805 protein-coding genes, 18 tRNA genes, 1 other RNA gene, 2 pseudogenes and 1 riboswitch (2 of these 827 running past the window's edge) are annotated in these 922,746 nt (G+C 57.0%); of the genes and pseudogenes, 376 read left to right on the forward strand and 450 right to left on the reverse strand.

Annotation, left to right across the window (positions count from 1 at the left end; all coding sequences use genetic code 11):
* Positions 1–1,566, forward strand: the 3' portion of a protein-coding gene (locus IE089_RS03995) for an FAD-dependent oxidoreductase (RefSeq protein WP_189475357.1). Its footprint begins 150 nt before the window's first position; the window shows 1,566 of its 1,716 coding nt (coding positions 151–1,716); its start codon lies beyond the left edge, outside the window; it ends in the stop codon at positions 1,564–1,566.
* A gap of 9 nt (positions 1,567–1,575) precedes the next feature.
* Here the strand turns inward: IE089_RS03995 and IE089_RS04000 are convergent, their stop codons facing one another.
* Positions 1,576–2,508 carry a LysR family transcriptional regulator gene (locus IE089_RS04000; RefSeq protein WP_229802573.1) on the reverse strand — a complete coding sequence of 311 codons (933 nt, stop codon included), beginning with the start codon at positions 2,506–2,508 and terminating at the stop codon, positions 1,576–1,578.
* A gap of 100 nt (positions 2,509–2,608) precedes the next feature.
* Between IE089_RS04000 and aptA (IE089_RS04005) the strand changes: the two genes are divergently transcribed.
* The 6 genes from aptA (IE089_RS04005) (at position 2,609) to IE089_RS04030 (ending at position 9,454) form a co-directional block, all read left to right on the forward strand.
* A complete protein-coding gene (gene aptA / locus IE089_RS04005) occupies positions 2,609–3,946 on the forward strand; it encodes an omega-aminotransferase AptA (protein ID WP_189475358.1) in 1,338 nt (445 codons plus the stop codon).
* Positions 3,947–4,004: 58 nt separating this feature from the next.
* Positions 4,005–5,201 (forward strand): CaiB/BaiF CoA transferase family protein, encoded by a 1,197-nt coding sequence (locus IE089_RS04010; RefSeq protein ID WP_189475359.1) that lies wholly within the window; start codon positions 4,005–4,007, stop codon positions 5,199–5,201.
* A 636-nt stretch (positions 5,202–5,837) separates the two neighbouring features.
* Positions 5,838–6,158, forward strand: coding sequence for a VOC family protein (locus IE089_RS04015; RefSeq protein WP_189475362.1), 321 nt, complete (start codon positions 5,838–5,840; stop codon positions 6,156–6,158).
* Between the two features lie 175 nt (positions 6,159–6,333).
* Entirely contained in the window at positions 6,334–6,813 is a 480-nt protein-coding gene (locus IE089_RS04020; protein ID WP_189475365.1) for a GFA family protein, read from the forward strand.
* 636 nt (positions 6,814–7,449) lie between these two features.
* Positions 7,450–7,734: a hypothetical protein gene (locus tag IE089_RS04025; RefSeq protein WP_189475367.1), complete on the forward strand. Its 285-nt coding sequence runs from the start codon at positions 7,450–7,452 to the stop codon at positions 7,732–7,734.
* A gap of 298 nt (positions 7,735–8,032) precedes the next feature.
* Positions 8,033–9,454, forward strand: a complete 1,422-nt coding sequence (locus tag IE089_RS04030; protein ID WP_189475369.1) for a MutS-related protein — start codon at positions 8,033–8,035, stop codon at positions 9,452–9,454.
* A 181-nt stretch (positions 9,455–9,635) separates the two neighbouring features.
* On the opposite strand, the gene IE089_RS04035 is transcribed toward IE089_RS04030, so the two are convergent.
* Positions 9,636–10,784, reverse strand: a complete 1,149-nt coding sequence (locus IE089_RS04035; protein ID WP_189475371.1) for an acyl-CoA dehydrogenase family protein — start codon at positions 10,782–10,784, stop codon at positions 9,636–9,638.
* 190 nt (positions 10,785–10,974) lie between these two features.
* On the opposite strand from IE089_RS04035, the gene IE089_RS04040 reads away from it, so the two are divergent.
* From IE089_RS04040 to IE089_RS04050, 3 genes are all read left to right on the forward strand, one after another.
* Positions 10,975–12,402, forward strand: a complete 1,428-nt coding sequence (locus IE089_RS04040) for an aldehyde dehydrogenase family protein (RefSeq protein ID WP_189475373.1) — start codon at positions 10,975–10,977, stop codon at positions 12,400–12,402.
* A complete protein-coding gene (glpK, locus tag IE089_RS04045; RefSeq protein ID WP_189475375.1) occupies positions 12,402–13,892 on the forward strand; it encodes a glycerol kinase GlpK in 1,491 nt (496 codons plus the stop codon). The genes IE089_RS04040 and glpK overlap by 1 nt, the downstream gene beginning before the upstream one ends.
* 278 nt (positions 13,893–14,170) lie before the next feature.
* Positions 14,171–16,069: a redoxin domain-containing protein gene (locus IE089_RS04050; protein WP_189475377.1), complete on the forward strand. Its 1,899-nt coding sequence runs from the start codon at positions 14,171–14,173 to the stop codon at positions 16,067–16,069.
* Positions 16,070–16,144: 75 nt separating this feature from the next.
* On the opposite strand, the gene aptA (IE089_RS04055) is transcribed toward IE089_RS04050, so the two are convergent.
* The 3 genes from aptA (IE089_RS04055) to pspF form a co-directional block, all read right to left on the reverse strand.
* Entirely contained in the window at positions 16,145–17,494 is a 1,350-nt protein-coding gene (aptA, locus tag IE089_RS04055) for an omega-aminotransferase AptA (RefSeq protein ID WP_189475378.1), read from the reverse strand.
* A gap of 10 nt (positions 17,495–17,504) precedes the next feature.
* On the reverse strand, positions 17,505–18,968 hold the full coding sequence (locus tag IE089_RS04060) for a succinate-semialdehyde dehydrogenase (protein WP_189475380.1): 1,464 nt from the start codon (positions 18,966–18,968) through the stop codon (positions 17,505–17,507).
* A gap of 134 nt (positions 18,969–19,102) precedes the next feature.
* Positions 19,103–20,137 (reverse strand): phage shock protein operon transcriptional activator, encoded by a 1,035-nt coding sequence (gene pspF, locus IE089_RS04065; protein ID WP_189475382.1) that lies wholly within the window; start codon positions 20,135–20,137, stop codon positions 19,103–19,105.
* 223 nt (positions 20,138–20,360) lie between these two features.
* Between pspF and IE089_RS04070 the strand changes: the two genes are divergently transcribed.
* From IE089_RS04070 to IE089_RS04090, 6 genes are all read left to right on the forward strand, one after another.
* Positions 20,361–20,540 carry a hypothetical protein gene (locus IE089_RS04070; RefSeq protein WP_189475385.1) on the forward strand — a complete coding sequence of 60 codons (180 nt, stop codon included), beginning with the start codon at positions 20,361–20,363 and terminating at the stop codon, positions 20,538–20,540.
* A 20-nt stretch (positions 20,541–20,560) separates the two neighbouring features.
* Entirely contained in the window at positions 20,561–21,247 is a 687-nt protein-coding gene (gene pspA, locus IE089_RS04075; RefSeq protein ID WP_189475386.1) for a phage shock protein PspA, read from the forward strand.
* Between the two features lie 64 nt (positions 21,248–21,311).
* The gene (pspB, locus tag IE089_RS04080) at positions 21,312–21,569 is read left to right on the forward strand and encodes an envelope stress response membrane protein PspB (protein WP_189475388.1); all 258 of its coding nucleotides are present in this window, start codon (positions 21,312–21,314) and stop codon (positions 21,567–21,569) included.
* Positions 21,570–21,572: 3 nt separating this feature from the next.
* Positions 21,573–22,097 carry a PspC domain-containing protein gene (locus IE089_RS04085; protein ID WP_189475391.1) on the forward strand — a complete coding sequence of 175 codons (525 nt, stop codon included), beginning with the start codon at positions 21,573–21,575 and terminating at the stop codon, positions 22,095–22,097.
* Positions 22,098–22,214: 117 nt separating this feature from the next.
* Positions 22,215–22,337, forward strand: a complete 123-nt coding sequence (locus IE089_RS15765) for a hypothetical protein (RefSeq protein WP_268247978.1) — start codon at positions 22,215–22,217, stop codon at positions 22,335–22,337.
* Between the two features lie 133 nt (positions 22,338–22,470).
* The gene (locus IE089_RS04090; protein WP_189475393.1) at positions 22,471–23,274 is read left to right on the forward strand and encodes an esterase/lipase family protein; all 804 of its coding nucleotides are present in this window, start codon (positions 22,471–22,473) and stop codon (positions 23,272–23,274) included.
* A gap of 9 nt (positions 23,275–23,283) precedes the next feature.
* Here IE089_RS04090 and IE089_RS04095 read toward each other — a convergent pair whose 3' ends face one another.
* The 3 genes from IE089_RS04095 to IE089_RS04105 form a co-directional block, all read right to left on the reverse strand.
* A complete protein-coding gene (locus IE089_RS04095; RefSeq protein WP_189475394.1) occupies positions 23,284–24,171 on the reverse strand; it encodes a DMT family transporter in 888 nt (295 codons plus the stop codon).
* Positions 24,172–24,193: 22 nt separating this feature from the next.
* Positions 24,194–25,036 (reverse strand): S-formylglutathione hydrolase, encoded by an 843-nt coding sequence (gene fghA, locus IE089_RS04100; RefSeq protein WP_308428833.1) that lies wholly within the window; start codon positions 25,034–25,036, stop codon positions 24,194–24,196.
* Positions 25,037–25,188: 152 nt separating this feature from the next.
* Positions 25,189–25,596 (reverse strand): MAPEG family protein, encoded by a 408-nt coding sequence (locus IE089_RS04105; protein WP_189475398.1) that lies wholly within the window; start codon positions 25,594–25,596, stop codon positions 25,189–25,191.
* Positions 25,597–25,755: 159 nt separating this feature from the next.
* Here IE089_RS04105 and IE089_RS04110 point away from each other — a divergent pair, with 159 nt between their 5' ends.
* From IE089_RS04110 to ppk1, 7 genes are all read left to right on the forward strand, one after another.
* Positions 25,756–26,580, forward strand: a complete 825-nt coding sequence (locus tag IE089_RS04110; RefSeq protein WP_189475399.1) for an alpha/beta fold hydrolase — start codon at positions 25,756–25,758, stop codon at positions 26,578–26,580.
* Positions 26,580–27,809 (forward strand): nucleoside recognition domain-containing protein, encoded by a 1,230-nt coding sequence (locus IE089_RS04115; protein WP_189475401.1) that lies wholly within the window; start codon positions 26,580–26,582, stop codon positions 27,807–27,809. The genes IE089_RS04110 and IE089_RS04115 overlap by 1 nt, the downstream gene beginning before the upstream one ends.
* Before the next feature lie 46 nt (positions 27,810–27,855).
* On the forward strand, positions 27,856–28,881 hold the full coding sequence (locus tag IE089_RS04120) for an AraC family transcriptional regulator (RefSeq protein WP_189475403.1): 1,026 nt from the start codon (positions 27,856–27,858) through the stop codon (positions 28,879–28,881).
* 107 nt (positions 28,882–28,988) lie between these two features.
* Complete coding sequence (locus tag IE089_RS04125) at positions 28,989–29,243, forward strand: hypothetical protein (RefSeq protein ID WP_189475405.1); 255 nt, start codon at positions 28,989–28,991, stop codon at positions 29,241–29,243.
* Positions 29,244–29,962: 719 nt separating this feature from the next.
* Positions 29,963–30,370 carry a hypothetical protein gene (locus tag IE089_RS04130; RefSeq protein WP_189475407.1) on the forward strand — a complete coding sequence of 136 codons (408 nt, stop codon included), beginning with the start codon at positions 29,963–29,965 and terminating at the stop codon, positions 30,368–30,370.
* 119 nt (positions 30,371–30,489) lie between these two features.
* Positions 30,490–30,729, forward strand: a complete 240-nt coding sequence (locus IE089_RS04135; protein ID WP_189475410.1) for a hypothetical protein — start codon at positions 30,490–30,492, stop codon at positions 30,727–30,729.
* Positions 30,730–30,892: 163 nt separating this feature from the next.
* Positions 30,893–33,034 (forward strand): polyphosphate kinase 1, encoded by a 2,142-nt coding sequence (ppk1, locus tag IE089_RS04140; RefSeq protein ID WP_189475413.1) that lies wholly within the window; start codon positions 30,893–30,895, stop codon positions 33,032–33,034.
* A 240-nt stretch (positions 33,035–33,274) separates the two neighbouring features.
* Here ppk1 and IE089_RS04145 read toward each other — a convergent pair whose 3' ends face one another.
* Positions 33,275–34,426, reverse strand: coding sequence for an AraC family transcriptional regulator (locus IE089_RS04145; RefSeq protein ID WP_189475415.1), 1,152 nt, complete (start codon positions 34,424–34,426; stop codon positions 33,275–33,277).
* 65 nt (positions 34,427–34,491) lie between these two features.
* On the opposite strand from IE089_RS04145, the gene IE089_RS04150 reads away from it, so the two are divergent.
* From IE089_RS04150 to IE089_RS04160, 3 genes are read left to right on the forward strand one after another with little or no spacing between them, the layout of a single operon-like run.
* Entirely contained in the window at positions 34,492–35,064 is a 573-nt protein-coding gene (locus tag IE089_RS04150) for a DUF1214 domain-containing protein (RefSeq protein WP_189475417.1), read from the forward strand.
* The gene (locus tag IE089_RS04155) at positions 35,061–35,582 is read left to right on the forward strand and encodes a DUF1254 domain-containing protein (protein ID WP_189475419.1); all 522 of its coding nucleotides are present in this window, start codon (positions 35,061–35,063) and stop codon (positions 35,580–35,582) included. The genes IE089_RS04150 and IE089_RS04155 overlap by 4 nt, the downstream gene beginning before the upstream one ends.
* A 43-nt stretch (positions 35,583–35,625) precedes the next feature.
* Positions 35,626–38,058, forward strand: coding sequence for a TonB-dependent receptor (locus tag IE089_RS04160; protein ID WP_189475421.1), 2,433 nt, complete (start codon positions 35,626–35,628; stop codon positions 38,056–38,058).
* A 119-nt stretch (positions 38,059–38,177) separates the two neighbouring features.
* Here the strand turns inward: IE089_RS04160 and IE089_RS04165 are convergent, their stop codons facing one another.
* A complete protein-coding gene (locus IE089_RS04165; RefSeq protein WP_189475423.1) occupies positions 38,178–38,591 on the reverse strand; it encodes a GFA family protein in 414 nt (137 codons plus the stop codon).
* 128 nt (positions 38,592–38,719) lie between these two features.
* On the opposite strand from IE089_RS04165, the gene ypfJ reads away from it, so the two are divergent.
* Together ypfJ and IE089_RS04175 are read left to right on the forward strand one after the other, a co-directional pair.
* On the forward strand, positions 38,720–39,637 hold the full coding sequence (gene ypfJ / locus IE089_RS04170) for a KPN_02809 family neutral zinc metallopeptidase (RefSeq protein ID WP_189475425.1): 918 nt from the start codon (positions 38,720–38,722) through the stop codon (positions 39,635–39,637).
* A 31-nt stretch (positions 39,638–39,668) separates the two neighbouring features.
* The gene (locus tag IE089_RS04175) at positions 39,669–40,385 is read left to right on the forward strand and encodes an ABC transporter permease (RefSeq protein ID WP_189475427.1); all 717 of its coding nucleotides are present in this window, start codon (positions 39,669–39,671) and stop codon (positions 40,383–40,385) included.
* On the opposite strand, the gene IE089_RS04180 is transcribed toward IE089_RS04175, so the two are convergent.
* From IE089_RS04180 to IE089_RS04190, 3 genes are all read right to left on the reverse strand, one after another.
* The gene (locus tag IE089_RS04180; RefSeq protein ID WP_189475429.1) at positions 40,364–40,774 is read right to left on the reverse strand and encodes a YkvA family protein; all 411 of its coding nucleotides are present in this window, start codon (positions 40,772–40,774) and stop codon (positions 40,364–40,366) included. The genes IE089_RS04175 and IE089_RS04180 overlap by 22 nt on opposite strands.
* Before the next feature lie 15 nt (positions 40,775–40,789).
* Positions 40,790–41,665 (reverse strand): helix-turn-helix transcriptional regulator, encoded by an 876-nt coding sequence (locus IE089_RS04185; protein ID WP_189475431.1) that lies wholly within the window; start codon positions 41,663–41,665, stop codon positions 40,790–40,792.
* Positions 41,666–41,849: 184 nt separating this feature from the next.
* Positions 41,850–42,308 (reverse strand): hypothetical protein, encoded by a 459-nt coding sequence (locus tag IE089_RS04190; RefSeq protein ID WP_189475433.1) that lies wholly within the window; start codon positions 42,306–42,308, stop codon positions 41,850–41,852.
* A gap of 147 nt (positions 42,309–42,455) precedes the next feature.
* On the opposite strand from IE089_RS04190, the gene IE089_RS04195 reads away from it, so the two are divergent.
* Positions 42,456–42,971, forward strand: coding sequence for a peroxiredoxin (locus tag IE089_RS04195; RefSeq protein WP_189475435.1), 516 nt, complete (start codon positions 42,456–42,458; stop codon positions 42,969–42,971).
* Here the strand turns inward: IE089_RS04195 and IE089_RS04200 are convergent.
* A complete protein-coding gene (locus IE089_RS04200; protein ID WP_189475437.1) occupies positions 42,968–43,837 on the reverse strand; it encodes an alpha/beta hydrolase in 870 nt (289 codons plus the stop codon). The genes IE089_RS04195 and IE089_RS04200 overlap by 4 nt on opposite strands.
* Positions 43,838–44,011: 174 nt before the next feature.
* Here IE089_RS04200 and IE089_RS04205 point away from each other — a divergent pair, with 174 nt between their 5' ends.
* Positions 44,012–45,376: an MATE family efflux transporter gene (locus IE089_RS04205; RefSeq protein ID WP_229802575.1), complete on the forward strand. Its 1,365-nt coding sequence runs from the start codon at positions 44,012–44,014 to the stop codon at positions 45,374–45,376.
* A gap of 34 nt (positions 45,377–45,410) precedes the next feature.
* On the opposite strand, the gene IE089_RS04210 is transcribed toward IE089_RS04205, so the two are convergent.
* Positions 45,411–46,295 carry a lysophospholipid acyltransferase family protein gene (locus IE089_RS04210; protein ID WP_189475439.1) on the reverse strand — a complete coding sequence of 295 codons (885 nt, stop codon included), beginning with the start codon at positions 46,293–46,295 and terminating at the stop codon, positions 45,411–45,413.
* 112 nt (positions 46,296–46,407) lie between these two features.
* On the opposite strand from IE089_RS04210, the gene IE089_RS04215 reads away from it, so the two are divergent.
* The 4 genes from IE089_RS04215 (at position 46,408) to IE089_RS04230 (ending at position 51,135) form a co-directional block, all read left to right on the forward strand.
* Complete coding sequence (locus tag IE089_RS04215) at positions 46,408–47,277, forward strand: SDR family oxidoreductase (protein WP_189475441.1); 870 nt, start codon at positions 46,408–46,410, stop codon at positions 47,275–47,277.
* Positions 47,278–47,308: 31 nt separating this feature from the next.
* Positions 47,309–48,430 (forward strand): zinc-binding dehydrogenase, encoded by a 1,122-nt coding sequence (locus tag IE089_RS04220; RefSeq protein WP_189475443.1) that lies wholly within the window; start codon positions 47,309–47,311, stop codon positions 48,428–48,430.
* Positions 48,431–48,515: 85 nt separating this feature from the next.
* On the forward strand, positions 48,516–49,367 hold the full coding sequence (locus IE089_RS04225) for a DUF1295 domain-containing protein (RefSeq protein WP_189475445.1): 852 nt from the start codon (positions 48,516–48,518) through the stop codon (positions 49,365–49,367).
* Between the two features lie 34 nt (positions 49,368–49,401).
* A complete protein-coding gene (locus IE089_RS04230; protein ID WP_189475447.1) occupies positions 49,402–51,135 on the forward strand; it encodes a DUF885 domain-containing protein in 1,734 nt (577 codons plus the stop codon).
* 219 nt (positions 51,136–51,354) lie between these two features.
* Here the strand turns inward: IE089_RS04230 and IE089_RS04235 are convergent, their stop codons facing one another.
* Positions 51,355–51,693, reverse strand: coding sequence for a hypothetical protein (locus tag IE089_RS04235; RefSeq protein ID WP_189475448.1), 339 nt, complete (start codon positions 51,691–51,693; stop codon positions 51,355–51,357).
* A 167-nt stretch (positions 51,694–51,860) separates the two neighbouring features.
* On the opposite strand from IE089_RS04235, the gene IE089_RS04240 reads away from it, so the two are divergent.
* The gene (locus IE089_RS04240) at positions 51,861–52,235 is read left to right on the forward strand and encodes a VOC family protein (protein WP_189475450.1); all 375 of its coding nucleotides are present in this window, start codon (positions 51,861–51,863) and stop codon (positions 52,233–52,235) included.
* Between the two features lie 39 nt (positions 52,236–52,274).
* Here the strand turns inward: IE089_RS04240 and IE089_RS04245 are convergent, their stop codons facing one another.
* Positions 52,275–53,477 (reverse strand): acyl-CoA dehydrogenase family protein, encoded by a 1,203-nt coding sequence (locus tag IE089_RS04245; protein WP_189475452.1) that lies wholly within the window; start codon positions 53,475–53,477, stop codon positions 52,275–52,277.
* A 45-nt stretch (positions 53,478–53,522) separates the two neighbouring features.
* Positions 53,523–54,635 (reverse strand): acyl-CoA dehydrogenase family protein, encoded by a 1,113-nt coding sequence (locus IE089_RS04250; protein ID WP_189475454.1) that lies wholly within the window; start codon positions 54,633–54,635, stop codon positions 53,523–53,525.
* Positions 54,636–54,786: 151 nt separating this feature from the next.
* On the opposite strand from IE089_RS04250, the gene hrpB reads away from it, so the two are divergent.
* Positions 54,787–57,357, forward strand: a complete 2,571-nt coding sequence (gene hrpB / locus IE089_RS04255) for an ATP-dependent helicase HrpB (protein ID WP_189475457.1) — start codon at positions 54,787–54,789, stop codon at positions 57,355–57,357.
* A gap of 24 nt (positions 57,358–57,381) precedes the next feature.
* On the opposite strand, the gene IE089_RS04260 is transcribed toward hrpB, so the two are convergent.
* The 6 genes from IE089_RS04260 to IE089_RS04285 form a co-directional block, all read right to left on the reverse strand.
* Positions 57,382–58,896 (reverse strand): S41 family peptidase, encoded by a 1,515-nt coding sequence (locus IE089_RS04260; RefSeq protein ID WP_189475459.1) that lies wholly within the window; start codon positions 58,894–58,896, stop codon positions 57,382–57,384.
* 20 nt (positions 58,897–58,916) lie between these two features.
* A complete protein-coding gene (locus IE089_RS04265; protein ID WP_189475461.1) occupies positions 58,917–59,747 on the reverse strand; it encodes an HAD-IIB family hydrolase in 831 nt (276 codons plus the stop codon).
* A 117-nt stretch (positions 59,748–59,864) separates the two neighbouring features.
* Complete coding sequence (locus IE089_RS04270; protein WP_189475463.1) at positions 59,865–62,354, reverse strand: TonB-dependent receptor; 2,490 nt, start codon at positions 62,352–62,354, stop codon at positions 59,865–59,867.
* 135 nt (positions 62,355–62,489) lie between these two features.
* Positions 62,490–63,095: a YtfJ family protein gene (locus tag IE089_RS04275; protein ID WP_189475465.1), complete on the reverse strand. Its 606-nt coding sequence runs from the start codon at positions 63,093–63,095 to the stop codon at positions 62,490–62,492.
* 28 nt (positions 63,096–63,123) lie between these two features.
* Positions 63,124–65,277, reverse strand: a complete 2,154-nt coding sequence (locus tag IE089_RS04280) for a YgiQ family radical SAM protein (RefSeq protein ID WP_189475466.1) — start codon at positions 65,275–65,277, stop codon at positions 63,124–63,126.
* A gap of 54 nt (positions 65,278–65,331) precedes the next feature.
* Positions 65,332–66,246 (reverse strand): ion transporter, encoded by a 915-nt coding sequence (locus IE089_RS04285; RefSeq protein ID WP_189475468.1) that lies wholly within the window; start codon positions 66,244–66,246, stop codon positions 65,332–65,334.
* Positions 66,247–66,397: 151 nt separating this feature from the next.
* Between IE089_RS04285 and IE089_RS04290 the strand changes: the two genes are divergently transcribed.
* On the forward strand, positions 66,398–67,234 hold the full coding sequence (locus IE089_RS04290) for a PhzF family phenazine biosynthesis protein (protein WP_189475470.1): 837 nt from the start codon (positions 66,398–66,400) through the stop codon (positions 67,232–67,234).
* On the opposite strand, the gene IE089_RS04295 is transcribed toward IE089_RS04290, so the two are convergent.
* Positions 67,229–67,879 carry an arylesterase gene (locus IE089_RS04295; RefSeq protein ID WP_189475472.1) on the reverse strand — a complete coding sequence of 217 codons (651 nt, stop codon included), beginning with the start codon at positions 67,877–67,879 and terminating at the stop codon, positions 67,229–67,231. The genes IE089_RS04290 and IE089_RS04295 overlap by 6 nt on opposite strands.
* Here IE089_RS04295 and IE089_RS04300 point away from each other — a divergent pair.
* The 3 genes from IE089_RS04300 (at position 67,878) to IE089_RS04310 (ending at position 73,071) form a co-directional block, all read left to right on the forward strand.
* Positions 67,878–68,540 carry an ABC transporter ATP-binding protein gene (locus tag IE089_RS04300; protein WP_189475474.1) on the forward strand — a complete coding sequence of 221 codons (663 nt, stop codon included), beginning with the start codon at positions 67,878–67,880 and terminating at the stop codon, positions 68,538–68,540. The genes IE089_RS04295 and IE089_RS04300 overlap by 2 nt on opposite strands.
* A 10-nt stretch (positions 68,541–68,550) precedes the next feature.
* Entirely contained in the window at positions 68,551–71,019 is a 2,469-nt protein-coding gene (locus tag IE089_RS04305; protein ID WP_229802576.1) for an ABC transporter permease, read from the forward strand.
* Between the two features lie 78 nt (positions 71,020–71,097).
* Positions 71,098–73,071 (forward strand): alkyl/aryl-sulfatase, encoded by a 1,974-nt coding sequence (locus tag IE089_RS04310; RefSeq protein ID WP_189475476.1) that lies wholly within the window; start codon positions 71,098–71,100, stop codon positions 73,069–73,071.
* A gap of 19 nt (positions 73,072–73,090) precedes the next feature.
* Here the strand turns inward: IE089_RS04310 and IE089_RS04315 are convergent, their stop codons facing one another.
* Positions 73,091–73,720, reverse strand: a complete 630-nt coding sequence (locus IE089_RS04315; RefSeq protein WP_189475478.1) for a TetR/AcrR family transcriptional regulator — start codon at positions 73,718–73,720, stop codon at positions 73,091–73,093.
* A 3-nt stretch (positions 73,721–73,723) separates the two neighbouring features.
* Positions 73,724–74,704, reverse strand: a complete 981-nt coding sequence (locus IE089_RS04320) for a malate dehydrogenase (protein WP_189475480.1) — start codon at positions 74,702–74,704, stop codon at positions 73,724–73,726.
* Between the two features lie 159 nt (positions 74,705–74,863).
* On the opposite strand from IE089_RS04320, the gene ttcA reads away from it, so the two are divergent.
* The 26 genes from ttcA (at position 74,864) to hisC (ending at position 104,682) form a co-directional block, all read left to right on the forward strand.
* Positions 74,864–75,706 carry a tRNA 2-thiocytidine(32) synthetase TtcA gene (gene ttcA / locus IE089_RS04325; RefSeq protein ID WP_189475482.1) on the forward strand — a complete coding sequence of 281 codons (843 nt, stop codon included), beginning with the start codon at positions 74,864–74,866 and terminating at the stop codon, positions 75,704–75,706.
* A gap of 3 nt (positions 75,707–75,709) precedes the next feature.
* Positions 75,710–76,336, forward strand: a complete 627-nt coding sequence (gene ccmA, locus IE089_RS04330) for a cytochrome c biogenesis heme-transporting ATPase CcmA (RefSeq protein WP_189475484.1) — start codon at positions 75,710–75,712, stop codon at positions 76,334–76,336.
* Positions 76,333–77,010 (forward strand): heme exporter protein CcmB, encoded by a 678-nt coding sequence (gene ccmB, locus IE089_RS04335; protein WP_189475486.1) that lies wholly within the window; start codon positions 76,333–76,335, stop codon positions 77,008–77,010. The genes ccmA and ccmB overlap by 4 nt, the downstream gene beginning before the upstream one ends.
* Positions 77,011–77,063: 53 nt before the next feature.
* The gene (locus tag IE089_RS04340) at positions 77,064–77,804 is read left to right on the forward strand and encodes a heme ABC transporter permease (RefSeq protein WP_189475488.1); all 741 of its coding nucleotides are present in this window, start codon (positions 77,064–77,066) and stop codon (positions 77,802–77,804) included.
* Positions 77,804–78,013 (forward strand): heme exporter protein CcmD, encoded by a 210-nt coding sequence (gene ccmD / locus IE089_RS04345; protein WP_189475490.1) that lies wholly within the window; start codon positions 77,804–77,806, stop codon positions 78,011–78,013. Before IE089_RS04340 ends, ccmD begins: the two co-directional genes overlap by 1 nt.
* Positions 78,013–78,462, forward strand: coding sequence for a cytochrome c maturation protein CcmE (gene ccmE, locus IE089_RS04350; protein ID WP_189475492.1), 450 nt, complete (start codon positions 78,013–78,015; stop codon positions 78,460–78,462). Before ccmD ends, ccmE begins: the two co-directional genes overlap by 1 nt.
* The gene (locus IE089_RS04355; RefSeq protein ID WP_189475494.1) at positions 78,459–80,438 is read left to right on the forward strand and encodes a heme lyase CcmF/NrfE family subunit; all 1,980 of its coding nucleotides are present in this window, start codon (positions 78,459–78,461) and stop codon (positions 80,436–80,438) included. Before ccmE ends, IE089_RS04355 begins: the two co-directional genes overlap by 4 nt.
* On the forward strand, positions 80,422–80,976 hold the full coding sequence (locus tag IE089_RS04360; RefSeq protein WP_189475496.1) for a DsbE family thiol:disulfide interchange protein: 555 nt from the start codon (positions 80,422–80,424) through the stop codon (positions 80,974–80,976). Before IE089_RS04355 ends, IE089_RS04360 begins: the two co-directional genes overlap by 17 nt.
* Positions 80,976–81,449, forward strand: coding sequence for a cytochrome c-type biogenesis protein (locus IE089_RS04365; protein ID WP_189475498.1), 474 nt, complete (start codon positions 80,976–80,978; stop codon positions 81,447–81,449). Before IE089_RS04360 ends, IE089_RS04365 begins: the two co-directional genes overlap by 1 nt.
* The gene (ccmI, locus tag IE089_RS04370; RefSeq protein ID WP_189475500.1) at positions 81,446–82,654 is read left to right on the forward strand and encodes a c-type cytochrome biogenesis protein CcmI; all 1,209 of its coding nucleotides are present in this window, start codon (positions 81,446–81,448) and stop codon (positions 82,652–82,654) included. Before IE089_RS04365 ends, ccmI begins: the two co-directional genes overlap by 4 nt.
* A gap of 164 nt (positions 82,655–82,818) precedes the next feature.
* A complete protein-coding gene (smc, locus tag IE089_RS04375) occupies positions 82,819–86,316 on the forward strand; it encodes a chromosome segregation protein SMC (protein WP_189475502.1) in 3,498 nt (1,165 codons plus the stop codon).
* 35 nt (positions 86,317–86,351) lie between these two features.
* A complete protein-coding gene (gene zipA / locus IE089_RS04380) occupies positions 86,352–87,284 on the forward strand; it encodes a cell division protein ZipA (RefSeq protein WP_189475504.1) in 933 nt (310 codons plus the stop codon).
* A gap of 14 nt (positions 87,285–87,298) precedes the next feature.
* On the forward strand, positions 87,299–89,317 hold the full coding sequence (ligA, locus tag IE089_RS04385) for an NAD-dependent DNA ligase LigA (RefSeq protein ID WP_189475506.1): 2,019 nt from the start codon (positions 87,299–87,301) through the stop codon (positions 89,315–89,317).
* Positions 89,317–89,919: a transglycosylase SLT domain-containing protein gene (locus tag IE089_RS04390; protein WP_189475507.1), complete on the forward strand. Its 603-nt coding sequence runs from the start codon at positions 89,317–89,319 to the stop codon at positions 89,917–89,919. The genes ligA and IE089_RS04390 overlap by 1 nt, the downstream gene beginning before the upstream one ends.
* A 183-nt stretch (positions 89,920–90,102) precedes the next feature.
* Positions 90,103–91,884 carry an FAD-dependent oxidoreductase gene (locus IE089_RS04395; RefSeq protein ID WP_189475509.1) on the forward strand — a complete coding sequence of 594 codons (1,782 nt, stop codon included), beginning with the start codon at positions 90,103–90,105 and terminating at the stop codon, positions 91,882–91,884.
* Complete coding sequence (locus tag IE089_RS04400; RefSeq protein WP_229802577.1) at positions 91,881–93,758, forward strand: 2-oxoacid:acceptor oxidoreductase subunit alpha; 1,878 nt, start codon at positions 91,881–91,883, stop codon at positions 93,756–93,758. Before IE089_RS04395 ends, IE089_RS04400 begins: the two co-directional genes overlap by 4 nt.
* The gene (locus IE089_RS04405) at positions 93,755–94,807 is read left to right on the forward strand and encodes a 2-oxoacid:ferredoxin oxidoreductase subunit beta (RefSeq protein WP_189475511.1); all 1,053 of its coding nucleotides are present in this window, start codon (positions 93,755–93,757) and stop codon (positions 94,805–94,807) included. The genes IE089_RS04400 and IE089_RS04405 overlap by 4 nt, the downstream gene beginning before the upstream one ends.
* Positions 94,808–94,926: 119 nt before the next feature.
* Positions 94,927–95,637: a phosphate regulon transcriptional regulator PhoB gene (gene phoB / locus IE089_RS04410; RefSeq protein ID WP_189475513.1), complete on the forward strand. Its 711-nt coding sequence runs from the start codon at positions 94,927–94,929 to the stop codon at positions 95,635–95,637.
* A complete protein-coding gene (gene phoR, locus IE089_RS04415) occupies positions 95,634–96,914 on the forward strand; it encodes a phosphate regulon sensor histidine kinase PhoR (protein WP_189475515.1) in 1,281 nt (426 codons plus the stop codon). The genes phoB and phoR overlap by 4 nt, the downstream gene beginning before the upstream one ends.
* Positions 96,915–97,014: 100 nt before the next feature.
* Positions 97,015–97,947: a phosphate ABC transporter substrate-binding protein PstS family protein gene (locus tag IE089_RS04420; RefSeq protein ID WP_189475518.1), complete on the forward strand. Its 933-nt coding sequence runs from the start codon at positions 97,015–97,017 to the stop codon at positions 97,945–97,947.
* Positions 97,940–100,171: an ABC transporter permease subunit gene (locus IE089_RS04425; protein ID WP_189475520.1), complete on the forward strand. Its 2,232-nt coding sequence runs from the start codon at positions 97,940–97,942 to the stop codon at positions 100,169–100,171. Before IE089_RS04420 ends, IE089_RS04425 begins: the two co-directional genes overlap by 8 nt.
* The gene (gene pstA, locus IE089_RS04430) at positions 100,171–101,838 is read left to right on the forward strand and encodes a phosphate ABC transporter permease PstA (RefSeq protein WP_229802579.1); all 1,668 of its coding nucleotides are present in this window, start codon (positions 100,171–100,173) and stop codon (positions 101,836–101,838) included. Before IE089_RS04425 ends, pstA begins: the two co-directional genes overlap by 1 nt.
* Before the next feature lie 112 nt (positions 101,839–101,950).
* Positions 101,951–102,703: a phosphate ABC transporter ATP-binding protein PstB gene (pstB, locus tag IE089_RS04435; RefSeq protein WP_229802680.1), complete on the forward strand. Its 753-nt coding sequence runs from the start codon at positions 101,951–101,953 to the stop codon at positions 102,701–102,703.
* A gap of 6 nt (positions 102,704–102,709) precedes the next feature.
* A complete protein-coding gene (phoU, locus tag IE089_RS04440; RefSeq protein ID WP_189475524.1) occupies positions 102,710–103,435 on the forward strand; it encodes a phosphate signaling complex protein PhoU in 726 nt (241 codons plus the stop codon).
* A 57-nt stretch (positions 103,436–103,492) separates the two neighbouring features.
* Positions 103,493–103,568, forward strand: a tRNA-Glu gene (locus IE089_RS04445).
* A gap of 58 nt (positions 103,569–103,626) precedes the next feature.
* Positions 103,627–104,682, forward strand: coding sequence for a histidinol-phosphate transaminase (gene hisC, locus IE089_RS04450; protein ID WP_189475526.1), 1,056 nt, complete (start codon positions 103,627–103,629; stop codon positions 104,680–104,682).
* 77 nt (positions 104,683–104,759) lie between these two features.
* On the opposite strand, the gene IE089_RS04455 is transcribed toward hisC, so the two are convergent.
* Positions 104,760–105,881 (reverse strand): beta-ketoacyl-ACP synthase III, encoded by a 1,122-nt coding sequence (locus IE089_RS04455; RefSeq protein ID WP_189475528.1) that lies wholly within the window; start codon positions 105,879–105,881, stop codon positions 104,760–104,762.
* A 95-nt stretch (positions 105,882–105,976) separates the two neighbouring features.
* Complete coding sequence (gene gltA / locus IE089_RS04460) at positions 105,977–107,266, reverse strand: citrate synthase (protein ID WP_189475530.1); 1,290 nt, start codon at positions 107,264–107,266, stop codon at positions 105,977–105,979.
* A gap of 315 nt (positions 107,267–107,581) precedes the next feature.
* Here gltA and sdhC point away from each other — a divergent pair, with 315 nt between their 5' ends.
* From sdhC to sucD, 9 genes are all read left to right on the forward strand, one after another.
* Entirely contained in the window at positions 107,582–107,956 is a 375-nt protein-coding gene (sdhC, locus tag IE089_RS04465; protein ID WP_189475532.1) for a succinate dehydrogenase, cytochrome b556 subunit, read from the forward strand.
* Positions 107,950–108,309, forward strand: a complete 360-nt coding sequence (sdhD, locus tag IE089_RS04470; RefSeq protein ID WP_189475534.1) for a succinate dehydrogenase, hydrophobic membrane anchor protein — start codon at positions 107,950–107,952, stop codon at positions 108,307–108,309. Before sdhC ends, sdhD begins: the two co-directional genes overlap by 7 nt.
* A 6-nt stretch (positions 108,310–108,315) precedes the next feature.
* Positions 108,316–110,088 carry a succinate dehydrogenase flavoprotein subunit gene (gene sdhA / locus IE089_RS04475; RefSeq protein WP_189475535.1) on the forward strand — a complete coding sequence of 591 codons (1,773 nt, stop codon included), beginning with the start codon at positions 108,316–108,318 and terminating at the stop codon, positions 110,086–110,088.
* A gap of 13 nt (positions 110,089–110,101) precedes the next feature.
* The gene (locus IE089_RS04480) at positions 110,102–110,809 is read left to right on the forward strand and encodes a succinate dehydrogenase iron-sulfur subunit (RefSeq protein WP_308428821.1); all 708 of its coding nucleotides are present in this window, start codon (positions 110,102–110,104) and stop codon (positions 110,807–110,809) included.
* Between the two features lie 204 nt (positions 110,810–111,013).
* The gene (locus IE089_RS04485) at positions 111,014–113,854 is read left to right on the forward strand and encodes a 2-oxoglutarate dehydrogenase E1 component (RefSeq protein ID WP_373294697.1); all 2,841 of its coding nucleotides are present in this window, start codon (positions 111,014–111,016) and stop codon (positions 113,852–113,854) included.
* Positions 113,855–113,883: 29 nt separating this feature from the next.
* Entirely contained in the window at positions 113,884–115,095 is a 1,212-nt protein-coding gene (gene odhB, locus IE089_RS04490; protein WP_189475541.1) for a 2-oxoglutarate dehydrogenase complex dihydrolipoyllysine-residue succinyltransferase, read from the forward strand.
* A gap of 150 nt (positions 115,096–115,245) precedes the next feature.
* Entirely contained in the window at positions 115,246–116,685 is a 1,440-nt protein-coding gene (lpdA, locus tag IE089_RS04495) for a dihydrolipoyl dehydrogenase (RefSeq protein ID WP_189475543.1), read from the forward strand.
* Positions 116,686–116,810: 125 nt separating this feature from the next.
* Positions 116,811–117,980 (forward strand): ADP-forming succinate--CoA ligase subunit beta, encoded by a 1,170-nt coding sequence (gene sucC, locus IE089_RS04500; RefSeq protein ID WP_189475545.1) that lies wholly within the window; start codon positions 116,811–116,813, stop codon positions 117,978–117,980.
* Position 117,981: 1 nt separating this feature from the next.
* Positions 117,982–118,854 carry a succinate--CoA ligase subunit alpha gene (sucD, locus tag IE089_RS04505; protein WP_189475547.1) on the forward strand — a complete coding sequence of 291 codons (873 nt, stop codon included), beginning with the start codon at positions 117,982–117,984 and terminating at the stop codon, positions 118,852–118,854.
* Positions 118,855–118,944: 90 nt separating this feature from the next.
* Here the strand turns inward: sucD and IE089_RS04510 are convergent, their stop codons facing one another.
* Positions 118,945–120,450 carry an alpha/beta hydrolase domain-containing protein gene (locus tag IE089_RS04510; RefSeq protein WP_189475549.1) on the reverse strand — a complete coding sequence of 502 codons (1,506 nt, stop codon included), beginning with the start codon at positions 120,448–120,450 and terminating at the stop codon, positions 118,945–118,947.
* 122 nt (positions 120,451–120,572) lie between these two features.
* Between IE089_RS04510 and htpG the strand changes: the two genes are divergently transcribed.
* The 5 genes from htpG (at position 120,573) to IE089_RS04535 (ending at position 125,525) form a co-directional block, all read left to right on the forward strand.
* Positions 120,573–122,489: a molecular chaperone HtpG gene (gene htpG / locus IE089_RS04515; protein WP_189475551.1), complete on the forward strand. Its 1,917-nt coding sequence runs from the start codon at positions 120,573–120,575 to the stop codon at positions 122,487–122,489.
* A 91-nt stretch (positions 122,490–122,580) separates the two neighbouring features.
* A complete protein-coding gene (locus tag IE089_RS04520) occupies positions 122,581–123,597 on the forward strand; it encodes an NAD(P)H-dependent glycerol-3-phosphate dehydrogenase (protein ID WP_189475553.1) in 1,017 nt (338 codons plus the stop codon).
* A gap of 2 nt (positions 123,598–123,599) precedes the next feature.
* Positions 123,600–124,094 (forward strand): SixA phosphatase family protein, encoded by a 495-nt coding sequence (locus tag IE089_RS04525; protein ID WP_189475555.1) that lies wholly within the window; start codon positions 123,600–123,602, stop codon positions 124,092–124,094.
* Entirely contained in the window at positions 124,091–124,945 is an 855-nt protein-coding gene (locus IE089_RS04530) for an alpha/beta fold hydrolase (protein ID WP_189475556.1), read from the forward strand. Before IE089_RS04525 ends, IE089_RS04530 begins: the two co-directional genes overlap by 4 nt.
* An 88-nt stretch (positions 124,946–125,033) precedes the next feature.
* Positions 125,034–125,525, forward strand: a complete 492-nt coding sequence (locus IE089_RS04535) for a DUF4892 domain-containing protein (protein ID WP_189475557.1) — start codon at positions 125,034–125,036, stop codon at positions 125,523–125,525.
* Here the strand turns inward: IE089_RS04535 and folE (IE089_RS04540) are convergent.
* A complete protein-coding gene (gene folE, locus IE089_RS04540) occupies positions 125,514–126,062 on the reverse strand; it encodes a GTP cyclohydrolase I FolE (protein WP_189475558.1) in 549 nt (182 codons plus the stop codon). The two genes, IE089_RS04535 and folE (IE089_RS04540), sit on opposite strands and share 12 nt — an antisense overlap.
* 88 nt (positions 126,063–126,150) lie before the next feature.
* Here folE (IE089_RS04540) and prmB point away from each other — a divergent pair, with 88 nt between their 5' ends.
* From prmB to IE089_RS04555, 3 genes are read left to right on the forward strand one after another with little or no spacing between them, the layout of a single operon-like run.
* Positions 126,151–127,056 carry a 50S ribosomal protein L3 N(5)-glutamine methyltransferase gene (gene prmB, locus IE089_RS04545; protein ID WP_189475559.1) on the forward strand — a complete coding sequence of 302 codons (906 nt, stop codon included), beginning with the start codon at positions 126,151–126,153 and terminating at the stop codon, positions 127,054–127,056.
* 37 nt (positions 127,057–127,093) lie between these two features.
* On the forward strand, positions 127,094–128,200 hold the full coding sequence (gene aroC / locus IE089_RS04550; protein WP_189475560.1) for a chorismate synthase: 1,107 nt from the start codon (positions 127,094–127,096) through the stop codon (positions 128,198–128,200).
* Positions 128,201–128,213: 13 nt separating this feature from the next.
* Complete coding sequence (locus IE089_RS04555) at positions 128,214–128,435, forward strand: hypothetical protein (RefSeq protein ID WP_189475562.1); 222 nt, start codon at positions 128,214–128,216, stop codon at positions 128,433–128,435.
* A gap of 4 nt (positions 128,436–128,439) precedes the next feature.
* Here IE089_RS04555 and IE089_RS04560 read toward each other — a convergent pair whose 3' ends face one another.
* The gene (locus IE089_RS04560; protein WP_189475563.1) at positions 128,440–128,961 is read right to left on the reverse strand and encodes a glycine cleavage system transcriptional repressor; all 522 of its coding nucleotides are present in this window, start codon (positions 128,959–128,961) and stop codon (positions 128,440–128,442) included.
* 67 nt (positions 128,962–129,028) lie between these two features.
* Between IE089_RS04560 and IE089_RS04565 the strand changes: the two genes are divergently transcribed.
* From IE089_RS04565 to msrB, 8 genes are read left to right on the forward strand one after another with little or no spacing between them, the layout of a single operon-like run.
* A complete protein-coding gene (locus tag IE089_RS04565; RefSeq protein ID WP_229802580.1) occupies positions 129,029–129,832 on the forward strand; it encodes a class I SAM-dependent methyltransferase in 804 nt (267 codons plus the stop codon).
* Between the two features lie 3 nt (positions 129,833–129,835).
* On the forward strand, positions 129,836–130,093 hold the full coding sequence (locus IE089_RS04570; RefSeq protein ID WP_189475565.1) for a YheU family protein: 258 nt from the start codon (positions 129,836–129,838) through the stop codon (positions 130,091–130,093).
* Positions 130,086–130,334, forward strand: coding sequence for a sulfurtransferase TusA (gene tusA / locus IE089_RS04575; protein ID WP_189475568.1), 249 nt, complete (start codon positions 130,086–130,088; stop codon positions 130,332–130,334). The genes IE089_RS04570 and tusA overlap by 8 nt, the downstream gene beginning before the upstream one ends.
* A complete protein-coding gene (locus IE089_RS04580) occupies positions 130,327–130,935 on the forward strand; it encodes an elongation factor P hydroxylase (protein ID WP_189475570.1) in 609 nt (202 codons plus the stop codon). Before tusA ends, IE089_RS04580 begins: the two co-directional genes overlap by 8 nt.
* A gap of 11 nt (positions 130,936–130,946) precedes the next feature.
* A complete protein-coding gene (locus tag IE089_RS04585) occupies positions 130,947–131,837 on the forward strand; it encodes a 5'-3' exonuclease (protein ID WP_268247992.1) in 891 nt (296 codons plus the stop codon).
* 2 nt (positions 131,838–131,839) lie between these two features.
* On the forward strand, positions 131,840–132,976 hold the full coding sequence (locus tag IE089_RS04590) for a 4-phosphoerythronate dehydrogenase (RefSeq protein WP_189475574.1): 1,137 nt from the start codon (positions 131,840–131,842) through the stop codon (positions 132,974–132,976).
* Positions 132,973–134,169, forward strand: coding sequence for an ATP-NAD kinase family protein (locus IE089_RS04595; RefSeq protein ID WP_189475576.1), 1,197 nt, complete (start codon positions 132,973–132,975; stop codon positions 134,167–134,169). Before IE089_RS04590 ends, IE089_RS04595 begins: the two co-directional genes overlap by 4 nt.
* Positions 134,156–134,548, forward strand: a complete 393-nt coding sequence (gene msrB / locus IE089_RS04600; protein WP_189475578.1) for a peptide-methionine (R)-S-oxide reductase MsrB — start codon at positions 134,156–134,158, stop codon at positions 134,546–134,548. Before IE089_RS04595 ends, msrB begins: the two co-directional genes overlap by 14 nt.
* A gap of 107 nt (positions 134,549–134,655) precedes the next feature.
* On the opposite strand, the gene IE089_RS04605 is transcribed toward msrB, so the two are convergent.
* The 3 genes from IE089_RS04605 to IE089_RS04615 form a co-directional block, all read right to left on the reverse strand.
* A tRNA-Gly gene (locus tag IE089_RS04605) sits at positions 134,656–134,731 on the reverse strand.
* 34 nt (positions 134,732–134,765) lie between these two features.
* Positions 134,766–134,841: transfer RNA gene (locus IE089_RS04610), tRNA-Glu, on the reverse strand.
* A gap of 86 nt (positions 134,842–134,927) precedes the next feature.
* Entirely contained in the window at positions 134,928–135,392 is a 465-nt protein-coding gene (locus tag IE089_RS04615) for a PA2817 family protein (RefSeq protein ID WP_189475580.1), read from the reverse strand.
* Between IE089_RS04615 and IE089_RS04620 the strand changes: the two genes are divergently transcribed.
* Genes IE089_RS04620 through queF form a run of 3 tightly spaced genes read left to right on the forward strand, consistent with a single transcriptional unit; the run spans position 135,380 to position 137,903 of the window.
* Positions 135,380–136,297, forward strand: a complete 918-nt coding sequence (locus IE089_RS04620; RefSeq protein ID WP_189475582.1) for an ABC transporter ATP-binding protein — start codon at positions 135,380–135,382, stop codon at positions 136,295–136,297. The genes IE089_RS04615 and IE089_RS04620 overlap by 13 nt on opposite strands.
* A complete protein-coding gene (locus tag IE089_RS04625; RefSeq protein WP_189475584.1) occupies positions 136,294–137,067 on the forward strand; it encodes an ABC transporter permease in 774 nt (257 codons plus the stop codon). The genes IE089_RS04620 and IE089_RS04625 overlap by 4 nt, the downstream gene beginning before the upstream one ends.
* Before the next feature lie 5 nt (positions 137,068–137,072).
* Entirely contained in the window at positions 137,073–137,903 is an 831-nt protein-coding gene (gene queF, locus IE089_RS04630; protein WP_189475585.1) for an NADPH-dependent 7-cyano-7-deazaguanine reductase QueF, read from the forward strand.
* Between the two features lie 10 nt (positions 137,904–137,913).
* Here queF and IE089_RS04635 read toward each other — a convergent pair whose 3' ends face one another.
* Positions 137,914–138,087 (reverse strand): hypothetical protein, encoded by a 174-nt coding sequence (locus tag IE089_RS04635; protein ID WP_189475587.1) that lies wholly within the window; start codon positions 138,085–138,087, stop codon positions 137,914–137,916.
* A 153-nt stretch (positions 138,088–138,240) separates the two neighbouring features.
* Here IE089_RS04635 and IE089_RS04640 point away from each other — a divergent pair.
* A tRNA-Ser gene (locus IE089_RS04640) sits at positions 138,241–138,328 on the forward strand.
* A 177-nt stretch (positions 138,329–138,505) separates the two neighbouring features.
* Here the strand turns inward: IE089_RS04640 and IE089_RS04645 are convergent.
* Positions 138,506–138,691 (reverse strand): hypothetical protein, encoded by a 186-nt coding sequence (locus IE089_RS04645; protein ID WP_189475589.1) that lies wholly within the window; start codon positions 138,689–138,691, stop codon positions 138,506–138,508.
* A 14-nt stretch (positions 138,692–138,705) separates the two neighbouring features.
* On the opposite strand from IE089_RS04645, the gene IE089_RS04650 reads away from it, so the two are divergent.
* The 5 genes from IE089_RS04650 (at position 138,706) to IE089_RS04670 (ending at position 143,025) form a co-directional block, all read left to right on the forward strand.
* The gene (locus IE089_RS04650) at positions 138,706–139,092 is read left to right on the forward strand and encodes a DUF805 domain-containing protein (protein ID WP_189475591.1); all 387 of its coding nucleotides are present in this window, start codon (positions 138,706–138,708) and stop codon (positions 139,090–139,092) included.
* A 14-nt stretch (positions 139,093–139,106) separates the two neighbouring features.
* Positions 139,107–139,733, forward strand: coding sequence for a GDSL-type esterase/lipase family protein (locus tag IE089_RS04655; RefSeq protein ID WP_189475593.1), 627 nt, complete (start codon positions 139,107–139,109; stop codon positions 139,731–139,733).
* Positions 139,734–139,990: 257 nt separating this feature from the next.
* On the forward strand, positions 139,991–140,338 hold the full coding sequence (locus IE089_RS04660; protein WP_229802681.1) for a c-type cytochrome: 348 nt from the start codon (positions 139,991–139,993) through the stop codon (positions 140,336–140,338).
* Entirely contained in the window at positions 140,338–141,750 is a 1,413-nt protein-coding gene (locus IE089_RS04665; protein ID WP_189475597.1) for a D-arabinono-1,4-lactone oxidase, read from the forward strand. Before IE089_RS04660 ends, IE089_RS04665 begins: the two co-directional genes overlap by 1 nt.
* On the forward strand, positions 141,751–143,025 hold the full coding sequence (locus IE089_RS04670; protein ID WP_229802582.1) for an alanine racemase: 1,275 nt from the start codon (positions 141,751–141,753) through the stop codon (positions 143,023–143,025).
* On the opposite strand, the gene IE089_RS04675 is transcribed toward IE089_RS04670, so the two are convergent.
* Entirely contained in the window at positions 143,022–144,302 is a 1,281-nt protein-coding gene (locus tag IE089_RS04675) for a spinster family MFS transporter (protein WP_229802583.1), read from the reverse strand. The two genes, IE089_RS04670 and IE089_RS04675, sit on opposite strands and share 4 nt — an antisense overlap.
* 39 nt (positions 144,303–144,341) lie before the next feature.
* Positions 144,342–145,355, reverse strand: coding sequence for an LLM class F420-dependent oxidoreductase (locus IE089_RS04680; RefSeq protein WP_189475599.1), 1,014 nt, complete (start codon positions 145,353–145,355; stop codon positions 144,342–144,344).
* Between the two features lie 155 nt (positions 145,356–145,510).
* Here IE089_RS04680 and moaC point away from each other — a divergent pair, with 155 nt between their 5' ends.
* From moaC to IE089_RS04740, 12 genes are all read left to right on the forward strand, one after another.
* The gene (moaC, locus tag IE089_RS04685) at positions 145,511–146,002 is read left to right on the forward strand and encodes a cyclic pyranopterin monophosphate synthase MoaC (protein ID WP_189475600.1); all 492 of its coding nucleotides are present in this window, start codon (positions 145,511–145,513) and stop codon (positions 146,000–146,002) included.
* A complete protein-coding gene (moaD, locus tag IE089_RS04690; protein ID WP_189475602.1) occupies positions 145,995–146,261 on the forward strand; it encodes a molybdopterin converting factor subunit 1 in 267 nt (88 codons plus the stop codon). The genes moaC and moaD overlap by 8 nt, the downstream gene beginning before the upstream one ends.
* A gap of 2 nt (positions 146,262–146,263) precedes the next feature.
* A complete protein-coding gene (moaE, locus tag IE089_RS04695; protein WP_229802584.1) occupies positions 146,264–146,719 on the forward strand; it encodes a molybdopterin synthase catalytic subunit MoaE in 456 nt (151 codons plus the stop codon).
* 129 nt (positions 146,720–146,848) lie between these two features.
* Complete coding sequence (locus IE089_RS04700) at positions 146,849–147,328, forward strand: flavin reductase family protein (RefSeq protein WP_189475604.1); 480 nt, start codon at positions 146,849–146,851, stop codon at positions 147,326–147,328.
* A 60-nt stretch (positions 147,329–147,388) separates the two neighbouring features.
* Complete coding sequence (locus IE089_RS04705) at positions 147,389–147,934, forward strand: NUDIX hydrolase (RefSeq protein ID WP_189475606.1); 546 nt, start codon at positions 147,389–147,391, stop codon at positions 147,932–147,934.
* A gap of 59 nt (positions 147,935–147,993) precedes the next feature.
* Entirely contained in the window at positions 147,994–148,476 is a 483-nt protein-coding gene (gene bcp / locus IE089_RS04710) for a thioredoxin-dependent thiol peroxidase (RefSeq protein WP_189475609.1), read from the forward strand.
* 196 nt (positions 148,477–148,672) lie between these two features.
* Positions 148,673–149,908, forward strand: a complete 1,236-nt coding sequence (locus tag IE089_RS04715; protein ID WP_189475611.1) for a cytochrome P450 — start codon at positions 148,673–148,675, stop codon at positions 149,906–149,908.
* Between the two features lie 106 nt (positions 149,909–150,014).
* Positions 150,015–150,923 (forward strand): amidohydrolase family protein, encoded by a 909-nt coding sequence (locus IE089_RS04720; protein WP_229802585.1) that lies wholly within the window; start codon positions 150,015–150,017, stop codon positions 150,921–150,923.
* A gap of 2 nt (positions 150,924–150,925) precedes the next feature.
* Positions 150,926–151,690, forward strand: coding sequence for a glutathione S-transferase C-terminal domain-containing protein (locus IE089_RS04725; protein ID WP_189475613.1), 765 nt, complete (start codon positions 150,926–150,928; stop codon positions 151,688–151,690).
* 11 nt (positions 151,691–151,701) lie between these two features.
* A complete protein-coding gene (locus tag IE089_RS04730) occupies positions 151,702–152,163 on the forward strand; it encodes a nuclear transport factor 2 family protein (RefSeq protein ID WP_189475615.1) in 462 nt (153 codons plus the stop codon).
* Between the two features lie 4 nt (positions 152,164–152,167).
* On the forward strand, positions 152,168–152,875 hold the full coding sequence (locus IE089_RS04735; protein WP_189475617.1) for a glutathione S-transferase family protein: 708 nt from the start codon (positions 152,168–152,170) through the stop codon (positions 152,873–152,875).
* Positions 152,876–153,769 carry a transporter gene (locus IE089_RS04740; RefSeq protein WP_229802586.1) on the forward strand — a complete coding sequence of 298 codons (894 nt, stop codon included), beginning with the start codon at positions 152,876–152,878 and terminating at the stop codon, positions 153,767–153,769.
* Between the two features lie 4 nt (positions 153,770–153,773).
* Here IE089_RS04740 and IE089_RS04745 read toward each other — a convergent pair whose 3' ends face one another.
* Together IE089_RS04745 and IE089_RS04750 are read right to left on the reverse strand one after the other, a co-directional pair.
* Positions 153,774–155,474, reverse strand: a complete 1,701-nt coding sequence (locus IE089_RS04745; RefSeq protein ID WP_189475619.1) for a class I adenylate-forming enzyme family protein — start codon at positions 155,472–155,474, stop codon at positions 153,774–153,776.
* A gap of 11 nt (positions 155,475–155,485) precedes the next feature.
* Complete coding sequence (locus IE089_RS04750; RefSeq protein ID WP_189475621.1) at positions 155,486–155,989, reverse strand: MarR family winged helix-turn-helix transcriptional regulator; 504 nt, start codon at positions 155,987–155,989, stop codon at positions 155,486–155,488.
* Positions 155,990–156,168: 179 nt separating this feature from the next.
* Here IE089_RS04750 and IE089_RS04755 point away from each other — a divergent pair, with 179 nt between their 5' ends.
* From IE089_RS04755 to thrH, 8 genes are all read left to right on the forward strand, one after another.
* A complete protein-coding gene (locus IE089_RS04755; RefSeq protein WP_189475623.1) occupies positions 156,169–156,951 on the forward strand; it encodes an exodeoxyribonuclease III in 783 nt (260 codons plus the stop codon).
* A 78-nt stretch (positions 156,952–157,029) separates the two neighbouring features.
* A complete protein-coding gene (gene yajC, locus IE089_RS04760) occupies positions 157,030–157,374 on the forward strand; it encodes a preprotein translocase subunit YajC (protein WP_189475625.1) in 345 nt (114 codons plus the stop codon).
* A 22-nt stretch (positions 157,375–157,396) separates the two neighbouring features.
* Positions 157,397–158,404 carry a 1-aminocyclopropane-1-carboxylate deaminase/D-cysteine desulfhydrase gene (locus IE089_RS04765; protein WP_189475627.1) on the forward strand — a complete coding sequence of 336 codons (1,008 nt, stop codon included), beginning with the start codon at positions 157,397–157,399 and terminating at the stop codon, positions 158,402–158,404.
* 11 nt (positions 158,405–158,415) lie between these two features.
* Positions 158,416–159,741 carry an alanine/glycine:cation symporter family protein gene (locus IE089_RS04770; protein WP_189475629.1) on the forward strand — a complete coding sequence of 442 codons (1,326 nt, stop codon included), beginning with the start codon at positions 158,416–158,418 and terminating at the stop codon, positions 159,739–159,741.
* 50 nt (positions 159,742–159,791) lie between these two features.
* Complete coding sequence (locus tag IE089_RS04775; RefSeq protein ID WP_189475630.1) at positions 159,792–161,942, forward strand: acetyl-CoA hydrolase/transferase C-terminal domain-containing protein; 2,151 nt, start codon at positions 159,792–159,794, stop codon at positions 161,940–161,942.
* A 38-nt stretch (positions 161,943–161,980) separates the two neighbouring features.
* Positions 161,981–162,880 carry a 5'-nucleotidase gene (locus IE089_RS04780; RefSeq protein WP_189475632.1) on the forward strand — a complete coding sequence of 300 codons (900 nt, stop codon included), beginning with the start codon at positions 161,981–161,983 and terminating at the stop codon, positions 162,878–162,880.
* A gap of 127 nt (positions 162,881–163,007) precedes the next feature.
* Positions 163,008–163,982 (forward strand): HTH-type transcriptional regulator CysB, encoded by a 975-nt coding sequence (gene cysB / locus IE089_RS04785; RefSeq protein ID WP_189475633.1) that lies wholly within the window; start codon positions 163,008–163,010, stop codon positions 163,980–163,982.
* A 68-nt stretch (positions 163,983–164,050) separates the two neighbouring features.
* Positions 164,051–164,668, forward strand: coding sequence for a bifunctional phosphoserine phosphatase/homoserine phosphotransferase ThrH (gene thrH / locus IE089_RS04790; RefSeq protein WP_189475634.1), 618 nt, complete (start codon positions 164,051–164,053; stop codon positions 164,666–164,668).
* Here thrH and pabB read toward each other — a convergent pair.
* The gene (gene pabB, locus IE089_RS04795; RefSeq protein WP_229802587.1) at positions 164,665–166,038 is read right to left on the reverse strand and encodes an aminodeoxychorismate synthase component I; all 1,374 of its coding nucleotides are present in this window, start codon (positions 166,036–166,038) and stop codon (positions 164,665–164,667) included. The genes thrH and pabB overlap by 4 nt on opposite strands.
* A 338-nt stretch (positions 166,039–166,376) precedes the next feature.
* Between pabB and IE089_RS04800 the strand changes: the two genes are divergently transcribed.
* The 6 genes from IE089_RS04800 to IE089_RS04825 all read left to right on the forward strand — a co-directional run bounded on the left by IE089_RS04800 (position 166,377) and on the right by IE089_RS04825 (position 174,947).
* Positions 166,377–168,107, forward strand: a complete 1,731-nt coding sequence (locus IE089_RS04800) for an acyl-CoA carboxylase subunit beta (protein ID WP_189475635.1) — start codon at positions 166,377–166,379, stop codon at positions 168,105–168,107.
* Between the two features lie 34 nt (positions 168,108–168,141).
* Positions 168,142–170,961, forward strand: a complete 2,820-nt coding sequence (locus tag IE089_RS04805) for an ATP-binding protein (RefSeq protein ID WP_189475636.1) — start codon at positions 168,142–168,144, stop codon at positions 170,959–170,961.
* A gap of 3 nt (positions 170,962–170,964) precedes the next feature.
* Positions 170,965–171,375 (forward strand): methylmalonyl-CoA epimerase, encoded by a 411-nt coding sequence (mce, locus tag IE089_RS04810; protein WP_189475637.1) that lies wholly within the window; start codon positions 170,965–170,967, stop codon positions 171,373–171,375.
* 67 nt (positions 171,376–171,442) lie between these two features.
* Positions 171,443–173,599, forward strand: a complete 2,157-nt coding sequence (gene scpA / locus IE089_RS04815) for a methylmalonyl-CoA mutase (RefSeq protein ID WP_189475639.1) — start codon at positions 171,443–171,445, stop codon at positions 173,597–173,599.
* Between the two features lie 66 nt (positions 173,600–173,665).
* A complete protein-coding gene (gene meaB / locus IE089_RS04820) occupies positions 173,666–174,625 on the forward strand; it encodes a methylmalonyl Co-A mutase-associated GTPase MeaB (protein WP_189475641.1) in 960 nt (319 codons plus the stop codon).
* Between the two features lie 4 nt (positions 174,626–174,629).
* On the forward strand, positions 174,630–174,947 hold the full coding sequence (locus tag IE089_RS04825) for a Rieske (2Fe-2S) protein (protein WP_189475643.1): 318 nt from the start codon (positions 174,630–174,632) through the stop codon (positions 174,945–174,947).
* Positions 174,948–174,965: 18 nt separating this feature from the next.
* Here the strand turns inward: IE089_RS04825 and IE089_RS04830 are convergent, their stop codons facing one another.
* From IE089_RS04830 to IE089_RS04865, 8 genes are read right to left on the reverse strand one after another with little or no spacing between them, the layout of a single operon-like run.
* Complete coding sequence (locus tag IE089_RS04830; RefSeq protein ID WP_189475645.1) at positions 174,966–176,606, reverse strand: S1C family serine protease; 1,641 nt, start codon at positions 176,604–176,606, stop codon at positions 174,966–174,968.
* A complete protein-coding gene (locus tag IE089_RS04835; protein ID WP_189475646.1) occupies positions 176,551–177,459 on the reverse strand; it encodes a GNAT family N-acetyltransferase in 909 nt (302 codons plus the stop codon). Before IE089_RS04835 ends, IE089_RS04830 begins: the two co-directional genes overlap by 56 nt.
* The gene (locus tag IE089_RS04840; RefSeq protein WP_189475648.1) at positions 177,446–178,579 is read right to left on the reverse strand and encodes a cupin domain-containing protein; all 1,134 of its coding nucleotides are present in this window, start codon (positions 178,577–178,579) and stop codon (positions 177,446–177,448) included. Before IE089_RS04840 ends, IE089_RS04835 begins: the two co-directional genes overlap by 14 nt.
* 4 nt (positions 178,580–178,583) lie before the next feature.
* Positions 178,584–179,960 (reverse strand): adenylosuccinate lyase, encoded by a 1,377-nt coding sequence (purB, locus tag IE089_RS04845; protein ID WP_189475651.1) that lies wholly within the window; start codon positions 179,958–179,960, stop codon positions 178,584–178,586.
* A gap of 25 nt (positions 179,961–179,985) precedes the next feature.
* Complete coding sequence (gene hflD / locus IE089_RS04850) at positions 179,986–180,633, reverse strand: high frequency lysogenization protein HflD (protein ID WP_189475653.1); 648 nt, start codon at positions 180,631–180,633, stop codon at positions 179,986–179,988.
* The gene (gene mnmA / locus IE089_RS04855; protein WP_229802588.1) at positions 180,630–181,727 is read right to left on the reverse strand and encodes a tRNA 2-thiouridine(34) synthase MnmA; all 1,098 of its coding nucleotides are present in this window, start codon (positions 181,725–181,727) and stop codon (positions 180,630–180,632) included. Before mnmA ends, hflD begins: the two co-directional genes overlap by 4 nt.
* Positions 181,717–182,172, reverse strand: coding sequence for an NUDIX domain-containing protein (locus IE089_RS04860; protein WP_189475657.1), 456 nt, complete (start codon positions 182,170–182,172; stop codon positions 181,717–181,719). The genes mnmA and IE089_RS04860 overlap by 11 nt, the downstream gene beginning before the upstream one ends.
* Positions 182,173–182,176: 4 nt before the next feature.
* Complete coding sequence (locus tag IE089_RS04865; RefSeq protein ID WP_189475660.1) at positions 182,177–182,881, reverse strand: pseudouridine synthase; 705 nt, start codon at positions 182,879–182,881, stop codon at positions 182,177–182,179.
* Between the two features lie 173 nt (positions 182,882–183,054).
* Between IE089_RS04865 and icd the strand changes: the two genes are divergently transcribed.
* From icd to clpA, 3 genes are all read left to right on the forward strand, one after another.
* A complete protein-coding gene (gene icd / locus IE089_RS04870; protein ID WP_189475661.1) occupies positions 183,055–184,308 on the forward strand; it encodes an NADP-dependent isocitrate dehydrogenase in 1,254 nt (417 codons plus the stop codon).
* A 217-nt stretch (positions 184,309–184,525) separates the two neighbouring features.
* On the forward strand, positions 184,526–184,906 hold the full coding sequence (clpS, locus tag IE089_RS04875) for an ATP-dependent Clp protease adapter ClpS (protein ID WP_189475663.1): 381 nt from the start codon (positions 184,526–184,528) through the stop codon (positions 184,904–184,906).
* A gap of 19 nt (positions 184,907–184,925) precedes the next feature.
* Positions 184,926–187,211 carry an ATP-dependent Clp protease ATP-binding subunit ClpA gene (clpA, locus tag IE089_RS04880; RefSeq protein ID WP_189475665.1) on the forward strand — a complete coding sequence of 762 codons (2,286 nt, stop codon included), beginning with the start codon at positions 184,926–184,928 and terminating at the stop codon, positions 187,209–187,211.
* A gap of 32 nt (positions 187,212–187,243) precedes the next feature.
* On the opposite strand, the gene infA is transcribed toward clpA, so the two are convergent.
* The 4 genes from infA to trxB form a co-directional block, all read right to left on the reverse strand.
* Positions 187,244–187,462, reverse strand: coding sequence for a translation initiation factor IF-1 (infA, locus tag IE089_RS04885; protein ID WP_189475667.1), 219 nt, complete (start codon positions 187,460–187,462; stop codon positions 187,244–187,246).
* A gap of 68 nt (positions 187,463–187,530) precedes the next feature.
* Positions 187,531–188,250 carry an arginyltransferase gene (locus IE089_RS04890; RefSeq protein WP_189475669.1) on the reverse strand — a complete coding sequence of 240 codons (720 nt, stop codon included), beginning with the start codon at positions 188,248–188,250 and terminating at the stop codon, positions 187,531–187,533.
* On the reverse strand, positions 188,247–188,957 hold the full coding sequence (aat, locus tag IE089_RS04895; protein WP_189475671.1) for a leucyl/phenylalanyl-tRNA--protein transferase: 711 nt from the start codon (positions 188,955–188,957) through the stop codon (positions 188,247–188,249). The genes IE089_RS04890 and aat overlap by 4 nt, the downstream gene beginning before the upstream one ends.
* 54 nt (positions 188,958–189,011) lie before the next feature.
* A complete protein-coding gene (gene trxB, locus IE089_RS04900; protein ID WP_189475673.1) occupies positions 189,012–189,968 on the reverse strand; it encodes a thioredoxin-disulfide reductase in 957 nt (318 codons plus the stop codon).
* Positions 189,969–190,219: 251 nt separating this feature from the next.
* Here trxB and IE089_RS04905 point away from each other — a divergent pair, with 251 nt between their 5' ends.
* The 6 genes from IE089_RS04905 to cysG all read left to right on the forward strand — a co-directional run bounded on the left by IE089_RS04905 (position 190,220) and on the right by cysG (position 197,768).
* Entirely contained in the window at positions 190,220–192,535 is a 2,316-nt protein-coding gene (locus IE089_RS04905) for a DNA translocase FtsK (protein WP_229802589.1), read from the forward strand.
* A gap of 7 nt (positions 192,536–192,542) precedes the next feature.
* Positions 192,543–193,172, forward strand: a complete 630-nt coding sequence (gene lolA / locus IE089_RS04910; RefSeq protein ID WP_189475675.1) for an outer membrane lipoprotein periplasmic chaperone LolA — start codon at positions 192,543–192,545, stop codon at positions 193,170–193,172.
* A complete protein-coding gene (locus IE089_RS04915) occupies positions 193,162–194,526 on the forward strand; it encodes a replication-associated recombination protein A (RefSeq protein WP_189475677.1) in 1,365 nt (454 codons plus the stop codon). Before lolA ends, IE089_RS04915 begins: the two co-directional genes overlap by 11 nt.
* 43 nt (positions 194,527–194,569) lie before the next feature.
* Entirely contained in the window at positions 194,570–194,947 is a 378-nt protein-coding gene (crcB, locus tag IE089_RS04920) for a fluoride efflux transporter CrcB (protein WP_189475678.1), read from the forward strand.
* Between the two features lie 107 nt (positions 194,948–195,054).
* Positions 195,055–196,359, forward strand: a complete 1,305-nt coding sequence (serS, locus tag IE089_RS04925; protein WP_189475680.1) for a serine--tRNA ligase — start codon at positions 195,055–195,057, stop codon at positions 196,357–196,359.
* Between the two features lie 26 nt (positions 196,360–196,385).
* Entirely contained in the window at positions 196,386–197,768 is a 1,383-nt protein-coding gene (gene cysG, locus IE089_RS04930) for a siroheme synthase CysG (protein WP_189475682.1), read from the forward strand.
* A gap of 13 nt (positions 197,769–197,781) precedes the next feature.
* Here cysG and IE089_RS04935 read toward each other — a convergent pair whose 3' ends face one another.
* The 4 genes from IE089_RS04935 to IE089_RS04950 form a co-directional block, all read right to left on the reverse strand.
* Positions 197,782–199,962: a carboxy terminal-processing peptidase gene (locus IE089_RS04935; RefSeq protein WP_189475684.1), complete on the reverse strand. Its 2,181-nt coding sequence runs from the start codon at positions 199,960–199,962 to the stop codon at positions 197,782–197,784.
* A gap of 128 nt (positions 199,963–200,090) precedes the next feature.
* Positions 200,091–200,576: a DUF6702 family protein gene (locus tag IE089_RS04940; RefSeq protein WP_189475686.1), complete on the reverse strand. Its 486-nt coding sequence runs from the start codon at positions 200,574–200,576 to the stop codon at positions 200,091–200,093.
* Complete coding sequence (locus IE089_RS04945) at positions 200,555–202,897, reverse strand: M1 family metallopeptidase (RefSeq protein ID WP_189475688.1); 2,343 nt, start codon at positions 202,895–202,897, stop codon at positions 200,555–200,557. The genes IE089_RS04940 and IE089_RS04945 overlap by 22 nt, the downstream gene beginning before the upstream one ends.
* A 78-nt stretch (positions 202,898–202,975) precedes the next feature.
* Positions 202,976–204,085, reverse strand: coding sequence for a BamA/TamA family outer membrane protein (locus IE089_RS04950; RefSeq protein WP_189475690.1), 1,110 nt, complete (start codon positions 204,083–204,085; stop codon positions 202,976–202,978).
* A gap of 146 nt (positions 204,086–204,231) precedes the next feature.
* On the opposite strand from IE089_RS04950, the gene IE089_RS04955 reads away from it, so the two are divergent.
* Genes IE089_RS04955 through IE089_RS04970 form a run of 4 tightly spaced genes read left to right on the forward strand, consistent with a single transcriptional unit; the run spans position 204,232 to position 208,382 of the window.
* Positions 204,232–205,401, forward strand: coding sequence for a Gfo/Idh/MocA family protein (locus IE089_RS04955; protein WP_229802590.1), 1,170 nt, complete (start codon positions 204,232–204,234; stop codon positions 205,399–205,401).
* A complete protein-coding gene (locus tag IE089_RS04960; protein ID WP_189475692.1) occupies positions 205,401–206,450 on the forward strand; it encodes a sugar phosphate isomerase/epimerase family protein in 1,050 nt (349 codons plus the stop codon). Before IE089_RS04955 ends, IE089_RS04960 begins: the two co-directional genes overlap by 1 nt.
* Before the next feature lie 48 nt (positions 206,451–206,498).
* Complete coding sequence (locus tag IE089_RS04965; protein ID WP_189475694.1) at positions 206,499–207,782, forward strand: MFS transporter; 1,284 nt, start codon at positions 206,499–206,501, stop codon at positions 207,780–207,782.
* 30 nt (positions 207,783–207,812) lie between these two features.
* Positions 207,813–208,382: a heme-binding beta-barrel domain-containing protein gene (locus IE089_RS04970; protein WP_189475697.1), complete on the forward strand. Its 570-nt coding sequence runs from the start codon at positions 207,813–207,815 to the stop codon at positions 208,380–208,382.
* 72 nt (positions 208,383–208,454) lie between these two features.
* On the opposite strand, the gene IE089_RS04975 is transcribed toward IE089_RS04970, so the two are convergent.
* Entirely contained in the window at positions 208,455–209,264 is an 810-nt protein-coding gene (locus IE089_RS04975) for a CmcJ/NvfI family oxidoreductase (protein WP_189475699.1), read from the reverse strand.
* A gap of 130 nt (positions 209,265–209,394) precedes the next feature.
* Between IE089_RS04975 and IE089_RS04980 the strand changes: the two genes are divergently transcribed.
* Positions 209,395–209,697 (forward strand): 4a-hydroxytetrahydrobiopterin dehydratase, encoded by a 303-nt coding sequence (locus tag IE089_RS04980; protein ID WP_229802591.1) that lies wholly within the window; start codon positions 209,395–209,397, stop codon positions 209,695–209,697.
* Positions 209,698–210,011: 314 nt separating this feature from the next.
* Here IE089_RS04980 and IE089_RS04985 read toward each other — a convergent pair whose 3' ends face one another.
* From IE089_RS04985 to IE089_RS15825, 6 genes are all read right to left on the reverse strand, one after another.
* Positions 210,012–210,743: a hypothetical protein gene (locus IE089_RS04985; protein WP_189475701.1), complete on the reverse strand. Its 732-nt coding sequence runs from the start codon at positions 210,741–210,743 to the stop codon at positions 210,012–210,014.
* Positions 210,744–210,832: 89 nt separating this feature from the next.
* Positions 210,833–211,315 carry an ABA4-like family protein gene (locus tag IE089_RS04990; protein ID WP_189475703.1) on the reverse strand — a complete coding sequence of 161 codons (483 nt, stop codon included), beginning with the start codon at positions 211,313–211,315 and terminating at the stop codon, positions 210,833–210,835.
* A gap of 261 nt (positions 211,316–211,576) precedes the next feature.
* Positions 211,577–212,620 carry a linear amide C-N hydrolase gene (locus tag IE089_RS04995; RefSeq protein WP_189475705.1) on the reverse strand — a complete coding sequence of 348 codons (1,044 nt, stop codon included), beginning with the start codon at positions 212,618–212,620 and terminating at the stop codon, positions 211,577–211,579.
* 76 nt (positions 212,621–212,696) lie between these two features.
* Positions 212,697–214,328 (reverse strand): amidohydrolase, encoded by a 1,632-nt coding sequence (locus IE089_RS05000; RefSeq protein ID WP_189475707.1) that lies wholly within the window; start codon positions 214,326–214,328, stop codon positions 212,697–212,699.
* A gap of 287 nt (positions 214,329–214,615) precedes the next feature.
* Complete coding sequence (locus IE089_RS05005) at positions 214,616–215,176, reverse strand: disulfide bond formation protein B (RefSeq protein ID WP_189475709.1); 561 nt, start codon at positions 215,174–215,176, stop codon at positions 214,616–214,618.
* A complete protein-coding gene (locus IE089_RS15825) occupies positions 215,173–215,331 on the reverse strand; it encodes a DUF5993 family protein (RefSeq protein ID WP_373294700.1) in 159 nt (52 codons plus the stop codon). Before IE089_RS15825 ends, IE089_RS05005 begins: the two co-directional genes overlap by 4 nt.
* Before the next feature lie 387 nt (positions 215,332–215,718).
* Here IE089_RS15825 and IE089_RS05010 point away from each other — a divergent pair, with 387 nt between their 5' ends.
* Complete coding sequence (locus tag IE089_RS05010; protein WP_189475711.1) at positions 215,719–216,354, forward strand: NAD(P)-dependent oxidoreductase; 636 nt, start codon at positions 215,719–215,721, stop codon at positions 216,352–216,354.
* A gap of 100 nt (positions 216,355–216,454) precedes the next feature.
* Here IE089_RS05010 and IE089_RS05015 read toward each other — a convergent pair whose 3' ends face one another.
* The 7 genes from IE089_RS05015 to IE089_RS05045 form a co-directional block, all read right to left on the reverse strand.
* A complete protein-coding gene (locus IE089_RS05015) occupies positions 216,455–217,690 on the reverse strand; it encodes a cytochrome P450 (RefSeq protein ID WP_189475713.1) in 1,236 nt (411 codons plus the stop codon).
* Between the two features lie 1,097 nt (positions 217,691–218,787).
* On the reverse strand, positions 218,788–219,792 hold the full coding sequence (locus IE089_RS05020; RefSeq protein WP_189475714.1) for an SDR family oxidoreductase: 1,005 nt from the start codon (positions 219,790–219,792) through the stop codon (positions 218,788–218,790).
* Positions 219,793–220,739: 947 nt separating this feature from the next.
* On the reverse strand, positions 220,740–221,210 hold the full coding sequence (locus IE089_RS05025; protein WP_189475716.1) for a Mov34/MPN/PAD-1 family protein: 471 nt from the start codon (positions 221,208–221,210) through the stop codon (positions 220,740–220,742).
* Positions 221,211–221,213: 3 nt separating this feature from the next.
* The gene (locus IE089_RS05030) at positions 221,214–222,977 is read right to left on the reverse strand and encodes a ThiF family adenylyltransferase (protein WP_189475718.1); all 1,764 of its coding nucleotides are present in this window, start codon (positions 222,975–222,977) and stop codon (positions 221,214–221,216) included.
* On the reverse strand, positions 222,974–224,020 hold the full coding sequence (locus IE089_RS05035) for a cyclic GMP-AMP synthase DncV-like nucleotidyltransferase (RefSeq protein WP_189475721.1): 1,047 nt from the start codon (positions 224,018–224,020) through the stop codon (positions 222,974–222,976). The genes IE089_RS05030 and IE089_RS05035 overlap by 4 nt, the downstream gene beginning before the upstream one ends.
* A 13-nt stretch (positions 224,021–224,033) precedes the next feature.
* Positions 224,034–225,137: a CBASS cGAMP-activated phospholipase gene (locus IE089_RS05040; protein ID WP_189475723.1), complete on the reverse strand. Its 1,104-nt coding sequence runs from the start codon at positions 225,135–225,137 to the stop codon at positions 224,034–224,036.
* 219 nt (positions 225,138–225,356) lie between these two features.
* Complete coding sequence (locus tag IE089_RS05045; protein ID WP_189475725.1) at positions 225,357–226,091, reverse strand: tyrosine-type recombinase/integrase; 735 nt, start codon at positions 226,089–226,091, stop codon at positions 225,357–225,359.
* A gap of 579 nt (positions 226,092–226,670) precedes the next feature.
* On the opposite strand from IE089_RS05045, the gene IE089_RS05050 reads away from it, so the two are divergent.
* From IE089_RS05050 to IE089_RS05065, 4 genes are all read left to right on the forward strand, one after another.
* On the forward strand, positions 226,671–227,258 hold the full coding sequence (locus tag IE089_RS05050; protein ID WP_189475727.1) for a TnsA endonuclease N-terminal domain-containing protein: 588 nt from the start codon (positions 226,671–226,673) through the stop codon (positions 227,256–227,258).
* Complete coding sequence (locus tag IE089_RS05055) at positions 227,236–229,104, forward strand: hypothetical protein (RefSeq protein ID WP_189475729.1); 1,869 nt, start codon at positions 227,236–227,238, stop codon at positions 229,102–229,104. Before IE089_RS05050 ends, IE089_RS05055 begins: the two co-directional genes overlap by 23 nt.
* A 41-nt stretch (positions 229,105–229,145) precedes the next feature.
* Positions 229,146–230,039 (forward strand): ATP-binding protein, encoded by an 894-nt coding sequence (locus IE089_RS05060; protein ID WP_229802682.1) that lies wholly within the window; start codon positions 229,146–229,148, stop codon positions 230,037–230,039.
* 352 nt (positions 230,040–230,391) lie between these two features.
* Complete coding sequence (locus IE089_RS05065) at positions 230,392–231,441, forward strand: hypothetical protein (protein WP_189475733.1); 1,050 nt, start codon at positions 230,392–230,394, stop codon at positions 231,439–231,441.
* Between the two features lie 1,277 nt (positions 231,442–232,718).
* On the opposite strand, the gene IE089_RS05070 is transcribed toward IE089_RS05065, so the two are convergent.
* The 3 genes from IE089_RS05070 to IE089_RS05080 all read right to left on the reverse strand — a co-directional run bounded on the left by IE089_RS05070 (position 232,719) and on the right by IE089_RS05080 (position 239,927).
* A complete protein-coding gene (locus tag IE089_RS05070) occupies positions 232,719–233,147 on the reverse strand; it encodes a hypothetical protein (RefSeq protein WP_189475735.1) in 429 nt (142 codons plus the stop codon).
* Positions 233,144–239,320: an RHS repeat-associated core domain-containing protein gene (locus tag IE089_RS05075; protein ID WP_189475737.1), complete on the reverse strand. Its 6,177-nt coding sequence runs from the start codon at positions 239,318–239,320 to the stop codon at positions 233,144–233,146. The genes IE089_RS05070 and IE089_RS05075 overlap by 4 nt, the downstream gene beginning before the upstream one ends.
* A 64-nt stretch (positions 239,321–239,384) precedes the next feature.
* Positions 239,385–239,927: a hypothetical protein gene (locus IE089_RS05080; protein WP_189475739.1), complete on the reverse strand. Its 543-nt coding sequence runs from the start codon at positions 239,925–239,927 to the stop codon at positions 239,385–239,387.
* 566 nt (positions 239,928–240,493) lie between these two features.
* On the opposite strand from IE089_RS05080, the gene IE089_RS05085 reads away from it, so the two are divergent.
* Positions 240,494–241,027 carry a hypothetical protein gene (locus IE089_RS05085; protein WP_189475741.1) on the forward strand — a complete coding sequence of 178 codons (534 nt, stop codon included), beginning with the start codon at positions 240,494–240,496 and terminating at the stop codon, positions 241,025–241,027.
* Between the two features lie 312 nt (positions 241,028–241,339).
* On the opposite strand, the gene IE089_RS05090 is transcribed toward IE089_RS05085, so the two are convergent.
* A complete protein-coding gene (locus IE089_RS05090) occupies positions 241,340–241,576 on the reverse strand; it encodes an MbcA/ParS/Xre antitoxin family protein (protein ID WP_189475743.1) in 237 nt (78 codons plus the stop codon).
* A 390-nt stretch (positions 241,577–241,966) separates the two neighbouring features.
* Positions 241,967–242,461: a hypothetical protein gene (locus IE089_RS05095; RefSeq protein WP_189475745.1), complete on the reverse strand. Its 495-nt coding sequence runs from the start codon at positions 242,459–242,461 to the stop codon at positions 241,967–241,969.
* Here IE089_RS05095 and IE089_RS05100 point away from each other — a divergent pair.
* Positions 242,460–242,699, forward strand: a complete 240-nt coding sequence (locus tag IE089_RS05100) for a hypothetical protein (RefSeq protein ID WP_189475747.1) — start codon at positions 242,460–242,462, stop codon at positions 242,697–242,699. The two genes, IE089_RS05095 and IE089_RS05100, sit on opposite strands and share 2 nt — an antisense overlap.
* Before the next feature lie 423 nt (positions 242,700–243,122).
* Here IE089_RS05100 and IE089_RS15770 read toward each other — a convergent pair whose 3' ends face one another.
* On the reverse strand, positions 243,123–243,245 hold the full coding sequence (locus IE089_RS15770; protein ID WP_268247979.1) for a hypothetical protein: 123 nt from the start codon (positions 243,243–243,245) through the stop codon (positions 243,123–243,125).
* 550 nt (positions 243,246–243,795) lie between these two features.
* Here IE089_RS15770 and IE089_RS05105 point away from each other — a divergent pair.
* Positions 243,796–245,052, forward strand: coding sequence for a cation:proton antiporter (locus IE089_RS05105; protein WP_189475749.1), 1,257 nt, complete (start codon positions 243,796–243,798; stop codon positions 245,050–245,052).
* Positions 245,053–245,085: 33 nt separating this feature from the next.
* Positions 245,086–246,177 carry a PLP-dependent cysteine synthase family protein gene (locus IE089_RS05110; RefSeq protein ID WP_308428823.1) on the forward strand — a complete coding sequence of 364 codons (1,092 nt, stop codon included), beginning with the start codon at positions 245,086–245,088 and terminating at the stop codon, positions 246,175–246,177.
* Between the two features lie 244 nt (positions 246,178–246,421).
* Here the strand turns inward: IE089_RS05110 and IE089_RS05115 are convergent, their stop codons facing one another.
* Entirely contained in the window at positions 246,422–247,036 is a 615-nt protein-coding gene (locus IE089_RS05115; protein ID WP_189475753.1) for a trimeric intracellular cation channel family protein, read from the reverse strand.
* On the opposite strand from IE089_RS05115, the gene IE089_RS05120 reads away from it, so the two are divergent.
* Entirely contained in the window at positions 247,026–247,379 is a 354-nt protein-coding gene (locus IE089_RS05120; RefSeq protein ID WP_189475755.1) for a hypothetical protein, read from the forward strand. The two genes, IE089_RS05115 and IE089_RS05120, sit on opposite strands and share 11 nt — an antisense overlap.
* 295 nt (positions 247,380–247,674) lie before the next feature.
* Here IE089_RS05120 and IE089_RS15830 read toward each other — a convergent pair whose 3' ends face one another.
* The 16 genes from IE089_RS15830 to IE089_RS05195 all read right to left on the reverse strand — a co-directional run bounded on the left by IE089_RS15830 (position 247,675) and on the right by IE089_RS05195 (position 262,423).
* Entirely contained in the window at positions 247,675–247,911 is a 237-nt protein-coding gene (locus IE089_RS15830) for an anthrone oxygenase family protein (protein WP_373294715.1), read from the reverse strand.
* A gap of 18 nt (positions 247,912–247,929) precedes the next feature.
* Entirely contained in the window at positions 247,930–248,169 is a 240-nt protein-coding gene (locus IE089_RS15655) for an anthrone oxygenase family protein (protein ID WP_229802593.1), read from the reverse strand.
* 257 nt (positions 248,170–248,426) lie between these two features.
* Positions 248,427–248,939, reverse strand: a complete 513-nt coding sequence (locus tag IE089_RS05130) for a hypothetical protein (protein WP_189475757.1) — start codon at positions 248,937–248,939, stop codon at positions 248,427–248,429.
* A 1,389-nt stretch (positions 248,940–250,328) separates the two neighbouring features.
* Positions 250,329–251,258: a tetratricopeptide repeat protein gene (locus IE089_RS05135; protein ID WP_189475759.1), complete on the reverse strand. Its 930-nt coding sequence runs from the start codon at positions 251,256–251,258 to the stop codon at positions 250,329–250,331.
* A 115-nt stretch (positions 251,259–251,373) separates the two neighbouring features.
* The gene (locus IE089_RS05140; RefSeq protein ID WP_189475362.1) at positions 251,374–251,694 is read right to left on the reverse strand and encodes a VOC family protein; all 321 of its coding nucleotides are present in this window, start codon (positions 251,692–251,694) and stop codon (positions 251,374–251,376) included.
* A 214-nt stretch (positions 251,695–251,908) separates the two neighbouring features.
* Entirely contained in the window at positions 251,909–252,892 is a 984-nt protein-coding gene (locus IE089_RS05145; RefSeq protein ID WP_189475761.1) for a hypothetical protein, read from the reverse strand.
* Between the two features lie 486 nt (positions 252,893–253,378).
* Positions 253,379–253,846, reverse strand: coding sequence for a GNAT family N-acetyltransferase (locus IE089_RS05150; RefSeq protein ID WP_189475763.1), 468 nt, complete (start codon positions 253,844–253,846; stop codon positions 253,379–253,381).
* Positions 253,847–254,341, reverse strand: coding sequence for a DinB family protein (locus IE089_RS05155; protein WP_189475765.1), 495 nt, complete (start codon positions 254,339–254,341; stop codon positions 253,847–253,849).
* 865 nt (positions 254,342–255,206) lie between these two features.
* Entirely contained in the window at positions 255,207–255,686 is a 480-nt protein-coding gene (locus tag IE089_RS05160; protein WP_189475767.1) for a hypothetical protein, read from the reverse strand.
* Between the two features lie 58 nt (positions 255,687–255,744).
* A complete protein-coding gene (locus IE089_RS05165; protein WP_189475769.1) occupies positions 255,745–256,170 on the reverse strand; it encodes a hypothetical protein in 426 nt (141 codons plus the stop codon).
* Between the two features lie 439 nt (positions 256,171–256,609).
* Positions 256,610–257,737 carry a midcut-by-XrtH protein gene (locus IE089_RS05170; protein ID WP_189475771.1) on the reverse strand — a complete coding sequence of 376 codons (1,128 nt, stop codon included), beginning with the start codon at positions 257,735–257,737 and terminating at the stop codon, positions 256,610–256,612.
* 672 nt (positions 257,738–258,409) lie between these two features.
* Positions 258,410–259,465 carry a protease SohB gene (sohB, locus tag IE089_RS05175; protein WP_189475773.1) on the reverse strand — a complete coding sequence of 352 codons (1,056 nt, stop codon included), beginning with the start codon at positions 259,463–259,465 and terminating at the stop codon, positions 258,410–258,412.
* 16 nt (positions 259,466–259,481) lie between these two features.
* Entirely contained in the window at positions 259,482–260,297 is an 816-nt protein-coding gene (gene nudC / locus IE089_RS05180; RefSeq protein ID WP_189475775.1) for an NAD(+) diphosphatase, read from the reverse strand.
* Positions 260,298–260,430: 133 nt separating this feature from the next.
* The gene (gene dnaQ, locus IE089_RS05185; RefSeq protein ID WP_189475777.1) at positions 260,431–261,156 is read right to left on the reverse strand and encodes a DNA polymerase III subunit epsilon; all 726 of its coding nucleotides are present in this window, start codon (positions 261,154–261,156) and stop codon (positions 260,431–260,433) included.
* A gap of 36 nt (positions 261,157–261,192) precedes the next feature.
* Entirely contained in the window at positions 261,193–261,636 is a 444-nt protein-coding gene (rnhA, locus tag IE089_RS05190) for a ribonuclease HI (protein ID WP_189475779.1), read from the reverse strand.
* A complete protein-coding gene (locus IE089_RS05195; protein ID WP_189475781.1) occupies positions 261,623–262,423 on the reverse strand; it encodes a class I SAM-dependent methyltransferase in 801 nt (266 codons plus the stop codon). The genes rnhA and IE089_RS05195 overlap by 14 nt, the downstream gene beginning before the upstream one ends.
* A gap of 76 nt (positions 262,424–262,499) precedes the next feature.
* Between IE089_RS05195 and gloB the strand changes: the two genes are divergently transcribed.
* The 4 genes from gloB to IE089_RS05215 all read left to right on the forward strand — a co-directional run bounded on the left by gloB (position 262,500) and on the right by IE089_RS05215 (position 266,432).
* Positions 262,500–263,267: a hydroxyacylglutathione hydrolase gene (gene gloB / locus IE089_RS05200; protein WP_189475783.1), complete on the forward strand. Its 768-nt coding sequence runs from the start codon at positions 262,500–262,502 to the stop codon at positions 263,265–263,267.
* A 187-nt stretch (positions 263,268–263,454) separates the two neighbouring features.
* Positions 263,455–264,636 (forward strand): LysM peptidoglycan-binding domain-containing protein, encoded by a 1,182-nt coding sequence (locus tag IE089_RS05205; protein WP_229802594.1) that lies wholly within the window; start codon positions 263,455–263,457, stop codon positions 264,634–264,636.
* Positions 264,636–265,808, forward strand: coding sequence for a class I SAM-dependent methyltransferase (locus tag IE089_RS05210; protein ID WP_189475787.1), 1,173 nt, complete (start codon positions 264,636–264,638; stop codon positions 265,806–265,808). Before IE089_RS05205 ends, IE089_RS05210 begins: the two co-directional genes overlap by 1 nt.
* 30 nt (positions 265,809–265,838) lie before the next feature.
* A complete protein-coding gene (locus IE089_RS05215; protein WP_189475789.1) occupies positions 265,839–266,432 on the forward strand; it encodes a hypothetical protein in 594 nt (197 codons plus the stop codon).
* A gap of 28 nt (positions 266,433–266,460) precedes the next feature.
* On the opposite strand, the gene IE089_RS05220 is transcribed toward IE089_RS05215, so the two are convergent.
* Positions 266,461–267,177: an NAD-dependent deacylase gene (locus IE089_RS05220; protein ID WP_189475791.1), complete on the reverse strand. Its 717-nt coding sequence runs from the start codon at positions 267,175–267,177 to the stop codon at positions 266,461–266,463.
* An 83-nt stretch (positions 267,178–267,260) separates the two neighbouring features.
* Between IE089_RS05220 and IE089_RS05225 the strand changes: the two genes are divergently transcribed.
* A complete protein-coding gene (locus IE089_RS05225) occupies positions 267,261–268,130 on the forward strand; it encodes an LLM class F420-dependent oxidoreductase (protein ID WP_189475793.1) in 870 nt (289 codons plus the stop codon).
* A gap of 3 nt (positions 268,131–268,133) precedes the next feature.
* On the opposite strand, the gene IE089_RS05230 is transcribed toward IE089_RS05225, so the two are convergent.
* A complete protein-coding gene (locus IE089_RS05230; RefSeq protein ID WP_189475795.1) occupies positions 268,134–271,454 on the reverse strand; it encodes a UvrD-helicase domain-containing protein in 3,321 nt (1,106 codons plus the stop codon).
* Between the two features lie 2 nt (positions 271,455–271,456).
* Positions 271,457–274,153, reverse strand: coding sequence for a PD-(D/E)XK nuclease family protein (locus tag IE089_RS05235; RefSeq protein ID WP_189475798.1), 2,697 nt, complete (start codon positions 274,151–274,153; stop codon positions 271,457–271,459).
* Between the two features lie 145 nt (positions 274,154–274,298).
* Here IE089_RS05235 and IE089_RS05240 point away from each other — a divergent pair, with 145 nt between their 5' ends.
* On the forward strand, positions 274,299–275,375 hold the full coding sequence (locus tag IE089_RS05240) for a 3-deoxy-7-phosphoheptulonate synthase (protein WP_189475800.1): 1,077 nt from the start codon (positions 274,299–274,301) through the stop codon (positions 275,373–275,375).
* Positions 275,376–275,430: 55 nt separating this feature from the next.
* Here IE089_RS05240 and nfuA read toward each other — a convergent pair whose 3' ends face one another.
* A complete protein-coding gene (nfuA, locus tag IE089_RS05245) occupies positions 275,431–276,009 on the reverse strand; it encodes a Fe-S biogenesis protein NfuA (protein WP_189475802.1) in 579 nt (192 codons plus the stop codon).
* Between the two features lie 152 nt (positions 276,010–276,161).
* On the opposite strand from nfuA, the gene metH reads away from it, so the two are divergent.
* Together metH and IE089_RS05255 are read left to right on the forward strand one after the other, a co-directional pair.
* Positions 276,162–279,851 carry a methionine synthase gene (gene metH, locus IE089_RS05250; protein WP_189475805.1) on the forward strand — a complete coding sequence of 1,230 codons (3,690 nt, stop codon included), beginning with the start codon at positions 276,162–276,164 and terminating at the stop codon, positions 279,849–279,851.
* A 9-nt stretch (positions 279,852–279,860) separates the two neighbouring features.
* A complete protein-coding gene (locus tag IE089_RS05255) occupies positions 279,861–280,109 on the forward strand; it encodes a DUF2970 domain-containing protein (RefSeq protein WP_308428824.1) in 249 nt (82 codons plus the stop codon).
* A gap of 22 nt (positions 280,110–280,131) precedes the next feature.
* On the opposite strand, the gene IE089_RS05260 is transcribed toward IE089_RS05255, so the two are convergent.
* Positions 280,132–280,242: a methionine synthase gene (locus IE089_RS05260; RefSeq protein ID WP_189475807.1), complete on the reverse strand. Its 111-nt coding sequence runs from the start codon at positions 280,240–280,242 to the stop codon at positions 280,132–280,134.
* A 216-nt stretch (positions 280,243–280,458) separates the two neighbouring features.
* Here IE089_RS05260 and IE089_RS05265 point away from each other — a divergent pair, with 216 nt between their 5' ends.
* The 3 genes from IE089_RS05265 (at position 280,459) to IE089_RS05275 (ending at position 283,806) form a co-directional block, all read left to right on the forward strand.
* Positions 280,459–282,120 (forward strand): nitrite/sulfite reductase, encoded by a 1,662-nt coding sequence (locus tag IE089_RS05265; protein ID WP_189475809.1) that lies wholly within the window; start codon positions 280,459–280,461, stop codon positions 282,118–282,120.
* A complete protein-coding gene (locus IE089_RS05270; RefSeq protein ID WP_189475811.1) occupies positions 282,101–282,559 on the forward strand; it encodes a DUF934 domain-containing protein in 459 nt (152 codons plus the stop codon). Before IE089_RS05265 ends, IE089_RS05270 begins: the two co-directional genes overlap by 20 nt.
* A 71-nt stretch (positions 282,560–282,630) precedes the next feature.
* Positions 282,631–283,806 carry a cation:proton antiporter domain-containing protein gene (locus tag IE089_RS05275; RefSeq protein WP_189475813.1) on the forward strand — a complete coding sequence of 392 codons (1,176 nt, stop codon included), beginning with the start codon at positions 282,631–282,633 and terminating at the stop codon, positions 283,804–283,806.
* Positions 283,807–284,132: 326 nt separating this feature from the next.
* Here the strand turns inward: IE089_RS05275 and IE089_RS05280 are convergent, their stop codons facing one another.
* On the reverse strand, positions 284,133–285,062 hold the full coding sequence (locus IE089_RS05280) for an electron transfer flavoprotein subunit alpha/FixB family protein (protein ID WP_189475821.1): 930 nt from the start codon (positions 285,060–285,062) through the stop codon (positions 284,133–284,135).
* Positions 285,062–285,811, reverse strand: coding sequence for an electron transfer flavoprotein subunit beta/FixA family protein (locus tag IE089_RS05285; RefSeq protein WP_189475823.1), 750 nt, complete (start codon positions 285,809–285,811; stop codon positions 285,062–285,064). The genes IE089_RS05280 and IE089_RS05285 overlap by 1 nt, the downstream gene beginning before the upstream one ends.
* A 275-nt stretch (positions 285,812–286,086) precedes the next feature.
* Here IE089_RS05285 and IE089_RS05290 point away from each other — a divergent pair, with 275 nt between their 5' ends.
* Positions 286,087–287,736, forward strand: a complete 1,650-nt coding sequence (locus IE089_RS05290) for an electron transfer flavoprotein-ubiquinone oxidoreductase (RefSeq protein WP_189475825.1) — start codon at positions 286,087–286,089, stop codon at positions 287,734–287,736.
* 89 nt (positions 287,737–287,825) lie between these two features.
* On the opposite strand, the gene IE089_RS05295 is transcribed toward IE089_RS05290, so the two are convergent.
* On the reverse strand, positions 287,826–288,341 hold the full coding sequence (locus IE089_RS05295; RefSeq protein ID WP_189475827.1) for a DUF1285 domain-containing protein: 516 nt from the start codon (positions 288,339–288,341) through the stop codon (positions 287,826–287,828).
* 67 nt (positions 288,342–288,408) lie between these two features.
* Here IE089_RS05295 and IE089_RS05300 point away from each other — a divergent pair, with 67 nt between their 5' ends.
* Positions 288,409–289,320 (forward strand): YiiX/YebB-like N1pC/P60 family cysteine hydrolase, encoded by a 912-nt coding sequence (locus IE089_RS05300; RefSeq protein ID WP_189475829.1) that lies wholly within the window; start codon positions 288,409–288,411, stop codon positions 289,318–289,320.
* On the opposite strand, the gene IE089_RS05305 is transcribed toward IE089_RS05300, so the two are convergent.
* The 21 genes from IE089_RS05305 to IE089_RS05405 all read right to left on the reverse strand — a co-directional run bounded on the left by IE089_RS05305 (position 289,317) and on the right by IE089_RS05405 (position 310,282).
* Complete coding sequence (locus IE089_RS05305; RefSeq protein ID WP_189475831.1) at positions 289,317–290,516, reverse strand: phosphoglycerate dehydrogenase; 1,200 nt, start codon at positions 290,514–290,516, stop codon at positions 289,317–289,319. The two genes, IE089_RS05300 and IE089_RS05305, sit on opposite strands and share 4 nt — an antisense overlap.
* Positions 290,517–290,533: 17 nt before the next feature.
* Entirely contained in the window at positions 290,534–292,414 is a 1,881-nt protein-coding gene (locus tag IE089_RS05310) for a SurA N-terminal domain-containing protein (protein WP_189475833.1), read from the reverse strand.
* 175 nt (positions 292,415–292,589) lie between these two features.
* Positions 292,590–292,865, reverse strand: coding sequence for an HU family DNA-binding protein (locus tag IE089_RS05315; RefSeq protein WP_189475835.1), 276 nt, complete (start codon positions 292,863–292,865; stop codon positions 292,590–292,592).
* 120 nt (positions 292,866–292,985) lie between these two features.
* Positions 292,986–295,394: an endopeptidase La gene (lon, locus tag IE089_RS05320; RefSeq protein WP_189475837.1), complete on the reverse strand. Its 2,409-nt coding sequence runs from the start codon at positions 295,392–295,394 to the stop codon at positions 292,986–292,988.
* Positions 295,395–295,535: 141 nt separating this feature from the next.
* The gene (gene clpX / locus IE089_RS05325) at positions 295,536–296,822 is read right to left on the reverse strand and encodes an ATP-dependent Clp protease ATP-binding subunit ClpX (RefSeq protein WP_189475840.1); all 1,287 of its coding nucleotides are present in this window, start codon (positions 296,820–296,822) and stop codon (positions 295,536–295,538) included.
* Between the two features lie 126 nt (positions 296,823–296,948).
* Complete coding sequence (gene clpP / locus IE089_RS05330) at positions 296,949–297,599, reverse strand: ATP-dependent Clp endopeptidase proteolytic subunit ClpP (protein ID WP_189475843.1); 651 nt, start codon at positions 297,597–297,599, stop codon at positions 296,949–296,951.
* A 77-nt stretch (positions 297,600–297,676) separates the two neighbouring features.
* Positions 297,677–299,005, reverse strand: coding sequence for a trigger factor (gene tig / locus IE089_RS05335; RefSeq protein WP_189475846.1), 1,329 nt, complete (start codon positions 299,003–299,005; stop codon positions 297,677–297,679).
* Between the two features lie 88 nt (positions 299,006–299,093).
* Positions 299,094–299,178: transfer RNA gene (locus tag IE089_RS05340), tRNA-Leu, on the reverse strand.
* Positions 299,179–299,350: 172 nt separating this feature from the next.
* Positions 299,351–300,658: a hypothetical protein gene (locus tag IE089_RS15885; protein WP_189475849.1), complete on the reverse strand. Its 1,308-nt coding sequence runs from the start codon at positions 300,656–300,658 to the stop codon at positions 299,351–299,353.
* 3 nt (positions 300,659–300,661) lie between these two features.
* Positions 300,662–301,717 (reverse strand): beta-N-acetylglucosaminidase domain-containing protein, encoded by a 1,056-nt coding sequence (locus tag IE089_RS05350; protein ID WP_189475852.1) that lies wholly within the window; start codon positions 301,715–301,717, stop codon positions 300,662–300,664.
* Positions 301,718–302,069: 352 nt separating this feature from the next.
* Positions 302,070–302,423: a PilZ domain-containing protein gene (locus IE089_RS05355; protein WP_189475855.1), complete on the reverse strand. Its 354-nt coding sequence runs from the start codon at positions 302,421–302,423 to the stop codon at positions 302,070–302,072.
* The gene (gene holB / locus IE089_RS05360) at positions 302,420–303,433 is read right to left on the reverse strand and encodes a DNA polymerase III subunit delta' (protein ID WP_189475858.1); all 1,014 of its coding nucleotides are present in this window, start codon (positions 303,431–303,433) and stop codon (positions 302,420–302,422) included. The genes IE089_RS05355 and holB overlap by 4 nt, the downstream gene beginning before the upstream one ends.
* Positions 303,430–304,074 carry a dTMP kinase gene (gene tmk / locus IE089_RS05365; protein WP_189475860.1) on the reverse strand — a complete coding sequence of 215 codons (645 nt, stop codon included), beginning with the start codon at positions 304,072–304,074 and terminating at the stop codon, positions 303,430–303,432. The genes holB and tmk overlap by 4 nt, the downstream gene beginning before the upstream one ends.
* A 9-nt stretch (positions 304,075–304,083) precedes the next feature.
* Positions 304,084–305,142: an endolytic transglycosylase MltG gene (gene mltG / locus IE089_RS05370; protein WP_189475862.1), complete on the reverse strand. Its 1,059-nt coding sequence runs from the start codon at positions 305,140–305,142 to the stop codon at positions 304,084–304,086.
* The gene (pabC, locus tag IE089_RS05375) at positions 305,139–305,975 is read right to left on the reverse strand and encodes an aminodeoxychorismate lyase (protein WP_189475864.1); all 837 of its coding nucleotides are present in this window, start codon (positions 305,973–305,975) and stop codon (positions 305,139–305,141) included. The genes mltG and pabC overlap by 4 nt, the downstream gene beginning before the upstream one ends.
* Before the next feature lie 7 nt (positions 305,976–305,982).
* Positions 305,983–307,224 (reverse strand): beta-ketoacyl-ACP synthase II, encoded by a 1,242-nt coding sequence (gene fabF / locus IE089_RS05380; protein ID WP_189475866.1) that lies wholly within the window; start codon positions 307,222–307,224, stop codon positions 305,983–305,985.
* Positions 307,225–307,326: 102 nt separating this feature from the next.
* Positions 307,327–307,563, reverse strand: a complete 237-nt coding sequence (gene acpP / locus IE089_RS05385) for an acyl carrier protein (RefSeq protein ID WP_189475868.1) — start codon at positions 307,561–307,563, stop codon at positions 307,327–307,329.
* A 139-nt stretch (positions 307,564–307,702) separates the two neighbouring features.
* Positions 307,703–308,443 carry a 3-oxoacyl-ACP reductase FabG gene (gene fabG, locus IE089_RS05390; protein WP_189475871.1) on the reverse strand — a complete coding sequence of 247 codons (741 nt, stop codon included), beginning with the start codon at positions 308,441–308,443 and terminating at the stop codon, positions 307,703–307,705.
* Positions 308,444–308,488: 45 nt separating this feature from the next.
* Positions 308,489–309,436 carry an ACP S-malonyltransferase gene (gene fabD / locus IE089_RS05395; RefSeq protein ID WP_189475874.1) on the reverse strand — a complete coding sequence of 316 codons (948 nt, stop codon included), beginning with the start codon at positions 309,434–309,436 and terminating at the stop codon, positions 308,489–308,491.
* A 180-nt stretch (positions 309,437–309,616) separates the two neighbouring features.
* Positions 309,617–309,799, reverse strand: coding sequence for a 50S ribosomal protein L32 (gene rpmF, locus IE089_RS05400; protein WP_189475878.1), 183 nt, complete (start codon positions 309,797–309,799; stop codon positions 309,617–309,619).
* Between the two features lie 12 nt (positions 309,800–309,811).
* On the reverse strand, positions 309,812–310,282 hold the full coding sequence (locus IE089_RS05405; RefSeq protein ID WP_189475881.1) for a YceD family protein: 471 nt from the start codon (positions 310,280–310,282) through the stop codon (positions 309,812–309,814).
* Positions 310,283–310,454: 172 nt separating this feature from the next.
* Between IE089_RS05405 and IE089_RS05410 the strand changes: the two genes are divergently transcribed.
* Positions 310,455–311,036, forward strand: coding sequence for a Maf family protein (locus IE089_RS05410; protein ID WP_189475884.1), 582 nt, complete (start codon positions 310,455–310,457; stop codon positions 311,034–311,036).
* Here the strand turns inward: IE089_RS05410 and IE089_RS05415 are convergent.
* Both IE089_RS05415 and rluC read right to left on the reverse strand, forming a co-directional pair.
* A complete protein-coding gene (locus IE089_RS05415; protein WP_189475886.1) occupies positions 311,033–311,677 on the reverse strand; it encodes an HAD family hydrolase in 645 nt (214 codons plus the stop codon). The two genes, IE089_RS05410 and IE089_RS05415, sit on opposite strands and share 4 nt — an antisense overlap.
* Positions 311,678–312,637: a 23S rRNA pseudouridine(955/2504/2580) synthase RluC gene (rluC, locus tag IE089_RS05420; protein ID WP_189475888.1), complete on the reverse strand. Its 960-nt coding sequence runs from the start codon at positions 312,635–312,637 to the stop codon at positions 311,678–311,680. It lies immediately after the preceding gene.
* 555 nt (positions 312,638–313,192) lie between these two features.
* Between rluC and rne the strand changes: the two genes are divergently transcribed.
* Together rne and IE089_RS05430 are read left to right on the forward strand one after the other, a co-directional pair.
* On the forward strand, positions 313,193–316,102 hold the full coding sequence (rne, locus tag IE089_RS05425) for a ribonuclease E (RefSeq protein ID WP_189475891.1): 2,910 nt from the start codon (positions 313,193–313,195) through the stop codon (positions 316,100–316,102).
* A gap of 103 nt (positions 316,103–316,205) precedes the next feature.
* Positions 316,206–316,293: transfer RNA gene (locus IE089_RS05430), tRNA-Ser, on the forward strand.
* 476 nt (positions 316,294–316,769) lie between these two features.
* Here IE089_RS05430 and IE089_RS05435 read toward each other — a convergent pair.
* Positions 316,770–318,611, reverse strand: coding sequence for an amidohydrolase (locus IE089_RS05435; RefSeq protein WP_189475894.1), 1,842 nt, complete (start codon positions 318,609–318,611; stop codon positions 316,770–316,772).
* 256 nt (positions 318,612–318,867) lie between these two features.
* On the opposite strand from IE089_RS05435, the gene IE089_RS05440 reads away from it, so the two are divergent.
* Genes IE089_RS05440 through trmA form a run of 6 tightly spaced genes read left to right on the forward strand, consistent with a single transcriptional unit; the run spans position 318,868 to position 322,083 of the window.
* Positions 318,868–319,542 carry a Bax inhibitor-1/YccA family protein gene (locus IE089_RS05440; RefSeq protein ID WP_189475898.1) on the forward strand — a complete coding sequence of 225 codons (675 nt, stop codon included), beginning with the start codon at positions 318,868–318,870 and terminating at the stop codon, positions 319,540–319,542.
* Between the two features lie 56 nt (positions 319,543–319,598).
* The gene (tusD, locus tag IE089_RS05445; protein WP_189475901.1) at positions 319,599–319,994 is read left to right on the forward strand and encodes a sulfurtransferase complex subunit TusD; all 396 of its coding nucleotides are present in this window, start codon (positions 319,599–319,601) and stop codon (positions 319,992–319,994) included.
* A complete protein-coding gene (tusC, locus tag IE089_RS05450; RefSeq protein WP_189475904.1) occupies positions 319,991–320,350 on the forward strand; it encodes a sulfurtransferase complex subunit TusC in 360 nt (119 codons plus the stop codon). The genes tusD and tusC overlap by 4 nt, the downstream gene beginning before the upstream one ends.
* Entirely contained in the window at positions 320,350–320,643 is a 294-nt protein-coding gene (tusB, locus tag IE089_RS05455; protein WP_189475906.1) for a sulfurtransferase complex subunit TusB, read from the forward strand. The genes tusC and tusB overlap by 1 nt, the downstream gene beginning before the upstream one ends.
* A gap of 1 nt (position 320,644) precedes the next feature.
* Complete coding sequence (locus IE089_RS05460) at positions 320,645–320,971, forward strand: TusE/DsrC/DsvC family sulfur relay protein (protein WP_229802595.1); 327 nt, start codon at positions 320,645–320,647, stop codon at positions 320,969–320,971.
* Positions 320,968–322,083 (forward strand): tRNA (uridine(54)-C5)-methyltransferase TrmA, encoded by a 1,116-nt coding sequence (trmA, locus tag IE089_RS05465; RefSeq protein ID WP_189475910.1) that lies wholly within the window; start codon positions 320,968–320,970, stop codon positions 322,081–322,083. Before IE089_RS05460 ends, trmA begins: the two co-directional genes overlap by 4 nt.
* Here trmA and IE089_RS05470 read toward each other — a convergent pair.
* From IE089_RS05470 to IE089_RS05485, 4 genes are all read right to left on the reverse strand, one after another.
* Positions 322,077–322,961: a hypothetical protein gene (locus IE089_RS05470; protein WP_189475913.1), complete on the reverse strand. Its 885-nt coding sequence runs from the start codon at positions 322,959–322,961 to the stop codon at positions 322,077–322,079. The genes trmA and IE089_RS05470 overlap by 7 nt on opposite strands.
* Positions 322,962–322,964: 3 nt before the next feature.
* Complete coding sequence (locus IE089_RS05475; protein ID WP_229802596.1) at positions 322,965–323,594, reverse strand: dUTP diphosphatase; 630 nt, start codon at positions 323,592–323,594, stop codon at positions 322,965–322,967.
* A gap of 71 nt (positions 323,595–323,665) precedes the next feature.
* On the reverse strand, positions 323,666–324,916 hold the full coding sequence (locus IE089_RS05480) for an NAD-binding protein (RefSeq protein ID WP_189475915.1): 1,251 nt from the start codon (positions 324,914–324,916) through the stop codon (positions 323,666–323,668).
* 119 nt (positions 324,917–325,035) lie between these two features.
* Positions 325,036–325,122: transfer RNA gene (locus tag IE089_RS05485), tRNA-Leu, on the reverse strand.
* 111 nt (positions 325,123–325,233) lie between these two features.
* On the opposite strand from IE089_RS05485, the gene IE089_RS05490 reads away from it, so the two are divergent.
* Together IE089_RS05490 and IE089_RS05495 are read left to right on the forward strand one after the other, a co-directional pair.
* Complete coding sequence (locus IE089_RS05490) at positions 325,234–328,431, forward strand: AsmA family protein (protein ID WP_189475918.1); 3,198 nt, start codon at positions 325,234–325,236, stop codon at positions 328,429–328,431.
* An 89-nt stretch (positions 328,432–328,520) separates the two neighbouring features.
* Positions 328,521–329,873, forward strand: coding sequence for a sodium-dependent transporter (locus IE089_RS05495; RefSeq protein WP_189475920.1), 1,353 nt, complete (start codon positions 328,521–328,523; stop codon positions 329,871–329,873).
* Between the two features lie 10 nt (positions 329,874–329,883).
* Here the strand turns inward: IE089_RS05495 and deoC are convergent, their stop codons facing one another.
* Positions 329,884–330,558 (reverse strand): deoxyribose-phosphate aldolase, encoded by a 675-nt coding sequence (gene deoC, locus IE089_RS05500; RefSeq protein ID WP_189475923.1) that lies wholly within the window; start codon positions 330,556–330,558, stop codon positions 329,884–329,886.
* A gap of 70 nt (positions 330,559–330,628) precedes the next feature.
* Between deoC and rbsK the strand changes: the two genes are divergently transcribed.
* Positions 330,629–331,546: a ribokinase gene (rbsK, locus tag IE089_RS05505; protein ID WP_189475926.1), complete on the forward strand. Its 918-nt coding sequence runs from the start codon at positions 330,629–330,631 to the stop codon at positions 331,544–331,546.
* Here rbsK and IE089_RS05510 read toward each other — a convergent pair.
* Complete coding sequence (locus IE089_RS05510) at positions 331,543–331,986, reverse strand: LEA/WHy family protein (RefSeq protein ID WP_189475930.1); 444 nt, start codon at positions 331,984–331,986, stop codon at positions 331,543–331,545. The two genes, rbsK and IE089_RS05510, sit on opposite strands and share 4 nt — an antisense overlap.
* Positions 331,986–332,156 (reverse strand): hypothetical protein, encoded by a 171-nt coding sequence (locus IE089_RS05515; RefSeq protein ID WP_189475934.1) that lies wholly within the window; start codon positions 332,154–332,156, stop codon positions 331,986–331,988. The genes IE089_RS05510 and IE089_RS05515 overlap by 1 nt, the downstream gene beginning before the upstream one ends.
* 79 nt (positions 332,157–332,235) lie before the next feature.
* Here IE089_RS05515 and xrtH point away from each other — a divergent pair, with 79 nt between their 5' ends.
* Positions 332,236–332,730 carry an exosortase H gene (gene xrtH, locus IE089_RS05520; RefSeq protein ID WP_373294704.1) on the forward strand — a complete coding sequence of 165 codons (495 nt, stop codon included), beginning with the start codon at positions 332,236–332,238 and terminating at the stop codon, positions 332,728–332,730.
* Positions 332,730–333,341 (forward strand): exosortase H-associated membrane protein, encoded by a 612-nt coding sequence (locus IE089_RS05525; protein WP_189475937.1) that lies wholly within the window; start codon positions 332,730–332,732, stop codon positions 333,339–333,341. The genes xrtH and IE089_RS05525 overlap by 1 nt, the downstream gene beginning before the upstream one ends.
* Before the next feature lie 167 nt (positions 333,342–333,508).
* On the opposite strand, the gene IE089_RS05530 is transcribed toward IE089_RS05525, so the two are convergent.
* Positions 333,509–334,528 carry a MerR family transcriptional regulator gene (locus IE089_RS05530; protein WP_189475940.1) on the reverse strand — a complete coding sequence of 340 codons (1,020 nt, stop codon included), beginning with the start codon at positions 334,526–334,528 and terminating at the stop codon, positions 333,509–333,511.
* Between the two features lie 173 nt (positions 334,529–334,701).
* Here IE089_RS05530 and IE089_RS05535 point away from each other — a divergent pair, with 173 nt between their 5' ends.
* A complete protein-coding gene (locus IE089_RS05535; RefSeq protein WP_189475943.1) occupies positions 334,702–335,994 on the forward strand; it encodes a sigma-70 family RNA polymerase sigma factor in 1,293 nt (430 codons plus the stop codon).
* A 34-nt stretch (positions 335,995–336,028) separates the two neighbouring features.
* Here the strand turns inward: IE089_RS05535 and IE089_RS05540 are convergent, their stop codons facing one another.
* Positions 336,029–336,910, reverse strand: coding sequence for a TIGR01777 family oxidoreductase (locus IE089_RS05540; protein WP_189475947.1), 882 nt, complete (start codon positions 336,908–336,910; stop codon positions 336,029–336,031).
* 95 nt (positions 336,911–337,005) lie between these two features.
* On the opposite strand from IE089_RS05540, the gene IE089_RS05545 reads away from it, so the two are divergent.
* Entirely contained in the window at positions 337,006–337,890 is an 885-nt protein-coding gene (locus tag IE089_RS05545; protein WP_189475950.1) for an NAD-dependent protein deacetylase, read from the forward strand.
* Positions 337,891–337,914: 24 nt separating this feature from the next.
* On the opposite strand, the gene IE089_RS05550 is transcribed toward IE089_RS05545, so the two are convergent.
* Complete coding sequence (locus IE089_RS05550) at positions 337,915–338,370, reverse strand: pyridoxamine 5'-phosphate oxidase family protein (RefSeq protein WP_189475953.1); 456 nt, start codon at positions 338,368–338,370, stop codon at positions 337,915–337,917.
* An 85-nt stretch (positions 338,371–338,455) separates the two neighbouring features.
* On the opposite strand from IE089_RS05550, the gene IE089_RS05555 reads away from it, so the two are divergent.
* Positions 338,456–339,907 carry a cryptochrome/photolyase family protein gene (locus IE089_RS05555; RefSeq protein WP_189475956.1) on the forward strand — a complete coding sequence of 484 codons (1,452 nt, stop codon included), beginning with the start codon at positions 338,456–338,458 and terminating at the stop codon, positions 339,905–339,907.
* Here IE089_RS05555 and IE089_RS05560 read toward each other — a convergent pair.
* Positions 339,904–340,524, reverse strand: coding sequence for a thermonuclease family protein (locus tag IE089_RS05560; protein WP_189475959.1), 621 nt, complete (start codon positions 340,522–340,524; stop codon positions 339,904–339,906). The two genes, IE089_RS05555 and IE089_RS05560, sit on opposite strands and share 4 nt — an antisense overlap.
* A gap of 104 nt (positions 340,525–340,628) precedes the next feature.
* A riboswitch (cobalamin riboswitch) is annotated at positions 340,629–340,773 on the forward strand.
* A 101-nt stretch (positions 340,774–340,874) separates the two neighbouring features.
* On the opposite strand from IE089_RS05560, the gene IE089_RS05565 reads away from it, so the two are divergent.
* The 6 genes from IE089_RS05565 to IE089_RS05590 are packed head-to-tail and all read left to right on the forward strand — an operon-like array spanning position 340,875 to position 347,510.
* Positions 340,875–342,728 carry a TonB-dependent receptor plug domain-containing protein gene (locus tag IE089_RS05565; RefSeq protein ID WP_189475962.1) on the forward strand — a complete coding sequence of 618 codons (1,854 nt, stop codon included), beginning with the start codon at positions 340,875–340,877 and terminating at the stop codon, positions 342,726–342,728.
* Between the two features lie 9 nt (positions 342,729–342,737).
* A complete protein-coding gene (gene cobO, locus IE089_RS05570) occupies positions 342,738–343,352 on the forward strand; it encodes a cob(I)yrinic acid a,c-diamide adenosyltransferase (RefSeq protein WP_189475965.1) in 615 nt (204 codons plus the stop codon).
* A 2-nt stretch (positions 343,353–343,354) separates the two neighbouring features.
* A complete protein-coding gene (locus IE089_RS05575) occupies positions 343,355–344,806 on the forward strand; it encodes a cobyric acid synthase (protein WP_229802597.1) in 1,452 nt (483 codons plus the stop codon).
* Positions 344,807–345,835: a FecCD family ABC transporter permease gene (locus tag IE089_RS05580; RefSeq protein ID WP_189475968.1), complete on the forward strand. Its 1,029-nt coding sequence runs from the start codon at positions 344,807–344,809 to the stop codon at positions 345,833–345,835.
* Positions 345,835–346,611, forward strand: coding sequence for an ATP-binding cassette domain-containing protein (locus IE089_RS05585; protein WP_189475971.1), 777 nt, complete (start codon positions 345,835–345,837; stop codon positions 346,609–346,611). The genes IE089_RS05580 and IE089_RS05585 overlap by 1 nt, the downstream gene beginning before the upstream one ends.
* Entirely contained in the window at positions 346,608–347,510 is a 903-nt protein-coding gene (locus IE089_RS05590; protein ID WP_229802598.1) for a cobalamin-binding protein, read from the forward strand. The genes IE089_RS05585 and IE089_RS05590 overlap by 4 nt, the downstream gene beginning before the upstream one ends.
* 542 nt (positions 347,511–348,052) lie before the next feature.
* Here IE089_RS05590 and IE089_RS05595 read toward each other — a convergent pair.
* A complete protein-coding gene (locus IE089_RS05595) occupies positions 348,053–348,859 on the reverse strand; it encodes a transporter (protein ID WP_229802599.1) in 807 nt (268 codons plus the stop codon).
* Positions 348,860–350,221: 1,362 nt separating this feature from the next.
* Between IE089_RS05595 and IE089_RS05600 the strand changes: the two genes are divergently transcribed.
* Genes IE089_RS05600 through IE089_RS05615 form a run of 4 tightly spaced genes read left to right on the forward strand, consistent with a single transcriptional unit; the run spans position 350,222 to position 353,039 of the window.
* A complete protein-coding gene (locus IE089_RS05600; protein WP_189475977.1) occupies positions 350,222–350,581 on the forward strand; it encodes a nucleotide pyrophosphohydrolase in 360 nt (119 codons plus the stop codon).
* The gene (locus IE089_RS05605) at positions 350,578–351,819 is read left to right on the forward strand and encodes an HNH endonuclease (RefSeq protein WP_229802600.1); all 1,242 of its coding nucleotides are present in this window, start codon (positions 350,578–350,580) and stop codon (positions 351,817–351,819) included. The genes IE089_RS05600 and IE089_RS05605 overlap by 4 nt, the downstream gene beginning before the upstream one ends.
* Before the next feature lie 3 nt (positions 351,820–351,822).
* Positions 351,823–352,263, forward strand: coding sequence for a hypothetical protein (locus tag IE089_RS05610; RefSeq protein WP_189475980.1), 441 nt, complete (start codon positions 351,823–351,825; stop codon positions 352,261–352,263).
* An 8-nt stretch (positions 352,264–352,271) separates the two neighbouring features.
* On the forward strand, positions 352,272–353,039 hold the full coding sequence (locus tag IE089_RS05615; protein WP_189475983.1) for a nuclease-related domain-containing protein: 768 nt from the start codon (positions 352,272–352,274) through the stop codon (positions 353,037–353,039).
* On the opposite strand, the gene IE089_RS05620 is transcribed toward IE089_RS05615, so the two are convergent.
* From IE089_RS05620 to IE089_RS05680, 13 genes are all read right to left on the reverse strand, one after another.
* Complete coding sequence (locus IE089_RS05620; protein WP_189475986.1) at positions 353,040–354,176, reverse strand: tyrosine-type recombinase/integrase; 1,137 nt, start codon at positions 354,174–354,176, stop codon at positions 353,040–353,042. It lies immediately after the preceding gene.
* Between the two features lie 137 nt (positions 354,177–354,313).
* Positions 354,314–354,387: transfer RNA gene (locus tag IE089_RS05625), tRNA-Cys, on the reverse strand.
* Positions 354,388–354,490: 103 nt separating this feature from the next.
* Positions 354,491–354,566 (reverse strand) — tRNA-Gly (locus IE089_RS05630).
* Positions 354,567–354,805: 239 nt separating this feature from the next.
* Positions 354,806–355,372 (reverse strand): CDP-diacylglycerol--glycerol-3-phosphate 3-phosphatidyltransferase, encoded by a 567-nt coding sequence (pgsA, locus tag IE089_RS05635; RefSeq protein ID WP_189477395.1) that lies wholly within the window; start codon positions 355,370–355,372, stop codon positions 354,806–354,808.
* 23 nt (positions 355,373–355,395) lie between these two features.
* Entirely contained in the window at positions 355,396–357,222 is a 1,827-nt protein-coding gene (gene uvrC, locus IE089_RS05640) for an excinuclease ABC subunit UvrC (RefSeq protein ID WP_189475989.1), read from the reverse strand.
* Entirely contained in the window at positions 357,215–358,243 is a 1,029-nt protein-coding gene (murB, locus tag IE089_RS05645) for a UDP-N-acetylmuramate dehydrogenase (protein ID WP_189475991.1), read from the reverse strand. The genes uvrC and murB overlap by 8 nt, the downstream gene beginning before the upstream one ends.
* Positions 358,233–358,703 (reverse strand): low molecular weight protein-tyrosine-phosphatase, encoded by a 471-nt coding sequence (locus IE089_RS05650; RefSeq protein WP_189475993.1) that lies wholly within the window; start codon positions 358,701–358,703, stop codon positions 358,233–358,235. The genes murB and IE089_RS05650 overlap by 11 nt, the downstream gene beginning before the upstream one ends.
* A complete protein-coding gene (kdsB, locus tag IE089_RS05655) occupies positions 358,703–359,482 on the reverse strand; it encodes a 3-deoxy-manno-octulosonate cytidylyltransferase (protein WP_189475996.1) in 780 nt (259 codons plus the stop codon). Before kdsB ends, IE089_RS05650 begins: the two co-directional genes overlap by 1 nt.
* A 96-nt stretch (positions 359,483–359,578) precedes the next feature.
* Positions 359,579–360,568 (reverse strand): tetraacyldisaccharide 4'-kinase, encoded by a 990-nt coding sequence (gene lpxK / locus IE089_RS05660; protein WP_189475999.1) that lies wholly within the window; start codon positions 360,566–360,568, stop codon positions 359,579–359,581.
* 4 nt (positions 360,569–360,572) lie between these two features.
* Positions 360,573–362,414, reverse strand: coding sequence for a lipid A export permease/ATP-binding protein MsbA (msbA, locus tag IE089_RS05665; RefSeq protein WP_189476002.1), 1,842 nt, complete (start codon positions 362,412–362,414; stop codon positions 360,573–360,575).
* The gene (locus IE089_RS05670) at positions 362,407–362,838 is read right to left on the reverse strand and encodes an ExbD/TolR family protein (RefSeq protein WP_189476005.1); all 432 of its coding nucleotides are present in this window, start codon (positions 362,836–362,838) and stop codon (positions 362,407–362,409) included. The genes msbA and IE089_RS05670 overlap by 8 nt, the downstream gene beginning before the upstream one ends.
* Positions 362,835–363,458, reverse strand: coding sequence for a MotA/TolQ/ExbB proton channel family protein (locus IE089_RS05675; RefSeq protein ID WP_189476008.1), 624 nt, complete (start codon positions 363,456–363,458; stop codon positions 362,835–362,837). Before IE089_RS05675 ends, IE089_RS05670 begins: the two co-directional genes overlap by 4 nt.
* Positions 363,459–363,530: 72 nt before the next feature.
* On the reverse strand, positions 363,531–365,858 hold the full coding sequence (locus IE089_RS05680; protein ID WP_189476011.1) for a DNA internalization-related competence protein ComEC/Rec2: 2,328 nt from the start codon (positions 365,856–365,858) through the stop codon (positions 363,531–363,533).
* 108 nt (positions 365,859–365,966) lie between these two features.
* Here IE089_RS05680 and IE089_RS05685 point away from each other — a divergent pair, with 108 nt between their 5' ends.
* Positions 365,967–366,518: a DUF2062 domain-containing protein gene (locus IE089_RS05685; RefSeq protein WP_189476014.1), complete on the forward strand. Its 552-nt coding sequence runs from the start codon at positions 365,967–365,969 to the stop codon at positions 366,516–366,518.
* On the opposite strand, the gene IE089_RS05690 is transcribed toward IE089_RS05685, so the two are convergent.
* From IE089_RS05690 to IE089_RS05745, 12 genes are all read right to left on the reverse strand, one after another.
* Complete coding sequence (locus IE089_RS05690) at positions 366,515–367,774, reverse strand: FtsX-like permease family protein (RefSeq protein ID WP_189476017.1); 1,260 nt, start codon at positions 367,772–367,774, stop codon at positions 366,515–366,517. The genes IE089_RS05685 and IE089_RS05690 overlap by 4 nt on opposite strands.
* Complete coding sequence (locus IE089_RS05695) at positions 367,771–368,454, reverse strand: ABC transporter ATP-binding protein (protein WP_189476020.1); 684 nt, start codon at positions 368,452–368,454, stop codon at positions 367,771–367,773. The genes IE089_RS05690 and IE089_RS05695 overlap by 4 nt, the downstream gene beginning before the upstream one ends.
* Positions 368,447–369,697: a lipoprotein-releasing ABC transporter permease subunit gene (locus IE089_RS05700; protein ID WP_229802684.1), complete on the reverse strand. Its 1,251-nt coding sequence runs from the start codon at positions 369,695–369,697 to the stop codon at positions 368,447–368,449. The genes IE089_RS05695 and IE089_RS05700 overlap by 8 nt, the downstream gene beginning before the upstream one ends.
* Positions 369,698–369,706: 9 nt before the next feature.
* The gene (gene nqrM / locus IE089_RS05705) at positions 369,707–369,943 is read right to left on the reverse strand and encodes a (Na+)-NQR maturation NqrM (protein WP_189476023.1); all 237 of its coding nucleotides are present in this window, start codon (positions 369,941–369,943) and stop codon (positions 369,707–369,709) included.
* Positions 369,944–369,954: 11 nt separating this feature from the next.
* Entirely contained in the window at positions 369,955–371,007 is a 1,053-nt protein-coding gene (locus IE089_RS05710) for an FAD:protein FMN transferase (protein ID WP_189476027.1), read from the reverse strand.
* Entirely contained in the window at positions 370,991–372,214 is a 1,224-nt protein-coding gene (nqrF, locus tag IE089_RS05715) for an NADH:ubiquinone reductase (Na(+)-transporting) subunit F (RefSeq protein ID WP_189476030.1), read from the reverse strand. The genes IE089_RS05710 and nqrF overlap by 17 nt, the downstream gene beginning before the upstream one ends.
* Positions 372,215–372,229: 15 nt before the next feature.
* Positions 372,230–372,838: an NADH:ubiquinone reductase (Na(+)-transporting) subunit E gene (gene nqrE / locus IE089_RS05720; RefSeq protein ID WP_189476033.1), complete on the reverse strand. Its 609-nt coding sequence runs from the start codon at positions 372,836–372,838 to the stop codon at positions 372,230–372,232.
* Positions 372,838–373,500, reverse strand: coding sequence for an NADH:ubiquinone reductase (Na(+)-transporting) subunit D (locus tag IE089_RS05725; RefSeq protein ID WP_189476036.1), 663 nt, complete (start codon positions 373,498–373,500; stop codon positions 372,838–372,840). The genes nqrE and IE089_RS05725 overlap by 1 nt, the downstream gene beginning before the upstream one ends.
* Positions 373,501–373,502: 2 nt before the next feature.
* A complete protein-coding gene (locus IE089_RS05730) occupies positions 373,503–374,276 on the reverse strand; it encodes a Na(+)-translocating NADH-quinone reductase subunit C (protein ID WP_189476040.1) in 774 nt (257 codons plus the stop codon).
* On the reverse strand, positions 374,269–375,465 hold the full coding sequence (locus tag IE089_RS05735; protein ID WP_189476044.1) for an NADH:ubiquinone reductase (Na(+)-transporting) subunit B: 1,197 nt from the start codon (positions 375,463–375,465) through the stop codon (positions 374,269–374,271). Before IE089_RS05735 ends, IE089_RS05730 begins: the two co-directional genes overlap by 8 nt.
* A 3-nt stretch (positions 375,466–375,468) precedes the next feature.
* Complete coding sequence (locus IE089_RS05740) at positions 375,469–376,812, reverse strand: Na(+)-translocating NADH-quinone reductase subunit A (protein WP_189476048.1); 1,344 nt, start codon at positions 376,810–376,812, stop codon at positions 375,469–375,471.
* A 328-nt stretch (positions 376,813–377,140) separates the two neighbouring features.
* On the reverse strand, positions 377,141–378,610 hold the full coding sequence (locus IE089_RS05745) for a glyceraldehyde-3-phosphate dehydrogenase (RefSeq protein WP_189476051.1): 1,470 nt from the start codon (positions 378,608–378,610) through the stop codon (positions 377,141–377,143).
* Positions 378,611–378,765: 155 nt separating this feature from the next.
* Between IE089_RS05745 and mfd the strand changes: the two genes are divergently transcribed.
* Entirely contained in the window at positions 378,766–382,230 is a 3,465-nt protein-coding gene (gene mfd, locus IE089_RS05750) for a transcription-repair coupling factor (protein ID WP_189476054.1), read from the forward strand.
* Positions 382,231–382,265: 35 nt separating this feature from the next.
* On the forward strand, positions 382,266–383,417 hold the full coding sequence (locus IE089_RS05755; RefSeq protein ID WP_189476057.1) for a CsiV family protein: 1,152 nt from the start codon (positions 382,266–382,268) through the stop codon (positions 383,415–383,417).
* On the opposite strand, the gene IE089_RS05760 is transcribed toward IE089_RS05755, so the two are convergent.
* Together IE089_RS05760 and IE089_RS05765 are read right to left on the reverse strand one after the other, a co-directional pair.
* Positions 383,414–384,163 (reverse strand): S-methyl-5'-thioinosine phosphorylase, encoded by a 750-nt coding sequence (locus IE089_RS05760; protein ID WP_189476060.1) that lies wholly within the window; start codon positions 384,161–384,163, stop codon positions 383,414–383,416. The genes IE089_RS05755 and IE089_RS05760 overlap by 4 nt on opposite strands.
* Entirely contained in the window at positions 384,160–385,263 is a 1,104-nt protein-coding gene (locus tag IE089_RS05765; RefSeq protein WP_189476062.1) for a mechanosensitive ion channel family protein, read from the reverse strand. Before IE089_RS05765 ends, IE089_RS05760 begins: the two co-directional genes overlap by 4 nt.
* 306 nt (positions 385,264–385,569) lie before the next feature.
* On the opposite strand from IE089_RS05765, the gene IE089_RS05770 reads away from it, so the two are divergent.
* Together IE089_RS05770 and lexA are read left to right on the forward strand one after the other, a co-directional pair.
* A complete protein-coding gene (locus tag IE089_RS05770) occupies positions 385,570–385,887 on the forward strand; it encodes a DUF6763 family protein (RefSeq protein ID WP_189476065.1) in 318 nt (105 codons plus the stop codon).
* Positions 385,888–385,996: 109 nt separating this feature from the next.
* A complete protein-coding gene (gene lexA / locus IE089_RS05775) occupies positions 385,997–386,599 on the forward strand; it encodes a transcriptional repressor LexA (RefSeq protein ID WP_189476069.1) in 603 nt (200 codons plus the stop codon).
* A 166-nt stretch (positions 386,600–386,765) separates the two neighbouring features.
* On the opposite strand, the gene IE089_RS05780 is transcribed toward lexA, so the two are convergent.
* The 4 genes from IE089_RS05780 to IE089_RS05795 form a co-directional block, all read right to left on the reverse strand.
* On the reverse strand, positions 386,766–387,017 hold the full coding sequence (locus tag IE089_RS05780; protein WP_189476071.1) for a hypothetical protein: 252 nt from the start codon (positions 387,015–387,017) through the stop codon (positions 386,766–386,768).
* Positions 387,018–387,089: 72 nt separating this feature from the next.
* Positions 387,090–387,557 carry a DUF6586 family protein gene (locus IE089_RS05785; protein WP_189476074.1) on the reverse strand — a complete coding sequence of 156 codons (468 nt, stop codon included), beginning with the start codon at positions 387,555–387,557 and terminating at the stop codon, positions 387,090–387,092.
* Positions 387,554–390,211, reverse strand: a complete 2,658-nt coding sequence (topA, locus tag IE089_RS05790) for a type I DNA topoisomerase (protein ID WP_189476077.1) — start codon at positions 390,209–390,211, stop codon at positions 387,554–387,556. Before topA ends, IE089_RS05785 begins: the two co-directional genes overlap by 4 nt.
* 106 nt (positions 390,212–390,317) lie before the next feature.
* Entirely contained in the window at positions 390,318–390,767 is a 450-nt protein-coding gene (locus IE089_RS05795) for a hypothetical protein (protein ID WP_189476079.1), read from the reverse strand.
* A gap of 111 nt (positions 390,768–390,878) precedes the next feature.
* On the opposite strand from IE089_RS05795, the gene IE089_RS05800 reads away from it, so the two are divergent.
* Positions 390,879–391,313, forward strand: coding sequence for a universal stress protein (locus IE089_RS05800; RefSeq protein ID WP_189476082.1), 435 nt, complete (start codon positions 390,879–390,881; stop codon positions 391,311–391,313).
* Here the strand turns inward: IE089_RS05800 and IE089_RS05805 are convergent.
* Positions 391,297–391,557, reverse strand: a complete 261-nt coding sequence (locus tag IE089_RS05805; RefSeq protein ID WP_189476085.1) for a glutaredoxin family protein — start codon at positions 391,555–391,557, stop codon at positions 391,297–391,299. The genes IE089_RS05800 and IE089_RS05805 overlap by 17 nt on opposite strands.
* A gap of 125 nt (positions 391,558–391,682) precedes the next feature.
* Here IE089_RS05805 and IE089_RS05810 point away from each other — a divergent pair, with 125 nt between their 5' ends.
* Genes IE089_RS05810 through IE089_RS05820 form a run of 3 tightly spaced genes read left to right on the forward strand, consistent with a single transcriptional unit; the run spans position 391,683 to position 394,450 of the window.
* Positions 391,683–392,588 (forward strand): IclR family transcriptional regulator, encoded by a 906-nt coding sequence (locus IE089_RS05810; protein WP_189476088.1) that lies wholly within the window; start codon positions 391,683–391,685, stop codon positions 392,586–392,588.
* Positions 392,589–392,615: 27 nt separating this feature from the next.
* Positions 392,616–393,674, forward strand: a complete 1,059-nt coding sequence (locus tag IE089_RS05815) for an AraC family transcriptional regulator (protein WP_189476091.1) — start codon at positions 392,616–392,618, stop codon at positions 393,672–393,674.
* Complete coding sequence (locus tag IE089_RS05820; protein ID WP_189476094.1) at positions 393,671–394,450, forward strand: TrmH family RNA methyltransferase; 780 nt, start codon at positions 393,671–393,673, stop codon at positions 394,448–394,450. Before IE089_RS05815 ends, IE089_RS05820 begins: the two co-directional genes overlap by 4 nt.
* A gap of 4 nt (positions 394,451–394,454) precedes the next feature.
* Here the strand turns inward: IE089_RS05820 and IE089_RS05825 are convergent, their stop codons facing one another.
* From IE089_RS05825 to ffs, 11 genes are all read right to left on the reverse strand, one after another.
* Complete coding sequence (locus IE089_RS05825; RefSeq protein WP_189476098.1) at positions 394,455–395,630, reverse strand: vWA domain-containing protein; 1,176 nt, start codon at positions 395,628–395,630, stop codon at positions 394,455–394,457.
* Between the two features lie 4 nt (positions 395,631–395,634).
* Positions 395,635–396,480 (reverse strand): AAA family ATPase, encoded by an 846-nt coding sequence (locus IE089_RS05830; protein WP_189476100.1) that lies wholly within the window; start codon positions 396,478–396,480, stop codon positions 395,635–395,637.
* Between the two features lie 71 nt (positions 396,481–396,551).
* Positions 396,552–398,057 (reverse strand): vWA domain-containing protein, encoded by a 1,506-nt coding sequence (locus tag IE089_RS05835; RefSeq protein WP_189476103.1) that lies wholly within the window; start codon positions 398,055–398,057, stop codon positions 396,552–396,554.
* Positions 398,054–398,422, reverse strand: a complete 369-nt coding sequence (locus IE089_RS05840; protein ID WP_189476105.1) for a hypothetical protein — start codon at positions 398,420–398,422, stop codon at positions 398,054–398,056. Before IE089_RS05840 ends, IE089_RS05835 begins: the two co-directional genes overlap by 4 nt.
* Positions 398,412–398,882, reverse strand: coding sequence for a YcgN family cysteine cluster protein (locus IE089_RS05845; RefSeq protein WP_189476107.1), 471 nt, complete (start codon positions 398,880–398,882; stop codon positions 398,412–398,414). The genes IE089_RS05840 and IE089_RS05845 overlap by 11 nt, the downstream gene beginning before the upstream one ends.
* The gene (locus IE089_RS05850; RefSeq protein ID WP_189476110.1) at positions 398,869–399,132 is read right to left on the reverse strand and encodes a YcgL domain-containing protein; all 264 of its coding nucleotides are present in this window, start codon (positions 399,130–399,132) and stop codon (positions 398,869–398,871) included. Before IE089_RS05850 ends, IE089_RS05845 begins: the two co-directional genes overlap by 14 nt.
* Positions 399,129–400,247, reverse strand: coding sequence for a ribonuclease D (gene rnd / locus IE089_RS05855; protein ID WP_189476113.1), 1,119 nt, complete (start codon positions 400,245–400,247; stop codon positions 399,129–399,131). Before rnd ends, IE089_RS05850 begins: the two co-directional genes overlap by 4 nt.
* Positions 400,244–400,852, reverse strand: a complete 609-nt coding sequence (recR, locus tag IE089_RS05860) for a recombination mediator RecR (protein WP_189476116.1) — start codon at positions 400,850–400,852, stop codon at positions 400,244–400,246. The genes rnd and recR overlap by 4 nt, the downstream gene beginning before the upstream one ends.
* 9 nt (positions 400,853–400,861) lie before the next feature.
* Entirely contained in the window at positions 400,862–401,185 is a 324-nt protein-coding gene (locus tag IE089_RS05865; RefSeq protein ID WP_189476119.1) for a YbaB/EbfC family nucleoid-associated protein, read from the reverse strand.
* An 8-nt stretch (positions 401,186–401,193) separates the two neighbouring features.
* Positions 401,194–403,014, reverse strand: a complete 1,821-nt coding sequence (dnaX, locus tag IE089_RS05870; protein WP_189476121.1) for a DNA polymerase III subunit gamma/tau — start codon at positions 403,012–403,014, stop codon at positions 401,194–401,196.
* 103 nt (positions 403,015–403,117) lie between these two features.
* An RNA gene (gene ffs, locus IE089_RS05875) (signal recognition particle sRNA small type) lies at positions 403,118–403,214 on the reverse strand.
* A 151-nt stretch (positions 403,215–403,365) separates the two neighbouring features.
* Here ffs and IE089_RS05880 point away from each other — a divergent pair.
* The 3 genes from IE089_RS05880 to IE089_RS05890 are packed head-to-tail and all read left to right on the forward strand — an operon-like array spanning position 403,366 to position 408,290.
* The gene (locus IE089_RS05880) at positions 403,366–404,490 is read left to right on the forward strand and encodes an efflux RND transporter periplasmic adaptor subunit (RefSeq protein WP_189476124.1); all 1,125 of its coding nucleotides are present in this window, start codon (positions 403,366–403,368) and stop codon (positions 404,488–404,490) included.
* A gap of 1 nt (position 404,491) precedes the next feature.
* On the forward strand, positions 404,492–407,644 hold the full coding sequence (locus IE089_RS05885) for an efflux RND transporter permease subunit (RefSeq protein WP_189476127.1): 3,153 nt from the start codon (positions 404,492–404,494) through the stop codon (positions 407,642–407,644).
* The gene (locus tag IE089_RS05890; RefSeq protein ID WP_189476130.1) at positions 407,637–408,290 is read left to right on the forward strand and encodes a TetR/AcrR family transcriptional regulator; all 654 of its coding nucleotides are present in this window, start codon (positions 407,637–407,639) and stop codon (positions 408,288–408,290) included. Before IE089_RS05885 ends, IE089_RS05890 begins: the two co-directional genes overlap by 8 nt.
* On the opposite strand, the gene IE089_RS05895 is transcribed toward IE089_RS05890, so the two are convergent.
* From IE089_RS05895 to IE089_RS05925, 7 genes are all read right to left on the reverse strand, one after another.
* Positions 408,287–408,619, reverse strand: coding sequence for a hypothetical protein (locus IE089_RS05895; protein ID WP_189476133.1), 333 nt, complete (start codon positions 408,617–408,619; stop codon positions 408,287–408,289). The genes IE089_RS05890 and IE089_RS05895 overlap by 4 nt on opposite strands.
* Before the next feature lie 479 nt (positions 408,620–409,098).
* Complete coding sequence (locus tag IE089_RS05900) at positions 409,099–411,720, reverse strand: hypothetical protein (RefSeq protein WP_189476136.1); 2,622 nt, start codon at positions 411,718–411,720, stop codon at positions 409,099–409,101.
* A gap of 282 nt (positions 411,721–412,002) precedes the next feature.
* The gene (locus IE089_RS05905) at positions 412,003–412,728 is read right to left on the reverse strand and encodes a helix-turn-helix transcriptional regulator (RefSeq protein WP_189476139.1); all 726 of its coding nucleotides are present in this window, start codon (positions 412,726–412,728) and stop codon (positions 412,003–412,005) included.
* A gap of 556 nt (positions 412,729–413,284) precedes the next feature.
* Positions 413,285–413,758, reverse strand: a complete 474-nt coding sequence (locus tag IE089_RS05910; protein ID WP_189476143.1) for a TAXI family TRAP transporter solute-binding subunit — start codon at positions 413,756–413,758, stop codon at positions 413,285–413,287.
* Positions 413,759–413,770: 12 nt separating this feature from the next.
* Positions 413,771–413,847: transfer RNA gene (locus IE089_RS05915), tRNA-Arg, on the reverse strand.
* A 49-nt stretch (positions 413,848–413,896) separates the two neighbouring features.
* Positions 413,897–413,972 (reverse strand) — tRNA-His (locus tag IE089_RS05920).
* A 60-nt stretch (positions 413,973–414,032) separates the two neighbouring features.
* Positions 414,033–414,109 (reverse strand) — tRNA-Pro (locus IE089_RS05925).
* A 210-nt stretch (positions 414,110–414,319) separates the two neighbouring features.
* Between IE089_RS05925 and folD the strand changes: the two genes are divergently transcribed.
* Complete coding sequence (folD, locus tag IE089_RS05930; protein ID WP_189476147.1) at positions 414,320–415,165, forward strand: bifunctional methylenetetrahydrofolate dehydrogenase/methenyltetrahydrofolate cyclohydrolase FolD; 846 nt, start codon at positions 414,320–414,322, stop codon at positions 415,163–415,165.
* Between the two features lie 21 nt (positions 415,166–415,186).
* On the opposite strand, the gene cysS is transcribed toward folD, so the two are convergent.
* Both cysS and IE089_RS05940 read right to left on the reverse strand, forming a co-directional pair.
* A complete protein-coding gene (cysS, locus tag IE089_RS05935; RefSeq protein ID WP_189476149.1) occupies positions 415,187–416,563 on the reverse strand; it encodes a cysteine--tRNA ligase in 1,377 nt (458 codons plus the stop codon).
* On the reverse strand, positions 416,560–418,236 hold the full coding sequence (locus tag IE089_RS05940) for a glutamine--tRNA ligase/YqeY domain fusion protein (RefSeq protein WP_189476152.1): 1,677 nt from the start codon (positions 418,234–418,236) through the stop codon (positions 416,560–416,562). The genes cysS and IE089_RS05940 overlap by 4 nt, the downstream gene beginning before the upstream one ends.
* Positions 418,237–418,420: 184 nt before the next feature.
* Here IE089_RS05940 and IE089_RS05945 point away from each other — a divergent pair, with 184 nt between their 5' ends.
* On the forward strand, positions 418,421–418,918 hold the full coding sequence (locus tag IE089_RS05945; protein ID WP_189476154.1) for a peptidylprolyl isomerase: 498 nt from the start codon (positions 418,421–418,423) through the stop codon (positions 418,916–418,918).
* Positions 418,919–418,930: 12 nt separating this feature from the next.
* Positions 418,931–419,641 (forward strand): UDP-2,3-diacylglucosamine diphosphatase, encoded by a 711-nt coding sequence (locus IE089_RS05950; RefSeq protein WP_189476156.1) that lies wholly within the window; start codon positions 418,931–418,933, stop codon positions 419,639–419,641.
* A 30-nt stretch (positions 419,642–419,671) separates the two neighbouring features.
* On the opposite strand, the gene IE089_RS05955 is transcribed toward IE089_RS05950, so the two are convergent.
* The 20 genes from IE089_RS05955 to leuC all read right to left on the reverse strand — a co-directional run bounded on the left by IE089_RS05955 (position 419,672) and on the right by leuC (position 441,684).
* A complete protein-coding gene (locus IE089_RS05955) occupies positions 419,672–420,382 on the reverse strand; it encodes a MiaE family protein (protein WP_189476160.1) in 711 nt (236 codons plus the stop codon).
* On the reverse strand, positions 420,379–420,864 hold the full coding sequence (locus IE089_RS05960; protein ID WP_189476163.1) for a DUF1289 domain-containing protein: 486 nt from the start codon (positions 420,862–420,864) through the stop codon (positions 420,379–420,381). The genes IE089_RS05955 and IE089_RS05960 overlap by 4 nt, the downstream gene beginning before the upstream one ends.
* A gap of 131 nt (positions 420,865–420,995) precedes the next feature.
* Positions 420,996–422,999: a transglutaminase TgpA family protein gene (locus IE089_RS05965; RefSeq protein ID WP_189476167.1), complete on the reverse strand. Its 2,004-nt coding sequence runs from the start codon at positions 422,997–422,999 to the stop codon at positions 420,996–420,998.
* Entirely contained in the window at positions 422,996–423,976 is a 981-nt protein-coding gene (locus IE089_RS05970; RefSeq protein ID WP_189477397.1) for a DUF58 domain-containing protein, read from the reverse strand. The genes IE089_RS05965 and IE089_RS05970 overlap by 4 nt, the downstream gene beginning before the upstream one ends.
* Before the next feature lie 15 nt (positions 423,977–423,991).
* A complete protein-coding gene (locus IE089_RS05975) occupies positions 423,992–424,966 on the reverse strand; it encodes an AAA family ATPase (protein ID WP_189476170.1) in 975 nt (324 codons plus the stop codon).
* Positions 424,967–424,976: 10 nt separating this feature from the next.
* The gene (locus IE089_RS05980) at positions 424,977–426,176 is read right to left on the reverse strand and encodes an O-succinylhomoserine sulfhydrylase (protein ID WP_189476173.1); all 1,200 of its coding nucleotides are present in this window, start codon (positions 426,174–426,176) and stop codon (positions 424,977–424,979) included.
* Between the two features lie 14 nt (positions 426,177–426,190).
* On the reverse strand, positions 426,191–427,711 hold the full coding sequence (gene purF / locus IE089_RS05985; protein ID WP_189476176.1) for an amidophosphoribosyltransferase: 1,521 nt from the start codon (positions 427,709–427,711) through the stop codon (positions 426,191–426,193).
* Between the two features lie 29 nt (positions 427,712–427,740).
* A complete protein-coding gene (locus IE089_RS05990; protein ID WP_189476179.1) occupies positions 427,741–428,268 on the reverse strand; it encodes a CvpA family protein in 528 nt (175 codons plus the stop codon).
* 27 nt (positions 428,269–428,295) lie between these two features.
* Positions 428,296–429,003, reverse strand: a complete 708-nt coding sequence (locus tag IE089_RS05995; RefSeq protein WP_189476182.1) for an SPOR domain-containing protein — start codon at positions 429,001–429,003, stop codon at positions 428,296–428,298.
* On the reverse strand, positions 429,000–430,289 hold the full coding sequence (locus IE089_RS06000; protein WP_189476184.1) for a bifunctional folylpolyglutamate synthase/dihydrofolate synthase: 1,290 nt from the start codon (positions 430,287–430,289) through the stop codon (positions 429,000–429,002). The genes IE089_RS05995 and IE089_RS06000 overlap by 4 nt, the downstream gene beginning before the upstream one ends.
* Positions 430,282–431,229, reverse strand: a complete 948-nt coding sequence (gene accD, locus IE089_RS06005; RefSeq protein ID WP_189476187.1) for an acetyl-CoA carboxylase, carboxyltransferase subunit beta — start codon at positions 431,227–431,229, stop codon at positions 430,282–430,284. Before accD ends, IE089_RS06000 begins: the two co-directional genes overlap by 8 nt.
* A 45-nt stretch (positions 431,230–431,274) precedes the next feature.
* A complete protein-coding gene (gene trpA / locus IE089_RS06010; RefSeq protein ID WP_189476190.1) occupies positions 431,275–432,096 on the reverse strand; it encodes a tryptophan synthase subunit alpha in 822 nt (273 codons plus the stop codon).
* 13 nt (positions 432,097–432,109) lie between these two features.
* Positions 432,110–433,330: a tryptophan synthase subunit beta gene (gene trpB / locus IE089_RS06015; RefSeq protein WP_189476193.1), complete on the reverse strand. Its 1,221-nt coding sequence runs from the start codon at positions 433,328–433,330 to the stop codon at positions 432,110–432,112.
* A gap of 19 nt (positions 433,331–433,349) precedes the next feature.
* On the reverse strand, positions 433,350–433,973 hold the full coding sequence (locus IE089_RS06020) for a phosphoribosylanthranilate isomerase (protein ID WP_189476196.1): 624 nt from the start codon (positions 433,971–433,973) through the stop codon (positions 433,350–433,352).
* Between the two features lie 58 nt (positions 433,974–434,031).
* Complete coding sequence (truA, locus tag IE089_RS06025) at positions 434,032–434,871, reverse strand: tRNA pseudouridine(38-40) synthase TruA (RefSeq protein ID WP_229802601.1); 840 nt, start codon at positions 434,869–434,871, stop codon at positions 434,032–434,034.
* Entirely contained in the window at positions 434,864–437,245 is a 2,382-nt protein-coding gene (locus IE089_RS06030) for a motility hub landmark protein FimV (protein ID WP_189476202.1), read from the reverse strand. The genes truA and IE089_RS06030 overlap by 8 nt, the downstream gene beginning before the upstream one ends.
* 227 nt (positions 437,246–437,472) lie before the next feature.
* Positions 437,473–438,498, reverse strand: coding sequence for an aspartate-semialdehyde dehydrogenase (locus IE089_RS06035; RefSeq protein ID WP_189476205.1), 1,026 nt, complete (start codon positions 438,496–438,498; stop codon positions 437,473–437,475).
* 11 nt (positions 438,499–438,509) lie between these two features.
* A complete protein-coding gene (leuB, locus tag IE089_RS06040) occupies positions 438,510–439,589 on the reverse strand; it encodes a 3-isopropylmalate dehydrogenase (protein WP_189476207.1) in 1,080 nt (359 codons plus the stop codon).
* An 11-nt stretch (positions 439,590–439,600) separates the two neighbouring features.
* Complete coding sequence (gene leuD / locus IE089_RS06045) at positions 439,601–440,254, reverse strand: 3-isopropylmalate dehydratase small subunit (RefSeq protein ID WP_189476208.1); 654 nt, start codon at positions 440,252–440,254, stop codon at positions 439,601–439,603.
* Positions 440,251–441,684, reverse strand: a complete 1,434-nt coding sequence (leuC, locus tag IE089_RS06050; RefSeq protein ID WP_189476210.1) for a 3-isopropylmalate dehydratase large subunit — start codon at positions 441,682–441,684, stop codon at positions 440,251–440,253. The genes leuD and leuC overlap by 4 nt, the downstream gene beginning before the upstream one ends.
* 128 nt (positions 441,685–441,812) lie before the next feature.
* Between leuC and IE089_RS06055 the strand changes: the two genes are divergently transcribed.
* Positions 441,813–442,691: a LysR family transcriptional regulator gene (locus tag IE089_RS06055; protein ID WP_189476212.1), complete on the forward strand. Its 879-nt coding sequence runs from the start codon at positions 441,813–441,815 to the stop codon at positions 442,689–442,691.
* On the opposite strand, the gene IE089_RS06060 is transcribed toward IE089_RS06055, so the two are convergent.
* Both IE089_RS06060 and IE089_RS06065 read right to left on the reverse strand, forming a co-directional pair.
* Complete coding sequence (locus IE089_RS06060; RefSeq protein ID WP_189476213.1) at positions 442,688–443,173, reverse strand: PaaI family thioesterase; 486 nt, start codon at positions 443,171–443,173, stop codon at positions 442,688–442,690. The genes IE089_RS06055 and IE089_RS06060 overlap by 4 nt on opposite strands.
* A gap of 3 nt (positions 443,174–443,176) precedes the next feature.
* Positions 443,177–443,635: a flavodoxin family protein gene (locus tag IE089_RS06065; RefSeq protein WP_189476216.1), complete on the reverse strand. Its 459-nt coding sequence runs from the start codon at positions 443,633–443,635 to the stop codon at positions 443,177–443,179.
* Positions 443,636–443,750: 115 nt separating this feature from the next.
* Between IE089_RS06065 and IE089_RS06070 the strand changes: the two genes are divergently transcribed.
* The gene (locus tag IE089_RS06070) at positions 443,751–444,779 is read left to right on the forward strand and encodes an NADP-dependent oxidoreductase (RefSeq protein WP_189476219.1); all 1,029 of its coding nucleotides are present in this window, start codon (positions 443,751–443,753) and stop codon (positions 444,777–444,779) included.
* Positions 444,780–445,098: 319 nt separating this feature from the next.
* Here IE089_RS06070 and rlmKL read toward each other — a convergent pair whose 3' ends face one another.
* Together rlmKL and IE089_RS06080 are read right to left on the reverse strand one after the other, a co-directional pair.
* Positions 445,099–447,345 (reverse strand): bifunctional 23S rRNA (guanine(2069)-N(7))-methyltransferase RlmK/23S rRNA (guanine(2445)-N(2))-methyltransferase RlmL, encoded by a 2,247-nt coding sequence (gene rlmKL, locus IE089_RS06075; protein WP_189476222.1) that lies wholly within the window; start codon positions 447,343–447,345, stop codon positions 445,099–445,101.
* 129 nt (positions 447,346–447,474) lie between these two features.
* Complete coding sequence (locus IE089_RS06080; protein ID WP_229802602.1) at positions 447,475–448,185, reverse strand: helix-turn-helix domain-containing protein; 711 nt, start codon at positions 448,183–448,185, stop codon at positions 447,475–447,477.
* A gap of 91 nt (positions 448,186–448,276) precedes the next feature.
* Between IE089_RS06080 and IE089_RS06085 the strand changes: the two genes are divergently transcribed.
* Complete coding sequence (locus IE089_RS06085; protein ID WP_189476228.1) at positions 448,277–450,826, forward strand: MMPL family transporter; 2,550 nt, start codon at positions 448,277–448,279, stop codon at positions 450,824–450,826.
* Here the strand turns inward: IE089_RS06085 and IE089_RS06090 are convergent.
* From IE089_RS06090 to IE089_RS06105, 4 genes are all read right to left on the reverse strand, one after another.
* The gene (locus IE089_RS06090; protein WP_189476231.1) at positions 450,823–451,959 is read right to left on the reverse strand and encodes a hypothetical protein; all 1,137 of its coding nucleotides are present in this window, start codon (positions 451,957–451,959) and stop codon (positions 450,823–450,825) included. The two genes, IE089_RS06085 and IE089_RS06090, sit on opposite strands and share 4 nt — an antisense overlap.
* A gap of 2 nt (positions 451,960–451,961) precedes the next feature.
* Positions 451,962–452,675 (reverse strand): hypothetical protein, encoded by a 714-nt coding sequence (locus tag IE089_RS06095; protein ID WP_189476234.1) that lies wholly within the window; start codon positions 452,673–452,675, stop codon positions 451,962–451,964.
* Positions 452,676–452,695: 20 nt separating this feature from the next.
* Positions 452,696–453,637, reverse strand: coding sequence for an MBL fold metallo-hydrolase (locus tag IE089_RS06100; protein WP_189476235.1), 942 nt, complete (start codon positions 453,635–453,637; stop codon positions 452,696–452,698).
* Positions 453,638–453,706: 69 nt separating this feature from the next.
* Positions 453,707–454,465 carry a DUF2884 family protein gene (locus IE089_RS06105; RefSeq protein ID WP_189476238.1) on the reverse strand — a complete coding sequence of 253 codons (759 nt, stop codon included), beginning with the start codon at positions 454,463–454,465 and terminating at the stop codon, positions 453,707–453,709.
* 115 nt (positions 454,466–454,580) lie between these two features.
* Here IE089_RS06105 and IE089_RS06110 point away from each other — a divergent pair, with 115 nt between their 5' ends.
* Positions 454,581–455,492, forward strand: a complete 912-nt coding sequence (locus IE089_RS06110; RefSeq protein ID WP_189476241.1) for a glutathione S-transferase family protein — start codon at positions 454,581–454,583, stop codon at positions 455,490–455,492.
* Here IE089_RS06110 and IE089_RS06115 read toward each other — a convergent pair.
* The 4 genes from IE089_RS06115 to IE089_RS06130 all read right to left on the reverse strand — a co-directional run bounded on the left by IE089_RS06115 (position 455,489) and on the right by IE089_RS06130 (position 459,590).
* On the reverse strand, positions 455,489–456,112 hold the full coding sequence (locus tag IE089_RS06115; RefSeq protein WP_189476244.1) for a hypothetical protein: 624 nt from the start codon (positions 456,110–456,112) through the stop codon (positions 455,489–455,491). The genes IE089_RS06110 and IE089_RS06115 overlap by 4 nt on opposite strands.
* Before the next feature lie 46 nt (positions 456,113–456,158).
* Complete coding sequence (locus IE089_RS06120; protein ID WP_189476247.1) at positions 456,159–457,292, reverse strand: acyl-CoA dehydrogenase family protein; 1,134 nt, start codon at positions 457,290–457,292, stop codon at positions 456,159–456,161.
* An 11-nt stretch (positions 457,293–457,303) separates the two neighbouring features.
* A complete protein-coding gene (locus IE089_RS06125) occupies positions 457,304–458,488 on the reverse strand; it encodes an acyl-CoA dehydrogenase family protein (RefSeq protein WP_189476249.1) in 1,185 nt (394 codons plus the stop codon).
* A gap of 91 nt (positions 458,489–458,579) precedes the next feature.
* Complete coding sequence (locus tag IE089_RS06130) at positions 458,580–459,590, reverse strand: TIGR03617 family F420-dependent LLM class oxidoreductase (protein WP_189476251.1); 1,011 nt, start codon at positions 459,588–459,590, stop codon at positions 458,580–458,582.
* Positions 459,591–459,762: 172 nt separating this feature from the next.
* Between IE089_RS06130 and IE089_RS06135 the strand changes: the two genes are divergently transcribed.
* The 3 genes from IE089_RS06135 (at position 459,763) to IE089_RS06145 (ending at position 463,939) form a co-directional block, all read left to right on the forward strand.
* Complete coding sequence (locus IE089_RS06135) at positions 459,763–460,647, forward strand: LLM class flavin-dependent oxidoreductase (RefSeq protein WP_229802603.1); 885 nt, start codon at positions 459,763–459,765, stop codon at positions 460,645–460,647.
* Positions 460,648–460,877: 230 nt separating this feature from the next.
* Positions 460,878–463,484: a pyruvate, phosphate dikinase gene (gene ppdK / locus IE089_RS06140; protein ID WP_189476253.1), complete on the forward strand. Its 2,607-nt coding sequence runs from the start codon at positions 460,878–460,880 to the stop codon at positions 463,482–463,484.
* Positions 463,485–463,606: 122 nt separating this feature from the next.
* On the forward strand, positions 463,607–463,939 hold the full coding sequence (locus IE089_RS06145; protein WP_189476256.1) for a cupin domain-containing protein: 333 nt from the start codon (positions 463,607–463,609) through the stop codon (positions 463,937–463,939).
* A gap of 18 nt (positions 463,940–463,957) precedes the next feature.
* Here the strand turns inward: IE089_RS06145 and IE089_RS06150 are convergent, their stop codons facing one another.
* A complete protein-coding gene (locus tag IE089_RS06150; RefSeq protein WP_189476258.1) occupies positions 463,958–465,118 on the reverse strand; it encodes a DUF819 family protein in 1,161 nt (386 codons plus the stop codon).
* Positions 465,119–465,241: 123 nt separating this feature from the next.
* Between IE089_RS06150 and IE089_RS06155 the strand changes: the two genes are divergently transcribed.
* The gene (locus IE089_RS06155; RefSeq protein WP_189477399.1) at positions 465,242–466,420 is read left to right on the forward strand and encodes a pyridoxal-phosphate-dependent aminotransferase family protein; all 1,179 of its coding nucleotides are present in this window, start codon (positions 465,242–465,244) and stop codon (positions 466,418–466,420) included.
* Here the strand turns inward: IE089_RS06155 and IE089_RS06160 are convergent.
* On the reverse strand, positions 466,367–467,425 hold the full coding sequence (locus tag IE089_RS06160; RefSeq protein WP_189476261.1) for a metal-dependent hydrolase: 1,059 nt from the start codon (positions 467,423–467,425) through the stop codon (positions 466,367–466,369). The genes IE089_RS06155 and IE089_RS06160 overlap by 54 nt on opposite strands.
* Before the next feature lie 209 nt (positions 467,426–467,634).
* On the opposite strand from IE089_RS06160, the gene IE089_RS06165 reads away from it, so the two are divergent.
* Complete coding sequence (locus IE089_RS06165; RefSeq protein WP_189476264.1) at positions 467,635–468,276, forward strand: YiaD family glycine zipper/OmpA-like lipoprotein; 642 nt, start codon at positions 467,635–467,637, stop codon at positions 468,274–468,276.
* Here the strand turns inward: IE089_RS06165 and IE089_RS06170 are convergent.
* Positions 468,273–468,893 (reverse strand): class I SAM-dependent methyltransferase, encoded by a 621-nt coding sequence (locus tag IE089_RS06170; RefSeq protein ID WP_189476267.1) that lies wholly within the window; start codon positions 468,891–468,893, stop codon positions 468,273–468,275. The two genes, IE089_RS06165 and IE089_RS06170, sit on opposite strands and share 4 nt — an antisense overlap.
* 79 nt (positions 468,894–468,972) lie before the next feature.
* Here IE089_RS06170 and pap point away from each other — a divergent pair, with 79 nt between their 5' ends.
* The 5 genes from pap to IE089_RS06195 all read left to right on the forward strand — a co-directional run bounded on the left by pap (position 468,973) and on the right by IE089_RS06195 (position 477,025).
* Positions 468,973–470,445 (forward strand): polyphosphate:AMP phosphotransferase, encoded by a 1,473-nt coding sequence (gene pap / locus IE089_RS06175; RefSeq protein ID WP_189476270.1) that lies wholly within the window; start codon positions 468,973–468,975, stop codon positions 470,443–470,445.
* Between the two features lie 58 nt (positions 470,446–470,503).
* Entirely contained in the window at positions 470,504–470,992 is a 489-nt protein-coding gene (locus IE089_RS06180; protein WP_189476273.1) for an asparaginase domain-containing protein, read from the forward strand.
* Positions 470,993–471,123: 131 nt separating this feature from the next.
* Entirely contained in the window at positions 471,124–474,894 is a 3,771-nt protein-coding gene (gene putA / locus IE089_RS06185) for a bifunctional proline dehydrogenase/L-glutamate gamma-semialdehyde dehydrogenase PutA (protein ID WP_189476275.1), read from the forward strand.
* Positions 474,895–474,903: 9 nt separating this feature from the next.
* On the forward strand, positions 474,904–476,127 hold the full coding sequence (locus tag IE089_RS06190) for an acyl-CoA dehydrogenase family protein (protein ID WP_189476278.1): 1,224 nt from the start codon (positions 474,904–474,906) through the stop codon (positions 476,125–476,127).
* Between the two features lie 31 nt (positions 476,128–476,158).
* Positions 476,159–477,025: a crotonase/enoyl-CoA hydratase family protein gene (locus tag IE089_RS06195; protein ID WP_189476281.1), complete on the forward strand. Its 867-nt coding sequence runs from the start codon at positions 476,159–476,161 to the stop codon at positions 477,023–477,025.
* A gap of 17 nt (positions 477,026–477,042) precedes the next feature.
* Here IE089_RS06195 and IE089_RS06200 read toward each other — a convergent pair whose 3' ends face one another.
* Positions 477,043–478,203 carry an acyl-CoA dehydrogenase family protein gene (locus IE089_RS06200; RefSeq protein ID WP_268247980.1) on the reverse strand — a complete coding sequence of 387 codons (1,161 nt, stop codon included), beginning with the start codon at positions 478,201–478,203 and terminating at the stop codon, positions 477,043–477,045.
* Positions 478,204–478,638: 435 nt separating this feature from the next.
* Here IE089_RS06200 and IE089_RS06205 point away from each other — a divergent pair, with 435 nt between their 5' ends.
* Positions 478,639–479,370, forward strand: a complete 732-nt coding sequence (locus tag IE089_RS06205) for an FkbM family methyltransferase (protein WP_189476284.1) — start codon at positions 478,639–478,641, stop codon at positions 479,368–479,370.
* Between the two features lie 100 nt (positions 479,371–479,470).
* Here IE089_RS06205 and IE089_RS06210 read toward each other — a convergent pair whose 3' ends face one another.
* The 4 genes from IE089_RS06210 to IE089_RS06225 form a co-directional block, all read right to left on the reverse strand.
* Positions 479,471–480,976, reverse strand: coding sequence for an acetyl-CoA acetyltransferase (locus IE089_RS06210; RefSeq protein WP_189476287.1), 1,506 nt, complete (start codon positions 480,974–480,976; stop codon positions 479,471–479,473).
* Between the two features lie 46 nt (positions 480,977–481,022).
* Positions 481,023–481,736, reverse strand: a complete 714-nt coding sequence (locus IE089_RS06215) for a dienelactone hydrolase family protein (protein WP_189476290.1) — start codon at positions 481,734–481,736, stop codon at positions 481,023–481,025.
* A gap of 1 nt (position 481,737) precedes the next feature.
* Positions 481,738–482,922 carry an acetyl-CoA C-acetyltransferase gene (locus IE089_RS06220; RefSeq protein ID WP_189476292.1) on the reverse strand — a complete coding sequence of 395 codons (1,185 nt, stop codon included), beginning with the start codon at positions 482,920–482,922 and terminating at the stop codon, positions 481,738–481,740.
* A 99-nt stretch (positions 482,923–483,021) separates the two neighbouring features.
* The gene (locus IE089_RS06225; RefSeq protein WP_189476295.1) at positions 483,022–484,950 is read right to left on the reverse strand and encodes an aminotransferase class I/II-fold pyridoxal phosphate-dependent enzyme; all 1,929 of its coding nucleotides are present in this window, start codon (positions 484,948–484,950) and stop codon (positions 483,022–483,024) included.
* Between the two features lie 124 nt (positions 484,951–485,074).
* On the opposite strand from IE089_RS06225, the gene IE089_RS06230 reads away from it, so the two are divergent.
* Complete coding sequence (locus tag IE089_RS06230) at positions 485,075–485,509, forward strand: Lrp/AsnC family transcriptional regulator (RefSeq protein WP_189476298.1); 435 nt, start codon at positions 485,075–485,077, stop codon at positions 485,507–485,509.
* A 21-nt stretch (positions 485,510–485,530) separates the two neighbouring features.
* Here IE089_RS06230 and IE089_RS06235 read toward each other — a convergent pair whose 3' ends face one another.
* Positions 485,531–486,271, reverse strand: a complete 741-nt coding sequence (locus tag IE089_RS06235) for a lysophospholipid acyltransferase family protein (protein ID WP_189476300.1) — start codon at positions 486,269–486,271, stop codon at positions 485,531–485,533.
* Complete coding sequence (locus IE089_RS06240; protein ID WP_189476303.1) at positions 486,268–487,335, reverse strand: alpha/beta hydrolase; 1,068 nt, start codon at positions 487,333–487,335, stop codon at positions 486,268–486,270. Before IE089_RS06240 ends, IE089_RS06235 begins: the two co-directional genes overlap by 4 nt.
* 148 nt (positions 487,336–487,483) lie before the next feature.
* Between IE089_RS06240 and IE089_RS06245 the strand changes: the two genes are divergently transcribed.
* Together IE089_RS06245 and IE089_RS06250 are read left to right on the forward strand one after the other, a co-directional pair.
* Complete coding sequence (locus tag IE089_RS06245; protein WP_189476306.1) at positions 487,484–488,437, forward strand: M61 family metallopeptidase; 954 nt, start codon at positions 487,484–487,486, stop codon at positions 488,435–488,437.
* 80 nt (positions 488,438–488,517) lie between these two features.
* Complete coding sequence (locus tag IE089_RS06250) at positions 488,518–488,853, forward strand: hypothetical protein (RefSeq protein WP_189476308.1); 336 nt, start codon at positions 488,518–488,520, stop codon at positions 488,851–488,853.
* Positions 488,854–488,902: 49 nt separating this feature from the next.
* Here IE089_RS06250 and IE089_RS06255 read toward each other — a convergent pair whose 3' ends face one another.
* Both IE089_RS06255 and IE089_RS06260 read right to left on the reverse strand, forming a co-directional pair.
* A complete protein-coding gene (locus tag IE089_RS06255; protein ID WP_189476311.1) occupies positions 488,903–489,484 on the reverse strand; it encodes a hypothetical protein in 582 nt (193 codons plus the stop codon).
* A gap of 13 nt (positions 489,485–489,497) precedes the next feature.
* On the reverse strand, positions 489,498–490,202 hold the full coding sequence (locus tag IE089_RS06260) for a class D sortase (RefSeq protein WP_189476314.1): 705 nt from the start codon (positions 490,200–490,202) through the stop codon (positions 489,498–489,500).
* Positions 490,203–490,449: 247 nt separating this feature from the next.
* On the opposite strand from IE089_RS06260, the gene IE089_RS06265 reads away from it, so the two are divergent.
* The 3 genes from IE089_RS06265 to IE089_RS06275 all read left to right on the forward strand — a co-directional run bounded on the left by IE089_RS06265 (position 490,450) and on the right by IE089_RS06275 (position 493,865).
* A complete protein-coding gene (locus IE089_RS06265) occupies positions 490,450–491,868 on the forward strand; it encodes an SDR family NAD(P)-dependent oxidoreductase (RefSeq protein WP_189476317.1) in 1,419 nt (472 codons plus the stop codon).
* A 121-nt stretch (positions 491,869–491,989) separates the two neighbouring features.
* Complete coding sequence (locus tag IE089_RS06270) at positions 491,990–493,141, forward strand: epoxide hydrolase family protein (protein ID WP_189476320.1); 1,152 nt, start codon at positions 491,990–491,992, stop codon at positions 493,139–493,141.
* A gap of 7 nt (positions 493,142–493,148) precedes the next feature.
* The gene (locus IE089_RS06275) at positions 493,149–493,865 is read left to right on the forward strand and encodes a PaaI family thioesterase (RefSeq protein WP_229802604.1); all 717 of its coding nucleotides are present in this window, start codon (positions 493,149–493,151) and stop codon (positions 493,863–493,865) included.
* An 8-nt stretch (positions 493,866–493,873) separates the two neighbouring features.
* Here IE089_RS06275 and IE089_RS06280 read toward each other — a convergent pair whose 3' ends face one another.
* The 5 genes from IE089_RS06280 to IE089_RS06300 form a co-directional block, all read right to left on the reverse strand.
* Positions 493,874–495,988, reverse strand: a complete 2,115-nt coding sequence (locus IE089_RS06280; RefSeq protein ID WP_189476322.1) for a hypothetical protein — start codon at positions 495,986–495,988, stop codon at positions 493,874–493,876.
* A 176-nt stretch (positions 495,989–496,164) separates the two neighbouring features.
* Positions 496,165–497,874: an amidohydrolase gene (locus IE089_RS06285; protein ID WP_189476325.1), complete on the reverse strand. Its 1,710-nt coding sequence runs from the start codon at positions 497,872–497,874 to the stop codon at positions 496,165–496,167.
* A 1-nt stretch (position 497,875) separates the two neighbouring features.
* Positions 497,876–498,997, reverse strand: a complete 1,122-nt coding sequence (locus IE089_RS06290; protein WP_189476328.1) for an acyl-CoA dehydrogenase family protein — start codon at positions 498,995–498,997, stop codon at positions 497,876–497,878.
* Between the two features lie 10 nt (positions 498,998–499,007).
* A complete protein-coding gene (locus tag IE089_RS06295) occupies positions 499,008–500,243 on the reverse strand; it encodes an acyl-CoA dehydrogenase family protein (RefSeq protein WP_189476331.1) in 1,236 nt (411 codons plus the stop codon).
* 94 nt (positions 500,244–500,337) lie between these two features.
* The gene (locus IE089_RS06300; protein WP_189476334.1) at positions 500,338–500,559 is read right to left on the reverse strand and encodes a SlyX family protein; all 222 of its coding nucleotides are present in this window, start codon (positions 500,557–500,559) and stop codon (positions 500,338–500,340) included.
* A 72-nt stretch (positions 500,560–500,631) separates the two neighbouring features.
* Here IE089_RS06300 and IE089_RS06305 point away from each other — a divergent pair, with 72 nt between their 5' ends.
* Together IE089_RS06305 and IE089_RS06310 are read left to right on the forward strand one after the other, a co-directional pair.
* Positions 500,632–500,997: a translation initiation factor Sui1 gene (locus IE089_RS06305; RefSeq protein WP_189476337.1), complete on the forward strand. Its 366-nt coding sequence runs from the start codon at positions 500,632–500,634 to the stop codon at positions 500,995–500,997.
* 341 nt (positions 500,998–501,338) lie between these two features.
* Positions 501,339–501,731: a hypothetical protein gene (locus tag IE089_RS06310; RefSeq protein WP_189476341.1), complete on the forward strand. Its 393-nt coding sequence runs from the start codon at positions 501,339–501,341 to the stop codon at positions 501,729–501,731.
* A 45-nt stretch (positions 501,732–501,776) separates the two neighbouring features.
* On the opposite strand, the gene IE089_RS06315 is transcribed toward IE089_RS06310, so the two are convergent.
* The 6 genes from IE089_RS06315 to IE089_RS06340 all read right to left on the reverse strand — a co-directional run bounded on the left by IE089_RS06315 (position 501,777) and on the right by IE089_RS06340 (position 507,964).
* Complete coding sequence (locus IE089_RS06315) at positions 501,777–502,385, reverse strand: TIGR04282 family arsenosugar biosynthesis glycosyltransferase (protein ID WP_189476344.1); 609 nt, start codon at positions 502,383–502,385, stop codon at positions 501,777–501,779.
* A gap of 19 nt (positions 502,386–502,404) precedes the next feature.
* Positions 502,405–503,088: a TIGR04283 family arsenosugar biosynthesis glycosyltransferase gene (locus tag IE089_RS06320; protein ID WP_189476347.1), complete on the reverse strand. Its 684-nt coding sequence runs from the start codon at positions 503,086–503,088 to the stop codon at positions 502,405–502,407.
* A complete protein-coding gene (arsS, locus tag IE089_RS06325; protein WP_189476350.1) occupies positions 503,088–504,047 on the reverse strand; it encodes an arsenosugar biosynthesis radical SAM (seleno)protein ArsS in 960 nt (319 codons plus the stop codon). The genes IE089_RS06320 and arsS overlap by 1 nt, the downstream gene beginning before the upstream one ends.
* Positions 504,048–504,091: 44 nt before the next feature.
* Positions 504,092–505,903, reverse strand: a complete 1,812-nt coding sequence (locus IE089_RS06330) for a transglycosylase SLT domain-containing protein (protein WP_189476352.1) — start codon at positions 505,901–505,903, stop codon at positions 504,092–504,094.
* 214 nt (positions 505,904–506,117) lie between these two features.
* Positions 506,118–506,684: an aromatic-ring-hydroxylating dioxygenase subunit beta gene (locus tag IE089_RS06335; protein ID WP_189476355.1), complete on the reverse strand. Its 567-nt coding sequence runs from the start codon at positions 506,682–506,684 to the stop codon at positions 506,118–506,120.
* The gene (locus IE089_RS06340; protein ID WP_189476358.1) at positions 506,681–507,964 is read right to left on the reverse strand and encodes an aromatic ring-hydroxylating oxygenase subunit alpha; all 1,284 of its coding nucleotides are present in this window, start codon (positions 507,962–507,964) and stop codon (positions 506,681–506,683) included. The genes IE089_RS06335 and IE089_RS06340 overlap by 4 nt, the downstream gene beginning before the upstream one ends.
* Before the next feature lie 126 nt (positions 507,965–508,090).
* On the opposite strand from IE089_RS06340, the gene IE089_RS06345 reads away from it, so the two are divergent.
* The 3 genes from IE089_RS06345 (at position 508,091) to IE089_RS06355 (ending at position 510,509) form a co-directional block, all read left to right on the forward strand.
* A complete protein-coding gene (locus IE089_RS06345; protein ID WP_189476363.1) occupies positions 508,091–508,711 on the forward strand; it encodes a TetR/AcrR family transcriptional regulator in 621 nt (206 codons plus the stop codon).
* Between the two features lie 182 nt (positions 508,712–508,893).
* Entirely contained in the window at positions 508,894–510,243 is a 1,350-nt protein-coding gene (locus tag IE089_RS06350) for an MFS transporter (protein ID WP_189476366.1), read from the forward strand.
* A gap of 116 nt (positions 510,244–510,359) precedes the next feature.
* Positions 510,360–510,509 (forward strand): hypothetical protein, encoded by a 150-nt coding sequence (locus tag IE089_RS06355; RefSeq protein ID WP_189476369.1) that lies wholly within the window; start codon positions 510,360–510,362, stop codon positions 510,507–510,509.
* A 70-nt stretch (positions 510,510–510,579) separates the two neighbouring features.
* Here IE089_RS06355 and IE089_RS06360 read toward each other — a convergent pair whose 3' ends face one another.
* Positions 510,580–510,930 carry an HPF/RaiA family ribosome-associated protein gene (locus IE089_RS06360; RefSeq protein WP_189476372.1) on the reverse strand — a complete coding sequence of 117 codons (351 nt, stop codon included), beginning with the start codon at positions 510,928–510,930 and terminating at the stop codon, positions 510,580–510,582.
* A gap of 198 nt (positions 510,931–511,128) precedes the next feature.
* Here IE089_RS06360 and IE089_RS06365 point away from each other — a divergent pair, with 198 nt between their 5' ends.
* From IE089_RS06365 to IE089_RS06400, 7 genes are all read left to right on the forward strand, one after another.
* Positions 511,129–512,364: a Na/Pi symporter gene (locus tag IE089_RS06365; RefSeq protein ID WP_189476376.1), complete on the forward strand. Its 1,236-nt coding sequence runs from the start codon at positions 511,129–511,131 to the stop codon at positions 512,362–512,364.
* 239 nt (positions 512,365–512,603) lie between these two features.
* Positions 512,604–512,813, forward strand: a complete 210-nt coding sequence (locus IE089_RS06370) for a cold-shock protein (protein ID WP_189476379.1) — start codon at positions 512,604–512,606, stop codon at positions 512,811–512,813.
* Between the two features lie 471 nt (positions 512,814–513,284).
* Positions 513,285–513,361: transfer RNA gene (locus tag IE089_RS06375), tRNA-Arg, on the forward strand.
* A gap of 86 nt (positions 513,362–513,447) precedes the next feature.
* The gene (locus tag IE089_RS06380) at positions 513,448–513,609 is read left to right on the forward strand and encodes a hypothetical protein (RefSeq protein WP_189476383.1); all 162 of its coding nucleotides are present in this window, start codon (positions 513,448–513,450) and stop codon (positions 513,607–513,609) included.
* A 163-nt stretch (positions 513,610–513,772) separates the two neighbouring features.
* A complete protein-coding gene (locus tag IE089_RS06385) occupies positions 513,773–514,189 on the forward strand; it encodes a YidB family protein (protein ID WP_189476385.1) in 417 nt (138 codons plus the stop codon).
* Positions 514,190–515,173: 984 nt separating this feature from the next.
* A complete protein-coding gene (locus IE089_RS06390; RefSeq protein ID WP_189476389.1) occupies positions 515,174–515,557 on the forward strand; it encodes a DM13 domain-containing protein in 384 nt (127 codons plus the stop codon).
* Between the two features lie 905 nt (positions 515,558–516,462).
* Positions 516,463–517,371: a sulfotransferase domain-containing protein gene (locus IE089_RS06400; protein ID WP_189476395.1), complete on the forward strand. Its 909-nt coding sequence runs from the start codon at positions 516,463–516,465 to the stop codon at positions 517,369–517,371.
* 47 nt (positions 517,372–517,418) lie between these two features.
* Here IE089_RS06400 and IE089_RS06405 read toward each other — a convergent pair whose 3' ends face one another.
* The 7 genes from IE089_RS06405 to IE089_RS06435 all read right to left on the reverse strand — a co-directional run bounded on the left by IE089_RS06405 (position 517,419) and on the right by IE089_RS06435 (position 524,282).
* Positions 517,419–518,216, reverse strand: coding sequence for a prolyl hydroxylase family protein (locus IE089_RS06405; RefSeq protein ID WP_189476398.1), 798 nt, complete (start codon positions 518,214–518,216; stop codon positions 517,419–517,421).
* 112 nt (positions 518,217–518,328) lie between these two features.
* The gene (locus IE089_RS06410; protein ID WP_189476400.1) at positions 518,329–519,081 is read right to left on the reverse strand and encodes a class I SAM-dependent methyltransferase; all 753 of its coding nucleotides are present in this window, start codon (positions 519,079–519,081) and stop codon (positions 518,329–518,331) included.
* 88 nt (positions 519,082–519,169) lie between these two features.
* A complete protein-coding gene (locus tag IE089_RS06415) occupies positions 519,170–520,150 on the reverse strand; it encodes a patatin-like phospholipase family protein (protein WP_189476402.1) in 981 nt (326 codons plus the stop codon).
* Between the two features lie 182 nt (positions 520,151–520,332).
* The gene (locus tag IE089_RS06420) at positions 520,333–522,156 is read right to left on the reverse strand and encodes a DEAD/DEAH box helicase (protein ID WP_189476404.1); all 1,824 of its coding nucleotides are present in this window, start codon (positions 522,154–522,156) and stop codon (positions 520,333–520,335) included.
* Positions 522,157–522,293: 137 nt separating this feature from the next.
* A complete protein-coding gene (locus IE089_RS06425) occupies positions 522,294–523,565 on the reverse strand; it encodes an O-acetylhomoserine aminocarboxypropyltransferase/cysteine synthase family protein (RefSeq protein ID WP_189476406.1) in 1,272 nt (423 codons plus the stop codon).
* Position 523,566: 1 nt separating this feature from the next.
* Entirely contained in the window at positions 523,567–524,022 is a 456-nt protein-coding gene (locus IE089_RS06430) for a VOC family protein (RefSeq protein ID WP_189476408.1), read from the reverse strand.
* Positions 524,023–524,093: 71 nt separating this feature from the next.
* Positions 524,094–524,282, reverse strand: a complete 189-nt coding sequence (locus tag IE089_RS06435) for a hypothetical protein (RefSeq protein WP_189476410.1) — start codon at positions 524,280–524,282, stop codon at positions 524,094–524,096.
* 148 nt (positions 524,283–524,430) lie between these two features.
* Between IE089_RS06435 and IE089_RS06440 the strand changes: the two genes are divergently transcribed.
* On the forward strand, positions 524,431–525,333 hold the full coding sequence (locus tag IE089_RS06440; protein ID WP_189476412.1) for a hypothetical protein: 903 nt from the start codon (positions 524,431–524,433) through the stop codon (positions 525,331–525,333).
* Between the two features lie 12 nt (positions 525,334–525,345).
* On the opposite strand, the gene IE089_RS06445 is transcribed toward IE089_RS06440, so the two are convergent.
* The 3 genes from IE089_RS06445 to IE089_RS06455 all read right to left on the reverse strand — a co-directional run bounded on the left by IE089_RS06445 (position 525,346) and on the right by IE089_RS06455 (position 527,921).
* Entirely contained in the window at positions 525,346–527,205 is a 1,860-nt protein-coding gene (locus IE089_RS06445) for a flavin-containing monooxygenase (protein ID WP_189476414.1), read from the reverse strand.
* Positions 527,206–527,325: 120 nt separating this feature from the next.
* Entirely contained in the window at positions 527,326–527,739 is a 414-nt protein-coding gene (locus IE089_RS06450; RefSeq protein ID WP_189476416.1) for a RidA family protein, read from the reverse strand.
* A complete protein-coding gene (locus IE089_RS06455) occupies positions 527,736–527,921 on the reverse strand; it encodes a DUF6435 family protein (RefSeq protein WP_189476418.1) in 186 nt (61 codons plus the stop codon). The genes IE089_RS06450 and IE089_RS06455 overlap by 4 nt, the downstream gene beginning before the upstream one ends.
* A gap of 129 nt (positions 527,922–528,050) precedes the next feature.
* Here IE089_RS06455 and IE089_RS06460 point away from each other — a divergent pair, with 129 nt between their 5' ends.
* On the forward strand, positions 528,051–528,494 hold the full coding sequence (locus IE089_RS06460; protein WP_189476420.1) for a DUF7282 domain-containing protein: 444 nt from the start codon (positions 528,051–528,053) through the stop codon (positions 528,492–528,494).
* Positions 528,495–528,579: 85 nt separating this feature from the next.
* Here the strand turns inward: IE089_RS06460 and IE089_RS06465 are convergent, their stop codons facing one another.
* Positions 528,580–530,640, reverse strand: coding sequence for a DUF3604 domain-containing protein (locus IE089_RS06465; RefSeq protein ID WP_229802605.1), 2,061 nt, complete (start codon positions 530,638–530,640; stop codon positions 528,580–528,582).
* 271 nt (positions 530,641–530,911) lie between these two features.
* On the opposite strand from IE089_RS06465, the gene IE089_RS06470 reads away from it, so the two are divergent.
* Entirely contained in the window at positions 530,912–531,715 is an 804-nt protein-coding gene (locus tag IE089_RS06470; RefSeq protein ID WP_189476422.1) for a hypothetical protein, read from the forward strand.
* 264 nt (positions 531,716–531,979) lie between these two features.
* Here the strand turns inward: IE089_RS06470 and IE089_RS06475 are convergent, their stop codons facing one another.
* The 5 genes from IE089_RS06475 to IE089_RS06495 all read right to left on the reverse strand — a co-directional run bounded on the left by IE089_RS06475 (position 531,980) and on the right by IE089_RS06495 (position 537,483).
* Positions 531,980–533,395, reverse strand: a complete 1,416-nt coding sequence (locus IE089_RS06475; protein ID WP_189476424.1) for a phosphotransferase — start codon at positions 533,393–533,395, stop codon at positions 531,980–531,982.
* Between the two features lie 210 nt (positions 533,396–533,605).
* Positions 533,606–535,831, reverse strand: a complete 2,226-nt coding sequence (locus IE089_RS06480) for a S9 family peptidase (RefSeq protein WP_189476426.1) — start codon at positions 535,829–535,831, stop codon at positions 533,606–533,608.
* Between the two features lie 58 nt (positions 535,832–535,889).
* Positions 535,890–536,255: a DUF2147 domain-containing protein gene (locus IE089_RS06485; RefSeq protein ID WP_189476428.1), complete on the reverse strand. Its 366-nt coding sequence runs from the start codon at positions 536,253–536,255 to the stop codon at positions 535,890–535,892.
* A 25-nt stretch (positions 536,256–536,280) separates the two neighbouring features.
* Complete coding sequence (locus IE089_RS06490; RefSeq protein WP_189476430.1) at positions 536,281–536,736, reverse strand: SGNH/GDSL hydrolase family protein; 456 nt, start codon at positions 536,734–536,736, stop codon at positions 536,281–536,283.
* A 315-nt stretch (positions 536,737–537,051) separates the two neighbouring features.
* Positions 537,052–537,483 (reverse strand): hypothetical protein, encoded by a 432-nt coding sequence (locus IE089_RS06495; RefSeq protein ID WP_189476431.1) that lies wholly within the window; start codon positions 537,481–537,483, stop codon positions 537,052–537,054.
* Between the two features lie 297 nt (positions 537,484–537,780).
* Here IE089_RS06495 and IE089_RS06500 point away from each other — a divergent pair, with 297 nt between their 5' ends.
* Together IE089_RS06500 and IE089_RS06505 are read left to right on the forward strand one after the other, a co-directional pair.
* Complete coding sequence (locus IE089_RS06500; RefSeq protein ID WP_189476434.1) at positions 537,781–538,416, forward strand: glutathione S-transferase family protein; 636 nt, start codon at positions 537,781–537,783, stop codon at positions 538,414–538,416.
* A 109-nt stretch (positions 538,417–538,525) separates the two neighbouring features.
* Positions 538,526–538,891 carry a cupin domain-containing protein gene (locus IE089_RS06505; RefSeq protein ID WP_189476436.1) on the forward strand — a complete coding sequence of 122 codons (366 nt, stop codon included), beginning with the start codon at positions 538,526–538,528 and terminating at the stop codon, positions 538,889–538,891.
* Between the two features lie 250 nt (positions 538,892–539,141).
* On the opposite strand, the gene IE089_RS06510 is transcribed toward IE089_RS06505, so the two are convergent.
* From IE089_RS06510 to IE089_RS06525, 4 genes are all read right to left on the reverse strand, one after another.
* On the reverse strand, positions 539,142–539,465 hold the full coding sequence (locus IE089_RS06510; RefSeq protein ID WP_189476439.1) for a DUF4870 domain-containing protein: 324 nt from the start codon (positions 539,463–539,465) through the stop codon (positions 539,142–539,144).
* A 68-nt stretch (positions 539,466–539,533) separates the two neighbouring features.
* A complete protein-coding gene (locus IE089_RS06515; protein WP_189476442.1) occupies positions 539,534–541,060 on the reverse strand; it encodes a leucyl aminopeptidase in 1,527 nt (508 codons plus the stop codon).
* Between the two features lie 42 nt (positions 541,061–541,102).
* A complete protein-coding gene (locus IE089_RS06520; RefSeq protein ID WP_189476445.1) occupies positions 541,103–542,953 on the reverse strand; it encodes an autotransporter assembly complex protein TamA in 1,851 nt (616 codons plus the stop codon).
* Positions 542,954–542,963: 10 nt separating this feature from the next.
* Positions 542,964–546,851 (reverse strand): translocation/assembly module TamB domain-containing protein, encoded by a 3,888-nt coding sequence (locus IE089_RS06525; protein WP_189476447.1) that lies wholly within the window; start codon positions 546,849–546,851, stop codon positions 542,964–542,966.
* A 106-nt stretch (positions 546,852–546,957) separates the two neighbouring features.
* Here IE089_RS06525 and IE089_RS06530 point away from each other — a divergent pair, with 106 nt between their 5' ends.
* Positions 546,958–547,440 (forward strand): RICIN domain-containing protein, encoded by a 483-nt coding sequence (locus tag IE089_RS06530; protein WP_189476450.1) that lies wholly within the window; start codon positions 546,958–546,960, stop codon positions 547,438–547,440.
* Between the two features lie 158 nt (positions 547,441–547,598).
* On the opposite strand, the gene IE089_RS06535 is transcribed toward IE089_RS06530, so the two are convergent.
* The 3 genes from IE089_RS06535 to IE089_RS06545 all read right to left on the reverse strand — a co-directional run bounded on the left by IE089_RS06535 (position 547,599) and on the right by IE089_RS06545 (position 550,006).
* Positions 547,599–548,219 carry a hypothetical protein gene (locus tag IE089_RS06535; protein WP_189476454.1) on the reverse strand — a complete coding sequence of 207 codons (621 nt, stop codon included), beginning with the start codon at positions 548,217–548,219 and terminating at the stop codon, positions 547,599–547,601.
* Positions 548,220–548,365: 146 nt separating this feature from the next.
* Positions 548,366–549,136 carry an SDR family NAD(P)-dependent oxidoreductase gene (locus tag IE089_RS06540; RefSeq protein WP_189476457.1) on the reverse strand — a complete coding sequence of 257 codons (771 nt, stop codon included), beginning with the start codon at positions 549,134–549,136 and terminating at the stop codon, positions 548,366–548,368.
* Between the two features lie 54 nt (positions 549,137–549,190).
* Positions 549,191–550,006 (reverse strand): SDR family oxidoreductase, encoded by an 816-nt coding sequence (locus IE089_RS06545; RefSeq protein WP_189476459.1) that lies wholly within the window; start codon positions 550,004–550,006, stop codon positions 549,191–549,193.
* Between the two features lie 184 nt (positions 550,007–550,190).
* On the opposite strand from IE089_RS06545, the gene IE089_RS06550 reads away from it, so the two are divergent.
* Positions 550,191–550,799, forward strand: coding sequence for an alpha-ketoglutarate-dependent dioxygenase AlkB family protein (locus IE089_RS06550; RefSeq protein WP_189476461.1), 609 nt, complete (start codon positions 550,191–550,193; stop codon positions 550,797–550,799).
* A gap of 19 nt (positions 550,800–550,818) precedes the next feature.
* Here the strand turns inward: IE089_RS06550 and IE089_RS06555 are convergent, their stop codons facing one another.
* Together IE089_RS06555 and IE089_RS06560 are read right to left on the reverse strand one after the other, a co-directional pair.
* Entirely contained in the window at positions 550,819–552,651 is a 1,833-nt protein-coding gene (locus tag IE089_RS06555) for an ABC transporter ATP-binding protein (RefSeq protein WP_189476463.1), read from the reverse strand.
* Between the two features lie 64 nt (positions 552,652–552,715).
* Positions 552,716–553,147 carry an SRPBCC family protein gene (locus IE089_RS06560; protein WP_189476465.1) on the reverse strand — a complete coding sequence of 144 codons (432 nt, stop codon included), beginning with the start codon at positions 553,145–553,147 and terminating at the stop codon, positions 552,716–552,718.
* 77 nt (positions 553,148–553,224) lie between these two features.
* Between IE089_RS06560 and IE089_RS06565 the strand changes: the two genes are divergently transcribed.
* A complete protein-coding gene (locus IE089_RS06565; RefSeq protein ID WP_189476467.1) occupies positions 553,225–554,295 on the forward strand; it encodes an NAD(P)H-dependent amine dehydrogenase family protein in 1,071 nt (356 codons plus the stop codon).
* 43 nt (positions 554,296–554,338) lie between these two features.
* Here IE089_RS06565 and IE089_RS06570 read toward each other — a convergent pair whose 3' ends face one another.
* Positions 554,339–555,049: a nitroreductase family protein gene (locus IE089_RS06570; protein WP_229802606.1), complete on the reverse strand. Its 711-nt coding sequence runs from the start codon at positions 555,047–555,049 to the stop codon at positions 554,339–554,341.
* A gap of 23 nt (positions 555,050–555,072) precedes the next feature.
* On the reverse strand, positions 555,073–555,915 hold the full coding sequence (gene yghU, locus IE089_RS06575; protein ID WP_189476469.1) for a glutathione-dependent disulfide-bond oxidoreductase: 843 nt from the start codon (positions 555,913–555,915) through the stop codon (positions 555,073–555,075).
* A gap of 154 nt (positions 555,916–556,069) precedes the next feature.
* On the opposite strand from yghU, the gene IE089_RS06580 reads away from it, so the two are divergent.
* From IE089_RS06580 to IE089_RS06600, 6 genes and pseudogenes are all read left to right on the forward strand, one after another.
* Positions 556,070–557,818 carry an N-acyl-D-amino-acid deacylase family protein gene (locus IE089_RS06580; protein WP_189476471.1) on the forward strand — a complete coding sequence of 583 codons (1,749 nt, stop codon included), beginning with the start codon at positions 556,070–556,072 and terminating at the stop codon, positions 557,816–557,818.
* Between the two features lie 104 nt (positions 557,819–557,922).
* Positions 557,923–558,027: pseudogene (locus IE089_RS15660) on the forward strand (MOSC domain-containing protein); the annotation flags it as partial.
* Positions 558,028–558,415: 388 nt separating this feature from the next.
* Positions 558,416–558,736: an MOSC domain-containing protein gene (locus IE089_RS15665; RefSeq protein WP_229802607.1), complete on the forward strand. Its 321-nt coding sequence runs from the start codon at positions 558,416–558,418 to the stop codon at positions 558,734–558,736.
* Positions 558,737–558,892: 156 nt separating this feature from the next.
* The gene (locus IE089_RS06590; protein ID WP_229802608.1) at positions 558,893–559,669 is read left to right on the forward strand and encodes an efflux RND transporter periplasmic adaptor subunit; all 777 of its coding nucleotides are present in this window, start codon (positions 558,893–558,895) and stop codon (positions 559,667–559,669) included.
* Complete coding sequence (devC, locus tag IE089_RS06595; protein ID WP_189476474.1) at positions 559,669–560,829, forward strand: ABC transporter permease DevC; 1,161 nt, start codon at positions 559,669–559,671, stop codon at positions 560,827–560,829. The genes IE089_RS06590 and devC overlap by 1 nt, the downstream gene beginning before the upstream one ends.
* Complete coding sequence (locus IE089_RS06600) at positions 560,829–561,920, forward strand: ATP-binding cassette domain-containing protein (protein WP_189476479.1); 1,092 nt, start codon at positions 560,829–560,831, stop codon at positions 561,918–561,920. Before devC ends, IE089_RS06600 begins: the two co-directional genes overlap by 1 nt.
* On the opposite strand, the gene IE089_RS06605 is transcribed toward IE089_RS06600, so the two are convergent.
* The 3 genes from IE089_RS06605 to IE089_RS06615 all read right to left on the reverse strand — a co-directional run bounded on the left by IE089_RS06605 (position 561,917) and on the right by IE089_RS06615 (position 565,389).
* Positions 561,917–564,004 (reverse strand): penicillin acylase family protein, encoded by a 2,088-nt coding sequence (locus IE089_RS06605; RefSeq protein ID WP_229802610.1) that lies wholly within the window; start codon positions 564,002–564,004, stop codon positions 561,917–561,919. The genes IE089_RS06600 and IE089_RS06605 overlap by 4 nt on opposite strands.
* 61 nt (positions 564,005–564,065) lie before the next feature.
* Positions 564,066–564,947 (reverse strand): phytanoyl-CoA dioxygenase family protein, encoded by an 882-nt coding sequence (locus IE089_RS06610; RefSeq protein WP_189476484.1) that lies wholly within the window; start codon positions 564,945–564,947, stop codon positions 564,066–564,068.
* A gap of 7 nt (positions 564,948–564,954) precedes the next feature.
* Positions 564,955–565,389 (reverse strand): hypothetical protein, encoded by a 435-nt coding sequence (locus IE089_RS06615; protein ID WP_229802611.1) that lies wholly within the window; start codon positions 565,387–565,389, stop codon positions 564,955–564,957.
* A 134-nt stretch (positions 565,390–565,523) separates the two neighbouring features.
* On the opposite strand from IE089_RS06615, the gene IE089_RS06620 reads away from it, so the two are divergent.
* The 4 genes from IE089_RS06620 to IE089_RS06635 all read left to right on the forward strand — a co-directional run bounded on the left by IE089_RS06620 (position 565,524) and on the right by IE089_RS06635 (position 570,392).
* On the forward strand, positions 565,524–566,348 hold the full coding sequence (locus IE089_RS06620; protein WP_189476486.1) for a Rossmann-fold NAD(P)-binding domain-containing protein: 825 nt from the start codon (positions 565,524–565,526) through the stop codon (positions 566,346–566,348).
* Positions 566,349–566,661: 313 nt separating this feature from the next.
* Positions 566,662–568,494 (forward strand): signal peptide peptidase SppA, encoded by a 1,833-nt coding sequence (gene sppA / locus IE089_RS06625; protein ID WP_229802612.1) that lies wholly within the window; start codon positions 566,662–566,664, stop codon positions 568,492–568,494.
* 304 nt (positions 568,495–568,798) lie between these two features.
* Positions 568,799–569,233 (forward strand): c-type cytochrome, encoded by a 435-nt coding sequence (locus tag IE089_RS06630; protein WP_229802613.1) that lies wholly within the window; start codon positions 568,799–568,801, stop codon positions 569,231–569,233.
* Between the two features lie 388 nt (positions 569,234–569,621).
* Complete coding sequence (locus IE089_RS06635) at positions 569,622–570,392, forward strand: class I SAM-dependent methyltransferase (RefSeq protein ID WP_229802614.1); 771 nt, start codon at positions 569,622–569,624, stop codon at positions 570,390–570,392.
* Here IE089_RS06635 and IE089_RS06640 read toward each other — a convergent pair.
* The 5 genes from IE089_RS06640 to IE089_RS06660 all read right to left on the reverse strand — a co-directional run bounded on the left by IE089_RS06640 (position 570,389) and on the right by IE089_RS06660 (position 574,697).
* Entirely contained in the window at positions 570,389–571,393 is a 1,005-nt protein-coding gene (locus IE089_RS06640) for a zinc-dependent alcohol dehydrogenase family protein (RefSeq protein WP_189476492.1), read from the reverse strand. The genes IE089_RS06635 and IE089_RS06640 overlap by 4 nt on opposite strands.
* A 368-nt stretch (positions 571,394–571,761) precedes the next feature.
* Positions 571,762–572,202 carry a DUF3429 domain-containing protein gene (locus IE089_RS06645; protein WP_229802615.1) on the reverse strand — a complete coding sequence of 147 codons (441 nt, stop codon included), beginning with the start codon at positions 572,200–572,202 and terminating at the stop codon, positions 571,762–571,764.
* Positions 572,203–572,245: 43 nt separating this feature from the next.
* Entirely contained in the window at positions 572,246–572,794 is a 549-nt protein-coding gene (locus IE089_RS06650; protein ID WP_189476495.1) for a DUF3833 domain-containing protein, read from the reverse strand.
* A gap of 160 nt (positions 572,795–572,954) precedes the next feature.
* The gene (locus IE089_RS06655) at positions 572,955–574,133 is read right to left on the reverse strand and encodes an acyl-CoA dehydrogenase family protein (protein WP_189476498.1); all 1,179 of its coding nucleotides are present in this window, start codon (positions 574,131–574,133) and stop codon (positions 572,955–572,957) included.
* Positions 574,134–574,340: 207 nt separating this feature from the next.
* Positions 574,341–574,697 (reverse strand): hypothetical protein, encoded by a 357-nt coding sequence (locus IE089_RS06660; RefSeq protein WP_189476500.1) that lies wholly within the window; start codon positions 574,695–574,697, stop codon positions 574,341–574,343.
* Positions 574,698–574,916: 219 nt separating this feature from the next.
* Here IE089_RS06660 and IE089_RS06665 point away from each other — a divergent pair, with 219 nt between their 5' ends.
* Positions 574,917–576,206, forward strand: coding sequence for a cytochrome P450 (locus IE089_RS06665; protein ID WP_189476503.1), 1,290 nt, complete (start codon positions 574,917–574,919; stop codon positions 576,204–576,206).
* 648 nt (positions 576,207–576,854) lie between these two features.
* On the forward strand, positions 576,855–579,191 hold the full coding sequence (locus IE089_RS06670) for a TonB-dependent receptor (RefSeq protein WP_229802616.1): 2,337 nt from the start codon (positions 576,855–576,857) through the stop codon (positions 579,189–579,191).
* Between the two features lie 144 nt (positions 579,192–579,335).
* Here the strand turns inward: IE089_RS06670 and IE089_RS06675 are convergent, their stop codons facing one another.
* Positions 579,336–580,934: a tetratricopeptide repeat-containing sulfotransferase family protein gene (locus IE089_RS06675; RefSeq protein ID WP_189476509.1), complete on the reverse strand. Its 1,599-nt coding sequence runs from the start codon at positions 580,932–580,934 to the stop codon at positions 579,336–579,338.
* A 419-nt stretch (positions 580,935–581,353) separates the two neighbouring features.
* On the opposite strand from IE089_RS06675, the gene IE089_RS06680 reads away from it, so the two are divergent.
* Positions 581,354–582,391, forward strand: coding sequence for a haloalkane dehalogenase (locus IE089_RS06680; protein WP_229802617.1), 1,038 nt, complete (start codon positions 581,354–581,356; stop codon positions 582,389–582,391).
* Positions 582,392–582,770: 379 nt separating this feature from the next.
* On the opposite strand, the gene IE089_RS06685 is transcribed toward IE089_RS06680, so the two are convergent.
* The 4 genes from IE089_RS06685 to IE089_RS06700 all read right to left on the reverse strand — a co-directional run bounded on the left by IE089_RS06685 (position 582,771) and on the right by IE089_RS06700 (position 590,917).
* Positions 582,771–583,430 (reverse strand): glutathione S-transferase family protein, encoded by a 660-nt coding sequence (locus IE089_RS06685; protein ID WP_189476512.1) that lies wholly within the window; start codon positions 583,428–583,430, stop codon positions 582,771–582,773.
* Positions 583,431–583,637: 207 nt separating this feature from the next.
* Entirely contained in the window at positions 583,638–586,484 is a 2,847-nt protein-coding gene (locus IE089_RS06690; protein ID WP_189476515.1) for a beta-helix domain-containing protein, read from the reverse strand.
* An 83-nt stretch (positions 586,485–586,567) separates the two neighbouring features.
* A complete protein-coding gene (locus tag IE089_RS06695; RefSeq protein ID WP_189476519.1) occupies positions 586,568–589,618 on the reverse strand; it encodes a TonB-dependent receptor in 3,051 nt (1,016 codons plus the stop codon).
* Between the two features lie 270 nt (positions 589,619–589,888).
* The gene (locus IE089_RS06700; protein ID WP_189476522.1) at positions 589,889–590,917 is read right to left on the reverse strand and encodes a helix-turn-helix domain-containing protein; all 1,029 of its coding nucleotides are present in this window, start codon (positions 590,915–590,917) and stop codon (positions 589,889–589,891) included.
* Between the two features lie 236 nt (positions 590,918–591,153).
* Here IE089_RS06700 and IE089_RS06705 point away from each other — a divergent pair, with 236 nt between their 5' ends.
* Complete coding sequence (locus IE089_RS06705) at positions 591,154–592,449, forward strand: amidohydrolase family protein (protein WP_229802618.1); 1,296 nt, start codon at positions 591,154–591,156, stop codon at positions 592,447–592,449.
* Complete coding sequence (locus IE089_RS06710) at positions 592,446–593,705, forward strand: carbohydrate porin (protein WP_189476525.1); 1,260 nt, start codon at positions 592,446–592,448, stop codon at positions 593,703–593,705. The genes IE089_RS06705 and IE089_RS06710 overlap by 4 nt, the downstream gene beginning before the upstream one ends.
* Positions 593,706–593,710: 5 nt before the next feature.
* On the opposite strand, the gene IE089_RS06715 is transcribed toward IE089_RS06710, so the two are convergent.
* The gene (locus tag IE089_RS06715) at positions 593,711–595,537 is read right to left on the reverse strand and encodes a hypothetical protein (protein WP_189476528.1); all 1,827 of its coding nucleotides are present in this window, start codon (positions 595,535–595,537) and stop codon (positions 593,711–593,713) included.
* Between the two features lie 81 nt (positions 595,538–595,618).
* Here IE089_RS06715 and IE089_RS06720 point away from each other — a divergent pair, with 81 nt between their 5' ends.
* The 3 genes from IE089_RS06720 to IE089_RS06730 are packed head-to-tail and all read left to right on the forward strand — an operon-like array spanning position 595,619 to position 598,343.
* Complete coding sequence (locus IE089_RS06720) at positions 595,619–595,813, forward strand: hypothetical protein (protein ID WP_189476531.1); 195 nt, start codon at positions 595,619–595,621, stop codon at positions 595,811–595,813.
* Between the two features lie 9 nt (positions 595,814–595,822).
* Positions 595,823–597,565 carry a bifunctional ornithine lipid synthase OlsF gene (gene olsF, locus IE089_RS06725; protein WP_189476534.1) on the forward strand — a complete coding sequence of 581 codons (1,743 nt, stop codon included), beginning with the start codon at positions 595,823–595,825 and terminating at the stop codon, positions 597,563–597,565.
* Complete coding sequence (locus IE089_RS06730) at positions 597,546–598,343, forward strand: UDP-2,3-diacylglucosamine diphosphatase (RefSeq protein WP_189476536.1); 798 nt, start codon at positions 597,546–597,548, stop codon at positions 598,341–598,343. The genes olsF and IE089_RS06730 overlap by 20 nt, the downstream gene beginning before the upstream one ends.
* A 39-nt stretch (positions 598,344–598,382) precedes the next feature.
* Here the strand turns inward: IE089_RS06730 and IE089_RS06735 are convergent, their stop codons facing one another.
* From IE089_RS06735 to IE089_RS06765, 7 genes are all read right to left on the reverse strand, one after another.
* Positions 598,383–599,258, reverse strand: coding sequence for an SDR family NAD(P)-dependent oxidoreductase (locus IE089_RS06735; RefSeq protein WP_189476539.1), 876 nt, complete (start codon positions 599,256–599,258; stop codon positions 598,383–598,385).
* Positions 599,259–599,383: 125 nt separating this feature from the next.
* A complete protein-coding gene (locus IE089_RS06740) occupies positions 599,384–600,748 on the reverse strand; it encodes a DsbA family protein (protein WP_189476543.1) in 1,365 nt (454 codons plus the stop codon).
* Positions 600,749–600,799: 51 nt separating this feature from the next.
* Complete coding sequence (locus IE089_RS06745; RefSeq protein ID WP_189476545.1) at positions 600,800–602,122, reverse strand: M20/M25/M40 family metallo-hydrolase; 1,323 nt, start codon at positions 602,120–602,122, stop codon at positions 600,800–600,802.
* A 73-nt stretch (positions 602,123–602,195) separates the two neighbouring features.
* The gene (locus tag IE089_RS06750) at positions 602,196–603,449 is read right to left on the reverse strand and encodes an aromatic ring-hydroxylating oxygenase subunit alpha (protein ID WP_189476548.1); all 1,254 of its coding nucleotides are present in this window, start codon (positions 603,447–603,449) and stop codon (positions 602,196–602,198) included.
* Between the two features lie 5 nt (positions 603,450–603,454).
* Positions 603,455–604,639 (reverse strand): aminomethyl transferase family protein, encoded by a 1,185-nt coding sequence (locus tag IE089_RS06755; RefSeq protein WP_189476550.1) that lies wholly within the window; start codon positions 604,637–604,639, stop codon positions 603,455–603,457.
* On the reverse strand, positions 604,636–606,192 hold the full coding sequence (locus IE089_RS06760) for a phytoene desaturase family protein (protein WP_189476553.1): 1,557 nt from the start codon (positions 606,190–606,192) through the stop codon (positions 604,636–604,638). Before IE089_RS06760 ends, IE089_RS06755 begins: the two co-directional genes overlap by 4 nt.
* Positions 606,185–607,801 (reverse strand): phytoene desaturase family protein, encoded by a 1,617-nt coding sequence (locus IE089_RS06765; RefSeq protein WP_189476556.1) that lies wholly within the window; start codon positions 607,799–607,801, stop codon positions 606,185–606,187. The genes IE089_RS06760 and IE089_RS06765 overlap by 8 nt, the downstream gene beginning before the upstream one ends.
* A gap of 135 nt (positions 607,802–607,936) precedes the next feature.
* Between IE089_RS06765 and IE089_RS06770 the strand changes: the two genes are divergently transcribed.
* The 4 genes from IE089_RS06770 (at position 607,937) to rmf (ending at position 612,155) form a co-directional block, all read left to right on the forward strand.
* Positions 607,937–609,403 carry an FAD-linked oxidase C-terminal domain-containing protein gene (locus tag IE089_RS06770; RefSeq protein ID WP_189476559.1) on the forward strand — a complete coding sequence of 489 codons (1,467 nt, stop codon included), beginning with the start codon at positions 607,937–607,939 and terminating at the stop codon, positions 609,401–609,403.
* Positions 609,396–610,439, forward strand: coding sequence for a glycolate oxidase subunit GlcE (gene glcE, locus IE089_RS06775; RefSeq protein WP_189476562.1), 1,044 nt, complete (start codon positions 609,396–609,398; stop codon positions 610,437–610,439). The genes IE089_RS06770 and glcE overlap by 8 nt, the downstream gene beginning before the upstream one ends.
* 9 nt (positions 610,440–610,448) lie before the next feature.
* A complete protein-coding gene (gene glcF / locus IE089_RS06780) occupies positions 610,449–611,672 on the forward strand; it encodes a glycolate oxidase subunit GlcF (RefSeq protein WP_189476564.1) in 1,224 nt (407 codons plus the stop codon).
* 279 nt (positions 611,673–611,951) lie between these two features.
* The gene (rmf, locus tag IE089_RS06785; protein WP_189476566.1) at positions 611,952–612,155 is read left to right on the forward strand and encodes a ribosome modulation factor; all 204 of its coding nucleotides are present in this window, start codon (positions 611,952–611,954) and stop codon (positions 612,153–612,155) included.
* 215 nt (positions 612,156–612,370) lie between these two features.
* Here rmf and IE089_RS06790 read toward each other — a convergent pair whose 3' ends face one another.
* Positions 612,371–617,248, reverse strand: a complete 4,878-nt coding sequence (locus IE089_RS06790; RefSeq protein WP_189476568.1) for an NAD-glutamate dehydrogenase — start codon at positions 617,246–617,248, stop codon at positions 612,371–612,373.
* A gap of 262 nt (positions 617,249–617,510) precedes the next feature.
* Between IE089_RS06790 and IE089_RS06795 the strand changes: the two genes are divergently transcribed.
* From IE089_RS06795 to IE089_RS06825, 7 genes are all read left to right on the forward strand, one after another.
* On the forward strand, positions 617,511–618,467 hold the full coding sequence (locus IE089_RS06795; RefSeq protein WP_189476570.1) for an AAA family ATPase: 957 nt from the start codon (positions 617,511–617,513) through the stop codon (positions 618,465–618,467).
* 8 nt (positions 618,468–618,475) lie between these two features.
* Positions 618,476–619,417, forward strand: a complete 942-nt coding sequence (locus IE089_RS06800; protein WP_189476572.1) for a DUF58 domain-containing protein — start codon at positions 618,476–618,478, stop codon at positions 619,415–619,417.
* Entirely contained in the window at positions 619,414–619,890 is a 477-nt protein-coding gene (locus IE089_RS06805; protein WP_189476575.1) for a DUF4381 domain-containing protein, read from the forward strand. The genes IE089_RS06800 and IE089_RS06805 overlap by 4 nt, the downstream gene beginning before the upstream one ends.
* Positions 619,887–620,927: a vWA domain-containing protein gene (locus IE089_RS06810; protein ID WP_189476578.1), complete on the forward strand. Its 1,041-nt coding sequence runs from the start codon at positions 619,887–619,889 to the stop codon at positions 620,925–620,927. Before IE089_RS06805 ends, IE089_RS06810 begins: the two co-directional genes overlap by 4 nt.
* A complete protein-coding gene (locus IE089_RS06815) occupies positions 620,924–622,744 on the forward strand; it encodes a VWA domain-containing protein (protein WP_229802619.1) in 1,821 nt (606 codons plus the stop codon). The genes IE089_RS06810 and IE089_RS06815 overlap by 4 nt, the downstream gene beginning before the upstream one ends.
* A complete protein-coding gene (locus tag IE089_RS06820) occupies positions 622,725–624,404 on the forward strand; it encodes a BatD family protein (protein WP_189476581.1) in 1,680 nt (559 codons plus the stop codon). The genes IE089_RS06815 and IE089_RS06820 overlap by 20 nt, the downstream gene beginning before the upstream one ends.
* 270 nt (positions 624,405–624,674) lie before the next feature.
* A complete protein-coding gene (locus IE089_RS06825; RefSeq protein ID WP_189476583.1) occupies positions 624,675–625,865 on the forward strand; it encodes a glycosyltransferase in 1,191 nt (396 codons plus the stop codon).
* Between the two features lie 23 nt (positions 625,866–625,888).
* Here IE089_RS06825 and pepN read toward each other — a convergent pair whose 3' ends face one another.
* From pepN to IE089_RS06850, 5 genes are read right to left on the reverse strand one after another with little or no spacing between them, the layout of a single operon-like run.
* Complete coding sequence (gene pepN, locus IE089_RS06830; protein WP_189476586.1) at positions 625,889–628,546, reverse strand: aminopeptidase N; 2,658 nt, start codon at positions 628,544–628,546, stop codon at positions 625,889–625,891.
* A gap of 5 nt (positions 628,547–628,551) precedes the next feature.
* Complete coding sequence (locus IE089_RS06835) at positions 628,552–629,382, reverse strand: DUF2797 domain-containing protein (RefSeq protein WP_189476588.1); 831 nt, start codon at positions 629,380–629,382, stop codon at positions 628,552–628,554.
* A gap of 16 nt (positions 629,383–629,398) precedes the next feature.
* The gene (locus IE089_RS06840; RefSeq protein ID WP_189476590.1) at positions 629,399–629,659 is read right to left on the reverse strand and encodes a YeaC family protein; all 261 of its coding nucleotides are present in this window, start codon (positions 629,657–629,659) and stop codon (positions 629,399–629,401) included.
* 46 nt (positions 629,660–629,705) lie between these two features.
* Positions 629,706–630,548 (reverse strand): rhomboid family intramembrane serine protease, encoded by an 843-nt coding sequence (locus tag IE089_RS06845; RefSeq protein ID WP_229802620.1) that lies wholly within the window; start codon positions 630,546–630,548, stop codon positions 629,706–629,708.
* Entirely contained in the window at positions 630,548–631,432 is an 885-nt protein-coding gene (locus IE089_RS06850; RefSeq protein ID WP_189476593.1) for an NAD(+) kinase, read from the reverse strand. Before IE089_RS06850 ends, IE089_RS06845 begins: the two co-directional genes overlap by 1 nt.
* A 74-nt stretch (positions 631,433–631,506) precedes the next feature.
* Between IE089_RS06850 and IE089_RS06855 the strand changes: the two genes are divergently transcribed.
* Together IE089_RS06855 and IE089_RS06860 are read left to right on the forward strand one after the other, a co-directional pair.
* Positions 631,507–632,424, forward strand: coding sequence for a DUF1853 family protein (locus IE089_RS06855; protein WP_189476594.1), 918 nt, complete (start codon positions 631,507–631,509; stop codon positions 632,422–632,424).
* Positions 632,425–632,525: 101 nt separating this feature from the next.
* Positions 632,526–633,209 (forward strand): DUF3313 family protein, encoded by a 684-nt coding sequence (locus IE089_RS06860; protein ID WP_189476595.1) that lies wholly within the window; start codon positions 632,526–632,528, stop codon positions 633,207–633,209.
* A 70-nt stretch (positions 633,210–633,279) separates the two neighbouring features.
* On the opposite strand, the gene lipA is transcribed toward IE089_RS06860, so the two are convergent.
* Positions 633,280–634,278: a lipoyl synthase gene (lipA, locus tag IE089_RS06865; RefSeq protein WP_189476596.1), complete on the reverse strand. Its 999-nt coding sequence runs from the start codon at positions 634,276–634,278 to the stop codon at positions 633,280–633,282.
* A 519-nt stretch (positions 634,279–634,797) separates the two neighbouring features.
* Between lipA and IE089_RS06870 the strand changes: the two genes are divergently transcribed.
* A complete protein-coding gene (locus IE089_RS06870; protein ID WP_189476599.1) occupies positions 634,798–635,430 on the forward strand; it encodes a hypothetical protein in 633 nt (210 codons plus the stop codon).
* A gap of 16 nt (positions 635,431–635,446) precedes the next feature.
* Positions 635,447–636,175: a hypothetical protein gene (locus IE089_RS06875; RefSeq protein WP_189476601.1), complete on the forward strand. Its 729-nt coding sequence runs from the start codon at positions 635,447–635,449 to the stop codon at positions 636,173–636,175.
* A gap of 173 nt (positions 636,176–636,348) precedes the next feature.
* On the opposite strand, the gene IE089_RS06880 is transcribed toward IE089_RS06875, so the two are convergent.
* Positions 636,349–636,425 (reverse strand) — tRNA-Asp (locus tag IE089_RS06880).
* 17 nt (positions 636,426–636,442) lie between these two features.
* Positions 636,443–636,518 (reverse strand) — tRNA-Val (locus IE089_RS06885).
* A gap of 935 nt (positions 636,519–637,453) precedes the next feature.
* Between IE089_RS06885 and IE089_RS06890 the strand changes: the two genes are divergently transcribed.
* On the forward strand, positions 637,454–638,077 hold the full coding sequence (locus IE089_RS06890) for a LysE family translocator (protein ID WP_189476603.1): 624 nt from the start codon (positions 637,454–637,456) through the stop codon (positions 638,075–638,077).
* A gap of 11 nt (positions 638,078–638,088) precedes the next feature.
* Here IE089_RS06890 and IE089_RS06895 read toward each other — a convergent pair whose 3' ends face one another.
* Together IE089_RS06895 and IE089_RS06900 are read right to left on the reverse strand one after the other, a co-directional pair.
* Complete coding sequence (locus IE089_RS06895; RefSeq protein ID WP_189476605.1) at positions 638,089–638,415, reverse strand: DUF3301 domain-containing protein; 327 nt, start codon at positions 638,413–638,415, stop codon at positions 638,089–638,091.
* A 100-nt stretch (positions 638,416–638,515) separates the two neighbouring features.
* A complete protein-coding gene (locus tag IE089_RS06900) occupies positions 638,516–639,286 on the reverse strand; it encodes an alpha/beta fold hydrolase (protein WP_189476607.1) in 771 nt (256 codons plus the stop codon).
* Between the two features lie 78 nt (positions 639,287–639,364).
* Between IE089_RS06900 and IE089_RS06905 the strand changes: the two genes are divergently transcribed.
* The gene (locus IE089_RS06905) at positions 639,365–640,153 is read left to right on the forward strand and encodes a hypothetical protein (RefSeq protein ID WP_189476609.1); all 789 of its coding nucleotides are present in this window, start codon (positions 639,365–639,367) and stop codon (positions 640,151–640,153) included.
* Here IE089_RS06905 and IE089_RS06910 read toward each other — a convergent pair whose 3' ends face one another.
* The 6 genes from IE089_RS06910 to IE089_RS06935 form a co-directional block, all read right to left on the reverse strand.
* On the reverse strand, positions 640,154–641,149 hold the full coding sequence (locus tag IE089_RS06910; RefSeq protein ID WP_229802621.1) for a HupE/UreJ family protein: 996 nt from the start codon (positions 641,147–641,149) through the stop codon (positions 640,154–640,156).
* Entirely contained in the window at positions 641,146–642,075 is a 930-nt protein-coding gene (locus tag IE089_RS06915) for a peptidyl-prolyl cis-trans isomerase (RefSeq protein WP_189476611.1), read from the reverse strand. The genes IE089_RS06910 and IE089_RS06915 overlap by 4 nt, the downstream gene beginning before the upstream one ends.
* A 60-nt stretch (positions 642,076–642,135) precedes the next feature.
* Positions 642,136–642,996: a crotonase/enoyl-CoA hydratase family protein gene (locus tag IE089_RS06920; RefSeq protein ID WP_229802622.1), complete on the reverse strand. Its 861-nt coding sequence runs from the start codon at positions 642,994–642,996 to the stop codon at positions 642,136–642,138.
* Positions 642,980–643,537, reverse strand: a complete 558-nt coding sequence (locus IE089_RS06925; protein WP_189476613.1) for an NAD(P)H nitroreductase — start codon at positions 643,535–643,537, stop codon at positions 642,980–642,982. The genes IE089_RS06920 and IE089_RS06925 overlap by 17 nt, the downstream gene beginning before the upstream one ends.
* A 41-nt stretch (positions 643,538–643,578) precedes the next feature.
* On the reverse strand, positions 643,579–644,424 hold the full coding sequence (locus IE089_RS06930) for an FkbM family methyltransferase (protein WP_189476615.1): 846 nt from the start codon (positions 644,422–644,424) through the stop codon (positions 643,579–643,581).
* A 66-nt stretch (positions 644,425–644,490) separates the two neighbouring features.
* The gene (locus IE089_RS06935) at positions 644,491–646,353 is read right to left on the reverse strand and encodes a beta-ketoacyl synthase (RefSeq protein ID WP_189476616.1); all 1,863 of its coding nucleotides are present in this window, start codon (positions 646,351–646,353) and stop codon (positions 644,491–644,493) included.
* A 117-nt stretch (positions 646,354–646,470) separates the two neighbouring features.
* On the opposite strand from IE089_RS06935, the gene IE089_RS06940 reads away from it, so the two are divergent.
* The 3 genes from IE089_RS06940 to ribB all read left to right on the forward strand — a co-directional run bounded on the left by IE089_RS06940 (position 646,471) and on the right by ribB (position 649,912).
* Entirely contained in the window at positions 646,471–647,466 is a 996-nt protein-coding gene (locus IE089_RS06940) for a GlxA family transcriptional regulator (protein WP_189476618.1), read from the forward strand.
* A gap of 123 nt (positions 647,467–647,589) precedes the next feature.
* Positions 647,590–648,771, forward strand: a complete 1,182-nt coding sequence (locus IE089_RS06945; RefSeq protein WP_189476620.1) for a thiolase family protein — start codon at positions 647,590–647,592, stop codon at positions 648,769–648,771.
* A 28-nt stretch (positions 648,772–648,799) separates the two neighbouring features.
* Positions 648,800–649,912 (forward strand): 3,4-dihydroxy-2-butanone-4-phosphate synthase, encoded by a 1,113-nt coding sequence (gene ribB / locus IE089_RS06950; protein ID WP_189476622.1) that lies wholly within the window; start codon positions 648,800–648,802, stop codon positions 649,910–649,912.
* A gap of 30 nt (positions 649,913–649,942) precedes the next feature.
* Here ribB and IE089_RS06955 read toward each other — a convergent pair whose 3' ends face one another.
* The 8 genes from IE089_RS06955 to IE089_RS15675 form a co-directional block, all read right to left on the reverse strand.
* The gene (locus IE089_RS06955) at positions 649,943–650,701 is read right to left on the reverse strand and encodes an enoyl-CoA hydratase-related protein (RefSeq protein WP_189476624.1); all 759 of its coding nucleotides are present in this window, start codon (positions 650,699–650,701) and stop codon (positions 649,943–649,945) included.
* Between the two features lie 2 nt (positions 650,702–650,703).
* Positions 650,704–651,384 (reverse strand): nitroreductase, encoded by a 681-nt coding sequence (locus IE089_RS06960; RefSeq protein ID WP_189476626.1) that lies wholly within the window; start codon positions 651,382–651,384, stop codon positions 650,704–650,706.
* Between the two features lie 74 nt (positions 651,385–651,458).
* A complete protein-coding gene (locus tag IE089_RS06965) occupies positions 651,459–652,277 on the reverse strand; it encodes a crotonase/enoyl-CoA hydratase family protein (protein WP_189476628.1) in 819 nt (272 codons plus the stop codon).
* A 61-nt stretch (positions 652,278–652,338) separates the two neighbouring features.
* Positions 652,339–653,967, reverse strand: coding sequence for an acyl-CoA synthetase (locus tag IE089_RS06970; protein WP_189476630.1), 1,629 nt, complete (start codon positions 653,965–653,967; stop codon positions 652,339–652,341).
* Positions 653,968–653,993: 26 nt separating this feature from the next.
* Positions 653,994–655,157: a thiolase family protein gene (locus tag IE089_RS06975; RefSeq protein ID WP_189476633.1), complete on the reverse strand. Its 1,164-nt coding sequence runs from the start codon at positions 655,155–655,157 to the stop codon at positions 653,994–653,996.
* Positions 655,157–656,215 carry a thiolase family protein gene (locus IE089_RS06980; protein ID WP_189476635.1) on the reverse strand — a complete coding sequence of 353 codons (1,059 nt, stop codon included), beginning with the start codon at positions 656,213–656,215 and terminating at the stop codon, positions 655,157–655,159. The genes IE089_RS06975 and IE089_RS06980 overlap by 1 nt, the downstream gene beginning before the upstream one ends.
* Before the next feature lie 3 nt (positions 656,216–656,218).
* Positions 656,219–656,737 (reverse strand): Zn-ribbon domain-containing OB-fold protein, encoded by a 519-nt coding sequence (locus IE089_RS15670; protein WP_229802623.1) that lies wholly within the window; start codon positions 656,735–656,737, stop codon positions 656,219–656,221.
* Positions 656,734–657,186 (reverse strand): Zn-ribbon domain-containing OB-fold protein, encoded by a 453-nt coding sequence (locus IE089_RS15675; RefSeq protein WP_229802624.1) that lies wholly within the window; start codon positions 657,184–657,186, stop codon positions 656,734–656,736. Before IE089_RS15675 ends, IE089_RS15670 begins: the two co-directional genes overlap by 4 nt.
* Positions 657,187–657,394: 208 nt before the next feature.
* On the opposite strand from IE089_RS15675, the gene ggt reads away from it, so the two are divergent.
* The 4 genes from ggt (at position 657,395) to IE089_RS07005 (ending at position 663,524) form a co-directional block, all read left to right on the forward strand.
* Entirely contained in the window at positions 657,395–659,041 is a 1,647-nt protein-coding gene (gene ggt / locus IE089_RS06990) for a gamma-glutamyltransferase (RefSeq protein WP_189476637.1), read from the forward strand.
* Positions 659,042–659,180: 139 nt separating this feature from the next.
* A complete protein-coding gene (locus IE089_RS06995; RefSeq protein ID WP_189476639.1) occupies positions 659,181–660,212 on the forward strand; it encodes an alpha/beta hydrolase fold domain-containing protein in 1,032 nt (343 codons plus the stop codon).
* A 29-nt stretch (positions 660,213–660,241) separates the two neighbouring features.
* A complete protein-coding gene (locus tag IE089_RS07000) occupies positions 660,242–662,047 on the forward strand; it encodes a flavin-containing monooxygenase (protein WP_189476640.1) in 1,806 nt (601 codons plus the stop codon).
* 70 nt (positions 662,048–662,117) lie between these two features.
* Positions 662,118–663,524 carry a M20/M25/M40 family metallo-hydrolase gene (locus IE089_RS07005; RefSeq protein ID WP_229802625.1) on the forward strand — a complete coding sequence of 469 codons (1,407 nt, stop codon included), beginning with the start codon at positions 662,118–662,120 and terminating at the stop codon, positions 663,522–663,524.
* A gap of 33 nt (positions 663,525–663,557) precedes the next feature.
* Here IE089_RS07005 and IE089_RS07010 read toward each other — a convergent pair whose 3' ends face one another.
* The 8 genes from IE089_RS07010 to iscR form a co-directional block, all read right to left on the reverse strand.
* Complete coding sequence (locus IE089_RS07010; protein WP_189476641.1) at positions 663,558–663,986, reverse strand: SufE family protein; 429 nt, start codon at positions 663,984–663,986, stop codon at positions 663,558–663,560.
* Positions 663,987–664,050: 64 nt separating this feature from the next.
* A complete protein-coding gene (sufT, locus tag IE089_RS07015) occupies positions 664,051–664,593 on the reverse strand; it encodes a putative Fe-S cluster assembly protein SufT (protein WP_189476642.1) in 543 nt (180 codons plus the stop codon).
* Complete coding sequence (locus IE089_RS07020) at positions 664,590–664,946, reverse strand: HesB/IscA family protein (RefSeq protein WP_189476643.1); 357 nt, start codon at positions 664,944–664,946, stop codon at positions 664,590–664,592. The genes sufT and IE089_RS07020 overlap by 4 nt, the downstream gene beginning before the upstream one ends.
* A 19-nt stretch (positions 664,947–664,965) precedes the next feature.
* Positions 664,966–666,210: a cysteine desulfurase gene (locus IE089_RS07025; protein WP_189476644.1), complete on the reverse strand. Its 1,245-nt coding sequence runs from the start codon at positions 666,208–666,210 to the stop codon at positions 664,966–664,968.
* Positions 666,207–667,487, reverse strand: a complete 1,281-nt coding sequence (gene sufD / locus IE089_RS07030) for a Fe-S cluster assembly protein SufD (protein WP_189476645.1) — start codon at positions 667,485–667,487, stop codon at positions 666,207–666,209. Before sufD ends, IE089_RS07025 begins: the two co-directional genes overlap by 4 nt.
* Positions 667,487–668,236, reverse strand: coding sequence for a Fe-S cluster assembly ATPase SufC (sufC, locus tag IE089_RS07035; RefSeq protein WP_189476647.1), 750 nt, complete (start codon positions 668,234–668,236; stop codon positions 667,487–667,489). The genes sufD and sufC overlap by 1 nt, the downstream gene beginning before the upstream one ends.
* A gap of 12 nt (positions 668,237–668,248) precedes the next feature.
* Positions 668,249–669,691 carry a Fe-S cluster assembly protein SufB gene (sufB, locus tag IE089_RS07040; protein WP_189476649.1) on the reverse strand — a complete coding sequence of 481 codons (1,443 nt, stop codon included), beginning with the start codon at positions 669,689–669,691 and terminating at the stop codon, positions 668,249–668,251.
* Between the two features lie 7 nt (positions 669,692–669,698).
* The gene (gene iscR / locus IE089_RS07045) at positions 669,699–670,220 is read right to left on the reverse strand and encodes a Fe-S cluster assembly transcriptional regulator IscR (RefSeq protein ID WP_189476651.1); all 522 of its coding nucleotides are present in this window, start codon (positions 670,218–670,220) and stop codon (positions 669,699–669,701) included.
* Positions 670,221–670,447: 227 nt separating this feature from the next.
* Between iscR and IE089_RS07050 the strand changes: the two genes are divergently transcribed.
* On the forward strand, positions 670,448–671,368 hold the full coding sequence (locus IE089_RS07050; RefSeq protein WP_189476653.1) for a VOC family protein: 921 nt from the start codon (positions 670,448–670,450) through the stop codon (positions 671,366–671,368).
* A gap of 12 nt (positions 671,369–671,380) precedes the next feature.
* Here IE089_RS07050 and IE089_RS07055 read toward each other — a convergent pair whose 3' ends face one another.
* The gene (locus tag IE089_RS07055) at positions 671,381–672,409 is read right to left on the reverse strand and encodes a phosphotransferase family protein (RefSeq protein WP_189476655.1); all 1,029 of its coding nucleotides are present in this window, start codon (positions 672,407–672,409) and stop codon (positions 671,381–671,383) included.
* Entirely contained in the window at positions 672,409–672,834 is a 426-nt protein-coding gene (locus IE089_RS07060; RefSeq protein ID WP_189476657.1) for a DUF1330 domain-containing protein, read from the reverse strand. The genes IE089_RS07055 and IE089_RS07060 overlap by 1 nt, the downstream gene beginning before the upstream one ends.
* A gap of 138 nt (positions 672,835–672,972) precedes the next feature.
* On the opposite strand from IE089_RS07060, the gene IE089_RS07065 reads away from it, so the two are divergent.
* Positions 672,973–674,589 carry an acyl-CoA synthetase gene (locus tag IE089_RS07065; protein WP_189476659.1) on the forward strand — a complete coding sequence of 539 codons (1,617 nt, stop codon included), beginning with the start codon at positions 672,973–672,975 and terminating at the stop codon, positions 674,587–674,589.
* A gap of 53 nt (positions 674,590–674,642) precedes the next feature.
* Here the strand turns inward: IE089_RS07065 and IE089_RS07070 are convergent, their stop codons facing one another.
* Complete coding sequence (locus IE089_RS07070) at positions 674,643–675,659, reverse strand: 1-aminocyclopropane-1-carboxylate deaminase (protein WP_189476661.1); 1,017 nt, start codon at positions 675,657–675,659, stop codon at positions 674,643–674,645.
* A 183-nt stretch (positions 675,660–675,842) separates the two neighbouring features.
* Here IE089_RS07070 and IE089_RS07075 point away from each other — a divergent pair, with 183 nt between their 5' ends.
* Positions 675,843–678,062, forward strand: a complete 2,220-nt coding sequence (locus tag IE089_RS07075) for a molybdopterin-containing oxidoreductase family protein (protein WP_189476663.1) — start codon at positions 675,843–675,845, stop codon at positions 678,060–678,062.
* A 2-nt stretch (positions 678,063–678,064) separates the two neighbouring features.
* The gene (locus IE089_RS07080; protein WP_189476665.1) at positions 678,065–678,919 is read left to right on the forward strand and encodes an SDR family NAD(P)-dependent oxidoreductase; all 855 of its coding nucleotides are present in this window, start codon (positions 678,065–678,067) and stop codon (positions 678,917–678,919) included.
* A gap of 64 nt (positions 678,920–678,983) precedes the next feature.
* On the opposite strand, the gene IE089_RS07085 is transcribed toward IE089_RS07080, so the two are convergent.
* From IE089_RS07085 to IE089_RS07095, 3 genes are all read right to left on the reverse strand, one after another.
* A complete protein-coding gene (locus tag IE089_RS07085; RefSeq protein ID WP_189476667.1) occupies positions 678,984–698,027 on the reverse strand; it encodes an autotransporter outer membrane beta-barrel domain-containing protein in 19,044 nt (6,347 codons plus the stop codon).
* 297 nt (positions 698,028–698,324) lie between these two features.
* Positions 698,325–698,717 carry a hypothetical protein gene (locus tag IE089_RS07090; RefSeq protein ID WP_189476669.1) on the reverse strand — a complete coding sequence of 131 codons (393 nt, stop codon included), beginning with the start codon at positions 698,715–698,717 and terminating at the stop codon, positions 698,325–698,327.
* Positions 698,718–699,109: 392 nt separating this feature from the next.
* Positions 699,110–699,185, reverse strand: a tRNA-Ala gene (locus IE089_RS07095).
* A 180-nt stretch (positions 699,186–699,365) separates the two neighbouring features.
* On the opposite strand from IE089_RS07095, the gene IE089_RS07100 reads away from it, so the two are divergent.
* A complete protein-coding gene (locus IE089_RS07100) occupies positions 699,366–699,758 on the forward strand; it encodes a DUF4345 family protein (protein WP_229802626.1) in 393 nt (130 codons plus the stop codon).
* On the opposite strand, the gene IE089_RS07105 is transcribed toward IE089_RS07100, so the two are convergent.
* Complete coding sequence (locus IE089_RS07105; protein ID WP_189476671.1) at positions 699,755–701,155, reverse strand: L-serine ammonia-lyase; 1,401 nt, start codon at positions 701,153–701,155, stop codon at positions 699,755–699,757. The two genes, IE089_RS07100 and IE089_RS07105, sit on opposite strands and share 4 nt — an antisense overlap.
* A 158-nt stretch (positions 701,156–701,313) precedes the next feature.
* On the reverse strand, positions 701,314–702,795 hold the full coding sequence (gltX, locus tag IE089_RS07110) for a glutamate--tRNA ligase (RefSeq protein WP_189476673.1): 1,482 nt from the start codon (positions 702,793–702,795) through the stop codon (positions 701,314–701,316).
* 420 nt (positions 702,796–703,215) lie between these two features.
* Between gltX and IE089_RS07115 the strand changes: the two genes are divergently transcribed.
* On the forward strand, positions 703,216–705,171 hold the full coding sequence (locus IE089_RS07115) for a GGDEF domain-containing protein (protein WP_189476674.1): 1,956 nt from the start codon (positions 703,216–703,218) through the stop codon (positions 705,169–705,171).
* Positions 705,172–705,173: 2 nt separating this feature from the next.
* Here IE089_RS07115 and IE089_RS07120 read toward each other — a convergent pair whose 3' ends face one another.
* From IE089_RS07120 to IE089_RS07130, 3 genes are read right to left on the reverse strand one after another with little or no spacing between them, the layout of a single operon-like run.
* Entirely contained in the window at positions 705,174–705,944 is a 771-nt protein-coding gene (locus IE089_RS07120) for an SDR family oxidoreductase (RefSeq protein WP_189476676.1), read from the reverse strand.
* Positions 705,941–707,407 carry an aldehyde dehydrogenase family protein gene (locus IE089_RS07125; RefSeq protein WP_229802627.1) on the reverse strand — a complete coding sequence of 489 codons (1,467 nt, stop codon included), beginning with the start codon at positions 707,405–707,407 and terminating at the stop codon, positions 705,941–705,943. The genes IE089_RS07120 and IE089_RS07125 overlap by 4 nt, the downstream gene beginning before the upstream one ends.
* Before the next feature lie 6 nt (positions 707,408–707,413).
* Positions 707,414–708,268, reverse strand: a complete 855-nt coding sequence (locus tag IE089_RS07130) for an NAD(P)-dependent oxidoreductase (RefSeq protein WP_189476678.1) — start codon at positions 708,266–708,268, stop codon at positions 707,414–707,416.
* Positions 708,269–708,370: 102 nt separating this feature from the next.
* Between IE089_RS07130 and IE089_RS07135 the strand changes: the two genes are divergently transcribed.
* From IE089_RS07135 to IE089_RS07145, 3 genes are read left to right on the forward strand one after another with little or no spacing between them, the layout of a single operon-like run.
* Positions 708,371–709,393, forward strand: a complete 1,023-nt coding sequence (locus IE089_RS07135; RefSeq protein ID WP_189476680.1) for a MarR family winged helix-turn-helix transcriptional regulator — start codon at positions 708,371–708,373, stop codon at positions 709,391–709,393.
* Between the two features lie 20 nt (positions 709,394–709,413).
* Positions 709,414–710,157 (forward strand): sterol desaturase family protein, encoded by a 744-nt coding sequence (locus tag IE089_RS07140; RefSeq protein ID WP_189476682.1) that lies wholly within the window; start codon positions 709,414–709,416, stop codon positions 710,155–710,157.
* Positions 710,154–710,522, forward strand: a complete 369-nt coding sequence (locus tag IE089_RS07145) for a carboxymuconolactone decarboxylase family protein (RefSeq protein ID WP_189476684.1) — start codon at positions 710,154–710,156, stop codon at positions 710,520–710,522. Before IE089_RS07140 ends, IE089_RS07145 begins: the two co-directional genes overlap by 4 nt.
* 19 nt (positions 710,523–710,541) lie before the next feature.
* Here IE089_RS07145 and IE089_RS07150 read toward each other — a convergent pair whose 3' ends face one another.
* Positions 710,542–711,855 (reverse strand): energy transducer TonB, encoded by a 1,314-nt coding sequence (locus IE089_RS07150; protein WP_189476686.1) that lies wholly within the window; start codon positions 711,853–711,855, stop codon positions 710,542–710,544.
* 59 nt (positions 711,856–711,914) lie between these two features.
* Positions 711,915–712,817, reverse strand: a complete 903-nt coding sequence (locus IE089_RS07155; protein ID WP_189476688.1) for a fatty acid desaturase family protein — start codon at positions 712,815–712,817, stop codon at positions 711,915–711,917.
* A 115-nt stretch (positions 712,818–712,932) separates the two neighbouring features.
* Between IE089_RS07155 and IE089_RS07160 the strand changes: the two genes are divergently transcribed.
* Positions 712,933–713,946: an AraC family transcriptional regulator gene (locus IE089_RS07160; RefSeq protein WP_189476690.1), complete on the forward strand. Its 1,014-nt coding sequence runs from the start codon at positions 712,933–712,935 to the stop codon at positions 713,944–713,946.
* On the opposite strand, the gene IE089_RS07165 is transcribed toward IE089_RS07160, so the two are convergent.
* Positions 713,943–714,485 (reverse strand): lipid-binding SYLF domain-containing protein, encoded by a 543-nt coding sequence (locus IE089_RS07165; protein ID WP_189476692.1) that lies wholly within the window; start codon positions 714,483–714,485, stop codon positions 713,943–713,945. The two genes, IE089_RS07160 and IE089_RS07165, sit on opposite strands and share 4 nt — an antisense overlap.
* A 132-nt stretch (positions 714,486–714,617) precedes the next feature.
* On the opposite strand from IE089_RS07165, the gene IE089_RS07170 reads away from it, so the two are divergent.
* Entirely contained in the window at positions 714,618–715,028 is a 411-nt protein-coding gene (locus IE089_RS07170; RefSeq protein WP_189476694.1) for a secondary thiamine-phosphate synthase enzyme YjbQ, read from the forward strand.
* A gap of 16 nt (positions 715,029–715,044) precedes the next feature.
* Here the strand turns inward: IE089_RS07170 and IE089_RS07175 are convergent, their stop codons facing one another.
* From IE089_RS07175 to IE089_RS07185, 3 genes are all read right to left on the reverse strand, one after another.
* Positions 715,045–715,491 (reverse strand): NfeD family protein, encoded by a 447-nt coding sequence (locus IE089_RS07175; protein ID WP_189476695.1) that lies wholly within the window; start codon positions 715,489–715,491, stop codon positions 715,045–715,047.
* Positions 715,491–716,435, reverse strand: a complete 945-nt coding sequence (locus IE089_RS07180; RefSeq protein ID WP_189476697.1) for an SPFH domain-containing protein — start codon at positions 716,433–716,435, stop codon at positions 715,491–715,493. Before IE089_RS07180 ends, IE089_RS07175 begins: the two co-directional genes overlap by 1 nt.
* A gap of 97 nt (positions 716,436–716,532) precedes the next feature.
* The gene (locus tag IE089_RS07185; RefSeq protein WP_189476699.1) at positions 716,533–717,243 is read right to left on the reverse strand and encodes an SIMPL domain-containing protein; all 711 of its coding nucleotides are present in this window, start codon (positions 717,241–717,243) and stop codon (positions 716,533–716,535) included.
* Between the two features lie 150 nt (positions 717,244–717,393).
* Between IE089_RS07185 and IE089_RS07190 the strand changes: the two genes are divergently transcribed.
* The gene (locus IE089_RS07190) at positions 717,394–718,599 is read left to right on the forward strand and encodes an iron-containing alcohol dehydrogenase (RefSeq protein ID WP_189476700.1); all 1,206 of its coding nucleotides are present in this window, start codon (positions 717,394–717,396) and stop codon (positions 718,597–718,599) included.
* Here IE089_RS07190 and IE089_RS07195 read toward each other — a convergent pair.
* Complete coding sequence (locus tag IE089_RS07195) at positions 718,596–719,504, reverse strand: DUF1295 domain-containing protein (protein WP_229802628.1); 909 nt, start codon at positions 719,502–719,504, stop codon at positions 718,596–718,598. The genes IE089_RS07190 and IE089_RS07195 overlap by 4 nt on opposite strands.
* A gap of 105 nt (positions 719,505–719,609) precedes the next feature.
* Between IE089_RS07195 and IE089_RS07200 the strand changes: the two genes are divergently transcribed.
* A complete protein-coding gene (locus IE089_RS07200; protein WP_189476702.1) occupies positions 719,610–720,800 on the forward strand; it encodes a phytanoyl-CoA dioxygenase family protein in 1,191 nt (396 codons plus the stop codon).
* Positions 720,801–720,813: 13 nt separating this feature from the next.
* Here the strand turns inward: IE089_RS07200 and IE089_RS07205 are convergent, their stop codons facing one another.
* From IE089_RS07205 to IE089_RS07215, 3 genes are all read right to left on the reverse strand, one after another.
* The gene (locus IE089_RS07205) at positions 720,814–722,001 is read right to left on the reverse strand and encodes a glycosyltransferase (RefSeq protein WP_189476704.1); all 1,188 of its coding nucleotides are present in this window, start codon (positions 721,999–722,001) and stop codon (positions 720,814–720,816) included.
* A gap of 91 nt (positions 722,002–722,092) precedes the next feature.
* On the reverse strand, positions 722,093–723,052 hold the full coding sequence (locus IE089_RS07210) for a cyclase family protein (protein WP_189476706.1): 960 nt from the start codon (positions 723,050–723,052) through the stop codon (positions 722,093–722,095).
* A gap of 42 nt (positions 723,053–723,094) precedes the next feature.
* Positions 723,095–724,021, reverse strand: coding sequence for a D-2-hydroxyacid dehydrogenase (locus IE089_RS07215; RefSeq protein WP_189476708.1), 927 nt, complete (start codon positions 724,019–724,021; stop codon positions 723,095–723,097).
* 247 nt (positions 724,022–724,268) lie between these two features.
* On the opposite strand from IE089_RS07215, the gene IE089_RS07220 reads away from it, so the two are divergent.
* Positions 724,269–724,691 (forward strand): nuclear transport factor 2 family protein, encoded by a 423-nt coding sequence (locus IE089_RS07220; RefSeq protein WP_189476710.1) that lies wholly within the window; start codon positions 724,269–724,271, stop codon positions 724,689–724,691.
* Between the two features lie 34 nt (positions 724,692–724,725).
* Here the strand turns inward: IE089_RS07220 and IE089_RS07225 are convergent, their stop codons facing one another.
* The 4 genes from IE089_RS07225 to IE089_RS07240 form a co-directional block, all read right to left on the reverse strand.
* Positions 724,726–725,616: a ThuA domain-containing protein gene (locus IE089_RS07225; RefSeq protein ID WP_229802629.1), complete on the reverse strand. Its 891-nt coding sequence runs from the start codon at positions 725,614–725,616 to the stop codon at positions 724,726–724,728.
* A 138-nt stretch (positions 725,617–725,754) separates the two neighbouring features.
* On the reverse strand, positions 725,755–726,882 hold the full coding sequence (locus tag IE089_RS07230) for an Rv3169 family protein (protein WP_189476711.1): 1,128 nt from the start codon (positions 726,880–726,882) through the stop codon (positions 725,755–725,757).
* A gap of 182 nt (positions 726,883–727,064) precedes the next feature.
* Positions 727,065–727,988 carry an LLM class flavin-dependent oxidoreductase gene (locus IE089_RS07235; RefSeq protein ID WP_189476712.1) on the reverse strand — a complete coding sequence of 308 codons (924 nt, stop codon included), beginning with the start codon at positions 727,986–727,988 and terminating at the stop codon, positions 727,065–727,067.
* 115 nt (positions 727,989–728,103) lie between these two features.
* On the reverse strand, positions 728,104–728,367 hold the full coding sequence (locus IE089_RS07240) for a putative hemolysin (RefSeq protein ID WP_189476714.1): 264 nt from the start codon (positions 728,365–728,367) through the stop codon (positions 728,104–728,106).
* 228 nt (positions 728,368–728,595) lie between these two features.
* Here IE089_RS07240 and IE089_RS07245 point away from each other — a divergent pair, with 228 nt between their 5' ends.
* From IE089_RS07245 to IE089_RS07290, 10 genes are all read left to right on the forward strand, one after another.
* On the forward strand, positions 728,596–729,837 hold the full coding sequence (locus IE089_RS07245) for a cytochrome P450 (protein WP_189476716.1): 1,242 nt from the start codon (positions 728,596–728,598) through the stop codon (positions 729,835–729,837).
* A gap of 14 nt (positions 729,838–729,851) precedes the next feature.
* On the forward strand, positions 729,852–730,787 hold the full coding sequence (locus tag IE089_RS07250) for a zinc-dependent alcohol dehydrogenase (RefSeq protein WP_189476718.1): 936 nt from the start codon (positions 729,852–729,854) through the stop codon (positions 730,785–730,787).
* A gap of 146 nt (positions 730,788–730,933) precedes the next feature.
* Positions 730,934–734,029 (forward strand): protein kinase domain-containing protein, encoded by a 3,096-nt coding sequence (locus tag IE089_RS07255; RefSeq protein ID WP_189476720.1) that lies wholly within the window; start codon positions 730,934–730,936, stop codon positions 734,027–734,029.
* Between the two features lie 101 nt (positions 734,030–734,130).
* Entirely contained in the window at positions 734,131–734,373 is a 243-nt protein-coding gene (locus IE089_RS07260) for a YgaP family membrane protein (protein ID WP_189476722.1), read from the forward strand.
* Entirely contained in the window at positions 734,370–734,783 is a 414-nt protein-coding gene (locus tag IE089_RS07265) for a thiol-disulfide oxidoreductase DCC family protein (RefSeq protein WP_189476724.1), read from the forward strand. The genes IE089_RS07260 and IE089_RS07265 overlap by 4 nt, the downstream gene beginning before the upstream one ends.
* Positions 734,770–735,405: a flavin reductase family protein gene (locus tag IE089_RS07270; RefSeq protein WP_189476726.1), complete on the forward strand. Its 636-nt coding sequence runs from the start codon at positions 734,770–734,772 to the stop codon at positions 735,403–735,405. Before IE089_RS07265 ends, IE089_RS07270 begins: the two co-directional genes overlap by 14 nt.
* A gap of 68 nt (positions 735,406–735,473) precedes the next feature.
* The gene (locus tag IE089_RS07275; RefSeq protein ID WP_189476728.1) at positions 735,474–737,030 is read left to right on the forward strand and encodes an AbgT family transporter; all 1,557 of its coding nucleotides are present in this window, start codon (positions 735,474–735,476) and stop codon (positions 737,028–737,030) included.
* A 79-nt stretch (positions 737,031–737,109) separates the two neighbouring features.
* A complete protein-coding gene (locus IE089_RS07280) occupies positions 737,110–738,318 on the forward strand; it encodes a tetratricopeptide repeat protein (RefSeq protein WP_189476729.1) in 1,209 nt (402 codons plus the stop codon).
* A 255-nt stretch (positions 738,319–738,573) separates the two neighbouring features.
* Entirely contained in the window at positions 738,574–739,164 is a 591-nt protein-coding gene (locus IE089_RS07285) for a 2-hydroxychromene-2-carboxylate isomerase (protein WP_189476731.1), read from the forward strand.
* Positions 739,165–739,267: 103 nt separating this feature from the next.
* Entirely contained in the window at positions 739,268–740,155 is an 888-nt protein-coding gene (locus IE089_RS07290; RefSeq protein WP_189476734.1) for a DUF3014 domain-containing protein, read from the forward strand.
* A gap of 65 nt (positions 740,156–740,220) precedes the next feature.
* Here IE089_RS07290 and IE089_RS07295 read toward each other — a convergent pair whose 3' ends face one another.
* Complete coding sequence (locus tag IE089_RS07295) at positions 740,221–741,513, reverse strand: amino acid permease (protein WP_189476736.1); 1,293 nt, start codon at positions 741,511–741,513, stop codon at positions 740,221–740,223.
* Between the two features lie 166 nt (positions 741,514–741,679).
* Between IE089_RS07295 and IE089_RS07300 the strand changes: the two genes are divergently transcribed.
* The 8 genes from IE089_RS07300 to IE089_RS07335 all read left to right on the forward strand — a co-directional run bounded on the left by IE089_RS07300 (position 741,680) and on the right by IE089_RS07335 (position 751,411).
* On the forward strand, positions 741,680–742,693 hold the full coding sequence (locus IE089_RS07300) for an AraC family transcriptional regulator (RefSeq protein ID WP_189476738.1): 1,014 nt from the start codon (positions 741,680–741,682) through the stop codon (positions 742,691–742,693).
* A 114-nt stretch (positions 742,694–742,807) separates the two neighbouring features.
* Positions 742,808–744,430: an acyl-CoA carboxylase subunit beta gene (locus IE089_RS07305; protein WP_189476740.1), complete on the forward strand. Its 1,623-nt coding sequence runs from the start codon at positions 742,808–742,810 to the stop codon at positions 744,428–744,430.
* Between the two features lie 29 nt (positions 744,431–744,459).
* Entirely contained in the window at positions 744,460–746,442 is a 1,983-nt protein-coding gene (locus tag IE089_RS07310) for an acetyl/propionyl/methylcrotonyl-CoA carboxylase subunit alpha (RefSeq protein WP_189476741.1), read from the forward strand.
* Positions 746,439–748,229, forward strand: a complete 1,791-nt coding sequence (locus IE089_RS07315) for an acyclic terpene utilization AtuA family protein (protein WP_189476744.1) — start codon at positions 746,439–746,441, stop codon at positions 748,227–748,229. The genes IE089_RS07310 and IE089_RS07315 overlap by 4 nt, the downstream gene beginning before the upstream one ends.
* Positions 748,222–749,028, forward strand: a complete 807-nt coding sequence (locus tag IE089_RS07320) for an enoyl-CoA hydratase/isomerase family protein (protein WP_189476746.1) — start codon at positions 748,222–748,224, stop codon at positions 749,026–749,028. The genes IE089_RS07315 and IE089_RS07320 overlap by 8 nt, the downstream gene beginning before the upstream one ends.
* 280 nt (positions 749,029–749,308) lie before the next feature.
* Positions 749,309–749,554 carry a hypothetical protein gene (locus IE089_RS07325; protein ID WP_189476748.1) on the forward strand — a complete coding sequence of 82 codons (246 nt, stop codon included), beginning with the start codon at positions 749,309–749,311 and terminating at the stop codon, positions 749,552–749,554.
* A gap of 19 nt (positions 749,555–749,573) precedes the next feature.
* Positions 749,574–749,807 (forward strand): hypothetical protein, encoded by a 234-nt coding sequence (locus IE089_RS07330; RefSeq protein WP_189476750.1) that lies wholly within the window; start codon positions 749,574–749,576, stop codon positions 749,805–749,807.
* Positions 749,804–751,411 carry a PepSY-associated TM helix domain-containing protein gene (locus tag IE089_RS07335; protein ID WP_189476752.1) on the forward strand — a complete coding sequence of 536 codons (1,608 nt, stop codon included), beginning with the start codon at positions 749,804–749,806 and terminating at the stop codon, positions 751,409–751,411. The genes IE089_RS07330 and IE089_RS07335 overlap by 4 nt, the downstream gene beginning before the upstream one ends.
* Positions 751,412–751,457: 46 nt before the next feature.
* Here the strand turns inward: IE089_RS07335 and IE089_RS07340 are convergent, their stop codons facing one another.
* The 5 genes and pseudogenes from IE089_RS07340 to IE089_RS07360 form a co-directional block, all read right to left on the reverse strand.
* Entirely contained in the window at positions 751,458–752,240 is a 783-nt protein-coding gene (locus IE089_RS07340; RefSeq protein ID WP_189476754.1) for an enoyl-CoA hydratase/isomerase family protein, read from the reverse strand.
* Between the two features lie 100 nt (positions 752,241–752,340).
* On the reverse strand, positions 752,341–752,817 hold the full coding sequence (locus IE089_RS07345; protein WP_189476756.1) for a regulatory protein RecX: 477 nt from the start codon (positions 752,815–752,817) through the stop codon (positions 752,341–752,343).
* Positions 752,818–753,023: 206 nt separating this feature from the next.
* Positions 753,024–753,999 (reverse strand): annotated as a pseudogene (gene recA, locus IE089_RS07350) (recombinase RecA).
* Positions 754,000–754,248: 249 nt separating this feature from the next.
* Positions 754,249–755,271 (reverse strand): M14 family metallopeptidase, encoded by a 1,023-nt coding sequence (locus tag IE089_RS07355; RefSeq protein ID WP_189476758.1) that lies wholly within the window; start codon positions 755,269–755,271, stop codon positions 754,249–754,251.
* The gene (locus IE089_RS07360) at positions 755,271–756,428 is read right to left on the reverse strand and encodes a glutamate-cysteine ligase family protein (protein ID WP_229802630.1); all 1,158 of its coding nucleotides are present in this window, start codon (positions 756,426–756,428) and stop codon (positions 755,271–755,273) included. Before IE089_RS07360 ends, IE089_RS07355 begins: the two co-directional genes overlap by 1 nt.
* A 52-nt stretch (positions 756,429–756,480) precedes the next feature.
* Between IE089_RS07360 and IE089_RS15685 the strand changes: the two genes are divergently transcribed.
* On the forward strand, positions 756,481–756,735 hold the full coding sequence (locus IE089_RS15685; RefSeq protein ID WP_229802631.1) for a hypothetical protein: 255 nt from the start codon (positions 756,481–756,483) through the stop codon (positions 756,733–756,735).
* 23 nt (positions 756,736–756,758) lie between these two features.
* Here IE089_RS15685 and IE089_RS07365 read toward each other — a convergent pair whose 3' ends face one another.
* The 10 genes from IE089_RS07365 to IE089_RS07410 form a co-directional block, all read right to left on the reverse strand.
* A complete protein-coding gene (locus tag IE089_RS07365) occupies positions 756,759–757,775 on the reverse strand; it encodes an aldo/keto reductase (protein ID WP_189476760.1) in 1,017 nt (338 codons plus the stop codon).
* 47 nt (positions 757,776–757,822) lie between these two features.
* Positions 757,823–758,053 (reverse strand): formate dehydrogenase subunit delta, encoded by a 231-nt coding sequence (locus IE089_RS07370; protein ID WP_189476762.1) that lies wholly within the window; start codon positions 758,051–758,053, stop codon positions 757,823–757,825.
* Positions 758,037–758,864 carry a formate dehydrogenase accessory sulfurtransferase FdhD gene (fdhD, locus tag IE089_RS07375; protein ID WP_189476764.1) on the reverse strand — a complete coding sequence of 276 codons (828 nt, stop codon included), beginning with the start codon at positions 758,862–758,864 and terminating at the stop codon, positions 758,037–758,039. The genes IE089_RS07370 and fdhD overlap by 17 nt, the downstream gene beginning before the upstream one ends.
* The gene (fdhF, locus tag IE089_RS07380) at positions 758,864–761,713 is read right to left on the reverse strand and encodes a formate dehydrogenase subunit alpha (protein ID WP_189476766.1); all 2,850 of its coding nucleotides are present in this window, start codon (positions 761,711–761,713) and stop codon (positions 758,864–758,866) included. The genes fdhD and fdhF overlap by 1 nt, the downstream gene beginning before the upstream one ends.
* 15 nt (positions 761,714–761,728) lie before the next feature.
* The gene (locus IE089_RS07385; RefSeq protein WP_189476768.1) at positions 761,729–763,276 is read right to left on the reverse strand and encodes an NADH-ubiquinone oxidoreductase-F iron-sulfur binding region domain-containing protein; all 1,548 of its coding nucleotides are present in this window, start codon (positions 763,274–763,276) and stop codon (positions 761,729–761,731) included.
* A complete protein-coding gene (locus tag IE089_RS07390; RefSeq protein ID WP_189476770.1) occupies positions 763,273–763,731 on the reverse strand; it encodes a formate dehydrogenase subunit gamma in 459 nt (152 codons plus the stop codon). The genes IE089_RS07385 and IE089_RS07390 overlap by 4 nt, the downstream gene beginning before the upstream one ends.
* A gap of 30 nt (positions 763,732–763,761) precedes the next feature.
* Positions 763,762–764,178 carry an SRPBCC family protein gene (locus tag IE089_RS07395; protein ID WP_189476772.1) on the reverse strand — a complete coding sequence of 139 codons (417 nt, stop codon included), beginning with the start codon at positions 764,176–764,178 and terminating at the stop codon, positions 763,762–763,764.
* A gap of 184 nt (positions 764,179–764,362) precedes the next feature.
* Positions 764,363–765,469 (reverse strand): S-(hydroxymethyl)glutathione dehydrogenase/class III alcohol dehydrogenase, encoded by a 1,107-nt coding sequence (locus IE089_RS07400; RefSeq protein WP_189476774.1) that lies wholly within the window; start codon positions 765,467–765,469, stop codon positions 764,363–764,365.
* Between the two features lie 109 nt (positions 765,470–765,578).
* Entirely contained in the window at positions 765,579–766,439 is an 861-nt protein-coding gene (purU, locus tag IE089_RS07405) for a formyltetrahydrofolate deformylase (protein WP_189476776.1), read from the reverse strand.
* Positions 766,440–766,538: 99 nt separating this feature from the next.
* On the reverse strand, positions 766,539–767,936 hold the full coding sequence (locus IE089_RS07410; RefSeq protein ID WP_189476778.1) for a hypothetical protein: 1,398 nt from the start codon (positions 767,934–767,936) through the stop codon (positions 766,539–766,541).
* Between the two features lie 226 nt (positions 767,937–768,162).
* On the opposite strand from IE089_RS07410, the gene mutS reads away from it, so the two are divergent.
* Both mutS and fdxA read left to right on the forward strand, forming a co-directional pair.
* The gene (gene mutS / locus IE089_RS07415; RefSeq protein WP_189476780.1) at positions 768,163–770,697 is read left to right on the forward strand and encodes a DNA mismatch repair protein MutS; all 2,535 of its coding nucleotides are present in this window, start codon (positions 768,163–768,165) and stop codon (positions 770,695–770,697) included.
* Positions 770,698–770,772: 75 nt separating this feature from the next.
* Entirely contained in the window at positions 770,773–771,096 is a 324-nt protein-coding gene (gene fdxA / locus IE089_RS07420; protein WP_189476782.1) for a ferredoxin FdxA, read from the forward strand.
* A 65-nt stretch (positions 771,097–771,161) separates the two neighbouring features.
* Here the strand turns inward: fdxA and IE089_RS15890 are convergent, their stop codons facing one another.
* Positions 771,162–772,253, reverse strand: a complete 1,092-nt coding sequence (locus IE089_RS15890) for an energy transducer TonB (protein ID WP_229802632.1) — start codon at positions 772,251–772,253, stop codon at positions 771,162–771,164.
* A 120-nt stretch (positions 772,254–772,373) separates the two neighbouring features.
* Here IE089_RS15890 and IE089_RS07430 point away from each other — a divergent pair, with 120 nt between their 5' ends.
* Positions 772,374–773,120, forward strand: a complete 747-nt coding sequence (locus tag IE089_RS07430; protein WP_189476784.1) for a hypothetical protein — start codon at positions 772,374–772,376, stop codon at positions 773,118–773,120.
* On the opposite strand, the gene IE089_RS07435 is transcribed toward IE089_RS07430, so the two are convergent.
* From IE089_RS07435 to IE089_RS07515, 17 genes are all read right to left on the reverse strand, one after another.
* Entirely contained in the window at positions 773,110–773,661 is a 552-nt protein-coding gene (locus IE089_RS07435) for a 3-keto-disaccharide hydrolase (protein ID WP_189476786.1), read from the reverse strand. The two genes, IE089_RS07430 and IE089_RS07435, sit on opposite strands and share 11 nt — an antisense overlap.
* A gap of 65 nt (positions 773,662–773,726) precedes the next feature.
* Positions 773,727–774,773, reverse strand: coding sequence for an RNA polymerase sigma factor RpoS (gene rpoS, locus IE089_RS07440; RefSeq protein WP_189476788.1), 1,047 nt, complete (start codon positions 774,771–774,773; stop codon positions 773,727–773,729).
* A gap of 119 nt (positions 774,774–774,892) precedes the next feature.
* The gene (locus tag IE089_RS07445; RefSeq protein ID WP_189476790.1) at positions 774,893–775,714 is read right to left on the reverse strand and encodes a peptidoglycan DD-metalloendopeptidase family protein; all 822 of its coding nucleotides are present in this window, start codon (positions 775,712–775,714) and stop codon (positions 774,893–774,895) included.
* Positions 775,715–775,740: 26 nt separating this feature from the next.
* Complete coding sequence (locus tag IE089_RS07450; RefSeq protein ID WP_229802633.1) at positions 775,741–776,667, reverse strand: DUF368 domain-containing protein; 927 nt, start codon at positions 776,665–776,667, stop codon at positions 775,741–775,743.
* A gap of 3 nt (positions 776,668–776,670) precedes the next feature.
* Positions 776,671–777,303, reverse strand: a complete 633-nt coding sequence (locus tag IE089_RS07455; protein ID WP_229802686.1) for a protein-L-isoaspartate(D-aspartate) O-methyltransferase — start codon at positions 777,301–777,303, stop codon at positions 776,671–776,673.
* Between the two features lie 22 nt (positions 777,304–777,325).
* Entirely contained in the window at positions 777,326–778,390 is a 1,065-nt protein-coding gene (truD, locus tag IE089_RS07460; protein WP_189476792.1) for a tRNA pseudouridine(13) synthase TruD, read from the reverse strand.
* Positions 778,381–778,857: a 2-C-methyl-D-erythritol 2,4-cyclodiphosphate synthase gene (gene ispF / locus IE089_RS07465; protein WP_189476794.1), complete on the reverse strand. Its 477-nt coding sequence runs from the start codon at positions 778,855–778,857 to the stop codon at positions 778,381–778,383. The genes truD and ispF overlap by 10 nt, the downstream gene beginning before the upstream one ends.
* 9 nt (positions 778,858–778,866) lie before the next feature.
* Positions 778,867–779,577, reverse strand: coding sequence for a 2-C-methyl-D-erythritol 4-phosphate cytidylyltransferase (gene ispD / locus IE089_RS07470; protein WP_189476796.1), 711 nt, complete (start codon positions 779,575–779,577; stop codon positions 778,867–778,869).
* On the reverse strand, positions 779,574–779,879 hold the full coding sequence (ftsB, locus tag IE089_RS07475; RefSeq protein ID WP_229802634.1) for a cell division protein FtsB: 306 nt from the start codon (positions 779,877–779,879) through the stop codon (positions 779,574–779,576). The genes ispD and ftsB overlap by 4 nt, the downstream gene beginning before the upstream one ends.
* On the reverse strand, positions 779,879–781,168 hold the full coding sequence (gene eno / locus IE089_RS07480) for a phosphopyruvate hydratase (RefSeq protein WP_189476798.1): 1,290 nt from the start codon (positions 781,166–781,168) through the stop codon (positions 779,879–779,881). Before eno ends, ftsB begins: the two co-directional genes overlap by 1 nt.
* Before the next feature lie 20 nt (positions 781,169–781,188).
* On the reverse strand, positions 781,189–782,040 hold the full coding sequence (kdsA, locus tag IE089_RS07485) for a 3-deoxy-8-phosphooctulonate synthase (protein ID WP_189476799.1): 852 nt from the start codon (positions 782,038–782,040) through the stop codon (positions 781,189–781,191).
* Positions 782,041–782,059: 19 nt separating this feature from the next.
* Positions 782,060–783,688, reverse strand: coding sequence for a CTP synthase (pyrG, locus tag IE089_RS07490; protein WP_189476801.1), 1,629 nt, complete (start codon positions 783,686–783,688; stop codon positions 782,060–782,062).
* A 123-nt stretch (positions 783,689–783,811) separates the two neighbouring features.
* Entirely contained in the window at positions 783,812–785,140 is a 1,329-nt protein-coding gene (gene tilS, locus IE089_RS07495; protein ID WP_189476802.1) for a tRNA lysidine(34) synthetase TilS, read from the reverse strand.
* Between the two features lie 38 nt (positions 785,141–785,178).
* Entirely contained in the window at positions 785,179–786,126 is a 948-nt protein-coding gene (gene accA, locus IE089_RS07500; protein ID WP_189476804.1) for an acetyl-CoA carboxylase carboxyl transferase subunit alpha, read from the reverse strand.
* A gap of 69 nt (positions 786,127–786,195) precedes the next feature.
* A complete protein-coding gene (locus tag IE089_RS07505) occupies positions 786,196–787,500 on the reverse strand; it encodes a sodium ion-translocating decarboxylase subunit beta (RefSeq protein WP_189476806.1) in 1,305 nt (434 codons plus the stop codon).
* Positions 787,501–787,503: 3 nt separating this feature from the next.
* A complete protein-coding gene (gene oadA / locus IE089_RS07510; protein ID WP_189476808.1) occupies positions 787,504–789,312 on the reverse strand; it encodes a sodium-extruding oxaloacetate decarboxylase subunit alpha in 1,809 nt (602 codons plus the stop codon).
* Between the two features lie 11 nt (positions 789,313–789,323).
* Entirely contained in the window at positions 789,324–789,560 is a 237-nt protein-coding gene (locus tag IE089_RS07515) for an OadG family protein (RefSeq protein WP_189476811.1), read from the reverse strand.
* Positions 789,561–789,732: 172 nt separating this feature from the next.
* Here IE089_RS07515 and IE089_RS07520 point away from each other — a divergent pair, with 172 nt between their 5' ends.
* Positions 789,733–790,686: a tRNA dihydrouridine synthase gene (locus IE089_RS07520; RefSeq protein WP_229802635.1), complete on the forward strand. Its 954-nt coding sequence runs from the start codon at positions 789,733–789,735 to the stop codon at positions 790,684–790,686.
* A gap of 4 nt (positions 790,687–790,690) precedes the next feature.
* Here IE089_RS07520 and IE089_RS07525 read toward each other — a convergent pair whose 3' ends face one another.
* Complete coding sequence (locus tag IE089_RS07525) at positions 790,691–792,253, reverse strand: acetolactate synthase large subunit (protein WP_189476815.1); 1,563 nt, start codon at positions 792,251–792,253, stop codon at positions 790,691–790,693.
* A gap of 229 nt (positions 792,254–792,482) precedes the next feature.
* Between IE089_RS07525 and IE089_RS07530 the strand changes: the two genes are divergently transcribed.
* The 6 genes from IE089_RS07530 to IE089_RS07555 all read left to right on the forward strand — a co-directional run bounded on the left by IE089_RS07530 (position 792,483) and on the right by IE089_RS07555 (position 801,816).
* Positions 792,483–794,039, forward strand: a complete 1,557-nt coding sequence (locus IE089_RS07530) for a peptide MFS transporter (RefSeq protein ID WP_189476817.1) — start codon at positions 792,483–792,485, stop codon at positions 794,037–794,039.
* A gap of 19 nt (positions 794,040–794,058) precedes the next feature.
* Positions 794,059–795,276 carry a saccharopine dehydrogenase family protein gene (locus IE089_RS07535; protein WP_189476819.1) on the forward strand — a complete coding sequence of 406 codons (1,218 nt, stop codon included), beginning with the start codon at positions 794,059–794,061 and terminating at the stop codon, positions 795,274–795,276.
* A gap of 93 nt (positions 795,277–795,369) precedes the next feature.
* Complete coding sequence (locus IE089_RS07540; protein WP_189476821.1) at positions 795,370–798,870, forward strand: hypothetical protein; 3,501 nt, start codon at positions 795,370–795,372, stop codon at positions 798,868–798,870.
* 57 nt (positions 798,871–798,927) lie between these two features.
* Positions 798,928–799,719 carry a (Fe-S)-binding protein gene (locus IE089_RS07545; RefSeq protein ID WP_189476823.1) on the forward strand — a complete coding sequence of 264 codons (792 nt, stop codon included), beginning with the start codon at positions 798,928–798,930 and terminating at the stop codon, positions 799,717–799,719.
* Positions 799,719–801,134, forward strand: a complete 1,416-nt coding sequence (locus IE089_RS07550) for a LutB/LldF family L-lactate oxidation iron-sulfur protein (RefSeq protein WP_189476826.1) — start codon at positions 799,719–799,721, stop codon at positions 801,132–801,134. Before IE089_RS07545 ends, IE089_RS07550 begins: the two co-directional genes overlap by 1 nt.
* Complete coding sequence (locus IE089_RS07555; RefSeq protein WP_189476828.1) at positions 801,127–801,816, forward strand: LUD domain-containing protein; 690 nt, start codon at positions 801,127–801,129, stop codon at positions 801,814–801,816. Before IE089_RS07550 ends, IE089_RS07555 begins: the two co-directional genes overlap by 8 nt.
* 27 nt (positions 801,817–801,843) lie before the next feature.
* Here the strand turns inward: IE089_RS07555 and IE089_RS07560 are convergent, their stop codons facing one another.
* From IE089_RS07560 to IE089_RS07575, 4 genes are all read right to left on the reverse strand, one after another.
* Positions 801,844–802,416: a lipid-binding SYLF domain-containing protein gene (locus IE089_RS07560; RefSeq protein ID WP_189476830.1), complete on the reverse strand. Its 573-nt coding sequence runs from the start codon at positions 802,414–802,416 to the stop codon at positions 801,844–801,846.
* Between the two features lie 150 nt (positions 802,417–802,566).
* Positions 802,567–805,206 (reverse strand): phosphoenolpyruvate carboxylase, encoded by a 2,640-nt coding sequence (gene ppc, locus IE089_RS07565; RefSeq protein WP_189476832.1) that lies wholly within the window; start codon positions 805,204–805,206, stop codon positions 802,567–802,569.
* 3 nt (positions 805,207–805,209) lie between these two features.
* On the reverse strand, positions 805,210–806,214 hold the full coding sequence (gene gap / locus IE089_RS07570; RefSeq protein ID WP_189476834.1) for a type I glyceraldehyde-3-phosphate dehydrogenase: 1,005 nt from the start codon (positions 806,212–806,214) through the stop codon (positions 805,210–805,212).
* Positions 806,214–807,242 carry a glyceraldehyde 3-phosphate dehydrogenase NAD-binding domain-containing protein gene (locus tag IE089_RS07575; RefSeq protein WP_229802636.1) on the reverse strand — a complete coding sequence of 343 codons (1,029 nt, stop codon included), beginning with the start codon at positions 807,240–807,242 and terminating at the stop codon, positions 806,214–806,216. Before IE089_RS07575 ends, gap begins: the two co-directional genes overlap by 1 nt.
* A gap of 213 nt (positions 807,243–807,455) precedes the next feature.
* On the opposite strand from IE089_RS07575, the gene IE089_RS07580 reads away from it, so the two are divergent.
* From IE089_RS07580 to IE089_RS07595, 4 genes are all read left to right on the forward strand, one after another.
* Complete coding sequence (locus tag IE089_RS07580; protein WP_189476836.1) at positions 807,456–808,250, forward strand: thioesterase family protein; 795 nt, start codon at positions 807,456–807,458, stop codon at positions 808,248–808,250.
* 81 nt (positions 808,251–808,331) lie between these two features.
* Positions 808,332–809,012, forward strand: a complete 681-nt coding sequence (gene folE / locus IE089_RS07585; protein WP_189476838.1) for a GTP cyclohydrolase I FolE — start codon at positions 808,332–808,334, stop codon at positions 809,010–809,012.
* 134 nt (positions 809,013–809,146) lie between these two features.
* Entirely contained in the window at positions 809,147–810,508 is a 1,362-nt protein-coding gene (locus IE089_RS07590; RefSeq protein ID WP_189476839.1) for an amidohydrolase, read from the forward strand.
* On the forward strand, positions 810,508–811,755 hold the full coding sequence (locus IE089_RS07595) for an amidohydrolase family protein (protein ID WP_189476841.1): 1,248 nt from the start codon (positions 810,508–810,510) through the stop codon (positions 811,753–811,755). Before IE089_RS07590 ends, IE089_RS07595 begins: the two co-directional genes overlap by 1 nt.
* Positions 811,756–811,819: 64 nt before the next feature.
* On the opposite strand, the gene IE089_RS07600 is transcribed toward IE089_RS07595, so the two are convergent.
* From IE089_RS07600 to IE089_RS07615, 4 genes are all read right to left on the reverse strand, one after another.
* The gene (locus IE089_RS07600; RefSeq protein ID WP_189476844.1) at positions 811,820–812,278 is read right to left on the reverse strand and encodes a YaiI/YqxD family protein; all 459 of its coding nucleotides are present in this window, start codon (positions 812,276–812,278) and stop codon (positions 811,820–811,822) included.
* A 24-nt stretch (positions 812,279–812,302) separates the two neighbouring features.
* Positions 812,303–813,958 carry an AMP-binding protein gene (locus IE089_RS07605; protein WP_189476846.1) on the reverse strand — a complete coding sequence of 552 codons (1,656 nt, stop codon included), beginning with the start codon at positions 813,956–813,958 and terminating at the stop codon, positions 812,303–812,305.
* Between the two features lie 68 nt (positions 813,959–814,026).
* A complete protein-coding gene (locus IE089_RS07610) occupies positions 814,027–814,605 on the reverse strand; it encodes a hypothetical protein (protein ID WP_189476847.1) in 579 nt (192 codons plus the stop codon).
* Positions 814,598–814,954 (reverse strand): hypothetical protein, encoded by a 357-nt coding sequence (locus IE089_RS07615; protein WP_189476849.1) that lies wholly within the window; start codon positions 814,952–814,954, stop codon positions 814,598–814,600. Before IE089_RS07615 ends, IE089_RS07610 begins: the two co-directional genes overlap by 8 nt.
* 135 nt (positions 814,955–815,089) lie before the next feature.
* Here IE089_RS07615 and IE089_RS07620 point away from each other — a divergent pair, with 135 nt between their 5' ends.
* The gene (locus IE089_RS07620; protein WP_229802637.1) at positions 815,090–816,352 is read left to right on the forward strand and encodes a cytochrome P450; all 1,263 of its coding nucleotides are present in this window, start codon (positions 815,090–815,092) and stop codon (positions 816,350–816,352) included.
* A 44-nt stretch (positions 816,353–816,396) separates the two neighbouring features.
* Here IE089_RS07620 and IE089_RS07625 read toward each other — a convergent pair whose 3' ends face one another.
* Positions 816,397–816,714, reverse strand: a complete 318-nt coding sequence (locus IE089_RS07625; RefSeq protein WP_189476851.1) for a DUF4124 domain-containing protein — start codon at positions 816,712–816,714, stop codon at positions 816,397–816,399.
* A gap of 237 nt (positions 816,715–816,951) precedes the next feature.
* On the opposite strand from IE089_RS07625, the gene IE089_RS07630 reads away from it, so the two are divergent.
* Together IE089_RS07630 and IE089_RS07635 are read left to right on the forward strand one after the other, a co-directional pair.
* A complete protein-coding gene (locus tag IE089_RS07630) occupies positions 816,952–818,418 on the forward strand; it encodes a flavin-containing monooxygenase (protein WP_189476853.1) in 1,467 nt (488 codons plus the stop codon).
* Positions 818,419–818,420: 2 nt separating this feature from the next.
* The gene (locus IE089_RS07635; RefSeq protein WP_229802638.1) at positions 818,421–818,951 is read left to right on the forward strand and encodes a gamma-glutamylcyclotransferase; all 531 of its coding nucleotides are present in this window, start codon (positions 818,421–818,423) and stop codon (positions 818,949–818,951) included.
* Here IE089_RS07635 and IE089_RS07640 read toward each other — a convergent pair.
* Entirely contained in the window at positions 818,948–819,421 is a 474-nt protein-coding gene (locus tag IE089_RS07640) for a YbjN domain-containing protein (protein WP_189476855.1), read from the reverse strand. The two genes, IE089_RS07635 and IE089_RS07640, sit on opposite strands and share 4 nt — an antisense overlap.
* Before the next feature lie 398 nt (positions 819,422–819,819).
* Positions 819,820–820,701 (reverse strand): dienelactone hydrolase family protein, encoded by an 882-nt coding sequence (locus tag IE089_RS07645; protein WP_189476857.1) that lies wholly within the window; start codon positions 820,699–820,701, stop codon positions 819,820–819,822.
* A gap of 86 nt (positions 820,702–820,787) precedes the next feature.
* Here IE089_RS07645 and IE089_RS07650 point away from each other — a divergent pair, with 86 nt between their 5' ends.
* A complete protein-coding gene (locus IE089_RS07650; RefSeq protein WP_189476858.1) occupies positions 820,788–822,785 on the forward strand; it encodes an acyltransferase family protein in 1,998 nt (665 codons plus the stop codon).
* Positions 822,782–823,567, forward strand: a complete 786-nt coding sequence (locus tag IE089_RS07655) for a hypothetical protein (RefSeq protein WP_189476859.1) — start codon at positions 822,782–822,784, stop codon at positions 823,565–823,567. Before IE089_RS07650 ends, IE089_RS07655 begins: the two co-directional genes overlap by 4 nt.
* Here the strand turns inward: IE089_RS07655 and IE089_RS07660 are convergent.
* A complete protein-coding gene (locus tag IE089_RS07660) occupies positions 823,545–825,188 on the reverse strand; it encodes a hypothetical protein (RefSeq protein WP_189476860.1) in 1,644 nt (547 codons plus the stop codon). The genes IE089_RS07655 and IE089_RS07660 overlap by 23 nt on opposite strands.
* Positions 825,185–826,006: a sulfotransferase family 2 domain-containing protein gene (locus IE089_RS07665; RefSeq protein WP_189476861.1), complete on the reverse strand. Its 822-nt coding sequence runs from the start codon at positions 826,004–826,006 to the stop codon at positions 825,185–825,187. The genes IE089_RS07660 and IE089_RS07665 overlap by 4 nt, the downstream gene beginning before the upstream one ends.
* A 210-nt stretch (positions 826,007–826,216) precedes the next feature.
* On the opposite strand from IE089_RS07665, the gene IE089_RS07670 reads away from it, so the two are divergent.
* The 5 genes from IE089_RS07670 to IE089_RS07690 are packed head-to-tail and all read left to right on the forward strand — an operon-like array spanning position 826,217 to position 831,547.
* Positions 826,217–827,173, forward strand: a complete 957-nt coding sequence (locus tag IE089_RS07670) for a glycosyltransferase family 2 protein (protein WP_189476862.1) — start codon at positions 826,217–826,219, stop codon at positions 827,171–827,173.
* A gap of 55 nt (positions 827,174–827,228) precedes the next feature.
* Positions 827,229–828,074, forward strand: coding sequence for a class I SAM-dependent methyltransferase (locus tag IE089_RS07675; RefSeq protein ID WP_189476863.1), 846 nt, complete (start codon positions 827,229–827,231; stop codon positions 828,072–828,074).
* Positions 828,071–828,976, forward strand: coding sequence for a glycosyltransferase family 2 protein (locus IE089_RS07680; protein ID WP_189476864.1), 906 nt, complete (start codon positions 828,071–828,073; stop codon positions 828,974–828,976). Before IE089_RS07675 ends, IE089_RS07680 begins: the two co-directional genes overlap by 4 nt.
* 1 nt (position 828,977) lies before the next feature.
* Positions 828,978–829,910 (forward strand): glycosyltransferase family 2 protein, encoded by a 933-nt coding sequence (locus tag IE089_RS07685; RefSeq protein ID WP_268247983.1) that lies wholly within the window; start codon positions 828,978–828,980, stop codon positions 829,908–829,910.
* Positions 829,907–831,547 carry a glycosyltransferase family 2 protein gene (locus IE089_RS07690; RefSeq protein ID WP_189476866.1) on the forward strand — a complete coding sequence of 547 codons (1,641 nt, stop codon included), beginning with the start codon at positions 829,907–829,909 and terminating at the stop codon, positions 831,545–831,547. Before IE089_RS07685 ends, IE089_RS07690 begins: the two co-directional genes overlap by 4 nt.
* Here IE089_RS07690 and IE089_RS07695 read toward each other — a convergent pair.
* The 3 genes from IE089_RS07695 to IE089_RS07705 all read right to left on the reverse strand — a co-directional run bounded on the left by IE089_RS07695 (position 831,544) and on the right by IE089_RS07705 (position 834,627).
* Complete coding sequence (locus IE089_RS07695; protein ID WP_189476867.1) at positions 831,544–832,317, reverse strand: sulfotransferase family protein; 774 nt, start codon at positions 832,315–832,317, stop codon at positions 831,544–831,546. The two genes, IE089_RS07690 and IE089_RS07695, sit on opposite strands and share 4 nt — an antisense overlap.
* An 89-nt stretch (positions 832,318–832,406) precedes the next feature.
* On the reverse strand, positions 832,407–833,795 hold the full coding sequence (locus tag IE089_RS07700) for a class I SAM-dependent methyltransferase (RefSeq protein WP_189476868.1): 1,389 nt from the start codon (positions 833,793–833,795) through the stop codon (positions 832,407–832,409).
* A 40-nt stretch (positions 833,796–833,835) separates the two neighbouring features.
* The gene (locus IE089_RS07705) at positions 833,836–834,627 is read right to left on the reverse strand and encodes a sulfotransferase (RefSeq protein ID WP_373294711.1); all 792 of its coding nucleotides are present in this window, start codon (positions 834,625–834,627) and stop codon (positions 833,836–833,838) included.
* 134 nt (positions 834,628–834,761) lie between these two features.
* Between IE089_RS07705 and IE089_RS07710 the strand changes: the two genes are divergently transcribed.
* Positions 834,762–835,985 carry a TAXI family TRAP transporter solute-binding subunit gene (locus IE089_RS07710; RefSeq protein ID WP_189476870.1) on the forward strand — a complete coding sequence of 408 codons (1,224 nt, stop codon included), beginning with the start codon at positions 834,762–834,764 and terminating at the stop codon, positions 835,983–835,985.
* 54 nt (positions 835,986–836,039) lie between these two features.
* Here the strand turns inward: IE089_RS07710 and IE089_RS07715 are convergent, their stop codons facing one another.
* From IE089_RS07715 to IE089_RS07735, 5 genes are all read right to left on the reverse strand, one after another.
* Positions 836,040–839,174, reverse strand: coding sequence for an efflux RND transporter permease subunit (locus IE089_RS07715; protein WP_189476872.1), 3,135 nt, complete (start codon positions 839,172–839,174; stop codon positions 836,040–836,042).
* Positions 839,171–840,394: an efflux RND transporter periplasmic adaptor subunit gene (locus IE089_RS07720; RefSeq protein ID WP_189476874.1), complete on the reverse strand. Its 1,224-nt coding sequence runs from the start codon at positions 840,392–840,394 to the stop codon at positions 839,171–839,173. Before IE089_RS07720 ends, IE089_RS07715 begins: the two co-directional genes overlap by 4 nt.
* Positions 840,395–840,402: 8 nt before the next feature.
* A complete protein-coding gene (locus tag IE089_RS07725; RefSeq protein ID WP_189476876.1) occupies positions 840,403–841,728 on the reverse strand; it encodes a TolC family protein in 1,326 nt (441 codons plus the stop codon).
* A gap of 94 nt (positions 841,729–841,822) precedes the next feature.
* The gene (locus IE089_RS07730) at positions 841,823–842,194 is read right to left on the reverse strand and encodes a hypothetical protein (RefSeq protein ID WP_189476877.1); all 372 of its coding nucleotides are present in this window, start codon (positions 842,192–842,194) and stop codon (positions 841,823–841,825) included.
* Positions 842,195–842,230: 36 nt separating this feature from the next.
* The gene (locus tag IE089_RS07735) at positions 842,231–842,740 is read right to left on the reverse strand and encodes a DUF4124 domain-containing protein (protein WP_189476879.1); all 510 of its coding nucleotides are present in this window, start codon (positions 842,738–842,740) and stop codon (positions 842,231–842,233) included.
* A gap of 152 nt (positions 842,741–842,892) precedes the next feature.
* On the opposite strand from IE089_RS07735, the gene IE089_RS07740 reads away from it, so the two are divergent.
* From IE089_RS07740 to IE089_RS07750, 3 genes are all read left to right on the forward strand, one after another.
* Positions 842,893–843,804 carry a bile acid:sodium symporter family protein gene (locus IE089_RS07740; RefSeq protein ID WP_189476881.1) on the forward strand — a complete coding sequence of 304 codons (912 nt, stop codon included), beginning with the start codon at positions 842,893–842,895 and terminating at the stop codon, positions 843,802–843,804.
* A 113-nt stretch (positions 843,805–843,917) separates the two neighbouring features.
* Positions 843,918–845,093 (forward strand): saccharopine dehydrogenase family protein, encoded by a 1,176-nt coding sequence (locus tag IE089_RS07745; protein WP_189476883.1) that lies wholly within the window; start codon positions 843,918–843,920, stop codon positions 845,091–845,093.
* Positions 845,094–845,146: 53 nt separating this feature from the next.
* On the forward strand, positions 845,147–845,899 hold the full coding sequence (locus IE089_RS07750; protein ID WP_189476885.1) for a TonB-dependent receptor: 753 nt from the start codon (positions 845,147–845,149) through the stop codon (positions 845,897–845,899).
* A gap of 18 nt (positions 845,900–845,917) precedes the next feature.
* On the opposite strand, the gene IE089_RS07755 is transcribed toward IE089_RS07750, so the two are convergent.
* From IE089_RS07755 to IE089_RS07785, 7 genes are all read right to left on the reverse strand, one after another.
* Positions 845,918–846,814, reverse strand: a complete 897-nt coding sequence (locus IE089_RS07755) for a M48 family metallopeptidase (RefSeq protein ID WP_189476887.1) — start codon at positions 846,812–846,814, stop codon at positions 845,918–845,920.
* A complete protein-coding gene (locus tag IE089_RS07760; RefSeq protein ID WP_189476889.1) occupies positions 846,811–847,266 on the reverse strand; it encodes a YbjQ family protein in 456 nt (151 codons plus the stop codon). The genes IE089_RS07755 and IE089_RS07760 overlap by 4 nt, the downstream gene beginning before the upstream one ends.
* Positions 847,267–847,277: 11 nt before the next feature.
* Positions 847,278–847,592 carry a YbjQ family protein gene (locus IE089_RS07765; RefSeq protein WP_189476891.1) on the reverse strand — a complete coding sequence of 105 codons (315 nt, stop codon included), beginning with the start codon at positions 847,590–847,592 and terminating at the stop codon, positions 847,278–847,280.
* Positions 847,593–847,962: 370 nt separating this feature from the next.
* On the reverse strand, positions 847,963–849,006 hold the full coding sequence (locus tag IE089_RS07770) for a CobW family GTP-binding protein (protein WP_189476893.1): 1,044 nt from the start codon (positions 849,004–849,006) through the stop codon (positions 847,963–847,965).
* A 26-nt stretch (positions 849,007–849,032) separates the two neighbouring features.
* Entirely contained in the window at positions 849,033–849,476 is a 444-nt protein-coding gene (hisI, locus tag IE089_RS07775) for a phosphoribosyl-AMP cyclohydrolase (RefSeq protein ID WP_189476895.1), read from the reverse strand.
* Positions 849,473–849,886, reverse strand: coding sequence for a MerC domain-containing protein (locus IE089_RS07780; protein ID WP_229802640.1), 414 nt, complete (start codon positions 849,884–849,886; stop codon positions 849,473–849,475). Before IE089_RS07780 ends, hisI begins: the two co-directional genes overlap by 4 nt.
* Positions 849,887–849,889: 3 nt before the next feature.
* Complete coding sequence (locus IE089_RS07785; protein ID WP_189476897.1) at positions 849,890–850,360, reverse strand: Fur family transcriptional regulator; 471 nt, start codon at positions 850,358–850,360, stop codon at positions 849,890–849,892.
* Positions 850,361–850,622: 262 nt separating this feature from the next.
* On the opposite strand from IE089_RS07785, the gene IE089_RS07790 reads away from it, so the two are divergent.
* Entirely contained in the window at positions 850,623–851,600 is a 978-nt protein-coding gene (locus tag IE089_RS07790) for a Kelch repeat-containing protein (protein ID WP_189476899.1), read from the forward strand.
* 130 nt (positions 851,601–851,730) lie between these two features.
* Here the strand turns inward: IE089_RS07790 and IE089_RS07795 are convergent, their stop codons facing one another.
* The 3 genes from IE089_RS07795 to IE089_RS07805 all read right to left on the reverse strand — a co-directional run bounded on the left by IE089_RS07795 (position 851,731) and on the right by IE089_RS07805 (position 855,691).
* Complete coding sequence (locus IE089_RS07795) at positions 851,731–852,384, reverse strand: response regulator transcription factor (RefSeq protein ID WP_189476902.1); 654 nt, start codon at positions 852,382–852,384, stop codon at positions 851,731–851,733.
* Between the two features lie 172 nt (positions 852,385–852,556).
* Complete coding sequence (locus IE089_RS07800; RefSeq protein WP_189476904.1) at positions 852,557–854,362, reverse strand: hybrid sensor histidine kinase/response regulator; 1,806 nt, start codon at positions 854,360–854,362, stop codon at positions 852,557–852,559.
* 366 nt (positions 854,363–854,728) lie between these two features.
* Complete coding sequence (locus IE089_RS07805; RefSeq protein WP_189476906.1) at positions 854,729–855,691, reverse strand: hypothetical protein; 963 nt, start codon at positions 855,689–855,691, stop codon at positions 854,729–854,731.
* 774 nt (positions 855,692–856,465) lie between these two features.
* Here IE089_RS07805 and IE089_RS07810 point away from each other — a divergent pair.
* The 5 genes from IE089_RS07810 (at position 856,466) to IE089_RS07830 (ending at position 860,075) form a co-directional block, all read left to right on the forward strand.
* Positions 856,466–857,086, forward strand: a complete 621-nt coding sequence (locus tag IE089_RS07810) for a hypothetical protein (protein ID WP_189476909.1) — start codon at positions 856,466–856,468, stop codon at positions 857,084–857,086.
* 120 nt (positions 857,087–857,206) lie between these two features.
* On the forward strand, positions 857,207–857,560 hold the full coding sequence (locus IE089_RS07815) for a Fis family transcriptional regulator (RefSeq protein WP_189476911.1): 354 nt from the start codon (positions 857,207–857,209) through the stop codon (positions 857,558–857,560).
* Positions 857,561–857,764: 204 nt separating this feature from the next.
* Entirely contained in the window at positions 857,765–858,142 is a 378-nt protein-coding gene (locus tag IE089_RS15895; protein WP_490388052.1) for a DoxX family protein, read from the forward strand.
* A 341-nt stretch (positions 858,143–858,483) separates the two neighbouring features.
* A complete protein-coding gene (gene puuE, locus IE089_RS07825; RefSeq protein WP_189476915.1) occupies positions 858,484–859,389 on the forward strand; it encodes an allantoinase PuuE in 906 nt (301 codons plus the stop codon).
* A 176-nt stretch (positions 859,390–859,565) separates the two neighbouring features.
* On the forward strand, positions 859,566–860,075 hold the full coding sequence (locus IE089_RS07830) for an HD domain-containing protein (protein ID WP_229802641.1): 510 nt from the start codon (positions 859,566–859,568) through the stop codon (positions 860,073–860,075).
* A 1,070-nt stretch (positions 860,076–861,145) separates the two neighbouring features.
* On the opposite strand, the gene IE089_RS07835 is transcribed toward IE089_RS07830, so the two are convergent.
* The 6 genes from IE089_RS07835 to IE089_RS07860 form a co-directional block, all read right to left on the reverse strand.
* Positions 861,146–861,222: transfer RNA gene (locus tag IE089_RS07835), tRNA-Arg, on the reverse strand.
* Between the two features lie 159 nt (positions 861,223–861,381).
* Positions 861,382–861,699 carry a hypothetical protein gene (locus tag IE089_RS07840; RefSeq protein WP_189476917.1) on the reverse strand — a complete coding sequence of 106 codons (318 nt, stop codon included), beginning with the start codon at positions 861,697–861,699 and terminating at the stop codon, positions 861,382–861,384.
* Positions 861,699–862,154 (reverse strand): hypothetical protein, encoded by a 456-nt coding sequence (locus tag IE089_RS07845; RefSeq protein ID WP_189476919.1) that lies wholly within the window; start codon positions 862,152–862,154, stop codon positions 861,699–861,701. The genes IE089_RS07840 and IE089_RS07845 overlap by 1 nt, the downstream gene beginning before the upstream one ends.
* 16 nt (positions 862,155–862,170) lie before the next feature.
* Positions 862,171–862,944, reverse strand: a complete 774-nt coding sequence (locus IE089_RS07850) for a TSUP family transporter (protein WP_189476922.1) — start codon at positions 862,942–862,944, stop codon at positions 862,171–862,173.
* Positions 862,945–863,304: 360 nt separating this feature from the next.
* Entirely contained in the window at positions 863,305–863,889 is a 585-nt protein-coding gene (locus IE089_RS07855; RefSeq protein ID WP_189476924.1) for a DUF2452 domain-containing protein, read from the reverse strand.
* A 63-nt stretch (positions 863,890–863,952) separates the two neighbouring features.
* A complete protein-coding gene (locus IE089_RS07860) occupies positions 863,953–864,378 on the reverse strand; it encodes an acyl-CoA thioesterase (protein WP_189476926.1) in 426 nt (141 codons plus the stop codon).
* Positions 864,379–864,492: 114 nt separating this feature from the next.
* Between IE089_RS07860 and IE089_RS07865 the strand changes: the two genes are divergently transcribed.
* From IE089_RS07865 to IE089_RS15845, 3 genes are all read left to right on the forward strand, one after another.
* A complete protein-coding gene (locus IE089_RS07865) occupies positions 864,493–865,392 on the forward strand; it encodes a phytanoyl-CoA dioxygenase family protein (RefSeq protein WP_189476928.1) in 900 nt (299 codons plus the stop codon).
* A 32-nt stretch (positions 865,393–865,424) separates the two neighbouring features.
* Positions 865,425–866,189: an enoyl-CoA hydratase/isomerase family protein gene (locus IE089_RS07870; RefSeq protein WP_189476930.1), complete on the forward strand. Its 765-nt coding sequence runs from the start codon at positions 865,425–865,427 to the stop codon at positions 866,187–866,189.
* Positions 866,190–866,289: 100 nt separating this feature from the next.
* Positions 866,290–866,493 carry an SDR family NAD(P)-dependent oxidoreductase gene (locus IE089_RS15845; RefSeq protein WP_373294717.1) on the forward strand — a complete coding sequence of 68 codons (204 nt, stop codon included), beginning with the start codon at positions 866,290–866,292 and terminating at the stop codon, positions 866,491–866,493.
* On the opposite strand, the gene IE089_RS07880 is transcribed toward IE089_RS15845, so the two are convergent.
* A complete protein-coding gene (locus IE089_RS07880) occupies positions 866,420–866,674 on the reverse strand; it encodes an SDR family NAD(P)-dependent oxidoreductase (protein ID WP_189476932.1) in 255 nt (84 codons plus the stop codon). The genes IE089_RS15845 and IE089_RS07880 overlap by 74 nt on opposite strands.
* 342 nt (positions 866,675–867,016) lie before the next feature.
* Between IE089_RS07880 and IE089_RS07885 the strand changes: the two genes are divergently transcribed.
* Positions 867,017–868,630 carry a sulfatase-like hydrolase/transferase gene (locus tag IE089_RS07885; protein ID WP_189476934.1) on the forward strand — a complete coding sequence of 538 codons (1,614 nt, stop codon included), beginning with the start codon at positions 867,017–867,019 and terminating at the stop codon, positions 868,628–868,630.
* Here IE089_RS07885 and IE089_RS07890 read toward each other — a convergent pair.
* Positions 868,624–871,092 (reverse strand): sulfatase-like hydrolase/transferase, encoded by a 2,469-nt coding sequence (locus IE089_RS07890; protein ID WP_490388053.1) that lies wholly within the window; start codon positions 871,090–871,092, stop codon positions 868,624–868,626. The genes IE089_RS07885 and IE089_RS07890 overlap by 7 nt on opposite strands.
* A gap of 214 nt (positions 871,093–871,306) precedes the next feature.
* Between IE089_RS07890 and IE089_RS07895 the strand changes: the two genes are divergently transcribed.
* Positions 871,307–873,079 (forward strand): amidohydrolase, encoded by a 1,773-nt coding sequence (locus IE089_RS07895; protein ID WP_189476937.1) that lies wholly within the window; start codon positions 871,307–871,309, stop codon positions 873,077–873,079.
* Positions 873,080–873,170: 91 nt separating this feature from the next.
* On the opposite strand, the gene IE089_RS07900 is transcribed toward IE089_RS07895, so the two are convergent.
* The 4 genes from IE089_RS07900 to IE089_RS07915 form a co-directional block, all read right to left on the reverse strand.
* Positions 873,171–874,271 carry a glutathione S-transferase family protein gene (locus IE089_RS07900; RefSeq protein ID WP_268247984.1) on the reverse strand — a complete coding sequence of 367 codons (1,101 nt, stop codon included), beginning with the start codon at positions 874,269–874,271 and terminating at the stop codon, positions 873,171–873,173.
* Between the two features lie 12 nt (positions 874,272–874,283).
* Positions 874,284–875,090 (reverse strand): crotonase/enoyl-CoA hydratase family protein, encoded by an 807-nt coding sequence (locus tag IE089_RS07905; protein ID WP_189476941.1) that lies wholly within the window; start codon positions 875,088–875,090, stop codon positions 874,284–874,286.
* Between the two features lie 78 nt (positions 875,091–875,168).
* Positions 875,169–876,626, reverse strand: a complete 1,458-nt coding sequence (locus IE089_RS07910; protein WP_189476943.1) for a flavin-containing monooxygenase — start codon at positions 876,624–876,626, stop codon at positions 875,169–875,171.
* Between the two features lie 19 nt (positions 876,627–876,645).
* The gene (locus tag IE089_RS07915; RefSeq protein ID WP_189476945.1) at positions 876,646–877,776 is read right to left on the reverse strand and encodes a PQQ-dependent sugar dehydrogenase; all 1,131 of its coding nucleotides are present in this window, start codon (positions 877,774–877,776) and stop codon (positions 876,646–876,648) included.
* A gap of 173 nt (positions 877,777–877,949) precedes the next feature.
* Between IE089_RS07915 and IE089_RS07920 the strand changes: the two genes are divergently transcribed.
* The 4 genes from IE089_RS07920 (at position 877,950) to IE089_RS07935 (ending at position 884,045) form a co-directional block, all read left to right on the forward strand.
* Positions 877,950–879,722, forward strand: coding sequence for a DUF885 domain-containing protein (locus IE089_RS07920; RefSeq protein WP_189476948.1), 1,773 nt, complete (start codon positions 877,950–877,952; stop codon positions 879,720–879,722).
* A 125-nt stretch (positions 879,723–879,847) separates the two neighbouring features.
* Positions 879,848–880,309 (forward strand): hypothetical protein, encoded by a 462-nt coding sequence (locus tag IE089_RS07925; RefSeq protein ID WP_189476950.1) that lies wholly within the window; start codon positions 879,848–879,850, stop codon positions 880,307–880,309.
* Between the two features lie 192 nt (positions 880,310–880,501).
* On the forward strand, positions 880,502–881,641 hold the full coding sequence (locus IE089_RS07930; protein WP_189476952.1) for a DUF6607 family protein: 1,140 nt from the start codon (positions 880,502–880,504) through the stop codon (positions 881,639–881,641).
* A gap of 295 nt (positions 881,642–881,936) precedes the next feature.
* Positions 881,937–884,045, forward strand: coding sequence for a M20/M25/M40 family metallo-hydrolase (locus IE089_RS07935; protein WP_189476954.1), 2,109 nt, complete (start codon positions 881,937–881,939; stop codon positions 884,043–884,045).
* Between the two features lie 58 nt (positions 884,046–884,103).
* On the opposite strand, the gene IE089_RS07940 is transcribed toward IE089_RS07935, so the two are convergent.
* The gene (locus IE089_RS07940; protein WP_189476956.1) at positions 884,104–884,646 is read right to left on the reverse strand and encodes an HD domain-containing protein; all 543 of its coding nucleotides are present in this window, start codon (positions 884,644–884,646) and stop codon (positions 884,104–884,106) included.
* Positions 884,647–884,913: 267 nt separating this feature from the next.
* On the opposite strand from IE089_RS07940, the gene IE089_RS07945 reads away from it, so the two are divergent.
* Together IE089_RS07945 and IE089_RS07950 are read left to right on the forward strand one after the other, a co-directional pair.
* Positions 884,914–886,899 carry a PhoX family protein gene (locus tag IE089_RS07945; RefSeq protein ID WP_189476958.1) on the forward strand — a complete coding sequence of 662 codons (1,986 nt, stop codon included), beginning with the start codon at positions 884,914–884,916 and terminating at the stop codon, positions 886,897–886,899.
* Between the two features lie 116 nt (positions 886,900–887,015).
* Entirely contained in the window at positions 887,016–887,408 is a 393-nt protein-coding gene (locus tag IE089_RS07950; RefSeq protein ID WP_189476960.1) for a VOC family protein, read from the forward strand.
* 145 nt (positions 887,409–887,553) lie between these two features.
* Here the strand turns inward: IE089_RS07950 and IE089_RS07955 are convergent, their stop codons facing one another.
* The 3 genes from IE089_RS07955 to IE089_RS07965 form a co-directional block, all read right to left on the reverse strand.
* Positions 887,554–888,225: a DsbA family oxidoreductase gene (locus IE089_RS07955; protein WP_189476962.1), complete on the reverse strand. Its 672-nt coding sequence runs from the start codon at positions 888,223–888,225 to the stop codon at positions 887,554–887,556.
* A 119-nt stretch (positions 888,226–888,344) separates the two neighbouring features.
* On the reverse strand, positions 888,345–889,022 hold the full coding sequence (locus IE089_RS07960; protein WP_189476964.1) for a type 1 glutamine amidotransferase domain-containing protein: 678 nt from the start codon (positions 889,020–889,022) through the stop codon (positions 888,345–888,347).
* Positions 889,023–889,124: 102 nt separating this feature from the next.
* On the reverse strand, positions 889,125–889,691 hold the full coding sequence (locus IE089_RS07965) for a DUF1415 domain-containing protein (protein WP_229802642.1): 567 nt from the start codon (positions 889,689–889,691) through the stop codon (positions 889,125–889,127).
* A gap of 104 nt (positions 889,692–889,795) precedes the next feature.
* Here IE089_RS07965 and IE089_RS07970 point away from each other — a divergent pair, with 104 nt between their 5' ends.
* Positions 889,796–890,605 carry a HupE/UreJ family protein gene (locus IE089_RS07970; protein WP_189476966.1) on the forward strand — a complete coding sequence of 270 codons (810 nt, stop codon included), beginning with the start codon at positions 889,796–889,798 and terminating at the stop codon, positions 890,603–890,605.
* Positions 890,606–890,714: 109 nt separating this feature from the next.
* On the opposite strand, the gene IE089_RS07975 is transcribed toward IE089_RS07970, so the two are convergent.
* Positions 890,715–892,928 carry a M3 family metallopeptidase gene (locus IE089_RS07975; protein WP_189476968.1) on the reverse strand — a complete coding sequence of 738 codons (2,214 nt, stop codon included), beginning with the start codon at positions 892,926–892,928 and terminating at the stop codon, positions 890,715–890,717.
* A gap of 248 nt (positions 892,929–893,176) precedes the next feature.
* Between IE089_RS07975 and IE089_RS07980 the strand changes: the two genes are divergently transcribed.
* The 5 genes from IE089_RS07980 (at position 893,177) to IE089_RS08000 (ending at position 902,194) form a co-directional block, all read left to right on the forward strand.
* On the forward strand, positions 893,177–894,748 hold the full coding sequence (locus IE089_RS07980) for an AbgT family transporter (protein WP_189476969.1): 1,572 nt from the start codon (positions 893,177–893,179) through the stop codon (positions 894,746–894,748).
* Positions 894,749–894,857: 109 nt separating this feature from the next.
* Entirely contained in the window at positions 894,858–895,685 is an 828-nt protein-coding gene (gene nei / locus IE089_RS07985; protein ID WP_189476971.1) for an endonuclease VIII, read from the forward strand.
* A gap of 243 nt (positions 895,686–895,928) precedes the next feature.
* On the forward strand, positions 895,929–899,186 hold the full coding sequence (locus tag IE089_RS07990) for a VPS10 domain-containing protein (protein ID WP_229802643.1): 3,258 nt from the start codon (positions 895,929–895,931) through the stop codon (positions 899,184–899,186).
* A gap of 196 nt (positions 899,187–899,382) precedes the next feature.
* On the forward strand, positions 899,383–901,263 hold the full coding sequence (locus tag IE089_RS07995; RefSeq protein ID WP_189476973.1) for a TonB-dependent receptor: 1,881 nt from the start codon (positions 899,383–899,385) through the stop codon (positions 901,261–901,263).
* Between the two features lie 64 nt (positions 901,264–901,327).
* Positions 901,328–902,194 (forward strand): sterol desaturase family protein, encoded by an 867-nt coding sequence (locus IE089_RS08000; RefSeq protein ID WP_189476974.1) that lies wholly within the window; start codon positions 901,328–901,330, stop codon positions 902,192–902,194.
* Between the two features lie 251 nt (positions 902,195–902,445).
* Here IE089_RS08000 and IE089_RS08005 read toward each other — a convergent pair whose 3' ends face one another.
* From IE089_RS08005 to arfB, 3 genes are all read right to left on the reverse strand, one after another.
* Positions 902,446–903,444 carry a DUF481 domain-containing protein gene (locus IE089_RS08005; RefSeq protein ID WP_189476976.1) on the reverse strand — a complete coding sequence of 333 codons (999 nt, stop codon included), beginning with the start codon at positions 903,442–903,444 and terminating at the stop codon, positions 902,446–902,448.
* A 320-nt stretch (positions 903,445–903,764) separates the two neighbouring features.
* Positions 903,765–906,572, reverse strand: coding sequence for a bifunctional aconitate hydratase 2/2-methylisocitrate dehydratase (locus tag IE089_RS08010; protein WP_189476978.1), 2,808 nt, complete (start codon positions 906,570–906,572; stop codon positions 903,765–903,767).
* A 159-nt stretch (positions 906,573–906,731) separates the two neighbouring features.
* Entirely contained in the window at positions 906,732–907,145 is a 414-nt protein-coding gene (gene arfB, locus IE089_RS08015) for an alternative ribosome rescue aminoacyl-tRNA hydrolase ArfB (protein ID WP_189476980.1), read from the reverse strand.
* 145 nt (positions 907,146–907,290) lie between these two features.
* Between arfB and IE089_RS08020 the strand changes: the two genes are divergently transcribed.
* Positions 907,291–908,724 (forward strand): pyridoxal phosphate-dependent decarboxylase family protein, encoded by a 1,434-nt coding sequence (locus tag IE089_RS08020; protein ID WP_189476982.1) that lies wholly within the window; start codon positions 907,291–907,293, stop codon positions 908,722–908,724.
* A 56-nt stretch (positions 908,725–908,780) separates the two neighbouring features.
* On the opposite strand, the gene IE089_RS08025 is transcribed toward IE089_RS08020, so the two are convergent.
* Together IE089_RS08025 and IE089_RS08030 are read right to left on the reverse strand one after the other, a co-directional pair.
* The gene (locus IE089_RS08025; protein WP_189476984.1) at positions 908,781–910,808 is read right to left on the reverse strand and encodes a S9 family peptidase; all 2,028 of its coding nucleotides are present in this window, start codon (positions 910,806–910,808) and stop codon (positions 908,781–908,783) included.
* A gap of 121 nt (positions 910,809–910,929) precedes the next feature.
* Positions 910,930–912,360: a M20/M25/M40 family metallo-hydrolase gene (locus IE089_RS08030; protein WP_189476986.1), complete on the reverse strand. Its 1,431-nt coding sequence runs from the start codon at positions 912,358–912,360 to the stop codon at positions 910,930–910,932.
* Positions 912,361–912,548: 188 nt separating this feature from the next.
* On the opposite strand from IE089_RS08030, the gene glpT reads away from it, so the two are divergent.
* On the forward strand, positions 912,549–913,895 hold the full coding sequence (gene glpT / locus IE089_RS08035; protein WP_189476988.1) for a glycerol-3-phosphate transporter: 1,347 nt from the start codon (positions 912,549–912,551) through the stop codon (positions 913,893–913,895).
* A gap of 222 nt (positions 913,896–914,117) precedes the next feature.
* Positions 914,118–914,480 (forward strand): DUF3192 domain-containing protein, encoded by a 363-nt coding sequence (locus tag IE089_RS08040; RefSeq protein WP_189476989.1) that lies wholly within the window; start codon positions 914,118–914,120, stop codon positions 914,478–914,480.
* A gap of 249 nt (positions 914,481–914,729) precedes the next feature.
* Here IE089_RS08040 and IE089_RS08045 read toward each other — a convergent pair.
* The 7 genes from IE089_RS08045 to IE089_RS08075 form a co-directional block, all read right to left on the reverse strand.
* Positions 914,730–914,819: transfer RNA gene (locus IE089_RS08045), tRNA-Ser, on the reverse strand.
* Between the two features lie 101 nt (positions 914,820–914,920).
* Positions 914,921–915,121, reverse strand: coding sequence for a carbon storage regulator CsrA (gene csrA, locus IE089_RS08050; RefSeq protein WP_189476991.1), 201 nt, complete (start codon positions 915,119–915,121; stop codon positions 914,921–914,923).
* A 150-nt stretch (positions 915,122–915,271) separates the two neighbouring features.
* Entirely contained in the window at positions 915,272–916,513 is a 1,242-nt protein-coding gene (locus IE089_RS08055) for an aspartate kinase (protein WP_189476993.1), read from the reverse strand.
* A 125-nt stretch (positions 916,514–916,638) separates the two neighbouring features.
* Positions 916,639–919,236 carry an alanine--tRNA ligase gene (gene alaS, locus IE089_RS08060; RefSeq protein WP_189476995.1) on the reverse strand — a complete coding sequence of 866 codons (2,598 nt, stop codon included), beginning with the start codon at positions 919,234–919,236 and terminating at the stop codon, positions 916,639–916,641.
* 29 nt (positions 919,237–919,265) lie between these two features.
* Positions 919,266–919,613, reverse strand: a complete 348-nt coding sequence (locus IE089_RS08065; RefSeq protein ID WP_189476997.1) for a histidine triad nucleotide-binding protein — start codon at positions 919,611–919,613, stop codon at positions 919,266–919,268.
* Positions 919,614–919,622: 9 nt separating this feature from the next.
* Positions 919,623–919,808 (reverse strand): Trm112 family protein, encoded by a 186-nt coding sequence (locus tag IE089_RS08070; RefSeq protein WP_189476999.1) that lies wholly within the window; start codon positions 919,806–919,808, stop codon positions 919,623–919,625.
* Positions 919,809–919,848: 40 nt separating this feature from the next.
* Complete coding sequence (locus IE089_RS08075) at positions 919,849–920,736, reverse strand: M23 family metallopeptidase (protein WP_189477001.1); 888 nt, start codon at positions 920,734–920,736, stop codon at positions 919,849–919,851.
* A 178-nt stretch (positions 920,737–920,914) separates the two neighbouring features.
* Between IE089_RS08075 and greB the strand changes: the two genes are divergently transcribed.
* Positions 920,915–921,418, forward strand: coding sequence for a transcription elongation factor GreB (greB, locus tag IE089_RS08080; protein WP_189477003.1), 504 nt, complete (start codon positions 920,915–920,917; stop codon positions 921,416–921,418).
* Between the two features lie 3 nt (positions 921,419–921,421).
* Here greB and IE089_RS08085 read toward each other — a convergent pair whose 3' ends face one another.
* Entirely contained in the window at positions 921,422–922,636 is a 1,215-nt protein-coding gene (locus IE089_RS08085; RefSeq protein ID WP_189477005.1) for a serine hydrolase domain-containing protein, read from the reverse strand.
* 56 nt (positions 922,637–922,692) lie between these two features.
* Positions 922,693–922,746, reverse strand: the final stretch of a protein-coding gene (locus tag IE089_RS08090; RefSeq protein ID WP_189477008.1) for a uracil-DNA glycosylase family protein. It continues 543 nt past the right edge of the window; only the last 54 of its 597 coding nucleotides appear in the window; the start codon falls outside the window, past its right edge; its stop codon occupies positions 922,693–922,695.

The raw sequence follows: 922,746 nt of genomic DNA on the forward strand, positions 1-922,746 counted from the left end.
TCAATCTCGGGTGGAGGTGTATGGATACCCTGTAATCGTTACGCCAAGGCGGCGGGTGCAGAGGATTCCGTCGACAAAGCGCGCACCTACCTGAAGCAACTGATCACTCCGGAAGAGGTTCCGGATGAGCAGTTGGAAGCTTATTTGGAGAACGGCCCCAAGATGGTCGACTTCCTGCATGAGCGAACCCGCGTGCGGTATGTAACGCTGCAGCACTATCCCGACTATTACACCAACCTTGATGGCTCGATGGAGGGACATCGCTCAATGGAGCCGGAGACGTTTAACGCCAGCGAGTTAGGTGAGGAGTGGCGCTACCTGCGTCGCACGCATCCAATGATGCACCTCGGCGGCGTGATCGGTATTACACAGGTAGAAGCGGCCGTTATGGTCGGGCAGCAAGCCGGCTGGTGGAAGTTTGCGGCCAAGCTAGTGCTGGATTACATCACTGACATCCCTTGGCGATTGAAAGACAAGTTTCATCGCCGCTTGGCCACCGGTTGTGCGGGCGTTGCAAGATTACGCGCCTCGATGCTGGACCGGGATATTCCCCTTTGGCGCAACACGGCGATGACGCGTGTGATCGACGAGGAAGGTAAGGTTGTCGGTATCGAGGTTCAGCGCGATGGCAAGACCCTGCGCATTCAGGCGCGCAAGGGTGTGGTACTTGCTGCTGGCGGGTTCGAGCACAATCAGGAGATGCGCGAGCAATACCTGCCCAAACCCACTGATCACCGCTGGAGTGCCGGTACTCTGGACAACACCGGTGATGCGATTCGTGAAGGTCTGCGACTAGGCGCCAAAATGCACCGATTGGACGAAGCCTGGTGGTGCAACACATTGTCTGTGCCTGGAGAAGACCAACCCCGTTTGAGCGTGATGGAGCGCTCTTATCCCGGATCCATTATTGTTAACCCGGCTGGCCAGCGATTCAGTAACGAGTCGCAGAATTACATGGCCTTCCAGCAAGAGACCTTCCGTCTGCACAGCGAAGAGAATCCGCTGCACCCCACCTGGCAAATATTCGATGCGAATTTCCGTGCGAATTATTTTGTGGGGCCGCTGTACAACAGCAAGTTCCGACCCGATTGGGCAGTGCCCAAGCAGTACGAAGAGGAGGGCTTTTTTGCCAAGGCCGACACTGTTCGCGAGCTGGCCCTGAAAATCAACGTTGACCCGGATGGCCTGGAAGACACTGTCCGTAAAATGAACGAGTACGCCAGAACAGGCGAGGATCTGGACTGCCATCGCGGGGAGTCCGCTTACGACCGCTACTACGGTGACGCCCGGGTAGAGCCGAACCCGTGTCTGGGGCCCGTCGACAAACCGCCGTACTACGCGGTGAAGATCGATCCGGGCGATTTCGGCACCCAGGGTGGCATGGTGATCAATGCCAATGCGCAGGTGCTGCACGAAGAAGGCCACGTTATTGAAGGCCTGTACGCCACGGGTAACTGCAGTGCGCCGACATTGCCCTGTTACCCCGGTCCTGGTGCGACGCTGGGCCCAAGCATGACCTTTGCCTACCAGGCGGCCAAAGCGATTACTGGCTACAGCGACAGCTAACCGGTTGCTCTATTGCGGATGCGTCCCTAGCAGTGCCGCAAGCATCGCTGCCACTATTCGATTTGGTGGCGGTGTCTGCCGCAATATGGCACTGAACTGGCACTGATAATGAAACTGGTCAGGGCGAATCCTGGCCATTAACCCGTCGCGCTCAAAACCGTGTGCGTAATGGTCTGGTAGGTAACCCAGATACTTTCCTGAAAGAATCAAATGCGCCACTGCTTCCTGGTCGAAGGCGGTGGCGTCACGCCGCTGCTCAGCCCGCCGCGTTACTTCCATGTTGGGGGAGTGATAGCCGATACCCACGTAGGGAGAGGCGCGCACCGAAGCCGTGCTTGCGCTGTCTCGCTTACCGAACAGCGGATGATGGCTACCGCAATACAGGTACATCTGTTCCGTGAACAATGGGTGATAGCTCAGTGCCGCCGAGGGTCGATGGTCGGGGATAATGCCGATATGGTAGCGGCCATCGAGCACGCCACTTTCAATGTCATTGATCGTCGCCACGTGCAACTGAGGGTGAACGGCAGCGGCTTCGTCGCTAAAGGCAGCCAGAGCCTCGGCGATATGGCACGCGGGGTTGGTGGCCGTCTTGTCGAACAGCGCCAGGGCAATAGTGCCCGTTAGGCGCAGTTGTAGGTCATCAACCTCGTGTCGAAAGCCTTCGATAGCGCCCAATAATTTCAGGCCGGCCTCGTGCACTCGTTCACCCTCGTTGGTGAGCGCAAAACCTCCGCGCCCACGCCGGCACAGAGTCATGCCCAGGCGCTGCTCCAGGTCTTTGATGTGGCGCGAGATGGTGGATCGACTGATATTGAGTTCCAGCTCTGCCGCAGCGAATCCGCCGCAGGCCACAACGGCGTTGAAGACGCGCAGCAGGCGCAACTCGCTGTCACCCACATTTCCCAGCAGGGCTTTCCCGGCCATAATGCTATCCGCCATTAAGTGTCATATATTGCAACTTTATATTCGTAAGTTGTTATTTATGCAACACAGATAAGGGCGTAAACTTTCGCTTTTATTGAATGCCCCGGAGACAGCGATGACTCAGATGCCCCACACGCAAAACCTGACACGTCAGGAATTAGAAGCCCACTGGATGGCTTATACCGGCAACCGTCAGTTCAAGGACGATCCGCGCATGATCGTGGCGGCCGAAGGCGCCTATTTCATCGACGATAAGGGCCGACGCATTCTTGATGGTCTGTCGGGCCTGTGGTGCACAGGAGCCGGGCATAACCGTCCCGAGATTGCCGAGGCTGTGAAACAGCAGCTGGAGACTCTGGACTACTCGCCCGCATTTCAGTTCGGTCAGCCCAAATCCTTCCAGCTCGCCAACAAACTCAAGGCAATGACGCCGGAAGGTCTGGACTACGTGTTCTTTACTAACTCTGGCTCAGAATCCGCGGATACATCGCTGAAGATGGCGCGGGCGTACTGGCGCCTCAAGGGCCAACCCACCAAGACAAAACTGATCGGTCGTGTAAAGGGTTACCACGGCGTGAACTTCGGCGGTATCTCGGTAGGCGGCATCGGCCCGAACCGTAAGATGTTTGGACAGGCGGTTGATGCCGATCACCTCGCGCACACCATCTTGCCGGAAAATGCGTTTACACGCGGCATGCCCGAACACGGTGCGCACCTTGCGAATGAGTTGAAGGAGCTTATTGGACTGCACGATGCTTCCAACATCGCGGCAGTGATTGTTGAGCCCATGGCGGGCTCTGCAGGCGTGATTCCGCCTCCCGTGGGTTACCTGCAGGCACTGCGCGAGATCTGCGATGCTAACGACATACTGCTGATCTTTGATGAGGTGATCACAGGCTTTGGCCGCTGCGGCGCCATGACCGGCGCTGATGCCTTTGGCGTGGTTCCTGATATCATGAACATCGCCAAGCAGATGACCAATGGCGCTATTCCGATGGGGGCGGTGATCGCCAAATCGGAGATTTACGACACCTTTATGGCGCAGGGTGGTCCGGAATACATGCTGGAATTCCCCCACGGCTATACCTACTCTGCCCACCCCGTGGCCTGTGCTGCGAGCCTGGCTGCTTTGGATATTCTCGAGCGGGAACAGCTGCCGGAGCGAGTGGCGCAAATGGCGCCGTACTTTGAAGACGCCCTGCACACGCTGAAGGGTTCTCCCTACGTCAGTGATATCCGCAACTATGGGTTTGCCGGCGCAATGACCCTGGAAGCTTACCCCGGTGAGCCCGCGCGCCGTCCCTATGAAGTGGCAATGCGACTTTGGGAGAAGGGCTTCTATGTGCGCTACGGCGGCGACACTTTGCAGTTGGGTCTGCCCTTCATTATCGAGAAGGAAGAAATCGACAGCCTGGTATCTGCCATCGGTGACGCGCTGAAGGAAAACGCCTGATCGCATCCGCCACTAGGGCGTGCTTAAATCAGGGCCTTTTTTACGCTAAGGGCGTCACATGAGCAATACAGCTAGGCCACTGGATGGCCTGCGCGTTATCGAGCTGGGACAACTTCTGGCGGGTCCTTTCACCGGCACTATCCTAGGCTACTTCGGCGCCGAGGTGATCAAGGTGGAGCCGCCCGGTGGCGATCCTATTCGTGGCTGGCGTGAGGTGAAGGGCGGAACCTCACTTTGGTACCGCAGCCTAGGCCGTAATAAGAAGAGCGTAACCCTGGATCTGAAGTCCGAACGCGGGCGCGAGTTGGTCATGCAGTTGATCGACAGCGCGGATGTATTGGTAGAGAACTTTCGCCCGGGTGCGCTGGAGTCATGGGGTCTGGCCCCTGACCAGTTACGCGAGCGCAATCCGAAACTGATTGTCGCGCGCATATCGGGCTATGGCCAAACCGGTCCCTATGCCAACAAACCCGGCTACGCCTCAGTCACCGAAGGCTTTGGCGGCTTCCGCTACATCAATGGAGAGCCGGGAAAACCGCCTGTGCGGCCAAATATCTCTATGGGCGACACGCTCTCTGCTATACACGCCGCGCTTGGCATTGCGCTCGCCGTGATTCAGCGATCACAGTCTGGCAGTGGCCAGGTTATCGACGTTGCCTTGTATGAATCCGTCTTCAACTTAATGGAAGCCATCGTTCCCGAATTCGATGGGGCAGGTGTGGAGCGTCAGCCCTCCGGCACCACGGTGACAGGGATCGTGCCAACCAATACCTACGCATGCGCAGATGGGCGTTACGTGGTGATAGGGGGCAATGGCGACTCGATTTTCAAGCGCCTGATGACGGTCGCTGGCAGAGCCGATATGGCGGAAAACCCTGCCATGGCGAGCAACGCGGGACGGGTGCAGCACGAGGCTGACATCGATGCCGCGTTGGCTGCCTGGTGTGAAACTTTGCCTGCCGCCGAAGTCATAGCATTGCTGGAAGAGGCTCTCGTACCTGTGGGCCCTATCTACTCAGTGGCCGATATGATGTCGGATCCTCACTATCAATCCCGCGGTCTGTTTGAACAGGTCGAGATCAACGGCGAGCCGTTGAAGATTCCAGCGATCATGCCCAAGCTCTCCGCTACACCTGGCCGCACGGACTGGCCGGGCGGGCCAGTAGCCAGTCACGCTGACTATGTGTTGGGTGAAGTGCTTGGGCTGGATGAGGCAGCCATCGCCGAACTGCGGGAGCAGGGCGTTACGGCGTAGGTCGTCGTTTTACTCGCTGAATCTTTACCGCTAAGCGCGGTTGCAACAGGCAACTCGCGACGTCCGCTTTCGCCTAATTGCGGACCTTTTGCTATGGTTTGTCGAACGTCCGCTTTCGTCCACAGAGCTGCCGCTCACGAGAGCGAGTTTTCTATGCACAATTACTGAGCCCAAATAGTGGGCTTTCATGAGCCTCTACACTTATAGGATGAGCAAGAAGCAAAGTTTCAAGTCGACTCCAGAGTCGTGGAAAAGGGATGTCCAAGCACTTTGGTTGCCTCTGCTCCTGGCTATTTCTGGTTGGTCCCTTTACACATTTAATAAGAGCGAGTTTGTATTTAACGCTGCCCTTTACGCTACTATTCTGTCTGTCTTTGCTTTGGTTAGGGTGCTGTTTGTTCACTTATTCCATTGGGGTGAGTCACAGCCGTTACCTTGGTATTCGTCCCCTTTTATTTTCATTGTTCCGGCGCTACTCACATGCTTCTACTTCATGTTTTGGTAGCTCATAAAAAGCACAGGCTGTTTGTGACGCCAAACTGCTGAGCGCCAAGGCATACTGGCGAGCGCCCAGCTTGAAGCGTGTATGTCTGCTTCTGGCCCCTAAGCTATCACTCAGATTTAAAAAGAATTCCAATGAAATTTAATCATGTAGGCATACCAACACTAGAAAAATTTGAGGGTGAAATTGATTTGCCTCATTTAAAAATGACGGTTTCTGATCATGAAAACAATCCCTTTGGTATTCAGTGGCAAAGGTACTGGAAAGATGCACCTTATCCAGAGCTTGTTAAATCTGTGCCTCATGTCGCTTTTGAAGTAAGTGATTTAGACGATGCATTGAAAGGGCAAAAGATAATCATTCAACCCAATTCACCCAGTGACGGTTTAACAGTTGCGTTCATAGAAGTTAATGGAGTCCCAGTAGAATTAATGCAGTATGACAAAAACACATGACAAGCAAAGGCAGCATCGCCGTCGGGCTGGACGCTCTAACGCGCGCTCGTTGCTTCGAGCATTAACAAGTGTCCGCTATTGGCCCCTTAGCTGCCGCTCAGATTAAAAAAGGCATTCGATGTACACTGACTATTTCGACATATCTAGCCGTTATGCGTTTGAGCATGGGTGATTCATGATTAGAGGAAGCTGTTTGTGCGGGGCCGTAAAGTTTCAATTGCTTAAGGCAGTTGGCCCGTTTGAGATGTGCCACTGTAATAGATGCCGAAAGAAGAGCGGCAGCAGCAACTTAAGCATGGTAGGTGTGGTAGCCGAAGACTATCAACTTTTATGCGGAAAAGAACAGATCTGCGCCTACTCAGCCCCCATTCTCTATGCTGCGCCAGCATATACTTCCTACTTCTGCAAAACTTGTGGGAGTCCCACACCACCAGATGTGGTTTCCGATTTCTTTGAAATACCGGCCGGTTTGCTTGACGATTCTCCCGGTATCAAACCGGACAGACATATTTTTACCGAGTTCACGCCCGAATGGGACGAGATCTCAGATGAACTACCACAATACACGCTCAAACAGTTATACAGGCTGCGGCATGGAAAGGATCTTCCTCCAGAAACAAAGATAAAATCGCACTATGATGTGGACAACGCATAACAAGTCAAGGCACTCGGACGTCAAAATCGCTGCGCGTTTTTGCCGCCCGTGCTTGAAGCGTTAAGTGTCCGGAGAGTAAGTGCTACTATTTTTCGTCGGTGCAGTAGTTGTCCTGCTTTTTATTGCTTTCGTGGCAACGCTACTGACAATGCAACTCAACGGAGGCCGAAAAGTTGCGATATGTGCGGCCGTTTATACCGTGCTTTTCACACCTTCGTGGGCCCCAGCAACAATAGTGGCTGTGCCAATGCCTTTTGGTGTCATGTTAGGAGTCGGCGCTCTCACCGGCGCGCCTAACGAAATAGTCGATTTACTGCTGATGTTTTGGTGGTGGCACTTACCAGCGTTCATTATTACAGGGCTTATCTCTTACAAGGTGGCAACTAGAATAGTTGGAGTATCAAATGTGCATCCGAGCAACACATAACAAGGCGGTGTTGTCGCCTTACGGTGGTACAGCCCACTGCGCGGACTGCCCCAAACCACGGTGTTAGCGAGTGTCCGCTCCTGGCCCCAGAGCTGCCGTTCAAGATTTGAGCTAATTCCTGAGGAAACAGACTCAGCCCATACACCTTTGCTCTCGAAGTTACTGTGCACTCCTTATCCATCAAAAATCCGAAGATATTCATTTTCCTAGTGCCATTTGTGGCAATTGTCGCCTTTTTGGCTAACGCAGATCGTGCGTCACCGCTCGACTTTCAAGCTGAAGGTAAAGTGTGGATTATGAGTTGGGAGGGCAAAAATCATGGGATGCCGCTGCTAGTAATCAAAGAGTATGGCGAATCTGGCACTACCAAAAAATTAGAAAGCCATGACTTGCTCCTGAAGCCCGACCAAATTAGCGAGGGCGATGATTTTTACAAAGAGAAGGGCTCCAAAAACTATATTATCAACAAAGTTGAAGTCCAATGTATCAAATAGTGCCCCTTAGATTAGGGTCAGCTATTGGCCCCCTAGCTGCCCTCGGGGACGTGCATCTGTCGTGTAGGAGAGACTGATTCGTGAGCATTTTTGTGGGAACTTATATTTGCTTATGAAGCGTATATTCGCGCGCTTTGTCGACTTTTTGCGTCTGGATAGTCTTTTCCCGTGGCAGGAACATTGGGCCACCAAGAATCGCAGGCATTATGACTTTCGAGTGATATCGAGATTGAGTCGTATTGCACCGCAGGTATTCCCAGGTAAGAGAATCGATGACGTGACCTGGAGTGATCTGTGTATGGATGACGTTTTTCGTAAGCTCGATCGCACCACTAGCCTCATAGGGAGCCAGTATCTCTATGGATTGATGAGATTTAGCGTTGCCGAGACAGGCACACTAGAAAACAGACTGGCTGCCATAAAGAGCCTCGGTGATTCAGCAGAGGGCGATGAGAGATACCATGCGGCTCTAATATCGCTAAAAAATGTACCGGTATCTCCTCTCACCCGCTTGCTGCTAGAGAGGAGAGCTCTTGTCGAGATCAATAAACGTTACGTGTATGGCTGGTCACTTCTCCCAATCATTGGGCTCTCTATTGGTTTGGCTTTTGGCGGAAAGGCGCTGTTTGGCATTACTCTGATATTGATCCTAATTAACTTCATTGCGTCCCGGCTATTCGAGCAACTGGTAGAGAGTGATAACAGCGATCTTTATCATGTCTTGCAACTCGTATCGGGAGCGAAGATTCTTCGTGAAGCGCTGGGCAATAAGGAATACCTTGATAGCGAGACCGCGCTCCCTGAGTTGTCCGATATTACGGCGATGAGGAGGAAACTGTTTGCCCTCTCGTTGAATCAAGGTCACCCTAATCTAATGGTGAGCAACGCAGCTTATCTGTTGAATCTGCTTTTCAATTATGACGCCTTGCTATATTGCATATTTAGGGGATACATCCAGAAACGCATTCCGCTACTTGCATCCTGCCTGCATATGGTCGGTAAATCGGATGCTTATATTAGTGTCGCTAGATACCTAAAAAACACCAGCTACTGCAGGCCATCGATCACTACCAGGCCGACCTTGGAGTTCGAAGCTTGTGTGCACCCGCTGATCGAGAAGTGTGTGCCGAATAGCCTGTCATTATCGTCCAAGTCGGCACTCCTCACGGGTTCAAATATGTCTGGTAAGAGCACGCTTCTCCGGACCATAGGTGTGAACTTTGTTCTTGGTAGATCTCTGTTCTTCTGCCATGCAAAATCAGCTGTCTTACCCGCGGGCGAGGTAATGACATCAATAAACAGAACAGATGTAATGTCGGAAAGCACTAGTTTGTATATGGCCGAGCTTTTGCGTCTCAAGGAAATTCTAGAGGCCTCATTCAAGTCTGATTCGGCCTCAATTTTTCTAATCGATGAAATTTACAGGGGAACGAACACCGTGGAGCGAATTGCATCCTCCTCTGCAGTACTCCGTCAGCTTTCTAGCCAAAGCGTCTGCCTGGTGACAACACATGATGTCGAGCTTTCCGAATTACTAAACGACTCGTACCAGCTTTGGCACTTTGCGGAAACCGGCGACGTAGAGCGACCATTCGACTTCAAACTGAAAGCCGGACTAAATTCCGAACGTAACGCCATTAAGCTCATGGAGCGAGTCGGTTACCCTGCGATAATCGTGGATGAAGCCAGAGCCTTGGCTAACGTGAGTGGTAAGGCGTAGTGGGCATTGATCTCCGGTGGAAACGTCCGCATATGGCCCCAAAGCGGACATTCGACTACCAGCAATAAATGTCCTCTTTGAGGGGAAAGCGGACACCGTCAGTCGCGGCCTGAAAAATTCGCAGCGCCATAAAAAAGCCCGGCAGTGCCGGACTTTTCTGCTTTTGAGAGTCGCCTGAGAATTAGCGACCCAGCATAGTGCGAGCTACCAGCTCGCGCATGATCTCGGATGAACCGCCGTAGATGCGCTGGATGCGGGCATCGGTGTAAAAGCGCGAAATCGGGTACTCCACCGTGTAACCATAGCCACCGAAAAGCTGCAGGCAATCATCAATAGTGCTGCACTGCATTTCACAGGAGGCAAGCTTAAGCATGGCCGCCTTGTCTGCGGTGAGTTCGTCGCGGGCGTATTCGTCAGCACAGGCTTCGTACAAGGCGCGGTTCAAGGCGATTTCCGTTCTCACGTCCGCCAGCTTGAAGCGGGTGTTCTGGAATTCACCAATCGTTTGCCCGAATGCCTTGCGCTCTTTCACATACTCAACGGTGATGTCCAGCGCGCCCTCTGCAGCGGCAACGGCCTGAGCGGCGATGCCGAGACGTTCTCTGGGTAACTCCTCCATCATGATGATGAAGCCTTTGTTGACCTCGCCGAGCAGTGCATTGGCCGGCAGGCGTACGTCCTGGAAAAACAGCTGTGCAGTGTCCGACGTGTGTTGGCCAATCTTCTCGATCTTCTTGCTTTTCTCAAAGCCGGGCAGGGTGACATCCACCAGGAAAAGGGAAGTGCCCTTGGCGCCTTTGCCGGGATCAGTGATCGCAGCCACGATAACCAGGTCGGCGTGGATACCGTTGGTGATAAAGATCTTCGAGCCATTGAGTACCCATTCGTCACCGTCACGAACGGCGTTGGTGCGAATACCCTGCACGTCAGAGCCTGCACCGGGTTCGGTCATCGCCAGAGCGCCGAACACATCGCCGCTAACCATGCCGGGCAGCCATTGCTGCTTCTGTTCTTCAGTGCCGTGGCGGCTGAGGTAGGGCGCTACGATGTTGGAGTGGATGCCGTAGCCGGTGGCGACACCACCGAAGCCCATGCGCGACAGTTCTTCGATCATTGCCAGTGTGACGTGCGGTGTCGTGCCAGCGCCACCGAAGGCTTCATCCACGTCCGGGCACAATAACCCGGCGGCACCCAATGTGCGCCACAGGTCGCGGGGCACAATGTGGTCGTCTTCCCACTGCTCGAAGTGAGGCGCCACTTCCTGCTCGAAGGCGCGGCGTGCCATGTCTCGAAACAGTGTCATTTCGTCGTGGTCGATTGCCTGGTTCATAAGCGAATACCCGTGTGATCTGTAAGTGGGGCGGTCGATGCCCGAGCGGCGGATTATGACAGAATCCGCCCGTCTCGCCCATGCCAGATGAGCCCGTACTAACCCCCTCAGGGAAGGTAGCCATGGCGGCGCGCGGTGCTACACTTAGCGGCTTCGCAAACAGTCGTCTAAAAACAACAGGAGTACCGCAATGCGCGAATACAAGCAGTTTTATATCAATGGCGAATGGGTCGATCCGGTAACCCCTAACGAACTGGACGTTATCAATCCCGCCACAGAGGCCGTCTGTGCCCACATCTCACTGGGTTCGGAAGAAGACATCAATCGTGCCGTAGCAGCCGCCAAGAGTGCTTTCCAAACCTTTGGGTTCACCTCGCGGGAAGAGCGCCTCGAACTGCTGGAGAGCTGCATTGCGGTGTACCAGAAGCGTTACAACGACGTGGCTGACGCCATTCGCGAGGAAATGGGTGCTCCGGTGGGCCTGGCAACTACTGCACAGGCGCACACCGGCCTGGGCCACCTGGAGCAGGCCGCCAAAGTCCTGAAAGACTTTCAGTTTGAGGAAGACCTAGGTCCACACCGGGTGTTCAAGGAGCCCATCGGCGTCTGCGGTTTGATCACACCCTGGAACTGGCCAGTGAACCAGATTGCCTGCAAGGTAGCCCCTGCGCTGGCAGTAGGTTGCACGATGGTATTGAAGCCCAGTGAAGTTGCTCCCTTGTCCGCCTACATCTGGACTGAGATTCTGGACGAGGCCGGCGTCCCCGCCGGTGTCTTTAACATGGTGAATGGCGATGGTGCCGTTGTGGGCACTGCGCTGTCACGCCACCCGGATGTGGACATGATGTCCTTCACCGGTTCCACGCGGGCCGGCACCCTGGTGGCGCAGAACGCAGCGCCTACCGTGAAGCGTGTCACCCAGGAGTTGGGCGGCAAGTCGCCTAACATCATCCTGGATGATGCCGACCTTGAAACCGCTGTGACCGGTGGCCTGTTGCACATGTACAACAACACCGGACAATCCTGTAATGCACCTTCACGCATGCTGGTACCGGCTGCCAAGCTGGCTGAGGCAGAGGAAATCGCCAAGCGAGTGACCGAGAGTGTGGTTGTGGGAGATCCCACTCAGGAAGCAACCACCATGGGCCCGGTAGTGTCCGAGCTGCAGTACAACAAGATTCAGGGCCTGATACAGGCGGGAATTGATGAGGGCGCGAAGTTGGTTTGCGGCGGCACGGGTCGTCCCGATGGCATCGACAGCGGCTACTTCATTCGTCCAACGGTCTTTTCGGGCGTCAATAACGAGATGACCATTGCGCGGGAAGAAATCTTCGGCCCTGTGCTGGTGATGATTCCTTATGAAACGGAAGAAGAAGCCATTGCCATCGCCAATGACACACCCTACGGCCTGGCTGGTTATGTGCAGTCCGGCGACATTGACCACGCGCGCAAGGTTGCCACCCGCATCCGCGCCGGCAATGTCCACTTGAACGGCGCCTCTGGCGGCTACGATGTGCCCTTCGGTGGCTACAAGCAGTCTGGTAATGGTCGCGAGTGGGGGCACCACGGCTTCACTGACTTCCTTGAGATCAAGGCGGTTGAGGGCTACGCCGCCTGATGGCCAGCTTCATCCTGGCGATTGACCAGGGCACGACTGGCAGCACCGTTGCGCTGATGAATCAGCGCGGCGATGTTGTCGCAGCGGTGAACCACGAGTTCCCGCAGATATACCCGCAGCCGGGCTGGGTCGAACACGACGCTGGCGATATCTGGCGCTCGGTGGAGAAGGGTATTGCCTCGGTGATGCGCAAGAAATTGTGCAAGCCCGGTGACATCGCTGCCATCGGTATTACCAACCAGCGCGAGACCTCACTGCTGTGGGATCGTATAAGCGGTGAGCCGCTCAATAACGCGATTGTTTGGCAATGTCGGCGCACCACCGACTTTTGCGAGTCGCTCAAAGCCGCCGGCCATGAGAAGCGCGTCAAGCGAAAGAGTGGGTTGGTGCTGGACCCGTATTTTTCAGCGAGCAAGTTCCGCTGGCTGCTCAAGAACACCGCCGGCGCTCGTGCCAAAGTCAAAGCGGGCAAGGTCGCCGGTGGCACGATCGACAGCTACCTGATCTGGCAACTCAGTGGCGGTGACACTCACGTCACAGATGTCTCTAACGCGTCTCGAACGTCCTTGATGAACCTGAAAACCCTGGACTGGGACAGCGAGCTGCTGGACCTGTTCGAGGTGCCGCGATCCATCCTGCCAACCATCACACCCAGCAGCGCTGTCCTTGGCCACACGCGAGGCGTGCGAGGCTTACCGGATGGCATACCTATTGCCGGAGTTGCGGGTGATCAGCAAGCGGCCCTGTTTGGTCAGGCCTGTTTTGCCAGCGGCGATGCCAAGTGCACCTTCGGCACTGGTTCGTTCATCCTAATGAACACCGGCGATGCGATTCTCCAATCCCGCGCGGGGCTCCTTACTACCGTGGGCTGGCAGCTGGGTGAAGGGCGCAAGCCCGTGTATGCGCTGGAAGGTGGTGCCTTTGTTTGTGGCGCTGCCGTGCAATGGCTGCGCGATGGTCTCAAGATCATCAAGCGTGCGCCGGACGTCGAGACCCTGGCGAAAACCGTTGCTGATCATGGCGGGGTCGAGTTCGTCCCGGCGCTCACCGGGCTGGGGGCGCCGCATTGGGCACCCGATGCCAGGGGTACTATCAGCGGCCTCACGCGGGGCTCTGAGCAGGGGCATGTTGCCCGGGCAACATTGGACGCCATGGCGCTGCAGAATGCAGACATTCTCGTGGCCATGGAGCGAGATCTGGGCAAACGCATGAAACCGCTGCGAGTGGATGGCGGCGCCGCTGCCAATGACCTGCTCATGCAGATTCAGGCAGATGTGCTGGGCCGACGCCTGATTCGTCCGCGTGTGATTGAAACGACTGTAGCCGGCGCCTGCTACTTGGCAGGCTTGGGCGTGGGCCTATGGTCGGGCACGGGAGAGTTGCGCAAGGTATGGCAGGCGGAGAAAGAGTTCAAAGTGCAAATGTCGGCCACTGCCAGGCGCCAACGTGTCGATAAATGGCGCCAGGCCCTTGAGCGGACCCTGCTATAGCAGCCTCGCTGCGTGCTGCTATGGCCGATGTACTGCCTTTCAAACGCCCCGCGCCCAAATCAAAGACCCTTTGTCGTCACGGGCACCATAAATGGCGCGCAGATAAGTCGCGTCGCTTTGATGTGAAACAGGGCAAATTGGTGACGCTTTATCGCTGCGAGCGCTGCGGTAAGGAGCGTGTGAGCACCGATTAATGGCCAAAATTAACCACATTTAAGTCGTCAGGCCCGATTTTGCGCGGTTACAATTCGAACACAACTCAAAACAGAGTCGGTCCTATGCGTGTTTTTGCAAACCTGACGGCAGCGGTAGCCGCCGCCTTCTCACTGTCAGCTGTCGCCACGGTTGATAACTTCGTATTGCTGGATCAACACGGCAAGGCGCAGGAACTGTTCTATCACAAGGAAGCCCCGGCGATTGTGCTGATGGGCTACGACGCGCAATGTGCCGCCCTCGCCAGTTCAGCCACCGAGCTCGCCGCTTTGCAGCAGGAATATGCCGAAGATGGTGTGCAGGTCATGCTGGTTGATGTCGCCGGTGCCGACAGGGCAACCCTGGCCGGTAGTGCGAAGGCACAGGGTATAGACCTGCCGGTGTTGCAGGATTCAGCCGGTGTCATTGCGCCGTCACTGGGTCTGGAAGCCGGCGGTGAGGTCATGGTGATAGACGCGAGGGCGCGAGAAGTGGTTTTCCGCGGTGGTATCAGCGCCGCCTCATCGGCGTCTATCGATGCGGGTGACGCGGTGGCAGCGCTGCTGTCAGGTGTCGATGTCACGGGCGACATCACGGCGCCGGTAGACTGCCCCACGGTGGCTCAGGCACCGGTAGATGTGCCCGACTACACCGACACCATCGCGCCGATGTTGGTCGACAATTGCGTTGCCTGTCACCGTGAGGGGGGCATCGGTCCCTGGGCGATGTCTGAGTACCGAATGATTCAGGGTTTTGCGCCCATGATCCGCGAGGTGGTGCGCACCAAACGCATGCCTCCGTGGCATGCAGATCCCGAAATTGGTCACTGGCAGGGCGATGCCGGTTTGGGTGATGAGGAAACCGCGCAGTTGCTGGCCTGGATTGAAGCAGGTGCGCCGAGAGGCGAGGGCGCTGATCCATTGAAAGCCGTGGAACCGCTCTCAGCCGAGTGGCCCTTAGGGGAGCCCGACCTGGTTCTTGAAGTGCAGCCTTACGACATTCCCGCCACCGGCATCGTGGACTATCAGTTCCCGGTTGTCCAAAACCCGTTGGACCGTGATGCCTGGGTGCGTGCGGCAACCATTATCCCGGGTGACAGCAAGGTGGTTCATCACGTGTTGATGGGCTCCGCAGACGAGCCGCCCGCTGATAGCGATCGCGAGAGCGTCTTCCAAAACTACATCATGGGTTATGCCCCGGGTAATGAGTCAGCCTTCATGCCTGAAGGCACGGGTGTGTTTGTGCCCGAGGGTGGTGTCTACCTGTTCCAGATGCATTACACTCCCTACGGCAAGGCCACAACCGATGTGACAAAGGTGGGCTTGTACTTTGCCGATGAGCCGCCAGCCAATTACCTGCGTCAGCAGGTGGTGCTGAACCCGCGAATCAACATTCCCGCGGGTGCGCCAGCGCACGAGGAATCGGCGTACTTTACCTTCTGGGAGGATGCCACGGTGTATTCCCTGGTGCCTCACTCACACTACCGTGGCCGCAGCAGCACCTTTGAAATGGTGTACCCAGACGGTCGCACCGAAGTGGTGTTGTCAGTGCCCAACTATGACTTTAACTGGCAGCGCACCTACGAGTTTGAGCAACCTATCGATGTGCCCGCAGGGACTCAGATTATTCACCGCACCGTGTACGACAACTCTGCCAACAACCCGGCCAACCCTGCGCCGGAGGAAGCCGTTCGCTGGGGCCTCCAGTCTGCCGAGGAGATGCTGTACGGCTCCGTCAGTTACAGCTGGAAGCGCGAGAGCAGCGATGCGCCTATCCACAGCAACCTCACCGCCGATACCGCTCAATGGATGGGCTTTATGGACAGCAACATGGACGGGGAGGTCGCAAAGGCAGAGATGCCATCGCGCCTGCGCGACTCCATCGGCTGGCGTTGGTGGTTCCTCGATGCGGATAAGAACGGCACCCTTAACTTGCCGGAGATGGAAGCGTTGGTGAAACGCCTGTCAGAGCAAACAGGTCCCTAGCCGATTCTTCATTCACAAAAAAAAGCGCGCCAGTGGCGCGCTTTTTTTTGGAGCAGACAAAGTGCCCTAAAAGCCTTAGCCCGTCGCGACGGCAGGTGAGGAGGGTTGGCCCAGTACCTCGGTCACGCTCTGACGGAAACGGCTGATGAACAGGTCGATTTCCTGGTGGCTGATGGACAGGGGCGGCGACATCACCATGTTGTCGCCAACAGCGCGGCACAGGAGGCCGTTGTCGAAGCAACGCTGGTGGATCTTTGGCCCCAATGATTTCGCGGGTAGTTCCATGGGATCAAAGCTCACTGCGCCCAGCAGGCCGTAGTTACGTATGTCGATCACCTGCGGCAGGTCTGCGAGGCTGTGCAGGGCATCTTCCCAGTACTTGCCTTTTTCGCCACTACCACAGGTCAGCAGGCCTTCCTGCTCGTAGATATCCATGGCGGCAAGACCGGCTGCAGCTGCCACAGGGGCGCCGGCATAGGTATTGCCGTGAAAAAACTCTGGCAGCGTGTTGGGTGCTGCATCGAAAATGGCTTGCTGAATCTCGTCTTTGATCAGCACGGCGCCCATGGGCACGGTCCCGCCATTGATGCCCTTGGCCGTGGTCATGATGTCGGGCACGACGTCAAACTCGGTGGCGGCAAACGCTGAGCCTGTGCGACCGAAGCCGGTGATTACCTCATCGAAGATCAGCAGGATGTCGTGCTTATCGCAGAGCTCGCGAACTTTCTTCAGGTAACCCTGAGGCGGCGGTACCATGCCGCCGGCACCGGAGACCGGCTCAATGATCACCGCGCAGATGCTATCGGCGCCGCGCATGGCCACGATGTTTTCGAAAGCCGCTGCCATTTCTTCCGTGCCGTGCGCTGGGCTGCCACGACTGAACGCGTTGCGTGATATATCCAACATGCCGGGAAGGAAGTCCACGCGGTCCAGTACCGGGAAGCCGTGACGGTTGGTGGGCAGGCCCTGCATGGAGGTGCCACCGACATTCACACCGTGGTAGCCCTGTTCACGGGATATGAAGCGCTGCTTGCCGCCCTTGTCGCGCGCATGCTGGTACAGGTGTGCGATTTTAAGCGCGGTATCTACTGCCTCAGACCCGGAGTTGGTAAAAAACACGCGATTGATGTCTGCGGGCGTGTGTTGGGTGATGCGCTGCGCAAATTCAAAGCCGGGCGGTGTGCCAAACTGGAAGGGAGGCGCGTAGTCCAGCGTCATCAGCTGCTTGTGAACCGCGTCGGCAATTTCACGGCGCCCGTGGCCAACGTTGCAGCACCAGAGACCCGCCGTAATATCCAGAACCTCAGAGCCGTCCTGCTTGTACAGGAAGCAGCCCTCGGCACGGCTGAAGATACGCGGGTTGTCCTGAAAGGCGCGTACGTTCGTGAAAGGCAGCCACCAGTTGTCGATGTTGATGTCGCTCATGTTTATCCCCCTAGCGGTCCAGGCCGCCCATCAGCATGTATTTGATCTCAACGTAGTCGTCGATACCGTACTTGGATCCTTCGCGTCCCGAACCGGATTCTTTAACACCACCAAACGGGGCCATCTCATTGGAGATGATGCCTTCGTTGATGCCGACGATGCCGTATTCCAGTGCTTCGGCCACGCGCCAGACGCGGCCGATGTCGCGGGTGTAAAAGTAAGAGGCAAGGCCAAACTCTGTATCGTTGGCCATGGAGATGACTTCGTCTTCATCGTTGAAGCGCACAACGGGCGCAACCGGGCCGAAAATTTCATTACGAAAGACGGCCATCTGATCCGTCACTTCGGTGAGGATTGTCGGTTCGAAGAAACAGCCGCCCAGGCTGTGACTGCCGCCGCCTAACGCCACCTGCGCTCCCGCATCCACAGAGGCATCGACCAGCGCCTGAACGTCATCAACGGCTTTACGATTGACCAGTGGTCCAACCGTGATGCCATCCTCGAGGCCGTTGCCAACCGTGAGCGCGGAGGTAGCAGCGACAAGCTTCTGCACAAATTCGTCGTAAATGGCGTCTTGCACAAACAGGCGATTTGAACAGACGCAGGTTTGGCCCGCGTTGCGGTACTTGGAGATCAGCGCGCCCTGAACCGCCGCATCAATGTCGGCATCGTCGAACACGATAAAGGGTGCATTGCCCCCTAGCTCCATGGAGGTTTTCTTCATGGTCTGCGCACACTGGGCCTCCAGCATTTTCCCCACCGGGGTGCTGCCGGTGAACGTGAGCTTGCGCACTATGGGATTACCGGTGAGCTCGCCGCCGATATCGCTGGATCCGCCCGCAACAATGTTGATAACGCCGGCCGGCACACCGGCGCGCTCTGCGAGCTCTGCCATGGCAAAGGCAGATAGCGGAGTCTCTGTGGCAGGCTTGATTACAATCGTGCAGCCGGCTGCCAGGGCCGGGGCAGCCTTACGAGCAATCATGGCGTTGGGGAAGTTCCAGGGGGTAATGGCAGCAACCACACCTACCGGCTGCTTGATACACACAATACGCTTGTCGGCGCTGGGGCCTGGAATAACATCGCCGTCGATACGTTTGGCTTCCTCGCCGAACCACTCCATGAAGGCGGCGCCATAAGCGACTTCACCCCGTGACTCGGCCAGTACCTTACCTTGCTCCGCGGTCATGATAATCGCCAGGTCTTCCTGGTTTTCCATAATGAGGTCGAACCAACTTCGCAAGATCTGGGCCCGCTGCTTCGCGGGTACCGCTTTCCAACTGACCATGGCGGCTTCCGCCGCTTCGATCGCCCGGGCGGTTTCGGCCGCGCCCACTTTGGCCACGTCCACGATGGTCTCTCCCGTTGCAGGATTGCTGACAGCAAAGGTCGCGCCATTATCGGCGTCAACCCACTGGCCGTTAATGTAGGCCTGGGTGCGCAGTAATCCGGTATCCGACAAAGACAGCGTCATCGTAGAGCTCCTTCTGGTTGTATAGGCTCGAATAATAGTAGTGCGACAGGGTGTCGGCCATACCTATTCAGGGGGACCCGGCAGCCCGGATTTTTACGTTGTGACGGTGAGTTGCACGAGGCGGGCGAGACTGGTTAGTTGCTGCGGCGCCTGCCTCCCAGGTCATGCTTGCGCACGAGGCCGCGTATCTGGTTGTAGCTGAGTTGGGTTTGTTGGGCGGCTAGTCGCTGGTTGCCGCCAGCACGCACGAGTGCCCGCTCCACCAGCTCGCGCTCAAACTGCGTCACACGTTCCTGCAGTGGCACGGTGTCAGGCCCTCGTATTGTGTCTGGTGAGGGGGCGAGTGGTTGTGCAACATCGTCGGGTTCCGTCTGGATCTCGGGTGCATCAACGTACGGTGATTGAAAGGGATCGGTAACGATATCGTCTACCGGGGAATGGGCGTCGCCCCAGCGATAGAGCGAGCGCTCCACCACATTCTTCAGCTCTCGTACGTTACCGGGCCACTGATGATCCGTGAGCTGGGTGACGGCCCGATCGCTGAAACCGGGAAAGTAATCCCAGCCCAGTTCCGCGCTCATCTGAATGGCGAAGTGTTCTGCCAGTGTCAATGTGTCGCCATGGCGCACCCGCAGTGGCGGTAAGTGCACGATGTCAAAGCTCAGCCGGTCTAGCAGGTCATGCCTGAACTCGCCGGCTTCTGCCATGGCGGGTAGATCGGCATTGGTAGCCGCCACCACTCGCACGTCCACCTGGTGGGTTTTCTGACCGCCGACTCTCTCGAACTCGCCGTACTCAACGAGGCGCAGCAGTTTTTCCTGCAGCCTCGGCGACATGGTGGCCAGTTCATCAAGGAAGAGGGTGCCGCCATCGGCGCGTTCGAAGCGACCCTGGTGACTTCGCGTAGCTCCGGTAAATGCGCCCGCTTCGTGACCGAATAGCTCGGACTCCAACAGTGTTTCAGCCATGGCGGCACAGTTTACCTTGAGCAAGGGCGCGTCCCATCGCGATGACAGAAAGTGAAGTCGCTGAGCGGCAAGCTCTTTACCCGTACCCCGTTCACCCAAGACCAGCACCGGGCGATTAATCGGGGCCAACCGTGAGAGATGGTCTAACGCGGCAGCCAGGGCTGACGAGTCGCCAATCATGCTTTCAGGTGCTCTGCTCATAGGTTAAAAATACCACTAAAGGTAAAAAACACCTAATAAGTAGGAATGGAATAACATTCTGGATGGTAAGGATAGGGCGTTTATGTGGCTTGAAGTCGAATAAAGTCAATAAAAACAACGAGATGCGATTTCTGGCACGAAAGCTGATAAGTACACAGTAAGCGTCAAGGAATGGCGCAATGGAATACACAGTGTCGGCACGGCCGACTGAACGAGGAAAACAATGACGAAAATGGGCAACAAGCGCTACTTGGCATACCTGGCACTGCTCCCACTGGGTTTGGTGATCGCGGTGCTGCTGGATTTGATGATTGCCGTTTGTATGTTGTTGCCCGTCATTGTGATTGTTGAAGCGATTTATCGACTCGGTGACTGGGGGCGCGCTCGCGCCGCCAGCCACTGATTTACTGAGGAGAGGTAACCATGGGTATTTTTTCCCGCATGACCGACATCATTAACTCCAACATCAATTCTCTGCTGGACCAGGCAGAGGATCCGGAGAAGATGATTCGCCTGATTATTCAGGAAATGGAAGACACGTTGGTAGAAGTGCGCAGCTCGTCTGCCCGGGTGATTGCCGACAGGAAGGCCGCCAATCGGCGCCTGACCCAGGTGCAGGCGGAAGCCGACAGCTGGGAAGAGAAGGCCAAGCTGGCTATCAGCAAGGGCCGGGAAGACTTAGCCAGGGCCGCCTTGCAGGAAAAGCAGGCCATCGCTGAGGAGGTCACAGTCGTTGAGGCAGAGCTGAAGGCGACCGATGAGCATATCGGCCAGCTCAACGACGAAGTGGCCCAACTGCAGCAGAAGCTGTCGGATGCCAAGGCCAAGCAGAAGGCCATGATGATGCGCACCAAAACCGTGGAGTCGCGCATCAAAGTCAAGCGCCAGATGCACCGTGAGGCTCTGGACAGCGCTTTCCAGCGCTTCGAGCACTTCGAGCGTCGCATGGATACCCTGGAGAGCCAGCTGGAGTCTATGGACGTGGGCCGCGATGTTCCGCCCGATCTGGCTGCGGAGATCAATGCGCTGGAGGACGATGAGCGCATTACGGATGAGCTGGAGCGTCTCAAGAGCGAGATGAAAGGCGAGGGCGCCAAAGACTCGCAGTGATGCATTGGCGAAACCCACTAATAATGGCAGCATGGTCTGAGCCTGTTGCCTAAGGAAAGAGTGAATGGACCCCTGGGAAGTACTATTTGTCCCCACCATATTGTTCATGGTGATCGTGGCACCGATCTGGATTGTGATGCACTACCGCAGCCTGAATCGGTCTAGCCGCAGCCTCAAAGAGGAAGATCGCGAATCTATCGAACACATGCTGGAGACTGTCGACAAACTGACCGACCGGATTGGCACCCTGGAATCCATCCTTGACGCTGATCATCCGGATTGGCGCAAGTCAAAGACCCGCCCCGGGCGGGACGAGGAGTGATGTATGGGCAATAGAGGCCGCAGACACCGAAACCATTACCAGAACTACCGTCGTAACCAGCGCCGGTTCCAGGCCCGCAAAGGCGGCGGCTGGGGTATGAACCTCTACCGCAACACGCGCGAGGGCAAGATCGCGGGTGTGTGTGCTGGGCTTGCTGACCACTGGGACATTGCGCACTGGGTCGTGCGCCTGCTCTGGGTGGGTGCTTTTATCTTTACGGGTACGCTGGCTCTTTGGGCTTACATTGGCGCCTGGATTCTGTTGGCGCCTCGCCCCATCCGTCGAGACGAGGACAGCTTCAGTGCTGCAGACGTCGAAGACTACGAGGAGGCGGAGATCGAAATGGAATACGACGAGCGGTACCACGATTATCGACCGCGCAAAGTATTTCGCTACAGCGAGGCCTCCAGCATACGCCTGAAGAGGGCCCGTGACCGCCTGGATGCTGCCCTGCGACGAGTGGAAGACATGGAAACCTATGTCACCTCCCGTCAGTACAACCTGAACAAAGAGTTCTCGAAGCTCTAATACCCAACCCCTCACCCCTTTTATCAACTGTGCCCGTAACTCGGGTAGGGGAGAGGTCTGTCTGAAATACGGCGCTTAAACAGTATTCGTCGGGGGTCGAATGGTGTGGAGGTAGAAATGGATGTTGCCATCTGGCTGGATATGCCAGACGTTTTACTCGCAGGTAATTGTGTCTACCGTGAGTTTGTCGTGACCCTGGGTCATGACCTGTTGTTTACCCTGCAGTTTGTTGGCTATTGATTGGCAACAGGGTGGGGTATCAGGGTCTTGGCGCCCGGCCAGTGCGGTTTCGCTGGAAGGGGCTTTGCGGTACTCTGCGGCTACTATAACGATAGCCACCGGGCACCGACTGGTGGGCGCAAGGAAAGACACTATGCACAAAGGCGATAGCGCGGTGTACGAGGAGATGCTGCAGGCAGAACCCGATGTACCGCCACCCTCCGCCTTACTGGCACTCACAGAAGCACACCGCGCAGCCGCAGAGGCCATTACCCTGGTTCTCTCACGCAAAATTGTCGATAAAGCACCGCGAGGAGACGGTCACCCGGTCATGGTGCTGCCCGGTTTCCTGGGCGCTGATGGCTACAACGCCGCTTTTCGGCGCTACCTCACCCGCCTCGGGTACGCGGTGCATGGTTGGGGGCAGGGCAGGAACCTGGGGCCTCAGGAAGGCATTCTTGAGGCATTGCAGGCCCGTATTGATAAGCTGCATGAACGCTATCAGGGCCCCGTGTCACTGGTAGGACACAGCTTGGGCGGTATCTTCGCCAGAGAGCTGGCGCGTGAGATGCCGCAAAAAGTACGGCAGGTGATTTCATTGGGCAGCCCCTTCGGCGAAGGGCGCCTGACGGGGTCCTATCCCTCAAAACTATTTATGGCACTGAACCCGCCAGATGATTTACCCATCGAGCAGGATGAACTGCACCTGGCGCCGCCGGTACCGACCACTGCCATATTTTCCCGTGGCGACGGCGTGGTGAACTGGGTAACTACCCGTCATGGTCAGGGCAGCGGCCACGCGCAGTCGCAGAACATCCGTGTGCGAGGAAGTCACTGCGGCATGACGCTCAATCCCGCCATCTGGTTTTTGGTGGCTGAGCGCCTGGCGGTGCCCAATGGTGAATGGCGCCCGTTCGAGCGCAGCAGTTGGAAAACCCTGCTCTATCCTGAAGCGTGAGCGCAGCGGCTAGCTGCCGCGCTTTAAACGTCTGAGCTGGCCGGGTAAAAACCCCGTCACCAGCGCGGTACCCCCAAGAATCAATAGGCCGCCTCCGAAGGTGTGCCAGCCTATCGCCTCGTCCAGGAACAGGTGGCCAAACAACACGCCAAACAGTGGAATCACGAAGGTCACAGACAGGGCTGAGGTGGGGCCATCGTCCGCAAGAATCTTGAAGAATAAGAGATAGGCCACTCCTGTGCACAATACGCCCAGTGCAATGAGTGCTATTGCGGCATCAGTGGATGCGACCGTGGGACCACCGACCCAGAAACTGGCCGGTAGCAGAATCATGGCTGAGCCCCACAGGCTGCCATGGGCATTCGCGAAAGGGCCGATGCCCTGCGAGGTACTGGCGTAGTACGAGGCAATACCGTAGCAGAAGGTTGCCACCAGTGCGGCTATCACAGGGAGCATGGACGCGCTCGCTTGCACTGAGGCGTCCATCCCGATCAATACACTGACGCCAGAGATTCCGACCACCATGCCCAGCGCCTGGCGCGGAAGGGGCAGTTGCCGGCTGGCAATAGCAGTGATCAAGGCTCCCCATACCGGTGCGGTTGCGTTGATGATGGACAGTAACGAGGCGGAGACTTCTGCGGCCGCATACGCAAACAGCAAAAAGGGCGCCGCCGAGTTGAACAACCCGAGTATCAGGTAGTGACGCCACTGCTGACCTAGCGACAACGCCTTGCGGCCCGCAATGGCCACCACCGACAGGAATACAGATGCCAGTAACAGCCGGCTCTCGGCGATCCAGTAGGCGTTAACCTCGTCACTGGCAATCCGCATGAACAGGAACGAGCCGCCCCAAATGGCGGCCAGGCTGAGTAGTCTAGCTGCGCTGGCGATGTTCATGCGGGTTCTCTAGCCTGACAGCTTATTCCGCGGCCAGTGTCTGGGCATGAAAGGCGATATGGCTACCGATGAAGCTGGCCACAAAGTAGTAGCTATGGTCGTAGCCTGCCTGTCGGCGAATAGTGGCAGCGTAACCCTGTTCGCTACAGGTTTGCTCCAACAACTCTGTGCGCAACTGCTCTTCCAGGAAGTCATCGGCTTCCCCCTGGTCCACCAGCAGTGGCAGCTGCGATGCACCTGCTGCGATCAGGGCGCAGGCATCGTAGTTGGCCCATTCGCTGTGGTCTTCGCCGAGATAATTGCCCAGCGCTTTCTCACCCCAGGGGCACTGGGTAGGCGCGACAATGGGTGAGAAGGCAGACACTGAGGTGTAAGTGCCGGGGTTGCGCAGGGCAATCACCATTGCACCGTGTCCACCCATGCTGTGGCCGGAAATACTGCAGCGCGCGCTGTCCAGACTGTCAAATCCGGCTGCGATTTCAGGCAGCTCCTGGGTGACATAGTCATACATGCGGTAGTGCGAACTCCACGGCGCCTGCGTGGCATTCACATAAAAGCCTGCGCCTTTACCGAAGTCCCAGGCGCCCTCGGCGTCATCCGGCACATCATCGCCACGCGGGCTGGTGTCGGGGCAGAGGATGGCGATGCCGTGTTCCGCTGCGTAGCGCTGGGCGCCAGCCTTGTGCACAAAATTCTCGTCGGTACAGGTAAGCCCGGATAGCCAGTACAGCAATGGCACTTTCTGCGTTTTGGCTTGGGGCGGCAGGTACAGTGAGAAAACCATCTCACAGCCCAGGGTCTGTGACTGGTGCTTGAAGCGAAGCTGCTCCCCTTCGAAGCAGCGGTTGGAGGCCGTTTGTTCCAGTGTCATTGCGTAAGTCTCGTGCGCTAGGGAGGCGCCAATTTACTGTAAGGCGGACCACCTTGCATCCCTGCGTACAGGGGCGGGCAATGATGTGCCTTTTAACGCGGCCCGCGCGAGGCGCAGCACGGAACCTGTTGTGGCCGCTTGTGAATCTAGGCAATGGCCATAAAGCCCGTAATGAGCAAGGCCGCCGTCCCCAGCAGAGACAGGCCAAACATAATCGATCTCAGCGTCTGGATGTTCAGGTAATAACACAGAGCGTACAGTGCTCTGGCCACAACAAAGGTCCATGCTGCGTAGGCAGTAGTTTGAGCAGATGCGCCGGACAATACACAGAATGCCAGGGCCACCAAAAAAATTGCGATACTCTCATTGGTATTGGCGACCGTTCTGACCGCCCTGAACAGCAGCAGTTCGTGATCGGTGGTAACCGTGTCTCCCGGCGTGTGTTTGGCGCGTAAACCCACCACGTCAGCGACCAGTAGTTGGCAGAACATCAGCGCACCCAGTGCGCCCAGTGCCATGATGGTGTCGGAGTGGCTCTGGATAAGCGCCATCATAGTGTCTTTCCCTTGTTCGAATGTTGTTGTTACGGGCGGCCAGCAAACAGGTGTTCAAGCTTACATGCTAAGCCCGGTCGCGGCAGAGTGTTCGGTAGCTTACTACCGGTGTTCTGTTACGGTAACCTGCCATCAACATCGATTGGGCAAAAAGCAGTAATGACAAATCGGATTGAGGTGTTTGGCGAGGGTTTAGAGCCCGTGCTCTTTGCTCATGCGAATGGTTACCCACCGGGTAGCTACCTTCAGCTGTTTGCTGCACTTACTGACCGTTGCCGTATAACAGCGGTGAAGCACCGGCCTCTATGGTCGGAACAGGGGCCACCGACGCGACTGAATTGGTCGGTGTTCACCGATGACATGATGCGATACATGCCTACGCCCGGTGAAGAGCCGGTCTGGCTGATGGGGCACTCGATGGGCGGTATTGTCGCCATTCATGCCGCGCTCAGGCGGCCGACGGCCGTGCGCGGCCTGATTCTGATTGATCCCGTGCTGCTGCCAACGCGAGATGTCCTGGCGATGCGCCTGACACCCGCCAGTCAGCGGGGCAAGATTCCCATCATTCGAGGTGCGCTGGGGCGCCCTCACTACTTTGAAAGCTATCAGGCTGCATTTGACTTTTATCGTCGCAAGGGCGCCTTTCGACGTTTTTCGGACCAGGCACTGTGGGATTACGTGCACGCAGCCAAGCACCCGACGTCTTCGGGCGGGGTGCAGTTGTCTTACAGCGGTGAGTGGGAGGCGAAGGTGTATACCTCCGGTCCCTGGATCTGGCCTCAATTGCCGCGTCTGGGGACACCCACACTGGGATTGGTGGGTAAAGATTCCGACCTAATTTCAGAGGCAACCATCAAACGTTGGGAGTGGTTGCAGCCATCGGCGAGCCTGCAAGTTTGCCCGGGCGGGCACTTATTGCCGATGGAGTACCCGGAAGACGTGGCCACGCGAGTGCTGCGCTTTATGGATACGCTGGATAGCTGATGCTGCACCGTATCTGGTTAGGGTTTTTTGTTATCGCCTTCGCCAGCGGTGTCTACCAGTGGTTATGGTTGTCTGACAGCGATGTGTTTGCCCGCATGGTGGCGGCTTTGTTTGATATGGCTACCTTATCCGTTGAACTGGCAATCGGGCTGATTGGCCTGATGGCGCTCTGGCTGGGGGTGGTCGCCATTGGAGAAGCCAGTGGTCTGATCGAAAAACTGGCCCGTGGCTTATCCCCACTGTTCACTCGCCTGATGCCTGAAGTGCCTGCGGGTCACCCGGCAATATCTTCAATGACGCTCAACCTCTCGGCCAATGTGCTGGGCCTGGATAACGCGGCGACCCCGCTGGGCATAAAGGCCATGCGCGACCTGCAAACGCTGAATCCGACGCCGCAGATCGCCACCAATGCCCAGATACTCTTCCTGGTGCTTAATACTTCCTCTGTCACCCTGTTTCCCGTGACGGTGTTGCTGTACCGGGCGCAGATGGGGGCGAGTGATTCCGCGGCTGTTTTCATTCCCATTCTTCTGGCAACCAGTTGCTCGACGCTCGCCGGTCTACTGGTGACCGCCTCGGTGCAACGGATACCGCTGCGCGATACGGTGGTCCTGGCCTACCTGGGTGCCGCCTTTGCGGTTTTGCTGGCTCTGGTGGGCTGGTTTATGACGCTGACAGCCCAGGAGTTACAGCGCCAATCCAGCCTGGTGAGTAACCTGCTGATCCTGTCTCTGGTGCTGACTTTTTTGTTGGTTGCGCACCGGCGTACAGTCAATGTTTACGACACCTTTATCGAGGGCGCCAAGCAGGGCTTTGAGACAGCAATATCAATAGTGCCTTATCTGGTGGCAATGCTGGTGGCTATCGGTGTTTTTCGTGCGAGCGGCGCGCTGGATCTTTTGCTTGACGCCGCACGATCTGTTGTTGCACTCGCCGGAGCAGACAGTCGCTGGGTCGATGCCATGCCCACAGCGGTGATGAAGCCGCTGTCGGGCTCGGGTGCGAGGGCGATGATGATCGACACCATGAACACCTATGGCGTGGACTCATTTCAGGGGCGCTTGGCTGCCACTTTTCAGGGCTCTACGGAGACAACCTTTTACGTACTGGCCGTTTACTTCGGCTCCGTCGGTATACGCCATGCCCGTCATGCATTGGCCTGCGGGCTGACAGCGGATGTCGCAGGCATAGTCGCGGCAATTGGGGCGGCCTACTGGTTCTATGGTTAGCAGTCCGGCTAAGATTGAGCAGACTATGCATGGATGAATCCCGCCTATGAGTGATAGCACCGTTCCTCAGCATTCAATGCTCGCCACCTTTGTGCTGCCTATCGCCCGCGCGCTGCGCTTGCGCGGTGTGGACCCAATACCTTTGTTTGAAGAGTGCGGTATCGACCCCGCTGGGTTGGCGCGGCCTGACTGGCGGATTCCCAACGTCCAGGGTGATGCCCTAATGCATTTGGCCATTCAGGAAACTGACGATGAGGCCTTTGGCCTGTTGGCGGCTCAGCAGCTGCAACCGCAAGTGTTACATGGTCTGGGGCTGGCATGGCTTGCCAGCGATACGGTGCTGGACGGACTGAGACGGCTGACTCGCTTTGGGCAGGTGATCAGCACCGGCGCTAACCCCGCGCTGGTTGAAGAGGGCGATCGCGTCCACGTTGTGCTCGCTGATGCGCCGGGCGCCGATGAGGTAGTGCCGGCGGCCATCGATTACTCAGTCGGCATGATATCGCGCATGTGCAACCTGACCCTGGGTGAGTTTATTGCACCACTGAGCATCGATATGCGCAGACCGGCGCCTGGCGAGCCGCAGCGATGGGAATACGAATTGTCCTGCCGCGTTAACTTCGAGGCCGAGGTAACGCGTATCACCTGGGCGAGTGCCGATATTCAGGACCCACTGGTTACCGGTGATTCTGAACTCGCGCGAGTGAACGATGAACAAAGCCAGGCGTATCTCGATAGCTTCCTGACCCATAGTACTACCCGGAAAGTGGTAAACGAGATCGTCAATCGACTGCCTGATGGCCCGCCCAGTCAGGAGCAGATAGCCAGTGACCTGAGCCTGAGCAATCGCACCTTGCAGCGAAAGCTGAAGGAGGAGGGCACCAGTTTCATGGACCTGCTTCAGGATACGCGCCTGCAATTGGCTCAAAAGTACCTCAAGCAACCCACGCGATCTGTTCTGGAAGTGGCCTATATGCTGGGCTTTTCCGAGCCCAGTACCTTCTCGCGTGCCTTCAAGCGATGGACTGGAAAGGCGCCGGTAGAGTACCGCGAGGAACAGCAGTCCGATTGATCTGACTGACGCGTTGGCGCCGCCGGCCATCAGGTTGGCGTAGGGGGTCATCACAAAACACCGCCAGCGCAATTACAGTGCCCACGTCCACAACTGGAGGCATTGTGATGAACCATCCGCTACTGACCGTTACCGACAAAGTAATGAACATGATCCGCTCTATGGTGTGCTTGGCTATGCGAGTGGCCCATAGGCGGGGCGCAACCAGCGATGAGATCGCTGACTTTCTCAGTGATTGGGCGCCAGATAGCCCCGGTGTGTACCACACCGGCCTGATTGAGCGGGCCCTCGAAGATTTAATGTCTGAAGGTAAAGTGTTTCAGGCAGGTGCTCGATGGTACCTCGCAGGTGCCGTGCGATGAGTCATTGCCCAGCTTGCGGGTCGGAGCGCATTGCGCGGCGCGGGGCTTTGTTCCGCTCTGTGATGCGAAACGAACTGCCAGCTGCCACTTTTGACTGGTACAGCCTTGAACACGATGGGGCGAGGCCGCCTAAATCCCTGTTCCTGCTTGGGATAGTGCTGTTCTTGGTGGTGAGCCTGCCCGCCGTCGTACTCTGGTCGCTGGGGTGGTACCAATTGATCCTCTGGCTTGTGGCAGCAGGCACTGTACTTGTTTGTGCACTCGTATTAGACATTCTCATCACCCACAAGCGCTATCGTCGATGGGCCAGTGGGTGGGTCTGCGACGAGTGTCGTCACACCTTTTAGTGGCTCATTGCTGGTCATTTTTCGTGCAAAATTTGCACTTTCCCTAGAGTCGACTATGTTGAATGTGGCACGCGCGCCCGCGCGTGCCACACGTCCCCTGGCCGATGTTTCTGCCCCGAAACATACGGCTAACTTGGCCCGCTGCCATTTCATGGTCGCGGGCTTTTTTTTGATTTAAAACATATAGATAGAGCATATATATAAAGCGCGTCTAGGTTGTGTTGGTGTGTTTTGTCGCCAGCGGCCATGCACTTGTCGCGCACTGCCATGTGGCGAATCAGACAATGTCCGTAATCTTTCACCTGACAGCGAGGAGAGCAGACAACTGCTCCGAGAAACGCGCGAGGCGCGATTAACAGGTAGGAGATAGTCATGCACGAACTGGTACTGAGAATTAACGAGCCCGAAAAGTGTTACGTGTTTGCGCGCAATGCCGTGCGCAAAGGGCATCCTGAGCTGGCGACCCAGGCGTATCGCAGAGCTGTGGATCTGCGCGCTGAACAGCATGACACAGGCAGTGAGGCCGAGTTTGCCGCAGTGCGAGCAATTTATGCCTACGAAGAGGCATTGAGCCACCTGAGAGGCAAGCGCACTCGCGCCACTGGCACCTGGCAAATGGTCAATCGTCTGGGCGTGTTGGTGGCCCTGGCCAAGCGACTTGAGTCGCGCAACGGTGAGGACGTATCGCCTGCGCTCAAAGAGCTGGCAATGGAGGACTACAGTTTTGAAGCGGTGCGCAACGCGTACCCGGACGCATTCGAGCATCAGCAAGCAGCTTGATGCCGATACAGGCTCCATGCGGAGAAGTTCCCTACCTTGGCCCTGCCCGCACAGTTCGGGAGTGACAGGGCCTTTTTTAGGGGAGCTCAGCAACCGTTCGGCTAAAGGAGATCTAAGTGATGAAAACACTGGCATTAACTTCAGATACCGGCAGCCATTGTGTTGCCCTGGAGTTCACGGAATTTGAATTGACCACACTGGTGGCACTGGTTGAGCAAGGCGTTACCGCCTTGGGGGTGCAGACAGAGGAATCGGGCGAAACCGATTTGGTCAAACAACGTATGAAAGCGGTAGCTGTTGAGTTCGGCAAGGTACTTGCCCACTTTGAACTCCTGGCTTCCAACGACGAACCCCTGTAGGAAACATCCCTACCTTTACCCGGCCAATGGCCGGGTTTTTTTTGCCCGCGAAAAGGCGCTCTGTTCCAATACCGTAGTGCGCGAACTGTCTTATTCTGTTCATCAATGTGTAATATCGTTAGCGGTTGTTACCTGATCGATCAGTGATCCGCGCGGAGCGTCCATGTCAAACCCCTTAAAGAAACGGCTCGCCGATCTGGATGACAGCCTGTTCATCCCTCGTGAGCTCAGCTGGCTGTCGTTTAATTCCAGAGTGCTTCAGGAGGCGGCAGACCCCCGGACGCCCGTGATACAGCGACTGCGCTATCTCGGCATTTTCTCCAACAACATGGATGAGTTCTTTCGAGTGCGGGTAGCGGAGGTGAGAAGGCTGATCTCCGTTAGCAGCGGTGCCCAGCGCCAGCGCGCCAAAGACCTCCTGGTGGATATTCAAAGCGAAGTTGTTGCGCTTCAGCGGGATTTCGAGCGCATCTATGACGATGTACTGCGGGCACTTCGTCAGCGAAAGATCTACATGGTGAACGAGCGTCAGCTGGATGAGGGCCAGGCGGCGTTTGTGCAGAGCTATTTTACCAACAAAGTATTGCCGGAGTTGGAGCCAATCCTCCTGCGGGACGGGCAGGCCATTCCGGTACTCACTGACGAGTCGCTTTATCTGGCAGTGGATATTCTCTCGGGTGACGATTATTTCTACGCGCTGGTGGAACTGCCCACCGATCACCTGGATCGATTTGTAGAGATTCCAAAGCGTAAGGGGAAGGGTGGACGCGTATTCATGGCGTTGGACAACGTGATTCGCGCCTGTCTGCCCCAGGTTTTCCGGGGTGTTGTGCCTATCGACGAGGCGTCTGCTTACTGCTTCAAGTTCTCCCGAGACGCAGAATTGGAATTGGACGCCAGTATTACTGAGAGCCTGATTGAGAAGATGGCTACCAGTTTGAAGCAGCGTCGCAAAGCCGATGCTGTCAGGTTTGTCTACGACGAAAAAATGCCGGAGCGTTTGCTGAGCTACTTGCGAACGCGTTTTGGCTTTGGCAAGTACGATAGCCTGATTCCGGGCGGGCGCTATCACAACTCTAAGGATTTCATCGGATTCCCCAATGTGGGGCCCAAGTACCTCGAGTTTAAACCTCTGCCGCCCATCAGGATTGAGCGCCTTGAGCAGGGGCGCAGTCTTTTCGATACGATTCGCGAACGCGATGTCTTTTTGTATTACCCCTATCACCCCTTCGACTACATCGTCGATTTACTGAAAACGGCGGCGCTGGATCCCCAGGTGTTAACCATTCGTATCTGCCTTTACCGGGTCGCCTCGGACTCGCGCATTGTGGATGCCCTGTTGAATGCGACAGCCAATGGCAAGCGCGTGATGGCCGTGGTTGAGCTGGCGGCGCGTTTTGACGAAGCCGCCAACATTAGTTGGGCTCAGCGACTGACCGAAGCGGGCATCGAGGTAATCTTCGGCATACCGGGACTCAAGGTACACAGCAAGCTGCTCTTGATAGAGCGGCGTGAAGAGAAAGGCATTCGCTATTACAGCCATGTGGGCACGGGCAACTTCAACGAAAAAACAGCGCGACTCTACACGGACTTTACTCTGCTGACCCGTGACCAGAATATTGGAAAAGATGTAGCCAGCATCTTTGAGTTCCTGAAGTACCCCTACCGTCGGCCCAATTACAAGCTGCTGCTGGTTTCACCACACAGCTCCCGCAGCGGTCTGATGGAGTTGATTGACCAGGAAATCGCCAACGCCCGCGATGGCTATCACGCCGAGATGGTGCTCAAGTGCAATAACCTGGTTGATCGGCAGCTGACCATGAAGTTGTATGAGGCCAGTGATGCCGGCGTTGACGTGAAGCTCATTGTTCGCGGTATGTGCTCCCTGAAACCAGGCGTCAAAGGTATCTCAGACAATATTCGCGCGGTCAGTATTGTGGATCGTTATCTGGAACACCCGCGGGCCTATGTTTTCCACAATAAAGGTAACCCTCGCTATTTCATTGGGTCGGCGGATCTTATGACGCGCAATCTGGATTATCGGGTGGAAGCGCTGTGTCCCATATTCGATGAGGATGCGCAGGATGTGATGCAGGCGATCCTGGATCAGCAATGGCATGACAATGTGAAGGCCCGAGTGCTGAATGCAGAGCAGGATAATGTGCGTGTTTCAGTACGCAAGAAGGTTGCGCGCATCCGCTCCCAGGAGACCATCCATCGTTACCTGAAAACCGGGAAACTGCCGCGCTACCCTAAAACCACTATGCGTGATGGGCCCAAGCGACGTCGTAAGAAGAATCTCTGAATGTGATAACGAGCATAGGAGATGTTGGTTTTCGTACTGATAAAAACGTGCCGATGGGCAAGCATGACTGAGGCTATAGGTTAATGGGAAGAGTAGCCAGAAACCGTTCCGATCTAGGTTGTTCTTAGTGCGTTGAAATATGGAGCCCGGGTACGGCTTGGGTGTTGGCGTTCATCAGTGCATCTACACCTCAAACTCTCCCCACCTTACCGGGCGGATCGGGCTCCATCCAACGCCGCCTTACTGGGATCTAGACGATGGTGTCGATCCCTGATGGAGGCGTTTGGAGTATTGCCGCGGCGACATCTTCAAGTGTTTTTTAAAGAATCTCGAAAACGCCGCCGCATCGGTAAAGCCCAGGCGCTCACTAATGGCCAACATATTGAGATCGGAGTCATTTAGGTACTCCAGGGCGAGGTCAATACGCGCGATATCGAATAGGCTCTGATAGGTGGTGCCGCCCTGTTTTAACTTGTGTTGCAGCGTGCGCGGACTGAGACCTAGTGAGTCCGCCACGCGATCTACTGACGCTTCCTCCCTGTTCAGCGACAGACGAATAGCACGATCGACTTCCAATACGAACGGTATATTCCACTCTACATCGTCAGATGTCGCATAGGGTTGTGCAAATGTTGGTCTATCAGCCACAACCGTAATGGTGCGCTCAGAATCTGCCTTGCTGATGCGGATTGCGTTGGCGTCCTGATTGAAACTGAGTTTGTCCCCAAAGACCTTGTACAGAGGTCTTGGATTTTCGGGAGCAGAGTGGCGGAACTGTACCTGCTCTGCACGCCAGTTGTTGCCCAGCAAGCGCCGCATCTCATGCATGAAGATCGCACACGCCAGTTCCACGACCTGAACTCGGCTGGTATTCAGGCCTCGCCCCCATTTCGGGTCCCATCTCGCTTCGAGGGATATGGACATTCCCCGCTCATCCTCGATCAATGGGGAAGATATAGTGCTTGCGTGGGACTCCAGGTGCGCGGCAATGGTGCGCAACACCTCGCCAACCGTTTTCGCCCGGCGAATCAACTGCCACACCGGACCCAATAAATGCCAACCCTGTATTGGCGCCAGCTTCAGGGAAAAGAATCGATCACCGCAGACAGACGCCGCTTCCTCGAGGTAATCATTGAATACGCCTCCCTCGATAAAAAGATCCGGCCTGTACAGTGCGGACGGCGTTAGGCCCACACGACGGGCTATGCATTCCGGGTCATGCCCATAGCTCTCAACCAGGTTCGCCACTCCCGCGAACGCTCGACTCGGCGTGTTTTTGATCATGGGAAAGTTACTTTCGAGGCACCAATCATTGCGCGATATATCAAGTTTGACCCGCAACGGAACAATACCATGGTCGAGGAAATTGCGCTGAATCAGCACCAGTTCCATTAGTAAAAAACAATACGGGGGTCATCACAATCATCACTCTACGCACCCTACGCTGGCCATTGGCAGTGCTGCTGAGCCTGGCCTTTTCCGCTCTTCTCCTGCTGGTGACCATTAAAGCTGGGCTGGGGAACTCCTTCCTGAAAAATGGCGACTGGCGCACCAGCGAGAGCATTGGTGCCGCAGATGCTGACGTCATTGTCAGGGCGGTGGTTGCCATTGGTGGCTTGTTGGCTTCTACCCGCGAAGACTCCATGTATTACACCATTAGTTCAGTGGCCGGGGAGCCTCTGAACCTGGACTGCCGCTACCGCATTGAAGGCGGCGACTACGACGCCAACTGGTGGAGTATCACGGCCTACGGGTGGGACTACTTCCTGATCCCCAATGAGCAGAAGCGCTATTCCTTCAACAACGACAACATCAACCGCGGCGAGGATGGCCGCTGGGTTATTCACGTTAGCGCCACGGAGGAGAATGGCAACTGGCTACCGGTGGGACCGTCCGGTGCGCCTGCATCTGAAAAGTCTACCCATCACGACTTCGACTTATTGCTGCGGCTGTACACGCCCGGCGAGGCCTACTTGCAGAACCCTGGGTCGGCACCACTGCCTGTGGTTACGCAGGAGGGCTGCTCATGAGCTGGTTGCGCTGGATAGCAGCAATTTTAGTGTGCGGCTGGCTGGGGCAGTACGCGCTGGCCATGCTGGTACCGCACCTGGTGATGGAGCGCCTTTACCAAAAATTCGCAGAAGCACGAGCGCCTAATCAGATGAACCTGACTCCGCGGCCTGATGAAAACTCTCGCTGGGTGGTACGCCCAAGCCCGGACCTTCTCTATGCCAGTTGCCTGTACAACCTCGAGCAGGGACCGGTAGTGATTAGCGCCCCCGTGCCCGAGCGCTACTGGTCCATGCAGTTCTATCAGATGAACACCGATAACTTCGCCGGGATTAGCAACCAGCGTGAGCAGCGCTTTCGGGTTGGGACACGCGTTGAGGTAACCCTGATCGGCCCCGACGCTGACCCCGCCGAATATTCCGGTGAAGTCATTCAATCGCCCACTACCCGCGGCGTTATGTTATTGCGCGCGTCGGGCATCGGTGATGCATCACAGTCGCAGGCCGCCATCGCAGGGAGCCGTTGCGCGCCTCTATAGCTCTTACAAATTTAAACAATAAACACAAAAAGGAAACTGGATTATGCACGCTACATACGAACGACTCCGACGCAATGCTCCTGGTAAGACTGTGCTGGCTGCCGCGGTTGCCAGCCTCAGCGTAGCCGGCGCCACCGAGGTAAATGCTCAGGCTCTGGTGCTGGAAGAAGTTATTGTGACTGCACAGATGCGGACTGAGAGCCTGCAAGACGTACCCATCTCCGTTGCCACCATGAGCGGCGACAGAATTGATGATCTCGGTTTCGTTTCGCTCCAGGAGATCACTCAATACATGCCGAACGTGACAGTCAACGCCGGCTCAGGTACGCCTAACCTGTTCATTCGCGGCATTGGCTCCGGCACCAATCAGGGCTTCGAGCAGTCTGTGGGGATGTATATCGATGGCGTCTATGCAGGTCGCGGACCACTGGCGGCGGTGCCAACCACCATGGATCTGGCGCGCGTTGAAGTTCTTAAGGGCCCTCAGGGGATTCTATTTGGCAAAAATACGATTGCTGGTGCAATCAATATCACCAGCAACAAGCCCAGCGACGAGTTCGAGAGCATGGTCGAGGCGATGTACGAGTTCGAATACGGTGGGCAACAATACAACATGGTTCTGAACGGTCCGTTGACAGACGGATTGTCTGGACGTCTCGCTGTACGACACGATGCGCCCGGCGATGGCTGGTGGGAAAACGTTGCCACCGGGGATGACGGCCCTGAGTTTGACAACTGGTATGCCCGCGGCAGCCTGCGCTGGGAAGCCACGGACAACTTGGAAATCAATGCCAAGTACGAGTACGGCGATTTCGAGAGTGATAATACGCAGACGGTTGTTTATCAGTCGGATTTCGTCGGACAGGAAAACTTTGCTGGCGTAGTGCCGATTCCCGTGGTCTCGGACTTCGATAAGGGTGCAGGGGATGCTGGGACCCGCAAAACGACCGACACGGAAGTCCTAGCCCTAACTATCGATTGGCATATGGATTTTGCTACGTTGACTTCGATCACGTCCTACTCGGCCTATGACTTGCTATCGACTGGCGATACCGATGTCGCCGCCGCACCCTCTCTCCATCGTACACGCTGGGAAGACTTCGAACAGTACAGCCAGGAACTGCGTCTTGTATCACCAGGCGGCGAGACTTTCGACTGGATTGCGGGCGCTTATTTCCAGCGCAATGAGCTGGATATCAGCCGGCGCTTGGAAACCGTGGATTTTCTGCAGTCGGGCCCTTTAAGCACCTCCGCCTTGTATGCACCGGACCCCGGCGTTCCCAGTGTTTTCGATCAGGAAGCCGAGAGCTGGGCAGTCTTTGGCCAGGGGACCTGGAATGTTACTGACGCCCTGCGCCTGACGCTGGGATTACGCTACAACGAAGAGACAAAAGATCTCGACAAAACCACTAACTCTGAGGGTTTACAGGTCAGGGCAGGATTTAATCCTAATCTTCTCGTATATTCCGATCCCGCCAATTTCTACTCGATTGCAGACCTGCGCCAGCACAGCTTTACCGACCTGAGTCGCGATGAAGACAAAGTGACTTACTCCACCAATGTTCAGTGGGACGTTACCGACGACACGATGCTTTACGCCAGTGTCAGCACCGGTTTCAAGGGCGGCGGTTTCGATGAGTCCTATAGCGGTGCTGGCTATGAGATTCGCCTCGTGAACCCAATTACCAACGAGCCCCTCGGAGGATCTGTTCCCGGAAACGACCCATCGATACTCGAGGTCGAAGACGAGGAGGTTCTAGCCTATGAACTGGGTGCCAAGATGAGCTTGCTGGAGGGCGCAGCGGAATTGAATTTTGCTGCTTTTCGGATGGAGTACGACAACTTACAGGTCAGTTCGTTGGTCGGTGATGTTTTCCGTGTAGGTAATGCGGCCGAGGCGATTAGTCAGGGTTTGGAACTGGATGGCCGCATAGTGTTGGCCGAGGGACTGACTCTTGGTGGCGCAATCGGCTACCTGGACGCCTCCTATGAAGACTTCACCGGTGCCACCTGTACCACCCCCCAATCCATGGACCCGGCGAACAATCCCGGTTGCCTGACTGAAGACGGCAGTAATATCACTGCACCACGGCAGCCCGGCGGACAGGATCTCAGCGGAGAGACACTGGTATTCGCGCCGGAGTGGAGTGCCAGCCTGTTCGCCCAGTATGTGGTTCCTCTGGGGAGCAGTATGGAGCTGATCAATAGCTTGGATATCAACTACAGCGATGAGTTTTTCACGGCGCTCGATCTTGATTCGAATACCCCTCACGACGCGACGACTATCGTTAACGTCCGTATTGCCCTAGCCAGTATCGATGACACGTGGTCATTGGCCCTGATAGGCAAGAACCTGACTGATGAAGAGACATATCTCTGGAGAGACGACTTGCCGGTTACAAACTCCAACAGCTACTACGCCGTGCCGGAGCGGCCGCGCACGATAGCTTTGCAAGCCAGGTACCGGTTTCGTTGATCCCCGCGGCGGCTGACCAGCGGCATGTTGGCGCAGCCGTCATTTCAATCGCACAGGCAGGATGTTTGTGCGGAAAGAGAGGTACCAAGTTAACCCGACGCAGGTTGGCTTATGCGCGGCTAGCTAAAATCCTGACCCTGAACCTCGCGGCAGCTCTCTGGAAATGCTATCCAGTTGTGGCGATGCTCGCCCCAGGCAGCGAACTGGGGTTGCGGGAAATCAGGGTCAGTAAAGCAGCCGACTGCGATGGCCAGTATGCCGGGCGTTGCCTCAGACTCCACATATACGGTTGAACCACAGTTCGCGCAAAAGTGGTGAACTGCTTCGTTGGTTGAATCGCAGGGTCTTTTCCAGCGCTTGGCGTCTCCGGCGATGGAGAGTTGCTCCATCGGGAAAAAGGCCATCACCCCAAAAGGGGCGCCGGTGCGGCGTTGGCATGCCTGGCAGCTACAGGCTGATACCCAGGCTGGCTCCCCTTGTGCTTCAACACTAAGCTTGCCGCAATTGCACCTGGCTTCTCGCTGTTTGCTCATACACCTACCTTTTACTGATAACGCTGCGCGCCCGACTATTGTCGACAGGCAGAGGCCGACGGTTTATCCCGGTCGCCCGCATCGACTAAGCTGTTACTGTAAGTGACCGAGACCGTGAGGGGAACATCATGCGCTGGAAAGGACGTCGACGCAGTGACTATGTGCAGGACAGGCGATCGCAGCAGCCTGCGATGGGCAGTGTCGGTGGCAGCTCCGGGCTGCTTCGACTGATTCCAGCCCTGCTAGGAACGAAATCCGGTCGCACCATACTCACTGTAGGCGTATTGGTCATAGTGGGTAGCCGCATGATGGGTATCGACTTGCTACCGCTGCTGCTAGGCGGCGGTGGCACCAGTGCAGTTCAATCATCAGGTGCCGGTAGCAGCGCCACCACAACCGAGGCTGAGGATGAATTGGCAGAGTTTGCTGCGGTTATCCTGGCGGACACCGAAGACACCTGGGGACAAATTTTTGCTGCCGAGGGGCGCCAGTATCCACCGCCGACGCTGGTGCTATTCCGCGGGCAGGTGCATTCCGCCTGTGGGACGGCATCTTCAGCCGTAGGTCCGTTCTACTGCCCTGCAGATCAACAGCTTTATCTGGATCTCGACTTCTTCGATGAACTCTCCCGCCGTTTTGGCGCGCCTGGTGATTTCGCTCAAGCCTACGTTATCGCGCATGAGGTCGGCCATCACATTCAAACTGTCCTGGGTATCAGCCAGCGCGTTCGCGATCAGAGCAGGGGACTTGCTCAAGCGCAGGTTAATGCCTTGTCAGTCAGGCAGGAGCTGCAGGCAGATTGTTTTGCTGGAATCTGGGGTCATTATGCGAGTGCGCAAGGCGACTTTCTTGAGTCCGGCGATTTTGAGGAAGCTATTACCGCGGCGTCGGCGATAGGTGATGACACGCTGCAACGCAATGCGGGCGGTCGGGTTGTGCCAGACAGCTTCACCCATGGCACATCCGAGCAACGCATGCGGTGGTTCCGAACAGGTTTCGAGCAAGGTAGCCTGAACGCCTGTGACACCTTCGCCAGCCGCGGATAACGGCGCGCACTGCGCTGGCAATCGCTTGGTAATGATTACTCTTGATCTCTCTCAGCTGGCTTTGTCGCTAGTGCCGGCGATACTCACGTTGTTCCTCTTGTTGCGCTGGTCTATGTCTGTGCGCGAGGCGATCTATGCGCTGTTGCGAATGCTGCTGCAACTGCTGGTGGCGGGGTATGCACTGGCGTGGATATTTGGCGCCGGCAGCGGCGCTTTGATTCTGCTGGTGCTCGCTGCCATGGTGACAGCATCGGCCTGGATCTCCTTGCGAACTGTTCCGGAGCACCGTCGACGGTTGCTGCTGTGCGCCTTTGGGGGAGTGTTGGTAGGCGGCGGACTGACTCTTCTGTTTGTGACGCAGGTGGTGTTGCGCTTAGAGCCATGGTATCTGCCCAACTACATGATCCCACTCGCGGGCATGGCACTGGCTAACGCTATGACCTCCATCAGCCTGGCGGCAGAACGTTTTTTCTCAGAGCTCAGCCACGGCGTGTCATGGGAGGCAGCCCGGATCAAAGCTTTTGAGACCGCAATGATACCGGTGATTAATTCACTGTTTGCGGTAGGGCTGGTGTCGCTGCCGGGAATGATGACGGGCCAAATATTGTCCGGCATATCACCGCTGATTGCAGCGCGCTATCAAATCATGGTGATGTGTATGTTGTTTGCCAGTTCCGGATTGGCCACGGCTGTTTTTCTCAGTTTGAGTAAGCGCGCTTTAGCGGATCATTCGCGTCCTGGCTCCTGATCTTCCTGCGCAGAACTGTCTGCTTCACCCTCGCCAAACCAGGTGGCCATGCGGTCGCGGGCTTTTTCCTTAACATCATCATTGATGTAGGCAGCCACCGCCGCAACGGCCAGCGCCAGCACGCCCAGGTCGTCTGCGTAACCCACGCCGGGTGTGAGATCGACAATTGCATCCAGCGGCGTGATGAAATACCCCAAAGCACCAACGATAGTGGCCTTGGCCCATGCGGGTGCCTTCTCCTCCTGAAGTGCGTAATAAAGCCACAGTGCCTTCTCGACCAGTTCGCGGCCCGCAGTGAGGGCATAGTGTTTTAGCTTGTCGTTGAAGCTTTGCTCTGAGTAAGCCTCTTCGTAGCGGTTGGGGTCGGGATTGTCGGGTGACTGTGACATGTTTGCTCCGGGCGCTCAGCTGAACAGCCAGGGTTCTATAGCGTCGCGGTTGTTAACAACAATTTGTTGGGCGATGGGGTCGTTTAACAGTTCGGCAGGATCAAGGTGCAGCAGTTTAAGCGCATAGGGTACTAACTTGGCCCGGGTGGTGATTAGCAGGGACCCTTCTTGCATGCCGTAGTCAGCAGCAACGACCGCCTGCTGCTGTTCGGTCAGTTTAGGATGGGGTCGTACATCAATGGTGACTTTGGTGTTCCAGTCCGTGTCTTGGTCAACACCGTGAGGAGAGTCGTCCATGATGTCGGGTTCACCACGAAAACGGCTGAGTACGAAATCCCGGTAATCCTGGTTTTTCTCGCACCAGGCGCGCACGTGCCACCGCAGTCCGGTAAACACCAGCGTGTGGGGCACAATGATGCGCCCCTCCCGGTCAGGGTTCTTGATTGAAACGTAATCCACTTCGAGGCGGCGCTGTTGCCGTGCGGCCTGCATGATGGGACGCAGCGTCTCTGGACTCACATCGCGAACCGGCACGCGTAGCACGTCGATATTTGCGACGTTGAGCGACAGGGACTCGAATACGTTCATCAGCTCGTTGTTTCTTGCCATCAGGTGCAGGTATTCGTCAGCCAGACCCTGTGTCACTTTGGGCGAGAATGCCGGTGTGGGCTTGTAGCCTTTGAGGTATTTGTCGTAGACCAGGTTTCCGGGTCCAACCTCACGAGCGTAGGTGTTGATGTCTTTGCTGGCTTGCTGGCGACCGATGCCAAAGGTTTCGCACAGATGCCGCGTGGTCAGGCGTCCCTCCCAGAGAGCAAGGGTCTCGATGTAGCGGTAGCGCAGCAGCAGGTCCCAGCGGAAGGGCCATTGCCCACGATCAGGAGATTTCATAGAACAATCGCTTCCAGACGATACTGATAAGAGTAACGGAGTCTGGACGAGGGGTATACGGCGACCGAGGTACGTGCTTGTCGGTTGGCGGCCAGGGTGGTTCGGGGTTGTGCTGGGCGCGCACCAGTGGGTGGGTTGGGAATGGGGCGCACGAGCGTGCACCCCACGGTGTTGCAGTGTGGACTTAGCCAGTGGCATCGTCCATGGCTTTCTTGGCGTCGTCAGCAGCATCGGAGGCCGCATCTTCAGCGTCGTCCATGGCGTCAGACGCAGCGTCCATCGCATCGTCAGCAGCATCAGATACGGAATCCATCGCATCGTCAGCAGCATCAGATACGGAATCCATCGCATCGTCAGCGGCTTCGCCTACGGCGTCTGCCGCGTCAGACGCGGCGACCATGGCGTCGTCGGCTGCATCGCTGACGGCATCTGCGGCATCGTCCACAGCGTCTGCAGTGGCGTCGGCGGCATTACTGGCCATGGATTTTGCGTCATCGGCCATATCCTGAGCGGCGTCAGAAACACTGCTTGCTGCCTCTTGAGCACTGCTCTTGGCTTTTTCGACATCTTGTTCGCTGCAGGCTGCCAGTGCGAAGGCCATAAGACTGACGAGTCCCAGGCGTGTGAGTGTGGTTAATGTCATAGCTTTCCCCAATGTGTTTAAAGTTGTTATGTCCAACGGGACAGCACTGAGAATACGGGGAATTCGGGCCAGGCTCAAATCCCCGGTGATCCGAGCGGAGTCCGGCACGTACACTGATACATCATCAAGAATATCGAGGCCACTGTTATGCGTAAACTCTTCGTGTTGGTCACCGCAGTCTGTTCCCTGTGGTCATTCTCTGCTCATGCGTTGGAAGTCGGTGATATGGCACCAGACTTCGAGTTGCAAGCTTCTGATGGCAGCACGTATACGCTGTCGGACTTTCGCGGCAAAGAGGCTGTTGTGGTGGCGTGGTTCCCCCGAGCGTTTACTTCGGGCTGCACGGTTGAATGCAAATCGCTGGCTGAAAATGGGGACAAGATTCGTGAGTACGCGGTGAGCTACTTCATGGCGAGCACCGATCCCGTCGAGAAGAATACAGAGTTTGCGCAATCGACTGACGCAGACTTTCCTCTACTTAGCGACCCATCTGGCGACACGGCGAAGGCCTACGGCGTGTACACCAACGGCTTTGCGCGTCGGCACACGTTCTACATCGATGTTGAGGGCCGAATTACCCGTATCGACACTGCCGTTCGTCCGGCATCTTCCGCTGAGGACATGATCGCCAACTTGGCGGATCTGGGCGTGGCCAAGCGCTAGCGTTTCGGCGCGGGCAGTACCCCGGTGGCGAAGTCGTCTATCACCGACAGCACCTGCTCTGGAAAGAGGGTATAGGCGGCCACGTGGCTACCCCAGCGCCCGCGCCAAACGAGTAGGGGATGATCGCCCTCTGCCGGTGGTGCCTCCCACAGCGTGATGTGGTCATTTCCCGCAGCCAGCGCACGGGCGTGCTCTGCCAAGGTGACGGGGTCCTGAGGATCCTGAATCAGCAGTGTGGGGAGTGTCAGTTGCTCGGCCTTTCCTGAGGACTGCTTTTTACCTGAGGGAAGACCAAACAGGTGGCGTGCCGAAACTGCGCTGATAGCAAACAGGCCCGGCGGTAAACCCGTTGCCGTCCATACGCCCCGTACAAAGGCGGAGTCTGTGTCCAGGAGCGGGTCTAGCAGCACTAAGGCATCCGCTTTGGCACCACCGGCCAGTGCATGTATGGCCGTGGCTCCGCCCATGGAAATGCCCATAACAATCACCGGTGTCTCCTGGGTGTTGTGGTGCACCCAGGCGAGCGCCGCCGCGGCATCGGCAGACTCGTGGAGGCCGAAGCCTATCCCGTTGCCATCCCGATCAGAATCCCCGTGGTTGCGTAGGTCGGGGGCAAACACGGAATAGCCCAACGCCACCATGTCTTTATAGAAAGACAGGGAGTCAAAGAACGTGCTGTGTCGGTGGGAGCCGGCACCGTGCAGGAACACTAATACCGCCTTGGGCGTGGTAGCAGGGATGTACCAGGCCTGCAGCGCCAGATTCTCCTCCGGGATAGTCAGTGTGATGTCCCGGTAGGCCAGACCCTCGTCGGCGGGGGTTGTGGTTAGGGGGTTCTCCGCCGGCTGCGTCGCAACCCAAGGCACGTAAATGACCAGAAATGTGAGAAGTGCGAGCCCGACAGCCGCGGTACCGATTGCGAGGCGAGGAAGAAGTCGGGAACCTGTTGTCGAGCGCGACATAGCCAAAAACTACCGGTGAAGAGTGCTTGGAGCAGTATATCCGAGCGTGCAGAATAGCGCCCCCGCAAAGGAGCTGATGTGTTTTCCAAAGCAACCCTGAAAGAGCTGTTCGTGCTGGCGCTACCCATGGTTGTGTCACAGGGAGCCTTTGCCCTGATGGTGTTCACTGATCGGTTCTTTATGTCGCGACTGGATGCCACTCACATTGCTGCTGCACTTGGCGGTGGCGTCACCTTTTTCGTGACTATTGCGTTGTTTAACGGAATCATGGCTTACGCCAACGCCTTGGTGGCTCAATACTATGGTGCGGGGCAATTTTCCAAGTGTCCCCGGGTGCTCACGCAGGGCGTGATTCTGGCCTTCCTCTGTCTGCCACTGCTGTTGCCATTGACCTGGTGGATCAGCGATGTGTTTGCCTGGATGGGACACGAGGCCGAGCAGGTGGAATTGGAGACCCAGTACTACTTTGCCCTGATGGCCGGCGCGATTCTCACCCTGGTTAAAACCTGCTTCGCCTCTTACTTCTCGGGTATTGGGCGCACTCGTGTGGTAATGATCAGCGACGTTATCGGCGTGGCTTGCAACATCCCCTTGAGCTGGATGCTGATCTTCGGCCATTTTGGCTTGCCGGCTCTGGGCATCGTCGGCGCGGGCATCGGTACAGTGCTGGCGACCGGCGTCACGCTGTCAGTGTATTTGCTGTTCTATCTTAATCGAACTCACCGCCAGCAGTTTTCTGTGGCGCAGTCGTTTGCCTTCAACGCGGGCATCATGCGTCGCTATGTGCGGCTCGGCTTTCCCTCGGGCTTCGAAATGTTTATCGGCGCTGCCACGTTTAACCTGTTCCTGCTGTTGTTCCAGTCTTACGGGGTAGACGAGGGCGCCGCCATGGCCATCGTCTTTAACTGGGACATGCTGTCCTACGTGCCTCTTATCGGACTCAACATTGCCGTGATGAGCCTTATCGGTCGGTATGTGGGGGCAGGGGACCTATCCCGAGCCAATCAGGTGATCAGCTCCGGGTTCATTATCGCGCTTGGCTACTCGGCGGTGCTTGGGTTGTGCTTCATTATCTTCCGCATTGAGCTCATGGATGTCTTCCAGACGCCGGAGGATGATTTCGCGTCTATTCGTGAACTGGGCGCGAAGATGATGATAGGCATGGCCACCTACGTCATGGCCGACGCCGTCATCCTGGTGTGCAGCGGCACGTTGCGCGGGGCTGGAGACACGCGCTGGTTGATGACCGCGTCAATCCTGATCCATCTGGCGATGCTTGCTGTGCAGGTTCTGGTCATTAAGGGTATGACCCTGCCCCCGCTGGTGAGCTGGTGGGTGTTCGTTGGCACACTGATCTGGTTGGCGGTCACCTATTTGCTTCGGGTGCTGCGCGGTCGCTGGCGCCGACCTCAGCGTCTGGCACGGGTTATGTTGGAGACCTAGCGGGCGCCTGAAAGTGCCGGCGCTAAAGGTTCCCTTACACGGTCAGTAAGCGTCGGAGTAAGCCGTCTTTCTGGCGCGACTGCTCGCGAATCAGCAGCAGTTCCGCCAGTTCATCTTCAATGCGCAATGCGACTTCATCCCGTATCTGTTTGAGCTGGGCTTTTCCCGGTTTGCGACGCTTATAGCTGGCCAGTGAAACAGGCTCGGCGAAGCTGAGATAACAGGGCTGTGGTTTGGGTAGCAGAGTACCCATTACACCAAGGGGCAGCGGTGGAATCATGTCGGGTCGCGTGTCGTCGCCTAGCAATCCCGCCTTGCGTAACAGAGGCGCTATCGCAGAGTTGGGCACATCGCTGCCTTCAATCAAGTGCGTATAGAACTCGTCTGGCCCCACCATGCCGAAGGGGACGATGGTGTAACCGTGACTGGCCGCGAGTTTGATAAAGCCAAAGCGCTCTTGCCACTGCAGTTCATAGCGCTTGCTGGCGGGTTTGACTGCCTCATGGGCGCCGCCCGGAAACACCAGCACGTCCTCGCCGGCAGCCATGAGTGCAGAACACACTTCGGGATGCCCCATGGTGCCGCCTCGCGACAGCAATAGCTTCGCCAGGCCCGGTTGCGTGAATAAAAACTTGTCGCCCATGGGCCTGAGAAATCGGCCGTACTCCTTGAGCATCAACGGGCCCATGACAAAGGCATCCAGGGCGAACAGCGAATGGTTGCCCACAAACAGGCAGGGCCGGTCCGGAATCTTCTCTACCCCGAATACCTGCGGTTTGAACGCCCGTTTTATCACCGCATACAACACATCCAACTCTCGCCCCACCATAGGGCTGGCCGCCAGGGCTTGCTCGATATGTGCCTGAAGCGCTTCATCGCTGGCGAGAGGCTGGTTATGTTGATCAGAGAAATTAGCCATTGTCTGGTTCCGGTGAGATGTCGCCAATTATAGCCTCAAGACCATTGCCGCGCTGCCTTTGTGCTGCACTTTGAGCTACAGTGCTGCTCTCGAAACGCGATGGGATCTATCTGTGCAGGGGAAGCATGTAGTCATAACGGGACCTACCTCCGGCATTGGTGAGGTGTGTGCACTGCAACTTGCGAAGCAGGGCGCGCAATTGTCATTGCTGTGTCGGAGTGTGGATAAAGGACAAGCACTTGCGCAGCGCATCACTGACGCGGGCGGCGCTGCAACAACGGTTGTTGAGTTACAGATGGCCAGCCTGGACAGCGTTCGGGCCGCGGCTACGCGATTGCTGGAGTTGGGCAATCCCATTGATATTTTGCTGAACAACGCGGGCGTCGTTAATACGCAGCGACAGGAAACCGTTGATGGCTATGAGGAGACCTTCGCGGTCAATCACCTGGCGCCATTCCTGCTGACTGGTATGCTGCTGCCACTTTTGGAAGCCGCCGCACCCGCGCGCATTGTCAACGTTGCCTCCGACGCCCATCACTTTGTTCGCGGCATGGACTTTGACGACCTGCAGTCAGAGCACGGCTACAAAACGTTCACCGTTTACGGACGATCCAAGCTCGCCAATATTCTGTTCAATCGGCGTCTGGCTCAGTTACTGGACCCCAATGTCATTACTGTGAATGCCTTGCATCCGGGGGCGGTTGCCACGGGGATCGGCAAACAGAATGGTGGTTGGATGGCGTCAGTTATCCCTGCGTTGCTGCGTCCCTTTTTCCGTTCGCCGGAGCGCGGTGCCAGCACGTCGCTGTACCTCTGCGAGAGCGAGGGCCTAAACGGATTGACTGGCGGCTATTACGTCAAGAGTAAACTCACCGACCCCAAACCCTGGGCCTGCGATGACGAAGCTGCATCCCGACTGTGGACCTGCAGTGAAGCGCTGGTAGATTTTGTGTACCCGCAGTCTGCGCACCCAACCCCTTAATTATTACAGGCCAAAGGCCACGGAGTAACCCATGCCCGTTAGCAGTTTACAAATGCGAACCCTCGTGAAAGAGGACTACAGCCTCGAAATCTCCCTGACTGAAATCGAAGTGCCGGATCCCGGCCCTGATCAGGTGCTGGTTAAAGTTGAGGCAGCGCCCATTAATCCCTCGGATCTTGGTCTGCTGTTCGGGCCGGCTGATCGTAATTCGGTGCAGTTTTCTGGTAGCGCCGACCGGCCGGTGGTCACAGCGTCGATACCCGAGGCCGCCCGTCGGCTGGTCGAGGGACGTATCGGTGACTCTATGGCCATTGGTAACGAGGGTGCAGGCACCGTCGTGGCAGCAGGCGACTCGCCTGCCGCGCAGGCGCTGATGGGCAAAACGGTCGGCATGGTGGGCGGCGAGATGTACAGCGAATACCGCTGTGTTCACGTTGGCCAATGCTTGCCGCTGAATGAAGGAACCACCGCGGTAGAGGGCGCGTCTTGTTTTGTTAACCCTATGACAGCCCTTGGCATGGTTGAGACCATGCGCATGGAAGGCCACAAGGCGCTGGTGCATACCGCCGCCGCCTCCAATCTCGGGCAGATGCTGAACCGTATTTGCCAGCAGGATGACGTGCCACTGGTGAATATCGTGCGCCGGCATGAGCAAGAGAGTCTGTTGAAGGACCTCGGTGCCAGTTACGTAGTGAATTCCTCCTCAGACACTTATATCCCTGATCTAACGCGCGCACTGGAGGAAACCGGTGCGACGCTGGCCTTTGATGCAACCGGTGGGGGAAAACTGGCCTCACAGATTCTGGCTTGTATGGAGAGCGCTGCCGTTAAACAGATGCCCGAGTACAGCCGCTACGGTTCAGATGTTTACAAACAGGTGTATATCTACGGTGGGCTGGATGTCTCACCCACTGTACTTAACCGCACCTTTGGGTTCAGCTGGGGTCTGGGCGGTTGGTTGCTTACACCGTTCCTGCAGCGCGCAGGGGGAGAGCGGGTAATGGCAATGCGCGAACGCGTTGCGGCAGAGATCAAAACGACCTTTGCCAGCCGCTACACCGGGGAAGTTGATTTGGCGGGTGCTCTCAAGCCCGAGGCAGTCTCCGTTTACGCCAAGCAGGCTACCGGTGAGAAGATCCTGATCACGCCCTGATAGGCCGTGGATGGCGCAGGTCGTGCGTGCAGTTTGAGTGCGCGTGACCTGTTGCTAGCTAGCGGCTCGCGCTACACTGCGCGCCATGCTGAATATCCTCACAGTTGTTGTTCTGGGTGCTGCCGTCAGTGTTGCCGGTGGCCTAACGGGTGCCTACGTTGCGGGCGTGCCGGTGATGGTGATCTGTGCCGCTCTGGCGTTCGCCATTCAATGGGTTGCATTCGTACCGGCGTTTCTCAAACAAACCGAGCGCTTTTACGATCTCGTAGGCAGCCTGACCTACCTCTCCGTCACTGGGCTGGCCGTCTATCTCACTCCGGAGCAGTCCATCAGGTCAGTGTTGATCGCCGTGTGCATCGGCGTCTGGGCAATACGCCTTGGAAGTTTCCTGGTGAGGCGCATCTCGCAGGATGGCTCTGACTCGCGCTTCGATAAAATCAAGCCTAATCCCCTACGTTTCCTGTTTACGTGGAGCCTGCAAGGACTCTGGGTAGTGATGACTGCGGCCTGTGGCTGGGCCGCAATTACGTCAGGGTCTACGGCGCCCTTCGGCGTTGCAGGTGTGGTGGGCATTGTCATATGGATTTGCGGTTTTGCGATTGAAGTAATGGCAGACCGCCAGAAGCGGGTACACCGTGCCCAATATGGCAGCGGCACGTTCATAACGACCGGGTTGTGGCGCTACTCCCGCCATCCCAACTACTTTGGCGAGATTGTGCTCTGGAGCGGCATTGCTGTAATGGCTCTGCCTGCGTTGCAGGGGTGGGCATGGGCCACACTGATCTCACCGCTCTTCGTGTTTGTGCTGCTGACACGTATTAGCGGTATTCCCATGCTACAGGCCAAAGGTAAGAAGCGTTGGGGTGAAAACCCCGAGTATCAGGCGTATCTGAACGCAACCCCGGTGCTGGTGCCCTTTCTGGGCCGCAAGGGCTAGTTTCGCGATCCGCGACCCTCTTTTGGAGAGACTCATGAGGTATGTTTTCGCTGTGCTGCTGCTCGGTCTGTCCTTGGTTGCGCAGGCCTCGCCCGATCAGCGCTTTACCGAACTGCTGGACGAACACTGGGCCTGGTTCATGTCACAGCATCCTGAATATCTCACTTATCGCGGCGATCGCTCTGGCAATGACCGCTGGACAGATATGAGCCTCGCTGCGCATATCGAGCGCGATAACCAGCGTGGGGAGTTCCAGCGCCGTCTGCAGGTTATAGAGATAACCGCCCTGAGTGAGGATAACCAGCTCAACTACCGGATGTTTCAGCGGCGACTAGAAGGCGCCCGCAAAGAGCAGGCGCTGGGTCTGAATCTCATGAGCCTCAACATGCGCGATGGCCCGCAACACCAGTACACCGTTCTTGAATACACGCCGATGCAGGATGAGGTGGACTACCGCAATTGGTTGGCCCGCATGCAGGCCCTGCCCACATTGCTGGCGCAGTACCGCGAGTTGTTAGAGGAGGGCGTGTCTATCGAGCGCGTGCAGCCGCGCGCCGTCATGGAGCGCGTACCGGCTCAGTTGGATAACTCCATCGCTGACAGTCCTGAATACAGCCCTTTCTACCGTCCGTTTAAGCGGATGCCAGCTACCATGGATGCACAGTTGGCGGAGGAACTGCAGGCCCAGGCTCGCAGCGTGATCGCCAATCAGGTGACCCCGGCTTATCGCGATTTCAAAGACTTTTTCGTGAACACCTATTTGCCCGCCAGTCGGCCTGAGCCAGGTGTTGCCAGCCTGCCGGGCGGTGATGAAATCTATCGCTACCTGGCCATGCGATTCACCACTACGGATATGACGCCGGAAGAGATTCACGAAACCGGTAAGGGCGAGGTGGCAAGGATCCTCGCGGAAATGGAGGACGTGAAAAGCGAAGTCGGTTTTGACGGTGATCTTCAGGCCTTCAATGAATTCCTGCGTACCGATCCCCAGTTTTATTACGAAACACCCGAGGCACTGCTGGAGGCCTACCAGGCTGTGAGCAAACGCCTGGACCCTGAACTGGTGAGTCTTTTCGGCAAGTTGCCCCGCATGCCCTATGGCGTTAAGCCTATCCCGGCAGAGACTGCACCGGATACGACAACCGCGTATTACATGCCGCCGGCTATCAATGGATCACGCGCAGGTTACTACTACGTCAATCTGTACCGTCCAGAAGTGCGCCCTAAGTATGAAATTGAGGTTCTGAGTGTGCACGAGGCAGTACCCGGGCATCACCTGCAAATTGCTTTGGCGCAGGAGCTTACCGGGCTGCCCGAGTTCCGTCGCGCCAGCGGCGTGACTGCGTTTGTCGAGGGCTGGGGCTTGTATTCAGAGCGTCTGGGATACCAGATGGGGCTGTATACCGACCCCTATTCCCGCTACGGTCAGCTGACTTATGACATGTGGCGGGCCGTGCGTCTTGTCGTTGATACCGGCATTCACTATTTCGGTTGGTCCCGGCAGGAGGCTATCGATTACTTTAAAGCCAACGCCGGCAAGAGTGAGGCCGATATTGTCAATGAAATCGATCGCTACATTGGATGGCCAGGTCAAGCGCTGGCCTACAAGATCGGGCAGCTGAAGATTTTGGAACTGCGTGCGACCGCTGAGGCGAGACTGGGTGAGCGCTTTGATATCCGCAGCTTCCACGACGAGCTGTTGGGTGCAGGCGCTATTCCACTGGATGCGCTGCAGGCCCGTATGGACGCCTGGATGGCCAGGCAGTAATAGCCGGGGCAGGGCGGGCTGCTTTTGCGCTGCGCCAGCGATCTCCAGGTGGGTTATTCAGTGCCCCGAACTGGATGCCGTTAAACGCTGCTCGAAGTAAGCCTCAAGGTCGGGTGCAAATACCCGGCCTTTATGGATTTGCCACCACTGCTGCACACCCGGCATTGAGAAGAGCCTAAAGCCCTCGTCCAGGACGCGCTGATAGGTCGCGTCGTTGTTCTATACCCCCATCTGCTGCTGCACCATAACGGTATCCTGAATGCCGAAGTACATTCCCAGATAGAAATTGAAGCGCGACCTGTCCGAGTCATTCAGGGCGTCGTAATAGCGAACGCCCTGATAGAAAATCGACCAGTTTTCGGTGTTCGCTGGCACTGCATTTGTGAACTCCACCCATAAGCTGGTGATGGTGGCGTAACTCTCGGCATTGGCTTGTCGCACGGAGGCCCTCAGCTGAACGCCCACAAAAACCAGTGATGCAATTACGCCAAGTGCCGCGACAAGGCCGCCCACACCGCCAATGAATTCGCCGATGGCTGACAGTTCATCCAGGCTCATAGTTCATTCCTTTTGCAATGCCTGACTAACAGCGTGGACCATGATGTGGTCGCGATACGTGGGCATCGTCTTCTTCTATCTCTCGGCGTCAGGTGGTGATTAGGCGTCGCAACTGGCTGCGCTGAAGCGCGACACTATAAACTGGCGTAGGTAACGCGGAGTCAACAATGACAAAGCAGACTATAGGCGGTATCGGCTGGCGCGACCTAACTTGTGAGAACGCAGGGGGGCTGCGCGATTCTTACGAAGACGTGGTGGGGTGGCAGTCCAGTCCGGTCAGCATGGGTGATTACAACGATTTCAATATGATGGATGGTGAAGGCAATGTTGTGGCCGGAGTTTGTCACGGACGCGGCAGTAACGAGGGAGTGCCCGCCCAATGGATGATGTATGTCATTGTTGCCGATCTTGAGGCGAGTCTACGAGCCTGTGAGTCGCGAGGCGGAGCGTGCATCGGTGAAATTCGAAGCATGGGTGCGGACCGGTTTGCAGTGATCAGGGATCCCGCTGGTGCCTGCATGGCGCTGTATGAAGAGGGCTGAGTCACAGCGGTGACGTCAACCCCCTTGAGCGCTCCGGAGTTACTTCAGCTCGGAAGAGGACTTACCCAGCACCTGGCGCGCCACGATCAGTTGCTGAATCTGCTGGGTGCCCTCGAAAATATCCAGAATCTTTGAATCCCTGGCGAACTTCTCAAGCAGTTCGTTTTCGCTATAACCCAATGACTGACACAGCTCGACACAGCGCAGGGTAACGGCATTCCCCATGCGACCCGCCTTGGCTTTGCACATGGACGCCTCTTTCGAATTTGGCTGCTTGTTATCGGCCATCCAGGCGGCCTTATGGACTAGCAGTCTGGCCGCGCTCCATTCCGCTTCCATGGTGTAGAGTTCTGCCTCTATCGCGCTGAGATTGCGCGGTGTCTTGTCGTAGTCAAGGCTGACGTCTTCTTTGGCCAGTAACTCTTGCGCCAGATCCAGTGCGGCCCGTGCAACACCAATTGCCATCGAGGCCACTGGCGGGCGGGTGTTGTCGAATGTTTGCATAACGCCGCCAAAGGCTTTCTTGCGCGCTTCGGCAGTGGTGGCCACTTCCGGTGTGCCCAGAATGTTCTCCCGAGGAATGCGGCAGTCAGAGAAAGTGATCGCCGCCGTATCAGACGCACGGATACCCATTTTGTGTTCCAGTCGAGTGACCTCGCAGCCGGGCGTGCCTTTTTCGACGATGAACGACTTAATGGCAGCCTTACCCAGTGACTTGTCCAGCGTGGCCCACACAACCAGGGTGTCGGAGCGTTCCCCATCGGTCACATAAATTTTCTCACCGTTGAGGATCCACTCGTCGCCGTCGGCGACCGCCGTGGTGCTGATATTAGCCGAATCTGATCCGGTACCCGGTTCGGTGATGCACATGGCCGCATAGGACTTGGCGTACTTCTCGCGCTGCTCAGGTGTGCCAACGGCATTGATAGCCGCATTGCCCAGCCCGCTACCGGGCATGCCCAGGAACAGGCCCACATCACCCCAGCAGAGCCCCTCAAGGCCGATAACCGCGCCCATATTGGCGCCGTTGACTACTGCGCCTTCGGGCTGCTCATTCTTATCCTGCTTGCCGACACCTTCGCGTCCGCCGCGAATAAGTTTGGCAACCTCTTCCATTTCTGTGGGGTAGGCATGCTCCTCGCGATCATATTTGCGGGAGTAGGGCCTCATCATGTGTTCAGCCAGCATGCGTGTGTTGTTGAGCAATTCCTGGTGCTTCTCTGACAGTTCTAAATTAATCATCTCTCAAAATTCCTGTATCGGTGGGCTTCGGTGGGTGATAGCGGCTTAAACAGAAGCCAGACCTTCCAGCAAACTGATGGCGCGCAGGTTGCGATACCACATCTCCATCGGGTGTTCCCGACAGAACCCGTGACCTCCCAGCAGTTGCACGCCGTCGGTGCCGATCTTCATCGCGTGTTCACCGCAGAACACCTTTGCCAGATACGCTTCTTTGTGAAACGGCAAGCCTTGCTCGGCGCGAGATGCGGCGCGCCATGTCATCAGGCGCATCGCCTCGAGCTCGATCGCGATGTCGGCGATCATAAAGGCGACTGATTGACGGTTAGTGATAGGCTCACCGAAGGCTACGCGCTCGTTGCAGTACTCTGTCACGTAATCCAGTACGGCTTGGCAGGTGCCGACAGCCAGCGCGCAGATGCCCAGGCGTGACAGATCGATAAAGCGCTCTAGATCGAACGGCCGCTCGCCCAGCATGTTCGATGCGGGCACCCGCACTGCATCAAATGACAGCGTTGCGGTTTGCAGCGTGCGAAGCCCCATGTTCAGCTCCTGTGTGCGGGTAAGGCCCGCGGGCTCGCCTTCAACGATGAAGGCGGCGGGCTCGTCAGTCTCCAGCTTCGCGATAACCAGAAGCAACTGCGCATCAATACCCAGAGGCACCAGGCTCTTGGTGCCATCAATGACGTATTCATCGCCGTCCCGCACGGCCGAGCACTTGGGCTCAGTGGGCTCGAAGGTGGCGGCAGGTTCCAGTAGCGCGGTTGAGGCGGCGACGAAGTTCTCACCACAGAACTGTGGCAGCAGTCGCTCTCGCTGTGCTTCCGTTCCCTGATCCAGCAGGGTGTTTACGAAAGCCAGCGGGCTAATACTGCCTAAGGCGAGTGACAAATCGCCGTGGGCAAGGTCTTCCGCATTGAGCACATTTGAAACTGGCGCCCGCGCTACTCCTGCACCACCTAGTGCCTCGGGAATAGGCATCAGGGTAAGACCCAACTCCATGCTGCGCTGGTAGAAGCCCTCCGGCGTCTGTGAGGCAACGTCGGCTGGCATGGCCAGTGGCCGGATGTCTTGCTCGGTAAAGCGTCTTACCGTGTCGCGATTCATTCGCTGGTCGTCGGTAAGCGTGAGGTCGAATACGTCGTGTGCGGTGTTTGTCATTCCGAAAGCTCGTTGTCGGTGAGCAGGTATAATAACGGCAAGGCGCGGCCATGCCCAACAAGACCGGCCATGACTGCGCAGTGCGCCCCGTTCGGGTTATGATGCCGCCCTCAGGATGGTTACTCACAACGCCCTCGGCTAAGATGCAAGGATGCTCCCAAAGGAACTTCAATCCCTCCCGATTGTTGAGGTCTTCGATGATCTGCGCGATGCGCTGTCACGCAGCGACAACGTCGTATTAGAAGCGCCACCCGGCGCTGGTAAAACCACCGCGGTTCCACTGGCGCTACTGAACGAACCCTGGCTGGCTGGCCGAAAAATTCTCATGCTGGAGCCACGGCGCATGGCGGCCCGTGCCGCGGCCAGTCGTATGGCTGGGCTACTGTACGAGGAGCCAGGCGATACGGTGGGCTACCGCATCCGCCTCGACAGCTGTGTTGGTGAGCTTACGCGTGTAGAGGTCGTCACCGAGGGAGTGTTGGCCAGACGTCTGCAAATGGATCCCGCCTTGTCGGATGTGGGTCTGGTGATTTTTGATGAATTTCATGAGCGCAATCTGGACTCGGATCTAGGCCTTGCCTTGACCTTGCAGGGACGCGAAATGTTTCGCGAGGCCAGAGCGCTCAAGGTGCTGGTTATGTCTGGCACGTTGGATGGTGGCGCAATCTCCGGCTTGTTGGGCGGTGCGCCTCTGATCCGATCTGACGGGCGCCAGTACCCGGTTGATGTGCACTTCAGCCAGCCCTTGGATCCCAGAGATCCGCTTATGCCGCCACTGATGGCTGCCGTTAAGCGAGCTTTGACTGAGACAGCCGGCAGTGTGTTGGTCTTCTTGCCGGGGCAGCGCGAAATCAACAGTGCTGCCCGGGAATTGGGCGATATCGTTGCCGGTGGTGGCTACGGCAAGGTGGTTCTTTCCCCGCTCTATGGCGGCCTTTCACTGGAGCAGCAGCAGCGGGCGATCCGTCCCGCGCCCGAAGGTAGTCGCAAAATCGTTCTGGCGACCAATATCGCCGAAACCAGTTTAACGATTGATGGCATCTCTGCCGTCGTCGATAGCGGTCTGGCACGCGAGGCAGTCTACGACGCCAATACAGGCATGACTCGCCTGTCCACCCGGCGTATTTCCAGGGCCTCGGCGAGGCAGCGCAAGGGCAGGGCGGGCCGATTGGGTCGCGGTGACTGCTACCGCCTCTGGAGCGAAGAACAGCATCAGCAGTTGGTGGCTCATGGCACGCCTGAAATCCTTCAGGCCGATCTGACGCCGCTGGCGATGCAGCTGTTGGCCTGGGGCATCGAAGATCCGAGCGAATTGCACTGGTTGAACCCGCCACCGGTCGCGCCCTATCAAAAGGCGCTGGATACATTGGCCATGTGCGATGCCGCGTTTAAGGGCGGCAGTGATCGCTGGCAGCTCAGTCCTCATGGCGTTCGTTTAACGCAACTGCCGTTGCACCCTCGGCTCGCGCACATGTTAATGAAAGGCTGTGACATTGGTGCAGCGGAAACCGCCTGTCTCTTGGCTGCAGTGCTCGCTGAACGCAACCCTGTGTCTGGTCGGGGAACCGATATTGGCATTGCATTGTCATTGCTGATGGGCGAAACAAGCTGCCCGGAGCCGCTGAAGGGCTGGTACAAACGCTGTTGGCAGCAGGCCAGAAAGTACAGTCAGGTGGCGTCGGCCGTGCACATGTCCGGCGGTGCCAGTGTGGGTGTGCCTCAGCGGGAAGTTCCTGGCGTGCTGCTTGCCAGCGCTTATCCCGATCGCCTGGCCAGACTTCGCCCCGGTGGCGACGGCAGGCAGTACATACTGAGCAGTGGCCGCGCTGCGGAACTGCCGCCAGACGATGCCCTCACGGGTACACCCTGGCTGGCAGTGGCCGAGAGTGGTGGTGAAAAGGGCAGGCCGGTCGACAGGATCTACAGCGCGGCACCCTTGGCGGCTCAGCGCTTTAGCGATGTCCTTGCATCGCTGGTACAGAATGAAGAGAGGGCGGCCTGGGATGATCAGGCCGGTCAGTTTGTGTGTGAGCAGCGAAGTGTCATCGGTCAGATACAGCTTTCAGTGAAGCCGCTGGAGAATATACCCGATAGCGTGCGTAACGACGCCTTAGTGAGCGTTGTCCGAGCGCGAGGACTGGACATCTTGCCGTGGACTGACGCCTTGGTGCAGTGGCGACGTCGCGTGATGTTGATGCACGATTTGCGGTGGGGCGACGGTGAAAACCCCTGGCCCGACCTGTCTGATGCAAACCTGTTGGCATCACTCGAGGAGTGGCTGGCGCCATACCTGCAGGGCGTGACGCGATTGGAAGACTTCAAACGGCTGGATCTGCGCGGCATAATGCATGCCCAGTTGCCATGGCCTCTGCCGCTGGAGCTTGAACGTCTGGCGCCCGAGCGTATAGCAGTCCCCTCAGGGTCCAACCCGGCCATTGATTATGCGCAGGAGCCGCCAGTGCTTGCGATCAAGTTGCAGGAGATGTTCGGTTGCGACGAGACGCCGAGAATCGCCGACGGCGCTCTAACGTTGCAGGTTCACCTGCTATCACCCGCCGGGCGGCCTCTGCAGGTCACGCAGGATCTCGCGACGTTCTGGCGCGATGGCTATCAGTCTGTGCGCAAGGAAATGCGTGGCCGCTACCCTAAACACCCCTGGCCCGAGGACCCGACCATCGCAACGCCGACCGCGAAAACGAATCGCGCATTACGCAATAGCTAGACCACTGCGGCCTCTGTTGGAGGCTCAGAGGTTTCTTTCGATGATTGACAGAGCGGATGCCAACACATCCTCCGCATCCTTTCCTGAGCTGTCGATAAGGATATCCGGTGTCACACCGTCCGGTGTTCGATCCCCGTTGGGTCGAATGATCAGCGCCTTGGGAAAGCCGACTTCGATCCCTGTGTTGTCCAGCTGGAACCGCTCCATCGCACCAAATGTGGTGGCAAGGTCCGCTGTTTTCTCCCCCAAAACGGTGCCAAAGCCATAGTCCTGCACGATGGCCGCGACGGACACGGCATTGGAGTAGCTGGTGCGGTCAACCAGTACATACACCTGCCCTTTAAACTGTTCCCCGTCTTTTGGCTGTGCATAGGGTAAATCGAAGTCCACGACCTCACCTTCACGGTGCTCGCGGTAGAGTCGCGCGTAGCGTTTTGATACGTCATCGTCACCCGCTTGTTCATCCAGTCGCGCCAGATTCGCCGCTTCGGCTTGAGGACTTACTTTCACCTCAAACCGTGATGCGAATCGGAACGGGCGATCGGCAATCCAGGCCAGCATGGGATCACTGAAGGAGCTGTTGCCGCCCGGGTTCAGACGAAGATCAATCAGAAGCGCCTCCGCGCCGGTGGCAAGGAACTCGCTAAAGGCGTCATCCACAAATCGTTTAAACGGCGCTTCGTCCCAGACGTTGCCGCTGTCATCGTCCACGTTATAGAACGGGCCTGGCCTCAGATAGGCGACGCGCTCCGAAAGCATCCGCTTGGCGCGCGGCGCTGTATCGTCACCGTCGTTGTCATCGGACGCGTCAGATTTTCGGGCGTCGACGACAGGTGCGTATAGGGTCGCTTCAATGGCGTCCTGCTCAGGTCGTGACAGTGTGTCGACGGTGACTGTGACCGGTGTTCCATCGGCAATCGCGGTGACGGTGTATTGCGCTCGCTCGCCATCCAGCATCCACAGCAGAAAGGGCAGCTGCTGTTCGATCAGGCTGTTGGATAGCGTGTCGTTATCTGCCGACACAATGGTGCGAACACGGTCCAACCACGCACTGATGGGTGCGTCATCAATAGCCGTGACAACCATCCCGCGACCCAAGGCACCTTCCTTGCTGGTGACAGTGTCGATAGTCACCTGCTCCTCGCCGATCAACAGGAACAGCGGCAGCATGGCCCCATCGGCTTCTCGAAACGCCATGAAGTCATCGAAGGGCAGGGTGGTGGTGGCATGGGCGATGCCGCCCAGTGCAACGAATCGCTGAAAGAGGACCTGGGCTTCGAGGCGGCTCATCCCGTCCTCTATCTGCGCACGATACGTTTCATAGTCGCTGTCATAGCGAGTTTTTGGGTAGTGCGCATAAAGGTCGTAATGCGCCTGTTGCAGGCCGCTGTAGAGTTGATCGAAGTCCTGCTGTAGCGCTGCTTTGTTGAATACGGTCTGTGGTACTGCGGGCTGCGCTGCGGCCATCCCACCCAACCAAAGGGCGCCCAGCAGTGCGGTGAACACAGCGCTTTTTCGCGCTAATCGGAGTCTCGGCATCTCATCAGTTCCCGATATCATCAGTTATTGGGTAGGTCGAAGCGTTCACGTAAGAATTTTGCGATGCCGTCCTCATCGTGATGGCCTATGACCGCAGTGGCTGCGGCCTTGAGCGGTGCCTTGGCGTTTTCCGGGGCGTAGCATTCATCGGCGCAGGCAAACATGCTCAGGTCGTTGTCGCTGTCGCCGAAACATACGATGCGTTCCAGCCCCAGATCTGTCTTCAGGCGGCTGGCTGCGTCGCCTTTACTGCCGGCACTGTGATGAATATCCATCCAGCACAGGTTGGCGTCCTCGATGGCAACGCCCATGTAGGCTACCAGGCCCGCCTCGTGCTCCACCATGGCGGCGACCTGCTCTATGGGTTCGCGCTGTCCCAGCGCGCTGATATTTGTCAAGTCAGCGGTGGCAGGAATTTCAGAGATGGGCAGCACAGGGAGTCCGCGATCTTTGCGGAACATCTCGACCAACCTTTTCTCAGCCTCATTGAGCAGAGGCGAGTGGTAGATCGCATGGTGATTGCCGGGTTCCAGCGTAAACAGAAACGGTGTGATTTCGGCGCTAATGAACGTCTCAAGAATATGGCGAATCTCGTTCTGAGTCAGCAGGTGCTGGTCGCAATAGGACTGGGACTGTGGACTCCAGGTGATCACACCATTCTTATAGATCTGTGGCAAATCGAAGCCGTGGTCCGTAATCAGATCACGGGTCGCATGCAGTGTGCGTCCCGTCGCCACGGTGTAGGCGATATTGCGTTCGCGCAGCAGCTTTAGGGTCTCCCGCGTGTAAGGGGAGATTTCGGATTGCTTGTTCAGTAGTGTGCCGTCGAGATCAAAAACGACAAGGTCCATAGCGCCTGTGCCCGGTAAAATGACGAGGCAGGTTACCAGTGAATGTGAAGAGCGGCCAGCGAAGCGACCGCGGGAGAGCTGGCGCCACTGGCAATTAGCCAGTGGCGCCCCGGATGCTTAGAAACTGTAGTTGAGCGTGAGACCGTACATGCGCGGCTCAAGCAGGAACTGGTTGGTGGCCAGCCCAACATTCTGGTCGCCCAGGTATTGTCCAGTAATGTGATCTTCGTCCTGTAGGTTGCGTCCCCAGGCCTCCACAAACCAGCTACCGTCAGCGCTGAACAAAGTGAGCGTGGCGTTCCAAACGTCCCACTCATCCACCTGGTCATTCACGGTATTGAATACACGTGTGTAGAACTCATCCTGCCAGTAGTAGTTAGTGGCGGCAGTGAGCTCCATGCCGTTCGACAGATACCAGGTATAACCGGCGCCCAGGTTCACAGAGAACTCAGGCGCATTGGGTAGCTGATTGCCATCAAGATTTGCCTCAAGTCCCGCGCAGGGAATGACGCCTCCGGGGCAATCTGCGCCAACATAAACGTTTGAGTTGGGCGTTGTGATGATGTTTTCGGTGGTGCCCCGCTGGTTGATATCCGCCGGGTCGAGGCTGCTGCCGCCATCGAGTTCCGCATCCAGCCACGCCAGGTTGGCGGAGAAGCGCCAGTTCTCGGTCGGCACCCAGATGAATTCGCCTTCGAAGCCCTGGTTGGTAGCATCAAAGTTCTCATTCAGCGCCGTCTGCTGGGTAATTTTCGAGACCTGCAAGTCCTCATAATCGTAGTAGAAATAGGTCAGGTTTGCCTGCAGAGTGTTATCCAGCAGTCGCATCTTGGCGCCAATCTCCAGAGCATCAATGAATTCTGGCTGGAACTCGGCCAGGCTCGGATCGCCGCCAAATGCTGGGTCCAGGATCACTGAGTCTGAGGAGATCGGATTAAAGCCGCCACTCTTAAAGCTGGTCGATAGGGTGGCATAGGTCATGATGTCGTCGGTGACATCCCAGGTGACATTAAACTTACCCGTGGGCTCAGAGTCGCTGAACTCGAAGTCAGTGTAGCCACCGTCAGGAGTGGTGGGGTCATCCAGAAAGGCGAGATAGATGGAGCGCTGACTTGAGGACTTTTCTTCCTCGGTGTAGCGCAGGCCCAAAGTCATAGACACCGTATCGGTGGTCTGCCAGTAGAGTTCACCAAATACTGCCCAGGTTTCCAATTCATACGGGTTAGTGTCGTTGTCGAAAAGCCGCTGTGATGGATCGATGCCGAAAGTCGCGCCAAAAACTTCCAATGCTGCCGAGTACACGTAGTAATGGGTTTCTGACTCGTAATCCAGCCAGAAGCCACCGACCATGAAGTTCCAGTCACCGTCGTAGTCCGATGCCAGGCGAAGCTCCTGGCTCCACTGTTCAGGCTCCGTGGTGGAACGGTCGCTGGAAAAAGCGCGATCTGTAGTGATAGGACCATCCGGGCCGCGCTGAACGGTGACCGGGAACGGCCACGGCTCTGAAGCGACTGTGAAGTCGTAGTCGTTGCGCGCGTCAAGGTCAGAGCTGTGATAGCCAGTCAGGGACGTGATGGTGTAGTCGCCCATGCTGTGGTTGATTTCAAGAGACGCCATCAGGTCTTCTACCTCGTATTGAGGTGTGAAGTCCAGGAACTGCTTGCGCGGGTCGCTAAACCCCGTGGAGTTGATGAAGTCATCCGCCGGGAAGGGCTGTCCTGTTACTGTACCAACGAGGTTGGTTAGGAACCCGGTTACCGTCGCTGCACTGTTGGTATTCTGGTCAGCGAGACCAGTGGGCAAGCAGCCGATGATGCCTTCAGGGTCGCGCAGACACTGCTGATTGCTCCCGCGCATGCGCGTGGAGTCTTCCTCGAAGTAATTCACCACCAACGTGGCATCGGTGTTATCGCCTGCCCAGCGCGTGGATGAACGGATGGAGTACATATCGCGATCGTCAACATCGCGACCATTGAATTCGTTATCGACAAAGCCGTCGCGCTTGTTATAGAAACCTGCGAAACGCTGGGAGAGACCATCGGTAATGGGAAAGTTAATAGCGCCACGCACGCGAACGTGATCGTACTCTCCAACCTCCATATTAAGGTCGCCACCGAACTCATCCTCCGGTGCGCGGGTGATCAGATTCACCACGCCCGCAGTGGTGTTTCGACCGTACAGTGTGCCTTGGGGGCCACGCAGCACCTCCACCCGCTCGGCGTCGTAGAATTCAGTTTCAAAAATTCGGCCATTGTTCAGGTAGACGCCATTGAAGTGTACGCCAGTGCCGGCATCCGTTGATGATCCCACAGCCAGGTTGCCAATGCCGCGGATAGAGATGCTTGCCGTCGTGAAGTTGCCCTTACTCATTAACATGTTGGGCACGCTGAATTGCATATCCAACGGTTTATTGATCAAGGACCTGTCCAATTCGTCGCCGGTGAAGGCCGAAACAGCGATCGGTGTATCCTGAATGGTGGTCGCGCGCTTCTCAGCGGTGACAATGATCTCTTCTAGCATGCCTTGCTGAGCTAGAGCGGTCTGACTGGCCATGCCTGTGGCGAGAAGGGTAAAGGCTAGAGACAGTTTATTACGCGTAAACAACATCGCATTGGCTCCCAGTTATTTTATGGTTATGTGCATCTGGTGTAGCTAACACTTACGACGCTAACAAAAGCTGGGGAGGGCGTCTAGCACTGTGACGCACGATAGGCGCACCATTGCGGTGCGCCGGATAGGGGGTCAACGACTAAGCTGTGCTACGCCGGCAGCGCGGTCAATCTCGCTGCGGATCAGTTCCAGTGCGTTCTCTGTCTGGGCTTCATCGAGCGTGGTGTTGGTCACGAAGCGAATGACGCCGTCGTTATCTACGATTGCGAGCACCGCGCCGGTGTCCTCCAGGCCCCACTCAGTCTCGCCGGTTCCGTCTTTGTCTACTACCATGGTGGCCAGTGGGAACTGCTTTTTACTGGCCTCCATCTCCGACATCACAAAGCCCTTCGTGCCCCAAAGCGCCGCATCAAGATTGATAATGGTTGTGACATGGTAAAGACGGAAATCGATGTCCTGCTGCAACTGGTCCGTGAACGGTGAGAACAGCTTGCGGTGTGCCAGGGTGCCACTGAAGTACTGCACAATGTGAACCTTGCCTGGATCTGCAGATATATCCCAGGGCCTCCAGCTGTATTCGCCGTCTGCCAATAGCAGCTCGCCGTGTTCGGCAATCGCCAGTGGCGGCAGGGGTTGATCAAGCTGCGGGCCGCTAGCCTCTGCCAGCGCCACGGGGCTAAGCACTGTCAGTAGAACGCTCAGCCATGCGGCCAAGCCTGTGCGCAGGGTGTTTGTCATTATTGTGCTCCTCTTGCCTGTTAGGTGTTTACGAGCGAGACCCGCGTCCGGGTTTCCCTGTAGATGAACGCCGCCGACGTTTCGGTGCCTGCGGTGTTCTTGGCAGGCCGTTGTGCTGGGTCGCAAATGGCTGTGTGCCATCCACACGCTGATGGCGCTTTGGGGGTTGGCGCGGCGGAATAAGGTGCATTTTGCCATTGCCAATCAGGTCAGCGCGCCCCATCTTTTTTAGTGTCTTGCGCAGCAGTGGCCAGTTGTCCGGATCGTGATAACGCAGGAAGGCCTTGTGAAGTTTACGTTGATTCATGCCGCGCACAGTGGTCATGGTGTCACTGGTGCGTGTCACGCGCTTCAGCGGGTTCTTGCCGCTGTGATACATGGCGGTGGCCGTAGCCATGGGTGAGGGGTAGAAGGTTTGCACCTGGTCGGCGCGAAACTTGTTGCGCTTCAACCACAGCGCAAGATTCATCATGTCCTCATCGCGGGTGCCGGGGTGAGCGGCGATGAAGTAAGGAATCAGGTATTGCTCCTTGCTCGCTTCTTTGGAGTATTTGTCGAACATTGCTTTGAAGCGGTCATAAGTGCCCATACCCGGCTTCATCATTTTGGACAGCGGGGCGTCTTCCGTGTGCTCGGGTGCGATCTTGAGGTAACCGCCCACGTGATGGGTGACCAGCTCGCGCACGTACTCGGGCGTCTCCACCGCGAGGTCGTAGCGCAGGCCGGATGCGATCAACACCTTCTTAATGCCGGGCAACTCGCGCGCACGGCGATACAGGTTAACCAGCGGCGTCTGGTCCGTATCCAGGTTTTTGCAGATGCCGGGATAGACGCAGCTCAGCTTGCGGCATTTCGCCTCAATCTCTTTGCTCTTGCAGGCCACGCGCCACATGTTGGCGGTGGGCCCGCCCAAATCGGAGATGACGCCGGTAAATGCCGGTGATGTGTCGCGAATGGCTTCGACTTCGCGCACGATGGAGTCCTCGGAACGATTCTGGATGATACGTCCCTCGTGCTCCGTGATCGAGCAGAACGTACAGCCTCCGAAGCATCCACGCATGATGTTCACCGAGTGGCGAATCATCTCGTAGGCCGGGATTCGGGCATCACCATACTGGCTGTGTGGCAGTCGGGTGTAGGGGAGCTCGAAAACCCAGTCCAACTCCGGCGTTTCCAACGGAATGGGTGGGGCGTTCAGCCAGACTTCCCTGTCACCATGGCGCTGTACCAGCGGGCGAGCATTGTGCGGGTTTGTCTCTTTGTGAAGTACACGAGAGGCGTGTGCATAGAGTGCGCCGTCTTCGCGCACAGCCTCGTAGTCGGGTATGCGAATGACCGCAGGGCCCCTATCGCTGCTGTCCAACAGCGTAACCGGCTCGATTTGAACGGGTTCTGGTGCCGCCTGTTTGTCAGCACAGCTGTTATCCATGGGGATTTCTTCGTAGGGATTCAGTGGCGGCGCGGTCGCCCCCACCAGGTCAATGCTCGATGAATCGATGACCCGCCAGCCGTCGGGAATCCGCTTGCGCACAAATGCAGTGCCGCGTAGGTCTCGTATATCACTGATGCGCTCACCGGCCGCGAGTCGGTGGGCGACATCGACGATAGCGCGCTCGGCATTGCCGTAGAGCAGGAGATCGGCGCGGCTGTCCAGCAAAATAGAGCGCCTGACTTTGTCGCTCCAATAGTCATAGTGGGCAATGCGTCGCAAGCTGGCCTCGATGCTGCCGACGATCAGAGGCACATCACGATAAGCTTCTCGAACGCGCTGGCTGTAAACAATTACGGCCCTGTCCGGTCGTTTGTCCCCGACGTTGCCCGGCGTGTAGGCATCGTCATTTCGACGCTTACGATCGGCGGTGTAGCGATTGATCATGGAATCCATGTTGCCCGCAGCCACACCGAAGAAGAGGTTGGGCTTACCCAAGGCCTTGAAGGGCTCGGAACTGGTCCAGTCTGGTTGCGACAGAATACCTACGCGAAAGCCCTGTGCCTCCAGTACACGGCCTATCACCGCCATGCCGAAGCTGGGGTGGTCCACATAGGCGTCGCCAGTCACGATGATGATGTCGCAACTGTCCCAGCCCAGCGCATCCATTTCCGCGCGAGACATGGGCAATTCGGGGGCAGGGCCGAAGCATTCTGCCCAGTATTTGCGATAGTCGTATAAGGGTGTTGGCATGGGGCTCTCCAGGGCGGCCAATTATAGCCTGAATTACCCGCTGTGTAGGCGGTACTACTGCCGTGAATTCTGTGCCCGCAGCTCCTCGGGTACTTCGAGGTCGGAGCCACAATACTTGCAGTACACCGCGTCAAGTGCGTGTCCGCTGCGCACACAGTTGGGGCAGTTCCAGTTCAGTACACGGTTGTCATCGCCCTGCATTTTTTCGTAGAGCTTGGTGGTCACGATCGCCGTTGGCACAGCAATGATGGAATAACCCAGCAGCATGCCCAGGGAAGACACCACGCGTCCCGCGGCCGTGACCGGCACGACATCGCCGTAGCCCACAGTGGTAATCGTGACAATCGCCCAATAGATGCTGATGGGAATGCTGGTAAAACCGCTGGACGGACCTTCGATGACGTAGATCAGACAGCCAAAGATAATGGTGAGGATGATTACCATCGAAAAGAAGACGAAGATCGCGCGTGAGGACTTGCGCAGCACGTCGAGAATTTCGGCGTACTCTTTCACCAGGCTGAAAAGCCGCAGAACCCGGAAAATGCGCAATATACGCAGTAGACGCACGATGGTGAGCGAGGCGGCGCCGGGAATCAGGAATGCCATGTAGGTCGGCAGGATGGAGAGTAGGTCTACGACGCCGTAGAGGCTGGTGACGTACTCCCTGCGATTTTCTGAACACCAGATGCGAATGGCGTATTCCACGGTGAACAGCAGCGTGAACATCACTTCGATGCGCCAGAAGAGTGCGCCATAACTGGCGTGAAGCTCAGGGATGGAGTCCAGCATGATGACCGTAACAGACGCGAGTATGGCGACGATCAGTAGCAGGTCAAAGGCCTTGCCGGCTCCACTTTCGGTGCCAAAAATGACTCGGAAAAAACGGCGCTGCAGCGGGGTGAGTGCGCGCTTGCCGTGGGTAGATACACCTGTGTCCGAAGGTGTGCTCGTGTCGTTTGAGTGATTCAATGGCTGTCCAGGATGCGTGCTAAGCTTTCCCGCTATTTCGGGTTGATAGGAGCACAATCACCTTCACCCGGTCAACAGGCGACGTGCAACAGGCGACGTGCAACAGGCGACGTGCAACAGGCGACGTGCAACAGGCGACGTGGAGGACATAATGACGGGTGATAATGCTTTTCCGCTATATCAGGTTGATGCATTCACCGACAAGGTGCTGGGGGGTAACCCGGCTGCTGTGATGCCGCTGCAGCAGTGGCCGTCGGATACGGTGCTGCAGGCAATCGCCGCGGAGAATAACTTATCCGAAACGGCGTACTTTGCCCCCGAAGGCAAAGGGTTTCGGCTGCGCTGGTTTACCCCTGCAGTTGAGGTCGAGCTTTGCGGACACGCCACACTTGCCACTGCGCATGTGTTGTACCGCCATCTGAATTACACCGGAGATGCCGTAAGCTTCTTCACGCGCAGTGGCGAACTCATGGTTGCGCCAGCGCAACAGCCTGGCCAAAACGGCCCCGCGCGTTACAGCATGGACTTCCCGCTGCCAGCCCTGGGTGAACTGACGGTGCCCGATGGCCTGGAAACTGCTTTGGGCGTAGCGATCAGCGACATGCAGGCCCCGGTGGGTAACCCCAGTATGGCGGTTTGTGTTGTGGAGGATGAGGCCGCAGTCCGTGCACTGTCACCAGATTTCGCCGGGATTGCCGCGGCCACACCGCTGAACATTATCGCCACTGCGCAGGGAGACAGTTGCGATATCGTTTCGAGGTTTTTCGGCCCACAGGTGGGCATCGATGAGGATCCCGTCACAGGGTCAGCGCATTGCTGTCTTGCAGCCTATTGGGGCAAACGATTGGGGGCCACAAGCCTGTCAGCCCGGCAGCTCTCTGCGCGAGGGGGCGGGATGGACATCACTATTGATGGCGATCGGGTAAAACTGGGTGGTGCCGCTGTGACTTATCTTGTCGGTGAGGTGGTTGCCCACGCGCTCTTATAGCGCAGGCTCATCCAGCAACGACTGCAGCGTGGGCCAGACATTGTTCAGCAGCGCGGGCTGTGCCTCTACCGTTGGGTGTATGCCGTCTGCCTGCATCAACGAAGGTTCGGTCGCTACACCCTCCAGCATAAAGGGGCCCAACACGCTGCCGGTCTCCTCAGCCACGACACCAAAGGATTCCCGGAATAGGCGGGTATAGCGTGATCCGTAATTGGGCGGAATCTCCATGCTCAAAAAGATGACGCGCGCACCGGCCTGCTGTGACAGCTGCGCCATCTCGCGCAGGTTGTCGCGAAACCGATTCACCGGATAGCCTCTGAGTCCGTCATTGCCGCCAAGTTCGATGATCACGATTCGCGGTTGGTGCTGTTCCAGTAGCTGGGGTAAGCGTCGCAATCCGCCGCCGGATGTTTCGCCACTGATGCTCGCGTTGACTACAACGGTGTCAGGGTGTGACGCCTCCAGTTGGTCCGCAAGCAGTGCAACCCAGCCCTCTTCCAGCGACATGCCGTAGGCAGCGCTGATACTATCGCCCAGCACCAATACCGATTGCCCGGTTGCCGCTGATGTTTGCGCGAACCCCAGCAGTAACAATCCGAGCGCAAGCCGCTGACGTAAAACGCGAAAAAGGAATCGTCGAAGCATGATTACAGTCGAAAATCTCCAGAAACGAGTGCCTATGGCGGGCGGCGAGCTGGAGATACTGAAAGGGATTAACCTCGAAATCAAGTCGGGCGAGGCCGTTGCTATCATCGGCGCATCGGGCTCGGGCAAGTCCACCTTGTTGGGGTTGCTGGCCGGCCTCGATGAGGCCAGCGAGGGCAGGGTAGTCATCGGCGATACCGATCTTGCAGAACTCGACGAGGACGGCCGGGCCGTGTTCAGGGCGCGGGAGGTCGGGTTCGTGTTTCAGTCCTTCCAATTATTGCCCGCGCTGACCGCGCTTGAGAATGTGATGTTGCCCCTGGAAATGCAGGGCAACAAGGATGCGCGGCAACAGGCGGAGCATTTTCTGGACCGTGTTGGCCTCGGTGAGCGTGTGGATCACTACCCGCGCCAGATGTCGGGCGGGGAACAGCAGCGTGTCGCAATCGCACGTGCGTTCGCTGCCAAACCGCGCATTCTGTTTGCCGACGAGCCCACGGGCAATCTCGATACTGCCACAGGCGATCGCATTGAGGAGCTGCTGTTCGAGCTCAACAGGGAAGAGGGTACAACGCTGGTATTGGTGACCCATGACCTGCAACTGGCCAGTCGCTGTGAGCGACAGCTGACCCTGGAAGCCGGTGAGATGGTAGCGAGCTGATCCGATGTCGATGACAGCTTCACGCATGCTGGTGCGCGATTGGCGCGGCGGCGAATTAGGTATCCTGGTGGCAGCGTTGGTGTTGGCCGTTGCAATGGTCTCGGGTATTTCTGCCTTTACCACGCGCCTGCAAAACGCGCTGGAACAGGAGAGCCATCGTTTTCTGGCGGCCGACCGCGTGGTTCGTGCCAGCACTGTTATGCCAGAGCAGTGGTTGGCCGAGGCACGTACTCAGGGACTACAAACTGCCCAAACCCTGACATTCCCCTCCATGGTATTTGCCGGTGATGAGGCCATGTACCTGGCCTCCATCAAGGCAGTGACCGATGACTACCCGCTGCGCGGCGATCTCACCAGTTCGCGCGAGCCCTTCGGTGCTGCCGAGCTTGCTGCCCAGGGGCCGGCGCCAGGCACTGTCTGGCTGGATTCCCGCCTGTTCCCATTGTTGGACGTTTCCATGGGCGATTCAGTGGGTATCGGCGATGCCGAATTCACGGTCGTGGCGGCGGCACGGACCGAGCCAGATCAAGGGACATCGTTCCTGGGCTATGGCCCCCGTGTGCTGATGCATTTCAGCGACATTCCGAAAACCAACGTGGTACAGCCGGGCAGTCGGGTGCAGTACCGGCAGCTGTATGCGGGCGATGAGCCCTCGGTGGCGCGCTTTGTAACCTGGTTAGAGCCCCAGTTGGAAGACCGTCACCGTCTGCTGGACGTTAACCAGGGTCAGCCCGGCCTGGGTAATGCGCTGAATCGTGCCGAGTCTTTTTTACTGTTGGCCGGTAGCTTGGGCGTTGTGCTCGCTGGTGTCGCGATAGCACTGGCCGCGCGGCGATTCTCTGAACGCCACACTGACTACGTCGCGATTATGAAAAGTCTGGGTGCAACCTCCGGGTCGATCAACTGGTTGTACGGGCGCAGCCTGTTGCTGTTGGGTGCAACCGCCACCGCGCTGGGGTGCCTGGCCGGTTGGGGTATGCAGTCTGTATTTTTTGTGATGTTTGCCGATCAAATGCCGGTTCAGCCTGCGCCGTCGGGGATGCGTCCGTACCTGATCGGTGCTGCAACCTCAATGACGTGTCTACTCTGTTTCGCATGGCCCCCCATCCGACGCCTCAGTCTGGCAAGTCCTTTGAGGGTACTGCGCCGGGATATGCCCGATGAGAATCGACGCACACTGACCGACTACGGCGTAGGCCTGGTCGCAGTCAGCCTGCTGATGTGGTGGTACAGCGGTGACTGGCAGCTCACGGCCGCCGTATTGGCGGGCCTTGCGGCCACCGTGACACTGGGTCTGGTACTGGCGCTTACGCTGTTGCGCGGTGGCCGGCTGGTTGGCATGAGTGCCGGCAGCATCTGGCGACTGGCGCTGGCGGGTTTGCAGCGTCGCGGCACAGCCAATGCCCTGCAGGTGGTGATCTTCGCCATGGCCATCATGCTTTTGCTGGTGTTGGTGCTGGTGCGCACATCCCTGATTGATGAGTGGCAAACACAGCTACCGCCGGATACGCCTAATCATTTCATGCTGAATATTGCACCTGAAGAGGTGCAGGCGGTGGACCAGGTATTGCGCACAGAGAACATCAACAGTGAAGCGCTGTATCCAATGATTCGCGGCCGCATTATGTCGGTCAACGCCGATGAATTACCCAAGACCTCAGACCAGGAGGAGGGGAGACGGCAGCGCGAGGTGAATTTCACCTGGTCGGACACGCTGCCCAGCGGCAATGAGTTGCTGGACGGCCAGTGGTGGGCACCCGAATCAACCGAGGCACTGGTATCCCTTGAGCGCGAGTTTGCTGAGCGTTTACAGGTCGGCGTTGGCGATGAGATTGGACTCATGATTGGGTCCGCACCGTTGAGTGTACGCGTTGCCAGCATACGTGAACTGGATTGGCAGTCGTTCCAGCCCAACTTCTTTATGGTCTTCCCGCCACAGTTTCTGTCTGCCTACCCCGCCACCTTTATGACGAGTTTCCATCTGGATGCGTCGCAAAAAGTCTTTCTCAATAGCTTCATACGCGATTTCCCCACGGTGACGGTGATTGAGATGGACGTAGTGGTGGAGCAGGTTCGGTCGATTGTCGAACAGGTCTCTGGTGCCATTGAGTTGGTGCTCGCTGTGATTATTGCGGCGGGTTCGTTGGTGCTGGTGTCCGGGGTGCAGGCGTCGGTGGATGCACGCATGCATGAGAGCGCCATACTGCGGGCGCTGGGTGCGCGCAGGGGCTTGATCCTGGGCGGCTTGTTCATCGAATTCGCGGCGCTGGGGCTGTTCGCGGGATTCCTGGCTACGGTAGCCGCAGAGCTGTCGGTCTATATCCTGCAAGTTTGGGTGATGGAATTTAACTACAGCCCGAGTCCTGCTGTTTGGCCACTGGGCATTGGCGCTGGCGTGGTCTTGATTTCTGCTTTAGGCGTTTACAGCTGCCGCAAAGTGGTTTCAAGCCCACCCCTGAGCGTTTTGCGAGAGCTTTAACAAAGCCCGCCCAAAAATTGGCCCTCAGGTAGGCGGTGGCATACACTGCCGTTCGAATTTCGAGCGGAGCCTGCCTGGATGAGATCATTTATTTCCCTGTTTATCGCACTCGCGCTGGTGGCTTGTAGCGAAGCACCCGTGCCCATGGAAGGTGCCGATGAAAACGGCTTCACGGCGCCCACTGCGGCAACGCTGGCAGCTAACAAGGCGGTTGCAGAACGGATCGCAGCCTACCCTTCAGAAGACTTTGAGCAAGCTCGCCGAGGTCTTATTGCATCCGCCGACAGCCTCGTCATTCGAGATCCCGATGGAAAAGAGGTCTGGAACCAGGATGCCTACCGTTTTATTGAAGGCGATGCGCCGGGAACGGTAAATCCCAGCCTGTGGCGGCAAGAACAGCTCAACAATATTCACGGGCTGTTCGAAGTTGTGCCGGGTATTTACCAACTGCGCGGCTATGACCTTGCCAACATGACCCTCATTGAGGGGGAGTCGGGTTGGATCGTTGTTGATCCACTGACCACCGAACCCACCGCCCGAGCGGGTATGGCCTTTGTTCGCGAGCATTTGGATGACAGGCCGGTGCGCGCGATTATCTTTACCCACAGCCATATCGATCACTTTGGCGGTGTCGCGGGTGCATTGCGCGAGAGTGATTACGAAGGCCTTCGCGTGATCGCGCCGGTGGGCTTTCTGGAGGAGGCCGTCAGCGAAAACTTGTTGGCGGGCCCCGCGATGCAACGGCGTGCGACCTTTATGTACGGCAGAAACCTACCGGTCACGCCGCGCGGACATGTGGGTACCGGTTTAGGTAAAGAGCCGGCAAAGGGCGGGTTGATCGATATCCTCGAGCCCACGGACATCATCGAGGCGACGGGGCAGCGACTGACCATCGACGGCGTGGAAATGGTGTTCCAAAATGTCGGCGGTTCCGAGGCCCCCGCGGAACTGACCTTTTACATGCCGCAGCACAAGGCCTTCTGTGGTGCCGAGATGGTCTCGCGTAACATGCATAACCTGTACACGTTGCGCGGTGCGAAGGTGCGCGACGCCTTACTGTGGAGTGGCTTCATCGACGAAGCGCTCACCCTGTTCGGCAGCGATGCAGAGGTGTACTTTGGCAGCCACCACTGGCCCATCTGGGGTCAGTCGGCGATCCAGAATTTTCTCGCGGGTCAGCGCGATACCTATAAATACCTTCACGACCAGACCCTTCGCATGGCCAACAATGGCGCCACGCCGCGTGAGATTTCCGAGGCGATGACGTTGCCTGAGGGCCTTGCCAGCAACTTCGCCAATCGAGGCTATTACGGCACGCCAAAGCACAACAGCAAGGCGGTGTACCAGTTCTACTTCGGCTGGTATGACGGCAATCCTGCCAACCTTGACCCACACCCGCCTGAGGCCGCCGCCACTCGCTACGTTGACTACATGGGTGGTGCCGAGTCCGTGCTCGAAAAAGCGCAGGCCTCGTTTGATGAGGGTGACTATCGCTGGGTGGCGGAGGTGCTGAATCATCTTGTGTTTGCCGAGCCTGGCAATCAGCGAGCTATTGCACTGTTAGCCGCGGCCTACGATCAGTTGGCTTATCAGGCTGAATCGGGTCCCTGGCGAGACGTTTATCTCACCGCTTCCTGGGAGCTACGCCGTGGCAAGCCGGACACCGGGACCAGTCTCAGTGATGCTGCCGGCCTGATAAAGCGGGTGCCCACGCCATTGTTTTTCCAGACTATGGCGGCCAGTATTGACGGCGAGCGGGCGGCGGATGCCAGTTACGTGATTAACATGACTTTCACGGATACGGGCGAAGTGATTGTGCTCACCCTCAGTAACGGGGTTCTCAGATACCGCGAGGGCGAAAAGGCACTTGATGCCAACGCCGGTATCACCCTCACTCGGGAGCTGTTTCTGAGCATTCTTCTCGGCAACGCGGGTCTCCGTGACACTCTGCTGGGTGATGACTTGAGTGTGGAGGGGAGTCGACTGGATTTGCTCGGCTTCTTCCGGCTGTTCCAGCCACTGGAGCCTGTGTTTGAAGTGGTTAGGCCCTGATTCAACAGGGCCCGGTGAATCAATCCTGAATGGCCGGTGCCGCGATCCCGATGAGAAAGGTCTCAATACCCGTGTCGATCTGGCGTGCCAGGTCGATGTGCCGTTGAAATAATTCCGGGGCATCGACGCGGAGTGTGGCTAGCCCGTGGATGCCGGCCCAGCCGGCGTTGGCGAGGTAGGTGCCATCCTGCTGGCGGAAGAAGCCTTGATCCATGCCGTCTTCGAGAATGCGCTGCACCAGGAGGAATGTCTCCCGACTGGCCTGACGTAACTCGGGGTAGTTTTCCGCCGGTTGCACGGACGGGCCGAACATCAGCTTGAACAGGGCAGGGTTGTCTGCCGCATAGGCCACATAGGCGCGAGCGAAGGCGCGCAGTTGATCCGGTGGTGAATGGTCGCTGTGTGCGCCGGCTTCCTGCAGGCTCCACAACAGGTTTTCGTAGCCGCGTGTGGCCATGGCTGCGAGCAGCTCGCCCTTGTCAGAAAAGTGCCGGTAGGGTGCGGTTTGTGACACGCCTATGGCGCGCGCCAAGGCCCGGAGGCTGAGTGCCTCCGTACCCTCGCTGCCTAACTGCGCAATGGCGGTGTCGAGCAGTTCTGCGCGCAGGTTACCGTGGTGGTAACCGCGCGTACTTTCGGCGTCGCTCAAGGCTTACGGCAGCAGGTGCTGAACAGCGTCGCGCTCTTCGGCAAGTTCCTGCTCTGTCGCTGACATACGGGTCTGGCTGAACTCGCCGACTTCAACACCCTGAACAATGCTCCAGTCACCGTCTTTACAGCGGCAAGGGAAGGAGTAGATCAGGCCTTCGGCGATGCCGTAGGAACCGTCCGAGTACACGCCCATGGATACCCAGTCATCGCTCTCTGTGCCCAGCGCCCAGCTGTGCATGTGGTCGATGGCGGCATTGGCCGCAGAAGCTGCGGAGGAAGCGCCGCGTGCCTTGATGATGGCGGCGCCGCGCTGCTGTACGGTGGGGATGAAATCGTTCTCATACCAGTCGAGGTCAACCAGATCGGTGGCTGTGGTGCCGTCGACCTTGGTGTTGAACAAATCAGGGTATTGGGTGGCCGAGTGGTTGCCCCAGATTGTCATGTGAGTGACGTCATTGACTGTCTTGCCGGTTTTCTGGGCAATCTGCGTCATGGCGCGGTTGTGGTCCAGGCGAGTCATTGCCGTGAAATTGCGTGGATCAATGTCAGGCGCGTTGCGCTGGGTGATCAGCGCGTTAGTGTTCGCCGGGTTGCCCACGACCAGCACCTTGATGTTCTTGCTGGCGTTATCGTTGATGGCCTTGCCCTGTACAGAGAAGATGGCCGCATTGGCTTCAAGAAGATCTTTGCGCTCCATGCCGGGGCCGCGGGGACGTGCGCCGACCAGCAAAGCGTAGTCGCTGTCCTTGAAGGCCACATTCGGATCGTCGGTGCAAACAATGCCGGCCAGCAGCGGGAATGCGCAGTCGTCCAGCTCCATACGAACGCCTTCCAGCGCCTCCATTGCCGGTGTGATGTCCAGCAGCTGCAGGATGACTGGCTGGTCGTCGCCCAGCATGGCGCCTGAGGCGATACGGAACAGCAGTGCGTAGCCGATTTGACCGGCTGCACCGGTGACTGTCACTCGAACGGGTTGCTTCATGGGATTCCTTCCTGAATTAAAACACTAAAAGCGGGGATTTTCGGGGCGCACATTGTCGTGCGAACGCCGCGAAAACACAAGGCTTGCGGCGCTTTCACGCTGGACGCTGGATGTGCCCAACCGTAAAATACGCGCCTGTTACCCAACTGGTCTGGCGTCGTGCGCGAACTGTCCCGCAAGGAAAAAACTGAATTCAACAAGTTGCAGAAGCGACTGCGACGCAATGCCGGTAATGCCATCGTCGATTACAACATGATCGAGGAGGGCGACCGGGTGATGGTGTGCCTATCCGGCGGCAAGGATTCCTACGCGATGCTGGACATCCTCATGAATCTCCAGAAGAGCGCCCCAGTCAATTTCGAGCTGGTTGCCGTCAATCTCGACCAGAAGCAACCGGGATTTCCGGAGCACGTGCTGCCGGAGTATCTTGAAGCACTCAACATCCCGTTCTACATCCTCGAGAAAGATACCTACAGTATCGTCAAAGAGGTCATCCCCGAGGGCAAGACGACCTGCGGCCTGTGCTCGCGTTTGCGGCGTGGCAGTCTGTACGGCTTCGCGCAGGAGATCGGTGCCAATCGGATTGCCCTGGGCCATCACCGAGACGATATTGTAGAGACGTTGTTTCTGAATATGTTCTTTGGCGGCTCCTTGAAGGCTATGCCTCCCAAGCTGCTGAGCGACGACGGGCGCAATGTAGTGATACGGCCGCTGGCGTACTGTAAGGAATCTGACCTTATGAACTACGCAGATTACAAAGCCTTTCCCATTATTCCGTGCAACCTCTGCGGCTCTCAGGAAAACCTGCAGCGCGTGCAGATGAAGAAGATGCTCGCCCAGTGGGAGCGTGAGTATCCCGGGCGCACCGAAACCATCTTCCGCAGCATCAAGAGCGTCGCGCCTTCCCAGTTGGCCGACACGGACCTGTTCGATTTCGCCGGCCTCAGTGCAGAGGTCGACACCGACCTGCACCTGCCCGGCATTCGCGTCGTTAATCTTTAGCGCATGACTGCGGCCACTCGTCCGGTGCTACTGGAGGCCCGCGATCTTGGCTTGGCCCGGGGTGGCAGGCAGCTCTTCGAATCGCTCACACTGACCTGCAATTCTGGCGACTGGATTCACCTGCAAGGCGCGAACGGCACAGGTAAGACCAGCCTGCTGCGCATTCTTGCAGGGCTATCGCGCCTTGGCTTCGAAGGTGAGGTCAGCTGTATGGCCGAACTCTTGTATCTCGGCCATCACAGCGCGGTTAAGCCGCTGCTGACGCCGAGAGAAAACCTGGCTATGCATTTGTCCGGTGCGATTCAGCGTGATGCGGCCGCGATTGATCATGCGTTGGCGGCGGTTGATCTCTACGGTTACGAAAACCGACCTTGCAACTCGCTATCAGCCGGGCAGCAGCGCCGAGTAAATCTGGCCAGACTCTACCTCAGCGAGGCACCCCTGTGGTTGCTGGATGAGCCCTACACGGCAATCGATGTTGGTGGTGTGCAGCGACTGGAAGCTCGCATGGCTGAACATATTGCCGATGGCGGGGGTATCATCATGACTTCCCATCAGCGCGTGTCCCAGCCGGGAGTGTCGACGGTCTCCCTGGATGAGGCTGCTTCGCAGCATGGCGCTGAGTCATGAACGCTACGACTTTTTTCATGTTGATCGTGCGACGCCAGTTGCTATTGGCCGTGCGCCGGCCAATCGAGATAGCCAACCCCTTGTTGTTCTTCCTGATGGTGATCGTGCTGTTCCCGCTTGGGCTCGGTCCCGCGCCAGCGCAGTTAGCGACGTTTGCGCCCGGCATTTTTTGGATTGTGGTGCTGCTGGCCAACCTGCTCACTGCCGACACGCTGTTCCGCAGTGATTTTGATGATGGCAGCCTGGAACAACTGCTGTTGTCTCGCCAGCCGTTGTATCTAAGCGCATTGGCCGCTATCACTGCGCATTGGCTGTTGACCGGTGTGTTACTAGCATTAGTGAGTCCGGTGTTCGCACTGATGCTGAACCTTGCGCCCTCAGCAATACCCACGTTGATGGGGGCGTTGTTACTGGGCTCTGCTGTGCTGAGCTTGTTGGGCGGTGTGGGTGCAGCGCTGACCGTCGGTCTCAAGCGCGGAGGTATGCTGATATCGCTGCTCATCCTGCCGTTATACCTGCCAGTGCTCATCTTTGGTCACGGCGCGGTTGTGGCATCGGTTGGCGGGCTGCCGGTTGCACCCTACCTTGCCATTCTGGGTGCGATGCTGTGCCTTGCCATTGCCCTGGCACCCTTGGCGATGGCGCTTGGTCTGCGCATCAGTGTCGATGCCTGAGGTGCGCATGATCGTTTTGTCCGCCACCGGCTCCCTGTATAATTAGCAGCGTTATGTGGTCCTTCTTCCATAAACTCGGTTCTCCACCCTGGCTGTACCGTATCTCTGGCTCGATTCTTCGTTGGTTGCTACCGCTGACCATCGTGGCGTTATTCGCCGGTGCGGTGTGGGGGCTGTTATTCACGCCCCCTGATTTTCGTCAGGGCAACAGCTACCGCATCATCTATATCCATGTGCCTGCTGCCGTAGTGGCGCTGGCGGGGTACTACGTGATGGCGATCGCAGGTGCGATCAGTCTCATTTGGAAGATGAAGATGGCCGATGTGGCATTAAGGGCATCGGCGCCGATAGGCGCAGCGTTGACATTCATCGCACTGGTCACGGGAGCCATTTGGGGCAAGCCTACCTGGGGCACCTGGTGGGTATGGGATGCGCGCATCACATCCATGTTGATTCTGCTGTTTCTCTACCTCGGGATCATTGCCCTTTATGAGGCCTACGACAACAAGGAGGCCGCGGGTAAGGCCTGTGCGGTACTTGCCCTCGTGGGCACCGTCAATATCCCCATCATCTACAAGTCTGTGGACTGGTGGTACAGCTTGCATCAACCCGCATCGATTAAATTCACCGGGGAGAGCACCATTGACCCCAGCATGCTGTATCCCCTGTTATTCATGATCACGGCCTTTTATGCGCTGTTTACATGCTGCCTCTTGCTTAACATGCGGGCTGAATTGCTCAGTCGTGAGCGACGCACGGGCTGGATTGCTCGTCTGGTGGCGGAGTCGCGCTGATGTACTTTGACAGTTTTCAGGCAGCACTTTCGATGGACGGCCATGGCACCTATGTTTGGGTGGCGTATGCAATCACGCTGGCTGTGCTGGCGTGGATAGTGATCGCGCCGCGGCGACGCGCGCGCAACACGCTGACGCAGTTGGCAGACGAGGCCAGGCGTCAGGAAGGTGCGGCTGCCAAGGCGAAGGGAGAGGAGGTAAACACCTGATGCACCCGGTACGCCGACAGCGTTTATTGCTAGTGCTCTTTGTAGTGCTGTTTTCTAGCGCCGCCATCGGCCTGATGGTGTACGCACTCAGCGGCAACATAAATTTGTTCTATCCGCCCGCGGAGGTTGCCGCCGGTAAGGCACCTGTAGGGCAGCAGATCCGGGTTGGCGGCATGGTGGTCGAGGGCAGTGTGCAGCGCAGCGATAACTCGTTGGAAGTGCGCTTTGAAGTGACCGACTACCAAGCCTCGGTGCCCATCGTGTACACCGGAATCCTGCCTGACCTGTTTGACGAGGGGCAGGGTGCAGTGGCTGCAGGCGTACTCAACGATTCCGGCGTGTTGCAGGCCAGCGAAGTACTGGCCAAGCACGACGAAAACTATATGCCACCCGAGGTGGCAGAAGCGCTGGAAGCATCCCAGCGATTGCAGGAGCAACAGGACGGATGATCCCTGAGTTTGGTCACTTCGCACTGATTATCGCGCTCTGCCTGGGTGTTTTGCTGAGTGTGATTCCCATGTGGGGTGCATGGCGCAACAACGAAAAAGCGATGGCACTGGCCCCCGGTCTGGCAATGGGCGTGCTGGTGTTTGTGGCCATTAGCTTCGCCGTATTGACGGTTGCGTTCCTGCAGGACGATTTTTCTGTGAAGGTTGTTGCCTCAAACAGCAATAGTTTGCTGCCATCCATGTACAAGTTCTCGGCGGTCTGGGGAAATCATGAAGGCTCGCTATTGCTGTGGGTGCTGATTTTGGCAGGCTGGACCGCTGCCGTTGCCCTTTTCAGCAGCCAATTGCCGCTCACCATGCTGGCTCGGGTGCTCTCGGTGATGGGTTTTATTGGCGTGGGCTTTATGTCGTTCTCGCTGTTTACATCCAACCCTTTTGAGCGGCTTCTGCCAGGCACGCCTGCAGACGGCAATGACCTGAATCCACTGCTGCAGGATCCCGGGCTGATCATTCATCCGCCGTTGCTGTACATGGGATATGTGGGGTTCTCCGTGGCCTTTGCGTTCGCAATTGCGGCCCTGTTGGGTGGCAGGCTGGACGCAGGTTGGGCTCGCTGGTCACGCCCCTGGACGAATGTGGCCTGGGCATTTCTGACCTTCGGCATTATGTTGGGCAGCTGGTGGGCTTACTACGAGCTAGGTTGGGGCGGCTGGTGGTTTTGGGATCCGGTTGAGAATGCATCCTTTATGCCATGGCTGGCCGGCGTGGCCCTGCTGCACAGCCTGGCAGTCACGGAAAAGCGGGGCTTGTTCAAGTCCTGGACGGTGTTGCTGGCGATTTTCACGTTCTCACTGAGCTTGCTGGGCACCTTCCTGGTGCGCTCTGGTGTGCTTACCTCGGTGCATGCGTTTGCGGCCGACCCGGAGCGTGGCCTCTACATACTCGTATTTCTGGCAATTGTCGTCGGTGGGTCCCTGACGCTCTATGCGCTACGAGCACCCACCGTGAGCAGCCGCGTCACCTTCGGCTGGGTATCGCGTGAGTCCCTGTTGCTGGTCAACAACGTCGTGTTCAGTGTGGCGACGCTCACGGTACTGTTTGGCACATTGTTCCCGCTGTTTATGGATGCCCTCGGGCAGGGCAAATACTCCGTGGGGCCGCCATATTTCAATGCGGTATTCCTGCCCCTGATGGCTTTGCTGGTGCCCTTTATGGGCGTAGGGCCCTTGTCGCGCTGGAAATCCGACACGGGTTCCCGGTGGCTGAGGGATCTGGCGTTGCCCGCCGTGGCCGTGGTCGTGTGCAGCCTGACGCTGCCTCTGCTGGGCGCCGATGGCTTCAACCTGTGGGTGGCCCTGGCGTTGCTGCTGGCCGGGTGGCTGGCTGTCGGTTTGCTCAGGGACTTGCGCGATAAAACCCGCAATGCGCCCAGTCTGGCACGCGGGTTAGCCCGACTGGCGCCGAGCTACTGGGGAATGGTGATGGCACACCTGGGGTTTGCCATGACCATTATCGGCGTGGTTGCTACCAGCCAGTACAGCGTCGAGCGCGATCTTAAAATGGTGCCCGGGCAGGTAGAGACGGTCGCTGGGTATACCTTCCGTTTTGATGACCTTGCCGCGGTGCGTGGACCGAACTACGTGGCCGACGAGGCCCGCTTGTCAGTGACGCAAGACGGGGAGCATGTGGTTAACCTTGCCCCCCAGAAACGACGCTACCTGGCTAGCGGCTCTATTATGACCGAGGCGGCCATCGATCCGGGTCTGTGGCGTGACCTGTACGTTGCAATGGGTGAGCCCGTAGGCGAGCAGGGCGCCTGGGCCATTCGCCTTCATTACAAGCCCATGGTGCGCTGGATGTGGCTCGGTGCGATTTTCATGGGGCTGGGCGGTTTAGTGACGGTGGCAGATAAACGCTACCGACGCAGGCGCGCGGCAGTGGCTGCGCCGGGAGGCATCGATGGGTCCCCGGCTTAAGCTGTTTGCGCCACTGCTGATATTCATTGCCCTCGCTGTGTTTTTGGCCAGGGGCCTGCAGCTGGATCCCCAGGAGTTGCCTTCGGCGCTGATCGATCAGCCGCTTCCTGCATTTACCTTGCCCGACTTGCACAGCGGTGAAATGCTGACGCGCGAGAGTGTACTGGGTCAGCCCGCGCTGTTTAATGTGTGGGCAACCTGGTGTATCTCCTGTCGCGTGGAGCATCCCTACCTGCAGACGCTGGCAGAACAGGGTGTTGCGATCTACGGCATCAATTATAAGGATGACGATGATGCAGCCATTGAGTGGCTGGACACACTGGGCGACCCTTACATCGCCAACATCGTTGATGGGCAGGGTAGACTGGGCGTTGATCTTGGCGTCTATGGCGCACCCGAGACGTACTTTGTCGATGCGCAGGGTGTGGTTCGCTACCGCCACGTGGGTGTGATTGATGAGCGGCTTTGGCGCACGCGTCTGGCGGCTATTTATGCTGAGTTGGGCGGCACTGTTGCTCCCGCTGGAGACACTCCCTGATGCCTTTTGTCGTGAGACTTTCCGGTTTGGTGATTGCAACGCTGTTGCTTGCCGGCCCGTTGCAGGCGGTTATTGAGACCTATGCCTTCAGCAGTCCTGATTTGGAGCGGCGGTACCACGCCCTCAGCCAGGAACTGCGTTGCCCGAAGTGCCAGAACCAGAACATTGCAGACTCCAATGCACCCATAGCGCAAGACCTCAGGAGACTGCTCTACCAGCAGCTGGAAGCCGGGGCGACTGACGCAGAGATTCTTGATTACATGGTAGCCCGATACGGCGAGTTTGTTCGCTACAGGCCGGGGTTTGACAGGGCGACCGCGATTCTCTGGTTGGCGCCTGCAATACTGCTACTGCTGGCTGCCGCGATAGCAGTGGCAGTACTTCGGCGCAGTCAGTCAAGTGAGCAATCAGCGCCCGGTGTAGATGACACCAAACTCCAAGCGCTGCTGGAAGGGCGGGACAAAACACCGTGATACTACTTTCCGCTTGTCTGGGCCTGTTGCTGCTCAGCGCCGTATTCTATGTTGTTCCCTTCACCAGGAGCGTAGATCGTCCGGCTGACTCAACTGAAGCCAACGTCGACTGGTACCGCCAGCGAGAGCAAGAGTTGGCCAGCGAGAGTCAGGCATTGTCCGAAGACGCCAAGCTAAGACTGCTAGAGGACACAGAGGCAGTTGAGCCCGCGATCGCCGGCGCGAGTGGTCGTTTTCACAGCTGGCTGTTACTCCCTGTTGTGATTGCGATGTCGGGTTTCCTCTACCAGCAACTGGGCGCGGCGCCGGATGTTGCAATCACCCGCGATTTACAGGGTCTCAACGAGGATAGCTCGCCGCAAAAAATGTCGGCGCTGATTGCAGCAATGGAGTCGCGCCTTGCTCAGCGCCCCGACAATCTGCGCTACAGTGCGCTGCTTGGGCGTTACTACATGACGCAGCAGGATTATGCGAAGGCCAGCACGGTCTATCGGGACTTGGCAACCGCCGCGCCCGAAGATGCGCAGGCGCTGGCCTTTGCCGCCCAAGCTGACTTTATGGCGAAGGGGCGGGTACTCAGCGACGATAGTCGCTTATTGGCGGAGCAGTCATTGGCCATCGATCCCGGGCAGCGTTCGGCGCTGGGCCTGTTAGGTATGGCCTCCTTTGAGCAAGAACAGTATCGCGCAGCCATTGCATACTGGGAGCGTCTGATGGCCGCTGAGCCCGCCGGCAGTGAGGGCGCCCAGATGATCGCCTCGGTGATCGAACAGGCGCGCATGCGCTTATCTGGCGACCCTGGGCAGATCAACGACGACCCGGTGGCACCAGGGGCTGCCTCCAATGCACCGCCGGCCGTGTCCAGTGCTGGTGTAACGGTGCGTGTGAGTCTGCCCGAGTCAGCCGACGTTAACCCGAGCGATACCGTCTTCGTGCTGGCACGCGCTGCCGGCAGTGACAGCCGGATGCCAATCGCTGTACAGCGCATTACGGTTGCTCAATTGCCAGCGGTCCTGCGGCTTGAGGACGGTAATTCCATGGCCGGGCAGCTTCTCTCAGAGGCGGGTGACGTTATGGTATTCGTGCAGCTGTCACCGAGCGGCCAGCCAGGAGAGGCTAATGCCACGTGGCTAGGGCAGGCCGGGCCGATAACGCCGGACATGGGTAACGAGGTTATTGCGCTAGACCTGGCACCGCGCTCCTGACAGCGACCCCGTCGGCACATTTTTACGATTTATCCCTGCCAACCATAGTGTTATTAAAACAAAGTCGATACACTACATATTGTGTTGTGGCGATCTGTGCTCACACCTAAAAAACAGAATAAAAGCATACAAAACAATCACATAAAGCCGGTATTTAAGGTGATATGAGACTAAAGTCGATCAAGCTGGCCGGGTTCAAGTCATTCGTTGACCCCACGACGGTCAATTTTCCAAGCAATATGGCTGCGGTTGTCGGACCGAACGGCTGTGGCAAATCCAATATTATTGACGCCGTTCGCTGGGTGATGGGCGAGAGCTCCGCCAAGAATCTGCGCGGCGAGTCTATGACGGACGTGATCTTTAACGGGTCAGTCAATCGCCAACCCGTCGGACAGGCCTCCATTGAGTTGGTGTTCGACAACTCCGACGGCGGTGTCGGCGGCGAGTACGCGGCGTACTCCGAAATCTCGGTAAAACGCCTGGTAACGCGCGAGGGGCAGTCTGAGTACTACCTCAATGGCACGCGATGCCGCCGCCGGGATATTACGGACATCTTCCTGGGCACGGGCCTGGGGCCACGCAGCTATGCGATTATCGAGCAGGGCATGATTTCTCGCCTGATCGAGTCAAAGCCCGAAGACCTGCGCGTGTTCATTGAGGAAGCTGCGGGCATTTCCAAATACAAGGAGCGGCGAAAGGAAACAGAAAGCCGCATGCGCCGCACCCTGGAAAACCTTGAGCGCCTCACTGACCTTCGCGACGAACTGGAGCGTCAGTTGCAGCACTTGCAGCGTCAGGCAACAGCGGCTGAGAAGTACAGCGAGCTCAAAGCGGAAGAGCGTGAGCAAAAGGCCCAGTTATTGGCGCTGCAGTGGCGCGACCTGGATGCCAGCATCTGTCAGTGTAGCCATGAAGTGGGTGAACTCGAGGTTAAGCTGGAGGCGGTTCACGCCGAGCACCAGCAAGTCGATACCGCTATTGAGCAGCACCGTGTAGACCACAGCGAACGTAGTGATGAGCTGAACAAGGTTCAGGGACACTACTACGCGCTGGGTTCTGAGGTGGCCCGCATAGAACAAACCATCAAGCACCAACAGGAGCGAGCAAGACAGCTGGCGGAAGATCTGGCCTCCACCAGCGCAAACCTCACCGAGTCACAAAGCCATCTAAAAGGTGATAGAGACCGCTTGGGTAATTGGGAGCAGGAGCTGGGCGAGCTGGAACCCGAGCTGCAGACCCTGCAGCAAGCGGAGACCGGTTCCACCGAGGCGTTGCAGGGTGCAGAGCAGGCCATGAACCAGTGGCAACAGCGTTGGGATGACTTCAATAGTCACGCTGCAGAGCCTCGACAGCAGGCGGAAGTGCAGCAATCACGCATTCAGCATCTCGAGCAGGTATTGCGCCGCTTGCAGGAGCGGCAGGCAAAACTGGAGCAGGAACAGGGTGGTCTGACAGCCGGCCCGGCTGACGATGATATTCGCCAGTTACAGCAGGCGCAGGAAACCGCTGCCGAACAGATGCAGACGCTTGAGAACACCCGCGGCGGATTGGTAGACGAGATTGCCCGGGCGCGGGATGCCTCGGCCTCTGCAGCCAAAGACCTGGATCAGCACCGTTCCCAGCTGCAGCAACTGCGCGGGCGCCAGGCTTCGCTGGAGGCGTTGCAGCAGGCGGCGCTTAGTGGCGGTGAACAGGTGTCGGAGTGGCTGCAACGCAGCGATCTGTCGAGTAGGCCGCGTCTTCTTGAATCGCTACAGGTGGCGGATCAATGGCAATTGGCCGTTGAAACCGTGCTCGGCGACGATCTGCAGGCCGTCTGCGTCGATGATATCTCTGCGCTCAGTGGCCTGTTAGGCGAACTTGAGCAAGGCGCGCTGACGCTGGTGGCCGGCGGTGATGGTGCCTCGGCGAGCGGCGCCGGCTATCTGGCCGCGCACGTGAGTGGCTCTGGCGCGGCGGCACAGTTATTGGCCGGCGTTCGCACGGCAGAGGACTTGCCCTCAGCGATGGGAATGCGTCCGTCCCTTCAGCCCGGTGAGTCGGTGATAACCCCCGACGGGCTTTGGCTGGGCCCCGATTGGCTGAGGGTTTCGCGCAGCTCCAGTGACGAGACAGGCATGATTGCGCGGCAGGCGGATCTTGAAAAGTTGCTGGCGGAAGTGGCGGCGGCTGAGCAGAAAACCGCACTGCTGGAGCAGGGCCAGCAAACATCTCGCGAAACCCTAACCGAATTGGAGGCACGACGCGAGCAGCTGCAACGTGATCTGCAGGGCGCAACTCGTGAACATGCCGACATTAGTGCGCAGCTGTCAGCAGAGCGCGCAAAAGTCGAGCAGATACTGGAACGCCGTGAGCGGTTGGCGCGGGAGCTACAGGAAGCGAGGGATCAGTTCGCCAGCGAGCAGGGTGCTATTGGCGAGGCGCGAACCACGCTGGCTGCCGCTATTGAACGTATGGAATCCGATTCGCAGCAACGCGAGACACTGCTGTCCGAGCGCGACGGCATCCGTACCGACCTGGACTCTGTGCGTCAGAAGGCTCGCCACGATAAAGATGCCGCGCATCAAGCCGCAATGCGCGCACAATCGCTGCGAACCCAGGTCCAGGCAATGCGCGACTCTATTGCCCGAACCGAGAGCCAGGTCGCACAGTTGCGAGAACGTCGCGAGGGTCTGGAGTCCACGCTGTCAGAGAACGATCAGCCGGCAGAGCAGCTGCAGGCAGATTTGGAGCAGCAGCTGGCACTGCGGTTGAAGGCAGAAGGCGAGCTGGGTGAGGCGCGCACACAGCTGGCCGAGGTGGAGAATAAGTTGCGCGAGGCCGAGCAGGCGCGCGCAGCCATTGAGCAGCGGGCTAACGGCGTGCGCAGTGAGTTAGAGCAGAAGCGTCTCAGCAATCAAGGCCAGCAGGTCCAACGCGACACCATTGAACAGCAGATGAAGGAGGCCGAGCACGATCTTGAGCAGGTGCTCGAAACCATGCCCGAGACGGCCAATGAAGCCGAGTGGCGAAATAACCTTGAACGTCTCGCTAATCGTATCGCCCGTCTTGGCCCGATTAACCTGGCAGCGATCGATGAGTTTACGCAGCAGTCCGAGCGCAAAACGTATCTGGACGAGCAGAACGAAGATCTGGAAACGGCGTTAGCGACGCTGGAATCGGCAATTCGCAAGATCGACAAAGAAACGCGAAACCGTTTCCGTGAAACATTTGACCAGGTAAACAATGGCCTGCAGGAACTGTTCCCGCGCGTGTTTGGTGGTGGCAGCGCCTATCTGGAGTTGACCGGTGAGGATCTGTTAGACACCGGTATCTCTATCATGGCAAGGCCCCCGGGCAAGAAGAACAGCACCATTCATCTGCTGTCGGGCGGTGAGAAGGCGCTTACCGCGATTGCGCTGGTGTTCTCGATCTTCCAGCTGAACCCAGCGCCGTTCTGTATGCTCGACGAGGTTGATGCACCGTTGGATGACGCCAACGTAGGCCGTTACGCAAGGATGGTGAAGGAAATGTCAGACAAGGTGCAGTTCATCTTTATCACCCACAATAAGATCACCATGGAAATGGCAGATCAGTTGCTGGGTGTCACCATGCATGAGCCAGGCTGTTCACGACTGGTGAGTGTGGATGTGGACGAGGCAGCGGAATTGGCTGCCAGCTAACACGGCGGCGCGAAAGGAGTGTAGGCACGGCGACAATGGATTTGACGATTCGCGACTGGATGGTAATAGCCGGGGTACTGCTGATCTTTGCAGTACTTATTGATGCGTGGCGAAGGGTGCGCTCAGAGCGCTATTCACGCGTGAAAATGAAGCTGTCGGATCCCGCTCCGGACGATGCCGCTGCGGCCGATGAGGACATTAGCTGGCTTAAAGAGCTGCCCAATGGCGGCGCGCGAGTTGTCGACCGTAGTGACCTGCTCGATGCAGCAGCAGGCTTTACATCAGGCGCAGAAGCGCCGGCAGCACAGCAGGCGTCTACTGACGAAGCGGCAGTGGATGAGCCAGAGTCAGTTGACGCGCCTGAGCCGGACATCCCTGAGATGGCCGATGAACCTGACGACGAAGTTGCACTGGTCACCGGTCTTAGCAGCGATGAGCCAGAGCCGGAAAATATTGACTGGCTGGACGACATGCCGGCATCCGGGCCTGCCAAGCAAAGTGAGAAACCCGAAGCAGGTACCTTGCCTCGCAACATTGATCCTGAGGTCTTCATGATCAATGTTGTTACCCGTGATCCAACAGGATTCAGGGGCGAAGACATCATGCACATTCTGTTGGCCTGTGATTTACGCTTCGGCGATATGGATTTTTTCCATCGGCACGAGTTTGAGGCCGGGCGTGGGGCGATACAGTTCAGTGTGGCTAACATGATGCAGCCGGGTGTCTTTGATTTGGACAATATGGCCGAGTTCAAAACGCCAGGGCTGGTATTTTTCGTCACCCTCCCGGGCCCGCAGGACATGATGCAGGCGTTTGATTACATGGTTGAGACTGCACAGACCGTTGCGCGCAATCTTGGGGGCGATGTGCTCGACGAAACCCGTAGTGTTATGACTCGTCAAACTCTTGAGCACTGTCGCCAGCAGATTCGCGATCTCGAACGGCGCATGCTCGCCAAAGCTACCTGACGCTCCACGACGCCGTGGTCGATACGACTTCCTCACAGGTTGCCCGGTTGCGGCAGCAGTTGGATGACTGGGGATACCAGTATTATGTGCTCGATGACCCCCAGGTACCGGACATCGAGTACGACCGTGCACTGCGCGCGCTTCAGGCGCTTGAGACCGAGTACCCCGAGTTACTGACAGCAGACTCACCCACCCAGAGAGTGGGTGGCGCGCCGATCAAAGGTTTTAGCCAGGTCGCCCACGAGATGCCCATGCTCTCACTGGATAATGCTTTCGACGAGGCCGAGTTGCGTGACTTTGACCGCCGTGTGGTTGAACGCCTTGGCGTGCCCGGGCCCATCGAGTATGCCTGTGAACCCAAGCTTGACGGTATTGCCGTCAGTCTTCTCTACCGCGACGGATTGTTAGAGCGTGGCGCCACGCGCGGTGATGGGCGTACCGGTGAAGACATTACGCACAATGTGCGCACCATTCGCTCCATCCCGCTCAAGCTAAGAGGTGAGAGGTATCCCGGCCTGCTCGAGGTGCGCGGGGAAATCTACATGCCCAAAGCCGGCTTCGAAGCGCTCAATGCGCGGGCCAGGGAGCAGGGTGAAAAGCCCTTCGTCAATCCCAGGAATGCCGCCGCCGGCAGTTTGCGGCAACTCGATGCCAGCATTACCGCGCAACGCTCTCTTGAGATGTGCGCATACAGCGTGGGTCTTGTGGATCAGGGGGAGCTGCCGGCGCTGCATGATCAGTGTCTGGCGCGGCTGCATAGCTGGGGCTTTCGTATCAATGCCGAATCCCGCGTTGTGAACGGTGTAGACGCGGCGGAGCGTTATTACGAGCAGCTCGCTGATAAGCGTGACGGGCTGTCTTACGACATCGACGGCATTGTGTACAAAGTCAATGACATCGCACAACAACAGCTACTGGGTTTTGTGGCACGCGCCCCACGCTGGGCGATAGCCAGAAAGTTTCCTGCTCAGGAAGAACTCACTCAGCTGGTTGACGTTGAGTTTCAAGTGGGACGCACGGGTGCAATCACGCCTGTCGCCCGGCTGGCGCCGGTGTTTGTTGGCGGCGTTACGGTGAGTAATGCCACGCTGCACAACGCTGACGAAGTTCAGCGTCTTGGTGTTCGTATCGGCGACACGGTGGTGATTCGTCGAGCCGGCGATGTGATTCCCCAGGTCGTCTCGGTGTTGCCAGAACGCCGCCCTGATGACGCAGCTGAAATAGTGTTCCCATCACAGTGTCCGGTTTGCGGCTCACCGGTGGAGCGTGAGGAGGGCGAGGCCGTCCAGCGGTGTACCGGTGGCCTGGTGTGTGCAGCACAACAGAAAGCGGCGCTGCGACATTTTTCGTCGCGTCGCGCAATGGATATTGATGGCCTGGGGGACAAGCTGGTAGAGCAGCTCGTTGACGAGGGTCTGGTGAAGTCCGTGGCAGATCTCTATCAGTTGCAGCACGACACGTTGCTATCGCTGGATCGCATGGGTGCCAAGTCAGCCGATAACCTTTGCGAATCGCTGGATCGTAGTAAACAGACCACGCTGCCGCGCTTCTTGTTTGCACTTGGCATTCGCGAGGTGGGTGAGGCGACTGCGGCCGGGCTGGCACAACATTTCCAAACCTTCGACGCCATAGCCACTGCCAGCGAGGCGGCGCTATTGGCGGTTGATGACGTGGGGCCGGTGGTGGCTGATCACCTGAGGCAGTTCTTCGACAACCCTGCCAACTTGAGTGTCGTGCAATCACTGCTGGACAGTGGTGTACAGTGGCCGGTGATGGACACGCCTGCCGTTGAAAGACAGCCCCTGGTAGGCCAGACCTGGGTGGTTACCGGCAAACTTGAATCCCTGACTCGCGATGAAGCCAAGTCGGCTTTGCAGGCGCTGGGTGCCAAGGTAGCGGGTAGCGTGTCTGCGAAGACCAGCTGTCTGGTAGCGGGCCCCGGTGCAGGCAGCAAGCTAACCAAGGCCAATGAACTGGGTATTGATGTTATTGATGAGGCGGCCTTACTTGAGCTGCTGGAGGAGCACCATTGATGCGCGGAGTCATCCTGTTACTGCTTGTTATTACCACCGGTTGTACAACAGCGCCGCCCAGTAAGCCGGGTGACATCTGTCATATGTTTCGCGAAAAGAAAGGCTGGTACGACGACGCGTCCGATTCAAAGGAAGAGTGGGGCAGCCCCATTCCGGTGATGATGGCGATCATGCATCAGGAATCCCGTTTCCACGCCAAGGCCAAGCCGCCCAGGAAGAAGATTTTCGGTTTCATCCCTGGCCCCAGGCCCTCTGATGCTTACGGTTACAGCCAGGCCTTGGAATCCACCTGGCGTGATTACAAACGCAGTGCAGGACGCTACGGTGCGGACCGAGACGACTTTGGCGATGCCATCGATTTCATTGGCTGGTACAACCACCAATCGTTCCGCCGCAGCGGCATTGCCAAGAACGATACTTACAATCTCTACCTGGCCTACCATGAAGGGCAGGGCGGGTTTAATCGCGGTAGCTACAAGTCTAAACAATGGCTGATAGACGTTGCGCGCAAGGTGCAGCGGCGATCAGTGACCTACACGCACCAGCTCGCCGCTTGCGAGGAATCCCTCCAGGATGACGGCTGGCTCTTCGGTTGGTTTTGATCCGTATTCCGGTGGGCTGAAATATTGACCTGAAGCCCTCGAAATCACCGCCAAGTGTCGGAATAGTAACGGGAAACCCATCTCCCGACGGGTGAAAACCGTACCCACCTGTGACACACTCCTAGCGGTCCCGCACTGTAATAGCGGGTACGGCCGAATAAGCGATAACGATAGGGTCATATCATGCTCAAGCCTACCGACACGGCAAATCCAGAGTACTTCCATAAGGTCGTGGATTGTCAGTACGCCTGTCCTGCTCATACGCCAGTGCCGGAATACATCCGGCTGATCGCGGCAGAGCGCTACACCGATGCCTACATGGTGAATTGGGAGTCCAATGTGTTCCCGGGCGTGCTGGGCAGAACCTGTGACCGACCCTGCGAGCCTGCCTGCCGCCGGGGCAGGATTGATGAGGAGCCCGTGGCGATTTGTCGCCTGAAGCGGGTTGCTGCCGACAATAAGTCTTCCATCGCCGATCGACTGCCACCCATCCCCGAGAAAAAGAACGGTAAGCGTATTGCCTGCATCGGTGCCGGCCCTGCGTCCCTGACTGTTGCCCGGGACTTGATGCCGCTGGGCTATGACATCGACATTTACGACAACCAGATCGCAGGCGGCGGAATGATGCGCTCGCAGATCCCCTCGTTCCGACTTCCCCTCGAAGTGCTGGATGAAGAGGTGAACTACATTCTCGATATGGGTGTCACGACCTTTTTCGATGTGGAGGTCGAGAGTCTTAAGGCGATGCTGGAAAAGGACTACGACGCAATCTTCGTCGGTACCGGCGCTCCGCGCGGAAAGCTGTTGAAACTGCCGGGCCTCGACGAGGCTGGTGATGCTGTTCATATCGGTATCGATTGGCTATCCAACGTGGCGTTTGATCACACAGACAAAATCGGAAAGCGCGTGCTGGTGTTGGGCGGCGGAAATACAGCGATGGACTGCTGCCGGACGTCTAAACGGCTTGGCGGTGAGGATGTGCGTGTCGTTGTACGCAGCCCCTTCGCCGATATGAAGGCATCGCCCTGGGAAAAAGAAGATGCCATGCATGAGGGCATCCCTATCTACGACAACCATGTCCCCAAAGAGTTTGTCATCGAAGACGGCAAGATGACTGGCATGCTGTTCGAGAAGGTTGAGGCGCAGTATGACGACAACGGTAAGCGCAGCCTTGTGCCTACTGGTGAAGATCCGGTGTTTATGGAAGCTGACGATGTACTGATGGCCATTGGTCAGGAAAACGCCTTCCCATGGATTGAGCGCGACGTCGGCGTCGAGTTTGGTGAGTGGGATATGCCGGTAGTGGACCGCGTGACTTTCCAGTCAACCAACGAGAAAGTGTTTTTCGGGGGCGATGCTGCCTTCGGACCAGAGAATGTCATTACCGCCGTTGCCCAGGGGCATCAGGCAGCGGTATCAATCGATTTGCTCCTGCGTGGCGAGTCAGTGACCGACAGGCCGTCGCCGTTGACCAACCTGCTCAGCCAAAAGATGGGCGTGCACGAGTGGAGCTACGATAACGCCGTCGAGTCAGACGAGCGCTATGTTGTGCCGCTGGCGCCGCTGGACAAGGCCTTGAGTGATCGCAAGCTGGAAGTCGAGCTGGGCTTCGACCAGAGCACGGGCTACAAAGAAGCCGAGCGCTGCCTCAACTGTGACGTACAGACAGTTTTCGAGGAAACACGCTGTATAGAATGTGACGCCTGTGTCGATATTTGCCCTACCGACTGCATTACCTTTACTGCGAACGGTGAAGAGGCAGGCCTGCGCAGCCGATTAACCGGTCCCGCCAATAATCTTGCGCAGGACCTCTACGTGTCAGAAGACTTGCCTACCGGACGGGTGATGGTGAAGGACGAGGATGTGTGTCTCCACTGCGGACTGTGCGCAGAGCGATGCCCCACCACAGCTTGGGATATGCAGAAGTTTCTCTACAACGTGAGCAAAGCGGGGCACGCGGCATGAGCAGTATGAAGAGCAGCGTCACGCCGCTGGAGTCAGTTAACGAGTTTGTCATCAAGTTCGCGAACGTGAACGGCACCGGCTCGGCCAGTGCCAACAACCTGTTTGCGAAAGCCCTGTTTCGTATGGGCCTGCCTGTCAGTCCCAAAAATATCTTCCCGTCCAACATTCAGGGCCTTCCCACCTGGTATGAAGTTAGAGTGAGCGAAAAGGGATATCTGGGGCGACGCGGTGGCGTCGATATCATGCTCTCGGTTAATCCCCAGAGCATGCCGCAGGATATTCAGGAAGTAGAGGCGGGGGGGTATTTCATCTATGACAACACCAAACCGCTTGATCTGCGCCTGATTCGCAACGATGTCAATATTATTGGCATTCCGCTGACACGTATTTGCAACGAGCAGTATCAGGACCCTCGGCAGCGTCAGCTGTTCAAAAACGTTATTTATGTCGGCGCACTTGCAGCGCTGCTGGATATGGACTTCAAGGCCCTGACGGAGCTGGTCGCTGACCAGTTCAAGGGCAAAGAAAAGCTGATCACACCAAACATCCATGCGTTGGAGCTCGGGCACCAGTACGCCAGTGAAAACTTGAAGTGTCCCCTGGGTATCCGTGTTCGCTCTGCGGATGAGGTGGGCGACAAGGTCCTACTGGACGGTAATACAGCATTGGGACTGGGCGCCATTTATGGCGGGGCATCGGTCGCAGCCTGGTATCCCATCACGCCGTCAACCTCGGTGGTCGACGCTTTTGAAAAGTATGCCAAGCGCCTGCGTATCGACGCCGGTACAGGGCGCACCAACTTCGCCATTGTTCAGGCCGAGGATGAACTTGCCGCTATTGGGATGGTAATAGGTGCAAGCTGGAATGGCGCCCGAGCCTTTACAGCGACCAGTGGGCCCGGTGTGTCACTCATGGCAGAGTTTCTCGGTCTGGCTTACTTTGCCGAAATTCCCACGGTGCTGTTCGATGTGCAGCGGGCTGGTCCGTCAACGGGAATGCCGACGCGAACGCAGCAGTCGGATATTTTGGCCGCAGCCTACGCATCACACGGCGACACCAAGCAGGTGCTCCTGTTCCCATCAACACCCCGAGAGTGCTTCGACTTTGGGGCGCTATCGTTTGACCTGGCCGAACGTTTGCAGACCCCCATCATCCTGATGACCGACCTCGACCTGGGCATGAATGACAATATGTCCGAACCACTGGAGTGGGATGATTCGCGCCGCTACGACCGCGGGAAGGTGCTCTCTGCAGAGCAATTAGACGCGCTGGATGACTTCGGTCGTTATCTGGATGTGGACGGTGATGCGATCTGCTACCGAACGATCCCCGGTACGCACCCGGACAAGGGTGTGTTCTTCACCCGGGGTACATCGCGCGATGAGTACGCCGTTTACACTGAGAAGGGTGAAGAGTACGAGAAAAATATGCTGAGGCTGCTTCGTAAGTGGGACACCATCAAGGAGCATGTGCCCAAGCCGGAGGTTACCGAAAGTGCGCAGGAGACGGACAGCGCCGTCATCTACTTTGGCACCAGCGAGGAGTCGTCCCGCGAAGCACTGGACTACCTTGCCCAGGACGGGGTGCACCTCAACGCCATGCGTGTCCGGGCTTTCCCCTTCAATGATGAAGTGAAAGCGTTCATCGAGAAACATCGCGAGGTATTCGTCATCGAGCAGAATCGCGACGCACAATTGCGCACATTGCTGATGGCGGAGTTCGAGTTTGGCCCGGACAAGCTCAAGTCGGTGCTGTGCTTTGATGGCAACCCCATCAGTGCCCGAAACATTCGCAAGCAGATAAAGAAACACCTGGGCGGCAATGTGCTACCACTGCATAAAACTGTTGCCGCCAGCGCAGGAGAATCCGCATGAGCTACCAGATACCGTCATTCCGCCACCCCGATCTGCCTGTCAATGACCTTGGCTATACGCGCGCGGACTACGAGGGGTCGATTTCCACCTTGTGCGCTGGATGCGGTCACGACTCTATCAGTGGCTCCATCGTCAAGGCGGTGCACGAGCTGTCTATCGCGCCACACCACATTGCCAAGTTGTCCGGTATTGGCTGCTCATCGAAGGCACCCACGTATTTTTTGGGCAAGTCACACGGCTTTAACTCGGTGCACGGGCGCATGCCCTCGGTGGTCACCGGTGCCGCCATGGCCAACCGCGACTTACTGTACCTGGGCGTATCCGGTGATGGTGATACCGCCTCGATCGGGATGGGGCAGTTTGCGCATGCCGTGCGAAGAAACCTGAATATGGTCTATATCGTGATGAATAACGGTTGCTACGGCCTCACGAAGGGACAGGATTCCGCGACCGCCGATGAAGGCTCGGCCAGTAAAAAAGGCGATCCAAACCCATTCAGCGCGATCGACCTGCCGGGTATGGCATTGCAATTAGGTGCCACCTTCGTGGCTCGCAGTTTCTCCGGTGACAAGGAGCAGCTGGTACCCCTGATTAAGGCAGCCATCAGTCACCACGGATTTGCCCTGATCGACGTGATCTCACCCTGTGTCACCTTCAACAACAACCCGGCCTCGACCAAGAGCTACGAGTTTGTGCGCGAGCATTCAGAGGCTACTGGCACGGTCGATTTCGTGCCCATGAAAGAAGAGATTACTACCCGATATCATGCGGGGAGTCCGCACGAGGTCACCATGCACGACGGTTCTGTAATTCACCTGAACAAGGTTGATGAGAATCTGGATCCTTTTGATCGTGGATCGGCCATGATGACACTGCAGCGGCACCGTGATGCTGGCCAGATTCTGACAGGCCTGATTTACATGGACCGTGATTCCCGAGATCTTCACGATGTGCTCGAGACCTCACAGCGACCGCTGAATACACTGGGTGAATCGGATTTGTGTCCGGGCAATAAGGTGCTGCAAACCATCAACGCGAGTCTTCGCTGAGGCGGATACCTCGAGCCCATCTGCTGCATGCAGCAACGTGATACAGTAGGTGTCATGTTGCTGTCACAATTTCATCATCTAATACGCATCGACCGCGTTTAGCTGAGGGAAAAGCTGCAATGCCAGACCAAACAGTCCTGATTGTTGATGACGAGTACGCGATTCGCGACATGCTGCGCATGGCGCTGGAGATCGCTGAATTTCGGTGTATTGAAGCGGAAAATATCCAGCAGGCGCATACCCTCGTCGTCGATGAGAGACCCGACATTGTGTTGTTGGACTGGATGCTGCCAGGCGGAAGCGGGCTGGAGCTTCTTCGCCGCCTGAAACGCAATGACACAACGGCTGATCTGCCCGTCATCATGCTCACTGCCAAGACGGCTGAAGACAATGTCATTCAGGGTCTGGATGTGGGCGCAGACGACTACATCACCAAACCGTTTGCGCCCAGGGAATTGATTGCCCGTATTAAAGCTTTGCTGCGCCGTGCCGGTGGTGGTGAAAAGAATGAACGGATACAGGTGGCGGACCTGGTGCTTGACGGTGAAAGCCGACGCATTTTTATGGCCGACGAGCCTGTGGATATGGGCCCCACCGAGTTCAATCTTCTACAGTTCTTTATGTCGCACCCGGAGCGTGCATATACTCGCGGACAACTGCTCGATCATGTTTGGGGTGCCAACGTCTACGTCGAGGAGCGCACGGTAGACGTACATATCCGCCGATTGCGTAAAGCTCTGCAAACGCCCGAGCACGATTACAGCGACCTCATTCAGACTGTGCGCGGTACCGGCTATCGTTTCTCCGCCCGCGGTATTGGTGTTCGGTGATCGGATCCAGTAGCTGGAGCGCAGAGCTTCGACGTCTACTTGTTTTTGTTGCGTTATTGACGCTGGCGGCATGGGCCGCGGGGTACCCTTTGCTGGGTTTCTCGGTAGCCACCGCTCTGGCGCTGGCTTATTGGGCCTTTCAACTTTGGCGAGTTCAGCACTGGATGGCGAATCCGGAAGCCGACCCCCCGGAAACCTATGGCATCTGGGGCGCAATCTTTGACAACATTTACTTGCTGCAGCGGCGTAACAGGGAAGCTCGGACTCGCCTGCAAAGTTCGCTGGATTACCTGCAAGACTCTCTCAGCTCCATGCGGGACGCTGCGGTCATTGTCGACGAACGCGGAGCAATTGAATGGAGTAACGCCGCAGCGCTCCAGATGCTCGAGCTGCGATATCCCGAGGACAGGGGCCAACCTGTTGCGAATCTGATCCGCATACCCAGCTTCCAGCAGTACTTGCAGGGAGAGGATTTCTATGCGCCTCTGCGTACTGCCGGTGGCAGTGCTGATCAACGTTTTTTTGAGTTCGAAGTAAGCTCTTTCGGGGCGGGAGACCGATTGATCTTTATTCGAGATGTAACTGATCGAGTTCGCTTAGAGCAGATGCGTCAGGATTTTGTGGGTAATGTGTCACATGAGCTGCGCACGCCGCTGACGGTGATTAAAGGCTATATCGACACGTTTCTCGGCATGGGTGACGCGCTTGAGCCCCAGTACGTACGTCCATTGCAGCAGATTGACCAGCAGGCTAATCGGATGGAAAACCTGCTGAAAGACCTGCTTTGGCTATCGAGGATCGAAAGTGTCAGTGACGATAAGACACTCGAGCCGGTCGATATCGCTGCCATGATCACTGAAATGCAGGATGAGATCAGCAAGGGTTTCCCCGGGAGGGAGCTGCTGGTTAACGCTGAAACCTCGGATACCGTACTCGGCGATTTCCGTGAGCTGCACAGTGCCATCTCAAATCTTGTGATCAATGCACTGAAGTACAGCGGGCAGCAGGATCAGGTCACCGTGCGTTGGTATCGCGAGGGCGAGAAACTCTGCCTGGCTGTTGCCGATCAGGGTTTGGGTATCGATGCCAGTCATATACCGAGGTTGACCGAGCGCTTCTACCGCGTGGATGACAGTCGCAGTTCCCGAACAGGCGGCACGGGTTTGGGTCTGGCCATCGTCAAGCACGTCGCCGCCGCGCATGAGGCAGAACTCCAGATCGAGAGTGAGTTGGGTAAAGGCAGTGTGTTCAAGCTGGTCTTTCATGCACCCGGCTAGGCATTGCTTACGAGGATTTTCGGCGCGGCCAGCGGCAGGCCAGGCGCCGTCTGTACACGGCTGGGCACGCTCCGTATCCATCCCACTGATCGCACTACTGATGTGCTGCCTGCTCAGCATGAAGGGGAGGGCGGAAGCGCCGGCACAGACACTGGATTACCAGCCCGTTGTCGCCGTATCGGGTACCTTATCCAGCGTTGGCTCAGACACCATGGCCAATCTGATGACGCTATGGACGGAGAATTTCAAGCAGTTGCACCCTGGCACCACTATCCAAGTGCAAACGGCGGGCTCCGGTACTGCCGCGCCTGCATTGACTGAGGGCACCGCCACCCTGGGCCCCATGAGTCGCCGGATGACCCGTGGTGAAATCCTGGCCTTCGAACGAAGCTATGGTTACGCGCCGACTGCTGTTCCGGTTGCCGTCGATGCGCTTGCGATTTTCGTACACCGGGATAACCCTCTGTCAGTCATCGATATTCAGATGGTTGATGCAATCTTTTCCAGCACGCGCGCCTGTGGCGCTAACCAGACTGCTCGCGTGTGGGGAGATGTCGGGCTTACCGGTGATTGGGCGACACGCCCCATCGACCTGTTCGGAAGAACATCAGCTTCCGGGACCTATGGCTTTTTCAAACGCATCGCATTGTGCGGCGGCGACTTCAGTGACAGGGTAAATCAGCAGCCTGGCGCCTCTTCGGTAGTACAGGCACTGGCCGTGTCTCCTTATGGAGTTGGGTACTCCGGTGCGGGTTTTGGTACAGCCAGTGTAAAAACAGTACCGCTAGTGGATAGGCTGGCGATGACATCTCCTGAGCCGGAAAATGCGCTAAGTAATGATCAGGCACAGCTGTCGCGCCAGCTGTATATTTACACGAATCGCGAACCTGGCGAGCCTCTGCCGCCACTTGAGAGAGAGTTCTTTCGTTTTGTTCTTTCTGATGAGGGCCAGCAGGTCGTTGCCCGCGCAGGTTATGTGCCAGTGAGCGTCAGCCATCGACGGGTGCTCATGGAGCAGCTGGATCTTGAATAATTCACTGCATCGCGGCAGATTCGCAGCGCGGCAGGTGTTGGATCGCTGCGCCAATGCTCTGATCAGCGCAGGCGGCGTCGGTGTAATTCTGTCTGTCGTCATGATACTCGTCTTCCTGCTGCATGAAGTGGCCCCTCTGCTATCGGCGCCATCACTGACCGAGCAAGGCACATCTGCAGTCCCCGCCAGCGACAGCACATTACTTGTCGCCGAAGATATTGGCAGTGTGGGGCTGGCTTTTTCAGAGTCCGGAGAGGCCCGGTTTTTCGACCTGTCCCGTGACCGGGCGTTGCTTACGCGCTCTTTGCTGTATGCGGACGCAAGCGTTACGGCAGCAACTCGCGCCGCGCTGCCTTGGGGCGCTGCAGCACTGGGCACAGAGGCTGGTGAGTTGCTGCTAGTCAGGCCTGAGTTTGAGACGACGGTGACACAGGGACGCAGAGAGTTGCGTCCGTCTGTCCGTCCGATTGTGCCGCTACTCCAGCTGGCGCCAGCCGGTGATGCTCTGTTGCGTGTCGCGCTGACTGAGACTGATAGTGAGCTGGCTGTGGCGGCGGAGAGCGCGTCTGGCCGGTTGTACTTCGCTAGCTGGCAGCTGGATGAGAACGGTCTTGCGGGCTCAGCAAACCGTGTTCTGTCACTGCCGCCCGGCGAGGATCCGGGAAGCAGTGGGTTGTTGTTTGTCGATGCACGACATCGGTTTCTGGTCAGGGTGACTTTCCAGGGTAACTATACGGTGCATGACCTGGCGCCCGTCAATAACGCCATGCCCGTACCAAGGCTGACCAGCGGCAGCCTTTTCGAAGCTGGCGAACAACTCACTGCTGCTGCAGTACTTTTCGGCAGTGCGAGTTTTGTCGTGGCCTCGGATCGTGGCGCCTTGCTGCAATTGTCGCCCACCCTGCAGGACAGTGGTGAGCTATCTTTGCAAACCCTCCGTCGATTCTCGGTACCCGGCAAGGCCGTTCATCATCTAGCTGCCGATCCAGGAAGTCGGCTATTCGCTGCGGTGTTCGACGATGGTGCTATTGGCTTATTCCACAGCACCTCGCAGCGGCAGGGGTGGGCAACGACAGGGCTGGCGACTGACGAGATCACTGCATCATCAATTTCTAATGGTGGTGGGCAGCTATTGCTGCAAGATGCCCAGGGTGGTGTTACGAGATTCAGCATCCAAGCTCCCCATGCAGATGTGTCAGCGCGATCGCTGTTTGCAGCCGTACAGTATGAGGGTTATCGCGCCCCCATTTTCAAATGGCAACCCGCAACGGCGGGTGCAACCTATGAGGCCAAGCTCAGTCTCTCGCCGCTACTTTGGGGCACACTGAAGGCTGCGTTTTTTACAATGCTGTTTGCCATTCCGCTGGCGCTGTCAGCAGCAATTTTCACTGGTTATTTCATGGCTTCGTCCATGCGTAGAAAGGTGAAGCCCGGCATCGAGCTTATGGAAGCTATGCCAACGGTGGTACTTGGCTTTCTGGCGGCGCTCTGGTTTGCTCCGTGGCTGGATGAGCACCTGGCAGAGGCACTGCTTGCCTGCTTACTGTTGCCGGTCGCTGTTGCAGTGAGCGGTGTGTTGTGGGGTCTGCTGGGCAATGTTCTGCGCCCCTATGTGGTATCAGGCTGGGAGCCCCTGTTGTTACTGCCCGTGTTTGCAGGAACCGCTGCGCTTGCAGTATTTGCCGCAGATCTGTTGGAGCAGTGGTACCTGGGTATGAGTCTCAAGGACTATATCTATCAGCGGTGGGGTTTGGACTATGCTCAACGAAATGCCCTGGTTGTCGGTGTGGCTATGGGTCTTGCCGTTGTCCCTACTGTTTTCTCTATTGCAGAGGACGCGCTGTATTCAGTACCGAAACAGTTGAGCGATGGCTCCCTGGCCCTGGGAGCGAGTCGCTGGCAGACGCTGCGTAATGTTGTACTTCCAACGGCCAGTCCCGGCATATTCTCGGCCCTGATGATCGGGCTGGGGCGCGCGGTAGGGGAGACCATGATCGTCGTGATGGCTGCGGGTAACACGCCACTCATGGATAGCAATTTGTTTTCCGGGATGCGGACACTGTCTGCAACTATCGCGTTGGAGGCCCCCGAGGTCGCGTTGGGTAGTAGTCACTACCGAGTGCTGATTGTGGCTGCGCTGCTGTTGTTCCTGCTCACTTTCATTTTGAATTCCGCCGCTGAGCTCTTGCGTCAGCGATTGCGCAGACGATACCGGGCGCTGTAGTGGCCAAAAAGAAGCGCAGAAACCCGTTCATACCCAAGGGGGATCCGCAAAGCTGGTTTGCCCGTGGCGAACCTTTGCTGTGGTTCAACGCCAGTGGCGTGACACTTTCGTTGTTGCTGGTTGGCGCATTGCTGTACCTACTCACTGCCAACGGTCTGGCGCATTTCTGGCCCAAACCTTTGTATTCACTGTCAGTCGCGGCAACGGGGACAGACGGCAGTGAGAATGAGAGTGAACCTACAAAGCGTCTCTACGTAGAGCGGGTGCGGACTGAAGTTTCTACCCATGCGACGGGTGAACAGCGCAGCACGCTCTTTCGGCGCGGGAATCGCGATCGCGGCGATGGCGAGTTCGTATGGGTCAATGATGAGAACGTGGTCAGCCTCTCTCGCCCGGCTGAACTGGTGAGAGTATTACGTGAGGCCTGGGGACCTGCCTACGGTGAACTGCAGTCATTGGAAACGCCCAGGGGAACAGTAGCGCTTTCGCCAGATGCGGACCAAGCCCTATACGAGGCTCTGGATAGGATCGACGCCGTGAGATCCAAAATGGCAGCGCTCGAAAACGGCACAATCCGTAAGCTCAACCGTGAGGCACAGCGGCTTTACCAGAGAGAGCGAGCCATTGGCGGTGATGCGCCGTTGGCTGAAGAGCTTGGCAAGGAGCAGGCGCGTTTGTCGGCGGCTTTCACCGGCGCGCAACGCGACATGCTTGAGATGGCCCAGAGCATCGAGCCATATTGGCTGACCCTGCGGGTAGACTCCGGCGAGTTGTGGCGACTGCCACTGGCATCAGTTCTGGCTGTGCAACACCCTAACAGCATGAGCTACGTCGAAAAGCTCGAAAGCTGGGCCCTGCAACTATGGGCGTTTCTCTCGACGGCCCCCAGGGAGTCCAACACCGAGGGTGGGGTGTTTCCGGCCATTGTCGGCACGGTTGTTATGGTGTTGTTGATGTCGGTTATTGTCGCTCCCTTTGGCGTGCTGGCGGCTATTTACCTTCATGAGTACGCCAAACAGGATTGGAAAACACGGCTGATACGCATCGGAGTAAACAACCTCGCGGGCGTGCCCTCAATTGTTTATGGGGTCTTTGGGCTGGGTTTTCTCGTTTATGTCGTCGGCGGTGAACTGGACAAGCTGTTCTACAGCGACGCGCTGCCATCGCCCACCTTCGGAGCCCCCGGGCTGTTGTGGGCATCCATCACGCTGGCTTTGCTGACGCTGCCTGTAGTCATCGTGGCCACTGAAGAGGGGCTGGCACGCATACCGCAATCGCTGCGCGACGGCAGCCTGGCATTGGGTGCGACACGGTTTGAAACCTTGTGGCGCATCATTGTGCCCATCGCCACGCCCGCAATGATGACGGGCGTAATCCTGGCGATTGCACGTGCAGCCGGCGAAGTTGCTCCCTTGATGCTTGTCGGCGTCGTGAAACTGGCACCTGCGCTGCCTATCGACAGTCACTACCCGTATCTTCATCTTGACCAGAAATTTATGCACCTCGGCTATCATGTGTTTGACGTGGGCTTCCAGAGCGCCAACATTGAGGCCGCCAGACCCCTTGTTTATGCGACTGCACTTTTGCTTGTCGTACTGACAATCGGGCTAAACCTATTCGCCGTACTACTGCGCAACCATCTGCGGGAAAAATACAAGGCACTATGAACATGCATAGCGATTCGGTAATCAAATGCGAGTGGGGTAGTGATCCATGAGCGCTGAACTGAGCCTCAAGCCCAGGCATCTCTTGCCGGCAAAAGCCAACAAGCGCACGGGCATGAACGTGTCGGTAGACGGATTGTCGCTCTACTACGACCGGCATACCAAGGCCCTGGACGACGTGTCGCTGAGGATCAAACGACAGCAGGTGACTGCGTTTATTGGCCCCAGCGGCTGCGGCAAATCAACGCTATTGCGGTGCTTTAATCGAATGAATGACCAGATTGAAGGATGCCGCATTGAGGGACGCATCCGGATGGACAAGATGGATATTTATCATCCGAGGGTTGATGTGTCCTTGTTGCGTCGTCGCGTTGGTATGGTTTTCCAGAAGCCCAACCCGTTCCCCATGTCGGTGTATGAGAACGTCGCTTACGGCTTGCGCATCGGCGGCCTACGACGTCGGCGCGAATTGGATGAGGTCGTAGAGCGCTCCCTGCGCGCGGCAGCATTGTGGGATGAGGTTAAAGACAGGCTAAACGAAAACGCTCTCGCGTTATCGGGAGGTCAGCAGCAACGATTGGTGATCGCGCGCACAATTGCGGTTGAACCCGACGTGCTTCTATTGGATGAGCCGGCTTCATCGTTGGATCCTATCTCCACACTAAAGATTGAGGAGCTGATCTACGAACTGAAATCTCGCTACACCATTATTATTGTCACGCATAATATGCAGCAGGCAGCGCGTGTGTCAGACATGACGGCATTTATGTATCAGGGCAGGGTGATTGAATTTGATACGGCGGACCGCCTATTCACTAACCCAAAAGAGAAGCAAACAGAAGATTACATTACCGGGCGGTACGGGTAAGGCTTGATGGAATCACGTCACGATAGCTATAATCAGCATATCTCTGCACAGTACAACGCTGAGCTTGAGGCGCTGAAAAACCACCTTCTCGAGATGGGAGGGTTGGTCGAGCAGCAGTTGGGTGACGCGATAGATGCTTTGCTGAGGCGTGACAGCGGCAGCGCAGCGCCCATCATCGATAAAGACGCGGTGATCAACCAGATGCAGGTTGATATCGACGAGGAGTGCTCGCGGATACTTGCGCGCCGGCAACCGGCAGCCAGTGATCTGCGATTAGTGCTGACTATTGGAAAACTGACCAACGACCTGGAGCGCGTTGGCGACGAGGCCTCAAAGCTTGCCCGCTTGGCGATAGACCTATCAGAAGATGCAGCATCTCCCAGCAACCTGCTTGAAGTGCGACAACTGTCCACCGACGTTGTGGATATGCTGCATGCTTCACTGAACGCCTTTGCAAGGCTTGAGGTTCACCAGGCAGTCGGGGTCGTTATCGCCGACCGAGAAACCGATCGCGACTATGGGAGTGGTCTGCGCAGCCTGACAGCGCTGCTCATGGAGCACCGTGACAGCATACCCACACTGTTGAACGAGATCTGGGCGCTACGCTCGCTGGAGCGCGTTGGCGATCACGCTGCTAATATCGCTGAGCAGGTCATTTATCTGGTCCGTGGCGTTGACGTGCGGCACCTGTCCCGCAAAGAGTTGAAACAACAGCATCTGGACCAGCCTTAGTTTTGCATTGGCAAAGTCACGCCGTTACAATGCGCACACCTCGACTGAGGGATCTGCGTCCCCTTCGTCTAGTGGCCTAGGACACCGCCCTTTCACGGCGGGAACAGGGGTTCGAACCCCCTAGGGGACGCCATATTTTGACAGACAGACCCGGCCATGCGCCGGGTTTGTTGGTTTAGGGAGCCATGGCTATGAGCCGCTTCTGGAGCAAGATTACCCACGCATTGACACCCTATGTGCCCGGGGAGCAACCGCAGCACGCGCAGTTAGTCAAACTGAACACTAACGAGTGCCCGTACCCGCCTTCGCCCCGTGTGATGGATACTATACAGGCGATATCGGATGACTCGCTCAGGAGATATCCCGATCCGTCCTCTGTGGCCTTGCGTGAGGCAATCGCTGCTACCCGAGGTCTAGGTATCGAGAACGTGTTTGTGGGTAACGGATCAGATGAGGTGTTGGCCCATGCCTTTCAGGGCTTGCTGGCGCACGAAGAGCCGTTGCTGTTCCCCGATATCACCTACAGCTTTTACCCAGTCTGGTGCCAGCTATATGGCCTGACATCGCGAACCATTCCCCTGGCGGAAGATTTTAGTCTGGCCTTAGACGAGTATCGGGCGGGTCGGGGCGCCGTGATCATCCCAAACCCAAACGCGCCCACAGGAATGGCATTGCCGTTGACCTCTATTCGCCAGTTGCTTGATCAAAATCCTGACGCAGTGGTGGTAATTGATGAAGCCTATGTGGATTACGGCGCGGAGTCTGCAGCGGCACTGGTGCCTGAGTATGAAAATTTGCTGGTCGTGCAGACCTTGTCTAAGTCTCGCGCCCTGGCGGGTCTGCGTGTGGGTTTTGCACTGGGCAACCCGGCGCTGATACAAGGCCTCACGCGGGTAAAGGATTCGTTTAACTCCTACCCTCTCGACGCCGTGGCCCAAGCTGCCGCTCGCGCAGCGGTAGAGGACGTTGATTACTTCGACGAATGCCGTCAGCAAGTGATGGCAACAAGAACGTCATTAAGCGAGGTGTTGCTGGAATTGGGCTTTGATGTGCTGCCCTCACAGGCGAACTTTGTCTTTGCCCGGCACCCGGAGCACGATGCTGCGAAACTGTTTGCAGGTCTGCGGCAGCAGGGTGTTATCGTGCGTCACTGGAATAAGCCACGCATAGATCAGTATTTGCGAATCAGCATTGGCACCGAGGCACAGACGCAGCGATTGTTAGAAGTGCTGACGCAGCTACTCTGAGATCCTGTCGCCGCGCTCGACTCAGCTAGCTGCGGCGAGTAGGGCGGCCACGCTTATCATCGCGCGGCCTCTTCTTATTAACGCTTGCGCAATATCACGCTGCCAATGCTGTAACCGGCTCCGAAGGAGCACAGAACGCCGATGTCGCCGCTGGCAAAGTCTTCGCGGTGTTTGTGGAACGCGATAACCGAACCTGCTGAACTTGTGTTGGCGTATTTATCGAGAATGGTGGGTGCTTCTTCCGCCGTGGCATCCCTGCCCAGCACCCGTCGTGAAATCAGCTGGTTCATGTTCAGGTTGGCCTGATGTAGCCACAGCCGTTTAAGTGACTGAGCATCGATCCCGGTCGCGTCCAGGCGTTCGCTGATCTGGGTGGCCACTGCCGGGCAGACTTCTTTAAAGACCTTGCGACCTTCCTGCACGAACAGCTTGTCGGCCTTACCGATGCCGGATTCATCACCGCGGTTAAGGAAGCCAAAGTTATTGCGAATATTGTTGGAGAAGATGGTCTGGAGGCGACTGTCCAGAATCTCGTATTGATCGTTGGAGGTGGCAGATGCGGCTTTCTCCAAAACGACAGCAGTGCATACATCACCGAAGATAAAGTGCGAATCGCGGTCGCGGAAGTTCAGGTGTCCACTGCAAATCTCAGGGTTCAGCATCAGTACGCAGTCAGCGCTGCCATTGGCGATGGCGTCACGGGCCTGCTGTATGCCGAACGTTGCTGAGGAGCAAGCGACATTCATGTCAAAGGCAAAACCCTTGATACCCAGTGCATCCTGGATTTCCACAGCCATGGCCGGGTAGGCGCGCTGCATATTGGAAGCAGCGACAATAACGGCATCAATATCATCGGCCGTCTTGTTCGCCTGAGCCAGCGCTTCCCGCGCGGCGGTGATGGCCATTTCGCACATCACCGACGGCTCGTCGTTGGTGCGCTCTGGGATGTTCGGCGTCATGCGAGTGGGGTCCAGAATGCCGGACTTGTCGACAACAAACCGAGACTTGATGCCTGAAGCCTTCTCGATGAATTCCACAGAAGAATGCTGCAGGGCTGGCATGTCACCGGCGGCAATTTCATCTGCATGCTCGACGTTATGCAGGTCGACATAGGCGTTGAAAGCCTCAACCAGTTCGGCGTTGGAAATGGCGTTTGGCGGCGTGTAGAGTCCGGTGCCACTGATGACGATGTCGGTCATTGCGGGTTGTTTCCTGTTCTCGTTATAGCTCGGCGTATTCTACCTACAAAAAAGGCCGCTAGGCGGCCTTTTCAGAGGGTTTGGCACTAGTGCCGTTAGCGATCGTCCAGAGCGACGAAGTCGCGCTGTGTGTGACCGGTGTAGAGCTGGCGTGGGCGGCCGATGCGGTAGCTGCCAGAAATCATTTCGTTCCAGTGGGCAATCCATCCAACGGTGCGGCCCACAGCGAAGATCACGGTGAACATGCTGGTTGGGATGCCGATGGCCTTGAGGATAATGCCAGAGTAGAAGTCCACGTTGGGGTAGAGCTTCTTCTGGATGAAGTACTCGTCTTCCAGCGCGATCTCTTCCAGGCGCTTGGCGATCTTAAGCAGCGGATCGTCTTCGAGGCCTAGCTCTGCGAGTACTTCGTCGGCCGCTTCTTTCATCACCTTCGCACGCGGGTCGAAGTTTTTATAAACGCGGTGCCCGAAGCCCATCAGTCGGAAGGGGTCTTCCTTATCTTTCGCGCGGGCTACGAACTCGTCGATACGAGAGACGTCACCGATCTCTTCCAGCATCTCCAATACGGCTTCGTTGGCGCCGCCATGGGAGGGGCCCCACAGTGCGGCGATGCCGGCAGCGATACAGGCGAAGGGGTTGGCGCCAGATGAACCGGCCAGGCGGACGGTTGAGGTGGATGCGTTCTGCTCATGATCGGCATGCAGCAGGAAGATGCGATCCATGGCTTTGGCGAGCACGGGGCTTACATTGCTGGGCTCGCAGGGGTTGCCAAACATCATGTGCAGGAAGTTTTCTGCGTAGCCCATATTGTTGTCCGGGTACATGAATGGCTGGCCGATAGAGAACTTGTAGCTCATGGCAGCCAGCGTTGGCATTTTCGCGATGAGTCGGAACGCGGCTACCTGGCGGTGGTGCTCATCAGAGATGTCCAGCGAGTCGTGGTAAAAGGCCGACAGCGCACCAACGACGCCACACATAATGGCCATGGGATGGGCATCACGGCGGAACCCGTTGAAGAAGGTGCGGATCTGCTCGTGCACCATCGTGTGATTATGGACCGTTTCTACAAAGGTTTTCTTTTGCTCTGCGCTTGGCAACTCTCCGTAAAGGAGCAGATAGCAGGTTTCCAGGTAGTCCGATTTTTCAGCCAGCTGTTCAATCGGGTAACCGCGGTGTAACAGAACGCCTTTGCCACCATCGATGTAGGTGATTTGGGATTCGCAGGAAGCGGTGGAAACGAAGCCCGGGTCGTAGGTGAACATGCCTTTGGCAGTGAGTCCGCCTACATCGACCACGTCGGGTCCAAGATTGCCGGAGTAGATCGGCAGCTCAATAGCCTCATCCAGGCCATCGACGTGAAGGGTCGCTTTTTTGTCGCTCATTACGTGTTCCTGAGTCGTACTTCGGAGGGGACGACAACTATAAGGTCTACGTCGGTGTTGTCAATTGATCTGGCTCTAAACAGCGCTATTTGTAAGTGTATTGTTGCGATTGGCGCCGATCACGTTTGGCGAAAATCGAAGACGATCGAGGCAATTGGGTTGGGGCGGCCAAACCTCACCTGACGTTTGTAATTGTGCGCGCAAGTGCCTATAATTTCGCGCGTTTCAGAGCCTGTAGGCACCGAAAATTGGCCTGAAGCCGGCATAGCCGACCTTATTATCCGCCCTCGGGCGTCAAACCATGGTATCTGCATCGTGAAAGACAATCGTCCTGTCAATCTGGACATCGGCAGCATGAAACTGCCGATAACCGCATACGCATCGATCACGCACCGAGTCTCTGGTGTATTCCTTTTTGTCGGCGTCGGGCTTCTCATCTGGATGCTTGATGCCAGCCTCAGCAGTCCCGAAAGCTTCGCGTCGCTAACAAACACCTTAACCTCTGTGCCCGTAAAGTTGCTGCTGTGGGCAGTGCTGGCAGGGGCTGCTTATCACTCGGTGGCGGGCATCAAGCACCTGATTATGGACTTTGGTATCGGCGAGAGCCTTGAAGGCGGCGTCATGGGTGCACGCATCGTGATTGCGAGCGCGGTTGTACTCACTCTTCTTGCGGGGGCATGGATATGGTAACGGCAGTCACTAGTTTTGGTCGCTCAGGTCTGTCTGATTGGTTGGTGCAGCGTGTCAGCGCCGTTATCCTTCTGGCGTATTTCATTACTTTGGGTGTCAGCATCGGCGACGGCGTGACTTACGCCGAGTGGAAGGCCCTGTTTGAGCAGACCTGGATGCGCGTATTCAGCGTCATGGCGGTCTTATCGCTGGCGGCTCACGCGTGGATCGGTATCTGGGCTGTGCTCACCGACTACCTCACAGAGCGCATGATGGGCGCCAAGGGCAATGTCTTACGATTTGTTTGCCAGATTCTCAGTAGCCTGGCGATCTTTGTTTATGTGATCTGGACTATCCAGATCCTCTGGAGTTAATGAGGCATGACAGCAATGCGAACCATCTCCTTTGACGGTGTAATTGTTGGCGGCGGCGGTGCAGGTATGCGCGCTGCGTTGCAGCTGGCGCAGTCCGGCTACAAGACTGCGGTGATCACCAAGGTCTTCCCGACACGCTCTCACACCGTGTCCGCTCAGGGCGGTATCACCTGCGCTATCGCAAGCGCAGATCCCAACGACGATTGGCGGTGGCATATGTATGACACCGTCAAGGGTTCCGATTACATCGGTGACCAGGACGCCATTGAATATATGTGTAGCGTGGGCCCCGAAGCGATCTTCGAGCTTGAGCACATGGGATTACCGTTCTCGCGTACCGAAGAAGGCCGCATTTACCAGCGTCCCTTTGGCGGGCAGTCCAAGAATTTCGGGGAGGGCGGTCAGGCTGCCCGTACCTGCGCAGCCGCGGACCGAACCGGTCACGCCCTGCTGCATACGCTTTACCAGAACAACATGAAGAACAACACAGTGTTCTTCAATGAGTGGTTTGCAACTGACCTGGTGAAAAACCAGGATGGTGCGGTTGTCGGCGTAATCGCGATCTGCATCGAGACGGGCGAAACGGTCTTCGTGAAGTCCAAAGCAACCGTATTTGCCACCGGTGGTGCGGGCCGTATCTATGCATCAACCACCAACGCGCACATCAATACCGGTGACGGTATTGGCATGGCGCTGCGCGCGGGCTTCCCCGTGCAGGATATTGAGATGTGGCAGTTCCACCCCACGGGCATCCACGGTGCCGGCACGCTGGTGACCGAGGGTTGCCGGGGCGAGGGTGGATACCTCATTAATAAGGACGGTGAGCGTTTCATGGAGCGTTATGCGCCCAACGCAAAAGATCTAGCAGGCCGTGATGTCGTTGCCCGCTCGATGGTGCTGGAGATCTTAGAAGGCCGCGGCTGTGGCCCCGAGGGTGACCACGTATTCCTGAAGTTGGATCATCTTGGCGAGGAAGTGCTGGAGAGCCGCTTGCCAGGTATCTGTGAGCTGTCACGCACCTTCGCGCACGCCGATCCCGTGAAGGAGCCCATTCCAGTGGTGCCAACCTGTCACTATATGATGGGTGGTATCCCCACTAACGTGCACGGGCAGGCTCTCACCGTTGATGCGCAGGGTAATGACCACATCATCCCCGGTCTGTATGCCTGCGGTGAGGCGGCTTGTGTGTCCGTTCATGGCGCCAACCGGCTTGGCGGTAACTCCTTGCTGGACCTGGTGGTCTTCGGGCGGGCCTCTGGCCTGTTCATCGAAGAGGCACTGCGTGAAGGTATTGAAATGCGTGACGCGTCAAACACTGATCTCGAAGAGGCCAACCAGCGTTTGCAGTCACTTAACGCAAGCGAAGGTGGTGAGAAAGTCGCTGACCTGCGTAAAGAACTGCAAAACACCATGCAGAACCACTTTGGCGTATTCCGCAACGGTGAGTTTATGCAGGAAGGCATCAAGAAGCTGGCAGACCTGCGCGGGCGGGTAGAGAACTGCCGACTGGATGACAAGAGCGGCGCGTTCAATACGGCGCGTATCGAAGCTCTGGAACTGCAGAACCTGTTCGAGGTGGCGGAAGCTACGGCGATCACTGCAGAGGGTCGCAAGGAAAGTCGTGGTGCCCATGCGCGCGAAGACTTCCAGGAGCGCGACGACGAAAACTGGCTGTGTCACTCCATGTACTACCCCGCGGACAAGCGCGTGGGCAAGCGCGATGTGAACTTCACGCCGCGCACCGTCGATACCTTTGAACCGAAAATTCGGACTTACTAAGAGGCACTCATTGATGTTGCAAGTCAGTATCTATCGCTATAACCCGGAGACTGATGCCGAACCCCGTATGGAAGACTTCCAGGTCGACACCGGCGGTAAGGACGTAATGGTTCTCGATGTGCTGGAGATGGTTAAGGCACAACAGGACAGCAGTGTTACCTATCGTCGTTCCTGCCGCGAAGGCGTCTGTGGCTCTGACGGCTTGAACATGAACGGTAAGAACGGACTGGCCTGCATCACGCCGTTGTCCGATGCTGTGAAGAACAACAAGCTGGTTATCCGCCCGCTACCGGGCCTTCCGGTGATCCGTGACCTGGTCGTGGATATGAGCCTCTTCTACGCCCAGTATGAGAAAGTTCAGCCGTACCTGCAGAACAACACTCCCGCACCGGCGATCGAGCGTTTGCAGACGCCGGAGGATCGCGCCAAGTTAGATGGACTTTATGAGTGCATCCTGTGCGCGTGTTGCTCAACCAGCTGTCCGTCTTTCTGGTGGAACCCCGATCGCTTTATTGGCCCCGCTGGCCTGTTGCAATCTTACAGATTCCTGGCAGACAGCCGCGACCAGGCCACTGATGAGCGCCTGGCCAAGCTGGATGACCCGTTCAGCGTATTCCGCTGTCACGGCATCCAAAACTGTGTGAACGTCTGCCCCAAGGGCTTGAATCCCACACGGGCGATCGGCCATATCAGGAATATGCTGCTTTCACGCGCGACCTGACCTTAAGTTAGGTCTGCAAACTACTGAAATGTAAGTAGCTTTGTGGGTTTCGCCTTACCCGGGTGACACTCACACAAAAAAGGTAATTATTAGCGCCCCGGTCGGCTTAGCCCCGCACCGGGGCGCTGCTACACTGTAGTGAGTCCGGCCAAAAGCCGGTGGCCGTTACCCAACCCGGAATAGGGCACAATGCAAGAGAGCGCCATGGAACTCCTTCGTAAGAGTTCCCATATTGCTGGTGGCAATGCCACCTACGTTGAAGATCTTTACGAACAGTATTTAGTCGACCCCAATGCCGTTCCAGAGCAATGGCGCGATTATTTTGACAAACTGCCTCTGGTCGAAACCGAAATTACCCAGATTCAGGATGTCCCGCACTCCACCATCCGTGAGCGTTTCGCCCAGATCAGCAAACTGCGCGTCCGCACAGACGCGACGGTTGCACATGACTCGCAGGCGACCGAGTACGAGCGTAAGCAGGTCAGGGTTGTTCAGCTGATTTCTGCCTATCGTCAGCGTGGACACCAGAAAGCCAAGTTGGACCCTTTAAACCTCGCGGTTCGTGAACATGTGCCGGATCTTGAGCTGGGTTTCCACGAGCTCTCTGGCGCAGACATGGACACCGTGTTCCAGGTGGGCAGCCTGCACATCGGCAAAGCGGACGCCTCACTGGGTGAAATCGTTGAGGCCCTTGAGCGCACCTATTGCCATACAGTAGGTGCAGAGTTTATGCACATCACCGATACCTCCCAGCGCCATTGGGTGATGTCTCGCATGGAGTCGGTGCGCAGTGCCCCTGATTACAGCAACGATGTGCGCACGCAGCTACTGCGGCGCCTCATCAAGGCGGAAGGGCTGGAGAAGTCACTGGGTTCCAAGTACCCGGGCACCAAGCGATTCGGGCTGGAAGGCGGCGAGAGCCTGATCCCCATGCTCGCCGAGATGGTGCAGCGCTGTGGCTCTTACGGAGCCAAGGAAATGGTTATCGGCATGGCTCACCGCGGGCGCCTCAACGTGCTGGTGAACATTTTCGGCAAGAATCCGGGTGATCTGTTTGCCGAGTTTGAGGGCAGGGCGCAGTACGACAGCTCTGGCGACGTGAAGTATCACCAGGGCTTTTCGTCCAATATCATGACGCCGGGCGGCGAACTGCACCTGGCCCTGGCGTTTAATCCCTCGCACCTTGAAATTGTATCTCCGGTAGTAGAAGGCTCCGTGCGCGCACGTCAGGATCGGCGCAAGGACATCCTGGGGTCGGCGGTAGTGCCCATCGTGATTCACGGTGATGCGGCATTTGCCGGCCAGGGCGTGGTCATGGAGACATTCCAGATGTCACAGACCCGCGCCTACGGCACTGGCGGCACTGTGCATATCGTGATCAATAATCAGGTGGGTTTCACCACCAGCAAGCGTGAGGATGCGCGCTCAACGGAATATTGCACCGACGTCGCGAAAATGGTGCAGGCGCCGATTTTCCATGTGAACGCGGATGATCCGGAAGCGGTGTTGTTCGTCACTCAGATGGCGGTCGATTTCCGCAATGAGTTCAAGAAAGACGTTGTTATCGACCTGATTTGTTACCGCCGCCGGGGCCACAACGAGGCTGACGAACCGTCAACGACGCAGCCGGCCATGTACCAGGCGATCCGCAAGCACAAGACAACCCGCGATCTGTACGCAGAGCACCTGACCAACCTTGGCGTTATCACCGCTGAGGCAGATCAGTTGTTGGTTGATGGCTATCGGGATTCTCTGGATCGCGACGAACCGCTGGTCAGTAGCCTTGTATCGGAACCGGATCCCTCGAGTTTTGTCGATTGGTCGCCGTACCTCAACCACGCATGGGACATGGATTGCGACACGCGCATGGACTTGCCAGCCTTGCAGACGTTGGCTCGCGACACCAATACGCCACCGGAAGGCTTCCCCATTCACCGACAGGTTGCAAAGATTCTTGAGGATCGCCGCAAAATGGCCGCTGGTGCCCAGCCCGTCAACTGGGGTATGGCGGAAACGCTGGCCTATGCGACTCTGCTGGAAGATGGCCACCCTGTGCGAATCACCGGTCAGGACGTCGGTCGCGGCACGTTCTCTCATCGCCACGCAGTGCTCCATAACCAAAGCGAAGAGAGCAGCTACATTCCTCTGCAGCATGTGAGCGAAGACCAGGCGCCCTTCGTGATTCTCGATTCACTGCTGTCGGAAGAGGCAGTGCTGGCCTTCGAGTACGGCTACGCGACAACCTCACCCAAAGGGCTGGTTATCTGGGAGGCTCAGTTCGGTGATTTCTGTAATGGCGCCCAGGTGGTCATCGACCAGTTCATTACCTCGGGCGAGCACAAGTGGGGGCGCCTGTGCGGCCTGACGATGTTGCTGCCACACGGCTATGAAGGGCAGGGCCCGGAACATTCATCGGCCCGACTTGAACGCTTTATGCAGCTTTGCGCCGAACATAATATCCAGGTCTGTGTGCCGAGCACGCCAGCGCAGGTGTATCACATGCTCAGGCGTCAGGCCTTGCGCCCCTTGCGCAAGCCGCTGGTCGTCATGTCACCCAAGAGCTTACTGCGCCACAAAGAAGCTGTATCGACGCTTGAGGAATTGGCCGAAGGCAGATTCCACAACGTGCTCGATGAAGCAGAGCCACTGGATAAGTCCAAGGTGAAGCGCGTCGTTCTCTGTGCGGGCAAGGTTTATTACGACCTGCTGGCAGCGCGCCGGGAGCGCGAGATAGACGACATCGCGTTGCTGCGTCTGGAACAGCTGTATCCCTTCCCGGAGCACGAGTTGCAGGCGGTGCTGGCGGAGTACCCCAATCTTGAGGATGCGGTTTGGTGTCAGGAGGAGCCCATGAATCAGGGCGCCTGGTACGCCAGTCAGCACCATATGCGTCGCGTTATTCACCGCCATAAGGTGGATGTCTATCTGCGTTATGTAGGCCGTGAAGCGTCAGCCGCCCCCGCAGCAGGCTACATGGCCTTGCACCTGGAACAACAACAAGCATTTATCGATGAAGCCCTGGGCGATATGCCCTGGGGAAATTGATTGAACCGGCATTTCACTAAGGAATAGAAATGGCTATTGATATCAAAGCGCCCACCTTCCCAGAGTCAGTTGCAGACGGCGAAGTGGCCGTTTGGCACAAGAAAGAGGGCGATTCGGTCACCCGCGACGAGCTGCTGGTAGAGATCGAAACTGACAAGGTTGTGATGGAAGTGGTTGCGCCTGAAAGCGGCGTTATCACCAAGATCACCGCACAGGAAGGCGAGACAGTTGCTAGCGAGGCCCCTCTGGCGGTGCTGGAACCGGGCGCCGTGGCAGAAACGGCTCCCGCTGCCGATGCTGCAGAGGCAGCAGCCCCCGCAGCTGAAGAAACTGCCGGCGGTGATGCCGCTGGCATCGCCGGCCCCGCTGCGCGCCAGATGATCGAGGAAAACAAGCTCGACCCTTCCGCCATCACCGGTACCGGCAAGGGCGGACGTATTACCAAAGAAGACGTCGTCAAGCACATGAAGTCTGGCGCAGCAGCGGCCCCGGCAACTACGCCTGCCGCTGCTACGCCGCCTGCGCAGCCTACCGGAGAGCGTATCGAGAAACGTGTGCCCATGACGCGCATGCGCGCACGGATCGCTGAGCGACTGCTGGACGCTTCTCAGGAAACTGCCATGCTGACCACCTTCAACGAGGTGAACATGGCGCCGGTGATGGAGCTTCGTCGCAAGTACAAGGATCAGTTTGAGAAAACCCACAACGGCACTCGCCTGGGTTTCATGGGCTTTTTCGTGAAGGCGGCTTGTGAGGCCCTGAAGCGCTTCCCCGAGGTGAACGCGTCCATCGACGAGAATGACATTGTTTACCACGGTTATCAGGATATCGGCGTGGCGGTGTCCACTAACGACGGTCTGGTAGTGCCGGTTCTTCGTGATGCGGACTTCATGAGCGTTGCCGATGTGGAAGCGGCGATTGCTGACTTTGGCGCGCGCGCCAAAGAAAAGAAACTCACCATCGATGACATGACCGGGGGAACCTTTACCGTGTCAAACGGTGGTGTGTTTGGCTCGTTGATGTCGACCCCCATCCTGAACCCGCCCCAGACGGGTATTCTGGGCATGCACAAAATCCAGGAGCGCCCGATGGCGGTGAATGGTGAGGTGGTGATCCTCCCGATGATGTATCTGGCGCTGTCTTACGATCATCGCCTGATCGACGGTAAAACGGCGGTGCAGTTCCTGGTTGCCATTAAGGACCTGATTGAGGATCCGGCGCGAATCTTGTTGCAACTGTAATCCGCGTTGACAGTTGCCGGCGGTTCTCATTGGGCGGCCGGCAAGACCAGAGACTAGAGAGGCGGGTCAGCGACTCCAGCTGGTCATCCTGAACGTGGCGGTTGGCAATGAAGAAATGACCATCCGCCCAATGAACATGTGAGTAGAACGATGTCAGAACAGTCTTATGATGTAGTGGTGATAGGCAGTGGCCCCGCAGGTTACGTGGCGGCTATTAAGGCTGCGCAGCTAGGGCTCTCGGTCGCCTGCGTTGAGCAGTGGCAGGATGAGAAAGGCAAGGCCGTTGTTGGTGGCACCTGCCTCAATGTGGGGTGTATTCCCTCAAAGGCGCTGCTGGACAGCAGTCATAAATTTGCGGAGGCACGCGATGACTTTGCCGTGCACGGTATCGGTGTAGATAAGCCCAGCATGGATGTGCCCGCGATGCTTGCCCGCAAGGACAAAATCGTCAAGCAGCTCACTGGTGGCGTCAGCAGTCTGTTTAAGCACAACGGAGTGACGACCATCGTCGGCCGCGGCAAGGTACTGGCTGGCGCCAAGGTCGAGGTGACAGACGCAGACGGTAATGTGAGTGTTGTCGATGCTGGCAACGTGATCATTGCCGCCGGCTCATTACCGATAGAAATTCCGCCGGCGCCCGTTGATAACGAGTACATCGTGGATTCTACGGGTGCGTTGGAGTTCAGCGAGATTCCCGAAAAGCTGGGTGTGATCGGCGCAGGTGTCATTGGCTTGGAACTCGGTAGCGTGTGGTCCCGTCTGGGTTCAGAGGTGGTATTGCTGGAGGCGCTCGATAGCTTCCTGCCCATGATGGATCACCAGATCGCCAAGGAAACTGGCAAGATCTTTAAGAAGCAGGGGCTGGATATTCGCCTCGGCGCCCGCGTGACGGCTGCAGAGGTGAAAGATAAGCAGGTCCACGTGACATACTCCACCAGTGACGGCGAGCAACACCTTACCTTTGATCGCCTCATCGTCTGCGTCGGGCGCCGTCCGCGCAGCGAAGAACTGTTGGCATCTGACTCAGGCGTGACGCTGGATGAGCGCGGCTTCATTTATGTGAACGATTTTTGCGCGACTGAAGCACCTCACGTTTACGCGGTGGGTGATGTGGTTCGCGGCCCAATGCTGGCGCACAAGGGGTCAGAGGAGGGCGTTATGGTCGCTGAGCGCATCGCGGGTAAGCCCGCACAGCTGAACTACGACTGTATTCCATCCGTGGTGTATACCCACCCTGAAGTTGCGGCTGTGGGTAAGACCGAGCAAGAGCTCAAGGCAGACGGCGTTCCCTATAAGGCGGGTGTATTCCCGTTTGCAGCCAGCGGCCGTGCCCTGGCGGCCAATGATTCCGACGGTATGGTCAAGATACTCGCCCACGAAGAAACTGACAGGATTCTGGGCTGCCACATTGTGGGCCCCTCTGCGGCGGATCTGGTGCAGCAGGTCGTGATTGCTATGGAGTTCGGCTCCAGTGCCGAGGATCTGGCTCTGATGGTCTTCGGGCATCCGACCTTATCAGAGGCCGTCCACGAGGCCGCATTAGCGGTCGATGGTCATGCTATTCATATTGCCAACCGGAAGCGTCGCTAGAAGGTTGGTAATACACCCGTGGTTTACCCTACAATCCACCGCCAGACACTGACTCTCACCCCGGTTTCGGGCGGCAACGCCCGGCAACCGATTTTATTCCAAGCAGCAAAGCAACAGGACAGAAAATGAACCTTCATGAGTATCAGGGCAAACAGCTGTTTGCCGAATACGGTCTGCCCGTTTCCCAGGGGTACGCAGTCGATACCCCGGAAGAAGCGGTTGAAGCAGCCGACAAAATCGGCGGCGATATGTGGGTAGTTAAGGCACAGGTACACGCCGGTGGCCGAGGTAAGGCCGGCGGTGTGAAGCTGGTTAAGACCAAAGAAGAAATTCGGGATTTCGCCGCCAACTGGCTGGGCAAAAACCTGGTGACCTACCAGACCGATGAAAATGGCCAGCCCGTGGCCAAAATTCTGGTGGAATCCTGCACTGATATCGCAGAAGAGCTGTATCTGGGCGCAGTGGTTGATCGCGCCACGCGGCGCATCGTTTTCATGGCGTCTACCGAAGGTGGTGTGGAGATTGAAAAGGTTGCCGAGGAGACGCCTGAGAAGATCCTGCGTGCAACCATTGACCCTCTGGTCGGCGCTCAGCCTTACCAGGGGCGTGAGTTGGCCTTCAAACTGGGCCTGCAGGGCGATCAGATCAAGCAGTTCGTGAAAATCTTCCTCGGCCTGGCGCAGTTGTTCCAGGAGAAGGATTTGGCGTTGATTGAAATCAACCCGCTGGTGATTACGGATCAGGGCAATCTGCACTGTCTGGATGCCAAGCTCGGTGTTGATGGCAATGCGCTTTACCGCCAGAAGGGCTTGCAGGCGATGCATGACCCCTCACAGGAAGACGAGCGCGAGGCGCACGCCGCACAGTGGGAACTGAATTACGTGGCATTGGACGGCAATATTGGCTGCATGGTCAACGGTGCTGGCCTGGCCATGGGTACCATGGACATTGTAGCCCTGCACGGCGGCTTTCCTGCCAACTTCCTCGACGTGGGTGGCGGCGCCACCAAAGAGCGTGTCTCGGAGGCCTTCAAGATCATTCTGTCTGACGACAACGTGAAGGCGGTACTGATCAACATCTTCGGCGGCATCGTCCGCTGCGACCTGATCGCAGAGGGTGTGATTGGCGCGGTTGAAGAAATCGGTGTGAAAGTGCCGGTGGTTGTTCGCCTCGAAGGAAATAATGCTGAGCTGGGCCAGAAAGTCCTGGCCGACAGTGGACTGAATATTATTGCTGCTACCAGCCTCACCGATGCTGCTGAGCAGGCAGTGAAAGCCGCGGGAGGAGCCGCCTGAAATGAGTATCCTGATTGACAAAAACACCAAGGTAATCTGCCAGGGCTTTACCGGTTCCCAGGGTACTTTCCACTCGGAGCAGGCCATTCAGTACGGCACGCAGATGGTCGGCGGTGTCACCCCCGGCAAAGGCGGACAGGAGCATCTGGGTCTTCCCGTGTTCAACACGGTTGCCGAAGCGGTAGAAACCACAGGTGCCGAGGCATCCGTGATCTACGTGCCTGCGCCGTTCTGTAAGGATTCGATCCTTGAAGCGGCCAATGGCGGTATCAAGCTTATCGTCTGCATTACCGAAGGCATTCCCACGCTGGATATGCTGGACGCCAAGGTCAAGTGCGACGAGCTGGGCGTTCGTCTGATTGGCCCCAACTGCCCGGGTGTAATCACCCCGGGCGAGTGCAAGATCGGCATCATGCCCGGCCATATTCACCTGCCGGGCAAAGTAGGCATCGTATCCCGGTCGGGTACGCTCACCTATGAGGCGGTGAAGCAGACGACGGATGCAGGCTACGGCCAGTCCACGTGCGTGGGCATCGGCGGTGACCCGATTCCCGGATCAAACTTCATCGATATTCTGGAGATGTTCCAGAACGACCCGGCCACTGAGGCCATTGTCATGATCGGTGAGATTGGCGGTACTGCCGAAGAAGAAGCAGCGGCCTACATCAAGTCGAACGTGACTAAGCCGGTTGTGTCCTACATTGCCGGCGTCACGGCACCCAAGGGCAAGCGCATGGGTCATGCTGGTGCCATCATCTCTGGTGGTAAAGGGACTGCCGATGAGAAATTTGCTGCACTGGAAGATGCGGGTGTGAAAACCGTTCGCAGCTTGGCGGACATCGGCGCAGGTCTTGCGGAGATAACTGGCTGGTAACCACTGCCAATCGCGTTGACTTGCGCCGACTAAAAAGCCCGTCATTGATGCTGCCGGGCTTTTTTTATGATCGGGATATGTGCGGGTGTCTCAGATACCCAGCGCGTCCCATTGCAACGCTGCTGCGGCACGGATGCGCACCGCATCCTCGTCAAGAATATACCCCGCAGCAACGGCAACTTCGGTGGCCTCGTCGACCGCATCGATATAGCCCTGCCTATCAACATATAGGCTGGCCATGGTAGCGGCATCAAACAGGGTTGTGGTGCCAGAAAGCCTACATCCATTCCCCTCTGAAACAATTTCGCCTGAAATTCGGGCGGCGGGGGCATCTACGTAGGGGGTGCGCACGCCGCCGAGTACGTTACCCACATCGTCGTAAACGTAATCGGAATCATCATCGAGCGTGGCCAGTCGCTCGGCTTCCGGCGCCGGTGTGCCTTCGCGAACCCAGGTCTCAAGGTTTCGCAGGGCGGCCATATAGACCCAGGCGTAAGGCCCTGAGTTGATGGGCACGTCACACTGGATGGCGCCCAGGATACTGGTGTTCTCTACCACCAGTGCAAACTCGGCACCCTCACCAATATCTGAGCGGCCGGTTACGAGCTGGTAGTTGTCGTTATGGGCCGCGCCAGCGACCTCCCAGAGCCTGAAGTTTTCGCTGTCAGGCTGCCGCTCGTCCACGGCGCTCAGGGGAATAACATCGGTCTCGCCCTGGAAATTGATGACCGGTGCAGCGATATCGTCACGGAAACGCACGATCTCCGGGGGCAGGATCTCTGCCTGTGGGGGTTGTGACAGACGCTGGCTGCTGTTGTAACGGCTGTCCACCAGAAAGCCGTCATAGGCGCCATACAGCGGTTGTACCGCGTTGATATAGGTAAGCAGTCGCGAGGCGGACTGAGACTCACCGGCTGCAATCAGCACATTGGTGTCCAGTCCGCCCATAATGCCTTCTGGCGATGTGTCACGCACAGCCGCAGTCACCTGGGTGAATATATCGTAGGAGAAAGAGTCACCGGGGTGGTTAAGCTCGCCGTAACGCTCAGGGTTGGCAACCTTCAATGCGAGAGGCAGGGTGGCATTCTCCACACCCTCGATGCCAACAATCTGAGCGGACACGTTGACCCAGGCATGGCCGCGTCTTAGCGCCTCAACATGCCCAGAGCCCCAGCCAACGGGCGTATCAAAGCCGGAGGTCACGTTCAGCCACTCAATGACTGCCGTGCCGCTGTAATCGGCTGGCTCAATGGGCCGGTAAACGACGACGCGAGTCATGTATTCCGCTTCTTCGGCTGGCTCCGCTTCCCAGCGGCCATCCTCGCCCAGTTCACCCACATTTGTGAATGACGTGGCAGTGCCAGAGAGGAAAAACTCGGTTTGCTGAAATCCAACGTCTTCAAAGCTGAAAAACGTACTGATCAGCGTGATCGCGCCCTCGTCGGGCGGTGCCGAAACGGTGGGTGACGGAACTTCTAAGAACTCGGGTTCTGGCGGCAGTGGGGGCTCCACCGGTGTGTCGCGGCGATCGCTGCTGTCGCTGCAGCCAATAATTGCCAAAGCTGACAAGAAGAGAATAAAAGAGAACTTTCGCATCGTATCTTATCCTTATAATTGCGCTCCACGCTACTTTCGACGTCAGGGGCTTGAAATTCAAGTACAACGCCCCATAAAAGGTGAAAACCCCTCCTTGGACTTCAAATTTAAACGAGGCCATCATGACCGCCGACGCGAAGAGCGAAACTCTCGGTTTTCAAACCGAAGCCAAACAGCTGTTACAGCTGATGATCCACTCCCTGTACAGCAATCAGGAAATCTTCCTGCGTGAGCTGATCTCAAATGCCTCCGACGCCATCGACAAGCTGCGTTTTGCCGCGCTGGCGGATGACAGCGTGCTCGAGGGGCAGGGCGAGTTCACCATTCAGGTGGACGTCGATAAGGATGCCGGGACGCTCACCATTACTGATAACGGTATTGGTATGACCCGCGATGAGGTCATCGAGAACCTCGGCACGATTGCGAAGTCCGGTACCGCAGCGTTTCTCGAGAACTTGACCGGTGACCAGCAAAAAGACTCGCAATTGATCGGACAATTCGGCGTGGGCTTCTATTCGGCCTTTATCGTTGCCGATAAGGTGCGTGTTCATACGCGCAAGTCCGGTGAAGGCGCAGATGGCGGCGTGGTCTGGGAATCCAGCGGTGAGGCCGATTTCACTATCAGTGAGCAGCCGCGCGAGCAGCGCGGTACGGCTATTACGCTTTATCTAAAAGACGATTGTTCTGATTTTGCGGACGAATGGCGCGTACGCAGTGTGATCAAGAAGTACTCCGACCACATCTCGGTGCCGGTGATGATGTTGGAGCCTGAGAAGCCGGTTCCCGAGGGCGAAGAGGACGCTGAGACTGCCCCCAGGGAGTACGAAGCGGTTAACGAAGCAACGGCTTTGTGGACACGCAGCCGTAGTGAAGTGTCCGATGAGGAGTACAAGGCCTTCTATCAGCACATTTCCCACGACTTCCAGGACCCACTGTCGTGGAGTCACAACCGGGTTGAGGGCAAGCTGGAATACACCAGTCTGCTTTACCTGCCCGCGAAAGCGCCCTTTGATATGTGGCAGCGGGATACGGCACGAGGCCTGAAGTTGTACGTGCAGCGCACCTTCATCATGGATGACGCTGAGCAGTTTCTGCCTCTTTACTTGCGATTTGTAAAAGGTGTTATCGACTCGAATGATCTGCCGCTGAACGTCTCTCGGGAAATTCTGCAGCAGGATGGCGCCGTAGACTCTATGCGCTCGGCCATTACCAAGCGCGTCCTCGATATGCTGGCCAAGATGGCCAAGTCCTCTGCAGACGACTATGCAGCGTTCTGGTCCGAGTTTGGGCAAGTGCTTAAGGAAGGTCCCGCTGAGGACTTTGCCAACAAAGAGAAGGTGGCAGGTTTGCTGCGCTTTGCCACCACACACACGGATACTGAAGCGCAGGATCAGTCGCTGGCAGACTATGTCGAGCGCATGCAGGAAGGTCAGGACGCCATCTACTATGTCGTAGCTGAGAACTTCAATACGGCCAAGCATTCACCGCACCTTGAGGTGTTCCGTAAGAAAGGCATTGAAGTGCTGCTGTTGTCAGACCGCGTTGATGACTGGCTGATGAATCATTTGCAGAGCTTCGATGACAAGCCGCTGAAAGATGTGGCTCGCGGCGCGCTGGAGCTTGCCTCCGATTCGGAGGAGGAAAAGGCCGAGCAGGAGAAGCTAGAGAAGGACAGCGAAGACCTGGTGGCCCGCATTCAGACGGTGTTGGAAGCAAAGGTTCAGGAAGTGCGCGCAACAGCCAGATTGACGGAATCCCCAGCTTGTCTTGTAGTGGGTGACTACGACATGGGCGCGCAGATGAAGCGCATCATGGAGGCCGCCGGGCAGGCGGTTCCCGAGTCGAAGCCTATTCTCGAGATTAACCCCTCGCATCCGTTAATTCAGATGCTCGATGGCGAGTCCGATGAAGATCGCTTTGCCGATCTGGCTACCGTGGTCTTTGACCAGGCCAGTTTGGCGGAAGGTGGAACGCTCAGCGACCCCGCAGCCTATGTGTCAAAGCTTAACAAGCTATTGCTGCAGTTGGCCGGTTCCTGAGACCACTGAGACAAAATAAAAGCGGGCCTTGTGCCCGCTTTTTTTGTGTCTGTTAGACTGCGCCACCACATAACCATAACAAGGATAGGGCATGCCCGAACGGCACAGGGTCGCCGTACTCGGCGGCGGTAGTTTCGGCACCGTGATCGCTAACACCATGGCCTGCAATGGCAATCAGGTCGCCCTCTGGCTACGCAATCCTGCACTGGCAGCATCGATTAATGAGCGGCGAGAGAACGACGAGTATCTCCCGGGTTACACCATCGATGAACGCGTGACCGCGACGCTGGATCTCAGTGATGCGCTCAATGGCATCGATACGGTTTTCGTCGCCGTTCCCAGCGCATCGTTCCGCACTGTTGTTAAAGATGTCGCCGTGCAAATTGGCCCAAGTGTGGTCGTTGTGAGCCTGACAAAGGGTATCGAGCCCGGTGGTTTTCATCTGATGAGCGAAGTGCTTGCACAGGAATTGCCGCACAACCCGCGGGCTGTTGTCAGCGGTCCTAATCTGGCGCGTGAGATTGCTGCCGGGCAGTTATCTGCCTGCGTCTCAGCCAGTCCTGATTCAGCGGTTAACGCCAGCATTCATGACCTCCTGCACAGTGACAGTTTTCTCGTTTACAGCTCTAGCGATGTCTATGGTGTCGAGCTCGGCGGCGCACTGAAGAACATCTACGCCATACTCTCTGGCCTGTGCCATGCGCGTGATTTTGGCGAAAACACCATTGGCATGGTGTTAACCCGGGCATTGGCTGAGATGTCACGGTTTGCTGTGGAGTTGGGTGCGAATCCATTAACCTTCCTCGGCTTGTCGGGTGTAGGCGACCTTATCGTGACCTGCAGTACACCCTTGTCGCGGAACTACCGTGTGGGCTACGGGCTGGGCAAAGGGCAGCCGCTGGCGGAGGTTCTTGCTGGTATGGATCAGGTGGCTGAGGGCATCAATACCCTGGGTCTGGTGAAGGCAGAGGCTGACCGGCGGGGTGTTCCCATGCCCCTGGTTAACGGCCTATACGGTATTTTGTACGAACATCGACCGGTGTCGGAAGTCTTCAGTGACATCATGTTTACGGAAGTGGCCCGTGACGTTGAGTTTGTAGCGAGCTAGGCATGTTGATCACGATTTGGCGGCATGGAGAGGCTGGCAGCGCCCGCAGCGACCGTCAGCGCGAGCTGACGTCATCCGGGGCCAGTGCGCTTATTACCGGCGTGGGCCAGTTCGTACGCGCGCTTGAGGCGCGGGCACTGCCACAGCCCTCGGAGGTCTGGTGCAGCCCCTGGTGCCGCACACGGCAAACGGCGAGTATATTACAGCAGCAGGGCTTGTTGCCCGCGATGGATGAGTCACGTCTGCAGCCTGGCGCGTCTATCAGTGCCGTGGCGGACTGGCTGAACGCATCGGTGGACTACAGTGATGAGCGCCACATCTTGCTGGTGAGCCACCAGCCGTTTGTCTCCCAGTTGATTGACTATTTGCTGGGCGATACCCGGGTGGCGCCGTTGTCGCCGGGTGGTTTCGCTTGCCTTCGCGCCCCAGTGGTCGCTCCAGCAATGGCGGACTGTTTATTCTGGGCTCTGCCCCCTTACTACGGAGCGATGCAGTGACAGTGGCCCGAGAAATGGCCTGGGAGGTCGACGGGCTTCGAATAGCCGGGCTTGCGTGGGGTAATGAGAAAAAGCGTCCGTTACTAGCATTGCATGGCTGGCTGGATAATGCCAACAGTTTTGCCCGGCTAGCTCCGTTGCTGCCTGATCACTGGGTGGTGGCCATAGACCTCACAGGTCACGGCAGAAGCGCTTGGCGATCACCCGATGCCACCTACAACATCTGGGACGACCTGCCGCAGATTCTCGGGGTCGTCGATGCCCTTGGTTGGGAGCAGTTTGACCTTATGGGTCACTCCCGCGGCGCCATTATTGCTATGGTATTCGCCGCTGCCTGCTCGCAGCGTGTGCGCCGGCTTGTGTTGCTGGATGCTGTGATACCGGAGCCACTGGGCGATGATGAAGCTGCCCAGCAGTTAACGCGTTTCCTTGAACAGCGGTCGCCGTTAATGGCGCGCACACCGCGGGAATTGCCGGATCTGGAAAGCGCTACAATGGCAAGGGTGCGTAAGGGCTTGAGTGAGGCCTCGGCGGCCTTGCTGGTAGAGAGAGCAACTCGGGAAAGTGAGGCGGGGCTGGCCTGGAGTGCCGACCCGCGGCTGTACGGTGCCTCCGCGAGCAAATTTACCCGTCAGCAAGTTGATACTTTGCTAGGCACCATAAACGCACACACGCTTCTGCTTTTGGCTCGTGAGGGGCTTGCACAGCATCCGCAGATTGCCGCAGCTGCAAGTGCCGGGATTAGTCACTTGCAGTTGGAGACTTTGCCGGGCTGCCACCATTTTCACATGGAGGAAAGTGTAGGCGCCGTGGCTGACAGGGTAAGGAGGTTTCTGTCCAGTGAGCTGTAATTCGATAAGTTGTACTTTTTTTCGGCTGCTGATCTGCACACCATTACTACTCGGCACTATTGCCCGTGCAGATACGGCTGATGAGTTTATGGCCCAGCTTGCGGTGGGGGATTTTCTGGAGCCGGTCAAAGATGCGTCGATGGCAGTTCGCAATCATGAGGTGGGTCTGGGTGCTCTGCAAAAGAGTGATGGCCGCTGGCGTTTCAAGCACAGTGAGCGCATCACGGGTCAGCTATCACGGGCAACCTGGCAGGTGCTAGATGGATACACATCAGCTGAGCTGGTTGAGGATCTGGATAACCAGTTGAAGGATGCCAGCGACGTGCGCTTGCTGTTCGAGTGCGATGGCAGGGCCTGTGGCAGTGGATCGCAGTGGGCGAGCCGGGTGTTCGGCGAGCGCATCCTGTACGGTCGCGCGGAGGCGCAGCGCTACCGTGTGTACGCCCTCAACGAGAGCTCATCGACCGACGAGGGTGTGCAGGGCCCGCGTACCCGTCTATTGGTGTATGCGGCGATGCGCACGGCGGATCGACAGTATGTTCACATTGAGCTTCTGGGAGAGGAATCGCTAACGCCTTAACTGCAACAGCGATAGAAACTCTTCCCGGGTTGGTTGTTCACTGCGGAAGGTGCCAAGCATTGCAGAGGTCTTCATAGCCGAGTTCTGTTTTTCAACGCCTCGCATCATCATGCACATGTGCTGGGCCTCAATGATCACACCTACACCTTCTGCCTGAGTGACGGCCATGATGGTTTCAGCAATCTGTGTTGTGAGAGCTTCCTGGATCTGCAGCCGCCGCGCAAATACATCCACGATGCGAGCAACTTTGGATAGGCCCAGGACTTTGCCGGTAGGAATGTAGGCGACATGGCATTTGCCGATGAACGGCAGCAGGTGATGCTCGCACAGGGAGTACAATTCGATGTCCTGCACCAGCACCATTTCACTGGAGTCAGATGGGAAGAGGGCGCCATTCACTACCTCCTCAACGGATTGGTGATAGCCGCGGGTCAGGAATTCGAAGGCTTTTGCCGCACGTTTGGGTGTGTCAACCAGCCCGGGGCGGTCCAGGTCTTCGCCGATGCTGGCAATAATGCTGGCCCAATGATTTTCCATGCAGATATTCACTCATTATCGTTGTTGAGGAGGGTAGCAACCCCCAGGTCGCTAGGCAACGCGACCCGCCGGCCCGTAGAATGCGCCCATGCAGGACGACCAATCCATGATCACCATCGGCGATGCCATTGAAGATACCTGTCGGCAGCTAGAGGCCAGCGATGTGTTTTACGGTCACGGCACTGATAATCCCTGGGATGAAGCAGTGCAGCTGGTACTCGCCGCCTGCTCGCTGCCGGCTGACAGCGACCGCTCGGTGATTGAGCAGCCTGTAGGCGAGGCTGAGAGTGGACAAATAGAACGGTGGTTGAGAGAGCGGATTTCAAAGCACGTGCCGCTGCCGTATCTCACCGGCAAAGCCTGGTTTGCCGGTATCGAATTCCTCAGCGATGCGCGTGCGCTGGTGCCCAGGTCGCCTTTGGCTGCAGTGATTCAATCAGCTTATGCCCCGTGGTATGCAGGGCCTGAGCCGAGGCGGCTGTTGGATTTGTGCGCGGGCGGCGGCAGCATTGGTATCGCGGCCGCCTTGCACGACCCACAGCTCGAGGTAGTGTTGACGGATTTGGACAGCGCTGCCCTGACCCTCGCCCGGGAGAACATTGATAAACACCACCTGGGCGGGCGAGTGATCACGGTAGAGTCGGATCTTTTCGCAGCGCTGGAGGGTCAGCGTTTCGATATCATTCTGAGTAATCCCCCTTACGTTGATGCACAGGATCTTGCGGATATGCCGATGGAATACCATCACGAACCGCCACAGGGCTTGGGGTCCGGTGCAGATGGCCTAGATATCACGCGAAAAATCCTGGCCAGTGCGAGCGAGTACTTGCAGCCCTGGGGGCTATTGGTGGTCGAGGTGGGTAACAGCTGGGAAGCTTTGGAGGCGGCTTATCCATCGGTACCCTTTACATGGCTTGAGTTTTCCGAGGGCGGGCACGGTGTGTTCGCGTTGGATGCACAAACCCTGCAAGATTCCACAGCAAGTCTTAGCTGATCGCCGTATACTATGCGCCGCTTGAAGCGGGGTTGCTATGTCAGGAAATACCTTCGGAAAACTGTTTACCGTCACTACCTTTGGTGAAAGCCATGGGCCTGCACTCGGTTGCGTGGTCGATGGATGCCCGCCGGGGTTGGAGCTGTCCAGTGCCGATATGCAGATAGACCTGGATCGCCGAAAGCCGGGCAAGAATCGCTATACAACACAGCGCCGTGAAGACGATGAGGTGCGCATTCTCTCTGGCGTTTTTGAGGGTCGTACAACGGGTACCGCTATCGGTCTTTTGATAGAAAACACCGATCAACGCTCCAAGGATTACTCCAATATCAAGGACACCTTTCGTCCAGCCCACGCCGATTACACCTACGATCAAAAGTACGGCTTCAGAGATTATCGTGGCGGTGGCCGGTCGTCCGCACGCGAAACAGCAATGCGGGTTGCCGCAGGTGCTATCGCCAAGAAATACCTGCGAGAGCGCTACGGCATTTTAGTGCGCGGCTACCTTGCCCAACTGGGTCCGGTCAGTGCTGAGGCGCTGGACTGGGATACGGTTGAAGCCAATCCGTTCTTCTGCCCCGACCCTAACAAAGTGGAGGAAATGGCGGACTACATGGCTGCGCTCAACAAGCGCGGTGATTCTGTCGGTGCTCGTATCAACGTGGTCGCCACCGGTGTGCCGCCAGGTCTGGGCGAGCCGGTATTCGACCGACTAGACGCCGACATTGCACACGCCATGATGGGCATCAATGCGGTTAAGGGCGTGGAACTGGGTGCTGGATTTGCGAGCATTGAACAGCAGGGTAGTGAGCATCGAGACCTACTCACGCCGCAAGGTTTTGTCGGCAACAACGCGGGTGGTGTGCTGGGTGGTATCAGCAGCGGCCAGGATATTACTGTCAGCCTGGCGCTTAAGCCCACCTCCAGTATTCGGCAGCCCGGTGCCACCATCGATAGAGACGGCAATGCAATGGAGATGGTGACCCATGGTCGGCATGACCCCTGTGTGGGGATCCGCGCAACGCCTATTGCCGAGGCGATGTTAGCTCTGGTGTTGATGGATCATGTATTACGACACCGCGGCCAAAATGCCGACGTGGCCTTGCGCACGCCAGTCATTGCCGCGCAAGCCCCAACCCCCTGAGTCCACAAGGTCAGTGAGCAAATCAGCCAGGCGTTTTACCCTGCGCATCGCCTTAGGTGTATGTGCATTGGCGCTTCTGGTCTACACAGCGGCGGATCAGTTCAGTATCAGCCGCGACGAGATACTGTCACTGTTTGGCGCAGCCGTGCTGATGTTGCTCGCCATTATGCTCTCAGCGGCCACGGTTGCGGCCCTCTGGGTGGGCTTACGCCGTCTACTTAAGCGGGGCGACTAGCGTTTCAGACCTCTTCAAGGTCGATGTCCAGGGTCAACTCGTTGGCGATGGCGTCCAACTCGTCGCTCAGGCTCTCCCAGGACAGTGCTTCGGGAACCTGTGCATGGATGCGGGTATGGAACAGTAGTTCACCACTCATGGGCGCGCTGCTTATCTGGCTGTCCATGTCGATCACGTTCACTGAATGCTCGGCCAGCTTTCGAGTGACCTCTTTGACGATACCGGGCCGGTCCGGGCCGATGACATCCAGGGTAACGGGTTTTCCTGATGCCGGAGCCTGCAGTGACGCCGTTGGCGTTACCCTGACGCTAATGCCGCTGTCTGCGAGATTGCGCAGCGCCTCTTCCAGTGCGGGCCCATTGTCCTTGGGTAGAGACACCGACACGAGTCCTGCAAACTTGCCACCTAGCTGCGAAAGGCGACTTTCATGCCAATTGCCGCCGTTGCTATCTATTACGCTGGACAATTCCTCGACGAGCCCGGGGCGGTCGTCGCCAATGAAGGTTACGATATAAGCTGTTGTCACCGATCAGGCTCCACTTTCTCAGTTTCAGCCCGTATATTAACGCGCTACTCAAACACGCAGAAGGACTATGACCATGAAAAGGTATGCCTTGTTACTTGCCGCTGCATTGGCGATGCCCGCAGCCGCAGATCTGGATTGGGATGCCGCGCTTAACGGTGAGCAGCGCGACCCAAAGAACAGCGCCCGTGACGAATCCCGCAATCCGCGCGCCACACTGGAGTTTTTCGGTATCGAAAGCGGTATGAGCGTTGTAGAACTGTCCCCGGGTGGTGGCTGGTACTCCGAAGTGATTGTGCCGCTCATGAAAGACAATGGTACCTACTACGCCGCTCATCACGGTCTGAACGGCCCCAGTGCTTACTACCGGCGCTCACTCGGCGCGTATCTGCAGAAACTGGGTAACGACGCGGATCTCTATGGCGATGTTGTGGTTACGCAATTGCAGCCACCGGCTGAAACCACCGTGGCGCCGGCTGGCAGCGCAGACCTTATTGTGGGCTTTCGTAATGTCCATAGCTGGATGAGGGGAGATATCCTGGATCAGGTTCTCGCTGCGGCGTTCACCGCTCTTAAGCCTGGCGGCAAGTTGGGTTTGGTCCAGCATCGCGCCAAGCCCGGCACTGATGTAGAGACCATGAAAAAAACAGGCTACGTGACTGAGGCCTTCGTTAAGGCAGCGGCAGCAAAAGCAGGCTTTAGTTTCGAGGCGGCATCCGACGTTAACGCAAACCCTAAAGATACGGCGGACCACCCCAACGGCGTGTGGAATCTGCCACCGGCCTTGCGCGGTGACGAGGCCAATCGAGCAAAGTACGAAGCGATTGGTGAGAGTGATCGCATGACGCTGCTGTTCGTTAAGCTTGAAGCCTGAGAATTGTCTCAGCGCGTTGCAGTGCCTGCGAGTGATCTGTCACCGCAGGCATTGACAGGTTTGCTGGACGAGTTCGCGTCTCGTGATGGTACGGATTACGGATTGCGGGAAATGACCTTGGCCGAAAAGCGCGATTCACTGCAAAAACAACTCGACAACGGCGAACTCGTATTAATCGTGGATGTGGATCTTGAGCAGTGGGATCTGGTGCCCGCTGAACATGCGCCGCAGTGGCTGAAGGCAGACAATAGCCATGGCTAAGTTACAGTCGCGCACCTTGGACACTACCGGTCTCTACTGCCCGGAGCCTGTCATGCTACTGCATAACGCGATCCGCGATATGGCTGTCGGTGAGTGCGTCGAGGTGATTGCGACCGACCCGGCAACCGAGCGCGACATTCCAAAATTCTGTCATTTCCTCGGCCATACCTTAATCAGCGCTGAACAGATCGGAAGCGAGTTTCGCTACCTTGTCGAGAAGTGTGACGATGAAGATGCCTGATCATAAAACGCCATTCGCCAGCCGGCGTTTGGAGGCGGTGTTTTCGAGCTGTTTTCGAATATGTGAGAACACGGTGCTCATGGGCGGTGCCGATGAACCCTTCTATGCGCCGGCGGAGCGCCAGGATGAACTGCACCGGCTGTACTACCGGGAAGACTACTTTGCCAGCGCACTGCATGAAATTGCCCATTGGTGTATAGCCGGGCCCGAGCGCAGAAAGCTACCCGATTTCGGCTACTGGTATGCGCCAGAGGGACGCAGCGAGCAACAGCAGCAGGCCTTTCTTGCGGTCGAGGCCAAGCCGCAAGCACTCGAGTGGTATCTCAGTCATGCCTGCGGTTTTGCGTTTCAACCCAGCTTGGATGACTTCTCAAGTCGTGATGCTGCTCAGCAGCGCAATGCATTCATGGACAAGGTCTATGAGGAGAGCAGGGCATTGCATGCGAGAGGTCTGCCGTCTCGAGCGGCCACCTTTGCCGATGCGCTGGCAGTGGAGTTCAGTACGGACTTCTGTAGTACGTGTTTGCCCATGCTGTGGCAGCCCGAGCCCGAGCCCGTCTCGTTGTCGATGGCGAAGACTGCGCGAGTGTCCGTTCGGTGAGCGAAGGGCGGGTGTATCTGCTCGATGCATCGATTTATATTTTTCGGGCGTATTTTTCGATGCCGGATAGGTGGTTCACGCCCCAGGGTATGCCGCTGAATGCGGTGTACGGCTATGTCGCGACGCTGTTGGATCTCATCGCCCAAATAGGTCCACAACCGCTACTTGCCGCCGCCTTTGACGAGAGCCTTGGCACCAACTTTCGCAACGAGATCTACCCGGGTTATAAGGCCAGCAGGGAGTTGCCCGACGAGGCACTCGCCTTTCAGTTGAAGGCCTGTAGGCAGGTTAGCGAGGATTTAGGCATTTCCTGTTACGCAGGTCCGCGCTATGAAGCAGATGACTATATCGCAACACTCGCGACCATTGGTCGCGAGCAGGGTTACGCGGTGACCGTTGTTACGCGGGACAAAGACCTGGGCCAGCTTTTGCGTAAACCCCAGGATCGCTGGTGGGATTTGTCGGCGTCCAGCGAGATCGACCGGCACGCTTTTTATGAGCGGTTTGGCGTTTGGCCGGAGCAGTTTGCCGACTACCTGACACTGGTGGGCGATAACGTTGACGATATACCCGGTGTGCAGGGTATCGGCCCCAAATCCGCGGCAACGCTGTTACAACACTTTGAAAGTTTGGATGCCTTGGCCGGCGCCATTGACGGCGTTGCAGACCTTCCGATGCGAGGGGCCGCCGGCGCAGCGACGCGGCTGCAGGAGGGTTGGGAGCAGGTTTTGGTGTCGCGGCAGCTGGCAACGTTGCACTCTGAGGTGGAGGGCGTCTGTATGCCTGACAGGCTGAGTATCTCAGAGGCGCAGCGCGATTCGCTCACCTCGCGGCTGGCAGCCTGGGGCCTCCCGTCCGCGCTGATAAGACGCGTTCATGCCGCAACTAGGGCGGGGGAATGAGTGTGCTGCGTATTGTTTTTGACGAGAACCTGGTGGGCGTACAGGAGACGCTAGAGGGGATAGCCGAGTGCCATGCCATGCCGGGCAGGGATATTCATCAAGCAAACCTTATTGATGCTGATGCGCTGCTTGTTCGGTCAGTCACGCGTGTGGGTGCTGAGATGGTTGCGGGAACCGCGCTACGATTCGTAGGCACCGCGACGGCAGGGTACGAGCACATCGACCAGCAGGCCCTTGCCGCGAACGCGATTGCCTTCAGTGCCGCCCCCGGTTGCAATGCTGTAGCGGTGGCAGATTACGTGCTTGCGGCGGTAGTGGCTGTCGCTGATTTTTGGGAGCGGTTAGCCGCTGGGGGCTCGTTGGGTATTGTGGGCTATGGGCACGTGGGCCGCCGGGTGCAAGGCATGTTTGCTGCGTTGGGTGTCCGTGTGTTGGTTCACGACCCCTGGCTGCCAGAGGGTGAAGTGCCTGCGAGTGCGTCCTTGGATGAGGTTTTGAGCGCCGATGTCATCACATTGCATACATCGTTGCATGACAGGTCACCCTGGCCGAGCTGCGGCCTGCTGAGCCAAGAATGCTTATCCCGAATTTCCGCTGACAGTCTGTTGATCAATGCCAGCCGTGGCGAAGTGATTGATCAGAATGCTTTGCTAGCGGCGTGCGAAAATGGCACCGCACCGACACTGGTACTCGATGTGTGGTATGGCGAGCCATCTGTCAGCGCTCAATTGCTCAATCACTGTGCTCTGGGAAGTGCCCACATCGCAGGCTACAGTCAGGATGCGAAATGGCGCGGTACGCAACACATTCTTGGCGCGATGGCGCGCAGTTGTGACTTGAATCTGTCCGGCAGGCTTCAGCATTTACCGACACTGCCGGTGTCCCTTGGGTCTGGTGCGTCACTGGCCGACGCATTGAGAACGCTGGTGTCGCAGGTCTATGATATTCGCGAGGACGATCGCCTGTTGCGCGAGGTCGTGGCTCAGCCAGACGCTGCAAAAGGCTTTGATGCACTGCGCAAGCAATACCGCGTCAGGCGAGAGTTGGGCGCAGTTTTACTGCAGGATGATGCCGGTAATGCTGCTGTTACAGCGCTTGGAGGAATGTTGACGCAACTGCAATACGGCGACGGTCCATGAGCGCTGAAACTACCAATAGGTTGATATTGGGCCTTCTGGTGAATCCCTTCGCGGGTTTGGGCGGTGCCCTGGCGATGAAGGGCAGTGATGGCGATGCGCTGCGTGAACGGGCATTAACACTCTCGAAGGAAGACCGGGCTCGCTCACAAGGACGAGCGCAACGCGCTTTGTCAGCGCTAAAACCCTATGCAGATCTAATACACATTGTCACCTGTAGCGGAGCCATGGGTGCGCAGGTGGCGGCTGGGATGGGGTTTAGTGTTGAGACCGTGTTCAGCCCTGACGATGTGGACCACACGAGCTCTGACGATACCCGTGCTGCGGTGGTGGCCTTTCGCGATTACGGCGTGGACATGTTGTTGTTTGCCGGTGGCGATGGCACTGCCAGGGATGTTTACGACGTGCTGGGACAGACCTTACCAGTGCTGGGAATACCGGCAGGGGTAAAGATGCACTCAGGCGTCTTCGCCGTGTCTCCTGAGGCCGTCGGTGAACTCCTGGTCGGGCTCGTGACGGGTGGCCTGGTCAGCGGCAATTTACGTGAAGTCCGTGATATCGATGAGGAGGCTTTCCGCGCTGATCGTGTGAAGACGCGGTATTACGGTGACATGTGGGTGCCTGGAGAGGGGCTCTATTTGCAGCAGACCAAGGTGGCCGGCCGCGAAAGCCAGGCGTTGGTGGCGGCTGATATTGCTGCCTGGATGGCAGATTCCCTGTCGCCCGAGGTGAGTTACCTGATGGGGCCTGGATCGACGGTGGCCGCGATCATGGAGGCTCTGGGCCTGGAAAATACACTGCTTGGCGTCGATATCGTCAAGGCGGGAGAGCTTGTAGCCGCCGACGTAGATGCACAGTCATTACTGGATTATGCCAACAGCCATGACCATTGCCGCATTGTCGTCACGGCGATTGGTGGGCAGGGGCATATCTTTGGGCGAGGTAATCAACAGTTCTCGCCGGCCGTGATTCGGGCGGTTGGCGTTGAAAACATTAGTATTGTGGCAACCCGTACCAAGCTGGCCGCATTGGAGGGTAGGCCGCTGTTGGTCGATACCAATGACCCGGATCTGGATCGGTCACTCTATAGTGTTCACACCATTCTAACGGGCTACGATGATTACCTGCTGTATCGCGTAGGGCCGGTGGGTGTACTAAAAGATGTCAACGAGGCAGAACTGCATGAAAGACAATGAATACTGGCGCGACAAACTCACGCCGGACGAGTACTACGTATGCCGGGAGAAGGGCACAGAGCGGGCCTTTACGGGCGAGTATTGGGACTGCGAAAAGGACGGTGTGTATCACTGCCGGTGTTGCGGTGAGCCCCTGTTTCTCTCTGACACCAAGTTTGATGCCGGCTGCGGCTGGCCCAGCTTCTTTCAGCCCACCCAGGACGGTGCGATTCAGGAAGAGCGCGATACCAGTCACGGCATGATCCGCACCGAAGTAATGTGCAAAAAGTGTGGCGCGCATCTCGGGCATGTATTCCCTGACGGACCTGCACCCACTGGGCTTAGGTACTGCATTAACAGCCTTTCGATCAAATTGGACGAGAGCGAAGGGACTGAGTGAGATACAGCTGGGGTAGAGAGGTTGGAGCGGGAAACGGCCGGGGTGGCGGTCCACTTCGAACCGGCTTTCGCTACCGATGATGATGCGTCAATGGGTGCTTAAAAGATTGGAGCGGGAAACCGGGTTCGAACCGGCGACCTCAACCTTGGCAAGGTTGCGCTCTACCAACTGAGCTATTCCCGCAATTGCGCTTTTTAACCGCCGCCGCGGAAGAAAGTGGCGTCCCCTAGGGGGTTCGAACCCCTGTTCCCGCCGTGAAAGGGCGGTGTCCTAGGCCACTAGACGAAGGGGACGCATAGGTCTCTTTCGAGAGGCGCGCATTGTAGGTAGCCCCCTGATGTACGTCAAGCCTTTTTGGGTGTGGCTGCTGGGGTTTTTTCTACTGCAACTTCAAAAGCTTAGCGCGGGCTTCGATGAGGTCCAGCGTCTCTCCCTGCTGCGCTGCGTCCGATCGCATTGTGTCCAGTTCCTGATAGATGCGAATCTCATCATCCGTCAGGAAATGCAGGCAACTTCCGCCCAGAAACCACAGCAAATCGCGAGGGAACAGGGGTGCAAAATCGGGGTAGGTGACAAACAGTCGCTCCACCAGGGCCGGTGCCTCTTCATAGAGGGCATCGTGGTGTCCGGATAGCGTCTTCAAGCGCTCAGCCAACAATCTAAGGCTGTCCTCTTGCCCGAGGGATTGGGTCCTCTGGCTGAGATCCGCGGAGAAGTTTTCCAGTAAGGCCGTGCAGTGTTGCAGGTAGCGCGTGTCGTCCATGGCTTGGTCGTTTGCCTCGCTAATTACAGGTACAATGGCGCGCTTCACGCGAACACCGTTAACCGCAAATGATACCAGCACTAAAAATCGAAAACCTGAGCAAGGTTTACGGCAATGACTTTGAAGCTCTCAAGGGCATTAGCCTGGAAGTAGAGCAGGGCGACTTCTTTGCCTTGCTGGGTCCGAATGGCGCGGGTAAATCCACCACTATTGGTATCGTGTGCTCATTGGTGAGCAAGAGTGGCGGCAGTGTGCATGTTCATGGGGTCGACATCGACGAAGATTTTCCGGCGGCTAAAAAATTCATTGGCATCGTGCCACAAGAGTTTAATTTCAATCAGTTCGAAAAGACCTTCGACATACTGGTGAATCAGGGCGGCTATTACGGATTGCCCAATGCCCTGGCACGCGAGCGTGCGGAGAAATACCTGAAAGCCTTGGGTCTTTGGGACAAGCGCGATACGCAGTCGCGGATGCTGTCCGGCGGCATGAAGCGTCGCCTGATGATTGCCCGGGCGCTGGTGCATGAACCCAAACTCTTGATTCTCGATGAGCCCACGGCCGGCGTTGACATCGAGATGCGTCGCTCAATGTGGGATTTCCTGCAAACCATCAACGCGCAGGGCACCACAATTATTTTGACGACACATTATCTCGAAGAGGCGGAAGCGCTGTGCCGCAACATTGCCATCATTAATCACGGCAACATTGTGGAAAATACCTCCATACGCGACTTGCTCAAGCAGTTGCACAAAGAGGTGTTCATACTTGATACCGTCGAAGTCTTGCCAGAGACGATCGACATAGCCGGCTTCAAGTCGCAGCGCACGGATGACCACTCCCTCGAGGTCGAGGTTGAGAAGGGACAACATATAAACGATGTGTTTACTGCGCTGGATAGTCAGGGGATACACATATCGAGTATGCGTAATCGCACCAATCGCCTGGAGGAAATGTTTGTGAATCTGGTGGAAAGCGCCGCATGAGCTTGAGAGAACAGTACATCGCGCTAATGACCATATTGCGCAAGGAAGTCCGTCGCTATCTGCGAATATGGACGCAGACCCTGCTGCCGTCGGCGATAACCATGTCGCTGTATTTCGTGATTTTCGGCACCCTGATCGGCTCGCGCATTGGCGATATGGGCGGATTCACCTATATGCAGTTCGTGGTGCCTGGCCTCATCATGATGGCCATTGTCACCAATTCCTACTCCAACGTCGTGTCGTCCTTCTTCGGCTCCAAATTCAATAACAGTATCGAAGAACTGCTGGTGTCGCCGACACCGAATTACATCATCCTGATGGGGCATGTGCTAGGTGGCGTCAGTCGCGGTTTGTTGGTGGCAGTCATTGTTACTGGCGTATCGCTGTTCTTCACTGATCTGACCATCCACAACCTGTCCTTGGTTGTTCTGGTCGTATTGATGACATCCGTATTGTTCGCACTCGCAGGCTTTATTAATGCGGTGTTTGCCAACAGCTTTGACGATATCTCTATCGTTCCAACCTTCGTGTTGACGCCGCTGATCTACCTGGGCGGTGTGTTCTACTCGATGGATTTGCTCCCTGAGTTTTGGGCGAATGTATCCAAGCTCAATCCGCTGGTGTATGTAGTGAATGCATTCCGCTATGGCGTGCTGGGTGTCAGCGATGTCAGCCTGCCATTCGCATTGGGAATGATCGGGTTCTTTACAGTGTTGGCCTATGGCTACAGCATGTACTTGCTCAACACCGGCACCCGCTTACGTCAGTAGCTAGCATGGCTGACGAGAATGACAAGGGCCTTTTACTCGGCAAAAACGTTGCCGCTGTAGAGCACTATTCGCCGGAGATTCTTTACCCGATTCCACGCAGCAGTGCGCGGGAGTCTTTGGGAGTGGCTGATAGTCTGCCATTCTTTGGCGAGGATGTGTGGCATGCCTACGAAGTGTCATGGCTGGATGAGACGGGTAAACCCCAGGTCAGGGTAGGGCGCATCACCATTCCCGCGGACTCCCCAAACCTTGTGGAATCAAAATCTATCAAGCTGTACTTGAATTCGTTCAACGGCGAATACATCGCCGACGAAAGCAGTGTCGTGCATTCCCTTGAGAAGGATCTGTCGGCAGCGGCGGGGGCTCCGGTGAATGTCGCCCTGTGGACGGTGGACGACGCGGTATTCGCTGGACAGTCTGCGGCGGGGACAAACATCGACGGCCTCCAGCCCACGCAGCAGTGGTCGCAGCCGGGGAGGGATATCCTTCGTCCGTCTGATTCTGCAGCTGAACCAGGCGCTGTCGCATTGAATAGCCACCTGCTGCGTTCCTTGTGCCCGGTGACGGGTCAGCCAGATTGGGCCACCGTTTGTATTACCTATGAAAGCGCTGCCATCGACCCGGTCTCTCTGCTGGAGTACATCATCAGCTTTCGTACGCACCAGGAGTTTCACGAGCAATGCGTGGAGAGAATCTTCATTGACTTGATGTCGGTCTACGCGCCGACACAGTTATCAGTGCAGGCCTTGTATACCCGTAGGGGCGGATTGGATATTTGCCCCTGGCGCTCAACGTTGCCAGGGGCTGCGTACGCCGGTCGCATGAACCGGCAGTAGCACTGGATGATCAGGCCGCGTAACGCGGGAACAAAGCCGGTACGCGCAATAACAACCTGAGCTCTTCTGCCGCCAGAGCATTGCCTTTCGACAGTTCGCGCACCAGTTTTTCACGCCGATCGGCTGAATGGATACTGCGTCCCTTTACCGCGCATACGCTGCGCTGTTTGCTAGGTGATTTCATGACAATTCTCCCTCTATCAGGCCTGTACTGATTGTCATAGTTCCCGTTGCCTGAGCGCATGACTGGGGGCGCCAATAGCGTGGCGCCAGCCGCCATTTTTTAACGGTTTCAGGCTGGCCAATAGGGTGGGTTGTGGTATGATTCGCGCCCTTCGGAGAGGTGGCCGAGTGGTCGAAGGCGCACGCCTGGAAAGTGTGTATACGGAAACGTATCGAGGGTTCGAATCCCTCCCCCTCCGCCAAAAACAAAAGGGTCCCGCAGGGGCCCTTTTTTGTTTTTGCACTTATCTGCCGCAGTCTCTGTGATTGGACAGAGCTCCCCATCAGGTCTAGCCTGAGATAAGTGCCTCAAAGGGGGAGAGCATGAAATGAGCATCACGCCTAAATCAGCAACCGTCGCGGCAGTGTTTGCTACGGCATTAGCTGTCGCGCCAGTCACAACACTGGCTGCCGATACTCATAAAAACGAACACGAGCATCACCACGGCGACGATGGCCACGCCAACGAGCATGAACACCATCACGGCGACGACGGCCACGCCAGTGAGCATGAACATCATCATGTTGCTATGGCCGACGATCACGACCACCATCATCACGAGCATGACGATTGACGCTTATGGGATTCGCAGAAGCCGTTAAATCAGTCTTGAGCCAGTACGTCAATTTTGGTGGCAGGGCAGTGCGCTCAGAGTATTGGTACTGGGTATTGGCGCTGGTGCTTATCGGTGTAGTGCTTGCCATAATCGATGGTGCGATTGTCGCTCCCGCCCTTGGTTTTGAAGCCTTTGCACCTGATGCCGGCCAGCCGCTGAGCTCGCTATTTTCATTGGCCATATTTTTGCCAACCCTGGCGGTGGCTGTGCGCCGACTGCATGACATTGGCAAGCGTGGTTGGTGGGTGCTGATTGGTTTAATTCCGCTGTTGGGCGGTCTTGTCCTGATCTGGTTTTATGTGCAGCCCAGCGAAACCGAAGCCAACGCCTGGGGCGAGCCGCGCAGTTGATTTCACGATATAGCGTGTTGTTATTCAGGCCGACGTTCGTCGGCCTTTTTGCATGGGTCTTGCTCGGCTGCGATCCCGAGCCCAGCTACGCGCCCCTGCTGACTGATAGTCAGGTGCTGGCATTTGGCGACAGCATTACCTATGGCACAGGTGCCCAGCCTTCTCAGGCATACACCGAGCATCTTTCGGGAAAAACTGGTTGGCAGATTGTTAATGCGGGTTTGCCCGGCGAGCTTGCCCGTGATGCAAAACCGCGTCTGCTGTCGACCCTGGAGCAACATCGCCCCGATGCAGTGATACTCGAGCTTGGGGGTAATGACTTTCTGCGTCAGCGCAGCGAATCACTGGTGAAGGCAGACCTACAAGCTCTTATTGATGTCATAGAGGCAAGCGGGGCCAGAACCATCCTCATGGCCGTGCCGAGGTTTTCCCTGATTCGAGCCAGGGCTGGCGCTCTCAAGGACAGCGAGATATACGCCGAGCTTGCTGAGGAGAATGGTATACCCCTGATCGAAGAAGCGCTGTCGAAGGTCCTGTCGCAGGAAGAAATGCGAGCAGATCCTATTCACCCGAATGCCGAGGGTTATGAAGCCCTTGCCGAGTCTGTGTATCAAGGCCTGCTCGATCTGCGGCTATTGTAGGGTCAATTATTTGCTCGTTGCCAAAGTCAGATGGGTCGCGAGCTACCACTTAACTCAAGTGACAGAGCTGCAGAGAGACAGCGCGTGGGCGACCTCAGCGAGTGCCAGGCCACACTAGGGCGCTAGCCGAGGGTGTGAAACTTCCAGTGGCTCGATCTGTGTTATCGTTTTGAAAAAATAATGCGGACGCAGGGCTGTCCGATACACAGTCCTGGGAAGTATGTGAACGATGACCCGTGCGGAAAAAAGGGGTGGTGATGGTCAGTGTGTCCAAGTGGAATTTGATCCAGTCTCTGTGCTCGGTTCTGGCGGTAGTTGCCGTGCCTACGGTATTCGCTTCCCCAGATGAACGTCAGATCAGTTTGTTTATCTCAAAGTGTGTGCAGTGCCACGCCCAGCCTCACACGGGAGCGCCTCAAGTGGGAGTGCCGGAAGACTGGGAGAGCGTGATTGATCAGGGCGAGGACGCAACTCTCGTTAACGTTGTGCACGGTATTCGCGGTATGCCGCCACTGGGTTACTGCAGCGCATGCGATGAGAAGGATTTACGCGTACTGACGCGTTTTGCCGCAGGTTTCCCCGATCCAGAGGAGGGTAAGAATTAATGCAGCGTAGGCAGTTTTTACGGCAATCAGCACTATTGGGCGCCGGTGCTGTCGTGGGTACGACAACCGGCTGTGATCAGGTAGATACGGAGCCACAGTCGCCCATCTCGTTCACCCCTGGCGAACCCGTGCCTTGGATAAACTGGGCGGGAAACGAACACTGCTACCCGCAGTGGCGCGAGGCGCCGGCAACCACGGAACAGCTGGTCGATGTGATGAAGTCAGCCAGGGGCGTCATCCGGGCTGTAGGTTCGGGTCACTCCTTCAGTGCCGTGGTGCCCACTGATGACACCTTGGTATCCACGGACCTACTCTCCGGACTGGTTGCACATGACCCGGCAACGATGCAGGCGACGCTGTTAGGGGGCACCACGCTGCACGATTCTGGGCCGTTGTTGGATGCCGTTGGCCAGGCCATGCCGAATTTGCCGGACATGGATTACCCGACCATCGCAGGTTCTATTGCAAGTTCCGTTCACGCCACCGGCGCCGAGTTTGGCTCCACCTCATCGTACGTGGTGGCCATGAAGTTGGTGACCCCCGGCGGTGACGTCATTGAGTGTAGCGCCGATAAAAACCCGGAGATTTTTCAGGCGGCCCGTACCTCTCTGGGTGCCCTGGGTATCGTCAGCGAAGTGACTCTGCAGAACCAGGCGCCGTTTAACCTGACAGAGGTCAATGGCGTAGCGCCTGCACAGGAGGTCTGGTCTACGCTGGAGGATCGCGTTAAGGACAATCGGCATTTCGAACTTTTTACTATCCCTTACTCTGACCTCATTCTTACTGTTACCACCAATGAAGCCAAGCCCGGGGACAAAAATGTCGGGGAAGAAGATCCCCAGGCGGTTAACTCCCTGCGTGCTGCATTTGATGCGACGGCATGGGTGCCGTTGGTTGGTTCGGCCCTGTATGACAAGCTGCTTCAAATAGCGATGGGCGAGGCGGGCGAGACTGTCAGAACCGGAAAGAGTTTTCAGGTGTTCTCGCATGTTCGCATCGTTCGCTTTCGCGAAATGGAGTACACGGTGCCGGCGGAGGCAGGCCCTGCCTGCATGCAGGAAATCATGGCCAAGATTCGTAAAGAGCGGATCCCGTTGTCATTCCCGTTCGAGTATCGCTATGTGAAGGGCGACGACATTTGGCTCTCCATGTTTGAGGGGCGTGACGGGTGTTCCATCTCGATTCATCAGTACGGTGATCTCGACTATAAGAAGGCCTTTGCAGAAATAGAGCCCATATTCTGGAAGTACGATGGGCGCCCCCATTGGGGGAAGATTCATACCCTGGATGCTGAACGCCTTTCCCAGCTATACCCGCGCCACTGGCAGGACTTTCAAGAGGTGCGCAAATCTCTGGACCCGGAGGGCCGAATGATGAACGCGCACCTCAAGCATGTGTTCGGTGAGGTTTAGGTGTCCCTGTCGCGAAGAGCATTATTGGCAGGCTCGGCGGCGATGGTCGCAGGCCTCGCAGCATTACGCCCCTCAGACAAAGGCGGACATTACTCGGACTATTTCCGTTCTCTCAACAGCACATTGCAGAAGGCAGGCATCGATAAGCCGTCGCTGATCATCGATCTGGATCGGCTGGATAGAAATATTGACAGGCTTGTCGCCTCGATTTCCGAGGGCTCTCACAAGGATTATCGCGTGGTTACCAAGTCGATCCCCAGCGCACCGCTGGTCGACTATGTCTCCAAGCGCGCAGGCACCCAGAGCCAGATGGTGTTTCATCGCCCGTTCTTGCAGGCCATGGCAACGCAACAGCCCCAGAGCAACCTGCTGCTCGGAAAACCCATGCCCATTGCGGCAGCACATAAGTTTTACCAAGAGCATCGGGGCCCCTTTGATCCGGAGCGTCAATTACAGTGGCTGGTTGATACGCCAGAGCGCATGGCGCAATACCTGCAACTGGCGCAGGACCGGGGCGAGCGGCTGGGCATCAATCTTGAATTGGACGTAGGCCTGCATCGCGGAGGGTTTGAACCAGATTCAGGGCTGTACTCTGCACTAAGGCTCATTGCGGATAATTCGGATCATCTCGCGTTGACGGGTTTCATGGGCTACGACGCTCACGTGTCGGCCATTCCGACAGTGCTGGCGGAACGGGAAATGGCGAAAGTAAAACAGCGTTACGCGGCGGCAGTGCACTTGCTTCAGGCCGATTTCCCGCAGCTGTACCGCCCTGACCTTTGTTTCAACGGAGCGGGCAGTCCCACCTTTCGCCTTTACGACGGGCAGGAACAGATTAACGAAGTAGCGGCAGGCTCCTGCCTGGTCAAGCCGACAGATTTCGACCTGCCGATTCTCGGAGACTTCGAGGCCGCGAGCTACATCGCAACGCCGGTGTTGAAACGCTTGATCGGGTCAAAGTTGCCAGCATTAGAATCGGCGGGATCGTTGATTCGCGCATGGGATGTCAACAAGCGCCAGACCTACTTTGCTTACGGTGGTAAGTGGATGGCCAAGGTCGAGTCACCCCCGGGCATCACACCGCACTTTGCGTACGTCAGCTCAAACCAGCAGGGATACAACGCCTCGGAGAAGGTAGATATCGGCGTTGATGATTATCTTTTCCTGAGGCCCACTCAGTCCGAGGCTGTTTTGCTCCAATTCAGTGATTTGCTCGCGGTGCGTAACGGCAGTATTGTCGACCGCTGGCCGGTGCTTTCCGAGTTGTCGGCTTAGTCGGCCGGCTTCTGGCTGGCTGCTCTGGCCAGGTCCCGAGGCAGTTGCTTTGCTCCGAGGTAAAACATTACCAGGCCCAGCCCGCCGATTGCGGCAGTAATCGCCATGGCATAACGCAAACTGTCTGCCCCATAAGTCGCCGCCAGCGAATCGCTAAGGATGCCCGTTAATAGAGGGCCGAGGCCAAGGCCGATCATATTCAGTACGAAAAACAGTATGGCAGAGGTCATCGCACGCATGGCCGGCGGTACCAGCGTATGCGACACAGCTATGGACGGGCCGAGATATACAGTGGTCACGATATTCACAAAGGCCAGTGTGGCCAGGATGCCCGCGGTATTGTCACCGAGTAGCACATAGAAGTAGGGCAAAAAGCCGATAAGGCCGCCCCACATTGGCACCCACAGATACCAGCGTTTTTCATGCTCGCCTAAGCGGTCGGCAATGTAGCCACCCAGGAAGGTGCCAATTGCTCCGGTGATGCCCGATAGCAGCGCCAGCACAAGCCCCACCTGAGACAGTGACATGCCATGGCTTCGAATCAGATAGGAGGGAAAGAAGTTACCATTTCCGTAGGTGACATAGGCCGATAGTGCACAGCCCAGGGACAGGTACCAGAACGAGGGCCGCATGCGCAGTATGTGAAGGGTCTCTTTGAGCCCAGGCTTGTGGCTGATCGCATTGCCGTCATAGCGACCGCGTTGCGGCTCTTTCACCGTTAATCGTAGGACGACGGCCAACAAAACGCCGGGCAAGCCAACCACCAGGAATGCCATTCGCCAGCCGAAGCTGTCGGCGATAATGCCGCCAAAGGCAAAGCCCAGCAGTATTCCGGCATAAATACCGGTCGAGTAAAAGGAGAGGGCAGTGGCGCGTTGCTCAGGCGGGTAATAGTCGCTGATGATGGAGTGGGACGGCGGGCTGCCGCCGGCTTCACCAAGTCCAACCCCCAGTCGCGCCAACAGCAGCTGCGCATAGTTCTGCACAAAGCTTGAGATGGCCGTCATGCTGCTCCATACGGTCAGGGACAGAGCCACGATATTCCGGCGATTGCCACGGTCAGCCCAGTAGGCAATTGGAATTCCCGCAGTGACGTAAATCACTGCGAAAGTGAATCCACTGAGCAATCCGAGTTGGGCATCGCTGAGGCCCATATCGGCTTTTATCGGTTCCTGCAGAATCACCAGAATCTGCCGGTCGATAAAGTTGAAGGCGTAGACCAGCGTCAGCATCAATAGCACATAGCGCTTGTACGCTGGCGGATAGGTCGAATCCATGACGGCCCCCAGTGGCTGTGGCGAGTTACTGGTTCTGCTTTAGAGTGTGAGCTCTGCCATGGTTTGCATCAATGTTTCGTCACCACTGATCAACAGCGACGTCACCGGGGAGTTTTCCCAGTCCTTGAGCTTTTCGGCGATACGCTCCTTCGGTCCGCACAGCGAAATCTCATCGGCAAACTGCGAGGGCACCGCGGCAATCGCTTCGTCGCGTTTTCCCTCAAAGAACAGCTGCTGTATCTGCTCCGCTTCGTCGGTGAAGCCCATGCGCGACATCAGTTCTTTGTGGAAATTGCGTGCCTTGGAGCCCATGCCACCGATGTAGAATCCCAGCATGGCCTTCACCGGATAGAGCGCCTCTTCAACGTTGTCATGGACGTTCACCAAGACAATCGGCGATACCTCGAAACCGGGCTTCGCGCCACTGATCTGGTCGGCGTATACCTCTTGGCGATAGGGTGAGTAATACAGCGGTAGCCAGCCATCGGCGATTTCGGCGGTCTGGGTGACATTTCTCGGACCTTCCGCGCCAATGAAAATTGGCAAATCTTCCCTCAGAGGGTGCACGATAGGCTTCAACGGTTTGCCCATGCCCCAGCTGTTCGGACCGTGGTAGGGCAGCGGGTAAAACTCACCGTCGTTGGTGACGGGCGCCTCTCGCGCCAGTACTTGGCGAATGATATGCACATACTCGCGGGTACGGGTTACCGGTTTGGCGTAGGGCTGTCCGTACCAGCCTTCGACAACCTGTGGCCCGGAGGCGCCCAGCCCGAGGATCATTCTTCCGCCAGACATATGATCCAAAGCCAGCGAGGCCATAGCGCACGCAGTGGGTGTACGAGCAGACAACTGCGCGACCGCAGTGCCGAGCCGTATAGAGGAAGTCTGCGCGCCTATCCAGGCCAGGGGTGTAAAGCAGTCGTTGCCCCAGGATTCCGCTACCCACACCGAGTCAAAGCCGAGTTTTTCTGCGCACTGCGCCTGTGCCACAAAGTTTGGGTTGGGCTGCGCTCCCCAGTATCCCAATTGTAGACCTAAAGATAGCTTCGCCATGGTGATGTCCTATGATTATGGTGATTGTGACTGTAAGTGAATACGGCGATAAAGCGTAAGTGGTCTGCGGCCATATTCATTGACCGCAGCGATCGTGCTGGCGGCACCCTCGGCCATTGGATAGACTGCGGGGCTTTACGGTTTGGGCAATCCCTATGTCACAGTTCAGCCACCTTGATGAGCAAGGGAAAGCCCACATGGTCGACGTGGGTGAGAAGCCGGTCACTCGGCGCGAGGCCATTGCAAAAGCTTCGGTCTCTATGCAGCCGGAAACACTGGACCTGCTCGTTAACGGCAAACACAAAAAAGGTGATGTTTTAGCTGTGGCGCGTATCGCCGGCATCCAGGCGGCGAAGAAGACCTCGGATCTGATTCCTTTGTGTCATCCATTGATGTTGGAATCCGTCTCGGTAGAGCTGCGGCCCGATGCTGCATTGCCCGGCGTTCGGATTAATGCCAGTTGTCGCCTCAGCGGCCAAACGGGCGTGGAAATGGAGGCATTGACGGCAGTCAGTGTGGCTGCGCTCACGCTGTATGACATGTGTAAGTCGGTAGACCGTGGCATGATTATTGAATCGGTTTCCCTGCTCGAGAAACGCGGCGGCAAAAGTGGAGAGTGGTTGCGCGAGGGCGAAGGCAGTGAGTGAGCGTGGGCACGTTCAAGTCAGATTTTTCGCCCGATTCAGGGAGCTGCTTGACTGTGACGCTGTGTCAGTTGCGCTGCCCGAGGAGGGTTTCCATCTGTCCCAGCTAATGACAGCGCTAGCCGAAAAGGGAGAGCTCTGGGCGCAGGTCATGTCTGAAGAAAATCTGATTCGTGCCGTCAATCAGACGGTCGTCAACGACGACCCCCCGCTCACGCCGGGTGATGAGGTCGCATTCTTTCCACCGGTCACCGGGGGCTGATCGTGGCAGATCTCGATGTAGTCATTCAGACGGCGGCCTTTGACCCCGGGGAGCTGCAGCAGCAGTTGATAGGGCAATCCACGGATATAGGTGGAGTGGTGACATTCACCGGCTATGTGCGAAACGCCAACGAAGGCGATGAAGTTTCAGTCCTCCAGTTAGAGCATTACCCGGGTATGACCGAACGGGTCATTCAGGAAACCCTCGAGAACGCTGCGCAGCGCTGGCCATTACTGGCGGCGCAGGTTGTGCATCGAGTGGGTGAACTTGTGCCGGGTGATCCCATCGTATGGGTTGGAATCAGCGCCAAGCATCGCGCTGCCGCTTATGCCGCGTGTGAGTTTGCTATGGACTTCCTGAAAACCGAGGCGCCTTTTTGGAAGAAAGAACGCACCGCTGACGGTGAGCGTTGGTTGGACCAGCGTAGTGTCGACACAGAACGGACCGCGCGTTGGTAAGACGGAGGAATGCGCTGGCCGCATAGCCTGAACAGGTGATGTTGAGAGCAGGGCAATCGGTTTCAATCACGCACTCGGCGCAGTAACCGTGCCGCTAACTACAAGAAAGCAGTCATAAGGAAGTACTCAATGAGCATTGAGGGACGTGAATTTCGGGACGCATTGGGGCGATTTGCCACGGGTGTGTGTCTGATAACGACCACCACCGCTGACGGGCGTCATCTTGCCCTTACAGCGAACTCGTTCTCTTCAGTTTCGCTAGACCCGCCCCTGGTGCTGTGGAATCTACAAAACAACTCAGACGTGTTTGATGAGTACGCCTCGCCCGAGCGCTACGCCATCAACATCCTCTCCCAAGAGCAGATGGACCTGTCAAATACTTACGCCAAAAAAGGCGGGCATGAGCTTGCCCCTGCCCACTTCACCATTGGGGAGCACGGGGCACCCGTCATTTCGGGCGCACTCGCCAGCTTTGAGTGTGAGCCCTATGCAACGCATGAGGGCGGTGACCATGTGATCATTTTGGGGCGCGTCATGGGTATGTCCAGTAGCGGAGAAGGGCGTCCATTACTGTTCTTCGGTGGCAGCTACGGTGAGTTGGCTACCTAGTCTCGGACTGGGGCGGCACACACGCTATACTTTGCGCCTTCACCAGACAGCGGTTCTCTCATGAATTTTTGCACCAGCTGCGGCAATCCTGTCGCCCTCAAAATCCCGGAGGGTGATGACAGGGAGCGCTACGTTTGTACACATTGCGGCATGATCCATTACACAAACCCCAGAGTGATCGTGGGCTGTGTGCCGGAATACGAAGGCAAGGTGTTGTTGTGCAAGCGGGCAATCGAGCCGCGCAAGAACTTTTGGACATTGCCCGCGGGTTTTATGGAAAACGGGGAAACGACGCCTGAGGGCGCAGCCAGGGAAACCTGGGAAGAGGCCAAGGCGCGGGTGAGCAACCTGCAGTTGTACCGCTTATTCGATGTGCCTTACATCAGTCAGGTCTACATGTTTTACCGTTGCAGCGTTGATAATGGCGAGTTTGGTGTGGGCCCCGAAAGCCTTGAAACTGATCTTTACGCAGAAGACCAGATCCCGTGGGGCGAGATCGCATTCCCCGTGGTGAAGGAAACCTTGCGGGAATACTTCCGCGACGTCGAAGCAGGGCATTTCCCGGTTCGTGTGTCCAGTGTTCAGAGAGACTCTTGGCGCAAGTAATCCAATAGCGCCTCAAAAACCTATAAATTGCAGACACCCTCTACCTAGGACTCATTGCTATGGCATTCCCAAAAGTGGGCAATATGGCCCCCGCGTTCACCCTACGTGATCAATACGACAATAAAGTGAGTCTCAAGGACTTTCGCGGTGAGAAAAACGTCGTGCTGTATTTCTATCCGAAAGCGATGACGCCTGGATGCACCGTGCAAGCCTGTGGAATCCGGGACAGCAAAAAAGCCCTCGCAGAGCTGGAAACAGTCGTGCTGGGCGTCAGCCCTGACCCTGTCGCCAGGCTGGGAAAGTTCATCGACAAACAGGACCTCAATTTCACTTTGCTGTCCGATGAAGACCACAGCATCACGGAAAAGTACGGTGCCTGGGGCCTCAAGAAGTTCATGGGCAAAGAGTTTATGGGCGTTCTCCGAAGCACTTTCATTATCGGTAAGGATGGCCGGCTCAAGCACGTCATGGATAAGGTCAAGACGAAATCACATCACGACGATGTCATGACCTTAATCAAGGAACTGGGGCTGAACGGCTAAGCAGTCCCCGGCACGGGTAGGCTCGCGGGCCTTCCCGGTGCCTATGCAAATATTTGCACCCCACGCTTTCGCTTGCCGCGGGTTTAACAGGCAGCACCTCACGCATGTAAAAATTAGGCTTCTGGCTTTTCAGTGTTCGTCCGCTTATCGTAAACTAATGCCTATTAGTTGATAGTTTTAGCAGGAGTCCACCACCATGAGTCAGTGTCCTCATATCGACCTCACCAGCCCGGAAAGCTTTGCCGGCGGGCACCCACGGGAAGCCTACACGTATCTGAGGCAGGAGGCCCCCGTCTACTGGCACGAAGACCCTGAGCAGGGTGTTGGCTTCTGGGCGGTGACCCGGCGTGAAGATCTGGATTACATCTCCAAGAACCCGGCGCTGTTTTCATCGGAAGCGCGCACCTGCATGCTGCATGAGCCTGAGAGTGACGAGATGCTTGAGCTGATGCGTACCCAGATGATCAATATGGACCCGCCTCGGCACCTGAAGTATCGGCGCCTGATTCGCTCAGCCTTTACCCCGAAGAAAGTCGATTCCTACGAGCCCCGCTTTCGTGCCATTGCCAAAGACATCGTAGACCGCGCTATCGTCGGCGGGCAGTGCGAATTTGTCGAGGACATTGCCGCTGAACTCCCGTTGATAGCGATCTGTGAACTGATGGGCGTGCCACTGGAGAAGCGCCAGCGCCTTTTCGAGCTCACAAACATTATGTTGGGTATGGATGACCCCGAGCTGAGTACCTCACAGGAGGACGGGACCAACGCAATGGCTGAAATGTTCATGATGGGCATGGAAATAGCCGCGCATCACAAAGAAAACCCTCAGGACGATATCGTGAGTACGCTACTCAGCGGCACAGTCGAAGATGAGCCCTTGTCCGAGGAAGACTTTTGCAACTTCTTCCTCTTGCTGATTGTTGCCGGCAATGAAACCACCCGCACCGTCACCAGTCAGGGCATGCGGCTGTTGATGGAACACCCGGAGCAGTACCAGGCCCTTGTTGAAGACCACTCACTGATTCCGGATGCGGTTGAGGAATTTCTGCGCTACAACCCTGCGGTTATCGCTTTCAGGCGTACTGCTATGGAGGATATGGAACTCAACGGTCAAGCGATTCGCAAAGGCGACAAGATACAAATGTACTATGCCGCAGCCAGTGCAGACGAAGCCGTGTTTACCGACGGCGATGCCTTTGATGTCTTGCGCGCACAGCGTGAAGACGTGCGCAATGAGCACAGGGCGTTCGGTGTGGGCCAGCATTTCTGCCTGGGGTCTCACCTTGCGCGGCTGGAACTAAAAGTTATTTTTGAAGAGATTGTGAAGCGCATCAGCAACCCCACCTTCGATGGGGATGTTAGCTGGCTGCGCTCAAACTTCATCAACGGCATCAAGCACATGCCCATTCGGTTTGACGTCATCGACGTCTGAATCCGATACCTGAGCAGCCCGCACCGGTTCACGCTGTTAGGCTCGCTTCGCCTGCCTTTGCTTTTGCTACGCGTCGGGCTTTGCTCCGGCATGCGCAGGACACACAATGCTCAACAACAATAATGAATGCGAGGAGATCGCCATGCCAATGCCCACTGATATCGGGGTAATTGATTTGATGCTGGCTGTGCCGGGTGACGACACCAGCCACTTCTATGAGTGGATAAAGCCCATGCTAATGGACAAGCAGAGCCACGACATGTTCAAGATGCCTGCTCAGTACATGTTCAAAGACATCCCGGATACGCCCAAACAGGATGACTACATTGCATACACGCTGGCGCAGATGGACAAGCACGGCATCGAGCGCGCCATGATCGGCGTGGGCGAGATCAATACGATCCAGATTGAGGCATTGAAGAAACACCCCGACCGATTCTTCGGCTGTTACGAGGCCAACGCCAATAACGGCATGGAAGAAGTGCGGACAATCGTGCGTATGAAGGAAGAGTTTGATATCAAGGCGGTGACCGCATCACCGGCGATGATCTGTCCGCCTGTGCCGGTGAATGATAAGAAGTGGTACCCGATTTACGCAAAGCTCGTTGAGCTTGATATTCCGTTCTGCCCTTGCATGGGCATTCCGGGCCCGCGGCTCCCGTTTGCTCCGCAAAAGGTCGAACTGCTTGATGAAGTGCTGTGGTTCTTCCCGGAACTCGACATTGTGACTCGTCACGGTTGCGAACCCTGGACTGATGTCGCGTGGAAATTAATGCTGAAGTATCCAAACCTTCACTACATGACCAGCGCTTTTGCACCTAAGCACTACCCCAAGGACATCGTACACTTCGCCAATACCCGCGGTAGTGATCAGGTAATGTACGCGGGCTACTTCCCCATGGGACTTTCCCTGGACCGCATTTTCTCCGAAATGCCCGACGTGCCGTTCCGCGATGAGGTATGGCCGAAGTTTCTTCGCGAAAACGCGATTCGCGTATTCAAGCTGGACCAGTAGCCATGCAATACCTGTCAGTCGGTGAAGCAAAGGACAAAGCGGGTCTAAAGTTAGTGCTCAGCGCCGGTGTGCCCGGCCCATGGGGCGAATCGCTGAAAGCCATACTTGCCTACAAGGGAATCGAGTACTTACCTGTGCGGCAGGAGGGAGGCGGTGAGAACGCAGATGTGCAGGCTTGGACCGGCCAAAGCAGTGCGCCTGTACTGGTGGGCGAGGGCTTTCCACCAGTTAGCCATTGGCTGGATCAGTTGCATCTTGCTGAACGCCTCCATCCAGCACCGGCTTTGCTGCCTGAGGACATGTCCCAGCGCGAACAGGTGCTGGGTATGTCAGCCCTGGTGGTCGGGGTGGACGGTATCGGTTGGAATCGTCGCGTGCAGATGATTGCCCCAGCGATGGCACTGGACGAACCACCGGAGATGCTCAGTCGCCTCGCCCACAAATACGGCTGCACACCGGAGGCGATTCCCGTTGCTGCCAGGCGCCTCGTAAATATCTTGAAGCGCCTGGACACCGTGTTAGAGCAACAGCAGGCCAGGGGCAGCGACTATTTTGTCGGCGATTCGGTGACGGCGGTAGACTTTTACTGGGCCAATTTCGCCGCCATGTTCAAGCCACTGCCTCACGACGTTAATCCCATGCCTGACTATTTGCGCACCAGCTATGAGCGCATCGATGAAGCGTGCACAGCAGCATTCACGCCGCGCCTCGAGCGGCACCGGGATGCGATGTATGAACGCCACATTACACTGCCACTGGACTTTTAGGAGCGAACACCATGTTGTCACTGCAGCAGTTGTCGGACCGGTTGGAGATTCAGGACCTCGTTTACTACTATGCGCACCTGATCGATACCAAGAACTTTGACGCGCTACGTGAGACAGTCTTCACCGAAGACGCCCATATCGACTACAGCGTCTTTGGCGGCAGCGTAGGGGACTTGGAGTCCACCATCGCCTACCTCAAGCAGGCGGTGACCAACGAGCTTTTCCCCGATACGCAGCACCTGAATGCGAATGTTCAGGTGCAATTAGATGGTGATACTGCCTCCGGGCGGGTCATGTGCTTTAATCCCATGGACATGGCATTACCGGACGGCAAACGCCATACGTTTTTCCTCGGCCTCTGGTATGTTGATGACTATCGCAGGACCGAGCAGGGGTGGCGCATCTCGCGACGTGTCGAGGAAAAAAGCTGGGTGTTTAATACACCCGAATTCATGAGTTTTGAGGACGGCTAACGCCATGATCGATCTGTACACATCGCCCACGCCTAACGGTTACAAGGCGTCCATCGCGCTGGAGGAAATGGGCATTGAGTACACCACCCATGCCATCGACCTGATGGCCGGCGAACAGAAAACGCCCGAGTTTCTGGCGATCTGCCCCAATGGACGTATCCCGGCGATTGTCGATCGTGACGCCGGCGATTTTCCGGTGTTTGAAAGCGGCGCAATCATGATTTACCTCGCCGAGCTTTGCGGGCAGTACCTGCCTACGGAATCCCGTGCACGCTCTCGAGTGATTCAGTGGTTGATGTTCCAAATGGGCGGTATTGGCCCAATGATGGGGCAAGCTAACGTTTTCTACCGTTACTTTCCCGAAAAAATCCAACCTGCTATAGACCGCTACCAGAACGAGGGCCGTCGCTTGTTTGGGGTGTTGGATGGTCATCTCGCGAAGCAGCAGTACCTGGCGGATGACTACAGCATTGCAGACATGGCCAACTGGGCCTGGGTAAGAACCCACCGTTGGTCCGGTGTATCCATAGAAGGGCTAGAGCATCTCTCGCGTTGGTTGGGCGATGTTGGTAGCCGCCCGGGCGTCCAGCGCGGCGTGAAAGTGCCGGTTGATATCGCGGAGCTGATGGACGCAAAGAAGAAAGAAGATGCCGATGCCTTTTCCAACCGAGCACGCTCCGTTGTCACGGGAGCTGATACCGGGAACGCCTGAGTGAAATGGCTCACCGTAGTTGCGTTAGCGAGCCTGCTGTTTGCGCAGCGCGGTATGGCGCAGGAGCTTGAGCCACGCAGCTATACCAATCTGCCGATAGGAGAGACCTTTGTGCTTGTGGGCGCGGTGCGCTCTGAGGGCGGCTTGGCCCCGGTTGCATCCTCGCCACTGCAAGATGCCGAACTCACTATCGATACCGGCGTCCTAGGATTGGCTCACACTTTCGCTCTGGCGGGCAGTTCTGCAAAGGCCGACGTTGCCGTGGGAAGAACCTGCTACGAGGGCTCAGCCATTTTTCAGGGTGAGTTTACCGAGGGTCGGCGTTGCGAATACATCGACCCTCGGGTGCGCATTGGCTGGAACTTCCTCGGTGCACCAGCCATGCCACTGGCGGACTTTATGCAGTGGGAACCCGGGTTCGTGATGGGCGCCAGCTTGCAAGCCGCAATTCCGCTAGGTACGTACAACAAGGAAAACCTGATCAACGCAGGGGCTAACCGCTGGATGGTGCGGCCTGGGCTTGGATTCTCATTCCGCACGGGCCGCTGGCATTACGACGTCAGCGCCAGCGTCAAGTTCTTTGAAACGAACTCGGATTTTTTCAATGACAGCTCGCTGGCACAGGACCCGTTGTACTCGCTGCAGGTGCACCTGGTGCGATATTTCAATCGTGGAATGTGGCTGTCATTGAACGGTAATCTCTTTGCAGGCGGAGAGACCAGCCGTGATGGAGTTGACCTCGATGACCGGCAGGAGAATTCCCGATGGGGGGCAACCTTTTCCATGCCACTCAACCCCCATCACAGCATCAAGGTGTATGCCTCCACGGGTGTTGTGACCCGCACTGGGTCGGACTTTGATACCTTTGGTGCGGCCTGGCAATACCGGTTCTAGAGTCTCAGCCCTCTGCCAGCCACTGGCCTCGAAGCTGTGCCTTGAGAACCTTGCCGGTGGCGTTTTTGGGTAATGGCTCTCGGCTTAGGCGCCACTGGCTAGGCACTTTGAAAGCGGCCAGGTGTTCTTTGGTCCAGCTCGCCAAATTGTCACCGCTGAGAGTTGGGTCTGTGCTGTGAATCACAGCGACGAGCTCTTCACCCCAGCTGTCATGAGGGATGCCGAACACGGCAGCTTCCGCGACTGCGGCGTGGCCCAGCAGGATGCCTTCAACTTCGATGGGGTAAATATTCTCGCCACCGCGAATCACCATATCCTTGATGCGATCGACAATGAACAGGAAGCCGTGTTCGTCGATGTAACCCACATCACCCGTTGCCACCCAGCCCTCGATGAAGGTTGATGCGCTGGCCTCCGCATTGTTCCAATACTGCTGGGCATTCGTCGGGCTGCGCACGTAAATCTCGCCGGTTGCCCCCTCAGCAAGGTCACGACCATCGGTGTCAACGGTTTTCACTTCAACAATCGGGGAGAGATTGCCCGAGGAAGTCGGGCAGAGCTTATAGGCCTCGCCGGTAAAGCTGCAGCAGGTGGCATTGGTCTCGGTCATACCGTAGCCGGTGCCGGGGTAGGCGTGTGGCAGCTTGCCGTAGATCATGTCTTTTAGGTGGGGCGGCGATGCGGTGCCGCCGGCGCCTATCGCAAACAGGCTCTGGTGGTCGTATTGATCCCACTCGGGTGAGCTCATCATGGCCATGGTCATGGTGGGTACGCCGGTAAAGGTAGTTATTCGCTCTCGCTCAATGATTCGCAGTGCGTCGCTCACATCCCACTTATACATGATGCTGGTTTTACGGCCGCCGCGAAGGTTCAGCAAAAAGACGGAGTAGCAACCTGAGACGTGGAACAGGGGTACAGCCAGCAGCGTGGAAGGATCAAAGCCGGCGTTCAGCATGTGGCCGATGGCCTCAGGATTGAGCATTGCTGAGACGGTGGCCATGAACTCGAAGTTATACAGGGCCTGGCAAATCGCAAAATGAGTGGATGCCGCCCCCTTGGGCCTTCCCGTGGTGCCCGAGGTATACATAATCATCGCCAGGTCGCCCGGCGACAGTGATACATCAGGCAATTCCCGGCCACCTTCGATAGCCTGCGCCCAATGGGTGCAGTTGTCAGCGGGCAGTGAGGTCGCCCGGGCTACGACGGCATGTATTGTGCCAGCCGCCAAGCGCGGCTGTAAAAGTCCGGCGCGGACTTCATCGCAGCAGACAATTTTGGCTCCCGCATCATCGAGTGCGTACTCGAGTTCTTCTGCGCTGCCCCAACTGTTCAGCGGCACGGCGACTGCGCCTATCGAGACAATGGCGGCAAATGCTGCCATCCACTCGGGGTAGTTGCGCATAGCGATGGCCACGCGGTGACCACGCTCCACAGCAAGATCCTGATGCAGAAAATGCGCGAACGCATCCACCTGGGCAAAGAACTGGTCGAAGCTCCAGCGATCATCTTCGTAGGTGACGAATGTCTTCTCGCCATATTGGCGGCCCTGGGAAATGGCCTCCCGCAGGGTCGGCGGGGCATTGCGATAGCAGCGTATGGGCACGCCACTGCTCAGGTGTTCGGTGAGTTCGAAAGGTGCGCCCGGTGCGGTAAGTTGTTGCGTGTATTCCTGAAGTTGTTCTGTGTAGCGTGTGATGTCTGTCATAAGGCAGCGAATTATTGTCCGTCCGTCCAGGATTCAGGCAGGTATTCCAGGTCAAGCCGGCGCACCACATCGCGTAGTCCGTCTTCCAGTCGGTTCAAGTCATCGATGCCGACCTTCTTTGCATAGAGCTCTTTGACTTCCTGAATGGCGACCATGCTGTCCGCCACCAGCTGAACCCCTTTTTCTGTCAGGCGTATCTCTTTTGCCCGCTTGTCGGCGTCGTCCACGCCGCGCTGGATATACCCCATCCGCTCCAGCTCCTTGAGCATTTTTCCCATAGCCTGCTGGGTCACCCTTGCTCTCTCTGCCAGCTCGGTGACCCGCACGGCACCCATGCCAAGATTGGAGAATACGGCGGAGTGCGAAGGGCGAATGTCGGGGTGGCCACGTTCATTGATAATGGCGTGGACGCGGGCTTCAAAATCGCGGGCAAACTCCTTCAGGAGGCGGGCGAGGTTGTTAGAAAGGCGGTAGGCCAGTTCGCGGTTTTCTTTAGCGGTATCTTTGCTGCTCACCTGGGTTCTCCGGTTAGGCACTTTCTTATTATGGACCGGCTCTTACCGGCGAATGAACAACTATAGCAAAGGCATGAACGTCCTCTAGGATGAGCACGCAATTTTCCGGAACCACGTCGCAGATTTGAACCCCTTTACGGCATTTCGCTACACTGCGACGCTGTTTCACCGGAGGCATCATGGCAAAAATAATCACCTGCAATACCAACGGCATTCGCGCCGCAGCGCGCAAGGGCTTTTTCGATTGGCTGGAGGACGAACGGGCGGATGTGGTTTGCATTCAGGAAACGAAGGCCCAGGTTGACCAGCTCTCGGACCCCGTTTTCAGTCCCGAGGGATACCATTGTTTTTATAACGATGCCCTAAAAAAAGGCTACAGCGGCACTGCGCTTTATAGCCGTGTGAAGCCCAGAGCCGTGCACACCCGTTTGGGCTGGGATCCGGTCGATAGTGAGGGGCGCTATCTGCAGGCGGATTTTGACAAAGTGTCGGTGATTTCACTCTATGTGCCCTCCGGCTCTAGCAGCGAGGAGGCTCAAGCCAGAAAGTACACATTTATGGACCATTTCATGGACCATCTTCGAGCCCTAAGGCGAAAGCGCCGTGAATTTATTATCTGCGCCGACTGGAATATCTGCCATAAAGAGATTGATCTGAAGAATTGGCGTGGCAATCGTAAGAACTCGGGCTTTTTGCCCGAAGAGAGGGCCTGGCTTGATACCGTGTATGACGATGTGGGTTTTGTTGACTCCTTCCGACTGATCAATCCAGAGCCAGAGCAGTATACCTGGTGGAGTAACAGAGGGCAGGCATGGGCAAATAACACGGGGTGGCGCCTGGATTACCAGATGATCACGCCAGGTCTGGCCGATAAGGTCACCGGGGCAGACATCTACAAGGCACAGCGTTTTTCAGACCATGCACCGCAGATCATGGAGTATGATTTGTCCATCAAGGCCTGAGCACCGGGGTTTGCACCGTCGCGGTCAAATCGTTAGATTGGCGCCCGTTTTGACACTACTACCAAAGAGAGCGTGTTTATGAGCTTTTTCATTCCCAGTGCCCAGGCGCAGGCCGCGGGCCAGGCAGCTGGCCCCGCCGGTGGCGAGCTGTTCCAGATCCTGTTTCTGGTTGGCCTGTTCGTCCTGTTTTACTTCATCGCCATTCGCCCGCAGCGCAAGCGGCAGAAAGAGCATGCAGAGATGGTCTCCGCCCTTAATAAAGGCGACGAGGTTGTCACCAGCTCGGGTATTCTGGGCAAAGTAACCGCACTGGACGACAACTACATGGTGCTGTCAGTTGCAGATAAGGTGGAAATGAAGTTTCAACGTGTTCACCTGCATGCGGTGCTGCCCAAGGGCACCCTGAAGCAGATTGGCGCCTAAAACCCTCAAGTATCCACCACGGGTGAACCTCGCGGTTCGCCCAACTCCCTTGCAGTACCTGCCCCGGGCCTCAGAGCGATGGGGGCGTGGCAAGCGACTCTGGATAAAGCGCGATGACCTGACCGGCAGCACACTGTCGGGAAACAAGGTGCGCAAGCTGGAGTTTATTGCCGCACACGCCCAGTCCGGCGGTTATGACACCCTGATCACCTGCGGCGGTATCCAGAGTAATCATTGCCGTGCGACCGCCCTTGTGGCGGCACAGCTCGGCCTACAGTGCCATTTGCTGCTGCGCGGTGATCAGCCTGAAGAGCTGGAGGGCAACTACCTGCTCGATCAGCTCGCTGGAGCTCGCATCAGCTGCTACCCCGCCAAGCGCTATTTCCGTGAGCTGGACGCGCTGTTCGAAGAATGGGAGGCGTATTACGCGCAGCGAGGTCAGCGGGCCTTGGCTATACCCACCGGCGGCAGCGACGGCGTGGGTATCTGGGGCTACATCGCAGCTTGCGAAGAGTTGAGCGCTGACTTCACCGAGCACGGCATACCGAGCGCTAATGTGGTCTGTGCCAGCGGTTCGGGCGGTACTCAGGCCGGGCTTACGCTTGGGGTGGAACTGCACGGCCTGCCGGCAACCATCTGGGCAGTGAATGTCTGCGATGACGAAGCGTACTTTATCGACAAAGTGAACGAGGACATGGCCGACGTTTATGCGCGCTACCCGGATTTGCCTAGGGTCAGCGCGCAGCCACGGGTGCTGGATGGTTACGTGGGGCAGGGGTACGCAAAGGCGAGCGAGGCCGTATTCGACTTGATCGCGGAGCTCACCCGCCTCGAGGGCGTTGTTCTTGATCCGGTATATACCGGGAAGGCATTTCAAGGGATGATTACAGAACTTGACGCCGGTCGATTCGACGACTGCGAAGACCTGGTTTTCGTTCACACTGGCGGCGTGTTTGGCCTGTTTCCGCAGGCCGGGGGATTTGTCGGCACTGAGACCGACGCTGCGGTCAACGATATCGCAACAGAATAAGGAAAACCGAAATGGCCGATGTGATTTCCACAATTAATGGCTGGGCCTGGGGCCCTGTCATGCTGGTGCTCCTGCTGGGTACCGGACTGTATTTGAGCCTGGGTCTGAGGTTCATGACCGTGCGGCGCATACCGGGGGCGCTGGGGCTGCTGCTGGGTGGACGCAAAGGCGACGGCAAGGGTGATATTTCGCCGTTTAGCGCGTTGATGACGTCCCTCTCGGCCACTATTGGAACAGGCAATATCGCTGGCGTTGCAACCGCCCTGGCGTTAGGTGGGCCTGGTGCCTTGTTCTGGATGTGGATAACGGCACTGGTCGGCATGGCCACCAAATACGCCGAGGCCGTGTGTGCCGTGCGCTTTCGCGAGAAGGACAGCGAGGGCAATTTCAGTGGTGGCCCCATGTACTACATCCGCAATGGCTTGCATAAGCGTTGGCATTGGCTGGGCTATGCCTTCGCGATATTTGGCAGTCTCGCGGGTTTCGGCATTGCGAATACCGTGCAGTCGAACTCCGTCTCCCAGGTCATGCAGGATTCCTTCTCAATACCACCCCTGGCAACCGGCTTGGTGTTGATGGTGTTGGTGGGTGCAGTGGTGCTGGGTGGAATTCGCCGCATCGCCTCCGTGGCCAGTTACCTGGTGCCAATGATGGCGCTGGCCTACATTTTGATGAGCCTGGTCGTCATCATCGTCCACGCCAGTGAGTTACCCGGGGCTGTTGCCACGATCGTCGAGGCCGCATTCAGTGGCTCGGCCGCAGCAGGCGGTTTCGCAGGCGCTACCGTTTGGGCTGCACTCAGGTTTGGTGTTGCCCGAGGGATCTTTTCCAACGAGGCGGGGCTTGGCAGTGCGCCTATCGCCCATGCGGCCGCCAAAACCAACGAGCCGGTAGAGCAGGGCATGATTGCAATGCTGGGTACTTTTATCGACACCCTGGTTGTTTGCACCATGACTGGCCTGGTGATTGTTATCATGGACGTACTACCCACTGGGATCAGTGGTGCCAGCCTTACATCCACGGCTTTCGCGGGGGCGTTTCCCGGGGGCGAATACATTGTGACCATCGGGCTGTGTCTGTTTGCCTTCACTACCATGATCGGTTGGTCATTCTACGGGGAGCGCTGTGTCGTGTTTCTGATGGGCACCGGCGGGATACTGCCGTTTCGCTTGTTGTGGGTGGTCGCCATCCCTGTGGGAACGGTGGTTGAGTTGGATATGGTCTGGCTGATAGCGGATACGCTGAACGCCTTCATGGCCATTCCCAACCTGATCGCTCTCTTGCTATTAGGCCCCTTGGTTTTCCGTCTGACGCGCGAGTATTTCGAGCGCAGTTGATGAGTGACTGGGTGTGGTTCAGTGCCGCACCCACTGATTTGTAAGGCGCTATGGCTGTTTTTCTTGATTCAGTAGAGCAGTGTGTAGACCAGATCCTGGCACAGGTGGGCAAGGATTTGGTGGTTGGTGCTCCACTGGGACTGGGCAAGCCGGTGCAGCTGCTCAATGCCCTGTATCATCGCGCCTGCAACGACCCTTCGATTTCCCTGCGTATTCTCACGGCCCTGTCTCTGGAGCGACCGGAAGAGGGGCATGATATCGAGGCGCGCCTGGCCGGACCCATCATTGAGCGGTTGTTCGGCGACTACGAGTCACTCGCCTATATGGCAGACCTTCGAGCAAACACTCTGCCACCCAATATCACCGTCAGCGAATTGTATTTTAAGGCCGGCGCAATGAAGGGTATCGCCAGCGCCCAGCAGAACTATATTTCCAGCAATTACACGCATATTGCCCGGGATATGGTGGCGGCGGGTATGAACGTTGTTCTGCAATTGGTCGCACAGGACGAGCATCAGCGCGACAAGCTCAGCTTATCGTGTAACCCCGACACTGCCATCGATGTGCTGGATCAGCTTCAGCGCGAGCGCCGCGGTACCTTTGTAGCCGCTGCCCAGGTGCATCCTGATCTGCCATTTATGGGTAATGATGCACTGGTCAGCGCGGATCGATTCGACGTAGTGGTGCGAAACCCGGACTACGACAAAGCTCTGTTTGCGGTGCCGAATGCGGCGGTGCCTGAGCGCGATTATGCCGCAGCGCTGCACGCCAGCAGTTTGATTGTGGATGGCGGTACACTCCAAATTGGCATTGGCTCATTGGGTGATGCGGTGGCTCAGGCCTGTGTGTTGCGCCATAACGACAATGATCGGTATCGCGACCTGTTAAAGGCTCTGGGCAACGAGGCAGCATCCTCAGAGAATGGAGTTTCACCCTTTCAAAAAGGGCTGTACGCATCAACCGAGATGTTCGTTTACGGCATGTTGGTGATGATGGAAAGAGGCATCATCAAACGACAGGTGTTCGATAGCCTGCCTTTGCAGCAGGCCTTGAATCAGGGCGACATTAGCCCGCGTGTTGATAGCCGGTTTTACGAATGGGGGTTGGCCTCGGGTTTCATTCCGCCCGCGCTGGACTCTGCATCGCTGACTGAGCTCAAACGCTGGGGTGTAGTGCCTGAAGGGCTCTCACTTTTCCCCACAGGAAAGCTTGGCCTTGGCGAACAGCAGCTTGAGAACCGTTTGGATAAACCGGCGGTGAGGGATGCATTGTTGAGTGCCGTTGACTGTGCGGAGCTGTGTGGAGGGGCGGTGCTGCACGGCGGCTTTTTCCTTGGTCCACGTGTCTTTTACAAACGCCTCAGGGAAATGCCTGACGATCAGCGCGCCTTGATCAACATGACCAGCGTACTGCGCACTAACCAGTTATTACAGGATGCGCCCCTGTACACCGCACAGCGCCAGCAAGCCCGTTTCATCAATACGGGCATGATGGTCACGCTGAGTGGCGCGGTGACCTCAGATGCTCTTGAGGATGGCACGGTGATTAGCGGTGTTGGCGGGCAGTACAACTTTGTGGCGATGGCTCACGATCTCCCCGGCGCGAAATCCATTCTCTGTATCAGGGCAACGCGCGGCGAGGGCGATGAACTGCGCTCCAATATCATTCCCAGCTATGGCCACACCACGATCCCCCGACACCTCAGGGACATCGTGGTGACGGAGTATGGGGTCGCTGATCTTCGTGGTCAGACTGATGCCGAGGTCATTAAGCGATTGTTGGCGGTAGCGGATGCGCGCTTCCAGTCAGAGTTGATGGAGCACGCGAAATCGACGGGCAAGCTTGAGCGGGATTACACACTGCCAACGCGGTGCGCTAACAATACGCCAGCCGCACTGGCAGCGGCGCTGGATGACGCCAGGTCCGAAGGCTACCTGCCGGACTATCCCTTCGGCACAGAGCTCACTGAGCGCGAGCAGACATTAGCGGCAAGCCTCAGGCGGATAAAGGCGCTGAGTGATGAGCCAACGAAATTTGTCGGCTCTATTTTTCGTGCCTTATTGCATCAGGCTGATGCAGGCGAGGCTGAGCCATTTCTGCAACGGATACAGCTGGAACACCCCGAGACAACCCGGGAGTTTCTTATCCAGCAGCTATTGCTCCTCGACCTTGAAGAGCGTGGTGTATTGCAGGCCGTGTGAGCTGGCCCAAGAGCACGTGAACAGGCTATCCTAGCTGCATGGCTGTTTCTCTTGCTGACAAGCTGGTCATTGCGATCTCGTCGCGCGCGCTTTTCGACCTGAATGATTCTCATCAGGTGTACATGAGCGACGGGCTGCAGGCGTATTCGGATTATCAGATTGCTCGCGAGGATGAGCCTCTACCGCCGGGTGAGGCATTCCCTCTGGTGCATAAACTGCTGCGACTCAATGAGCGACTGGAAGAGGCCTCGCAGGTGGAAGTGGTGCTGCTGTCACGCAACAGCGCCGACACAGGCTTGAGGGTGTTCAACTCCATCCAGCACTATGACCTGAATATCAGCCGGGCGGCTTTCTGCGGCGGAGAAAGCCCTTGGCGCTACATCAATGCCTTCGGTTGCCAGCTGTTTCTGTCGAATGAAGCCGACGACGTTCGCTACGCCCTGGACTGTGGAGTAGCGGCAGCGACCCTGGTCTCAAACAAGGGCGGCAGCTCCAGTAACAACCAGTTACGGTTCGCCTTTGACGGGGATGCGGTGGTGTTTTCCGACGAGGCGGAGCAGGTCTACAAGGCGCAGGGCCTGGAGGCCTTTACGGCCAGTGAGCAGGCCTCGGCGCATCAACCGCTCAGTGGTGGCCCGTTTAAGTCTTTCCTGTCTGCGCTTTACCAACTGCAGCAGGCCTTTCCAGCCTCTGAGGCGCCGATTCGAACCGCACTGGTCACCGCCCGTTCTGCGCCGGCGCATGAGCGTGTAATACGTACACTGCGCGCATGGAATATTCGTATTGATGAATCGATATTCCTCGGTGGATTGGATAAAACCGAGTTTCTTCGCGCTTACGATGCCGATGTGTTCTTCGACGATCAGGCTTCTCACTGCGCTTCTGCCAGCCCCCATATAGCCACCGGCCATGTGCCGCATGGCGTGGCTAATCGATAGCTGTACCGAATTTCTGCATATTCCATTACCGGTTGGCAATTACGCTAACCTATGGCTATTCTTCATAAGCAATGTGAGCCTTTAGCAGGGTGGGTTGCCCGGACGTCAGACCAACGCGGAGAAAGGGATGAAATTGCAGCAGCTACGCTACATCTGGGAAGTCGCGCATCACGATTTAAACGTCTCGGCAACGGCACAAAGCCTCTATACCTCCCAGCCTGGCATCAGCAAGCAGATCCGCTTACTTGAAGATGAACTCGGCGTAGAGGTGTTTGCCCGCAGCGGCAAGCACCTGACCCATGTCACACCAGCAGGCGAAGCCATACTTGAAGCGGCGGGTGAGGTGCTGCGCAAGGTAGAAAGCATCAAGCAAGTGGCGCAGGAGTACTCCAACGAGAAGAAGGGGGCGCTGTCTATCGCCACCACGCACACCCAGGCGCGCTATGCCTTGCCTCAGGTGATCAGCTCTTTTATTGATCGCTACCCTGAAGTGTCTTTGCATATGCACCAGGGAACACCCATGCAAATCTCCGAAATGGCGGCCGATGGCACAGTCGATTTTGCCATTGCCACGGAGGCGCTTGAGCTGTTTTCAGATTTGATCATGCTGCCTTGTTATCGCTGGAATCGATGCATTCTGGTGCCCCGTGACCATCCGCTGACGCAGGTGTCCAAGCTGTCGCTGGAGGACGTTGCAGCATATCCCATAGTGACCTACGTGTTTGGGTTCACGGGCCGCTCAAAGCTGGATGAAGCCTTCGTTGAGAAGGGGCTGGTCCCGCGCGTGGTATTCACAGCTGCCGATGCCGACGTTATCAAGACTTATGTACGGCTGGGTCTCGGGATTGGCATTGTTGCGGCGATGGCTTACGACGAAGGCGTTGACGACGATCTGGTGCGCCTCGATGCTACCCATCTCTTCGGCAGTAGCGTGACACGTATCGGTTGCCGTAAAGGCACTTTCCTTCGCGGCTATATGTACGATTTCATCGAAGATTTTGCGCCGCACCTGACGCGCGAAATTGTTCAGGAGGCCTTTGCCAGCCGCAGCAAGGCCGAGTTGGAAGAGCTCTTCTCTCATCTGGATCTACCCGTTTACTGAAACACTTGAGCGCGAACGGCCGTACCTGCATTATGGCGTCCCCTTACTCGTATACCCCGGAGTGTGTTGTGGAATTAGCTTGCCTTGATCTTGAAGGCGTACTCGTGCCTGAAATTTGGATCGCATTTGCCGAGAAAACCGGGATTGATGAGCTCAGGGCCACAACGCGCGACATCCCGGATTACAACGTCCTTATGCGTCAGCGACTCGGAATTCTGGATCAGCACAACCTCAAGATTCAGGATATACAGGAGGTGATTGCCACGCTGTCCCCGCTGCCAGGCGCTCGCGAGTTCCTCGACTGGCTTCGAGAGCGCTTTCAGGTGATTATCCTTTCAGATACGTTCTACGAGTTCTCACAACCGCTGATGCGGCAGCTGGGTTGGCCCACGCTTTTCTGCCACCGACTGATCGTCGATGAGCAGGGCAGGGTTGTTGACTACAAGCTGCGCCAGGAAGACCCCAAGCGGATGTCAGTGAAAGCGTTGCACAGCCTCACGTACCGGGTTATCGCGGCCGGCGATTCCTACAACGACACAACTATGCTGGGCGAGGCAGATGCGGGCATACTGATTCACGCGCCCCAGAATGTGATCGATGAATTCCCCCAGTTTCGCTCGGTGCCTGATCTGGAGGCACTGAAGAGCGCATTCATTGAGGCCAGCGACCGGGATTTAACGCTCTAGTCCTTTTGCAGGCCGGAACTTTTCTCCAGTTCGCTAAGGAAACTCCCAACCTTATCCAGGGTTTCCTGATACTCCTGTTCGCAGTCAGAGTCGGCGACGATGCCGCCGCCGCCCCAGCAGTGGATCTCCTTTTGGTCGCACACCAGAGAGCGAATGGCGATGTTGCTGTCCATGCGCCCGTGTGCGCTGACATAGAACACACTGCCGCAGTAGGCCTGACGTGCAGCGGGCTCTAGCTCGGCAATGATTTCCATAGCACGCCGTTTAGGCGCTCCGGTAATCGATCCGCCCGGGAAACTGCGCTGCAACAGGTCCGTCGGTCCGAGTCCGTCAGCTAACTCGCCAGAAATTGTGCTCACTAGATGATGCACGGTGGGGTAGCTGATCACTTCGAATAAACGGTCGACGTGAATACTGCCCGGCGCACAGGCGCGCCCGAGATCATTGCGCAGTAGATCAACGATCATCAGATTTTCGGCCCTGTCCTTTGGCGAGGCCAACAAAGCCTGGGCCGCGGCCGCGTCTTCCGTTGCATCGTCACTGCGCGGGCGTGTGCCTTTGATCGGCGCTGTTTCCACGTGACAGCCCTGCACGGAGAGAAAACGTTCCGGCGACAGGCACAGCAAGGCGCCGGCAGTGTCGCCCTCAAAATAGGCAGCAAAGGGAGCGCCGGCGATCCTGCGCAACGCAGTGTATGCCTCCCAGGGATCACCTTTGTATCTGGCGGTAAAACGTTGGGCCAGGTTCACCTGATAACAGTCACCCGATTGAATGTACGTTTGAATTTGCTCGAATGCCTCGCGATAACCGCTGGGCCCCAGATTGGAGGAGAATGCCTCTTGCAGCCGAAAGGGCTCGCCGGCAACTGTGGCGGGACTGTTGAGTTGCGCAATCAATGCGCGGCGCTCAGCCTGCGAGACTCCAGGCAGAGAAACAAGCACAGCCTTTTTGCGCAGGTGGTCCTGGATGACCGCCCATCGATACAGACCGACTCTGACGCGCGGAGATTGGGCGTCAGGGTGCGCAGACAAGTGATTCAAAGCAGCCCCAGCATCGTAGTCCAGCGCGCCTAACAGGCCGCCGCAGAAAGGCAGCTCTTCTGCCACGGGTGTGACTTTGCCGAAAGTGTCCGCAAGAGAGCAGGTCAAGCTCTCAAACCACTCTGCCGTGGCCTGCGATGAGGCCGCTCTCGGCAACGGTGGCAGTGCATTCGGGATTGGATCTGCGACGAGGATGTCGAAACGTCCGCGATTACTGAAAGGATGGCTGCTGTCTAGCATCGCGGCACCAGGCATATCGCGCAGGCATTGGAACAGCCCGCAGCTATCTGCGCGGTAGGTCAGTTCATCCAGGTGTGGGGTGCTCGACACAGATCAGCCTGAGGCAGGGTTCAGGGGCGCTATTGTAGCGCTCTCACGGCCAATATGCCCCCGATACTCAAGTATCGTGCGGTGCGTAGTCGCCGGCGTGGATTAGTACGCATTTCGATAATGTCCTGCGGTTTGAATACCTGATTCCTACCTTGAGTAATGGCTGTAAGCCCCTGTTTAAATTGACTTTCATGGGGTCGGCAAGTAGTGTTCAGGGTCGTTTTGGGTGTCAGCTCAATCGCCTGTTTTTGTACCGCACAGCGCGTGCCGTACGGGGCGCTTCCGCTGTTGATGAATCCGCAGCGGGTGCCCATTCCCAGTGATCGATGGAATCGAGTATGTCCGACAATAACACTGAGGTTCTCGCCAGCCTCATAAACCCCTTCGATGAAACCGCCGAGCAGTCTTTTTCGGTGCCGGGCCAAGTTGCCAGCGAACCCGGTCTGTATGAACAGGCCCTGAAAGCCGGGTACGAGTTGCAGCAACGGCCGTTCAACGCGGCCGGCGTCAAGAATATTCAGCGGCAGCATTTGAAGCAGCGAATGACCATCTGGGAGCGCATTGAGTGCCTGGCCGATGACACGCCCACGGTGCTCTTTCAAAACTGGGGACCCAATCTGGACGGAGCCTCACTGGTCACAGCGCTGATCACGGTGAATGGGCGCGATGTTGCCATCTACGGTCATGACTTCACGGTGCGCGCCGGGTCAATGGACGCGACCAACGGCAAAAAGCTTGCACGGCTGTTTGAGCTGGCTGCTAAGCGCAAGATACCACTGGTGGGGCTGAATGATTCTGCAGGCGCCTACATTCCTGCGGGTGTTGGTGGGCTGGACGGCTACGCCGATGCGTTTACTGCACTGCGTAAGGTCAGTGGCGTGGTGCCCAGCATTATGTGCATGTTCGGCTTTAATGCCGGTGGCGGCTCCTACCTGCCGCGCCAGGGCAGCTTCCTGATTCAACCCAATGAAACCTTTTTCGGTCTGACCGGCCCCGGCGTCGTGAAGAGCGTGTTGGGCGAAGACGTCACCCCCGACGAACTGGGCGGCCCCGGCGTTCATAGTCAAAGCGGGGTCACAGACTTTGTTGTGCCCGATGAAGTGGCCGCTCTGCGTAAAGTGCGCGAGCTGTTGGCGTACCTGCCCAGCAACAACGCTGAATTGGCTCCTCACCAGGTTTCTTCTGATCCTATGGACCGTAAGACCTGGGATATCGACATCCTGTTGAAGAAAGCCTTTAACTCGCCGACGGGATTCAACACGCCTATCGACATCAGCATATTGATCCAGCAGTTATGTGATCACGGTGACTTTCTGGAGATTCAGTCCGAGCGTGCCAGAAATACGATTACCGCCCTGGGTCGCATGGGCGGCAACGTCGTGGGTTTTGTGGCAAATAATTCGGCCGTGGCCTCAGGTCAGATCGACATCGATGCGGCTTACAAAAATGCGCGATTCATTCGTTTCTGCAATCTCTACAACATTCCCATCATCTTCCTGGAAGACACTACCGGCTTCCTGCCAGGCCGCGAGCAGGAGAGTCGCGGCATTGTTCAGGCGGGCCGAGCCATGTTGGACGCCATTGTTGATCTGCGCACGCCGCGTTTCCTGGTGCTGGTACGCAACGCCTTCGGTGGCGCTTATGCCTCCTACAACAACTATCCCACGGGTGCCGACTTCGTGGTGGCGCTGCCAACGACACGCGTGGCCGTAATGGGCCCAGCGGGCGTGGAGTATGTCTATAAAGATGAGCTGCGTAAGATTCGAGGCTCGGTCGAGGCGCGTATTGCGAAGGAAACAGAGGCGCAGCTTGCCGCTGGTCTGTCTGCCGAGGACGCTGCCAGCGCCGCCCTTGCACTGGTTGATGATTGGGTGAAGGCGGAAGAGCAAGCGCTGGCCCAGCGTTACGAGCAGGAACTTATGAACCCCAATGAGGCACTTAGCCTGGGGTCGATCTCGCAGATCGTAATGCCTTCCGACCTGCGTCAGGTGCTCGCGGAGCACATGGACTTTTGTTTGCGACACTACGAGCCGCAGCCGTTGCAGTCAGTGCAACGCGAGTTCCACTAGTCCGCCAGCCCTTTTTTGATCGAGGATTTATCCCGTGTCTAACGAACACTACCTGCGCAACCCACTGATTCACCGCGATCGTCGCCTTGGGCGCCGACATACGCCCTGGGTGAACCAGTTTGACTGCACGCACATCCGCCCTCTGATTATCTGCCGCGGGCCTATCCGCAAAGAGGCCATGGATGTCTTTGGCGAAATGGGCATCACAGATTTTGGCATCTTGCTGTCTGAGAAAGACTCCATTGTTTATCAGGACGCCCTGGCGCCCGAATTGCGCTCGCTGACAGCCCCCGAGCGTATTCATCGGGTGCCTGATTACACCGGTATGAACAAGGAGGAGCGCGACGAGCGCATCCGTCAGATTATCGGCATTGCAAAAGACAACGGTTACAACGCAATTTTTGCCGGCTATGGCTTCATGGCTGAGGACGAAACCATGGTGGCGGCCATGGAAGGGGCGGGTCTCAACTTTATTGGCCCCTGTTCCCGTACGGTTCATGATGCGGGCCTTAAAGATGAGGCCAAGCGAACTGCGCTGAAAACCGGCGTATCGGTAACACCCGGGATCGACAACGGTACGGCGCTCACGCTGCTCAAAAAGCACCCGGACGTGAACAGCCTGAAAGCACTGGTCGCCGAACAGGCGTTGCCGCTGGATGCAGCAGAGCTGGACGACGGTGATGTGTCCCTCGCTGACAAAGCCGATCGCGTGCTGGCCGCATCCTATGCCAAGGGCGTTGATCTCTACACCGTGGAAGAGCTCTGTGAAACGCTGCAGGAAGCCGTAGAGACTATGGCGCGGGATTATCCCCAGAACCGGGTGCGCCTGAAGGCGATTAGCGGCGGCGGCGGTAAGGGCCAGCGCATCCTGGGTATTGGAGAGGCGAGCCGAACACCCGAGCTGGTACGCGAGATTCTCAACGAGGTGAAGACCACCGGCGTTGGCGATAACAAGAACGTACTGGTCGAGTTAAATATCGAGACCACACGGCATCAGGAAATTCAGGTCATCGGCAATGGCCAGTGGTGCATCACCATGGGCGGGCGTGACTGTTCCCTACAGATGCACGAGCAGAAGCTGCTTGAGGTTTCAGTCACCGTGGAGTCCCTGCAAGCGGCCATCGAACAGGCTGAAGCGGCCGGGCAGACTACAGAGGCTCAGATCTTGAAACAGGATCTGGTCACACTCCAGGCGATGGAAGATGAAGCCGCGCGCTTTGGTGAAGCTGTTGGCCTGGATAGCGTGTCCACCTTTGAATGTATTGTTGATCGCGACAAACATTTCTTCATGGAAATGAACACGCGTATTCAGGTTGAGCATCGGGTGACTGAGCTGTGCTACGCCCTGAAGTTCACCAACCCCGACAGTCCCGACGACTACTTCGTGGTGGAGTCACTGGTCGAGGCAATGGTCTTGCTGGCTGCACACGGGGAAAACCTGCCAAAGCCGGATCGCGTTCTGCGATTCAACGACAGCGTTGAGGCACGGTTGAATGCGACCAACCAGGCCCTGCAGCCCAGTGCCGGCGGTGTCATCGAGTATTGGTCAGATGCGCTGGAAGGGGAAATACGCGACGATCAGGGCATCAGTCTTCACAATCCCGACACTGACATGTTCATGAAGTACACCCTGGCCGGGGCGTACGATTCAAACATCGCGCTACTTCTGACCGTGGGCGATACCCGCCTTGCAACCTATGAGGCGATGGCTGAAACCATTCGTCGCACCGTCATGCGCGGTAAGGACTTGGCTACAAACCTTGAGTTTCACTACGGCCTAGTGAACTGGTTTCTGGGTCAGAACATCAATGCCAGACCAACCACCCGCTTTATCGTGCCGTACTTGACCGCCGTTGGTGAGTTGAAGCAACGGGCAAACAATATAGACCTGTCCTACGCCTGGAAGTGTCTGTGTCAGCAGAGCCTGGGCGAGTATACCGGTGACGCCCAGCGTGCCCTGCAGGAATCGCTGGTATTGAAGCAGTCGTTGTTGCTGCGACCCATCGAAGCGTTGTTGGCGCAACCGCACATTCTTAGTGGCTGGCTCAGCGTGAACCGCGATGCCTATACCATGATCGACGGTGCGGTGAGCTGGAACGAGAACCCCATTGAGTTGCTAGGTGATCTTTACCACTTCCTGAACATGGATCACTGCCCCGGGCAGCCAGCTGCCAGCATGATCTGGGACCATGACGATGCGGTATTGCAGCAGGCGCTCGCTTTCTACGACACCCTCAACAGCCGCCTGTCTGCTGAAGACTGGGAGGAGCTGCAGAGTGTATTGGCTGCAAATGATGCGCCAGATGGTGTAGACGGCGATCAATGGTCTGCGATTCGTTCAGCCCACAAAGGCTATCAGTCAGGTGCCAGTATTCTGGCCGTTTTGCCCAGCATTGCTGAGGCCACGGGCTTCTATACTCTAACGGTCAATGACAATCTGACCATTGATATTCCAGAGCGTCTGGAAGAGACAGAGTTGCAGGAAGCGATGGCCAAAGTGCTGGTGCCGCCGCCGGCCGCCAAATCCGATGAAATTCTCGCCGCCAGTGGCGGTATGTTCTACGGGCGAGAAACACCTGAACATGACCTGTACGTGCAGGCCGGTGATCACTTCAATGCCGGTGACCCGCTGTACATTGTTGAAGTGATGAAAATGTTTAATAAGGTGTATGCGCCATTTGCCGGAACAGTAGATGAGGTGCTTGTCGAAGGTGACGGGGTGATCATTAAGAAGGGACAGCCCGTATTTAAGATCACACCTGATGAAAAGATTGTGGTGGAGTCGCCCGAGGAAATCGCCGCGCGCCGCAAACAACACACTGATGCGTTTTTGGAACAACTCGTTCGGGAGTGAGACATGATTACCGCCCTTGACCACATCGCGGTCGCCGTACCGGATTTTGAGAAAGCGATAAAGCGATTCATGGAGGACTTCGGCCTGCCTTTTGAGGGCACGGAGGACGTGGCAGAGGCCAAAACCTCTACCGCTTTTTTTCCGCTGCCGCCGACCAGCATTGAGTTGATTCACCCGCTGAATGGGGAAGGGCCTGTGGCGGGTTATCTGGAAAAGAAAGGCGGCGGGCTGCATCACTTGTGCTTCCGCTCGGATAACATCCATGAGGACATTGCCCGGCTCAAGGAAAAGGGCTATCAGTTTCTAGCGGATGAACCCAGCCCTGGCGCCCATGGTTCGCAGGTTATTTTCATTCATCCCAAGAGCTGCGACGGTGTGTTGATTGAGATCAACCAGCCGGCAGCCGATCACTGATTTCTTCCGTGCCGGCATAGCCGGCATTTCAGGTAAGACCCCGAACGGGGACAGCAGGATATTCCCAATGACTGACGGTATTTACGACAAAGACGCCACGACACCAGAGGCCTGGACTGCCCTGGCGACCAAGCAGATGAAGGGTAAGTCACCCGAGGATCTAACCTGGCAAACCGCTGAGGGAATCCCCGTTAAGGCGCTGTATACCGCATCGGATCTCGATGAGTTGGCCTACACCGATACCATGCCCGGAATGTCGCCCTATATTCGTGGGCCACAGGCCACCATGTATGCCGGCAGGCCATGGACGATACGTCAGTACGCTGGGTTCTCTACTGCAGAAGAGTCGAATGCGTTCTATCGCAAAGCGCTGGCCGCGGGCGGTCAGGGCGTTTCTGTCGCCTTCGATTTGGCAACCCACAGGGGTTACGACTCAGATCATCCGCGAGTCACCGGCGACGTGGGCAAGGCGGGTGTGGCCATCGATTCCGTTGAAGACATGAAGATCTTGTTTGACGGAATACCCTTAGACAAGGTGTCCGTCTCCATGACCATGAACGGTGCAGTATTGCCCGTATTGGCTGGCTACATAGTCGCGGCCGAAGAGCAGGGCGTTAGCCAGGACCAGCTGGCCGGCACCATCCAGAATGACATCTTGAAAGAGTTCATGGTGCGCAACACCTACATCTACCCGCCCGCACCCAGCATGCGCATCATCGGCGACATCATTGCCTTCTGCTCCGCCAATATGCCGCGTTTTAACACGATCTCGATCTCCGGATACCACATACAAGAAGCGGGAGCGAACGCGGCGCTGGAGCTTGCTTACACGCTGGCTGATGGCAAGGAGTACATTCGAACTGCGATCGCGGCAGGTTTGAACATCGACGACTTCGCCCCCAGGCTCTCCTTCTTCTGGGGTATCGGCATGAACTTCTACATGGAGATTGCCAAAATGCGTGCGGCGCGCCTGCTCTGGGCGCGCATCGTCGCCGAGTTTGGACCGGAAAATCCCAAGAGCTCCATGCTGCGCACGCACAGCCAAACCTCGGGTTGGTCGCTGACCGAGCAGGACCCCTACAACAACGTAGTACGCACCACCATTGAAGCCATGGCCGCCGTGTTCGGTGGTACCCAGTCGCTGCACACCAACGCGCTGGACGAGGCCATTGCATTACCATCGGAGTTTGCGGCTCGAATTGCCCGCAATACCCAGCTGATCCTTCAGGAAGAAACTGGCATCACCAAGGTCGTCGACCCCTGGGGTGGTTCTTACATGATGGAAAGCCTCACGCAGTCGATTGCCGACGAGGCCTGGCGCCTCATCGAGGAGATTGAGGAGGCGGGCGGCATGGCCAAGGCCATCGAAACCGGCATGCCCAAGCTGCGCATCGAAGAGGCTGCTGCCAAGAAACAGGCGCGAATTGATCGTGGTGAAGACGTCATTGTGGGCGTGAACAAATACACCATCGATGAGCAGGACGAGGTTGACGTCCTTGAAATTGACAACCAGGCGGTCCGCGAATCACAACTGGAGCGCCTTGCGAGCTTGCGTGACCAGCGTGATGGAGCGGCCGTGGAAGCTATACTGGAAGACATCTATCAGTGCGCCGTATCAGGCGAGGGTAATTTGCTCGCGCTAGCGGTCGAAGCGACCCGGCGTCGCGCCACCGTAGGGGAGATCTCATTTGCCATGGAGAGGGAGTTTGGACGCTTTAATGCGCAGGCCCAGACCGTGTCCGGTGTCTATGGGTCTGCTTTCCAGGAAGATGAAAACTGGCAGTCTATCAGTAGCGATATTGATGCCTTTGTGGAGCGTCATGGGCGCCGTCCGCGTATGCTGGTGTGCAAGATGGGGCAGGATGGTCATGACCGCGGCGCTAAGGTTGTAGCCACAGCGTTTGCCGATGTGGGTTTTGATATTGACCTGTCACCCATGTTCTCGACGCCGGAAGAGGTTGCCCGGCAGGCCATTGAAAACGACGTACACGTTGTCGGCGCTTCCTCGCTCGCTGCCGGGCATAAGTCGCTGATACCCGAGCTCATCGAAGAGCTCAAGAAGCAGGGCGCCAACGAGATTATTGTCATCGCCGGTGGGGTCATTCCGAAGCAGGATTATCCGTTCCTGTTTGAGGCCGGAGTCAAGTGTGTATTCGGTCCCGGCACGCCCATCCCGCAGTGCGCGCGTGAAGTACTCAGTGCGGTGAACGCGCAGAGCGACTAGGGCGTATGTATCAGTCGTGCAGTGCGCAACTGCGCAAACGATTGCTCCCAGCCACGGAACTGCAAGATGTCTTCTGTTGATTTAGCTGCGCTGCTGACGGGTAATCGACGCGCACTGGCGAAGGCGATCACGCTGGTTGAGAGCAAGCTGGACCGGCACCGCGTGGAAGCGCAGTCGATCCTGGAGCAGGCACTACCTCATGCAGGCCGCAGCGTACGCATAGGTATCACTGGTGTGCCCGGTGTCGGTAAATCGACGTTTATTGAAACCTTCGGTCTGCATCTGATACGTCAGGGAAAGCGCGTGGCCGTGCTGGCCGTAGACCCCAGTTCGCCGATCGCAGGCGGCTCTATCCTCGGTGATAAGACCCGGATGGAGGAGTTGTCTAGAGACCCCAACGCCTACATCAGGCCCTCGCCAGCAGAAGGCGCCTTGGGCGGCGTCGCCCAGAAAACACGGGAAAGCATGCTGCTGTGTGAGGCCGCTGGCTACGACGTGATCCTTGTGGAGACGGTGGGTGTGGGTCAATCCGAGTACCTGGTCGCTGGCATGGTGGACTTTTTCATGGTGCTTATGCTTCCGGGCGGTGGGGATGAACTGCAGGGCATCAAGAAAGGGATTCTGGAACTGGCCGAAGCGCTGGTCATCAACAAAGCAGACGGCGACAGCCAGCACCTGGCGAACGTGACCCGCCAACATTACACCAGTGCGATGAACCTGTTGCGTCACACCACGTTCTGGACGCCTAGAGTGATGACCTGTTCCGCACTGAAAAATATCAACATTGATGCCATCTGGGGCATGATTCAGGAGCACTCGCTGGAGGCGGAGAAAACCGGTGCGAGGAACGACCGGCGTGCGCAGCAGAATCTGGATTGGATGCGTTCTCTTGTTAACGAGATGTTGCTGTTACGACTCACCCAGAACGAGTCAGTGAGGGCGCGCCTGCCGGCATTGGAAGCTGACGTTCAGGCAGGCCGAACCACACCCTACATGGCCGCCACGCGCATCCTGGAGCTGATCTAGACCCGTGCGTTTCCACCCGCTGGACAAGCTCATCAATCTCCACGACGGCTATCGTCGCCGTTTCAAAATCGACGCGCTGGATATACTGCTGGTGCAGCAGGGAGAGCAGCGCTACCTGCTGGAAGCACAGTGCCCACATAAGTCACACAGCCTCGAGTCGGCGCATGTTGATGAACGCAGTATTGAATGCCCCTTGCACCACTACCGATTCAGCCTGGCCGATGGGCATGTGATTGCCAGCGGCGAGCAACCCTGCCGCGCATTGCGCGCCTACGAATTGGTTTACGAGGGTAACGAAGTCGGCCTAATGCTAGGCGACTAGTCCCCCGTTAACGCGCCCCTACTCGCAGAACTCGTCAATAGCGATGGCAAAGTTGAGGCTGTTGGCATCGGGAATTCTAAAGGTCGTGATGCCGATCAAGTTGGCGCGGTTATCAAACAGTCCACCACCCGACGAACCGTTGGATAGCGCCGCATCGGTTTGCAGCAATGAGAGTCCGCTGCGCTCCCGCTTGCCTGCAACAATACCCACCGACAGGGTGTTACTCATGCCCTTGGGGCTACCCACCGCAGAGACGTCTTCGCCGATTTGAACACGCGAGATGGAGCGGCCCCGCTGCAAATACGCTGTGCTTGGCTGCTCACTCATGAGGATGCATCGATCGCCATCGAGATCTGCGGCGATGACGCGGGCGCTGCGTCTCCCAGTGCTGTTTTGCAGACTGATGCCCGTCGGTTCAGACAGTACGTGGCAATTACTTAGCAGCAGCGAAGGCGTTACTGCCACGGCCGAACCGATGACCGTCGCCTTTGCATCACCGGATAGCAGTGTCCAAAGTGCCGGTGCCGCCGTGGAATACAGGCTGGCGCGAGAGACGGCGGTGTTGCTGTGAGCCATGGCGCAAATGCCGCCTCGTAGCGGAGACCAGGCGGGCCAGCCGTTTGTATAAGTGTTCGAAGCCGGGCGAGAAGCGGGCGCTGCGGCTGCGATATTCGCAGTGCTCGTCACAGAGGCAGTGGGCTGGCTTGGGCGCGGTAGCGGCAGTGCCGCGACTCGGGCGGCGCCGGTCTCAGGTGACATACGTGCAGCTTCCCTGATGGTCGACTGGGTAGCGATAGATACCTGCTTCAGTTGCGCATCGACAAACTGCTTGCGATCGGTTTCATAGCGATAGCGTTTCTGGTCGCCGAAGTTGTCACTGATACAGGAACCCCAGCGAGCACCGGCAGCTTGCTCCAGGCCCCGCTGCCAGTAGAAGTATCCGAGATTTGCGTTCTGTGTCGCTCCCTGACCGAGAAAGTAGAGATAGCCCAGCTGTAGCTGGTTTTCACAGCGCGCTTCGCGCGTGCCTGCTCCCTGGTCGACCAGAGTCTTGTACTGACGCTGCGCCTCTGCATTTTGCCCCTGCAAAGCCAGCAGGCGCGCATAATCCGGCCGTAACCCCGTTGCACCATAGTTAACGGCCAAGCCCAAGTAGCGTTGGGCTTCGTTTGCGTTGGGGCGAAAACCCGGCTCGCCGTCCTTGTACAGTGCATACATGTCGAGCGCCAGCTGGCGCTTCACCCGGCTGTCGCCGGTGCTATCCAGATAGCTCTGGTAAGTCGACACCAGTTGCGGCAGGTTTTGCTCCCGCCGCCAGTGCCCCTCCAGGCTACGCAGGGCGGGTAAGCTGCCAGCGGCAACCTCGCTGCGGCAGGCGGCAATTTCCCGATCGCGCAGTTGCAGCATAGTGTCGTAGTTGGCACTGCCACCGTAGCGGCTTGTGTCCCATTGCGTAGGGCCGGCAATAGCAACAATGCTGGGCGGACAGGCGCTGTTGGTGCCGGCCCGACTAACGCTGTTACCCGCAGGGGAAGACGCGCAGGCAGCCAGAGCAAGTGATGCAAGTAGAGCCAGCCAGCGCAGTATCAAAGCGTTCACCAAGCTACAGGCTGAAGCTGCGAAATTCAGGGTCGGGTGCGCTTTTGCGCCACAGCTCATCAAAGAGCTCCGCGTGACCCTGCGCATAGGCGCGGGATTGAGAATTAACAAAAGCATCATGGTCGCTGTCGCCCGGCTTAAAGGCTGTGCCGTTGTTATCCCGTACGACCAGTGTTTGCCCGCGCCACTCTGGATGTCGCGCCAGGCAATGCAGTTTGACGCGTGACGGCAGGCGTCGCGACAGTTGAAGCAGCCGATGACTGCGCTGAACAATGGGCCGCGGGTCTGACACCAATATCCTAATCATCGATTCACGAGAGCGCCTGGCAAGCCCCGCCAGCGCATCACTCACGTTGCGCTGGTCAAAAACGGCAGCATCAAGCGCGGGACTGAGAATCGCCAGGTGTCGCGAGGCCGAGCTCGCAAGCTCGATCAGGTGGCGGCTGAAATCCGTGGGGTAGGCGATGCGGCGAGTGTCTGCAGCGTCTAGTGCGCGACTCATCCTCAGGTGTTCAATGCCGGCCTCTTCGAAGGGTGCTCCGCTGGGTGAGAAGCCAGCGCGCTCGTAGAAGCGCAGCGCACGTGCCTGTGCGTGCAGGTAGACCCTCGGCAGTTCGTTCTGCCTGGCAAGCTCAAGGAGCGCATTGAGAACTCTCAGGCCCAAACCCTGACCCCGGAGCTCTGACCGCACTGCGAGCCGGCCAATCTTGCCCTCGTTGGACAGCCGGCCATAGGCGACCACGCGGCCGTCATGCGCCTCGATAACAATATGGCGGCAATGAGGATCGTTGCCGTCCCACTGTAGAGCCGGGTCTACGCGCTGTTCCTGGGTAAACACCTGTTCCCGTATGTCCTGCACCCGCGCATGCTCGCGCGGCCAGTCCAGCTCGCGTGCGCTGCTAAGCCTCGACATCCAGGGCGCCTCGCGTCAGCAGGAACGCCAACAGGTTTGGGCCAGCTTCAAGCGATTGCATTTCCTCTACCTGTGGTGACGACAGAGTCCATGTATCGCACAACTCCATGAGTAGCGGCAAGTGTGTTTTAGACACCGACAGGCTGTCTCCGCCCGCGAACACCCAAAGACTGCCTTCGTGCTCTGTCCAGCAAACACGCGCCTCAGGCTGTAAGGTGAGCGAAGTAATGCCATTACCGAGCAATGACGCTGCCTCTTCGTCTGACATCGCACCGTCTGGGCCATGCTCCGTGTCGATACCCTCGGTGATGAGCTCGCCCATCCATTGTGGAGATTGTTGCTGGGCAAGGGCGTTGATCAACTGCGTAGTCGCGGCCTCTATATCGGATCGCGAAAGTTCGCCGGGCCTGGCGCTAGGGCGAGGCACAGGGTCTTTGAATAGCGTAGCGTTGCCGAGCGATTCCAGTGCTGCATCAGTTCGACGAGACAGCAGGTCGGCAAGACGCGGTGCTCTGAAACCGATGGAGTAGGTGGTGCAATCGCCTTCTGCAATGCCCCAATGTGCGACCCGGGGAGGCACATACAGGATGTCGCCGCAGTTCAGTACGAACTCATCTTCCTGTCGGAATTCTGCCAGCAGCAGTAAGTCGGGATGATCGAGCAGTGGCTCCGCCTCATCGCAATACTGGCCAATCTTCCATCGACGTACTCCGTCACCCTGCAGCAGGAAGACATCGTAGTTATCGAAATGTGGCCCTACGCTGCCACCGTCGTTGGCATAGCTAACCATCACATCGTCTATGCGCCAGCCAGGAATAAACGGCACTTCGCGACGAATATCGGCAACCTCAGGGACCCAGTGATCCACCCGCTGCACCAGTAAGGTCCAGGGTGAGTCACGGTTGAAATCACGGGCCGAGAACGGACCGTGGTGCAGTTGCCATTGGCTGTTGCGGTTTACAACGATGCGTGACTCGGCCTCGGGCTCCATTGCGATGCCTGCCAGTTCTTCGGCACTGACAGGCGGCGAGAAGGCAGTTAGCCCGCCCGGAATCAGCAATGGTTTGCGCTGCCAGTACTCGGCCAGAAAAACCTCAGTACTGACAGGCAGCGACAGCATGCTGTTAGGCGTCCTTGATCGCCGATGCCTGTTCGGCGGCGTTGCCGATGTAGCTACCCGGGGTCATCCCCAGCAGCTCTTCTTTGGCGCCGTCCGGCAGCTCCAGCGCTTCTACGAACGCCTTGATTGTGGTCGCATCCATAGCTTGACCGCGAGTCAGTGCTTTCAGCTTTTCGTAGGGCTGCTCAATGCCATAGCGGCGCATCACGGTCTGAATCGGTTCTGCCAGCACTTCCCAGCTGTTGTCCAGGTCCTGCGCCAAGCGCGCCTGATCGAGCTCTAACTTGCCGCAGCCTTTCAGTGTTGCCTGATAGGCAATCAAGCTGTAGCCAAAGCCAACGCCCATATTGCGCAACACAGTGCTGTCGGTGAGGTCGCGTTGCCAGCGACTCACGGGCAGCTTGCTGCTCAGGTGTGACAGCACGGCATTCGCCAGACCGAGGTTGCCCTCCGAATTTTCAAAGTCGATAGGGTTGACCTTGTGAGGCATGGTGGAGGAACCCACCTCGCCGGCAACCGTACGTTGTTTGAAATAGCCTATGGAGATATAACTCCAGATGTCGCGGTCGAAATCGATCAGGATGGTGTTGAATCTGGCGAAGGCGTCGAATAGTTCCGCCATGTAGTCGTGGGGTTCTATCTGTGTGGTATAGGGGTTGAATGATAGCCCCAGGCTGGAAACGAAGGCCTCAGCATTGGACTGCCAGTCCACTTCCGGATAGGCCGACAGGTGTGCGTTGTAGTTACCCACCGCGCCATTGATTTTGCCAAGGTACTCAATGCTTTCTGCAGCGCGGATCTGGCGAGCCAGTCGCTCGGCGACGTTGGCCAACTCTTTTCCCATGGTTGTCGGGCTAGCCGTTTGTCCATGCGTGCGAGACAGCATGGGTACGCCGCTGTTGGCGCGCCCTTGTTCTGCCAGGAAATGCTGGATCTCTCGCATTGCGGGCAGTAACACCCCGTGTACGCCGTCGCGCAGCATCAGTGCATGGGACAGGTTATTGATGTCCTCAGACGTACAGGCAAAATGAACAAATTCACTGATAGCCAGCAGCTCGTCATTGTCTGCAAACTGTTCCTTGATGAAGTATTCAACCGCCTTTACATCGTGATTGGTGGTTGCTTCGATCGTTTTGATGCGCTGTGCGTTTGCTTCGCTGAAGTTCTCAATAATGCTTTCGAGCAGGGCGGTGGCTTCGCTGCTCAGCGGGCTGACTTCGGTGACGCCCGGATGCGCCGCCAGGCACTGCAGCCAACGAACTTCCACCAGAACGCGACGCTTTATCAGGCCGAATTCACTGAAGACATCGCGCAGGTCGCGGGTTTTGCTGCCGTAGCGGCCATCGATAGGTGAAACAGCAGTGAGTGCCGAGAGATCCATACTTTCTCCGAAAAAACAGGAAGGGTTAAACAACCGTGAGTTGGCGCGATAGTTCCTGCGCGCGCTGCAGGATTTTGCGTCGCTGGAAGGCGAGCTTCCAGCGTACGCCGCCCAACTGTCGCCAGGCAAAGGCCGCACGTATGCCGGCAAGCAACAGTGCGCGAATCAGATCAGCGTTTTTCGCGTCATTCAGATGCTGGGCACTGCCAGTCACCTTGATGCGAAATTTCAGGTGGCTGAGTGTATCCTGATAAATGCCGGCGATACTCTGGCAGGTCTCGCCCACATGCCCGGCAAAGTGATCCGCCTTGAAACTGGCATGTTCAAGTCGGGAGCGAACAACAGACATCATCTCCGGATTCGCCGAGAACTTGCGTTCCAAGTGCAAGATCGCAAAGACGTAGCGCACCATATCGCGCTGATCGTTGTCCTGCTGGTTGGCAAGCATGGCAGCAAGGTTCTGCAAGCCCAGCTTAACTCCGCCAACGCCGCTGTACATATCTGCCACGTTGTCGGCCTCGAAGGCGAACAGACTGTGAATGGACGGCTCAAGGAATTCCAGTGGGTAGCTGCCCGTTCTGGATATCTGGTCTACCAGTCGTGCAACCTGTACCACACCGGCCAAAGCCAGTACTTGCTCGTCTAACCTGGATAGACTGACCTGTGCAGTCATGACTTTATCGCCTGCTCAATCACGCCGCCACCGAGACAGGTGTCACCCTCATAGAACACCACGGACTGTCCCGGTGTGATCGCACGCTGAGGCTCATCGAATCGCACGCGGTAGGCGTCACCGTGACGTTCCAGCGTGCAAGCCTGATCCGCCTGGCGGTAGCGCACTTTTGCGCACAGGTTTGCCGGTAGCGTTGGCTCGTTACCCGCGACCCAGTAAATGTCACTGGTGCGTAACTCATTGCTGAACAGGGCTGAGTGGTTATTGCCCTGGCAGACCAACAAGACATTATTCTCGAGGTCTTTGCCCACCACGTACCAGGGTGCGTCGTCATGGTTGGCCAGGCCGCCGATGCCAAGGCCCTGACGCTGGCCTATGGTGTGGTACATCAATCCTTGATGCCTGCCCAGGTGTTCGCCGTCAAGGCTGATAATCTCTCCGGGTTGCGCCGGCAGGTATTGAGCCAGAAAGTCTTTGAATCGGCGCTCACCGATAAAGCAAATCCCAGTGCTGTCTTTTTTCTTGGCAGTGGCAAGCCCGGCTGTCTCTGCCAGTTGACGAACATCACCCTTATCGATGTCGCCCACGGGGAACAGTGTCTTCTCCAGCTCGGCGTGACCCACCGCGTGCAGGAAGTAGCTTTGGTCTTTATTCCCGTCCAGACCCTTAAGCAGGGTGCCCTTGCCGTCACTGTTACCGCGACGCGTGTAGTGCCCGGTGGCAATCATGTCTGCGCCCAGGTGCATGGCGTAGTCCAGGAATGCCTTGAACTTGATCTCGCGGTTGCAGAGGATATCCGGGTTCGGCGTGCGTCCGGCTTTGTACTCCTCCAGGAAATGCTCGAAAACGTTGTCCCAGTATTCTGCGGCGAAGTTAGCGCCGTGCAGTGGGATGTCGAGTTTGTCCGCAACCGCCTGGGCATCTGCAAGGTCTTCTTTTGCCGTGCAATACTCGGTACCGTCGTCTTCGTCCCAGTTCTTCATGAACAGGCCTTCCACACGGTAACCCTGCTCTTTGAGAAGCAGAGCAGATACGGAAGAGTCGACACCGCCGGACATGCCGACGATGACTTTGGTCGCAGCGTTATGACTCATAAGCAGAGACGAGATCCAAGGGGTACACTGTGCCATTGCGGTGCTGTTCGATAGCCGCCAGCACCAGTGGGCTGCGCATTTTATCAGATCGGGCGCAGATTTCCTCGTACGTCCACCAGTGGACTTGGTGAATGTCGGGGTCCAGCGATCGGGCGGCATGGTGCTGGCTAGCTGCGCCCACAAAGGTTGAGCGAATGTAGGTGAGTCCGTTCGGCGCTTTGAACTGTGCCACGCCCAAAAAACCCTCAATGGACACCTGCCAGCGAGTCTCCTCCAGGCATTCCCGCGCGGCCGCGGCCGTCAGGGTTTCTGCTTCTTCCAGGTGGCCAGCGGGCTGATTGATCACCATGACGCCGGTGGACTTATCACGCTCCTCAACCATGAGGTAGCGACCATCAAGACAAACCACAGTAGCGACGGTAACTCGGGGCAGAAAGGTGCGCATGTCTTCAGGTGTCCTTTGATCGTTGTCCTGCGGTGTGAGGGGAGCCTCGGCCAGCGTTACGCCGGCGGCGAGCTTGGGTCGCGCCTGAATCGTTACGGGCGTTGTATTGGCCGCTAGCGCGTCGATTACGGCGCGCGCCATTTTGCGTGGGTGTGTTGATAGTGATCTGCTGGCAATCACCGGGGCACAAGTCGGCCAACTGCCACTCCCCGATGGCCATGCGCACCAGACGCAGGGTGGGGTGTCCTATCGCAGCAGTCATCCGCCTGACCTGCCGATTACGACCTTCGCGAATACAGATTTCCAGCCAGGAATCAGGTATGTGCTTGCGAAAACGCACCGGTGGCTCGCGTTGCCATAATGCGGGCGCCGGGATGGGCTTTACCCTGGCGGGCAGCGTCATCCCATCCTTAAGCTCCAGACCGGATTGCAACAGAGCAAGCGCCTCAGGACCGGGAACACCCTCCACCTGAACCCAGTAGACTTTCCACTGTTTGTGACGGGGGTTGGCTATGCGCTGCTGCAAGTGGCCATCATCAGTCAGCAGCAACAGCCCCTCAGAATCGAAGTCCAGGCGCCCGGCTGCCCGGAACCCGGGTAGGCTCAGGAAATCAGACAGGGTCGATCTCGGCTGATCGCCCGGCGGGGTCTTATCGGTGAACTGGCTAAGTACACCGTAGGGTTTATTAAACAGTACCAACTGCGCCAAGCGTGGACTCCTTTCGCCCAAAAACGACAACTTTGAACCCGCTCAGCCGCTTTAAGTGCCTATACGCGGAGTCTTTGCAGCGTAAATCTGCTACACTACGCGCCGCTTTAGATGGGGCGTCCCACAAGGATAACAACTCCCCAATCCATTGAACCCAAACGACGGAGCATATTATGGGCTACAAGCATATTCAGGTGCCTGGCGAAGGCGAAAAAATCATCGTTAATGATGACAACAGCCTGAACGTCCCCAACAACCCTATCATTCCCTACATCGAAGGTGATGGCATCGGGGTTGATATCAGCCCGGTGATGATCGACGTGGTCAACGCCGCTGTTGAGAAAGCCTATGGTGGCGACAAGAAAATCTCCTGGATGGAAATCTACACCGGCGAGAAGGCGGCTGAACTCTACGATGGCGACTGGTTCCCTGAAGAGACGCTTGAAGCGATCAAAGAATACTCCGTGGCCATCAAGGGCCCACTGACCACACCCGTTGGCGGCGGCTTCCGCTCCCTGAATGTGGCTCTGCGTCAGGAACTGGATCTATACACATGTCTGCGCCCAGTACGCTGGTTTGAGGGCGTGCCTTCGCCGGTGAAAAAGCCAGGCGACTGCAACATGGTGATCTTCCGCGAAAACTCCGAAGACATTTATGCTGGCATCGAATACCAGGCAGGCACTGACGAAGCCCAGAAGGTCGTTGACTTCATCATCAATGAAATGGGGGCAACCAAGATTCGCTTCCCGAACAACGTCGGTATCGGCATCAAGCCCGTATCAGAGGAAGGCACCAAGCGACTGGTGCGTAAGGCGATCCAGTACGCCATCGATCAAGACCTGCCCTCCGTGACTCTGGTCCACAAAGGCAACATCATGAAGTTCACCGAAGGTGCCTTCCGTGATTGGGGCTACGAGCTCGCACAGGAAGAGTTTGGCGGTGAACTGCTCGACGGCGGCCCCTGGGTCAGCCTGAAGAACCCCAAAACCGGTAACGAAATCGTTGTTAAAGACGTGATTGCTGACGCGATGCTGCAGCAGGTTCTGACGCGCCCGCGTGAGTACAGCGTGGTAGCGACCCTCAACCTGAATGGCGACTATTTGTCGGATGCACTGGCTGCGCAGGTTGGCGGTATAGGTATCGCGCCGGGCGCGAACCTGTCAGACACCATCGCGCTGTTTGAGGCCACCCACGGTACTGCACCGAAGTACGCGGGTCAGGACAAAGTGAACCCGGGTTCACTGATCCTTTCTGCGGAAATGATGCTGCGTCATATGGGTTGGAACGAAGCTGCTGACCTGATCATCGATGGCATGAACGGCGCCATTCAGCAGGGCACTGTGACCTACGACTTCGAGCGACTGATGGACGGCGCTACGTTGGTCAGCTGTTCCGAATTCGGCCAGAAAATGATCGAAAAGATGTAATACGGCGCCGGGCTGATTTGCTCGGCTGCGAGAATTAAAGGCCCGCTTGCGGGCCTTTTTTTTGCCTTGAGTTTGGTGCTGTAGCAGCCGGCGAGCTCCGCTTATCGGCGCAAACGAAGCGCAGCGCGAAGCGGGGTGGGGCCTCGATCATTGCCGCACACTGGCCGCGTGTTTTGTTGCCATTGAAATACCCTATAATGGCCCCATGAAAGGGACTATGAACCCAGAATCACACACACAGCGTCTTTCCGGTACCTTGCCGGATTGGCGGCTGTCGACCTCAGAAGAGGGCGATGACGACGTCGGCCTCGCCGTTCAGGACAGCAAGCCTGAACTCAAACAGCCCCCACTGTTCAAGGTGGTCTTACTCAACGACGACTACACGCCAATGGAGTTTGTGGTGGAGGTGCTGGAAACGTATTTTCGGATGAATCGGGAGCAGGCGACACATGTCATGCTAACGATTCACACCCAGGGTAAAGGTGTTTGTGGCATCTTCACCCGGGACATCGCCGAGACCAAGGCCGCACAGGTTAATCAATATGCGCGGGAAAACCAGCACCCGCTGCTGTGCGAGGTTGAAGCATCGGAGGGATAAGACCCGAGGAGCGGTACCCATGCTAAGTAAAGACTTGGAGCAAACCCTGAATGACGCCTTTCGCGCTGCCAGGGCCAAGCGACACGAGTTTATGACGGTCGAGCATCTCCTGCTCGCACTGCTGGATAACAACGACGCCATCCGCGTACTCAAGGCCTGTGCGGCAGACATCGGAGCACTGCGCGGCGATCTGGTCGAGTTTGTCGACGCCACCACACCCCTGATCCCCGAAGATGAAGACGACCGGGATACGCAGCCAACCCTGGGTTTCCAGCGCGTGTTGCAGCGGGCGGTGTTCCATGTCCAGTCCTCCGGCAAGAGCGAAGTCACCGGTGCTAATGTGCTGGTGGCGATTTTCTCTGAACAGGAAAGCCAGGCGGTGTATTTCCTCAAGACCCAGAGCGTAGCCAGGCTGGATGTCGTCAACTACATCACCCATGGCATCTCCAAAGTGGGCGACGAAGGCGATACCTCAGAACCTGCGCCTACCAGCAGCGAAGAGGGCGGCGGGGAAGAAGGCGAATCAAACCCCCTGGACACCTACACAACCAACCTGAATGAAGAAGCCGAGGCGGGCCGAATCGATCCGTTGATCGGGCGCATCCCCGAAGTGGAGCGAGTTGCCCAAATCCTGGCGCGCCGCCGCAAGAACAACCCCTTGCTCGTCGGTGAATCCGGTGTCGGTAAAACCGCCATCGCCGAGGGCTTGGCCAAGATGATCGTTGATGGGGATGTGCCCGAGTTACTGCAGAATGCGGTGGTGTACTCCCTGGATCTGGGCGCGCTGCTTGCGGGCACCAAGTATCGCGGCGATTTCGAAAAGCGGCTGAAGGGGCTGTTGGCTGAGCTCAAGCAGCGTGAAGGTGCCATTCTGTTCATCGATGAAATTCACACGATCATCGGTGCAGGCGCTGCATCGGGTGGCGTTATGGACGCCAGCAATCTGCTCAAGCCGTTACTCAGTTCCGGGCGTATGCGCTGTATTGGCTCCACCACCTTCCAGGAATACCGCGGCATCTTTGACAAAGACAAGGCATTGAGCCGTCGCTTCCAAAAAATTGATGTACTGGAGCCCAGCGTTGAAGACGCCTACAAGATTCTTAAAGGTCTGAAGTCGCGCTTTGAGGAACACCATGGGCTTCGCTACACCGACAAGGCCCTTAAAACCGCCACAGAGCTATCGGCACGCTACATCACAGACCGTTTCCTGCCCGACAAGGCCATCGATGTGATCGATGAAGCCGGCGCCTACCAGCAGTTGCAGCCGGTGAGTAAGCGCAAGAAGGTCGTGGGTGTGGGAGACATTGAGGCGGTGATTGCCAAGATCGCCCGCATTCCACCGAAGACGGTGAGCAGCGACGATAAGGAAGTGCTCAAGAAGCTCGAAAGTAATTTACAGATGGTGGTCTTTGGACAGGACAATGCCATCTCATCGCTGTCTACGGCGATTAAGATGGCCAGAGCCGGATTACGAGACGGCGACAAGCCCATCGGTTCGTTCCTGCTGGCTGGCCCCACGGGCGTCGGCAAAACCGAAGTCACGCGGCAGCTTGCATTGCAGCTGGGCCTGGAGCTGATTCGCTTCGATATGTCGGAATACATGGAGCGCCACACCGTATCGCGCCTGATCGGTGCACCGCCCGGGTACGTGGGTTTCGATCAAGGGGGACTGCTCACTGATGCAGTGACCAAGCATCCCCACGCCGTCGTGTTGCTGGATGAGATCGAGAAAGCCCACCCGGAGGTCTTCAATCTGCTGCTGCAGGTGATGGATCACGGAACCCTAACGGACAATAACGGGCGCAAGGCGGATTTCCGTAACGTCGTTCTCGTCATGACCACCAATGCCGGAGCAGAGAGCATCAGCCGACGGACCATTGGTTTTACGACCCAGGATCACAGCACTGACGGGATGGAAGCCATTAACCGGATGTTTACGCCCGAGTTCCGCAACCGCCTCGATACCATTGTGCAGTTCGAGCCATTGGGCGAGGACGTTATCCTTACTGTCGTGGATAAGTTCCTAACCGAGCTTCAGGGGCAGCTGGATGAGAAGCGCGTCATGCTGGATGTGGATGAAGACGCGCGCCTATGGTTAGTCGAGAAGGGCTATGACAGGAACATGGGTGCACGCCCCATGGCCCGCATCATTCAGGAACACATCAAGAAACCCCTGGCAGAGTTAGTGCTGTTTGGTGAACTCGCCAAATCTGGCGGCACAGCGAAGGTCACCCTGGACAAAGCCCGGGATGTGCTGGAAGTCTGTGTGGAAGAGGAGGCCGAGGAGGCCTTGGTCGAAACCTGAACTTGCCCCGGTATGGCACCGGGGCAATGTGCTTAACGCTCGCGGTAAGTGATGCGGCCTTTGGTCAGGTCGTAGGGCGTGAGTTCAACGCGTACCTTGTCACCGGTCAGAATGCGGATGTAGTTCTTACGCATTTTGCCGGAGATGTGCGCGGTCACCACATGGCCATTCTCAAGCTCTACGCGGAACGTTGTGTTAGGCAGGGTATCAACTACCTCGCCTTCCATTTCAATCTGGTCTTCCTTTGCCATACGGCGGCAGGTCCTCGGGGTTTTACGAAGGTGCGCATTTTGCCCGAATTGGGGCTTGGGTGCCAGCGCTATTCTTGGGAATCAGCCCGCGCCCAGCGCCCGCCGCGATAGAGCTCCAAAGGCTTATAGCCCGACTTGTAGGCCATTTTCTGGCAGTCCTTTATCCAGTAACCCAGGTAGAGGTGGTCAAGTCCCATTTGCCGGGCTTGCTCGATCTGCCAGAGGATGGCGTAGGCACCGAGGCTGCGCTTGTCCAGGTCGGGGTCAAAAAACGTATAGATTGCCGACAACCCGTCTAGCATCACATCGACGACGGCAACCGCAACCAATGACTGGTGGTCGTAGAATCGGTAGTAGTGTGTACAGTCCCAGGCATCGTTCAGGAACGATTCATACTGGTCCCGATCGGGCGGATACATGTCGCCATCAGCGTGGCGCAGGTTGATGTAGCGCTGATACAGACCATAGGCCGTGTCGTCGCGAATGTCGCCGGTGCGCTCTACCGCGAGATCGCGATTGCGCTTCATAATACGACGCTGTGCCCGATTGGGCTGGAAGTCCTTTACCGGGATGCGCGCCGGAATGCAGGCGTTACAGGCGGTGCAATGTGGGCGATAAATATGGCTGCCGCTGCGCCTGAAGCCCAATACCGAAAGATTGCTGTAAAGGGTTTGATCAACTTCCTGGCGCGGGTCCACAAACAGCGTCGTCGCTTCCTGATCTTGCAGGTAGCTGCAGCTGTGCGGGTAGGTGGTATACACCTTGAGGTCGCGTAATGATGAGGTCAAATCAGGGCTCCACAGCGTGCCGGTAACTGCCAGCGCAAATCCGCCAATGTCTCATTGACAGTTTGGGCAAGCAGGGACTCGAAGTCCAGCCGCGACAGGTTGCTTGCCCCAAGACTGTTCAGGTGTTCACTTTCAACCTGGCAATCGATCAATTTGAATCCCGCCCCACTCAGCAGTTTTACCAGCGCGACCAAGGCAACCTTGGAGGCATCGGCTGTGCGACTGAACATGGACTCGCCAAAGAATGCACCGCCGAGTGCCACGCCGTACAAGCCGCCGACCAGTGTGCCGTCTCGGTGCACTTCGATAGAGTGTGCGTAGCCCATGGTATGAAGCTGGGTGTAGGCATCAATCATACTCTGGTCAATCCAGGTGCCGTCCTGGCCTTCCCGGCTTGCAGCACACTGACGCATGACCTCGGCGAAGTGGGAATCCACGCTGAGATCAAACTCATCTCGCCTGAGCGTTTTTCGCAAGCTGCGCGACACATGCAGGTTAGCTGGCAGCAGCACTGAGCGCGGGTCGGGCGACCACCAAAGTACCGGCTGGGGCGCTTCAAACCAGGGGAAGATACCGCGCCTGTAGGCGGCTAGCAGGCGTTCCGGTGACAGGTCACCGCCGGCGGCCAGTAAACCGTTCGGATATTCGAGCGCCTCACTCGTGGGTGGGAAGCCATAGGCGTCAGAGACGTGCTGGATCAGTGCCATCGACTTATTATGCGGTGAAGCCGGGGCGCCGGCGAGTGCAGATGCCCCGAGAGCTCAGGCGGCGGACATTTCGTCCAGGTATTTCTCCGCATCCAGTGCGGCCATGCAGCCAAAGCCTGCAGAAGTCACTGCCTGGCGGTAGATATGATCGCCCACATCACCGGCCGCAAAGACACCCGCCTTGCTGGTGGCTGTGGCATTACCTTCCAGGCCAGAATTGATGACGATATAGCCATCTTTCATGTCCAACTGGTCGGCAAAGATGTCCGTGTTGGGCTTGTGCCCAATCGCGATGAACACGCCGGCTAGTGCCAGGTCCTGCGTGGCGTCGTCCTTCACGCTCTTGATGCGCATGCCATTGACGCCGGCATCATCGCCTAACACCTCATCCAGGGTGTGGTCCCAGAAGATACGTACTTTCCCTTCCTTCTCGCGGGCGAACAGCCGATCCTGCAGCACCTTCTCGGCACGCAGGCTATCGCGCCTGTGCACCAGAATGACTTCCTCAGCGATGTTCGCCAGGTACAGCGCTTCCTCCACAGCTGTGTTGCCTCCGCCAATCACGGCGACTTTCTGGTTGCGGTAAAAAAAGCCATCGCAGGTCGCGCAGGCGCTGACGCCTTTGCCCATAAACGCTTCTTCGCTGGCCAGTCCCAGGTACTGTGCAGAGGCGCCGGTGGCAATAATCAGGGCGTCACAGCTATAACTGTTGCTGCCTTTGAGCACCATGGGCCGCGCGTCCAAATCAACCGACTCGATGTGATCAAAGACCACCTGGGTTTCGAAACGCTCGGCATGCTCCTGCATTTGCTGCATAAGGGCGGGGCCCTGCAAATCTGCGGGGCCGCCCGGCCAGTTTTCAACCTCTGTCGTCGTGGTGAGCTGGCCGCCTTGTTGCATACCAGTAATCACTACCGGCTTGAGGTTAGCGCGCGCTGCATACACGGCTGCCGTATAGCCTGCGGGGCCAGAGCCCAGGATGATCAGAGGGTGGTGCTGAAGCTCGCTCATGTGGTTATTTCCCAGTGTCTGGTGTTAAATAAACGGCCGTTGCTGCCTGAAAAAAACGGCCTGCAGTGCCTGTAATGGGGGCTGTCATGGTAATTTAAAGGGGGGCAGACAGCAAAAGCGAGGCCAATTCTAAGAACCGGATATAAGCCTTTGAATACATAGGCAAAATCGGTCACAATTCCCACATCACAAGAAGCGGGCAGGAGCGTGTATGGAATGCGCTCCCAGCAGCGACACAGAGGCGGGTACGGGTGTCTGAGACAACCAAACACGAAAACTTCCTGGGGCCACGGTTACGCGAGGGCGCGTTCATCGGGATCAGCGCCGCCTGTGGCTATCTGCTGCTGGCACTCATTACGTACAGCACACGCGATCCCGGCTGGTCAGCAACTGGCGCGGGCGAGGGCATCGCCAACCTCGGCGGTATCACAGGCGCCTGGATGGCGGACGTGTTCTTCTCGCTGGTGGGGTTTGCCGCCTACCTGTTCCCAGTCATGCTGGCCTACCGGGCCGTGATTATTCTCCTGGACCGTAACGAGCCGGGCGGCTTTGACTGGATGACGTTCAGCATCCGCACCCTGGGGCTGGTGCTGGTGATGATCGCCGGCACCGCGCTGGCCGCAATGAACGACCTGGGTAACAGCGGATTACCCCAGGGCGCCGGAGGTATTCTGGGGCAATCCATCGGTGACGCATTCACACGTGCGTTTAGCCCTGTGGGCAGTCGCCTCATTTTGCTCGCCGTGTTCCTGTTTGGTATGACCATCTTCACCGACCTGAGCTGGCTGCGTCTGATGGAGCAAACGGGCGCGGCAGCGATAGCTGGCTACCGCCGCTCCCAGGCCTTGGTGTTATCGTTGGTCGATGGGATTCGAGACCGGCGTGAGCGCGACAAGCAGCTCGAAGCGCGCAAGGTGGTTATTGAGGAACATGTCAAGAAGACCAAGAAACGCAAACCGCCCAAAATCAAACCCCTGAAGCCCAAGGCCGAGGCCAGCGAGCGGGCTGAGAAGGAAAAGCAGCAGCCGCTGTTTGATGCTCCGGTTACCGGTGAGTTGCCGCCGCTGGAGCTGCTGGATGAGGAAGTGAAAGACCCTAACACCGGTTACTCCAAAGAGGCGCTTGAGGGGCTCTCCAAGCTGCTGGAGTTAAAACTGGCGGATTTCGGGGTTACCGCAGAAGTCACCGCCGTATATCCGGGCCCGGTTATTACCCGGTTTGAGATCCAGCCGGCCGCCGGGGTGAAGGTGTCTCGCATCTCAAACCTGGCAAAGGACCTCGCGCGTTCCCTGGCGGTGATCTCGGTTCGCGTTGTTGAGGTGATTCCCGGCAAGAGTGTTGTGGGTATTGAGATTCCCAACGAAGACCGGGAGGTAGTTAACTTCCGTGAGGTCTTGGCCTCAAAGGCCTTTGACCAGTCTCGCTCACCACTGACTCTGGCACTGGGTCACGATATTTCAGGGCAGCCCGTGGTGGCAGATCTGGCCAAGATGCCTCACCTGCTGGTCGCAGGTACCACCGGTTCAGGTAAGTCGGTGGGCGTGAACTGCATGCTGATCAGCTTGCTCTACAAGTCCAGCCCGGAGGACGTTCGGCTCATCCTCGTAGACCCGAAGATGCTGGAATTGTCGGTGTACGACGGTATCCCTCACCTGTTGACGCCTGTGATCACCGATATGAAGGACGCCGCCAACGGCTTGCGCTGGTGCGTGGCGGAAATGGAGCGGCGCTACAAACTGATGGCCGCATTGGGCGTGCGGAATTTGTCTGGCTATAACCGCAAGGTCCTGGACGCTAAGAAAGCTGGGACTCCCATCGCTGATCCGCTGTGGACCCCCGATCCGATATTCGCCGAAACCGACGAAGAACAAACACCGCCCGACCTCGATAAGCTGCCGGCGATTATTGTGGTGATCGACGAGTTCGCCGACATGATGATGATTGTGGGCAAGAAAGTGGAAGAATTGATTGCCCGTATTGCCCAGAAAGCGCGTGCGGCGGGTATTCACCTGATCCTGGCGACACAGCGCCCCTCTGTGGATGTCATCACAGGCCTGATCAAGGCGAACGTACCCACCCGGATCGCCTTCCAGGTCAGCTCCAAAGTGGACTCCCGAACCATTCTGGACCAAGGCGGTGCTGAGCAGCTCCTGGGGCACGGCGACATGCTGTACATGCCGCCCGGCTCCGGTATTCCCAACCGTGTGCATGGGGCATTTTGTTCCGATGAAGAAGTGCACCGCGTGGTCGCCGACTGGAAGCGCCGCGGTGAACCCTCATACATCGATGGCTTACTGGATGAGGGCAGTTCCACGCCGGTGACCGCCGGGGAACTTCAGGCTGGCTCGGCAGACGAAGATAATGAGGGCGATGCCCTCTACGACGAAGCGGTGCACTATGTCACTCAGTCTCGACGTGCATCCATTTCCAGTGTGCAGCGTAAATTGCGTATTGGTTACAACCGCGCTGCGCGGTTGATCGAGTCCATGGAGACGGCAGGGGTCGTGTCCGAGATGGGCACTAATGGTCAACGCGAAGTGCTGGCACCGCCGCCACCAGAGGAATAGGGCCGCCATGGAAACCTCACCGTTGCGATTGTTGTTAGTCGCTGCGTTATCTGCCTGTCTCATTATCGGTATTGCCCGGGACGCTCAGGCCAGCGCCACCGCATCGCTCACCGAGCGATTGTCTGAAGTGGTGCACATGCGCGGCGATTTCATGCAGACGCAATACGGGCCCAACGGTGAAGTCCTCGGGGAGTCAGCAGGGCGCTTTCAACTGCTGCGCCCGGCTTTTTTTTCTTGGGAAATCACGTCACCTGACAGTCAGTTGATCGTCGCTGATGACATCTATCTGTGGCACTACGACAAGGACCTTGAGACGCTGACCCGGCGTCCGGTCACCGCCGTTGCAGTGAGTCCTTTGCAGGTACTGGGCGGCGACCTTGCAGCATTGAGTGATCGCTTTGATATCGAGGGGGAGGGCGATAGTTATACGCTGCGTGCCCTTGATGCAGATGCCGGCTTTGAGTCACTGTCACTGCGGTTCGAGGGTAATTCCCTGGTGGCTATGGAGGTTCTGGATCGACTGCAGCAACGTATTGTTGTCATGTTCAGTGCGGTAGACCTTCAGACGTTACTATCAGCCGATGACTTTGCGATCAATGCGCCGGAAAACGTAGACACTTTCTACTATGAGGAGTGAAGGGCAGGGCGGACTCTTCGATTCTTCGCCGTCAGCGTCTGCCGAGGCGCCGGGTAACGGCTATCAACCCCTGGCATCGCGACAGCGTCCAACAGCGCTGAGTGGCTATGTCGGTCAGCCTCACATACTTGCCGAGGGTAAACCTCTGCGGGTTGCCATCGACACGGGGCAGCTGCACTCTATGTTGCTCTGGGGGCCTCCCGGGGTCGGCAAAACCACATTGGCTCGCATTGCCGCGCACGCCGCGCAGGCGGATTTCGTTCAATTGTCTGCGGTCCTCGCCGGGGTTAAGGACATTCGTGCCGCGGTGGATAAAGCCCAGGCCAACAAGACCATGGGCAGGGATACAGTGCTGTTTGTGGATGAGGTACATCGCTTTAACAAGGCGCAGCAGGATGCCTTTCTCCCCTACGTCGAAGATGGCACGGTGATATTTATCGGTGCCACCACCGAAAACCCTTCTTTTGAGCTCAATAACGCCTTACTGTCCCGCTCCCGCGTGTACAAGTTGCGCAACCTCGACCCGGCGGAGCTGGCAGAGGTGCTGCAACGTGCCTGCGCCATGACCGATGACGCAGTCTCAGTGGGGCAGGCGCAGCTCAAGGCTATTGCGCAGCAGGCCGACGGTGACGCGCGTCGAGCGCTGAACCTGCTTGAGCTGGCTACCGATCTGGCCGAGGAGGGCGAGGGCGGCGTTCGCACCGTCACCGATGCGACTCTGGAGGAAGTGTTGCAGGCCAGCTTGCGGCGCTTCGATAAGGGCGGTGATCTGTTCTATGACCAGATCAGTGCCCTGCACAAGGCCGTGCGTGGCAGTTCGCCGGATGCAGCCTTGTATTGGCTGTGTCGCATGTTGGATGGCGGCTGTGACGGACTGTACCTGGCGCGTCGGATCGTGCGCATGGCCAGCGAAGATATCGGCAACGCAGATCCACGCGCACTATCGCTGTGTCTGGATGCCTGGCAGGTGCAGGAGCGATTAGGTAGCCCGGAGGGCGAGCTCGCACTGGCGCAAGCCGTTGTATACCTGTCCTGCGCGCCGAAAAGCAATGCGGTTTACAACGCGTATAAAGCGGCCTCCGGCGCCGTGGCAGCCGGCGATAGCCATGAAGTCCCCATGCACCTGCGCAATGCTCCCACACAGCTGATGAAAAACATGGGTCATGGCGACGAATACCGCTACGCCCACGACGAAGCAGATGCGTTTGCGGCCGGAGAAAACTACTTTCCTGAAGCTATGAAGGATGAGCGTTTTTATCACCCGACACCTCGCGGTCTGGAGAAGCAAATCGGTCAGAAACTGGCGTACCTGCGCAGTCTGGACCAGCAGAGTGCAGACAAGCGGTATGGCTAATGCAGATGCCTGACGTACTCACCATGCAACGAGGGCGCGGGTCATGAAGTACCTGCTGTTCATTGCTCTGGGGGGCGCGGGCGGTGCCGTGGGCCGCTACCTTTTGTCTGAGTGGGTTCATAGCCTGTGGAAGGGGCACCTCCCGCTGGGCACGCTGATGGTTAATGTTATCGGCAGTTTCGCGATTGGCGTTGCGTATGTGCTTCTGGTTGAAAAAGACATTTTGCACCCCGGTTGGCGCAGCGTGCTGATGATTGGCTTCCTCGGCGCTTTCACGACCTTCTCAACGTTTTCGCTGGAAACCATCACGCTGATTGAGCAAGGGCAGTTGTGGCATGCACTGGCTTATATCATCTTCAGCGCCCTAGCCTGTGTGCTGGCCGCCGGATGTGCCATACAGCTGACACGCTTCCTCAGCTGAATCCCCGCGCCGCGGGCGGCTATAACCAGCCTCGCTAGCCCTGTAACAAGCCCCCTGAAATCCAGTACACTAGCGCCCCTTTTTTTTATCGTAACGTTGGGAATCCCATGCTGGATATCAAGGCCGTTCGGAAAGATCCCGTCGCTGTCGCCGATAACCTGGCGCGACGAGGCTTCAGCTTCGACGCCACCGAATTTGAGGCACTCGATGCGCGGCGTAAGCAAGCAGACGTGGCAGCCCAAACGCTGCAGGCAGAGCGTAAGAGTGCCTCCAAAAAAATCGGCGAGTTGATCGCCGGTGGCATGACCGTAGACGACGCCAAGGCGCAGGTGAACGAAACGCTGGAAAAGATCGCGTCGGAAATTGACGCGGCCACAGCGGAAGCGCAAGCGGTGCAGGTCGCACTTGAGGCTTTGCTGCTGGGGACCCCAAATCTGCTGGCGGATGACGTACCGGCGGGCGATTCTGAAGAAGACAACATTGAGGTGGCCCGTTGGGGTGAACCTACGAAACTCGGCTTTGATGCGCTAGACCACGTGGATCTGGGCGAGGGGCTGGGTCAACTGGATGCCGCGACTGCTGGCAAGATTACCGGCGCGCGTTTTACCGTTATGTACGGTGAGCTTGCCCGTCTGCATCGCGCGCTCACGCAGTTCATGTTAAACACTCACACCAGCGAGTATGGCTACAGCGAAATCTATGTGCCGTACATGGTCAACCGCGACTCATTGCGTGGCACAGGCCAGTTGCCCAAGTTTGAAGAAGATCTGTTTAAGCTGGTGGGTGATCAGGAGTACTACCTGATTCCGACGGCTGAGGTGCCTGTCACCAACGTGGGTCGCGATCGAATTTTTGACGATAAGGAACTTGGCGAGCAAGGACTGCGTTATGCCTGCCATACCCCGTGCTTCCGATCTGAAGCCGGCAGCTACGGCCGCGATACGCGGGGCATGATTCGCCAGCATCAATTCGAGAAGGTCGAATTGGTGCACTTTGTTCGACCTGAAGCATCGGATGCCGCGCTGGAGACACTAACTGGCCACGCAGAAGCCATTTTGCAGGCGCTAGAGCTTCCGTACCGCAAGGTGATTCTTTGTGGTGGCGATATCGGTTTTTCTGCCCGCAAAACCTACGACCTCGAAGTTTGGCTACCCGGGCAGGCCGCTTACCGCGAGATTTCCAGCTGTTCGAACTTCGGCGACTACCAGGCCCGGCGTATGCAGGCTCGGTGGCGTAACCCTGAAACGGGCAAGCCGGAATTGCTGCATACCCTGAACGGCTCTGGCCTCGCGGTCGGCCGTACACTGGTTGCCGTGTTGGAGAACTACCAGCAGGCGGACGGCTCTGTTCGAGTACCGGATGTTCTCAAACCCTACATGGGCGGAGCTGACGTACTCGGTAAGCCCGCGTAAACCATCGGCGTAGGCTGGGACCTCACGTGGACTATTTTCCAGTCAGTTTACGACTCCGGGGTCGGCATGTATTGCTGGTCGGTGGCGGATCAGTCGGGGTGCGCAAAGCCAGACTGATGGCCCGGGCTGGAGCGCAGTTGACCGTTGTCGCTCCGGATATTGTTTCAGAACTGGAATTGGCCCTGGAGGAGTGGGGCGGGACCTGGCGCCGTAAGCGCTATGAAACCGCCGATCTTGAAGGCCAGAAGCTGGTGATCGCCGCGACGCCGGATCGAGAGCTCAATCAATCGATCTTTGAAGAAGCCGACGCGCGGAATATCCCTGTGAACGTGGTGGACGATCCAGCCCTGTGCACCTTCATTGTTCCGTCAATCGTGGACCGAAACCCGATAACTATCGCCATCAACAGCGGCGGTAGCAGCCCTGTCCTCGCCCGTAACGTGCGTACTCAGATTGAAACTCTGGTGCCCCAGGGCTATGGGCGGCTCGCGCGCTGGGCCGGGCAGATGCGCGAACGGGTTAAGGCGGCCATTGGCGATGAGTCGGGCCGTCGGCACTTTTGGGAGGCTCTGTTAGGTGGTGCCATTGCAGAACAAGTGATGGCGGGGGACGAGGCCGGTGCTACACAAACGCTGGAGACAGCCCTGGCATCAGGCAGGCCAGCCACCGGCGAAGTATTCCTGATCGGCGCGGGCCCCGGTGATCCCGACCTCATGACGTTCAAAGCCTTGCGGCTACTGCAACGTGCTGATGTCATCCTGTACGACCGACTCGTGAACCCTGCCATCGTTGATATGGCCCGCAAGGATGCTGAACGCTTTTATGTGGGTAAGCAGCGGGACGAGCACGCTGTTCCTCAGGATCGTATTAATCAATGGCTGCTGGAGTTGGCACAGCAGGGGCAGTGTGTTGCCCGTCTAAAGGGCGGAGACCCGTTCATCTTCGGTCGCGGTGGAGAAGAGATTGCGCTACTGGCAGAGCACCAGGTTCCCTTTCAGGTTGTCCCGGCCGTCACAGCGGCCAGTGCCGCCGCAGCCTATGGTGGTATTCCACTGACACACAGGGACCACGCGCAGTCTGTCAGGTTTATCACCGGGCACACCAAAAACGGGGAGCTATCGCTGGACTGGCAGTCCATGCAGTCCCCGGCCGAAACACTGGTGTTTTACATGGGGCTGGTGGGCTTACCCATTATTTGTCGTGAGTTACAGGCACACGGGCGCGACGCAGACACCCCTTGCGCACTGGTAGAGAAGGCCAGCACCCCAGAGCAGCGTGTGCTTACGGGCACATTGGCTACGATGGCGAGTGTTGTAGAGCGTGAGCAACCCAAGGCCCCCACACTCATTATCGTTGGCAGCGTTGCAGGCTTGCATCAATCGCTGGGGTGGTTCCGGCCCCGGGGATAGGTCCGGAGCTGAGCTAGTTTTGCTGTTTTTCCGACTCTGCGGGACTGTTGAGAGCGAACGCTCGCTGCTTCAGAACCAGGGTGTCCACCAGAATGTTACCGGCCTCTGAGAGCAGGACGTCGGTGTTTTCTTCCTCTTCTTCAGTCTCTTCGGCGCTGTAGTCCGTTACACCCAGGCTATCCTGCGCCCGCTCACCATCGGCAAGCTCCACATCACCGGTAGTGTCTTCGCTTTCCTCGGACGTTTCTTCTTCATCCAGTGACGCCAGCGGTTCTTCGCCACGCGATGCACGCCGACGATTTTCTATCGCCAGAGCCTTGGCCTCCTGCTCTTCGCGCATGGCGATACGAGCAGCCTCATTCAGTGGCAGGGCGCGAATATCGCGAGTTTCGTCTGCCAGGTTGACTTGTTCTTCGAGGTACACAAAGTCCGGGTTGGTCTGGGCACGTTCCTGGAACAACTCTCCAACGCGTGGCAACAGCGACGACAAATCGTCGTAACGGCGGTGACGCACGGGGTTGATCTGGTCCCAGTTCAGCGCATGATTCAGCGAGCTTTCGCCGATTTGCTCGGGGTCGTAAATGGAGGGAAACTCAATGTCGGGTACAACACCGCGGTGCTGGGTGCTGTCGCCGGAGATGCGGTAGAACTTGCTCTCCGTGAGCTTGAGTTGCCCTTCAGTGAGTGGCACCAGAGTTTGTACTGTGCCTTTACCGAAGGAGCGGTCACCTACGATCAGGCCGCGCTGATAATCCTGGATGGCACCGGCAAAGATTTCGGACGCCGAGGCGCTCAAGCGGTTGATCAATACCACCAAGGGGCCGTCGTAGTAAGGGCCACGCAGGCGCTTGCCGTCGCGCCAGACACGTCGGGACGAGTGACGGATTTGTACGGTGGGCCCGTATTCGATAAACAAGCCAGTCAGCTCATTGGCCTCCTGCAGTGATCCACCGCCGTTGTTGCGCAGATCAACCACAATGCCGTCTACGCCCTCATCTTGCAGGCCATCAAGCAACGCCTTCACGTCACGTGTTGTGCTCTTATAGTCCTTGTCGCCCCGACGCATCGCATCGAAGTCGATATAGAAGGCCGGGATGTCGATGACACCCACGCGCATGGTCTGGTCGCCGTTGGGAATCTCCAGGATTTTGCTCTGGGCTGACTGCTCTTCCAGCTTCACCTTGTTGCGCACGATAGTGATCTGTTTGCGAGAATCCGACTTGCCCTTGGCCGGGATGACCTCGAGCTTTACGGTGGTGCCCTTGGGGCCGCGGATCAGTTCAACAACCTCATCAAGGCGCCAGCCGATGACATCCTGCATGTCGCCATCGGTACCCTGGCCGACGGCCACAATGCGATCCGCGGCTTTGAGCTCACCCTGTTTGTCAGCAGGGCCCGCGGCGACAATGCGCGCCACTTTGGTGTACTCATCCTCGATCTGCAGGACAGCGCCAATACCTTCCAGTGAAAGGCTCATATTGATATTGAAGTTCTCTGAGCGTCTCGGCGACAGGTAATTTGTGTGGGGGTCATATAACTCAGTCAGCGCGTTGGCATAAATCTGGAAGACATCCTGATTGTTGTACTGCTTTACGCGGTTCAGCTGGTTGGTATAGCGTTTGCCTAGTGTCTCGGCAATTTCCTCGGGGTCTTTCTCAGCAACCCGAAGGCTCAAGACCTGGTTTTTCAGATGTTTGCGCCAGCGCTCATCCAATTCTTCCTGCGTATTGGCCCATTCCCGGTCATCACCGTTGAGCCGGTATTGCTCGTCGACGGTGAAATCCATCGCGGCGATGGACGTGTCCAGGCTGTCAATCACCTGTCCGAGTCGGGCTTCCAGGCGAGCCTGATAACGGTTAAAGATGGCAAACCCCGCATCCAGGCTGCCCTTGTGTAGGTCCTCGTCCATGCGGGTGCGGTATTGCTCGAACTCGGCCAGGTCCGCGGTGGTAAAGAACATCTTGCCGCCATCGAGGCTATCGATGTAGTTGTCAAGGTGCTCCGAAGACAAGTCATCGTTGTAGCGCAGCTTTGCGTAGTGCCGCTCTTCTAGCTGGTCCACCAGTTCGACGATGGTGTCCTGCTGCGTTTCGGTGTACTCGATAACCGCGGCGGCAGGCAGGGCCAGCGTTGATGCCAGCAGGCCGGTAAGCAGTGTATTGGCGGACTTCGCCAGACGGGATCTTATTATCAAGGGAACTACCTTTTTCGTACCGCGAGTGATCAAGTGTAACTGCCTCCGAGCATTGGTCAAACCGTGTATCAGGCTAGGACTACGCTGCACGAGGAAAGTTCGAGGGCTTCCCAACGGCGTGCCAGCCGTCAGGGTCGCCAGAGCGGCTGTGTGGACGTTTCGGCATTGAATATCAAGGATTCGGCCTGCCACAGGGGTCGAACCTGGTTGACCTGTCCCTCCACGGTGTCCAGGAGGAGGGTGTTGGTCAGTGAGAGCGGCTGCTCGGCGGGGGCCGCCAGTGTGAAATACAGCCAGGTTTGTCGGTACTGCACGGAGGTGCCCACCAGGGTGACCGGCGCCACAGAACCCTGCGGATCGGCAACCTGGAAATGCCGCTGGAGATAGGCGGCAAGCAGGGTGTCGATATCGGGTTGCTGCAGGTTGACGGGGGCGCCACTGATGAATGCCAAAGCCTGCTCAAGATCCTCTGGAATCACACGCAACGAGACCTCCAGCGAGCTGCGGTCCTCGCTCCAGTCGACCTCGGCAAAACTGGTGTGGTTGGGATGGGCCTGGGCCAGTGCAACGCACAGGCCCAGCACAAGGGCGATTAACGGATGGGCTGTTCCCACTGCTCTTTATCCTGATGACGCATTGGATTGGGCTTCTCGCTCTCTTTGAACAGCTTGAAGCGGCTGGCTTTGGGTTGGCGCGGCCAAGCGTTATCCGCGGTGTTAGCATCCGCTGTGCTGCGATACGGGTCAAACTCGATGCTGGTGATCTCTCTGTCCGCAATAAAGAGCTTGGTCACGCTCTGGGCATTGCGACGCCAGATCTCAGCCGGAATCACCATCTCCTCGGTTTTGCCACCCGCGTAAGTGATACGCAGGGGCAGCGGCGTCACCAGTCCACCCACATTGTCAAAGCGCACGGTGTAGAAGTTCTTGTCAGCGGCCAGAAGGGCGCGTTCCTTATCGGTCAATGACTGCTGCAGTTTCTCGAACTGCGCGTAGTCGTAAGGTGTCACGTCAAACTCGTCATAGTCGGTGTAGAAGTCGCGCAGGTCGCGGTTACGATCCACCAGGGTCTCTACGTCGGCATTGCGCTGCTGCGACAAGGTAGGCTCCTTGCGCTCTTCTTCCTCGCGCTGCCAGGCCTTTTCCACATCGGGATTGCCCGTATCAACCTGATAGAGCGAGACATCGGCGATGCTGATATCGACATGCTCAGTACCGTAGAACCAGCCGCGCCAGAACCAGTCCAGGTCTACCGCAGAGGCATCTTCCATCGTGCGGAAGAAGTCCGCGGGCGTAGGACGCTTGAACATCCAACGCTGTGCAAACTCGCGGAAGGCATAATCGAACAGTTCACGCCCCATGATGCTTTCGCGCAGTATGTTCAGCGCAGTAGCCGGTTTGCCGTAGGCGTTATTGCCGAACTGATGGATCGTTTCCGAGTTGGTCATTATCGGAACCTGCGGGCTGCTGGTCATGTACTCGATAATGTTCTCAGGTTCGCCGCGGCGTGAGGGGTAGCCATCCTCCCACTCCTGCTCGGTGACGAATTGAAGGAAGGTGTTCATACCCTCATCCATCCAGGTCCACTGACGCTCATCGGAGTTCACAATCATGGGGAAGTAGTTATGACCCACCTCGTGAATGATGACAGAAATGAGGCCGTATTTACTGCGCTCCCAGGTTTTGTCACCGGCAACCTGGCGCACGTCCCAGTAGGTTTGGTCAGGGTAGGGGCGTGGTTTGTTGAACGTGATCATGGGGTATTCCATGCCGCCCACGGGGCCGTTCACCGAAATAGACACCGGGTAGGGATACTCAAAGGTGTAACGTGAGTAAACCTCGATGGTGTGTGCAATGGCAGGCGTTGAGTACTGGCTCCAAAGGGGTTCCGCCTCGTTGGGGTACAAAGACATCGCCAACACGGTGCCACTGCCACCATTGGGAACGGCTTGGGCGTCCCAAATGAACTTGCGCGAAGACGCAAAGGCGAAGTCGCGTACGTTTTCAGCAAAGAATCGCCAGGTCTTTTGGTCGCGACTGCGGCTCTTCTCGTTCTGTTTGGCTTCCGCCGGCGTCACAATGAACAATTGCTCAGACGATGTCTGTGCGCGCTGGTAGCGTTCGAGCTGTGCGGCTGTCAGTACTTCATCGGCGTTTTGAAGCACACCGGTTGCCGTCACGATGTGATCTGCTGGCGCGGTGATTAAGACCTCAAAATCGCCCAGTTCCAGGGTGAACTCGCCGTTGCCGAGAAATTGCTTGTTCTGCCACCCCTGATAGTCGGTGTAGGCGGCAATGCGGGGATACCACTGGGCAATTTCATACAGGTAGTTGTCGTCCGCTTCGAAGTATTCATACCCGCCTCGGGCGCTCACTGTAGTGGCATCGATAATGTTGTGGTCCCAATCGATACTGAAGGTGAACTGCGCAGCGGGTGCCAGAGGCTCAGGAAGTTCGATACGCATCATGGTCTTGTTGATGGTGTGCGCCAGGGGCTGACCATTCGCGTCTGTTACGGCGTCGATTTTGAAGCCGCCATCAAAATCCTGGCGCTCCAGCAAGTGCGCCATGGTGCCGTAGGGAAACTTGTCGAAGTTGGGCGCGGTGCGCGTGAGCATATCGTCCGAGTCGGGCTGGAAGCGATTCTGATCCAGTTGCACCCATAGGTATGTCAGCGTGTGGGGGCTGTTGTTGGTGTAGTCGATGGTGACCAGGCCATCGAGGCGCTGGCGTTTGTCGTCCAATGTGACTTCGATGCGGTAATCGGCCCGTTGCTGCCAGTAGTCAGGCCCGGGAGCGCCGCTGGCAAGGCGCGTCTCGGTGGGTGTGTTTAGCAAGTGCCCCAACTGGGCGAACTTCTCGGGGCCGGTGGTCGCTGCCAGAGCGGCACTTGAGAAAACCGAAGCAGCTATAATAATGTTTTTTAACAGAGACATAGAGGCTTTACTTAAAGTAAATATGAATTAGGCGAAGATCGCAGTATATCGGCTTTGATCCCGTGGGTCTCTCTGTTGTCAGAACGGATGGCCCAGGGTGAGATAAAAGGCAGAGTTGTCACTTTTACCCACCGCGTAGTCGGCTCTAAGCTCGAAGCCGGCCTCGGGCTTCAGCAGGTAGCTGATACCCACGCCGCCCGAGGGGTAGAGGTCGTCACCGCTGCCGCAATCCGAGACCGATTCGAACAGGCAGCCGACTCCCGCGAAAACATTGGCACCCCAACGCCCGGTGAGGCTGAAGCGCGCGTCAACATCCAGGTGTGTGTAGTTCTCAGCAAGGTAATTGCCACGTGTGTACCCACGAAGTCTCACCGACGAAAAACCGCCCAGCGGCGCATCATGGGTGAATCGGCTATAGGACTGAAGCGCAATGACGTGGCTTCCAACGGGCTGGTAGTGACTGAAATCCACGTTATAGGCGTCGAATGACTCATCACCGCCCAGGCTCTCCCTGTAGGCTGTGTTATGCAGGCTCAAGCGCTGTCCGCGGTGGGGGTTTCGAATGTTGTCGCGGGAGTCATACTCAACCGCCAGGCCAATGCCGTTAGAATCGAAACCGACCAGGCCAATCTGCTCCAGGATGCCACCCAGCAAGCCATCTGCGCCGATCGCATAATTGCTGGATAAGGCCTGAACACCGAGATACCAGTGCTCAGACAGGCCATAAAAGTAGCGCGCGGCAAACGCGGTCAGGTCATCCTCGGTTCGCGCGGGCAGCCCGGTTCCGAGGAAGTCATCGTAGTCATTGCGAATCACGCCGTTGATGCCGCCCAACTGAACCCTGTGACGGTTGCTGTCCCAGTACAGGTCCGAGAACCCTCCGAGCATCCAAGAGTCGGTATCGCTGTAGTTCCCGAAGGCTACGACCAGTGAATCTTTGGACAGCTCATCGATTTTGAAGATATAGCCTGCAACGGCACCGGCGGTAGTGCCAAGTTTGGGATCGCTACTCAGAGTTGGCGTCAGTAGCCAGGGGCTGTCCGGGTCGAGGAAGGTCCCACCGGCTTCCTCATCAGCGGCGGTTGCCACGCCCAATGGGCCCAGGAGAAAAATAGCGGCCAATGCGATAACGGCCCAGATGCCCGGCGCTGGCAAGGTGTTCCGAAATAAAAGTGGCTGGGCGCGCATTCGTTTGGTCCCGGAAAAAGTCGGCATGGTAGCCGGATAACATCGTCACGTGAATCGGCGAGCCTAACTCACTGCACACGCCGTGATTCGATGTTCTGCGCTAACCCCTGGTAAGTGTTAGGCTTTCGGGCTTCGGGGAGGAGCACATGCAACGCATAAGAATGGGCATGGTCGGTGGCGGTGAAGGTGCCTTTATAGGTGCCATTCATCGCATGGCGGCAGCACTGGACGGGGAAGTGGAACTGGTGTGCGGTGCATTCAGCCAATCGCCAGACAAGGCTCAGCGTTCCGCCACCACATTAGGGATTCCGACTGATCGGGGCTACCCGGACTACATCACTATGCTGGATGCGGAAGCGGCGCGACCGGATGATCAGCGCATGCAGTTTGTGGCCATTGTGACCCCCAATGACACGCATTTCCCCATTGCCTCTGCGGCACTGGCGCGTGGGTTTCACGTGCTGTCCGACAAGCCCGCAACCCTGGATTTTCAGCAGGCGAGGGCGCTGGCGCAGGCGGTGCGAGAAAGCGGTCTGTGCTACGGCATTACCCATACCTATACCGGCTACCCGATGGTTCGAGAGGCAAGGGCGCGCATAAAGGCCGGGGAGTTGGGGGGCATACGCAAGGTGCTGGTGGATTACTCCCAGGGCTGGTTGGCGAATCACGGAGAAGAAATTACCAACAAGCAGGCGCAGTGGCGGCTTGATCCCGAACGAGCCGGGGCCAGCTGCTGCATGGGCGACATTGGTGTACACGCGGCGAATCTGGCGGAGTACGTCAGCGGGCAGCAAATCACTGCGCTGTGCTCTGATCTCAGGGCCACCGTGAGCGGTCGCGCTCTGGATGATGACGGTGCAGCACTGCTTAAGTTTGACGGGGGCGCACGCGGCGTTCTTAACGCGAGCCAGATTGCGACGGGGGAGGAGAACAATCTCGTTATTCGCGTCTATGGAGAGCGCGGTGGACTCGAGTGGCGGCAGCAGGAGCCCAACACGCTGTGGCTGCGCTGGCCAGACCAACCGCATCAGCAGCTGCGTGCAGGCGCTGAATACCTGAGTGCCGGGGCACAAACCGCAACGCGCACGCCTATGGGCCACCCGGAGGGCTACATTGAAGCCTTCGCCAACATTTATCGCGAGTTCGCCGCGTGCGTGCGCTCTCACAACAATCAAAGAATCCCGCCAGAGGAAGCCAGCGATCTGCCTGGCATAGCCATGGCGCTGCGCGGTATGGCGTTTATAGAAACGGCCGTTAACGCCAGTCTTAGCGAGCAGAAATGGCATGACATACCTACCTTGGAGGACAGCCACTGATGAAAGGGCCCGCTATTTTTTTAGCGCAGTTTGCAGACGACGCGCCTCCGTTTAATGACCTTGCAAGCATCGCCAGTTGGGCGGCGGGTATGGGCTATCGCGGCATTCAAGTCCCCACCTGGGAAAGCAACCTGTTTGATCTGAAGCAGGCGGCCGAGAGCCGTGATTATTGCGACGAGGTCAAAGGCGTTTGCAGTGCGGCGGGGGTCGAGATCAGTGAATTGTCCACGCACCTGCAGGGGCAGCTGGTTGCGGTGCATCCCGCCTTCGACGAGCAGTTTGATAACTTCGCACCCGCCGAGGTGCGCGGTAATCCCGAAGCCCGCCAGGCATGGGCTGTGGAGCAGCTGATGCTAGCGACGAAAGCCAGTGCCAATCTTGGTCTGAATGCACACGCCACGTTTTCGGGGGCGCTACTTTGGCATACCTTTTATCCGTGGCCGCAACGACCACCCGGACTGGTTGAGGCAGGCTTTGAAGAGCTCGCGACGCGATGGCGCCCTATATTAGACGCCTTTGATGATGTGGGTGTGGATGTGTGTTACGAAATCCATCCCGGGGAAGACTTGCACGATGGCGTCACCTTTGAGCGGTTTCTTGCTGCGACTGGCAATCATCCGCGCTGCAATATTTTGTATGACCCCAGCCATTTCCTGCTGCAACAGCTCGACTACGCGCAGTTCATCGACATCTATCACGAGCGCATCAAGATGTTTCATGTGAAGGATGCAGAGTTCAACCCCAATGGCCGCAGCGGCATCTATGGTGGTTATCAGGACTGGGTGGATCGCCCCAGTCGTTTCCGCTCGCTGGGCGATGGGCAGATCGATTTCCGGCGAATCTTCAGTTTGCTGACGCAGCACGGCTATGAAGGCTGGGCAGTGCTGGAATGGGAGTGTTGTCTGAAGCATCCAGAGGACGGAGCCCGGGAGGGTGCTGCGTTTATTGCGGATCATATGATTCGCACCACCGAAAAAGCCTTCGACGATTTCGCCGGCGGCGATCAAGACCCTGAAAGTCTGAGGCGCATGCTGGGACTCGCACGCTAGAACGCAACGACCGCGATAAAAACAATAACGACAACAAATGGGCTTGGTATGACCGACACGGGAATCGATCGCAAACGGCTTTACTTCATCGGCAACCTTTCGATTTTCATGATCGGGCTGGGTTTTGCCGTTCGCGCCACCATCGCGCCAGACCTGCAAGCCGATATCTACATACCTATCGATGCAGCGACGTCAGCTACGCGTCTTGGCGAGGCACTCGGCGTTACATTCACGGGCTTTGCATTGACCCTGTTGTTCGGCAGCGCGCTGGTGGACCGCATGGGCATGAAAGCGATGTTGTTGCTGTCAGCCCTTGGGTATCTGGCAGGTTCCCTGGGACTGTTCGTCGCAACGCTGATGCCACCTTCTGGCACCGTGGAGACCATCGTCATGATCAGCCTGCTGCTGACTGGCCTGGGTTGGGGTGCGGTAGAGGCGGCCTCCAACCCGATGATCGCGGCGCTCTATCCCGATGAGAAAACGCACAGGCTGAACATACTGCACGCCTGGTGGCCGGCGGGTATCGTTGTGGGTGGACTTGCGGGCGTGGGGCTGACACAGGCAGAACTGGCCTGGGAGCTGAATCTACTATTGCTGGTATTGCCGTCTCTGTTGATGGCCGTGCTTGTGGCTACTTCGGCATTCCCTGTTACCGAGCGCGTGGCCAGCGGTGCCAGCTATGCCGATATGCTGCGCGAACTGATTCGCCGGCCGCTGTTCTGGGTGTTTTGGGCCTGCATGTTCCTCACGGCTGCAGCAGAACTGGCACCCGGGCAATGGGTGAATATAGCGCTATCTAACATCGTGGGCATGCAAGGCATTCTTTTGTTGGTGTATGTAAGTGCCTTGATGTTTGTCATGCGCCATTTCGCCGGGCCCATCGTCAGTCGCATTTCATCGGTAGGGCTGATGTTTGTGAGTTGCCTGGCGGCCGCTGCCGGGCTTTACCTGCTGAGCCTTGCCAACACACCGGCATTGGCATTTGCCGCTGCCACGGTATGGGGCATTGGCGTTTGCTACCTGTGGCCGACCATGTTGGGTATTGTCGCAGAGCGCTTCCCCACAGGCGGCGCACTGGCCATGGGCTTAATGGGCTTTGCAGGCGGCATGTCGATTCAGTTCGTGCTGCCTAGAATGGGCGCGATCTTCGATGCGGCAAAACTGGAAGCCGCAGGTGGTGCCGAGCAGCTCGCTGGGCTGTCACCTGATGCGATGGCAGAGGTAGTTCGTTACGCGTCCGTAGAATCTTTTCAGTCAGTAGCAGTGGTGCCGCTGGTGCTCTTGCCGGTTTTTGCCATTATCGCGATAGTCGATAAGCGAAAGTCGGCTTAAACTATTTCTAAAAAATCATCGGGGGATGACATGAGCACATCAATCAACGGCGTAGATTATGGCCCGCTATTTCAGCTATTAGGTAAGTGGTGGGGTGACAGAGGTTTGGATCTGTCGCCAGAGCCCGATGGCGAAGACAAGAATGCCTACTACGATGAAATCGAGTTCACGCCTGCCGGCGCGGCTGAAAACGCCGAGGAGCAGAACCTTGTCTGTGTTCAATACCGTCAGGTAGTGCGCAAGCGCAAGAACGGCAAAATCTTTCATGACCAGATTGGCCACTGGATGTTCGAGCCGTCTACCGGCCTTTTGATGCACTCCCTGAGCATCCCTCGGGGCGTTTGCGTGCTCGCCGGTGGCGCCATTAGCGACGAAGGGGCGGGGCAACGATTTAAGGTACAGGCAACCGCCGGGGATGAAACCTTTGGTGTTGTGCAGTCGCCGTTTATGGTGGAGAAAGCCAAGACCACCGCGTTCTCTATGAGCCTGCTGGTCGACGGGGATGAGCTGTCGTACCGCGAAGTGACCTCCCTCGACATATACGGGCGCGCCTTCGAACATGTCGACGAGGCAACACTGCAACGTATTGTCTACGACTAAGGTGGGCAGTGAATCCCCACAATACGAGGACAAAGACGCTGGCATCAACGGTGATGCACTATTTGGCACGTGTTAGAAAAGAACGAGCATCCTGGATTCCATGCTTTCACGGGGCGGCGCATTGAGCGGCGCAGTAGCGTCTTCAAACGCCGTGTGAATGGCGCGTTTGGCCGCACCACCTGGCTGACTATCGTAGGTCTTGATGAGTAGCGCCTCGTCGAATCTCAACTGCGGATAAAAGTACCACCGCTGATCCGCTCGATATGTGACCAGTTCCAGCTCACCAATCCGATCTGCAGTACGACGCTCCGCCGCTATCACGTTGTCTTCGACGACCGTTTGCGCATCGCAGCAGGCGAGGGGAGAGCGCATGACCGTCCCGTTAATGGATCGCCAGAGGTTTACAATCATAAAGCGCTTGTCTTTGTACTCGTCCAAAACTTCAGCGCCCAGAATCTCACCCAAGCGCTTGTGCGCTGAGCTTTCCGTGTAATCATTGTGAATTAACGCCGTGGCCTCACGCGTTTGCTGCTGCCCACGTATCTGCGCGGAGTCAGAGCGGTGAGTATGATCGAACACCATGAGCTGCTTGCCACCGGTAGCTGCCAAAACCAATTGCCGCAGCTCTTCTTCATAGTCTGCCAGCTGATCTGCCAGTGCGTAAAAATCATCGACTGCCGTATTGTGGTTTACTAGGCTAAAACCTTCGCGTTCCAGTGATGGGGTAGGGGCGAGTTCTCTGGCGTTGAAGACATCCACCCTTCTGTCATCGAAGGGCACATTGATATCCAGCTGTGCATTTGCGCCTGCAGTTGACGCGTTGTAGACCACGGGCTGATCAGGTGGCGCGATATAGCGTAATGACGCGGTGACTGACTGCATGCTTGTCTGACCTCAACCTGAATAAAAGCTAAAACTTAACCTGTTACGTGCCATTTCGCACTATTGCGCACCTCATCTGTACCATGGCGCGCCGCGTAACATACGAACAGTGACTGGGGAAATGATGCCGATGATGTACGAACCCGTATCGCAATCTGATCTCGTCAACCTAGAATCGCGTGGGTGGCGGGTGGTGGATGACAAGCTCAGGAAAAAGTTCGTATTTGCCGACTTCGTCGAAGCGTTCGGATTCATGGCCAGCGCCGCATTGGTAGCAGAGCGCCTGAATCATCACCCGGAGTGGTCAAATATTTACAACAAGCTAGACGTTGTTCTGACTACCCACGACGCTGGCGGATTAACCAGTTCCGATGTGCTACTCGCTGAAGCCATGGAAGACCTGGTTAGAGCTGGCGGAAAAGTGCCGCAGTAGTCCCGAAACATCCCGCGACCGCGCCCCCAAGGGAAAAGTGTGGATTGGCAGTGCATACGATTACTGTGGCGACAGACATATACCCCGTATCGGAGACGTGCGAGTTTTAGGCTGAACTGATGTTGCGCCTAGTATCAGCGCGCACACTTACCTATAGCGACACAATGGGCACACAGCTGGAGTGGAAAACTCTTGGTGGGAGCGGCCCCTGCGTCAAAGGGCCAAAGCAACGTTTTTCGTGCCGTTTAGGTGCGCGTCTATCGTGGAGTAGCTGCCTGCTGTATGCCGATATCGAAACAATCGCTTACGCTGTCTCAAATAGGCCAGATGGGCAGGCCCGCTTTTGCCTGCTGAAACAGGAAAATTGCCAGGCCCAGCTGCGCCACAGCTGCGGTACCCACGACTTGCTTTGCACGCCAACCCCGCTTATCCGACAGCCACCCGAGGAAAGGCAGCGTCTGCATGAGGTGAAGGCTAACGAAATGTGAAGGTCGAAGGTCTCCATATTCTCTCGACCAACCAAAAAAGGGTACGGTCGCGCCACCACCCTCCAGAGAAGCACCGACATAGCGGCTGGTGCTTGACATCTCAAAGCCGATAAAAAGTGTTGAAATGAAGGCGAGTCCAAGACCCACAACAGCCCCCAACCAAAGACCAAAACGAGAGCGATCGCCGCGTCGCAGTATCTGGATGCAAAGGACTAACGCAATCACCATTAAAAGTAGTGCACCCACGCCCATAAGGGCGTACATAATCGATTCGAAAGTGGTATCGAAATTAAAGTGAGATCGCTTGCCATGAGCCGCTTGGAAACCGACCCAAAGAAATTCAAATATCAAGGCGACAGCAGCGAAGTATGTGGCTACCCGTAGAGCTCGACCGTTCCTTACTTCAAAGGGAAGTAACTGCGCTAACGTTGCTATCGTAAGAAAGTGTAACGCCAACGACAGATTAAACTTTTGGGGTTTTACCCACACTCCCGCGCCATCAAGGGATCTTGGATCAATGACCATCGCCGGAAGGAACACCACAAAACTAGCCAGCATTAACACTGCGAGTGAGATGTTAAGCCTGGTTACGTGGTCGTGAGACAGACCACGCGAGCAAAGATGTTGCGTTGAGCTAGCTCGGGTAATCATCTATTACTCACGCCTTCGCCAAAACCTGCGCCTAGCATTTCTTTGTTGAGTAATTTGGCGATGACGTTAACTGTCAGAAATAGCGCCAAACCCAGAGGTCCTAGCATAAAGGTTGCCAGCAGAATAGGCACCTGCGCCAGCCGGCTCACTCCAATTTGATCCGCTTGCACCGCAATCCAGCCACCCACAAAGAGATCGAAGGCAAGGTAGTGAACCCATCCCGCAAACAGTAGCTGCTTATTTTGAAACAACGCTGCCACCTGAGCGAGCGAAGCAAACCCGCCACCTTCTACGGTAAACATGTATGCCATCGCGAACCCGGCATAGAGCAGCGACATACCAAATGGGATAAAAAATCTTGGAATCGCCATAATCCATCTTGTACGCCGAGGTGCAAGTATGAGTATTAACCAGCCGACGCTTGCGGTCGTTGTCGCCAAACTGAACCACTGGTCAAGGCTGAAAAATATCGCGTCCATGAATGCCACCTATTAGCGTCAACGCAGTGTCTAGCTTTACATGAAGTGTGTCCAGAAACTTTGCGGCAGGCGTGTGAGAATGCTACGGGAGATGTCACCAAACAACCCTGCAAGACTAGTTTCGCAGATCCGCTCTGGCGGCGTTCCATTGGACGACAACATGCGGTCTTGACGTCTGCTGTAGCCCAATGGTTACCACATTGTGAAAAAGCTTTTATGACGTCTTGCGTATGGTTGACGCCCAAGGCGCTACCTAAATCCTCAATGGGCAAGGAACTGGAATGGCTCAGCGGGTTGGAAATACGTTGAGACCTCGCCCGACAGCATTGGGTTTTCGGTAAGGCTCAGCTTCGATGGCTCAGAGCTCTCGGATAGATCTAGCTTGTCTAAATCCACCCAGAAAATTGCGGGTTTATACGCAGATTCGAAGTAGTAGCGCTTATTGGTGGTATCTGATGCAGTTCTCCATAAGGTTGATGCAATGTTAGGCTTTTCTGGATCTGAAATGCCCAAGGGTACAGATATATTGCGGATCAAAGAAAAGACTGTTGCCACCGCAAGTTGGTTCTCTTCTACTTTTGGCGCTGATTTGAGGTTCCAACTTACTCGAGCGAACCTATCTGAGGCGCGATGTGTACCCGGTAGCATCTTCAGCCCACCGACAGTGTCCCAGTAGCTATTTATTGCAAGTTGCTGATCGAATGTCGGAGAGTTAGTCATGACCGTATAAGTACGATCGTGATGTATGACCAACGCTCCGTCCACATACTCCAGTATTGCGCTATCGCCCGAAGAGTCAGCCAAAGATAGGTGCGCACTGGCGGCTTTACCGCCTGGCAACTCTGGTGCAACTATGACAAACGGCTCCTTGGCCAACGCAGTCACCGCATCGTTGACCGAACCGAAGTTGTCCAAAACATACTGAAGCCAAGCGCCGACTGAAAGCTGAGGCTTTGTAGACGAGTCAATATCACCGTAATCAGCTTCAGCCAAATAGAGGATATTGCCGACAAGTCCCGCATTGTTCATGCCGTCTGTAGAGGCTGCGTCATAAGCATCAACAATCACGGATCCGAACTTTGAAGTCCATTTAATAGCATCAGGCCCAGTGCCGCCGTCGCGTTCCATGCCCACGGGGAACGCCCATAAATCTGAACCCAAATCGTCGTACCAATCCATGGTTCTACCGATAATGTAATTTCCGAGACCGGACTCGTACAAAATACGCGTACAGGCTTCAGATTGCCACGAGGCGAATACAGTGAATGAACACACCAAAAATGAAAAGAGCGATTTTCTGTACATAGGAGACTGCCTTTCTTGGTAAGAGTTTTGACGTTAAGTTACCGACCCATTTAAACCGCGTCACTTCGCAGGCTGATCAGTTTGGATCTAGTGGATATAGCTCCCCCTCAAAAATGGTTCCCCATATTGGGATATCCTTAAGGCGTTGTATCGGCACCTCTAAGGGGTTTTCACCGAGAACTGTAAAGTCGGCGAGTTTTCCGGTAGAAATCGAACCGATAGACGCTTCCATTCCTAAGCTACGTGCAGCTTCGATAGTCACTGCTGTCAAAGCCTGCATAGCGGACACGCGTTGTTCGCGTCCCCACACGTTGCCGTCACTGGCTTCGCGATTTGTTGCCACCCAAGCCAGCTTCAGTGGCTGCAGTGGCGCCATACTGAAGTCGGAGTGAAAAGAGAAGCGCACCCCAGCACGACTGAGTCCGCCCAATGGCGATAGGTTTTTCGCGCGTTCGGGACCCAAACCGTGTTCCGAATAAATCGGCGCCAGTTCGTAGAGATAATAAGGATTATTGGACACTTCAATACCAAGCTGAGCGACCTGGGCATGCTGATCCTCGCGAGCGTAACCATAATGTTCAAGTACGATGCGAGGCTGCTTATCTGGAAACGCCTCTTTCATTCGAGCAATGTCCATTAATACTCGATCTAGGCCGGCGTCCCCATTCACATGGATGTGAATGTCCCAATCGGCACGCCAAAATGCCTCCAGTAAAAGTGATTGAGACTCGGGCGGCATCATCCATTCGCCCTGGTGGCCATCAATATAGGGTTCAGTCATCTGCATCATCTGGCTGAACATTGCGCCATCAGAATAGTACTTGATATGGCGTGAAAATCTGACTTTCTCGGTTGACTGGGTCAGCAGATGTTCGGCTGCTTCAACAACACTGTGGAGCGATGAGTATTCGTTGCTCAGATACATGGCATTAGGGATTAGGACAAATCTGTATGGACGCTTCCGCAACTCCCAGCGGAGAGCCCAGAGCTCTGCTAGTGAGTTGACTTGCGGAAAGCCTTGCTCGCCAACCGTTGTGATGCCCCCTCGGTGAATGAGCTCGCTCATTCTAGAAAGCCCTTTTAGATACTTTAGCGGTGATGCAATTTTCGCCATCATTGGCCCGCCTAACGAGAACAGACCTGCCTCCCAGATGTGTCCGTTTTCCCAGCTAGCGTGCGGCTCAGCAGCGAAGTCTTCCTCAGTAAGGCCAAGCTCATTCAATGCAGCCGAATTGAAATACATTTCGTGTATTGAGCGCTGCCAGATCATAATTGCTCTAGCATCGGAGATCGCGTCTAAACGTCGTTTATCAAGGCGACCGTGGTAGGGTGCATGGTAGCCCCAAGCCATTAACCAATCGGTCTCCGGTAATGCCGCGTCTAGCTCAAGCAGACGGGCGTCAAAATCTGCCTCGCTTCTGACAGGTTTAGAACTACCGTCAATTGTCGGCCATTCCATTGCAGCAACGATTTCCATCGGCAGAATGCTAGCTGCGATAGTCGGGTGGATGTGAGGGTCGATAAAGCCTGGCAATAAAATGTGGGCATTGAATCGACGGTCAACGCGAGCCAACGCCGCTGCGTGTTCTTCTTGTAAATCGGATAAGGCGCCAACCCCAACGATTCTCGCGCCTTGAACGGCAACGGCCTCAGCGCGTGGTTGCTCGGGATCCATGGTGATGATCTGTCGGGCGGTGTAGATGATCACTTCGCTGGATTCTCGATCACCGCTACATGCCACTATCGTTAGAAGCACGATAACCAGAAAACCAGCCGTTAATGGCTCGAGCGATAGTCTCATTTTCTCAAGGAGCCAACGAACCATAAATAATTGTTTCCGAATTGCGCCTTGATGCGTAGTCAATACTTATTGGGATAATGCAGTTTGGTAAAGCCATGCTGTCGCTAGCAGACACCAAAGGCCATTTCTTAGCTACTCACCCAATGGCGTTCTTTCCCAAAAAACACTTTCGCACCGTTGGCGCGTCACTGAAACTAGGACATCAGCCAATATCCCACGGGGTCATCCGGACAGACGCCCGGTCCACACAATGCAAACGTCGATAGGAAATTCAATGCCACTATCATAATGGCCGACGCGATACTCAACTTGCAGAGCCAGGTTTGTTCGCTCCAGGCTAAGCGTTTCACTGAGCTTCCGTACTGCGCCTGAAAGCTTGCGAGTACAGCGATCCCGAAAATGATTGTGCCGAAGAGAATAAAAGCCCACGTGTAGAAATGTAACCCCAAAAATGGCTCTCCATAGGCTGGAGTACCAGGGATAACGTGCAAACTCACTTGTCGCAATGCAGCCGCGCCTCCGCAGAGACCAGCCACGACGGAAAAACCATAGTGGGCCATATGGCTGCCCAACACTACGTTCATCAACAACCCGATGGCCACCGCAACGAAGCCGACACGCTGCAACAAACAAAGAGGGCAGGGGAGCTCACGCATATAAAACTGATCAGCGAGGGCAAAGGCGAGAACGAGGCATATCGCTATGATCCCCAGTGCATTAAGAGCACGGAAAACTGCGTCTGGTGAGGTTTTCATAGAAGAATACTCAACGTGTCACTTGCGTGGTATCGCAGCCACAACAACATGATCATTAGAGAGAGATAGCCCATGACGAGCCCTAAACTCGGTCGAGGGGAAAATATCACGAGCAAGCCGGCCAGCAAGAATAGTAAAAACAAGAGCGACATCATAACGGTTACACTTAAAAGCGATCTTTATTGAAGTGTAGCCTATGATTTCCACTATGATTACCACCTTAGCAACAGCGTTGCCAGACTGCTCTATAGCAAGCGCGTCGCGAGGCGAATGATAAGGCTTAACCTCTCGGAGTCATGACAAAGAGCCAATCAGTGGTCAGTGAAAGGTAAATATAAACGGTTAATGTGCTGGTGCGTTTTGACATGCTGAACTAAGGAGAGCCCATGACAGTTGAGCATCAGGGTGATCTCGCTGTGCGACATTGCGCTCGCCCCGTGATACTAATATTGGCACTATCGGTCTTGGTAGCCTGCTCAGCGGTTGATACACAGCCCAAACCCTATCGGTCCCATCATGGGGCAGGCGGAAATCAGCCCACCGTGGCCATTCTAGGCGCAACCGGGCTCACTGGTGGTTACTTGGTCCGCGAAGCCTTGGAGCGCGGATATAAAGTGAGGGCATTGGTGCGTAATCCAGACAGGCTAGGCTGGCAAACGAACGACGTCTCAATCATCGTTGGCGATGCGCTTGATCCTGCAGCGTTAAGAAAGCTGCTTGAGGGCAGTGATGTCGTGGCAAGCGCGATAGGACCGGTTAGGTCAGACGGTGACGCAGCCAAAATGATAAGCACGAATGTCTCGCGGCTTCTCATAGACATCATGCCGGAATATGCCGTGAGTCGATACATTGTTGTCTCGGGAGCGGGGGTAGAGGTTTCTGGTGATGAACTTAGTGTGACTGGCTGGATGGTGCGTACGCTTGCTGCGCTGAGGTTTCCTTCTACTTTGCGAGACAAACAAGCGGAGTATGAGATGTTAGCGCGAAGTAACGTGCATTGGACGCTCGTTCGGTGTCCGCTTATTCAGGACGAGAAGTACCAACGGCCACCGAATGTATCACTGACGACAGTATCTTCTTTTCATGTTCGTGCCGGAGAGCTGGCGAGTTTCGTTATAGACCAGCTGCAGTCCACAGAATTCATTGGTCAGAGTCCATTTATAGCAAGCTTTCATTGAGAGAATACGAACCGAAGGGGGCAGAGGGGGCAACTACCCTCCGGCTTAGCTGCGCTCAAGAATCAATCGAGACCGCAACCTAGCGCACCGATGAAAGAAGCTATGAGGCTCGCAACACCAAACTTTCAAATCTACGGACGAAAATGCTACGAGCATAAACGGGCGGCTTCTCTGATACGCACTCAAATCGTCTGATATGCTGCAGAATGGTCTCCAAGACTAATTTTGCTTCCATACGAGCCAGACCGGCTCCGATACAGAAATGAGCCCCACGGCCGAACCCAAGGTGTTGGCGAATGTGGCGCCGGTCTAGGCGCAGAGAGTCAGGATCTTCAAAACGGCTGGAGTCGCGATTAGCGGAGGCCCAAAGCAACATCAATCGATCATCAGTCGCCAAGTCATAGCCACCCAACTTGCACGGCCGACGCACAACCCGATAATGAAATTTGAAGGGAGGTTCTAATCGAATAATTTCCTCGATGAACCTTGCAGAAAGTTCAGGCTTTTCCCGCAACACCGTCATTATATTTGAATCTGTCGCCAGGAAATGCAGCATTGAGCCGATGAGTGCTGCCGTAGACTCACCACCTGCACCGAAGAGGACAATAGCCATACCCAGAGCTTGATCTCGGTCAATTTCGCCAGTCGCGATCGCTTGAGCAAGGATATGTACTATGGGCGCTGTCGCTGAGTGATCTGTATCCGCAAGAGCTCGGTCAATGTGCGAGCCCAGGTACTCAGCCATGTCGGATGTCTGTCGTGCTAAAAACTCTAAACGCGTATCGGAAACTTCTCCTGCGAGGATGTCGCCGCCCATCATTGCCCACACGCGATGCCGACATAAATCCTCTTGCGGAAGGCCCAAAAGGTGCGCCACAGTCATTGCCGGTATTTGCTCAATGGCAGGAACGTAGTCCGAGTCTCCTGCCTCGAAAAGTGGCAGAAGTGTAGCAACGATCCAGCGTCGCAATAGTGGCTCTAGAGCAGCGACCTTTCCCGCAAGAAATTGAGGCTGAAGGATGGAGCGGTGTACCGCATGAACGGGATCGTCGGCGGTGGCGATGACCGCGGTTGCACTGCTATTGGGCAGCTCAAAGCACTGCGGCAAATCGTTTGATCCACGGCATAAAACCCCGGTTAGGTTCGCTGAGAAGTCTCGTTCTCGCCCCAAAACCTCTTCAATAAGAGACCAGTTCGAGACAGTATGGACACCAGTATTACAGATCTTGGCCACAGGCAACTGCTCACGCAACCGCTTGTAGAGCTTATGTGGGCGTTCAATTGCCTCGATGGACAGAATCTCATCCGGTACTGAAGAATAATTTGGGGCTCGCACGAAACGTTGCTCGACTATTCATTTATCCATTAGATGGCGATAGCGTAATCCTTCAACGACAGAATTACACCATGGAGGTAAACCTGTCTAAAGCGCAAGACTTGACGGCTGTCTTGTCAGTGGGCTGCTAGCCTGGCGGGTTGCTTAGGCCAACCAGCAATAAGAGACTTAGCGACCTAAAGCGATATGCCCCCGTCATTGACCGAGATTCGGTGTGATTCTAGTTCACCCTTCAAAGCAGTACGGAGTGCCTGGTTTTAATAACCCGTAAAGTTTAACCTTGGACAGAATAGCCGTTGGCACTAGAGTCCTTTGCCGCTGAACTTGGCGAATCAGCGGGCGAAATCTTTATTTAGCGCAACGCTGTGAGTTGATTGAAACGATAAGAATTTGTCAATGGTCGCGCGACTCGAAAAGATTTTGGCTCATCTCCCGAACGACCCAAACGCCTCGTTTTATGAGCTATTCGTGAATCAAAAGCCTCTGCAACATCTGCTTAGAGAGGAGTATCGAGACTCATTTTCAGAGGGGAGATTCAAAGAAACATTTGTCCCGATATTCTCCTCAGAGTGCAGAGATCGATCGGTTACAAAGATTGTCACTATCACTGCAAGCAAAGAATCGAGTGTTAGCCTGGTGCCAATTTACGGCTGTTTGGACGGCTGTTGTGCCTATGTTTATGCAAGGGCTGAGCGCACGAACAGCTGCGTTACATGGACCGGCGTAGGCCGGAATAGCGCGTTTCTGCCCAGTTCGACTACCACTAAACATGAAATCATGTGGTTAGCTAATTTCAGACCCTTGGAATTTAAGGAATCCGTTTATCGCGGCATTTTTGGAGACTTCCATTTCCCGGCGAACTAGCTGCGACTACTGCCTTTTATCGAGATATCCCGAGCAAGTCGGCAAGCGGAGCAGGGCATCTGGATGACAGTTATGATGAATGCGCACCCATAACCCATTGCTGGCCGTGTGGTCTAACATGCATCAACAATCAATCGTTGTGAAACATGCGCAGACCAAAAAGCCAACTTGGCGAATGATACGTTTCGCACTGCATTGTACCTCCAGCCCCCCACGAGCGATGAACCTGCAATCTAAAAGGGCAGGTCGCTCTCCATCTTCCCGTCCAGTATCAATAACCGCTCATCGAGAATTTCCACCAGCTCATCCCGTGTGTATTTGTGTACGGCACCAGCGTTATATTGCAGCAAATCGTTCATAATCTTGTGATTGAACAGCTGCGCCTCAAAAGGGTCCGAAGTGACCAAGTAACGCGCATGGGGTGCCTCATCGAACAATGCGCTCTCGACGGCGGCGGCAACAGGTTCAGGTGTGCTCCATTCGCTACGGTCGATGTCCCCAGCGATCAGGTCTCGACAATATTCAAGATGCTCTCGCATCTGGTCAACCAAGTAGCGGTACTCACGCCCCTCAGCTAACATGCGCCGGCACCGACTTTCGCCGATCTTGGACGAGAAGCCGCCCGGCTCGATACCGATCGAATTTACACCCTCCATGCCAAGTTCTACCGCAAGCGTATCGATCAGGGCCTCTACGGCGTGCTTACTCATCGCATAGTTTCCGTAGCCGGGTAAACCGGCCAGCTCACCCGAGATAGAGCTTATAGTGACAACGCGGCCGCCTGATTCGATAAGAAGTGGGGCAAATGCCTGAGTCACTCGAATCACACCAAAAACGTTTACTTCAAACAGCCACCGGGTGGTGTCTAGGTTGGCTTCCAACATCGGATCGAGATGGTTAACACCGGCATTATTTACCAACCCCCAGAGGCCGTACCCAGCAGCTTCAATCTGTGAAAGCGCCTGGGTCACGTCATCGTCGCTGGTGACATCCAAACGAACGGCTTGAACGTTTTCGATTGCATTGAGCGCGTCGATATCGACTTTTTTTCGTGCGCCGGCGAAGACGAGATATCCCTGGCGCGCTAGGCGCTCTGCAGTCACGCGACCGATACCGCTACTAGCGCCCGTAATCAACACGGGACGGGCGTCGGTGACTTCTTCAGGAAATTCCGCGTTGGCGGTATACGGGAGCGACGCGGTGAGTAACACGCCGATCATGAATCTTACGCAAAGCATCTCATTAGTCCTCGAACCGTGAAATCCAAACGCATTCAGTGTAGCAGCTGAGGTCGGGGATGCAGGCTTGCTCAAACAGCCTGTGGATATGTCTGTGCCCACCTCTTCAATTTAACATAATATATATTATGCGCAGTTGTGGATAATGCGGCGTGGGTCGGCATAGGTGACAAATGGACGAACAAGCAAAGTTCTAAAAATCTCGGCACGAAAGTGTGAAATTACAAAGAAAGTTGTGAAACAAACGTACAGGTCAAAGGCGCCTGCCAGATGCAATTGAGGTCACAAAAGAGTTGAACCGGCACTGTTGCTGAGCTTTCAGATGGGAGCGGATCAAACGAAGTTTCGGTTGTTGCGTTTTCCTAACCGAGAGCACTAGCCAATCTAGTTGGGTTGATTGAGTATCGTTCTTCACCTCGAGCGAGATTGGACTCAGGCCGGCTGCAGTGACGCGCTTTATGAGCCCGATATAGATGAAGCTGTCCCTTCTGGGCAAAGGGTCGGCGGCGAGACGGTTTAGGAGCTATGTAGTCGAATGTAGATAACGAAATATGCCCGATATCGGTGACCGCGAAATTTCGTAAACATGCAACTGTGGAATGGGTTGATTTCTTACTGTCGAGGCCGCGGTCAATGCAAGTTTGACAAGGCACGGGCGTATTTCAATATCGCGGGGAGACATGCAGGCTTGCGTAACAAAGTTGAGGCATTGAATCGTGGCTCCTCTATCCAGTGATGGAGTTGCCGCGGACTCGCTGAACGAATACGCGACGGTTAGCTACACCTACAAACCAACTTTGCGCAGGGGAGTTGGTTTGGGGCGCACCCTGGCTGGGATTGAGGGTCTTGGGGGTGGTCCATTTCAGTGGTGTCCTAGGGCTCCGTCGGGCGGCGCCCTACTCTCTTCCTGAGCGCAAGTTGGTCTACTTCTCATACTTTCATTGTTGCTATTGCAGTAACAGTGGCTCACAGTTCCCAGATTGGCCATGAATGGATATCCAAAGATCCTCCAAATCCCCATTCCCCAAAATGATCATGAGAAAACCCCTTAACTGGTGATCAGATTTATCAAAGATATCTGACATCGTGTGCTTGTCTTGGTTAGAAGGTCTTGGAAAAGGCTCCGGATGCGTATGCCAGTCTCCGACAAAGTGGAGTCCATCATTAAATGCGGCGTCGATATCTTGTTGCTCCTTTTTCCGGTTAGGTCTAAATCCGAAACGGGTTCTCAAGTCACGACGATGCGGCCCTGTTGCCATTTCGACGAGCCAGTGCTTATTGCTTCGAAACAACCTCGCGAACAACTGCCCTCCAGCTTCCTTATCTTTGACTCTGAGCTGGCGATTCTTGGCGAGGTGATCTAGAACTCCTTTTGAAAGCTCTACGGTGAGGTCTTCATTTTCGGTTTTAAAAATCACGCGCTAATCCGCACTACACGTGCATCCGGTTTTCCTGGGTAAGAAATTTGCTGTCAAATAGGCACCGCTTTCGGGATGACCGAACCGCTTAGTCCATTCAGGGTTCCATAACCCCCCGTTTGAATAGACCTGTTGCTTGGGTGCTAGCCAAGTGCGCCACACCGGCGGACAAGATTCGGCGACCAGAACTTCAATAGCAAGCTGGGCAACCATCGCGGCGGCCTGTGATAACTCGATGGCGCCATAGACGCTGGTACCCCCGCCACATCCGTCCGGAGTTGGATCGGATGACCATAGAGTTGCCGGTATAACCTGCTTACCGACGTCATCAAAGCCGCACCTGAAACAGCCCCTATGTTCATGGACCGCCATGGCATGGGAGGCACACGCGTAAGCCTCCATCCACCCAAATAGTACCGGGCAGGCGACTTTCCCTGCTTGACAGAGATCACTGAGTGCGGAGTCGCTGTTCCAATCACCGGTGGTCGAAATCACAAGATCAGAATCTGAGAATAGATCGTTGTCCAACGTATAGTCTTCTAACCAGCGACGCCCAGCTTGACTGCATTCCCGGATTTGAGGCATGTGAGCCTTGATCTGCTGCGCCAGGCTGAAGGCTTTATTTCGATTCACGGAACCGGCGCCCAGTTCATGGCGTGCAATGTTCTCCCAGCCAAGATTCTCCGAGTCGATCAAATGTAACCTGCCAAGTCCCGACTTGGCCAAGAGTTGAGCAACAGATGAACCCAGCGAACCGCAACCGATGATCGTTACTTTCTTGTGCTCTAGCGACGTGGACGTTGAGGTTCCTATCCTTGATTTCCATGCATCCACATTGACTGTTGAGGAGCGTTCGAGCTTGTAGTGTTGGGCAAGGACTGTCGCCGGTACCTTTCCTGAACGAAACCCTTTTGCGTAAGGAAAGGCGCCCTGTCTGTGTCCGTGTTGTTCTCTAGCAGGCTTTCTGATGATTGCCCCAAAATGAACATCCGCTCCGATCGACGCTTTCCCCAACAGTAACACCGCGGCGACTGAAGGCTCATCAGACAATAGTTGATCCAATACATTGAGGCCGTCTCTGGAGTGATCTCTCACTAGGTTTCTAAGATCGCGACAAGAGCACGGGTAGTGACTAGGCAGTGGAAGGCTATCCAGAGATATTACTGCAGCCTTGTACGTTGTTCGGGTATCGGTCTTGCTAGTAAGATTTTCCATCCAACTATGCACAGCATGCGAATTTTCCGCGACTAGACAGTAGGCTTTACCATGCCAGGCAGACACTAGCCTACTATCCTTGTGCGTCAGGTGAAAACGCAGCTGAGGGGCGTTTGGTTCGAGAGATCTGCGCCAATACGCCTTAAAATCGTCGAGGTAGTCTTCTGTGTTCAGCCCAGCAGCGTTGTCTTCAATAAGAGAGTGAGCTTCGTTTAAGACATGCCGTATGACAGCGACCGGGTTATCTGTCGCGATCGCAGCACCGTCACCGGCTAGGCATAGTCGACCACCGCTTTCTACATGTGGCCATGAGAGTGCCTCGTCAGTACCGCCAATAAATACTCTCGGCATCGAGTAGGGAAATTCACGATCAACTAACAATTGCAGGTGAGAGGTATGTTCCGTCGTGAATGGGAACATCCAACCAGCGGCATACCCTTCAAAAACGCTGAGTTCATGTTCTGACAATTCTCGCGCGCCGGTATTCTCATCCGCCAGCCATGTCGCAACTGAGGCGATGGCGTGATGGTATTGGTCATCCAGAAACGTCAAGGCCTATCAGGCCCTGCGTAGCGCCCTCCCCCTGTCTTTCTTACGGCTTTATTGGGAGGCTGAGACGTTTGCCCATTACCCGAGCCGTCATCCGGCTGATTTAAGAACCATGTAGTGTTAAAAAACTTGTTCCACGCGTTCATGGCCTGTTCAAAACTGCAGTCGGAATCATCAAAAATGTCAAGATGTTTCAGATTTTCTGCGAGCTTGCCCCTGAAAAAACCTGGTCTGCCGTCGGTATCGTTGGTAAGCGTCTCGCCCAGCAATACCGGATGCTCTACCACCTCATTAAAGAGCAGTCTTCGGTGTATGTTTTTCATTGTTTGACGTAAAGCGATGTCATCCCGATTAAGGCACGCGTAAAAACTTTCGTGCGCCAATTTCGTCAACATAAACCCCGAGGCAGTGCTCGCTCTCCACGAGTCTCGGCTCTTGGCGAACTTTTTCAGTAAGCGGACTATTCGACGAAATTGCCCTCCGTTGTTCTTGGGAGAATCCGGGCTGAGGTCTTGATTAATAGCCGCAAACCAATGTGTGACCTCGCGAGGGTCTGAGCGTTTCCACGATGAGCTGGCTAGCTCATAGTGCGTCGTCGGTTGTCCTGTCCAGGCATCTTCCACTGTGACCACCCTGTAAGCCGGTACATCAATGTGGTGGCCTTCGCTGTAGTAGACCCGCACGCAATTTTTTAGCACGGCCGGCGGCGTTTTAAACTGAGGTGACGTCTGCAAAGCGTCGCAAACCATTTGCCTTACTTGCAGCGGACTTAGTTCACCACCCTTAGGTCCGTATAGCTTATTGGCATCAAAGTAGACGCCATCATCAATATCGTAATCGTTGTTAGTATCCTGGACCATGGTTTTCATAGCGTAGGACCCCTGAGTTTGGCAACCCAGTGGCTGAGGGGCTTTGTTCTGTGCTAACCCCTCTTTCAGTCGTTTTCTATTGGCGTCCCGCCGTACCTTCATCGCATCGCGGTTGTCAGTACTCAATGTAACCTCGGCGTTGTGGAATCTGGTCATTTGTATAGAACTATCGAACATAATATTGGGTCATCTAAATGATTGAATTCTCTACTGCAGCGATATCAGAAAACACCTGCAAGATAAGGCGTTTAGTCTGATCACCAGTAGTTGCTTCACTGATGTTTTGATCCACTGCTCTCGAGGCGAGGCTTACGAGGGCGCTTATTGCCCGCTCAGAGGGGTTATCAAGCGTAAGATCGCGGGCTATGTTTTCATCCACAAGCGGATCTGAGAGGCGGATATAGCTCACCCCTCCACCAATGTGGTCCGTCAACGCTTTAGCCATGTAGTCATAAGCCTGTGATTGAGCATCCAGCCCCATTTCGAGCATTCCTATTCCAGCCTTCCAGGCTAGTATGCCGCGATCGGACTCTTCCTCTCTAACTGGAGGAGCCTTAAAGGGTGGACATGTGCTTACAGAAACAAGCTCAATTGGCGAACCCTCGGGCGCAAAACTCAGAGCTTCTACTAACGCCACCATTACTGGGTTGTTTGCCCAGAGGCCACCGTCAACAAACCAGTTATGGTTTTCAGTAGGGCTGTTTGGGTCCTTGACTTTATGCAGGGGAAACATAACTGGTGCGGAAGCCGAGGACATACATACGTCAACAAGCCTATAGTCGTTGTCTCGTTGAAGCCGATTATTTGTATTGTCGTGGGGTGTCTTATACACCCGGGCCTTTCGCGTCTCTGCATCAATGGTGGGTACGCATAATGCAATACCCCTTCGCTCGTACATCTCTCCTATAGTTTCTTCTCTGAGCACTTTATATAGTGCGCTGTTGAGGGCATCCTCGGAACCTGAGGACTTAGACCTGTGCGCCCACAACCACCTATAGAATTTCACTCCAGAGGGAGGTGTGGGTGTCGGGGCGGGAAATATTTCTTTAGCTCGTGCTTGATAGAGCTGAATGACTTCTTCAAGGGGTCTTCCTGCTGCAAGTGCGACCGCCAATATTGCCCCGGTGCTCGTCCCGACGATCATATTGAAAGCGCTTCCGATATCTAAATTTTCTTCAACGTCGCTCCCATTTGATCGGGCAACTCTTTGGGCTAAGCCATGCAATAGACAAGCAGAATAGAGTCCCCTTACGCCTCCGCCGTCAATTGACAGAACCCTATACGGCTTTGTCATGTAGCCACCCTCCACTGTGTCAAGATTAACTTCGCTTACTATCCTCAACTATGTAATCGCGAGTCGAGTCATTATCCTAAACCTGAAGCACCGCTTGTGTTACCGAGACAGCTAGGTGGCAAGGCTTGCTAGTAGGTTCGGGTCACACATTGCAATCACTCAAGTTAGTGAGAGACGTTGCAGCATTGACCCAAAGCAGCAATTTTTGACCCACCCGACTCAGTGAAAATCTACCCCTTCCAAGAAGTGGCTAGCGTCTGAGATCAGCACATTGGTATAGATCTCCGTGCACTGAACACTGGAGTGCCCTAGCAACTGGCTAATGTACTTTAAGGGCCGGCCATGCAGAAGCAGATGAATCGCAAAGGAATGCCGGAAGGTGTGCGAGTGAACGCTGAAAGGCGCACCGCCCAAAGACTCCACGAGTCGATTGATCCGGTTGTTCACGGTCTGCCGGGTAATCGGGAAGATGCGCTCTGTGCTGCGGAAGCGCCCTGCCCGGATATGCGTCTGAATGCGATCCAGCAGTATGGGGTCTTTGAGTGGGATATGCCTCACCTTGGACCGCGCTTGCGCCCGCTTGGACGGCCGCCCAGCCCCTTGTTTGAGCGTTTTCAACCGGACTAAGACATCGTAGCCATCGTTACTAAAGCTAGCGGGTGTTAGTGAGAGAACTTCAGACACCCTCCCCCCGACCGTCCACATCAAATCCAGAATCAATCGTTGCTGCGGGTTGTGCTCATTATTGAGCAATTTCACCACTTCGGGCTTTAAAAGGTACGCCGGCATCTCATCGACGGTCTCTAAGACGTAGGGGCGCTTTGCGATTAATCGATCCCAATCAATATGAACCGAGTTAATTGGAAACGCATTTGCGACCACGGGCCGTTCTTGGAACAGCTTTTCACGGGCCTGCGGTGAAAATACATTACGAGTCGGGTAAAAATTGTCCATTTAACATGAAGTTTTGGAAATGCAGTGATTAGAAAATAGTTGATGTATGGGATCTGTCAATCTCAGATACACGCAAAAGCAAGCCTAAAGCGCCGATTCGTGCTTCTTACCAAAATATAGAAAAATGGAAAGATTCGCGCACAATTAGGAAGTCATGAACTTCCTCCCCGAAAAACGAACTGCGATAAAAAGCCACCCGCTCATTCCAAAATAGTCTTAAAAACTCGGGCAGCTTTGGTCACGTATTGCCCTCTGAAACCATCACCTCATGCCCGCTGTTAGATTCTATTGGCTTTTCGGGGGTTGCCGCTGGTATCAAATAAAATCCATTAACACTTTCCTCAAGTGCCGACTGTAGGCTGACGATATAGACACCCGTTTGAGTTGAAATGTGCCTAAGTCCGACTGGAAAAGGGCCGATCCGTTGTCTATCTGATGAGGTCTATCGAATCACGCGGGGGGCCAAAGGTGTCTCAAAGAAAGCGAACGCCATTGGTGCGCTGGGAAGGTTCTGAGGCTAAGCACCCCATACAACACACCGCGACTGCCGGATTTAGGAAGGCCTGTGATCTGCGAATCATGCGCACGATCAAACATGCCGCCTTGTCCGAATTTCATTCCGCCGCTGAATACCTGCAAGCTGGCTTGTCTGAGGGTGATCTCAACATTACGGCTTACGTCCCTCAGCCGTATCGGCTAAGAGTGGGTAATCGTCTCTATACCCCCGACCTCTATGTGTTGTACCGCGATCACCGGAGCGCGGTGATAGAGATCAAGCCTGAGGCGCACCGTGAGGCGGTGCCGATCGAAGCACTGCAGCAATTTTTCCGTCAGTACGGTATGGCCTTTGAAGTTTGGACTAACGAGGCGATCTTCTCACGCGCCGCTGAGGCCAGAAATTGGCTGCATATCGTTGGGCTATTGAACGCCGCTAGGTGGCTGGATGTCGATGCAGAGCGAAGACAATTGGCTGAAAGCACACAATGCATGGATGAGTCGGGCATTCCACTGCACGCGCTGGTCGAGGTATCGCGGGATGAAAAGCAATGGCGAATGCTAATTGCCCTCCTGAGAGCGTTGCATGACGGCCACCTCTGCGCTGACCTTAAAGTGCAGCCGATGGACTGGAATACGAGGATTTTTCATGGCCCCTATCACGTGGCGTGAGCGCTTGAATCGCGAGCCTCGGTGGCAGTCCATGGCCAACTGGCCTTGGATTGATCCTAAAACCCTGGAAAAGGCAAAACGTAAGACGTATCACAAGCGGCGCGAGATGATCGCGCGTGTCCTTGAAGGCGAGCCAATAGGACAGGTTGCTCAAATGCATGACATGAGTATCAGCACATTGACCCGCTTGCTGTCTCGGGCACTCGGCGGTCAGCCAGATGAGCGCCCCCTGCTCACTGCGGCTTGTATTCCCTACATCCACGCTGGCGCGTATCAGCGAACGAAGTCGCTACCGACACTAACAGCGCAGGCCGGCGGGGCCGGCGCGTTCGATCGGCTACTTCGCACGGCTACTGGTCTGAAGGCAACGTTGGATGACGCCATTGAAGACGATCTCAAGCAAACCCAACACGCACAGCGGCTATCACCACAAAACTTGCACAAACTGTTCATTCATACGCTGCGAAAACAGCAGTGGCCTGAGGATGCCTATCCTTTCTGCCATGAATCGCTGGCACGTGAATCCTGCCGCCAATACCTGCATAAGAAGCGTGCGGAGCTGCGTGAGCTAAAAATGGTGTCAGGTATCAAACAGCGTTCATCTGAGACACGGGAGCCCGAGCGAGTACTGGGAGAGATTCAAATCGATGAGCAGCTCCTGGATGTCCGTCTTTCTTTAGAACTGTTGGTTGAAGGTCAACAACAGCGTGCAGCATTGACGCGGGTATCACTGATACTGGCCGTCGATAGAGCCACGCGCTGTGTGCTCGGGTTCAAGGTTGTATATACGAAAAGTGTCAGCGCACACGAATTCCTCGGCTTACTTGATACAGTGTTCGCTCCTCTAAGAGCGCCTGAAGCGCTGTCGGACGGTCTGACGTTGCCTCCCGAGCCTTGGTTTCCGAATCAGCTTGGCTTGGAATGGATGCCGCCCATAGGCGCATTCAGCCTTGATAACGCGATGGCGCACCACGCAGGCGTGGTACAAGACGCAATATGTGATGAGCTATCGGCAACATTGCACCTAGGGAGGCCTGCGTCACCGCTAAGGCGTCATCTGGTCGAACGGCTGTTTCATGTCATCAATGGCCAAGCAACGCACCGATTCCCATCGACCACTGGGTCTCACAGTCGCGACCCCAAACGAGAGCCTGACCGCCACAAGAAGAAATTACCGGTGCTGACGCTTGAACAGCTGGAGCATACATTGCTCGTCGTCCTGGCAGAGTACAACACGCAGCCTAAACAAGAGCTCGATCTGCGCACACCCATCGACTACTACGCGGAGCTCGCAGCACAGCAATCCGTCTTTCAGATGCCAGCGAGCGTTATTGATACCGAGCAATTCTTCCGCGCGCAAGAAACTTGCCGCGTACACCGGTCCAGAACGGAAACGCGACCGCCGTGGGTCAATGTTCTCGGTATGAGATACACCTTGTGCTCTGTTGAGCCGGATGTGGAGCTGCCAAAGCAGGTTACGATTCGGTATGACTCAAGGGACGTTCGTTATGTTCAGGCCGAGAACCATCGTGGTGTGTTGTGCGGTCAGTTCTGCCTACCAAAAAGCTACCGGCGCAGGCCCCTGAGCCTGACCTCGCTGAGGTGGCTAACTAAGGGTGGCAGAGATGCGAGGAAGAACAAAAGAGACGGAGTGACGGCCCTGCTAGAAAACATTGAACGTGGTAAAGCAACACCCCGCGATACTACGCAGCTACTTCGTCTACTTTCCGATGTGTCAAACCCTGGTGAAGGGAACGTCGACAACGTAAGCCAGCCAGATTCTGGGGCGACACGTCCTTGGACGCGCACTAATGCCTTCAGGTTGCAGGGGAGAAAGCCGGGTTGAGTCACTCAATCGATCATCCAATATTCAATCCGCGAACGCTGATGTTCCATACACCACCTTTAAAACGTTTGGAGCAACGTCTGTATCAGCGTCTTTGGAATGGGTCCACAGGCATATTTGTGGTCGGCAATGCTCGCAGCGGTAAAACTACAGCATTAAAGAAAATACTGCGTGACCTGGTTGATCGTAGCGAGAGGCCTATTCCTAGCCTGCACTTCACCACGGCTAGACGCGACACTCCGACGGTCCGGTCACTTCAAACAGCCTTATGCGAACAGTTTGATGTCCAAATTCGAGCGCGTGATACCCCTGCACAGATGGCCAAGCGCATGGCTAGCCACCTACGCGAGTACGCGTTCAAAGCTGGTACGCAGCGTGTTGTGCTCTGCATCGACGATGCGCACAAGCTTCGTATCGAGCAGTGGGATGTTTTCTCAGAAATAGCCACGTATCTGGAGTACCGGCCTTCTATTCAACTATCCGTCATCAGTGTGCTAGATGCGCACTACGCACAGCCGCTGCTGAACGCATTTAGGAGTCCCAAGTACAGCTATCTCAGAGGGCGTTACATGAATCAAACGATCGACTTTTACGGTATTCAGTCGCAGAGAGAGCTCCGTAGCGTCTTGAGTGCCTACGATACATTGCAATACCCAGCTGACAGCGGAATCAGCTACACCCAAATGATACTGCCTGAAGATTTCACCGCCGGTTGGCGGCTTGCCGATCAGTCAGATCTCCTCTGGAGCGTCTTCAGGTGTCGACGGCTTGAGGGTGAGCCCCTAGCCTGGGGCATGCAATCCGTCATCGATACCGTGCAGTTCCTTCTGCTCGACTATTTGGCCATTGATGGCTTGAAAACACTTAACGAGAGTTTAGTCGCGCATTGCTTGGCAGAGGCCAGTCCCGAATACGGCGGCACTCGGCGTCGTTAAGATGGCTAAGCTTGTTACAGGCCTTGCGTATGGCAGTCGCTATGAGAGTGAGTATTCATGTGTGCGACGCTTTTACTCAGCAAATGCTGGCATAGCCGCTCAGGCGCTCAATGGCGAGCTGCGCAAGCTCACACCAAAGTTACCTCCCGGTTCGCGGATCTCGGCCCGCATACGCCTTTTGGAGGGAAAAGAGAACTTATCGATGGTCTCTGCATGGCCCTCCCCCGTAAGTATGTGCACTGAGTGTCAAGCGTCGGGCTTCCATTCTGCTTTGTTCGACTTGCCTTGGGTAACACGTTGTCCAATCCACGGGCTTCGGTTGCGCGATGTGTGCCCGAGCTGCGGCGAACACATGCCGTCACTATCGGAACTTGCAACGCGTCGGTGTTTTACTTGCGGCTGGGGCGCGTATTACTCGCCCTCGAATGACAATAGCTGGGGCGACGGCTTCGACCTCTTGCACCGCTTTGTTAGCGAGCTCAGCAACGATTGGCAGTTTCTGTCAGCCGCTTCTCAGGACACACAATGGCAGCCTTGTTCAATCATTGATCCGCGCTATCCCACGTTCAAAGCTGTGGAACTCTCATTCAACGACCCGAACTTCTTCCAACGGTGGGGCATTCAAAAGCAACCCACCAAGCGCCAAACTTGGCCATTGATTAAGCTCGAAAACGGCAGACCTAGATTGCCGCTAAAGCGACTACCGAGCTGGAGAACACACACGCGGCATAAAGTTCTCAATCAGTTTTTGGCGGTGGCGAGACGGTTCTGCGCAAAAAACTATGCACTGCACCGAGAGCATTTCCGAAGAATCAACGTTATGGGCGCGTGTGCCCCCCCAACATGCTTTCTCAGTCTTGCTGTTTTCTTATGGCTCGATCTGGCACTTTCGGCAGAGAGAGACTACTTCGATCAGGCAGACTTGCGTAGCTATCACCTTTTCAACTGGTTGAGATTGTCTGTACCGATAGACACAAGCATCAAAACCTACTTTATACAAAATGAGTCATGTTGGCTGGTATCAGAGGAGTTTCAGCAGTGGGCCTTTCACAGAGACTTGATAGCCGCGTTTAACGTGGCCATGGGAGCAGCAATCGCGCTCAGCAAGTATTTTCATCAATCCTGCCCAAATACAGTCAGAGCGACCGACGATCTGAGGGCCGACATCTTGTCATTGCGCCCGCCGTACGATGCAGCGCATGTATTCAGGAAACAGGATGTGTTACGTACGGTCGTCACTGGAGACACTGAACTAGACGAGTCTCTCGTCAATCATCTTGCTAGAGTGAGCGAGCCCTGTAGCAGCACGGACCAGTTTTTCGAAGAGTTTTTCTTGCCGCTGACTGACATGGACTACACATCATACGAGTTTACTGAGCAGGAACTGCTTCGCCAAAGATAGCGTTTCACGGTGCCAGCGGAAGCAAAACTATTAGGCTTACTCCGCCGCTCAAGCAACTTCATTCAGCTCATGCGGGCTCTAGATCGCGCTAGCACGAGCACCCTCGCCGCCCGGGCTCAATTCTTCATGGCAGCTAAGACTTATGTTCGAATTCGATTCTGACCGGTAGATCAGTAATTGCGGGGTGCACATTCTGCTGCTCCAGTTCCGTGGGTTCATATAGTTCTTCTTCGGCGGATGCTGAGGCAACCGGTTACGGTCGACTTCCTTTTGGTCGAAGCACACTCTTTGTCAGCATTCAGGGGGACGTAACAGTTAGTAGATTTGATGTGCAGTTTTAGTTAGATCGTATACGCTGTAATGACCCAGCTAAAACTGCACACTCACGCCGCTAATTTGTACGTCTCCCGAGGTGTTTTCATACCCAGGACCTGGTGGGTATTGGCGCTGCGACTGATTGACCGGGATGTAGAATTGCCCTGACCACCTCTACCGAATAGCGTTGACCATCGGAGCGCTGGAACTCACACTCTTCTCCAAAAGGCCAGTCGGTGCGAGTCTAGAGGGAATGTTGGCTGCTCAAATACTATACACTTAGCGAACGTCGAACCAGGTCGATCGACTGCGCGTGCGCTTGAGTCGATTATGTTGGACGTGAACACTATTGTCGTTTTCTGCATAAGTGGCCATCGCAAGGCCGCAAGTATGTCCTAAGACGAAGGTGAGGCTAAGACGTGAGACAAGACCAGCAGCACCATCAAGAGAAATACACCTGCTGTTTACCAGAGCAGCGGGACAGTTAGTAGCTCCAACAAATGCTCAGGCCGTAATCGCGTCAAAACTAGTATAGATATTGTCCAGCACATCGACGAGCATTTGAGCCAACATAGACTGTAACTGTGATGCTGCTTCAGCCATGTATCACTTGCTTTCGAATACTTGCTTTTGCAGTTCTATGCACCCAATTGGTGTAGTCGTAATTCGCTTTGACAGACCATGACGCTGGTGTCAGTGCCTACAGAACCAGATCCAATATCTACCTGTATACCTTTTGTAACAACTACCTCAGCCATCAGCACGCACGCTAATGAACGCTCTGCCGAAACTACCTAAAAACTGACAACAAACTTACACAGTTCCAAGGTTCCCACTTCTATGCAAAAACTCGATGTGAATATTTATGGCCAGAACGATCGGTTGTTTTGTTCATACCGGGCGCCCTGAAGGGTTGGACCTAACTGCGTTCCCGTCCTTCCAATTCTCTCCAAATGGCTAGGCTAGAAGTAACCCTTTACAGAATCAATCGAGTAAACAACCGCTCTCGTAGATCCGGCTTCCCCGGAGCGGGAGCAGGATACCCTTACGCTAGCATCGTTCGATTTTGGTTGGAAATAGAACATCAACTCAGATCGTTCATTAGTTTCGACATAGTCGAACGAAATCCCCGCCACCTCCTCGCCATTTGTACCAATAATGAACACTTGTGCTCGAGCGGGAACACAATCCGCATCAATTATCTTTGGCCATCTAAAATGAACAAGCCATGTCGTTGGCGATTCACCTGCTATTTCCTGGCTGACATCAAATCCGAACTCTTTCACCTGCTCATGTGACATAGATACCTTTTTGGGTAGTGCATCTCCATAAGCGTGCTCAACTGTAATAAGCGAGGCGATAAAGCAAAGAACTAGACTGAGTGATTTCACCTGAGAATCCTGCTTGGTTTGGTTCCGTTCATACCCACATCCCTGCAATTTTTAGGCTCGCACACCCCAATTCTTACTCCTTGTGTTTTGCTGAAAACACCAAGGTAAAGCGAAACGTCATGCGCATTGACGAAGGCAGAGTCACCCCCCCTGGGATCATTTCCATAATTATATATCTTATTGGAGAACACTAGCGCTCCATCAATATGGGTATGATATCCAGCATGGTGCGGGTTTAGCTTTGCGGTTCCTGCCGTCCCAACCTTCGGCTTCGTGTACACCCAGCGATCTCGCCCATGTTGTTTGATACTTCCGGCAACCTCAAAGCCATAGTCCACCGACAACGGGGCCATTACAGTCAGAATCGCAATAGCTGCTTCGTCAGGCGATCCGTATGTACGACGTCCGCTTAGCTCTCCAGTGGCAAAAAGTTCGTTGACTCGCTTAACAAACAGGTTGTACGCCTCTTCCGAGCCGGGCACCACTGTCTCCTTGACGACCCCACTTCCATCCACACTGTCTCCTGACTCAGCGCTGGCCGCTGCCAAAAAATTCCCAAACTCTGCTTTGGCAAAGTTCCACTGCTGTGTGCGGCCTTTGATTCCGAGCCTCTCCCGTTTGCACTCAGCGTTGCTTCCACACCAACTCAACGCAGCATCTCGAAACAAACGATCTGGGCTTTTTTTCTTACTCCCAAACAGCACATCAGATATCCCCTGAATAAGGTAGCTGGCAGCCATACTGCAGACATATAAACAAGGCTCATATCCACTTGGGTCTGTGTACTTGAGCGGATTGTTATATACGTAAGTGTACCGGTTGTAATTCTGCCCATTCTCCAGCGCCTGCGTTACGGGGTCTGGGGATAGCATCCTTGCCAGGGTTGGGCTGTATACCCGCCCATTCATGTGGATGATGCCCACGTCATCCAGGTGCTCGTGGCCGGTGTAGCCGCGGATTTCATCTGTTGCGGGAGCCGCCGATGTCCAGTCAACGGCGCTGCGCCGTGCGCCCCAGGCATTGAAGCTGAACCGCTCAGTCACACCCGCCAGCTGGTCCGTGAGCGCCGTCACACTCCCCAGATGGTCGCGGTGGACGAAGTGGTTTGAGACGGTACCATTATCATCCTCTCGGATGGCCACAACCTTGCCGTTCGCTCGGATGTAGTGCCTAAAGTGATCCACACCCTGGCCAGCACTGTCAGTCGCTTCGAAGTTACTTCCCACATAGTGCGTTTCCACAGCGTTGCGGATTTTCTTGAAGCGCTTACGATCTGTGCCGTATGCGAACTGATAAGTCACGCCGCCTGAACTGATCTGGGTCGGCTTGTTGTAGCTCGACCACGTGATCATGGGAGACCCGTCCACCACATCCATGTTGCCATTGGCGTCATAACCAAAGGTGTGGATAGACGATCCCCCAGACAAGATCTGATTCACCGCATGTTTGGGATTCGCGGTATAGAGGTATGGGCTACCCACATCGCTGTTGGCGGTAATACTACCCATGGCGTCGAATCCGTAGGTCACTGCCGGATTTGCACCTACCTGCGCACTGGTCATGCGATCCAGGTTATCGAAGGTGAAGCTTTCGGTAATGCTCTGACGTACATCGCTGCGGCTGAGCATATTGCCCGCCCCGTCATAGGTGTACGTAAATTCCTGAACGCTGGTCGGTCCGATAAGACTGCTCTGAGATGCGATGCGGGAAGATTGCCCTGCGTAAGACTGGCTGACAGTGGAGCCATCACCCAACCATTCCGAGGTGACTCTACCGGCGGCATCGGTATCGAGAAGCTGATAGAAGACCGTGCCTCCACCCAGGGATTGCACCGCCTCAAGATGCCCAACAGGACTGTACTCGTACTCGACCACAAAACCACCGGGGTCAGCAACACTGGACGGGTAGAACTCCATCGCCACCCGGCCGAGGCTGTCGTAGGTGTACGCCGTTGCATAGGTGCTCGTGCCTATAGTGGTGTCAGTACCCGTGAGTCGCCCGTAGTTACCTGGCCCGTAATTGTAAGAGCGGCTAAACCCTGTCATGGACTCACTGGCGACCTTACCTAAGCCGAGATTGCCCCCGGTGGTGTCGTCATAGCTCCATACCGTTGTGCCCTCGGGCTCGGTCCGGCTTGTCATCCGGTTGAGCTGGTCATACTGATAGGTGATGCTCTGGGAGTTTGCGCTTAGCTTAGGCGACACCTCCGACAGCTTGTTGCCCAGTGCATCGTAGGTGTAAGTGTACAGGCCGTGGTCTGGGTCAGACTGGCTCAGAAGTCGGCCTAGCCGGTCATACACATACTGCACGCTGCTCGCTTGCGCCGTACCAACGGCGTTGTTCACCGTCACTCGATTGCCCACCGCGTCGTACGCGAAGGTCATGAGCGTGCCTGCCTTATCGGTGACTTGAATGATCTGTCCCAGGGCATTCACGGCGCGTACCTCTGAGCGGCTCACCGCATCAGTAGTTGTCACGGTAAATCCGTCGTAGCTGGTCGATACGGAGTTCACGGAGTCGGCTGCCGTGATTGCCGTTACGCGATTGAGTAGATCGAAGGTTTGCGTATTCCAGTGCACGGCACCACCGGCAAAGTACGGCTCTGAGGTGCGGTATGCCCGCCCTTTTGTATCGTACTCGGTGTCCGTATTGACGTAGTTGCCGTTGAAGGCTTGAGTTCGCTGACGCACTGTGCGGCCTAGCTGGTCAAAATACGTTCTCGTAGGTGCTTGGCCGGATGACAAACTTTCCACATAGGACGTGGCGTCGATGGGTCCACAGGTCGCCGCTGTGCAGGTGAACAAGACCGTCTGCGTGGTGGTGCCGTCTGGCCGGGTCTCCAGAATCTGCATGCCAAAGGAGTTGTAGCTCCAGGTGGTGGTTTGGCCGTTAACATCGGTCTCTGAGAGCTTGTTGCCAAATCGATCATCCCAGGTTTGGCTGGCCACGTGCCCCAGGGCATTCGTCACGGAAATCGGGAAGTGGTAATCGCTGTCGTAGGTTGTCGTCGTTGTTCGGCTCGCGATGCCGGGTCCGGAAACGGTTTCAGCGATGACGTTGCCCACCGCGTCGTAAGTCAACGTTCGCGTAGACTCGATGCCCACACCCGCCCCAGGTTCAATGGTTTCCGTGAGCAGGAATCCGGTGGCAGGGGCATACGTGTACGTCGTGAAGCGATCCTCACTCGGGTCGTTAATGCCATTGAGCCACGTTTTATTGCTTACGGAAGCCACTTCCCCCACGCGCCAATATGTCCAACTGGCGTCGATATTGAAGGTCGTCGTGCGCTCGGTTTCAACGTTGGTCCCGGTTTCGTGATCCTCCAGCAGCACGTTGGTCACACCGATATTGCCGTAGACATCCACCTGACTGTTGGTAGTCGTCTTGGTGCTCAACAAGCGGCCGTCGGAGAGTGCGTAGCCCTTTTCAACCCGGGTGTTGACGTACGGCAACTTGGTGTACGAATTCACCGTGTTCATCATTGAGTACGTGATGTCGGAGCTGCTCAGCAGTTGGTTGTCGCTCGCGCGTCGGGTCTCGATGCGTGTGGGTTGGCTTGTGTAGGGGAACGCCTGCGCGTATTCGGTGACGGTGTTGATACCAGTGGTTACATTCTTCGCGGTGATTTTGGCGAAGCCTTTGTCACCGCGGCCCTGCACGTTTCTAACCAGCCCTTCGTATTGGTAGTCAACTCTTGCCAGGCCACCAATGCCATTGGACTGGGTCATGCGAGAGACCACATAGGTGGTGTCTTGTATGTCGTAGTCCGGGAACGTCGCTGAGCTGCCTTTGGTGTAGACATTACTATCGGTCAGTGGCTTGTAGGTGAAAATCGTCCTTACCCCCCTGCCTTGGGTGATCTTCTTCAGCAGGCTGTAGGGATGGCCGTTCTGGATCAGCGTCTTTAGCGTGCCTGTTTCGCAGTAATGGTAGGTATCTGTCCTGAAATATATTGTAAACCACGGCTCCAGAGTAGGGACTAACTTGCATGCTGTATTAACAGCCAGCGTCAAATCCATGAGCCCATCGCCGTTGATATCCGCCCACTGATGGAAGCCACCCAGGTGCGTGCCTGAGTAGGAAAGATTGAGCGGGGAATACCCGTTACCCCACTCGTTCGCTGCAAAATTGAGTGCAAGCGAGGTTGTCAGGTTTGGCGTTATCGGGGGGTTAGGCACATACGTAGATTCAGTGGCATAAGAGACCTGCGCAATGCGGCCGGGCCCAGTCCGTTGATAGCCATCCGTGTAGGGATTGTCGTCAATATAGCTATTGGCAACGACACCGTTCGCGGCAACGTACCCGAATCGGTTGCCTCGGTTCAGTTCAACTCGGCAACACGTACCGTCTGAATGCGGAGCCTTCCGATCGATCAAGCCATCGGCGTTGTAGTCTTGCATTGATGCCACGCCGTAGATACCCGGCGGCTTGGTGTAGTCAACGGCTGTGCCGCTAAATGACGAACCCGTGTTCCTATACATGTATCGGTTATCAGTATGCAGGTCTACCAACCCGTCACCATTGAGATCGACGAGCTGGTAGTAGGTAGCCGGCGTATCGCCAATCCACTGACCCTGCCAGTAGAAACCTGCGCCATTTCCTTTATTCTTGTGAACGGTGACCTTGATTTGCTTTGGTCCTGGGGGGCACAAGCTAGACCAAGGACACGTGGGATTGGTGGCGTTGCTGTGGAAGAACTTCACAATATCGATGAGGCCATCCCCATTCATGTCTGCCAGTCGATACGCATCTGCTACGGCAAAGCTAAACGTGTCGTAGGGGGAGCCGCTGGTGAATCCGGAGCCCGTTGAGAGCGCAGCGTCAACGACGCCTGTGGTGGCTACAACTTTGACGATATCCGTTGTGCCATTGCCGTCGATATCCACCCAGTGGAAGTCTTTGGGGTGACCTCCGATGTGGGATGGCCAATCCTGTGTCGTGTAGCCTGTTGGCGTGCTCAACATGATCCGAAACGTCATGTTGGACGACGGGTAGTGTCCATGCGCATTGGGCATGGGGTGCACATAATCCGGCTTGCCGTCCCCGTTCATATCGTGCCAGCGGGGTACGTTGTAATCGAAGGGCGCTGTCGCCGCTGCTGAGGCGTACGTTGATGAGTTACCCACAAACGTAGGCACAGTCATCGAACCGGCCGTGAATGATGGCGTCCCGGTATGCTGCCACTCCATAGTGATAGGGTCTTGGCAGGAGCCGGTACCATCGCACCGCCGGACCCGGGTGATACGAGAGCGCTTAGCGACGCCCACCTCCTCATAGTCTAGGCGATACTTGCTGACAATCTGTCCATCCACCGATGACTCAATACGCGCCAATCTAAAAGTGTGCCGTTCGAGATACGTTCCACCCTCATACTGGGTGATGTTGTCAGCGCGGCTCTCGTAGACGAACTTGATTTCGGTATCGGTTGCGCCCCAACTAACACCGCCACTGACGCTAACCGCGGCATTGTAGGTAATGCGATCAATGTAATGTCGCCCGTGTGAGTTGACCTCAACATAATGTAGGTGATAGGCATTACCCGCGGCATCAGACACTTTGTTCAATGCCCATGTGCGCACATTCGAGGTGGTGCTGGCCTCCGCACGGGAATCCGCGGTGGCACCATATTCCATCACCAGGCCGTCTTTGGTCTTGACGGTAAAACTGAGCGGGCCATTAGCGAACCCATGCGACTGAACCGTTGATATCCCGTCGATCTCGGTGCGATAGTAAGAACCGTCTGCGCCGTTGTACCCTGAAACTGCAAACAGTCGGTGGCCATCCAGGCAGTAGCGATCCCACTGATCATATTTAATCGGTCTACTCAGGCCCTCATGAGCCAGCGTGCGGGGGCAGCGTGTGATCTTGGACAGACCGCTGATGAACCAACCGGCGCCGAGGAGACCGTTCTGCACATTGCTGTTGTATTTAATTGCCAGGTTCGGCGCGAGGCCTCGTCTGCCCGGTGGCGCCTCAATGGGGATACTGTACGCCGCGTTACCGGCCGCACTGACGACCGCCGCTCCATCCAGTGCGCCGAAGTATGCGGCGCCCTCGGCGGGCTCAGGGTTCACATTGGGGCTACTCAACGGAAGCGGTGTGGCCGCCGCCGCGTGACCGATTAGCCCCAGGAGAATGACTAAAAAAGGTACGGCTATGGACAAACGGCGCATGCGATAACTCCCTGTCGTGGCATGAATCTCAATCCCTAGAGTGTCTGTGGTCAGTGTTTGATGCTTAGTCGGTGTCAGTGCCTGTCGTATTGGGGTGCTTCACCGCAATCTCGTTGGCTTTGTGGAACACCAACCGTCGGTTGCTCTTCGTTAGCACCAGTTCATCGACGAGAAAGGCGCTATCAGTGGTATTCCATTCGGTGGCGGGCCAACCGTAAAGAACGGCGGGCACCCCCTTAGAAAAACGCTTTTTGTCCAGCCCTCGCTCTTCAAGCTTGGCTTTGAACTTTTTGCTCAACTGCAATGTCGCGATGAATTTGCGCTGCTTGTTGAGCTCAATGCCCTCAAAGCCCTCACCCACATCCGTAATGGAAAACGCCATCAGCGCATAGCCGTCATCAGGCGTGATGACCCGGTGAATCTTCACATAGAGCTCCAGCGGTGACTCCAGGTCATAGGCGGGGCCGTAGGTAAAGTTCTCAGTGATTGACGTGCTTTGGTGAAACTCCGCCACGTCGCGTGGGCTGATGACGGTAGGCTGGGCCAGCGCAGACAATGAACCCGTGACTATGGCTAGCAGAGAGAGAAAGTGTTTTAAATCAGGCATACCGGCGCTTCCTTGCAGTTGGCTGATTACCCGTGTCCTGCTGGGCAATGTCCTTTTGAGTTAAGCCCAGGTGTCTAGATTTCGTCAAGGTTTGCCTGAGAAAAAACTTGAGTTCATCGAAGAAGGGTCCCGACCTAGCCCGACCAAACGTGGAAGCAAAGCGATCCGGAGGGCTGATTATGTCTGATTGGTTTTAGATCAGCTCACGAGCGCCGCAACTGAATGTTTGTAACGAGAAGATAAATCGCAGCAATTATCAAAAGAGAATCAACGCCTTGTAAAGTCGCTTCGCAACACAACACCTACAGCCAGCCCTGGACAAATGCCATTTCAAATACATCACTCATTCTTCGCATGATTGTGAGCGTAGTGGACAGGCTTCAGCAGCGTTCTAGCCTTAAATCACTAGCCGCTGTTAGGCAGTCAACGTGAGAAGTACCGATGACAAAAGACGATCTACTCAAACCCAGACCTCAACTAACAAGAAAAGCCAGGCGATGGACGTAAGACCCTACGCTTAGCAAGCATCCGCATGGCACCGCCATCCGTGAAATTGGAGACGGGAAGTGATTACCCTCCAAAAAATCGCGTTGCTCCTCGAACTGTTAGGCTTGAGCCTGGCGCTACTTGAGACCCAGCGACCCCGGTTGGCCGAAAGGCTGGAGCATTACATCCACGACACCGATCGTTGGCTGTGGGCCGTGACATCACTCATCGCCCTCGCCTTCCTGGCGTTTTTCGTACATCTTGTTACGCAAATTGCCCCGTATGCTACACCTGCGGAATCAGTTTCACGTTTTCCGCTTGCGCGATATCGATTCGATAGCATGCCAAACGCTTTAGATCATTTGGTGGCTACATTCGTTGCATTGGAGGTCATTATCTACGTGCTGGCCGCCCTTTCATGCCCTATCATCGATGGACTCAACCACATCTCCGGTGGACATGCGATCACCGCTTTGGGCTTTCTGATCGTCACATTCGGTCTGTCGGTGAATTTCTATCAGCTCTTGTCTGCTAACGAGTTCATCTTTTGCACTGTATTCGCGCTTCTGTTCGTCCTGATAGTGGCGTGGATTTGGCGTTGTAGCCATGACTGATAGTTCAGTGACAGCTTCATAGCTGCGACTGTCTGAGAGTTAGGTGTTAACCAGGCATCGTGGTTCCAATCTATCCTTGATAGCCCAAATGGCGTCGAGTGAATAAATGGGGAGCACCTAGTCTCCATAAGCTTCTATCTGAATGCTCAACACCTAGAGACGGTCACCTTGAGGTGTACCGGCTTTTGGGGTCCATAGGCTAAACAATGCTTACGGGGGCCGATTCATAATCAGCTTTCGTCGTTATCACCCGAATATCCAGGTGTTTTACCTTTGTCGTACCTCGGTACGTGTGTTGCACTGGTGCAACTATCAAAAGACCCCGTGCGCGGTGCGCCCCAGAACGGTAACAACGTCCTCCATGCCTTGCTCTGTCTGAATGAGGTCGATAGGCGTACCGCGGAGAATCGCAATCTCTGAGAGCATCCATTGCTTAATTTGGTCTGAATTGCTATCGAACACAATGTCCAGCAAGGATACAAGTTCGCTGGAGGTGTCGGCCGTCAGAAGTCGCTCCAACAGCTCGTTTTCATCTGAAACGTCGCTCATTTTTTTCCTGTGAGATATCCATGTACAAAGTGCTTGCAAATTTACCATGCCCGGCCACTAGCGCAGAAGCTGGCACGAATATGCATGCCAGTTATCAGGCGGGCGCTGAGGCTTCTAATGTTCCGCTCGACCGATGGCTCATCGGCCTATTGAGCAGGTGTCTGCGGTTCCTTGTTCCCGTTGCCCTGCCGCCTGGCCCCAGCGGGACGCAAGTGGGGCTAGCTAAAGCCACCTGCCTTCACCTGCGAGAATGGCGACTCTCGGGACGCGCCGTTCATCTGAACAGTTCAGTTCGCACTGTAAGCGCATACGGATAGTTATACTCAAACTACGGCTACTTTGCGTAAACCTCCGGTTTAATCTGGCCAATCGCGAGACAGACGCCCTCTGTTAGCCGCCCAACTCAGCCTCGTATTCCCATAGCTCCAAGAGCCGTTCATTCCTTCCCTCGCGCATCATATCGAGCGGGCATTGTCCCGGCACTGATAGAGCCGGATGATCACCTAGGAAGAACGTCAGGTAGCGATAGGGATTCTCCGGCCGCCACATCTCCAGAAGGGTTTTCAAGACCGGGTATGGCTTACCGTCAGTGAAGAGAGGATGCCGTGGGCGGATATCCTCTGGGAGGTCATCCCACTCGGCCAGCTTTCGGAACAGTACCCAACATGGGTATAGCCTTTGGTCTCCATCCATCACGCTGAAAATCTCACCCGAGGCCTCATAGGCGGTCACAGAGCCCGATTCCAGGCTAAACATGGCTTCGAGTGTTGGCGCGGTGACACAGCCGCCCTCGTCGCTAAGCAGCCTCTGCTTGAGCTCTGCGGTCGCTCTGGTTCGTCTATTATTACGCTCCGACATAACCACCTCGCGTAGTGGCATCAGCATGGACGTACTGCCTTCTCACATCAAGCCCGAATGCAAACAGGGGTTTATCGACACCTGGTGCCAGAATGGACGGATCGCCGTACCGCCACGGAGCGGCGGCTTCATTGATCTGGAGATCCTGACCTTCGCGGAAACGGCACTCATTAATGGTAAGGAAGCTCACTTAATCATCGAGGGCCGCACGACCAGAGATGTGCATGTGAAACACTTGGCCGTCGCATTCAAGTGTCACGGTTAACATGGCTCACGCCATTGCTTCCCTCTCTTGGCGAAAAAAGCATTCGAGTCTACTAGGGGCGAAATAAGAGATCGGGGCATACCTGCGCTTCTTACACCTCGAGTACGCTGTGCGGACAGCTATTCGTGGATTTTCTGGGCATCTTTTATCGGAATCGACAGTTCTTACAACGCAGCATCTGAACGCGCTTATCCGGAACCTGAGTGAAAAGACGTGAAACATAGGATGTGGCCAAAGGCGGCCACATCCTGCTCACATTTGCTTGGAAACGGGCAATTGACCTGATTCGCGATTATCAAGCTTGATTTTGCAGGAGTTACTTGGAAGCTTAGACACTTAGCCGTCTGATAAATATGAAGTTTCTGTCCTCGGTGTTTCTGAGAATTGCTTGTTCGTTCAACAAATACCCTGTAGTTGCAGCGTTTAGTGAGGTTCTACGTGGTCCTGGTAATGGCGACGCATAATGTTGGCCTCCAGGAACGCGACCATGGCTTCGCAATGGAATAACGCATAAGGACGCTTGGGCTTCTTTGTTTCAAACGTCACAAGATGATGCTATCCACCGTTATATACTGTGCTAACCGACTTAAACGCCGTGACCTGGGTGTTGTTCGCGCACTTGTGAACCTTAGTTGTTAGGCTTCTTAACTTTGACCGTCAGAGCTGAACACTCCAGACGCTAAAGTTGGCACTCGAAGCGATGCGCTTTTTGAGCCAGTGCCCATCCGGTTTTCTGCAGCCTTGCCAGCGATTGGCTGACCACACGTTTTTGTGAGCCGACACAGTTCTAGATGCAGACCAGAGATGTGTTAGCTTCCCGTCAGGGTTTCGATTACGGTCATGGCTACGGCCTTGGATGTTAATCAACTGGTCATTAATAGATGGCGCTCACATGAGGCCTTGACGTTCCTTATAGACGCTGAGATCCAGGGACGGCATGTTGATGACAACTACCGATTGCCATATGTGTGCAACACATGTGACCAGTAAATCCGAGTGTGAATAGTGTCTCAACTCACTCGGTTTGGCGGCGCATTCGAGGCAAAGCGCGGTGTTTTGAGCGGTTTAGAACAATGCACAATAACGAGAGTTCCTAGTGTATTACTATGAGATTGCCACCTATCTAGTTGTTTTATCAGCGTTATTTGGCTTCGTAAACGCCCGCTGGTTACGATTGCCGAACACTATTGGTCTCATGGCCATCGCGTTGATTTTCACCCTTCTTTTACAGGTCGTCGGCTTTTATGACGATACCTTAGTCAGCAAAGAATTGGACTTGTTGCGTGGCATAAACTTCGAGACCTTGCTCTTGGATATCATGCTCAGCTTTTTGCTTTTCGCAGGGGCAATGCACACAGACCTAACCCAACTCAAGAGCCTGAGAAAGCCCATCCTTGCGTTCGCTTCAGTGGGTGTATTGATTTCTACAGTGTTAATTGGAATCTGCACATACTTCGTCTTGGGCGCACTCGAAATAGCCACCCCCCTCCTCCACTGCCTCCTGTTTGGCGCATTGATATCACCAACAGATCCCATAGCGGTTCTAGGGTTAATGCGAAGCGCAAAGGCTCCTCAAAAGTTGGAAATCAAAATCGTCGGGGAGTCACTATTTAACGATGGCGTGGGCGTCGTAGTGTTCGTCACACTTCTGGCGATCATCACTGGTGATACTAGCGACACCTCTTTACTCACCGTTGGTCAATTCTTTATCAGAGAGGTTGTCGGCGGCATTTGTCTCGGCGTTGCAGCAGGCTGGATATGCGCCAAGGCCATGCAGCAAATCGATAGCCTTGAAACCGAAGTGATGCTCACAATTGCCCTCGTGATGGGAGGTACCGGGTTAGCTGCAATGATGGAAGTTTCGGCACCGCTCGCAATGGTTATGGCCGGTCTCGTTTTCGGAGATGCGCATTTCAAGAGACAACCATTGTCAGGTGACTCTGAGCATTATCTGGAAGTTTTCTGGAGATTGATCGATGAAATCCTGAATACACTTTTATTTGTTCTCATCGGCTTGGAAGTATTGTTATTAACATTTGAAAGTCGCTTCATTTACGCAGGACTAATAATGATTCCCCTACTGTGGCTCTGTCGATACCTCTCGCTAGCTCTGCCTATTGCGCTGTATTCGCGGCAGCATAACTTTGTCCCAAAAACAAACCTTATTATGACCTGGGCTGGGTTGCGAGGCGGCATATCGATAGCTCTCGTTTTAAGTCTTCCCGAGTCGGCAACTCGTGAGTTGTTCCTGATCGTTACGTACATAGTTGTTGTGGCATCTATACTTTTCCAGGGCTTGACGCTTGCGCCGCTCATCCGTCATCTCATACCAGAAGACATCAATCACGACTGAAATCAATGGGGGCATCTTTTTTTGGATACGCAGTTGGATAATCGAGAATGGGTTAGACAGGCAATCTGCGAGATCGAAGCAGACTATAAACGATCCTCAGACACCCACCTGCTCAAAGTTGCGGTACCGGGGTTTCAATACGTTGACTTATATTTCAAGGACGAGTCGACTCATCCAACCGGGAGTTTGAAGCATAGACTGGCGCGCTCCCTATTCCTCTATGGCTTGTGCAACGGCAGCATTAACGAAGGGACGACAATCATAGAGGCTTCGTCAGGAAGCACGGCGATCTCAGAAGCGTATTTTGCCAAGCTCATCGGGTTAGACTTTGTGGCGGTGGTTCCAGAGAACACCGCCGAGGAAAAGCTTGAGAAAATTGCGTTCTATGGCGGTACCTTTCACAAGGTGCCGCCTAGCGATCTTTACCGCGCTGCAGAAGATTTGGCCATGAAATTGGGCGGCGTTTACATGGATCAGTTTACCTTTGCTGAACGCGCCACTGATTGGCGTGGAAACAATAATATCGCTCAATCGATATTTGATCAGATGCGTTACGAAAAAAATTCTGAGCCGGCATGGGTGGTCGTCAGCGCTGGAACAGGCGGCACCTCTGCGACGATAGGGCGATACATACGCTATCGTGGGTTAAGCACACGGTTGTGCGTTGCCGATCCAGAGGGATCGGTTTTTTATGAAGCATTCATGCATCGAGATTACAGTGTTACGTCGACAAAACCTTCAATCATCGAGGGCATAGGCCGGCCTCGAGTAGAGCCCTCCTTCGTGCCTGCGGTGATTGATCGAATGATCAAAGTGCCGGATGCGGCCAGTTTGGCCTGCATACACTGGCTACAATCCCTTCTAGATCGGCGCTGCGGTGGTTCTACCGGTTGCAACATGTACGCTGCTCTAGAAATTATGTGCGAACTAGAGGCACGCAAAGCGCCGGCAAGCGTTGTTTCTGTATTGTGCGACGGCGGCGAACGCTACGCCAATAGTTACTATAGCCAGCGCTGGTTGCGCGAAAAGGGTCTTCACCTCGAGCCATATACTGAGCAACTGAATACCCTGATGGAGAAGCCTGTTTGGTCTCGGCCTGAAACTGATGAGGCATCAACAAACTGATACGAAAAGGCATTTCGTGGCCTCAAATCACCCAGAATTTGCAGCTAGTGAGAGTGATACGTGAGCCACAGTCAGTAATGCGCTCGTTACCACTACGGGCTAGATATCGGGGAATCGTATAGACCGGCCGTGTCTAAGCCGGTAGATATGCGCACGCCTGCGAGGAAAATGCATACATCCTATGGAAGTACAGGCGGATTGTGTGCCACACCGCTCGAGTGCTCGGAGACGCTGACACAAGTGCTCAGCGGCCATATTTCGGCAGCCTCAAATCCTTGATGATGGCGATCGCTCGCAGAGAGAAGGCCAGCATTGTCGCGGTCGGTAGCGCAATCAGCGTATCTAATCCGAACAGAGGGCTGATCATCAGGCAGTAGCTCATAGCACCGAGCAATGCCGCCGTCACGTAGATGGACGGTTCGAGTAGCACTGGCGGCACCCCAAGCAAGCCATCACGGATCAGGCCGCCGAAACTAGCGGTCATCATCCCCATGCCGACCGCGACTATATAAGGGGCATCCCATGCCAGGGCCTTGGCGGTGCCCAATACGGAGAATAGCGCCAATCCCAACGCATCTGCCCATAGGAGGACCGTCCTCAGACTTTGGAAGAAAGGTGCGAAAAACCAAGTGGCGATGGAAGCAGCCAAGCACACCCACAAATAGCGCGTATCAACCACCCAAAAGACCTGGTCTGTGTTGAGGATCAGGTCGCGGACGGTACCACCGCCGATGCCCGTAATCGTGCCAAATAACACAAATGCCAGTATATCCAAGCGCCTTTGGGCCGCGGCGAGCGCTCCGCTGATCACAAAAACGGCGACGCCGATCAGGTCCAGATAAAGAATTGTGTCAGACATTTACGTCGATCTGCCTCAAGAAACGTTTACTATAAACGCAAATACGTATGACACTGTACCGGTAGGCGCTTCAAGATTGATGCGCGAGTGGCCTAGCAATAATGAAAAAGAGAGGCGGACTATGGCGGCAAGACCTGCCGGGTTTAAGGCAGTTACATTCGTTTTCGTAATCAGCATGATTGCCGTGCTCTACTGGTTAACGTTTGGACAACAGGCAGATCCCTGCGCTGCTCCTCAGTCGGATATCAGTGGCGCTGTGCTCGCCGACGATGAAGACGCCCAAGATGCTCTTGTAAACCGAGCAATTGTTGTTCGCGCGAATTGCGCCAATAGAAAAGATTAGCTGATCCGCCATACTCCTAATGATCGTTTTCCTTTATCTTTCTGCCTTTACCAACAGCCATCTCAAACCGCAAACAGCTCAAGCGCCATATGAGGGCTCGCCCCTGAGACAATAGCCGCTTACTGATTTCTTCCAGACTTTTTTGCCCGCTAACTTATGCAACTTTCGCGCGCAGCGTGAACGGTTTTGGGGCAAAGTCGGTATTCGATGCCTAAATCAGTTCGGGCGTTTTGAAAAGTCCACTATCACCCCATAGCTAGCGTCAATAAGCTCCATTTCATAAGATAATAATTGCTCATAATCGTGTCAGCAGTATGAGTAATAGAGTCGTAGTCAGCGCTGCTAGTACCGTTCGTATTGCGTTCCATTTCAGCCATCGAGAATCAAACATGGCGGTCATTTCCATCAACTCAGCATCGCTCATTGCATCAAGATCACAGGATTGAAGGTGATTATTCAATGGGATGTTAATTATAAAAGTTGGAAGCTGGACGCCAAAAAGATAGACAAGGCAGGAGGCAGCCAGAAGCATTTGATCAACACCCTCCAATTACCAGATTCCGAGCACCGTAGAGGCGATTAACGCCACCACAGAGCCGAGCCAGACAAGCATGAATATAGGATGATTGTTTTGAATCACCCGATCCATCGCCTTAAATGACTTGAGAAATTCAAGATAACCCATAGTCCTAATGCCCGTCATCACAACAACCGCAAAGGTGAAAACCAGCCCAGCGACCAGAGAACAAAGTAACGTACAGAGTAGAATGGCAAATTGCATGAGATTCATGATTAGCGATGCCTTTGGATTAGTCTTTCACTTAGGTATAGACCACATCAGCACACCTCACAGAGCGCAGAATATTGTAGAGCCTGACACGGTTCAATCATTAAGATAGGTCCGCTAGCACCTCAAAGGGGACATTGATCGCTGATGGTTGAATGTCCGCTTTGGGGCCAGAAGCGGACGCTCATAAGTCGGTTGCTCAAAGCGTAGTCGCTGCGCATGGATACATGCGCATGTTGAGGAATCGCTGTGAACAACACTCAATCTATCCTTCTATCCCGTAGTGATTCACAAATCTCGAAAACAAAAGAGATCTCAACGTCTGTAAAATCATAAAATACGACAGCAGCGGATTCATCCATGGTCAAAACGTAACTTACGTTTTCGTCACTAACGAGAAATGAGTATAACTTTACGCCCTCTAGCTCCCACTCAATGCGAGGCTCGATTACTCTGCCATCGCCCCAGGATATACTTTTCGGTAAAGCAAACTCCTCGTGAACGGATATCCTCTTCGTTACTCTAAAAATGTTCTTTTCGTCAGCGCTGCTAAACGAGGCTCGAGGGAAGTAGAACTCTCCTCTCTCGACTTCGAATGACATTTGCAATGGAACCGGGATGTGGCAAAAGCCATTGTAGATCGTATAAAAGCCATCATCGTAGATATTTTCAGAAGCAGCGAATGCTTCTGTGATCTGTAGGACTGCAAGGGCCAGGACAATGATTCTCGTGGGCTCCCAGTTCAGGATCGATTGGTCAAATATTTGCTTCAAAGGCACGACTTTTTTGTGAATGTTGCATCAGCATTCTTAGCCGGAAGCTACCAACTTTCTTGAATTGAGATTCTGGGCCAAAAGCTGTCATCTGTTTTCCATCTCCTCTAGCTGTCCTTTGTGTGCCTCGTAAGCGCACCAAGAGCCAAATGCAAGTATCACAGCAAATCCGGCAAGTGTAAGGTGCGTAATGTTCACACCTTCGAGCGATCGAGAGGTTGAGAGTGTTACAAAAATCAAGAGAAAGAGAATATAGGCAAAGCTATAGGCCACTCCATATATGAAAGATCGCCTGATGCTATACCTCTTACTCCTGCAGTACCGTGCTAGTAAAGCGATGCCTGCTAAAGCTATAACAAAAATCAGTGATTCAATTGGGTCGCGGTGCACTCGGGTTCGCTCGATAATCTAGCTAGACACAGGCAGGGTTGGGGCCAATAGCTGACGCTCATGTACTGCCCGAACTAGGCCACGCTGCATAGGCACCCGAGACAAAAATATAGGCAGAGAGACCAAGAATCGGCCCGATCTTCGTCATACGATCAGTGGTAGCTTCAACTCCGGTTGCTACTATCCCTACCAACAGGAAGAGAAACACGCAGGAAACCGCATAACATGAGCCAATGATAAACCCCTTGCTGACGGGATATTCGCGCCGATGGCAGTACCCAGCGACGAAATGCAAACCTAGTATCGCTGCAATAACTAATCCATACTCAAGAACCATAGAGCTGTTGTACTCCTAATCGAAGGCAGTAACGGGGCCAATAGCTGCCGCCGGGTACAGACCAAAGCATGGGTGAACAAGAGTGGCCGAGCGATCGAAACCAAGCATATTGCTGATTCAGCGTTCGCTCTCAAGTTTCCTCTCAAGCATTGCTTTTTTAAAGTTTGATCGACTACTGAAGAATGCTGCCCAGATACAAAAGAAGCACAGTACGGCAGGTATCAGAAAGTCCATTGTGGAACCGTTCGATAACAATCGATTTACTAGGAAACCAAGCATTGAGGTTGCTACGAGGGGATAGGTAACCTCGGCTGCTGGCATCAAACGCTGATCTGAATCGAAAGCCTCGGGGTGCTCTCGAAAGTATCGGTAAAGGAGAACTCCGCAGATGGCGTAAGCAGTTCCGAGAACCACAACCGACTGCGGCCCAAAGTCGAATGCGCCCATGGGATATATGATGAGTGAGGCGACAACGCAGAACACCAAAAAACTAAGGGAAAAGCCCAGGTACTGTTTCCTTGTCATTGTTGATATCTCCGCAATCAGACAGATATTTTCTAGTTAATGAACTATAGCAAAGGAACTGTCGCCTGCGACGTGAGAGTCGTAGAGTCACGCGCAATCTGCCAGTCAGCTAAGGGGCCAAGAGCTGCCGCTCAGAACTAGGCTGATTCTTCGAGCTTAAGTTTCATGGCCTGAAGCTCTCCATGCTCCAAAATCATATCAAGCCAATTTTGAGGGTATTCAGGATCAAATATCTCATCTTCTATCTGCTCCATATACTCCTGTTGCACTTTGCGAAATTGATCTCCCCTGCCCTCTGCGCTTTGAGCGTTCTGGGTGTCTCCAGAGGCCTCGTACATTACTTTTTGTAACGACGCACCAAAGCTATTTGTAATCAATTCGCGGCCTCTAGTTTCAAGCGCAAATCCTGCATTGATGCATGCCTGCCGCCACTCGTCGCCCTCATTAGATTGATCCTTGCACATCTGCATAATCGGACCGTATCTCGGAAGGTTCATTGCAGCTATGTTAACTGCTAGATAGATGGCACAGCTCTCTCCATCGTCAGTGTAAGTGGAGAGGACGGCCGAAAACTCGTTTGCTTGCTCAGCCCATCGCGTGCTTACCGTCTCGAGCGCAGCAGCTCTCTGGAGATGCGTAAGGGCGTCCGAGAGTTCGCCTCTCTTAAACGCCATGACGCTCAGATGAAAATAAAAGAAGCCGTTCTCAGGCTCAAGCCTCATCAGTTCTTCGGTCGATCCTGCGATGCAGTGCTCTTCTCGTTCGCTATCGTTAGAGAAGTCGTAACAGTGATTGAGGAGAGTTTGGCGAGCCGTCACGTTACCTGGATCTATATTCAGAGCGCGAAGCAGCTGGGGCCGCTGGTCGCCCTTATAATCACCCGTCAGCGCGTATGAGTCTTCTAGAACCGCACCGAGTGAAATCGCTGAAGGATCGTCCGTAGAGTAGAAATCTCGAACATCCTCTACAGTTGGGATTCCAGATTGACACCAGTCTACACCGCCGCTGGGGGAACACGCGCACAGCGTCAGGAGGACGACGCTGAGCACCGGAACTCTAAGAATCATTTATCGTCTTTTCCTATAGTGGCCGCTAAGGGGCCAATAGCGGACACTTGTTAACGCTCGAAGCAACGAGCGCGCGTTGTAGCGTCCAGCCCGACGGCGATGCTGCCTTTGCTTGTCATGTGTTTTTGTCATACTGCATTAATTCTACTGGGACTCCATTAACTTCTATGAACGCAACTGTTAAACCGTCACTGGGTGAATTGGGTTGAATGATTATCTTTTGCCCTTTTAATGCATCGTCTAAATCACTTACTTCAAAAGCGACATGAGGCACAGATTTAACAAGCTCTGGATAAGGTGCATCTTTCCAATACCTTTGCCACTGAATACCAAAGGGATTGTTTTCATGATCAGATACCGTCATTTTTAAATGAGGCAAATCAATTTCACCCTCAAATTTTTCTAGTGTTGGTATGCCTACATGATTAAATTTCATTGGAATTCTTTTTAAATCTGAGTGACAGCTAAGGGGCCAGGAGCGGACATTGCTGCAGCGGATTCAAGAAACGCATTCGAACTGAGTGACGCAAAAAAACGTTAATGCGAATACCAGCGAGTCGCGCCAGAACTCCTTTCAATATTCACTTGTTAAGAGTCGCCGTGTGCAATCTGCAATCCCAAATCAAAGCGATCGCATTCCCAGAAATAACTTAATCACACATTAGGTTTACGCCAAAAATCTTATAACCACTCCGGAAGTAAACCAGCCCTTCACTACCGAGCACTTTCTCCTTTTTTCGAAAGTTTGCATACACATAAAGTTGGTTTTCACTTGCTTGGGCTATCCAGTGTTCTGTCGCAAACCCCTGATCTATAACTTGTATCGTTAATGAATCATCGATTCTGCCATCCTTATTCAGCAAGTTGAGAACAAGCTTCCCTGTGCTTCTATCTTTTTCATATTGATTTACTAGTACTGCATAGCTTTCGCTGCACGCGGCACTGATTGAGGGAGGATTGGATTCAACAGACCTGCCCGTCTCAGTCCAAAGGAGATCGAGGTTCTGATTCACGATTTCAGTAGTCATGCGTGCAAACGGGCGTTTGCGTGAGAAGATTGCAGCAGACCCCTTCGCGTCCAAGAACTTGGCTGTTACAGTGGTTTTCTCAGCGTACTCTCTTAACTCAGCGACTGCTGTTATCTGAGTATTGTTTTCCTTTCGCCATAGAACAGAGGCAACCACCTTTTTCCCGTCGACCACACCGGCTACCAGCACGCCTGCAAGCATATCCGAATAGAATCTAGTCAAGACTTTTGCCCTGTCGAGCCTCACTCCAAGCAATTCTTGCAGAGACACTTCGTAATCGGTGCCCGCAGCTAGTGTGTCTTGATTGTCACGAATATCAGCCAACTGCTCAGCATCACCGCCTGCGCGGGAAAACTCTGGGTGATCTTCGTGAAGTAGCTGTCCATTGATCAATCGAAACATCGAAGAATCGAAGTCATCACGACCCCTACGTTCAATAATGATGAGGTCTTTGTCGACCGTGCGCATCTCGACCCCAATGCGACCACCGGACTTCATTGCCGAAAGAGGTGCTTTTTGATCACCGAAATGAACCTGAAACTTTGAGTACGGAGAAGCGCTCTCGCTTACAGCCACACTCCGCGCATCTACGAATTCCTGGCTCACAAATACAGGCCCGCTTAAGTCCCCAACCCTCTGTATTACAGCCTCAATTTCATGGTCTGCCCCGGTTAGATATACCTCGTTTACCAAAAAATGGCTCCCAAGAGTCTGAGAGACACTCGCACCGGAGCTAAGCGTGAGCAACAATGCGCAGAGACCTATATATAGATGACTAGAGCAATACACTTTTTACTCCCTAATACAGTTGCCCAATGCTCTACCAGGTGACCTACGGGCCACAGCATATGCAGTACTCAAGTTGTCGGCTCTCATAGGCCGCCCCGACCCGGGAAAGGGGCAGTCGCAAACTCCGACATTGCTACCTACGGTGGCAATTGGGAAAAGCGCAGCGTGAATCGGAAAGGAGTATCTAGCCAAGCAAATTGCGCTCATAGACATTCAACACTGGTAGGTATTGACGAGGTAATTATGCATAGGCAAGTCTCGTGATTTAGGTACGGCTAATGGGCCAGAAGCGGACGACCAAGCCTAACGCCTCTCATAGAGCAGAGATGAGACCTCCGAACCGCGACACTGGATGTTCTTCTCTCCAATACATACAAAGTCGTTCTTGGTTAGTACACGCTGAGACCCAACGTTTTCAGTCATAACTTTCGCTATCACAATATCGCCCTTGGGAAACGCGTCGTGAGCCAGCATCATCTTGAGTGCTTGCGTGCAGATGCCCTTTCCCCAATATTTCCTACCAACCCAATATCCTATCTCTGTCTGGCCGGCACCGATTGACCAGTAAGAGACACAAGCTACAACCTTTCCATCCAACTCTACTGCCCAAGGTGTTCGATCAAGTGCTGAATCTTCCATAGCTATCCACTGAATAGCATCTTGAACGGTGTAAGGATATGGGATGTTGGATGTCCACCGCGAGACCTCGTAGTCTCCAACAAGATCCGCAACTCTTTCCGCGTCTGATAAGTTGAATTTCCGGAGCTTCATCTAACTTCCACGCGAATCTCGTCGATGTGGCTCTGTTTCATGGATAAAAATACCGTATCCGTCAATCGGGTGCGGTACGTGCGCCAGGTCGAGTGCACGCGCGATGCTCCCACGGTGATAAGAACTATGGTTCACAATATGGAAAAGTATCTCCTCCACTCTCAACATGCCGCGCTTGCCGTCAGCGAATACGAATGGAATCTCTTCTTCTAGGCTTCCAAGGTGTGAAACGTAGTGCTTATACCATTTGGCTGACAGCTTCAGTCTCAAGTTTAGTTCTCTGAAGACCGGAACAACATCTGTATTGGTACTTGGATGAGGAGGAGCATCACTGGTCAATCTACTTTTGAACAGCTCTTCAACAATTACGATGTGATTTATCTGTTGAAGGGCGAAGGCATAAGCTTCAGGGTGCTTTTTCTGGTCGATGGACTCGACAGCGTCTAGCGTTCGCTGATCTGCCCATCTCTTATAGTTGAACATTTGACGCAGCATGCAGCACTCCTAGTGCTTATCTAGCAACAGCATTCTTCGACCAGTTTACCTTTAATCTTGATTTGCGGTGGATATATGGGCGGAGTTGGCTTCAAATCTATCACCCACGCTGGAGACAGCTTTGGGGCCAAAAGCGGACACTCAGCATCTCAACCATCAGTGGTCACCCAGAAGTATATCGAGAAGACTAGAATAGCTGGAATCCACATTAGGGCTATTCGCCAACCCTTTTTTCTATATGCCTTTACATAGCTCTTGAGCTCTTGGACTTCCGATTTCGATAACGCATGACCACAGTGTGGGCACACCGAATCATAATCAAACATCTGTCGATTACAGTGAGGGCACGGCCCTAACGGGGCATTCCACGTACCAGCCTTTGTCAGAATGTTTGGTTCAGTCGGCATAAGCGAAAACGATTAGAAGAGGATTTCCCAAGTCAGAATTGGGGCCAAGAGCAGACATCTAAAAAGATTCACCATGACGCCACAATTGAATTTTCGCCACAAGTGCGAGGCCAACTAAATACCCGGCACTTCCGAGCAGCGTGAAGAATGATGCTGGCTCTATGTTCTGTAGATATAGTGATTTGAGTACCTGTCCCACACCTATGCTTAGCCCAAATACCATTGAAAGGTAACACCACCAGAAAAAATACTTGAGTGGTTCCGCGTTGGACACAAGTACAAAGAAACCCATCCCCACGACGCAAACCAGCATGGATATGAAAAACACAAACGGCAGTACCTTCCATGACATACTCGGAGAGGGACCATCTAAGTCCGCTGCTACACCAAAAACTAGGCCAATTAGGGCTAGAGCAGCATGTACTACGGCAACCTGCTTCATGTCAGCTTAGGGGCCATTAGCTGCCCTTAGTCAACTCGCCAATACCTTTCAGTATGCGTCGAGACCTTATCCTAGATAGGGGCCACGGAAGTTCTATCCTTAGTCGAACTACAACTCGGTCACCTTGGTAGCTCGCCTGGAAGTCATCGGAGACTATTATTCTTGTTCCCCGGAAGCTCATGTGAGTGTACTTTGCATTGTCTTTGACCTTTATCCATCCGCGTTCAGCGAGATACGCATTGATTCTTTTCCTATAAGCCATCGTGTCGTCTACCAAGAACCGATGGCCTTTCAGGTCGCAGAAAACTTCGATAACGCCAATCAGTGCGCAAGCTGTGTACAGGCTTATGATATAAAGCGGCGCTTCGCTGGGCTTTACACCAAAAATTTCAAAGGTGATGAGCCCAACACACAATAAACCAATCCCCCTATAGATGAGGCTGAACATCACATAAGCAGCAAAACCGAATACTGTCTTTTCAGGATAGAGTTTCACTTGAGTTCATCGTCGTGATTTAGCTTTTTTAAGCAGATTTGGGGCAAGGCACCGCCCCTCAGAACAGTGCTTGCACATTGTCATTGAAGCCCCAGTGCACAAGAAGCCAACCTTCATCTGATTTGTAGTAGACGAATCGCCATACAGTCACAAAGCGCTCAAATTTCAGTATGTACTCGTGTCTTATCAGCGAATCACCAACGGCATCTTCGGCAATGAACTCGTAACCTTTAGCCTTACCAAAACGCTGTCCCATTGCCGGGGCTTGCAGCTCTAGAGAATTCAGTTGCACATCAAATTCAGCAGTCGGAGCCTGATTGAACGGCTTAAGCTTCAATACACCTTCTCTCAGCTTGTTGTCTGCTAATGATTGCATAACAGAGTCCGAGAGAGCTCTCGTGTCTTCAAGAGATCCTGCCGCTTCGAAGGCCTGGGCGGAACAAATGAAACTGGAAAGAAAAAGGAACAGGCTGACAGCCTTCATCTGAATTCCCTATTTTTTGGGGTGGTGAATGTCCGCTTTGCGGACGTTGACTGCCTGCAAGTTACCACAGCTGTTAGCGGCAGCTAGGGGGCCAAAACCGGACGTTGACCAAATTGTTTTCTCGACGGCTTTATAGTCTCATAGATCATATCGCTCCGGCTCAGCGTTATAAAACCGGGGGTTCGCGTTTTTGAGCCACCACCACACCCGTGCTGGCGTGACGCCAGCCAAAGACACCATCGCGCGTTTTCGTGAGCGAATCACCCAGCTTTATGAGCAAGATGCGGGCCCAAGCCCGCATTGGGGCCTACGCAACACGCTGGTGGCATTGGGTGTGCGTAGGTTTACCCGGGACGCAGGTGCTGGTCGAACAGAAAGCCCTCACCGGGGCTACGGACAGACTATCACCCGCACTATGACGATCGGGTTTGGGACAGCATTATTGTTCGAAACACAAAAGTGGGGCTTCAGCGCTACAAGACGCCCTGATCACAGACAAAGCGCGGGCTCTGCCGAAATCACCGATGGATCCATCTTGGGCATCCCACTGTGCGTCGGTGAGATCTTGTGGGCGTGTCCAGTCGTTGCAATTTAGTGTATTGAACTCGCTCTCACCGTTAGGCGCTGTATAGTCCCAGTAGCCAACCTTCACAGTGAAGATGTTGCCCGCTGAATCTTGATTAAGGAAAGTGTCAAGAGCGGGCACGAATTCTCCATATTCATCATACTCGATCTCAGGACAATTAGGGGCGAGGACAATTTGGGATAGATCAACCTCGCAATTGAAGAGGTCGTCCCAGTCGTTGGCATGGACCGTTCCGTCTGTGCGGACGTACGGGTACTCACTCTGAGCGAATCGATCCGCAACGGAAACGGCGCTATCAGACAACCATGCTTTGTAATTGTCGGGGTTTTGTAAACCGGCGTCTGCCGCACGATTTTGGCAAATCGCGTCTGCACCGGCTAAGCCTCCCAAACTACCGTCTTGAAGGGTGCTCGTAAGGAAAACAACCTTCTTACAGTCGTAATCGACGGCGCAACTCTCACCCGATTCAAGAATGAGGTTACTCTCGCATTGTGTGGTGGATGGGGCCTTAGAAGTACAGCTGCGATCAATGCTCAAAGTACCCAGCTTCAGCGCTACACCTGAGGTATTACTGATTTCCGCCGGGACGATAGGTAGATTAATGACTCCGCCTTCAGGGTTGTCCAGCTCAAGCATACTCGCCAATGCCTGGGGAATGTTCAGGCTGCCCAGTGCGCTCAGGGTTAGACCCGCCCCCAATAACATCACACTCAATAATTTACGCCCCTGCGGGCCGCGCAATGTGCGATAACCTATCACCGCCATCAAGACGCCAAGCGGTATCAACAGCAACGATGGAATCGGCACGGGCACTGCCGGTGCAGAGCTCACTGGCGCAGGTCCATATGTCAGGGTACCGCTTGTTTGCGCGAATGCGACTGAAGAAAGTGTCAGCGATGAAATCGCCGCCCATGCATGTTTGATGCTCATGCTATTGCCCCTGTTTACAGTCTTTTTCTTTGGAGAAAGCTCTGCCTTCAATGCGCCTAATGTTGTAGTGCTTCTATATCTGTTTGAACCCTGAGTTTAACTGACAACGCATTAATACTGAGCCGCGATTCTGCCCAATAATATTAACCAACCAAAGCTTTCTTTAAAATTATGGCCGTTACGCACGGATTTTAGAAGCACGGGGCGCTCATTTTTGAGCGGAGAGGATGTTTGTCTGATACACACTTCACGTCCGCTTTGTGGACGAAAGCGGACGTTCGCGAAACTATATCAAGAGACCGCAATTAGGCGAAAGCGGTCATGTCTCCTTACATTTCAGAGCAGACAAATTAACGCAGCCCTATTCGTCGCCTTCGCTTATTTTGGAAGAGGCAACAGCGACAAGGATAACGATGATTATCACAACTACGCCGCCAGCTATTGAGTAGTCCATTTGCTAATTATCCGCCGTGTAAAATAACAGAAGCGAGCGTTATTTTTCCCTCTGCTCGAGGATAAGAAGCTGCGAAGCACATCAAAAATAACGCGCGAGCCTGTGCAGGTGCACAACTAGGGCATCGGATGCAGCTTCCTGCCTTTCACCGAATTCTGCCGGAGAAGTACTTAATTCTCTGAATCCGCTTACTGGGGTGGAGCGATATAAGCGGCTTTCGATCCGGTGGATTCCACTGCACGGCGCCAAGGCTTCCTCGCGCACTGCCCCTAAATATGATCGGGGCGATTGGCGCGCTGCAGCAGTTTCAATGCGGCGCGCTCTATAGCGCCCTCTGCAGCCATGCCCAGCTTCTCCTGCCAGTTTTTACGTTGCACAAAACGAATTTCGTACACATCCCAATCTTTAATTCGCGCTTGTATAAGACCGTCTGATGTCTGGATGGCATCCACGAGCCCCTCATCCAGCGCCTTCTGCCCGTACCACACTTCGCCGGTCGCCACTGCATCGATATTCAACGCGGGCCGATTGCCTTTTACGAACTGCTTGAAAAGGTCGTGTGTGTGCTCGAGCTCTTCAACAAATTTCTCTCGGCCGTTCTCGGTATTTTCGCCAAACATGGTCAGTGTGCGCTTGTACTCGCCGGCCGTGTAAAGCTCAAAATCGATGTCGTTCTTCTTCAGTAACTTGTGGAAGTTGGGCAACTGCGCCAGGACGCCAATAGAGCCGATAACGGCAAAAGGCGCGGCTACGATGGTGTCAGCAACGCAAGCCATCATATAGCCACCGCTCGCAGCAACCTTGTCCACCGCAACCGTCAGCGGAACTTTGGCTTCCTTGATGCGAGAGAGTTGGCTTGCCGCGAGTCCATAGCTATGAACCAGCCCGCCAGGGCTTTCCAAATTCAATAGTATTTCATCGCCTTCCTTTGCCTGGGATAGCACTGCAGAAATTTCCTCGCGCAGGTTATCCGTGGCACTGGCCTGGAGGTCGCCATCAAACTGCAATACAAACAGCCGAGCCTTATTCTCTATTTGGTCGCCCGTTTTAGCTTGCTTCTTCTTACTTTTGGCCTCGGCCTTGTCTGATTTCTTCTTGTCCTTTTGCTCCTGCTTGTGCTGGGCAGGATCAGTGACAACCGCATGGATCGTGTCCGAGACTGCCTGATACTTTTCGTTGACGTTGCGGATTTCTATATGGCCCTCGCGCAGGTCACTGCGCTGGCGTTGGCCCAGCGCCATGGCGCCGGCTAGCAATATCAAAACCGCAGCAACCAGTGTTACCGCCTGTGCGAGGAACAGGCCAAAGTCGTACAGAAACTCCAAGTTAAACTCCTAGAACTCAGTGTTGTTGAGAGGCCACAAAGGCGCGTATTAACTGCCCGCTGATGGAACTTGCGGGCGGGACCGGTGGCAGATCGCTGTAATGGAACCAGTCGGCCTCGGCGATTTCAGTGGGATCACAGACAATGTCTCCACCGGTATAGCGGGCAAAGTATCCCAGCATCAGTTGGTTCGGGAATGGCCAGGATTGGGAGCCGAAATACTCGATGCCATCTACCTCAACGCCGACCTCCTCCTTGACCTCTCGCACCAGCGTTTCTTCCGCCGATTCACCAGCCTCTATGAAGCCGGCCAGCGTGCTGAACATGGGCCGGGGGAAATTGGCGTTGCGCGCCAATAACATGTGTTCTCCCCGTGTGACCAGCGTGATGATACAGGGTGCGATGCGCGGGTAGTTGGTGATGCCGCATGGGCTGCAGCGCATGGCACGCTCACCCTGATCCAGCGTCATTTCGCTACCGCAGCGACCACAGAATCGATGATCTCGCTCCCAGGCCAATACCTGTTGAGCCCGGCCAGCAAGCGAAAACAGAGGCACATCGATTCGCCCCAGAACCTGATAAAGATTGCCCCGCTGAAACCGCATGGGGTCCAGGCTGCTGGATTCATCGATCTCCAGTGCGTAGAGCGGCTTGCCGTGCCATAGCCCAAGAAATTGCTGCTGCCTCACCTGCCAGCCACCATGCCCAACGTCGTGCTCCGGTAACAGCACGGGCTCTGGCGAGCGCATATCGCTCACCAGCTGACCTGACTGAAAAACGATAACAAGACCGGGGCTTGCCGCCTCGGGCGGTGTGTTTCCGGGTTCAAACATCTTCAGGTCTCATCGGGCAAAGGGCGTATGGTATGCGCGCCCCCAGATGCGGGCAAGCGCACCCGCTCGCACATCGATATAAGGCCTGGCACACGAGAATCTATGCCAACCTGGCATTCAGCGGCGGAAGCTATCAGTTGTAGAGCTCGCGCCAAAGGGCGGTTTTCCCTGCAGATTTCTCAATAGCGTCGAGCTTGGATTCATGAGCGGCAAGTTCATCGTCGTTCGCCAGAACCACCGGCAGCCTGGGGCGCCCGGCGTCCAATCGGCGAATAGCGGAACCCGTGCCATTTGCCCCGGCAGACGCATCCTCTCCGTTGTCAGCCAGCGCGAAGGTGGTCTGCCCGCCGGTCATCAGCAGGTAGACGTCGGCAAGTATCTCGGCATCCAGCAGTGCACCATGCAGGTCGCGCTGTGAATTGTCCACGCCATAACGCGTGCACAAGGCATCCAGATTATTACGCTGCCCCGGGTGTTTGCCCCTGGCCATCACCAGGGTGTCCACCACACGGCAATGGCTGGACAGCGGCGGGTAATCCGCGTTCAGGCGCTGTAACTCAGCGTCGAGAAATCCAACGTCAAAGGGCGCGTTGTGAATCACCAGTTCAGCCCCTGCCACATAATCAAAGAAATCCCTGGCGATGCTATCGAACCGGGGCTTGTCCTGCAGAAACTCATTGGTGATGCCATGCACTTCAATGGCGCCCTGATCCACCTCTCGATCGGGGTTTATGTACTGGTGGTAGTGATTGCCGGTCAGGCGACGATTTACCAGTTCGACACAGCCGATTTCGATAATACGGTGGCCCTGGCTGACTTCCAGGCCGGTGGTCTCGGTATCCAGAACAATCTGGCGCACGTAATGCCTCTCTTTCCTTCTCGGAGCAGGCGCGGATTATGCGCGCTGCTGCATTTCTTCAATCCCGCGATTAGCCAGCTGATCCGCAATTTCATTTTCACGGTGGCCGCTATGCCCCTTAACCCAATGCCAATCCACCTCATGGCGCTGGTTTTGTTCGTCCAGCGCTCGCCACAGATCGGCATTCTTCACGGGTTGCTTACTGGCGGTTTTCCAACCGCGCTTCTTCCAGTTCGGCAGCCACTGGGTAATCCCGTTTTTCACGTAGACAGAGTCAGTGGTTAGGGCGACCTTGCATGGTTCACGCAGGGCTCTCAAGCCCTCTATTGCTGCCAACAATTCCATCCGATTATTGGTGGTCTCGGGCTCTGCGCCATAGATCTCGCGCTCTTTACCCTGAAAGCGCAGTAACGCACCCCACCCTCCCGGTCCGGGATTGCCCTTACAAGCGCCGTCGGTGAATACTTCAACGGATTTCATAGGCTGTCTTTTTACTCTTGGTCTGAACGCCGCTGCTCGGCACCGGGCTGGGTGCCACACCCGATTTGGGAACTGCCAGCTCGATTAACCGCTCTCGCTTGCGCCGGCGCTGGACTTTACGCCCGCCGGCCACCTGCTTGATCGCGTGGATCATGTAAATGCCCCCGGCAGAGACGTTATGCCGCAGGCAGAAAGCATCTGCTCGCACCATCGCACTGCGCAGCCGCCCGGAGCCCAGTGGGGGCACAGTGTACAGGTGCGTGAGCTTCTCGGTAGGGCATTGCAACAATCTCATCCAGTCTTTGAGGCGATGCGCCGATAGCGCCGTGTGGCGCTGCCAGGGCGCCCTGCCGGCGATACGTTTCAGCCGCTGCAACACACCCGAAAAACTCAGCGGGTTGAATCCGATAATGATCAAGTGTCCGCTGGGTGTCAGCACGCGTTGCATCTCCCGCAAAGCCTGATGCGGGTCTTCACTGAACTCCAGGCAATGAAAGGCAACCAGCGCATCGACACTGTCGCTCTCCAGGGGGAGCTCCTCGAAGCTGGTAATCAAGCCCGCTTCCGCGCCGCCAAAGCTGGTTACTTGTATTCGGTGATTAATTGGGCTGTCGGCCAACAGGTCGATTCCGGCCAGCGGGGCCAGTTGGGCAATGTGGTAGCCGAAGGTAAGGTCCAGAACCGGTTGTAAGGCCTGACTGAGCTGATTTAGCGCGTACTGTCCGTTTTCCCGTTGGTACCAGGATTCAAGTGCTGAGGAAATCTCGTTAGACTCTCGCCCTACCACTGTGCCGCACCGCAAAGGCTGAATTCACGTCGAGGTTAGCGGTGTTGGCGTCGCCTTTGCAATACCGGAAAGAATCATGACCAACATAGAACCCATACAGGCCTTCACCGACAATTACATCTGGCTACTGACAAATGGCAGTAGCGCGGTTGTCGTTGATCCGGGCGACCCTGCGCCGGTGGCGGCGACCCTCGCAGACAGGGGCCTGACCCTGTCGGGCATAATCATCACGCACCATCATTTTGATCACGTGGGAGGGCTAGAGACGCTTGCCAGTCAGTGGGAATGCCCGGTTTGGGGGCCCGATAATCCGGCTATCAACGGAATAACCCACGCCCTGAGCGATGGAGACTCGGTCACTCTTTTAGGGCTTGAGTTGCAAGTCATGGGTGTGCCCGGGCACACGCTGGATCACATCGCGTTTTATGCCGCTTCGCCGGAGCCTGTGCTGTTCTGCGGGGACACCTTATTTGCGGGCGGTTGCGGGCGAGTTTTCGAGGGCACTTTTCCCATGATGCGGCAATCCTTGAACAAGCTGGCTGCCCTGCCCTCCGAAACACGGGTGTATTGCGCCCATGAGTACACCATGGCTAATCTGGCATTTGCGCGCGCGGTGGAGCCCGCCAATAAGGCGCTGGCACAACGGGAGCTGGACGACGCAGCGCGGCGCGAGCGGGGCCTGCCCACCGTGCCTTCAACGCTGGCCATGGAGCGTGCCACTAACCCGTTCCTGCGTGCCGGGACTCAAGAGCTCCGGGACGCCCTCGCCGCCAGCGACAGGCTTAGCGACCAAAGCGATGATGGCGTTTTTGCCACCGTACGCAGCTGGAAAGACAATTTTTAAATTTTCTAAGACGAAAAAATACAATATGTTACGGGGCAAATTTCTAGCGTTTTCTACGCTTATTTTCCTGGTGGGCTGCCAAACTATAGCCCCCGATCAGGCGCCATCAGAGTCAACAGACCCGGCGCCTGCTGAACCAACAGCCAGTATTCTCGAGCCCAGCTCTGCGTCTGCACCGGCGACACCATTGCCGCCACCCAAAGACCTCTGGGAACGCATCCGGCGCGGTCTGACGTGGCAATCCACACACAATGCGGAAGTCGGTAAGCAACGCGATGCGTACTTGCGCCAGCCCAATTACTTGTCCGTTGTTACCGGCAGAGCCAATCTCTACCTGTATTACATCGTAGAGGAAGTCGAGCGCCGCGGTATGCCCATGGAAATGGCGCTATTGCCCCTGGTTGAGAGCGCAATGAACCCCTTCGCCGTGTCGTCACAGAGGGCTGCCGGGCTATGGCAGATCATGCCCGCCACCGCCAAACACTATGGTGTAGACAGAAACTGGTGGTATGACGGGCGTCTGGATCTGAGGGAGTCAACGCACTTCGCGCTGGATTACCTTGAGGCACTTCACGCTGAATTTGATGGCGACTGGCTGTTGGCGTTGGCGGCCTATAACGCCGGCAAGGGCCGCGTCGGCAGAGCGATTGCTGCGAACGAACGGGCGGGCAAACCGACGGACTACTGGTCGCTCACGCTCCCACGGGAGACGCGCAAATACATCCCTCGCCTAATCGCGCTCAGCGCCATTATTCGCTACCCGGACACATTCTCAGTCACGCTGCCAGATCTCCCCAACCGCCCTGCTTTCGAAATTGCTGAGACGGGTGGCCAGATAGAAATGCTGCGGGCAGCCAGTCTCGCCGGCGTAGAGCTGGACGATTTAAGAGCCTTGAATCCCGGGCAACTGCGCTGGGCGACGGCGCCGCGGCAGGCACAAGAGCTACTGGTCCCCGTCGGTAGCCGCGCGACCTTCGAGCAAGGCGTAGCGACCCTGGGCCCTGATGACAGGGTCACCTGGGAGCATTATCGCATTCGTCGCGGAGATAGCCTGATCAGCATTGCCAAGCGCTTCAACACGGAGGTGGGCCTGCTACGCGACGTTAACAACATCCGAGGCAACCTGATCCGCGCGGGCGATACCATGATGATCCCGGAAGGCAGCGCCTGGGCGGACTCCCTGGCGCTGGTGAGCGACACCTCGTCGCTGAACAAACGTGGCTACCGTGTGCGTAGAGGTGACTCCCTGTATGGCATTGCCAACCGGTTTGACGTCACCATCGACGATATCATCACGTGGAATTCCCTGAACCCCGGAGACTACCTCCAGCCGGGTCAACGCCTGACGCTGTATGTGCGAGGCGGCTAATGGGAGCACCGCTGCTGCACTGTGCAACTGGCACTTTCAGCCTGCGGCGCTACCCCGAACGGCCCAGGGAGACCCTTCAAGCCTGGAACGCGGCCGACGAATTACTGGTCGCAGCCGTCCATGAGGCAACAGCCGCAGACAATTCCAGCAGCCACACCCCTGCCCTTCTCACCGTCAATGACGAGCACGGTGCACTCAGTGTTGCACTGCAGCCGAAGGCATTGTGGACCGATTCGTTTCTGGCCAAACAGGCGCTTGAAGGAAATCTAACGCGCAATCAGAAACCGTTCATCGACGTGGTGCCAAGCACCGATGCGCCCCCGTCCGCAGATATTGTTGCGATGCGCATTCCCAAGTCGCTGGGTTATTTCCGCGCGCAGCTATCCGCCCTTGCAAACAGCCTTCCGCCGGGTGGGCGTTTGTTCGCCGCAGGCATGGACAAGCACCTGTCACCCAACACCGCCCAATTGCTTGAAGACTACATAGGCCCCACACAGAGGCAGCCGGGCAAGCGCAAAGCCCGTGTTTTTGTTGCCACACGGGATCAACGGGTCGGCCGGGCTCTGCCGACGAGAGCCACCTACCGTGTACCGGGCTTGCCGGTTCCGCTTTCTGCCGACACCAACGTATTTAGCCCGGACATGCTCGACGGTGGCACGCGACTGCTACTGCCGCACCTGGCGGATATAGCCGCTTGCGAGCACGCTGTGGATTTGGCCTGCGGTAATGGCGTTATCGGGCATCAGATGCTGCATCAAAAGCTGGCACGACGGGTCACATTCATTGACGAGTCAGCCATGGCGGTCGCCTCGGCGAGGCACAATGCCAACGTTCTGCTAAGTGCTATCCACGAAACGCACTCCGGTGACAGCATTGATGGCTCGGCACTAAGGTTTGTTTGGGGCGATGGGGCCACCACCAGGGAAGCTGCAAACCTGGTAACACTGAATCCACCCTTCCACATGGGCCACGCGGTCGACCAGTTTGCGGGGAGACGACTGATTCTGCAGGCATCGAAAATGCTTGAGAAGGACGGTCAGCTGCTGCTGGTGTACAACAATCACCTGAAATATAAACCGCTGCTGCGTCGACGATTTGAAACCCTCAGCACACTCAGCCGGGACCGTCGATTTTCTGTTATCGTTGCAGGCCGTCCGGTCGCACCAGACTGAATAAGAACCACAAACTTAATGAGAAATTTTATGAAAGCACTGACCTCTATGGCTGCGCTCGCGGCTCTCACTCTCTCACTCAATGCTCCGCTGAGCTGGGCACAGGAAGCCGCGGCAGACGAAACACCAGTTGGCGGCGCCCGCGCTATGGTGCTGTCGGTCGAGGCCGTCGTCACCAAAGTCGACCCAGAAACCAAGCAGGTTAGCCTCGAGGGGCCCATGGGTAACCCGATTACCCTGACCGCCAGAGAGGAAGTTGTCAGCATTGACGACATCAAAGTGGGCGACGTACTTGCCGCCACTTACATGGCAGCGCTGGAGGGTGAGCTTCGCGAACCCACCGAGGAAGAGCTGGCTGAGCCCTGGGTGGTACTGGAGGATGCCGCCGTTTCCGAAAGCGCAGAACAACCCGGTATCGGTGGCGCGCGTTTAATCCGCGCTGTTTGCACCATCGAAGGTATGAACCGTTTGCTGGGCACGGTCACGGTTTTGGATTCACGCGGCGCTGCTCACGTCATCACCGACGTCGAGCCGGAAAAGATGAGCAATGTCACTCTGGGCCAGAGTATCGTACTGGTCTACACCGAAGCCTTGGCGATCAGCCTGGAGCACGTACAGCAGTAAGGGCATTCGAGGGGCCTGCCCCTCGGATTCATTGCAATAATTGTTCAACCAATTCCACCACCGTCTCAGTGGCCGGTCCGGTTAAGTGGTGGTGGAACTGCCCCGCCACATCACTGGGCTCTTTGTTGAGCTCAACGCAGGTCGCCCCTGCCATTGCAGCGTGGCGAACGAAACCCGCCGCAGGGTAAACCGCCCCCGACGTACCTATCGCTAGAAACAGCGAACAACTTGAGAGCCGGGTCTCTATCCTATCCATGTGGTACGGCATCTCACCGAAAAACACGATATCGGGGCGCAGACTGCCGACGGTGCCGCAGGCGGTGCAGGCTGTCTCCACATCAAAATGTATTTTCGCAACAGACTGCCGGCCACAATGCGAACACAGCATGCCCAGCAACTCACCGTGCATATGGCAAACCTGCGCTGATCCGCCGCGCTCGTGCAGGTCATCCACGTTCTGCGTGACCAGGAACACCTCGCCGGGGAAGTGCGCTTGCAGGCGAGCAATGGCCTGATGAGCGGCGTTAGGAGCGACCTCGGAAAGCTGGGCGCGCCGTGCATTGTAAAAGCCCAACACCAGTTCGGGGTCACGAGCGAGCGCCTCGGGCGTGGCAATCGCCATTGGGTCATGATTTTCCCAGAGCCCGTCACTGTCACGAAACGTCGCCAGCCCTGATTCTGCAGAGATGCCAGCGCCGGTCAGTATGACAATTTGATCGACAAAGCGATCGCGAAAATAAGGCATAGCAGCCGCCCCTTCCTGTGATTAAAAATGCCAGTCAAAACACGAGTAAGCAGCATCCCACAGGGGTAACGCAAGGGCGCATTATGAAGTTCGTACTATCCACATCATTCAGCTCAGTGGCAGATCTCACAGCTCTGGCTCCGGTTGCCGATGAGACCGGCTGGGACGCCATGTCGTTTTCGGACCATGTGGTGAACCCCGAAACCCTTTCAACCCCCTACCCATATACCGATGATGGCAGTCGGCGCTGGGAGCCCTTTACTGACTGGCCAGACCCCTGGGTTACGATAGGTGCACTGTCCACCATCACCACGCGGCTACGCTTCACTAACAACATTTTCGTGCTACCCATGCGAAACCCCTACCTGGTGGCAAAGGCGATCAGCACGGCAGCCGTTATCTCTAACAACCGCGTCACACCCGCCTTCGGCGTGGGCTGGTCCAAGGATGAATTTGAGTTAATGCAGCAGGACTTCCATACCCGCGGCAAGCGAACGGACGAAATGTTGGAGATCATGCGCTTGCTTTGGACCGGCGAGATGGTTGAGTACCAGGGCAAGCATTACCAATTCGCGCCGATGGAAATGAACCCCGCGCCTACAGCTCCCATTCCGCTGTGGGTAGGCGGCATCTCAGATCCCGCCATGAAGCGAGCCGCACGTTTAGCCGACGGCTGGGTGACGGACTTACAACCCAGTAGTGAGATTATTGAAAGCATCAAGAGGATAAAGGGCTGGCGCGCTGACTATGGCCGCGCCGATATGCCTTTTGAGATTATGGCAACGCCTTCGGATGCCTGGGACCCTGATGGTTACAAGCGCTTGGAAGACGAAGGTGTCACGCACATCCTGACCATGCCCTGGCCGTTTTATCACGGTGAATCACAGGAACTGGCGCACAAGATCGACGGTATTCGTCGCTTTGCTGACGACGTTATTGCACGCTGTCAATAAACGCTACAGTGTTACGAGCTCTCCCAGGGCGGTGAAATAGAGTGCGCAGCGCACGGGCAGCGCGCTTTGCTCCAGCTGCAGTAGTTCACGGTAAGCCGATAGCTGGGGGCGGTAATGTTCAAGCTCCCGGTCTAAAAACTGCGCAAGGCACTCGTCGGGCAGCGGCGCACTGGTTTTGTAATCGATAATCCATTGCTGGCCGTCACACACGAAGCTGCGATCAATGACGTTTCTTACCGTTTCACCCCGCTCATCGATCCAGGTGTAGGCCTGCTCCGAGAGCGCCTGTTCGTGTGCGCTGTCCAATATCCATCGACCGCTCTCGTCTTTCAACGTCTTGTTGATGTTGTCCACTACTCGCTCCAGCGCAGGCTTTAAAACGTCGCCTGCTACGCCCAGATTACGAAGCGCATACTCTGCAATCTGTTTCTGCGGCGCCGACATTGATTGCGGCAACGAGGTTAACTGCGAAAGATCCTCCAGCATCTCATGCGCCACCGTACCCACTGCCCGGTCGACCCGGTTATTAATATGCTCGGGAATGTTTGCGCCCTGCGATTCCGGCGGGGTGATAACTGTAGCTGCAGGCAAATCCTGTACCCGTATCAAGGGTACGTTTGTCTGTGCCTGCGCGCTCGCACAACCTGCCGCGGATTCATGCTGCTGTACATTGGGTTCAAGCACTGGCCATACATGTGCCAGTAGGGATTCACTGGCTGGTTTGATGTCACCCTTCTTTCCGCGGGATACAGACGCGCTGAGAGTGAGTGAACGAATGGCCCGCGTACAGCCCACGTAAAGCAAGCGAAGTGTTTCGTGCCGTACCTGCTGCTTTTCTTGATACCGCAGGTAGTTAAACAGGGTGGGATCCCCAGGCTCTTCATGGCTGTTTGCCGCCAGCAGAAAGCCAGTGCGCCCGCTGGCTGAAATGGTGTCGGACCAGATAAGCAGTGGTTTCTCATCAGAGCGCGAGCCTGCGGCCAGCCCCGGCATAAACACGTGATCAAACTCAAGCCCTTTGGACTTGTGCAAGGTCATCACTTGTACCACTGCGTCAGGCTCCGGGTTGTTGGCATAGAGTCTCTGCAAACGATCATCCAGCCACTGTATATCGAGCCCTACGCCTTCTTTTTCCGCGCGGTGGAGCAGCCCCAGAAACGTATTTGCGTCCTCCAAATCAACGCTGCCCGCCAAGCCCTCAGGACCGCCCAGTTGCAGCCAGCTTGTCTCTATCCAGGCGCGCAGCCCCAAGCGCTCGCGCTTGGCCCAGGCCCAGTCCATTACTTGTATCAGGCGACTCAGGCGGGCCGCGCCCGCTGTGCTCAATACCTGCTTTTCCAGCGCGACTGAGCACCTGTCACGGGCACTCAGGTCGCGCTCACCGGCGCTAGCATTTGTCAGCGCGTGCAAATCCGCGAGACCCAGACCGCACCATGGCGATCGCAGCAAGGAGTACCAGGCAACATCGTCCGCGGGATTCGCGAGCGAGCGGCACAGCGACATAAGATCTATGACAGCAGGTGCGCTGATGAGTGTGTCGATATCCTGCGCTGAATAGCCGACACCATGGCTGCGCAACGCATGCACCACTGGCTGCAGCTGACGTCGACCGCGCCCCAGCACGGCGATAGACTGTTCGGGGTTCGACCGCAGCAGGGACGCTACTGCCAGCGCGATGTATTCGGCTTCCTCGCTTTCAGCCGACATATCCTCCCCGTCGCTGACAAAAGCATGGCTTTGCACCGCCGGGCTGAGGCCCATTGGGCGGACGGCGTCCGCCGCATGGAAGGCCACCTGCCCGTTGGCTAGATCATCAGTCTGCGGAAAGGCCTGGGCAAAGCTGGCATTGACCCAGTCGATGATGCCGGCGTCTGATCGAAAGTTACTCCGCAAATACAGTGGTTCCAGTAAAACCCCATTAAAGCCCTGCTCCCTCGCCTTGATAAACAACTCCACGCGAGCGTTACGGAATCGGTAAATGGATTGCATGCCATCGCCTACGATAAACAGCGTACGGGGCCGTTGCGGGTTGTTGGCGTTGTGCTCGCCCCATCCCCTGGAGAGGCGCTGCAAGAGATTGTATTGATCAATGGCCGTATCCTGGAATTCGTCGACCAGGATGTGCTCGATGCTGTAATCCAGGCGCAAGGCCAGATCAGTCGGCGCATCTTCTTCGCCAAGCGCGTCCAGCGCACCTATTGCGATCTCGGTGTAATCCACCAGTGAGCGCCGCTGAAACACCACCAGCAGGCACGCCGCCAGCAGCGGTAACACCCTGGCGAGGTGTTTGACCAACACCCATGATTCCTGGTGACCTGTAGTGTCCGGCAGGTGCCGTAATAGCTGAAGCTGCTCCAGCAAACCGGCCTGGTGCTGCAGGTCGGTCAGCAAAGCCATAAACGATTTCTTTGTCGCCTTTTGCGTATCGTCATCCACCGGGAAGCCGACGGTCTTGGTCACGCTTTTGCGCCAGTTGCCCTCCTTGGTGAGCAGTAAGTCAGCTAAGGCACGCCAATCCCCCAGTTGCGCGGGCTGAGGCGCAGGGAAATGAGCGAGTATCGGTTGATCAAGGTTGTTCTGGGCGTACTGAAGTGCTTTTAGCAATGAGTGACGCTGGGCTGTGATCGCCGAGTCCAGCGCTGCCAGGGCGTCAGTAACCAGCGTATCCACCAGCCCCTGCAGCCGCTGATCCGCCTTCCCGGCCGTGAGATCGCGATTGGCAAAATCCAGCCACTGTGATCGTCGCCGCAACATGCTGGCGAACAAGGTCTCCAGGCGCCTCCAGTTATTGTCAAAGTGAAGCAACAGTGCGCTGATGTCTGTGGCGGCATCCTGATTGCTGTCCACCAGATCAAGCAGCTCTCTAGCAGCCTCCCGATACAGTTGCTCGGGTTCCTCCGTCGGGCTGGCCTGCCCCCCAAATCGACTGAGTATCGGCATTTGGCGAGTGAGACTCATGCACAGGCTATCGATGGTTTTGATATTCAGTGAGGCGAGATTGTCCTCTAGCCGCCAGCCCTGTTGCTGCGACGTCGCCAGCGCTTGTATCGCCAAATCGCGTGTCACCTGTTCGTGCGCACTGTTTACAGGCGCACCTGCTGCGGCACCTGCCAACGCCTTCGCCACACGCTCCAGCATCTCGGCGGCAGCCTTGCGCGTGAAGGTGATCGCCAGCACCTGATCAGGTCGTTGAACGGTCACCAGCAGTGCCAGCAGCCGTTGCGTCAGCAGCTCGGTCTTACCCGACCCTGCAGGCGCTGTGACGCAGAAGCTCTTATCAACATTGAGCGCAGCAGCTCTTTCACGGGCATCAGTGATAGCCATTACTAACCGTCCCCGGTATCAATGCGACACAGGGGCCGCAGTTGGCAGTAGTCGCAGGCACCTTTCAAAGGCGCAACACTCGCCTCGCCCGCCAGAAAATCCTCGACCAGCGCGGTGTTAGTGTCGGCCCAGGCAGCGATAAGGCCGGGCCAGTCCTCAGCCCCGGATTCGATGGACTGGCGTGTGGTTAGCTCGGTGCTTACGCCTGGGACGCCCTCACACTCACCCAGGCCGCGGTATTCGCTGGAGCGGCGACGCACCTTGGCGTACGCGATACCCTGCACAGCTTGAGTCTGTGTATACAAGGGCAGCTGAGGTGCCCTGGGCCTACCTCCCAGCCAGCCCATTACCGATAGGGTGCTGCCGGTTTTGTAGTCAATCAGCAGGGTCTCGCCACCACTGAGCTCGTCAATGCGGTCCATGCGCAGGTTAAGCGTTAAGCCGCCGATGGTGAGCTGTCGGTCTTCTTCCGTGGCGAGCACGGTGAAATCGTCGCGCTGAAGTTCTACATCAAACCATTCCAGAAGTAGCGCAGCCAGATGCTTTTCCTCCAGCGCCAGGCACGCAGAACCCGCAATTTCACGCCGATCACTTCGCAAGGCGGCAATAGCCTGAACCGCACACTTCTCGGCCAGCGCCCGGCGTTCAGCGTCGCTGAGCGCAGCAAGCTGTGACCGGGATCCGAGTGTCTGCCACACGATCTGAAGTGCGGCGTGCACCAGATTTCCGCGGTCAGAAGCCGAGAGCCCTGTGTCCGCATCGTCCAACCCGCGAATATTGAGTCGTCTGAGCGCAAACGCGCGAAAGGCGCAAGCCGACTGATCCTCGACCAGACCGCTGCCACCACGAATGTCCTGAAGCTCACGGGAATCCACTGCAGGTGCCTGAGGCTCGAGCAGGCTCTCTTTCACCGCGGACTGCTGCCGTTTGGCCCAGTCTATCGGTACAACGCTGGCAACCTGTAACTGGGCATCTGCGGTGTCCAGCAGCGGACTGGGCAAGCTGGGAATACCATCAGAGAACTGCGCATAACTGGTGATAACGCTGCGGTTATCCGACAGCAGTTGCTCCAGGAGTCGAGAGGCGAAAGACCACTCCCGATCGACACTCGAACGCGGCATATCGCGTTCTCGCTGGAGTGAAGATGGAATAAAGGGGTTGGGTCTCGGTGACTGTGGGAAGCGATCCGCCTGCATACCGCACAGCCACAGCTCGTCAAATTGCAATCCTGCAGATTCCAATAACCCCAACACTTGTATGCGGCTATCGGCAGTCTTCGGCTGTGAGACCCGCTGCTGACAACAGCGGCGCAATGCCGCTGCGGCAGTCGCATAGTCCATGGCGCTTAAGGCTGGCGCTATAACGTCGTAAGCAGCAAAGGCATCCAATGCCTCCTGCCACTGTTGAACTTGCTGATACTCCAATGAGTCCAGTGGCCCGGGGCCCGGCCAGCCCCAGTCTTCGGCCAGTATCGCGCCAAAGTGCTCTGCCCATTGCGACGGACTCAGCCGTTGTTTATCGAGTCGCCGCGCGCGCATCGCATCCAGTGCCTCAGCCAAAAGCAAGGGCTTTGCAGCGCCGTCGCTCCCAAGCGCGCGCCGGCAGCGACTTCGCAATCGGGCCGTCGGAATATCCAGATCACCATCTTCAAACAATTGTTTGGTGAGTCGAACTGCTGGCTCGCCAAAGGCGTCTGTACGCCGAAGAAACCGGCTATTGAGCAGCTTGATGACATCGGCGCGGGTATTGCGGTGCTGCTGCATGTCTAAGGCGGTGAGCGCTGTCGAGACAATAGGCGCCCTATCGAGCGTAATACCCGTTGAGAAGTTAACCGGCAGATCTGCGTACTTGTCTCCCAGGCACTCGAAAGCTGTTCGCAGAGCGTGCTCCAGCGGCAGTCGATCCTGGTCTGCATCAGCCAGCACGATGCCGACAGTGGTATTGTCTGCGCCGCGATACTTATCCACGGCCCAACTGGCAATAGCCGTCAGCTCAGAAGCACGCTCGGGGAATACCTTCACCGTCGGCTGGTTTTTTTCGCCTGCCGTCGAGAGATCCTGCACAACCTCTACCGCCTGCGACAAATGCGTAAGGCAGGCCTGATAGAGGGGCGGGATATCGTCGAAGGCCAGCAGCGCCACCTTCTCAGAAGACGCCACATTCGGCGCGGCTAACAACCGCGTGAGGCAGCCACTCGCGGTATCACAGTCGATTGCCGCGAGCGCATCGCGCATGGCGTCCCACCAGTTGAGAAAAGTCCGACAGTCGGTGTCCAGAGAGAACAGTCCACGAATACCCTTGTCGCTAAGATCTACCTGCCAGCGGAGCAGATCCTCTCGGGTTCGAGCTGCTACCTGTGCCGCAGCGTCAGGTTTAAGTAGGCTGAGACCGGCGTCTGCACCACTACTTTTGGCAATGACTGCCAGCCAGAGCTCGCGCTCTCTTGTGGCATCAATCAGCGTGCAGGGCTCGATTGCCTGCTGCCGCACAGCTGTCTGCCAGCGCTCCATTAACCAACTCTCAAGGCTGTTGACTGGCGCGGGCGCCCAGCGCCGCATTCCCTGCCCTGCTTGATGCGTGTTCCATTGCGCGCTGATTCTCCGCGCCAAACGCGCAGTCGGTGTTACGACAGTCCAACCGCTCTCGAACAGTGGTATTAATGGCTTGATGTCATACAGTGCCGGCGAATTTGATGGCAAAGCTGCCTCCCTGGCGATATCAATTCCATGGGTTCGGGTGGGTTTCGTTATGAAGGTGCTCGCCTGTCAAATGCGGTAGCGCTGCTATAGAATGCAGCGCCCCTAATCCACCGGAATGCCAACACACTGTATCAGGAACCGGCACATGAGCTCTAACGAAGTCCACAATATCAACGTCGATGCACAGGATGTGCTGATTACGCCCGAGGCCCTGAAACAGGCCCTCCCCCTCAGCGACGCCGCAAGGGAGCAGCTGACTGAAAGTCGCCAGGTGATCTGGGACATTCTGGACCGTAAAGACCCGCGACTCTTCGTAGTGGTGGGGCCCTGCTCGATTCACGACACTGACGCAGCCATAGACTACGCCAAACGCCTGAAGGCGCTGTCGGAGGAACTCTCTGACACACTGTATATCGTGATGCGCGTCTACTTCGAAAAGCCCCGCACTACCGTTGGGTGGAAAGGCCTGATAAATGACCCTCATCTGAACGATTCCTTCTGCATCGAGGAGGGCTTACACATCGGGCGCAAGCTGCTGCTGGATATTCTTGAGCTGGGCCTGCCCACCTCGACCGAGGCACTAGACCCCATCTCGCCCCAGTACCTGCAGGACCTGATCAGCTGGTCAGCGATTGGCGCACGCACCACCGAGTCACAAACTCACCGGGAAATGGCTTCAGGGCTGTCTTCGGCGGTAGGTTTCAAGAACGGCACTGACGGTGGGCTCACGGTTGCCACGAATGCACTGAACTCGGTTGCCAAGCCCCACCGCTTCCTGGGCATCAATCGCCAGGGTCAGGTTTCTGTGTTTACCACCAAGGGGAATCGCTACGGACACATTGTCCTTCGTGGCGGCAGCGCCGGGCCAAACTACGACTCTGTGCATATCAGACTGTGTGAGGAGGCCCTGGAGAAAGCCGGTATTGCGAGCAACATCATGGTTGATTGCAGCCACGCCAATTCCAACAAGCAGCCTGAATTGCAACCGTTGGTCGTGGAAAACGTGGCGAACCAGATCCTCGAGGGTAATCAATCGATCGTTGGACTGATGATCGAGAGTCACCTGAATGCCGGCAATCAGTCTATTCCTGAGGACCTGTCGGAACTGGCCTACGGCGTATCGGTGACCGACGGATGCATCGACTGGGCGACAACAGAGCGCACTCTCAGGGAAACTGCTGACAAGCTGCGTGAGGTACTACCCGCTCGCCAGCAGGGCTAAACGACTTCGAACTGCATGCCGGGCACACTGCTCCGGCATGCGTCTAGCGCCACGCTTATGAGTAGTAGGCGTTGCTGCGATCGCTGTGATCTGTCATGTCGCGCACACCCTGCAGCTGGGGCAACTGCTCTAGCAGGGTCTTTTCAACGCCATCTTTCAAGGTGAGGTCCACGGCGCTACAACCCTGACAGCCTCCGCCAAACTGCAATACGGCATATTGATCGTCGGTCACTTCAACCAGACTGACCTCTCCACCGTGCGCTGCCAGCGCCGGGTTAACCTCGTTGTACAGCACGTAGTTGATGCGATCTTCCAGAGGGCTGTTCTCATCGACGCGGGGCATCTTGGCGTTCGGCGCCTTGATGGTGAGCTGACCGCCCATTCGGTCCTTGGCATAGTCGACCAGGGCGTCCTCCAGAAACGGCAGGCTGCGCTCATCAAACCAGGCCGTAAACTTTTCGAACTTGTGCTCTTCGTCTTCACTTTTCACATCGCCCTCTCGGCAGTAGGCAATGCAGGTCTCTGCACGAGGCGTGCCGGGCTGGTTGATGAACACCCGCACACCCAGAGCATCTTCCTGCTTGGTCAGCAGTTCTGCAAGATATTCCTGGGCTGATTCGGTGATGGTGATCATGCGCGCTCCGTTTCCGAGTAAATCACTCGGGTATTCTACCAATTCTGTCGAGGCGGCGGTACCCATGCCCCACTATTTACGCCCTCACGAGCGGGCATTCTGTTAAAATACGCGGCCCATCGACCCACAGTCTACTCGCTACAGGACCCATCATGCTGGACCGCACTTCCGTCACTACGCTACTCAGATCGCTGCTCGATGAGCGGATACTTGTGATCGATGGCGCGATGGGCACCATGATCCAGGCCGAGGGACTCACAGAAGAGGATTATCGGGGCACACGGCTGTCGGACCACCCGGGCGACCTCAAGGGCAACAACGACCTGCTCTCTCTGACTCGGCCCGATGTTATCGCCGCCATCCACCGGCGGTACCTTGAAGCCGGCGCGGACATCATTGAGACCAACACCTTTAATGCCACCGCAGTAGCCCAGGATGATTATCAACTGGGTCATTTGGTCAAAGAGATCAACCTGGCCGGCGCGAAAATCGCCCGCCGCGTCGCCGATGAAGTCACTCATGAGACGCCCGACCGTCCCCGCTTCGTCGCGGGTGTATTGGGCCCGACACCGCGCACCGCCTCAATTTCGCCGGACGTGAACGACCCCGGTGCCCGCAATATCACCTTCGATAAGCTGGTCACCGACTACAGCGAAGCGCTGACTGCCTTGATTGAGGGTGGCATCGACATTGTCCTGATAGAGACCATTTTCGACACACTCAATGCGAAGGCTGCGATCTTTGCCACGCAGAGTGTGTTCCGGCAGTTGGGCTATGAACTGCCCATCATGATTTCCGTCACCTTCCCAGACGCCTCGGGCCGGGTGCTGTCAGGACAAAATGCAGAGGCCTTCTGGAACTCCGTAGCCCATGCCAGCCCCTTAATTGTTGGCAGTAACTGCGGCAGGCCGTTCCGTGAGATCGAGCCGTTTATGGAGGAACTGTCTAATGCCGCCGACTGTTACTTCAGCGCCCACCTGAATGCCGGCCTGCCCAATGCCTTCGGCGAGTACGACGAAGCACCCGAAGACATGAAAACCGAGTTTGGGGAGTTCGCCAGCCGCGGGTTCCTCAACATCGCCGGTGGTTGCTGTGGCACAACGCCTGATCATATCTCTGCGATCGGCGGCGCCGTGCACGAGTTCGCACCGCGCACCCTGCCGCGCCCTGCCCCCGCCTGCCGTCTAAGCGGCCTGGAAGCCTTCAATATCACCGCCGATAGCTTGTTTGTAAACGTCGGTGAGCGCTGCAACGTAACCGGCTCAGCCAAGTTCAAACGCCTTATTCTCGAGGGGGAATACGAAGCTGCGCTGGATGTAGCGCGCACTCAGGTTGAAGACGGCGCACAAATTATCGATATCAACATGGACGAAGGCATGCTTGATGCCGAAAACGCCATGGTGACCTTCCTGAACCTGATTGCTTCAGAGCCTGATATTTCCCGAGTCCCCATCATGGTGGACTCTTCCAAATGGGACGTTATCGAAGCTGGTCTGAAATGCATTCAGGGCAAGGCCGTCGTCAACTCCATCAGTCTGAAAGCCGGGGAAGAGGAATTTCTTGAACAGGCCAGCCTCTGCCAGCGCTACGGCGCTGCCGTTGTAGTTATGGCCTTCGATGAAGACGGTCAAGCTGACAACCTGCAACGCCGAAAGGAGATCTGTAAGCGCTCTTATGATCTGCTGCGTGAACGGTTGGACTTCAACCCGAACGACATCATTTTCGATCCCAACATTTTTGCGGTAGCCACGGGCATCGAGGAACACAATAACTACGCCGTGGATTTCATCGAGGCGACCCGCTACATCAAAGAAGAGCTGCCCGGCGCACTGGTCTCGGGCGGCGTCTCCAATGTCTCATTCTCCTTCAGGGGGAATAACCCGGTTCGCGAAGCCATCCACTCAGTATTCCTCTATCACGCCATCAAGGCAGGCATGGACATGGGTATCGTGAATGCCGGCCAATTGGCTGTCTACGACGACCTCCCGGAAGATCTGAAAGAGGCAGTTGAAGATGTGATCCTCAATCGTCGGGATGATGGCACCGAACGCTTACTGGAGCTTGCCGACAAGTTCCGTGACAGCGGAGGCAGCAGTGGGCGCAGCGAAGACCTGAGTTGGCGAGAGAAGCCTGTTGCCCAGCGCATGGAGTATGCGTTGGTGAAAGGCATCAATACCTATATCGAAGATGATGCCGAAGAGGCACGCCAACATTTCGATCGCCCGATCCAGGTCATTGAAGGCCCTTTGATGGATGGGATGAATGTGGTCGGCGATTTGTTTGGCGAAGGGAAAATGTTCCTGCCCCAGGTGGTCAAGAGTGCCCGGGTTATGAAGCAAGCCGTCGCCTATCTGCAGCCGTTTATCGAGGACGAGAAGACGGAAGGCTCCAGCAGCAACGGCAAGATATTGATGGCGACCGTGAAGGGCGATGTGCACGATATCGGTAAGAACATCGTCGGTGTCGTGCTGCAGTGCAACAACTTCGAGGTGATCGACCTCGGCGTGATGGTGCATTGCGAAGAAATTCTGCGGGTCGCTCGCGAGGAAAATGTCGACATCATTGGCCTCAGCGGGCTAATCACGCCCTCACTGGATGAGATGGTGCACGTGGCCAGTGAAATGCAGCGGTTGGACTTCCAAGTGCCACTTATGATTGGCGGCGCCACTACCTCCAAGGCGCACACAGCGGTAAAGATTGACCCCAATTACAACAACGATCAGGTGATCTACGTGCCTGACGCATCGCGCTCGGTAGCTGTGGCTACGCACCTGATGGGCGAAGGCAAGGCGGGCTTCTGTGACGAACGTGCCCAGGAATACGCCGTGGTGCGTGAGCGTATCGCCAATCGCGAACCACGCAGTAAACGGCTGCCCTATGCTGATGCATCTGCCAATGGAGCAGCGCTTGACTGGTCTTCCTACACCCCACCTGTGCCCAGCTTTATCGGCACCCGGGTGCTGGAGGATTACCCGCTACAGGATTTGATCGACACGATCGACTGGACCCCCTTCTTCATCACCTGGGAATTGGCAGGGAAGTTCCCGGCCATTCTTGAAGACAACAAGATTGGGCAGCAAGCACGGGATCTCTACGCGGATGCTCAGGCCATGCTCAAGCGCATCGTCGATGAGAAATGGATAAGCCCACGCGCTGTGTTTGGCTTCTGGCCCGCCGCGCGTACGGGCAGCGATACCGTAACGGTTTATTCCGATGCTGCGCGCACAGATGTGCTGGCAGAGTTTCAGCACATGCGTCAGCAAATGGAAAAGCCGTCAGGAGAGCCCAACTTTTCTCTCGCGGATTTCATTGCCCCTCAAGATGCTGACGTGTCGGACTATATCGGCGGTTTCTGCGTCACTGCGGGTCATGGCGTTGAAGAACGAGCCAAGGCTTATGAGGCAGCGCACGACGACTACAACAGCATTATGCTCAAGGCGTTGGCGGATCGACTGGCAGAGTCTTTTGCCGAACACCTCCACCAGCGCGTGCGGCGAGAATTCTGGGGCTATGCGCCGGAAGAAGACCTGGATAACTCGGAACTGATTCGGGAGCGTTACCGCGGAATACGCCCAGCACCGGGCTACCCGGCATGCCCGGATCACACCGAAAAAGCCGCATTGTTTGAGTTGCTGCAGGCTCCGCAGACCGTCGATGTAACACTCTCAGAGAGCTACGCGATGTCACCCGCCGCTGCCGTGAGTGGTTTCTACTATTCGCACCCTGACGCGAAATACTTCGCGGTGGGTAAAATTGGCGACGACCAGTTAATTGATCTTGCAGATCGCAAGGCGATGCCTGAAGCCGAACTACGTCGCTGGCTTGCACCTAATCTGGATTGAGGAGTTGTTGTGGCAGAGAAGCGTTCGGACAGTGCTGACCAGACATCGGCAGAGCGTAAGAAAACGGCGCTAAACCCCATACAGGTTGTAGGCAGCGTTCTGATGGCTGGCTTGGGAGTTCAAAGCAGCAAGAACCGTGAGCGGGATTTCGAGCAAGGACGTGCAGGTGCGTTTATAGCAGCGGGACTGGTGTTCACCCTACTGTTTATGGGCACCGTGTACACCATCGTGCAGGTGGTGCTCAGCGGGCGCGGCTGATTTCGCCGCGCCAGTTTCGGTATCAGGAAGGCATTCCAGACAGCCAGAGATACAGGGTAAATACCACGATGGTGATAACTGCGGTGGCTGCGATGGCGTCGGCACTGCCGTCGGTGAGATTGCTCTTGGACATGCGAGTCTCCTGAGTAATGTGGGTTATCGGAATGGCGCGCATTATACCAACAAGAACTGCCGGCAAAAGAGGCAATCTTATCCCTAGGACTGCGCGTAAAAGTCGTATTAAAACGCCGTTCTAACCTTATGAATAATCAACATATTTAACTCTGGCGCGATTCTGCTACTGTAGCGCCCCTAGCTAACCCCTGCCTTTCCAGGATTTTGACGAGCAATGTACGTTTACGACCAATACGATCAGGCCATTGTCGACCAGCGTGTCGAGCAGTTTCGGGATCAAACCCGGCGCTACCTGGCCGGCGAGTTAACCGAAGAACAGTTTTTGCCTCTGCGCTTGCAGAATGGCCTGTATGTACAGCGGCTGGCACCCATGCTTCGGATTGCGGTGCCTTACGGGCTGCTGAACACGCGTCAGGCACGGATGCTGGCAAAGGTCTCGCGGGACTATGACAAGGGATACCTGCACGTCAGCACCCGGCAGAACTTTCAGCTGAACTGGCCTGAGTTGGCCGATGTGCCCGATATTCTCGCGGATCTGGCCAGCGTTGAAATGCATGCAATCCAGACCAGCGGTAACTGCATTCGCAACACCACCACAGACCAGTTTGCCGGCGTGGCCGCAGATGAACTTGAAGATCCTCGCCCCTATTGTGAACTGATTCGACAGTGGTCTACGCTGCACCCGGAATTTGCCTTCCTGCCCCGTAAGTTCAAAATTGCGGTCTGCGCCACGGCAGAAGACAGAGCGGCGATACATGCTCACGACATCGGCCTTGAACTGGTCCGCAATGACGCGGGCGAGGTCGGATTTAAGGTACTGGCCGGTGGCGGTTTGGGCAGAACCCCGGTGATTGGCTCCGTCGTGTGCGAGTGGCTCGAGAAAAAGCACCTTCTTACCTATCTTGAGGCTATTCTGCGGGTTTACAACCAGCACGGACGCCGTGACAACAAGTACAAGGCGCGCATCAAAATCCTGGTGAAGGCCATGGGCGTTGATGCTTTCCGAGAGGCCGTAGAGGCCGAATGGGCGCCCATCAAGGATGGCGCGAATACCCTGACGGGAGAAGCCATTGCACACGCGCAATCATTTTTCACGACCCCCGAATACACCAGCTACACGGATAGCGTAGAAACGCTGACAAACCAGTCGGCTAACGACCCTATCTTCGCAAATTGGGTCAAGCGCAACACCTGCGAACACAGAGTGCCGGGCTATCGAGCTGTGACGATCTCACTGAAACCGACAGGCATTGCACCCGGCGATATTACGGCTGAGCAGCTGGAAGCCATTGCCGATCTCGCTGACCGGTTCAGCTTTGGCGAATTGCGCACCACACATCAGCAGAACATTGTGCTGGCAGATGTGCCCTCCTCCGAGCTCTACACCCTCTGGCAGGCTCTACAGAAGCAGGGTTTAGCAACGGCCAACATCGGCTATCTGACGGACATGATTTGTTGCCCGGGCGGCGATTTCTGCTCCCTGGCTAATGCGAAGTCTATCCCCGTTGCCGAGGCCATTCAGGCCAGGTTTGACGATCTCGACTACCTCTATGACCTGGGTCCTATCGAGCTGAACATCAGTGGCTGCATGAATGCCTGTGGGCACCATCATATTGGCCACATCGGTATTCTCGGCGTCGACAAGAAGGGGCAGGAGTTCTATCAAGTGTGCCTTGGCGGCTCGCAGTCCAAAGATGCCAGCATCGGCAAGATACTTGGCCCCTCCTTCGGTCGGGAAGACATGCCCGATGTTGTCGGCAAGGTCCTGGACACCTATGTAGAGCTTCGAACCGAAGAAGAGACCTTCCTCGATACCTATCAGCGCGTGGGCATAGACCCCTTTAAGGAGCGTGTATATGCCAAGCCTGCTGCGTAACGGACAGATCGAACAAGACAGCTGGCTGCCGCCCACAGAGGCACTGGCACCTGGCCATCTCGCAACGGTGTCGCAGTACGTCGAAGCCAGCGAAAAGCCAACAGCTGTGCAAATCGAGCCCGGCGAGGGTATCGCCGATGTGCTGGAGAATTTGGACAGCCTTGAACTGGTCGCCGTCAATTTTCCGGCGTTCATGGACGGGCGCGGCTTTTCATACGCCCGCGAGCTGCGTGAGCGAGGCTATACAGGCGAACTGCGCGCCGTTGGTGCCTTTATACGTGACCAGCTGCATTACCTGAGTCGCTGTGGGTTCAATGCCTTCCAGATGGATGGCGAATCTGCACTGGAAGCCGCAAAGGCCAGCCTCAACGACTTCAGCGAACACTATCAAGCTGCCATTGATAAGCCTCAGCCGCTGTTCAAACGCCGCGCCGGATAACTCGCCGCTCCAGACTTTCCGTTAACCCCCGAGCTTGATTACACTGGGCTTCCCAGGGGGTAGCGGAAGCTATGGACGCCAGTTCGGTCACTTTCTCTTTTTTTCTCATTTTTACCGGGGCAGCCCTGTTTGCTTCGGTGGCTCTGTACACCCGCCAACCCCTGATCATTGCCTACATTGCACTCGGTGCCTGTATCGGTCCCTACGGGCTATCGCTGGTGAAAGACCTCAAACTGCTGTCAGACATTGGGCACATCGGCATTATCTTCCTGCTCTTCCTGCTGGGCCTGGATATGCAGCCCAAGGCGCTCTGGGCGACACTGCGAAAGTCCACCGTTGTTGCTGTCTTCAGCTCAACCATCTTTATGGCGATGGGCTACGGCGTAGCGATACTCTTCGGTTTCGGCAATCTCGATGCGCTGATCGTGGGCGCCGCGATGATGTTCTCCTCAACCATCATTGGCATCAAGCTGCTGCCAACAACGGTACTGCATCACCGGCATATCGGGGAGCTGATGATCGGCCTGTTGCTGCTACAGGACCTGTTGGCCATCGTCGTTCTTATGTTGCTTCTGGGCGCAGCCAACGGCGATGGGGAAACTATGGGCGTCGAAGTAGGCCTCAGCCTCGCCAGCCTACCTCTACTGGGGCTGGGCGCATGGCTGGCCGTGAAGTACGTTCTTCTGCCACTCATAGCGCGCTTTGATCGCTTCCATGAATACATATTCCTGCTTGCGATTGGCTGGTGCCTTGGTGTTGCCGAAGTGGCAGTGATGTTGGGCCTTTCGGCCGAAATCGGCGCCTTTATTGCCGGTATCAGCATCGCAACCAGCCCTATCTCACAGTACATTGCCGTTAATTTGAAGCCCCTGCGTGACTTCTTCCTGATTCTTTTCTTTTTCTCTGTCGGCGCGCGCTTTGACCTAGGCTTGCTGCAACAGGTGCTCGTACCCGCCCTGCTTCTGTCGGCGCTGGTGCTCACATTAAAACCCGTGGTGTACAGATTCCTGTTGAAGGGCGTCAGCGAAAAGCGCGTGCTCGCCTGGGACCTGGGGTTCAGGCTAGGGCAGGCGTCGGAGTTCTCTCTTTTGATTGCCTACGTAGCAACCAGCGCTGCCCTGATCTCCGAGCAGGCATCACTACTGATTCAAGCGACAACCATTGTCACCCTGCTGGTCTCCTCCTACATCGTGGTGCTCAACTACCCTACTCCGATAGCTATCTCGGATCGATTACGGCGCGATTGAGACACGAAAGGTGCCAGTCACTGCATGGGATTCTTTCAAGGCCGGCTAGCCTGGCTGCATGATGGGCATGAAGGCGCAGCCATGGTTGAAGCTTGTGAATGGCGCCAAAGCGAGCACTGTTCGAGTCCCAAAAATTGCGCAGCAATTTTGGTCGAGTCGCGCAGCTGCCATTCACAGGGTGAGACCAGCGACAGCGCTGAATGCATTCAGGCTAACAGGACGGCTCACTCCAGGGTAAAAGCCTTACTCGAAGAACTGAATACTTTCAGGCGAGCACAAAAAAGCCGGCGCTAGGCCGGCTTCCGTGTGCGTTTACACGCGCAAGATCAGATCTTGGCTTCCAGCTCAGGCAATGCCTCGAACAGGTCGGCTACCAGGCCGTAATCCGCAACCTGGAAGATAGGCGCATCCTCGTCCTTGTTGATCGCAACAATGACTTTAGAGTCCTTCATGCCTGCCAGGTGCTGAATGGCACCGGAGATACCGACAGCAATGTACAGGTCAGGTGCAACGATCTTACCGGTCTGGCCGACCTGCATATCGTTGGGCACAAAGCCAGCATCTACCGCCGCGCGCGAAGCACCGATAGCGGCGCCCAGCTTATCGGCGATGCCGTCCAGCAGTTTGAAGTTCTCGCCGTTCTGCATACCGCGACCACCGGAGACAACCACTGGAGCAGCAGTGAGTTCAGGGCGATCAGACTCAGCGACTTCTTCACTCACAAACGCTGAAATGCCCGCATCGTGAACGGCATCGACGGCTTCGACGGTTGCGGAGCCACCTTCGGCAGCCGCAGCGTCAAAGGCAGTGGTCCGCACAGTGACCACTTTTTTGGAATCACTGCTTTTGACCGTAGCAATAACGTTGCCGGCATACACGGGACGCTTGAAGGTGTCAGCAGCCTCGACAGAAATGATGTCGGAAATCTGGGCCACGTCCAAAAGCGCTGCAACGCGAGGCATGGTGTTCTTGCCGTTAGATGTAGCCGGCGCAACGATGTTGTCGTAAGCCGCACCTACATCGGCAATCAGCAGGCTGACATTTTCTGCCAGCTGGTGGCCATAGGCTGCGTTGTCAGCAACGAGAACCCTGCTAACACCGGCAACCTTGGCAGCGGCTTCAGCAGCAGCGCCACAGTCAGCACCGGCTACCAATACGTCAACGTCTGCGCCCAGAGCCTGGGCGGCAGTGACGGCGTTAAGGGTGGCACCCTTCAGGGAGCCGTTGTCGTGTTCTGCAATAACCAGGGTACTCATCAGATTACCTTCGCTTCGTTTTTCAGTTTATCGACCAACTCATCTACAGACTCAACCTTGATACCCGCCTGGCGCTCGGCCGGGGGCTCAACGCTCACCTGTGTCAGGTGTGTGGTTACCTCAACACCCAGATCGGCAGGCGAGTACACATCCAGTGGCTTCTTCTTGGCCTTCATGATGTTCGGCAACGACGCGTAGCGTGGCTCGTTAAGACGCAGGTCGGAAGTTACGATCGCTGGCATGTTCAGGCTCAGTGTCTGCAGGCCGCCGTCAACTTCACGCGTTACGCTGAGTTTGTCACCGTCAACAGCGATTTCTGAGGCAAATGTGCCCTGGGGCATGTTCGTCAACGCACCCAGCATCTGGCCAGTCTGGTTGTTGTCGCCGTCGATAGACTGCTTGCCCAGTATAACCAGTTGGGGTTGTTCTTTCTCGACCACACCCTTCAGCAGTTTGGCAACGACCAGAGGCTCTACAGAGCCCTCTGTCTCTACCTGGATACCACGGTCGGCACCCAGCGCCAGAGCGGTTCGAATCTGCTCCTGGCAGGCCTTGTCGCCGATCGATACGGCAATCACTTCGGTGGCAGTGCCGGCTTCTTTGAGGCGCACAGCCTCTTCTACAGCAATTTCACAGAACGGGTTGATCGACATCTTGACGTTGTTGAGGTCAACGTCGGAGCCATCAGCTTTGGCGCGAACCTTGACGTTGTAGTCAACCACGCGCTTTACGGCAACGAGTACCTTCATGGAGTCTCCACAGGCTTGTTTAATAATGGTCTTGGATGGGCGGCGGTCAAAAAATAGCCGACCCTGCCTTCATCGGCGGGGTATCTTGCCGCCATTCCATTATCAGGTCAATAGCGTTTGAAGCCGCCCGGGCAAACGAACATCGACAGTTTCGGGATAACTGCTATTTCCTGCAGTGATAGTGTTTTATCGTTATAATTTATATACTTACGCACCCTCGTTTACGTGGCGCGTTCGCTACGAAAATCCACTGTCCCGAAACACAGGAGTCTAACGTGGAACGTGAATCAATGGAGTTCGATGTCGTCATCGTAGGTGCAGGCCCCGCCGGACTGTCCGCGGCCTGCCGTATCATGCAGTTGGCTCAGGAGAATGAGCGTGAAACCACCGTGTGTGTGGTGGAAAAAGGCTCCGAGGTCGGCGCGCATACGCTATCAGGTGCGGTGTTGGAGCCCCGCGCCATGAATGAGCTCTTCCCCAACTGGAAAGAGATGGGTGCACCGCTCAAAACAGAAGTCACCGGGGACACGTTCTTCTTTTATACGTCGGAGAGCAGCGCTATCAAGCTCCCGAATTTCATGATCCCCAAGCCTACGCACAATGACGGTAACTACATTGTCTCCATGGGCAATGTCTGCCGCTGGCTTGCAGAGCAAGCGGAGAGCCTGGGCGTAGAGGTTTACCCCGGTTTCGCGGCGTCAGAAGTACTCTACAACGACGACGGCAGTGTCAAAGGCATTGCCACGGGCGATATGGGTATCAGCGCCGAGGGCGAGCAGAAGGACAGCTACATGCCCGGCATGGAGCTGCACGCCAAGTACACCCTCTTCGCCGAGGGCTGCCGCGGACATTTGGGCAAGCAGCTGATTCGCCAGTTTGGCCTCGACGAGGGTAAAGACCCGCAGCACTACGGGATTGGCATAAAGGAAATCTGGGAGATCCCGGCCGAAAAGCACCAGGAAGGACTGGTCGTCCACGGCCTGGGCTGGCCATTGAAGGAAAGCGGCTCCAGTGGTGGCGCATTCCTGTACCACGCAGAGAACAACCAGGTGTATCTCGGTCTGATCACTGACCTGAACTACAGCAACCCGCACGTGAGCCCCTTCGAGGAGTTCAACCGCTGGAAACACCACCCCGAGACGCTTAAGTACCTCGAGGGTGGCTCACGATTGACCTACGGCGCTCGCGCCATCGCCAAAGGCGGACTCAACTCACTGCCCAAGATGCATTTCCCCGGCGGACTGCTTATCGGTTGTGATGCCGGCACATTGAACAGTGTGAAAATCAAAGGCAACCACACTGCCATGAAAAGCGGCTTAATCGCTGCCGAAGCGGTGGTTGAGGCCTTAATGCAGGAAACCGCACCGGCCGACCTGGCAAGTTTTGCCGACAAGCTCGAGAACTCCTGGTTGCACGAAGAGCTTTACACCACGCGCAACTTCTCCGGCTTTATGCACAAGTTCGGGTTTATGCTGGGTTCAGCCATGGTGTGGATCGACCAAAACATCTTTGGCGGTAAGTTGCCGTTCACACTGAACGATGCACAGCCTGACTACGCTGCACTCAAGCCAGCTGCCGACTGTAAGAAGATTGACTACCCCAAGCCCGATAACGTCATCAGCTTCGACCGCCTCTCGTCAGTGTTTCTGTCCAACACCAACCATGAAGAGGATCAGCCCTGCCACCTGACATTGGCGGATGCCTCTATCCCACTGGACAAGAACCTTCCCATGTACGACGAACCCGCGCAGCGCTACTGCCCTGCGGGCGTATACGAAATTGTGGAAGACGATAACGGTAAGCGATTCCAGATTAATGCCCAGAACTGCGTGCACTGTAAGACCTGCGATATCAAAGATCCGGCGCAGAACATCAATTGGGTGACACCTGAAGGCTTTGGTGGACCAAACTACCCCAATATGTAGCGGCCGTTGCCATCACACAGAAAACGGGGCCGAGGGCCCCGTTTTTTATGGTCTATTGCCGAAGAATATCTGTTCTCGCAAAGCGGCAATCACACCAGCGTCAGCATGCCATGGGCCAGGGGCAGCTTCCCATCGTCATCCACCAATGCCGCAACCTGATACCAGGCACTGCGCCCGAACAGTGCGGAGAGGCTGTGGGGCAGCGATACAATCGGCACGCCGACATGGGCCGAGTCCAGGGTCAACCTTGAAGGATCAGAAACAAGCACCTGCTTACCGGTATTTAAGGTCAGCTTCAGAATCTGCTCAGGCGTAAGGTAATCCACAGCAATCACCAACAATGGATACTGTTCTACCCGGATGCGCCACTTCTCTGCTGGCGTTACAAGATAGTACTCACCGTCCTCTTCCCGACGCAGCAAACTCGCGAATAACCGGACCAGCGGCTCTCGCTTAATCTCACCCCCCTCGTGAAACCAGCGCCCATCGGCTTTTATCTCGATATCGATAGCCCCGGACAAGGGCGGGTGCCAATTCTCCAACGGAGGATTGTCGTAGTTTCGTCGCCGCACCTGCGACTCGATGCTCGAGAGCGTGTTATTCAAGGTGACACCTCTGGTACCCGTAGCTGGCGTGGGTTATAACGGAGTTTCACTTTGCGAACCAGCCCGAATGATTACCTGGATTCAAAACGCCGTTATTAAGTGGCTGCAGCACAAGAAGCCACTGCCCTCTACCCCACTCAGCGATTTTCAGCGCATACGCCACGAGGTGCGCCCCTGTGACGTCATTCTCGTGGAAGGCCGCTCCCGTGTGAGTGATGTGATTAAGATGGTCACACAGAGTAGCTGGTCGCATGCTGCGTTGTATATCGGTCGAATACACGATATCGAAGACCCTTTGTTAAAGGATTCTCTGCGACAACACTACATTGGGCCTCCCGAAACCCAATTGATTATCGAGAGTGAACTGGGGATGGGTACCGTTGTTCGCCCTCTCAAAGTGTATGAACTGGAGCACCTGCGGGTCTGTCGACCAAGGGATTTGGGGTACCGCGACAGCCAGGATATTCTGCGATACGCCATTGGTCGCCTGGGAACGGGCTACGATGTGCGCCAGATTTTTGACCTGCTGCGGTTCTTCTTCCCCTGGTTCATCATGCCCCGGCGGTGGCGCTCCACTTTGTTCAGTCGCAACCCAGGGACCAGCACGCACACGGTGTGCTCGACAATGGTCGCTGAGGCGTTCGGCAATGCCGGATTTCCCATACTGCCGCTGGTGAAACGTGTAGAGCACGACCAGATAAAGCTCTACATGCGTAACCCAAAGCTCTGTGTGCCCAGCGATTTCGACTACTCGCCCTACTTCAACATTATCAAATACCCGTTCCTGGACTTGCAGGATTACGCCATGCAACGGCTATCCCCCTGGGATGGCAGCGCTGGCCTTTCCGACGAGGAGCGGGACTTGTATGTGGACACCGACCCGGTGACGCGCGGGGCGTCCGGCGGCGTTGAGACTATTACAGATGAGGATGATGAAGTGGCGACCCGAGAGGCCGCCACAGAGCGTGCCGAGCCCTAGCTCGGCAAATCGCAGGCGCAGTCGCCAATCAGGCGTACGTTAATCACACCTTCAAGCGCACGCATTTCCTGCAGTACTTCGTCGCTGAGCGTGCCTTCGATATCGATCAGGTTGTACGCGATCTCATCACGGCTCTTGTTCAGCATATCGATCACATTGATATCACGATCCGCCAGTATAGCCAGTACGCTGCCCAGAATTTTGGGCACATTTTCGTTCGCGATAGCCAGGCGACATCCGGTGACATGCTCCAACTGTAACGTCGGGAAATTCACTGAATTCTTGATGTTGCCGTTCTCAATGAAGTCGCGCAGCTGATCGGCTGCCATCACTGCACAGTTTTCCTCGGCCTCGTCGGTACTGGCGCCAATATGCGGCATCAGGATGACATCCTTACGACCGATCAATGCAGGAGCCGGGAAATCCGTGATGTACTTACGCAATTGTCCTGCATCCAGTGCCGCAATCATCGCCTCATCATCGACGATTTGTTGGCGGGCAAAGTTGAGTACACAGGCATCGGGCTTCATGGCCGCCAACAGCTCGGCATTCACCAGGCCACGAGTAGATTCCAGTACCGGCAGATGCAGCGTGATGTAATCACTACGGGCAAACAGTGACGCCAAGGCATCGGCTTTGCGCACACGGCTGGACAGGCGCCAGGCGGCCTCTACAGACAGCGCGGGGTCGTAACCAATAACTTCCATTCCCAACGTCAATGCCATTTCGGCAACCATCGAGCCGATAGCCCCAAGGCCAACAACACCCAGTGTCTTACCTACCAGTTCGCTACCCTTGAACTGCTTCTTTTGGGCTTCCAGGGTTTTATTGAGCTCGGCTTCGTCGGTGACATCACCCAGTGTGTGGACGTAATCGATACCTTCGATCACACCGCGTGAACCCAGCAGCATGCCAACCGCAACCAGTTCCTTCACCGCGTTGGCATTTGCACCGGGCGTGTTGAAAACGGGGATACCGCGAGCCGTACAGTCGGCTACGGGAATGTTGTTCGTACCGGCACCTGCCCGGGCAATAGCAATGACGGAGTCCGCAATCTCTTCATTCTTGAGCTTATGACTGCGCAGCATGATGGCATCGGGCGTGCCAAACTCGCTGGCGATCTCATAAGTCTCGCGAGGAAGTCGATCCAGCCCCTTCACGGAAATCTGGTTGAGGGTGAGAATTTTGCTAGCCATTTTAGCTACCTACCTAATTAGAAAACGGTGATTTCAGCGCGCTGACGAAGTCCGCTCTGGTACTCCTGCTGGATAAGCGTGCCAAACTCAGCACCCACCTGGCGGTCTATCAGGTCGCGCTCGGTCGGCGCCAGGGCATCAAGTTCCCCTTCGGTAACCCGCACCAGGGCCAATACCAGTCGGTCACCATTGATGTCGCTCACGGCGTCAACCACCGGCGTGTCAGCAGTCGGCGCCTGCAGTTCAAAAGCCCGTTCAAGCACAGCCTGCGGCAGGTTTACGTTGCGACGTTTTGCGCCAATCTCGACCTGCCACTCGTAACCATTCTCAACCGCAAAGCTCTCGACACCCTCTCCGGCGTTGATTGCGACAACGGCGCGCAGAGCCTCCACATCGATTGCTTCCTGGGACGCCTTTTCTGCGATCGCGCTAACGATTTGCTCGCGCACCGTGTCCAGGGGCATTAATTCCGGCTTGTTGTGGGTTGCCACACGCAGGGCCACAAAGTGCTCAGGAGAGAGTTCGATAACTTCGCTGTTGTGCCCGAGCTCGAGGACATCTTCCGAGAAGGCGGCTGCAATCAGGCTGGGGCGTGAGAACAAGCCCTCTAACTGATCACGGGTCACGCCGCTGGCAGTTTCCACCTCCAGCTCCAGATCTTGTGCCGGGCCGTTGAGGTTCTCGGCATTGAAGGCCAGGTCTCGCAGGTCTTCGACCTTACGCAGCAAGGCATTTCGAGCTTCCGTGAGCTGCAGCGTTTCTTCCAGCTGTGGACGCATCTCTTCAAAGCTGGCCGTTTCACCGGCGCGGCGCTCAGTGAGTAAAATCAGGTGCACGCCAGCATCCGTGGTCACAGGCTCTGACACTTGACCCACTTCCAGCGCCGCTATGGCCTCTTCCATCTCTTCGGGGAATGCATCGCCGCTGGAAAAGCCCAGATCGCCACCTGCGGCAGCCGAGCCAATATCTGCAGACAACTCACCCGCCAGCTGCGCGAAATCAGCGCCATCACTCAATGATTGGCTGGCTTCGGCAACTCTCGCAGCAAATGCGTCATCGCTCTCGCCGTCGCCTTGCTCGAACAAGATATGTGAAACGCGATTTTCGGGCTGATACTGGTAGCTGTCCTTGGCCAGCTCGAATTCCTGTCGCAAGACGTCCTCAGCGATAGGCTCTCGATAATCATCAACCAACAGCTCGATGTACTCTAATTCCACCGACTCTTCGGTCATGTAGTTCGCTTCGTTGTCTGCGTACCAGGCAGCCACCTGCTCGTCGGTGACATCCACGTCCTGACGAAAGCGCTCCAGCGGGATCGTGAGGTAACGCACGTCGCGCTGTTCACTGGCAATACGGGCATTCAGGGCAAGCTCTGCGGGCGTTGCAAAATCACTACCCGCGACAGCACTGCGCACCTGATTGAGCACCAGATCCTGGGCAAGACTCTGCTTGAAGAATGCCGGTGTGAATCCGGCGCTGGCGAGCACGCTGGTGTATACCTCAGGAGAGAATTGGCCATCCAGCCAGAATTGCTCCATACCCGCAATTACCCTACCGATCTCAGCTTCAGAAGCGACAAGGTCAAGGTCGGCCGCAGACTGCATCTGTAGGCGTCTGTCGATCAATCCGTCCAGTGCCTGCGCGCCTAGCACATTATCGTCGAGCATCGCCGGGTCAACAGCGTCACCCATCATGGCGATTAGCTGACGCTTTTGAGTATTGACGGCCTGCTGGACTTCAATTGGGGAGATGGGCTCACCGTTCACCTCGGCAACACCTGAACTGCCACCGCCGAAGAGAATCGATTCAATACCGAAAATGGAAAACGACACAATGATGAGGCCAATAATGATCTTGGCCATGGTGCCCTGAATGTTAGAGCGGATATCCTGGAGCATGAGTAAAACTCGTTATATCAACGCAAAGAGCGCACCGTAGTGCGCCCTTAATGCCTGTGAAGGTTGCCAAACAGCGGCAGATTGTAGGCGTCGTAAGTCCCCGTGTCACCTACTCTTTCGGCGCAGTTACGGGGATCACGGGCGCGCTGGGAGGCGCACCCGGTAGGACTCCGTATTAGGAGTTTACAGCGTCCTTCAGAGCCTTGCCGGCTTTGAAGCTGGGCTGGTTAGACGCAGCGATCTGGATGGTCGCACCTGTCTGGGGGTTACGGCCTTCGCGGGCAGCACGCGGCTTAACCTGGAAAGTACCGAAGCCAACCAGCGACACGGGATCGCCTTTCTTCAGTGAGTCGGTAATGCTGTCTACAACAGCGTCGAGAGCGCGGCCGGCGTCTGCTTTGGAAAGGTCGGCTGCTGACGCGATAGCGTCGATGAGGTCGGTCTTGTTCACACTTATCCCCTTAGATGGTAAACGTTTTAAATCAGGGCCCCGCCGGGTCCAGGAAAGTACTCGCGTTTTGCGGCGACTGTATACCAGTCCCGCTTTGAGGGTCAACAAAAACCCCTTATTTTAATGGGTGTTGACGCGATTCTCGTCAACATCACTGCCCTCACCCGCCGCATTGACGGCCTCGGCCAGATACTCTTCGTCCGAAAGTGGCTCCGGCAGAGATTCCAACGCCAACGCAAGGACCTCGTCAATCCACTTCACCGCACGAATATCCAGGTGCTCCTTGATGTTGTCCGGTACCTCTTTCAGGTCCCGTTCGTTCTCTTTAGGAATGATCACCGTTTTGATACCACCGCGGCGTGCCGCCAGTAATTTCTCTTTAAGGCCGCCAATGGGCAGCACCTCACCGCGCAGCGTGATTTCGCCGGTCATGGCCACGTCTGCTCGCACAGGGATGCCGGTGGCAACCGAGACCAGGGCCGTGCACATCGCAATACCTGCGCTGGGGCCGTCTTTGGGCGTAGCGCCCTCGGGTACGTGGATATGCACATCATTCTTGTCGTGGTATTGGGCAGGAATGCCAAGGCCCTGAGAGCGACTGCGCACAACGGTAGTGGCGGCCTGAATCGACTCTTGCATCACATCACCCAGTGAGCCCGTTCGCACGTAGCGCCCCTTACCGGCAACCGCAACTGACTCGATGGTCAGCAATTCGCCGCCAACGGATGTCCAGGCAAGCCCGGTCACCTGCCCGATCTTGTTCTCTTCCTCAGCAATGCCATAGTTGTACTTACGCACACCCAGCAGGTCGGCCAGCATATCGGGCAACACCTCGCTGTGTTCACCGGCATCACCCAGGGCAATCGATTTCACCACCTTGCGACAAATCTTGGCGATTTCGCGTTCCAGGGCGCGAACCCCGGCCTCGCGCGTGTAATAGCGAATCACGTCAATCAAGGCGTCTTCCGTGATCGTGATTTCCTTGGGCTTCAACCCATTCTGCTTCACCTGCTTGGGAATGAGGTAGCGCTGGGCGATGTTGAGCTTCTCATCCTCCGTGTAACCGGGGATACGAATGACCTCCATCCGATCCAGCAGCGGGCCCGGTATGTTCATAGTGTTAGAGGTACACACAAACATCACGTCTGATAAGTCGTAATCGACCTCCAGATAGTGGTCGTTGAAGGCATGATTCTGCTCGGGATCCAGCACCTCCAGCATCGCTGAGGCGGGGTCGCCACGATGATCCATGCCCATCTTGTCGATTTCATCCAGCAGGAACAGCGGGTTCTTCACGCCGGACTTGGCCATTTTCTGCAACAACTTTCCGGGCATCGAACCGATATAAGTGCGGCGGTGACCGCGAATCTCGGCTTCATCGCGCACACCGCCCAATGCCATACGCACAAACTTGCGGTTGGTGGCCCGAGCCAGCGACTCGCCCAGGGAGGTTTTACCCACGCCCGGAGGGCCAACCAGACACAACACGGGACCCTTCACCTTGCGCACACGCTTCTGCACGGCCAGGTATTCCAGGATGCGTTCTTTGACCTCTTCGAGTCCGTAATGGTCTTCGTCGAGAATGCCCGTGGCGCGCTTGAGGTCATGTTTCACCTTACTGCGCTTGGACCAGGGCACCGACACCATCCAGTCGATGTAGCTACGAACCACCGAAGCTTCGGCGGACATCGGCGACATCATCTTGAGTTTATTCAGCTCACCCAGGGCCTTCTCTTTGGCCTCCTCGGGCATTTTCGCTTCATCGATTTTGGCCTGCAGTTCTTCCAGCTCACTGGGCGCCTCGTCCATCTCGCCCAACTCTTTCTGAATGGCCTTCATCTGCTCATTCAGGTAATACTCGCGCTGGCTCTTCTCCATTTGCTTCTTGACCCGGCCGCGAATGCGCTTCTCAACCTGGAACAGGTCGATCTCCGCCTCCATCAGGCCCATCAAGTGCTCCAGGCGCCCACGAATACCGCTGATTTCGAGAATTTTTTGCTTCTCTTCCAAGTCAACGCTCATGTGCGCTGCGATGGTATCGGCAAGACGACCCGGCTCGTCGATGCCGGTGAGCGAGGTCAATACCTCCGCCGGCACCTTCTTGCTCAGGTTTACGTACTTTTCAAACTGCCCCACCGTAGAGCGCAGAATGCCCTCTACCTCGTCCTCGGGGATCTCGTCGCTCTCGATTTCCCGCACGCCAGCGACAGCAAAGGGCCCATCGTCATTGACGTGGGCAACCATGGCCCGGTAGACACCCTCCACCAACACCTTGATGGTGCCATCCGGTAATTTGAGTAGCTGCAGAATATTGGAGACCGTACCCACCTGGTACATATCGTCGGCGCTGGGGCTGTCCTCAGCGGCATTGCGCTGGGCCACCAACAACACCTGCTTGTCGCTGGCCATGGCGTCTTCGAGGGCTTCTATGGACTTCTCACGGCCCACAAACAATGGCAGCACCATGTGGGGGTACACGACCACATCGCGCAGTGGCAGCAGGGGAAGTTCGATAACAGAAGGACCCATAAACACCTCTCCGGGCAAAATTAGAATGACTCCCCAGTGATATGGGGGCAATGCAGGTGCATCACAAGTGGGCCCGAAGTTCCGGGCCTGCGCTGATGCCAGGAGCGCCCCCGCGGCTGTGCGCGGGGGATTCGGTAGAGACTAATCCTCGGTAGAGGCTGCGCGAGCAGGCTCGCTGTTCTGATAAACCAGCAGAGGTTCCGAGTCGCCGCGAATGACAGATTCGTCAATGACCACCTTGGCCACGTCGTCGCGTGACGGGATGTTGTACATGGAATCAAGCAGAACGCCCTCGAGGATTGAGCGCAATCCCCGCGCTCCCGTTTTGCGCTCCATGGCCTTCTCAGCCACCGCACGCAAGCCGTCTTCCCGGAAATCAACTTCCACATCTTCCATCTCAAAGAGCTTACTGTACTGACGCGTCAGAGAGTTCTTGGGCTCCGTGAGGATCTGCACCAGCGCGTCGATATCCAGCTCTTCCAGCGTTGCAATAACCGGCAAACGACCGACAAACTCAGGAATCAAGCCGTACTGCACCAGATCTTCCGGCTCCAGGTCGCTCAAGAGTTCGCCCACATTACGACTTTCATCCTTGCTCTTCACTTCGGCGTTGAAGCCGATGCCGCCTTTTTCGGAACGGTTGCGAATCACCTTGTCCAGGCCGGCGAATGCGCCGCCACAGATAAACAGGATGTTGGAAGTATCAACCTGCAGGAATTCTTGTTGCGGGTGCTTACGCCCACCCTGCGGTGGTACTGAGGCTACGGTACCCTCAATCAGCTTTAGGAGGGCCTGCTGCACGCCCTCACCCGACACATCGCGGGTAATCGAGGGGTTGTCTGACTTGCGGGAAATCTTGTCGATCTCATCAATGTAGACAATGCCCACCTGCGCCTTATCGACGTCGTAGTCGCATTTTTGCAACAGCTTCTGGATGATGTTCTCCACGTCTTCACCCACGTAACCCGCCTCAGTCAGCGTGGTTGCATCGGCAATAGTGAAAGGCACATCCAGCAATCTCGCTAGCGTTTCAGCCAGCAGGGTTTTACCGGAGCCGGTGGGGCCAACCAGCAAGATATTACTCTTGCCAAGCTCCACTTCGTCGCCACGGCCTTTGTCATGACGCAGGCGCTTGTAGTGGTTATATACCGCCACAGATAGCACTTTTTTCGCGCGTTGCTGGCCAATGACGTACTCGTCGAGTATCGCCTTTATTTCCTGGGGAACCGGCAGCTGCTCCTGCTTGGATTCGCTGCTGCTCTCCTGGACTTCCTCGCGGATTATGTCGTTACACAGATCTACGCATTCATCACAGATGAATACTGAGGGCCCCGCAATCAGCTTGCGGACTTCGTGCTGGCTCTTTCCGCAGAAGGAGCAGTACAGAAGCTTGCCGTCGTCACCTGAAGATGTTGAATCGTTGCTCATTAAATCAGCCTTGAGCTATATGGAATTTGGTCATCACCTGACACCTAAGATGATGTTTTTTACCCCGCATTGCAAGTCCCTGCAATACGGGGTGAGACGGGGGTCTCAGACCCCACCGGGAAGCGGCTAGCCGGCGTCTGTAGGCGCCATGGAGCGGGTTTCCACCACCTGATCCACAAGGCCGTACTCGCAGCTATCCTTGGCGTTCATAAAGAAATCGCGCTCGGTATCACGCTCTATAGTCTCCAGTGACTGACCGGTGTGTTCAGCCATCAGTTCATTCAAGCGCTTGCGAATAATCAAGATTTCCTTGGCCTGGATGTCGATATCCGTCGCCTGACCCTGTGCGCCACCGCTGGGCTGGTGGATCATGGTACGCGCGTTCGGCAGCGCATAACGCTTGCCCTTGGCGCCGCCAGACAGCAGAAACGCGCCCATGGAGGCCGCCTGGCCAATGCACATGGTGCTCACATCAGGTTTGACGAACTGCATAGTGTCGTAAATAGACAATCCAGCAGTGACCGAGCCACCCGGTGAATTGATGTAAAGATGAATGTCTTTGTCCGGGTTCTCAGACTCGAGGAACAGGAGCTGGGCGACAATGAGGTTCGCCATCTGATCCTCTACGGGACCCACCGCGAAAACCACCCGTTCTTTGAGCAGGCGAGAATAAATATCAAAGGAACGTTCGCCTCTGGACGTCTGCTCGACGACCATGGGGACCAGCCCGAGGTTGTTAATAGTGTTGGCGTTATAACCGTCGAACCGATCTGGCATCTGTAGTGTCCCTTGACTAAAAAATTATTCAATGCGCAGGCGCCGCAGACCTGCAGCGCCCGTAGGGAGTACTATTGTCAGTTCTGCGCCCCGGCCTGAGCTTGGGCGAGCGCATCCTGATAGCTGCACTCCTTATCAGTTATGTTGGCACCCTCAAGCAGTTTTTCAACCACTGAATCTTCCAAAACCTTGGATTCTACGGAAGACAGTTGCTCCTGGTTTGAGTAATACCAGTTCACAACCTCTTCAGGCTGCTCGTAGGTAGACGCCAACTCTTCAATGGTCTCACGCACTTTATCGGCATCTGCCTTCAGATCAAACTTGCCGATCATTTCTGACAGTACCAGGCCCAGTTTCACCCGACGCTCTGCGTTCTCTGCGAACATCTCATCAGGCAGCAGTGACTTCAGATCCATGTCCTGTGCGCCGGCGCCGCCAAACTGCTGGAACATCTGGCTGCGCATGGCATCTACTTCCTGGGCGATCAAGGCCTGGGGAATATCAACGCCTTCGTGAGCATCAACAACCGCATCCATGACCTGCTGCTTCACGCGAGATTCAACGGCATTGCGCAGCTCACGACCCATGTTTTCAGAGACTTCTTTTCGGAATTGCTCTTCACCACCCTCGGTAACGCCATAGCTCTCAAACAGCGCCTCGTCCAGTTCGGCAAGCTTCATCTCTTCGACACTGTTCAGGGTGACCTTGAATTCAACCGCTGCGCCTTTGAGCTCTTCAGCGTGATAGTCCTCAGGGAAGCTCAGTGACAGGGTTTTCTCTTCGCCAGCGCTCATGCCAACGATGCCATCCTCAAAGCCGGGGATCATGCGACCGGAACCCAGCTCCAGGTCGGAGCCCTCGGCAGTGCCGCCATCAAAGGCTTCACCGTCACGGGTACCGGCGTAGTCGATATTGACCTTATCGCCATCCTGCGCAGCGCGCTCAACGGTGCCCCAGTTGCCCTGCTGCTTGCGGAATACTTCGATAATGTTGTCGACGTCGGCTTCGGTCACTTCTGCCTTGGGGCGCTCTACGTCGAAACCTGCCATGTCCTGCACATCGACATCAGGGAAGACTTCGAAGGTGGCGACGTACTCAAGGTCCTTACCGGCTTCAAGATTGCGCGGCTCAATGCTGGGCTGACCGGCCGGGCGCAGATTTTCCTGCACCACAGCTTCCTGGAACGACTGGCTCATCACCTCGCCAAGCACCTCCTGACGCACACCGGCACCGAAGCGCTGCTGCATTACTTTCATAGGAACCTTGCCCGGGCGGAAACCGGGTAGACGAACGTCCTTCGCCGCTTTTTGCAGGCGGTTGTTGACTTCGCTGTCTACGCGATCAGCAGGCACGCCAACAGTCAGGCGGCGCTCAAGCCCGGAAGTCGTTTCGATCGAAACTTGCATGGTCTTTCCTCACAAAGATGTAAAGCAGAGACCGGGGCAAGGAGCCCCGGTCTGCGCATCAAAACCAGTGGTTGATGCCTTGGGTATATGGTGCGGAAGGAGAGACTCGAACTCTCACGCCTTGCGGCACTGGAACCTAAATCCAGCGCGTATACCAATTTCGCCACTTCCGCGTGTAATCAGCGCCCTTCGAAGGGTTCGAAAAACACTCACGTAGAACCTCTAATTGCTTGATTGGAAACAACAAAATGCTGATTCAAGAAAGCGGTCAGGGTTCTTCAAGGGCGCAGAGTTTGCCATAAAGCAGTAAGCGGTTCAACGCCTGCGTTAGCGGCTGCCCCCGCCCTACCCCGTTGGCGTTGCCAGCAGCATGACCGCCGACTGATCCCCGGCCACAACGCACTCATGGCAAGCAGCTGCTGGGATGAAAACCGCCTGTTCTGGAGCAATCGACAGCTCACCGAATCTCACGTCGCCCGCCACCGACATGAGAAGCCCGTAACTGCTCTCAAAACCGGGTTGCCAGCGCGCACCCGATGCCAACGACACCCGATAAGCTTTGAAGTCCTCAAAGCTGACAATGCGCTCAATCGTTACGCCCTCCCCGGACTGCACCACATCCAATGCTTCCTCGGCAGGCGCAATGAGGCTCATCTGCTCAACCGCTTCCTCAGTATCCCAGTGGGATTGGGTGAGTACTTCCTGGGCGAAGGAAATAATCTGGCGCTCATAGACGGGCGTCTGGAATTCTACGGTTCGCACGCCGTGTTGCAGTGAGTGCGGCAGTAACAGTGGCACTTTGACTACGTCGCCGGTGCGTAACGGCCGCAGACGGGTAAAGGCGTTCATTTGCTCCCGCAGATCGTGCTCCTGATCCAGCAGCTCCGCCCCCACAGACTGATCAGCGGGCAGCGCATCAATCGAACGGCGCACCACCTCATAGGCTTTGACCGCCGCGAGGTACTGCTGGCGGAACTCACGCTCACCGCCCGCCGCCTCGATACGCTTCGGTGAGAAGCCATAGCGGATGGCGCCCACACCGTCGGGCCACGCTCCAGAATCTACGTGGGTCACCACGTACACTTCGCGCTTTTCGTGATGTAATTCGAAGTAGAGATCGCCGCGCACCGGCTCTGGCAGCGGATCGAGAATCTTGAGCAGAACCGGGGGTGTATCCGCCGGGCCCAACATGCCGGCTGTGGCCAGCTGAAGCCATGGGATAGGCGTTTCACCGCCGAACTCATCAACAAAACAGCAGACGCCCCGCTCCTCGATTCCTGTGTACCAGATCTCCCGACCCCAGGGCTTGGGGATCGACAGTGGTGCCAGGCCTATAGGTGCGCCTGACCGATACACCGCGGCGCCAGTAGCGACAGCGGCCGCAAATACGGCGGTGCCATCATCATCGGGACTCACGGCCAGCCCGGTGTCGACGACACAAACTCTATAGCCACGTTCGCCACCTTGGAGGTCACGCTGATAAACAGCGGTCAGGGGCAAGTCTGCGCCTTTGTCTAGCCACTCTGCCCGCAGCATCAGATCGAGCAACAGCACGGCGCTTGTTTGCTGATCTAACCAGCTCGCCAGAACCTCGGACACGTCATACCCGCGGTGGTAGTCCAGGTCGCGGCAGTCAGCGAGATGGGCATTCATGGATTAGTCGGTCAGACAGGCAGGATCAAAGGTGTATTCGCCGCGCAACCAGCCGGCAATTTCCTGCGCGGCCGCTGTGGCTAGCCGCTGGTACTCACGTGCGAGCGCCTCAGTCTCGTCAGACGCAATAGCATCCAGGCCCTGCCCCTCGAAGCGCCCGGCATCGCGCTCAATCAAGTCCAGAAGTCGGTCGCCCAGTGCTTGCTCCAGCTGAGCTTGCACTGATTCGCGCCGGTGTAAGGCAGCCAATCCCGACAGTGCCGGCAAACTGGCGTAGGCCTGATTCATCGGGTTGCAGTAGTGCCCACGTATGGACCCACTAAGATTGGGATCGCGGTCTGGCAAGGGTTTGAAATACATGTGTCTGGAACGCACTGCACCATCATTCACCGGGTAGTTATCCCACAGGGTGACAGGCCGCTTCAACTGCTGGTTTATCTGCCCGAGGTCGGATAGCGCGATATGTTCTGAACAGACCTTGCGCCCGGTCCAGAATATGTCGACTTCCGGGGCAATACACTCCCCCAGCGCCTCAAGGTAGCCTACAGGCATAGTGCCAAAGTGTGTCTCCAACACCGGGTCGTCGGAATAGTAGGTGGGACACATCAATACTGTTTGCGCGGTGGTCCACAGACTTATATCAGCAATGATCTCCGCCTGCCGCTGGGCAAGATCGGGCACATCGCCCGGCATATCGTCGAACAACACCGCCAATAGGGGCGCTTCCAGCGCATTGAGTCGTTCAATCTTACGCTTCAGCGCCTGCCTCTGGGCCTGCCCATAGGCTGTGTAGAGTGCATAAGGAGAAAGGCCAACACCGAACTGCACCTGCAACGTGGCGCAATGGTCTGCGGTGCGCTGCAGTTCCTGCCACTGCTCTGCCGGCCAATCGTCTTGCCATTGACGTCTGAGATATTCGTCAGACTTCGGGCAATAGAGGAAGGCGTTGAGCCCCATAGTCGAGGCAGCCGCAATCGCCCCCCGACGATCATCGTGCGCCCAGGTCCGGCCGTAGTAGCCCTCGACGATACCCAGTGGCATGATCGATGTGTCAGTCACTGCTGGCCTCTTCAATGCGGTTTATTACAGTTTTTTTATGTTTGGCGATTTCGATATTCCAAATTAGGCTAAAAACCGAGCAAAACCGCTCTGGAAAACGCCACGAAATAGGCGATACTTAGACCGTGGCTACCTATCCCCTATTGTAACTGGGTGGTCGCGGGAGCATACCCAATGCTCTGTCAGGGAAGCAATTCCTTTATGTTTCACTCCTAATGGTCTTATTGGGCTCCTTTTGGAGCCCATTTTTTTGCGTGCGAATTGAAATAAAAACAAGCACTTACAAGGACTTTCTGAGCACGGAATGAGAGCGAACCCCTGTAGCTAACAAACTACTTTAAGTTTACTGCGGCTATAGCGTGTGGGTGGGCCTATCCGATCCAAGGCTTCCTGCGAGGTGGTTTTCGATCTTCGCATTGGCAGCTGCGTCCTGTTCGCTGAACTGCACGCCGATACCCGCAGTGCGGTTGCCTTGGGCGCCACGCGGCGTGACCCACACCACCTTCCCTGCGATGGGAATCTTCTCGGGTTCGTCCATCAGTGTGAGCAGCATGAAAACCTCATCACCGATGCGATAGCTTTTATTGGTAGGTACGAACAAGCCGCCATTGGTGAGGAACGGCATGTAGGCTGAATAGAGGACAGCCTTATCCTTGATCGTCAGTGACAGAATGCCCTGTCGGTTCGCAAAGTTCTCCTGACTCATAGCCCAACATCCCCTGTTGTCTGCGCCATAGTATCACCCGGCCTCAAGGCCCCCAATACCCTTGCATACTGCTGTAAGGAGGCATCGCCAAAAATATCCCGATTAGGTGTAGCCCCGCGCTGCATGGACTGACGGGAACGCTGCAGCTCATCCAGCAGCACAAAGGCCTGCTGGCCCGCATGGGACTTCAGGGTCTGTACAGACTGGCAGCGCAACAGATCCTGTACCGTGTCCGTAAGCAGGTTCACCAACGCCAATGCATCCAAATCTGCCAGAGCGCCTCGCAATTGCTCGACATTGGCCTGGCCACGAATCAAAGCGCCCAGTGCTGCACGTCGAGCCAAAACATCTGACGCCGTACCCTCCCGCAACAACCCATCAGCCGTCAGTGGCCGCATCTGGGCGAGTCCCAGGAGATCATCGCTGACACTGCCCGGGCCGTGCCTGGATTCGAGCCATCGTCGGCTGCTGCTTTCGTCCGGCACAGGAAACCACAGTTGCTGGCAGCGAGACCTGACCGTAGCAGGCAGGCCTTGCGGCCTGTTCGAAACCAGCAATAGGTGCGTGCCAGGCGCGGGTTCCTCCAAGCACTTCAGCAAGGCATTGGCCGCATTGACGTTCATGGCTTCTGCTGGCGCCAGCACCAGGACCTTGCGTTGACCGAACATGGCCGTTTTGGTCGTAAACTCGATGGCTGCGCGTACCTGATCAATTTTGATCTGCAGGCTATCGTCTTCGGGAGTTACCCAGCGAAAGTCACCGTGCGCTCCGGTCCGGCTCAGCTCGCAGGCCTTGCACTGGCCACAGGCCAAACCGTCAACGGGAGATTGGCACAGAATCAGACGCGCAAGTGCCAGAGCGAAAACGGACTTCCCGGTGCCTTCCGGTCCGCAAAGCAACAGGGCATGAGGTAGCTTATCGGCCACAAAGGTGTCGTATAAGGTCGTCCATGCGGCTCCCTGCCAGGGCAGGAAGTGGCTAACGGCGGGAGCATCTTCAAATGGGTTCACTGGCGCACCGGATAACACGCGACAAGGTCGTCGCACACCTGTGCCAGGGCGATCTGCACTTGCTCCAACGATGCGGACGCATCAATCACGCGATATCGACCGCTGCTTTCGCGGGCCATAGTGAGATAAGCCGACCGAACCCGTTCAAAGAACTCAAGATCCTCCTGCTCAAAGCGGTCGAGGTCTCCTCTGGCCTGTGCTCTTGCCATACCGGTGCTGACCGGCGCATCCAGCAAGACGGTGCAATCGGGTCGCAGTGCGCCCTGCACCAAATCCTCCAGCTGCCGTACCAAAGACGTACTGACTCCACGCCCTCCACACTGATAGGCATAGGTAGCATCGGTGAATCGATCGCATAACACCCATTGACCGCGGGAAAGCGCCGGAAGAATGACGGTATTCAGGTGCTGGGATCTGGCTGCGAACATCAAAAGGAGCTCGGCGGTAACATCCACCAACTCTTCACGCGGCGCCAGCAAAAGCTCGCGTATTGACTCTGCTAACGGCGTACCGCCAGGTTCACGGCTGACCAGCAGGTCGATGCCACGGGCCCGTAAGGTATCTTCGATGAAGGCGAGATTGGTGGATTTTCCCACACCCTCCCCACCTTCAACGGTAATGAATAGTCCCCTGCCCTTCATGTACTCGGCTTATCGGTTGGTATTCGGATCACTCGAGGGTGGCGGACTGGATCGATAGTCTGACCGTCTCGAGAGCTGGTATTTACGCACGGCTTCTTCATGCGCTTCAAGCGTAATACTGAACTGGTGACTGCCGTCCCCTCGGGCGACGAAGAATAGCGTTTCGCCGGGCAGCGGATGCATCGCCGCCTCGATGGCCGCGCGCCCGGGCAACGCGATGGGTGTTGGCGGCAGCCCTTTGTGGCGATAGGTATTGTAGGGGTTGCTGTCATCGCGAAGATGGGTGCGACGCAGGTTGCCATCAAAGCCCTCGCCCAAACCATAGATGACCGTGGGATCAGTTTGCAGGCGCATGTTTTTCATGATACGCCGAACGAAGACACCGGCAATTTCCCGCCGCTCTCCAGGCACGCCGGTCTCTCGCTCGACAATGGAGGCCATCACCAGCGCCTCATAGGGGCTCTCATACGGTAAACCGGCATCCCTGTCGGCCCAAGCAGCGTCTAGCGTCTGCTTTAGCGCGACATGAGCTCGCTGCATGATTTGCCAATCACTATCACCACGTTCAAAGCGATAGGTTTCCGGCAGGAACAAGCCCTCCGCCGTTGCAGCGCCCTGTGCCAGCTCCAGCAGTCGCTGATCCCGGGCCCCGGTGAGCTCCGGAACCAGTACGGGGTCACGCGCCAGAACGGTCAGCGCCTGCGCAAGTGTTAGCCCCTCAGGAATCGTGACCTGGTAGGTCACAATATCGCCATCGACTAGCTGCCTCAAAAGGGAAGACTGGGTCAGCGGCGGATGCAGCAGGTATTCACCGCGCTTTATCTGATCGTCGAGTGCCTTCAGACGCGCATAGAACCGGAGCATCCAGGGGTCCTCAAGCACACCGGCTTCGGTCAGCTCTTCTGCAACGCCGCGCAGCGTATCCCCCGATTCCACTATGAGCGGATAGCCCTCAACAGGCAGCCCGATGGGTTGCTGCCAACGCTGCCACAGCCAGTTGCCGGCAACCAGCACTGTCACCGACAACAGCAGTAAACACGCTGTTATTGCCAAGACGACGCGCTTCATGAGGCTACCGCTGCCAGGTAACACTGCCGGATAGCGGCAGCTGCACTGTGGTCATTCAGTACACGGTCGAGAAACTGCGTAACTGACCGCACACCGATGACGCTATTACAGACGAATACCTCATCTGCCTCTCTTATGCTGTCGAGAGATAGCGGGCAGGATTGTACCCGGAAGCCGGCAGTGTCCGCCCATTCCTCCAGAATCAGTGCGCGACGCGTACCAGCGATCCCACACATAGCGAGTTCGGGAGTAGACAGCGTTTTACCCTCGCGGATGAAAATATTTGCCGCGGTCGTGGCGATGGGCACTCCCTGCATATCGAGCATCAATAGCTCATCGAAGCCGGAATCTTCGCGCTCGCCTGCCGCCAACACCTGCTCGAGACGATTCAGGTGCTTAATACCCGCCAGTGCAGGCTGATGGGCAAGGCGGATGCCAGCCACACCCAAACTAAGAGGCACCGGTTCCGACAAGGGGTCATGATTCAACGGTGTGAGTCGCAGTACGCAGCGGTGTGCAGTCCCGTCGCCGGGTGCATAGCCTCGTAGGCCAGCTGAGCGGGTCAAGGTAAGCCTCAGCACTGCAGCCGTGGATTGCGCTATCGCCTCTGTTGCGGGCGATACTAACGCTTCAAGGTCGGGCGCTGGGCCATTGAACCCCAGCTGATGGAAACCTTGTTCAAGCCTTACCTGATGACGCTCGGGAAAGAGTAGCTTTCCGTCAACACAGAGCAGGGTTTCAAATAGGCCGTCGCCAAACTCCATACCACGATCGGGCAGAGGTAGCTCGCCTGTAGAAGCGGCGTCGCACCAATACTGGGTGCCCTCGGGCACGGATGCGCTAGCCGAGCTGGCTAAAGATCAGCGACCCATTGGTGCCGCCGAAGCCGAAGGAGTTGGACAACGCACTGTGGATTCGGCGCTCCTGTGCCGTGTGCGGCACGTAATTCAGGTCGCAGCCCTCATCCGGGTTGTCGAGGTTAATCGTCGGCGGCGCCACTTGATCACGCAATGCGAGCACGGAGAAGATCGCCTCTACAGCGCCCGCAGCACCCAACAGGTGGCCGATCATCGACTTTGTCGAGCTCACAGCCACATCACTGGCAGCGGCGCCCAGCACAGAGGCAACAGCCTTACTTTCCGCCACATCACCGGCAGGCGTGGAAGTGCCGTGCGCGTTGACGTAGTTAATCTGGTCAGCAGCAAGCCCGGAGTCACGCAGGGCATTGGCCATGGCCGCTGCCGCGCCGCGACCATCCTCAGGCGGCAAGGTCATGTGGTAGGCGTCGCCGCTCATACCAAAACCCGTCAGCTCAGCGTAGATCTCGGCACCGCGTGTCTTCGCGGCCTCATACTCTTCCAGCAGCATGACGCCGGCGCCATCACCCAGCACGAACCCGTCCCTGTCTTTATCCCAGGGGCGCGAAGCCGCCTCAGGGTCGTCGTTGCGCGTTGAGAGCGCGCGAGCCGCTGCAAATCCACCCACACCCACCGGCGTAGTTGCCATTTCTGCCCCACCAGCCAGCATCGCATCGGCGTCACCCTGGGCGATCAGCCTGGCCGCCAAACCAATGTTATGCGTGCCCGATGTACAGGCAGTGACGATAGCCAGGTTGGGGCCTTGCATGTTGTATTTCACAGAGAGGTTGCCGGCGATCATATTGATGATGGAGCCCGGCACAAAGAATGGAGAAATCCGGCGCGGGCCCGAATCCTCGACGATTTTTGTGTTCTTCTCGATCTGGCCGATGCCGCCAATGCCGGAGCCGATGGCACAGCCCACCCGGGGCGCCATCTCATCGCTAATCTCAAAGCCAGCATCTTCCATGGCCTGGATTCCGGCCGCCATGCCAAACTGTACGAAGACGTCCATCTTACGGGCGTCCTTCGCTGCCATATAGGGCGTGGGGTCAAAGTCTTTAACGCTGGCGCTGAATCGCGTGGAATACGCGGAGGCGTCGAACTTATCGATCGGTGCGACACCACTTTTCCCGGCCAGGATGTTGCCCCAGCTGTCTTCAACATTCAGGCCCAGAGGGCTGACCATTCCCAGCCCTGTGACTACGACACGTCTGCCATTCACAGCCGTTTCTCCATGATTCTTCTAATTAATGGTGCAGCATAAATAAGAAAAGCCGCCCCTACAAAATGTCGGAAGCGGCTTTTCTGGGATGTGGAGACAGGATTAGGCGAGATTTTCGTTGATGTAATCAATCGCCAGCTTGACGGTCGTGATCTTCTCGGCTTCCTCGTCGGGAATCTCTGTCTCGAATTCTTCTTCAAGGGCCATTACCAATTCAACGGTGTCCAGAGAGTCTGCGCCCAGATCTTCGACGAATGACGCCTCGGTCTGCACTTCGTCTTCTTTCACGCCGAGTTGCTCCGCAACGATCTTTTTAACGCGTTCTTCTATGTTGCTCATGGTTATTGCATTCTCCAAGTTGCTTTAAAGAGCCAAGCTGGCCTTTGGCCGTGGGCGCATTTTACTCCGAAACTTCCGGGTAGTAACAATCTTTTTTTTGTGCGCTCGCCTGACGGGTTTCGATTAGTGTTGCTGGCCCTTAGGCCATATACATGCCGCCGTTGACGTGAATGGTTTCACCGGTGACATACCCGGCAGCATTACTGCACAGGAAACTCACCACAGCGGCGATCTCAGCCGGATCTCCAAGGCGCCCCAGCGGGATTTGACCCTGCAGGGCGTCGCGTTGGGCGTCGGGTAGCTCACGGGTCATGTCAGTATCAATAAAGCCCGGGGCCACACTGTTAACCGTGACCGCTCGAGAGCCCAGTTCGCGCGCCAGCGCACGCGCAAAGCCCTGAGCACCCGCCTTGGTCGCTGCATAGTTGCTCTGACCCATGTTACCCATCGCGCCCACTACGGAGGTGATGTTTACAATCCGACCCCATCGGGCTTTGGTCATGCCGCGCAGGCAAGCCTTACTGACACGGTAAAGGGCATTGAGGTTGGTATTGATGACGCTGTCCCACTCGTCGTCCTTCATGCGCATCAGAATGTTGTCGCGGGTGATCCCCGCATTGTTCACCAACACAGTAGGAGCGCCGAAGCGTTCAGTGATCGCTTTAATGACCTCAGTCACGCTGTCGGAGTCAGCGACGTCAAGCCGCATGCCACAACCCTCATTGCCTAGGGCCGAGAGGTAAGCGGTAATCGCCTCGGCACCACCGTTGCTGGTTGCTGTGCCTATGACCGTCATACCGTCATTGGCCAAGTGTTCGGCAATGGCCTTACCAATTCCGCGGCTGGCGCCGGTGACTAGTGCAATCTTGTTATCACTCATGGTCTTCCCCCTAAAAAAACGTTGCGCTGCAGGCTTCTGCTCCGGTCAAGCGGACAATGAGGCCAGTGCCTCGGCAAGCGCACTGGGCTCTTCGATGTTGTAGCTGGTTAAGGATTTGTCGATACGACGATTCAGACCGCTGAGCACCTTGCCCGGACCGCACTCAACAACGTGACTCACACCCTTGCTAACCATCGTCTCTACACAGCGCGTCCACTGCACCGGCGAGTAGATCTGCTCGACAAGCAAGCTGCGAATGGTCTCAACATCTGACTCGAGGCCAGCATGAACGTTGTGAACCACCGGTATCATTGGCGTGGACAGGGAAATCCCGGACAACACTTCTGCCAGCTTCTCTCCCGCAGGTTTCATCATCGACGTGTGGAAAGGCGCGCTCACTGGCAGTGGCATCGCGCGTTTGGCACCGGCTACTTTTAACGCGGCAATCGCTTGCTCGACCGCACCTGCCTCACCGGCAATCACTACCTGGCCGGGTGAATTAAAGTTGACTGCGGCAACCACACCGGCCTGGCGGGCTACTTCCTCACAGGTTTCATTGATCGTCGCATCATCGAGACCGATGATTGCAGCCATGGCGCCTTCGCCCACTGGCACCGCCGTTTGCATGAATGCACCACGTTGACGCACCAGAGACACGGCATCTGCAAATCCAAGGGCGCCCGCACAAACAAGGGCAGTAAACTCGCCCAAGCTGTGACCGGCCATCAGTGCTGGCATCGCCCCACCCTGCTCGACCCAGGCACGCCATAGCGCGACACTGCTAGCGAGCAGCACCGGCTGCGTGGTTTCGGTCATGTTCAGCGCCGACTGCTCGCCAGTCTGGATCAGCGACCACATGTCATAACCGACCGCTTCGGAGGCCTCTGCGAAGGTCTCCCGAACTGCGCCGGAGGCATCGTAGGCGTCTTTCAGCATGCCAACTTTCTGAGATCCCTGACCAGGGAATACAAAAGCAAATGTAGATAGAGTCATAACAGAAAACCTGCAGCGTTTGTAATGTCAGCATAGGGACAGGGAGCATTGTTGCCGCATGCCCTGCCCCAATGTTGACGGTGAATCGTAAAAATGGCGCAACGAAAAGCGGAGGCCAAGGCCTCCGCTAAATTCGCTTGAAATCGCGCCGCCGTATCCGGCGCGAACAGGCCCGAAGCCTTAGTCGTCGTTGCCAGTCTCTACGACCTTGTTACCACGGTAGAAGCCATCGGCTGTGACGTGGTGACGGCGATGCTTTTCACCGGTGGTCTGATCTACCGACAGGGTGGAACCACCCAGACCGTCGTGTGAGCGACGCATTCCGCGACGCGAACGGGTTTTCTTGTTCTGCTGAACAGCCATGTCTGACTCCTGTTAGTCCTTGCCGGGCTTCAATTGCGCCAGCACCTCAAAAGGGTTGGGCTTGCTGTCTGGCTCCGCTTCATCCGCGGGCGCCTCATCAAGCGCATTCAATATCTCATTACAGTTGGGATCCTCGTGGTAGTTGAACGCCGGCAATGCCAGTATGAGTTCATCTTCCACCATCTCCCACAGCCTGCAGTCATCCTCACTGATGAGTGGGTCGAGCTCGCGGGGCAAGTGTTTTGCCTGCTCGTCCGTCCATACAACAGCGAGTCGGTTACTGCACGCCATTGGTAAGGTCATGGGTTCCAGGCAGCGCTGGCAAACAACACTGACCTCAGCCTCAACCGTTACCGCAATAACACTGTGGTTCTCTTCGTCTCGGCCACACTCTACATTAGCCTGCACACGTCCTGAATCGCTCGCTAAAAGCGCCAGAAAACGCGGCATTTCCGCCAGTGAAAGCGAGCCCGAAACAGTCACTCCACGCGCTGCTGCCTTACGTACATCCAAGCTCCGCGGGAGGGGGTCCTTCAACATGGGCGCGAATTCTAGGGATGGTTTTACCTAATGTCAAAAAAATCTTTAAAATACAAACAGTTCGTGAAGTTATTCACAAGCACCCCACCCTGCTCAAGAACAGGCACCCTGCACAATGGCATTGATACTCGCCTCCAGCTCCAAATACCGTCAGTCTTTGCTACATCGGCTAGGGCTTCCCTTCGACGCAATCGCCCCGGATATTGACGAATCCGCCCAGCCCGGAGAGTCGCCTGAGGCGCTCGCCACTCGGCTTGCCCATATTAAGGCATATGAGATTGCCGCCAACAGAGCCGATGACTGGGTCATAGGTAGCGACCAGGTGGCCAGCCTCAACGGCAACATACTGGGAAAACCGGGTACGGAAGATGTGGCGATTGCACAATTGCAGGCATCGTCGGGCAACGTTGTGCACTTCTATACCGCTGTGACATTAACGAACCACAGGAAGGACGTGCATTTTCACCACCTTGAACCTACTGCGGTGCACTTCAGGGAGCTGAGCAAGGCTGAGATCTGTGATTATGTGCGCCGCGACCAGCCCTTGGACTGCGCGGGTAGCTTTAAGTGGGAGTCCCTCGGCATCGCCTTATTTGAACGGCTTGAAGGGCGGGACCCCACAGCCCTGGAGGGGCTGCCGCTCATCGCCCTGTCATCGATGTTGCAAGCCGCAGGGCTGTCCGTTCTCCGGGCCTAGGCTGATAATCGGGGTAGCTCCAAGAGCGCTGGCAAGGCATCGATGACGGCCACCGGAGCGTGGCGACGTAAGCGCGCGACACTGTGTACGCCATAACTGACACCCACGCTGGCCACCTCGGCATTACTGGCCATTTCAAGGTCATATTCGCTGTCGCCAACAACAATCGCCTCTTCAGGGCGCCATCCGCGCTGCTCAAGTATCTGATGAATCATCAGCGGGTCGGGTTTCGAGTGCGTTTCGTCAGCACAGCGGGTGATGTGAAAACTGCCCTGCATGCCCAGTGCTGATAAGACCCGATCCAGCCCGCGCCGGCTCTTGCCGGTAGCTACAGCCAACTCAAACCCTCGGTGGGCCAGACTGTCCAGCACCTCCATCGCCCCGGCGTAGAGTCGGGGGCCAGCCTCGGTTTGAGCCAGGAAGTGCCGGGCATAGGCGTCACTCATTGCCTGCTGCTGCATCTCACTATGCCCAGGGAACAGTCGTTCGAGTGCCTGCGGCAGGCCCAGGCCGATAATTTCGCGCACCGCCATTGCCGGTGGAGCCTCCAGCCCCACCTCGCCGGCTGCTGCCAGCATGGCATCAACGATGTCATCCAGAGAGTCGCAGAGCGTGCCATCCCAATCAAATATAACGATCAATTACATAGCCTTACGAATATTTTCTAATGTTATCTCTAACTCACTATCCAGTGTGGCTTCCAGGCTGACCTTACTGCCGCCTGGCAAGGTGAACCGCAGAGCGCGGGCATGCAGAAATAGGCGCTTCAGGCCAAGCTCACGGGCCAGGTGCTCACAAGCATCATCTTGATATTTCGCATCCCCTAGCAGCGGATGACCGGCAAACTGGCCGTGCACGCGAATCTGGTGAGTACGCCCGGTGATTGGCTTGGCCTCTACAAGGGTCGCGCGACCGCCAAAGCGCTCGATCACCGCAAACTCGGTCTGGGAAGGCTTACCCTCTTTGGACACGCGCACCATACGCTCGCCAGATTGCAGGGTATTCTTAGCGAGAGGCGCTTCAATCAACCGACGACTACGCGGCCAGTCGCCACCCACCAGCGCCAGATAGCGCTTATCGACACGATCTTCTCTCAGCTGCCGGTGCAAATCCCGCAATGCTGCTGGTTTGCGAGAGACCAGAATCAGCCCCGAGGTATCCCTATCGAGTCGGTGCACCAGCTCCAAGTGTCTGTCTTTGGGGCGGGCCTGGCGCAGACACTCGATCAAGCCATAGTTGAGACCGCTGCCGCCGTGAACAGCAAGGCCTGACGGCTTGTTGATGACAAGCAGAGACTCGTCCTCATACACTACCCTCTGCGCGATCTGCTCCAGCCAGTAACCAGGTACGCGGGCGGGCTCCGATGCGGCGGGCACCTGCACCGGCGGAATTCGGACCACATCGCCCAAGGCCAATCGGTAATCTGCCTTCACCCGACCTTTATTGACGCGAATCTCTCCCTTGCGCAGACCGCGATAGATGCGTGTTTTAGGCACGCCCTTCAAGAGACGTAACAGGTAGTTGTCCAGGCGTTGACCGTGCCCACGTTCATCGACTGTTTCAAACCGCACGCCGCCAGCGGGCTTATCGGGATTGCTCAAAGAAATTTCCGTAACTATTTGAAGTCATTAGCGTTTGCTGCTATGTTCCGCACGTCGTGGCGCCAGCCTGGCCGATTGTAAAAGAAAACCATCGCGTCAGTGCCTTTTTCCTGCTACTGATTGGAGCAACCTTTATCCTGTTGCTCGGCAGCCTGGCCACGACACCGAACGACGCACGACGTAAGTGCCACTTAACAATGAGGCACCTACCCCACCCGATTGGTGAGAGACACGTACTGCGTCTTACGAAGAACCGAACAGTGAACCTGTCGGGATAGATCAAGAGCCAGATTTTTAGCGCTGTCGCTCGCCTCGAGTGGGGCGACACTAGCAAAAAGGCTACACCGGTACCAGCAGCGTAACGGTCTAGCGCGCATTCAGCCCGGCAGCCTATGCTGGGTTGTGAGTACAGCACTCGAGCAGCGTAACACCCAGGGACGGTGGCGCGGCGCAGTTAAGCTAGCGCCATTTAACCTTCCCCATGTGTTTGCCGGAATCACCGGCCCAGTCTAACTATTCCCCGCCAGGCCTGTTCCAGCGAAGGCTAATGGCACAATGAAGAAAATGCTTATTAACGCTACGCAGCCAGAAGAACTGCGCGTAGCTCTCGTCGATGGACAACGTCTTTATGATCTGGACATCGAAAACCGTACCCGACTGCAAAAGAAATCCAATGTCTACAAAGGCAAGATTACCCGCGTAGAACCATCCTTAGAGGCCGCTTTCGTCGACTTTGGCGCAGAGCGTCATGGCTTCTTGCCACTTAAAGAAATCTCGCGACAGTACTTCACCGGCAACGGCGGTGACGGCGAAGGCCGCGTCCGCATTAAGGAAGTGGTGAAAGAAGGCACCGAGGTTGTGGTGCAGGTAGATAAGGAAGAGCGCGGCAACAAGGGCGCAGCACTGACTACCTTTATCAGTCTCGCCGGGCGCTACATGGTACTGATGCCCAACAATCCCCGCGCTGGTGGAATCTCTCGGCGCATTGAAGGTGATGATCGCACAGAGCTGCGTGAAGCCCTGAGCGCGCTCGAGATCCCCAACGGCATGGGCGTCATTATCCGCACCGCGGGTGTGGGCCGCTCATCCGAAGAGCTGCAGTGGGACCTCAACTACCTGCTTCAACTGTGGGATGCCATCAGTAAAGCAACGGATGAAGCCAAAGCGCCGGTGCTGCTGTACCAGGAGAGCAACGTCATCATCCGCGCTATCCGCGACTATTTGCGCGATGACATCGATCAGGTGCTGATTGATTCCCCAGAAGCCTACAAGCAGGCGTCTGATTTCGTCAGCATGGTGATGCCACATCACCAGCACCGGATTAGGCAGTACGATGACAGTATCCCCCTGTTTAACCGCTTCCAGATAGAAAGCCAGATCGAAACTGCGTTCCAGCGTGAGGTACGTCTACCCTCCGGCGGATCAATCGTGATTGACCCCACCGAGGCGCTGGTTTCCATCGACATCAACTCCGCCCGCGCTACCAAGGGCTCGGATATCGAACAGACAGCCACCCAAACCAACCTCGAAGCCGCGGACGAAATTGCGCGTCAGTTACGTCTGCGCGACATGGGTGGCCTGGTTGTGATCGACTTCATCGACATGCTGGCGAACAAGAACCAGCGTGCCGTCGAAAACCGCATGCGCGACGCTCTCTCCATCGACCGTGCCCGGGTACAGATCGGTCGCATCTCGCGCTTCGGCCTGTTAGAGATGTCCCGCCAGCGTTTGCGCCCCTCTTTGGGCGAGACTAGCGCCATCGTCTGCCCACGCTGTAACGGCCAGGGTACGATCCGCGACACCAAGTCTCTGGCACTGTCGATCCTGCGACTGCTGGAAGAAGAAGCTATCAAAGACCGCACGGCGGAAGTCAGGGCTGTTGTTCCTGTTGACGTGGCAGCCTACCTGCTCAACGAGAAGCGCACCGGCCTGGGCGAGATCGAGCAGACTTCAAAGACAAGAGTACTGGTTGTTCCCAACCCCAACCTCGAGACACCGCATTTTGAAGTTAAGCGTCTGCGTGATGACGAGGTCGAAGGCGACCATGTCACCAGTTACAAGATCGACCTGACGGTACCCGATGCCGAAGAGATCAGTGACAGCCATGCGACTGCTGACATTCCTCAGCAACAGGCCCTGGTTCAGGGCGTAACGCCGCAGGCACCTGCGCCCGAACGTGAGGAAGCGCCCAAAAAAGCACCGTCGAGCAGCGGCGCCCCAGACGGCGATAAAGCTTCGCGCAAACCGCGACAGCAAAACCGTCGCAAGAAGACGCCACCACCCAAGAAAGGCCTGTTTGCCAGAATCTGGGCTGCGATTGTTGGCGAGCCTGAAGACAGCAAGCCCAAGAAGTCAGCCAAGGGTAAAGGCGGCGACGGCCAGAAAGCCAAGCAAGGTGGTCAGGGCCGCAAGAGTCAAGGTCAGGGCAAAGGTCAGGGCGAGCGTGGCGAAGGCAATAACCGCAACCGCAATCGCAACCGGAACAGAAACCGTAACAGGAACCGCAGACCTGAGGGTGAGACCCAGCAGGAGAACGGTAACAGCACAGCACGTCGGTCCGACGACAACGAGCGTCAGGAACAAGGTCAGCGCAAGGACAATCGTCGCCGCAACGATCGTCGCCGTCGCGATGAGGGATCTGCTGAACGCCAGAGCGGATCAACCCATGTTGAGGCTCAAGGCGCGCAAAACGAAGACCAGCAGCGCAACGACAAGCCCCGCAAGCGTCCTAACGACATGCGCCGTAGCGAGCCTCGCAAGCGCCGCCGCGGTCAGACAGCGGGCAATGGTGAGGAACAAAACAGTGCTGTGACTAATTCAGCTGCGCCTGCCGTCGCTAGCGCACCTGAAGCCGCCGAGGAGCCTTCAGCGGTTAAAGAGCCCTCAGCTGTAAAAGCTAAAGAGCCTTCGGCGGTTAAGGAGTCTTCGGCTGCCAAGGAACCGGTAGCCTCGCAGCAGGCCCCAGCAGCACAAGAGCCAGCAGCGGATAACGCGCCCGTGGGTGAAACCAAGGCACCGGTTCAAGCGCCTGTATCCGCTCCTGCCGAAGCACCAGCGGCCCAGACGGCCGAGCCTTCTGATGTCGAAGTTTCTGATGCACCGGTAGAGAGCCAAGTAGCCGAAGCAAAAGAAGCACCGCGTAGTGAAACACTTGCGGAAGCGGACGTTGCGCCAAAGCAGGCATATCTAGCTCTGGGCGATACAGAAACACCAGAGCCGGCGCCCGCTATTGAAGTAACTGCTGAAGTGGATCGTTCAGGCATGGCTGCATCAGGCCGAGCGAGTAACGACCCACGCGAGACTCCGGCACCTGTCGGCGACATTGTGATTGAAACCGCGCACCCTGCACTCTTCTCGGACGTTGTAGCACCCGATGTGCCGCGCAGTGACAAGGTGACAGCACGTGCCGCTAATGATCCCCGCGGCCCTCTGACGGCACAGGAAGATCAAGCAGCAGAGGCTTAATTTCTAGCAAATAGCGGCACAAGCATTATGTACCCTTGTGCCGCTAATCAGGCTATGTATAATCCACGCCTGCCCTCATAGGGGCATGCATAGAACGTTTTCTGGTGGGCTGGCTGAGTGGTCGAAAGCGGCGGTCTTGAAAACCGTTGAACCGAGAGGTTCCCGGGGTTCGAATCCCTGGCCCACCGCCATACATAATGAAGCCGCCCTTGTGGCGGTTTTTTTATGTATCCAGTTTGAGCCGTGGACGAGAACCCCGGCGGGTTCGACAAGCTGCATCCAAGATGTAGCTTGGACGCCGCAGCGAAGCGGAGGCGCCCCACAGGGGGCATAACGCGAGAGGCAATCGCGTCGTGATCTATCCCTGGCCCACAGCCATAGATAACGAACCGCCCTTGTGGCGGTTTTTTATGTCTCCAGGTTGACTCGGTAGGCGCCCCACAGCGACGCGACGTCGCCACCAGGCGGCACAACGCCAGACAAATACTTGAAGCCACGCGTGAGTCTACGCCCTCTAATGCTGCCCCGAGCGCCAAAGGGAATGCATGCACTACGACGATAACTCGCGCAGCCCTACTCCCGCTGCGGCTAACAGGCCTGCTAGTAATGCCCATTACGGGGTGTGGGAACAGACACAGGTGGCACCGAATCAATCAGTTCAGGGCGGTCATCGGGGCAGTCTGACAGACGCTTGTACACCGCTCGCCTGGTACATCACATGCAGGAAACGATGAGCCGTTACTGGGTCGTTCATAAAAGGCGAGGACTCGAGACCACTCACCGTATTTAGTCGGTCACGCTCGTAGATGAGCACATCGTCTTTGATGGTGGCCATTACTCGGAGCTCATCCAACGTTTCCGGGTCAACCGCGGTAGGGTCTTCCGAGAGCATCACAAAATCAGCACGCTTCCCGATCTCTATAGAGCCTTTGCTTTCTTCCTCGAAGTGCTGCCAAGCTGGCCAGATCGTCAGCGCCTTGAGCGCGGTGAGCACATCGACACGATGATGCGGCCCCAGTATGTCGCCAGACCTCGTTCTCCGAGTCACTGTGGCATCGAGGATGCGCATGCTGTTGGGAAAAGCGACGGGGGCATCATGATGTGAGCCAAACATCATACCGCGATCCATAAGCCATCCCGTGGGCGATATATTTTCACCGTCGATAGGCCCGACGGTATGTTCTCGGTGCCAGTCGCCCCAATAAAACGTATGCATCGGAAAGAGTGACATAAAAACGCCCAAACGCTTGTAGGCATCGACTTGCTCCTCGCGAAGAAACTGGCCATGGATGAGTGCTGGACGATTACCCGGGTCGCCGTAGCGGGATTGGGCCGCCTCGAGAGCTGCGACCAGCATGTCAGATGCGCCTTCGCCGTTGGCATGCGTGATGATTTGGACGCCATTTTCATAGCACCAGTCCACCGCCTCACTCACCTGCTCCTCTGTAACAGCGGCGTAACCCTTGTAGCCCTGTGGATAGTTGCCTACTGGGCGGTAATACGGGCGGTCTCTCAACGCAGTGAAGCCCTGTGGAGAGCCATCAATCGTCAATTTGCAGCCCCCCACGCGGATACCGTTCACGTAATCTCTGGAGACCCGCTCACCTATGAAGTCGCGCGCTATCAGTACGTCGGGATAAGCAACAACATCGATGGGGATTTTTCCGTCGGCAGCCATAGCGTCAAGCGTTTTTACACTCGCCTCCGATGAGCGACCGTCCTGACCGGTTGTATAGCCGTAGCTCGCCCACAGCTTGGCGCCTGCGACTGCGAAAGCATCGAACGCCTCTGGGCCTAACTGCTGCAATACCGGCAGTAGCGTCCCAAAGAACGCGTACTCCTCAAGAACCCCGTTTGGCCTCCCATCGGCATCGCGCTGGATCACGCCGCCGGCCGGGTTTTTGGTGTTGACGTCATAACCAACAATGTCCAGCGTCTTTGAGTTCGCCACTCCGAGGTGACCCGACTGGTGCACGATCATAATGGGAAGTTCAGCAGACACAGCATCCAGTTCGTCACGCTTGGGATGGCGCTGTTCGGCCAACTGTGCGTTGTCGTAACCAAAGCCGATGACAACGCCTGCGCTCTCTACGGCGTCACGATTCGTTTCTATCCAGTTCCGAAGCACACGTTGCAAACTCGCGATATCCGTCACATCACCGTCTGGTGGCGCGAGCAGATTCGCGGACATCGCCTGGAGGCCTCCAAACACAACGTGACCATGGCTATCGACAAAGCCGGGTAACATCGCTCGGCCAGCCAGGTCAAACCGTTGAGTCGACTCTCCCTTGTGCGGCATCACATCTTCCACTGAGCCCACCGCAATAATTCGGCCGTCACGGACTGCTACAGCCTCGGCCCTGGGTTGATCGTCATCGATAGTGAGAATGGGGCCGCCCGAGTAAATCGTATCCGCAGGCTCTCGTGCAGACAGCGCTAACGGCGCCACCGTAAGACTGACTATTACGGCAAATAGCGAATGACAAATTGAATGCTGTCTAATTGGCATTAGGTCTAACCTGCGGCTGTTTGACGATGTAAGTATAGCCATCATCGCATGAGGTGCTGGAGATGGCAGTGTCTCGGTTCAAATAGAGGCCTCACTTGCGAGGGGCATGTTGCCAGGCTCGGCTCAAGGCCCACAAATTTCGTATTTGGGTAGCAATAAAACCCGATCTTTCAATGGGTTGGAATTTGCACTTTTCGGCCCTATTATTGTCCTAGTTATAGCCCATAAGGGCCTCAGCAACGTCACGGAGTATCCGATGCAAGACAAAGGTTTGTACGACATCAACACGGCCGGCATGGAGTCGATTGTCAGCACCAATAAAGTGCTGAGAAACACCTACATGCTATTGGGCATGACCCTGCTGTTCAGCGCCGTGACAGCGGGCATTTCTATGGCTATCGGCCTACCACAGGGCGCGGCTCTGATTTTGACACTGGTCGGTTTCGGCCTGCTGTTTGTAGTGAATCGTATGGCTGATTCCAGCAAGGGCATCATCGCCATCTTTGCGTTTACCGGCGTTATGGGTGCTTCACTGGGCCCCATGCTGAATTACTACCTCGCCATGCCCGGCGGCCCCGCGCTGGTTATGCAGGCACTGGGCGGTACAGCTCTGGTGTTCTTCGGTCTCTCCGCCTATGCACTGACTACCCGCAAGGACTTCTCCTTTATGGGCGGATTCTTGATGGTTGGTTTGCTGCTGGCGGTTGTCGCTATGATCGCCAACATCTTCATGGGCATTCCCGCGCTGTCGCTGACCATTTCAGCCGTCGTGGTGATGATCATGTCCGGACTGATACTGTTTGATACAAGCCGCATCATTCACGGTGGTGAGACCAACTACATCCGCGCAACCGTGAGCCTGTACCTGAACATCTACAACCTGTTCATTCATCTTCTCAGCCTGCTCACTGCGCTGGGTGGTGATGACTAAGGCTTGACGGTCACCCAAAAACCCCGGCTCAGTCCGGGGTTTTTTGTTTAGACGCCATGAATTACGCCCTACTCGTTCTCGCCTCCCCCGCATCCGGCACCAGCAACCTTACCGCTGCCCGCTTCGCCCGTGAACTCGTGAAGCAAGGCCATACGCTGTCGCGTGTTTTTTTCCACGATGCGGGCACAGAGACCGGCCTGGTGAGTCGGGTGATGCCCCAGGATGAAACCGATGCAAGAGCGCTTTGGCGAGAGCTGAGCACACACCACAACACTGAGTTGGTGCTGTGTATCGCCTCCTCATTGCGTCACGGCGTATTGGATACCACCGAGGCCGAACGGTACGAGCGGACGAACACGATAGACCCCGCTTTTGTCATTGGTGGTCTGGGCCTACTGGTTGAAGCCTCTGAAACGGCTGATCGCCTGATCACTTTCGGGGCTAGCGTATGAGTCGCTCGCTGCTGGTAACACTGACCACGTCGCCCTACGCCTCCAGCCGCGCACGCGCGGGTCTGGACCTGGCATTGGCCAGTGCTGCCTTCGATAAACCCGTGTCGCTACTCTTTCTGGGCAGCGCTGTTCTCCAGTTGCTGGATGGGCAGGACACCGAAGCCCTGGGGCTGCGCAATCAGCGCAAAACGCTGGACTCAGCAGTTCTCTACGGCATAGACGCCATCTATGCCGATGCCAAGGCGCTCGCACAGTTGGGGATCACACAGCAAGAATTACCGGATGGTTGCCAGACTGCCGATGCCGCACAAATACGCAAGCTGTTGAACACATATGATCAGTTAGTGAGCGTCTGATGATCCTTCACACCCTCAGCACAATGCCAAGCTCTGATGCCGCTAGACGCTGCGTCGAAGTGGCGTCCACTAACGACGCGCTCATCTTGCTGGGCGAGGGTGTCTATGCCGCAATGGCCGGCGACACCGAAAACGCATTGGCCACCAAAGCGCCATGCACTGTGTTCGCCTTATTACAGGACGTAAAGGCCGCGGGGATTGAACAGCGTCTGAGCCCTGGCGTCGAAGTTATCGACTTCGCGGGCTTTGTGGCGCTCACCGAGCAATACAGCAAGCAGCAGGCCTGGTTCTAGGATGAGCGAGCAGCTACCCATGGGGTCCTTCGATAAAGAAGGATTCCTGCGGCAATTGTCTGACTGGTCGCCCGCGGTGGCGCAGCAGATCGCTGAGCGCGAAGGCATCGCGCTGAGTGACGCTCACTGGGAAGTGCTCAACCTGCTGCGCGAGTATTACCGGCGCTTTGATGATTCGCCCGTCATGCGCGCCCTTGTTCGCTTCTGCCGCCAAGAGCTGGGAAATGACAAGGGCAACTCGATGTATTTATTGACCTTATTTCCCGGCTCACCGGCCAAGATTGGCTGTAAAATCGCCGGCCTGCCCAAACCGGATAACTGCCTGTGAACCCAGAACCGCCATTTTTCTATGCGCCAGAGCAATACCAGTCTTTGCTCGATGCGAAGGTGGATAAGGTCAGCGATCTACTCAGCCCCTATCAAGCACCTGAGCCTGAGGTAGTACCCTCACCCACAGGAGGTTTTCGGATGAGGGCTGAGTTCAGAGTCTGGCACGACGGAGACGCCCTGGATTACGTGATGTTTCGGCGCGGCGAACCGAAAACACCCATAGCGGTGACGCAGTTCCCTATCGCCTGCGATGCTATCCAGTCGCTCATGGGGCCATTGATTGATGCTCTGAAAGACAGCTCAGTACTGCGTGAAAGGCTTTTTCAGCTTGAGTTCCTGTCCACAATTGCAGGCGACACACTGGTTACGCTGATCTACCACCGCAAACTGGATGACGCATGGGCCTCAGCCGCCGATGCGCTCTCCATTAAACTGGGGATCGCCATTGTTGGTCGCAGTAGAAAGCAGAAAATTATTGTTGGAAGAGACTTTGTCACCGAAGAACTGACCATCAACGGCAAAGCCTATCGCTATCAACAATATGAGCAGGCTTTCACACAGCCCAACGCCGTGGTCAACACCCACATGATCGAGTGGGCAATAGCGAGTGCAACGCAATGCAGCGGAAACTTGTTGGAGCTTTACTGTGGCAATGGCAACTTCACCCTGCCGTTGGCTAAGTGCTTTGACAAGGTGATAGCCACCGAATTGTCCAAGGTCTCGACACGGGCCGGACTCAAAAACATTGCCGACAATCAGGTGACCAACGTCGACATCATACGTTTGTCAGCAGAGGAAGTGAGCCAGGCAATGGCGGGTGAACGGGAGTTCCGCCGCTTGGCGGGGCTTGCCACGCCGCTACAGGAAAGTGATCTGCGCACTGTGTTCGTAGATCCGCCGCGCGCTGGCCTGGACGAAGCGACGTTAAGCATGGTTTCGGGCTTCGACAATATTATTTATGTGTCCTGCAATCCCAACACGTTGGCTAATAATCTCGCCGTCCTCTGCATAACACACCGGATTACACGGTTTGCCTTGTTTGATCAGTTTCCCTACACCGAGCACATGGAGTGTGGCGTGTTGCTGGAGCGCATTGGCGCGGGTCAGTAACGAAGCCCGTAGGCCAGCAGCGCCTTGCCAAGCACATGGTCAAGATTATCTGCGTCGCGGGCATTGACCTCAATGCTGCGCAACTCAAACGCTTTATAGAGCTCTCTGCGCCTCAGTTGGGCGGTCATTTCCGCGGGCGTTAAGCTTTCATCCCAGCAATCGATATAGACGTTGCCATGAGGCAGATAGAAGTCGGCCACCGCGGCCTCCTCGGTGGGCAAAGGCCGCCTATAGGCGTGTACGAGCTGCGCCAGGTACAACCAATCGCACACACGCACCGCCAGAGGGCTATGCACCACATGCCCGTCGATACCTGCCAGTACGGCCGGGCCAGCTTCGGCGAAGAGATCCGGTTCATCTTCGGGCGGCTTGCCGGCCAGACTTTGGTCTGACAGCCGCGTAAGCTCGCGGTGAACCACGGGGTGGTCAATAATCTCGTGGGGCCAAGTTACATAAAACGCGCCGGAGCCCTCGCTCTCTGCTTGCTGTCCGCCCATGCGCTCACCCAAACCCGTTAGCTCCCAACCTAACAGGCTGTGACACTGTAGCCCCAGTTCAGCGAGCGCACGGTTGATCTGGCGCGAATCAAGCCGGGGATAGTAGCGACGCATATTGGCAGCTGTAATGCGCTGGTTGGATTCGATGGCACTGACCAGGGGGTGTTCCAGCAACGACTCCGGCCACACGACATAGCGCCCAAAACGTTTGCTCTGCCGGTACTGGCCGCCCTCGAATTCACCCTTAGGCGTGAGCAACCAACCCTCACCCTGACGCTGAATCCAGCCGTAGTCCTTCAAGGTGGCAAACAGCTGTTGCGCGGGGATCTCCAGCTTACGCGCCAGTGCCGAGGTTGATAGCGGGCCGCTCGTCTCCGTCATGTCTCAGCCGGCCTCGCACACATCCCGGTAGCGATCTGTGAGAGCAACATACAGCGCGTCGGCGAAATCCTCATCATCTGTATTCAGTGTGCCCACAAGCTCGACCAGATGTTCATTGTCTTCCCTTCCCGCCCATGTCTTCTGGTAGGTGCCTTCCTGATAGCCGTTATCCTGCCGGAAGAAGTTGAGCACATTCTTGCCAACGTAGGCCGTGTATAGATCGTCGAAGCTAAGACCAGCAGCATTCATGAGATCCCAAAAGCACGCCACGGAGAAACCTTTGGTGGCCAGAGAATTCTCCGCCAGGGATTCTGTGGCCGTTCGCACATCCACGCATTGGGGTTGGTGGTCGGCCAGCGCAGTTTCAATATCGGCTGCAATGCTCTCAACGGTGGCGCCGGGTGTGAATAAGGCCGACAGGCCAAAGTGCCAGATATCGATGGCCTCCAGCCTGACCTGCTCCATATCCGGCTCCTGCTTTTTCCACCATTTGTAGCCGAAGTGATCCATTAGCTCACCGCACTCGATCCAGATCGCGCGGTACCACTCAAACTGCTGATTAATCCAATCTTCGTGAACTCGCGTGTTCATGCGGTGCTGCATGTTCAGCATATTCACTAGCGCCTGTTTCACGCTAAATCTCCTTCGTCGTAGTAAAGCCCAAGACCATATAGCAGCAGGCAACGCCTCTCAAGCGAGAGCCGTCAGGCGCTGTCTGCAAGCCAGTGGGCAGGAATATTGTCTTCCACCAGCTCGTTAATGCTGATACTCACCAGCCCATGCTCACGACCCACCTCCTCTGCAAAGTAGGAGCGCTTACTCGATCGGGCAATGACCATAGCGTCGTGAAAGCGGCGCTTTATCCACAGCGCAGTGCGTAAATTATCTTCCTCCTGCCCGGTACCCAACACGAAGACCGCATTGTTGCCATTGAGGTCTACATCCTGATCCAATTGACGCCAGATATCCGGATTCGAGATATCGCCCTCATACACATCGCGTTGAACGTTTTCGGAGAACTGCATCTGCTCTTCGGCCACCATCACTCGGCGGTGCGCGTCCCTCTCGATAATGACCACCTGCTCGATCTCACCGCCGGCATGCACCTGCAGTTCTTCAAGAATGGTTTGTCCGAAGCGACCAAAACCGGCAATCACCACAATATCCTTGCGTACCGTGTCTCGGAAGAACTTCAGCATATGGCTTTTGACCAGGCCCGCAGCAGCCAGGTGGTAGGTATTGAATGTTTCGCACCTCTCGGCAACCCGGGTATTTGCCATGGCTCGCATGAACCGTAAGCTGGCACAGTGCATCACTATGCGTGAGCCGATGTCGGGCACCAGTTTTAGCAAGACGGAAGCGGCCTCATAATTTCGCAGGCTGTTATCGGAGAGCAGGAGAATCTTTCTCGCGCGTTCCACCCGGAGCTGACGCAAAAAGAAGGCGTGGGTGATATCGCCCACAACCACGGAGGCGTCAAAACCCTGCCGGAACTCGTCCAGAACCGCCTGCTCCTGCCTGCCTGAACAAACAATCACAACACGGGCATCGGGCTCGTGTTGGCGCAACACTCGCAGGTAACTCAGTGACAGCTCACCACTACCGACGATAATGATGTGATTCTTGAGACGGCGCAGCAGCCAGGCCTGAGGCGATATAGCGCGGATCAAGGCCTCTATCAGTGTGGACGCGGCGAGTATGGGAGCCCCGAAGTACGCCACCCAGACGAGGGCCCTAGCCAGCCAGTGGCCTCCCGTGGGAACGCCCATATCCACACCACCTACAACAAACAGGCTGAGCGCGTAGTAGGCCTGGGTGAGCATGCCGCCGGTCGCAACCTCGTCGCGCTCGGTAACACCCACACCGCTGGCAAAGCCGATCCAGGCAGATGCGAAGAAAAAGACAGCACCAGCGGTACGCCAGGGAAAGGATGGAGCGGAACTGTAGGCACTCATGGGCAGATTGTACCGCAGGCGAGGGCCAGATTGATCGATAACTGCTGTGTCACGATGCACGTGCCACGCAGGCCTTTAACGGCAGTGGCGAACAATAAACAAAGAGGGGGTGAAGAGAATGGTGCCCGGAGCGGGACTTGAACCCGCACAGCCGTAAGGCCGGGAGATTTTAAGTCTCCTGTGTCTACCAATTCCACCATCCGGGCGGGACAGCGGCGCGCATCATAGCACGCAAATTCAGCCAAGTGAGGCCCATCATCGTGCTAGTATCGATTGCTCTCTCATGACCGTGGATAACTATGGTTCTTCGGTGGATTTTGGCGCTCGTCCTGCTGTGTGGACTGCTATTAGCAGCCGCACTGCTCGCACTGCGCTCCGAATCCACCCTACTTCGTGCCATCACGTGGTCCGTCGCCACCTTTACTGACTACGAGCTAGAACTGGTGTCTGCGCGCGCAGACTTGTTCGCCGGCACGGTCGAGGCCCAGCAGTTACACCTGCACCATGTAGAATCCGAGGGCGCCGCACTGGTATCGGTGCTCAACTTACAGGGCAGCAAGATACTACTGAGCGACCTGCTACTTCTGAACCTAAAACACGCTGTACTAACGGCAGACAGCGTTTCTGTCTATGTCAAAGGCAATGACCAGGCCGACGACCCCAAACCCATCACCTGGCTGAGCTATCTCTCTTGGCTTCCAGACCGCGCAAACATAGGCAACGTGCACGTTATCAATCACCACAAGGAGCTGATGATCTTCCCGCTACAGCAAGTAAGGGGATATCGCGGCGCCTATAACAACTTCATCGCGACGGCTACGGGGCTGTGGGAAGGCAACTCTATCGAGACGGGGCTGGAGCTCAACGCCCTACGTGATGAGGGTAGCTTCTTTGGGGTTGGTATGACTGCTGATCTGAGCGCAGCGCACAGCGGTTCGCAGGCAGTTTTAACGGGAGAATTTACCGGCACCGATTCAGATTACCAATACAACTTTTCCCTGCAGGCCGACACCACACAAATCGAAGATGCGCTGGCACGCTACCTTCAAATAGCAAAACGTCTAACCGGCGATCTCAGTATTGAAGGACGGCTCAAGGGCGACTCTGAGGAGGCAACGCTGACGGCCGACAGGATCATCCTTCAAAACCTGCCGGCTTATGGCTTCGAGGCTTCGGGTGATCTCTCAAGGAACTTTGCCGAAGGAAAAACCCACATCCAGCTCAATTCCGCCGGCCAAATGGCCTCCTTGCGCGCTTTTAATGAGTTCCTGAATCTGGAGTTGGATAGGCTGGGTTCTGCCCAGTCCAGCCTAAGGCTGACGGGCACCCTGAGTGACCCCGAAATAGAACGGTTCATCCTGCAAACTCATAGCGATAGTGGCCTGACCCTTAACCTGTCGGGCAGTGTGTCTCGTCGCGAACTGTCCGATGGCACACTGGCGCCGTCCAACGAATTGATGGTGGATGTCAGCGCGCCCGGCCTTGCGCCACTGAGGCCGTGGCTGGGAGAAATTTCTTTGGACACTGGCCCCTGGGCGGCTTCAGCTACGATAACCGGCAACCGGGAAGCGTTGGCCGTGTCACAGTTCCTGGTTACCGCGGGTACACCCGATACCATCACATTTGGTGCCGAGGGCGCCGTCAATCGAATTGCCATTGATGATCAGGAGTTTGAACTCGACGACGTCACCGGGATCAGTGCGGCCGTGACTACAGAGACACCAAACAGCCAGTATGTCGCGGAACTCCTGGGCATCACCCTGCCCGATCACCATGCCATGACATTGTCACTGCAGCTCTCTGGTGACGGCCCGCAGCTGCAGGCTAGCGAGGGTGCCCTGGTAGTATCCGCCAGCGACTTTGATGCCAGCTTAACCGAAATGAGCATGAGCCTGTTGTCCTCCCAGGAACGTTGGTTAATGCAAAATTTCAAGGGCAAGCTTGCAGGCGCTCTCAGTGACACCAGTGCTCTCTCTCAGTACACCACCACATCGGCTGTTTCACTGGGCCCCATCTCCTATAGCGCCGATATCGTTCAGGAAAATGGCAGGGTCAGCGCCCGAAACATTCAGGCTGCCATCACTGGCGAACAAGTCACGGCGACGGCAACCGGTGAGGTGGAGGACCTTGTTAACCTAAGCGGCGTTCGCATCGCGCATGATTTTTCTGGCGTGAGTACGTCGGCGGTATTAAGCGCCCTCGTGGCGCGTTTCTCCTATTCGCAACCCATAGGCACCCTTGACGGTAGCTTCGACCTGTCAGGCGACGCCGGCGATCTCGCCCTGACTAATATCGAAATACGCAACAGCGACTACGCGCCGCTAGGCTTTACCGCAGGTGGGGATATCGACGACTTGGCAAGTTTAAATGGCAGCTTCACGCTATCGACCCGCATTACTGATCTCGATCTCCTCTATGCGCTAACCGGCTTTGAGGTGAAACAAACCAGCCTGTCGGCGTCCTTTAGCAGTCAGGATGAGCGCACAGCCATCGATGTTGATGGCACTGTCGGGCAATCGACTGTCGAAGGTTCCGGTTTCTATGCGTCGAGCGATGACGGTATCACCGCTGCAGAGCTCGCCTTCAGCTCGCCTCATCTGCGTATGGCCGACCTTGGGCTGCAAGCCTCGGCTGCTAACCGGGCCGACAACGCGCCTGCGGAGCAGTTGGGAGAATCGGCGGAGAGTGGCCTCGACCGCTTACTCACGCAAGCGCCACGCTTCCCGAGCCGACTGAAGATTGACATCGATCAGCTCAGTGGCGACGCCACCGCAATCGACAGTCTGGCGCTTGAGATGACGGGGAGAGACGGCGCCTATACGCTGCGGCAACTGGACGCCCGGTATGCCACCGGCGAGTTGCAACTGCGCGGTATCATTGACCTCAATCAACAGCCCATCAATCTCAGCCTGGCGGGTCAAGGCCTGTCCATACCCCTGAATCGAGTAGCCACGGACATTGGACTGGAGAGTGATATCGAAGGTGTATTGAGCTTTCGCGGCGGCTTAACCGGTCGCGGCACCACCGAGGAGTCACTGCGCGAGTCATTGGATGGCTCACTTTCCCTTGCATTAGAGGATGCCACGATCGCGGGCGCAGCCTACGATGTGCTTGCCACTGGATTGCTTGAGTGGCTCTACAGCGGCGCGGCACTGGCAGATTCAACACGCCTGGACTGCACTATGGCCAGACTGGACTTCGATGACGGCGTCGCCTACACAGATAACATTCTTGTCGAGTCCCAGCGCATGATCGCGGAGGGAGAAGCGGAGCTCGATCTGGTTAACCGAAACATCGATCTGGTCCTGGTTCCTCGCTCCAAGTCCAGGACCTTTCAGATACCTTCCAGAGTCACAGTGCGCGGACCACTCGAAAGCCCTCGCACTACGGTGTCACCCATCAGCGCGGTCGCGGATGCCTCTGCCGAGGCACTGACACTGTTGCCGAAAATCGCCATGCGCCTGTTCGGCATCAAACCCAAGGATGGCGGCAATAGCCACCCCTGCGGCACCTAGGCCCGCGTGTCAGCAAGGACGCCCCCAGCGACGTCTACCGTGATAAACTCCCGCCCTTTCTCGGCCCAAGCATAATTAACGGAAAACCTATGGCGGCATCGCGCGGCGAATTCAGCTCTCGTTTTGGCTTTATCATGGCAGCCGCAGGCAGCGCCGTTGGCCTTGGCAACATTTGGGGCTTCCCCACACAGGCAGCCAGCAACGGCGGTGCCGCTTTCCTGCTGGTTTACCTGGTGCTCGCATTCTCACTGGCCTACCCCGCGCTGATGGCCGAACTCATCATCGGTCGCCACGCACACGCAAATGCCGTTAATGCCCTCCGACTGATTTCCAACAGCGGCCCCGTTCGCACAATCGGTGCAACAACGGGCGTTATCGGTTTTATTGTGGCCAGCCTGATTTTGAGTTTTTACGCTATCGTGGCGGGCTGGATGATCGCCCACTTCCTCGCGTCTGGTGCCGAGCTGCTCTCACTTGATGGGGCGAGCCAGTGGCTAACCGAGTTCGGTTTTGGGCGCAACATTCTTTTCATGGTGCTGTTCATGGCTCTGACCATCGGCATCATTTCCGAGGGCGTCACCGCGGGCATCGAACGTTGGTCCGCGCGTCTGATGCCGCTGCTTCTGATCACTCTGCTGGCTCTGGTGTTGTATGTGCTGACCCTGGACGGCGCAATGGACGGCCTCAAGGTGTATTTGCTGCCAGACTTCGAGCGAGCGCTATCGCCAACCTTGATTATCAGCGCGCTTGGGGCTGCGTTTTTCTCGCTATCACTGGGCGTAGGCACGATGCTGATTTACGGCTCTTACATCAACGACAACGAGAATCTGCCCGTTGTCGGCGGGCTGGTGACCCTGGTCGATATCTGTATCGCTGTTGTCGCAGGCTTCCTGGTGCTTCCCGCGATGTATGTTGCCGTCTTCAATGGCGTTGAAATTTTCGCTGCAGACGGCGCACTGATCTCGGGCGATACGCTGATATTCACTGTATTGCCAGAACTATTTACCACCATGGGCATGGCCGGCGTTGTAGTGTCTCTGGTGTTTTTTTTCCTAATGAGTATCGCCGCACTCACCTCCTCAATCTCAATGCTGGAAGTGCCCGTCGCCTACACCATCGAAGAGCACGGCTTGGGCCGCAAAAAAGCGGTGTTACTAATTGGCGCCGCGATCACATTGGTGAGCACCGTCATCCTGATGAACTTTGGTCAATTGTTCGGTCTGGTCATCAGCATCACCACCCAATATAGCCAACCACTATTGGGCTTTATGTTCTGTATCTTCGCAGGCTGGGTATGGCACAGGGATAACCTGCTGCAGGAGCTACGAAAAGGCAATCCAGATGCTGAAAACACACTGTTCTGGAAGATCTGGCCCTGGTACGTGCGGGTGGTCTGTCCGGTAATTATTCTGGCTATTTTTGCCCAAACACTGTTTGGTTAGGCAGTCTGCCTCAATAGTCAGCGTCGGCGCTTTCACCGGCAATAATCGCTACTCCGGAACTGGTGCCCAAACGCGTCGCTCCGGCCTCTATCATGGCCTGGGCTGCTGCCAAGTCGCGAACGCCGCCAGAAGCCTTAACCCCTATCTCGTCGCCGACCACTTCGCGCATCAGTCGAATATCGGCCACCGTCGCACCGCCGCCGCCAAAACCGGTGGAAGTCTTCACAAAAGCAACGCCACATTCAACGGCCAGCCTGCAGACCTCGCGCTTTTCATCCTCAGACAGCATGCTCGTTTCCAGGATCACTTTAAGGGGTGCACCATCGCAGGCCGAGTTTACGGCAGCGATATCTTCCTTAACGTAAGCCCAATTCCCTGCCCTGGCCCTGCCGATGGGAATAACCATATCGATTTCGGCTGCGCCTTGCGCTATGGCAAGTGCTGCCTCGGCTGCCTTGCTAGCAGTAGCCATAGCACCGAGCGGAAAGCCCACCACTGCGCAAACCAGCACTGAGCTGCTCACAAGCGCCTTGGCGGCGAGCGGCACGTAGCTAGAGTTCACACACACAGACTTGAAGCCATGCTCCACAGCCTCGTCACACAGGACCCTCACCTGATCCGGCGTCGCTTCGGCTTTGAGCAGTGTGTGATCAATGTAACTGGCAATGGATGCTGGATTGGTCATCGCTGGTTCACTCGCTATTCGCCGCATAGCTATACTCGTCAGTATACCCCTGCAACAGGACTCCCAGCCCATGACGATAGCCGTAATTGGATCCAATATGGTGGACCTCATTGCTTACATTGATCAAATGCCCAAAGCGGGAGAAACGCTGGAGGCCGATGACTTCGCCATGGGTTGCGGCGGCAAAGGCGCCAATCAGGCCGTGGCCGCTGCCAAACTGGGTGCTGAGGTTCTGATGATGAGCCGCGTTGGCGACGATGGATTCGCAGACAACACCATCACCAACCTACAGACCTATGGGGTCGACACGCGCCACGTCACTAAAGTGGCAAACGTTTCAAGCGGCGTTGCGCCTATCATGGTCGACCGCCAGTCGCAGAACCGGATTCTCATCATACCCGGGGCCAACAAGCACCTGCTGCCCGTCGACATCGATGCGGCCGCAGACGATCTGCGCGCCTGCCGTCTGATAGTGCTTCAGTTGGAGATACCTCTCCCAACGGTCTATCGGGCCATTGAATTTGGTAATCAGGAGGGCATTCCCGTGCTTCTCAACCCTGCGCCCGCCTCGCCCGACCTCGACTTGGCCTACGCGGCCCGCTGCGACTTCTTCGTTCCCAACGAAACTGAGCTGGAAATTCTCAGCGGAATGCCGGTTGCCACAGAGGCTGCGATAGTCGCTGCAGCGCAGTCTTTGATGCCCCGCGGCTTCAAACACCTGATAGTCACCATGGGTGACAGCGGTACGTTATACATAGGCCCGGACAGCAGCTTCCGTGTGCCCGCACCAACGGTGGATGCCGTTGATACTACGGGCGCCGGCGATGCTTTCGTCGGCTGTTTCGCGGCCCACTACGCAGCCGGAAGCGACATCAGGGAGAGTATTGAAAATGCGGTTCAGTACGCGTCTCACAGCGTTACCGGGCGCTGCACACAAACCGCCTACGCGACGCGAGAGGCCTTCGATGAATGGCTGGCGCGGGCCTAGCGCAGAGAGATAACACCGGTCTCGTCCACGCGCTGCGTGGGCATCCAACCGTGAAAATCGATTTTGGCCTCGAACTGGTACTCCAGCTCATCGGTAGGTTCCATTCCCAGCCCTGCCAGGAGGCGCACCAATTCAAACAACCGTACGCCGGCCTCGAGTTCTACCTGCTGCTCGCTGTACGGCTCAATCTTGGGTACCTGGTTTGTGACGCCCGTCACCAACTCTTTCCCCATGATGTCGATGCTGTAGCTCACACCGGCTATATCCAGCGCCTGTTTATTGGGGTTCACTATATTCAGCGTGATTAGAAAGCGGGGGGTTCCGTCCGTGGGCAATGCCTCTACGTTTTCCACGGTTACTTTGGGCGGATCCATATCTCCCGTGAACGTGGTGCAGCCCATCAGGATAAGCGCTAGAGAAATGACGAGACTCAGACGCATTAGGACCCCCTGAATCCACCGCCAAAAGAAAAAAAGAAAAACGCATAGGCGACGCTGGCCAACGCGAAAAATGCGGCCACCCAGTCACCGGTATTAATGTATACCCAGCTACTGAAAACAAACATAGCTGCGCTGACCAAAAGCGCCAGCACGCGTGCGGTATTCGACATGATGCTTGCCAAACTAATCTGTCGAATCAGTGTAGCAGTTTGGCTTAAGCGGCTGGCGGCTATTTGTTATGCTCTGCGCATGAGTCGCTTTGTCATCACATTCACCGTACTGCTCGTCGGATTGTTCTCGATCGAAATGCTGGAGCCCGTCCAAGCTGCAGTCATTCAACCGTTCACCGGCTGGCTGGCTACCGTCAGCGCCGCCATCATAATGCCCTTTGACGACGCGGTCGTGGCGTCAGGTCGCATCATTGAGCACACCACCGCACAATTTGCCGTGTCGATTGAGGCCGGTTGCAATGGCGTTGAAGCAACCATTGTACTGATCGCCGGTGTTATCGCTTTTCCCGCCACATGGTTGCAACGGTTGGCGGCAATACTCATTGGTTTCGCGGCCATTCAGTTGTTGAATGTGGTGCGCATCATCAGTCTGTTCTATTTGGGGCAGTGGAATATCGAGATATTCTCTTGGACACACCTCTACCTCTGGCCGGTTCTGATTATGCTGGATGTGCTCTTGGTGTTTGCGTTGTATCTCCGCTACCTGGCACCGCCTGAAGAACAGCCCGCCTGATGACATTGGCACCGAGACAGCGCTTCGTTGCCTGGGTCATCGTGCTCATACCTGCGTTCTTCATCGTATGGCATGCTCTGGCGTCTGTACTGGCTGCGCCTGTCGTGTTCGCAGCCGGCGAGATTCTCAGTCTCTGGCTGCCCAGCTTAGTCGATGAGTACAGCCTGGTTGGTACGGACATGTTGCTGAAGACGCCGTTTGGCGAAACCGCAGGGCAATTAGTGCCGCTGGCACAAGCGGAGTTTCAGATCGGCTTCAATCAGGACACACGCCTGCTGACCTATGCCATCCCGTTTTATGCCGCGCTGCACTTTGCTTCGGAGCTGGACAACCCTATCGAACGATTCGGCCGTGGCTTGCTGGTTCTCTGGCTCCTCATGATCGTGGGCATGATCTGCGTCAGCCTCAAGAATTTGATGGTGTCACTGGGGACAACCGCTTTTGACGTCGGCTCGTTGCCCCCGCCGGCGGCCATTGCATTGTCTTACCAGTTCAGCGTTCTGATCATACCGCCGGTGGCGCCCATATGCCTTTGGGCGTGGGAAGCACGCTCCCTGCCTTGGCTGAACGCCATGATCGAGAGCGCTTCCGCCAGGCTGGCCAAGAGTTAGGCCTCTATCGCCATTCCGATCCACCCAAGGTCAGCAGTGGCGCGCTTTACTAATCCCGCTGTTTCGCGGGAGCCGCGTCGGCCCTCCAAGGCTTTGCCTCACAAGTGGCGCGATTGGGGCAATCGCTGGTGCAACCCCTGCAGGGTAGAGGCTCAGCGATGCTATCGTCAGGCCGCATTTTTGCTAGCTCCATTGCGCACCATGGTTTTCGCCAAGGCCTCGGCAAATTCCTGGCCCCGCTCTTCCAGCACCGCCTGCATGGCTTTTTCCATCAGGTGTCGGGCCTGGGCTGTGTAAGTGTAAATACAGGCGTGAACTGCAGCGTCGTGCCAGTTTTCTACCGAGCAGCTGGATGAGTAATCCTCAAAATGATTGAGCGCGCGAATCAGATCTGCGATGTGCTTGGGGCACTCGCAGTCCAGTGCGCTCTTGAGGTTACGGGCAGCACTGAGTTCGTTCTCGTTGAACTGCCGCGGCTTACTTTCGATCAACTCGCCCAGATTGGTTTCGCCCATGCTCACGGTCTTATCCGCCGCGCCACGGCTTAGCTCGAACGCCAGGAAAGCAGGATCCGGCGGAAAGGCCGTGGTTACGATGTCCCGCGACTCCAACTCCTCCATCCAGCGCTCATTGCCAAACTGATACACCACAACAACACGCTGGGCAGACAATCCCGTCGCAATTTCGGTCAAACGCGCGACTTGTGACGTGTTAAGCGTGGGGCAATCCACCAGGAGCATGTCGGCTGATTCGTCTTCGATCAGAGACTGGTCGAGCTCGCTCAGAGGCACACGGGCCAGCTGAGCGTCGACACTGGTCAGGCAGCCCTGATGATCATCTAACCAGTCACAGAGACGATCACCCACCACCATGACTCGGGGCTTACCAGCGGGAGCAGTGGATTTCTGCCCGTTGCGAGGCTGGCCGCGCAGAAGCATTTCCAGCGTCTTTCGCTCTGAGGCGGCGATTTCGCCAATGCGCGACCCGTTCTTAACCAGTGTGGATACCAGCTGGAGATGCTCCAGGTCAGCCTGGGTGTACTGCCGACGACCCGTTGCCGACTTGTGGCTGGCGCCTAGTCCGTAGCGTCTCTCCCAGACACGCAAGGTGTCAGGTTTCAAGCCGGTGAGACGCGCAACGGTGCCAATACCGTACAGCGGGCGGGGTTCCAAAACTTGTGCTTCCATGAGGCTTCTCCTGTGGCTACCTGGTCAAGATACGCGACAAATATAGGACTGGATGTAATCAACGACCACAGTGTTCTGTTTTTGTCGCGAAACTTATTGGACAAACGCGCGTTTTGTCTGTCCAAGCTGGACAATTGCCCGTATACCTTAACGACATTGAAACGGAGGTAATCGTGGATAACTGGACCAGTGACACAGACGACAAAGATCTTGAACGGTTGTTTGCAGAGGCCCGCCGCTATCCCTTGCTAACAGCCGACGAGGAAAGAACCATCGACGGCGACAAGTGGGCTGCCGTGAGCACAATGCTGGACGCGTTGGTGGACGATGACAATGGACGCACGTGGTTGAAGGACTGGGCGCTGCAGTGCGGTGCCACCACACCCGACATTTCGCTATTTCGCAGCCGCGAATCACACTTTGTGTTGCGCAGGGAGCTTGTTGACTACCTCACCGGGGGCAAGCGCGCTGGTGACATAGACACGTTCCTGGCCAAGTTTGCCCGTTCAAGGTCCTCCGCGTCGCGCCGCGAGGCACTCGATGCACTGAACCTTCCTGCCAGTTTGGTCGTTGGCATTACGTGTTGGCTGCTGCGGAAAAGCGATCACACCGTGTCCGACGCGGTGGCTGATGGCCTTGAGGATTGGGAGAATCAGTGGCCCGCACACAACAGCGACCTGGCACTGTCAGAAGCGACCTGTTCGGTCCTGTCCAACGCCTATTCGCGTTATGCACGAGCCCGCGACACCCTGGTCATGCACAACCTCAGGCTGGTGTACTCCATTGCCGGAAAAAACAAGGGTAAAGGTATTGGGTACCTGGACCTTATCCAGGAAGGTACGTTGGGGTTAATCCGCGCCGCAGAGAAGTACGAGAGTGCCAAGGGCTTCCGCTTCAGCACCTACTGCTTTAACTGGATTACCCAGTCTATTCGTCGTTTTGTTGGTGACTCTGGCGGCATGATCCGTTATCCAACGCACGTGCAGGAACAGGTTGCCAAGCTGTATCGGGAAAAAGCACTGGAACAAGCCCGAACCGGCATCGAGCCGGGCGACGAGCACCTTGCGAAGGCCGCGGGGTTAAGCCTGGACAAGACTCGCAGCCTGCTGCAGTTGCGCAATATGGGCGTATCACTGGATGCACCCCAGTATGACGGCGAAGAGACCTCTTTGCTGGATACGATTCCTGGTGGGCCGTTTCAACGGACAGAGAACAACGCAGAAATCGACTCTCTCAATCGCTGTTTACTCACCAATATACAGTCACTTGATCCTGCGGAGCGCGAGGTAGTGATAGCACGCTGGGGTTTGCACGACGGGCCGCCATTAAGTCGCGCCGAGATTGCCGACCGGTTGTCGGTCAGCCGGGAGTGGGTTCGCCAGCTGGAGCGCTCTGCGCTGGACAAACTCGCGGATTCTCCGTCAATTCGCGATGCTTACGATGATTACGAAATCGTTCCCATATGAGCTCCCCAGACTCACACGGCTGGCCCATCCGTCGCTAGAGAGATGCCTCTAGGGCAGCATCAATGTGTGGGTAGCGAAACTGAAAACCCTCACTCTGCAACTTCGCGGGCAGCACGCGCTGCCCAACACTGAGCAGTTCGTCTGCCATCTCACCCACCATCAGCCGCATCACCGCCGAGGGCATAGGTAGCGTTATCATCGTCCGAGTGCGTTTTTTCATTGCCGCGCAGAAGCCCAGGCTGGTGACCGGGTGTGGTGCGGTGAGATTTACGGGGCCCGAAATCGACGGATTCTCCAGGGCATAAATTATTGCGGCTACAACATCCTCGCGATGAATCCAGCTCAGGAACTGATGCCCACTGCCGATATAGTTGGCTACGCCTATCCTGAACGGTCTGGCCATTTCAGTCAGTGCACCGCCACCGCTGTCCAACACAACACCCAGGCGCAGTAGCACTGTCCGCTCTACGTCACTGATTGCGCTGCCGGCAGCTTCCCAATCCTGACAAAGCACAGCGGCAAACCCTTCGCCGGCTGCGGAGGTTTCGTCCAGAGGCTCATCGCCGCAAGCACCGTAATAACCGATCGCGCTGCCGCTGATAAGCGTCGTAGGCTTGTGCTGCAGGCGCGTGACCAGTTCACCAATCGCGCGAGTGGTATCGATCCTACTATCCACTATTTGCCGTTTATAAGTGATACTCCAACGCTTATCTGCCAGAGACGCGCCTGCCAGATTGATGATCGCATCGATGCGTGCTTCGTCACCGATAGCCGCTAATGACGTCACTGTCTCTGCGCCGGCGATTGAGGCCGCCGGATTGCGGCTCAGCACGGTAGCGTTGTGCCCCTGCGCCATCAGCGCTGGTACCAGCGACGATCCGATAAACCCCGTACCACCTGTAATCAACACATGCATAAGCAATTCCCATATCGCAGTCATATACAGTACGAAACTACCCTGCCGGCCAGACCACGCAAACCGGCAATACGGGTTGCTCGTATAGTGTTCATATGACGGAATCACATCGAACGAGCACGGACTTGGCCGGCGCTGATGCCTATTCAGCGGATCGGGAGGCAAACCAGCGCTGCCTGGCCTTTATCCGTGCTCATCCCACACTCACCGTTCTGACAGGCGCCGGTATCAGTGCAGACTCTGGCATTCCAACCTACCGCGACGCGCAAGGGACCTGGTTAGGATCAAATCCTATTCAGCACCAGAATTTTTTAAATATGCTGGCCGCGCGGCGACGCTACTGGGCCCGCTCCATGCTTGGCTGGCCGCCGGTGAGAGACGCACGTCCCAATGTGACCCATCGCTGTCTGGCCTGGATGGAATCCAAGGGGCATATCGACACACTCATCACGCAGAACGTAGACAGGCTGCACCAACGCGCTGGCAGCGAGCGGGTGATAGACCTGCACGGCAGGCTAGACCAGGTGGTGTGCCTAGGCTGTGGACAGGAAACCCAGCGCGAAACAATGCAACAGCGCTTGCTACAGGCTAACCCCGATTCAGAACTCAACACGGTGTCCCCCAGGCCCGACGGCGATGCCGACGTAAGCGATGAACGCGTGGCCGCAATGCAGGTTCCGGCCTGCAGCCAATGCGCGGGCACACTCAAGCCTGACGTGGTTTTCTTCGGTGGCTCAGTGCCCAGAGATCGCGTGGAGGCCGGTATGGCCGCAATTGAACGCAGTGACGCACTGTTAGTGCTCGGCAGCTCACTCAAGGTGTACTCGGGCTATCGCTTCTGCAAACAGGCGGCTGCTCTTGGTAAGCCTATTGCGATTATCAATCGTGGTGTTACGCGCGGTGATGACTTGGCCAATCTAAAACTAAATGCCGACTGCGGCTCAGTGCTCGCCTACACGGTGCAGGCGATCTCTGCGTGACTTTGGGTATCCGCTGGAAGGCCTTCAGCTGCTGACATCGGCCATGCGCTCGCGATAGTCCCAGCTGAACAGCCTCTGCGGCTCAATCTTGATGACCACCTCTTGCTCTCGGCGAGACAACAACCAGCGACCCACTTGAGAATCACTGTCACCCAGATAGTGCGACACCATCCAATCGAGCGTATCGCTCTCGGCCAGGGGCGAGATGGTTGCGATGCCCTGCCCGCGTACGCCGTGATAGGGCGGATCGTTGGGAGAAATCTCAAATCCAACGTTGGCGTTGGCTGCCAAAAGTTTGACAAGGGGTGCGTCTCGATGGGTCACGCACTCCAACGTCAACACACGGGAGCGATACCAGAGCGAAACCACCCGCGGAAATCCGTCTGAAGCCACGGCAGCAAGTCGGACGGGGTACGTAGACTCGGCCAAAAACAGCGTCGTCTCGTCATGCCCCCAAGGGCCTTTGATAGGAATTTGCATAGGATAAATCAATATTTTTGAGGCGCTAGTATAACCAGTCGCGCTAGCGATGATCTCGCCCTGCGCTGATCCCGTAACAACAGGCATGACAAAACCTGTGATCTACTGGTTCCGACAGGACCTACGCACCCGGGATTTACCAGGGCTCCATGCCGCAGCACAAACCGGCAAACCGGTAATCCCTGTTTATATTCTCGATGAGGATGCCCCGGGCAACTGGCGAGCCGGCGGGGCAAGTCGCTGGTGGTTACACCACAGCCTTGAAGCACTGAAGTCAGAGCTTGGAAAGCTAGGTGGCAGCCTGCACATATACAAGGGCTCCACCGTCGCTGCACTTAAAACAATTGTGAAGGAGACGGGAGCTGACACGATCTATTGTTCACAACAGTTCGAGCCCTGGTCTCGGGCATTGGAGCAAAGCGTACATGAGTACTTTTCCACAGAGGGATTAACGGTTAAGCGCTTTCCGGGCACTTTGTTGCACCAACCTGAGAGCATCAGTACCCAGGCGGGACAACCCTTCAAGGTCTACACCCCGTTCTGGCGCGCTTGCAACGCGGCGCAACCACCGGCTGCGCCATTACCGCAACCGGAAGATGCTATCTGGTTCAGCGAGGCACTGACTAGCGCACCGCTGAACGAGTTAGAGCTGCTACCAACAAGCCCTGACTGGGCGGCCACCTGGCACGACTACTGGACACCCGGTGAGCTCGGCGCCAACAACAGAGCCCGTTACTTCCTGGCAGGTCCTGCTGAGCACTACGGTGAAGGCAGGGATTATGCAGCCAAGGCTTACACGTCAAAGTTATCAGCGCATCTGCATCACGGAGAAATATCCGTGCGCACGGTCTGGCACATGGCCGAAGCCCAAAAGAATGAAACCCCCGAAGCGGCTTCGAGCATAGAGAAGTTTCAGAGTGAGCTGGGATGGCGGGAGTTTTGCTACCACCTGCTGGTCCACTTCCCCGACATTCCTGAAAAACCCTTCAAAGCGCCGTTTTCATCGTTCCCCTGGGCAAGTAATGAGTCGGCGTTAGATGCATGGCAGCGAGGTCAAACGGGCTACCCCATTGTTGATGCGGGTATGCGCGAGCTTTGGCAAACCGGCTTTATGCACAACCGCGTCCGAATGGTGGTCGCCTCATTCCTGACCAAACATCTGTTACTGCACTGGCGCGATGGTGAGGATTGGTTCTGGGACACCCTGGTGGATGCAGACCTGGCGAGTAATGCATGCAGTTGGCAGTGGGTGTGCGGCTCGGGTTCCGACGCAGCCCCCTACTTCCGGATATTTAATCCCATTGCCCAGGGCGAGAAGTTTGACAAGGAAGGAGAATACGTCCGCCGCTGGGTGCCTGAAATCGCGGCCTTGCCCGACAAGTATCTCCACAAGCCCTGGGAGACGCCACCGTTGCTGTTGCAAGAGGCTGGCATAACACTCGGCGAGACCTACCCGCTTCCCATCGTCGATCATAAAATTGCCCGGGAAAGCGCATTAGCCGCCTACGCAACCATCAAGGGGCAAGCTAGCGGCTAACCCCGGTTCTGCTGGCGCCACCGCCTGGGTTCTACAGGATCTGGCTGGGACCAAAGCCCGCGCTCCTTGGCACGCGCAACTCGTTCTGCCTCCCCCATGTCAGAGCGAGCACGTGCGTAGTACCTGTACCACCAAGCCATACCCGCTTCTAACATCATCAGGTTAACGCTGCGCCCATCGATAAAGACTTCAACCACCTGACGCTGATAATCATCGACGGATTCTACCGTCGCGCCCACCGAACGACCGTCAACAAGACGCCTGAGATGCGCGCGGGACTGATCACCAAAGGGCTGATCCCGTTCGGGCGCATCTACGCCGTATAACCTCAGCGCGTATTGCTTACCATCGGCAGCGAGCAATGACAGGCTGTCGCCATCGGAGACACGTACGACCTTACCGACAAGATCAAAGTCTTCAGGTATGGCGGGTGCTGCCTCATTGAGCGTATCACTGGCCTGCCGCCAGGACGCCTCTGGCCGGTTCGCCCATTCCTGCAGGTTATCGAGGACAGCATTCGGCCAGCTTATCTCGCCGTCACGCCACCATTGGAAGGCCGACAACAGGACCAGTGCGATAATTAGCCAGCGACCACGCCTTCTCCCACGCCTAGCCATTACTGATGTTCACGGTGTATATGATTCATGAGCGCCCTATCGATATCTCCTCTGCCCAGCATAGGCCGTGGCGTGCGCGTTTGACAATGCAGGCGCTCAACCACTAAGGTGCGCCTGCGTCCGGTGCCTGCCGTTGCTATGCAACTGGGTAGGTTAAATGGGAAGTGAGGTAACCAGACCTCCGCTGCCCCCGCAACGGTACCAGCTACTTGCTGTCAGCCCGATACCAGCCAGATGTGCGTTTCACCGATGGAGCGGAGGGCTTCATTAAAGGTGGCTACGTACCGCTGTGTCGTACTTCCTGAATCCCCTCCCTCAGTCGCCATACAATCTGGCTGTTGAGGAACACCATGAACACTACCTATTTTCGTTTATCTGCACTTGCGGCTGCCGTTGCAGTTGCATCACCCGTGTCTGCACAACAGACACTGGAAGAAGTCGTTGTCACATCATCGCGTGTCGAGATGCCACTGCGGCTGGTCGGCACCTCAGTCTCTGTGATCACTGAAGAAACCATTCAGGATTACGGGTTCAACGCGCTTGCTGATGTACTGCGCACCCAACCGTCGGTCGCGGTGTCTAACTCCGGCGGTCAGGGCTCGGTCACTACGGTACGTATCCGTGGCGAAGAGGGCTTCCGTACCCGTACCTATATCGACGGCATCGACGTATCCGATGCATCGGGCATCCAGATCGGACCGCGCTTTGAACATATTCTCAGCAGTGGCATCGGCCGGGTAGAGATCCTGCGTGGACCGCAGGGATTGATGTATGGCGCGGATGCCGGCGGCATCGTCAACATCTTTACCACCACCAAGACGGATGGACTGGGCGGCAGTGTCAGCGCCGAAGGCGGCCGCTACGGCACCCAGCAATACACGGGTGCTGTCGCTGGCGGTAATGAACTGGGGGACTTCTCGCTGTCAGCGGCAGACTACTCCACCGATGGATTCAACGCCCGCACTGACGACACGGTGACTCGTGACGACGACGGGTATGACAACACCACCGTCCACGCACGCGCAGGCTGGAATGTCAGTGAGGGCTTTCGATTGGAGGGTGTCTATCGTGACGTGGATGCCGATGGCGAATACGACAATTGCTTCACGGCTTCCTTTTCGCGTTCAGAAGACTGCGATTCTGAGTTTGATCAAAGTGCTTGGCGCGTATCGGCAAAAATCGATTCAGAGATTCTGTCGCATAGCCTCAGCTATAACTTCAGCGACACCGAGCGAGCGTTCTTCACCGAAGGACAACCGGGATTTGCGACCGAGGGCGAGCTTCAACGTATCGAGTATCTGGCCAACTACAAGATCAGCGATAACTGGGCCGCAATAGCGGGTATCGACCTGCTGTCAGAGGAACTGGACGACGGCTCTGTAAAGCGCGATCGCGACCAGGACGGTTACTATGCCGAGCTTCAAGGGCAAGTCACCAAGGGCCTGTATCTCACCGGCGGTCTCCGTTATGACGACAATGAAGACTTTGGCTCTCACAGCACCTATCGAGCCAGCGCAGCCTACCTGATCCCGCTGCAGGGTAGCGAACTCAAGCTTAAGGCGACCTACGGCACTGGCTTCAGGGCGCCCTCTCTTTCGGAGTTGGCGTATAACGAGGGCCCCTTTGCCTTCCCGCCCGCTACGGACAACGCATTACAGGAAGAGGAAAGCGAGGGCTTTGACATCGGTGTCGCATGGGCAACCGACGGCGGCCTGTATTTAGAAGCGGTGTATTTTGATCAGCGCGTCGATAATGAGATCTTTTTCGACCAGGTCGGATTTTCGGGTTATCTACAGGGTGACGGAGAAATCGACTCCAGCGGTGTGGAGCTGATCACTGAATGGCAGATCGCTGAGGCTCTCACACTGACGGGTAATTACACCTACAACGATACCGAGGACTCCACAAACGACACCCGCATTCGTCGCCCCGAACATCTGGCGAATATTGGCCTCCAATGGAACCCTCTCGCAGAGCGACTCCGTCTGGGCCTGTATATCCGGGGTGCCTATGACGCTGTAGACGTGGATGGCAGCTCGCTGGATGACTACGAGGTGGTCAACCTCAGCGCGAGTTATGAAGTTCTACAGGGGCTTGAACTGTATGGTCGCGTAGAGAACCTTCTCGACGAGGACTACGAAGAGACCCCGGGGTTCAACACAACTGGTGCAGCGGCCTATGCAGGCGTGCGCTATCAGTTCTAGGAGCACCGTATGAGCACTCAGGATGACAAGCGCAATGCCAAGCACAAGGCTGCGATGGAAAAGCAGAAGGCCAAGGTTGATGCTTCGATAGAAGCGGCCGATGAAGAGCGTGGAGTCGCCGTACTGGTAACCGGCAATGGCAAGGGCAAAACCAGTTCCGCCTTTGGCATGGTCATGCGCTCTTTAGGTTACGGCCACAAGGTTGGTGTGGTGCAGTTCATCAAGGGCGCTCAGCTCTCCGGCGAAGAGCTCTATCTGCGTGACCAGTGCCCGCAGGTAGAGTTCTACCAAATGGGCACAGGCTTCACCTGGAATACACAGGACAGAAGCGGCGATATTGCCGCTGCGGAGAAGACATGGGCTGTGGCACTGAAGATGCTTCAGGACCCCAGCCTGGATCTGGTGGTATTGGACGAACTGACCTATATGATTGCCTACGATTACCTGCCGGCTGACGATATCCTCTCAGCCATCACAGGACGACCACCGGAGCAAAGCGTTGTGGTTACCGGCCGGGGTGGTGGCTCTGCTTTACAGGATGTGATGGACACAGTGTCCGAAGTTAAAGACGTAAAGCACGCTTACACCGCTGGCGTTAAGGCACGCAAAGGCGTCGATTACTGACCATGCGCGGCGCGCTCATGGTACAGGGCACCACCTCGGACGCGGGGAAAAGTGTTCTGGTCGCTGGTCTTTGCCGGGTACTGGCACGCGACGGCCAGTCTGTCGCGCCGTTCAAACCGCAGAATATGTCCCTGAACAGCGCCGTCACCGACGACGGCGGCGAGATTGGACGCGCACAAGCCCTTCAGGCCGAGGCAGCAGGCATACCCGCCTCCGTCGACATGAACCCCGTACTGCTAAAACCCAGCTCGGACACCCGGGCTCAGGTCATTCTGCGTGGGCAGGTGTTCAAGGCCATGGACGCAATGTCGTACCACGACTACAAGTCCATCGCGCTCGCTACTGTGCTGGATGCTTTTACCGCTCTGCGCACTCGTTACGACACGGTCATCGTCGAAGGTGCGGGTAGTCCTGCAGAAATCAATCTGAGAGAGCGGGACATTGCCAACATGGGGTTTGCAGAGCCCGCGGATTGCCCTGTGATTATCGTGGCAGATATTGATCGCGGCGGTGTATTCGCACACCTTGTGGGCACCCTGGAGCTGCTGTCACACAGCGAGCAACACCGCGTAAAGGGCTTTGTCATCAATCGTTTTCGCGGTGATATCAAACTACTGGAAGGCGGCCTGGACTGGTTACAGGAACGAACGGGCAAGCCTGTTTTCGGCGTACTGCCTTTTATCGAGAACCTTCGGTTGGATGCAGAGGACGCCATTGACACGGACCAGGCACTCACACAGAACGCCTTCACCGTTGTTGTCCCCGTTCTCAAACGTATCTCGAATCACACCGACTTCGATGCCCTACGGCACCAGCCTGGCGTCAACCTCGTGTACGGTGCTCCAGGGCATCCTCTGCCCCCGGCCGATCTCATCATCTTGCCGGGTAGTAAAAATGTGCGCGCTGACATGCAGTGGCTGCGCAAGCAAGGATGGGACAAGCAGATCATGAAACACCTGCGGTTCGGCGGGAAGGTGTTGGGGGTCTGTGGTGGCTACCAAATGCTCGGGCAACACATTCATGATCCGGACGGGATCGAAGACTCGCCCGGAAACACGGAAGGCCTGGGTCTACTTCCCTGCTCCACCGTGCTTAAGGATGGCAAACAACTGCATCAGGTTGCAGGCACTGTATTGGGCGATGCAAAGCTTCGGGGCTATGAGATTCACTGCGGGGAAACCCATGTCTTGGGTGATCTGGAACCACTGGCGCAGCTGGCAGACGACCGTTCAGACGGTGCTATTTCCGAAGATGGCAGGGTGGCCGGCACCTATATCCATGGACTATTCGATGAGCCGGAGGCCTGCCAGGCGCTTTTGAAGTGGGCGGGTTGCAACACAGGGGCTACTGTTGACGTTGCTGCGCTGCGCAACGCCGAGCTAGATCGCCTCGCCGACACCTTGGAACACCATCTGGATCTCGCCGCGTTGTGGCGTGCTGCAGGCATCGCCTGAATGACGACGCAATCACTCACTCGTGCTCGACTGCTGACGCTACTGTCTGTGCTGTTGGCGGCGTCGTTTCTGGTGGCCCTCTCCCACGGCGCAGTGCCAGTATCCATGCACGATACGCTGCTCGTGTTGTTACCCTGGACAACATCCGAGTCTGCGCAGGCAAGCATGATCGTCGGCGAGCTACGCCTGCCCCGCGCCATCCTCGCTGCGCTGGTGGGTGCAAATCTCGCTGTCTGCGGCGCAATCGCCCAGGGCTTATTCCGCAACCCTTTGGCCGACCCGTCTCTCATCGGCGTCAGCGCGGGCGCTTCACTGGGCGCATCACTGGTGATCGTTGTCGGCGCCGGTGCTGGCACATTGTCCGGCATCACCCTTGTGAGCGGCGGCGCTTTCATCGGCAGCCTCTGTGCAGTTGGGTTTGTACATGCACTGGCAACACGCGATAGCGTGACTTCAGTAGCAACCATGCTGCTCGCAGGTATCGCAGTAACTGCCTTGGCAGGTGCCATAAGCACACTCCTTGAGTACTACAGTTCGGATGAACTGCTGAGACGCATCAGCTTATGGCGCATGGGCGCCCTGGACGGTGCGAATGAACTGCGTGTGAGCATCGCACTGCTGGTGACGCTGATCGTTTTGCTCCCCTTGCCCTGGTTTACCCGGTCGCTGGACGCGCTGCTGCTGGGTGAGTCCGAGGCACGCTATCTTGGTATCAATGTGCAGGCAACGAAAACTGCCTTAATTGTGCTGGTTGCAATCGGCGTGGGAACTTCAGTTGCGCTCGCGGGCACTATCGCTTTTGTCGGGCTGGTTGTGCCTCATATTATTCGCCTGCTTGTTGGACCGGGGCACCGGACACTGTTGCCCGCAGCCGCGCTGGCCGGCGCCACCCTAATGTTGGCCGCCGACACCGCATCGCGCCTACTCATTGCGCCCGCTGAGTTGCCCGTGGGCATCGTAACAGCGTTAATCGGCGTCCCGTTTTTTGTGTACCTGCTGCGCTATCGATCGGACTTGGGGTCGTTCTGATGTTACTCACCGCGACCCATCTTGAGGCAGCCCCCTGGGGCACCCCGCTTCTGCGGGACGTTAATCTGAGCGTGACCAGTGGCGAGGTGCTGGGAATTATCGGACCCAATGGCGCCGGCAAAAGCAGCCTACTTCACGTTCTGGCCGGCGGACTGCCGTTTACGGCTGGATCGCTCACCTTCGGTGATGAAAGACTGGACACTGTGCCGAACCGCCGCCGAGCCTGTGGCATCGCATTGCTCACGCAGCGCTCCACGCTGCGCTTCGCCTTCACAGTGCGCGAAGTCGTGTCACTGGCCAGAACGCCACATGCCACTGGCCACAACGTTGATGAGCGAGTCGTCGCCGAGGTGATGGACGCGACTGATATCTCCTATCTTGCCGATAAAGCCTACACCCAGCTTTCGGGTGGCGAGCAGCAGCGCGTGCAACTTGCGAGGGCCGTCGCCCAGGTGTGGCGCGAGGAAGACAGTCGCCACCGGCTTTTGTTGCTGGACGAGCCAGGCAGCGCGCTGGATCTTGCTCATCAACAGCAGCTAAAAACAATCATCCACGACCTTGCTGCACGCGGCTGTGGCGTTGTCGTTATCGCTCACGACTTTAACTTCATGGCGGCCATCGCCGATCAAGTGATTTTGTTGGAGTGTGGGCAACAGCAGGCTATGGATCGCTGCGACACCGTATTTTCTTCCCAACAATTTCGCCAGACTTTTAATGTAGAACCCATCATCGGGGTTCACCCTGAGTCGGGAAAACCGACGGTATTGTTGCCATGAGCATGACTCGTCAGAATGCATTAGTGCGCGTACTTTGCCTGTGGCTTCTGATAGTTGGCAGCGCGCAGGCGGCCATAAACGTCGTCGACTTCCATGACCGAGAGGTGACGCTTGAGAGACCTGCCCAACGGATCGTTGCACTGGCGCCGCATATTGTTGAGAACACCTTTACCGCAGGTGCTGGCGACAAGGTGGTGGGCACCGTTGAGTACGCAGATCATCCCGAGGATGCCAAGAACATTCCAAGACTGGGGCGAACCTATTCATGGAGTCTGGAAGCCGTTCTCGCAGCGGAACCGGATCTCGTTTTACTGTGGGGTACCGGCAAGGGTACTGAGCAACTCCCTGCGCTGGAGCGGCTGGGTATACCTGTGTATGTTAGCGAGCCGCAGACAATACGGGACATCAGCAAATCCATTCGTGATATCGGCACGCTGGCGGGGACCGAGACAGTTGCCACAGCTGCTGCACAATCCCTTGAAATGGCGTTTGAGAAACTGCAGGCCGCCCACAGTAACCAGCAACGCCTCAGCGTGCTCTACCAGGTATGGAACGAGCCGCTGCAAACCGTAAACAACCAGAGCATGATTTCAGCTGTGATCGAGATCTGCGGTGGGCAAAACGCCTTCGGGGACCTGCCCATGATTGCACCGAAGATCAGTATCGAGTCGGTGCTGCAGCGCAATCCGGATGTGATTGTCGCCAGCGGTATGTCATCCGCCAGGCCCGAATGGCTGGATGAGTGGCGAGCATTCCCGGCACTACGCGCCGTGCAAACAGATGCACTGCTGTTTGTGGAGCCTGATCATATTCAGCGCGCAACGGCCCGGCTGATACTGGGAGCGAAATCTTTGTGCACCCAGCTAGACGAGGTTCGTCATCGACAGTTTGCCGAATAACCTGTGGTTTACTATTGTGTCGATGCTAGATGTTGAGAACGTTGTGCTATTGCAACCGTTCGAGCCGCAGTGCCTGATTCATCCTCTAGTGATCTATAGCCGCTACCGTATTTAGCAGGACATTATTTCGTTTAGCATGCTTAGAGAGATTCCATAAAGAGGTGGATCAGCAAAGCTGACTTCCCACGTGAGTTCTTAGGGGCTCCCGAGGGTGCGTGCTTACCCGCATAATAGCAGCCGGATCAGATCGCAGCTGATTTAAACTCTAGTACATACTCGCTGGCCAGGTTGAGAATCGCCTGCGTCGGGGCTTTGCCGTCGTAGCACCCAAAGAAAATTCCGCACGGGGCTGAAAAAGGCCACCGAGTCACTGAAAAATGGCTGCTTAGATGCGGGATATTTACGATGCTTCGGCTACAACCAGGCATTGCCGCTCAAGGCTAGGTCGTTTGGCATCTAAGTTTGCAACACCCGCATGCTGCCATACAGATAGCTTTGGCGATGCTAGGTATAACCCGAGCTTATGCCGAAGCGCTGCTCTCTCAGCGAGGAAAGAGCATAGTAAGCGTAATGCGAAAACCGACCCCCTCGCCGGTCCCGGCGTTCGAATCCGCCCAATACCGCAGGCCAGCTCCGACACTCAACAGCTGATTGCCGACTCTGAAAACTTGCGACGCTGCCACGTTTACCGGCACACCCCACTCTTCTGTCGTCCAGTTATAGGTCGATTCCAGATTCAAAGAATAGGTAAGTGCTGACGCCGTGGTGTAAGAAACAAATGGCTGCAAAAATAGTGCATTGTACTTTTGACGGTCATCATCTCCAGCAAGCCTCCAAACCTGATTCATCAAAGCGCCATAAGTGAGTCCCATATTTTGCTTTAGTGCTACCGCAGTGAAACCCCCGCCCCATTGTTCTGAGCCCAAAAGCCTGTCGCTGGCAGTGGGGAGCAGAAACGCAGGGCCTACGCCCCATATCCAGCCATGGCTGCCGGGGGTCTGGGGTGAAAAAAAAAGGCTTTGGACGATATCTCCTGTGCCAGAACTACTGGTTCCCGCGGGCACATGATCTTGTTTTATCACGGGTAAAATTGTGCGGGAAATCAGGTTCCATTCTTCGTTTAACTCCACAGGCACAACTGGCTGCAAATTCAGAACAAGTCTCTCGCCTTGATCGTCACTACCAATATTCTTGTCATAGTTCAGCTGCATCGGAACGCTGATAAGAGATGCAACGGGATTCGACAACTGCTTGGCCAAGTCCTGAGTGCTTTGCGCCGCTACGGGTTGCGCTGACAGTAATAGTACCGCCACCAGAATCAGTAAACACCGTCTCTGCAGTTTTATCATTAAGCTCATGCTCCGTATCAAGGTACTCGTTCGGACAAGTGAACCTCATGAAATAAATTTAAATCGATGGAGGCCGTGGCCGGCAAACCACATTCCGCATCAAAAACAATACGGCTTGTCATAGGAGGTGACCGCTATGCCGTTAAACATTAGTAGAAAATTGGACTGTAATCTATGCGTGCATGTGTGAAGCACGATAAATACGGTGGCGTGGCGAGCAGCTACCGTAGTAGTGATAGTTTTAGGACGAACAATGCGGCAATTGTATGCCCGATCGTTTCGCTATGCGCGTGGCAAATAAGCTCGGTTAGTAGGCTTCGTGTTGTTATGCTGGTAACTGGTTTCATGAATGTGCAGTACTGACATCACAGTGAATCGGAACTAAAGCTGCATCGCTCGAGTCAGTATTGCCTCAGAAACAAGCGGGACCATAGTGCCACCTATGACCCGCTACCATCCCGCCCTCACCCGTAAAGCAGTTATCACTTTAGTAAAAATAGAATTAGGCGACTTACCTTCTCTTACCGCTCGTCTTAAAACCCTGTCAATTGGCTCATCCAGGTACTTGTATATAAGCAAAGAGGCTGCGTTTATCAGTATGAAACACACTGGGATGAAAAACCATTTCTCGTGGAATGGAACACCGACGCCGACCACGACAATAGCAATCGCCCAATGCAGTAGAAATACAGGGTAGGCGATATTTCCAAGCATTGTTCCGAACGCGGGGAAACGTATGCTTGATTCTGACGATGCTATTGACAGCAGGAGGTATGCGCCGAGTACAACGCATCCATAGAGGCCGTAATGATTAGGGACTCCCAGAGCAAGGAGGCCACTTGCTTGACTGGAGAACCCCCAAATCCACGGCGCGAAGATCAGATACAAAATGAAGAGCACCATAGATACGCATAGGTGCCACGATGTCAGGCGAATTTTTTTGGCTAGGTAGTAAACGAATGCCCCTGCGCTAAATGCGATTAAAGCTCCGGCGACCGTGGCGTATCTCTCGAAAAACACAGCGGACGATTGGTCAAGGTAAACCACATAAGCGATAGACGCGACCAACCAGGCAATTACCCGGCGAAAGCTGCGCGAAAGGAAAATCATCGCCAAGTAATAGAATAACTCTACCCTCAGACTCCATGCCTGCGTACCGAACTCGCGTTGAGTGGTACTCATCCATCGCGGTTAAACATCCAAAAGCGGCAGCTCAGATCATTGAGCTGATCCAGAACGCCACTCACGAGGACATGGGGAGCCTGAGGGTGCATACTGGCCAACATCCCGAAATGGGCGATTTTGTTGTAATAAGTAGTGCAGATGGTGACTACGCGCTGGTCCACAAATGAGGAACACAACATGAATCTGGTAGAGCTACTAGAACACGCAAGACAGTTCGCCATCGAACGCGACTGGGAGCAGTATCACTCACCCAAGAATCTCTCTATGGCATTGGCTGGAGAAGCTGCGGAGCTGATGGAACACTTTCAATGGTTGACCACATCCGAGTCCGAACGTGAGGCGTTGAGCGCTAAAACGCTCTCTGACATCGAGTTGGAGATGGCCGATATTTTTATCTATCTTCTACGCTTGTCAGAACGGCTTGACATCGACCTGACAGATGCGACCTTGAAGAAGATCGCGATCAACGCAGAAAAATACCCGGTAGAGCTGGCGAAAGGAAATGCCGTTAAGTACAACCGTAGGGACGATGAATGAGCCGAGTTATTCTCCAGCCTTGCGCCAACAAGGACGCGAGGGATCATTACGTTGACACCATCCAGACCCCCATTGACCTAGTCACCTACGAGACATGGCTCGACTCGAGCGTATATGGTGACCTGAAGGCGATTTACCCCGATGGCAAGGCTCAGGTATGGGGTGTAACACCAGGCACCACAGGCGCAAACAAGAAGAAGTGGGAGCGCATCGAAATTGGTGACAAAGGCGTCTTCACACGCGATGGCAAGCTAATCTCGCAGGGAAATATACAGTACAAGGTACACGCCCCCGAGCTGGCAGCTGAGCTTTGGGGCTTCGACAGCGAGGGAGCCACGTGGGAATACATCTATTTTTTAGACGCCCCGGAAGATGTGGACATGCCCTACCCCGCATTCAACGATATCGTAGGGTACAAGCCCAACTTCGTTCCACAAGGCTTCAGCGTTCTCGACCAGGAAAAGAGTAACGCCTACTTCATCGCCACCGGCGAACCCGATCTGGCGACGATTAAAGAACCACTTAATCCGGACTGGACGCGTGATGAGCTAATCCTAGCCCTTGACCTCTATTTCAAGGACCGCTCAGCGGCAGGTAACGGCACACATCCCGAAGTTGTAGCGCTGAGCGAGCATCTCCGCTCACTACATATCCACCCTAAACAGTTCAGGGAGCGTGACAGCTTCCGCAATCCGAACGGAGTTGGACTAAAACTCGCTAACTTTAGAGCCATAGATCCTGACGAACCAGGTGGGATGGCTTCAACCAGCGCCCTGGACAAGCAGGTCTTCAAAGAGTTTATCGGTAAAAAGGAAGCTCTGGCATCTGCCACTGCGCTGCTGAACACATTGGGACAGGAGCAGCCCTCACCGAGCGAATATGATGCTGATGAAGAGTACGAAGGGACAGAGGGTAAACTGGTCACTCGGGAGCATAGACATCGGGAGCGCGATGGTAAGCTGCCGCGACAGAAGAAGGCGCAAGTCCTCAAAAAACTAGGCAAACTCGCCTGCGAAGTCTGTGACTTTGACTTCTATGAACGATATGGATCACTGGGCAAAGAATTTGCTGAATGCCACCACAAAAAGCCCGTAAGTGAGATGAAGCCACACCAAAAGACCACGTTGGATGATCTCGCGATCGTCTGCAGCAACTGCCACCGCATGATCCACCGATCACGGCCCTGGAAATCGATAGAGGAACTACGCGCCGTGCTCGCTGCTCAACAAGGAAAGTAAGTCTTGCAGAAACTCATCAAATCGCTAATTGCCGGGGTGGTCACGCTCCTACTCGGCTTTATCTTGATCACCTTCATGGGCCATTTTGCCAGCAATTCAGTCAAGAAGATGGGAGACAGGCTAGTCGATAACAATCAAGCCCGCCAAGCAGCAGCCAAAGAACAGGCAGAGTTAAAGAATGCGGCCAAACATGCTGAACAACAGCGTGTGAGCCAGGGACAGGCGCTCTGGCGGCACTACGAACAACAAAGGAGAAAAGCCTTTGACGAAAACTACAGCCTACCAGAGGGCTGTCAGGCGCCCCAGAGTGATCGCCAGTTTAACGAGTGTGTGAACCATAAAATGCGGGCAAAAAAGGAATTTTTCGCTGCATACCAGCCTCCACCTTCTGGGGCTATTCCGCCGCACGCTGCAACTAGTCTTCGGCATGGCGATGGTAGCTAAGTAACTACATGGACATACTGGAAACTGTCACCAGCACCTGGCTATTCCACCTATGGTGGCTTATCCCGCTGGTACTCTTCTGGAGAGTCATCGACTCGGCTTGGTTTAAAGGCAAGGTGGGCGAATGGGCCGTTGCAAACTCATTCACCAAATACCTAAACTCCGATGAATACACCGTTCTACACGACATTACACTACCCACGGAGAAAGGCACGACCCAGATTGACCACATCGTCCTCTCCCAGTTTGGCATTTTCGTCATCGAGACCAAAAATTACAGTGGGTGGATCTTTGGGAACACTGCCAATCGTACCTGGACTCAGACGTTCCATAGAACCAAGTTTAAATTCCAGAATCCGCTGTGGCAGAACGCCAAGCATGTCAAAGCTGTCGCAGCGACACTGCAACTTCCATCTGACAGTATCCACTCCGTGATTATCTTCACTGGCACAGCCCAGTTCCGTACCCCCATGCCACCCAATGTGACCTGTCGAGCTGGTGGCGTTATGCACATCAGAACCTACCGTAGCCCCATCTACTCATCGGAGCAGGTGGCGCAAATGATTGATGCAATCGAAAAGGCGAGACATACACCCGGATTCAAGACCAACATCGCACATGTCCGCCAGATCAAAGAGAATGCCGCCGCCACACCTTCCTGCCCGAAATGCGATATTCCCATGACCCTACGTACCGCCAAAAAAGGGGCTAAAGCAGGCAATCAGTTTTGGGGCTGTTCAAATTTTCCCAAATGCCGCTATACCCGTCCTGTCTGATCAGGCCACAGCCGCGCTCATAATGCTCCGCATTTGGTCGTTTACACCATCATCCTTGTGCAGATACCGCTCAGTAACAGCTATAGACGAGTGACCTAGAATATCCTTGGCTGCGTGTATGGCCATTCCCGAATTCACGAGAATTGATGCGGCTGTATGGCGCAGGTCATGGAATCGACAGGCTATTTCGCTATCGAGCAGACATTGCTCCCAATGATTGCGAAAGGCAAAAGGCTTGTCCGGGCAGCGGGGACTCGGGAACACCAATCCAGTCCGACTCTGGTAGCGACAAAGTTCAGCCGCTACCTCGTCGCTAATACCGACCGTGCGGGCTTTACCATTTTTAGTGGTGCCTTCACAGAAGGTCACAGTAAGCGCATCAAGACTCACATACTCCCAGCGCAGCTTCAGCAACTCTCCACGGCGTCCACCTGTCACCAACGCCAGCATCACCAGCAAGTACATTCGCTCCCATCGCGACCGGCCAGCAGCATCCAGTAGCGCCTTACGCTCTGCTCTGCCCAGTTGCTTACCAATCCCCATTGATTGACCTTTTGCGAACTTGGGAACGCCTTGAGCCACGTTCCCTTTCAGATGCCCCCACTCCACCGCTGCCGTGAGTAGACTAGAGATAGCGGCTTTGAGTCGATCCACGGATTGAGCACTTCGACGCTTGCCCCGGTTTGGGCCAGTTTCAGCAAGCCCATCGCCGTAGTCAGCCAATGCAGTGGCAATATCGCCTTTGCTGATGTCAGAGAGCAAGGTATCCCTGCCCAATTGATCTTTCCACCATTCGATCTGGGCTGTCCTGGTCGTACAACGATCAGTGCCTTTGAGTCGTCGCCAGCGCGGATAGTGATCTTGGCAAAACTCCCCCAGCGTCATGCCATCCACATCATCAGTGACTGATGGCGCTATCGCGTAAAGTTCGGGGCAGACCATCGCCTTAGTGATTGTACGGTGCGGATCACCCTCTTCCATGGCCTGCTGCTGGAGCACAAGTGCCCTGCCTTCCATGATTTTCGCCCACTGCCGGGCTGGAGTCTTTTTGGGGAATACTTTGGTGAGTCGTCCGCCGCCATAGGGCAGCTTTACGATGGCTTGAAAGCCGGTGTTGCGGGTACGGATGGTGATCATTCAGGTCGCTCCCAGTCAGTTCGGAAACGCCGCGTAGTGCCATATTCGGTGCCACGTGGCGGATGAGACCTGTCTGAATGTGTGACCTAGACCTAGTCGAAAATACGAAAGCTCAGGTGTATCAACGACTTAGAAAATGGAGGCTCGGGTCGGAATCGAACCGGCGTACACGGAGTTGCAGTCCGCTGCATAACCACTCTGCCACCGAGCCACACTGAGTAAGAACTACTCTTGAGAATTGGAGTGTGAAACGGCCGGGGTGGCGATCCACTTCGAACTCCTTAACCTTCAGGGCATGTTTTGCCGTTGAAGATTGGAGCGGGAAACCGGGTTCGAACCGGCGACCTCAACCTTGGCAAGGTTGCGCTCTACCAACTGAGCTATTCCCGCACCGCACGTGTTTTAACCGTCGTCACGGTTGCCGGAACCGGCGAGACTAGGCGTCCCCCCTCAACCTTGGCAAGGTTGCGCTCTACCAACTGAGCTATTCCCGCACCACACGTATTTTAACCGCCGTCACGGCTGCCGAAAACGGCTTGGCGCATCACCTCGATGACAACGGCGCACATTGTAGGGGCTGCTGTCATAGAGTCAAGCGTTTACGTAAAAAATATACGCAAGCCATTGAATTAATTCGGATTATCCTCAGGTCGCATTACTTTCCATGCCGCCTGCAGATAAATAAACATCGACCATAGAGTAAGAACGGCCGCGGCATACAGCATCAGGTAGGCGAGCCCCAATAGCCACCCTTGCCCGGCGTTGGGGTCGATTGCCAGCAAACCAATGATGGAGATCATCTGAAAAGCCGTCTTCACCTTCCCCACCACAGAAACCGCAACGGATGTGCGGGCACCGAGTTCGGCCATCCACTCCCGCAAGGCGGAGACGACTATCTCTCGGCCGATAATGACGCAGGCCGCCAGCGTGAATAGAATCGTATCGTGTCGCTCTACCAGCAATACCAGGGCAACGGCTACCATGAGCTTGTCAGCTACAGGGTCCAGGAAGGCGCCGAATGCGGTTACCAGCCCCATGCGGCGCGCCAGATAGCCATCAAACCAGTCAGTCACCGAGGCCACGGCAAACACCGCAGCGGCAACCAGCAAGTGGTTCTTGAAAGGCAGGTAGAAAACCAGCACCAGCACCGGTATCAAGGCGATACGGAACAGGGTTAGGGCATTGGGCAGGTTAATGGGCAAAGCTGCGATTCTCTGTCTCAGTCAGCGCTATTATGCAGGTGATCGTATATCTGTTGTGCCAAAGTGGCACTAATACCCTGTATTTTTTTCAGCTCCGAGACATTGGCGTTAACCACGCCCTTCGCGCTGCCAAAGTGGCGTAGCAACTCTCGCCGACGCTTCGCGCCTACACCGGGGATATCCTCCAATAGCGATTGCTGACGTGCCTTATCGCGCCGCGCACGGTGGCCGGTAATAGCAAAGCGGTGCGCCTCGTCTCGTATGTGTTGAATCAGATGCAACGCTGGCGAATCGCCATTCATCTGGGTTTCAGCGCCGGAGTCACCATCGATCAGTGTTTCGAAGCCGGCCTTGCGAGTAACACCCTTAGCAACGCCCACCACCCGCACACCCTGAATACTGAGATCGCTGAGCACTGACATTGCCTGCGCGACCTGCCCTTTTCCGCCGTCAATAAAGAGAATGTCTGGCAATGCTCCCTCGCCTTTTTTTAACCGCCTGTACCGCCGCTCCAGCGCTTGCTGCATTGCCGCGTAATCATCGCCGCCGGTGATGCCCTCAATATTGAATTTTCGGTAATCGGCCTTGCGCGGGCCGTTCTCGTCAAACACCACACAAGAGGCAACGGTAGCCTCACCGCTGCTGTGACTGATATCGAAACACTCCATACGCCGGGGCAACTCAATCAGCGCTAAGGCTTCCTGCAGCGATTGCAAACGCTCCTGCATGGACTGCTTACCCGCCAGGTGGCCCTCAAGATTCGTGGTGGCGGTCTGGGACGCCAGTTGCAGCCAGCGCGCCCTGGCTTCCCGCACACGTGTTCGAACCTGTACTTTTCTACCCGCTTGCACGGTGAACGCCTCTGCAAGCGTTTCGGCATCATCAGGCAGTGCATTCACGATTACCTCGGAGGGAATCGCTTGATGCCCGGAGAGATAATACTGGGGCAGAAAAGCCTGCAACACATCGCCAGGAGACTCATCGAGCTTTAATGGCGGATAGTAAGTCTTACTGCCAAGCACGCGTGCACCTCGCACGAACAGTACCTGCACGCACGCACGCCCGGCGGAGACAACCGCCGCAAGGATATCCAGGTCACCGGTGGTGCCCTCAATCCCCTGACTCGCCTGCACATGCTGTAGTTGCCTGAGTTGATCGCGGTACAGCGCTGCTTTCTCATACGCCAACTCACCCGCCGCCTTTTCCATATCGTCGGCAAGCCGAACCATCAATTCCTGCGACTTTCCGCGCAGAAACAGCGTGGTGTCCTCAACCTGCCGTGCATAGTCGTCTTCACTGACGACATCCACACACGGCGCCGTACATCGACCAATCTGATACTGCAGGCAGGGCCTCGATCGGTTCCGAAAGTAGCTGTCTTCGCACTGGCGAACCTTGAATACCTTCTGCAGAAAGTGCAGCGACTCTCTCACCGCACCGGCACTCGGGTAAGGGCCGAAGTACTGTCCTTTCTTGCGCTTGGTACCCCGGTGCAACGAGAGACGCGGGAACGTGTCATTGGATGATAGGAAAATGTAAGGGTAAGACTTATCGTCCTTCAGCAGAATGTTGTAGGGCGGTTGATGCGTCTTGATAAGGTTGTGCTCCAACAACAGCGCGTCCACTTCTGTGCTGGTCACCGTGACCTGAATATCATGAATCCTGGCCACCAGAGCCATCGTTTTGGTTGTTAGCCCGCTGGCGCGAAAGTAGCTACCAACACGGTTGCGCAGGTTGCGGGCCTTACCGACGTACAGCAGTTCCCCGTCTGCGGCATACATTTGGTAAACACCAGGCCGGGTGGTCAGGCTCTTTAGGAAGTTCTCGTGATCGAACTTAGCCATCGCTGCTACCCAGCACCCTGGGTTCTATCTCCAGGCGGAAACCGAAGCGCTGGGCCACGGCATCCTGAATGTCGCCCGCTAACTTAAGCAATGCACGACCACTGTTACCGCCTCTGTTCACAAGCACCAGCGCATGGTTTGTATCTACGCCCATGCCATCTTGCTCCGCTCCCTTCCACCCGCAATCCTCGATCATCCATGCGGCGGACAGTTTCACCCTGCCGTCGGCTTGCGTGAACGCGGGCAAGCCGGAAAACCGGGTTCGCAGATAGGCAACGCCCGCCTGTCCCTCTACGGGGTTTTTGAAGAAGCTTCCGGCATTCGGAATGACCCCGGGGTCAGGTAAGCGCTTGGAACGGATAGCAACGACCGCATCGAACACCGCTTGCGGCGTCGCCTGCATTCCTGCGTCTTCGAAATATTGCGCCAACGACGGATAGTTGACGATCACGACTGGCTGCTTGTTCAGACGCAGATCCACGGCAGTAATGGCAACCGAATCGCGCAAGGCACCCTTGAAAACACTGTCTCGGTAACCAAATTCACAGGCCGCACCCGAAAGCACCCGAGTCTCACCCGTATCAAGATTCAAGGTGTGCACGGCGTCTACGAATGACGCGATTTCTACCCCGTAGGCGCCAATATTCTGGATGGGAGCCGCACCCACTGTACCCGGAATCAGCGCCAGGTTTTCCAAACCGAAGTAATTCTGGCCCAAACACCACTGCACAAGCCGATGCCAGTTCTCACCCGCCGCTACTCGAATGACGGCGCTCTCGCTGTCTTCCCGAAGGATCTCGATGCCGCGGCTCACGATATGGACAACGACGGCTTCAAGGTCGCTGGCCAAGACGACATTGCTGCCGCCTCCCAGCAACACCAGAGGCAGACCATTGGTTTTTGCCAGTGCGACAGCGTCAAGGATGTCCTGCGGCGTAGCTGCCGTCACCAGATAGGATGCCCTACTCTCCAGTGCCAATGTGTTTAGGGATACCAATGTTGCGTTGGTTTCAACCTGCACGCGGCACCTCTTTTAGGAGCGCTCTGCTTGCGTTCTCTACCAGGTCGAGCACATGCTCGAAACCATCATCAGCGCCATAGTAGGGATCGGGCACCTCTGTCTCACTGCTATCGCCGAAATCGAGGAACAAACCGATTTTTTGTTGCAAGTGGTCCGGACACATCGCCTTGAGATCACTGAGGTTACTGCTATCCATCGCCAGTATGTAATCGAAGCGATGGAAGTCGTCAGCCGTCACCTGCCTGGCGCGCAATGGCGACAGGTCGTAACCTCGCACGGCTGCGGCGAGCGTCGCACGCCTGTCAGGCGCCTCACCTGCATGCCAGGCGCCGGTGCCACAGGAATCTACGTCAATGCTGTCCTGAAGTCCGGCGGAGCGCACCATGGCTTCGAGCACGCCATGGGCGGTCGGCGAACGACAGATGTTACCCAGGCAAACGAACAAGACCGATGCGCGCATTACGCCTGCTCTTCTCGCAGCCTTTTTCGTACGGCACTCAAGTCGTCCTCGGTATCCACACCCGCCGGAACGGGTGCCACGGCTGGCTCCACGTGAATACGCTCACCGTTATACAACGCTCTTAGCTGCTCAAGCTGTTCCAGTGCTTCAACATCAGCGGGGATCCACGTCACGTAGCGCGCGAGAAAGCTGGCCCGATAAGCATAGATACCGATATGACGCTGCCAGGCAGCCGGGCTTGGTAGTGGAGTCGTCGCGTTTGGCGCCTGCCCCTGCAAGAGCTCTCGTGGCCAGGGTATGGGTGCCCGGCTGAAGTACATGGCCATCCCATTGCTGGCCGCGACGACTTTCACCGCATTCGGGTTTTGCAGTTCTTCAATGCCTTCGATGGGCTCGCTAAGCGTGGCAATGGCCGCGGTTGGGTTTACAGCCAGATTGGCCGCAACCTGGTCGATGACCGCTGGGGGAATCATGGGTTCGTCACCCTGCACATTCACAACAATATCGTCCGGTGCGAACGAGAACTTCTCGGCCACCTCGGCCAAACGGTCTGTTCCTGAGGGATGGTCTGAACGGGTCACCGCAACCTCAGCCCCGAAAGCGGCTGCCACATCGGCGATACGGCCGTCATCGGTCGCGATAATCACCCGCTCTGCCTTACTGGCCATGGCTCGTTCCCAAACCCACTGGATCATGGGCTTGCCCGCCAAATCCAGCAGCGGCTTTCCCGGGAGCCGGGTGGAGCCAAATCGTGCGGGAATCACCGCCGTGTATGTCATACCTAAACCTTTTTCCGTTGGCGTATGCCAGTGCGTCACATCAGCGACGTCGTGGCTGATGCCACACCGTCACAACTCGCTCGAGAATGAAGTGACTCAGACCTTCGTGTGACTCTCTGCACTCAGTTCGAGGATATCGTCCACGACCACATCCGGCACGCGGGTGGATATCGACAGGCTCCACATGCGCGCATCTGCAAACGCTGCGCATTTTACCGCGTCCTTCTCGGTCATAATAATGGGCCTGTCGTCCATGGACGCAAAGTCTGACGCCTGAAACTTGTGGTGATCGGGATAACTGTAAGCTATCACCTCGAAACCGGTCGCGCGCAACTGTGCAAAGAACTGCTCTGGCTGCCCGATACCCGCTACCGCATGCACAGCGTCACCAAGCGCCGCCGGAGACGGCGTTCGCTGCTCGCCCGTTGTGAGCTGAGTGAGCAAGTCTAGCTGGTAGCTAAATCCGGTATCGGCATTCGTGCCTCCCCGAAACAGCGTGTGGTCTACGGTCGCCAGGCGCGAAGGCGGATCACGCAGTGGTCCTGCTGGCAGGCAGTGGCCGTTGCCCAGCGCGCGCACCGCATCAATTAAAACAATTTCCCTATCCCTACCCAGCGCGTAGTGCTGCAAGCCGTCATCGCTGATGATCAGGTCAACAGAGCTATTGCCAAGCAAGCAGCGCACAGCATCGGGCCGTTTGGGTGATACAACCACTGGCACACCCGTCTTCCTGGCTATCAGCAATGGCTCGTCACCGACCATTATGGGGTCGCTGCCCGGTGTCACTTCCCGCGGCGCCTTGAGCCCCTGTGCGCCATAGCCCCGGCTGACTACCCCAGGCTTCACACCTTGAGCAAGCAAAGCATTGACCAGCGCTATCACAAAAGGGGTTTTGCCGGTGCCGCCTACGGTGACATTTCCCACGACCACAACCGGCACGGGCGCCCTGTAGCTCTTTAGCCACTGATTTCGGTACAGCCATCGTCGTACAGACGTTACAGCGCGAAACAGCCACTCAAGAGGTAACAGCAACCACAGCCAGGCAGCGCCAGCGTACCAGGCCCTTACCAGACGTGATTCACTCACAGGCTCAATCCGAGAATGACTGGTGATAGAGCTGGGCGTAGAGGCCACCCTGCGCCAGCAACTCTTCATGTTTGCCAGCCGCCACAACCTGCCCTGCATCCATCACTACAATACGGTCTGCTTTCTCAACCGTGGATAAGCGATGTGCAATGACCAGTGTCGTACGGTCCTGCATCACATGTTCCAGCGCGCGCTGAATACGGTGCTCAGATTCATTATCCAGCGCGGAGGTTGCCTCATCTAGAATCAGCAACGGCGCATCCTTCAAAATCGCTCGGGCTATGGCGAGCCGTTGACGCTGTCCGCCGCTCAACCCGGCACCTTCATCGCCGAGCAAGGTTTGAAAGCCATCGGGCAGGTCTCTGATGAACTCCGTCGCGAAAGCGGCTTCGGTGGCACGTTCGACCGCCTCTTCGGATACGCGATCCCTGGCGGCGTAAGCGACGTTGTTGAAAACTGTGTCGTGAAACAGCGTCACATCCTGAGACACCATGCTCAGCTGACAGCGCAGATTATTCAGCTGATAATCTTCAATAGGAACATCGTCCAGATAAATGTAACCCTGTGTTATCGGGTAGAAACGTGCCAGCAACTGCACCAGTGTTGTTTTACCGGACCCGGAGCGCCCAACCAGGGCGACAGTCTCGCCAGCACCGATTTCCAGCGAGACATCTTTCAGCGCAGGCTCTTCTGCACCGGGATAGTAGAAAACAAGATTTTGAATGCTCAACCGCCCTTGCACACGGGGCACGACCAACTGGCCTTCATCCAATTCCGCAGGCTCATCCAGTTGGGCGAAGATGTCTTCGGAAGCAGCCAACCCACGTTGAATTTCGCTTTGGATACCGGACAAACTGCGGATGGGCTTGCCCAACTGACCAGCCGCCGTCAGGAACGCCACCAGCGACCCGGCGCTGAATCCGGCGAGAATTGTGGGGTTGAGGGAAAACCACACCAGCACCGCCAGGGCGAGTGCCAGCAAGGTCTGAATGACCGGGGTACTGAGCGCGTCTGCAAATGCGAGCTTCAGGCTCTGTGCGCGGTTGTAGGCACTGGCTCGTTTGAATCGCTCGCCCTGATGCGACTGGCCGTTAAACAAGCGCACCTCTTTGTAGGCTCCGATAGTCTCGTTAGATACCTGAGTCACATCACCCATCGACGCCTGTATTCTACGGCTATAGCGCCTGAAATGCTTACCTACAACGGCGACCACCAGGGCGATAAATGGGGCCACTGCGAAAAACACCAGGCTGAGCTTCCAGTTCAAATACAGCATGTAACTGATCAGTGCGATGACGGTTAACCCCTCACGCACAAGAATTTTCAGCGCCTTGGTTGCAGCGCCAGCCACCTGCTCAACATTGAAGGTAATCTTGGAAATCAACACACCGTTACTGTGTTTATCGTAGTACTGCGCCGGCGCTACCAGCATCTTGTTAAACAGCTCACAACGCAATTCATGGATCAGGTTGCGCGCCACATGGCTCATAAAGTAAGTGCCGAGAAAGAACCCCATTGCACGCACGAACGCCAGCGATACGGCAGCAACCGGTACCGCGATCCGCGCGAACTCCAGGGCGCTCATGCCGGAAGAGTCAACCAACGCATAAGCCGCACTGGCGACGATGCCCTTATCGGCGCTATCGGATTCATTGATGGAATCCAGCAAAAACTGCAACAAATCGGCCAGTAGCACATTACCCAGCGAATAAACGAGAAAGCCCAGAATGCTAAACGCAAAGATGTACCAGTACGGAACAATGTAAGACAGCAGTCGCCCGTAGAGCTTCCAGTCGGAGACCTCGCCGCTGCGGGGCGGCAGGCTCTTGGCGGGAGCCTTAGCCATTACCCATGGCCTCTGCAGGCTGGCGCGTTGTAATACTCAGGTGTACGAAGCCCATTTGACCGGCCGCATCCATGGCGCGCACCACGTACTGGTGCTCAGTTTGCGCATCGGCAGTAATCACCATGGGTAAGGTCGTATCGCCGGCGGAGATCTTGTAAATAGCTGCCTGTAATGTACGCATACGCGTATCAACCAGCGGCTGGCCGTTGACCCGATATACCCCGGCCTCATCGATTCGAATCTCGATCTGCTCGGCCGCCATTTCCTGGGGCTCTCCCGTTGCCTCCGGCAAATCAACCGACAGCTGCGTTTCGCGCGTGAAGGTCGTAGACACCATAAAGAAGATCAGCAGCAGAAAAACCACGTCAATCAACGGCGTCAGATTAACGCCCAACTCCTCGCGCTGTTGGCGACGAAACTTCAAGGACTCTGTTCCGTATTCTCTTCGCTGTGCAGGGCATCCACCAGCTTGATGGTTTCTTGCTCCAACTCAACAACAATGCCGTCGATACGGCCGGTGAAGTAACGGTGCATAATGAGCGCGGGGATAGCCACACACAGCCCGGCGGCCGTTGTTATCAGGGCCTCTGATATACCACCTGCCAACACGCTGGCATTGCCAGTGCCCTGCGTCATGATTTCGGCGAAGACCTTGATCATACCCATTACCGTACCGAGCAGGCCCATCAACGGCGCAACCGCTGCGATGGTGCCCAAGGTGTTGAGGTAGCGCTCAAGGTCATGCACAACGTGCCCAGCCGCCTCTTCAATACTCTCCTTCATGACATCGCGACCGTGATAGGCATTGGCAAGCCCGGCAGCCAGAATGCGCCCCAGCGGTGAGGACTGCTTTAGCGTCTTCAACTTGCCCGCGTCCATTTCGCCGGCCTTCAATTGTTTCCAGACCGTGGCCAGTAGGTGTGGCGGCGCGATCTTCTTGGGATTTAGCGTGTACAGTCGCTCCAGACAAATGGCGACAGCGATGACTGAGCTCAGCACAATGAGCACCATCAGCGGACCGCCCGATGTCAGCAATTCCAGCACGTTTTTACCCCCGGTTAAGATCTGTGTTTGCGCATTATACGCACCGAGAGGGTGCCGGTAAGGGCAAAAAACTCACATCCACCAGTATCGTGGGGAAAACGAATGCCTCGTTAGCGTCAGGCTGCCGTCGGCGCCAATACGGTACTCCAGCGCGCCGTGCTCGCCAGTAAATACAGAGTGCGCACCCGTGAGGTCCACACGCTTCTCGACACGCCAGTGCGGGTGCCCAAAGGCGTTGGCATAACCTGCGCTATACACCACTGAAGTCGCATCTACACGCCTTAGCCAAGCGCTGCTGGAAGAAGATAGACTACCGTGATGTGACGCGAGCAGAACCTCAGATTTAAGATCTTCCTGCCAATAGCGTACCAGCGACTTTTCCAATCCTGCCGTGATATCGCCCGGCAGCAAGAAGCGCACACCGTGTGAGTTGATCGCAATGACGCAACTGGCATCGTTACCCGACAATCTGGGATCAACGCCTGACATCACGGTAAAGTGGGTATCATCGGACCAACGCCAGCTCTCCCCGAGGCGACAACGCGATACATCGGAACCAGAGGCCAACACTAACGGTCCGTGAGCGCCTAAGGCCTCACCCAGTCGGACGCGGCTCACGGGTAGCCGCCTCAGCAAGGCACTGGCACCCGCGCTGTGATCAAGATCAGCGTGGCTAACCACCAGCGTATCCAGCTCACGAATGCCTTCCCGCTGCAACCAGGGCAAGACCACTGTATCCAGCCGGGTGATTGCAGCAGGGTCACCTCCCCCCGTATCTATCAGCGCCGCGCGTTTCCCTTCCTGAAACACAACCGCAGTGCCCTGCCCCACATCCAGCACGACGAGGCGAGACGCCCATCTGGGCGCAGGATTTGGCGAAGCAAGAACGGTCACCAATGCGGAAGCAAGTAGTGCTCGCGCCCTTACGCCTACCGGCAGCAATAGGGCCAACATCACTATCAGGGCAAGCATCGCACTTAAGATACCCATGCCGGTGTTGATGTAGACAGACTGGCCAAGCACCCGGTGAAAGCCCTGTGCGAGCTGCAACCAGGTGCTCAATGGCCAAGATGCCAGGCGCCAGGCAAGGTCCGCCATAGGCTGGCTAATGATGCTCAAGGGAATACCGATAAGTGTCAGCGGTACGACCCAGATGCTGATCAGCGGCACAGTGATCATATTCGCCAATGCGGCGACAGTACTGACGCCGCTGAACCACACTGCTGTCAACGGCATCATCACCAGACACATGTACAGGTGAGTGCGCCATACCGTCGACCATTTCTGCCTACTGGGCTGCCACAACGACCACCACAGCAATAACGCTACGGCACCCGCGCTGAGCCAGAAGCCCGGCGATATGGGGGACAATGGCTGCCACAAAACAATGAGCGTGACTGCCAGTACTAACGCGCGAGCGCTGGAGGCCATTCGCGCACTGGCCAATGCTGCAAGCATTACCCAGACCATGACCAAAGCACGCACGGTGGGCAAAGAAAAGCCGGCCAAAGCGGCGTATGCCCCTGCAGACATCGCCCCTAAGGCGGGCCCTAACAACCATCGCGGCGCCAACCCTAGCAATCCCAACACCCTACTGAGCCCGGCACCAAGACCCAGCCCCATCAACGCCACCAAGCCGATGTGCAGCCCCGAAACGACTAACACATGTACGACACCGAGTTGCTGAAACAATCGCCAAAGTTCGGGTGATATTCCACTGCGGTCTGCAACCGCCAGTGCCTTCAGTATTGCTGCACTGCCCTCGTGTATGGAGGTTTGGTCAATAGCCTCACTGATCGTGGCTCTGAGTCGCGCGACACCAGCGCCGATTGAATGAATAGAACCAGCACTGGCAGTGCTGTGCGCTAAATCGAGCGGCTGACCCGATACAGAGCCCAGTGCGTCAATGCCGTTAAGGTGATACCAGGCTTCGCGAGGTACAACTCCGGGGTTGGCCAAACCCCGTGGGCGTCGCAGTCGTACGTTCAGCTGCAACGACTCCCCAGCCTTTATTGTCCGCTCACCGTAATAGTTAAGGCGCAGCTTCACTGGCCCTTGGCAGCGCTCGGGCTCTAACCTGGCCACCTCAAAGTCGAAGCTGTGCACGGGCGGCCGACCGACGGTTACCCAGCGCTGAGGTAATCCACTGACGGTACCCGCAATCTCGAGACGCTCGCGTAGGCAGTTTTTCGGCAAGGTTCGCTTAAGCCGTTGAGTAGCGTATATCGTGCCCCAGCCCAGGCCAGAGAGCGCACCTCCAGCCATTCGCAGCATGGGCATCCGCCAACCGATCCAAGCGCCAGTCACGACGGCGGCACCGCCTGCACTGCCCAACGGTAGAGCGGCAAGGCAGGTAGTGAGCATCGTGCCCAAGAACAATCCAAGCAAGTAGCGGCGCATCGCTAGTGCCGGCCATTGAGTACGGGCATAATGCGGTCTCCCGGGAGGCTGGACTGCCAGTGAAGCACTCACAGCACCTGGCTAGAACATCCGATTCGACCGGTTCACATGCCCAAGAAAACGCTTAAACAATTTGCTCCCAGCCCCGCTCGCCTTCGAAGTATCACGGCGCTACGTGTTCTGGGTGACTGGATTTATGAGCCCAATCTTTGGCACATCAATCGCTACTCGGCCTCGATGGCATTTTTTGTGGGGCTGTTTACGGCGTTCATGCCCATCCCCGGACAAATGGTATTGGCCGCCCTGTTGGCCGTGCAGTTGCGCTGCAATCTGCCCCTGTCAGTTGGGCTGGTTTGGATCACCAACCCGGTTACCATGGGCCCGATTTTCTACCTGTCGTACCGCATCGGCGCATTGCTGGTGGACGCTCCGGTACAAGACATAAAGTTTGCGCTGAGTTGGGAATGGCTGACGCACAGCCTGGGCGCCGTTTGGCAGCCCTTCTTGCTGGGCTGTCTGCTCGCAGGCCTGTTCTTTGGCTCTATGGGCTACTTCGTCATATCGATCCTGTGGCGGTGGCGCGTTGCGCGGCACTGGCGCGCCAGGAAACGCCGACGTGCTCAGGCGTCAACAAACGCCTCGGTGGATACAGAGAGCTAAGTGCTGCGCTCGTGCAGCACCGTCGCAGGTGCCAATCTTGCTGCGCGTCGAGCCGGGTACAGGGCTGACAGCAGGCAAAGAACGAACGACACGACTGCCACCAAGATGACGTCTGAAGGCAAAATCTCTACCGGTATGAAGGACACCGGGTAGACATCCGTGCTCAAGAATTGGATACCAAGCACGGTCTCCAGCATGTCCACCAGTGAAGGAACTGCGAGACTGAGTAGAACACCAGACAGCGCACCTAAAATCACACCCACAATGCCAATCATGGCACCTTGCCAGAGAAATATTTTCGCCACATCGGTAGGCTTGGCCCCCAGCGTTCTGAGAATTGCGATATCACCACGCTTGTCAAACACCACGAGCACCAGCGACGACACCACGTTGAATGCGGCAACAGCTATCACTGAGAGCAATAGTATCGTCACCAGGTCGCGGGATAGTTGCACAGCGGCATAGAGATTACCGTGCGTCATTGTCCAGTTGGTGACGTAGTATTGCGGTGGCAGCGCGGCAGTGAGTTCCCAGCCAACGCGGCTGGCCTCAAACAGGTCGGTAGTAGCGAGTTGAAAACCGCTGACTGAATCGCCAAGGCCCGCGAGCTGCGAGGCCATTGCCAGCGGCACAATGGCCGTTACCTGGTCTAGTTCGGTCTGGGTATTCAACAGCCCGTGGAGCGTCACGGTCTCAAACTTACTGCGCCTGGGCGATGCCGAGCCACCCAACTCGGGCACAACCAGGGTCAGCTTGTCTCCAGGCACGGCCTGCAAGCGTTCAGCAATGCCCGAGCCGAGAATCAAACCCCGGGGATCATCCGAGAATCGACGCCGGGTTTCCGCGGGTAAGGTCGCCAGCATGGGAGAGTCCGATGCAGTTGCCCCGCTTGCTTGATAGTCACCCAAGCCGATGCCTCGTGCTGTTTCAATCACAGCACCACGCATAAACAAGGCGTCGAAGGCCGTGAAAGACTGCAAGGCACTGACCTCGGGATGCTCGAGAATGCTTGCGGCAATCGGGCTATCGGGATCAGCGCCGTCATACGCATGGAGGGTAACGTGTGGCACCAGGGAAAGAATGCGCTGACGCATTTCCCGGTCGAAGCCATTCATCACGGAAAGCACGGTAATCAGCAGTGCTATTGCCAGAATCAATCCAAGGATCGATAACGACGACAGAAACCCGCTGAGCCGCGCACCGCCACCAACAAAGGTGTAGCGCGCTGCAATAGCGATGCGCTCCCCCGCGTTCACGCGGCGCTATCCACCAATGTCCCGCCCGCCAGAGTGAGCACCCGGTGCATGCGAGATGCAATATGCGCATCGTGAGTGACAATAACAAAGCTCGCGTCGGCCTCACCCAGTTCGTCGATCAGCGCCAACACTTGCCCAGCGGAGTGAGGATCCAGATTGCCAGTTGGTTCGTCCATCAGTACACAAGCGGGCTCGTTCACCAATGCTCGCGCAATCGCCACACGCTGACGTTCACCGCCGGACAGCTGACCCGGGCGGTGCTTCATACGATGCGCCAGTCCCACCCGCTGCAACAACAAGGCGGCCTTTTCCTGAGCGCTTTTTCTCGAAGTGCCGGCAATCAATAACGGCATGGCGACATTTTCAACCGCGTCGAATTCTCCCAGGAGGTGATGAAACTGGTAAACGAAGCCCAACCGCTGGTTACGCCAGCCACACAGTGCAGCCTCATCCAACTGGTTCAAATCCTGCCCAGAGAGCTCAACTGTGCCCTCAGAAGGCGCGTCCAGACCACCCAACAGATTCAGAAGGGTTGATTTGCCGCTACCTGATGCGCCAACAATGGCGATCTTCTCACCCGCGTGCAGACTGAGGTCCAGTCCCTTAAGAACCTGCACCGCATCCTCACCATCGCTGTAGTGCTTGCCTAACGAGCTGCACCGCAGGACAACTTCACTCATAGCGTAAAACCTCTGCTGGTGCGACGCGGGCTGCGCGCCATGCCGGGTAAAGTGTGGCAAGAAACGCTAGGCTCAATGAAGCAATCACAATGATCAGCACATCGGACCACATCAGTACCGACGGCAGCTCGCTGATGAAATAAACGCTGGGATCGAATAGCTTCATACCAAGAGCGCTCTCAGTGAAGGCAGTCAGCGGCGCGATATACAGCGCCAGCATCACGCCCAGAACAGCACCCACACTGACACCCACCAGAGCAAGTGCCAGACCATGGGCCACAAAAATTGACATAACTCCCGAGGCTCGAGCACCCATGGTGCGCAGCACAGCGATATCACGCCGTTTCTCGGCGACGGACATAACCAGGGTTGAAACAATGTTAAATGCTGCGACCGCGACAACGCTGAGTAGCAATACACCGACCATGATCTTTTCCATCTTTACAGCACGAAACAGCGAGCCCTGGCTCTGACTCCAGTCGAGCGCCACCAGTCCGTCCGGTAGACTTTGCTGAAGTCGCGCGACTATCTCTGGTGCATCATCCAGGTTCACCGTTTGCAGCTGAAGTCCGGTCACGCCATCGACAGCTCCCAGCAAACGCTCGCCGGTCTGCAGTGATACGTAGGCCTGCACCGTGTCCGCCTGGGCGCCAATCTCAAACAACCCAACCACGGTCAAACGCTTTGTCCGCGGGAACACGCCAAGCGGTGTCACAGTGAGTCGCGGTACGGTCACTTCCACCGTATCTCCGGGCCGAACACCGAGCAGGCGGGCCAAGGAAACACCGAGAGCCACAGAAAAAGGGGTTTGTTCCAGCGCCAAGGCGTCGCCCGCTACTAGCACCTCGTTCAGATCCACGATCGCCTGGGAGCGCGCCGGATCAATGGCCGTCAGCTGAGCACCGCGCAGCAGACGGTCGCTGGCAAGTATTGCCTTCTCAGAAATGTACGGGGCAACAGCTATCACCCCTTCTTGCGCAGCGAGCTGGGCCGCAAGCGGCTCCCACTGCATCAACTGACCCTGCTCAGCGGTGACAGTACCGTGAGGAACCAGTGTGAGTATGCGCTGTCGCAGCTCACCCGAGAACCCATTCATCACCGACAAAACCGTGATGAGGCTGGCAACGCCCAGCACCATTCCCAGCATGGATATGAGGGCAATGAGCGCGGTAAAACGGTTTCGCTTGCGACTGAAGCTGTAGCGAAAGCCTATAAAGGCCGCGTAGTTACCGGTGAGGGACAGGGGATGCCCTTACTCTTTGTCAGCTTGGTAGTAGAGGTTCGGATTGGCCTTGCCGACTTCTCCTTCGCGTGTCTCTTCATCGCAGCGCTGGGGATCACCGCCACAGATTTCGCAATTCTGATTGATACCCAGGGCGCCAATACCACCACAGGAACCTTTTATTGGCTCGCGACCCATAATCACGCCAATGGCCATACCCGCAAAGATCACCGCCATCACCAGAAAGCTCATAATAAACAAGGTCATACCCTGCTCCTCTATTGGTCGCCAAGGGGGGCGAGATAGGCGTTAAACGCCTCGCTGTAACTCGTCACCCATTGGTCATCCTGCTGTTGAATCAAATATACCGCCAAGCCCTGTGCGTTCGCCACGTTCATTGCGTCCGGCATACCCAGTGCCAACAACGCCGTGGCCCACCCATCAGCCATCATTGCGCTGCTGTGTATCACGGTTACAGAAGCCAGATCGTGACGCACCGGATAGCCTGTTCGGGGGTCAATAGTGTGCGAATACCTGACACCGTCGACCTCGAAGTAGTTGCGGTAATCCCCGGATGTCGCAATCGCACCCTCGTTCATGGAAACAGCAGCAGCCGCTGCCCGCCGTCCAGCATCCGGCTGCTCAATTGCTAGCCGCCACGCATCACCCCGGGGACTATTACCTGCCACCCGGAGTTCACCACCGATTTCTACCAGGTAGTTGGACACGCCCGAGGACGCAATAGTTTCCGCCAGACGATCGATACCATACCCTTTTGCAATCGAAGATAGGTCGACTTCCCTGGGCTCAGCCTTCACCAACTCACCTGCGGCAGTCAGCGAGAGTGCTCCCTGCCCCACCGTCGCTAGCGCTTCCTGAAGCTGCGCATCATCCGGCTTGTCGTGCACCGCTCCGTCCGGGCCAAACCCCCAAAGGCGCACCAAGGGGCCGACGGTCACGTCATACGCGCCCTTAGAGTGTTCACCAATAGACAAGGCCGCAGCCATCACTGCGGCAAAGCCCTGCGACACGGCCATAGGTTGATTGGCGCCCAGTGCGTTAAAAGCCGTTATCTCAGCATCAATACGGTAGGTCGACATCGCCGCGTTAACGGCTTCCAGTTCATCTTCAATCGCCGACTGTAGTTCCCGCGGTGTGGCACTCGCGTCCTCAGGGACGTAGGTCACCTGCCAGGTGGTACCCATGGTCGCACCACTCAGGGTGACCGGCGCCTGCTCACGGGCACAGCCCGACAGCAGCATGACACCGATGCAGACTGCAAAAAAAAGCCACTCAATTGAGTGGCTTTTGCGTTTATCCACCGAAGTCATCGAGCAGGATGTTCTCCGGTTCCACACCCAGATCGGTGAGCATCTGGATGACAGCCGCGTTCATCATGGGCGGCCCACACATGTAGTACTCACAGTCTTCCGGCGCCGGATGGTCCTTCAGATACTCTTCATACAGTACGTTATGAATGAACCCTGTCAGCCCTTCCCAGTTATCCTCAGGCTGGGGGTCAGACAGGGCCACGTGCCAGTCGAAGTTCTCGTTCTCTGCTGCCAGTTGATCGTACTCATCTTCGTAGAACATCTCGCGCAATGAACGCGCGCCGTACCAGAAGCTGATCTTACGCTTTGAGTTGATGCGCTTGAGCTGATCAAACAGGTGCGAACGCATGGGCGCCATACCAGCACCACCACCGATGAATACCATTTCCGCTTCGGTTTCCTTGGCGAAGAACTCACCAAAGGGACCGTAAACCGTCACCTTATCGCCGGGCTTCAGATTAAACACCCAGGACGACATTTCACCGGCAGGAATTCCTTCACTACCCGGAGGCGGGGTGGCGATACGGATATTGAACTTCACAATACCCTTTTCTTCCGGGTAGTTCGCCATGGAGTAGGCACGGATAACCGGCTCCTTAACGATGGACTCCATCTTGAAGAATCCAAAGCGCTCCCAGTCACCGCGATACTCTTCTTCGACGTCGAAGTCGGCGTATTTCACGTGATGCGGTGGGCATTCCAACTGAACGTAACCACCGGCACGGAAGTCCACAGATTCGCCCTCGGGCAGGGCCAGTGTAAGCTCTTTAATGAAGGTCGCTACATTGGGGTTGGACACCACGGTGCACTCCCACTGCTTCACACCGAAGACTTCTTCGGGCACTTCGATCTTCATATCCTGTTTCACGGCAGTCTGGCAGCTCAGGCGCCAGCCCTCGTTCGCCTCACGACGGGTGAAATGGGATTCCTCAGTGGGAAGCATAGAGCCACCGCCCTCGGACACCACGCACTTGCACTGTGCGCAGGTACCACCGCCACCGCAGGCGGAGGCCAGGAAGATGTTAGATTCCGACAGTGTTTGCAGCAGTTTGCCGCCCGCCGGTACGGTAATCGTTTTTTCACCGTTGATCTCGATACTTACGTCACCGCTGCTTACAAGCTTGGTACGGGCGAAGAGAATCACCAATACCAGTGCAAGAACGATGGCGGTAAACATGCCAACGCCAAAAACAATCGTCATATCCATAAGTCAGTGACCCGCTTAGATATCAATTCCGCCGAAGGACATGAAGCCCAACGACATCAAACCCACAGTGATAAAGGTAATGCCCAGGCCCTGCAAGCCATCGGGCACATCGCTGTACTTCATCTTTTCCCGAATGCCAGCCAGGGCGACAATGGCCAGCGCCCAGCCCACGCCGGCGCCGGCGCCGAACACGGCGCTCTCGGCCAGGTTGAGCTCCCGCTCCACCATCTGCAGCGACGCACCGAGGATGGCGCAGTTCACTGTAATCAGCGGCAGGAACACACCCAGCGCGCTGTAGAGCGCAGGCACGTACTTGTCGAGGAACATCTCCAGAATCTGCACCAGGGCCGCGATAACACCAATATACGACAACAGACCCAGGAAGCTGAGATCCAGATCGGGCAACCCGGCCCAGGCCAACGCGCCATCCGCGAGCAGGTAGTTGTAGATGATGTTGTTAACGGGAACGGTGATCGTCAGTACCACAACAACCGCAACGCCCAGACCGAAGGCGGCCTGCACCTTCTTGGACACTGCAAGGAAGGTACACATCCCCAGGAACATGGACAGCGCCATGTTCTCAATGAAAATCGACCGGATAAATATGCTCAGGTAGTACTCCATCAGGCACCCTCCTCCGCAGTTTTATGAGGCGCCATCTTGAAGTCAGGGGCTTCAGCCTGATCTTTATTGACGCTACGAAGGGCCCAGATGAACAAACCGATAAGGAAGAATGCGCTGGGTGACAGCAGCAACAAACCGTTCGGGTTGTACCAGCCACCCTCAGTCACCAGCGGCAAGATCTCGAAGCCGAGCAGCTTGCCAGCACCGAACAGTTCACGGCATACGGCAACGAAGATCAGCACCACGGAATATCCCAGACCATTGCCGATACCGTCCATGAAGCTTGGCCCCGGTGCATTCTTCATCGCGAATGCTTCTGCGCGGCCCATAACGATACAGTTTGTAATGATCAGGCCAACAAACACCGACAACTGCTTGCTGATGTCGTACGCCACCGCCTTCAGCAGTTCATCCACCAGTATCACCAGGGAGGCGATAATGGTCATCTGCACGATGATCCGGATGCTGCCGGGAATATGATTACGGATCAGCGAGATCGATAGGTTGGAAAACGCACATACCGCTGTCAGCGCTACGCACATCACCAAGGTCACCTTTAAGGAGGTGGTCACCGCCAGCGCAGAGCAGATACCCAGGATCTGCAGTGCGATGGGGTTGTTCTTGAAAATAGGACCCGTGAGGGTTTCCTTTATGCCTTCCATGATCAGGCGTCCCCCGTCTTCAGATTCTGTAGGAACGGCTCAAAGCCGTTCTCACCCAGCCAATACTGCACCAGGTTGCTGACACCGCGCGTGGTTAAGGTCGCTCCCGCTAAACCGTCAACCTGATAGCTAGCATCAGCCGCTTGTGGATCTACTGTGCCTTTCAGAACACGCAGCGCCACTTCCCCGTTGTTGTAGACCTGTTTGCCTGGCCACAGGCTCTTCCAGCGAGGGTTGTCGACCTCACCGCCGAGCCCCGGGGTTTCTTTGTGCTCGTAGAAGCCAAGACCTGCTACCGTATTCGCATCTGATTCCAGGGCGATAAAGCCGTAGAGCTGGCCCCAGAGGCCGTAGCCGTGAACAGGCAGGATAATCTTATCGATACCCCCATCGGCAGTAGACGCCAGGTATACCAACGCGTAGTGCTCGCGGCGGATAATCTTGGCGGGGTCATTATCCGAAGGCAGTGCATCGGACATTGAACCATCTTTAGCCGCGGCGCGCTGGTTGTAACTGGTCGCATCCACATCGGTGCTGAAACGGCCCGTGCGCAGGTCTACTACGCGCGTATCAATTTGCGCGAACTGCTCATCAACACTGGCGCCTTCCTGCAACATGCCTGCAGCTGCGAGGATGTTCCGTTTACGGTCCAGCTCCTGGTTGGCCTGCTGCTGCGGTTTCAAAATCACCGCAGCAGTAGACACGATGACGGAGCACACAATGCATAGCGCAAAGGCGACCGTCAGGATTTTCTTAATACTGTCATTACTAGACACGAGCGAGTCTCCGCTTGATGTTGGCCTGAACCACGAAGTGGTCAAACAACGGTGCAAACAGGTTGGCGAACAGGATGGCGAGCATGATGCCCTCGGGGAAGGCCGGGTTCACCACTCGGATCAGCACGGCCATCACACCGATCAAGATGCCGTAGGCCCACTTACCGCCATTGGTCATCGCCGCTGACACAGGGTCTGTGGCCATAAAGATCATGCCGAAGGCGAAACCACCCGTTACCAGATGCCAATACCAGGGCATGCTGAAGGCCGGGTTGCTGTCTGAGCCAATCAGGTTAAACAGGGAGGACAGCAGCACCATTCCCAGGAACACACCGCCCACAATCCGCCAGGATGCGATCCGTGTTGCTAGCAACACCGCACCGCCGATGAAAATCGCCAGTGTCGATGTTTCGCCAATGGAACCTGGTACCGCGCCTATGAAGGCCTGGGTCCAGCTAAAGGTGGCCTGCAGACCTTCCATGCCCTGAGAGGCAACTACGCTCAGTGCGGTGGCGCCTGTGTACCCGTCAACAGCGGTCCAGACAGCGTCGCCGGACAACTGCGCCGGGTAGGCAAAATAGAGGAAAGCTCGACCGGTAAGTGCCGGGTTGAGGAAGTTTTTACCGGTTCCGCCAAACACTTCTTTACCGATCACCACACCAAAGCTAATACCCAGTGCGGCCTGCCACAGCGGCAGATCCGGCGGGCAGGTTAAGGCAAAGAGAATCGAAGTGACGAAGAAACCTTCGTTAACCTCGTGCCCGCGCTTCATCGCAAACAGGACTTCCCAAAACCCACCTACGATGAACGTCGTGGCGTAGATAGGGAGGAAGAACAGCGCGCCAAACCACAGACAATGCCAGACATTACTGGCATCGTACCCACCGAACGCTTCGATCATGGTGCCGCGCCAGCCATCTATTCCGCCACCGCTCACGGCCAGAATGTCATTGGCCTGAAAGCCGAGGTTGTACATGCCGTAGAACATGGCAGGGAAAGTCGCCATCCAGACGGTGATCATGATGCGTTTCAGGTCTACACCGTCGCGCACGTGTGCGGTAGAACGCGTCACATGATTGGGGGAGTAGAAAATGGTATCTACCGCTTCATACAGAGCGTACCAGCTCTGGAAACGTCCACCTTCCTGGAAGTTGTGCTCGATACTGTCGAGGTACTTACGCAATGCCATGTCTTAGCCCTCTTTCTCAATGCGGGCCAGATTATCGCGGAGGATTGGCCCGTACTCGTATTTGCCGGGGCACACATAGGTGCACAGCGCCAGATCTTCTTCTTCAAGCTCCAAACACCCCAACGCTTGCGCAGTTTCGGTGTCGCCTACGATCAGGGAACGCAGCAATTGGGTGGGGAGAATATCCAGTGGCATGATGGTTTCGTAGCTACCCACTGGCACCATGGCACGCTCACTGCCATTGGTGTTGGTTGTCATTGCCAGCGGCTTCTTGCCGAACCAGCTACTCAGGTAAATACCCAGGTTTGAGTGCTTGGAGGCACCGGGTGACAACCAGCCCATGAATTCACGATAGCGGCCTTCCAGCAACACCGACACCTGGTTGTGATAACGGCCCAGGTATGCGGTAGGGGCCTGTACGCCGCGCCCGCCCAGAACCGAGCCGGAGATGATTCTGTTATCACCCTCTTTGACCTCACCGGCACACAGTGCCTGTAGGTCTGCACCAACGCGGGTGCGCAGCAGCCGAGGCTTCTCCACCTGCGGGCCCGCCAGTGCAATGATTCGATCGGTGTAAAGCTTACCGTCGAGGAACAGACGACCAATGGCAATGACGTCCTGATAGCCAATGGTCCAAACAACGCGCTGCGTGCTGGCTCCGAACAGGAAGTGAACATGCGTTCCGGGCAAGCCGGCCGGGTGCGGACCTGAGAACTCGGCAGTTTCGATATTGCCCGACTGGCCCGTGGGGAAGTTCGCAGCCGGTGCGGTGCACAGGAAGACGTTACCGTTGGTTAGCTTGGCCAACAGGTCCTGCCCCAGTGCGAAAGCCTCGCCTTGCTCGGCAATGGCCAAGGCGGGGTCGGCCGCCAGTGGTTGCGTGTCAATGGCAGTGATAAAAATCGCAGCGGCTTCGGCATCGGCCGCCGGCACTTTGCTGAAGGGGCGTGTGCGCAATGCAGTCCACTGACCGCTCTGCACCAGCGTATCCCTGATCGCAGCGGCATCAAGCTGCCTTGCCTGCTCGGCTGAGTGAGCGCCAAAGTCTTCGGCGTCGTCGCCATCCACTTCAATCACTACCGACTGCAGCACTCGCTTGGCGCCACGGTTGATCGCTGACACCACACCAGACGCGGGCGCTGTATAACGAACACCCTCCGTCTTCTTATCGGCGAACAGCAACTGCCCCAGGCGAACCCTGTCGCCTTCGGCCACTGCCATCGTGGGTTTCATGCCAATGTAGTCAAAGCCAACCACCGCCACGGTACGGGCGGCTGGAGCTGAGTCAATACGCTGCTCCGGAGCGCCCTGGATAGGGATATCCATGCCCCGCTTAATTTTGATCATACGATCTGCCTACAGAATATTCGCAAATATGGGTTAACCGTCACGATTTACCGGCGTGGCCGTGGCAAACATAGCCACGTAACCGGCGCCCCGAGGCAGTCAAGCACGCGCGCGCACTGCCCCCAAATCTCGGCCGCGCGAATTATACAAGATGTGCACCCGGAAAGGCCACTCCCCTGACACACACAGATCATTGATTTAGAACAGATTTTGCACAGCCGACAGGTTAAACAATGTGCGCAGTTAACCCCGCCGGCGCCGGGACTGAGGATACGCGGGAAAAGCGAGAGAGGACGGCCGCCGAACGGCGGCCGAAGAAGTCGCTGGCCTAGCCCTTTTTCGGGTAGGTCGCATAGGCAATACCGGCCATTTGCTCCAGTATGCGGTGCACCTGGCAGCTATAACCAAACTCATTGTCGTACCACAGGTAAACAACGGCTTGGGTGCCATTCACGATAGTCGCCTGCGCGTCATAAACACAGGCCGTGCGTGAGCCCACAAAGTCCGTCGACACCACCTCAGGCGAGTTCGAGTAGTCAATCTGCTTGCGCATGGTTGAGTGCAGCGCCATGTTGCGCATGTACTCATTGAGCGCCTCTTTGGTGGTTTCGCGGCCCAGCGTGATGTTAAGGATGGCCATAGAGACGTTGGGCGTTGGAACACGAATGGCGTTGCCTGTCAGCTTCCCGGCCAACTGCGGCAGGACCTTGGCAACAGCCTTGGCAGCACCGGTCTCGGTGAGCACCATGTTCAGTGGTGCACTGCGACCGCGGCGATCGGCCTTGTGGTAGTTGTCGATCAAGTTCTGGTCATTGGTGAACGCGTGAACCGTCTCAACGTGCCCCGTGACAATACCGTACTCATCGTCCAGCGCCTTCAGCGGCGGTACAATAGCATTGGTGGTACAAGATGCGGCCGAAATGATGGTGTCATTGGCACCAATGATGTCATTGTTGATGCCGGCAACGACGTTTTTCATATCGCCCTTGCCCGGCGCGGTCAGGATAACCTTGCTCACACCATTGGATTTCAGGTGCAGGGACAGGCCAGCCTCGTCACGCCACACACCGGTGTTGTCAATGACAATCGCGTTGTTGATACCGTACTCGTTGTAATCGATGCTGTCAGGCGAATCAGCGTAGATCACCTTGACCTCATTGCCGTTGGCAACAAAGGACTGACGCTCCTCGTCGACACGAATGGTGCCATCGAAGGCGCCGTGAACAGAGTCGCGACGCAGCAGGCTGGCGCGCTTCACCAGATCGTTGGGCGCTTTGCCCTTGCGAACAACAATCGCCTTCAGACGGAGACAATCACCACCGTCGGTTTTGTCGATCAGGATTCGGGCCATCAGGCGACCGATTCGGCCAAAGCCGTAAAGCACCACATCCACCGGCTCATCCACTGGCTTGGCGCCGGCGCCCACCAGATCGGCCACTTCAGCAGCGACATACTCCTGAATGCTCATGCCTGAGCCTTCGCCCTTGTCGTAGTAATTAACGGCAAGGCGGCCCACGTCGATGTGGGCGGGGCCGAGATTCAGCTCGGACAGGGCCTGCAGGACCGGGAAGGTTTCGAATTCGGACAGCTCGTTCTCTTCGACCTGGCGCACATAGCGATGCGCTTTCATGATCTCCAGTACTGACTGATTGACCAGCGAACGACCGTAGATGTAGCACTTTACGTTACTCTCGCGGGCCATTCGACCAACGAGCGGGATCATGCCCTCGGCCAACGCTTCGCGCTCTTTCCAGTCCTTGAAGTAATCGTCGGGGCGTTCCCGCTTGCGCTCGTTCACTCTGGCTACCTTTAATGGGTGGTTTCAGGGGGCGCGTATTATCCAATCAAGACCGCGCCCCCGCAAGCACCGCGGCGGGTAATTGTTGGTGGCGCAGCGCCCCTCCCGTACAATATCGCGCTCCAATTTTTAGCGCTCTCATCAGGCTGCCCTGAATGTTCAAGGAACTCGTCGCCTCATCTCCATGGCCCGCCAAAGCTGGCACGCGAACCGCTATTGGCCCCTTACCCGGCGCTGCGCCCGCAGCCTGCATAGCGGAACTTGCCTCCAGCGATCAGCTGCTTTTAGTCATTACAGCCGATAACACGGCCGCGCTCGGATTGGAAAGAGAATTGCCGTTCTTCCTGGGCGACGGCGTCGACATCCTCACATTGCCTGACTGGGAAACCCTGCCCTACGACAACTTTTCTCCCCATCAGGACATCATTTCAGAGCGACTGGAGACGTTCCACAGGCTGCCTACCCTGCGCAGCGGCGTACTCATCGTCTCAGTGTCCACCCTGATGCATCGCTTGGCACCAACGGAGTACGTTGCCGGTGCGAGTTTACTGGTGGCGCCCGGGCAAACCCTGAAAGTAGACAGTTTCCGTAGCAATCTAGAGCGCAATGGCTATCGCAACGTGGACACTGTGTACGAACACGGGGAATTCGCTATTCGCGGTGCGCTTCTGGATATATTCCCCATGGGCAGCGACCTGCCCTACAGAATCGACCTGCTGGACGATGAGGTAGACACCCTGCGCACCTTTGACCCGGAAACCCAGCGCACTGTTGATCGTGTCGAAGAGATTCGCCTGCTGCCCGCGCGCGAATTCCCCTTGAATACCCAGGGCGTGGGCCGTTTCCAGATGAACTGGTACGAAGCTTTCGACGGAGATCCGGATAACAGCCCCACCTTCACGGAAGTGTCAGCCGGGCGCGTCCCAGGCGGTTGCGAATACTATCTGCCGCTGTTCTTCGATACCTGCGCCAACCTGTTCGACTACCTCCCCGACAACACCGCCGTTGCAACCCTGGGTGACCACTACGATGCAGCGCGGAAGTTCTGGCAGGAAGTGTGTGATCGACACGAGGAATATGGCATTGACCCGCGCAGGCCACTGCTGCCACCTGCGCGATGTTTTATCCCGGTCGAAGACCTGTACGCCAGCCTGGGCGAGCACTCAGTGCTTGAGATGCGCACCCATAGCGAAGCCCCTGCACACCTGACCACAGCCCTTCTGCCACCGCCGACCCTTTCGTCCGGAGAGCGAGAAGGTGCTGCGGTCGAGCATTTCGCTGACTTTTTGAACAGCCACAGTGGGCGCGTGCTGCTGGTCGCCGAATCCGCGGGTCGGCGGGAAATTCTTCTGGAAAGCCTTGCCGCCCAGGACCTTACCCCGGCCAGCACCGAGAACTGGCAATCCTTCCTGGCGTCCGACGAAGCCTTGGCTATCGCCACAGCTCCCCTGGACCGTGGCATTTACTCGGACGACGGCTCTCCGGTTCTGGTATCAGAATCGCAGCTGTTTGGCGCACGCGTGGCGCAGCGCAGGCGTCGCAAGCGTGAGGAATCGACCGATAGCACCACCGTTTTCCGTGACTTGCATGAGTTGCGCGAAGGCGTTCCCGTGGTCCACCTGGAACACGGTGTAGGCCGCTATCTAGGACTGCAGTCACTGTCGGTCGATGGGGAGGAAAACGAGTTCCTGGCACTGGAGTATGCTGAGGGCGCCAAGCTTTATGTCCCGGTGGGCTCGTTGCACCTGATCAGCCGTTACGCCGGTAGCGACCCTAACCTCGCACCCTTGCACAGACTGGGCTCAGAGCAATGGGAAAAAGCACGGCGCAAAGCCAGCGAGAAAGCGAGCGACATCGCCGCTCAACTGCTAGATGTCTACGCCCGCCGGGAAGCTAGACAGGGCTATGCCTTTGCACTGGACGATACCGCCTATGAGCGATTCGCCGCCGGTTTTCCTTTCGAGGAAACGCCAGATCAGGAGACGGCGATCAATGCAGTGATCGCCGACATGCGTGGCCCGGGCGTCATGGACAGGCTGGTTTGTGGTGACGTGGGATTCGGCAAAACAGAAGTGGCGATGCGCGCCGCCTTCGTTGCCGCTCAGGCGGGCAAGCAGGTTGCTGTTCTGGTGCCTACCACCCTACTCGCCCAGCAGCATTACAAGTCGTTCTGCGACCGCTTCGCGGACTGGCCCGTGAGCATCGATGTGATCTCACGGTTCAAAACCACGAAAGAGATCAATGATGTGAATCGCCGCCTGGGCACGGGTGACATTGATATCCTGGTGGGCACCCATAAGCTGCTGCAAAGCGACTTCAACTTCAACGATCTCGGACTACTCGTGATCGATGAGGAGCATCGTTTCGGGGTTAAGCAGAAAGAAGCCATCAAGGCACTGCGTGCCGAGGTCGACATTCTGACGCTCACTGCAACCCCCATTCCCCGCACGCTGAACATGGCACTGGGCGGTCTCAGAGACCTGTCTATTATCGCCACGCCTCCGGCCAGGCGTCTGTCCATCAAGACTTTTGTTCGCGAACACAACATTGCACTGGTCAAAGAGGCGGTACTGAGGGAAACCCTGCGCGGCGGGCAAGTGTATTTTCTCCACAATGAGGTTAAGACGATCGAGGAAACAGCCCGGAAACTGCGCGAGCTGCTGCCTGATCTCTCGGTGGGTGTCGCCCACGGTCAGATGCGCGAGACCGAGCTTGAGCAGGTGATGTCAGCTTTTTATCACCAGCGCCATCACATCCTGGTGTGCACCACCATCATTGAAACCGGCATTGACATCCCCAATGCCAACACCATCATCATCGAGCGCGCAGATCGTTTTGGTCTTGCTCAGCTGCATCAACTTCGCGGACGTGTGGGACGCTCGCACCACCAGGCCTACGCCTACTTATTGTGTCCGCCACAGTCTGCAATGACGGGCGACGCAGTTAAGCGGCTTGAGGCTATTGAAGCCGCAGGCGATCTCGGTGCTGGCTACCTGCTGGCAACCCATGACCTGGAGATTCGCGGTGCTGGCGAGTTGCTGGGCGATGAACAGAGCGGCCAGATCCACAGTGTGGGCTTCTCGTTGTACATGGACATGCTGAACCGCGCGGTGGACGCTTTGCGCCGCGGTGACATTCCGGATGTTGATGCGCCACTGGATCCCGGCACCGAGGTCAACCTCAATGTACCCGCGTTGATCCCGGATGATTACCTGCCCGACACCAATAGTCGGCTTGTCCTGTACAAGCGCATCGCCGCTGCACAGGGTGAGACCGCGCTGCGTGACATCCAGGTGGAAATGATCGATCGCTTTGGCCTGCTGCCGTCGCAGGTGAATAATTTGTTCTCCCAGGCGAGATTGCGGCAACTGGCGGATGGACTTGGAATCGCAGGCATCGATGTGGGCGCCGCGGGCGCGACCGTCGAATTCAGGGAGTCCACGCAGATCGACCCGATGTTCCTGGTGCGAAAAGTGCAGAGCGACCCCAAGACGTATCAGTTGGCGGGGCCTACGCGTCTGAAAATCAATCGATCGCTGGAAGATGTAGCAAAACGCCAGCAGTTCGTGGAAGAATTACTGCAGGATTTTGCCGCGAACGCTACAGACAACGCTGCCTGAGCCCGCGACCTTTTTGAGACTACAAGGATTCGACTATGGGTCGCATCGCCATCGCCCTGTTGTGCACTCTGCACACCGTCACAGCACTTGCACAAGCGGACGACGCACGCTGGTTCAAAGTGGAACTGCTGATATTTTCACAGGGCGACCCCGCAGCCAGCAGTGAGCTATGGCCGCCAGAGCCTTCCCTGGACTACCCCGATGATTATCGCTTCATCCGCGACCTGGCTGCGGAAGAGAAGCACCGGGAGTCATGGCCGGACGCGCAAGAAAGCATCGATGAGCGCGGCATTCAAACGCTGACGCTACCTGTGCCCGTCACCGAAGACGAGAGAGCGGAGATCGCTGATGCAGATATCCCGCTGCGTGAGAGCGCCGCAGACGCTAGTAACGCCCTGCCCCAGGCCCCGAACACGGCCGCAACAGGCATCGCATCAACTGTATCCAACGCTGAGACCGAAACGCCGCTGAGACCCACGCCGTGGATTCGGCAGCCCTCGGGCGATCTTGAGTTTCGCGGCAAGGCTGCCTATATGCAGCGCACTGGCAAGTACCAAATCCTATTCCATGAAAGCTGGGTACAGCCCATGTCGGGCGAGAATGATAGCGCCAGCATTATTGTCGACCGGTCCGGCGACAACCAGAACTGGCCGCGCCTACAAGGTAGCGTCAAGGTTTACCTGTCACGCTACCTGCATATTGCAACCGACTTGTGGCTGAATACGGTGGGCGAATACATCGACGCAGACTGGGCCATGCCTGCACCGCCGTGGTCACCGCAGTCGCTGGTGCTGGTAGAACCACAGCCTGCCTCTGATACGCTCGGGGGCAGCTCACTGCCCGGCACGGGTTTTAATGTAACCTCACCCTACCCCGCGGTAGATCAGAGCTCGGCACTAGCTGTAGAAGAACAGGGGCCCACTGATTCAATGACAGGCAACGCAGAACTCTCAGGTGAGGAAGCTGCGGCAGAACAACCCATCTACCCTTGGCGACACGCCATTCGGCTGAAAGATCGCAGGCGTATGCGCAGCAATGAAGTGCATTACCTGGACCACCCATTAATGGGTGTAGTTATTAAGCTGACGCCCATGCGCGACGAAGAGTTAGAGAGCATGGCACTGGCAGAGGCCCAGGCTATGGCAGCGCGGACCGAAGCGGGCCAGTTACTCACCCTGGAACGCTAGTTACCGTAGAAGCGGTGTGCCAGTGCCGCGATCAACGTGCCCACAACGCCGGACTCGCGCTGCAGAATCTCGACGATGGTATCAAGCGATAGCGGCCTATCATCCATACCCGACGCGGCGTTAACCACCATGCAGACGGAGGCATAGGCAATCCCCGCTTCCATGGCGAGCGCCGCTTCCGGCATGCCGGTCATCCCCACAAGGTTGCAGCCATCGCGCTGCATCCTTCGTATCTCAGCAGCGGTCTCCAGGCGCGGCCCCTGAGTGGCACCGTAGGTGCCGTGATCCACGTGCTCCAGCGCCAGTTCCCGTGCCGTTTCTATCAGTTGCTGGCGAAGCCCCTGGTCATAGGGATGCGCGAAGTCGATGTACTGAATCTGCCCGCTATTACCCGCTTCAAAGGTGTGCTCGCGGCCCCAGGTGTAATCGATAATCTGATCGGGGATCACCAGCGCGCCGGGGTGCATGGGTAAGCCAATGCCACCCACCGCATTCACACCGATCAGATGCGTCACACCAACCTGGGCCAACGCATGAACATTTGCGCGATAGTTCACCAAATGGGGAGGTGTGGGATTGACCTGTCCATGCCGGTGCAAAAACACCAGTGGCTGCCCTGCTATCTGGCCGACTACCGGGGCCTGGGTAGGCGCGCCGTAAGGCGTCTCAATAGGCGCCTGTTCACTCCCTGAAAAGTCCGGCAGCGTGTCCATGCCTGTGCCACCGACCACGCCCAGCAGATTCATACTACGGGCTCCTCGGGAGGCGTTACGTGCAGCGTCTGGGTGGGGAAAGCAACCTCAGCGCCGTGACCGGTGATGATGTCGAGAATCTTGAGCAACACGTCCTGTTTGATCTCGTGATACTCAACCCAGTTCACTGTCTTGGTAAAGGTGTAAACGAAAAAGTCCAGCGATGAGGGGCCGAAGGATACGAAGTTGACGATGAGAGTCCGGGAAAGATCTATCTCTTCATGTTGCTCTAACATCGCACGCACATCGGCGACAATCTGCGGCAACTGTGCAGCATCGTCATAGCGAATACCGATGGTTTCGTAGATGCGTCGATTGAGCATCCGGGAGGGATTCTGTATCGAAATCTGGCTGAAGATCGCATTCGGCACATACAGCGGGCGCTGATCGAAGGTGCGGATGCGCGTCATACGCCAACCAATATCCTCAACCGTTCCCTCAATCTCCTGGTCCGGAGAGCGAATCCAGTCGCCGATGGTAAAGGGTCTATCGAGATAGATACTCAGGCCGCCGAAGAAATTCGCCAGCAGGTCCTTGGCGGCGAAGCCCACCGCGATGCCGCCAATGCCCCCGAAGGCCAGCAAACCCGAAATAGAGACGTCCAGCGACTGCAGGATCATTAGCCCTGTGAGTATCCACAGGGCAATGCGGCCGAGTTTGGCAGTGGCCCTGACAGTCGCCTTGTCAGTCGACTGTGTTCGCCCCCTGTCGGCCCGCAGCAACTCTTCTTCTGAGCCGGCAATCAGGCGATGCAGGAACCACGCGAGCACCAGCACAATCGCGGTGTCATAAGCCTGAAAGAGGTATTCACGCAGCCCGTCCGTCGCCGGATACACGCGCAGTACGAAGTAAACCACCACCACCCAGATCACGATGCGCAGCGGCGTCTCCAACGCGGTGACGAAGACATCATCCCAGTTCTGCTCGCTGGCATTGGCAATACGATGCAGGTGGTTAACCAGCGCCCCCAGTGCAAAGTGCCCCACCGCACCAGCAACCAATAAAAACAATACCGAGGCAAGCTCCAGTGTGATGCCCATGGCCTCACTGGCACCGAGTATGGCCCCGTGCAGTTGTTCGATCAGGTCGTGCATGTACCCTCCTTATACGACTTGGCTGCACACTACGCCGCTGATGCTGTCGTGTCAGCCCCCGTGCTCATCGCTTAGACAATTTTCTCATACCCGGAGCTGTGCCTCGGCGGCTGTCGGCATATCGAATGCAGGCAACGATTAATCGAAGTCTTGAAATGCGCGCTAAGCAATTGATCCTGTAACGAAAGTTTTCTGCCAATAGCCAGAGGGCATTTACATCGGCTGTTTTAGGCCGATTCTACATAATGGACAGCGATTCTTGACGTGATATTTTGAAGTGGAAAGCCCTTTGCGAGTGAGTCAATCATGAAGATGCTAAGCCCGGACGTCGGTGGCTGGTACAAAGACCTGCAGTCAAACATGCTTTTTGAAGTGGTTGCCTGGGACCCTTCAAGTTTGACTATTGAAGCCCAGTATCTGGATGGCGAGGTCACCGAATACGACTTGGATGCCTGGCGTCAGTTATTACTGCAGCGGGCAGAGGCCCCAGAAGATTGGCGCAGCGCCTATGAACTGGATGATGAGGATGGTCTGGATCCTGACCTGCCCTTCCACCCAGAAGACTGGAACAGCCCTATCAACAGTATCGAGCCTGATGCAATGTACGGTGTCGAGGAGTTCTAGACCCCCTCACCCGCCGCGAGACCCGCACCAAGACCCACGCAAGGCGATTGCACGTCGCGACAATCACTGTATATAATCACAGCATCTGTATAAAAACACAGGTGCTTACATGCAGAAGCTTACCAACCGGCAGCAGCAGGTCCTGGACCTGATCAGACAGCATATTGATACCACAGGCTTCCCGCCCACACGGGCTGATATTGCCAAAGAGCTGGGGTTCCGCTCTGCCAACGCCGCCGAGGAGCATCTAAAAGCACTCGCTCGTAAGGGGGCTATCGAGATCATTCCTGGCGCGTCGCGCGGTATACGCCTACCCGAGACACAGGGCATACCCATTGTCGGTCGTGTTGCCGCGGGCAATCCTGTGCTGGCGCAAGAGCACATCGAAGACTACTGTGACCTGCCCGCCTCGTTCTTTAAACCGGCGGCGGACTACTTTCTCACGGTCACCGGCGACAGCATGATCGACATTGGTATCTTTGACGGCGACTTGCTGGCCGTGCACAGCACGCCTGTCGCCAATAATGGCGATGTTATCGTGGCGCGCATCGATGATGAGGTGACGGTGAAGCGCCTCCAGCGCGGCAAGGATAAGCACCTGCTCTCGTTACTGCCTGAGAATGCCGACTACGAGCCCATTCGCGTAGACCTTCGCGAACAAAGCTTCGCCATAGAGGGCTTGAGCGTCGGCGTCCTGCGTCGAGGCAACTAACTCGTATTGATAACGAACCGAGCCTGATTATCGGGTTAGTACCCGCGGCCACATCGCAAAGTGTTTGCACAGGGAAGGCTTTTCTAAAGAGGGTTAGACACCCCAGTGCGCCGGTCGGCGAACTGTCAATGCCCACGCCAGGCGTGGGCGGAACTGCCGGCGCTGTCTAGTGTAAGACGCGCGCCTCGTCAGAAGACTCCTCTTCTACCTCCAGTTCGGCTGCATCGGACAATGCTGCTGCGGTCTGGATGCCGGCCTGTATCATAGCCTTGGCAACTTCCAGTCCATTGTCCATCAAGTAGAGCTGTGACTCGTCGGAAAAACGAATCGTCACCAAGGGTGCGGAATCATCATCAGCACGCTGAAGAACGATCTCGCCGTCACCTAAATCTACTATTTCCAACAGGGATGTGGACACTCAAACGACCTCTGATTGCGGTTGTCGCAAGTTCATCATATCAGCGACATGCAGGCGGCACCAGCGACCGCGTCAGCACTCATCCAATGAATCATTCATACGCCCCATCAACTGCTCCAGGGCGGCTGCCCAGTCAGACAATGCCGCAAGATCGGGAGCATCGATGGCCGGCGCGGCAAGGTTGGTACTGACGCGCCGCTGCTGCGCTGTACGCGATAGCGGCTGCTGCAAACGCCATAGCCAACCCGAACGCTCCAATTGCTGAAATTCGCGAATCTCGGCCGGTACGGCTTTGCCCGATGCCACACTGGGTAGTTCGTCTGTGTGATGCGGCAAGGGCTCTGGCAGCTCGCTGACATTGAGTATGTGCAGGGCGTAAGCGCCAAACGCATCCAGTAGATGCATTCTCACGGCCGGGGCAAAGGCCAGCTGCAGCACGTTAATCGCAACCTGCCCCTGCTCCTGCGTACTCGCCCAGGCCTGCAGCTGAATACGTGCCAGATACAGCGACTGGTTAGCCTGGGCACGGGCGCCGCTCATGAGCGTTTGCGCCGCCCGCCTCCCGCTTTGCCCTGCTCAGCTACCCACTTACCGCCCTGGTAATGCGCTCGCCAGCCAGTAGCTTTGCCATCGACTTCGCTCATCACGTACTGCTCTTTGGTTTTGCGGCTGTAGCGAATTTGCGTGCGATTGCCGTCCTCGTCCGTTGCCGGTGCGGAGAACAGGAAGGTGTACTTGGGGTCGATCTCTGACTTGTGCGGCAGGATCTCGTCCACGAAGGGCGCCCGGGTTTCGCGGTTTCGCGGAAACTGGCTCGCAGCCAAGAACAGCCCGGCAGCACCATCGCGCAGCACGTAGTGATCCTCAACCTTTTGGCAAACCAGCTCGGGCATAGGTACCGGATCCATCTTGGGTGGCGCCGCCTCGCCGTTGCGCAGCAGCTTACGGGTGTTCTTGCAATTCTCGTTGGTACAGCCGAAGTACTTACCGAAACGGCCGTTTTTAAGCTGCATATCTGAGCCGCATTTATCGCATTCGATGACCGGTCCGTCGTAGCCCTTGATCTTGAACTTGCCGTGCTCGACTTCGAATCCCGGGCAATCCGGGTTGTTGCCGCAGACATGGAGCTTGCGATCTTCATCAATCAGGTAAGAGTCCATGGCGGTGTTACACAGCTTACAGCGGTGCTTGCTGATCAGCAGGCGAGACTCCGCCTCATCGTCCGCATCCTCTCTAATCGCCTCATCACCCGGGGTAAGGTTGATGGTGGTCTTACAGCGTTCCTTCGGCGGCAAGGCGTAGCCGGAGCAACCGAGAAATACCCCGGTGCTGGCCGTGCGAATCTGCATAGGCCTGTCACAGGTCGGACAGGCGATATCCGTCATGGTGGGCTCATTGGCCTGCATGCCATCCGGCCCATCCTCACCCGCTTTCTCTAGCAGGTCGCGGAACTCCTCGTAAAAGTCATCCAGCAAGTTGCGCCAATCCAGTTTGCCGTCTGCCACCTCATCCAGATGCTCTTCCATGGATGCGGTAAAGCCATAATCAAGCAGATCACTGAAACTCTTCTGCAGCCGCTCCGTGACGATATCGCCCATCTTTTCGGCGTAGAAACGCTTGTTCTCCAGGCGCACATAACCGCGATCCTGGATGGTAGAAATGATAGATGCGTACGTGGAAGGCCTACCAATGCCGCGTTTTTCAAGCTCTTTCACCAGGCTGGCCTCGCCGTAGCGCGGTGTAGGCTTGGTGAAATGCTGTGCGGGGTCAAGCGCCTGCAGCCCCAGTAAGGCGCCCTCTTTCACATCGGGAAGCACCGTATCTTCACCTTTGCGACCGCCGGGCGGTTGAACGCGGGTGAAACCGTCGAAACGGATGATGCGACCCTTGGCTGTGAGCTCAAACTCGCCCGCGGCTACTGTCACAGTCGTGACTGTGTATTCTGCTGCGGGCATCTGGCAGGCAACGAACTGACGCCATATCAACTCATACAGCCGCTCTGCATCGCGCTCCATGCCCTTTAGCTGCGCCTGTGAGACGTTAACGTCAGAGGGCCTGATGGCCTCGTGCGCTTCCTGAGCGCCGTCCTTCGCCGAGTACACATTGGGCGAATCGGGGAGATAGCGCTTGGGGAAATTTCCAGCAATGTAGTCGCGGCAAGCGGACACCGCCTCTGCACTGAGATTGGTCGAATCAGTCCGCATATAGGTGATGTAGCCCGCCTCATACAGGCGCTGAGCCAGCATCATGGTTTTCTTCACCGAGAAACCCAGTCGCGTGCTCGCTGCCTGCTGCAGCGTCGACGTTATGTAAGGCGCAGGGGGCCGGGACTTGCTGGGCTTGTCCTCGCGGCTTTTCACCGCATAAGCGGCGCTTTCCAGCTGCTGCACCGCCGTCGATGTTTCCGCTTCGCTACCTGGACGGAACTTCTTACCGTCCTGACGGACGACCTGGAAACGCATCTCCTCGTTGCCATCGGCCAACAGGTCGGCATGCACTTCCCAGTACTCTTCAGGGACAAAAGCGCGTATCTCTTGCTCGCGCTCCACGATGAGCCTCACAGCTACCGACTGTACGCGCCCGGCCGACAGGCCTCGTGCAACTTTGGCCCATAACAGGGGCGACACCATGTAGCCAACCACGCGGTCTAGGAATCGACGCGCCTGTTGCGCATTCACGCGGTTATTATCGATGGTCGACGGCTGTTCAAACGCCTCCTGAATCGCCTTTTTCGTGATTTCGTTGAAAACCACCCGGCGATACCGGTCATCATCGCCGCCTATGGCCTCTCGCAGATGCCAGGCAATGGCCTCTCCCTCTCGGTCGAGGTCGGTTGCGAGATAAATGGTGTCGCTGTCCTTGGCCAGCTTGCGCAGCTCGTTGACGACTTTTTCTTTCCCGGGTAGGACCTGGTAGTTGGCTTCCCAGCCCTCTTCAGGATCGATACCCATGCGCTTGATCAGCTGCTCTCGCGCTTTGGCTTTCTTGTAAGCCGCCTTCTCCTCGGGCTTCATTTTACGGGTACGAGCAGCCTGCGCGGCACGCTCCTTAGGATCGACTGGCGTGCTGCTGCCTGACGTGGGCAGATCGCGGATATGCCCAACGCTGGACTTGACCACATAGTCTTTGCCCAGGTACTTGTTGATCGTCTTGGCTTTCGCCGGAGACTCTACGATGACCAGTGATTTTCCCATATCGCTCGCGGTATTTGCCGGTGGGTCGTGGTTTCACGGCCCGAAAAAACTCGCATATATACGGTTGCGCCGAGCCATGGTCAAGCAAAAGCTGCCAGCGCGAGTGCTAATTCTGCTGTGCCCACGTCTCTAGTGAGTGGGCTATCTGCTCTACCATTTCGACGCCGCCCTCCTCCCGCCAGTACACGCCGCAGCTGGCCTCATCGATGCTGCTGGCTAGGATCTGGGGCGGTAATTCATTCAATATAGAAGGAGGATTTTCCCTCCCTCCTACAGGCGCCCAGTCGCCACCCTTGCGCCGCCACACGCCGCGACGCTTGGCCCGGCCTTTGGAGGGTGCGAGCCGCTTGCCATAGTAGAGCACCTGTCGTTCACCCGCAGAAACACGGCCTGCGCGTGTCTCCAACCCGGGAAGATCCCGGAATTCGACAAACAGTCCAGCAAGAGCGGCAGTCTCGCGCAGCCTTGCCTGTGCCCTCTGCTGTTTACTGGGGACAAAATGCAGCAATGGCGCCAGCGCAACGGCGATGATCAGCGCGATAATCAGATAGGTCATGCCCGCAGTATGATCCAGGTCAAAGGGGATTCAGACAGATCGGCCACCACTGCAGCCGCTGCGTCATTCTATGCTATAACAAACTAAGTATCGGCACTCAGAGGGTTTTCAATGTCCCAGTACGCCAACATCCTGATCGCGGTGGATCTCAGCGATGAGTCCGCATTGGTTGCGCAGCGCGCGCATGCGGTCGCAGCGGGCTCCAGTGCACAACTCCACGTAATTCATGTGATTGAGCCTTTGAGCTTTGCCTATGGCGGCGACATCCCTATGGATTTTTCTGGCATCCAGGATGAAATTCAGGCACAGGCTAGCCAGCAGCTATCCCGCTTCGGAGAGAGCCACGGGATCGACGCCCAAAAGCAACATATTGTTATGGGCAGGCCCGAGGTCGAGATTCATGCGAAAGGCGAGGAGTTGGGGGCGGACCTGATCGTCGTCGGCAGTCATGGACGCTATGGATTGGCGCTACTGATGGGTTCCACAGCAAACGGCGTATTGCATGGCGCCACCTGTGATGTGCTGGCTGTCAGAGTTGGCAATTAATCAGAAATTCCGCTAGCGCTGGCGGATCAAAGGGCCAGCGCAACTCCTCGCCCTCGGGAGAGGCAAGCACCGGGATCAACCAGCCGTAGCGTTCAAACAGCGCATCTGACTCACTGATGTCCACCTTTTCGTAGGTCCACGCACCACCGATAGCGTGCCGGGCACCCACCAGCAGTTCCTCTGCCTGCTCACACAGATGACAGGCCTCGGTTCCATACAGAATCAGGGTTTTTTCCCCTGTCATATCTGGCAGCTCCACGCCATTTAGTGTTCAATGCGGGACGTTACTTGAGGCGTACTCAAGCCTCAAGCTACACTCCGAGTACAACAATACAAACCGGTAAACGGACCGCAGAAAGGAGTATATCAGTGGCCCTGTTTTCTCAGCCAACAGCGCGAGCGCTCGCGATCCTCGACTTGCTGATGGCCAACCCCCATCAGGCGTTTGGTCTCACAGAAATGACGCGTCGCCTGAACCTCAATAAGGCCACCTGCCATGCCATTCTTACCACAATGGCAAATTACGGATTCCTTGTTCAGCACCCAAAAACCAAAGCCTACCGCCTTGGGCCATCCATCATCGCGGCAGGGAACGCTGCCTTTGCCCAGTTTCCCGTGCTCGAGTACGCGCGACCCGAGCTGGAACGACTTCAGAACGATGTGGGTTGCGGTTTCGCGGTGACAGGCCGATCCAAACTGCACATGGTGCTGCTGGCCCTCTACGGCAAGGCAGGTTCGCTCATCGATGCTTTCCAGCTGGGGCTTAGACTGCCGAATACGGCACCTGTTGCCGCTTGCTTCACGGCCTTTTCGCCCGCGAAGTACCTGGAGGCCTGGCTAACTCGCGCGCATGATTCTCGCGGCGGCTACAACGAACGGCTGGATCAAAAGCTGAGAGTTTCTGTGATTGCTATTCGGGCGCGCGGCTACGAGGTCATGCTGAAGACCCGTGCCGAGGAAGGCCTGACCAAGGAGCTCTCCCGCATACACAACTCCTGGAGTCTCACTGAGCTGGAAGACGCGGCCAACACCTACCAGAGAGGGTTGTGCGAGGAGCAGTGCCACCTGGATCGCATAGACCCGAAAGCCAAATACGATGTCAGCACGATCTCTGTACCGGTGTTCGTCTATGGGGAGATTCCGGTCATGTGCTTTGTTGCCGGCTCTTTTGATAAGCCCATGACCGGAGCGCGTATCGAAGAGATCGCTGCCCGCATGAAAGCATCAGCAGACCAGGTTACGGCGCTCGCCAGTGGACGCGAAAAAGTCAGCTAACACCGGCCATTGATGCGCATGGACAGCATGCCCATCAAACCGCTGGCCACACTGCTAAAGGTGCTGCTGCGGCAAGGATATGATCTGGAGGCAACCCTTGCCGCTATTGGGCTGGATTTCGATCCGCTAGAGGCGACACCGCAAACACGCGTCTCGACGGAGTCATACAGCAAGCTCTATGCCCTGCTCATGGAGTCTGAGCAGGACGAGGCCTTTGGTTTGGGGGAGCACTACCGCTCTCCACCGGGCACGTTTCGCATGATGTGCCTGCAGGTTATCCACACACGGACTCTGGAGCAGGCCCTGCGTCGCGCCGCGGCATTTTTTGACTATTGCGACCAATACCGCACGCCACTTCCACCGCCATCGCCACCGCCATTACTGGCGCTTCAAGGTGGCCGTCGCACACTCTGTATCTTCCAGCGCGGACAGACGCAGCAACCCACAGTGGTACAGGCCAATGTGCTGTATATGATGTACCGCTTCTACAGCTGGCTGGTTGGCAAACCATTACCGCTTTTAGGCGTTTACCTGCAGGGCGATATCGGAGCGCCCGGCGGTCCAATTGAAGCGCTGTTTGACTGCGGCATTCACTACCAGAAGTCGCACGCTGGCCTGCTCCTGCAGACCCCGGCGCTGCAGCTTCCCGTGGTGCAGACGGAAGAATCGCTGAAGCTGTTTCTGCGACAGGCGCCGCATCAACTGGTTCGGCGTGACGCCCCCGGCGCTGACAAGCCTCTCACTGATAAAGTGCAGCAACTGTTAGCCAGTCACGACCAGAGCGCCCTGCCCGGCGCCAGCGAGGTGGCAATGACACTCAACATGTCTGCGCGCACATTACATCGTCGCTTAAGCCAGGAAGACACCAGCTTTCAGCAACTCAAAGATGCCTTTCGCTCCACGCTGGCTCGCCATTACCTGGGCCGGGACGACTTATCCATTGACGCCATCTCCGCCCTGATGGGCTTTCAGGATAACTCCGCTTTCTATCGCTCCTTTAGGAAATGGACCGGCGAGGCACCTGGCGCTTACCGTCGCACACTTGCGTCCAGCAACCCGTCTGCCGACGCTCAGGACGCCCAATGAACAGCAGCTACGCCCAGAAGAAAGCAGACCTTCGCTCGGTGCTGACTGTTTACGGCAGAAAGAGTGTATTGGAAGCACTGACCGACGAGATGCTGTCCTGCCAAACACTGCATATGGCAGACAGTAACCGCAAAGGCGGCATCATTGCGGACATCGAGCAACGGGCAGCAGCCCGGGGTGTTCCCGTTCGCCTGCACACGCGCGACGCCTTATCGCGCATCTCACGCAATGGTAAGCAGGATCAGGGCGTCGCTCTGGACATTGCCTGCCCTGCTTTTGCGGCCCTTGATCAGGGATGGTTGCAGGCACGCTTGGTGGGGAGCAAGGCACCGCTGACACTGCTCGCAATGGACGGCGTCACCAACCCCCAGAACGTGGGCATGATCATACGATCGGCCGCGGCTGCCGGTGTCGACGGCATTATCTATCCGGATAAAGGTTTGGCTGCCCTGGGTCCGCTGGTTATCAAGGCGAGCGTTGGCACGGTCTTTCGCGCGCCACTACTGCGGTGCGAGCGACTGCTACCCGCGTTACGTCTGTGTCAGGCACAAGGCATTGAAGTGAGCTACCTCGATGGCAACGCCGACAATTCAATCTTTGAGCAAGCAGGCGCCGGCCATCGTGTGTACGTACTGGGTGGGGAAACCCACGGCGTGTCGGCAGAAATTCGCGAGCTCGCAGATACCGCACTGTCCATTCCCATGGCCGGCGGTGTCGAGTCTCTGAATGTGGCGGTTTCAGCGGCGCTGGTCGCCTACGCAAGCCAGCGCCGCTAACGATTCACTTGGAAAGGTAAGACATACCCTCTTCCAGCCCCTTGAGTGTGAGGGGGTACATTTTGCCCTCGAGCAGCTGGTTGGTCATTGAGATTGACTGGGTGTACTCCCACTCATTTTCAGGCACCGGATTGATCCAGATAACCTTTTCATAGGTCTCCAATAATCTGCGCATCCAGACCTCGCCGGCCTCATCATTCCAATGCTCAACCGAACCACCGGGCTGCACGATTTCATAGGGTGACATCGAAGCATCACCCACGAAAACGACTTTATAGTCGTGACTGTACTTATGCATCACATCGAGCAAGTCGGTGCGCTCATTGTGACGGCGCACGTTATTCCGCCAAACGCTCTCATAAAGGAAGTTGTGGAAGTAGAAATTCTCCATGTGCTTGAACTCGGTCCTAGCCGCCGAGAACAACTCCTCGCACACCTTCACATGGGGGTCCATGCTGCCGCCCACATCAAAGAACAACAGCACCTTTACGGCATTGTGCCGCTCGGGAACCATCTTGATATCCAGCAGCCCCGCATTACGGGCAGTGGAACTGATGGTGTCATCCAGATCGAGCTCATCCGCAGCGCCTGTGCGTGCGAACTTGCGCAGGCGACGCAGTGCCACCTTGATATTGCGAGTGCCAAGTTCAACCGAGTCGTCGAGGTTCTTGAAGTCGCGTTTATCCCACACCTTCACGGCTTTGTTGTTCTTGCCATTGGGTCCGACACGAATGCCTTCGGGGTGATACCCCTCCTGGCCGAACGGTGACGTGCCGCCGGTACCAATCCACTTGTTGCCGCCCTCATGCCGTTTCTGCTGCTCTTCGAGGCGCTTCTTGAACTCCTCGATGAGCTTCTCCAGACCGCCCAGCGATTCGATCTTTGCCTTGTCTTCTTCGGACAGGTTTTTCATAAACTCGCTGCGCAACCAGTCATCGGGGATCAGCGCCTCAATGATGTCATCCAGCGCCTCCAACTCCTTGAAGTGTGCGCCGAAGGCCCGATCGAAGCGGTCGAAGTATTTCTCATCCTTCACCAGGCACGTGCGGCTGAAGAAGTAGAAATCATCGATATTGCCGAAGGCCACGTGCTGCTTCAGACCTTCCATAAGGTCCAAGAGCTCTCGGGTGGTAACGGGAACGCCCGCGTCACGCAGTCCGTGGAAAAAATTGACCAACATGGTCTTAGCGCATTTCCCTGCGATGCATAAACGCCAGGCGTTCCAGCAAATGCACGTCCTGCTCGTTCTTCAGCAGGGCGCCATAGAGCGGCGGGATCGCCTTGGTGGGATCGCGTTCCTTGAGAATCTCATCGGGAATATCGTCGGCCATCAACAGTTTAAGCCAATCGATCAGTTCTGAAGTTGAAGGCTTCTTCTTAAGGCCGGGAATAGCACGCACATCGAAGAACACCTCCAGCGCTTCCTGCACCAACTCCTCGGTAATTTTGGGGTGGTGAACATCGATAATTTCGCGCATCGTGTCGCGATCCGGGAAGTTGATGAAGTGGAAGAAGCAGCGACGCAGGAACGCATCGGGCAGCTCTTTCTCATTGTTGCTGGTAATTATAATGATGGGACGGTGCTTCGCCTTGATGGTTTCGCCGGTCTCGTAGACGAAAAACTCCATCTTATCCAGTTCTACCAGCAGATCGTTGGGGAACTCGATATCAGCTTTGTCGACCTCGTCGATCAGCAAAACCACTTGCTCGTCGGCCGCAAATGCTTCCCACAGCTTGCCTTTCTTAATGTAGTTAGCAATGTCCTGAACTTTTTCATCGCCCAACTGAGAGTCGCGAAGACGGGAAACAGCATCGTATTCGTACAGGCCCTGCTGCGCCTTGGTTGTGCTCTTGATGTGCCACTGGATCAGTCGCTTACCCAGACCCTGCGCCACCTCTTCTGCCAACATGGTCTTACCGGTGCCAGGCTCCCCTTTGATCAACAATGGGCGCTCCAGCGCAACGGCGGCATTAACCGCCATACGCAGATCGTCCGTGGCAACGTAGCGTTCTGTTCCTTCAAATTTCATACAACAACTTACCTGATTATATTTTCAAAGCGCTCAAGAGTAGCGATAGGCCCTGTAGCGATCAAGTCACATTAATCGCGCAGGCGGCTCGCGTAGGTGGCCAGTTTCTTCTGACGGCGGCGTTGCAGTAGCCATAGCAGGGCTGCAGCGGCAAACAACACCACCAGTACACCTGTAGTAGCGATACCCTCAATATCCTCCATGGGTACGTCCAGCGCACGGGTGGAGATCACAGCGGCACCTCCGCCAGGCAGTACGGTGAAATACTGGGTTGAGCGGCGCTGCAGTGCCGCTGTCTTTACCAGCACCGTGACACCGTATTCACCGGGCAATTCGGGGGCAACCACACTCGCGACATAGTCACCGGATGAACCTGACTGAGAGATCGGTGGTGTGGAAAGTCGACGCCCATCAACATCCCTGACGACAACTTCCAACCCCTGTCTCACGGGAGCACGCGAGGCAGGAACATCGGCGGAAGTGCTAGTGACATTGAGAGAGGGATCTACCGCCATTGCGAGTTCTACGGTCTCACCAGGCAACACCGTGGCAGGCAGGGTTTCCACGGCGAGCTGGCTGTTAGCACCCAACACGACGCGTGCTCGCCACTGCCCCTCCCCCTCTAGCGTCCACTCGCCGCTCCGTGGCTTCTCAAGGGTAGCAGTGGCGTAATGGAGGCCCTTGGCCCAGCTCACACCCGGCTGTACATCAGCCGGGCGCAGACGCTGCCCCTCCGGCGAGATCAGCCGTAAACGTGCCTCACCGCTGGACCCGCTGAGGGCAACGGTCAATCGGCCGATGCTGTCGTCAACCGTAAAACGCCCCTCGCTATCGATGGGCACTTCGGTCGTCGGTAGTACTCGTTCCAGCAGGGCTACAATGCTGGCTGCGCGCGCTTCTGCATTAAATGCCTTGTAGGCATAACCATGACTGGCATTGGCCAATGTTCTCAGCACATCCCAGTCAGCCTCGGACGAAAGCGCCACTGCGAATAACTGGACATTGGGATCGGTCAGTGCCGGTAACAGGGCGTCAACCACGTTGCGAGACCTTGTTGCGGCAACCACCGGCGAGGCTGGCATCGCCCGCCTTCCATCACTGATCACAACGATCGAGCGCCGTCTGCCCTCCGGCAATGGGGCATCCACGGCGAGCTGCATAAGACTAGCCAAGTCATATTGACCGGCACCATCCGCGGCAGGTTCTGCGCTGTTCGGATCACGCTCTATCAGCGCCGTGGCGCCCTCGTCGACCGATAGCGGCAACTGTCTTACCTGCTCCCGCAAGGGCGCATCAATCTCAGCAACCGGCAACAGCAATCCGCGCTCGCGCTGCCACACAGCCAGCCCGCTGCCCTTGGCAGCCAGACCCGCAATGAGATTGAGAACAGCGCGCTGACTGCCGTCACCCTCCACATCATCCGGAGCGACGTCCAATATCACATGAATTTCAGCGGATGACACCGGCGATTGCGCGACGGTCGGAGTGGCGGCAAAAAGCGTGAGCGTCAGTACAGCCGCGATACCGCAAAGGGTTTGCACGACAGAACGTGCAACTGTGTTCGGCTGTGCGATCACGCCTGTTCCGGCTGCGTCTCTGGCTCAGCGCCCTTTCTGCGACGGAAAACCGTAAAGCGGGCAATCAGTGTGAGAACAACAGCGAGCCCGGCTGCATAAGACAGGGGTCTCAGGGCATGGGTAGCGCTATCCAGGCCGTCGGTTAGCATCTGGAAGCCGACCACGATGAGCGCCGGCGCCATGGTCTCTACACCCGGCTGCGGATAGGCAGGCGTCAGTAACAGAGCAGCGCCAAGCAGCACCAGCAGCAATCGCCAACTGCGCCCCCAAACTTTGCGCAGACAGAAAGCCATCAGCAGCAGGGCAATAACCGCCGCTCCGCAATAAACGTATATCGCTGTGTGATATGACGCGTCAGTGAGCACCGGGACTCTCCTGCTCTACCCAGTGGATGATGTGCTCATCATAGCCATCGTCATGCACATATTCATCAGAAATCGCCTTCCCGCGAATGGAAATGCCTGCCGCGTGAACAGACTCCGGATCTCCCGAGACCAGCGGGTGCCAGGACGGCAATGGAAGACCCTGTGCACGCAGCCGATAAGCGCAAGTCGATGGCAGCCAATAGTAATCAGCGGCGCGAGCTGCATCGAGTTGGACACAGTTTGGCACCAGTATAGATCGCTGGGCATAGTCGCTGCAGTGGCAGTGTTGTTCATCCAGATAACGGCAGCGGATACCGGTGTAGAACACCTCGCCCGAGCCCTCGTCTTCAAGCTTGTGCAGACAGCAGCGGGCACAGCCATCACACAGGCGCTCCCACTGATCCGGATCCAGGGACTCCAGTGGCAAGGCATTGAACCAGGCAGATTCAACCTGGCTCATCGTCGCCCTCGCCCACAGTCGGCGGCATTTGCAGATAAAAGCCATTGGCTTCGATCGATTCCAGCACAGCCGAAGCATCCGCGCGGGCTAGCTTGCGCTCTGGCGTCAGTAGCAGTGTCATCGCGCTGTGCGGCTCACCAAACTGCTTGAGCAATGGCTCGGGCACATCCACAAAGCCTTGCTGCTTATCCACGTAGAGGTACATCCCCTCTCGCCGCGGGCTTCTGAAAATCTCAATCAAGCGCTTCACGCCGCGCCCTCCCTTGTCAGATATTGACGCAGTGGTTGTATCGCCGCTGTCTCGCGCCAGCCCCACCAGTGCGCGGGTTCATGAATCGCCACACCTTCGGACTCACGCAACAAGAGCTCATAATCCTTTGCCTGCAGTAAAGCTTCCGGAGCCATGTCCAGCCCTTCCGCAACGGCTCGCGCGCGAGCTTTCAGGGCTTTGAGTTTATTGCGCTGGCCTGAATTGAGCGGCTCGGGTAGTGGCGCCGGACACTCAGCATCCGGTCGCTCGGCGCACTCTGCAACGCAGCCCAACAGCGCATCGCCGAACCGCCTTACCGCGCCCTGCGGCAACTCAGTGGCCCTGGCCAATTGCCTCACCGAGGCGGGCATCGCTTTAGCAATGGCCAGGCATGCCTTGTCGTCAATAATCCATCCTCGCGGCTTATCACGCTTGATCGCGGTAGCCTCTCGCCACTGACAAATGCTCTCGAGGGCAGCCAACTGCTGTGGGCGTAAGTGCCAGGCAGATTTGATTTTTCGGTAGTAGTTACTGCGACTCTGGCCGAAAGCCGCAACAGCATCAGCCCCCTCAGCGAGTACCCAGTCGACACGCCCGACTTGCTCCGCAGCCGCTAACAAGTCGCGATAGACTGTCAGCAGATAGGTCACGTCCTGTGCCGCATACTCACACTGGGATTGGGTCAAAGGCCGCTGCAACCAGTCGGATCGCGTCTCGCCCTTGGGTAGATCCACATCGCAGTGCTCGAGAACCAAAGCGCGATAGCCCAAACCAAATCCGCGGTTCAGCAAGGCTGCGCCACGCTGCGTATCAAACAGTGGCTGCGGCAAAACGCCCAGCCAATGGTCAAACACCTCCAGGTCTTCGCTGGCAGAGTGTAAGACTTTCACCGTGCGGTCGTCGGTTAACAGGTCCTTCAGCGGCTGCGTGTTTCCCAGCGTCAGCGGGTCGATCAACAGTGCTTCGCTTTCAAAGCACAGCTGCACCAGCGCAACTTTCGGAAAATAGGTGTTGCGGCGCATAAACTCGGTATCAACGGCCACCGCCGTCGCCGATGCGTGCGCAGCCAACGCTTCGGCGAGCTCAGCATCGCCCTCTATCAATCGCCAGCTCATCGCTGCGCATCCACAGGCACTCGCCCTGACAGCGCGTGCGCCAGGGTTGAACCATCCACATATTCCAGCTCACCGCCCAACGGCACTCCGTGGGCAATGCGCGTCAAACTAATCCCCGTGCCCGCTAGCATATCAGTCAGGAAATACGCGGTAGCCTCTCCCTCAACAGTGGGATTGGTGGCCAGAATGACTTCCTTGACTTCGCCGTCAGTCACTTGCCGCTGAAACACATCGAGGCCAATATCGTCGGGGCCTATTCCATCAATGGGCGACAAATGCCCCATCAGCACAAAGTACACGCCCCGGTAGCTGGCGCTTTGCTCCAGAGCCAACACATCCGCGGGGCTCTCGACCACGCAGACGGTCGATCGATCTCTGCGCGGATCGGCACAAATTTCGCACAGCGTCTCCTCGGCAAAATTTCGACACCGGGAACAGTGCCCGATCTTTTCGACAGCTTCTGTCAGTGACTGCGCCAATGTTTCAGCTCCCTCCCGGTCCCGTTCCAACAAGTGCAGACTCATACGCTGTGCAGACCGAGGCCCAACGCCCGGCAGACACCGCAGGGCCTCAATCAAGGATTCAAGGGCTGGACTAAACTTCATCGCGAGACCTCAAAATGGCATTTTGAAGCCTGCAGGGAGGTTTAACCCTGCCGCCAAACCTGACATTGCATCTCGATTGTGTGCCTCAACCCGGCGGACCGCATCATTCACAGCAGCGGCGAGCAGATCTTCCAATACCGACTTTTCCTCGTTGAGCACACTGGGGTCAATGGTGACTCGCTTGACGTCATGACGCCCCGTCATCACCACGGTGACCAAGCCTGCCCCGGATTCACCGGTGACCTCAGCTTTTGCCAGGTCTTCCTGTGCCTGCTGCATATCGGCCTGCATCTGCTGGGCCTGCTTCATTAAATCCGTAATCGAACCCTTCATGGTTTTCCTCAGGTATCCAGTGGACGAATTGAGTCCATGTCCAATTCTCCGTCGAAGTGCTGCATCAACTGTTGTAACAGAGCATCCTGCTGAATGGCGGACACCGCCTGGTGCTGGCGCTCTTCGATCAAGCGCTGGCGGCGCGCTGCGGGTGTTTCTGACATCACCGCCGCCACCGCAATGGTTACAGTCAGGGGCTGGCCGTAAAAGTTCTCCAGGGCCAGCCTGATTTTATCGCGGTGCCCATCGTTAAACAGGGTCGCATTATCCTGATCCAATACAAACTCAAGTTCCGTTCCTTCGATGCGGCGCAGCTCGCAATGACTGGCCACGTTGTGCACGATGCCGGCAAGCCCCAACTGTTCCAGTGCCTGTGCCCAGCCCCCCGGCGCCAAATCAGACAAGCGGCCAACCGCGGGCTGCAGCGGTGCCGAGTCACCGGGGTTGGGACCGGGTGCAGCTGAGGTACCCCCCGAGGTGGCAGGGTCTAGCGAGTGTGCTGACTGGGTTGTGCGCCCAGTCTCCAGCTGGGGCTCATCTACCCGGATGCTACTGCTAGCGCGGGTTACAGCGGCACGGCTTGGCGTCAACTCCGCTTCAGCGACGAGGGACTTGGGCGATGCGCTACCTGAATCAGGTAGCGGATATTGCTTTTTTGCGGCGTCGGCGCCGACCTCGCCGGCAATGTTGGTATTGTCAGCCGCAAGCGAAAAGTCGCCCTCGTTCATTTCGGTGTCAATCACCGCCTGTGGCCGGAACGCAATCATTCGCAGCAAAATCATCTCGAAGCCACTGCGAGGATCCCCCGCCATCGGCAGGTCTCGCTTCCCGTTGATAGCCACCTGGTAAAGCAACTGCACGTCGTCCGCACTGAAGGTCGCCGCCAGCGATGTCACCCGCTCAGCATCCCCCCAGCCATTGTCCACGGCATCGGGTACCAATTGCGCCACGGCAACGCGATGCAAAAGGTTGATCAGTTCATTGAGGCTGCCTTCGAAATCCGGCGCGTGCTCGGACATCTGCGAGACCACCTGCAATAGCTCGCCAGGCTGATCGGCTGCCACGGCCTCCAGTATCTGATAGACAAAGCGCAAATCGACCGTGCCCAGCATTGTGCCAACATCGGCTTCCGTCAGCTGGCCGGAGCCAAATGCGATAGCCTGATCCGTGAGGCTCAGGGCATCGCGCATACTGCCAGCGGCGGCCCGTCCCAATAACCACAGCGCCTGATCTTCGTAGCTAATCATCTCTTCACTGAGCACGTGAGCGAGGTGTGCGACGATTTGCTCGGGGAGCATGTTTTTGAGGTTGAACTGGAGGCAACGCGACAGAATCGTCGCCGGCAGTTTTTGCGGATCGGTGGTCGCCAGCAGAAATTTCACGTGGGGCGGCGGCTCTTCGAGCGTCTTTAGAAGCGCATTAAAACTGTGCGTAGACAGCATATGCACCTCATCGATCAGGTACACCTTGTAGCGTGCGCGGGTGGGAGCGTATTGCACGTTCTCCAGCAATTCGCGTGTGTCATCAACCTTTGTTTTGGACGCAGCATCGACTTCGATGAGGTCTACGCAGCGGCCCTCCGCGATTTCGAGGCAGGAGGCACAGGTGCCACAAGGTTCAGAGCTAACCCCGGTATCACAGTTCAGGCATTTGGCGAGAATTCTCGCGACGGTGGTCTTGCCCACCCCGCGGGTGCCGGTAAACAGATAGGCATGGTGCAGGCGGTCATGGTCCAGTGCATTGATCAGAGCCTGCAGTACGTGCTCCTGCCCCACCATCTCGCGAAACGTTGACGGACGCCATTTGCGCGCCAGTACCTGATATGACATGCCTGAGAATAAGCCCTGAGTAAGTGCCGGTAAGGAAGGATACACCAGCCGAATACTGACCGGTACTTGGGAGCGTTTTATTGGCGGGGAAAAATGGAGGCGACCCGAACAGCCACACCCCGGCACACGAGTCAGTAACTACCGTTGCTCCCTTCCGGGCCTGGCGGGGTTCGCTACTTATCATTGCGGGGGGACCGCCCGGGCCACCACAGCAGCGCGGACCACCGCGCAGAGGGCGCGTATTGTCCCCAAATCCCCCCTGCCACGCAAGCAATCCATTTCCAATGACTTGACGTAGATGTTATATCCTTTAACATTAATGTTATACGTTTTAACATTGAGGTGTGCATCATGCTTCAGACAGCACTCAAACGCGTCACCGCATCGCAAAGCACCGTCGCTATCGCGGCAGCTATCGGCACCACTGCGCTACTGACCACACTGCTGCACACCCGCGCGGGTACCGGCAACGAGGGCGCGACCATCGAGCCACTCCCCGTGGCAATTACGCCCTACGCCACGTCCAGCAACTTCGAGCGCGAAGTCACTTTTTTAGGTTTGGTGCGTGCAAGCCAGCGAAGTGATGTCGGCTTCGAAGTGTCCGGTATGGTGGCAAAAATCACTGTGCGGGAGGGCCAGCGGTTCGAGGCCGACGAGGAACTGGCACAGCTGAGCACCGCACAGATTGCTGCCCAGCGGGATGCCGCCGCGGCTGACAAAGAACGCGTCACTGCAGAGCTTGAGCTCGCACGACTCAAGGAGAAACGGCAGAAGGATCTGCGCGCCACCGGCGCTGTATCGCGCGAGGCCTTCGATGAGACGCGGCTGCAGGCCCGGGCACTGGCAGCCCAGTTGAAATCTGTTGACGCACAGCTTGCCCGGATTCAACTCGACCTGGACAAAACTACGTTACGGGCTCCTTACGCCGGAGTAGTTGCCCAGCGTAGGGTGAATGCCGGAGCGGTAGTCTCCGCGGGGGCGCCTGTTCTACGCATCGTTGCCGAGGGCGCGCGCGAGGCCCATGTCGGAATTGCGATTGAACAGGCCGCCAAGCTGAATGCAGGTGCTAGCTACCCACTCACACTGCGCGGCGAAACTGTCAGTGCAACGCTGCGATCACTGCGCCCGGACGTTGACCCAAGCACTATGACCACCACCGCCGTGTTTGATTTGCCAGCCGACGTGCAGGGTCTGGATGGCGAGCCCGTCACCCTCACCCTGGGAGAAACAGTGACCGATACCGGCGGCTGGCTGCCGATGACCGCGCTGATCGAGGGTGAACGGGGTCTGTGGACCGTTATGCGCCTTGATGAAACCGGCGACTCGCCCACGGCCATCCGTGAGGCGGTTGAGGTGTTGCACGTGCACGGAGATGAAGCCTACGTGAGAGGCACACTGGTGGATGGCCAGGCGATTATTGCCACCGGCATACACCGTGTCACACCAGGCGCACCACTGGTCGCCGTGGAGTACTGATATGTTAGCCAACACCCTATTCAACAATCGGCGCTATTTTTCACTAGTGCTGCTGGTCATAGTCGTCGTCGGCCTGACGAGCTTTCGCTCCATTGGCCGCCAGGAAGACCCCACGATCACCAACTTCGTGGCAACGGTCAAAACCTTCTACCCCGGCGCCACACCCGACCGAGTTGAAGCACTGGTGACGCGTATCATCGAAGACGAGTTGCGCGAGATTCCGGAAGTCGAGGAAATCAGTTCAACCTCCAGCACCGGCGTTTCCTTTGTCACGGTGCAACTGCTTGACTCCCTGTCGGATGAAGCCCTGGAGCGGGGATGGTCGGAAATTCGTGACGCCGTTGATGATGCCGCGCAGAGTTTTCCTCCCGGCGTGAGCCCCTCCCAAATTGATACGGACATCATGAGCAGCTATGTCCGCATCGTGGCAATTCGCAGTGCTGATCACAGCGAGGCGCCCCTCACCCTACTCAAGCGCATTGCCGAGGACTTTGCCGATCGCAGCAGAAACTTCACGGGCACCAAGCTTGTCGATTTGTTTGGTATGCCCGAAGAAGAAATCCGGGTCCAGGTGGATGAAATGGCCCTCGCTGCGCGGGGCATATCCTTTGCCGAAGTCGCTGCGGCACTGCGCGCCGCCGACCCGAAGGTCTCTGCAGGGCGCACCACCGGCACCAACGGGCAGTTCCTCATAGAGGTCGCAGGTGACTTCGATTCCCAGGAGCGCATTCGGGAGGTCATCGTCAGGACGACAGCGGATGGCCGCGCGGTGCGTATCGCCGACATCGCCTCTGTTTACAAGGCAGCGGTTACCCCGCCCCGCTCCCTGGCCTTTTCCCAGGGCCACCCCTCAATACTGGTTGGCGTCAGCATGAAAGAAGGTCTACAGGTTGACCGTTGGAGCGCCGATTTTGATGACTTCATGAATGACTTCCGCGCCAACGCACCGGCGGGAATCATCATAGAAACAAGCTATGACCAGAGTGGCTATACCCGTGAGCGCCTCAACGGGGTTGCAGCCAATCTGGCCATCGGTGTGTCGCTGGTGATTTTAGTACTGCTGTTTACGCTGGGATGGCGGGCCGCAGTGGTCGTGGCCGTCATTCTTCCCCTCTGCAGCCTGATGTCACTCACCCTGCTCTACTACATCGACGTACCGATTCACCAGATGTCAGTCACGGGCCTGGTAGTGGCGCTCGGGTTATTGGTTGATGGGTCCATCGTGGTCACCGACGAAGTGCGCAAGCGACTGCTCGATGGTCGCAGCGCCGGACAGGCCATCACCGATTCGGTGAGTCGCATGCGCGTGCCATTGCTATCATCTACAGCAACCACGGTACTTGCCTTCACACCCATGGTAATTCTGCAGGGGCCAGCGGGGGATTTTCTAGGCTCCATTGCAACCTCTGTAGTGGTCATGCTGGGCTCGTCACTGGTGCTTGCGCTAACTGTGACACCGGTGCTGGCAGCCCGCCTGCTGCCGGGTGGTCTGGAACGGGGTGGGCACTGGTGGAACCTGGGCATGGACAGTGGCGCACTGGGCCAGTGGTTTGTTAGATCACTGGACTGGTCATTGACCCACAAGGCTGCCTCCATCGTGCTGGCGCTGGCGCTCCCGATTACGGGCTTTCTGGCATTTCCAACGCTAACGGCGCAATTTTTCCCGGGCACGGACCGCGATCAACTGTACATACAGGTCAGCATGCCCAACGGTAGCTCCCTGGAGAACACCCGCGCCATCGTCGGCCAGATGGATGAGCGACTGCGCGGAGAGCCTCTTATTCGACGAGTGGACTGGACCGTGGGCGAGAGCCCGCCCGGCTTTTACTACAATATGCGCCGCGCTCAGGACGGAATTCCAAGTTATGCCGAAGCTCTGGTGCTCACGCGCGATGAAAACAAGACCGACGCCCTGATCCGGCGCCTGCAGCGAGAGTTTGATAGCGCCTACCCCGGCGCAAGAACCATTGTGCGCGGCATTGACCAGGGCCCGCCCGTGGATGCGCCGCTGGAAGTGCTGGTACTCGGTCCGAACCTGGAAGTGTTGCGTGAGCTGGGTGAGCAATTCCGCCAACGTATGGAGATGGTGCCTGATATCACGCACACCACTACCAGTCTGACGGCGGGCGCTCCCAAAGTGGTCTTCAATCTCGACGAGCAGCGCTTGCGGCTTGCAGGCCTGCAACTGGCAGACGTTGCTGACACCCTGGACGCTGCCCTGCTGGGGCGCACCGGTGGCGAGATTCTGGAAGACACCGAACGGCTCCCGGTGCGCGCCAGGCTGATCGAGGAATCTTGGTCAGACAGCGAGCAGATTCTCAACATGCGCTTGCCTATAGCCGCAGCGACGGGCGCAGACCGGCTGCCTGCTGTGCCACTGAACACACTGGGCTCCTTCGACATAGTCCCTTCCCGCAGCCCCATCTCACGCGAAAACGGTGTGCGCGTGAACAAGGTTCAGGGCTATCTGGTTCGCGGGGTGCTACCGGAGGAAGCCTTGAAACTGCTCCGGCAGGACCTTGCAGACAACCCTATTCCCTTACCCGTTGGCTATAAATTTCAATTCGGTGGCGACAGCGATGAGCGTGCGGGTGTAGTTGAAGACATCATGGCGCCAATGGGTCTGATTCTGGCATTGATGCTGGCGACAATCCTGCTGACATTTAACTCCTGGCGCCTCTCTGCCGTGTCATTCCTGGTCTGCATTTGCTCGCTGGGGCTCAGCCTGCTATCGCTGGCGCTGTTCAATTATCCCTTTGGTGTACAGGCGCTGATCGGTGTCATCGGTTCAATCGGTGTATCCATCAACGCCGCTATCATTATCATGACGGCGCTGCAGCTGGACAAAGGGGCCATGACGGGCGATGTGATTGCTACACGCAATGTCATCATGGACTCCAGCCGCCACATTGTGTCCACCACGGTTACCACCTTCGGAGGATTTCTACCGCTGATTCTCGAGGGCAGCCAGTTCTGGCCACCCTTCGCCATGGCCATTGCCGGGGGCGTATTGCTGTCCACCATCGTATCGTTTTACCTAGTTCCCCCGCTTTTCCTGCTGGTGAGCCGGAAAACCCCCGAGGCACTGGCTACATCTGAGCCGGCCGAACCAACCATCACTGCCAATAACGTTAAGAAGCTTCACCATGCCTAAACAGTCCACGGCCACAGTCCCCAAAACTTATCATCATGGCGACCTACGCAATGCCTTGATCGTCGCTGCCGCGGAACTCATCAGTGAGCGAGGCTCATTTGACTTTGCTATGGTGGAGGCAGCACGGCGCGCCGGTGTCAGCAACGCAGCGCCGTATCGACACTTTCGCGACAAGGAAGCCCTGCTTGAGGCTGTGGGCCAGCTGGGTTTTCTTGGACTAAAGCAATACGCGGAGCATGCCCTGGAAAATCAGGAGTACGGCAGCATCGAAGCGATCAAGTCGTTAGGCCATAGCTACATTCGCTTCGTCACCAGCCACGTGCCCTTCCACGACCTAATGTTTGGAGATGTGGGTCACAGGGCAATGGGTAATGGCGTCGAAGCAACCGACGGCAACGCTGTAGAAAGCAACCTCAGCGCCAGCGGCTTCTATGTATTGGTGGGCGCGGTAGAAGCCTATTTCAAAACCCACGCAATCACGCGTCAGAACCCGGTAGAGATTGCTGTGAAAATGTGGGCCACTGTGCACGGGATGTCGGCATTATTTATGAACCACAAGGTAGAACAGTTTCTGCCCGACGCTGATATTTTCTACCTGATGGACACCAGCATAGAAACCTTCTTCGACGGGCTACAGCGCGACTAGGCTGCGGGCCCTGCGTCATCCCCTAGGGCGGGAACCGCAGCATCCCCAGCCAGCGAGCCACCGGTTACCGGCAAGTCCCTGCCACGCCAGTACCAGACTGACCACAGGCACAGGCCGTAGAACAGGCTCAGCAGTCCTGTCATGCCGGGCCGTTCGGCGGCAGCGCCCCTGTTGAGTTCGTTGACTTCTATATCTGCCAGCAAGGCCCAGCGATGTTCGCCGACACTCACTGCCGTATACGCTGACATCACCAGGGCGCCGCGGTAGTCCTCGATCACCTCGACTCCCTCCTCTCCAGCTAGCGCCGCATCGACGACGTAGCAATCCACAGAATTCTGGCTCACCTTCGAGAGAAGGAACAGGACATTCCAACGCTCCCATTGCTCACACCTCCTCCCAGGGCACCACCTAAGGCATTGCCTCTTTTCGCTGGTAAGGATTCCAGCTCAACCGCAATCATTTAGCAAGTAAGCCACCAAATAACGCGCGGCATGGGCTGTTGCGCGCCTTCCTTCAAGAATTAACGGATAGGAATGGCAAGCTCAAAGCCGCGAACATGTTTTCAGGGCAATAAACAGTTAATTCGCGAACTTATCCAGCTAAGTCAACAGAATAGGCGAGAAGATCTACTCCCATTAGGCCGTTTATTTTTCCTATACTCTTCACGATGCCGCAGCCAAGGACGATGGGTGTGGGTTTGGACTTTGCGCACTGACGTCAAAATGCTACGAATCGATAGCGGCGGCACGCCGCGGCCCCCGCTTTTTCGTTGCTGATCTTGCCGAATCGATAACTGGCTAAGTTTCCCTCACTGCGATGATGGGCTTTTAGTAGCCCTGGTAGCGATCATTAAGATTCCAAGTGCTAGCATCATATAGGCCCAGAATGGAATGGGTATTGGCTCCGCGGAGGGGGAGGGGGTAGTGGTGCTCGGCGTAAAGGGCAAGGTGGCCCCGGAGGCAGCAGACACGCTGCTCAGTGGTATGGGGTCGCCAGAAGAACTCACACCGCTTACTGCAGTTACGCTGATTGTCTGAAGGAAGTCGCCATTAATCGAGAGGTTATTGGGTAGGGGGTCGGTAAGCTCGCGCAGCCGAAGAATCGCTGATTGAGCTATTTGTAGGTTGACATTGGCTTGGCCGCCGACAACCGGTATCGGAGTCGTTTGGATCGTATCGCTGATCAGTCCCGCGGCGGAACTGCTATAGATTTGGGTTAGCACGGCTCCGTCTTGTTGGGAAACAGTGGTCAGGTTGGTGGCTCCATTTGCGCTCAGGCTGCCTGGAGTTCGCATCCAGGTACCCTCGATGGAGAGTTCAAGAATGATCGCGGCGAGGTTGGATGCACCGCTTACGCTGAGTGTTTCTTGCAGAGAACCCGTCGTGAGAGCTTCAAAAGTATCCGGTACGCCGCTTGAGTTAACCGTTCCATCCATGTTTACAAAGGGATTGGTCGGATCTAGGAAGCCCGTTTGGACGAGAATCTCGATTGCAGAGCGATACATAAAGCCGGGCTCGACGGATGAGGAGCCGCGCGCAGTGAAACTTAGACTGCGAACGCCATTGGAAAGATCTGGCGCGCTAAAGATACGCGTTAAATCAAAGTCGTCGCTGGCAGTTTGGCCATTGTCGGTAGCTGAGGCGACTGTCGAGAGCACGCTGGATGCATTCGGATCGAATGTTCCCACCGGCCCAAAGGTATTCCGAACGAGGACAGTCGCCCCGGCATCAAAGAACACGGGGTCTCCATTAGGCGGTTGGACGGCGAGCTGCGACTGAGAACATCCATCTGGGTCGATCAGCGCCCCTGCTTGCGTACCTTGGCAGCTATCGTTTCCGTCAAAAATCGAGTCGCCATCGGTATCGGCGTTAGTGAAGCTTGTTCCCACCGCTTCTTCACCGGCGTTATCGAGCCCGTCACCATCGATGTCGAGCACATTCCATTCGTCACCGACGTTTGATAGATCTAGTCTTTCAAGCACAATAAGCCTCGGACTCGCGGCTTCTCTGGCCTCACTATCCTCGAATTGACCGTTGCTGTTGCTGTCACTGACGAACTCAAAGCGTTCGATTGCGACAATTAGACCGGCGGAGTTTTCAGACAGTATTTGCCAATACCGCCTTTGTTGCGTGAACGCACTACCGCGTAAAAAAGTGACCTCATCCTCAACGATGCTGAAGCTGGCTTCCGGATTCAAAAAGATGTCGGGGCCGGCCTGGCCACAACCGAAGAATTGCCGCGCTCCGCCCGCATCAGTGAAAAAGAACCCATCGACTCCCTCGCAAACAAGTTCCCCATTTTCCACAGTTGGCACGCCAACAATGTACGTCTGGTAATAGAACGGTAAAGGTATTGGCAGATTCTGGGCCCGCGTGAGACCGGAAGTCTGAAACTGCCCACCTTGGCCGGCAATCAAAAAGCCAGATGGGTTGCTGGCGGAGGAAAAGCTTAGCGAGAGGAGTGCGACACCGTTGTTTTCTGCTAGCAACCGATAGGTGAAAGTCTCGCTACCGCTGGTCAGCGTTAATGCCAGTCCATCGAAGGTCCAGTTGAAGGCTATTCCCGAGTAGGTGCCCGCGGCGGTTCCATCGGAATTGAAATCAACTTTTTCCGAAAAAAATTGCTGCGTCCGCGTCGCTGGCGGTGCGGGTGTGGCGGAGGGGTCACTAAGAAAGACCGGTAGCGCCCATGAGCCGTTGAAATCGTTGGCACTGAAATTTGTGAACTCGGTGCCTGGGTAGCGACGCCAATCGACTAACGCTTCTCGATTTAGTAAGGCGCTGGACGGTGTTGTGTCTCCTTGCCAGCCTCCGGGTACCGCATCGATCACGTTTTGGGGAATGATTAAGGTTTCGATAAATCCAGTGACGAGCTTCCATACTCCCGGTTGTTCCGGCGTGATCGTGATTGTCTGCGGCGTGTCCCTGACTTCTAGCTGCCCGGTGAAAAATAGATTCGGGTCGACCATCAAGAGCTGATCGACGGTTTGTTGACCAAACTTATCCGCGAGCGCTTGCACGGCCGGATTGCTTTGCTCCAACGGAAAGGGAACCGTTATGAAAGAACTCCCCTCAGTATTTGCTGATGTGCTTAGGTCCAAATGGAGGGCTTCATCAACTCCAGCCCCGCTAATCGTCCAGGAAAACTCCGACGCCACCACGCTGCGGTTGACGGTAGTTTGCCTAGATATCCGTCCCGTGTTGTCGATCGCAAATTCAAAGGTCTGAAAATTAACAGTACTGATCAGGCTATCTAGGTCGCTTGTTTTTCCAGCGACTTCGAGAGCTTCATTTAAAAACAATGGACCATCGGTTATATCGATCCCATCGAAGTTCGTGGCGTAGCTGGCGTTTATTGTGCACAGCTGGAGTACTACCGTGCCTAGAAGAATCCCTGATGAGGATAACCGGCGTGAGAATGACGATGACACTGTTGATTTCCTTTGCGTGCTAGCGCTGGTGGCCAATGGTTTCGATTCAAAGAGGGAGGTCGTTGTGTTTTTTGCACAGCTTACCTAGCATAGATACCCGACGACCGCTGCCGCTTCAATCCTGTGCAAATGCATAGCTAGCGATCACTCCCGCAGCCATGTCGGAAGCATCTCTACTGGGAGTTCAGTCCTTAAGGGGACGCTTTCATTTAGGAACTTTCGTCCCGTTTGGAATTTTCTTGGCCGTGTTGCTTGAAGCTGAGGCCTGGCGGGGAAAAACTTTTAGATTTGTACAATTCCGGAATGAATCGCTTTCGCAAGCGCTACTTCTCGTGTGGGCGCATCAAGCTTTCTGCGCGCATTCTTGAGATGGAGATCGACGGTCACTTTATGGATACCCATTTTGGTTGCGATTTCTCGCACACGCAGACCGCTGGCTAGCCACTGCAGACATTCGACTTCCCGTGGCGAGAGCGGCGTGAGGGCCTTCGTTACTTCCAACCTTTGAATGGTGAAGTGCCCTACGGCCGATGCAGTGGCTAAATTTTGCCGCTTGGCGTCAAGAAACTGTTCGAACTCACTTCGGGAAAGTCTACTTACAATACCTATTCCTGAAGGGCCTTCTTGCATCCGAGTTGGTATCGGAAAGACGGTTCCGCACTTTACGGACATGCTTTGACGCGCGTGCAACGCGAGTGTTTTCTCATCTTTGCGCACTCGCGGATCGTTAAGGTCGTAGTCGTAGCCCCAACGGAGATTCGTTTCCATGCGTTCAACTCGGCCCGTAATGCGTCGATCCGTTAGCGCATAAATAGAGTCTACAAAGCTCTTGGGGTAACTGAATATTGGGTAATTGAGCGTTTTGGATGGAGATACGGTTTGGCCAAAGAAAATGTTGACGCCGTCGGCACCCTGACTGTGCAGAAACTCGATTAAGCTTTCGGCACAGGCTTTACCCGAACTGCTGCGGTGAACGTCGTCTATGAACCTACATAGATCCGATGCCATCCTACGATTTCCTTGCTCCTGTGATCCGCTTTAGCCCGACAGGCATGTTGTGACGGCTGTGAGGACAACAACATACTTGCCTCCATTGGTATTGTCACCATCGGACACGGATCGCGTTGTCCAAGCGCGCACTAATGCGCGGAAATAGGTCTATATTTTTCTTCGAGGATTGATAACGTTAAATCGTGCCGAGCCACTAGGAGAGGAATATCGTCCGCAGCTCTGATCGACCGCATGGTCCTGCGATACCTCCGGCCGCCTTAGCCCATCCGCCGCGTCAGCCTCTGAATCTGCAGCCATTGCAAAGCGATCGCCCTTGCTGTCAACTCGTTCTCGCTTGTTGATGACGACCAGAGCCTTATCAGGGATGTAAGGGCCTGGTCTGGGTTAGGTTTTGATTTTTCGGTTACGACCCTGGGCCTTTTAATCGCTGGATTCGCCATTTTCGTAACACTCTCGAAGCCAAAGATGATGCTTGCAATGATGGAGCACACGAATCCTGATACGGGCTTGAAAACGCTCAAGCACATCATTTTCGTCTTTATGAGGGTTTTTATTAGTGTTCTGCCAAAAACCAAAAGGACTTGTACTGCCCACTAGAGACGGGAGGAATTGCTACTCTTTTGCCAGCAAGGTCAGAAAAGTCAGCAATTGTCGATAAATCATTTACGATAAGGTGATAAGCGTCTTGATACAGTCGCATCACACCGGATACTGCATCAGAAGTGCTGATGTCGGCCTGTATCTCGGCAAGATCCACTCGCCCCTTCTCTAGCAACTGCAAATTTTCTCCACTGCCACCAGTTTCGAAAACACGAACGCGAATGCCTATAGCTGAAGCGTTGATGACGTCGGCTATTGCGGTTGACAAAGCCAGCGTTTCGCTGCCGGCTGGTCCGCCCGCTATCGTCAGACTCTGTTTCTGATTACCACTGAGCCACAACAGGAGAGCGCCAAGAGCGAACAACCAAATAAAAAGTATGAGCACCAATCGGATCTTGGGTAAAAAAGGTCGCACCACAATCTCCATTGCACAAGTGAATGGCGCGCCTGGAAGGATTCGAACCCTCGACCAATAGCTTAGAAGGCTACTGCTCTATCCAACTGAGCTACAGGCGCATGGGCGGCGATTATACAAGCAAACATGGCGACTGCCATAAATAGGGACTGGGGTGGCCGACGGGTCTCGAACCCGCCACCTCCGGAGTCACAATCCGGTGCTCTACCTGATGAGCTACGGCCACCACTGTGTGTGTCCTGTGAATAAGGCGTGAGACCAATTTTCCCAAGTGAGGCGAGAAAAGTGGTCGGGGTGGAGGGATTCGAACCCCCGACATCCTGCTCCCAAAGCAGGCGCGCTACCAGGCTGCGCTACACCCCGAACGTCAAGCACCAACAAGCCTGTTGCTGGCCCCTATTTCAGGAGCGCGCATCATACTCATCCGCCCCTGTAGCGTCAACGGCAGGCACCGGCCTACTTTCCGAGTGAATAGGCACTTTAAACCGAGCCGTCTGACATGGGACAATCCGCGCCTTCAATCATTGCGGGCTTAGCGGCAAAGGCTAACGCCCCTTCCCTGGAGACGGAGACATGACCGCAAAGGTTCTGGATGGCAAGGCACTGGCCGGTGAAACAGAAGCGCAGTTGCTGGAGCGCGTTGAAGCATTGAAGGCCAAGTCAGGTGGCAAGACCCCGATTTTGGCGACCATCCTGGTGGGGGACGATCCTGCCTCGGCCACCTATGTAAAGATGAAGGGCAATGCCTGTCGTCGCGTGGGTATGGAGTCCGTTGCGGTTGAACTGCCTGCAGCCACAACCACCGATGAACTGCTGGCGAAGATTGCAGAGCTCAACGCCAACCCGGATGTGCACGGCATTCTGCTGCAACACCCGGTGCCGTCACAGATAGATGAGCGTGTATGTTTTGACGCTATCGACCTGACCAAAGATGTCGACGGTGTCACCTGCCTGGGCTTCGGCCGTATGGCCATGGGCGAACCCGCCTATGGTTGCGCCACCCCGCAGGGCATTATGCGACTGCTGGAGGCCTACGACGTCGAGATCGAGGGAAAGCACGCTGTGGTTGTCGGTCGCAGCCCCATTCTGGGGAAACCAATGGCAATGATGCTATTGCAGAAAAACGCCACGGTCACCATTTGCCATTCGCGCACCCGCGATCTGCCCGCCTTGGTGGCGCAGGCCGACATTCTTGTGGGCGCCGTTGGCAAGCCCGAGTTTATTCGTGCTGAATGGGTTAAAGACGGTGCGGTGGTGGTTGATGCCGGTTATCACCCCGGCGGCGTGGGTGATATCGAGCTGGAGCCCCTGCTCGAGCGCGCCAGTGCCTATACCCCCGTACCCGGTGGGGTTGGCCCGATGACGATCAACACCCTGATCATGCAGAGTGTGGAATCCGGCGAGAAAAGCCTCGCCTGATTGCTTTCTAGTGGCGGCGCCCTACGCGCGCCGCCATTTCGTTCCCTCTCGGGAATCTTCAAGTACAACACCCGCATCAAGCAGTTGCTGACGGATCTGGTCGGCGAGTGCAAAATCCTTATCGGTCTTCGCTTGCGCGCGCTGCTCGATCAGACCTTCGATCTCAGCAGCACCCATAGCAGCGTCATCCACGCCACCCTGCATCCAGGCTTCGGGGTCTTGCCCGAGAATACCCAGTAGATTGCCTGCTACGAGTATTCTCGCCTTCAGTGCGGGCTGCTCCGACGCCTCTGCCTTGTGCAACTGCCTGGCCAGCGCGTGAATCTCGGCGATGGCCAGGGGCGTGTTCAGATCGTCATTCAAGGCCGCGTAGTAGGCTTCATCGTCCAACTGTATCTCTGCATCCACCGGCACATGCTGTACCTCTCGCAGCGTGCTGTAGAGGCTACCTAACGCTGCCTCGGCCTGTTCCAGCAGCTCAGCCGAAAAGTTAAGCGGCGAACGGTAGTGTGCCGACAGCAATGCAAAACGCAGCACCTCACCCCTGTAGCGCTTCAATAAGTCACGAACGGTGCGAACGTTGCCAATGGACTTCGACATCTTTTCGCCATCGATGTCCAGGTAAGCGTTGTGCATCCAATAGCGAACAAAATCATCGCCGTGGGCGCAGCGGCTCTGGGCAATCTCGTTTTCGTGATGCGGAAAAATCAGATCGCGTCCGCCACCATGAATGTCGATCGTAGGCCCCATGTGCTCGCGAATCATTGCTGAGCATTCAAGATGCCAACCGGGGCGCCCTCTGCCCCAGGGGCTATCCCAGCCCGGGTCCTCCTCGTCCGCCGGCTTCCACAGGACGAAATCACCGGGGTGACGCTTGTAATCCGCCACCTCGACTCGCGCACCTGCCAGCATGTCTTCCAGCTTGCGATTGCTGAGGGCGCCGTAATCCTCCATCGACTCGACGGCGAACAGCACATGGCCCTGGGATTTGTAGGCGTGTCCCTTCTCCAGCAAACTCTGTGTAAGCTCGATCATGGGCTTGATGTTATGCGTAGCATGGGGCTCTAAGGTGGGCGGCAGTGCATTAAGGGCGCTCATATCCTCGCGATACTTGGCAGTAAACTCTTCCGTTACAGAGTCAATACTGCGCTGCCCTTCCCTTGCAGCTGCAATGATCTTGTCATCCACATCCGTGATATTGCGCGCATAGACCACCTCTTCGAACTGCGTTTGCAGCAATCGATACAGGGTATCGAAAACCACCACCGGTCTCGCATTGCCAATGTGGGCAAGGTTGTAAACCGTTGGGCCGCACACATACATGCTGACCTTATCGGGCTCTATCGATTCAAAGGGCTGCTTCTCACCCGCCAGCGTGTTGTAAACCTTGAGACTCATGACGCCCCCTCCCCACGCTGGGCCCAGGTGTCTCTGAGGCCTATGGTTTTGTTAAATACGGGCGCTTCCGAACTGTGATCAAACCGGTCAGCCACGAAGTAACCCTCGCGCTCGAATTGGAAATTGTCCTCCGGAGCAGCCTGTGCCAGTGCCGGCTCGATCCAGGCCTGCTGTATCACTGTGAGCGATTCCGGGTTGATATGTGCCATGAAGTCATGATCGCCCTTGTCGGGCGCTTCATGGTCAAAGAGACGGTCGTACAGGCGCACGGTAGCCTGACGCCCCTTAGAGGCAGAGACCCATTGAATAACACCCTTGGGTTTTACGCCGTCTTCAGGATCATTGCCTATTGTATTTGGCACGGTATGCGCATGAACTTCAATCACTTCGCCCTGCGCATTCTTGATCACTTCGTCTGCCTCAATCACATAGGCGTTGCGCAGCCGCACGCGCTTGCCTAACACCAGACGCTTATACTTTTTATTGGCTGACTCACGGAAATCATCGGCGTCGATGTAGAGCTCCCGGGTCACCGGCAACTGTCGCTCGCCCAGATCCTCGCGACTGGGGTGAGCAGGCGCCGTCACGACCTCCAGTTGATCTTCAGCGAAGTCGGTCAGCACAACTTTCAACGGGTTCAACACGCACATACCCCGCGGGGCATTGGCATTCAGGTCGTCGCGAATAGCGTGCTCCAGCATGGCTACATCCACCACCCCGTCAGAGCGGGTGGTTCCCACCATGTCGCAAAAATGGCGCAGCGCTGTCGGCGTAAAGCCGCGGCGTCGCATCCCGGCTATCGTCGGCATGCGCGGATCATCCCAGCCGGACACCACAGCATCGTCCACCAACTGCTTCAGCTTCCGCTTGCTGGTAACTGTGTAACTAGTATTCAGACGACCGAACTCATACTGCCGTGGTCGGCTGTGGACTGGCAGGTTTTCGATGAACCAATCGTAGAGTGGCCTGTGATCTTCAAACTCCAGTGTGCAAATGGAGTGCGTAATGCCCTCTATGGCATCTTCCTGACCGTGGGCAAAGTCATAGGTGGGGTAAATCACCCAATCAGTACCCGTCTGGTGATGAGCCACTTTGCGGATACGGTAGAGGATAGGGTCACGCAGATTCATGTTTGGCGACGCCATATCAATCTTGGCGCGCAGCACACGACTGCCCTCTTCGAACTCGCCCGCCTTCATGAATGTCAACAGCGTGATGTTTTCCTCCACACTGCGATCACGATAGGGGCTGTTTTTGCCGGGCTCGGTCAGGGTACCGCGATATTCCCTGGCCTCCTCGGGCGACAGGTCATCCACATAAGCCAGCCCCTGCTCCACCAGATACACCGCCCAGTCATACAACTGCTGGAAATAACTCGAGGCAAAACGGACCTCGCCGTCCCAGGCAAATCCCAGCCAGCGCACATCCTCTTGGATGGAGTCAATGAACTCCTGACTCTCTTTCTCCGGGTTGGTGTCGTCGAAACGCAGGTTACAGCGCCCCCCGAACTCCTCAGCCAGCCCAAAATTGACGCTAATGGACTTGGCATGACCAATGTGCAGATAGCCATTGGGCTCTGGCGGAAAACGGGTGACGATGTCGCTTACCCGGCCGTTTTCCAGATCATCAGCTATGATGGTACGAAGAAAGTTGTTAGTGCCCTGCTGTTCCATGAATCCTGCTTGCGCTGGTGTTAAAAATCGGGCGCGTAGTATAGCGGCGAAAGCCCTCATCAGATAGCGCCCAGAGCAGCCGGGCCTGACAACGATTCACCTCAGAGCACGCGAGAGATTGTTTTACTGGCCGTGAAAAGTCCGTATCATTGCGCGGCCTCATAACTGACACAGGGACGACAACATGGTCATCATGCGCACCACATTTGGAGATATCAAACTGGAGCTGGACGCCGAACGCGCGCCCAAGACCGTGGAGAACTTCCTGATGTACGCCCGAGAAGGCTTCTTCAATGGCACTATTTTCCACCGGGTTATCGACAATTTCATGATCCAGGGTGGCGGCTTTGACACTGAGATGCAGCAAAAGTCGACGCAGGAGCCCATCGAAAACGAGGCCGATAACGGCCTGAAGAACGACACGGCGACCATAGCAATGGCCCGCACCATGGACCCTCACTCGGCTACGGCCCAGTTCTTCATCAATGTGAAGGACAACGATTTCCTCAACCACTCTGGCAAAACCATGCAGGGCTGGGGATACGCGGTCTTCGGCAAAGTCGTTGAAGGCGAGGAAGTGCTGGACAAGATCCGCGCCGTTCCTACAACCAGCCGCGCTGGTCATCAGGACGTACCGGTTGACCCGGTCATCATCGAGTCCGTCGACATCGTCGAAGACTGATAGCCCGTCGCATTGGCGCGCACACTGCTCATTTCAGACCTGCATCTGGCGCCGGAGCGCCCGCTGGTCACCGCCGCTCTGGCCGAATTCCTTCAGCGTGAAGCACATTGCGACACGCTGTATATCCTCGGCGATCTATTCGAAGTATGGGTGGGCGACGATGACGACGCCCCCCTCGCCCAAACCGTTGCCGAAATGCTGCGGTCATTCACTGACACAGGGTCAGCGCTCTACCTGATGCAGGGCAATCGCGACTTTCTGCTCGGCGAGGGTTTCTGCAATGCCGTTGGCGGAGAGTTGCTACCAGACCCGACCGTACACACCATTAACGGCACGCCCACACTGCTGATGCACGGCGACAGCCTGTGCACGGATGACGTGGCCTATCAGGCCTTTCGGGAACAGGCGCGATCGGCGGAGTGGCAAGGCGCCATCCTCGCGCAATCACTGGAGGAGCGCCGGAAGCTAGCCAGGAATCTGCGCAATGTCAGCCAGGAAGCGAACTCTAACAAGGCTGAAGACATCATGGATGTCGCCCCGGAAGCCGTTGCCCAGGCCTTTGAGGCTCACGGCGTCAGCCGACTGATCCATGGCCACACCCATCGGCCCTGTATTCACAGGGGGCAGGGGCGGGCGCGCTGGGTGCTTGGCGACTGGGAGGCCAACGGCTGGTATATCGAGCTCAGCGATGATAAAGAATCGCTAGAAAAATTCTTTATATAAGGCAGTTAGGAAGGTTTTCTAAAGTCAAACCTAGTCTGAGACCCCAATAGGGACACCGCTGTGAAATCGCAGTTGCCCGTCGGGCTCGCTAATCAGTTTCGCTTCAACCGATAACAACTGCTCACACCGTTCCTGCACGGCATTCTCATCGCTGATCTGTGCAGCCAGTTTGAGGTAGTCCTGGAAGTGCCGCGATTCGGACTTGAGCAATGAGGTGTAGAAGCTGGCGAGTTCCGGATCCAGATGTGGCGCTAAGGCCGCGAATCGTTCGCAGGAGCGCGCCTCAATGATTCCACCTACCAACAGGCTATCGACAAGCCGCTGTGGCTCATCGGAGCTAATCTCAGCGCGCAAGCCCACGGCGTAACGCCCTGCACCCAGAGGCAGGTATTCAAGTTTCCGCTGACCGATAATCGCCAGCACCTGCTCAAAGTGCCGCAATTCTTCCCGAGCCAGTCGAGACATCTTCTGCAGCAGGTCATTGCGAAAACTCACCGGCAGATGACTTGCGCCGTAGCGCTTGATCGTGGCCAGTGCAGACTCGGCAGCTTTGCGCTCACAGTTGGCATGGTCTGTCAGCAGTGCAGGCAGGTTTCCCGGCTGGCAGGCTTCCTCTACCCACGCGTCTGGCGTGCCGCAGTGCAGGAACGTCTGAATAGGACCGATGTCCACCTGCGCGCCGCCGCCGACGTTAGCACCGCGCCGGGAGGCTGCCTTGGCCGCTGGATCTGCGCTACTCATGCGCCGCCCTCTGCTGAGTTGGCGCCTGCGAACATGTCAGGCGTTTGAATGTATCGCTGGTGATGGGCTTCTGACAGGATGTAGAACTCCTGATCGATCATGTCTCGAAGTGCCAACAGGGGTATATCCCGGTAGCGCAAATCCACCTCAAAACCGAAGGCATTGCTGTCCTCTATTTGACCTGCGCCGGCCTTGAGCAGTGCAAACACCCAGCAGTACTCGTCGTGCGCAGGGTTATGGCGCACTTGTTGTACCTCCAACTGCCAGGCCAGTAACGCCTTATCAATGACCTGCAGTTTGTTGCTGACGCACTGAGAGAGGAAATCCGCCAAACGCTGATCGATGATGGCTTTCTGCGCGTTGCTATAGCCGTTCCAGTGGATGACCTCATGGGCGAACCGCTTACAGCCCCGGCAGACGACATCGCCGATGCCGGTTGAGCAGACGCCAATACAGGGGGTTTTTACGGGACGGTCGAGCATAATTACGGAGAGTGTGTTAACAGAGCGAGTCTAAGTTATCGCTCACGGGATTGCACGGCGATCAGGGCCCTGAGGCGCAGTAAACCGTGACGAAATAGGAACTGACCGCCGCAACAGGCGTGTGCAGGTGGCTAGCGCACAAATTGAAGCTTGCGAACGCTACGGCGCAAGCTTGCCAGGGTCTCCCCGCTGCTGGATGGCGCCGGAGCAGGACGATACGTGAGGTCCTGATAGGCCTCGGTTATCGCCTCAATCTCCTGTCGATAGCGTGGCAACTTGCGCATCGCTCGCTGTGCGAAGTCTGCTGGAGACTCCCAGGGCTCGCGCACAACACCCATGCGAGCCATACGCTCACAGAACGCCAGATAGTGCTTGTCTGCTGGGCTTAGCTGGTGGCGTCGCCGGCGCAATAACAGCACAGCCGCGACAGGGACTAGCACGGCGGCCCAGGTGAGTAACAATACCGTGACAAACCGTTGCGGGCTGACCTCACCCAGCCAGCGTGACAGCAGGTCAAACTGCTGTTCCTGGTTGAAACCTGTCACCCAGGCCTGCCACCGATAGGTCAGTGCGTCGTAGCGCAAACGCAGCGCGTTAACCCAGTCAATATCGCGGTAGCGCAGCGGTGACAGCGGCGAGGCGGACAAGAAGGTGCCCTCGCCTTCCACTGCTTGCTCAAGACCCCACTCAATGCGATCGGGTGCCACCGCCGCGGTGGGATCAACCCGCACCCAACCCTGTTCAGCGAGCCAAACCTCAGCCCAGGCATGAGCATCGAACTGGTGCACAATCACTGTCCGGTTCACCGGGTTAATCTCGCCGCCCATGTATCCGGCCACAATGCGGGCAGGCACACCCGCCTCACGCATCATCATCACAAAGGCATAGGCATAGTGCTCGCAGAAGCCGCGCAGACTGTCGAACAAAAAATCATCCATGGGGTCGTCATCCCCCAGCAGCGGCGGCTCAAGGGTGTACACAAAGCCCTGCTGGGTGAAATAGCCCAATACGCGATCGACGAAGTCGGCATCACTGACACTGGCAGCGCGAAGAGATCGGGCCAGCTCACGCGTGCGCGGATTGTCCCCGGCCGGCAGTGCAAGTTCTGTCTCGCGTCGCCAGGCGCTGAGCTCGGGGTCCAGCGGTGTCTGCGGCCAACTCTGAACCCTGTACTGGGTTTCATGCTCGATCTGTATCGGTGAGTACAGCCGGTAGTCAGCCAGCATCAGCAGGCCATCGCTTGCGGGTTGTGAGTAGCGCAGAGAGAAGAGCCAGTTCTGTTGGGTAGGCTCCATGATGACGGCGTAGGACAAAGGTTCGCCCACCGCATCCAGCTCGGGCATACGCCGCTCAGCTGCCGGCACATCCCAGTAGCGCAGGCTGCGCCATGCGCCCTCCTCCAGCCTGCTCATCACCAGGCCGCGCCAATACAAGTCGCTAAAGGCTGGAATCTCGCCGTCGAACTGTACCCGGAATGCCACCTCTGCCGACTGGCTTAACTTGGACACGTCGCCGGGCTTGAGGAGATCACTCATGCCGGTTTTGGCAGTATGGCTCTTGATAGGCACCGTCCACAGGGGACCAATGCGAGGGAACAGGAAAAACAGCACAAGCATCAAAGGGAAAGCCTGCAACAGCATGGTGCCTGCCAATTTCATGCTGCCCCGGTTGAACCGTTGCTGCCCGGGTTGATGCAAGGCAACAAGAGCAGTGGTCAGCAGTAAAACTGTGAACAGGCTGTAACCAACAATCAGGATGTCCTGACTGAATAAGAACTCAGTGATGCAGACGAAGTAGCCCAGGAAAATCAACACATAGGCATCCTTGCGACTCGACAGCTCAATCATCTTCAGGGCGAAGGCTGTCAATAGCAGAGCGACGGTGGGTTCCAGCCCCAGCACGGAACCGAAGCTGAAAAACACGCCACCGGAGGCCGCAAGAATAAGTACCAGCTTAAGCCAACGACGGGGATAGGCCCACAATCCGCGAAACACCTGTATGCGCCACACGGCCGCCACCACATACACAGCTATAACCCACAGCGGAACGCGTTCGATATGCGGCAAAATCAGCGCGAACAAACTCAGAATCATCCAGATCAGTGCGTTGCGCGGTACTTGCTGCTCCACGTTCATGCGGTATCACCCTGACCGTAGAGCGCCAGCGCACGCAGTGCATCATCGCGCTGCTTCTCACCCCGGCCCGGCGACACTGTGGCCCCGGGTATGCGCAAGCCATACTCCTCGCCACCGCCTTCTAGTTCCAACACCCAGAAACACAACTGCGATAAGCGTTGCTCAATTCCTACGCCTTCGAACTGCTCCCAATCCAACCAGACACAACGATCGGCATAGGCCGCGTACTGCTTGCTCTGCAGCGCTTGCCCCCGGGCAAGCCCCTTCCAATACACCTGACGCAGGGAATCACCGCTTCGATAGTCCCTGAAACCGTAAAAATCGTCACTGCCCTCTCCCATAACGGCCGTGCCGTCGGCCGCGCTGGCAGAAATCCCCGCGGGTGCAGGGCAAGCCAGTGGCCTCGGGTACACCAGCGCATTGAGGTCTAAGGCTACCCAGGTCCAGCAACGCAACAAACCCAGTGGATAGCTGGTTTCAATGAGTAACCTCCCGGGATTGAACCAGCCTCGCTCCCCGGCTCGAATGTGCAGGCGAACCGTTTGGGTGTCTTGCTCAACAATATTCACCAGTGCATCGTCGCTGTTCTCCCAGGCGACGTGGAGCGCGTAGTGATCTCGGCGTTTGCCGCGCTCCAGCAGTAATTCAAACTCCGCCTGCTGCCCGGGAAACACAGACTGCGCACGCACACCGTGCACCGTCATCCCCGACAAGTTGGCGTACGTGTGTAACACCGCCACTATAAACAGGGTGGTTAGCAGGAACGTGAGGCCAAAGCTGAGGTTGCTCTCATAGTTAATGGCCGTCAGCAGCATAAGTAGCAAGCAGGCAAAAAAGAAAAAGCCCACCCGAGAGGGGAAGATAAAGATGCGCTTCTGATCAAGGGTGACTGAGCGCGCGGGCGGGATACGCCGATCTAGCCAGGCACGGAACCGGGTGCGAGTCGCCGTTTTTAGAGTCTGCCAACCGGACACCATCGCCACGGCCCGCGGTTAGCGCCGCACCACATCGACGCCATGCATTAGCAGCTTAACCAGCGCTTGGCCATCGCCGGCATAATCGCCGGCGGCCACTAGTCGATGGCCAGCCACCGCGGGCAGAACCGCTTGAATATCCTCGGGGACGACATGGCGCCGACTATTCATCACCGCCCAGGTGCGGGCGCAGTCCAGCAGTGCCAGCGCACCGCGGGGTGAAAGCCCCACTGCAAACTCTGCGCTCTGGCGGCTGAACGCTACCAATCGCTGCACATAATCCAGCAGGCTGTCGGAGGTCTGCACCTCATCGATCGCCTGGCGCACAGTTGCCAGGCCCTGGGCATCAATAACCTGGGACAGTGACACTGTATTGCGCCCTCCCCGGGGTTTGGACAGCAACTCTCGCTCTGCCTGAGGGTGAGGGTAGCCCAGCTCCAATCGCATCAGGAAGCGGTCCAGCTGTGACTCGGGCAGTGGATAAGTGCCGGACTGGTGTATCGGGTTTTGCGTGGCAATGACGAAGAATGGTTCGGGCAGATCGCGAGTCTGGCCCTCGACTGTCACCTGTCCCTCTGCCATGGCTTCAAGCAGGGCGCTCTGGGTACGCGGGGTGGTGCGATTGATCTCATCTGCCAACAGCACCTGGGTAAAGACGGGACCGGGATGGAAGCTGAAGCTGGCAGTATCCCGGTCATAGACCGAGACGCCCAAGATATCGGCTGGCAATAAATCGCTGGTGAATTGAACCCGGTTATAAGACAGGCCCAGCACATCGGCCAGGGCGTGAGACAAGGTGGTCTTTCCCATACCCGGCAGGTCTTCAATCAGCAGATGCCCTCTTGCGAACAGGCAACACAGCGCCATTCGCACCTGAATTTCCTTACCGAGCACAACGCGGGACACCTCAGCTACGGCAGCGTCAATTAAACGCTCTACGCCAGCTCCCGTAGCGTCTTTGCCGGTGGCACTTGCAGAAATCGGGGAATTCATGGGTAGTGTGTCAGCTCCCTATGGCGGTGAGGCCCAATTGCAAATCGCGCTTGATGTCATCCACATCCTCCAGCCCAACGGCGACGCGAATCAAACTGTGGCGAATGCCAATATCATCTCTTTGCGCCTGCGAGAGGCGGCCATGGGTGGTGGTTGCCGGGTGCACGATGGTTGTCTTGGCGTCACCGAGGTTTGCGGTCAAAGACACCAGACGCGTGGCGTTGATGCAACGCCAAGCCTGCTCCTGACCGCCAACCACTTCAAACGACAGCACGCCACCAAAGGCACGCTGTTGTTGACGCGCTAACGCATGCCCGGGGTGGCTTTCCAGACCCGCATAGTGCACGCGCTCCACGTTGGCCTGCTGGCTTAGCCACTTCGCCACATCCAATGCAGACCGACTATGGGCTTCCATACGCAGGCGCAGGGTTTCCAGACCTTTCATGAAGACCCAGGCATTGAACGCGCTCATGGTTGGACCGCAGGTCCGCAGGAACGTCACAACTTGATCCATCAATTCATGACGGCCCACCACCGCGCCGCCGACACACCTGCCCTGCCCGTCCAGGTACTTGGTGGCGGAGTGAATGACGATGTCTGCCCCCAGCGACAACGGGAGTTGCAGAGCGGGCGTGCAGAAGCAGTTGTCGACAACGAGCAGACAGTCCGCGTCATCTGCCAGCGTACGCAGGGCCGCCAAATCGGCGACCTCGCACAGCGGATTAGAGGGTGTCTCCAGGAAAAACATGCGCGTGTTATCCCGCACGGCATCCCGCCAGGCGTCAACCTGCGCCAGGGGAACAAAGCTGACCTCAACACCAAAACGGCTCAGGTAATTACTGAACAGCCCTGTTGTTGTGCCAAACACATCGCGGGAACACACAACGTGGTCGCCGCTTTTGAGCAAGGCCATACAGGTGCTGAGAATTGCCGACATACCTGACGCCGTACCCACCGCCTGCTCCGCGCCTTCCAACGCTGCGATACGCTGCTCGAAGCCGCGCACCGTCGGGTTGGTGTAACGCGAGTAAACATTACCCTGTGACTCACCGCTAAAGCGCGCTGCCGCATCCTCAGCAGAATCAAAGACAAAGCTGGATGTGGTGAAGATGGGTTCTGCGTGCTCTCCCTCGTGGGTACGCGACACACCAGCACGAATCGCCAGCGTGTCCGGGCCTGCCTCATCCAGAGGGTGTTCATCGCGGCTCATAGCGCTACACCCCCTCAGATATCGTTATGCAGACCGACGACAGCGCCCTCGGCGGCCATCGCGGCGCGGCGCTCTGACTGCGCCTCATCATTGCGTTGCGCTTCGATATGATCGAGATACCCCTGGTCAACGTCTCCGGTGATGTATTCGCCATTGAACACTGAGCAGTCAAAGCCGCTTGCGGCTTCATTGCCTTCGTGAGAACAGGCAACCAGATCTTCCAGGTCCTGGAAAACCAGGGAATCGGCACCAATCAGTTCGCAAACCTCTGCCTCCGTGCGGCCGTGGGCAATGAGTTCTGTCGCGGACGGCATATCAATGCCATACACATTGGGATAACGCACCGGGGGAGCTGCCGAGGCAAAATAGACCTTGTTTGCACCGGCATCACGTGCCATTTCAATGATTTGCCGGCAGGTCGTACCGCGGACAATCGAGTCGTCGACCAGCATCACGTTCTTACCCTTAAATTCCAGCGGCACGGGGTTGAGCTTCTGGCGAACCGACTTCTTGCGCTGACTCTGCCCGGGCATGATAAAGGTGCGCCCGATGTAGCGATTCTTCATAAAGCCTTCACGGAACTTGATGCCTAACTCGGTCGCCATGGCCTGACCTGCAATCCGGCTGGTGTCGGGGATGGGGATAATCACGTCGATATCGTGATCCGCGTGCTCGCGCAGAACCTTCCGCGCAAGCCGCTCACCCTGACGCATACGGGTCTTGTAAACCGAAATACCGTCCATGAGCGAGTCGGGACGCGCAAAGTACACGTGCTCAAAGATGCAGGGCGCCAGTTGCGTATGCTCAGCGCATTGCTGCCTATGCAGGTTGCCCGCGCTGTCGATAAAGATCGCCTCGCCAGGCGCCACATCACCCAGCATGGTGTATCCCAGCACATCAAGGGCAACGCTCTCAGACGCCACCATGTGCTCGCGCCCTTCATCCGTATCGCGGTAGCCGACCACCAAAGGGCGGATGCCGTAGGGATCGCGGAAAGCCAGCACCCCATGATCGACCAGCATGGCCACCGCCGCGTACCCACCACGACACCGACGATGAACAGCACCCACCGCAGTGAAGATATCCGCCGCCGCTGGGCTTAGTTTCCCAAGCGTTTGAAGCTCATGGGCAAAGACATTCAACAGGACTTCGGAGTCAGAGTCGGTGTTCAAGTGACGCAGGTCGCTCTGAAACAACTCCTTGGCCAGGGCATCTGCATTGGTGAGGTTGCCGTTGTGGGCAAGGGCGATGCCGTAAGGCGAGTTGACGTAGAAAGGCTGTGCCAGCGCGGTGCCGGAACTCCCCGCCGTGGGGTAGCGCACATGGCCGATACCGATGCTGCCGCTCAAACGCTGCATATGGTGCTGGCGAAAAACATCGCGCACCAGCCCTTCACTTTTGCGCTGGCTAAATTTCCCACCGTGGCAGGTCATGATCCCCGCCGCATCCTGGCCGCGGTGCTGCAACACGGTCAGTGCATCGTAAATATCGGGGGCGATATCAGACTTACCAACTATACCGACCAGGCCACACATGCGTTTTTCCTCAGTTCTGCGCAGCCAGGCTACGCGGTCACGGCAGGCACATCGCCCGACCGAATCTTGTCAAACATCTGGTACGACCAGTTCATCAGCATATCGATGTGCGGCATCAGCCGCGACTCGTACACCCATTGCTGCTCAGTTGGCGGCACCAGTTCGCGCAGCAAATAGATCAGTGCCATCACAATGATCAGCCCGCGCGCAAAACCAAAAACTGTACCCAGGAGGCGGTCGAGCAGGCCCAGGCCTGTTGCTTTCAACAGCCTCGATACGCCCATGGCGATGGCACCACTGACCACCAATACTCCAAGGAATATCAGCGACCAGGCGACGATATAGCGCCCGGTGATGTTCTCGATCACGCCCGCCAGATAGGTAGACACCTCACTGGCAAAAAGGTTTGCCAGGACGAAGGCGACAACCCACCCCGCCAGAGACAGCGCCTCACGCGTGAACCCTCGCCACAAACTGATCAGCGTAGACACGCAGACGACCACGACAATGAACCAGTCCAGGCCGTTGAAGCCGCTGATATCGGGCAGGCTAATCACGCGAGCCTCTGGGCGGCCCGGCTGGCATTAGGGCACATAACGCGCGATCAGCGACTGGACACCGAAGCTGGCATCCACCCGGGGCTTGATAGACTCTAGTTTGGCCTTTTCAAACTTCGGTCCGATGTAGACACGGTAGAGTGTCTTGTCGCCGCGCTTGATGGGTCTCACGTAGGCTTTCTCATCGACCCGCACCAGCTCGTCACGCAGTTGATTGGCTTTGTCTTTACTACTCACCGTTGCGACCTGGAGAATCCAGGCCACTGGAATACCCTGCGCATCCAGCGCCGGTTTCACAGGGGCTTCGCTGCGCGTCTGAGCAGGTTCGTTCGCCACACTTTGCAGGGGCTGTGATGTCTCCGCCGTCTCCGGGCGCGGCTGCTCTACCGGCGTTTCAGGCTCAGCCTCTGGCGTTTCATCCGGGTTCTTAATCGCCGTTTCAGACTCTGCATCGCCGTAACTTCCGAAGGTGAACGTGGGATCCAGCGACATACCGAATGTGGATTGCTCATCAGCGCGCACACTGTCTTGGGTTGTGCTGCGCTGTGCAGGCGTCAAGCCCGCTGCTGTGGGTGGCTCTATGGGCGTAGTGTCGACAACCGGCGGCTCTTCCATGGCGGTTGCCACCGCGCGCACATCATCCTCGGGCTGTACAAAAATGATCGGCCAAAATACAACACCCAGCGCCAGCAATATCAATGCGCCGATCAATCGTTGTTTCAGGATGGTATTCACGCTGTGTGATGTCTCGCCTGTTTCGCACGGTCTTTTTGCAAGCATGCCAGTGCAGCAGCCACAGTAAAGAAGGAACCGAACACGACCAACCGATCCCCCGTCTGCAGCAAGGTAAATACACGGCGCCAAGCCTGCCTCACATTCTTGCTGACACTGATCATATGGCCTCCAGATTCGTGCACGATGGCCGCCAGATCGCTGGCACGAGCAGCTCTGGCCACGCCGGGCAAGTCCGCCAGAAACCAGGCATCGAACCCTTCGCCACAGGCGCGAATCATACCATGAAGATCCTTGTCAGACATGGCGTTGAACAGCGCAATTGTTCTCCCCTCACAGGGATTTGAGATCAGATGCTCATGCAGTTTATGAACAGCCGCCGGGTTGTGGGCAACGTCCATCACCACATCAACCTCCTCATGGGCGACGTGTTGCAAGCGCCCGGTGACCTGCAGCGCCGACACGCTGGCCAACACCGGCGCTGCTGTAATATCCACGCCGGCCAACAGCAGCGCTTGCAGCGCTGCCCCCACGTTCTCGGCATACAGCGATGCAGGACCGTCGAGCATCAATGGCAGCGCCTCACCCGCGGCCTGCAGCTGTAACTTATGCCCGGCGCCGCTGGTTTCAGACTGCCAGTCTCGACCAATCACAAGGTATTGGGAGGCGGCACCCGGGCGCAGCAGACTATCCGGCGGCTCTCGGTCAGCAATGACTGCAGGGCTGTTGCTTCTCAAGATACCGGCTTTCTCGGCCCCGATCAGTTCACGGGTATCGCCCAGCCAGTCCTGGTGATCGAGGTCTATGCGCGTGATAACAGCGACTGTGGGGTCAACGATATTGACGGCGTCCAGACGCCCACCAAGGCCGACTTCAAGCACTGCCATTTCCACTCCCACCCGAGCAAACACGACAAGCGCAGCCAGGGTCGCCATCTCAAAATACGTGAGTGACACATTCGCGCGTGCGGCATCGATACTCGCAAATGCATCGGTGATCATGCCATCCGGCACAGGTAGGCCGTCGATGCGAATGCGCTCGTTAAAGGCGAGAAAGTGTGGTGATGTGTACACGCCCACTCGCGTACCTGCGGCAACCAGTCCCGCCTCGCACACGGCAGCCACAGAGCCTTTACCGTTGGTACCCGCTACCGTGATTACTGATGCGGGAAAAGGGAGTAAACCCAGCTGCTGAGCGACTGCGGTTACGCGATCAAGCCCAAGTTCTATCTCGGTGGGATGACGTGCTTCCAGTTCCTGCAGCCACTGGCTGAGAGAGCGTTCAGTCATCCAATGCGCGGACGGCTTGCTCTCCCGCCTGCAGCTCGCCGTCTTCAGCCAGTTCCAACTCAGTTGAGATGACCTCGGCAGGCGGCGCCTGGTCCGTCAGCTTGGCCAGAATACGCGCCAGGGTAGCGCGCATGTCATTGCGATGGACGATCATGTCGATGGCGCCGTGCTCGAGCAAAAACTCACTGCGCTGGAAACCCTTGGGCAGCTTCTGACGAATCGTCTGTTCAATGATATTCGGACCGGCAAAACCGGCCCTTGCATCGGGCTCCGCAACGTTGATATCGCCAAGCAGGGCCAGTGAAGCAGACACACCGCCATAAATCGGGTCCGTCATCACAGAAACGTAGGGCACGCTGGACTGCTTCATGCGCTCCAGAACCGCACTGGTCTTGGCCATCTGCATCAGGGAGATCAGCGCTTCCTGCATACGGGCGCCGCCGGACGCTGAGAAGCAAACAAGAGGCACGCCGTCCGACAGAGCCTGGCGGGCAGCGCGGGCAAACTTCTCGCCCACCGCGTAACCCATGGAGCCACCGTGAAAATTGAATTCGAATGCGACGGCAACTACCGGCATACCGGACAGCGCACCAGACATCGCAACCAGGGCGTCTTTCTCGCCAGTACTCTTCTGGGCGGCGTTCAACCGGTCTTTGTAGCGCTTCTTATCTTTGAATTTGAGTCGATCAACAGGCTCTATGTCGGCATAGATTTCCTCGCGGCCATCTTCATCCAGAAAGATATCGAGGCGTCTGCGCGCGCCAATGCGCATGTGGTGATCACACTTGGGGCAGACGTCGTTATTGCGCTCCAAATCGGGCCGGTACAGCACCGAATCGCATTTCACGCACTTCTTCCAAAGCCCTTCCGGAACACTGGCACGGTCGCTTGATTCGCTCTTGCGCACGCCAGCCGGCAGAATCTTGTCTATCCAGCTCATGTAACCCCCCCTGTAACGCGGCCATTATAGACCCGAGGCAAGGTCTCAGGAAGTTGTTCGATCTATTCCGGCGCGAATTTCCTGAACCAGGGCACCTGCCGCGGTGATGGCTGCTTCCGAAGACTCACCCTGCGCCAGAACATCTGCCACGCGCTGCACCAGTGCACTGCCCACAACCACGCCGTCTGCCACTTTGGCGACGGCCTCGGCAGAGTCCGCGTCTTTGATACCGAAGCCCACAGCAACGGGCAAAGTGGTATGAGCGCGAATACGCTCGACCTGACGTCTTACATCGTCGACGTCCAGATGCCCCGCCCCGGTTACGCCTTTAAGGGAAACGTAGTAAATGAATCCGCTGGCCTGACCAGCGATCAGGGGCAACCGCGGGTCTGGCGTTGTAGGTGCAATCAGAAAAATGTTGTCCATGCCGACGCGCTTGAGCTGTGCATTGACCTGGTCGACTTCCTCGGGGGGCACATCTACGGTCAACAATGCATCCACACCCGCCTCGCTGGCAGCATCGGCAAAGGCGGCATAACCCATGTATTCCACCGGGTTTGCGTAACCCATAAGGAGCAGCGGTGTGTCCTTATCGGTCTCGCGAAACTGTCGTACCAATTCCAGCACACCGCGAAGACGCATGCCGCTGTCCAGTGCGCGCTCGTGGCCCAGCTGTATCGTCGGACCTTCGGACATGGGGTCGGAGAACGGGACACCTAACTCCAGAATGTCGGCCCCGTTAGCAACCAGTGTATGCAGCAGCTCTGCGGTAACTTCCGGGGTGGGGTCACCGGCTACCACGTAGGTCACCAATGCCTTACGCCCCTGCTCGGCCAATGCTTGAAATCGGCCCGCTATACGGCTCACGCGTGTATTTCCCTTACAGTTCGATACCGTCAATTTCGGCGACGGTCAGAATATCTTTGTCCCCGCGCCCCGATAGATTCACGATAATCTGCTGATCCGGCGTCATCTGTGCAGCCAGTTTCTCTGCATAGGCCAGGGCGTGGGCGGTTTCCAGGGCCGGCATAATACCCTCAATCCGCGTTAATTTGTGGAACGCTGCCAGCGCTTCGTCATCATTGGCCGCCACATAGTTCACGCGACCAATGTCTTTAAGCCATGAATGCTCAGGTCCTACGCCAGGATAATCCAAGCCTGCGGATACCGAGTGGGTATGGATGATCTGGCCATCCTCGTCCTGCATCAGATAGGTGCGATTGCCATGGAGCACGCCGGGGATTCCCGCGGTGAGCGGCGCCGCATGCTGGCCAGTTTCAACGCCATGCCCGCCAGCTTCGACGCCATACATAGCGACTGACTCATCGGGCAGGAAGGGGTGAAACAACCCAATCGCATTCGAGCCGCCGCCTACACAGGCCACCAGCGCGTCGGGCAACTTGCCCGTCTGCGCCAGTGATTGAGCTCTAGCCTCTCTGCCGATCACGCACTGAAAGTCGCGCACCAGCATGGGGTACGGGTGAGGCCCCGCCACAGTGCCAATAATGTAAAAAGTGTCATCGACATTGGTGACCCAATCCCGCATCGCCTCATTCATGGCATCTTTGAGAGTGCGAGAGCCCGAGGTGACGGGAATCACCTCTGCGCCCAGCAATTTCATGCGATAGACATTCAGCGCCTGGCGCCGTACGTCCTCTTCACCCATAAAGACATGGCACTCAAGGCCCAGACGAGCCGCAATCGTAGCGCTGGCAACACCGTGCTGTCCCGCACCCGTCTCTGCGATGACGCGCTTCTTGCCCATATGCTTGGCCAGCAGCGCCTGCCCCACGGTGTTGTTCACCTTGTGAGCACCCGTGTGGTTCAGGTCTTCCCGCTTAAGGAAGATACGCGCACCGCCAGTTTGGTCTGACCAGCGACGGGCCTCATAAAGCGGTGACGGACGACCCACGTAGTGCGCCATGTCCTCGTCAAACTCACGCTGAAATTCAGCATCATCCGCCAACCTGCGGTATAACGCCTCCAGTTCAGCCAGCGCCGACATCAGCGTCTCGGCAACAAACTTGCCGCCATAGTCCCCAAAGCGCCCCTGCGCATCGGGCACCGAAGCGTATTGCTCTGGATTGATTTCACTGGTCATGGGAATCCCCTACCGCTATTTAAGTATTGGCCGCACGCACGGCCTCGCAAAATTTCTGTATCAATGCCGGATCTTTAACGCCTGGAGCACTTTCAACGCCGCCACTGACATCCACAGCTGCCGGTGACAGTCGGGTAATCGCATCACCCACGTTATCGGGCGACAAACCACCTGCAAGCACAATCGGTGTATCCAGCTGTGCGGCCAGCGACCAATTGAACACCTCGCCAGTACCACCGGGCACCCCGGGCTTATAACTGTCTAATAGGATGGCATCAGCACCGGAATACCGGTCTACGTCAGCTGCCAGCGACTGCGCCTCGCGCACCCGCAGCGCCTTCATCCACGGACGGTGATGCTGTAAGCACTGCTCGGGGGTTTCCTCACCGTGAAACTGCAGCATTCCCAAGGACACGGCCCCAAGAACATCGCGAATTGTCTCTGCTTGAGCATCAACAAACAGCCCCACCGCTGTAACAAATGGCGGCAAAACTTCGACAATGGCGGCCGCCTGTTCCGGTGTCACAGCTCTTGGACTCGGCGGGTAAAAAACCAGGCCTATGGCATCCGCACCACATTCAGCAGCAACGAGCGCATCCTCAGCGCGCGTAATTCCGCAAATCTTGATTCGAGTGAGTGCCACGCGCTTTTCTACTGAAAACTTCCAGCGAGCAATGATAACAGAAGCCGAGGCTGAGAACTTAGCCGGGCAGTAGCGCAGGCCCCGGCGGCGGTACGGGTAGATTGAAGGTATCGGGATAGCTGACCTCCACCAGGTACAAGCCTGCTGCAGGGGCAGTATCGGCGGCCACACGGCGATCGCCGGCCTCCAGCAGTTCTGCTACCCAGTTCGGGTGTGCCTGCCCGCTTCCTATCATCATCAAAGTGCCGGCAATATTGCGCACCATATGGTGCAGAAAGGCGTTCGCACGAAAATCGATAGCGATAAGTGCACCGTGCCGACTTACAGAGATTGCCTGCATATCACGCATCGGCGTCGAGGCCTGGCAACTGGCGGCGCGGAATGCACTGAAGTCGCGCTCACCCAGCATCTGCTGCGCGGCCTGATCCATCAAACTGGCATCCAGGGGCCTTCGCTGCCAAGTCACCAACCCATCCAACTGCGCAGGTCGTATCGCGCTATTGTAAATCAGGTACCGGTAACGTCTGGACGTGGCGCTGAATCGCGCGTGAAAGCCTGGCCCTACCTGCTGTGCCCAATGCAATCGCACGGACGCCGGCAGGCTGGCATTGGTGCCCAGCACCCACGCTTTGGGACTGCGACCGACGGGATCATCAAAATGAACAACCTGCCCAAAACCATGAACACCTGTATCAGTGCGGCCTGCACAGTGCACACGCACTGGCTCATTGGCAACGCGCGCAAGCGCTGCCTCTAGGGATTCCTGAACAGTATCAACATCGAGATGAGGTTGTGCTTGCCAGCCGCTGTAGTGTCGACCATCGTATTCCACCCGGCAGGCGACCCGGCTGCCAGCAGGCAGCGGGTCGGGCGAAAAGTGAGGGAATGCCTCAGTCAATGCGCGCCAGCAACTGCCTGGCTTCTTCCTGTTGCTCCTCGGTGCCGTCGCCCATGACTTCTTCGAGGATCTGGCGTGCGCCATCCCCATCGCCCATATCCATGTAGGCACGGGCAAGGTCTAGCTTGGTGGACATTTGATTGCCTTCCGCGGCGAACACCATGTCACCTTCATCGGCCTCGAAATCGCCGCTGAGGTCCAGGTCGTCGGCCATGTCTTGAGACTCACTGTCCTCGATTTCAAGGCCACCAAAGTCTGACTCAAACACCTCGGGATCGACCGTGTCATCAAAGTCAGCGGGACTGCCTATAGCGGGGCTGCCTCCAGCGGGGTTACCCACCGTGGGCACAGGGTCTGGCTCCTCGAATGCCGGGGCGCTTGAAGGCGCCTCGACTGCTGGTGCGGCAGACAGATTTGCGGTGGAGCGTCCACTGCCCATGACCGACTCCGCCGCCGCAATCATTGCGGTATCGCCACTGGCACGTATCTCGGTGAGCTGGCCGGCAGCTTCATCCCGATCACCCATATCGACGTAAAGCTCCAGCAACTTCAGGCGATAGGCCATATTGCCAGGCTCGTTGCCAAAAGCGGTCTTAAGCAGCTCAACCGCTTGAGCCTGCCGCCCGTAAGCAATGTAGATGTCTGCTTCTGCCAGTGCGTCGCCAGTCTCGCCCTCGGAAGCGTATTCGTCGTGGCGCTTTTCACCGTAGCCACGGCCGGTCCCTGTATCTTCCTCACTAGGTGTTTCGGCAACTGGCGCAGATTCGACTTCTACTTCGGGCTGCGGCTCCGACTCTGGCGCAGGTTCTACCGGCGCCACCACTTCTTTGCGCTTTGGTGCCACGGGCTGTGCATGCGTGGCTGTGGGTGCCATCACCGCCTCGTTGGAACCTGAGCGACGGCGCCACAGAATCAAACCTAGCAGCAGCGCAACCACGGCGCCGCCGGCAATGTACATCCACTGGGCAATACCGCCCTGTTGAGCAGGGGCATTACTGGTGATCTGGGTGGGCTTGGCTGGCGCCGCCTTGGGCACCGCTACAGGTTCCGGATTCGCTGTTGCGGCCTCTTCAGGAGCAGCATCAACGGCTGAAGCGGCTAGCTCCCCACCGGCAGCCTGTGCAACCTCTGTGACTTCTGCACCACCCTCGGCGGTTTGCGGGTCGCCAGCCATCGTCTGATCGCCCTCGACAGCCGCATTCCGACCATCTGCCATGAGATCTGCTGTATCTGTCTCAGGCTCTACAGCACTACTGCCGTTTGCCTCGGCCAGCGCAGCCTGGAGGGCGGCAATCTGCTCGTCTTTGAGGTCGACGATGCGCTGCAGGGTATCAACTCGCTCGGACATGGCGTCCAAACGGCCCTGGCTGTCAGCCGCCTCTAGCTGCGCTCGCTCCAGATCTTCCATCGATGCATCAGATGTGGCGCGGGCATCCGATGAATCGCCGCCCTGCTCCATGGCTGCAACGGGCTCAGCGGAGATACGCAGCGACGCCGCGGCGGTGACACCGGGCGCCGTATCGCGACTTGCCTGCCAATCCGCGTTTTGCTGGCGTACTTCAGCAAGCGCGTCCGCCAGATTGTCGGAGCTGATATCGTCAGCACTAGGCAGGTAAATAATGTAACCGGCCTTTATCTGGTTGATATTGCCGTTGATGAAAGCTTCGGGGTTCAGGCGCTGGATGTCCAACATGGCCTGGTGAACGCTGGTGCCGGCAGGGCGGCCCTGCGAAGCGATTTCCCAAAGGGTTTGGTCGCGTTTGACCATGTAGCGTGCACCCGCTGTAGGGTTACTCGCGGCGCTGCTACCAAAATCCCTGTTGGGCATTTCGCCCGGAGCCAGATTAGAGGCGCTGGTTTTGACCCGGGCACCGGAAGTGGCGGCCGGGTCAGTGGCTTTTTTTGCCGGCTCGGGCTCCCCTTCTACCTCTGCGACGCGCTGCGACGCAGACACCACAGGGTTCACAGTGTCAAACGCGGGTGGATCGACCAGCACAGTGTATTCGCGGAGCAGCCGCCCAGAAGGCCAGCGTGCTTCGACGATAAAGTCGAGATAGGGCTCGAGCACGGGGTCGTCCGAGGTCACGACGATAACGCCGCGGCCGCTCTGATCCACCTGCACGTCGAATTTGATACCGGTCAGGAAGTAGGCCCGATCGACGCCCATACGTTCAAAGTCGTCGGAAGTGGCCAGCCGAATGCGAATTTCGTCCGCCTGAAGCACGCCGGTATTGAGTAGATCAACCTGCGCTTTCAGGGGTTCATTGAGGAAGGACTCAAGGGTGAGTTCACCCAGTCCTAGCGCCCATACACTGGATGCGTTCAGGCACCCCAGCGTTAACAGTGCTGCCGCTAACTTGTTTTTACGAGCCATAACCACGCCTTATTATTCTCTCCAGAGCACCCCGGCAGCACCCCCTACAGCGCTGCCATCCCCAGGATTGTCGCGGGCCGGCCACCTAACAAAAAAAACGTGCCCCGTCAGGCGGTTACACTACGAGCTCAAAGTAGTGCTGTAGGTGCTTCCGTGCACTGGCGACAACCTCGATCTTCACCCAAGTATGTTCAATACCTTCATATTAATCAAGGTAATAAGTCCGTTTAATCAAGGTATGTCTCAATAAGGTTTTCGGCGATCTGGACACTGTTCAGAGCCGCTCCTTTTCGCACATTGTCGGCCACCACCCAGAGGTTCAAGCCCCGAGGGTGCGAGATATCCTCGCGAATACGGCCAACAAATACCGGGTCGTTACCAGCTGATTCGGTCACCGCCGTGGGATAACCCCCATCGGCGTGCTCGTCGATAACCGCCACACCGGGCGCCGCGGCCAGCATTACCCTGACCTCCTCAGCACTGATCGGGTCTACAGTCTCGATGTGGACCGCTTCGGAGTGACCGAAGAAGACCGGCACACGCACGCAGGTCGGGTTCACCTGTATAGAGGCATCATCGAAGATTTTCTGGGTTTCCCACACCATCTTCATTTCTTCCCGGGTATAGCCGTTGTCCTGAAAATTGTCTATGTGCGGCAAGGCATTGAACGCAATCTGCTTGGGGTACACCTCAGTCTCAATCGCCTGGCCATTGAGAAGCCGCGCTGTTTGACCCGCCAATTCCTCAATGGCCTCTTTACCTGTGCCGGACACCGCCTGGTAGGTACACACATTAATGCGCTCTATCCCGACCGCGTCGTAGATCGGCTTCAGGGCCACCAACATCTGGATGGTTGAGCAATTGGGATTAGCAATAATATTGCGCAAACTGTAGCCAGCCAGCGCCTCCGGATTCACCTCAGGCACCACGAGGGGGATGTCGGGGTCCTGGCGGAAGTGGGATGTGTTATCGATAACCACACAGCCAGCCTCCGCTGCCTTGGGAGCGTACTCGGCGGAGACACTGCCCCCTGCCGAGAACAGGCCGATCTGCACTGAGCTGAAATCGAACTCTGCAAGATCGGTAACACGCACTGAGCTGCCTTTAAACATCACGGTCTTGCCCGCTGATCGACTGCTGGCCAGCGGGTACAGATTGCGGACAGGGAAATTGCGCTCCTCGAGGATGGCTATCATTGCCTCCCCAACCGCTCCGGTTGCGCCGACAACGGCCACATCAAATTCTTTGCTCATAACGGGCCCTCTCAATTGTCCAGTGCGGCAACGACCGCATCGCCCATCGCGACGGTGTCTACCAGGGTGGTTCCTTCGGAATGAATATCAGCCGTGCGCAAGCCTTGATCGAGCACGGCGCTGACTGCGCCCTCGATGGCATCTGCGGCCGAAGGCGCAGCCAGTGTGTATCGCAGCATCATTGCCACCGAGAGGATGGTTGCCAATGGGTTGGCTTTGCCCCCCCCCGCGATATCGGGTGCCGACCCGTGGCAGGGCTCGTACATGCCTCGACCCTCCCGGTCCAGTGACGCTGAGGGGAGCATGCCGATGGAGCCTGTGAGCATGGCAGCAGCGTCCGAGAGAATATCGCCAAACATATTGCCGGTCACGATCACGTCAAACTGTTTGGGCGCGCGCACCAGCTGCATGGCAGCGTTATCAACATACATGTGACTGAGTTCAACATCCGGGTACTGGGGCGCAATGCGCTCAAGCACCTCGCGCCACAACACAGTGGCCTCCAGAACATTGGATTTATCCACGGAACAGACGCGACCGTCCCGCTTGCCCGCCAGGTCAAATGCCAGGTGCGCAATACGCTCAATCTCAGACTCGCTGTAGACGTAGGTGTTGTAGCCCTGACGCTCGCCGTTCTCGAGAGTACGAATACCTCGGGGTTCACCAAAGTAGATGCCGCCTGTGAGCTCGCGCACGATCAGGATGTCCAGCCCGGAGACCACCTCGGGTTTCAGGCTGGATGCTTCAACCAACTGTGGGTAGAGAATGGCGGGGCGCAGGTTGCCGAACAATTGCAACTGGGAGCGGATAGCCAGCAGACCTCGCTCGGGCCTGAGTTCTCGCTCCACACCGTCCCACTTTGGGCCACCAACGGCACCCAGAAGAATGGCATCTGCGCTGCGAGCCGCAGCGAGGGTTTCTTCCGGCAATGGCACGCCATGCACGTCCAGCGCCGCGCCCCCGATCAAACCATGCTCAAGAGCGAGTTCCAGGTCGTACTGCTGGTTAACACGCCGCAGCACCTTCTCTGCTTCGGCCATGATTTCGGGGCCAATGTAGTCCCCAGGCAAAATTAAAATGCGCTTCGTCATCGCCTTCTCCCTTATCGACTGCCGATCACATCAAACAGCCACGGCGCGCGCTGTCGCAACCCGGCCTCGTAATGCCTGATGGCGTCGGCACTCTTGAGCGTAATGCCTATATCGTCCAAGCCGTTTACCGTGCAGTCCTTGCGGAAGGCATCGACCTCAAACGCGATGGATTCACCCTCTGGCGTACGGATGAGTTGGTTCGGTAAGTCAACTTCCAGCGCGTAGCCCTCGTTCGCGTACATCGCCTGAAACAGCCCATCGACAATCTCTGCATCCAGCGCAATCGGCAACATGCCGTTCTTGAAACAGTTATTGAAGAAGATGTCCGCAAAACTGGGGGCAATGATGCAGCGAAAGCCGTAATCCTCCAGCGCCCAGGGAGCGTGCTCACGGCTGGAGCCACAGCCAAAGTTTTCCCTGGCCAGCAGAACCGAGGCACCGGCATAGCGTGGGAAGTTCAGCGGAAACTCATCGTTCACCGGCCGACCACTGCAATCTTCACCCGGCTGCCCCTCATCGAGGTAGCGAAGCTCATCGAACAAATTAGGGCCAAAGCCTGAACGCTTGATCGATTTCAGAAACTGCTTCGGGATAATGAGATCGGTGTCTACGTTGGCCCTGTCCATCGGCGCGACCAAACCACTGTGTACTGTAAACGGCTTCATGCTGCGCCCTCTATCAATTCACGCACATCCACAAAGTGACCTGCAACAGCAGCGGCGGCCGCCATCGCGGGGCTGACTAAATGGGTGCGCCCGCCAAAGCCCTGCCGACCCTCAAAATTTCGATTGGACGTAGAGGCGCAATGCTCCCCTGCCCCCAATTTGTCGGCGTTCATCGCAAGACACATTGAGCACCCGGGCTCACGCCACTCCATACCTGCATCCATGAACACCTTGTCCAAACCCTCGGCCTCGGCTTGCGCCTTGACCTCGCCGGAGCCGGGGACAATCAGTACCTGTTTGACGGAGGCTGCTTTGCTTCGCCCGCGAACTACGTTTGCGGCTTCGCGAAGGTCTTCAATCCGGCTGTTTGTGCAAGAACCAATAAATACGCGATCAGGTCGTATCTCACTGATCGCCTGACCGGCCTCAAGCCCCATGTATTCCAGGGCCCGCTCGCAGGCGCTGCGCTTAACCGGGTCTTCGAAGTCCTGGGGCCCAGGAACCAAAGCATCGATGGGCAACACCATTTCCGGGGATGTGCCCCAGGTCACTTGCGGCTTAATAGCGGCGCCTTCCAGTACCACCACGCGATCGAACTCAGCGTCGTCATCGCTGTGCAAATCCCGCCAGGCTGCCTCAGCCGCGGTCCATTGCTCACCCGAAGGCGCATAGGGACGTCCCTTCACATAATCCAGGGTCACGTCATCAACGGCGATCATGCCCATGCGGGCACCGGCTTCGATGGACATGTTGCACAAGGTCATACGGCCTTCCATAGACAGGGCGCGCACCGCCTCGCCGCCGAACTCGATAGCGAAACCGGTACCGCCAGCCGTGCCGATCTCGCCAATAATGGCAAGCGCGATGTCCTTGGCGGTCACACCGGGCTGTACCTGCCCGTCGACCCTGATCAGCAGGTTTTTCATTTTTTTCTGAATCAGGCACTGGGTGGCCAATACATGTTCCACCTCGGAAGTGCCAATGCCGTGCGCCAGGGCGCCCAGCGCACCGTGCGTCGAGGTGTGTGAATCACCGCAAACCACCGTCATACCCGGCAGCGTCGCCCCTTGCTCGGGCCCCACTACATGAACAATGCCCTGGCGCCTATCGTTGATAGGGATCTCGACGATATCGAAGGCATCACAGTTCTCATCCAGCGTTTGCACCTGCAATCGGGATACAGGATCGGCAATCGCGGCAACACCACCGGCTCGTTCCGCCTTCTCGGTGGGTACATTGTGATCGGGCACTGCGAGGTTGGCGTCCCGCCGCCAGGGCTCTCGACCTGCAAGGCGCAGACCTTCAAACGCCTGCGGGGACGTGACTTCGTGGATCAGGTGCCTGTCGATGTAGATCAACGCCGTGCCATCATCGCGCTGCTCCACAAGATGCAACTGCCACAGCTTGTCGTAAAGGGTTTTTCCGGCCATCGCTAAATCTCCTGCCTGCGCGGCATGAACCAAAATCGAGGGCAAGCTTACGCTTGCAACTTGGATTACTCAAATTTATTATTTTCATAGTTTCGATTCCCAATGGTTATTCAAATGCAGGCCTCGCCATGGACTTCCAACACTTACGCGCGTTCTTGAGAGTCGCAGAGAGCGGCTCCTTTTCCATCGCTGCGGACAACCTGCACTTGACGCAGCCGGCCATCAGTAAACGCATCGCACAGTTGGAAGATGATCTGGGTACCGAGTTGTTTGATCGAATCGCACGCAGCGTCTCTCTGACCGAGGCCGGCAAAGCGCTATTGCCCCACGCACAGGAAATAGAAAACCAGATCGGACTGGCGCGCCAATCGGTGCACGATCTCGCCGGAGAACCCTCTGGCGCGCTGCGCCTGGCCACTAGTCACCACATTGGCTTGCATCGGTTACCACCGGTCCTCAGTGCATTTAGTCAGGATTATTCAGGTGTGCACATCGACATTGACTTCATGGATTCTGAGCAGGCGCATGAGCTGATCATGCAGGCGAAGATCGATTTGGCGTTGGTAACACTGTCGCCAACACCGGAAAGCGGATTACGCACAGTGCCGATCTGGCAGGATAGGCTCGCGTTTATGGCCTCTCATGCTCACCCGTTGGCTTCCGAAAAGTCTCTGACGCTTGCGCAACTTGGCAAAGAGGCGGCTGTGCTACCCGGGCTGGGAACCTACACAGGGCAGATCGTCAAACAGTTGTTCGACTCTCAGCAGCTATCCCTAAACGTGTCCATGGCCACCAACTACCTGGAAACCCTGCGCATGATGAGTTCCGTGGGGCTCGGTTGGACGGTACTGCCCGCGATCATGCTCGATGACTCGCTGGTCACGCTGCCAGTGAAAGGTGTGAAAATGCAGCGCACATTGGGTGTCGTTTATCACCGCGGCCGCAGTCTCTCGCGGGCGGCAAAGGCCTTTATAGACGCACTGAAACAGGCTGGCGACGACGACTAACTACTGCCTTCCGGCTCAACACCCAGCACCCCTCCGGCATCTCGAACAGGACCTTTCCAAACACCTTTGTGATCCGGCAGATAGAAGGTGCCGTTGAACCTTGCGACAAGCCCGCCGGGGCCTTCGATCACGCCTGCGCAGAATCCAAAGCGGCGGCGCAGGCTCACGTGGTCAATAGAGCTTTGCAGCCATTCACCCCGTTTGCCCGCCGCAATAAAATCCACCGCCAGGTTTATCGTGGGGCTTCCGGCGGTTTTACCTGCCGCGGTGTTGATACCCGAGGCGGCGGAGATATCCGCCAGACACATCAAAGCTGCACCGTGGCACACACCCATCATGTTCAGGTGGGGCTCACTCACAACCAGCCCAAACTCAGGCCACTGCCCATCGACACGTCGAAATAGCGGCTGTAGATTGTCCGTAAATCCCAGTCCGGTAGGCACGGCTTCAAAGCCAGGCGGCGGCGTCATCGCTTCACTCATTATTCAAAAGATTCCCATATCAATGCCAGCAGCTAATGCGCGGCCAAGGTCAGCGGCCTGCTCCAAATGCAAACCCGTGACCTCCCCCTTGCAAATCATTGGCTCGGTCGCTGCGCTCATTGGAATACCCGACAGCATGCGGCTTGCATCGCGCACTGCGCCGCTGCCGTCATTACCCGCACTGATGAGTAGCGCGTAAGGGATCAGCAAATCGCGCGCAATCGCCGGGTAAAACACCCTGTCAAGAAAAGCCTTGGCGCCACCGCTCAGATGCCCTGCATTTTCCGCCGCCACCAGCGCCATTGCTGATGCCGATTCCAGATCCGCTATGCTCGCGTCAACGGCTCGACGCAATACGGTCTGCACATTTGCGTCTTCACGGGCACCGCGGTAAACCGCGCCCGCGAGCGAAGCGCAACTGCCACTCTGGCTGTGATACACAATAAGCAGTGTCGCCGACATACCCTCCCCCAAGGCCGGTGATTTGAACACAGCCGCCTGCGCGGGGCCAGCGCGGTTGGCGCTGAAGCACTTGGATGTTTCAATGCGCGCTGATTCTTCGCAGGACCAAAAAATAATGACAGATCAACAGAATGAACAGTGGCTGCTGAAAGCACGACCCGTGGGCATGATTGGGCCCGAGCATTTCGAGCATGTCGTCACTCCCCTGCCCGAACCTGACCTTGGCGCCGGGGAAGTCCTGGTGAAAGTGTTAATGCTGGGCTTTGACCCTGCAATGCGCGGTTGGGTAGAAGATGTACCCAGCTATTTACCCCCTGTGGCGCTGGGCGAACCTATGCGCGCTAGCGGCATTGGGCAGGTTGTAAAGTCCGAAAACCCCAACATGCCTGAAGGCGCATTGGTTCAAGGTTTAGTGAACTGGCAGCGCTACTGCATTGCCGGGGGCGACAGCGCCATGCCGCTGCAAGTGCTGCCTGAGGGCACGCCACCCGGAATGGCACTGAGCGTCTTCGGCGCTACCAGCCTCACGGCCTACTTTGGCCTGTTGGATGTGGGCAAGCCAAAACCGGGAGACACCGTACTGGTATCCGGTGCTGCAGGCGCAACAGGCTCTGCCGTGGCACAGATAGCAAGACTCAAGGGGTGCAAGGTCGTTGGCATCGCGGGGGGCGAAGAAAAATGTCAGTGGCTGCGTGAGGCCTGCAAGGTCGACGCCACCATTGACTATAAATCCGAGGATGTCGCCACGCGCATTGCCGAACTCTGCCCCGAGGGAGTGAATGTATTTTTTGATAACGTGGGCGGATCAACGCTAGAGGCAGGTCTGGCCGGTATGGCTGAGGGTGGGCGTATCGTGCTTTGCGGCGCCATCTCTGGCTATAACGACGAGAAGCCCGCACCCGGGCCGCACAATCTGATGTTGCTTGTTGTACGTCGCTTGCGCATGGAAGGCTTTGTTGTGATCGACTATCTGGATCGCGCGCCAGAAGCCATCGAAGCGTTAATGGAATGGGTCGGCGATGGGCAGTTCGCCTGGCGCGAAGATGTGCAAAGCGGCTTCGAAAACATACCAGCGACCCTGCAGCGACTCTTTAGAGGCGAAAATCAGGGTAAACAATTGCTGAAATTGGCCGACCCGGACTAGTTATCCACAGATCGACCTGTGGATAACTGTGGGGATACTCTGTTTTCTTCCCAGCGGGAAGGCTACTAATCGTTGCCCGCGTGATGCCGAAGCACGCCTAAAGCGCTAAGTCAAAAAAATATAAAATCAATGACTTAGCGTTTTTTTATAGCGTTTTGCGCGGACCGACTGTCTCAGACTCTACAAAAAAAGGGGTGAAATACGACCTGTGGATAGTAAACAGCGAGCAATGTTTGTAGTCGCTAACCCCTGAGCGCTCCAAATACCACTGGTTTCATAATACGACCTCGCCCATTAGAGCCCAAAAGCAGGCGCTGAGTCAGGAATTTTTGTGCGCTATCAGCCAACACTGATGGATTTTGGGATTGCGCGCGAAGTCCGGATCCAGGGTCTCGTGACTGATGTTTGTACAGTCGAAGGCCTCGGTCAGCTCTGGACTGAGTTTGAACCGCCGCCGATTGTTTGAGAAATACAATCGCCCCTCAGGTGAAACACGCTGCATGGCGGCCGTGACCAATGCCAACTGGTCGCGCTGCACATCAAAGCTATTCTCCATGCCGGTTGAGTTGGAAAACGACGGCGGATCCAGCAGAACAATATCGAACATGCCCTCCCCCTGCTCCAGCCATTGCAGGCAATTCGCCTTCACCAGTTGGTGCCTGCCCTCAGCCAAGCCATTTGCAGCGAGATTGTTACGCAGCCAGCTTAGATAGGTATTGGACATATCCACGCTGACGGTTCGCGAGGCACCGCCAAGCGCGGCCAGCACTGTCGCGCTACCGGTGTAGCAAAAGAGATTGAGAAACGTTTTACCCGATACTTCGGCAGCAATGCGTCTGCGCAGTGGTCTATGATCCAGAAACAGACCGGTATCCAGGTAGTCCCTGAGATTGACCAGCAGCTTCGCCGTACCTTCTCGCACGGTAATGAACTCGCCCTGCTGCGCCATTTTTTCGTACTGTGCAGCCCCTCGTTGGCGACGGCGTTGTTTGTAAGCGATGTCGCTCCCCGCCACTCCCAGCGCCTCGGGTAAGGCCGCGCGTATTTCCTCCATGCGGCGCTCTGCAGCGGACTCATCGACGCCCTTGGGCGCCTGATACTCCGCCACGTGTACCGTGCCCTCATACATATCAACCGCCACGGCGTACTCGGGCATATCTGCGTCATAGAGACGATAACAACTGATCTGCTCGCGTTTGAGCCAACTCGCCAGACGCTTGCGGTTTTTGCGAATGCGATTGGCGAACATCTGTGCGCCCTCTGACAGCGGTTCGGGCTCGCCGCCAGACTGTATCCTTTGTTGCTCTGGCATGGATTCCGACGGTGACTTGCCTGTAGGGGGCGGCTCCTCCGCACTGCCTTGTGCCAACGGTTTGTCGCTGAGCGTGTTGTTCTCTAGTTCAAACAACAGTAGGTGCGCGGGCAGCGCCCCATTGAACAACGCGTAACGCTTATGGCTGCGCAGCCCAATGGCTTTGCCGAGTTCGAGATCCGCTGTGAATACCCCTGCCTGCCATCCCTTAAACTCACGAACGAAGGTTTCGCCCAGCTGCCGATATAGATACGCCAGGCTCTTCTTCTCGCCCAGTCTCTCACCGTACGGGGGGTTACAGATGAGCAGCCCCTGAGGGAGCGGCTTGTGCGTGGGCTTCTTCAACTCAGCTAACGGCTTGCAGCTGACGCGCACAACCTTTTCCAACCCTGCTCGTGCGATATTCTCCTGCGCCACTCGAACTACACGCGGGTCTGCGTCGTAGCCGCGAATCTCCGGCAGCTTGGCTTGCTTGCCCCGATCCGCGCGGGATCTCGCATCACTCACAAGCGCTCGCCACTGATCCGGGTTATGACCGGACCAATGCTCAAAGCCAAAGCGCCTGCGTGCCAGCCCCGGCGCGATGTCTGCTGCCATCATTGCTCCTTCCAGCAGTAAGGTCGCCGACCCACACATGGGATCTATCAGGGCACCGCCGCGGGATGCCATTCCAGGCCAGTCAGCGCGCAATAACAGGGCCGCCGCGAGATTTTCCTTCATCGGTGCCTTGCCTGCCGACGATCGATAGCCGCGCTGATGCAGACTGCCGCCCGACATATCCAACGCCAGACTGACGCGGTCCCTTGCCAGACGCAGACTGAACCGGATTTGCGCATCCCGCGCGGCAACGCGCGGACGTTGCCCCCCGTTCTCACGGAACCAATCCATGATCGCATCTTTGCTTTTCTGAACACCGAAGCGCGTATTGCGAATGGCGTGATTAGTACCTGAGAAATCAAGCGCAAAATGCGAGGTGTGCTGAAACAGCGAGCCCCAGGCGACAGCTTTCACACCCTCGTACAGATCATGGGCGGACTCGACCGGGAACTCAGCCAGCGGCAACAGCACACGATTGGCAAGACGAGTCCAAAGACAGGCGCGGTAGGCGACCACCAGTGGTCCTTCAAAGGCGACCCCCGCCATCGTCTCGCGCACCTGTTGGGCACCGAAGGTCTGCAGCTCACTTGCCAGCAGGTTCTCTAATCCCCGCGGGCAGGCGGCGTACCAGTCCCTCGTTTGCGTGCTAGAACTCATTCCCTGTCGCTCTCCCGGTGCCGTCTCAGCACATATCCCGGCGCGAAGCGCACTGGGTGAACCGTAATCCGGCAAAAATCAGGCGCGCATCATGCCCGCTAGAGGCACGCTTGGCCACCGCCAACACAGCTATGGGGTTTTCTTGGGTACAGATGTACGACGCTTCCTGGCTGCCTTCTTCTTGGCCGGTGCTTTTCGCTTAGCGGCCGGTTTGCGCTTGGCGTTGGCTGCCGCATTAGCCTGCTTTTCCCGCGTCATCACACCCGTCACCAGGTCAGTGGAGCTGCGCATGTAGTCAATAAAACGATCATACTCATCGTCGGACAGCTCACGCAGAAAGTCGTGCTGACGGTACAGATTGACGAAACGCCGCTCGCGCTCATAGTGCTTGGGCAAAGCCATCACGCCCCACTGCTCCAGAGTCTGTTCCAGTTGGGGATTATAGGTGCGCATGAATTTCAGCAGGAACGGAATGGGGTCGTGCCTGGCAAGTAATGACGCCGCCCTTAGCATGACTTCAAGTGGCAGTATGGAGTCGCCACTCTCCACATCCTCTAGCACGCTCTGGTCGGCCATACCCAGCGAGTCGGCAAGCTCACGGATCGATAGGCCAGCTGTTTCACGGGCGTCGCGCAGAAAATGCCCTGCCTCGGCCATGGCCTCGAGACGCTCTGGCGACATGCTCGTTACCAGTGCGTTACGCAGCCACGTCTCGCCAAACATTGCCGTCATAGTGGCGGTATTCCGGGCAAGGTCCAGTGTCCCCCCTGCCACCTGCCCACTGAGGCGCATCAACGCATTCAGTAGAGAGTCGTGTTCTTGGGTAGCGTCGCTGCTCATGGGTCTAGCATAGCTCACTTGCCCTGCCCCCGCTGACTGCATCACTGCACCGAGTTCTGTTATTGTCTGCGCCCATGAGAATCACCGCCCTATGACGACAATCATCAGCGCCGCAATTACCACCTGGGTTCTCTGGGTGCAGCGCCATGCACGGATGGTACTGGCCACACTGGTGATAGCCAGCGTGGCTGCGGCCGTCGCAGGCACACAACTTTTCAGTCTCAATTCCGATGTGGGAAAACTGATTAAGCCCAGCGACGATACGCGCTGGTATGCCCAGAACGAGGCCCACAAGGCAGCCTTCCCGCAGTTCGAAAACACCGCAGTCATCGTTATTACCGGGCCCGGTTCTGCCGTTAGCCGCGCCAGTGAAGACCTTCTTGCTCGCCTGCGCGCCTCCGACTGGTATCACACTATTGCCGCGCCCGGGTCTGAATCCTTCTTTGAAGAGCACGGCCTCTACTACCTTTCGTTAGACGAGGTAAGCGCGCTGGCAAGCGATGTGCAGGGTCTGATCGACCTGGTCGGGCAGCTTCCCTCTACAGATCTGGCGGGTTACCTCTCGCTGCTAACACAGCTGATACAGGCGCAACAGTTCGGCATCGACACTGCTGATGCGGTGGCATTGCTAAGCGACAAACTCAACCAGGCCCTGCTTAACACCAGTGGGCCAGTCGCCTGGTTTCCCGACGCCGACAACACTGCTGATGAGCAACTACGAGATCAGCTGATCATTGTTCAGGGCAGGCAGGAGTTTGGCGCCGATGCACCTGCCGAAGCGGTCATTAAGGCCACCCGAGAGTTCATGGCGGCGACAGGGCAACAATACCCCGAGGCGACCCTGCGCCTAACCGGCGAACTTGCAATGGCGGACGAGGAGATTCGCACCGCACTCAGTGGCATTCAGTTTGCCGGTCTCATGTCTGTTGTTCTGCTGGCCCTGATACTCTCGATAGGCGTTCGCTCCTGGTCGATTGTGCTGGTAGTGTTTACGCTTCTGGCCTGCGGCGTGTCGATGACAACCCTCTTTGCGAGTCTGGCTGTCGGTAGTTTCAACACGCTGTCACTGGTGTTTCTGGTGATGTTCTTCGGTCTCGGCGTCGACTTCGCACTGCACTATGCGCTGCGTATCGAGGAATCACTGGCCAGAGCTGATGAGCAGACAGACCCCCTGCGAGCAGCCACAGATGATATTGGCAGCGCCCTGCTGCTGTGCACCCTGACCTCAGGCCTTGCCTTTCTCGCCTTCTTTCCCACGGAGTACCGCGGTTTGGCGGAGCTCGGAGTGATTTCCGCCGGCGGCATGGTCATCGCGTTTTTCCTCACCGTAACACTGATTCCCGCCTGGTTCTCGGTAGTCGGCATGCCCTCGCCCTGGCGAGCCGGCGACCGAAAAAAACAGCATTTCGGGCTAGACCAGTTGCAGCCCAATACCGTTCTCATAGGCACGGTTTTCGTGGCAGGCATAGCCGCGTGGTTTGCCAAGGATGCGCGCTTTGATTACAGCGTTCTGGCGATCCGCGACAAAAACTCTGAGGCCATCACGACATTGCTTGAGCTGCAGGAAAAGGCCTTGGCCACCGATTACAGCATTGCCGTTCTGGTGCCGCCCGAATCGCTGGACGAACTGGTGCCACAGCTGCTGGCACTGCCCTCAGTGGAGCGATTAACCCGCCCCTTGGATATTCTGCCCAAAGATCAGACCGCAAAAGCCGAAGCGCTGTCTGACATCACCGGACTTGATGCGCTGCCGAATGAGGTTGCACCGTTTGAAGCGACCACCACAGCAGAAGCGCTGGAAGCGCTGCTCGCACTGTCAGAGCAGCCAATATCCGACGAGGCCATCACACTACTTGCTGAATTGGACGGTATGGCCTTAGAGCGATTGCAAGGTCGACTGCTACCGCCGCTGTTTGAGTCTTTACAGACAATGAAACCGCGGCTTGAGGCTCAGCCCTTCGACGTAGAAGCATTGCCTGAGAGCGTGAAGAGTCGGCTGATTGCACCGGATGGTCGCTATCGTCTGGAGGCCATCGCCGGAGAGCCACTTAACGATCTGGCCGCCATGGACAGGTTTGTCGGGGAAGTCGAAGCCATCGCACCGAATATCGCTGGAAGAACCGTGGTTGAGCGCGGGGTCGGGCAATCAGTGGTGCGCTCCTTCAACATGGCAGTGACTCTAGCGCTCACCGGTATCGTGGTGATTCTGCTGCTGTACTTTCGCGAGCCGCTCACTCCAGTTTTGGTGCTAATCCCGCTTGGCTTGGCCACCCTTTTTACCTTCGCCATCATCGAGCTCACGGGACTGACGCTTAATATGGCAAACATTTTGGTGATTCCGCTGATTTTCGGTCTGGGCGTGGATACCGGAATTCACGTGGTGCACCGTTACCATAGCGCACAGAGCGTCACCGACGTATTGCAAAGCAGCACGCCACGCGCGGTGACACTGAGCGGACTCACCACCATTGGCACGTTTTTCTCACTGTCGTTCAGTCCCCACAAAGGTGCGGCCTCGATCGGCCTGATTTTGTCCATCGCCATCAGCTTACTGATGGTCGTGACCTTTGTGGTTCTGCCCGCGCTTCTGGCCCGCTTTGAGCCATTGCGACGCAAGCGAGAAAACGCGAAGCCCCCCTAGGGCGCTGCCGGTGGCAACCCGCTTTCGAGTGCAAAAATCTGACGCAGTATGTCGCGCCACTCATCGTACTGCGTATCCAGCGTGCCATTGAGTCTCACAACTCGGTCACCTGCCGCCAGCACCGTTGGCGCGACCTCGTTGTTGAAGCCCCCCGCCAGTTCCAGCAGGTCCTGCTGCTGGATTTTCACCGAGCGGAAGGCACTGTAGGTCTGCATCATCTGGGCATAGGTGCCTCGTCGACCGTGGCTTTCGCGGGACGATGCGCGCACCTGATACTCCCGCTTGTACACGGCCTGCTCGCGCTCATACTGCCGCCACAGGTGGTATACCGGCCCCATGGTGTTGTACAAATCGACGTACTGCTCATCTACCGTATCAATGAACAAGAACTCCTGATTCTGAATACGCTGAACACGAGCAAGCATGGGATCACCCTCGGCCGGCAGTCGCTGCAGCGAGTACTGGCCTTGGGCATCCTGCGCCAGGTAACCCGAGAAGGCCTCGGGTGACAGCGTCTCGGCGTAACGCAACTCGGTCACGCGGGGCAGTGCATTCACAGTACCTGCTGGCATAGCGCGACCCGCCAGGGCCAGGTCGTTAGCGACGGCGTTGTAAAGATCGATGAACGGATCGTCATCGCCATTGACGGGGAAATCGCTCTCGGTGCTCGCATCACGGTACCGCTTCTCAAGCCAGGTTCGACCGCTGGCATCCGTGGCCAACACATCCAGCACAAGATCCTCTCCATCAGAGTGAACGATGGTCGCCGTCACTGACACAGACGAACTGGAAGATGCATGCGGCACGACACGCACTGCACCCCAGCGATTGCTCTCGGTTAGCACATCGCGCAGCACGACAGATTGGTAGCGCGCCTCGGCGCGGCGAATATCCGGGAAGACATTCAGGCGTCGATGCGTTGACTCGTCCTCGGGTATGCCGGGATCAAACACCACCACAGCAACATCCAAGGGCACGGCCGGCACCGGTGAAGCGAAATTCAGTGACACCTTGCCAACCGGTGTTGGCCAATCCTCGGGAATCACCTCCGCAACGTCAGCCTGGGGCTGACTTTGACTTCCGGTACAGGCTGCCAGAAGGGTTATCAACCCACACGCAATCAGAGTTCGCATCCCTACTCTCCCGGTGGTCGCGTCGTACACACGCGGCCCCGGGACAAGGTCTGCTCGCAGTGGTACCCAGAGGTGGCAGGGTCGTATCGGTTGTAGACCCGTCGCAGGGTAAAGGGCTGGGAGACCCGGTCTGACACCACCGTGGTGTCGATGCCCAGCCGCTCGCCCGAGGGAGCGAGGGACATCACATGCTGAATCGATAGGCCCTCCGGAAGGTAAATTCGAAACACCATTTGCTGACCTGTCCAGCCGCACAATTCCTTGCCCAGCGGGTTCTCTACAGCTTCGGCCTCACCGCGAAAGAATTCGCAGGTCAGGGCAAAGTTGCCCTCGCGCTTCACGTTGATGTCGTTTCGAGACTGGGCAATATCCAACAATTGTGCCTCAGTAATCGCGTCAGCCATTTGTGCCAGTCCCACAATGGTAGGCCCGGAATTAGTGCCTCCGCCCCCGCCCACGGTAACCGCTGTTCCGCGACGCTCACCGCCGTTCTGGGAACGGCGCTCTTGCTGACGTCGTAACTCGCGCAACAGCGCATTAAGCTGGTTCTGGATGTTGTCGCTCTGCCCGTAGTCCAACTCCCAGTTTCCGCTGAAGTCCACCTGTTGGGTATTGCTTGCCTCCAATACCGCCGCTGGCGGTGCGCTGGTACAGGCTGACAACAGACCGCCCAAAAAGACGGTCAGTCCAATACACTGCCATTTGCTGATCACCATAGACCGGTTCTTACCCCTCGTTATGCCGCCCGGCGCTTAAGCCATACGGTCAGGCCCTGCGCGTTCAGACCCATGTCAGCCAACAATTGTTCCTCACAGGAGGCCAAATCCTGGCCAGGCAGCCTGTCACGCAGCCGATCTAGTGTGTACCTCATGAGTACAGTAGCCAGTCCAGAGGTGTCATTTTCATGTTCTGCAGCAATGCTTGCGTAATCGCTGACCTGTTGCGACAAGGCAGCGTGTGTTGCGGGTGACCAGGGGATGGCACTGTAGTGCGTTAGGTACATAAAATCCGGAGACGTGTCGGCCAGCACATCCAAAGAGCCTTGAAAAGCGGCAGGATCAAACTGCGTCGGGCTGGTTGATGGCACGACGAAGGGCCCATCGAGTAGACGCAGTGCCCCGTAACACACACCAAACATATCACCCGTGAACCAGCCACGCGTCTGCGCATCCCATACGCACAGGTGATGGTTGGCGTGACCCGGCGTGTGTCGCGCCACGAGTTCGCGTTCACCAATGATGATGGTCTGCCCATCAGCTAAGGCCGTGGCACGCGATTCTGGAACCGGCAGTATCTCTCCGTAGAGAGACTGAAACAGCGCTTCGCCATACACCGACTTCGCACTGGCGATCAGACGCTCGGGGTGACACAAGTGCTTCAGGGCCTGGGGATGGGCCAGGAGCTCGGCTTCTGGAAACGCTCGCATCATCACACCGGCCCCGCCAGCGTGGTCCAGGTGGGCGTGCGTGGGAATCACGTACTTAATTTGCTCGGGCTGAATGCCGCGCGCGCTCATCGCCGCCCGGGCGGCGGCTAGCGTATGGGAGGTGCCGGTTTCGATCAGTGCATACTCGTCGCCAGAACGCACCAAGTACACGCAGGCAAGGCCCGAGTCGACGTACTGCGCGTCAATACAGGCGATGTCGCCCGGAAGCTGCTGCACGGCATGCGAAGTCATGTGAATTACCGCAGGAAGTGATACCTCATGCTGGCACGACTGCAGGTAGCGAGCAAGTCGCTGCGCATATCAGCGCTGTGATATGCCCACGCCCCTGAACGCCGGTATGGCTGCCTGCATCTCTGATTCCAGAGCTGCCACACGGCGCATGCTGTTGCAGGCTTCTTCGCCGAAATCGGCAACCACCTCGGAGGACTGCTCTATCTCCTCGCCCAGCGTCTCCATGCGCTCACCGAAAGCCTCCATACGTTCAATAAACGAGCCTTCACCCGATGTCATGGCGCGGCCCAATTCGCCCATCAGTTCACCCATGGCCTCACCCACCAACGCATCAATCTCGTCACCGAGTTCATCACCGAGTTCGCCATCGTTGTCAGACAAGACATAAACACCGGGCTCCGGCTTGGCCCGGGCTTCAAATTTGAGCCTCGCCTGCTCGATCACCTCATTCATCTTGGTACCGGATTGACTGCCTTCCCCGAAGGCCTCGTCAAAGGCAACCTGCACAGAACCCCCGGCCAATTCCAATGCCCTCGAAACCAGTTCAATGACCTGCGGGACCAGCGCCGAGACCTCACCGGCGTAAGCGCGCGCCAGTTCTCGCTGTTCAGTTTCCAATGCAACAGCCTCGCCGCGAACCTGCAGATCGCCCGCCTGATTGATGGTGAACAGCGGTGCCTCGCCCTCTGTGACCTCGACGATTTCGCTGCTAACGCGCACGTTGTGACTAATATCGATATCGCATTGGGACTCATCCGCTGCAGCAAATGCAGAGGGCGTCAGCGCTAGAAGGCCTGCAAATACAGTGGATTTCAGTCTAAACCGCATGGTGGATTCCTCATCAATATGCTCTAGGTGTTATGCTCGACTATAACACTATATCTCTAGTCCGCAACCGCAGCATTCGGGGTACACTCATCGCAAACGCAGCGGAGTCACTTGCATGCTTATACTGCACCACTACCCAATGTCGCCCTTCTCCGAAAAGTTGCGACTGATGCTGGGCTATGCCAACGTTCCGTGGCGCTCCCTACTGACTACCGAAAGCCCGCCGCGCCCCGATCTCCAGCCGCTGGTGGGCGGCTATCGACGTATTCCGGTTGCTCAGGATGGCGCGGATTTGTTTTGCGACAGCCGCCTGATTGCGGCGGAGATCGCCACCGGCGCAAAATTGCCGGCACTTAACCCCTTCCTGGCGGATCCAGATGCGCAGGCCATCAGCAACCGCTATGAAGGTGACATCTTCATGGCTGCGATCACCTCCATCCCGCCGTCACGCATTTTGCGCAAGCTGTTTAAAGAACTCTCTTTTTCGCACGCACTTCGTTTCCTCAAAGACCGTGCAAGCATGGCGGGTAGCGCCAAAACGCCGCCACTTAAACATGCCAAGGCCCTGCCGCTATTCATGGACCACCTTGCAATGCTGGACGAACTGCTCCTCTCGGGTGATGCTTTTCTCACCGGTGATGAGGCCAGTCACCTGGACTTTGCTGCATACCACACCCTCTGGTTTCGCACTGTCGTGGGTGGTCAGGATATGCCCACCAGCATGCCCGCACTGCTGCAGTGGTATCAGCGTATGACCGCCTTTGGCCACGGTGATACCAGCCCAACCACAACAACCCACAGCTTCGCCGCCGCCAGCGAGCACCAACCCCGTGAAATACCGGCAGCAATGACGCAAGGCTCGCGTATCGGCACGAATGTGTCTGTTGCGCCTGACGACTACGGATTGGATGAAACCACCGGAATACTCGTGGGCATCGATGAACAGCGCTGCATTGTGGCCAGGGAAACCACTGATTTCGGGACTCTGCATGTACACTTCCCGCGCATGGGGTTCACCATCGACTAAGGGCTGCTTCGCTGTAACACCAAGCGAGAGCCATTGCGCTCAATGAAGTCCGCGTCTGGCTGATCTGCGAATCGTACTAGCTTTCTTGTTAGCAGCGCGTCGCCCTCGCGCTGCCACTCATGCCTGATCTCCGCGGGGCGCCCATCATCTTCGCCCTGCTCATGAAAAGCTATCAGCCACTGATTGACATCCGATTGCGTGACATCGGTTAGCTGAGAGCTAAAAAATTCACCATTGCGCTCGCGGAAGTAACTCTCCTTGAGGACGGTCTGATCTTCGCTCACCGTTAGCAGCTGTTGGGCGTAAACCAAGTTGCCAGGATCCGTATACGTGATCGCACGGGTCAGCGTTGCGCCGTCTGCAGTAGCGGTCGCTGTGACGCGCATTGGAATGGCAAAACGCTGCCCGCTTTGGTAGTCGAGGTAATACAACTCTCCCTCCCAGTCACCCTGCGTTTCCAGCAACAGTGTTAAAGGATCCGGGCGATAGTGCGTGAGAGAAGCTGCCGGCGTGGCAGTCTCCGTGTGCTTTGATTGCGCGGTGCCGGGAACTGCGTTGAACAGTAATGCCAGTGCCGTCGCCGCAAGAACTGAATATATTGCCCGCACCCTGTGTTTCATCGTTATGATCCACGTCGCGATTAGAGTGCGAACAGCTTACATCAGCTCATGCAAAAAGCCCCTCGCCTGCGGCCAGCCGTTGCCCCAGTGCGGCGAGATGCACACTGCTGCCGCCCAACGCCATTTCGTTGTGGCGCAACCATAGACAGTAACGCCACAGGGGATAGTCCCTATCAATGCCTGTGCCTCCATGCACATGCTGGGTGGCGTAACTCACTCTGTGACCGCAGTCGCCCGCCCAGATCTTGGCGATGTCCAACTCCGTGCTCGCATCGACGCCGGCGCCCAGCAGAGACACCGCCTGATACGTTGTCAGGCGCAGACATTCAATATCGATGTAGCAGTCAGCCATGCGGTGGCCAACGGCCTGAAACGTAGCCACAGGAACACCGAACTGTTCACGCTCCGAGGTATAGCTCGCGGCCGTGCGCATCGCATAATCTGCTGCGCCCAGTTGATGCGCGCACAAGGCCGCAGTGGTTCGCTCTACCAACCAATGCATAACAGCCTCGCCGCCCTCGCGCATCACAATGTTTGCGGCAGGCACCAGCACATTATCCAGTGTTACATCGGCATGCGGCTCAAAGGTTGTGTACTCCACTGGGCTCATGGATACGCCTGCTGCGCCCGTTTCCAGCAGCACCACGCACACGGATTCGTCGAGCTGCGCCGCTACCAGTATGGCGCCCGCTTCCTGTGCATAGGGCACGGCAGACTTTATCCCGGACAACCGCACACCTTCGACGTGTTCAGCCGCTACCACGGCAGTCGGTTGGGCAGCGTTGTCATTGCCGGTTTCGCTCAGTGCCGCCGTCAGCAGTAAACTACCTGCTGCAGCAGCCGGCAAAACACGTTCCTTGAGCGCCTCTGGCGCGAATTGCTGCAGCGGCATCATGGCAGAGACGCAATGGTGCACCAGCGGTACAGGCGCAATAGTTCTACCGGCCTCTTCCAGCACTAGCGCCAGCTCAATAAAGCCAAAGCCCATGCCGCCGTAACTCTCGTCGAGCGCCACGTTTGTCAGACCCGCATCCAATAGCTGTCGCCAAAGCTCCTCGTCAAAACGCGCGGCCGCGTACTCGTCATATGCCGCCAGCTTCTCCGGCGTCACCTGCTCGCTCAGTATCTGACGCGCTAGCGCTTGAACTTCGCGCTGCTCTTCACTGAATCCAAAATCCATTCTGCTTCTCCCTAGCGCGCAGCCCGGGGCATCCACAGCCCCGCCGCGGAAATGATGTCCCGCTGAATTTCATTCGTACCACCGCCAAAGGTAATGATCGAACTGGTCCGGTAAAGTCGTTCTATCTTGCGACCCAATGCATCCCCATGTTCATCATCACGGCGCAACGCTGATTGACCGAGAATCTCACCCAACAGCCGATACACCTCAATAAACGCCTCGGAGCCAAAGACCTTGGCTGCTGAGGCGTCCGCCATGTCCAGCGTTTGCTCAGTCATCGCCCACGACTGCTTGTAAACGATGAGCTTCATGCATTCGATGTCGGCGCGGCAGCGCGCCAGGTTCTGTTGTACCCAGGGCTGGTCTATCACATAGCCACCCTTGGGCAAGGCAGTCGTACGCGCCCACTTCACCACCTCATTGAACAGCAACGAGGATGGCCCGAAGTTGATAAGACTGAGCCGTTCACGATTAAGCTGGCTTGTCACCAGTTTCCAGCCACTGTTGAGCTCACCGACACGATAATCGTCACTGACTCGGATATTGTCGTAGAAGGTAGCATTGGTACGGACACCACCGAGGGTCGTTACCGGCGTGCAGCTCCAGCCTGGGTCGGAGTTAGGCACCAAAAACATTGTGATGCCCTTATGTTTTTTGGGTGCATCCGGGTCTGTTCGACAGGCAAGCCAGGTGTAGTCGCAAAAATGGGCCAGTGAGGTCCACATCTTTTGACCATTAATCACCCAATCGTCACCATCGCGTACCGCGCTGGTTTTTAGGCTGGCCAGGTCAGTACCGGCACCGGGCTCGGAATAACCAATGGAAATCAGCATTTCCCCGGCGAGGATCTTGGGCACGAATTCTCGCTTGATAAATTCATTGCCGTGCTCGGCCAGAATGGGCCCAACGCTCTCAGTCGTGAGGAAGGGAAAGGGATAACCTGCCCGCATCACTTCCTCAACAAAGATGAACTGCTCAAGCGGCGACATGCCCCGGCCACCCCAGGCCTCTGGCCAGCCCACGCCGATCCATCCATCTTTACCCATCTGCCGCAACGCCTCACGCCATAAGGGACCTCCGCCCTCCCCCATGTCCCGCTCGCACTCCTCGCGCAACTCGGGCGTCATCATTGCTGCGAAGTAGGCTCGCAACTCGTCCCTGAGTGCCAACTGCTCGGCGTTAAACTGGATATCCATCTTGTCCACCTCTGGTTATAGCTGGCTTATCGTAGCGCCAAGCCACTGCAGCAAAGCCCGCACACCGGGCCATTTTTGTTGACGAATCTGTTCAGTCGTCTTTGAGTTCACTCACAATGGATTGCCACATGGCATCCGGCGCAGCATAAGGCGCGTAGATCGCCAGGCGGTCAGCGTGCTGCCCGTAGCGCTCTTTCAAGAGGCCAGCGATTTCTTCAGGTTTACCGCTCGTGCAGAACGCATCAACAAAATCATCATCAATAAAATCAGCGAGCTCATCCCAGCGCCCTTCCTTGGATAGTTGGTTCAGCTCGGGTTGGATATCTCCGTAACCCACAGCTTCCATGGGGGGACGATAAGCCGGCGTAGACGCATAAAAGCCCAACAATTGCTTCACGCTGTCCTTTGCCGCTGCTCGCGTAGCTTCGCTGTCTCCGGTAATGACTATCGCGTTCACCTGCAGGATGAAGTCGCTGCGATCACGGCTCGCCTTTTCCAGCCCTCTGTGGACGGCTGGCAGCGCTTGCTCCTCGATAAACGCGCGGCTGTTGAAGGGATGAACGATCAGGCCATCGGCAACCTCACCTGCCACCTCGGTCATCTTGGGCCCCAGGGCGCCGAGCATGATAGGCGGCGGGCCAAAGTCGTTAGGCCCCGGGTTGAACATGGGCGTCATTAAGGTGTGCGTATAAAAGCGACCCTCGTAATGGAGGCGCGTACCGTTTTGCCAGCAGTCGAAAATGGCTTTTACGGCCAGGATATAGTCCCGCATGCGCGATGCGGGCGGGCTGAAATCCGTGCCGAAACGCTTCTCGATATGCGCTTTTACCTGAGAACCTATCCCCAGTAGAAACTTGCCCTGGCTGAATCGCTGCAGGTCCCAGGCCTGATAGGCAAGGTGCAGCGGGTTGCGGGGAAACGCCACTGCGATGCCCGTTGCAATGCCCATGTCAGGCGCATGCTCCGAAACCAGTGTCAGCGGCAGGAAGGGATCCCAGCTGCCCTCCAGCGTATAGATGCCATCGTAGCCAATAGCAGCAAGGCGTTTCGCCTCCTCGGCGGCTTCTCCCAGCTGTGCATAGAACGGCCCATCGATCTTCATAACGCTCTCCTTTCGAGTCGCCCACGTTAACGGCACAGCCGCCTTGGCAACAATCGTAGGGGGGCACACATCAAGACCCTGTGCGAGTTTCATCTGGGTGGTTCACGATTCTAGACACGCTTGCCGATGCAGGGGGTTAAGCTTTGCTTTCTCATTACGATGGACGCCAAGAATGAAAATAGGAATCTGCCTGCCGTACATGAAAGCCGGCCTTACCCGGGGCGATTATCTGGCGTGGTTCAAACGCGTCGACGAAGGCCCGTTTCACGCCATCTCCTGCGGTGAGCGTATCCACGGCCCCACCTATGACATGCGCGTCGTGCTTTCGGCCGCCGCCATGGCGACAACTACCCTGGAGATTACGCCCACGCTTTACGTGCTCCCCATGCACAGCGCCACTCGCGTCGCCAAGGAAGTTGCCACGCTGGATGTGCTCTCCGGTGGCCGCGTCAATCAAATCGTGGTGGGCTACGGCGGGCGGGAAAAAGACTATGAGGCAGTAGGTGCTGCGTTTACGGGTCGTTATGGCCGCATGGACAGGCAAGTGGCGCAGATGAAGGCGATCTGGCGCGGCGAAGAAGTAATCGAGGGCGCGGGCGAAATCGGCCCCGTGCCGACGCGGGCCGGTGGCCCGAAGTTGTTGAGCGGAGCTATGGGCCCCAAAAGCATCGCCCGCTGCGCCCAATGGGCAGACGGTCTCTACGCCTGGTCAGGCAATGGCGAACAGCACGAACTGGAGAACACCTTTGCGATGATGGACAAAAGCTGGGCAGAAGCCGGGCGTGACATCGCGCCCTACCGCATGGGCGGTTTCTGGTACACGCTGGCGGACGAGGGGCAACGCAAGTTGTACGACTATGTCTATGAGTACCTTGCCATTGCCGGCCCGGAAATCGCCACAATGATGGCCGAATCGGTTCACCGCAGCACGCCGGATGCGGTTGCCCGGGCGCTGGACAACGCAGAGGCCGCCGGCTGCGAGGAAATATTCATGGTACCGGCCACCGCGGAGCTCAGTGAACTGGACCGTCTCATCACCCTGCTTGAGTCGCGCTAGGCCGGCACAGCTCTAACCTTTGTTCGCGTAGCCACCGATAGGTGGCTACGTTCTGTGGCCTAGGCCACCCTTTTTCACCCTGAGCGCTCTCTTCTCCTACCAACCAACGGATAAAAGTCATTAGATCGAATGCGCTGCCCGGATTAATAGCCGCATTCCCCCCTCCCTGACTTTGCTCTCAGCGGCTATACTCGCCGCCTCACCAGAAAGGCCGAATAACGGGATACTCCATGGCAAAGCGCGTTTACCTGTTCAGCGAAGGTAGCAAGGACGACAGAGAGTTGTTGGGCGGCAAAGGTGCCAACCTCTGCGAAATGACCAACCTGGGCTTACCAGTTCCCTTCGGTTTTATCATCACGACGCCCACCTGCCGCGAATTCTTCGAAGGCGGTAACCAGTTGCCCAACTTGTTGGAACAGGAGTATCGGGTCGCCCTGGATCTGGTGGAAAAGGAAATGGGTGCGCGCTTCGGCGACCCTGATAATCCACTACTGTTCTCAGTGCGCTCCGGCGCGCCGGTCTCAATGCCGGGCATGATGAACACCATTCTGAACCTTGGCCTCAACGACGAGATCGCAGCGGGCCTGGCGCGTAAAACGGGCAATCCCCGCTTTGCCTATGATTCCTACCGCCGCTTCATCCAGATGTTCGCCGACGTGGTGCTGGGCGTAGAGGGCGAGAAATTCGAGCACGAGATCAGTCGCTATAAAGCCGAGCATGGCAAAACCCTAGACACCGATATGTCCGCCGAGGACTGGCAGGCCATCATCGCGGTGTTCAAGCAAATCACTGATTTCCCACAGGACCCTTTTGAACAGTTGCGACTCGCAGTGGAGGCTGTATTCCTCTCCTGGTACACACCGCGCGCCAATGTCTACCGTGAAATGAACAACATTCCAGAGACCCTGGGCACCGCGGTCAATGTACAGGCCATGGTGTTTGGCAACTTTGGCGAAGACTCGGGTTCTGGCGTGGCATTCACTCGCAATCCGTCCACCGGCGAGAAAACTTTCTTCGGTGAGTTCCTGTTTAACGCTGCCGGCGAAGATGTGGTTGCGGGCATTCGGACACCGCAACCGATCGACGCGCTTAACAGCGGCCTCCCCGAGGTTTACGACGAGCTTTACAAAACCCAAGCCTTGCTGGAAAAGCACTACCGCGACATGCAGGATATCGAGTTCACCGTGCAGGAAGGTCGTTTCTACATGCTGCAGACTCGCAGCGGTAAACGTACCGGCCGCGCTTCAATCAAGATCGCCGTGGATATGGTTGGCGAAGGTCTCATCAGTGAGAAAGAGGCATTGATGCGCGTCTCGCCGGAACACGTGGAAGCGTTTCTGCACCCGATGGTAGATCCCAGCGCCAAGCAAGACATTGTAACCATCGGCTTACCGGCCAGCCCCGGCGGCGCCACCGGCGCAGTGGTGTTCTCCGCTGACGAGGCGGTAGAGGTTAACCGCGATGGCACTGCCGTTGTGCTGGTGCGGCGGGAAACAACACCTGAAGACATTCACGGCATGAAAGTTGCTGAGGGCATCTTGACCGAACTGGGCGGCATGACATCACACGCTGCGGTTGTCGCCCGCGGCATGGGCGTTTGCGCAATCACAGGTGCTGGTGGCCTCACCATAGATTACGAAGCAGGCACAGCGACCACAGAGGACGGCGTGGTAATTAGCCGAGGAGATATCATTACGCTGGACGGCACCGCCGGCGAGGTGATGCTGGGCGATATCCCGAAGACTGAAGCCAGCTCCTCGGAAGACTTCCAGGTGCTCCTATCGTGGGCCGACAAACACCGCAAGCTCAAGGTAAGGGCCAACGCAGAGACAGCGGAAGATGCGGCCAAAGCGCGTGAGCTCGGGGCCGAAGGCATAGGGCTGTGCCGCACCGAACACATGTTTTTCGAGAGTGAACGCATCCCCTTGATGCGCGCCATGATCCTCGCCGAAGACAAACGCGAGCGCAAAAAATATCTGAAGGAACTGCAGGCATACCAACATGCGGACATGCTGGAGCTGTTCAAAGTCATGAAAGGGCTTCCGGTCACCGTGCGCCTACTGGACCCTCCCCTGCACGAATTCCTGCCGCACACCCGAGATGACATGGAGGCACTGGCCACGCGGCTGGGTAAGAGCGTAGAGACCATCGCCGAAGCCACAGAGAATCTGAACGAAGTAAACCCCATGCTGGGCTTCCGCGGCTGTCGACTGTCAGTGGTCTATCCGGAAATCACGAAAATGCAGGTGAAAGCCATTATTGGCGCCGCCGCAGAAGCGGCGGAACTGGGCTATAAACCCTTCCCGGAAATCATGATTCCGCTGGTGGTGAACGTGCGTGAAATTCGTCTCATCACCGACATCATCGACCGTGGCATCTACAAAGTACTGAAACAAAAATCCATCTCCCTGCCCTACAGAATCGGCACCATGATGGAAACGCCGCGCGCTTGCCTGGGTGCTGACCGCCTTGCACCCGAGGTGGAGTTTATGAGCTTTGGCACTAACGACCTCACACAAATGACCTACGGCTTCAGCCGCGATGATGCAGGCCGCTTCATCCCGCAGTACCTCGACAAAAAGTTGATTGAAAATGATCCCTTCGTGTCACTGGATCAGCGCGCCGTAGGTAAGCTAATGGCCATGGCTGTGGCTGATTCCAAAGCGCGCAAGAAAGGCATCAAGTACGGAATCTGTGGTGAACACGGCGGCGACCCCCGCTCCGTGCGTTTTTGCCATGAATTGGGCCTGGATTATGTGTCTTGCAGTCCCTACCGTGTCCCCGTTGCTCGCATCGCCGCCGCACAGGCCAATGTACGGGCCGACCTGGACGACTAGCTATACCCGGCTTGATCCAAATCACGTCTATCGCAAATCTGGCCTGAGTCAGGCCAGTTTGCGCTTGTTCACAACTCCCCCTTGGTAATACTTTCCCTTTAATCACTGGAAGCGGTACACCCATGTCGGACAGTAACTGGAAAGTCTTTGTCGTTGACGCCCTGCGTTCCCAACTGGACGGTGCACCGGTGGAATATCAGGAGTTCCTTAAGGTCCTTGCCCTCAGCTGTGGCATCTACCATTTGGCTGCCGGCAGTACTGACATGCAATCACCCCACGATGAGGACGAGGTGTACCACGTGCTCAGTGGTCGCGCTCGTATGCGCTTGGGCGACGAGGAGCGGGATGTCACCCCGGGCACCTTGCTCTACGTGGGTGCCACCACCGACCATTCGTTCTTTGAGATCGAAGAAGACATGACCCTGTTGGTATTCTTCACCGGCACCGCGGGCTAAGCCGACACGTCGGCGACCCTAAAGAATCGCGCCCCAGAAGTTGTAAACCACTGTGCCCAGGAAGGTACCCAGGGCATAGCCCAGCACACCAACCAGTACACCCGGTGTCACCAGATTTCGCCAGCCCTTGGTGGCAGCCAGCGCAGGCGCGGTGGTTGCCCCCAGCACCGCTGCATTCGACGCGGTAATCAACTCCGGCAGGCTGAGACCCAGTAGCGACCCCAGACCGAAGGTGACCAGCGCATGCACCGTCAGCAGGATGAACACCAGCGCAACCAGCAGGGGTGCCACTTCCAGCATAGCAATGACGTCCGCCCCCGCCGCAATGGCCGCAAAGAACACGAATGACAGGGCCACGCCCAATTCGAAGCTGCCGGCCAGCCGCGATGCCAGCTTTGGTGCAGCAGTGGCGAAGCCCAGCGCAAATACCGTGATCAATACGTAGCGCCAGGCATAGAGGTCGAAGGCTGACACCAGTGCATCACTGACTGCAACAATGCCCATGGCCGTAGCCAGCGCGAGGCAGAGGGACATGGCTGAAATCTCAGGGCCCGTCTCGTCGACCACTGTCTCAGTATCGTCATGCGATACAAATCGCCGTGACAACCAGAGCCACCCAGGCATCAACGCCAGCATACCCAGATACACAGCCGAAAAAAGGTTGTCCGCCGCCGTGGCTGCCGAGAAGAACGAAGCATCCTCGCGCAACCTTGTCAGATCCCCCAGCGCCGCGTAGTTGACCGAACCGCCAATGTAGGTGGACGTAAACAGGCCCGCGATAGCGGCTTCACGCTGCTCTGGCGCTATCGGTGCGGCCGCGCCCAGTGCACTCAGGTCTAATAACAGTGCTGCTACTGTGACGCCCACCACCGTTCCCAGGGCGGCCAGCAGAAATGCAGCAGTTGTTCGGGTGGCCTCCATAACAATTTTGCGCAGATCCGCCTTGAACAGGAACAGGGGTATCAGCACCGGCACGACATAACTGAAGACAAACCCGTAGGCCGGCGCATCGTGAGGGATGATGCCCAGGTTAGCCGCCAATATTGCGCCCAGAATCGCAATGACAGCGCCCGTGAGGTTCGACCCTATGCGGGTGCGCTCCAGCAGGAAAGCCGCTCCGGCAATGACGAACAGGCTGGCCATAACAGCCATGTGGTTATCGGGCGCAAGCAGCGACATAAGGTCTCCAAACCATCGATTTTGTATCAGGGGAACTAATCCGGACTATAAGTGAGGCTCGCTTATGCTGCCAGCCCAAACCTGATACTGTTCGCGTCCTTTATCGCGCAGGACCTTACCACCATGACCAACAGCTTCTTTCCGCCGATTCGTACCCTGATGGGCCCCGGCCCCTCCGATGTATCGCCTCGCGTTCTGGGCGCATTGGGCCGGCCCACGATCGGGCACCTGGATCCCCTGTTTGTCACCTTGATGGATGAAATCAAGGGCTTGCTGCAATACGTTTTCCAAACGGAAAACGCCCTGACGCTGCCGGTGTCTGCACCCGGTTCTGCGGGCATGGAAGCCTGTTTTGTCAACCTTGTCAGTCCCGGCGACACCGTCATTGTCTGCCAAAATGGCGTCTTCGGCGGGCGCATGAAGGAAAACGTGGAGCGTTGCGCCGCGACCGCGATCATGGTTCAGGATGAATGGGGTCAGCCTGTGGATCCGGAAAAAGTCCGCGAGGCTTTCAAGAGTAACCCCAAGGCGTCACTGCTGGCCTTTGTCCACGCCGAGACATCCACCGGCACGCGCAGCGATGCCGAAACCCTGTGTGCAATCGCCCGTGAAAACGGGGCACTGTCCATTGTGGATACGGTGACGTCTCTTGGTGGCATAGAGCTCAAGGTGGATGACTGGGGTGCGGATGCGGTGTATTCTGGCTCTCAAAAATGCCTATCGTGCGTACCGGGTATCTCGCCGGTGACCTTCAGCCCGCGCGCCGTGGAGCGCATCCAGAACCGCACTCACAAGGTACAGAGTTGGTTCCTGGATATGCAGCTAGTCATGGGCTATTGGGGCGGCGACAGCAAGCGGGCTTACCACCACACCGCACCGGTTAATGACCTCTACGCCCTGCATGAATCACTTGTCATGCTGCAAGAAGAAGGCTTGGAGTCCGCTTTTCAGCGTCACCGTCGCAACCATGAGGCTCTGGTCGCTGGTTTGGAAGCCATGGGTCTGGCCATGGCCGTGTCGCCTGAATGGCGCTTGCCACAGCTTAACAGCGTGCTGATTCCCGAGGGCATTGATGACGCCAGCGTGCGCAGCTCACTGCTCAATGATTTCAATCTCGAAATTGGCGCAGGCTTGGGGGCGCTCGCCGGCAGAACCTGGCGCATCGGCCTGATGGGTTATGCAAGCAACACTGCCAATGTCATCGCCTGCCTCAGCGCGCTGGAAGCAGTGCTCGCCGGCCAGGGCTACTCATTGCCCACCGGTGCTGGCATCGACGCGGCCAGACAACAGTTGGCCGCCTGAGTCAGCCTCTCCTCGCAACATTGCCAGTAGCTGCTGAGTACGTTCGCTACTGGCATCGCGATGCGTCCGATAGGCCACATGCCTATCACGCGGCGCAGCAGCGTCGATCTCTATACTCCACAGGCCCTGCACCTCATTGGGGATCATGGAGTATCGGATGTCGGTAATACGGTTGGGAAAACCGGGGTCTGGTGCAAGGTAATCGTTACTGAACCAACGGAAGCGCTCTATGTCTTTTGCCTGCTGTGAACCCGAGTCCAGAGCCGGAAAGTCCCTGGCCACATCGAGTTTATTCACTACCGCACCGGGATATACCCGAACATCCATGCCGACCCGCACCGCGTCGACATAGAACTGATCTTCCAATTCATACACGACCTTCCACACCAGGATATTGGCGAAGCTGGGTTTGGCGTCCAGCCGCTCCGGCACATGGCCGCGCTGGGTGGCTACTGAATAGCCTGCCTCTATGGCCCTGTCTCTCTGCACCAGGCCCAGCAGCAAATAGCTGAGCACCCATACCAGCGCGATACGCGCTGGCCATACACTACGGCTCATGAACGCTGTCATGACTAGCACCAGCAAGGGTACGGTCACCAGCGGATCAATCACGGACACGGTGTTCCAGGCGTAGCGCACATGGTTGAAAGGCCACAACAGCAAGGTGCCATAAGTGGTGCATGCATCCAGTAATGCATGCGTGGCATAGCCGGCAGTGCAAAACAGGTAACTGCGTTTAAAGTCAAAACCAAAGCGCCGCCCGATCAGTCCGTGCAGCACCAGTGCGCAAAGCAAGCCACCGAGGGGAATAAACACCAGCGCATGGGTGAAGTGACGATGAAACTCGAGAAACAGCAAGGGATCGGAGGGTGAACGAATCAGCACGTCCAAGTCTGGCGCCATACCGCCCAATAACCCAAGAATACAGGCACCGCGCAATGCGCGTTTATCGGCGAAAGACTGTGGCAATGCGGCGCCCAACGCGCCCTGTGTGACTGGGTCCATACTCTACGACGTCGATGCGCCACTCTTGCTTTAGCGTTAATACGCAGCCAACCGTGACCGCGACCAGACTTTACTGCAATAAGTTTCGGGCAGCATCTGTACTTTTGGGCGTCGCGCAGCAATAGTAGTGATCACTCTCTTCTACAGTGAACGCAACGCCTTTGCTGTGGTCGAAACCCGTATGAAATGACTGGCACAGGGAGAAAGCCATGCGCGCACCACTGATCATTACTCTTGCCTCCGCGGCATTGATTAGCGCCTGTACCACCAACCCTTACACCGGCGAGCAACAAACCAGCAAGGCCGCTGTTTACGGCGCGAGCGCCGCCGCAGTGTGCGCTCTGGTCGGTGCAATCGATTCGGGCAAGCACGCCCGCAATGCAGCTCTGGGCTGCGGCATTGTGGGTGCCGGCGTCGGTGCCTATATGGATGTGCAGGAGGCCAAACTCAGAGAGCAGTTACAGGGTACCGGCGTCAGCGTGGTTCGCGAGGGCGACAACATACGACTCGTGATGCCAGGCAATATCACCTTCCAGACTGACTCCTATAACCTGCGCAGTGACTTTTACCCCGTGCTGAATTCCGTGGGTGAAGTGCTAGCCAAGTACGGCGACACCACAATCCGCGTCTCGGGTCATACCGACAACACCGGCAGTCGCCAGTACAACCAGACCCTGTCTGAACGGCGTGCTGGCAGCGTGGCTGATTATCTGGTCACGCGCGAAGTCTTGCGGTCGAGGTTGTTGGTGCAGGGCCAGTCCTTTGACCAGCCCATCGCGGACAACGGCACGGCAGCGGGACGCGCGCAGAATCGGCGGGTGGAGCTTTACGTTTTGCCAAACGCCGTTTAGACGGCTGTGGCATCACCCCAATAGTTGTAACCCGCAAAACGGGGCGTACTAGGCAGGTACATCTGCTCCATCGCCCCAATAGCGAAGCCGCCAGACTTTAGGATTGTGGGTATATCCCGGTGCAGGTTGCAGCCGCCCGCAATACGACGCCACACCGGATTAATCTTGTCCTGCCATTTCACCACGTCGGCATCCGGTGCCAGACCGTGTTCGCAGAACAGTAATTTGCCGCCGGGGCGCAACACCCGTGACATACCCACCAGTGCGGCAACAGGGTCCGGGATGGTACACAGGGAGTAGGTCACCAGAACACAGTCCACAGAATCATCCTGCAGGGGAATCTGCTCGCCGGGGAGACCAATAAAGTCGATGGGGATACCCAGTGCCCTGGCGCGCTCGCCGGCGAGTTCCCAGGACTCCTGTGAAGGGTCCAGCCCGATAACCCGCCCGACCTTTGCCTCATCGTAATACGGCAGATTGAGCCCCGTACCAATGCCGATCTCCAACACCACGCCCTCTGCCTTGGGCACCACCTTCTCGCGCTGCTTCATGATAGGCTTTGTGCCACAGGCGCAATTGATAAAGCGCGGTACGATGTGCTTGTCGTAAAAACCCATTGCTGAATCCCTTCATCGGTGTGACCCACAGTATAGACCCACCCAGTGGCACCCGAACAAACGCCAGGAGAGAACCGGAATGTTTGAAGCTTTGGAGACAGGCAAGGCACTCAGTAACGAAGATTTTCAGACACTGAGATCACAGTTGCGCCCTGCCCTTCTGGCAGAGCAATTCAAGCTTCGGGACCAACCCTACCCTGCCCTGGTACTCATCGGCGGTATGGATGGCGCCGGGAAAGGGGCTGCTGTTCACCGCATTAATGAATGGATGGACCCCAGGCTGATCGAAACCTCAGCGTTCTGGATGCACTCCGATGAAGAGGAGTCTCGTCCCTTTTTTTGGCGTTTCTGGAACCGCATGCCTCGCAAGGGACGCATGGGGATATTCTTGCAGTCTTGGTACTCCCGTCCGTGGTACGACGCGATGGAAGGTCGTCTGTCCAAGGCCGAGTTTGGCGACATATTGCGAGATATCGAAGCCTTCGAGCGCATGCTCACGGACGACGGTGTATTGCTGATCAAAATCTGGTTGCATGTCAGTCGCAAAACCCAGCGGCTGCAGCTCACCGAGGAAGCTCCGCGTAAACAACAGAATCCCAGAGTGCCTGCAGACGCGGATACCTGGTGGAAGCAGTACCCGGATGCGCTCACTGCGAGTGAACAATTGATCAGGGCGACGGACGTGAGCCACAGCCCGTGGCACCTGGTGGAAGCCGAAGACCGCCATTACCGCGATGCCACGGTAAACCAGATCATCCTCGCATCGCTCGAGAGCCGCGCGAACACTGACGCACCCGTGCGAACAGGCATTGCCACCACACCCGATAGCCGCGCTGGTCAGCCCACCCTGCTAGACCAGGTACCCCTGGACAAGGCGGTCCCCAAAGACAAGTACAAGGAAAAGCTGACGACACTGCAAAGTGAATTGCAGGACCTGTCCTGGCAGGCCTTTCACCGGCGCCGTTCAGTAGTCGCCGTTTTCGAAGGGTGGGATGCCGCAGGCAAAGGGTCAGCCATTCGCCGCGTTACGACGGCCATGGATCCACGGCTCTACCATCTTATCCAGTTCGCCGCCCCCACCGATGAAGAGGCCGACCATCACTATCTGTGGCGCTTCTGGCGTCAAATAGAGCGTGATGGCATAGCAACGCTTTTTGATCGCTCCTGGTACGGACGCGTATTGGTCGAACGCGTGGAGGAGTTTGCCAGGCCCGATGAGTGGCAACGGGCTTATCACGAGATCAACCAGTTCGAGCAGCAACTGCTGGATCATGGCTCAATCGTGTTGAAATTCTGGATACACATCAGCCCCGAAGAGCAATTACTGCGTTTCAAGAGCCGCGAGACCCAACCGCACAAACAACACAAAATCACCGACGAGGACTGGCGCAATCGCGACAAATGGTCAGCCTACGAACAGGCTGTGGAAGACATGGTCAGTCACACCAGCACAGCGCAAGCGCCCTGGCATCTGATTGCAGGTAACAGCAAGCACTATGCACGCCTTGAGATTTTAAAGACCTATTGCAAGGCACTGAAGGCTGCGCTCTGATGCTGCGCGTTGCGGCATCGCGCTTTATACTCCACCGCCTACCTACGGAGTACCTAACATGAGACTTCACGTCATCACCACCGGCGGCACCATCGACAAGATCTATTTCGATGCCAAAAGCGATTATCAGGTGGGTGAACCCGTGATTGGTGAACTCCTGCAACGCATGGAGGTTGGCTTTCCGTTCACGGTGGAATCCGCCATGCGCAAAGACAGCCTGGATATGGATGAGGAAGACCGCGCGACGATTCGTGCCCTAGCAGAGCGCTGTGATGAGGAGTACGTGCTCATCACTCACGGCACCGACGGCATGGTAAGCACCGCACAGGCACTCAAGGGCATTGCTGGAAAGCGCATTGTACTCACCGGTGCACTGCAACCGGCCGCCTTCGCGCACAGCGATGCCATTTTTAACATTGGCTGTGCCATCGGCGCGGTACAAAGTGCAGCGCCGGGTGTGTATATCGCCATGAATGGTCGCGTTTTTGACGCGGACCGGGTGGTGAAGAACGTGGCAGAGAATCGCTTCGAAGAGACACAGGCATGAAGCAACCTCCCTCCCCTCGGCTCAACGGCTAAAGCCTGATTGCGCCAGCGTTTAGCGGCGGCGGATCTCAGTGCAAGCTGTGCCAGCTATCGCTACAATCCCACTCGTTTCCAGCTGCTCGATCCGCAAACATGACATATCTCGTCGATCACCCTCTAACCACCACCGATACCAACAGCCTTGCAAGACGCGACGCCTACCGTGGCGCTGAGGCTGACGTGCTGGCGAGTTTACTGCCGGTTGCCGATATTGGCAGCGCTGCCAGAAGTCGCGCCTGGGAACGCGCGCGTCGACTGGTCGTTGAGATACGTGCACAGCAGGTGGGCAAAGGAGGTATCGATGCCTTATTAAACGAGTTCGCTCTGTCGACCGAGGAAGGTGTTGTCCTCATGTGCCTGGCGGAGGCACTTCTGCGCGTCCCCGACAGCCTCACCATGGACCGCTTGATTCGTGACAAACTGGCCGACGGCGACTGGAGCTCTCACCTCGGGAACTCGGAATCACTGTTCGTGAATGCATCGGCCTGGGGTTTGCTACTGACCGGCAAAGTCGTGACCTACAACGATGAGCAGAAACGCCAACAACTGGGCCTACTGCGCAAGACAATGGGCAGGGTGGGTGAACCAGTGATTCGCGCCTCGGTTCGCTACGCCATGCAGATCATGGGCACCCAGTTCGTCATGGGCACCAACATCGGCGAAGCACTGCATCGCGCCAGAGACGAAGAGATCAAGGGTTACCGGTACAGCTATGACATGCTGGGTGAAGGTGCCAGAACCGCAGATACCGCAGAGCGGTACTTCGACAGTTACATGAGCGCCATCGAAGCGATCGGCAAGGCCGCCGATGGTCGTGGCCCCATCGCCAGTCCAGGTATCTCAGTCAAGCTGTCGGCCATCCATCCTCGCTACGAATTCAGCCATCGCCAGCGTGTGCTGTCAGAGTTGGTGCCCCGCCTCAAGTCACTGGCCATGGCGGCCAAGCACTACGACATAGGCTTCACCGTGGACGCTGAAGAAGCGGATAGGCTGGAGATCTCATTGGAGGTGATTGCCGCGGTATTCACCGACGCCGACCTAGGCGACTGGCAAGGCTTCGGTATTGCCGTTCAGGCCTACCAGAAACGGGCACTGCAGGTAGTGGAATGGGCCCGTGATCTTACGCAGCGCTCTGGCCGAAAAATGATGCTCAGACTGGTTAAGGGCGCTTACTGGGACACTGAGATTAAGCTCTCACAGGTGGAAGGCTTCGCTGACTATCCTGTCTTTACCCGCAAAGCCTCCACCGACGTCTCTTATCAGGCCTGCGCGCGTCGACTGCTGGACTACCGCGACAGCATTTACCCCCAGTTTGCGACGCACAACGCCTACACCGTGGCCAGCATCCTTGAAATGAGTGACGACAAAAGCGGTTACGAATTCCAACGCCTGCACGGTATGGGCGACGCGCTGTATGCTCAGGTGTTAGCGCAGGACAAAGTGCCCTGCCGTGTCTATGCGCCCGTAGGCGTGCACGCTGACTTACTGGCCTATCTGGTGCGCCGCCTGCTGGAGAACGGCGCCAATAGCTCCTTCGTTAACAATATTGTCGACGAGGACATTCCTGTGGAGTCCCTGCTGGACGACCCGGTAGAGGCCGCCCGTAGCTGGAGTAAGGCCCATAATCCGCAGATTCCACTCCCCGCGCAGTTGTTTGGCGCAGAGCGCAGCAACTCTCGCGGCACCGACCTAACTGACGCCAACGCACTCATCGAACTTCAGACTCAAGGGCAGGCGCTGATTGATCGCCTGCCAATGGAATACAGCGATGGCACCGCGCCAATGCGTATTCTGAACCCCGCCAACCATGAACAGCACATCGGCACGATAGACCTGGCAAGCGCAGAGCACATAGAGACCGCACTACAGCGTGCGCATCAGGCTTTTCCCGCATGGAGCACCACACCTGTTAGTGAGCGGCGAGCACTGCTGGATAGACTGGCCAGCGCACTGGAGGAACATGAGGGAGAGTTGATTGCCCTTTGCTGCAAGGAGGCAGGCAAAACCATTGCCGACGGCGTTGCGGAAGTGCGCGAAGCCGTCGACTTCTGCCGTTACTACGGGGCCAGTGCACAAGCCGCGGACCCGGCAAAGAACGCACTGCAGCCCCGCGGGGTTGTACTGTGCATTAGCCCCTGGAATTTCCCGCTTGCCATCTTCCTTGGCCAGGTTACTGCTGCGCTCGCGACGGGCAACACGGTAATTGCAAAGCCCGCCGAACACACCAGCCTCATCGCACTCAGGGCCATTGAGCTATTGCGCGATCAGGGACTTCCCGATGGGGTTGTCGAGGTCGTACTCGCCGAGGGACCCCGGGCCGGCGAACAACTGGTGCCGGACGGCCGCGTGAAAGCGGTGATGTTTACCGGCTCCACGGAAGTTGGATATTGGCTGAATCAGAAACTGGCCGCCAGACCTGACGCGCCCGTGCCATTGATTGCCGAGACGGGCGGTCAAAACTGCATGATCGTCGACTCCACAGCGCTACCCGAACAAGTCGTGGACGACGTCGTCACCTCTGGGTTCCAAAGTGCAGGCCAACGCTGTTCAGCGCTGCGCGTGCTCTTCCTGCAGGAGGACATCGCCGACAAAGTCATCGACATGATCATCGGTGCCATGCGGGAATTACATATTGGCGACCCTGCTCTGCTGGGCACTGATGTCGGACCGGTGATTAACCACCCCGCCCTGGCGCGACTGCAGGAACACCTGCGGTTCCTCGAAACCACGGGGCGCCTGCTGCACGCCTGCGATGCGCCTACGGATGTATCAGGCACCTTCTTTGCACCGCGACTGTATGAAATCAGTAACATCTCTGTGCTGGAACGCGAGGTCTTTGGGCCGATTGTGCACATTGTTCGTTACAGCGCTGACCAGCTGGATAACATCGTGTCGCAAATCAATGCATTGGGGTATGGCCTGACCTTCGGTGTACACAGTCGCATCGAACGGACCACCACTACCCTTGCCTCTCGCATCAGTGCCGGCAATGTATACATCAACCGCAATATGATCGGCGCGGTTGTGGGCGTGCAACCCTTCGGGGGTCACGGGCTGTCGGGCACTGGCCCCAAGGCCGGGGGGCCTGAATACATCGGCCGCCTGCTTACAACAGGCGAAGAAGCCACTCATGCATCGCAACAACGGCCACTAACCAGTGTGACATCGGATATAGGCGGTACAGCCCTTTTGGCCGATGCGATTGCCGCTGCGCCTGCCTGGGCTGCGCTGGCGTTGAATGATCGGCTATCAATACTAAGAAGCGCCATTGCACTGTATGCACAGCGTCAATCGGGCAACAATCAGGCCGTTTTTGAAGCCACACTGGACGCGGTGCGCGCACAGTTGCAGGACGCCGAGGACCTGTTATCCCAACCGGAGCATCTACCCGGCCCCACGGGCGAAAGCAACTCACTGTGCCGTGAGCCCAGAGGCGCGCTACTCACCATCAGTGATCGGCTGGCATTGAACGACGAATACCTGATGGCCACGGTGACGGCGCTGGCGACAGGTAATACCGTGGCGTTCGCCGCTGGCGAAGAGCTTCAAGCACCTTGGTCAATTATCGCCAGCTGCCTGGCAGATGCACGCTTGCCGTCCGGTGTGTTTACGCTGCTCTCCTTGAAAGATGCATCGAGCGCGCTGTCGGAAGAAGCGCTCGCCGGTGTCCTGGTTCATGCGCAGAGCGTTTACCTGCACGATGTCGCCAGAAAACTGGCACTGCGCGATGGGCCCATACTGCCGCTGATCAGCTGCGTCACGCCGGCTGCACTGCTGCGACAGACACTACTGGAAAAAACAATATCAATAGATACCACGGCAGCTGGAGGCAATGCTTCCCTGATGACCATGGACGCTCACTAAGGAACACCTGTGTACACATTCAGCCCCGCCTCCATCGACTACCAGGCCCGACTCTCGGCGTTCATGGACCAGCATATCTATCCCAACGAACACCGCTATGAGGAACAGCTGGCCACCGCATCAAATCGTTTCGGCGCACTGCCCATCATGGATGAACTCAAGGTGCTCTCGCGCGAGGCCGGGTTGTGGAACCTGTTCATTCCCCCTTCACTGGCCCAGTTCGGAGACACCGAAGGCCTGAGCAATTTCGACTACGCGCCGCTGGCTGAGATTATGGGACGCGTACTGTGGTGCCCGGAAGCTTTCAACTGTAATGCGCCCGACACCGGCAACATGGAAGTTTTCATGAAGTACGGCACTGAAGCACAGCAGGAGCAGTGGCTGCGCCCTTTGCTGGCGGGAGAGATCCGCTCTTCCTACGCCATGACAGAGCCACAGGTCGCGTCATCGGATGCCACCAATGTTGAACTGCGTATCGAGCGAGACGGCGACGAGTACGTTCTGAATGGCCGCAAATGGTTTATTACAGGCGCCATGTACGAACGCACACAGATCTTCATCGTCATGGGCAAATCAGATCCGGACAACAGTAACCGCCACCTGCAGCAAAGCCAGATCCTTGTGCCCAAAGGAACACCAGGCCTGAAAATTCTGCGCCCCCTTTCGACGCTGGGCTACGACGATGCGCCGCTGGGGCATGCAGAGCTTGTGTTCGAGAACGTGCGTGTTCCCGCAGAAAATATTCTCTTAGGGGAAGGACGAGGCTTTGAGATCGCCCAGGGTCGATTAGGGCCCGGTCGTATGCATCACTGTATGCGCCTGATCGGCGCCACCCAGCGCTGCCTGGAGCTGGCCTGCAAGCGCGTCAAGGAACGCAGCACCTTTGGTAAGGAATTGTCCCAACATCAATCGGTGCGTGAAGACCTGGCAAACAGTTTTGCAGAACTGGAAATGATGCGCATGCTAGTGCTTAAAGCCTGCCACCGCATGGATGAGGTTGGAGCCCCGGCAGCCCGGGATATGATCGCAGCGGCCAAGGTAAAAGTGCCCATCATGGCGCAAACCATCATCGACCGCTGCATGCAGGTACACGGTGCCGGCGGGCTGACTGCCGACTACTGTATGGCAGAGGCGTTCAACTACGCACGCTGGTGCCGCCAGGCAGATGGCCCCGACCAAGTGCACCTGATGGCGCTTGGCAAGCAGGTTATCAACGCCTACACACAAGACTGACGATCTCAAGCACCGCATAGGCAGCTGCCCCATGAATTTTGAAACACTGGAATACAACGTCGAAGGACATATCCTTACTCTGCGCCTGAACCGGCCTGATCGCATGAATGCGTTTACAACACCGATGGCACATGAGTTGGTGGCCGCAATCGACGCCGCCGATGCAGACGATGATATTCGGGCCATCGTTACTACCGGTAATGGCAAGGCTTTCTGCGCCGGTGCAGACCTGGGCGGAGGCAGCAGCACCTTCGACTATGACGAAAAACCGGACAACGCCCAAGATCCGACAGCGGCGCCCCGCGACACCGGCGGGCGCGTCACGCTGCGACTGTTCCAGTGCACCAAACCCGTGATTGGCGCCATCAACGGCGCCGCCGTAGGCATCGGCGCTACCATGACACTGCCGATGGACATTCGGCTCGCATCAGAGCGGGCTCGCTTCGGCTTCGTATTTGCCCGCCGCGGCATCGTTCCGGAAGCGGCCTCCAGTTGGTTCTTACCGAGAGTGGTGGGCATCAGCCAGGCCCTGGAGTGGTGTATGCGCGGCCATGTATTTGGCGCCGATGAGGCACTGGCTGGTGGCCTGGTAAAAGCCGTTTATCCTGAGGATCAGTTGCTGCCGGCGGCTTATGCCATTGCCAACGAGATAGCCGAAAACACGGCACCAGTGTCTGTTGCGCTGACGCGCCAGCTGATGTGGCGCATGCTGGGTGAGGATCACCCGATGGCGGCACACAAACTGGATTCCCGCGGCGTTTATTTTCGAGGTAAACAGGCCGACGCTCAGGAAGGCGTCATGTCTTTCCTCGAGAAGCGGCCGGCTAACTTCAACGACAAACCGTCACAGGACATGCCAGAGTTTTATCCCTGGTGGGAAGAGCCGCAGTACGATTAGTACCGCGGCACAGTTCGCTAGTCCAGCATACTGCTGTAAGCGTCATCGAAGATGTCTCTGCCGATCACGTACTTCATGATCTCGTTGCTGCCGGCGAGGATGCGATTGATGCGAGCACCGGTGAACATGTCACAGATCGGGTACTCACGCATATAACCGGCGCCGCCGTGTAACTGCACGCCCAGATCCAACATCTTCCACTCCAGTTCCGTGGACAACAACTTGGCCTTGGCGGCCATGTTGGCATCCAGCTTACCGTCGTTATGCTGATAAACGCAGTGATCGACGTAGGTCTGCACAACGTCAATTTCGGCATCCATCTCCGCCATCTTGAACTGCGTGTTCTGCATAGCGGATAACGGCTTACCGAACACTTTGCGCTGCATTACAAAGTCGCGGGTAACGTCAAAAGCCTTGCGCGCATGCGCGGTTGAGCCTACGGCCACGATAAGCCGCTCCTCTGCCAGGCCATGCATCAGGTAATAAAACCCCTTACCAACCTCGCCGAGAACATTCTCCTTTGGCACCTTCACATCATTGAAAAACAGCTCCGCCGTATCCTGCGCGTGACCGCCCATCTTCTCGAGATTTCGTCCGCGTTCGAACCCGTCCATGCCCCGCTCCACCACCATCAGGGTGACAGCGTAGGGATTATTCTCGGGGTCATTCTTTGCGGCGACGATGACGACATCTGCATTGATACCGTTACTGATGTAGGTCTTTGCACCGTTCAATACATAATGGTCGCCGGCATCGACGATGTTGCTGCGCATACCAGATAGGTCACTGCCCGCATCGGGCTCTGTCATGGCGACAGCCAGAACCGTTTCACCAGATACGCACTTGGGCAGCCATCGCTGCTTCTGCTCTTCGGTCCCCAGCTTTGTAAAATAGGGACCGATCAAGCGGCTGTGCAGCGTATTGCCCCAACCCCCAATACCAGCGCGCACCGATTCTTCAATAATGATCTGCTCATAGCGGAAGTCATTGTCACCCAGGCCACCGTACTTCTCTTCCGGCCACACCATAAGGAAACCCTGCTCCCCTGCTTTTCGGAAAATTTCACGGTCTACGATGCCCTTTTCGTTGTATTCGGCCATGTGCGGCGCAACTTCTGTCTCCAGAAACTTGCGATAGGCCTGACGAAACATGGTTTGCTCTTCGGTAAAGATGCGCACGGTATCACTCCGGTTTTAATTGTTCGGAGATATTGGAATCACAGCCGTGGCTTCGCAATGACCCGCCGGCCTAAAAAAATTGACCGCGCGTGACAGCCCGCCCCAAAGTTCAGGGGGGACTAACTTTTTAAACGGTTCGCGCCACCGCGAGCGTGGGGTTCCCTAGCTTTCAAAAAACGAATAAAGGCTCCTTCACAAATAAAATGGGAGTCAGCTCGGAAGTAGGTTTCAAGGCACACGTAATGCGGAAATCTCTCAACGATTCAACGCCTACCATAACTGCGTAAACATGAGGCGTTACTGTGGTTATCGCCATACAAGCCATTGGCGAACACCCGGAGCCACCTTCAATTATCTGAGCGGAATGGGTTATGATCGGCAGTGTCGGGGCTCTCAGACACGCCTAAGAATGATCACTAGAGGGATGTAAAAAGTTTGCTAAAACCAACGTTGAAGCGCTTGATAAACAGTACGCTCGCACTCTTCGGTTACCGAGTGATTAGAACACCACTCAACCGGGTCGGCGGAATAGACCTGTTCAGCGACATCGCTTATCTCGTAAAGAGTGAAACACCAACTTGCATCGATGTCGGAGCTAATGTCGGCCAGACGATAGATGCCTTACTCGACACCTTCAGCAATCCGTTGATTCATTCTTTTGAGCCCTCACTAAAAACGTTCCAGACGCTACAACGCAAACCCTATGCCGGGCGAGTCGTACTCCATAACCTGGCTCTGGGAAGTGCTCCGGCAGAACGAGAGTTCATCAACTATAAAAGCAGTGTTCTGAGCTCTTTCCTGCCCTTGGATCCGGGGCATCAAAATCGCTTCCGCGACGTTTCTGAAGTAGGCCGGGAAAACGTTCAACTAAGCACCGTAGACTGCTTCCTAGCTGAGGAGCGCATCATAAGTGTTGATCTCTTGAAAATTGACACGCAGGGTTTTGATCTAGAGGTGCTGCGAGGCGCTCACAAGTCTCTGACAGACGGACGTATTCAATATGTCCTGGTGGAGATTAACTTTGTCGGGATGTACCAGGGCCAATCTTCGGCTGCAGAAGTTACTCAAGAGCTGGAAACCGCGGGCTTCCGGCTCATTGATTACTACGAGAAAGTTCGTGAGCAGGGACGTTTGGCCTGGTGCACTGCACTATTTGGACGAAGCTAGCTCCATCGCCATCTGCTTCAATGCTAGGAATGAACGACAGTGCAGACTGGGCAGTACATTGTCGATGTAACGCATTTCTCCCTGCTCATAGCATAGGACATCAGAACTCGAACCGATTGGCCTTCTCGCCAGTAGAAACCTGTCCGCGAACGCCCACGGCGTCTTCACCAATCAACTGCGCAAGAACCTCTGGGGAGCTATCTGTGTGCGCCAGGAAGCGCTCGCCGCTGTCGAGGCGGCCGATCACGATACCCAGTGCAGGCTCACCCTTCTCGTAGCGAACCGAGTGCGCTTCGATAACGCCAGGGCCCTGGGGATTAGACGCTAACGCCGGGGCGTCCAGCGCATCAATCTCCGCCTGCCGGTCGATTCGCCGCGAAAGATCCCACGCGCCGGGTTCTGTGGAGTAAACGCCGACGGCATGCTTGGTAATGTAGCCGCCATTGGCATTGACCAGACCATGGCCCTCGCCGCTCTCCCGCAGGCGGGCAACCATCTCGGCGATACCGTGCATACTGTAGTTGTTTCCCGGCCCTCCAAACTGGAACAAGCCACCGGTCAGCGTCAGGCCGCGCGGGTCATCAACAGCAATGCCCAGAGCGTCGCAGGCCACCTCAACCGCCGAGGGAAAACAGCTGTAAAGATCAAAGTGATGCATGTCATCGACACTCAGGCCCGCCATAGCCAGAGCCTGCGGCATCAAACGCTCAAGCGCGGGCGAGCTGTAGTAATTAACGCGACCTGTCACGTATTCCGCATCCCTGGCTTCTGCGCCGCCACGCAAATAGACCATCTGCGATGGATCGATACCCAACTCGCGCGCCTTGCCTGCTGTGGTCATAATCACTGCAGCAGACTGATCCACCTGCAATATGGCGTTCATCGCCTTGGTGTAGGGGTACACCACCATACGATTGCCGTCGTCAGTGCTCAGCGCCTGCTCCGGCGTGAGCGCCTGCTGCCGCCAGGCGTAAGGATTGTTTGCTGCAACTTCGCTGAAACGACTCACCATGCTGCCCAGCACGCTTTGCTGCTGCTGCAGCGTGAAACCCTTGTGATGCCGAATGGCGCTTTCAAACAGCGGGTACACGTTGATAGGCTCAAACAGTCCGTGATCGCCCTCTGTCGGCAAGGTCATGTCGGAATTCTGCCCGAGCGAAACAGAGGCCTGAGTCCCTCCCTGAGTCCAATGGGAGACATCGGCACCGGTTCTAAAAGCATGGAACATGGTCGCCAGTAATTCCGCGCCGGCGATCAATACGACCTCGCTCTCGCCCTTTACCAGTCTATCGGCAAAGCGGTTCACGAAGAATTGCGGCAGACTGCCACCGACGCCCGCCGTGAACAGTTGGGCAGAGACGCCCACCCGTTCGGCAAGCGCCGAGGCAACGTTAGGTGTGGTGAGCGCGCGCATTTCCGGCACGGCTTCCATCATGAACGGCACATTCACAACCGTATCTATGGCCTCAGTAATGCCAGGGCAATTGGCATCCGTGATGGCGGCCTCACTGGCGTCGACCAACGCATCAACGAGGCTACGGCTGGCATCTTTATCGCGATAAACCTGCTGGCCCACGGCCACCAGAACGGGTGAGTTATTACTCATCGGTTAACAATCCTTGAGGAGTTGGGCCGCGGGTGCGGCCCGAGAATCAAAAGAGTTCGGTCAGGAAATTATCCAAGGCTTGAAACGCACGCCGATCGGCGTCGGCACTGTAGACGGTACCCATATCCGGATCGTTCGCCTCAGGATTAGTGAAGGCATGCAATGTATTGCCATAGGCATGCACTTGCCAGTCTACACCCGCCTCACTCATCTCAGAGGCAAGGGACAGGAGGCTGTCGGGCTGTGCCATGGGGTCATCGTATCCGTGCAGGCATAGCACTTTAGCCGTGATTGCCTGATTGGGCGGCGACTCAGGCGCATTAAACAGTCCGTGGAACGAGACAACGCCGAGCACATCGCTGCCAGAGCGCGCCAGATCCAGCACACAGAGTCCGCCGAAGCAGAAGCCCATAGCCGCGGTTTTACCGGCATCGACCCCCGGCTGTTCTCGTAGCACTTCCACAGCCCGGTTAATTCGCTGCTGAAGCACCGCGCGGTTCTCCACCAACGGGGTCATCAGCGCGGTGTTTTCCTCAACGGATGTACCCCGCACACCCTTACCGTACATATCGATGGCAAAGCCTACATAGCCCTGCTCGGCCAGCGCTCTCGCCTTGCTCTCCTCGAACTCGCCGCGACCGGCCCAGGTATGGGCGACGGCCACCGCAGGTGCGGCACTGCGACTGTCGTCCCAGGCCAGGTAGCCCTCAAACAACTCACCGTCGCAGCTGTACTCAACCAACCGGGATTGGATTGCCATCTCAGACTACCTCGTCAACGCGTTCCACGATGGTGCCGTTAGCCGTGCCGCCGCCTTCACAGATGGCCAGCAGACCATAGCGCTTACCCGTGCGTTGAAGCTCATGGACCAGCGTGGTCATCAGCTTTGCGCCCGTGCCCCCCAATGGATGTCCCAAAGCCTGCGCACCACCGTTCACGTTCAGTTTCTTGAGATCGGCCTTCATCGCTTTTGCCCAGGACAAGGGCACTGAGCCAAACGCTTCGTTCACTTCGAACAGGTCGATATCGCCCATATCCAGGCCTGCACGCTCCAGTACCTTTTCGGTGGCCGGGATAGGGCCTTCCAGCATAATGACCGGGTCGGAGCCGATGACGCTAAGAGCCACGATCTTGGCCATAGGCTTTAGCCCCAGGCGCTTGCAGGTTTCACCATTGACGACCATCACAGCCGCTGCACCATCACAAATTTGCGATGCATTGGCGGCGGTGAGCACACCGTCCTCACTCATGGGCTGCAGCCCCGATATCGCGCCCAGGGTGGCATCCATACGGATACCCTCATCCTGGCTGTGCATTTCGCGGGTGCCGTCTTCCAGCTCGATTTCGATAGGCACGATCTCGCGATCAAAACGCCCTTCTTCAACGGCCTGCTTGGCTTTGACATGGCTGTCCAGCGCAAACTCATTGAGTTCTTCGGAGGTCAGCTCGTACTTCTTGACCAGCATCTCTGCACCGGCGAACTGGTTAAACTGAACACCCGGATAACGGGCCTGAATCTCTGCGCCATAGGGCACACCGTGATCGGCTTTGGCGCCATCGATAATGCTCGCGCCGATAGGCACCTGGGACATGCTCTCCACGCCACCTGCGATAACAATGTCCTGGGTTCCTGACATCACGGCCTGGGCGGCAAAGTGAATTGCCTGCTGGCCCGAGCCACACTGGCGGTCGACCGACGTGCCGGGCACCTTCTCGCCCAACACGGAAGACAGGCAGACATTGCGTCCCACATTGCTGGACTGGGCACCCACCTGTGACACACAGCCCCAAATCAGGTCGTCGATCTCATCCACGGCAACACCGGTGCGCTCTACCAGCGCATCAACAACCTTGGCGCCAAGGTCAATGGGGTGAACTTTAGACAGACGTCCGTTCTTACGGCCGCCCGCGCTTCGCACGGCGCCAACAATGTAGGCATCACTCATGGGTTACTTGCTCCTTCAGTATTCTCGGTCCGCGCTCACGCGGACGGGCCCGCTAGACTATTACATCTTACGGGGCCTAGAGAAGGGGCATGGAGGAAATCAGCCCAGCGCTGTTACTGCCGCTGGCTGTGAACCGGCAACTACCCGCAGACAGGGAGTATCATCCTCGCAGAGCAAGCCGTGTATCTCGATGCCGTTACTGGCGCGATACAGGTCCAGCAGGAAGGCGGCGATCTCACGACTGATCACCTGCCCCGGCACCAGCGCAGGGATGCCCGGCGGATAAGGAACAACTTGCTCGGCACTGAGCGCGCCAATGATGCGCGGGTTCAGTGAGTAATCGGCACTGCACAACGGTACCGCATCGCCGGCGCCGAAATAAGCAGTACGAGGCAGAATCTCGATCGCACTCAGCGGAGGCAGCGCCTGGGGTAAACGGCCCGACTCATCGCCGGCCCCGGCAACCCGCGCCAGCGTTCGCAGTGCGTTTACCAGGCGCATGACTTTACCCTCAGTGGTACCGAGGGTTACCAGCACAGTCAGCGTGTTGTGCGTGACCTTCTCCAACTGAATGCCGTAATCCTCAAACAGCGCCAACTGTACCTGGCGGGCATTCAGCCCTGATGCGGATACATCAATACTTAGCTTGGTAGGATCTAAGCGTATGCCGTCATCCGCCAGCTCACCCGGCAACATATCCTCCAGCGACAAAACTCTGAACATGCCTGTTTCGTCAATCGCCTCGCGCAAACGGCGGGCGATGTCTATGCAGCGAGAGAGCTGCGCAAAACCCTCCATGCTCATCTGCTTACGGGCCACATCCAGGCTGGCAATCATGGCGTACTGCGGGCTGGTGGATGTGTGCATATTGAGGTGCTCGCGGAAGCGATGCTCATCGAAGTCGGGATCTGCGACATGGATCATGCTCGCCTGAGAAAATGCCGACAGCATTTTATGCGTACTCTGGGTCACATAATCAGCACCGCTGTCCAGCGCGTTAGGCCGAAGGTCTGGATGGAATCGCCCATGCGCATACCAGGCTTCATCCACCAACACCTTAATTCCCCGCTCGTGCGCGTAGGCAATGATCGGCTCAAGGTCGTAGTAAAAACCGTCGTAAGTGCAGGAAGTGAGCACCAAGAGCCCAGCGTCGGGATGAGCGTCTATGGCCTCAAGAATCCGCTGACGTGGCACAGGCCCGTAAAAACCGTACTCTGGCTTCAAGCTGGCCTGCAGATAAACGGGCTCAACACCGAAAAGAATGACCGCGTGATGGATGGACTTGTGGCAGGCCTGATCAAGAATGATTTTTCCACCACCGCCCAGCAAATGCTGAACGATGACTTTATTGGCGGTGGACGTGCCATTGGTCACAAAGAAAGTGTGATTGGCACCAAAGGCACGCGCCGCCAAATCCTGGGCATCCTGGATCACGCTGTGTGGTTCCAGCAGTGAATCGAGAACCTGTACCGACACCGACAGGTCTGTGTTGAAGATGTGCTCGCCCATCATGTGGTAGAACTCGGCCACCCAGGGGCTGTCTCGAAGGCTGTCACCGCCCGAGTGACCCGGCGTGTGCCAGGCGTCTTTGGCGCTGTAGACATAGTCGCGCAGCGTATCGGCAAACGGTGTTCGTCCGCGCTCTGCGATGGCGCTGCCAATGTGGCGCAAAAGCTGACTGTAGTTGCTCTCATCCCGGTGCAGTAGTTCCACACTCGAGTGAATGTCCGCAGCATCGGCCGGCATCGCCAGGAACACATCCAGCTCAGCCCTCAAGGCCTGCAACTGTTGTAGGAAGGCGTCGAGATCCGCCCCCAGCAGACCGTCCACGACAATGGCCTGTAACAGACCATCACTGGCCGCACAGTCCAGTACCGACTCAGCACTGTTGTGAGCAATAAAGGTCAATGTGCTACCGCCCTGCCCCGCGGGATCACTTTGCGCGGCACTGTTGAGCCCTTCGACCCAGGCTCCGAGAAAAGCCGGATCGGCACTGACAACGGCTACGTGGCTAGAGGGTATCGGCATTATTGTGAGTCCCTTGGGTTCTGACGCTCAGGCCCCTAGTGTACGAAGGCGCCATGTCATATTGAATATTCATAATGACGGATTGATAATTCATAACCGTCAATATGACGGAACTATCAGCATAATGAAAAATCTGGACACTACAGACCGCGCACTAATCAGCGCGCTGCGCAGCAATAGTCGCACCAGCACCAGTGCACTGGGCCGAACTCTGGGCCTATCGCGCACTACCGTGCAGGACCGCATTAATCGACTGGAGCGCGAGGGTGTCATCGAGGCTTACACCATCCGCTTTCGCGAAGACTATGCCGACCGGCAGATAGCCGCTCACGTCATGATTCAGGTGAGTCCCAAACAACAGGCGCGCATCGTAGACGCGCTGATGGGCATTGAGGCAGTTACGACCCTGCAGACGGTCAGCGGGCTTTACGACCTGGTCACGCAGGTAGAGGCAGCCACCACCGGCGATATGGACGCTGTGCTGGATCGTATTGGGGAAATCGAAGGCGTTGAGAAGACCACGACGTCTATCGTGCTGAGCACCAAACTGCGTCGTTAGCGCCTTCTCATGGGCCTACGCTCAGGTGTAGGCCGCTGGGTCCAGCCGGCGCATTTCTGCCTCGATCCAGGTTTCCATTTCCCGCATCAGCTCGTCCGGCTCTCTGCCCGCGGCGTGAATGGGCTCACCGATAGATACGTCAATCACACCGGGAATGAACCAAAATGAGCGGCGCGGCCAGCATTGTCCGGAAGTGAGGGCAATAGGTATCACCCAGGCCTCCGTCAGCACAGCTAACCGAGTGGCACCGCTCTTGTAAGCCCCCTTGCTACCCCGCTCTGTCCGGGTTCCCTCCGGGAACATAATCACCCACTTGCCACTGTCCATGAGCGGCCCACCCATGTCCGCCACCTTAGTCCAGGCTTCGGCACGCTTGCGGCGATCGATATGGATCATATCCAGACTACCAATCGCCCACCCGAATACGGGGATGCGCAGGAGTTCTTTCTTGAACACGTAGGCCAGAGGATGCGAGGTCATGCTGGGGAAGAAGAACGTCTCCCAGGTAGATTGGTGCTTGGGGCACAGAATCACACGGCGCCCATCTTCTTTGTCTGGCAAGTTTTCCTCGCCATGCAGTCGCCACCGGACGCCGCCAACGACTTTGGCCATCCAAATGACGGAGCGCAGCCAGGGAACCGCGAACCACCACCACAGACGGTCGGAGGACAGGAAAAGAGAGCACACCACCAAGGCTATGCCCTGGGGAATCACCGAAATGACTATCCAGCAAAAAACAATCAGGGAGCGAATCGCGTTCACGGGTGCGCTCCCGCTTCGGCAGGCGCCAGTGCATCGATAAAGACGGCGATCTTGGCAAAGGCATCTTCCGCCTCGGGCAGCTCAGGGCTGAAGATCTGCCACACATGGACCATGTGTGGCCAGGTTTGCAGCTGCACATTGGAACCGGCAGCCTTGGCCTTGGCAGCGTAGCGACGTGCATCGTCAAATAACATCTCGGCTTCACTGGCCTGAATAAGTATCGGCGGCAAGCCTGCAAGGTCTCCGCGCAAGGGCGATACTCGGGGGTCGCTGGGCGGAATGCGGTTGGTTATCCAACTGCCCCACCACAGTAATACCGGCGGCACTTTAAGCAACTTGCCAAAGCCCGGCCCCAGCATTGGGTCGGTGCTCACGTTCGAGCGCAGACTCGGGGAAGTCATCGTGACATCAGTAGAGGGGGAGAACGCTACTGCCGCGTCAGCGGCACGCAATCCCTGATCACGCGCCCAGGCTACCGTGGCCAGTGTGAGGCTGCCGCCAGCCGAATCGCCGGCAACCATCAGGAAATCCAGTTCAGCCTCCCCCTCAGGTCCTGTCTCCAAAATCCAACGGTATGCTGCATAGCAATCATCGATGCCCTGAGCTCGCGTATGTTCAGGCAGTAGTCGATAGTCCAGCGAGAACACTGACGCGTTGCACAGTCTGGCCAGGCGGTCTGTAATAATCCGATGGCTTTTGGGGCTTCCTGCCAGCCAGGCGCCGCCGTGGATATAGAGAATACGGCGCTTTGGATCGCTCTCGGGCGCTATCACCCACTCACCTTTAACCGGTGAGCTCTGGGCTGAGAACTTACTGGCGAATTCGCGGTCATCACCAATAGAGTCCATATAGTTGCGGATGGCCTGCAGCCGCTCCTTGCGTCCCAGCCCCTGCGACTGACTGGCAAACTCACCCATGCTGGCAACAACGTCCGCATGCTGAGGGCTGGGTTCACCGGTGGGGGCCGGCACACTACCACTGTCGAGGTAGTCGAGATTTTCCCCGCGCAGGTAAATGAAACTGAACGCAACCAACACAGCAAGCGTAACAAGCAAAGCAAACATGCAAGATTTCCTGAACAATTCTTGCGGGCATTAAACCAGAGTCCCAGAACAGCGCAACAAGCAAAGATCATTGGCTAATCATTGAGGCATGGATTACACAGACAATGACAGTGACTTCAGAAGGAAACCGTGGACCCGAGAGCGGACAATGTCGCACATAAGATGTCGCTGGCTTGCTATTGCCCTGCTATGCCTACCGCCCTGCGCACCGTCAGCCGCCAACACGGTGGAGATAGACCGGAATGGCCAAGTACTGGAGCTGCAGATTTATGCGGCGGATGCGCAGGCATCTATACGCCGATGGGCTGACCATGTTGCAGATGCACTGACCCTGGTTTATGGCCACTGGCCCCGGGATCGCTGGCGCATGCGTGTTTATACCATCGGCACTGCCGATGCTCGGGAGCTCGACAGCAGTCGCGATGTCATTCCCTGGGCGCAGGTGAACAGAGGCACCGTGGATACCGTCACCTTCTACGTGCTGGCCGGCGCCTCCACCGAGCAACTTAATGCAAACTGGACGGGGTATCACGAGCTCGCCCACCTGCTTATCCCCTACCGTGGCTGGGGAGATATGTGGTTTAGCGAAGGGCTGGCGTCGTACTACCAGAACCTGTTGCAAGTCCGTGCCGGCCAGCTCTCCGAGCAACAGATGTGGCAGAAGCTGTATGAGGGATTTGAGCGTGGCTTGGCGGACACCGCTTTTGATGGCATACCGCTGTCCCGCGTCAGTCGCAACCTGCGACAAAATGGCGGCTATATGCGGGTTTATTGGAGCGGCGTTCGTTACTTCCTCGACATCGATCACCGGCTGCGACAGGAATCCGGCGGGGCCCAGTCACTGGATACCTCGCTCACGGATTTGAATGCCTGTTGTGCTGACAAATCGATGAGCGTACCGCAAATGGTCGAGCGCCTTGATGCACTCACAAGCACCACGGTTTTTTCCGCTGAGTATCAGAGGTATCGATCATCAACCACCCTGCCAGACTACCGAGCGCTTTTTGCATCGCTGGGCTTGATTATCCTCGACGGAAAAATAGAACTCGCCGATAACACTCCCGGCGCACGCCTGCGCTCCGGCTTTGCCATAGCGCCCTGAACGGGGAGGCAGGCCTACCTGTTTACTGCCGACCAAGTGGGTATACTCGTCCTGTTGCAATCAACCGACACCGCAGATTCGTGAAGAAGCCCACCAGCAAGGAAGACATACGCTCCCAGCTAGAGCGCGAGACTGAACGGTTTTTGCGCGGCGGCGGCGAGGTTGAGAACGTACCCCGCGGTCTGGGCGCCGAGGATGCCCTGGCGCCGGGAAATGGCGCATCAAAACGCTTGTTTCTGGAACCCCCTGCCAAGCGCACTTTCGTTCCCGAGGTCGTTGCCGCCATTGAAGAACGGCGCAAGGCACTACTGAAACGCACGCCGCAACGGAAACGCAGCCGCCTGCCCCGACCTAGACGCAAAACGATCTACGACGATTTTGGCGAGCCCCTGCGCAAAGTCTGGATAGACGAATAGGCGCCCATAAAAAAAGGGGCCGAAGCCCCTTTGGTATGTCGTAAGCGTCTTAGCTCAGACGACGACGCAGACCTGTCAGCAGACCACCAAGAGCCAGGAAGGCACCACCAGCCAGTCCAAACAGGAACAGCGGGCTCGCAGTAGTTGGCATTTCAACCACTTCTTCCTCGATCATCATGATGTCAGCTTCGTCCGGACCATCTGCATCGGCTATTGCCAGTGCGAAACGGTCTTCCGGCAGGTAGACGTTCAGCTGCTGACCACGCATCAGATCGCTTGCGCGGTACTGACGGCCACCGATCTCCGCACGCCAATCATTGGCAAGTGACACGCCGCGGCTGTCGCCCTTTGTGCCATCGGTGTGCATGGGGCGGAACGTCATACGGTTACCGCGAACGCGAACCACTTCAATAGTGACCTTCGCGTACAGACTGCCATCCTTCTCGAAAACACCCTGGCAGCTTTCAGCGATATCCGGATTCATCGCCAGCACCTCGGCAGACCAGTTCAGGTCAGCGCAGGTGGGGGATGTGTCCGCAGCCATGTCAGCGGTTGCTGCATTCTGAGCCATCACCGAACCTGTTGACAGGGCCAGCGCCATACCCATTGCTACTACCATCTTCTTTTTCATGTCAATTCCTCCTTTATTGTTGATTGACATTCGTGGTGTCGAGTGACGCAGTAACGATATACCGCTGCGGCGCGTGCCCGACGAAGTAAAACGGATAACAGGTGACCAGCGTGACAGTCTGGTCGTCAGTATCTTCCAAAACATCGGTGTCTTCGATTTCAACAACGCGGATGTTGTCGATACGAAACTGTTTGGGGCCTTCGAGGGTCTCCAAGGTAAGCGCGTCGCCCACCTTCACATCCTTGAGAACCCGGAAGTAGCCATCGCGATGCCCTGCAATACCGATATTACCGCCCTCATGCGGGTAGGCCATGCCATCAATGATGCCGGCACCACGATCCATGGCGAGTTCGGAATCAGTCGGGTATAGCGGAACAGACAACCCCACGCTGGGCAGTTCCAGCACACCAATCACCGGCGGCAAGTCGGCCTTTAAACTGGCCTGATAATCTGCGATTCGCCCGGGCGCCCACAAGGCCGTGTCGGGCGTGCTATCGCCGATGGCGAATGCGGGGTGATCTCCGGCAGGTGTGGCGTCTCCCACAGCTGCATCGGTCTGTGTCGCTTGGGCGAAGTTGTGGAACTGGGAGATACCACTTTGGCGCTCTACTTCACCCTGGGCCAATTGAACGGCAAAAAAGCCAAACAGGGCTGCGCCCGCAGCGTAGCTGCAGAACTCGAGTGCCTTGATTGTGCGAGTGCCAAGTGCCATTGGCATACGAATGAACGTCTCCCCAGAGTTTTTTGCCGTGAGTGCTCTCCCGCACTTTCTTCAGCATTCCATTTGAGTGTAGTAGAGACCGGCCGAAACGCCAACCATTCCCCTCAACCCGGACTGCTTCCTTGACCGGCCACCTTGGATGTCCGTCAAGTATAGGTCAATTTCGCCAAAGTGCGCGGTGAGAGCTGTGAACTGCGATGAACCTCGCGACGTATTTAAAACAGACCCTTTAATGGACACCATCATGATTCAGCTGCGCGAATCGATTGCAGTGAAGCGCCCTATCCAAGAGGCCTTTGCGTACATCGCCGACTTTCGAAACACAAGGGAGTGGGACGCGACCGCCTATGCGGGTGAGAAACTGACACCGGGTCCGGTGCGTGTGGGCACCGAGTTCGATATCGACTGCAAACTGCCCATAGGTTCGGTACGTATTCGTTACACGGTTACGCGACTGGAACCTAACACCCTGATTGAGTTAACCGGAAAATGTGGCCTCTTCGAAGTCGTTGATCTTATAGCCCTGGATGAGGAAGCTGGCACTACCCGCATTGAATACCAGGCAGACTTCAGCTTTTCGTCGGCACTGAAACCCATGGCAAGTGCGGCAAAGACCGGCATGGAACGTATGGGTCGAAAAGCGGTTGCCGGTCTGGAGCAAGCACTCAACGACGATTTCCCGGCACCTGCTGCCAGTAGCGGCACAGCAACGGCAGACAAGCTTCTGTTCCCCGGTTTAGCGATGTTCAGTCGTGCGGGCTACACCCGCGGGCGCAAACGCTGGAATCCCATTTCAGCGTGGCTGGGCGACAAGCACATTGTCATTACCGGCGCGAATGCAGGATTGGGCCTCGCGAGCGCTCACCGGCTGGCGGAAATGGGCGCCCGCCTGACCCTGGTGATTCGCAAGCAAGCACTGGCCGAGACACTCAAGCAGGAGATCGTCGACGCCAGCGGCAACAGCAATGTGCATATTGAAATTGCCGACCTGAGCCTGATGTCGGACGTGGATGCATTGGTGAGTAGGCTATCGGACCGCGGTGAAGCCATTGATGTGCTGATCAACAACGCAGGCGCCCTGTTCAACCCACGGCAATTGACTGATGAGGGCCTTGAACAAAGTTTCGCATTGCTACTGCTCAGCCCCTATCGCCTGACACTTGGGCTAAAACCGCTGCTGGCCAAAGCTGAGCAGGGTCGCGTCATCAATGTTGTCTCCGGCGGAATGTACAGTCAGGCGCTGGAGGTGGAGTCACTGATTATGCCGGCACAGGGTTACTCCGGCAGCGTGGCCTATGCACGCGCAAAACGCGCTTTGATGGTCATTACCGAGGAATGGGCGCAGGCCTGGGAAGACGATGGCATTGTGGTGAATGCCATGCACCCCGGCTGGGCTGACACCCCTGGCGTCGAATCTGCCCTACCTGGCTTTCACAGAATCACACGGCGTATATTGCGTAGCCCAGAGGAAGGCGCAGACACTATCGTGTGGTTAGCAGCAGCCACAGAAGCCGGAGAGGCCTCTGGCCAACTGTTCCTAGATCGCGAGCCACGCACGCCCTACCTTGTGCCCTCAAAGCGCGAAGCCGCCGAACAGCGCGATCAACTAAGAACCTTTCTCGCCGAGTTTGATATCGGCGCGCACTGCGAAACAGCCGCCTAAGGCAGCAGGGAACCTCTGCGTGGCGGTGACTTAAACCAAGCGGCTTCCTTGGTGCGCGGTCAGTTGCATTCGATCATTAGCCTCGCTAGCGTGCGAGTCTTCCTGTGCACGGAGACAACGCATGAGCGACGCCATCTCACCCTTCACTGTCGATATACCCCAACAGGCGCTGGATGATTTACAAACAAGGCTTGCGCTGACTCGGTGGCCTGACGCAGAAACCTGCAATGGCTGGGATCAGGGTATCCCGTTGGCCTACACCCGAGAGCTCGCCACCTATTGGGAGCAGCAGTACGATTGGCGGCGCTGCGAAACCATGCTCAACAAGTGGCCACATTACATGACGACTATCGACGGCGTTGACGTCCACTTCATGCATTGCCGAAGTGAACATGAGGATGCACTGCCGGTAATCATCACTCACGGCTGGCCTGGCTCAGTGCTCGAGTTTCACAAAGTCATCAACGCGCTGACAGACCCCACCCAACATGGCGGCGATGAAAGCCAAGCTTTTCACGTCATCGCACCCTCACTGCCGGGTTATGGCTTCAGCGGCAAACCAGTGAGCACTGGCACTACTGCACAGGCAGTCGGTCGTATGTGGGGAAAACTGATGGCACGACTGGGCTACGATCGCTACGTTGCACAGGGTGGCGATTGGGGCGCGCTGGTCACACAGAGTATGGGGGTGACTGAGACAACGCATTGCGCGGGCATTCACATCAACATGCCAGTGGTTGCGCCCGACCCTGACACCTTCAACGATCTAACGGCGCAGGAGCAGGGTGCACTGGATGCCATGGAGTTCTATAACCGCTGGGACTCCGGTTACTCCAAGCAACAGTCAACGCGTCCACAAACACTGGGTTATGGCCTGGCCGACTCGCCAGTTGGGCAGATGGCATGGATTGTTGAGAAGTTCTATGCCTGGACAGATTCAGAGAAGAACGGCGTACGCCACCCTGAGCACGTGCTCACCAAAGATGAGTTGCTGGACAACGTTATGATCTACTGGCTGAACAATGCTGCGGCCAGCTCAGCTCGTCTCTACTGGGAGAGTTTCAACGCGCCTAATCTCGACCCCATCAACATGCCGGTGGGTTGCTCACTCTTCCCCAAAGAGATTTTTCGCAGCAGCCGCCGCTGGGCCGAGAAGCGATTTACCAATCTGATCTACTGGAACGAGTTGGACCGTGGAGGACATTTCGCGGCCTTCGAGCAACCGGATACATTTATCAACGAGGTACGTCAGGCATTCAGTAGCCTGCGATGACACGGTTATGAGTGACAAGAAATCCAGTGACAGCTTTAGCCCCTTTTCACACGGCCTAACGAGCGATGTATTCGACCCCTTCGCCAGCGAGGCAGTGACTGGGCCCTACTCCAAGCACTGGGAAGCCAAGCGCCGCGTTGCAGCTGCAGTGCGTGCGTTAACAGATGCGCTGGTAACCAGCACGCCAGACGATGAAGACCTAAACAGGCTCGCCGATGGCCTCGAACAGCATGTCCAAGCGATAGCATCGGCAGCGCGCCTCTATGGCTTGCGCCAGTTCGTAGAAACAGGACACCATGGCGGGCATGGCGAAATTAATCATGAGTTAAACGCCGTGGGTGGCTGGAGCAACCCTTTATCGCCAGGCTTGAACATGTGGATAGAAGGCAACAAAGCCTTTGGCAGTGTGCGCTGCGGTTATGCCTATGAAGGGCCACCCGATCATGTTCACGGGGGGTTCATTGCGGCGATACTCGATCAGTTTCTGGGTATGGCGCAGTTGGCCGGGGGCAACCCCGGCATGACCGGAACACTGGAAGTGCGGTACCACAAGCCAACACCTCTGAACGTGGACCTGTCACTGGAGGCAACCATTGAGCCGGTGGAGGGTCGCAAGACCATTGTGTCGGGCACAGTCAGTGCCAACGGTGTTCTCACCGCAACCGGAACCGGTGTATTTATCAGGCCGACGCGCCCTATTGCGAAGTCAGCCCCGAAGGCGTGAACCGCCTGTTAAGGTTTGTTGGTATCGTCTAACGCCGCGGAGGGGTTAGTAATGAGGCCACTGTCCGGGCGGGCTGTATCTGCGCGACCCTGGCGCGGTTGCTCCTCCGCCAGAGCCTCATGATAACCCTCAAAACGCGGTAGCCTGGAATCACCCAGGGGTGCCGTTTTCTCATTCGCGGCTGACGAATTGCCGCCCGGAGACGAAGCGCTGAGTGCAGCGCTACCTGCCGGGCCATGGGCCAGACCACCCTCATCCCTATCTACAATAGAGCGGCTATGAACATTGAAACCGGGCGTATCGAGAGGGTGAGGCGCTGGTGTTGCACCGACGGCTAATGCACGTTCCATCTTTGCCTCGTCATCCACCGCTTCCGGCTCAGCGGCCTCTAGCGGCAACTCCGCGCCACCAAGCGCCGGTGGTGGTGCCTTTGGCGGCCTACGCCGTTCAATGCCATCCGGTGGGCCCTGACGGCGCTCAACATGCGGCTGCGGCTGCGCATGACCGTGGACCTGCACAAAACCCAGATCGTCCATCACGGCATCACCACCAACTGCTTCGTCAGATGCCGTTGCGCGGCTAGCGGAAGATCCTCGCTGAGGCGCGAGCCGCCCAGCGCCTGCATTTGGCGTGGCTACGCAGTCCAAGGCATCCAAATCATCCTGGTCCAAGGCGGGGATAGCGGTCTCTTGTGGCATCGCGGACATAGACTCGGATGCTTCCGTTGATGCCTTTACACGCTGGCCAGTACCGGACTGCGCGGCCAGTGCCGCGGCGGACAGTTGCTCTTGCGCAGCTCTGGATGGAGCCGCTCTGGAGGGAGCCCCCGTGGAACGTGCCGACGTGGATACAGCCGACGTGGATACAGCCGACGTGGATACAGCCGCCGTGGAGCCAGTATCAGGGACCACCTTACCATTCTCTGCATAAATCGACGGGTCCGAAACACGCGCCTGCCTGACCCGCTCTTCTCTCGCTCGCGATTCTATGCCTACTCTTTCTCTCGCCTGCTCTTCTCTGGCCTGTTGCTCACGGGCCGCTCTAATGCGCGCTTGCGCCAAGCGGCGTCGCCGAACGCTCTCTTCGCCGGGGGATTCCGACGGCCCCTTTCTGGACCGTTCCTGCGCGCTATGGCCAGTTGCGAATGAAGATTCGCCCGTTACTGTACTTGTAACGGCAGACTGGAATGCTGCAGGCGGCCGCGAGACATCAGCCGGGGCAACCTGGGGCTCTGTGCTCAAGGCCCGCGCCTGATCAGCCAACGTGCCGCTGACGCGCAACCCCTTTTTGAAAGGTCCATTATCCAATTCGGGAGCCGCTTGCGGGTCCATGCCCGGTGCATCATAAGCCGTGGCGTCCGCCGCACCTGCGCCCACAGCGCGCTGGGGCTGGGGAACGGGTTTTGCGATGGCCTCAACGACGGGCGCATCGGGTGACAGTGCACGCTGGCGCAAGACTTCGTTGGCGCAATCGCCCCACCGCCCGAAGTGCGATGACTCCGCGGGGTCTGGCATACGATGCTTACGGAAGTGACGCTGGGCATTCATAAACCGCTGCTTCACCGCACTGTAATGGTAGATGTGATCGTCTGTTTTTAGCGGTACCACATCCGAGCCACCCCGGATGATCATCATTTGCGGGGGCAGTTGGCCCTGCAAACTATGTAATAGGTCCGCCAAAAAACACAATCGAAAGGCTGATTGCACAGTGGTCTTGGACTGGGTATCACAGGGGATGTAAAGAAACTCGCCGAGCTCCGAGTAGCCGCTGGTTCTCATCAACAGATTGGCTGAGCCGGATAACGATCCCAGCGCCAGTTGGCCATTAACAATAAAATCGACCCCGCGGCGCATGGCATCCAGGGTCGCCTCACGGCGTTCAGGCTCTGGGGCGTCCCAATCAATATTCACGACACTGCGACCCTCGGCCTGCAGGGTGTCGGCAATCTCGTCTTGACGAATGCGGGTATCGCGAGGTGGCTGGCTGCCCGCATCCGGGGGAATACCGTGCTGGGGGTTCTCCAGCGTCAGGCGCTCCATGAAAGCGGCAAATGGCGACTCTTTGAAGAGCACCAGGTCTTCAGAGGTGTAGGTTACGGCGTTATCGACACTGTAGCGGTACATGGTTGCGAGGTGCATCTCCCTGTGCACTGGTCAGCCAATACGGCAGCGATCTCTCCCTACCCTGCCTAACCACAGTTATATAGTGTTTACCCTTGGGTGTATAGCACTAGGGCTTGTGCATCACACCCGAAGGGAGGTGACACCCCCGGCTATGCGCCCTCGAACTCAATGTGGCGCTAGCGCCGGCGGTAGATAGTGACACCGCCCACCAACGTCTGCTCGACCTTCAAATCGCGAATTGCCATGGAGTCATCCAGCGGATTGCCCGACAAAACCACAAGATCGGCCGCCTTGCCGGGCTCTAATGAACCCAAGCTGTCTTCCTTGAAGACTTGCCAGGCCGCATCGATGGTGACAGCCCGGAGAGCCTGCATAACGCCTATGCGTTGCTCGGGACCGATGACATCGCCACTCCCACTGACACGATTGACCATACTCCAGACTGCCTGAAGTGGCAGCATCGGTGTTACCGGCGTATCCAGGTGCGAGCTAAAGCGCAGCTTGTAATCCAGTGCAGAGCGAGCGGGGCTCATGTTCGCGGCGCGCTCCGGCCCCATAAAAATGTCCCTGTGCCTGTCGCCCCAGTAGAAGGTATGCGCTGAGAAGAAGCTGGGGGTCACCCCCAATTCGACCATGCGCGCGAGTTGATCCTCACGGGCCATTTGCGCGTGAATCAGAATCATACGGGGATCATCGGCAGGGTTGGCCTGCTGCGCGGCCTCAAACGCATCGAGGATATCGTCGATAGACGCATCTCCGTTGCCATGAATAGCCAATTGGTAGCCCGCCGCATGCAGGGCATCAACCTGCTCAAACAAGGCCTCTCGGGGTACAGCCGGATAGCCCCGGTAGTCGGAGTCACCCCTGTAAGGGGCGTAATATGGCTGGCTCAGGTAGCCCGTGTATCCCTGTATCGAACCATCCGCAACGATCTTGACCGCCTGCATATCCACTCGGTCTGCGTTGTAATCGTCTGCATCAAAACTACCGTCAAGCAGCGCGTCGCCGAAATCATGCTCCATGGCAAACAGGATGAGTCGCTGTGGAATCACGCCCATACGGCTGAAAAAGCTGAGCCCCTGACCCAGTTCGGGGCTGACTCCGCCCGACTGGGCTGTGGTAACACCCTTGGCGGCGTAGTCGTTGGCCGCGGCCTTCATCATGGAATAAACCGCGGTGAGCGGAATATCCTGCATCTGTGTCATCACGCCCAGACGTGCAGTTTCCTCGAGTAAGCCGTTAGGTTCCTGAGAATTTGGGCGGCGGCCTATCACCCCGCCCTCGGGGTCCGGCGTATCGGCAGAAATACCTACCCGCTCCAGCGCAACACTGTTGGCTACCAGCATGTGCCCGGAAATGTGCATGGCGACAACAGGATGCTCGGCACTGATGGCATCTAACTCGGCGCGCGTTGGATGCCGTTTTTCGGCCAGCAAGGTGTCATCATAGCCAAAGCCCTGCACCCATTCACCGGACTCTGTCGTGGCCGCTTTCGCAGCCAGGGCTTCGAGCACATCGGCCATGTCCAGCTTATCGCCTATGGGCGGGCTGTTCAAGTCGGCAGCAATCACCGTCAATCCTGAACCCGGAAAATGGCCATGAGCATCAATAAAGCCCGGTAAAAGTGTCCTGCCACGCAGGTCCACCACCTCCGTTGTATCACCCACAGAGGCCATGATTTCCCGCGTGTCGCCAACCTGCTCTATCACACCGCTGCGCACGCCGATGGCTTCGACCACGCGGTTGTCGGCATCCATGGTCAGGACGTTACCGTTGATGAATACCTGATGGGCCGGCGGCGCCGGCGTTCGAGTGGCTATCGAAAAGAGAACATACAGTCCCGATAGCAGCGCGAGCAGCACAACTGCCCCGGCCTTCCAGTTCATATCAGGCGGCCGCTCCTACGAGAATGTCGGCCAGGCGGGCCCGGTGCCAACTGCCATCACCAAACAGCATCTGCGAGTGTTTCTGGCGCTTAAAGTACAAATGCACATAACACTCCCAGGTAAACCCTATGCCACCATGACATTGCACGGAACGACCACTGGCGTATCCCGCCATGCCACTGGCAGAAGCCTTGGCCATATGCGCAAACTGCGCCGCTTTCTCGGGCTCGGCGTCGATAGCGCAGGCCGCGTTGTAGACCAATGACTTGGCCTCATCGATCTGTAACATCACATCGACCAGCGGGTGTTTAACGGCCTGGAAAAAGCCCAGCGGTTTGTCGAATTGTTGCCGCTGAGTGACGTAGTCCACGGTGGTTTGCAACTGCCACTCGCCTGCACCCACCATATCGGCGGCGAGCAAGGTCCATACGGCCGGCATGGCCTGATTAAGCGCCGCCAAACCGTTGTCAGTGACCGGTGTCGCCGCGACGTCCTGTAGCACAAGACGACCTTGATCACGGGTGAGATCAATAATCGCATCTGCTTCGACAGTCACCCCTGCGGTGTCGGCGGCAATCCAGAACAAACCGATGCCGCCGCCAGTGTTGGCACTTACGAGGAAGCGCTGCGCACGACGCGCATCCTGTACATAGGAAGCAGTGCCGTTGAGCTTGCCATCGGCATAGGTGACATCGCTGTCACCCGCCTGCCATGAGCCTTGCGCATTGGTAATAGCCAGCGTTGCGATGGTGCCGGCAACGATTTCGTCCAAAGCTGCTTGCGCCTGTGCCGCCCCAAGTACGTAGCCTGCGCACAGCGTGGACAGCAGCGGGCTTGGGAAGGCTGCCTTGCCCTGCTCTTCTACAAGCCCCGCAACCGCTGCCACAGGCAGGCCCAGTCCGCCCGCGGCCTCTGGCACGCTGAGCATCGTCCAGCCAAGATCCACCATCGCCTGCCAACTTTCTTCCAGCCAGGCCCCTGAGGGCTGCCGGTCGGGTGTCGGGTCGTCGGCAACCAGCGCATGCAGCGCGTCTACAGGTAGCGTGTCGGCAAAAAACTTGCGGGCCTGTTCTTTCAGCAACGCCGCCTCTTCGCCAAAGCCGTAGTCATTGGGTTGTGTCATGTTCTGCTCCTTACTTCGACTTTGGCATGTTGAGAACGCGCTCGCCCAGAATGTTGCGCTGCACTTCGCTGGTGCCAGCCGCAATCGTCATTCCGTAGGAGTTCATGTACGCCATCGGCCACTGCCCCCCATCAGGGGCATTCGGGTCGCCCAAATACAGTGAGGAAGCTGGCCCTTCTATGTCCAGCGCCAGCGACGCAATGTCCTGACTGATCTCGCTGGCCAGCAATTTGTTCTGCAAGGGCAGACGCATGGGGTGATCCTGCAAGGCAGGCACCCGCGAGCGACGCTGGTTTTGTGCCAGCCCCCACTCCCGGATAACACTTTTCATCATGGCATCGCGCACCAGTGGATCGTCCGCTGCGGTTTTGTCGCCGCGCGGGGTGTTGCGTGCCAGCTCGATAAGGTTGGTGCTATTACTCGCGTGCGTGGCCTTACTTTTTAGCCCACCGGAACGCGGCGTCACCATTTGTCCGGCGCCACGCTCATGCGCCAGGGTTGTCATGGCAACCTGCCAGCCTTTACCCAACTGATCCAGCCGATGACTGTCATCAATTTCCAGATTTTCAAAGATCACTTCGTTAAAACCGGTTTCACCGGTGATCTTAATCAGCGGCCGCACAGTGACACCTTTACCCAGTGCAGACTTTATGGGCACGACGAAATAAGACAGCCCCTCATACTTATGGGACTTGTCGGTGCGCAGCAGAATAATCATCCACTCGGCAAAGTGAGCGAGGGAGGTCCATACCTTGTGACCATTGATCACCCACTTATCACCCTTCTTCTCCGCAAAAGTCTGGACGCTGGCAAGGTCAGAACCCGCACCGGGCTCACTGAATCCCTGGCACCAGATATCCTCACCCGAGAACAATCGCGGCAGCAGGCGTTCTTTAAGCGCTTCCTGTCCGTGGAAAAAGACGGTGGGAGCGGCCATGCCCAGGCCAATAACATTGGGCAGATACGGCGTTTTTGCGCGCAGCATTTCCTCGTTAGCCACACGCTGGCAATCCTCTCGACCACCCCCGCCAACGGCCTCGGGGTAATCACAGCCAACCAGCCCCGCATCATAGGCCGCTTTCTGCCAAGCCTGCAGATAGCCCAGCTGGTCGTTGGTCATGATTTCCAACGGCGACAGGGACAGGCGCACCGGCGGCTCGCCAGGATGGTTATTTGCCAGCCAATTCTGGCAGTACTGCCTGAACTCGGCTTGTTCCGGGGTATCTTTACGCGCGCTCTCGGACATGAATGCCTCCTACTGATAATTAACGCAATACTGTGGCGAAACGCAGTGTGGTGGAATCACCTGCGCCCCGCAACACGGGCGTCAGCCTGGCGGTTCAATAATGTGGCGGACGCTCATCTGCCGGCGCATCGCCCATCTGCGCCAATGCTTCGCCCTGCTCTCTGAGTCGGCTCTTTAGCAAGGCCACTTCCTCCTGCAATAGCAAGATGGCGTGCTGTTGTGTCGTGACAGCATCGTTCAGCGCTGCGAGCGTATCTTCCTGAAAGGCGAGTTGGGTCTGCAGGTCGGCCACGGCCTGATCGGTATCGCTGGACACTGGATTCTCCGGCTGCTTGTAAAGTTCAGGCGGGCTACTATACGGCCCCCAGCCAAATGGACCCAAATCACAATGGCAAAGCGCGACACCAACTCCAGCAGACTCGTCTACAGCACGGATGGCGGACGGCTATGCCCACAGTGCCATCGGCCAAGCACTCAGTGTGCCTGCGGGGACCAAGCACCAGCGAGCCTCGGCGACGGCATTGTGCGCATCCGCAGGGAAACCAAAGGTCGCGGTGGCAAGGCCGTCTCAGTGGTGGAAGGTGTTCCGCTGGCGGGTGCCGAACTGAAAGCACTGGCCAAAGTACTGAAGCAGCGCTGCGGTGTCGGTGGGGCTGTCAAAGACGGTTGCATCGAAATTCAGGGTGATCAACGAGCGGTTCTAAAAGAAGCGCTCGAAAAACGCGGCTATACTGTGAAGCTTTCCGGTGGTTGACCGCAGATAGCGTATTTTTATGGGATATAGCTACATTTTCACGTCTTTTTTCTAGGGGTGGACGCTCCTTGAACCACCCTATCTGGGTTAGCTAAATCAACAGTTACGTAATATTCCCACAATTTTTCTAATAAAAAGCCCTCAAGCCACTATTTTTATTGGACTTTATTTTTCTCTGTGCTAGAAATAGGCCTGTGAGTGCGGAACATCGGCGAAAGCGCAGACTTTCACTGATCAAAAAATAATCGCACCACTAAGCAATAATAAGCAAGACCATTGGCAGTAGAACGATAAAAGTGAACGGCTGTATCTGACGGAGTCATCCTACTAGGGAGTGGGTTATGTACGTTACCGCAGACCACCTGAGAGACCATGTAATCCGACCTACGTTGGAGTACCTTGGCGCATGGACCCCTGCCATCGAGGGTGTATTGCTCGATGCCGCGGTGAACGCGCCCGAGTTGGGGCTGTTTTCAGCCCGTAACGAGGGACTTGGCCTCTTCCATATAACCGCAGCGCAACACCGGGATATCTGGGATCGCTATTTGGCCTTCAAGCCAGATATCGCCAGCCGTGTTCGAGGCCTGGCCAGTCAGCGTGCTTTCCTGAGCGATCCGGACAGCGAATTGCAGACCAACCTCAGTTATTGCACAGCAATCGCCTGGTTGATGCACCAGCGCGCCAACGGCACTGTCGATTCCACAAAGACGCCAACCGCTGCCGTCAGAGCGTAATTAACCGACGCTACCCTGCCGGCCCTCATGCGCCCGAGGATGGCTTCACCGAGCCTTCCATCGGGCCAGATCCTCGGGCCTGTCGATGTCCGATAGTGCCGGCAGCGTAATCGCGGTCAACCCTGCCGATTCCGCCCGTTGTAGCGACTGCGCTAGTACCCGGTCAGTGCCCCAGCTGACATCCTCAAACACTGCATCGACTAATTGGCTTGCGCCCACCAGCACATACCCGCCGTCTTCGGCAGCACCGAATACCACCGTTGCGGAATCCAGGGCATCTAGCGCCAATTGCAGGTAATCTGCGTCAATGTAGGGGCAATCACTGCCGACCAACACCACCTTGTCAGCCCGGGCCAGCCCGTCATTCACCGCCAAGGCCATTCGATCGCCCAGCGTACCCCGCCCTTGGTCGCGCAAATCAGAAACACCTGCTTTTAAGCAACGGTCGAATACCGGCGAGGCAGCCTCACCGGCCACCCAGAGTTCCACGGGACCTAACTCGGCGCTCAACAAGGTGTGGTTCGTATGTAGCAGCAACTCAGTATGAACTGCGCAAGCCTGCTCGGCGGAATAGCTAGGCATCAGGCGGGTTTTTACGCGGCCGGCGATCGGTGCTTTAGCGAACTGGATCAGCAGCGCTGGTGCTTTGGACATAAGCGTTCGGATGCGGCGTCTAACGACCGTAATAGTGCTGATAGAGCCAGCGCGGGCTGGCTCCGCATACGTACGCCAGCCGCATCCACCACATTTGCAGCATGGTGCGCCAGACGCCACGCTCGCGCCAGCGGCGGGATGAGGTGCGCACTGGCAGCGTCATCACCCTAGGCCTGCTCACTCGGCGCAGGCGTTTGCTCAATTCGACGTCTTCCATCAGCGGGATGGAAGCAAACCCGCGCAGCTGTTCAAACAGCTCTCGGCGCACAAACATGAGCTGATCGCCAGTGGCTACCCCCGTGAGACGCGAGCGCCAGTTAATGCCCTGTTGGATCACGCGCAACATACCGGAGGCCCCACTGAGTTCGACCGGGAAGAAGCCCCACTCAGGTTGATCCTGCAACGCCTGCAGAAGATAGGCTTGATCAAAGCGCGGCTCCGTATCTGCGTGCAGAAAACACAGGTAATCGGAGAAAGCGCCGGCGGCACCGAGGTTCATCTGGGCAGCCCGCCCGGGCTCGCCCACCAGAACCTGATCAGCTAACACCAGCGCGGCTTTGACGGTTTCATCCGTGCTCTGGCCATCCACGACGATGCGGCGCGCATCCGGGAAAGCCCCTTTAAGGTGTGCAAGTAAGGCGTGAATACGACCTGACTCATTCAGCACCGGAACAACAAAGGTGACTGACACTGCCGGAGACATCAACCGTCCAGTGCACCCCCGCAGCTACTCCCCTGGCCCGCAGTGCAGCCGTAGCAATGCTCTCCGGTGGCTATGGCGTCGCCCTCCAGATTCGCATCAATGAGAAGGTCGCGGAGGTGGCGCCGGTCTGAGGCCAGCAGCGGCATGGCAAGCATCTGGTTAAAGTCGCAGTCAAAGAGGTAACCCTGCCAGTCCACGCTCACCAGGTTGCGACACATGACAGTCTGGAGGTTCGCCTCACTGAAGTTGTCACGCAGCAGCTGCATGTAAGGCAGATAGTTGTCCTGTGCCAGCAGCACGGCGCCGAAGCGGCTGATAGGCATATTCGTGATGGTCAAGAGCTGATCGAATTCAATGCCGAAGCGCTCCCCCAGTTCTCGTTTATAGTCTGCCTCCAGGCCCTGCTGCGGCGGTGGCAGCACTGGCCCAATGGGGTTGTAGACGAGGTTCAGCACTCGCTGGGGATCGCGACCGTAGCCCAGCTCATTGAGCCGCCGCAGTGCCTTCACGCTGTCACTGTAAACACCCTTACCGCGCTGCTGCTCCACATTGTCCTCGAGGTAACAGGGCAGCGATGCAACGATCTCTACCCCTTGGGCCGCCAGAAACTCCGCCAGCGACTCCTGCCCAGGCTCGAAAAGGATGGTGAGATTACAGCGATCAATAACACGCACTCCCCTGCCCCTGGCCTCCATGACCAGATCGCGAAAATGTTCATTGAGCTCAGGTGCGCCGCCGGTTAGATCCAGCGTCTTCACGCCGGCCTGATCGATTACGGCGAGCACCTGATCGATAGTCTCGCGCGACATCATCTCTGTGCGCGTGGGCCCCGCGTTGACATGACAATGAACGCAGCTCAGATTGCAGCGGTAGCCAAGGTTTACCTGTAGGGTATCTAACTTACCTCGCGTTACGGAAGGAAAGTCGGTGTCGAGTAGTAAAGGACGTGTGTCTTGCAAGGCGTGATTCCAGTTATTGGCGTGCTGTCCACAGACGGCGAGGCTCAGTAAGCCAACCGCCGTTCTTCGGGGGTGAGCATACTCTTATCCTCCCCCTGCAGATACTGAAATACCACGTTGTACGACAGCACTGCCTGCACATAGTTGCGCGTTTCCTTGTAGGGAATTGTGGCAACCCAAATCTCTGCGGGGAGTTTACCGGCAGTGTTCCTCCGCCAACGATCAACGCGGTGAGGGCCAGCGTTGTAGGCCGCCAGCGCAAAAATACGATTACCGTCGAAGCGATCCAGCAGCTGCCGGTAATACGCACTGCCAAGACGCACATTGTGCTCAACGTCGTACAGCGCAGACGTGGTGTGTTTCCGACCCAACTGACTGGCTACCTGCTTACCCGTGGCGGGCATGATCTGCATCAGGCCACGAGCGCCCACCGGGGAGCGGGCCTCTGCAAAAAATGCACTTTCGCGACGCGCAATGGCCATCAGTTCCGTGTGCGGCACGCGCTGCACCACACCGTAGTGCTCGAAGGTATCGCGATAGGGCATGGGAAACCGCAGGTCCAGCAAGTCCCAGGCCTGTGCCCGACTAGCGGCGTCGATTGCCATGCGGTGCCAGCCCTCGTCGGCGGCCAGCAAGGCCAGCTGCTGCCGCTGCGGCTGTTCACTGGCACCCAGCACGGTGTGCCATTCCGAGAAGGCCAACTGCTCCTCGTCGTGGTAGTTGAGTTCTCGAACCCGCTGCACGCCAGGCAGAGCCTTGAGTGGCTGGGCGCGTGCGGAATCCAGCACCATGGATTCATGGTTAAAGTCGTAAGGTTTCCCAAGGTGGTCAGCGGCCAGGAAGCCGTAGTAATCGCGCTCCTGCGCCACCGAGGCCAGTATCGCTCGCCCCTCATCGCCTTTGCCGGTTTTCTCAAGCGCGTAGCCGCGCCAGTAGCGCCAGCCAGCTTTACTCAGCCCCTCCTCACTCAGGTAACTCTGGGCTGCCAGTACCTGCGGCCAATCCTGTTCTTCCAGCAACCAGCGCAGTCGAATCTCGACCAGCTTATCGTCCTTAAGCCGCGGCAATACATTGGGTAACCATTGCTCCACAGCGGCATCACGGGCGAACAGCCCCTGCAATACGATGGCGCTCTCGACGGCCTCCGACTGCGTCTCAGTAAACGGCAGTGTCGCGCTGAACTGACGCCACTGATTCAGTGCCTTGGCCGGACTGTACCGTGCGAGATAAACCAGACCGTGTGCTGCGATATCGGTGGAGTAAGGTTGGTCCGCAGGCAAACGCTGCTTGTCGAGCTCCGCGGGGCGACGATAGACAGCCAGCAAGCGGTCGGACCGGGGCTTAAGCGCCGGACTGCCTTTCCGGGCAACATAGTTCATGAGGCTGCGCTCACGCGCATCGAAGGCCTTCAGCAGCCTTGCCCACACCACTTCATCGGAGAGCTCCCCCGCCTTCTGCCAGGCGCTGAACAGGGGGTCACACTCTTTGGGTCGCGACTTACCGTGCACCCAGAGCCGCTCGGCACCCTCCCAGGCGGCCAATGGATCACCGCCCGCCAACACCGCGCGGAAGTAGTAGCACTTGAGTACGATGCTATTGGGCTCATCCGGGTTCACCGCCAGAAAGTCCGCCCAGCGCCGATCTTTACCCGCGCGTGTAAGGTAGGCCGATTTGAATCGATTGGGCAGCGGCGACCCTTCGGCCGCTGCAAGAAACTGGCGCGCGTCGCTTGGCCTTACCCGGCCCGGGTCGCGTGTGAGATTGTAGTAATCAAGGTAAATAGCCAGCGGGTAGTCGTCGAGGTCGTTTCGTAGACGCTGGAACTGCGAGGTCTGCCCGCGCTGAATCGCGGTCACCGCATCATCATATTTCTGTCGCTCGCTCCCCAGGGCCGATGAGGTGGCCCCGGCACTCGAAACACAACCGCAGGCCAAGGCGATGACCGCCGTCGCTCTCTGCCAACCTCGCAAAACGCCTACCTCTCTGCGCGCGATTACCCTCTGATGTCGCGGTTAGAGTGATACGGGCGGCAGGCGAATGCAACCGGCGCGCACAAGTTTTTACTGTGCCTCAGAACAAAAGCCCGACAGTGGGCAACTCGATATCAGCATAATCGAGAATCACCTCGCGCCCTGCGAGCTTAAACCCGGCATCGGTATCCGCAGCGATGACAATGACATCCTTACGCTGGCCGCTATACAGACATGAACGACTACCCGGGCGCGCGTAATGAAGATGGAAATGCGACCAGATTGTGAAGCTGTCCTCTGTCGCTTCCATAACCTCGATATTTGCGACCAGTCGTCGGGTTCTCGCCGGCGGGTTCTCTGACCAGGAATTTGGCTTGTAGGCGCGCTCCACCCGCAGCATTAGATGAATATAGGATTCTTCCCTGAGCGGGCAGCCCTCGCCGTCGGCGCGCTCCAACTCGTTAGCCACCGCCAACATTGACTCATTCCCGCGCTGACGATTATCAACGGCGGCGTTAACCCTCGCGGGCACAATATAGCTAATGGACTCACTCAGCAGTGCGAGCCACTGCTGATACTGCCGCTCGTCAAGCAGACGCGCCTCGTAGGCATAAAAGCGCTCCACCGCCCGCTGCGTGTCTGCAGTCACCGCCACCGAAAGACTCATACGCCAACCTCCTGACGCGCCATATCATCGCGCCACCGCGAAAAAAATCCGCGGGCATAGTGCTCGTTCGCCGTTACGCTGACTGTACCGGGCAGGTCTGGGTGCGGCCCACCCTCCCCCAGTCCAAGGCCGTAGTACAACGGCCTGTCGTCGGCATAGTCGATGGCGCAGCCACGGTATTGCTGTGACCAGGCCTCGCTGTCTTCTTGTTCCAGCAATCCACCGGGGCCGAAAAAAGAGCTGTAATTGGTGCGCAGGGTTCGCTTCACGGATTCCGGCGCACCAGCGGGCACAACCGCCCATGACCAGTACTCCACGCGATTGGGTCCACGCGGGTGCGAGACCTTGAACGCGGTGTTCGACCACAGAAACGATAGGTTCGGGTAAATGCCGTAGGTCAGCCCTTTCATTCGCGCGCGTAGAGGCCCTATTCGCGCAGCGGCCTCATCCTGCACCTCCTTGAGGTAGCGTTGCACCTCCTCGCCACCCAGAATGCCGCCCATGCCTTCCATACCCCAGGCCACCTCTTCGAAGGCCGCATCCTCTGGCATGAGGCGAAGCGTTGCCCCGTGACCTGGCTCGGTCACCACGCTGTAGCCCAGGGCCTCAATCGCATCTTGCGCCTCTCGCGGGATTATGGCGCTGTGCAGGAAGGGCCCGTGATTAACATCGCCCAACTGGTTCTCAACCGGCAACTTCCAGTTGGCATCGATCAACCAGCGATGCGGTGCGCCGAGGAATTCCACACCGCCGGGGAAGCGGTCAAAAAAAGCATCCAGGTAAAAGCGCATGTCCCCAAGGTAGGCATCCAGCGGCATGATATCCGGATCGAAACAGCCAAAGATCATGCCCTGCCAGCTCTCCACCCGGGGAACACGTTTCAAGCCCAGCAAGGACTTATCGGGTTGCTGCGCCAGGGCCTTTTCCTGCGGGATGGTGACCAGATCTCCGCCCACGGTGTAAGACCAGTTGTGGTAGGGACAGACGAAGCGCCGGGCGTTGCCGTGATCCGCACGGCAGACGGGTAGTCCCCGGTGGCTGCAGCTATTCACACAGGCCGTGATGTCGCCGGCTTCGTCCCTAGCGAGGATAATCGGCGTCTCGCCCATGTAAGCCTGAACAAAGTCGCCGGGGGCTGAAATCTGTGACTCATGGCCAAGAAATAGCCAGTTGCGGCCGAATATTGCCGCCTTTTCACGCTGATATACCGCCGGATCGGACCAACATTTACGACTTACCCAACTGGCATCATCACTGACCAGCGCCTGCGTGGATTTCATGGCCACCTCCTATTTAATTATCGGTCGTTAATTTTTTATGAGTTTAGAGCCCCATTGATGCAAGAATAAACAGGGTTTTACTCATCATTGGACAATTTTTAGCGATCGAACGATAATTTTTAAACCATGACCGACACTGCACCGCTTTCAAAAGGCCAGCGCACAGCCCAGCGCCTTCTCGATGAAGCACAAATCCTGTTTGCCAGTCAGGGCTACGACGCGACCAGCCTGCGCCAGATCGCGACCGCCGCGGACATCAAGGAGCCGGGCATCTACAATCACTTTGCGGGCAAGGAAGCGCTCTACGAGGCGGTGCTCAATCGCGCTTTAACCCCACTCGCTAACGCCATGGCCGACTCAGTGAGCCAGGCCGGCGACATTCGGGATTATACCGATCTACCCGCGTTAATGACGGACCTTCTGTGGGCTCACCCGGAGATGGCGGGTTTATTCCAGCAGGCCCTACAGGGCGATGCTGAATCCGCGGGTACCAGACTTATGCAACGTTGGCTGCACGCCCTGTTTGAACAGGGCGTGGACAGTCTAAAAGTGCTGGGCTCGCTAGCGGACACTGACAAGGCAACGCTGGCCATCAATGTGCTCGCCATCTTCAATCTCACTACTGGCTACTTTCTCTCCCAGCGGGCCTTCAACATGATGGCCAATGGCAGCCTGAACAGCGCTGAGAATGTGGCGCGACAAAAGGCACTGCTGCGTAAAGTGGTGCGTGCGATGCTGGTGAACTAGCCGCTCACGGCGACGCAAATCACAGTCACCTTCAAAGAGGCTGAATTGGCAGCAATGCCGACAGAACCGGTAGGTACTTTTTCACCGAGCCGACGTCATGGTCAAGGGCGGAAATCGCTGCAAACTACACCCTGCCCGGTTGCGTACATCTTTTAAATTACCGAAGCCTAGAGTACAAATTTATGGGGGCGTCCCCAAGCGATACCGTTGACAAGCCCCTGTCCTTCGCGCTTCTTGGCGCTTACGGATCACTGGCCTTCCCGCTCGCGGCGGGATTCATTGCGTTGCAAGTGGTGGTACCCACCTTTTATGCGCAAGCATTGGGCATCAGCCTAACCGCGGTCGGCGCCATTCTGCTCGGCGCGCGACTATGGGACATGATCACCGATCCAGTCATCGGTTTTTTGTCCGACAAAACGCCGCCCCGGTATGGCCGCCGCCGCGCCTGGGTTGTCGTCAGCGCCCCCCTGGTGGCCTTGTCGGTTTGGATGTTGTTCAACCCCGCTGTTGGGATCAAGAACGGCTATTTGTTGCTCTGGGCCATGGCCATTTATGTCGCAGGCACCATGGCCATTGTGCCCATGACAGCTTGGGGAGCCGAGCTATCGACCAACTATCACCAACGCAGCCGAGTCGCTGGCACCCGAGTCGTTTTCGGCCTCTTGGGCACAATGAGCGCACTGCTGCTGGTCGACAACCGAAATGACGAAACGCTGGCGTCCTCACTGAATCACATCGCACTGCTGGTGACTGCCGCACTGCTTGTCACCGTGCCGCTGGCCGCAGCGAAAGTGCCAGATTCGGGCGCCACTGCAACTGCGGGCAACGACGTACGTGGAGCCTGGGCGCTGCTGCGGTCACCATCGCCGTTTCGTCGACTGTTGCTGGCTTTCCTGCTCAACGGTGTCGCCAATGCCATACCGGCCACGCTCTTTCTCATGTTCGTTACGCATGTGCTGCAGCAGCCCGAGCTGGCGGGTCCTGCGCTGTTCCTGTATTTCCTGTGCAGCGCCGTGTCCGTACCCTTTTGGGTGTGGGCTGCCGGCAAAATAGGCAAACACCAGGCTTGGTCTATCGCAGTGACCCTGGCCTGCCTGTTCTTTGCCGGCGTTCCCTTCCTTGGCGTGGGCGACTCGGGCTGGTACATCGCTATCGTGGTTGCTACCGGGCTTTTGATAGGCGCCGACTTGGCGTTGCCCAGCGCCATCAACGGTGACCTGATCGAATGGGATGCTCACGAGAACGGGAAACACAGACCCGGCTTGTTCTTCGCACTCTGGGGAAGTGCCTCCAAACTGGCGTTCGCGCTGGCCGTGGGTATGATCTTTCCTCTGCTGGACCTGGTGGGCTTCGATGCGTCGGGCAGCAACTCGCCGGAAGACGTGCGTACACTGGCCATCCTTTACGGCGTACCGAGCATCCTCTTCAAGCTCGCGGCCGTCGCATTGATGTTCAATTTCCCCATTGACGAGGAGGAGCACCAGCGTATCCGCAATGCACTGTCGGCAAAACCTGCGGCCGAGCCTGCCTGACTCGAACCCCCGGCCTCGCACAATGCCAAATAACCGAATCGAAGCACCGGCTTAATCAGATAGTTCTCAGGTGAGGCCTCGCTACAGTGCGCGCAGTTTTCACTGGGAGCACTCTGATGAGCAATAACCGCACTGACCAGCCCAAATCGTTGGCTGAGTTTATGCAGGATCCTCTGGGTTCTGTGATCTTTGCGTCCTGCACCGCCATGGGCAGCCTGGGCGTTGTTGTGTCGAGCATCTGGCTACTGAACACGGTAATCGGCTAAGACTGACGGTCACTTGCCCCGCGTCATCAGGGCGGGGCTATACGATTGAAGGCCGGCACCGCCGGTCTACTCAGGCAAATGCCGCATGGCGCGCGTGCACCAGACTGCGCTTCTGAACCCGTCGTTTCCTTGTCAGCAGGCGACGAACAGTACGCCGCATGCGGCGTGAACTTCGATCAACGGCAACGTACAGATGACTGTGCTCCGTGGTCACACTGACCGGCGGAAGTTCGCGTAAGGACACCCTCAACTGAGCTCGCTTGTCGTTTCCGACCCGTGGGCCGTTAACGTCACTCAGGTACAGATCAACGGCCGTTATTTCCTCCTCAAATCGCTTCAACCCCTTCAGTAACCGCGCAACAAGACGTTTGCGTGTCGTACTCGAGAACTCAATATTTCGTGATTGAACGTTGATATTCATCGTCTTTCTCCACTGGATAGTCACACCCAGCTTACCGATGACCTCTCCCCTGAAAAGTCGAGGTATTCGCGGGATACATCCGTAAAAAACGGGTAACGTGCTGGGAACTGGCTGACACAGTTTTGTCACATGCGGGCGCTAGGGTGTCGATACTGATCGCAGCGTCGCCCCGGTGCCTGCAGCAGCACGGGACACCGAATGAGCAACGACAGTATCTCCACATCCACGACGGACAGCGACAGCCTCTCCACCGCACTGACATGGATCAGTGCGGTGGCACTGGTGTATCTGCTGCTGGTTGCTGTCAGCCTGGTTGGGGCCGGTTTCAAACTGGTCTCGGGAGGCGCCGACGGTGCCGCCGCCATCTTCTCCTTTGCCAGCAATCCCCTCTACGGCGTCATCCTTGGCACACTTGCAACGGCACTGGTTCAGTCGTCAAGTACAGTCACTTCAGTGATCGTGGGCCTGGTTGCCGGCGGCGTGCCTGTATCGTTCGCCATACCCATGATCATGGGTGCGAACATGGGAACGACCATCACCAACACCATAGTCAGCCTGGGCAATCTGCGACAGCGAAAAGACTTTGCTCGTTCTTTTCAGGCAGCCACCGTCCATGACTTCTTCAATCTCTACAGCATCCTGTTGTTCCTACCGATCGAGATCCTGTTCAAGCCGCTGGAAAAAGCCTCAGGGCTGTTGGCCTCAGCAGTATCCAATGATGCGGGTAGCGGCCTTCCCGGATTTAACCTTATTGGCTCAATGACCAACCCGCCGGTGACGGGCCTGCTGGAGCTTATGAGCTCACTGCCTAGCTACGCCAGCGGTGGCATCGCCATCAGCGCCGGCATCGCCTGCATCATGCTGTCTGTCATCTACCTCGGAAAATTTCTACGCCGCTCGATGACGGGGAAAGCCCAGTCGATAGTTGACGCCGCTATTGGTCGAGGACCTGTCACCGGCATCGCCTCGGGCACACTGGTCACGGTGCTGGTACAGTCGTCCTCAACGACAACCAGCCTGGTAGTCCCGTTGGCGGGTGCCGGTGTATTGACGACCAAGCAGATCTATCCCTTTACGCTGGGCGCCAACATCGGCACCTGCATCACTGCCCTATTGGCGGCCACGGCAATCACGGGGGAAAACCATATCTTTGCGCTGCAGATCGCTCTGGCCCACTTGCTGTACAACGTCTTTGGGGTGCTGCTTTTCGCGATCATTCCGCCGTTATGGGCGCTCCCGGTCAAATCTGCGACTTGGTTGGGGCAACACGTGGAGCGCAATCGGGGTTGGGCCCTGGGGTACTTGTTATCGATTTTTTTCGTCTTACCCAGCACTGTCGTTGGCACGGAGTACCTGATCGGCGATGACGAGCGTCTTGAGGTGCCAGCCAAAGCAGTTTCAATTCCGGAGAACAACCGGTTCTCAGTGGAGTAAGACATTGATCCAACCACCGAAAATCGAAGTAACAAACAAGGAAGTTTTTACGCTATACACATGTAGATAAACGCTATATTCTCCGCCTCGCTAGATGGTAAGTCTCTCAGTAAGCCCTGAACGTCGTTGTGTACGCAGTATTGCCGCGTCAAGAAGTGTGAATATGACAGCCTCAGTATCCAGCAATGGCGGCCAAAGTAAGGCCCATAATCACTCTTGAAAACTGACAGGAATAGACTATGTCTGATCGCGTAACAGGAACCGTAAAATGGTTCAACGAAACTAAAGGCTTCGGCTTCATTGAACAGGAAGGCGGCCCCGATGTATTTGCACACTTCAGTGCAATTCAGGGTTCCGGATTCAAGACCCTGGCCGAAGGCCAGCAAGTTGAGTTCACCGTAGCTCAAGGCCAGAAAGGCCCCCAGGCTGAGAATATCGTCCCACAGTAACGGACGATGTGTTCTAAAAAAGGCGATGTTTAACGACATCGCCTTTTTTGTGCCCGCAGAATAACCTCTGAGTGAAAAATTCGGGTTGGCGCGCATCCATCAAACCAATTCGTTCAGTGCCGGGCTGAGCTCACTGGTGTTCGAAGAGATCGCGACATGGAGCACCATCACCAGATTCGGCCTACTGGATCAGGAGACGTCGTAAAACTGTACCTGACGGCTTGGGCCCGGCATCCTGTCTCGCATCTCCCTTTCAGCAAGCCGCCTTTGTATGCCTGCGATCTGGTAGGTGGCGGGGCCCAGCAAAGACTGCATGTGAAGCGCCTCACTAAGTGGTTTTAGTGGAGCGCCTGAGAGGCATTACGCCGGACTGAGCGATTGGCCAGCCAACGAGCAGTGCAAAGAGCTCAGGCACGCCAAAGGCTTGCCTAGCAAAGACCATCAAGCAATAATCCCACCGCTCTCGACTACCCGCCTGTAGCTCAGCTGGATAGAGCAGCCGCCTCCTAAGCGGCAGGTCGTGCGTTCGAATCGCACCAGGCGGGCCAATCCCCATAAATTGATACCGTTATAAACCTCATCAATCCATTTGACAGCGACGGTCACTGCAGATAGCCGGCCCAATGAATAGACGGTGAACTGGTCGCCCCAAGAAAGCCAGTCACTGCTGGGCTATCTGCACGGCCGGGTCATAGACTCCGAGTTCACCGGCCAGTTCATCCGGGAGCCGGGTTCAGTGACGATCTGGGATGGCCTCAGGACAGAGCACTACGCGATGAATGACTGCGCCGGATAACACCTGCTGGCGGCACACTGGAAGCAGCCTAAAACGGGCTTTGCCGAGGGCAACCAACAACCCTCACCGAACCTCGCCCAGCGACCCGAGGAATTCATAGTGCAGACATGAAATCTTCAGCTATCCTGAAGAGGCATCTCGCTAGATCACAGGGAACAGCCATATGGACATCATCCAACTGGGCACGCAACTACTCTCGGATAAACTGGGCCTCAGCGCTTCCCCAGAGACCATTAATCAAGCTATGTCTTCGCTGCTTGGTGATGGACAGGGCAACGTTGACTTACAGGGGCTGGCGACGAAAATGGCCTCGAACGCAGACCTCGGCGCTATCGTGAACTCTTGGCTGGGCGATGGCGGTAACTCGCCTATCTCGGCCGACGCCTTGCTGGGGTTGTTGGGCGAGAACCAGGTGGCAGACTTCGCCGGTAAGCTAGGCACCGACACAAGCAGCGCCGCAACGGGGCTCGCTGAGGTGCTACCGCAGCTCATGGACAAGGCCAGTAGCGGCGGCAGTCTCCTTGAGGCAGCCGGTGGCCTAGGCGGGGTTATGGGCGCAGCGAAGTCGCTATTCAGCTGAGAACAATATGACCCAAAGCGCCCGTTCGCCGAGGCGCCTCTACGGAAGCTGAGATCATAGATACAGGTTCACGCGGTGTCTGCAGTTATCACCCGCGCTGTAATACTTTTAGTTCCTTTTCGCTCACCCTAGTAGCCTGGCACGAAAAACTCTAGACACAGCAATTTCTGACTGGCTTTTTACGGATTCATTAAAGTTACACTGGACTCCGTCCCAGCGAAGAGAGGCAAAATCCTCGTGACCCTGTGGGCAGCTGTGGCAGGGTTAGTGTGCTCTTTCCCAATCTATTGTTGTTGTGCTCTATTCGTTTCTCTTGATATGAGCAGGACTTCTTAGGATCTGCCGCAGCAACTGCAGACTCGGTTACCTTTGTTGAATACTCGCTTAAGTTACTATTTTTAGGTCATGTCGGCATGGCGCGTGGCGTTCGTTCGGATTCCTCCGTTGCCGATGAGCTTGATACCTTTTCCGCACCTATTTGTGCCCGTGGGTCTGAGAGGTCATGCAGCAGGATATTTTGGGAAAAGTGTGCAATTGCTATGGCAACCGATTCAACGTTTGTGTTCCGGGCGGTGAAAGTCAGTGCGAGAGCCGAAATTCTTCGCAGATAGAATAGATGAAGTCTCAGCTGGTGCTCTGGCCGGAGGTGCCATGTGTAGCCGGGGCTGGAGGTCGGGATTGTGCTGGAAGCCCTGCTAGTGGATTACCGCCAGCCCACCTGCATCTAAGAGCAGATGCCTAGCTAAACGCAACGCCTTTTCGTCAAAAGACTAGAGACACCGTCGCTAAAGCCGGTTTGGTAACGTTCCAAATAAGGATGGGGTCTGCCACCCGCTATTCTGTCGCGAGAAAGCCAAAATCAGAGTAGTATCAGAGCCGTGACCTTAGCGAGGCTGCCATGAACAACCCCCCCTTCTGACACTCTCCCACCTTGCTGTTGCGGCCGCCGGTTTTTGGGGAGGGATCTACACCCTCCCCATCCTGATGGCACCCGAATCACCCAAGCTTGAGAGCATCGACCAGCTTGAACGAAATGCCAGCTACACCGGTGAATTTACCCGGGATCGCATCGACAGCGACTTTTTGCACTGGGGTGAAGGCTCGGTTTATCTAAACTCAGAACAAATTACCTTTACCGGAAAACTTGCGCCCGGTCCGGCCTATCGCCTGTACCTTGCGCCCGAGTTTGTTGAAACCGAAGCGGCATTCAAACAGCTAAAACCGCAGATGGTCGAAATCGGACCAGTGGATACCTTTGACAATTTCATCCTCAACATACCGCAGGGCGTTGACCTGACGAAATTTGATACCGTTACTGTGTGGTGTGAGTCCTTCAGCCAGTTTATTACCTCGGCACGTTATCGGTAGCTCATTATCTTCGCACGGTGCAGCTTTCTGACGACGGTGTTTGGACGCACACTCTAGTCGACCAGTACCGTTTTGACCTGCAGGTGGTTGTGCAGTGTTCTATGCACTTAGCAGCGATCGTCGATCTGCTACAAACGCAACCTTCACAGTCAACCAGATAATCCCTACTGTGCTCCAGCCCCACCATCACATGTTCCAGCGGTGGCGTTTTGCGGCTTGCATACATACTCAGGTTCATCGATGTACAGGCGCCCAACGCTGCCATCAGATGCTTGTATGGATCTGGCCCCCTGTTCTTGCCGCCCAAAGCTTTTGGCTCCTCGACGAGCCAGCGGTGACCGTCGCTTGAAATTTCCTGTGTGAACATGTGCTCCTGATACTCAATCCGGACGTGGCCTCTGGCGACCACTGCCTAAGGCTCGTCATTAGCCGGGTCGAGGTAACGGTCCGCCCAGGCCGCAATTGCTTCGGCAACATAGGTCGAATCCTGCTTTCGACAAAGCGCAGTACCGCTACCCTGCGTCGTTAAGTGCCTGAGTAATTCTGGAGGCCGCGGCGACGTTCTTACCGCAGGTGAAGCAATGCGCAAAGAGTGCATAGCATCGCACCGGGGGTTGGGCATTTCCAATGCCCCGCTGGATAACCCGCCACTACTCTCGAACTCTACTTTCTGCCGCATCATGAAACGCCATGGGAACTGGCTCCAACAGCACAGACCTACCGAGCAGAAAAACCCGATAAATGAACAACAAGCGCCCGCGCTGTGGCCAGCGAAAGTGTTTACGGCGCTATTGCTCTCATCAGCTCCAGCTGGATTGCGTAGCAAGTTTCAAGGGGCCGTCCACGCAGGTCTGTGCTTCTTCTCGGCCGCCTATACTCTTACAAAGCCTGAAAGGACACAGTTGATGACATCAGCACCCTCTGGCCGCGCCCGCACACTTGAAGACTTCGTGAGAATCATGTCCGAGGCAGCCAACGGCCCCGCCCATAATTACCAGCCCTACTCCCCCTTGCCTGGCGATGTCTTCATCACCAGTTGGGCTAAAAGCGGCACAACACTGTTGCAGCAAATGTTTCACCAGATCCGTACCGCTGCCACCGGTGGCGACGAAGACTATGACGACATCAGTCGTGTGGTGCCCTGGGAGGACACCGCGCAAATGATCGATCTCAATATGCAGGCGGAGCAGCGCGCAGCGCCCAGAGGGTTCAAGTCCCATAGAGAATATGAAAGGCTGCACGCAGGTATGCGCTACGTGGTTGCGCTAAGAGACCCTAAAGAAACCTATGTATCGTTCTATCGCTTTTTCAATGGCTGGCAACTAGAGCGCGATGCCCTTTCCCTAGAGGAATTCATGCCATTGTGGTTGGGAGGTGGACCCGGTGGCTGTGACTACTTCACTCACCTTCTGAGCTGGTTCTCACGAAGGGACGAGCCGGACACCTTTCTTACCTCTTACAATCGAGTTGCTAAGGAACGAGCCAGTGCCATTGAAGCTCTGGCAGCGTTTGTCGAGGTGCCGCTGTCTGACAGCGAAATCTCGCTGGTGCTTGAACGCACGTCTCGCGAATACATGTACGCCAACAAGGACAAGTTCGACGACGCCATGGTCGCTCGTGTTCTGGAGGAACGCAGCGGTGTACCGCCAGGCAGTGATTCCAGCAAAGTTCAGGCTGTCGGCAGCCAGGCCGAAGACTTGCCCCAATCAGTGGCCGAAGAGATAGACACAATGTGGCAAGAGCGCGTATTGCCCACTACGGGGTTCCCCGACTTCTCGGCACTAGCTCATGAGCTTTGTTCGGCACCGAGGTAGACCCTAAGAGAGACATCCTCCTTAAGCGTCATCGCGGCCGACCGAATTTACTGGCGCAACTGGAATAACACGTCTGTTCGGGCTAAGTACTTCACACCGCGAACAAGAGGTTCGGAACTGTGCAGGCACTGCAGTGGGTGCCGGCCGTGGGGAAAGCATAATGCCGCGCCGAGAGGCGTCCTGACGTTGACTCGCCTGGCCTGCTCGGGATCTCTGGCGGGGCGTTTCGGCGCGTCGGCATCCAATAGAAACTGGGTGGCGCCTCCTTCGAAATCATCGTTCAACAAAAGCAAAAAGGTCATGCAACTGTAGCGATCGGGATAGGCGTTGCCGATGAGCTCTTCGTCAATAACGCGACTGCCCGGCCAGTCGCCGTCGATATGCGGCGCAAAATAATCACCCTTCGAGTAACGATAAAACCGAAAGCGTGCATTGAGCCCAACCGCTTTCCGACCGTTATAGAGGCGTGACTGATCGCCGAAGTAATGGGCACAACGAGACCAGATGGACGCATCGGTCGCCTCATCAACCACCCACGTGACATTGTCGTTGTGCCTGATACGTCGCGGCAGAGACACAGCAGCATCCCCCAGATACCCCAGCGATTCAGTGATGCCGATCAGTCGCTGGCACTCCTCTGGCGACAGCACGTTCAGCAGCTGAAACGCACCCGGTACTTCCGGAACGGCAATTCGCTCAAGCGTGGGCGCCGAGCGATGTTCAAGCTGGGCCGGATTGGGTGCGCGATTCGCCCAAGTGGGGATTGCCGGATTCTCTGCGCCTGGCTCGCGCACCACGACAAAGAAATCCTCCGGGCGATTCACTGTGTTATCTGCCCTGCTCATAACCCTCTGTACTTCCCGACCCGTAGCAGCAGCGAGTGGTGGCGCAAACCCGCTGAAGCTCACCGCCAATGGCCGTTACGGACTACCACAACCATATCCGAGGTTTTGTGCCCTACTCGGGCTTTTCAAATACAAAGAAAAATCGGTCTGTGTTGCCGGTGACGGTTTTACGCCCTACTTCGAACGCCAGGGAATCATCGGGCTTATAGAACATATCCGATGACTTCAGCAGAACGAAGCCGGCGTCCTGAACTTCAGTTAACACCACGACCGGATCCTCGCGACGCCAGTTTTCCGGCGTGTCCGGCTGGTTGTGACGCCGAGTGTGGTCGATCACGATATACCGCCCTCCCGGCTTCAGCGCCGCGAAAACCGCTCGGTTAAATGCAGCACGGTCGTCGCCGTGCAAGTTGTGGTATTCACGAATGTTGAGGAACATGTCGAGGTCGCTGCTATCGAAATCGATGCCCTCGAAGGAGTAGGCGCGCAGGTCATAGTCCCAGTCCATGGCCATAGACACCTGCCGGACCTTGGCCATGGGGGGGGTCGAGATCAAATCACTCAGATCGGCCAACCACTCATGGGGATATCCTATGGTGAGGCTACCACTGTCCTTCAGCACAGGTGCCAGAAGTTTCGTATACCAACCATTACCCGGTGCGAACTCAAACACTGACATATCGGCTTCCAGTCCCATAAAAGCGACAGCATCAGCCGGGGCTCGATTTGCATCACGTGTGGTATCTGCGGACGTTCGATACTCGAGCTGCATAGCCCGTTGCACATCTTCCGTGATGGATTGCCCACTGGCGAAGGATGTCAGTATCGCTGCAAACAGTGCAGCGCCAGATGCGGCTCGTTTCATATCTCTCCCCGTTAGGCGTTATGCTAGAGTCAAATGCTAGGTACGGGTGAGTTTTCACGCCACCTATCGGGTAGGCGTAAAACTGTCTTCACGCCGACGCGCGAGCCTCAGTAGCGGCTTGGATGAGCGCAAGTATCGGCTCCCTGAACTCGAGATACCATTGATTGGCGTAGGATTGCAGATCCATCACGCGGCCCTCGCTGGTATTGTCCAGCTGCATTAACTTTCGCGGTAACTCGCTGTTCACTCGCAGGTAACGATTACCCAGCAGTTGCCGACACTGGTGAGCACTCACGCTGGAACTGGCACTCATCATATGATCCAGCAGACCGTTAGTGAGCCAACCCACCACGCCCCAGTCACGCGATGCTTTACCGATCGTATCCCGATCTTCCTGGCTAAGATCCGGCACAGGTCGACCCGTACCCAGCGACAGCATCCAAATGTCATCCAGAGTATGGCCCATGGCCAGGGACTCGGTAAGCGCACATACGCTGGGGTCATTCGTGGCCAGAGCGCCATCGAGCAACCAGCGTCGCGTTAGCGAAGTTGTGGGCACAGTAGGATAAAGTGTTGGCGCTGCGGTGGAGGCATCACAGATTTCCGCCAGTGTCGGGTTATATGAAGCATCGCTGCCGCGGCCATTTTTGAACGCGACGAGGTCTCGACTGATAAAGTCGTAAGCAATGATTAGAAGATGCTTATCCACTATATCGTTGATGCACACGCTACCCAGCATTTCATCAACATAGGCGCGCTTATTAACACCGTCATACTTTGGCTGGTTTTGCATACGGCCCAGCATGCGGTCCCACACGGTTTTATCCATAATGCGTGACAGGTTCTCCGAGGAGTAGCTGTCATTGGCCAGATCATCGACTGTGCCTGCATCACAAACCAGGTAGGCTGCAATCATCGCCCCCGTGCTTACACCGGCAAAGAAATCAAACTGCTCGCGCAAGGATATATTTAAATCGCGCTGCAAATGCATGAGTATGTTTGCGGGTATGACGCCGCGCGAACCACCGCCATCGACGCTCAGAATGAAAATGGGACCTTTTTGCGACATCCGCTGTCTCTATCGTGCATTCGCTACCCTAATAAAGACCAAAATCAAAAAATTGCCAGTCAGACCAGGGATGGCTCTACGATCGCCGTCCCTCGGATTAGAACAAAGGAAACATTGCTGACAACCCATGCATTGGAGAAATCGAGCAATGCACAGTTGCGTATCGTCGCGGTAAAGGAAAACTAACCTCTCTGCTTTCCCTTTTTTTTGCCGGATTTTCTATTGGCCCGGCCACTTTTCCCAGCCATTCCATCGGCGTGCTTTACGGACTTCGCCCCGGGAGCAGATCGATCACCCTTGCCGACCTGCATTACTACACGCGAAAGCTGCAGGCGTTGTCCGCTCACCCACACACTTTTTAAATGTTTGAATAGCTCTTTAGGCATGCCCTCAGGAAGATCGACCGTACTGTAATTATCGTGTATGTCGATATGGCCAATATACTCGGCGTCAATTTCAGCTTCATTGGCAATGGCGCCAACGATATTGCCAGGTTTGACCCCATGGCTATGGCCCACTTCGATGCGGAAGCGCTCCATTCCCTTGTCTGGACCAACGGTTTTGTTTCGACGCGGCTTTCTATGCTCACCACCCCTTTCGCGTTTCTCACGGGCTGGAGACTTTGTGTCTTTACTGTGACCGCCGGCAGACCCTGAATCACCGTCCGCTTCCGCTGATTCACCACGCTTGGCGGATGGCCTGCTGCTCCCCTGCACCATGGCGACCAATGCCGATGCTATCTCGATCACAGGCACGCCATACTCATGCTGGTAGTCTTCCACTAACTTACGGCTGGCCGATAGATCCCGTGCGTCCAAGACCTCCGTGATCTGTTGCTTGAATTTTGCGGCTCGTTTGTCAGCGACCTGCTCAGCCGTGGGTAACTCCATCTTCTCGATGGTCTGGCCTGTCGAACGCTCAATGGCCCTGAGAAGGCGCCTTTCACGGTTAGCGGCGAACAGGATCGCGTCCCCAGTGCGGCCCGCGCGACCCGTGCGACCGATACGATGCACGTAGGCTTCGACATCGTAGGGGATATCGTAGTTAATGACGTGGCTGATACGCTCGACGTCTAAACCCCGCGCAGCGACATCCGTGGCTACTAGGATATCCAGCTCTCCGTTTTTAAGCTTCTGCACGGTCTGCTCGCGCTGCTTCTGCGGAATGTCGCCATTCAATGCGGCTGCGGGGTAACCCCTTGCCGCCAGCTTGTCTGCCAAGTTGGACGTCGACAGGCGGGTGCGAACAAAGATAATGATGCCGTCAGTTTCCTCGACCTCTAGAATACGCGTCAGCGCATCCAGCTTGTGCACTCCCGCCATCATCCACACCCGCTGGCGGATTGAGGTGTTTGTGACCGTCTTCACCTCTATTGCGACTTCCTCGGGCTGATTGAGGTAGCGCTGGGTAATGCGCTTGATTGCCTCAGGCATAGTCGCCGAGAAAAGAGCCATCTGCCGCTGCTCAGGGATCTGTTCCAGTATCCACTCCACATCATCGATGAAGCCCATACGGAGCATTTCGTCAGCTTCATCCAGCACCAGCATTTGCAGCTCAGACAGATCCAGGGAGCCGCGGCGCATATGATCCATGACGCGTCCCGGGGTCCCCACGACCACATGCACGCCACGCTGCAGCTGACGCAGCTGGCCTCGATAGTCGGCGCCGCCATACACGGGCAATACGCGGAAGCCATGCATGTAATGCGCGTACTTCTGGAACGCTTCTGACACCTGAATCGCGAGCTCGCGTGTGGGTGCCAGAACCAGCGCCTGGGGCTTTTTCTGCTCCAGATTCAGGCGTGCAAGCAGTGGCAGTGCAAAAGCCGCCGTTTTGCCCGTCCCAGTTTGGGCCTGTCCGAGCACATCTCGCCCGTTTAACAACGGGGGTATGGTCGCGGCCTGAATCGCCGAGGGCGTCTCGTAGCCAACGTCAGTGAGGGCTTTTTGCAAAGCCTCGGGCAGGGACAAGGCTGCGAAGTTTTCTACCGCATCTGTAGAGGACATAATGATTCCTGTGGCCGCGTGATACACGCCGCCTGAATAAGAAGGCGGCGATTATAGCGGCAGGCGCGTCTTTACGCGAGAAGCACACGATTGGGCTCTTCGCAGGACGGCCGACAGGCCATCAAATCATGAACGAGTCAGGCCTTCTCCAACGCCTGCGAAACGTCCGCAATGATGTCATCGATATGCTCAATACCGACTGAAATTCGGACCAAATCGGGTGAGACCCCAGCAGCTCTCAATTCATCGTCATTAAGTTGACGATGGGTAGTTGACGCTGGATGACAGGCCAGCGATTTCGCATCGCCAATATTTACTAAGCGCAGGATCATCTGCAACGCATCAATGAAGCGCGCACAGGCATCTATACCACCGACAATACCAAAGCTGAGAATGCCCGACGCCCGACCGCCGGTAATGGACTGACAGGTGGCGTGATAAGGACTGTCAGGCTGCGCGGCATAGTTCACCCAGGCGACCTTCGGGTGCTGACTCAGGTAGTCTGCGAGTTTTTCTGCGTTCTCGCAGTGCCGGTCCATGCGCAAGCCCAATGTCTCCAGCCCCTGCAGAATCTGGAACGCATTCATGGGCGATATGGCCGCCCCTGTATTGCGTAGCGGTACCACCCTGCAGCGACCGATATAGGCGGCCTCCCCCAGAGCTTCGGTATACACCACACCGTGGTAAGACGGATCTGGGGTGTTCATTACTGGGAAACGCTCTTTATTCGCCACCCAGTCAAACTTCCCTGAATCAACGATAACTCCGCCGATGGACGTGCCATGACCGCCGATGTACTTGGTGAGTGAATGAATCACGATATCCGCGCCCAACTCAAACGGGCGGCACAGGTAAGGCGTGGCCACGGTGTTATCGACGATGAGCGGCACACCATGCTTGTGGGCAATCTCTGCCAGACGCTTGATATCGACCACATTACCCGCGGGGTTACCGATGGATTCACAGAACACCGCCTTGGTCTTATCGTCGATGGCCGCTTCAAAGCCATCGAAGTCATTGTGGCTGACCATCTTGACGGTCACACCCTGACGCGGAAGAGAATGGGCAAAGAAGTTGTAGGTTCCGCCATACAGCTCACTGGTGCTGACAACGTTGTCGCCGACTTCGGTAATGCACTGCAGCGCATAGGTGATTGCAGCCATACCCGATGACACGGCCAGCGCTCCTACGCCGCCCTCCATCGCTGCCATGCGCTGCTCGAGCACATCCGTCGTAGGGTTCATAATGCGGGTATAGATATTGCCCGGCACCGCCAGATTGAACAGGTCCGCTCCGTGCTGGGTATCGTCAAAGGTGTAGGACGTGGTCTGGTAGATGGGGACTGCTGCAGCGTTGGTAGGCGCTTCCGGCGTATATCCTTGATGAAGCGCAATAGACTCAAGTTTCATGTCAATCTCCCGTGTTAACTGAAGTTAGATTCGTCGGTGCCTTTGAGAGGCCTTCCCGCGACGCATTGATCCCCCGCTGATAGGTTCGCTCAACGCGCCATGGCGGGTGTAAACGGTTTTCGCCCGCATGGTACAACTTGATTCGATTGCCTGAGGGGTCATGGATCACCGCTTCGCGCCAGAGATAGCTATGATCGGTGGGTAGCTGCTCAAACTCGAAACCGAGTAGCTGCAGTTCGCGTACCTTCGAATCCACATCATCGATCTCAAAATAGAGCGTCGCCCCATTGGAAAAGATCTCGGTTTCCAGTTGCAGCGAAAAGGTGGCCTCGCCGACCTGACTTTCAAACCGCGCGTAATGCGGTGTGTCCACGATCTGCATGAAGCCCATGCGCAAATAGAAGTCCACGGCGTCTGTCATATCCGTTACGGGCAGAGTGATTTGATTGAGATTCATGCGCTTACCCAGGGCTTCGTAAACGGCCACGCAGGGTAACAGTTTATGGCATGCAGTGACGACGCGGCAGATCAGCGCTTCAGGCGGGTGTATATGAGAAAGGAAACAGTCATGGCGGTGCCCAGCATTGCAACAGTAATCACATCCCTGAAGGGGGTCTCGGGCACCCAGACCTTGTAGTGTTCCATGGCGTACAGCGCCCACATCGTCAAAACGGTCGGCGATGCCACTACTAGCATACGTACTACGCGCGGGATCATTGAGCCTCTCCATACTTCAGACACGCGAACACGCTAACACGGTTTAAAGCCACGCAGTTTCTTCCCCTATCCGCGCGGATGTTGCAGTGCTTCGGCCGGTGCGACACTCTGAAGATATCGCCAGCGCGCCATCGCCGGAGCCGCCATTATGAGCACTGTACTCGATAATAAACTCATTAACGGTTGGGGTCTGTTTTCCCTAATATCGATTCCGCTATCGCTGTGGGTCATTTACGAGATGACCACCGTGGACCTCAGTCAGGGCGCAGGCATTTCCGAGATGATCGGTTTCTCCGTACGTATCGCCGTGCCTTTTATCTACTTTGCGATGGCTGCCTCCTCCATCAACATCCTCTTCCCAGGCACGGCTGGACGTTGGTGGCTGCGCAATCGCCGCTATATCGGCCTGTGCTTCGCCGTGGGTATGGTCTGGCAAGGGTTGTTCATCTTCATCATCTCTACCTTTTTCCGGGATTATTACTACAGCGAGGTCTACTACTTTCGCGATGAGTTAGAAGGTACCTTTGGCTACATTTTCCTGGCAGCGATGATTGTCACGTCGTTCCAGTTCGCCCGAAAACGCCTGGACCTGGCGCAATGGAAGCTCATACAGAAAGGCGGCATCTACGTACTGTGGGGCTATGCCTTCAGCGTGTATTGGTGGAACCTGTACTACTACGGTGGGTATGAACTGCACGACATTATTTATTACTGGGGTGGATTCCTAGCCTTTGCACTTCGCATCGCAGCCTGGGGGAAACAGCGCCAAATATTGGCGGTGCGCCAGGGTGCAGCAGCCAAAGCAGGCCTGGGCCAACGGGCGGCAGGAATTGCACTGATCATGATGGGGTTGGTGGTATCTGCAACAGGTGGCTACTGGCAGGAGGCCATGACAAGCTTTATGACCACGCCCGGATGGTCTGCCCAGATGGAACTGTGGCTGCCATTCTGGCCGCTGGAGCCCTACTACAGCCTGATACTCATGGCCCTGGGTACCGCCATTATCACATGGCGTCCCAACCCGGCCGGCGCAGCCACTGCACCGGCCTGATCTACTCCGCTATCAACGCTCCGTTATCGTGAAGTGTGCCCAGTTAGGCTGGGCACGGTTGTAGACAATTTCGGAGATCGGATAAGGATTGTTGGCGACGATTGTGCCGTCATCCAACTTGTACCAGCTCTTGCAGCTTCCCGCCCACACCGTCGTCTGGAGCTTAGCCTGAAGATCGTCGTTATAGGCAGTCTGGGCTTCCAATGTCGGCTGGATTAGCTGATCGGTGCCCACCTCGTCGATCACCTGTGCGATGTAGTTTGCGGCGGATTCAATGTGAATAATGATTGAGCCGAACAGGCCGCTATTGGGTCCAGACATTAAGTACAGGTTCGGAAAGCCGTTTACCATCATGGACTCATAAGCCGCAGGCTTCTCCTCCCAAAGCGCTTCCAGTGACTGCCCTTCCAGCCCCTCGATCGGGAACGGCAACTGGGCCACACGGTAACCCGTGGCGAGAATAATCACGTCGTAGTCCCAGGCTGAACCGTCCACACCTGCTATACCGGTGGGCGTAAATCGCTCTATGCCCTGGGTGATAACGTTAACGTTATCCCGGTTAAGGCTGGGGTAGAAGAACTGGGTGACCAACGGGCGTTTGCAACCAAACTCATAGTCGGGCGTGAGGACCGCGGCCAGTTCTGCATCGTCCACTGTTCCTTCAATGTAGTTTGTCAGCCAGTCTTCAAGCCCGCCTCGGTACTCGGAATCCAACGGAAAGGTTGCCCTGAATCCCAGCTCTGATCCCACATGCGTGCGCAGACGCTCGAATTTGTAGGCCATGGGCACATAGCGATAGGCGGCCTGCTGCCACCCCGGCACCTCGGTATTGTTCGATGGCGATACCCAGTTAGGCGTGCGCTGGTACATATCCACGCGCGCAGCCTCCTTCGCGATCTCCGGAATGATCTGTACCGCACTCGCGCCGCTACCAATAATTGCGACGCGCTTACCGGCAAGGTCGGCGTCATCTGGCCAGCGGGCAGAATGAAAGATACGACCAGAGAAATCTTCACTGCCGGCGAACTGAGGCGAATTGGGAATGTGCAATCCGCCGGTGGCCATTACCACATTGTGTGCCTGCACAGTCTCGCCGCCGACCCGTATGTCCCACAGGCCCGTCTGCTCGTTGAATTGCAGCCCCTGAACCCATGACTCGAAAGCCACAAAGGGCCGCACACCGAATGCCTTGGACACGGAGACGGCATAATCCAGCAGCTCAGCGCGCGGCGCCCAGCGTCGCGACCAGTCTGGATTAGGGTAGGTAGAAAAACTATACAGCGCAGAACGGACATCGACGTGCAAACCGGGATACCGGTTATGCCACCAGGTACCGCCCACCTCGGGTGCCGCCTCATAAATGCGGAAATTGGTCACTCCGGAATCTAGCAGCTCCTTACCGACCGCAAGGCCACCGAACCCCGCACCGATCACAGCAACGTCCATCGGCTCCCCGGGCTGGGTGCTGGGCTCCGTCGACGTCAGGCGCGGCATGCCCATAGGCAGGGTAAGGAACAAAATATAGCTGGCGGCCAGTGCGCCCGCCTTTGAGGGGAAGGCTGCCAACTGGGAAAAACACAACCGGAACAGCACTGCACTGAGGACCAGCCACAACATCTGTGACAATCCGCGCAGCGACGGCAGAGGACTGAACATCAAAAAGAACAGCACACCGGCCAACGCCACGATAAGCGGCGATGGTCCAGGTATCCTCAAGCGGTCTCGCAGCGTGAGGAACAAGCCATAGCTCAACAAGGCGCCCACAAGCGCGTGCCAGGGCGGAAGATTAGTGGCGAGGTACCAATAGCCGGCCAGGAATGCGTAAAACGCCAGATTGACCAGAATCAGGCCTATTTGCTTGAGTCGAGACATTATTGCCCTCTTATATTTACTCGGATTACCACATCATAGGGGCGCGACACGCAAAACTGAACCGTCTCACCGGCTACATGTTTGAACCATCGCCCTGCGGGCGGGCGATGTGATGCAGTATTAACTCCTGGGCACTGTCTGCCCGTTCACCATAGCCATCGCGTCGACTTCAATCATCAGTTCCGGCAGGGCCAGTGCTGATACTTCTACCAAGGTATCTGCCGGCCATGGCGGCGTGAAGAATCGCTCGCGTAAGGCGACTACACGCTCGAAGTAACTCATGTCCGTGAGGTAGATAGTGACCTTGACCACTTGCTCGAGTGAGCTGCCAGCGGCTGCCAACACGTCCGCAAGGTTATGAAAAGCCTGCTGCGCCTGAGCATCAAAGTCGTCGACGCCCACAATCTCCCCCTCTAGGGTTAGCGCTGCCTGTCCTGACACAAACACCAGGTCCCCCACGCGAAAACCCTGGGTAATATTGAAGGGCTCATAGGGGTCCGGTTGCGTCTTTATCTGCACCGCGTCTTGGCTCATGCGCCCTGCTCCGACCCGTTCTCAATCGCGTCGATCTTTTCTTTGACCAGCGCTGCCTCTGCCGTGAGCTCAGAGTATTGACGGATATCGCCGTTACGCTGCGCCTGAAAAGCGCGAGTCAGCAACGCTTCGTGTTCTTTGCGCAGTGCCTTCATGGGTGATTTCTTGAACAGTCCAAACATGGCTTTGGTTCCCGGATATTTTCTGTGTCTGAGGGCTATACGAGAGCGAATGACCGGGGGATTACTGTGCTGCCGCGCAAACTCATCTACACTCACAATCCAACGCCAGTTCAACGGAGATTCACCATAATGATAAGAACACTCATTGGCTCACTGGCGCTGTTTGCGTGCGCCTCAGCGGCACTTTCTCAGGAGCCCGCAGCCATCACCATGGGCAATGGTCAGAGCAACGCCATCGTTACAGACGACGTGACCCGTGATGGCGGCGTGTTAACGTTTCAGAGCGTCACCATAGAAAAACCGGGCTGGCTGGTGGTGCACCCCTTCGAGGAAGGTAAGCCGAATGGCGACAAATACGTAGGCGCAACCTACATTCCTCAGGGCGAGTCACAGGATGTAGAGCTTGAGGTCTACAAGGGCCTGGAGGCCGGTGAGCCCTTTCTGGTGATGCTGCATTTTGATAGCAACGATAACCAGATCTTCGACTTCGTGTTTATCACCGACACAACCGTGATGGACCTGCCGGTGTTTGAAGGTTCCACCATGATTGGTCACGTTGTTACTGCTCCCTGAGCTGACGAACAATGACTAGGCGCCATGCACTCAAGTATTAGTCAGAGGCGCGGTGCGCTCCAGAGAACGTAGCCGCAGCTACTGATCAGTCGTTGAGCTGCCCCAACGTATGGTCGGCACGGTACCAAATAGGCGACGACCACGCCCGCTCCTGAATCGTGCGCGGCAAATCACTGCGCGGCGTCACCCCGGCTCGCAGGGCCTCCCAGGTCGACCAGCGACACGTCGGGTTTTCGAGCACGCGCACGTAATAAAAGGCGTCCTGCTGCGAGTCAAACTCCGGGTCCTGCCACTGAACTTTCAGTTCGCTGGCGCCTCTGTCGCGTGGAATGCTGCAGTCCTCTGCGGAAACATAAGCGCCATTGTCCGCGCAGCGGTACGTCTCTGAATCCACGCCACCGCCTGCGCTACAGGCCACGTCAAAGACCTTCTCGTTACTTCGGCCGTCCACTTCCCAACCTTTAATGACCTGCACGCGATCCAGCGGTGCCGACATATCGTCGGCCATGGCCCACACTAAAAACTGCGGTGAGCCAGCCATCTGCTCGTAAGCAGCCAGCTCCCCCCCCATGGGTACACCGCCTGCGTAAGCAACCTGCAATAGGTCTGCTGAGTCGATAACTCCGCTTGGGTAATTTGCACCCGCAAAGAAACGTACTTTGATGCGTGGGCCCGAGGTTGCAAACGTTTCCTTGCGACGCAGTGCGTCGTAAACGGATTCGCGCGTATTGGACTCCGCCCATACCGCGGCCAGACCGGACGAGCCCCAGTACTCAAAGGTGCTGGATTGCATGTAGGTTTTGCCATCCACCTCGGTGACCAAATCCGGCGCCATCAGCTTGCTCAGCGTGCCCACCAGCCAGCTGGCCGGTACTGAGCCACGGCGCTCGGGCAGACCGTCTATAACTCCAGCCTTTGAGAAGAACTTATCCTCGCGCGTGGCGCCGCCACCCACGTGAGTATCGGTGGAGCCAATGAACCCAAACTGATACGGGTTGCCCTGCCCTGCGGCATCCATTTCCAATCCGATGCGCAGTGCCTCACGCACATAGGAGCCGTTTGTCGCGGATGCCAGTTTGGTAGCTACGCGATACTCCATCAATTCGAAACCCGCCCACTCGTCCGTATCCGACAGCATGGGGTGTGTCTCAGAGGTGCCTTTGACCTGCGTGATTTCCACCAGCGGTTCGTTCCTCAAGCGCTGCTCAACATAACGCTCATCCATCGCCTGCCCCGACCAGTCCACCTGCTTGAACATTTCACCGTCTGAACCATTGGAGTTATGAGGTATGGCCATACTTTCTATGCCCTGTTCACGCAGTCCATCCATCCAGGTCCATAGATCTTCCGGGTTCTGTGAATGCAGGCGTGAGAAGGGAACGGCGGGGAGCTTGGCCGTATCCTGGAATACGACGTTTCGGTGCAGGTTGCCACGCGTATCCGTAGAGGTTGTGTACTCGTAAGCAGCAAAGGTGGTGAGCTTCCCGGGCACATACGCATCATCTGTCGTCTGCCGGTTCTGCAACCAGGTTGAGCGTGTTGCCGCCAGAACGAGTTCCGGATCAAGACTGCCCTCTCGTAAACGGGTAGCAACCTCGGGTACGAATTGCCCAAAAATCTGGCTTCTTGGAATCAGCGTGAACGTGCCGAAGTTCCCGGGGCGGTTTAATGCATGCAGCGGCTCGGATATATCCAGCATACCCACCGCACTCGCAGGATCGGATGCGGCCTTGGCAACCCCCATCAACATCGCATGATCGGTGACCGCGTAAAAATCCAGTGGCCTGTCCAACTGAATATCGAAACCTGAGGGGTGCGGAATCGCCTCACCTGCGGCATAGCGATAAGCATCGGCTGGTGTTGCCAGCGTCCCGAAGGCGAATGCGTCAAAGGAGTTCTCGGTATGGACGTGAAGATCACCAAACAGTGCCATGCGCTCGGCAGGTCGCACTCTCGTAACGGTTTCTGGCACTGATACCTGACTCAACAGCCCCTCATCGGGCGGCAACGCAGGCATACCAGAGTTCACGCCTGCCAGAGTTGCTTGCTCGCTACTGGATAGATCGCGAAGAGCGCCCTGTTCATCGCTGCACGCCATTAGCATCAGTGTGCCGATGAGAAATAGATAATGCTCAAACTTGGTCACTTTAGGCTCCTCGCGTCCGACCGTAACCGGGAGGGTAATTACCGTCCCTATTTGACTCACACCCCGCCAACTATCGGAACATACCCAAACAGATCATGGCCTACCCCTATCCTCTCAATGCCCCTAATAGTGGCACTTCTGTAAATCTTGATCTACTTTAAGGGAGTGTTTTACCGCAACCAGGTGAGTCACTATGGAACAAGCGCAACAGAACTCGTCAATCAAAATGAGGGGCATGCTCCCCGCGTTTCGATTTCTAGCAGCCACAAGTTTGCTCTTCATTGTTTTTTCCATGCAACATGCCAGTTATGTCCACGCGCAGCAAGGACAGGTATACGTTCCGATTCAGCCTTGTCGGATCGTTGATACACGTCAGTCAGCAGATGGCCTCATCAATGCCGGCAGTGTGCGAAATTTCAAGGTAACCGGGTCTGCTGCTGAGCTTGCCGAACAAGGTGGCCAGGTCGATTGTGTGAATCCACGGAGTCAGAGCCCGATAGCGGTCGTGGCCTATGTTATTGCAGTCGCGACCGACGACTCAGCGAACGGAAACTTATTTGCCTTCCCATCCGACACGCTCCCGCCTTCAGGCTCTACTGTAAACTTCCGAGAGGGAGAAAACATCGGTAACACATCAATCATCAGCTTGTGCGAATCCAGTTGCCCTGCCCAAGGGCCATTGGCTCTGCGCGCGAACGTGTCTGAACAGCACGTTGTGATTGATGTGCAAGGTTACTTTTACCCAGAGAATCGAAAGGGCTATGTCTGGGCGAATGACCCAGCAGCAGACGAATACATAGCAGAGGGTATCTACGCGTTCAACTCCAAGAACGGCGAGATATCTATCTCTCGCGTGAGTAGCGGTCGGTATATTGTTCTTTTCGAAGAACTCGCCGACGGTGTGATTGATGGAAATGTGATGGTCAGTCGCTATGGACCATCACCAGGCATTTGCACCGTGGATAATTGGGAAAGCCAGGGCAGCCCCGATCTGCGAGTGGAGGTGCGATGTTTCGATCTATCGGGCAACCCGCAAGACGCGCTATTCACTGTACTGTTCAACGGCGGGCAGTGAAGCTCACCTTCGATTTGCCTGGGATGACGATTTATATGACCGTACTGTGAACCCGGCTATGCTCAAGCCACTGGAACGGAATGCGACCGACAATGCTCCCACAAGAGCGCTGCGAGGGTGCCTTTTTTGGATAGGCTGCCACTAGCGCTGCGGTAGTATCGTCGGCCGAACTCCGAGACAGAAACTGGCTTAAGCAACGGGTGTGATTGTAGGCACCGTTCTCAAAACCAAAGCCGGATGCAATCCTTCACTGGACCACTGAGACTAGCCAAGAATGGGGTCCAATCGATGGAATAGTGGATTGCCCGTATCGGGGTTAGCCCCTGCCACTATCATCGAGAAGCGTAGTGCGCGTTTATGCAGGGCCTGTACCCACTCGATGTCACTGCCCTGCTCTTGCGCTATCGCGGTCATTGCCGCCGCATCGGCGCTGGCCAGGTCTTCAAAAGACTGGTTCAGTACTTGCTCAAGGTCGCGCCGGGTCTCGCGCTCAAACCAATCGCGGTAACGCGAGTAACTCAGCAGAAAATCAGGAATGGCGTGCAGCAATTCGCGCTCCCACTCTTCGAAGGCATCAGACGTGGGCAGGCGAGTGATGTCTGCCATGAGCTTTTCGAGACCGGAGACTTCCCAGGGTTTGTCGACGGGCTCGGGCAGGCGCAGATCATAATCCAGCGGAATTGATTGCAGTTCCGCAATGGCCTCATAGGCACGCCGCGTAATACTGCCGTACTCCATCGCTCCTTCTATCCAATTAGCGCCCTGCGCCCAGGCTTCCCGGAAAAACTGCGCACCAATGCCCGACAATTGCAGGAAGTTCACGGTGTGGTAGCCCACCGCGCGCAGATCCACAGTCTCGCCGGTGACTCGCGCATACTCACGGTACAGCGCTGGAATGTCGCCCATGTTTTCGTAGGGATGGCGACCCCGGAAACAGGCTAGGTCCCAGTGCGTATCGCCCAGGTTAGCAATCTCAAAGTCCAGCAGGGCAAGTACTTCGGTACCCGCCGACATAAACTGCCCGGCGTCGCCGGCGATAAAACTGACCTTGTCTCGCCCTTCAGGCACATTGCGGCGCAACCAGTGCTGTAGGAACTCGAAGACGGGATCAATCTTGCCCATCTGCGACCCCAGCCGGTACATAAATTCTGTGGCGTGAAGCGCGACTTGCTTTTCACCCTCGGGCGGATTGGACAGTCGCTTGACGACTGCAAACTGATCCACAGGGACTGCGTGCACGGCGGCCAAGTCGGTCATGTAATTCAGCATGGCTTGCCACCGCTCGTCGGACATCGAGCTGGGATTATCAATCGCCGTGTGCAACATGCCCGGGGCGCGATCGTCGGTGTCTACCCAGTCCATCACGAAAGCAATCGGCTCATCCACCCAGCCATAGATGCGCGGCACCTTGATACCGTTCGCGTGTAGCACTTGCATCACTTCCATTTCAAAGCGCAGGTCATTGGCTCCCGCAATAGGCCGGTTACCCCGGAACAGCACAGCCCGAGATTCACCATCAACCGTAAAGTCCACCTTCCACTGGGGGCGCCAGCGCTCCAGACGGGTGATAGCAGTGACCTCACCATCTAGGTTAGCTCTCACCCAATCTGTAATGCCTGACCGGGACGCGGCATCGAATGCTGCGTTTTCCCCGGCCTGCACGGTTTGCGTATTGCTCATTGTTATTCTCCACGCGACCTTTGCTGCAGTGTAAAGGCCAGAGCGATGCGCGGCAGCGCCAGTCTTAGATCACGGCGCTGTCAGCACGCGATAGTGCAATATGAAGAACCGCTGGGTGATGGAGCGAGGCGAGTCAGTACTCGCTGCGATGAAGGCAAGGCTTGTCTAGTTGCCTGTGCTATTGGCAGAGCGAGTAGCGGGTGGTGATAGTTATAAGTGACGATCGAAGAACGCCGACATACTGCGCCTCAAATGAATACCGGTGTTCTTGCCGCGGATACTGTGCTTCTTACCCGGGTAGTCCATCATCTCGAAGACCTTGGCCTCGTCTTGCAGCGCCTTGTACAACCGGGTGCTGTGCGTAAACAACACGTTGTCATCGGCCATACCATGATAAATCATCAACTGCCCTTCCAGGCCATCGGTGTACTCCAGCACTGATGCACTCTTGTAACCCTCCGGGTTGGATTGCGGTGTGCCCATGTAGCGCTCGGTGTAATGCGTATCGTAGAGCTCCCACAGAGTAACGGGCGCGCCCGCGATCCCCGCCTTAAAAACATCGGCGCCGCGAAACATCGCCATCAAGGTCATATAGCCGCCATAGCTGTGACCGAAAATACCAATGCGCTGCGCATCCACCTCGGGCAAGTCACCCAGGAACCGGGCGCCGGCAATCTGGTCCGCCAGTTCCACATCACTCATGCGTCGATACAGTGCTGACTCGAACGCCTTGCCGCGCCGGGCGGAACCACGGTTATCCAGACTGAACACCACATAGCCCTGCTGCGCCAGATACTGCAGGTACAGATCCGTGCGGCCACCGCCCCATGTGTCAGCAACCACCTGTGGTCCCGGCCCGCCGTATTGATAAACAATCGCCGGCAAGGGCTTGTCAGCCGTAGCCGGCTTGTAGATGCGGTAGTGCAATTCAGTGCCTTCGGCATTTTTCAGCGTGCCGAACGCTGGCGTAATCCAGTTTTTCAGATAGGGGCTCAGTGGGTGGCTGGCATCTACCGGATTTTCGTCCAGCCAGGCTATTCGCTTGCCATCGGCGGCGTGAACGCTGGTTTGCCACGGAGTGTTTGCGTCGGACCAGGTATCGACATACGCCGAGCCGTCGGCGGCAAAGGTAATGCCATGCCAGCCATCACGCTGCGACACCCGCTGCACTTCACCATCGCCTGACAGCGGCACTCGATACAGCTGCTTTTGCCGTACATGCTCGCGATTGCCGGTGAAGTACGCCAGACCCGCCTGTTCATCCACGGCTACCAGGCTATCAACCACCCAGCTGCCTCGAGTCAGCTGCTTCAACAACTCACCCCCTGTGCTGTAGAGGTAGAGATGGCTAAACCCATCGCGTTCTGAGGTCCACAGAAACTGATCGCGATTACCGAGAAAGTAATAACCTTGCAGCGCGTCACTGCGAGAGCCGAACAGATTCACCCAGGTATCGCTAGTCTCGGTGAGCACTGTCTCTGTCGATTCATCACGGGTGTCGAACACTTTCAGACGCAGGACCTGCTGATCGCGACTCTGCCATTGGTAAGACAGGCGCTGGCTATCGGGCAACCAGCGCACCCGGGTTAGATAGCTGTCTGCGGGGCCAAAGCTCTCTACCCAGCGGGGCTCACCGCCGTCTATGGCAAATACTCCTAACTCGACAGCGGCGTTATCTGTCCCCGTGAGGGGGTAGCGCTGTTCGATCATCTCAATACGATCGGCATAGATTTCGCTGCGCGTGATCACACCTACGCTGCTTTCATCGACGCGCGTAAAGGCAATCTGGCTTTCGTCCGGCGACCACCAATAGCCGGTAAACCGGTACATTTCCTCCTGGGCGACAAACTCAGCCATGCCGTTACTGATCAGGCCACCACCATCACGGGTGAGCTGAGTTTCCTTGCCTGTTTCAATATGAAGCACATAGAGATTCTGCTCGCGGATAAAGCTGACGTAATTGCCACGCGGAGAAATGCGCGCATCGGTTTCAAAGGTGGGCGTATCGGTGAGCTGGCGAGCACTGTTATCGACAAGGCTGTAATAGAAGATATCGCCAGCAAGAGGGAACAACAGTGCCTTGCCATCTTCCGACCAAAAGTAACTGGTGATACCCCGACTGCTCAGTCTCAATCGTTCACGCCGGGCTTTCTCCTCGTCTGACATCTCCGCGTCGACATCCGCCAGCGCCGCTGAATCAACCAGCATGCGTGTCTGCCCCGTTGGCAGGTGGTATTCCCACAGGTCCTTAACTTCGTAGTCTTCGTCCTTTCCCTTCAGAAAAGTGACTCGCTGCCCGTCTGGGGCAAATTTCAAACCCGAGGGCACGGTGCCGGACAAGTCCGGATCACCGTAGATGCGCTCGATGGTTAATGCTTCAGACACTGCCATTGCACTGGCCAGCAACAGGCAGATACCTGCGATGAATCGATACATACCGTGTTCTCCGTAACGGTCTCATGCTTTTATGGGTGTTGCGACAGTGACAGCGAGCCTACTCTTGCGCGCGGCGCGACCAGGTAACTGTGCGTTTGATGAAACCCACCTTCACCGTCACCGCCAAAGTATCCGCACCTTGGAGTGTCAGATTTGCCTGACGAAACTCCTTGAGGCGAGCCACAAATATCTCACCCTCCCATCCTTCGCCGGCAGCTGTCACGTTGCGCAGTAGTGTGCGCCCAACCGCTTCGTCATTGTCCGCGTTTTCGGTGACGACGCCGTGAAAGACACCATCATCCTCGGTAATCGCCATCACCACCGGCTGGTCGTCTAATAACCAGGCACCGACAAGAGTGTCACTTCTGGCGACAGTGGTCAGGAAAACAAGTGCACAGAACAAGGCCAATCGGATTGCCAACATGGGTGTGATTTACTCCTTAGGTAAGTTACTCACAGCGGCTGAGAGTAGCGGCAGCATCCAACCACTGCAATTGCGCCATGCGGTCTGTAATCCCCGCAGCAAGCTGGCAATGCACCCGGGTCGTTGGGTGCACCCTGTCCCAGAGTAAGCGGGTCGATGGACTCTCGCACACGGCGTCTGCGTTGATAGACCCCATGTAGCTCCCCGTGTAGCAATGCCCCGGAATCTGACGGGACTGCGCTGCATCACCCACGGTTTCAAATTCGGTGCCCTCACCCGACTCTCCGATCAGCGACTTAAAGAAGCGGTGAGTTTCGAACATCGCAAAGGTGCTTTCGGGATGCGCAGACTGCATCCGCGCGGCCAAGCCAGCCAGAGCACTATTTTGGTAATTCGTGAGTTCGGTCAGCCGCCGGGACAGCTCGAGGCGGCGCAGAGGATCGTTGGTCACACCTTCCCGGTGAATGTAGGATTCGTTCACTCAATATAGCCCATAACTCTTACATTAACGTAACTCATTGATTTCGCTGACAAGTGGGAATGTAAAAGTTTTCATGGTTTTTTCAGGCTTAAAGGGGCGACCATCCGAGAGCCAAACCTAACTGGATGTTCCCGAAATCTGCTCGAACATAGAGCAGCGCCACAGATCGGAGTGTCCGCTTTCAACTCAAAGGGGACATTGATCGCTGATAGTTGGATGTCCACTTTGGGGCCAGAAGCTGTCGTCATACCTTCTGAATTTAATGCTCTTCGTGCGATGAAGATGTGCCACCGGTACTCACGAGTAGATCGAGCTTTATGACAGGATATTCTTGTTCTTTAAATGCCAGGAGTAGGCCACGATTGCTGTTGATATGACGGCACCCAACAAGGCTCCCTCCACGGCTCCTGGTCCTACTGATTGCAGCTCCTCGATATAGTTATTTGCCGCTATCTCCCAGATCGATGATGCGATACCCAGCAGAAATGCGAAAGTGAGCAAGGGCACAGCGATGACCTTGAGCCTGAATAAAAATATCGTACCGGCCAAATTTAGAACGGTCGTCAGCGCCATCAGCGCCCAATCTATGAACCCTAAACTGTCCACGTACCCCGTTAACTCTGTCATTTCGCCCGTACTAGAGCTGAAAGCGAAATAGGAACCGATTGCCATGAAGGCAGCGGAGAACATCGTAAATAGGAAAATAACCCAGACAAACAGGGGCCGCTTGATTTCAGCTTGAGACACAGTCCGTTCTCCTGCTTATCTTATAGCTAGTGGGTTAGCGTTAGTAAGCATCGAAAATCCTTTTCATTGCGAGCTGCAGCTTTTATAGGTGAATAACGGCCGTATGTACACCTTATATCACTTGGCAGCGACCATTAAAAAAGACCGGAGGGCATTCATCACCCGCCGGCCAATCACCCGGGAGTGACGTCTAAGTTTGGTCTATTCGCGCGACAGCGATCATGATCAAATGGCCTCTTACCGTTTGGGCAGGGCCACCTGCCCGCTGCACCATTGCTGCTCTCGTCTGGAGGATTCATGATTACTGTTCACCACCTCAATAACTCCCGCTCTCAGCGCATTCTCTGGCTACTGGAAGAGCTGGATCTGGATTACGAGATCAAGTTCTACCACCGCAATGAGGAAACCAACCTCGCGCCGCCGGAGTTGGAGGCCATTCACCCGCTGGGCAAATCACCCGTGGTCACCGATGGCGAGAATACCGTCATCGAGTCGGGTGCCATCATTGATTACGTACTGCGTCGCTACGGCAATGGCAGGCTCATGCCCACGCCCAATACCCCGGCGCATGAGCAGTACCTGCAGTGGCTTCACTATGGCGAGGGTTCTGCCATGCTGCCGCTGATGCTGCGTATGTACACCGGCCGTTTGCCCGATGGCGGTGAGGCCTTGCAACCGCGCATCAACGATGAGCTTGACCGCCACCTGGGTTACGTCAATGCAGCACTAGAGGGTGTGGACTGGTTGGTAGAAAACGTACTCAGCGGTGCAGACATTCAGCTGTCGTTTGTGGCAGAGATCGCTCCACTGCTGCACCCCGCCGGCGATTTCATCAACCTCGATGGCTTCCGCATTCGTTTGCAAGAGCGTCCGGCCTACCAACGCGCGCTTGAGAAAGGCGGTGTATACGCCTTTGGGCCAGCTGGCGACTAAGCCACTTCCGCTCAACGTGCTGTCCTAGCCCATCCGCGCGGAGGTTGATTGCGCGCGGCTGTGCTGTCATTGCGCTCCCACGTGGATTGATCCTCAAGGAGACAGCAAAATGCCCGAAATCAGCGTACAGAAAAACTGCGCATCCCTGACCGATCTGGTCGGCGTAGATTCATTTGGCGAGCCAGTAGGCCCACTGCCCAAACAAACCGACAACGGCTTCTTTGAAGGCTCTGTAGGCGCTTCAAACATCATTGCAGGCACCTGGGAGTGCGACGCCGGCACACTGCAGCTTGATCTGGATGTGACAGAGTTTTGTCACCTGCTGGAAGGCCACTGGAAGTTCACTTCTGAATCAGGCCAGGTCGATGAAGTTAAGGCCGGCGACAGCTGGGTATTCCCCCAGGGCTGGAAAGGCACCGCCGAGGTTATCGAAAAGGTGCGTAAGGTTTACCTGATGATGCTCAAGGAAGACTGATCTAGTACCACCGATCGACTGCCACCGCGCGACGTCCGCCGGTGGCACTCTTACTCAAATACTGAAGATTCTCAAGCCAACTTCAAGCGCGTTAGCGCTGTCTTTGGGCTCAAGTAACTCAAACCCTGACATCGACTCTCTGCCAGTCACGAGCATCACCCTTATCGCTATTTCATTGGTACGCGCGCAACGGAAGCCAATCAGCGGCCGGTTCCTAAAATCCATTACGTGACCCTTGGCACTAGCGAGCTCAACGCAACTGGTCAGCCAGCTCACTGATCACCGGTACTGGCACCTGCTTGCCCTGCGCGGCGAACACAATCATCGCAATCCAAGCTACGAAAGTCACAACGCTGGTCAGCATAGCGATCAGCCCTCCCAGGAAGGGAATAAAAGGGGCAACCATCGCAATCACCGTTAGGACTCCGAACAGCGCCAGCGACTGGCGAGCATGGAACTTTACGAACTCGGAGTCTCTCTCCAGAAGCAGGAATATGAGTCCACTGAGCCAGCCGAATACATAGCACAGTACGCCAGCCACATTGGGCTCCAGGCCGGTTGAAGATTTGGTCATGGTGTGAACTCCTTAGCCGAAAACGTTAGAAGGCTGGTGCAACAGCGAGCACAGCTGCGCGCGCCGCACTATTCGTAATTATCGGCCACAAACTGGTTCAACAGACGGATGCCAAAACCCGCCGCGCCTTTGGGCGTCACCGCGTTGCCCTCAAACTCCCATGCGCGCCCGGCAATATCAAAATGCACCCAGGGCGTCTCCGGCTTAACGAAACTGCCGATGAATTCGGCACCAATACTAGCGCCGCCGCCACTGCCGCCTTCAACCACATTCTTCACATCAGCGATATCAGACGTGATTGCGTTGACGAACGCTGGATTCAGCGGCAAGCGCCACACGGCCTCGCCAGAGGCCTTACCCGCCGCCAAAAACTGCGTGGCCAAAACATCTTGTCGACTAAACATACCCGCGTAATGGGTGCCCAACGCCACACGCACCGAACCGGTGAGCGTTGCAATGTCGACAAGCACCTCCGGATCGAAGGCCGTTTGGGCATACCAAACTGCATCCGCCAGCACTAGACGACCCTCTGCATCGGTGTTTATCACTTCGACCGTCTTACCCGACATGGACGTGCGCACATCACCTGGGCGCTGGGCGCGATCTGATGCCATGTTTTCGGCGAGTGCCGCGATGGCAACCGCATTTACATTGGCCTCACGTCCAGCCAGGGCCAACAGCGTACCCGTCACCGCCGCGGCACCCGACATATCGTACTTCATGCGCCACAACCCGGTAGGATTTTTAAGGGACACACCACCGGTATCAAAAGTGATGCCTTTCCCGGCGAACACCAGCGGCTTAGCATCACCGGCTCCCTTGTACTCGATCACCAGCAGTCGCGGGGGCCGCGCACTGCCCATGCCTACGCCCAGTAGCACTTCCATGCCCTGCTTTGCCATGGCTTTCTCGTCCAGCACGCGTATGCGCACATTATCAATACCCTTAAAGGCAGCCTTGACACGAGCCACAAAGCTCTCGGGGTAGATAATGTTGGCCGGTTCGCTAATCAGGTCTCTGGAGAAATACACGGCATCAGCCAAGGGCTGGCCATTGATGAGCCACTGCTGCTGCAAGCTTTCGGCGTTGGTATCGGCAAGCTCTAGAGTCAGGTCGGTGGGTACAGCATCGTCGGTCTCGGTCTGATACTTATCGAAGCGATATCCGCCAAGTTTACTGCCCAGGGCAACACGAGAAAGCGTTGCGCCATCGGCAAGCGTGATGCCATTCAGCAACACGGTAGCGGAAGTAATATTACCGAGCAGTGCATTGCTCACGGTACCGCCAAGGGTTTCAAGCGCGGCGCCGTTGAGGGGCTCCTCGCCCAGTTCCACCAGCAACAGCATTGGTCGACCAGACTGGCCATATAGCGGCAGTGTTGCCCCAGCCTCTTTGCCAAAAGCGGCAGCCGACACTGCTTTTACCATCACCGCCCTCGTGTCCTCATCCAGCTCCGCCAACGGTGCGCCATTCACCGTTGGCACCACCAGACTGACGTCCGGTGCCACGTCGGCCGGTGACACGAAACGCACATCCACACCGCTCCATACCTGTGCAGCCATTGATAGTAAAACCAGACCCAAAAAGGCTCTCACGTTAACATTCCTCATCCCGCTACCCTGTTCAAATGTCGATCCCTAGAACTCGGGACCCACCGTAATATTAACCTGAAAACTCCCCTCAGCATCATCAAGCGGCACACCCAGATCAATGCGCACCAAACCTACGGGAGAGCGCCAACGCGCACCCAAGCCGACTCCGGTCTTGGCGTCGTAGTCCGACCAGCTATTGAAAGCGTTACCGCTGTCTACGAACCCTGCAACGCTCCAGTCAGCGATAACCTGATGTTCGTATTCGAGACTGACGATCAACTGGTTTTTACCGCCGGTCGAAGAAGTCTCCGGAAAGACCGTTTCAAAGGCATAGCCACGCAAACTGCGTGGACCACCTGCTCTAAACTCGTAGTACTGCGGCATCTTATTAAATTCAACATTCAGTGCATCCCCAGTATCTGCCTCGCTATAGCCCATGTTCGTGCGCAGCAGAAAACGGCTGTTTTCAGTAAACGAGCGGATATGCCAAGTGTCCAATCGCAGTTGGGCAAAGTCGATATTGGAACCCAGGTTCTCATTGGCAATCAGGAACTGGGCATTAAAAAAATCCCCATTGCGGATATACAGGGCGTCGTCTGCTCTTCTGGCGCGTAAGCTCAGAGTTGGCGCCAATACGTCGAACTGTGGTTGCAATAAAGCCAGAGATTCCCGGCCAATGCTTTCTTTGATGATATCTTGAGTTTCGTCAGGGAGATTACCGAATACCACTTCAAAGACATCATAATCCTCCTGCAGAAGCACCAGACCTATCTCGGGCGTAACGGTGAAGTCGCCCCAAGGAATCGCGGCTCGCTGCCAAACGCCTGTCACCAGATTAGTAACGATGCGAGTCTCACCGCCTTCATCCAGATCGACATCCTCAAAATTAAGGTCCTTACCCTCATGCCGCGCGCCCAGCTTGAAGCGGCTCCCGTCGAGCGGATTTAGTGGAATCACATAGTTGAGGTCGGCCGCCAGACGGTTGCGCTCCTCCACGGCCCCAAGCCCGAAACTGAAGTTATGCCCGCGCGTGCCCAAGTAGCGCCTCAACCAGCCGGCGCCCAGACCAAAACCCGTGTCGGTACCCCAGGCCACGTTGGCGCGATAGCGATTGGGCAGTACCGGTGTGAATGCCACACGCAAGGGCACGACACCCGGGCTGTCCGGCGCGGGTTCCAGCGGTTCCACTTCGACTTCCCGGAACAAGCCGCTGGCACTGAGCATACGACGTTGCTCAACAACCTGACGCTCGTCGTACGGCGTGCCGGGCTCGATGATTTGAAAGCCCCGCAGGTAGTCTGCGTCGAACGGGCTCTCACCGAAACGCAGCTCGCCGAAGGTAAAGCGTGTCCCTGCCGACACGTGCAGTTCTATGGTGGCGCCATAGGTGTCTGTATCAACGGACACGCGATGCTCTTTGTAATCGGCATCCCGATAACCCAGCTCATGCAAGCGCTGAATCAATAACTCCTTGCTCTCCCGGTACTGGCGATGGTCCAGCGTCGCGCCTACGGGCAGTTGCCAGTCTTGAAACGCGGCCGTCACTGCAGGGTCGCGCACATCACTGGAAACACTCACTGCAACTACCGGCACCGGCTCACCCAGCGCCACCGAGTAAGAGGCCAGCCAGTGGCTGCGATTCTCGCTCCGTTCAAGATTGGCCGTGATATCGGGTGCGTAGTAACCATACGGCTGCAGTGCGCGCCGAATTTCACCACTGGCCTGTCTGTGCATCTGGCGCAGTAACCGCACCGGCACAGCCTGCCCCTCTCGTTGTACCAGCGTGAGTGCGGCCATGACATTGTCACGGGGTTCACCCTCAACGCCCTCAAGCAGCACTGTGTACTGCACCGCTGCGCCAGCAGGTCTGGCGAACAGCCACAACAACGCAAGCATAACTAATCGCTTAGTTCTCATGGGTAAAGGTCAGTCCCACATTATTGTCCGCTTCGCCGACGCTGATCTGCGCGCCGTAGCGAGGGTTGATCGTGTACAAGGCATTAAACTCGCTGGTTTCCTCCAGCACGTTATAGCCATAACCCACGTAGAGCTTGGGTCTTATGTAAGTGCCGATGCTCAAGGCAGTAGTATCGCGGTCGGAGGCCGAGGACCCTGTCAGTAGATAGGCTTGTATTTCCGCCTGGCTGAGCTGAGGCGTGGAGAAGAGCTCGAGAACAGGCTCTTCAAGGCTGCCTGTCACCTGCACGCCGGCAGCGCTTACCAATGGGTCGTTATCGATCCAGCGAACCGCTCGCAGATTGAGTTCAGGCTCCGTAGCCAAATCGTTCCTGAACACCAGTTGGCCTGTTTGAATTTCCAGGTCCTGACTAAACGCCTTAAAGGTGCCCTTCTCCACGGCCAGCCTGCCATTAGCCAGCGGCATTGGCTCCCGCCTGCCCGGAGGATTAATGAAAGTGACGGCGCCAGTGACATTGCCGACAAAGCCCAGCGCATCTATTTCAACGCTGTCGCCCAGATCCAGAATCACCTCACTATCCAGACCAAAAGGCAGCGCATCGGCAATCGCGTTTAGCGCTCCCGCCTCGGAGCCAACGATCACGACGTCCGGTGATGGCGCCAGATAGACCCTCTCTTCCGCGTCTGCCACAGTGTCTGTGCCGCTGCCAGCGCGCAGGCTTAACTTCGGCGTTATGTCGGCACGATTCACATCGACACGGCCACGCACTCGTAACTGGTCACCGACGTACTGAAGCGATAGGTCCGGCGCTATTCGGGCAACCGCATCGCGGGTGTTGTAAACCTCAAAGCGGTCACCTTGCACACTGACATCAGCACTCAAAGCACCGAGGTCCACTGTGCCATCCAGCAGCAGCTTCCCTGGCCCCGAGCTTACAGCGCCGTTCAGCTTCATGACATTGGCCTGACTCGGTATTTCATCGAGAATCAGCGAAGCATCAGAAAATGCCAGGCCGGCCTCAGGCACCTGTGCTGCCCCACCGGTTAGCGCGGCACGCCCCCCGATCTGCGGCGCGTCCACAGAGCCGGAGAGCGCAAGCCTGGCTTCCAGCGCGCCGGCGACAGCCTCAAGGTCGGGCACCCACGCCTGTAGCCCGCTGAGGTCAGGAAGATCAATATCTATAGTTCCTGTGAGTGGCAGAGCATCGGCGACAGGCAGACTGTTGAGTGCTGGCACAACCACCTGCGCATTGATTTGCCCAGCCGCCAGCGGTTTAAACACTAGTTTTGCAGAGAGGCCGCTCTCTGCGACCTCAGCTGTGAGCTTGCCGCCTCCGTGGTCCACCGCGGCAAAGCCATCCCCGGTGTCAAAGCGTACCGTGCCCTCAGTCGCCGTGAATTCGGCTTCGGCGACGAGATCACCTTGTGGCGAGAGCATCGCCTGCGCTGACCCTGAGACTGTTCCGGTTAGATCTGCCAACAATCTGCGCAGCGGCAGCTCGGTAATGCCCAGGGTCAGGTTGGCATCGCCATCTGGCACCCATTCGGCAGCCAGACACAGTTCACCGCGCACGCCTCGAGCCGGTCGCAAACAAGCGCGCTGTAGCTCGGCGGACTCTGCGGACAGATGCAAGGCGGCCGCAGACTGCAAGGCCCATGCGCCGACCGGTGCAGGGGCTCTCACCCGTAGTTGTTCAAGTTCACCCTGCCACTGAGAATCATCACCAAGCCCACCAGTCAGTGTCGCTTTAACGTGATCACCCAGCGCATCGGCCGATAGCGTCAGCTCATGTGCCCTGGTTGTGCCGTTAACCTTCAGCGACAAGGTGCTAAAACTACTCTCGGGATTGCCCTGGTCACCGACGGCATCCACATTCACGCGCAGCGGCGCAGACGCATCAAGGCTTCCCTGAACGTCGATGGATAGGCTTTGCAGCGGCTGGCCCGCTAGCAGGATGTCGTCACCGGTAGCGCGTGCGGCGATCGAAGGCTTCTCGGCAGTCCCTGTCACCGTGCCTCTTAACTTCAGTACGCCATCAGCCCCTTCGCTAAACAGGCCAAGTTGACCCAAGCTGCCTTGAAGGTCAATGTCGATATCGTCGCCCTGTAACGCTCCACTGAGGGCAACTTGATTGCCACCCAGCGACGCTTCGAATGATTCTATGACCGAGCGCTCGCCAACCAGTGCAATGGAAGCCACTGCCTCCAGAGGCGCATCGGCGAGTGTCCCCGAGACAGACTCCAGAACCACGCTGCCAACAGGCCCATCGTCAACCAGTTGACCAGCAGAGCGCGCGCTAAAGGCAAGCCGGCCCGGCCAGTCGGGCGCCAGTTCAGCAGGGTCGATCCCCTGCCCCTGCAGCAGAACATCCCAGCGGGTCTTGTCGGCAAATGCCACCGTGCCATTGAGCTCCAAAGTGCCGGACAGCAATTGGCCTTGCAGGGAATCGATAGATGCCTCGCTGGCATTACCACGAAGTGCTCCCTGCCACTCGCTAGCCGGCACGGAGTCGCCAGCGACATCGGCATTCAGTGTCAGCGCCCAGGCATCCGGCGAACCCGTGATTCTCGCCTGCCCGGTGCTATTCACGTCCGGGCTTGCCGCATCCAGGGGCCAGGTTATCGATTGCCAGTCAAGCTGCAGATCCATATCAGGCGCAGGGCCCGCCAATTGAACCTCGCCCGCGGCGGAGAGCGTCAGCGGTGACGCAGCCAGTGCGAGTGTGATCTCGCTAAGGGAAAGCACCTCATCACGCAGTTGCAGATTGAGCCGCCCTTCACCACTTAACTGCGGCGGTAAGGCCTCGCTGAGTGCAGATGTATCGTTGACTTCGATGCTGTGCTCAATGGCGACCACGATTGCGTCTTGCCATGACACGTTGCCCCTGGCCGCCAGTGCATACGGTGCTGTTTCGATGCGTAATAGGCCCAGCACCAGCGCAGTGTCATCACCCTGCGCACTTAAGGAGAATTGAAGCGGCGCCAGATCGAGCAAATCCGCAGTACCCTCTGCGTCGACAGCATAGCCCATCAGTTTGCCTTGAGAGCGGAGTTCGCCAGCGATCACCACCGGACTACCGGCTGCAATAAGGCTTAATTCAGGTACGGTTAGCACCAGGTCCCATCCGGGGTCTGTGAATAGCTGTTGCGCCTGCCCCTCCAGTTGCAGCGGCAAGGCGCCATCAGCGAGAAGTTTCAGGGTCAACAGCTCAGTGGAACCGGATAATGTGAGCTCACCCCGACTCTCGCCAAGCTCTGCCAATGGCGCGCGCCAGGTCACTGAGCCTGCCAGTGGCATCTCGGGCTTGAGGCCGGCTTCAAGCTGCCCGTTCAACGCAATATCCGGCGATTCAACGGAGAGCGAATCGAGTCGAATCAGGCTGTCGCTCCACTGAAGCGCCAACGCGATTGAATCAATGTGCTGCTCAGCCTCACCAGTCAAAACACTCAGGTTTGACAACTGCAACTTGCTCAGGAGAACGTCAACGGGCAACTGCAAGTCATCCACCGAGAACGGAGATGAAGGCTCTTTTGTGTCATCGGTCTCGCGCAGTTCGACGGCAACGCCATCAACGAACAGCGCCTCAACAGACACTGTCATGCCCAGCATTTGCAGTGGCTGCCAGCACAGATTTAACTCTTTAACGGATACGGACAGGCTGTCGTTGGAATACTCGATGCCTGCCAGCACGAGCTCATCAGCCAAGGTACCGCGCACGGCGGCCACCTCCAGACCTTCAACGGCTGAAGGCAGCTGCCTAAACAACCACTGCGCGCCGGCGCTGGTGGAAAATACCCAAGCAAGGCAGGCAAGCAGCAGTGCCGGCACTGCAAGTGCCGTACCCAACGCCAGATACTTTGCTGAACTTTTCTGCAACAAATTGCCCGCTAAGTGGTCAATACAGGAAGGCGCAGACTTGCCACGCCAATCGATGGCCGCTAAGTTTCGTGCCTACTCGCATTGTATGGGGAGGCTACACACGATGAAACAGACAATTGTGGCAGCGGCACTTTTCGGTGTTTTTGCGACCACAGCGCAGGCTGTGGACATGAATACGGATGCCCTTAAGCGGATGCAGCAGGAAGGGCATAAGATTGCCGATGAAGCGAAGACCGGCAAACCGATTAAAGCCAATAACGGCAACTGCCTCGCTACCCAGGGCAAGCCCGGTACCAACGGCGCCAACCTGGTAACACAAAAATGCAACAACAAAGCCAAGCAACACCGGTGGTCATTCGATGGTCAGGGTCGGCTGGTCAACGACGGCGGCCTCTGCGTGGAGGTGGCGGGAAACAAGGCTGGCGGTGCTGCAAAAATGAGCAATTGCAAGGGCAACGCCCAGCAGAAGTGGGCTATGGACGGGCAGAAGCGTCTGAAGGGCCGAAACAACCTGTGTCTGCAGGTCAACGGGAACAAAGTGATTACCGCTGACTGCGCAGGCGGCGGCAATCAAAAGTGGCGCTAAGCGCTGAACACACCCGCACCACTATGGGCGTAGCCACGCACATCACGCTGAGCCTAATAATGTCAGCCGCGAGCTATATCACACGCACAGCGATACCGGTGGATGGCGGCCTGACTATTCGCAATGCCTAGTCTGGCAGTTATGCCTAGCCGAGAGGATTACTGGCGCCGCGACACGCGAATTTTGCCGTCACGGCCATCAATGCGCATTTCATAACCAAAGCCGCCGTCAAGAATGCGCACATCGAAGTCGCAGTCGATGAAATTCAGCCTGCGACGATCCGTCTGCTTCCAGATCTGATCGTTGTCGAGACGGAAATACCAACTACCACTGCCCCGCTCACGCTGGCATTGCACTACACGGGCGCGCAGGGCCACAGCCTCTTCCTCTGCTTCCTCTGGCGTCGTTTCCTTGTCACGGAACTGGTAGCCGCCCACCTCGTCCTCGGCAGTTTTTCCGACGCTGGCTGCTGCTGCGGAGGCAGGCGCTGCCGCTGGCGCAGGCTGGGCAACACTTTGGGGTGCAGCCGGTGCAGGTGCCTCTGGAACCGGAACTGGAACTGGAGATGGATTTTCGGTGGCACCTGACAGTGTGGCGCTGACGCGGTCATAGCATGCCAACCGCTGGGTATCGTCAGTTTCTTTAACACAGCCTTGTAATCGCTCAGACAACGTCTGTGAAACCGCGGGTAGGCTAACCGCCAGCAGCAAGCAAGCTGTGCCGAGATGGCGAAGCCGCTGTGAAACTGACTGTGAATACATAGGGTTGAGCGAAGGCATTGCGGTCTCACCGTGGTATCTGAGAGTACGACTGAAAGTGCGTCACGCTGTGGGGCCGTCCGCTACGGACGGCCCACGATCAGGCGCAGTATTGGGGCGCACTATAACCGAGGCACCTACCCCGTGCACCCTCTCAACCAGCTGGGTTAGAAGCCCTCTGCCTTGTGCGCATAGTTCCACAGGTAATTGGGGAAAAACCGACGCATGTAGTAGCCAATGCTAGTGCCCTTGCCCGGCATCGAGAGAAACTCTCCTTTCTCAAGGCACTGCTCAATGTCGGCAATGACTTCTTCGGGCGCCAGGGCCGGCGCCGCCTTGGTGAGCTCCGGCACGATGGTGTCCTCTGCCTGCTTCCACAATGGTGTAGCCACTGGCGGCGGGCAGGCGCAGACAAAGCGCACACCGCTGTCACGGTTCTCGTGGTAGAGCGTCTCGGTATAGGTTTGCACGGCACTTTTGGACGAGCAGTAACCGCCCATCAGCAGCCCCGGAATAATGCCAGACATACTTGAAAAACTGATGAAATCACCGTTGCCGCGCTTGACCATCTCCGGCAGCACTGCGGTAGCCACATTCACAAGGCCGCCGAAGTTGATCGCCATCAGCTTCAGCTGCACTTTTGCATCCTGCTCCAGCAACTTGCCAAAGGGCATAATCGCCGCGGCATTGGCAACGCGGTCTATAGGCCCCAGTTCTGCAACTACCTGATCGACCGCGGCATGCACAGCCTCTGTATCACTGACATCGACGACGTAGGGATACACGTTCTCTAAGCCCGCCGCAGTGTCGGCCATGCCCGCCTCATTTACGTCGAACAACGCCACCTTGGCGCCCGCTTGCGCAAGAATGCGCGCTGTAGTCTGCCCCATGCCGCTGCCGCCGCCGGTCACTAATGCTACTTTCCCGGTGAATGCCATAGTCGTTCTCCCTGTAGTTGCACACCGTTGGGCGTTAGCCCCATGAGTGCCTTGTTAGAATTTAAATGCTGAAAAATCGGGTCCGCGGCGCAATGAATGACCGCCATCCACATTAATACACTGGCCGGTAATCCACTCGGACTCGGGACCCACAAGGAAACGGGCGAGACGGCCCACGTCCTCCGGTTCACCGGTCTTGCCTAGCGGCGTATTGCGCACATAGGAGTCGTAGGTATCACCGTCGCGGGGAATGCCGGCCATAATTTCTGTTGCAATAAAGCCGGGGCGAATCGCGTTGAAGCGAACACCGTGAGCGCCATTCTCATCGGCCGCATTTCGCATCATTGCCTCGATACCAGCCTTGGCGACAGGATAAGCACCAAACCAGGGATGCGTCAGCTCGCCGGCCAATGAGGACATACCGACAAAGGAACCACGACCACTGTGTTTGAGGAGTTCCAGCGTGCTTTTCACGCACAGCATGGTGCCCAGCACATTCAGGTGCAGCACTCGCAGAAACTCTTCCGTATCCATGCTCTCGTAGCCGTACAACATGCCACCGCCGCCGGCATTGGCGATGCAGGCATCGAGAACGCCCTCCTCGCCCGCGGCGGTTGCGACCATGGATTGAACGTCGGCTTCCTGAGTCACATCACCCGCACAGACGGTCACAGAACCACCGAACCCCGCGCGCGTGCGAATTTCTTCCGCAGCTTCTTCCAATACAGCGTCCCTGCGCCCGGTAATCGTCACGGCGGCACCGTCAGCCACCAGTTCAATGGCGCAGGCTTTGCCAATTCCTGTGCCGCCGCCGGTCACCAGCACGCGGTAACCCGCGAGGTTCCCCGCATAGTTGTAATCCGCTTTCATAGATTCATTTCCCGAGACAAAGGATGGACGTTAACGCGCCCGCCGAAAGCCTGCCAGCATCCACAAACACTCTGCAGCAGGCGGTTTAACTCGCTATCCAGTGGCGGATCTCACGGTATTCCCCGGGATCATCAAACACGCAATCCCTCTGCCGAACGAGCAAGGACTGTGATTTACTGCGCCCATGCTGAATTTCGGCCATACACCTTTGGAACCCCTGCCTATGCAGGACGGGCAGTTGCTGTTTTCGCCGCAGGCTGACCTCGGCGATCCGGATACCGTGTGGTTTGAACGACTGCTTGCGGAGACGCCCTGGCGGGAAGAATCGATCACCGTGTATGGCAAGACACACAAACAGCCGCGCCTGATGGCCTGGTATGGCGATCCCAGCGCTCGTTATACCTACTCTGGTCTTACCAGCGTTCCGCTACCCTGGAGCGACTCATTGCTGACGCTCAAGGAACGCGTGGAGACCATCAGCGACGCACGGTTCAACAGCGTTTTGCTGAACCTGTATCGTAACGAGCGGGACTCTATGGGATTGCACGCTGATGACGAGCCCGAGTTAGGTCCTGAGCCTACTATTGCTTCACTCAGCCTCGGGGAAGAACGTACGCTGTACTTTCAGCATAACCGCCGGGGGGCCGCCAAGAACCTCAATCTAAAGCTGCCCTCCGGCTCACTGCTTTTGATGCGGGGCGCTACGCAGGCGAACTGGAAACACGGGATTCGCAAGTTGTCTCGCGCCTGCGGCCCGCGTATCAACCTGACCTTTCGCTGGATATACCAATAGGCGCCGGGCTGACGTAGACCTAATCGTCCCCGAGGAATCCGCCGGACTGGTAATCCCACAGGCGCTTATAAAGCCCGTCGCGGGCTAACAGCTCGGCATGGGAACCTGACTCAACAATCCTGCCCTGCTCCAGCACCACCAGTCTGTCCAGTGCGGCGATGGTTGAGAGGCGATGCGCGATGGCGATCACCGTCTTGCCCTCCATCAACTGGTAGAGACTGTCCTGAATCGCAAGCTCAACTTCGGAGTCCAGCGCTGAAGTTGCCTCGTCCAACACCAGGATGGGAGCATCCTTGAGCATCACGCGGGCGATGGCGATACGCTGACGCTGGCCGCCACTGAGTTTCACACCGCGCTCACCCACCCGCGCGTCGAGACCGCAATGTCCATGCTGATCTTCCAGGGCGTCGATAAACTCGCTGGCCCTGGCGCGTTCCACTGCCTGCTGTAAGGCTTCCTCAGAGGCACCTTGCCGGCCATACAAAATATTTTCGCGCACGGTTCTGTGCAGCAGCGAGGTGTCTTGAGTGACCATGCCCACACTGGCGCGCAGGCTGTCCTGAGTGATGGAGCGGATATCCTGACCATCAATGCTGATACTTCCACTTTGCGGTTCATAGAATCGCAGCAACAGGTTGACCAGCGTTGATTTGCCCGCTCCCGAACGGCCTATAAGACCGACTTTCTCACCGGGCTTAATCTCCAGATTGAGACCGTGGAAAACGGGCGTTGTATCACCATAACCAAAACGCAGATCCCTGAAACTGATACCCCCGCGCGCCACCTCAACAGGGCGGGCGTCATCTGCATCGGCCACCTTCACCGGCAGTGACAGGGTATCGATGCCATCACGAACGGTGCCGATATTCTCAAATAGATCCGAAACCTCCCACATGATCCATTCGCTGATGCCGTTGATGCGCAGGCACAGGGCAATGGCTGCAGCGATGGCGCCGGCAGTTACTTCGCCTGCACTCCACAACCACAACGACGTGGCCCCCACAGCCAGCAGCAGAAACATGTTGTTAATGGCGACGGCGGACTCCATCCAGGTGACCAATCGCATCTGGGGATGAACGGTACCCAGAAATTCCTTCATGCCTTCTCGCGCATAGGCCGCTTCGCGCCGGGCATGGGAGAACAATTTCACGGTGGTGATATTGGTATAGCTATCGGCTATGCGGCCTGTCATCAGGGCACGGGCACCCGCCTGCTCCTCTGAGATGTGCTGCAGCCGCGGCAGAATAACCACAAGGACAAAGCTGTAGAAGGCCAGCCACAGCAGCAAAGGCAGGGCCAGGCGCCAGTCGATAGCGGTGAACAGGACCAGCACCGAAATGAAGTACACGCCCACATACACCATGATATCCAGCAGCTTGATCACGGTAGAGCGAACGGCCAATGCGGTCTGCATCAGCCGCGTTGCAATACGGCCGGCGAACTCATCGTGGAAAAACGCCAGGCTTTGCCGCAGCAAGTAGCGATGCCCCATCCAACGAACGATCATGGGGAAATTTCCCATAAGGGTTTGGTGCAGCAGCAGGGATTGCAGCCCTATCAGCAGAGGTAGACCCAGAGCGACCGCCAGTGCCAACCACAGCGCACCGATATCCGCGCTGGCCCACAGCGTGTCTGGCGTCGACGTCGACAACAGATCGACCACCCGCCCCATCAAATCGAACAGCGCCACTTCAACAATCGCTATGCCGGTACTGAGCAATGCCATCAATATTAGGTAGGGCTCAAGCCCGCGCGAGTAGTGTCGGCAAAACTGGTAAACAGAATCGGGCGAACGGCCGGGCCTGCGGTCGGGAAAGGGGTCTACCAGTTGTTCAAAAAAGCGAAACGGCATGGGCGAAAGTCAAAGGCGAATCAACACGTGGGCATACGCGCGCATCGCATCAGCGGATGCCAAACTAGGCATTTCGTGCAGCATTGGCCATGGCACCCAGCATGCTGGCGTAAGTATCCGACATCACCTGCACCATCATCTCAGGATCAACGCCGTCTACGGTAAGACCGGAAAACTGCGCATCCCAGGTAGCTTGGGTGGTGTCGCCGTTTGCCTGCAATTCAGCCACGACCCGGTAGTCACGCATAATGTTCATGCCCCCTTCGAGGACAGCGTACTCCATGCGATGGGCGGCGTGATCGATTGACAGCAGTTGTTCCTCCACCGGTGCGTCACTGCCCGCCATAAAGATGCGCCGCTTCATACCCGGGCCTTCACCCTCGCGCTCGACACGCTCGGGGCCCTCATACCAGTCCAGGTTCGCAAAGTCAGAGACCAGTGCCCAGAGTTCAGTTATACCAACGTCCAAGGTCTTTTTAACGGTGAATTGGTGCATGCCGGTTTCTCCAGTTGAGGCGGCTTGGAATTGTAAGCTACCTTCGATGTCACTCGCTCGCTAGAAGGCAGATAAGAATGACACTAAAAGCAATTGTATGGGGCACGGGTAATGTCGGCAGACCGGCAATACGTGCGGTACAGAGTCACGATGAGCTCACACTGGTGGGCTGCGTGGTCTCCGCCAGTGACAAGGTAGGCCAGGACGCTGGCACCCTGGCCGGACTGGAACCCACAGGCGTCATCGCCACCCAGGATGGTCAGGCACTGTTGGCGCAGGGTGCCGACGTGGTGATTTACACCGCCACTGCTGATACGCGCCCCGAGGAAGCCATGGCAGACCTGATGGCCTGCCTGAATGCCGGGGTCAACGTGGTTTCTACGGCTTTCTATGCCCTGCTGCATCCGGACTCCGCACCCGAGGAGCTACGCCGTGACATCGAAGCCGCCTGTGAGGGCACGGGTGCCTCGGTGTTCATCTCGGGGATCGATCCCGGCTGGGCAATGGACGCCATGCCCATCATGCTCACCGGCGCCAGTGCCAACATCCGCGAGATCCGCAGCCGCGAAATATTCAATTACGCACTTTACGACCAGCCGCATGTCGTGCGTGAGGTGATCGGCTTTGGCAAGAGCATGGATGAGTTGCCGCTGATGCTGCATGACTTTGCCATCGAGATGGTCTGGGCACCCATGCTACGCATCGTGGGTGAGTCACTGGGTAAGCCCGTTGAATCCGTTGAGGTCAGCGTAGAGCGCAGACCGCTGGAGAAAGACATCGATGTGACGGGTATGGGGCATTTCGAGGCCGGCACCCAGGGCGCTTTCCGTTTCGAGATTCGAGGGCTGCACGCGGGTAAGCCGATTTACGTGCTGGAACACGTCACGCGCATCGACGATGACTGCGCACCTGACTGGCCTTATCCCCCGGAGGGCAGTGGTTGCCACCAGGTGATCATCAGCGGCGACCCGGATATCCACGTCACCTTCCACGGCAAAGACCACCATGAGCCGGGACCGGCGGGCGGCGGCAATGCCAGTGCCGCTAACTGGGTGGTTAATGCGATCCCTGCGGTCTGTTGCAGTAAAGGCATTGTTACAGTGGCGGACATTGGCTTCCCCAGCGGTCGCTCGCAGTTAGCGGTCTAAACCAGGAAACAGTCAGCCCCGTTAGTGCAGCACGCGCCCGGGGCTATTTAAAGGTACTGATTTGTTCCAGTACCTTTTTCTGGGTTGCCGCACGCGGGATCACGGCATCATCACTGGCATGTCCAACCACCAGCAAGATGTAAGGCCGCTCGTTTTTGGGACGCTCCAGCACTTCATTCAGAAAACGCATGGGATTGGGCGTATGGGTCAGCGTGGACAGACCCGCCTCGTGCAGTGCCGTAATCAGGAAGCCAGTGGCAATCCCCACTGACTCTGAGGTGTAGTAGTTCTTCCGCTTGTTGCCCTCTTCGTCTACGCCGTAGCGTTCTGCGAAGATTGCGATGAGCCAGGGCGCGGTTTCCAGAAATGGCTTGCTGGCGTCGGTACCCATTTTTTTCAGGTCGTTCAGCCACTCATCGCCGGCCTTGCCGCCGTAGAATGCCCGCTCCTCCTCCTCGGCAGCCTCCCGGATCTGTCGTTTGATATCCGCGTCCGCTATGCAGACGAAATGCCAGGGCTGATGATTGGCGCCATTGGGCGCGGTACCCGCGGCCCGCAGAGCCGACTCAATGACCTCGCGAGGAACGGGTTCATCGGTGAAGTGTCGCACCGTGTGGCGAGTACGTATGCGCTGGTAGTAGGCCTCGGCTGCTGCGATGGCTTGTTCGTCGGTCAGCGCAGCACGCTCGGGTAACGGAATGGGGTCGTAGTTGTAGTCCATGATGGTCACTTTCTTGGCGGTAGTCAGGCCCACCGGGAAGCGATGGGCCTCAGCGGCTAATCGAGGTCTGCGGCGCTGTGGCGCTCCCGAGCCTGCTCTTCTTCGGGACCCCACACGCGGTTGACGCGCTTGCCGCGTTTGGCCGCCTCGCGACCGTCGATGGCCTCGGCCCAGCGAATCACGTGTGTGTAGCTGGCCACATCAAGGAACTCCCCTGCTTCGTACAGCTGGCCTTTTACCAGTGCGCCATACCAGGGCCAGGTTGCCATATCGGCAATGGTGTACTCGTCACCGCAGAGATACTCGCGCTGCTCAAGGTTCTGGTTGAGCAGATCCAGTTGGCGCTTCACTTCCATGGCGTAGCGGTTAATGGGGTACTCCAGTTTCACCGGTGCGTAGGCGTAAAAGTGGCCAAAGCCACCGCCCAGGAAGGGGGTCGCCCCCATCTGCCAGAACAACCATGAAAGACACTCTGCCCTCGCCGCAGGGTCCTTGGGATAGAAAGCCTCGAACTTCTCGGCAAGGTACACCAAAATGGCACCTGACTCGAAAATGCGCGTGGGTGTCTCTGTGCTGTAATCCACCAACGCAGGGATCTTGGAGTTGGGGTTTGCGGCAACAAAGCCACTGCCAAACTGATCGCCGTCCATGATGTTGATGGTGTAAGCATCGTATTCCGCGCCCGTTTTACCCAGTGCCAATAGCTCTTCCAACAGCAATGTGACCTTCACGCCATTGGGGGTTGCCAGAGAGTAGAGCTGCAGATCGTGCTCGCCGCGCGGCAGATCCTTGTCATGGGTCGCGCCCGCAACAGGCCTGTTGATATTGGCGAAACGCCCGCCACTCTCGCTATCCCATGTCCAAACCTTGGGCGGCTCGTAACTGCCTGCCTCACTCATGGTGGTCTCTCCTGTGTCACTGCCCGGGCCGGGCTGAATCGGGGCGTCATAACACCACATACCAGCGGCATAGAACAAGCGGGATTCTGTGGCAGGTGCCTGCGCCAACGGCTAGTATCGAGGGACACAATAATGACAATGCGGAAAGCTGATTATGTATGACCTTGTTATTCGTGGCGGCACTGTCGTCGACGGCAACGGCGGCGACCCTTACGTCGCGGACATTGGCATCAATGGCGACACCATTGAAAGCATCGGCGAAGCACTGCCTGCGGGCCGCAATGAACTGGACGCACAGGGCTTAATCGTAGCCCCCGGCTTCGTCGACATTCACACCCATTACGACGGCCAGGCAACCTGGGACCAGGAAATGGCCCCCTCCTCCTGGCACGGCGTCACCACTGTGGTCATGGGCAATTGCGGCGTGGGTTTTGCCCCGGCCAAACCCGACAAGCACGAATGGCTGATCGGGCTGATGGAAGGCGTGGAGGACATCCCAGGGACGGCACTGTCTGAGGGGATTCGTTGGGACTGGGAGAGCTTTCCGGAATACATGGATGCGCTGGAAACACTGCCTCGCACCATCGACGTGGGCACCCATGTTCCGCACGGCGCTGTACGTGCCTACGTTATGGGCGAGCGCGGCGCGCGCAATGAAGACCCAACCGACACCGATATCGCGGCGATGTCCGCCATCGTTGAGGACGGGCTGGCTGCCGGTGCTCTGGGTTTCTCCACATCGCGCACAGTCTTGCACCGCGATGTGGACGGTGAGCTAGTGCCCGGAACTACTGCAACGGCCGAGGAACTGGTGGGCATAGGTCGGGCTATGGGCCGTGTTGGTCACGGGGTTTTTGAAATGGCCTCTGACCTCAACCGCGAATGGAATGAGTTCGAGTGGATGGGCCAGCTCAGCCGCGAAACCAACTTGCCAGTCACCTTTGCCGCGCTGCAGTCCTACATGCTCGAGATACCGCTGGACGAACAAATTGCGACCATGCGCGAAGAAAATAGCAAGGGCGCCAACATCGTGGCTCAAATTGCACTGCGCGGTAACGGCATTGTGATGGGCTGGCAAACCACCGTGAATCCCTTCAACTTCAAGCCCACGTTTATGGCGCTGCGCGAGCGCCCCTGGGATGAGCAGATTGCGCAATTACGCGACCCAGCCGTCAGACAACAAATACTGGAAGAGGAGAATGACTTTCCCGAGACCGACCTTGGCGCACTGTTGCAAATCGTCGCCAATGGTTGGGACATGCTCTATGCCATGCGCGAGGGCTTCAACTATGAGCCCACGCCAGCTGACAGCATCGCCGCGCTGGCCGCGGCCGCAGGCGTCACCCCACAGGCCTATGCTTATGACCTGATGCTGGAAGGTGACGGTGGCGGCTTCATTTATTTCCCGGTGCTGAACTACGCTGATGGCAATCTGGACTTTCTGGAGTCACTGCAGCGTAGCGACGACTGCGTAAACTCCCTCTCCGATGGCGGCGCACACTGTGGCACCATCTGCGATGCGGCCTCACCCACCTTCATGCTGCAACACTGGGTGCGTGATCGAGACCGGGGCACCATCAGCCTCGCTCACGCAATCAAACGTCAGAGCCGTGATACCGCCCTGCTTTACGGCCTGGAGGACAGGGGACTGCTGGCCCCCGGCTACCTGGCCGACCTCAACCTTATCGACATGGATGCGCTCAAACTGGAACACCCATGGCTAGCCTTCGACCTACCCGCAGGTGGTAAACGCCTGCTACAAAAGGCGCAGGGCTACGTTGCGACCATTAAGTCCGGCCAGGTCACCTTCCGCGATGGTGAAATGCAGGGCCCCACACCAGGCGGCGTGATTCGCGGACCCCAGGCATCACCGGCCGCGGGCGATGTGCAGGCCAGCGCCTGATATCGCAACCAATTGGTCTGTAGGCGGCGCAGCCGTCCAACCAGAGGAAGGTCATGAGCGATATCACAATTACCCAACTCTTACGTCACCCCGTAAAAAGTATGATGGGAGAGTCACTGCAGAGCCTGTTCCTGTCCGAGGGCGGTGTGCCCGGAGATCGGGCCTGGGCGGTCAAGGATGAAGTCCGAGGCGGCATACGCGGCGGCAAGAAGCTGCCGAAGCTGATGCGCCTTGGCGCGCGCTACGAACAGCCCCCCGCTCGCTCCGGATCAAGCACGGCAACGATTACGCTCAGTGGTAGCCGCGAGGTCAGCACGAATGACCCGGATATCAACGAAGTGCTGAGCGCCGATCTCGAACACGCGGTATCCCTCTGGCCGCTGCTACCCGCAGAGCAACAGGATCACTACCGGCGGGGCGAGCCGGATTCAGAAGATTTTGAGGCCGAACTCAGGGACATGTTCGCGCGCGAAGCGGACGAACCCCTGCCGGATATCGGTCAGTTCCCACCCGAGCTGCTGGAGTTTGAGTCACCGCCGGGGACCTATTTCGACGCCTTCCCTCCTATTGTTACTGAGCGAGCAATCGCTGCTCAGCATGGCAAAGCAACGGCCCGACGCAAACTGGGACGTGCGCCGCTTCCGGCCGAATATCCTGCTCTCGCATCCCGAGACCAGCCTACCCTTCCCCGAACAGTCTTGGGTGGGCAAAAAGCTGCAGTTAGGCGAGGCGATTCTGACCACCGAAATGGTATGCCCGCGCTGCGCCATGACCACCCACGGCTTTGCTGACTTGCCCAGGGACCCGGGCATCATGCGAACCCTGGTGCAGGAGAACGGCGGTAACCTGGGCCTGTATGCCAGCATAGAGACTCCCGGCACAGTGGCGGTGGGTGACGTGCTCACGATTCTCGACTAACACTTCCCAACTATTTCCCCTCAGCGCCGTCTGTTAAGGAAGGTGACGGTCAACCAGACCAGTGCCGTCGGATGCGCTCATTGCAAACGCGCCACGCTGAACTCGGCTGAGTTGAGCTACAAATCCTGCAAATACAAGAATAAGGATGGTTGGGGTATGCGCAGAATAATTGCCTTTATTGGATTGCTGGGGGCACTGCTGTCGCCATGGGTGATGGCCGATGAACGCGCCATCGCCTGTCTTGGCCGACTGGAGCCCAAGGATGGTGTCTTCAATGTCGCAGGGCCATCAACGGGCAGTGGTGTTATCCGCTCAATTTCGGTCACCGAAGGCGATTGGGTTGATGCTGGCGATCGCCTCGCCCTGCTTGATACCTACGAACTGCGCAAAGCCGAAGCCAACCGACTTGAAGCGGTACTGAGAAACGCCCGCCGCGAGCTGAACCGGCAGCAGGACCTGGCCAAAACCTCTTCTACCAGTCGCATGTCACTGGACGATGCCACCATGGATGTTGAAGTTGCAGTGGCAGACCTGGCAGCCGCCAAGGCGCGTCTGAATTTAGCGGTAGTAACGGCACCCGTGCGCGGCCAGGTTCTGGATATTCACACGCGCCCCGGCGAGCGCATCGGCAATGAAGGCATTCTGGAGCTGGGCAAAACCGATGAGATGTATGTAATCGCCGAGGTTTACGAGACTGATATCGCAAAAGTGGTACCCGGACAGACCGCCACCATCACACTGGCGGCATTGCCTGAACCCATCACCGGAAGGGTAGAGAAAAGTGAGCTGCGTGTGGGACGACTGGACGTACTCGGCACGGACCCAGTGGCAAAGACGGACGCGCGTGTCGTCGAAGTGAAGATTGTACTGGATGATCCCGGTCCTGTTGCGCGCTTCACCGATATGCAGGTCGAAGTGCAGATCAACATCTGATGTTCCGCTCTATCCCACTCGGGCTACACCAGCTCTGGCATCAGAAGCTGCGCATGGTGGCAGCCACGATGGGCATCACCTTCGCGGTAGTGCTTATCTTTGTGCAGCTGGAATTCCGCGAGGCCCTGTTCGCGTCGGCAGTGCGCTACCACCAGAGCATGGACTACGACTTGGCGATGTTGAGCCCAAAGACTGACTTCCTGTTGGTCGCCGAGCAGTTCCCGCGTAACAGGCTGTATCAGGCGCAGGGCTTCGACGCGGTCGAACAGGTCACACCCGTCTATTTGAGCACTGCGGTATGGCGCCACCCTACCGAACCCGGACGTTCCCGGCGTATTTTCGTGATCGGATTCGACCCCACTGACCCTGGCTTTGGCCGACTCATCAGCGCGGAAAACCACAGGGCCCTACAGATTCCCTATCAAGTGATCTTCGACCGGTTAAGCCGCCTGGAATATGGCCCTGTAGAAGCGCTAATGCAGGAACGGGACGGCGAGCTCACCACCGAGATCAATGATCTGGAATTTACCGTGGTAGACCTCTACGGCGTGGGCACTTCCTTCGGCCTGGACGGGGGTATTATCACGTCTGACCTCAACTTCCGCCGTATGTTTGGCGACAGGGATGAAGGTGCCATCGATCTGGGGCTGATTCGCCTCGCGCCCGGGCAGGATCCTGCCGAGGTGCAGGCCATGATTCAGTCCAGGCTACCCGGTGACGTGCGTGTGCTCACGCGCGCTGAATTCGCACAGATGGAAATGGACCATTGGGGGAGTACAACACCGATAGGCTATGTGTTCACCTTCGGTGCCATCATGGGGCTGGTGGTCGGGGCCATCATTGTTTACCAGATTCTCTACGCCGATGTACAAGACCACCTTGAGGAATATGCCACCCTGATGGCGATGGGCTACAACCACCACTACCTGGTGGGCGTTGTTCTGCAGGAATCCCTGGTGCTGGCCATTCTTGGATTCCTGCCGGGGCTCGGCATAGCCACGGTGCTCTATGACATCACGGCGCAGGCAACCCAGTTGCCCATGGCCATGTCAATCAACGCAGCCCTGAGCGTGTTCGCGCTCACGCTCACCATGTGCATCTTTTCCGGCATGCTGGCGCTGCGTAAACTCAAAACCGTTGACCCTGCGGAGGTGTTTTGATGTCGCAAGCCCCCATAGCGCTCAGCGAGGTCTCCTATTTCTTCGGCCGCGGTAGCCTGCGCAAACAAATCCTGCACAACATCAGCACCGATGTTCAGGCCGGCGAAATCGTCATTCTTACAGGCCCCTCGGGCTCGGGCAAAACCACCCTACTGACTCTGATGGGTGCGCTGCGCAGCCCGCAGGAAGGGGCGCTATCTGTGCTGGGTCGAGAGTTGCACAACAGCAAAGAGAAACAGCGCGCTGCCGTGCGCCGCGAGATCGGCTACATCTTTCAGTCCCACAACCTGCTGGATTGCCTCACCATCGAGAAGAACATTCGCATGGCGATGCAACTCGAGGGTGTTCGCGGCGGCGAGGCGGGCAAACGCGCGCAAGCCGTATTAGAGCGCGTAGGCCTGGGTGAGCACGCACACAAGAAACCCTCTGCCCTGTCCGGCGGGCAGAAACAAAGAGCTGGCATTGCGCGAGCGCTGGTTAATCGACCCAAGGTCGTCCTGGCTGATGAGCCTACCGCCTCGCTGGACAAACAGTCGGGGCGCGATGTCGTTAACTTGATTCAGGACCTTGCGCGTGAAGAAGGTGCTGCTGTGGTACTGGTGACCCACGACAACCGCATTCTCGATGTTGCTGACCGCATACTTCATCTTGAAGACGGGCATATGAAGTCTCTCTCCGAGGCGGTGTCTGAAGGCACCAGTCGTATGCTTAACCTGCTGGAGAAACACGATCCCGGCAGCGCGGGTTATCTAGCGACACTGGCTTTCGCTCTGTCGCGTATCGCCTATGCGGATAATGAGGTCACGGACGATGAACGGGCAGCCATGCGACAAATCCTCATCGACGTGGGCGATCTGGCAGAGGCCGAGGTGGACTTCATCATGGAGCTGTCGCTGATTGAGCGACATACCCAGACTGTGGGCGAAGAACCCGCCGGAGAGCGCTCGGGCTTTGATGACGAAAAGAGTCGCCACTTCATCGACTCACTCTACGCCATCGCCAATGCTGACGGACATATCAGTCCCGAAGAGGTGTCCGAGATCAACGCCATTGCCCACGAGTTCGGGCTGAAGGACTATCGCGCCCGCTAATTGGGGTTCTGTGGCGTGTACTGCCGCGTCACATGCGGCATCAGCTCGTCCAGCGACAAGTACACTGGCTTTTCCTGCATACCGATAAACAGGTTCACCTGATCATCGTAGTGAACGGAGCTTTCATCCAGCGTCGCGCTACCGAAACTATGGCTGGAGGTGGATGAGACTCGGCCATTTTCATCCCAGTCAACGAACATAATGTAGCTGTCGCCAGCGACATTGATATGTCTTCCTGAGTCTGGCGCCTGCTCCCCGTAGACCGCACGCAATACATCCGGGCCGCCATCAATGGGCCACTGCTGATCACCGCGTTGATGCCGGTAGAACTCACCCCAGGCCGGATCAAGCCGACCAAAGTGACGCTTGAGATACGCGACGGCGCCTGCCAACTCCTCATCAAGGGGTTGCTGCTGCGCCGTCTTGCGATGATCCAATCGCGTCGCCAGCGTGAGGTAGGCAAGCGCGGCAGACCGGTTATCGATGTTGGTTTGCAGGTCCCATGCACCCAGCACCGACAGAGCCTGCTGATACTCCGATGAGTCTCTCAACGCGGTCTCAGCCAGCCAGCCGCGGAATGCGACGATCGCCGGTAAGGCTTCATCGTAAGCAAGGTCGTACTTAATGGCGCGAAACTGGTCTTCACTGATGGTGTTGGAAACCGCCAGAAGGCGCTGCAGGCGATACGCCCGGTTGGTCATGCGCGTCTCAATGCCCATGGTGTCGGAAAACACCTCAGGGTCGGGGTGCCCCGGCCCCACTGTGGCGACAAAGGGCGTGTTATTGGCATTGAACACTACCCCCGATGGCGGGTTACGGGTGACCGGTACTGCACTAAACGGCAGGTAGTCTTGCCAGATCAAGTCTGAACGATCACCAGGCAGGTCAGCTTGCCAATCCCAGCCCGGCGCGCGCCGTGGAAACGCCGCATTGTAGTAATGCGCGATATTGCCTTTGGCATCGGCATAGACGTAGTTGATGCTGGGCTGGGCAAGCATCGTCATGGCCGTTTCAAACTCGGCCATAGAGCGCGCGTGATTCAAGGCCAGCATTTGCTCCATGGCACCCACCTCCCCCATGCCTGCCCAGCGCAGGGCATAGACCCCATGAGGCAGTTTTAAAACCGGGCCATGCTCCGCGGTGTAGAGTGTCTCGTTGAATGTCCAGCGCAGCGACCTCCAGAGGCTGACCGTCACCGGCAGGTCGCGCTGCTCCAGCGTGTGCCAGCGGCCATCAAGGCGATAGCGGTTATCATCATCGGGATCGATAACCAGCTGGTAGATATCGATCAGGTCGGGACGATTCACCGTATTCGACCAACCCAAATGCGCGTTGTGGCCGTGCAGAATGAGCGGGCTACCTGGGAAGGTCGCCCCCGCCATGTCCCAGCCCTCCTCCGACTTCAGCCGCGCCTCGTACCAGGCAACCGGGCCCGTAAGCGGCTGGTGGGAATTCACCAGTAGCCGTGTATGACCGTCGCTGGAGCGACTCGGAGCAATTGCAACACCCTGGCTGCCGACTTCAGGCTGAGGCTCAGCGGTAAACGTCAGAGCTTCCTCGCCGTGGACGGCGAGCTGGCGAGGTTCACTACCGTCAAACAACTCGCCGACGGTTTCATCAAAGCCGTAGAAAAACGGTGTTTTAAAGACAAAGCCTGCAACCACATCCTTGCCGCTAATGGGCACCGCAAAAGGCAAGGCTTTGTCGGGGTTCTGCGCTGCATACAGGTTGTAACCGTCTGCGTAGGCGTCGGCGATACGCCGTGTGCTGGGTTTGAGGCTATCGTATCCGGCATCAACGGCCTCCCAGACACCCATGAGCCCAACGAGGTAATCCGTGACCGCAGCATCGGCCCCTTTGACGGCGGCCAGCTTGCCGCGGGTTGCCAGTACCACCTCTTGCTGTGTCGCGAAATCATCCTCGGCGTGGGCGTAAGCCAGGCCGAAGGCGGTAGCTGCATCCGTTTTGCCGTAGATGTGAGGCACCCCGTAATCATCGCGATACACAGTGACTTGATAGTTCTGGCCTGCGGCAATCAGGGCCTGCCAATCGGGCGAAGGGGCAAGGTTTGCAAGAAATTGCATAACCACCCACGTTACGGCCAAAACCGCGGCGAACAGCGCGATGCGAAGTGCTTTCATGGTGCTAGAAGAGGTTGGGATAGTCGCGCCAGTAATACTGGTAACGCGTACTCTGCCAATCGTTGTAGATACTGTCCCAGTCCAGCCCGTCAATACGCCAGCCGTGGTGCGGCTCCAGATTGGTAGAGAACACCGGCGCACCATAGTCGCAGAAGCGCGTGTCAACGCTCAGGCGCGCATGCGCTTCGGCGGTATTTGGCTGCGCCTTGTGGACACAGGCTGAGTGGAAAATCAGTACGTCGCCGCAGGCATAATCCGACACATGCCACTCGTGCTCATCGTCATAAATCTCACACTGAACACCGCCCACACCGGTCGCTTCAAGCACCGGGCGAACACCGCGGCGGTGAGAGCGCGGCAACACGGTCACGCGCCCCATGGTGTCATCAACATCGTGCAGCGCCACCCAGATACCGGCCATGGTTGGACCGGCGTGATGTGAGTGTGCGTCTTGATGAGGGGGTGTTTCAAAACCGAGCTTCTTCGGTGTGGCGATGCGCGCCATCTTCATGGGATACACAAAGGGATTCTCGCCTGCCACCAGTTGCATCAGTCGGCGCAGCTCGGGCTGATGGAAAAACGTGTGAAAGCTCTCTAACCGCTGAATGCGTGGATACACACTGTCCCACACCTCATCCGTCTCAAAGAACGGCTGACCATTCAGCACCGGTAGCTGCGTGCCCGGATCGCGAACGATGTGCGGCGCCAATTGCTGCAGCAGTTGCTCCAGCAGATCGTTGCACAGTGTGGGATCAACGCCGCCTTTGATGAAGAGATAGCCCAGCTCATCGAAGCGGGCCTGCAGCACCTCTCGGGGTTCGTCTACCTGCGACACCACATAGGGTCGAATACGATCACCCCGTGGCGCCTTCTGCTGAAGGGTCATCGCGCGCTTAGCTCAGCCAATGGCGCGTATTGGCATTGCGCGCAATCATGACCAGTGCCACTGCAATGATGGTGACCAGCGCGGGCATCACCGCGGCCTGCACCCCCATGACCTGCAAGGTGTCGCTCATCAAGAAGGTGTAACTCTGCTGGGCGAGCACCGCGAATAGCGACAGCCACAGGAACAACAAACTCCATACCTTGCGCAAGACCAAGCCCAAGGCACCCAGTACGCCGCCAAACACAGCGATGGCAAAGGCAATGAGTACCCATTGAGGCATGCTCTCAAGCAGGGCCTGCTGGGCCTCAGGCAATTCGGCAATCATCTCTGGCGTCATTGAGATTTGCATCACAAAGGCCGCCACCCCCAGCAAGTTCCATACAACGGCCAGCGCAGCCGTTACGATAAACCAGCGCGGCACGGGTTTCTTTTCTGCCAGCACGACTTTCCCCCTCGAGGCGACTATCTGCCCCTTTGAATCTGTGCGGCAGTGTATGGGCTATCAAAGTCCACATACAAGCACCGCGGCGTCATATCCACACGCTATACTGCGCTCTTTGTACCAGGTGAACCGCCATGCTGAAAAAACTGCTGCTGTTACCGCTTCTTCTCATCGTTGTGGCCACCGTGGGCCTAAATCTTTGGGGGCTCTCCCATCAGGGCACACATGAGCCCGGAAGCGATGCCAACATCAACCCCGACGCTAATCGCGTAGTGGTGGTGTTCGGTGCTACAGGATCCGTTGGTGACAGCTTGCTGAAAACCGCTATGGCAGCCCCCCAGGTAGAGGAAGTCCATGTTGTGACTCGGCGCACCTCTCCCCGCATTGATGCCGGAGTCGCCAGCGGCCGCATCACCCTGCACATGCACAGCGACTTCACAGACTACACCGCATTAGAGCAAGTACTGCGCAAAACCAATACAGTGGTGTGGGGGCTGGGGACCACCTCCATAGGCATGGATGATGACACCTATACGCGTATCCACGTAGATTTTCCCATGGCGTTTATCCGCGATTGGCTAACCTACGCACAGACTGTGCCGCGCTCTTTCCACTTCGTCACCGGCATGGGCACCGACCCCGAGGGCGATCAGCACTGGGCCCGGGAAAAGGGTCGCACCGAACGCGAGATGGCAAGGTACGCTATGGGTAACCAACTGCGCACATTCAGCTATCGCTCGGGTTTCATTCAGCCGGCCAGCGACACAATTAATGCCGGACATACTTTGCTGATGTGGCTTTCGCGGCCTGGGTACCTTGCGGTCACCGGCGAAGAGTTAGGTGAGTCAATGCTGGAGATCTCCGCGCGCGTGGATGAGTTGCCCAATGGCAGCTTGATCGATAACGCCGATACCGTTGCCTATGCCCAGGCCTACCAACAGCGCATGAATACGCCTTAGCAACACACAGCCGTAGTAAAAGTCCACGCATGTAGAGCGATGCGACGCGACACGCAGGTTCGAACGCTTGAGTAAGCTATCAGGTAGCGCTGAACTAGGGCACATCGCAACCCATGCGCTCTGGCGGCAATGAGACAGCACTGTAGGCTGCGAGCGCCGCACGTGATCGCAAATACACTCAGAAAGTTTCGCCCGGTACGGCCGTTACTTAATTGACGTCTGCCCCATCAGGCGCTCCGGTCATCGCATTGGCCGGCATCGCTGCGATTTAGAGTTATACTCTGCGCTAGTTTTTCAAATTCAGGAGATGGCAGTGAAAGGATTCTTCAGCAAACTGGGCGCTTTTCTTACCGGCGTTAGAGTCTGGACGATAAATATTTTTACCCTGGTGTTTATCGTATACCTAGTGGGTGTCGTGGTGTACCTGGTAAACCAGATGCCCGAGACTGTAGACCCCACCGGCAAAGTATTAATCATCGATCCGGAAGCGTTGGTGCTGGATCAGGAAATCTTCCCGGATGGCTTCGAATTTCCCTTTGCCTTGGAGACTGAAGAACAACTTCAGACGCGCGACCTGATCAAGCTAATTCGCAGTGCTGCAGAGGACGACCGACTGGCTGGCGTTCTCCTCGACTTCAGCGGCACTTCCTTTGCAGGCATCAGTACCGCCATGCAAGTCGCTGAGGAACTCTCAGCAATCAAGGCCAGCGGCAAGCCCGTTATTGCTTACAGTCAGGCGCTCAGCACCGCTTCCTATCTGCAAGCGGCGCAGGCAGATGAAATCTTCGTCCACCCATCTGGCGCTGTCGCCATCACCGGTATCGGCGGTTATCGCGATTACACGCGCGAACTTACCGACAAGCTCAAGATCACGATTCATAATTACAGTCAGGGTGACTATAAGTCTGCCGTTGAAGGCCTGACCCGCAACGACATGTCTGAGCCTGACAAGGAGCAACGCCGCGCACTGTATGATCCATTGTGGCAAAACCTAAAAGCCAACATGGCCAATGCCCGCGGGGTAGATACGTCTCTTTTCCAGACGCTGGCCGACGAACACAGTCTGCCCTTGGTTGCAGAAGCCGGCTATAGCAACCTGAAATTTGCTGAAGAAAACGGCCTGATTGACGGCACAAAAACCTTCTATGACATCCGTAGCTACATGATCGAGCGCTTCGGCGCCGACACCAGCGAAGGGGTTGAGACGGAGACCTACCCGCATATTAGCTGGCAAGCCTACTTGGCGCAGCAGCAACCACTTATCCCCTCCCCCACAACAGAAGATGCAGTTGCCGTGGTGTTTGTGCAGGGTGGCATTCAGGAGGGCCCCGAAGGACCCGGCGTTGCAGGCTCTGACGATATTGCATCACAACTGCGGCGTGCACACGAGGCGGACAACACGCGTGCGGTGGTATTGCGGGTTAACAGTCCCGGCGGTTCAATCGTAGCCAGCGACATTATTCGCAGCGAATTTGCGGCCGCCAAAGCCAAAGGCCTGCCGGTCGTTGTATCCATGGGCGATGTCGCCGCGTCGGGGGGCGTGTGGGTGAGCATGCCGGCTGACCGTATTTTTGCGGAGCCAGCCACGATTACGGGATCAATCGGCGTTGCCGTGGCCTTCCCTACCGTGGAAAACAGCCTCGACTATCTCGGCATTCATCTCGATGGACTCGCGACCAGCGAGCACGCAGGCTGGTCACCACTGATGCCCGTCAGTGAAAAGTTGGATGCTTTATTCGCACGCTGGGCCTCAGGCGCCTATGACCACTTTGTCAGCAGCGTGGCCAATGCGCGAGAAAAAGATCCCGAGTACATTCGCTCGATCGCGGGAGGGCGTGTTTGGTTGGCACCGGATGCCTTGGAACGCGGCTTAATCGACGACTTCGGCACACTGGATGATGCCGTCGCCTTCGCGGCAAAGCAGGCCGGGCTGGAGAAGGACGCCTATGATGTCAGCTACGTCACAAAGCCCGTTTCGCCAGCAGTATTATTCCTGCAACAGCTGGATCTCAGCGGGCAGGTGAGCGTGAACGGTAACTTGCAAAGCCTGGCAGAAGCCATCACTGATACCTTGCGCGGGCTGCAGGGTCTCAATGCACCCAAAGCGACCGTCATGTGCACGGACTGCATATTTGATTTCCAATAGGCGCTCGACAGTCAGAAGCACTCGCCTCACGTGATACTTTTATCGGTTGCGAGGTACACGTCTCGCAATTTCTTAACGGCGCGAACCCCGATTGTGTTGGCGAGCAATACTCGCCAACCAGCCTAAACGCGATCACTTGCACCTGCTTGTCGGGTGCTTGTCTGATCAGTACCAGTGGCAGCGCACGCCGATATCGGTGGCGTCCAGCATTCGTACAGACTACCGGCTCGCGTAGCCGTCAAACAAATAAACCGCTGGGTGCACCCAGCCGTAAGTCTCCCGTGATCATTCTAGGAGAACACCGTTGAATCCCGCAAACGTCGCTATTCTGGCATTCGCCGCATTCGCCATAGGTTTTCCGATCTGGGCCATGCAAAACAATGATTTCGACGGCAGGGACAATCATGGCTGTTCCGGTGCCTGCTATGAGGAATGGAAAGAGGAAACCGGTGGTGTGGTTGCCATGGCACAGGCACAGGTCGCTGCCAAAGCGGCGGCATCACCGGTCGAGTTAGGCAAGATGGCCTACACCGGCTGCATCGCTTGCCACGGTGCAGGGGGTGAAGGTGGCGTAGGGCCTCAATTGTCGGGTCAGAGCGCGGACATGGTCGCGGGCAAGTTACTTCAGTACAAGGCAGGCGAAACGATTGGCAACCAGAGCGCGCTGATGTGGAGCCAAGCCGCACAGTTAAGCGACGCGGACATCGATAATCTCGCAGCATTCGTCGATAGCCTCTGAAGCACCGGCATCGATGAACTGAAGCTAACCCAGAACCATGTTCTGTGGGTTCAAGACAGTGCTTAACCGTGGATGCGCCGCGCGGTCGGTTTTTTGCCTTGGCCGCCTGCACTGAAGCTAGGCCCATTCCGGCTCTGCGCAAATCTACGCTGTCCGCATCTATGGCGTGCTTGCGCCATCTCGAAAGTAGTCTCCAAATGCAGGTCGGCGGCAGCAACTGGAGGGTACTGATGGTCTCGATGGCGTCCATAGTATCCATATCGTCGATAAGAGTGATCCTCAAGTCAGACAACCGCGTAGTTACATTGAGTACTTGACCAGTATTTTAGCGGCACCTCGATGTACAACTTACCTTTTTATAGCTCCGAATCGGCTCGGCGGGTTAACGGTGCCTGATCTCGCGGCATTATTCGCCGGATTCCGGGTCGCGGTGAGATTGCTGGCACTTACTGTTTTTGGGTTACTCCTAGCTGGCGCGGCCTTCCTCGTTACAACGCCGGATGACACACAGGAAGCGGACTCTCCCTACACCGCTATCGCGCCCACTCGTGACGGCACGGGCCGCGTTTACATGGACCGGGAAATTGCCCAGGTCATGGGCCATCTGGGCGCAGGCTGGCTGGAACGTTCGACCCGTGAGCAGGAAGAGCGCACCGATCTCTTGTTGAAGATGCTGGAGCTCGAGCCCGCTGACACAGTGCTGGACCTGGGTGCAGGCACGGGTTACTTCAGCTTCCCCATGGCCCAGCAAGTGCCACAGGGCGAGGTCATTGCGCTGGATATACAGCCGGAGATGCTCGCCATCATCGACAAGCGCAAGGCCAGTGACGGCGTGACTAACATCATCCCCACGCTGGGCGAACCCTGTGACCCCGGGCTTGCCGCGGCCACAGTAGACGTGGTTCTGATGGTTGACGCCTACCACGAGTTCAGCTGCCCGCTTGAAGTTATGCGCTCTGTGGTGACGGCGCTCAAGCCAGAGGGTCGCATCGTATTGGTGGAATACCGCGCCGATGATCCCTCTGTACCCATCAAGCCATTGCACACGATGACCGTGGAGCAGGCCACACGAGAGATGGAGGCCGTGGGCCTTGTGCTGCAACGGGTGGACAATCGCCTACCCATGCAGCACGTGATGGAGTTTGTCCGTCCGGACTAGATCTCCACGCAGATCTTGCCAAAGTGCTTGTGCGCTTCCTGATGCCGAAAGGCATCTGCCAACTCCGCCAGCGGAAACTGAATGTCTACCACGGGTTGCAGGTTGTTGGCCTCGACCGCGGCGATCATGTCCGCCTGCTGCTGCTGGCTACCTACAGTGATACCGCTGATCCGCGCGTTCTTCTGGAACAGCTCAGTAGTGGGCACCTCTCCGGCAAACCCTGTCAGCACGCCGATCATGCTGACACAGCCCCCGAAAGCCACCGCACGCACCGACTGTGGCACTGTGGCGGGGCCGCCGACTTCAACGACAAGATCGACACCGCGCCCACCGGTGATTTCCAGTGCCTTGTCGCCCCAGTTTTCCACCTGCCGGTAGTTAATCAAGTGCTGCGCACCCAGCTCACTCATTCGGGCCAGCTTCTCGTCGGATGATGAGGTGGCGATCACGTTGCAACCCATCATGCGGGCGAACTGAAGGGCAAAGATGGAGACACCGCCGCTGCCCTGAACCAACACCCAGTCACCGGGGCGAAGGTGGGTTTCCACCATCATGGCGCGCCAGGCAGTGAGCCCTGCGCAGGTCAGGGTGGATGCTGCGGCAAAATCCAGATTCGACGGCATACGACTGAAGTGCGACGCGGGGCGAGTCACCGTTTGCGCGGCAAACCCCTGGGCCATATCACCGGGCACGCCCTGAACGCTGCTGAAGTCAGGCCTACCCGCAGGCCAGTGCGGAAAGAAGTAACTCAACACACGATCACCCACCGCGAAGGCGCTCACGCCCTCTCCTACCGCGGTCACCGTGCCGGCACCATCGGACATGGGGATACGTCCGTCCTCAACCGGAATGAGGCCCGCGACCACCGCGTAATCGTGGAAGTTGAGCGAGCTGGCTTTTACTTCCACCTGTATTTCACCGGGGCCTGGCGCCACAGGCTCGATATCAGTCATGACCAGGTTATCCAGTCCACCCGGGGCTTTGAGGGTCATCGCCTTCATCGTGTTCTCCTTATCGTCGGTTAGCGAGTGTTGTTCTGCGTCAAATTTATATAACCAAGTCCATTGCCTCCAGCGCACAGCGTGCAAGATCCTTCTGATGGTCCGGGCGAGCAATCCTCACTCGATAGGGCGTGCGCCATAAGGTAGCGGCCGTTCAAGTAGCGGTAGCACCCCATCGGAAAACATAGTTGAGTGCACGTCCGAATCGAGACCATCGAATCGCACCGAATGAAGTCGCTCGAAGAAACACCTCTGACAGCTCTCTGGGCTCAAGCAAAAATCTGTACGTGGCGTCTGCCTATCGAGGCTCTGCACCGCAGGTTACAAGTCCTGGTGCACCGCTGGCAACCGCAGGGCTGACGACTGAATCAGGCGCCATTACTTGCGATGGTGCCTGCAACATAGACAACATGCATCGCCGTCGCGAGCAGCGTCAGCTGTGTTCTCAACCTGCCGTACCAGTTGTCCACATCACCCGTGTTGCGTTCGTACCAGAGCACTGCCAGATGCCCCAGCATCAGCAGTACTGCTGCAACCAGCAGTTGCGCCGTCAGCACGGCCATCGCTGCAAATACTGCTATTCCATTGCTGACTAGCAAGCGCTGCAACTTCGCGACGCCCGTGACGCCGATGGCACTGCCCCACAGGGACCCCGCCAGAAAACTGAGAATCACCAACGAGTAGATAACGAAGCCCTGGTAGCAGAGGGACTGAAGGAAGTCATCGAACACCCAGACCCCCGCCGCAAAAAAACCAAAGGGCAGTAAACCGGCGTAGCCAAGGCCACGCATCAAGGTGATGGAATTCACGTGATTGTTCGCCGGCCGATATTCCTATCTTTCAAGGCGCACACTAGGATGCGCGAGGCTCGCGCTTTTCGATCACCAGCAGAATCTGGCCCACTTTTACACCAAACTTATTCATGGCTGATTCATTAATCAAGGTGTTCGGATTAACCAGATACATGCGGTCGTCGATGCGCAGATCCAGCGTGCCGTCGTTCCAGGGAATTTGCAGCACGTAGTCCAGAAACATGCTGTTGCCCGCAAAGGTGACTGCGCCGTCTCCCACCACGTCACCTGCTCTACCGACATAGCGACCCGGGCCATCGGGTGTCAACGTCCACACACGGCGCTGCTTTTCGCCGTCATCGAACACGAAGTCTTCTTCCAGGGTGCCCACACCGTCTTTCCAATAGGCCGTGATGTCGGCATTGAAGTAGCGAATCACTTTGCCACCGCGATCCTTGATCACGCCGTGGGCCGTGAGGTAGCCGTCAAAAAACGTTTTCGGGTCGAGTACGGGCGCGTTTTCCGCATAGTCCCTTACGGTCACTGAACCGCAACCATTCAGCAGCGACATAGCGAGCAACAAAGTTGCAACCTGAAGACGAAAAGCCATCACTATCAATCCTGTATTAGTCGATAGTTACCATACGATAGCGCCGGCAGCGGCGATCACAGGAACACCGTGTGTTTTTGCAGGCAAAAAAAACCCCGGCTCAAACGAGCCGGGGAAGAGTAACCATCTGGGGGAAGCGATGGTTTTGGAGACAAATCGATCAGACAAAAAAGTCGGCGTTCTCAACCCCCAGTAGCGTGGCACCCAGGTTTCTCGCAAACGACACCGGGTTGTTGGCGACGTGTGCTCTTGCTGTATGAATATCCAGAAAACGCTGCTGAATATCGCTACCGAGGAACACCGAGCTTCCACCTGCTGAAGAAAACAGACTGTCGACCACAGCCATGCTTTTTTCGATCACCAGTGAAGCCTGATATCGATACTTAATACGGTCCTGTACGGGCACCGGATCACCCGCATTGACCTGCAGGGTCATCTGGTCGAAGTTTCGGTACATGATGGTTTCCATCTCGTCGATGGCATTGGCTGCTTCGGCGATGCGCTCCTGGGTACCGGTATCTCCTGCCAATTTGGTGACATCACCGCTGGCTTTGCCCAACACCAGACCCTGGTACAGAGACAGAGCGGCTTTAGAGGCGCCGATGGCCGGGGTGGAAACAACGCGAATGAACAACTGTGCCCACGGCAGGTGGTACAACGGTGCAGAATCCGCCGTGATGCCGGGATTGGTGCCCAGATAACCATCTTCAGCTTTATGCGTTCTGTAATCAGGCACAAACACATCGTTCACCACGATGTCCTGGGAGCCAGTGCCCTGCAGGCCCATGGATTGCCAGGTGTCGACAATCTCATAGTCGGCCCGTGGGATCAGGAAACTCCTGTAGCCGCCGTCGGGACAGACCCCGCCCAGCAATACCCAGGTGCAGTGCTCGCTGCCACTACTCCAGCCCCAGCGACCACTGAAACGAAAGCCGCCTTCCACAGGCTCAACCTTGCCGAGTGGGGCGTAAGACGAAGAGACGCGGGTATGGATATCGTCGCCCCAAACGTCCTGCTGGGCTCGCTCGTCCATCAGCGCCAGCTGAAAGGCATGAACCGCGACAATACCGGACGCCCACGCAGTAGACATACAAGCCTCGGCAATCGCCATTTGCATCCGGAAGAAGTCCTGCGGATCAAGCTCGTAGCCGCCCCAGGCCTTGGGCTGTAGCGCCAGAAAAAAGCCAGCCTCTTGCAGCGCGTCTATGTTCGCCTGGGGCACCTTGCGCTCGGCACGGGCCTGGTCGGCGTTATCGCGCAGCAATGGCTGCAGTGCGTAGATGGCATCCAGCATTTGCTGGGCTATGACGTGCTTGTCCTGGGATACGGGCGCGTTCATGACATTCTCCTCCAATTAGGTACTGCGTTAGTGTGGCCAGCAGCGCTGGCGCGCTCATACCTCAAATGGGTGCAGAAGTCGGCTGTGTTCAGATTTTGACCAGACCGCGGGGCTGCAAGTGATCAGCGCCGTTGAAAACAAGAAAAGGGGCCAGCGGCCCCTTCTCTATGTGGCTGTGCTACTAACGCAGCGGCTTAAGACCGTACACTACAGCTCGTAGCTGACGCCCACGGTTTGCGTGCAGGAGCGGCTCTCTACAAAGCTTTGCAGGCGGGCATTTACGAGACGCTGATTATCCTCGGAGATACCGAACATCAGTCCATCGAAGTAGCCCAGCGCCTTGGCATAGATCACATCGCCGTCCTGATCAGCGTAGCTGTCCAAAACATCGCCCACCATTGTGTTGTACTGGTCCTCATTGAGATAGCCCAGCGAGTCCTGCGCCAACACACAGGTCAGCTGCCGCGCGGCGGCGAATTCGTCGGGACCCAGCGCCAACGCCTTGGCACTGAGCGAACCCAGTGCCAGAGACAGCAAAACCACTATTTGGAATACAGATTTCATAACGTAAACCGACGCTCATCAATGGCGCGCAAGATAGCCCATGACGGTGACAGTAATATGACAACGACATGACGTTTTATGACAGCCAGGCCGCGCAACACCGCGACCCACCCTGCCCAAAAACAGCACACCAGATCGCCAAATACGGACCACCCTGCCAACTGGTGAACCACCCGGGTTTTGCATACACTCAATGGATAACAAAGCGAGGTATCCGCCATGGCATCTGCATTCAATACCAAACCCGCGCACATCATCGAGTTCAACCAGGATCCGGGGGTTGTTGACCTAGATCCCTACCAGGTTGATCTGAAAGACTTTGATGTCTCCAACGTCTACCTGTTCCAATCCGACAAACTGGGGCCCTGGTTTAAACGCCTGCGCGACGAAGCCCCGATCCACTATTGCCATGAGGCCAACCTGGGCCCCTACTGGTCGGTCACCCGCTACGAAGACATCATGAAAGTGGACACCAGCCCCGAGCTTTACTCTTCAGAACCCTCCATCACCATGAGGGACCCGGAAGAGGACTTCACCTTGCCCATGTTTATTGCCATGGACGCGCCCAAGCACGACGACCAGCGCAAGGTGGTCAACCCTGCCGTGGGGCCCGCCGCGTTAAAACTGTTTGAGCCACTGATTCGCGAGCGTACCCAGGGCGTGCTCGATGCGATCCCCGTGGGCGAGGAATTTGACTGGGTGGATACCGTCTCCATCGAACTCACTACGCGCATGCTCGCAACACTGTTCGACTTTCCCTACGAAGACCGCCGCAAGCTGACTCGGTGGTCTGACCTGGCAACGGCCATCCCCGGCCAGGGCCTGATCGACAGTGAGCAGCAGCGGCGAGAGGAATTGGCCGAGTGCCTCGCTTACTTCACAGAGCTGTGGAACCAACGCGTCAACAGCGATGAGCCCGGGAACGATTTCATTTCTATGCTGGCGCACGGGCCCGCAACCAAAAACATGGACCCGCTGGAGTATCTGGGTAACCTGATGCTGCTGATCGTGGGTGGCAACGACACCACACGCAACACCATGACCGCCAGCGTCTACGCCCTGGATCAGAATCCAGCGGAATTTGCCAAGCTAACAGCCGATCAAAGCCTGATTCCCAGCATGGTCTCCGAGACCATTCGCTGGCAAACGCCACTGGCGCATATGCGCCGCACCGCGGCTGTCGACACGGAGTTGGGTGGGCAGCAGATCAAGAAAGGCGACAAGGTGATCATGTGGTACTGGTCGGGCAATCGCGACGAACGCTTTTTTGACAAGCCCGACGACTACATCATTGATCGCGACAAGGTGCGTGGGCATCTGTCCTTTGGATTCGGCATTCATCGCTGCATGGGTAACCGCCTTGCCGAGCTGCAGCTGAAGATTCTTTGGGAAGAGATTTTCAAACGCTTCGAGCGCATTGAAGTGGTAGGAGAGCCCGAGCGTACACTGTCGGTGTTTGTGCGTGGCTTTACCAAGCTGCCCGTGATTGCGCACCCGCGCAAGGCCTGAAGCCCCCCGCAGAATAGCTCTAGGCAAAAGCGAACGCTCTTCAAGCTCCAGACACAAGGTCGGTACGTTTGCATGGCCCACGGTCGCTATGCTGGTCGTCGCAGGCGAGGTCGCCCACCGCGACAGTTGGCTATCGTAAAACATGCAGCAAGAAGGTATCTGTCACGCAGCAGCCGGGTGTATGCGAGGAACCATGCTAAAAGCGCCGATCGGCAAGAACCTCGCACCAACATGGTGCGGCGCACGCCCAGTATCGACCTTGCTTGCAGCGCTTACGCACAGCGCAGCGCTATTTTTTCGTTGCATGCCGTGGCTTTACCGTCGCTTTTGCTCACTGGCTCAAACATTGCATGTTCTGAATGGAATTATGAGTTTTAGGGTGCCTGCACAATAGTGGCTCATCGCTTCCACTTGATCTCGGGAAAGGCACTATGCGACATTGGTGGATATCCTTTGTCGACCGTCTATGACGCCGATTAACCCTATAGAATGTGAAAACAGCGGTACTTTAACGAAAGGAGAACCAACCGAATGCCGACTGGAATCAGAAGACGCAGAAATCCCCTTGCACATGCTGTAGCAATGGCATCTGCACCAGCCATTTTGATATCCACCCCTCATATACTTGCACAAGACACCAGCGGGGCCATGCTCGAGGAAGTAGTCGTTACCGCGTCTCGTCGCAGTGAATCAGTCCAAGATATCCCGATCAACATTTCGGCAGTCACCGGCGACAAGATCAACGAGCTGCGTTTGTTCGGGATCAACGAAATCTCTAGGTACGTGCCTGGTTTGCAAGTAATAGACCGTGGCCCAAGGGACGAAGTGCCAGATATTCTTGTGCGAGGACTGAACACCACAGGACTGGGACCCGGATTTTCTTCGAATACAGTCGCTACCTACTTCGGGGACATACCGGTAGCCTTCGATGTGAAGCCTGTTGACCTTGAGCGTGTGGAGGTGCTGATCGGGCCGCAGGGAACTCTCTATGGTCAAGGCACCATGGGCGGCGCCATCCGATACCTACCGCAGCGCGCCGATTCAGAGGCGTTCAGTCTCGACGTGCGTGGAGTCATTAGCCAGAGTGGCGAGGCCGATGATTTTCTTAATGACGCCGGTTTCACCGTCAACATCCCCATTATCGAAGGTCAATTGGCGCTCCGAGCAAATGTGGATCGCCTGGACGACCCAGGGTTCATCGACTATTCGTTCGTAGTCAGGGAGTCTGGGGCTTCGAATCCAGAACCAGACTTTAGTAACCCAGCTGACGTAGAAGCGAACCTTCGAGACGTTGAAGACGTTAATTTCGAAGAAACCGTATCCACCCGAGTCAACCTTCGCTGGACGCCAACTGATTGGCTGGATGCTAGCCTGTGGTATCTCAACCAGGATACCAAAAGCGGTGGCAGGCAAATCTCCCACGAACTTGCCTTTGGGACAAGTTTCTATGAGTCAGGACTCCGCTACTTGGAGCCAAATGATTATGAGAACGAGCTCATCAGTCTGGAAGTGAAGGCCGATCTCGGTTTCGCAGAAGCAGTTTTCGTGTACGGCGAAACAGACTTCGACGAACTTGGACAGCGAGATCAAACGGACCTACTGCTCAATTTCGAGTATGGATACGAGGCGTTTCCACAGTTTTCATCCTTCACCAGAGAAGTTGTGGAAGAGGAAACCGACACGCTTGAGGTTCGCTTCGTTTCGCAGCACGAGGGACCAATATCCTGGGTAGCTGGCTATTTCCAGAACGAACTTGAGGCGTTCAGTGAGTCGCGCGAGTTCACACCAGGCTTCGACCAGTTCGCCGTTGACAACTTTGGCGGTGTTCAACTGCGCCCTGATAGCCTCGAATATATCTCTCGTGGTTTCAACAACGAAAAAGAGACTGCATTCTACGGAGAAATCTCTTATAGATTTTTGGACGAACGACTTGAGCTTACTGTTGGTTATCGGGCGTACGAGTTCGAGGTAGATAACACCAGCGGTTTTGGTCTGCCACTGTTCGAAACCGTCTTCCTAGGCGAACCGCAGGACTCGATAAATATCGATCTAGGCACCAACGTGGGGGACGACGACGGAGACCTGATAAAGCTCAACGCATCTTTTGACATTGACCAAGACAACATGATCTATGCGACTTATTCCGAGGGATATCGGAATGGCGGCGTCAATGCGGTTCCCGCCTGCACCGATGACCAGATTAACAGTGGTACACAGCAACTCTGTGCTCTCCCGGACGAAGTTTTTGTAGACCCTGATCAGATCGACAACTATGAGCTCGGCTATAAGGGCTATTTGCTTGACGGAGCCATGTCTATTCAGGCCGCCCTCTTCTACATCGACTGGACTGACCTACAGGTCGGCACAGTTACCGATTTCGGTAGCCTGCCAATCACAGGCAATGGCTCTGCCGCCGAGAGCAAGGGATTGGAATTCCAGGGATCCTGGGCGCTGAACTCAAGTCTGCAGGCAACGTTGACGTACGCATACACCAACGCCGAGTTAGTCGAGGACGCGCCGGGCCTGGTGGACAACTTTACAGCACTTAGTGGAGCACGCCTGCCAGGACACGCAGAGCACCAAGGCACCTTCAACATTATCTACAGCACGAGTCTCGGGGAAATGGATCTGGATATTAACTATGGATTTGTATACTCCAGCGATGTATTTAATATCACTGGCGGCAACGACGATCCCCTAGTTGATGACGATGGAAACTCAGGGGATTTTGGTGGTGAAGCTATACCCTCTTACGACGTGCACCATTTCTCAGCGACTCTCAGCAAAGACAGTTGGACGCTACAGGCTTTTGTAGACAATCTTTTCGATGAGGAGTACGTCACTGGTACCCGAACAACGAGAAGGTTCTTGCAGGACGAGCGGACAGGGCCAGGAAACAACATCGGTGGCTTTACGCTACGATCATACGGAAACTTTGTGGGCGCTCCGCGTACGGTCGGATTGCGCGCCACGTACGGATTCTGAACCCACTGCGACGTCGTCGACAGTGACGACGTCGCTTTCTGCGCCGTGGAAAGTACTCCCACCTCAGAGAGCATCGTGAAAAAAAGCACCCAACATTGCAGATCTACCTTTGCGTCGTTGGTGCCGCCCATCTTGAATCACGTGTTAGCTTGCCGAGCGAGTAATACCCAACTCCGCAAGCTTTCGTTTAGCGGGCTCGAGAATCGAGCCGTACTTCCTCCAGCGTCCGACAGCTGAAGAGTAAACAGGGGTTCTAACCTGGGACGCGCTGGGCGTGGCTACAGCTCGTTTATTTTCGAAGAAGCGAAGGCAGCTGGGCTCCCAATCTAGGCCCAAATAGTCAATCATGGCCCGCGAGAGCGATTCAGGCTCGCCAACGATCTGCTCGTAGTCGATGGCAAGCATTCTGTCACCTAATACTGCCTTCCAATGCTCGACTAAAGTCTCGAATGCTGCCACGTAAGATGCCGTATCTTCTAGGTCGTAGCTGTAGTTGTAATACGAGTAGTCAGCTGAGAACAGTTGGCGGTAGTTGGATAGCACCGCATCCATAGGATCTCGACGCAAAAGTATTACCTTTGCCCTTGGCATAAATCGCATGACATAGCCAAGCATAAACACGTTCAACGGTGTTTTATCAATGAAGTAGCTGGCCTCGGGTGGTACGTTTTTAAGCCGCGGGGCAATCGAATCCAGGTAGACACGCTCTAAGGGAATTGCGCCCCGGGCTGTGGATTCAATGATCTTGGGAGATATGACCTTGGAACCAGTATCGCCAGAGAGACGCTTTACAGCAGTCGGTAAGTCCTGGAGTTCGCCTAAGCTGGCTACTTTACTATGAGCCGTCAGTATCTGTTCGACTAGCGTTGTGCCGGTCCGAGGAAGCCCTACGACAAACAGAGGGGTTCGCAAAGGCACCCTGGGAGCATGCTCGTCCTTTGTCGGCTGCACCGTCATGAAGCTTTCGATCACAGCATTAAACAGCGCAGCGTCCTGATCAAACTCGTACCTGAGAGATTTCCTTCGCCGATTTTTGGCTGCACGAAGTCTTGTCAGCGCAGCAGAGTATTCTCCGCGAGACTCATCTATGCGGAACAAAGCATGGGCTAAGTAGAGTTCGTCTCGATCACTAAGCCCCGGCCGTTGAGCCAGAGCCCTCATCGATCTCTCATGACGATCGCTGACGTCGACTTTTTCCAGTTCAGAAAGCGCCCAATAGCCTCTGGCATTATCTGGCTGTAACTGGGTTACGCGCTCGTAATTCTTGCGAGCATCATCATGCCTACCCATAAACTGCATTGAGGCTGCCAGATTGAAAATTACTTCAGGATCCGCTGGCTTGAGGTCAGCAGCTTGAATCAATAAATTCAGCGCATTTTCGTGTCTACCTAAGCGGGTGTAGACCACACCTAACGTGTTCATTGATTGAGACGATCGGACACCTACGCTGACTGCCATGTCGGCTGCATTGCCGGCTTCTGCGTCTTGGTTGGCCGAAGAGTGGTACCTTGCTTTTTGGGTCAGGTATTCAGGATTCGCACGATCGATCTCTAGAGCCCTATCAACCAGCTTCAACGCGGCTGGTAGATTTCCTCCCACTTCGGCAGCGACCGACTCGAGAAACCATGCGTCGGCGTAAAGGGGATTCTCAGACCGCATCGCTCTACAAAGAGCAACTAGCTGACGAAAATTCCCTATGCGTAATGCTTTAGCACTGGCACTATCGAAGTCTGTACTATTCATGCTGCCATTTACCTCTCCTAGTTTGGCCTATAACGAGCGACTATCCCATTTTACCTAAGATGCAGTTCATCTCAGCAAAATAGAAACTCTGGGCTCAGAGCAAACAGGCATTGCGATGACCTATACGCGCAATGATAGCTGAGAGTGCGGTCATTGGAGCCTCAGCACTGCTGCACTGCGATCTCCAGAAGGGCCGACCGAACCAGTGCAGATTTTTCCAAGAGCTGCCATATTGGGTTTCACAGAAAAGGCGGGTACTGCAAAGGCAGAACGTACAAACAGTCTGTTTCACCCACCGCAAGACGGCGAACGTAACAGGCCTGCCCGTTGTTGGAAGACCCCGTGGCGCCACACTAAATTGCCTGCTAACTTCTTTACTTGGGTGGTCCTATATCAGTCAACGAGAGATCCTTAACGATATGAAAAAACTGCTTCCGTGGTTAATGATAAATCTGCTTCTGGTACCGGTAATCTCGCTTGCAGAGGCAGTTGCACCGGGCGTCTTGCGCACGCCTGATAGCCGCTTTGAGCATCTGCAGGACTATCCATTTACACCTCACTACATGGATATTCAGGGCTTGCGCGTCCACTACCTGGACGAAGGTCCAGAAGACGGAGCTCCCATCGTTTTGCTACATGGCGAGCCAACCTGGAGTTACCTTTTTCGCACCATGATCCCGGTCCTAACCGCCGCAGGGCATAGGGTAATTGCACCTGACATGATTGGCTTCGGGCGATCGGACAAACTCATCGAGCGAGAGGCCTACACTTACCCATTCCATATCGAAACCATAAGTGAGCTGGTTGAGCGATTAGATCTTCGCGACGCCACTTTCTTCGGGCAGGACTGGGGTGGTCTGGTGGGGCTGCGGGTCGTGGCAGCAAACCCGGAGCGTTTTGCCCGCGTGGTTGTTTCCAATACCGGCCTACCCGACGCTGACGGCCTACGCGCGTTCATCGCCGAGCGGCTTTTCAGGCTACTGGCGTGGTGGGAGAACCCGGTCACGATTGACGAACTGATCAACGACCCTGCCTTTCCTAAATGGGTCGCCTATTCCTACTACGGCGACGACCTGTCTGTCGCCAAGGTCATGTCTTTCCTTGGGAATATAAGCGATCCCGAAATCGTCGCCGGCTACACTGCACCTTACCCCGATGCTCGTTATAAGGCAGGTGCGCAGATTTTTCCCTACCTCATACCGACACAGTTAACAGAAAACAGGGCGGCTTGGGAAGAAGTATTCGAGCGATGGAATAAACCATTCCTAGTTGCTTTCACAGACTCAGACCCGGTGACTAGTGCCACTGATATGGCGGCACAGTTCGCAACTCGCGTGCCCGGCGCAACACAAGTGACCATTAAGGGCGTGGGTCATTTTGTGCAGGAAGAGGTGGGGCCGGAGCTCGCGGCACTCATCAACGATTTCATTGCAGGCAAACCTGTGCAGGGATTCTAGTGACCCTTTAGTGCACCTTCGGCGAAATAACACGCTTTACAAATCGCAACCCCAACCGCAAGTAGTGCGCGATGACACCGTTTTCTGCAGTTAAGCACGGACTGAGCGTAGCCTCTTCGAACTGCGACCGAGCAAAATTCGTAGGGTGCTCTCTTCGCCTTCCGCGCTCTCTCCGGAGTGGAAAAGGGCAATAGAGAAACCTCCACCTTTGGCCATTGAGCTACGGCTGACTCTAGCGTTGCCCGGTGATGAGAGCTATGCAGCCGCTGGGCTCATTAGCTGTGAGCCAGAGGGCTTCTTTGACTGCCAATCCGCACTGCCCGCTAATGCGAAAGTGCCAGCGGGCTGCACGCCAGAAAACCACGGTACCAGATCGTTGCTATCGCTTGGCGGCCAAGCGCGCCATGAACTCGGGAGCATTCGCCTTCTGGTCAGCATCGATGCGTTCAGCAATGTCGGTGCTCGCCATCAGTTCATCCCACGCTGCCAGCCCGTCGATACTGGCAAGAATATCCCAGTCCAAATGGGCTTTCCCAACGAGACGAGGAATGGCCAGGGCATAGCGCAGATAGATATCGGCCAGCGTTAGCGTTTCACCGTTCATGTAAGGGGTGAACGTCGCCAGCGCATTCAGGCCATCAACGCCGCGCTGCAGGGTATTGCGTACCTCTTCCTTGAGCGCTTCAGGCGGCTCCCCGCCACCAAGGGCAAATGGCAACAAGCGACGTGCCGGCAGTTCAATGTAGAGTTCGGTCAGCTTTATCATTTGCCGCACATGCCCGCGCTCAGAGGCATTTGCGGGGTAAAGAAGCACCTCAGAATAGGCGTCTTCGATGTAGTCCAACAGTACCGTGCTCTCCGAAAGATTCACGCCGTCTTCGGTGGTCATGGCCGGCACCTTGCCCGCCGGACTCACCGCAAGCAGTTCTGCCATGTCCGGGTAGACTTTGTTCTCCTCAAAGGCTACCCCTTTGTACAGCAATGCATGCTTGACGATGTTGTAGTAATTACTGAATGAGAAGCCGTGAAGTATCAGCATGGTTATCTCCTGATGGATTGAAGGCCGGTGCGCGGTTTAGGCAAGAGAGTGCTTTGCGAAGCCCCTCGCCGATGCTGTTCGTTAATACGCGGCGATCCAAAGTATCAGTTCAATGCAGGCTTTGGTGCACCGGACAAAATCTTGAAGGCAAAAAAAAACCGCGCCCAAGGACGCGGCTAATCTTACAAGAACAGGGTTTTTTTTGAATCAGTCCAGGGAGCCCGGAACAATCCAGCCAGCCCACCAGGCATCTTCGGGGCTTGTGCCCGGCTCAACGGCACCGATGAAGTCGGTATCGTCGAACTCAAAGCCAGAGCCGTTATCGACGGCAATGATGCCCGGTGCCATTACCGATGCTTCCGCGTCCGTGATCGCATAAGCCGCGTCCAGAGTCACGCCGGTGTTGGTGTCTTCGCCGGCGTTGTCTGCACTATCGGCGGCACGGCGGCTGTAGAAACCGTCCATACACTCACCCAGCACGTTAACCAGACCCACGGTGGAAGGCACGATGGTCGAACCGTCACCGTTGATATCTGCATCGTCGATGCGCACACAACCATTATCGAACTCTTTGACCGCCGTGTTGTAGATGGTGGTGGTCAGGGCACCGCGCAGACGCATGCCTGGCTGTGCACCCGCATCAGAGTCGGGGTTGTTGCTCACATCGCTACCGATCAGCAGGATATTGGCAAGTACCGCTTCGGTCTCGGGCACGTACTCATCGTCAGACGAGTTCGCCTCGATGCCGCGCGGGTCGTTAGAACCAGTGGGGCCAGGCTTGTTGGGGTTCTTACGCACAATGGCGTACTGGATGTTGCCCTTGAAGCCTTCGTCGAAGTCGATGTCGTCATCGTCGTTGTTGGTCAGAACGGCGTAGCGCACGTTCACAGTACCGCCGAACCACTCGATGCCATCATCCAGGTTACCGTGAACCTGCACGTACTCGATGGTGGTGCCATGACCCACACCCTGCAGGGTGAGACCATTCACTTCGTTATTGGGACCAGCCACCAGGCCACCCTCGGCGATAACCATATAGCGGATCTCACCGCTGTCGTCCGCGGGGTCATTACCGCCGTAATTGCCCACGAAGGTACCACCCTCACCGATAACGTTACATACGGTGCCAGAGCCAAAGCAGGGTCCAGTGCCGCCGGCACCGAACTGGGGTGCAAAGCCCTGAACGAGCACTCCGCCCCACTCACCTTCGCCGTCCAGATCGTCGTCGAGGCTTGAGAACACGATTGGGCTGGCTGCAGAGCCAATGGCATTTAGCTTGGAGCCGCGAGTAACGATCAGCGAACCGTCGTCGAAGGCCTTAACCTGAACACCAGCACGGATAGTCAGGGTAACGCCCGCATCCTTGATAGCTTGCACGTCGGCGTCACCTGCGACTTCACGGTTACCGTCACCGACCACCACGTCACCAGACAGGCGCCATTCGATACCAGAGATCAGCGTGTAATCCTGGTCGATAGTGCCGGAGAGGGTGCACACCTCGTTGCCGGCATCGCAGCTTACGAAGTCAGCGGGCTCAACTTCTTCTGACTCGCCCACGGTGTCTGGCAGAGTCCAGCCTTCCCACCAGCCGCTGGAGGCAGCAGGATCAACCGCACCGACGTAGGCAGTCTGGTCGAACATGAAGCCCGAGCCATTGTTGACTGCATTGATCACGGGTGCAGAGTCGAGAACAGCTTCGGACTCGTTGATCGCCAGTGTGTTGCTGTAAGTCAGGGTCAGCAGTTCTACATTGTCTTCAACGTCGGCATCACGCTTGTTGTAGATACCGTCTCGACAGTCATTGAGAACGTTGATCAGAGACACATTGGAGGGGATGATGACACTGCCGTCGCCGTTCACGTCGGCATCATCAATGCGGTGACAGCCTTCGTTGAACTCGGCTACAGACGAGTTGAAGATGCTCACCGTAACCGCACCACGAAGGCGAGTACCCGGCTGTGGACCGGCATCAGAGTCTTCGTTGTTGTTCAGGTCACTACCAATGATTGTCACGTTGGCAATGACTGCTTCAGTCTCAGGCACGTACTCGTCGTCTGAAGAGTTCGCCTCAATCGCGCGAGGGTCGTTAGAGCCGGTAGGTGCGTCCTTGTCCTTGGCCTTCTCAACAATCGCGTACTGAATGTTGCCCTGGTAACCCTCATCGAAATCGATGTCGTCATCGTCGTTACCGGTCAGTACCAGGTAGCGCGCGTCCACCGTACCGCCGAACCACTCGACACCGTCGTCCAGGTTGTTGTGGACCTGAACGTATTCAACGGTAGTGCCATGGCCGACGCCCTGCAGCGTGAGGCCATTCACTTCGTTGTTGGGTCCAGCTACCAGACCGCCTTCGGCGATGCGGACGTAGCGGACTGTACCGCTGTTGTCGTCAGGCTCATTACCACCGTAGTTACCCACGAAGGTTCCGCCCTCACCGATAACGTTACAGACAGTGCCCTCGCCAAAACAGGCGCCTGTGCCGCCTGGACCGAACTGGGGTGCGAAACCTTGTACAAGCACCCCGCCCCACTCGCCGAGACCGTCGAAACCGTCGTCCAGCGAGCTGAAGGTAATCGGTGCCGCTGCCGTACCGTTGGCTTCAAGTCGCGAGCCGCGAGTGATGATCAGGGAGCCGTCATCGAACGCTTTGATATCCGCGCCCGCTTCGACTTCCAGCACCACGCCTGCGTCCTTAACTGCCTGGACATCGGCGTCATCCAGCACTTCGCGGTTACCGTCACCGACAACCACGTCGCCGGACAGGCGCCACTCAACGCCCGCTCCGAGTCGGTAATCTTCAAGTACGGAGCCTGACAGCGTGCCGACTGAACAGTCGTCATTGAACTCGACAAAGTCAGCCTCCACAACGGAATCGCAGTCTCCGTCGCCGTCTCCGTCGCCGTCGCCGTCGCCATCACCGTCTCCATCACCGTCTCCGTCGCCGTCTCCACCTGGTGGTGGTACGACGATAGTTACGTCGTCACCCTCATCTCCCGAACAACCCACAAGGGTCGTAAAGACAAGGAGGAACGCTATCAATAGCTCTTTCTTCATGATGTTTCCCTTACCCTTCTAAAAAATGCGAAATCGCAACCCTGAAAAATATTCATCAAACGCCGACAAGCCGACGTCATCCCCTAGAAAAACTGGTAGGTCAGACCCACCTGAAACGTGGTTCCTGTCTCGAAACTCTCGATGGTGTTGCCGTTCTGCACAAACTCGAACTCATCGTTCAGCAGATTGTTAATCTGCGCACTCAAAGTGAGTGCTTCGCCAAACATCTTCGAGTAGGTGATGTCGACAATGATCCGGCCGGACTCAATCTCCGGTCCATTCTGCGTACCACGCGCCACACGGAAGATGCGATCGTCGAAATAGTTCACCAGCAAGGTCACTTTCTGCTCGGTGGGATAGTGATCGAAACCCAGCTGAACATTTGCCAGCCACTCCGACTGCCCCTGCAGCACACGTCCGTTGGCGGACTCACCCTCGAGACGGATCGAATCTTCCGAGAGCTCCACTTCCGAGTCGATGTAAGACACGTTACCGCCTAGGAACAGCAGGTACTCGTCTTCATCGAGCAGGTTCTTGGTGGCATCCAGTTCAATACCGAACAGATCGGCAGAATCCTGGTTGCGGAAGGTGATACCGCGCGCCGCTGAACCCGATGCATCCGGAATCGCACGCTCGATAGGCTGATCAATTTCCTTGGCAAAAACTGCCAGAGAAATGCTCTCGGTATCAGAGAAGTAGTACTCGAGACGCGCGTCCAGGTTTTCAATGGTTGAGACCTGCAGGTTCGGGTTACCGAAAATCGGGTCGTCGGTGAACGGGTCGAAGGAAATCGACTCGGAACGCTCAATCAGGCCGGGGTAGGAGGCCGTTTCGCTGTAACCGACTCGGAACTGCCAATCGTCCAACGGACGCCAGGTCGCGCTGATCGCCGGGTACCAGTCATCGAAATTCAGCTCGTTGGATGAATCCGGCTCATTCGGGTAGTCCAGCGTCTGGCTGAAGTCCTCGAAGCGAGCACCGATGCCAAAGAACCAGGCGTCGCCTAAATCAGTGTTGGCATTCAGGTAATAGGCCTGAATCTCCTCTGTTGAATCGTAAGAATCAGTCTGGGTGGTATTGGCCGCCAGACGGAAGCGGTCCACGACAAAGTTCTGGTACGACAGGATCTCTTCAAGGTCTTGGTCGATGCCCAGGTCCACGTCTCGGAAATCGCCCTGACGTATGCCGAAACGGTACTGTTCGACGGTACGGTCTTTGTCGGACCAAAGGAGGCCAGCCTGCAGTTCCGTGGTGTTGTAGTCACCCCAGTCGATCGGCAGCTTATAGTCGAAGCCAAGGTCGATGCTGTCTTCAACCAGGTCTGACCAGCGCCGCTCAAAGGCCGAGGTCGACAGGTTATTGTTGAAGTAACTGTACTGGCGACGATCCGGCTCGTATCGGTCTGTACGAGAGTACGCGGCGCGCCAGTCGAATATATGCAAGCCGATATCGGACTCAAGCTCATTATGACCGGTAAACGCCTGGGAGAAGAATTGGCGCTCTACGTATTCGAGGATCGCGCTGGTGATTGCGTTGCCCTCCCGCCCATCGATGCCCGATTCGAGACGGGTTACATCGTCGGTAGCGCGGAGAATGCTGGTTTTGCTAAGAACCTCGTCGGCCAGGCCGTATTCAAGACCAGTCACAAAGTAACCATTCAGGGCCACAGTTTCGCGGGTCCGGCGATACTCACCCTGTGTCTCGAGGGGGTTACTCAACTCAGCATCACCACGATCATCGGTCTCGCGGCTGTAGTTGAGTGCGCCGTAGTAGCCCCACTCATTGTCGCCGGCAGGCAGGCGATCACCGTAGGCCCACCCCGCACTAACGTCTGGCAGGGCCTGCTTGTCACGAACGTTGTAATCATCCTGGAACTGCACAGCCAGCGCCGCGGCATCCAGCTGTGACGTACAGCGCTCAGGGTCAATCGCGGGATCACAGATTGTCAGTGACTGACCGCCGTCGGTGGCATTCACAACACGGTTGGGTAGGTCGCGTAAACCGTTGTCAAAGCCCAGCCACTCGGTCTCGCTGGAGCGATGCGCCAAGACGTCATCGCCCGTGAAATCGAAGTTATACGCGAGGTCGCCGGAGACCTGGTTGATCTTCTCGTCGGGGAGGCCCTTGGTATTGATCTTGATGGAGCCGCCCGTGGTCGTTGCCAGCTGATCGGGCGTGTAGGACTTCTGGATTTCGATGCCGCCCAGAATATTGGTCGGGAACAGGTCCAACTGCACGTCGCGGCGCTGCGGGTCGGTACTGGGCATCAACAGGCCGTTCAGTGTTGCCGAGATATACCGTCCGTCCAGACCGCGTACGGTGGCGTACTTACTGTCTGTTACCGATACACCTGCCACACGCACCAGGGCTGAGGCGACATCGCTGTCGCCGAAGCGCTGCAGCTGTTCGATATCAATCGCGTTGGTGATGGAGGTCGCGAAGCGCTCAATGCCCTCTGAGGTGTCGGTTGGGTTGAATACGCCGAGAACAACAACCTCTTCCAATTGCGTGGATGGCAGCTGTACCGCCACAGCGTCACTCTCAGCGGCGTACATAGTGACGCCAGCCGTAACGCCGGTGTCGGCAAGCACGCGCACATTGGGAATGTCGACTGACCGGTAGTCCGGTGCAACTACACGCACATCGTAGGCGCCGCGCGGAAGCTCCAGCACGTAAACGCCATCGCTATCAGTGGCTGTGCTTGCATCGACGCCCTCGGCAATGATGTTGGCGCCGACCACGGGGGCGCCCACGGTATTTTTCACCGTGCCGGTAATAAACCCTGTCGCTGCAACGTCACCTACCGCAAAGCGTTTTACGCTGACGACAGGCTCATCACCTGTGCTCGCTGTGAAAGTGACAACAATCTCCACGTCCTCATCGGCGCCGGAACTGAAAGCAACAGGGAAGGTCAGGTCATCGTCCGACAAACCCAACACGTGCTCGCCGGCAGTCAGCGGTGCTGAGATGCGGCCATTGCCATCAGTTTCGCCGATGGGTGTGTCGTCCAGGGTCACCGTGACTCCGCGCAGGGGGGCCTCGTCCAGGAAAACCATAAGGTATGCATCGGCGGCAATAGCGCGGGATGCAGTAAAGAGCAGCAGTAGTCCTAGCGTAACTGCGATTTTCTTCATGTCAGGGGAAGCCTTCTGGTCCAAAAGTGATTCGGTTCTTGGTGCACACGGCACGCTGCATTGGCTGGACAGGTACCAGACAACGCTTGATTGAGCGCATCCTATGAGGCGGAAGTGACAGAAATGTGATTGAAATGTGTCAGTTGTGTGACAAGAGCGCAGCATGCAGGACGAGGCAACAACGCTAAGTCGCTCACAGATCAGCTGAATGAATCAATAGCAGGAACAGGCCCACACAAGTGCGGCACCTGCATTACCATGGTGTGGCGACTAGGGTCTTAGACTTTTACTCACGAAGCGATTTCGATAGTCGGTGGGGGTACTCCCCGCCCAGCGCCTGAAAGCACGTGTGAAAACCGTGGGGTCGCGATAGCCCAGGCTTTCGCTGATGTCAGCCACGGAGTGCTTCCCCTCCCTTAGCAGGGCCTCGGCACGCAATTGCCGCAGCTGATCCAGCTCGGTCTTCAACGAGGTACCCATATCGCTAAGGCGCCGTACCAAGGTTCGTTTGCTAATGCCGCACAGCTCCGCGACATGGTCCGCATCGAGGCCAGGCTCATGCAGGTGTTTTTCCAACACGTAACGCAGGGCTGCCAAGGTGTCGGAAGGTGCCCGATTGCGGGCGAAAATCCGTGCGTCGTCTGCCGCGCTGGCACGGAGCTGCGGCGCCAGCAGCAGCCATGTGCTGGGGAACGACACACTGAAACCGCTGGTATTCGCGCCAGCCACCCTGATGTCCCAATGCCCTGGGGGAAATACCTCGGGGTCACACACTTGCACGAGCACGTTATGCCCCGCCCAATTGCCGCCCATCGCCTGCCGCAAAATAGACAGAATGTACGCAGCGCCGAAACCGTCGTTGTGACGCGGCAGCCTGCCGCCATCAGTGACGCGCCTTTCGGTAAAGATGGTTCTGCTACCCCGGGTTTCCAGCTTGAATTCCACTGAATTCGCATCGCGGTAGGCGTCAATGGAGAAGCGCAGCAGTAGATCACCCACCGATTGTGCCTGCCGCGCTGCATCGGCCATCGGCGACCATTCAAACGGGTTCAAGGAAGTACCCAGGTTCACACCGCAGTGCGGATCTCCCGTGAGCTCGGCCAGAGTCTCCACCAGGTCGTACATCACGGCGGCGGTCACGAACTGTTCCTGGTCTCCAAAGCTGGCCTCCGACAGGCAATAGGGTTCGAGGCTTGCCTGTACACGCTTACCACTGCGAAGCGCCGCATCAAGAAAGGGCTGCGCAAGAGCGAGACGCACCATGGGCAGTTGCAATTTTTCCCGCGCCTGTGACGCCATAAGCCGTGAATCCTATACCGGGGTTGTCTCGGCAGTGTAAACCAATTTCAGACAATTCGAGCCAAACAGACTGCTTAATGGCGCTAATCGCCAACACGCACAGGCTGAATTGAAGCTATAGTCTTCCCTAATAATTCACTCGGATGTAGGGGCATAACATCATGAAATAGCTAGTTATTACTCTGGTCGCACTGTTCACACCGGCCATCAGCGCGCAGGAAACGGCCGCACCGCAGGTGCTGTTCACGAACGTTCATGTTTTCGACGGGGTTAACGAGCGCCGGATAGAAAACGCCAGCGTGCTGGTGGAAGGCAACAAGATCAAAACCGTCAGCAAGGGGGCCATTGAGGCGCCCGGCGCACAAGTTGTTGACGGGGGCGGCCGCACCCTGCTGCCCGGCTTTATCGAGGCACACGCCCACCTAATGCTGATGGGCCCGAGCCTGCCCGCCATGGAAGCAAACACCACCTGGGAAGACTTTGGCATCCACGGCACTCGCATGGCCGAGATGTACCTGATGCAGGGCTTTACCACCGTGCGCGATGCAGGCGGGGCCAATGGCGGCCTACGGAGGGCCATCGACTCCGGGGCCATCGTCGGTCCGCGCTTTTACACCTCGGCAGCGTTCCTGGGCACGCGCGGCGGGCATGCCGACTTCGCCAACTTTACCTCCCCCGTGGGCGAGTCTACGAACTTTAGTCGTCTTAACATGGCGCAAGAGGTCGACAACGTTGCGGACGTGCAAAAGTTCGGTCGCAACAATTTCCGCATGGGTGCCACACAATTGAAGTACATGCAGTCCGGTGGGGTTGTCTCGGCGTTTGATCCTTGGCAACTATTGGCCGGCTCGCAGGCGGAGATCGAAGCCGCCGTGCAGGTTGCTAACGAGTACGGCAGCTACGTGATGGCGCACTCTTACCGCAAAGAGGCCATGATGAGCGCATTGGAAGCCGGTGTTAAATCCATCGAGCACGGCTTCTCCTTTGACTGCGAAGTTGCCAAGGTTATGAAGCAGAAAGGCGCCTTCATCACAACCAATCTAACCGCCTTTGACCCAGGCCTGCTGGACATTCCCGCGGTAGCCAATGTTCCCTCCAGTCTCGCCAAAGCAAAGTCAGCATCCGCGACCTTTGCCGGCTATATCGACAATATGAAGAAGTGCCCGGTCAAGCGTGCGGCCCAAACGGACTGTGTGGGCTCAGTCACCGCCTGCAACATTCAGATCGCGTACGAAAAACACCTCAATAACGAGTTCTTCGGCCCGCACACCTCGCTGGTAACCATGACCTCGACAGGTGGAGAACTGGTGGCGTTGTCCGGAGACTTTATGAACCCTTACCCAGAGGGCAAGCTAGGCGTGATCGAGGAAGGCGCCTATGCCGACATCCTGATCGTCGACGGCAACCCGCTAGAGGACTTCAGCGTTGTAGGCACCGGCACACAATGGTTTGGTGCCGATCCCAGGCCCGATAGCCCGGAGACGCTGCGTGTCATCATGAAGGACGGAAAAATCTATAAGAACACGCTATGAGGCACTGGAGAAACAGTGCGTGTGCTTGCGCTCTTCTCTCGTCGACGTCCACGCTTGCGGTCGAGCAGCCCTCCCCCGGCTTTGGGGGACCGGATGCGGTCGAGCAGACACTGCAGACGGACCGCGCTGAGAAAGACAGTTTCATTGAGGCGGAAATATTCAAACCGCTGGAAGACTGGCAACAGCGCCTTGAGGACAACCACGGCTTCAGTATCGGCGCGGACTACTCCTTCGTCACACTGGGGGCCAGCGACGTTATCGATGACGCAGACGACACCGCCAGCAGTGGCATGCTACGTGTCTTCGGCCGTTGGAATCTCACTGGCAGCGGCGCGGAGAGTTCTGGCGCGCTGGTCTACAAGCTGGAACATCGCCACAGCTATGGCGATTCTGCGCCCAGCGATTTTTACCTGGGGAATGTGGGATACGTTGGCCTGACTGCCCCACCTTTCAGCGATCAGGGCACACGCTGGAGCAACCTGTATTGGCGTCAAAGCATCAACAGTGGAAAGACGGTGCTGTTGGGGGGCTTTCTGGATGTCACCGACTTCGTGGATGTTTACGGGCTCGCAAGCCCCTGGCTGCACTTCATAAATCTGGCATTCTCCACAGGCTCAGGCAGCATTGATCTGCCCAGTGACGCCAGTCTGGGCATCGCCGGCGGTCACATCTTCGATAACAATGTGTACGTTATTGGCAGCGTGGTTGATCGCAATGGCGACCCCACTGAAATTCAGGACGGCTTCGATACGTTCTTCGGCGACAACGAGTATTTCAGCAGCATCGAGATCGGACATACCAGCTCGCACTCCCGAATTGCATTGGATAACGTGCACCTGACGATGTGGCATGCCGATGCGCGCGAGGATGCCGGCGCACCCTCCGGTTGGGGAGCGAACTTCTCCTGGTCCAGCTACATCAATGATCAATGGATGCCCTTTCTCCGCGCGGGTTATACGGATGACGGCGGTTCACTGCTGGAAAAGACGCTCAGTGTAGGATTTGCCTACCAGCCCGGCGGTGGCACAGACACACCAGGCAACCTCATGGGCGCCGCAATCAATTGGGGCGAAGTCAACGAGAACGCATTCGGCCCTGGTCTTGATGATCAGTACACCTTCGAGGCTTTCTACCGCTGGCAACTCACACGCAAATTTGCCCTGACGCTGGATTACCAGTACCTACAGGACCCGGCGCTCAATGCGGATGAGGACAGCTCACACGTGTTGTCACTGCGCGGTCGCTTTGCACTCTAGGAACGTTACTGGAGCGAAAATACGCCATCGTTCAATAGCGCATCAATTTTGAGAAAGGCATCCACCGCGTGCTGGGTGGAATCGACACGCACACGATTGTTTGCGACGCTCACCCGCAACGCGCCCTCCACACAGTCTCGGCAAGGCACGAAGTACATACGCTCGCCGCGATACTGCAAGTTGTCGAGATTGGATAACGCCATACGCAGTGCATCCGAATACAAGCTAACACGCAGGTCGTCGCCCTGCTGGTGGGCTGTGTGCAACGCGTGCGCCACCCCCTCCATATACACCGCGTCGGAGCTTGCGTGCGGGCTGCCATACTGGGGTGTTTCCGGATTGTAAAAGCGGCCCCGATACTGCGGATGAGATGCACCCGAGTCCAATAGCTCCAGCAACTTATCGGTGAGCGTGAAAACAGCCGCCGGATACCGTTCATCACCAGTCAATGCATAGAGCGCACGCAGCGATTGCACATGCCAGGGCACATAGGCCGGGTAATAGTTTTCTTCCAGGTCATCCACATAGCGCTGCAGATACACATCCTGCAAAGCCACCGTCCTGGCCAGTACTGGCGCATCATCCGCTCGCTGTGCGTACTCCGCCAGCGCCAGCAGCGCCTCACCACTGTAAAACGTGAGTAAGCGCTGCTCATCGAAAGCGTAGTCCGGTTCTATATACCAGGCCCGAAACCCTTGTCTGCCCGCATCCAGAGAAAGAATACCGTTCACTAATGCGCGCGCCTGCTCGGCATACTCTTCATAGAAGGGGCTGTACACCAACGTGCGCAGCGCCATGGCCATCGCCCCCAATTTGGACTTGTCCCGAAAGACGATGTAGCCCTCGCCGTTCGACTCCCAGTACCAGTGGGTGAACATGTAGTTCAGATTGTCGCGGTGGGCCGCGAGCAGCGCCGGTTGCTCACTCGCGAGCTCCGCCAGCGTTCGTGAGGCCATCAACTGCCTGAGCACATTGTCGCGGGATGCAGGCCATCGATCGCGTGCAGGCAAGTAGAGATACCTGAAGTCGCCCGATGGCTTTTGAGACGCGAGCAGCCACTGCTGTGCCCGGTTGCCTAACGCCCTGTAGTCGTCATGATTGACGACCGCATCGGCAGAGAAAGTGTTGCCCATGGCGTACTTGACCACCTCAGAGCCCGCCCCCGAAAAGTGGTCGACCCGGTAGTAGTAACGGCTGATAGCCGATTCCGTGCTACCGGCACTAATCAGCGATCCGTCGATCACTTGCAGTAGTTTCTCCTCGCTGAGGTTGGCCTCCACCGCATAAGCACCGTAGTAGTTAGCCGTGGCCTCGGCCATCACACTGAGCCCATGCAGGCCGTGGATATAGCCACCGCCGGTCATAGGCCTGTCTCTACCCATCACGTGCAAATGGATATCAAGCTCATCCGCTGTCGCTGCCCTACTCAACTGCGTCGTATCCGCAAGCCTGGCGGCTTTTTCTGCGGCGCTCAAAACGTTTTGAGTAAGGCTTTTCCCATGCGCCCAGGCTGACGCAATTCGCTGCCTCTGATGCCAGGCCACTACGTAGACACGATGCTCCGCATCGGCGAGCACCGGCTGAATCGCCGCATCGCTTTGGCCGGTCCCAGTCATTGCGTCCAGTAGAGATGCCCGCGCGAGCGCCAACAATTGTTGCCTCTGTGTATCAGACAATCGCGGCAACTCATGTGCGGGCCCCGCAAAGGGGCTGGGCGTTGATGTCACAGAAGTCTGCCCCCAGGGCAGGGACAGTTGACCTGACACCGCCAGAACCACCAGCGAAAGCAATCCCGCATAGATAAGCACGCGTAGCACGCTGGCTTTGGTCATAAATCTTTCACCGTAGTGTCGTTTCTCTGCAATCAGCAGCACGCATGCTGCCGCCAATCTCTTGGTACGGAGCTAATTGAGATGCCTAATCATATCGACTCTGTTGTGGATGTGGCGAAGAAAAAAATGCGCGAGGAAATCGATCAACAGGTCGAACTATTCCTAAAGAGAGGTGGCCGAATCGATGTCCTATTGCCACCAGAACCTGCGGCCCGCCATGAGCGGGGTTCTGTCTGGCACAGTCCGAACGAATTCGCGGACGTGCGGGACGACTAGGGCAACCCAATGTTTGACGTCAAAGAGATAATCCAAACACGGTTCCCAGCATTCTCACAGCGTCATGCCCGCACCGCACGCATCCTTTCAAGATTTCTATCACTACTGTTTTACGAAACACGTTTCCAGCAATTCGAGCGCAACTACCCTCATTTGGAGGGCTTAGACTTTGTTGAGCAAACACTGCGTTACTTCGACTTCAGACTGCGCGTGCGCGAGGACGAGCGCGCACGAATTCCTGCGACAGGTCGCGTTGTAATCGCAGCGAATCACCCCATTGGCTCACTGGACGGTCTGTCTTTGCTGCACCTGGTGCGTCAGGTCAGGGCTGACGTGAAAGTCGTTGCGAACGAATTGCTGTCTGAGGTGAAGCCTTTACACCCACTGCTGCTGCCAGTGAACAACATGGGCGGGCAGACAGCGCGTAACAACCTCAAAAACATCAAAGCGCACCTGGAGTCAGAGGGTGCGCTGATTATCTTCCCTGCCGGTGAGGTATCACGTCTGGGGTCCAAGGGCGTCAAGGACGGTGAGTGGCACAGCGGATTTGTGAAGATGGCTCGCACCGCGGGCGCACCGATTCTTCCCGTTTATGTTGCCGGACGTAACTCGCTATTTTTCTATAGCCTGTCTGCGCTTGCTAAGCCACTTTCCACACTCTGGCTTATTCGGGAGATGTTCAAGCAGAGCCATAACACCATCGATGCGCGAATAGGCAGACCCGTTACGCAAGAAATCTACGATGCTAACCAGTTCTCTGCGAAGCAACTTGCTCGGATGTTCCGCAAACATGTGTACCGCATGGCGCGGGATGGCAAGCCAATTTTCCGCTCTGTTGATACTGTCGCCGCGCCCGAGAACAGGCAACTCCTCAATCGGGAACTGCTTGCCAGCGAACGCTTGGGACAAACTCGGGACGGCAAACATATCTACCTGTGCAGAATGGGCAGTGCCCCATGCGTGATGCGTGAAATTGGTCGCTTGCGAGAAATTGCTTTTCGCAGCGTAGGCGAAGGTTCAGGGCTGCCCAGGGATATCGACCGATATGATGCCACCTACCTGCAACTGGTGTTGTGGGACAGTGAGGCCCTGGAGATCGCCGGTGCCTATCGCATCGGTGATGCCAAACAAATTATCGCACGGCAGGGGCTCGACGGGCTGTATACGCAGTCGCTTTTCCGTTTTGGCGAGAGCACAGTGCCTTATCTTGAACATGGCCTGGAGCTGGGACGCAGTTTTGTGCAACCCCGGTACCAGAACAAGAACAGCCTTGACTACCTCTGGTATGGAATCGGTGCCTACCTTGGCAAATACCCCCATTATCGCTATTTGTATGGGCCAGCCTCGATCAGCCGCTACTATGGTAGGGAAGGCATTGCCATGCTGGCCCACTACTTCTCCGGCTATTACAACAGTCTCCCCGTGGATGTGTCAGCCCGAGATCCGTTCGTCGTCGACGCAGAACTCAGCGAAAAGCTGGCGCGGACGTTCTCCGGTGAACATCGGGAGCAGGACTTCAAAACCTTGAAGCGCGCGCTCAAAGAACGCGGGCTACCTGTTCCACCGTTGTATAAACATTATTCTCAGGCGACAGATACCGACGGCGTTACTTTCACGGCTTTCAATATTGATCGTGATTTCGGTGATTGTGTGGACGGATTTGTAATCGCAGACCTGGAACGTCTCACTGAAAAAAAACGGCAACGCTATCTCTCAGGGGAGGATAACGACAATGGAGGCAATACGGACTGACGGTAAGATTAGCTGCCGTACTTTATGGATTTCAGACGTACACCTGGGCAGTGTACACAGCAAAGCAGAAAGCCTGCTGCAGTTGCTCAAGCGCGTGGAATGCGAGCGCTTGTATCTGGTCGGCGACATCGTCGATGTGTGGGCGATGCACAAACGTGTCTATTGGCCTGAGGCGCACAATCGGGTACTGCGACAAATACTAAAAATGTCCAAACGTCAGGTGGACGTTATTTACATCCCGGGCAATCACGACCAAAACTTCCGCGAGTTCTGCGGCAGCGAATTCGGCAACATCACCATACACAAACAGGTGGAGCACAAGACGCTTGCTGGCAAGCGTATGCTGGTGATGCACGGTGATGAATTCGATTATGCCGTTCGCTACTCACGCCTGAATCGCTGGATCGGCGACATTGGCTACGATCTACTGATGTGGTTCAACCGGTATATCAATCGCGCCCGAGAAGCACTGGGTAAACCCTATTGGTCTCTGGCCAAATGGGTAAAGGTCAATATTTCACAGGCTGGCGATGCCATACTGGCCTACCAGCGGGCAGCTGCCCACTTTGCCCGCGACAACCGCTTTGACGGAATCATCTGTGGTCACCTGCACTATCCTGTTATCAGCGAGATCGACGGGGTGACGTACTGCAACGACGGCGACTGGGTCGAGAATTGCACCGCTTTGGTTGAAGATTGGGAGGGTGCTCTGCACCTGGTGAAAGGGTTACCCGTTATGGAAGATAGTTCGGAACTGGTGCTGGCGAAGGCGCAATAAGCACAGTGCTGCCGCCGGTGGCCCGGCGGCAGCGATTGATCAGAGCTGCGGAATCTCCGCTTGATCAATAGGCAACTCCGCTCTACCGATGCGTTGTGCGCGCTGCTGCAGCGTAGCCTCAGCATCCTCGACCCCAATCATGATTACAAACCGCCCCTCGCGCACACCGCCGAGACAGTAGCGAGCCAACTCGTCCAGATCCTGCACTTCCAGAGTCATGCCTGCGGCCTCGGCCGCAACCTGAAAATCCTGCACCGTAGGCACGGGGTCGTAGGGTTTTTCCCTGGCCAGATCTTCAGGCCGGTTCCGGTCCGTTGTCCAGATACCGGTATCCAGCAGACCGCCGGAGGGGTAGAAAATCGACGCACCCAACTGGGTGCCCTCGCTCTGCAACTGCGCACTCAGGCATTCGGTGATGCAAGACACTGCCGCTTTGCTGGAGGCATATACCGACTGGTAAGGCAATGGCGAGATGCCACCGTCACCGGATGAGGTGTTGATCACATGCCCAGGCTGCCCGCTCGCGATCATGCGTGGCACGAACACCTGAATCCCATACACAACACCCATCACGTTCACCCCGTGAACCCAAGCCCAGTCGTTAGGCGTGGTCTCCCACACGTTAGCCGACGGTGCTGCGACACCGGCATTGTTGAACAACAGGTGACAGGCGCCGTGCTGGTCGTAGACGAAGTCGGCAAAGGCTGTCACTGAATCGAGGCTGGAAACGTCAGCCGTGGTTCCAGTCACCTCGCCAAGGTCGGCAAACTCGGCCAGCACTTTGTCCAGCGCGCTTTGCTCCACATCACCGATAACGACCTTGGCACCGGCCTTCAGTAGTTCTTTCACCAGAGAGCGACCGATACCACTGGCGCCGCCCGTTACGGCCGCCACTTTTCCCGAAATGTCCTGCATTATTGTTGTCCTGTGCTAAACGGAATGAGGCTCTGTTATACACCCTCATTCGCACAAGAGAACGACTTGCAGCAGCGGATTTCTGCAAATCTTGCCGGTGGAATAAAACCTTAGCCTGATCAGACTCAGGCTTGCACCAGAAGCCGCTGTATCTCGCGCGCCATAACCCACAGTCGGTCCTGGCCCCAGGCCCAGCACACTTCCTCACCTTCGCTGTCTAGCAGGCGGAAGCTGGGCACGCCCCAGCTACCCGTTTCCAACATTTGCAGACGGTTTGCTTCCAGTTCCTCTTCCCACCCACGAGACCCCAGATAACGTTGCGCCTCAGACCAGTCCAAACCGGCCGCTTCAACGACCTTGCGCAAACCGCGATCATTGTTGGTGTTAGTCCCCTCCAGAAACGCGGCATTGAGGAAAGCGCTGATATAGGCCACTGACCTGCCCTGCTCTCTGGCCCATGGAAACAGAGAGTAAGCCTGGCGAACAGGGTTACCAATGGGATCATAGAACGGTCCAAAGCGGCCACCGCGGGCGCGCGCTTCACGGGCTGTGTCTCTGAAGATGTACATGCCCTTTGTCCGCGTCAGCGAGACGCCGCGCATAACCATAGGCAGCACCGGCTTCACCTCTAGACGTACACCTGCGCGGTCGCACAGGGCCACGGCTTCGTCGAACGAAATCGCCGTGTAGGGGCTACGCAGAGACACATAAGCTTCGAGTGTCAGGCTGCCATTGGCCTTATACGTTCCAGGGTCTATGGCAGGCCTGGGGTAAAGCACACCTTCACCCTGTGCGCCAATCCCCAGCGACTGCAATCGCGACTCCAGCAGGTAGAGCCGATCCACGCCCCAGTACCAGTCACCTCCGTAATAGAACATGCCACCGGAATAGTGTTTGAGTGCGGACTGATGCGCATCCCCCGCCTGCAGTGCAGCACGAGCCTCGTCCACACTGGCCAGCTTCAGGGTATCCAGCACACCCGCAAGGTCAGAGCCCGGCGTGAACAACGCCAAGCCCACTCGCTCGGCTGCCGCAGCAAACTGTTCCACCGGCAAATCACAGAGTGCACGACGAGCCAGTTCCACCTGATCGGTGGTGGGCACCACCGGCGTCGAAGGAAAATGTAATGCGTAATAAGGGGCAACCAGTGCTGCATCGTAACGCGCCAGAGGCAGCAACATGTCGGGTTCGGGGTTGTTGCGTCCGTCAGCGCCACTCACCAAATGAATCTTCCATTCGACGGGATACCTGGCCATCAGCGCGGGTAGGCATTGCGCTGCCATCACACTGTAGGGATCGTCCACCTGGTGGAAGTACTCGATGCAATGCGCCCTGCCCTGCTTTACCCGCGCCTTCTCAGCATCGCTGTGGCGACGTTCTTCAGCACCTTCGCGCACCATCGCGCTCATCACTCGTGACTGCATCCAGCGCGCAAGCGCCGGTGGGTTCATTGTGGCAGCGCCACCCTGATCTTCAAACTGCTCTGCCATGTTTTATTCCCGTACTATTCAAGCTCAACTGAGTTAGCTATCGCGACGCATTCACTGCTGCTGGGATAAGCGATACAGCACCACTGCTGCTCGCTGCGTTTGCGATACCAGTGTGGAGAGGTCTGCTATCTCGTCCACGGTGTGTCCACCCTCTCCCATCAAACCCAAGCCATCCAATGCCATATCAACATACTCAGCGGCAAATGAAATATCGGCTGCTCCCGCCCGGCGCGGATCAACGGCAGTGACACTGCCGTGTCCCAAATCGCGGCTGGCGCTATCAAACATTGCCAGCAGGCGACGGTTGCCGTCCGTGGGCGCCATAGGGGGGTATGCGGGGAAAAACTCGAAACTGGCTTGAGCGTTTGGCCCGCTTTCAGATGCAATTTCTTGCATAGTGGCTATCGCCGCATCCAGCTGCAACTGGCTCAGGGCGCGAATCCCACCGCTCACGGTTGCGTGTCCGGCAATCACATTGTCTTTGCCAGCGGCACTGCCCATGGCCCTTACTCTGTCACGCTCCACCGCAGTACCACCCAATATCAGTCCCGGGTTAAAGGTCAGATTGGGCTCATCGGAAAGTGCTTCGCGCCATCCGTCCAAGATTCTGGCCGCCTCGAAAATCGCACCATTGCCAACATCCTCTCGAAAGATCTGGGAACTGTGTCCGCTGCCTGCGGCGATAGTGAGTGTCCAGCTACCCGCGCTGCGCCTGGCTATGACCGCGGTTCTTGGGTCGCTATCACCGTCTTCAAAACCCAGTGCCACGTCAGCCCATTGGGCCGCTTCAATCAATGCAGCATTGGCGAGGCTGTAGGGTTTACCGCGACGTTCCTCATCACCGGCAAGCACCACACGTACCTGCAATTGATCCAGCACTCCATTTTGCAGCAGTGACTGCAGCGCCAGAAGCATGACGACATTTCCACCTTTCATATCGGTAATGCCCGGACCGCGGGCACGGTTATCAGGCAGCAGTTCGTACTGCTGGAACGGACTGTCGATGGGGAAAACCGTATCGAGGTGGCCGATGAGCAATATTTTAGGACCTTTGGTGCCGTGGGAGGCGACAAGGTGGCCGGCGCGCTCAAATGGCGTGCCATCGATCCACTGTGTATCAAAACCCAAGTCTGCGAACTGTTGCTGGAACAGTTCACCGGTCGCCTTCACGCCGGCAAAGTTCATCGTGCCACTGTTGATATTTACGCTGGTTTCCAACAGCTCGAGCGCTTTCGCTTGTCCCGCCACAATCGCATCGGCAATGGACTTTTCGGTACTGTCCAGGGACCAGACAGCGCCCGCGAGCAGCCACCACAAACCCCAGACCCAAGCAATTTTTGCGGGCAAGCCTTGACAATGAGTGTTCAGGTTCATGCGCGATGGCCTCCAACCATACTGTGCTCGGGACCAGCGTTTGCACCCGCAACCGAGACGTTCAATATCGCCGTTACTGAGCGTTAGCCGCCGTCATGGCGCGAATATACCAGCGATGAAAGGACATCAGCGTGGCTTCGAACTCCAATTGCAGAGGCCCTGGCCGGTACAACCGCGAGAGAACGCCAGCACGATTTCGGGAGATGATGTACTCGTCCTCCAGGGTTGTGTGGTGCCACAACCACGTCAGCTTCTCCAAGTCGTAGTCCCTGCCTGCCTGGGCTTCACCACTCACAAACCACACTACCGTCATATCGGTGAGATCTGGACCGAGGGGCATGAAGCGATACAACACGCAGTGATCGGGGTAATTCAGCATGAAGCTGACAGGGCCGAACTGAAAGTCGCCCGCACCGCCGTCATAGTCATGTATCTTGCCCATCAGCGGCGCCAGCGGCTGGCCGTCTTCACTGCCGGTGACGTTCCCCTCAAACAGCCCATAGCGTTGATGGGACACGCAGTTACCAAAACCCGTTGCCTCATCGTAGATCCGGTAATGTTCATCGGCGATACCCGGCACCCCGGTGACGGCCTCTGCACGCTCCCACAATGCATCCAGTTGTGGCTGCACCTTTGCTTGCGGATCCTTCAATGTATGAAGGCGCGCATAGGCCCGATGGGAAGGTGCGCAGTGATAGCACTCCAGATAGTTTTCGAGGCAAAGCTTCCAATTCGCCTGAACTCGGTAACTGTGGGAGTGCGCAATGCGCGCTGATGGTAAATCGTAGGCAGCCAGCGCCGGCAGCACCGGCGCCACCGCCTGTGTCAGATCACTGGCCGCCGGATCAGCGTTGACAAACACCAGACCCTCCACGGTTGCCAGCCGCAGCTCGAGTAGGCCTAAGTCGTCCGCATTGAAGGCGGCATTGCCCTGCATCTCACGAGCGCCGCGCAAACGTCCATCATTGGCATAAACCCAGCCGTGATAGGGACAGACAAAGCGCGTGGTATTACCCGCCGCCTCTTCGCACACGCGTGCGCCGCGGTGGCGACAGCTATTACTGAATGCACGCAGTTCCCCATCATCGCCACGCACAACCAGGATGGAATCCTCACCCAGCTCGATCGACACATAATCACCGGGCGTTGCTACCTGCGACACATGCGCGGCATAGATCCAGCTTTTCAGCAGTAGCGCATCCAACTCCCGCTCGTAGGCCAGAGGGGAGCGGTAGAAATACCCCGACAGCGCACGCCCCGGTGCAGAGCCCTGCTCTCGCAGGGCATCGCCCAGTCGCTCGGCAGTATCGTCGGGCAGCGGCAGCACGGTGACTACAGCGCCGGCGCGGGTGTTTGGCGGCGCCGCGGCGGATCAAAGGGCGCGCGATCTATGGCCACACAGGGGGCAAGCACTTTGTTCCATCGCAGCTCGCGCTCATAGTAGATTTCTGCGACCAGGCCAGTCAGGGAGGCATCCGCCGGCAACTCCAACTGGGCAAACGCAAGATTGGTTTTCGCCGTGGGACACCAGGCCGCCGATGTGACCGTGCCGACCACCTTCCCGTGCTGCAGGATGAAGCTGTGATGCGCGGGCTTGTTCCCGTCCACATCCAGCATCACGTAGCGATAGCGGGAACCCGCGTCACGCTCCGCCAGCAATGCCTTGCGGCCGTTGAACCGCGGTTTGTCAAAGTCCACCAGCCAGCCCAGTCCAAGCTCGAAAGGCGAACGGGTACAGCCGCGCCGGACGGCGGTTTCCGCCGGCACAAAATCGACACCTGCTTGCAGAAAGCCTGCTTCAATACGGGCAATCTCCAGCGCCTCTGTGCCAATGGCTTTAATCAGGTAGGGTTCCCCTGCTGCAAACAAGGCATCCCATAAGGCCTCACCGGCGGACGTGTCTATCCAGAGCTCATAGCCCAAGTCACCGGTGAAGCCCGTTCTGCTGACGGTGAGAGTCTGGCCCTGGAAGCTCACCTCAAGAATGCCAAAGGGTTTGAGCGACTCCAGTCCGGTCACACCCATGGCCGTGAGCACGGTGCATGAGGTTGGCCCCTGTACCGCCAGTGCAGCCACAGTGCCCGTTTCATCTTCGATGGCAACATCAAAGCCCAGACTGGACCAGTACAGCCATTCGTAGGCGCGGGTATAGCTGCACAGCCGATAATCGTTGTCGCCAAGATGAAACAGTGTGCCGTCGTCCATCACCTGGCCGGCATCGTCACACCAGATGCAGTACCCCACCCTGCCGTTCTTGATCTTGGCCACGTCACGCGTGAGTACACGGTTCAAAAAGGCTTCGGCATCCGGCCCAGTAACGCGGTACTTATTCATGGGGCTCAGATCGAAGACGGCCGTTGTACTGCGAATCGCAAAGTACTCCAGCTCAATATCGGTATAAGCCTCGGGTTTCAGGTAACCGTTCCAGCCTCCCCAGGCATGCAACAGATTGTGCTGTTGCTGGCGACTGTGAAACGCGGTGGGCAGGTATATGGGTTCGTCCTGATGCGGGTTCATGATTGCTTCTCCATCTTCAGGATCGTATCGGCGGCGTTGCGGCCGGGCAAACCACTGAGATTACCGCCCGGGTGACTGCCCGCGCCGCACAGGTACAAACCGGGCACCGATGCGTCATAGCGAGCGGCGGCCGGGAAGGGTCGCATCATGAGCACCTGATCCAGACTGATCTCAACATGATCCCAGTGCCCACCCTGAACGCGGTACTGCTGCTCCAGATCGGCCGGCGTCAATATCTCTGCGGCCACAATGTGCTCGCGTATGTCAGGGGCATACTGCGCCAGGCAATCGATCCAGTCAGACAACGCCCGCTCACGCTGCGTCGACCAGCCCCCGGCGGGGCTGTGGCTAACGTGCTGCACAATGGCAGACAACACATGCTGGCCATCGGGTGCCAGTGAGGGGTCGTTCACACTGGGGATGCTGATATCCATCGTGGGCAGTGACGCGTACTCGCCGTACTTCACCGGATTAAAGGCGCGCTCTACATAGTTTGGGTCCGGGGCAATCAACAGCCGCTGACCGAGCTGCGAGGCGTCGAGGCCAGTAAAGTTCGGTAAGCCACTGAGCGCCAAATGCAACTTTGCCGTCCCGCTCTTTATGCGAATCTGGGACACCCGGCGCGCAGTATCGGTCTCAACTTTGGCAAGGCCCAGCAGTGATTCAAAGGTGGTCACCGGATCGACGCTGGAGACAACACAGCCGGCACGCAACTCGGTGCCATCCGCCAGTTGAACACCCTCTACGCAATCGCCCGGCATAATCAGACTCTGGACCTCGGCACCGTAACGCAGTGTGACGCCGGCTGCCTGAGCGGCGTTCGCCAACGCGGTTCCCAGTCCAGCCATACCACCGCGAACCTGACTCACTTCCCCGCCCCATGCCCACTGCAGCTTGCGCTGCAGCAAGGTGAACACGGTATTGGGGGAACGTGGCCCGAAGTGAGTGCCCTGCACCGCCTCAAGCGAGAGCATGCCTTTTAACAGGGGGCTTTCAAACCGCTCCTGCAAAAGGTCGTATACATTGTTCAGCGCCTGGCGCAGCAGCTCGCTCATGTCGTCGCTGCCCATGAGCCTTAGGCGAAGTCCCAGATCTGCCAGAGCAAGCTTGTCACGCAGCTTCCCTTCCACAAGGTAAGGCGGCGGCCGCTTGGAGAGACGCAGCAACAGGCGATTCACCTTTGACAGCAATCGATACAGTTCGGCAAAGGCAGCGCGATCGGCATCAGAAATTTCACCGCTAACCTCGCCCTGCTTTAGGCTAATCGTATTCCCGTCTGCAGACAGACCGATACTGGTGAGGTCTGTGGCGGCGAGTTCCAGGCCGTGCTGCTCTAACTTCAATTCCCGAATCAATTGTGGCGAGAACTGGGTCAGCCACTGGGCACAACCCGGCACCTGAAAACCCGGCGCTATCTCGCGATTCACCGCCATACCGCCGGGCTGCTCACCGGCCTCGAGCACCATCACACTGCGACCCGCACTGGCAAGCTGCGTTGCACAGACCAGGCCGTTATGCCCGGCACCGATCACTAAAACGTCGACATCAGTCATCCGCATAACCCTCCGGCACCACATTGGGCTCTCTCAGGTCAGCGAGAATCTCGCGCGCGGCATTGGCGCCCGGCGCGGCCATGACACCGCCACCCGGGTGAGTGGCAGAACCACACATATACATTCCTTTCACCGGCCCCCTGTACTGGGCATAACCCGGGAAGGGACGATTGAACAGTAGCTGATCGAAAGTGAGCTCACCCTGGAAGATATTCCCCTCGGTCAGGCCGACCTCGTTCTCCAGTTCACGAGGCGTGCGCGTTTCACAATGCACAATCAAGTCCCTGAAGTCGGGGCTGTAATTTGAGATCTGGTCCAGTACCGATTTTTCAAAGCCGGCTTTGTCTTCATCCGTCCACTCGCGGCCATTGATTTTGGGCGGCGCGTACTGCACGAACACAGTCATCATGTGCTTCCCGGGCGGCGCAACGGTGGGATCAAACAAACTGGGGATCAGAAGGTCGAGGTAAGGGTCCTTGGACCAGGTTTCGTTCTTCCAATCATCGTAGGCGCGTTCCAGTCGTGGCAACGAATCGTGGAAGTGGAAATCACCGACCATCAGACGGCTTTTTTTGTCCAACCCGTTAAAGGTGGGCAGCCCGTCCAGCGCGATATTGAGCTTCCCGCTGGAACCACGAATCTTGAAGTTGCGAGCCCGCTGGACAACGGTCTGGGGTAAATCGCCCTCGTCCATCAGGTCCAGGAACGTACGCTTGGCGTCTAAGTTGGACACGACGATTTTGGATCGGAACTCTCTACCATCGCGCAGTGCTACCCCGGTGACCTTACCGCCCGACACCATGATATTGCCCACGTCGGCATCAGAGATGATCTCACCCCCATAGCTCTGCAGAGCAGCGGCCAATGCGCCGGATACTGCACCCATACCACCGCGCGCAAAACCCCATGAGCCCACATTGCCATCAACGTCGCCCATGTAGTGATGCAGCAGGACATAGGCGGTGCCCGGTGAGTAAACCCCCAGCGCAGTACCGATAATCCCGCTGCCCGCCAAGTGAGCTTTGATGACGTCTGTCTCGAAAAACTCCTCCAGGTAGTCCGCTACGCTTTTAGTCCAGAAGCGCATGGTATCGGCCAACCCCGCCTCGCCCATCTCACCAAAGGCGGCGCCGTACTCGGCCAACTCGCGCAAGCGACCGGGGCGCAGGGACGTTGGGTTGGGCGGGCGCTTCATGAGAAACGGCCGGATCAACCGGGTTTGTTTCATGGTATCGGCGGCATAGCGTTGCCAGGCGTCGGCATCACGGCGAGAGTGGCGCTGCATTTCACGGTAGCGGCGCTCCGGCTCGGGATACTTGCCGAAGATGTCGCCGTTCTGCATGAAGGTGACACCACCGCCATAGGGAACCACCTGCAGACCGTGTCGCGGCAGTTCAAGGTCGCGGGCTATTTCAGGGCGCAACAGACTGCAGACATAAGAGCAGTTGGAATAGGTCCAACCCTCGTGCAGTTCTCGGCTGACAGTTGCACCACCGATGTAGGGGTTACGTTCCAATACCGCCACCTTCAGCCCGGCTCGGGCCAGGTAGGCAGCATTGGTAAGACCATTGTGGCCGGCCCCGATGACTATCGCATCGTACTCGTTCACGCTATTACTCTGACGCTGAAAACACAGCACGATAAGGGGCCTGCAGTGGCTGAGTCAATCGCTCCCTATAGGCACTTTGAACTGGGTTGACTATGGCTTAGCATGGCCGCTCGCTATTACGATCCGACCCTGCCAATGTCTGAAGCAGATTCCGACGCAGCACTCCCCGCGATTGACGCCGACGCATTGATCACTGAGTTGCGCAACATCATCCCCGGCGACGGTGTGGTGGTGGAGCGAGAAGGCCTAACGCCCTTCGAGTGCGACGGCCTAATGCTCTACAAGGCGTTGCCTCTGGTAGCAGTTATGCCGCGGTCAAAAGCGGAGGTACAGGCTGTGGTTAAGTGCTGCGCCCGTCACCGCGTACCTGTGGTTGCGCGTGGCTCAGGTACGGGCATCTGCGGTGGTGCTATGCCGCATCCTGAGGGCGTGCTGTTGGATTTGGCGAAGCTGGACTCCATTGTCGCCATTGACCCCTTGGCCCGAACCGCCACGCTACAGCCTGGCGTCACTAACCTGCGTATATCGCAGACTGCGGCGAAACATGGTCTTTACTACGCGCCGGACCCCTCCTCCCAAATTGCCTGCAGCATTGGCGGTAACGTCGCCGAAAACGCCGGCGGTGTTCACTGCCTGAAGTATGGACTCACGGTGAACAACTTACTGTCCCTGGAAATGTTGACCGCAGACGGTGAATTAGTTCGCCTGGGCAGCGACGGCCTCGATAACCCGGGCTACGACATGATGGCGCTGATAACGGGTTCAGAGGGCCTGCTGGGCGTGGTGACCGAGGTTACCGTTAGGTTGCTGCCTACCCCACCCTGCGCACGCGTGTTGCTGGCGGGTTTCCCCAGCGTCAGGGCGGCCGGCGACGCGGTCGGCGACATCATTGCCGATGGCATCGTTCCCGCCGGGCTTGAAATGATGGACAAACTGGCCATTACCGCCGCAGAGGATTTTGCACAAGCAGGCTACCCCCGGGACGCGGAAGCACTCTTGCTTTGCGAGGTGGATGGCACGGAAGAAGAAGTGGCCAGTCACACTGAGCGGGTGAGTGCACTCTTAAACAAAGCGGGAGCCACCAGTGTTCGCGTGTCGGACAGTGAGGCCGAACGCGCGCTGCTGTGGAAGGGCCGTAAATCTGCCTTCCCCGCGGTGGGTCGCTTGGCGCCGGATTACTATTGCATGGACGGCACAATTCCCCGCAGCCGCATCTCTGAAGTTTTGGAAGAGATCAATGACAGAGCCACAGCCTATGGCCTGTCTGTTGCCAACGTATTTCATGCGGGAGACGGCAATCTGCACCCGCTGATTCTCTACAACGCGGGCGACCCGGACTCCGTGGCCAAGGCAGAAAAGCTAGGGTCGGACATTCTCTCGCTCAGTGTACGCGTGGGCGGCGCCATTACAGGCGAGCACGGCGTTGGCATCGAAAAGCTTGCGCACATGGCTGAGCAATTTGGTGAGGCCGAGTTGCGGCAGATGGAAGAGATCAAGGCCGCATTCGACCCCGCGCTGATACTCAACCCCGGCAAAGGCGTTCCCATCTTAAAGCGCTGTCAGGAATACCGCGCGCTGCCGGGAAAGCACAACCATGGGTGATATCAGCACACAGCTTGCCCATACCGTTGCCGAGGCATACCGGGCGCGCACACCACTTAAGATTCGCGGCGGAGGCAGTAAAGCCGATGTGCTTGGCAGGGACGTGGAAGGCACGCCACTTGATATTGCCGAGCACAGCGGTGTGATCGACTACAACCCGGCGGAACTGGTGCTCACTGCCAGAGCCGGCACACCGATCGCCGAGATCAACAAACTGCTTGGCGAGCAGGGTCAGCAGTTGCCGCCTGAGACACCGGCGCTCGCTGGCAAAGCCACGTTGGGCGGCAGCCTGGCCTGCAATCACTCCGGGCCTGCGCGCCCCTGGCAAGGTTCGTTGCGAGACATGGTGCTGGGAACCCGCCTGATTAATGGTCGGGGCGAACAGCTGCGGTTTGGCGGACAGGTCATGAAGAATGTTGCTGGGTACGATGTCTCGCGCATGCAGGCCGGCGCCCTGGGCACGCTGGCGGTGATCACCGAACTCAGCCTCAAGGTGCTGCCCAGACCCGAGACCACGAAAACATTGGCCTATTCACTCTCTGCGCATGACGCGCTTGATGTGATGCGCCAGCGAGCGACTGAACCCAGACCACTGAACGCCGCCTGTTGGTTTGAAGGCACTCTGTACCTGCGTCTCTCTGGCGCCAAAGCCGCCGTAGAGAGCACTGCACAATTGTGGGGTGGTGACAGCGTTGAACAGCCGCCATGGCAGGCGATTGCCGATGGCGAGCTGCCCTGCCTGAATCAGGCAGGCAGCCTGTATCGGTTATCTGTCCCCACGGGCAGCGCTCTTGCCCCCAGCGATAGCGTGCTGATCGACTGGGGAGGCGCCCAGCGCTGGGTTTACGACCAGCCAGAGATTGTGGCGGCCGCAGTTTCAGAGCGCGGTCACGCCTGGCTGTACCGCGGCGGCGACCGTAAGAACGAGACTGCGCCACCGCTTACCAGAACCCAGCGGCAACTGCATACGGCGCTGAAAAATGCCATGGACCCCGAGGGTATTTTGAACCCCGGGCGTCTCTACAGCTGGCTATAGGGCGCGCTCATGCACGTTGAACTCCATCCCAGGTACCAGAACACAACCGAAGGCCAGCGCGGTGCCGAACTATTGAGCGCTTGCGTGCATTGCGGCTTCTGTCTGGCAACCTGTCCAACCTACCTGGATACGCCGGACGAACGCGACAGCCCCAGAGGACGCATTTATCTAGTCAAGAATCTGCTTGAACAGGGCGATGCCAGTGCGCTTACGCGCCAACACCTGGATCGCTGCCTCACCTGTCGCAGCTGCGAAACAACCTGCCCATCAGGGATGCAATATGGGGCATTGGTAGACCTGGGTCGCGGCCTGGTGGACGAGTTGGCGCCGCGCCCGTGGTGGCAACGAATCACACGATTAGCCCTGCGCAAAACCCTGACCTCGCCCAGGCTGTTCCAGCCCCTAATACGTTTAGGGCAGATGCTGCGTCCGGTGCTACCCAAGGCACTTGCTCAGGCGGTACCCGCCCCGCGCCAGCGACACCCTACCCCAAGCAGCCAGCACCGGCGCAGGGTGCTGTTACTTGACGGCTGCGTGCAGGCGGCCGCCACCCCTCAAACCAACGACGCGGTAATCAGGATTCTGAATGCACTGGGGATCGACGGCGAGTTCAGCGTGGGTGCTGGCTGCTGTGGTGCGGTGAATTACCACCTGGGCGCGCACGATGATGGTTTGGATGATATGCGGCGCAATATTGACGCCTGGTGGCCCGCCATTGAAGCTGGCGCAGAAGCCGTGGTGACCAGTGCGAGCGGCTGTGGCGCCACCGTACATGAATATGGTCAGTATCTGGTCGGGGACCCGGACTACGCAACTCGCGCGGCAAAGATCTCCGAACTGGCTGTAGACATCGCGCAATTGCTCGCGAGTGAGGATTTGACCCCGCTAACTGCGCAGACCCAACCGCGGGTGGCGCTGCACACCCCCTGCACGCTTCAGCACGTGCTGGGGGCTGATGAAGCGGTTCGATCTATTCTCCAAGGTGCCGGCATCGAACTCACACAGACCTGTGATGATCACCTTTGCTGTGGCTCCGCGGGCACCTATTCATTGCTGCAGCCTGAGCGCAGCCAACGACTGCGGGAACGGAAGATCGCAGCACTGACCGGCGACGCACCCGAGCGCATCGTCACCGCGAATGTGGGGTGTCAGCTGCACCTGGACGCTGCCGCCACACAACCGGTGCATCACTGGGTGGAATTGCTGGACCCCTCCCCGGTCGATCCCGCCTGAGGTCACATCCCGCGAATATCGCGTGTGTACGGCCACAAATTGTGAATTATTACCATTTCGTTATATGAGCACAGAGCGCTGAGAACAAAACGTTGTTGGCGACTTCGCTCCCCGTTTGCTTTTATTAGAGAGCGTGTCTCAGACACCCCCGAGGTGCCGCTGCGCCTGTAAGGGCCGGCACTGCCTTACAAACACACTGATTTCGGTATCGCAGCCGCGCGTTGCGCGAGGGCGCTGTCGGCGGCAAAGCCGGTACCCGAGCCCCAGGAGGCAATCTCTATGAAAAGACAGAAACGTGACATGTACACCCGGGCATTCGATCGCGGCTACAAGGCCGGCGTATCGGGCCGAAGTAGCGAGTTCTGCCCCCATGTCAGTGATCAATCCCGCCAAGCCTGGCTGTCCGGCTGGCGCGAGGGTCGCAGCGATCAATGGGATGGGCTGACTGGCATTTCCGGTGTACACAAAATGCGCACGTTCTGACGATCCATCACCCTAGCGGGGTACGCCCCGCTTAAGTTCCCCACCACGTTCCTTCCACAGAGCCCTTTAGACAAGTCACAACACAAGAACAGAACCCCTCGCCACGCGAGAGGTCATGTTCACTTTGGTATCGTGTTTCGAGAAACAGACCCCTAGGCATAGCGGCCCGCGGGAATCTACTAACGAGCGCTACTACCCAGCGGGCTGCGGTGCCATCAATCGCGACTGCTGCTCTGCGCCAGATCCAGAAGCTCCCGGTTTGCCACGGCGAACATGGCGAAGTCGGGGGAATCGGTACTGTGCAGCTCGGTCAGCATCTCTTGCCAGCGAGTGACCAGTGGTGACTGATGTTCCTCCCAGGTACGCAGACATTTCAACAAGTCCCGGTCTTCCGCCATGTGCTTTAACACACCTACCGCCAAGGTCCGCTGTTGCCACTCCAGGTCTTCAAGGTAGGTGTCTCGCGCCATGGCCTGCCATTCATTGTCCACTTTGCTGGCGAGAATCTGCCCACCGAACCAATCCAGCTCCAGGCGCTCGCCCAGCACGTAGAATGCACGCGCAACGTCAGCCAGGGGTTCGCCTGTCTCCGTCGCCGCTTGAATAATACCCAGCGCGGTGTAGGCCTGAATGGTTGCTGCAACACTGGCTGCCAGTGACTCCTCAACGCCCTGTTCAAGGTAATACTCAAACTGCTCCTTGTACTGCTGCGCAGCCCGGCTGCGCCCCTTAAGCAGCGTGGGCAGGGCCTCGCGCAATTGCGCCACGCCATCGCTGAATTCCGCAATGATGGCCGTGGGCGCTAGTTTGTGACGACGGTTTCGCAGCAGCCAGCGCGTGGCGCGCTTCACCAGACGAATCAGTGCGACCATCATGCTAAGCTGAATACTGGCGTCGATCTTATGATCCAGCTGTTCAACGCGCTCCCAGACATCGCCAATGCCAAAGATCGCCATGACCGCGGTATACGCGCGAGCTATGTCCTGCGCGGTGGCCCCCGTCGCCTTGTGCTGACGTGCCACGAAGTTAAAACCCATGCGGTTGACAATGTCATTAGCGATCTGGGTGCACATAATTTCCCGATGCAGTCTGTGCTCGCGAATCTCTTCGTCGTAATCCTCAACCAGTCTTGCGGGAAAGGCTGTGGTCACCGCGCCAGCCAACACCGGATCAATACCGAGATCGGAGTCCAGCAGTCGCTCTTTCAGCAGCGCCTTACTGTAGGACACCAGCACCGCGAGCTCGGGACGCGTTAGCCCCTTGCCCTGCACGCGCCGATCGGCCAGTTCCTCATCACTGGGTAGAAACTCCAACCCCCTGTCCAGGCGGCCCGAACTTTCCAGAAGCGTAATGTACCGGCGGAACTCACCGCTGCGTTCCAGCGCCTGATGCTCCGCCAAACTGATCGCCTGCACCTGCCGGTAGTTATTCGCCAGCACCAGTTCGGCAACACTGCCGGTCATGTCCTCCAGCAACTCATTGCGGTGCTTACCGGTGAGGTCACCGCGCGCCACCACCGCATTGAGCAGGATCTTGATGTTCACCTCGTGGTCGGAACAATCCACTCCGCCCGCGTTATCAATAAAGTCGGTGTTGCAACGCCCGCCGTTGCGGTCGAATTCGATCCGCGCGAGCTGGGTCATACCCAGGTTGCCCCCTTCCCCGACCACTTTGCAGTGCAACTCCGACGCATCCACGCGCAGGCCGTCGTTGGCTTTGTCGCCGACATCGGTATGGGACTCAAGACTGGACTTAACGTACGTGCCGATGCCGCCGTTCCACAGCAAGTCCACCGGCGCCTTTAACAGATAAGCAATCAGTTCATTGGGCGTCAGGTGGTCCCGGTCTATGGTAAACGCCGCCTTCATCTCCGGCGAGACAGTGATGGACTTGGCTGAGCGACTGAAAATACCGCCGCCGGCAGATATCAATGCGTTGTCGTAGTCTGCCCAGGACGAGCGCGGCAATTCAAACAACCGCTTGCGTTCGGCAAAACTCGCAGCCGCGTCAGGGTTGGGATCGACGAAGATATGCAGATGATTGAACGCGGCCTGCAGACGGATGTGTTCAGACGAGAGCATGCCATTGCCGAACACGTCGCCGCCCATGTCACCGACACCGATAACCGTGAAATCGGTGCGTTGCACATCGATACCCATCTCGCGAAAGTGACGCTGCACCGATACCCAGGCGCCGCGCGCGGTAATGCCCATCTTTTTATGGTCGTAGCCGGCACTGCCGCCGGAGGCGAAAGCATCGCCCAGCCAGAAGTTGTATTCCGCAGAAATGCTGTTGGCGATATCGCTAAAGGTCGCAGTTCCCTTGTCGGCGGCGACCACCAGGTAAGGGTCCTCGTCGTCCTTGGCCACGACATGCTCGGGGCGCTCGATACCGATATCAGTGCGGTTGTCGGTAATATCCAGCAGGCCGCGAATAAAGAGCTTGTAGCAAGCAATCCCCTCTTGCTGTATCTCATCCCGCGACATCTCCGGGGTTACGCGCTTGGCAACAAATCCTCCCTTGGCGCCCACAGGGACAATCACCGCGTTTTTAACTTGCTGCGCTTTCACAAGCCCCAGCACCTCGGTACGGAAATCCTCCTGACGATCGGACCAGCGCAAACCGCCCCGTGCCACTTTGCCGCCACGCAAGTGCACCCCTTCCACCCTCGGCGAGTAGACAAAGATTTCAAACATGGGCACAGGACGCGGGATATCGGGAATCGCACCCGGCTTCAACTTGAACGATATATAGGGCTTGAAGCCGAGGGCATCGTCTTGCTGGAAGAAATTGGTGCGCACGGTCGCTTTGATCACCGTGACAAACTGGCGAATGATGCGGTCTTCGCCCAGATTCTCTACTTCATCCAGAGAGTCGAGAATGCGCTGCTCTACCGCTAGCTCCCGCTGCGCGCGCCAGTCTTCGTCACCGTCGAACACGGGAGAGAAACGCGTAAGGAACAGCTCCACGATGCAGGTAGTCAGGTGCATGTGGTTTGCCATTGTTTCGGCGATGTAATCGGCGCTGTAGGGGAAAGCGATCTGGCGCAAATAGCGGGAGTAAGCCCGCAGTAAGGCGATCTCGCGCCAGCTCAGCCTTGTGCCCAGCAGCAAGCGGTTGAAAGAGTCACTCTCAGCCTCGCCAAACCAGATACGGGCAAAGGCGTCCTCGAACTCTTCGCGCACGCCGTCGAGGTCGATATTCCTCGCCAGGCTGTAGATCAGGCTGAATTCCTGCACCCAGTAGCGCTGCCCGTCCGCGGCGCGCACACCGTAGGGCCGCTCCGAAACCACACGCAGACCCAGGTTTTCCAGAATGGGCAAGATGTCCGAGAGCGGCATAGGGTTGCCGCGGTTGTAGAGCCGCAGCTTCAGCTGTTCGTCGCCCTCCTCCACCATGCGGTACAGACTCATGCCCAGGTCCTTGCCAGCCATGATGGGCAGGAATTTGCGCACATCCATCACTGCAACGCGGGGGTCAAAGTCGTCCTGATAGCCGGGCGGGAAACCCGCGCCCAGATCCCGCATTAACTCCTCGCCGCGTTCCTCACCGAACTCCTCCAGTAGCCGCTGGCGCAGTCGATCTTCCCAGGCCTGTGTCGCGTGCACTATCTGTTCCTCAAGTTCTGTGATGTCGTAGTCCACAGAGCGCGCGGGGTTCACCCGCAGCACCAGGTGCACCCGCACCAAAATGGACTCTGTAAACAGGGTGGTAAATTCGGACTCTTCGGCTTCAAACGTGCGGGTCAATATGTCTTGAACCCGCTGCCGCCGCTCGGTGGTATAACGATCACGCGGCATGTACACCAGCGCACTGACAAATTTGCTGTGAACATCCTGGCGCACAAACACCCGGGTTTGACGACGCTCCTGAATGCGCGCCACAGCGCCCGCAGTCGCAAACAGTTCAGCCGTGCTGGACTGGAACAATTCGTCGCGGGGGAAGAGCTCGAGAATGCGTAACAGCTCGCGCCCGTCGTGCTCACCCTTATCCAGGCCCGACATATCCAGCACGCCCTGCACTTTGCGACGCAGAATAGGAATCATGCCGGGGTTCATGGTGTAGACCGTCGAGGTGTATAGCCCCATGAAACGGTGCTGACCGACAACGTCACCGCTGTCGTCAAACACTTTGATCTCAACGTAGTCGGGGTAGGTCAGGCGATGAATACGCGAAGGTGAGCGCGACTTGCCAAAACTGAGCTGACGCTGCTGTAGCTCATCTCGACTCATGCGCTCCAGATCGGCCCGCAGATCGCTCTCGCCACGGGTATTGCGCCTGCGTAAGTTCCCCAGGTGCTTATCGGGATCAGCGGTTACACGCACTTCACCGCCACTGCGGTTCACCTCCAGGTATTCGTACCCCAGGAAGGTCATGTGATTGCCGCCCAACCAGTTCAGAAACGCCAGCGCCTCATCACGCCACTCGGAGGCCACGCAATCACTGCAGTCAACGGCCTGCTTAGCCATCTGCAGATGGCTGCGCATCGCATCGAAATCACCGACAACCAGACCGACCTCAACAAGAATATCGGTGAGTTCACGCCTGAGTTCTTCGAGATCATCCACGTCAGAATGACGCGCCACTTCGAAGTACAGCAGGCTCTCCCGCGACAGAACGCCGCCATTGCCCGATTCGTTACTGGCATCCCTAGGCTCGGAGCCGTGTGGCAACACCTCAAGCAGCTCGCCACTTTCATCCCGGCGCGTCACCAGATTGCAGCTAGTCAGCGTATGAATGGGTAGGTTGCGCGCGTTCATCTCTCCGCGCACTGATGCCGTGCAAAACGGCATGTCACGGCACAGTATGGCGATGACCGTGTAGCGAGATTCCCAGCCATGCGCCTGCACATCGGGATTGAAGATGCGCACCTTGGGCTCGCCATCGGACCAGTGGTTTATAAATCGCAGCAGACCGTAGAGGCAGCCGTAAAGATTCTCCGAGGAACGGCCCCTCAGATCTTCCGGCGCAAAGCGCGAGAAGAAGGTCGCTGCCAGGTTGTTTAACGCGCTGCGATGGGCGGCGTCGCCACGGGCTTCAATCCGCTGCGCGACGTCGTCCAGCAGGCTTTGTTTCAGTGCTTCCCAGGCCATGGATTGCGGGTTCTCTCCAGGCTAACGGGCACCTTATCGGCACCACTTATTGAATTGCGCATAGTCTAGACCATAGCCCTTGGTATGTAGCCCCCGCCGTTGAACTTTTCGGGTGGTGAAAAGTCACATTGGCAGATATTAAGGTCACCATTCTGGCGACGATTGGAAGGCCAGCGAGTGTCATATAGAATGCGGCATCCGCGCCTACGTCGCGGACAATGCACCCATCGAACCGTACACCACAGACATCACAGGAGCTCGCGTGAGTAGCGCAGACCTTCGAGTATTGGAAGCCTGGCTAAGCCAGCAGATTATTGGACAGTCCCATCTGGTTCAGCGCCTGATCATCGCCCTGTTGGCAGATGGACACTTACTTGTAGAGGGCGCGCCGGGGCTGGCCAAAACACGGGCCATCAAGACCCTGGCCGATGGTCTGGAGGGCAGTTTCCACCGAATTCAGTTCACCCCCGATTTGCTACCCGGCGACGTGACGGGTACAGAGATTTACAGGCCCCAGGAAGCCAGCTTCCATTTCCAGCAGGGCCCCGTGTTCCACAACCTCGTGCTCGCGGATGAGATCAACCGTGCTCCGGCCAAAGTGCAGTCTGCCCTGCTTGAGGCAATGGCAGAACGTCAGGTAAGCGTGGGCAGCCAAACCTACGAACTCCCCGAGTTGTTCCTAGTGATGGCGACCCAGAACCCCATTGAGCAGGAGGGCACCTATCCCCTGCCTGAGGCTCAGTTAGATCGATTCCTGCTGCACGTGACTGTCGATTACCCCGATGCGGAAGCCGAGACCAACATCCTCAGACTCACCCGCGCAGAGGCCACCGGCACCAACAGTGAACCGCCTCAGGCGCTGTCGCAGGCCAGCGTCTTTCAGGCACGCCGCGAAGTGCTGTCGCTGCATATGGCGGAGTCCGTTGAACAGTACATCGTACAGTTGGTGATGGGCACACGCAGACCAGAGCACTACTCCGAGCAGTTGGCCTCCTGGATTGAATTCGGCGGCAGTCCCCGCGCCACCATCGCCCTGGACCGGTGTGCCCGGGCGCACGCCTGGCTTCGCGGGCAGGACTTTGTCTCTCCCGATGATGTGCAAGCGGTGGCGGCCGACGTATTCCGGCACCGTTTACTGCTTAGCTTCGAAGCCGAAGCCAACGGCATCACACCTGATGATGTCACGGCAGAGCTACTCAAGCTGGTCCCCGTCGGCTAAACCCGGGCATGCGCGCCGCTGACCTATCCCTGCCGCCCCGGGGCGCCTACACAGCGCTGGATGAATTGATCGCGCTGCGCTTCTCTGCGCGCCAGCTCAACATCACGCGACGCAGCCGGGCCTTGAGCGCACTCGCAGGCCCCAACAAGTCCAATTTCCGCGGTCGCGGCATAGACTTCGAGGAGGTGCGCTTCTACCAGCCCGGCGACGACATCCGCACCATTGACTGGCGAGTCACTGCGCGCACCGGCGAGGCCCACACCAAGCTGTTCCGGGAAGAGCGCGAGCGTCCTGTCATCATCGTCGCTGATCAGCGCAGCCAAATGTTCTTTGGCTCAAGCCATTGCTTTAAGTCGGTGATCGCCGCCCATATCAGTGCGTTGCTGGCCTGGAGCGGGCTGGAAAACGGCGAACGCGTGGGCGGGCTGGTATTTAACGACGCACAGCATCGGGAACTCAGACCCAAGCGAAGCCGCCGTACCGTACTGGCGCTGTTGTCTGAAATTGATCGCTACAACCACCAGTTACCACCCGAGGCGGGCACAGATTCCCAGAGTTTCGGCGACATGCTCAGCAAACTGCGACGCATAGCACGCCCGGGCAGCAGTCTTTTTATCGTCAGCGACTTCAGTGGCGCCGACACTGAACCAGCGCGCGAACACCTCTACCAGTTGGCCCAACACACAGAAATCACTGCAGTGAAGTGCAGCGACCCGCTGGAACAACAATTACCGCGCAGTGGCCGCTACGCTGTGACGGACGGGGTCACTCGCAGCGAGTTGAACACTGCGGATAAAGGGCTGCAACGCAAGTTCTCTGAAGAGAAAGCCACGCAGGCCAAGCAGCTTGCCAGCGACCTCAGCCGCCTGGGTATTCCCCTGATCCGCGCGAGCACTGGTGTTTCGGCACTGTCCGCCTTGCAACCCGTGTATGGGGACAAGCGTCGATGAACCCGCAATCGGACCCATTGGCCGCGCTGCACCCCCTGCGCGAGCCCGCTGCGATCGCACTGTGGCCCCCCGCTCCCGGCTGGTGGTTATTGGCGCTCTTGTTGATGGTGCTGTTAATCGCGGCGGCACTGTGGCTGCGGCGCCGGTATCAGATGGGAGCCTATCGTCGTCAAGGCCTGCAACAGCTGAGCCTGATCCGTGCCAGATGGCAAACCAGTGACGACGAGAAACGCTATGTCGCCGAGGTCAACGCCCTGCTGAAGGCAGTGGCGATGCGTGCACTGCCAGAGCCAACGGTTGCCAGCGCCAGCGGCCAAGAATGGCTGGCGCTACTGGATGCACATGCACCGAAAGATTGGACAGCACCCAAATTGCTGGCCACAGGCCCCTACTCTCCCGCGCCCGATACCGGCGCCGAAACACTCTATGACATGTCCGCGCGATGGATCAGGGAACACAGGGCAGAATCATGATCGAGTGGGTATGGCCATTGATGCTGCTACTTTTGCCGCTGCCGCTAGTGGTGAGACGTTTGCTGCCACCCAGTGGTGGCGATGAGGCAGCTCTACGCGCGCCGTTCTTCGCCGACTGGCAGGCGCTGACCGCCGAGCAAGGCAACACCATGGGCGGCAGTGACCGGTTGTCGCTGGTCGGGCTCTGGTTGGTGTGGCTTTGCCTGGTACTCGCCGCGGCCAGACCGATGTGGATCGGTGAACCCATCGAGCTACCCAACAGTGGTAGAGACCTGATGCTGGCGGTCGACATCTCCGGCAGCATGCGCATCGAGGATATGAAGGTTGGCAATGCCGTTGCGAGGCGTATCGATGCGGTGAAGCAAGTGGGTGCCGACTTTATCGAACGACGCACAGGCGATCGGTTGGGCCTGATCCTGTTTGGGAGCAACGCCTACGTTCAGTCTCCGTTGAGTTTTGATACAGGCACCGTCAAACGTTTTTTGCTGGAGGCGCAGATTGGTTTTGCCGGCCAGGAGACGGCCATTGGTGACGCCGTTGGTCTGTCTGTAAAACGGTTGCGCGAGCGCCCCGCCGACAGCCGTGTACTGGTACTTCTAACTGATGGGCAAGACACCGCAAGCACGATCACACCGCAGGATGCTGCGCGACTGGCAAGGGATCTGGATATCAAGATCTACACCATCGGCATCGGCGCCGATGAGCTCACCTTGCCCGGCATTTTCGGCTCCAGTTTCGGCCGCCGGCAGGTCAACCCTTCCGCAGAGTTGGACGAAGCCAGTCTCAAGGAAATAGCCCAGCTCACCGGTGGTCGCTACTTCCGCGCCAGAGACCCGGCAGAGCTGGCCAACATTTACGCCGTACTGGACGAGTTGGAGCCCGTAGAGCAGGAGGCCGCAGTTTACCGCCCCCGGCAGTCGCTGGGTTATCTGCCGCTGGGCGTCGCCATTATCCTGAGTTTTCTGCTCGCCCTGCGCCATGCGGCGCGTGCTGGTGGCTGGCTTGGCAGAGAACGAGCAGTAGGTGCACAACCATGAGCCTGCTGCAGGAACTTCACCTGATGCGACCTGAGTGGTTGTGGGCGCTGATACCCGCCATCGGCCTGGGTATATGGCTGTGGATCGCTCGCGGCCGTTCGGGAAGCTGGCGTTCAGTGATCGACGCGGAGCTGCTGCCTTATCTCATCAATGATTCACAGAGCCGGGGCAGCGGCCACTGGCTGCTACTCGCCCTCCTCATCTGCTGGTGTCTGGCCGTATTTGCCGCCGCTGGCCCCAGCTGGCGACAGCTGCCACAGCCCATACATCAGAAGCAGGACGCCATGGTGTTGATGCTTGATCTGAGCTATTCGATGAAGGCGGCCGACCTTGCTCCCTCGCGCATTGATCGTGCACGGCAGAAGCTACTGGACCTACTCTCAGAGCGGCGCGAAGGTGTTACTGGGCTCGTGGCCTATGCCGGGGACGCGCATATTGTGACCCCCTTAACAGACGACAACCCCACCATCGCCAATCTTCTACCCGCGCTTAATCCCGACATGATGCCAGTACCGGGTTCGGATGCGGATGCCGCCGTGTCGCTGGCGGTGTCGCTGTTGGACTCAGCGGGCATTCGCGGCGGCCAGCTGTTACTGGTCACCGACGGGGTCAGCGAACGCGCCGTCAAGGCCATACAGAGCCGTCTTGATGGCAGCACGGCGCGCCTGTCGGTGTTAGGTGTTGGCACAGCTAGTGGTGCACCTATCCCGCTGCCAGGCGGCGGTTTTTTGAAAGACCGCGAGGGCGCTATTGTCATTCCTGGCCTCGATGAGGGCCCGCTGCGAGAACTCTCAACACTACCCGGCAGCCAATATCAGCGCATGCAGATTGGCGATGGCGACATCCAGCAAGTGCTGACTCAGAGCGCACTGACCAACTCTTCGGAAACGCTGGAACTGGAGCGCAGTGCCGACACCTGGGAAGACCAGGGATACTGGTTCGTACTGTTGCTGCTGCCTCTGGCACTGGGACTGTTTCGACGGGGAACACTCGCCAGCGTTGCCCTGGCCGGTGTGCTACTGATGGACAGCCCGGGCGCCCAGGCACAGGTTTGGGATTCCCTGTGGTTTACGCCAGATCAGCAGGGCCAGCGTGCACTGGATGCTGGCGATGCCGCGCGTGCCAGCGAGCTCTTTGAAAACAGCGACTGGGCTGGCACCGCGGCCTATCGCAGTGGCGATTTTGAAACCGCAGCGGAGTTGTTCGACAGCAACCAGAGTAGCGATGGCTGGTACAACCGGGGTAACGCACTGGCGCGTGCCGGCGACCTCCCCGCCGCCGCCGAGGCCTACCGCGAATCACTTGCCCTAACACCCGAGCGGGAAGACGCTAGCGAAAATCTCGCTCTGGTCGAGGAACTGATGCGCCAGGAAGAGCAGCAACAGGAACAGCAGAACAATCAGGACCAGCAAGACCCCAACCAGGATCAGGAGGGCGAGCAACAGCAGCAGGATGCTCAGTCGAACGATTCGAGCCAGCCTTCCGATGACAACCAGGGTGAGCAGTCAGACGGTCAGGAGAGCCCCCAGCAAAGCCCACCGCAGGAGCAGGAGCCCGCGTCCCAGACGGATGAGCAGGAGGACGGTGAGAACAGCGAGCAGGAACAGTCGTCCCAAGAGCAGGAGGGGCAGCAGACACCCCAGCCCGATATCGACATGTCAGCTCTGGATGAGGACATAGAGCGTGATCAGGCACTGGAGCAGTGGTTACGGCGCGTGCCGGATGACCCCTCCGGCCTGTTACGAGAAAAATTCCGATACGAAAGCCGTCAGCGACAGCAACGCGGCGAGACCAAGAATGATGACACCTATTGGTAAATTACAGACCCGGCGACTGCTAGTACTGCTACTGACGGTGTTCTGGGCAGGCACGCTAAAAGCTGATGTCACTGCCACCCTGGATCGCGAAAGCGTGGCCATGGGCGACACTCTGCGCCTGCAGATCGTCGCTACCGCCGGCGAGCCCATTGACGACATTCCACTGAGCGAGCTACTCACCGATTTCGAGATTCTGCAGCGAGGCACCAGCAGCAGTACGCGCGTGGTCAATGGCAAGTCCACCAGCAGCCGCACCATCAATCTGGACATTACGCCTCGCCGAGAGGGCGATCTGAGGGTGCCTGCCTTGACCGCCGGCTTGATCCAAACAGTGCCCATTGCCGTGACGGTGGGTCCTGCTCCCACACTGGCGGCTAACGGCGATCTGGTTCTGTTTGAGGCCGAGCTGGACCGTGAGCAAGTCTACGTGCAAGGTCAATTACTGCTGACCTTGAGACTACAACAGGCCGTGTCCCTTGAGGCGCGCAGCATTACCGAACTGCAGATAGACGGTGCGTTCGTAAAACCCCTGCAGCAGCGGACGTTCAACCGGCGCGTCAACGGACAGACCTGGCAAGTGTATGAAGTTCGCTATGCCGTTTTCCCTGAACAAAGCGGTGTACTGACAATACCCAGCCAAACCTTTAACGCGCGCATTGCCCAGCAACGTCGCAGCCTGTTCGATGTCGGCGGCGGCGGTAAACCGATACGCCGCAGCACACTGCCACTCAGCATCGAAGTCCTGCCCCGCCCCGCCGGGTACCCGGACCAAACCTGGTTGCCAGCAACGGCCCTCCGCGTTGAAGAGAGCTGGTCTACGCCGCCAGAATCATTAAAGGCCGGCGAATCGGCGACGCGCACCCTGCGACTAGTCGGTGAAGGACTACAAGGTGCCCAGCTACCGCCACTGCCGCTGCCTGAGGTGAGCGGTCTCAAGTTCTACCCCGACCAGCCGGACATCAGTGAACGGGAAAGCGATGCGGGCATTACGGGCGTAAGGGTCGACAGCGCTGCCATTGTCCCCACCAACAGCGGCAGCTGGACGCTGCCTGAGATCCGCATTCCCTGGTGGGACACCAACAGCGGTTCTTTGCAGTTTGCCACAGTGCCCGCCCGTGAAGTCAGCGTCAGCGGCCCCGCCACAGCCGCGGCAGAGCTTGCTCCAACAACTGCCCTGCCTGCCCCCTCACAGGCTGTGGCTGACGCAACACCTTTCACTGCGGGTTACTGGCCCTGGGTTGCCGCAGCAGCGCTAATGGGCTGGATGTTGACCGCCCTCGCCTGGCTGTACAGCCGTCGTGGCAGCACCGCCAGCGAGCCCGCGGCACGAGAAGAGCACCCCGATGAAAAAAATGCGTTCAAAGCACTGTCGGCCGCGTGTGCCAGCGACCAACCCCTGGCCGCACGTCAGGCCCTGATCACTTGGGCGAATTGCCGGGGCCACACGACAACACGCCTTGAGAGCGTGGCAGCTGCACTGGCCGGGCCTGATGACCGCACCCTCTGGGATGACACTGTGACCGAGCTTGAAGCTGCAGCATTCAGTGACACCGCCCATGGGTGGCAAGGCTCTCAGCTGCTGGGGCTGGTGAAAGATGCTCGGCAGCGCAAGCCAGCTGTGCAAAAGCACGACAATACGCTGCAGCTCTACCCGGGTTAAGGCCGTGGGCTAATCCGCTCCCATTGCCCCGCGCGTACAATCATTAAGAACAGGTTTGATGAGTATTCGAGTAGCGGCGCACATGTTGTCGGGACCCAAACGAACCCCATGCGGGCACTCTCCGGAGGTCTTCGTCTTCGTCTACGGTCGGTCCTAAAGGTGCTGTACCCGCTCAAGACTTGCGTTACAATGTAGTCAGCGTTGTGCAACGGATGCACCGAGGGACGCCCTAGGGACAGGATACGGTTTTCCCAAGAGGCAGGGTGTTATATGAAACAGGCTCAGCGCGTTCTCTTCATCACGCCACAGGCGCCCGCGAGTGGCGGCAATGCCTGTTCGATGAAGAGCCTCGAGGCCCTCGCGCTTTTCAGCCAGCATTACCCTGTAACGCTTGCCTGCCCCGCTCGTTCAGATCGCGAACCCCAAGCATTGAAAGACACCCTTGGGCTGGAGGGCATCATCTGGGCCAAGCCCGATGCCGCTGTGCAAGCCGACGAGGTGGCGCAGCGTCTGAACGCTATGATCGCGCCGGACACCACGAACCGTTTCAGCGAGGCCCTGGCTCGCCAGGTGACGAATGTCGCCGCAGATTTTGACATCATCGTCATCGACCATTTTTACGCCTTCTTTTACCAGCCCGCTGAATTTACCGGCACCACCATCTATCACGCCCATGCTGCACATTTCGCAGACATACAGGCACAACCCGACTGTGCCGGCCTTGAAGAAAAAGTAGTGAACGGCTTGCGCAAGCGAGAACTGGACGCCTGCGCCGGCGTTGATCATGTGTTCGCTACAGCAAATGACGCCCTGCGTCTGGCGGATGCTGGTGTTCCTTTCGGGAAGCTACAAAGCTCGCTGCTAGGCAGCCACATTGATACGCGCAAAAGCGACGCCATTGACTTCAACCGGACGAAAGCCCAGCTACTGTACGTGGGGTATCTGGGCGATGCCGACAACGTGCGCAGCCTGATGTGGTTTATACGGGAGGTGCTGCCTCAGCTGCGGGAAAGCATGCCGCGTTTACCCCTGCACCTTGTGGGCAAAGACCCGGACCTGCAACTGCTAACCCTGGGCATGAGCGACCCGAACATTCACTTCCATCGTTCCATGGAAGAAGCAGAAATGGCCGGCGAATCTTTCCGGGTCAGCATTGATCCGCTGCTCTATGAGCGCGTGGTCGACACCAAACTGATCAATAACCTGGCCAGGGGCACACCGACAGTCACCACCGTTGCCGGCGTTGCTCGTCTACGCGGCGAGGCACCTGATACTGTGGTTGCGGCTCAGTCATCCGGTGATATGGCAGCACACATCCGTACACTGCTCACCGACAAATCGGCTTGGCGCAAGCTGGCAGTGGCCAACCGTGAATTTGCGCGCTCTCGCCTGCACGTGCACGACCTGATGTATCGCCTGCGGGCCCAGTTGTCTCAGCAAGGTGCTGTTGGCGCGGCCTGAGCTACGCACTACGCACTCGCGTATTAGGCGAGAGAACGGCTGACCACTTCAAACACATCCGGCGACAAACCCGACACCGCGGCCAATTCCTCCAGCTCGGCCCGCATCATGTCGCCTCTGCCCTGATAGTTTCGCCATTTGGTGAGCGGGCCCAGCAGCCGCGAAGCAATTTGCGGATTCATGCCATCGAGCACAGCAACCTGCTCTCTCAAGAAGCGATAGCCCGCGCCATCGCGCCGGTGAAAGTTCACCGGGTTACCACTGGCAAAAGCGCCGATAACAGCCCGCACCTTATTCGGGTTTCGCAGGTCGAAGGCATCGTGCGCCATCAGCGCCTGCACGCGCGATAAGGCATCCTCCAGCGGCAACATGGCCTGTAGCTGCAACCATTGATTCACTACCAGAGCTTCGTGGTGCCACTTGTCAAAGCAATCTGCCAAGGCTGCGTCACGCTGTACGTCGTTACCGAAATAAGCGACAGCCTGCAGGCCAGCCAGCCTGTCGGTCATATTGTTAGCGCCGTGATACTGCGCCAGCGCCAGCTCAACGCCATCGACACTGTCGGCACTGAGATAGCCCAGCGCCGCGTTGCACAAGCTGCGCCTGGCTATCTCCGGTCCGCTGGCCTGGTAGGGCTCAACGCTGTGCAAACGCCCGAACAGGCTCTGCCACTGCTCCGACAGTGCGCTGGCTAGCGCTTCACGAACGCTGTCCCTTGCAGCATGAATACCATCTACATCAGCCTGGCCAGTATGACTTGCGAGCTCTGCCAGATAATTTTCACCGGGCAAGGTCACCATCATGGCCACCATTGCAGGATCCAGCGACGTATCGGCGATAACCGCTGCTACAGAGTCAATCAGCAACGGATCAACGTCCGGCTCACTGCCGGCATCGAGTTGCGCCTGAACGTCCATAATCACCTGCACAGCCAATTGCTGGCTGGCATCCCAGCGGACAAAACCGTCGGCATCGTGACTGATAAGCGCCTGCAAGTCTTTACGGGTATAGGGGTAGTCAAGCCGCACTGGCGCTGAGAAGCCGCGCAGCAGCGAGGGGACAGGCGCTTCGTTCACGCCGGTGAAGACAAATCGTTGCTCGGCGGAATCGACAGTCAGCACGCGATGCGTATTATCCGACGTCTCCGTATCCGGCAATTCACCCTCGAGGCGTAAGGGCAAGTTGCCCGCGTCACCCAGAAGGCCCATCGCCAGTGGAATCACCACGGGCTGCTTGTCGGTCTGCCCTGGTGTCGGTGGGGTGCGCTGCGCGACAGTGAGGGTGTAGGTTTGCGCCTCCTCGTCATAGACACCGCTGGCACTGACTTCCGGCGTGCCCGCCTGGCTGTACCACCGCCGGAACAGGCCGAGATCAACCCCGGACGCGTCTTCCATGGCAAGGACAAAATCTTCACAGGTGACTGCCTGCCCATCGTGCCGTTGAAAGTAAAGGTCGCTGCCTCGCCGAAATGATTCAGCGCCCAGCAGGGTGTGGATCATCCTCACCACCTCTGCACCCTTTTCATACACGGTGACGGTGTAGAAGTTTGATATCTCGATAAATGAGTCAGGCCGCACCGGGTGCGCCATCGGGCCGGCATCTTCGGCAAACTGTGAGGTACGCAGGACAGTGACGTCCTCCACGCGCTTGACCGTTCTGGAACCCATATCTGATGAGAACTCGGCATCGCGGAACACGGTAAAGCCTTCCTTGAGACTGAGCTGGAACCAGTCGCGGCAGGTGACCCTGTTCCCGGACCAGTTGTGGAAATACTCGTGAGCGACGATCGATTCAACCCGCTGGTAGCCGGCATCCGTCGTTGTATCCGGCGATGCCAACACGCAGGAAGTGTTAAAGATATTGAGGCTCTTGTTCTCCATAGCGCCCATGTTGAAATCATCAACTGCCACTATGTTGAAAATGTCCAGATCGTACTCGCGACCGAAGGTCTCTTCGTCCCAGCGCATGGATCGTTTCAGTGAATCCATGGCGTGGTCACATTTGTCGAGATCCTTGGGTTCCACAAAAATTTTCAGATCAACCTCACGGCCTGAACAGGTGGTGAAGCTATCTTCGACAACGCTTAAGTCACCCGCAACCAGGGCGAAGAGATAAGCCGGCTTGGGGAATGGGTCATGCCAGGTGGCACTGTGCCGGCCACTGGCTAGTGCCTCGGTAGCCACACAGTTTCCATTACTGAGCAACACCGGATAGCGCGCGGCGTCGGCCTCCACCGTCACCGTATAGATCGACATCACGTCGGGCCGGTCGAGGAAGTACGTGATTTTGCGAAAGCCCTCGGCTTCACACTGGGTGCAAAACATGGTGCGCGACTTATACAGCCCCTCCAGGGAGGTGTTGTTCTGCGGCTCTATACGCACCACCGTGCGCAATTCAAACTCACCAGGCACAGCCTCCAGGGTCAGGCTCGCCTCATCAATGACGTAGGTCCCCTCCCCCAACGTATTGCCGTCCAGCTGAATGGATTCCAGCTTCAGCGCTTGGCCATGGAGTACCAGAGCTTGCGTCTCAGGGGCGCCTGCCGTCCGCGCAATGCTCAGCGTCGCAGTGACCAGCGCGTAGTCTTCATGCAGGGCAAAGTGCAGCTGTGTTTGCTCAATGCGGTAAGCCGGTGGCTCGTAGTCTTTCAGGTAAATGGTTGCAGGCTGTGCCTCGCGCATCGGATCTACTCCCCGGAAACGGCAATGTTGTAGCCGCTGTACTTTCGCATGTTGATAACGCCGGTATCGAAAATAAGGTACTGACCCTTGATACCTTCGAGAGTGCCCTCCACAAGCGGAGTCTTGTCGAGATTGAATGACTTGACCTTCACAGGATGCTTCAGCACGGGATACCGAATGCGGGTCTCCGCCTCATCAACCAGCTCTGTGATGGCCTGAAGGCCATGCGATGCTTGCAACGCATCAATCTCATCGCGGCTGGAGGTCATCAAGGCCTGGCGTCGCTCTTCGAGATCCAGAGGGTCAGCATCCCCCTTGAGCATGGCCTGCCAATTCGTCTTGTCGGCAATATGTGCGGCGAAGGCCAATTCAACCAGGCCGGATTGCAGTCGCGTGCTCACGCGGAAAATAGGCTTGGCTTGCGTGGCTCCCTGGTCCATCCACCGCGTGGGCACCTGGGTGCCTCGCGTGATGCCCACCTTCAGGCCAGAGGTGTTTGCCAGATACACGATGTGATCGATGTTGCAGTTGGCCTCGCCCCACGCGGGTTCTCGACAAGTGCCTTCAATAAAATGGCATTTCTGGGGGCTCACGATGCAGCTATCGCACTGGGCAAGGCGTTTAAAGCAGGGATAGCAGTAGCCCTGGCTAAAACTCTTATTGGTTTTGCGATCACAATGTATGCAGTTAATCGTGCCAAGATAGGAAAGACTGAGGCGCTTTCCCAAGTGCGCGTTCAGCGGTATCTCGGCATCACCCACAATCATGTGGTAATTCACGACATCCGCCAGCTCGGTGCGCATCTTGCGAACCTTGCCTGAACCTAGTTCAGCCATTCTTCAAATCCTTAACTTAGTCTTGCAGCCACTTGATGGTGGTGGTGGTGTCCGGGTCGTCACACACCTCACCCGCCTTGTGCCCGCGGTCGATGTAGCCAATGCGTTGCTCCTCCGGCAGATGTTGTGCGCCCCAGGCAATCAGGGCTTCCATGACAGTGCAACGCTGCTCTGCTGACAATAGCTTACCATCAGGCCACCGGCCCAGTTCCATCGCCCGGCGCAGACTGCGATAGATCTCCGGGCTCATACTGTTGATCAGGGTGTCATAGTCCATAGCTGCCTCCATATCCGGGCGGCGATTATAGCGATTTGTGAGGCGATCAGCGTGAGGCCAATGCGAATACTGCCCCTAGTAGTGCACCGGTGAGCAAGCCTCCCACATGGGCGGCATTCGCCACGGCACCGAAGCCCAGCACTTCGACAACACCCAGTACACAGATCACCAGCCAGCCCAGCATGAACAACATGATGGGGTTAGCGGGCCTGAATCCCCAGGCTGGCTGCAAGGTGGCCCCCACCCAGGCGAAACCCAGCAACCCATACACGACACCGGACAGCCCGCCAAACAGTGCCGGGCCGCCAAACAGGTACTGGATAGTGTTTGATACCAGGGCGATAACCAGAAACAGCCCCAGCAGGTTCAGGGAGCCCAGACCGCGCTCTATCCGCGAGCCCAACTCCCACATCCAGAGGCAATTGAAGGTGATATGCAGCCAGCCAAAGTGCAGAAAAACAGGCGTGATGTAGCGCCAGGGCGCGGCGCCCGGCTCACCAAAGACCAGCTGATTGCCAACCACAGCGAATGGCGTAAACGTGAACAAGGACAACAGTTCCGGAGATGCCCGAAACAGCAGCAGTGCAAAGCCGGCTACGCTGAGCGCAATGATAGCCAGGGTGACCGGCGAACGCATCCCGCGCGATAACAGCGACGGGCCCGCCTCTCTGGGTCGCGCAGTGATCTCAATATTGAGTTCGCCGGAGCGCCAGGCCTGATAAACGCGCTGCACTTCGCGCGCCTCGGCGTCAGTGGCGGTTTTCACCGTCTGCCTGCCCTGCTCTTCGAAAATGCGGTGTCGCACACCCTGTTGACGCAGGGCCACCGACAGCGGTAACAAATCTTCAGAGAGATCGACGGCGATCGCCGTCACATCCATGCTTATCATCAGTTTGTGAGTGCGTTGCTCCACCGCAACTTATCGCGGCAGCTGGCATAGAAGCTGTGACCTACGGGATGCAGCAGCGTCAGCTTCTCCGGCTTTTTACGAATCACCACGGAGTCACCCGGCCGCGCCGTCATATTGACCTGACCATCACAGGTGACCGGCGGATGAATGCGATTACGGGATAACACGTCGATGCGGATCTCGCTGTTGCCATCCACGACAATGGGGCGACTGCTGAGCGCATGGGGAAACATGGGCACCAATACGACCGCATCCAGAGCAGGATGCATGATGGGGCCGCCTCCCGACAGCGAGTAGGCGGTTGAGCCAGTCGGTGTTGAGACAATCAATCCATCTGCACGCTGTCGGTACACAAAGGTGTCATCGATATACAGCTCAAGCTCAATCATCTGGGCTGAGGTGCCTGAGTTAACAACCACGTCGTTGAGGGCATCAGCTCGGCCAACGACCGCACCATCGCGCATTACCTTCGCGTCCAGCAGGAAGCGCTTTTCATGCGTGAACTCACCGTCGAGTACGGCGCCCACCTGCGCATGTACATCGTCAGGATTAATGTCGGTCAGGAAACCCAGCCGCCCGCGATTCACGCCCAGCACAGCAACGTCAGAACGGGCCAGCGTGCGGGCTGCGCCTAACAAACTGCCATCACCGCCAACCACAATGACAAGGTCAGCCTTCTCGCCGATATCTTCGAGTGCGCAGGCGGAAAGCCCTGCCACCGGCAACAGCTCCGCCAGTCGCTGCTCCAGCAAAATCTCGGCGCCACGTGATTGCAGCAAACGTACAAGCTCGTTGAGAACCGGCGCCGCATCTTCATGTTGGCTGCGGCCCACCAGTCCCACGCATTGGAAAGATAACGGCATGCTCGACGCATCCCCTGTAAACTGGATCCTCATTATAAACACAGAACCAGTGCGGTAACGCAGCTGCTACATCTATGCTCGATCTCCACACCAGCATCGTGCGAGACCTCGCCTGGGCTTGTTTTTCATCGCCCTTGGTCCAGACCCATGAGATTGTGGATGAGGGCCAAGCGCTGGCCAACTGCGGACTGACGCTAACACCCCACCGCAAGATCTGGCTAACGCAGTTGGAGGCGGACCCTTCGGCTTTACGGGCATGGCTGGGAAGCTCACCGCCGCGCCGCCTGGGATTGTATGTGGAGCGCCTGTGGCATTTTTTTCTCGAACAAGACCCCTCGGTGGAGTTCGTCGCACACAACGTGCCGGTGCGCGGAGGTGGGCGGACCTTGGGGGAATTCGACTGCCTGTACTACTGTTACGACCGAGAGCGCTACTTTCATCTGGAACTGGCGGCGAAGTTCTACCTCGGTGTGGCTGAGCCTGGCCCTGCGAGCTGGCACCAATGGTGGGGACCCAACACCGCTGATCGACTGGATCTCAAACTGGGTCGGATGCTGGAACACCAAACGCGGTTGGGGGAGCAACCCGCCGGCAGGCAGGTGCTGCGTGAACTCGGTATCGATGAACTCGCCTGTGAAGCTGAAATCAAGGGCTACCTGTATCAGCCATACAACAAGGCTTTACCCATGCCTAGAGGATGCTCAACAGCAGCACAGGGTCTCTGGGTACATGCGTCGGAAGTTGAGGAACTTATGTCAGCGCATGCGGCCCAATACTGGCAATTACTTGACAGAATGGCGTGGCTGGCGCCTGCAGCCAGTTTGATCACAAGGCACGCGCATGGGCCCTGCTCGAAAAGCGCTACACTTACAGCACTGCGGGAACACTTTCAGGTCAGCGAAAGACCGGTACAGATCGCTGGATTCGAGGAATGCACCCACGATGTCCTGAGGGTTTTTGTGGTGCCGGACAACTGGCCTATGGGGAACTAAGAGAGTGACGCTCGTTTTGACGAAAAATGCCTAGACGGGCAGACTCAGGTTTCTAAACTCGTCAAGCATCGCTATTGGAACCAACAACAAGGATCATAACTATGAAGCCTCATGTTCTTATCGCCGCTGCTGCCGTTACCGCAATGACGGCGTGCAGTTCAACCGAGCCCACCGTTCAAACCGGTGATGACGCCGAAGTCATCATGGGTAATTTGCACAAGGTTGATAACAGCCGCACCGACCTGGCCTACGTGGATCCCGAGGCCAACTTCGGCAAATACAATAGCGTGTTGGTTCAGCCGCTGGGCGTAGACAACGTCGAAATCCGCCAGCCCAATAACTCTTACTCTGCAGTCGGCAACCGTACTTGGGAGCTGACGGACAAGGACAAAGAGAACCTGCGCAAGTCCTTCGCTGAATCCATGGGCAAGCAGATGGAGAAGTGCGGCTACCCTGTGGTGACTGAAGCCGGCGACGACGTCTTGCAAGTAGCCGCGATGATTACCGGGATTGCCCCCGCTGCTGCAAAAGACGACAACTCTTCGCGCGCCGTAGGCCGTACCCGTGTTTACACGGAAGGTGCAGGTGCTATGGCAGTAGCCGTAATGTTTGGCGACTCGGAAACCGGGGAAGTCCTGGCCATGATCAAGGACACTCGCCAAAGCAACTCTGCAGGTAACTGGGGGCTGAATAACTCTGTCTCCAACATGGCGGATGTGCGTCGTTTCTTCAATGGCTGGGCTAACCAGATCTGCCAGGGGCTGGACCGCGCCCACGGCAAATAATCAGCCATAAAAAAGGCCGGCAATCGCCGGCCTTTTTCTTTCACGGTGAGCGGGAATGCTCATCGCAGCACTACGACGACAATCCCACGTTATTTTTCTCCAGCACCTGCTCTGCCCGGTAGCTAGAGCGTACAAAGACACCCGAGACCACCTCCAGGAACCCCATAGCCAGGCCTTCCTGACGATACTTTTCGAACTCTTCGGGCGACACGTAGCGCTCAATAGGGTAATGATTCGCCGTGGGCTGTAGATACTGGCCAAACGTCAGGATATCTACCTTCGCCTCGCGTAGTTCTTGCATGCACTCGGTGATTTCTTCATCTGTCTCGCCCAGCCCCAGCATCAGGCTGGTTTTGGTGAGCACGTCGGGACGATAGGCCTTGGCATGGGCAAGTACATCCAGGGTCTGCTGATAACCCGCTCGGGGATCACGCACCGGATGCGTTAGGCGCCTCACCGTTTCAACGTTCTGGGCAAACACCTCAATGCCAGAATCCACAACAACTTCGACGTCACTCAACTTGCCCAGAAAATCAGGCGTCAGTGCTTCGACGGCTGTCTGCGGATTCTCTTCCTTCACTGCACGCACACAGGCAGCGTAGTGCCCCGCTCCACCGTCGGGGAGGTCATCTCGGTTCACTGAGGTCAATACAACATACTTTAGGCCCATCAGCGATACGGATCGCGCAGTGTTTGCGGGCTCCTCGGCATCCAGCCAACCCTGGGGGTTACCGGTGTTGACGGCACAAAAGCGACAAGCGCGCGTGCACACATCGCCCATCAACATGATGGTGGCAGTGCCTGCACTCCAACACTCGCTCATATTGGGGCACTTGGCTTCCTCGCACACGGTTGCCAGGCGGTGTTCGTGCACAATGCCTTTCACCCGTTCATACGTCGCACCCCCACGGGCGCGAATGCGCAGCCATTCTGGCTTGGGCAATCGTTCTCCAGAGCGAGCGCTGGCCTTGATGCCGTCCTTGATCGCAGTGATGCCACGCTCATTGACGAACTTATCGCCGCTATGAACCTGAACGGTTGGAATGAGATTGTCGCTGGGTTTGGGCATGACGAGTACCGCAAATGAGTGGGAGCAAGTATATCAGCTCTAGAGTCAACACTAACTCCGTCGGCTACCTAGGCGATCTCAGGTGGTGGGGCCGCCAATGGGAACCTGGAAATACGTCCGTGTCGTTTCGATCAACTCATGGAGATGCTCGATCCCAAGGCTACCGTCGGTGAACGCCGCCAACCTCTAAGTCTTCAGATACAAAAAAGCCCCGCCGGATGGCGAGGCTTATCTGTATATGGCGGACCGGACGGGACTCGAAAATGTGACTACGACCTGAGTGTCGCCCAGTGTCGGTCAATCTTCCAATAATTCAAGCACTTAGAAGAAAGCATAGCGACACTGAAAGACACCCACAGACGGAGACTGTCCAAAACACTGTCCAACGCACGCCTAATACTCCGGCCGAAAATTTGGCTTGCCTACCTTGAATTATTATTCCAAAACCCCACTTTGTTATTGTTAGACAAAGAATAATTTTCTAGCATCCGCAGATCATTAAGACCATGGAGGGTAAACATGTCAGTAACGGCTGAGCTGAAGGTAAAACTTTTCGCTGGAGAAACCTTGGTAGCTGAATCGGAAGATCAGCTCCTATGGAGCCAAGCTTTGGCTGCAATCCAAGCCGCTGAAACTATGACTACGCCTGTGGACGCATCCACACTTGGCACTCAGCAACTACCAGTTGTCCAACAAGAAAGCGATTTTCAGGAGGCACCCGCGACCGCAGTGGTCGCTGAAGATGATGTTTCTGATTTCGCGAACGACTTGGGCGTTGAGAGACAACAACTGGAAGGCGCACTAGATCCAACAAAGGAATCTCCGTACATCCACCTCGATATCAAGTGCTGGGAAGCCTTCAAGAGTAACAACCCGAGTAAGGGCAGAAATGCAATCGCAAACTCTGTGATTGCCGCGACGATCCTCTGCCTCTGGTGGAAGAAGGTGGGCCTCGATGGCCGACCGTCAGTTAGAACCATCACCAAGCTGCTAAGTAACATTGGGACAGAAGACAAGAATCCTGGCAGGGGCATTACGAATTGTAGCTGGCTCCAACAACGCACTGACGGGGTACATATTAATCCGGCTGAAGTGTCGAAAGCTGAAGCTCTTGTTACCGCTTTCGTGCTGAAGACAGCTTTACCAAAGTAAATCTCTGATCCCTATCATGGAACAGCCATCCGACTTTCTCCGAGCCATCTCGGCACTAGAGTTAACCTATCGAGAGCGCGTAGTTGCATTGCTATGGTGGCATGGTCGCGAGGACCAGAATGCCAGTCGAACGCCAAAAGAACTGGCAGAAGAGTTGGAATCCGCAGGATATGCCAAGCAGACAACTTCTCGACTAAGGCAGTATCTTAAGGCTGATAAAACCACTGCAAAATCAGGTACTGATGGCTTCAGAATCAAGATAGACAAGCGGGCAGCGCTGGATGAACTGTATCAGCCCTATATCGGATTCGTTCCTGTTCCCCCGAGCGATTCAGTTTTGCCACGTGAGGTCGTGGCTGGCTCTAGAGGTTACATAGAATCTGTGACCAGGCAGATCAATGCCAGCTACGATAGCGGACTGTACGACTGCTGCGCAGTCATGTGCCGAAGGCTGTTAGAGACACTCGTAATCGAGGTTTTCGAGTCCAAAGGAATCGAAGCCCAGATTAAAGATGCCAATGGCCATTACTTCATGTTTTCGGGACTACTCGGCGCTCTTGAGAAGACATCTGGTATTAGCCTAAGCCGCAACTCTAAAACCGGGCTGGCTGACTTCAAAAGACTAGGGGATTTGTCGGCACATAATCGGCACTACAATGCTAAGAAGCCAGACATCGATCTAGTCAGGCCAGGGCTCAGAGTGGCTGCGCAGGAACTGCTCAGCTTATCGGGATTGATCAAGTAAAACTGGGATATTCAGCTTCGAGACAAGGAGTCTGACCGAAGTTTTTCATATTTAACCGCACGGGACGCAGTCCCTTACTGGCATCACTGTCCAATTTCGCCCATTTTGGACAGTGGTGAAATGTCGCCCAAATAAAAAAACCCGCAGAATCAGTATCCTGCGGGTTTCTTATATGGCGGACCGGACGGGACTCGAACCCGCGACCTCCGGCGTGACAGGCCGGCATTCTAACCAACTGAACTACCGGTCCTGGTAGCTACAAAAATATGGTGGGTGGTGACGGGATCGAACCGCCGACCCTCTGCTTGTAAGGCAGATGCTCTCCCAGCTGAGCTAACCACCCCCTGAGCTGAGACGCGCATTATAGGGATAAAACCTAGGCTGTCAAACACCGAGGGCAAACTTTTTGCCCACATGATATTTCCAACGATTGTCGCACGCTTAACTGCAGAAAATGTGTTCAGCGAGAGGGCATAAATCTGTCTGAACAGACTCCGCCAATCCAATGAGGGCCGCCCTCACCCCATCATAAAAACACGACCAAGAGACCAGTTCCCTAAGCCGCGATGGGCTGATAAACAGACGCGGGGCCGGCGCCGAAAGCGGGTTCCGATTGCTGCTGTGGTCTTTCCCTGAATGAACACCACATAGTGCAAATATCACTTCGAAGGACGTGCTAGGAGTTGACCGATCCCTTAGCAAAGCCTCGCCGTCGCGCTGCCTGTGCCAAAGGGTGAGTAGTCGCGGGAAAATGGGTAACACCTGCCACGCTACTGCGCTTTTTCGATGGCGCTATAAATACAGGGCGAAGTGGTCTGCCACTGCACAGTCGGCGTGACGATTTTGCCCTCGATGTTTCCCCGCGCTGCCTAAAGTTACCCCCGGTAGCACACTGCACAGGGTTATGCACACCTTTCCGAAGCGGTCACACTAAAAGCCACTTTACGGCTCTTTTTACACATTTCACGTAATAAGATACCTCTAACTATATGTTTTATATGGTAAATGACTATCTGTACGTTTTTTAACCACTTTGTGACAACACAGTAACATTCGCCCTCGAACGCCGCGTTAAACACTTTACTCACCGACTTATCCACAGTTTCTGTGGACAATCGTGACGCGTGGTCAGTGCATTACATGCCCTGCCCAGCGCGCCGGTTCAACAAACTAGCCACACTGGCGGCAGGCCTTACCTTGACCGGCAAAGGCCAATCACTAATCATGCCGGACCAGCCAAGTTCACTCGGCGTTGACTGCCAAGATAAGAGACTCTCTATGGAGCTAACAGCCTGGTTATCACTCATAGCCGTGTGCCTTTTGGGCGCTATGTCACCAGGGCCTAGCCTTGCGGTTGTACTGAATAGCACTCTCTCTGGCGGCCCCGCCTCGGGCTACCTGGCATCGCTGGCCCACGGTGTGGGAGTTGCCCTCTACGCCCTCCTAACGGTTGCCGGGCTTGCAGTACTGGTGACCTCGGTCCCCGCCCTCTATCTGGGGCTACAAATTCTGGGGGCCTTCTACCTGATCTATCTCGGTGTTAACGCACTGCGCTCGGCTAAACAGTCGGGCGATGCACCGCCGCCACCCTCGGATGAGCGGCACAACGCCATCAGCCGTGGATTCCTGGTTGCGTTTCTCAATCCAAAGCTTGCCGTTTTCATGCTCGCGCTGTTCAGCCAGTTTCTGGATCCCACTGCGGCACTGCCCGTCAAAGCGTTAATGGTGGCCACAGTTGGGGTGACTGACGCTGCCTGGTACTGCCTGGTGGTCATGCTGGTGTCACGGGAGGCTTTCCTGACACGGTTGCGTGACAACGCCCATGTCATCGACCGATGCTTCGGCATCATTCTGATACTGCTGGCGATCACTGTAATAGCGCGCAGTTTGTCAGGCGCCTAGTCCAATTCCGGCTAGTGAAGCACCCGGTCCGGCTCTGCGACGACCAACGCCTGCATACGCTTGCCTAGCATGATGACGTGCCCCTGCTGGCGCACCACGCCATCGAAGCTGTAGTCAAAGCGGTATTGGCGCCAGACACGCCAGCGACCATCACTGTCTCTGCTTAGTGACAGCCTCTGAATATGAACCGACTGATCAAGTAGCTGAAAGTCGTCCTGTTTGCTGGCCCGCTGCACCGCTTGCAAAGCCAGTTCGCGTATTCGGATTGCGCTGAGGAAAAACACAGCAGCGCCACCGAACAAAAACAGCACTAAAAGCTCGCCAAGACTGAGGTACATGTAGAGAGGATCCACCTTTCGCTATGTAGGGGTTAATCAGCAGAGATGCTGAGATTCAAAGCATAAGCTGCACAAGCGCTTGATGCCAACGCTTCAGCATCTAGGCTCGCAGTTGCGCCAGAAAGCGGCTTACATGGTCATTGAACAGCGCTGGCTCCTGCGCGTGCAACCAGTGACCGCACCCGGCCATGGTGGTTATCGCTGAGTTGGGAAAAAGGCCACTGATGGCATCAGAGTACTGTGCAACTTTGTAGTCCGAAAGCTCACCGGCAATAAACAGCGCTGGCACTGGCGCGACGGGCCCTGTGGGGGGCTGCAACAGTGACGCATAGTCGCGTTCCAGGCCCGTAGCGTTGAATCGCCAGCGGTACAGACCATCGTCCCCCCTTGCGAGGGACAGCAGCAGAAACTGGATAACCATCGACTCTTCAATGTGCGGCGCCATCAGTACTCTCGCCGCTGCCCGGCTTTCGGGCGCTGCCTGTGCCACAGCCCGTAACCCGGCGAACACACCCTGATGACTGGGCGGGTATGCAACCGGGGCGATATCAGCCACCACCAGGCCATTCACCTGCTGCGGATGACCCAGAGCGAGTTGCATGGCAACCTTGCCACCCAATGAATGCCCCACTAGCCGTACCGAGGATAAGCCCTGTTGCTCTACCCATGCCCATACGGCGGCGGCATAGCTCGGGATAGAGGGCTCGTCAGTCCAGTCAGAGCGTCCATGATCTGGCAAATCGAGGCTGTGCACCCGATAGTGAGAAGCCAGATGCCGCGACAGCGCACCCAGGTTTCCGCCCGCACCAAACAATCCATGCAGCACAACAACATCGGGACCCTCTCCGTCGCTGACATGGTGTAAATGCATTGTCTGTCCTCTGTTTAGCCCCATGGTTTTTGATACCATGCCAGCTCGCTTCACACTCGCTCTACCACGGAATCTCGCATGCAACTGCTGTCTTCATTCTCTCGACGTTCACTCTGCCTTATGGCGCTTCTCTCACTGGCGGCCTGCAGCTCTGGCCCCAGTTACAACCCCACCGTGTTCCCTTTCGAATTGGATGAGGAGCGAATCGCGCAAGACTCTATCAAGCGCGTAGTCATTCCGCACGTCAATCTCGGCGTGCCATCACGCAATTACCTACAGCGCGAAGAGCCCCGCATCGATGGCTATGTCAGCACTTACCTGAAAGACAACGGTTACAAGGTGATTCCCCAGCGCATCTTCAAGCAGCATTGGAATAATGCCGTTCTAGCCTTCGGTGACCCGGTGGACCCGACGACCGGCAAGGTCAACATGAAGGCCTTTTCGCAGATCATGGTCAGCGTGCGCGACCGGATGGTGGAAGAGAACCAACTGGATGCCTTCGTCTTCACCGACCTGGTGGAGCTCGAAGTGGCGTTTAACAACGGTCTGAAGCATATCGCGCGCTGGGACGGCGTCGCACGTAAGCCCTCGCTGCAGGGCCCCGGCAATGGCGTTAGCGTGGACTTCGACTGGAACCGCCCCGCCGCTGTCGCGTCTATGCAGGTCAGTATTTACGACACTGAATTGCAGCGGGTGTTTGTTAGCCGCGGCGGCCTGGATGCCACCGATGCTATCGATACGCGGTCCTCATCCGGCGCCTTTGTGCGTCGCCGCAACGTGCTGGAAAGCGAGACCTTCGTTAAAGAGGGCATCGCCCTGGCGCTACATCCTTTTATCGAGATGGAAGACTGGCCGGGCAACCCCTGATCAGGCAAGCACTTCGAGACCCCGCTCGATACACCACATAGCGGACAAGCCACCCAACACGTAAACCGGCACTGGCAGGAGACGATCCTGCCAGGGCGCCAGTGGTTTGCGCAGCAACCACCACAGCCCGATGATGGCGAAGATAAACACAATCTGACCGATCTCAATGCCCACATTGAAGAACAGCAGTGCCAGCGGCACGTTGTCCTGTGGCAGGCCTGTATCGGCCAGAGCGCCGGCAAACCCCATACCGTGGAGCAAACCAAAGCCGCCAGCTAACCACCAGGGGTGACGCCACAAGAGGTCGTTCTTGCCTTTGCGCGTAAGCTCCACCGCCAGCACGAAAATACTGAGTGCAATGGTGAACTCCACCAACGCTACCGGGTAATCAAAGAACCCCAGAGTCACCAGTGACAGGGTGATACTGTGACCCAGAGTGAAGGCCGTAATCGTCCACAGCAGTCGCGTGCCTCCGCCGACTAACAGCAGTAAACCAAACACAAACAGTAGGTGATCGATTCCTCCCCAGATATGCTCCATGCCCAGCAGTGAGTAGTCGGTCATCACCTGCCCGGCGCCGGGCTCCTGTGGAACTACAAAACTCTCCTGCTCAGCATTCAGCACCTCCTGGTAATGTCGGCCATCGCGCAATGCCACCATCACCATCGCCGAAGCCTGATTAGGTCCCAGCCCGGTAATACCCAGCGACTGCCCTACCAAGCCCGCTTCACCAAATGCGCAGTCCAGCTGCCAGCTGAATACCCGTCCCGTGCCCTCGGTGTAGGGCTGATTCGTGGAAGCCACTTCACATGCTGCCGGCCACTGGGGGCGAAGCGGCGTTGCAGAGGTCGTCTGAATCGGTGTCTTCCACACAAAGTTGTACCGGTCATCGGCCACCTCGGTCACCTTCAGGAGTGAAGGCGCAAATCGGTGCGCCTGTGCTGGCGTCGCCACAACAAGCGCGGCGACGAAAATCATGATCAGCCGCATCGTCATACCCCCACCAGCTCGTAACGCTGGCGCAGCTCGGCTATTGCAGCCTGCAGGGCCTCGGTACGCAGTTCGGATTCAAGGTCGCGCTGCAACTCGGGTCGCACCTCCTCCAGCGTTGCATCCCGGGACGGTGTCACCGACTCAACCCACACGTAATGCATGCCGTAGGTCGAGCGCACGGGACCCACCCACTGCATTGCCTGCGGCCCTGCCTCCTCAAAATTCTTTACAAAAGCCGCACCAAAGTGCCGGGCCAGTTGCGCGGGCGATTGCTGGGTAAAGCGGTAGCCCGGCAGGAACGGCGATCCAAGCTGCCTGGCCTGCTCAGGTTGCCAGTCATTGGCCGTGATCGTATCCACTGCATTATCGACCTCTGCGGCGCGGTCGCGGCTGAAGTACAGGTGCTCAATGGTGTATCGGGGAGGACGCCGCAATTCGGATTTACGCTCAGCAAAAGCGGCCTCAATCATCACCTCACTGGGCTGTGCAGGAGGCTGTGTTGCCAGCAGCAATTGCTCCATCACTTGTACCATGCGCCGTTTGATGACCTCGTCTCCAAGATGTAGTCGCATATCCAGTGCCATTTCGTAGCGGGCCTGCTCGGGAAGGTCCTGACCGATCTGCAAGAACTGCATGTTTCTCAGCAAGCGCTGGTACACCACCGTGTCGTAAAGGTGCAATTCATGCGACAGGGCTTCCTGGAACAGCATTTCCCGATCCAGTTCGCCGGCAATCATATTGGCCAATTGAGATTCTGTGGGCAGGCGCCGGGTGGCAGAAAACCACTGCTGTTTCAGCGTGTCGATGCGCGCATCTGACAGCGGACCCACAAGGGGTTTTGGCTCAGGGAAAATGATGGCTTGCAGCTCAAAGAGCACGACACCAAGCACAATAAAATGCAGCCAAGGCTGCTTTAACCAGTTCAGCATAGGGGCCGTTTGTTGTTGTAATTAGTCGTTGGAGTGGGTGTTTGTATTGAGTGTTGTTATTTAGTTTTCATAATTGGCTTTGCGCTGCTCGGCTTGCGCAGTCAGCCCTTCCTGCAAGTCCTGTGCGCTCATCATGCCGGCGTTCCACGTCGCAATATAGTTCAGACCTTCGCGCACGGAATGATCGCGTGTATAGAGGATCATCTCCTTGGTGCCGCGCACGGCCAACGGTGATTTGCTGGCAATGTTTGCTGCGATGGCCGACACCGCCGCCATCATGGCTTCTTTGTCATCAAACACTTGATTCACCAAGCCCAGCGAGCAGGCTTCCTGCGCCAGCATGTTGCGCCCGGTATAGGCCAGTTCTCTGGCGACTCCATCGGGAATCAGGCGCGGCAAGCGTTGCAGGGTGCCCACGTCTGCTGTCATCCCGATATCGATCTCGCGTACGGAGAAATACGCGTCCTGTGTGGCATAGCGCATATCGCAGCAGGTGGTAAGGTCCACGCCGCCGCCAATGCAGGTTCTATGAATAGCGGCCAGCACCGGCTTACGACACTTCTCGATCGCGGTCAGGTTGTCCTGCATCACCAGCACTTTCTGGCGAAAGCTCTCCGCACGCCGCGCAGGGTCATCGCTTTGAACGCCCTCCGGTGAAAACATATCCAGATCCAGCCCGGCACAGAAGTGCTTGCCATTGCCAGACAGAATGACCGCGCGCACTTTAGGCTCAACGTCCGCCCACTCAAATGCCAGCTGCAATTCACGCCACATAACCGGGTTCATGGCGTTGGCTTTGTCGGGACGATTCAGTGCAATCGTCGCCACATGCTCATCCATGGAGACTGCCAGCGTTTCGAACTCAGGCAGCATCCCGTCCACCGGCTGCTCATTCTTCTGCGTATTACCAGTCGCTGACATAATCTTCTATCTCCCGTGCGGGTAAGGGTTTAGAGGGCCCGGCTCGGGTACCCACATAAATAAAACCTACGATCTCTTCGTTTTCTGCACCGCCCAGTGCATCGACCACGCGGCGATCAAATGCGGCATCGCCTGTGCGCCAGATAGCTGCATAGCCCTGAGCCTCCGCAGCAAGCATCATGGCCTGCGCGGCGCACCCGGCAGACAGTCGCTGTTCCACGGGCGGCACTTTGGGGTGTTCCTGTATCACCGCCATTACCACGATCACCAGCGGTGCGCGCAGCGGCGCCTGTCTCGCCTTATCAAGCGCAGCAGGTGTTGCCGTTGGGTCGCGCTCTGCCAAGGCTTGCGCAAGCACTTCACCCAGTGCATTACGGCGCTCACCTTTTACCGTCAAAAAGCGCCAGGGCGTCAGCCAGGCGTGATCCGGCGCACGCAGGCCTGCAGCAAGAATCATGGCCAGGGCCTCTGCCTCCGGACCGGGGGCAGTGAGTTTGGGCGCAGAATTGCGCTTAAGGAGCAGTTCTAGAGCGTCTGGCATTGGAAATACAGCAGTAGATCGAAGTCACAAATTCTAACAAATCATGCGTGAGGTGGGTGGTAATTGGCGCCTTGCTGCTGCCAATTGCCAGGGGGCGCACCCAGGAATATGTTCATGAACCCCTGGTCACCCTGAACGGCATCCACATTGTCACACCAGAGTGCCAGCTCAGCCTCAGTGCTAGGCACCAGGCGATGCTCGATGTGGTCGACGATCCAGAACATCAGCCCCAGCTGCGCAAGCAGTTCAATGAACATACGGCCTGACACCCCTGCTTCTCTCAACGAGAAAGGTGTTAGCTCAATCAACAATCGCGGTGCCTGTAGGCGGTGCAGCGTCGACATCAAGCCGAGGATCACGTGGTACTCACTGCCCTGGGTATCAACCTTGACCAGGTTCGGCAGCGCCGCCACATCGACAAAGAAGGTATCCCCCTGCACCAATGCAATGGGAACTGACTGGCGCGAAGCATCCGCGGGGAACAGCTGGTGGTCTCCGAAATTATCAGCACTCAGATGCAGGCGCCCTTCCCCCTCGTGCTCCGCGAGTGCCGCCTGTTGCAGTTGGATCTGTTCAACCAGCCCATTGCGAGCGGCACTGCGCATGAGTAATTCCGCATTGGAGGGGTCGGGCTCAAAGGCATACACACACCCCGACTGGCCGACTTTCTGCGCAGCCAGCAAGGAGAAATATCCGAGATTGGCACCCACATCCAGAAACACATCGCCGCACCCCAGGCTGTCCCAAATCAGCGCGCTTTCAAAGGGCTCCCATGCCCCACTGTCGCGCAATGTGCGGGACACAACGGTATCGCCTTCGGAATGCACAGCGATGGTGAGTGGTGGGCTGGCCTGGGGCCAATCAACAGGAACGAACTGTGAGGACATGGGGTGCTTCAGGAGGAAAGCACGCACTGTAGCACCGTGCTCTGCCCCCCTCAAACGCGCCCTGATCTAGTCCGCCAATGACATATCCGAATACGGTGAAACCAGTTGCAGGTCCACACTGCGACCACCCACTGACATACCCGTGGGTGAGAGGTCGACGTCGCCATCGAGCATCACGTTGTGGTCGAAGTGATAAATAGGCGATTCCTTGCCCGCGATCACGGCCGCATCCCGGTCCTGCTGTCGCTGTTGAACCTCCGCATTGGCAGACTGCCAAGCTGCCCACTCGCTGCTGCTGTATCTGGCGCGAAGCAGTTCATCGGTGCTTTGCGGGCTCAACAGCATTGCCGATGCGTTGTTGCCACCAAAACCCTTTGAATTAATGATCGCGTAGCTTTGCTCCGCCTTGTCCATTTCGCGGTGCGTTGCGCTAAAGGCAAGGTTGTCTTGACGCACGTCGTCGGCAAGGGCATCGATCGTGGTAATCCCGGGGATAATGCCATGGGCCCAAATACCCAGAGTCGCGGTTGCCTGATCACCTGAGGCTGCACCCAGTGAATGCCCTAGGTAACTCTTGAGTGCCGCAATTGGCCACTGGTCGATGCCAAAGGTGCCCGCAACGCGGCTGAGAATCTCAGACTCTGTGGTTCGGTTCTGCGGTGTGCCCGTGCCGTGCGCCTGCACCAGCCCACCCTGACGCATACGACGCTCTCCCAACATCGCGCGGGCGGAGGCCACAGCTTTGGCCATGGTGATGTAGTTACCCACCCCGGGGCCGGAGATGGATTTCTTGAAGCCATCCGCATTGACGAACACATCCGCGGCGGCGCCATACTGCGTCGCACCTAACTCCATCGCCAGCGCATCATCAAACAGCACCACGGCCTGAGCCGATTCAGCGATCGTAAAGCCACAGTTCTCGGCAAAGGGACGACAGGCTCGGCGATGATCGGGAGCCACCTCTTCGGAGAGCCCATCTAACTGACGCAGGCCTTTGTCGGTGGCCAATGCACCCATCGCGGCATAGCCTTCCATGACCTCCGGTTGTATGGGGGCCTCGGCTGCCGCGACCACCGCAACCCGCGCACGCCCGGCGCGGATATCATCAATGGCATGGCGCAGGTTATAGAGGAAGGAGGCACAGGCGCCCAAACTGGCTCCGGTGGAGCCGGTACTGCCCAGCACGTAGGCATTTATGAAGTCCGCAGGCATCTCTGCCAACCCCAACGGGCAATACTTGGAGGTCACCCGCTGGCCGTTGTAGCGCGCCTTCAGCATACCCCCGGCGCCCGCACCGTCTAGCTGGCCCATGGCACTGCCGGCATAGACACTGATCTGGTCGGCGGCCACACGCTCTGTAATCTGCTGCCAGTCCATACCCAGGCTGTTCACGGCGTCAGAGGCGGCATAGATGGTCATCTGCAGGCCACGTGGATGATTGCGCGATGGATAGAGCTCACCTGGCTCAAAGCCTGTCGGCAACTGACCCGCCACCTTGACCTCAAACTCCCTGGTGGTTGGCAATAGAAAGTCCTGCTGCCCGCGGATCTGCACATTCACATGCGTGACGGACTTCTCGGTGACATCCCAACCCCTCGGCAGGTTGTCAGGCAGGTTCTGACGCTTTACATCGAAGTTAACGGGATGGCCATTGCTCTCCGTTGGAAAGCGCTTGTTCCAGGACACGCAGTCAGGATCGAAATGCTGCACCTCAATGCGCCTGATCAGTGTGTGCTCAAGAATGTATCGTTCCTTAGCACCGGGATTATCCACCCCCATCAACTGTGCAAGGGCCGCCAGTGTGGTGGCGCGCTGGCCGGAACCTAGAGCGTCGTAGGCCATGCGTGCCAAGGCGTGATGCCCTGAAGCACGTCCTGCACCATTAATACCGCCAAACCCAACGATGACGGGCAGTGGAACTCTGCTCATGCCTGCTTTTCCTAACTGAATACAGGCGCAAGTGTAGATTTTTCCAAGCTGCGCCTAGCATTCATTTTCAGACATTAAATGTGCTATTTTGGCCACTCCATTCATGGGATCAAAACTATGCGTACTGCCGCCGCCCTGCTGCTTCCCAATGCACTCTCGACGAGCCTCACCTTGCCGTTAGAGATTCTGCATGCGGCCAATCAGCTGGCTGGCATTAGCAAGCCCGGGCGCTCGACAGTCGAGACACTGGTGGCGGCGGACAACAGGCGGTTGAAAACCATGGCCAGCGGCTTGCGGGTGCAACCGGATACCCGCTACGACGCACTGCCGGCTCAGCTAGACCTGATCATTCTGCCGGCCATATGGCGTAATCCGCTGCCCGTATTGGCACAGTCTCAGGCCTTACTCCCGTCACTCAGGACTTATGCAGCACAGGGCACGCGCATCTGTGCAGTGGGCACCTCCAGTTACCTGCTGGCAGAAGCGGGGCTGTTAGACGGTCGCCCTGCGACCACCCATTGGCACTATCTAAAGCGTTTTCAACAACGCTACCCGGCGGTCGCGTGCAAATCGCGCCACCTGATTACCCAGAGCGATAACCTGTACTGCGCAGGAAGTGTAAATTCCATCGCCGACCTGATGGTGCACATTGTTGAGGACTGGTTCGGTGGACGCATCGCGAGAGCCATAGAGAACCAGTTTTCGCCTGAAATACGTCAACCCTTCGGCGACGCCGCCTGGCAGGACCAGCCGCTAACCTCCCACCACGATGAAACCGTTCTCGAGGTGCAGCACCAACTGCAGGATCAACTCGCCAACACTCTGTCCATGCCCGAATTGGCGCAAGAACATGGATTGAGCACACGCACCCTGAACCGTCGTTTCAAAGCGGCAACCGGCATGACGCCGCTGGCGTATCTATCAAAACAGCGTGTGGCCGCCGCCAAGGAGCTGCTGCGCCAAAGCAATCTCGCCATCGGTGAAATTGGCTGGCGCGTGGGCATGGGCGATGGCGGCCAGTTCGCGCGCGTATTCAAGCAGCATTCAGGGGTAACGCCGCAGGCCTACCGCAGGGCCGTACGCGGCAAGTTATTCGCCCCAGAACGCAACTGAACACAGGAGCTGGCCGTATTGAGAATAGCCCTTGGATATGGCTAAATGGCGGCCCATTTTTTGACCGCTATCGCACCGCGATACCGCTCTCCATCTTTGATTTAGCGCAACGGAAACCCAGTTATGAGTAACGACGCAGTAGTCATCATCGACGGTGCACGCACCCCCATGGGCGGCCTTAACGGTGCACTTGCCGCCGTTCCCGCACCCGAGCTTGCCAGCACGGCAGTGGCGGCAGCTGTCGAACGCGCGGGCATCGATGGCGCCGACGTGGACGAAGTGTTCATGGGCTGCGTATTGCCGGCTGGCCTCAAGCAGTGCCCTGCCCGTCAGGCAGCCATTGGCGCTGGTGTACCGAAGTCCACAGGCGCGGTGACCGTTAACAAGGCCTGCGGCAGCGGCATGCAAGCAACAATATTTGGCTACGACAGCATCATGGCCGGCACTAACAAGGTGGTTATCACCGGCGGCATGGAGAGCATGACCAATGCGCCGCACCTGCTGATGGGTGCTCGCGGCGGCGTGCGCACCGGCCATACCGACATGCTGGATCATATGTTTGTCGATGGCCTTGAGGATGCCTACACCGGCCGCGCAATGGGAAGCTTTGCGCAAGAGACTGCAGACGCTCGTGGACTCACCCGCGAGCAAATGGATGCCTTCGCCATCGAATCGCTGAGCCGTGCCAAGCGCGCTATTGATGAAGGCAAGCTGGATGCAGAAACGGCTCCCGTCACGGTAAAAAGCCGACGTGGCGATACTGTCGTTAAAGACGACGAGCAGCCACACAAAGCGGCAGTGGATAAAATCCCAAATCTGCGCCCTGCGTTCGCCAAAGACGGCACCATCACCGCCGCTAATGCCAGCTCCATTTCTGACGGAGCCAGTGCACTGGTGTTGATGGCCGAGAGCGAAGCCCAGGCGCGCGGTTTGAAACCGATGGCGCGCATCGTTGCACACGCCCGCCACAGTCAGGCGCCCGCCGAGTTCACCATTGCCCCCATTGGCGCCATCGAAAAACTGTTCGCCAAGACGGGCTGGAGCAAAGACGATGTCGATCTATTTGAGATCAACGAAGCCTTTGCCATGGTGACCATGATGGCGATGGAAGATCTCGGTCTGGATCATGAAAAAGTGAATGTGCATGGTGGCGCCTGCGCACAGGGCCACCCCATTGGCTCAACCGGTTCTCGCATCCTTGTGTCATTGATGTATGCACTGAAGCAGTACGGCAAGCAACGCGGTGTTGCGGCACTGTGTATCGGCGGTGGCGAAGCCACAGCCGTTGCCATTGAAATGCTATAAGCAGCGCCGGCGAAAGAGGACAGCACCCATGGCTCTTAGCAGTATCCCCGACCTGCTGGATGACATTAAAGCAGGGAAGATGGTTATCCTCATGGATGACGAAGATCGCGAGAATGAAGGCGATCTGATCGTTGCCGCCGAGGCAGTGACACCGGAAATCATTACCTTCTTCTCGTCTGAAGCCTGTGGCCTGATCTGCATGCCCATTACCGAGGAGCGGGCCCGGCAGCTACAACTGCCCCTGATGGTGAGGGACAACCGCTCCCAACACGAAACCAACTTCACGGTCTCTATCGATGCGGCTGATCGCAAAGGTCCCGGCATCAGCTCCGTACAGCGTGCACACACTGTGCAGGAAGCCGTGGCGGCTCAGGCCACACCCGCAGATATCAATCAGCCCGGGCACATCTTCCCCCTGGTGGCCAAGCCCGGCGGAGTACTGCGACGCGCAGGTCACACCGAAGCGGGCGTAGACCTCGCCAGGATGGCGGGCTTCGAGCCCGCGGCGTTGATCGTTGAGATCATGAACGAAGACGGCACCATGGCCAGGCGACCGGAACTGGAAGTGTTCGCCGAGAAGCACGGCCTGCGCATGGGCACAATCGCCGACCTTATTGAGTACCGTGCGTTACACGAACAGTCACTTGAACTGCATACCAGCAAGAACATCGATACCGAATTCGGTGAGTTCACCCTTCACACGTTTACCGATTTGATCGATGACACTGTGCATTACGCCATGAGTCACGGTGATCTCAACGAGGACGATGAAACCCTGGTGCGAGTGCAGACCATCAATACGCTGCGCGATGTATTGGGGACGCGCATTGAGGGGCGTCCGGGCTGGTCTTACCGCCGCGCGATGCAGCGTGTCGCCGATGCGGGTAAAGGGGTTGTGGTACTCATCGGCCAATCCGCGTCTGTGGAACAGCAACTGGAAGAAGTCACGCAGTTCCCCCAACCTGCTGCTGTCGCCACCAGTGGCTCACCTGCGGGCGTACAAAACTACCGGGTTATCGGCACAGGCGCACAGATTCTGAAGCGCTTGGGCGTTGGCAAGATGCGACTGATGTCGGCACCCATCCATTTCAATGCCATTTCAGGCTTTAATCTGGAAGTCACAGGCTTCGAAGACGCCTAGGGGCCTAAACCTCCGGACCCTCAGCAAGAATCACCCCCGACGAAAGTTGGGGGCCCGCTTCTCCATAAACGCCATCACCGCTTCAATATTGTCCGGCGACCCCGCTTGTCGCAACATGCCTGCCTGCTCGGTGTTGAACGCCAAATCTATCTGCGGCTGATGGTGCAAACGCAATGACTGTTTGATCTCTTTAAGCGCCGATACCGGCCATTGGGCTATTTCACGCGCCTTGGCACTGGCATGGGCCGCGAGTTCATCGTCGGGCAGCACATCGGCAACCAGGTTATAGCGCAGTGCCTTTGCCGCATCGATCCACTCGGCTGTGTAAAACAATTCGGCGGCTCGCTGGGCACCGATATTGGCCTGCAACATGTAGCTGCTTGCCCACTCGGGCACCAGGGCCAGACTCGCAAAAGGCAGACGCATGCGCAGGCTCTCCCCCGCATAAACGATATCCGCATGAAACAATACAGTCGCACCGCCGCCCACTGCTGCCCCGCGCGCAGCAGCGACCAGCGGCTTATTGAAATCAGCCACCGCCCTGGCCGCTGCCTCGAAGGGGTGCTCGCCCTCCCCGGCATCGGTGAACGACGACATATCCACGCCTGAGGAAAAGTTATCGCCGGCACCTGTCAGCAACACACAGGCGACCTCGTCGTCGTCAGCCGCTGCTCGGAAGGTGTCACGAATGGCCTCCCACAGTGGGTTGTTAATGGCGTTTTTCTTTTCGGGACGGTTGAGCGTTAGCGTCAGTACACCTTCGTCCTTTTCTGCCAGCAGTACACTCATGGTCAGGCCTCGCTGTGCCAGGTAATCACGTCATCCAGCGATGCGCGCACGGTGCGGCAGGCATTCACAGGATCTGTATCGTCGGGATAGCCGAATGAGAGACCAAACATCAGCTTATTGCTGTCGTCGATACCCAGTTCTTCGCGCAGATAATTGGCCTGAAAGCTGAGCGCAGTCTGCGGGCAACTGCCCAACCCGTGCGCTGTGAGGGCCAGCATAACGGTTTGCGCGAACATGCCCAGATCGCAGGCCTCGCGTATACCGAAAGGCTCCGGCAGGAAAAAGAACGCCACATGCGGCGCGTCAAAGAAGGTGAAATTGCGCATGAACTGCACATGTCGCCTTGCCTTATCTTCACGGGCAATCCCGGCAGCGTCGTACAGTGCCTGTGCGGAACCGTACTGACGGTCTTTGTACACACCCTCGTAAACCCCGTCGTAGGGGAAGTCCATGGATATCTCACCCGCCATGAACTTCTCCGGCATCGCCTGCCGCAGTTTCTCAAGCCTGGGCCCGGAAACCACGTGCACAAACCAGGGCTGGGTATTGCAGTTACTCGGCGCCATCAGCGACTGTGAGAACACCGCATCCAAAACAGCCTGAGGTACGGCATCGGGCCGGTACGCGCGCAAAGAGCGGCGCTCATTGACCAGCGTCTCAAAAGCGGGGGCCAAATCAGTCATTTCTTGTTCTCCAGTAAGCGGGCATGGCGCGGTATGTTGGTGCAATCACTGCGCTGTAGCAACGCGAACCTTGGTTATTCGCCGGTAAATACCGCAGGCCGTTTTTCCTTGAACGCGCGCATGCCCTCTTTGGCGTCCTTGGAGCCAAACACCGGGCCTGCTAAACCATCTGAAGCCACCATGGCCTCATCCTCATCCATGCATTCCTGGTGCTCGCGCAGGGATTGAATCACGGCTTTGACTGCCAGTGGACCCGCACTACAAATCTTCGCCGCGTAGGCTTTTGCGGCCTCAAGGGTCTGCCCTGCCGGTACGACTTTGTTGATGAGGCCGAAATCCAGCGCCTGTTGCGCTGTGATGTGATCGCCGCACAGCAGCATTTCAGCTGCCAGGCAATAAGGGATCTGTCTACGCAGACGGATGGTGGAGCCGCCCATCGGGTAGAGACCGCGCGCCACTTCGGTCACACCGAAAATAGCGTTGTCGGCGCCCACGCGAATATCCGTACCCTGCAAAATTTCAGTGCCTCCCGCCAGAGCATAGCCCTCTACCGCAAGAATGATGGGTTTATTAGGCCGGTTGTCACGCAACAGCGCTTGCCAGTGAACATTGGGGACCTCTGCCATCACTGACATAAACTCATCGTTGCCGCCCTGGTCACCATCCGCACCCGCTTTGAGGTCCATGCCCGCGCAAAAGGTGTCGCCGTTGGCCGTCAATATGGCGCAGCGCAGGCTGTCATCCTCATCCAACAGGCGCCATGCCCGGTACATGCCAAGCAACATGGCAGGCGTAAATGCGTTCTTCGCCTCCGGGCGATTCAGCGTTACCACTAGAACATTGTCATCGCGCTCAACAATGCAGTTATCGGTGCTGATGGTCAGTTCCGTCATCAGTTAGTCCTTAGAAAAGTCAGTGGCCACCCTAAGGGTGGCCATGGGAATGAGATGCAGATCAGCTGACCTGACAATCGCCTGACAGCGCAATTTCCAGCGCCTTGGGATAAGCGGGTTTACCGCTGGGTGCACGCGGCACTTCACTCACAATATGCAACTCACGCGGCACCTTGTATCCGGCAATGTGACGGCGCGCTTCTTCCTGCACTGCATCCAGCGTCAGCGTGGCGTCTCCGCGAAGCTGCACGATAGCCGCCACACGACTGCCGAAGCGTTCATCCGGGGTGCCCACTACCAGGCAGTCAAAGATAGCGGGGTGCGCCTTCAGCGCCTGCTCCACCTCTTCGGGGAAGATTTTTTCCCCGCCACTGTTAATGCAGTTAGAGCCGCGACCGTATACGGTAATGCTCTGGTCGTCCTCAAGACGCGCCTCATCGCCGAGCAATAACCAGCGCTGCCCGTCGACCTCAACGAAGGTCTTGGCGGTTTTTACCGGGTCATTGTAGTAACCCACGGGTATATACCCGCTGCGGGCAAAAATGCCCATCTCACCGGATTCGACATGACGGTGGGGCTCGCCCTCCACGTCGCTAATCACCGACATGAACTCGCTTTTCACCACGTTACCCAGCCCCTGGCCCTTCTTGCCACCGCCGTCAAAGCCCATGCTGCCGCTTTCAGAGGAACCGAAGGAGTTAGAAATGAAGACATTCGGGAAGTGGGCCTTGAAGGCTTCCTGTTTGCTCTCGGAAAACACAGCACCGCCAGAGCCCACGTTGAATACCGAACTCAGGTCCCAGCGATCGGGGTTGTCCGCCAGGGCATCCAGCAGCGGCACAGCCATCGCATCACCCACAATCGAGACCGAGTTAACCTTCTCGCGCTCTACAATGTCCCACACTTCTTCGCCTAACAGGTGGTGGCCGGGATTAAGAATGACAGAGTTTCCAGCCAACAGCTGAATGCAGGCATACCACCAGCACGCGCCATGCATCAGTGGCGCAAGCGCCATGCCGACAATGGCAAAATCGCCAATGCGTTCCGCAATTTGCTCGGGCTCAGTGATCGCCCCGTCGGGATGGAACCAGCCACCGCCACCCATGGCCGCGAAAAACACCGCCTTGTGGGGCCACATCACGCCCTTGGGCATACCGGTGGTTCCACCGGTGTACAGAATAAACAGGTCCTCATCACTGCGCTCACCGAAGTCGCGCGCGTCCGACTGATCGGCCAGTGACGCTTCGTACTCCTGTGAATCAAGCGCCGATGCATCCTCTCCGGAGTCATCTGTCACATAGACAAAGGTTTTCAGGTCTGGCGCATCAGCGCGCACCTTTTCAATGTGCGGCACAAACTCCTGATGATGGATACAAGCCACCATATTGGCGTTATCAAATATGTACAGCAGCTCCTCTTCTACGTAACGGTAATTGACGTTGATGGGCACCGCACGCAGTTTGAAACATGCGAGCATACCCTCGAGGTACTCGTTGCAGTTATACATATACAGGCCGACATGGTCACCGGCCTTGACGCCTCTACTGGCGAGAAAGTGGGCAAGCCTGTTGGCGCGTTGTTCCAACTCACCGAAGGTGGCCCTCTGCTCACCGCACACCAGTGCGCTGCGCGTGGGCACCTTGTCGGCCACCAGCTCGAACATATCTGCAAGATTAAAGTGCTTGGTCATTGTGCTCTCCGGCTGGATGACGGGCGCTAGGGCTTCTCAGCCCCAACGACCCACATGGAAAAGAACTGGGCGCCACCGCCGTAAGCATGGCCCATGGCCAGCTTCGCACCGGGCACCTGATGGTCGCCGGCATCGCCGCGTACCTGCCTGGCGGCCTCAGCAAAACGTATCATGCCGGAAGCACCGATAGGATTGGAGGACAAAACACCACCCGAGCAGTTCCAGGGAATATCACCCCCCTCGTCCAGCGAGGTTGCTCCCTCCATGGTCAGTTTCCAGCCCTCACCCTCTGGCGCGAAGCCGAGGTTCTCAAGCCACATGGGTTCATACCAGCTGAACGGCACGTAGATTTCTGCGCAATCGAGTTCTTTACGGGGATCTGTGATGCCCGCCTGTGCATACACATCGGCGGCGCAGTCGCGCCCTGCTTGCGGACTAACCTCATCCCTACCGGCGAACATCGTGGGCTCAGAGCGCATGGCGGCACCGCGAATCCAGGCTGGGGGCTTGGGCCCTTTCTCGGCCAGATCTTCGCTGGCGATAACCATGGCGCAGGCACCGTCAGAAGATGGGCAGGCCTCCAGGAAACGTAGGGGGTCCCACAGCATCATGGACTCCTCCACTTCCTTTGCAGTGATATCCGGCAGTTGAAGATGCGCCAGCGGATTGCGCGCGCCATGCAGGCGATCTTTTACCGCCACCTTGATTCCCACATCCGCCGGCGCGCCGGAGCGCCGGATGTATTCACGAATAATCGGGGCGAAGTAACCGCCGGCGCCGGCGTTCAAGTGTACCGAAAACGGTTGCGGCGTAGATAGCGCCCACATCGCGTTGGATTCAGACTGCTTTTCAAACGTCACTGTGAGCACACGTTTAAACGTCCCGCTCTGCACATGCGACGCCGCCACGATCGCGGTCGATCCGCCCACGGATCCCGCCGTGTGTACACGCAACATGGGCTTGCCATTGGCACCCAGCGCATCGGTCAGGTAGATCTCAGGCATAATCACGCCTTCGAACATATCGGGGGCTTTGCCGATCACCACCGCGTCGATGTCATCGAATGTCAGGCCAGCATCATCCAGTGCATTCTGTGCGGCCTCGCGCACCAGCCCTGCGATGGAGACATCGCCGCGCTTGGTCTTATAGTGGGTCTGGCCAATGCCGACCACCGCTGCTAATTCAGACATTACGCGCCCTCCAATACTGTAACCATGTTGTGCTGCAAACAGGGGCCCGAGGTTGCATGGGCAACGCCACGACCCGCCTCGCCCGCAACAATACGGCGGAATACTTCGCCGATCCGGGACACGCCCGACGCCATCATCAGGTTCCCTGCTAGCACGCCGCCGCTGGGATTGATGTCAGTATCATCGCCAAGATCCAGCGCTCGCTGCAGAATGATCTGCTGATGACTGAAGGGGGCGTACACTTCGGCGACATCAACAGGACCATCGGCAACGCCTGCGCGTGCAGCAGCCTGGCGCGTGGACACCGAATCGGTGAGATCACGCATACCCAAATTGTGAGTCTCAATGCGGTGATCAATCCCGGTGATACGCGCGTAAGGCACACCCCATTCCTTTGCCTTGTCTACCGTACAGATAATCATCGCAGCAGCGCCATCGGACACCGGGCAACAGTCGGAGCGCCTGAGCGGCGACACATAATGTGGCTCGTTAAGTAGTGCTTCGGTGCTGGTCTCACCCGAAAGCTGCGCCTGCGGGTTCTGCAGTGCTTTTCTGCGCGAGTCCGCAACAACCGCTGCCATGTCACCCTCGGTGATCAGCCCTTGCTCCAGCATCAGGCGTGCCTGCATAGCCGCCAGTGAAATCGTATCCACCCACTGGGTGGCCAGATAATAGGGATCCAGCTGTTGTGACAGCACAATGGGCAGTTCGCCGGGGGAAGACTTGGCAAAGCCATAGATCAAAGCAGAATCTGCCTGACCCATCCGGATTTTCAGCACGGACTCGTACAGCGCCCAGGCAGCATCCATCTCCACATGCGATTCCTTGATCGGCGGCACCGCTCCCAGTGCGTCCACGCCGGCAACAAAGGCAAACGCCGCACCCTGCAGGTAGTCGCAGCTGCCCGAGCAGACAAAATCCACATCCTGGGCGCTGGTAATACCTACCTGCTTATACACCGCCTGCAACTGGGGCATAATCAGCTCGACCTCGTTGGCCATGCCCGCATTGGACTTGCAGTCAGACTGGCTGTAGGCGACAACACATATCTCTCTCATGCCTTACTCCTCCAGTCCGGTTACCGGTAATTTGCCAATCATGTCCACGGCGACATCCGGCTCATCAATCGGCTTAAAGTAGCGGATATTGTCCATGGCATAGTCCCATTCCTCCTCGGGCTTCCACACGGCCTGAACACGCTGGCCGATGCGCACCTCTTCGTTCACGCACTCGCTCATCAGATGGATGAAGGAAATGTTCGCGCCGTCCGCAACAAGGTTTGCCACCACAAAAGGCGGTTGGATGGGGTTGTTGGGTATGGGGATATGAACGATGGTGAAGGACTGAACGGTCGCCTTGTCAGAGACCTCCACTTCTTCGTCGGTGGGCATGCCAGACGCCGGGCAGGAACCCCGAGGTGGCACATACACAGGGGCATCGGGCTCTGCTCGGCGCTGTCCGGTCAACTTGCCATTCTTTAACTGTGTCAGAAAACGCGATGGCGCCAGGCCTGCCGTAAAGTTGTACTTCAGGTATATCGGCGTTTCGATGTCTGTAATCACATCCTGCTCGTCGCTCATGACGCATCTCCCATCAATTCAAAACAGGCGATATCGGTGATATAGCCCCTGGGCTCATCCACCCAGCGCGCCTTCACGCGTGCACCCGTGCTAACCGCCGATTCTTCGGGAGCGGCGACGCAGTGAATCATGGGGACATCGGCGCCTTTTAAACGGATCATTGCCCAGGCAAACGGCTTTTCCATGGGGTGGGCTTCACGGGGTTCCGAAACCCAGGCCCAGCTCACGATCACGCCTTCATCGCTGACCGGCACAAACTCGTCCAGGGCGTCCGCGGTGACGGGGTCATACTCCATGGGTGGCACGATGACGCGCCCATCACTGGCGCGATTGCCGATAATTTCCCGATTGCGAAGCCCCGTGAGGAATCGCCCCACTACCGGCCCGGTAGACCGCGTGTAGGTAAAGCCCAGCTCAAAGGGCTGTTTCAGTAGGTCTGGCTGTGACACCCGCTTGCTCCTGCTACTAACTGGAAGCTCGGAGTATTGACCAGTGCCCGGGGGCGCTCAATGACGCAAACCATCAAGCGCCTATGACCTTTTCGCTCATGGTCTGCGCCTCTCGCTGGCAGCGAGGCCAAGGTGCAAGATCCGGGCTGAATTCCCTGCCCGTGTAGCATCTGTTACGGTCGTAGTCCTGCTTTTGTGAGGTCTAGGAATGAACAAACCCAGCGCCCTTCTTTTCCTGGTGTTGCTTTTAGCACCGGCCACACAGGCCGCGCCTGCCGCGGTGGCAATGCCGGACCGATACAGTGCCGAGACGGCCACAGAAATCATCAAGGCAGGTGGCAACGCGGTGGATGCAGCCGTTGCGGCCGCGTTTGTGCTCGCGGTGACCTATCCGGAGGCGGGCAATATCGGTGGCGGCGGGTTCCTCACGGTGTACATGGACGGCGAGCCAGCCTTTCTCGACTTTCGAGAGACTGCACCGGGAAAAGCAGAGCGGGACATGTACCTCGATGAAGGAGGAAACTTCGTACAGCGCGAGTCACTGGTGGGCGGTAAGGCGTCTGGCGTTCCTGGCACCGTGGCCGGTTTAGCGATGGCCCACCAGCGGATGGGCACACTGCCCTGGCGCGACTTATTGGCACCTGCAATCTCGCTGGCCGAGGACGGCTTTGTTGTCGATCCGATGCTTGCAGCCTACGGCCGGGGAAAAGTGCAGGAGATTGCGGGTGAGACTAACTTCGAGGAGTACTTTGCCGGCCTGATCGCCGGGCAGCGGTTTAAACAGCCCGAGCTGGCGGCAACGCTGAAGCGCATCGCCGATGACCCCCAAGAGTTTTACACCGGCGCAACTGCCCGCTTGCTGGTAGAACAAATGCAGCAAAGTGGCGGCCTGATAACGCTGGCGGACCTTGCGGCCTACCGCGCAGTGTGGCGCGAGCCCATTGTCGCGCAGTGGCGTGACTTTACGATCATCACCGCACCGCCGCCCAGCTCGGGCGGGATAGCACTGGTGCAGCTGCTGAAGATACGCGACTACGCGCAGCCGCTGTTCACCGACGTTTGGCAAAATTCTGCGCAGTACATTCATCTGCTCGCCGAGATCGAAAAACGGGTCTTTGCTGATCGCGCCGAATACCTGGGCGACCCTGATTTTATCGACAACCCCGTGGCAGCATTGATCGATGAGAGGTACCTGGAACAACGGGCACAGGCGATCGATCCCAACGCTATCTCCAGCGCATCTTCTGTAGGTCCCGGCCTTGAGTCGCCCGACACCACGCACTTCTCAATCACGGACAGTAAGGGCAATGCCGCTTCGCTGACGTACACGCTCAACTGGGACTTCGGTTCGGGCGTGGTTGTGGAAGGCGCCGGCTTCCTTATGAACAACGAGATGGATGATTTCTCCGCCAAGGTTGGCGTTAAGAATGAATTCGGTGTCATTGGCAACGAACGCAATGCCATCGCCCCTAACAAACGCATGCTCTCATCAATGACACCCACCATACTGCTGAAAGACGCAAAGCCAGCGCTGGTTGTTGGCACTCCCGGTGGCAGCACCATCTTCACCAGCGTGTTTCAGAGCATCCTGAATGTCTATGACTACGGCTTATCACCGCAGGAAGCGGTCAACGCGACTCGCTTCCATCACCAGTTGCCTGATGCCACCGTTATTCGTCACGATCAGCGTGAAATTGCTGGCGACACCCTGCATGAGCTCACCAATCTCGGCTACAAGGTCCAGCCCAACAGCTGGGGCAATTTGGGCGATGTACAACTGATCAGGATTGTTGATGGCAAAGCCCAGGCAGCATCGGACAACCGCGGGCGTGGCGTGGCGGTTGTGCTACCGTAGAGCGCGCCGGCTGGGCTCTGCGGCCTGGGCACATCACATGGCGCCGCGGGGCCAAAACACTGGTCAATGAGCGCTCGCCCGGAGGCCATAGGGTTGTGCTAAGTTATCCCAAAATCAGTGAGAGACAACAAAAACTATTATGAGCAAACTCAACGACGACCCTCGTATAGACCCGCGTATCAAAGCCATCATGGGCGCTCTGGATTTAGACAATGCCGGTGACGCGAGCTCTCGTGAGGAAATGCTGGCCCAGGCACAAACGCCGGAGGCGGTAGCGCGCACCCAGGAGATGGAAGCCCTTTTTGAGATGGTCGATAACGAGGATGTCGCTCCCTCGGCGGGTCTGCGTATCGCCACCCACGAGTTCACCTCGGCGCCGGAGGGCAATACCATCAAGGTACAGTACATTCGTCCCGACAGCGAAGAGACCTTACCCTGCGTGTACTACATCCACGGCGGCGGCATGATGTCGATGTCTTGCTTTATGGGGCTGTACCGTGCCTGGGGAAAGATCATCGCCGCCAGAGGCGTCGCCGTTGCCATGGTCGATTTTCGCAATTGTCTAACCCCCAGCTCCGCGCCCGAGGTTGCGCCCTACCCCGCCGGATTGAACGACTGTGTCTCAGGACTCAAGTGGGTGCATGGCAGTGCATCTGAGCTCAACATCGATGCCAACCGCATCATTGTTGCGGGAGAGAGCGGCGGTGGGAATCTCACGCTGGCTACAGGACTGCGCCTGAAGCAGGAGGGCGCGCTTAATCTCATTACCGGGCTCTATGCGTTATGCCCCTACATCGCCGGACAGTGGCCGCAGGAGCGCTTCCCATCATCCACTGAAAACAATGGACTGTTGCTCGATTTACACAGCAATCGCGGCGCGATGGCCTATGGCATCGAAGCCTTCGAAGCGGGCGATCCAATGGCCTGGCCGTCATTTGCCACAGAAGATGACGTCAGCGGATTGCCTCCCACCATCATCAGCGTCAACGAGTGCGACCCATTGCGTGACGAGGGCATCGAGTTCTATCGATTGCTCTTAAGGGCCGGCGTACCTAGTCGCTGCCGACAGGTTATGGGAACCATCCACGGCACGGAGATTTTTCCAATCGCATGTCCAGACATTAGCCGAGACACGGCAGCGGACATCGCCAAGTTCTGTACAGAGGGCTAGCAGTCAGTCACAACACGGAGGTGACGAACATGGCATCAGACAGCGCAGGCACGATAAACACGGCTGAAATCCGGGAGCGGTACGCGCAGGAGCGCAACAAACGTTTACGCCCCGACGGCAACGATCAGTACCTGGAGATCACCGGTGCACTGTCCCACTATCTCGATGACCCCTATACCGAGCGTCATGAGCGCGAGGCGGTTGTCGACCACGTCACCGTCGCCGTCATCGGTGCCGGATTCGCAGGATTAGTCACAGGCGCCAGACTGAAAGAAGCAGGCATCACGGATGTCCGCTTGATAGAGAAAGGGGGTGATGTTGGAGGTACCTGGTACTGGAACCGATACCCCGGTGCACAGTGTGACACCGCAGCGATGATCTATTTACCGCTGTTGGAGGAAACCGGCCGCATGCCCTCCGAGAAGTATGTGCACGGACCCGAGATACTGACGCACTGTCAGGTCATCGCAAAACACTACGATTTATATAACAAGGCCCTGTTCCATACCTGCGTGACTGCCATGAACTGGGATGCTGAGGCCAAACTCTGGCGTATCACCACCGACCGGGGCGACGCGTTCACGGCGAAGTACGTCACTATGGGTACTGGACCGCTGCACGTTCCCAAACTTCCCGGCATTCCCGGGCTGCGCGACTTCAAAGGGCACAGCTTTCACACAAGCCGGTGGGACTACGATTACACCGGCGGCAACTCGGAAGGCGCCCCGCTAGATAAGCTTGCTGATAAGCGCGTGGCCATTATTGGCACCGGCGCTACTGCTGTGCAGTGCGTCCCGCACCTGGCCCGCGCGTGTAAAACCCTCTACGTCTGCCAGCGCACCCCCTCCTCGGTCGATACTCGAAATAACGAGCCCATAGATCCGCAATGGTTTGAGTCCGTTACCTCCGAAACTGGCTGGCAAGATCGCTGGTTAGAAAACTTTGCGATCAACCAGACGGGCGGGATGGCCGATGAAGATCTGGTGCAGGATGGGTGGACCGATCTATCCAAGCGCATCTTGAGCCGGATTGTGGATTTGCCTCCAGAAAAAATGACACCGGAAAACATGCTCGCGGCGTTCGAAGACGCCGATCACGAAAAGATGTCCGAGATCCGTCAGCGCGCCAGCGAGGTCGTGGATGATCCGGAGACCGGAGAAAAACTCAAAGCATGGTACCGGCAACTGTGTAAACGTCCCTGCTTTCATGACGAATTCCTGCAGGCCTTTAACGAGCCAGCCACTGTATTGCTGGACACCGACGGGAAGGGCGTCGAAGCCATTACCGAGCACGGCATTGTCATTGCGGGTAAGGAATATGCCGTCGACTGCATCGTTTATGCTTCGGGTTTCGAGGTAGGCACACCCCACGAGCGCAGAGCCGGATTTGACATGCAAGGTGTTGGTAATGTGCCTCTGTCGCAGCACTGGAAGCACGGCATGCGCAGCTTGCACGGCGTGCATGTGCACGGCTACCCCAACGCCTTTCTTGTCCAAATGTCACAGGGCGCCAACCTGGTCTCGAACTATCCGCATAACCTCACCGAAGCAGCCAGAACAGTTGCCGCAGTTATTCGCCACGCGGAAGCCCGCGGCTCCGATGTTGTAGAAGCCACCGCGGCAGCAGAAGCGAGCTGGCTGGACTACATTGGCACCAGTTCGGGGTTCTTACTCGACAGCACTGACTGTACACCGGGCTATTACAACAATGAGGGGAAGGAGCGCGACGCAGACAGTGCAGTGCCATTGGGACACCCTGAGGGTGCCGTCGCCTACTTTACCTTCATCAAAGCCTGGCGTGAATCGGGTGAATTCGAAGGTCTCACCTTCACCTGAATCGCGCCCTCTTGCCGGCGGACTCCCTAGCCACTAGCATGCGGCCTCCTACGTCAAGAGAGTAATCGCCGTGCTCCCACGCAGTTTACTGCTAACGCTCATATTCGTCCTATCTCCAGCAGCACTGTGCGGAAGTGCGCTGGCCCAACCCTTCTCCGAGAACCAGCTGACTACCGCACAACGCCTAATGGATCAAGCGCTGGAGAGCGACCTGGGTTATGAGATTGTAGAGTCGCTTACAACCGAGGTGGGCCCACGGCTTGCCGGCACCGAGGCTGAATCACGCGCCCGCGATTGGGCAATAGCCATGTTGAAGGCCCAGGGATTTGAGAACGTGCGCAACGAGCCCTTCCCGGTACCCCTGTGGGTACGCGGCGTCGAAACCGCGGCCATCACATCACCCTACCCCCAGCCACTGGCGATCACAGCTCTGGGCGGCAGCAGCAGTACTGGCCCGGACGGTGTTGAGGCAGAGATCGTCGCCTTCAAAGACCTGGCCTCTGTTGAAGCGCTGCCGGATGGCAGCCTGAAAGGGAAAATCATCTTCATCGACGAGCCCATGACCCGCACCCAGGACGGATCGGGTTACGGGGTTGCCGTGCGCAAGCGCCGCACCACTGCCTATGAAGGTGTGCGTCTGGGTGCGGTGGCGGCGCTCATCCGCTCAGTGGGCACATCGACACACCGCTTTGCACATACGGGACAAATGCAGCGCCTGACCGAGGGCGAGCGCGAAGGCGTGCCCACTGCCGCACTGTCAGCGCCAGATGCCGACCAGCTCACACGTTCCCTGAAGCGCGGCCAGCCTGTTCGCGTAAAGATGGTACTCACGCCTGAAACACTGCCACCCTCTGAATCTGGCAATGTCATAGGCGAGATTGTGGGCAGTGAAAAACCGGAAGAGATTATTCTGGTGGGCGCGCATCTGGACTCATGGGATCTTGGCACCGGTGCGGTAGATGATGGCGCAGGCGTCGGCATCGTCACTGCAGCAGCGAGGCTGGTTGCTGCTGAAAACCCCAAGCGGACTATCCGCGTGGTGCTTTTCGGTGCCGAGGAAGTGGGTCTGGTCGGCGCAAAAGCCTATGCCGAGCAACACTGGGACGACCTCGACAATCACATGCTGGCGGCCGAGTCAGATTTCGGCGCCGGCCGTATCTGGCGTTTTGAAACCCGCGTGCACGAGAGCAAGCTGGAAACCGCGCAGGCGATTGGTAATGCAATGCGAGGTATCGGCGTGGGGCCCGGGCCAAACACGGCCTATGGCGGTCCCGACCTGACCTACGTTCGCGCGGCGGGCGTGCCCGTCGTCACGCTGAAGCAGGACGGCCTGGATTACTTTGATCTGCACCACACACCGAACGATACCTTTGACAAGATCGATCCTGCAGACATGGCGCAGAATGTCGCTGCCTATGCGGCGTTTATCTATTTGGCATCGGAGGTTGATGCCCACTTCCGGGGCGACGAAGAATAAATCAGCTTAGGGTCAGCGCAAGGCGCTGGCCCATCAGCTCGCCTCAGCTATCTGGCGAATGCGGGCAACCATTGCCCTCAGGCCGTTGCCTCGCGTGGGGGACAGGTGATTCAGCAGTTGAAGTTGCTCGAAGTATTCGTCCACGTTGAACGCCAGTACCTGAGCTGGCGTTTTGTTGTTGTAGGCGGCCAGCACAACCGCCAGTAGCCCTTTCACAATGAACGCATCGCTATCAACGCTGATTTGCAGGCGATCATTCTCCAGTGCCGTATCTATCCACACCTGGCTCTGACAGCCGCGCACCAGGCGCTCTTCAGTGTGCAGTGCATCATCCATCGCAGGCAACTCTTTGCCGAGATCGATGATGTATTTATAGCGGTCCTCCCAGGCATCAAAAAAACCCAGCGTTTCGACGATGTCCTCGCTGGAAACTGAGTGCCCAAAGGGGTTGGTGTCAGTCATGACTGTGGCTCTTTGCTAGATGCGTTGGGTAGAACGGGTTAGGCGCTGCGTGTGGTGCACGCGCCTAGAAGAACATGCCCGTTTCGAGTTGCGCTTCTTCTGACATCATGTCCCGGTCCCAGGGCGGGTCAAAAACAAGGTTAACCGCCACGGCATTCACGTTAGGTACCAGCGCAACGCGGTGCTCCACGTCTCCCATGAGCACAGGGCCCATACCACAACCGGGAGCCGTCAGTGTCATGTCGATATCAACACGACCCTGCGCCTGGTCTATCGCCACGCGGTACACCAGGCCGAGGTTAACGAGATCTACCGGTATCTCGGGATCAAACACGGTGTGTAAGGCCTCCCACACCTGATCTTCCTGAATGCTGCCATCACCGGCATCCTCAAAAATGAGCACCAGTGGCTCCAGCCCCAGGGCGTCGGCATCGGTGCCATCTACCCGCACCATGTTGCCGTTGTACGTGAGCGTGTAGTTGCCGCCCAAAGACTGTGTCAGGGTGACAAAGGTATGCGCCGGGATGGTGAGCTTGTCGCCCACCGGCACCAACCGCGCAGGGCAATCCCGGTTGGTTGTGAGAATCGTCCGTTCCTGTGCACTCATGCGATGCTAAAGCTCTCACCGCAGCCGCAGGCGGCCGTCACATTGGGATTAAGGAACTTCAGGGTTCGATTAATACCTTCGCGCACATAATCCAGTTGTGTGCCTCGCAGGTAATCGACGGAGTCTGAGGCAATGAACAGTTGCAGCCCGTTATCGGCGGTTACAGTGACGTCATCGCCCTCTCCCGCTGAGACTTCCTCCATGACGTACATGTAGCCAGTACAGCCACTCTCTTTCACACTGATACGCACTCCGGATTGTCCCTTGCCTTGGGCTTGCTGGAGCAAGTGTTTTGCAGCATCAGGGGTGATCGTAACGACGTCGTCGTTTACATCAAAAACTTCCACACTCATAGTTTCTCTACCTCTGGCCTCAACCAAACAGCGCTTTGGCCTTGCGTATTCCTGCCATCAGGGCATCCACGTCTTCGCGGGTGTTGTAAATGGTATAACTGGCCCGGGCCGTCCCCGGCACACCGTAATGTGCCATTAGCGGCTGTGCACAATGGTGACCCGTGCGCACCGCAATACCCTGCTGATCCAGCAACATGCCCACATCCGAGGGATGACAGCCAGCGAGCAGAAAACTGTAGATACCCACTGCTTCCCGCGGATGCCCTACGCGCGACAGGCCATCGATGTCAGCAGCCAGCGCCAGCGTGTATTCGAGCAGGTCTTGTTCATGGGCAGCCGCAGCGGCGCGATCCAGCGACTGCACGTAATCGATGGCAGCGCCCAGCCCGATAACTCCCGCTATATTTGGGGTGCCCGCTTCAAATTTAAAGGGCAGCGTATTGAACGTAGTGCCGCTAAAGGACACGGTTTCAATCATTTCACCGCCACCGAGAAAGGGAGGCATGGCATCAAGTAGCTCTTCCCTGCCCCACAGCGCACCTATGCCGGTAGGACCGAACAACTTGTGCCCCGAAAACGCATAAAAATCGCAACCCAGCGCCTGCACATCCAAGGGCCAGTGAGCCACGGCCTGCGCGCCATCAATAAAGACCTTGGCGCCGACGGCCTTGGCTTTACCAATGATCTGCTGCACGGGGTTTACCGTGCCCAGAGCGTTCGAGACGTGATTAAGCGCGACCATTTTGACGCGCTCATCGAGCATGGAATCCAGGGCATCGAGATCAATATCGCCAGATTCCAGCACGGGAATCGGTTCTACAGATGAGCCAGTTTCAGCGCACACCATCTGCCAGGGCACGATGTCGCTGTGATGCTCCAGGTAGGGCAAAAGAACGCGGTCGCCCTCGCGCAACTCGCTGCGGCCCCAGGTGTTGGCCACCAGGTTGACCGCTTCGGTCACGCCCCTGACCCAAATCACCTGGCGGGACGATGGGCTGTTCAGAAAGGCCGCGACCGCTTCGCGCGCTGCCTCAAACTTTTGCGTCGCCCTGTCGCTGAGCGCATGCGCTCCGCGATGCACGTTGGCGTTGTCGTTGCGGTAGTAATCGGTGATCGCATCGATAACCGCGTTGGGCTTTTGCGTCGTGGCTGCGTTATCGAGATAGATCAGCGGGTGGCCGTTGACCTCCTGCTGCAGGATGGGGAAGTCTGCGCGCACAGCTGCGGCATCAAACGCCTGCGTTAATGCGGTGGCTGCTGTCACGCGAGATGCCTCGTCAATTCAGGATTGCGAGAGAGGCGCTTGGCCAGGATGGGATGGAGAAATTCGCGCAAGGCTTCGTTATCCAGTCCCTCAACCAGCTCATTGATAAACCCGTAGCTGAGCATTACTTCCGCTTCTTCGCGGCCAACTCCCCGCGTGCGAAGGTAGTGCAGCATACCCGCATCCAACTGGGCCACCGTTGCACCGTGTGCGCATTGGACATCGTCCGCATAGATTTCCAGCTCTGGCTTGGTATTGATCTCGGCACTGGCGCTGGTGAGTAGGTTCTTATTGCTGAGCTCTGCCCGTGTTTTCTGGGCGTCCGGGTGTATATGAATGCGTCCGTTGAACACGGCGCGAGCCTCATCACCAATGATCCCACGGAACACTTCATCGGTAGTGCATTGGGGCACGGCATGCTCAATGCAGGTGTGATAATCCACGTGCTCGCTGCCCCTTAGCAGGTACAGACCGTTGAGATCGCAATGGGCGCCGCTGCCGGCGTGTTCAACCACGATATCAACCCGCTTTAGCTCGCTGCCCAGGGCCAGGTGAAAACTGTCGAGATGACTATCGCGGCCCAATCGTGCGTGAACGCCACCGATATGCATCGCATCGCCCTGCTCCAGATGCAGTCGCGCGTGCGTCAGCTTTGCGCCCTGACCAAGAACAAACTCGGTTATGCCGTTAGTGAATGCCGTTCCACCTTCGCCCACGAAATGCTCAATGACATTGCCATGAGCATTGTCGCCCACCGTCACCAACAATCGCTGGTTCACCGTGAAGGCCGGTTGTGCATCCGTCGTGATGTAAACAAGGTGCAAGGGGGCCGGCATGTCAGCACCGGCGGAAATGGACAACAGCAAACCGTCACTCAGCGTCGCGTCATTGAGGCTGGCAAACAGGTGATCTTCGTTGGCGACCACGCTGCCGAGCTGGGATGCGATGGTCTGTGCCTGTTCGTCACTGGCATCAGCAAAACGCACCAGAGACACACCGTCGGGCAGTTTGATACCCGACAGATCGGTATTCAGTTGGCCATTGACGAAAACCAGCTGGGGCCCGCCCAGATCAGGCAATGCGGCCGCTGGTGAGACTGCCTGAACTGGCGAGGTAAACTCGCGTTCCAGCTTGTTGAGGCTGGTGTACTTCCAGGCTTCGGTCTTTCGGGTCGGTTTGTCGCTGGCACACCAGCGCGCCCTCCCCGCTTCGCGGCGGTCGTTTAACCAGGCGGGTGCATCCTGTGCAACCAGCAGTCTCTGAATGAACTCAGACATCAGGCCACCGCAGCCTCTAGCCAGCCGTAACCCTTTTCTTCCAGTTCCAGCGCCAACGATTTATCGCCCGAGCGAACAATCTTTCCGCCGGAAAGCACGTGAACAAAATCGGGCTCGATGAAATCCAGTAGACGCTGGTAGTGCGTCACCAGAACAAATGATCGGTCCGGCGCGCGCATAGCGTTAACGCCCTCTGCGACGACCTGCAGCGCATCGATATCAAGGCCCGAATCGGTTTCATCCATAATGCACAAGCTGGGTTGCAGCAGCATCATTTGCAGTAACTCGTTGCGCTTTTTCTCACCGCCGGAGAAACCTTCATTGACGCCGCGCTTAAGGAAGCTCACATCGAGATTCACGGCTTTGCTCGCTTCTCTCGCCATTTTCATAAAGCTGACGGTGTCGAGGGCTTCCTCACCGCGACTCTCGCGGGTGGCATCCACGGCAGCCTTCAGGAATTCCATGTTGCTCACCCCGGGAATCTCTACCGGGTATTGGAACGCGAGAAATACACCGCGATGGGCACGCTCTTCGGTATCAAGCGCCAGCAGGTCTTCACCCTTGAAGCTGACACTGCCACCGGTGACTTCATAGCCATCGCGCCCGGCCAATACGTGCCCCAGGGTACTCTTGCCGGAACCGTTGGGACCCATAATGGCGTGTACCTCTCCAGGGTTAACCGTGAGGCTGAGGCCTTTGAGGATGACTTTGTCGTCTACTTGCGCAGCCAGCGCATCAATCGTAAGCATGATTCTTTGTTCCTAACCGACTGAGCCTTCGAGGCTCACTTCCAACAACTTGCCTGCCTCTACGGCGAACTCCATAGGCAGCTCTTTGAATACTTCCTTACAGAAGCCGTTCACTATCATCGACACGGCTTTCTCTTCGTCCAGACCGCGCTGCAGGCAGAGATAGAGTTGATCGTCGCTGACCTTGGAGGTCGTCGCCTCGTGCTCAACCACAGCGCTGGGATTCTTGCTCTCGATATAGGGGAAGGTGTGTGCTGCGCACTTATCCCCAATCAGCAGGGAGTCACACTGGGTGTAGTTACGCGCACCCTCTGCGCGAGGCCCCATACGCACCAGACCGCGGTAGGCGTTGCTCGAGCGGCCCGCAGAGATACCTTTGGAAATAATGGTTGAACGGGTGTTTTTACCCAGATGAACCATTTTCGTACCTGTGTCGGCTTGCTGCAGGTTATTGGTGAGCGCCACCGAGTAGAACTCACCCACGCTGTTGTCACCGCGCAGTATGCAGCTTGGGTATTTCCAGGTGACCGCCGAACCGGTTTCCACCTGCGTCCAGGAAATCTTTGCATTGGTGTGGGCAACACCGCGCTTGGTCACGAAGTTGTAGATACCGCCCTTGCCCTCGGCATCCCCCGGGTACCAGTTTTGTACCGTGGAGTACTTGATCTCGGCATCATCCAGCGCCACCAGCTCAACTACCGCGGCGTGCAGCTGGTTCTCGTCGCGCATGGGCGCAGTACACCCCTCCAAATAGCTGACGTGGCTGCCCTCATCGGCAATGATCAGGGTGCGCTCGAACTGGCCGGTATTGGCCTCGTTGATGCGGAAGTAGGTGGACAGCTCCATGGGGCAACGAACACCCTTGGGGATGTAAACAAACGATCCGTCAGAAAACACAGCACTGTTGAGCGCGGCGTAAAAATTGTCCTTCCGAGGCACCACAGTGCCAATGTATTTCTTCACCAGCTCCGGGTACTCATGTACCGCTTCGGACATGGAGCAAAACAGCACACCCGCCTCAGCCAGTTTCTCCCTGAACGTGGTTGTGACCGATACCGAGTCAAACACCACATCTACCGCCACACCGGCCAGGGCCGCCTGCTCATGCAGGGGAATGCCCAACTTCTCGTAGGTCTCCAGCAGTTCCGGGTCTACTTCATCCAGACTCTTGGGGCGTTTTTCGTCCAGGCTCTTGGGCGAGGAATAATAAGATACGGCCTGGAAATCCACCTCGGGATAATTGACGTGGGCCCACTCGGGCTCAGACATTTCCTGCCAAACCCGGAAAGCCTCCAGACGCCACTCCAGCATCCACTCAGGCTCATTTTTCTTCGCCGACAGCGCGCGAACAACGTCCTCGTTCAGCCCTGGCGGAAAGGTCTCTGATTCGACCAGCGTGGTGAAGCCGGCCGCATACTCGCGCTCAATGGCGCTATCAATTTGTTCTTGGCTCATACCTTACCTATACGCTCTGATCGGCGCCGCGGTTGTGCGCCTGACCGTCGTTGTCACTGATTTGTCGCAGGGTGATGTCAGCGCCGACATCGGTGCGCGCCGATTGCTGACAAGCGATGTCACGCACTTCCCGCCGCCGCACCAGATCAGCCAATGTGATGTCGCCGAGGAAGTCACGAATCTGGTCCGACAGGTCCATCCACAGATGGTGTGTCAGGCAGGTCTCGCCGTTCTGGCAATCTCCTGCACCTTTGCAACGCGTGGCATCGGTGGTTTCATTCACCGCCTCAATCACCTCAGCGACACTGATGTCCGTCGCCTCTTTGCCAAGGTGGTAACCGCCGCCGGGCCCACGAACGCTCTGGACCAGTCCCTGGCGCCGCAGTTGGGCAAACAACTGCTCTAGATAAGACAGTGAAATGTCCTGACGCTCCGAGATTCCTGCAAGCGGGATAGGCCCCTGCTGCTGGTTAAGGGCGAGGTCTAGAATCGACGTCACGGCGTAACGTCCTTTTGTCGTTAATCGCATACTGGCGGCTGACCGTTGCTTCTCAATTTGACGGCGCGGAGTGTGCCATAACCCAGTATTTTACTCAACTATATAACCCTGATTGCCGTAGGGGAATGAGGCGATGGGTGGATCGTTGGGAGGCTTCGCAGGTCGGCTTTCTTATACCAGCCGAATGCGCTGCTTTGAGCAGGCATGACGGGGCCGAGGCAGACGGGCCATAATCGCGTTTTTAATGACTAGCGCAAATGGAGTTCAGCAGTATGGGCGTAGCAAGCATTGGGTATGTTCGGATAGCCTCAACAGACACAGCGGCATGGATGTCCTTCGGCACCGAAATTCTTGGCCTGATGGACGCAGGTCGCGAGGACGCCGCTGGCGCGCGTTTCCTGCGCATGGACGACCACCCCTTCCGCTTTATGATCGAGCCTGCCGAGGCAGACAAACTGCTGGCCTGTGGACTGGAGTACCGTGACCGCGAGGATTGGCAGGCCGTTTGCGATGCCCTCACTGCCGCAGGCCATTTCGTGACACCCGGAGACAGTGACGAAGCGAAACGCCGCTGTGTCAGCAATTTCGCCACTGTCACCGATCCCTCAGGCAATGTGCTGGAACTCTACTACGGCCGCTTGCTGGACTACCGCCCGCTGGTCTCGCCCGTGGGCATCAGCGAATTCATCACCGGCGATGAATCCACCGGCGATATGGGTTTCGGCCACGCGGTCTTGCCGGCACCCCACACCGAGACCACGCTGAGCTTCTACACTGACATTATCGGCCTGGGTTTGAGCGACGACCTCTACCCCCCCATGCCGGAAGGCGCGCCGGAATCACGCGTTATATTCATGCACGCGGATAACCCCCGTCAGCACTCATTGGCGTTGTACAACCAGCCCCACCCTGCGGCCGTGGTTCACCTTATGGTTGAAGTTGCCACCCTGGATGAAGTTGGCATGGCGCTGGATCGGGTACAAAAAGCCGGCCTGCCCCTTCTTGCCACACTGGGACGCCACATCAACGACAATATGTGCAGCTTCTACGTGTTGGCACCCGGCGGCATTGCGGTTGAGTACGGTTACGATGGCCTGCTGGTCAACTGGGACAACTACGTCCCGACGGTGAGCACTGAAGGCGATGTCTGGGGGCACGAGTACAGTTTCCCGGGGTAGCCCACGCCGATCTTACAGCGCCGCTTTCACAGCGGCGCCGACATTTTCCATAGCCAGGTTCTGGTGCAGCCTATCCAGTGTCGCTCGCACGTAGTCACCGGCCTGCCAGGCATCACCCATCGCAAATGTCACCGCCGTGCCCACCCACAGGTACAGGGCATGCCAGCGCAACTGTTCCAGCAACTCCTCGTACGCCGGCGCGTGAACACCGAGCGCTAGCAGGCTCTGCCGGTAATGTGTGAGTAGTGACGGCAAGCGCTCTTGTATCTCGGGGGGCGCAAGATTTGCCATCAAAAAGTAACCCACGTCGCGCATGGCCGGTGCTCGCGCAACCAGCGCCCAGTCTAGAAACCCCGGGCGCTCGCCGTCCATAAACAGGTTGCCGTCATGCACATCGCCGTGAACCAGGGTGTGATCGCCGCGATTCCACAATGCGTGAATAGCATCGGTATGGGCCAGGTATAACTCGGCCAGTTCGGTAAACACGGGTGGCAAGTCTGCCCCGTGCTGAGAGAGCGCCTGCTGCACCAATGTCACTGCTATCGGATGCTGTCGCGGTGGCTCCAGCCAGGCTAAATCCGTGTCAAAGCGCTCACTGCGCCAGTAGCGCGCATGCAAGGCAGCAAACTCTGCCAGCATAGTTTCTTCATATGTTCCGTGATGCGTCGCGGCATTGTTGAAGGTGCAACCACTTGTCGCTAAATCCTCAATCAACATCAGATAATGTTCACCCGCATCATCACTGTCTGCGAAGAACACGCCGGGTACACGCACCGGGACCTCATCGGCCAGCTGACCGTAGAAAAGCACCTCTCGCTTGCCCATGCCTGCGGAGGTAACAAAGGCCCGCTGCATCTCATCACGGGGCGGATACTTAACGAATATTGACTCTGGCACGCCAGTGCCTGTGAGTAATAGCTGTGCGCGTCCCGTGGTGCCCTCGTGACTACCGGCGACGGCCACCGTGTCTACACGCACCCCCAGCACCTGACTCAACCACTCGGCAGTAATGTGTTTGGGACCGCCCGGAAAATCAGCCATCAGTTGGGAGCCAGTACCAGCGCGTCCATCGTTTCAATATTGATCTGTCCTTCAAGCCCCGCCTCCCTGTGCACCGCGATCTCCAGGTAGGCCTCTGAGGTGATCATATCCAGCATCGCCTGACGGCTTGGGTAATAGGCGATAGCAACACGGTCCCAAAGGTCCTCTACCTCACCCAACATCAGGCGCGACACATCACCGCTGAACAGCAGGCCACCGCCATGCTTCTGCAACAGCTCAAACACGCCCTGTCCATAGAGTGCGTAGGCCTCTTCTCCGGTCAATGCTGTTTCGCGACCATCGGCGTACTCGGCTTTCTCCCGAAATTTCAGCAGGTTCACCATATGAATGGGACCTTTCTCCGGTGACTCACCAAACCCCGCCAGCTGCGCATCACTGGGGATAGTGCGATTGTTAACTTCCATAGCTGCTCTCCATAACCGTCGACTGTGTCGCAGGGTAATCCGATGCTGTCCCCACCTCAACGGGGGGCCGGCTGATTCTATTTTCAGACGCTCCATTAGGGCGTATGGTTGCCAAAAAGAAGAAGACGGAGCACTCGCATGAGCTGGAACTTTGGCGACATAATGGACACGCTTACCGAGGTGGTGCCGGGAAACCATCCTGCACTGATCCATGGTGACAGGGTACTGACCTGGCAAGACGTGGATGAACGCTCCAATCGCCTCGCCAGGAACTTGCTTCAGGGCGGCGCCGCGACCGGCGACAAGGTCGGTTTCTATATGCGCAATCGACCGGAGTACATGGAGCTTCTCGCCGCCTGTTTCCGCGCGAGACTGACCCACGTCAACGTCAACTATCGATACACTGCTGACGAAGTGCATTACATCTTCGATAACTCCGACGCTACCGTGGTGGTCTATGGCAGTGAGTTTCGCGACAACATCCAACAATTGAAACCCCGCCTACCCAAGGTCACGCAGTGGGTTGAGATTACTGGTGAGACACCCGTCGAAGGCAGCCTTAGCTATGAAACACTGGCAACCTCTGGCGTTGCCGGCGCACTGAATGTACAGCGCTCGCCGGATGATCTCCTGCTGCTGTATACCGGCGGCACCACCGGTATGCCCAAGGGCGTCATGTGGGACCACGACAATTTGCGCGAAGCACAGTCACTGGCATTGCGCGCCATCGGCCCGGTGCCTGAAACGCTGGATGAACTGCGCCAGAAGATTGCCAGCGATGGACCGGGCGACACCATGATTCCCGCCTGCCCGCTGATGCACGGTACAGGACTGTTTACTGCGATGGGCACTTTCTTCAGTGGCGGTACCGTTGTCACGCTACCCAGCGCTTCACTGGATGCTCCGGAACTGTGGCAAGCCGTGCAAGACCACGGCGTGAACTCAGTGTCTATCGTGGGCGATGCCTTCGCTAAACCGCTGCTTGGCGCACTGCAGGAAAACCCCGGACGCTGGAACCTTGCCAGTCTCGGCGGCATGATCTCGTCGGGCGTAATGTGGTCGCAGGAGGTAAAAGAAGCCCTTCTTGAAGAGTTGCCCGCCGCCCTGCTGGTAGACAGCTTCGGTTCTTCCGAGGCCGTCGGTTTTGGCGCCTCCATCAGCGCCAAGGATATGCCGGTTGAAACCGCCAGCTTTACCACCAACGACTACTGCAAAGTGTTCGATGAAAACGACAATGAGATTCCTCGCGGCGGCGACACTCCGGGATTCATTGCATTCGGTGGACCCATCCCACTGGGCTACTACGGCGACGCCGAGAAAACCGCAAAAACCTTCAAGACCATTAACGGCCATCGCTACTCCATACCTGGGGATTATTGCCTGGTGGGCACCGACGGTACCCTCACGCTATTGGGACGTGGCTCGGTATGTATTAACTCCGCGGGCGAGAAAATTTACCCGGAAGAAGTCGAAGAGACGCTCAAGCTGCACCCAGCGGTGGACGACGCACTAGTGGTAGGCGTAGCCGACGAAAAATGGGGCCAGGCTGTGACTGCGGTTGTAAAGCCAAATAACAATGCCAGCGTGGACGAGCAGACATTGGTGGACTTTGTTAAAGGGCGGCTCGCACATTACAAGTCGCCCAAGCATGTCTTCTTCGGCGGCCCACCCTTCCGGGCGCCGAATGGTAAAGCCGATTACAAATCGGTCACCGCTTTTGCCCAGGCGGAAGTCGCCACACGCGCCGGTGGTTAAGAGACCGTGAGAACGGCTGAGAGCAGGACCAAAAGTAGCAGGGCTCTGAGCCGTTAACCGTTTCTGTATAGGTAGCTGTAGGCGTTGATGGCAGGCACGCCCCCAAGATGCGCGTACAACACTCGCGAGCCCTTCGGGAAAAACCCCTTTCGAATCAGGTCAATGAGACCCTGCATTGATTTCCCCTCATACACGGGGTCAGTCATCATGCCCTCCAGTTGCGCACACAACCTGATCGCATCATTGGTCTCTTCTGAGGGCACACCGTATGCCGGGTAGGCATAATCGGGTAACAGTGTAAGGTCCCCCTCTGTGATGCCGCGACCGAGCTCCACTTTCTCTGCAGTATCAGAGGCGATCTGCAACACCTGCCGACGGGTTTGCTCTAGAGTGCCCGAGGCATCGATGCCAATGACGCGATCGGCGCGACCATCGTCGGCAAAGCCGACCAGCATGCCCGCATGGGTAGAACCGGTTACCGTGCACACCACGACGAAGTCGAACTGGAAACCCAGCGTGGCCTCCTGCGCCCTCACCTCCTCGGCAAAACCAACAAAGCCAAGACCACCCAAGGGATGCACTGACGCACCCGCGGGAATCGCATAGGGCTTGCCACCACGATCACGAACACTGGTCAGCGCGGCCTCCCAACTTTCCCTGATACCGATATCAAAGCCCACGTCGACCATCTCGATTTCCGCGCCCATCAGTCGGCTCATCAGGATGTTACCTACGCGGTCATACACTGCATCAGGAAATGGCACCCAGCTCTCCTGCACTAAGTGGCACTTCATCCCCAGCTTGGCTGCAACGGCAGCCACTTGCCGCGTGTGGTTGCTCTGTACACCCCCTATGGTCACCAGCGTATCCGCACCCTGAGCAAGAGCATCCGGTACGATGTACTCCAGCTTACGCAGTTTGTTGCCGCCAAACGCCAAGCCGCTGTTGCAGTCCTCTCGTTTGGCAAACAGGTGCACGTCGCCGCCCAGGTGATCAGACAGTCTTGTTAAGGGCTCGATCGCAGTTGGGCCGAATGTCAGCGGATACCGCTCATACTGTGCCAGGTTCATTTAGACACTCCAGAAAATCGTTGATCTTGATAGTAGCACCGCACGCGCGGCGCGAAGATCGCGCTCCAGCATGAGCGGATCAGAGTGGGTTCAAGCCCCTAGACCAGATCAGCGCCCACCCGCTACACAATGCACGGCTTTTTGCTAACGTATCTGACAACCATAACAACAGCGGTAGTCGCCATGAGCCAAGCCGAAACGCACCATACCTTTTGCAGAATCTGCGAAGCCAGCTGTGGCCTTGTAGCCGAGGTCAAAGACAATCGAGTCGTCTCGTTGGCGCCGAACAAGGCCCACACGGGCACCCTTGGCTTCTCCTGTATGAAGGGACTGCACCAACACAGCATGTACGATTCGGACGATCGTCTTAAGTATCCACTGAAGCGCGTTGGCGACGAATTCCAGCGGATCTCATGGGATCAGGCGTTGAGCGAGATAGGCGCCAAGGTGAAGGCACTGCGTGCAGAGAGTGATCAGTCTGTCGGCATGTACGTGGGCACGGCTGCTGGCTTCAGCATCCTGCATCCGATTTTCGCCGAAGGGTTTATGCAGGGTCTGGGATCGCACAACATCTTTTCATCCTCGACCCAGGATTGCGCCAACCGGTTCGCCGCAGCGAAAGAAATGTACGGCTTCCCCTTCTTTCAGCCTTTTGTCGATCTCGACAATGTTGAGTGCATGTTGATCGTTGGCACAAACCCTGTGGTATCCAAATGGACCTTCCTGCAGGTTGCGCACCCTGTGAAGCGCCTGAAAGAAGTCAAAGCACGCGGCGGCCGCGTGATCGTCGTAGACCCGCGATTCAATGAAACCGCCAAGGTCGCGGGTGAACACCAATTCATCAAGCCCAACTCCGATGTGTTTTTCTTCCTCTCGTTCCTGCAGGACATCTTCGCTCGCGGCGCCTGTGATGAGGCTGCCGTCCGGCAGTTCATGACTGGGCTCGACGAACTCAAGGCGATGGTAGAACCGTGGACCCCGGAGCACACAGCAGAGGTCACCGGCATTTCTGCCGATGCACTGCGGGATCTGGTTTCAAGCTTCGTCGCTGCAAAAGGTGCTGCCATTGTGACTGGCACCGGGCTGGGCATGGGGCGCGACGGCACCCTCGCCCAGTGGCTGGCCGAATGTGTTACCGCGGTAACCGGCAATCTCGACGGCAGGGGCGGTACACTCGTTGGAGAGGGCATTTTCGATTTCGCTGGCTTTGCCAAAAAGAACAACATGTTCATGCGCAAAGCCCGCTCGCGAATCGGCAACTTCCGTGAGCTCAATGGCGGCTTTCCGGGTGGCATTCTCGCCGATGAAATCCTCACGCCGGGTGAGGGACAGATAAAGGGCATGTTCGTCACTGGCGGTAATCCATTGATGACCATGGCCAATGCAGAACGCCTAAAGGCGGCAATGGAAAGACTCGAGCTGCTGGTTGTTACCGATATCTACCTGAACGAAACCGCCAGTCTGGCTGACTATGTGCTGCCGGCAACCAGCCCTTTGCAGCGGCCGGACCTGCCTTTCGTGTTTCCGCTCTTTCTGGGCATGCAGTCTATTCCGTATCTCGCAGCGACCGAGGCGCTGGTTGAGCCAGAGGGGGAACAACGTGATGAAGCCTCCATTTACACCGATCTGGCCACCGCTTGCGGCGTAGGACTGTTCGGCTCCAAAGCCGCGCAGTGGGCGCTGCGACTAATGAAGGGGTTAAACCGCTTGCGCCACCCACTGTCGATGCCCGGCTTACCGCAACGTTTCATCCTGGACCAAATATTGAAACGGTCGGGCAATGGCAGCTTCAAAGCCTTGCTCCAACATACCGAAGGCAAAGCCAGGGAGCAGGTGTCACCCGGCAGCTTCTTGGGTAAACGCCCAATCACCGACGACGGCATGGTGCATCTCGCACCCGCCGATTTTTTGAAGGCTGCCGCATCATTGGAGCAGCGCCATGAGGCACTCAAAGCACAGGATGCGGACGGGAGCTTCCGCATGATATCCAAGCGCACCCACAGCACGCACAATTCCTGGACGCAAAACATCGATGAGCTGACCAATGGTGAGCACAATCGCACCAATTTTGTATTCATGCACCCTGATGACGCTGAACGCCTGGGCCTCGGTGAAGGCGACGCGGCAGACATTCGTTCAGAGACAGCAACCATTCGGCTGCCGGTTAAAGCACTGAAGGAGCTGCTGCCCGGCACAGTTTCAGTACCTCACGGATGGGGGCATCAAAACGCACGTGGCCTTGGAGTCGCCGGGGCACTCAGCGGCGCCAACGTTAATATCCTGGCATCCGATGGCCCCGCTAGCGTGGAGCCGCTGTCAGGCATGGCTCACCTCACAGGCATTCCGGTACACATTACACCGGCAGCGGGCCCGATAAACTCAAACAGTTGGACAGGAACCTGATCATGGAAACGTTTCAAGGGAAAACCGCCGTGGTGACGGGTGCGGCCAGTGGCATTGGTCATGCACTCGCACTGCGCTTTTGCGAGGAAGGCATGAACGTTGTACTCGCGGATATTGAACCCGCAGCGCTGACGGCGGCCGTATCGGAACTGGAATCCAGCGGTTACTCCGTATGCGGCGTTGTGACGGACGTAGCAAAACCAGAACAAGTCAGTGCACTGGCCGATGCCGCTTTCGACACATTTGGCGGCGCACACATCGTCTGTAACAACGCGGGCATTTTTACCGGCGGACTACTGTGGGAAGAAAGCCTGGCCGATTACCAGTGGTCGCTGGACGTCAATCTCTGGGGTGTGATTCATGGCGTCCGGGCATTTGTGCCCAGAATGATTGATCAGGGTGAACCCTGCCATGTTGTGAATACCGCTTCGATGGCAGCACTCACCACCATGCCATTTGCCGGGGTCTATCACATGACCAAGCACGCAGTACTGGCGTTCTCGGAATCGCTGTATCACGAGCTCGCGCTGACAGCACCGCAAGTGGGCGTGTCAGTGCTGTGCCCGGAACTGATAAAAACAGGCATCGCCAACTGCGACCGCAACCGGCCGGCGCAGTACAGCGGTGAGGGCGACATTGTTGAAAGCGACGCCCGCACCATGGTGCATGACAGCATCGCCAGTGGCGTAAGCAGCGGCTTACCGCCAAGGGAGATGGCTGAACGTGTGCTCGAGGCAGTGAAGGATAACCGCTTCTATATTCTCTCTAACGATGGCTGGATGGAGAGCGCCAGAACCCGCATTGAGGATATTCTGCAGGGCCGCAACCCCACCCTGGCGCCACCGGACCTGACGTAGTTTCAGTCTTACCACGCATAAAAAAACCCGGCCGATGCCGGGTTTTTTATAAGTCATTCGCTACTTAGAAACGGTAGCTGAACTTCAGCTGGCCACCCTGGAACTTGAGTCGATCTGCTTCCTCGAAGTGGTACTGGAACTGCAGCACCATATCTTCGTTGAGGAAGTAGTCCACTCCCAACAGGCCCTGAATAGCGCCCTGCCCCAGATCCACCTCGCCGGCGATGGGATTCACGGGAAGATCAACGCCAACCAATCCGGCGTTCACTTCAACCGTATCCTCACCGAGGTATTGCTGATAACCCAGGCGGCCATACAGACGCGCCAGACTGGCATTGGCGAACACGTGCTCATAACCCGCTTCAACCGAGGGGCGCACCCAGGTGTAGGTCTGTGTATCGCCCTCAACCGTCAGGCCAAACGCGCCAGCACCTTCCTCAACCAGGTCGTCCGTATCCTGGCGATAAGCACCCAGTGCCAGGACGGGTCTCAGATAGCCCCAGCTGTATTCGAAGTCATAGGAGCCCGCGAATTCGAGGCCGATGACATCGGAGTCGCGACTGGCTTCAGCCACGTATGAGTCCATCACAAAGCTGTTGCGACTGGTGTCAGTGTCGTTGGTGCCGTAGCTCAATACGCTGGATAGCTTCCAGGCTCCGGGCTGGTATTTCAGCGCGGCACCGGCATAGATCGACTTGCCATCCGAGTTGAACGCACCACCATGGCCTTCGCCCGTGATGTTCTCATAAGAGCCACCCACACCGGCAAACCAGTGCTCACCAAAGGCCCACTGGGCACCCAGGGCAAAGACATCCGAGTCGAACTCAGCGCCCAGGGCATCGCGGTGCTCGTCGCGCTCCAGCGTTTCGAACGCCGCATGCACCCACGCACAGCTGCCTTCCGCGGTGAAGCGATACTGGCCACCCGCCTGCTTACAGCTCAGGAGACGCTGCGAGAACGATTGGGCCGCAGCCAGAGACTGTACCTGTTGCTCACCGTAGAACTCGGGAGACATAACCGACAGCTGACGAACAAACACATCGGCGTCAGTCTGGTAAACCATGTCCACGATCATGTCGTGTAGGCTTTCAGTACTGCCCGCATTCTGGACGTCGTTCAGGTATAGGCCCACAGCTCGCAGGTTGGTACCCATCCAGTCCGGCGCAAAATCAACCGTATAGTCCAGTTGTGCCTCGGTTGCGGTGTACGCGAGGTTCCAGTCCACGGTTACCGTATCCTGCATAACCAGTTCCAGACCTTCGTTGCTCAACCCCTGCTCACCAGCGAACAGCGTACGCTTAAAGCTGCCAGCGCCGATCAGCTCAGGCGACATCATGGACATCACTACCTCACCATCTACGGAGGCTTTACCCGTGGCTAGCACCTGATCGATCTCGCCGCTGGCAAAGTCCATTTCTGCGTAAGTTACGCCGCTGTCGGTTTGCGTGAAACTACCGTCGAGCGCAATGGTCTGCGCCAGGTTCATGTCACCACTGTAAAGGCGGCCATTGTTCACCAGTGTGCTATCCGCACCACCTGCGACCTGCTGAGGACCCGCAACGAAATCTCCGTTGTTGGTAAACCGGTTGGTGCCGCCACCCAGGTCGAACTGACCCACATAAAGTGACTCACTGGTGACAGTGTCGTTACCCGCAGTGGCGACCACCGGTGTTCCGCTGAGCACGTCAGCTGTCATGGTCTGGCCACGCAGTGCGAGCGAACTGTTGCTCTGGCTGGCGCTATCGATCATGAATACCGTACCGCGCTCACCAGCGAACAGATTGCTACCTGCTACTGTCTCAATGGTGATATCACCACCTGGTGCAGCTGCAGTGCGTGCGGTAACAATGACCGTATCAGCTCCGAGGGATTCAACGTCGCCGCCGAAGTTCATGCTGACGCTGCCGGCACCGCCGGCTCCGCGGCTGGTCGCGACGATCGCGCGGCTGCCGTCACCTTCTGCACGCACGTTGCCAGCGACATCGATGACAACATCACCCGCGCTTCCCTCAACCGCTAGCGACGTCGCTTCGATGGCGAGCGCACGAGCGCCAAGGGCAATCACATCGTTCGCCACAGAGAGGCTGGCATCGCCCGCGTCACCCCGGGTTGCGATGCTTGCCAGAGTAACGCCCTTGCCATTGTCACCGTTGATGCCGATACCACGACCAGCATCCAGCGATACCGCACCCGATGACTGAACAGCAGCACTGCGTATAGCCGCGGCTGTCGCACCATCGCCAATGGCGAACAAATCGCCGTCGACTGAGGCGCTGATAACACCGGATTGACCTGCGGATTCAGTGTCCAGAGCCAAACCTACCGCAGTATCACCCTGCGCAATCACGTCGCCCGACACCGAGAAGGTGGCTGAGCCCGAGGTAACCGCCGAGGCGCTCGCAGTCCGCAGTTGCGGTGCATCACTACCCGCACGGCTAAGGCCAGAAACGCCCATGGCGCCTTCACCGTCCACAAGGATGTCGCCACCCACGTTGACAGTGACTGCGCCGCTGCCCTGATCGCCCGTGGATGAAAGCTGTGCACCGACTGCATTGTCACCCAGTACCATCAGGTCGCCTGCGATGTTCTCGCTCACATCTGCGCCGAAGGCACCGCCACGACTCTCGAGCACAGCGCCGGTGGCGCTGTCGCCCTCAACCATTGCGCTACCGGCAACGTCTGAGTTCACTGCACCGGCCCCATCACCGCCAACGGAGGTGAGTGTCAGACCATTGCTGCCAGTGCCACCGTTGTAGCTGTTGCCTGCAATCCGTACGGCCACATCACCACCGGTGACGCCACCCTCCGAGTTCAATTGGGCGCCCGTGCTGCGATCACCAGTGACAACAAGGTCGTTCTCGGCATCGAGGCTCACACCACCCGCTGTCCCACCAGCAACGCTTTCCAGCGATGCAGCCACTACGTCACTGCCTTCGGCGGCCAGCATACCCATGAGACTGAGGGTGACTTCGCCGGCATTCAATGGAACACCTGCAGAGTCGGGCTCTGACTGTGAGAGCATTCGAACTCCCAGCGCGCCAGAACCGGCTGCAATGAGATCACCGGTGGATGACAAGCGTACGGTGCCAGATTCACCAGTGCTCACGCTCTCCATTACCGCACCGCTCGCACCGTCACCCTGAGCCAAAAGAGCGCCGATCAAATCAATTAGGACATTGCCAGCTTGATTGCGACCTTCAGACTTCATAGAAACGCCTGTCGAGTTACCTCCCACGACATAAATGCTTCCACTTGACTGGAGCTCGACGTCACCTGCCCTATCAGAGGCAAGGGTTTTGAGCTCTACACCAGAGTTATTGTCACCCGCAGAAATGAGGGATGCTCCGTCTGTATCGCCGAGACGGAACGAAAGGTCACCGCTATCGACACCTTCGGATGCGAGATTAACGGCAACACTGCCCGCCCCTTGAATCGTCACCGCACCTGCAAGCGCTAAATCAATGTCTCCTGCCTTGTCACTCTCTAATGAGCGCACGAGTAGACCACTGGAATCATCCCCCGCTAGCGTAAGAGGCCCATCTATATCAATGCTTGTAGCACCGGAGCGACTGCCCCCGCTATTGGTTATCGAGAGTAGTCGTGAACCGGTGCCAGTTGCAACCACAGCACCTCCAACGGTGACTGATAGATCTGCGGTCGCATTCGATGCTGAGGCCCCCACCTGAACCCCAGTGCCGCTGTTAGCTACGAGGATATCCCCGTCTATAACAACGTCAATCTCATCCGTATTGGTCCCGCTACTTGAGATTTCGACGCCGCTTGCGCCCGAGCCGTCGGACGCTAGGTTTCCAACGATGATAGTTTCAATTCGTCCAATGCGACCCGCACCATCGGCGCTGGCGCGAATACCTTCAGCTCCCTCGCCAGCCGAGGTGACGCTTCCACCCACGAAAGTACGGATATCCCCGCCAGAAGTAACGAGATCGGCAGCAACCGCATCATCTCCAACAGCGAACACATCTTCGTCAACCGATAGGCTTACATCCCCATTGCGAGTCCTATTGGATACACCGGTGGTCCGATCACCATCTGCAGCCAGGGAGCCACCAATGCGAGTGGCCGCACTACCAGATGGTGTTGATAAGCTGGCGCCAACGGAATCTTCGCCTATCGCAATTATATCTGAGCCAACATCAAGGCTTGTAAACCTATGATTCCCGCTGCTATCGACGCCGACTGCACCGGCGGCTCCGGCGAAGACGACTTGTCCAACAGTTATGGAGTGATTGCCACCACTTCCAACAGCTGAGCGCATGGCGAGACCCGTACTATCGCGGCCCGACGCAACCACGTTGCGGTTTACTGAAACTGCCAATTCCCCCGCAGTTCCTCCGGCGACAACATTAACCTCTACACCGAAGGCATCACGGCCACTGGCGGTTGCACTGTCCGATACCGACACTGTGGAGCGACCTGAATTGGAAGCGGATGAATTTGTCAGGGCAACGCCCGTTGCAGCAGAACCTTTTGCCTCAACCGATCGGCCAATCGCTACACCCACCGAACCAGAGCGTTCTTGAGCACTGGTGCTTACCACTACGCCAGCAGAACCTTCCCCAGACGCCACAGCACTCGATCCGGTAGTTAATGTCACACTACCTGATGAGTCGGTACCGCGACTGGCCAACAGCGCACCTACAGCTCCTGATCCACTAGCGATTATCGCGTCGCGGACGTCAACAATCACGCCTCCGGCAGCGTCAGCTTCTGTTGTTGCTTGTATGCCTATCGCGCCGAGCCCCGAGGCTGCGATTCCATATACCTGAGTCGCAATGTCGTCTGAAACAGTGCCGATTCCCTCTAACGACTTTGTCGACGAAGAAAGCGAGGTCATGTCTAGGCCGATAGACACGTTACCGCTAGCAGTCACATTACCGTCCAACGAAAGCTCGATCTTGCCACTCTTTACAGTGCTTCGGGTTTCAGCTTTGATACCGGTACTGCGTTCTCCACCGGCTTCTAAATTACCCTCAATATCGAAAACAACATCGCCAGAAGTTCCACTGGATGCACTTTGGCCAAACAAACCTACGCCACTAGTACCGCCGGCAAAAGTATCACCTGTTACATTGATAGTTACGTCGGATGCAATGCCGCTGCCTCCGGCGGTGCCCATGAACACATCATTGACAACACCGCCGCCGCCACCCAAAGACTGGGCGATAAGACCGTAAGCATTATCGCCTAACGTGGTGATGTCCCCAGACTGACTAAATGTAACTTGCCTGCCATCACCGTTATTACCTGTTGCTAGAGATACGTTGATGCCGCTGCCCTCGCCATCGGTAATGGCGAGACCACCGCCACCGCCGATGCTTTGCAGAACAACACCATGGGATGAGCTCCCATCGGTGATGATTGACCCTTTATTGACGAGCGAAACATCGCCGCCATCACCTTGGGAATCGCCTTCTGCACCAAGTTCAATGTCATAGTCAGTAGCTCCAGCCAGTTTCACTGACCCGCCGCCCGCACCGATGGATTGAACGACTAATCCAGGTGTTGCGTTGCCAGAGGTCGCGGTAACGCCAGACCGATCAACGGTAATCGTACCGCCGGTACTTTCTACTACGGCGTCGCCTCCCAACTTGACAGCTACAACCCCTGTTACATTAGTGCCCGTAACTTGTGTGTCCGGCTCAGGTGACCCATTCACAACCTCGGTATTCGAATCTTCCACTGGAGATTTCGGCTCAACAACGAGGGTATGGGAACCTCCGCCACCACCAACCGATTGGATTACAGCGCCATCGCTGTACCCGCCATCGACAACCAAGTCACCATCGTGATCCACATCGATGCTGCCACCCGTCGCGTCAGAAATACCAACAGCACCAGCAATCACCTCGAAATCGACAGATGGCGATCCATCGCCTGAGAGCAGAATGTGGTTGCTGGACAGGCCACCACCGCCACCGACGCTTTGGATCGCTAGACCCGTATTCATGCCATAGTTCGATGTATCCGGCAGGGCTGGGTTGGGGTCTGTGATGACCACGATATCGCCTTGATAGTCAGCGACGACATCAGCCCCCGGAGCCGGTGACATAGGAGCGCCTTGATCATCGCCCGCCGAGGCAGAATCGTCCTCACTGATCAGGTTTGCTCCGAGTTGCACGACACCTGAAACAATGGCTAATGCCTGATCAAGAAAACCCTCATTGTCTGGAACATCAACGGCATCTGCTCCGATGTTAGTGGCTTTCTGACTTAAATCCGCAAAAGAGTTTATGGCACCGCCACCGCCACTGATTGTTTGAACGAGCACTCCTGTATTACCAGAGCCTGTTGATACGATATCGCCGCTCTGAAAAACATCAACCGCCGACCCGAGACCCTGTCCTCCATCACGCAAACCCAGGATCTGATCGACCACAGCAAGCGTTGCGGTGGATAACGGCCCCCCCAAACTGAAACCCGTATTACCGCCGCCACCGCCGACAGATTGAGCAAAGATTCCGTAGTTTGACTGGCCTGAGAGCTCAATCCGTCCAGTGTTTCTGACGGAGACAAAGCCACCATCAGCTCCGTCGCCGCCGCTACCACCGAGAGAAACCTTCGTCACCAAACTCGCTGCAATTGCAGAATTAATGGGCATCAACAACAGGTCGCGAGAAAGGGCCAAAGCCATCGCTCCATCGCCACCTCCGCCACCGACACTTTGCGCATAGATACCAGCGGATTGAGATCCCGATACACCTATAACACCGCTGTTATCTACGTTAACCTGCCCGCCGGCGCCGCCCTCTGTTCCAGACCCACCTAACGAAACAACCAATGAGGGATCCGGTTTTTCTATATCCAGTGAAAATCTGACATCGCCAATGACGCTCATCCCGCCATTGCCGCCCCCGCCACCGATACTTTGGGCCAAAATGCCGTGTGCTCTGTTACCACTGGTCGTGATAGCGGTCTCATTATTGACGGTAACCGTGCCACCGACGCCCGCAGTTCCGCCAGACCCGCCCAAGGCTAACGATAAAGACTGAAGCGTCTCGGCTTTTTTCAGATCTGAGCGGTTAATCACGATTGACGAAGAGCCCGTGCCACCGCCACCGCCGATACTCATGGCCGCAATGCCATGGGCCCCATCTCCTTTCGTGATAACAGTGCCTGTGGGCGAGTTTAATTGGTCGATTGAAGCGGCCCGATCAAGACCATTTACGGGATCAGTACCGGCCTTATTCTCAATTAAAACTTCTCCACCTTTACCGCCTGAGCCGCCGTTACCACCAATGGCAACCGATAGATTGCGTCCAGAAACACCTGTTGCGGTCCCTATATATGTGGTCGAAGCATTACCACCTTTACCACCCAGCGACTGAGCGAAAAGCCCAACAGCGTCACGACCATAGGTCTCGACACTCCCAACATTTGTTATTGACGCTGCTCCGCCTGTGGCGCCGGTGCCACCAACACCACCCACAGCAATTGCTCCACGCGAAGGGCTTTCAGTGGACGCCGTCAACACAGCGTTGATTGCATAACCTGCATTGCCGCCACCTCCGCCAATACTCTGAGCCAGGACGCCATATGAATCATCTCCTTTGGTAACGATGCTTGCCGTGTTGATAACACTTGTCTCGCCCCCTATAGAGCCCTCTCCCCCTCGTCCGCCTAATGCGATTTCCAATCCAGAGTTACCAGACTTCAAGCCCCCTGATGACGCGCCTCCACCGGTACCTCCGCCACCACCAATAGACTGGGCCAGAATGCCCGCACTTCGACGACCCTCAGTCACTATGGCAGCATTGCTCTCAACAGCTACCAGGCCGCCACTGCCACCAGACCCACCTGAAGCACCGAGCGCCAATCCAAACCCGGCTGTAGGACCAGCAGAGTTGGCCGCGCCACCATTACCACCGCCGCCCCCAATACTCTGTACCAGAATGCCATGTGCGGCATCGCCTTGGGTGGTTATCGCACCGTCAGCTGACGCAAACGCGAGGCCACCAGTACCACCGACTCCGCCAGAGACACCAATGGCCAGAGTATTGGTTTGAGCTGTGGTCTCTTTACCAACACCAACGGGTCGCTCAAAGGACACTGTTGTCGAACTGCTATTGCCGCCCCCATTGCCGATTGATTGCGCAAGCAGTCCGTGCGATCCGGCGCCGAAGGTCTGCACCGTACCCACCGACGCAACGCTCGCTTCTCCACCGATACCGCCTGAGCCACCTGTTCTACCTACGGTGACTCCAATTTTGCCGGCATCCGCTTTTGCATAGGCGATATCCAAGCCCGTATTACCACCGCCACCACCAATTGACTGCGCTGCGACTCCATAAGAGTCGCGTCCTGATGTGGAGACGTTACCGATGTTGGTGACACTGGCTCTGCCGCCGTCGCCTCCATCCCCAGTCTTTCCTCCAACACCGATACTAAGAGCACGGTTTTGATTGACGTTATCATCGCCATCGGCACTGCGACCGGCGTAAGTAAGCGCGATGTTCAGATGCGCATTTCCGCCCCCATCCCCAATGGATTGTGCCAGTAGGCCGTGAGAGTCATCTCCTCTTGTTATCACATCACTTACGTTGCGAACGGCAGCGGAGTTACCCGAGCTTGACGTGCCGCCGCTGCCCCCAACTGCGATATTGACTGCAAACGCCTCTTCATCCTGCGCATCGCTGCCAACGTTGGTGTAACCTATGTTGAGGTTGGCGCCCGAATCACCGCCACCTCCGCCAATGCTGGATGCGACAATGCCACTTGCACCATCGCCATCAGTCTGGACTTTTCCTGCGTCGACGACCTCGCTACCACGAACAATTTCTACAGCGCCGGCTGCACCACCGCCGCCGCCGCTACCCCCTACGCCGATGCTGACGGGCGAGCTTTTCTCGGTGGCCAAGCCTGTAAAATTCAGACCACCTACGCCACCGCCACCGCCAATGCTTTGGGCGAGAATTCCGCCAGAGCCGGCGCCTTGCGTTGCTATTGATCCGACCTGACTCACTCGAACCGACTGTGCATTTGCCGCATCACCGCCAGTGCCACCAACGCCCGCTATGATTGAGATATCGGTGACTCCACCCTGCGCATCGTCATCCGCTAATTCTGCTTGCACTCCTATGTTGGTTGCGCCGGTGCCGCCACCCCCGCCGACACTTTGGGCTAAGACACCGTAGGTGGATGAACCTTGAGTAATGATGCTCCCCTCATGATCGACAGTGACACTATCCGAACTGGCCCCGGAGCCTCCTGCACCGCCCACGCCAATATTTATAGAGGGAAAAAGAGATCCAGATTCTTTGGCGGCAACAAAACCGGCTGACACATTAACGCCACCATTACCGCCGCCTCCGCCTATACTCTGAGCGAGGATTCCGGCGGCGATATTTGCTTCTTTGGTGTCACTATTGCGCACATCAATATTTGCCGTGCTAGTAACGTCAACACTGCCCGCTCGCCCCGCGTCGCCCGCAGAGCCTCCGACTCCAATCAACAAAGAGGCGTCAGGGGTCACCGACCCAGACACGTTAACCGCTCCGTTGCCGCCACCACCACCAATGCTTTGTGCCAAGACCCCTGATTGAGAGATGCCACCGGCGTACAGGTATTTACCGATGAGGTCGACAGTTACAGACTTCGCATCGCCACCATCTCCGCCAAAACCACCGACACCAAGTATAGCGCCCAAAGAATCCGTGGAGTCAGTAGAGCCAAGAGCGAGATTACCACCGACGTTGACACCACCGAGGCCACCGCCGCCGCCAATGCTTTGCGCGATGAGTCCACTGCCGCCTAGGTCGCCGGGAGTTGGATTGATGGGATTCAGGTGAAAGCTTTCAGCCGTGAAGATGGAGCCCCGATAAGTAACATCCACTGCGCCAGCGTTACCCGCGTTTCCGCCGAAGCCGCCTACACCCAAAGCAAACGCTTTCTGGTTGGTGCTATCACCAAAATTATTGACCGAGACGTTGCCTTGAACATTCACTCCGCCTTGGCCACCGCCGCCACCAACAGACTGAACGACCACGGCATGCGAGTTGGAACCAACCGTTTGCGAATCCCCCGTCGCTTCAACTAACACGTCGCCGGAGTTACCGGCACTGCCCGCAAAGCCACCGACGCCGACACTAACGGACGCGCCGTCATCCTTTACAACATTGAGTGAGCCCCCAAGGTTAATCGCGCCGTTACCTCCGCCGCCACCTAAGCTCTGGGCCAAGATGGCAGAGGAATCATTGCCTTGCGTTGAGACATAACCCTTCGATTTCAGGGTGACTTGGCCTGAGTTACCACCCGAAGCACCAAAGCCTCCCACTCCAACACCCACGCTGGCGCCGGAGGTTTCAGTGAAGTTTACCTGGCCAGATACATTGAGGCCGCCGTTACCACCACCACCGGCGACTGACTGTGCAACCACACCTGAAGAGCGGTCTCCGCCAGTTTCTATAAAGGATTCCGGCGACATCATGTTTACCAAACTCGTGACGCTGCCAGCATCGCCTCCCTCGCCACCAAAGCCACCTACACCAACACCTACAGCAGCGCCTTTTCCGCCGGTATTGATATTGACTGCACCGTTTACGTTCAGGCCTCCGTTACCGCCACCTCCACCAATCGTTTGAGCCAAAATACCCGCCGAATCGTCCGATTCGGTTACTATCAGGCCTTCATAACGATTGGTGACGTTACCACCATCTCCAGCACCGCCACCCATGCCGCCTACACCAACCGCAAGCGAGCCCGTCGCCGTTGCACTCTCCTTCATTGTGACATTTAATGAACCGGTACCGTTGCCGCCGCCATTGCCACCACCACCGCCAACGCTCTGTGCGAGAACAGCAATTGAGTTGCTCATCCGAGTCCAGATATTGCCGTTAACGGTATTGTCAACTTCACCGCCGCTGCCACCGCCGCTACCGACACCACCAACGCCAACGCCGACACTGCCGCCTTGTTCACTTCCAATTGCGACCGTTCCTGTGACGTTAACGCCACCGTTACCGCCCCCGCCGCCAATCGACTGAGCAACTACCGCCGCTGAACCTTTACCTTGCGTAGAGACAGCCCCCTCTTGACGGTTGACGACCTTTCCGCCGTCTCCGCCACCGTTACCACTGCCTCCGACACCTATCCCTAATACGCCACCTGTCTTACTGGCTACGTTCAGACCCAGATTGACGTTGGTACCACCATTGCCACCACCGCCACCGACTGATTGCGCCAAGACGCCCCCAGCGCCGTCTCCGCGAGTAATTACATCTCCAGTTACTGTGTTGGTGACCGCTTGACCATTACTGGCCGAACCGCCGCTACCACCAACACCAACACCCACAGTTCCTCCATTGTTTTGAGTCAAGCCCACGGTACCAGCAACGTTCACAGCACCACTGCCGCCGCCGCCACCAATCGACTGGGCGATAACGCCTGCGGCATTCAAGCCGCTCGTAGTTACGTTACCCGACACTCTATTTTGGACAGCGCCCGTCGAACCGCCGGCACCACCGCGGCCGCCAATACCGATACCCAAAGCACCGCCGGATGAAGATGTCGCATTCAGGTCGAGGGTCACATTTACACCTCCATTACCACCGCCTCCACCAACGGCTTGTGCGATAACGCCGACAGCACCTTCGCCTACTGTTGACACGTCGCCAGTCACACTGTTGTCGACAGCTCTCGCGCTACCCCCGCCGCCGCCAGTGCCCCCTATACCGACGCCCACCGCACCACTTTTCCCGCTGGATACCGAAACCGCTCCTGAAACATTGATGGCACCCGAGCCGCCGCCACCGCCAAGACTTTGCGCGACAACACCGCCCGCGTTATCACCTAGGGTTGCAACGTCGCCCTCCACTGTGTTGAGGACAGTTTCCGCGTCGCCGCCAGTGCCGCCTGAGCCGCCAACACCGACAGACAGCGCACCGATTCCATTACCAAACAGGCTCAAGCCCGCGGCAACCGAAATACCTCCAGTGCCGCCGCCGCCGCCAACACTTTGTGCCAGTACCGCTGTGGCGTTGTCACCGAGAGTTGAAACGTCGCCAACAACACCACTGTCGACTTTAAAACCGTCGCCACCACCGGCGCCGTTACCGCCCACGCCGATGGCAGCAGAAAGTTTAGAACTGGCGGCGATGGCAGCGCTCACGCTGACGGCACCGTTGCCGCCACCGCCACCAATTGACTGAGCGACAATGCCGCCGGCGTCATCGCCCCTGGTGACTACGTTGCCTTGCACCCGATTAGTCACCAGAGATGCATCGGCACCCGCGCCGCCACTGCCGCCTACTCCGACGCCAATACTGCCGGATGCAGATTCTGCAAAGCTAAGTGCGCCTGAAACACTAATACCGCCGTTACCGCCGCCTCCGCCGATAGACTGAGCCAAAACTCCAATTGATCCGTGGCCAAAGATTTCATCTTTTACTGCGGCTGCATAATCTGGGCCAATGAATTTGCCGGTCGAAACATCACCGATAACGGTGTTATCGACTGTACCGCCGACGCCGCCCAGACCACCTGCGCCGCCCACTCCGATGGCAACCCCGCCACCGGCTTTCGCGATCGTCAGGGCACCGGCGACAGACAAACCGCCGTTACCACCACCGCCGCCGATAGACTGGGCGACCACACCCGATGCCCGGTTACCAAGTGTCGTCGTGTTGCCTTCAATACGCTGGACAACCTTGCCAGCGTTATCGCCGGTACCACCCGCGCCACCAACACCAACGGCAACCGAGCCTGCGCCCTGTCCCGCGAGCGATACATCACCCGCGACTGAGATGCCGCCATTACCGCCGCCTCCGCCGACCGACTGCGCAAGGACGCCGGTAGAACCTTCACCGAAGTATTGGTCGTTCTCAAACCGGCCGGTTATTACATCGCCGGTGACTACGTTTGAAACGTTCCCACCTGCGCCGCCTCCGCCACCGGTACCACCCACTGAGATACCGACAGACCCGGTCCCGGTGCCGCCGAGGGCAACGAACCCACCGACGGACAGACCGCCATTACCGCCGCCGCCGCCGACTGATTGGGCGATCACGCCCTCAGAACTATCACCGAAGGTTCGGACATTGCCGGTCACTGCATTATCAATAGTGCCGCCGGCATCAGCGCCGTTACCGCCGCTGCCGCCTACACCGATAGCAACGCCACCACTGCCAGTACCCGTCCCCGTGAAGCCCGCCGAAACTGAAATACCGCCGTTACCGCCGCCACCAGAAATCGACTGGGCGAGCACGCCGGTTGCGTCGTCGCCCCTAGTTTCTACATTGCCCTCAAGCAGCGAGGTCACGGAACCAGAGGCGCCACCAGCACCGCCTGAGCCACCAACGCCGATAGACGCGCCGCCAGCACCCGTGCCGGCAAATGTGCCAGTCGATGCAACGTTCAACCCACCGTTGCCGCCGCCACCGCCAACGCTTTGCACCACAAGGCCGCCAGAACCCCTGCCCTCTGTCAAAATGTTTTTGTACATGCGATTAACGACATCACCGGCATCACCACCGCTACCACCGGTGCCGCCTATACCAATGGCCAATGCACCCGCGCCAGTGCCACCGCCTGCAACAGCAACCGAAACATTCATGCCTCCGTTACCACCACCACCACCAACGGACTGCACGGTGACACCCGTGGAATCGTCGCCGACTGTCTGCACATAGGAGCGGATCTCGGTTTCGACGTCACGGCCATCGCCTGCACCACTTCCGCTGCCACCGAGTCCTACCGTGAGGCCACCGGCGCCTGTTCCAGCGCCCGAGAAGTTTGCAGTGACATTAAAGCCGCCGTTACCGCCGCCGCCACCAACGCTTTGCGCTACGATGCCAGAGGAGTTTTCACCCAGGGTCGTCACGGTACCTGATGTACTCAGGGACACACCTCTATCAACGTTTTCTGCCCCGCCCAAACCGCCGCCAGAGCCCTTCCCGCCGAGGCCGACGTCAATCGCACCAGCACCGATGCCTGCGACGTTGACAGAAGCGACAACCGAGCCACCCCCGTTACCGCCACCGCCACCAACGGCCTGGGCAAGAATACCTGTAGAGTTCAGGCTTCGAGTGATAAGATCACCGATGTAGGTTGCTATTACCTCGTCGGCGTTGCCGCCCGCCTGGCCGTTGCCGCCGACACCCACATTGATGCTGCCTGCGCCTACGGAGCCGCCAGCGAAACTAGCGCCGATTGCCGTGCCACCGCTACCGCCGCCACCACCGACGGCCTGAACCACAAGTCCGTCCGAGTCATTACCATCGGTATCGATATTTGCCGCGACATTAGCTTCTACCCTGCCAGCGCGACCACCAGAACCCCCGCTACCACCCAGGCTTACACCCAGGACGCCACTGCCTGTTCCTGCTGCAGCGCCAACGGAGGCCGTCATGCCGCCATTGCCGCCGCCACCGCCAACGCTTTGTATCAGCGCGCCGTCTGCGAGATCGCCGCCGGTTGAGATGGCACCACTAAAGTCAACAAAGACTTCGCCCCCATCACCACCGCCTGATCCATCTCCTCCAACAGATACTGACGCTGCACCGCTTGCCCCTGGGCTCAATGCAACTGATGAAGCGACCGACAGCCCTCCATTGCCGCCACCGCCGCCCACACTTTGAGCGAGTAGTCCTCCAGATTGGTCTCCCGAACTTATGATATAAAGTTCCGCACCATCAACTGTAACGCGGCCTGCATCGTTACCATCTCCCCCTGCGCCACCCAAACTAACGGAGCCGGAGAACCCTACGGGCGGCCCTGCCGCCAGCGCGCCGGAAACGCTCATCCCGCCATTTCCACCGCCGCCGCCTACGCTTTGCAAAATTATGCCCGCGGCGAGCTCGCCTTCTGTTTGTACCGTACTAGCGCCACTCAATGAAACGTCACCACCAACACCTCCACTGGCGGCATCACCTCCTACAGCCACCGATGCACTCCCCACTGCACCAACAGAAACTGCATAGGCTGCGCCACCGTTACCACCGCCGCCGCCAACAGACTGCGCGAAGACACCAGTTGATCTGTCATCACGTGTGTGTATGAGCGATTCTGTATTTGCTGTTAGCGCCTCGGGGTCATGGCCGAGCTTTACTTCGACCTCACCGCCTTTACTGCCGCGACCACCGTTACCGCCTATTCCCAAACTGAGGAAGGCAGAGCCTGAATAGGCTGAACCACCATTGCCGCCGCCGCCACCAACACTCTGTGCAAAAATGCCGCGAGATTCTTCACCGTAAGTATTAATTGCGCCGTTACTTACGATTGTGACTTTATCGGCATTATTGCCTGACGCGTTGTTCGCACTGCCACCAATTGAAATTGGACCGCCCGCATCACCAGCGTTGCCGCCGCCTCCGCCGATAGACTGAGCGAAAATACCATCCGACTTTAGACCGCCCGTGGTGATGTTAGCCGTGTTCTCGACCGTCACAGCACCGCTACTGCCGCCCTGATCCGAGGAACCGCCGATAGCAACCAGACCGCCGCCGGTGCCGGCGTTACCGCCGCCTCCTGCGATACTCTGGGCGACAATGCCCTGTGAGTAGTCGCCGCGTGTCACAATATTGTCACCGCTGTTAACCACGACGTCGCCGCTGGTGCCGCCGGAATCACTGGAACCCCCAAGGCCGATCAGACCACCACCGGTACCGGCGTTACCGCCACCGCTACCGATGCTCTGCGCGAAAATACCTCTCGATTCGTCACCGTAGGTGTCGATCGTGCCTGTGCTGTTGACCGTTACGTTGTCGCCGTTGCCGCCGCGGGAGCCGCCGCCCGCCAGACTCACGAGACCACCCGCACCAGCGCCGCTGCCACCTCCGCCACCGATGCTCTGGGCAAAAATACCGCTGGAATTGTCGTATCGTGCCGTCAGGTTGCCACTGTTGGTGATGCTAACTGCGCCTGCGTTACCTGAGCCGCCGCCGCTGGCTCCGAGAGCCACAACGCCACCCGACCCCGCGCCCGCACCGCCGCTGCCACCAATGCTCTGCACGAAGATCGCATCGGCGCCAGTTTTACCACTGGTGCTGCTGGTGCCCGTTGATATATTGCCTGTGTTCACCACGGTCACATCGCCAGCATCGCCACTACCGCCGCCATTACCGCCCAGCGCCACGAGGCCGCCGCTACCGGCACCGCTACCGCCACCGCCACCAATACTCTGGGCGAAAATGCCCTGCGCTTGGTCGCCTTGTGTGGTTAGGTCTCCATTATTGGTGACTGATACCAGTTTGCCTTCACCAGCACCCCCGGCGGCACCACCCAGGCCAACCACACCACCGGAACCAGCACCATTACCGCCACCACCGCCAATACTTTGCGCGAGAATAGCCGTTGAGTAATCGCCTCGCGTTGTGATGGTGGCTGCCGAGCCCGTATTGGACACGCGAACTTCACCACCATCGCCAGAGCCGCCTCCGGAACCACCGAGTGCCACCAGGCCGCCCGCACCGGAGCCAGAGCCACCACCGCCGCCCACGCTCTGCGCGAACAGGCCGTAGGAGTAGTCATACCATGTTGACAACGCACCCGTGTTGGTAACAGTCACATTGCCGGCGTTTCCGCCGCCACCGCCAGAGGGTGCAATAGCGACCAGACCACCCGCGCCAGCACTGCTACCGCCGCCGCCACCAATACTTTGAGCAAAAATAGCGTCCGCATCCGTGCCGCTACCTGTTTGGGTCCCTGTTGAGATATTGCCCGTATTATCGACGGTAACCGCACCACCATTACCGCCACCCGAACCGCCGCCGCCGATGGCGACGAGACCACCACCGCCGGCGCCACTGCCTCCGCCACCGCCAATGGACTGGGCAAAAACACCGCGGGACAAGGTGCCGCGCGTGGCGATGTCGTCATAACTTTCCACACGAACCGTGCCACCGGTGCCTGCGCCACCACCAGAGCCACTGCTGGCCACCAAGCCGCCGGAGGGTGCACCGGTACCACCACCGCCACCGACGCTCTGGGCAAACATCCCGTGGCTTTTCTCTCCGTAAGTATCAATCTTACCGCCGACGTTGTTGATCATAGTGACGGTACTGCCGTTACCCGCACCACCACCGCTGCCACCCAGAGCCACCAGGCCGCCAGAGCCGCCGCCTGAGCCACCGCCACCACCGATGCTTTGTGCTTTTATCCCTGCAGAATCATCGAAATAAGTGGTCAATGCGCCGGAATTGGTAACGCTTACCGTACCACCGGCACCACCGCCCTTACCGCTACTGGAACTGGCAACCAAACCACCAGTGGTCGCTCCACTGCCGCCGCCACCGCCAATACTTTGGGCAAAGATTGCATCGGATCCAGTACCCGACTGATTGAAGAGCCCTGTGGTGATGCTGCCGCGGTTGGTAATGGTCACAGTATTGCCGTCACCGCCGCCACTGCCCGAGCCGCCCAGGGCAACAAGACCACCGGCGCTACCGCCGGAACCGCCGCCGCCGCCAATGCTCTGGGCGAAAATACCGCGGGAATAGCTCCCCTCGGTCTTAAGATTGCCCTCGTTATCCACGGTGACCGTACCGGGTGTGCCGGCGCCGCCGCCACCACCAGAATCGCCAACGATACCGCCCGCACCGCCACCGGTGCCGCCACCGCCGCCTATGCTGGTCGCATAGATGGCATCGGCATAGTTGCCGCGCGTCGTGATATTTCCATCGTTATCGACAGTGACATTGCTGCCGTTGCCGCCTCCACCGCCGCTGCCGGCAAGACCCACAAGTCCACCCGCGCCGCCGCCGGAGCCTCCGCCGCCACCGATAGACTGAGCCAGAATGCCGCGACTGTCGTCGCCGGAAGTGTTAATCGTGCCTGAGTTCTCAACATCCACGCGGCCACCATTACCGCCGCCGGATGCGTTGCCACCAGAGGCCACCAGGCCTCCCGCCGAGCCGGCATCACCGCCGGTACCGCCAATACTTTGCGCCAGAATGCCGTTAGCCGACTCGCCAATAGTGGTCAGATCACCATTATTGTCAATCAGTACACGGCCGCCGTTACCGCCGACAGCGCCGTTGCCGGCAGAGCCCACGATGCCCCAGCTTCCGCCGCCCGAGCCAGCACCACCGCCACTGCTGAAGCCTCGAATGGCATGGCTGCCGTCGCCGGCAGTGCCAATGTCGCCATTATTAGTTGCATTGACAAAGCCGCCGTCGCGTGCTTCGCCGCCAGCGCCACCGCCGCCGAGAATATAACCCTCGCCGCCCGCACCCGCATTTCCACTGCGGCTGAAGATGTAATAACCCACAGCATCCTCGCCGCCTGTAGCAACATCGACGTTGTTGGTCGTATTTACGTTCCCGCCGGCGCCACCATCACCGCCTGGCAAGGCGTCGAAGTTGCTGTAGGCGTTTCCGCCTTTGCCGCCGTTACCGCCCTGGCTGCCAACGGTAATCCCAGCAGCACCATCAGCAGTGCTGGTGATCTCGCCGTGAGAGGCTAGGATCTCGCGGTCAAACTTGCTGGGGGCATCGCCATCCCCACCGGCTGTGCCGCCGTATCCAATAACGGCATCTCCAAGCCAGGGAACGCTGACCTCTATGCCGTAGCCGTCGTTGCCGGCGTCCCCACTGGCGCCGCGCTTAACCTCGTTAATCACGCCAGCTGTGGACTGAGGCGGCGTCACCTCGGCCTCACCAGCGGCGCCTTGCGCATCGCTGGGAAGACCGAGATCTATCTTGTCCGGAGCAACCACAGGTTCAGAAACAATGGCAGGAGGGGGATCGTCATCGTTTTGCAGCTGGATATTGATGGTATCGACAAAGCCATTATCGTTACTGTCCTCGACGCTGATCACCTTGTAGGTGCCATCGGGACGTTCCAGCAGGTCGTCTACCATTGATTGTGTGAGGATCAGACTGCCATCTCTGGTAATAACATAGAGCGTATCGCCAGCCCCGTTGTCCTCGGAGGTAATGACTTGAAGCACTTCCTGATCGGTGCCGGTCAGGGGGTTAGTGACGAAATCGCCTGGTTGGGTGGAGGTCGTTGGAAGTGCCGCGTTGGCGAGTGGGGATAGCGTGAGTGCCATCGCACAGACGAGGCCGACGAATGTCGACCCTCCGCGCAAGTGGTGCTCATCTCTCAACGACAATACAGACAGGCCTCGATCACGCAATTGCGTAAAAATCGACATGCAGACATCTCCAAAACCACCACGGGCCTCAGTGTGCCTTCGATCAGGAAGACACCTGTGTAACGTGGTATTTCTCTAAATATTGCGGGTTGCTCGCGCAACCTCCCCCAGAAAAGCAGTGGATCACAGAGCGATTACGGGGTCTATTCGCAGCCGCATTCTGCGCGCACCAAAACGTGAATCGGTTTACAAAAATGGCAAACGCGGAAGAGAGCGCATTCTACGGAGAGAAATTAGCTTGTCCAGAGCCTGTCCAGGTGAACAATTCACCCTCGGCTGGCGTGGGGTGGCGTTGTCTCAGTCGTTACCCACAGCAATCATCGGTGCGACGTAGCCGGGCTGCGGGAAGGTGCCATTCATTTCTCGGGCAACCGCGTTTGCTGCTCCGGCAACACTCTGCCCGGGCTGCTGACACTGGGTGTTCCACACATCCAGCATATCGGCGATGAAATGCTTGCTGTGACTGGGGTCTTCATAGAAAGAGGCAGCGGTCAAAGGGTCTGCCAGCTGTACCGCTCGCTGCATCACCAGAAACTGGCCACCGGCAAATTTCAGATCAGGGTCAGCTTTTTTCATGGCTTCAATACAGGGGCGATTGAGATCACTCTCTGATAATAAGCCCTGGATATCGCTGGCCTGCGTGCCTGCAGTAAACAGAAGCCCTGCTGCGAGAATAACTAACGTGTGCATACCTACGCCCTCACGACGTGATTCAGGAAGCCCCATCTTGTGGAAACGGCCGCCCTTTCTAAATTGCTGCCAGCGACAAGCACTTGGCATTTCACGACGATGTCCGTCGTGCAATTACTCCCCAGTCATTCGCCGTTGCAGCAGAGACTAGCCATTGCTCCAGCCATGACGAAGGGACGCGAGCCGGCGGGTAACCGCCTCGCCGTGAGAGAGCTTTAGCGCCGGTTAAACGCCAATTCTCTGTCTCAACGGGCGCCAAGATTACAGAGTTGAGTGTTTTTTATCCAGCCGGAGATAACTTTGCTTGTCTGCACTGAGTTAGGCAGCTTAAGAAGGTCTATCCTCAGATTCACTAACAAAAAACCCCCGCCGTTCGGCGAGGGTTTCTTGTTTGGTGGAGCTAAGCGGGATCGAACCGCTGACCTCAACACTGCCAGTGTTGCGCTCTCCCAGCTGAGCTATAGCCCCAAATTTGTAACCGCTTGATTCAGAAAGGCTTTTCAGCCGCTGTTCTGTACCAGCGAGGGCGCATTCTATTGAGTGCCCCCCAGTGTGTCAAGGCATTGACCCGCCACCGGCCAGTGGTCGATTCAGCCGTGTGATAGGCTGCAGGTCACGGCAAATTCATGCAGCATCTGGAGTGTTCTCGTGATTGGCAAATTCATTCTCTGGCTGTCGGCTATCGTGTTCACCGCCTATGGCCTGTTTGGCTTCTTCAACCCGGAGATTCCGGCCGGCTTCGCAGGCATCGTCATGAGTAATGGCAATGCTTTTGCTGAGATCGGTGCCATGTACGGCGGGCTGCAAACCGGCATTGGGCTTTTCTGTGCGGTGGCCGCCCTCAAACCGGAGCACACCCGATCGGGTCTGCTGGTCTTATTACTGGGCATCGGGTTTCTGGCTCTCGGCAGGCTCTACTCGGCCCTCACCGTCGGTGAGGCCCTTACCGCTTACACCTGGGGTGCGCTGGTCTTTGAAGTGTTTGTCACAGTGCTGGCGGGTTTGGGTCTCAAGCAAAGCCAGGCACCCACCACCCCTTAGCACTCAATAATACTAACCGGCACTTCCAGCACATTTACCGCCAGACCGCCGCGTGCGGTTTCCTTGTACTTGTCCTGCATATCACGGCCGGTGTCACGCATTGTTTTGATCACCTGATCGAGTGATACGTAATGCTCGCCGCTACCGCGCAGCGCCAAGCGAGCGGCGCTGATGGCTTTGATAGCGCCCATAGCATTGCGTTCAATGCAGGGAACCTGCACGAGGCCGCCTATGGGGTCACAGGTCAGACCAAGGTTATGCTCCATGGCAATCTCTGCGGCATTCTCCACCTGCGCAGGCGTTCCTCCCAGCGCATCAGCCAGCGCACCTGCTGCCATGGAACAGGCCGAGCCGACTTCGCCCTGGCACCCGACTTCCGCGCCGGAAATCGAGGCATTGATTTTGTAGAGGATGCCGATCGCCCCAGCCGTTAACAGAAAGCGACAGATGTCGTCTTCAGTAGAACCCTTACAATGTTCCAGGTAGTAGCGCAGCACTGCAGGAATAATCCCGGCCGCACCGTTCGTTGGTGCGGTAACAATACGTCCACCGGCTGCATTCTCTTCATTGACTGCCAACGCGTAGAGCGTGACCCAGTCCATGGTGTTGAGTGACTCGTCACCCAGTGAATCGCCCTGGGATTTAAGCTGTCGGTGAAGCTGTGCCGCGCGTCGTTTAACCTTCAGACCGCCCGGCATAATACCTTCGGTTCGACAGCCGGTATCAATGCAATCGCGCATCACTGCCCACAGTTGCAACAGGCCGCTGCGTATCTCACTCTCGGAGCGCCAGCGCTTCTCGTTCTCCAGCATCAATGCACTTATAGACAGCCCGTGCTCTGCGCACTGGGCCAATAGCTCTTGTGCGGTACTGAATGGGTAAGGTAAAACGGTAGGGTCATCAACAATAACGTCGCTGCCGGCAGCCGCTTCATCCACAATAAAACCGCCGCCTACCGAGTAGAACACTTGCGTCAGCAACACCGCACCAGCTTCATCAAAGGCGGTAAAGCGCATACCATTGGAATGGAACGGCAGTGATTCTGTGCGATGCATAACAAGATCATCGCGATAGCTAAAGGGGATAGTTTTTTGCCCCGCTAGCAATAACTCACCAGCCTCCCGGGCATGTTGTACGCGCTCGGCAATGGTCGCCACGTCCACGGTTTCCGGCGACTCACCCGCCAAGCCGAGTATCACAGCCTTGGGTGATCCATGCCCGGCCCCAGTTGCACCGAGTGAGCCATACAACTCTGCGCAAATACGCGCAGTACGCTCAATAAGGTGCTGTTCGCACAGAGCATGCACAAACTGCCGCGCAGCATTCATCGGTCCCACTGTGTGTGAACTCGATGGACCGATGCCTACTTTAAAAAGATCGAAGGTACTAATGGACACGGTTTAGCCTGCAGATGCCTTGTTCCAAATGTAGCCAGGTTCCAAGTGTAGCTAGGCCAGAGCACAACCGATAGCACGACCAAAGCCCAGGTTTCGGCCGCCCTCCTCGCCCCGGCGCCATGCGCTGTACCGTATAGAGGACGATGCGATGCCGGCACTTACAGCGTCTGGTATTCCTTCTCCAGCCGTTTCATTGCCTTCTTCGATACCCCGCCCAGCACGTCGAGTGCATGACGCAATCGCGCGCGGCTCATATCGGGACCCAGAATTTCCATAGAATCGACAACCGAGAATGACGCGCTGGTTCCAGCAACGGCAACAAACAGTGGCGCAAGGAAATCACGCACCTTCACACCCAGTGCATCGGCTAACCCTTTGAGGTCATCCCACAACAGGTCACGCTCCCACTGCCGTTGGGCCTCCAACTTCCACAGAGAAAACTGTATCCATTTCAGTAACTCTTCTCGCTCAGCCTTAACATCGTCAAAACTTGCTTCGGTCAGTGGCAGGGTTCCCGATACCAGGAAGCTAGCCAGGGGCGCAAAGTCGCTCAATGTCTCCATGCGCTTCTGGGCATGAGGCAGCACCTTGGACAACATCGACGGGTTGTAGGCCCAGTCCACTAGGCGCTGTGCCAGCTGCTCTTCGGTCAAATCGTCTCGTATCCAAAGCCCATTGAGCCAACGCAGCTTCTCAACATCAAAGATAGGCCCGCCCAGCGACACACGCTGAACGTCGAAATTGTCAAGCATCTGCTGCAAGGAGAATTTTTCACTCTCATCAGGCATGGACCAGCCCATACGCCCCAGGTAGTTCAGCAGCGCCTCCGGCAGAAAACCCATGCGCTGGTAGTACAGGATACTGGTGGGGTTTTTCCGTTTGCTGAGCTTTGATTTATCCGGGTTACGCAGCAGTGGCAGGTGACACAGCACTGGCATATCCCAGCCAAAGTATTCGTAGAGTAGTTTGTGCTTGGGCGCAGAGTTGATCCACTCTTCACCACGCAATACATGGGTAATGCCCATCAGGTGGTCGTCCACCACATTGGCGAGGTGGTACGTCGGCATCCCATCGGATTTCAGCAGGATCTGTGCATCCACCATGCTCCAATCCAGTTCGATGGTGCCGCGCAACAGGTCGTCCACTGCGCAGCTACCTTCCTCATCGGGCACCATCATGCGTATCACATAAGGCTCACCCGCAGCGGCCCGTTTGGCCACCTCATCTTCCGGCAGCATAAGATCGGCCGGCTTGAGCGCGGTGCTGTTTCCGGCTTCCCGACGTGCATTGCGTAACTCATCCAGCTCTTGTGCCGTTCGATAACACAGAAACGCTTTACCGGCCTCCACCAATTGCATCGCGTACTCGCCGTACAGCTCCATCCGTTCACTCTGCCGATACGGGCCGTGTTCGCCACCTACGTCTGGGCCTTCATCCCACTCCAGACCAAGCCAACGCAGTGAGTCGAGAATGGCCTGCTCTGACTCGGGCGTGCTACGCGCCTGATCAGTATCCTCAATCCGCAATAAAAACTGACCTCCGTGGGCGCGGGCAAAACATAGATTGAACAAGGCGATATAGGCGGTGCCCACATGGGGGTCGCCCGTGGGGGACGGAGCAACTCTAGTGCGTACCTTCATAAAGCATCATTACCGAATAAGGTTTTGGGCGCGGCAGTATACGTACGTTTCACGGCTTTTCCCATTACCCGAAGCCCCACTGCAAAAGGGGTGTGCGCACGCACATCGCATCGCCAATGTCCATTATGTCAGCCATCGGGTGTCAGCTGTCGCTGACCGCCAATCGAGCATACTCCCTGCGATCTGGCTCATCCCGGCACTACCAGCATCACTTTGAACTCATGGCTCAGAGGGCCACTCTGCTTTTGCGACCCTGCTGCACCGCGCTGACCAGCCAGGCGCCAACAGTCTTTATACGGCAGTCAGCAAAAAGGTGACTGAGAGAAAAATGCTGTTATCCAGTCGGGAAAGTAATCAGAGATTCATAGCCTGCCAAGTGGTACCCTCGCCGATTGCTTTCATTTCTCCTTTGACGTGTTGATGACAAATCTCTCTTTCTTTGAAAGTAAGCAGCGCTGCCAGTCGCTCGTTCACATAAATCGTGGATGGGCCATCGCAGTTCTGTCACTTGTGAGCGTATTGGTATGCAATCCAGTCGTTGCCTCGCTCACAACTCAACAAGTCGATGAAATTGGCGATCTAGAGACAAGGAATGCCTTGGATGCATTCGAATCGACACTCGGTGATAAGTTCTCGGAACCCCGCGAGCTGGGTAAGGCCCTGCTTCTTCTCGGTAAGGCATGGGAAGGCATAAACGATTTCGATACCGCGCTCACTCGTGCAAATAGCGCCGTTGAGCTCTTGGAACCCCTGGGCACTTCAGCCCTACTTATAGAAGCTCTGCAGGATCGTTCTTATTACCTGTACGTCACCACAGGCGAGCGATCTTCATATTGTCCAGACAGAGAGCGAACGGTAGAACTTTCGCGCGAGCTCGAAAATCAACGCCTGTTGGTTGGGCAGTTAATTCGTCGCTCTTTTTGCTTTGACGGTGACGACTTAGCACTTGGCCTGAGAGACCTGGAGGAAGCGCTTCAGATCACCGTAGACTTTGAGCTAGGCGACGAAGCGCTAGCGATGGTAGCGAATGCTAGAGGAAATTTATTCCGCAGCGTTGAAATACACGACCGCGCTTACAGCGCATACGCTGATGCACTAAAAATTTGGAGCGCCAAAGACGACACAACAGACGAGTTCAACATGCTGCATGCCTTGGCAGGTGAAGCGATTCAAATGGGAGCGTGGGAGCTCGCCGAGGTTCACATTAAAAGCATGTTTACGATCGACGAAGAATTCGGTTCTGACACCACAGATTTCAAATTCTTCGCCTGGTTTAATGAATCAAGGATGCAATTGGCCCGGCGCAATTACGGAGAAGCAGCCTCAGCAATTGATAATGCCCTGAATCTTTCACATACCACCACCGAACGAAAATTCGTGCGCGACGCCTTATTGATCAGCGCTGAGGTGCACCTAATGAGCGGTGATATCGAGCGAGCGCAGAAATACCTTTCCGATTATCTCGGTTTAGCTGACCATGAAAGCGACCCCATTTACCGAATATTAGAGGATTTATCGTCGTCATTGGAAAAGGTCGATGTTAGTGGCGTACTCACTGCGATGGTCACCTTGCGAGCAACTGAAGCCGAGCAAGTATATGCCGCTAATAACGCTCGTCGCAGACTCCTAGCTGCTGCTCATGAAAACGAGTCCGAAAGATTACGCGCTGAAATATTGCAACGTGAACTAGCGCTCAGTGAAAGGGGGCTTGAGGTGGCAGACGCACAAGCCAAGCTATCGCGGCAAGCCACTACTATCGCCTCGTTGGGGTTTTTACTTGCCGTCGCAGCCTCAGCTTGGCTAGCCAAATCGCTACGCCTGAATCGAAAGGCTGCGCACACGGACTATCTCACCGGAATCGCAAATCGTGGGCGTATCTTCAAGCTTGGATTCACTTTGCGTGACAAGATGAAGAGGAAGGGCCGTGCATTTTCGGTTGTGATGTTTGATCTAGATCATTTCAAGGGCATTAACGATACCCAGGGCCACGCAATGGGTGACGAAGTTATACGGAAAACCGTGGAGGCTGCTCAATCAGTACTTCACGGTGGTCAAGTGCTCGGTCGACTAGGTGGCGAAGAGTTCATCGCGTTGCTCCCGGGTGCGGACAAAGAAGAAGCAATTCTAGTGGCAGAGAATATCCGTGCTGCGGTTGAAAGTGCTGACTGCACCTACGGTCAAAAAAACCTAACGGACTTTACCGTCAGCATCGGTGTCGCAACTTTGGAGGCGGAGGACAACTTTCAACAGCTCGTCAATCGAGCCGATTCAGCGCTGTACTCCGCCAAATCGGCCGGAAGAAACCGGGTAAGGTTTGCCGATTCCATCCCTACCTATTCAACCGGTAATCACGTAACGCGACGAACGCCGCGATAGCGTTACGGTTCACCTAATTTCGGCGCCCGCTTATTTGGCCTCAATTCCAGCAGATCAACTGCAGTACCGGGTGGCTGCGTTAAGCAAAATACGGCCGCTTTCGCCACTTGCAGAGCTTCCATTCCTACGTCCATATGCGGCCCGTTTTCGTGCCACGCCGCCAAGCTCTCACGCAAGGCTTCATCATCCCAACTGTCAGCAAATGTCGTCCATGCGCCACCGGGCCGCACACAACTTACTCCAATATTGCGAGTTTGTAGCTCCTCCCTAAGGTCACGGGTGAACCTCTCTACAGCTGCTTTAGTGGCCGCATACACCGATAGATGACTCATCTCGTCATAATGCCAGGCAGATGCTGAAGAGATGTTTACGATGCGCGGATTCGGTGCATCTTTCAGAAGAGGTATGGCGGCCTGGCTGGCTAACACAGTGCCGATAAAGTTTGTGTCGATCTGAAGCCGGAGGTCGGTGCTTAATATCGAGTCTATCGCCGCGGGCCTTGCGAGGCCTGCGTTATTGATCAAAGCGTCAAAGCGCCCAAAATGCTCTGCGATAGACGTAAGTGCGGCAGCAACAACGCCATCAGTGCCCACATCACCCGCCACACATACGACGTTATCATCACCCAATTCTGCCGCGGCTTTAGCCAATGAATCTTGGGTGCGGCCAATGAGACCCACCTTTGCACCGAGGCTAATCAATTGCCTGGCGATTTCTAGGCCGAATCCGCGAGAACCACCGGTAATTGCAACAACAGAGCCCTGCATGTTCATGCCCGCACCCCAATAGCGATGGTTTTAGTTTCCAAGTACTCCTCAAAGCCTTCAGGCCCCATTTCACGGCCAATGCCGCTCTGCTTGTAGCCGCCGAAAGGCACATCCGGCGAGTAGTAATTGCCACCATTTACCGTGACCGTGCCCGCGCGCAATTGATGCGCCACCGCCAAGGCCCGATCACCGTCTGCTGACCACACGCCCGCGGACAGCCCATACTCGCTGTCATTCGCAATGCGGATGGCATCGGCCTCATTCTCGTAAGGAATCACAACCAACACCGGCCCAAATATCTCTTCACGCGCAATCCGCATGTCGTTGTTCACGTCCACGAAGACCGTGGGCTCAACGTAATACCCTTTGTCTAACTGAGCGGGCTTACCACCACCCAGTAATAGGCGTGCGCCCTCCTTCTTACCGAGGGAGATGTAGTCCAGCACGCGCTGCTGCTGCTTTGCATTGATCAGCGGCCCCATAATCTGACTGTCAGAACTGGGGTCCCCATATTCAATAAACGTGAAGTAACTCTGTAGCAATTCCTCTACTTCGGTCTGGCGGTCAGCAGGGATCAACAGGCGCGTTTGGATGGCGCAGCCTTGACCTGCATGGAAGCACACCGCCAGGCAAGACAGCAGGCTCTGTGAGAGATCCGCATCATCAAGCATGATGTTGGCTGACTTACCGCCCAGCTCCAGAAAGACTTTTTTCACCGTATCGGAAGCCAGCGACATGATGCGCTTGCCGACCCCGGTGGAGCCGGTAAACGAGATCATGTCCACACGGGGGTCGCACACCAGTTGCTCACTTACTGTCACTGGATCATTGGCCGTAATCACGTTAAAGATGCCAGGTGGAATGTCCGTGTGTTTAGCCACGACCTCGCCGAGCATCGCTGCTGCAAACGGTGTATCGGGTGCCGCTTTGAGTACCACCGCACAACCGGCAGCCAGCGCAGGTATGCACTTTGCCAGATTGATCTGCAGCGGGACGTTCCATGGCGTAATACAGCCGACCACGCCAATCGCCTCCTTGACCACATAGCGCTGCGAACGCTGCCCCAAGGGTTCCGCAATACCAACATCACGACGCCAGCTGAAGCCAGGCAACTGCTCCAGCGTGTAGTCGAGAAAGGTGATCGGCACATCACACTGGGGGCCACTTGCACCACAGATACCCATCGGTGCGCCCGTCTCAGCGCTGATCAGTTCACGCAGCTCATCATTCACGGCCAGCAAACCGGCCTTGAGTTGTTGCAGACAAGCCAGCCGAAACTCAGGATCGTTACGCCAGCGACTGGTATCGAAGGCCTCGCGCGCGGCTGCAATGGCCCGGTCCATATCCGTAGGGCTTGCGTCGGCGGCATCACCCGCCGGGGCCTCAGTAGCTGGCGCTAAGTTTTCGAATCGCGCGCCGCCTTCGGCCTCACACAACTCCCCATTGATCAGCAGCTGACTCTTAAACACGGTTACTTATGCCTTGTTCATAAACAATGAATACACCTTTTCGCGCAATGCCCGCGTCGACGGAAGATCAATACCCGCTTCGTCGGCACTACCTAACGCACAATCCAGATCCTTCTCTCCGAGGCTTCCAAAAGGCCCGAATATGGCCTCCATCTCGTCAGCCGAGCAGCTCGCCGAGAGCGCGTTTCGGTTGCTGATGAACTGGAACATTGCCTCGCTGACGACCCCGTTGGATTTGCCAACCTCGCGCAGTAACTCCGCGCTAAGACCGCCGGACTCGGCCAGGCGTGTCGCCTCTGACATCGCCATGAAACTGGCATAGGTCATCATGTTGTTGCACAACTTGAGTAACAGGCCACTGCCAACGGGACCCGCATGAATCACAGTGTCTGCGGACGTATTGAAGACCGGTTTAGCCGCTTCGAATACTTGTGATTCGGCGCCCACCATGTAGCACAGGGTGCCCGCTTCAGCGCCCTGCGCGCCCCCTGAAATCGCGGCATCAAACAGATGAATACCCTCTGCCTGCGCATCCGCGTGCCAGCGATTGAGGGCCGGGAGCGTTACTGTGGAATGAATCGCAATAGCAGATCCGGCGGCGCAATTGGCGAGCAAACCCTGGCCGCCGTACAAAATCGCGTCAACCTGGTCGTCATCCCGCACGCAAACGCCGATATGCTTTGCCGACCGAGCCAGTTCAGCGATTGAGGCGCTGGCGGAAGCACCAAGAGCGACAAGCTCGGATACGGCCTGCGCGTCAATGTCGTACACCGACACATCGAAATCGCCACCCAGTAAGTGTTTTGCCGCCGGCTTACCGATATTACCAAGCCCAATGTAACCCACTGATTTAACGCTCATACGCTACCTGATCCTCGCCGTCGGTTTGCGGCAGTCTAGGAAGCACACGATTGACTGTCAAGGCTGTTTGACGGGTGGTCAACATAGACTTACTATTTATCCATGTCACCCCGAACCCTGCCTGAATCTGTGCGCCAGCGCTACAGCGACAACATCGCCCGTCATGTCCTGGGGATCGCGCGCTTTGGCCGCAGCTACATCATGGAATCGCTGCTGGAACAGGGCGATTTTAGCGGCTTACAGCTGGGGTACGAGCCTTACATCGCCGCGCTGGCCAATCACCCCATGCGCCTGGTGGATATCGCCAGACAGCTCGGAATCTCACGCCAGGCTGCGGGTCAAACCATGGCACAGCTCATCAAGGCAGATCTGATACAGCAACGCCACGACCCCAAAGACGGACGAGCCAAGCAACTCGTGCTCACACAACAGGGTAAAGAGCTGGCAAAGCAGGGCCGCTGCCTGGCATCGGCGCTGGAAGAGCGTTTCGTGGAACAACTGGGGCAGCGCAACGTGGCGTTGTTGGAGCGCTGCACCCATGAGCTATGCCAGAGCCATGCTGAACAGCAAGGGCAGGCTCTGTTGGCAGCTGGCGTGCTGGCCGGAGATCTGAATCGCCTCGCTGACTATACCGAGCGCACACTCATGCACCTCACCATGGCGCTGGGACATCCCGGGCTGAAGCTGTCATTCGGCCAGGTGCTGTCGGCGATTGGCCCTATGGGTGGACGCATACAGCAGATCGCGCAGCTTCAGGGCGTCAGCAAACAGGCCATCAGCGCTGTTGCCTCAGAGCTCGAGACCTTGGGCTACATCTATCGCGACACTGACCCGCTCGATGCCAGACAAAAAGTACTGCAGTTCACGCCCAGAGGCGTTCGTCTGATAACGGACTCAGTGAGCAGTGTCGACAAGTTGTCTGAGCAGTGGCAACAGGCATTAGGCGCTGGACGTTACCAACGGTTTACCAGTGCCCTGAGACGGCTTTACGCAGCACTCAAGATCGAGGGCGAGCTATTCACCGGCGAGACCGATCAGGAAGTAGCGCGCATTGCACAGCAGTTACAGGCGGCGCTGGGCGCAGCCCGGGCCAGGCAACTGGGGCAGCTACTACTACAGCCTTAACCTAAAGGAGAGAGAAATACATGATGGAGACGGCAGCATTAGTGCTGGATCATTACCAATGGCAAGCGGCTCTGATTAGCCTACTCGGCATCATCGTGCTGACAAAGGCGGGCAAATTTTTTGTGTTCAAGGTGCCAGCACTGGCCCAGTCGCGCAGCGATAACCGCGAGCAGGACAAACTCAAGTTAGCCAAGAGTAAGTATCCGCCCATTGTGAAAGACAATCAGCGGGTAGGTCTGTACTGCAATCTCGTTTTCTTCCTGATACTGCTTCCCTTTTGCAGCACGCTAACGTGGCCGCAGTGGTGGCAAGTGCCTGTGAACGTCCTCCTGATTCTACTGGTGTATGATTTTTTCTATTACCTGATGCACCGTTTTCTATTTCACGGGCAAGGGCGTTTCCGTCAGGTGCACGCGTTACACCATCAGGCGCGAAAGCCCACCTATATCGACGCCCACTACGTTCATCCCACAGAAACCGTGATGGGCCTGAGTCTGTTCTTTGCCACTATTGTGGGATTGGCACTTCTGCAGGGACCATTCCACGTGCTGACGATAGTCCTGGTCTATGTCGCCTATGTGCAGCTCAACCAGATCAACCATACCTATATTCAGTTGCCCTACTTTCCGTTTCGGCATCTGACTCAGATAACCGTGGATCACCACACTCACCACGAGAATATGCACAAGGGCAACTACGCCTCCATCACCATGCTGTACGACCGCCTGTTTGGTACGTACGAGAAACCGGGGACACCACGATGACTGACAACAACCGTCGCCAGCGCGGCGAAGAAATGCTGAGAGATGTCTATGCCGGCGCAGTAGAACCACCGCCCGAGGGCTACGCCTTTACGGATGTCATGCTGGAGCAATTGTTTGCAGAGGTATGGACCCGCGACACATTGTCTATGCGCGACAAGCGCTTGCTGCTCATTGGCATCATCGCAGAGAAAGGCGAGGCCACCACCATGAAAATTCAGGTGAAGGCATCACTGCAACGTGGAGAGATAACACCGGAGGAAGCTCGGGAACTCTTACTGTTCATCGCGCCCTACGCTGGCTATCCGCGCGCCGCCGCCATGCTGGGTCCGATAGAGGAAGCCATCGCCGAAGTCCATACCGACTAAGCGCGTAAGCGCGTGGACGTCAGTCCAGCAGATGGTACTGACGCTCTACCCCCAACACGCCTTCGGGGATGCCATTTGACCAACGGGGCCGGAAATGGGTCTCACGCAGCATGCGCAACATGCGAACGTCTCTGCCCTCTACAGAGGCCTGCACCACCTCGGCATTGCGCACGTCGCCGCGCTGCGACAGATCGAATCGTACCGTCAGTACCGAAGGGCCAGCCTCAGAATCAATCACCGGTGCGCCAAACCAGATTTCTTCTTCGTCGGGCAGTGCCACTGGCTCGTGTAACCAGCGCTGTAACAATTGCTCCTCGCCGCCTTCTCGCAGCAACCTGACCGACTCTCGATAGGCTGTGTCTGCACTTTTGTAACGGCTGTTCCACTGGCACCAGTCACCGAGCTCACGGTAGAGCGCTGCGCGCTCCGCATAGGGTTGCTCACTTGCTGCCTCTATCAATTGATTCAAAAGGTTCTCGCCTTCAACGGCGCCACTGAGCTCCAGTCGCTCCATGCGATGGCGCACCCAGTCTCCTGAACTGCCTCGGCCCCCGTGGTTGTACCCCGACGTCAAACCGTCAAGCTGGCTCTCCACCGGCTCCATGCCCAGCAGCAAGTACAAGTTATAAAGTTGGCTGAGACTGAGCGCGCGAAGTCGTTCATAAATGACTTGCTCTTGCGCCAGCAACTCCTCCAATAGGCGCTGATTGGTCAGATACGCCTGAACCATTCGGCTACGTGCCGTACCGTCCATTCCGCTGTTATGGGCTTCGCGTTGCCATTGAAGGTATTCGAGGCTCACTGTTTGCGCGTCTTCACCGGCTTCCTTGCCGAGATTGTACAGACGGAACATGTACTCCCAGGATTGATCCAGCATGCGCATCTCATCGGCGTCACGGTACGCCTGCATCAGGGCACGCAGAATGGGTAGCTGCTGTTTGCTGGTAAGGCCATCGTTGATGCGAGACACGTGCAGCGCCTGCTGCAATACGCGGATCGCATCCTCGTGGTCACCCTGGCGCTGCAAATACGCAGCCTTGTTGTAGAGCGGCTCCACAAGCCCTTGACCGTAAGGGCCACCTAGCTGCTCTTCATCGTCTAAGCGGGCGTCGAAGGGAGCGGCCTTCTCGGAAGCCGGCATCGCATCCACGTCCGCCGCCTCATCCCCACCGGCATCGCCGTCACTCTGGCCAGGCGCCTGCGGCAGCGGGTGTAACTCTGTGGGTGCTGTGTATAGCTTGAAGTCGCGGCCAAACAACGCAGGCAAGTGCGCCTGAGCAGCTGTCACCTGCACGAGAAAAATGATGAAGAGTAGCGAAACCCCGCGCTGCACCTGTCTTTACCCACCCCACCGGACCGAAGTAAACAGTCTAGGGCAGGCTGCGCGGTCTGTCAGCGAGAGGCGTTGGAATAATGAGATGCTGGAGAGCGATCAGCCGCACCCAAATAACGAATCGGCGTTCCATTGGCACGCATGGCCGGCTCAATGCGATTGAAGAGCCGTTGGTACTGGTAAAACGGTACACGAGGGAACAGATGATGGATGGCGTGGTAGTTCTGAAACAACCACAGGCGTGTCATGATGGCATTCAATCCAGCTGGTGCAATAACGACGCCGGTATCGACATAACGCCCCATACGGTCATAGGGCTTATGCACCAAGAAGGCAAAAAAAAGCGCGATCAACCAGATGGAGGCCATCGCAGAACCTAGAAACAGCGCCAACGACACCCAGGGGTTAATAAACAGCATTAACAGTCGAAGCCCTGTCGCGATACCTATCTCCACACACAAAATCGTGTTCTGTTTAAAGTGACCAGCACTCCATCGATGCTTGAAATAGTAGGTGTATTGGGTTGCCACACCCTGAATCATTACGCGCACAGCAGCCAGTGGTGACGCCAACAAATTCGCCACGTGGTGATCAGGGTCATTGTTGGGCTGGTTAGTATGACGATGATGCGCCAGATGCTCGTGACGGTGCGCGGTCAGTGGAATGGCCATTACCGTGGCAGCCAAATAGCCGCACCCCTCATTGACCCAGCGCAGTGATGAACGTCCGCCAGCGATAGAACCGTGCACAGATTCGTGTAATACAGTGTATGAAAGATAAGCGGCGAGACTCATGATCAGCAGCGCTACCCAACCGTTGAGTAACTCGCTGTAAACCAGTATGGGTGTCACCCAGTAAGTCGGCACCGCCACAAGACACAACAGCACGGTCGGCCAGGCAAAGCTGCCCATGTAGTCTTTGGCCGCGAGTTTCGCCGCCTTGTCATCGGATGCCTGTTTCATCGCGCATACTCTTTTCGTCAATGTGGGCACAGAGTGCCTGTTTGCCGATTGCGGTGTGACAGGGAAGCCCGCCAATTTCGTGTCATTTATCGCCATCCTATGACACTATGGCGTAATGCTGACATTAAGCCCTATATACGCACGCTATGTAGCACAGGCCGTGAACCGCGCGGCGCTGAGCGAGGAGGCCTTGTTTGCGGGCACAGGCATTACCTCAAAGTCCCTGCGTGAATGTAGCGAGATCGAGCTTGATGCATTCAATCGTTTACTAGAGAACGGGCAGGCATTATTGGGCACAGATCTGGGTCTGTTGATTGGCAGTCAAGCCAACCTAATGACACTGGGCGAAGTCGGTGTTGCCGTAGCCGCTGCCCCCACGCTGAGGGAAGGCCTGCAAGCCACCGCTACCTTCTCGCGCCTGCATGCGGCGCAAATCCACGCGGTGCTGGTCTCAACACCGCAGGGGCTGAGCCTACGCATGAATTTTGTGGAACCCATGGGTGACGTCGAGCGGCTGCATGCGGAGAGTGGCGCTCTGCTTTTGCAGTCGTATGCCGCAATGATCAGTGGCCAACGCGTGAATACCGTGGAGTACCGATTCCACTTCTCTCGACCGGATTACTACTGTCGCTACGCGACCTTCTTCGATGGGCCGGTGAGCTTTGACTGGGCGCAGAGCTCGGTAGAAATCCCGACGCAAGCGTTGGATGCGCCTTCCCCGTATTATCAACCTGAGCTCTGGCGCCAATCGCAGTTAAGGCTGCAGGGTGCTCTGCGGGAGTTCAGTATTCATTCTCGCGAAACCTATACGCACCATGTACGCGCATTCTTTCGCTCCAGCGCACTGCCGCTGCCGCAGTTGACGCAAGTTGCCGCGCAGCTCGCCGTCTCTGAGCGGTCGCTGAACCGGCACCTCAATCATGAGTCCAGCTCTTTCAGGGAGTTGCGCCACGGCGTCATGAAAGAGTGGGCGGAATACTACTTGGGGGAGACATCGACCAGTGTCGATGCAATTGCAGCAACGCTGGGCTATCAGGAACCCAGCAATTTCAGGCGCGCTTTCAAGCGCTGGACGGGGCAAACGCCGGGCGAGTTCAGACGGCTACGGCGAAAAGACTCTGATGTCTAATTGAGATCCTTGTCAGCCCAGAACTTTGTGCCCTGCAATGTCGCCTGAAGAGCCACTCCTGCGTCGGTCATTTGGTAGATCTTCGTGCCGGGCATGGCTGTAACGGCCGTTTCCATACCGGCGCCCTCGCTCTCTGATTCGAGGTTGGCATCTGCCTGAGCAGAGAAGTCCCACCCCTCTTGCTGGAACGTGTCCAAAGCCTCATCAGTCTGGAAAATGAAAATTGCACTGAAGCTCTTCACCCCCATGCCCCAGCCACCACCGGCAGAGAACATTTTCATGTAGGTTTCCTTGCCTGTACGGTTATCGTGGAGAATGCCACCCCCATTGCCAGTAGATACCACCAGCACATTAATACCTGTATTGGAGAATACGGCGTAGCCCTTGGCGGACTGTAGTTCTGCCTTTGCACTCGGCTGCTCAGCGTACAGTTTCTGAAGTGAATCCGCTCTAGCTTTCTGCAGCTCTTTGCGCTGCTCATCTGCAGACTTTTTGTCGCCAAACAGCGCGTGGACCTGCACAGAACCCAGCATTAACATCGCGCTAATGATGAATCCTGCTGTAGTTACCAGAGATTTACCTTTGATCGCGGCCTTCCCCTAAATCGGTCTGGTTTTCCGGGCACTGCCTTTTACAATGACAGCACGCGAGCCTATCAATATCGGATGCACATGATCACAGAAGTCGCCATCAATGCCAACGGCCAGGGTTTACACAGCATCACCACCAGGATTCAGTCCGCTTTGAGCTCAGCCACCCATGGCGAGGGGTTGTGCACCCTGTTTCTGCAGCACACATCAGCCAGCTTATTGATTCAGGAGAACTACGACGACAGTGCCCGAATTGACCTAGAGCGCTGGCTGAATCGTTTGGTCCCGGAGAACGACGCGCTTTACACGCACACCCTCGAGGGGGCAGACGATATGCCCGCGCACATCAAAACGGCGCTGACAGCGACGCAGCTATCCATTCCTTTCCGGGATGGCCAGCTGATGCTGGGGACATGGCAGGGCATTTATTTGTGGGAGCATCGCCACGGAGCCCAACAACGCCGCGTTCTTCTGCACATTGCAAAGGATTAGGCCCAGTACCCGCGCATCAGTTTACTGCGTCAACCCGCAGCGTCATGCCTTCTGTGCCGATCACGCGAACGCTTGAGCCTTTTGTCAACGCTGAGTCTGACACCACATGCCAGCGGGTATCGTTAATCATCACAGAACCCGAGCCATCCACATCAGTATCCAGCACAAAGCGGGTGCCGACTAACTGCGCAGCACGGTTATTTAACAGAGGGCTATCCGTCTGCTGGTTCACACCTTTGAAGACACGGTGATAAGCCACAGTCAGTACTACCGCCAACAGGCCAAACACCGTTACCTGCCAGTGCCAGACCAGCGTTGGCATCAGCCAAAGCAATAAGGAGGTCACCAGGCTTGCCAGGGCGATACCAATAAAAAAGCCTGTGCTGGCCAGCACCTCCAGTGTAAGCAGCGCCAAGCCCAATACCAACCAGTGCCATGCTTGCAGGGCGATGAGGGTTTCCATCAGCCGTTCTCCCCCCTGTTTGCAGACCCTTTATTGAGCGCAGACTCGTTAACAATGTCGGCGATACCAGCCACGGAGCCGATCACGCTGGCTGCCTCGAGCGGAATCATCATGACCTTGTTGTTATCAGACGCCGCGATCTGTCCCAGGGCTTCGGTGTATTTGGTAGCAACAAAGTAGTTAAGCGCCTGCGGATTACCCGCCTCTATCGCATCACTGACTACTTGCGTTGCCCTTGCCTCCGCCTCGGCCAGTCGCTCGCGCGCCTCGGCTTCTCGCTTGGCGGCCTCAAGTTGTGCCTCAGCCGCCAGTATTTGCGCGCGTTTCTCGCCTTCAGCCACCTGAACGGCAGCTTCCCGTTGGCCCTCCGCCTCAAGTATCTGCGCCCGCTTGTCGCGCTCGGCTTTCATCTGTCTGGCCATTGCGTCCACGAGGTCCGCAGGCGGAGTGATGTCCCTGATCTCGATCCGAGTCACCTTGATACCCCAGGGGTTTGTCGCTTCATCAACCTTTATCAGCAACTCCGCATTGATGCGGTCGCGCTGAGACAGCATTTCGTCCAGTTCCAGTGAGCCGAGCACAGCACGGATATTGGTCATAACCAGATTCTGCATAGCGCGCTCGCGGTCATTGACCTCATACGCCGCTTTTTCGGGTTCCTGTACCTGGTAAAAGCACACCGCGTCGGTAGTAACCATCGCGTTATCACTGGAGATCACCTCTTGAGGCGGGATATCCAACACCACCTCCATCATGTTAAGTCTCTCACCGATTCGATCGATGTAAGGCACGATAATATTGAGGCCTGGCCCGAGCGTTTTGGTATACCGGCCAAAACGCTCCACGGTCCAGTTATAGCCCTGGGGCACAATCTTTGCGCCCGCCAAGACCGTGATGATAGCCAACGCCAGGAACGCGAAGGCACCCATGCCAACTCCATCCATAATCACTCCCTACTCTTTCAGTCGGTTGTATAACCACAGCATAGCAGCCACCGGTGAGTTAGCTTCAATCGGCCATCCGGGCAATGTATAGCACTCGCTAGTAGTCCAGTGCGAAGATCACGCTCACCTGTGCACGCACGGTCAAATCAGCTGCATTAAAGCTCTTAGCCGATGCATCGGCCATTTCCATAGCGGCCGCGCGCATGCGGGGTACCGCTGGCGGTCTTGACCCGGAGCTGGTGATGGACTGCGCGCGCCCCAGGTCAGCCCCCGCGGCCGCCGCAAGTACCTCAGCGTTGGCTTGGGCATTGGCGAAGGCCAGCTTGAGTGCCTGACGGTGCACCGCTTCACGTTCACTGGCATCCAGCACCGGTGGCGACATTCCACTTACGCCGGCTTCGCCTGCCTGTTCAAGCAGCGTGCCTAACTTAGCCAGGTCGAGCAATTCGATCGTAATATCGCGACTGACTTCATAGCCGACCAACTGCTGCCGCTCCTCCTTTTCGTTCCAGCGATAGCGTGGACTGGCCGAAGCGCTAGTTGTGTTGATATGGGTTTTCTCGACCCCTAGATCCTGGGCAATCTTCAGCACGCTGTTCACCGTTTCAGCCACAACCTGCTGTGCCGCAGCCACGGAGTCGGCGCGATGCGATGCCGTCATGGACACTCGTGCCATATCCGGTGCCAGCCTGAGGTCAGCACTACCACTCACACTCACACTGGGTTGCGGCTGTTCTTCAGCCACCGTTACCAGACTCGTCATCCCTGCGCACAGCGCCAAGCTTGCTATCAATAATCGTAAGGCCATTGTGGATCTCCCGAGTAAAATTGAGTTAATCATAGACTGTGACAGACGCGAGGATAAAGGTTCCACTACCGGTTCTGGTCACGGGCCAAGCGATGTGCGAGTCTTTGACTCTTCGCATCTTGATTAGCACATCAAAATAAGAGGTTCCCCATGCCCGCGTTCTATAAGGAATGGTTCTACAAAGCAAAGCGCAGTCTTACTGCTACTGTGATTACCAAGCCCCAACCTAAAGCATTGGTATTCACCGGCGCAGACTCGGTGAAGGAACTGTGCAATACCATCGCGCAGTTTGGCGCATCCCGTGTACTCATTGTGACCGACAAGCCGCTGGTTGAACTGGGTGTCCTGGACTCCACGATCAGTGCCCTGGAAAGCCATGGCGTGAGCGCAACCATCTACGACGGCGTGCTGCCCGACCCGACCCAGAAAGTCGTGGACGACGGCCTTGCCGTATTGGCACAGAGCGGCTGTGACGCGGTATTGGCTTTTGGCGGTGGGTCCTCTATCGATGCCGCCAAAGTGATCGCCCTGGCAGCAGCAAACCAGTGCAAGGCGGAAGATTGTTTGGGGTTGAGGCAATGCAAAGAACCCGCACTTCCCTTCTTTGCTGTACCCACCACCGCCGGCACAGGTTCGGAAGCGACCATGATTGCGGTTATTTCTGATAACGAAACCCACGAGAAAAATGGCGTTATCGACCCGGCGCTGATTCCCAAAGCGACGGCGCTCGATCCCGTCATCATGCAGGGCCTACCGGCCCACATTACCGCTGCAACAGGTATGGACGCCCTGACCCACGCGATAGAGGCGTACATCGGTGTCTGGGAAGTGCCTGAGACAAAGTACTACTGCCTGAGCGCGATCAAACTGATATTCGACAATCTGCCCATGGCCTGCTCTGACGGCAGTAACCTCGCTGCGCGCGAGGCGATGGCGCACGCTTCCTACTATGGCGGGTTGGCGATCACCAATGCACTGGTGGGCTATGTTCACGCGGTATCGCACAATCTCGGCGCCAAGTACGGCGTGCCGCATGGTCTGGGCAATGCGATGGTATTGCCGCATGTGCTGGAGTTGATGAAGGACGTGGCCGCGCCCAAGTTTGCGGAGATTGCCCGGCATGTGAACCTGGGCAACGAAGGTGATTCAGATGCGGCGTTGACCGAGGCACTGATCACTCACGTTAAAGCGCTCAATGACACCATCGGCATTCCAGAAACTACAGACGTGATCAAGGAAGCCGACATCAAGGACCTCGTGGACGCTGCCCTCAAAGAGGGCAGCGGTTACCCCACACCCCGCTTCCTGGAGCGGGCAGAATGCGAGACCCTTATCCGCAGCCTGATGGCTGCCTAGACGCGCGGCTTGGGCGGCCAGGGAATCAGCATAGAGACACGATCAATCACCTGCTGATACTCCGGTCGCCGCTCCAGTGAACGCTTCTCCATCATGGGGATGCTGGCAAAGACAAACATCAGGGTCATCGCAATGATGCCGATGCTGTGCCAATACCAGCCCTGCGGGTAAGCGGCCAAGCCGAACAGAAACAGGCCAAACCACAGTCCCAGTTCGCCAAGGTAGTTGGGGTGGCGAGACCAGGCCCAGAGTCCCGTATCCAAATGCTGCCCCTCTCCACGCTGGGCGACAAAATCATGCAATTGAAAGTCTGACAGCATCTGCAGGGTGATAGCCGCAAAGGTCACTATGAATGCTACCCAGTCCAGCCAGTTCAACGGCGCTTCACCCAGACAGTACACCGCATAGACGGGGAGCATGCCGGCAAAAACCTGCAGGGTAGGAAATAGGTGGACGCCAAAAAGATCGGTAAAGACAGCCACTTTGGGGGCCTTTTCACGGAGCATGCTGTAACGCCAGTCCTCGTGATGCATACCCTCCCAGTAGTAGGCCCAATTCAATGTGAGGCGGGTCGCCCAGTACAGTATCAGGCCGATCACCATCAGGCCGCGTGTCGGGTCAATCGCGATATCTGATACGGCAAACCAGTACAAGGCGAGAAAGGGGGGAATCACGGTCCAGTAGGCGTCATAGAAGCTGGAATTCGCGTAAAAGCGACTGAACATAAAGATCACCAAAGTGGCGATGATGTCCGCGTAAAACGCGTCCGCCAGAGGACTGCCATCCAGCGCGTAAAGACTGGCACCGCCCAAAAACAAAGCGACAACGTAGGCGATGGTAATACGCACCAAACCTTCGGCTTTGGTCATGGTCTCGCTCTCGTGGGCGTGGTCTGCGTCTGTCATGGCTGGCTCTCCCTATGCCGGCTGCACCTGCGCGCCAGTGTACAACGTGTGAAATCCAATCGGCTATTGCTATGCTGGGTCCATCGTCCACACGTCCATACCGATATGAACACAGACTCGTCAGCACCCCTTCCAAACCCAAGCGTATTTCACCGAGACACTCTGGGTGCTCGACTTCGTGAGGCCGACGTCCCCGTCATCGCCAAGGCTGCAATGCCCCACGGCTCTATCGGGTTTACTCTGGTTGATGCCGGTTACAGCGTGAGCTATTACCCCTCGGAACAGGGCATTGAAATCCGCGAAGACGACAAGGCGGATACGCTAATCGCGTTAAGTGCGGAAAATTGGTGGGGCATTGTCAAAGACCTGGAGACAGCGCCGGCGCTGATCTATGGCGGGCGCCTGAGCGACGGCTGTCGAGGTGACGTGGTGCAATTCATGCACTGGGAGCCCATGCTACGCAGCCTTTACACAGGGCTCCCGTTGTATCCGGCTGACCACGCGCTGTTACTGACCGATCAGGGCGGTGAGGCGCTAAACCTCTTGCAGCGTTTCACCCTCGAGCGTGACGACATGACGCAGATGCGACACTACCTCAATACAACGGGGTATCTGTTGCTGGGTGATGTGTTCGGCGAAGCTGAGGTCAAAGAGATGGTCGCCGCCGGCGACACCCTGCGCCATGCAGCTACCGAAGATGACCAGTCGTCCTGGTGGGGCAAGGATCGCGAGGGAAATGCCATCGTCACGCGTGTACTCAACGGTGGTGATCATCCCTATCTTCACGCCCTGGCGTCCGATCCGCGAATCGCCGCCATGCAATCGCTGATGCCACCGGGCCTCAAGGGGGAAAACCCCGATGATATCGACGCCGTCACAGTACTGTTTAAAACGCCCGAAATGGTAGAGGGGCTTTCGGACTTACCCTGGCACCGCGATTGTGGCATGGGCGGTCACGCGGTGATGTGCCCCGTGATTAACCTGAGTATCTATCTGGCTGACGCGACACCGGCATCCGGTGAGTTGCGATTCCTTCCAGGATCTCACCGATACGCCACCCCCAATCCCGGGGAGGACGACGGTATCTCTATTCCCGCCAAAGCCGGCGATGTAACACTGCATTTCGGGGACGTCATGCATGGGGCGCCTGCGCCGCAAGGCACCACTGGCCCGTTTCGCAGCAGCATATTGCTGTCTTTCAAGCCTGACTTCGAGAACCATCGTGGCGACCGCCACTACAACGATGTGCTTCTTGACGATGGCGACGGATTCGTCTCGGCGTTACCGGGAAAATAGGCCCGTCGCCAGTCTAATCAACCGCGGCGAGCGTTTTTGGCTTTTGCTGCGAGGGATCTTCCTTGCCAGCAACACGGCGATAAATCGCCAACAATTCCTCGGCGGAGCGTTGATGCGTCATACGCGCTGCCTGTTGGTGATTGACCTGAGCTGAGGCGAGGCGCTCTCCCGGGTTGGAGAGGAAAAACTCAATGCGTCTGCGCAGGTCGCGCACATCCGGAAACGCAAATAGCGAGTGTGGATCACTGGCCAAATCTCTGGCAGCACTGGCGGCAGAATCAGCGACAATAATAGGCAGGCTGTGCGCCATCGCCTCCAGCACTGACATGCCCTCCAGCTCACTTTCCCCCGCATGCACAAACAAATCGGCCTGCTGATAAAGCGCTATGAGTTCCTCATCGGTTGGCTGGAGAAACTCCACCGGGTAAGGCATCTGTTCAGCCTGACGGCGCAGCCGTTGTTCCCTGGGCCCAGCGCCCACCAGGGTCAGTGTGACGCGGTTGGCGTACTCGCTGGCAGCGAGTGCATCCATGATCAGGTCCTGGCGCTTTTCACCGCTGAGACGCCCCACAGACAATATGCGGAAAGGCCTGGCACTATCCGCCTCGGCGATGCGTTGAGGTACGTACAAAAGATCGGCGGGAACGCCATTGGAAATCACACTCACGGGGCCCGGGTAGCCACCTTCGCGCAGCAGACCGCTGGCGAACAAGGACGGGGCAATCACCGCGGCGCTGTGCCTATAGTGAAAGTGCATCCACGTTTTGAAAATCAGAGACTCCAGCCAACGGCCGCGCATACCCAGGTTTCTCAGCAGGTTTTCGGGCTGCACATGAAAGGAGGACAGTACAGGGATTCCCATTTCACGAGCGACAGTAATCGCGGCGCCGGCGATAAAGAACGGGTACTGCACATGCAGCAAGTCACAGCCCCTCAGTAGCTCGCGAATCCGCTCTCGCTGGGGAATGCCCAGCGGCGACTTCATGCGGCTCATAATGTGATTTACACCAGGGATCGAAAGCCGCGGAAAGCTGGCAACCCGCGGGTTTGCGTCGGCCGCTGTTTCCTGAGCCTCGGTGGCTAAAACCACGAATTCATGCCCCTGGTCAGCAAGGGCTTTTACGAATCTGCGGGTGGAGACAACGGTGCCGTTGAAAGGGAAATCCCAGGGATCGAGAACGATGGCGACTTTAAGTGACATTCACTGCCTGACGCTGGTGAAGAATCACTAGAGGCTATCAGTTTTTCCCCATTTACAACACCGCCTGCGATCCACCAATGCGGTGAATAAGTCAGCGAATAGCGATGGGGTTAATCACCATCTGAACAGCGCCCTCGAAACGCGGAACGCCCAAGACAAACAGAAATTCATCAACGCCATCCGCGATCAATTCAGCGGTCTGAATGTTTTCCAGAATATGAACACCGTGTTTGGCCAAGAGAATGCTGTGACTTGGAAAAACCAGGTCCGGGTCCGGATTGGGCACTGCATCCAGGCCCCAGGTGTCGGCACCGACAGCCGCCACGCCCAAGCCCGCCAGGTATTCCGCTCCGTCAACATCCAGCCCTGGTTCTCCTGACATGAAACGCTGGGGATCTGTGGCCGCCAGGGCTTGCCAGCCGGTGTGTAATATCACGACATCGCCCTCTCCAATAGTTACACCCTGGGCCTTGGCGGCCGCTTTGATTTCTGGGGAGTTGATCGCGACACCTGCGTCCAGCATCGCCTCGACGCCAAAGTGTTTCACCATATCCAGCACAACACCACGGGTCACTATGGGGGGGATGTCATGGGTGCCATACACCAACGCACCGGTGGGCGAAAACAGCTCCGCTGCACTCACCCCGTTGTAGTAACGGTGATCGATACCGAAGTGCGCAAAGCCGTCAATCTGGGTCCCAATGCCCAGCCAGGTGGCGAGGTAATCGTCATTGGATGTCGCCCGCATATTGCCCATGGGCGGGATGGCCTCATCGGCATGGGGATACATCACTAAGGAGAAGTTACGATGACCGTAGGCCGGCGTTGCCGCACCGGTAACGCCGCCCAGCGCGTAGGTTTTCCCACGCGTCACCAGTTGCGATGCTCGGATGACGCCTTCGGCGGTTAGGGTATTCAGCGCACCCAGCCGGTCATCAGCGCCGTAACGGGAGGGATACCAGTCCGCTTCATCGGCACTCACTGGGCCAGCGACGGTGGCGAGAAGCAAGGTGACCAGCGCGAGGTTGCGCAGACTTCTGCAATCAATCATTGACTCTTCCTTCATCCTTGAAGTAGTACAGCCTGTTGAAGTTTAGTAGCCGCGCGCGAAATCCACCAGATGCGCCAGCGGCTGCCCCGACACATAACGTTGATAGTTATCGGCAAATACATCCACGATCATGGCGTCGGCTGTGGGTGCGGCCGTGTGAGAGGTGATGTGCAGGTTCTCTACTGACCACAGTGGGTCCGATGAGGATAAAGGCTCGTCGGGCAACACATCGAGTACCGCGGCGCGCAGTCGCCCGTCTTCAAGCGCAGACACCAAATCACCGTGCGAAACGGCATTGGCCCTACCCGCATTGATAAAGATGGCTGTGGGGGCCAGCTGCGCCAATAGCACCGCATCAACCAGCGCATCGGTGTCAGGCGTGTGGGGCATCAATCCAACCAGATAGTCCAAGCCAGTTGCAAAACTCAAGCGATCACTGGTGGCATAGCAGCGCTCAAACCCAGACACCGTTCGCCCATCCCGGTTCAAGCCGACGCATTCAATGCCAAAGGCGTTCGCCCGTTGTGCGACAACAGTACCAATACTACCGGTGCCCATAATGCCCATGCGCTTACCGCGAACGCTGCTTTCTCTGCCCGTCAGCCACCGCTTGCTGCGGCTGTGCACCAACACTCGCCGCTCCAGTGCCAACAGCCAGCCCAGCACGTATTCACTCATCACATCGCCAAACACCGCCTTTAAGGCCGTCAGCTGATAAGGCGGTTCGCCATTCTGCAGCAGCGGCGTCACACCCGCCCAGGTAGATTGCACCCAGCGCAAGCGCTGTGCTCCGCGCACGAGAGGGACGATGTGATCCGGCGCGCCCACAATCACCTCCGCTTCAGCCAGCACCTCCTCGGGCACGGCGGCGGGCGCGTACACCTGCAAATGGATATCGGGTAGATTCCGCACGGCAAGCGCCTGTGCCAGCGCGCTGTCTGGTGCTGCCAAGAGCACTACATTGTGCATAACTGTTTTTCCATTCGGGGCCATAGTGATTGGTGGCGTCGGGCTCGCCATCCGCGGATGACCGTGCGCCACTAGCCGTGCGCCACTAGCCGTGCGCCACAATAGTTAAACCGCAGCGGCAGATGTGCACCACTGTACGACGACTGGGGTGCTTATCTAAACCGCGTCCGCGGTGCCAGCCTCTGTAGCGACTACTATAAACCGCAGTGGCATTAGACCACAGACGCCAGACGCAAAAGGAAAGGCCATGAGCACAATAGACGATAATAAACGCTTTGTTCGCCAGTTCTTCGACGCAATGAGCCAGGGTGATGTCGCCAAACTGGTGGGCGCCTATGCCGAGGATGGCAGCGTGCAGACAATGGGCAATACACTGATTTCAGGCACGTTCAATCGCGATGAGATCGCGGCGGCTGCCGACGGCATCTTTGACGTGTTCCCAAACGGCATTGAATTCACCATCAAGGATATGGTCGCCGAGGGTAACAAGGTGGCCGTTGAGGCGAGCAGCTCAGGGGAGCATGTGTCAGGCCAGACCTACGCCAACCAGTACCACTTCCTGTTCGAAATCATCGACGGGAAATTGAAATCGCTGAAAGAATACCTGGACACCGAGGTAGTGACCGACGTGTTATGCGGCGGTCAACGCCCACCGTTTGGTGACGCCTGAGCAAAACGACTCACCACAAACGCGGGGCTCAAGCCTACAGATCGCAGGCTTGCCCCTCGCCATTGATTGCCCACCTCAGCGCGTTGTCCAATAGCTGGCGCATGGGCGGGTTGTCGTAAGCATCCGCGTTGTGACCCAGCGCAGAGTAAACTGCCCTGCCCTTACCCACACAACGCGCCCAGTAAATGGGGTGATCACCCATGCTGAGATCCCGGGACTGGCCCATGAAGTTCTGCAAAGGGGTGTAGGTTCCCTCATCAACGGTTGCGATCACGTGAAACCCACTGCCACGCGGGCTCTGCTCCCAGGAATACCACTCTTCATTGTGCTCCCAGGCTGCCGGAAGGCCCTCAGCCAAAGGGTGTAAACCGTCTTCGGTGATCACCGTTGCTACCTGAAACTGCGGGCCGAGAATATGCGCAGTGAATAGAGCACCCAGCAGTTGTTCCATGTACCAGCGCCACCCCGTGTGCGAACCGTCGCCGGCCGCATGGATACCAAACCAACCACCGCCTGCTTCCACCCAATTCTGGAAAGCCATCTCCTGTTCATCACTGAGCATGTCACCGGTGGCGTTCAGAAACACCACCACATCAAACCGCTGCAGCTGTTCAGCGTTGAACACCGCGCCGTTCTCGGTGTGGACGTACCCCCACTCCCGCCGCTGGGCAATGGACGAGAGCACCTCGGTTCCGCGCTCAATACTCTCCGTATGCCTGAACTGATTGGTCTTGCTGAACACCAAAACAGCGGGACTCCCGACCGCCGCAGGCAGTTCGGGGGGACGCGTGTCGTGGTGGGTGCTGGGAAAGATGACCGACCAGATGCCCATGTACCAAAGCGCAAACGCGATGAGGCCAAGCAAAACGGCGCCCAGAATCAGCAGCGCCCTGAACAGGCGCCAAACAAAAGAAGATTTGGCCACGCTAACGGTCTCCACTTGCTGTTGACGGTGACGTCTGAGTGGCAGCGACTATAGCACGGCGCCCTGCGCTCCTATGGCGGTTCGCCGCCGATTATCGGAGACAGCTCTGTGACTGGACGCTCTCTGACAGCCTTTTACTTAAGCAGCACCGTCGAACCAGTCTTTGAAACCATGGCTGGCGGAGGGACCGATGTGCAATTGCTCCAAAACACCGTGCCCGACCTTGTCGCCGCAGCGCGCGACAATGATCTGCTGCACATGCAGGTTCTCCAGCGCGAGAGGATCGAGTTCAGCGTCCACCCACTGCTCCCCATCGATGTGCAGCTCCCCGTGCCATTTCCCATGGCGCCACTCAGGGTGCTGGTAGCCCAGCCCCTTCATACGGTGCACCAGTAGCGGTTCAACGGTAATCTCCATGGACTCACCGTTACGGTCGTTCATGGTAATGACACCACCACGGGCTCGCCGTGTACCGGGAATAAAGTCGAGCTTGTGATCTACCTTCCCCTGCCAGAGGGTCATGCCGGGGTCGACGGTGCCGGGAATGTCCGCCATATCCTCATAGAATGGCAGGAAGCCTTGATCGGTGTGCCACTGGTGACCCGAGGCATCCTCAAACCAACCGGCAAGGCTATATCCATCTTCCCAACAAATGGGCAACCAATTGAAGTGCACTGCTTCAAAGTCTGAGGTCGGAGCGCCCCCCGTGTAAGGTTCACCCGAGGGACGCAGTCCCCAGGAGCGATCCTTCAAGCCAAACGTTGTTGCCCCATCAATAGTCATCTCGCCACCAGGCGTCTTGATCCAGCCTGACCACCGGCCAAACTGGTCCAGACGGGTAGCATCCATAATCACACGGCGCGAATTGCGCAGCGTTTGCCGACCTTCTTCTATACAGGCAGAAGTCGGAGTAAACAGCAGGTCGCATTCGATGCCGGTCTCGTTGGGCGCGATCTGAACGCGATGCCGGCCCATGGGCTCCAGAATATCGAGGCGAAATGGGCCGCAACTGATATCTGTGGGTTCGTCTGGCGCTCGACGCGATCCATGAAACGCGTACTGCCTGCCGCCCAGGGCCAAACTGAAACTGCAGTCGAAGATTCCCAGATTCGCGTAGCGGCAGGCCCCTACGCCGAAGTAGAAGCTCCCATCCTGCGCATAGGCGTTATACCAATAGCGGTCGTAAACGTTGTGGTCGCTGGTGGCGACCTGTGCAACAGGCTCGGCTGTCTGGTGAATAGGATAATCATCGAGTTTGGACAGCATGGTGCGCCTCCTGAGTGGGTAGCGATGAGCATGGCCCAGGCCGTGAGTCACAACAAGGCGAGCAGGCGCATGCCCACGCGGGCGTATAGTAAATCAAACCTGACAAACAACGGCTCCAGGGATGCCGCCCTGAGACTGCCGACACCATTGCCGTAGGATATGACCTCGGCTTTCGTGTTCAATCAGCCGTTGTGACTGGCAATGACCGCGGGCAGCTCACGAAAGGTGAACTCGGCTTGAGCGTCAGAGATACCCCGGGTGCGCACAATGGCGATGAGGTGCGTCAGCCCTAGTGTGCGCTGATAGTCAGCCAGCAAGCCGCTCACGGTGTCTGCCGTGCCCACCAGCGCCCAGTCATCAAGCGCAACTGACGGTGCAGCATTCGCTGGGGGCGCGGCCTGCGCCAAGGTTCCGCGTAATTTCGCAGCGTCAGTCTCATCTCGGGCAAGCACGACAACCCGCATGACAGGCACAGTGTCCACCGCCGTCAGACCAGCCTCTGCAACAGCATCGGCGTGGCGTCGATAGTTATCGGACAAGGCCGCCAGACTCTCCCTGGGTGACGCCAGATAGGGAAAGCCCAGTGCACCCGCCTGCTTCTGTGCCAAAGGACCGAAAGCCGCAACCCATAATGGTATGGATGGCTGCACGGGCAATGGGCCCAAGGTTGCCCCGGATTCCGAAAGTGGCTTTCCATCCAGTGCATCGCGGATGCTTGTCAATTTCTCAGCGAACAAGCGGCGCTTATCGGCGGGGTCAATCCCCATCAACTCAAACAGGTCGCGTTGAATGCCACGCCCCAGCCCCAACAGCAACCTGCCATCACACAGCTGGTCTAGGACCGCGATTTCTTCGGCCGCGAGAATCGGGTCTCGAATCGGCAGAAGATAGGAGGTTGTCGCCAGCTGAATGCGCTGTGTCTTTGCTGCGGCGGCGGCCAGCAGCAATAGCGGCGCAGGAATACTGCGGGCATCGCCCAGATGATTTTCCGGAAGCCAGTACGAACTGTAGCCGAGAGCCTCGGCCTTTGCTGCCTGTTCCGCAATGGCATTCGCACGCCAACCACTGCGTCCGGTCCAACCGGTAATACCCAAATGAATGGTCATGTGGTGATGGTCAGCACAAAGAGGCCAGCCGGTTTCTCGAGGTTCAAAAGGTTAAGGGACACTCGCGCTAATTCCATGATCGCGCCGCAATCCTGTAGCGAAATGTCATAGCGATTTACTGGTGCCGCCTGCGAAACATGCTCCAGGCATCGACTTCGGATCCGTCGGGGAAACGACAGACACCCTGGCTGGAGCCGTCGCTGCGCACCAGGATCAAGTGCTCCCCACCACTTTTCTGACAGTAGAGGGCGGCGGGGTTGGGAGCAGCCACTTGCTGACTCGTTACTTCTTCTTCAGCGCAACCTGTGATTTGCGCCAACGCTGCACCTGCTAGTGCAGCTGCAATGATTGCGGAGCCAAGTTTCCGAGTAAGCGCCATGTAACGTCCTGTATTCCCCACCCCTACCTCTGTGCAGCGTCTGAAGGCATAGACTAAATCACCCCAATAGCGCTGCCTAGTTAACTGCGAGCGCGACCACCAGAAAAAGTTCCCTAACTGGCGAAGATGGCCAAAAGTATACTAATGTATACATTTGCTATTGGCTGGCGCTGCGACAGGCGCAATAATCGGCGCATTAGCGGCAATGGTGCCCGCAGGAGACACAGCATGACCCAGGCGCAGGCGGATCTACCGCCCATTGAAACTCTGTTCAACCCCCACTCAGAAGAATACATGACCGACCCCGTGCCGGGTTGTCTGGCGCTGCTAAAGCGCGGCCGACTGGTATGGTACGAGCCCTGGCAGGCCTGGATCATGACGAACATGAAAGACATCATGCAGTGCTGGAAGGAAGAATATTTGTCCTCAGACTTCTACGACTGGGAGTTTGCACCGCAACGGCCACCTGAAGATCAGTGGAGTAACTTCGAACGCGCGATGATTGGGCACAGCCTTCTGGCGGACCATGATCATCATCGCCTGGTTCGTCGCGTCACTGCGCCGGCCTTTTCTCGCAATGTGGTGGATAAGATTCAGGAGCGCATAGAACCCGACGTCAAAAAGCTGTTTGACGACCTGGGTCAGCCCGAAAGCTTCGATTACATCACGGAGATCGCGCAGCACATTCCTTTCATCTCGATCACGCGCATGGTGGGTATCCCGGAGAAGTACTGGCCCGATATCCGCAAGGTGATCCTGACCTTCACTGAAACCTGGAACCCCACGATTTCCGACGAGCGCCGCGAGGCGGCACGCCAGGACAGCAACCGCGCCATCGACATTATCCGCGAGGTCATTGCCGAGCGACGCGCCGAACCGCAACAGGACGACTTCCTGAGTACGCTGCTAAGGATCGAGGCTGACAACCCCGAGTTCGAGGAATGGGACATCGTCACGCTGATTCTCGCACTGGTGGGCGCGGGCGCCGACACCACACTGGTGGCGCAGCAGTGGTCGGTGTACTCGCTGCTCAAGCACCCCGAGCAAGCTGAAGCTGCACTTGCCACACCCGAAGCGTTCTCCAATGCCTTCAGCGAGATCAACCGCTGGGGTGTCTCGTCGAAAATGGGCTTCGCCCGTTACGCTCCCGCCGACATGGAAGTGCTGGGCCATCAGGTGCGCAAGGGACAGATGATCCTCATGATGCCGCACCTGAAGGACTACGACTCCGACTACTACCCCGAGCCGGAGACCTTCGATGTGGCACGCAAGTTCGACCCGGACGTTTTGTTCGGTTACGGCCCGCGCTACTGTATTGGGGCAGCACTGGCTAAACGCCAGCTGTACCTGACGCTGACCGAACTGTTCAAGCGCTTCCCGAACGTCAGCCTGGCGGAAGAGCCCGCCAGGGACGAAACGGACCACAACGCTATTGTCTTCAAGCAACTGCGGTTGAAAACAAACCTCTAGACAGGGAGACACAGGTGCGCGCCGTACGGATCGAAAATGCCAGGCCAGCGCTGGTTGACATGGACCAACCTGCCGGCGAGGGCGTGCTGGTTAAGGTAGCAACGGCGTCGATCTGCGGGTCAGACCTGCATATGATCGATCAGGGATGGGCCGAAGGTGGCGTGCTGGGCCATGAGGTTTGCGGCACCACACCCGACGGCACCGCGGTTGCGATAGAACCCTTCTTTGGCTGCGGTGGCTGCCACTTCTGTGACGACGGTTACCGCTCCCTTTGCACTCAGGGCGCCGATTTTTTAGGCGGCGGCCTGCAGGGTGGGATGGCTGAGTATTTGCGCGTACCGGACTATGCACTGGTGCCCTTGCCTACCGGCCTGTCGCTGGAACATGCGTCTTTGGTAGAGCCGATGGCCGTTGCCTTTCACGTACTCAATCAGGTCAATGTTACAGCGAGTGAACGCGTGCTGGTTGTCGGCGCAGGCGCCATCGGCTTGGCAACCGCAGCCGCACTCAAGAGCCGCGGCATTACCTGCGACATCGCCGCAAGGCACGATGCGCAGAAAGCCATCGCACAAAGTCTCGGTGCAAATCCCGACATCACAGATGGCTACGATGTCACCATCGACGCCGTGGGCAGCAGTGAGAGTGTTGCCCTGGCGATGGAGAAAACTCGCCCTAGAGGCCGCATCGGCATGGTCGGCTGCTTCTGGGAGCCTGCGAAGGTGGGCATTGAGTTCTGCACCAAAGAACTGACACTCATCGCTTCATTCACTTACAAATGCCAGCGTCCAGGACGCACATTCGAAGAAGCTGCTAAAGCGCTGTGCGACAACCCTGAAATAGCGCGGCAAATGATTACTCACCGCTTTGCACTGGAAGCCGCCAGCGATGCCTTCGCTACCGCCAGAGACCGTCAATCCGGCGGTGTGAAGGTTGTCTTCGATATCGCCTAAGCGCACCCACTTCGCAGGAATCACCTTTCAAGACACGCCAGCAAAAAAAAGGTTGGAGCCTCGATTTGTGACTTTTCGCCGCTTCCTATAAAGGCGGATCACGCCCTATACTATTCGGGTTAACAGGGACAGGTTACACACAGGAAATGGCAGACTTCGAGTTACCGGGGTACGAGATATACGAACGCCTTGGGCGTGGCGGCATGGCGACGGTCTATCGCGCGCTGCATCTCAATCTCGACCGTGAGGTTGCCATCAAGGTCATGGACGCCTCCATGAGCTCCGACGAAAACTTTTCGGAGCGTTTTATCCGCGAGGCGCGCATTTCGGCGCGCATGATTCACCCGCATATTCTGCAAATTTATGACGTCAACAGCTTCGACGGCATGAACTACATTGCAATGGAATATCTGTCTGGCGGTGATCTTGCTGGGCTGATCCGGGGACCGCTGGAACAGGGCCTGATTTATGACCTCATGCTGCAGATGACCGAAGCACTGGATTATGCAGCTACCCACGGTTACGTACACCGGGACATCAAGCCCAGTAACATCATGTTGCGCGAGGAGCGCGACTTCGTGCTGGCAGACTTCGGTATCGCCAAGGCGGCAGACTCCGGCACGCAGATGACCCAGACAGGCCTGATGGTGGGCACACCCAGCTACATGAGTCCCGAACAGGCCAAAGGCACAACCGTAGACGGTCGGTCTGACCTCTACAGCCTCGGGGTGCTTTGGTACGAAATGACGACCAAAACCCTGCCCTATGATTCGGACTCTGCAGTCAGCACTGCCGTCAAACATCTGACGGAGGATATCCCTACCCTGCCGGATGAATTGTCGGCCTATCAGGAGTTTCTGAGCAAGGCCCTGGCCAAGAACGCTGACGATCGTTTTCAAACCGGTAAGGAAATGTTCGAAGCGCTGGCGCTGCACCGCAACACCTTCCCTGCAGATGCCGTGCTGGTTGAACCCCTACCGGTGGATGAATCTGATGCTGACGCAGATCCGGAAGCGACCTTCGACCCGGCACTGACCTCAGCTGCATTCTCGCAGGAAACGCGAGTCAGCCAGTCTTCATCGCCACGCCCATCTCGCCCCTACAAGCTGTCAGAAACTTCCCGCGAGCGTCTGAGCAGCGGCTTTCATACCGCGCAACGGCGCAAACCACAGTCGCAGCAAAGCGCCGGTGGCGCACTAAAGGCTGCAGTGATCGCGGTCGTGCTTGCCGGAGCAGGCTTTGGCGGGTATCTGCTGTGGGAACAGCGCGGTAGTGGCACAGCAAGCACGGAAGAGTTGCGAAACGTTACGGCAGAGCTCGCTCAAGCCTATAGCGCGCTTAACGACAATGACATTAATCGCGCAGGCATTGCGTTTCGCAAAGTACTGTCCATCGACAGTGGCAACGACGCTGCCAAGCAAGGGCTCAGCGATGTTAAGGCGCAGTTTACTACCGCGATTGAGCAAGCCATCGACGATAGCGAGTTTTCGCGCGCCGACGCCCTGCTCAGCGATTACGGTTTGCTGTTTGATGACAGTGCCAGCCTAGAGCGTTTGCAATCTGCGCTGGCGCTGGCGCAGCAGGAACAGGAACTGGAAGCCGTGCAGTCCGAGCGGGTGAAGATCCTGCTGGAAAAAGCGGTTGCCGCGATGGAAAACGGTAAGCTGTTTGAGCCAAGCGTGGACAATGCCTACGAGTACTTTATGCAGGTGACCGCACTCAACGCCAGTAACAGTGCCGCCCGGCGTGGCCTGAATCAGTTGATGACCTCGGCGATTGCCCAGGCAGAGGACTTCATCGATGAGAACCGCTTTCCCGAAGCCCGCGAAGTCATTAATAAGGCGCGCGGCATAGATCCCGCCAGCCCGGAGCTGATTGCTACACAGCAGGCGGTTGAGTCCGCCGAGGAAGCCGAGCTCAAGCGCGAGAACCGCTGGGCGGCTTACAGTGAGGAACGTCGCGACACCCTGACCCGCTTGCTGACGACAGCTGAGCAGCAAATGCAGTCACAACAGTTTCTGTCGCCGGAGGACGGCAACGCCTACCAAAGCGTGCTATCGATCCTGGAATTGGATCCGGCAAATGCCAACGCCAATCGAATGCTAGAGAGAATGGCTGATAGCTTCCTGGAAGTCGCGACCCAGGCGCTGGAGCAGCAAGAGTTTGAGCAGGCAGAGACTGCGCTGGCGAGCGTATCGCGCGTCACTCCCAACCACCCCGAATTGGAAGCCAGCCAAGCCGGCTTGCGCTCAGCGCGTCAGGCGTCCGAAGAAGCCCAAGCGCGAGAGAACTACCTGGCCTCCCTACTCGTCGACGCGGATGCACGACTAGCCAGTGCCGCCACAGACCTCGATGCTGCAGCAGACGCACAGCGCCTGTTTGCAGAAGCTCTGCTTAGGAATGAGGGCAACAGTGCCGCTACTGAGGGCCTGGCCAACACCGCACAGGCCTACTTCGACTTTGCGCGCGATGCGGTCAAGCGAGGGGATTTCGATAACGCAACCAGTGCCTTGGCCAGTGCCGCTATGTTGGCGCCACAGCGCAACGACATTCTCAACATGCAATCACAGATGGCGGACATTGAAGCCGCATGGCAAGCGCAGAACAGCGAGGAACAGCTTTTGGCAGATGCAAATGTGACCGCCGAAAGTGGTGATTACGCATCTGCCGCCAATGCCTATCGGGAGGTTATGACACGCTACCCGGATTCGGAAGCTGCGCAATCCGGTCTGGATGCGGCGCTGGAAGGCATGATCAACAGCGCGGCACAGGCCGCAGCCAGTGGGCGCTTTGATGCTGCCAGCACACTGCTGGAAACCGCGCTTGGCTACGACATATCCTTGACAGCCGCAACCGACCTGCAAGCACGACTCCCCGAGATGGAGCAGCAATGGCGCGCGGCGGAGGAAGAAAAGGCACTGGCTCTGCAACAGATGAACGATCTGGCGTCTGCAGCACTGGCCGCCATTTCTACCGGCGACTTGTCGTCGGCACAAACCGCCTATGACGAGTTAGCCGGACTCCCCGACGCCGACGAGGCCAGCCAGCGCGTCAAACGTCAGCTACAGGACGCCTACCTCTTGGCCACGCGGGACGAGCTTCAAAACCAGGCCTATGACGTCGCCGAAGAGCTGCTTTTGTTGGGCAAGGCCCTGGCACCCAACCTCGCGGACTGGGCCGAACTGGAAGTTGAGATCGAGATTGGCAAGGCAAGCTCGCGCCGGCGCCTTGGCGAGTTTTAGTGCGATAGTTCGCACCTTGAGCCAATAACCACCCAGCGGGCTAATCCACCCCTCACCTACCCGCGTAACACTGCCATCACAGGAATTGGCACACGGGTTACATGGGTATTGAACAAAATCTGGGCAACTTCGAAAGGGTACTGCGCCTCATCATTAGCGTGCTCGTAGGGATCTGGGCGTTGAACACGCCAGAGCTTGGTATGGGCGGCTGGTTACTGGTGCTGGCCGGTGTATTCCTGCTACTCAATGGTATTTTTGGCCGCTGCTACCTGTGGTACGTGCTGGATATCAATACCTGCCAGGACGATCACGGCAACTGTAAGCCGCGGGCCGAGTGCCCGTGACAGAGGGCAATAAGGATACGCTCTACTACGATGGACAGTGCCCGCTCTGTTTGCGGGAGATCACCCAGCTGAAAAGCATGGGCGACGACACGCTGGCTCTCATTGATATTCACTCGCTATCTGACGAAGAGCCGTCTTCTGCGCACTGCCGTCTTCCCGACAAAGACGCCCTGCTGCGCACCCTGCACCTCGAGACAGCAGACGCCAAACTGCTTACTGGCCTAGACGCCAATGTGGCCGTTTGGAAGCACACCCCCTATGGCCGCTGGCTGGCCTGGTTACGCTGGCCGTTGATCGCCCCTTGCGCGGACTTTGTCTATGGCGCATGGGCACGCTGGCGCTACCGCCGCCTGTATGGCAAAGGGCCGGCGGAACAGAACCAACGAGGTACTGACCGTGCAACTGGATAACGCCGCAATCAATGCCCTGGAAAAACGTTACCGGGCAGCCCTCATCAATTCAGTGACCGGGTTTAAACCGGCTAACGTGGTTGGCACTGCCGACAGTGAAGGCAACAGCAACCTTGCCATTATCAGCTCGGTGTTCCACCTCGGCTCACAGCCACCACTGATCGGTATGATCATCAGACCCAGCCCAGTGGAACGTCACACACTGGACAATGTATTGGACACCGGCAGCTACACCATCAACCACGTAGCATCGAGCTTTATAGAGGCCGCGCATCAAACAGCTGCACGCTACCCGCGGCAGCAATCGGAATTTGTTGCTACCGGTTTAACCGAGCTCTATGTGGATGGGGTTCATGCCCCCTTTGTGGCTGAGGCAAACATCCGACTGGGCATGGCACTGCGGGAGCACCATCCTCTGGCGATCAACGGCACCCACATGGTGATTGGCGAGATTCAGTGGCTGGACATTCCTGATGCCTGCGTCGCCGAGGACGGCAGCATCGATCTGGCCGCCGCTGAAACCGTTGCCCTTAGCGGCTTGGACAGCTACCACAGCACACAGCGTGTCGCTCGCATGGCTTACGCAAAACCTGACCTGCCGCCGAAAAAGCTCGATCAATAAGCTGCGTTTGTTTCGCTGACCGCCTGTTGGTTAGACTGGCGTCATCACAACAATAATGAGCGCAGACCATGACCTCTTCCCAGGACTCTTCACAGGCGGCACCGCGGGGATTTACCCAGCGCGCACTGGCCACCGTCGAACGCGTTGGCAATAAACTGCCGGACCCCGCCATGCTGTTCGTGGGTCTGCTGTTCATCGTGTGGATACTGTCCTGGTTGCTCTCTTACGGGGACTATGGGGTCGTCGATCCACGCACTGGCCAGCCGCTGCAGGTCGTCAACCAATTGTCCGGCACCTCAATGGCCGCTTTCTTCGCCAGCATGGTGACCAACTTCGCGCACTTCCACCCCATCGGTGTTGTGCTGGTGGCAATGTTCGGTATTGGGGTCGCTGAGCACACTGGGTTTATTAATACTGGCCTGCGCGCCATGATGACCGTGACAGCAAAGTGGCTGCTGACGCCCATGATTATTCTGGTGGGCATTGTTAGCCACACCGCCGCGGACGCGGGTTACGTGCTGGTGATTCCACTGGGCGGTGTCATCTTTTACGCGGCAGGTCGCCACCCCCTGGCGGGGATAGCAGCGGCTTTTGCTGGTGTTTCCGGTGGCTTCTCAGCCAACTTTATCCCTGCGGCCATCGATCCCATGCTGCAGGGCATCACCCAGTCAGGTGCACAGATCTTGGACCCGGACATCACCCTGAACCCCTTGAACAATTTCTTTTTCACCGCCAGTTCTTCAGCCGTGATCATTACTTTGGGCTGGTTCATTACCGATAAGGTGGTGGAACCGCGACTGCAACACACGCCGGTGGATGACGATCTGGAAGACCTGCCCACCATGGAGCCCCTAAACGATAAGGAGCGCAGTGCGCTGCGCGCGGCGCTGTGGGCAATGCTCGCGGGCATCGCCCTTCTTGTTGTCACCGCCTGGCCGGCCGATTCGGCCTGGCGAGGGCCTACAGGGTCGCTCACGGAACTGGGGGCACCGCTGATGTCATCCATCGTGTCACTGATCTTCGTTTTGTTCCTGCTACCGGGCACGGTCTACGGCATCAAGGCAGGCACCGTGACCAGTTCCAGAGACATTATCCAGGGCATGAGCAAAGCCATGGAGAGCATGGCCTATTACCTGGTCATCATGTTTTTCATCGCGCAATTCATCTACGCCTTTTCCCAATCCAATCTGGGTGTACTGCTTGCACTGGAGGGCGCGGCGCTACTGAAAGCACTGGGCTTACCAGCCACACTCACTATCGCGGGCGTGGTCTTGATTACGGGCCTGTTGAACCTGTTTGTTGGATCAGCCTCTGCAAAATGGGCTTTGCTGGCACCTATTTTCGTGCCAATGTTGATGGAACTGGGTATATCACCCGATCTTACCCAGGCGGCCTATCGCGTTGGGGACTCTACCACCAACATCATTACGCCGCTCATGCCCTACTTCCCCTTGGTCGTGGTGTACTGCCAGCGCTACATGAAGAGCACGGGCATAGGCACAGTGACAGCGATGATGCTGCCCTACACAGTCACATTTATTATTTTATGGACGCTATTCCTGCTGGCTTATTGGGCACTGGGCGTTCCGCTAGGGCTACAGTCGAATTACGGCTACCCGGCGTAGACGTTACAATTCAATAATGGCGGGGCACACAGCGCTGTGCTAAACCTGCTTATGTGAATGACAGACTGCGGAGGTAGATATGCTCCCATCTTCGTTGCTACATCCCTTGCGCAACGCTTGGCGTACGACCGTTTTTTTAATAACGATACTGGGCTGTGCCGCCTGCGCAACTGCACCCCAACAACTGCCGCAAGTCGCCGACGGAGCACCCGTCACTTTCGATGACTACGCGGATTTCGGCCCCAGACCCGCCATGCCGAGCCGAGATGACATCTTTTATCTGTCTCCCGAGCAACGCAGCGATTTTCTGAGCTACTACAACGCCAGCGAGCACTCGGAGGTCGATAAACACCGGCGTATCACCAACTATCTCGACCGCTTTGGTGAGGCCTTCAATTATCAAGGCGATACGTTTACGGCGGAGCAGACTATGGCCGCCCAGGGCGGGAACTGTATGTCCATGGCAGTACTTACCACTGCGCTGGCCAATGTTGTCGACGTTGAAGTGGGATACCAGCTTGTCGATTCTATTCCCGTGTATGAACTGGAAGACAACTTGGCCTTCAAGGGCCAGCACGTGCGCAGCTATCTGTTCGACCCCGACTACCAGCCGACTGACAGTTCGCTAATGGTCATACGCCGGCCCGGCATCATCGTGGACTACTTTCCCTCCGGTCGAGAGCACTTCATCGGCAACATTACTGAAGACGCTTACGTCGCTATGTTCTACCGCAATCGCGCTGCCAATGCCCTGGCTGAGGAGGATTTCAACAGCGCCTACTGGTACCTGCGCGAATCCATGGTGTACGCCCCGGAACATGCGGACGCCATCAATACGCTGGCTGTCCTGCACCGACGCGTCGGCGACGCCCAGCGCGCCGAAGCGCTCTATGAGTACGGTTTGGAAATAGAAGTAGAGACTGTGTCTCTGGTGAAGAACTATCGCAATATGCTGCGCTTACAGGGGCGAGAGGACGAAGCCAGCGCTTTAGAGGATCAGCTGCACACGCTGGATGACCCAAGCCCCTTTAATTGGCTGAGCCTGGCCAGAGAGGCACACGATGCTGAGAACTTCGCGCTCGCTGTGCGCATGTACGACAAGACCTTGGATGTTGCCCCCTATCTGCAGGACGCTCATCTGGGCAAGGTTCAGGCGCAGCTCGACATGGGCCAGATCGCAGAAGCTGCCACCTCTCTGGATACAGCCACTGAGTATATGTACCGTGAAGACGAACGCTCTATGTACATTGCTAAGCTCAGCACATTACGCGGCAAGCTGGTTGACTAGACAGCAAGCCGCTCAGCCCTCGCAGGGGACAACACTGAGACACCGCCCACGCCTTTCCGGCAGCTCGATTGAATCCGTGAGGCCGTGCGGTCTTGTAACACTGGACCCGAGCAACTCCCTGCTCTAAGTTCTATTATGTAACTATATAGAGACGATTGCCCTGACGAGGGCGCGGCCAACCAAGCGTTGGGCAGCGCCAGACAAGTCACGATCCAAGCAATCACCCGCCTGATGACTGAACCGCAAGGAATTCCCATGCAGAAGACCCTGGATTTTTACTTCGATTTTGGCAGCCCTACCGCCTACCTTGCCCACTGCCGCCTGCAACAGCTCAGTGAACAATATGGCTTGGTAGTCAATTACCGGCCCATGCTGCTGGGGGGCGTGTTCAAGGCCACCGATAACATGTCGCCCGTGGCCATTCCCGCGAAAGGGAAGTACATGAATGAGTACGATCTGCCCCGTTTTGCAAAGCGCTATGGCGTCGCCCTCAATTTCAATCCTTTCTTCCCCATCAATACCCTGCAGCTGATGCGCGGTGCTATTGCAGCCCAAGCTGCAGGTTGTCTGGCGCACTACGTGAATGCGGTGTACCCCGCCATGTGGGTGGATCAGAAAAACATGGGTGACCCGGACGTTATGCGCAAGGTACTGGACAGTGCCGGTTTGGACGCAGAGGGCTTGATGGCAGCCTGTGCCGATCCCGAGGTGAAAGCAGCACTGATTGCCGGAACGGAAGAAGCCGTGGCTAAAGGCGCCTTCGGTGCGCCCACCATGTACATGGATGGCGAGATGTATTTCGGACAGGATCGTCTGGACTTCGTCGAGGAAGCGCTGCAAGCCTAAACCCCACTGCGCGACCGGTTAGCTGGCCATCATCCGCATGGCCAGCCACCGTCATCCTCTTCTATACTGAAAGCTCAACCTACGCAGGACAGGAGAGTCATTGATGCAACCCGATCCGGAAGATCGTTACACCGAGGCCGAGCCGGCCAATAGCCGCTCAGCCCTGCCCCTGATCATCGGCGGCATACTCCTGGTGATCGGCGTTGCTGTGTGGTTTATCTTTAGCGGAGAAGAGTCCGAACCCGCGCCTCCGCCTCCTGCACCGGAAAAACCCGCGGTGGAAGTGCAGGAACCGGAACCGGAGCTGCCGCCGGCACCGGATATACCCGAACCGGAACCCACCCTGCCGGAAGAGCCCAACAAACCTGTAGCGCCGGTACCCGAGCCTGAGCCTGCACTGACGCTGGAAGACAGTGACGACGTGGTTCGGGACATGCTGGCCCCGACCAATCCCTCTGACATCGTGAGCAGCGCACTGCTGAATGAGAACCTGCTTGAGCGCAGTGCCGCCCTTGTCGATGGCTTCAGTCGCGGTGCCGTGCTGACCAAGGTACTACCGCTGCCGGAGCCTGCCGGCGATTTCGCGATCATTGAACAGAACGGTGTCGCCGTTATCGACCCCGCATCCTACAGCCGCTACGACAAGTACGCAGACGCGGTTGCGTCTATTGACCCGGACCTGCTCGCCAACAGCTTTCATCGCTTCCGCCCGCTGCTGGAACAAGCCTACGCCGGCCTCGGCTACGACCCAGAGGACTTCGATAACGCACTGATTCGCTCACTGGACCGCGTGCTTGATACACCCACCATCGACGCGCCCCTGCCGGTCGTTAAATACGAAGCTATCTACCAGTACGCTGACCCCGAACTGGAGCAGCGGCCCGATCTGCAGAAACAGTTGTTGCGAATGGGGCCGGAGAATCTGGAAACCATCAAGTCACAGGCCGCCGCACTGCGTCGCGCCTTATTGAGCCCACCGCCTGCCATGTAGGCATTGTTTACTGCGGCCTGACTGGGGGCGCCGATGACAAATCGGCGCGCCATAAGATGACGGGGTCAGCTACGGCTGCGCGACAAGTAACGCACAGGCAAACCCAAGAGCAGCAGCCCGAGGCCGTATAAGGCCACATCCCAGCCGCTACCTGCGATCGCAAACAGCGAGAAGAGAAGCGCAATTAGCGCCACCACCGTTGCGGGCCCCTCAGTGGCCTCAATCTCCCCTGTGCCTGGCGCTCGCCGAAGCGCAATTGCGGCAAGCGCTGACACAGCATAGGGCAGCAAGGTCGCAAGGGTCGACACCAGAATCAGTAACTCAAAGGCCGCCACCAGCCCCCGGGTATAGTTCATACCAATGAGCACAGTTGCCAACAGACTGGAGACGATCAGCCCGCTTGCGGGAACACCGCTTATGTTCAGCGGTTCAAACACTGTGGGAAACAGATCATCCTTTGCAATTGCGCGGGACAGTTGCGCGGTTGCCAATACATTGCCGTTAAGTGCACCCGCTATCGAGACCAGCGCGCCCGCCGATACCAGTGCAGCGCCCGAGGCGCCCACCAGTACGCTGGCGGCATCGGCAAAGGGATAGGTGCTTGCCGCCAGAACATCCGCTGGCACCAACGCCATGGCGCCCGAGGTTGCTAATACGTACACCACCGTGGCGCTCAGAGCGCCCACGATCAATGCACGAGGAATGGTTTTACGAGGCTCGATCACATCGTCCGCGGGGATGGTGACGTTTTCGATACCCACGTAGGCCCACATGGTAATCATCACCAGGGTGGCAATCATCGCAGGCATAGAGAGTTGTTCTGGATTGCGGGCTTCAACGGCTGTGATATCACCGATCAGGAATCCACCCAGAGCAACCAGAAGTAACGGCAAGAGCTTTACAATTGTGGTTGCCAGCTGTACCACACCCACGTCACGGACGCCCCGCAGATTGACCAGCGTGATTAGCCAGATGATCGACACCGCTGTCAGGCCTGACAGTAACGGGTTATCGGACAGAGGCTGAATGAAAAACGCCAGGTAACCGGTGAAAGCGACAGCGCCCGCAGAGGTCGCCGTCACATAGGAAACCCAATGCCCCCAACCCACCAGATAACCCGTGGTATCACCAAACGCGGCGCGCGAATAGGCATAGGGTCCACCCAGGCGTGGCATCATTCGAGCCAAGCCGCCCAGGGTAAAGGCAATGAATAAAGTGCCCAGCCCAGCACACAGCCAGCCCAGAAGACTGTATGTGCCATACGGTGCAAGCAGCGCTGGCAACAGGAAAACACCGTTGCCGATCATGCTGCCAACCACCAGCGCCCAGCAGCGCCAAAATCCCAGCGTCTTCGTCATTCCCCTTCCCTGCCCGCAATACCATGTACGCCGGTGAACGTGACAGCCGCGTTCAACGTTGCTCCATTGGAACACAGGCCGGTGCCCGACAAACACCCCCCTGTGGCATGCCTCAAAGGCGCGCTGGTAGACTCTGTGGCTCGTGATCATCTCCCAGCGCGTCAACATGCCATTACCCCATCGGGACCACAGCCTGTATAGCCCTTTTGTGAACGCCGTTATCCAGGCCGGCGACCACCTGAAGGCACCTATGGAGGCGCTGCTTAAACAGTCGAATATCGACAGGCAACTGCTGCAGAACCTGGAACACCCAACACCTGTGGATGCGGTGCTCGCGCTTTATCGTGGGATCGATGAATCCTGCGCCCAACCGGATATTGGCATAACGGTGGGTAGAATTTGCTACATCGATGGCCTGCACCTGCAGCTGTATATGTCGACTCTATGCGAGACGTTCAGAGACTACCTGAATCTGATGCCCAGCATGCTTCGCACTACAGGTGATATTGGTGAAGTGAAGATGCAGGCTGACCGCGCATTCCTCAAGCTGGGTTGGCATCCACTGTCAGCGGCAACACGACCGCAGCGTTACTTGAGTGACACAGTGCTCACGAACTCTGCGGCCATCGTCGATTCCCTGTGTATACACCCGGTTCCCGTGCGCCGCGCCGACTTCACCTATTCGCGACCCGAAGATCTGGGCCTATTGCACCAGGTGTTCGGGTCCGACCTGCATTTTGAGCAACCCGTGAGTCAGTTGTACTTCGAAAGAGAGAGTCTGTATTACCCGCTAACCCATTTGAGCGGCGATGTTGCGGCCTGGCAGTTCCAGCCCCTCACGCATCTTTTCGATGAGAATGAGCCGCCCGACACTTTTCTGCTTGAACTGCGCCGCACCTTACTGCGCCTACTGCCGCAGGGCGACATCACCATTGATCGCGTCGCCGATGCATTAACCCTGTCACGGCGCACATTGCAGCGCCGCCTCGCGGAGAGAGACTCGCAGTTCCTGCAGATTTTGCAGTCTGTACGTGCCGAGGTCGCGACACGCTATCTCGCGGATGAACGGCTTAGCATCACCGATATCGCGTTCCTGCTGGGATACAGCGACCAAAGTGCGTTCTCTACTGCCTTCAAGTCCTGGCATGGACGTTCACCCAAGGCTTACCGCCAGCGCTAGTGGCACCAATTCCAATGTTGTCGGCGCACAATATCGGGCAGACCCGTGCCGCCGCCGTAAACTAGACTCGCCTTAAAACGCTATCCCCACCGCGGGCCAGGAAAGGACCAGACCATGGCGGTTATCGATTCTCAGCTGGATACCCAGTCAGACAGTTATCTCACCAACTTCCGAGTGATGAGCGAGGCCGTGAATGAGATTCGCGACATCGAACAGCGGGTCATCGACGCAGCGCAGGCAAAAGCCCCGCGTTACATCAAGCGCGGCCTGATTCCGCCGCGCGAGCGTTTGGGCCTGCTACTCGATGCCGGCGCCCCCTTCCTCGAATTGTCCACCTTATGCTCTTACAAACAGGCAGAGGACACTGACGGTACGGGCGCGGGCGGCAGCTATATTGCCGGCATAGGCTATATATCAGGCGTACGCTGCGTTGTTGCTGTGGACGATTACCTTACCAAAGGTGGCAGCATTGGCCCCTATGGCGGCAAGAAGCGCCAGCGCATGATGGATATCGCCATGGAGAACAAACTGCCTATGGTGAACCTCTCGCAGAGTGGCGGCGGCAACCTGAAGCTCGCGGGAGATACCTTTGGTGAGTCCGGCGCCATGTTTGCCAAGCAATGTCGCCTTTCAGCAATGGGGATTCCGCAAATCACCGTTGTCCATGGCAGCGCCACCGCCGGTGGTGCCTACCAGCCCACACTGTCCGACTACCTGATCATGGTTCGCCGTCAATCAACCATGTACCTGGCCGGCCCTCCCCTGCTCAAAGCCGCCACCGGAGAGATCGCCACCGATGAGGAATTGGGCGGTGCCGAGATGCATAGCGAAGTAGCAGGCACCAACGACTACCTGGCGGAAAATGATGCAGACGGCATTCGTCTCGCGCGAGAGGTCACCCAGAAACTGGGATGGAAGGCCGACTCCACAGTGCACAGCGGCAGCGATTTCCAACCGCCAATATACCCCCGTGAACAACTGAGGGGCATTGTTCCGGAAGACCCGAAAACACCCTTCGATATGCGCGAAGTGATCGCAAGGATCGCTGACGCCTCTGAGTTTCTCGAGTTCAAAAGGGAATTCGATCAGGGCACTTTGTGCGGCCATATCACGCTCGAGGGGCACACCTGCGGTGTGATCGGCAATAACAGCCCCATTACAGCGCGAGGTGCTGCTAAAGCCGCACAGTTTATCCAGCTGTGCGAGCAGTCAGGCACGCCATTACTGTTCCTGACAAACACCACAGGCTTCTTGGTCGGCACGGAAGCCGAACAAGCTGGCATCATCAAACACGGCGCAAAGTTCATTCAGGCGGTCACCAACTGCACAGTGCCCAAGATCACCCTGATTGTCAGTGGCTCCTACGGAGCCGGAAATTACGCCATGGCCGGGCGGGGCATGGGCCCGCGCTTTCTCTTTGCCTGGCCGCGCAGTGTGGTGTCGGTTATGGGGCCGGCACAGGCCGGCAGCGTGATGCGCCAGGTCGCCGAGGCCAAGCTGGCACGTTCAGGCGAGGTCACGGACAAGATGCGCGCAAGCGTAGACGCAATGGAAAAAGAAACCGTGGAGGCCATGGAGGCGCGCTCGAATGCGCTGGCCAACACAGCCCGCGGCTGGGACGACGGGATTATCGACCCTGCAGACACCCGCGCGGTTGTGGCCTTCGTACTCAGCGTTTGCCGGGAAGGTGATGCCCGCGATGTGAACACAAATACCTTTGGTGTCGGCCGGCTGTAAGCCCGCCTGGACTCTTTCGGGAATACCCTATGCCAGCACTACATAAAATTCTGATTGCCAACCGCGGCGAAATTGCGCGGCGCGTTATCCGGACTGCCCGCGATCTCGGCTACCGCACCGTGGCTGTGTATAGCGACGCAGATGCAGACGCGCTGCATGTTATCGATGCAGACGAGGCGGTGCACATCGGCGCGGCGGCTGTGGGCGAGTCCTATCTGCTCGGTGAGCGCATAATAGAAGCGGCGCGCAAGACAGGTGCCGATGCCGTTCACCCTGGTTATGGATTTCTCTCAGAGAATGCTGACTTTGCCCGTGCCTGTGAACAGGCCGGTCTCACATTTATCGGCCCCAGAGCGGACGCGATTGAGCTGATGGGCAGCAAGCGCCTGTCTAAGCTTGCGATGATCGAGGCCGGCGTACCCTGTATTCCCGGCTACCAGGACGCCGACCAGTCCGATGAGACGCTTCTGGAGAAAGCCATAGACATCGGTTTCCCGCTTATGGTGAAGGCCTCAGCAGGCGGTGGTGGCCGAGGTATGCGCTTGGTGCATTCCACTGACGAGCTTCCCGAGCAACTGCGCACTGCCCGGTCCGAAGCGCTGAGCGCGTTTGGTAGCGATGAACTGATTCTGGAACGAGCCGTGCTGGAGCCACGCCATATTGAGATTCAGGTTTTCGCGGATGAACAGGGCAATGTCATTTATTTGGGAGAACGCGACTGCTCCATCCAGCGACGTCACCAGAAAGTTGTAGAAGAGGCACCCTCCCCTTTTGTAAACCCTGCATTGCGTCAGCGCATGGGTGAGGCCGCCGTACAAGCTGCGAAAGCCTGTGATTATCGTGGGGCGGGTACTGTGGAATTTCTGGTCGATGAGGACGAGCAGTTTTACTTCCTTGAGATGAATACGCGCTTGCAGGTTGAGCACCCCGTCACCGAGTTGGTGACCGGGCTTGATCTGGTTGCACTGCAGTTGCGGGTCGCTGAGGGCATGGCACTTCCGCTTTCACAGGACGAGGTGCGTCTCACAGGCCACGCTATAGAGGTGAGACTCTACGCCGAAGACCCGAGGAAGGCGTTTATGCCGCAGACCGGTGAGGTGCTGGCCTGGTCCTACCCAGAGCGCGACGGTGTTCGAATGGACCACGGTATACTTGCCGGCCAGCAGATTAGTCCGTTCTATGATCCCATGTTGGCAAAAGCCATTGGCTATGGCGAGTCCCGAGAGATAGCGATACGCCGACTCGTCAGCGCGCTTGAAGATACCTGCCTGCTGGGCCTCAACAACAATAAGCGTTTTTTACAGAACGTATTGCGTCACCAGGCATTTGCGGAGGGTCAAGCCACTACCGCGTTCATCGAGGAGCATTTCATAAATGATCCCAGCATGGACGATCAGGGCCCAAACCCATTGACGCTGGCTCAGGCGGCCATGTTGTTTATGCACCGTGCGAGTGCAGCCTCTAAGCCCACGTTTGACTGGCGTAATACCGGAGCAACACGCGCCACCTACCGCCTGTCTCACAATGGTGATGTCACCGATGTCCTGATTAGTCGTGACGCCGCAGGTTTCAACATAGACGTACTGGAACAACGCCTGATACTCGAGCCCGTACAGGTTCGAAATAACGGCTGCGACTATCTTTATGAGGGCGTTCGCAGGCGTCTAGATTTTGCATTTGACGATGATTCACTGTTCCTCGACAGTGAACAGGGTCACTTCAATATCACCGACGCCACCTACCAGCCGGCACAAGTCGCAGGCAGCGCAGGCTCCGGCCAAGTTAAAGCGTCAATGGACGGCGCCGTTGTCTCCGTACTGGTCAGAGAAGGTGACTCGGTGACGGAAGGGCAAACACTGGTGGTACTGGAGGCGATGAAAATGGAGCACCCACTCAAAGCCGGCATCAACGGAACAGTGACGTCTGTTCAGTGTCAGCCCGGTCAACAGGTGAAAACGCGCCAGCTACTGGCAGTAGTGGAAGGCGATGACGCAGAGGGCACTCCGTCATGACCGATAGCATCCGTATCGCCAACTGCAGTGGTTTCTACGGCGACAAACTTTCCGCCGCCCGGGAAATGGTCGAGGGAGGCCCCATCGACGTGCTGACCGGCGACTACCTCGCCGAGCTCACGATGGCGATTCTTTATAATCAAAAAATGACCCGCGATACCGGCGGCTATGTGGGCACCTTCCTCAAACAGGTGAAAGACGTTCTCGCCGACTGCACGGCCAAGGGCATCAAGATTGTCAGCAACGCGGGCGGATTGAATCCGGCGTCCATGGCACAGGCCGTACAGGATATCGCGCAGGAACAAGGGCTAGCGGTAAAGGTGGCCTACATCGACGGGGATGACTTGCTACCCCGCATGGCGGATCTGCAAGCGGGCGGTGAAACCTTTTCCAATATGGATACCGGCGCCTCCCTCGCCGATAGCGCCTACACATTACTCACCGCCAATGCCTATCTCGGCGCCTGGGGCATCAAAGAGGCCCTGGACAGAGGTGCCGATGTGGTAATTTGCCCACGCGTTACCGATGCCGCCGTGGTGATCGGACCGGCTGCCTGGAAGTTTAACTGGCAGCGTGACGACTATGATGCGCTGGCCGGCGCGCTGGCCGCCGGACACATTATCGAATGCGGGCAGCAGGCCACGGGCGGCAACTATGCGTTCTTCCAGGAAGTGCCCAGTTTCGAGAACCCCGGCTATCCCATCGCTGAAATAGAAGCTAACGGCAACTTCACTATCACCAAACATCCTGGCACCGGCGGATTGGTCTCAGTGGGCACGGTCACTGCCCAGTTACTGTATGAGATCGGTGATCCCGCTTACAAAAACCCGGACGTCATTTCCCATTTCGATGCCCTGACCATGGAACAGGTAGCGGATGACTGCGTTTACGTGAGCGGCTGCAAAGGATCGAGCCCACCGCAACAACATAAAGTGTGTATCAATACCCTGGGAGGGTTTCGCAATGGGTTTGAGTTGCTACTGACCGGGCTGGATATCGAGGAAAAGGCGCAGGTTATCACTGAGACTTTCTTTGCCAGCATCGGTGGCAAGGAGCAATTCGACAGTGTTGATAGTGAGTTAATCCGCAGCGACAAGGCAAACCCTGCTCGTAACGAAGAAGCTTTCGCCAGACTCCGTATTGTCGCCAAATCCGGCGACAAAGACCTCGTAGGACGAATTTTCAGTGCGAAAATGATCGAACTCGCACTGGCAAACATCCCGGGTTTTGGCCCCATGACGCCCATCGGTAACGGCGCAAGCTTCCTGGCGTACTGGCCCGCGCTCATAGACGGTCGGCATATTACCGAGCAGGTGCACGTCGATGGCGAGCGAATCGACATCACGCCTACAAGTCAAATGCAGCTAGCGCCTGCAACGGCAACGTTCACATCGCATCCTATCGAAGACTCACCGACGGGTGACACGGTTGAGCTGCCACTGGGCAGACTATTCGGCACCCGCTCGGGCGATAAGGGCGGCTGCGCCAATCTGGGTGTGTGGGCAAAAGATGCGCAAAGTTATGCCTTCCTGTATCACTACCTCAGTGTCGATCGTTTGAAATCTCTATTACCCGACACAGCGTCGTTCACAGTGGATCGCTATGAACTACCCAATATCTTGTCGTTGAACTTCTTTATTCACGGCATTCTGGGTGAGGGCGTGGCATCTTCCAGCCGCACTGACCCACAGGCTAAAACCCTGGGCGAGTACCTGCGCGCCAAATCCATTACTGTGCCCGTGCAAATTGCAAATGCACTGGTTTCACATGAGGTAAAGCATGACTGAAGAGCGTTTATCACTCGAGGGCCTGGTGTTTGAGGCCGTTCAGCTTGAAGAGAAGGACCATGTCCTGACCATCCGGCTTAACCGACCTGAGCGCAAAAATGCGATCAATGCCGCTATGTCTGCGGAGATCATCTATGCCCTGGACTATGCCAAACAGGAGCGCAGAATACGGGCCGTAGTTATCGCCGCCAATGGCGACGTGTTTTGTGCCGGCGGCGATCTGTCGATGATGAGCGGCAAAGGCAGCGAGACGACGTCCACCGTGCCCGTCCGAGGCGGCTCAGACGATATCTCCTTGCGCCTCCGCCACCTGAATAAACCCAGCATCGCCTGTGTGCAAGGAAACCTGTTTGCAGGCGCATTGCTGATGCTATGCAATGTCACCCACGCAGTTGCAGCCGATCACGTCAAATTCAGTGCTCCCGAAATTAAACGCGGCATCTGGCCGTTCATGGTCATGGGCGGTTTGTTTCGCATCATGCCCCAGCGTGGAGCGCTGGACTTCATTATGCGTGGCAACCCCATCGACGCGACCAAGGCGCAGCAGTGGGGGCTAATCAATGAAGCCGTACCCGCTGACCAGCTAACACAGACAGTGGACGCACTGGCTAGCGAACTGGCCAGCCTGGCACCGGGCTCTATGCAGATGGGTCTTGCAGCCTTCGTTGAGCAGGACGCCATGGACTTCGATACCGCCCTGCCCTACCTGCGCACCCAAATCGATGCCTGCCTCAAGAGCGCCGATGCCAAAGAGGGCATCAATGCCTTCCTTGAGAAACGCGAGCCCAAATGGGACTGAGCGTCGAGTGACGCCAGGTACGCTGGCGCACAAAGAGCGCTTTGAATATGGGCTCAGCCAGAGCCGTTTTCGCCCAGCCCCAAACTATAAACAAGAATCATTATCAGGTAGACTCGCGCCCTTGGATTGACGAGCCCTCATGAGGCGCTCGTCATTGGTGCTACTGGCCATCACATGGCTGCTAGCCACCTTTTTTTACACAGCAGCGAACCCAAAGTAAGTAAGGCTTTCGCCTGCCGACTTCTACGCATTTTTCAAATTTTGAGGACTTATTGGACGCATGTTCAGTCTGTTAATCACGGTAGGTGCAGCAGCCTGCACGCATATCGGCTTGAGGCACGCTGCCGGACTCAAAAGGGCTGCTTTACTGGCGCTTGTCTGCGTGCTGCTAACGATGGCATTCAGTGCCAGCACCATACCCGGTGGGTATTGGTCAGGTGTTTACACGCTACTGTCCGGTTATTTCCTGGCATGCCTTATCACACCCTGGATTGAACTGCTGTGGACCAAGCACCGTGCTCGCTAGGTCATTGGTGGCAACACTCTTGTCGATACCTGCAACGGTCGCCGTCGTCGGCGCGCTATTGGTGATCGTTCCGGCATATAACTCGCTGATTATGTCGTTGCTGCTGATCGCGTTCCCGATCTGGGTGCTGATTGCTAGCGCCGCCTTCATGATTCCAACACCGGCCCGCTCTGCGGCGGCCCTGATCACCGTTTCCCTAATAGGCTTCGGCGTCATTGCTTCCGTCAAATATCTGGGATGGACAACACTGTGAAAGCTTCGACAATAAAAACGTTTACTGATGTTCACACCTGGACGGGGCTTGGTGCCGGGCTCGCGCTTTTCATTGCTTTTTACGCAGGCGCTATCACGGTATTCACCCATGAATTGGACGCTTGGGACAACTATGGGATCGCGCAATCAGAAGCTGGTGATATCAGGCAGGCCAATGAACTGCTTTCCGAAGTCATTGCTACACAACCCGTCGCTGGAGAGACCATCCGTCTGAACATCTCAAGTCCTGAGCATCCCGGGAATCACGTTATGTGGTTCGAACGGCTCGAGGATGGCGACTTCAAGCGGCACGACTTTCACCTCAATGAAGACGGTACGCTTGATACCTCCGGCAATACATCAGAGCTTGCGGGATTCATTTACGCCCTCCACTACAACCTAGGGATACCCACTGACTGGGGCCTTTGGCTGCTTGGCGTCATCTGCTTCATTTACGGGATCGCTCTGGTCTCTGGCGTGGTGATTTTTATACCCAACTTCGTAAAAGACATCTTCGTCGTGCGTCCGGGCAAGAATAAGAAGCGCTTTTGGTTGGATACACATAACATTGTCGGCGTACTTTCACTGCCTTGGCATATCATGTTTGCCTGGAGCAGCGCACTTTTGGCGATTGCGATCTTTTTACTCGCACCGTTTCAACTCACCGTTTTCAAGGACGACATCACGAGCCGCCTCGCACCGGAGCTTGGGGTTGTTCAGGCGCCAGAACCAAGCGGAATACCCGGTGCTATGTTGACCGCCGGTGCGTTACTGGACATTGCCCGACTGGAAGTACCTGGACTGGAGCCCACGCAATTACGGGTCAGTAATGTGGGTGACAGCAATGCCACCGTACGCGTGATTGGCAAGACGCATTCAGAGCACATGGAGCCGTATGCAAATATCGTAATGATGGCGACGGACGGAAGGATTCTCTCAGTCAGCCAACCTGAAACCGCCTCTGCCGGCGCTACATTTTACAGAGGCCTGATAGCGCTTCATTTTGCGAGCTTCGGGGGTTACCTCACCAAATGGCTGTACTTCATCCTCGGGCTCGCTGGAGCGTATCTATTCTACTCGGGTAATCTCCTTTGGGTAGAAAGTCGACGTAAGCGACGCTCGCAACAGCAGACACCCGCTTCGCTCTTCCTAGCCAGGCTGAATAGCGGCGTCTGCATTGGCTGCATGGCTGGAATCTCAGCAGCGTTCCTGGCAAGCCGCGGACTGGCCGACCTGGCAGACCGGGCCTACTTCATGAAGGGCGCATACTACGGCGTATTCTTCGCAGCGATACTCTGGAGTTTCGTCAGACCTGTTGCCACCGGCACCCGAGAACTTCTGCAAGCTTGCGCATTACTCACAGCGGCCATTCCGATACTGGACATCGCGCTACTCGATACCACGCCTTGGTCGGCAGCAGCTCAGGGGCACTACGAACTGCTGACTGTGGATCTGATGGCGATTGTCGCAGCTGCCTGTTTCTGGTTCATGGCAGCAAAACTAAACAAAAGAGCGATATCAGGTGACCCGAACAGCGTGTGGGCGGCACACCCAACGTCGCCACATGGCACTGAAGCCACCGTTGCTTCAGAGGGCACGCAATAGCATCGAGCTCATAGAGCGGGCATCACTTCCCCCCGCTCGCAAACATCTATTGGTTGAACACGGGGCGGCGCTTTTCCATAAACGCCATCATCCCTTCTCTGGCGTCTGCGGTGGCAAGATTTGCGGTCACGGCGACGGCTTCGTCGCTGAGTGATTGCGCCAGTGTGCGCTGCTCAAACCCAACGATGACATCGAGCATGGACTTGACCGCCTGACGGGGCTGCGCGGCGATCTCCTCCCCAATCACTTGGGCGCGCTCCTTGATCGCATCAACCGCCACCAACTCATTGACCAGGCCGATACGGTAAGCTTCCGCGCCGTCAATCTTGCGACCGCGTAGAATCATGTCCAGCGCATGGTCTCGACCCACCACCCGCGGTAAACGTGCTGAGCCACCCCAAGCGGGCACCGAGCCCAAATCCATTTCCGGCAATCCAATCTGCGCCCCATTATCTGCGGCAAGCCTGAAATGGCAGGCAAGAGGAAGCTCTAATCCACCCCCCAGACAATAACCGAACAGTGTGGCGATGGCAGGAGTACCGCCATTTTCAATCATGTCCAAAACGCGATGACGCTGGGTGAAAAATGCTTCGGGGCTGCCGGCTCGCTTTACACCCTCCGGGATCTGCTTGAGGTTCATGCCCGCAGAGAAATGATCCAGGCCCTCACCGGTGAACACAATGGCACGCACGTTATCGTCAGCAAGCACATCGGGCAGCTGCTCCTCGAGCCTGTCGATATAGTCGATAGTCATCAAGTTCCAGGGCGCAGCATTAATGCTGAAGGTGGCAACGTGATTGTTCACGCTGTAGAGGTAGGGGTCGGCCATGTGCATATCCAGGTTTCGGTGCGGGCCGCCTGATGCGGCAGCGCAGAACTCATTCAATTGATGCGCGCTATCTAACCACAGACAGAGACGACTTGCTCACCTAGTCGCCTTCGATCAGGTGCCCAAAGTGGTCGCGAACAAAACCGCGATAACTCATGAATCGTGCGCGCTTGGCTTTCTCGGCAAGATCACGGGGCGCGACCGCTCCAAACTTCTTTTCGTAAACCTGCTCGGCCAGTGAAAACCAATCCGCATCAACCGCCGACAATGCGGTCTCCAGTGCAGACTCAGAGATACCTCGCTGGCCCATTTCCTGGCGCAGACGCAAGGGGCCATAGCCGCGAGAGATGCGCTGGCGCACAAAACTTTCGGCAAACCGTGTATCGCTCTGCAGATTCTCATCAGCCAGCCGGGCTATTTCGTGTGCAACCAAGTCTCTGTCAGGGAAACGCCGACCTAACTTATCAATAAGCTCGCGCTGTGAATGCTCACGCCGCGCTAACAGGTTCATCGCCGCATAGCGCACATCAGCCGGATTGACCGGATCAGTGGCGCTCTCTTCGCGCGATTGACTCATTGAATATGCCCACTGTGCTTATGCAATAACTTGCAACGCACCACGGAACAAGGAGGAATACCGAGCAATCCCGGCGGGAAACGCATTGAAAAGTCGACGCCGGGGCCCCGGCAAGCCGGAAGGGAGTGGGATAAGTGGATCCCCGACGTCGAGTGGGAAGCGACAGGCACTAAACGTTGCCTGCCTGCATGCGGTTCAAGATTGGCTTACTCCTCAGCCACACCCTCATCGGACTCCGCTTCGGCCTCGGCCGCGGCGGTCGCCATTGTTTGCGCGCGGATTGCTGATTCAATCTCATTAGCAACGGCGGGGTTGTCTTCAAGGAACTTGGAAGCATTCGCTTTGCCTTGGCCGATCTTGTCGCCCTTGTAGGCGTACCAGGCGCCAGACTTATCCACCAGGTTGAGCTTCACACCCCAGTCGATCACCTCGCCCATATGGTAGATACCCCTGCCATACATGATCTGGAATTCAGCCTGCCTGAAGGGTGGCGACACCTTGTTCTTTACGACCTTTACCCGGGTCTCGTTGCCTACGACCTCGTCGCCGTCCTTCACTGCACCAATTCGGCGAATGTCCAGACGCACAGAAGAGTAGAACTTCAGGGCAAATAAAGATCACCAGGCAGTTAGTCTGCTTGATCGCGCCGGTGAGCTTGCGCATTGCCTGGCTAAGCAAGCGGGCCTGAAGACCCACGTGGGAGTCACCCATTTCGCCTTCGATCTCAGCCTTGGGCGTCAGTGCGGCGACAGAGTCCACCACCAGCACATCAACAGCCCCTGAGCGCACAAGCATCTCGGCTACTTCCAACGCCTGCTCACCCGTATCAGGCTGGGACATGATCAGGTCGTCCATCTGTACGCCCAGTTTCTCGGCATACACCGGGTCCAGTGCGTGCTCGGCATCGATAAAAGCTGCCGTACCGCCCGCTTTCTGGGCCTCCGCAATCACCTGCAGGGTGAGTGTGGTCTTGCCGGATGACTCAGGACCATAGATTTCGCAGATACGACCGCGTGGCAGGCCACCAATACCCAGTGCAATATCCAGGCCCAGCGAGCCAGTAGAGATAGCAGGAATCGCGACCTGCTCGCGGTCACCCATGCGCATGACTGTGCCCTTACCGAACTGGCGCTCAATCTGGCCTAACGCTGCATCCAGTGCTTTTTGCTTATTCGCGTCCATAGTGCTGCCCCTTGTGCTCGCTATTGTTGGTTATTCAGCCGCCGAGAGTGTCTCAGTGACTTTGACACGGACTAAATTCTGCCCTGCCAAACTACTGTATATATACTCAGTGTTACGATTTTGAAATGCAAGCCCCAGAAGCGAAGAAAAATGGTCAATGCCGGGCACACGCCTGAATAGGCGACAGGTGGTGCTAGCAACTGGGTGGGCGCTCGGACTTATGCAGGGGTGGGAGTGGACACGTCGAGCTTATAGCGCCTGTCCATCAGCGGCGACGGCATAGAGCAGACAATCAGACAGCGCGATATCGGCCTTGTTGGTCACCATGAAGAATTTGCGGGGGCCCGCGGGGTACAGGCGGTTGCCTTCCTGACGGACAATTCTTGCCACCGCACACTGCCCAGTCATGTCCACCGCGGTGAACACCGACTGAAGATCACCGCTTATCCAACCCAGCGGTGTCTCCGCAGACACCGTGCCAAAATTGAGGCTCTCTATATCGGGTCGCAATGTCAGCTCAACGCCCTCCTGAGGCACTGCGGCGTAGGCGAGACGATTGCCGCTGCATATCTCAAGCCTGACGGGGTCATGCAGATGGGTGACCGCATTGGGCGCGCTGCCAGACAGCACCTGCTCAGCCATGAAGTAACGCTGCATGCCTGCAAATGCCAACTCATGGGCTGCCGCATCTTCGCGGCCCCCCACTTCAATAGTCACCGTCGGGTATTTGTCTTCACTAATGTCCATCAGCGCCCCCAACCCCAGGTTGGAGAGAATCAGGGTATCGGTGAACAGGGAAACAAGGGCGTCATGATGCCGGTCTTCAAACGTGCAAACGCCAAAGGCAGGGCCGGAGCCTGAGGTGTTGTGCATATCAACAACGGCCTCGGGATGATGCAAATCCAACAGTGCCAGAATCTCCTCAGCCAGCCGGCCCTGCTCATCGTCAAATGGCGGCTTGAAACAGCGATTCAAATCGCGAGCACCAGGCAACATCCGATGGGTGAAAGCAGGCTGACTTGCCGCCGCTTGCACTGATGCCACGATGCACACGACATTGACTGCCGGTTGATGCCCAGCACCAATCCAACGCATCAGGGCTAATGTGCCAGACGGCTCATTGCCATGCAGCAGGGTCACTAATGCCCGCGTGCGTGAAGTGTCCCTACCCTCAAAAAACAGGCAGGCCGGGCCGCCCAGAGTCTTCAGAAATTCAGCGGGTGTCTCGCCAAACTGTTCAGGCTGTGGGTTCTTGAAGAAATGAATTCGCATTACAGGGGCCAGGCATGCACAGGGCGGTTCTCGTTACTGTAACGCATGTAGTCTGCCAGCATGTGTCGCAGCGCTTCGCGCGCGTTGGTCTGCGCCTCGCGTCGCGCCACGCTGGCTAATTGCCAGTCTGCACCCGAGCGGCCTAGCGCCAGTCTCTGCTCGATTATCGCAAGGTAGCGGTCACTACTGCTGGCCGACATGCCGATCGCCAGAAGCCCTTCTCTGGCTATTGGAAGCACCTGCTCAAACACCTCTCGCACCGGTCGCTCGACACAGCCAAACTGTGACCGCCCCGGCCAGACTAGCCGGGCATCCAAACCGTACTGCGCCGCGCGGTAGAAATTGTACTCGGCAACATTGAAAGGAATCGCAGGCAGAAGCTCATCCACACGAGTGCGGAAGGCTTCAGTAAGGCCCAACATCAGCGCAGTATTGGCCATCATATCGACCGGACTTGGCCCCGCGGGTAAGGCGCGCATTTCTATACGCAGATGGCCCCCGGCCACAGGGTCATACACCGGACGGTTCCACAGCCATATGGTGCTCTGATGCAAACGCAGCTCGTCCAGTGCCGGCGCGGCGGAGGCATCATCGATGCTTTCGCTGCCGCACTGTGGCAGCAAGGGCGGGTACACTCTCACGGCCTCGCTGAACAATTCAAAGGCGCCATCGCGCACCCAGCCATGTCCGAAATTTACCCGCGCAGGCTCATTCCAGGCATACCTGTCGCGAACACGGGTATCTATTGACTGCTTAAACAGTGGGATGCGCGTCTCACGCCACAAGCGGTGGCCAAACAGCGTGGGCGAGTTAGCCGCCACTGCCAGCACCAGCGGTGTGACGAGCTGCACAGCATTGAAAGTGTTGGCGAATTGAGCGGGGCTGACGCGGTAATGCACCTTAAAAGACGTATTCGCACCTCCCAACGCAATATCCGTCTGCGCCATGTGCAAGGGGTCCAGGCCATTGATATCTATCTCGAAGGCATCGCCGCGTCGCTTCACTAGCTGCGCCATCAGCGCAAGATATCGCCGGCGCTCCGTGATGCTGTGAACGCCAAAATCTGAGGGGGACAGTGTGGGCAGAATACCAATCGCAACTGTGCTGCCGCCCATATCGCGGCCTACCGCATCCACAGTGTGCACGGCGGACACCATTTCTGACTCCGAACAGGTTGTAGCGATTCAGCTCCAGTGTCAGCTGCGGGTCATGACAACGCTGGTGAATCTCCTGGTTCAAAAACGCCGGCTGACCGGAATCGTCTACCAGGTACAACTCGAGCTCTGCCCCGAGAGACGGGGCGCCTTCACCGAAACCCGGCTGGCTCAGGACGCACTGCAACTGCGCGAGATTCTCAGACAGCTTTTGCTGAAAACTCGCGTAATCGGCGGGGCCAAAATCAGATTGTGTAAGCTCGATACCCATAACCCAGAGTATGCATCGCAACTACCGGCAGCGCATTGACCCAGATCGTATCAAGGCGACGTTCAACCCATCGGGTAAGGAATGCGCTTCGACACCTTGTACAGGGCCTTCATGATCGCAGGTTCAAGGACCACATTCGCCGCCGCGAGAATATCGGGCATCTGCTCCGTGGTGGTCGCGCCCACAATCGTGGAGCCGACAAAATCATGCTGCTTGCTCCACGCGGTCGCCAAGGTGGTGAGCGACATACCTGCGTCAGCAGCGATCTGTGCGTATTCAGCAGTGGCTGCCACCGTGTTCGGATTTAGGAAGCGCTGCGCCATTTGCTGCTGACGTTTTTCACCCTGCATATACTGCGTGAAACGTGCCCCCTCGGGCATGGCGCCATCCTGGTATTTACCCGTCAGCACCCCGCCTGCCAGTGGTGAGTACGGCAGCAGACTGACGTCTTCCTGGCGGCAGGCTTGGGCCAGTTCGTCTTCGAAGCGGCGATTGTTGAGACTGAAGTTATTCTGGATGGTGTCGAAACGCGCCAAACCGTGAACGTCAGACTGCCACAAGCTCTTGGTGAGCCCCCAGGTGGTTTCATTGCTGCAGCCAAGCACACGCACCTTGCCCGAGCGCACCAGTTCATCCAGCGCAGCCAGGGTTTCTTCCAATGGAAAATCAGCATCGGGCCAGTGGGTTTGGTAAAGGTCGATGTAATCGGTGTCTAGGCGTTTGAGGCTGTCTTCCACCGCGCGCATGATGTGATGGCGATCCAGGCCTGTCTTGCCGCCCCTTAAGGGTGGGGTGATCCAGCCATGGCCGGGGCCCGCCACCTTGGTAGCAATAATCACATCGTCCCGATTTTTGGTCTTTAACCAGCGCCCAACAATTTCTTCGGTCACACCCACGTAGCTGGCATCGGGCGGCACGGGGTACATCTCCGCGGTATCGAAAAAATCGATGCCGGCGTCAAACGCCATATCCATGATATCGAAGGAGGTTTTCTCATCGGCCTGATTACCAAAGGTCATCGTGCCCATGCAGATATCCGAGACCACTAGCGAACTGCGGCCCAATCGATTGCGCTTCATCGTGTCACTCCGGGAAATTTAGACCAGTGTAACCCAAGCAAAACGTCTCAGGCGTTGGCTTGCTCGGCAAAGCGCTGGGCGACTCGGGCGGCCACTGGCGAAAGCTGTTCGGCGTCAGTCTGCCACCGTGTCACCAACTGATCGCGCATCTGCGGCGTCCAAAATCGCTCCAAGTGACTAACGCAACCCTCCAGGGCGCGATCGGGATTGCGGTTTTCGCCCATGTTCAGAGCGATCTGATTCAGCATTCGCACCAAATGGTCAGTTTCCTGCGTCACAAGCACGCTCCTCTGCAGCACCGGAAACTCTGTTCGGGTGGGTGTAAACCGTGTGTCGTCGCTCGCTGACCCTGGCCACAAGCGTCAGCCCACTGCGCTGCGCATGCTCCACTGCCAACGAGGTGGGTGCTGAAACAGCAGCGAGCACAGGAATGTTGGCAGCCGCTGTCTTGGCCACCATCTCATAGCTGGCACGGCTGGTTACCAAAACAAACCCCTCGTCTTGGCGGTGTTCACATTGCAGTGCACCCAGCAATTTATCCAGTGCATTGTGCCGCCCAACATCCTCGCGAACACATAACACTTCACCACTCGGTGAACAGAAGGCAGCGCCGTGGGAGGCACCTGTTGCATCACGCAGTGGTTGGCGCGCAGTAAGCGTGGTGACAGCTTGCGCAAACGCAGCAGGAGGCACAGTGAGCGAAGACTGCACTGGCTGCGGCACTGAGATGGCCTGCTCCAGCGACTCAGCGCCACACAGTCCGCAGCCGGTGCGGCCCGCGAGATTGCGTCGGCGCTCTTTCAATGCAGCCTCGACGGCACTGGCAACTTCAAGCCGTACTTCTAACCCCAGCGGTTGGGCGTGCACGCTAACACCATAGAGTTGGTCGGGACTGGACAGAATGCCCTCGGAGAGACTAAAGCCCAGAGCAAAGTCCTCCAGGTCAGTGGCGGTGGCCATCATGACTACATGAGAGATCCCGTTGTACACCAGCGCAACGGCGGTCTCATCCACCACCGGGTCGTCGGAGGGAGAATCGCTACCCGAGAATGTGGCCGGAACGTCAATTGCGCCCGGCGTATTGCCCATCACTCGCGCCCGGCCTCCGCCAAGAGCGAGGTCTGTAGCCTGTGAACCTCCCGGTGCCTGCGCTGCCACTGGGAGGGTTCCGCGACCTTCTCCACGTGGACGGCTGTGACCTTGTACTCGGGACAGTTGGTGGCCCAGTCCGAGTTATCCGTAGTCACCACGTTGGCACCGGACACCGGGTGATGGAAGGTGGTGTATACCACGCCTGGCTTCACGCGCTCCGAGATCGCGGCCCGCAGCACGGTATCTCCTGCGCGGCTGCTGATACCCACCCAATCCTGCTCACTGATACCGTATTGCTCGGCGTCATGGGGATGAATCTCCAGCACATCCTCTTCGTGCCAGACGGTGTTCGCGGTGCGTCGAGTCTGTGCACCCACATTGTATTGGGACAGAATGCGCCCGGTTGTCAGCAGCAGTGGGAAGCGGCGGTTTGCGCGCTCCTCCGTGGGCACAAATTCCGTGATACCAAAGTAACCCTTACCACGCACAAAACTGTCTACGTGCATGATCGGGGTACCGGTGGGCGACTCTGTGTTGCAGGGCCATTGCACACTGCCCTGCTCATCCAGTCGCTCGTAGCTGACTCCGGCGAAGGTCGGGGTTAGTGCTGCAATCTCATCCATGATCTCAGACGGATGTGAATAGGTCATAGGGCAACCCATGGCATTCGCCAAAGCCTGTGTCACCTCCCAATCTTCCATACCGGCTTGTGCCGGCATCACCTTGCGGACGCGGGAGATACGGCGCTCGGCATTGGTGAAGGTACCGTTCTTTTCAAGAAAGCTGCTGCCCGGCAAAAAGACGTGGGCGAATTTGGCGGTCTCATTAAGAAAGATGTCCTGCACCACCAGGCAATCCAATGCCGAAAGCGCAGCCTCGATATGGTGTGTATTGGGGTCAGACTGGGCCACGTCTTCGCCCTGGCAATAAAGACCGCGGAATTCGCCCGCGACGGCGGCATTAAACATGTTGGGAATGCGCATGCCAGGATCGGGATCCAGACTGACGCCCCAGTGCGACTCAAACAGGCTGCGCGTGGCGGCATCGGAGATATGACGGTAGCCCGGCAGTTCATGCGGGAAGGATCCCATGTCGCAGGAGCCCTGTACGTTGTTCTGCCCGCGTAGGGGATTCACACCCACCCCTTCCCGACCCAGATTACCGGTGAGCATTGCCAGGTTGGCAATGGCCATCACCGACGTAGAGCCCTGGCTGTGCTCGGTCACACCCAGCCCATAATAAATCGCTGAATTACCGCCAGTGGCATACAGGCGTGCGGCGCCGCGCACCAATTCAGGATCCACGCCGGTAAACTCCGCGCTGGCCTCCGGACTGTGCTGTGGTTCCTGAATAAACGCCAGCCACTCTGCAAACGCCGGTTCCTCACAGCGGTCAGCGATGAAGTCGCTGTCCTGCAGACCCTCTTCCACAATGGTATAGGCAAGCGCATTGAGGATAGCGACATTGGTGCCCGGATTTACCGGCAGGTGATAGTCGGCACGGATGTGTGCGGTATCCACCAGTTCTATTTGCCGGGGATCAATAACGATAAGACGCGCACCTTCGCGCAATCGTCGCTTCATCCGTGAGGCGAATACAGGGTGTGCATCGGTGGGGTTCGCCCCCATGATCAGCACAACATCGGCTTTCGCGACTGAGGCGAAGGTCTGGGTTCCCGCTGACTCGCCAAGGGTAGTCTTCAAACCATACCCTGTGGGCGAGTGACAGACCCGCGCACAGGTATCCACGTTGTTGTTGCCGAAACCCGCCCGCACCAGTTTCTGCACCAGATAGACTTCTTCATTGGTGCAACGCGAGGAGGTAATCGCGCCCACGCTATTGCGCCCGTGTTGTTCCTGAATCCCGCGGAAGCGCGCCGCGGTGAATGCGATCGCCTCCTCCCAACTGACTGTTCGCCAGGGCTGATCGATGCTGTCGCGCACCATGGGTTCAGAAATACGGTCTTTATGCGTAGCGTAGCCGAAGGCAAATCGTCCCTTAACGCAGGAGTGCCCTTCGTTGGCATGGCCATCCTTGTTCGGCGTCATGCGCACCACGGTGTTGCCGCGAAGTTCTGCCTTGAAGGAACAGCCAACGCCGCAGTAGGCGCAAGTCGTTATCGCGCTGTGCTCGGGAACACCCGCATCAATAATGCTGTTCTCTGTGAGAGTTGCGGTGGGACAGGCATCAACACAGGCGCCACAGGACACGCAGTCCGAGTCCATAAACAATTCGTCTTGACCGGCGGACACCTTGGAGTCAAAGCCGCGTCCATCAATGGTGAGCGCGAAAGTACCTTGTGTTTCTTCGCAGGCGCGCACGCAGCGCGAGCATACGATGCACTTGGACGCATCGAAGGTAAAATAGGGATTACTGGTGTCTTTGTCGGCGCTTAAGTGGTTGGCACCTTCAAAACCGTACCGCACTTCGCGCAGACCCACTTCGCCGGCTGTGTCCTGCAGCTCGCAGTCACCATTCACCGGACAGGTCAGGCAGTCCAGCGGATGATCGGAGATATACAGCTCCATCACGCCGCGGCGCACCTTGGCCAGTTGATCGGACTGGGTGTTCACCACCATGCCTTCAGCGACCGGGGTTGTACACGATGCGGGTTTACCGCGCATACCCTCGATTTCTACCAGGCAAATACGACAGGAACCAAAGGGCTCCAGGGAATCGGTTGCACACAGGCGAGGTATCTTCACGCCGGCGTCTGCCGCGGCGCGCATCACCGAGGTGCCCTCTGCAACCGTTACCTCTACACCGTCGATGGTGAGCGAAACCGTCTGCTCGGACTCCCGGAGCGGTGTACCGAAATCCGGTTGCGGTTGGTAAAACTGCAACATGCCAATCTCTCCCGGCTAGCTCGCCTCGGCCGCCAACCCAAAATCCTCAGGGAAATACCTTAGTGCGCTGCGCACCGGCGAAGGGGTAAGCCCCCCCATCGCGCACAGCGATCCATGCTCCATGGTGTCGCACAGATCTTCCAGCAGAATTTTCTGTGCGGTGTCTGCGGGATTCGCGACCAATTTATCGATCACTTCGACGCCGCGGATTGAACCCATACGACAGGGAGTGCATTTGCCGCAGGATTCCGCCACACAGAAGGCCATGGCAAAACGCGCCTGCGCAGCCATATCAATTGTATCGTCAAAAACAACGACGCCGCCGTGACCCAGCATGGCACCGGCCTGCGCAAAGGCCTCATAATCCAGCGGCAAATCCCATTGTGCTTCCGGGAGGTAGGCACCAAGAGGACCGCCCACCTGAATAGCGCGCACTGGCCTACCGCTGCGTGTACCGCCGCCCCAGTCGAAAACGATCTCCCGCAAGCTGATGCCGTAGGGCACCTCTATCAAACCACCACGCGCAATATTACCGGCCAACTGCACCGTGAGGGTGCCCCTTGATCGCCCGGTGCCATGGGCCTGATACGCTGCCGCACCCTCAGCAAGCACAGTGCTGGCAGCCGCAAGTGTCAGCACGTTATTGACTACAGTGGGCTTACCGAAAAGCCCCTCCAACGCCGGCAACGGAGGCTTTGCGCGAACCATGCCTCGCTTGCCTTCAAGGCTATCGAGTAAAGCGGTTTCTTCACCACAAATATAAGCGCCGGCCCCGAGACGCACCTCGATATCAAATGACTTGTCGCTGCCTAAAACACGCTCTCCCAGCACACCGGCCAGACGCGCCGCGTCAATGGCTTCATTCAACATTAACTGTGCGCGTGGGTATTCTGAGCGTAAATAGATGTAACCCTGAGTGGCGCCAACGGCGATGCCCGCAATCGCCATACCCTCCAGAAGCTGAAAGGGATCACTCTCCATCAGAAGTCGATCGGCGAAGGTGCCCGAGTCTCCCTCGTCAGCGTTGCAAACGATGTACTTCTGGTCGGCCTCGGCGCCCAAAACTGTGCGCCATTTAATGCCCGCAGGAAACGCGGCACCGCCACGCCCCCGCAATCCGGAATCCGTAATCTCTTCCACGACCGCATCGGGTGTCAGACTCAACGCCCGCTCCAGTCCCTGGAGTCCGCCCAGAGCCCGATAGGTATTAAGGTCAATGGGGTCGCCCTCACCCGCGCGGGCGAAGGTCAAGCGGTGCTGGTTGGCAAACCACGGCAGTTCGGCAACTTCGCCAAGGTAGTTGGGATGCGACTCAGGATTATCGAGCAGTGTGGCCAACAACCCCTCCGCATCTGACGCCATCAATTCGCCAATGCCTATGCGCTTTCCCTGCCAATCCATCTCCAGCATTGGCTCCAGCCAGAAGGCGCCGCGAGAGCCACTGCGAATGATGTTCAGAGGCACATCCGCCGCAGCCGCCTGTACTTCAAGTACCGCAACGAGGGCATCAGCGCCCAGGGCTCGTGCCGTTGTGTCTCCGGAAATGTAGAGCGACAAGGTCATGCTTCCTGCCTCATCGCAGCCATCAGTGCATCGAATTGATCGGCGTCGACGCGCGCATGGACAGCATCTCCAATGCGCACTGACGGACCGCAGGCACAGTTACCGAGGCAATAGACGGGCTCCAGCGCGACATCACCACCACTGCTATGACCCACGGCCACACCCAGACTGGCTTCGGCATGCGCTTTTAGCGCGTCCGCGCCATTGGCCTGACATGCCTCTGAGACGCAAATCTGCACCGTATGCCTGGCGGGAGGCGTCTCTCGAAAGTCGTGATAAAAAGACAGTACACCGTGGACCTCTGCCCGGGAGCGATTAATCGCTGTGGCTATGGCGGGTACGGCATCGGCAGGAACATAACCCAGTGCGTGCTGGATACTGTGCAACATGGGCAACAACCCACCGGGAACATCGCGGTAGCGACTGATGCACTCTTCTATGCGGATATCGTTCACAGTGGCACGCCCCTAGCCTCATCACTCGTCTTAAGAAATACCAGCAAGATAGACCTGCAGTCCGCGAAGCTGACCCAATTGCACCGTATCAACTGCCGGTGCAATAACGTCCAGGCCTTGCACACTGAACCCGCCTACCTCATAACGATAACGCAGTTCGGTAGTCTCGCCTTCGCCTGAAAGGGTAAAGCTCATGCTACCGGCGACGCCCATGAACTGCAGAGGGCCCAGCCCGCCCTGCATGACAAGACTAACTCCGGGGCGAGCTTGAACCACGCGCATGTGCTCTATGCTTCCGCCGTCGTCCAACATCTCACAAAAACAACCGCCCGCCTTCGCATCCAAGCTGAACGCAGAGGCTTTACCGCCGTGGGAGTGAGTGGCATCCCACCACCGATCTATCTCAGCAGTCAGCGCCTCCCAAACTCGCGTCGACGAAGCTGGCATCTCGATGACGTGCTCCGACAAGAATCCGCGCTTGTCCACCGCAAGTAGTTCAGCCCTCGCAGTTCCAGCAGATAGCAGCGTAGAAATTACGAGCAAGAAAAGAGCGTGCAACGCTGCTCTTACACCACCAGAGCCAACACCTATCCGTGAATTCACTGTCGCGGAGGAAGCCATCTAGCGCACCCTAGAACTGCACCACCGAACGAATACTCTCGCCATCGTGCATCAGGTCAAAGGCCTTGTTGATGTCGTCAAGGGGCATGGTGTGGGTAATCAGATCGTCAATGTTGATACGGCCGTCCATATACCAATCTACGATCTTGGGGACGTCTGTGCGACCGCGGGCGCCTCCAAAGGCTGTGCCTTTCCAGCTACGGCCCGTCACCAGCTGGAAGGGACGTGTGGAAATCTCCTGCCCTGCACCGGCGACCCCGATGATGCAGCTTTCGCCCCAGCCTTTGTGGCAGGCTTCCAGTGCCTGACGCATGGTGTTCACGTTACCAATGCACTCGAAAGTGTAATCGAGCCCACCGCCTGTAATCTCAACCAGATGACCAACCACGTCATCCACATCTTTGGGGTTCACGAAATCGGTCATACCGAACTGTTTGGCCAGCGCCACTTTATCGGGATTGAGGTCAACACCGATGATACGAGAGGCGCCCACCATCTTGGCGCCCTGAATCACATTGAGGCCAATACCGCCTAGACCCCAGACCGCCACGGTGGAACCCGGCTCTACGCCCATAGTGAACGCAACCGCACCGATACCCGTGGTAACGCCGCAGCCGATGTAGCAAATCTTGTCGAAGGGTGCGTCTTCACGCACCTTGGCCAGGGCGATCTCCGGAAGCACCGTGTAGTTAGAGAACGTGGAGCAACCCATGTAATGCAGAATAGGTTTACCGTCTAGCGAAAAGCGGCTGCTACCATCGGGCATGACGCCCTGCCCCTGGGTCTCGCGGATCGCCTGGCAGAGGTTGGTCTTGGGGTGAAGACAGAAATTACACTCCCTGCATTCAGGGGTGTACAGCGGAATGACATGGTCCCCGGGCTTCAGACTGGTCACGCCGGCACCCACATCCACTACAACACCGGCACCCTCGTGCCCCAGAATCGCCGGAAAGGCGCCCTCAGGATCGTCACCCGATAAGGTGAATGCGTCGGTATGGCATACGCCTGTGGCTTTGATTTCTACCAGAACCTCGCCGGCACGCGGGCCTTCAAGGTCGACCTCAACCACTTCCAGTGGCTTACCAGCTTCAAACGCGACTGCAGCACGGGTCTTCATGTATCACTCCTGATTGTTTTAATTGCTTTCTATACGCCCCCGAGGCCGACTCGGTGCACCCTAAGCACCCAGTATAGAACGCGGCATAGGCTTGGGGGCCAGGCCGCACTCAGCGGCGGAATACCACCGTGCGGTTACCGTTCATCAACACGCGATGCTGGGCGTGCCAATTCACGGCGCGATTGAGCACTACGGTCTCTACGTCCCGCCCGATCTCAACCAGTTCATCTGGTGAATTAGCATGGGACACGCGCTCCACTGCCTGCTCGATGATTGGCCCCTCGTCGAGGTCAGCGGTCACGTAATGTGCGGTCGCGCCAATGAGCTTTACACCACGCTCATAGGCCTGATGGTAGGGCTTGGCGCCCTTGAAACCCGGCAGGAAGGAATGATGGATGTTAATCGCTCTGCCGGACAATTGGCGGCAAAGGTTATCCGACAGAATCTGCATGTAGCGGGCCAGCACCAACAGCTCCGCATCGGTGTCTTTCATGATCTGTAGAATCTGTGCCTCTTGCTCGGGACGGTTCTCGTTAGAGACCGGCAGGTGGTAATACGGCACGCCGTACCACTCGCAGCTATTGCGCATGTCATCGTGGTTAGAGACAACCGCGACAATATCCACGGGCAAGGTGCCTGCACGCCACTTGTGCATCAGGCCGTTGAAGCAATGTCCCCACTTCGAGACGGCCAGCACGATCTTCATGCGCTGGTCTTGATCGCGCAGTTGCCACTCCATATCAAACTCCGCGGCAATGGCGGAAAACTCCTCACGCAGCGAGGCCAGTGTCTGGTCGTCACAGTCGGCACAGGTAAACGCCGTGCGCAGGAAGAAGCGGCCCGTCTGACGGTCCTCGTGCTGGGTAGACTCCTCGATGTTGAAGCCTTTCTGTGCGAAGAAGCCCGACACACTGGCCACAATGCCAGGCTTATCGGGGCAGCTCAGTGTAAGAACAGTATTGGTTGTCATGCCGAGTCCCTGAAGGCGCTTTTATCAGGGCCGCTATGCTGCCAGACCTGCAAACTGAACGTCCATCGCCTAATTAGGCGGGATTGCAACAGCAGCTACCTACTCTTGCATGCCGTGATAAAGCAGTCTGATCAAGAGCCGCACGCCATCGTTCGTTTTAAGCTCTGTATAGCGCGGTCCCTCACGACGGCCGACATCCCGGATATCGGCCATTAACTCAGGATGAAACTGACAGGTGAAGGATCGCCGGATGGTGTGGGTTTCCCAATCCTTGTAGTAGATACAGGTGGTAGATACTTCGGTCCAGTGACTCGCATTCACCTGTGTGCGGGAGAGAATCTCGATGGCATAGGGCAGCTGCAGCAGCCAAGATAAGGGCGATACAGCCAGCTCGTAACGGATGGGGACAATCGCGTCGTGCAGTGTTTTATAAGCCCAGTTGGCGAATAGCGCCGCCTCTTCATTCACTTCATCACCATGAAACATCTCGATGTGCAGCTCACGCTCATGCTTGAGCATGGTATCAATCACACCATCAAGTTCATCAGCGATCAGCGCATGGGTCTCATGCAGCTCACCGGGAATGTGGTCGGCAGAGCGACTGCGCTGGTAGGGCAACAACCGCCGGGTTCCCACCTCGAAGTCCTCATTGCGGGCCACGGAGAAACTGGAATCATGCCAGCCGCGGGCAATCACATTACCTTCCTTGATGACCTCCAGATTTTCACCGACCTCGCTGATGCGCGCGCAGACTCTTCTAAGGGAGGCCAGGGCTGTGCCCTCAGGATCCAGTGGCAAATAATCCAAGCGCGACACTTCCCGCACGGCGCGTTTCAGGAGGCGCACATGCGAGGCCGCCGCTAACTGATGTCCAAGGCAAATGAAGATGCTGGGGCCACTGCTCGATGAACGATGCAGCAACAGCTGATCGACAAGGCCAAGCATATCTTCCAAGTTTGCTTTCGCACCATCAAAGCTGCTTGCATCGTGCACCGAGGGATTTCCACCCTGTACGACGGTAGCAATGCCGGCGCTGAAGACGCTGGCCAGGCGCTCAGGATCATGAACACCGCTCTCCCACACCGGATAGAGAATCGTGTCAGCATCGGCAACCTGCTGCAGCACGTAGGCGATATTTTTGGAGGCGCGTACCGCCTCCCCCTGTTCATTGATGCCCACGTTTTCCCAAGGCTCAATGACAGAAACGCTGTGTCTGTAAATCTCGGGAACACCCATCACTGCGTCCAGTTCTGTTCGCGAGCGAATGACTTTCTCCAGCGGCGGGGCAACGCCCCACTCGAAAAGTTTATTGTCGATGAGGATATCCCGCCCCGGAAACGGAGAGGGTGATTCGCGGTCGCTGAGAAAATAACCCAGCAGCGCATGAATGGACTGCGTACTGGCTGCGTGACTGCCCAGAATACCGGGCCGGGTTCGCCACCCCAAGCGGCGCAGCGTGTCCAGTTGCGGTGTTGTAGTACTGCCTGTAGCTGCCATAGGCAATCCCTGTCGGTGGCGAGTCAGCCACCTAGTCTCTAACCAGATCGCGATGCACGCAAGTGTCGGGGGGCGCAATTTGTACGCGGCACTAGCGTGCATACTCCGGTGACGAACAGCCGGCAAATACCGTGACCCACAGGATACGGATACCGTACAATCGCGCTCTACTTTGGGGTAAATCATCAACGCAGTGAGCAACGCCAAGCCTTCGCAACATACTCCCATGATGGTCCAGTATTTACGGATCAAACAGGACCACCCCAACGAGCTGGTGTTCTATCGCATGGGCGACTTTTACGAGCTGTTCTTTGACGATGCAAAGCGCGCTGCTGAGCTTCTGGACATCACACTGACCGCCCGCGGCAAGTCCGCGGGCGAGCCTATTCCCATGGCCGGCGTGCCCTACCATGCGGCAGAGGGCTATCTGGCGCGTCTGGTAAAAGCGGGCGTCTCGGTCGCGATTGCCGAACAAATAGGGGACCCCGCCACCAGCAAGGGCCCGGTGGAGCGTAAAGTTGTCCGGGTCGTCACCCCCGGCACGGTGTCTGACGAAGCATTAATGGATGAACGCAGCGACAACCTGCTGCTGGCGATCAATCCTCTAGACAAGCTCTATGGCCTCGCCTACCTGGATCTGAGCTCCGGTCGATTCAGGCTACTTGAAGTGCACGCCGAGGAAGCGCTGCTCAGCGAACTCCAGCGCCTCAATCCGGCTGAAGTACTGTACGCGGAATCGCTGACAATGAGCGATGTGACTGATAGACCGGGCAGTCGACCGCAGCCTGACTGGGAGTTCGACCTGGACAGCGCCAGGCGCACACTGAACACACAATTCCAAACGCACGACCTCAAGGGCTTCGGCTGCGATGACCTCGAACTTGCCCTAGGCGCGGCGGGTTGCCTGCTCTCCTACGTCAAGGACACCCAGCGCAGCAGCCTGCCCCACTTGCGCAGCATCGGCCATGAGAGGCGCAACGACAGCGTCATAATGGACGCTGCGACGCGTCGCAATCTGGAAATTGATGTCAACCTCGCAGGCGGTGACACCCACACCCTGTTAGAGGTGATGGATTCAACGGTGACAGCCATGGGTAGCCGTTTGCTACGCCGCTGGTTGCACAGGCCGCTCACCGATACCCAAATCCTCATCGCCAGACAGCTAGCGATTGGCGCTCTGGCCGAGAACTATCGCTATGAGAGCCTGCGCGGCACCCTGAAAGGGGTCGGCGACATGGAGCGCATTCTAACCCGCGTCGCGCTGCGCTCTGCCAGACCTCGGGACCTGACGCGCCTGTTGTCTTCGCTGCATTGCCTGCCGGCGCTGCGCAGCGAACTCGCCAGTTGCGAGGCGCCATTGCTGGCCACGTTGCATGAGGATGCCGGCACGTATCCCGCGCTATGCGATCTTTTGGATCGGGCCTTGATAGAGAACCCGCCGGTAGTGATCCGCGATGGCGGCGTGATCGCCGATGGCTACGACAGTGAACTGGACGAGCTGCGACAGATTTCTACCAACGCAGGTGACTACCTGCTGGAGATCGAGCGACGCGAGCGCGAGGCCACAGGTATCAGTACCCTCAAGGTGGGTTACAACCGCGTACACGGTTATTACATAGAGATCAGCCGCAGCCAGTCAGATCAGGCGCCTACTGAGTACGTTCGTCGCCAGACACTGAAAAACGCTGAGCGCTTTATCACGCCAGAGCTGAAGACCTTTGAAGACAAAGCGCTGTCCAGCAAGAGCCGGGCTCTAGCCCGGGAAAAGGCGCTGTACGACGAGCTGCTGGAAACCTTGAATGAGGCGCTGGGCAGTCTTCAGCTGACGGCGGCGGCGGTTTCGGAGATAGACGTTCTGACAGGGCTGACGGAGCGCGCGCAGAGCCTGGACCTGCACTGTCCCGAGTTTACCGAGCAGCCCCTATTCGAAGTGGAGAAGGGTCGGCATCTGGTGGTAGAGCAGGTGTTGGACGAGCCCTTTATCGCCAACGACACCGTGCTGAATGAGCAGCGTCGTATGCTTCTGATAACCGGCCCCAATATGGGTGGTAAGTCTACTTACATGCGCCAGAACGCCATCATTGCCCTGCTGGCACACGTCGGAAGCTTCGTGCCGGCCGCGGCCGCCCGCATGGCGCCGCTAGATCGAATCTTCACGCGGATAGGCTCATCCGATGATTTGGCATCGGGCCGGTCGACCTTCATGGTAGAAATGACCGAAACCGCCAATATCCTGCACAACGCCACGCCTCGCAGCCTGGTACTCATGGACGAAGTCGGTCGTGGCACCAGCACCTTCGATGGTCTCAGCCTGGCGTGGGCGGCGGCGGTCAATCTGGCACAACAGGTGAAGTCATTCACGCTGTTTTCCACCCACTACTTTGAAATGACTGCCCTGCCGGATTTGTGCGACACCATGGCCAATGTGCATCTGGATGCCACTGAGCATCAGGATCACGTGGTATTCCTGCACAATATCCAGGAGGGCCCCGCCAATCGCAGCTTCGGACTGCAGGTCGCCAAGCTGGCCGGCATTCCCCAGGCCGTACTGACGGCGGCTGGCACCAAGCTCAAGGAGCTGGAGCAGGGTCAGTCCTCCGCAGAAAACCGGCCCTCGCCGGCACCCGTGCCCGCTCAGGCAGAGCTATTTACGCCCGCCGAGCACCCGGCCGTTTCATTGCTTGATGAGCTGGATGTGGATTCACTGAGCCCGCGAGACGCCCTACAACTGCTTTATCAGCTAAAAGACACCCTGCAATGAAGGCACTTTGCAGAGTTCGGCCCAGCCGTTAAACTACCGCCCCTTAGTTACCCCCCCGGACGAGGTTGAGGCGGAATGACATTTGTTGTTGGCGAAGATTGTATTAAGTGTAAACACACTGACTGCGTTGAGGTTTGCCCGGTCGACTGTTTTTACGAAGGCCCCAACTTTCTGGTTATTCACCCTGACGAGTGCATTGACTGCGCGCTGTGCGAGCCCGAGTGTCCGGTAGACGCCATCTTCTCCGAGGACGAATTACCCGAAGATCAGCAGGTATTCCTTGAGCTGAACGCAGAGCTGGCTGAGGTGTGGCCGAACATTACCGAGATGAAACCTGCCCCTGCAGATGCTGAGGAATGGGCCGGCAAGCCTAATAAGCTGGCCTTACTGGAGCGGTAACCGCCCGCCGGATTGAAAAAAACTCGCCGATGGCGGGTTTTTTATTGGGCGACTGATTAGCGAAATCAACCACTGGCCAACTGATGCAGCTGGAAGCGAGTTCCTGAGCGCCCTGATACCTCTACCTTGCACTGATTCCAGCCCACAGGCACGCGCCAGGGTTCTGTCGCAGGAAAGCGCAGGCTTTGGTCGCCCTGAGCGCAGCTGAGCATCACACCATCCACCTTACCCCGCACGCCATCGAGGCGCAAAACTCCGCGGGATAAGCGCGTCTCCCAAGCGCCGGGGCCGCCCCGATAAATGGGCGTAAGTTCTCCGGCGATGGCCACATCAGGCATACTACGGAACTGACGATCCGATGCCAGATGCTGCTCCTTCGCGCGGGTCGTAACTTCACTACCTGCACCGATAGCGATCATTTTATCCAGAGTGGCAGCCGCATCCGCCAGCATCGACCGCTCAAGTTGTAAGCTGTGAATGCGCTCCAGCATCAACAAGTATTGATTGCGCTCGATGTAGGGATTTTTGAAACGGTTCCCGTCAGCCAATGTCTGCAACTCAACCGCACGCTCCAAATGAGACAACTCCGCCGCCGTATCGTCCCAACGACTGGAAATGGAGGCCGCCAGAATCTGCCACTTAACCTCTTCGTAGCCGCTACGGCCGGGTATGGCCTTGAGTTGAGCGGCGAGATCGAAGGCTCCGTCATAGTCTTCCGCATTAAAACGTTCCCAGGCCTGCTGGTACATCGCATCAAAATCGGGGGACAGCTCGCGGGGTTTATCGACAATCCAGGTATAAAAAACCGGGCCCACAAAAACCTTCACTGGGTTGCCGTTGCGCATGGCGGGACGAAACTGCTGGGCTGACACCTGATTCAATATGCTCTGCTCAGCCTGTAGAACGCCATTGGAGCTATGAATTTCGGGATTAACAACAGCGCCAGTGGTGTCGATTTCGTAGGTGTAGACCAGCCAGGCTTCCGTTTCGTAGCCGCTGGGCAATGAGGGATCGGCACCTGCGCCAATCGGTTCGGGCGGCACGAACTGGGCCCGCGCAGGCAGCGCCACCAGTGCACATAAAATCAGCATCACCCAGACCAGTAGGGTCTTGCGGGGCGTTTCGACCTCAGTGGTCGACCTTCCGTAATGCAACATAAGAGCTAACGTCCTTGCTAATTCCAGACTCTGATAATAGCAGAGCCGCGCTGCCAACCGTGACTACTCGGGTCGCAAGCTTTGATACACTGCCTGCGTCACTGTTTACGGAAAGTCAGTATGGACTGGCGCGTCGCCTTTGGCCTCAGTATTACCATCACCTGGATCACAGCCGGGCTTTTCTATCTGCTTGGCATCGTAGGCTGGGGGAACTTTGTTTACCTGCCCACGGCAGACATCGGCAGCTTTCTTGAAGGGGCCTTCGCCCCACTGGCATTTCTGTGGCTGGTGATAGGCCACTTTATGCAGCAAAAAGAAATTACGGCCAACACCAAAGCCATCAATATTCAGGAAATGAGCGCGCGCCGACTTGAACTGCACTCGCGGCGGGACAGCTACTTCAAGCTGCTTAGTCTGGTACAGGATCAACTGGGCGCCATTGCCAGCTTTCACTACATGTCAGTCGTCGGTCCCACTGGCACAGGCGAATTAAGCTCCGATGACTTTACTGACCTGCGATCACAGTCGAGTAACGGCGACCCTTCGCTGTTCATTCGCAAAATGATCGGGGTGGTTGTAGACAGCAATGACGAGCCAGAAAAAGTGCAGGAAATTCTGTTTGGCACTGATATCAGGACACGGCATTCACACAATTTCCTCAACACTTTCCAGCGGCTGCTGGACAGCGCCGAGAGCGTCGATACCGATCGTATGGTTACCGACGCACTGCTCTACGGCTCGGCCTTCGGCATTTATTACCGCATCCTCCGGCACGCCGAGGGCGACGAAAGGATGAATCCGATTACAGGCATTATGGCTGTGCAAAGTCATGCTGAAGCCGTCAAGCGTGGCGTAGCTAGCGACTGATTTCGATACTCCGGAAGCGAACCTCACCGCCGCCCCAGCGCTGAAGGGCAATAAAGCCTGCGGGCAGCGAGGCATCCGTTAGCTCTGCGGTGCGCTCGCCATTCACGTAAACCCTGATCTGATCACCGCGGGCAATAACTCGCAGGGTATTCCAGCCATCCAGGGTGTGTACCGTTGCCAGCGGCGGCATAGCGCGGAAGACAATTGCACCCGTACGAGCCGCTTGATTAGGATGTTCGTCCCAGATATTCAGTTCAAAACAGGTCTCTGGATGAATGCGCTGCATGTCCTGACAGCGAATGAAGACACCGGAGTTAGTCTGGCTATCGATAGAAAACTGTACGCTGAGCTCAAAGTCTGTCACCACACCTGGGTGCAACAAAAAGCCATCACCCTCTTGGTCAGGCCCGCCGCCAACGATCATGTCATCTTCAACACGCCAGATAGCAGCGCCCACGGCCTGCCAGCCGGTGAGGTCGGTGCCATTAAAAAGAGACTGTGGAGAATTGTCGGTTCTGGCATGCACACTGCCGAGCGACAATGCGATGCCGACGGCTGCCAGAAGGCAGCCTTGGACATAAGGCCTGGCCCAAAGCAGGCCGGGTATCAACTGTTGAATAGCGACTCGCCGGTGAGACCCTGCGTTTCCATAATCTGGCGCAGCCGTTTGAGGGCCTCTACCTGAATCTGACGAACACGTTCACGCGTCAAACCGATCTCGCGCCCCACTTCCTCCAGCGTGCTGCTTTCATAGCCGCGCAGACCGAAACGGCGGGACACCACTTCCCGCTGCTTATCGCTGAGCTCGTCCAACCAATGGGAAATGCTGTCCTTGATATCGCTGTCCTGGAGCAACTGCGACGGGTCGGATTCTCTGGTGTCTGCAATGGTGTCCAACACCGCCCTGTCTGAGTCCGGCCCCAACGGCGTGTCCACCGATGTTACCCGCTCGTTCAGCCCCAGCAGGCGCTTCACATCCGCGGCAGGCTTATCCAGCATCTCGGCAATTTCTTCGGCGCTGGGCTCATGATCCAGTTTCTGTGTCAGTTCGCGAGCAGCGCGCAAATACACATTGAGTTCTTTCACCACATGGATTGGCAGACGGATGGTACGCGTCTGGTTCATGATCGCGCGTTCTATGGTCTGGCGAATCCACCAGGTGGCGTAGGTTGAAAAACGGAAGCCGCGCTCGGGATCAAACTTCTCAACCGCTCGTATCAAGCCGAGATTACCTTCCTCGATGAGGTCCAGCAGTGTGAGTCCGCGGTTTATGTAGCGGCGCGAGATCTTCACAACCAGGCGCAGGTTGCTTTCGATCATACGCTTGCGTGCAGCTTCATCACCCTTGAGTGCCTCGCGGGCAAAATACTTCTCCTCATCCGCTGTAAGCAGCGGCGAGTAGCCGATTTCGTTGAGATAGAGCTGCGTAGGATCCAGCGAGCGTTCTGCCTTGCGCGAGGCTTTGGCTTTCTCAAATGCCGCCTCATCGCGCGCAACTGCGCTGGCCACTTGGGTATCCCCGGTCTCGCTTTTTGGTTTTGCGGTCGCTTTCTTACTGGCAGATTTGCCTTTACGCCCTGCAGCTTTCGTTGCGGCGCTTTTCCCCGAGTTTGACGTCCGTTTCGGGCGTGCTCCTGTGGCATCCACATCCATGGCCATACCCCTTGTTCTAATACGAATGGTGAGTATTTCGCGCCGGCCCAACAGATTAACTCAAGCGCTGGTGGAAAAACAAGCAAACTTGGCCATCCCAAATGGGGCGCCCGTGCGACCTATCGACGCGGCAACAGCCGGATAGGGTCTATGGGTTTACCGTCTCGTCGGATCTCAAAGTGCAAATTAACGGTTTCTGTTCCCGTGCTGCCCTTTTCTGCGATCTTCTCACCCGCCCTCACCGTGTCGCCCTCGCCCACCAACAAGCGGTCATTATGCCCGTAAGCGGAGAGGTACTGTTCGTTGTGCTTGATAATCAACAATTCGCCAAAGCCGACGATTCCGGTACCGGAGTACACCACCTTCCCTGCAGCAGTAGCGACAACCGCATCTCCCCGCTCTCCGGCAATGTCGATGCCTTTGTGGAGACTGCTTGAGAAACGCCGTGTCACCCTTCCCTGCGCAGGCCAGCGCCATTGTTTCACCGGCGCCCCGGTGTATTCCGGTCCGACAGTTTTAGTCGGCGCCGATGACGGCTGTGTGACAGTGGTTGATTTTGTACTCGGTGCAGCGGGCTTGGGCGCCGCCACCGGCGCAGTAGGCACGGGTTTGGGCACTGGTGTCGCGGCGGTCTTCGGCGCCGTTTTAGGTGCGCTTGCCGGGGTACTGCGCGACGAAGTGCTGGGCGGTGAGCCTTTCAGCTTGAGCCGCTGTCCGGGGTATATCGTGTAAGGCGCAGGGATACCGTTAAGTGCTGCAACGCGCCGGTAATCCAGCCCATATACAAAAGCTATCCCGTAGAGAGTGTCTCCGCCTTTGACTGTGTAGGTGCCCGGTGTGGGCCCGCTGTAACGCACACGGCGATCTTCAATGGGCGCGGGCGGATTACCGCTGCAGGCTACCAATACCAAAAGACTGCAGGTCAGGATCAGTCGTCGCATGCCTGCATCATCGGACGACGGGCCTTTCAGCCCTCGCTACCGACGCTCCCATAACGGGACTCGATAAACCACACCAATGCAAAGCCGGTCACCATTAGCACCGTACACAAAGCCACCTGGGGCTCATTTCCGGTAAAAGTCAGGTACTGTGCCGGGCTAACGGGAATCTGCTGCACCGCCTTGAGTTCGCCGTGGCGATCAACCACCCAGTCCAGCACCTGCTTCCAGGGCCACACGACAGCCAGGGAACCCAGCAGGAAGCCCGTGAGCAGCGCCATAGTTGAGGCATGGGCGCGTTGCAGCAACCAATGCAGGATGCGTGAAAAGACCATTAGGCCTGAGCCAGCGCCGGCTGCGAATACCACCAGCACCGTCAGATCGAACTGGGTAATCGCCGCAAGAATGGTGGCATACATGCCCAGCAACACCAAAATAAAGCTGCCCGAGATGCCCGGCAGGATCATGGCACAAATGGCGATGAAGCCCGCCAGGAAGACGCCGGTGAGTCCGCCCGCAAAGCCTACAATGGGGGATAGCGCGATAGTCAGGGCAACACCAGTGCCGATGACGAGCCACAGACTACGCAGAAAGGTCCATGCGGGCACCTGCCGGATAAGCACCAGTGTCGAAGCCAGGATCAAGCCAAAAAAGAAGGCCCACAATGGCACCGGGTGGTTTTCCAGCAACCAGCTGATACCTCGGGCGAGGCTGAGCATGCTGATTGCAATACCTGCGACCAAGGCCAGCAGGAAAGCCCCATCAACATGCTGCCAGGCTGCTTTGAACTTACCTGCAAGCAACAATCGAAGCAGCGCCAGGTCGAAGTGGCGAATTGCTGCCAGCAGGCGATCGTAGATACCTGTGATAAACGCCATAGTGCCACCCGATACCCCGGGAACTATGTCAGCGGCACCCATCAAGGCGCCACGCAGAAAGATTCCCAGACTGGTCACGCGCTAACGTACCGTGCCCGGTCTCAGGGGCACAAAACGCACAGGTTCAACGATATCGGTTTCAAACCCCTGATCAGTGCGGGTAACAACGTGGAGCTGTTGCCTGTCTTCCCCAACCGGCATCACCAGGCGTCCGCCTACAGCCAGTTGGGCCAGTAGCTCATGCGGTATGGTCGCGGGTGAGGCAGCGGAAAGAATGCCATCGAAGTCGCCCTGACCGTCCCAACCCAGCCCACCATCTGCATGGCGCAACTGGACGTTGCGCAGCTTCAGTTTGCGCAAACGTTGACGCGACTTATCCAAGAGCGGCTTGATGCGCTCCATGGCGTAGACTTCGCCTACAAGTTGCGCCAACACGGCGGTTTGATAGCCGGAGCCGCTGCCGATTTCCAATACCCGCTGCCGGGGCCCTGAGGCCAATAGCAACTCGGTCATGCGGGCAACGATATACGGTTGCGACAGAGTCTGGTTAAAGCCAATTGGGAGAGCGGTATCCTCATAGGCGCGGTGCGCCATGGCCTCATCGAGGAATAGGTGCCTGGGCGTCGTGCGGATAACATCCAGCACCGCCATATTGCTAATGCCCTGATCAACCAGACGCTGGATGAGGCGCTCGCGCGTGCGCTGGGACGTCATCCCAATCCCACTGATATCCGCACTATTCAATGCTGGCGCCACTCCCCACGTCTCCGTCATTGATCTCGACCAGTTCTGCTACCACCGCTGTGGCGTAGCTGCCCGCCCCCAGGCTGAACTCAAGTCTAAGAGCATCATCATCACAAAACTCCCAACAAAAGTCATCCGGCAACACGCGTGCGGGGCGATAGGCAAGGCTAAGACCCTGGTTACAGAGACCGTCCGCAACACCCTGCCATTCTCCAAAGCAGTCATAGTAAGCCTGATGCCTAAGTGCAGAACCCAACGGTTCCCCGCGCCCCCAAAGTGGTAAGGCAGGATGAACATCGCCCTGCCGGCAGCGCTCGGCCACGGATGGGTCTTCACCATCGAAGGCGAAAACACTGTGAGTGCCATTGAGCATGCAGGCGTCACCCTCTGCGACCTCACACCAGGTACCCGCCTCAACACGTTCCGCCAGAAGCGCATTGAACAGTGCAGAGCGCAGCGCTGACAGGTAGAGGGATTTTCGGTTTCTGGCAATTCGCCTGCCTCCACGGTCCAGCCAATGCCTGGCCTGCGCCAGGGTGCTGCCGTTGTGACCAAAGCGCTGCACACCAAAGTAGTTAGGCACCCCGCCCTGAGCCACCTGTTGCAAGCGCTGCTCCAGTAACGATTTGTCGGGCGTACGCAGATCGCGCAGCGCCAGTACAAAACAGTTGGCGCGATGAACGCCGCGGCGGAGTTTTTTGCGATGTTGCTTCACCTCAAGAATGGCAACACGCCCGTCGGCTTCCAGTGATCGCCAGTCGGGCGCCGGCTTGCCGGCAAGGCCCACACTCAGCCATTGTCGGGTAACCGCACGGCTGTCTTTGAGGCCGCTATAGCCCACATCTCGCCTGGGAACATTGGCCAGTGTCGCGACCTGCTGCGCCAACTCCTGGGTGCCGATGCCGGTTTTCTCGATCCGCAGAAAGGCATGCTCGCCCTCCCCCTCGGGCTCAAAGCCGAGAGATTCTTCGACAAAGAAGTCCTGTGGCGAAACGCGCAGAGATGCTGTACCCAGAGGATCACCCAGGGCCAAAACAGGTTTTGGATTCAGGGACAAGGCGACAACAAGACGACCGCGTGCGCAGCAATGCCTTCCCTGCGCCCGGCGAAGCCCAGGCCCTCGGTTGTGGTGGCTTTGATATTGACCTGGCCGATATCGCTCTTCAGGTCAGCGGCCAAATTCTCGCGCATCTGGAGAATATGGGGTGCCATCTTCGGCGCCTGCGCGATCAAGGTGGCATCGAGGTTGCCCAGGCAGTAGCCTTGCTCACTGATCAATGCCATCACGTTGCGCAGAAGGACGCGGCTGTCGATGTTGGCATTGGCGGGGTCAGTGTCCGGAAAATGGTGTCCAATATCGCCCAGGGCCAATGCACCCAGCAGCGCATCACAGATAGCGTGCAGCAACACGTCGCCATCGGAATGCGCTTCCAGGCCCGCCTCATGGGCGATCTTTACGCCGCCCAGCACCACATGATCGCCGCTCGCGAAGCGATGAACATCGTAACCATGCCCTATACGCATGAATCTCACCTACTCGTCTTCAGCCGGATGGCTCAGATAGTATTCGGCCAACGCAAGGTCGGCCTGCACCGTCACCTTGAGGTTGCCCGGCGACCCGGCCACAAGCTGCACCTCATGCCCTGCCATTTCCATGGCGCTGGCTTCGTCGGTGACGACCTTGCCCTCGCGGCGGGCATCGCGCAGTGCATCGCGCAATTCTCGCAACCGAAACATCTGCGGCGTCTGGGCGCGCCAGAGGTTCGCCCGGTCCGGCGTGGATTCTACCTTGCCTTCTGCAGTGGCCCGCTTGACTGTATCGACCACAGGTTCGGCAAGCAGGCCACCAACGCCACTTTGCTGTACTTCTGTGATCAACCGGTTAATCGAGGTGACCGCCACACAGGGGCGGGCCGCATCGTGAACCAGAACCCAGTCATCGCCACCTGCCTGCTCTGCCAGCAAATCCAATCCAGCCAGCACCGAGTCAGCCCGTTCACGACCACCCGGTGCAATTCGCACGCGCGCGTCCCGTAAACCCACGATGTCATCATTGCGACGGTCGGCCGGGTCCAGCACCACGGCAACCGCACGAATATCCGGGCAGGCCAGTAGCGCATTCAGGCTGTGTTCCATGACAGTGGCACCGGCCAGCGGCAGGTATTGCTTGGGTATCGCGGCCGCCATTCGCCTTCCGCTGCCCGCGGCGGGCAACACCGCCCAACAACTGGGAGAGTCGCTCATTGCTGCGAGTCCTTCGCCTCGGACGCGTCCTTATCAACAAACTGGTAAAACACTTCGTCCTCGCGCACCAGATTGAGCTCTTCCCGCGCGCGCTGTTCCACAACGGCCGTGCCGTTTTGCAGTTCCAGCACCTCGCGTTCTAACACAGCATTGCGAGCGCGCAACTCAGCGTTGACGGCCTCCTGCTCAACCACCTGCTGCTCCAGACGATGCTGCTCGGCGAGACTGCCCTCCGCGATCCACAGCCGGTATTGCAACACCAGCAGCAGAAGAACGAGCGCGCCAAGCAGCCAGCGCATCATCAGGCCTTGCGAAACTCCGCCATGCCCCGGTAGGGCGCACGCTCACCCAACTCAGCCTCTATGCGCAATAGGCGGTTGTATTTGGCAACGCGATCGGAACGGCACAGGGAGCCGGTTTTGATCTGACCAGCAGCCGTGGCCACTGCCAGGTCGGCAATGGTCGTGTCTTCGGTTTCGCCGCTACGGTGCGAAATGACAGCTGTATAACCTGCCGCCTTCGCCATGGCAATCGCGTCCAGCGTTTCGCTGAGGCTACCGATCTGGTTGAACTTGATCAGGATGGAGTTACCCACGCCCTTTTCGATCCCTTCTTTAAGAATGCGGGTGTTGGTCACGAACAAGTCGTCACCCACCAATTGAATACGGTCACCGATTTTATCGGTCAGCAGCTTCCACCCATCCCAATCCGACTCATCGAGTCCATCCTCGATAGAGATGATCGGATGACCGTCCGCCAGTGCGGCGAGATAGTCGCAGAACTCGGCGGAGCTGAACTGCTTGCCCTCACCTGCCAGGTCATAAACACCGTCGCGATAAAATTCTGAGGCCGCGCAATCCAGCGCCAGGGTGATATCGCTGCCCAGTGAGTAGCCAGCCTTGGCAACGGCATCAGCAATAGCTTCCAGTGCAGCTTCATTCGATGGCAAGTTGGGTGCGAAGCCGCCCTCGTCGCCAACGGCAGTATTCAAGCCACGCGCAGAAAGTACTTTCTTGAGCTGATGGAAAATCTCGGCGCCGGCGCGCAGGCCCTCAGCAAAGGTGGGCGCTGCAACTGGCTGTACCATGAATTCCTGAATATCCACATTGTTGTCAGCGTGTTCACCGCCATTGAGGATATTCATCATGGGCACAGGCATGCTGAGCTCACTGGTGCCATTGATATCAGCGATATGGGAGTACAGCGGCACCTTGCGCGAAGCCGCAGCGGCCTTTGCCGCGGCGAGGGAAACGGCCAGAATCGCATTGGCGCCAAATTTAGCTTTGTTGTCGGTACCGTCGGCGTCGATCATTGCCTTGTCCAGCGCACGCTGGTCATTCGCGTCGCTGCCCACCAGCAGATCACGAATAGGGCCATTCACGTTAGCGACCGCCTTGAGAACGCCCTTACCCAGGTAGCGCTCGCCATCGCCGTCGCGAAGCTCCAGCGCCTCGCGCGACCCCGTGGACGCACCAGAAGGCGCGCAGGCGGACCCGACGTCACCCGAATCCAGGGTGACTTCCGCCATTACGGTGGGATTGCCCCGGCTATCCATGACCTCATAGGCCTGAATCTGGGTAATTGTGCTCATCAGTTCGTCTCCGAAAAAAGTTAAGAGATGTCTAGCGAAGGCAACGACTTGGTGAGGTCGTCTATCGCCTTAATTTGGGTGAGGAACGCCTCCAACTGCGCCAGCGGCAGTGCACTGGGGCCATCGCAAAGGGCTTTGTCGGGATCAGGGTGCGCTTCCAGAAAAAGCCCGGCCAAGCCTGTGGCCATGCCCGCTCGCGCCAACTCTGCTACCTGATGCCGTCGCCCGCCAGAAGCCGTGCCACCCGGGTCGCGGCATTGCAGGGCGTGCGTCACATCAAACACCAGGGGCGCATTGTTGCAGGTTGCTTTCATCACGCCAAAGCCCAGCATATCTACAACGAGGTTGTCGTAACCGAAATTACTTCCACGCTCGCACAACAGCACATCGTGCTTGTCACACTCGGCAAACTTTTCAACCACATTGGCCATCTGGGAGGGACTGAGGAACTGCGGCTTCTTCACATTCACAATGGCGTCGGTGGCTGCCATGGCCTCAACAAGATCAGTCTGGCGCGCCAAAAATGCCGGCAACTGAATCACTTCGCACACTTCGGCAGCTGGCGCCGCCTGCTCCGGGGCGTGTACATCTGTCAGTATGGGCACATCGAAGGCTTCTCGCACCGCGCTAAGAATACTCAAGCCCTCTTCCAGCCCCGGCCCACGAAACGAGTGGATCGAGGAGCGGTTGGCTTTGTCGTAAGAGGCCTTGAAAACGTAGGGGATGCCCAACCTGGCACAAACCTCTACATAGTGTTCTGCCACCCGCAGCGCAAATTCCCGACTCTCCAATACGTTCACTCCGCCAAACAGGACGAAGGGAGCACGGTTATCGATGGTGATATCACGGAGTTGTACCGATGCCGTAGCCATGTTACTCACCTGTGTAGACTCAGCCGCGCGCGTGCTCTAGCGCCGCACGAATGTAGCTACTGAACAACGGGTGTCCGCCGCGGGGGCGAGACGTAAACTCGGGGTGGAACTGGCAGGCAACAAACCAAGGGTGATCGGCCAACTCCACCATCTCAACCAGCGACTTATCGTCTGACCAGCCCGCGATCTTCATACCCGCATCGCGAAGTTGGTCCAGGTAGTTATTGTTCACCTCGTAGCGATGGCGGTGACGCTCTGTGATGGTATCTGCGCCATAAATCTCGCGTACTTTGCTATCACTCTCAAGATGGCAAGGCTGCGCGCCCAAGCGCATGGTGCCGCCCATATCCGAACTTTCGTCACGCTGCTCGGTGGAACCGTCGGCGTTCTGCCATTCGGTAATCAGTGCAACAATCGGATGCGGTGTCCCTGCGTTCATCTCGGTAGAGTTTGCATCTGCCAGACCGCAAACATTGCGCGCATACTCAATCAACGCCACGTGCATACCTAGGCAAATACCCAGGTAGGGTATGCGATTTTCGCGGGCATAACGCACCGCCGTAATCTTGCCTTCCACGCCGCGATCACCAAAGCCACCCGGCACAAGAATCGCATCAACCTGTTCCAGACAGGCAGTGCCATCGCGCTCGATGTCTTCGGCATCAATGTAGTCAATCTGAACATCAGCCAGTGTTTGCAGGCCGGCATGTTTCAGCGCCTCATTGAGCGATTTGTAGGCATCCAGCAGGTCCATGTACTTACCCACCATGGCCACGCGCACCGTGGAGCGAGGTTCGCTGAACTCGCGCTGCAGCACATCGTCCCATTCCGACAGATCCGCGGCAGGACAATCTAGGTTAAAGCGTTCGACCACGAAGTCATCCAGGCCCATGCCATGCAGTGCGCCGGGGATTCGGTAGATGCTGTCTGCGTCCAGCAGAGGAATCACTGCGCGCTCTTCCACGTTGGTGAACAGGGAAATCTTCTTGCGTGCACTCTCTTCAATATCGACTGAGCAGCGACACAGCAAAATGTCTGGCTGTAGGCCAATTGACCGTAGCTCTTTCACCGAGTGCTGGGTGGGCTTGGTTTTGATCTCGCCGGCAGTGGCAATATACGGCACCAATGTTAGGTGCATCAGCAGCGCTCGACTGGCGCCCAGCTCCACCTTCAGCTGACGCGCAGCTTCAAGAAATGGCAGGCCTTCGATGTCGCCAACGGTGCCACCAATCTCAACGACTGCGACATCCGCATCCCCCGCTCCTAGCTGAATTCGGCGCTTGATCTCATCGGTGACGTGCGGAATCACTTGCACCGTGCCGCCCAGGTAATCGCCGCGGCGCTCTTTGCGCAGCACTTCGTTATACACGCGGCCCGTTGTGAAGTTGTTAGAGCGCAGCATAGTCGTGCGAGTGAAGCGCTCATAGTGGCCCAGATCCAAGTCGGTCTCGGCGCCGTCCTCGGTTACAAACACCTCGCCGTGCTGGAAGGGGCTCATCGTGCCGGGGTCGACGTTAATGTAAGGATCGAGTTTGAGCAGTGTGACCTTGAGCCCCCGCGCCTCCAGCACAGCTGCCAGCGATGCTGCTGCTATACCCTTGCCCAACGAGGAAACAACCCCACCTGTGACGAATACAAATCGCGTCATGAAAAGCCTTTAATCACACTGTTCAGTCGGAAACGCAGGATTGATAGAGCTAAGACCGGGGTCGGCCCGGCGCCCTTGCATTCCCACAAAAGATGGGACGCCAGATTACCAGAAAGGCCCCTGTCACTCAACGAAGTCGGCACCCTCAACTGCGCGCCAGCGCAATCGCCATAGCCCGACCGCTGCGTCGCCCTCGTCGCAACCTCGCGCAGGATGTTCGCACAGTGCGAAGCCGCCAATATCGATCAATACGCCGCCGAGGTACACCAATGGGACAGCATCGCGGTGCCAGGGCGGAATCGCTTCCTGCTGCAAATACTTTTTGAGCACCGTACGATGCTCCCTACCCGCCAGCTGGCAGCGTTCCCCACCGGTGCGCACGTGCACTTCTACGCGCTGCTCTGGTGCGAGTCGGTAACCGTCTCCTGTGACAGGCTCAAGGGACAGGTGGCCGTTACCAAAGGCCACCTGCTCACCCGGCGCCAGCGTAACAGCGCGCTCAGATGGACTGCTGCCCGAGACCAGAAAGACATCACCTCTATAGCCACGTAATCCCCAAGTGCCGCTTATGGCCTCCGGTGCCGCTGAACCGGTGTGCAACTGGCGCAGGAACTCGGTCAGCATTCTGTGTTCGGGGGCCATAACGCCCTGATCTTGCAGCCATGCCCTGAGATTATGCACAGCCCGCACGGGGTCATCCGCCGGCAAGTCTCGCGCGGCGAGCCCTGGGTCACCGGTGCGCGATCGTAGTGTTAAAGGGGACGGCGCCAACTGCGTCAGCAGTGCCTGCGCATCGGCCAGATTTGCCGCGGCGCGCGATATCGTTTGGCGATAGCCGGGCCAGCGCTGGGCCACTGCGGGGATGACCTGTGCGCGCAGATAGTTCCTGTCAAATTGACTGTCGGCATTGGAGGGATCATCCACCCAATCGAGCTTCTGCTCGGCGGCGTAGTTCGCCAGCACCGAGCGCGGCAAACCGAGAAATGGCCGATACAGCTGCCCGGCTCCCAGTGGGCGACGCTCCGGCATACCCCCCAGCCCAGACAGCCCAGCGCCTCGCAGCAAACGGAGTAGCAGTGTCTCTACCTGATCATCCTGATGGTGCGCCATAAAGAGCACATCGCCATCGCCCAGACTGTCTTCGAAAACCGCGTAACGAGCACGTCGCGCGGCAGCTTCTATCCCCTCTCCTGCCCCATCCACGCTAACCACACTGTGCTGCAGCGGCACACCCAGTGATGCGCAAACCCGGTCACAGTGCGCCTGCCATGCGTCGGCTTCCGGGTGCAATTGATGGTTCACATGAATGGCTGAGACGGGTGGCAACCCGCTGCTTTGGGACACTAATGAAGCCAGGGAATGCAGCAGTACAATGGAGTCCATGCCGCCGCTCAGGGCAACAAGCCACCGCGGTGCTGCAGGATCAGCATTAAGGTGCTGCGTGAGGTTCATTGCGCCCGCCTAATAGGCCAGCTGGCAGCTGGGCTTGATCAGTTCCCGTAGGACATCAGCCGCTGGTAACGCCGTTCCAGCATGTCGTCCAGTGAGACCTGATCCAGAGCAGATAGCTGCTCCGAAATATGTTCCTTGATGCGCTGTGCCATCATGTCGATGTCGCGATGCGCACCGCCCAGCGGTTCCGGGATAGTGGCGTCCACAATTCCGAGATCCTCCAGTACTGTGGAGGTGACCCCCATGGCCTCAGCGGCATCGGGCGCGTGGTCGGAGCTCTTCCAAATGATGTTGGCGCAACCCTCGGGTGAAATCACGAAGTAGGTTGCGTACTGCAGCATGGCCAGGTGATCACCGACCCCTATGCCAAGCGCGCCGCCGGAGCTTCCCTCTCCGATCACGATACAGATGATAGGGGTGGCCAGACGCGACATCACGGCCAGGTTTTGCGCAATGGATTCACTGATACCGCGCTCTTCCGAGTCAATACCGGGATAAGCCCCGGGCGTATCGATCAACGTCACTACCGGCATCTTGTAACGCTCAGCCATCTCCATCAGGCGCAGCGCTTTGCGGTAGCCCTCGGGTTTGGGCATACCAAAATTCCGATAGACCTTGTCCTTAACCGCGCGTCCTTTCTCCTGACCGATGACCATCACAGGCCTGTCATCGAGGCGTGCTATGCCACCGACAATGGCCTTGTCGTCGCCAAAATGCCGGTCGCCGTGCAGCTCATCGAACTCGGTGAAAATGCGCGGAATATAATCCAGAGAGTATGGGCGCTTGGGGTGGCGAGCGACTTTTACGATATCCCAGGCACTGAGGTTGGCGTAGATCTTCTCGGTCAGCCGCGTGCTCTTCTTACGCAGGTTCTCGATCTCGGCGCTGATATCCATCTCAGCGTCGGAGCCCACCAGCTGCAACTCCTCGATTTTGACTTCCAGCTCTGCAATGGGCTGCTCGAAGTCGAGGTAATTGGGGTTCATGCGGTTACCGTGTACGTCGCCTTATTGTGGCCGGCAGTGTACAAAATTACCGGTCAAGGCACCACGGCATCAGCCGCCGACTAGAGAAATCATAACGCCCGCCGCCACTGCCGAACCGATAACACCGGCCACGTTTGGCCCCATCGCATGCATCAACAGGAAATTGTGCGGGTTAGCCTCGAGGCCCAGTTTATTGCTGACCCGTGCTGCCATGGGCACAGCGGATACACCGGCAGACCCAATCAAGGGATTCAGCGGTGTGCCGCCCATCCGATTCATGGCTTTGGCCATGAGAATGCCGGAGGCTGTGCCAATCCCAAACGCCACGATACCCAGCGCGAGGATACCCAGAGTATTGATGTCCAGGAATTTATCGGCCACCAGTTTTGAGCCCACGGAAAGGCCCAGGAATATCGTCGTGATGTTGATCAGCGCGTTCTGTGCCGTGTCGGTGAGCCTGTCGACCACACCACACTCTTTCATCAGGTTGCCGAAACAGAACATGCCCAGCAGTGGGGCCGCATCCGGCAGCAATAGCGCCACCAATACCAACAACACCAGCGGGAATACGATCTTTTCCCGTTGGCTGACGTGGCGCAGCTGTACCATTTCGATCTTGCGCTCCGCCTCGGTGGTCAGGGCACGCATGATGGGTGGCTGAATCATGGGCACCAAGGCCATGTAGGAGTACGCGGCAACCGCAATCGGGCCTAGCAGATCGGGCGCCAGCACGCTGGACACATAAATCGCCGTTGGGCCATCGGCGCCGCCGATAATGCCGATGGCAGCCGCGTCAGCGAGACTGAAATCCATGATTCCAAATGCACTGAGGCTTACCGCACCCAGCACCGTGGCGAAGATGCCGAACTGCGCGGCCGCACCCAAAAACAGGGTGCGCGGGTTAGCGAGCAGCGGGCCAAAGTCCGTCATGGCGCCAACGCCCATAAAAATGAGCAGCGGCGCTACACCTGTAGCGATCGCCACAGAGTAGAAGCTGTACAGCATGCCGTTGCCAAAACCCGCATCAGCCGCCATTGCAGCCGCTGCCGAGCGTACTTGCGCTGGCGCACTCTCGGCGGCCTCCATCAGCGCTTTGACCGGCGCGTCAGGGTCCAGACCCAATACCGCTGACAACTGCATCAGCAGCTGGGCGTCGCCTTGCAGGATGGCATTTTCTACCGCCGAGTAGGCCAGACCCGCCCCGGGGATATTGGCCAGAATGCCACCAAACCCAATGGGTACTAGCAGCAGTGGCTCAAAGCCCTTGCGCACCGCCAGAAACAGCAGGCCAAAGCCCACCGCAATCATAGCGGCGGCCCCGGGCGTCATCTGTGAAAGCCCGGAAGAGCTCCACAATTGCAGCAGGTTTTCCACTTATCAGCCCAGTGTAATGATGGTATCGCCCACGGCGACAGCGTCGCCCACCTTTACTGCCACCTCGCCGACAGTGCCGGCCTGAGGCGCACGCACTTCGGTCTCCATCTTCATGGCTTCGAGGATGACAATGACATCACCCGACTGCACTGCATCGCCCGGTGATACGTTCACTTTAAAGATGTTGCCTGCCAGCGGTGCCGGGACTGGTGCACTGTTTGCGGGGGCTGCGGCAGGCGATCCTGTGGCAGGCACTCCTGCGGCAGCGGGGGCACTGACGGGTGCCAGCTGCGACACATCACCCCCGTCGGTTACCTCAACCACGTAGCTCTGGCCATTGACAGCCACTGTGTAAACGCCGCTTGCGCCTTCGGCGGTTGTAACAGGCGCTGAAGAGGCTTCCGTTTCGCCGCCAGGAGCGGGCTCGAAGGCATCGGGATTGCCACGGTTTTCCAGAAACTTGAGTCCGATCTGCGGAAACAGCGCATAGGTCAGCACGTCGTCCACCTCGCCCTCCCCGGATGCCAGTGTTACGCCTTTCTCTTTGGCCAGCCCACGCAACTCCTCGGTGATGGTTTCCAACTCCGGCTCGATAAGATCTGCGGGACGGCAGGTGATGGCCGCCTCGCCTTCCAGCACACGCGTCTGAAGTGCGCTGTCCACGGGCGCCGGCGTCGCGCCATATTCACCCTTGAGCACGCCCGCAGTCTCGCGGGAAATAGACTTGTAGCGCTCTCCGGTCACCACATTCAGCACCGACTGTGTGCCCACAATCTGTGAGGTCGGTGTCACCAGCGGGATGTACCCCAGATCCTTACGCACGCGCGGAATCTCTTCCAACACTTCGTCCAACCGGTCGGTCATGCCCTGCTCTCGCAACTGGTTTTCCATATTGGTCAGCATCCCGCCGGGCACCTGCGCCACCAGAATACGGCTGTCGACACCGCGCAGACTGCCCTCAAACTTGGCGTACTTTTTGCGCACCGCACGGAAGTAATTTGCCACGCCCTGGAGCTTGTTCAGGTCCAGGCCGGTGTCGCGCTCCGTGCCCTCAAGAATCGCCACCACGGATTCTGTGGGGGAGTGGCCGTAGGTCATGGCCATCGAGGAAATCGAGGTATCTACATTATCGATACCTGCTTCTACACACTTCAGAATCGTTGCTGTAGACAGACCCGTGGTGGCATGGCACTGCATATGAATGGGAATATCGCAGGCCTTCTTCAGGCGCGTTACCAACTCGTACCCCTCGTAGGGGCGCAGCAAACCCGCCATATCCTTGATGGCAATTGAGTCCGCGCCCATGTCTTCTAACTGCTTACCCATTGAGACCCAGTTGTCCATGTTGTGGACCGGACTGATGGTGTAGGACAGGGTGCCCTGCGCGTGCTTGCCCACATTGCTTACGGCGCGCAGAGCCACCTCGAGGTTGCGCATGTCGTTCATTGCGTCAAACACGCGGAACACGTCTACCCCATTAACGGCGGCACGCTCAACGAAGCGCTGCACAACGTCATCTGCGTAATGGCGGTAGCCGAGTATGTTCTGCCCACGAAACAGCATTTGCTGACGCGTATTGGGCATGGCCTTTTTCAGTTCGCGGATGCGTTCCCAGGGATCTTCACCCAGGTAGCGAATACAGGCGTCAAACGTAGCGCCACCCCAAGTCTCTACCGACCAAAAACCGATCTCATCCATGGCGGCTGCGATGGGCAGCATATCGTCGAGGCGCACACGTGTGGCCAGCAGGGACTGGTTACCGTCACGCAAAACAACATCGGTAATACCCAGTGTGGAGGAGCCAGTTTCCATACAAGAATCCTTTACTTGGTGCGGCTGCGGTGTTGGTGGATTGCAGCGCTAATCACGGCAATGAGTTCGGTGTCTGCAATTGGGGTAGGCGCCGGGTTGGCCGGTTCAGGCTCGGGGTCTGGCAGCAGGCGCTGGACAGTACGTGACATTACCCCTGTGGCGAAAACCAGTAATGCCAGGAAAATGACCACAGTGCCCATACCGAACACCATCAGCTCAAGACCCTGCTGAATTATCTCCGTCCGCACGACTCGTCCACGCTACAAAACCCGATATGTTAAACAGGATAGACCACGCTGACTACGCCACCGCACTAACCCCAGGGGGTAGGACCGGCGCCTGGCGGGAGATAAGCGCGTATAATCCCGCCCCACCGAACACTACACCTATTTTGCAACTATGCGCCTGATGCTTGCCCCCATGGAGGGGGTCGTCGATCACACAATGCGGGAACTGCTCAGCGATCTGGGTGGTCTGGACCGCTGCGTCACCGAATTCTTGCGCGTCAGTGAACGGCTGTTGCCTGCCCGGGTGTTTCACCGCATCTGCCCTGAGCTCAGCCAAGGCGGCTGCACACCCAGCGGCACCCCCGTGTACTTGCAATTGTTGGGTGGGGACGCCAGCGTTGTTGCAGAGAATGCCGCTCGCGGCGCGGAACTAGGCGCGCCCGGCATCGATCTGAATTTTGGCTGCCCGGCAAAAACCGTTAACCGGTCGGACGGGGGTTCAATTCTGCTACGAGAGCCTCATCGGGTCTCCGCTATTGTGGCAGCCACCCGACAAGCCGTACCGTCCAACATTCCAGTGACGGTCAAAATTCGCCTAGGCTATGAAGACCAGAGCCAGTTCCTGGACGTCGTCGATGGCATTGTGGCGGCAGGCGCCTCCGAGTTAGTGATACATGCCCGCACCAAGGTGCACGGCTACAGGCCACCGGCGTACTGGGAAGAGATTGCAAAGGCCAGGGAGCGCGTCCCTTTTCCGGTCATCGCCAACGGCGAGATCTGGTCGATAGCCGATGCGCGCCGCTGTCGGGAAATCAGCGGCTGTAAGGATTTGATGATGGGCCGGGGCGCCCTGTGTCGCCCTGACCTCCCCCGCCTTGTGAAGGCCGATAGCGCTAGCGAGACTGTTAAGCCGCTGGCCTGGCCAGCGGTGCTGCCATTAGTGCGCCGCTTCTTCGACATCACCACCGATAATTACGACCCTCGCTACGCAGGCAACCCTCTAAAACAGTGGTTGGTGTACCTGAAAACCTACTATCCGCAAGCGGCCGTGCTGTTTGAACAGATCAAGCGCCTGCGAGAACCGGATCAGCTATACACCGCCCTTGAAAATGCCGAGCTAGCACTATCAAGCGAGCGCGCGGCATAAGCCTCTAGCTAAGCAAGGTGGGCACCCGGCAATCGATTAGCCGAGGGCCGCGCTCAGCCGTAGCCGCTGCAAACTGCGCGGCAAAAGCGTCGAGATCTTCCGCGATGGACGCCTGCACGCCCATGCCCTGTGCCATAGCCGCAAAATCCATCGCCGGTGCGCTAATGTCGAGCATGCTGGCAGCTTTTGGCCCAGGCACTCCGCCTCGGGCGCCGGTGCGCGCGAACTCCAGTTCAAGGATGCTGTATTTGCGGTTATTGAACAGTACCACGCAGACATCCAGGTTCTCTCTGGCCATCGTCCACAGTGATTGAATGGTGTACATGGCACTGCCATCACCCTCGAGGCAGATCACTTTGCGTTCAGGACAAGCCAGCGCGGCACCTACTGCCGCCGGCAGTCCCCAGCCGATAGAGCCACCGGTGAGATTCAGCCAATCATGGGCAGGCGCTGTCGCCGTCAGCGGAAAGCAACCGAAACTGGAGGTCGCACCCTCGTCCACCACGATCGAACGCTCTGGCAAATAGTGGGATATGACGGCCGCCGCCGTCATCGCATCCAGCTCGCCTTCGGGTAACGCAGCTCGTTCCAGTTCATACAAGCTTGCGTCTGTCGCGTGTGCATCCATCGCGTCAGCCAGCGCAGCGACCGCTGTAGCAAGGTCATCCCCGGGCATACCCAACTGTCGATGCGCTGCGGCTTCAGGGGCAATTTCTCCTGGGACGCCAGGGTAGGCAAAAAAGGAGACAGGCGCTGCGCACCCCACCGTTAACAAAGCATCAATATCCTTCAGGGCGTCTATCGCCATCTCGGCCAGATACGGTAAACGCTCCATCACGGCACTGCCGGCACCCCGCTCAACGCGGGCGGGGAAGGTATCCACAAACAAACGAGCGCCGCAGGTATTGGCAATGCGACTCAGCAGCTCACTCAACCCCCTATCCACGAAAGCACCGCCTACCAGAATTGCAGGGTTCTGGGCGCCAGACAGTAAGTCAGCCGCCTCGGCGATAGCTGCGGCGGGCACCTGCGAAGGTACCGGTGGCTCAGTTTTGTCTCGCGCACCGTGTGGGTTATCGCTCCAGGAGACATCCGCTGGCAGTACCAGGGTGGCCGTTCTGCCCCCCGCCGTGGCCTGCACAGCTTCCAGTGCGTCATCGGCGATCCTCGCAGCATCTTCAGAGCTCCGGTACCAGTGAGACACCGGGCCTGCTATCCCTTCGATATCCGCCGTCAGTGGCGCATCAAGCTTGAGATGATAGCTTGCATGATCGCCCACAATGTTGATCAGTGGCACCTGCGCCCTGCGCGCGTTATGCAGGTTAGCCACGGCATTGCCTAAACCGGGGCCGAGGTGGAGTAATGTCGCCGCCGGTTTACCGCTCATCCGGGCATAGCCATCAGCTGCACCGCTGAGCACACCCTCGAATAAGCACAGCACACAGCGCATGCCGTCGACTTCGTCCAGCGCAGCCACAAAATGCATTTCAGAGGTTCCGGGGTTGGTAAAGCAGATCTCAACCCCGTTGTTCACCAGCGTTGTCAGCAGACTCTCAGCACCGTTCATTTCTTATCTCCACATTGCGCAATCTGGCGTGCATTCACCACTTGGATGCCGACCAGGGACACAGGCAGTCGCCAATAGCATTCGTCGCAGTCCTTGCTATGATTGGCCACCATTGGGCGGGTATACGGGGCTGCCGAGCTGAGGGATTTATACCCCGGCGCGTTTCACCTCCAGACCGGCGCTCACTGCCAGCGCGCAGCTTCACAATAATTTAACAGAGAACAACTTAATGACCACAACCACCGCCGGGGCGATCGATCCCGCGAACGACACGGGCTTCTTTGGCCACCCTCGCGGACTCTACGTCTGTTTTGCCACAGAACTTTGGGAACGCTTTTCATTCTATGGAATGAAGTACCTTCTGCTTCTGTACCTCACCAAGTACCACCTGTTCACCGACGCCAACGGCCTTGAGGTTCTTGGCGGTTATGCAGCTATGGTGTACGCCATGCCGGTGATCGGCGGCCTTCTTGCCGACCGTTATCTGGGCATGAGAAAGGCCGTTGTCTTTGGGGGCATCCTGCTGGTGCTTGGCCACCTGGGCATGGCCTTCGAAGGCGAACAAGCACGCATGGTGGGTGATGACGTCGTCCGTGATGACCGCGCATTGCAGGTGTTCTATTTCTCACTGGCCCTGATCGTCATGGGTGTAGGATTCCTCAAGCCCAACATTTCCACGATCGTGGGCCAGCTGTACGGCAAGGATGACCCCCGCCGTGACTCTGGTTTCACGATCTTCTACATGGGCATTAACCTAGGCTCATTCACCGCCACATTGCTCTGCGGCTACCTCGGTGAAACTTACGGTTGGGGCTACGGTTTCGGTGCAGCCGGTATCGGCATGCTGATTGGCCTGATCACCTTCCTGCGTGGCCAGAAGCATCTGCATGGTCACGCTGATCCCAAGGACGAGGCCAAACTGAAAGCCAAGTCGCCCATCGGCCTGTCCAATGAACTGACCATCTATTTGGGTGGGATTCTGGGCGTTGTCGTTGCCTGGCAAATGCTGCAATTCCACGGCGCTGTGGGCTTTGCCCTCAACAGCCTGGCAGTCGCAGTGCTAGCGGGCCTCACCTGGTTCATCGCGGTGAAATGTGACCCCATAGAGCGCAGCCGCATGATCGTGCTGATTATCCTGACCATGTCTACCGTAGTTTTCTGGGCCCTGTTCGAACAGAGCGCTGCATCAATGACGCTCTACGCTGACCGGGTGATGGACCGAAACCTGCTGGGCATCGACTTCACGGCGGCGCAGTTCGGCTCGCTCAATGCCATGTTCATCTTCATGTTTGCCCCGCTGTTTGCATGGCTGTGGACGACCTTGGGCCGGCATGGGCTTGAGCCCAACACACCGGTGAAGTTTGCCTTGGGTATCGCCCAGGCTGGACTGGGATTCGGCGCGCTGGTGATTGGCGCATCCAATCCCGACCAGGCCGGGCTGGTTTCCGGCTGGTGGATGGTGCTGGCGTATCTGCTGCACACCATGGGCGAGCTTTGCCTTTCGCCAGTAGGTCTGTCCGCCGTGACCAAGCTGGCCGTGCCCAGTGTGGTGGGCGTGATGATGGGTTCATGGTTCCTGGCCACGGCCTACTCCGAATTTGTGGCCGTACAACTGGCCAAGCTGGCCGCCGTGGATACGGTGGGCGGTGAGGTCGCAGACGTCAGCGTCGCACTGGCCAGCTACACCGAGTTGTTCACTAGCCTGCTGTGGGTGGGGCTTGGGGTTGCCGCCGCGCTGCTGGTGATTTCGCCGCTGCTGAAGCGCATGATGCACGGCGTTCACTGATTCACGGGGGTTACTGACGATGGCCAAACGCGACTACGACCTCATCCTGCTCGGAGCCACCGGTTTCACCGGTCAATTAGTGGCTGAATACCTCGCCAGGCAATACGGCGTGGGTGGCGACCTTCGATGGGCGATTGCCGGTCGGAATGCCCAAAAACTGGAGCAAGTGCGGGCGCAAATCCTCGCTGATAACGATGAGTCGCTGGACATTGTGGTGGCCGACAGCAATGACCGCGAAAGCCTCAACACAATGGCAGCGCGAGCAACGGCGATCTGCACCACCGTTGGTCCCTATGCATTGTATGGCACACCGCTAGTGGAAGCGTGCATCGAGGCCGGGACTCACTACTGTGATCTGACTGGCGAAGTGCAATGGATTCAGCGCAATATTGCTGATTTCCAGACGCGCGCGGAGAAAGCCGGTGCGCGCATCGTGCACACCTGCGGTTTCGACTCCATTCCGTCCGACCTGGGCACACTCTTCGTTCAAAATGCAATGTTTGACGCAACAGGGGCTCCCGGTGATCGGGTGTGTGCGCGTGTCGGCAAAAACAGCGGCGCAGTCAGTGGCGGCACGGTCGCCAGCATGCTGAATGTGATGGAAGAAGCCAGTCGAGATCCGGGGCTGCGCAAAGCCATTGGTGACCCATACGCACTGTACCCGACTGAGACCCCTCGCGGACATGACAAGCCAGACCAGACTGGCGTTAAGTACGATGCTGACTTCCACCAATGGACCTGCCCGTTCGTGATGGCAGCGATCAATGCTCGCGTTGTGCGCCGCAGCAATGCTCTGCTGGGTCTACCCTGGGGTGAAGATTTCCGCTACTCCGAGTCTTTGTTATGCAAGTCACGTGGAGCCGCGCTGCGCACTACAGCCGTCATGGGAGCTGGCATGGGCGCTATGGCGTTTACGCCTACGCGTGCGCTGCTGTCACGCTTCCTGCCCGATCCCGGCGAGGGGCCTGACAAGGCAACGCGCGAGAAAGGCTTTTTCGAAATGTTTTTCCACGCCGAGAATGCCGATGGGCATCGCCAGGTGAAAGTCACTGGCGATATGGACCCGGGCTACGGATCAACCTCAAAGATGCTGGGTGAGGCGGCTGTGTGCCTTGCGCTGGATTCATTGGACAGCCCTGGGGGAATTACGACTCCAGCTGCTGCGATGGGTACAGTCCTGATAGACCGGTTAACGAAAAATGCCGGGCTCACTTTCGAGATTGTCAGCGGCGCGTGAATTATACCCTCGCCGGCATCTGGCCATTGCCGGCGAAACTTCGTAGAGTCCCAACGACAACAAGAATTAAATCAATTGGGCGAGTAACGCGGGTTGCGCAAGTTCAACCTAGTTTTCAGTGGCAAGCTGCTGCCGGGGTACACCGCGGCACGGGCCCGTGCGGGTCTGGCAAAAGTCTTCGATATCGATGATTCCGACCGCCTGAAAGCATTCTTCAGTGGCGACGCGGTGGTTTTGCGCCGAGCGCTCGATAGAAAGGAAGGTGGCGACCTCTTTCGCCGCCTTCGCGAGATCGGAATGGAAACAGAGCTGGTGCTGATTTCCGAGGATCCTGAAGACATCAGCCCCACCAGCTTGGTAGTACCTACCCCAGCAGAGGAAAGCGACGACGCATCTACATCTCTCGAGGACACAGCGCCAACTGGAGTCACGACAGACAAGGGTCATGGCCAGGGAATGACGCAGGAGATCAGGCGCCAGCGTCCGGGACAGATAGACCAGAGCTGGGCAGCTCCCTCCTCCAGCAGTAAAGCCCGCTCTTCCTTGTCGGACCTCAAACGCCCAGGGAAACAGCGCGCTGATACGCAGTCATCGGCGACTGATAGCAATGAAGCCGCCGCCCTAAAAGCGCTAGAGGATGCTCAAAAGAAGGCGGACCGAGCGGCCCAGGAAAAGGCACGAAAGGAAAAAGCGACCGAGGAAGCCGCCAAGCGCAAAGCCGAGGAACAGGCTCGTAAGGAACAGGCCGCCGAGGAAGCCGCAAAGCGCAAGGCCGAGGAACAGGCTCGTAAGAAAAAGGCCGCAGAAGAAGCCGCTAAACGCAAAGCCGAAGAACGGGCCCGCAAAAAACAGGCCGCTGAGGAAGCCGCCAAACGCAAAGCCGAAGAACGGGCCCGCAAGAAACAGGCCGCTGAGGAAGCCGCCAAACGCAAAGCCGAAGAGCGAGCCAGCAAGAAAAAGGCCGCAGAAGAAGCTGCCAAGCTCAAAGCCGAAGAACAGGCTCGCAAGAAAAAGGCCGAAGAAGAAGAAGCCGCTAAACGCAAAGCCGAAGAACAGGCCCGCAAGAAAAAGGCCGCAGAAGAAGCCGCTAAACGCAAAGCCGAAGAGCAGACCCGAAAGAAAAAGGCCGCAGAAGAAGCCGCTAAGCGCAAAGCCGAACAACAGGCTCGTAAGAAACAGGCCGCAGAAGAAGCTGCCAAACTCAAAGCTGAAGAACAGGCCCGTAAGAAACAGGCCGCAGAAGAAGCTGCCAAACGCAAAGCTAAAGAACAGGCCCGAAAGAAACAGGCCGCTGCTGATCGCAAAGCTGCCGCAGAGGCGAAGAAACAGGCTGCCCGAGCCGAAAAGCGGAGAGCTGCCGAGAAAGCCGCACAACTGGCTGCTGAACAAGCTCTGCAGAAAGAAGCTGCAGACGCGGAGGCCGCTAGGCAACGAGCAGCCGATGCCGCCGAGAAAGAAGCACAGCGCATTGCCGCAGCCACCGCGGCAAGAAAGCGAGTTGAAGCAGCTTATCAAGAAGCTGAATCTACCCAAGCCGCTCAGCCTCATGCAGACAGAAAGACCGAAACAGATCCGCCAGAGGAAGCAGCCTCACGGAGGGTCCAAGCAGGCAAAGCACGTGGAACCGCAGACAGCGCTAAGTCGACCGAGTCTCCAGGACGACCCGAGACTCAACAACCCGCGGCGACCAACGACAGAGCACCGGCGCTCTCAGCCCAACTGCCCGAGCACGAGCACGAGCACGAGCACGAGCACGAGCACGAGAGTGTTACCGCTCCCACGCATCGATCATCGACTGCGCACAAGGGTCAAACACCCGCTCCTGCTCGCAGTGCGGTCAAGCCGGAACTCAAAGTGCGCAATGGTGGCGTGCGCTCGAGCCTGGTTATAGCGCCGGAGAAAGCCGTTCTTTCATCCCGCTCGGCTGCTGGCGCGGCGAACACCTTTGCCCTGCGCCCTTTCAGAGCCAGCCCCAATGTAAAAGACCGCGGAACAAGAGCGCGGGCCAGTCAAACAAAGCTCACTGTGCTTGCCTCCTTCGCCGCCCTCTTATTCGTCGTAACAGTGGTACTGACTTCACTATTGCCCAAAGATGTCATTCCCTCAGGACCTGACGCCGCTACTGCGCTTCCTGATGGAAGACTGCTGCTTTGGTTCGACGGCGGTCTTCTGGTACACGATCGCTCCGGGACCGTACAACAGCATAGCGACGCCGAGGCCCTCGGGCTGACAGTAAACCCCGTGACTGCGATGGCAAGTGACGGCGCCAGCGGATTCCTAATCACCCAAGTCGTCGATGGGCGCAATCTGACATCCCGCTGCGAACTATCGCCGCTCGCCTGTGCGCCATACATTGATGACGTGGAAGCACATGCTATCGTCAGGCATCCGCGCACGCGGGTGCAGTTCTACATTGATCTCGCTCGCAAGCAGCTTGTTCGCCTTGCACCAAATAATGAGCAGCCGCAGTCAGCCGCTATTGAGGTTTCAGACACCCCTGTTCTGCTACTACAGGACGGTCTGCTGCTGCTGAACAGCGCGATTGCGCCGGCCATCAGCGTGCTACTGCCAGATACGAACGGTTTTGCGCGCCAGTTGGATGAATTTCTGCTTCTGCCTGCCACACCCAGCGGCGCTGAAATGACTCAGGTTGTCGATTTTACGCCCACCGACGCTGGCTGGTGGGTGTTAATGCAGTCTGAAGACGGTCAGCAAAAGGGCCTGTATCGCTTTGACCAGGAGTGGGGTTTTGTTGGCGAGATCGCGGTTGCTTCGGGTGCCATCGATATTGTTCGATGGGGGCCGCGGCTGTTGGTTATCGATCCCGGCAGTCAGGACATACAGCGACTGAGTTTGAGCGGCGAGCCACATAAACCCTTGCAATCTCAGGCAATTACCGACGCCGTCGCTGGCGCGATTGCCGAGCAGCAGCAACGGGATGCACTGTCCGGGCTGTTTCGTTTCCTTACGGCTTCCGTCGCACTGCTTGGCGGTATCGCAGCGTGGCTTCAACACATGCGATTCCGGGTATTCAGCCATGCCAAGCCACGTGGAGCCGAACCGATCGATGACATTGCCGATCAGATCCAGTGGGTTATACCTAGCGCAGCGAGAAGTGGTCGGCTATTGGCAATCATGGTGACCTTAGCAGTCCTGTTGGGTCTTACGCTGATTGCGGCGGGGCTGGGTCTGGTGTCATTGCCTACAGCAACGGCAAGCACCCTACTTCTGGGCGGCAGTCTGGGAGCCGTCTACCTCTATCGACGCATGCCCACAGGCAACCTGGGGCACATCGGCGAACGCCTGGTACTCGTTGACCACGGCAATACCTATCATGTGGGCCAAGGTGCGCAGCTTCATTACCGTGGACCCTTTTTGATTATGGATGATGTCGCTGTGTTCACGGGCACCCGTCTCTTACCGGTGTTTGACGTAGCCCGCCTGCTAGCGCTGAAACCACTCATTGACGCTGGCATCAGAGTCGAGCGAAAGGTTGTTCTGGTGTACTTAATCCAATCACCGCATCCCCTACTGCTGGCGGCGGTATTACCACTGGGTAGTTTATTCGTCGTACTGGCGCATTTACTGGCCTAATCCCATAGCGCCTTCGCTATACTGGCACGACTGCACCACAGCCCCGGAGGGCGGCGAATGCCAGACCACGGCCCCGGCAGCAGCCATCTCACAGGCCAACCTCACGTTGCCCTTTTTGCGACCTGTCTAATTGATGTGTTCAGGCCCTCCGCCGGCTTTGCGGCGCTCGCTCTTCTGGAAGAAGCGGGTTGCCGCGTCACGGTGCCGGCAAGCCAAACCTGTTGTGGCCAACCGGCCTACAGCGGCGGTGACTACGCCGCAGCGCTGCCCACTGCGAAACAGAACATTGAGCTTTTGGAGCCCTTTGATTATGTCGTAATGCCATCGGGCTCTTGCGCCGCCATGCTGTGTCAGCATTACCCGAAACTGCTAAAAGGCACGTGGCGAGAACGGGCGCTTGATCTATCGCAGCGCTGCTATGAGTTGACGGACTTTCTCACAGAGGTGGTACAACTGCCGCCCAGAGCGCACACGCCAGAGGCTTCCAATGTAGCCTACCACGACGGCTGCGCCGGTTTACGAGAACTGGGAATAGCCGAGCAACCACGCTCTCTACTAAAAACCCAAAACAACATCGAAGTTGTAGAGCTGCAGACACAGGGCGTTTGCTGCGGCTTTGGCGGCAGCTTTTGTGCGCGCATGCCAGAGATCTCTGCCCGAATGAGCGATGACAAGCTCGACGATATCTCTGCTAGCGGTGCCGCTACCGTCGTCGCCGGTGATATGGGTTGCCTGCTCGCGATGTCCGGTCGTGCCAGTAAGCGGGGGCTAGACCTTGAGTTTAGACATGTGGCTGAGTTGCTCGTAGCGGATTCAGACACAACCAACGAGTCCGGGAGCCGTGACTGATGCAGGTGCAGAGTGAAGATTTCATTGCTCGCGCCGCCGATGCCCTGTCCGATACCGCAGCCAGCGCCAATCGTCGTCGCCTGGGTCTGCAGCTACCCGCTCAGCGGGAAGCTGCCGTTGCGACATTTGGAGCGTTTCAGTCACTCAGGGACCACGTTGAGTCTGTTCGCAGGCATACGCTTCAGCATTTGGACACCTACCTTGATGAGTTCGAGCAGCAGGCACTGGAGAACGGTAATCAAGTGCACTTTGCGCGCAACGGCGAGGAGCTGAACCAGCGGGTACTATCCATCATCCAGCGCCATTCCGCCAAGCGTGTGGCAAAGGGCAAATCCATGGTGACCGAAGAAACCGGGCTCAATGCCGCTTTGGAAGCTGCCGGATTGCGCGTGACCGAAACTGATCTCGGCGAATACATTGTGCAGCAGGCGGGCGAGCAACCATCGCATATCGTAGCGCCCGCACTGCACAAACCTGAGGCGGATATCAGATCGCTGTTCTACGAGAAACATCCTCTGGGGGCGCGTGACCTGGATACAGCCGAGGACATGGTGGCAGAGGCACGTCGGGTGCTGCGCGAGGAGTTCCTGGCAGCAGATATCGGGATCATTGGCGCCAACGCCCTCGTCGCGGAATCAGGGTACTCAATGCTGGTGACTAACGAGGGTAATGGAGACCTTTGCGCCAACCTCCCTCCGGTGTTGGTGATCTGCACAACCGTGGATCGGCTGCTACCGAGGCTTTCGGATGCCATGAGCATGTTGCGGCTACTGGTGCGATCCACAACGGGCCAACCCATCACCAGCTATACCAGTTTTTACTCAGGACCCGCGCGAGACGGCGACATCGACGGACCGCGGGAAACGCACATAGTGCTGCTGGACAATGGGCGTAGCGACATCCTCGCCAGCGATTACCGTTCCATGTTGCAGTGCATTCGTTGTGGGGCCTGCTTAAACCACTGCCCCGTATACGTAGCGGCCGGCGGCCATGCCTATGGCTCTGTCTATCCCGGCCCCATGGGTTCAGTACTAACGCCATTACTCACCTCGTTGGAGGAAAGCCATACGCTACCCAATGCCTGCACCAGCTGCGGCCGTTGCGAAGAGGTCTGTCCTGCCAATATCCCGCTGCCCCAGCTACTGCGCGACCTACGCCATGCTGAGAACGAGGCACAACTGTTGCCTACGCCAGTGCGACTGGGGTTAAAGGCACACGCCTGGCTGGTCCAGCGCCCGCAACTGTACAGATGGCTATCAGGCCTGTTCGCGCGATCTCTTTCGCGCCTCGGCAGAACACATTGGCTGGCTCGCCGCGTGCCGGGAATGACGGACTATCTGAATACACGCGACCTGCCCATGCCAGCCAAGGAGACCTTTTTGGCACAGTTGCAGAGGGAGGCAGAGAATGAATGATGCGCGTACCGAAATCTATGCACGGATTCGCGGCACCGCCACCGGCGCCTCGCGCCAAGACATCGACAGCGCATTGCATGGGCTGGGGAGTGGCCCAAGTGCACCGCTGCCCAGCATAGAGCCCTGCGCAGCCTTTCTCGCCAATGTGTTATTACAAGGCGGCAGTATCTCTACCGCGAGGTCGCGTAAAGCGACGGTGCAAGCGGTTGCAAAGTATCTGTTCGAGCGCCATCGCACCCACAAGATAGCCGCCGGTCATGATCAGCGACTGGCGGCGCTGCCATGGCGCGATGCCGGCCTGCTACCACGCTTTGGTGCTGCCGGCAGCAATGACGCCGTCTCAGTGAGTTTTGCCGCGGCGGCTGTCGTCGAGACCGGCAGCGTGATACTCCTAACAGGCAAAGCCAGTCCTGCGGCCAATCACCTGCTTGTAGAGGATCATATTGTGCTGGTTGATTGCGAAGCGCTGCTGTCGACTCTGGATGATGCAACCGAATGGGTCGGAAATCTGCGCCACCGTCCGCGGGGGATACAACTCATCTCAGGCCCATCGAGCACTGCTGATATCGGCATGACACTGGTCAGCGGTGCACATGGCCCAAAACGCTGGCACATCATTCTCACTGGAGAGATACCAGCGGAGGCAGAGGAAGAGGCCCGCGAACTGGCGGGCCTTACTTGAGTGCCCAGCAGTTAGCCGGGCCTTGAATTACAGAGGTGTATAGCTGAATTTCTGACCGCCAATAGCCGCCTCGTACATCAGGCCACCCCGTGCGATCGTAAATATAGCCATGCCCTTGCGGTAACCGCCGTGCACGGTTGAAGCATCGTTGCGACCTCCACTGGCGCCCGCTGTTGCGCCACCGCCGGTGTTCGCCTCCGCCGATACACCCGCAGTCAACGCTACCGCTGTGGCCTGGGCGGAAAACTCGAAGTTACCGGAGGTGAATTCTTTGAATGCGCGTTCGTCTTCAAAGAAAATCATTTGGCTGAAGGCTTGTCCGCCTAACTGAAACCCTAGCGTCACTTGCGCCATATCTGTATTGCCGACATGTGCGCCGCGAACAAAGACACGACCCTTACCGTAAGCGCCGCCAATGCCAATACCGCCTTTACCGATTGTCGGGAATACAGCATATCCGTACGCGCTGTTGAAGAACGCTGACGTTTCGCCCGCCTTTTCAAAGGCGCTGAGCGTGTCACCGTAGTCATCGGCGGCACTCAGTTGACTGAGACTGATCAGCATCAAGCTGGCGATCACGGCGTAAAAGCGTTTAATCATTGGGGGAAACTCCAAAATGGACTGAGCAAATAGGCAACGGGTGGTGCCCTCACAGGGGCCCGTTTAGCTGGACTCAGTGTAACAAGTGCCGCTGTATCACAACAATCGCAGAGTCGGCGAATACCGATGAACACCAAGACAGCAATATGACTAACCGGTATTGCGCATGCCGGCAGCCACCCCGGCAATGGTTACCATGATGGCACGTTCCAGCACCTCGCGCGGGTTCTCACGGTTACGCTTTAGTAGTTCAGCTTGCAGCACATTCAGCGGGTCGGTGTAGACATTGCGCAGCGCGATTGACTCTGCGATCCAGGGTTGGTCAGCCAGCAGCGTATCGCTCGCTGACAGCGACAGCACAGCGCGGGTGTCAGCTGCCAGCGCGGCTCGCAAATCAACCCCCAGCCGCTGCAGCTCAGGGTCTACCAGTGCTTCATCGTAGTATTGGGAGAGCTCGGCATCGGCTTTGGCAAACACCATTTCCAGCATCGAGATCCGGGCTGCGAAAAATGGCCATTGCGCCATCATTTCCTGCAACAAACCGCTCTCACCACGATCCAGAGCGGCTTGCAGGGCTCCGCCGGCACCCAGCCAAGCGGGTAGCATAAGGCGGTTCTGCGACCAGGCAAATATCCAGGGGATAGCCCGCAAGCTTTCTATACCGCCCCCACCTGCCCGTCGCGCAGGCCTGGAGCCCAGGGGCAGCTTGGCCAGCTCCTGCTCAGGCGTGGCGCTGCGAAAATAGGGGACAAAGTCTGGTTCACCGCGCACTACTGCTCTATAGGCAGAACAGGAATCCTCGGACAGCTTCGCCATCAACTCGCGCCACTGTGGACGCGGTTGTGGCGGCGTGCGCAAATTCGCACGACAAATGGCCGTGGTGTAAAGCGCCAGCGTTTTCACGGCCAGCGACGTCCAGCCCAACTTCGCACGAATCATTTCGCCCTGCTCGGTGACCCTCAACCCATTGCGCAATGATCCCGGCGGTTGCGACAACAGTGCATCGCGAGCCGGTGCGCCACCACGCCCAATGGTTCCCCCGCGCCCGTGGAAAAGGCTGAGTTCTACACCGTGTCGTTGACACACCGAAAGCAGACTCTCCTGCGCACTGTACTGTGCCCAGGAAGCCGCCATCACTCCCGCGTCCTTGGCAGAGTCCGAGTAACCAATCATGACCATCTGCCTGTGACCGCAGTGGTTGCGATACCAGTCGGTGGATAGCAGTGTTTCCATCACGGATTCCGACCTTGCCAGGTCGTCAAGAGTCTCGAACAGTGGCGCAACCGGGATCGCCCACTGGGCACCGCACTCGCGGAGAAGCAGCACAACAGCCAAAACATCCGACGGCTGGCGCGCCATGGAAATCACATAAGCACCCAGAGCATCTTGAGGCTGCCGGGCGGCGACTTCGCAGGTTGCGAGCACTTCCGCAGTATCAGCGCTGGGCTGCCAGTACCTGGGTAGCAACGGGCGCGGGCTGGCCAACACATCCAACAGGTGTTGCTGGCGCTGATTCTCATTCATCGCCGCGTAGTCGCCCATTGCCAACACCGAAAAAATTTCAGCGAGGGCACTGGTGTGTCGGGCACTGTCCTGACGGATGTCGTGCCTGACCAAATGTACGCCGAAACAGCGAATTTTCCTTAACAAATCCAATAGCTGTGAATTCGCTACCGACGCCATGCCGCACTCACGCAGCGAGTGATAGCAACATTCCAGCGGCTCCAGAAGCTGATCGACAGCAACCAGCGTGGTCACCTCCGGCGCAGGCTCACCGTCGAGTTCAGCCTCAAGTGCGCCCAAGGTGTCTTGCAGTAAGCGTCGCAGCCGGCGCAGCACCTCTCGGTAGGGCTCATGGGCATCCCCGGCATACACACGCAGTGCATCTGTACAACGCGTCATCGACAGCTCATCCAACAGGCCTGCAATATCTCGCTGATAAAGATCGGCTGCCTGCCAGCGGCTCAACAGCAACACTTCCCGGGTGACTGTGGCCGTCACGTTCGGGTTGCCATCCCGGTCACCGCCCATCCATGAGGTGAAAGCCAACGGCGCCGCATCTATCGCCAGGCCTTGCCCGCAGCTGATCTCAAGGGCGCGATCAAGACGTCGCAAAAATTCGGGAACGGCTTGCCACAGTGAATCTTCAACCACAGCGAAGCCCCACTTAGCTTCGTCTACAGGTGTAGGGCGCTGGCGCCGGAAGTCATCACCAAACCAAATCTGGGTAATCAACTCGCGCAAGCGCGCATGGAGCTCGCGTCGTTCCCTGTCGGTTAAGCCCTTTAGCTCAAGCTGTGACAGGCAACGGCCGATTTCCGACTGCTTGTGGATCAGGGTACGACGCACAATCTCGGTGGGATGGGCGGTGAGCACCAGATCGATGTGCAGTTCTTGCACCGCCGAGCGCACGTCCTGTTGACTACAACCCTCGGCAAGAAGGGATTCAAATTCCTTCAGCAGGGATTGCGACGCCGAATTCAGCGGGTCCATCTCGCGAGAGATGGTGTGTTGCTGGTCTGCAATATTGGCAAGATTCAGGAACTGGCTGAAGGCACGAGCGACTGGCACGAGTTGATCGTCTTGCAGATTTCGCAACGTGTGCAACAGGGTTTGACCAGCGGTGGAATCGCCCTCACGGGCTGCCCGCGACAGCAGGCGTATGTTTTCCACCGAGGACAGCACCGTTTCACCCTCCGCGCTGGTAATCACTTCACCGAGCAGAGCGCCCAGCATGCTGACATTGTTTCGCAGGCTGCTGTAATCCGGCTCAGTTGCATGCTCTGTCATGGATTAGCTTTCCCAATCATTCATCAGTGAAAGAAGGTCGCAGACCCGGCTGGAATAGCCCCACTCATTGTCATACCAATTCAGCACTCGCAGGTATCGCCCACCGGTGACCGTCGTGAAGGCACTGTCATAAATCGATGAATGGGGGTTACCGATGATGTCAGTGGAGACTATGGGATCGTCTCGATACTCCAGAATACCCCGCAATTGGTCTGATGCTGCGGCTTCACGCACCGCCGCATTAACGGTATCAATATCAACCGTTTTCTCCAGGGTGACGAAAAGATCAACGACCGAACCGTCCGGCACAGGAACACGGGCTGCAATACCGTGCAAGCGGCCATTCAGCTCTGGCAAGACGGAGCCCACCGCCTTGGCAGCCCCGGTTGATGTGGGAATGATATTCTCGGCAGCAGCGCGACTGCGGCGCCAGTCAGAGTGCGGCACATCCGCCAGGCGCTGATCATTGGTGTAGGCATGCACTGTATTGATCACACCTTCCGAGATTCCAAAAGCAGAGTGCAGGACACTGGCCATCGGCGCCAAACAGTTGGTAGTGCAACTGGCATTCGAGATGATGCGATGCTGGGGGTTCAAACCCTGCTCATTCACGCCAAGCACAACGGTGTAGTCGATTTCATCTTTGGCGGGTACGGTGAGAAGCACCCGGTTCGCACCGGCGCTGATGTGCTGCAAGAGCGCTTCGCGAGTCCGAAAAACCCCAGTGGCTTCGATCACCACCTCCACACCCAAATCACCCCAGGGTAGATCCGCGGGGCTGCGCTCACTGAGTAACCTCACCCTGCCCTTGTCAGTGACGAACTCGTCTCCCTCAAGCGCCAGTGCTTTGCCAAAAGGACCCATCACCGTATCGTAATCCAGCAGGTATCTCAGCGCGGCTTTATCAAACAGATCATTGATAGCAACGACCTCAATGTCGTCTCGTGCCTCGAGAATACGAAATACGGCACGTCCGATACGCCCAAAGCCATTAATAGCAACTCTCATTACGCGACCTCCCCTGCGCTGCGCGCATCGAGATCAGCGTACAACCTTGCAACATCCAGCAGGCGTGCGGCATGACCCCGGGATTCGTACCAGCCGAGTATCTTGATGGTGTTCTGGCCCGCCTTGATGGTGCCCTGACTGTCGTACAGCAAGGTGTGAGTACTGCCGATAACGTCAGATGACACGATGGGATCATCGGCGACGCCCAGTATGTCTGGCCGTCGGGCAGCGGCCTCGCGCAGGATCTTGTCAATGTCAGCAACGTCCACACTCGGTTCATCAATCACGATATTGGTGTCCAGCAGACACCCCTCATGGACCGGCACATTCAACGCTGAACTTGTTACCTTTCCAGCCATGTTCGGCAAAATAGTAGGTATCCATTCAGCCGCCTCATGCCCATTGGGAATAATGTTCTTTGCCGCGGAGCGGCTGCGACGCAGATCACCGGAGGCATAATCCTGTAGCATCTGGTCTGAGGTGTAGGCGTGAATGCTGGTGGCGCTGGCACACGCTATGCCCAGCTTTTCGTCCAGCACACTCAGCAATACCGCGAGCGCGGAGGTCGTCGCCGAACCAGCCGATACCTTACGGTCACTGCACTGGACGCTGGCCTCGTTCACGCCCGGCACCACCAGGCGGTCGATAGCATCGCCGGGTAAAGTGCGTAATAGAACGCGCGGCGCGCCATTGGCCAGATGGTCTTGCAAGTAACTGGATTCCCGGTGCTGCCCCGTGGCATCGATCACCAGATCAACATCGAATACATCCCACGGCATTTCGATGGGGCGATCAATCTGCATCAAGCGGGCACGACTGGACTCATTCACCAGAAAGTTACCCTCGAGGCGGTGCCGCTGTGGGTCAGCACATTCAGCGCGTAACAGGTAATGCAGTACGTCCGCCTGACCAAAGTCGGCGATCGCTACGACCTGTATGTCCTCCGTCTGTGAGGCGAGATCAAACACCTGTCGGCCAATTTGGCCAAACCCCATAATGCCAAGTCTTACCACGCGCCGATGCGCCATGTGTGTCTCCCTTGTGGAATGCCCTGTTGTGGGGGCCTGCTCAAGCTAATCGCCCCACGCTCAAGAGACCAGCCTCGCTGTGAATGCGCGATGCCTACATTAAGATTAGCTCAACTCTCGCGCCCTGCGCGCCAATTCCACCGACGTGTTTCGGGATTGCGCCCGCCTCGCGGCACAGGCAAGCTTGCGCTCTGATTCGAGAGACCCCGCACTATGCCAGACACAAACACTGCCTTTTTTGAGCTCGATGGTGATCGCTACGTCGGCAATGACGGCGCCAGGGGCCCTTGGACCCATAATGGGTGTCATGGCGGCCCAGCTGCGGGCGCCGTCGCGCGAAGTGCCGAAAAAGCCGTACCTGACAAGCAGCTGGTCAGGCTGACCCTGGACCTATTCCGTCCTGTTCCCGTATCCGGTTTTACCATACAAACCACGGTGGGCCGCAATGGGCGCATTGTTGCCACGGTTGCTCTGACAGTCGTGGACGACACCGGGAGAGCCTGCGCCTCGGCCACGGCACTGCTCATGGCTCAACAAGACATCGGCGAAGTCACTACGGCAGCCTTTGAGTTGCCAGACCGCGCGGCCGCGCGCCTCACCCCCTTCCGCCGAATTCGCGGCGGGCACGAGCTGCGGACCTTTGCCGACGTCGTGGAAGTTATGACGCCCCGCGGGACCCCGCTGACCCTGGGGCCCAATACAGCATGGATGCGCACGCCCAGGCTGGTCTCCGGTGAACAGGACAGCGCATTTGTGAGTGTTTGCGCGCTTGCTGACTGCGGCAATGGCTTCTCGCGTAATCAGGATGCCGATGAGGTCACCTTCATTAACACGGATCTATCGATTAACCTGCATCGAGCGCCCTCGGGAGAGTGGATAGGCGCACAGTTCACCTCGCGTTGGGAATCCAACGGCACCGGGTTATCGAACGCCATACTGTTCGATGACCACGGCCCCATCGGATCTGCGCAACAATGCCTGCTGCTGCAACGCCCGGACAAAGCCTAGACAAAACCGTCTCAGGGGAAAAACGGCAATCCGCACTGGATTTACACCCGTAGCAAGATTAGACAAACAAGGAGCTCGAACATGGAACCCATGCTCGCTGAACAACGACTGCCGCTACCCTCCTCGGTTTCACCCGAGGCAGACATCGTACGGACTGCGCTGCTAGAGCGTGGCCTTGAAACGCCACTGGTGCCTACCGGCCTCAGTCGCGACGAAAAGTACGAGCGTATCCGTCAATCTTTTACCGACATCACCCGCACTCTGGGTCTGGACCTTCGCGATGACAGCCTGTGCGAAACACCGCACCGCATTGCCAAGATGTATGTCGATGAAATTTTTTCCGGTCTCGACTATACGCAGTTCCCGAAGATCTCGGTCATCGACAATAAGATGAACGTTGAGGAAATGGTCCGTATCGATGATATCGATCTGGTAAGCACCTGCGAGCACCACTTCATCACCATCGATGGCGCCGCACGGGTGGCTTACATTCCCAGTAACAAGATTATCGGCCTTAGCAAAATCAACCGCATTGTTCGGTTCTTTGCCCAGCGGCCGCAGGTTCAGGAACGCCTCACGCAGCAGATTCTTGTCGCGCTACAGGCTTTGCTGGAAACAGACGATGTGGCGGTCACCATTAACGCCGTACACTACTGCGTGAAGTCGCGCGGCGTCATGGACAGCAACTCCCGCACTCGCACAACTGCGCTGGGCGGCGCGTTCAAGGCAGACTCCCGCACGCGGGCGGAATTCCTTGACTAACACCTTCCCGGGGTATCTCAGGGTGCCCCGCGTTCAGTGCATACGATTGCTTGAGCACCCCGTGCATTGAAACGCGCTCTGATACACTACCTCGCTTCATAAAAGCATCACCACAGCCGTTGGAGGCCATCTTGATGATCAAGCCGCTACTGCGCCTGGTAGGCGCTGCGCTTGCATTCTGCTGCACGCCAGCGCTCGCGCAACCGTTTCCATCCACTTACCAACCTCTTCCATCCGAGCCGACGCTTATCAGTAACGCGACCATTCTTACGGGTGATGGCCAGCGTCTGAATGATGCCAGTCTGCTTATGCGCGATGGCAAGATTGTCTGGGTTGGCAGCGGCGAGACGCCAGCCGGCACAACGGTTATCGATGCAGAAGGCCGTTGGGTAACACCGGGCATCATCGACGTACATTCCCACTTGGGCGTTTACCCCAGCCCCGGTGTCAGTGCTCATGATGACGGCAACGAGATGACAAGCCCGGTCACCGCTGACAATTGGGCTGAGCACAGCGTGTGGCCTCAAGACCCCGGCTTTTCCCGCGCTCTCGCAGGCGGCATAACCGCCATGCAGGTACTGCCGGGTTCTGCAAACCTCTTCGGGGGCCGCGGCGTTACATTGAAAAACGTTTACGCCACCAGCTATCAAGGCATGAAATTTCCGGACGCACCCCATGGCCTAAAAATGGCCTGTGGCGAGAACCCCAAGCGAGTTTATGGCAGCCGTAATCAGGCACCCTCAACACGAATGGGTAATGTTGCTCGTTACCGCGCCGAGTGGGCGGCAGCACAGAGTTACATGCGTGACTGGGAGATCTACGACATCAAGGTGTCCGAAGGGGACAAGAAGGCCAAGCCGCCAAAACGCGATCTAAAGCTTGAAACGCTGGCCGACGTTCTCAAAGGTGAAGTGATTGTGCATATGCACTGCTATCGTGCCGATGAGATGCTCACTGTACTGGATATGGCCGAGGAGTTTGGTTACCAGGTGGGCACTTTCCATCACGGCGTAGAGACCTACAAGATCGCCGATGAACTGGCTGAGGCTGGAGTCTGTGGCGCGCTGTGGGCCGACTGGTGGGGCTTCAAGATGGAAGCCTATGACGGCATTCAAGAGAACATAGCCATTGTCGACAGACCCGAAAACGGCTGTGCCATTGTTCACTCAGATTCCGAAGAAGGCATACAGCGCCTGAACCAGGAAGCAGCAAAGGCAATGATCCGGGGCCAACGCGCTGGCATGGACATTCCCGAGGAACGCGCCATTCGCTGGATTACGGAAAATGCTGCAAAGTCACTGGGCATCGCCGATCAAACCGGCACCCTTTCGCCGGGTAAAATGGCAGACGTCGTGCTGTGGAGTGACAACCCCTTCAGCGTGTACAGCAAGGCAGACAAAGTGTTCATCGATGGCGCTCTGCTCTACGACAGGGCCGATCCGGCGCTACAGCCCGTCTCTGATTTCGAACTGGGTCAACTGCAGGAGGCGCAATAATGCGATCACCACTTTTACTCGCCGCAGCCCTGTGTCTGTCGGTTAACGCCGCTTCCGCTCAGAACCTGCTGATACGTGGCGGTGAGGTACACACAGGTACTGATGCTGGTGTGCTGGACAATGCTGACATTCTGATTGAAGACGGCACTATCAGTGCCATCGGCACTAATCTCACAGCGCCAAGCGGTACCGAAACCCTGAATGCCGGTGGAAAGCCCGTGACTGCAGCCCTGTTCACCGGAGTATCAGCCATAGGCCTGGCAGAGGTAGAAGCCGAATCAGATTCTGTCGATAACCGCCTAGCGGACCTTCACGACACACCGATGAGGCCGGAATTTGACGTAACACCCGCCTATAATCCCCACTCCACCGTTGTACCCGTAACTCGTGTAGAGGGTTTTGGCTTTACCCTGCTGGGCGCCAGTGCCTCCGACAGCATTATCGCCGGCCAGGGCCAGCTGGTGCGCCTGGATGGCGGTTACACATCGTTCGCCGGCGACAAGGTGTTATTCATTACCATTGGTGGCGGTAGTGCAGACAAGGCAGGAACCTCCCGCGCCGCACAATGGATGGTGCTGGAGCAGGCGATGGCCGAAGCGAAACGCCCCTCGCGTCAGGGCGAGCCCGCTCTCCTGACCCGTCTGGGGCGCGAGACGCTGAAAGCCTATACCCGTGACGGCACCGTGGTGTTCGCGGTTGATCGCGCCAGTGACATTCTGCAGACCTTGGACTTTGCCCAGCGCCACGGCTTCAGCGCAGTGGTTGCCGGCGGTGCTGAAGCCTGGGTGGTGGCTGGCGCACTGGCAAAGGCTAATGTACCCGTGCTACTGGATCCTCTGGCTAACCTGCCCAACAGTTTCGACAGCGTGGGTTCCCGCCTGGATAACGCAGCCCTGCTGCATGCGGCGGGTGTCGACGTTGGATTTTCGGGCGCTGAAACACACAACACCCGCAAAAATCGCCAGATGGCGGGCAATGCCGTTGCCAATGGTTTGCCCTGGGAGGCCGGTCTGGCCGGCCTGACCAGCGTGCCTGCCCGTCTCTTTGGTATGTCAGGTGGTGAGCTCTCTGCCGGTATGGCGGGGGATGTGGTCATTTGGAGCGGTGACCCACTGGAGGTCACCAGCGCAGCGGACGCTGTGGTACTGAGTGGCAAGGTGGACAGCATGACCAGTCGTCAAACCCGACTTCGGGATCGCTACCTGCCCCGCCAGTCCGATCTCCCCAGGGCCTACATCAAGCCCTGATGACACCCGACGTCGGCGGCATCAGTTGCCGCCGACGCATCGCCTGTCTAGACGTTAAAAGGTACTAGGGCTTACGCGCCAAGTGCTTGGCAATCACGCTGTCCAGCTTATTGGCAAACTGCTGCTTATCCGCGTTACTCAAGGGCGCGGCCCCGCCGGTTTGCACCCCGGTATCGCGCAGGGTAGTCATGAAATCACGCATGTTCAGACGCGCACGGATGTTGTCCCGGGTGTAGAGCTCACCGCGGGGATTCAGCGCCAAAGCGCCAAGCTCAATGACCTCGGCCGCCAGCGGAATATCACCGGTAATGACAAGGTCACCCGCCTGGACACGTTGGACAATCGCGTTGTCCGCCACATCAAAGCCCTTCTCCACGTGCACAAACCGTATATGCGGTGACGCAGGGACCTGCATACTGTGATTCGCCAACAACGTCAGGGAAATGCCCGTACGCTGGGCGGCGCGAAAAAGCGTTTGCTTGATCGGCCCGGGACAGGCATCTGCATCCACCCAGATATGCATACCGGTGTCCCGGGGCCTGGCCGACTAGTGCCAGTGAACCAGCAGTGCGCCCTGCTCGGCCGCTTCTCGCGCGAGGCGCTCTGCTAGCTCGCCAAAGCGCTCTTCCACTTTTTCACGGCGAATCTTAAGTGTGGGCGTCAACACTTCGTTCTCAATACTCCAAGGCTCACGCGACACAATAACCGCACCGATACGCGCATGCTTCTCCACGTCACTGTTGATGGCTTCGGTGGTTTCGCGCAGCGATTGCTCAACCATGTCGTTATCGTGGCCACCGGCCTCGTCAGTGAGCACCGCGATCATAACGGTTTTTGAGAAACCGCGACCCAGCAGGCATTGCTGCTCCGCGTGCGGGTTCTTGGCAAACTCGCCTTCGATGGGGGGCGGCGCCACAAATTTGCCCTGTATCGTTTTGAAATAGTCTTTTACGCGCCCGGTGATGTAGATGAAACCATCCTCGTCAATGCGCGCCTTATCTCCGGTGTGATACCAGCCGTCCTGAATAAGTTCTGCGGTTTTCTCCGGCTGCTTGTAGTAGCCGGGCGTGCAACCGGTAGCGCGCACTGCCAGTTCGTCCTCATCGGTCAGCTTGATCTCCACATCGCCCACCGGTTTGCCGATGGAACCTACACGTCGATCGTTCGGACTGCTGACGATCAGGCCCATGGCCTCTGTCTGCCCAAAACCCTCGGAGAGTACGAGACCCAATCTATCCCACCAATGAATTAGCGCTGGCGGCGTGGGCGCTGCGGCCGTCAAACAGTACTCCACTTCGGTAAGGCCAATACCGTCCAGAATCAATTGACCAATACCCTTCTCGTCTTGATCAAGGGCTTGGGCCAGCGCATCCTTACCGCCAAACTTGCCAATAACAGCCTGCTGGAACTGCTCCCAAATCCTGGGCGGGCCAAAGAACATATGCGGACGCGTGCGCTGCAGGTCGCGCAGCAGGGTCTCCAGCGATTCGCTGAAGTTGACCTCGCCGCAGGCAACCAGTGAGGAGAATTCAACAATCTGACGCTCTGCAATGTGCGAAAGCGGCAGGTAGGAAAAGTACCTGGGATTATCACGGATACCGAACGCCTCAATAAAGCGGCGGATGGGTATCAGGTTGCTATCGTGCGTTTGCATCACGCCCTTGGGCATGCCCGTCGTACCGGAAGTGAACACCAGCGACATCAGGTCGTCGTGCTTGCACTCGTAACTGGGCGATTGACCGCGGAACTGGGACAGCAGGTCCTCCCACTTCAGATGGGGCTGAGGTACTACGACCCCCGGCAGCGTGATGATCGTGACATCCTCAGCCAGCACTTCGGAGACTGCCTCCCAGTTACTGGTTTCACCCACAAAGATCACCTTGGTATCCGTGAAGTCCAAAATGTACTTGGCAGTGCTCCCGGGCAAGGTAGTGAACATGCTCACTGTGACGTTGCCCGATGCGATGACCGCCAAATCGGACATAAACCAGTGCGGTCGGTTGCGCGAGAGCACCACCATGCGCTCACCGCTGCCAAACCGGGATTCCAGCATCGCAGCCATGGCCTGAATTTCTGCCCTGGCCTCTGCCCAGGTGTATTCAACGTCTTGCTCAGCAGTTTCGCGCAAATCGCGCAGCCATACGCGATCAGGACAGGTGTCAGCCCAGTGATCTACTAACCCGGGTAGTGTGTCGATATTCATAGTGTGTTCCTCACTCTGCATCTTATGACCGGGCAGCCTGAGGTTTGCGCCCGACGTTTATAAACTTGTTATTGATTTTCTACGCTGCGCTGACCGATTCCATTTGGTGTACCGCGCTGCTCCAGCACACGCCCACCGAGCTCCGGCTGCCAAACCGCATTCAGAGCCGTCGGCAATGCCTGCAGGTTCACGGCTCCCCAGCGATGCTGCGGCAGCGCTTCAGTGAGATCACCCACATCAACCACATCAACGAGACTTGCCAATGGCTGTAAAGCGGCACCTCCACCGGCTTCGCTGTCGAAGCGGGAAAATTCACTCCCAACCAGGGTGTGCTGCGGGTTGAAAGCCAACAGGAGAAACTCCCCCGTGATACTGGCTTCTCCCCAATCCACCGACAGGGAGTCAACGCCCAGAAAGCCCAGACTCAAGCCCACGCTGTTCTCCGAGATTTGCCAGTGCTCCCAGGCCATCACGTATCCGGAGGCGGTAGGTATTGTGCGAAGAGGCGGACCCAGTACCAAGATGGCGTCCGCAAGCGTGCTACCTACGTCCGCGGGGTACTGCGAGACAGGCTCTCCAATGTCGTAACGCCACTGCGTACAACCCTGCAGCAAAAACAGGGCGCACAGGAACAGGACCCTAGTCAATATCTTCGACAATGTGCGTCGCATAGTCGGTCAGACGATCCTGTTCATCGAAGAAGAATACAGCTCGGTCATAACGGGTATCGACTTCGAAACGGTTGTACACGATGAGAATCAAGCCGGATCCCTTGGCTTTCTCATAGAGGTAGTACAGCACCGTTTCGCCATCCAGTGAGATCACCTGTGACGGTGGGCCCAACGCCGTCATCACAGTATTGCGGGTGGTCACGCCTGTCTCGAAGCCGCTGATGGCCTCTGGGCTCCAGCTCACTTCAACACCGCGCTTATTGTCGTACTGCGCACAGCCCGTCAGGAACACCAATATCAGCGCCAGAAACCCAGGTTTTTGCATGGAAAACGCTCCGATCAACAACGTTGCAGCATAGTGCATAGAGCGCAGCGCTGTCACGGTCTTGTGCGGGTTCGGGGACATATACACCGCTCGATCACATGCTATGCTCCGGCGCTTTCCATCTTGGAGCCCACCATGAATCAGCCCGCCACAGGAACGCCATCACAGTTCCAGCCACAAGACATTCTCAATCCCGCGATCATGGGTCGCGAGGAAACTATGTATGCCCTTTTTGACCACCTTCGCAGCACCGATCCCGTGGCGCTGGTCGAGCACCCCGAGTATCGACCCTTTTGGGCGCTAACCCGTTATGACGATGTTAAACGCATCGGCAGCGCAAACGACGAATTCCTTAGCGCACCCCGCACAGTGCTGGTGCCCGAAGAAGCCGAAAAAATGTTTTTGGAGACCTTCGGTACCGCTAACGGCTTGGAAACACTAATCCACATGGATAGGCCGAAACACCTGAAGATGCGCAAAGTTACCCGCGAATGGTTCCTTCCGCGCAGCATCCAGAGCCTCGAGGTCGAGGTCCGGGAACTGGCAAAAGAGTTCGTCGACAAGATGGCCGACATGGGCGACCACTGCGACTTCGTCAGGGACATCGCGCTGTATTTCCCACTGCGCATCATTCTCTCGATTCTGGGTTTGCCCCGGGAGTCAGAGGAAACCATGCTAAAGCTCACACAGGAGATTTTTGGCGGCCAAGACCCGGATATGCAGCGTGATATTAAGTCTGGCGGTGGACTTCAGGTGCTGCATGACTTTGGCGCCTACTTCAACGACGTGATTGCTGACCGAAAGATTAACCCGCAGCAGGATTTAGCCACGATACTGGCCAATGCGGAGGTCGACGGCCAACCGATGGACCCGCTGGATCAGATGAGCTATTTCATTATCACCGCCAGCGCTGGCCACGATACAACCTCAGCCGCCATTGGGGGCGGACTCAAAGCCTTGATAGAGCATCCGGAACAGATGCAGCTCTGGCGAGACAATCCCGAACTTGATATCGGCGCTGCCAAAGAATTGATCCGGTGGGTATCACCGGTGCGTCATATGGTGCGTACAGCCACGCAGGACCTTGAGCTGCATGGCAAGCACATCAAAGCCGGTGACTACCTGGCGCTGTGGTACCCAGCGGCCAATCGCGATCCCGAGGCCTTTGAATCGCCCAACACACTGGACCTGACCCGTGACCCCAAGCAGCAAATGGCATTTGGCTACGGCTCACACATGTGCCTGGGCCAGCACCTGGCGGCGCTGGAAGTGGCGTGTTTCTTTAGGGAATTATTGCCGCGCCTGGACGACATCAAGATCGCAGCAAAACCAGAGTGGGTGCAGGCAATTTTTGTCGGTGGCTTGAAATCGCTGCCCGTGAACTACCAAATGAGGTAGTACTCAGCGCACTGGCACTGCAAGCGGCATGAGCGCCGCGCGTCTTAGAGTTCGCGCTGTGCGGGCTCTTCGACGCTGGCAACAGCACCCGCCTGCGCTTCCCGATTCGGGTAGGTCGCCTCGCCGCGTGCACTGCGCTGATTCTTCCAGGCTTGTTGTTCTGAGTAGCCTGGGCCACGATGGCCATTAGCACCAAAATTGTGGGGTTTGACGTCCAACTTACTGCCTGTGCCCTTGGTGGGGCAGGCCTTGTCGGTAAAGGTCCGCTTGCCGGTGTCCGGGTCTACACAGACATATACGCCCGCGTTTGCCCCGACAGGCAGAAGCAGCATCGCCAGCGCGGCTGTACGAAGCATCTTCATGCAAAATCCCCTTGTACAATCTTTGTTGTTCCCAAAAGCTAGCCCTCAGCGACTGTGACGTCCATCACATTCTGGACTTTTCTCCAGATTGCCTCGGCCCCCGCAAATGCCTCTAACGTCACCCAGCAACGGGTACAAATAAGCACACTTGTTCACTGTCAGTCGGGGCGACAGTCTTCGGCCGGTGATTGGCGGCCATTATGATATAGGTTGGCGCGTTCACCAGGACATCAGACTATGCACATCGCAATCATCGGCGCAGGGCCCTGCGGCATTGCAGCGGGAAGAGAACTGCGCCGGCAGGGCTTCACCGATTTCACCATCATTGATGCCCTTGATGCACCGGGTGGCACCTGGCGATTGCACAACTACCCGGGACTTGCCTGTGACGTGTGGGCCCACTCCTACTCGTTTACCTATGCGCCCAACCCCGACTGGAGTGCAAGCTTCGTCGAACAATCTGAAATACAGGCCTATCTAGCTGACTGCGCCAGGGAGTTTGGGCTGGAAGAGCACCTGAAACTCAACACCCGGATACTGCGCGCCCAGTGGCAGACCGAGGGGCACTGGATACTGGAAACAGAAGCGGGAGAATCCCTGCGAGCGGACGTCATCATCAATGCAATGGGTAACCAGCACACCCCGCTCTACCCCGACGTTCCAGGCCGTGACAGCTTTACAGGCGACAGTTGGCACGGCACGCGTTGGAACCACTCCGTATCGTTGGAAGACAAACGGATTGTGGTGGTGGGCTCTGCCGCCTGTGCCGTGCAGGTGGTGCCAGAGATCGCGAAGGTTGCGGGCAAACTTACAGTACTGCAGCGCTCGCCGAACTGGATCATGCCACGCGGACGCAAGTTCTATAGCGAAGCACAAAAACGCCGCTACCGACGCTATCCCTGGCTGATCAAAGCCAAACGCGCAGTGCAGGGACTGATGATGGGCCAGGTAGAGAACGCCGCGACATTGGGGCACAAGCGCATGCAGCAGTTCGAGAAAATGGCGCTCGATTACCTGCACAAGGAAATCGAGGATCCCGAACTGCGCGCTGCGCTAACACCCGACAGCCGCTACGGCTGCAAGCGCGGTCTGGTGTCTGATGATTTCTATCCTGCGTTAAAGCGGGACAACGTGTCGTTAATTGCCGAAGGACTCAAAGAGGTCACACCCACTGGCATCGTCACGTCCAGTGGCGGGAGCATCGACTGCGATGTGATCATTTACTGCACGGGCTACCGCATCATGGACTGGGATCGTATCGACGTGCGCGGGCGGGACAATCAGTCGCTGGCGCAGGCGCTGGATGGTACGCCGCGCGCCTACAAGGGTATTGCGACGCCGGGATTCCCGAACTACTTCTTTGCGATGGGGCCCAATGGCTTGGTGCTCAATGCGTCCTACTTCCGCACAGCCGAGGTCAATGTGGCCAGTATCGTCAAGTTACTCAGGGCCATGCGAGATAAGAACAGCAACACCATTGAGGTCAAAGAAACGGTCACCGCCGAGTATTGCGACTGGATGATGAATCGATTCCCCCAGTATTCCTGGGCGGCAAAAGACTGCCAGAGTTACTACACAAACGCCGAGGGTTACCCGCCGTTTCTCTACCCCGGAAGCTTCAAGGCTTATCAAAAGGCACACGGCGGTATCTCGCTCGATGAGTTCGAGATACAGCGCACTGAAGAGCAGCGGCAGGTTGCCTGAGCGTGATTCCAGATGTACCGACGTGGGTGTTCGCCTATGGCTCTCTCATCTACAAAATTGATTTTCCGTACCTCGAGCGCCAGCGAGCGTACATCAGCGGGTGGGAGCGCCGATTCTGGCAAGGCTCCCATGATCACAGGGGCACGCCAGAATCACCCGGCCGCGTCGTGACACTAATGTCCTCCCCTGGCCACGTATGCGGCGGCATTGCCTATCTCGTAGAGCCTTCTGTGGTTGAGCACCTGGATCACCGCGAGAAAAACGGTTATCGCCGCGAGGTCACTGAGATTCACCTGACTTCAGACAACAGCGTGGTCTATGGATTAGTCTATGTGGCTGACATTAACAACCACGCGTTTCTCGGCCCTGCACCACTGGAGGAACTCGCCAGTCACATTCGTAGATCGAAGGGACCAAGCGGCAGTAACGCCGAGTATCTTTTGAACCTGGATAGCGCACTCAGAGAGCTAGGCGAACACGATCAGCACGTCACCGCACTAGCGGACGCTGTCCTTGCCGAAGGCGCAACTTAGTGCAGCGCTGAAGGCGCGCCTCCTTGAGCTGATCCATCGCCAGAGGGGAACAGGTAATCCAGTCGCAAACACTCACCTGCGACCTGGCGCGTGCCTTCCATCGTCATTGCAACGAAAGCGGCAAACTGCTGCAGCATCAGGCCGGGACTGGCCGGTAACACCCCGGCAATGACCAACTGCGGTGTGGCATCGTCGACAATATCCAGGAATATCTTGAGCGTTGGAAACTCCATATTAAGTCGCCCCAGGTCCGCCGCTACCGCAAACAGCGCCATAGGCCTCACTTCCAACTCGGTGTTCAGCAGCAGACCAAAGCGCTCGAGAAACAGGCGACTGTCGATGGCACCTTCGATTGACTTCAATGCGCTGAGATGAAGGCCTTCACAGTGACCACAATCCTCATAGGCCACCCTGGATTCCTCTAGCCATTGCTCCACCAGGGCCCTGTCAAGTTTGAATAGCTCAGGCATTGTCGTCATCCGAAGTACTGGTGGAGCGCATGCTACGCCAAAGCCCGCCTGGAGCAAATCCCCAGCAGGCAGGTAGAACGTCGCTGATCCGGACTGCATGTACCATCAACCAGAAGGACTGTCACGACAGCGACTCGACGCCAGCTCATCAACGCCTGGCTGGACGGCACACCGCTCGCATCATCTGGTTTCTAGGCGCAATCACCTGCCGGTCGTTTAAAGCCACGGACTGAGGTGCGAAACGGTCCGCGATAGGCCCGCCCGGTGGCAGCAACAACCGGGAGAACGAAGCGCATTCATACAAGGTGGCGACCCTTGCGGCTTGGGACAAACGGGCACAGCTCCACACCAGACCATTGGCGCCCGCAAGCACTACCGAAAGCGCTCAATTCAGGCGATCAGGCAGTTAGATTAGCCGAAAAGAAATCCAGGGTCCGCTGCCAGGCCAATGACGCAGCAGCCTCGTCGTAACGAGCCGTAGAGTCATTGTGGAAGCCGTGGTTTGCCGCGGGATACATGTGCATTTCGTAGGGCACATCCGCCGCTTTTAAAGCAGCCTCGTAATCAGGCCAAGTCGCATTCACCCGCTTATCGAGCTCACCGAGCTGTACCATCAGCGGGCCACGGATATTGCCCCAGAGGGTGTCGCTGGCCGGGGTGCCATAAAAGGGAACTCCCGCATCCAAGAGCTCGGGCACCACCGCAGCCAGCATATTGACCACGTACCCACCGAAACAAAAGCCAACTGCGCCCAGTTTGCCATTGCCCTGCTCATGGGCCTTGAGGAACCGCGCCGCAGCGATAAAGTCTTGCTCAATCTTTGAGCGATCCATGCTGCGCTGCATAGTGCGGCCTTCATCGTCATTGCCGGGGTAGCCGCCCAGTGGATACAGGGCATCAGGCGCGAGCGCCAGGTATCCTGCTTTTGCCAATCGACGTGCCACATCTTTGACGTAGGGATTGAGGCCCCGGTTCTCATGAATCACAAGCACAACAGGCAATGAACCTTCCACTTCTCTAGGAGCTACCAAATAACCCCGCCCCTCACCGTGCCCGTCCGGTGATGGGAAGATTTGGTAGCGGGCTACGATATCAGGGTCATTAAACGATACCTGCTCTGCCAGCGCGTAGTTGGGCAGCAACCCAGACACGGCACTGGCGGCAACGCCGAGCGCGGCGAGCCGGGCGAGAAAGGTGCGACGGTCTATATCGCCGTGGGCATAGGCGTCATACCAGTCGAAGGCTTCTTGGGGAATTGGGTGTTGGCCACTGTTATTCATATGATGCATTCCGATGAGCGTTCAGAGTTAGCGATGCGAAGTTTTGCACTCGCTCTTGGTGACACTATACGCGCACCGTATACTCCGTGGATTCCTGCAATGACCGCGCCATCGCATTGACCTACAGACCTGACATTGACGGCCTGCGTGCCATCGCCGTGCTGGCCGTGGTTATTTTCCACCTGGGAGTACCGGGCTTCGACGGTGGGTATGTCGGTGTCGACGTGTTCTTCGTTATCTCTGGCTTTCTGATCACCGGCATTATCCTCGGCAAGCATGAGCGAGGGGAGTTCTCCTTCAGTGCGTTTTACGGAAGACGCATACGGCGTCTAATCCCTCCGCTCGTCGTAACCGTGGCATGCACCGTTATAGGTGCGGCCTTCCTGTTCACCGCCTACGATATGGTGCTTTTTGCCCGCTCGGCGGTGGCAGCCTTGTTCAGTGTCTCGAACATCGTGTTCTTCGCCGAGTCCGGCTACTGGGATGAAGCCTCTGAGCTCAAGCCACTGCTTCACACCTGGTCACTGGCAGTGGAAGAGCAGTTCTACCTGTTTTGGCCGGCACTGCTAGCGGGCCTATTTGCCTTGCGCCGGAGGCTGTCTCTTGTCGCTGCAATGGGGGCGATCACGGTAGCCGGCTTTGGCCTATCGGTTTGGTACACCCGCGTGGATCAGGCGGCCGCGTTCTACTTGCTGCCCTTCCGCGTGTTCCAGTTTTCTGCTGGGGCGCTGGCTATCTGGGGCGCGGCGTGGCTGGCCAATCAGGAAAGCCCACGTTTAGCGAACCTGGCCCTCTACTGTGGATTGGTACTGATCGGCATCAGCGTCTATGCCCTGGGAGATGGCAGCCAGTTTCCTGGTTGGGTAGTTAGCGTACCCACAGCGGGTGCCGCGTTATGCCTGATGGCAGGCGCTCAGGCTGGGCCAACGAATCCGGCCACTACTGCGCTTACATCGCCGCTTGCCCTATGGCTAGGTCGTGTTTCCTACTCCATGTACCTGGTCCACTGGCCTTTGATTGCGCTGTATCGATACCAATACGGCATGGCGCTTGGCGCGCTGGAGCAGTTGGGCCTGGCCGTCGCCATACTCATCGCGACGGTATTGCTGCACTACGGCGTTGAGCGGCGCGTGTATTCGCGGGCCGGTTACTCGGGCACAGCCAGTTCTACTCGGTCCAAACTTGCGGTGCCCGCCATTGTCCTTAGCGTCGTGACCATTGCTGGCATCACCGGCACCGCCTGGCTGGGGGACGGTTGGCAATGGCGCCGGCCAACGACAGTCCTTTCACCCGAGGAAGTTGTTGCCGGACAACAACTGCGCCTCCGGGACTATCTCGCAGGTTGCCGGCTCGACAACTTGCAACAGAACGAGCAATGCGGGGATGCAGATTCACCACTGGTGCTCGTGCTGGGGAATTCTCACGAGACCGACGGCTATAACTTTATCCATGCGGTGCAGCCTGACAATGCGCTGACTCTCATCAGCTTTGGCAATCTCAATCCCTGCGGCGACATCGGGCGGGACGGGCAGCGCTTTACCAGCGACGATGCCAGCTGCCAGCACCGCCTGGATACTCTGTTCTCAGATGAGGTTACGGCGAGGTTGCGCACAGTGGTCTATTCGTCCAATCAACCCTTTGCACACAATAAAGCCACAACCCTGCAACTGCTGGAGACTTTGAAAGCCAGCAACCCCAGCGTGCGCATTGTCACGCTGGGAGGCTATATCAACACTGAGCGGCGCTGCAGTTTTTATCTTTCCAGAACCGGCAGCACCGATAGCTGTGCCCAGCCCGACAACGTGACCTATTTCGCAGATTATCCGCAGGATCGACGCCTTTACAGGGAGATCATGGGAGTCACCGATCTGTTCATCGATAAAGTTGAGCTTCTGTGCCGCGGCCGGCAGGTACAAACTTGCGCAACACAAACCCCGGACGGCACCCCCGCCTTCTATGACCGCCATCACCTTTCGCTGCCATTCGCGCGCTATGCAGGCGAACTCTACGTGGCACAGCACCCAAAACTTCTGACCTTTTTACAGACACCTGCTGTTCGCAACTCGGATGCTATACAACCATGAATTACCTGATTGCCGGGCTGGCAAAATCCGGGACAACCATGCTCTTCAGCCGTTTGCAGCGTGCCTTGAACCAAGACCAATTAGCCTGCTTCTTCGAGCCGGACGATCCAGCAGTCATTGCTTCAATACTTGATCAACGCGATACGAGTGACACTCTCACCAAAGTGCTTATCGGCCGGGTGAAATCGGATACACCGCGCGTCGATGAGTTTGGCAAACAGTTGCTGATCTACCGCGACCCCCGCGATCAGTTCATCAGCATGCTGCTCTACCTGTTCTATGACTTCCAGATAAGCGGCGACCAGCGCGGCTATGACTACTGTGTTGCAGCCCTGCAGAACAAAATCGAGCACCCGGACGAAGTATCCTGCCGATCGCTCTGGGATGACATTTCCGGCACCGTGGGCCGCGCCCCTTTCGTAGTATTCAATAATCTCCATAACGAGCAACGGCGCTATTGGGAGACATTTTCACCTCTGCTGGTGCGCTATGAATCGCTGCTGGATGATGACTGGCTAGCTGTTGAGGACTATCTTGACCTTACATTGAAAAGTGCGGATACCGAGGTACCCGGCGAGTACCAACGTGTGGCTCGATCCAAGGGCTACGGCGACTGGACATACTGGCTCACCGATGAAGATATTGCGCACACCAACGAGGCCTGGGCGGCGAACCTGGACTGGTTGGGCTACGCGCCAGGCTCGCTGCGCGTAAGGCGAGAAATTCCGGCGAGCACCTCACTGGACTACGTGGCGCAGTTCAATCCGTCGCTGCAGCGGTGACCGTGCTCGCCAGCTCGGCATTAAAGGCTTTCAGCGCCTCGTAGTGGCCACAGGGGTCGCCGTGCTCGTCTCTGAAACCACCGCGGAAGACCACGTGGAAAAGATTCAAGCCATCGACTGTCACGGGCGCGCCTGAGTTTCTCAGCTCAATCACGATGCCGTCCTCAAGAATCATCGGCCGCTGCACCTCAAAGATGACCCGCAATTCATCGCTGGCAGCCGATGCACCCAGCGTCGTGGCAGCCGTTTCCAGAACATGCCAAGGGCCAGCATTAATCCGAGCTTCCAATTGCCCCGACTGATAACGATCTACTGCGCGGGCGACGAGCTCGAACTCATCGAAAGGAACGGTAGTTTGTAAGCCGCTGACGCGCGCGGGCAGCGTCTGCCTGATTAACGACGCACCCGAAAGTCTTACCCCGCCGTGCCGCTGCGGTCGTGCCGTACCGCAAGCGACTTCCCAACCACGCGTGCCCAGCAGGAAGCGCGCGTTATACAGCAGGTTCTGTCGATAATCGCGCCAGGCCCAGATGCCAAAACCGCGCGATAAGGTAGCCATCACCGGCACCGCAGCATGCAAAAACTGGCCGACTTCCTCGGGATCAATACGGGCGTGGATGCCCCTGAACTTGGGCGCGTCATCAACAAAATTGAACTGGTCCACAATATGACCGACGTCCGCACCCCGCCCGGTGACCTCATTGAGCGCGTGAGTCAGTAAGCCAATTGCCTGCTCGGTGCTGAGGATCTCTCCCTCGTTGGCGGCACCCATAAACGGCGCCCAGTAGGTGTAGCGCAGCACATCCAGGTCGGTGTAGCTGTCGTTGGACAACCAATCGACGCTGCCGTCGGCATTCTTTTGCTTGTCTTTGTCTACGCGTATCTCTATCCCCAGCTGCGGCACACGACTTGCCGCCAGCGCATGCATTTGCCGAATGCGATGATTCGAGAACGCATGGAAATGACGGTAGTCCGCTTCTTCCGGACGGGGGATCACTGGCTCGGCATCAATGCCCTGCTCCTGCAAATAGCGGGCGTATCCGGTTTCTTCAGCCAACTGTCGCTTGTGCTCTGGCTTGTAGAGTTGCCAACGCCAGAAGGCATGCCAGAACTCCTCCCAACTGAGAAACGCCGCTCTAAACGCGCGATAACTGACACAGAGCGCATGGACCCTAGCCATATAATCCAGCCAGGCATCTTGCGTCGCCGAGTCATTCAACAAGCGCTGGATAGTGGTAATGCCGCTCAGCGGCTGACGATCAAGTACCTGGTGCGCATAGGACAGCCTTACGATGATTGACAGGCCTGCGTGCTGCGCTGCGGCCATCATCCGCTCTAGCTGTCGCAGGTAGCTATCGTCATAGGTGGGGGCGTAGTGGTCGGTTTGGTACCCGCGCCAGGGCACCACAAAAATCACCGTGTTAAACCCATCCTCGACAATTTGCGCCATATCGCGCCGAAGACTGACCCTATCCACAACTTGCAGACTATTCAGGGCCCAGCCCTCGCCGAAGTAATGGGTGGCGCGCACGTACTCCGGATGCTGCACAGCGCCCAGCAACTTCGTTTGCAGTTTACGCTTGATGACGCGAAGGCGACGACGAGCTTCTTCAAATATCACGACAGGGCCTCGCATCGCTGCGCAAACTCTGAACGGCGCTGTTCGAGACCTCGAATGCCGGCCAGGCGTGCATTAAGCAACGCGCACCCCCGCTCATACAGCTGTAAATCGAACACATTAGCCTCTGACAGCCGAACAAAGGTGTCTCCGAGCTCCTGCTTAATCTGTTGCAAACGTTCCCCGATAGTCTGGGCTGCCGTAGCACTGACGTTCTTTGGTCTCGAGGCAAGATCGAGCTCTGGAAACTCTTTACACAACGCCGTCTCGAACAGGATCATACTGTCGTCATATCGCTCTACGATACCCACGAGCGCCGCATCCAGCGTTTCAAGCGCCTGTTCAAACCGCTCCTCATTGCATTCGTCATGAAAATGGCCTGACAGGTAGCGGGTCTGGAAATTGTGAATCACCGGCCCCCTGCCCGGTGACAATCGCCACTCCACAAACTCTCTGAAATCCATCTGTTTGGCGGCTGTACTGGAGGGCCCGTGATCGCCCTGTTGGCCCCGCTCAAAGAGATACACCGATTGAGCACGAATGATCGGGTGGCGCAGCAGCACCAGTAGCGCTGTCTGATTGGCGAGCACAGGCGACAGCGGCAGCGGCAGCCAGTGTGACGACAGAGCAGAAATTCGGCCGGATTCAAGCATTACGCGCTCCAGCTCACGGGGACGATCACGCAGCACAGCATCATCAGTATGGGCAAAGAAACGCTCGCCAAACGAGTATTGAAGGCTCCAGTCGAGGGTTGTGCCCGCGTTCTTAAACATGTGGGCATGAACGATGTACTGACGTACACTGTGGGTCAGGTTCGACATAACAATTCAAATCAACGTTGAAATTACTATTGTACTGACTAGGGACCATTACTGAACGCCTCCACGTGTAGAAGTTTTGAGGCCTTCACCATCAAAGCTCCAATTGGCCAGATAATTACCCGACCCACGAGTTCGACACAATTGATTAAACACCCTTCAGTGGTTGGCTAAATTGAGTTCGTTCTACCCTGACACAAGAGCAGCACAAGAATGAGTGCCCGATGGATACAGCGGTTCTGGAAAGACCGTGCGCCCCGCCTGTCCATTGTCGTAGTCGTCTATGACATGGTCGAACAGGCAAAGAAGACTGTGATTTCACTAAGCCCGGAATACCAAAGCGGAATTACTGGCTTGGATTACGAGGTCATCATCGTAGAGAACTCCTCGCGCAACATGCTCCCAGAAGAGTTCACCCGGAATCTACCCCAAAACTTTCGCTACTTTGCCCGTCAGGAGAGTTCACCATCACCTGTGAATGCTCTGAACTTTGGTGCAGCGCAAGCAACAGCTGAATACCTTTGCATCATGGTTGATGGAGCCCGAATGCTGACACCTGGCGTTCTGCAGAACCTGATTCGGGCACAATCGCTGGGACGGCAGACTGTAGCTACGGTTCCTAGCTATCACTTGGGTAGCGAGTTACAGCAACTAGCGGTTAAAAATGGCTATGGCGAGAAAGAAGAAGAAGGGCTACTGACGAGCATCGAATGGCCTAAGAATGCCTACAGGCTGTTTGAGGTCTCTTGCCTGAGCAAATCATGCGAGCGAGGCCATTTCCTGCCAAGTGCGGAGAGCAACTGCATCAGCCTACCGATAGAGTTATGGAACAAACTGGGAGGAGGAGATGCCCGGTTTGATAGTCTGGGGGGTGGTTTTCTGAACCTTGACCTGTACAAAAGGGCGTTAGAGGATCCGGACAGTGAGCATGTAATCCTTGTTGGTGAAGGCTCTTTCCATCAGTTTCATGGCGGCGCTACCACCGGGGGCGTCTCTGACCAGAAGCGCGAGCAAGCGATCGAGTTGATGAAAGCCCAATATGCCTCTATCCGCGGCTGCTCCTACACGCCGCCTTGTACAGACCCCATAGTATTGGGAAAGATTCCCGATCAGGCCCTGGACAACCTATCTCATTCAATAGAAAAAAGACGGCAGGTACACACGACGTGACGGACAAACACCAGCAAAAAATCCCAGTTTTCTCTTTTAAGGAATGCATCGGCTAATGATCGCGCTCTGGGAATCACTCATTAAGCCTATTGCTGACGCCATCGACGCAAAAACCGTGCTGGAAGTGGGTGCAGATTACGGACTTAGCACCCGAGCACTCCTCGACTATGTTGCGCCAAAAAGCGGGCACCTGTTCTCCATCGATACTGCACCGGGATTTGACGTAGATAAGCTGACTTCTCTTTATCCGGGCTTTTTGTCCTTCTCTGACGAGCCTAGCCTGTCAGTGATCCCAAGGCTGCCTCAGCTCGATATAGTGTTACTCGATGGGGATCACAACTGGTACACGGTAATCAACGAGCTTAGAACATTAGAGAACGTCCAAACCGCCGAGCGGGGAGCAATGCCCGTCGTCTTGTTGCACGACATAGGATGGCCCTACGCAAGAAGAGACCTGTATTACGCACCAGAGAGAATCCCCGACAGCTTTATCCACCCGTATGCACGAAAAGGGATTGGGCGAAACAGACACAGGCTGCTGGAATCTGGTGGACTGAATGCCAACATGTTCAACGCCTTGCAAGAAGGAGGTGCGAGAAACGGTGTGCTTACTGCCGTAGAGGACTATCTGGCCGAGTCAGACATAGAGTATGAGTTCATCCAGTTGCCCATTTACTATGGGCTGGGTATTTTGGTCCCGGGCCAGCGGGTCAAGGCCAATCAAAAGCTGCGTGAGCTTCTGGAAACTTACCGATCATATCTCGCTGCCACTCCACTACTCGAATTGACCGAAAGACTGCGGCTCAACGAGGTAGCAAACAGTCAACGGCAGACCGCAAGACTCCAGTCGAGAGACGCTCCACCGCCCCCTGAAACAATGGATGAAACAAGCGACCAATGAAAATTTCCGTAATTGTTATTTGCTATGACATGGCCAGGGAGTTGCCCAGGACTCTGCAGAGTCTGCAAAGCAGCTACCAGTTGAATATGTCAGAAGACGACTACGAAGTTATCGTGATTGATAACGGTTCGCCCAACCCTCTAGCCGACGACATAGTAGAAAGCTTCGGTCCACAGTTTCGCTATGTGAAGCTGAAATCACCCCCCCCCTCTCCAGCATATGCGTTGAACTACGGTGTGAAGGAGGCTCGTGGAGACATTGTTTGTCTGATGATCGATGGCGCGCACCTTCTTACTCCGGGGCTACTGAGTAAGGCACGGGATTGTTTTACGATTAATCCGGATTCTGTTGTTATCACACGCTATTTCTATATGGGTCCTGGACAGCAGAATGAGACTATCCTTGAGGGATACAACAAGGAAGTTGAAGACGGCTTGCTCGCTAAAATTGATTGGCCATCGGACGGTTACAAGCTGTTCGAGGTGGGCATGCCATTGGTTTTCAAGGACTTTCCAGTGTACACATGGTTTTACAAGATGCTTGAAAGTAATTGCCTTTTCATTTCTAAAGAGAACTTCATTGGGATGGGGGGCGCTGACGAACGCTTCGATATTCCCGGTGGAGGCTTCCTGAACCTGGATATGTATAAACGAGCCTGTGACCACCCGCCCACACAGCCGGTTCTAATTATAGGCGAGGGCAGCTTTCATCAGCTGCATGGTGGGGTTTCCACAAACGTTCCACCCGATGAGCAGACCCGGCGTGTTGATGTCTACAAAGAGCAGTATCGCTCAATCAGGGGCGAAGATCTCAAGCCAGTGAATAAAGACTTTTTCTACTATGGGAACATGCCCACGCCGGCATCAAGAATTCATCGCTTGAACAATCGGGTGAAAAACTAAGGTGCGCGATAACAATTCGCCCGGGAAGACATGCGAGCTGTCGATCATTTTGATCATCTTCGAAATGGCTAGAGTGGCTCCAAGAACGATCAAGTCGCTGCTGAGCCCCTATCAGATTGGGATCGACGAACTCGACTACGAGATCATCGTGGTGGATAACGGATCACAACAACCGATTCCTGCAGAATCCATTCATTCGATGAGTGACAAGATTAGATACCTTTGCCTGGACTCGCCTCCGCCCTCGCCCGCGCACGCCATTAACGAGGCCGCCAGGATGGCCGGCGGCGAAGTACTGGCGGTCATGATCGATGGCGCACATATGGCCACACCCGGGCTACTGAAATACGCGATGAAGCCGTTCACCTTCAACAATAATCCCATCGTAACCGCGCCCCGGTTCTTTCTGGGCCATGAGTCACAGGTCGTCTCAGTGCATCAAGGATACGATGAACAGACAGAAGACGAACTGCTGGACAGCATTAGCTGGCCCAATGACGGATACAGGCTGTACGAGGTTGGCGTGCCCTATCGCTACGAGTTCGATAATGGTCCGCCGAAACTATTCTGGTTCCTGCGTCAATTTGAAAGCAACTGCCTTTTCATCAGTGCAGAGTCTTACTGGCGCGTGGGCGGTTGTAATGAGGCTTTTGATTTCCCCGGTGGTGGCTGCTTAATGCCCGACCTTTACCGAGAACTTTGCGAGCTGGATGACGCTAGTATCGTGCAGCTACTGGGCGAGGCTACTTTTCACCAGGTGCATGGCGGAGTATCCACGAGCGTGACCCACGCTGGCCAGAAAGCGCTGTGGGAGAAATATACGCAGCAGTATGAGTCTATTCGCGGCCGAAAGTTTGAGATTTCCAAGAAACCGCAAACGTTCTTGGGGCACATGCCACACAGGCTTGCGGCGAAGCTGATGCTTACGGGATGAATCAATCAACGTTTCCCTACTCCTGGGAAGTCGAGCCCGCCTCCTATCAGAAATTCGTAGACTTAGAGGATCGGCGGCTACGAGCTGCTGCCACGCAACCAACAGAAATCCAGTTCTCCATTGTATTGCCCGTGTTCAACACACCCGTTGAATATCTGCAGCAGACAGTACAATCCGTTCTTGAGCAGTCTTATTCCAATTGGCAGTTGTGTATTGCTGATGATGCATCCACCGACAGTAGTACGCTGTCTTTTTTAACAACGATTGAAACCGACGACCCGAGAATAAGCATCATTCGACTCCAGCAGAACGTGGGCATTGCCGCCGCGAGCAATGCCGCTTTGGGATTGGCGACTGGAGACTACATTGTTCTGCTAGACCACGATGACATGCTGCCCGATTTCGCGCTCAACATCGTAGCGAAGAGTATTGCAGAGAAACCGACGGCGAAGCTTCTATACTCTGATTCGGATCACATTGATGCCACCGGCAACCGCTGCAAGCCCTTCTTCAAGCCGCCCTGGGACTACTTCCGTTTCCTCAGTCAAAACTTTCTAAATCACCTCACCGTAATCGCGCACCCTGTTCTCAAGGAGCTTGGGGGTTGGAGAACCGGCTTCGATGGGAGTCAGGACTACGACCTCTACCTGCGAATAGCGGAGCATATTGACCCGGACCACATTCGACACATCCCACATATTCTCTATCACTGGCGTACAGTGGAGAACTCCTTCGCCCGCTCCAATCTTAATCGTGCCATTCAAGCCGGGAGAAAGGCCGTTTCTGCGCACCTGGAAAAAAAAGGCTGTTTCGCAGACTTAGGTGCAGCGCAGAATGCCGTCATTTACAACTCGGTAATCTGGAAAAAACCCCCTGCGGCATCAGCCGGACTGCAAGTCTTCGTCACAGGCACTGGCTACTTTGACAGTCGTATTGATTCAGCATTGCGCCAAGCGTTGGCCGAATACAAGCCCAATATCAAGTTCGCTGCCGAGAGTGCAGCACAGGCCATGCTGATGTTCTCAGGCGCTTCGGAGGAGCAGCACGGTGCCTTTCCCGATACCGTCGTGTTTATCGATGCACAACTAGCCGAAGCGCCAACGATCGCGCTATCCAAGGCGGTGAACGCCATTAAGAACCGTGTTTGTGGAGTAGCCTGCGTGAAGGCAAAATCATCGATGCGGGGCCTGCAAGGCCCGCTGCATGACACCAACATTCCCTGTGAGCCCTCAACGTCGCGGACTACACAATCGAGTGAGGAGCGCCTCGCCAGTCGCGGCTATATGGCAAATCTGCTGCTCGACCAGACTGTCAATTGGGTTTCAGAAAGTTGTTATGCCGTATGCTCGTCTTTACTCGAAGGACTTGCTGCCGAATCGTTTTCCAACATGCGGGAACTTGGCAGAAGTATCTCCATGGCTGCCCGCGCAAAGAGCCAAAGAATCCTCTGGATAGCGAGCGATCCCCTTTCAGAGTCTCAGGCGGAAGCCGCTGAATTTCAAATAAAGCCTCGCGATAGAGTCATTATGAGTGAGTGCGTGAGTGGACCTGCGCCATTCCTGTACAACCACCCCAACGTGGCTAGAGTTTATTGGCGCGTTTTCATGAGTGCTTCAAGCGACATGAAATCGATCTAGCTTCCATGAAAATGCCACTCGCTGAACTCATTCGTCGCCTCAAGTATCTGTGCGCACAGTGCAGCAGAGAGCTTATCCTGGTACGGCTTTATGTAAGAACGGGAAACCGTATTGCCGTAAACGAAAAATTCGGAATCAAAGTTCAGAAACTCACCCGAAAAGGTATAGCCAAGAAATTCAAATATTTCTTTGGCCCTGGCTTCGGGGTTTTGGCAAAAATCTTCAAACCGGTTCAGTAGAATTCTGTCGCCATACACTTTCGCAGCACGTCTGTACCCGTCACCGTAGCTGCAGTATCTCTGTACCAACTGGTCAAGGTTTTGAGAGACATAGGCTTGGGGGTCTTCGCGATGCCCTGACCAATTTGCCCAGGACAGCATGATTGCTCGAGGATCCCGGACGTTTACCACACAGGGCAAGCCCTGGGCCTTGGTCAGGACCTCAAGAAGATGCAGCATATAGATAGGCGTCTTATCGAACACTCCAACATCTTTTTTCACAATCAGAGGCGATGATGCCCTGAGCCCCTCAAAAAATACGGACCAACTGGGCGTATCACACACACCCAGAGCCTGCTCTCTGCTGAGTCTCCAGCTCTTGCGGAAGAACGCGAAATACGGTTGGTGGCTGGGAAAGTCCTGTGGCGAGTTGCCCAGAAAGACCCCCACCTCGTGGCCGGAATCAAGATCTGGATGTCTCCGCAGTATCTCATTGAGAAGCGTAGTCCCTGATTTCTCATAGCCACAGAGCAAAAACTTGAGACAACTCATATCAGCAAAAGCTCTGTCACAGAACACCCTACGTAATTCATCTTTCTAGGGGCGGGGTATGGCCGGGATCGGGCCGCAAGGGCTGTCAATCAAACCATCTCCGGGTGCTCCGGCACCTTAAACTCTTCTGGGTTGAGAGCCTGGTGACCGCGCTCAATGACGACAAAATTGTGCACGCATTTGATAGAGGCAACTACTCGATGCTCGAGCAGCGACAACTGCAAAATCTCATGCACAAGTCGGTGTAGCGGCGGACCCAGGTCTTCGCCATCCTTGCTTAGCTTGGGAAAAATGAGCCCCGCTTTCCAGTCTTCAAGAATGAAAAGGCCTCCGGGGCGTAGGTGCGGGAACAGTGCCTCAAAAGTCGCTTTAGAGGGACCATACAAATGAGATGCGTCATCGATAATCAAATCCAATGGATTGCCGCCAAAATCATCGACTACGATTTTCCCCAAAGACTGTTTGTCGGATTGATCGGTGGACGTATGGAGACGGAAGCTATCGGTGACCTCTCTGCGCGATATGTACGCCTCAAGGGGCGGCACGCTTTTCTTCAACTCAACACAGGATAGCCGATCGGGTTTAAGGAGATTCCAGAAGAAAATAGCAGAGCCGCCGTCCCATACGCCCACTTCTATAACATTGTCGGCCCTGAACCCCTCAAGTGTATTCAAATAGTGATCGACAAACTTTGGATCCTTGAAAAGCACAATCTCATCTTCCGTTGAGGGGAAGACCTTGAGTCCCTGCACAAGTGACAGCTTCACATCGTCGCAGCGGACAGACATATCATCTATCCAATCCATTCTTGACTCGGACATGGTCGAAAGTCGCTTACCACTCGCTGATCCATCTTCTTTCACTCTTTCTCCCTCACCTACTACCCGCTCTGCTTCCTGCATACGACGGTGCAACTCTCTCAAAACACTAGTGTTCCAATCGCTCCACTTTCCACAGCGCGCGTTAAATGTCGTGGTTGACCCTCCCACCCCCTTGTAGCCGACAGTAACAACGCATTGAGGGCTATGTTCTAGTCGTCCATAACTGAACACTTCTACTCCGACAAAATCTTCCATCAAGGACTTAAACCCCTCTGGAGTAAAACGCCAGAAGTCGTTGGGATAGTCGTGTATAGGAAACTTGAAAAGTGAGGTCATAATCAGCACCCCACCAGGCTTCAAAACCCTGAACATCTCCTTAACGGCTTTACGCGGGTACTCAACGTGCTCCAGCGTATCGGCGCATATTATTGAACCCGCCGTATTGTCCGGAAGCTCAATAGCGTGAAGGTTCAATTCGATATCCACCCCTGGACCCGCACGCATGTCAGCGCCAACATACACCTTCCGCGGGAAAAGCGGTCGAAGGTTCTCCTCAGGTTTACCCATCACTTGAAGCGAACCAAACTCATAAATCGGCTCACTGACAACAAGCTCTTCAGCACATATTTTTATGAAGTCATAGATCGACTTTTGCACGACATACCTCTAGCGACTTTGCGAGCAGTTGCAATTTAGCTCAAAGACTTCTGGCTTTTAGTGCTTTGTAGAGCAGCCAGGATTTGATGGGCAAACGCGCAGCTTCGTAACGCTGCGATGTCCTTAAGGAGTCCTCCCAGAATTTCATACTTTTTGGTAACTCTGGAAGCCCGAGCCTATCAAGAGCCACATCCAACTTTGAGTGGAACACCTCCTCCGGCTCGTCAAAACACAGCAAGGGAAATTGGCGACCCTTCCACTGATTTAGCAAGCGCCGATTGTAGTCAGACCACAGCTCAATGGCCTGAGCTCGCGACATTCCGCTCCGCGACTCCAAAGATTTTGCCACCGCGTTGGGATGCCTGAAAACCCCTATGAACTCCATCTGTGGACAAACGTCTTTCCATCCATCCAGTACCAAAAGGGTTCGGGGATCTTTGAAAGCGAAAACCTGCGCCTGCCCATTCTGCTGCAGAAGTTCCAGTGCTGAGCGCTTTTGAGCAGAGGTCCAAGTCGCACTGACAGGGGGGTTGTCCCATGCACTTTTGTTTGCAGCAAGAATCTCGTCATTCAGATCAACAAACGCCTGATTTTCCCGATTTCCTTTCGTATTGTAACGATTCCAAGTGTGGCAGTCGCCCAGCTCCACGCCAGCTGCTTGAAGTGAGCCAGTCAGGCAACTAGTACCACTTCGATGCATCCCGAGCACACAAATTACGCGGCTCGATCTACCCTGTTGTGAAGGATCATACGATTTGGTCTGTGGAGTGCTCATTGCTTTTGGTAACATTGAAGACGGTATAGAGGGAGCGAACGGAGTACTCAGCATCATCTCTCGGAACTGCGGACCATGATGCACTATCCCAGTCTACGATGCACCATTGTTTGGGCAATTTGCGCCGATACCGCGCTTGGCATATTGGTTGGAGACGCCACGGGGTGTATCTAAATTGGAGTATAACTGCGATGATCGCTAGACGCGTCGGGCAAGTCTTAAGATCAATATTGCTGGCGGCTTTTTGCACAATCACCGCCTGCTCAGTCAGTGACAACGCGCTTTCCGTCTACCCCATCCCTTATCAGCCATTGGATACGGCAACGCTGAATCCACTGCTAGAGCAGGAGGTTGGGCTTTCTCTGACGAGCACCGGGGCAGGTGCATCTGCACCACTAACAGCACTGAGCGATGGACTCGCCGACATCACCATTGTTGAGAACAGCCACCCTTTCACCGCCGGTGTCCGCACAGTGCTTCCACTCTACAAGAGTGTGTTGCACATACTGGTGAGGGAAGACTTTGATATCGACAGCCTGGGAACGGGCGGGAATGAGCTGGAAGTACTAGTAATCAATCGCTCCCATGCGGCGCTTAAGTTCCTGGAGCTATCGGCACAGCGCAGCAAATGGTTCGGCCAGCAGGGCCAATTGGTAGAGCAGCTGGAGCCCGGCAAGACCGACATGATTCTCTACCTCGGCCCTATAAACCCGAGCAAAACCGACTGGTACACCGAGGGTTATCAGCTGGTTTCATTGGACCAGGTAGACGATGCACGTCGCGAGTTTTTCAGCGAGGGTATCAGTTATCTGGTTCCACAGTTGGAACCCGCGCATATACCCGCACTGACCTATAACCTGCCCGGTAACGAGCGGGGCTTGAGTACTATGAGCGTGGATATGCTGTTGGTGGCATCTCGGGAGGCGCCAGAGCGTGCCATCTACGACCTCACGCGCACGCTGATTGAACAGAAAGCGCGATTTGCCGCGCTTGCACCTAACATCTTCAGCTGGGTCACGGAGGATTTCGACCCGTTGGCGCTCAATTTCCCACTGCACCGCGGCGCGCGCTTGTATCTGGAGAGGGACGAACCAGGATTCCTGGAACGCTACGCCGAGAGTATCAACCTCTTGGTTTACCTCGCTTTCCTATGTCTCACCGGTGTTGTCGCGCTCGCTCGCTGGCAGGCCCGGCGCAAGAAAAACCGGGTGGATACGTTCTACACGCGCATACTGACGATTCGGGAGCGCATCGCTTTTGATGATCCGATCACCCTGCGCAACGAACTGGAAGCGCTGGAACGTGAGGCATTCGAGTTACTGATCAACGAGCGCCTGGCCGCGGATGAGAGCTTCAGGATTTTTACCGAGTTACTGAGCCAGGTCCGGCGTGAAGTCGATGAGGGCAAGCGATAGCCCCCATCAAGCGCTCAATCTGAGCCTCGCTTCCGACTGTTTCAAGGTACCCCTTCAAGCTCGTCCATCAATGGGCTGGGCCAAACCACGGCGTCGCCACAAGATGTAAACGGCGGGGATCACAAACAGCGTCAGCAGTACAGCGCTGAACATGCCGCCCACCATCGGGGCCGCCAGACGGCTCATCACCTCTGACCCCGTGCCACTGCCCAACAATATGGGTAGCAGCCCGGCTATGGTCGCGCAGGCTGTCATTAGTACTGGCCGCACCCGCTTGCCAGCACCCTCTACCACCGAGCGTTCAAGGTCCTGTTGATCCAATGCCTGATTCCCACGCTGGGATTGGGTATCTGTCCAGGACTGCTCTAGATACACCAGCATGATGACACCAGTCTCTACAGCGACTCCTGCCAATGCAATGCACCCCACCCCCACTGCAATGGAGAGGTGAAAATCCATCAGATACAAGAGCCAGACGCTGCCCACCAGAGCCAGCGGTAGCAACGTAATGAGTATGGCGACGGGGACGGGCTTGCCAAAGGTCAGGTACAGCAACACGACAATGATCAGTAGCGTAAGGGGCACGACATAACTTAGTCGAGCCTTGGCACGTTCCATGTACTCATACTGGCCCGACCAAGTCAGTGAATAACCAGGCGGTAGCGTCAGGGACTCATCCAGCAGCGCTTTCGCACTTGCCACATAGCTGCCAACATCAACACCGTCAATGTCGACAAAGGTCCAGCCATTCAATCGTGCGTTCTCGCTCTTTATACCGGGCGGCCCCTCGTCTATGGAGATGCTCGCGACATCGCCTAGCGCGAGTGAAAGACCTCCCGGGGCGACTATGGGTAGCAACGCCAATTGTTCCGGCGAATCTCGGTATGCCTGCGGATAGCGCACATTAATGGGGTAGCGCTCAAGGCCCTCCACCGTTGACGAGACATTCATCCCGCCTATCGCAGTCGCAATGACCTGTTGAACATCTGCAATGTTAAGACCGAAGCGAGCAGCTTTGGCCCGATCAATATCCACAATAATGTAGCGTCCACCGGCCACGCGCTCGGAGAATACGGAGGCCGTGCCCGGCAATGGCGATAGCAGCTTCTCCAACTGCTCGCCGATCTCTTGGATGGTACCCAAGTCAGGGCCCGCCACCTTGATACCCACGGGCGTCTTTATCCCGGTAGCCAGCATGTCGATGCGGGTCTTAATGGGCATCACCCACGCATTGGTCAGGCCCGGTATCTGCACTGTTGACTCCAACTCGGCCCGTAAACGCTCCGGCGTCATACCCTCACGCCACTGATCCCGCGGTTTCAGCTGGATAAAGGTTTCGATCATGGTAAGTGGTGCGGGGTCAGTGGCGGTGTCGGCCCGCCCGACCTTGCCAAACACTGTCGCTACCTCTGGCAGTGTGCTGATCAGTCTATCGGTTTGCTGCAAGAGTTGTCTCGCTTCACCCACAGATATACCGGGATAGGTGGTGGGCATGTACATCAGGTCACCCTCGTCCAGAGGCGGCATGAACTCGCTGCCCAATTGAGACAGCGGCCATAGGCTGGTTGCGCACAACACTGCGGCGGCGCCAAGCACGCTCCAGGGGTGGCGGACAACTGATCTCAGTACGGGCTGGTAGCAGCGAATAAGCACTTTATTCACAGGATTGTCGCGCTCGGCGGCAATCCGGCCGCGGATAAAGTAGCCCATGAGTACGGGCACCAACGTGACGGCCAGCCCTGCGGCAGCAGCCATTGCGTAGCTCTTGGTAAACGCCAAGGGTGAGAACATACGCCCCTCCTGCGCCTCCAGGGTAAACACCGGCAGAAAGCTCACAGTAATGATGAGCAGGCTAAAAAACAGTGCGGGCCCCACCTCCGCCGCTGAGTCTGCGACAATGGTCCAATGGTCTTTGCCGGTCTGTTCAGCCCTTTCAAGGTGCTTGTGCATGTTCTCTATGAGCACGATGGCCCCATCCACCATGGCACCGATCGCGATCGCAATACCACCCAGTGACATGATGTTGGCGTTAAGCCCCTGCAGATGCATCACTATGAGCGCGGCCAGAATACCGATGGGCAGGCTGACGATAGCAACCAGAGAGGAGCGAATGTGGAATAGAAAAATGGCGCAGATCAGTGCAACCAGCATGAGTTCCTCACCGAGCTTACGCCACAGATTACTCACCGATCGCTCGATCAAACCCGAGCGGTCGTACACTGTGACCACCTCTACCCCCTCAGGCAGGCTTGCCTGAAGCGTCTCTAGCCTTGCCTTTACGCCGTCGATGGTATTCAGCGCATTCTCACTGAAGCGCATCACAACAATACCGCCTACAGCTTCACCCTCGCCGTTGAGGTCAGTGACGCCACGGCGCATTTGCGGGCCGCGTATGATGTCAGCGACATCACCCAGTGAAAGGGACGTGCCTTTGTTGCTGACTCCCAGCGGTACCAGCGCGAGATCTTCCACACTGTCGATATAGCCGGAGGCGCGCACCATGTATTCGGCCTCAGCCATTTCAATGACAGAGGCGCCCACCTCCTGATTGGCGCGCTGTATGGCCATGACAACATGCGCAAGCGGGATGTTGTAAATGCGCAAGCGATCCGGATTAATGTTCACCTGATACTGGCGCACCATGCCCCCAACCGAGGCCACCTCCGATACACCGTCAACCGATTGCAGCTCGTACTTCAAGAACCAGTCTTGAAGCGCGCGCAGCTGATCAAGATCATGCCGACCTGTACGATCCACAAGACTGTAAATGTAAACCCAGCCGACACCGGTTGCGTCAGGACCCAGCTGAGGCGCTGCATTAGCTGGCAGCGAAGGCGCCACCTGGCTGAGGTATTCCAGAACGCGGCTGCGCGCCCAGTAAAGATCGGTATCCTCATCGAAAATCACGTAAACGTACGAGTCGCCGAAGAAGGAGTATCCACGCACGGTGACTGCCCCTGGCACCGATAGCATGGCCGTCGTCAGCGGATAGGTGACCTGATCTTCGACAACCTGCGGCGCCTGTCCCGGGAAGCGAGTCTTTACGATCACCTGGACGTCAGAAAGATCCGGTATCGCATCAACCGGTGTATTGCGCACCGCATACAGACCTGCCACGACCAGAAGCAGAGTGGCCAGAAGGACAAGAAACCGGTTACCCAGGGACCAACGGATTACTGCCGCTATCATGGCTGGTCACCACTGATGCGCATCATCTCTGCCTGTTTGGAGGACTCCGAGTCCAACAGGAACTGCGCAGCCGTAACCACAGAGTCGCCCTCTTGGAGGCCATCCAGCACTTCGATATGAGAAGTGCCTACACGTCCCGGCGTAATCGGCTGAGAGCGGTAACGACCTTCACCAAAGTCCAGTACTACTCTGGCTTCATGCCCTACGCGAATAACCGACCCCTTGGGAACCAACAAGGCCTGCTGATCGTCAGCGACATCGATAACGACCTCGGCAAACATGTGAGGTCGTAACTCTCGTGTGCCGTTGTCAAACACGAGCCGGAGCCGGAGCGTCCGGCTCATGGGGTCCAGAGCCGGGTAGACATAGTCGACGCGTCCTTCCCAATGCTTACCGGGCAGAAAATCCACGGTCATGCGCACGGGTTGATCCGGTTCTATCAACGCAGCCTGCTGGGCAAACACCTCCGCCTCTACCCAAACAGTATCCAGGGCGCCAATCGACATCAGCGTGGTCTCAGGGTGTACAAAAAAACCTTCCCGGATCGCGAGTTCATCGACAACACCGCTTTGCGGCGCAGCAAATATCACAGTTTGCTGCACTGCCTTGTCCTCACGCAGGGTTGCCAGCTGCGATGCTGGCAGCTGCAGTGCTTTCAGTCTGTCCTCGGCGGCACGAATAAGAGACGCACTGTTGCGCTTGAGCGCTAGCAGGTATTCCTCCTGCGCGGACACCAGTGCTGGTGAGTACAACTCATACAGTGGCTGACCTGCCTTAACCTCATCACCTTCCGCGGTCACAGCCAGCTTTTCTATCCAGCCTTCAATGCGCGGATGAATATGAATCAGGGTGTCTTCGTTGTAAGTGACCAATCCAACCGTGCGTACTTCCTCGGCAAGAACACCCTTGGCAACCTCCTCCGATCGTACCCCGAGGTTATTAGCGACCGCGGATGAAATGCGCACGGTGCCCGACTCATCGGAAGACGCATCTTTGTCAGCAAAGACTGGGACCAGATCCATACCCATGGGTGACTTTCCGGGACCATCACGACGGTAGCTAGGGTCCATAGGCGCCACCCAGTAAAGCGGGGCGTCCGACCCCTGACCTTCCTCCACCTCCATGGTATGAGCTGCGTGATGATCCGCAGTGCCACCAACCAGATACAGGCCCGCCGCACCAAGGCCAATACCCAAACACAGTGTTAGAACCAGTTTCATTGAAGTGTTCATGGCTGCAATCTCCCCGCCACCAGGATGTAATTCAGGTCGTTGATAACCAGCAGCCGCTGCACGTCAATATCCAAGGCATCGATTTTGGCGTTCAACTCAGCGATCCTGGAGCGCACCACTTCGGCAAAGTCTCCATTGTCACTGGTGTAAGCTGCGAGTGCGGCCTCAGTCTGTTCTCCCATTTCTCGCAGCAAACGCTGGTCATACAGCGCTCGTCGCTTATCCAGGGTCTCCAGCCGTGCGCGCGCGGACTCGTGTCTAGCTAGGAGATCCCGAAGAAGAAGCGCCCGGTCCGTCTCACGGGCGGCGGCGAGCGCCGCCGCTGAGCGCACTTGCTGGTCCTGTCGATGCTCCGTAAAAACAGGCAGGTCAAAGGCAACGCCCAAGGAGAAAAAGTCGGCCCTATCACCAGCCAGTGGGTCATCGTCGCGATAGCCATAGCTGGCATCCAATCGCCACTGGGGCTTGTAGCTTTCCTCCGCTAGCGCCACACCTTTGCGACTGGCATCAATATCCGTATCCAGTGCTTTAACGGCAGGATGCGCCAACAACAGATCTCTGACCTCAGACGAATCACCACCCTGCCCCGCGGCTACAGATGTCGGTGGCTGAAGCTGTGGCGCACGAGACAGCGCGAGCGCCGGAACCTCGCCTTCGGTTTGCCACTCTGACACCGCCCGATCAGGCAGCAACCAACGCGATAACAGTGCCCTCTGCCCTAGGGCCCGCTCGTTCAGTTGTGCGAGACGATCATCAAGACGCGTTAGCTCCAGCTGCGCGCGCACTAGATCCTGCTGCCGAGTCTCCCCCAGCGCTGCTGTGTATCTGGCTTCAGCGATACCTGATAACTGCTGAAAGAGACCGCGATCGTTCTCAATGAGGTGAATACTGGCTTGACTCTGATAAGCCGCCAACCATGTTGACGTTAAGGCGTGCCGGATTTTCGCTTCGCGATCACTGCGCTGATGCGGAAACACATCGCTGCGCAGTTGCAGCCGTTCCTGACGCAGCGCACGGGTGTCCCCACGCGGCAATACCTGCGAAACCCCTACGCGAAACTGCGTCATGGGCTCCTGATCAAAATCAAAGGTATCCGTTGGCAGATTTGCCAAACCCATGCTGATAACGGGGTCGGGCAGTGCCGAGGCAGCGACACTGTCAGCCAGCGTCGCCTCCTGCCGCGCCGCATTCCCGCGCAACCACGGGTCATCGGCAACGGCTGCTCGCACAGCCGACTCAAGGTCTAGCTCTGCCGCCGCAAGACTACAGATACTCATGGCCCACAGCGCAATCACACTACGCGTAGCAATTAGTTTAATCATCGAACTCGCTCGCTGGTCACCCATTCGGGGCGACCGAAATCATTTGACGTTGGAAAGACTCTGGTGCGCGAACTGAGGGCGCACCTATCCCGTGTCAGGCAAGAGGGGGCGGACGGTAGAGTTGGCTGGGATAGATCGGCGCAACACCGAGTGCGCCTTGGGCCGGAGGGGAATAGCCGTTGGAAGCCTCTTGAAAAGACGGGGTCGAAACAGCGACGGTGAAGCTCAGACAACCACTCAGACTGCAGTAGCCGCCATCGCAGCAGCGCTCTCCAGACGCCTCGTCAATTGCGGGCACATCCGGACCTGGCGCCTCGTGATGCATGCCATGGTGCGCATGTGGACCCTCGCCATGCTGAGAATCTGGATCGATCGCCATATCACAGGGTAGCGCGGACGCCGCGACGGCCTGAAAGGCAAGCAGCAACGAAAGTACCAGCGATGGAATTTGGCGGAACCAGGTCATGCTCAAATTATAGCCTCACCTTACCCACGATCTCCATCAGCGGCGATTACCGCCATTGATAGGCCGCATCAGCTGCGAATTGCCGCCGGCGACCGGCACAGTGGGTTGGACAGGGTATGGTGGTCTTGCGATCGGGTGCTCAGGTTTGGGTAGATATCCGGGGCGCCAGGGCGGCTTCCCGGGGCGTACTGGACGCCCGTAAACCGGCGCGCTATAGACTGGCCAGACATTCACGTAATCGGGATAGGGTTCGCTGTAGGTCTGCGGAGACTGCTGGCTGGATTCTGCATTGATCTGCCTGAGCTCGGCCCGGTGCCTCTCTCTCTCCTGGCGGTCAGCCACCATTCTGTCGGTACTCTCTCGCATCGCATCCAGATTTTGCAGGTACGCGTTGGGGTCCTGTGCGGTCTGCGCCTGAATGCGCATTTCTTCAGCCTCGACGCTGGCATCCGGCGGTGTGTCGGAAAAGGTCACTACCCCGTTCTCATCCACATGGCGATAAACCGTCGTCTGAGCAACGCACACCGCACTGAGCGTGAGCAGCATTAGCGCAAGGCCAGATGGTAATGAAAGAAGCGCGTTCATCACTGAAGTATAGAACAGTTAAACCCAAAGACCGCGGACAGTGATAGAGTCCAGCCCAAGGCGCGTACCTATCAAGCTTCCGTCATTAGCGGTAACAGGATCGAACACAACTAATGTCAGACTTCTACAGCCAGTACGAATACTGGATCGCGGCAACCCAGTTGCTGCTTGCCATGCTGGGCATGGGTGCCACATTGCGCGTGCGTGACTTCGCCGCCGTGGCCAAGGCCCCTTGGGCCATCACTGTGGGCTGCGTGCTGCAAATTATTGTTGTGCCCCTGATCGCGGCCTTGTTCCTAAGATTTTTGCCGCTGGAGCCGGGCGTAGCGATTGGATTGGCCCTTTGCGCGGCCATCCCCGGAGGCACACTCTCCAATATCTTCACCTTCCTGGGACGCGGGCATGTGGCACTGTCGATCGCGCTGACCGGCGTCACCACCCTAGCCTGCCTGGTAACAACACCCTTCGTGCTCAGCCTGCTTATCAGCCAGCACATGCCCGCGGACTTTACGATGCCTGCGGCCCAGATCGCCCGAGAAATTACCTTGATCCTGTTGCTGCCACTCATTGCCGGCATGGTACTGCTGCAAGCTGCACCGGCTATCGCCCCTCGCTTCTCCAAGATTTGCATTCGCGGATCATTGTTCTTCGTCCTCGTCATCGTGGTGGGTGCTACCGCCTCAGGACGGGTGGATATCCCTCGCTTCGGGCTCTACAACTTCGCCGTGGTGATGGGCTTTATGTTCGCACTTTGTGCGCTTTCGCTAATGTTACCCCGTCTGCTCAAGCTGTCGTCCCGAGACACCACCGCAATCAACATTGAGATCACGGTGCGCAACGGTAATCTGGGCTTGCTGATCAAGGCCTCCATGTTCCCGGCGGTACTGGGGGCCACCGACCCCATTGGAGACGCCATACTGTTTACGGTGTTGATCTATGGCGGGGCCGCGCTGTTGGTCGGGCTGGGACAAATCTATGTTCATCGCTGGCTGAATCGAAATGCGCCAATGAGCTATCCCGCCTAGGCAAGCAGGATAATCCATCGCGGCTGTGATCCAGCCGCGTCGACCGAATCGTAACTTGCCCACCACTCATCTCGGGACTACATTACAGCCCCCCTACAAAAAGAGTCGACATCATGGCTGAGAGCAGAGAAAACGATATTGTCATTTACGGCGCCACTGGCTTCACCGGCAAGCTGGTTGCAGAGTACATGGTTGAAAAGCAGGGCCATGGACTTCGGTGGGCGATGGCCGGCCGCAGCGCCGACAAGTTGGCCGCGGTTAGGGACGAATTAGGCGCTCCCGCTGATACGCCGCTCATCGTTGCTGATGCCAGCGATCCGGCTTCTATCAAGGCAATGGCGGGCAGCACTCGCTGCGTAGTAACAACCGTAGGCCCCTACCAGATGTACGGCACTCCCCTAGTGGCCGCTTGCGCCGAGTTGGGCACCCACTATGTCGACCTCACGGGTGAACCCGGCTGGATGCACGAAACCATTGCGACATTCAGTGACCACGCGAAGGCCAGCGGTGCTCGCATCGTGCATAGCTGCGGTTTCGACTCCATTCCCTTCGACCTCGGCGTGCTCTATCTGCAGAACATCGCCCAGGAGAAGTTCGGCAAGCCCTGCCAGTCGGTCAAAGCCCGCGTGCGTTCCATGAACGGTGAGTTCTCCGGTGGCACCGCCGCCTCACTGAATGCCACTGAGGCAGCAGTGGGCGAAAACCCCGACCTACTGAACGTACTCTTGGATCCCTTCTCGCTGACCGAGGGCTTTACTGGCCCCGCACAGCCGGCCGACAACAAGCCCATGGAAGACCCCGATATGGACGGCGCCTGGGTGGCACCTTTCATCATGGCAATCATCAACAGCAAGAATGTACACCGCTCCAATGCCTTGATGGGCCACCCGTACGGTGAGGACTTCACCTACAACGAGATGATGTTCACCGGGCCTGGCGATAACGGCAAGGCCGCCGCTGAGTTTGTGGCCAGCCACAATCCCCTGCAGGGCGAACACGCCCCTGCGCCGGGTACTGGCCCCTCCAAAGAGGCACGTGAGAACGGCAACTACGACATTCTGTTTATCGGTAAGACAGCTGACGGCGATGAAATCCGCTGTGCCGTCAGCGGCGATCTGGATCCCGGTTACGGCTCCACATCGCGCATGCTGGCCGAAAGCGCCGTATGCCTGATTGAAGAATCAGCAGATCTTGCTGGTGGACTTTACACCCCTGCGCCTGCCATGGGTGAGAAGCTCATCAAGCGCTTGGTGGACCACGCCGGTCTCACCTTCAAACAGGAAGCCTGATCTGGCCGGCCGAATGGCGCGTAACAGCAGCGAATTCTCACTGTATATGCCCCATGACTTCTTTCTTTCGGGCCGCACTCGCGGCCCTGACTGCCCTCACAACAACAGCCGCACTGGCGGACGAGCCACGATTCACTCTGGAAACGGAGATCGGGGCGGTCTGGCAAGAACGCAACAAGGTACAGAATCCCAACGATAACGAAGGCGATCGCTTCGAGCTCACTGACATTGCAGGCTCAGGTCCCTGGGCCTCCGCACGTATCAACGCAAACTGGAACATCAGTGGCCCGCACAACTTGCGTGTGGTTTTGGCGCCGCTTTACTACGAGGAGCGAGGCACGCTAGACGAAGACGTGCGCTTTGACGGCGAGCAGTTCACGGGTGGCACGCCGATAGAGGCCAGCTATACGTTCAATTCCTGGCGCGTGGGCTACAGCTATCAGTTCTACGACAAGAATGACTGGACGCTGTGGGTGGGTGGCACAGCCAAGATTCGCGATGCCGAAATCGAGTTAAAGCAGGATGGCACGCGTGCTAGTGACGACGATGTCGGTTTCGTTCCCTTGCTGTATTTGGCGGGCGAGTACCGGATTAACGACCGTTGGACCTTCAACTTCGATTTCGACGGCCTCGCAGGCGGCCCCGGGCGTGCCTTTGATGTGGGCCTAAAGCTTAATTACGAAGTGTCGGATCAGTGGCGCATCGGGGCCGGGTATCGCCTGCTTGAGGGCGGTGCCGACACCGACGATGTGTACAACTTTGCCTGGTTCAACACCGCGATGGTTTCTGCGCAGTGGCGATTCTAACGCCCCAAGCGCCTCTCTCTATTGCGAAGAAGAAGCTGACTCCTGCAGCGAACGAAGCGCTGCGGGCAGCGGCGCAGTCAGCGCACCCTCAGAACCCAGCCCAGAACCGGCCCGGATAGCTTCTATCCGGGCATCAATACCGGGGTGAGTTTCGAAAAACACACGCCAGTGGTCATGGCTGTCTGATCCCGACACTGTCACAAAGAACTCGTCCGCGCCACGCGTGTGGCCATAGTGTGCCTGCAGTAAGTTCAGCGCGTGCGCGTCGGCTTTCAACTCCATCGATCGGTTGAAGCTCAGTGCCGTAATCAGTGCACCCCCACCGGCGAGACCAATCAGCGGCTGACTGTTGGAGGAACCCAAAACTGTCGACAGGAGAACCTGCAGCACCACGGATCGGCTTGCCGCCTCTAAGGGGTGGCGCAGTTCAACATGCGCTATTTCATGCGCCAGCACCATGGCAAGACCATTCTCAGTCTTTACAGCATCCAACAGTCCACGGGTAACCATGACCTGTGCACCGAGCGTAGCGAAAGCATTCGGCGATGGGTCGTCGATCAATGCGAAGCGATAAGCCTGCTGGGGAACGGCTTGCGAATCGCCGCTGGTCGCCAACACTCTCGCTTGGGTTTCCAGCAATTGCGTGCCCAATGTCGAAAGTGCCGCCTGCGCGTCTGCTGAATCAACCAGCGACCCACTCTGCTGGAGATAGGATTCGATACCCCCAGATACACCCTGCTCCCATGCGAATGGAATGAGCCTGGCAAGGAAAGGCATGCTGGCACCAACCACCATTGCCAACAGCGCTGTGGCCAGCAGCACCACGGCGGACAACTGCAGAAACTCGCTCAATGGCTTGGAGGGCGGGGCATTAATACCCTCCGGCAACCGCGGGTTACGGCGGGGCGCCCTCAACGCGGAATCATCGCCGTGCCATAGGCCAGTACCTCTACCGACCCGAGCCCCTGGGAAGCGTTTCCCGACACTCGGCTGGTCTCGAACTTGAGGTTGATGACCGCCTCAGCTCCCTGCTCTTTGGCAGCGGCCTGCAGCCGAAGCACGGCTTCCCTGCGAGCTCGATCGAGCAAGGATTCGTAGGCATTCACGTTCCCGCCCACCAGGTTTCGCAGTGAGGCGAGCACGCTCTTGAAAAAGTCCACCGAGATCACCACGTTGCCTGACACCAAGCGCGCTTCATGATTCAGCTGGCCGGCCAAAGGCAATCGTGAGGTCAGAACGACTAACTGGCGCAGCTGCTCCTCTCTCTCACGAATACTTTCATAGTGCTTATGCTCGGTGCGACTACCGAACACATAGCCCAGGCACAGCAGCGTCAGGAAAACGGCCAGCTGTATGATGACATCCATACCGAGCCCGTTTACTCCATTACCACGGCCGTGCCATAAGCCAATATTTCCGACGCCCCTGCGGTGATTGCGGAGGTTGAAAATCGCACATTAATAACCGCATTGGCACCGATGGCGGCTGCCTGCTCTTGCATGCGCTGCACCGCCTCCTCGCGGGATTCCTGCAACAGCTCGGTGTAATTGCCCAGCTCTCCGCCGAACAGGTTTTTGAAACCGGCGGCAATATCCTTGCCTACATGCTTTGCGCGTACCGTACTGCCCTGCACCAAGCCCAGGTGCTCTACCACGCGTTTGCCGGGAATGATCTCAATGTTACTGATAATCACGTCTCTGATTCTCCAGCTAAGATGTCTACACTGTAGAACAGAGGCTGGGCGTTGTGTAGAGGTGCGCAGGCCAAAGGCAAAGCACTCCTGCCGCGTGGGCGTCTGGCAGTACCTAGACTGAATCTAGTGTTACTCTCGCGACTAGTCATAAGCGATAAGAAGTGGCTGGACACTCCCGATGACCCAAAGTCGTCTCGTTAAGCGCTTTCTACCTTGTTTATTTTTTTATGATTGCAGCCCGAGAAAAGACGCAATCAGATGTTAAGCACGCCACGCTGGAGCTGGTTTACACGCGGTTCAAAGCGCCCATCGCCGGTCTTATCGGTGAGTCCACTGGGTATGTCGGAGCGCGCATCCACTGTGGATGGAACTATCCCTGCGCTACTGCGTCCTGAGCGATCAGGCTATCCAGAAGTCCTTCCTCCCAGCCGGTATCCACAGTGTCGGCGATGATTTCCACCCGGCTTTCCAAACAGTCGTCCAACTCAACCTCGCGTAATGCATCACGGGTCATGTTGTACGCGTAGATCCCATCCTCGGTGATAAAAACCGCCTTGAGTCTTTCGACACGCAGCCCTGTGAGAAAGCTAAACAGTTTTGCTTTATCGAACACGAGGTCGGGGCGGAATCGCCAGCCTATGCTCTCAAACCCCTCGCCGCTATTCACCGCTACCACGTAGCCGCTTTCCGGAAAGGGAAGGTCCGTTGCAAGCAGCGGTTGCTCGCCGTGAGCGTGGGCGTGCGCTTTTGCACGCGCATCATAGCTTTCTATGGCGGCGAGGGGCGGCCCAGCCAGCGCTTTCAGGTCAAAGCGGCCGAACTGCGTTACTTGCAGCGTCGTGCTGGGCTGGCAGTACACGTACAGCAGCGATTCCAGATTGCCGCGATCGGCCTCTGAGTACAGATCTTCCTTGTTCGCCACCACAACATCAGCAATTTCCAATTGCTGCAGGAACGTCGGGTGGGTGGTGTATCGTCTGTCTTCCAGATTGCGCGCATCAACCAGCGTAACGGTGCGTTGCACCGACAGAACGCCTCGGTATTGATCAGACAACAGCGTTTCGATGACTTCCACCGGATGCCCTAAGCCAGTCGGCTCAATGAGTAGTCGATCAGGCCGGGACTCCCGAAGCAATACATTCAATGCCACCTGCATGGGCAATCCTGCTGTGCAGCACATGCAACCGCCGGGAACCTCGGAGATGAAGACGCCCACTTGGGTGGTTGTTTGGCCATCGACCAGGCTGCCGTCGATGCCGATCTCGCCGAACTCGTTGATCAGCACTGCCCAGCGCTCATCGCTTGGCTTCTGCGCAAGCAAGTTAAGTACGGCTGATGTTTTCCCGACACCCAAAAAGCCAGTGATAAGGTTCGTAGGCACCGCCTCAATGCGAGGACTTTCTCGATTGACCATAATTGATGGGAGCTTGTGGTAAAAGTTTAGGAGGAAGTCGGATTAGCATCGCCGGCAATGACAACGCGATTTTTCTCGTTGTCCACCTGTAGATAGAAACAGCTCTCACGCCCTGTATGGCAGGCACTTCCCTGCTGCTCAACTTGGCACAAAAGCGCGTCACCATCGCAGTCAAAACTCATGGACACGACTTTCTGCACATGTCCGCTGGTCTCGCCCTTGGTCCACAGCGTCTGCCTGCTGCGCGACCAATAGGTCATATTGCCGGTCTCAAGCGTAACGCCCAGCGACTCACGATTGACCCAAGCCAACATCAGCACCTGACCCGTATGAGCGTCCTGCGCCACAGCTGGCATCAAGCCACGTTGATCGAACGCAAGCTTATCAAGCACATCGGCGAGGGCCAGAGCCGTATCATTGGGCTCAAGCTCAACGGCCTTGAAGAACTGCCGGCTGTTGCTTTCGCTCACGATGTTGCCTCTGTGGGCTGACAGACTCTGCACAGAGAGAAGTTTCGGAAGTGGCTGAGAGCAATCATCGCCGCGCCCAGCAGCGTCAATCCACGCTCACCCCATTCACCCAAGGCCTCATGCCCGATAATGAATGGAGAACAGAGTACAGCCAGTCCGGCAAGGCCCAGAACAAGCACGGATGCATTCTTGTGTTTTCTGCACCCCATGGTCAATGCGAAAAGACTCAGTGGCACGACCGCAACCACCATCCACAGATGAAAGGCCTCATCTTCCAGCCCCAAACCCACCAGTGAGGGCATCATCACCAGCGCAACAGGTGTTACTAGACAGTGCAATGAACACAGCACGGACAAAAAAATCGCAGTCTTATCAGCAGTCGTCTGCACAGCTTCGCTTTGGTACATCATGAATCAGTTTTCCGTTGCTGCGTCGCGCGAGCAGGTCTCACAGAGGCAGTTAATTTCAAGCTTAGGTGTCAACAGTGTGTAGTCGGCTTCGTTGACGGTCTTCTTAATGGCTGTCATCGCGGCCTTCGGAATCACCACTTCTTTCACCTTGTGACAACGACCGCAAATCAGGAACTGCGGCACGCCATGCTCGTGATCACACACAATGTGCGAGCAAGCAACGTACTTATTGGCCACGTTCAGCTTGTGAGCGAGGTGTTCTTCCTCCAGAAAATCCAAAATGCGGTAAACCGACATGGGCGCCATGGTCTTGCCAAACGTCTTGCTGCAATAGTCTGCCAACTCGTAAGCCGATAATGCCGACTCAGAGCGCACCAGCCCCTCGAGCACCTGCTTACGCTTAGTGGTCAGCCTGACGCCACGATCGACACAGTGCTGTTCCGCGCTGGCAATGACTTCCTGAATGCTATTCATGAAACACCTTTACCGTTCTTTTCAGAAGGTGGGCATACCAATCCCACAACCCTCAAATGATACAACATATCAAATTTTGAGTCTTCTACGAATTGCCGAGTCGACGCTATCCGCAATGCCCGTATAGACACCACTCCAGCGTATCATTTGCCGCCTGTTCCAGTGAGGCTGTTTTTCGTAGCATGGCTTTACTACGGAGACGCGGTATTCGTTGAGTCACCGAATACCAGGCCGATGTACAGCATTTTGGAGAGCGGAACTAATGCAAAGACGACAGTTTATTCAACTCTGCGGCGCGGGAATCGCTGCTATGTACCTGTCTCCGGCGCGCAGTGCGACGTGGTCAACAGCGGCGCAGCTTCCTATTCATTTGCAAGAGCTGTACCCGGCAGTGCACAAGGGGCGCCTGCATGTAGCCGGCGGCATTGCATCGCGCATGGGAGTGCCCTACTTCACCAACAGAAATTTCGCCTTTGATCCGTCGGCGGACAAATGGCACGAGATGCCTGAACTGCCCGAAGACTTGCACCATCCCGCACTGGTAAGCACGGGCGAGGAACTACTCAGCATTGGCGGTTTCAACGGTGCATACAGCCATGTATGGCGAATGCGCGACTCGGTTTATCGGCTCGCAGAGGGCGGCTGGGAAACGCATTCAACGTTGCCCACGGCTCAAGCGGAGGGCGTAGCAACCTTCCACAACGGGCGTATCCATATCGTCACAGGACAGCAGCCACGCGGCAGTGCCAATACAGATCGCAGCGATCATGTTGAGGGGACGCTCCACTGGTATTGGGATGGCGACGCATGGCGCGACCTTGCGCCCATACCTACGCCCCGCAACAGCGCCACTGGTGACTGGGTTGGCGATCAGATGATTGTCACCGGAGGCCGCACTGCTGAGGGCAATCTCAGCGTTACGGAAATCTACGACGCCAACTCTGACAGCTGGCACATGGCCGCCCCACTCCCGCTTCCGCAGGCGGGCACTGCCAGTGTTGTCGCAGACGGTAAGTTGATCGTTTTTGGCGGCGAGATATTTCAGCCAGAAGCGGGCGTCTTCGGCGAGGTATGGAGCTATGACATCCAGGCCGATACATGGTCAGCCCTCCCTGATATGCCAACTCCTCGGCACGGCATAGGCGCAGGTATCATCGATGGAAGAATCTACGTGATAGGTGGCGCCACCGAGCCCAGTGGACGTGGCACCAGTGATCTTAACGAGGTGCTATCTCTATAGAACCCGCCCCTGATCCCAACGAACGCCTGACCTTGTTCGTCCGCGCAAGGAGTTCCATCGATGACTTGTCGTTCGTGCTCGCACGGCGAGGCCCGATACCAAAACCGCATTCACTCTTACACAGATACGCCTAGAGCGACGACGCCTCTACGGTGGGCACTAATCCAAACTTCGCAGCGGCAATCAATGCTTCTGTCCTGTTACGAACACCCAGAACCTTGAAAGCACTGGACAGATGGGCTTTCACCGTTCCCTCAGCAATGCCCAGCTCCGATGCAATGACTTTATTGGCCTTACCCTGAACCGCTAGTAATAGCACGGAGGTCTGCCTCTCGCTGAGCAAATCCGCCTTTTCATCGCCACGCTCTGGCGACTCTCCCGGCGATCCGCTCAAAAGTACAGAAGGTGGCAAATAAACACCCCCGGCCAAGATCAGCTTCAACGCGGCAATAAGCACTTCGGGGCTGGCAGACTTGGGTACAAACCCTGAGGCACCAGCGTCAATGGCCTGTCTGATTAACGAGGGATCTTCCTCGCCAGAAAGCACGATGACAGGTGATCCCGGTGCTGCTCGCAGGAATTGACCGAGCGCATCCAGCCCCGATGTGCCCGGCATATGGAAATCCATGAGCACCAGGTCAAACCCCGAAGAGGATCTCACCGCGCTTACCGCCGCATCCAGTCCGTCAGCCTCCTGAAACGAGAGCCGGTCATCCATATCATCAAGCAGAAACCTCAACCCTTGACGGAACAACGCGTGGTCATCAACCAACAGAATTTGCAACCTTCACTCCAGTACGATGCCGACAGTCACCCGGCGTTTTGCCTAATCCTTTGGCATAAACCAAGATCGCGTTGAGTTTAGCCACCAAACCCGCATGATTACAAACCGCGAGGGGACAGAAAGGACTTACTCGGAGTGGCAGCAGAAATGCTCTCTCCACGGAAACTCCCAATCATTTCAAGGATGGGCTCGTTGCCAAGGACGGCAATACCTCCTGCCTCAACTGAGCCATGATCTTCTCCAACACCGTTCGAAGCTCCTCCCCCCCTAACGGCTTATGCAGTACTGGAATATCTTTCGAGTCCTCCGTGGCGGCGCTTGCGGCTTCTTTGTCGCCGGTCACTAGATAGGCGGGTAAATGTTCTGACTTCAGCCTCAACCGCCTGATTACATCAACTCCGCTCTCGCTGCTAGACAGCCGGAAGTCCACAAACACCGCATGCGGTTGCCAGGCATCTGAGATTTCAACGGCTTCATTTGCTGTGGCAGCTACTTTCGCTTCACATCCCAAGGTCTCGAGGATATGCAACATGCCCTCCCGAACATTTGCCTCATCGTCGACGGCCAAGATCCGCAAACCTTCAAACCTCTGCACAGTGTTTTTGTCGGATTGCTCCGGCGAATCCGGTATCGATGATGAGGGCACGGTAAACACATATCGAACACCCTGCCCCAACGCCGACTCAAACTGCATATCCAGATTCAGAAGCGTTTGTAATCGGGAAACGATAGCCAGCCCCAAGCCCAGGCCCTTGTCCTGGTCCCGAGTTGGATTGTCCAGCTGATAGAACTCTTCGAAGATTCTGCCCTGTTCCTCCGGCGCAATACCCTTACCGGTGTCCTGCACCAATAACGCATAGCGAGAATTCTCGCGAGTCACTGCCAGCGAAACTGTGCAGCCATGGTTGTGCGCCACAGTATTGCTAACCAGATTCCGAACAATGCGCTCCAGCAATATGGGATCGGTGTGCACCATACAGGGCTGCGGACAATCCAATGTAATCTCAATATCCGCTGCATCAGACAGCGTGGACATTTCGAGCTGCAGGTTGCGCAAGAGCTGATTCAAATTAAAGCTTTCAACTTCCGCTTTCACCACGCCCGCATCGAGTTTGGAAACATCCAGTAAGGTGTCCAGCTGGCGCGAAAGAGACCCAATCGACTGCTGCATGCTCTTTGCTATTCGTTCACTCTTGTCGTCGAGCGTTCGAGAAGAAAGGGATGAACTTAGCAATGACAGCGCATGAATGGGCTGGCGCAAGTCATGACTGGCAGACGCCAGAAAGCGTGTTTTCGCGTTGCTGGCCTCGTTGGCCACTCCGAGCGCCGACTCCAGGGCTGTGGTGAGTTGGTCACTCTCCTTTTTCGCCGCGATCAGGTCATGCTTCATCTCCAGATTCTGCTGCAGTGAAGTAGATAGTATTCGGGCTGCATACAGCGAGGAAAGCAAGAAGGCGGTCGCCCCAAGCCCCATACCCACTGTCAGCATCTCGCCCTGCACATACAGCCAAATAATAAGTGGCGTCATCAGTAGAAAGGTAGACGAGACCAAAGCCAACCGATTCGCGGAGAAAACAGAGATAGCGCTACCGGCCATACCGATCAGGAAATAGGCGACTGCAACCTGGTATAGCGGTTCAACATCTCGTTGCAAAAATAGCCCGCCAAACCCCCAAGTGGCAAAGTAGACCATGAGTGTTGCCAGATAGGCTCTCTCCCAGCCCGGCAACTTGTCGAAGGCCGGGGTGCTACGGCCATAGCTTATGTAAAGCGCAATCCGCGCCAAGCCACTGAAGATTACACACAGAATCCAAAAAAAAAGCTCTAGCCGGTCCGCCTGATACCAAAGGATGGCCGCCAACAAGAAAGCCATCAGAATACCGGTATAGGCTGCCCTAGAGGACTGCCGGATCAACAAGTCCAGCCGTTCTGCACGCACCATCGGTGCTTGATCAGCAGGCCTGGCGATCTCTTTCACGATAGGAACACCCCTGCCTTGTGCAGTGGTAAATACGGCTGCGATAATCTATGCACACAAAGAAACCTGACTGTCTGCAGCACACTCTTCCCCTTTTTAACGCAGCCCACTGTATCAGAGTGTTGCCTCGAGCATTGAGATTAGTCGGGCTTTCGAGAGTCAGTGCGAGTCGGGTGCTGCCATCGCTGCTTTGGTCTGGGCGACTTACTTGAGCTGGACTCTATACAGGCTGCAAAAACCACATAAAGACCGACGTCAGTTGGACGCCGCAAGCGGCGCCACGGTTTGAAGCGTTATGTGTCATGCGTAGGAAACCACTGAGTTATCGTGCTTGTACGGAGTGTGAATAAGGATTTGTAAGATTCCCTAGGCTTTTTGCCGGCCGATATGGTGCACACCCAAAAAGCCACAGAGTAGCAACAATACCAAAAGTGACTCTATGGAATTGATGGGAACCGGTGCTGCGGCGTCGCTAATAGCCACTTCTATGCGCTCGAAGTTCTGCCAACGGTAGGTCCGACCGTTGATGTCGACGCTGCCAGCGGCAGAGCTAGCTGCGTTCAAAGCCTGGCGCACAAGATCGGCCTGTGGACCGGGCACCGTGAGGGAAAAACGCAGTGTATCGGTGCTGCCATCGTCACCGCTTTCTTCGTCACCATTAATGATGCTGTTGAGTGCTATGGGTCCTGCGATGTCCACTCGGTCGCTGCCATTGCCCGCACTAACAGCAGCACCACTGGTGGCTGGTACGGTGATAGAACCGCCGCTAAGGACAATGCTGTCGTTACCGCCCTCTGCAGCAATGCCGTAGTCACGGAATCGACCCCCCGTCACCGTAATAGATCCTGCGCTCATGATAATGGTGTCATCGCCTTCGTTGGCGTCGATGCCATCGCCGTCGCTTACGATAGTAGCACCACGAAGTTCGATCTGGTTGCCGCCAGCCACTGTGCTTGCGTCACCAGCATCGACACCGTCATCACCGCAGAGCAATGTGCCACCCAGTAGCACTGCCGTATCTGCGTCATCGCCAAGACCTATACAGTCATTCTCAAGACTGGAAACCTCTCCGCCTGCCATGGTCAGGCTGTCGTTTCCTGCACCCAGTTGAATCGTATCTTCCGCAATCGCTCGGTCGATGAATGCGCCGGGAAAAATGCTAAGCCTGTCGCGAAAGAGCGTACCGACAAAGCCGTTGGGCTCCGAGCCGGCGCAGATGACGACCTGACCGCCTTCTGGGGTAGCACCAGTCACATCGCAGGTGGCTGCGGCGCTGATTGGGCAGAGCGTGACAGCCACCAGCGCAACGCGTTTAAACGTAATCTGCATGGTTTTCCGTTTTGTTTTTTGCCAGATTAGTAACTATTGCCGGCGATTTCAGTTCAAGCAAATTGCTCAGTACAGTATCTCATACTTCCGTTAGCAGCGCTGTGAATTAGTATAACGCAAAGTGCGCGGAGGCTAGCAGGAGCTATGACAGGAATGGAGCGCTGAGCCCAGCGCTACGCTTGAGGTTTGCAGTCGCTGCGGTGGGGCTGTCAAAGTCATCGCTTGCATTCACGATCAGGACAACATCGACAGAATCCTGACCCATCTTCGCGCGAAGGAACAGGCTGCGCTGACCCGCCCTTCCGGGTGCCCCCAACCCGAGCGCCACCTGCCACGCGGTCTCTTTTCGCCGGGGCGGAGCTAAATTAGTAGGGACGCCCACTGCATGGACCATGACATACACCACTGCGGGCTCTCGTTCAGGAATGGGTGGTGATGAATTGCACGATCAAAGCAGCGAGCAATTTTTCAGGCCTGCAGGCAGGTGTCCCGTAAATTTCTCCAGCTCAGTTGGCAGCACCAGTGAGGAAGTCTACTCTAAGCAGGCCGTTTATTTCTTCTATACTTGAGGCGTTATCGCGTTGTGGGCCGTCTTTCTCTAGTATGCAGCACTGTTCGCGCGAAGTGCGCAATGCCATGTAGCAAGTTGGGACTTGGGACAGCTGGCAGCCGACCAGTCTGACGCGGTATGCCGCACAATAAGCGTTACGGTGCATTGCGATCATCGAAACCGGTGATGGCGGCTAGGACGCAGATCGAGGGGATACCGAACAAGTGCAGCATTCCGATGTAGCAGGTGCACTCCTGATTGCTGGTGGTCTGACCATTCTGACCACCATTGCCTTCGAGTACCAAGTCGGCTGGATAGGCGTAGCTCGGACGCGGGAAGAAACAATCAATTTCGTGCTCTCAGAGTGGTCGACTCTAAAAAAGATCTGGTCGTTTCAAATGTTGGGGCACGGTTTTCTCGCTTTGGCTTGCCTTATTCAACTGCGAGAAGCACCGCCCCATCAAGCTCTGATTTGGGGCGCGCTCAGTCTACTGACGCTGATGGTGATCATTGCATTTGGGCTTACCGTCGGCGGTTATGGCCCGGCACTTGAGGCGAATTCGGCGCAGCCAGCGGTATTTGAAACGTTACGTGGTGCGGTTCGCGGTTTGTACTCACCTGGTATGTATGGCGGCATGGCTCTGTTCACTTCACTGTTTGTTCTCCTCAGTGTGCGTAAATTTGGGATTGTTGGACGGCTTCGTGGCGCAACGACCTTGGGTGCAGTTGCCATCTGTTTACTCATAGGGATAACCACCCCATTAACGGCAAAGGTCGCGGGAGCGTCTTGGTTTTTACTACCAGTGGTCTTGGGTTATTCCCTATTACGACCTCGGCGTCCATAGGCGAGACACGTAAGATCGGGTTTGGACTTTTGTGGAACAGGCTATCGAAAACACCGCGTTCGACCACGCTCGAAGTGTGTAAGCTCTTGCTGGCGCAGGCAGCGTAGGAGCGCATGAAGCATGCGCAAGACGGACAGAAAAACCGATAAACGCATAAGAGAAGCGCTTACTGAGGTCTGTGATATCGCACTGAATGAGGTAGAGGGGTTTGCATGGTTAACGCACCTGGTGAACTACCAATCATTTCCGGATTCGCTGTCTGTTGTGTGTGTCTTTGCCAACAAGATCGATCTACTGTCTGCGTTGAGTAGCCATAAAGATCACTTCTTGCGAAGCTTGATCGATGAGAAGCTACGAGGTGTCAACGTACCGATCAAGGATCTTAGTCGGCAGGTCAGCTTTGACAGTGAAGAGTGTTGCCAAAAGGAAAACGACGGGAACTGGAAAGAGCGCCTCAGTCGATCAAAGCCATAGACAGCGAAGCAAACCCAACTACCTCGGCCGTTACGGCTTGCGACGTAGTATGGTCTTCTTCGGTCGCCATACGCGTATCTAGTTTTCGATCAGCAAGGGTTCGTATGCTTTTTTGGTGCGCTAAGTTCCGCACCTTTTAGGGGGAGGCACGACAGCCGTTTTCTGTGAATGATTCACCCTCACGTATTTACGATAAAGGCCATTATGAAACACGTGTCAGTTTTTCTTATCAGCGTCATTTTCTGTGTGTCGGGAGTGCTTCACTTCACGCATGATACCGAGCTGGTGAAAATCACACCCCTGCCATATGCTCTTGAGATTGTCTGGATCACCGGGTTGATAGAGTTAGCTTTCGCTGCATGTTTGCTCGTCCCAAGGTTTCGGCGCGCCACGGGCATGTTGCTTGGCATCTTTTGCTTGGCGGTGTTACCCGCAAACATCAATATGGCGTTGAACGATATTCCCATGTTTGGCAGTCACGTCCACCCCGTTGGGGCCTGGTTCAGGGTGGCCATGCAGTTTCCATTGATTCTGTGGATTCTATGGGCAACAGGCTGTTGGCAGCGCGCCGATGCGCGTTGACGAACCGGGATGGCCAAGTTTTCGGTGGTGCCGAACCACGGATTCAATCCACGTTTTTAATAATGCGTTACTACACCCCTTCAGGGTAGGCTTAACGTTCGGGCATGCTATAGCCTGTCCGGCGTTCTAGGGTCTGTTTCTCCCTGCGTTTGGTTGAAACTCGATGCCAGGCGGGTCGTCTGGTGGAACCAGAGAGTCTGTCGCACGGGACGCGAGCGTGCCCATGGCCCTAGCGTGCATTTGGGCGAAGCGCGTTATGATGTAGGTGCGCGCTCGTGTGAAAGAGCACCTCTGTATAAATTGTCTATCTACAGCCGAACCCCTAACAAAGAGAACAAGTCATGCACAGTACTCGGGACTTTATCGGTTACGGCCAACGCACGCCGAAACAGGTGTGGCCAAATGACGAGCGCCTCGCTCTGCAGTTTGTCATCAATTACGAAGAAGGTGGGGAAAACTGTATTTTAAATGGGGATGCGGCCTCCGAGACATTCCTATCTGAAATTATCGGGGCTCAACCGGTGGAAGGCTCTCGCAATATGAGCATGGAGTCCATTTATGAGTACGGTAGCCGAGCGGGATTCTGGCGGTTATGGAGGATGTTCACTGAACGCGAGATTTCGGTCACCGTGTATGGCGTGTCCACCGCTCTTGAGAAAAACCCTGAAGCCGTCGCTGCCATGAAGGCGGCAAACTGGGAAATCGCCTGTCACGGCCTCAAGTGGATTGACTATCAACACATCTCAAAAAAAGAAGAGCGCGAGCACATCAGACAAGCAATCGATCTGCACACACGGGTAACTGGCGATCGGCCCCTAGGCTGGTACACGGGTAGAACCAGTCCGCATACTCGAGATCTCGTTTACGAAGCGGGCGGCTTTGTCTACGACGCGGACTCTTACGCCGATGACCTGCCCTACTGGGTTGGCGACTACGAGACCCCCTATTTAATCGTTCCTTACACCTTGGACGCCAACGACATGCGCTTCGCTACGAATCAAGGGTTCAATAGCGGCGAACAATTCTTTACCTATCTGAAGGACGCTTTCGACGTTCTTTACGAAGAAGGCGCGGCGGCGCCAAAGATGATGAGCGTCGGTCTACACTGCCGCCTTGTTGGTCGTCCCGGTCGTGCTGCTGCTCTCAAGCGATTTTTGGACTACGTTTTGGATTTTGACGATGTCTGGATTAGCCGCAGGATCGACATAGCGCGCCACTGGCATAAAGAACATCCTGCAGCGTCGTGACTGCTATGTGCCCCTGAGGTTTTTGCTCTCCGGGCGATTTCCACACGAGCAAGGTGCGGCACCTAGCGCTGCAGGCAGTCACTAGCAGCGTGACGGGCGTCCCTATACCCAAACGCGCTACCAAGTGATTGAGTAAACACCGCAGGCATTACCCCATAACCGTAAACATTGACGCGTTGACCACATTTTTTCTTCATCTCGATGAGTTGAAGACCGTGGAGCGCCGGACCTACATTCGCGGCGGCGAGCGTCGCGAGAATTCCGCCGAGCATAGCTGGCACCTGGCCATGGCCTGTCGGACTTTCGCAGAGGTGCTCGCAGATGAGTTTGATGTTGATCAACTGATCAAGATGGCGCTGGCGCACGATCTGGGTGAAATTGGTGCCGGCGACACCTTCCTTTACGGAGAAGGACGGGACAGTGCGCACATCGAAGAACGGACGAGTGTATTGCGCACCGCGGAGTTTCCGGGCAACGCGATACCCAACATGCTGCAACTCTGGGACGAACAAGAAGCCGGCAGCAGCAAGGAGGCAGGCCTGCTCAAAGTCATCGATCGCCTGCTGCCGTTCCTACACAATATCACCAGCGAAGGACGGGCCTGGCAGGAAAATGGCATTTGCAAGAGCCAGGTGCTCAAGATGCACGGTTTTATCGTGCAAGAAATCCCTGAAGTGTCGGCCTAGATAGCCTCGAAGATCGATATCACCGTCGCGCAAGGCTGGCTGGATAACCGCTAGCCGCTTTTTACAGACCGAGGTCGGGTGTGCGCCGCCATTGTGTCCGTCGCGCCATGTCAAAGGGGCGGCTCAGTGAACAACGAGCAGGTTCTGGGAATCATGGTTTCTACCATGAATAAAAATTTAGCTTGCAAGTACATTGATAGTGTCTACGATGGCCTAAAACCCTCGATTGGAAAGATCGATGATTTTTGCGGTACTTCTCATCGGAGCACTTATCGCTCAGCCAACATACGCACAATACTGGGACCGCGGCGAGCCTAAACTCGGGTCAAGGATAGCGACGGTTGGCACCCGTTCGCCTTGGCCCCTGGACAGAAACTTCTCGGAGTTCTCGTCCGAGGAACAGCGTCGTTATAAAACGGCCCATTATGAGGGGATGCCCGATGATGAGACTCCGCCGTTCCCTATTAATGGCTTAGGTGTAGTAGCCCAAGAAATCAGAGACACGGCAAGAGGGCGTGTGCTCTCCTGGCCGAGAGGTAGGGTGTTTGCAGTTGTCACGGTTTCAGAATCGGGACACGCGAAGAAAGTAGAGGTGTACGAATCACCTTCGGTAGACATTACCAAAATCACTTCATACGTCTTAATGAACTCCACATTCTCGCCGGCCGAGTGCGCAGGCGCGGCATGCCAAGGTGAGTTTCTATGGGAGGTGAATTACTACACGCCCTGAGTTCACATCACGCACCCACTAGAGCACTCGAAATAGCGTGAAATATTTCCTAAATCGAAGTAATTGATCGCAAATCAAAAATTAGTGGGGAAGCACAAAAAAGGCGCGCAAATTGATCGCTTATAAATGCCTGAGTTTTAGGGTAAATTGGCACACCTGGCACGGTTTATGACAGCGCGGTTACACCCCGCGCTATCACCCTTTGAGCGTCCTCGGCCTACCGGCCTGCGGGCGTATAGAACTTCCTTTAGTCTGAATCTGTAGAACGGTCACGTTCTCTCGACTGAAATACGTCACAAGCAAAAAAGCCCCACCCGTCAGGTGAGGCTTTTCGTTTGTATGGCGCGCCCGGCACGATTCGAACGTGCGACCGCCTGGTTCGTAGCCAGGTACTCTATCCAGCTGAGCTACGGGCGCTTTGAGGTCGCGTACTATAGGGTTGTGAGATGGGCAAGTCAAGGCAAAAAAGCCACAGCACAACACGCCAAACCGCGACCACTAACTCATTGTTTTCTAGAGCTTTGTGTGGCGGTTGAAAACGGAGTCCTTGGCCAGACATGTGCCGCCCAGGTCAGCCTAATTGACGGTATCGCTGTCGACAGAAAAAGTCTGAGACACCTGTTCTGCATAAAGCAAGATGTCGTCAACAATGGTAGCGGCCACAGGATCCAGCTGAAAACCCTGAAAAGCGGTCATGGAGAGTTGTATAAACAGTTCCAGCAACTCACCTTCATCGGTAACAGCTTGGGTAGTCGCAAGAATTTGTGAGAAAAAACCGAAGGCTTGTATTTGCCCGCTCTGCTGCAGGTACTCGCACAGACCACTCAACCGTGGTTCAAAGTGTGCGGTGACCGAGGCTACCGCCTCGTTAGTTGATGCCGCGCTACCACTCATCAAGGTTCGACAAAACCGGCGTCACTGTCAAGGAACAATCTGATCGGCCACTTGGTATCTTCACTGAAGCGAATCACCAGGCCGTAGAAATCGTTGTCGTAGTCATCGACCCACTCGTACTCAAACTCTGGAAAAAAGTCGATCTCCTCAGGCGCCTGCCCAACAACGCGCACTTCCTCAATTTGTGAGGGATCCGCCATTGACACTTTCGGTATGGCAATCACCAGACGCGACCCCTTGCCCTCTGGCATGGCATCCGCCTCCCGCACCTCGACACCCATGGTGCTGCCCTTGTGGCCCTTCACGAACTCCAGCCAGCCGGTTTCCAGACCAAAGGTTTTCTCTTCCTCGGCAGCAGTAGCAAACGCAAACAGACTAACTATAAGTAGCGTCAGGGAGCGGATCAAATACACTGGGTTTACCTCTGCGTCATTGTCATGCTGAGTGTAGTCCATTTCAGAGTCGGCATCCTCACCACAGAATCCGCACAAGCCCGGCCACACTCACCACGAACAGGCCGGCGCCCAAAACGCGGAAAAAAACCTGTGTGTCGGCATTCAAGGTATAGGCATGAAACTTTAAGCCCAGGACATGCCCTACCGCAGCGCAGGGCAACAGCCAGAGGTGATGAATCCATTGTAAATCTATGCCCGTGGCGACAAACGCGATCAGCTTCAGCGCCACCAGCACAAACCAAAGAACAAACAGTGTGTCACGTAACTGCTCCCGTGACATGCGGCTGGCGGCCACGGGCACCACCAGCGGTGCGGCGATAAGCGAGGTGCCACTGACATAACCCCCCAATAGCAGGAAAAAGACATCTACCGTTTTGCTATTGCTCTTGAAGGGACGGTTGAGCATATAGCTCACAGCGTACACGGATACCATGAGAAAGATGAAGCCGCTGACGACATTTACTGGAAGAGTGATGACGCCAGCGACACCGATTAGCTTTGGAATAATCATTATGGGCAGCGCATAACGCAGAAACGCCCAGTTCACCGTGCTGACCTGCTCTCCCCCGGACCGCTGGGTTCTCAGGTGGGCCTGAACAACGGTGAGTGCCGAAAAAAACAGCAGGTGGACCGAGATAATCGGCAGAAAGACCAAGGGGGCATTGTGTACCATCAGGAGGAATGGCAGCGTCAACACAGCGCCACCAAAGCCCAAGCCAGACCGCACAAAACCGCCCCACACAAATAACAACGCGATAACTGCGTACTGCCAGGTTTCCAACCCTTCCAAGGGACGCCTCCATTAGCCGCCAACTATCCGGCTAAATGCCGGCAAATTCCTTAAAACAACACGCTTAAAGATACGCTGACCTGTTGGAGCAACGACCTTGTAGCCAGCTCCATTTGCCTGACATCGCCTCCTGAGGCGGTTCTGGCTTCACGTACTCACACCTGCCTGCATCCGACGACTACGATCTCCTCCATCAGCTGCTGCTTGGGTGAGCCTGCAGCTGAAGAGGCAGGATCAATAGGAGGCCAAGGCCCCGACGGCTGCTGAAAGAAAGATTGCTGCTAGACACTGACATTGTGTTGTACCCGCGGCTCGGCTGCCGTCACTAAGGATTGCCACCGGCGCCCGACACAGGTGTAGTCATTCAGTTTGTGTTGTCACCTTTTGCAGCAGAGGAACTTGATCCGTGGCGCTCAATAACTGCCTTGCTGGTTCCCGTGCAATTCCCAAGACCCGCGCAGAATCACGAATCGAGGTGGACAAGCCGGTGGCCAACATCCGCTGGTAATAGGGTAGCTGTGCAAGATAAACCGGCAATGACTCTTCCAGTGTACCTTCCTTGTCAAGCGAGGCGATAAAGGCATCGAAGAATCGGGCCAGAGCCGTCGCGACGGCGCGATTATCCCCCACAGATTCTGGGAGTGAAAGCTGCCAGGTCATGTCCATGCGTAGGCGGCACACACCCACGTAATCCGCCGGCTGACGCTGTCCCCACTCCATGGGTGTTATGAGTGACAGCTGCCAACCGTCCTCTCCGTAGTACAAGGAATAGTCTTGACCGGGCACCGGCCGAAAAGAGAACGCCGCCGACAGCACCAGGCTGGACACGCAATAGTCAGCTAACAGCTGGCCCACCGCTTTTTCAGCGGTGATTGTCGGCTGCAGGGCGTGCCAGTCCTGCAGTACCGGCACCATGCCTTTGCCCTGGGGGTTTGCCTTCTTCATGGTGTAGGAGTTACCTGTGAGAAACTCCCTAATGTACGCAATCAGACTACTCGCAGATGAGGGTCACGCGGCAAGTTCGGGCTGCTCTTCCATGATGGCCTTACGGAAGCATTCGGGGATAGCGCATGGCTTTCGAGACGATTTATCGACGAACACCTGCGTGATGGTGCCTCGCACCAGCGTTTCTCCATCAGCTTCATTGGCCATTTCAAAACCCAGCTCAGCGCTGGTATTGCCCAGACGTGTGTAGCCAACCGACACACGCACAATATCGAAGGCTTTACATTCACCCAGATAATCGCAGTTGATGTTCACCGTAAAAATGTAGCAGGGGGCAGTGTCAGGCGTCATTGCCGTATACCCCAACTGGTGCATATAAGCGCCGGCCACTTCATCGGCAAATACCAAATAATTGGCAAAGTACAAATGACCCTGCGCGTCGGTGTCGCTATAGCGCACAGTAACGGTGTCTGAGAACGGAAATGGCATGCGTCTTCACCCCTTGATAGACCGGCAAACCATAGCACATCGCCAAGACAGTAAAAGTGGCGGTATCCGCCCTCGCTCGCTAAGCTAAAGCTGTCATCACACCAGGATGCAGCTATGCCCGCGCTGGCCCACTTTAGCTCGAAAAATAACCAGCGGGAGATGCTGCAAGCGCTGAAGCACGACGGCGCTATCATTGTTGACGACCTGATGTCAGCGGAGCAGGTCAGCGCAACCGTCGGCGAGCTGGATCCCTATGTACAGGCTACCGGCAACGGCCAGGATGATTTCAGTGGCCGTCTTACAACGCGCACAGACGGATTGGTGTCACGGTCTGCCCAGTGTCGGGAGGTGATCCAACACCCTCTGATCCTGGACCTATGCAACACGTTTCTTTCGCCCTACTGTGAACGAGTGCAGCTTCATTTGGGACAAGTGATTCGCATAAAACCGGGCCAGCCCACGCAACCCATTCACCGAGACCGATGGGCCTGGGGCACCCACCTTGCCCATGTAGAACCACAGTTCAACACCATCTGGGCATTAACCGACTTCACGGAGGAAAACGGCGCTACACAGGTTGTGCCAGGGAGCACAATCTGGCCGGATGACAGAGCGGCGGAAGAGTCTGAGATCACCCAAGCGACGATGCGTGCAGGTTCCGTTTTGATGTATTCCGGCTCCGTGTTCCACGGCGGCGGTGAAAACCGCAGTGAATCTGACCGCTGGGGTTTGAACATCACCTACACCCTGGGATGGCTAAGGCAGGAGGAGAACCAGTATCTGTCAACGCCCCCTGAACTGGCGAAGGAGCTATCGCCTGAGCTGCAAGAGCTAATCGGCTACGCCATGGGACAGTACGCACTGGGTTACTATACGCCGCCAGGAGCACCCGGCAGCGGTCCCGAGGTCGTACCGCCGCAATACGCCCTGGGTAGAACTGACGTTGCCAACGCCCTGGGCACGCCTGAAGATCTGGCTGCTATCAGCCAGGTGACGAATCAGGAATACTCCTGACTCGTTGAAGATCCCGGACTGGACAGCCCTGAATGTTTGAGACCCTAGACATCAGCGTGGACGACTGCCGCGCCGAGATTTGGCTTAACCGCCCAGCAACACTCAACTCCCTCTCACGCCAGACACTGTGCGACCTCATTGATGCCGCGGCATGGCTGAATCGTCAGCCTAGCGTGAAGGCCGTCATGATTGCCGGAAGGGGGCGCTGTTTCTCAGCCGGGGCAGACTTGGACAGCTTTGGTGGCGGCGATGAGGAGAGTCTGCGGGACGCCGCTGACCGGGGCCGGCGGATGGCAGATGCGATTGAGCAGATACAGGCAATTACGGTGGCCCGGCTTCACGGCTGGTGTGTGGGTGGAGGTCTGGTATTGGCCTCGGCCTGCGACATCCGCATCGCCAGTGATGAATGCCAATTTGCCATTCCAGAAGTCGCCCTGGGTATCCCGTTAACCTGGGGTGGGATACCTCGTCTTGTCAGAGAAATTGGCCCGGCGCTCACCAAAGAGCTGGTCATTAGCTGTCGTAACTTTAATGCAGACGAAGCACTGCGTATCGGCTTTCTCAACAGACGTGTCCAAGAGTCAGAACTGGACGGTACGGTCAACGAATTGATCACTGCGCTAGCAGACAGACCTGCCTACCCTGCTATGGCCACGAAACGGCACGTTAACGCCATTGCCGGCGCAGCTACCGGCATCAATAACAGCTGGTCAGAAGCCGATGGAATGGTAGCCGCTTCACTCGACGAGGAATGTTTGCGCGCCCGTGCTGAGTACATGGCTTCACTCAAAAAGTAACCCTTAGGAAAACAATCATGACCAGCACGAGTGGACTAGAGTCCAAAGGCATTCAGCAGGTAAGTTAGCGGTTGTCACGGGCGGAGCCGATGGCATCGGCCTGGCTTGCGCGGAAGCACTCGCAAATCAGGGCATGCGCATTGCGCTGGTGGATAAGGACGCTGAAAAACTCGCTGAGGCTGCCAGCAGTCTCCCAGCCTCCTGTGAAGCACACACTTTTTGTACAGATGTTACCGACCGGGCAGCCCTTTCCCGCCTTTCTCAATTTGGGCAACGGCCGCAGCGATATCCTCAGGCTTGGTAACATCTAGCCGCACTGACTCCACGTTGTCCATCGCATCCAGCATGTCGAGATCTGCTTGCCTGCGCCCACCGGCATAAACGTAGATACCCTCACTCGACAGCAACTCCACGGTTCGCTTGCCGATACCCGAGGTCGACCCGGTCACGAGTACGGCCTTGGGGTCTGCCGACTGAGCAGGCAAGGCAAGTCACCCCGCGAAAGTAACAACAAACACGAACCACATAGAGTTCTTCCGCAAAAATTTCTCGACTACGGTGAGTATAGATCAGAAAATTTATACTTCGGCGTTGTTAAAGGATCGTTTCTGTCAGTGTTAAGCAGCTAATTTTCACCCTGCCATCACTAAGCCCTACAAGCGGCCTTTAATTTAGTAGCCCGGTGTCCCGGAAAGTCTCCCTACTGTTACGCCAGCCGTTATCATGTGACCTGACGCGGGCTTTCATAGCTGTTTAGCGTTAAATTAGACCTCGCAAGACAACTACGCTAGCACGCTAGCGTTAAAAGAGAACGAAGAGAGTATCCTTTGAGTATCCATCGACGAGCCGCAATTTCGGTGTCACTGCTCCTTCTGTGTATGGTCGTCATAACGACAGGGAACCTGTCCGCGACTACAGAGCATGAGAGCATTGATGGTCAGAGCACGCCCGCCTCAGCCAGACCCAACATCATTCTGATTCTCGCTGACGACCTGGGCGTGATGGATGTGTGTGGCTACGCCCGGCGAGTCGTGGAGAACCCAGCGCTTGAATGCCGGCACCAAACACCCAACATCGATGCACTAGCGTCTGAGAGCGTTGTTTTTACTCGCGCCTATGCAACACCCTTGTGCTCGCCCTCCAGGGCGTCACTCCTTACCGGCGTAAATGGCGCAAAGCTGGGGTTCAACAACGCCTTCGGCTATCGCCGTTTCAAGGGCAGCTATTATCAAAGCCAGCTACCCGTGGATGAGGGCTACGACAAACACGATACCGTGCTCAGAAGACACGCAGCACCCAACCGCGCGTTCATCAACGGCAGCAGCTCATCTGCACTCGCGCCCAACGGCGCGACACCCAGCTTACCTGCGCTCCTTCCAGATTATCGCAGCGGCTTTATCGGCAAATGGCATGTGGGAGGCGGCATCCCAGGCTATCAGCCAGCGGATCACGGCTTTGAGGAAATAGCCTATCTCGATGAGGGTTTTTCTTTCTACTTTGACTGGGCGAAATCATGGGATGTCGCCGGCGACATCACCCAAACCTACCTGACAGATAACATCACGGCACAGGCCACAGCCTGGATAGAGGCTCAGGCAAAGACGACCCAGCCATTTTTTCTCCTTGTCAGCCACTTTGCCGTGCATACACCGCTGCAGGCGATAGATCGCGATAGTCCCGCGCGCCCCCCCCTTGAGGGCAGCGATAGCCAACTGTATTCAGCCATGGTCGCTAGCCTCGACGATTCTGTGGGGGCCATTATGGACACACTCGATTCTCAGGGCCTGCGCGACAATACCCTCGTAATCGTTGTTAGCGATAATGGAGCACTGGAAACACGTAATGGCAACGCCATCACCTCAAACGCACCCTTCAAGGGTCAGAAGGGCAGTGTTTATGAAGGTGGCATTCGCGTACCGCTGCTACTCTATTGGTCTGATAACTTTGGCAGTGAACACTCAACCATCCGCACCTCAGTCGATCTCACTGATCTACTGCCGACAATAGTAAGTTCAGCGGGTTACGATATCGCTCCTTACGAAGCCTATGGCGGTGGACAGTCCTTACTGGGCCTGATCGACTCACGCTCAACAGCAGGCAACTACGCCAAGTCACATTTCATCTACGATCCATTTTACCGTGGAGAACTCGTGGCAGGCGATGCGCTGTCGTCTGTGCCCAAATCTGTGGTGCTGAACGGCAATCACAAATTGATTGCCTATCATCACGGCCAAGTGCACCTGTTCGACCTCAACTCTGATCCCTATGAATCGACCGATATCTCGACAGAAAATACTGAGCTTACGAAAAAATTGCTTTCTGAGCTCAGGCAATGGGAAGACACGATCCCCCAACGTTACCGCTCGCGCCCAAATCCCAGATTCAACGAAGAGTCACCCTCTCCCTTCCCGCCGCTCGTAGGCCCAGTGCACGGTCAATAGCTGGTCGTGATATCCGTTGCGGATTCACCACCGGACACCGTCAAAGACAGCGCACTGAATCTATCGCCTGCATATTCGGTGATGAGTGTTGGTTTTTCGCCGCCCGCGAACAGTGCCACATAGGGTTGCCTAACCTCAAGAGATAGCCCCTCGACAATAGGTAGGCCCTCAAAAGCCTCTCCAGCCGACCGGGTACATCTCGCTGAGTCATGGACGATAACCGCCAGATTGCCGCGACTCACATCCATACTCACTGATCCATCCGCGGTGGCCTGCGAGGTGCTCGCTGCATCAAGGAACTGGCGCAGCGTGGGCATCGGTTGGCTTTCCTCCAGCCCGCACGGGTCAACATTGCCCAACGTCTGGATTTCTCCACTCTCTGCGAGAGCGACAAGATTGAGGCCACGGCTAAAATTCACACGCACGCCATCTACCTTGATGAAAGAGCTCGCCCCCGGACCTCCCGTACTTCGTATCTCGATGTTGCGGTTCACATCGAGCCCCGGCAGGCTAATCGAGCTTTGGCGTAAGGAAGGCTCGTTGAACGCGCGCAACGAGGCCAGATTCCTCCTGCGGCGCTCTATCGATTTCTTGTTGAGCGGCATTGCACCGAAAGCGGCTATATCGGCCGCCTCGTACGACTGGTCATTCGTGAGTAGGAGCGTATCTGCTTGACGGCTGCCCCACTTCCCTGCGAATACGCATAATCCAGTTCTTTCAAGCACCAAGGACATCGCTCTAACACGCTGGCAGGCATCAATCCACAGTAAACTCTGTTCAGGGGTCATCGCCGCCACAGCACGGTCGAGTGTGAGCTTGGTGCCGGACGCAAACTGTATTGATTCGACCTCTGCCTTATCAAACGTGATTAGCACCGGCACATCAAAGCGCCGCTTGTCCAGTTCCACCGCCCGCTCTCCAGGCAACGCTGTGATGCGCTCAAACGCTTCCGGGTAGTTCCAAAACTGCTTGTAGGCATTACGCCAAGACAGAACGAGGTCCGTCGCGCGCGGCTGGGAGCGCACGCCGGTTTTCTCATGAATTAGGTCGCGTCCTAAACCGACAGATGCTTCAGGCATACCCATGTAACGCAGGATTGCAGGGGCAGTATCGAGGGTAGAGCCCAGCGCATTCTCGGTATCGCTCTCGGAGTCTGGTGCAAAAACCATCAACAAGTTGCGCCGGGGACCGGCATTCAACGTACCCCAGGCATCGTTCTTCAACGCCAGGTGGTCCGACGCCACGACGAACACCGTATTCTCGGCGCCGGGCAGCGCACGCAGTTGTCTCACCACGGCGGCTACCATGGCGTCAGCACATTTCACGGCATTCAGCATCGCGTTGGAGCCATCCTGATACTGAACGTCCTCGCAGCTGCGAGATGCGTGCCCGCTGGGATGGTGTGTATCCATAGTGAGACCCACCAGCGCGAAAGGTTCACCCAGAGACACTAAGGACTGAAAGCGATTCACAAAAAGGGGCAAAAGTGCGTCATCGTATAGCCCCCAGTTAGACACATAGTTCGTATCGGTCAGCAGCGGCTTTAGCTCCTGCAAACCAGACACATTGTCAAAGCCATGCGTGGTGTAGAACTCGCCCTTACCTGCAAATGACAAGTCTGCGCCACCCATATACTCCAAGTGGTAACCGCTACTCTTAAAAATATCGCCCAAGCACCGCGCCTCTGGCATAAACGCATCCATGCCATCCATGGAGTTTGCGTTACCGGCAGTAATCAGGGGCAGACCGCACTGACTCGCCACCATGCCGCCTATCGTAAAACCTGTGCCTTCCAACCCGGCGATGTTGATATAAGACACACTCTCCTTTTCGAGTGCACGCAACTCTGTGATCAGACCCGGGAAGCGCTTCTCGTCAAAGTAGGTACGCTCCATACTCTCTGCGTACAGAATGACAAGATTACGCGCAGCATCCGATTCAACACGCCGGGGTGGCTCACGGTAAACATCCGCAAAGCGAAGTTCACCACCATTCGCGGCGTTATCGCGAAACCGCGACCAAACTAGCCCCCGATCTCCGTAGAGAGCCCAGTTATTCACGGCGAGTGAGTCGTTAGTGGCAGGATGAACTGCTAAACACGCCAGCAGACCCACCAAGAGAAGTGCATAAACAAACGCACTGCCGGATTGCCCGCGCCCTGGCATCCAGAGTAACCAAATACACAGCAAAAATCCGGCAAAAATGATTCCCGTCATCAGCGCCATTATCTGCCAGTATTCAGCAAGACCCGCTCCCTGGGGTCCGGCACTGAGGTGATAAAACACAGAGGCAGTAACTCCCTGCCCAGTGAAGGCGTTAGCGCCTACCCAAAAAGCAGTGAGTAAAACAAAGAGCGCTGAGCTAAGGGTTATTACGCTTCGCAGGGTGCTTGACAGCCTCTGTCGCCAGAGACCCCACACACAAAAGGCAAAAACCGTCGAGACACAAAGAAGGGAGAGCATGCTGACATTATATTTTCGTGACAGCGGTATTACAAAAATCCGGCTCCCAGGCTCAGGACCACGCCTTCGTGGCTCTTCGCCTCTGGCGGCCGGTACTACGTCTCATGAGTCCTCGACACCATTGCACAAGCCGATACTTCTACCCCTCTAGCGGTGCTAACGAGGCGTCAGCATTTGGGCTAATCTGAGGGTTACGTCATCATGGAAAACGCCAATGCACTTGTTCTCGCCGAGATCACCGTTACTCCCCATCGCACTGCTCAGCCTGTGGCCAACGGCGCTTCTGGCCACTGAGCTCGACAGGCACACTACGCAGCGTATCGACGTTGATCTAGTGATCGAGAACGCACGGGTTTTTACGGCCAACCCACAGTCGCCTTGGGCAGAAGCTATCGCGATCGATGAAGGGCGCTTCGTTTACGTCGGGGGTCGTGAGGGTCTTGCAACCTTCACCACCACCCAGAGAGTCGACCTAGAAGAGCAACTGATTATCCCCGGTCTTGTAGATGGTCACGCTCACCCAGGCTATGTGAACGTCGAGAACTTTGGCGAGGTTGAGGGCGACACGCCCGAGGCCCTGCTGGCCTCAGTTAAGGTCTATGCAGAACGACATCCAGAGCAGCAGTGGCTGCGCTTGTGTTGCTGGCCGACGGCAATGTTCGTTGATGGAGAAGACGGGCCTGACAAGGCCATGTTGGATGCCGTGGTTCCAGATAGGCTAGTTTGGTTTGAAAGCGAAACAGCACACGATTTCTGGCTGAACTCCAAAGCGCTGCAGGCGCTGGGCGTCACTGCAGCCACCCCGGACCCCAAACCAGGCGTCGCTGCATATGCCCGGAATAGCTCAGGTGAACCCACGGGCTGGGTAAAAGAAGGGGCGGGCGTGCAGCACTTCGCCACTCAGTTTGCATTAACTGATCCTGAGCACCGAGAGCGGCACAAAGACAGCGTCGCCGAGATACTGCAGGTATTCAGCCGACACGGCGTCACCGCTATCTACGATGCAGGCAACAAGGGATTTGGTGAGCATGTGTATAGCGTGATCGCCGATCTTGAACGCGAGGGCCGACTACCGCTGCGCTATTACGGCACCTACCAAATCTACACCCCGGATCGTGCTAAAACTGCAATTGCCGAGGTCAAACGATACCGCCGGGAATATGGCAGCGATAAGGTCAGATTCAACTCGGTAAAGGTTTTCATGGATGGCATCAGTGCTAATCAGTCAGCCGCCTACCTGAAGCCCTACGTGGGCAGTACCGCGGAAAGCCAGACACTGCTATCCGAGGAGGAACTCACAGACCTGCTGCTGCAGCTGCATGACGAGAAGCTGGACCTAATGGTACACAGCATTGGCGACAAGGCCACACGGACCGTTTTGGATGCTGTTGAGGCCGCCAAGGCCGCAATAACGGACAGCTTCTACCCTCGGGTTACCGTTGCGCACCTTGCGCTGGTCGATCCCGCCGATCTTGAAAGGATCGAGGAGCTGGGCGTCATTGCGAATTTCACCCCCTGGTGGTTTGGCGCAGAGCCCAATGACATTGTGGAGAAGTTGTTGGGCGCGTCCAGGTACTCGCAAATGTATCGGGCGCGATCAGTGTTCGACAGCGGTGCCACCGTGACTTTCTCCAGTGACGAATGGTGGGGTGGCGACATGCTCCCAACGTACGTCAGCCCGTACCTGGGTATGCAGGTGGGCCACACCCGCCAGTACCCTAAATCGTGGTGGTCATCCGACGATGATGGCATTCGTCCTCCAGAGGACGAGCGTCTCCAACTCGAGCAATTGCTGCTGGGTTATACGAGACATGGCGCATTTCAACTGCGACTAGAAGATGTTCTTGGCGAGATAACGCCGGGAAAAATCGCAGACTTCGTCGTGCTACCTGAGAACCTGTTCAAGGTTAACCCCTACGAGATCTGGCAGCTTCAACCCTCGGCTGTGGTGTTTGAGGGTGAGGTGATTCAAGGGGCCATGCCTTAATCCGGGACCGAAGATTTCTTGGCCAAAACGGGCCGCGGCAAGTAAGTCTTGCTCGCCGGAATGTAAACCGCACCTGGAGAGTGCTGCCCGACTATTCGTTCACCCCCACCATCTTGGTGGATCCATTGAAAGGTAGGCCGGCTTCCTGATCCGGCAGTAGCGGGAGCTCGCTGCGCGCATAAAGCGGGTCCAGGCATCCATGGCGATTAAGCAGTTCTTCAACCTGTGGGCGTGCTGGTGCAGCCATGGCTTCAAGCTCAGCACGCAACTGTGCCAGACACCAGACCCGGTAGCGCGAGTATCGCGCTCCCCGATAAGGCACATTATCAATCGTGGCATCAAAAGTCTTTTTACCCGCAGCAACGGCATCGACGTTAGCGTTCAAATAAGGCAGATAAGCGCGCCCGATTTCATCGAGGATGGGACCAATATCGTTGGGAATTCCCTCCACCCACTCACCCCCCTTGGATGGTGCGTACGCCCAGAGCCTCGCAACCCACGCTAAGGTGGCCGGCGCTTGCTGTCTCAGTATTTCAAGGGGAATCGGATCAAACGCAAAGTGCCGGAAAAAAGGTCCACTAAAACCGATATCCGCCAGAGAAGGCTTGCTGCCGAGCAGAAAATCTCGCTGGGAGAAGATATGTTCCAGTTGCTCGAGCGTCCTTCCGTAAATGGCTTCCGTACCTGCAACAGCCTCAGGCCCGACGCCATCGCCTGCGGTGTAACCACCGCGCTGACGCCGGCGAAGGTTCCACCGTAACAAAGCCTTCGGCGCAGGGAGGTTGCGCACCAACTCATCTACCAAGTGGCGGCTCAGCAGGTAAGCACCCTTGGGGTAGTACCAGCGATAGTGCATAGCAGGGCGCCAGAGCCATTCATCCGCATAGTCTTCCAGTAGCAGACAAAGGAAACGCTGCGCAGGATCATCAGGAATTATTCGATGTTCGGGAATCTGCGTTTCAAACCATTGAATCATCGCTGTCGTATCGGTCATCCAGCGGCCATCACCCAGTTGCACGGTGGGCATCTGGGCCACCCCCAGGTTGGCGATGTTTTGCTTCACCGATTCAGGGAAATACATCGTCTCCTGCGTATAGGGCACGCCCCTTACGCGGAAGTAGTTTTCCATTTTCCCCGTAAAATACGAAGCGCTTGATCCGTACAACCGGATAGGTGACAGCGAGGTATCCACGGCGGCCCTGCCCTACTTGAAGTTCGCGGCGCGCCCTTCCAGCTCAGCCATAACGGCCTCTATCTGATTGGGCGAGCCGATGATCTGATCCTGAATCACTGACTCCAGCATCAAGCCTTGCTCCCTGTCGAGGTAGTTAGCGTCGTCCAAAAGCTTTTTGTCCGCGCGAATAGCGTCAGGGTTGCGGGTTGCAATATAAACCGCTGTCTCCATGGCCGCCGCGAGTGGATCAGCTTCCACCCGTGTGACAAAGCCAAACTGCAATGCCTCATCGACGTCGAACATACGCCCGGTGTAGGTGAGCTCGCGTATCACATCGTCGCGTGCTAAATGGCGCATGATCTGGGTGCCAGCCATGTCAGGCACCAGGCCCCACTTGATTTCCATAATCGACATACGAGTGCCAGGGGCGGCGTAGCGCATGTCTGCGCCCAGCGCCAATTGGAATCCGCCGCCAAGAGCCACACCATGTAACACTGCGATGACAGGCATGGGCAGTTCCCGCCAGACCCAGGCAGCGTACTGTGGTTTGTTAGCGATACCATGGGTACGCGTTTCCAACGTAGTGGGTACACCCTTGTCGGTACTGGCGTCGGGGTCGGCAGCCGCGGCGAAATTTCCCATATCCAGGCCTGCGCAGAACGCCTTACCTTCGCCCGAAAGGACCACCACGCGCACGCTCTTGTCGTTGCGTAGCTGTTCTCCCACTTCAATAATGGCGTCGAACATCTGCTCGTCCAGCGCGTTCATTTTATCGCTGCGGATCAGACGTACATCGGCGATGCCGTCATTAATGGACAGGGAAACTCGGTCTTTCATGGTGTACCTCAACTCAGTCTGTGCTGCGCCGAGTCTACCAACCCCTGCCCGTGGCTTCACTAGCGATTTATGGAGTCGCTACCGCAGCTCGAAATCGGCCCATTGAGGCTCGTTCATGGCGTCCACAAACGTCGAATAGGTCCACGGCCAACTGGCGGGTATACCTCGGCTGTCGAGGTACCAGCTGGTGCAGCCCCCCTTGAACCACACGGTTTCCCGCGCAGCCTCCGTGCGACGCTGCTCGAAGTCTCGCAGGGCCTCAGCCTTGCAACATAGCTCATCAGCATCACCCGCTGAAATCTTCTCGATCAACTGGGCAATGTAATGCCATTGGTGCTCGGCGATATCGATCAGCGAGAAGTTACCCACTGGGCCATTAGGCCCATTGAGCATAAAGAAGTTGGGAAAGTCCGGCATACTGATCGCATAGTATGCCTTTGGGTGGTCTGCCCAAAATGCATCCAGGCTTTTCCCATCACGACCTGTCACTGTGATCGGTCGCATAAAGGCACTGGCGTCAAAGCCCGTTGCAAAAACAATCACATCCAGTTCGTGCAGCACGCCATCCTGCGTTCGGATGCCATCCTCTTCGATTGAGGCAATATCCTCTGTCACTAGCTGGCTTTGCGGATGCTGTATTGCCTGGTAGTAATCCGGAGAGAAGACAAGCCGTTTGCATAAAGGTTTGTGATCGGGGCGCAGCTTTTCACGCAAATCCGGGTCAGTAACGGACTGTTCTAAATTGCCAAAGCAGGCGGCGGCAATGCCCTTCGCACCCTCTGACTCCTCGTCAATGATTGCCTGGGTATATGCGTCAACGGAGGCGTTGTAACCGGCAAAGTCCATGGCCTCTTCCAGCACGGCCGGATCCTCAAACGCCTGTCGCTCCTCGGGCGAAAAGTGCCCGTTTTCCACAGGCATAATCCACTGGGCCGTGCGCTGGAAATGAACCAGATGCTCTACCTTGCCCGCCAGGGCGGAAATGATCTGAACGCCGGTGGATCCATTGCCGATTACACCAACACGCTTACCTTCCAGCGTCACCGAGTGATCCCAGCGCGCGCTGTGAAACAGTGCACCTCTGAAACTGTCTATTCCGTCAATGGCGGGTAGACGCGGGTGGTGCAACACACCCGTCGCCGCGATCACAATATCTGCTTCGTCCTCCAGCCCACTGCGGCAGCGTAGATGCCAGCGTCCATTATCGAAACATGCCTCAGTGACTTCCTCACCGAACCGGGTGACTTCGGCCAAGCCGTACTTAGCAAAAACATGTTGAAAATACCCCTGCACTTCCACACCCGGTGGTAAATGCCGGGTCCACCCGGGATTACGCTCAAATGTGTAGGTATAGTGATGTGATGGCACATCGCAAGTCAGGCCAGGGTAGGTATTCTCACGCCAGGTACCCCCCACATTGTCGGCCTTTTCATACAGGGCCAGTTGATCAAAGCCTGCCTCACGCAGTTTTATAGTGGCCAACATACCGGCCATTCCGGCACCCAGCACCACCACCCTCAGGTTGCGATCTTTCATCGAGATTCCTTATGTTTTCTTAGCGGGGCGTCAATTTGAGCAGGCGACCACCCTGATCGCGGCGCTCATCCTCCAGCACCCAGACTGCGCCGTCAGGCCCCTCAGTCAATGAGCGGATGCGCTGGCCCATGTCGTAACGTTCAAGCTCACGGGCGCTGCCGTCGTCGAGCAGCTCTATGCGAATAATGGCTTTTGACCCAAGGCCAGCCGCGAAGGCATTGCCCTGCCACTCGGTGAAACGCTGACCCTTATAAATCATCAAGTCACCCGGTGCGATGGATGTGGACCACCACAAGGCCGGCTCATCGAACTCGGGACGCGTGTCATGATCGGGCATTTCCCGGCCATCATAGTGGTCGCCATTGGAAACCGTGGGATAGCCGTAATTGGCACTACGCGTCACCAGGTTCAACTCGTCGCCGTGCAAGGGCCCCATTTCGATCTGCCAGATTCTGCCGTCGGCCGCCTGGTCAATCCCCAGGGAGTTGCGTGAACCCAGCGCCCAAATCTGGTTGTACACGCCGCCATCGTCCACATTGGGGTCGGTATCGAAGTAACCCATGAAGGGGTTGTCTTCGGGTACCGAGCCATCGTCATTTAAGCGCAGAATTTTTCCGACATTGCTCTGCATGTCCTGCGCAGGCGTGAACTTCTGCCGATCGCCCGACGTTATCCACAGGTATCCGTCGGTATCAATCAGCAGGCGATGGCCGTAATGTCCGCGACCCAACATCTTGGGATACTGTCGCCAAATGACCTGCACGTTCCTTAGTTGTGGCCGACGTCCCTCGAGATCGAGCTCCGCGTGCGCCACGGCCGCACCGCGCGTGCCGCCAACACCCGCTTCTGCATAGCTCAGGTAAATACGGCTGTTACTGTCAAACTCAGGGTGCACTAGGACATCACCCAAACCGCCCTGACCGCCAAAATCAACATCGGGAACACCGCCAACGGCCTGTTTCTGCCCTTCTTCAGTCACCACATACAGCGACCCGGGCTTTTCTGTGACCAACATGCGACCGTCGGGCAAGAACGCCAACGCCCAGGGCTGATCAAAACTCGCTATCTCCTGCGTATTGAACGGAAGATCGGCACGCGCGCAGGTAGCTGATAACAGTAGAACCAAAGGGGTGAGAATGCGGTGAATCATGGTAGGTACCCAATAAACGTGCGAGCAGTGTAGCGCCGGTTGCGCTCGATGGAGAGAGTACGCGCCTGCCGGGGATTCAGTTTGTTAGCCCAATGGACACAGAGTTTACTCAGCTCAGTTCTGCGTACCGGGCTACGGTACACTGTTAGCAAAGAGAAACGGGAATACACGCTATGAAAACATCCGTGTGGGGTCTGGGCCTGCTGTGCGCCATCTCGTGGACCGCGGGTGGGCACGCCAATGACCAATCAGCGGGTAGCGAGGCTGATCAACAGCTACGTGCCCTTTACACCAAAGAGTGGGAGTGGCGACAAGCGACCAACGCTCAGGAGCGCGACGATGAAGGCGGCTGGCGGCGTGCTGATCACTATCCCGATGTATCTGCCGATTCATATGCCGAACGCCTGGCCTACTGGGATAGCGCACTGGGAAAGTTGGCTGATATAGACCGCGAGTCGCTGGGTGATGAGGAGCGCATCAATGCTGCGGTCTTTGAGCAGATCGTAACTACGCTTGCGTCGAACGCCCGGTACCGCACTTTCGAAGCGCCGCTTAACTCGGACACGTTTTTCTGGGGCGGACTACACCCTCAGGCAGCGGGTTTTGATACCTATGCCGACTACCGGCGTTATGTAGGAAGGCTCAATGACCTGCCGAGCTATTTCGCCCAGCATCAGGAAAACATGCGCGCAGGATTGGCCCGGGGATACACGCCCGCAGCCATCAGTCTGGCAGGACGGGACGACTCCATTGCTGCCTATATTGTTGAAGGTGAGGAGAACCCCTTTGCCGTTCCACTTGCGCACTTCCCGCCCAGCATGACGGCAGCCCAACGCGAGGAGATCAGCCAGGCCGTTATTGAAGCGATAAACCAGTCAGCGGTGCCTGCGTATGCCGATCTATTGGCGTTCATGACCACCGAGTACCTCCCAAAGGCACGTACCTCATTGGCGGCCGTTGAGCTGCCCGACGGCGAAGCGTTCTACCAAGCGCAGATCAGGGCCTTCACGACACTGGATCTGAGCGCCGATGAGATTCACAAGCAGGGGCTCGCCGAGGTCGCACGCATTCGTGCCGCCATGGAGGACATTGTTGAGGAAGTGGAGTTCGACGGTGACATGGCAGAGTTCTTCCACTTCCTGCGCACTGACCCACAGTTCTACGCCAAAACGCCGGATGAACTCATGGGTGTGTCGGCCTATGTGGATAAGCGTATGGCGGCCCAAATCGACAAGGTACTGGGGTTCCTTCCGCGGAAACGCCACACCATATCCCCCGTGCCCGACGCCATCGCGCCAATTTATACGGCTGGACGTGGCGGCTATGGTCGCTGCCTGATGAATACCTACAATCTGCCTGCGAGGCCGCTCTACGCCCTGCCGGCACTGACGCTGCATGAGTGTTCACCCGGCCACTCGCTGCAGGCAGCGATCTCACGAGAAGCACCGGGCGATATTCCAGAATTTCGCGCCTATAACTACTTCTCCGGTTACGGCGAAGGCTGGGGTCTCTACACAGAATGGCTGGGCGGCGAAGTCGGCATTTACCGAACGCCCTACGAGCGTTTTGGTCAGCTCACCTACGAAATGTGGCGGGCAGCCCGCCTGGTGATTGACACCGGCATCCACCAGTATGGCTGGTCACGGGAGAAGGCACAGGACTACCTGCGCAGCAACGCGGCACTGTCTGAGCATGAAATCGTGACTGAGATCGATCGCTACATTTCTTGGCCAGGTCAGGCACTGGCTTACAAGCTGGGGGAAATGCTCATTAGGGAAAAGCGTGCGAAGGCAGAGGCCGAACTGGGTACTGACTTCGACCAACGCTATTTTCACGACCGCATCCTGGGTCTTCGCTCTGTACCGCTGTGGTTACTGGCGGATGAGCTCGATGACTGGATTGCGGCGGGAGGCCCCAACCCCTACGAGGGCATGGAACTCGATTGAGGCAGTGATAGGACTGGACGCAATGGGGTAGCTCCACCGAAGGGCAAAAAATCCTTATGTTCTAATTGCAAATAATTCTCATTTGCAATATAACTACGCGCTGAAACTAACTGGTTTACAGCGCTATGCTTTCATCAACCAACACTATTGCTCCCAATGTTCTGAGAACGCCACAACTTTCGAGTGGCGGCCAACTGCTGTTGTGGAGCATGCGTCAGTGGGTCGCATCCATCCGGCAGGGCCGATGCGCCGGCTGCGATCTTCGCGCACCCTACAACGACCTCGACTGCATTCGAGCCATCAGCGAGCTGCATGAAATGATGTGCGTGCTGAGCCGCAGTGCACGCCGCGCCATCGACATCTACCAGCCCGCGGAACTGGTGATATCGCGTGATGAACGCACATTGTTACAGATTGTCGCGACGGCCTGTCCGTACTCGCTGCGCTATTCCACGCGACGAGCCATGGAAGGTTTACTCCATGGTGATGGCCGAGAACTGCTAGAGGCTGCCCGTCAGTATCGCGAAGATATTGAACGCGTTGGCCTCAATGTTGAGGGCTGGGGGGAACTCCGTGTTGTTCACTGATAAGCCCGCCGAACATAAATCACTGACAGCATCTCGACAACGAGAACAGCGAGAACTGATTCGGGCTACCGTCGGATGGTTGACTCTGGGCGTCTTGGGATTGATCGCCTACGCTTGGAGTTGGTCACTAGTTAGCTGACTGGGTGAAGTAAAGGGGGCACCGTGTTGAATCTAATCCTTCGCAGGCATCGCATGAGAGCTGCATTCGTAGTTGCACTGGGAGCAGCACTGGCACTGGTGGGCAGTGCCGGTGTTAGCGGTTACGGCCCGGCGCAGACCGAGGACAACGAGACAGAAGATGGCGAGCGTCAATACACCTATTCCTGGCAGTACGCAGCGGCGAGCGATATGGCACCGCGTGGCGGCACTACGCGCGGAACTGACGTAGTACTGGTCACACAGCCATCGCCAGCGTGGTTGCGTCTGCAAGAGCCTGGGCTGAGCAAAAAGGAGCGCGACAGGCGCGCTATTCTCAGCATGGCAGGCCCCTACCGTACAAGCTTCGATTTCATTGAGACCGTTGGTTTTACGGAAGGCTATACGCCGAGCAACCCCTATCAATCATGGGGGACTGAGTACGTCTATGTGGTAAGCCAGGGGCCAGACCTGATCCAACTGCAGCATATCCTGGTGATGGAGATGCAAGACGAGGACGGCTCGCCTATGGAGCCTATCGTAGTTAAACACTGGCGCCAGGACTGGATGTTTGAGGCGCCCACGATGCATACGTTCAAGGGCAACCGCGAGTGGGAAAAGCAAGCCGTTAAGGCTGATCGGCGTGAGCACTGGGTACAGGCCGTCTATCAGGTGGATGATTCACCGCGCTATATGGCGGCAGGTGAATGGCGGCACACGGCCAACTTCTCCAGTTGGGAAAGTGACGAGACCTGGCGCCCGTTACCGCGCAGGGAGTTCAGCGTGCGACAGGACTACGACGTACTGGTCGGCACCAATCATCACACCATCACTCCGACAGGTTGGGTACAAGAAGAGCACAATTTGAAAGTCGTGCTCAACGGCCGGGGTGAGGCTGCGGAGGTACTAGCCCGCGAGAATGGCCTGGCGCGCTACGAGCGCATCGCTGATTTCAACTGGCAACCGGGCGATGACTACTGGGAACGCACTAAACCCTTCTGGGCCACCGTCAGAGCGTATTGGAGCGAAACCTTTGCGAGCCATGACAACATGGTGATCGCCAAGCGGGCGGATGGGGTCAATATGTTTATGACGCTGTTCCAAATGGCTGAGCAGCCGGGGATTGATTGGGCCGACGAAAGCGAGCAAAAGAACCTGGAAGAAGTCATGGCTCGTTACGTGGAATTCCCGCGCTAACACTTTCTATCCGCTAGCACTGTAACGGAGGTATGCAGTGCCTTGGATGTTTCCCAGGCCCCTTTCCAGGGGCCTTTTTTTGGTTTCAGCGGTGGCTTCCTTCAGAAGCTTCGCCAATAATTAAGCGCTCTGCGCGACCCATCGGTGAACCAGCCGCATGATAAACCAGCGTTTTCTTTTCCCAACCGTTCTGACGCTCGCGCTCCTTTCGTTCGCAGCAGAGACAATACTCTCTGGGCCTCCACAGCCAATTCCTGAAACGGCGTCCAAGACAGCATTTTCCGGGGAGAGAGCGATGAAACTCCTGACGAATATTCTAGGCGACGGACAACCTCATCCTGTTGGATCAGCCGCCAACAACGCGGTGAAGGAACGCATACTCGAATGGCTGGACGCAGAAGGCATTCAATACGAAGTCCAGCAGAGCACCGGCTGCAGCCCCCAACGTCAAACCTGTGCAAGGGTAGAGAATATCATCGCCCGGGTTCCCGGCACCCAACCCGACGCACCTGCCCTTGCCTTAATGGCGCATTACGATTCAGTACCCACTTCCATGGGGGCTGGCGATGACGGTGCCGGGGTCGCCGCTATTTTGGAAAGTGCTCGAGCACTTATCGCGCAGGGCCCTCACCGAAACACCCTGCTGTTATTGATCACTGATAGCGAGGAAACGGGGCTACACGGGGCTGAAGCCTTCTTCCGTGAACACCCATTGGCACCCACGGTAGGGTTGTTACTGAATGTTGAAGGCTCAGGCACCGGCGGTAAGAGCCAGGTGCTTCGTACTGCGGGTGCAAACCGTGCGTTCATGACCGTGTACCGTGATCGCAGCGAATATCCCGAGGGCCATTCGATCAGCAATGAAGTGTTCAGGCGCATGCCTAACGACACGGACTTCTCAGTGGCTATTCGCGCTGGCGTGCCCGGTATCGATTTTGCCTTTGCGGGAGAACGAAACCATTACCACACGGCGAATGACAATCTCGAGAATTTGAGCCCCAGCACGCTGCAGCACCATGGCGAAAATATATTCCCGCTGGCCTTGTCTCTACTGGCGCAGCCGCTACCCCCTGAGGCCGATGGCAATGTGCATTATATGAGCGTGATGGGCACATGGATTCAATGGCCTGCGGGCATGTCAGTTGGGCTAGCACTTATGGCAGGGCTGCTACTTATTATCAGCGCGATGAGAGTGGACCACGGTGGCTGGCTGCCACTGCTTGGCGCAACATCGTCACCCCTGCTAATGCTATTGGTCGGTGGCGGGCTGGCCTACGGTGCGCTTGCGTTGGTCGGCGCAATCAATGGCGCCACACCGGGCTGGCCAGCACACCTGTGGCCCTTCCGCTTGGTACTCATTGCGGCAAGCGCCCTGGGAGTATTGTCGATTGCCGCCTGGCTCAATCAGCGTTGGTCTGTCGATACCAGCCTGCTGGGGGTTTGGCTGTTTTGGTGGCTGTGCACTCTCGCCGTCACATTGCTCGCGCCCGATGCGAGCCCGGCACTGTTAGTGCCGCTGGTGTTCGCTGCGATAGTTCTTTTTGCCGGCTACGTGTTGCCTGCTCCTCACTGGCTACGGCAGGCACTGGTTTTGATGCCGGCCAGCATTGCGGGCGTCTACCTGATGTTCGCCGGACTACTGGAACAGACTCAGGGCTATGGACTGGCGCTGGCTATCCTGCCGTGGCTGGGGCTCGCATTACTGGTGGTTGCGCCCTGGTTACGCGGCAATGCCGTCAAGCTAACGCTGTTGATGACGGTTATGTTGTCAGTCGTCGGCATGATCGCAGCCACCACCCTGCCCCTCTACTCGGCGTACAGACCGCAGTACGTAAACATTGATTACATCGAAAACAGCGACGAAAAGACCGCGCTCTGGCGCATCAGACCGTATGGCGAAGTGCCAATGCTGATGCTGGAAGCAAAAGACTTCAGCGCGCCGCCCAGGCCAGTGTACCCCTGGTCGGAGTCCGACTCGGAGCACGTGGCCGATGCTATGGTGCAATCGCTGCCGGCGCCCAGTCTTGAAATTATTAGCGATAGAATCACGCAAGAAGGTCGCCAGGTCACGATGAAACTGGCTTCATCCAGGGGGGCGCGTTGGCTGCAACTCATCATGCCCAATAAAGCCCGCGTGATCGGTTATGAGGTAAACGGCGTGCCGATGCAGGCTCGCCAACCCGCAGAGGGTGGGGATTACGCTCTTACGCTCTTCGGGATTCAAACTGAAGCGATGACAGTGACCATCGATATGGAAGGAAAGGAGACACTGCAGGCCTACCTCATCGACGGCGCTGGCCAATTACCCGAATCGAGCGAGGACCTGATACGCGCGAGGGGTAGTACAGCGACGCCGGTTCACTCCGGCGACGCATCGTTGGTCTACAAAACACTGTCGCTGTAAAAGGAGCGAGAAGAGAGTCTTAGAGGCCCGAGCGATATGGCCGACCGTGCCTCTACGGTTACAGCATTCGCAGCGGCTGAGCGAATATCTTATTAATCAGTGGCTCGAACGACTCCAGTGAGTCCACCTCGAACTCGGGATCAAATGCCGGCGCATCCCAGCGATCCACCAGCTTCGTCGCCAGCTCATACCAGCTGGTGTTTTTGTGATCCTCACGCATGTTCGGGCTGGCGCCGAGGTACTCGAAGTAGTACTTACCTTGGAAATGCTGGTGGTAGTAGATCGCGTGATAGGCGTCTTCCGTGACGTAGGGTCGCATCAACTCAGCGCCAATGGCCCCATGATTAGGGATGTTCACTGCCTTGCCGACATCGTGCAGCAGGGCGATCGCGACCTCTTCGTCCGAGGCCCCATCGCGTCTTGCCAACGTGCCCGTCATAAGGCTGTGCTGCAATTGGTCGCAGGCGAACCCGACCGTCACTTGTTCCAGGCTCTTTAGCATATCCATCAGGTGCGCGGGTGTTTTCTTGAAGTGCTCCTGATGCGCTGCGCCAATGACCGCCCAGTCTTCGGCTGTACCTTCCTGCATACTTGTAAACATCGCTTCACCCATACCCTCTGAAATACATTGTTTTTCAAGACATTTATAAAATCTTCTTTTGTTTATACGAGTCTTGCGCTAACGTCAGCTTGTGCACCTTAAAGAAGAATGCACACAACCAAAATCTTTGCTTCACATAACAATAATAACCGAGTAATCAAAAAGTCACACTTGCAGGGCAATCTCTCTGTGACAAACCAGACTTAGATCTGCGCGTGTCCTGTTTGACTTCAGCAACCACGGTTAAGTAAGGAGTTAAATTTCGCTATGTCTCCCGAGATTATAGACAACGCTAAGCTTCATGATGAAAAAGAAAACATTCCCGCCAACACCTCCGGAAACCGCCCATTCATTGACGTAGCACGCACGTACGCTTCACGTCGGGATGTGGTCAAAGGCGGGGTAGCCGCCGCCGCTGCGGGATTCTTCGCACCCACGGCACTGGCGGGTTCGAACTCCACCTCCTACGCCGGCAGTCCGGGTGAGGGTCGCGGGTTGGTCAACTTCCGGCCTGTCCCGGTTGAGGAAGGTGCTTCTGATGCGCGCATGCCGCACATCTCCCGAAACTATCGCTACCAAACGCTGATTCCCTGGGGCACGGACCTTCTGGACGCCGATAATGACTACAACGGCGATCTCATGTCCCGCCCCAGTGCCGACGAGGCAGCCACACAGGTAGGAATCGGTCATGATGGTATGTGGTTTTTCCCAATCGACCAGTCAAGGGCTGATCTTGTACCACGAGGATACCGCCTAAGTAGTACAAACGGTCTTCTGGTGGTGAACCATGAGTTCGGCGCCAACGGCCATGTGCTCGGATTCGAGCGCGATGATAGCGGCGCTCTCATACTGAGCGATTCGGGCGCTCCCATATCCAAAAACCCTGAGTCTCTTGAGGACGTGCGTTTGTCGCAGACCGTCCACGGCGTGACGGTGGCTGAAATCACTTACGGTCTCATCGTGGAAAATCGTTCGGCCTCTCGCGGTTGGGAACTAGTACGAGGGAGCTCATTCAACCGTCGTATCACTGTGAACACGCCTGTGGAGTTCTCAGGACCGGTGGCTTTTAGTGAGCTGCTGGAGAATGAAGCAGGCAATATGCCGGCAGGCACCGTGAACAACTGTGGCTCAGGGCCGACGCCATGGGGTACCTATATTACCTGCGAGGAGAACTTTAACGGCTACTTTGGTGCTAACGGCGAATTGGAAACTACCGAGGAGCAGGAGCGGTACGGGTTTAGCAACTCGGGCTTTGGCTACCAATGGCACGTTTTCGATGAGCGTTTCGACCTGAATAACCCGCTTTACGCCAATGAGCAGAACCGTTTCGGGTGGTGCGTTGAAATTGACCCTTTCAACCCTGACGCAAAGCCCGTAAAACGCACTGCGCTGGGTCGCTTCAAGCACGAGGCCATAGCGATCAAGGAGATTGATCGCGGTCGCATCGCCGCGTACATGGGCGATGATCAACGCTTCGATTATTGCTACAAGTACGAGTCCAACCGTCCATGGCGTCAGGCCATTGACGATGGCGAAAGCCCGCTGGATGACGGCAAGCTTTTCGTCGCACGTTACAACGACGACGGCACGGGCGAGTGGATAGAGTTGACCATCGAGAATCCGGCGTTGGCGGCGCGCTTCTCCAGTCAGGCCGAGCTTCTGGTGTACACGCGGGTTGCGGCAGACATCGTGGGTGCCACACCGATGGACCGCCCGGAATGGACCACTATTGGCAAGGACGGTGAAACCTACTGGACACTCACAAACAACAGCCGTCGTGAAGAACCCAATGTCGCTAACCCTGAGGCACCCAATGGCGACGGACACATTATTAAAACGATGGATGTGGATAGCGAGAACTTCAATTGGGAGTTTTTCGTCCTGGCTTCGTCTTCTCGAGACACCGAAGGCGTATTCACTGATCCTGATGCGGCCTGGGCCGACGCCGACGGTCGCCTGTTCATCGGCACCGATGGCGGTCAACCGGACGGTCTACAGGACCAGTTAGTCGTCTTCGACACGACCGCTGATGGAGAACCGGAAGCAAAACGCTTATTTGTGGGCGTCGCCAGTGACGAGATCACCGGCTTCGCTACAACACCTAACTGTGAGTTTGCCTTCATCAACATCCAGCACCCGGGCAATGGTCTGGCGGAAGCCACGAACTTCCCAGCGCGACCCGACGGCATCACAACGCCGCGCGACTGCACTGTCGTTCTGCGACGGGTCAATGGTGGCGTTATCGGGTCGTAACTCGCGCCTGATACCTTGGCAGGGGCGTCTGTGGGCGCCCCTTTCTTATGCCACTTACCCACGGCCCGCAATTTGCGCTACCCTCACTCGCACAATAACCACCTGAGGAGAGCATCATGTTCAGTCACATCATGGTCGGCAGTAACGACATAGAACGGGCGAAAACTTTCTACAACAAAGTGCTGGGTGTGTTGGGTGCCGGTGAACCCATGGTCAATGTGAATGACACAGGCCAGACCCGACTCTTCTACATCCACGATGGCAGCATTTTCTGTATCACCGAGCCCATCAACGGCGAGCCAGCAGGCACCGCAAACGGAGCCACCATCGGGTTCCGCTGCGACTCACCGGAGCAGGTCAAAGAACTACACGATGTCGCCGTTGCCAATGGTGCGACCAGTGTGGAAGAACCACCCGGCCCTAGAGAGGGTTCCATGGGCACAATGCACCTGAGTTATTTCCTGGATCCCGACGGTCACAAGATTTGCGGTCTTCACCAGGCCGGCTAAGTCGCGCTATCTGTCCAGCTCGTGGATAACGCCCTGTCGCTTATCCACCAGCTGCCCAGCATCACAACGCAGAAGATCAGCACATCGCTATTCAGCGACACCATGCGCCCACGCAGCTGCTATATGTTTGTCGCAAGTGTCATGTTCAACACCAACTCTGCTGCTTGTGGGGCTGTTCTAACAGCTCTTTCACATTGGCCTCGATAATGCGGTAGCCCACATTACCGGTCAGCCGTTGCCTGCCATTGTTAAACACGTAGGTAGGGCTCACAGATATATCGGACTGACGCGCGCCCAGCATATCCTGGCAAAGTACAGCAAAGGCTGAGCCGTCATTGATCCGGTCCAATAAGGGTTGGGGCTCGAAACCACACTGGCTGGCTTGTGCGACTAACTCGTCCTGGGACCCGATGTCGGCGGCATCTCGGAAGAAGGCCCTGCGCAGGTGCCACGCAAACGTCTCTTCCGACCTTGGCGACAGTTCTCCCCGCCCCTCTTGTAAGCGCACCGCGGCCAACCAGAGATGCGCAGGTGCCGATGACGCCGGTTGAACACGTGTCCAGCAGTCGGGGTTGATAACGACATGATCAAAGTCCTGCAGTACATCCAGCACGTGCGCGGCATAGCCAGCGCTGCCACCTCGCTCCTGCCACTGGTCCTTGAACTTGGTCTGAACATCACCAAACACAGACAAATAATGCCAGCGCCAGTCTATGGAATCCGGGTATTGGGCCTGCAATTCAACGGTGCGGGCATGGGCAATGTAGGCCCATACGCACAGCAGGTCGGAGTAATGATCAATGGTGACGGTGGCCATGTCGGCAGCCTCTCAAGTGGCCCGACAGACACGGAAAATTTAAGGGTGTCGGGCGAGGCCTAAGAGACTAACGCCCGACTCAAGCGCCTAGCAACTACTGATTGGCAAGTGCCCTGTTTTCAGCCCTCGCCGAGGGCGGCAACAAGAGCAGCCCCAACGGCGTGCGCGCTCGCCGGGTTTTGTCCAGTTATGACGCGCTCGTCCTTAACAACGTACTCCCCCCAGGGCGGCACTTTGCTGAAGCCCGCAGCAGTGCGCGCAAGGGCATCTTCAAGGAGAAAAGGAATGTCATTGATAGTGTTGTAGTCCACCTCTTCTTCCCGCGTGAAGCTGGTGACTCTGTGCGAACTCAACAGCTTGTCACCGTTGGGCAAGGTGATGGGCAACAATGCGGCTGGGCCGTGACAGACGGCAGCAATCACTCCCCCTGCGGCATAATGCGCACCAGCGATGGCGCCGACGTCCTCATCCAGCGCCAAATCTGACAGCAGGCCAAATCCACCGGGGTAGAACACGGCGTCGTACTTGTTTATCTCAATGTCCGACAAAACGAGTGTGTTTGCGATCTGACGGGCAAACTGCTCGTCGGCGATCACCGCGGTATTGATGGGATCGTCCTCAATATCCGTGCCGTACAACGGCGCGGCGCCGCCTTTTATCGAAGCGATGTCGTAGCTCACTCCCGCCTTATTGAGCACATCAACCACATGGGTGAGCTCAGGTGAGTAAGTACCATTGGCCTGGCATGTTTCTCCCAGGGTGGCGTGATTGGTGACTGGAATCAGGACTTTTTTCATCGGTGTCTCCTATGAACCGCGAGCAGGCAGAGCACGAGATCACGTATTCTCGCCCCGCCTCATTGAGCAAGTATAGCTATACCCCAGTGCTGGCCGGTTGGATCAACTGGCGTCAACACTGCCAGTAAAACAGGCCTCGCGCAGACGCTTCACCTGCGTGAGGCCCAATGACCTGAGGTGATCAATATTGCGCAGTGGAATGTCCTCTGTGGCACCGTGCGCCTGGATAGCCCGCTCCATCGCGTCTTCACGCAGGATATGCAGTGTCGGGTACGGTGTGCGATTTGTGTAGTTTTCCACAGCGTCCGGCGACGACCCGGCGAACTGGTAGTCGGGGTGGAAACCCGCAATTTGCAGTACGCCGATCAAACCCAGTGAATCCAGCAGGGCCTCCGCCACTTGCAAACCATCGAGGTAGTCATCGAAGGACTGCAGGCAATGGGGATGAATGAGCAAGGTGGTGGCGATTTTCTCGTCCTCCACCAAGAGCTCGCACTCGACATGCAAACTGTGCAGCAGATTCTCTAGCCCTGTGGCGCCACTGACCACGTAGCGAACGCGCGCGGATCGCACCTCCCTGCCTGCGAATGGGCAGAGATTCATATCCACGGCGAATTGTTTGACCCAGCGCTGAGTGGCGGCGGCTTCGAAGCTGTCCGTTGGCATCATCGACATACCTCAAGGCTAGCTCGCGATTTCCGCCGATACAACGTACCGGACCAAGGCTTGTCGCCGGGATTGAGCACCGGAGCGATTTCCCGTAGGGTGCCGCGATGCTGACATTAAGACCCCTTAGGACAGCGCTTGCCTGCGCGCTGGCGCTGTGCGCGTTACTGCTACCTGCACTCGGAACGACTCATCCAGAGGATGAGTTTTGCGTGCCTGGGCAAGGCAGTCTCGACCCCGCGCTTTGCGAGCAACTCGCAGCTCTGGACAGTGCAGCGGGCAATGATGCTCGCCAGGTTACCCCCATTCTCGACGCCAGCGGCGAGCCCCGCAGTGCGTCATCCACATTGGCGCTTTACACCGGTATAGGCATCGGTCATATCCTCCCCGGCGGGCTGGATCACATACTGTTTGTGCTGGCTTTGTTCCTCGGGACAACGCGACTGCGCGATCTTGTTATCCAGCTGTCCTCGTTCACCGTCGCGCACACTGCCACATTGGGATTAGCAGCAGCCGGGGTGATTTCACCCTCCGGCGATGTCGTCGAGCCCTTGATTGCTGCAACCATCGCCTTCGTTGCCGTGGAAAATTTGCTATCGAAGAGCTCACACCGCATACGTCCGGTAATCGTCTTTTTCTTTGGCCTTCTCCACGGCATGGGCTTTGCCGGCTTTTTTGGTGAGCTGGGCCTGCCGGATGGGGAGTTCTGGAGTGCCTTGATCGGTTTCAATATTGGCGTGGAAATTGGTCAGCTCAGCATTGTGTTTCTGGCCTACGCGCTATTTGCCCTCTGGCGTTCGCGCACTCACATCAACACACCCGAGAAGGCCTTCCGAACATGGATTGCCTTACCGGGTTCTGCCCTCATTGCTCTGACGGGCCTGATCTGGGCCATTCAGCGCAGCGGCATCCTCTAAGGCGTCTACCGAGACGCTGCTCAAAAGCATTCACCAGCAGCTAACGCCGGTGTTATTGCCAAAAAAAGGGCGACCCATGGGCCGCCCGCTTCACAGCAATGCTAATGCGTTAGCTGTCTGACGCAGTTGCCGTGTCGAAGCCCCTACCCTCAAGCAGCGGCTCGATGCTGGGGTCAGAGCCTCGGAAGTTGCGATACAGCTCATCGGCCTCCATCAAGCCGCCGGCCTCGTAAATCCACTTCTTCAGACGACCCGCAACCGTGGGGTCAAATATATCCTCAGCTTCGAGGAAGGCGTTAAAGCCATCGGCGTCGAGAATTTCAGACCATAGGTACGCGTAGTAGCCTGCCGAGTAGCCGCCGGCGAAGACGTGGCTGAAGTAGCGCGAGCGATAGCGCGGCTCGATCTCTTCGATCAGGCCATATTCAGTCAGCACCTGCTTCTCAAACTCACGTGCATCAGTGATTTGAGCCGCCTCTTCAGCGCTCAGCATGTGCCAGCGCAGATCAAGCAGCGACGCTGCAATAAACTCTGTCGTGCGGAACCCCTGATTGTGGTTCGCAGCATCCAGCATACGCTCAACCAGCGCCCCCGGAATCACCTCACCGGTTTCATAATGCTTAGCGTACATATCCAGCATCATGGGTTGGCTGGCCCAATGCTCGAGGATTTGCGCGGGGAACTCCGTGTAGTCACGCGGACCGTCCACACCGGAAAACGTGGGGTAGTCGATCTTGGTCATTACACCGTGTAATCCGTGGCCGAACTCGTGGAACAGTGTTTCAACCTCGTTGAAGCGCAGCAGCGTGGGCTCGCCCTCGGGAGGCCGTGTAAGGTTCATGTTGTTAGTGACAACGGGGCGAATGGAGTTACCACCGATGTTAGAACCGCCGCGGAAAGAGTTCATCCACGCACCGCCACGCTTGGAATCACGTGCATACATGTCGAAGTAGAAAACGCCGAGGTGGGCGCCATCCGCTTCTTTCACCTCATAGGCTGTGACGACCTCATTCCAGGTAGGCGCATCGATCTTGGTGAATGTAATGCCAAACAGGCGCTCAGCCATCTCAAAGGCACCCTGTGTGACCGCGTCCAGATCGAAGTAAGGCTTTAACTCATTCACGTCGAGGTTATAGCGCTCGGCACGTACTTTTTCTGAGTAGTGCCACCAGTCGTGACCGGCAATAGCAAATTCATCGCCAACCATGGCCTGCATATCCGCACGTTCTTGTTTGGCACGCTCAAGCCCTGGACGCCATACGCGCAGCAGGAAGTCTTCGGCACCTTTAGGAGTGCGCGCCATGTTGTACTCGAGTACATATTGAGCGTGAGAGTCGTAACCCAGCAGTGCCGCGCGCTCAGCACGCAACTGCGCAATCTTGATAGCAAGCGGCCCGTTGTCAGTCTCACCGTCCGAGGCGCGATTGCGATAGCCGTTGAACGCCTGCTCACGCAGTTCACGATTCTCCGACTGCGTCATGAAGGTCTCATACACAGACCGGTCCAGCGTAATGATCCAGGCTTTCTTCTCGTCATCCCAAATGCTGGCCTTGAACACATCCGCAAGACCGGCTGTGTCCGCCTCATCCGTGATTTCAATGGTGAAAGCTTTGGTGGCCGTTAGCAGGTTCTGGGCAAAGCGCGTTGTCAGCCCGGACAGTTCTTCATTAATCGCGGCAACTTTAGCTTTGGTCTCTGCATCTAGCGCCGCACCCTCGCGCACGAAATCGCGATGAGTCAGTTCCAGAAGGCGCGCTTCCTGCTCACCCAAATCCAGCGTATCGCGCTGCTGGTAAACGGTTTTCACGCGCTGCCAAAGTGTGTCGTTCAGGGTGATCTTGTCGGACTCGCGCGTCCACAACGGGTAAATCACCGTTTGCAGCTCGCGTTTCTTGGCATTCAGTTCGGTGCCGGCCAGCGGCCCGAAGACACGACCCACCCGAACGATAAGGTCACCACTGGTTTCCAGTGCAAGGATGGTGTTTTCGAAGGTGGGCGCGTCGGGGTTATCGACGATAACCGCGATCTCTTCGCGCAGTTCCAGTACCCCTTTCTTGAAGGCGGGCAGGAAGTGATCATCAGAGATCTCAGCAAAAGGAGGCACACCGAAGGGCGTGTCCCACTCTTGCATGAACGGGTTACCCGCCAGTTCGGCATCGGTAACCACGACGTCGTCGGCGGCGGGGGTGTCGGCAGCTTCAACCGCCGCAGGCGCAGTCTCGGCGGTCGCAACATCGTCGGCCGCCGTTTCAGTTTGGTCACCGCGACAGGCCACCAACGCGGCAGCCGCCAAAACGGCTACTGAAAGCGTTTTCAATTTCATAGAAAAGTCCTTAATTCGAGGGCCGCCGCAGCACGACAGGGCTGAGCAGCGAAACGCCGGTCATAGTAGGCCAATTCCGAGGCCAATTGAAGGGAGTCTCTTAGCCCGACGCAGCGAGCCAGAGCGGGTCTACAGTCGGTATTGGAATTGTCGCAGCAGCAGGTGAAACCAGGAGATTTTCTTCCCCGGGGAATTGACCCGCTGAACCGACCCACGTACAACAAGTCTCAGCAATCAGGGATACCTCAATGACCGACAGCACCGCATCTGGCACATCCGCCCCCCTTACCACTGGACAACGTATTGGCAGGTTTATCGAGCGGGTGGGCCACAAGATACCCGACCCCGTCATTATATTTATGGCGCTCTACCCAATGGCCTTCATCCCGACGGTGATCTTTGGCGGCTACAGCTTCAACACCACCGGCGCCGGCGGTGACACAGTCACCCATCAGATAAAGAACATGGCCGAGTCCGAGCACGTCCGCTGGATCTTCGACAATGCGCTACTGGCAAATTGGTTGGGCTTTGGTGGCGGCGTGCTAGGTGTCATCTTCGTGGTGATGCTGGCGATCGGATTGGCAGAGAATTCAGGCATGTTCGCCGCACTGATCAAAAAGGTGGGCGCCAAACTGCCTGTCGGCTTATTACCGCTGCTCCTTATTTTCCTGGGCATTCTCAGCTCGATGGCCACGGATGCGGGCTACCTGGTGCTGATACCCCTGGCAGGCCTTCTCTACGCCGGTCTGGGCAAACACCCCTTCATCGGGATGGCGGCGGCCTTCGCCGGCGTTTCAGCCGGCTTCAGTGCGAATCTGATACCCGGCCCAATCGACGTGATCATCGGTCTCAATGCGAAGGTATTCGCTGAGGCTCAGGGTGTGCCCTTTACCACCGCTGCCGGACAAGCGCTGAACCCCGCCACCATGCACTGGTACTTCATCGTGGCATCGACATTCATACTGGCGATCACTGGATTTGTGGTGACCCGGCGTTTCGTGGCTCCGCGCCTCGAAACCATGCCGTGGGAGGCGCCGGAAGATATCAAGCCCGGTGATTTTCAGGTGACGCCTGCCGAGCAACGGGGCCTGAGGGGGGCACTGATCGGTGTGGGCGTTGCTGCGGTAATCATCTCAGGTCTGGCTTTGGGCCCCTTGCAATCGTACGTGGATGACACCGGTCGCACGGTTCAGCCCTATATGGACAACATCATATTGCTCATCTCTATTTTCTTCGCGGCCACGGGCACCGCGTTTGGCTACGCGTCAGGCAACTTCAAGAAGCTGCCCGATGTGGTGAACGCCATGGTGAAGCAAATGAACACCATGGGTTATATCCTGGTACTCACTTTCTTTTGCTATAACTTTTTAGGACTGTTGAGCTACAGCGGGCTCGGCACCTATATCACCTACCTGGGCGTTCAGTTCCTACTGGCATTGGGCCTTCAAGACTTCCCGGTGCTACTGTTAATCGGCTTTGTTTTCACCACAGCGATTATCAATATCTTTATCGGTGGGCTGACCTCCAAGTGGATGCTGTTGGGCCCCATCTTTATTCCAATGCTGTTCTTCGTTAATCCGGCCATGACACCTGATTTTGTCGCTGCAGCATTCCGGGTAGCCGATTCGTCCACCAACATCATCACACCGTTAATGACGTACGCGGGGATCATTTTGGCCTTCATGCGCAAATACCAGCCCTCAATGAGCTTCGGCGACATGCTGATCATGATGATGCCCTACTCCATCGCTTTCTTGACCATTTGGACTGCACTGCTGGTGTGTTTCTTTGCATTCGGTATTCCGCTGGGACCTAACTAGAGTTCGCAAGGCCGCCAGACCAGGTACTGTCCGGGCCCAATAACTTCCCCCGCTGGCGTGAACGCGCCGGCGAGACATACACTCGAGTTCTTCACGGGGAGGTCAACGAATGCCGGAAGGACCAGAGATCAGGCGCGCTGCCGATCAGATTGCTGACGTGCTGGTAGGGCAGACCATCGATACCGTGCGCTTTGGTCTTCCGCGCTTGCGACATCAGGCACGGAAACTCAAGGGGCACTCGGTGATAGATGTCGAAACGCGCGGCAAAGCTCTACTCACGCATTTCGATCACGGACTGAGTATCTACTCTCACAACCAGCTGTACGGGGTCTGGCGTACGGTAAAGGGCCACAAACTGCCCAAGACGAATCGATCACTTCGGCTATTGCTCCAGACTTCGACGCACAGCGCCATCCTGTACAGTGCGTCAGACATCAGCGTCTGGCCGACAGAAGAGCTAGCCCAACATCCCTTTCTGCAGAAGATCGGGCCCGACATCATGGACACCTCCCTCGAGTGGCGAGATATCGAGCGGAGATTGATGGAGCCACGATTCGCGAGTAAGGCGCTCTCCACGCTGTTTCTGGACCAGGCCTTCCTCGCAGGCAACGGCAATTACCTGCGCTCGGAAATTCTGTTCGATGCGCGCCTGCACCCCGCGCTGAAGCCCGCCCAGTTATCGCGTGGCGAACGCGGTCGGCTTGCCCGCAGCACGCTGGCAATTGCACGGCGCAGCTACGATACCGCAGGCATCACTTTGGCACCCTCGCTCTCCAACTCACTCAAGCGCCAGGGGCAATCTCGCAGCTGGCGCAGGTTCTATGTGTTCGGTCGAGATGAGTATCCGTGTTACGCCTGTGGCACTCTCATCCAGCGCGAGGAGGTTGGCAGCCGGCGCCTGTATCTCTGCAGAAACTGCCAGCCACAGCGCGACTAGGTTGGCGTGACTAGGCTAGCGAGTGCGGAGAGACAATCTGCCCCACCGGCGTGGACAGCCCAATGAGCCAAGAGCTTACGCCACTGCCCCGCAGGTACAACGTCATCTGCTGAGTGTAGCCGCCATCCGCCTGGGAGCGCGGATGCCTGCAACGAATTCGCTCTCTGCAGCCGCCAAAACTTGAACTAAATTACAAAACCGGTGCACACTCTCGCGCTTAGCATTTCCCGCGAGGATCCTCCGTTGTCTCTCACCAATCGACGGCTACTGCCGGTAGCGCTCATCATTGCAACACTGTCCTTCGGCGCACTGGGCGCCGACAGCAATCCTTATAACGGCATGAACTGGCGGAACGTAGGTCCGGCCTTCATGTCCGGACGAATCTCTGATATCGACTGGGACCCAAAAGACCACAGTACCTGGTATGTTGCTGTTGGAAGTGGCGGCGTTTGGAAAACGACCAACGCAGGCGTCACATGGACGCCAATCTTCGATAATGAGTCGGTGTATTCCATTGGCAATGTCACTGTGGACCCCAGCAACCCCAACCGGGTTTGGGTAGGTACAGGCGAAGATGTGGGCGGTCGCCATGTCGGCTACGGCGATGGCATCTATCGCTCTGACGACGGCGGCCAAACGTGGAAAAACATGGGGCTGGCGGAGTCAGAACATATATCCACTATCCTTGTTCACCCGGAGGATTCCAACACTGTCTGGGCGGCCGTGCAGGGTCCCTTGTGGACGTCAGGCGGCGAGCGCGGTGTCTACATGACCACCGATGGGGGCGAGACCTGGGAAAAAACACTGGGCGCGGGCAAGTGGACCGGCGTTGCAGATATCATTATCGACCCGCGTGACCCGGACGTGCTTTACGCCGCGACCTGGCAGCGACACCGTACGGTTGCCGCCTATATGGGCGGCGGCCCGGAAAGCGGCCTGCATAAGTCGACCGATGGCGGCCGCACCTGGAGCAAGCTCAGTAACGGTTTGCCCACCGGCAACCTCGGAAAGATCGGCCTGACCATCTCCCCTATCAATCCCGACATTGTGTATGCAGCCATTGAACTCAATCGCCGCGAGGGCGGTGTTTGGCGCTCCGATGATCGCGGCGTCAGCTGGGTGAAAGGCGCTGATGCTGTGGGCGGCGGTACAGGCCCTCACTATTACCAGGAACTGATCGCCAGCCCACACAAGCTGGACAGGCTGTACCTGGTCGGGCCGGTAGTGCAGAAATCTGAAGATGGTGGCAAGACTTTTGAGAACATGCCCCAGGATGCCAAGCACAGTGATACCCACGCGGTGGTTTTCCATCCAGAAGATCCCGACTACATCATGATGGGCACAGACGGCGGTGTGTACGAAAGTTTCGACCTTGGCGCCACCTGGCGCTTCATCGACAACCTGCCTCTTACCCAGTACTACAAGTTGGCACTGGATGATGCGGAGCCCTTCTACAACATCTACGGGGGCACTCAGGACAACAACACCCAGGGCGGACCCTCGCGCACCAACAACACCAACGGCATTCGCAACGCGGACTGGTTAGTGGTGCTGGGTGGCGACGGACACCAGCCGGCCACCGAGCCGGGCAACCCCGACATCTTGTACGCCCAATCACAGCAGGGGAACATTTCGCGCATCGACCTGACCACGGGCGAGCGTATGTACATTCGTCCACAGCCCGCGCCCGGCGAGCCGCCCGAGCGTGCAAACTGGGACTCTCCTATTCTCGTCAGCCCTCACGACCCCAAGAGACTGTACTTCGGCACCCAGCGAGTTTGGCGTTCCGATGATCGCGGCAACGACTGGCGTACCATCTCGGGCGACCTCACGCGGGACCAGGAACGCCTGCTACTGCCCATCATGGATAAGACCTGGAGCTGGGACTCACCTTGGGACATGCTGGCCATGTCCCAGTACAACACCATCACCTCACTGGCGGAGTCGCCTCTGCAGGAAGGTCTGCTCTACGCAGGCACGGATGACGGCCTGATTCAGGTGTCGGAAAACGGAGGCGATAGCTGGACCCAGTCCGAGGTTGGTTCATTACCCGGCGTTCCTAGCACCGCATTTATCAACGACATCCGCGCCGATCTGCACGATGCCGACACGGTGTACATCACGATGGATAACCACAAGTACGGTGACTACAAACCCTACCTCCTGGTGAGCCGCAATCGGGGTCGCAGCTGGCGTTCTATTTCTGAGGGCATCCCTGACAAGCACCTGGTGTGGCGTGTTGTTCAAGACCATATCAAGCCGGGCCTGATGTTTGCCGCTACCGAATTCGGTGTATACGTCACTCTGAACGGTGGGCAGCAATGGGAGAAGTTCAGCGCCGGCATGCCCACAATCTCTATCCGCGATATTGCCATTCAACGCCGCGAAAACGACGTCGTGGCCGCGAGTTTCGGCCGTGGGTTCTTCGTTCTGGACGACTACTCAGCCTTGCGTGAGCTTTCCGACGAGGCGATGGCCAAAGAGGCAGCTTTGTTCGCGCCCCGCGATGCCTATTGGTTTTTCCCCCGTCCGATTCTGGGTGCAACCAAGCGCGGCTCAGCAGGTGACCAGACCTACGTGGCCGAGAACCCACCCTTCGGTGCCGTGCTGACCTACCACCTGTCAGAAGGTTTCCCGACCTTGGAGAAGGTGCGTCAGGACGCCGAAAAAGAGGCTATGGATGCTGGTAAGGCTGTGCGTTTCCCCGGTTGGGACGCGGTAGAGGCCGAAAGGCGTGAGGCTGCGCCTGCGGTGAAACTTGTGATCAGAGATGCCGACGGCAATGTCATCCGTCGTATCGATGCACCCGCCGAGAAAGGATTCCACCGCGTAGCCTGGGATCTGCACCACCCCTACCCCGGCTCCATCGAAACGCCGCCAAACTGGCAAGGGTTGCCCCCACGGGGCTTTATGGCAACCCCGGGTGAATACAGTGCCGAACTGGTGCTCTTGAAGAACGGACAGAGCCGCTCGCTGGCAGGGCCGGTCGAGTTTGGCGTGGTACGCGCCTATGAGGGGGCATTACAGGGACCAAGCCTCGAGGAACGCGATGCATTCCTCAAGGACATTGCTTTAGTCGTAGGCCAGGTCAGTGCCGCACAGTACGCCATCAGTGACGCTATCGAAGATCTGGAGAGTATGCAGAAAATGCTGGATCTCAGTGCTAACGCACCCGGTGATGCAGACGCAAAAGTGCATGCGTTACACCAGGAGCTATTGGTGATGAAGGACAAGTTTGGCGACGGCGATCGTCAGGGCGTCGGTGCGAACGAGGCACAGAACTTCGCCTGGTGGTTGGGCCATGCCAGCTGGGGAATGAGCAGTACCAGCTACGGTCCAACCGCTTCGCACGCACGGAGCCTGCAATACGCCAAGGCCGACTTTGCGCCGCTGCGCGAACGTCTCAACACGATTCTAACCAGCGAGATACCCGCGCTGCGTCAGTCGCTGCTGCAATCCGGCGCACCCTGGGGCCAGGGCCAAATCATCCCCGGAGGCTGAGCCATCAAAGTTCGTGAAGAGCCCGCTTACAGCGGGCTTTTTTTTGCCTCGCAAACAGCTGTAAGACAGACGAAATAACAGAGGAAGGTACGTCTGCTTACTGTATGAGCTCGGCTCCTTGCTGTATTATCGCGCGTCGAATCACCCCGATATCGGCGGCCCACCCGGCTACCGAAGAGCTACACGCCACCTGTCAATGAAAGACCACTTACGGCCCCTTACCCTCATAACGGCACTGTTCACTGCCACTATCACCAGTGCTGAGCCGGCACTGGAAGAAGTGCGTGTCGTCGGCCAGAGAAATCTACTGAATCAATCGCTCTATCTTCAGGGCGACCAGCAGTCCATACGGCCTGACGAGCAAGTGTCGCTCAACCGCACCGTGGGTGACATTATCGAGCGGCTCCCGGGTGTGACGCTCAATGGTCAGGGCGGCCTGCTGCAGAGCTACAGTGTCCGCGGCTTTAGCCGCTGGCGAATTCGCACCGAGGTCGATGGTGTTCCCATTATCACCGACCGACGCGCAGGCAACTCGGCGTCCTTCGTGCCGCCAGAATTGTTGTCGAACGTGACGGTGGCACGCGGTCCTGCCTCGAGCCTTTATGGCTCAGGTGCGTTGGGCGGCACCGTAAACCTGGCTTCCATCCAGCCTGATGGCGTAGAAGCAACGCTCGAGGGGCAAAGTACCGACAACGCCATTGCGGCAACACTGGGCTATGGCGATGGAGAGCACTTTGCCGGTGCGGTGAGCGTTCGCCGTGCCGATCGAAGTGAAGATGCCCGTGGTCGCCCACTCAACAGCGGCTATGAACAGGTCGGAGCCCTGCTGAAATCCCGGATTGAGCTGGATAGCTATGACCTCAGCCTCTCGTGGCTGCCCTCTTACGGAAAAGATATCGGCAAGAGCAACAGCGAGTATCCCGATCGCGGTGTGAGTGACTATCCGGAAGACCTCCACTCTGTGGTGTCTGTGCAGGTGCAAAACGCTGACCAGTGGCTGGCTCGCCTCTACCACCATTACCAGGATTGGGAATCGCGCACAGAACGTATCGGCGTGCGCACTAATGTCACCGACTATAAAAGCCACACGCTGGGAGGCATGGCCTACACCGCGACAGATATTCTCTCTGGCGTTGGCAGAAGTGGCGTTGAATGGGTAGGTCGACGGGGAGTCGAGATCAGCGATCAGGAATTCAATGCTGACGGCGAGCCGGTGATTAGCAGTGAGAACATTGATGGCCAGGAAGACAATCTCGCCGCGTTCGTCGATCAACAGTGGCAGCTTGGTGCACTGAGTTATGGTGGTGGCTTGCGCTATGACTACATCGATCAGGAAGACGCTGGCCGCTCCCGCAGTGACAACAAACTGAACGGCAATCTAAGCGCCAGCTGGGCCGCCAATGACGCCTGGACAGTATCTGCAAGTGCCGGTACGGGCTTTCGTTTCCCAAGCCTGACCGAGCTGTACTTCAACGGCGTTACGCCCAGAGGCGAGACGGTCGGCAACCCGGATCTGGCACCAGAAGAGAACCTTGGGTTTCAGTTAGGCCTGGACTATCAGGGCAACGCCGTGTCCGCATCGCTGCACAGCTACATCAATGATCTGGACGACTACATCGAACGCTATCGCATAAGTGACGAGCTACGTTCCTACCGCAATCTGGACGGAGCGCAGATCTGGGGATTCGAAGCACAGCTGGATTGGCAAAGCCACGAGCAATTACGCCACTCCCTGAGTTACCAATGGCAGCGAGGTGAAGATGATGACGGGCGCTGGCTGTCAGACCTTAATCCTCCGGCACTGCGCTACCTGCTGGAGTGGCAGGGCCAGCGGTATCGTGTGCAGAGCGACTTGTCTTACCGTCAGGAGCGCGACGATTTCGGCGAGGGAGAACAGGCACTGGATTCTGCGGTTATCTGGAACGGCCGCTTGGTGCGCCAGTTCGGCAGCCGCTGGGAAGGTGAAATCTATGCCAACAACCTGCTAGATGAGCTGTACTTGGGAACCGCCGATGAAGATGCGGCTTATCAACCCGGACGTACAATCGGTGTGCGCTTGCGCTGGTTTGGTGGCTGAGAAAGGGTCCCCTAAAGTGGGCTAAGCTTAACACTGCTGCCCATAGGCCAGGTGGAGTAAAGAAATGCGAACGGTGATTAAGTACGGATTACAGCCAACCCTACTCATTCTAGTGCTGGCGATTTGGTACTTCTCAGACAACCCCGGGATGGCCTTCCTCGCTACGGGCTTTTTTATTCCAACCCTACTTACGCTGCTGGAACGCTGGGTGCCGGGTCGCCCCGAGTGGAAACAACCGCTTTCATACAGTGGCGTGCTCGCCGTGGTCTTCATCGTCACATTTCTGTTTACCGGGACGATAGTTGAGCCCATCTATCAAGAAACCGTAAACCCGATGCTCACTGAACTACGGACCACGTTGGGTTTCGACCTATGGCCACACAACTGGCCGGTACTGGCTCAGGTGTTCCTCGCTTTCTTCATGAGCGAATTCATTTGGTATTGGATTCACAGAGCCGAGCACCGCTGGCATTGGGCATGGCGCACGACCGGTCACGGCGCACACCATGCCTTCAAGAATCTGGCAGCACTGAACGCGGGGGCCAATCACCCATTGGAATTATTGCTGGTGTTGAGCCTGCCCGCGGCAATCATTGAATTATTGTTCGGGGCCGGTGAAGTGATTGTTGGATCAATTCTGCTGGTGCTTACACAAGCGCTGCTCGCTCACAGCAATCTCGATCTCAATACGCGCGGCATCGGCTGGCTTTTCACGGTGAATCGTCATCATATCCACCATCACTCCACGGTGTTATCTGAATCCAACACCAACTATGGCTGCGCAGCCATCGTATGGGATCGCCTGTTTGGGACTTTCAGTGACGCCGCTACTGAAGAAACTGGCACAGGACCTTCACAACCTGGCTGGTGGCGGCTTTTCATCATGCCCTGGCGTGAGCCATCAGACACGCAGGTTTCACCCAGCAAGTGATGGGCTGACACCGCTGATGAAACAACGGTTTTCGCTGGACGCTATTCGACCCATTCTCCTTGTCAACAGCCGGCCTTTCATAGGTTTTACTGCGCTAATGCAGTAACGAAGAAAACGCACCTTAAGATGGGCTAGAAGCCAGATAGCACGTCTGTCATTTCACGGCCTTTTTCGTGGTTTGGGGCACGCCGCACCACCGCACCGTTGCTGACACTCACGTTTTGCCGACCGAAACGACATCCCTGACAAAATCAGAACTTATAACCCAAGCCAAAGGCGAGGGTAGAGTCGTCTTCACTGCGACCCTCAGCCGGCTCCGTCTCGTAATCATAACGATAAGACACGTTGAAATAGAGATCACTGATCAGGTCAAAGTTAAGCCCTGTGTTTGTCTTGTATATATTATTTTCATTGCCGTAGAACTGCCAAGTAAAAGACTGGGTATGGAAGAAATCGACCCAATCTAGAAGTGCATGTTCATAACGAAGATTCCAGATAGCGACTGCGCCTCCGCGGGACTCACCATCAAGCTTTTCCTCTTGGTATGCTGGACCAAGATTTATGCTTAGAAATTTTTGAGAATCGTCAAAAATGTCACGGCCCACAACGAGGCCCGTGGTGTACCGATAATCAAGCTCTCGGATGGGATCGCGCTCGTAAGAGAGCCCTGCGCCAACAAACCAAGGCTTACTTACCAACCAATTGTAATCATAGTTGAATAATGTCTGATCTTGAGTTTCATCCCCGTTTACCGACTCGTTACGGATTGTAAAGTCCGCACGGTGGCGATGATCTCCCACCTTCACACCACCATCAGCAAACAGAAGCGTGCTTTCTGAATCGGTATTCCCGCTGTTATAGGCGCCGTTAAAGTCAGTCTTCAGAGCCCAGTCAAAGTATGGATCAGGTTCAGATGCCTCTGCCAACTGCGCTAGCTCAATGCCCTGTGTACTGCCGTCTTCCGACAGCAATACTTGGTTGCCACTTTCATCGAGCGCCAGCCGCGCCTGCAGCTTGGTATCGTTTTCCAACTCGATGTCAAAGGCCTCTTGAATCTCGACCGAAGCGACTTCAGCCAGATCAATAGCAAATTCGTCAGCATAGCTAGGTTCAATCAGCAATTCGTCACCAGAAATGAGTGAAACATTACCAGTGATAACGTCCCCATTGATCATAACGACACGATCTTGGGCCATTCCAGCTAAGGGCAAACTCACCAGCACAACAAACAACTTGATTGCAGTACGCACGTACTATTCTCCTTCCAGCGGACATACGAGGTACCAACCTATCTCGCACACCAACGACTATTGAAACGCGTCAATTTCTGACGCCGAATAGGCACTGGCTAATGCTGTGCCCGTACCTCATTTTACGGGAACGAACACAAAACAGCGAGAGTGGTGCACTCTGCTGAGCATCAGAATGCTGCGCTTTCGACCCGCACAATTCCAGCGTAGAACACTCCCTTCCTTCACCACGATGCCTAAGTGGAGGCCCTTTACAAAAAAAGGCCACACATGTGTGGCCTTGAAATCTCTTCAGTTCAGTAGCACTGGGAAATAAGGACTCAGCCCCCAACAATTCTCAGCGGCTGAGCAGTTGGCTCGGTGCTAAGCTCCTCTGTCGGCGGCTCAAAGTCCGTGAGGTTGATGCCTGCAACGGCGTCCTGGTACTCCTCCAGCGTGGGGAAGCGACCCAGAACCGTGGACAGCACCACAACCGGCGTCGAACCCAGCAGGGACTCACCCTTACGCTCATCTGAGTCACCCACAACGCGACCTTGGAACAGACGCGTTGACGTTGCGATCACGGTGTCACCCGGCTCGGCCTTTTCCTGGTTACCCATGCACAGGTTACAGCCCGGGCGTTCAAGGTAGAGAATATTGTCGTACTTGGTACGTGCGACATCCTTGGGGTGGTCATCATCGAACACGAATCCGGAGTACTTCTGGAGGATCTCCCAGTCGCCCTCGGCTTTCAGTTCATCCACGATGTTGTACGTGGGCGGTGCCACAACCAACGGTGCCTTGAATTCGACCTTGCCGTACTTCTGCTCAATGTTACGCAGCATCTGGGCAATGATTTGCATGTCGCCCTTGTGCACCATGCAGGAGCCAACAAACCCGAGGTCTACCGGCTTATCCTTGTAGAAAGAGACGGGGCGAATCACGTCGTGTGTGTAGCGCTTGGAAACGTCGTCGTTGTTCACATCCGGATCAGCGATCATGGGCTCCACGATCTCATCCAGATCAACTACGACCTCGGCGAAATACTTGGCGTTATTGTCGGGCGCCAGTGCGGGCACTTCACCGGAGCGAATCTCGCCGATGCGCTTGTCCGCCAAGGCAATCAGACCAGCCAGAGTTTGGGCCTCGTTATCCATGCCCTTGTCGATCATGATCTGAATGCGGCTCTTGGCGATTTCCAGTGACTCGATCAGGGTCTCGTCTTCCGAGATACAGATAGAGGCCTTGGCCTTCATCTCGGCCGTCCAGTCGGTGAAAGTGAAGGCCTGGTCTGCCAGCAAGGTGCCAATATGAACCTCAATGACACGCCCCTGGAACACGTTGTCGCCACCGAACTCTTCGAGCATTTGCATCTGCGTGGCGTGAACGATGTCCCTGAAGTCCATGTAGGGCTTCATCTCGCCCTTGAAGGTCACCTTCACCGATTCCGGAATCGGCATGGTGGCTTCACCCGTGGCCAGCGCCAGCGCAACCGTGCCTGAGTCGGCACCAAAGGCTACGCCCTTGGACATCCGGGTGTGGGAATCGCCACCGATGATAATGGCGCGGTCATCGATAGTAATGTCATTGAGTACTTTGTGAATGACGTCTGTGAGCGGGTGATAAACACCTTTGGGATCGCGCGCGGTGATCAGGCCGAAGTCGTTCATGAACCTCATCAGGCGGGGGATGTTCGCCTGTGCCTTTTTATCCCACACAGAAGCGGTATGACAGCCAGACTGGTAGGCGCCGTCCACCCCCGGCGAGATCACAGTGGCAGCCATAGACTCCAGTTCCTGGGAGGTCATCAGACCTGTGGTGTCCTGTGAGCCAACGATGTTCACGGCAACGCGCACATCCGAGCCTGCATGCAGGGCTTCTTCTGTGGCAACACCCACGGCGTTGCGGTTGAAAATTTTCTCTACGGCAGTGAGGCCCTGGCCTTCGTGGTGAATCTCTTTAGCCGCGGCAAACACCTGCGGCGCGTCAACACCGAGGGTATGCGCTGCAAAGTTCTGGAGCTTCTTTCCGAATACGATTGCGTAGGAACCACCGGCGCGCATGAACTCCATTTTCTGTGGCGTAAAGGCTGCAGACACATCCGCCAGCTCTTTGTCACCGTTATAGAGCTTCTTCTCTTTGGTATTGATCGTCAGCACCGTGCCGGTATCTACCGAGAAGACCTGCTCCAGCTCCGGATCGCCGTTTTCGTCCAGAACCGCTTTACCATCTGCATCGACTTTCTTGACCCAGTTCTTGAGGTCCAGACCGATACCGCCGGTGACACCCACCGTTGTCAGGAAGATGGGCGAGATACCGTTGGTGCCTGCAACCACGGGTGCGATGTTTACAAAGGGCACGTAAGGGCTGGCGGGTACGCCGGCCCACAACGCGACGTTATTCACACCGGACATCCGGGATGAGCCAACACCCATGGTGCCTTTCTCGGCAACCAGCATCACTTTTTTGCCGGGGTGCTTTTCCTTGAGGTCCAGGATTTCCTGCTGCGCTTCTGGTGTGATCATGCACTGGCCGTGCAACTCACGGTCAGAGCGGGAGTGAGCCTGGTTACCGGGCGACAACAGGTCGGTGGAGATATCACCCACGCCAGCGACATAGGTCACTACATCGACGGTTTCATCAACCTCCGGCAGCTTGGTGAAAAACTCGGCCGCCACGTAGCTTTCGAGAATGCCTTTAGCCACAGTGTTGCCTGCCTGATACGCCGCTGCGAGCCGGTCGGTATCGGCTTCGTATAGGAAAACCTGGGTTTTCAGAACGTCCGCCGCTAACACAGCAATTGCTGCGTCGTCGCCCAGTGCCAGGTCCAGCAGCACCTCGACTGAAGGGCCGCCCTTCATGTGAGACAGCAGCTCAAAGGCAAACTCTTGGTTAATCTCGGGAACGGACTCCTCACCGAGGATGATTTGCTTCAGGAACTTGGCTTTGACGCCTGCCGCGGGCGTAGTGCCGGGCAATGTGTTGTAAATAAAAAACTGCAGTGAATCTTCGCGGTGGGCGTGGCCGGGCTCGCGAATCTGATCGATGACTTCAGTCAGCAGTTCGGCGCTGTCGATGGGCTTGGGGTGCAGCCCCAGCTCATTCTTACGCACTTCAATTTCTTGCAGGTAGTCAGCGTACAATCCCATGGTATTCACATAGCCTCTAGTAGATGGTGCCGAAGCGGCGAAAAGTGGGGGCAAAGTATACAGTATTCGGACAAATCAGAGGTGATTTACCCGCCAATACTCGTCATTCACGGGGTTATACCGTCGCAACGCCATAGAGCACCGAATGGCATGCGATTGCTAGGTGACGCGGGATCTCAACTGCTTGATCTTGCCCCGGTGAGACTTGTTATCCATGCGCTTGTTTCGCGCGCTGCGACTGGGTTTCGTGGCCCGGCGCGCCTTGGGCGTCTCTAGAGCGCCCCGCACTATCGCTTCCAGTCGACCCAGGGCATCTGCGCGATTTTTCTCCTGAGTGCGGTATCGCTGTGCTTTGATAATAACAACACCGGCCGAATTGACTCGACGATCCCGTCGCGCAAGCAACCGCTGCTTATACACCTCGGGAAGGGATGATGCAGCAATATCGAAGCGCAAATGGATGGCAGTAGAGACCTTATTGACGTTCTGACCGCCCGCGCCCTGCGCCCGAATAGCCTGTAGCTCGATCTCTGCATCGGGAATTGAAACGCGCTGGGATATCTGGATAGCCATGGGCGTTATTCTGCCGGCTACAGACGGCATCGAACAGGGTCAAGTTTGCGTAAATCTCCCGCCAACACGCCTTATACTTGCCACCGAAAATACACATGAGTTGCACAGGCGCAGCTCGCCCAACCGCCACTAAACAGATCAAGCTATGACAACGACAAGCACTCTGGACCCGGAAAATTGGGACGACTTTCGAGCTCAGGCACATGCGATGCTGGATGCCGCCCTGGACCACATTGCGGGCGCTCGCGACAAGCCCTGGCGGCCAGTGCCCTCAGATTTAGGGCAACGCTACGCCATACCGGAGGATGCTGACAGCGGTTTACCGCCTGAGCAGTTAGTCGAGAAAATCCGAAGACACGTTCTTCCCCATCACGGCGGAAATACCCACCCGCGTTTCTGGGGCTGGGTGCAGGGCACCGGCCTTGCTTCGGATGTGATGGCCGCCATTGCATCGACGGCCATCAACGGCAACTTGGGTGGTCGTCACCACGGCGCTAATGAGATGGAGCGCGAAGTCATAGACTGGACGCGACGCGTTATGGGCATGCCAGAGGGCAGCAGCGGCGTGTTTGTCACAGGCACGTCCCAAGCCACTGTCCTGGCATTTCAGGCAGCCAGAGTTAAGGCAATCAAGGGGCTGCGCACACGCGGACAAGCGGGTGTGCGCCTCACAGCGTACGCAGCCGCCGGGGTCCATAACGCCACAAAAAAAGCGCTGGAGGCCTTGGGCATAGGGTCCGACAACCTTCGCCTGGTACCACTTATGGACGGCAAGCCGGACCCGACCGCACTGCGCGACATGCTGGCAAAGGATAGAGCGGATGGCGCCCTGCCCTTCCTGTTGATTGGTACCGCCGGGTCGGTGGATGTTGGCGCCTTTGACGATCTGAACACGCTGGCTGATCTCGCCGAAGCAGAACAGCTTTGGCTGCACGTCGATGGTGCTTTCGGTGCGTGGACGCGACTGGCTGACGAGCCGTGGCGCAGTCTCAGCGATGGCATCGGCCGCGCTGACAGCCTGGCTCTGGATTTTCATAAATGGATGTATGTGGGCTACGACTGTGGCCTGGTGCTGATGCGGGACGAGGAAGCACATCGTGCCGCGTTTGCAGCGCGCCCGGATTATCTTCAGGGAGCCGATACAGGGCTCGCGGGTGGAGAACCCTGGTTCTGCGACTACGGCATCGACCTCAGCCGGGGTAACCGTGCAATCAAAGTTTGGTGCGCTTTGCAGATGTATGGTCAGGCCGCCTTCGCCGAAGCGATTACCGACAACTGTCAGCGAGCGGCGCAGCTTGGCGAATTGGTGCAGGCTGAGCCAGCTATGGCGCTGGGGGCACCCGTGATCTCCAATGTTTGCGTTTTTACAGCCCGAAGCGATCTGGATAGCAACGCGCAATCCACGCTAAATGCGCACATTGCACAGACACTCCAAGACAGCGGCACAGCGGTGTTTTCCACCACCAAAATCGGTGGTACCACCCTGTTGCGGGCGGCCATCACCAACCACCGGACGACAGCTGATGATGTCACCGCAGCAATCGCAGCGGTGGCGCGGGAAGCCACCGCCAGCATTTAGCGACAAGGCTAGTTGGTCACAAGAACACTGGCAGCCCGGTATCGCTTAAGCCGAGTTTATTTGCCTCCTGGCTCAGCAAACTTGCTCACCCAGTCGCGCACTTCACCATACCAGTGCAGTGAGTTAGCCCTGCTGAGAATCCAATGGTTCTCATCCGGGTAATACACCAGGCGCGACTCAACCCCTTTGGTTTGCAGCGTACGGTACAGCTCAAAACCCTGTCCGACAGGCACGCGCAGATCGTTCTGACCGTGAATCACCAGGCTTGGGGTGTTGAAGTTCTTGGCGTAGTAATGCGGTGACTGCTCCCGATAGATTTCGGGATTCTCCCAGTAGGGGCCAAAGCGTTCCATGTTGACCGCAAAGTCGGCCGACATCTGCGCATACAAATCGTAAACCGCGGCGTGAATCACCAGCGCCTTAAACGGGTTCTCTTTCCCAAGGATAATGCTGGAGAGATAGCCGCCATAGCTGCCCCCGGCAGCCACCATACGGTCTTCATCAATAAACTTCTTCTGGGCCAGGAAGTCTGCAGCAGCCATCACATCGGCATAGGGCTTGGTCGTCCAGTCAGGATTGATCGCATCAACAAAGTCCTGCCCAAAGCCGGAAGACCCGTGAAAGTTCGGCCATGCGGTGACATAACCCCAGGAGGCGAATGTCTGGGCGTTCCAGCGGTAATGGAAGTTGTCGCTGATCGCGCCATGGGGACCGCCGTGAATGAGCATCATCAACGGGTATTCTTTGCGGGGATTGAATCCCGGCGGGTAGTGCACCCACATCTGGATGTCTGCGCCATTATGGCCCTTGTAGGTAACCGATTCGTAGGTACCGGCATCGACGGTTGCCATCACTTCGTCATTGAATGCATCCAGACGGTTAAAGTCACCGCTTTGCGTATCAACCGTGCCAATGCGCACCGGATGCAAAGCACTCTGTCGCTGTGCGACCAGCACGCCATTATCAGCAATGGACAAAGCACCATAGTCGTTCTCTTTAGTGACGGGGCTCGGTGCATTGCCGTCCAACGAGATGCTGTAAACACGACGGGTTGCCTTGTCATCAATGGCGCCATAGAAACCGCTGCTATCGGGGGTCCAAACCAGGCCACTCACGCCGTAGTCCCAGTCCTCGTGGTGCATTTGCGTGTCACCGCTTGCCATGGAGTACGTCATCAGTTTGGCCTGATCGCCATAGAAACCGGCAATGCGCTGTCGCGCGAACGCCAGCTGCTTCCCATCTGGGGAGAACATGGGACCATAGTCGTTAGCGGGGTTATCGGACGTGAGGTTACGTGCTTTCTTTTTCCCCAGCTCAACCAGAAAAACATCGCCGTTGCTGTAAACCGCACCGGGTGTACTGGTAGTGACAAAGGCCAGGTGCTTGCCGTCGGGAGATACGTCGTAATCCCCTGCCCCGGTGCCCGCAGGCATCATCGCCATCCCCAGCGGTTCTGTGACGGGTTCTACGTCACCGCCGGCCGCCGGAATACGAAACAGGTGGTTTTTGCGGTCTTCATTCAGGTAGTGATCGAAGAAGGAATACGGCATCTCGCTCCAGGTGAACGCGGAGATGTGGTCTTCTTCTTCGGCCTTCAGCCGATCCGCCATCTCTTCCCAACTGTGCTCGGGCCAAACACTGGAGATAAAGTAGAGATATTCGCCCTCCCAGCGCAGGCCGCTAACCCCCGTTGGCACATCGGTGAGCTTGCTGGCCTCGCCCGGCCCTGCAGTGGGCAACAGGTAAATCTGACCCGCTTCGTCTTCATTACGCTTGCTGATAAACGCCAGTTGAGCGCCCGAGGGGGAAAACACCGGCGAAGACGCTGCAGAGCCTTCTGCCGTAATTGGACGTTGCGCACCGCTGCCATCATTGGCCAACAACCACAGTCGTGTCTCGGATTCGTTGTCCTCGTCGTAGGTGGTCAGTGGCACCACTACCATCGTGCCATCGGGCGATACCACCGGGGCGCCGGCGCGCTCCAGCTTCCATAAGACTTCGGCGCTGAGAGGTGTTTTTTCATCGTCGGCTGAGGCAACTGACGCCCCAAAAACCAGAAAGAGTAATGATAGGAGAATACGCATCGCTGGATTCCTGATAGTTAGATGAGGCTCGAGTGTAATGTGCAAACTAAACGCAGTGCTAGCCGCAGGACGGGGCTAAGTGCCTCGAGCAGACGTATCGCCATCCTGCCCCCTCTGGCTGCTAGCTTGCCGGCGATGCAAGCGCTTTGATAATGATCGACCAGTGATCAAGTGCGCCATAAAAGGCGGCCTTGGGCACGCGCTCGTTCAGCCCGTGTGCAAACATTTCATCCGGGTTCATGAAAACGCCGCTGATACCCCAGGTGGGAATGCCCGCTTTGCGGAAGTGCATCCCGTCAGTGCCTCCCGACTCCATGTACGGAATGATTTTCAGCCCCGGATAACGGCTGTCGACGGCTTGCCTGAGTGCCGCGAGCACATCTTCGCGCAGCTCTGAAATCGGACTTTCAGTGGCCTCGGCCAACTGCTCGAACTGGATAGCATCGTTACCCACAACTTCCCTCAGCGTAGCTTCTATGTCGCTCACGGGCACGCCCGGAAAAACCCTGCAGTTCACCGTGGCGGTAGCAGATTGTGGCAGCGCGTTCTCCGCGTGGCCGGCCCTTAGCATCGTGACAACGCAGGTGGTTCGAGTGGTTCCAATATAGGAAGACTCCAGGGCCAAGCGATCAGAGGCCTCGGTATCGGTCGGGTCGTAAGCAAAGCGCAGCATTGCATCACCCAGCTCTCCGCCAATTTTATTGCCGGTCTCCTGAAAGTACGCCAGGGTCATTTCGCTCCAGCGCACCGGGAAACGGTGTTCCTGAATCTTGGTAATGGCGCCGGCTAAATCATAAATGGCATTGTCGGGTCTTGGCCTGGAACTGTGACCACCTGGGTTGGTCGCCGTCATTTCCCAAGTCACATACGTTTTCTCAGCCGCCTGCACTGCATAAACCACCGGGGTGCCATCGGGTTCAAGATCGCCGCCGCCAGCATCAGAATTGAGAGCAAACTCGGCTTCGGCCAGATCGGGGCGCTCATAAGCGAGGTGGCGTGTAGTTGTCATGCCACTCTCCTCATCACCGCTGAAAACGAGGATCAGGTCACGCCCCGGCACAAAACCCTCACGCTGCAGTCGAATGAAGGTGGCGGTGAGTTGGGCAACACCGAACTTGTTATCAATGGTGCCGCGTGCGTAGAAGTTGGTGTCATCTTCGGTAAGCTCAAACGGAGGCCGCTCCCAATCCTCGGCCAGTGCTTCGACCACGTCCATGTGGGCCAGCAACAGGATGGGGGGCTTATTGAGCGAACCATCACCGCGGTACCGCGCCACCAGAGAAGCAAACTCACCTTTCGGCGCGGCTAGAGTCGCAAAGCGACTGTGGGTAATCACCTCTACGTCTTCTTTCGGCATCCCACCAGCAATGAGTTTATCTGCGAGGTACTGCGCTACGGGCAATGTGTTGTCGCGCGTTTTTGAGGTGTCCAGTTCCACGATGTGGCGATAGATCTCCAGCGCTGTGGCGGCGTGGGGAGATCGCACCGTATCGTCGGCCAGTGCGTTGGGTGCGAGCAACAAGAGAAGTATCAGGACAATCGAATTGCGCATAGTGAGACAGATTCCATTCTTGGTTGTAGTGAAACGCTAACCGATGGTTATCCGCGCCGCGCCGCCGCTTGTCAAGCTGGCAAGTCCGTAACCGCTGCCCGGTAGATCTGTCCTACACTCACAGATCTGGGCTAACTTATACGCTGTTTGCTCTCGTTAAATAATAAGAACAGGGATACACCTGCCCCATGTATGGAATCTTCAAGCCCGCGGCACACCGTGACACTCGATCTGACGATCGGGTAGATGCCGATTACAAGCGACTGCGCTGGCAGGTATTCGCTGGCATTTTCATCGGCTACGCCGGGTACTACCTGGTACGCAAAAACTTCTCATTGGCCGTGCCCTTCCTCATTGAGGAGGAAGGTTACAGCCGGGGTGAACTGGGCATCGCCATGTCGGCAGTCTCGATTGCCTACGGTCTCAGCAAATTCCTGATGGGTAGCGTGTCAGACCGCAGCAACCCACGCTTCTTCCTCCCCGCGGGGTTGCTAATGTCCGCGGGCATCATGTTCCTCTTCGGTTTCCAGCCTTGGGCAACCAGCAGCGTTGCCATTATGTTCATCCTCCTTTTCCTCAATGGCTGGGTACAGGGTATGGGCTGGCCGGCCTGCGGCCGCACCATGGTGCACTGGTACTCAGGCAATGAGCGCGGGAGGGTGGTGTCTTTCTGGAACGTGGCCCACAACATTGGTGGGGGACTAATAGGCCCCCTCTTCGTGCTCGGAATGGGTTGGTTCAATGAATGGCACAGCGCGTTCTACGTACCGGCTGCGGCGGCCACGGGCGTGGCATTCATTGCTTTCCTGTTGCTGCGCGACACACCGCAATCATGCGGCCTGCCCACCATTGAGGCTTATCGCGATGACTACCCCCATGACTACGAAGCCAGGCATGAGCAAGAGTTCAGCGCCCGGGAAATCTTTCTACAACATGTGCTCAACAACCGTCTGCTGTGGTTTATTGCAGTGGCAAATGCTTTCGTTTACCTGATTCGCTACGGCGTGTTGGACTGGGCACCGACTTACTTGAGCGAGGCAAAAGGCTTCACCGTAGACCAAAGCTCCTGGGCCTACTTCCTGTATGAGTGGGCCGGTATTCCTGGCACGTTGCTGTGCGGCTACATCAGCGACCGGTGGTTCCGCGGCCGACGCGCGCCGGCTGGCATGCTGTTCATGAGCTTGGTGCTTATTGCCGTCGTCGTGTACTGGTTGAATCCCCCCGGTAATCCCGACGTGGACATGGCCGCGCTTGTCGCCATCGGCTTCCTCATTTACGGCCCGGTGATGTTGATCGGCCTGCACGCTCTGGAACTGGTGCCCAAGAAAGCTGCGGGCACGGCAGCAGGCCTCACCGGGCTGTTCGGCTACCTCGGCGGCGCCGTCGTCGCAAACATCGCTATTGGCTTCACGGTCGATGCCTATGGCTGGGATGGAGGCTTTATCCTTCTGGTGGCCGGTTGTGTGGCGGCAATTGTGCTCATAGGTATGACGCGGCGGAGCGAGCTTGAGCACCCGCTGGCGAAAGGACGCTGAAACCTCACCTGCAATACAGACCTGCAAAGGAGGCAACCAAGTGCTGAAATGGGGAGCAAGAGAGGCTACAACACGATTGCCTCCCCTATTGCGTTAAAGCGCGCCAATAACGCGACAGATGGCGGTGCACGGCATTGCTCTGAAAGCCAGTTCGCAGAATCATACTTCCCTGTTGGCCATGCATGGCCTGACCCCTAAGTCACTGCAAACGAGGAAGTAGTTTTGAACGTTTTTTATCGCCTTTGCCTAGTCGCGTCTCTGTCACTGTTAGCAACAGGTTGCGTATTCATCGACGGCAAACACGTCAATAAGGACGACTGGTGGGACACTCAGCGTGACAACCGGGAAGCCATCAGTCGTCTGGAAATCGGCATGGAGCGTGAGGCAGTCATCAATCGCCTCGGGGCGCCGGACGACTCCGAGGCTTTTAACACGGATGACGGCAAGGAAGTTCGCATCCTGTTCTATCGCACCAACCACAAACACTCAGATGGCGAGACCACACGCGACGAAACAACGCCACTGGTCTTTCAGGACGACGTGCTAACCGGATGGGGTCATTCGGTTTACGAGGCAGTTCGATAGCGACGGCAATCATTGAGAACGGTTTCAGTGGTTCTGGAGATCAATCGTAATGCGGACAAGGGATTGATCACAACGCGGTTGCCTCCCGCGTTGCGAACCTTCGGGCGCCGCCGCTTCACTTTAGCGTCCAAACTCTGCTGAGCGCAGAGTTTGTCGAACCAAGTGGCCCGGCATCCCGGTCCGAACCAAGTCCGAGCTATCTGCCGCAATAGAAAAGGGCCACCCTTTCGGATGGCCCTCTTATGTTTATGGCGGAGAGCGAGGGATTCGAACCCTCGATAGGGATAAACCTATACGCCCTTAGCAGGGGCGCGCCTTCGACCACTCGGCCAGCTCTCCGGATACTCTCTAAAACAGTGCGATGCGCCCTGATTTGAGAGCGCGGCATAATAACACAACAGTGGGAATTTCAAAGGGATAGCGGCGTCATGCCGCCATAATTAATCGCGAGAATTGGTGCTAGCGTCGTTGGGCTCGTCACCGTCCTGAATGCGGTTGTAAATCTCTTCGCGGTGCACTGACACATCACGGGGGGCGTTAACGCCAATACGTACCTGGTTGCCTTTCACTCCCAGTACCGTGATGGTGACCTCGTCACCGATCATAAGTGACTCGCCAACTCTGCGCGTCAAAATCAACATAAATCCATTGCTCCAATCATTCGCCGCTTACTTCTTGTGGCATGAAAGCGACGATTGCTGCCGGCATTTACAAACCAGCCTTCACAACTTCCTGTGTGTACCTACTATTTGTAGCTGAAGTTGCTGTTAAAAGCCATTTTCCTGAACTGCTTAGGCAGCAGATTCATCCTCGGGTTCCTTATCCAGCTCAAACGATGAGTGCAGGGCACGCACCGCCAGCTCCAGGAACTTCTCTTCGATAATGACCGAAATCTTGATCTCAGATGTCGTAATCATCTGGATATTGATGCCAACGTCGGCCAACGCGGCGAACATCTGGCTCGCTACGCCGGCATGGGAGCGCATACCAACGCCCACCACAGAAACCTTGGCAATTTTGCTATCGCTGCGTACTTCCCGGGCAGATAGCTGGGTTTTCACCTCAGTCAGCACCGCCTCTGCACGGGGCAGGTCACCTCGGCTCACGGTGAACGTGAAGTCTGTGCTGTTGTCTTCGGCGATGTTCTGCACGATCACATCGACTTCGATATTGGCATCGCCAATGGGACCCAGAATTTTGTGGGCCACACCAGGCATATCCGGCACACCCAGTATGGTGAGCTTGGCTTCATCACGATTGAACGCGATGCCTGCAATAGTGGGGGTTTCCATAGCGTCATCTTCCTCCAGCGCGATCAGCGTGCCGGGGCCTTCCTGAAAACTGTGTAGCACCCTCAAAGGTACATTGTATTTACCGGCGAATTCCACGGCGCGAATCTGCAGCACCTTGGAGCCCATGCTGGCCATCTCCAGCATCTCCTCGAAGGTGATTCGTGGCAGACGCCTAGCACCATCAACCACGCGCGGATCGGTGGTGTAAACACCATCGACATCGGTGTAAATCTGGCATTCCTGTGCCTTCAGTGCCGCCGCTAGTGCGACCGCCGTGGTATCTGAGCCGCCACGGCCCAGTGTGGTGATGTTGCCGTTTTCATCCACACCCTGGAATCCCGCCACCACGATGACATTACCCGCATCGAGGTCGGCGTGCAGTCGCGCGTCATCAATCTCGCGAATCCGCGCCTTGGTGTGCGCATCATCCGTGAGAATACGTACCTGGCTACCGTTATAGGACTTGGCCGATACACCACGCTTAGCCAGCGCCATGCTGAGCAGCGCCGTGGTCACCTGCTCACCGGTTGAGACCAGCACATCCATCTCACGGGGCACGGGCTGCGCCTGAATCTCGTGCGCGAGCCCGATCAAACGGTTGGTTTCGCCACTCATCGCGGAAACCACAACCACGAGGTCGTGTCCGTCGCGCTTAAAGCGGGCCACCTTGTCGGCCACCTGCTCAATACGCTCGATGGAACCGACGGAGGTTCCGCCGAATTTTTGGACGATGAGGCTCATGAAGACCCTTGGCCCGCAGCAAAAGGGGCGGTATTAAACACTAACGATGGGGAGAAATAAACGGGAAAATCAACGCTCTGGCGCTGCCGGCCCGGCGGCATTGCCGGGCCTGAAAGGGACATAGATCAGAGCTGCGACGCCACCCAGTCGGGTACATCTTTCAGCGCTGCAGCAAGACCCGCTACATCGCTGCCCCCGCCCTGGGCCATATCGGGGCGACCACCGCCCTTCCCGCCCAGGCGACCGGCAAATTCCTTCATCAGGTCCCCGGCTCTTACCTTGTCGGTCAGATCCTTGGTCACGCCGGCTGCCAGGGCAATTTTATCGCCCTCCACGGCTGACAGCAGGATCACCGCAGACCCCAGCTTGTTCTTGCACTGGTCCATGGTATCGCGCAGCGATTTGGCATCCGCGCCGTCCACGTTCGCGGCCAGCACCTTGAAGCCAGCAACCTCTACGGCATTGCTGGTCAGGTCACCACCTGCGGAGCTGGCCAGCTTCTGCTTGAGGCGAGCAATCTCTTTTTCCAAATTGCGGCTATCGTTACGCAATGCCACAACCTTGGCGGCGGCTGTATCCGTTGTGCCTTTGACCGCGGCGCAGACATCTGCCATCTGGCTGTCCAGCTCGGCAATGGCCGCTAGCGCACCTGCGCCTGTAACCGCTTCAATACGGCGCACCCCCGCAGCAACGCCACCTTCAGACACAACGCGCAGCAAACCGATATCACCGGTGCGATCCACGTGTGTACCGCCGCAGAGTTCCACCGAAAAATCATTCTCGCCCATGCTGAGAACGCGCACTTCATCACCATACTTCTCGCCGAACAGTGCCATGGCACCTGCGTCCATCGCATCTTCCATGCTCATCAGGCGGGTAGAAACCGGCGTATTCGCGCGGATCTGGGCATTAACCATGCTTTGGATTTGCGTGAGTTCATCTCGGGACACCGCTTCGGGGTTGGAGAAATCGAAACGCAGCCGCTCCGAGTCAACCAGAGAGCCCTTCTGGGCCACGTGATCGCCCAAAACCTCACGCAGCGCCGCGTGCAAAAGGTGCGTCGCAGAGTGGTTGAGCCGTGTCCGCTGCCTCACACCGGCATCGACTTCGGCCTGCAGCTGATCGCCCACAGACACCTGTCCCTGTAAAACCTTCACGTGATGCAAGTGGTGGTCCTGGGCCTTGGTGGTGTCGTTCACCTCAACCCGAACACCGCTACCGCTGAGGTAGCCGGTGTCGCCCACCTGACCGCCGGACTCGCCGTAGAACGGCGTCTTGTCCAGCACAACAACGCCGGCTTGATCCTGCTTCAGCGAATCCACCGCTTCACCATCACTCAGCAGAGCCACCACGGTCGCATCACCGTTCAGGTGATCGTAGCCTGTGAACTCCGTACTGCCCTCGAGATTGAGCACGTCGTTGTAGTCCACCTTGAACGCACCGCTCTCCTGAGAGCGGGACCGCTGCTGGGCCATGGCTGCATCATAGCCAGCCATGTCCAGCGTGAGGCCGCGCTCGCGGGCTATATCGTTGGTAAGATCGGTGGGGAATCCGTAGGTGTCATACAGTTTGAACACCACGTCGCCGGGAATTTCGCTGCCAGACAGCTGCGACAGCGCCTCATCCAGAATCACCATGCCCTTGTCCAGAGTTTTGGCAAACTGCTGCTCTTCAGTGAGCAGGGCTTTTTCTATCTGCGCCTGCTGCGCGGTCAGCTCCGGGTAGGCCTCACCCATTTGCTTTACCAGTGCAGCCACTAACTCATAGAAGAACGGCCCCGTGGCGCCCAGCTTATTACCGTGGCGCACTGCCCTGCGAATAATGCGGCGCAGCACATAGCCCCGGCCTTCATTGCCAGGCAACACGCCATCCACGATCAGAAAAGCGCAGGAGCGGATGTGGTCGGCGATCACTCGCAGGGATTTTTCGCTTTTATCTATGACGCCAAGCACATCGGCTGTCGCATCGATCAGGCCCTGAAAAAGATCAATCTCATAGTTGCTGTGCACATGCTGCATAACGGCAGCGATGCGCTCCAGGCCCATGCCCGTATCCACGGAAGGCTTGGGCAGCGGGTGCATTTCACCGCTCGCGTCACGATTGAACTGCATGAAAACGAGATTCCAGATCTCGATGTAGCGATCGAGGTCATCGTCCGGGCTGCCGGGGGGGCCGCCAGGCACATCTGCGCCATGATCATAGAAAATCTCGGAGCAGGGTCCGCAAGGGCCGGTGTCACCCATCTGCCAGAAATTGTCTTCATCCAGACGGGAGATTCGCTCACGCGGAAAGCCGATTTCGTTAACCCAAATCTCCTCGGCTTCATCATCCGACACATGACAGGTTACCCAGAGACGCTCTTTGGGCAGACCCAGAGTGACAGTCAGGAACTCCCAGGCAAAGCGGATCGCGTCCTGCTTGAAGTAATCGCCAAAACTGAAATTACCCAGCATCTCGAAAAAGGTGTGATGGCGGGCGGTGTAGCCCACGTTCTCCAAATCATTGTGCTTACCGCCAGCACGCACGCATCTCTGACTGCTCGTCGCGCGCACGTAGGCGCGTGGGTCAGTACCGAGGAAGGTGTCCTTGAACTGGTTCATGCCCGCGTTGGTGAACAGCAACGTCGGGTCGTCATGGGGGACCAATGAGCTGCTGGGGACGCGGGTGTGTCCGTTGTTTTCAAAGAAAGCGAGAAAAGCCTCGCGGATTTCACCGGTTTTCATACTGTCTCTCGATAATGGCGTTGGATCGCTCAGTGAGCGATCGAGGCTTCAGCGAAGTTTGTTCCCGCGAGGATATGCAGGTGCAGGTGGAAGACGGTCTGGCCGCCGCCTTCACCGTTATTGACGACCAGCCGAAAGGCGTCGGCCACTCCAAGCTGGGCGGCTATCTTGCCCACAGCCAGCATCAGGTGGCCAAGGAGCTCCTGATCATCGGCGCCCGCATCCACCAGCCGGGGAATCGCTTTCTTCGGGATCACCAGCACATGAATCGGTGCTTGGGGATTGATGTCATTGATGGCAATACAATGCTCGTCCTCATAGAGGAACTCCGAGGGTATTTCGCCACTGATGATCTTGCCGAAAATAGTGTCTGACATGGCGATGTCCTAACCCAGCTTCTCGTCTGCGGTTAGTTGTCGCGCCTCGGTCTCCAGCATCACGGGGATGCCGTCACGCACCGGATACGCCAGACCACTGGCCTTGCAGACCAGTTCGTTATCGTCTTCGCGATACTCCAGTGGCGCCTTGGTAACAGGGCACACTAGAATGGTGAGTAGTTTCTTGTCGATCATAGCTTTCGGCACTCAAATTCGGCGCCATTATACGGATTTTTTATGGCTGGGGCAGCGCGTCCGACATAGGCGGCACCAGCAACTGCGGGTCGACCCGCTGGTTACGCCAACTCATTCGCCAATCGAGGTGGGGACCGGTGGCACGACCACTGGCACCTATCTTCCCGATCAGCTCACCCACTGCCACTTCTTGCCCCACTGCAACATCAATCTCACTCAAGTGAAGGAAAGAGGAAGACAGCCCGTAGCCGTGATCCAGAATAATCGTCCCGCCTGAGTAGAACAGGTCTGGCTCAGCCAGGGTGACAATGCCTCCGGCCGGTGCAACGACAGGCGAACCCGTCGGCAGGGCAACATCGACGCCATAATGCGGATTGCCGGGCCGCCCGTTATAGATGCGCTGGCTACCATAGACCCCGGAGATCGGCCCGACCGCGGGCCAAACAAACCCGGTCACCACAGCATTGAGTAAATCGGGCCGTTCGAATCGCTGGGCTTTGGCGGCGCTTACCAATTGGCGCTCCCTGCGGATGCGCTCCTGATGGGCAGGATCTGGCGTTACCGTGCGCTGGGGCACACCCTCCACTCGCTGAATATTGTATTGGCGAGAGGCAATTCCCACGGTTCGCGTGCAGTTTTTGGCACCACTTAGCGTCAACGTAAATTGGGACGATGCATCCCGGCCAAGACCAAATATCACCAGGCCATCCGGCAAAACATCCAGGGGCTCACCATCCAAAGCCACGCTGACACCCGGCGCTACACGTGAATACACCATTCCACCCGGCAGCAGGCGACCTTCAAGCCTCACGCAGTCGCGTCCACTCGGTGTCTGGGCCAGAGTAACTGTTGGCAGGGTGAGGATCAGCAGTAACGGTAGTAACTGCCGCAAGGAGGTGTGAATGAACGAGGGTGTCTGCAACGTCATGGCAATCATCAGGGAATTGTATTAGCCAAAGTCTAACGCTCTGGTTCTCGCCTGTCCTGCCCGGTGAAAGCTGACGGGCCAGGTAGTCACGCGCTGTCACGTTCAAGCACTGCAGCGGCGTAACCGCACTTCCCTCGGGGTATACTCCAGAACCGCATTACTCACTACTCTGACAATTATGGGACGCTACCGACCACCGCGTAGGCGCGGTTCACCGTACATCACCCCCGAGGGCGAGCAAGCACTGCGCTCCGAGCTGCATCAGCTGTGGAAAGTTGAACGGCCGCAGGTCACCAACGCTGTTCACGAAGCGGCAAAAAACGGTGATCGCTCGGAGAACGGCGACTACATTTATGGGAAGCGCAGGCTGCGCGAGATTGACTCACGAGTGCGATTTCTCAACAAACGGCTGGATGAACTGGAGGTCGTCGATCGTGCGCCGGCTGACACGAACAAGGTATTCTTCGGGGCACGGGTTGAGTTGGAGACCGAGGACGGCGACCGGGTGAAATGGCGGATTGTTGGGCCGGACGAGTTTGACGTGAGTCAGGGCAAGCTCAGCATGGACTCGCCAATGGCCAGAGCACTCATTGGCAAGAGGTTGGACGATCAAATCAGTGTGCAGAGCCCTGCCGGGGAACAGTTCTACATCATTACCGCGATCGAGTACGACGGGGTCTGAGCCTCATTCCAGGGCGCCATACACCAGGGACTCCAATTGCCCGCGGAAGTTAAAGGTGCTGGAGGGGATCAACTGGGTCATAAAGATGACGATCAGATCCTCTACCGGGTCTACCCAGAAAAGGGTGCTGGCCAGACCGCCCCAGTAGAACGATCCTTCAGAGGCCGGATACCCGTTCGCGATAGGGTCCACCTTGGTCGCAAATCCCAGACCGAAGCCCACCCCCTCGTAAGCCGTTTCACTAAAGCTACCCACCGCAAACTCGGACATATCGACTGCCCCGGGCAGGTGGTTAGCCGTCATGAACTCCAGGGTGCGTGAGCCAATAATGCGCTCGCCGTCGAGAGTACCGCCGTTTGCCAACATCTGGCAGAAGCGAAAGTAATCCGCCGTTGTGGATACCAAGCCGCCGCCGGAGTGAAAACTGCGATCCCGGTACGCACTGGCCTGTCCATCATCCGTCAGCTCAAGCGCTTTGGAGGTATTGCGTTGGTAGCAGCTTGCGAAGCGCGCCTCCTGATCCTGGCGGATAATGAACCCCGTATCTCCCATGCCCAAGGGTTCAAAGATTGTGTCCTGTAGGAACCGGTCAAACGGTTTACCGCTAATGACCTCCACCAGGTATCCCAGTACATCCGTCGCCACCGAGTAGTTCCATTTTTCACCCGGTGAGAACTCCAGTGGCAGCGCGGCCAGCTGATTCACCATGTCCTCAAGGGTGTAGCCAGGCTCGGGGCGGGCCACTCCCTGCTTGCGATAGGCTCTATCGATGTTGCTGGCGCGCAAGAAGTCGTACGTCAACCCCGAGGTATGTGTGAGCAAATCGCGGACCGTCATGGGGCGCGCGCAGGGCACGGTATCGAACAGCGGCCAGGCACCCGCTTTCCAAACGCGCATGTCCCGCCACTGGGGAATGAATCGGTGCACAGGATCTTCCAATGCGAATTTTCCCTTCTCGTACAGGGTCATCAGTGCCAGTGAGGTCACCGGCTTGGTCATGGAATAGATGCGGAAGACCGTGTCATCAGTGAGCGGCGTCTGTCTCTCTAGATCCCGCAGACCCGAGGTGCGGTGGTAACAAAGCTGATTATCCCGGGCGACGAGCACCTGATAGCCGGGAATTTTTCCCGGTGAGACATAGCGGTCGTCAAGGTGCTGCCCTATGCGTTCCAGCTGCGTACTGTTCAAGCCCACTGATTCAGGAGTGACGGTTTCCATGTAGTCTTCCTTTTTTGCAGGGCGCAGTGTCACTGGCACTCGAAGATTGCGCAAGCCTATGCGAGCACGTCCCTCACCCTGTCTTGTAGCTGAGGCAGCAATTCCCCCTC

It is taken from the genome of Parahalioglobus pacificus (genome assembly GCF_014652275.1).
Lineage (GTDB): Bacteria > Pseudomonadota > Gammaproteobacteria > Pseudomonadales > Halieaceae > Parahalioglobus > Parahalioglobus pacificus.

Excerpts from the sequence above, each read along its gene's own strand:
- IE089_RS07260 (WP_189476722.1), top strand. The coding sequence starts at position 734,131 with ATGGGTATTGAACAAAATCTGGGCAACTTCGAAAGGGTACTGCGCCTC.
- nfuA (WP_189475802.1), bottom strand. The coding sequence starts at position 276,009 with ATGATCACCATCACCGAATCAGCCCAGGAATATCTTGCAGAACTGCTG.
- IE089_RS06105 (WP_189476238.1), bottom strand. The coding sequence starts at position 454,465 with ATGCGGTTTAGACTGAAATCCACTGTATTTGCAGGCCTTCTAGCGCTG.
- IE089_RS15765 (WP_268247978.1), top strand. The coding sequence starts at position 22,215 with ATGGATGTTGCCATCTGGCTGGATATGCCAGACGTTTTACTCGCAGGT.
- IE089_RS06650 (WP_189476495.1), bottom strand. The coding sequence starts at position 572,794 with ATGGCTTTTCGTCTTCAGGTTGCAACTTTGTTGCTCGCTATGTCGCTG.
- IE089_RS08085 (WP_189477005.1), bottom strand. The coding sequence starts at position 922,636 with ATGGAAACCGTCACTCCTGAATCAGTGGGCTTGAACAGTACGCAGCTG.
- IE089_RS06925 (WP_189476613.1), bottom strand. The coding sequence starts at position 643,537 with ATGCCAGACGCTCTAGAACTGCTCCTTAAGCGCAATTCTGCGCCCAAA.
- IE089_RS06605 (WP_229802610.1), bottom strand. The coding sequence starts at position 564,004 with ATGCAATTTCTTGCAAACCTTGCCCCTTCGCCCGATTGGCAGGCCCTG.
- IE089_RS07720 (WP_189476874.1), bottom strand. The coding sequence starts at position 840,394 with ATGAAACTGGTTCTAACACTGTGTTTGGGTATTGGCCTTGGTGCGGCG.
- IE089_RS06905 (WP_189476609.1), top strand. The coding sequence starts at position 639,365 with ATGCAACTGCTGTCTTCATTCTCTCGACGTTCACTCTGCCTTATGGCG.
- ppc (WP_189476832.1), bottom strand. The coding sequence starts at position 805,206 with ATGACAGAGCATGCAACTGAGCCGGATTACAGCAGCCTGCGAAACAAT.
- IE089_RS07525 (WP_189476815.1), bottom strand. The coding sequence starts at position 792,253 with ATGAACGGTGCTGAGAGTCTGCTGACAACGCTGGTGAACAACGGGGTT.
- IE089_RS06295 (WP_189476331.1), bottom strand. The coding sequence starts at position 500,243 with ATGTCCGAGAGCGCGCGTAAAGATACCCCGGAACAAGCCGAGTTCAGG.
- IE089_RS04945 (WP_189475688.1), bottom strand. The coding sequence starts at position 202,897 with ATGTCTCTGTTAAAAAACATTATTATAGCTGCTTCGGTTTTCTCAAGT.
- IE089_RS04095 (WP_189475394.1), bottom strand. The coding sequence starts at position 24,171 with ATGAACATCGCCAGCGCAGCTAGACTACTCAGCCTGGCCGCCATTTGG.
- IE089_RS05615 (WP_189475983.1), top strand. The coding sequence starts at position 352,272 with ATGGACATACTGGAAACTGTCACCAGCACCTGGCTATTCCACCTATGG.
- lolA (WP_189475675.1), top strand. The coding sequence starts at position 192,543 with ATGGAAACCTCACCGTTGCGATTGTTGTTAGTCGCTGCGTTATCTGCC.
- IE089_RS07535 (WP_189476819.1), top strand. The coding sequence starts at position 794,059 with ATGGCCAAACGCGACTACGACCTCATCCTGCTCGGAGCCACCGGTTTC.
- IE089_RS05100 (WP_189475747.1), top strand. The coding sequence starts at position 242,460 with ATGGACGTACTGCCTTCTCACATCAAGCCCGAATGCAAACAGGGGTTT.
- IE089_RS06350 (WP_189476366.1), top strand. The coding sequence starts at position 508,894 with ATGGGGGCGTCCCCAAGCGATACCGTTGACAAGCCCCTGTCCTTCGCG.
- IE089_RS06675 (WP_189476509.1), bottom strand. The coding sequence starts at position 580,934 with ATGAATAGTACAGACTTCGATAGTGCCAGTGCTAAAGCATTACGCATA.
- IE089_RS05165 (WP_189475769.1), bottom strand. The coding sequence starts at position 256,170 with ATGAAGGCTGTCAGCCTGTTCCTTTTTCTTTCCAGTTTCATTTGTTCC.
- fabG (WP_189475871.1), bottom strand. The coding sequence starts at position 308,443 with ATGAGTGATAACAAGATTGCACTAGTCACCGGCGCCAGCCGCGGAATT.
- pstB (WP_229802680.1), top strand. The coding sequence starts at position 101,951 with ATGAACGTGTCGGTAGACGGATTGTCGCTCTACTACGACCGGCATACC.
- IE089_RS07210 (WP_189476706.1), bottom strand. The coding sequence starts at position 723,052 with ATGATTGATTGCAGAAGTCTGCGCAACCTCGCGCTGGTCACCTTGCTT.
- IE089_RS04235 (WP_189475448.1), bottom strand. The coding sequence starts at position 51,693 with ATGAGCCTGGATGAACTGTCAGCCATCGGCGAATTCATTGGCGGTGTG.
- IE089_RS06230 (WP_189476298.1), top strand. The coding sequence starts at position 485,075 with ATGAAAAATCTGGACACTACAGACCGCGCACTAATCAGCGCGCTGCGC.
- rpoS (WP_189476788.1), bottom strand. The coding sequence starts at position 774,773 with ATGGATGTGGATGCCACAGGAGCACGCCCGAAACGGACGTCAAACTCG.
- IE089_RS05815 (WP_189476091.1), top strand. The coding sequence starts at position 392,616 with ATGCCCATCAAACCGCTGGCCACACTGCTAAAGGTGCTGCTGCGGCAA.
- IE089_RS07655 (WP_189476859.1), top strand. The coding sequence starts at position 822,782 with ATGAATTACCTGATTGCCGGGCTGGCAAAATCCGGGACAACCATGCTC.
- IE089_RS05260 (WP_189475807.1), bottom strand. The coding sequence starts at position 280,242 with ATGTCCAAGAGCAATCTCACCGACGGCAGTGCCGACGCCATCGCAGCC.
- leuD (WP_189476208.1), bottom strand. The coding sequence starts at position 440,254 with ATGAAGCCGTTTACAGTACACAGTGGTTTGGTCGCGCCGATGGACAGG.
- nqrF (WP_189476030.1), bottom strand. The coding sequence starts at position 372,214 with ATGGATATGACGATTGTTTTTGGCGTTGGCATGTTTACCGCCATCGTT.
- IE089_RS07580 (WP_189476836.1), top strand. The coding sequence starts at position 807,456 with ATGCCAGACACAAACACTGCCTTTTTTGAGCTCGATGGTGATCGCTAC.
- IE089_RS07575 (WP_229802636.1), bottom strand. The coding sequence starts at position 807,242 with ATGGCGCATCGGCGCGTGGTAAGACTTGGCATTATGGGGTTTGGCCAA.
- IE089_RS05280 (WP_189475821.1), bottom strand. The coding sequence starts at position 285,062 with ATGAGTACCCTGGTTATTGCAGAACACGACAACGGCTCCCTGAAGGGT.
- IE089_RS05225 (WP_189475793.1), top strand. The coding sequence starts at position 267,261 with ATGAAGTTCGTACTATCCACATCATTCAGCTCAGTGGCAGATCTCACA.
- IE089_RS07675 (WP_189476863.1), top strand. The coding sequence starts at position 827,229 with ATGATCGCGCTCTGGGAATCACTCATTAAGCCTATTGCTGACGCCATC.
- aptA (WP_189475378.1), bottom strand. The coding sequence starts at position 17,494 with ATGAGCGACATCAACATCGACAACTGGTGGCTGCCTTTCACGAACGTA.
- IE089_RS06560 (WP_189476465.1), bottom strand. The coding sequence starts at position 553,147 with ATGCACCAATTCACCGTTAAAAAGACCTTGGACGTTGGTATAACTGAA.
- IE089_RS05800 (WP_189476082.1), top strand. The coding sequence starts at position 390,879 with ATGTCCCAGTACGCCAACATCCTGATCGCGGTGGATCTCAGCGATGAG.
- kdsA (WP_189476799.1), bottom strand. The coding sequence starts at position 782,040 with ATGGCTACGGCATCGGTACAACTCCGTGATATCACCATCGATAACCGT.
- IE089_RS04705 (WP_189475606.1), top strand. The coding sequence starts at position 147,389 with ATGAATTTTTGCACCAGCTGCGGCAATCCTGTCGCCCTCAAAATCCCG.
- IE089_RS07090 (WP_189476669.1), bottom strand. The coding sequence starts at position 698,717 with ATGCACACGTTAGTTATTCTCGCAGCAGGGCTTCTGTTTACTGCAGGC.
- clpX (WP_189475840.1), bottom strand. The coding sequence starts at position 296,822 with ATGAGCAACGATTCAACATCTTCAGGTGACGACGGCAAGCTTCTGTAC.
- IE089_RS07715 (WP_189476872.1), bottom strand. The coding sequence starts at position 839,174 with ATGATAGCGGCAGTAATCCGTTGGTCCCTGGGTAACCGGTTTCTTGTC.
- IE089_RS07195 (WP_229802628.1), bottom strand. The coding sequence starts at position 719,504 with ATGACAGACGCAGACCACGCCCACGAGAGCGAGACCATGACCAAAGCC.
- IE089_RS07595 (WP_189476841.1), top strand. The coding sequence starts at position 810,508 with ATGCGATCACCACTTTTACTCGCCGCAGCCCTGTGTCTGTCGGTTAAC.
- IE089_RS15670 (WP_229802623.1), bottom strand. The coding sequence starts at position 656,737 with ATGAGCGACGAGCAGGATGTGATTACAGACATCGAAACGCCGATATAC.
- IE089_RS07060 (WP_189476657.1), bottom strand. The coding sequence starts at position 672,834 with ATGGAAGTTAACAATCGCACTATCCCCAGTGATGCGCAGCTGGCGGGG.
- IE089_RS07935 (WP_189476954.1), top strand. The coding sequence starts at position 881,937 with ATGAAACTCCTGACGAATATTCTAGGCGACGGACAACCTCATCCTGTT.
- IE089_RS06415 (WP_189476402.1), bottom strand. The coding sequence starts at position 520,150 with ATGTCGCAAAAAGGTCCCATTTTCATTCTGAGCGTCGATGGCGGTGGT.
- IE089_RS05495 (WP_189475920.1), top strand. The coding sequence starts at position 328,521 with ATGGCGGCATCGCGCGGCGAATTCAGCTCTCGTTTTGGCTTTATCATG.
- IE089_RS04595 (WP_189475576.1), top strand. The coding sequence starts at position 132,973 with ATGAGCGCTGAAACTACCAATAGGTTGATATTGGGCCTTCTGGTGAAT.
- IE089_RS07130 (WP_189476678.1), bottom strand. The coding sequence starts at position 708,268 with ATGAGCGTTAAATCAGTGGGTTACATTGGGCTTGGTAATATCGGTAAG.
- IE089_RS07215 (WP_189476708.1), bottom strand. The coding sequence starts at position 724,021 with ATGCACAATGTAGTGCTCTTGGCAGCACCAGACAGCGCGCTGGCACAG.
- accD (WP_189476187.1), bottom strand. The coding sequence starts at position 431,229 with ATGAGCTGGATAGACAAGATTCTGCCGGCTGGCGTGCGCAAGAGCGAA.
- IE089_RS06240 (WP_189476303.1), bottom strand. The coding sequence starts at position 487,335 with ATGTTTGCTTTGCTTGTTACGCTTGCTGTGTTGGTTGCGTTCAGTTTC.
- IE089_RS06810 (WP_189476578.1), top strand. The coding sequence starts at position 619,887 with ATGATCGAGTGGGTATGGCCATTGATGCTGCTACTTTTGCCGCTGCCG.
- IE089_RS04190 (WP_189475433.1), bottom strand. The coding sequence starts at position 42,308 with ATGACATTAACCACACTCACACGCCTGGGACTCGTCAGTCTTATGGCC.
- IE089_RS05880 (WP_189476124.1), top strand. The coding sequence starts at position 403,366 with ATGCTTCAGACAGCACTCAAACGCGTCACCGCATCGCAAAGCACCGTC.
- IE089_RS04210 (WP_189475439.1), bottom strand. The coding sequence starts at position 46,295 with ATGGCTAATTTCTCTGATCAACATAACCAGCCTCTCGCCAGCGATGAA.
- IE089_RS04780 (WP_189475632.1), top strand. The coding sequence starts at position 161,981 with ATGGCTGTTTCTCTTGCTGACAAGCTGGTCATTGCGATCTCGTCGCGC.
- IE089_RS07975 (WP_189476968.1), bottom strand. The coding sequence starts at position 892,928 with ATGAAATTGAAAACGCTTTCAGTAGCCGTTTTGGCGGCTGCCGCGTTG.
- IE089_RS06550 (WP_189476461.1), top strand. The coding sequence starts at position 550,191 with ATGCTGAATTTCGGCCATACACCTTTGGAACCCCTGCCTATGCAGGAC.
- IE089_RS06145 (WP_189476256.1), top strand. The coding sequence starts at position 463,607 with ATGTCGGACAGTAACTGGAAAGTCTTTGTCGTTGACGCCCTGCGTTCC.
- IE089_RS06225 (WP_189476295.1), bottom strand. The coding sequence starts at position 484,950 with ATGCCGATACCCTCTAGCCACGTAGCCGTTGTCAGTGCCGATCCGGCT.
- msbA (WP_189476002.1), bottom strand. The coding sequence starts at position 362,414 with ATGGCTAAGGCTCCCGCCAAGAGCCTGCCGCCCCGCAGCGGCGAGGTC.
- trxB (WP_189475673.1), bottom strand. The coding sequence starts at position 189,968 with ATGAGCGAGCTTCAGCACCACCCTCTGATCATCCTGGGCTCTGGCCCC.
- IE089_RS05005 (WP_189475709.1), bottom strand. The coding sequence starts at position 215,176 with ATGAAAACCTCACCAGACGCAGTTTTCCGTGCTCTTAATGCACTGGGG.
- nqrM (WP_189476023.1), bottom strand. The coding sequence starts at position 369,943 with ATGACCTTGTTTATTATGAGCTTTCTGGTGATGGCGGTGATCTTTGCG.
- IE089_RS04725 (WP_189475613.1), top strand. The coding sequence starts at position 150,926 with ATGCAATACCTGTCAGTCGGTGAAGCAAAGGACAAAGCGGGTCTAAAG.
- IE089_RS07320 (WP_189476746.1), top strand. The coding sequence starts at position 748,222 with ATGACTGAAGAGCGTTTATCACTCGAGGGCCTGGTGTTTGAGGCCGTT.
- IE089_RS06920 (WP_229802622.1), bottom strand. The coding sequence starts at position 642,996 with ATGTCAGCGACTGGTAATACGCAGAAGAATGAGCAGCCGGTGGACGGG.
- IE089_RS04125 (WP_189475405.1), top strand. The coding sequence starts at position 28,989 with ATGAACCATCCGCTACTGACCGTTACCGACAAAGTAATGAACATGATC.
- IE089_RS06500 (WP_189476434.1), top strand. The coding sequence starts at position 537,781 with ATGATTACTGTTCACCACCTCAATAACTCCCGCTCTCAGCGCATTCTC.
- IE089_RS04580 (WP_189475570.1), top strand. The coding sequence starts at position 130,327 with ATGCCTGATCATAAAACGCCATTCGCCAGCCGGCGTTTGGAGGCGGTG.
- IE089_RS07915 (WP_189476945.1), bottom strand. The coding sequence starts at position 877,776 with ATGATTCACCGCATTCTCACCCCTTTGGTTCTACTGTTATCAGCTACC.
- IE089_RS05055 (WP_189475729.1), top strand. The coding sequence starts at position 227,236 with ATGGCCCCTATCACGTGGCGTGAGCGCTTGAATCGCGAGCCTCGGTGG.
- IE089_RS06840 (WP_189476590.1), bottom strand. The coding sequence starts at position 629,659 with ATGGACTATGACACCCTGATCAACAGTATGAGCCCGGAGATCTATCGC.
- tusD (WP_189475901.1), top strand. The coding sequence starts at position 319,599 with ATGAATTACGCCCTACTCGTTCTCGCCTCCCCCGCATCCGGCACCAGC.
- IE089_RS07940 (WP_189476956.1), bottom strand. The coding sequence starts at position 884,646 with ATGTTTACAAGTATGCAGGAAGGTACAGCCGAAGACTGGGCGGTCATT.
- IE089_RS06710 (WP_189476525.1), top strand. The coding sequence starts at position 592,446 with ATGAGGCACTGGAGAAACAGTGCGTGTGCTTGCGCTCTTCTCTCGTCG.
- IE089_RS04625 (WP_189475584.1), top strand. The coding sequence starts at position 136,294 with ATGAGCTTGAGAGAACAGTACATCGCGCTAATGACCATATTGCGCAAG.
- oadA (WP_189476808.1), bottom strand. The coding sequence starts at position 789,312 with ATGGAAACTGGCTCCTCCACACTGGGTATTACCGATGTTGTTTTGCGT.
- IE089_RS06085 (WP_189476228.1), top strand. The coding sequence starts at position 448,277 with ATGACGACAATCATCAGCGCCGCAATTACCACCTGGGTTCTCTGGGTG.
- IE089_RS05980 (WP_189476173.1), bottom strand. The coding sequence starts at position 426,176 with ATGAGCCGCGATGAACACCCTCTGGATGAGGCAGGCCCGGACACGCTG.
- IE089_RS06370 (WP_189476379.1), top strand. The coding sequence starts at position 512,604 with ATGTCTGATCGCGTAACAGGAACCGTAAAATGGTTCAACGAAACTAAA.
- IE089_RS07455 (WP_229802686.1), bottom strand. The coding sequence starts at position 777,303 with ATGACGTCCCAGCGCACGCGCGAGCGCCTCATCCAGCGTCTGGTTGAT.
- IE089_RS06965 (WP_189476628.1), bottom strand. The coding sequence starts at position 652,277 with ATGACGGAACTGACCATCAGCACCGATAACTGCATTGTTGAGCGCGAT.
- IE089_RS04645 (WP_189475589.1), bottom strand. The coding sequence starts at position 138,691 with ATGCTCGTGATGATGGTGGTCGTGATCGTCGGCCATAGCAACATGATG.
- IE089_RS05765 (WP_189476062.1), bottom strand. The coding sequence starts at position 385,263 with ATGCACGACCTGATCGAACAACTGCACGGGGCCATACTCGGTGCCAGT.
- IE089_RS06150 (WP_189476258.1), bottom strand. The coding sequence starts at position 465,118 with ATGTCGCTGCTTGCGCCCGATAACCACATGGCTGTTATGGCCAGCCTG.
- IE089_RS06260 (WP_189476314.1), bottom strand. The coding sequence starts at position 490,202 with ATGCCAATGGCACTTGGCACTCGCACAATCAAGGCACTCGAGTTCTGC.
- IE089_RS07805 (WP_189476906.1), bottom strand. The coding sequence starts at position 855,691 with ATGCAGATTACGTTTAAACGCGTTGCGCTGGTGGCTGTCACGCTCTGC.
- IE089_RS06825 (WP_189476583.1), top strand. The coding sequence starts at position 624,675 with ATGAAACAGGCTCAGCGCGTTCTCTTCATCACGCCACAGGCGCCCGCG.
- IE089_RS05785 (WP_189476074.1), bottom strand. The coding sequence starts at position 387,557 with ATGAGCGGCGCCCGTGCCCAGGCTAACCAGTCGCTGTATCTGGCACGT.
- IE089_RS07280 (WP_189476729.1), top strand. The coding sequence starts at position 737,110 with ATGCTCCCATCTTCGTTGCTACATCCCTTGCGCAACGCTTGGCGTACG.
- IE089_RS06700 (WP_189476522.1), bottom strand. The coding sequence starts at position 590,917 with ATGGCGTCACAGGCGCGGGAAAAATTGCAACTGCCCATGGTGCGTCTC.
- IE089_RS08010 (WP_189476978.1), bottom strand. The coding sequence starts at position 906,572 with ATGGGATTGTACGCTGACTACCTGCAAGAAATTGAAGTGCGTAAGAAT.
- IE089_RS04020 (WP_189475365.1), top strand. The coding sequence starts at position 6,334 with ATGATTAGAGGAAGCTGTTTGTGCGGGGCCGTAAAGTTTCAATTGCTT.
- puuE (WP_189476915.1), top strand. The coding sequence starts at position 858,484 with ATGCACAGTACTCGGGACTTTATCGGTTACGGCCAACGCACGCCGAAA.
- IE089_RS07175 (WP_189476695.1), bottom strand. The coding sequence starts at position 715,491 with ATGGAAACCCTCATCGCCCTGCAAGCATGGCACTGGTTGGTATTGGGC.
- IE089_RS07745 (WP_189476883.1), top strand. The coding sequence starts at position 843,918 with ATGGCTGAGAGCAGAGAAAACGATATTGTCATTTACGGCGCCACTGGC.
- IE089_RS04715 (WP_189475611.1), top strand. The coding sequence starts at position 148,673 with ATGAGTCAGTGTCCTCATATCGACCTCACCAGCCCGGAAAGCTTTGCC.
- IE089_RS06980 (WP_189476635.1), bottom strand. The coding sequence starts at position 656,215 with ATGAGAGAGATATGTGTTGTCGCCTACAGCCAGTCTGACTGCAAGTCC.
- crcB (WP_189475678.1), top strand. The coding sequence starts at position 194,570 with ATGAAGTACCTGCTGTTCATTGCTCTGGGGGGCGCGGGCGGTGCCGTG.
- clpS (WP_189475663.1), top strand. The coding sequence starts at position 184,526 with ATGAACCCAGAATCACACACACAGCGTCTTTCCGGTACCTTGCCGGAT.
- IE089_RS07790 (WP_189476899.1), top strand. The coding sequence starts at position 850,623 with ATGCAAAGACGACAGTTTATTCAACTCTGCGGCGCGGGAATCGCTGCT.
- IE089_RS05240 (WP_189475800.1), top strand. The coding sequence starts at position 274,299 with ATGAGCTCTAACGAAGTCCACAATATCAACGTCGATGCACAGGATGTG.
- IE089_RS06720 (WP_189476531.1), top strand. The coding sequence starts at position 595,619 with ATGCCTAATCATATCGACTCTGTTGTGGATGTGGCGAAGAAAAAAATG.
- IE089_RS04915 (WP_189475677.1), top strand. The coding sequence starts at position 193,162 with ATGAGGAGTGAAGGGCAGGGCGGACTCTTCGATTCTTCGCCGTCAGCG.
- IE089_RS06730 (WP_189476536.1), top strand. The coding sequence starts at position 597,546 with ATGGAGGCAATACGGACTGACGGTAAGATTAGCTGCCGTACTTTATGG.
- IE089_RS07430 (WP_189476784.1), top strand. The coding sequence starts at position 772,374 with ATGGACTGGCGCGTCGCCTTTGGCCTCAGTATTACCATCACCTGGATC.
- IE089_RS06735 (WP_189476539.1), bottom strand. The coding sequence starts at position 599,258 with ATGCAGGACATTTCGGGAAAAGTGGCGGCCGTAACGGGCGGCGCCAGT.
- IE089_RS07385 (WP_189476768.1), bottom strand. The coding sequence starts at position 763,276 with ATGACCTTGTCGCTCTACATTTCCGGAGACACAACGGCACGAGCCCTG.
- IE089_RS06290 (WP_189476328.1), bottom strand. The coding sequence starts at position 498,997 with ATGACACAACCCAATGACTACGGCTTTGGCGAAGAGGCGGCGTTGCTG.
- IE089_RS05515 (WP_189475934.1), bottom strand. The coding sequence starts at position 332,156 with ATGTCGAATACCGCACGCGTGCTGGCGCTTTTGGTCAGCGCAGCTATG.
- IE089_RS06475 (WP_189476424.1), bottom strand. The coding sequence starts at position 533,395 with ATGAGCAATACGCAAACCGTGCAGGCCGGGGAAAACGCAGCATTCGAT.
- IE089_RS07205 (WP_189476704.1), bottom strand. The coding sequence starts at position 722,001 with ATGTCACTTAAAGTCGCCATCGTTCTCGATCCCTGGGATTTCCCTTTC.
- IE089_RS06800 (WP_189476572.1), top strand. The coding sequence starts at position 618,476 with ATGCGCGCCGCTGACCTATCCCTGCCGCCCCGGGGCGCCTACACAGCG.
- IE089_RS06890 (WP_189476603.1), top strand. The coding sequence starts at position 637,454 with ATGGAGCTAACAGCCTGGTTATCACTCATAGCCGTGTGCCTTTTGGGC.
- IE089_RS04720 (WP_229802585.1), top strand. The coding sequence starts at position 150,015 with ATGCTCAACAACAATAATGAATGCGAGGAGATCGCCATGCCAATGCCC.
- glcE (WP_189476562.1), top strand. The coding sequence starts at position 609,396 with ATGGGTGATATCAGCACACAGCTTGCCCATACCGTTGCCGAGGCATAC.
- IE089_RS04290 (WP_189475470.1), top strand. The coding sequence starts at position 66,398 with ATGACGGGTGATAATGCTTTTCCGCTATATCAGGTTGATGCATTCACC.
- IE089_RS05215 (WP_189475789.1), top strand. The coding sequence starts at position 265,839 with ATGAAAGCACTGACCTCTATGGCTGCGCTCGCGGCTCTCACTCTCTCA.
- IE089_RS06895 (WP_189476605.1), bottom strand. The coding sequence starts at position 638,415 with ATGTACCTCAGTCTTGGCGAGCTTTTAGTGCTGTTTTTGTTCGGTGGC.
- IE089_RS06135 (WP_229802603.1), top strand. The coding sequence starts at position 459,763 with ATGAAAATAGGAATCTGCCTGCCGTACATGAAAGCCGGCCTTACCCGG.
- IE089_RS05560 (WP_189475959.1), bottom strand. The coding sequence starts at position 340,524 with ATGGCTAGGCGTGGGAGAAGGCGTGGTCGCTGGCTAATTATCGCACTG.
- IE089_RS05150 (WP_189475763.1), bottom strand. The coding sequence starts at position 253,846 with ATGAAGCTCCGGAAATTCAACTTATCAGACGCGGAAAGAGTTGCGGAT.
- gap (WP_189476834.1), bottom strand. The coding sequence starts at position 806,214 with ATGAGAGTTGCTATTAATGGCTTTGGGCGTATCGGACGTGCCGTATTT.
- IE089_RS05830 (WP_189476100.1), bottom strand. The coding sequence starts at position 396,480 with ATGAAATTTGAAGGAACAGAACGCTACGTTGCCACGGACGATCTGCGT.
- phoU (WP_189475524.1), top strand. The coding sequence starts at position 102,710 with ATGGAATCACGTCACGATAGCTATAATCAGCATATCTCTGCACAGTAC.
- IE089_RS05770 (WP_189476065.1), top strand. The coding sequence starts at position 385,570 with ATGAAGATGCTAAGCCCGGACGTCGGTGGCTGGTACAAAGACCTGCAG.
- IE089_RS06110 (WP_189476241.1), top strand. The coding sequence starts at position 454,581 with ATGCTTATACTGCACCACTACCCAATGTCGCCCTTCTCCGAAAAGTTG.
- IE089_RS06480 (WP_189476426.1), bottom strand. The coding sequence starts at position 535,831 with ATGTATCGATTCATCGCAGGTATCTGCCTGTTGCTGGCCAGTGCAATG.
- IE089_RS05795 (WP_189476079.1), bottom strand. The coding sequence starts at position 390,767 with ATGACCTATCTGATTATCGCGCTGATCATCGCCGTTGCGCTGGCGCCA.
- IE089_RS06065 (WP_189476216.1), bottom strand. The coding sequence starts at position 443,635 with ATGTCGGCGACACTGCTTATTGTGTATCACAGCCAGAGTGGCAGTTGC.
- ribB (WP_189476622.1), top strand. The coding sequence starts at position 648,800 with ATGGCTCTTAGCAGTATCCCCGACCTGCTGGATGACATTAAAGCAGGG.
- alaS (WP_189476995.1), bottom strand. The coding sequence starts at position 919,236 with ATGAAAACCGGTGAAATCCGCGAGGCTTTTCTCGCTTTCTTTGAAAAC.
- IE089_RS04130 (WP_189475407.1), top strand. The coding sequence starts at position 29,963 with ATGCACGAACTGGTACTGAGAATTAACGAGCCCGAAAAGTGTTACGTG.
- IE089_RS07145 (WP_189476684.1), top strand. The coding sequence starts at position 710,154 with ATGACTGACAACAACCGTCGCCAGCGCGGCGAAGAAATGCTGAGAGAT.
- IE089_RS07740 (WP_189476881.1), top strand. The coding sequence starts at position 842,893 with ATGTCAGACTTCTACAGCCAGTACGAATACTGGATCGCGGCAACCCAG.
- IE089_RS06685 (WP_189476512.1), bottom strand. The coding sequence starts at position 583,430 with ATGCTGATACTTCACGGCTTCTCATTCAGTAATTACTACAACATCGTC.
- putA (WP_189476275.1), top strand. The coding sequence starts at position 471,124 with ATGACATATCTCGTCGATCACCCTCTAACCACCACCGATACCAACAGC.
- IE089_RS07630 (WP_189476853.1), top strand. The coding sequence starts at position 816,952 with ATGCACATCGCAATCATCGGCGCAGGGCCCTGCGGCATTGCAGCGGGA.
- IE089_RS04955 (WP_229802590.1), top strand. The coding sequence starts at position 204,232 with ATGCAACGCATAAGAATGGGCATGGTCGGTGGCGGTGAAGGTGCCTTT.
- IE089_RS07770 (WP_189476893.1), bottom strand. The coding sequence starts at position 849,006 with ATGGTCAATCGAGAAAGTCCTCGCATTGAGGCGGTGCCTACGAACCTT.
- IE089_RS06310 (WP_189476341.1), top strand. The coding sequence starts at position 501,339 with ATGTACGTTACCGCAGACCACCTGAGAGACCATGTAATCCGACCTACG.
- IE089_RS04480 (WP_308428821.1), top strand. The coding sequence starts at position 110,102 with ATGTTGCAAGTCAGTATCTATCGCTATAACCCGGAGACTGATGCCGAA.
- IE089_RS04420 (WP_189475518.1), top strand. The coding sequence starts at position 97,015 with ATGTGCTGCCTGCTCAGCATGAAGGGGAGGGCGGAAGCGCCGGCACAG.
- IE089_RS06995 (WP_189476639.1), top strand. The coding sequence starts at position 659,181 with ATGAGCAAACTCAACGACGACCCTCGTATAGACCCGCGTATCAAAGCC.
- IE089_RS06620 (WP_189476486.1), top strand. The coding sequence starts at position 565,524 with ATGCTGAAAAAACTGCTGCTGTTACCGCTTCTTCTCATCGTTGTGGCC.
- IE089_RS04300 (WP_189475474.1), top strand. The coding sequence starts at position 67,878 with ATGATTACAGTCGAAAATCTCCAGAAACGAGTGCCTATGGCGGGCGGC.
- IE089_RS04400 (WP_229802577.1), top strand. The coding sequence starts at position 91,881 with ATGAGCAGTATGAAGAGCAGCGTCACGCCGCTGGAGTCAGTTAACGAG.
- rnd (WP_189476113.1), bottom strand. The coding sequence starts at position 400,247 with ATGAGCTGGCGATTGATAGAGGGCGATGCTGAGCTCGCCGAAGCGTTG.
- IE089_RS07395 (WP_189476772.1), bottom strand. The coding sequence starts at position 764,178 with ATGCCAGCTTCGTCGACGCGAGTTTGGGAGGCGCTGACTGCTGAGATA.
- IE089_RS07285 (WP_189476731.1), top strand. The coding sequence starts at position 738,574 with ATGCAGAAGACCCTGGATTTTTACTTCGATTTTGGCAGCCCTACCGCC.
- IE089_RS06365 (WP_189476376.1), top strand. The coding sequence starts at position 511,129 with ATGAGCAACGACAGTATCTCCACATCCACGACGGACAGCGACAGCCTC.
- rnhA (WP_189475779.1), bottom strand. The coding sequence starts at position 261,636 with ATGAAATCCGTTGAAGTATTCACCGACGGCGCTTGTAAGGGCAATCCC.
- arfB (WP_189476980.1), bottom strand. The coding sequence starts at position 907,145 with ATGGCTATCCAGATATCCCAGCGCGTTTCAATTCCCGATGCAGAGATC.
- IE089_RS05525 (WP_189475937.1), top strand. The coding sequence starts at position 332,730 with ATGACATTGGCACCGAGACAGCGCTTCGTTGCCTGGGTCATCGTGCTC.
- IE089_RS06400 (WP_189476395.1), top strand. The coding sequence starts at position 516,463 with ATGACATCAGCACCCTCTGGCCGCGCCCGCACACTTGAAGACTTCGTG.
- IE089_RS07710 (WP_189476870.1), top strand. The coding sequence starts at position 834,762 with ATGATCGCTAGACGCGTCGGGCAAGTCTTAAGATCAATATTGCTGGCG.
- IE089_RS05735 (WP_189476044.1), bottom strand. The coding sequence starts at position 375,465 with ATGGCATTGCGTAAGTACCTCGACAGTATCGAGCACAACTTCCAGGAA.
- IE089_RS05965 (WP_189476167.1), bottom strand. The coding sequence starts at position 422,999 with ATGAACGTGGAGCAGCAAGTACCGCGCAACGCACTGATCTGGATGATT.
- nei (WP_189476971.1), top strand. The coding sequence starts at position 894,858 with ATGCCGGAAGGACCAGAGATCAGGCGCGCTGCCGATCAGATTGCTGAC.
- IE089_RS06090 (WP_189476231.1), bottom strand. The coding sequence starts at position 451,959 with ATGCGAACTCTGATTGCGTGTGGGTTGATAACCCTTCTGGCAGCCTGT.
- IE089_RS05545 (WP_189475950.1), top strand. The coding sequence starts at position 337,006 with ATGACGGAATCACATCGAACGAGCACGGACTTGGCCGGCGCTGATGCC.
- IE089_RS07400 (WP_189476774.1), bottom strand. The coding sequence starts at position 765,469 with ATGAAGACCCGTGCTGCAGTCGCGTTTGAAGCTGGTAAGCCACTGGAA.
- sdhD (WP_189475534.1), top strand. The coding sequence starts at position 107,950 with ATGGTAACGGCAGTCACTAGTTTTGGTCGCTCAGGTCTGTCTGATTGG.
- IE089_RS07340 (WP_189476754.1), bottom strand. The coding sequence starts at position 752,240 with ATGGCCGACCCCTACCTCTACAGCGTGAACAATCACGTTGCCACCTTC.
- hrpB (WP_189475457.1), top strand. The coding sequence starts at position 54,787 with ATGCTCCCAAAGGAACTTCAATCCCTCCCGATTGTTGAGGTCTTCGAT.
- IE089_RS06590 (WP_229802608.1), top strand. The coding sequence starts at position 558,893 with ATGCGCAGAATAATTGCCTTTATTGGATTGCTGGGGGCACTGCTGTCG.
- IE089_RS06660 (WP_189476500.1), bottom strand. The coding sequence starts at position 574,697 with ATGAAATCTGTATTCCAAATAGTGGTTTTGCTGTCTCTGGCACTGGGT.
- IE089_RS07170 (WP_189476694.1), top strand. The coding sequence starts at position 714,618 with ATGATCACAGAAGTCGCCATCAATGCCAACGGCCAGGGTTTACACAGC.
- IE089_RS06100 (WP_189476235.1), bottom strand. The coding sequence starts at position 453,637 with ATGACTTCGCATGCCGTGCAGCAGCTTCCGGGCGACATCGCCTGTATT.
- IE089_RS06900 (WP_189476607.1), bottom strand. The coding sequence starts at position 639,286 with ATGCATTTACACCATGTCAGCGACGGAGAGGGTCCCGATGTTGTTGTG.
- IE089_RS06940 (WP_189476618.1), top strand. The coding sequence starts at position 646,471 with ATGCGTACTGCCGCCGCCCTGCTGCTTCCCAATGCACTCTCGACGAGC.
- fdhD (WP_189476764.1), bottom strand. The coding sequence starts at position 758,864 with ATGGGCAATACGCCGGGCGCAATTGACGTTCCGGCCACATTCTCGGGT.
- IE089_RS06960 (WP_189476626.1), bottom strand. The coding sequence starts at position 651,384 with ATGACTGATTTGGCCCCCGCTTTTGAGACGCTGGTCAATGAGCGCCGC.
- IE089_RS07305 (WP_189476740.1), top strand. The coding sequence starts at position 742,808 with ATGGCGGTTATCGATTCTCAGCTGGATACCCAGTCAGACAGTTATCTC.
- IE089_RS05530 (WP_189475940.1), bottom strand. The coding sequence starts at position 334,528 with ATGGAAGCACAAGTTTTGGAACCCCGCCCGCTGTACGGTATTGGCACC.
- IE089_RS04195 (WP_189475435.1), top strand. The coding sequence starts at position 42,456 with ATGCGTAAACTCTTCGTGTTGGTCACCGCAGTCTGTTCCCTGTGGTCA.
- sdhA (WP_189475535.1), top strand. The coding sequence starts at position 108,316 with ATGACAGCAATGCGAACCATCTCCTTTGACGGTGTAATTGTTGGCGGC.
- IE089_RS07295 (WP_189476736.1), bottom strand. The coding sequence starts at position 741,513 with ATGACGAAGACGCTGGGATTTTGGCGCTGCTGGGCGCTGGTGGTTGGC.
- rlmKL (WP_189476222.1), bottom strand. The coding sequence starts at position 447,345 with ATGAGTTCTAGCACGCAAACGAGGGACTGGTACGCCGCCTGCCCGCGG.
- IE089_RS05555 (WP_189475956.1), top strand. The coding sequence starts at position 338,456 with ATGACAAAACCTGTGATCTACTGGTTCCGACAGGACCTACGCACCCGG.
- msrB (WP_189475578.1), top strand. The coding sequence starts at position 134,156 with ATGAAAGACAATGAATACTGGCGCGACAAACTCACGCCGGACGAGTAC.
- IE089_RS05300 (WP_189475829.1), top strand. The coding sequence starts at position 288,409 with ATGATTACCTGGATTCAAAACGCCGTTATTAAGTGGCTGCAGCACAAG.
- IE089_RS07995 (WP_189476973.1), top strand. The coding sequence starts at position 899,383 with ATGAAAGACCACTTACGGCCCCTTACCCTCATAACGGCACTGTTCACT.
- IE089_RS07165 (WP_189476692.1), bottom strand. The coding sequence starts at position 714,485 with ATGTTAATGCTGGGTTCTGTGCAGGTCCACGCGCTGTTTGGCGACAAA.
- IE089_RS04120 (WP_189475403.1), top strand. The coding sequence starts at position 27,856 with ATGAGTGATAGCACCGTTCCTCAGCATTCAATGCTCGCCACCTTTGTG.
- cysS (WP_189476149.1), bottom strand. The coding sequence starts at position 416,563 with ATGAGTCTCAAGGTTTACAACACGCTGGCGGGTGAGAAGCAGCCCTTT.
- IE089_RS06220 (WP_189476292.1), bottom strand. The coding sequence starts at position 482,922 with ATGAGTGATGCCTACATTGTTGGCGCCGTGCGAAGCGCGGGCGGCCGT.
- IE089_RS06815 (WP_229802619.1), top strand. The coding sequence starts at position 620,924 with ATGAGCCTGCTGCAGGAACTTCACCTGATGCGACCTGAGTGGTTGTGG.
- IE089_RS06690 (WP_189476515.1), bottom strand. The coding sequence starts at position 586,484 with ATGAAGAAAGAGCTATTGATAGCGTTCCTCCTTGTCTTTACGACCCTT.
- lipA (WP_189476596.1), bottom strand. The coding sequence starts at position 634,278 with ATGCCCAAACCCAGCGACAATCTCATTCCAACCGTTCAGGTTCATAGC.
- IE089_RS05760 (WP_189476060.1), bottom strand. The coding sequence starts at position 384,163 with ATGAATCTGCTGGGCGTGGTCGGTGGCACAGGCATGGACACGCTGCCG.
- IE089_RS04680 (WP_189475599.1), bottom strand. The coding sequence starts at position 145,355 with ATGGCGAAGCTATCTTTAGGTCTACAATTGGGATACTGGGGAGCGCAG.
- IE089_RS04280 (WP_189475466.1), bottom strand. The coding sequence starts at position 65,277 with ATGCCAACACCCTTATACGACTATCGCAAATACTGGGCAGAATGCTTC.
- devC (WP_189476474.1), top strand. The coding sequence starts at position 559,669 with ATGTTCCGCTCTATCCCACTCGGGCTACACCAGCTCTGGCATCAGAAG.
- IE089_RS07615 (WP_189476849.1), bottom strand. The coding sequence starts at position 814,954 with ATGCAAAAACCTGGGTTTCTGGCGCTGATATTGGTGTTCCTGACGGGC.
- IE089_RS04360 (WP_189475496.1), top strand. The coding sequence starts at position 80,422 with ATGGGTCCCCGGCTTAAGCTGTTTGCGCCACTGCTGATATTCATTGCC.
- IE089_RS04800 (WP_189475635.1), top strand. The coding sequence starts at position 166,377 with ATGTCCGACAATAACACTGAGGTTCTCGCCAGCCTCATAAACCCCTTC.
- IE089_RS07235 (WP_189476712.1), bottom strand. The coding sequence starts at position 727,988 with ATGACCATTCATTTGGGTATTACCGGTTGGACCGGACGCAGTGGTTGG.
- IE089_RS06060 (WP_189476213.1), bottom strand. The coding sequence starts at position 443,173 with ATGAGTGAAGCGATGACGCCGCCGCCTGGCTTTGAAGCCGTGCCTACC.
- IE089_RS15655 (WP_229802593.1), bottom strand. The coding sequence starts at position 248,169 with ATGAATCTCATGCAATTTGCCATTCTACTCTGTACGTTACTTTGTTCT.
- IE089_RS04035 (WP_189475371.1), bottom strand. The coding sequence starts at position 10,784 with ATGAACCAGGCAATCGACCACGACGAAATGACACTGTTTCGAGACATG.
- IE089_RS06455 (WP_189476418.1), bottom strand. The coding sequence starts at position 527,921 with ATGTTTGGACTGTTCAAGAAATCACCCATGAAGGCACTGCGCAAAGAA.
- IE089_RS06915 (WP_189476611.1), bottom strand. The coding sequence starts at position 642,075 with ATGCTGAACTGGTTAAAGCAGCCTTGGCTGCATTTTATTGTGCTTGGT.
- odhB (WP_189475541.1), top strand. The coding sequence starts at position 113,884 with ATGGCTATTGATATCAAAGCGCCCACCTTCCCAGAGTCAGTTGCAGAC.
- uvrC (WP_189475989.1), bottom strand. The coding sequence starts at position 357,222 with ATGGCTAAGTTCGATCACGAGAACTTCCTAAAGAGCCTGACCACCCGG.
- IE089_RS07355 (WP_189476758.1), bottom strand. The coding sequence starts at position 755,271 with ATGCGAATTCATTTCTTCAAGAACCCACAGCCTGAACAGTTTGGCGAG.
- prmB (WP_189475559.1), top strand. The coding sequence starts at position 126,151 with ATGCAGGACGACCAATCCATGATCACCATCGGCGATGCCATTGAAGAT.
- IE089_RS05975 (WP_189476170.1), bottom strand. The coding sequence starts at position 424,966 with ATGAATTCCCCGATTTCTGCAAGTGCCACCGGCAAAGACGCTACGGGA.
- IE089_RS07185 (WP_189476699.1), bottom strand. The coding sequence starts at position 717,243 with ATGGCCTTACGATTATTGATAGCAAGCTTGGCGCTGTGCGCAGGGATG.
- IE089_RS06215 (WP_189476290.1), bottom strand. The coding sequence starts at position 481,736 with ATGGCAATCCAATCCCGGTTGGTTGAGTACAGCTGCGACGGTGAGTTG.
- IE089_RS07180 (WP_189476697.1), bottom strand. The coding sequence starts at position 716,435 with ATGGATGGAGTTGGCATGGGTGCCTTCGCGTTCCTGGCGTTGGCTATC.
- IE089_RS07055 (WP_189476655.1), bottom strand. The coding sequence starts at position 672,409 with ATGGCTGATTTTCCGGGCGGTCCCAAACACATTACTGCCGAGTGGTTG.
- IE089_RS07780 (WP_229802640.1), bottom strand. The coding sequence starts at position 849,886 with ATGATGTACCAAAGCGAAGCTGTGCAGACGACTGCTGATAAGACTGCG.
- IE089_RS06335 (WP_189476355.1), bottom strand. The coding sequence starts at position 506,684 with ATGAGTCTTTCGGTGGCGGTGACTGCAGACACGCAGCGGGCGGTGGAG.
- IE089_RS05865 (WP_189476119.1), bottom strand. The coding sequence starts at position 401,185 with ATGAAGGGTTCGATTACGGATTTAATGAAGCAGGCCCAGCAGATGCAG.
- IE089_RS07965 (WP_229802642.1), bottom strand. The coding sequence starts at position 889,691 with ATGATGCCAACGGACAGCTTCGAAGCCGCCGCCACTCAGCGCTGGGTC.
- htpG (WP_189475551.1), top strand. The coding sequence starts at position 120,573 with ATGACCGCCGACGCGAAGAGCGAAACTCTCGGTTTTCAAACCGAAGCC.
- IE089_RS07980 (WP_189476969.1), top strand. The coding sequence starts at position 893,177 with ATGACCGACAGCACCGCATCTGGCACATCCGCCCCCCTTACCACTGGA.
- IE089_RS06340 (WP_189476358.1), bottom strand. The coding sequence starts at position 507,964 with ATGAAATCCACGCAGGCGCTGGTCAGTGATGATGCCAGTTGGGTAAGT.
- IE089_RS08030 (WP_189476986.1), bottom strand. The coding sequence starts at position 912,360 with ATGCGCAATTCGATTGTCCTGATACTTCTCTTGTTGCTCGCACCCAAC.
- IE089_RS05945 (WP_189476154.1), top strand. The coding sequence starts at position 418,421 with ATGGTCATCATGCGCACCACATTTGGAGATATCAAACTGGAGCTGGAC.
- topA (WP_189476077.1), bottom strand. The coding sequence starts at position 390,211 with ATGGGAAAATCACTGGTCATCGTAGAGTCTCCGGCGAAAGCCAAGACG.
- IE089_RS04110 (WP_189475399.1), top strand. The coding sequence starts at position 25,756 with ATGACAAATCGGATTGAGGTGTTTGGCGAGGGTTTAGAGCCCGTGCTC.
- IE089_RS07895 (WP_189476937.1), top strand. The coding sequence starts at position 871,307 with ATGCACTTGTTCTCGCCGAGATCACCGTTACTCCCCATCGCACTGCTC.
- IE089_RS06670 (WP_229802616.1), top strand. The coding sequence starts at position 576,855 with ATGCTCGAGGAAGTAGTCGTTACCGCGTCTCGTCGCAGTGAATCAGTC.
- IE089_RS06665 (WP_189476503.1), top strand. The coding sequence starts at position 574,917 with ATGGCATCTGCATTCAATACCAAACCCGCGCACATCATCGAGTTCAAC.
- IE089_RS07545 (WP_189476823.1), top strand. The coding sequence starts at position 798,928 with ATGCCAGACCACGGCCCCGGCAGCAGCCATCTCACAGGCCAACCTCAC.
- purF (WP_189476176.1), bottom strand. The coding sequence starts at position 427,711 with ATGTGTGGCCTGGTCGGTATAGTTGGTAAGTCTGATATCGCCCCCGAT.
- IE089_RS04040 (WP_189475373.1), top strand. The coding sequence starts at position 10,975 with ATGCGCGAATACAAGCAGTTTTATATCAATGGCGAATGGGTCGATCCG.
- IE089_RS07365 (WP_189476760.1), bottom strand. The coding sequence starts at position 757,775 with ATGAAGCGCAATCGATTGGGCCGCAGTTCGCTAGTGGTCTCGGATATC.
- IE089_RS04295 (WP_189475472.1), bottom strand. The coding sequence starts at position 67,879 with ATGCTTCGACGATTCCTTTTTCGCGTTTTACGTCAGCGGCTTGCGCTC.
- IE089_RS04175 (WP_189475427.1), top strand. The coding sequence starts at position 39,669 with ATGATTACTCTTGATCTCTCTCAGCTGGCTTTGTCGCTAGTGCCGGCG.
- aptA (WP_189475358.1), top strand. The coding sequence starts at position 2,609 with ATGACTCAGATGCCCCACACGCAAAACCTGACACGTCAGGAATTAGAA.
- IE089_RS07855 (WP_189476924.1), bottom strand. The coding sequence starts at position 863,889 with ATGAAGAAGGCAAACCCCCAGGGCAAAGGCATGGTGCCGGTACTGCAG.
- IE089_RS07620 (WP_229802637.1), top strand. The coding sequence starts at position 815,090 with ATGAATCAGCCCGCCACAGGAACGCCATCACAGTTCCAGCCACAAGAC.
- IE089_RS07605 (WP_189476846.1), bottom strand. The coding sequence starts at position 813,958 with ATGAATATCGACACACTACCCGGGTTAGTAGATCACTGGGCTGACACC.
- IE089_RS04365 (WP_189475498.1), top strand. The coding sequence starts at position 80,976 with ATGCCTTTTGTCGTGAGACTTTCCGGTTTGGTGATTGCAACGCTGTTG.
- sucC (WP_189475545.1), top strand. The coding sequence starts at position 116,811 with ATGAACCTTCATGAGTATCAGGGCAAACAGCTGTTTGCCGAATACGGT.
- mutS (WP_189476780.1), top strand. The coding sequence starts at position 768,163 with ATGATGGTCCAGTATTTACGGATCAAACAGGACCACCCCAACGAGCTG.
- IE089_RS06160 (WP_189476261.1), bottom strand. The coding sequence starts at position 467,425 with ATGGACCCAGTCACACAGGGCGCGTTGGGCGCCGCATTGCCACAGTCT.
- IE089_RS06195 (WP_189476281.1), top strand. The coding sequence starts at position 476,159 with ATGAATTTTGAAACACTGGAATACAACGTCGAAGGACATATCCTTACT.
- IE089_RS05050 (WP_189475727.1), top strand. The coding sequence starts at position 226,671 with ATGCGCACGATCAAACATGCCGCCTTGTCCGAATTTCATTCCGCCGCT.
- IE089_RS04030 (WP_189475369.1), top strand. The coding sequence starts at position 8,033 with ATGGATGACGTTTTTCGTAAGCTCGATCGCACCACTAGCCTCATAGGG.
- IE089_RS05685 (WP_189476014.1), top strand. The coding sequence starts at position 365,967 with ATGCCCAAGAAAACGCTTAAACAATTTGCTCCCAGCCCCGCTCGCCTT.
- IE089_RS05540 (WP_189475947.1), bottom strand. The coding sequence starts at position 336,910 with ATGCATGTGTTGATTACAGGTGGTACGGGGTTTATCGGATCGTCGCTG.
- IE089_RS06285 (WP_189476325.1), bottom strand. The coding sequence starts at position 497,874 with ATGAACTGGAAGGCCGGGGCAGTTGTGCTGCTCGCGCTGCTATCGGGA.
- folD (WP_189476147.1), top strand. The coding sequence starts at position 414,320 with ATGACCGCAAAGGTTCTGGATGGCAAGGCACTGGCCGGTGAAACAGAA.
- IE089_RS04525 (WP_189475555.1), top strand. The coding sequence starts at position 123,600 with ATGTTGATCACGATTTGGCGGCATGGAGAGGCTGGCAGCGCCCGCAGC.
- trpB (WP_189476193.1), bottom strand. The coding sequence starts at position 433,330 with ATGACCAGTGAAATCAATCCAGAGCAATACGCTTCGGTGCCCGATGCG.
- cysB (WP_189475633.1), top strand. The coding sequence starts at position 163,008 with ATGAAATTGCAGCAGCTACGCTACATCTGGGAAGTCGCGCATCACGAT.
- IE089_RS07160 (WP_189476690.1), top strand. The coding sequence starts at position 712,933 with ATGCTGACATTAAGCCCTATATACGCACGCTATGTAGCACAGGCCGTG.
- IE089_RS04830 (WP_189475645.1), bottom strand. The coding sequence starts at position 176,606 with ATGAGCTGTGGCGCAAAAGCGCACCCGACCCTGAATTTCGCAGCTTCA.
- tmk (WP_189475860.1), bottom strand. The coding sequence starts at position 304,074 with ATGAAGGGCAGGGGACTATTCATTACCGTTGAAGGTGGGGAGGGTGTG.
- IE089_RS15825 (WP_373294700.1), bottom strand. The coding sequence starts at position 215,331 with ATGATGTCGCTCTTGTTTTTACTATTCTTGCTGGCCGGCTTGCTCGTG.
- IE089_RS04510 (WP_189475549.1), bottom strand. The coding sequence starts at position 120,450 with ATGCGAAAGTTCTCTTTTATTCTCTTCTTGTCAGCTTTGGCAATTATT.
- fdxA (WP_189476782.1), top strand. The coding sequence starts at position 770,773 with ATGACATTTGTTGTTGGCGAAGATTGTATTAAGTGTAAACACACTGAC.
- ggt (WP_189476637.1), top strand. The coding sequence starts at position 657,395 with ATGAACAAACCCAGCGCCCTTCTTTTCCTGGTGTTGCTTTTAGCACCG.
- IE089_RS05825 (WP_189476098.1), bottom strand. The coding sequence starts at position 395,630 with ATGTTGGTCAATTTTTTCCACGGACTGCGTGACGCGGGCGTTCCCGTT.
- IE089_RS07950 (WP_189476960.1), top strand. The coding sequence starts at position 887,016 with ATGTTCAGTCACATCATGGTCGGCAGTAACGACATAGAACGGGCGAAA.
- IE089_RS07245 (WP_189476716.1), top strand. The coding sequence starts at position 728,596 with ATGACCCAGGCGCAGGCGGATCTACCGCCCATTGAAACTCTGTTCAAC.
- IE089_RS07680 (WP_189476864.1), top strand. The coding sequence starts at position 828,071 with ATGAAAATTTCCGTAATTGTTATTTGCTATGACATGGCCAGGGAGTTG.
- tig (WP_189475846.1), bottom strand. The coding sequence starts at position 299,005 with ATGCAAGTTTCGATCGAAACGACTTCCGGGCTTGAGCGCCGCCTGACT.
- IE089_RS07785 (WP_189476897.1), bottom strand. The coding sequence starts at position 850,360 with ATGAATAGCATTCAGGAAGTCATTGCCAGCGCGGAACAGCACTGTGTC.
- IE089_RS06315 (WP_189476344.1), bottom strand. The coding sequence starts at position 502,385 with ATGTCCAAAGCACCAGCGCTGCTGATCCAGTTCGCTAAAGCACCGATC.
- IE089_RS06850 (WP_189476593.1), bottom strand. The coding sequence starts at position 631,432 with ATGCCGTTATCTTTCCAATGCGTGGGACTGGTGGGCCGCAGCCAACAT.
- IE089_RS05220 (WP_189475791.1), bottom strand. The coding sequence starts at position 267,177 with ATGCCTTATTTTCGCGATCGCTTTGTCGATCAAATTGTCATACTGACC.
- IE089_RS08020 (WP_189476982.1), top strand. The coding sequence starts at position 907,291 with ATGACAACGACAAGCACTCTGGACCCGGAAAATTGGGACGACTTTCGA.
- hisC (WP_189475526.1), top strand. The coding sequence starts at position 103,627 with ATGAGCCGCTTCTGGAGCAAGATTACCCACGCATTGACACCCTATGTG.
- IE089_RS05960 (WP_189476163.1), bottom strand. The coding sequence starts at position 420,864 with ATGCTCGACCGTCCCGTAAAAACCCCCTGTATTGGCGTCTGCTCAACC.
- IE089_RS15890 (WP_229802632.1), bottom strand. The coding sequence starts at position 772,253 with ATGTTGCATTACGGAAGGTCGACCACTGAGGTCGAAACGCCCCGCAAG.
- clpA (WP_189475665.1), top strand. The coding sequence starts at position 184,926 with ATGCTAAGTAAAGACTTGGAGCAAACCCTGAATGACGCCTTTCGCGCT.
- IE089_RS04085 (WP_189475391.1), top strand. The coding sequence starts at position 21,573 with ATGGGCAATAGAGGCCGCAGACACCGAAACCATTACCAGAACTACCGT.
- IE089_RS07960 (WP_189476964.1), bottom strand. The coding sequence starts at position 889,022 with ATGAAAAAAGTCCTGATTCCAGTCACCAATCACGCCACCCTGGGAGAA.
- IE089_RS07520 (WP_229802635.1), top strand. The coding sequence starts at position 789,733 with ATGGAGGGGGTCGTCGATCACACAATGCGGGAACTGCTCAGCGATCTG.
- nudC (WP_189475775.1), bottom strand. The coding sequence starts at position 260,297 with ATGTTTGAACCCGGAAACACACCGCCCGAGGCGGCAAGCCCCGGTCTT.
- IE089_RS05725 (WP_189476036.1), bottom strand. The coding sequence starts at position 373,500 with ATGGAAGGCATAAAGGAAACCCTCACGGGTCCTATTTTCAAGAACAAC.
- IE089_RS06655 (WP_189476498.1), bottom strand. The coding sequence starts at position 574,133 with ATGAACGCGCCCGTATCCCAGGACAAGCACGTCATAGCCCAGCAAATG.
- IE089_RS05755 (WP_189476057.1), top strand. The coding sequence starts at position 382,266 with ATGGGTCGCATCGCCATCGCCCTGTTGTGCACTCTGCACACCGTCACA.
- IE089_RS05040 (WP_189475723.1), bottom strand. The coding sequence starts at position 225,137 with ATGACAAAGCCGTATAGGGTTCTGTCAATTGACGGCGGAGGCGTAAGG.
- IE089_RS05020 (WP_189475714.1), bottom strand. The coding sequence starts at position 219,792 with ATGCTTTGCGTAAGATTCATGATCGGCGTGTTACTCACCGCGTCGCTC.
- IE089_RS05080 (WP_189475739.1), bottom strand. The coding sequence starts at position 239,927 with ATGCCTGATTTAAAACACTTTCTCTCTCTGCTAGCCATAGTCACGGGT.
- IE089_RS04225 (WP_189475445.1), top strand. The coding sequence starts at position 48,516 with ATGCTGAATATCCTCACAGTTGTTGTTCTGGGTGCTGCCGTCAGTGTT.
- IE089_RS04185 (WP_189475431.1), bottom strand. The coding sequence starts at position 41,665 with ATGAAATCTCCTGATCGTGGGCAATGGCCCTTCCGCTGGGACCTGCTG.
- IE089_RS04060 (WP_189475380.1), bottom strand. The coding sequence starts at position 18,968 with ATGACGCTGTCTTTGTCGGATACCGGATTACTGCGCACCCAGGCCTAC.
- IE089_RS07080 (WP_189476665.1), top strand. The coding sequence starts at position 678,065 with ATGGAAACGTTTCAAGGGAAAACCGCCGTGGTGACGGGTGCGGCCAGT.
- IE089_RS04965 (WP_189475694.1), top strand. The coding sequence starts at position 206,499 with ATGACCGACACGGGAATCGATCGCAAACGGCTTTACTTCATCGGCAAC.
- olsF (WP_189476534.1), top strand. The coding sequence starts at position 595,823 with ATGTTTGACGTCAAAGAGATAATCCAAACACGGTTCCCAGCATTCTCA.
- IE089_RS04665 (WP_189475597.1), top strand. The coding sequence starts at position 140,338 with ATGCAGCGTAGGCAGTTTTTACGGCAATCAGCACTATTGGGCGCCGGT.
- IE089_RS07705 (WP_373294711.1), bottom strand. The coding sequence starts at position 834,627 with ATGATGCTGAGTACTCCGTTCGCTCCCTCTATACCGTCTTCAATGTTA.
- IE089_RS04700 (WP_189475604.1), top strand. The coding sequence starts at position 146,849 with ATGAGCATTGAGGGACGTGAATTTCGGGACGCATTGGGGCGATTTGCC.
- IE089_RS06265 (WP_189476317.1), top strand. The coding sequence starts at position 490,450 with ATGATTCAGCTGCGCGAATCGATTGCAGTGAAGCGCCCTATCCAAGAG.
- IE089_RS05695 (WP_189476020.1), bottom strand. The coding sequence starts at position 368,454 with ATGAGTGAAGTTGTCCTGCGGTGCAGCTCGTTAGGCAAGCACTACAGC.
- IE089_RS04015 (WP_189475362.1), top strand. The coding sequence starts at position 5,838 with ATGAAATTTAATCATGTAGGCATACCAACACTAGAAAAATTTGAGGGT.
- IE089_RS07325 (WP_189476748.1), top strand. The coding sequence starts at position 749,309 with ATGTTCAGTCTGTTAATCACGGTAGGTGCAGCAGCCTGCACGCATATC.
- IE089_RS04355 (WP_189475494.1), top strand. The coding sequence starts at position 78,459 with ATGATCCCTGAGTTTGGTCACTTCGCACTGATTATCGCGCTCTGCCTG.
- clpP (WP_189475843.1), bottom strand. The coding sequence starts at position 297,599 with ATGCCAGATCGGTTCGACGGTTATAACGCCAACACTATTAACAACCTC.
- deoC (WP_189475923.1), bottom strand. The coding sequence starts at position 330,558 with ATGACCAATCCAGCATCCATTGCCAGTTACATTGATCACACACTGCTC.
- ccmA (WP_189475484.1), top strand. The coding sequence starts at position 75,710 with ATGACTGCGGCCACTCGTCCGGTGCTACTGGAGGCCCGCGATCTTGGC.
- IE089_RS15830 (WP_373294715.1), bottom strand. The coding sequence starts at position 247,911 with ATGCTTCTGGCTGCCTCCTGCCTTGTCTATCTTTTTGGCGTCCAGCTT.
- IE089_RS05135 (WP_189475759.1), bottom strand. The coding sequence starts at position 251,258 with ATGATTCTTAGAGTTCCGGTGCTCAGCGTCGTCCTCCTGACGCTGTGC.
- IE089_RS07555 (WP_189476828.1), top strand. The coding sequence starts at position 801,127 with ATGAATGATGCGCGTACCGAAATCTATGCACGGATTCGCGGCACCGCC.
- IE089_RS06460 (WP_189476420.1), top strand. The coding sequence starts at position 528,051 with ATGATAAGAACACTCATTGGCTCACTGGCGCTGTTTGCGTGCGCCTCA.
- IE089_RS07085 (WP_189476667.1), bottom strand. The coding sequence starts at position 698,027 with ATGTCGATTTTTACGCAATTGCGTGATCGAGGCCTGTCTGTATTGTCG.
- IE089_RS06440 (WP_189476412.1), top strand. The coding sequence starts at position 524,431 with ATGAGCACTGTACTCGATAATAAACTCATTAACGGTTGGGGTCTGTTT.
- IE089_RS06930 (WP_189476615.1), bottom strand. The coding sequence starts at position 644,424 with ATGTCCTCACAGTTCGTTCCTGTTGATTGGCCCCAGGCCAGCCCACCA.
- IE089_RS06955 (WP_189476624.1), bottom strand. The coding sequence starts at position 650,701 with ATGAGTGTACTGCTGGCAGAAAAGGACGAAGGTGTACTGACGCTAACG.
- glpT (WP_189476988.1), top strand. The coding sequence starts at position 912,549 with ATGTATGGAATCTTCAAGCCCGCGGCACACCGTGACACTCGATCTGAC.
- IE089_RS04145 (WP_189475415.1), bottom strand. The coding sequence starts at position 34,426 with ATGGAACTGGTGCTGATTCAGCGCAATTTCCTCGACCATGGTATTGTT.
- ccmB (WP_189475486.1), top strand. The coding sequence starts at position 76,333 with ATGAACGCTACGACTTTTTTCATGTTGATCGTGCGACGCCAGTTGCTA.
- IE089_RS06035 (WP_189476205.1), bottom strand. The coding sequence starts at position 438,498 with ATGAGCAAAGAATTTGATGTGGCCGTTGTCGGCGCAACCGGAGCGGTT.
- ispD (WP_189476796.1), bottom strand. The coding sequence starts at position 779,577 with ATGAGCGACTCTCCCAGTTGTTGGGCGGTGTTGCCCGCCGCGGGCAGC.
- IE089_RS07315 (WP_189476744.1), top strand. The coding sequence starts at position 746,439 with ATGACCGATAGCATCCGTATCGCCAACTGCAGTGGTTTCTACGGCGAC.
- IE089_RS05845 (WP_189476107.1), bottom strand. The coding sequence starts at position 398,882 with ATGAGCCAGGTTGAATCTGCCTGGTTCAATGCCTTGCCACTGGAGTCC.
- yajC (WP_189475625.1), top strand. The coding sequence starts at position 157,030 with ATGAGCTTTTTCATTCCCAGTGCCCAGGCGCAGGCCGCGGGCCAGGCA.
- glpK (WP_189475375.1), top strand. The coding sequence starts at position 12,402 with ATGGCCAGCTTCATCCTGGCGATTGACCAGGGCACGACTGGCAGCACC.
- sufT (WP_189476642.1), bottom strand. The coding sequence starts at position 664,593 with ATGAGTGCACAGGAACGGACGATTCTCACAACCAACCGGGATTGCCCT.
- nqrE (WP_189476033.1), bottom strand. The coding sequence starts at position 372,838 with ATGGAGTACTACCTGAGCATATTTATCCGGTCGATTTTCATTGAGAAC.
- IE089_RS05035 (WP_189475721.1), bottom strand. The coding sequence starts at position 224,020 with ATGTTCGATAGTTCTATACAAATGACCAGATTCCACAACGCCGAGGTT.
- IE089_RS04745 (WP_189475619.1), bottom strand. The coding sequence starts at position 155,474 with ATGACAGACATCACACGCTACACAGAACAACTTCAGGAATACACGCAA.
- IE089_RS04000 (WP_229802573.1), bottom strand. The coding sequence starts at position 2,508 with ATGGCGGATAGCATTATGGCCGGGAAAGCCCTGCTGGGAAATGTGGGT.
- sufC (WP_189476647.1), bottom strand. The coding sequence starts at position 668,236 with ATGCTTACGATTGATGCGCTGGCTGCGCAAGTAGACGACAAAGTCATC.
- IE089_RS07310 (WP_189476741.1), top strand. The coding sequence starts at position 744,460 with ATGCCAGCACTACATAAAATTCTGATTGCCAACCGCGGCGAAATTGCG.
- fabD (WP_189475874.1), bottom strand. The coding sequence starts at position 309,436 with ATGACTCTATCTACATTTGCTTTTGTATTCCCTGGTCAGGGATCTCAG.
- IE089_RS06095 (WP_189476234.1), bottom strand. The coding sequence starts at position 452,675 with ATGGTGATCAGCAAATGGCAGTGTATTGGACTGACCGTCTTTTTGGGC.
- IE089_RS05820 (WP_189476094.1), top strand. The coding sequence starts at position 393,671 with ATGAACAGCAGCTACGCCCAGAAGAAAGCAGACCTTCGCTCGGTGCTG.
- icd (WP_189475661.1), top strand. The coding sequence starts at position 183,055 with ATGGGCTACAAGCATATTCAGGTGCCTGGCGAAGGCGAAAAAATCATC.
- IE089_RS05710 (WP_189476027.1), bottom strand. The coding sequence starts at position 371,007 with ATGACTTCGGTGGATAAACGCAAAAGCCACTCAATTGAGTGGCTTTTT.
- IE089_RS08065 (WP_189476997.1), bottom strand. The coding sequence starts at position 919,613 with ATGTCAGACACTATTTTCGGCAAGATCATCAGTGGCGAAATACCCTCG.
- IE089_RS05620 (WP_189475986.1), bottom strand. The coding sequence starts at position 354,176 with ATGATCACCATCCGTACCCGCAACACCGGCTTTCAAGCCATCGTAAAG.
- IE089_RS04390 (WP_189475507.1), top strand. The coding sequence starts at position 89,317 with ATGCGCGGAGTCATCCTGTTACTGCTTGTTATTACCACCGGTTGTACA.
- IE089_RS15885 (WP_189475849.1), bottom strand. The coding sequence starts at position 300,658 with ATGAATGCCCATCTCGCTGACTGCCGCGACCTGGACTACCACCGCGGG.
- IE089_RS06450 (WP_189476416.1), bottom strand. The coding sequence starts at position 527,739 with ATGAGCCAAGACGCGGTGCAGATAAAGACGCAACCGGACCCCTATGAG.
- IE089_RS04620 (WP_189475582.1), top strand. The coding sequence starts at position 135,380 with ATGATACCAGCACTAAAAATCGAAAACCTGAGCAAGGTTTACGGCAAT.
- IE089_RS06030 (WP_189476202.1), bottom strand. The coding sequence starts at position 437,245 with ATGGCTCGTAAAAACAAGTTAGCGGCAGCACTGTTAACGCTGGGGTGC.
- sufB (WP_189476649.1), bottom strand. The coding sequence starts at position 669,691 with ATGAGCCAAGAACAAATTGATAGCGCCATTGAGCGCGAGTATGCGGCC.
- IE089_RS05155 (WP_189475765.1), bottom strand. The coding sequence starts at position 254,341 with ATGCTGCGTCAAATGTTCAACTATAAGAGATGGGCAGATCAGCGAACG.
- pepN (WP_189476586.1), bottom strand. The coding sequence starts at position 628,546 with ATGCGCGAGGCACAGCCTGCAACCATTTACCTGAAAGACTACGAGCCA.
- IE089_RS07255 (WP_189476720.1), top strand. The coding sequence starts at position 730,934 with ATGGCAGACTTCGAGTTACCGGGGTACGAGATATACGAACGCCTTGGG.
- IE089_RS04520 (WP_189475553.1), top strand. The coding sequence starts at position 122,581 with ATGCCCGAACGGCACAGGGTCGCCGTACTCGGCGGCGGTAGTTTCGGC.
- IE089_RS07910 (WP_189476943.1), bottom strand. The coding sequence starts at position 876,626 with ATGAAAGATCGCAACCTGAGGGTGGTGGTGCTGGGTGCCGGAATGGCC.
- IE089_RS04455 (WP_189475528.1), bottom strand. The coding sequence starts at position 105,881 with ATGACCGACATCGTCATCAGTGGCACCGGACTCTACACGCCGCCAAAC.
- IE089_RS07730 (WP_189476877.1), bottom strand. The coding sequence starts at position 842,194 with ATGACCTGGTTCCGCCAAATTCCATCGCTGGTACTTTCGTTGCTGCTT.
- IE089_RS04660 (WP_229802681.1), top strand. The coding sequence starts at position 139,991 with ATGGTCAGTGTGTCCAAGTGGAATTTGATCCAGTCTCTGTGCTCGGTT.
- IE089_RS05575 (WP_229802597.1), top strand. The coding sequence starts at position 343,355 with ATGCGCGGCGCGCTCATGGTACAGGGCACCACCTCGGACGCGGGGAAA.
- IE089_RS05265 (WP_189475809.1), top strand. The coding sequence starts at position 280,459 with ATGTACGTTTACGACCAATACGATCAGGCCATTGTCGACCAGCGTGTC.
- IE089_RS06945 (WP_189476620.1), top strand. The coding sequence starts at position 647,590 with ATGAGTAACGACGCAGTAGTCATCATCGACGGTGCACGCACCCCCATG.
- IE089_RS06410 (WP_189476400.1), bottom strand. The coding sequence starts at position 519,081 with ATGAAACGAGCCGCATCTGGCGCTGCACTGTTTGCAGCGATACTGACA.
- IE089_RS04070 (WP_189475385.1), top strand. The coding sequence starts at position 20,361 with ATGACGAAAATGGGCAACAAGCGCTACTTGGCATACCTGGCACTGCTC.
- IE089_RS04090 (WP_189475393.1), top strand. The coding sequence starts at position 22,471 with ATGCACAAAGGCGATAGCGCGGTGTACGAGGAGATGCTGCAGGCAGAA.
- IE089_RS05470 (WP_189475913.1), bottom strand. The coding sequence starts at position 322,961 with ATGACGGAGACGAGCGGCCCGCTATCAACCTCGGCACTGGCGCGTAAG.
- IE089_RS15685 (WP_229802631.1), top strand. The coding sequence starts at position 756,481 with ATGACAACGCTGGTGAATCTCCTGGTTCAAAAACGCCGGCTGACCGGA.
- IE089_RS06600 (WP_189476479.1), top strand. The coding sequence starts at position 560,829 with ATGTCGCAAGCCCCCATAGCGCTCAGCGAGGTCTCCTATTTCTTCGGC.
- gloB (WP_189475783.1), top strand. The coding sequence starts at position 262,500 with ATGACCAACATAGAACCCATACAGGCCTTCACCGACAATTACATCTGG.
- IE089_RS07815 (WP_189476911.1), top strand. The coding sequence starts at position 857,207 with ATGCGCAAGACGGACAGAAAAACCGATAAACGCATAAGAGAAGCGCTT.
- sufD (WP_189476645.1), bottom strand. The coding sequence starts at position 667,487 with ATGTCTGAGTTCATTCAGAGACTGCTGGTTGCACAGGATGCACCCGCC.
- IE089_RS07155 (WP_189476688.1), bottom strand. The coding sequence starts at position 712,817 with ATGAAACAGGCATCCGATGACAAGGCGGCGAAACTCGCGGCCAAAGAC.
- IE089_RS05480 (WP_189475915.1), bottom strand. The coding sequence starts at position 324,916 with ATGAGTGCCTACAGTTCCGCTCCATCCTTTCCCTGGCGTACCGCTGGT.
- IE089_RS05590 (WP_229802598.1), top strand. The coding sequence starts at position 346,608 with ATGAGCATGACTCGTCAGAATGCATTAGTGCGCGTACTTTGCCTGTGG.
- IE089_RS05115 (WP_189475753.1), bottom strand. The coding sequence starts at position 247,036 with ATGTCTGACACAATTCTTTATCTGGACCTGATCGGCGTCGCCGTTTTT.
- IE089_RS06640 (WP_189476492.1), bottom strand. The coding sequence starts at position 571,393 with ATGAAGGCGATGACCCTCAAAGCCCCGGGTGGACTGGATAACCTGGTC.
- moaC (WP_189475600.1), top strand. The coding sequence starts at position 145,511 with ATGTCACAGTTCAGCCACCTTGATGAGCAAGGGAAAGCCCACATGGTC.
- IE089_RS07230 (WP_189476711.1), bottom strand. The coding sequence starts at position 726,882 with ATGCTGTCCAAACTCGATGATTATCCTATTCACCAGACAGCCGAGCCT.
- IE089_RS07550 (WP_189476826.1), top strand. The coding sequence starts at position 799,719 with ATGCAGGTGCAGAGTGAAGATTTCATTGCTCGCGCCGCCGATGCCCTG.
- IE089_RS05650 (WP_189475993.1), bottom strand. The coding sequence starts at position 358,703 with ATGCGCGCATCGGTCTTGTTCGTTTGCCTGGGTAACATCTGTCGTTCG.
- leuB (WP_189476207.1), bottom strand. The coding sequence starts at position 439,589 with ATGACGAAGCGCATTTTAATTTTGCCTGGGGACTACATTGGCCCCGAA.
- mfd (WP_189476054.1), top strand. The coding sequence starts at position 378,766 with ATGTTCAAGGAACTCGTCGCCTCATCTCCATGGCCCGCCAAAGCTGGC.
- IE089_RS04860 (WP_189475657.1), bottom strand. The coding sequence starts at position 182,172 with ATGCGCACCTTTCTGCCCCGAGTTACCGTCGCTACTGTGGTTTGTCTT.
- IE089_RS06385 (WP_189476385.1), top strand. The coding sequence starts at position 513,773 with ATGGACATCATCCAACTGGGCACGCAACTACTCTCGGATAAACTGGGC.
- IE089_RS04980 (WP_229802591.1), top strand. The coding sequence starts at position 209,395 with ATGATGTACGAACCCGTATCGCAATCTGATCTCGTCAACCTAGAATCG.
- IE089_RS06280 (WP_189476322.1), bottom strand. The coding sequence starts at position 495,988 with ATGTACCGCTACAGTGTCGATAACGCCGTAACCTACACCTCTGAAGAC.
- IE089_RS04105 (WP_189475398.1), bottom strand. The coding sequence starts at position 25,596 with ATGATGGCGCTTATCCAGAGCCACTCCGACACCATCATGGCACTGGGC.
- IE089_RS08055 (WP_189476993.1), bottom strand. The coding sequence starts at position 916,513 with ATGAGCCTCATCGTCCAAAAATTCGGCGGAACCTCCGTCGGTTCCATC.
- IE089_RS05600 (WP_189475977.1), top strand. The coding sequence starts at position 350,222 with ATGAATCTGGTAGAGCTACTAGAACACGCAAGACAGTTCGCCATCGAA.
- IE089_RS07020 (WP_189476643.1), bottom strand. The coding sequence starts at position 664,946 with ATGAGTGTGGAAGTTTTTGATGTAAACGACGACGTCGTTACGATCACC.
- IE089_RS07640 (WP_189476855.1), bottom strand. The coding sequence starts at position 819,421 with ATGCCTGAGCTATTCAAACTTGACAGGGCCCTGGTGGAGCAATGGCTA.
- IE089_RS04340 (WP_189475488.1), top strand. The coding sequence starts at position 77,064 with ATGTGGTCCTTCTTCCATAAACTCGGTTCTCCACCCTGGCTGTACCGT.
- IE089_RS04565 (WP_229802580.1), top strand. The coding sequence starts at position 129,029 with ATGACCATGAAAAGGTATGCCTTGTTACTTGCCGCTGCATTGGCGATG.
- IE089_RS04950 (WP_189475690.1), bottom strand. The coding sequence starts at position 204,085 with ATGCGCGCCCAGCCACTTTTATTTCGGAACACCTTGCCAGCGCCGGGC.
- IE089_RS07890 (WP_490388053.1), bottom strand. The coding sequence starts at position 871,092 with ATGCTCTCCCTTCTTTGTGTCTCGACGGTTTTTGCCTTTTGTGTGTGG.
- folE (WP_189475558.1), bottom strand. The coding sequence starts at position 126,062 with ATGGAAAATCATTGGGCCAGCATTATTGCCAGCATCGGCGAAGACCTG.
- IE089_RS04535 (WP_189475557.1), top strand. The coding sequence starts at position 125,034 with ATGGCCCAGCTTGCGGTGGGGGATTTTCTGGAGCCGGTCAAAGATGCG.
- dnaX (WP_189476121.1), bottom strand. The coding sequence starts at position 403,014 with ATGTCATATCAGGTACTGGCGCGCAAATGGCGTCCGTCAACGTTTCGC.
- IE089_RS06565 (WP_189476467.1), top strand. The coding sequence starts at position 553,225 with ATGACACTAAAAGCAATTGTATGGGGCACGGGTAATGTCGGCAGACCG.
- IE089_RS05565 (WP_189475962.1), top strand. The coding sequence starts at position 340,875 with ATGAACACTACCTATTTTCGTTTATCTGCACTTGCGGCTGCCGTTGCA.
- IE089_RS05580 (WP_189475968.1), top strand. The coding sequence starts at position 344,807 with ATGACGACGCAATCACTCACTCGTGCTCGACTGCTGACGCTACTGTCT.
- ypfJ (WP_189475425.1), top strand. The coding sequence starts at position 38,720 with ATGCGCTGGAAAGGACGTCGACGCAGTGACTATGTGCAGGACAGGCGA.
- fdhF (WP_189476766.1), bottom strand. The coding sequence starts at position 761,713 with ATGTTGCAGTTTTACCAACCGCAACCGGATTTCGGTACACCGCTCCGG.
- IE089_RS04270 (WP_189475463.1), bottom strand. The coding sequence starts at position 62,354 with ATGTTGTTTACGCGTAATAAACTGTCTCTAGCCTTTACCCTTCTCGCC.
- IE089_RS07725 (WP_189476876.1), bottom strand. The coding sequence starts at position 841,728 with ATGATTAAACTAATTGCTACGCGTAGTGTGATTGCGCTGTGGGCCATG.
- IE089_RS05550 (WP_189475953.1), bottom strand. The coding sequence starts at position 338,370 with ATGCAAATTCCTATCAAAGGCCCTTGGGGGCATGACGAGACGACGCTG.
- IE089_RS05075 (WP_189475737.1), bottom strand. The coding sequence starts at position 239,320 with ATGCGCCGTTTGTCCATAGCCGTACCTTTTTTAGTCATTCTCCTGGGG.
- pap (WP_189476270.1), top strand. The coding sequence starts at position 468,973 with ATGTTTGAAGCTTTGGAGACAGGCAAGGCACTCAGTAACGAAGATTTT.
- kdsB (WP_189475996.1), bottom strand. The coding sequence starts at position 359,482 with ATGACATACACGGCGGTGATTCCCGCACGATTTGGCTCCACCCGGCTC.
- gltA (WP_189475530.1), bottom strand. The coding sequence starts at position 107,266 with ATGAGCGACAAAAAAGCGACCCTTCACGTCGATGGCCTGGATGAGGCT.
- queF (WP_189475585.1), top strand. The coding sequence starts at position 137,073 with ATGGCTGACGAGAATGACAAGGGCCTTTTACTCGGCAAAAACGTTGCC.
- IE089_RS04275 (WP_189475465.1), bottom strand. The coding sequence starts at position 63,095 with ATGACAAACACCCTGCGCACAGGCTTGGCCGCATGGCTGAGCGTTCTA.
- IE089_RS07925 (WP_189476950.1), top strand. The coding sequence starts at position 879,848 with ATGCTTTCATCAACCAACACTATTGCTCCCAATGTTCTGAGAACGCCA.
- lexA (WP_189476069.1), top strand. The coding sequence starts at position 385,997 with ATGCAGAAGCTTACCAACCGGCAGCAGCAGGTCCTGGACCTGATCAGA.
- IE089_RS07870 (WP_189476930.1), top strand. The coding sequence starts at position 865,425 with ATGTTTGAGACCCTAGACATCAGCGTGGACGACTGCCGCGCCGAGATT.
- IE089_RS04675 (WP_229802583.1), bottom strand. The coding sequence starts at position 144,302 with ATGGATTCGACCTATCCGCCAGCGTACAAGCGCTATGTGCTATTGATG.
- IE089_RS07240 (WP_189476714.1), bottom strand. The coding sequence starts at position 728,367 with ATGGCGCTTACTCGGAAACTTGGCTCCGCAATCATTGCAGCTGCACTA.
- zipA (WP_189475504.1), top strand. The coding sequence starts at position 86,352 with ATGGATTTGACGATTCGCGACTGGATGGTAATAGCCGGGGTACTGCTG.
- IE089_RS06070 (WP_189476219.1), top strand. The coding sequence starts at position 443,751 with ATGACAGATCAACAGAATGAACAGTGGCTGCTGAAAGCACGACCCGTG.
- IE089_RS07600 (WP_189476844.1), bottom strand. The coding sequence starts at position 812,278 with ATGCATATCTGGGTGGATGCAGATGCCTGTCCCGGGCCGATCAAGCAA.
- purU (WP_189476776.1), bottom strand. The coding sequence starts at position 766,439 with ATGACAACCAATACTGTTCTTACACTGAGCTGCCCCGATAAGCCTGGC.
- IE089_RS05045 (WP_189475725.1), bottom strand. The coding sequence starts at position 226,091 with ATGGACAATTTTTACCCGACTCGTAATGTATTTTCACCGCAGGCCCGT.
- IE089_RS04835 (WP_189475646.1), bottom strand. The coding sequence starts at position 177,459 with ATGTCGAGGCTTAGCAGCGCACGCGAGCTGGACTGGCCGCGCGAGCAT.
- IE089_RS06760 (WP_189476553.1), bottom strand. The coding sequence starts at position 606,192 with ATGACTGATGTCGACGTTTTAGTGATCGGTGCCGGGCATAACGGCCTG.
- IE089_RS05090 (WP_189475743.1), bottom strand. The coding sequence starts at position 241,576 with ATGAGCGACGTTTCAGATGAAAACGAGCTGTTGGAGCGACTTCTGACG.
- infA (WP_189475667.1), bottom strand. The coding sequence starts at position 187,462 with ATGGCAAAGGAAGACCAGATTGAAATGGAAGGCGAGGTAGTTGATACC.
- IE089_RS04755 (WP_189475623.1), top strand. The coding sequence starts at position 156,169 with ATGGCAAAAATAATCACCTGCAATACCAACGGCATTCGCGCCGCAGCG.
- IE089_RS06345 (WP_189476363.1), top strand. The coding sequence starts at position 508,091 with ATGACCGACACTGCACCGCTTTCAAAAGGCCAGCGCACAGCCCAGCGC.
- IE089_RS04010 (WP_189475359.1), top strand. The coding sequence starts at position 4,005 with ATGAGCAATACAGCTAGGCCACTGGATGGCCTGCGCGTTATCGAGCTG.
- recR (WP_189476116.1), bottom strand. The coding sequence starts at position 400,852 with ATGAAGTTTAGTCCAGCCCTTGAATCCTTGATTGAGGCCCTGCGGTGT.
- IE089_RS07445 (WP_189476790.1), bottom strand. The coding sequence starts at position 775,714 with ATGCGACGACTGATCCTGACCTGCAGTCTTTTGGTATTGGTAGCCTGC.
- IE089_RS06535 (WP_189476454.1), bottom strand. The coding sequence starts at position 548,219 with ATGCCTTCGCTCAACCCTATGTATTCACAGTCAGTTTCACAGCGGCTT.
- iscR (WP_189476651.1), bottom strand. The coding sequence starts at position 670,220 with ATGCGATTAACGACAAAAGGACGTTACGCCGTGACGTCGATTCTAGAC.
- IE089_RS08075 (WP_189477001.1), bottom strand. The coding sequence starts at position 920,736 with ATGACGTTGCAGACACCCTCGTTCATTCACACCTCCTTGCGGCAGTTA.
- IE089_RS05275 (WP_189475813.1), top strand. The coding sequence starts at position 282,631 with ATGGACGCCAGTTCGGTCACTTTCTCTTTTTTTCTCATTTTTACCGGG.
- pyrG (WP_189476801.1), bottom strand. The coding sequence starts at position 783,688 with ATGACGCGATTTGTATTCGTCACAGGTGGGGTTGTTTCCTCGTTGGGC.
- IE089_RS04975 (WP_189475699.1), bottom strand. The coding sequence starts at position 209,264 with ATGCAGTCAGTCACCGCGTCATTACGCTATATCGCGCCACCTGATCAG.
- IE089_RS04985 (WP_189475701.1), bottom strand. The coding sequence starts at position 210,743 with ATGCTGGCTAGTTTTGTGGTGTTCCTTCCGGCGATGGTCATTGATCCA.
- IE089_RS05940 (WP_189476152.1), bottom strand. The coding sequence starts at position 418,236 with ATGGAACAGCAGGGCACTAACAACTTTCTTCGTACCATCATAGCTGAT.
- IE089_RS07735 (WP_189476879.1), bottom strand. The coding sequence starts at position 842,740 with ATGCTGCTCACGCTCAGTGCGGTGTGCGTTGCTCAGACGACGGTTTAT.
- IE089_RS04310 (WP_189475476.1), top strand. The coding sequence starts at position 71,098 with ATGAGATCATTTATTTCCCTGTTTATCGCACTCGCGCTGGTGGCTTGT.
- IE089_RS06680 (WP_229802617.1), top strand. The coding sequence starts at position 581,354 with ATGAAAAAACTGCTTCCGTGGTTAATGATAAATCTGCTTCTGGTACCG.
- ccmD (WP_189475490.1), top strand. The coding sequence starts at position 77,804 with ATGTACTTTGACAGTTTTCAGGCAGCACTTTCGATGGACGGCCATGGC.
- IE089_RS07190 (WP_189476700.1), top strand. The coding sequence starts at position 717,394 with ATGCCCGCGTTCTATAAGGAATGGTTCTACAAAGCAAAGCGCAGTCTT.
- IE089_RS06165 (WP_189476264.1), top strand. The coding sequence starts at position 467,635 with ATGCGCGCACCACTGATCATTACTCTTGCCTCCGCGGCATTGATTAGC.
- acpP (WP_189475868.1), bottom strand. The coding sequence starts at position 307,563 with ATGAGCAACATAGAAGAACGCGTTAAAAAGATCGTTGCGGAGCAACTC.
- IE089_RS07905 (WP_189476941.1), bottom strand. The coding sequence starts at position 875,090 with ATGAAAGACCGAGTTTCCCTGTCCATTAATGACGGCATCGCCGATGTA.
- IE089_RS04775 (WP_189475630.1), top strand. The coding sequence starts at position 159,792 with ATGGCTGTTTTTCTTGATTCAGTAGAGCAGTGTGTAGACCAGATCCTG.
- IE089_RS04250 (WP_189475454.1), bottom strand. The coding sequence starts at position 54,635 with ATGACAAACACCGCACACGACGTATTCGACCTCACGCTTACCGACGAC.
- IE089_RS06745 (WP_189476545.1), bottom strand. The coding sequence starts at position 602,122 with ATGAACCTGAACACTCATTGTCAAGGCTTGCCCGCAAAAATTGCTTGG.
- IE089_RS08070 (WP_189476999.1), bottom strand. The coding sequence starts at position 919,808 with ATGATCGACAAGAAACTACTCACCATTCTAGTGTGCCCTGTTACCAAG.
- IE089_RS04970 (WP_189475697.1), top strand. The coding sequence starts at position 207,813 with ATGAGCACATCAATCAACGGCGTAGATTATGGCCCGCTATTTCAGCTA.
- IE089_RS07695 (WP_189476867.1), bottom strand. The coding sequence starts at position 832,317 with ATGAGTTGTCTCAAGTTTTTGCTCTGTGGCTATGAGAAATCAGGGACT.
- IE089_RS06355 (WP_189476369.1), top strand. The coding sequence starts at position 510,360 with ATGAGCAATAACCGCACTGACCAGCCCAAATCGTTGGCTGAGTTTATG.
- IE089_RS07955 (WP_189476962.1), bottom strand. The coding sequence starts at position 888,225 with ATGGCCACCGTCACCATTGATCATTACTCCGACCTGCTGTGCGTATGG.
- IE089_RS05230 (WP_189475795.1), bottom strand. The coding sequence starts at position 271,454 with ATGGCTATCACTGATGCCCGTGAAAGAGCTGCTGCGCTCAATGTTGAT.
- IE089_RS04960 (WP_189475692.1), top strand. The coding sequence starts at position 205,401 with ATGAAAGGGCCCGCTATTTTTTTAGCGCAGTTTGCAGACGACGCGCCT.
- IE089_RS05410 (WP_189475884.1), top strand. The coding sequence starts at position 310,455 with ATGGCATTGATACTCGCCTCCAGCTCCAAATACCGTCAGTCTTTGCTA.
- IE089_RS06180 (WP_189476273.1), top strand. The coding sequence starts at position 470,504 with ATGAGACTTCACGTCATCACCACCGGCGGCACCATCGACAAGATCTAT.
- aroC (WP_189475560.1), top strand. The coding sequence starts at position 127,094 with ATGTCAGGAAATACCTTCGGAAAACTGTTTACCGTCACTACCTTTGGT.
- IE089_RS06520 (WP_189476445.1), bottom strand. The coding sequence starts at position 542,953 with ATGCTTGCGTTGTTGTGGCTGTTCGCCAGACCTGCTGGCGCAGCGGTG.
- IE089_RS06540 (WP_189476457.1), bottom strand. The coding sequence starts at position 549,136 with ATGGCATTCACCGGGAAAGTAGCATTAGTGACCGGCGGCGGCAGCGGC.
- IE089_RS06545 (WP_189476459.1), bottom strand. The coding sequence starts at position 550,006 with ATGAAAGCGGATTACAACTATGCGGGGAACCTCGCGGGTTACCGCGTG.
- IE089_RS07120 (WP_189476676.1), bottom strand. The coding sequence starts at position 705,944 with ATGAACATGCAGGGCTCTGTTGTTGCAATTACCGGTGGTTCTCGCGGA.
- IE089_RS06425 (WP_189476406.1), bottom strand. The coding sequence starts at position 523,565 with ATGAAACTTGAGTCTATTGCGCTTCATCAAGGATATACGCCGGAAGCG.
- IE089_RS07760 (WP_189476889.1), bottom strand. The coding sequence starts at position 847,266 with ATGGATGTCATCATACAGCTGGCCGTTTTCCTGACGCTGCTGTGCCTG.
- IE089_RS04395 (WP_189475509.1), top strand. The coding sequence starts at position 90,103 with ATGCTCAAGCCTACCGACACGGCAAATCCAGAGTACTTCCATAAGGTC.
- IE089_RS05890 (WP_189476130.1), top strand. The coding sequence starts at position 407,637 with ATGCCTAAACAGTCCACGGCCACAGTCCCCAAAACTTATCATCATGGC.
- IE089_RS06935 (WP_189476616.1), bottom strand. The coding sequence starts at position 646,353 with ATGAGCAGAGTTCCACTGCCCGTCATCGTTGGGTTTGGCGGTATTAAT.
- IE089_RS05355 (WP_189475855.1), bottom strand. The coding sequence starts at position 302,423 with ATGAGTCAGGAGAACTTTGCGAACCGACAGGGCATTCTGTCACTGACG.
- IE089_RS06870 (WP_189476599.1), top strand. The coding sequence starts at position 634,798 with ATGTCAGTAACGGCTGAGCTGAAGGTAAAACTTTTCGCTGGAGAAACC.
- IE089_RS05310 (WP_189475833.1), bottom strand. The coding sequence starts at position 292,414 with ATGCTCCAGGATATCCGCTCTAACATTCAGGGCACCATGGCCAAGATC.
- IE089_RS06855 (WP_189476594.1), top strand. The coding sequence starts at position 631,507 with ATGCTCGATCTCCACACCAGCATCGTGCGAGACCTCGCCTGGGCTTGT.
- IE089_RS07590 (WP_189476839.1), top strand. The coding sequence starts at position 809,147 with ATGATCAAGCCGCTACTGCGCCTGGTAGGCGCTGCGCTTGCATTCTGC.
- rbsK (WP_189475926.1), top strand. The coding sequence starts at position 330,629 with ATGACGATAGCCGTAATTGGATCCAATATGGTGGACCTCATTGCTTAC.
- IE089_RS06000 (WP_189476184.1), bottom strand. The coding sequence starts at position 430,289 with ATGACTGAACGCTCTCTCAGCCAGTGGCTGCAGGAACTGGAAGCACGT.
- mltG (WP_189475862.1), bottom strand. The coding sequence starts at position 305,142 with ATGAAGCGCGTCGTCTTGGCAATAACAGCGTGTTTACTGCTGTTGTCG.
- IE089_RS06420 (WP_189476404.1), bottom strand. The coding sequence starts at position 522,156 with ATGTCCTCTACAGATGCGGTAGAAAACTTCGCAGCCTTGTCCCTGCCC.
- phoB (WP_189475513.1), top strand. The coding sequence starts at position 94,927 with ATGCCAGACCAAACAGTCCTGATTGTTGATGACGAGTACGCGATTCGC.
- IE089_RS06505 (WP_189476436.1), top strand. The coding sequence starts at position 538,526 with ATGCCCGAAATCAGCGTACAGAAAAACTGCGCATCCCTGACCGATCTG.
- lon (WP_189475837.1), bottom strand. The coding sequence starts at position 295,394 with ATGGGTCCTTCTGTTATCGAACTTCCCCTGCTGCCACTGCGCGATGTG.
- sucD (WP_189475547.1), top strand. The coding sequence starts at position 117,982 with ATGAGTATCCTGATTGACAAAAACACCAAGGTAATCTGCCAGGGCTTT.
- IE089_RS06360 (WP_189476372.1), bottom strand. The coding sequence starts at position 510,930 with ATGAATATCAACGTTCAATCACGAAATATTGAGTTCTCGAGTACGACA.
- IE089_RS07930 (WP_189476952.1), top strand. The coding sequence starts at position 880,502 with ATGAGAGCTGCATTCGTAGTTGCACTGGGAGCAGCACTGGCACTGGTG.
- IE089_RS05605 (WP_229802600.1), top strand. The coding sequence starts at position 350,578 with ATGAGCCGAGTTATTCTCCAGCCTTGCGCCAACAAGGACGCGAGGGAT.
- IE089_RS08000 (WP_189476974.1), top strand. The coding sequence starts at position 901,328 with ATGCGAACGGTGATTAAGTACGGATTACAGCCAACCCTACTCATTCTA.
- IE089_RS05680 (WP_189476011.1), bottom strand. The coding sequence starts at position 365,858 with ATGCGCCGCTACTTGCTTGGATTGTTCTTGGGCACGATGCTCACTACC.
- glcF (WP_189476564.1), top strand. The coding sequence starts at position 610,449 with ATGCACGTTGAACTCCATCCCAGGTACCAGAACACAACCGAAGGCCAG.
- IE089_RS06390 (WP_189476389.1), top strand. The coding sequence starts at position 515,174 with ATGGCACCCGAATCACCCAAGCTTGAGAGCATCGACCAGCTTGAACGA.
- IE089_RS04260 (WP_189475459.1), bottom strand. The coding sequence starts at position 58,896 with ATGCCGAGACTCCGATTAGCGCGAAAAAGCGCTGTGTTCACCGCACTG.
- IE089_RS05740 (WP_189476048.1), bottom strand. The coding sequence starts at position 376,812 with ATGATCAAAATTAAGCGGGGCATGGATATCCCTATCCAGGGCGCTCCG.
- IE089_RS05270 (WP_189475811.1), top strand. The coding sequence starts at position 282,101 with ATGCCAAGCCTGCTGCGTAACGGACAGATCGAACAAGACAGCTGGCTG.
- IE089_RS06320 (WP_189476347.1), bottom strand. The coding sequence starts at position 503,088 with ATGTCTCCGGCAGTGTCAGTCACCTTTGTTGTTCCGGTGCTGAATGAG.
- IE089_RS04220 (WP_189475443.1), top strand. The coding sequence starts at position 47,309 with ATGCCCGTTAGCAGTTTACAAATGCGAACCCTCGTGAAAGAGGACTAC.
- aat (WP_189475671.1), bottom strand. The coding sequence starts at position 188,957 with ATGGCACTGATCCAGCACGTCTCTGACGCCTATGGCTTCCCACCCACG.
- IE089_RS06275 (WP_229802604.1), top strand. The coding sequence starts at position 493,149 with ATGAGTGACAAGAAATCCAGTGACAGCTTTAGCCCCTTTTCACACGGC.
- IE089_RS06835 (WP_189476588.1), bottom strand. The coding sequence starts at position 629,382 with ATGGCTGAACTAGGTTCAGGCAAGGTTCGCAAGATGCGCACCGAGCTG.
- IE089_RS06155 (WP_189477399.1), top strand. The coding sequence starts at position 465,242 with ATGACCAACAGCTTCTTTCCGCCGATTCGTACCCTGATGGGCCCCGGC.
- IE089_RS06695 (WP_189476519.1), bottom strand. The coding sequence starts at position 589,618 with ATGAAGAAAATCGCAGTTACGCTAGGACTACTGCTGCTCTTTACTGCA.
- IE089_RS05210 (WP_189475787.1), top strand. The coding sequence starts at position 264,636 with ATGGGAGCACCGCTGCTGCACTGTGCAACTGGCACTTTCAGCCTGCGG.
- IE089_RS07945 (WP_189476958.1), top strand. The coding sequence starts at position 884,914 with ATGTCTCCCGAGATTATAGACAACGCTAAGCTTCATGATGAAAAAGAA.
- ispF (WP_189476794.1), bottom strand. The coding sequence starts at position 778,857 with ATGCGTATAGGGCATGGTTACGATGTTCATCGCTTCGCGAGCGGCGAT.
- IE089_RS05970 (WP_189477397.1), bottom strand. The coding sequence starts at position 423,976 with ATGGTGTCCGGTTGGCAGACTCTAAAAACGGCGACTCGCACCCGGTTC.
- IE089_RS06115 (WP_189476244.1), bottom strand. The coding sequence starts at position 456,112 with ATGAAACACAGGGTGCGGGCAATATATTCAGTTCTTGCGGCGACGGCA.
- IE089_RS06055 (WP_189476212.1), top strand. The coding sequence starts at position 441,813 with ATGGACTTCCAACACTTACGCGCGTTCTTGAGAGTCGCAGAGAGCGGC.
- IE089_RS06530 (WP_189476450.1), top strand. The coding sequence starts at position 546,958 with ATGAAACAGACAATTGTGGCAGCGGCACTTTTCGGTGTTTTTGCGACC.
- IE089_RS06580 (WP_189476471.1), top strand. The coding sequence starts at position 556,070 with ATGTATGACCTTGTTATTCGTGGCGGCACTGTCGTCGACGGCAACGGC.
- IE089_RS07000 (WP_189476640.1), top strand. The coding sequence starts at position 660,242 with ATGGCATCAGACAGCGCAGGCACGATAAACACGGCTGAAATCCGGGAG.
- IE089_RS04320 (WP_189475480.1), bottom strand. The coding sequence starts at position 74,704 with ATGAAGCAACCCGTTCGAGTGACAGTCACCGGTGCAGCCGGTCAAATC.
- IE089_RS07300 (WP_189476738.1), top strand. The coding sequence starts at position 741,680 with ATGCCATTACCCCATCGGGACCACAGCCTGTATAGCCCTTTTGTGAAC.
- IE089_RS07010 (WP_189476641.1), bottom strand. The coding sequence starts at position 663,986 with ATGACTGACACCAACCCCTTTGGGCACTCAGTTTCCAGCGAGGACATC.
- lpdA (WP_189475543.1), top strand. The coding sequence starts at position 115,246 with ATGTCAGAACAGTCTTATGATGTAGTGGTGATAGGCAGTGGCCCCGCA.
- IE089_RS05305 (WP_189475831.1), bottom strand. The coding sequence starts at position 290,516 with ATGGCTAGCAAAATTCTCACCCTCAACCAGATTTCCGTGAAGGGGCTG.
- IE089_RS06970 (WP_189476630.1), bottom strand. The coding sequence starts at position 653,967 with ATGACCAAGCACTTTAATCTTGCAGATATGTTCGAGCTGGTGGCCGAC.
- IE089_RS07220 (WP_189476710.1), top strand. The coding sequence starts at position 724,269 with ATGAGCACAATAGACGATAATAAACGCTTTGTTCGCCAGTTCTTCGAC.
- IE089_RS07065 (WP_189476659.1), top strand. The coding sequence starts at position 672,973 with ATGAGCTGGAACTTTGGCGACATAATGGACACGCTTACCGAGGTGGTG.
- IE089_RS07290 (WP_189476734.1), top strand. The coding sequence starts at position 739,268 with ATGCAACCCGATCCGGAAGATCGTTACACCGAGGCCGAGCCGGCCAAT.
- IE089_RS07530 (WP_189476817.1), top strand. The coding sequence starts at position 792,483 with ATGACCACAACCACCGCCGGGGCGATCGATCCCGCGAACGACACGGGC.
- ftsB (WP_229802634.1), bottom strand. The coding sequence starts at position 779,879 with ATGATGCGCTGGCTGCTTGGCGCGCTCGTTCTTCTGCTGCTGGTGTTG.
- IE089_RS07665 (WP_189476861.1), bottom strand. The coding sequence starts at position 826,006 with ATGTCGAACCTGACCCACAGTGTACGTCAGTACATCGTTCATGCCCAC.
- purB (WP_189475651.1), bottom strand. The coding sequence starts at position 179,960 with ATGGATCTCTCGGCACTCACTGCTGTTTCACCTATCGATGGCCGCTAC.
- ppk1 (WP_189475413.1), top strand. The coding sequence starts at position 30,893 with ATGTCAAACCCCTTAAAGAAACGGCTCGCCGATCTGGATGACAGCCTG.
- IE089_RS06610 (WP_189476484.1), bottom strand. The coding sequence starts at position 564,947 with ATGACCCTTCAGCAGAAGGCGCCACGGGGTGATCGTATTCGACCCTAT.
- metH (WP_189475805.1), top strand. The coding sequence starts at position 276,162 with ATGCTGGACCGCACTTCCGTCACTACGCTACTCAGATCGCTGCTCGAT.
- IE089_RS06820 (WP_189476581.1), top strand. The coding sequence starts at position 622,725 with ATGATGACACCTATTGGTAAATTACAGACCCGGCGACTGCTAGTACTG.
- IE089_RS04635 (WP_189475587.1), bottom strand. The coding sequence starts at position 138,087 with ATGAAATCACCTAGCAAACAGCGCAGCGTATGCGCGGTAAAGGGACGC.
- IE089_RS07845 (WP_189476919.1), bottom strand. The coding sequence starts at position 862,154 with ATGGACTACACTCAGCATGACAATGACGCAGAGGTAAACCCAGTGTAT.
- IE089_RS06405 (WP_189476398.1), bottom strand. The coding sequence starts at position 518,216 with ATGAGCAGGGCAGATAACACAGTGAATCGCCCGGAGGATTTCTTTGTC.
- IE089_RS07075 (WP_189476663.1), top strand. The coding sequence starts at position 675,843 with ATGAGCCAAGCCGAAACGCACCATACCTTTTGCAGAATCTGCGAAGCC.
- ccmE (WP_189475492.1), top strand. The coding sequence starts at position 78,013 with ATGCACCCGGTACGCCGACAGCGTTTATTGCTAGTGCTCTTTGTAGTG.
- IE089_RS06715 (WP_189476528.1), bottom strand. The coding sequence starts at position 595,537 with ATGACCAAAGCCAGCGTGCTACGCGTGCTTATCTATGCGGGATTGCTT.
- ppdK (WP_189476253.1), top strand. The coding sequence starts at position 460,878 with ATGGCAAAGCGCGTTTACCTGTTCAGCGAAGGTAGCAAGGACGACAGA.
- rmf (WP_189476566.1), top strand. The coding sequence starts at position 611,952 with ATGAAAAGACAGAAACGTGACATGTACACCCGGGCATTCGATCGCGGC.
- IE089_RS04305 (WP_229802576.1), top strand. The coding sequence starts at position 68,551 with ATGACAGCTTCACGCATGCTGGTGCGCGATTGGCGCGGCGGCGAATTA.
- csrA (WP_189476991.1), bottom strand. The coding sequence starts at position 915,121 with ATGTTGATTTTGACGCGCAGAGTTGGCGAGTCACTTATGATCGGTGAC.
- IE089_RS05095 (WP_189475745.1), bottom strand. The coding sequence starts at position 242,461 with ATGCTGATGCCACTACGCGAGGTGGTTATGTCGGAGCGTAATAATAGA.
- IE089_RS04840 (WP_189475648.1), bottom strand. The coding sequence starts at position 178,579 with ATGCTGTCGCTGCCTGTCAGTACTGAGGTTTTTCTGGCCGAGTACTGG.
- tusC (WP_189475904.1), top strand. The coding sequence starts at position 319,991 with ATGAGTCGCTCGCTGCTGGTAACACTGACCACGTCGCCCTACGCCTCC.
- IE089_RS06485 (WP_189476428.1), bottom strand. The coding sequence starts at position 536,255 with ATGTTGGCAATCCGATTGGCCTTGTTCTGTGCACTTGTTTTCCTGACC.
- IE089_RS05585 (WP_189475971.1), top strand. The coding sequence starts at position 345,835 with ATGTTACTCACCGCGACCCATCTTGAGGCAGCCCCCTGGGGCACCCCG.
- IE089_RS07645 (WP_189476857.1), bottom strand. The coding sequence starts at position 820,701 with ATGAATAACAGTGGCCAACACCCAATTCCCCAAGAAGCCTTCGACTGG.
- IE089_RS07360 (WP_229802630.1), bottom strand. The coding sequence starts at position 756,428 with ATGGTGTCCGCCGTGCACACTGTGGATGCGGTAGGCCGCGATATGGGC.
- IE089_RS07275 (WP_189476728.1), top strand. The coding sequence starts at position 735,474 with ATGACCTCTTCCCAGGACTCTTCACAGGCGGCACCGCGGGGATTTACC.
- scpA (WP_189475639.1), top strand. The coding sequence starts at position 171,443 with ATGACTGACGGTATTTACGACAAAGACGCCACGACACCAGAGGCCTGG.
- IE089_RS05140 (WP_189475362.1), bottom strand. The coding sequence starts at position 251,694 with ATGAAATTTAATCATGTAGGCATACCAACACTAGAAAAATTTGAGGGT.
- IE089_RS07050 (WP_189476653.1), top strand. The coding sequence starts at position 670,448 with ATGGAGTTCAGCAGTATGGGCGTAGCAAGCATTGGGTATGTTCGGATA.
- IE089_RS06120 (WP_189476247.1), bottom strand. The coding sequence starts at position 457,292 with ATGGATTTTGGATTCAGTGAAGAGCAGCGCGAAGTTCAAGCGCTAGCG.
- IE089_RS07345 (WP_189476756.1), bottom strand. The coding sequence starts at position 752,817 with ATGAGTCAATCGCGCGAAGAGAGCGCCACTGATCCGGTCAATCCGGCT.
- IE089_RS04230 (WP_189475447.1), top strand. The coding sequence starts at position 49,402 with ATGAGGTATGTTTTCGCTGTGCTGCTGCTCGGTCTGTCCTTGGTTGCG.
- IE089_RS04265 (WP_189475461.1), bottom strand. The coding sequence starts at position 59,747 with ATGGACCTTGTCGTTTTTGATCTCGACGGCACACTACTGAACAAGCAA.
- IE089_RS05955 (WP_189476160.1), bottom strand. The coding sequence starts at position 420,382 with ATGAGTAGCGCAGATCCAGCGGCCAAGGCAGCCTCCCGGCGCGGTGCT.
- IE089_RS04180 (WP_189475429.1), bottom strand. The coding sequence starts at position 40,774 with ATGTCACAGTCACCCGACAATCCCGACCCCAACCGCTACGAAGAGGCT.
- IE089_RS06210 (WP_189476287.1), bottom strand. The coding sequence starts at position 480,976 with ATGAGTAATAACTCACCCGTTCTGGTGGCCGTGGGCCAGCAGGTTTAT.
- IE089_RS06875 (WP_189476601.1), top strand. The coding sequence starts at position 635,447 with ATGGAACAGCCATCCGACTTTCTCCGAGCCATCTCGGCACTAGAGTTA.
- IE089_RS07670 (WP_189476862.1), top strand. The coding sequence starts at position 826,217 with ATGAGTGCCCGATGGATACAGCGGTTCTGGAAAGACCGTGCGCCCCGC.
- IE089_RS06860 (WP_189476595.1), top strand. The coding sequence starts at position 632,526 with ATGAAGCCTCATGTTCTTATCGCCGCTGCTGCCGTTACCGCAATGACG.
- IE089_RS06555 (WP_189476463.1), bottom strand. The coding sequence starts at position 552,651 with ATGCCGTTTCGCTTTTTTGAACAACTGGTAGACCCCTTTCCCGACCGC.
- IE089_RS05910 (WP_189476143.1), bottom strand. The coding sequence starts at position 413,758 with ATGGAGATTGTGGTGCGACCTTTTTTACCCAAGATCCGATTGGTGCTC.
- IE089_RS06305 (WP_189476337.1), top strand. The coding sequence starts at position 500,632 with ATGGCAAAGCGCGACACCAACTCCAGCAGACTCGTCTACAGCACGGAT.
- IE089_RS07115 (WP_189476674.1), top strand. The coding sequence starts at position 703,216 with ATGACAAATCTCTCTTTCTTTGAAAGTAAGCAGCGCTGCCAGTCGCTC.
- IE089_RS06130 (WP_189476251.1), bottom strand. The coding sequence starts at position 459,590 with ATGAAGATCGATGGGCCGTTCTATGCACAGCTGGGAGAAGCCGCCGAG.
- IE089_RS06445 (WP_189476414.1), bottom strand. The coding sequence starts at position 527,205 with ATGTCTCGACTCAAGCAAATAGGCCTGATTCTGGTCAATCTGGCGTTT.
- IE089_RS07410 (WP_189476778.1), bottom strand. The coding sequence starts at position 767,936 with ATGGCAGCTACAGGCAGTACTACAACACCGCAACTGGACACGCTGCGC.
- IE089_RS08025 (WP_189476984.1), bottom strand. The coding sequence starts at position 910,808 with ATGCGTATTCTCCTATCATTACTCTTTCTGGTTTTTGGGGCGTCAGTT.
- gltX (WP_189476673.1), bottom strand. The coding sequence starts at position 702,795 with ATGAAGGTACGCACTAGAGTTGCTCCGTCCCCCACGGGCGACCCCCAT.
- greB (WP_189477003.1), top strand. The coding sequence starts at position 920,915 with ATGGGACGCTACCGACCACCGCGTAGGCGCGGTTCACCGTACATCACC.
- IE089_RS06170 (WP_189476267.1), bottom strand. The coding sequence starts at position 468,893 with ATGGGTTTTTACGACAAGCACATCGTACCGCGCTTTATCAATTGCGCC.
- meaB (WP_189475641.1), top strand. The coding sequence starts at position 173,666 with ATGTCTTCTGTTGATTTAGCTGCGCTGCTGACGGGTAATCGACGCGCA.
- IE089_RS06740 (WP_189476543.1), bottom strand. The coding sequence starts at position 600,748 with ATGGCAGAGCAGTTTGAAGATCAGGGTGGCGCTGCCACAATGAACCCA.
- IE089_RS05595 (WP_229802599.1), bottom strand. The coding sequence starts at position 348,859 with ATGATAAAACTGCAGAGACGGTGTTTACTGATTCTGGTGGCGGTACTA.
- IE089_RS04240 (WP_189475450.1), top strand. The coding sequence starts at position 51,861 with ATGACAAAGCAGACTATAGGCGGTATCGGCTGGCGCGACCTAACTTGT.
- IE089_RS05460 (WP_229802595.1), top strand. The coding sequence starts at position 320,645 with ATGAGCGAGCAGCTACCCATGGGGTCCTTCGATAAAGAAGGATTCCTG.
- IE089_RS07560 (WP_189476830.1), bottom strand. The coding sequence starts at position 802,416 with ATGATTAAACGCTTTTACGCCGTGATCGCCAGCTTGATGCTGATCAGT.
- IE089_RS06510 (WP_189476439.1), bottom strand. The coding sequence starts at position 539,465 with ATGACCAAATCTTCAACCGGCCTGGAGCCCAATGTGGCTGGCGTACTG.
- mnmA (WP_229802588.1), bottom strand. The coding sequence starts at position 181,727 with ATGAGTCATAACGCTGCGACCAAAGTCATCGTCGGCATGTCCGGCGGT.
- IE089_RS06845 (WP_229802620.1), bottom strand. The coding sequence starts at position 630,548 with ATGATAAGCATGGATGTGACGGCGATCGCCGTCGATCTCTCTGAAGAT.
- yghU (WP_189476469.1), bottom strand. The coding sequence starts at position 555,915 with ATGAGTGAGGCAGGCAGTTACGAGCCGCCCAAGGTTTGGACATGGGAT.
- IE089_RS05885 (WP_189476127.1), top strand. The coding sequence starts at position 404,492 with ATGTTAGCCAACACCCTATTCAACAATCGGCGCTATTTTTCACTAGTG.
- IE089_RS07860 (WP_189476926.1), bottom strand. The coding sequence starts at position 864,378 with ATGCCATTTCCGTTCTCAGACACCGTTACTGTGCGCTATAGCGACACC.
- bcp (WP_189475609.1), top strand. The coding sequence starts at position 147,994 with ATGGCATTCCCAAAAGTGGGCAATATGGCCCCCGCGTTCACCCTACGT.
- IE089_RS05060 (WP_229802682.1), top strand. The coding sequence starts at position 229,146 with ATGTTCCATACACCACCTTTAAAACGTTTGGAGCAACGTCTGTATCAG.
- rne (WP_189475891.1), top strand. The coding sequence starts at position 313,193 with ATGAAGAAAATGCTTATTAACGCTACGCAGCCAGAAGAACTGCGCGTA.
- IE089_RS07840 (WP_189476917.1), bottom strand. The coding sequence starts at position 861,699 with ATGAGTGGTAGCGCGGCATCAACTAACGAGGCGGTAGCCTCGGTCACC.
- IE089_RS07750 (WP_189476885.1), top strand. The coding sequence starts at position 845,147 with ATGACTTCTTTCTTTCGGGCCGCACTCGCGGCCCTGACTGCCCTCACA.
- IE089_RS06245 (WP_189476306.1), top strand. The coding sequence starts at position 487,484 with ATGTCGCACATAAGATGTCGCTGGCTTGCTATTGCCCTGCTATGCCTA.
- IE089_RS06435 (WP_189476410.1), bottom strand. The coding sequence starts at position 524,282 with ATGATCCCGCGCGTAGTACGTATGCTAGTAGTGGCATCGCCGACCGTT.
- IE089_RS05510 (WP_189475930.1), bottom strand. The coding sequence starts at position 331,986 with ATGCGTCTGAGTCTCGTCATTTCTCTAGCGCTTATCCTGATGGGCTGC.
- rpmF (WP_189475878.1), bottom strand. The coding sequence starts at position 309,799 with ATGGCTGTTCAGCAGAACAAGAAAACCCGTTCGCGTCGCGGAATGCGT.
- IE089_RS04050 (WP_189475377.1), top strand. The coding sequence starts at position 14,171 with ATGCGTGTTTTTGCAAACCTGACGGCAGCGGTAGCCGCCGCCTTCTCA.
- serS (WP_189475680.1), top strand. The coding sequence starts at position 195,055 with ATGCTGGATATCAAGGCCGTTCGGAAAGATCCCGTCGCTGTCGCCGAT.
- IE089_RS07140 (WP_189476682.1), top strand. The coding sequence starts at position 709,414 with ATGATGGAGACGGCAGCATTAGTGCTGGATCATTACCAATGGCAAGCG.
- IE089_RS06125 (WP_189476249.1), bottom strand. The coding sequence starts at position 458,488 with ATGGATATCCAGTTTAACGCCGAGCAGTTGGCACTCAGGGACGAGTTG.
- IE089_RS04990 (WP_189475703.1), bottom strand. The coding sequence starts at position 211,315 with ATGGACGCGATATTTTTCAGCCTTGACCAGTGGTTCAGTTTGGCGACA.
- IE089_RS06080 (WP_229802602.1), bottom strand. The coding sequence starts at position 448,185 with ATGAGCAGCGACGCTACCCAAGAACACGACTCTCTACTGAATGCGTTG.
- IE089_RS15665 (WP_229802607.1), top strand. The coding sequence starts at position 558,416 with ATGGCAAAGCAACGGCCCGACGCAAACTGGGACGTGCGCCGCTTCCGG.
- IE089_RS07920 (WP_189476948.1), top strand. The coding sequence starts at position 877,950 with ATGAAAACATCCGTGTGGGGTCTGGGCCTGCTGTGCGCCATCTCGTGG.
- IE089_RS04730 (WP_189475615.1), top strand. The coding sequence starts at position 151,702 with ATGTTGTCACTGCAGCAGTTGTCGGACCGGTTGGAGATTCAGGACCTC.
- IE089_RS04160 (WP_189475421.1), top strand. The coding sequence starts at position 35,626 with ATGCACGCTACATACGAACGACTCCGACGCAATGCTCCTGGTAAGACT.
- IE089_RS04995 (WP_189475705.1), bottom strand. The coding sequence starts at position 212,620 with ATGTACAGAAAATCGCTCTTTTCATTTTTGGTGTGTTCATTCACTGTA.
- IE089_RS05805 (WP_189476085.1), bottom strand. The coding sequence starts at position 391,557 with ATGACAGGGGAAAAAACCCTGATTCTGTATGGAACCGAGGCCTGTCAT.
- IE089_RS05285 (WP_189475823.1), bottom strand. The coding sequence starts at position 285,811 with ATGAAGGTACTCGTTGCCGTAAAGCGCGTGGTTGACTACAACGTCAAG.
- mce (WP_189475637.1), top strand. The coding sequence starts at position 170,965 with ATGATTACCGCCCTTGACCACATCGCGGTCGCCGTACCGGATTTTGAG.
- IE089_RS05065 (WP_189475733.1), top strand. The coding sequence starts at position 230,392 with ATGCCGTCACTATCGGAACTTGCAACGCGTCGGTGTTTTACTTGCGGC.
- IE089_RS06255 (WP_189476311.1), bottom strand. The coding sequence starts at position 489,484 with ATGAAAAAGAAGATGGTAGTAGCAATGGGTATGGCGCTGGCCCTGTCA.
- IE089_RS06975 (WP_189476633.1), bottom strand. The coding sequence starts at position 655,157 with ATGTCTGAATTAGCAGCGGTGGTCGGCATTGGCCAGACCCACTATAAG.
- IE089_RS04155 (WP_189475419.1), top strand. The coding sequence starts at position 35,061 with ATGAGCTGGTTGCGCTGGATAGCAGCAATTTTAGTGTGCGGCTGGCTG.
- accA (WP_189476804.1), bottom strand. The coding sequence starts at position 786,126 with ATGAACCCCAATTACCTCGACTTCGAGCAGCCCATTGCAGAGCTGGAA.
- IE089_RS07135 (WP_189476680.1), top strand. The coding sequence starts at position 708,371 with ATGTCACCCCGAACCCTGCCTGAATCTGTGCGCCAGCGCTACAGCGAC.
- IE089_RS06770 (WP_189476559.1), top strand. The coding sequence starts at position 607,937 with ATGTCTGAAGCAGATTCCGACGCAGCACTCCCCGCGATTGACGCCGAC.
- hflD (WP_189475653.1), bottom strand. The coding sequence starts at position 180,633 with ATGACTGCACAGGTCAGTCTATCCAGGTTAGACGAGCAAGTACTGGCT.
- IE089_RS04135 (WP_189475410.1), top strand. The coding sequence starts at position 30,490 with ATGAAAACACTGGCATTAACTTCAGATACCGGCAGCCATTGTGTTGCC.
- leuC (WP_189476210.1), bottom strand. The coding sequence starts at position 441,684 with ATGGCCGGAAAAACCCTTTACGACAAGCTGTGGCAGTTGCATCTTGTG.
- IE089_RS06790 (WP_189476568.1), bottom strand. The coding sequence starts at position 617,248 with ATGGCCTGGGAAGCACTGAAACAAAGCCTGCTGGACGACGTCGCGCAG.
- IE089_RS04770 (WP_189475629.1), top strand. The coding sequence starts at position 158,416 with ATGGCCGATGTGATTTCCACAATTAATGGCTGGGCCTGGGGCCCTGTC.
- IE089_RS04735 (WP_189475617.1), top strand. The coding sequence starts at position 152,168 with ATGATCGATCTGTACACATCGCCCACGCCTAACGGTTACAAGGCGTCC.
- IE089_RS05435 (WP_189475894.1), bottom strand. The coding sequence starts at position 318,611 with ATGCCAATTAGACAGCATTCAATTTGTCATTCGCTATTTGCCGTAATA.
- IE089_RS07865 (WP_189476928.1), top strand. The coding sequence starts at position 864,493 with ATGCCCGCGCTGGCCCACTTTAGCTCGAAAAATAACCAGCGGGAGATG.
- IE089_RS04405 (WP_189475511.1), top strand. The coding sequence starts at position 93,755 with ATGAGCTACCAGATACCGTCATTCCGCCACCCCGATCTGCCTGTCAAT.
- tusB (WP_189475906.1), top strand. The coding sequence starts at position 320,350 with ATGATCCTTCACACCCTCAGCACAATGCCAAGCTCTGATGCCGCTAGA.
- IE089_RS04115 (WP_189475401.1), top strand. The coding sequence starts at position 26,580 with ATGCTGCACCGTATCTGGTTAGGGTTTTTTGTTATCGCCTTCGCCAGC.
- eno (WP_189476798.1), bottom strand. The coding sequence starts at position 781,168 with ATGAGCACAATTACCCAGATTCAGGCCTATGAGGTCATGGATAGCCGG.
- IE089_RS06755 (WP_189476550.1), bottom strand. The coding sequence starts at position 604,639 with ATGAACCCGCATCAGGACGAACCCATATACCTGCCCACCGCGTTTCAC.
- IE089_RS07200 (WP_189476702.1), top strand. The coding sequence starts at position 719,610 with ATGAACACAGACTCGTCAGCACCCCTTCCAAACCCAAGCGTATTTCAC.
- pspB (WP_189475388.1), top strand. The coding sequence starts at position 21,312 with ATGGACCCCTGGGAAGTACTATTTGTCCCCACCATATTGTTCATGGTG.
- IE089_RS06430 (WP_189476408.1), bottom strand. The coding sequence starts at position 524,022 with ATGAATCTCAATCAAATCACTCTGCCCGTAACGGATATGACAGACGCC.
- smc (WP_189475502.1), top strand. The coding sequence starts at position 82,819 with ATGAGACTAAAGTCGATCAAGCTGGCCGGGTTCAAGTCATTCGTTGAC.
- IE089_RS07070 (WP_189476661.1), bottom strand. The coding sequence starts at position 675,659 with ATGAACCTGGCACAGTATGAGCGGTATCCGCTGACATTCGGCCCAACT.
- xrtH (WP_373294704.1), top strand. The coding sequence starts at position 332,236 with ATGAGTCGCTTTGTCATCACATTCACCGTACTGCTCGTCGGATTGTTC.
- IE089_RS04165 (WP_189475423.1), bottom strand. The coding sequence starts at position 38,591 with ATGAGCAAACAGCGAGAAGCCAGGTGCAATTGCGGCAAGCTTAGTGTT.
- cobO (WP_189475965.1), top strand. The coding sequence starts at position 342,738 with ATGAGCACTCAGGATGACAAGCGCAATGCCAAGCACAAGGCTGCGATG.
- pspF (WP_189475382.1), bottom strand. The coding sequence starts at position 20,137 with ATGAGCAGAGCACCTGAAAGCATGATTGGCGACTCGTCAGCCCTGGCT.
- folE (WP_189476838.1), top strand. The coding sequence starts at position 808,332 with ATGGAACCCATGCTCGCTGAACAACGACTGCCGCTACCCTCCTCGGTT.
- IE089_RS15895 (WP_490388052.1), top strand. The coding sequence starts at position 857,765 with ATGAAACACGTGTCAGTTTTTCTTATCAGCGTCATTTTCTGTGTGTCG.
- IE089_RS04245 (WP_189475452.1), bottom strand. The coding sequence starts at position 53,477 with ATGATTAATTTAGAACTGTCAGAGAAGCACCAGGAATTGCTCAACAAC.
- IE089_RS05440 (WP_189475898.1), top strand. The coding sequence starts at position 318,868 with ATGCAAGACAAAGGTTTGTACGACATCAACACGGCCGGCATGGAGTCG.
- IE089_RS07625 (WP_189476851.1), bottom strand. The coding sequence starts at position 816,714 with ATGAAGATGCTTCGTACAGCCGCGCTGGCGATGCTGCTTCTGCCTGTC.
- IE089_RS07690 (WP_189476866.1), top strand. The coding sequence starts at position 829,907 with ATGAATCAATCAACGTTTCCCTACTCCTGGGAAGTCGAGCCCGCCTCC.
- IE089_RS04485 (WP_373294697.1), top strand. The coding sequence starts at position 111,014 with ATGGAACTCCTTCGTAAGAGTTCCCATATTGCTGGTGGCAATGCCACC.
- IE089_RS04650 (WP_189475591.1), top strand. The coding sequence starts at position 138,706 with ATGGGATTCGCAGAAGCCGTTAAATCAGTCTTGAGCCAGTACGTCAAT.
- IE089_RS06910 (WP_229802621.1), bottom strand. The coding sequence starts at position 641,149 with ATGACGATGCGGCTGATCATGATTTTCGTCGCCGCGCTTGTTGTGGCG.
- IE089_RS07970 (WP_189476966.1), top strand. The coding sequence starts at position 889,796 with ATGCTGACATTAAGACCCCTTAGGACAGCGCTTGCCTGCGCGCTGGCG.
- IE089_RS06270 (WP_189476320.1), top strand. The coding sequence starts at position 491,990 with ATGAGCGACGCCATCTCACCCTTCACTGTCGATATACCCCAACAGGCG.
- pspA (WP_189475386.1), top strand. The coding sequence starts at position 20,561 with ATGGGTATTTTTTCCCGCATGACCGACATCATTAACTCCAACATCAAT.
- tusA (WP_189475568.1), top strand. The coding sequence starts at position 130,086 with ATGGCTAAGTTACAGTCGCGCACCTTGGACACTACCGGTCTCTACTGC.
- IE089_RS06805 (WP_189476575.1), top strand. The coding sequence starts at position 619,414 with ATGAACCCGCAATCGGACCCATTGGCCGCGCTGCACCCCCTGCGCGAG.
- tilS (WP_189476802.1), bottom strand. The coding sequence starts at position 785,140 with ATGAACCTCACGCAGCACCTTAATGCTGATCCTGCAGCACCGCGGTGG.
- IE089_RS05905 (WP_189476139.1), bottom strand. The coding sequence starts at position 412,728 with ATGGCATCGGATCTATGTAGGTTCATAGACGACGTTCACCGCAGCAGT.